Source organism: Pseudomonas sp. LBUM1679, from assembly GCF_059695565.1.
Window position 1 is genome coordinate 410,858 of sequence record NZ_CP166774.1, and the last position, 913,478, is coordinate 1,324,335.

Genomic DNA, 913,478 nt, shown 5'->3' on the forward strand with positions numbered 1-913,478 from the left:
TGCGATTTATGGTGGCTGTGCGTAGGGCGCTTTCGGGCGCGCCGGTCTCTCGGGTCCCCGGTCTACTAACCTGCGCGCAGCTACCACCTCATCTTATTAGTAGAGAAGTGGTGGTAGCTCTAATCTCGAGGACCCAAATGATGCGTAAATCTAAACCGTATTCGCCGGACACCGATCCGGACGCTCCACGCCAACCGAACGAAATGTTCTCCATCGCCCCCGATATCGACAACCAAACCTTGCTGGAATACGCCTCTGAGTCGCTGGCATCAGCGAATGTCATGGCGAGTGATTTCGCGAGATACTTGAAAGGGTCGCAGTGCAACACACTGCTGGGGATTCAGCAGTCGATCATGCTGGGAGAGCTGGCCGTGAATCGGGTGCTGGATAACCTTGATCCACGCTAATAGGCCATGACCGAACAATTCACTCGCTGGGATTCTGCCGAGTACCTCAAGACCGAAGAGGACATGGCTAATTATCTGGACGCTTGCCTGGAAGAGGCGGGAGATGATCCCGCGTTCATCGCCAAGGCTCTAGGGACCATTGCACGTGCTCGCGGCATGACTCAGGTTGCTAGGGATGCAGGTCTTTCTCGGGAAAGTCTCTACCGCGCCTTGTCAGGTGAGGGAAATCCCGAGTTCGGCACCATCCTGAAAGTCGTCAAGGCGTTAGGATTGAAATTACACGCCAGTACCTGACTTGCCGAAACAAAAATGGCAAAAGGGTAGTTGTGGAGGGGCGCCGAAAGGCGCCCCTTTTCTTTTTTACGCCGAACCCTGTTTCTGCAGACGTCGACCGACGACGTCCATCAAATCACAGCCATCGCGCAATGAAGTCACCAGTACCCGCGCCAGGTCGCTGTGAACACCTTCTTCGAACGCGAAGCTTTCCAGTAGTTGGGTCGCCGTGCGAATGCGGTACGCCGCGGTTTCGTGTAACACATCCAGTGGTGCTTCGGTGTCGATCACCAACGATGCGATGGTGCAGTCGATGCCGGTGATAGGCATATATCGATCCATGATAAAAAACCTCCATTTGGTGCAGAACGCAACTACTTCAAGGGTGATGGGGGAACGGAGCCTCAGGCAACCCCTTCGGGTGGGTCCAGATTATCCAGCGCTCGATTGACCAATAACTCGCCCATTGCGGCCAGTTGCTGGATCGCTAACGCCACATTGCGACGAGAGCCCTCCAGGTCACAGGCGAGATCGGTGCTCATGACATTCAGGGAGGCCAGGGTTTCACAGGCATGACAGAGCAGGGATTCCGTGTCGACATTCGGGATGATGGTAAAGACATGGCTGACAGGGTCGGGGCGGTTTGGATTGCGCAGGCGTGCACTGACGAGGGGCTCAGTGATCTCGGAGAGCTTGGATATATCGATAGTGTCGAAGGCCGATGTGTCGGGCGAATTCGAAGAATTGGGATTGGATTTTGTCATGCCGGAGTTCCTTGCAAGGTTGAGTAAGTGCAAGCCCCATTCCGTCAATGGGGACTTGTTGACCACTTTTACGCAAGTTGGCGGGGCGGTAAAGTTATTAGTTGAAAATTTAGTTTATTGATCATAAAAGTTAACATTCGTGCAATTAAATGATTAATTTATACTGGCTGAATGAGTTTCTCATGGAAAGCTGCGCTTGCAGAAAGTAAGCGATGTCGGTCAATCGGATTTGGTCCTGCATAGCTAATGTACTTCCTGGTGTCTGTAAGAATTTTTTCCGGATTCACAAAAAGTTTAATTTAGAAATATTAGCTAACGATTTTTTGGTGTGTCTGAGGCATTGTTTTTTGTACAGAGTCTTAATGTGGATGCTGGGCTCGTAAAAAAGGGCTGTCATCGGTACCTTGTTAAGGTGAGTGATTTTTTGCAACCATAAAAATGGTAAATGTTTATGTATAAGAAAGAAAAATCAGAAACATTGAAAAATAACATCAGGTACTTAATAAGAAGTCGTGGAGAAACCCAGCTGTCTTTATGTAATTCAAGTGGTTTGACTAGAACAACGGTGTACAATATTTTGGAAGGGCGAGTGGTAAATGTACAGCAGTCCACAATTCGCAAAATTTCTGATTTTTTCGGTGTTTCGTGTAAAGAAATAGAAAATGTGAATTTTGAGGAAAAAGAAATAATAGAAAGCAGTGTTTCCCTACACGGAAATATGAATCCAGCGGCAGTCCCTATAGTTAGAGAGAGTTTGCTAATTCAGAGTCTGGATAAAAAAATTGGTGAGCTCGCTACAATTTGTCCTTTGACATATTATTTTGGCACGGCTTGCAATTTAATAGGTGTGCTTCTGGAAAGCGAAATCAGCGGCGCCAACGAGCCAGGCGATTTGTTAATAGTGAAAAAAGGTTTGTCCAATAATGATAGAGAAAAACTGACGTATGACAAAATAACAAAAAAGCTATTTATAAGTAATGAGTGTTATTTGGACTCTGAGGACATTTGTGTCGTTGGAGAAATAATAGAGGAAAGGTTTAATGGTTAATAGTGGGGTTGAAAATAGCAAATACAAGTTATTGGGTTTTGAAAATAGCAAGGGCCTTGCTGTAATCATGATAATTTCCTCTGGGAAAGTTGTTAAGGTAAAGCTGGGCGAGCTGTTGAGGAGCGAAATATTAGATGATTTAAGTAAAGCCGAAATAAAAGATATATATAGAAAATTTTATTCGCGCGAGACTGTATTGACCGCCTACGAAATAACTGACCGTCATGAAGGGTCGTGGATGGTTTATGTAGTGTTGAATTTGTTGCTTTTTACTCTTTATATTTTTACAAATGTTGCTGCGGCAAAGCTTGTTTATTTGGAACGGCTTGATATTGTTGTTCCTCCGAGCGTCTTTCTTTATCCGCTGACATTTTTAATAGTTGATTTGTTAAACGAATTTTATGGGTTTAGGCTTGCAAGAAAAGCTATATTGTTCGCTTTTGTAAGTAATGCTTTTATAGTTCTTTTATTAAGCGCTACTAGTTACCTCCCAGGGCTGCCTGGCTGGAAATTTGATATGCCCTACGGAGAGGTCATTACTCATGTCTCGTCTGTATTAGTTGCCTCGTCCGTCGCTTTCCTTTTTTCAGAACACGTCAATTCTTATTTGCTTTGTAAAATTAAAGAACTGACAAGCTCAAGATTTTTGTTTCTGAGAGTGTTCTTCAGTACTTTTTTTGCGGTGATCATAGATAGCTTTGTTTTTTGTTTTATTGCGTTTTACGGAACCATGCAAAACAGCGCCATACTAAATATAATTTACGTTCAAATAGCCATAAAAATGTGTTTCGCTGTTTTCAATATTTTGCCTGCCTACGGAGTCAGGTCTTTGTTTAAAAGGTACATGGGGGGAACTCAAACTGCATAACAATGGGGGCGGGTAATGCCCGCACCCTCTGCAATGCTAGTCTTTTAAAGTTTTAATTTGCTTCTTAGGCTATTCATAGTCTCCATTCGGTTGCCCAAGAATTCCTCCAGGCCTTTTGCGCGAAGATTACAAGCATCACAGGTGGCGCAACCACTGCCCTTTATTCCGTTGTAACAAGATAGTGTGTGGTGACGAATCAATTCTAACTGTTTGTGATAGTCGGCCAGGGCCCAGGTTTCCGCTTTGTTTAACCACATAAGCGGAGTTTCAATGCGTAGTTTATAATCCATGCCCACTTCAATGGCCTTGTTCAGAGCCTTAACAAACTCATCCCGACAATCCGGATAACCAGAGAAATCCGTTTCACAAACACCGGTGATTACCGTTTGAGCGCCTACTTGATATGCATAAATGGAGGCTAAGGTTAGAAATAGAATGTTTCGACCGGGTACGAAAGTACTCGGCAGCGTATCGCTAGCACTATTTGCACTGGGTACGGGGATGTTATCCCGCGTCAGGCTGCTGATGGCCAACTCATTCAGCAGAGAGGTATCTAGTACTTTATGAACCACCACGCCTAGCTTTTTGGAAAGCTGTTGCGCGACTTCAATTTCCGCTCGATGTCGCTGGCCATAATCAAAGGTGATGCAATGAATTTCATCGTACATCGGCAATGCATGGATCAGGCAGGTGGTTGAGTCTTGTCCGCCGCTGAAAACGATAACTGCTTTTGTGGTCATGTTTTTTCATCCCTGGGGTGGCCCACTATGGAGTAGCGAGCATTGACCCTACCGGGAAGCCAAGGGTCTCGCTGTGGGAAATTTCCGAAATGACCTGCTCCGTTTTCCTTTTTTGAACTGCACCTAACCGAAAAGCGAAGAAGAACTGCGCAAGCCCAGCTAACCAGAGCTCGGTAATGCCCGCCACCCGTTCGGACAAATGCTGCAAAACACCGTTCGTTGCTAGGTGTGTCGCCCCTCTCGAGAATGGTCTGCATGAACAAGGAGAGAGGATCGTATGCGCTTAATAAAGCGTGGTGACAGGATGTTCCAAAAAACCGAAAACCCGGAGATTGCTGCCAGTTTGGTGAGTGAGGCCCTGCGTCACGGTGACCGCACGATATTAGGGACTGATCAGCTGAGAATCAGTTCCGGTCACGGCTCCGACAGCGAAATTATCGCGGCTGTCCGCAGAGGCGAATTGCTCTTGGTAAGAGATCAGTTCACCAGCTTCGGAGGCAGTTTCGTGGGCGATCCAGCGCCAACGCCAGAACCGGTCTACATTGCTCCCAAAGAGCAGTGGCCTCCCCCCAAGCCCCGTGACGATCAGGTGTTTGCCAAATCCTGCGTTCCGGGTAACTGGTGCCAAACAGACGCTGGGACGACCAGCGAGCCCGCTTCGAACTTCGGAAACGTGATGGTGGCGGGCGCGATGCTCTTTCCGTCGGCCAGCACCGCTGTCGCGACGGCGCTCGGTGCCGATCTGGCACTGGGGCGCATGGCTGGTGGCGGCATCATGCAACAGGGCTTCAATTGGGTGCTACGCGGCGCAGGCGGACCCGCCAGCGTTTTTATACTGGGCATGCTCCCGGCCAAGATGGGTGACGGCACGCTGTACACAGACGATCAGTTGCGCAGCCTGGGCCGCGCCCCGACACGGGTGCGCTTTCAGTTCCGCCACGATGCCGAGGGCGCATTACAGGTCTACGGCATTCACAGCAGCCCGTCAGGTGACGATACGGTACGTACGGTGCCGGTCATCTGGAACGCCGATAAAACCGCCATGGAGGCCAAGCTGAATGGCATCACCATTATCTGGACACCCAGGCGCGGGCCACTGGGGGAAATACCGCCACTGATCTACCCTGACGACAGCGGCGCGCGCCTGGGCACCATCCTCGTGCACCCGATTCCGGACAACACCGACAGCCAAATCGAAGGCCTACCCGGTGAGGACATCACCACCGACGACTGTATTCTGGTGTTCCCAGCTGGGACGGGCCTGAAGTCGCTGTATGTGGTGTTTGCTAAGCCTGCTGGCGGTGGTGATATTAAGTACCACACGCCACCGCTAACACTCCCTGCGTTCCCCGATGCTATTCGGGTTCGTCGAAAAGGAAATCGGTCGCGCTGGGAAAGTAAAAAACGAATCTATGAATGGGATTATCAGCACGGGGCTGTAGAGGTGTACGACGGGCAAGGTAACCACCTGGGCGAGTTCGACGCGAATACCGGCGAACAAACCGGCAAGGCCAAGCCAGAAAGACAAACAACGACAAAGTGACCTAAGAGAGACCCATGACATTTATCGTAATCAGTGGTTTTTATCCTGAGCCCAATCCGGACAGCTCGTTGCAGTACGAGCGGACTGTACCGCAAGACTTGGAGCGGGCAGTGCTCGCTTCGATGGGGTGGACGTCTCTGGCGGATGTCCCCATGGGGGAAATCGATCTAACGCAAGATCAAACCGTGGCGGTTATGGCGGTACTCGGCGACTCCATCAAAGAGGATTTGATGTATTGCCTGGGGCTTTACAGCTAGCCGTAGCAACCAATCTTTGGCATGGGTGGCCAGTTGACACCAGGTCGGAACAAGCCAGCGCGGAAGGTAATCACGGCGCCTGATCTGGCGGATCACCATTATCTGGACACTCAGGCGCGGGCCACTGGGGGAAATACCGCCACTGATCTACCCTGAGGACAGCGGCGCGCGCCTGGACACCATCCTCGTGCAGCACCGACAGCCACCTCGAAAGTCTCCCAAAGATGCGGACAATACCTGCGAGGTGAAACCTTGAAACACATCATTGAAGCTTTCGATAAAAAAACCGAGTTTTTGGCTTTTGAAATTGAGCTACCTGAAGGTTGCGATTCGCACATCGCAGAAATCATGAGGTGGTCCATGCCTCCACGTGGCGATGAGGGCTATAACCTGAGCGCCAGCCAAATTGCGGCGATTGAGGCTTTAACCAGCAGGCAGTTTTATGATAACGACCATATTTTCCAGCTCACCTGCAACATTGATTAACGGAGACTCGTACTTCGGGACATCACCACCGGCGACTGTATTCTGGTGAGGCGGCATTATGTTTTTATGGGTTAGTGGCTTTTTAAAAGGCAACGATGAGGATGACTCGTTGCAATACGACCTCAGCGTTAAGCCTGAACATGAAGCGGTTTTAATGCGAACTCTTGGCTGGAAAAGTCTGGACGAGAGCCCGGATGGAGAGTGGCTGCTAACCAGCGAACAAATACAGCAGATAGCCGCAGCAACCAATGAAAAGTTGCCGACGGAACTAGACCTGTTCATCTCCGTACGGATGTAGCTGAGACGAATGCCGCAAGGTTGACCAGGTGCGATGCAAGTGATTTGCCTTGGTCGAGTAGCGTTAGCCTACTCCAAGTCGGAACAAGCCAGCGCGGAAGGCAATCACAGCGCCTGATCTGGCGGATGCGGTGCGTAAGGCGCTACGTCTGTAATGGGGCCGATTGCAACACAGACAGGCGAGTTGCCACCTGTTGTCCATCACTCCAATCCGGGCAATACTATCCATGTTCCCGAAAGGGGCTGGCGAGACTCTGAGGATCCTGGGCAACCAGCCATCGCAGAGCCAGGCAGGTTAAGGGCGATGACAAGCCGACCTGTTTGTGAAGGGGCGCCGAAAGGCGCCCTTTGTCGTTCTGGTGTGACTGAAAACGTTGAACGACCCGGCTACGACCACCGCCGAAAAATCAGCGACGTATTAACCCCGCCAAATGCAAAGTTGTTGTTCATCACATACTGATTGCTCATCTGCCTAAACTCGCCGCGCAGGTAGTCGAGCTTGCCGCACTTCGGGTCGACCTCGTCGAGGTTGAAGGTGTGGACGTACAGGTCGCGGTTGAGCATTTCGATGCTGAACCAGGACTCCAGCGCACCGCAGGCGCCCAGGGTGTGGCCAAGGAAGCTTTTTTGCGAGCTGATCGGCATGTGTTCGCCGAACAGGCTGCTGGTGGCCAGTGTTTCAGCAATGTCGCCCTGTTCGGTTGCCGTGCCATGACCATTCACGTAGCCGATGTCCGAAGGCTGCAGCCCGGCGTCTTCCAGGGCCAGTTCCATGGCCCGGCGCATGGTGGACTGCTCTGGACGGGTGGCGTGCTGGCCGTCGGCATTGCTGCCGAAACCGACGAGTTCGGCATGGATATGCGCGCCGCGGGCCAGGGCGTGTTCCAGTTCCTCGAGGACCAGCATGCCAGCGCCTTCGCCGATCACCAGGCCATCGCGTCCGGTGTCATACGGGCGAGGGCTGGTTTGCGGGGCATCGTTTTTCAGGCTGGTGGCGTAGAGCGCGTCGAATACCATGGCCTCGGTGGGGCACAGCTCTTCGGCACCGCCGGCGAGCATCAGCGGCAGGCGCCCGAATTTGACCGACTCGTAGGCATAGCCGATGCCCTGGCTGCCGCTGGTGCAGGCGCTGGAGGTCGGAATCAGGCGCCCGGTCAGGCCGAAGAAGATGCTGATGTTCGCCGCGGTGGTGTGCGGCATCATGCGCACGTAGGAGTTGGCGTTCAGGCCCTCGGCCACCGAGTTGAGCAACATGTTGCCGAAGGCCTTGATCTCGTCGGTGCTACCGGTGGAGGAGCCACAGGCCACACCCATGCGCCCGTCCTTGATCAACGGGTTGCCGAGCAATCCGGCATCGGCCAACGCTTGCTCGGCAGCACCCACAGCAAGCCGCGAGACGCGGCCCATGCTGCGCAGTTGCTTGCGGGTCCAGTGCCCTGGCACCTTGAAGTCATCGATGGGCCCGGCCAGGCGCGTGTTGAGTTCGGTGAAGCGATCCCACTCGTCCATCCGACGGATGCCGCTGCGGTTGGCTGCGAAGTTGCCGGCGATGGTTGCCCAATCGCTGCCCAGTGAAGTGATGCCGGCCATGCCGGTGACGACGACGCGCTTCATCAGCACAGGCCTCCATTGACGGCCAGTACTTGCCGGGTGATGTACGAGGCTTCCGCCGACATCAGGAAATTCACCGCGCCGGCCACTTCTTCAGGCGTGCCCATGCGTTGTGCGGGGATCATTTTCATCAGTTCTTCCACCGGCACGTGTTCGTCGAGCATCGCGGTGTCGATCAGGCCGGGTGCGACACAGTTGACGGTAATCTTGCGCTTGCCAAGTTCGATCGCCAATGCCTTCGCCGCGCCGATCAATCCGGCCTTGGAGGCGCTGTAGTTGACCTGGCCACGGTTGCCGATCAAGCCGGACACCGAGGTGATACAGACAATGCGCCCGGCGGCGCGACGACGAATCATCGGCATCATCACCGGGTGCAGCACGTTGTAGAAACCGTCGAGGTTGGTGCGCATCACCACATCCCAATCATCCTCGCTCAGGGCCGGAAAAGCACCGTCGCGGGTCAGGCCGGCGTTCAACACCACGCCGTAATAGGCGCCGTAGGTGTCCACGTCGGCCTCAAGCATGGCTTTGCAATGGGCGCGGTCGGACACGTCGAATTGCAGGATGCGCGCAGTGCGCCCCAAGGCCTCGACCTCGGCTTGCACCGCGATGGCGTCCGCCAGGCCGCTGCGGCAATGCAGCACGATGTCATGCCCGGCCCGGGCCAGGCGCAACGCGATGGCGCGGCCGATGCCACGGCTGGAACCGGTGACCAGTACGGATTCAGTCATGACTGGACTCCTTGGGATTCATGAAGATAGTGGGCGGCCTGTGGCGGGCGGAATACGTTCAGACGGGCGGTAGCGTGGATGCCGGGAGCGTTGATGTGGCATTCGAACACGCCCATGCCGTTGTCGTCCTCCAGCGAGCGCAACCCATGGATGGTCAGCTCGGTGCCGGCGGGAAAGTGTTCGACGTTGCACTCGAATTTACGCGTGCCGAGCAAGAACCCCAGCGCTACCGCATCGCCGCGCTGGCGCGCATGGCAGCCGGCATAGGCGGCAACGCTCTGGGCCATCAATTCGATACCGACCCACGCCGGCAGGCTGCCGTCGGGACGGCTGAACAGGCCATCGGGCCTGACGGTGAGGCGGGTGTGAATCTGCTCGTCATCGAACGACAGGATCTGTTCGATCAGGATCATGTCGCCAGCATGCGGCAGCAGTTCGGCGAGCGGCCAGTCAATCATGGGGCGTCTCCGATAATCAGGCTGACGTTATTGCCACCGAAGGCGAAGGAGTTGCTCATCAGGTAGCGAGGTGCAATGGACGTCAGGCGATCGGTCGGGGTCACCCACTTCAGGGCCGGCAGGTCGGGGTCGGGCTGGCCGTCCCAGATATGGGGCGGCAGGGCATGCTCGTGGTTTTCCGTGCTCAGGCTCAGCCAGCAGAACGCCGCTTCCAGGGCGCCGGCAGCGCCCAGGGTATGGCCGGTCATCGGTTTGGTCGAGGAGCAGGGTACGCCATGGGGGAACAGCGCCGTCACCGCCAGGCTTTCCATGGCGTCGTTGTGTTGGGTGGCGGTGCCGTGCAGGTTCAGGTAATCGATCTGCCCGGGTTCCAGGTGTGCGCGGCTCAGGGCCTTGCGCATGGCTTGCAAGGCACCACGGCCGGTCGGTTCCGGCGCGGAGATGTGGTGCGCGTCGGAGCTGGCGCCGCTGCCCAGCAGGGCAATCGGCTGGCCGTGTCCAACACTTTTAGTCATCAGGAACAGCACCGCCGCTTCGCCGATGTTGATGCCGTTACGGTTGACCGAGAACGGGTTGCAGCGTTGCCCGGATACCGCTTCCAGCGCCGAGAACCCGTTGAGGGTCAGCTTGCACAACGTGTCGACACCGCCGCACAACACGGCATCGCAAAGGCCCAGGTCCAACAGGCGCTGGGCACTCATCAGCGCCCGGGCGCTGGAGGTGCAGGCCGTGGAAATTACATAGGCCGGGCCACTCAGTTGCAGCCAGTCGGCGAGGAAGTTCGCCGGCGCGCCGAGTTCCTGCTGTTGATAGTCGTAATCGGCCGGGAACTCATGCTCACGAATGTAATGAGCCAACCCGCGACTGGCTTCATCGATGCCCGAGGTGCTGGTGCCCAGAACCACACCGATACGATCGCGGCCACAGGTCTGGATCGCCTGGTCGATGGCTTCGCGAATTTGCAGCGCCGCTTGCATCAGCAATTGATTGTTGCGACTGCTTTGCTCGGACAGCTCAGGTGGAATCGGCGGCAACTCAGCGTGTACAGCCGCCACTGGCAGTGAGCGCTCCGCCACCCAACCCGCCTCGTGGCGCATGCCGGAGCAGTCGCCGGCAAACAGGTTGCGGGCAACTTCGTGCTTGTCACGGCCCAAGGCACAGATCACCCCGAGGGCGTTCAGATAAGCCGTCATGGCGCCTCCCCGTTGAGGGGTGTGACTTGATAATTCGGGCCTTTGGGCTGGTTCAATTCAAAGCTCATCGGTTGTGAATAACGGACGTCCCAGCGCGAGGGCAGGGATCGTTGCGAACCATGCTGCCAGGCCGTGGGGTAGTTGCCCGAGAGTTCTTCCTTGGGTGTCAGCGCAAACAGCAGCGCAGCGAACAGTTCCCGCGCTTGCGGATTGGGTGGCAGCAGACCATCGGACTGCCAATCGCCGTCGACCAGTTTCTGCCGTGCCTGCGGAATGCCCAGCAAGTCCATCATCGACCAGCGAATGCCAGGGCCTTCACGTTGGATCACCAGCACCCAGTCCTGACGTTGGCCGGCCTCGAGCCGCTGGATGTGCAATTGCAGCGGCAGCGCCAGGTTCGGGGTTTGCTCGGGCAGTGGCGCCCGGCTGGCGCAGGCGCTCAGCAACAGGGCACACGCCAGGAGCAAAAAACGCATCATCAGGGAATACCTTCAAGGAGGTTGCGCCGCAAGCAGGCGTTCAAGTCACTCATTTGACCTCCCTTGCACAGAGTTCCGACAACATCCGCAGCCGGCGCTTGGGTTCGGCGACGAACGGATTTCGCTCGTCCCAGGCATAACCGGCGAGGATCGAGCTGATCATGCGGCGGATGTCCGGTGAGCCGCCCTCATGATAAATCACATCCTGGAAGGTGCCGGCGTACCAGCCTTCGACATAGCAACGGAATGTGTCGACGCCACGCTTGAGTGGTGCAGCGAACTCGGTTTGCCAATCGACGTTTTCGCCTTGCAGTTGGCGGTGCAGAACTGCCGCGGCCATGCTTGCCGAGCGCATGGCGATGGTCACGCCGGAGGAAAACACCGGGTCGAGGAATTCCGCTGCATTGCCCAGCAGCGCAAAACCGGGTCCGTGAAGGGTTTTGACGTTGGCCGAATAGCCGCCGATGGTTCGCGCAGGCGTATCCCACACGGCGTTATTCAGCACACCAGACAGGCTTGGGGTTTGCGCGATGAACCCGCGCAGGCAGTCGTCGAGATTCTCGGTACGGCCTGCGAAATGTTCGGCGGCCGCGACCACGCCCACCGAGCAACGGCCATTGCTGAACGGAATGGTCCAGAACCAGATGTCGCGATGGGTCGGATGGGTGGTGATGAGGATTTTTTCCCGCTCGAAAGCCGGGTTGTCGATATGGTCTTCGACATGGGTGAACACCGCCTGGCGCACAGGGAAATTCGACGGCGCCTCAAGGTCGAGCAAGCGCGGCAGCACGCGACCGTAGCCGCTGGCGTCGAGCACGAAATCCGCTTCGACGCGGTACTGGCTGCCGTCTTCGCGCTGCACATCGAGTTGCGGTTTGGCCAAGGTGAAATCGGCACTGACGATCGCTTCGCCGTAGCGCACTTCCACGCCCTGGAGTGCCGCCTGATCGGCCAGCAGTTTGTCGAAGTCGGCGCGCTGGACCTGAAAGGTGGTCGGCTTGCCGTTGCCGAAGGTGTCACCGAAATCGAAGGCGCTGTAGTGCTCGCCCCAGGCGAATGCCGCACCGTTTTTCAGCTGGAACCCGGCGGCGTTCACCGCCTCGAGCATGCCGGCTTCCTCGACGAAATCCAGGCAGTGGGACAGCAGGCTTTCACCGATGGAAAACCGCGGGAAATGCTGGCGTTCGATCATCAGCACGTCGTGGCCTTTGCGCTTGAGCAGCGCGGCGGCGATGGCGCCCGAGGGCCCCGCGCCGATCACCACAACCTGGCGACGTTCCATTTCAACTGTTGGCACTGGAGCTCCTTGCCGGGACGGCGATGTTCAAGCGGGTTCGGTGCATGCCGGCAAGCGCCGGCAGCAGTGTGGCGATCAGGCCCATCACCATCAGCGCAAAATACAGCGCCGGGCTGATGAGGTGTTGTTGCAGCAGCAGGTTGAGAAAGACGATCTCACTCAAACCACGGATATTGAGCAGGATACTTTCCCGCCAGCGGCTGGCGCCTTCAAACGAGGCGCCGGCCCAACCGAGGCCCAGCCAGTTGCCCAGCAGTTTGCTGATGATCGGCAACAGCAGCAGCGCAGTCAGTTGCACCCAGCCGAGGCTGGCCATGGCCGCGTGGACGTTGATCTGCACGATGCCGAACGTGAGGATCAGCGGGATCGCGATATACGTCTGCACGTGACTCAGCCAGATCACCGGCAGCGGCAGCACCAGCGGCACCTTGAGCACGGCCATGCACAACAGATAGCCAATGCCGACAATCAGTGCATTGAGCTTGAAGTGCTCCGCCGCTACCAATAGCGCAAAGAAGCAGACGCTGTGCAACAACGGTTGGCGCAGACGCAGCAGGCGCAGCAGTAACGGCAGGCAGGCTGCAGCCAGCGGCACCAGCAGGCTGCTCAGGTGCAGGCTGCCCTGGGCGATGGCGAACAGGGTCCAGCAGGTGAGGTCGATCAGGATGGCAGTCTGTACCAGGCGCCGGGTGGCGGCAGGCGGGTAGTGGATGTGCCGCAGGTACAGATACAACACCGGAATGGCGGTGATGGCGAACAGCAGGCCGACCGCCAGGGAACTGATCCAGGGTTGCGGCGGTAACAGCCAGACCGCTGTCGCGAGCCCGCAGGTGAACGGAATGCAGAAGCTTGGCAGGGCGATTTTCAGGCTCTGGCGGTCGAGTCGCAGGTCGATCACGTCGCTGAGAATATGCCCCAGGAGCAAGGCAAAGCTCAGGCTGTAGAGATTTTTCAGCCACACCGGCGCCACCAGCGCGGCACCGCTCAGTAGCCACTGGGGTTCGATCCAGAAGTACATCAGCAACGGCAGGCCGAAGGTGGCCAGCAGCAACTGGCTGACGATCGGGATCACGCCGAAATGACGACCGACACGGGTGGCCACGGCGAACAGTGCCAGGGCCATGAACCAGAACAGGACGACCATCATGCTGCCGGCTCCGTAATCGCGCCAACATGGACGTGTCGTCCAGCCCAGGGTGCGAGGATGAAGCTGAAGGCCAGGCCGAGGCTCACCGACAGACCGAAGTTGCTCACCGCCGGCGTACTGGACACCGCCAGAAGCCCGAACGACAGCCAGGTGGTCAGCGCCGCCAGCAGGGTGCCCAGCAGGCTCACGGCGGCGCCGCCGACCTGTTCGCGCATCAGGATCGCGTAGTCGACGCTGATGGCCGTGACCAGCAGCAGGCCGAACAGACTGAACAGCGTCAACGGTTGCCCGAGCCAGCCGAGACTGGCCAGGCTGCACAGCGCCGCCAGCAGTGGCAGGGCGACGATGCGCAGCGCGCCACCCAGGCCGAACGGCAGGATCAGTACCAGCACGATCAACACACAGGAGGCGAGTTTCAGTTCCGCGGCACTGACTTGAGTATGGGCGAAGACCTCGTTCAATTCGCCGAGGCGATCCACCAGTTCCACGCCGGGCAAATCCATGGCCTGGACCCGCAACAAGGAAGGGTTGTTCAGGCCTTGCAGGCTGACCAGCGCCGCTACGCCGTCATCGATGGGGCCTAGCCACAGGCCGCGATAAGGTTCGGCCAAAGGACCGACCAACGCGGCGTCGATGTCTTCGATCGGCAGCGCCTGCAACCTTGCCAGTTCAGCTTGCAGCGCGGCGGCCGGCACGCCGAGGTCGAGCAACGGTTGCCAGAATTGCGGCAGCTGGTTCAACGCCTCACGCACCCGCCGCTGTTCGCTCGGCTGGCTGACCAGTTGATTGAGTGACAGATAACCCTGGAGCTTTTCCAGATTGACTAACTGATCCAGCCGCTCGCTCAACGCCGTCTGGCGTTCGAGCAGTTGCTGTTGATCGGCCGCGCGCACCAGGAAGAACTGGCTGGTGGGTTGATAGCCGGTGATGCGCGCGATGGTCTGGGCTTCGTCAGTCAATTGCTGCGGTGCGCCGACCCACTGGCGAATATCGTTGCGGGTGTCGAGCTGCAACAGTCCGCCCACACAAAAGGCAATCAGCAGCGCCAGCAACACCGGGGTGCGCGCAATGTTCAGCAGCGCTTCACGGCGATCCAGCAAATATTCGGCGACCCGCAGCGGCCACTGCGCCGGACGCAGCTCGACGCCTTTGAGCAGCGCCGGCAACAGGCACACCGCGCACAGGTAGGCACCGAGCAGCCCGGCGGCAGAGAACACGGCAATCTGGGTCAGTGCCGGGAATGGCGTCCAGGCCAGGGCCAGGTAGCCGATGCAGCTGGTGATCAGGCTCAGCGTCAGGCCCGGCAGGGTCAGGCGCAATGCCGGCCAGCTGTGCCAGGGTTTCAGGCTCCAGCTCTTGGACAGGTAATGCAGCGGGTAATCGACAGCGACGCCGATCAGGCTGGAGCCGAGCACCAGGGTCATCACGTGCATGTGCCCGAACATCGCCACGCAGGCCACGGCACCGAACAGCATGCCCACCAGGACCGGCACAAACGCCAGCAACACCCGCCAGCGCCGGAAGGCCAGCAACAGCAGCAACAGAATGCCCGCCGTGGCGCCGCCGCCGACCCAGGTCATTTCCCGGGTGGCTTGCCGTTGCCCGCTGGCGGCGTAGAGCAAGCCACTGGCGGCCAGCAATTGCACGTCGGCCTGTGCGGCTTGTTCCCGGCCCTGCTGGAGCAGATCGGCCACTTGCAGCGGCAGGTTCATGTCGAAGGCGTTGCCGGTGGTCCGCGCCCGCAGCAGCACCCAGCTTTTGCCGTCGGCGTCGGCGTCGGCATCGGCGACCAGCGCACCGCTGCCGAGGTCCAGTTGCACTGAACCGTGTTGCGGCTGGCTGTTCTGGATGCGTCCGGTCAGGCCCAGCCAGTCATCCTCGCTCGGCACCAGGCTGAAACCGGTGAAGGGGTCGAACAGTGCTTGGACCCGTTGCTGGATAAACGCGTCGGGGTGCTCGATCAGCTGTTGCCGATCCGTCGCCGAGAGCATCGCCAGGCGGCCTTGCAGCAATTGCGTGCGCAACGCCGGCAAATCCGCTTGCAGGTTCCACTGGACCTTTTCGAACAAGCCGCTGGCCTGCCACTGCTCACCCAGTGTCTGCGCCATGGCGATGGCTTGCGGGCGATCCTTGTGGCCGACCAGCACCAGCATTTCGCGGTTCAGCGGTTCTTGCATGCGTTGTTCGGCGCGCAGTTCCAGCGCATCCGGCGCCGTGCCCGGCACCAGTTCCATCAGATTGGCCGACAGCGGTGCGCCGTCACGCCATTGCCAACCGGCGAGCGCGAGCACCGTCAGCAGCAGGAGCAGAAACAGCCACGGCAGCCTGCGTTCACTCGGCAAAGTCATGTTGCTCCGCTTCGCTCAACGGTTGGGTGCCGGTGCTTTCCTGCATGCGCAACAGCGTGCTGTCACCCTGGGTTTCCAACAGCTGGATGCTGTGCACCAGTTCACCGCCGGTGATATTGATCTGATTGAACACCTGCTTGAGCAGCATCGAGCGCGGCACCAGGGTCAGGGTCCAGTTCTGTGCGTCGCCGCTCAGGGATAGCTCGAAGTCCCGTTGCAGTCCGCTGCTGTCGCCTTGCAGTACGGCGAGGAACAAGCGGTTCTGCTCGGCGCCGGCACTCTTGCCCGGGAGCATTTGCCAACCGTTGGCGTCGCGCCGGGCAATGCCCTTGGCACTGATGCGGTAATCCTGTTGCAGCGGGGTTTTCAGCAGCCAGAGCAGGCCGTGATTTTTCGCCAGGACAAAGGTGCCCTTGCTGGTCAGCGGCTGCGGCAGGGCGCGCAAGTGTTTTTCCTGGATGAAGTTGCCGTGGACCACCTCGGGCCTGGCCAGTTGATCGCTGAGCTGTTGCAGGTCGAAGGCGTTGGCCAACCCCGGAGTACCCAGTAACACGCAAAACACTGTAGGAGCGAGCTTGCTCGCGAAAAACCTGAGAGCGCCGCGAAGTGTCAGGTGCCCAGCGTCATCGTTAACGACCATCGCTGCGGTGCGGCGATCCGACAAGCCCGCTCCCACAGGGGGGCGGGGGTGGCAGTAAATCATGGCAGGGCCCTCTCTACGGCGTCGGTGAAGACCTTGGGCGAAGCCAACAGCATTTCACGACTGCCCATGTCGACGGCAACCTGCACGGAACTGGCACGGGTCAGGCGTTCACCGGTGTGCAGATCGCTGATCAGGTAGCTGATCTTCAGACGGTTCTCCCACTCCACCAGATTGGCCCGCACATTCAGCTTCTGACCGAACACGGCACCGCGCACATAGCGCAACTGCAAGTCGATCACCGGCCAGGCGTAACCCGACGCAACCATGGCGTCGTAGTTGTGGCCGATCTTGTCCAGCAACGCACAGCGGGCGACTTCCAGGTATTTGACGTAATGGCCGTGCCAGACGACGTTCATGGTGTCGACGTCAAAGAACGGCACCAGGATTTCCGTATCGGCATGAAGCACGCCCTTGCTACGCATGCAGCCTCCAGTGTTGTTCGGCGATACGCTTCAGGCACAGGCGCAATTCGCCCTCCAGGGCACGGTCTTCGATGACCGGCGCAAAGTCCTTGGCCAGTTCCTCGTGCATGGCGGCCAGGGCGGGTGGCAAGGGGCGCGCCTCTTCAGCCATGCCGCGCAGCCAGACGCCCTGGTTGGCCGCCAGCAGCGTGGCGGCGGCGACCTGTTCGGTCAGCTCCAGCACGCGGATCGCGTCCCGGGCGGCAATGGTGCCCATGCTGACCTTGTCCTGGTTGTGGCATTCGGTGGAGCGCGAGAAGACGCTGGCCGGCATGGTGTTTTTCAGCGCTTCGGCCGTCCAGGCGCTGGTGCCGATCTGCACCGCCTTGAAACCGTGGTTGAGCATCGCCCGGTCGGCTGTGGCGCCGGACAGGTTGCTCGGCAAGCCGTGGTTGTAACGCTCGTCCACCAGCAGGGCGAGTTGACGGTCGAGCAGGTCGGCGACGTTGGCCACCAGGTTTTTCAGGCTGTCCATGGCGAACGCGATGTGGCCGCCATAGAAGTGCCCGCCGTGCAGCACGCGTTCGGCTTCGGCGTCGATGATCGGGTTGTCGTTGGCGCTGTTGAGCTCGATCTCGATGAACGAGCGCAACCAGTTCAGGCTGTCGGCCAATACGCCGAGGACGTGGGGCGCGCAACGCAGGGAATAACGGTCTTGCAGGCGATGCAACGGCGCGGTCGGCGCGTCGATCGCCAGATCCTTGCGCAGCCAGGCGGCGACTTGCATCTGCCCCGGGTGCGGTTTGGTGGCGAACAGGCGCTCGTCGAAATGTTCCGGGTTGCCTTGCAGTGCGACCACGTTCAGCGCGGTGATGCGGGTCGCCAGTTGTAGCAGGTAATCGGCGCGGGCAAAGGCCAGGCACGCCAGGCCGGTCATGACCGCGGTGCCGTTCATCAGCGCCAGGGCCTCTTTCGGGCGCAGTACCAGCGGTTGCCAACCGAGTTCGCGGTGCACGTCGGCAGCTTGTCGGCGTTCACCGCGAAACAGCACTTCGCGCTCGCCGGACAGGGTCGCGGCCACATAGGACAGCGGCGTCAGATCACCGCTGGCGCCCACCGAGCCTTCTTCCGGGATCAGCGGCAGGATGTCGTGTTCGAGGAAGGCGTGCAGGCGTTCCAACAGTTCTACGCGAACCCCGGAGACGCCTTGGCATAGCGACTGCAGCCGCGCTGCGAGCACCGCGCGCGTAGCCTGGGCGTCAAGCAGCTTGCCCAGGCCGCAGCCGTGGAAGGTGTACAGATGACGGGGCAGGGCCTCGACGTGATGCAGCGGCACCGCAACCACGCAGGAATCGCCGTAACCGGTGGTCACGCCGTAGATCACCCCTTCCTTGTCCAGCAGGGAGTCGAGGAATCGCGCACCCTTGGCGATACGCTCGCGGTATGCGGGGTCGCTTTGCAACTGCGTCGGCACCTGACGGTTGGCCAGGGCCAGCACGTCTTCGATGCGCAGAGGGAGTTCGCCGAAGGTTACCGGCTCAAGCGTTGACGTCGTCATCGGTCTTCCAGAAAGGGTAAAAGTTGAACCATTGTTGGGGCGCTTGCAGGCAATAGTGACCCAGGCGTTCGGCGTAGCGGGTCGCCCACTGATGAATGACCTGCTCGCGGTCGCTGCGCTTCCACACCACGGCCTCGGTGAACGGCTCGAGGGTCACCCGATATTGGCCCGTCGGCTTCTTCAGGCACATCAGCAGATTGATCGGGCATTTGAGCAAACCGGCCAGCAACCATGGGCCTTGAGGAAACGCGGCTTGATGGCCGAGAAAATCCACGGTCACGCTCCGCCCGCCGTGCAGCGGCACGCGGTCGCCGGCGATCGCCAGCCACTCGCCGCGCTCCAGGCGCTCATGCAGTTGCAACATGATGACCGGGTCGAGTTCACTGACCTGGATCAGCCGCAGGTTGGTCGCGCCCGCTTCACCCAGCAGGCGATTGAATTGCTCGGCGTGCTTGGTGTGCACCAGTACGTTCATGGTGACCTTCTCACCGATCTCCGCCAATGCGCGGCAGACCTCGAGGTTACCCAGATGCGCACCCACCAGCATCTGCCCGCGTGTGCCGCGCAATTGATTGCGCAGCAGCGCCGGGTCGATGATTTCTATCTGCTCGATGCTCAGCTTGCCATTCCACACATCGAGCTTGTCGAGCATGGAGTCGGCGAACGCCATGAACTGGCCGAACACTCGCCAATGGGTCGGGCGCAATTCGGTGCGACCGCTCCAGTCGGCGAGCCGTTGCTGGTAGTGCCAGGCACTGTGGCGGGCGCTGCGACCGAACAGAAAAAAGTACAGGACGATGCCGTACAACAGCGGGCTCAACAGTCGGCGGCCAAGCACCTTGGCGCCGAATGCAGTGAGCTTCATCAGCCAGAAACTGCCGCGTTCCTGGCGGTCGGCCCAGTGTTGCCGATCTGCGCTCATGCTCGCCACCGCCGCCAGAGGATCACCGGGGCCTGCCATAGCATGCCGAAGAACAGGCGGGTGTGCATGCTCGTTATCAGCACGTTGTCGCGGAACATGCGGAAATGCGAGACGCCGTCCAGCGGGTAGTGAACCCGGGTTTGCAGCCACTGCATCGGCTGGTTGCGCCAGGCCAGGCGCACCAGGATGTCCGAGTCGAAGTCCATGCGCTTGCCAATTTTTGCGGTGTCGATCAGTGCCAGAGTCGGCGCCAACGGATAGAGACGAAAGCCGCACATGGAATCGCGGATCTGCAGCGACAAGGTGTTGATCCAGACCATGACGTGAGTCAGGTAGCGGGCGTACAAGCGACCTTTGGGCACGCTGGCATCGTACTTCGGATAACCGCAGATCACCGCCTCGGGATGCAGGCGCGATTGTTCGATGAAGGTCGCGACGTCCTGCAGGTCGTGCTGGCCGTCGGCATCGACCTGCAAGGCATGACTGAAACCCAGGCGCGAAGCTTCGCGAAAGCCGGTCATGACGGCGGCGCCCTTGCCCTGGTTGGAGGCCAGGCGGATCAGGAACACCTTGTCGCGCCGGGCCAGTCGATCGAGCACTTTTGCGCAGGATTGATCGCTGGCGTCGTCCACCAGCAGGCACGGCAAGCCGCTGGCGAGCACGGCATCGACCACTGTGGTGATGGCGGTTTCGTGGTTGTAGACCGGGATGACGGCGCAGGGGTTATGCATCCGCTGAGGCCTCCAGCAATATCCGCCCACTGGAACAGGTAGCGGTCTCATTGCGATAGGCGAAATACAACTTGCCGCGTGCCGGGTCAAAGCGCAGGTGCAGTTGGACTTCATCCCCCGGGCGCACCAATTGCTGGAATTTCAGCACTTCCATGCCGGCGAATTTTGCCGGCAGGCCCATCAATCGCTGACCCAGCATAAGCGCCCACTCCACCTGCACCACGCCGGGCAATACCGGGGCCTGGGGGAAATGGCCACTGAAGTAGGCGAGGTCCGGTGGCACCGCCAGTTGCAGGCTCCACTCGCCATCGACTTCGAGCTGTTCCAGCACCTCTGGCACCTTTGGCCGCGGCGCCAGCAGCAGGGCTTCAACGTCGGCCTGAGGCAGCTTGCCTTGGGCGTTCAGCGGCAGTTGCCGCAGCAGGCGCCAACGGCGTGGCAGGGCGAGGGCTTCGCAATGCAGGCTCAGATGCTGACGCAATGCTTGCGTGAGGGTGCGGCGGCCCTGATTGCGCAAGGCATGCAAGCCCTGTTCGCTCAGCACCGCCAGCACGCCCAATGACGCACGATTTTCCTGAACCACGCCAAGGCGCGCTTCGGCAACCCACTCGTGGTCCGTCAACGCCTTTTCCAGCATCGGCAGCGAGATGCGTTTCTCTTCCAGCTTGACGATCCGGTCCAGTCGCCCGAGCAATTCGAAGCGGCCATCGGCTGCGATTCGTGCGGCATCCGCGGTGTGTTCGATATGACTGGGCGGCAAGTAAGGCGAGGCAACAAGCAGCGCACCGTCGCTGTCCTGGCTCAACTCGATACCGGCAAAGGGCTGCCAGAGATCCTGTCCCTGCCGCCAGGCAATGCCGCCGGTTTCCGAGCTGCCAAAGATTTCCGTCGGCCATTGGTTCAGGCGGTCGTGCAAGCGTTGAGCAGCCTCGGCCGGTAACGCACCGCCGGAGGAAAACACCCGTCGAACCGCACTCAAGGCCGGCCAGTCGAGATTGTCGCCCATGCGCTTGAGCAGCGCCGGGCTGGCGACCCAGGCGAACGCCGGGTGTTCACGGCTGGCGCGCTGCAAATCTTCCGGAAACGCCAGTTGCCTGCGCACGAACGGGCGTCCGGCGCACAACGGCCACAACACCCGGAACAGCAGGCCGTAGATATGCTGGGTGGCAACGCTGCCGATGAGGCAGGCCTCACCCAGGTCGGCGCCCCACAGACGCTCCAGCGCTTCGACTTCATTGGCCAGCTGGCGCAGGCTTTTGTCGATGCGCTTGGGTTCACCGCTGGAGCCGGACGTGCACAAGCTCAGCTGGCAGCGATCCACATCCAGCGTGGCGACGCTCAGTGGCGAATGCCGATAATCACTCAGGTGCGCGTCATCGGCCTGATCGGTCAGCCATAGATCGACTTCCATCGACCAGCGCTGGCGAGTCTGGGCTTGCACGTCGGCAGGCAGCAGCACGCTGACCCCGGCACGCCAGGCGCCGAGCAGGGTAATCGCCAGCTCGGCGGCGTCTTCGAGGTGCACGGCAATGCGCTGCACGCCCTGGGCCTGCAGGCCGGCGGCCAGGCTCAATGCCTGCTCGCACAGTTGCGCGTGACTCAGCGCCGGCCCTGCCGTCACGGCACGTTCCGGCTGAGCCTTGAGCAACAGGTGCTCAAGTTTTGTCCAATTCATGGGTGGCCTCGTACCCGTTGTCGAATGAGCCATTCAATTGCAAACAGCAGGCCCATCAATCCGTAGGAAATCAGACCGGTGTACAACATCCACCAACTCAGCGGCGCCCACAGGGTCAGGGCGGCGGCCAGCACACCGTTACAGAGGAAGAACACACTCCAGGCGATCGTCACCTGACGGGTATAGACAATCGCCTTGGCCGGCAGTTGCGGTTCACGCATGCGCGCCAGCCGTTCGACCATCGGCGGGCCGTATTTCAGGCTCAACCCAAATAGCCCGAGCATGAACGCGCTGATCAGTACCGGGTACCAGCGCAGCAACAGCGGGCTGTCCGACAGCGCCAGCAGCAGGCAAAAAGCGATCGCGCCGATCGCTATCCACAGACTGCCTGGCTTGCGCGCACTGAACACGGCTCGGGCCAGCCACAGGCCGCCCAGCAGCAGACCGAACTGCCACGGGGCAAAATGCTCCATGCCGAAATACACCGCAAAGGGGTACAGCAGGCCCGCCAGCAGCAGGCCAAGGCCGATCAATCGACTCATGCGGCCGGATGAACCAGACGGTAGACCGCCTCGACCACGTCGCTGACGGTACGCACCGATTTGAATTCTTCGGCGGCGATTTTCTTGCCAGTCTGGCGTTTGATGTGATCGATCAGGTCGACGGCGTCGATGCTGTCGATTTCCAGGTCCTGATACAGGTTGGATTCGAGGCTCACACGCTCGGGGTCCAACTCGAAGAGTTCGACCATGGCATCGCGCAGGGTGTTGAAAATGTCGTCACGAGTTTGCATGGTCCGGTCTCAAGCTGCCTGTTTTGCAGTGACGAACGCCGCAAGGCTCGCCACGTTGCTGAAGTGATTGCGCGTGTCCTTGGCGTCGGCGTCGATCTTGATGCCGTATTTTTTCTGGATGGCCAGGCCGAGTTCCAGGGCGTCGACCGAATCCAGGCCCAGGCCTTCGCCAAATAGCGTCTGGTCATCGCCGATGTCGTCGGCGCTGATGTCCTCAAGGCCCAGGGCGTCGATGATCAGTTCTTTGATTTCCTGCTTGAGACTAAGAGTGTGTAGTTCGCTCATCTTCGGCGAGCTCCTTGATAAAGTAATGATGCAGATAATCGTTGAGCTTGCGTGACGCCTGAGGAGCAGGGCCCAGCGCAGCGAAGGCTTGTGGGTCTATATCGGCCCCGACACGGAAACTGAAGTGCACGCGACGTTTGGGGATCCGATACCAGGGCTCGGCCTTGGTCAATGTGGTGGGGCTGACCTTGATGATCACCGGGGTGAGGATTTTCGCACCGCGCAGCGCGATCGCCGCGGCACCCCGATGAAAGGCCGGCGCGTGGCCTGGCCGGGTGCGCGTGCCTTCGGGAAAGATGATCAGGGTCTGGCCACTTTTCAGGGCATCGGCAGCGGCATCGAGCATGTCCATACTGCCATCGTTGCTGATGTATTCAGTGCGGCGTAGCGGATCGCGGGTAAAGGGGTTCTCCCAGAGGCTTTGCTTGACCACGCAGTTGGCATGGCGCACCAGGCCGATCAGGAACACGACATCGATCAGCGACGGGTGATTGGCGATGATCATCTGTCCCGGTCGACCGAGCTTTTCAGCCCCCTGAATGTCGTAGGTCAGCACGCCGGTGCGGGCCATGAACCGGACGAAAAACCAGAAACAGCGACTGACGGTTTGCCGCGCCCGCAACCGATGCGTCTGGGCATCGCCCGGCAGGCAGCTCAGCAGCGGGAAAATCACCAGGCGCAGGCACACCCCGCCCAACCCGAACAGGGTGAAGCTTGCGGCGGTAGCCAGCAGGCGCCAGTAATAGGCGTCGCGGTTTTTATCTGTTACGGGTTGCGTTGCCAGGTCCATACACGATTTTTCCAGGCATGTTGGCAGGTAGTCTGCTGGCCGAGCAGGGTACGCAAGAGATCCAGGGCATGGGGCCAGCGAGCTTTGGACAACTCATCCGGGTTGCTGTTCAGGGACAGCTGCCAGTCATTGCCCGGGGTCATCAGCAGGCCGACCGCATAAGGGAACGGCACATCGTCGATCCAGGTGGAATAGGCTTCGGGTGGCTGCTCTTCGGTGACCACCAGCAGGACTGCCGTCGCACCTTCGGCGAGCAATGCCGCGGCCTCTAGCATGCCGTGTTCCAGGCCGTCGCCGGCGGCCGCGAGGGCCGTCATCTCACTGGTTTCGCCCCGCATGATCGACCACAGGCCGATGACCGCGTTGTGCACCGACAGGCTGAACTGGGTAGGGGACAGCGGTTGCTCGGCGGCCAGCTCGCTGAGGATTTCAAAGGTTCGCGGGGTTTCGCCGTGGCGGGAAATAAAGACCAACGGTAAGTCCGGACGCCCCTCGGCCAATGGCCAGCCAACACTGAATGCCATCCGCGCCAGGCGGCTGAGTCGCCGGCGCTGCATGGCCGGTAAAAAAGAGACGTCGGGGGCGGCATCGCTGCCCTGGAGCACGACCGGCTGTCGGCACCAGGCTTGCCAATCGTCCACGCTTTCGAGCCCGGGGGCCCACGCGCGCCATTGGGCGATGTTGAAGTTAATCACAGACATTCATCCCGCCCCTGCGGGCTTCCTTGACGCGGTGAATCGCAAAAGCAGCGATAGACGCTACGTAGCGCTTTGCGCCAGTGGCGCGCATTATCGCGGTGCGGCGAGCCCGTAGCAAATGCTGGTTACATTTTGCTCAACAGTAGCGGTGACTACGCTCGAGCCTTCGTATGACCATTATCCATAGTGCGCCTGCCATGTCTGTCGGCTCATTTTGCGATCAATGGATGACTTTGCAGCTTTTTCATCAAGAGATCGCCCCTGACTGTGTAGTCCCTTTCCGGCGAGGTAGCTAAGCAGCGCCTTGGACTACTACACTCGGTCATTCTTTGATACACGGAGGTTTTGACATGCGGCGCGTGGTGTTCAATCAGAAAGGTGGCGTAGGCAAATCGAGCATTGCCTGCAATCTGGCGGCGGTCAGCGCCAGCGAGGGTTATCGCACCTTATTGGTGGATCTCGATGCCCAGGCCAACTCCACTCAGTACCTGACAGGGCTCACCGGCAATGACATCCCGATGGGCATTGCCGATTTCTTCAAGCAGACGCTGTCTTCCGGGCCGTTCTCGAAAAAAAGCCAGGTCGATATCTACGAAACCCCGTTCGACAACCTGCATGTCATCACCGCCACGGCCGAGTTGGCTGACTTGCAGCCCAAGCTTGAGGCCAAGCACAAGATCAACAAGCTGCGTAAATTGCTCGAGGAGTTGGACGGCGAATACGACCGCATCTATCTCGATACGCCGCCGGCACTGAATTTTTATGCGGTTTCGGCATTGATCGCCGCTGACCGCGTGCTGATCCCCTTCGATTGCGACAGTTTCTCGCGTCAGGCGTTATATGGCCTGCTGGCGGAGATCGAAGAATTGAAGGATGACCACAATGAAGGCCTGGAGGTCGAAGGCATCGTCGTCAACCAGTTCCAGGCCCGTGCCAGCCTGCCCCAGCAAATTCTCGACGAACTGATCGCTGAAGGATTGCCGGTGCTGCCGGTGTACCTGGGTAGCTCGGTGCGCATGCGTGAGTCGCATCAGGCCAACACGCCGCTGATTCATCTCGATCCGCGGCACAAGCTGACCCAGCAGTTTGTCGATCTGCACAACTTGCTGGAAAGAACCTGAAGATCAAAAGATCGCAGCCTGCGGCAGCTCCTACAGGGATGTGTGTTCACCCCGGTCAATGTAGGAGCTGCCGCAGGCTGCGATCTTTTGGGGCCGCTACGATACCCCCTGGCTGCGCAACCAGCCCATCAACTGCGGCAACGGGAAGGCCCCGCTCTGGCGCGCCACTTCCCGGCCGTTCTTGAATAGAATCAGACTCGGAATCGAGCGAATCCCCAACTGCGCCGACAACTGCTGATTCGCCTCGCTGTCCAGTTTCGCCAACCGACACTTGCCTGCCAATTGACTGGCGGCTTGCTCGAACACCGGCGCAAACGACTTGCACGGTCCGCACCAATCCGCCCACACATCCACCAGAAATGGCAGGTCACCCTTGATCTGACTGGCGTAATCGCTTTGTTTCAATTCAAACGGTTTGTCGAGCAGGACTTCGGCCTTGCAACGACCACATTTGGGATGGTCATTGAGGCGTTCCGCGGGGATACGGTTGAGGCCGTTGCAGTGAGGGCAGGGGATAAGGAGTGGGTCAGACATGGTCGTCTCTTCGAAAATTGGCAGTGAATGCGATGGATCTGGAGGCGAAAGTCTCGGTTATCAAGACAGATATATGTTCGCAGGGGCCTTGTCAGCCCTCACGACGAACAACTGATCTCCAGATGCTTGCCCCACTCCGGTGGTCGCTCGGCGTAGCGCTCCATTCCAGGCTGTTCCTCGAATGGATTGCTCAGCACCGCATGCAGGCGACGAACTTCTGAATAGTCGCCACTTTCCGCCGCATCGATGGCTTTCTGCGCCAGGTAGTTGCGCAGAATGTAGATTGGATTGACCGCGTGCATCCGTTTGCGGCGTTGCTCCTGATCAATCTCCCCGTCACGGGCAACCCGAGCGACATAGAGCTCGCCCCAGGCATCAAAGCCCTTGATGTCGACGAAGTCATCGCGCAAACGGGTGAGCGCCTGCTCAGGAGACTCATCCCCCAGGCGGCGGAAGAACAGGCTGTAATCGACGCCGCTGTTTTGCATCAGTTGCAGCAGGTGCTCCAGCAATTTCTGGTCATCTTCCTCGGCGGTGGTGAAGCCGAGACGACGGCGCATCAGGTCCAGGTAGTGGGCCTGGTACAGCGGCAGGTACAGGCCGAGGGTTTCGCGCAGGGCCTCGACGCTGATGAATGGCGTCAGGGCCTGGGCCAGGGCGCTGAGGTTCCACTGGCCGATCGGCACCTGGTTGCTGAAGGAATAACGCCCCTGGTCATCGGAGTGGTTGCAGATGAAGTGGGCGTCGAAGTCGTCGAGGAAGGCGAATGGGCCATAGTCGAAGGTGATGCCCAGGATTGACATGTTGTCGGTGTTCATCACTCCGTGGCAGAAGCCATAGGCTTGCCACTTGGCGATCAGTTCGGCATTGCGCTCGACGATTTCGCGGAACATCGCCAGGTACGGTTCGGGTTGTTCCAGGCATTGCGGGAAGTGCATGGCCAGCACGTAGTCGCCGAGTTCTTTCTGCTTCTCCGGGCGTTTGGTGTAATAGAAATACTCGAAATGCCCGAAACGCACATGGCTCGGTGCCAGGCGCAGGACCATGGCCGCGCGTTCCTGCTTCTCGCGCCAGACCGGGGTGTCGGAGCCGATCACGCACAGCGCGCGGGTGGTCGCAATGTTCAGGGCATGCAGTGCTTCGGAGGCGAGAAATTCGCGGATCGATGAGCGCAGCACCGCGCGTCCGTCGCCCATGCGCGAAAAGGGTGTCTGGCCAGCACCCTTGAGGTGCAGGTCCCAATGCTCGCCGGCCTCGTTGTACACCTCACCCAGCAACAAGCCGCGACCGTCGCCCAACTGGGGGTTGTAGGAACCGAACTGATGACCGGAATAGACCATTGCCCTCGGAACCGCGTCGGCCCAGAGCTTGTGGCCGCTGAACAGCTCGGCGAACTCCGGGGTTTCGGCCTCGGCCGGGTCGAGGTCGAGCAGGGCCATGGCGGCGGGGCTGGCCACCACCAGGCGCGGATTGTTGATGGGCTCGGGCAGCACATGGGCGGAAAACGTATCGCCCAGGCGGGCGAAGCGGTTATCGAAGGTCAGTTCGTCGAGGGCTTTCAAGGGCCTTCTCCAGCAGAATGTCCGAGCATTCTGCTAGGGATAGGCCGGTTAGTCGAGCTTGGCGGCCGGCGGCGCTTGAGGCACTTGATCTTCTACCTTGGGCACAATGGTCTTGGCTTCCGGATCGACCGGCACCATCCTGTATTCCTGACCCTGGATGTTCTTGAGGTAAACCTCCATCTGCCGGAACGAAATGTTGATGTGCTGCTTCTTGAATTCGCGGTTGATGAAGCGGTTGACCTCGTCGAGCACCGGGTTGCGGTCACCGAGGTCGCGCACATGCATGCGCAGCTCGTGGTCGAGGGTGCTTTCGCCGAAGTTCAGGAAGTACACATGGGGTTCAGGTTCTTTGAGGACCCGCGGGTTTTCCCGCGCGGCCTTGAGCAGCAATTCCTTGACCAGATCCAGGTCCGAACCGTAATCGACGCCGAGCTTGAGGGTTACTCGAGTGATGGTGTCGGTCAGGGACCAGTTGATCAATTGCCCGGTGATGAACGTCTTGTTCGGGACGATGATGTCCTTGCGGTCGAAGTCGGTGATGGTCGTCGCCCGGATCCGAATCTTGCTCACCGTGCCCGACAGGTTGCCGATGGTGATGGTGTCGCCGATTCGCACCGGGCGTTCGAACAGGATCATGATCCCGGAGATGAAGTTGGCGAAGATCTCCTGCATGCCGAAACCCAGGCCCACCGAGAGTGCTGCCACCAGCCATTGCAACTTGTCCCAGCTCACGCCGAGGGTGGACAAGGTCGAGACGAAACCGACACCGGCGATCACGTACGACAACAATGTCGTTGTTGCATAGGCACTGCCCTGAGCCAGGTTCAGCTTCGACAGCACAAACACTTCCAGCAAACCCGGCAGGTTGCGTGCAAGCGCAAAGGTGATGCCGATAATGATCAGTGCGCCGAGCATGTCGCCGATGCTGATCGGCACCATGCTCATGTTGGCGCCGGTGCCGCTGGTGTATTCGTACAGGGTGATGTTGTCCAGGTACGAGAACACCGAGATCAGGTCGGACCAGACCCAGTACAGTGCCGCCATGAACCCGCCGAGCAGCGCCAGACGGATCAGGCGCAGGGACTGCTCGTTGACCTTCTCGATGTCCAGGGTCGGCTCTTCGATCACTGCTTCGCCGTCACCTGCCTCTTTGGCGGCCTGGCGTTTGGCCAGAGCGCGCTGATAAGCCAGGCGTCGGGCTGCAACGCTGAGACCGCGGACGAAGGTGGCTTCGATCACCAGCCAGAACATCAGCAGGTAAAGGGTATTGATCAATCGGTCGCTGAGTTTCAGTGCGGTGTAGTAGTAGCCGAAGCACACCGCCACGAACAATGCGATCGGCAGGGCGGTGAACAGGATGGCCACGGCCTTGCGGAACAGCGAGGCGTTTTCGTGGGTCGGGCTGCTGATCAGCAGGCGGCTGAGCAACCAGGTCATCAGGGCGTAGCAAGTCAGTACCACCGGCATGCCAAGCACGTCGTCAGCCAGCGCCGCCGGTTGCAGTTCGGCGACGGCCACCACCGCGACCAGGGCCATCACCACCAGCCCGAGTCGGCGAATCCAGCCCTGGAGGAATTCGACCTGGGGCTTTTCCCAGCGGAAATGCAATTCGGCCACGCCGCCGGGTGCGAGGATCCGGTAGGCGGTGTAGAACACCAGCCAGGCCTGGGCCATCTGCAGCAGCGCCGCGCCCATGTTGGCGTTCTGCCCGCGCGCGTCGATCTGCAAGGCCAGGCCGCACAAGGCCAGGCCCAGGGCGACCGGCATCGCCAGCAGAATATTGATCAGGATCGCTTGAGGGGTGTGCCACTGGCTGTCGCGCTTGAAGTGGCCGATGTCCTGGTGAACCTTGTTCAGACGGGCGTACAGGCTCGTACGCCGCCACAGCAACGCTCCGATCAGCAGCGCCAGCGGCAGGAACAGCAGCGGCCGCTGGGTCAGGCCGTCGGTCAGTTCGCTCAGGCTCGAGGCCCACGGCAGGGTGGTGACCTGGCGCTGCAGGCGTTCCGGCACGCCGTGCATCCACTCAAAGTCCAACGGCTTGTTGCTGGGAATCCAGAACATCTGCTCGTCCAGCGTAGCCCTGAGACTTTGCGCGGTGCTGAGCAGTTGCTTCTGATTGAGCTGCAGGGTGATGGATTCGTTGAGCACCGCGCTCAGTTCGCGGTTCAGCCGCTCCAGCAGGTCGGCGCGAGTGAGGGCCAGTTCCATCAGGCTCTTGCGCAGCTGCGGCGTCACTTGCTCGGGCGGCTGGGCCGCCAGCAGGTTATCGACGTACGTTGCCGGGTTGCTCAGCAGTTCCCGCTGCTGGCTGACTTCGAACTGATACAGGCGAATGTCGGCGATCTGGTCGGCCAGGTCGCGGTCGACCTTGAGGTGCGGCAGGCCCTGTTTCTGCTTATAGAGAATCTTGGAGAGCAGCAGGCTGCCCTTGAGCACGTTGATTTGCTCCTCCAGGGCCGAATCGCTCTGGGTCACGTTGTCCAGCTGCTGTTTGGTCTGCAGGTTCTGTTGGGTGACTTCGTTGAGGCGGTCGGTGCTTTTGAGCAGGTAGTCCGAGAGTTTCAGGTTGGCCGCACTTTCGGTGGCCAGCAGCACGCTGCCCCCGGATTTCTGCGCTTCGATGGACTGCTGGGTCACCGTCTCCTGGGACTGGGCCAGGCGTTTCTGGCTGATCAGGTTTTGCAGTTCCTGGATTTCGCGTTCCAGACGGTCGGATTTCTCCGAGAGCAAATCATGCTGGCTGTTGCCCAGATCCTGCAGCTGACTGTTGCCGGCCAGTTCCTGGCGACGCAGGGGAATCAGGGAATTGAGCGCCGCAAGTTCGGCATTGAGCTGGTCGCGCTGTTCGCCGCTCAGGGTCTTGCCGTTGTCTTTGCCGGCCTTGAGGATGTTGTTGATCTGCTGGATGCGTGTCTGGCTGGCAGAAATTTCCGCCTGGGCGCGCTCGGGGCGGGTTTGGGCGGTAATGACCAGGCTGTTGGCGTCGGCCAGGGCTTTTTGCAGATCGCTTTGCTGGGTCGAGCGCTCGGTCAGCAACTGCTCTAGCTGCTGAATCGACTCTTTGGCATAGCGCTGCGCCACCGGCACCACGCTGGTGGCCTTGAGGCGAGTCAGTTCACGCTGATTCTCGATGTTCTGCTTTGGCGCGGTGGCCAGTTGTTGCTTGAGCTCAACCAGCTTCTGTTCGTAATCACGCTTGTTGGTGAGCTGTGTCAGCGTGCTTTGCAGAATGCTCTGCAGGGCTTTTTGATCGGCCTCCGGCAGTTTGCGCTCGGCGATCTTGTCCAGGTTGGCCTGCACGGCTTCGCTGGACGGCGGCTCGGCCGCTTGCAACGTACCGACAGAAAGGCTCAAGCCCAGCAGGGCCATGACGAAAAAAGTGCGCAGGGTTGACATAGAGACCGATCGAAAACAAGGCGAAGAATGGAGTTTAGAGGAAGAGTCCGGGACCCGGGCGACTTCCTTCGGGGAATCTGACGCCCACTTTGCCGATCTTGTTCCCTTCCATGACCGCGACGGTCCAGATGGTGTTGTTCCACTCCACCTGGTCACCGACGACTGGCGCACCCCCCACTTTATGGGCAATGAAACTGGCCAGGGTCATGTCCGGATCGATGCCTTCGACTTTCAACCCGTACAGGGCCGCAACCGCAGCCAGCTGGGCGTCTCCTTCAAGTACGAAGTCGCCAAAAAAGCGCAGATCGAGGCCCCGTTGCGGCGCCTGACTGAAGAGTTTTCCGAGGGCCGGAAGATTGTGCTCATGACCGATGACACAGAGCAAATCATCGACTTCGAGCACTGTACTACCCGACGGATGGAGCAGTTGCTGCCCCCGAAACAGTGCCGCGATCCGCGTACCTTCGGGCATTTTCAGTTCGCGAAGGGGCGAGCCGATGCACCATTTTTCGGCACCGAGGCGATAAACGAACAGTTCCCACTCGCTGGTGACGTGGACTTCCAGGGCTGATCGGGAAATCGGCAAGGGCTCAGGCGGGACGGTCACTTTCAAAAGTTTCGCCACCCAGGGCAGGCTGGTGCCTTGCACCAGCAGCGACACCAGCACGATAAAGAAGGCGAGGTTGAAGTAAAGCTGGGCGTTCGGCAGGCCCGCCATCAGCGGGAACACCGCCAGAATGATCGGGACCGCGCCACGCAAACCTACCCAGGAGATGAACGCTTTTTCGCGGCCATGGAACGCCTTGAACGGCAACAGACCGACCACGACCGACAACGGCCGGGCAAACAGAATCATCCACAGCGCCAGGCCCAGGGCGGGCAAGGCGATCGGCAACAAGTCGTGGGGCGTCACCAAAAGGCCCAGCACCAGGAACATTCCGATCTGGGCCAGCCAGGCCATGCCGTCGAGCATATGCAGGATGCCATGGCGGCTGCGCACCGGGCGGTTGCCGATCACCAGGCCGCACAGGTACACCGCGAGGAAGCCGCTGCCGTGCAGGGCGTTGGTCAGGGCGAAGACCACCAGGCCGCCGGCAATCACCAGGATCGGGTAGAGACCGTTGGCCAGATTGATGCGATTGACCAGTTGCAGCATGACCCAGCCGCCGCCCAACCCGATCACGCCCCCGATACCGAACTCGCGCACCAGATGCCCGAGCAGGCTCCAGTGCAGCCCGGTCTCGCCGCTGGCGAGCATGTCGATCAGGGTCACGGTCAGGAACACGGCCATCGGGTCGTTGCTGCCGGACTCGATCTCGAGGCTGGCGGTCACCCGTTCGTTCAGGCCTTTGCCTCCCAGCAGGGAGAACACCGCTGCAGCATCGGTGGAGCCGACGATGGCGCCGATCAGCAGGCCCTGAATCAGGTTCAGATCGAACAGCCAGGCGGCGGCCATGCCGGTCAGCCCCGTGGTAATCAACACCCCGACCGTGGCCAGGGACAGCGCGGGCCATAACGCCACCCGGAAACTGGATACCCGAGTGCGCAAACCGCCATCGAGCAGGATCACAGCCAACGCGAGGTTGCCCACCAGATACGCCGTTGGATAGTTATCAAAGATGATGCCGCCGCCATCGACGCCGGCCGCCATGCCCACCGCCAGGATAATCACCAGAATCGGGATGCCGAGGCGCGATGAAAGTGAACTCACCAGAATGCTCGCACCTACCAGCAACGCGCCGATCAAGAACAGGCTGTTGATGGTGGACGCATTCAAAGGCAGTACTCCAGAAAGCTGAAAGGCGGGCACAAACTGACCATGCAGTCTGCGTGCCAGCGATTCTAACCTGTTGAAATGTGATGCTGTCAAAAAGCTTTTGCGGCAGGAGAGGCTCTAGGCGTTCCGGCGTTTTTATCGTACAACTGTCTCGGCGACGAAGTGCAGGAACCAGATTGGCCAATCAGAGTCTCTACAATTCGCAAGAAAGGTCGTCCGCCAGCAAAATCAAGGCCTTGCGCCCGGATAACCCTGGCATCCGTGGTGACTTTTCTTTATCGTACGCGCCCTTTGAAAATGCCTGGAAAATCAAAATGTTGGAATCATCCCTAAGCCAATTGGAACAGCTGGTCAGCGATCTGGTGCAACAGAACCAGACCCTGCTTGCCACCAACCAGTCCCTGAGCGCAGAACTGGCCCAGTCCAAGGACGAAAACGAAAGCCTGCAGTTGACCCTGATGGAACAGGAAGAGAAACAAGGCGCCACCACGGCCCGCATCCAGGCTTTGGTTGAGCGCGTCAGCGCCGGCCCTGTCAGCGCATGAATCACGGCGCCGCAGGGGTAAAAGTCGTCTCGATCCTGGGGGAGGACTATTCGATCAGGGCGCCGGCCGGGGAAGAGCAAACCCTGCTGGACGCCGCGCTGATGTTGAAGGCCGCTCTGGCCGACACTAAAAAGAAATACCCGACACTGATCGGTGACCGCTTGTTGGTACTGGCCGCAATGAATCTGTGCTCCCAGCAGATTGAAATGAAGAAACAGCACCAGCAGGAACTCGACCGTTACCAAGAGCAAGTCAGCGCCACGGTTGAAGTGATCTCCAAGACGATCAATCAGGCCTGATCGGTTTTGCGCACTGAGTTGAATCAGGCGGTGTCTGGACTGACGCCATCGCGGGCAAGCCCGCTCCCACAGGGTTGGCGTGAACCACAATCCTGTGTTCACCGCAAACCCTGTGGGAGCGGGCTTGCCCGCGAATGGATTTCAGCTGCACCGCAAGGCTCTGGCTAAAACCACTCATCCTGCATCGCCAGACACACATCATCCCGCGCCTCGAGAATCGCCAGCTCATGGTGGCAACCCGGCACTTCCCACGTCAGGAAATACCGCGCCGCTTGCAGCTTGCCTTTATAGAAGTTCACATCTGCCGCATTGCCTTTGGCCAGTCCTTCCTCGGCGCGAATCGCCTGTTCCAGCCAGCGCCAGCCAATCACCGTGTGCCCGAACACTTTCAGGTACAGCGCCGAGTTCGCCAGGCTGCTGTTGACCTTGCCCTGGCCGAGATCCGTCAGCAGGCCGATGGTCACGGTTTGCAGGCGTGCCACCAGTTGCTCCAATGGCTCACGCAGTGCAGTTAACGATGGGTATGCCTGGGCGCGTTCGGCCGTGTCGGCGATCAGGCGGATCAATTGCTTGAGCCCCGCACCACCGTTCTGCGCCAGTTTGCGCCCCAGCAAGTCCAGCGACTGAATGCCGTGAGTGCCCTCATGGATCGGATTCAGGCGGTTGTCGCGGTAATACTGCTCCACCGGATATTCACGGGTGTAACCGTGACCGCCAAGAATCTGGATCGCCAGTTCGTTGGCCTTCAGACAAAACTCCGACGGCCAGGATTTGACGATAGGGGTTAGCAAATCCAGCAGTTCGTGAGCCTGTTTGCGCTCGGTTTCAGTCTCAAGGGTCGTTGTGTCATCGAACAGCCGCGCCGCATACAACCCGAGATCGAACGAGCCTTCTACGTAAGCTTTCTGGGTCAGCAGCATGCGTTTGACGTCGGCGTGCTGAATGATCGCCACCGGTGAGGTGTTCGGGTCTTTGCTGTCCGGAACGCGACCTTGCGGACGCTCGCGGGCGTATTCCAGCGAGTACAGATAACCGGCATAACCCAGCATTACCGCGCCCATGCCGACGCCGATCCGCGCCTCGTTCATCATCTGGAACATGTAGCTCAGACCGTGGTGCGGCTTGCCCACCAGGTAGCCGACGCACTCGCCGTTGTCGCCGAAGTTCAGCGCGGTGGAGGTCGTGCCGCGCCAGCCCATCTTGTGGAACAGCCCGGCCAGCAGCACGTCGTTGCGTTTGCCCAGGCTGCCGTCATCGTTGACCAAAAACTTGGGTACGATAAACAGAGAGATTCCCTTCACGCCGGCCGGTGCATCCGGCAACTTGGCCAGGACCATGTGCACGATGTTTTCCGACAGCGGGTGATCGCCACCGGAGATGAAGATCTTGTTGCCCTTGAGTCGATAGGTGCCGTCGGACGCCGGCTCGGCACGTGTACGAATATCCGACAACGACGAGCCGGCATGGGGTTCGGTCAGGGCCATGGTGCCGAAGAAGCGGCCGTCGATCATCGGCTGCAAGAAGCGCTGCTTCTGCTCATCGGTGCCGAAACTTTCAATCAGGTTGGCTGCGCCCATGGTCAGGAATGGGTATGAGGTCGATGCCGCGTTCGCCGATTGAAAGTGCGCGAAACAGGCCTGGGACAACAGGGTAGGGAGCTGCATGCCGCCCGCATCGAAACTGCGCGCCGCATTGAGGAAGCCGGCTTCGAGAAAAGCATCCACCGCCGGTTTCACCTCCGGAATCAGAATCGCCTGACCGTCTTCGTAGCGCGGCTCGTTCTCGTCACCCTTGCGGTTATGCGGGGCAAAGAACTTTTCGGCGATGTGGCGGGCAGTGCCGATGGCGGCGTCGAACGTCTCGCGATTGTGCTCGGCGAAACGCACACGCTGGGTCAGGCCCTCGGCATCGAGGACTTCATACAGCTCGAAAGCCAGATTGCGGGAACTGAGCAACGTCTCGGACATGGCGGCCTACCTTTTTTTGGAATGGGCCGAGTCTAGGCGTGGGGAGGGCGGGGTGAACAGGATGATTGATGAGCGTGATGGTGGAGCAGGGCGACGACTTAGCAGACGCCACAAAACAACTGTGGGAGCGAGCTTGCTCGCGATGGCGGTGTGTCAGTCACATCTATGTTGGATGTGCTGCCGTCATCGCGAGCAAGCTCGCTCCCACAGGGGGTTTTGCGAACCGGGCTGCCATTGCGGGCGCCCGGTCTTGTTACGGTTTAGCCGATCGTCATCAAGCTCGCATTACCACCTGCCGCAGCCGTGTTAACGCTCAACGCCCGCTCAATCACCAGCCGCTCCAACGCAATGTTGGTCTCGCCTTGCGACAAACCATGAACCCCAACGATCGCACCGGCACGCTTGGCCACTTGCTGGCACACCGCACGCAACTGATCGGAATGGCCATGATGCAGAACCGCATCAAACACCACTTCGTCCTTGTTCCAGTCAGCCACCAGCTTGATCCGTGCCTGAATTTCCTTGGGCAGGCGTGCAAACAAGGCCTTGGTCAAGTCAGCTTCCGGCCATACCGCCGAACCGCCCACCGCCAACACCGCTGCCAGTTGGGTCAGCAGATCGCCTTCGACTTCCGCCAGGCACAGCACGTGTTCGCGTGGCAGGATCGCATAGCTGTTGCGCTCGCCGGTCGGGCCCGCCAGAACACGGGTGATCCCGCTTTGCGATTGCGCCGCGAACTGCACGCACAGGGTGCTCAGGTCAGCGAACTTGTTACTGTCGGCCCAAGCCTTCAGGGCCGACAGCGGTTTGCTCATGGCATCGCGCAGACGAACATCCGGCGCAGTGATGGCGTCGCCACGAGCGAAGGATTGTTCGATTGCATCGGTAGGACGCGTCGACAGCAGACGGTACAGGTACAGCGGACCACCGGCTTTCGGGCCAGTCCCCGACAAACCTTCGCCGCCGAACGGTTGCACGCCCACCACGGCACCCACAATGTTGCGGTTCACATAGACGTTACCGGCGTTGACGTTGTCGATCACCTTGGCGATGGTCTCGTCGATACGGGTGTGCACGCCCAGCGTCAGGCCATAGCCGGAAGCATTGATTTGAGCGATCAGCTGGTCGATGTCTTTGCGCTTGTAGCGAACCACGTGCAGCACCGGACCGAAGATCTCCCGTTGCAGCTCGTCGAAGCTTTCCAGTTCGATCAAGGTTGGCATCACGAAGGTGCCGCGTTTGACTTCTTCGGTATTGGCGATGGCCACCTGGTACACGCTGCGACCTTTGTCGCGCATGGCCTGGATGTGCTTGTCGATGCCTGCCTTGGCTTCGGCATCGATCACCGGGCCGATGTCCACGGACAAGCGCTCCGGGTTGCCGAGACGGCATTCAGCCATGGCGCCCTTGAGCATTTCGATCACACGGTCAGCGGAATCTTCCTGCAGGCACAGTACGCGCAGCGCCGAGCAACGTTGACCGGCGCTGTCGAAGGCCGACGACACCACGTCGATCACAACCTGTTCGGTCAGTGCTGAGGAGTCGACGATCATCGCGTTCTGGCCACCGGTTTCGGCGATCAGCGGAATCGGGCGGCCCTGAGCATCCAGACGACCGGCGACGTTGCGTTGCAGCAAGCGAGCGACTTCGGTCGAACCGGTAAACATCACGCCTTTAACGCGATCGTCACCGACCAGGCGAGCGCCAACGGTTTCGCCACGGCCCGGCAGCAGTTGCAGCACGCCTTGCGGAATCCCGGCTTCGAGCAGCAAACGCACGGCTTGGGCCGCCACCAGCGGGGTTTGTTCCGCAGGCTTGGCCAGCACCGGGTTACCGGCAGCCAATGCCGCAGCCACCTGGCCGCTGAAAATCGCCAGCGGGAAGTTCCACGGGCTGATGCAGACCACCGGACCCAACGGGCGGTGGGCGTCGTTGCTGAAATCGTTGCGTGCCTGCACCGCGTAATAACGCAGGAAGTCCACGGCTTCGCGCACTTCGGCGATGGCGTTGGCGAAGGTCTTGCCGGCTTCGCGCGCCAGCAGGCCCATCAGCGGCTGAATCTCGCCTTCCATCAAATCGGCGGCACGTTCCAGGATCGCAGCGCGTTCTGCGGGCGGGGTGGCCTGCCAGATTGGCGCAGCATTCAGGGCGCACTGGATCGCGTTGTCGACGTCGTCGACGGTGGCTTCCTGCACATGGCCGACTACGTCACGCAGATCGGACGGGTTCAGCACCGGCGCAGGGGTTTCAATGCTGGAGACGCAACCGAGCATCGGCGCGGCTTTCCAGTTGTTATGAGCGGTGGCCAGCAGGGCGCAGGACAGCGAAGCCAAACGATGTTCGTTGGCCATGTCGATGCCGCTGGAGTTGGCGCGCTCGGCACCATAAAGATCACGCGGCAGCGGGATACGCGGGTGCGGCAGGCCGAAGCCGCCTTCCAGCGTCGCCATCTGCTCGATGCTGGCCACTGGATCGGCCACCAGCTCCTGAATCGAGATGGACTGGTCGGCGATACGGTTCACGAACGAGGTGTTTGCGCCGTTTTCCAGCAGGCGACGGACCAGGTACGCCAACAGTGTTTCGTGGGTGCCGACTGGAGCGTACACGCGGCAAGGACGGTTCAGCTTGCCTTCGGAAACCTTGCCTACAACCTGTTCGTACAGCGGTTCACCCATGCCGTGCAGGCACTGGAACTCGTACTGACCGGGGTAATAGTTCTGACCGGCAATGTGGTAAATGGCCGACAGGGTGTGGGCGTTGTGCGTAGCGAACTGCGGGTAGATGACTTCCGGTACCGACAGCAATTTGCGTGCACAGGCGATGTAGGACACGTCGGTGTACACCTTGCGGGTGTAGACCGGATAGCCTTCCAGGCCTTCGACCTGGGCGCGCTTGATTTCGCTGTCCCAGTACGCGCCTTTCACCAGGCGGATCATCAGGCGATGACGGCTGCGGCGAGCCAGGTCTATCACGTAGTCGATCACGTACGGGCAACGTTTCTGGTACGCCTGGATCACGAAACCGATGCCGTTCCAGCCGGTCAGTTGCGGCTCGAAGCACAGGCGCTCCAGCAGATCCAGGGAGAGTTCGAGGCGGTCGGCTTCTTCGGCGTCGATGTTCAGGCCGATGTCGTACTGCTTGGCCAACAGCGTCAGCGACAGCAGGCGCGGATACAGCTCCTCCATCACGCGCTCGTACTGCGCACGGCTGTAACGCGGGTGCAGTGCCGACAGCTTGATGGAAATGCCCGGGCCTTCATAAATCCCACGACCGTGGGACGCTTTGCCGATCGAATGGATGGCTTGTTCGTACGAGGCCAGGTATTTCTGGGCGTCGTGCTCGGTGAGTGCGGCTTCACCCAGCATGTCGTAGGAATAGCGGAAGCCTTTGGCTTCGAACTTGCTGGCGTTGGCCAGGGCTTCGGCGATGGTTTCGCCGGTCACGAACTGCTCGCCCATCAGGCGCATGGCCATGTCGACGCCCTTGCGGATCATCGGCTCGCCGCTCTTGCCGATGATGCGGCTCAAGGACGAAGTCAGGCCGGCTTCATTGTGGGTGGCGACCAGTTTGCCGGTCAGCAGCAAGCCCCAGGTGGCGGCGTTGACGAACAGCGACGGGCTATTGCCCAGGTGCGGGTGCCAGTTGCCGGTGCTGATCTTGTCGCGAATCAGTGCGTCGCGGGTGCCTTTGTCCGGGATACGCAGCAGCGCTTCGGCCAGGCACATCAGTGCCACGCCTTCCTGGGACGACAGGGAAAACTCCTGCAACAAGCCCTGAACGATACCGGCACGGCCGCCAGCGCTCTTCTGATTGCGCAGTTTTTCGGCAATCGAGGCGGCGAGTTTGTGGGTGGCTTCGGCCATCGCAGCCGGCAGGCGAGCCTGTTCGATCAGCATCGGCACCACTTCCGGTTCCGGGCGACGGTAGGCGGCGGTGATCGAAGCGCGCAGCACCGATTGCGGCAGGATGCTTTCGGCGAACTCCAGGAAGCACTGGTGCGCGTGATCGACGTGGATCTCGCCCGCTTCGTCGACTTCCTTGCCGTTCAATCCGCTCAGCTCGGACAGGGTTGCACCACCCTCGAGTTTTTCCAGGTAATTGAAAATTGCCTGCTTGATCAGCCAGTGCGGCGTGCGATCAATCGAGGTCGCGGCGGCCTTGAGGCGCTCGCGGGTCGGGTCGTCAAGTTTGACCCCAAGGGTAGTGGTCGCCATATTTTTATCCTCATGTTTGCCACGACCGCGTGGCATCAGCTGGCGCAAGATTAGCTGCGCAACTGGCGAGGTGCAACCGGGTGCAACCCTTTTTTTCTCGGAAGGGCATGCAGCTCGTCAGGAAATAAATGCCGGTACGTTCGTATGGTTACTGTTGGACGCTTTTACATCTGGTAATGAGCATTGACTGCCCTAAAAGGGCGCAAAAATAGGGCATTTGTCGATAAATCCGACTGGGTGCAACTTATTCGGGAAAAACTGGTTGCACCTTATTTGCTTTGTTGAATAGCATTCGCGCCCAAGGTGCAACCGGGCATAAAAGTCAGGTGTGCCGGCTGATGGCTTTCCTGGGGAAACATCAGTCATAAATGCGCGGGATCCAGAATCGTCTGTCGAACGTCGTCGTTTGCGTGCGGTTCACCAGCCGCCGCTACATAAAAACAAAGCCAGGGCGTAACTTAATGAGCGTTAGCAATCCAACCCTGATCACGTTCGTGATCTACATTGCAGCAATGGTGCTGATCGGCTTCATGGCCTATCGCTCCACCAACAACCTTTCTGACTACATTCTGGGCGGTCGTAGCCTGGGCAGTGTCGTGACGGCATTGTCCGCCGGCGCCTCCGACATGAGCGGCTGGTTGTTGATGGGCCTGCCGGGCGCCATTTACATGTCCGGCCTTTCCGAAAGCTGGATCGCCATCGGGCTGATCGTCGGTGCTTACCTGAACTGGCTGTTCGTTGCCGGTCGTCTGCGAGTGCAGACCGAGCACAACGGCGACGCACTGACCCTGCCGGATTACTTCTCCAGCCGTTTTGAAGACAAAAGCGGCTTGCTGCGGATCATCTCCGCGGTCGTGATCCTGGTGTTCTTCACCATCTACTGCGCCTCCGGCATCGTGGCCGGTGCCCGTCTGTTCGAAAGCACCTTCGGCATGTCCTACGAGACGGCGTTGTGGGCCGGTGCTGCGGCGACGATCGCCTACACCTTTGTCGGTGGTTTCCTGGCTGTCAGCTGGACTGACACCGTACAAGCCACGCTGATGATCTTCGCCCTGTTGCTGACGCCGATCATCGTGCTGCTGGCCACCGGTGGCATCGACACCACGTTCCTGGCCATCGAAGCGCAAGACCCAAGCAACTTCGACATGCTGAAAAACACCACCTTCATCGGCATCATCTCGCTGATGGGCTGGGGCCTGGGCTACTTCGGCCAGCCGCACATCCTGGCGCGCTTCATGGCGGCGGATTCGGTGAAGTCGATTGCCAAAGCTCGCCGCATCTCCATGACCTGGATGATCCTGTGCCTGGGCGGCACCGTGGCGGTAGGCTTTTTTGGTATTGCTTACTTCTCGGCGAACCCTGACCTGGCCGGTCCTGTGACCGAAAACCACGAACGTGTGTTCATCGAACTGGCGAAAATCCTGTTCAACCCATGGATTGCCGGTATCTTGCTGTCGGCCATTCTGGCGGCAGTAATGAGCACCCTGAGCTGTCAATTGCTGGTGTGCTCGAGCGCCCTGACCGAAGACTTCTACAAGACCTTCCTGCGTAAAAGCGCTTCCCAGGTTGAACTGGTCTGGGTCGGTCGCGCCATGGTGCTGCTGGTTGCCCTGATCGCCATCGCGATGGCGGCAAATCCGGAAAACCGCGTACTGGGTCTGGTCAGCTACGCCTGGGCTGGTTTCGGTGCGGCGTTCGGCCCTGTCGTCCTGATCTCTGTGATCTGGAAAGACATGACCCGCAACGGCGCACTGGCCGGTATCCTGGTCGGCGCGATCACCGTGATCGTGTGGAAACACTTCGAGCTGCTGGGTCTGTACGAAATCATCCCGGGCTTCATCTTCGCCAGCCTGGCGATCTACATCGTCAGCAAACTGGGCGCGCCGACTGCCGGCATGCTGCAGCGCTTTGCTGCGGCCGAGGCAGATTTCCGCCTGAACAAGTGATCGGAATGAGCTGAGGCTCATACCGTTCAGAAACAAGAAAAACGGCCCGCTTCCTGTTGGAGGCGGGCCGTTTTTTATTGGCTCAGGGCAATGTCAGTAGTCATTTGTCCCGATTGTTGTAGGAGGGCGCCCTAAAAAAGCAGGACAAATCTGAATTTCCTGGTGGCTCCTCAACATCCGTTATCGCTCATGCAGAATCGCTCGTCTTCACTCTGCAGAGACACATCGGATGTTCGTTCCTGCTAATCAACTGCCTTTCACGTCAGCGGTCGACAGCCTCGACCTCACCGATGCTACCGAGCTCGACAGCCCTGGCAGCGACTATCGCTATGATGAAAATGGTCGATTGCTGTCGATCCGCTACCCGGACAACAGCCAGCATGTGTTCGTCTGGAAGGGGCCGGCCCAATTGGTTGAAGAAACGCTGCCGGACGGCGGTCAGCGGCGTTTTACCTACGATGCGTTGGGGCGGCAGGTAAGTCGGCAGGATGAGCATGGTGCCGTCACCCGGTACCAGTGGGACGCCGACGGCCGTCTGATTCAGACGACGCTTGCCAACGGCGCCAGTCGTGAGTTCAGCTATGACGCCGATGGCAGGATCAGCGCCGAACGCGATGAGCTCGGCCACGTCACGCGCTACGAATACGCCGACGATGGCCAGCTCATCAGTCGCCGGATCAATCCCGACGGTACGCAGCAGTGTTATCGCTACGACAACGCGCAGCGTTTGCTCACGGCAATCGAAAACGAATCGGGCGAACAGTATCGGCTGGAGTACACGCCCAGCGGTCTGATCCGCCAGGAAACCGGCTTCGACGGTCGTCGCACCACGTACCTCTACGACCCCAATGGCCACCTGTTGGAAAAAACCGAGTTCGGCGATGGGGGCTTGCAACTGATCACCCGCTATCAACGCAGCGCAGCAGGGCAGTTGCTGGTCAAGACCTTGCCCGACGGCAATACGGTCGAATATCGCTACGATCACCTCGGCCGACTGGTCCGCGTCGATGACGGTCAGGCTCATTCGCTTGAGCTGGAGTACGACCAGCAGGGCCGCCTGATCACCGAGCGCCAAGGCCGGGACACACTACGCTATGGCTACGACGCCTGCGGCCAGCTCAATCACCTGCGCCTGCCTGGCAACAGCCAAATCGATTACCAACACGCCAAGGGCGGTGCGCTGACAGCCATCGACCTCAACGGCGCACGGCTCACCACCCACGAATTCGTCTTTGGCCGTGAACAGCAACGCCAGCAAGGTCAGCTAAGCAGTCAATACCACTACGATGAGCAGGGTCGGTTGCAAGCCCACGCGATCAACCGGCCAGCCCGCCCCCTGTACATGCGTCATTACTGCTACACCGTTAACGGTAACCTCGCCTCGATCGCCGACAGCCGTCATGGGCAACGCAGCTTTTATTACGACGCGCGTAATCGTCTGACCCGGGTGCGCCACACCCGAGGCGACCCGGCGCAACGCTTCGTCCATGACCCTGCCGATAACCTTCTGATCCAGGATCGTCAAGGTCCGGCCACCGTCAAAGGCAACCGCTTGCTCATGCATGGCGATCGCCATTATGACTATGACACCTTCGGTAACCTCATCCGCGAACGTCGCGGCATCGGGCAAAAAATCGTCACCGAATACCGTTACGACTGCCAGCACCGGCTGATCGGCATCACACTCCCGGATGGCCGTAGCGCCAGCTACCGCTACGATGCCTTCGGTCGTCGCATCGGCAAAACCGTCGACGGCAACACCACCGAGTTCTTCTGGCAGGGTGACCACCTCGTCGCCGAATGTAGCCAGAATCATTACCGTAGCTACCTTTACGAACCCGGCAGCTTCCGCCCGCTGGCCTTGCTTGACGGCAAAGGTCCGTACCAGACCTGCGCGTTTTACTACCAGCTTGATCACCTCGGGACGCCGCAGGAACTGACGAGTTGCGCCGGTGAGATTATCTGGTCGGCCAGGTACGACGCCTTCGGCAAAATCACCCACCTGGCGTTGGCAGGGGTAGATCGGTTCGACCAGCCCTTGCGTTTCCAGGGGCAGTACTTCGATGCCGAGAGCGGCCTGCATTACAGTCGGCATCGTTACTACAACCCGGATACCGGACGCTACCTGACGCCCAACCCGGGCAACCTGGCGAGTGGTTTGAACCCGTACCGGTACGCCGAATCCGACGGGCTGGATTGATCCATTGGGGGTGGCTTGCCAGCCGTGGCCCGCAGAGAAGGGGCGGCGAAATGTCCGGGCGAGACCGCCGGACGTTTCCTTAAAGTCCCGCTCGGCTGCGAACCCCTGACGTCCAGCCCCGTACAAGGTAAACTTGCCGCCCTTCGCAGGAGCAGCCATGAATTATCGCCACGCCTTCCATGCCGGCAATCACGCCGATGTGTTCAAACACCTGACCTTGACCCGCCTCATCGCCTTGATGTCGCGCAAGGAGCAGCCGTTTGCCTATCTCGACACTCACGCCGGCATTGGTCTGTACGACCTTCAAGGCGATCAGGCCAGCCGTACCGGCGAGTACCTGGAAGGCATTGCGCGTTTGTGGGATCAGCCGGATCTGCCGATCCTGACGGCTGATTACATGCAGGTCCTGCACGAGATGAACCCGGATGGCCAGTTGCGCTATTACCCGGGGTCGCCGGAGTTGGCGCGGCGCCTGACCCGTCCGCAGGATCGGGTGTTGCTGAACGAGAAACACCCCGAAGATGGTGTGTTGCTCAAGGACAACATGAAGGGCGATCGTCGGGTAAAGGTGCATCTGGGCGAAGGCTGGCACGTGCCGCGGGCGATGTTGCCGGTGCCGGAGAAACGCGCGGTGATGTTGATTGATCCGCCGTTCGAGCAGCTCGATGAGATGCAGCGTTGCGCGGCGTCGTTGAAAGAGGCGATTGGTCGGATGCGCCAGACCGTGGCGGCGATCTGGTATCCGGTGAAGGACCAGCGCCTGTTGCGGCGCTTTTATCAGGATCTGGCGGGAACCGGCGCGCCGAAGTTGTTGCGGGTGGAGTTGCTGGTGCATCCGCTGGATACGCCGAACAGCCTGAATGGCTCGGGGTTGGCGATTGCCAATCCGCCGTGGGGGCTGGAAGAGGAATTGCGTGAGTTGCTGCCGTGGTTGTCCAAGAAGCTTGGGCAGACCCAGGGTGGGTGGCAGATGGATTGGTTGATTGCCGAGAGTTGATGGTTGATCAGATGGATTGAGGGCGTCTGATCGTACGCCTTCGCGGGCAAGCCCGCTCCCACAGGGTTTATGTCAATCACGAGAGAGGGGTCAGACATAGATCCTGTGGGAGCGGGCTTGCCCGCGATGCTTTTAGGGTCTGAAAAATCAGATCGGGCAGGTCACGCCTGTACCGCCAATCCCGCAGTAGCCTTCAGGGTTCTTGGCCAGGTACTGCTGGTGATACGCCTCGGCGAAGTAGACCGTCGGGGCTTCGTCGATTTCGGTGGTGATGGTGCCTTTGCCGGCCTTGGTCAGTTCGGCCTGGAACACCTGCGCGCTGCGCTTGGCGGCTGCCAGTTGGTCTGGGTGGGTGGCGTAGATCACCGAGCGATACTGCGTGCCGATGTCGTTGCCCTGGCGCATGCCCTGGGTCGGGTTGTGCAGTTCCCAGAACATCTTCAGTAGCTCGTCGTAGCTAACTTTTTCCGGCTCGTAGACCACGAGCACGACTTCGCTGTGCCCGGTCAGGCCCGAGCAGACTTCTTCATAGGTCGGGTTCGGCGTGAAACCACCGGCATACCCCACCACGGTGCTGACTACGCCTTCACGCTGCCAGAAGCGACGTTCCGCACCCCAAAAGCAACCCAGGCCGAAGATTGCAAAGTCGACATTGGTGGCGAACGGGCCCAGTAGCGGGGCGTCGTGGACGAAATGTTTTTCCGGCAGGGACATTGGCGTTTCGCGGCCGGGCAGAGCTTGTTCTTTAGTCGGGAGCACGTTTTTGTTTACCAGGATTTCCGAGCGCAGAACCATTATCAGTCCTCTCAATCAGGTTGGAATGTTGATACGCAGACCACCAGTGTGCCCAATGCCGTCCAGTTACGCACTACCCTTGTGGGAGCGAGCTTGCTCGCGATAGCGGAGTGTTAGTGACGTGGATACTGACTGACACACCGCTATCGCGAGCAAGCTCGCTCCCACAGGGATTGTGGTGTGTTGTCAGGCGATCGGACCGCGCGGGTAGCGTTTGAGTTTTTCGATCAGATCGCTGCCCGGAATCGGTCGGTCGAACAGGTAACCCTGGCCGACGTCGCAGCGGTGGCGGCGCAGGAAGGCCAACTGCTCGGCCGTCTCGATGCCTTCAGCCACGACCTTGAGTTTCAGGTTGTGGGCCATGGCGATCACCGCGGAGGTGATTTCCATGTCGTCCTGATTGTCCGGGATTTCGTGAATGAAGCTGCGATCGATCTTGATGATGTCGATCGGGAATTTTTTCAAGTAACTGAGCGACGAGTAACCGGTGCCGAAGTCGTCCATGGCCAGGGTCAGGCCCAGACGCTTGAGTTGGTCGAGCTGCAGGTGGGTGTCTTCGGTGGCCTCCAGCAGCAGGCCCTCCGTCAACTCAAGCTCCAGCAGGTTCGCCGGCAGCGCTTCTTCCTTGAGGATGCTGGCGATGGACGCCACCAGGTCCGGGTCAGAGAACTGTTTGGGCGACAGGTTGATCGCCACCTGAAGATTGCCCAGGCCAGCGGCCGTCAGGTCTTTGCTCATGCGGCAGGCCTGGCGGGCGATCCACTTGCCGATCGGAATGATCAGGCCGGTTTCTTCGGCGACGCTGATGAACTGATCCGGGCGGATCATGCCTTTTTCCGGATGGTTCCAGCGCAGCAAGGCTTCCATGCCCAGCAGGCGACCGCTGCGCAGGCAGAGCTTGGGTTGATAAAACACGTCCAGTTCGTTCTGGGTCAGGGCGCGGCGCAGGTTGTTTTCGACGAACAGCTTGTAGCTGGCCTCAGCGTTCAACGCTTCGGTGAACACCTGAACCTGATTTTTACCGTTGGCCTTGGCCTTGTGCAGCGCCAGCCCGGCGTTGCGCATCAGGGTCTGCGGGTCGCGCCCGTGCAGCGGCGCGCAGGCCAGGCCCACGGAACCGGTGACGCTGATCAATTGGTTGTCGACGAACATCGGCTTGTCGAGGGTCGCCAGTAGCTGGTTGGCGACTTGCTGGCCAGCCGAGATGTCGGTGTTGTCCAGCAGCACCGCGAATTCGTTACTGGCAAAGCGCGCCAGGCTGCCGCTCGGGCTCAGGCTGTTGCGCAGCCGCCGGGCCAGGCTGATCAGCAACTTGTCACCGGTTTGATGGCCAAGGCTGTCGTTGATCCGCTTGAAGTTGTCGATGTCCACCAGCAACAGGCTGATCGGCGTATCGCTGTCTCGGGCGAAGCGTTCATCGAGGTTGCGGATGAACGCCGGGCGGTTGCCGAGGTTGGTCAGGTTGTCGGTGTAGGCCAGGCGCTCGATGCGCTGCTGGGCAAGCTTGGTCTGGGTGATGTCTTCATAGATGCCGATGTAATGGGTCAGCTCGCGGTTGTCACCGTAGACTTTGGAAATCGACAACTGACCCCAGTAGGGTTCGAGGTTTTTGCGCCGGCTTTTGAATTCGCCCTGCCAGCTATTGCTCATGGTCAGCGCCGAGGGCGCGTCAAACAGCAGTTCGCTGAGATTTGCCAGCGCTGGCAGTTCCGACAGCCGCTGGCCGTGAACTTCATCGGTGGTGTACTGGGTGATCGCCGTGAAGCTCGGGTTGACGTACTCCACCACACCGTCGCAATTGACCAGCAGGAAGGCGTTGGCGCTTTGTTCCACCGCACGCTGGAACAGGTGCAAAGCGCTGGTGGCGGTGCGGCGCTTGTGGTTGTTGATGACTTGGGCGAACTGATCCGCCAGCTCGCCGGCGAAGGCGATTTCATCCGACTGCCAGGCACGGGTCGTACCGGTCTGTTCAAGGCAGAGCACGCCGACCACCTGGCCATCGACACGGATACTGGCGTCGAGCATGGCATTCACATCGCGCGGGCGCAGGCTTTCGGCCATTACCCGAGTGCGCGGGTCATGCATCGCGTTGTGGGCGTCGATGGCGCGGCTGCTATGCAGGGCTTCCATGTAATCGGGGAAGTCACTGACGTCGATCGACTCCGGCAGTTGATATTGCTGGGTGGCACGGTGATAGGCCGAGATGGGCGATAGCCGCGAACCTTCGAGGTTCCACAGGCTGGCGCTGTCAATTTCGTAGATGTCGCAGGCGCTGCGGGTGATCAGTTCGGCAGCTTCATGCAGGGAGTTGTTGGCGCTGTAGCGTTGACGGGTCAGCAGCAGAATCAGGTCTTGCTGGGCGCGCACCCGGTCCAGGTGCAGGAGCTGTTCCTGCTGGGCGCGTTGATTGAGTTCCAGGGCGAATTGCAGGCGCGAGTTCTGGGTTTCCAGGTCCAGCGTCGGCAGCAGTTGTGCGCCCTCGAATAATCCGTCCACGACCATCAGGTAGCCGCGCAGCAGGTGTCGATTGTGTTGTCGGTAGGCTTCGCCCAGCTCAAGCAGGCTCAGGGCGCCTTTGGCGGTGTGCAGGGTGTAGCGGATCAGGTAATTCGGGCTGCCGCTGAGTTGCTGCTGAATCGTGTCGTGCAGTTGATAGCGCGCTTCGGGCTCCATCAGGCTGGCGTAGGGTGAGTCGACCAGGGCACAAAGCTCCATGGCCGGCAGACCGAACTGTCGTTCGCAATTGGGATCGAGATACAGCAGCGCCCAGCTCGGTTCGTTCAGCCGTTCGAAACGCAGCATGCCGAGCCGCGATGGCACAGGCAACTGCGTCACTACCTCGGCCACCATACGGCTGGTGGCATCGGGTTGGCTTTTCATAGGGAGGGAAACTCGCTTCGAATATGCTGATCGCGCCGGGCTCTCGCCCTCTTTACTGTTGCCTGCGGCAAGGTTGCATCATTGCGACACCGACTGACAAGAGACGTGAAGGCCAAGTGCTATAAGGCTATGTCGGCAGGAGAGAGGATTTCTCCAGCCGAAGGTGGAAAGTCATGCGTCAAGCCGAAAAAACATCGCAGCCAGGGAAACCCGATCGGCGAGCTGCCGCAGGCTGCGATATTTTCTGGCTTAACGCAATCTGATATGTGTCGATTGCAGCAGATTGCCGTCCCGGTCGTGATAACTGACGCGGATCTGTTCTGTGTCGACGATCAGGTGGGCGAAGTTGTCCTGGCTGATGACCTCGCTGGTCAGTTCGTGGCGATAGTCTCCCGTGGCTGTTCGAGCCAGTGGTTGATCAAGGATGAAGGTGGACGCTTTGGCATAGGGCAGCATTTTGCTGTTGCACAGCGGCGAAGACACGATGGTGTGAACCTCGAAGCCCGGGTCTTCGCTGTGGGTCAGTCGACTGGTCAGGGAGCCGTGGACATCGCCGGAAATGAAGAAGACGTTCCGGATGCCGTGTTTGCGAATAGTCTCCAGCAACCGTAGCCGTTGCTCGGGAAAGGCTTGCCAGGCGTCATCGCCCTGGCGTTTGCGGTCGGGGTAGAACATCACGCTGGTCACTATGAATTTGACCCGGGCCGGGCTGTGAATCAACCAGTCGCGTAAAGCCTGTTCCTGGGCGTCGTCGAGGATGCGCCGGTCATTGTTCGAGAGATTGCGTCGGGTTCGAGTGTCGGTGACAAACCATTCGATATCACCTTCGGTAAACTGATACCAATACCTGTCCAGTTGTTTGTTTATCTGTCCGTTGCTGCACAACTCATGTGCCGGGCTATGGCTGGCCTGATATAACTCATACGCGCCTATTGCGTTGGTATATAAAATATCATCGGTCTTGCGTCTGTTGGCGGGCCAGTTGTCTTCGATCTCATGATCATCAAGGATCATATAAACAGGAAGGTTGGACATCAAGTTGGCAATGTTGGGTTGCGAAAAAGCCGTGCGGTACTTGCTCAGAATCTCCTTGAGTTCGCGGTCAGGGGCAATGAAGTTCAAGTCATCGACATAGATCTGGTCGCCTGTCATCAGCATGGCGCTGACAGGCGGGTCGGCCTGCTCCATCAGGCGTGAAATGGCAGCGAAGATCCTGTCGCCCTGATGAGGCGCGGCCGCAACGCCCGCGGTCAGGCGCAAATAACGGCAAGACCCTGTGATGTAAGCCCTCGGCAGTGTGGCCTGGCTGGAACGGGTGCGAAAGCGATGGATCTGGGGCGGCCATTGCAGTGCCAGCTCCTGGGCTGGGTGCGTGGTAGGCTCCGGACTTATCGCGCTGAACCAGGCGGCCTGATATTCGTAATGGGTTTCGGCTGCAAGGTCGTTGAGTACGATGACTTCAGACATGTCGCGCCTGCTCTCGAGTTTTGCAAAAAAACCGGTGGACCAGTGTGCTTCACCCCTGCGTCTGAAACGAACACCGGCAAATACCGAAACATCTTTCTGATATTCGCCACGCAAGAAGATGCGCACATGGTTAGTTGTAGTATGGCCAATAATAGGGCCGACTGTTGGCGTTGGCATGATCGAATCCATTCGGCATTTAATTAATCAGGGATGTTCAGTTTCAATCGGTGTATTGAAAAACACCGCCTAACTGATGCTAGTTATTTGACCCTGAAAAATATCGAGCTGAAATGGATTCGAGTTGTGGGCGATGTCATCTACAAATGTAGGAAAGAGGTTTCACCAGGCAAAAAAAGCCCCGCCAAATGGGCGGGGTTGAGGTACGAGCGTGGCGCTCGGAAACGTGGAACGCAACGGGCCCTCCCGTGAAGGAGGGCCGGTCGGTGTTACAGCAGGATGGTGCGGATGTCCGCCAGCAGGTCGCTCAGACGCTTGGTGAAGCGTGCGGCAGCGGCGCCGTTGATCACACGGTGATCGTAGGACAGCGACAGTGGCAGCATCAGTTTCGGCTGGAAGGCTTTGCCGTCCCAGACTGGCTGGATGGTTGCCTTGGAAACACCGAGGATCGCCACTTCCGGCGCGTTGACGATCGGCGTGAAGCCGGTGCCGCCAATGTGGCCGAGGCTGGAAATGGTGAAGCAGGCGCCTTGCATGTCGTCAGCGGTGAGCTTCTTGTCGCGGGCTTTGGCAGCCAGAACCGCCGCTTCAGCCGCAAGCTGCAGCAGGCTTTTCTGGTCGACGTTCTTGATGACCGGTACCAGCAGGCCATCCGGGGTGTCGACCGCGAAGCCGATGTTCACGTACTTCTTGCGGATGATCGCCTTGCCGCTTGGTGCCAGCGAACTGTTGAAGTCCGGCAGTTCCTTGAGCAGGTGTGCGCAGGACTTGAGCAGCAGCGGCAGGATGGTCAGCTTGACGCCAGCCTTTTCTGCAACGGCTTTCTGAGCGACACGGAACGCTTCCAGCTCGGTGATATCCGCCGAGTCGAACTGAGTCACGTGCGGGATGTTCAACCAGCTGCGGTGCAGGCTCGACGCGCCGATTTGCATCAGGCGAGTCATCGGCACTTCTTCGATTTCGCCGAAGCGGCTGAAGTCCACGACCGGAATCGGCGGGATGCCCGCGCCACCGGTTGCACCAGCGGCGGCGGCCGGTGCTTCCTTGGCCTTCTGCATCATGGCTTTGACGTAAACCTGCACGTCTTCTTTCAGGATGCGACCGTGTGGACCGCTCGCGCCGACTGCGTTCAGCTCGACGCCGAATTCACGGGCCAGTTGGCGTACCGCCGGGCCTGCGTGAACCTTGGCGCCCGGCTTGGCCGGTGCAGCAGGTGCCGCAGCAGCGGCCGCCGGAGCGGCTTCAGCCTTGGCAGCAGCAGGTGCAGGTGCAGGTGCTGCTGCGGCTGGAGCCGGAGCAGCAGCCGGAGCAGCGCCTTTGACTTTCAGCTTCAGGATCAGGTCGCCGGTACCGACTTCGTCATCCAGCTTGATGGAAATGCTTTCCACCACACCAGCGGCAGGCGATGGAATTTCCATGCTCGCCTTGTCGGATTCCAGGGTGATCAGCGACTGGTCGGCTTCAACGGTGTCGCCGGCCTTGACCAGGACTTCGATGATCTTGGCCTTACCTGCCGAACCGATGTCCGGGACGTGAATGTCCTGAACACTGTCGGCAACCGGTGCCGCCGGGGCCGCAGCGGCAGGCGCCGGAGCAGCGGTAGCAGGCGCAGCGGCTTGAGCTGGCGCGGCCGCAGCCGGTGCCGCGGCACCTGCCACTTCCAGATCCAGAATCAGATCGCCGGTGCCGACTTCGTCGTTGAGCTTGACGCTGATGCTCTTGACTACGCCAGCGGCGGGCGAAGGGATTTCCATGCTGGCCTTGTCGGATTCCAGGGTGATCAGCGACTGATCAGCCTCGACGGTGTCGCCGACCTTGACCTGGATCTCGATGATCTGGGCCTTGCCCGACGAACCGATGTCCGGGACGTGCACTTGCTGAACCGAAGCGGCAGCAGGCGCAGCAGCTGGCGCTGGAGCTGGAGCAGCAGCGGCTGGGGCGGCCGCCGGTTTTGCTTCAGCCTTGGCAGCTGGCGCAGCGGCCGCCGCAGGGGCAGCAGCAGCTCCACCTTCGATTTCCAGCTCGAGCAGTTCGTCGCCTTCTTTCAGGCGGTCGCCCAGCTTCACTTTCAGGCTTTTGACGACGCCGGCCTTGGGAGCAGGAATCTCCATGCTCGCCTTGTCCGACTCAAGCGTCAGGATGCTCTGGTCAGCTTCGACACGGTCGCCGACCTTCACAAATATTTCGATTACTTCACCTTCACCGCTGCCGATGTCAGGTACGCGAATGAGTTCGCTCACAGAGTGTCTCCTCAGCAGTCCAGTGGGTTGCGTTTTTCCGGGTTGATCCCGAACTTGGCGATGGCTTCAGACACCACCTTGGGTTCGATATCACCACGGTCAGCCAAGGCTTCCAGGGCTGCCAACACCACGAAATGACGGTCGACTTCGAAGAAGTGACGCAGCTTCTTGCGGCTGTCACTGCGGCCGAAACCGTCGGTGCCCAGGACTTTGAATTCCTTGGACGGGACCCACTGACGAATTTGCTCAGCGAACAGCTTCATGTAGTCGGTGGAGGCGATGACCGGACCTTTACGGCCGTTCAGGCACTCTTCGACGTAGCTCAGTTTAGGCTTCTGGCCCGGGTGCAGGCGGTTGCTGCGCTCGACGGCCAGGCCATCGCGACGCAGTTCGTTGAAGCTGGTAACGCTCCAGACGTCAGCGCCGACGTTGAACTGTTCACGCAGAATCTTCGCCGCTTCACGGACTTCACGCAGGATGGTGCCGGAGCCCATCAGCTGAACGTGGTGCGCGGCTTCGCGGGTGTCTTCCTCGAGCAGGTACATGCCCTTGATGATGCCTTCCTCTACACCGGCCGGCATGGCTGGCTGCTGGTAAGACTCGTTCATCACGGTGATGTAGTAGAAGACGTCCTGCTGCTGTTCGGTCATCTTCTTCATGCCGTCTTGGATGATCACCGCCAGCTCGTAGCCGTAGGTTGGATCAAAGGTGCGGCAGTTCGGGATGGTGGCAGCCAGGATGTGGCTGTGACCGTCTTCGTGTTGCAGGCCTTCGCCGTTCAGCGTGGTTCTGCCTGCGGTACCGCCGATCAGGAAGCCACGGGTACGGCTGTCGCCAGCGGCCCAGGCGAGGTCGCCGATACGCTGGAAACCGAACATCGAATAGAAGATGTAGAACGGCAGCATTGGCTGGTTGTGGCTGGAGTACGAAGTACCGGCGGCGATGAAGGAGCTCATGGCGCCCGCTTCGTTGATGCCTTCTTCGAGGATCTGGCCCTTCTTGTCTTCCTTGTAGAACATCACCTGGTCTTTATCGACTGGCTCGTAGAGCTGGCCGACGGAGGAGTAGATGCCCAACTGACGGAACATGCCTTCCATGCCGAAGGTACGGGCTTCGTCCGGGATGATCGGGACGATGCGCGAACCGATTTCCTTGTCCTTGACCAGCTGCGCGAGGATCCGCACGAACGCCATGGTGGTGGAGATTTCACGGTCGCCCGAGCCGTCCAGGATAGCCTTGAGGGTATCGAGTGCCGGGGTCGGAATGTTGAAGCTCTTGGCGCGACGCTGTGGCACGAAACCGCCCAGGGCAGTGCGGCGCTCGCTCAGGTAGCGGGCTTCGGCGCTGTTCGGTTCCGGCTTGAAGAACGGCAGGTTTTCCAGTTCTTCGTCCTTGACCGGAATGTCGAAGCGATCGCGGAACAACTTCAGGCTGTCGACATCGACTTTCTTGGTGTTGTGCGCGGTGTTTTTCGCTTCGCCGGCACCGGTGCCATAACCCTTGATGGTCTTGGCCAGGATGACGGTCGGTTGTTCTTTGTGGTTGACCGCTTCGTGGTACGCCGCGTAGACCTTGTACGGGTCGTGGCCGCCACGGTTAAGCTTCCAGATCTCGTCGTCGGACAGATCAGCAACCATCGCCTTGAGTTCTGGCGAGTTGAAGAAGTGTTCACGCACGAACGCGCCGTCTTTGGCTTTGTAGTTCTGGTACTCGCCGTCGATGACTTCGTCCATGCGGCGTTGCAGGATACCGTCGACGTCTTTGGCCAGCAGTGGGTCCCAGAAACGGCCCCAGATGACTTTGGTCACGTTCCACTGAGCACCGCGGAACACGCCTTCGAGTTCCTGGATGATCTTGCCGTTGCCGCGAACCGGGCCATCGAGGCGCTGCAGGTTGCAGTTGATGACGAAGATCAGGTTATCGAGCTTCTCGCGGCCAGCCAGCGAGATCGCGCCCAGGGATTCCGGCTCGTCGCACTCGCCGTCGCCCAGGAAACACCAGACTTTCTGCTTGCCTTCAGGGATGAAGCCACGGGCTTCCAGGTACTTCATGAAGCGTGCCTGGTAGATCGCCTGGATCGGGCCCAGACCCATGGATACGGTCGGGAACTGCCAGAAGTCAGGCATCAGCCAAGGGTGCGGGTAGGACGACAGGCCCTGGCCGTCGACTTCCTGGCGGAAGTTGTTCATCTGGTCTTCGGTGATGCGGCCTTCCATGAACGCACGGGCGTAGACGCCTGGCGAGGTGTGGCCCTGGAAGTAGATCAGGTCGCCGCCGTGTTCGTCGGTCGGGGCCTGGAAGAAGTAGTTGAAGCCGATGTCATACAGGGTCGCACTGGAAGCGAAGCTGGAGATGTGACCACCCAGGTCAGAATCTTTCAGGTTCGTACGCATTACCATGGCCATCGCGTTCCAGCGTACCAACGAGCGAATGCGGCGTTCCATGAACAGGTCGCCAGGCATGCGTGCTTCGTGGGTAACGGGGATGGTGTTGCGGTACGGCGTGGTGATGGCGTAAGGCAACTGCGAACCGCTGCGGGTCGCGAGTTCACCCATACGGGTCATCAGATAGTGAGCACGGTCTTCGCCTTCTTTGTCGAGAACCGATTCCAGGGCGTCCAGCCATTCCTGGGTTTCGACGGGATCGAGGTCTTGCATGGCTTGCTCCAGGGCGGAAAGGCTTCCAGAATCGGTTGCCTGAGTTTGCGACTGGCCTTGTGGGCAGACGATATAAATTCTTGGATTGCCGAGAGGTTGTTCCGGCGGCGTGTAGTTTTACTACAAATCATCGGGCATTTCAGCCTTTCGAATGTATAGACGAGTAGTAAAACTACAGATGAGCGGCTTGTGGCCTCCAGCTGCGTTGTGAGAATAATCGTTAAGGTTGGTCTTTTGCCAACCGTAAAAGGTGAAAGCTTGATGCTGTCTGCCAAAAATATAGAAATTTCAGCTATTTCTAACCTTTGTTCGACAGTCGATCAGGTAGTGTGTTTTCGCAAATCACTACATGCAGCCCTCTACACGCCGATCAAGGATAGACCATGAGCCTCCCTGCGCTTGCCGAACTGCCCGCCATCCTCCTGCCGTTTGTCAGCCGCGCCGAGCAGTCGCTCCGTACGGCCGCGGCGGAGCTGGACGACGACCGGGGGCTGTCCGACTGGACGCCTGAACGCTGGGCCCAATTCGCCCGGGTCACCGCTGCCAGCGACTTCGTGATTGAACAGAGCGCGCGCGACCCTTCCATGTTGCTGGAGCTGGTGCAGTCCGGCGAACTGGACCGCCATTTTGCGCCCGGTGAGTTGTGCGGGCAGATTGCGGCAGCGGTGAGCGCGGTGGACACCGACGATGAACTCGGTCGCGCCCTGCGCCGCCAGCGTAATCGCCACCAGGTGCGAATCATCTGGCGCGACCTGACCCGTCAGGCCGATCTGGTCCAGACCTGCCGCGACCTCTCGGACATGGCCGATGCCAGCATCGATCAGGCCTATCAGTGGTTGTACTCGCGGCATTGTCAGCAATTCGGCGTGCCGACCGGCCGACGCAGTGGCGAACCACAACAGATGGTCATCCTCGGCATGGGCAAGCTCGGCGCGGTGGAGCTCAACCTGTCGTCGGACATCGACCTGATCTTTGCCTACCCCGAGGGTGGAGAAACCGTCGGTGTGAAGCGATCGCTGGATAACCAGGAATTTTTCATTCGCCTCGGCCAGCGTCTGATCAAGGCGCTGGACCCGATGACGGTCGATGGCTTCGTGTTCCGTGTCGACATGCGCCTGCGGCCCTACGGCTCGGCGGGCGCATTGGTGCTGAGTTTCAACGCGCTGGAGCAGTATTACCAGGACCAGGGCCGCGACTGGGAGCGCTATGCCATGATCAAGGCGCGGGTGGTGGCCGGCGATCAAGTGGCCGGCGCGCAGTTGCTCGACCTGTTGCGGCCGTTCGTCTACCGGCGTTATCTGGACTTTTCGGCCATCGAAGCGCTGCGCACCATGAAGCAGCTGATCCAGCAGGAAGTCCGGCGCAAGGGCATGGCCGACAATATCAAGCTCGGCTCCGGCGGGATCCGGGAAGTCGAGTTTATCGCCCAGGCCTTTCAGCTGATTCACGGTGGTCGCGACCTGAGCCTGCAGCAACGTCCTCTGTTGAAGGTACTGAGCACGCTGCAAGACCAGGGTTACCTGCCGCCGGCGGTGATCAGCGAACTGCGCGAAGGTTACGAATTCCTGCGTTACACCGAGCACGCCATCCAGGCGATTGCCGACCGCCAGACCCAGATGCTGCCGGACGGCGCGCAAGACCAGGCGCGCATTGCGTTTATGCTGGGCTTCGCCGATTGGCCAGCTTTCCATGAGCAGCTCATGTATTGGCGCGGCCGGGTGGCATGGCACTTCGGCCAGGTGATCGCCGACCCCGACGAAGAAGAAGGCAGCGAAAGCGAAGTGGTGGTCGGCGGTGAATGGCTGCCGCTGTGGGAAGAAGCCCAGAACGAAGAAGCGGCATGCCGTCAATTGGAAGAGGGCGGTTTCACCAATGCCGCCAAGGCGCTGAAAGCCTTGGCCAGCCTGCGCGGCAGCCCGCAGTTGCGCGCCATGCAGCGCCTGGGGCGCGAGCGCCTGGATGCCTTCATCCCGCGATTGCTGGCTCAAGCCGTGGAGCACGCCAACCCCGACCTGGTGTTGGAACGGGTGCTGCCATTGGTTGAAGCCGTGGCCCGCCGTTCTGCGTACCTGGTGTTGCTGACCGAGAACCCCGGCGCGCTGCGACGCTTGCTGACCCTGTGCGCCGCGAGCCCGTGGATCGCCGAACAAATCACGCGCTTCCCGCTGCTGCTCGATGAATTACTCAATGAAGGCCGGCTGTTCAAGCCGCCCTTGGCGCCGGAACTGGCCGCCGAGTTGCGCGAGCGCCTGACGCGGATTCCCGAGGACGACCTCGAACAGCAGATGGAGGCCCTGCGGCATTTCAAACTGGCGCACCGCTTGCGGGTGGCGGCCTCGGAAATCGCCGGCAGCCTGCCATTGATGAAAGTCAGCGATTACCTGACCTGGCTCGCCGAAGCGATTCTCGAACAGGTATTGGCCCTGGCCTGGCGCCAGACCGTGGCCAAGTACGGCACGCCACTGCGCACCGACGGCACGGTGTGCGATCCCGGCTTTATCATTGTCGGTTACGGGAAAGTCGGTGGGCTGGAATTGGGGCATGGTTCGGACCTGGACCTGGTGTTTATCCACGACGGTGATCCGCAGGCGGAAACCGACGGGCCCAAGCCTATCGATGGCGCCCAGTTCTTCACTCGGCTCGGGCAGCGGATCATTCACTTGCTGACGACCCAGACCAACTCCGGTCAGCTCTACGAAGTGGATATGCGCCTGCGTCCGTCCGGTGCTTCGGGGTTGTTGGTGAGTTCCCTGGGGGCGTTTGCCCGCTATCAGGAAAACGAAGCCTGGACCTGGGAACACCAGGCATTGGTGCGGGCGCGGGTACTGGTGGGCAGTGAGGATGTCGGCCAGGCGTTCGAGAAAGTCCGTGCCGCGGTGTTGGGCAAATCACGAGACCTGGCGACCTTGCGTCAAGAGGTCAGCGAGATGCGCGCCAAGATGCGCGATAACCTCGGTAGCAAGAGCACTGCGGCAGGCACCGGGGCAAATGCCTTCGAGGCCACGGCGCCATTCGATCTCAAGCAGGACGCCGGAGGTATCGTCGATATTGAATTTATGGTGCAATACGCGGCTCTGGCATGGTCGCAAACGCACCCGTCATTGCTGCGCTGGACCGATAACATCCGCATTCTGGAGGGGTTGGAGGAGGAAGGGTTGATGCCCGCCGAAGACGCCAGCCTGTTGCGTGAGGCCTATAAAGCCTACCGCTCCGCCGCCCACCGGCAGGCCTTGCAGAAGGACCCCGGGGTGATTCCCGGCGATCAGTTCGCGGACGAACGACGGCAGGTATTGCGGATCTGGCGCGAGTTGGGACTAAGCTGATTCTCGAACGGGGAGGCGTATGCCTCCCCGGTTCGTTTATGGAAACCACATGAAAATTCTGATCGTTGGGCCCAGTTGGGTCGGTGACATGGTGATGGCGCAGACACTTTTTCAGTGTCTCAAGCAACGACACCCGCACTGCGAAATCGACGTGCTGGCCCCCGAGTGGAGCCGGCCGATTCTCGAGCGCATGCCCGAAGTGCGCCAGGCCTTGAGCTTTCCGCTCGGCCACGGTGTCCTGGAACTGGCGACCCGTCGACGCATCGGCAAATCCCTGGCCGGCCAGTATGACCAGGCGATCCTGTTGCCCAATTCCCTGAAGTCGGCGCTGGTGCCGTTCTTCGCCGGCATCCCGAAACGCACCGGCTGGCGTGGCGAGTTCCGTTATGGCCTGCTCAATGACGTGCGCACGCTGGACAAAGAACGTTACCCGCTGATGATCGAGCGCTTCATGGCCCTGGCTTACGAGCCCGGCCTTGAGCTGCCCAAGCCCTATCCACGACCGAGCCTGCAAATCGATCCGGTCAGCCGGGAAGCGGCACTGGCCAAGTTCGGCCTGACCCTCGACCGTCCGGTGTTGGCGCTGTGCCCCGGTGCCGAGTTCGGCGAATCCAAGCGCTGGCCTTCCGAGCACTACGCCAAGGTCGCCGAAGCGAAAATTCGTGAAGGCTGGCAGGTCTGGCTGTTCGGTTCGAAGAACGATCATGCCGTCGGTGAAGACATCCGGTCGCGGCTGATTCCCGGCTTGCGTGAAGAGTCGGTGAACCTCAGTGGCGACACGTCGCTGGCCGAAGCCATCGACCTGATGTCCTGCGCCGACTCGGTAGTCTCCAATGACTCCGGCCTGATGCATGTCGCTGCCGCGCTGAATCGCCCGTTGGTGGCGGTCTACGGCTCGACCTCGCCAAGCTTCACGCCGCCATTGGCCGAACACGTCGAGATCGTGCGCCTGGGCATCGAATGCAGTCCGTGCTTCGATCGCACGTGCCGCTTCGGCCATTACAACTGCCTGCGCCAGCTCATGCCGCAAGCGGTGAACGAAGCCTTGCAGCGGTTGCAGGGCACTGTGGTCGAGGTCAAATAATTTGCGGGTTCTGTTGATCAAGACGTCTTCGCTGGGCGACGTGATTCATGCGTTGCCAGCGCTGACCGACGCGGCGCGAGCGATCCCCGGCATCCAGTTCGACTGGGTGGTGGAAGAGGGTTTTGCCGAAATTCCGACCTGGCACCCGGCCGTGGGCAAGGTGATTCCAGTGGCGATTCGTCGCTGGCGCAAGAATATCTGGCAGACCATCAAGAGTGGCGAGTGGAAGCGCTTCAAGCAAAGCGTTCGCGCCACGCAATATGACTTGGTGATCGATGCCCAGGGCCTGCTGAAAAGCGCGTTGCTGACACGGTACGTCAAAGCCCCGGTGGCCGGGCTGGACAAGCATTCGGCGCGCGAGCCGATCGCCGCGCGTTTTTATTCCCGGTGTCTGTCCGTGGCCCGGGGGCAACACGCGGTGGAGCGGGTGCGTCAGTTATTCGCCGTGGCGTTGGGTTACGACTTGCCCAAAGGTCTGGGCGACTACGGCCTGAATGTCGACCGACTGGTGGAATTGCCGCGCAAGAATCCTTACGTGGTGTTCCTGCACGGCACCACCTGGGACACCAAGCACTGGCCTGAAGCCTACTGGCGTGAGCTGGCCGAGCGTGTCGGCTACCTCGGCGTGGCGGTGAAACTGCCTTGGGGCAATGCGCTGGAGAAGGCCCGTGCCGAGCGCATCGCCAAAGACATGAAACACGTCGAAGTGCTGCCCAAGCTGAACCTGGCGGGTGTCGGCAAGGTGCTGGCCGGTGCACAAGCCTGCGTCGCGGTGGACACCGGTCTCGGGCACCTCGCCGCGGCGCTGGATGTGCCGACGCTGTCGTTGTTCGGTCCGACCAATCCGGGTCTGACCGGCGCCTATGGCAAGTCGCAGATTCACCTGGCGAGCGACTTCCCTTGCGCGCCGTGTCTGCAAAAGAGATGCACCTATCAACCGACGGCGGAAGATCTGCGCCGGTTTGACCTGAAACGCGAGTGGCCCCTGTGCTTCACGCGTCTGAACCCCGAGCGTGTCGCGAGCCGATTGAGCACGTTGTTACTGGCTGAGGAGCTGCGCTGATGCAATTGGCATTTGTCTTGTACAAGTACTTTCCCTTTGGTGGCTTGCAGCGTGATTTCATGCGCATCGCCCTGGAATGCCAGCAGCGAGGCCATCAGATTCGCGTCTACACGCTGATCTGGGAAGGCGACATTCCACCGGGCTTCGAAGTGCTGGTGGCGCCGGTCAAGGCGTTGTTCAACCATCGGCGCAATGAAAAGCTCAGCGAGTGGATGCAAGCGGATCTGGCCAAGCGTCCGGTAGACCGCTTGATCGGTTTCAACAAGATGCCGGGCCTGGACGTTTACTACGCCGCTGACGGTTGCTTCGAAGACAAGGCGCAGAATCTGCGCAACTCGCTGTACCGTCGTTGGGGGCGCTACCGGCACTTCGCCGAGTACGAGCGCGCCGTGTTCGCCAAGGACGCCAAGACCGAAGTGCTGATGATCTCCGAAGTCCAGCAGCCGCTGTTCATCAAGCATTACGACACGCCGCTGGAACGTTTTCATTTACTGCCGCCGGGTATCTCTCAGGACCGACGCGCGCCGGCCAATGCCACCGAAATCCGTGCCGGTTTCCGTCGCGAATTCAACCTGAAGGACGATGAGCTGTTGCTGGTGCAGATCGGCTCCGGGTTCAAGACCAAGGGCGTGGATCGCAGCCTCAAGGCGCTGGCCGCCTTGCCCGCCGATCTGAAGAAACGCACCCGGCTGTTTGTAATTGGCCAGGACGACCCCAAATTATTCCAGATGCAGAGCGCCGCATTGGGGCTTGGCGACAACGTGACGTTCCTCAAGGGCCGCAGCGATATCCCGCGTTTCCTGCTCGGTGCCGACCTGTTGATTCACCCGGCGTATAACGAAAACACCGGGACCGTGTTGCTCGAAGCCCTGGTGGCCGGGTTGCCGGTGCTGGTGAGTGCGGTGTGTGGTTATGCCCATTACATCGCCGAGGCCGACGCCGGCCTGGTGCTGGACGAACCTTTCGATCAGGCACAGCTGACCCGCTACCTGACCGGTATGTTGAACGATGCTCAAGCACGGGCGGCCTGGAGTCGCAACGGTCTGGCCTTCGCCGAGACGGCCGACCTCTATAGCATGCCGCAGCACGCGGCCGATGTGATTCTGGCGGAGCACGCGCAATGAAGTTGATGCTGGCTGAACCGTTCAAGAGCCTATGGGCCGGACGCGACCCGTTCGCCGAAGTCGAGAAGCTCGAGGGCGAGGTGTACCGCGAGCTTGAAGCACGCCGGACCCTGCGTACCGTGGTGGATGGCAAAGGATTTTTCGTGAAGATCCACCGGGGCATCGGCTGGGGCGAGATCGTCAAGAATCTGATCACCGCCAAGCTGCCGGTACTCGGTGCCGGCCAGGAGTGGAAGGCCATTCAACGCCTGCAGGAAGTCGGCGTGCCGACCATGACCGCTGTCGCTTACGGCGAGAAGGGCAGCAACCCGGCGGATCAGCACTCGTTCATCATTACCGAAGAACTGGCACCCACCGTCAGCCTCGAAGATTTCAGCATCAATTGGGTCAAGCAGCCGCCGTTGCCCAAGCTCAAGCATGCGCTGATCGCTGAAGTCGCGCGCATGACCGGCATGATGCATCGCGCCGGCGTCAATCACCGCGACTGTTACATCTGCCACTTCCTGCTGCACACCGACAGACCGGTCACGGCTGAAGACTTGAAGCTGTCGATAATCGACCTGCACCGCGCCCACACCCGCCCGACGATTACCCAGCGCTGGCGTAACAAGGACCTGGCGGCGCTGTATTTTTCGGCGCTGGACATCGGCCTGACCCGTCGCGACAAACTGCGTTTCCTCAAGGGTTATTTCCAGCAGCCCCTGCGCCAGATCCTTGGCGAAGAGAATGGGTTGCTCAGCTGGCTCGAAGGCAAGGCCAACAAGCTCTATGAGCGTAAACAGCGATACGGGGACGCGCTCTGATGTCGGGTTGGAAACTGGAACCTGCTTACAGCGATCTGGCAGAAGATTTCGGCAGCCTCGAGGCGGTGTTTGCGCTTGAGGGTGAGCGTTTGACCCACGACCCGTTGTCCGAGGTCATTCGCGTCAAGCGCAATGGCGTCAACTATTACGTCAAGCGCTACGTCGGTGCGGGCAAAGGTCTGCGTCGTTACCTGGGCAAACCCCGGGTCAAAGCCGAGTGGCAGAACCTCAAGCGCTTCGCCAAATGGGGCATTCCCACGGCCGAGGTGGTGGCCTGGGGCCTGGAGCGGCGCGGTGCGGCTTATGATCGCGGTGCGATGATCACCCGTGAGCTGCCCAATACCGAAGATCTATCCGTCCTGGCGGAACGGCATGATCCGAAGCTGGCGGACCGCGCCTGGGTCGACACCGTCAGTCGACAGCTGGCCGCCTACACCCGGACCATGCACGATCATCGCTTCACCCATAACGATTTGAAGTGGCGCAACCTGTTGGTCGACGACCAGCCCCGGCTGTTTCTGATCGACTGCCCCAACGGCGATTTCTGGCGCGGCTTCTGGCTCAAATACCGCATCACCAAGGATCTGGCCTGCCTGGACAAGGTGGCCAAGTATCAACTGTCGGCCACCCAGCGCCTGCGCTTTTACCTGCAATACCGCCAACGGCCCCGGCTCGATGCCGCCGACAAAAAACGGATCCGCCACGTGGTGAGATTTTTCGAGGGGCGCGAATGACTGATTTTATCGCCGCTGAAGACCGGGCGCTGCTCGCGCGGCACGGCCTCGACACCTTCGATGCACTCTGGGCCAGGCAACTCGAGGCTGTGGATGAGCCCAACACCGCGCGCGGTGGCTGGAGCAGCGTGTATCGGCTGGATCTGGAAGGTCATGGCTACTACCTCAAGCGTCAGAGCAACTATCAGATGCGCACCTTGCATGCCCCGTTTGGCGAGCCGAGTTTTGCCCGTGAATTTCGCAACATCAGCCGCTATGAGCGCTTTGGGATTCCCGCATTGAAGGCGGCGTTTTTCGGTGAGCGCAAAGTCGACGGCGAGGTTCGGGCGATTCTGTTGACCCGTGCCCTCGACGGCTGGGATGACCTGGATTCGCTGTTGCAGCGTTGGTCGCAGTTGAGCGCGGCGCAGCACTCGATGATTCTGCAGGCCTGTGGGCAATTGGCCCGACGCCTGCATGGCGCGCGCCAGGTTCATGGCTGCTTCTACCCCAAGCATATTTTTCTCCAGGCCACCGGCGACGGTTATCAGGCCCAACTGATCGACCTGGAAAAGACCCGGCCGCTACTGTTCGGTTCGCGTGACCGGGCCAAAGACCTGGAGCCGTTGCTGCGCCGGGCGCCGGAGTGGAACGAAGCGCAGTTGCGCGAGTTGCTGGCTGCCTATCTGGATCAATCCCGGGACAGCACGCTGATCGACAGCTGGCTCGCGCGACTGACCGCGCGGCGCAGCCATAAGGAGACCCGCTGATGCGTTTGTCCGAGCTGAAAAAGGCTGGCCGCAGCCCTGGCCTGCCATTGAGCATTCCACTGGCCGATGCCGCCGGCCCTGCCGAGTTGCAGCTACTGAGCTTGTTGCGGGTCTTGCCCGGGCAGCGTTATGTCGGCGCCGGTGTCTGGCGCGGTCGACCGGTACTGGCCAAATTGTTGGTCGGTAGCAAGGCGGCGCGGCACTTTCAGCGTGAACTGGATGGCGTGCGTTTGCTCGCCGCCCAGGGCCTGACCACGCCGCAGCTGTTGGCCGACGGCCTGAAAGAAGGCGAGGGCGGTTGGCTGCTGTTTGATTATCTTGAAGGCGCCGAGAGCCTGGGGGAGGCCTGGAAGCAGGTCGAACAGTTACCCCTGTTGGCGGATGAGCAATCGGCGGTCCTGGCCGATGCGCTGGGCGCGATTGGTCAGCTGCACCGCAAAGGCCTGTGGCAGGAAGACCTGCATCTGGACAATCTGCTGCGCCAGAGCGGCCGGCTGTATTTGATCGATGGCGCGGGCATCCGTGTCGAGACGGCCGGCAAACCGCTGTCGCGCCAGAAAGTGTTGGAAAACCTCGGGGTGTTTTTTGCCCAGTTGCCCAAGTCGCTGGAGCCCTTCACCGAAGAATTGCTGGTGTATTACCTGCTGAGCAACGGCGAGCATGCCTTGCCCATGGAAGCCTTGCAGCAACAGATCGACAAGGTTCGACGCTGGCGCCTCAAGGATTTTCTGATCAAGGTCGGTCGCGAATGCACGCTGTTCAGTGTCCAGCGCGGGGCGTTCGGTTTGCGGGCGATTCGCCGCGAGGAAGAGGCGGCGATGCTGCCGGTGCTGGAGCAGGCCGACGCGTTGCTCGATCAGGGCCACCTGTACAAGACCGGCGGTGCGGCGAGCGTCGGCAAGGTCGAGGTGGCTGGCCGTACGCTGGTGATCAAACGCTACAACATCAAAGGGTTTGCCCACTGGCTCAAACGCTTCTGGCGTCCGAGCCGTGCCTGGCACTCCTGGCGCGAAGGTAATCGGTTGGCGTTTCTCGGTATCGCCACGCCCAAGCCCCTGGCGTTGCTGGAGAAGCGTTTTCTGTGGCTGCGCAGTCGGGCTTATCTGATCACCGAGCATCTGTCGGGGCCGGACATCATTGAGCGCTTTGCGCCGTACGTTGAAAGTGGTGACGCGCCCGAGGCTGAGTTGGTTGCGCTGGATCATTTGTTTGCGCAGTTGATTCGCGAGCGGATCAGCCATGGGGACTTCAAGGGGCATAACCTGTTCTGGCAGGAGGATCGCTGGGCGCTGATCGACCTGGATTCGATGTGTCAGCATGGCTCTGTGGGCAGCTTCGCCCCGGCGTATGCGCGGGATCGGGCAAGGTTCATGCGTAACTGGCCGGAGGGCAGTGCGCTTTATCAAGTCATTGATCAGCGTCTGCCCAGGGAAATCTCCAGCGCTGCCTGAATCGCCATCGCGGGCAAGCCCGCTCCCACAGGTATTGTGAGTGACGCAGGATTTGAGCAAGACGCGGACACTGTGGGAGCGGGCTTGTCGGATCGCCGCACCGCCGCGATGGCGCCAGATCGGTCCCCCGAGATCTAGAAGACAAGTTCTTATGAAATGTCCTACATGATCTGCAGACCCCGTGAACTATGCCCTGAATAGTCACGATGCTAGCTTGCCTGATGTTCTTGGAGGCAGGTCGTGACTATAAAAAAGATTGTTGTAATCGGTGCTTTCTCACTGATTTTATCCGGCTGCGGGACCGCCGTTACGGTACTGCAGGATGACGCCGAAACGGCAAAGGATCTGCGGCAGAGGCAGACCTACTGTCAATCCATCCCTCGTGCCTACAGCGGTCTGGCCTACGATTTCTGCATACTCAACTCGCCGCCCAGTCAGACGGCAGGTGGAGCACAAGTGGGCTTTATTCCACTGATTTTTTTCGACCTCGTCGCCTCCGGGTTGCTGGACACGGTCCTCCTGCCTTACACAATTTATCGCCAGAGCGAGGACGGGAGCCTCTGGATCAAGTGAAGGCACCGCAATGCGATGCGTTCTGTCGCGACAGACCGGTGTAAACAACCGCAGGGTCATTCCCGCCATGTTTACGCTATAATCCCGCCCTTTAGCTGTCTCTCGCCCCTTGCGAGGGGCACATCAATTTTCGAGGCGCGTTGCGCCTGCATGCAGACTAAAGAGGCTAGACCCCTGTGGCATTGACGATTCTTGGCCTGTCCGGCGCCCTTAGCCATGATCCTTCCGCCGCCCTGTACATCGACGGCAAGCTGGTCGCGGCGGCTGAAGAAGAGCGCTTTGTTCGCGATAAACATGCAAAGAACCGCATGCCTTACGAATCGGCGAAATTCTGTCTCGAGCAGGCCGGCATCAAGCCGTCCGATGTTGACGTGGTAGCGATTCCATTCGCGCCGATCAGCCTGTTCGGCAAGGCCCGCTGGCAGTACGCCAAGCGTTACTGGTACGCCCCGGACCGCGCCCTTGACGCCATCCTGATGGGCAACCGTCGCTACAAGCGCTACCGCAACAAGATTGTCTGGTGCCTCGAGCAACTGGGCTTCGATCCGAAGAAGATCAAGATCGAGCCGGTCGAACACCACCTGGCCCACGCCTCCAGTGCATACCACTGCTCCGGCTTCAAAGAGAAAACCGCGATCCTGGGGATCGACGGCAAGGGTGAGTACGCCACGACCTTCTTCGGTTACGGCGAAAACGGCAAGATCCACAAGATCAAGGAGTTCTTCGATCCGGACTCCCTCGGCGGCCTGTATGGCGCGATCACCGAGTTCCTCGGTTTCGAGATGCTCGATGGCGAGTTCAAGGTCATGGGCATGGCGCCGTACGGCGATGCCAGCAAATACGATTTTTCGCGGCTGGCCTCGTTCGAGAACGGCGAGCTGGTGATCAACACCGAGTACGCCAACGTCATCGGCCTGCGTCGTTATAAGGAAAAGGGCAAGGGCTTCTATTTCTCGCCGAAGCTGATCGAGTGGCTGGGTCCCAAACGCGAAGGCGACATCGCCGACGAGCCGTACATCCACTACGCTGCGAGCATGCAGGCGCTGTTCGAAAAGCTGGCGTTGCAGATGATCGACCATTACCTGGGCGATGTGCTCAAGGAAACCGGCAAGCTGGCCTACGCTGGCGGCTGTGCGTTGAACGTCAAGCTCAACCAGAAAATCATCGCGCGCGATGACGTCAAGGAACTGTTCGTCCAGCCTGCGTCCGGCGATGCCGGCACCGCGGTCGGCGCGGCGGCTTACGTGTCCCACGCCCGTGGGGTACCGGTCGAGAAGATGGAACACGTCTACCTCGGTCCGTCCTACAGCAACGAAGACGTGATCGCCGCCTGCGCCCGTCACCCGAGCAAGCCTGAATGGCGCAAGCTCGAGAACATGCCGGAAAACATCGCCAAAATCATGGTCGATGGCAACCCGGTGGCCTGGTTCCAGGGGCGCATGGAGTTCGGTCCGCGTGCCCTGGGCGGTCGCTCGATCATCGGCTGCCCGAGCGCCGTTGGCGTGGCTGACCGGATCAACCACCAGATCAAGTTCCGCGAGCGCTGGAGGCCTTTCTGCCCGTCGATGCTCGACACCGTCGCACCACAGATGATCAAGATCGATCACCCGGCGCCCTTCATGACCTTCACCTTTGAAGTGGCTGAAGAGTGGAAGACCCGCGTGCCCGAAGTCGTTCACGAAGACGGCACCTCCCGGGCCCAGGTGCTCAAGCGCGAATACAACCCGCGCTACTACGACATGATGAAGGCGCTGGAAGTGCTGACCGGTAACGGCGTCTCGCTGAACACCTCGCTCAACCGTCGTGGCGAACCGATGATCTGCTCGCCGACCGATGCCCTGAACATGTTCTACGGTTCCGATCTACAGTATTTGATCATGGAAGACATCCTGGTGGTCAAAGAGGGCGCGAACGCATATGACACGCTCGGCTGAACGCCATGTGCTGCAGTTCTGTCACGGCTATGACGGGCCGTTCCTGGACTGCGCCCGGCAGTACGCCAGCCTGTTCGCGGGGACCGGTTATCGGGTGACCACGGTGTTTCTGACCGGGGTTGCCGATGCCGAAGTCGCCGCGGGTTGCGCTTCCGATGAAGTGCTGTTCATGGAATACAGCTCCAAGGCCATTCGCGGCCTGAAGCTGGGCGCCATCGGCGATCTGCGCAAGATCGCCGCCTCGCGCAATTTCAGTTTCTGTATTGCGCACCGATTCAAGCCGATTTATATCGCCTTGCTCGGCACGTCGTTGCCGGTGATTGGCGTGCATCATGCGTTTGACGATTACAAGCGCGGCACACGCAAACTCTTCGCCAATTTTTTCCGCAAGCGCCTGAGCCTGCTTGGCGTTTCCGATGCGGTGCGTGACGACATGCGCAGTTGCCTGCCGAAATGGCCGGCCGCGCGGATACAAACGCTCTACAACCGGATCGATGTCCAGGCCTTGCAGGAGCGCCAGGTGTCGGTTCGCGAAGCTCGTGAAGTCCTCGGTCTGTCGATGGATGCCTGGATCGTCGGCAACGTCGGGCGACTGCACCCTGACAAGGATCAGGACACGCTGCTGCAAGGTTTTGCCACAGCGTTGCCGGGTTTGCCGGTCAACAGCCAACTGGTGATTCTCGGTGCCGGTCGACTGGAACAGGACCTCAAGGCCCTGGCGCGTGAGCTGGGCATCGGCGACCGCGTGCTGTTCCTCGGTCAGGTGCCCGAGGCCCGGCGTTATTTCCGTGCCTTCGATGCATTTGCCCTGAGCTCCGATCACGAACCGTTCGGCATGGTGTTGCTGGAGGCCATGGCCGCCGGTGTGCCGCTGCTCGCCACGGCGTGTGGCGGCGCGAAGGAAGTGGTCGAAGGCGTAGGCATTCTGTTCCCGCTGGGCGATGCCGGGCGTTTGGCCCAAGGGCTGCAACATCTGGCCGCAATGGACGAGCAGCAACGTCACCAGTGTGCCGAGCTGATGCTCGACCGCTTGCAAGAGCGCTTCTCCGACCGCGCGGTGCGTGACGCCTTCTGGCGTTTGCCGCCTGTTACCGAACTGGCACCGAGGGGCTGATGCTCAACCGATTTCAAGGCTGGCGCGAACGTGGCTGGACGGCAGTCGACGCCTCGACTTACGCCGAGGCCTGGCAACGTTATGGCGGCAGCGTCGCCACTCATCCCATGGTGGTCGAGCGGCTGGCGCAGTTGGCTGACATCCCGGTGCGTTACCTGGCCTGGGAGCAGCACGGCGAAGTCAAAGCCGCGATCCCGACCTGGGGTCGCGACCTGGCCTTATCCAAGGATGTGCTCAAGCGCCAAGGCAAAAAGGGCTTGTTCGACCTCGGCAATGCCGAATTCATTCTGCCGGCCGCTGCCGATGCCCAGGCCCCGCTGCGTCATCGCGGGCGCTATCTGTCGGCGCTGAATGAAGGCCGCTTTACCGGCATCAGGTTGCAGGCCGAACAACTGGCCATGGCCCGCACTCCCGAAGAACTGTCGAAGAAGTTCCGCTACAACCAGCGCCGCGAATTGCGTTTGCTGGAAGAGGCGGGCGGGGTGGTGCGGCCGGTTACCGAGTTTTCCAGCAGCGAACTGGCGGCCATCTATTGCGACCTGTTCCAGCGTCGTTGGGGGTTCCCGGCGACGGGCGCCGAACGCATGGCCGAGGTCATCGAGTTGCTGCGTGACCTTTTGATCGGCTCGGTGATTTTCCTCAACGATGCGCCGATAGCTATTCAACTGGTCTACCGTGTGGAGACACCCCAGTGGATCAGCGTCGAGTACATCAACGGCGGCGTCGATCCCGAAACCCGTGAGTTCAGTCCCGGCAGCGTCTTGAGTTTTCTCAACACCCAGAGCGCCTGGGAGCATGCCCGGGCGCTGGACAAACCCCTGCGCTTTTCTTTCGGGCGCGCCGACCGTGAATACAAGGATCGCTGGTGCAACCCTGTGCCGGTGTTCACCGTATGAGCCAGCCCATGAATCGCAAACAGCAACTGCTCAAGCGCCATCGGCGCAACAAACGCATCGGCCTGTTGATTGCACTGGTGCTGTTGATTGCCTGCGGCGTGCTGGTGGTCTGGTGGCTGCCGGTGGTGCTCGCGGTTCTGGGCTGGATTGCCCACGAGGCCTGGTTTGCCGACCATCTGTTTTATTCACCCACAGACGATTATCAGTACAGCTTCCCACCGTACACCCAGCAGCCCAAGGTGCACCTGGACGGGGACCGGTTGCGGCTGGACGAGGGCGTGATGCTGGTCGACAACGCCACCCTGATATTGGCACTGCGGATAAAAAGCACCTGGCTGGGACGCTTTATCGATCCCGTTGTCGAGCTCGCGGGTGGTGCTGATCCGGACCGTCAGACCTTTGAGCGTGGCGTCGATGGTTTGCGTTACCTCAATCTTACGGGGCAGGCCTCTGTGCTCTCGCAAGGTGAGTTGCGTCTGCGCGGACGTTTCTGCCGATTGCTCGGCGAGCCGGTGCTCTCGGCGTTTGAACATCCGGATTACAGCCGTCAGCGGGTAATGGTGATCGCGCCCCACGCCGACGACGCCGAGCTGGCCGCATTCGGCTTGTACAGCGGCGCCGAACAAAGCTGGATCGTGACCATCACCGCCGGTGAAATCGAGGCCGGGCACTACCGGCAGATGGGGCTTGATGGCGTCGAAGCGTCTCGACTGAAGGGCTCGCTGCGCGCCTGGGACAGTGTCAGCGTGCCGTTGTGGGGCGGCGTGCCTCAGCAGCGCTGTATTCAACTGGGCTACTTCTGCCTGCAGTTGCCTGCCATGCAGAGCGCACCGACCGAGGCCGTAGCGTCCCGTGAGGCACAGCTGGGCGATACCCGATATTTCCGCCGATTCAATCCATTTGCCTTGGGCAGTGACGTTGATGGCGTGCCGTCCTGGAATAATCTACTGGCTGATCTGCGTGAGTTGATCGAACGCATCGAGCCTCAGATCATTGTCTTGCCGCACCCGCGCTTCGATCCCCATCCGGACCACCTGTGTTCGCAGCAGGCGGTGATGCAGGCATTGAGCGGCACGGCGTGGCAGCCCGAAACATTGCTGCATTACGCCAATCACCTGCACGACAACGATCGCTGGCCAATGGGCGACGCGGGCACGGGTGTGGCACTGCCGCCACAGATCGGGGCACATGAATCGTTGCGTCCCTGGACGCTGTGTCTGTCGACCGACAGCCAGTGGCGCAAGGCTATGTCGCTGGGCATGATGCACGACCTTCAGCCCCGGCCTCCCTTCAAGCGCCTGCTGCGCCGAGCGATACAACGTTACCTGGCGGCTCGCCGCTGGCGGGCGTTCGGCGAAAACGATTTTCTGCGTAAAACGGTACGACGCCACGAGTTGTTCTGGGTCCAAGAGTTGTCTGGAAAGAGAGAGTCCAATTGAAAGTCCTGTTTCTGGTGCAGAAAGAGCAGCGGGCGATTCTCGATCGTCTGTATGACGGCATCGCCGAGCATTGCGAGTGCGACAAGCGCGAACTGTCCAGTGAAGAGCAGGACGACTTGCGTGGGTATTTCCGCAAGCATGTCGATGTGACCCGTTATGACCGTATCGTGTTTTTTCTGCGCTTCAAAAAAGAAATCAGGCAGGTAAGGTTCATCCAGACCGTGCCCAACCTGGTCATTCTTGAGCACGATGCCTACCAGAATTACATTCCGTGCAAATACACCGGCAAGTTCAGCGCCCATTACCGCAAGCTGCCCTGGGCGCGGGTGATCAGCTCCGGTTTCATGGTCAGCGAGCGCTTGCGCGCAGAGGGCTTTGACGCAGTATTCGTTCCGAAGGGCTACGACCAGACGTTGCTGCAGGACCAGGGTCGTGAACGGGATATCGAGCTGGCGTTTGTCGGCAGCACCAACAGTGTCGCCTACAGTGGCCGCAAGGCGCTGCTCGATGAGTTGGGGCGAGTCGAATCGATGGTCGTGACGCGCACCAAATCCGGTGAAGAGTACTGTGACACACTCAACCGCATTCGCTTCTTCGTCAGCGCCGATGTCGGTATGGGCGAGTTCATGATCAAGAACTTCGAGGCCATGGCGTGCGGCTGTGTGTTGCTGGCCTACGATCAGGGCTCGGCGGAAAGCAGCGCGCTGGGTTTGCAGGACATGCATAATGTGGTGCTCTATCAAGATGTCCCGCAGCTCCAGCAGAAGCTGGCCATATTGCGAGCCGACCCGGAGCGTGCGCAGCGCATCGCCGCCAATGGTCGAGAACTGGCGATCAGCCAGTTCAGTTTTGCGCGGATTGGCCAGCGTATCGTCGAAGCGCTCGAGCCTGCACTGCGCCCTGGTGCGCCGCTGGGACTGCTGGAAAAAGTGCGCCTGAAACTGGGCGTTTGACAAGGGTTGGTCAGCCATTGAGATGGTTGGCACTTTGACTTTTAATCGGGAATCAGGTGCACTTTTCTAAAGAAAGTAACATCACATTAGTGGTCACCAGCTGTGGCCGCCTGGACCTGCTCAAAATAACTCTCGAGAGTTTTGACCGGTTCAATACAGCCGCCATCCGCGAAGTCTTCATCACTGAAGATGCAGGGGATGATCAGGTGCACTCGGTTATTCCCGCCCATTGGAAAGATCACTGCACGGTGTTCGTCAATCGCCCGAAGCTCGGCCAGTTGGCGTCGATCGATCTGGCGTACGAACACGTCAGCACGCCCTACATCTTTCATTGCGAAGATGACTGGGAGTTCTATCGCCCGGGGTTTGTGGAAGACTCCATAACCATCCTCGAGTTGCGCCCGGAAATTCTCCAGGTGTGGTTGCGTAACTATATTTACGATCTGTGTGTTCACAGCCCCTACATTCACCTCGGCGCACGTGAAATTATCGGTGGGGTGCCGTGTTACCCGCTAATCTCCGATAAACCCGAATGGCAGAGTTTTTCGCTGAATCCCGGGCTGCGTCGCATGAAGGAATATCGACTCTGCGCCCCATTTGCCGAACACGGTGGGGAAAAGGCGTTGTCGCAGCGTTATGCACAGCTCGATCTGACTGCCGTGACGCTGGAAGGGGATGCCGTTCGGCATACCGGATTTGGCCTCCATGTACAGACGTCGGTTGAACGTCGGCGCAAGGTGCGCCGCAGTCGACGTGACCATGTGAAGTCCGGATTGTTTCTATTGCTGGGAGTCTGCATTGGCTGGTTCATCAACTAAGTGCACCGCTTGTCACCCGGGACCCTTGCATTGGCTTGTTGCTCTATGAATATCCTTAACGTCATGTGGTCCGGTGGTGCTCCCTACGCATCGATTCACAAGGTTCATCAGCAAATTCTCTCGCAGGCTGGCCCCACTGCATCAGTGAAGACCTGGTTGCTGCAAGGCAGCATGTCCGAGTGCGGGCAGAGCGTTGGCGACGCCCGGGAATGGAAACTGTCCTCTGCCCGCTTGAAAGGGCGGCATTTCTGGCGGCTGACGAAGCCCTGGATGCAGGCCGGTTTTCAGAAGGCGCTCATGCAGAGCGAGGCGCGCCTGCTGCTGCTCGATGGTTTGGGCGTCGCGCGCACGCTGTTGCCGCTTCTCAAAACACTGCCACATATCCGCGCGGTGGTGATTTTTCATGGTTCTACGCGTCTGCGTGCTGCGGATCGAGCGCTCTTTGAGCAGCTCACTGCGTCTTCCCGGCTGACCTTGGTTGCAGTGTCCAATACCTTGGCCACCCAGTTGAGCGGCGACCTCCAATTGCCCGTGATGACCCTGCGCAGTGCGTTCGACCCCGCCTCCTTCCGTTCGGCAGTGCTCCCGCGAGAGCAGGCCCGTGCCCGGTTGGGATTGCCCCTGGATAATACGCCGGTGCTTGGTGCGGTCGGACGATTCGAGGACAAGAAGGGTTTTGCGTGTCTGTTCGAGGCCTTTACTTCGGCCTTGCAGCAACGACCCGATCTGCGCCTGGTGATCATTGGCGAAGGATCGACCCGAGCAGCGCTGCAGGCTCGCATCGACCACCTGGGATTGAATGCCCGTGTCTCGTTGCCAGGTCACCTCAACGAGGCTGCGCAGCTTTACAGCGCCTTCGACTGGGTCGCAATCCCTTCACTCAGCGAGGGGCTGGGGTTGATCATGCAAGAGGCCGTGATGGCGGGCGTGCCGGTCATGTCCAGCGAATTGGCGGTGTTCCGCGAGCAGTTGGCTCATACGGGCTGGTACGCCCCCGTCGATGATGTCAGTGCCTGGCGCGATGCCATCGTGCGCGCGTTCAGCGTCTGCGGGAAAAACGTCGCCGCGGAGCAATACCTGGAACTGGCGCCGGACCAGGCCTGGTCGGATTTCAGTCAAGTCGCCCGCCGATTGCTCTCATGACGGCAGAACGGCTTGCTCCAGCGCTTGCATTGGAAAGCTGCCGTTCAGGTTCTCTCGTGCAATATAGCGGGCGAAGTGTTGCAGGTTGCGCTTGATCAGATGCCTGGGCAGCGGTGCCCGCATGAAACGCATGTCCGCCACATCGATCAGGCCCATTCGATTGTCCGGTGTCACCACGATGTTTCCCAGGTGCAATGAACGAAAGTAGATCCCCGACGAATGAAGACTGCGTATCAGGCCCGCCAGAGCAGGTAGGGCCTCCTGCCAGTTGAAACCGTCCTTGTCGGCAATCTGGCGCAGAGTTTCTCCGGGCAGAGGCCGGTAAAGCACAGCCGTCATGCCTGGGGCTTGCAGTCGGAAGAACTGCAGGACCTCAAAGGTGGGCACACCCAGTTTTTGCAGTTCGATGGCATTGTCGATGAAGCGCTTCGAATACGGACGAAACATGGCGGAGGAAAAAATACGCTTGCGCCGGAACAGTTTGAGGATATTCCCGTCCTGCAACAGGTAGACTTTCGGGCCGAAGCTATCGGCCTCCAGTATTCTGGCGCCTTCAATCATTCGATTTAAAGCGTCTTGCGCAAGTCGGGAGCATTGCATCGTAGGAAGCCTTGTTGGAATAGCGGGGCACAGTGGCGGGCAATGATGCCGAAAAGTTTCAGTTTTAACCATGCCGGGTTAGGCGGGGCGAACCAATCAAGGAGCACATTGATGCAGGAAACACGCTGGGCGCAAGCATGGATGACGATCGGTCTGCTGTGGTTCCTGTTGGCCATCGCCGTTGCGCCTACCAATAAACTCTATCAGCAGGGCCTGGTCGCAACGCTCTGGCTGCCGGCCATAATGTTCGCCTGGTCATCACGGGCCAGGCTCGCAGAACTGCTCGATAAACAGCGCTGGGTCTACCTGCCATTGCTCGGTCTGATGGTCTGGTCATTGATCAGCCTTTCATGGACCAACGCCGAGGACGCGGGTCGCGAAGCCAAGCGTTTGTTGTATATCAGTGTGTTTCTGCTGTTCTTCCCGGTCTTTGCCAATGCCCGACCCGAGCGGGTCATACGCGTCATGCAATGGGGCGGCTTGGGGTTGGCGTTGACTGCGTTGGCGGCGATGGTCAGGTTTTACATGATCAATGGCAACGTCTGGTATGCGCGCGTCGAGGGGTTGGGCGAGTTGGCTCATCCGATTCTGGGGGGGTATGTCATCGGGCTGGCGGCCGTGTGGCTTGTGCATTGGGTCCCACGGGATCGCTGGCTGCAAGCGGTCTGGGCGCTCGCGCTAGGGTTGCTGGGGGTATTTGTAGTGCTTAGCCAGAGCCGTGGTGCGGCGTTGGCGTTGTTTCTGACGTTGCTCGCCATGCCCATCTGGTGCCGTGATCGTCGCAGCCGGATCATTGCCGTGTCGGCATTGACAGTCGCGATGCTGGCTTTCTGGTTTCTCGAGCCTTTGGTGTTGGCCCGTGGTGTTTCCTATCGTCCGCAAATCCTGATGGCAAGCCTGCAAATGATCGCCGAACATCCGTGGCAGGGGTTGGGGCTGGGTGGCGCCTACAGAGTGTTCGCCGACGGCATCTACTTTGACCATGCCCATAACCTGTTCACCCATGTCGCTATCGAGCTGGGCCTGCCGGGCCTGTTATTGTGGTGCGCGGCATGGATTGCAATCCTGTATCAAGCCTGGAAGGCCCGGGAAACACTCTATGGCCAAGGTGTCATCGGCATCTGGCTATTTTCGTCCCTGGCCATGCAATTCGACGCGGCCAGTCTGACCGGAACGCCAAGGGCAGAGTGGTTCATCAGTTGGTTGCCCGTAGGTCTGGCCGGTGTTTTGGTATGGGCGCGGGCCGATTCCGGCGCTTGTGATAAAATTTCGCGTTCTTCCTAATCAGTGAGCTCTACGATGAGTGACGCACCGCCCAAAGCGGGACAGGATTCCAGCTTGAAAATCTATTTTCGGCTGTTGGGGTATGTAAAACCCTATACCGGCCTTTTCCTGCTGAGTATCGTGGGCTTCGTGATATTTGCCTCCACTCAGCCCATGCTGGCGGGGATCCTCAAATATTTCGTCGATGGCCTGAGCAATCCTGAAGCGGTGCTCTTCCCCAACGTCCCCTACCTGAAAGACTTGCAGTTGCTGATGGCCGTGCCGTTGCTGATCATCCTGATCGCCGCGTGGCAAGGCCTGGGGTCATTCCTGGGCAACTACTTCCTGGCAAAGGTTTCCCTGGGCCTGGTCCACGACCTGCGTGTCGAGTTGTTCAACAAGCTGCTGGTACTGCCCAATCGCTATTTCGATACCCACAACTCCGGGCATCTGATCTCGCGCATCACCTTCAACGTGACCATGGTGACCGGCGCAGCCACGGACGCCATCAAGGTGGTCATCCGTGAAGGCCTGACCGTGGTGTTCCTGTTTGCCTATCTGGTGTGGATGAACTGGAAACTGACGATCGTGATGCTGGCGATCTTGCCGGTCATCGCGTTCATGGTTGGCAATACCAGCAAGAAATTTCGCAAGCAGAGCAAGAAGATCCAGGTGGCGATGGGCGACGTGACTCACGTGGCCTCGGAGACCATCCAGGGATATCGCGTAGTGCGCAGCTTCGGTGGCGAGAACTATGAAAAGCGTCGCTTTGCCGAGGCCAGCCAGGGCAACACCGACAAACAATTGCGCATGACCAAGACCGGTGCGGTGTACACGCCCATGCTGCAGTTGGTGATCTATACCGCCATGGCGGTGCTGATGTTCCTGGTGCTGTTTCTGCGCGGCGACGCCTCCGCCGGTGATCTGGTGGCCTACATCACCGCGGCGGGTCTGTTGCCCAAGCCGATTCGACAGCTGTCGGAAGTCAGTTCGACCATCCAGAAAGGCGTCGCCGGTGCCGAAAGCATTTTCGAGCAACTGGACGTCGAACCTGAGGTCGACAACGGCACCGTCGAACGTGATCGCGTGAGCGGCCACCTGGAAGTGCGCAACCTGAGTTTCACCTACCCGGGGACCGAGCGTGAGGTGCTGAAAAACATCAACTTCACCGCGGCGCCGGGGCAAATGATCGCCCTGGTCGGTCGGTCGGGGAGCGGCAAGTCGACCCTGGCCAGCCTGATTCCGCGTTTCTATCACCACGACGTCGGCGAAATCATGCTTGATGACGTGGAAATCGAAGACTATCGCCTGCGCAACCTGCGTCGGCATGTGGCGCAAGTCACGCAGCATGTGACCCTGTTCAACGACACGATTGCCAACAACATCGCCTACGGCGACCTGGCCGATGCACCGCGTGCCGATATCGAGAAGGCCGCCACGGATGCCTACGCGATGGACTTCATCTCGGAAATGCCGCAGGGGCTGGACACTCAGGTCGGGGAAAACGGCGTATTGCTGTCCGGCGGACAGCGTCAACGTCTGGCGATTGCCCGTGCCCTGTTGAAGAATGCACCCTTGCTGATTCTCGACGAAGCGACGTCGGCGCTCGATACCGAGTCCGAGCGGCATATTCAGGCGGCCCTGGATCATGTCATGAAAGGTCGCACCACCCTGGTGATCGCGCACCGCTTGTCGACCATCGAGAAAGCCGATCTGATCCTGGTCATGGACCATGGGGAAATCGTCGAGCGTGGCACCCACGCCCAGCTGCTGGCGCAAAATGGCTACTATTCGCGCCTGCATGCGATGGGGCTGGACGAGCCGGTATCGGCCGGCATCGCCTGAACCGGCGAGAGGGTGGGCCTGGCTCACCCTCTCGCACGCCCGACGTGCAATGCGTCCGGCCAGTTCTCATGATCGGAAAACCCAGCCGAATCATCCCGTTGCAGCCGTCACACAAGCCCACGCCAAGCCTGTGTTAATATCGCGCCCCTGTTCATTTTGTATGTGGGTTGCACCATGAAGTTGTCCATGCCGCGATTCGATCAAGCCCCTGTCTTGGTGGTCGGCGATGTCATGCTCGACCGTTACTGGCATGGTGGTACCTCACGGATTTCCCCTGAGGCGCCGGTACCGGTAGTCAAGGTCGAGCAAATCGAGGACCGCCCGGGCGGTGCCGCCAACGTTGCGTTGAACATTGCCGCCCTCGGTGCCCCGGCGTCGCTGGTCGGCGTCACTGGCGACGATGAAGCCGCCGACAGCCTGGTCAATAGCCTCAAGGGCGCAGGCGTGCGGGCATTGTTCCAGCGCATCGCGCACCAGCCGACCATCGTCAAGCTGCGGGTCATGAGTCGTCACCAGCAACTGCTGCGTATCGACTTTGAAGAACCCTTCGCCACCGACGCCCTGGCGTTGGGCGAGCAGGTCGACGAACTGCTCGAAGGCATCAAGGTGCTGGTACTGTCGGACTATGGCAAAGGCGCGCTGAAAAACCATCAGGTGCTGATCCAGGCCGCCCGTGCCCGTGGCATTCCGGTGCTGGCCGACCCCAAGGGTAAGGATTTCTCCATCTACCGTGGTGCGAGCCTGATCACGCCGAACCTCAGCGAGTTCGAAGCCATCGTCGGTGGCTGCGCCGATGAGCACGAGTTGGTGAGCAAGGGCGCGCAGTTGATGCATGACCTGGACCTCGGCGCATTGCTGGTGACCCGTGGCGAACACGGCATGACCTTGCTGCGTCCGGATCATCCGGCGTTGCACCTGCCGGCCCGTGCCCGTGAAGTGTTCGACGTGACCGGTGCCGGCGACACGGTGATTTCCACCCTGGCGGCAGCGATTGCCGCCGGTGAAGAACTGCCCCACGCGGTGGCCCTGGCCAACCTGGCGGCGGGCATCGTGGTCGGCAAGCTCGGTACGGCGGCCATCAGCGCCCCGGAACTGCGGCGGGCCATCCAGCGTGAAGAAGGTTCCGAGCGCGGCGTGTTGGGTCTCGAGCAGCTGTTGCTGGCGGTCGACGATGCGCGTGCGCACAACGAGAAGATCGTCTTCACCAATGGTTGTTTCGACATTCTGCACGCCGGCCATGTGACCTACCTCGAACAGGCGCGGGCCCAGGGCGATCGTCTGATCGTGGCGGTCAACGACGATGCGTCGGTGAGCCGGCTGAAAGGGCCGGGTCGTCCGATCAACAGCGTCGACCGGCGCATGGCCGTACTGGCGGGTCTGGGCGCTGTGGACTGGGTGATCAGCTTCGCTGAAGGCACTCCGGAAAACCTGCTGCGCGAAGTCAAGCCGGACGTGCTGGTCAAGGGCGGTGATTACGGGATCGAGCAGGTGGTTGGTGCAGACATCGTGACCACGTATGGTGGCATCGTGAAAGTGCTGGGGCTGGTTGAAAACAGCTCGACCACGGCGATTGTCGAGAAGATCCGCAAGTCCGAATGATCGCCCCCTGTAGGAGCTGGCTTGTCGGATCGCCGCACCGCAGCGAAGGTCGTCAACGATAACGCGTGTTTACTGAATCAACGCGGTGTCCTCGAGTCCTTCGCTGGCAAGCCAGCTCCTACAGAGCGGTGTCCTTGAGTCCTTCGCTGCGGTGCGGCGATCCGACAAGCCAGCTCCTACAGGCTGACTTTTTTACGCGGCACGATCTTCTTCAGCAGTTGCTTGGCCTTCCCACGCAACCGCGCCAGACCGGAATCCTTCCCCGGCGGGTTCAACCCCTGCTCCCGCACCCAATCCTTCCAGCGAATCCGCTCATCACGTACCAGCCAGCCTTCCTGTCGGGCGAAGCTTTCTGCCAGGTACAACCCGCGAGTACTCGCCGGGTACAACTGATCCTTTTTCAAAGTAAAGAGCTCAGCCATCGGCTGGCCGTCTTGCAGTGGCATCAAATAAAGGTCGGGACGCTTGCGGTCGAGCCGGGCCACCAGGTGATCGCCTTCCAGTCGCTCGTCGACATGAAACAGGCTCAGGGATTTGGCTTCTTTGGGCACTTCCAGGCGCAGGTCATAGATCAGTTGCAACGACGCCGTCGGCAAGTGCACGTAAGCCCGCGGACGTTCGATCAGTTGCAGGTTGGCGCAACGCACCGGTCGCGCCGCGCCTGACAACGGGGTGAGGCGAAAAGGCATGGCTTCACGGTAATGCAGGGCTGAAGCGTAGGGCGCCGGCAACCACGTGTCGTTGAAGCGTCCGCCCAGCCAGCCTTCCGGCGTTTCCAGCAGGCACTCTTCGGCAATCTCCTGGATCGCGGTGTGCAGCGGCAGGTTCAGTTCGTGGGCCGGCACGTAGCCGGAGATCAACTTGAGCACCACATCGCCGCGATCCTGCCGCCGTTGACGCACCAACACCCAGTAATCGCGATTCTGCCAATGCAGGGTCAAGCGCACCGAGACGCCGAGATTGGCCAGCTCCAGCGCGAAACGTTCGGTGTTGGCTACGGTCACCGGGCGGCGACGTTGCAGGGTCTGGGAAAAATTGAGCGGCATCCCGACGCTCTGATAACTCAAGCCTTCGGGGGTCGCTTCGACGAATAACGGCAGGGTCTTGAAGTTGCTCGGGTTCTTTCTTATGAGCGTACGCGGCATGTCGGCTCCTGCTTAAGGCCGCGTCGGCGGCGTCAGTTTCTACGTAGGACCTGGGCAGCGGTCGCGACGTTGTGGGCGAGGTGCAGCGGATTGATGGTCCCGACAATAGCACTGGCGACACCCGGATGTTCAAACAACAATTCGAAGCTGGCGCGCACCGGGTCCACGCCTGGGCTCAGGCAGACGTGACCGCTGGCGAGGGCTTTTTTAACCAGGATGGCTTTGCCGTGGGCAGCAGCATAGTCAATGACCGGCTTCTCGTTCTGTTCATTCAGATTGTAGGTGACCATGGCGCAATCACCTTGTTCCAGAGCCTTCAAACCGCCTTCGACGGTTTTTCCGGAAAAGCCGAAACCGCGAATCTTGCCTTGGCGCTTGAGCTCGGCAAGGGTTGCATAGGCTTCGCTGTCATTGAGGATCGCCAGGTCGTTGCCATCAGAGTGCACCAGCACCAGGTCAATAAAATCCGTTTCCAGACGTTGCAGGCTGCGTTCCACCGAGAGTCGGGTATGGGCGGCACTGAAATCGTGTCGGGACTGACCGTCGGCAAACTCTTCGCCGACCTTGCTGACGATCACCCAGTCCTGACGCTGGCCACGCAATAACGGGCCAAGGCGTTCTTCGCTGCGGCCATAGGCCGGGGCCGTATCGATCAGGTTGATGCCCAGGTCGCGAGCGAGTTTGAGCAGCATGCGCGCTTCGTCATCGCCGGGGATCTGGAAACCGTTGGGGTACTTCACACCTTGGTCGCGGCCAAGTTTTACCGTGCCCAGGCCCAGGGGCGAAACCAGCAGGCCGGTGCTACCCAGAGGGCGATGCAGATCGTGCAGGGTGGGTTGGCTCATGGCAGCAGTTGTTCCCAGGCTGGAATGCCCATCGGCGGTTTTGGCAGTTCGGGCAGCGGTGCCGGATGGCCTGGCTGGATGCCGTCCCGTTGCAATGAACTGATGACGCGGTCGGCGAAGTCTGGCGCGAGTGCCAGTTTGGTGGGCCAACCGACCAGCAGCCGGCCCTCTTCGGCAAGAAACGCGTTGTCGGGGCGGGTCAATCCGGATTGTAGCGGCTCGGCGCGATCCACGCGCAAGGTCGCCCACTGCGCCGTGCTCAGGTCGATCCATGGCAACAACTGGCCGAGTTCTTTGCGGGCCGTGGCAATTTGCGCGGCGGGATCGCGCGCGACACCTTCGGCTTCGGCAATATCGCCACCCAGGTACCAGACCCATTGTCCGTCGGCAGCCGGGTGCGTGGTCACGGTAATACGCGGTTTGGTACCACCGCCCAGGCAGTGGGCATACAGCGGCTTGAGCCCCGGGCCTTTGGCGATGATCATGTGCAACGGTCGGCGTTGCATGGCGGGATGGGTCAGTCCCAGTGTCTCAAGCAAGGTCGCGGTGCCGGCGCCGGCGCTCAAGACGATGCGCTGGGCGCGGATCTCGCGCTCGTCCACCTTCAGGCCGATCAGCTTCCCACCCTCCAGCAACGGCTCGATCTTCTGCCCGGCGAGCAAGCTGTCTCCCGCCAGATCGGCCAGGCGCTGGATCAGGCTGGGTACGTCGATCACCAGTTCCGCCAGCCGATAGACCTTGCCTTTGAAGCGCTTGTCTTGCAGGGCCGGAGGCAATTGCTCACCGGTGACCTGATCGACGCGACCGCGCACGGCTTTGCTGGCGAAGAAACTGGTGAGATTGCCGGCGAGGGTGCCGGGAGACCAGAGGTAATGCGCTTCGGACAGCAGGCGCACGCCGGACAGGTCCAGCTCACCGTCCCCGGTCAGCGCTTCACGCCAGCGCCGCGGCATGTCGGCGATGGCTTCCGAGGCGCCGGTCAGGGCGCCATGCAGTGCGTACTTGGCGCCGCCGTGGATGATGCCCTGGGATTTCACAGTCTGCCCGCCACCGAGGCTGGCGCTTTCCACCAGCACGGTCGAAAACCCCTGGCGGCGCAGGCGCGCATTCAGCCAGAGCCCGGCGACTCCAGCGCCGACAATCAGAACGTCGGTGGAAATAACGGATGGCATGCAGCGACCTCAGTGTTCAAGACGAGGGCGCAGTATACAGGCTCGACGAAGAGGGGATTTGGTGGTGATCTTTGGGAGGACGCAAAACCTGTGGGAGCGAGCTTGCTCGCGATGGCGTCGGGTCAGTCAACATTGATGTTGAATGCGCTGCCGCTATCGCGAGCAAGCTCGCTCCCACAATTAGATCTCAGTGACCGGCAGTTTTGGAGAACAGTTGGATCACTACGACACCCAGTACGATAAGCGCCATCCCCAGCATCGCCGGCACATCCAGTTTCTGCCCGTAAATAAACAACGCCGCAACGCTGACCATCACGATGCCCATGCCGGCCCAGACGGCGTAGGCCACGCCCACCGGCACGCTGCGCACCACCAGGGTCAGCATCCAGAAGGCGATGCCGTAGCCGACGATCACCAGGATCAGCGGCAACGGCGTGCTGAATCCTTTGACCGCTTTCATCGAAACAGTGGCGATCACTTCGGCGCAGATGGCAATGGCCAGGTAGTAGTAAGCGGTCATAGGTGCATCCTCATGTGAAGTGTTGCTTTGCGAGTTCGGCATTCTAGAGATTCTTCAGATGCGGTAAAGTCATTACCTATCTGTTATTGCGATGGGTTTAGCCATGAACATGCAATGGAATCTGGACCAGTTGCGGTTGTTTGTCAGCGTGGCGGAGCAGCGGTCGTTCTCCGCCGTGGCGCGGGACCAGCGCAAGGCGCAGTCGGCGGTCAGCAGCTCGATTGCGCTGCTGGAAGAGGACTTGGGCGTCAGCCTGTTCGATCGCAGCAGTGGCCGCCAGCCGAAACTCACCGAGGCCGGCAATGCCTTGCTGGACGAGGCGCGGGAAGTGCTGCGTCAATGTGAACGCCTCAACGGCCGGGCGCTGGCGATGATGCGCGGCCAGGAGGCTCGTCTGCGCGTGGCTCAGGATGAAGCCATGCCCTACCAACCGATCATCGAAAGCTTCGAGGCCCTGGCGGAAAAATTTCCCAGTCTTGAAGTGCAGTTGACCAGCGCAGCCCAGGGCGATGTGGCGCGCAAACTGGTAGAGCGTCGAGCTGATCTGGGCTTGCTGTTTTATCACGATCAGATCCCCGAAGCACTCGAGCGGCGGGTGTTGGGCAGTGTTGAAATGGTCACGGTATGCGGCGTCGGGCATCCACTGGCGGAGCAGTCTCGTGTCGACTGCCAGCAACTGGCACGGCATCGGCAGTTGCTGATGTCCACCCAGTCCAGCGTCTATCCCGGCAGTGAACCCGCCAGTCCGCAAGTCTGGCGGGCTGACAGCTTCTACGTGATGGCCGAATGGCTGGTGCGCGGCCTCGGTTGGGCCTGGCTACCGCGACACGTGGTGCAATATCCGGCTTATCAAGGGCTGATGGTCGAACTGGACAGCGAATGGACCCCGCCAGCGTTGATCGTGGAACTGGTCTGGCGCCGCGACGAACCCCTCGGTCCGGCCGCCCGTTGGCTGGCGGAACGTTTTGCCGTGCACTTGCAGGCGATTGGCGAAAAACCCGATAAACTCCGCCGCCATGAATAGAACTCTCTACACCGCGCTGTTTTACCTGGGGCTGCCATTGGTAGCGATTCGGCTGTGGCTGCGGGCGCGCAAGGCGCCGGCCTATGCCAAGCGCATCGGCGAACGTTTCTCCCTCGCACTGCCGGCGATGAAACCGGGCGGTATCTGGGTGCACGCGGTATCCGTGGGCGAAAGCATTGCCGCCGCGCCGATGATTCGCGCCTTGCTGCAGCGTTATCCGACACTGCCGATTACCGTGACCTGCATGACCCCGACCGGTTCGGAGCGCATCCAGGCACTGTTCGCCAATGAACCGCGCATTCAGCACTGCTATCTTCCATACGACTTGCCCTGCGCCGCTGCGCGATTTCTTGATCGGGTCCGGCCGACACTGGCAGTGATCATGGAAACCGAGCTCTGGCCCAACCATATTCATCAGTGCGCCAAGCGCGGGATTCCCGTGGCGCTGGCCAATGCGCGCCTGTCCGAGCGTTCGGCCAAGGGGTATGGTCGTTTCAGGAAATTGACCCGGCCGATGCTCACCGAGATGAGCCTGTTCGCGGTGCAGACCGAGGCCGAGGCCCAGCGCTTCCGTGACTTGGGTGCGCGTCCGGAAACGGTCGAAGTGACCGGTTCGATCAAGTTCGACCTGACCATCGACCCGGCATTGCTCCAGCGTGCCGCCGCGTTGCGCGCGCAATGGCAGGCGCAAGAGCGTCCGGTATGGATCGCCGCCAGCACCCATGAAGGTGAAGACGAAGTGGTGCTGGCGGCTCATCGCCAATTGCTCACCCGTCATCCCGATGCGTTGCTGATTCTGGTGCCGCGCCATCCGGAGCGGTTCAATGCAGTGTTCGAGTTGTGCCGGCAGCAGGGTTTCGCGACGGTGCGCCGTTCCACGGGCGAGCCGGTGACCGCGGGTACTTCGGTGTTGCTGGGCGACACCATGGGCGAATTGCTGTTTCTTTATGCCCTGGCCGACAGTGCTTTCGTCGGCGGCAGCCTGGTGCCGAACGGCGGGCACAATCTGCTGGAACCGGCAGCGCTGGCCAAACCGGTGCTCAGCGGGCCGCACCTGTTCAACTTTCTCGAGATCGCCGCGCAGTTGCGCAGTGCCGGGGCGTTGCAGGAAGTGGAGGATGCCGAAGGCTTGGCGGTGGCGGTGCAGCGGCTGTTCGAATTACCGAGGGATGCGCAGCGGATGGCGGAGGCGGGGTTGAACGTGATGCGCAGCAACCAGGGGGCGTTGCAGCGGTTGCTGGATGGGTTGGGGCGGTTGATTGAGCGTTAGACCGCGTTGCCTGAACCAAAAAAGATCATAGGTGCTTCCCTTGTAGGAGCGAGGCTTGCCCGCGAACAGGCATGACGCGGTGCAACAGATACACCGCGGTGCTTCCTTCGCGGGCAAGCCTCGCTCCTACAGGGGGGGATTTTCAAGGTCTGGCTTTGAGCTGATCCGCCGCAGCCTTGGCCAGGTCCGGTGGCAGGAAGTCCTTGTCCGGGTTGTAGTCAGGTTTGAGATAGCGCTTGAGGTCCTGCAGATCCCCCGGGTTCAACGTGCCGGCCGCTTGTTTGAGGCGCAGGTTGTCGAGGATGTAGTCGTAGCGGGTGTTGTTGTAGTTGCGTACCGAGGTGTACAGCTGACGCTGGGCATCCAGCACGTCAACGATGTTGCGCGTACCTACCTGATAACCGATTTCGGTCGCTTCGACGGCGCTCTGGTTGGAGATGATCGACTGCTTGCGCGCCTGCACCTGCTCGACGTCGGTGTTCACCGCGCGGTGCAGGTTGCGGGTGTTTTCCACCACTTGCCGGCGCAGGGATTCGCGCTGTTGTTCGGTCTGATTCAGGCGTGAATAAGACTCGCGAACCTGTGAGGTGGTGAGGCCGCCACTGTAGATCGGGATATTCAATTGCAGGGCCAGCGTGCGTTGCTCGATAGGGCCGCCATAAGGCTGGGGGAATGCATTCGGATTACTTAAGCCGAAAGCGTCGTTGTCACCTTTTTCGTATTTCGCCACCGCATCTACCGTCGGTGCATGACCCGCCTTGCGCTGCTTGAGGGTTTCTTCAGCGGCGCTGACCGCATAATTACTGGCCAGCAGATTCAGGTTCTGTCTGGCGGCGGTGTCGACCCAGGCCTTGGCATCGTTCGGTGCCGGCGGCAGGATCGGCAAGGTGTGGACAATACCCTGGATCGAGTTGTACTGCCGGTTGGTCAGGGTGATCAACGCTTCGAACGCGTCGTCCACCTGGCGTTGCGCAACGATCCGGTTGGCCCGTGCCGTGTCGTAGCTGGCCTGGGATTGCAGCACATCGGTCTTGTCCGAGAGGCCGACGTCGAAGCGTTCGTTGGACTGATCGAGCTGGCGCTTGAAGGCGGCTTCTTCGGCCTTGGTCGAGGCCAGGTTGTCCTGGCTGCGCAATACGTTGAAGTAGCTTTCTGCCGTTTGCAGAATCAGGTTCTGCTCGGTCGCCGAGAGTTGCAGTGCCGCCTGTTCGTTGACGTCCTTCGCGGCCTGGTACTGGAACCAGCGATCGGCGCGGAACAGTGGCTGGGCCAGGGTCGCCTGATAGGAATTGGCGCTGCGGTTGGCAACGGCCGCCGGTTGATCGATATCGGTACGCACGTTGGCGATCTGGGCGCCGCCGGAGAGGTTTGGCAACAAGCCGGCGCGGGCCTGGGGCACGACTTCTTTCTGGGCGCCGTACTGGGCCCGGGCGGCGGCCAGGTCGGCGTTGTTATCCACCGCTTCCTGATAGACGCTGACCAGGTCGGTGTTGGTCGATAAGGGCGCTTCTGCTGCCCAGGCCATTCCATTGGACGCACAAGACACGGCAAGGGCCAGTGAGAGTTTGCGCAGCATGAGGCCATCCCTAAAAAATTACGCTGATAATTTGAGCGCCAAGGCTACGGCGCAGCGCACTGCAGCGTCAAGGCAGAGCGTCAAGGCGCGGTATGGCGTAGCGAGTGTAGTTGCGCACACGTTCGGCAACAATCCTGTAATTGCGCCATTCATCATGGTGTTTAAAGCGGGGTTGGCGTTCTTTGCCAGTTGTGTCTAGACTGGCCACGTTCTTGTCGGGGTGCCTTGCTATGAGGCTGAGATCGAATAATTTCGGATCCCGTTGAACCTGATCAGGTTAACGCCTGCGTAGGGAACAAGATTTCTCGTCACCCGGCGAGTCCTCTTGTGCTTCGTCCGGGATGTTGTTCGACAATCGAACAGCCCTCGTGCACTGAGCACAGCACAGCTGGTTTTTCCAGCGCCCGTGCGTCCATTCGTTTACAGGTTCGCTCCGACAAAAAATCCACTGCCTGGATGTGTTCGGAGAGCCCGTGATGACGATAAAACTAAAAGACAATACGAACCTGAGTGACTCGGCCAAGGTCGATCAACAATCGGTTCAGCCGTTTACCCGCTCGCAAAAAATCTACGTTCAAGGCTCGCGCCCGGACATTCTCGTGCCGATGCGCGAAGTCAGCCTCGATGTGACCCCGACCGAATTCGGCGGCGAGATCAATGCGCCGGTGGTGGTGTATGACACCTCGGGCCCGTACACCGACCCCAACGTCATCATCGACGTACGCAAAGGCCTGGCCGATGTACGTTCGCCGTGGATCGAAGCTCGTGGCGACACCGAGCGTCTGCCCGGCCTGAGCTCCAACTTTGGCCGCGAACGCCTCGCTGATGCGGAGCTGACCAAACTGCGTTTTGCCCACGTGAACAACCCGCGCCGCGCCAAGGCCGGGGGCAACGTCACCCAGATGCACTACGCCCGCCAAGGCATTATCACCCCCGAGATGGAATACGTCGCCATCCGCGAAAACATGAAGCTCGAAGTGGCCCGCGCTGCCGGGCTGCTGGACCAGCAACACGCCGGTTACAGCTTCGGCGCCAGCGTGCCGAAAATCATCACCCCCGAATTTGTCCGTGAAGAGATTGCCCGCGGCCGCGCAATCATCCCGGCCAACATCAACCACACCGAACTGGAACCGATGATCATCGGCCGTAACTTCCTGGTGAAGATCAACGGCAACATCGGCAACAGTGCACTGGGTTCGTCCATCGAAGAAGAAGTGGCGAAACTGACCTGGGGCATTCGCTGGGGCGCGGACAACATCATGGACTTGTCCACCGGCAAGCATATTCACGAAACCCGCGAGTGGATCATCCGTAACTCGCCGGTGCCGATCGGTACCGTGCCGATCTATCAGGCCCTGGAAAAAGTCGGCGGCGCTGCCGAGGACCTGACCTGGGAGCTGTTCCGCGACACGCTGATCGAGCAGGCCGAGCAGGGCGTCGACTACTTCACCATCCACGCCGGCGTGCTGTTGCGTTACGTACCGCTGACCGCCAAGCGCGTGACCGGCATCGTCTCCCGGGGTGGTTCGATCATGGCCAAGTGGTGCCTGGCGCACCACAAAGAGAACTTCGCCTATACGCATTTCGAAGAAATCTGCGAAATCATGAAGGCCTACGACGTCAGCTTCTCGCTGGGCGATGGCCTGCGTCCGGGTTCGATTGCCGATGCCAACGACGCGGCCCAATTCGGCGAGCTGGAAACCCTCGGCGAACTGACCAAGATCGCCTGGAAGCACGACGTACAAACCATGATCGAAGGCCCGGGCCACGTGCCGATGCAGTTGATCAAGGAAAACATGGACAAGCAGCTCGAGTGCTGCGACGAAGCGCCGTTCTACACTCTCGGCCCGCTGACCACCGACATCGCACCCGGCTACGACCACATCACCTCCGGCATCGGTGCGGCGATGATCGGCTGGTTCGGCTGCGCCATGCTTTGCTATGTGACGCCGAAGGAACACTTGGGCCTGCCGAACAAGGATGACGTGAAGACCGGGATCATCACGTACAAGATCGCCGCGCATGCCGCCGATCTCGCGAAGGGACATCCGGGCGCACAGATACGCGACAATGCCTTGAGCAAGGCGCGTTTCGAATTCCGTTGGGAGGACCAGTTCAACCTCGGCCTTGATCCGGACACCGCTCGTTCGTATCACGATGAGACCCTGCCGAAGGATTCGGCCAAGGTCGCGCACTTCTGCTCTATGTGCGGGCCGAAATTCTGTTCGATGAAGATCACCCAGGAAGTCCGTGAATACGCGGCCAACCAGCGGATCGAAACGATCGATGCCGAAGTCGCCAAGGGACTGGCGGAACAGGCTGAGCGGTTCAAGCGGGAAGGCAGTCAGCTGTACAAAAAGGTTTGATCTGAGCTGGAAAGGTGGGGCCCGAAAGGGCCCCATCGCCAGCAGGCTGGCTCCCACACTGGATTTGTGGTGTTCACCAGTCCCCTGTGGGAGCCAGCCTGCTGGCGATAGCGATCCACATAACAACAAATGTCCCTCTGAGATAACACCCTTGAGCATTCAACCCAGCACTTATTCCCCCGACATCGCGGTGCCCACCGACAAACGCGTCTTCGGCGGTCGCGATCTGTTTTCCCTGTGGTTTTCCCTCGGTATCGGCCTGATGGTGCTGCAGACCGGTGCCCTGCTCGCGCCAGGCCTGGGCCTGTCCGGCTCGCTGCTGGCGATTTTCCTCGGTACGCTGGTCGGCGTTTTGCTGCTGGCCGCCGTCGGCGTGATCGGCAGTGACACCGGCCTGTCGTCGATGGCCGCGCTCAAGCTCAGCCTCGGCAAACATGGTGCGAGCCTGCCAGCGGTGCTGAACCTGCTGCAACTGATCGGTTGGGGCTCGTTCGAAATCATCGTGATGCGCGACGCCGCCAGCCTGCTGGGTGCGCGCGCCTTCAGTGAAGGTAGCCTGCTGTCCAGTCCGCTACTGTGGACCTTGTTTTTCGGTGGACTGGCGACCTTGCTGGCCGTCAGCGGCCCGCTGACGTTCGTGCGACAGATCCTGCGCAAGTGGGGCATCTGGCTGCTGCTGGCCGCGTGCATCTGGCTGACCTGGAACCTGTTCGCCAAGGCCGATCTGGCGACGCTGTGGGCACAGGCCGGTGACGGTTCGATGCCGTTCGCCGTGGGCTTCGACATTGCCATCGCCATGCCGCTCTCGTGGCTGCCGCTGATTGCCGACTACTCGCGTTTCGGCAAGCGGGCGAAAAATGTGTTCGGCGGTACCGCGATTGGCTTCTTTATCGGTAACTTCTGGCTGATGAGCCTGGGCGTGGCCTACACCCTGGCGTTCGCGCCGAGCGGTGAAGTCAATGCCTTGCTGTTGGCGCTGGCCGGTGCCGGCCTGGGGATTCCGCTGCTGCTGATTCTGTTGGACGAGTCGGAGAACGCCTTTGCCGATATTCACTCGGCCGCAGTGTCGAGCGGGATTCTGTTGCGCCTGAAGGTCGAGCATCTGGCGCTGGCCATTGGCGTGATCTGCACCTTGATCGCCTGCCTGGCGCCATTGGCCCAGTACCAGAACTTCCTGCTGTTGATCGGCTCGGTGTTTGCGCCGCTGTTCGGCGTAGTGCTGGTGGATCACTTCATCTTGCGCAAACGTTCTGCTCAAGTGACGGCAACCGCATTGCGCTGGCCGGCGCTGCTCGCCTGGCTGGGCGGGGTGAGCACCTATCACTTGCTGGCCAATCTGTACCCGGATGTCGGCGCAACCCTGCCGGCGCTGGTCCTGGCAGGGCTGCTACAACTGGTACTGGGCCGGGCTTTCAGCTACGGCCGGGAAACAGCTCGGGCTTGAGAATGCCGTTCAGGCGAGGGTAGGGGATCTTCAATTCGACGTGGCCCAGTGCGTAAGGCGCAATGGTGCTCACTTCGTACTTGAGGATCACCCCGCCATACGTCAGTGCCACGTTCTGGGTTTTGACGAAGGGCCAGCTCTTCACGAACTCCTGTTCCTGATCGAGCTTGGTGCTGATCAGCCAGCTGTTGTGCGCAACTTGCGCGGCTTTCCAGAACGCTTCTTCCTGCCCCGGGACCAGCATGTCCGACAGAGTCAGCACCTTGTGCTGCTGGCGCGAGTAGTTGATGAAGCTACGGCCCGGCGTGCCATGGGCGCCGCCGGTGTCCAGGTAGCTGGAAAACTCGACGATCACCAAGCCGTCATGCTGCTCACGTACCTTGGCTTGCAGGTAGCTGCTGTGACGCGGGCCTGCACTGCTCAAAAATTGCTCGCGATACGCAGCCAGCGTCGGCGCCACCGGGGCGTCGGGCGAGGTGCGGGTCATTTGCAGCAAACGTTTTTCGATGATGCCATCCAGTGCCGGTTCGGCAGGGAAGCGCAGGGTGTCGATGTTCACCAACGGGCAGTCCTGATTGGTGCAGCCCGGTTTCAGCTGTTCGGAGGCATCGCGGGTGGTTTCCAGCGGTGCCCGGTAGCTGGGCTGGAACAGACTCTGGCAGGCGCCCAGGGTCAGGGCGATTGCAGCCACGGAGGCGATTTTAAAAAGCGACATGGGCGTCCTTCATAAAACAGGGAAAGGCGAAAAGTTACCCGCTTCGACTCTCGGCGCAGGAATCAGTTCGCCACTAAGCTAATTAGAGTTGGTTTCGCCCTCACCGTCTATCCCGCTAGCTGGAAAGGGGCTGCATCAAAGGTCGCGGGCGCGTTAGGATGGCGCGAAGTCGAGGCTGGAGCCTCGGTGTAGAAACGAGGATTGCCATGACTGATTTTGCCAACGCCATTCCGACCGCCGTTGAGATCGTTCGGCGCGAAAAGTGCTTCGAGGGCTTTTACAAGCTCGACCGCGTGCACTTGCGCCACGAATTGTTCGCTGGCGGCATGAGCCGCGAGATCAGCCGTGAAGTGTTTGTGCGCCACGATGCGGTGTGCGTGCTGCCTTACGATCCGCAGCGCGACGAAGTGGTGTTGATCGAGCAGTTTCGCGTCGGCGCCATGGGCAAGATCGGCAATCCATGGCTGGTCGAACTGGTCGCTGGTCTGATCGATAAGGATGAAGAACCGGAAGAAGTTGCTCACCGCGAAGCGCAGGAGGAAGCTGGGCTTGTATTCGGGGCGCTTTGGCCGATGACCCAATATTTTCCATCGCCGGGCGGCAGCAATGAATTCGTGCATTTGTACCTGGGGCGTTGCGACACTACCGGGGTCGGCGGCCTGCATGGGCTGGAGGAAGAAGCAGAAGATATCCGCGTCACGGTCTGGGCCTTCGAAGATGCCCTGCAGGCCGTACGCGACGGGCAAATTGCCAACGCGGCCAGCATCATTGCCTTGCAATGGTTAGCTTTGAACCGCGCTGAAGTGAGGGGGTTATGGTCGTAAACAAGCTGCGCGATCGCTATCGGGTGGACCTCGTGGGGCTGCAAGCGTCCTGCGAGGCCAACTACGCGCGCCTCATGCGACTGTTGCCGGACATGCGCAACGAGCCCGCGGCGCGGCGCATTGCCGTGACCCACGGGGACCAGATGCTCGGCGTACTGGCCCTGGAAGTGCTGCAGGTCTGTCCGTACACCACGACCCTGCAAGTGCGCCAGGAACACAGCCTGCCCTGGCTGCCGGTGCCACAACTGGAAGTTCAGGTCTATCACGATGCGTGCATGGCCGAAGTGGTCAGCGCCGAACATGCACGACGCTTTCGCGGCATCTATCCTTACCCGAACGCCGCCATGCACCAGCCTGACGAAAAAGCCCAGCTGAATATGTTTCTGGGTGAGTGGCTGAGCCATTGTCTGGCCTGCGGACACGAGTATGCGGTTGTGCGCTGATGTGAACTGCGTCAGGTTTACAGTTTCCCCTTTTGGTCGTCCCCCAGCATAATTGCGGCACTCATCCATCCCCGTGATCTCGCCCCGGGAGAACGCCTTGCCACGCGTATCCACATTGACCACCGCCGATCCTGCGTTGCTGGTGCAACTCTCCGACAGTCATCTGTTTGCCGAGGCGGATGGCACGTTGCTAGGCATGAACACGCGTGACAGCCTGCAACACGTCATCGAACTGGTACGGTTGCAACAGCCACGGATCGATCTGATCATTGCCAGTGGCGATATCTCCCAGGACGGGACGCTGGAGTCCTATCAGCAGTTCCGCGACCTGACCCGCCAGCTCGATGCGCCGGCACGCTGGATTCCCGGCAATCACGACGAGCCCCGGATCATGGCTGAGGCTGCCGTGCAGAGTGCATTGCTCGAGCCCGTGGTGGATATCGGTAACTGGCGAGTCACGTTGCTGGATTCGGCAGTGCCGGGCTCGGTGCCGGGGTATCTGGAAGTCGAACAGTTGCAGTTGCTGGCCCGCTCGCTGAGCGAGGCGCCGGAGCGGCATCATCTGGTGTGCTTCCACCATCATCCGGTGTCAATTGGCTGTGCGTGGATGGAGCCCATTGGATTGCGCAATCCGGAGGCTCTGTTTGCGGTGCTGGACCGGTTTCCACAGGTGCGAGCGGTGCTGTGGGGGCATGTGCATCAAGAGATCGACCGGGAGCGCAATGGCGTACGGCTGATTGCCTCGCCGTCGACTTGCATTCAGTTCGAACCGGGGAGTGAGGATTTCAAGGTGGGGGATCAGGCGCCGGGGTATCGCTGGTTGCGGCTGTTGCCGGATGGCGAGCTCGAAACTGGCGTGGAGCGCGTCACCGGATTCGATTTTCAGGTCGACTACGGCTCCGACGGCTACTGACTTTTTAGTCACTTGGTAAGACCGAGGCGCGGCCATCGCGGGCAAGCCCGCTCCCACAGGTATTTGCGAGCGCCTCAGGTCCCTGTGGGAGCGGGCTTGCCCGCGATGGCGTCCGCTAAGACGACATGAATTCTGCGGATATCCCCGATTCCCCCTAGTCCCTGTAAACTGCGCCTCTTTACCGACGCACAGGGAGCTCAAATGTCCGGTTCGATCCTTTATATCCACGGTTTCAACAGCGCGCCGGCGTCGAACAAGGCCACTCGGTTGATCCAGGTGATGGACCAACTGGGCTTGAGCGATCAGTTGCGCGTGCCGTACTTGCATCACCATCCCCGTGAAGCCATCGGTCAGCTGGAGCAGGCGATTGAGGAGCTCGGGCGGCCATTGCTGGTCGGCAGCTCACTCGGCGGCTACTATGCGACTCACCTGGCCGAGCGCCATGGCCTCAAGGCCCTGTTGATCAACCCCGCCGTCAGTCCGCATCGGATGTTCGACGGGTATCTGGGGGCGCAGAAAAACCTGTATACCGATGAGGCCTGGGAGTTGACCCACGACCACGTGACGGCCCTGGCCGAGCTGGAAGTGCCGGCGCCCCAGGATCCGCAGCGGTTTCAGGTGTGGTTGCAGACCGGCGACGAAACGCTGGACTATCGCCTCGCCCAGCAGTATTACCGCGCCTGTGCCTTGCGCATCCAGGCCGGCGGCGACCATGGTTTCCAGGGTTTTTCCGCGCAACTTCCGGCGATGCTGAGTTTTGCCGGCATCGGCGCAGATTTGTATCAGGCGATTGATTTCACTGCACTGTGACGCCTTGCCCCCTTTTTACTGAGCACTTTTTTCACTGAAGGACGACGAGACCCCATGGCCACTCCCAGCGCTAGCTCCTATAACGCAGACGCCATCGAAGTCCTCTCGGGCCTCGACCCGGTGCGCAAACGCCCCGGCATGTACACCGACACCAGTCGGCCGAACCACCTCGCCCAGGAAGTCATCGACAACAGCGTCGACGAAGCCTTGGCCGGGCACGCGACCTCGGTGCAGGTCATCCTGCATGCCGATCACTCTGTGGAAGTCAGCGACGACGGCCGTGGCATGCCGGTCGACATTCACGCTGAAGAGGGCGTGTCTGGCGTTGAGCTGATCCTCACCAAGCTCCATGCCGGCGGTAAATTTTCCAACAAGAACTACCAGTTCTCCGGCGGTTTGCACGGGGTGGGTATTTCCGTGGTCAACGCCTTGTCGACTGAAGTCCGGGTGCGTGTAAAGCGTGACGGCAACGAATACCAGATGACTTTTGCCGATGGTTACAAAAAAACCGAACTGGAAGTCATTGGCACCGTCGGCAAACGCAACACCGGCACCAGCGTGTTCTTCGCGCCGGACCCGAAGTACTTCGATTCGCCGAAATTCTCCATCAGCCGCCTCAAGCACGTGCTCAAGGCCAAGGCCGTTCTGTGCCCGGGGCTGCTGGTCAGTTTTGAAGACAAGGCCACCGGCGAGAAAGTCGAATGGCATTACGAGGACGGCCTGCGTTCCTACCTGGTGGACGCGGTCAGCGAATTCGAGCGCCTGCCCGACGAGCCGTTTTGCGGCAGCCTGGCCGGTAACAAAGAAGCGGTCGACTGGGCGTTGCTGTGGTTGCCGGAAGGCGGCGACAGCGTCCAGGAAAGCTACGTCAACCTGATCCCGACGGCGCAGGGCGGTACTCACGTCAACGGACTGCGTCAGGGCTTGCTCGACGCCATGCGCGAGTTCTGTGAATTTCGCAGCCTGCTGCCGCGGGGCGTGAAGCTGGCGCCGGAAGATGTCTGGGAGCGCATCGCCTTCGTCCTGTCGATGAAAATGCAGGAGCCACAATTTTCCGGCCAGACCAAGGAGCGCCTGTCGTCCCGTGAAGCGGCGGCGTTCGTTTCCGGCGTGGTCAAGGACGCCTTCAGCCTGTGGCTCAATGCCCACCCTGAAACCGGCATGCTCCTGGCAGAGCTGGCGATCAACAACGCCGGCCGTCGCCTGAAGGCCAGCAAGAAGGTCGAGCGCAAGCGCATTACCCAGGGGCCGGCGCTGCCGGGCAAGCTCGCCGACTGCGCCGGGCAGGACCCGATGCGTTCCGAGCTGTTTCTGGTGGAAGGTGATTCCGCCGGCGGTTCGGCCAAGCAGGCGCGGGACAAAGAGTTCCAGGCGATCCTGCCGTTGCGCGGCAAGATCCTGAACACCTGGGAAGTCGACGGCAGCGAAGTGCTGGCCAGCCAGGAAGTGCACAACATCGCCGTGGCCATCGGTGTCGATCCAGGCTCGGCGGATATCGCCCAGCTGCGTTACGGCAAAATCTGCATCCTCGCCGACGCCGACTCCGACGGCCTGCACATCGCCACCTTGTTGTGTGCGTTGTTTGTCCAGCATTTCCGCCCGTTGGTGGATGCCGGTCACGTCTACGTCGCGATGCCGCCGCTGTACCGCATCGACCTGGGCAAAGAGATCTACTACGCCCTGGACGAAGCCGAGCGCGATGGCATCCTCGATCGCCTGGTGGCCGAGAAGAAACGCGGCAAGCCCCAGGTCACCCGATTCAAGGGGCTGGGTGAAATGAACCCGCCACAGCTGCGCGAAACCACCATGGATCCGAACACCCGGCGCCTGGTGCAGCTGACGCTGGACGATTTCGAAGCGACCTCGGAAATGATGGACATGCTGCTGGCGAAGAAACGCGCCGGCGACCGTAAATCCTGGCTGGAGTCCAAAGGCAACCTGGCCGAGGTTCTGGGCTGATGCGCCGAGGCTTTGCCTTGGTGTGTGCGTTGCTGCTGACCTCGATGACGGTTGCTGCGCAGTCGGCGCCAGAATTGCGCCTGGTATCCGCACATGCCGTCGATGGCATGCGCGGCGGCAACCTGTCCGGGCTGGCCCGGTGCGGCAAGGATTTGTGGGCCGTATCCGACCGGGATGACGATCAGATTTACCGGCTCGATACCCGTGACCCTGTCTGGCAAGCCGAAGCCGTCCACATCGATGTACCTGCGGTGCCTGATAGCGGATTGCCTTGGGGGCTGCGTTCGCGGACGTGGGCGGCCTCATTTGCCCGTGGCGGGGATCTGGATTTCGAAGGCATTGCCTGCGACAGCGCCGGTCATCGCTACATTGTCAGCGAGTCTCATGCGGCGGTGCTGCAAGTGCCGCCAACGGGACCCGCATCCTGGCTCAAGATCTCGCCGATCCTGGTGCGGGAGGCACGGGCCAGCGGCATGTTGCTGAAGTTCAATGCGTTGTTCGAAGGCTTGGCGATCAGCCCCGAAGGCGACAAATTGTGGCTGGCCGCCGAGCGTGAAAGCCGCGGGCTGCTGTTGATCAAGCGCCAGCAAACCGTCTGGGACTGTGATGGCGGCTGTGTGCTGCTGAGCGAGGTCGGAATGGAAATGCAGCCACCTCAATTTCCCGGCGCCCGGGCGATGCCGCGGGACTTTGCCGATCTGTCATTGTTCAATGGCAAGCTGTTTACCCTCGAACGCAATGTCTTCGAGATCTGCCGCCGTGATGCGCAGACGGCCAAGGTCGAGCGCTGCTGGTCGTATGCCGCAGAAGCGTTACAGGAAAACCGGCGCTATCCACAGGCCTATGCCCTGGAAGAGGCGTTGATCGTGGACGCTGACGGTGCCTGGATCGGTATCGACAACAACAACGGTATCCGCGCCGACGGTGAGGTACGCCCGATCATCATGCGCTTTGCCGCACCTGAAGGTGGTTGGAGTGCCAGGTTATGAGTCAGCAACCACCAGGCAAGCGCATTGGCCGGGTGTTGATGGTGCTGGCCTGGTGCGCCGCGCTGTTTCTGGCCACGCGGTTTTTCGGGCAGTGGGAGCAGCGCCAGCAGAATCCGAACGCCGTTGTCAGCTCGGAACAGGGCGAAGGTTTTGTCGAAGTGAAGCTTGCCAGCAACAATCAGGGACATTTTGTTGCCAGCGGCCAGATCAACGGTCAACCGGTGGATTTCATGCTGGATACCGGGGCAACCGACGTGGCGATCCCCGGCGGTATGGCCGAACGGCTGAAACTGGAGCAGGGCTTCCCGGTGACTTTGAGCACGGCCAGCGGTCGTGCCGAGGGCTACCGGACCCGTATCGAGCGCCTGCAACTGGGCGACATTGTGTTGCGTGATGTGCGCGCCCTCGTCGTGCCAGGCCTGGACGGCAATCAAGTGCTGCTCGGGATGAGCGCGCTGAACAAACTTGAATTTACCCAGCGCGGTGGCACCATGCTGCTGCGCCAGACAACGAACCGATGAGGCCCGCATGAGCGACTCCCTTGATCTCAGCCTGGACGGTGTAGAACGCCGGTCACTGGCTGACTTCACCGAAAATGCCTACCTCAACTACTCCATGTACGTGATCATGGACCGTGCCTTGCCGCATATCGGCGACGGCCTGAAGCCGGTACAGCGGCGCATCATCTACGCGATGAGCGAGTTGGGGCTGGACGCCGATTCCAAGCACAAGAAATCGGCGCGTACCGTCGGTGACGTGCTCGGTAAATTCCACCCGCACGGCGACTCGGCCTGCTACGAAGCCATGGTCCTGATGGCCCAGCCGTTCAGCTACCGCTACACACTGGTCGACGGCCAGGGTAACTGGGGTGCGCCGGATGATCCCAAATCCTTCGCCGCCATGCGGTACACCGAAGCGCGGCTGTCGCGTTATTCCGAAGTGCTGCTCAGTGAGCTGGGCCAAGGCACGGCGGACTGGGGCCCGAACTTCGACGGTACCCTCGACGAGCCCCTGGTGTTGCCAGCGCGGTTGCCGAATATCCTGCTCAATGGCACCACCGGCATCGCCGTGGGCATGGCGACCGACGTCCCGCCGCACAACCTGCGCGAAGTCGCCACCGCCTGCGTGCGTTTGCTCGATGAGCCCAAGGCCACGGTCGAACAGCTCTGCGAACATATCCAGGGCCCGGATTACCCGACCGAAGCGGAAATCATCACCCCCCGCGCCGATTTGCTGAAAATGTACGAAACCGGCAAGGGCTCGGTCCGCATGCGTGCGGTGTACCACATCGAAGACGGCGACATCATCGTCACCGCGCTGCCGCATCAGGTCTCCGGTGCCAAGGTGCTGGAGCAGATCGCGGGCATGATGCAGGCCAAGCCGTCCAAGGCGCCGCAGATTGCTGACCTGCGCGACGAATCCGACCACGAAAACCCGTGCCGGATCGTGATCATCCCGGGCGCACGCAAAAACTTTGACCACGATGCCCTGATGCAACACCTGTTCGCCAGCACCGAGCTGGAGTCGAGCTACCGGGTCAACATCAACATCATCGGCCTGGACGGCAAGCCGCAGCTGAAAAACCTGCGCGCGTTGCTGGTCGAGTGGCTGCAATTCCGGGTTCAGACCGTGCGTCGCCGCCTGCAATTCCGCCTGGACAAGGTCGAGCGTCGCCTGCACCTGTTGGACGGTTTGTTGATCGCCTACCTCAACCTGGATGAAGTGATCCACATCATCCGTACCGAGGAGCACCCGAAAGCGGCACTGATCGAGCGTTTCGCCTTGAGTGAAATCCAGGCCGACTACATTCTCGATACGCGCTTGCGTCAGTTGGCGCGACTGGAAGAAATGAAGCTGCGTGCCGAGCAGGATGAACTGCTCAAGGAACAGGCCAAGCTGCAAGCCCTGCTGGGCAGCGAAGCCAAGCTGAAAAAACTGGTACGCACCGAGCTGATCAAGGACGCCGAAACCTACGGCGACGACCGTCGTTCGCCAATCGTCGAGCGCGCCGAGGCCAAGGCCTTGACCGAACACGATCTGTTGCCGAACGAGAAGGTGACCGTTGTGCTGTCGGAAAAAGGCTGGGTGCGCTCTGCCAAGGGCCACGAAATCGATGCCACCGGGCTTTCCTACAAGGCGGGGGATGGTTTCAAGGCCTTGGCACCCGGACGTTCCAACCAGTTTGCGGTGTTTATCGACTCCACTGGCCGCAGTTATTCGGTGGCCGCGCACACCTTGCCATCGGCCCGTGGCCAGGGCGAGCCGTTGACCGGCCGTCTGACGCCGCCACCAGGGGCGAGTTTTGAATGCGTGCTGATGCCGGAAGACGATTCGCTGTACGTGATCGCCTCCGACGCCGGTTACGGTTTCGTGGTCAAGGGTGAAGACCTGCAAGCCAAGAACAAGGCGGGCAAGGCATTATTGAGCCTGCCGAACAACGCCAAGGTGATCCTGCCGCGACCGGTGGCCGATCGTGAACAGAACTGGCTGGCCTCGGTGACCACCGAAGGTCGCCTGCTGATCTTCAAGATCAGCGATCTGCCACAATTAAGTAAAGGTAAAGGCAATAAGATCATCGGTATTTCCGGTGAGCGCGTTGCCAGTCGCGAAGAATATGTCACGGACATCGCCGTTCTACCGGAAGGCGCCACTTTGGTGCTGCAAGCCGGAAAACGTACCTTGTCGCTGAAAGCGGACGACCTCGAACACTACAAAGGTGAACGTGGGCGTCGTGGTAACAAATTGCCACGTGGCTTTCAGAGGGTGGATGCGCTGCTCGTCGAAAACCTCAATTAAGCGTCCTAGAGCGCTCGATCTACGATTTAACGCGTAGATCGACGCATTGGCGCTGGAGTCGGAACGCATATTCACGGATGATATGGCCTTTCAAGCGCCGGCGTGGTCGAGCGTTCTTCATATTTTTTGAGTATTTTCACTGTGGTTAGCCGTGTGGCAACCACCTGGATGGGACGATGACTGCTCTGCGCCTTCCGTTTATTTTGATGCTCGCCGGGGTCTTTGGCCTGGCGGGTTGCAGCGTTCACCAGCCGGTGTCGCTGTATCAGCTGGACAGCGGAAGTCCGGCTCAGCCTGCGCAAAGCGCGGGCATGGCGGTATTGCTGGGTCCGGTGACCGTTGCCGATTATCTGCAACGCGAAACCCTGTTGCAGCGTCAGCTGGATGGGAGCCTTCAGGCTGCCACGGATGGCCGATGGGCTGGTAGCCTTTCGTCCGATATCGATCAACTGTTGCTGCGTCAGGTAGCCGGGCATCTGGACAGCCAGCGCGTGGTGCTGGCGCCAGCGACGGTGGGTTTCACGCCGGATGTCCAGGTTCTGCTGACTATCACCCGCCTGGACTCGGGCGAGTCGCAACCGGCGATCCTCGATGCGCAATGGCGTCTGATCGACCGTCGTGGTCAGGTTCGCGATAACCGCATCATTCATCTGCAGGAACAGCATGCCGGCGGTACGGCGTCGCAGGTTCAGGCTCAGGGTGTGTTGCTGCAGCGTCTGGCGGAGCAATTGTCGGTGGCGCTCAAGCCGCTGGCCAACCAGCCGCCGATTGCCGAAGCCGCTAAAAAGCCGGCTGCCAAGCCTGTGGCGCCTGCGGCAGAGCAGGACAAGCAGCCGAAGATCCCGATGGCTTCGCCGATCCGGACGGATATGGAAGTGTTCAGGTTCTAGGCCTGGAATGATTCGATGCAAAGCCCGCCATGGATGCGGGCTTTGTTGTTTTTGCGGGTTGGGGATCTCTGGTGCTGCTGCCGGCCTCATCGCGGGCAAGCCCGCTCCCACAGGGCGCTCGGTCGTACACAAACCTTGTATTCACAGAGGTCACTGTGGGAGCGGGCTTGCCCGCGAAGAGGCCGGCACAGGCCACAAAAAAGCCCGCAGACGATCACTCATCTGCGGGCTTCTTCACATCAGGGCTAGATCTTAAGCCCGGCGCTCATGCATCCGCGCCAATTGTCGCTCGAGCATCGACGGATAAGGCTCCATCAGCCGCTCTACACAGCACGCGCCTTCCGGGCTGGCAATCGGCCGGATCCGTGCACGCTGACGTATCAGTGCGTCGTCACTGATCTTGCGCTCCACCAGCAGCAGGTTGCGGCTGTGTTGCGACAGGGCCAGGGCGTCCTGGGCCGTTTCGGTCAACAGCAGATCAATCTGGCTCAAGCCGAACAATTCGTTGCCCAGGGTCAGGCCCAACTGCAATTGCAGGGTGATGCCGCTGTCCGCGACTTCGATCTGCAACTGATGGCCCAGAGCCCGCAACAACTCACCGCAGCAAATGGCATTGGTCAGGTAATCGTCACCGCTGTCTTCGCTGTGGAACAGCATCAGCGTGCTGCCGTCGTTCAGGGTATGCAGTTCACTCTGGTAGAGCGACGCGGCCTGATCGAGGCAATCGCGATAGCGTTTGAGCAGTTCTTCCAGGCGTGCCCGGGGCAGGCGGCGCAGCTGATCCTGTGCGCCCAGTTGGACGGCGAGCACGGCACTGTGTTGCGGCACATTCGATGGCTTTGGTTTTACCAGCACTTTCGGCGCACTGTCCGCAGAGACATCACGCAGATCGGCAAACGGGTCTTCGTCGTCATCGTCATCCTCGACGGTGCTGACAATGCGCCGCGGCGCAGGCTTCAAGGCGGCTACCGGGCGACTTTCGTCAAAGCTGGGGTCGCGCAGGTTGCGCACTTCAAAGGCAGGATCGGCCTCTTCGTCGTCATCGGCATCGTCGAACTCAGGCTCCGGCTCAGGTTCCGGTTCAACCGGTTCCGGTGCGAAGTCCGCGTGCAACTGGCGAGCCAGGTCGCCGATCTCGTCCTGACGATCGGTGCCCGGCGTGTATTCGTCGATATTGCGCAACCACACGCGCAATTGCATCAGCGGTGTGGAGAGGTTGCGTCCCAGGCGCAGACTCAGGGCCAACGACAAGGCCAGCAGAATGGCACTGAGAATGCCCATGCTTTGCAGACTGATGGTCATCGGCTGCTGGAATTGATCCATGTCCAGGCTGATGCGCAGTTGCCCGGCGGTCACGTCCTGAAAGGTGATCTTGCTCTGGTACATGCCCTCGGCTTCGCCCAGCAGGCTGTGCTTGGGGCGCTGACCGGCTTCGGCGAGGATGCGGTTATCCACGCTGTAGATGGCGGCGTGGGCCACCAGCTTGTTTTTGGTCAGGTTGTTGAGCAACACGTTAAGGCTGAGGATGTCGTTGGACACCAACAGCTCCGTGGCCGACGTGGCGGTCTGGGTGGTCAGGCTTTCGCCCAGCGCATCCGCCTGCTCATGCATGGCCTGCTTGAACTGCAAACCCATCACGCAGGCGTAGATCACCAGAGCCAGAGCGACCAGGATCACGTTATGGCTGGCGATGCGCAATGCAATCGGTACACGGCGGTGGCGCAGTGCACGGAAGATCAGCAGAAAGAAGTTATCGGTTTTTATTGGCGTGGGCCGGTTCACTTGAGCTCGGCTCTTTGTCCGTGAAGTTGACGCGCAGTATAGCGACAGGCCCTAGACCGGCAAAGCGCTGACGGTGCCCGATGGTCACTGAATGTGGGTAGAATGCGGTTTTTTTCCACCTGCGGGGGTGCGCCTTGCGCGAAATCGTCCTGATAAACATCACGGGAGTCGACCGACCGGGTCTGACTGCGGCCATTACCGGCGTTCTGGCCCAGGGTGGTGTGAACATTCTCGACATCGGTCAGGCGGTGATCCACGACACCCTGTCGTTCGGCATCCTGGTTGAAATTCCTGACACCGAACAAGGCAAGTCGGTGCTCAAGGACATCCTGTTCACGGCTTACAAGCTCGATCAACAAGTGCGTTTCACGCCGGTGTCCGAAGAGGATTACCAGCAATGGGTGGGCAATCAGGGCAAGAAACGCCACATCGTGACGCTATTGACCCGCAAAGTGACTGCCGAGCAATTGCAGCGAGTCAGTTCGATCACTGCCAAGTACGGCCTGAACATCGACCACATCGACCGACTGTCCGGGCGTATGCCGCTGGATACCCCGGCCGATAAAGGTAAGGGTTGCATCGAGTTTTCCGTGCGTGGCGAGGCGGCTGACCCGCAAGCGTTGCGGGCGGAATTCTTAAGCGTTGCCCAGGAACTGAACGTCGACATCGCCTTTCAGGAAGATTCGCTGTTCCGCCGCAACCGACGCCTGGCTGTGTTCGACATGGACTCGACGCTGATAGAAGCCGAAGTCATCGACGAACTGGCCAAGGCCGCCGGTGTCGGTGACCAGGTCTCCGCCATCACCGAGCGGGCGATGGCTGGCGAGCTGGATTTCCGCGCCAGCTTCAAAGAGCGCCTGGCCTTGCTGCAGGGGCTGGACGTTAGCGTACTGGACTCGATCGGCGCCTCTTTGCGCCTGACCGAAGGCGCGGAAACACTCTTCGCCGAACTCAAGCGTCTGGGCTACAAGACGGCGATCCTGTCGGGTGGCTTCACTTATTTTGCCAAGCAGTTGCAAGCCAAGCTGGGCATCGACTATGTGTTTGCCAACGAGCTGGAAGTGGTCGATGGCAAAGTCACCGGCGTGGCAGTTGAACCGATCGTCGACGCACAGCGCAAGGCGGATCTGCTGAAGGAACTGGCGCACAAGGAAGGTTTGCGTCTGGAGCAGACCATAGCAGTCGGCGACGGCGCCAATGATTTGCCGATGCTGGCGATTGCCGGGCTGGGCGTGGCGTTCCGCGCCAAGCCGCTGGTCAAGCAGTCGGCGAAGCAGGCGATTTCCACCCTTGGGCTGGATGGTGTGCTGTATCTGCTGGGCTTCCGGGATCGCGACGGGCAGCTCTGATATCTCGGTTGCCTGATCGGGCCTCATCGCGGGCAAGCCCGCTCCCACAGGGATCTCCTTTGTGTGACAGATCGTGTGCACACCGAAGAACCTGTGGGAGCGGGCTTGCCCGCGATGGCGGCGCCGCGGTCTTACAGATTCACCCTCAAAGCGTCTTCCACAACGAATCGAATTCCTGCTCGATACGAACCTCACCGCTCCCTCCGGCGTTGACGTTTGCGGCTGTCTCCAGCAAGCGATAGGCAAACTGATTGAAGCTGTGGGTGCTCGCCAGTCGCCGATCCAGCGCGACCCGGCGTTCTTCTCCGTGGGTATTGATCACCACCTTGTGGCCTTCCTGAAAGGGCAGGCGCGGAGCGAGCAACGTCGGCGGCAGGTCTATCGCGCTGATGGCCGGCAATAACAAACCGCGCAGGTATTGGCTGTGACCGTCATGGTCACGCAGCAATTGCAGCCCGCAAGGTTCGGCGTAAGGCGCGACCTGCTCGATCCCCATTTGCGTACCACCGCCACGCACCTGCCGGATCCAGCGCACCACTGCGATGCTCCAGCCTTGTCCTGCAGAATCCTCGAGGCCCACCATTTCGCCCGCCTGTAGCTCGGCGGGCACTGCGCCTGGCCAGGCCAGGCAATAACCGCCAGGACTGTGATTGATCACCGGCAGGGCATAAGTCGCAAAGTGTTGATTGCGGTCGGATGCCTCATGGCTGTCGTCATTGCGAAGTTGCGGGTACTCGATTTCTTCGTAGGGCAACAGATCGCCCACGTTGCCCTGGTGCGCGACAGGGCTCCACAGGTCTTTTACTCGATCTGGCGATATTGCCGAGAATTGCGCCTGTCGGGAGCCCGAGTGTTTCAGGATGTCGCTGAACGAACGTTGCCCACCCAGATAGAAGTGCAGTGCGCTCATGCCGATGCACAGGGTCAAGGTGCCTTGGCCGACAGTGCGCTGGAAGCCGCGCTCGGCCGTCTGGCCCCAGGCTGCATGCAGGTGTTGCAGCGTATCGAGGCTCAGCCCTGCAGGGACCGGCAGGGGTGTCGAGCTGTCGGTTTTTTGCAAATGAGCTTCGATGGCTGCGACCAGCGGCAGCGGATCGATCGCGAGAACGCTTTCCTGCTGCTCCGGGCGAAACCGGGCGCTATAACGAGGCCCGGTGTCGCTGTCCGATGCGATGGCAAACAGTCCATCGGACCGTTTACCGGGTTGCAGTTTGATCCATTTACTCCAGGGCTCCAGCACCTCGGCGACCCGGGCAATCTGGTTCTGCCGCAGTTGGTTGCAACGGGAGGCACCCAGCAGCAACGCGACGACGTAGGTCTGTTCGATGCTCAGCGTTTGCGTCTGGCTGGCCAGCTCGTCGCGCAGGCTCAGGTGCTGCAGCTGGTGCAGACAAGCGATCCGATACAGCTGGTGCAACTCCAGCCACAGCCCTTCCGGTACCGGGCAATAAAGCTCGGTGGCGCGGATCAACGGCCCGTTCAGGCAATGGATCGCACGTTGCAACGCCTGGGTCAGCAGCGGCGCACGGTCCTTGCTGAATCGCGGAGTGATGCGCACGACAATCTGTTTATAGCCAATCGCCAGGTGATTTTGCAGCGCCTGGCAGAGGTTGGCGATCTTGCGCGAACGTTCGTCGAGGACAATCGACTGATGCAGGAAATGCCGCTCCAGGTGTTTGCAGACGTAATACACCTCGGGCCTTAGCAGCTCGAGCATTTGCAGGCGGTTATCGCTGGGCGTCAGGAGCTGATTGAGTTCACTCAAGCCTTGATAGAGCTGGCGCGCGGTTTCGCCGATGCTGGCTTTAGGCAGTTTGGCAATCCAGCGCTTGAGGTCGCGCGGGGTGGCTTCACAGAACGTCAGGCGCAACTGCCTGGGGGTGGGCGCGCGTAGCAAGAGGTGGGGAAGAGTTTCATTCATGCCGTGGACAAACTCCGACAGGGAAAATGGGCAGTGAATGGCATGACTGTAACATGCAGAAGTACCCTCGACCCCGTGTAGGAGCTGCCGAAGGCTGCGATCTTTTGATTTTCGGCGACAGTGATGACGCTAAAGATCAAAAGATCGTCCGAACGCGGCCCGAACCTTCGGCAGCTCCTACAAGGGGAGTGTCGGCAGGCAGGGGATTACCGTTTGTCTGTCAGTCTGGTGCCGTTCGGGTGTGCTACTAATCTGACAGTCGTGCGACTGGATACGCACAGTCGCACGGCCTGCTGCAGACGCAGGGCAGGTCTCTTCGTAACTTCAAGGAGATGAGGTTCATGTCTAAATACGTAGTGGCAAATCAATGGGGCGGTAGTTCGGCACCCTGGCATCCAGGTGGAGACTGGGTACTGGGCGCGCGGGACAACCAGAAGGTTGTCGCGATCGACATCAAATCGGGCGATGGCGGCAAGAGCTTCACCGGCACCATGACTTACGCCGGCGAGGGTCCCATTGGTTTCAAGGCTCAACGCACGGGCCAGAACCAGTACAACGTTGAAAATCAGTGGGGCGGTAACGATGCCCCATGGCATCCAGGTGGCAAGTGGGTCATCGGCGGCCGCGATAATCAGAACGTTGTCGCGTTGAGTGTGACCTCCAGTGATGGAGGGAAAAACCTCAGTGGCACCAATACCTACGCCAATGAAGGACCGATCGGCTTCCGTGGACAGATAGAGTAGCGGCACCACCGACGTGTCCGGCCCCGCGAAGACGTTCGCGGGGTTCGGATCAGGCATCAGGCTGTTGGCAGACCCATGCCCTGGCCCATCTGCACCGGCGAACCGGCCGCCAGTTCTTCAGCCCATTTCACCTGGTCCGGCCCGAATAGCACCACGGCTGTCGAACCCAGTTTGAAGCGACCCAGTTCCGCACCTTTTTCCAGGTGGATCGGCGCACGTGCTGCTTCGTCGTAGCGGAAGGTTTTCAGCTCGCGCTTCGGTGGTGTGACCAATCCGGCCCAGACCGTTTCGATCGATGCCACAATCATGGCACCCACCAGCACCACGGCCATTGGCCCGCGCTCAGTGTCGAAAATGCACGCCACACGCTCGTTGCGGGCGAACAGTTCCGGCACGTTTTCGGCGGTGGTCTGGTTGACAGAGAAAATCCGCCCAGGAATGTAGACCATCTCGCGCAGCGTGCCCGCCAATGGCATGTGCACGCGGTGATAGTCCTTCGGCGACAAATAAATGGTGGCGAAATCGCCGCCCATGAATGGCGCGGCATTGGCCGCGTCACCACCGAGCAACTCCAGGACGCTGAAGCTGTGGCCCTTGGCCTGGAACACGCGGCCGTGTTCGATCGGGCCGAGTTGGCTGACGGCACCGTCGGCGGGGCTGAGGATGGCCCCCGGCGTCTGGTCCAGCGGGCGCGCACCCTCTTTCAAGGCGCGCGTGAAGAACGCATTGAAGTGCTCGTACGCGGTGAGGTCTTCGACCAGCGCCTGGGACATGTCCACCTGATAGCGCTTGGCGAACCACGCCGTAAAGGCGTTCTTGAACCAGCGCACGCGGCATTCGGCAATGCAGCCGGCCAGTCGCGACAGCAAATGGTGGGGCAGCAGGTATTGGCTGAGGATAAACAAACGCTTATTCATTGATGGTCCTTAGAAACCTTATTTCTCTACCGGGGTATCGGGATGGTTGCCCCATTCGCCCCATGAGCCGGCGTAGCCTTTGACCCGCGGATAACCGAGGGATTTGGCCACCAGATAGGTGAAGCCAGAGCGATGGTGGGTCTGGCAGTGGGTGATCACTTCTTTGTCTTTGCTGATCCCGAGTTGCTCCAGGATCTGCGGCATGTCCGTGCGAATGCGCAGGTGACGTGCCGGATCCATGCCCGCGGTCCATTCGAAATTGACCGCGCCGGGGATGTGTCCTGCCTTGGCCGCCAGGACTTTCTCGCCGGAGTACTCCAGCGGTCCGCGGGCGTCCCAGATCGCCAGGTCGGCTGCGCCGAGACGGCTTTGCAGGTACTCGCGGGTGGCGATGGGTTCGTCGTGCAAGGTCAGAGGGACCGGGCCGCCGACCGCCGCCGGGATCTGGATCGACATGGGCAAACCTTCCGCCAGCCAGGCTTGCAGACCGCCGTCGACATAGTGGTAGTGGCGATGGCCGATAACGTCCAGCAGCCAGATAAAGCGTCCGGCCCAGCCGCCGCCTTCATCGTCATAGACGACGTAGACCGCATCGGGGTTATGTCCCAGTTCGCCGAACAATGCTTCAAGCGCCCCCTGGGTCGGCAGCAGGCCCGGCGCAGGCGCCTGGCCCAGTTGCGTACGCTTGGGATCGACAAAGCGTGCGCCGGGAATATGCCCTTCGGTGTAACGGGCGCTGCTGGTCAGGTCCACCAGGATAAGTTCGCGGGCTTCGAGGCGGGCGAGCAGGTCGCTCGGCTCGATCACCAGGGTCAAGCCAGAGAAGTCAGGCATGTGAGGTCTCCAGAGCACAAAGGGTTGGATTGTAGCGCAGCCTTCAGTGGCCGCGGTGGCTAAAGCTGTGCAGGGCTTTTTCGATGCACTGCGCGGTTTTGCCGAAGGCTTGCACGGTGATCTCCGAGAACGGCCCGCCGCCCTGATCCGCCACCACAAGCATGATCACCCGGCCGTTGCTGACCAGTGAGCGCAGTAACAGGTGTTCACCCGCGAATTGCGAGCGCAGGTCGGCGGGCAGAAGGGCCGAGAGTCGCGCATGGTTGGCCGGGCTCAGGCGCAACTGCGCCTGTTGCGAGAGCAGGCGTTGCAGCACGGTGCTTTGGCTGACAGGGAAACTCAGGGCGGCGGCTGCCTTTGGCAGGCCGAAGGCCTGGTGCACCCGCAAATGGGCGTGAGTGCGGTCGGCCATTAAAATCATCACCCGTTGCATGCCGCACGCGACCAGGGCGTCGCAAGCAGAGGTGGTCAAGTGCATGGCATTGGCGAAGCGACTGGGCTGCATCAGCAATTCGGCGCACTGCCTGCGCCATTCCACCAGGTCTTCGGCGGTCGGCGCCGGGGTCGGCAGCCCATCCACGTGAATGTTCTTCCTCCCCCATGGCCAGATCAGCGAAACGGCCGGGTGCCACAGGTCTGGCATGGCGTGATGACGGGCGCTGGTGACGGCCTGTCGGTGCAACTGCTGCTGCACATCGGCCATCGGCATTTGCAGGTAAAGGCAGGTCAGGTAGCGCCAGCGCTCAGCGTGCGGACTGTCCCAGGCCTGTTGCACCGACAGCGCCAGACCGTTGGCCAGCAACACGGTGTTGGCCGGTTGATTGAGCCAGCGGCGCAGGGTCGGATCGTCATCGAGGCGGTTCTGCTGGCGCAACGGGTGATTACTGTCGCGAGCGATGCGCAGGACCTTGACCAGTTCCCGTTGCTCGTTGAGCAGCAGCCGGTAACCTTGCTGCACCCAGAATGGCAGGTGCCAGAGGTCCACCAGGGCCTGACCGATTTGCAGCAGGCGTACGCCGAACAGCTGCTTCTCGACGTCGCGCGCCGATTCGCCTTTATGGATGACCCGCTGCTCCCACTCTTCAAGCAACTGCGGATGGGTCAACGCCATCGGCCACAACGGCGAGAGAAACAGCAGGCTGCCCCAATGGATGTCCTGCCACAGCCGCGCCAGGCGACTGGCGAAAAAACCGTTGGCCTGTTGGGTCGCGTGCTGGCTGATCAACTGCAGCTGGCGCAGGGCGACGGGGATCTGCGACAGCGGCTCGGCGGGCAGCCGGCCGAGGAGCTCTTCGATGCGCTTCAACCCGAGGCGATTGAGCGCTACCTCCAGGTTTTCAGCGGGCGTGGACAGGCGGCCATGGGCATGCCGGTTGGCTTCGCGAATCACGCTCAAGGCCAGGGCAGGGCTGTCCTGCATCATTTCGGCGATATCGCGCAGCGAACTTCGCTTGTCGCGGATGGCTTTGCAAACCCGATCATGACTGGCTTGCGGAACGGGCAGGCGCACGCCATCGAGCAGCTTGACCCAGCCATCGAGTGTGCTCGGCGGCGTTGGAACGTTCGTTTGGTTAGCCATGTCTGGACGCGATCATCGTCTGCATTTATCTATGCCCCAAGCGTATGCCCGGAGCGGGCCACATTGGCTTTTCAACTGAACGGGCTATAGTCTGGCGCAGTTTTGCCGATAAGGAGAAGAAGAGATTTTTCAACTTCCGAATATGACCTTGAACCCGACTCAGTAAGTGCTCCCCATCCTATGGCTAAAATAATCGGCATCATCGTCGTATTCGCGAGCGTGCTCGGCGGCTACGTGCTCTCCCACGGTAAAATTGCCGCGCTGATTCAGCCCTTCGAGGTGATGATTATCGGTGGAGCGGCCCTGGGTGCATTCCTGCAGGCCAACCCCAGTCACATGACGATGCGCGTGTTCAAGAAGTCCTTGGGCATGTTCAGCTCGCGTTTCACCCACATCTTCTACCTTGAGGTGCTGGGGCTGATCTACGAGATCCTCAACAAGAGCCGCCGCGAAGGCATGATGGCCATCGAAGGCGACATTGAAGATGCCGCCGCGAGCCCGATCTTCGCCAAGTACCCGGCGGTTCTGAAAGATGAGCGCATGACGGCGTACATCTGTGATTACCTGCGCATCATGTCGTCCGGCAACATGGCGCCCCACGAGCTTGAAGGCCTGTTCGACATGGAGCTGTACAGCCTCAAGGAAGACCTGGATCACCCCTCCCACGCCGTGAACGGCATCGCCGACGCCATGCCCGGCTTCGGTATCGTCGCGGCGGTATTGGGTATCGTGGTGACCATGGCGTCCCTGGGTGATGGCGATCAGCAATCCATTGGCTTGCACGTCGGTGCGGCGCTGGTCGGTACCTTCTTCGGTATTCTTGCAGCCTATGGTTTCTTCGGCCCGCTGGCCCACTCCCTGGCCCACGATGCCAAGGAAGAACTGAACGTCTACGAGGCCATCAAGGCCTCGCTGGTCGCTTCCGCTTCCGGCATGCCGCCATCGCTGGCGGTGGAGTTCGGCCGCAAGGTGCTGTACCCGGCGCACCGCCCCAGCTTCGCCGAGCTGGAACAAGCGGTTCGCGGTCGCTGAGTCATGGAGAATAACCAGCCGATCATCATCAAGCGCGTCAAGCGCTACGCCGCCGGGCATCATGGGGGCGCCTGGAAAATCGCCTTCGCCGACTTCGCGACGGCGATGATGGCGTTCTTCCTGGTGCTGTGGCTGCTGTCCAACGCAACGCCTGAGCAGAAGATCGCCATCGCCGGTTACTTCAAGGACCCGATCGGCTTTACCGAAAGCGGCACGCCCTACATCATCGACCTGGGTGGTACGCCGACCCTGGCACCGGATATCACGCTCAATCCCGAGGTCAAATCCCAACCGCAGCCGGACAAAGTGACCATCGGTACCGAACAGGCCGAAGGCATGGCCGAGCAGGTCGAGAAGGAGCGGCTGGAGCTGCTGTTGCAAGAACTGCAGAGCAAGGTGGATGAAAATCCTCAGTTGCACAAATTCAAGGACCAGATCCAGTTCGAGATCATTGCCAATGGTTTGCGCATCCAGATCATGGACGCGGAAAACCGGCCGATGTTTGACTCGGGCAGTGCCCGCCTGAAACCGTACTTCGAAGATATTTTGCTGGCCATGGCCGACACCATCAAAGCCGTGCCGAACAAGATCAGCATCAGCGGCCACACCGATGCCACACCCTATTCGGGTACCGGTGATTTCGGTAACTGGGAGCTGTCAGCCAACCGTGCCAACGCGGCCCGCCGTGCGCTGGTAGCCGGCAGCTACCCGGAATCGCAAGTGGCGCGAGTCGTCGGGTATGCCTCTTCGACACTGTTTGATCGGGGTAACCCGTTCAACCCGGTCAATCGCCGTATCGACATCGTGGTGCTGACCAAAAAAGCCCAGCGTGCCATTGAAGGCGCGCAAGGTGCCGAACCAGCGCCGGAGTCGATGCCAGGGCAGGGCGCCCCGGGTGAAGTGCCGGCCACGCCCGTCGACCCGAATGCGTTGCCGGCCGATAAAGAGCCATTGCCGGCGCATGAGCTTCGCGAGCGCTTGAATCTGTTCGATGACCCGGCGCCGAAGCCGGGTGAGCCATCGAAACAGTGACCCACAAAAAAGCCGACAGTGATGTCGGCTTTTTTATTTCTGCTGCCTTCTGCGGATCATTTTCGTGGCATCACGAAAATGATCCAGGCTACTTAATAGCTGCTTTCCGGCAGACTGGCGATGATCGAGCGATAGCTGTTCATCCGTTGCTGCTGCACGCGGCCTTCTTCCAGGGCCTTGAGCAGGGCGCAACCCGGTTCGCGGTCGTGCTTGCAGTCGCGGAAGCGGCAGGTGCCGATCAGGTCGTTGAACTCGATGAAGCCGGCTTCGACGTCGGCTCGGCTGACGTGACCCAGGCCGAATTCGCGGATACCCGGGGAGTCGATCAACTCACCGCCACCGGGGAAGTGGAACAAGCGCGCGGTGGTGGTGGTGTGGGTGCCCTGGCCGGACAGTTCGGAGAGCGGGCCGACGCGGGTTTCGACTTCCGGCAGCAGGCTGTTGACCAGCGACGACTTGCCGACGCCGGACTGGCCGACGAACACGCTGATGCGCCCGTCCAGTTGCTCCTGCAGTTGCTCCATGCCGTTGCCGTGGTGCGCCGACACTTCCAGCACCGGATAGCCCAGCGTGCGGTAGACCGCCAGCAAGGCATTCAACGCCGGGGCGTTGTGTTCGTCGATCAGGTCGAATTTGTTGAGCAGCAGCAGCGGACGAATCCCCGCGTGCTCTGCCGCGACCAGATAACGGTCGATCAGGTTGGCGTGGGGCTCAGGCAGTGGCGCGAAGACAATGACGATCATGTCGACGTTGGCCGCCACCGGCTTGAGCTGGCCACGGCTGTCCGGACGGCAGAGTTCGGTTTTACGCGGCAGTTGCGCCACGATCACGCCGATCCCCTGGTTGCCGGCACGCCAGACCACCTGATCGCCGGTCACCAGCGCCGGGAGGTTGGCGCGCAAGTGGCAGCGGAACACCTGGCCGGCCAACTCGCCATCGAGCGCTTCGACTTCGACCTGCACACCGAAGTGCGCGATCACCAGGCCCGTCTGTTCCGGACCCAGGTCGCCACCCTCGAGTGCCTCGACAGCCGAGGACTCGCGTTTGGCGGCGCGGGCAGCGCGTTCGCCCTGAATCTTTTCGATGCGCCAGTTTTGACGACGATTGAGTTGGCGTTTGGCCATGGGTGTTCCGTATCAAGAATGCAGCGATTAGGTAAAACGGCGGCGAGTTTAGCACGCCCGGCCACGTCCCTAGGCTAAACTGCGCAGCATTGCCTAGGAGTCGACACATGCAAAACCCGCAGAATCTGATCTGGATCGACCTGGAAATGACCGGTCTGAACCCCGATACCGACGTCATCATCGAGATGGCCACCATCGTCACCGACAGTGATCTGAACACCCTGGCCGAAGGGCCGGTGATCGCCATTCATCACAGCGATGAAATTCTTGCCGGCATGGACGAGTGGAACACCCGTCAACACGGCGGCTCGGGCCTGACCCAACGGGTTCGCGACAGCCGCATCAGCATGGCCGAAGCCGAAGCCGAGACCATCGCCTTTCTGGAAAAATGGGTGCCGAAGGGCAAGTCGCCGATCTGCGGCAACAGCATCTGCCAGGACCGTCGCTTCCTTTATACCCATATGAAGTCCCTGGAAAGCTATTTCCATTACCGCAACCTCGACGTGTCGACCCTTAAAGAGCTGGCCGCACGCTGGGCGCCGGACGTACGCGACAGCTTCCAGAAAGGCAGCACCCACCTGGCCCTGGACGACATCCGCGAATCGATCGCCGAGCTGCAGCACTACCGCAAGAACTTCATCAAGTTCTGAATCGGCGGTGTCCGCACTGGCCTCATCGCGGGCAAGCCCGCTCCCACAGGAATCTCCTTATGGCAGAGATCCCTGTGGGAGCGGGCTTGCCCGCGATGGCGTCCCCCCAGTCACCCTTTGACCGGGCAAGGGGAAAGTTCTTGAGTGCGCTCTTTTGGTGCTTCGGCGAAGTGAGTAGACTGCGCGCCTTTCTGCAAGGACCGCCGCCATGTTGCTGATGCTCTACCTGATCGCCATTACCGCCGAAGCCATGACCGGTGCCTTGTCTGCCGGTCGTCGCGGCATGGATTGGTTTGGCGTGGTACTGATCGCGTGCGTGACTGCCCTCGGGGGTGGGTCGGTGCGCGACGTGCTGCTTGGCCATTACCCGCTGACCTGGGTCAAACACCCGGAATACCTGGTGTTGACCTCGATCGCAGCGATGTTCACCGTGTTTGCCGCCCGCTGGATGCGCCACCTGCGTTCGCTGTTTCTGGTACTCGACGCCGTAGGGTTGGTGGCCTTTACCCTGATCGGCTGCATGACTGCGCTGGAAATGGGCCATGGCATGCTGGTGGCTTCGGTCAGCGGGGTGATCACCGGAGTGTTCGGCGGCATCCTGCGGGATATCTTCTGTAACGACATCCCGCTGATCTTCCGCCGCGAGCTCTACGCCAGCGTCTCGTTCGCGGCGGCGTGGTGCTACATGCTCTGCATATATCTGGAACTACCCGGGGAGCAGGCGATTCTGATTACCCTGTTCGGCGGCTTTCTGCTGCGTCTGCTGGCGATCCGTTTCCATTGGGAAATGCCGAAGTTCGTCTACAACGACGAAGCCTGAAGTAGCCCCCGTAGGACTGTAGGACTGTAGGACTGTAGGAGCTGTCGAGTGAAACGAGGCTGCGATCATTTGATTTTGTTTTTTGACAAGCAAGATCAAAAGATCGCAGCCTCGTTTCACTCGACAGCTCCTACAGTTCAGCGGTTCAGCGGTTCAGCGGTTCAGCGGTTCAGCGGTCCAACAGTCCAAGGTCCAATGTCCAATGTCCAATGTCCAATGTCCAATGTCCAATGTCCAATGTCCAATGTCCAATGTCCAATGTCCAAGGTCCAAGGTCCAGCAGTCCTACGCCAGGCCATGCTGTTTCAGGGCCCATTCCACGTGTTCGCGGACCAGTTCCGAGGGGTATTCGCGTCGCGCCTTCAAGGCTTCCAGCACCGGAATGCTCGACGGCGCATTACCCAGGCCCACCGCGAGATTGCGCAGCCAGCGCTCATAGCCGGCACGGCGCAGCGGCGAACCTTCGGTGCTACTGAGGAATTTGTCTTCGTCCCACATAAACAATTCGGCCAGTTCGGCATTGTCCAGATTGTGCCGCGGCTTGAAGTCGCTTTCGCCGGACGGGCGGGCAAAGCGGTTCCACGGGCAGACGATCTGGCAGTCATCGCAACCAAACACCCGATTGCCGATCAACGGCCGCAAATCTTCCGGAATCGCACTTTTCAACTCGATGGTCAGATAGGAAATGCAGCGTCGGGCGTCCAGTACATAAGGACCGACGAAGGCATTGGTCGGGCAGATGTCCAGGCACGCGGTGCAGCGACCGCAGTGTTCGGTCGCGTGGGGTGGGTCCACGGGCAATGGCAGGTCGACAAACAGTTCGCTGAGAAAGAAGTAACTGCCGGCCTTGCGATTCAACACCAGGGTATTTTTGCCGATCCAGCCCAGGCCGGCTTTTTCGGCGATGGCCTTTTCCAGTACCGGTGCGCTGTCGACGAACGCGCGGTAGCCGAACGGGCCGATGACCGCCTGGATTTTTTCTGCCAGTTGTTGCACGCGTTTACGGATCAATTTGTGGTAATCGCGGCCCAAGGCATAGCGCGAAACGTAGGCTTTTTCCGGTTGGGCCAGGCGTTGGGCCATTTCTGTGTCGCCGGGGAGGTAGTCCATGCGCAGGGAAACCACCCGTAACGTGCCCGGCACCAGCTCTTCCGGGTGCGAGCGTTTGCTGCCGTGGGCACCCATGTACTCCATTTCACCGTGGTAGCCGGCTTCGAGCCAGCGCTGCAGGTGCTGCTCATGCTCGGCCAGGTCCAGGCCGCTGATGCCGACTTGCTGAAAGCCCAGCTCGCGGCCCCAATCCTTGATGGATTGGGCGAGGGCGGGCAGGTCTGTGGTAATAGCAGGCATGAGACGAGAGAAACCGGAGCTGAGGTGCGTATAATTCTGCCAGACATCGGAGCCAGAAGACGCATGCCGCACACTAAAGATGATTTACCCGACGCGCTGTACAGTGCCGCGCAAGTGCGAGGGCTCGAGGCGAGCCTGATCGCGGCCGGCACATCGGGCTTCGAATTGATGCAGCGGGCGGCGCGCGCAACCTGGCGTGCGCTGGTCCGTCATTGGCCGACGGCGAACGAGCTGAGTGTGGTGGCCGGTCATGGTAACAACGCCGGCGATGGCTATTTAGTAGCTGTTTTGGCCCGGCGTGCAGGCTGGCACGTGCGCGTCCTGGCAGCCGGTGATCCTCAGCGGTTGCAAGGCGATGCAGGCTTGGCCCACGCCGAGGCCGTGGCCGAAGGCATTGCCGTCCAAGCCTGGAGCGCGCAGTCCGAGTTGCGGGGTGTCGTGGTCGACGCCTTGCTCGGCACCGGGTTGACGGGAGAAGTGCGAGAACCCTATGCCAACGTTATCGCTGCGATCAATGCCAGTGGTTTGCCGGTGGCGGCAGTGGATATCCCATCGGGTCTTAGCGCCGATACTGGACGTATGCTCGGCGCGAGCGTCCGGGCTGACCTGACCGTGACCTTCATCGGTTTGAAAGTGGGGCTGTTCACTGGCGACGCGGCGGATGTGGTCGGCGAGTTGGTATTCAATGATCTGCAAGCCTCCCCTGAGTCATTTAATGGCGTCGACATCAGTGCGCGTCGCCTGACGGCCGGTAATGTGCCGCGTCTGGCCAACCGTGCTCCCACTGCCCACAAAGGTAAGTTCGGTCACGTGCTGTTGATCGGCGGTGATCGAGGTTTTGGCGGCGCGATCCTGTTGAGTGCGCAAGCGGCGCTGCGCAGTGGCGCGGGCATGGTGTCCGTATCGACGCGCAGTGAACACGTTCCCGCCGCACTGGCGAGAATTCCCGAAGCCATGGTGTTGGGCACTTCGTCGGCTAACCAACTGATGGGATTGCTTGAAAAAGTTTCCGTACTGGTCGTCGGTCCAGGCCTGGGACAGGCGTCCTGGGGGCGCAGTCTGTTGTCGGCGGCAGCCAACGCACCAATTGCGCAAGTCTGGGACGCCGATGCCTTGAATCTGTTGGCCGAAGAACAGGCGAGCTTGCCCAGGGATTGTGTGATCACACCCCATCCGGGCGAAGCGGCGCGGTTACTGGGCCTGTCGACTGCCGAGGTCCAGGCCGATCGTCCTGGTGCTGCTCATGCATTGAGCAAAAAATATACAGCGGTTGTGGTCCTGAAAGGCGCCGGCAGCCTGATCGCCAGTCCCGATGGGCGTCTGGCGGTATGCGATCAGGGGCACCCGGCGATGGCTACCGCCGGATTGGGCGATGTGCTGGCTGGATTGTTGGGCGCCTTGTTGGCCCAGGGCATGAACGCCTTCGACGCCGCTTGCCTCGCGGTCTGGCTGCACGCCAATGCCGGTGCGCAACAAGGTAAATCGGGCCGTGGGCTGGCGGCCAGTGATCTGATTCCAGCCATTCGTCAGTTGTTGGAGGAGCAAGCACCGTGTCTGAAGTAACCCTGTACCTGGCCGATGAACAGGCCATGACCGACTTTGGCGCGCGTATCGCCCATACCACCAAGGGCCATGGCCTGATCTTTCTTGAAGGCGACCTCGGTGCGGGGAAAACCACGCTGTCCCGAGGCATCATCCGGGGCTTGGGGCATGTGGGCGCGGTAAAAAGTCCGACCTTCACCCTGGTCGAACCTTACGAGATCGGCGACATCCGGGCCTTCCATTTCGACCTGTATCGGCTGGTCGATCCGGAAGAGCTGGAGTACCTCGGCATCCGTGATTACTTCGACGACGATGCGCTGTGCCTGATCGAATGGCCCCGCAAGGGTGCAGGCTTTTTGCCAAAGCCCGACCTGACCATTACCATTAGCCCGCAAGACAGCGGGCGTTCGCTGAAAATTTTGTCCCAAGGCTCGCGTGGCGAGTCGTGGTGTGCCGCTTTGGCATTGGAATCCAATTAAATGATGGGGTCAGGTATGCGCTTTCGCGCGATGGTAGCTGCCGTAGGGTTGTTGTTTTTGGCGGTGACCGTCGACGCTGTGGCCGAGACGAAGGTCAACAGCGTTCGCCTGTGGCGGGCTCCGGACAACACACGGTTGGTGTTCGACCTGACGGGGCCTGTCCAGCACAGTGTCTTTACCCTGACCGCGCCGGACCGCCTGGTGATCGACATCAATGGTGCGAGCCTTGGGGCGCCATTGAATGTCAATAGCTCGAACACCCCGATCACCGCCATGCGCTCGGCCCAACGCACGCCGACCGACCTGCGGGTGGTCATCGACCTGAAAAAAGCCGTCACGCCGAAAAGCTTTACCCTGGCGCCAAACGCCCAGTACGGTAACCGACTGGTGGTCGATCTGTTCGATAACCCTGCCGACGCCGCGCCGATTCCGGCGCCGACCAACGTCGCGACAGTGGCCCCGGTGCCGGTCACCCCGATCGATCCACCAGTCAAATTGCCGCCAGCCCCGGCCGGCAAGCGCGACATCGTCGTGGTTATCGATGCCGGCCACGGCGGCGAAGACCCGGGCGCTTCGGGGTCTCGCGGTCAGCGCGAGAAAGACGTGGTGCTGGCCATTGCTCGCGAACTGCAGCGCCAGGTCAACGGCATGAAAGGCTTCCGTGCCGAACTGACCCGTACCGGCGACTACTTCATTCCCTTGCGCGGCCGTACCGAGATCGCCCGCAAGAAGGGCGCCGACCTGTTCGTCTCGATCCACGCCGATGCCGCACCTTCAGCCGCTGCCTTCGGTGCGTCGGTATTTGCCCTGTCCGATCGCGGCGCCACGTCCGAGACGGCGCGCTGGCTGGCCGACAGTGAAAACCGTTCCGACCTGATCGGCGGTGCCGGCAACGTCAGCCTCGACGACAAGGACCGCATGTTGGCGGGCGTACTGCTCGACCTGTCGATGACCGCCTCCCTGACGTCCAGCCTGAACGTCGGCCAGAAGGTCCTGAGCAACATCGGCCGGGTCACCCCGCTGCATAAACAACGGGTGGAGCAGGCCGGGTTTATGGTACTGAAGTCGCCGGACATCCCGTCGATTCTGGTGGAAACCGGGTTTATCTCCAACGCCAACGAAGCCTCCAAGCTTGCCGCCGCGAACCACCAGCAGGCGCTGGCGCGTTCGATCAGCAGCGGCGTGCGCCAGTTCTTCCAGCAGAATCCACCGCCAGGCACCTACGTCGCCTGGCTGCGTGATTCCGGCAAGATCGCCCAGGGCCCGCGCGACCACCGGGTGAATCCAGGCGAGACACTGGCGATGATCGCCGTTCGCTATCAGGTGTCTCCCGCCACGCTGCGCAGCGCCAACAACCTGTCGAGTGATGAGCTCAAGATCGGTCAGCACTTGACCATCCCTGGCACTGAGTTGGCGGCCAAAGAATGAACCAGGTGCTGACCAACACCGCTCGCATCGAGCTGCTCAGCCCCCGGCTGGCAAACCAGATTGCCGCCGGCGAGGTGGTCGAGCGCCCGGCTTCGGTGATCAAGGAGTTGCTGGAAAACAGCCTCGACTCCGGCGCCCGGCGCATCGATGTCGATGTCGAGCAGGGTGGTGTCAAATTGCTGCGGGTGCGCGACGATGGCAGCGGCATTTCTGCCGATGACTTGCCGCTGGCCCTGGCCCGTCACGCCACCAGCAAGATCCGCAACCTGGAAGACCTCGAGCAGGTCATGAGTCTCGGGTTTCGTGGGGAGGCCCTGGCGTCGATCAGTTCCGTGGCACGGCTGACGCTGACGTCCCGGACTAAAGAGGCCGATCAGGCCTGGCAAGTCGAAACCGAAGGCCGGGACATGGCGCCGCGGGTACAGCCGGCCGCTCATCCGGTCGGTACCTCGGTCGAAGTTCGCGACCTGTTCTTCAATACCCCGGCACGCCGCAAATTTCTCAAGACTGAAAAAACCGAGTTCGATCACCTGCAAGAAGTGATCAAGCGCCTGGCATTGGCGCGTTTCGACGTGGCATTCCATCTGCGCCATAACGGCAAGACCATCCTCAGCCTGCATGAGGCCCACGATGATGCGGCCCGTGCCCGGCGCGTAGCGGCCATCTGCGGCCCGGGCTTCCTGGAGCAGGCGCTGCCGATCGAAATCGAGCGCAATGGCCTGCATCTTTGGGGCTGGGTCGGCTTGCCGACATTCAATCGCAGCCAGGCGGACTTGCAGTATTTCTTTGTGAATGGCCGTGCCGTGCGCGACAAACTGGTGGCCCACGCGGTCCGTCAGGCTTATCGCGATGTGCTGTTCAACGGCCGTCACCCGACCTTCGTGCTGTTTTTCGAAGTCGATCCGGCGGGCGTCGACGTCAACGTGCACCCGACCAAACACGAAGTGCGCTTCCGTGACGGGCGCATGGTCCACGACTTCCTCTATGGCACCTTGCACCGCGCCCTGGGCGATGTGCGCCCGGAAGATCAACTGGCTGCGCCTGTGGCGACAGCCATCGTCCGACCGACCGGGATCGATGCCGGCGAGTTCGGTCCCCAGGGTGAAATGCGTCTGGCGGCCAATGCGTTGCTGGAGCAGCCCCAGGCTCAGCCGGCCTTCAATGCAACGGCTGGCTCGGGCGCCGGCGCCGGTTATCAATACACGCCACGGCCGCAGTCCGGCGTTCCCGCCGCTGAAGCCCAGGCGGCCTACCGCGAGTTCTTTGCGCCGTTGCCCGAGGCCAACGCGGTCGCGCTACCGGCCGGGCAGGACGATATTCCGCCGCTGGGTTACGCGTTGGCGCAGCTCAAGGGCATCTATATTCTGTCGGAGAACGCCCAGGGGCTGGTGTTGGTGGACATGCATGCCGCCCATGAGCGGATCATGTACGAACGCCTGAAAATCGCCATGGCCAGCGAAGGCCTCAGTGGCCAGCCGCTGTTGGTGCCCGAGTCCCTGGCGGTCAGTCAGCGTGAAGCCGATTGCGCCGAAGAGCATGTCGCCTGGTTTCTGCGGCTGGGCTTCGAGTTGCAGCGTCTGGGCCCGGAATCCCTGGCCATCCGGCAGATTCCGGCCTTGCTCAAGCAGGCTGAAGCCAATCGACTGGTCAGTGACGTATTGGCAGACCTGATGGAGTACGGCACCAGCGACCGGATCCAGGCGCACCTGAACGAGCTGCTCGGGACCATGGCCTGCCACGGCGCGATCCGAGCGAATCGGCGTCTGGCCCTGCCGGAAATGAACGGTCTGCTGCGCGACATGGAAAACACCGAGCGCAGCGGTCAATGCAACCATGGCCGACCGACCTGGACCCAATTGGGACTGGACGATCTGGACAAACTGTTCTTGCGCGGTCGTTGATGAGCCAGCTCCCTCCTGCAATTTTCCTGATGGGGCCGACCGCCGCCGGCAAGACCGACCTGGCCATCGAACTCAGCAAAGTCTTGCCCTGCGAGCTGATCAGCGTTGATTCGGCGCTGGTCTATCGTGGCATGGACATCGGCACCGCCAAGCCTTCCAAAGCGCTTTTGGCCGAATTTCCCCATCGTCTGATCGATATTCTCGACCCGGCAGAGAGCTATTCGGCCGCGGATTTCCGACGTGATGCCCTCGACGCCATGGCCGACATCACTGCGCGGGGAAAAATTCCGCTGCTGGTGGGCGGCACAATGCTCTATTACAAAGCGTTGGTCGAAGGTCTGGCGGACATGCCCGCCGCCGATCCCGATGTCCGCGCACAGATCGAAGAAGAAGCTGCACGCCTTGGCTGGCAAGCCCTGCACGATCAATTGGCAGTGATTGATCCGGAATCTGCTGCGCGCATTCATCCGAACGATCCCCAGCGACTCAGTCGAGCGCTGGAGGTTTATCGTGTCAGCGGTCAAAGCATGACTGAGTTGCGCTTGCGACAATCTGCGCAAAGTACTGAAGCAGCCGCTTCGGGACAGCAACAATTGCCCTATACTGTCGCGAACTTGGCGATTGCTCCGGCAAATCGCCAGGTACTGCATGAGCGAATTAAACAAAGATTTACTTTAATGTTGGAACAGGGATTCATTGACGAGGTCGTAGCCCTGCGTAAGCGAAGTGACCTGCATGCCGGGTTGCCGTCTATACGTGCAGTAGGCTACCGACAAGTCTGGGACTACCTGGATGGCAAGCTGACGCAAGCCGAGATGCAGGAGCGTGGAATCATTGCCACGCGCCAGCTGGCGAAGCGCCAGTTCACCTGGTTGCGCAGCTGGGCTGATTTACACTGGTTGGACAGCCTGGATTGCGACAATCTGCCGCGCGCCTTGAAATACCTGGGGACCATCTCCATATTGAGCTGAGTCCTTGCAAATTGCCGTCTATCCTCGGGGGTGTGACGGCCACAAGCCATCTGTTTACCTATTTTTTATATTGAATCCTTAAAGGAGTGCGGCACATGTCAAAAGGGCATTCGCTACAAGACCCTTACTTGAATACTTTACGTAAAGAGAAAGTGGGGGTCTCCATCTACCTGGTCAACGGGATCAAGCTGCAAGGCACGATCGAGTCTTTCGACCAGTTCGTTATCCTGCTGAAAAACACCGTTAGCCAGATGGTTTACAAACACGCTATCTCTACAGTGGTGCCGGTTCGTCCAATTCGTCTGCCAAGTGCCGCCGAAAGTGAACAGGGCGACGCTGAGCCTGCTCCGGGTAACGCCTGATAGGAGTCTCCTTTGTTCTTTGAGCGCCACGGTGGTGGTGAACGGGCCATTCTCGTTCACTTGGATGGTCAGGACCCTGAGGCGCGCGAAGATCCGCAGGAGTTTCAGGAATTGGCAATGTCGGCTGGCGCCGAGACCGTCGCGTTTTTCAACGTGCCGCGTCATCGGCCAACCGCCAAATACCTGATTGGCAGCGGCAAGGTCGAGGAATTGCGCGACCTGGTCAACGCCGAACAGGTAGATCTGGTGATTTTCAATCACATCCTCACGCCCAGTCAGGAACGTAACCTCGAACGTGTTTTCGAGTGTCGCGTGATCGACCGTACGGGTCTGATTCTGGATATTTTCGCCCAGCGCGCCCGCACCCATGAAGGCAAGCTCCAGGTCGAACTGGCCCAGCTTGAGCACATGAGTACGCGGCTGGTTCGTGGCTGGACTCACCTTGAGCGGCAGAAGGGTGGTATCGGTCTGCGCGGCCCGGGTGAAACCCAACTGGAAACCGACCGGCGCCTGCTGCGGGTTCGCCTGCGCCAGATCAAGGGGCGGCTGGAAAAGGTTCGCAGCCAGCGCGAGCAATCTCGACGCGGGCGCAAACGTGCTGACATTCCGACGGTTTCACTGGTGGGTTATACCAACGCCGGCAAATCGACGCTGTTCAACTCGGTGACCGATTCCGATGTCTTCGCCGCCGACCAGCTCTTCGCCACCCTCGACCCGACCCTGCGCCGACTCGAACTCGACGACCTCGGGCCGATCGTGCTGGCCGATACCGTGGGCTTCATTCGCCACCTGCCGCACAAACTGGTCGAGGCATTTCGGGCTACGCTCGAAGAGTCGAGCAACTCCGACTTGCTGCTGCATGTGATCGACGCCCATGAACCCGAGCGTATGGCCCAGATTGAACAGGTCATGGTGGTGCTCGGGGAGATCGGTGCTCAAGACTTGCCGATCCTCGAGGTATACAACAAACTCGATTTGCTCGAAGGTGTGGAGCCGCAGATCCAGCGCGATGCCGATGGCAAGCCGCAGCGGGTCTGGTTGTCGGCCAAGGACGGTACGGGTCTGGATTTGCTCAAGCAGGCTGTGGCCGAACTGCTCGGCGACGATTTGTTTGTTGGCACCTTGCGCTTGCCGCAACGTTTTGCTCGACTGCGTGCGCAGTTTTTCGAAATCGGTGCGGTACAGAAAGAAGAGCACGACGAAGAAGGCATCTGCCTGCTGGCCGTTCGTTTGCCACGAATCGAGTTGAATCGACTGGTGAGCCGCGAAGGATTGCAGCCGATGGATTTCATCGAGCAACACACTTTGCAATAAAAGCCTGAAAAAGCGGTTGTGCCGCGGTGACAGGCATTCTGTAGCATTGGTCGGCGCGCCGTGGGTGCGTCTTTGCTTTATCAGATGGAGAGCGCTATGGCTTGGAATGAGCCGGGTGGCAACTCGAATAATCAGGATCCTTGGGGTGGCAAGCGCCGCAATAACGGCGACCGCAAGGGACCACCGGATCTCGACGAGGCCTTCCGAAAGCTGCAGGAAAGCCTGAACGGGTTGTTCGGTGGTGGTAAGAAACGCGGTGATGACGGCGGCGGTTCGGGCAGGAGTGGCGGCTTCGGCGGCATTCTTGGCATCGGCCTGGTCGTGTTGGCGGCCGTGTGGCTGTACAGCGCGGTCTACGTAGTCGACGAGCAGGAGCAAGCCGTGGTGCTGCGCTTCGGCAAGTACTACGAAACCGTCGGCCCGGGCCTGAACATCTATTTCCCGCCGATCGATCAAAAGTACCTGGAAAACGTCACGCGTGAGCGTGCCTATACCAAGCAGGGTCAAATGCTGACTGAAGACGAAAACATCGTCGAAGTGCCGCTGACCGTGCAGTACAAGATCAGCAACCTGCAGGACTTCGTGCTGAGCGTCGATCAGCCGGAAATCAGCCTGCAGCACGCGACCGAAAGCGCCTTGCGCCATGTGGTGGGTTCCACCGCGATGGATCAGGTGTTGACCGAAGGTCGTGAATTGATGGCCAGCGAAATCAAGGAGCGTCTGCAACGCTTCATGGATACCTATCGCACCGGTATCACCGTCACTCAGGTCAACGTTCAGAACGCAGCGGCACCGCGTGAAGTCCAGGAAGCCTTCGATGACGTGATCCGCGCCCGTGAAGACGAGCAGCGTTCGCGCAACCAGGCGGAAACCTATGCCAACGGCGTCGTGCCGGAAGCCCGTGGTCAGGCCCAGCGCATCATCGAAGATGCCAATGGTTACCGTGACGAAACCGTCTCGCGCGCCAAGGGTGAGGCCGATCGCTTCACCAAGCTGGTCAGCGAATATCGCAAGGCACCTGAAGTCACCCGCGAGCGTCTGTACCTGGACACCATGCAGGAAGTCTTCAGCAACACCAGCAAGGTTCTTGTCACCGGCAACAAGAATGGCCAGAGCAATCTGCTCTACTTGCCGCTCGACAAGATGGTCGAAAGTGGTCGCAACACCAGCACTCCGGTGACCGGCGCCGCAGCCACCAGCAATGAAGCGAATGCACGTGCCGCAGCTGATCTGCAGCAACAGCAGACACGTACCAGGGAGAGTCGCTGATGAGCAATAAATCGCTGATCGCCCTAATTGTCGTGGTCGTCGTGGCGATCGCCGCCTGGAACTGCTTCTACATCGTGGCTCAGACCGAGCGTGCGGTGTTGCTGCAGTTCGGACGTGTGGTCCAGGCCGACGTTCAGCCAGGCTTGCACGTGAAAGTGCCCTACGTGAACAAGGTGCGTAAATTCGATGCGCGCCTGATGACGCTGGATGCACCGACACAGCGCTTCCTGACGCTGGAAAAGAAAGCCGTCATGGTCGATGCCTATGCCAAGTGGCGTGTGAAAGATGCCGAGCGCTTCTACACCGCGACTTCCGGTCTCAAGCAGATTGCCGATGAGCGTCTTTCCCGTCGTCTGGAATCGGGCCTGCGTGACCAATTCGGCAAGCGCACGCTGCACGAGGTGGTTTCTGGTGAGCGTGATGCTTTAATGTCCGATATCACCGCTTCGTTGAACTCGATGGCGGAAAAAGAACTGGGCATCGAAGTGGTCGATGTTCGGGTCAAGGCCATCGATCTGCCGAAAGAAGTGAACCGCAGCGTGTTCGAGCGCATGAGCTCCGAGCGTGAGCGTGAAGCTCGCGAGCACCGCGCCAAGGGTAACGAGCTGGCAGAAGGCATTCGTGCCGATGCCGATCGTCAACGCCGGGTGCTGCTGGCTGAAGCCTATCGTGAATCCGAAGAGGTTCGCGGTGACGGTGATGCCCAGGCGGCTGCGATCTACTCCAAGGCCTACGGCCAGGATCAGGAGTTCTACGGTTTCTACCGTAGCCTGCGCGCCTACCGTGAAAGCTTCGCGAACAAATCCGACGTCATGGTCCTGGACCCAAGCAGCGACTTCTTCCGTTACCTGGAAAAAGCCAAGCCTTGATACGGCGTTGACCTGAATCATCCCCCGCCTGGCGGCTAAAGCCTCGGGCGGGGTGATCCTTTGGGAAAACGTGTGTATGATGCGGCAGCCGGGAAATTCCCGGCTTTTTTGCGTCTGCACGTTTGATTGCTGTTTTTATGCAGGCGCCGGGTTAAAAGACTCGGCAGGTTTTTCGAGGAAAGTGGTTGGCGAAGCCGATTTCAGGCTTTTTGCCACGTTGTTTATGCGCGTGGTTTGCATATGGGCCGATCATTTTCTGCTTCACTCAAGGCTCGCCCAACGGCTTGCCGCCCGGATCATAGGGGAATGGCGTAATGGCAACGGTAGACCGCTGGCTGCTGCCAGATGGCATCGAAGAAGTACTGCCACCAGAAGCGGCGCGCATCGAAGTAGCGCGTCGCCAGGTGTTGGATCTGTTCCAGAGCTGGGGTTACGAGTTTGTCGTGACTCCCCATATCGAGTACCTGGAATCCCTGCTGACCGGTGCGGGTTCGGACCTCGATCTGCGTACCTTCAAGGTCATCGACCCGCAATCGGGCCGGCAGATGGGGTTCCGTGCCGATATCACGCCGCAAGTGGCGCGTATCGATGCGCACACCCTGCGTCGCGAAGGCCCGAGCCGTCTGTGCTATGCCGGGAGTGTGCTGCATGCTCTACCGCGCGCATTGTCGTCTTCGCGCAGCCCGATTCAGTTGGGTGCCGAGTTGTATGGCGATGGCAGCCCTAGCAGCGACGTGGAAGTCATCAGCCTGATGCTGGCCATGCTGCAATTGGCCGACGTGCCTGATGTGCACATGGATCTCGGCCATGTCGGCATCTATCGCGGCCTGGCCCGCGCCGCCGGTTTGTCCGGTGAAGTCGAGCAACAGTTGTTCGATGCGCTGCAACGCAAGGCCATCGACGAGGTCATTAGCTTGACCGAAGGCTTGCCTGCCGATCTGTCGGGCATGCTGCGAGCGCTGGTCGACCTGTGTGGCGGCCGTGAAGTATTGAGCGCTGCCCGCGAGCGTCTGGCGAATGCGCCGGCGCCAGTGCTGGCGGCGCTGGACGACTTGCTGGCGATTGCCGAGCGTCTGTCCGCGCGTTTCCCGCAATTACCGCTGTACTTCGACCTGGGCGAGTTGCGCGGCTACCACTACCACACGGGTGTGGTGTTTGCGGTGTTCGTGCCGGGTGTTGGCCAGTCCATTGCCCAGGGCGGTCGTTACGACGACATCGGCGCCGACTTCGGTCGCGCCCGTCCGGCAACCGGCTTTTCTACCGATTTGAAAACCCTGGTGACCCTGGGGCGTGCTGATATCGAGTTACCGTCTGGCGGTATCTGGATGCCGGACAGTACGGATGCGGCACTCTGGCAGCAGGTTTGCCAGTTGCGCAGTGAGGGTCAGCGTGTCGTTCAGGCATTGCCTGGACAACCTTTGGCCGCCGCCCGTGAAGCGGACTGCGACCGGCAATTGATTCAGCAGAACGGGCTTTGGCAAGTATCGCCACTGGCTTCTTGAGTTTTCCCGCCGGCTGCCGCCGGCACCAAGTTTGCGCGAATGAGGACAAGTGTTATGGGTAAGAATGTCGTAGTCCTGGGCACCCAATGGGGTGATGAGGGCAAAGGCAAGATCGTTGATCTGCTGACCGAACATGCTGCCGCCGTAGTGCGCTACCAAGGCGGCCACAACGCTGGTCACACCCTGGTGATCGACGGCGAAAAAACCGTCTTGCACCTGATCCCGTCGGGCGTGCTGCGCGAAGGCGTGCAGTGCCTGATCGGCAACGGCGTGGTGGTTGCACCTGATGCCCTGCTGCGCGAGATCACCAAGCTGGAAGAGAAAGGCGTACCGGTGCGCGAACGCCTGCGTATCAGCCCGTCCTGCCCGCTGATCCTGTCCTTCCACGTTGCGCTGGACCAGGCCCGTGAAAAGGCCCGTGGCGAGCTGAAGATCGGTACTACCGGTCGCGGTATCGGCCCGGCTTACGAAGACAAGGTTGCACGTCGTGGCCTGCGTGTTGGCGACCTGCTCAACATGCCGCGCTTTGAAGACAAGCTGCGTGAACTGGTGGAGTACCACAACTTCATGCTGGTTGGTTACTACAAAGAGCCAGCCATCGACTTCGACAAGACCCTGGCCGAGTGCAAAGAATACGCTGAACTGCTCAAGCCGCTGATGCTCGACGTGACTGCCGAGCTGCACGACCTGCGTCGCGCTGGCAAAGACATCATGTTCGAAGGTGCCCAAGGCTCGTTGCTGGACATCGACCACGGCACCTACCCGTACGTGACCAGCTCTAACACCACTGCTGGCGGCGTTGCTACCGGTTCGGGTGTTGGTCCTATGTTCCTGGACTACATTCTGGGCATTACCAAGGCTTACACAACGCGTGTAGGTTCGGGTCCATTCCCGACTGAACTGTTCGACGAAGTCGGTGCACACTTGGCTAAACAAGGTCACGAGTTCGGCGCGACGACCGGCCGTGCCCGTCGTTGTGGCTGGTTCGACGCCGTTATCCTGCGTCGCGCTATCGATGTGAACAGCATCTCCGGCATCTGCCTGACCAAGCTGGACGTACTCGACGGTCTGGAAACCATCAACATTTGCGTCGGCTACAAAGATGCCGAAGGTAACGATGTTGCCCCGACTGACGCTGACAGCTACGTGGGCCTGCAGCCTGTGTACGAAGAAGTGCCGGGCTGGACCGAGTCGACCGTGGGCGCCAAAACCCTGGAAGAGCTGCCAGCCAACGCACGTGCCTACATCAAACGCGTCGAAGCGCTGATCGGTGCGCCGATCGACATTATTTCGACGGGCCCGGACCGCAACGAAACCATCGTTCTGCGTCATCCGTTCGCTTAATAAGCCGTTGATGTAAAACACAAAGGGTCCTTCATTGGGCCCTTTGTCGTTTGTGTCTGTCGGGCGGCATGACCTTTGCTGTGATCTTCATTAAGTGCATCCTTTCCGGGGTGCCATCAATTTAATGGCGTCAAAGCAGAAGGATTTCCTGTGTCGGCCGTTCTCTCTCTGTTACAAAGCCGTTTATTGCGGCCCGTGTTCGTTACCTTGGGTATCGCTCTTCTGGTGCAAGTGCTGGTGGCTGTCGCCTTGACGCGGAGCACGGTGACTGCGCTGGAGGCCGATCTGGCCTCGCGCCTGGATGCCGACAGCCAAAAGCTCTCCAGCGAACTGGAGCAGGCAGGGCGTGAAGTCACGTCGAGCCTTGATAGCCTGTCGACCAACACGCGTCAGCGCCTTACGGCCGGCTTGTCCTCGCGATTGAAGGACGAGCAGGCGCAACTGCGTGCGACGCTGGAGAAGGATCTGAAGGACTCCGCCAATGATATGGCGCAGCTTCTGGCCTCGGTCGCACCTCGCGCCATGTGGGACAGCGACGTTCCAACCCTGTCCGAATTCGCCCGCCGGGCCCAGCGCAATCCCAACGTGCTGTTCGTGGTCTATGACGACGCCACGGGCCAGCACCTGACGCGCTACCTCAACAGGGAAAACCCGATCAACAAGGCCTTGCTGGAAAAAGGCCAGGGCGAGCGGGCGCTGGACAAGGTGCTGGATGCGGCGAAGAACGATCCGTCGGTCTACTACCTCGAAGCCTCGATCAACCCCAATGGCGTGGAAATCGGCAAAGTCCTGATGGGGGTCTCGACGGCCTCGGTAGAGGCCGATGCGGCGGCGCTGGACAAGCGTTTTCTCGCGTTGATCGCCAGCAGCGATGAACTGGTGGGCGACAGCCTGAAAGGAGCGGCGGCTGATAGCGCCACCGCAATGCGTGCGCGGCTGCAGTCGGCGCAGTCCACCGCGTCCGAGATGAAAACCAACACCACTGACACGGTGCAGGAAGCGGCGACAACGTTGCGCTGGCGCATTGGCATGGGCCTGGCTGTCGTAGGCTTCGCTGTGCTGTTGCTGCTCGCGGTGGTGCTGGGTCGTCGAGTGGTCAATCGCTTGAAAATGCTCATCGCCGCCATGGACGACCTGGCTGCGGGTGAGGGCGACCTGACCAAGCGCGTGCAGATCAACAGCAAGGACGAAATCGGCGACATGGCCTCGGCGGTCAATCGTTTTGTGGATAAGTTGCAGCCGATCGTGCGTGAGGCGGGTGATGTGGCCCAGCGCACCGGTGTGGAAATTGGCGCCATGACCTTGCGCAATGCCGGCGCCGATGCGGCGGCCGGCCTGCAGCGTGATGAAGTGGCGGAGAGCTTGCGTGCGTTGTCGCAGATGGCGGATGACGCTCAATCTGAAAGCGATGCCATGCAGGCGGCCCTGCAGCAGGTGGTGGACATTCGCTCGGCCACCGATGAAAACACCCGCACCTCGGCCAGGGTCGGCAGCCTGATCGAGGCGTTGGCCGGGCAGGTCGATACCGGCGCGAAGGTCATCGAGCGGCTGGCGCGGCAGAGTGAACAGATTGAGGTGGTGCTGACAGTGATTCACGGGATCGCCGAGCAGACCAACTTGCTGGCGCTGAACGCGGCCATCGAAGCGGCGCGAGCCGGCGAGACCGGTCGCGGATTTGCAGTGGTGGCTGACGAAGTGCGGGCGTTGGCGAGCAAGACCCAGAGCTCCACGGGCGACATCCAGGCGCATATCGTCGCGCTGCAAGAGGGCGCGCGTGAGGCGGTGGCTGCGATCGGTCAGGCCGGGCGTCAGGCCAGTGAAGGTCTGCTGGTGTTGCGTGACAGTGCGCGGTTGCAGCAGTCGGTGCAGGCGTCGGTCGAACAGGTGCATGCGGCGATAGGTCTGGCGACTCAGGCGGCGGCCCATCAGGCGCGGGGTGCGCAAGCCGTGCGTGGGCGGGTCGAGACCATCCATGTGCAGGCCGAGAAGGCGGCCCAGGCGGTGGTGGAGACCACGGCCAGCGGTAAGGTTCTGGATGGGTTGGCGGCGCAGTTGAAAGCGAGCCTGGGGCAGTTCAGGGCATAGGATTTATGTTGATTGGTCTGACGTCATCGCGAGCAAGCTCGCTCCCACATTGGAATGCGTTCCCCTGTGGGAGCGAGCTTGCTCGCGATGGCGGCCTTAGCGGCTCAGATACATCCGCGTCGTAAGCAAGTAAACCGGCAATCCCGACACCACTATCAACAACGCCGCATAAGGCGCCGCCGCCGCAAACTCCACATTCGCGGTATGCGCCCAGACCTCAGTTGCCAGCGTATTAAGCCCGGTCGGACTCAGCAACAGCGTCGCCGTCAGCTCCTTCATCGCATCCAGAAACACCAGTGCAAACGCGGCGCCCAGCGCCGGGAAGATGATCGGCAGGGTCACCCGGCAAAACGCACTGAAGGACGATGCCCCCAGCGTGCGTGCGGCCTCTTCCAGTTGCGGCGCAGCCTTGTTCAGTGCCGTACGGATCGGCGCTTGGGCCAGCGGCAGAAACAGCAGCGCATAAGCGATCAGCAACAACGCCGAAGTCTGGTACAGCACCGGCACATAGTGCAGCGCGAAGTACACCAGTGTCAGGGCAATCACCAGTCCTGGCAGTGCGTGCAGCAGATACGGCAGGCGCTCGGCCCAGATCGCCAGTCGACCTTTGTGACGCACCACCAGCAATCCCACTGGAACGGCCAGCACCAGGCACAGCGCTGCGCCACCGAGGGACAGCGCCAGAGACGAGAGCAATGCCTCGCTGATCGCGGCTACCGGGAACGCCGCTGACGAACCCACCGCCAACCAGTACGCCAGCATTCCCAGCGGGATGCCGCTGCCGATGATCGCCAGCGTCAAGCAATAGAGCTGTCCGACAGTCGCCCAGGGGCCGAGGCGAACCTGTTCTGCCCGGCGTGCCGCGCCCTGGCCGGTGCGCACGTGTCGTCCTTTGCCGCGCACTCGCAACTCCAGCCACAGCAGTACCAGACACAGTCCCAACAGCACCGCCGAAAGCATCGCCGCGTTGGCGTTGCTGAATTCCAGCTCGAACTGTTGGTAGATGGCGGTAGTGAAAGTCTGCAGGCCGATAATCGATAGCGCGCCGAACTCCACCAGCATGTGCAGCGCTATCAGTAGAGCCCCGGCCAGCAGTGATGGCCAGAGTAGGGGCAGGGTGATCTTGAAGAAGACGCCCAGGCGATTCTGCCCCAGTGTGCGGGCGGACTCTTCCAGTGACGGGTCAAGATTGCGCAGTGTCGCCGCCACCGGCAGGAATATCAGCGGATACTTGGACAGGGTCATCACCAGAATTGCCCCGCCCAGGCCTTCGAAGTGAGCGCTCAGGGAAACCCAGGTAAAACTGCTGACGAACGCCGGCACCGCGAACGGCAAGCACAGGATGACACCCCACAAGCGTCGCCCCGGCAGATTGCTGCGTTCCAGCAGCCAGGCCAGTGACAGGCCGATCACACCGCAGGCCAGGGTGACACCGATCATCAGTGCCAGGGTGTTGCGCAACAGGCCGAACACATACGGCCGCCACAGCAGGTGCAGCGCTTCGGCCCAGCCCGCTTGCCAGGTCTTGAGCCCGACATAAGCCAGCGGCAGCAGGCTGAGCACAACCAGCAACAGAACCGGCAACAGCAACCAGATCGATGGCCGTTTGCGCCGTGGCACATACCCCGCGCGCGAGGCGGGGGCGGATAACGATGCGTTCATCAGTTCAAGCCAACGTCACGTTCCAGGTCCAGGGCTTCTTCGGCATTGCCGAGGTCGGCCGGAGTGACGTTCGGCGCTTGCAGTTCGCTGAACGGTTTCAGGCCGCGATCCGATTCCATGCCTTTGTGCAGCGGGTACTCGGCGGTGGTCTGAGTAATCACCCGCTGGCCTTCTTCACTGGCCATGTAGGCGAGCAATTGCTGGGCTTCTTTTGGATGCTGGCTGGATTTCAACACGGCCGCGCTGGAAACCGTGATCAACCCGCCGACGTCGCCGCGGGTGAAATAATGCAGTTTCGAATCGAGTTGGCCTTTTTCACGCTGCAAGGCGAACCAGTAGTAGTTGTTCACCAGAACGGTCGCAACTTCGCCGTTTTCCACAGCTTTCAGCGCAACCATGTTGTTGCTGTATGTTTTGCCGAATGCACGCAGGCCGGTCAGCCATTCTTCGGCCGCGTCCATGCCGTGCACCTTGATGATCGCCACGGCCTGTTCCTGGAACGCGCCGCTGGTAGGCACGAAGCCGACCTTGCCTTGCCATTTCGGGTCGGAGAATTCCATCACCGACGTGGGCAGGTCTTTTTCGTCGATCAGTTTCGGGTTGAAAGCGACGACACGGACCCGCGCCGTGATGCCGATCCAGGTGCCATTGCCGGCGACGTAGTCCTTTGGCAGAACGGCGAGGGTGGCGGCATCGGTCGGCGCCAGCAAGCCCTGTTCGCCGAGCTTGTTCAGCGGTGGTGATTCTTCGGTGTAGATCACGTCGGCGGGAGAGCGATCGCCTTCTTCGACGACCTGGCTGGCGAGCTGGTTGCTGCTGCCTTTGCGCACGTTGACGTGAATCCCGGACTTGGCTTCAAAGGCTTTGGCGATGGCGTCGCCGACTTCCTTGTGTTGCCCGTTATAGAGCGTCAGGGAAACTGGATCGGCGGCCTGGGTGAGGGGAGTGGCGAGTGCCAGGCCGAGCAGGGTCATGGTCAGGCCGCGGCGCAGGGTATTTCGAAACATCATTCGCAGGGTTCCTCACTGTCGCATTGCAAAATCTTGCAACAATGATAAACGATATTGTTTCTCAAGTGCGCCTTGCGGGGCTGGCATGCGTTTGGTAAAGGGACACATTACCTGTGGGAGCGAGCTTGCTCGCGATGGTCGTGAACGATAACGCTGTGAGCCTGACACCCTGCGGCGCTCTCAGGTTTTTCGCGAGCAAGCTCGCTCCTACAGGGGGGGGTGTTGATTTTTTGAAAGCCGGAAACGCAAAAACCCGCTTTCGCGGGTTTCTGTGAAATTCAAGATCGTGACCTTGAATTTGAATTGGTGCCCAGAAGAAGACTCGAACTTCCACGACCTTGCGGTCACCAGCACCTGAAGCTGGCGTGTCTACCAATTTCACCATCTGGGCATAATCTTCAGCGTCGCCGCTGTTGATGTGGCGCACTATACGGAGAGCTTTTTGATCTGTAAACCCCTGATTTGATTTTGATAAATCAAAAAGCCCCAAATGCAAAAAACCCGCTTTCGCGGGTTTTTGTGCAAGCCTTGAAATTGATCTAATCTCAAGCTCGAAATTGGTGCCCAGAAGAAGACTCGAACTTCCACGACCTTGCGGTCACCAGCACCTGAAGCTGGCGTGTCTACCAATTTCACCATCTGGGCAGTATCGGCAACGCTAGTGCGTCGTCGATGGCGCGCACTATACGGAGCGTCGTTTTAACTGTAAACCCCTGGCTTCAAAAAAACCTGGAATTTTTTACCAGTGGCATTGAAATCAGCTTTGCGGTGTCGATTAAGGGCTTTAGATGGGCTGTCATAGCCTGAAATTTCCCGTTTCATTACGCCTATGCCAAACTAACCCGCATATAGACAAGGTGAAAACTCTCTAATGGCCGATTGGCAGTCCCTCGATCCCGAGGCCGCTCGTGAAGCGGAAAAATATGAAAACCCTATTCCTAGCCGCGAACTGATCCTTCAGCACCTTGCTGATCGGGGTTCGCCTGCTAACCGCGAGCAGCTGGTCGAAGAGTTTGGTCTGACCACAGAAGACCAGGTCGAAGCCCTGCGCCGCCGCCTGCGCGCCATGGAGCGCGATGCTCAACTCATCTATACGCGTCGCGGCACGTATGCGCCGGTGGACAAGCTCGACCTGATCCTGGGCCGCATCAGCGGTCACCGTGACGGCTTCGGCTTCCTGGTCCCGGACGACGGCAGTGACGACCTGTTCATGAGCCCGGCGCAAATGCGCCTGGTGTTCGACGGCGACCGTGCCCTGGCCCGTGTTTCCGGCCTGGATCGCCGTGGTCGCCGCGAAGGCATGATCGTCGAAGTGGTCTCCCGCGCTCACGAAACCATCGTTGGTCGCTACTTCGAAGAGGGCGGTATCGGTTTCGTGGTGGCGGACAATCCGAAGATCCAGCAGGAAGTGCTGGTGACGCCGGGCCGCAATGCCAGCGCCAAGATCGGTCAGTTCGTCGAAGTGAAGATCACTCACTGGCCGACGCCGCGCTTCCAGCCGCAAGGCGATGTGGTCGAGGTCGTGGGCAACTACATGGCGCCGGGCATGGAAATCGACGTCGCCCTGCGTGCGTACGATATCCCGCACGTCTGGCCTGAAGCGGTGTTGAAAGAAGCCGCCAAGCTCAAGCCTGAAGTCGAAGAGAAAGACAAAGAGAAGCGCATAGACCTGCGCCATCTGCCGTTCGTCACCATTGACGGTGAGGACGCGCGCGACTTCGATGATGCCGTTTACTGTGAAGCCAAGCCGGGCAAGCTGCGCCTGTTCTCCGGCGGCTGGAAGTTGTACGTGGCAATTGCCGACGTCTCCAGCTACGTGAAAATCGGCTCGGCCCTGGATAACGAATCCCAGGTTCGGGGCAACTCGGTGTACTTCCCCGAGCGCGTGATTCCGATGCTGCCGGAGCAGCTGTCCAACGGCCTGTGCTCGCTGAACCCGCACGTCGATCGCCTGGCCATGGTTTGCGAGATGACCATCTCCAAAACCGGCGAGATGACTGACTACTGCTTCTACGAGGCCGTGATCCACTCCCACGCCCGCCTGACCTACAACAAGGTCAGCGCGATGCTGGAAACGCCGAAACTCACCGAGGCGCGTCAGCTTCGCGGCGAGTACAACGATGTCCTGCCGCACCTCAAGCAGCTTTACGCGCTTTACAAAGTGCTGCTGGGCGCGCGTCACGTGCGTGGCGCGATCGATTTCGAAACCCAGGAAACCCGGATTATCTTCGGCACCGAGCGCAAGATTGCCGAAATCCGTCCGACCGTTCGTAACGATGCGCACAAGCTGATCGAGGAGTGCATGTTGGCCGCCAACGTGGCCACCGCAGAGTTCCTCAAGAAGCACGAAATTCCGGCTCTGTATCGAGTTCACAACGGTCCGCCACCGGAGCGTCTGGAAAAACTGCGCGCGTTCCTGGGTGAGCTCGGCCTGTCCCTGCACAAAGGCAAGGATGGCCCGTCGCCGAAGGATTACCAGGCGTTGCTGGCCAGCATCAAGGACCGTCCGGATTTCCACCTGATCCAGACCGTCATGCTGCGTTCCCTGAGTCAGGCGGTGTACAGCGCTGATAACCAGGGCCACTTCGGCCTGAATTACGAAGCCTATACCCACTTCACTTCGCCGATCCGCCGCTACCCGGACTTGCTCACGCACCGGGCGATCCGCAGCGTCATCCATTCGAAAATGGACACCCCGCACGTTCGCCGTGCCGGTGCGATGACCATTCCGAAGGCGCGCATCTATCCGTATGACGAAGCGATCCTGGAGCAGCTCGGCGAGCAGTGCTCGATGAGCGAGCGCCGTGCCGACGAAGCCACCCGTGACGTGGTGAACTGGCTCAAGTGCGAGTTCATGAAAGATCGCGTGGGCGAGTCGTTCCCGGGTGTGATTACCGCCGTGACCGGTTTCGGCCTGTTCGTCGAGCTGACCGATATCTACGTCGAAGGCCTGGTGCACGTCACCGCGCTGCCGGGCGATTACTACCACTTCGATCCTGTGCATCACCGCCTCGCCGGTGAGCGTACCGGTCGCAGCTTCCGCCTGGGCGATACCGTTGAAGTGCGCGTGATGCGCGTCGACCTCGACGAACGCAAGATCGACTTCGAGATGGCTGAAAAAACCATCAGCGCGCCGATCGGTCGCAAGAAGCGCGGGACGGAAAAAACCGAGCCAGCCGCCAAGACTGCTGCTAAAACCGCGGCAGAGCCGGCCCCGGCGAAAACCACTGGTCGTCGTCCTGCCAAGGAAAAGGCTGTCGAAGCCTATCGCCCAAGTGATGCCGCGGCGAAAAACGCCGAATTGCGCAAAAGTCGTGAACTGAAGCAGGCATTGCTGTCTGAAGCGAAGAGCGGCGGTAAAGCGGCGTCTGGGGGAAAGACCGGACGGTCGGCGCCTGACAAGGCTCCCGGCGGCAAGCCAGCCAAACCAAGCAAACACCGTAAAGGCCCGCCCAAAGCGGGTTCTGCTCCAGCTGCCAAAAGCGGCGGAGTGCGTAAACCTAAGGCCAAGTCATGAGTCAGTTGGAAAAGATCTACGGCGTGCATGCGGTAGAAGCGTTGCTGCGTCACCACCCAAAACGCGTCAAGCAGATCTGGCTGGCTGAAGGCCGCAGCGATCCGCGGGTTCAGACGCTGATCGAGCTGGCTGCGGAAAATCGCGTTGCCGTGGGCAATGCCGAGCGTCGTGAGCTGGATGCATGGGTTGAAGGCGTGCATCAGGGCGTGGTGGCGGAAGTGAGTCCGAGCCAGGTCTGGGGCGAGGCGATGCTCGATGAGCTGCTCGACCGCACCGAAGGTGCACCGCTGTTGCTGGTGCTCGACGGCGTGACCGACCCGCACAACCTGGGCGCTTGCCTGCGTTCAGCCGATGCGGCCGGTGCGCTGGCGGTGATCGTGCCCAAGGACAAGTCGGCGACCCTGACCCCGACGGTACGCAAGGTGGCTTGCGGTGCGGCGGAAGTGATTCCGTTGGTTGCCGTGACCAACCTGGCGCGCACCCTGGAAAAACTCAAGCAGCGTGGCTTGTGGGTCGTCGGTACCGCGGGCGAGGCCGAGCAGAGTCTGTATCAGCAGGACATGACCGGCCCGACCATCCTGATCATGGGTGCGGAAGGCAGTGGCATGCGTCGCCTGACCCGTGATCTTTGCGACTACCTGGTACACCTGCCGATGGCCGGCAGCGTCAGCAGTCTCAACGTGTCCGTGGCGACTGGAGTGTGCCTGTTCGAGGCAAAGCGCCAGCGCAGCGTCAAAGCCGCCGGAACCGCCAAGAAGTCCTGAGCCAGTTGTAATCCCTGTGGGAGCGAGCTTGCTCCGGGCGGCGTTCCGACGATAGCGGAGTAACATTCAGCATTAATGTCGAATGTTATGCCCTCATCGCGAGCAAGCTCGCTCCCACAGTGGTTTGTGGTGGGGCAAAAAATGGTGGGCGAACGAACTGTTCAAATAATCACCAATTGCCTTGCACCTCTCCCGTCCCTTCTCTACAATTGCGCCCCTTGCTGTGACGGCAGGCACGCATGTGTCTATCGCAAGCAAGTCCATAAGTGTCATTCACTCCTTGTCTGACCGCTTTTGAGCGGCAGGCTACAACCCGTAAGGAGCATTCATGCGTCATTACGAAATCATCTTTTTGGTCCACCCGGATCAAAGCGAGCAAGTCGGCGGCATGGTTGAGCGTTACACCAAGCTGATCGAAGAAGACGGCGGCAAAATCCACCGTCTGGAAGATTGGGGCCGTCGTCAACTGGCCTACGCAATCAACAATGTTCACAAGGCTCACTACGTGATGCTGAACGTTGAGTGCACTGGCAAGGCCCTGGCCGAGCTGGAAGACAACTTCCGCTACAACGATGCAGTGATCCGTAACCTGGTCATCCGTCGCGAAGAAGCCGTTACCGGCCAATCCGAGATGCTCAAGGCTGAAGAAAACCGCAGTGAGCGCCGTGAGCGTCGCGACCGTCCTGAGCACGAAGGCGCTGAAAGCGCTGATAGTGATGACAGCGACAACAGCGATAACGCTGACGAGTAATCCACGGACCTTTTGAGGAGCCTATTACATGGCACGTTTCTTCCGTCGTCGTAAATTCTGCCGCTTCACCGCTGAAGACGTGAAAGAGATCGATTACAAAGATCTCAACACCCTGAAAGCTTATGTTTCCGAGACCGGCAAAATCGTTCCAAGCCGTATCACCGGTACCAAAGCACGTTATCAGCGTCAGCTGGCCACCGCTATCAAGCGCGCCCGCTTCCTGGCCCTGCTGGCCTACACCGACAGCCACGGCCGCTGAGACCGGGCAGTCGACACGTAGCAAAGGATTGAAAGCATGCGTGCCTTAGCTGAGTTCATCATGCGCGGCCGTATGCAGGCCACTCTGGTAGTGGCTGGATGCGCAGCATTGCCGTTGTTGTATTGGTTGGGTGCTGCCGCTGGATGCTTCGTGCTCCTGCGGCGCGGATTGAAGGACGCCTCGAGCGTTCTTGCTCTGGGATTGCTGCCGGCATTGATCTGGTGGCTTTACGCCGATGACCCACGCTCACTTCTGGTGCTGCTGGGGTCTTGGAGCCTTGCGTTGGTTTTGCGCGCAAGCGAGTCCTGGAACCGCGTGCTGCTGGTCAGCATAGCGATGGGAGTGGTGTTTTCAGTGGTGCTGGGGACGGCTTTTGGTCCGCAGATCGAGATGCTGGCGCAGGCTTTGATAAAAGTCATGCCGTCGCTACTCGGTGATGTCTACCAGAAGTTGTCGGTAGACGAGCAAGCGCATTTTGCGTCCCTGATTGCACCGGTCCTGACCGGCCTGATTGCGGCTTTGTTGCAAATCGTCAGTGTGCTGAGCCTGATTGTCGGGCGCTACTGGCAGGCGTTGTTGTACAACCCGGGTGGTTTTGGTCGCGAGTTTCGCGCCATCCGATTCCCGCTTGGGCCGGCGATGTTGCTGCTGGCGTTCATGCTTCTGGGGCCGAACATCGGTCCGCAGATGGCCATGTTGACGCCGTTGTGCAGCGTACCGCTGGTATTCGCCGGGCTGGCCCTGATTCACGGGCTGGTGGCGCAAAAGCGACTGGCCAGGTTCTGGCTGGTGGGGTTGTACGTCACGCTGTTGCTGTTCATGCAGCTGATCTATCCGTTGCTGGTGGTCTTGGCCATCGTCGACAGCCTGATTGATTTTCGCGGTCGTTCGACGCCGAAAGACGTCGATAGCGCGAACGGTGAAGGTTAAAAGTTAAGAGGATTTTCACATGCAACTGATCCTTCTGGAAAAAGTCACCAATCTGGGCAACCTGGGTGACAAAGTGAACGTTAAGGCTGGTTACGGTCGTAACTACCTGCTGCCTTACGGCAAAGCTACCGCTGCGACCGCTGCCAACCTGGCTGCGTTCGAAGAGCGTCGCGCCGAGCTGGAAAAAGCCGCAGCAGACCGTAAAACTTCGGCTGAAAGCCGTGCCGCCCAACTGGCTGAGCTGGAAGTGACTATCACTGCCACCGCCGGTGACGAAGGCAAGCTGTTCGGTTCGATCGGCACCCACGACATCGCTGATGCACTGACCGCCTCTGGCGTTGAAGTTGCAAAAAGCGAAGTTCGTCTGCCGAACGGCACTATCCGCAACGTAGGCGAATTCGACGTGGCCGTGCACCTGCACGCCGAAGTTGAAGCCACCGTACGCGTTGTCGTGGTAGCAGCTTAAGCAGCACTTGTCGGCTGGCACCCTCGGGTGCTTGCCGGTAACATCGGGCACGATCCTGTTTACAGGTCGTGCCCTTTGTCTTTCTGCAGTTCCTGATTTTCACAAACCTATTCAAGTGGCCATGAACGATATCTCCGCTCCTGAGCAATATGACCTGCAAACCGCGTCCCTGAAGGTGCCTCCGCATTCCATCGAGGCCGAACAGGCCGTGCTCGGTGGTCTGATGCTGGACAACAACGCCTGGGAACGCGTGCTCGATCAAGTCTCGGACGGCGATTTCTATCGGCATGACCACCGTTTGATCTTCCGTGCAATCGCCAAACTGGCCGACCGGAACTCGCCGATCGACGTCGTGACCCTTGCCGAGCAATTGGACAAGGAAGGTCAGACCTCGCAAGTCGGTGGGCTTGGTTACCTTGGCGAACTGGCAAAAAACACGCCGTCCGTCGCCAACATCAAGGCCTATGCGCAGATCGTTCGCGCGCGGGCGACCCTGCGGCAACTGATCGGCATTGCTACCGAGATCGCCGACAGCGCCTTCAACCCGGAAGGCCGCACGGCGGAAGAGATTCTCGACGAAGCAGAGCGGCAGATCTTCCAGATCGCCGAGGCCCGGCCAAAAACCGGCGGCCCGGTGAGCGTGAATGACCTGCTGACCAAGGCCATCGACCGCATCGACACCTTGTTCAACACCGACAACGCCATTACCGGCCTGTCCACCGGTTATACCGATCTCGACGGGATGACCAGCGGCCTGCAGCCGTCCGACCTGATCATCGTCGCCGGCCGTCCTTCCATGGGTAAAACCACCTTTGCGATGAACCTGGTGGAAAACGCCGTGTTGCGCAGCGACAAGTGCGTACTGGTCTACTCGCTGGAGATGCCAGGCGAATCGCTGATCATGCGTATGTTGTCGTCCCTCGGCCGGATCGACCAGACCAAGGTCCGGGCCGGTCGCCTGGACGACGACGATTGGCCGCGCCTGACCTCGGCGGTCAACCTGCTCAACGATCGCAAGCTGTTCATCGACGATACGGCCGGTATCAGCCCCTCGGAAATGCGTGCGCGGACCCGACGGCTGGTGCGTGAACACGGCGATGTGGCCCTGATCATGATCGACTACCTGCAATTGATGCAGATCCCGGGCTCCGGTGGCGACAACCGGACCAACGAAATTTCCGAAATCTCCCGTTCCTTGAAAGCCCTGGCCAAGGAATTCAACTGCCCGGTGGTGGCGCTCTCGCAGCTCAACCGCTCCCTGGAGCAACGGCCGAACAAACGCCCTATCAACTCCGACTTGCGCGAGTCCGGAGCGATCGAGCAGGATGCTGACGTGATCATGTTCGTGTACCGGGACGAGGTGTACCACCCGGAAACCGAGCATAAAGGCATCGCCGAGATCATCATCGGCAAGCAGCGGAACGGTCCGATCGGCACGTCACGACTGGCGTTCATCGGCAAGTACACCCGCTTCGAAAACCTCGCGCCGGGCAGCTACAACTTCGACGACGAGTAAAAACTGGCCGAAAACATTCGGCCAGCCGCACTCTTGCCGCTTTAAATCGTCATTGCGTACGTGGCGCTCCCGAAGGGCCGGCAAGCGGCACATCAACAAGGGGGTGCTCGTTCAGTTCTTGCCTGGTCAGCGTTTCGATCAGTACGGTTTCAGCTTTCGCAAGCTCTGCTTGCACGTCTATGGCTTGCGCCTCATGCGCCTGGCCCGATAGCTGCCTTGCCTCAAGAGCCGCGTCGAGCGTCGCCATCCGATCCTGAAACGGCTGGCGGTGTTCTTCGAATCGCAATTGGTATTTGTTGGCCAGGTATTCCTGCCAGAACTCTCTTGACGCCAGTGCCTGGAATTCTTCAGGCGAATTGTCCAGCGCCACAACTTTTTTGTAAGCAGCCTCCAACATTGCGTTGGACACGTTCGCCATGCCAATGAAGGCAGCTTTCTCGGGTTGCCCCGGTAATTGCAGCCTGTCCTTGAGTTTGAAACGATAGGCGAGCCTGATCTCCACTTCCTCGGCCAATCGATTCCGGTGATGGCGTTTCTCCGCTTCCGGGATCTTCGGATCGTTGACGATCGCCTCGCTCTGAGCGATGTCGGCCGATGCGATTTCATCAACTGTGTGCAAGCGGAACAGACCTCTGGAGAACGTCGACAGTTGCAGGCCTTCAGTCTGATCTTTCACCCTGGAGCGGGCGCTGTGCATCATTGCCCTGGTTTCCAGATTAGAGAATGTGAACGCTGCGCGATCACAACAGGCGGCTTCGCCCGCCCGATTAAACAATTCCCGACGCAAGTTGTGGGAGTCCGCATTATTTTCGGTAATGGTATCGATCATCGCCCAAACCCGTCGCTGGAGATCTGCATGGGTGTTGCTGTCGTAAAGAAGTCTCGAAAGCGTGCTGAACAGACCATCTGAACCAGCTTGCTGGCGTAATTCATTCCATTGAATGCGTCTGGCTGAAACTTCACTGGCTGATAACCCCTGGATCCAGCGCGCGAATCGTTCTTCTGCTATTGGTGCTCGGGGAGCGCCGTTTTGCAGAGAGCGTGTAGAGGTAATGAATAAATTGTTCGGTCCGGTCATGGGTGTTTCGGCTTCAATCAAGCGGGCGACATAATTTATCAACTGCGTCATGGTGCGATTGGATAGGGGATTGCCGGATACATTGGTTACGTTATTGGCACGTGATGTCAGCGCAAGACGATCGTCGGGCGGTGCGATCACGGAGTCGGGAATTGTGCTGATCCGGTTATTGCTCAGATTTATCACGTCCAGCAATGGCTGTTCGGCAAGGCCGGTCGGAAAATTTTCTATGCCTGTATTGGACAGATAGAGCGAACGCATGTCTGTTATCCGACTGAAGTCCGGTGTAATGCCGAGCTCTGGATTTCCATGCAGCAATAACGCTCTGAGCGTTGTCCGCCCGGACAGGTCGCGAGCTGTTTCCGGGGTCAGGCGAATCTCGTTGTTGTTCAGAACGAGACGGGTCAGGCCGTTCATTTCACCCAACGCCGGAGGCAATTCACGCAATTGATTGTTCGACATATCCAGCCATCGCACATGCCGGTATCGGGTAAGGAAACCCTCTGGCGAAGCACTCAGGTTCATGTTGTTCAGTTTGAGTGACCCGACATGGCTGAAGTCCACGTCAAGATCCGGCAGGTTCGGCAGCCTCAGACCACTGAGATCCAGTTCCAGACCAATAGGTGTGCCGTCATTGGCCAGTTTTTGCGGTGTCTCACGCCTCCAGCAACTGAGAATTCGATCCCGGGCCGTATTTCGATCATTTCGAGTGACCGCATTGATCTGCAACTGGTTGGCGCGGATGTATCCTCTGCCGGCACCACCACCGGAAAACGCCCAATTGTCCAGCTGACTTTTGAGTGTGTTGAATTCCTGTTCGAGGGCGTTCAGTTTTGTAGCGACGGTTCCACTCTCAAGGCCCCAGAGGTATTCCCTGCACTCCTTGATGCTCTTGGCCGGGTATATCCGCCGGTATCGTTGGGCCCTGGAGTTGTCGCTGTCAAATGCCGCGGGATGTGCAGGGCTCATCAGTTCGGGGTGAGTCGCGTTCAGGCGCCGCCAATAGCCGTCGAATGTTCTCCAGTAGTCGGCAGGAAATTCGTTGCCTTCAAGCAGCGTGGCCCCGTTGATCCTGGCAATTGATGGCAACTGTTCGGGAGTAGGGTCGAGGAATGCCTGCGGCACCTCACTCAATTGGTTGTTGCGCAAATCAAGGCTCGTCAAAGCTGCCTTGTCCTGCAATCCTGTCGGCCACTGACTGATCCCGGTATTACTCAACGCCAGGGTCGTCAGCCCGGACATGGCGCTGAAGTCGGGGGTTGTCTTGAGTGGGTTATGGGCAAGATTGACCGTCGTCAGCTGGCTCATGGCGCTCAGTTTTGCAGCACTTCGCTCATCCAGTTCAATGCGGTTCGTGCTCAAACCCAGATAGCTCAGCTTGTCCATTTCACCAATCTTGGCGGGTACTTTCTCAACCCTGGAGTGGGTGATGGATAAGTGTTCCAGATTGGGGAAATTGGACAGGAATGTGTCGGCAGCGTCCGACCAGGTAATGGTGTCGAGGCTGAGTAATCTGACATGGCTGAAATCCACGGTCAGGGCCGGGAGTGACCCGTTTACAGATGGCAGCCTTAACATTTCCCCCGAGTCCTGGAGCCAGCAGCCCTTGATTATTCTGGCAACACGTTGCGCCTGTATTTTTGCAGGGGTGTTGATGGTGGATGAACCGGGTTGACTGGCGCCTATGTAGGCGTCCAGCTGCGTTTCCAGTACATCCAGATCCTGAGCGCGTCGGGCCAGTGTCGCTTCTGCGTCATCACCCAATCCGATGAAAAACTCCCTGGCCTCTTGCGCGTTCTTGTTCGGGTACACCCGCTGCACGCTGGCGACCTCGGGCATACCACCCTCTAGCCTGAACGCGCCGGCCAAGGCGTTGGTCCTCAGTTCGGGACGATCGGCAGTCACGCGTCGCCAATACACTTCAAGCGTTTTCCAATAGCCGGCTGGGAATGGATTGCCTTCAAACAGCGTGACGCTGTTGATCCGGGCGATCGCTTCGAACTGAGGGGCCGAGGGATTGAGGATTGCCGGCGGAACCTCTCGCAATCGGTTGTTGCGCAAGTCGACGAGTTTCAGTCTGGTCTGATTCTGCAAGCCTGTTGGCCATTGATCCAGTTGCGTATTACTCAGCTTCAGCACTTCCAACTCGGACATGCCGGCGAAATCGGGCGTTTTCCCCAGTGGATTTTCCGACAGGTCAATGCGCTTGAGTTTGCTGAGTGCGCTCAGTTTTCCGGCCGTTTGCTCATTGAGCTGAATACGGTTCGAACTCAGATCCAATTCCCTCAGATTGGACATTTCGGCAACGGCGGCGGGCAGTTTATCCAGCGTGGAGCGGGTCACGGTCAAATGTTCCAGGCCGGAGAATCCGGCAAGGAATGTGTTAGCGGTGTCTGACCAGGTGACGGAGTCTAGTTCCAACCTCCGGACATGGCTGAAATCCGCATTCAACGCCGGAAGAGTGCCTGTCCCGGGCTCAAGCCTCAGCGTTGTCCCGGTCTGCTGACGCCAACAGCGTTTTATCTCATCGGCGATCCCTTGCGCCCAGCCTTTGGCTGTTCCGGGAGTCGATGCAGTGGAGGGCTGTTTGACCCAGGATTTCAGTTCGGCCTTGAGCGTTTTGTACTCGGCTTCGCGGCGGGTCAAACCGCCTTCGACGTCGGCTCCAAGCGACCGGATAAATACGGTGATCTGTTCTTTGCTGTGGTCCGGAAACAATTTTCCGGCGCGGGACTCTGGACTGCGCAGTCGATTGAAGGCCGAGGAAAGCCTGTCTAGCAGTCCTTGACGAACAGGGCCATCGCCTTCACCACGCATCATCCCGCCTGCGCCGGCCACCCCGGTTCCCACCCAGCCTTGCACGGCATCGAACACAATCGGTTCCGACCTTCCTGGTCGTGTGGAGACATAAATATTGGCGTTGTCGTCGGCCACGGGATCCTCGCTGCGGACGATGCGCATCACGGCCGCTAGCGGGGTCGACGCGTCAGGATCGTACAGCACCTCATAGGCGTGGTTTTCGATCACCGCGTAGAGTTTGCCATCGAACCGATGGAGCCCATCGCTGCCGGGCTCTGCGTCGCTGAAGTCCAGCTTCGTGCGGAAAGCCCCCAGGCGAGTATCGGTCAACGGGAAGGTGATCGGCTCGAAGTCTTCCAGCGGGTGCCAGAGTCCGCTGTCGGTGTCGCGCAGCAGCACCGGCCCGGAGGCGGTCAATTCGCTAGGTAGTCTGGCCCGGTACAGACCGGTCTCCGCATCCGTTGCGACATGAACGATGCCGCCGCCGGACACGTCGACGTACTGGCGGCCTTTGAAGACTCTGAAACCCTCGGCATTGGCATCCGGGAAATGGGCCGCAGCGGTGACCCAGTAATGCTCCAGCGGGCGTTGCGCAGGCGTCGGGTTCGTTTCAGACACGGAGGATGTCTCGCTGACCGTGACGGGCGGCGCCGGTGTGATTGCATCAAGGTCAATGTCCCCCGGTACTCTGCCCGGCTCCGCGGGATTTCGCGGATGTGTTCCGATGGATGGGCCGAAGTCGACACGGGGTGGAATGTCGGGGCGTGGTGTGGACCCGTCCAATGGTGTTGTCGGACGTGTATGGACATCGACTGTGATGGTGCCTCTCGAAGGCGGTTTTGGTGACATGAGTTTTCATCCTTGAAAGGTTGCCGCATCAGCACCTGAAAACGAGAGGCTGATACGGCGCTTGGCTTCATTGCCGGTTTATGTGTCTTAGGGTTCTCAGCACTTGGTCGGGGAGGACATAGTAGAGAGCCCGCCGCCGCAGCCTTACGCCGCCAGCTCGAAAATTTTCTGCGCCGTCTTGCCATCAAGGGTTTCACGCCAGATGGCTACGTGCGGCAAACCGGCCTGCTCATCCCGGCGCTGGGATGAAACGCCCCGTCCGCTCTGTTCGAGCGTCTTGAGATGGCCGCCCTTTTCCTTGAAGTTCAGGTCGAGGCTGTCCTTTCTTTCGTATTTGAAATGGACGTGCCACAACGGCTCCCGAGTCTTGATATCGGACAGGACATAGATATCGAGAAAGTATTTGTCCTTGCTCTTGCCTCGCTCCAGTCGGGTATGGGTTTTCACGGCGCTGATTTGCCCTTGGCTGATCAGATACGCCACGCGATCAACACTCAGATAGGATTTGTCCTTGTAGAGCCGGATGCGGATGTCTTCGCATTCGTTGCGCAGGCGTTGACTATCTTGCCTCAGGCGCTGGACGAGGCTGATGTTGTCCGCGGCCGGATTCGCCGTTCGTTCGAGCTGTCGGGCAATGTCGTCGAGCGCTTCGGCCTTGCCACCGAGAAACTCGACGATATTGGTGGCGTTGCGTTTTGCCCGTTCATCCTGCCAGGCACTGCCCAGGTGCGAGTCGGACTGATCCAGCCGCTGAGTGGCTTGCGTCATCAGCTCGGGCAATGTTCTGTTTTGTGCGGGTTGCACTCGGCGCCACTCTCCCTCCCTGTGTTCATAGGTTCGCAAGACCTGTGCCGAGTTGTGGGGATCGATCACATCGATCACCTCTTCGCCCGTCGCGGTGCGACGTGATTGACCGACGCTGATCTTGTAGACACCGTGGTGTTTGGCGCGGAAGACTCGTCTGGGCATGGGCGCCTGCCCGGCCCTGTCTTGAGCAGGGATGAAGGCGAAATCAATGGGCTGATCCTGTGCCGGTATTGCCGAGGTGTGTTCCAGATCTCTGTGGTACCGCGCCACCTCGGTCTCCAGGGCGGTATCGAAGCCCTGGATGGCCTCAATGATTTCGCTCCGGGAATTGGCCCGAGGTGAGCCTGGTGGCAGGTCCAGATTTTCGTACGAGGCCCTGATTGCCGCGCTTTGGTCGAGCAGACCGGTCAGCACCGAGATGCGAGCGACTTCAGGAATACTCTCGACCCTGCGGAACGCGGAAGCGACCTCGATAAAAGAGTGCGCCAGTTGCACCGCTTCGGAGTCAGTGTTGTCTGGGTCGTCCGTCAGCAGTCTGCTTCGGGCTTCGACCCAGCCGGAGACTACTTCATGAATCTCCTTTGGGTCATAACCCAGTTCGGCCAGCTCAAGCTCTGAGGAACGCGATCTTGTCTGGATGTCATTTACAACCTGTTGGCGCTTTTCCAGAATGTTCCGTTTGTTCATCAGGTGTTCAGCGACAGCTTGATAGGCCGGTGCCGGGTCATTGATTAGTTGAATCTCCAGGGATTTGCGTGCATCGCTGGCAACAATGAGACGGTTGTAGGCTGCAACTGTAAATTCCCGAAGTTCGTGCAGTTCGTTTCTATAGACGCCGTTTGCTTTAACAAGAATCAACCAATCGCGTTCGTTCACGTACTTGGTGGCCAGATCTTGCAGATGAGCGAGTTCGCGGCGAATTTGTACTTCCAGGAGTACCAGAGCCGTTCTTTCACCTTCAGTGCCGACTACTCCCTGCCAGCTAGTCGTTAGTTGAAGTCTTCTCTGTCTGGCAGACTCAAGCATGGCGGATTCTGTACGCAATAACGCTATCCGGTCGGCGAACCGATCTTGCAAGGAGATGTTTGCTCGCAGGCGCATCCCCCCCGCACCGGCCACCCCGGTTCCCACCCAGCTGTTCTGCGCATCGAGAACAATCGGCTCTGACCTTCCCGGGCGTGTCGCGACATAAACGTTGTCGGCGTCCAGGGCGACAGGATCTTCTGTCCGGACGATGCGCATCACGGAGGCTTGCGGCGACGATGCCTCAAGATCATGCAGCACCTGATAGGCGTGGTGCTCGATGACAACGTAGAGCTTGCCATCGAATGGGTACAGCCCGTCGCTGTCCGGTTCGACGCCGGTGAGGTCCAGGTCCGTGCGGAAGGCTTCCAGGCGGGCGGCGGTCAACGGGTAGGTCGCTGGCGCAATGTCATCCAGCGGATGCCAGAACTTGCTATCGGGGTCCCGCACCAGCACCGGGCCCGAAGGTTGCAGTTCGTTCGGCAGTTTGGCCCGATACAAGCCGGTTTCGGGATCTGCAACGATGTGTACGATGCCGCCGCCAGGCACATCGGCGTATTGGCGTCCTTTGGACGTTCTGAAGCCTTGGGCGTCGGCGTCCGGTAGCCGGGCCGCAGCGGTAATCCAGTACTGCTCCAGCGGGCGTTGCTCAGGCGTAAGTGCGACGTCAGAGGCGGAAGATGTCTCGCTGACCGTGACGGACGCCGCCGGTGTGATTGCATCAAGGTCTACGTCCCCCGGTACTCTGCCCGGCTCCGCGGGATTGCGCGGATGTGTCCCGATGGTTGGGCCGAAGTCGACACGGGGTGGTATGTCGGGGTGCGGTGTGGGCCCGTCCAATGGTGTTGTCGGACGAGTATGGACATCGACTACGGTGGTGCCTCTCGGAGGCGGTTTTGGTGACATGAATTTTCATCCTTGAAAGGTTGCCGCATCAGCACCCACAAACGGGATGCTGAAGTGGCAGTTGGCTTCATTGCCGTTTTTTCGCTTCGCGGATCTGCAAAGCGCATCAGTATTCAGGTCCGGTCCGGGTTGTGTGAGGCGTCGGATCAAATAGAAACCGACCACTGTCGTCGGAATTGGTTAAATTTTGTGCTATATTCCGCGCCCGCGATTTTTCATCTCAACACCGGTCATCGACATGCAAGCAGCCAAGCCGTTATTTGACTATCCAAAATATTGGGCCGAATGTTTCGGGCCAGCGCCATTCCTGCCCATGAGCAGGGAGGAGATGGATCAGCTCGGCTGGGATTCATGCGACATCATCATCGTCACCGGTGATGCCTATGTCGATCACCCGTCGTTCGGCATGGCGATCATCGGCCGGCTGCTGGAGTCCCAGGGCTTCCGCGTCGGGATCATTGCCCAGCCAGACTGGCAGTCCAAAGACGACTTCATGAAGCTCGGCGAGCCGAACCTGTTCTTCGGTGTCGCGGCCGGCAACATGGACTCGATGATCAACCGCTACACCGCCGACAAGAAAATCCGCTCCGATGACGCCTATACCCCCGGTGGCCTGGCGGGCAAGCGTCCCGACCGCGCGAGCCTGGTCTACAGCCAGCGCTGCAAGGAAGCCTACAAGAATGTGCCGATCGTGCTGGGTGGCATCGAAGCCTCCCTGCGCCGCATCGCCCACTACGATTACTGGCAGGACCGGGTGCGTAACTCGATCCTGATCGACGCCTGCGCCGACATCCTGCTTTACGGCAACGCCGAGCGGGCAATCGTCGAAGTCGCCCAGCGTCTGTCCTACGGTCACAAGATCGAAGACATCACCGACGTGCGCGGCACCGCGTTCATCCGTCGCGACACGCCGAAAGACTGGTACGAAGTCGACTCCACGCGTATCGACCGTCCGGGCAAGGTCGACAAGATCATCAACCCGTACGTCAACACCCAAGATACCCAGGCCTGCGCCATCGAGCAGGAAAAGGGTCCGGTTGAGGACCCGAGCGAAGCCAAGGTCGTGCAGATCCTGGCCAGCCCCAAGATGACCCGCGACAAGACTGTGATTCGTCTGCCGTCTGTTGAAAAAGTCCGTGGCGATGCGGTGCTCTACGCTCACGCCAACCGCGTGCTTCACCTGGAAACCAACCCGGGCAACGCCCGCGCGCTGGTGCAGAAGCACGGCGAAGTCGACGTCTGGTTCAACCCGCCGCCGATTCCGATGACCACCGAAGAAATGGACTACGTGTTCGGCATGCCCTATGCGCGCATTCCGCACCCGGCGTACGGCAAGGAAAAAATCCCTGCCTACGACATGATCCGCTTCTCGGTGAACATCATGCGTGGCTGCTTCGGTGGCTGCACCTTCTGCTCGATCACCGAGCACGAAGGCCGGATTATCCAGAACCGTTCCGAAGAGTCGATCATTCGCGAAATCGAAGAGATCCGCGACAAGGTCCCAGGCTTCACCGGCGTCATTTCCGACCTCGGCGGCCCGACCGCGAACATGTACCGCATCGCCTGCAAGACCCCGGAAATCGAATCGGCGTGCCGCAAGCCGTCGTGCGTGTTCCCGGGCATTTGCCCGAACTTGAACACTGACCACTCGTCGCTGATCCAGCTGTATCGCAGCGCCCGTGCCTTGCCGGGTGTGAAGAAGATCCTGATCGCTTCCGGCCTGCGCTACGACCTCGCGGTCGAGTCGCCGGAATACGTCAAGGAGTTGGTGACCCACCACGTCGGTGGTTACCTGAAGATCGCCCCGGAACACACCGAGGAAGGTCCGCTCAACCAGATGATGAAACCGGGCATTGGCAGCTATGACAAGTTCAAGCGCATGTTCGAGAAGTACTCCAAGGAAGCCGGGAAAGAGCAGTACCTGATTCCGTACTTCATCGCCGCCCACCCGGGCACCACCGACGAAGACATGATGAACCTGGCCCTGTGGCTCAAGGGCAACGGCTTCCGCGCCGACCAGGTGCAGGCGTTCTACCCGTCGCCGATGGCCACCGCTACCGCGATGTACCACTCGGGCAAGAACCCGCTGCGCAAGGTCACTTACAAGAGCGACGCCGTGACCATCGTCAAGAGCGAAGAGCAGCGTCGCTTGCACAAGGCGTTCTTGCGTTATCACGACCCGAAAGGCTGGCCGATGCTGCGTGAAGCACTGACCCGAATGGGCCGCGCCGACCTGATCGGGCCGGGCAAGAACCAGTTGATCCCGCTGCATCAGCCGGCGACCGATAGCTACCAGAGCGCCCGTCGCAAGAACTCGACACCGGCCGGTAGCCATAAAGTGGCGGGGGAAAAGACCACCAAGATCCTGACCCAGCACACCGGTCTGCCACCGCGTGCCAGCGATGGTGGGAACCCGTGGGACAAGCGGGAACAGGCCAAGGCGGCGGCGTTTGCCCGTAACCAGCAGGCAGCCAAGGAGCGCAAGGATGCGGCCAAAGGTAAAGGGCCGAAGCCTGCGCGCAAGCCGGTTGTGCCGCGCTAGACTTCGCTTGAGCTGAACAATACGCCAACCTTCGGGTTGGCGTTTTGCGTTGTGCCTCAAAGTCAAAAGATCGCAGCCTTCGGCAGCTCCTACAGGTGTACGCCATACCAATTTAGGAGCTGCCGAAGGCTGCGATCTTTTGATCTTCGCCACATTTGCGTGCAATCCCCCCAAACCAATTTCCCGCATCGCCCGATTTTGGTGCTGTACTGCCTCAAGCAAACGGGGAAAGCGCCAGCGCCGCTGGATGGCATAAGTCTTGCGCCGCTTTCGATAATGTCCAGGCTCGCAGGAGGCACGCCGTGTCGATTCATGTCGCATTGCACCATGTCACGCATTACCGCTACGACCGCGCCGTCGAGCTCGGGCCGCAGATTGTTCGCCTGCGCCCGGCCGCCCACAGTCGCACGCGGATACTGTCCTACGCGCTGAAAGTCTCGCCCGAGCAGCATTTCATCAACTGGCAGCAGGACCCCCAGGGCAATTACCTGGCGCGGCTAGTGTTCCCGGAGAAAACCGATGAGTTGCGGATCGAAGTGGATCTGCTCGCCGAGATGGCAGTTTTCAATCCGTTCGACTTTTTCCTTGAGCCTTACGCGGAACGGATTCCCTTCGCCTATGCCGCCGATGAGCGCAAGGAACTGGCGCCGTACCTGGAAACCTTGCCCCTGACGCCAAAATTCAAGGCCTATCTGGACGGCATTGACCGCACTCCGTTACCGAGCGTGGATTTCCTGGTCGCGCTCAACCAGCGTCTGAGCGAAGACATTGGCTACCTGATTCGCATGGAGCCAGGCGTACAGACACCCGAACACACGCTTGAACACGCTTCGGGATCTTGCCGCGATTCCGCGTGGCTGCTCGTGCAATTGCTGCGCAACCTAGGCCTGGCCGCACGTTTTGTCTCGGGTTACCTGATTCAGCTGACGGCCGATGTGAAAAGCCTCGACGGGCCCTCGGGCACCGACGTGGATTTCACCGACCTGCATGCCTGGTGCGAAGTGTATTTGCCGGGTGCTGGCTGGATCGGCCTGGATGCGACCTCAGGACTGTTTGCCGGTGAAGGACATATTCCGTTGGCCTGTAGTCCCGATCCGGGCTCTGCGGCACCGATCAGTGGCTTGGTGGAGCCTTGCGAGTGCGAGTTCACCCACGAAATGTCGGTGGAGCGGATTTGGGAGGCACCTCGCGTCACCAAGCCCTACACCGAAGATCAATGGCTGGCGATCCAGGCGCTGGGTCGGCAAATCGATGCGGACCTGCTCGAAGGTGACGTGCGCCTGACCATGGGCGGTGAGCCGACTTTCGTTTCCATCGATGACCCGGACGGTGCCGAGTGGAACACCGCAGCGCTCGGGCCGGACAAACGTCGTCTGTCCGCTGAACTGTTCCAGCGGATGCGCAAACGCTATGCACCCAATGGCCTGGTGCATTTCGGCCAGGGCAAATGGTACCCGGGCGAACAGCTGCCGCGATGGTCACTTAACTGCTACTGGCGCCGTGACGGTGTGCCGATCTGGCGCAACAGCGCGCTGATTGCCGATGAGCAAGAGGACTACGGCGCCAATGGCGAATTGGCCGGGCGTTTTCTGGCGAGTGTCGCCGAGCGTTTGAAAATTCCGACACGCTTTGTGTTTCCAGCCTACGAAGACAATTTCTATTACCTCTGGCGCGAAGGCACGTTGCCGCAGAATGTCAGTGCTGAAGACTCACGCCTGGAAGAGCCGTTGGAGCGTGCGCGCCTGCGCAAAGTCTTCAGCCAGCGCCTGGACAAGGTGATTGGCCAGGTGCTGCCGCTTGCGCGCAATGCCAAAGGCGATCAGTGGCAAAGTGGCCGCTGGTTCCTGCGAGACGAGCATTGCCGGCTGGTGCCGGGTGATTCGCCATTGGGGTATCGCTTGCCGCTCGGCTCGCAGCCTTGGGTGAAGGCCGCCGAGTACCCGTTCATTCACCCCAACGACCCGAATCAGGACTTTGCGCCGCTGCCCGACACGGCTCAACTTCAACAACATGGCGAGCCTGCCGCGGCTGATGAGCGCGTCCCCAAGATCGACGAATCCGCTGACTGGCTGACCCGGACCGCGTTCTGCGCGGAGGCGAGGGAAGGCCGGTTATACCTGTTCATGCCGCCGCTGGAGCAGGTCGAGGATTATCTGGAACTGGTTACCGCCATCGAAGCGACCGCCGAAGAATTGCATTGCCCAGTGTTGCTGGAAGGCTATGAACCGCCGAGTGATCCACGTTTGAGCAACTTTCGTGTCACCCCCGATCCTGGTGTGATCGAAGTCAATGTTCAGCCGTCCGCGACCTGGGATGAACTGGTCGAGCGCACAGAATTTCTTTACGAGGAAGCGCGTCAAACCCGCCTCACCACCGAAAAATTCATGATAGATGGCCGGCATACCGGCACGGGGGGCGGCAACCATTTCGTCCTGGGTGGCGCGACACCGGCCGACTCGCCGTTCCTGCGACGCCCGGATTTGCTGCGCAGCCTGATCAGCTACTGGCATAACCACCCGTCGTTGTCTTACCTGTTTTCCGGACTGTTCATCGGCCCGACCTCCCAGGCGCCCCGTGTCGATGAGGCGCGCAACGATGCGCTGTACGAGCTGGAAATCGCTTTCGCGCAAATGCCCAAACCGCGCGAAGAGTGCGCGCCGTGGCTGGTGGATCGATTGCTGCGTAACCTGCTGATCGATGTGACCGGAAACACGCACCGTGCCGAGTTCTGCATCGACAAGCTGTATTCGCCGGATGGCGCGACAGGGCGTCTAGGATTGCTGGAGCTGCGAGCCTTTGAAATGCCGCCCCATGCGCGCATGAGCCTGGCTCAACAACTGCTGCTGCGGGCGTTGGTCGCGCGGTTCTGGCGCGAGCCTTATGCGCCGCCAAAACTGGCGCGCTGGGGCACCGAACTGCACGACCGGTTTTTATTGCCGCACTTTATCGAGCAGGATTTCGCAGACGTCATCGTCGACCTCAATGCTGCCGGTTATCCGGTGCGAGCCGAGTGGTTTGCGGCGCATCTGGAGTTTCGCTTCCCCAAAGTCGGTGATTACGCCGTCAGCGGCATCGAGCTGGAAGTGCGTCAGGCGCTGGAGCCGTGGCATGTGCTGGGTGAGGAGGGCGCGCCCGGTGGTACGGTGCGGTATGTGGATTCATCGCTTGAGCGCTTGCAGGTCAAACTGACCGGCCTGCCGCCGCAGCGTTATTTGCTGACGTGCAACGGTATTCCGGTGCCATTGCAGCCCACCGGGCGAGTCGGCGAATTCGTCGCTGGCGTGCGTTTCCGCGCCTGGCAACCGGCCAACTGTCTGCAACCAACCATCCCGGTGCACGCGCCCCTGGTGTTCGACTTGCTTGATACCTGGATGCAGCGGTCATTGGGCGGCTGTCAGTACCACGTCGCCCACCCGGGCGGGCGCAACTACGACAGCCTGCCGGTAAACGCCAATGAGGCTGAGAGCCGGCGGATGGCGCGGTTTTTCCGAATCGGACACACCCCCGGGAAACTTCCGGTACCGAGTGTGGAAATCAACGACGAGTTGCCGATGACGCTCGATTTGCGACGCTTCTAAACCGTATGCGACGCCCGGATTTTTCGTCTGTCCGGGCGTCATCAGCCTGCGTTAGTCTGACCGTTCCTTGCTGTCTGCCGAGCTTTCCATGCCAGATCTGCTTGACCGCTACCCGCTGACGGCGGGCACCTATCACGAACTGCTTGATGACAGTGGAGCCGTGCGCCCGCACTGGCAGCGGCTGTTCGACCAATTGCAACGCAGCACGCCAGCGCAATTGGTGCAGCGTCAGGCGCTGCTGACCCGACAGATCCAGGAAAACGGCGTGACCTACAACGTCTACGCCGATCCCAAGGGGGCTGACCGGCCGTGGGAGCTGGACCTGCTGCCCCATGTCATTGCGGCTGATGAGTGGGAGCAGTTGTCGGCGGGCATTGCACAACGGGCGCGCTTGCTCAATGCCGTGCTGGCGGACCTGTACGGTCCGCAACGCTTGATCGCCGAGGGCCTGTTGCCCGCCGAACTGGTATTCGGCCACAACAACTTCCTCTGGCCCTGTCAGGGCATTACGCCGCCCGACGGGGCCTTTCTGCATCTGTACGCCGTGGATCTGGCGCGCAGCCCCGATGGTCGCTGGTGGGTGACGGCGGATCGGACCCAGGCGCCGTCCGGAGCCGGTTATGCCCTGGAAAACCGCACCATCGTTTCTCGAGCCTTTCCGGAGTTGTACCGCGATTTGAAGGTGCAACACCTGGCCGGGTTCTTCCGCACGCTTCAGGAAACCCTGGCCCGTCAGGCGCCGAGCGATGATGAAGCGCCGCTTGTGGTGTTGCTGACGCCGGGCCGATTCAACGAAAGCTATTTCGAGCACCTGTATCTGGCGCGCCAGCTGGGTTATCCACTGGTAGAGGGCGGCGACCTCACAGTGCGCGATGCCACGGTCTATCTGAAGACCTTGAACGGTCTGCGCCGGGTCCACGCGATCATGCGGCGCCTCGACGATGATTTCTGCGATCCGCTGGAATTGCGTACCGACTCGGCCCTCGGCGTGCCGGGCTTGCTCGAAGCCGTGCGGCAAGGCCGGGTGCTGGTGGCCAACGCCCTTGGCAGTGGTGTGCTGGAGTCGCCGGGACTGCTGGGCTTTTTGCCGAAAATAAATCAGTTCCTGTTCGGCGAAGCACTGATCCTGCCCTCCATCGCCACCTGGTGGTGCGGCGAAGCGCCCGTGCTGGCCGAAGCACTGGAGAAATTGCCGGAGTTGCTGATCAAACCGGCATTTCCGTCCCAGAGCTTCGCTCCGGTGTTTGGCCGTGACTTGAGTGAAAAACAGCGCCAGGACCTGGCCGAACGGATGCAGGCCCGGCCTTATGCCTATGTGGCGCAAGAACTGGCGCAGCTTTCTCAGGCCCCGGTCTGGCAGGCTGAAGGCGGACAACTGCAGCCGCGGGCCATCGGCATGCGTGTGTATGCCGTAGCCAGCCGCAATGGTTATCGGGTACTGCCCGGTGGCCTGACCCGGGTGGCCGCCGAAGCCGACGCCGAAGTGGTATCGATGCAACGCGGCGGTGCGAGCAAGGACACTTGGGTGTTGGGGGATCGCCCACCGAGCGGCGAACAATGGAAAGCCCGTCGCAACATAGGGGTGCGCGATCTGGTGCGGCGCGATCCGTACCTGCCGTCACGGGTGGTGGAAAACCTGTACTGGTTCGGCCGTTACTGCGAGCGTTGCGATGACAGCGCACGGTTGCTGCGGATCATGCTGGCGCGCTATGTCGACGGTGACGATCCGCAGGCCTTGCAGGCGGCTGTCGATCTGGGCGAGCGCCTGAATCTGTTGCCGGATGAAGGCGAGTTGCCGGAGCGCTTGTTGGCCGCGCTGCTCGGCGATGACTGGCCGTTCAGCCTGCGCTCCAACCTGCAGCGTTTGCAGTGGGCGGCCTCCCAGGTGCGAGGCAAGCTGTCGCGGGAGAATTGGCAGGCGCTGGTAGAGTTGCAGCGCGAAGCCATGGCGCTGGAAACCGATGAAGCGGATTTTGGCGAACTGCTGGATTTTCTCAACCGTCTGGTGATGTCCCTGGCGGCGTTGTCCGGTTTCGCCTTGGACGATATGACCCGGGACGAAGGTTGGCGCTTCCTGATGATCGGCCGACGGATCGAGCGACTGCAATTTCTAAGCAGCAGTCTCGCCGCATTTCTGCGGGGTGCCGGTGCCTTCGATCAGGCCGGGCTGGAATGGCTGCTGGAACTGGGGAACAGCAGCATCACTTACCGTTCGCGGTATCTGGCGGTGGCGCAATTGATACCGGTTCTGGACCTGTTGCTGCTCGATGAACAGAACCCTCATGCGGTGCTGTTTCAGTTGAAGCTGGTGACCCGCACACTCAAGCGTTTGAACGACGACTTTGGCGCGCCGCGCGAAGCAGGCCTGCCGTTGTTGGTGGCGCAACTGGCGCGTTTCGATCTTGGCTGCCTGGAAAACCCGCTGTTCGGTGAGGCCAGTGTTCGCGCCGCGATCGAGGGGCTGGCCGATCTGCTGCAACAGATCGCCGACGCCAGCGGGCAAGTGTCGGATCGTCTGGCCTTGCGCCATTTTGCCCATGTCGATGATGTCAGCCAGCGCACGGTGTCCGTCTGATGAACGCCCATTACCAGATTCTCCACGACACCCATTACCACTACGACAGCCCGGTGTCCCTGGCCCAGCAACTGGCGCACCTGTGGCCGCGGGCCTGTGCCTGGCAGCGCTGCACCGAGCAGCAATTGCAGATCAGCCCGGACCCGACTTCACGCCGGGACGAACTGGATGTATTCGGCAATCCCCTGACCCGGCTGGCGTTCGAGCGGCCCCATGATGAATTGCTGGTCAATGCCCGGCTCACCGTTGAAGTGCTGGCCCGGCCTGCGCTCGATTTCAATCAATCTCCCCCATGGGAGCAAACGCGCAATGCGCTGACCTACAGCAGTCAGCCGCTATCCCCTGAATTGCTGGATGCCTGCCGTTTCCGTTTTGAATCGCCTTACGTGCATTTGAAACGCAACTTCGTCGAGTTTTCAGAGAGTTGCTTTCCGGCGGGCCGCCCACTGCTTTTGGGCGTCCAGGCATTGATGGAAAAAATCTTCAATGAGTTCACCTTCGATGCCGAAGCAACCCAGGTGGCGACACCTTTGGTGGAAGTGCTGGAGCGGCGGCGCGGGGTATGCCAGGACTTCGCTCACCTGATGCTCGCCTGCGTACGCTCCCGTGGTTTGGCAGCGCGGTACATCAGCGGCTATTTGCTGACCCAGCCACCACCGGGGCAGCCGCGATTGATCGGCGCCGATGCGTCCCATGCCTGGATCTCGGTGTTTTGCCCGGTGCTGGGCTGGGTCGATTTCGATCCGACCAACAACGTGCAACCGGCGCTGGAGCACATCACCCTGGCCTGGGGCCGGGATTTTTCCGATGTCTCTCCGTTGCGTGGAGTGATTCTGGGCGGCGGTAATCACGACCCGGAGGTCCGCGTCACCGTAATGCCACTGGAGTAATACAAAACCCTTGTGGGAGCGAGCTTGCTCGCGATGACGTTGGCACATCCAACATCAATATGACTGGTAGATTGCTATCGTCGGAACGCCGCCCGGAGCAAGCTCGCTCCCACAGGGAGATGTGCAAGTGGTTTGTGAACTTGGATGTTTCAGAGTGGCCTGTGAGGGTTAGCAGCAGCGCTGCCAACCCTGGACACAGATCCGGTGGGCCTGATCAGATCATCGGGCCCTGAGGGTCTCAGGCGTCGGGCGCCTGATCTTTCGGTGCTTCAGTTTCGTCTGTAGCCACTTCGCCTTCGGCATCCGGGTTCAGTGCTGCTGCTTCTTCTTCAGCGGTAGCTTTCTTGCGCTGAAGCTTTTCCTCTTTCTTCTGCTCCTTGGCCAAGTCTCTCTGACGTTTGGCGAAGGAATAATTGGGTTTAGCCATGGGCGATCCTCTGGGGTCGAAGGTGAGGTTGAGCGGCGCGTATTCTGCCTTGTATAGATGCCTAGCCGTTAGCTGGGTTTTTGCTCTGTCCACTTTGGCACCACTGTCGGCTGCCAGGTATCCAGGGCATCAAGCAGGGTTTGCGGCGATTCGCTCACTTGCAGCATGTCACGGTGCGCCTCGCGAACGAAGCCTTCGCCGACGATATGATCAAGAAAGCCGGTCAATTTGCTGTAGAAACCGTTCACTTCCAGCAGCCCCAGCGGTTTGCCATGGTAGCCGAGTTGGCCCCAGGTCCAGACTTCGAACAATTCCTCCAGCGTGCCCAGGCCGCCAGGCAGGGCGATAAAGGCGTCGCTGAGCTCGGCCATCCGCGCCTTGCGCGCATGCATGCCGTCGACCACTTCCAGGCGGGTCAGGCCGCTATGGCCGATTTCCTTGTCCTTGAGGCTTTGCGGGATGATCCCGATTACTTCACCACCGGCCGCCAGCGCAGCATCGGCGACGATTCCCATCAGTCCGACGGCACCACCGCCATAGACCAGGGTCAGCTTGCGCTCGGCCAATGCCCGCCCCAGGGCGACAGCCGCTTCACGATAAGCCGGGTTGGTGCCGGTACTGGCACCGCAAAATACACAAACAGACGCTAAAGACATGCCTTGCTCCATGGTCAGATGGCCACAGAGTAAAGGCAGGCAAGCGCCAGTCCAAGGTCTAAACGTCGCGCTTGGGTGTTTCACAGGTGCCGCTGGCGCCACAGGCGTATGCGGCGAGCAAGCTGCACAACAGGCTATTGATGGACATGACAGACGCTCCAGAATGATGACGACCTGATGATAGGGCCGTCCTTGACCGCTGGCTGGTAGATTGTCTCGATAGGTGTCATAGCTCGAAAGTTGTATACAATTTTTGATTCAGGTCATAGGAACTTGCGAAGTTTTCAGGCAGTCTTCTGTCCATTCGCACTTTGTTAACCCTGCCTTGGAGATTCACCATGTTTGCCAAACTTGTTGCGGTATCCCTGCTGACACTGGCCAGCAGCCAATTGATGGCTGCCGAGTGCAAGGTCACTGTCGACTCCACTGATCAGATGTCCTTCAACACCAAGGCCATTGAAATCGACAAGAGCTGCAAGACGTTCACCGTTGAGCTGACTCATTCCGGCAGCTTGCCGAAAAACGTCATGGGCCATAACTGGGTGCTGAGCAAAGAGGCTGACATGCAGCCGATCGCCACCGACGGTCTGACGGCTGGCATCGACAAGGATTACCTGAAAGAAGGTGATGCCCGCATCATCGCCCACACCAAACTCATCGGTGCCAAGGAAAAAGACTCGGTGACCTTCGACGTGTCCAAGCTGGCTGCTGGTGAGAAGTACGGGTTCTTCTGCTCGTTCCCGGGCCATATCTCGATGATGAAAGGGACTGTTACCCTGAAGTAAGCGATTCGGGTCATAAAAAAAGCGTCCACTCGGGACGCTTTTTTTGTGCCTGCTCGTAGGCCAACCACAATCCCTGTAGGAGCTGCCGAGTGAAACGAGGCTGCGATCTTTTGATCTTGCTTTTAAAAAACAAAGTCGAAAGATCGCAGCCTCGTTGCACTCGACAGCTCCTACCAGCTCCTACAAGGTTCCACATGGGCCGAGTCAAGGGGCGAACGGCATCACTCGCTTGTGATGGGTCTTTTTGTACGTAGCACAAATGATCTTGAACGCTTCCTCACGCACCGGCTCGCCGTGCAGGAATGCATCGATCTCGGCATAGGTCACGCCATGGGACGCTTCGTCCGGTTTGCCCGGCGACAAGTCCTCAAGGTCGGCCGTCGGGATTTTTTCCACTAACGACTCCGGCGCGCCGAAGCTGCGGGCGATGTCCCGAACCTGATTTTTCACCAGGCCACTCAAAGGCGCCAAGTCACACGCGCCGTCACCGAACTTGGTGAAAAAGCCCATCACCGCTTCCGCCGCGTGATCGGTGCCGATCACCAGCCCATGCGCTGCGCCGGCAATGGTGTATTGGGCGACCATGCGCATCCGCGCCTTGGTGTTGCCGAGCACGAAATCCACCGATACCGCCTGCTTGCCTTCGAACGCTGCCACTTCACTGGCCAGGGCTTTGACCGCCGGACCGATGTTGACCGTGTGACGCTCGTCCGGGGCAATGAAGTCCACCGAGGCCTGGGCGTCGTGTTCATCGAACTGGGTTTCGTAGGGCAAGCGCACGGCGATGAACTTGTAGTTGTTGTCACCGGTGCGTGTGCGCAGCTCGCGCATGGCGCGTTGGGCCAGCAGGCCGGCGGTCAGGGAATCGACGCCGCCACTGATGCCGAGCACCAGGCTCTTGAGCCCGGAATTGACCAGGCAATCCTGGATGAAGGTGATCCGTCGGGCGACTTCGGCCTCAAGGGCGGCCTGGTCGGCGAACGGCGGTTGAACCTTGAGCTGCTCAGCAATCTCACGCTGTACGGCTTGCATGAATTCACTCCTTGCTAGGTTGACTTGATGTACTGGAAAGGGTGGCAGGTACTTGGAAAACGTGTCGCAAATAGGCGACGAAATTCGGGTCTTTGCAATGCGTCTTGCCCGGCTCGTCGGAGATCTTTGCCACCGGCTGGCCGTTGCAGGCGGTCATTTTAAGCACGATGCTCATCGGTTCGACACCCGGAATATCGCACGTCAGGTTGGTACCGATACCGAAGCTGACATTGATCCGACCACGCAGCGCCCGGAAAATCTCAAGGGCCTTGGGCAGCGTCAGGCTGTCGGAGAACACCAGCGTCTTGCTCATCGGGTCGATGCCAAGCTGGTGATAGTGAGCGATGGCTTTTTCCGCCCAGAGCACCGGATCACCGGAATCGTGGCGCAAGCCGTCGAAGAGTTTGGCGAAATACAGGTCGAAATCACTGAGGAAAGCATCGGTGGTGATGCAGTCGGTCAGGGCGATCCCGAGCAAACCGCGATATTCGCGGACCCAGCAATCGAGGGCGGCGATCTGGCTGTCGATCAGGCGCGGGCCGAGTTGCTGATGGGCCATGATCCACTCGTGGGCCATGGTGCCCAGCGGTTTGATGTCCAGCTCACGTGCCAGGTGCACGTTACTGGTGCCGACGAAGCGCCCGGGGAAATCGTGCTTGAGCACGTTCACCACTTCTTCCTGCACGCGGAACGAGAAGCGACGGCGAGTACCGAAATCGGCGACCTGCAATTCGGATAATTCATCGCTGCCGGCATTGGCGGTCAGCCAGTCGAACTTGCGATAGAGCTGTTCTCGCGCCTGCTCCAGGACGATTTCCCGGTAGCGATAGCGGTTGCGCACTTCGCTGACAATCGCCAGCAGCGGCACTTCGAACAGAATCACATGCAGCCATGGCCCGCGCAGGCGAATGAACAGCTCGCCGTTTTCGATCCCGGTATGGACGTAGCGCAAGTTGAAGCGAAACAAGCCGAGAAAACGCAGGAAATCCGGTTTCATGAAGCTGATGCGCTCCATGAAACCCAACTGATCGGCACTCAGGCTCAACTCGGCCAGACGCTCGATCTGGAAGCGGATCTCCGCCAGGTACGGGCGCAGATCCTCACTGTTTCGGCAACGGAACTCCCATTCGACTTCCACGTTCGGGTAGTTGTGCAGCACCGCCTGCATCATCGTCAGTTTGTAGAAGTCGGTGTCGAGCAGGTTCTGCACGATACGATCGGCAAACACACTCTCGCTCATAACGGGGGTTCTCCAGGCTGGCCGCGGCCCGTGGCAGCGACGTTGCAGCTGTTTCAATGAATGGGGCTAGTGGCGCATATCGGTGGTGGGTAATGCCAGCGTTTTTTGTATCGACGAATCACCTTGTAGGAGCTGCCGAGTGAAACGAGGCTGCGATCTTTTGACTTTGCTTTTTTAAGATCAAAAGATCGCAGCCTCGTTGCACTCGACAGCTCCTACAGGGAGTTAGTCGTTAGATGCGGGGTTATCCAGTTGCTCCAGCATCCACTTCACAAAATCCCGCACTTTCGGCACTTCCGCCGAATGCTCCGGGTACGCCAGGTAGTAGGCGTCGGTGCTGGGCATCGCATGCTGCCAGGGTATGACCAGTTTGCCGTCGGCCAATTCCTCTTCCACCAGAAACTTCGGCAACAGCGCCACGCCGCAGCCGACCTGGGCGGCGCGGATGCACATGTAGAAGGTTTCGAACCGCGGGCCGTGGTAACTGTGCTCGGTGTGATAACCCTGGTTGTCGAACCAGTCATGCCACGCCTGAGGGCGAGAGGCGTTTTGCAGCAGGACCAGGTCAGCGAGTTGCGTCGGATCGGTGAACGGCGTATCCGGCAGGCTGCCCGGTGCGCAAACCGGCACCAGCTCTTCGCTGAACAGCTTCAGGCATTCGGTGCCGGGGCGCGAACCCTGGCCAAAATAGAAGGCCAGGTCGCTACGACCTTGCAGCAGATCGTCGGCTTCCTGTTCGCTGCACAGGTCCAGGTGGATCGATGGGTGGCGCAGGCGCCAGCCTTTCAGACGTGGCACCAGCCAACGAGCGCCAAAGGTCGGGGGCGTGGAGACGCGCAAGACTTCGGTTTCACCACCGTAGGAACGCAGGTAATGGGTCGACATCTCGACCTGTGTGAGAATTTTTCGCACCTCTACCAGGTACAAATCTCCGGCCGGGGTCATTTGCAGACGTCGGCGCACCCGACGGAACAGCAGGTGCTGCAATAACTCTTCGAGTTGTGCGACTTGTTTGCTCACCGCACTCTGGGTCAGGTTCAGCTCTTCGGCGGCCCGGGTGAAACTCAAATGCCGGGTCACAGCCTCGAAACACTGCAGGGCGGTGATCGACGGCAGATAGCGTTTGTTCAGCATGGGCGGTCCTTTGTTCTTGTCTCTTATTGCCAGCAATGCACAGCATGAATAAACGGAATGATATCTCTCTTAAAGGTCGTTTGTTGAGTAACCTCGGGGGCGCTAAAACTACAGGTCTGATCAGTCGTGATTTTCCGGCTGCCCACATTCTGTTTTTTGCTTGAGGAGTGACCCATGGTTGCCGCATTGCTTGATCGTCTTGGTGTGAACCCGGCCCTGTATCAGAACGGCAAAGTGCCGGTGCATTCGCCCATCGATGGCAGCCGGATCGCCGCCGTGAACTGGGAAGGCGCCGCCGAAGTCGAACAGCACATCAGTCGCGCAGATCATGCGTTCGAACTGTGGCGCAAAGTCCCGGCGCCGCGCCGTGGCGAACTGGTGCGACAGCTGGGCGATATCCTGCGCGAATACAAGGCCGACCTCGGCGAGCTGGTGTCCTGGGAAGCCGGCAAGATCACCCAGGAAGGCCTGGGTGAAGTTCAGGAAATGATCGACATCTGCGACTTCGCCGTGGGTCTTTCCCGTCAGCTGTACGGCTTGACCATCGCCTCCGAGCGCCCTGGCCACCATATGCGTGAAACCTGGCACCCACTGGGCGTTGTCGGCGTGATCAGCGCGTTCAATTTCCCGGTGGCGGTCTGGGCCTGGAATACCACGCTGGCGCTGGTCTGCGGCAACCCGGTGATCTGGAAACCGTCGGAAAAAACCCCGCTGACCGCCCTGGCCTGCCAGGCGCTGTTCGACCGTGTACTGAAAAACTTCAGCGATGCGCCACCGCACCTGAGCCAAGTCATCATCGGCGGCCGCGATGCCGGTGAAGCCCTGGTCGATGACCCGCGTGTTGCGCTGGTCAGCGCCACCGGCAGCACCCGCATGGGTCGCGAAGTGGCACCGAAAATCGCTGCACGCTTCGCCCGCAGTATTCTCGAACTGGGCGGCAATAACGCGATGATCCTCGGCCCAAGCGCCGACCTGGACATGGCCGTGCGTGCGATTTTGTTCAGCGCCGTTGGTACTGCGGGCCAGCGTTGCACCACGCTGCGTCGCCTGATTGCCCATGAATCGGTGAAGGAAGAAATCGTCACCCGCCTCAAAGCCGCATATTCCAAAGTGCGTATCGGCCATCCGCTGGAAGGCAACCTGGTCGGCCCACTGATCGACAAGCACAGTTTCGAAAACATGCAGGACGCACTGGAACAAGCGTTGAGCGAAGGTGGCCGGGTATTCGGCGGCAAGCGTCAACTGGAAGACCAATTCCCCAACGCTTACTACGTCTCGCCGGCGATCGTTGAAATGCCGGAGCAGAGCGATGTGGTGTGCAGCGAAACCTTCGCACCGATCCTGTACGTGATCGGTTACAACGATTTCGACGAAGCACTGCGCCTGAACAACGCCGTGCCACAGGGCCTGTCATCGTGCATCTTCACCACTGACGTGCGTGAAGCCGAACAGTTCATGTCGGCCGTGGGCAGCGACTGCGGCATCGCCAACGTCAATATCGGCCCGAGCGGCGCGGAAATCGGCGGCGCATTCGGAGGCGAAAAAGAAACCGGCGGTGGTCGTGAATCGGGCTCCGATGCATGGCGCGGGTACATGCGCCGTCAGACCAACACCGTGAACTATTCGCTGGAGTTGCCGTTGGCTCAGGGCATTACTTTTGATTAAACACACTTCTTGAACCCATGAAGAACCCTGTGGGAGCGAGCTTGCTCGCGATGAGGGCCTGTCAGCCGACATCGATGTCGACTGACAGATAGCAATCGCGAGCAAGCTCGCTCCCACATTTGAACTGTGTGTTGGTTAGGTTTCTGTTGGAGTCTGGCAATGCCGTTACGCGAAGAGTGTCTGTGGGAAAAACTGACGCCGCAAAGGCCGGACAATTCGGCGCTCAAGGGCGAGGTGAAAGTGGATGTCTGCGTCATCGGCGCCGGTTTCACCGGTCTGTCGGCGGCGGTGCATTTGCTGGAACAAGGTAAAAGTGTCTGCGTGCTGGAAGCCCATCGTGCCGGTCATGGCGGTTCCGGGCGCAATGTCGGGCTGGTCAACGCCGGGATGTGGATTCCACCGGACGAGATCGAAGAAGGGTTTGGCGAAGCGGTCGGCAGTCAGCTCAATCGTATGCTCGGTGCGGCGCCGTCCCTGGTGTTCAGCCTGGTCGACAAATACAACATCGATTGCCAACTGCGCCGCGAAGGCACGTTGCACATGGCGCACAACGCCAATGGCGAAGCGGATCTGCGCAGTCGAGAGCAACAATGGAAGCGTCGCGGAGCGCCGGTCGAGCTGCTGACCGGGCAGGCGTGCGAACAAGCAACGGGCACGAAAAAGATTGCCGCCGCGCTGCTTGATCGACGTGCTGGCACGATCAACCCGATGGCTTATACGACAGGATTGGCCAAAGCGGCTATCAGCCTTGGCGGTCAGCTGTTCGATCATTCCCCGGTGACCCGACTTGAACGTCAGGGCCAACGCTGGTCGGTGCAAACGGCTCAGGGTTCGGTACTGGCCGAGCAAGTGGTCATCGCCTCCAACGCTTACACCGAAGGCGATTGGACGGAGTTGCGGCGCAATTTCTTCCCCGGTTATTACTATCAGGTGGCGTCGGTCCCGCTGACCGAAGAGGCTGCGCAGCAAATCCTGCCCGGCGGCCAGGGTTCCTGGGATACCCGCCAGGTACTCAGCAGCATTCGTCGGGATAAAGACGGACGCCTGCTGCTTGGCAGTCTGGGTAACGGCAATAAGAAGCCGACCTGGTTCCTCAAGGCCTGGGCCGACCGGGTTCAGCAGCACTACTTCCCTTACTTGAAACCGGTGGAGTGGGAGTGCACCTGGACCGGTTGCATCGCGTTCACGCCTGACCATCTAATGCGTCTGTTCGAACCCGCACCCGGATTAGTGGCAGTCACCGGTTACAACGGCCGGGGCGTGACGACCGGCACCGTGGTCGGCAAAGCCTTTGCCGATTATTTGTGTAAGGGAAATCCTCAAGCTTTGCCGATTCCCTTCGCCCCCATGCAGCCATTGGTAGGGGCAGGATTGCGCAGCTGTTTATACGAAGCCGGTTTTTCGCTGTATCACGCAGGCCAGTGCCTGCGGATCGTTATTTGATTGTTGAAATATGTTGCGGAAAGCGGCGCTTTTACGCGTAACGACTAGCCTGTAGTGGTGCGGGTTTGTAGCAGTCTCGCACCAGCAGTGTGCACTTCGGTGACGCACGTTGTTACAGGCTGGTTGCACGTCGTTTGGTGCCGCGGTTGCAATGATGGCGCATACGGGTTGCGCCTTTAAAAATAAATGGTTTTACCTTCCGCGGTTTAGACGGTTGCACGCCCAATGAAAATGGGCTCGAAACAGTCGAAAGAACAATAAGGTAGCGACTTTTCTCAGAATAAAAAACCGATGGCACGGCCCTTGCTCTGAGCATTCAGAGAAGTCGCAGTGCCAACTAAAAAAACCATGGAGCACCACCTCATGTCCCAGACGTTTTACAAGAAAGGCTTTCTGGCCCTCGCAGTGGCAGCTGCGTTGGGTGTTTCTGCGTTTGCCCAGGCTGACGTAAAAATTGGTGTGGCGGGTCCAATGACAGGTGCCAACGCGGCATTTGGCGAGCAGTACATGAAGGGTGCACAAGCGGCGGCCGATGCGGTCAACGCGGCGGGCGGCGTCAACGGGGAAAAAATCGTCCTGGTCAAGGGCGATGACGCCTGCGAACCGAAACAGGCTGTGACAGTCGCCAAGGACCTGACCAACCAGAAAGTTGCGGGCGTGGTCGGTCACTTCTGCTCTTCGTCGACCATCCCGGCTTCCGAGATCTACGATGAAGCGGGCATCATTGCGATCACTCCCGGCTCCACCAACCCGGCGGTTACCGAGCGCGGCCTGAGTGCCATGTTCCGTATGTGCGGGCGTGACGACCAGCAAGGTATCGTGGCCGGCGACTACATTGTCGACGTGCTCAAGGGCAAGAAAGTCGTGGTCCTGCACGACAAGGATACCTACGGCCAAGGCCTGGCGGACGCTACCAAGGCCCAGCTGGAAAAACGCGGCGTGAAGCCGGTGTTGTATGAAGGCCTGACCCGTGGCGAGAAAGATTTCAGCACCATCGTCACCAAGATCCGCGGCGCTGGCGCCGACGTCGTCTACTTCGGTGGTCTGCACCCGGAAGCCGGTCCTCTGGTGCGTCAACTGCGTGAGCAAGGTCTCAAAGACGTCAAGTTCATGTCCGACGACGGCATCGTGACCGACGAACTGGTGACCACCGCTGGCGGTCCGCAATTCGTTGACGGCGTGCTGATGACCTTCGGTGCCGACCCACGCATGCTGCCAGAAAGCAAGACCGTAGTGGACGAGTTCCGCAAGAAAGGCACCGAGCCTGAAGGCTACACCCTGTACGCCTATGCTTCGGTCCAGACCCTGGCCGCAGCCTTCAATGGCGCCAAATCCAACAGTGGCGAGAAAGCCGCCGAGTGGCTGAAGAAAAACCCGGTCAAAACCGTGATGGGCGAGAAGACCTGGGACGCCAAGGGCGACCTGAAAGTCTCCGACTACGTGGTTTACCAGTGGGACAAGGACGGCAAATACCACCAGCTGGAAAAACAGAAGTGACATGACCTGCTGATCGGCCTGTGGCGAGGGAGCTTGCTCCCGCTGGACTGCGTAGCAGTCCTTTACAGGGACGCTTTGCGACCCAGCGGGAGCAAGCTCCCTCGCCACAGAAATAGCGTTCAACCTCAGCTGACTGGCATCAACCAGAAAGCCCGTCTGTCTTTTCTCGTAGAGCTGCACACAACCCTGTTGTACGGGTGGCTGAACCCCAGCCCGTCGCACCTGGCTTCTGTGCAGTCTCTCAAATGCGTGAGATTGCGTTATGGATGGTATTTTCCTGCAGCAACTGGTCAACGGCCTGACCCTCGGGTCGGTCTATGGCCTGATCGCCATCGGCTACACAATGGTCTATGGCATCATCGGCATGATCAACTTCGCCCACGGCGAGGTTTACATGATTTCCGCTTACCTCGCGGCAATCAGTCTGGCTCTGCTGGCATACTTCGGTATTGAATCCTTCCCCCTGCTGATGCTCGGCACACTGATCTTCACCATCATCGTCACGGCGGTGTATGGCTGGGTCATCGAGCGCGTCGCCTACAAACCGCTGCGCAACTCCACCCGACTGGCCCCGCTGATCAGCGCCATCGGTATTTCCCTGATCCTGCAGAACTATGCACAGATCGCCCAGGGTGCCCGCCAACAAGGCGTGCCGACACTGCTCACCGGTGCATGGCGAGTTGAAGTCGGGACCGGCTTCGTCCAGCTCACCTACACCAAGATCTTCATCCTGATCGCAGCGTTTGTCGGGATGGCCCTGCTGACCTACGTCATCAAGTACACCAAGCTCGGCCGCATGTGCCGCGCCACCCAGCAAGACCGCAAGATGGCCTCGATCCTGGGGATCAACACCGACCGGGTGATTTCCTACGTGTTCATCATCGGTGCCGCAATGGCGGCCCTGGCCGGTGTGCTGATCACCATGAACTACGGCACATTCGACTTCTACGCGGGCTTCATCATCGGTATCAAGGCGTTTACTGCCGCGGTGCTCGGCGGGATCGGCTCGCTGCCCGGGGCGATGCTCGGCGGGATCATCCTGGGGATCTCCGAGTCGCTGTTCTCCGGCTTGGTCAACTCGGACTACAAAGACGTCTTCAGCTTCTCGCTGCTCGTTCTCGTTCTGGTCTTTCGGCCCCAAGGCCTGCTCGGCCGTCCTCTTGTGTCGAAGGTGTAAACGATGTCTTCAACCACTAAAAAAACCATTGATCTCAAAAGAAGCCTGGTTGACGCGATTCTTGCCGGCCTTGTCGCCCTGATTGTGTTCGGCCCGATTGTCGGCGTGGTCCTCGACGGCTACGGCTTCAACCTGGAAACGACCCGGGTGGCATGGATTGTCGCCATCGTCATGGCGGGCCGCTTCGCCCTGAGCCTGTTCCTGCAAACCCCCAAGGGCCTGAGCATTCTCGAAGGCTTCGAAAGCACCGGCTCCGGGGTGCATGTACTGCCGCCTGACTACAAGTCCCGGTTGCGCTGGATCATTCCGGTGTTGATTGTCGTCGCCGTGGTGTTCCCGTTTTTCTCCAACTCCTACCTGCTGGGCGTGGTCATCCTCGGGCTGATCTACGTGCTGCTGGGCCTGGGGCTGAACATCGTGGTCGGCCTGGCCGGCCTGCTCGACCTGGGGTACGTGGCGTTCTACGCCATCGGTGCCTATGGACTGGCGCTCGGTTACCAATACCTGGGGCTGGGTTTCTGGACGGTGCTGCCACTGGCGGCGATCATTGCCGGCCTGGCCGGTTGCATCCTGGGTTTCCCGGTGCTGCGCCTGCACGGTGACTACCTGGCGATCGTGACCCTGGGCTTTGGTGAAATCATCCGCTTGATCCTCAATAACTGGCTGTCCCTGACCGGCGGCCCGAACGGCATGGCGGCGCCGTTGCCGACCTTTTTCGGCCTTGAGTTCGGTAAACGAGCGAAGGAGGGGGGTGTTCCGTTCCATGAGTTTTTCGGCATCGCCTATAACCCGGACGTGAAGTACTACTTCATTTATGCGGTGTTGTTCCTGGTTGTTTTGGCTGTGCTGTACGTCAAGCATCGCTTGACCCGCATGCCGGTCGGTCGCGCCTGGGAAGCCTTGCGCGAAGACGAAATCGCCTGCCGATCCATGGGCCTGAACCACGTATTGGTCAAGCTTTCCGCGTTCACCATCGGCGCATCGACGGCTGGCCTGGCTGGCGTGTTCTTCGCCACTTATCAAGGCTTCGTCAACCCGACCTCGTTCACCTTCTTCGAATCGGCACTGATCCTCGCCATCGTGGTACTCGGCGGCATGGGCTCGACCATCGGCGTGGTCATCGCCGCATTCGTGCTGACCGTGGCGCCGGAACTGTTGCGCGGCTTTGCCGAATACCGCGTATTGCTGTTCGGCATCCTGATGGTGTTGATGATGATCTGGCGACCGCGCGGCCTGATTCGGATCAGCCGTACCGGTGTGACCCCGCGTAAAGGTGCCATAGCGTATGAAAGAGGGCAGCGCCATGAGTGAAGTCGTGCTCCAAGTCGAGAAGCTGATGATGCACTTCGGCGGCATCAAGGCGTTGAGCGATGTCAGCCTGAAGGTGCACCGCAACTCGATCTTTGCCCTGATCGGCCCCAATGGCGCCGGCAAGACCACCGTGTTCAATTGCTTGACCGGGTTCTACAAGGCCTCCGGCGGCAAGATCGAACTCAATACCCGTGGCGAGCGCACCAACGTGATCCAGCTGTTGGGCGAATCGTTCAAAGCCGTCGATTTCGTTTCACCGAAAAACTTTATCAATCGGCTCCGCTACAAGATGTTCGGCGGTACCCACCTGGTTAACCGGGCGGGCTTGGCGCGCACGTTCCAGAACATTCGCCTGTTCAAGGAAATGTCGGTGCTGGAAAACCTGCTGGTTGCCCAGCACATGTGGGTCAATCGCAACCTGCTGGCCGGTATCCTCAACACCAAAGGCTATCGCAAGGCCGAAAGCGATGCACTGGACCACGCGTTCTACTGGCTGGAAGTGGTGGACCTGGTAGACTGCGCCAACCGTCTGGCCGGCGAACTGTCCTACGGGCAACAACGCCGCCTGGAAATCGCCCGTGCCATGTGCACCCGGCCGCAGATCATCTGCCTCGACGAACCGGCCGCCGGCCTCAACCCTCAGGAAACCGAAGCGCTGAGCGCGATGATCCGGCTGCTGCGTGACGAGCACGATCTGACCGTGGTGCTGATCGAACACGATATGGGCATGGTCATGAGCATTTCCGATCACATCGTGGTGCTGGACCACGGCATCGTCATCGCCGAGGGCGGGCCTGAAGCCATTCGCAACGATCCCAAGGTGATTGCCGCCTACCTGGGCGCCGACGAAGAGGAGGTGGTATGACTCAACCCATCCTCGAGCTCAAGGAACTGGACGTGTTTTACGGGCCGATCCAGGCCCTGAAGAAAGTCTCGCTGCAGATCAACGAAGGAGAAACCGTCAGCCTGATCGGCTCCAACGGCGCCGGCAAGTCGACCCTGCTGATGTCGATCTTCGGGCAGCCACGGGCGGCAAGCGGGGCGATCGTCTATCAAGGGGTGGACATCACCCACAAGTCGTCCCACTACATCGCCTCCCACGGCATTGCCCAGTCGCCGGAAGGTCGGCGGGTATTCCCCGACATGACAGTCGAGGAAAACCTGCTGATGGGCACCATCCCGATCGGTGACAAGTACGCCACCGAAGACATGCAGCGCATGTTCGAGCTGTTTCCACGGCTCAAGGAGCGGCGTACCCAGCGGGCTATGACGATGTCGGGTGGCGAGCAGCAAATGCTGGCCATCGCCCGGGCGCTGATGAGCCGGCCGAAATTGCTGTTGCTCGATGAACCGAGCCTGGGGTTGGCGCCGATCGTGGTGAAGCAGATTTTCGCCACCTTGCGGGAGCTGGCGAAGACCGGCATGACCATCTTCCTGGTCGAGCAGAACGCCAACCACGCCCTCAAGCTGTCGGACCGGGCCTATGTGATGGTCAACGGCGAGATCCGCATCACGGGCACCGGCAAGGAGCTGCTGGTCAACGAGGAGGTGCGTAACGCTTATCTCGGCGGGCACTAGACCGTTGAGTAAACAAACAACGCCCTGACGAACTCAGGGCGTTTTTTTATGCGTTTTGGATGGCTTGGTAAATCTGTTCACCGCTGTAACTGGTAGAACCCATAGGAGCGTAGGGAGCGTAGGAGGCGTAGGAGGCGTAGGAGCTGTCGAGTGAAACGAGGCTGCGATCTTTTGATCTACCTTTTTTAAAAGCAAAATCAAGAGATCGCAGCCTCGTTTCACTCGACAGCTCCTACAGAAAATCAAGGAAGTCACAAGCTAAAGCGAAATTGTGGAAAACAATATTCGCGACCTCTCAAAGCGCGACATAAAGCCGCTGCAAATAGTTGTTTTGTCACAGTTTTGACTTGTCCCCGTTTGCTGTGGAGCTGGCTGTGAATAACGTGGGAGTAGCTGGCTGAAAGCCTTTGAAAACGTGGCCTGTAGCGTTGTGGTTGTTTTTTGATCAGGCGTTTTTTTCGGACCGTAACCCGGTTTTGTCAACCTTTTTGTTGGCAGCAAAAACAAGTTGAAATGTGTACAGGCAGCCTGTGGATAAGTCTGTGGTTAAACTCTGGAAAGACTCCGCTGGAGGCCGTAGTTACTGGCTTGGCGCCATCGTCGATTTTACCCCGGATCGTGCAAAATGCCTTGGGGCTGCACGGCAGGACATCCAGGGTCAAGCAAAAAAATTTACAAACTGCTCGCCAAGCCTTGTACACAGCGGCTTTCAGCTTTTCCACTTGCCCCCGGAATGTGTGGATGGGGCTGTGGATAAGGTGCGCGCACATGGCTGTAAGCCACAGCGGGTAAGGCGTTCGTCGTGTTGATCGTTTTTTGCACAGAATCGCGATCGTGGAATGGTTGCCGGTAAGAGCGGGGCGGGGCATGCTGCCAGCTGATTTTGTATCCCAATGGCTGCCCGTCAGCCGAAGCAAGGAGAACACGATGTCTAACACCCTGTTTATTACCGGCGCGACCTCCGGTTTTGGTGAGGCCTGTGCCCGTCGTTTTGCCGACGCCGGCTGGAAACTGGTGCTGACAGGCCGTCGTGAAGAGCGCCTCAATGCCCTGTGCGCCGAGCTGTCGAAACAGACCGAGGTCCATGGCCTGGTGCTCGACGTGCGTGATCGCAAGGCCATGGAAGAGGCGATTGCCAATCTGCCGCCTTCGTTCGCCAAACTGCGCGGGTTGATCAACAACGCCGGCCTGGCCCTGGGGGTGGACCCGGCGCCCAAGTGCGACCTCGACGATTGGGACACCATGGTCGACACCAACATCAAAGGCTTGATGTACAGCACGCGCCTGCTGTTGCCGCGCCTGATCGCCCATGGCCGCGGTGCCAGCATCGTCAACCTCGGTTCCGTCGCCGGCAACTATCCGTACCCGGGCAGCCATGTGTATGGCGCTAGCAAGGCGTTCGTCAAACAGTTCTCCCTGAATCTGCGCTGCGACCTGCAAGGGACCGGCGTGCGCGTCAGCAACATCGAGCCGGGCATGTGCGAGAGCGAGTTTTCACTGGTGCGTTTCGCCGGTGACCAGGAGCGTTACAACGCGACCTACGCCGGTGCCGATCCGATCCAGCCACAAGACATCGCCGATACGATCTTCTGGGTACTCAACGCCCCGGCGCACATCAACATCAACAGCCTGGAGCTGATGCCGGTGAGCCAGACCTGGAGCGGGTTTGCGATTGAGCGTAATCCTGACAAGGCGTAAGACCAGGTAACGGCCCTTCGCGGGCAAGCCACGCTCCCACAGGTTTTGTGTTGAATCGCCTTTGCGCGAACGACACAAACCATGTGGGAGCGGGCTTGCCCGCGATTGCGATCTGTCAGTCAGCGCAGATAGTCGACCAGCCCGCGATAACAGGTCACCAGGTGATAAGGCGTGGTCGAAGGCATATCCTGACGACTCACTTCACCCAGCTCATCCCGACACTCATACCAGCCCTCTGCATGCAGATGGCGCTGCTGCAATGCCTGTAACTGCTGTAGCACCGCATTCTCGCTGCCCGGGCGCAGGGTCAGGGCGCGCAAGTACTCAGCCTGAGCCCAGATGCGTTGGGTGGCATCCTTGGAAAGCCCCTCCAGAGTGAGCATCGCCCGCACTGCGCCGGTCTGTTGATCGACGCCCAGTTGCTCGGTGAATGCGAAGGCGCGCTCCAGTGACGTGTGCAATGCCGAACCGCGCAGTAACGGCGAAGACTCCAGCAGGAAATACCACTCGAACTGATGCCCCGGTTCAAACCAGTTAGCCACAGCCCCCAGCGGTTTTTCCATCAACACATCGTGGTGCGGATCGATAAAACGCTCGTGCATGGCTGTACATAAATCAATGAGCGCGTGTTGCACGGCGTGGTCTTCGCGCACCGACAGCGTAGCGAGGAAGGCTTCGGCCAGGTGCATCAGAGGATTCTGCAGCGGTCCGGTGTTGAGCGATGACCAGTCACGATCAAGGCTGGCTTCGTACAGGCCGTCACCCGTGGCGAAATGCTGCGCAATCGCTTCCAGTGCCGCGTTGAGCACCGACTCCACCTGCGGTTCGCGAACTTTGTCCCAGTAATGGGCGCAGGCGAAGAGGATGAATGCGTGGGTGTAGAGGTCTTTGCGCTGATCCAGCGGCGCTCCTTGCGGGTCGATGCTATAGAACCAGCCGCCGTGCTCGGCGTCGTGAAAATGCTGTTGCAAGGAGTGGAACAACGCTGCGGCGCGCTCTTCGGCGGCCGGCACCTGACCGATCAGGCTTGAAAACAGATACAGCTGCCGTGCGCAGGCCATTGCCCGATAGCGTTGAGGAGGCAGCGGTTGATGACTGGCGTCCAGTGCTTCGTACGGCAGCGCCATACCGGGGTTCCAGCCGGGTCCTTGCCAGAGCGGCACGATCACGTCCAGAAAGTGCTGTTGCACCAGGGCGAACAGTGCGGTCAATTCAGGCTGGGAGGCGGAGCGGGGAACAGGTGGCATTGGCTGGCGTCGTCACGGCAGGTTGATTGCGCGACATGTTAGCAGGCCTGAGAGATGCGGTGTCTGTCAGACCGCTTTCGCGGGCAAGCCCGCTCCCACAGGTTATTCGTCGTCGACACAATTCCTGTGGGAGCGGGCTTGCCCCGGGCGGCGTTCCGACGATGGGGCCGGTTCAGGCGCTAGAGAATTAACCCGCCAGCAACCAGGCACCCGTCGCCGCCGAACCCGCACCCGCCAGTCGAACCAACGGTGCCGCTGCTTGAGGCAACACTCGAACCATCACATAACCCGCCGCATGCAAGGCCGCCGTCGCCACTACAAACCCCGCCGCATACGCCCAAGGACTCGACATGTCCGGCAACTCCAACCCATGCGCCACGCCATGGAACAGCGCGAACACCGCGGTCGCGCCCACCGCCAGGCTCAACGGCGGACGCACTGCCAAGGCTACCGCCAGACCCAGCGCCAACACCGATGCCGCAATCCCGCTTTCCAGCGCTGGCAGCTCCAGCCCTTCAAAGCCCAACAGTCCGCCGATCAGCATGGTGGCGACGAATGTGCAGGGCAAAACCCACCGCGCGGCGCCTTTCTGCTGCGCAGCCCACAGTCCGACTGCAACCATCGCCAGCAAATGATCGAGGCCTCCGATCGGATGGCTGATGCCAGCGATCAAACCGTTATCGCCATGACCCGGGTGGGCGAAGGCGACGGCCGGCGTCAGCAGCAGGGCCATGGCGCCCAGAATGCGTTTAAGTGTCATGGATAAGCTTCCTTGTTGATAACAGTTGAGCGAGATCAGGCCGCGGTCAGCAGGCCCTGGCGTTCGATGAAGGCGATGATTTCCTCCAGTCCCAAGCCGGTTTTCTGGTTACTGAACACAAACGGCTTGCCGTTACGCATGCGTTTGGTGTCGCTATCCATCAGTTCCAGCGACGCGCCTACCAGCGGCGCGAGATCGATTTTATTGATCACCAGCAGATCTGATTTGCAAATCCCCGGTCCGCCCTTGCGCGGTAGCTTGTCGCCAGCCGACACGTCGATCACGTAAATGGTCAGGTCGGACAGTTCCGGGCTGAACGTCGCCGAGAGGTTATCGCCCCCGGACTCAACCAGAATCAGGTCCAGCCCCGGAAAGCGACGGTTCAATTGATCCACGGCCTCCAGGTTGATCGAAGCGTCTTCGCGGATCGCCGTATGGGGGCAGCCGCCGGTTTCCACACCGATGATCCGCTCCGGCGCCAGGGCCTCATTGCGCACCAGAAAATCGGCGTCTTCGCGGGTGTAGATGTCGTTGGTCACCACCGCCAGGTTGTAGCGGTCGCGCAGGGCCAGGCACAGGGCCAGGGTCAGCGCGGTTTTGCCGGAACCGACCGGGCCGCCGATGCCGACACGCAGAGGTTGTGTGTTCATGTGATTCTCCAAATTAAAAGGCCCTAGGAACGGAACAGACGGCTGTACTGGCGCTCATGGGCCATGCACGCCAGCGACAGTCCGAAAGCGGCGCTGCCAAAGTGTTCGGGGTTGATTCGGGTGGCGTTTTGCTGGGCCTGTTGCAGCAGTGGCAGCAGTTCGCTGGTCAGGCGTTGCGCGGCTTGCTGGCCCAGGGGCAGGGTTTTCATCAACACGGCCAGTTGGTTTTCCAGCCAGCTCCAGAGCCATGCCGCCAGCGCGTCTTGCGCACTGATGTGCCAGGCGCGAGCGGCCAGCGCCCAACCGAGCGCCAAGTGCGGTTCTGGGTGTTGTTCAAGGAAGGCGCGGGCCGAGGTATCCAGTTCCGGCAAGCCATTGAGCAGTTGCTGCAGGGAATAACCCATTTGCCGGCTTTCCTGGTGCAGCTCGCGGGTTTCCCGGCTCGTGCGATGCTCCTCACAGCGCTGTAGCAGTTCGGCCCAGTTTTCCTCGGCCGCGGCCGTGCAATGGGCGAGCAGTAGCGGCGCTTCAAAGCGTGCCAGGTTCAGCAGCAGTTGATCGCTGATCCAGCGTCGCGCACTGTCGGGATCATTGACACGGCCGTTATCCACAGCCATTTCCAGGCCTTGGGAATAGCTGTAGCCACCAATCGGCAATTGCGGACTGGCCAGACGCAGCAGCGCCCAGGCCGGATTCATGGACGCACGCCGAACTGGTGCAGTTTCGGTGGGTAGTTGAACGCTTCGTCGCCATGGCGTGAGTGGTGATGGCCCCCGCCATAGGCACCGTGTTCCGGCTGAAACGGCGCTTCGCTGTTCTCGACCCTGGCCCCGAGTTGTTCGAGCATGGCCTTGAGCACATAGTCATCGAGCAGACGCAGCCAGCCATCCCCGACTTGCAGGGCCACGTGGCGGTTTCCCAGGTGATAGGCGGCGCGGGTCAGTTCGAAGGCATTGGCGCAGGTGACGTGCAGCAATTGCTCGGCTCGGGCGCGGACGCGAACGATGCGCCCGTCTTCGGCTTGCAGACATTCGCCGTCATACAACGGCGGTTGACCGCGCTCCAGAAACAATCCGACATCTTCACCCTCGGCACTGAAACAGCGCAGACGGCTTTTGCTCCGGGCTTCGAAGGTCAGGTGCAACTCGGCGGCCCAGACGGGTTGAGGGTCGATTCTGCGATGAATCACCAGCATCGGAAGGCTTCCAGCAATGAACAATAGTCAGGCTAGAGCAAGGGGCTTGCCAATGAAGCGATGTGTAGGAAATAGGCGTTGAAGCCTGTAGGACATTTGGCTGTGAAACAGAAAACTGAGTTAATTTGGTGCGAGGACGAGTGCGGTGCACCAATTTGCGCCGCACACAAAACTCGTCCACATACGGTCGGAGCTACTCGGACGTAGCTACTCGGTACTTCCGAGCCCCTGCCAATGCTTCAATCCGATAAAGATGAACCGCAGCTGCTGGGTAATCTTCGCCTGCGGTGTCAGGTGTTCGGGCAGCGCCTGCGCCGGCGGATCAATGATATCTGGCAAGGTCGCAAACACGCTCTTGACGATCAGATCGGCCATCACGCTGAGCGCAGCGATATCGAGGTGTTGCAGTTTCGGCATCAGCGACAGATCAGCGGCCAGGTCCGAGCTGATGTCTTCGCGCAAACGACCGATGGCCAGGCGCACCGGCAGCGAGCCACCGTATTGCTCGCGGGCCAGAAACAGGAATTGCGAACGATTGGCCGACACCACGTCGAGAAAGATTCGTACAGAGGCGTCGATGATGCCGCCCATGACGAACTCGTTGTGGCGCACCAGGCGGATGGTTTCGCGGAAGGTCTGACCGACTTCGCTGACCAGCACCAGGCCCAGTTCATCCATGTCGGCGAAATGCCGGTAGAAGCCGGTAGGAACGATGCCGGCGGTCCTCGCCACTTCGCGCAGGCTCAGGCTGCCGAATCCTCGGCCGCACTCCATCAAGTGGCGGGCAGCGTCCATCAGGGCGTTGCGGGTCTGTTGTTTCTGTTCGGCGCGGGGCAGCATCGCAAGGGTGTTTTTCTGGAGAGGGACAGCGGCGCACTCTAGCAAATAGGCTTTGCCGGCGTCGAACGTCTATCGGGGGATCTTGCGGGGAAGTACGGCGTGTATAAAGAGAAATGCCATAAAGTCAAAAGCCCAATCCGTGGATTGGGCTTTTTTTCAAGGCCGCCATGGGCTTAGCTCAAGGCGCTGTTGCGTTCGATGACGCGGTCACCACCACCTTCAGCCAGGGTTTGACCTTGTGGGGTGCGATCGGAGCCGTCAGCCGCCAGGGTTTGACCTTGTGGGGTGCGATCGGAGCCGTCAGCCGCCAGGGTTTGACCTTGTGGGGTGCGATCGGAGCCGTCAGCCGCCAGGGTCTGACCTTGTGGGGTGCGATCGGAACCGTCAGCCGCCAGGGTTTGACCTTGTGGGGTGCGATCGGAGCCGTCGGCAGCCAGGGTCTGACCTTGTGGAGTACGGTCCGAGCCATCCTGAGTGATCAGGCCTTTTTCTTTCAGGCGATCATTGCCACCTTCGGCAATGGTTTGACTGAACACAGAGTGGCTGGATTTGACTTGCGGAGTGGCCTGGTCAGCAGCCGGCAGGGCAAAAGCAGTGCTGGCCAGCATTGAGAGAGTAAGGCTAAGCAGTAATTGGCGTTTCATGATTGGATGCTCCGTAGGAGGGCGATAAAGTGGGTACGAGGGCAATGTTACTCTCGATAAGTCGATATAAAAGTTCATAAACGCAATGGTAATAATCAACGGAATTGATTGTTCGCTAAGAAGGCTCTAGAACGGGTGTTTCCGAAGGACCGTTTTGCACGGATGTGGGTATTTTCGACTCACATTCGCCACACAAACGTGCGTGTGCGGTAACGCTGGAGTGGAGGGTAAGCCCGCGATCGAGCGGCTATTTGTGTGCGGATCAATCTTTCTATTAAACCTGCGACCGTTTTTTCAGTCGTAGATTTCAGGGCAGGCCGCTTCTGGCCTAACGTTTCATACGTGCGTCGCAGTCAGGGCGCTCAGTCGTATCAGGAGCTCTGTGCAATGACGCGCACTCGTAAAATTCTACTCTGGACGGTCGCCAGCCTGGTTGTTCTGCTGGCCGTACTGGTTCTGGTCATCGCGTTCTTCGATTGGAACCGGATCAAACCGCCACTCAATGCCAAAGTGTCTGAAGAGCTGCACCGTCCGTTCGCCATCAATGGCAACCTGGCGGTCATCTGGCAGCGCGACCCCGACGAAGGTGGCTGGCGGGCCTGGGTACCGTGGCCGCATGTAGTGGCCGAGGACCTGAGCCTGGGCAACCCGGACTGGTCGAAGCAGCCGCAGATGGTCACCCTCAAACGCGTCGAACTGCGTATTTCACCTTTGGCCTTGCTGGCCCAACGCGTGGTGATCCCGCGCATCGACCTCACCGAACCCAATGCCGAGCTGCAGCGTCTGGCTGATGGCCGCGCCAACTGGGCATTCAAGTTCGATCCCAAGGATCGGGATGCCGAGCCTTCGAACTGGGTGGTAGACATTGGCGCGATCGGCTTTGACAAGGGCCACGTCACCCTCGACGACCAGAGCCTCAAGACACAACTTGACCTGATCATCGACCCGCTGGGCAAACCGATTCCATTTAGCGATATCGTCGGCGACAAGGCGGCGAAAACCGCGCAGGAGCAGGGCGCCACCCCCCAGGATTACGCGTTCGCCCTGAAGGTCAAAGGCCAATACCACAATCAGAGACTGGCAGGCGAAGGCAAGATTGGCGGCCTGCTGGCCTTGCAGGATGCGGCCAGGCCGTTTCCGCTCCAGGCCCAGGTCAAGATCGCCGACACCCGTGTCGAGCTGGCTGGCACCCTGACCGATCCGCTGAACCTCGGTGCGTTGGACTTACAGCTGAAACTGGCCGGTACCAGCCTCGGCAATCTCTACCCGTTGACCGGCGTGACCCTGCCGGATACGCCACCCTATGCCACCGACGGTCATTTGATCGCCAAGCTGCATGAGCCCGGTGGCGCCGTGTTCCGCTACGAAGCGTTCAACGGCAAGATCGGCGCGAGCGACATCCATGGCAGCCTGGCCTATGTCGCCAGCCAGCCACGGCCGAAACTCAGCGGCTCGCTGGTGTCCAATCAATTGCTGTTTGCCGACCTGGCGCCATTGATCGGCGCCGACTCGAACGCCAAGCAAAAAGCCCGTGGCGGCGAAAGCAAGCAACCGGCGGACAAAGTATTGCCGGTCGAAGCGTTCAAGACCGAGCGCTGGCGCGATATGGATGCCGACGTCGAATTCACCGGCAAACGCATCGTCCACAGCGAAAAACTGCCGTTCAACGACCTTTATACCCATGTGGTGCTGACCGACGGCGTGCTCAGCCTGGAACCGCTGCGCTTTGGTGTGGCCGGTGGCAAGCTGGATGCGCAGATTCGCCTGAACGGTCACACCGAGCCGTTGGAAGGCCGGGCTCAGCTCACTGCGCGCGGCTTCAAGCTCAAGCAATTGTTCCCGACGTTCGAACCGATGAAAACCAGTTTCGGTGAGCTCAATGGCGACGCCGACATCACTGGGCGTGGCAACTCGGTGGCCAAATTGCTGGGCAGCGCCAATGGCAACCTGAAGCTGCTGATCAACGACGGCGCCATCAGTCGCGAGTTGATGGAGCTGGCCGGGCTGAACGTCGGCAACTATGTGGTCGGCAAGATCTTCGGCGACAAGGAGGTGAAGATCAATTGCGCGGCGGCCGACTTTGACATCAAGACCGGTCTGGCGACCACGCGACTGTTCGTCTTCGATACCGAGAATGCCATCATCTACATCGATGGCACTGCAAACATGGCGACTGAGCAACTGGACCTGACCATTTCTCCGGAATCCAAGGGTTGGCGTTTGATCTCGTTGCGTTCGCCACTGTACGTGCGGGGCAAGTTCATCAAGCCGGATGCTGGCGTGAAAGCCGTACCGCTGTTACTGCGTGGTGCCGGGATGGTTGCGCTGGGTGTCATTGCCGCGCCAGCGGCAGGACTGCTGGCGTTAATAGCACCGAGTGGGGGCGAGCCTAACCAGTGTGCACCGTTGCTGGAGCAGATGAAGGCGGGCAAGGCGCCGAAAACGGTAAAAGGATAAAAAGGCTCAAGCAATGATCTGTAGCAGGCGTGATCGCTCGCTATAGATCGTTGCAGGAGGCATTTCCAAGGTCGCCAATCAGCAGATGTTCTGAAGTGCCTCGGGCGCAGGGTTCTATTAGTATTTTTAATATTAAACATAGAGGCGCGATGGCAGGGGTGGCTTGGTAATAACATGTCACGCATGAACGGTGGAAAGTACAGCTCGGGATGATAAGTTGTAGTGGTCGGCCATTCGGCTGATCCCGAATAATATTTACATGGAAGTTTATATGACTATTTTAGTACCCAATGCTGAAGAGAGCATGGCTTTTTTTGCCGGCGTACAACTCGCGCCGATGGTTAACAAACGAAACCAGATCAGATCCTTTGCCGCGCTGGACGGTGAGGAAGTTGCCAAATCTGATCTTCTAGTAGGTGATAATACACCGGTAGCGATTGGATTTACCGATAATCTTGACGAAGAAAAAAAGAGTGCGGCGGCGGACAGTATTCATTTTGCTGAGCGCTATGCTGATACATACTCCGATAGGAAAAAGTTACCTATTGAATGGCACACGAAATACGCTGAGGCATTGAAACATTGTGGCTGGTCGCTGACTAATTCCAAGTATCAGGAACAGGAGGTCAAGCAAACGAATATCACAATGGATTCCATCGTTCTGGGTCTGGTCAAGGCGGTTGCTGGCCGGAACGCACCGGCGATGCTGGAATTATTGGGAGGCGCTTTTGAAAAAATGAAATCCGATGACGAGCTTGTCACTTTATTCGACAGTAATAGCAAAAGCGGCAGCGACACAGACTTTAGGATCCTGCCCTGTCTGCAAACTCCCGGAGGGACAGCAATTGCTGCCTTCGTGGCTGTCGATTGTAAACTTTCAACGTCGCAGGGCGGAGCCTGGTTTTGGAAGTGGAATTTGTCAAATTTGAAAATGAAAAGAGTCGCTACTGTGATGGAACTCAATTTGCGCATGCATGAGCGCAAGAAGGATCAAATCATGGCGCTCCTTGATATCAGTTCGGACGAATTTTTCAAAGGTATCAAGCTCAAGTGATAGAAGCGCTATTGGGCTGCGGGGTGAGCAGCTCGGTTTAAAATAGGCGGTTTGGAGAGCTAGTATGATCAAGGATGATGTTGTTGTAGTGGCGGGTAATGTGTTGTCCGTTTCAAGCGATGTTGTTGATCCTTGGAGAAAAGAGGTGATCAGCTCGCTGATGTTCTCTCGGTTGCATGCAAATTCACAAGCTGACAGGTTTGCCGAAGCGCAGCAATGGTATAAAGATTACGATAATGCCTTGGGGCGCTTGAGGTGGGAGCTTCGAGCTAGTAAGAGTAATGATTTTGAGCCAATGGATGGCAGCATCATCGTGGTGAAAGATCTGATTAGAACCCAATTGGTGGATGTTCTAAGCTCAGCTCAAGCTGAGCAGTTTGAGCGACTGATGCGCAGTATTGAACTCGCCTCGAGCGCGGAGATGCTCGCCGCGCAGGTTGGGGAGCATGCAGTGGTCAAGGTGGCTGTGCATGACATTCATGAGGCTTCATGTTTGGCCCTACAGCTGAGTTTGGTGGGGCAGGGGCCCGTCATTTGCTCGGTGTTTGTTCGCTTTGACACCACTCAAGAGGTTGATTTTGATTTTTTCAATCAGAATTTCATGAGTGAACATATTGCAGGCAAGGTCAGTGTGGACGTTTCGCTGCGAGTGCTTAACAAAGTGAGTTATGAAAAAAGTCGAATGCGAGAGATTATTGCAAGCAAACTTCCTGAAGCAGAAGGGCTCGCAGATGCTTGATCTCTCTGAATAACTGTTTTTTTGGTTATTTATTGCCGAGCACTATTTGCCCTTGCTTTACCTGTCAGAGGTTGGGGCTTCGCAATAACCCAACCTCTTACGTGCCTCGACCTGAATTCAGTACGGTGATATGGAATGACAGGGTTACAATTTGTTGTCGGACTTTTAATGATTTGCTTTTGTTTCTTTGGTTTTCTGTTGTCATGAATGGGAGCGGCCTTACTGCGTTACTTGTGCGCAATAAGGCTGCTTTTTTCGTTATAGATCTTTCAGGATATCGGCCATGTCATCCGCATGCACTTCTTCCTGAGCCAGGATGTCTTCGAAGATACGGCGGGTAGTAGGGGCTTGTTTGCCAATGTACTGAATGATCTCGCGGTAGCTGTCGATGGCGATGCGCTCGACGACCAGGTCTTCGCAGTAGTTGCATTCGCGCGTCGTTGGTGTGCGGGGCATGATGGCCCATTCTGAAAAGCCCATGGTGCTGTATTACACCAAGGCCTTCTCGTGTGCCGTTTGGCTTGTTTGGGTTAGGGGGCGGGGGGAGTTCGAAAGGTGGGCCGCTGGTGGTTGGAAAACGATTATGTTGCCGCTGGCAAAAGTAAGCGTCGGTTTCATGTTTTGAGAGGGCTTGAACAAAGACTGATAAGTGCTGGCAATTGAAATCGGCTGTGGCTGGCCGATTTCAATTGATCCATTAGCTATATGCCATGAATTAGATGTCGAAGTCGGGCAGGTCTTGAATATATTTTTTGGCGGAGGAATCGTATTTCTCAACAAGGGTGCCACGAATTTTGGAGAATATTGTATTATCCAGATAAGTAAGCACCGCACCGCTTTTTACCGTCGTCGACCGTTCAGTCGACTTCCAGGACAGGACGTCGGTTATGTGTTCGCGGGATTCAATGATGACGCAGTTGACCAGCATAGTCGGTTGCCCACGGTCATCAAGCCAGACTGACCCGAGGTCGAATTTCCCCTTTTTCTTCGCTTCCCTCTTGGAGTGAAAGGCTTCGAGAGCTTCAGGTGTGTTGTTAGCGAGCATCACTGCCTGTTTGGAACAGGCCGCGATGACATCAGCCTTGTCGCCAATCAGAGCATTCGAGAGTTTCTGGCTCAAGTTATCAATGGTCAGTCCGACTTCCTGAATAACCTTGGTGTCGATGTCTTTGGTCTGCAGTACCCAGCCTAAATTCCCCAGGCCGTTAGTGTAGTATTGATACCACTCATAGAGTTGTTCGTCGGCCGGAAATTTTTTGTCGGCAGCGTGTCGCATGATCAGTTTGCAGAGGTTTACATCATCCAGGATCTGTTTTGATACACCTGGAACTCGTGCAGTTATAGTGTCAAAAAAAACACTCGCGGATGCCTTCGCGACACTGTGTGTCAATTTGGGTCTGGGCTTGGAGCTGAACATGGATCGTTGCGCAGGTAATGCAAGTGTTGGTAATGAATTAATAAAATCGATGCGTTCTTCCATATACATTGCGGTATTCCTTTACGCTGCATTTAAACAACCGATTAGTTGTTTGTTTCGAGTATAAAAGAATGCCGGGTGCTGTCTATTTTGCTTTTGTTTCTTCGGTTTTCCAGCGTGATGAAATTTGGTGCAGCCTTATCGCGTTATTTTTGCGCAATAAGGCTGCGTTTGCGCTATAGATCTTTCAGAATATCGGCCATGTCATCCGCATGCTCTTCTTCCTGGGCCAGGATGTCTTCGAAGATACGCCGGGTAGTAGGGTCTTGTTCGCCGATGTACTGGATGATCTCGCGGTAGCTGTCGATGGCGATGCGCTCGGCGACCAGGTCTTCGTAGACCATTTCCTTGAGCGAATTGCCGGCCACGTACTGGGCGTGGGAGTTTTTCGACAGCAGGTCGGGGTTGAACTCGGGTTCACCACCCAGCTGCACGATGCGTTCGGCCAGACGGTCGGCGTGTTGGGCTTCCTGGGTCGCGTGCTCGAGGAATTCGTCGGCGGCGACCTGGGCCTTGAGCCCGTTGGCCATGAAGTAGTGGCGCTTGTAGCGCAACACGCAGACCAGTTCGGTGGCAAGCGATTCGTTGAGCAAGCGCAGGACTTCTTCACGGTCGGCGCTGTAGCTTTCGGTCACTGCGCCGTTTTCGACGTTCTTGCGGGCACGTTCGCGCAGGGTGGTTACATCAGACAAATGCATGTCGCTCATCTCGATCTCCTGGAGGCTAATCCGGTTTGCGTCACGCCTCTGAGGACGTGATCGCTACTTAAGGTGTGAGTGACGGGCGCGGCGAAAAGTTTTATGCAAATGATCAATCGCAAAAAATCGAAGCGGGCGGATGTCATAGACTGGTCGTCGAGTTGTCACCTTCGATGTCGAAGCTTGGCGGATGTATTGCATCGCGCCTTGCTTCATTTCACCGATCACAAGGATGTTTGCCCATGTCGCAAGGTTCTGCCACGCGCTATCCGTTGGTCCTGGTTCCGGGAATGCTCGGGTTTATCCGCCTGCTGCTCTATCCGTACTGGTACGGGATTGTTTCGGCGCTGCGCCGGGATGGGGCGACGGTGATTGCGGTGCAGGTCTCGCCGCTCAACTCGACCGAGGTGCGCGGTGAGCAATTGCTGGCGCGGATCGAGGAGATTGTGCGGGAGACCGGGGCTGAGAAAGTCAACCTGATCGGCCATAGCCAGGGCTCGCTCACCGCCCGTTATGCCGCCGCCAAACGCCCGGATCGAGTCGCCTCGGTCACGTCGGTGGCCGGGCCCAATCACGGTTCGGAGCTGGCGGATTACCTGCACAAACATTACCCGGCAGACAGCGCCAAGGGTCGCCTGCTCGGTGTTTTGCTGCGGCTGATCGGCGCGTTGATGAGCCTGCTGGAAACCGGCTATCGCGGGCCGAAACTGCCAGTGGATGTCCCGGCCTCGCATCAATCGCTGACCACTGAAGGCGTGGCGCTGTTCAATCAGCGTTATCCACAGGGGTTGCCGCTAACCTGGGGCGGGCAGGGGCCGGAAGAGGTCAACGGCGTGCGTTATTACTCCTGGTCCGGGACCTTGCAACCGGGGAAAACCGATCGGGGGCGCAATCTGTTTGACGGGACTAACCGCAGTTGCCGGTTATTTGCCAGGACCTTCGTGCGCGAAGTCGGGCATTGCGACGGGATGGTCGGGCGGTACAGCTCGCACCTCGGGACGGTGATTGGCGATGAGTACCCGCTGGATCACTTCGACATCGTCAATCAATCGCTGGGATTGGTCGGCAAAGGGGCGGATCCGGTACGGTTGTTTGTCGAGCATGCGGCGCGGCTGAAAGCGGCCGGGGTTTAGCAGGTCGACCGAGTCATCGTTCATCGCGGGCAAGCCCGCTCCCACAGGGACCGCGCGTGACTTGTGGGAGCGGGCTTGCCCGCGATGGCGCCAGATCAGGCAATGCTGACCTTACGGCCCAACACGGTGGTCCAACGTTCCGACAGAATCACCCCACCCAAGGTCAACACCCCACCCACCAGGTGATATGTCGCCAATTGCTCGTGCAGCACCACCGCCGCAATCAACGCCGTGATCAACGGCAGCAGATTGAAAAACAGCGTAGTCCGGCTCGGTCCCAGGCGTACCACGGCCTGCATCCACGCCAGTGGCGCAATCATCGAGGCGAGCAGGCAGGCATATAACACCAGCGGAATGTTATGCAGAGTCAGGCCGATTTTCGGCGAGGCGAGGAACAGCGGAAACAGCACCACCACCGCCACCAGCACCTGCAAATACAGCAAGACCAGCGGCGGCAAGCGCAATTGCCACTTTTTCAGCAGGGTGCTGTAGATCGCATAGGCCAGGGTGGCGATCAGCATCATCGCGTCGCCCAGATTGACGCCGTGTTCCAGCAAGGCTCCGAGGCTGCCGGAGGAGATCACCACCAGCACACCGGCAAACGACAGCACCGCACCCGCCAATGCCCCGGCAGTCAGGCGCTGGCCCAGGCTGAAGATGGCCATGGCCAGTGACATCAGCGGCATCAGTGACAGGATGATCCCCATGTTTGTGGCCGAGGTCAGCGTCGCGGCGAAATACGCCAGGCTTTGATAGACCGCCATGCCCAGCACGCCGAGGATGAAGATCTTGCCCAGATTCGGGCGGATCGCCGGCCAATGGGTGATTACCGGTTTGAGCATGAACGGCGTGAACAGGATCCCGGCCAGCAGCCAGCGGTAGAAGCCGATCTCGGCGGGGAAGATCGCTCCGGCCGACATTTTGGTGATCACGGTGTTGCCGGCCCAGATGAAAATGGCCAGCAGGGGATAAGCGTATTGCATTGGGAAAAACCAGAACGTTAATGAGGGGTGATTATCGCCTGTCTGGATTCATGGCTATACTGCGATCCAGACAACCTGCCACTGATTCCGGACAGCATGAACAGTAAACACATTGATCTGCTGGATTTCAGCGTGCTACCAGCCCCGGTCTATTTCCGCTACGCCGACTTCGACTCCCACGAGTACGCCTTGGCCCACCGTCATCCGTGGGGTACCCTCGAGTATTCGGCCAACGGTGTCATGCACATGGAGATCGGCTGCACCCGCTTCATGTCACCCCCGCAGTACGCAGTGTGGGTGCCGCCGCAGATCGAGCACAGTTTCTACATCAATCAGCCGATCAACTACCGCGCGGTCTGTCTGGCACCCCTGCTGTGTCGTGATCTGCCACAACAGGCCTGCACCCTGGCGATCAGCGATATTTTGAAGGCGATTCTCAAGGACTTCGCCGCGCGGGATGTGAAGATTCCCGAGTGTGACGCCGACAAACGTCTGGCTCAGGTGCTGGTGGATCAACTGCAACTGGCACCGGTGCATGAGTGCTATTTGCCCTACGCCAGCAGCCCGGGGTTGCTCGGCATTCTGGAAGCCATGCACGCCGAACCTGGAGATCATCGCCCCCTTGCAGACTGGGCCGCGCAAATCCATGTCAGTGAACGCACGCTGGCGCGGCAGTTCGTGCGCGAGTTGGGCATGAGTTTTGGCGAGTGGCGCCAGCGGTTGCGGTTTCTGGCGGCGATTGAAGCGCTGGACAGCCATCGCAGCATTCAGGAAATCGCTTTCGATATGGGCTACAGCACTGGGTCGGCGTTTATCGCGATGTTTCAACGCCAGTCCGGATGCACGCCGGAACAGTATCGACGCAGCCACCTGGAGAGCCGATGAAGGTGTAACAGGAGTTGTCTACACTGCAGAACGAGGCCGCGCCCCTCGCTGCGGCAACAAGGAGAAAACTCCATGAAGATGTTGCATGTCCCTTTGTTGATGATCGGTGTACTGATGTGCGCCCAGGGTTTCGCCGCCACTGACCAACAGAACAAGATGACCACCTGCAACGCCGGCGCCACCGCAAAGAGCCTCAAGGGCGATGAGCGCAAGGCCTTCATGAGCACTTGCCTCAAAGCTGCGCCGGCAGCGGAGGCCGCCAAACCCATGACTCCCCAGCAAGAAAAGATGAAAACCTGCAACGCCGATGCCGCGACCCAGGCGCTCAAGGGCGATGCGCGCAAGGCGTTCATGAGTGAGTGCCTGAAGAAAAAATAAGTCATCGGCTAGGGGCGAGATATGTGCGGTGACCATGCTGGCCTCATCGCGGGCAAGCCGGATCGCCGCACCGCCGCTCCCACAGGTATCTGTGCTGCACAAAGAATGTGCAGGCATCGAGATCCCTGTGGGAGCTTGCCCGCGATGAGGCCTGAAAGAACGCTGAAAGTCCGACAATGGTCGACCTACACAATCCCTAGTGCTGTCACCGGAACGCTGGCAGACTGCCAATCCTTTTACGCCGTTCGTTTTGAGGCTGTATGCCAACGTTTTCTCAACGCCAAGTCTTGCTGATAATCAGTTGGGTCATCATCTTTGGTGGTTTGCTGCTGGTGATCCCGTTGCGACTGCTGCCCAGCCTGCTGGCCGGGCTGCTGGTGTTCGAACTGGTCAACATGCTCACCCCGCAGTTACAGCGGCTGATCGAAGGCCGGCGCGCGCGCTGGCTGGCGGTGGCGTTGCTGGGCACATTAGTGGTGAGTGTGCTGGCGTTGATCTTTGCCGGCGCCATCAGCTTTCTGCTGCACGAGGCGGAAAACCCCGGCGCTTCCCTCGACAAATTCATGGGCGTGGTCGACCGGGCGCGCGGGCAACTGCCGCCGTTCATCGATGCCTATTTGCCTGCCAGTGCCGCCGAATTCCGTGTGGCGATCGGCGAGTGGATGAGCAAGCACCTGAGTGATTTGCAACTGGTGGGCAAGGACGCGGCGCACATGTTCGTGACGCTGCTGATCGGCATGGTGCTGGGGGCGATCATTGCCTTGCAGCGGGTGCCGGACGTGACCAAGCGCAAGCCTTTGGCCGCCGCCCTGTTCGATCGTTTGCACCTGCTGGTCCAGGCGTTTCGCAACATCGTGTTCGCCCAGATCAAGATATCCCTGCTCAATACCTTCTTTACCGGGATTTTTCTGGCGGTGGTCCTGCCGATGTTCGGCATCAAGCTGCCGCTGACCAAGACCCTGATCGTGCTGACCTTTCTGCTCGGCTTGTTGCCGGTGATCGGCAACCTGATGTCGAATACCCTGATCACGATTGTCGGTTTGTCGCTGTCGATCTGGGTGGCGGTGGCGGCGCTGGGTTACCTGATCGTTATCCACAAGCTCGAATACTTCCTCAATGCGCGCATTGTTGGCGGGCAGATCAGTGCCAAGTCGTGGGAGTTGCTGCTGGCAATGCTGGTGTTCGAGGCCGCGTTCGGCCTGCCGGGGGTGGTGGCGGGGCCGATTTATTATGCGTATCTGAAGAGTGAGTTGAAGCAGGTGGGGATGGTTTGATACCAGAGAGATGTATCGCCTGATCTGACGCCATCGCGGGCAAGCCCGCTCCCACAAGGACAGCGCATGACCTGTGGGAGCGGGCTTGCCCGCGATGGGGGCGCCTCGGTTTTGGATCAGTCCATCGTGCCGTAACGCTTGGCCGCCTCAATCGCCAACCCGCTGCCGATGCTGCCAAAAATGTTCCCTTCCACATGCCGCGCATTCGGCAACATCGCCGAAACACTGTTGCGCAGCGCCGGAATCCCGCTCGAACCACCGGTGAAGAACACCGTATCCACCTGATCGACCCGCACATTGGCGTCGTTCAGCAGCTTGGTCACGCTGTTGCGCACGCGCTCGAGCAGGTTGTCGATGGCCGATTCGAACAGCGCCCGGCTCAATTCCACGCTCAGTCCCGGCTCGATCCGATCCAGCGGCACATGGCGGCTGTCGGCGCTGGTCAGCTGGATCTTGGTTTCTTCCACTTCCATGGCCAGCCAATGCCCGGCGCGCTGGTCGATCAGCTTGAACAGTCGGTCGATGCCACCCGTGTCTTCGATGTCGTAACGCATGCTGCCCAAGGCCAGGGTGGACTTCTGCGAGTACACCGAGTTGATGGTGTGCCAGGTCGCCAGGTTCATGTGGTGGCTGGTGGGCATGTAGGCGCCACTCTTCATGCGGCTGCCGTAGCCGAACAGCGGCATCAGGCCCTGCAGGCTCAGTTGCTTGTCGAAATCCGTCCCGCCGATGTGCACGCCACCCGTGGCGAGGATGTCATCGTGACGGTTGTCGTGGTTGCGGCGCTCGGGCGACAGGCGAACCAGCGAGAAGTCGGACGTACCACCGCCGATGTCGACGATCAGGACCAGCTCTTCCTTTTCGATGGTCGATTCATAGTCGAACGCGGCGGCAATCGGTTCGTACTGGAACGACACATCCTTGAAACCGATGGCGCGGGCCACATCCACCAGGGTGTTTTCCGCTTCCTGGTCGGCCATCTCATCGTCGTCGACGAAGAACACCGGACGACCCAGCACCACTTCATCGAACTCCCGACCGGCGGCCGTTTCAGCGCGCTTCTTCAATTGGCCGATGAACAGCCCGAGCAGGTCCTTGAACGGCATCGCGGTGCCGAGGACGCTGGTGTCGTGCTTGATCAGCTTGGAGCCCAGCAGGCTCTTGAGCGAGCGCATCAGGCGGCCTTCGTAGCCTTCGAGATACTCGTGCAGCGCCAGCCGGCCGTACACCGGGCGGCGTTCTTCCATGTTGAAGAACACCACTGACGGCAAGGTGATCTTGTCGTCCTCCAGCGCGATCAGCGTTTCCATGCCGGGGCGCAGCCAGCCGACGGTGGAGTTGGACGTGCCGAAGTCGATACCACAGGCACGGGCTGGAGATGCGTTTTTCATGTCTTTCAGGTTCCGGTTAAAAAACGGCCGCGCAGTGTATGTCACTGCGGCACAGATTCGAAGGCCGACTATCCGCTAAATCTCAGCTATTAGCGCCTTGAAAGACTATCCTTTGCCCCAAACTTGTCTGCATTGGGCCTGGCAGCCACAGGACGGTCGCAAGAACCGCCCCTGCTGCCGATAAACTTCTGATGCGCCGCCCGGTCACAACCTTGAGATTGGTCAAACCCTGTGCTGCAAATAAGTGCATGCTCTGGCAGGTGGCGCGATATCGATAACGGATGGTGATTCCCACGATGGACTTCAAAGATTATTACAAGATTCTCGGCGTGGAACCGACTGCGGACGATAAGACGATCAAGGCCGCTTATCGCAAGCTGGCGCGCAAATACCACCCCGATGTCAGCAAGGAAAAGGACGCCGAGGCCAAGTTCAAGGATGCGTCGGAAGCCTATGAGGCGCTGAAAAGCGCCGACAAGCGCGCCGAATACGACGACTTGCGCAAATACGGCCAGCACGGCCAACCGTTCCAGGGGCCGCCGGGTTGGCAGGGGCGAGGCGCGGGCGGTTTCGGTGGTGGTCAGGACACGGGCGATTTTTCGGACTTCTTCAGTTCGATCTTCGGCGGCCGTGGCCCTGGTTTTAATGGTGGACAGTCGCGTCGCAGCACCGGACGTCGAGGGCAAGACGTGGAAATGGAACTACCGGTTTTTCTGGAAGAAACCCTCTCGAACGAGTCGAAGAAGGTCACCTTCCAGGTACCGCAGTACAACGCTGCGGGCCAGCATGTCAGCAATACCAGCAAAAGCCTGAACGTGAAGATCCCGGCCGGCGTGGCCGACGGCGAGCGTATCCGCCTCAAGGGCCAGGGTGCACCAGGTGTCGGTGGCGGCGCCAATGGCGACCTGTATCTGATCATCCGTTTTGCGCCGCACCCGAAATACGATGTAGAAGGCGAAAACCTGATCATCACGCTGCCACTGGCTCCTTGGGAGCTGGCACTGGGCACTGAAGTCGCGGTGCCGACCCTGACCGGCAGGATCAACCTCAAGGTCCCGGCCGGCAGCCAGAACGGTCAGCGCATGCGCGCCAAAGGCCATGGCCTGATGAATAAGGCCGGCGAGCGCGGTTACCTGTTCGTGCAACTCAAGGCCGTCATGCCTAAAACCTCGGACGACGAGGTCAAGGCGCTGTGGCAGGAACTGGCGAAAAAAGCCGCTTTCAATCCGCGAGAAAACTTCTGATCCAAGAGACGGAGTAGCCCATCATGAGCAACCCCCTGATCGTTCAACTGGACATGGCAGAATTCTGTGAGGCGACCGACCTGTCGGACGTCTACGTGATCGAAATCGTCGAACACGGCATCCTCGAACCTCAGGGCACGCAGCCCAAGGATTGGCGTTTCAACGATTATGAACTGGCGCTGGCCAAGCGTGCCGCCAAGCTGCGACACGATCTTGAGCTGGAGTGGGAAGGTGTTGCCCTGGCGCTGGACCTGCTTGAAGAGGTCCAGCAGCTAAGGGCGGAAAACCGGATGCTCAAGCAGCGGTTGGGGCGGTTGGTGGTTGAATGACCCACGATCCCCTGTAGGAGCTGCCGCAGGCTGCGATCTTTTGATTTTGATCGGCCGGAGAGGGCGCCATATTTCAACGGCAAGATCAAAAGATCGCAGCCTGCGGCAGCTCCTACACAAGCTCTTGTTTCAGATGTGGCGGGGCAACACCACGGTAAACAGCGTGCCATCGGCTTCATTGGAGCTGACCTCGATCGTCCCTGCGTGGGCGTTGACCACTTCCTTGACGATAAACAGGCCCAGGCCGAGGCTGGTGGAGGGCTGGCCGAGTTCTTCGTCGGCACTGCGCACCAAAGGATCGAAGAGGGTGGCAATGGCATTCTCGGGAATCGGCGTGCCGTAGTTATGCACCGTGAGACGAACCGTATCTGGCTCGCCAGTGAGGCTTATCGTCACATCCCGCTTGTTCGAACCATGCTGTAACGCGTTGCCGATCAGGTTTTGCAGGAGTTGATCCAGGCGCCCGGCATCCCAGACGCCTCGGGTGTCTCCCGATGTGTTCAGTGTCGGATCGCACTCCGGGTTACCGGCACAGGCTTCGGCAATCGCGGCATGGGCTGCGTCGGCCAGGTCCATGGGCACGGGTTGGATCGGCAGGCTCTTGCCCAGGCGACTGCGCACCAGCTCCAGCAAATCGCCGACCATCACCGCCATGTGCCGCGCACCGCGCTTGATGTTGATCGCGCACTTCAGCGCATCGCCCTCGAGCGTCGCCTTGCGCAGCAGCAGTTCGGTGGACATGCTCACCGCTTGCAGCGGCGCACGCAGGTCATGGCCGAGGATTGCCAGAAAGATGTCCCGCGAGCGATTGACCTGTTCGGCATAAGCCGCGGTGGACTCGGCGAGGGCTTCGTCGATGGCTTCATTGAAGCGGATCATGTCCTGGAAATAGGTCATGTCCGGCGACTCCAGGCTGTCGACCCACAGACGAATCACGCAGGCACGCAAATGACGGAACTCGGCCGTCATTTGCACCAGGTCGAAACCGACGGTGTGGCGCAACTCCCCATGACAGGAAGCCGCCTCGTCCAGATCAGGCGTTTTTTCCGGGCCTTCGCCTTTGGCTTTGGCTTCCTGCTCGCGGGTGGTCTGTGCCGTACGCATATCGGCCGCCGAGGCCAGCAGGATCGACTTCGCGTGATCGCGCAATGTCGGGCGATCCAGCGACTCGCCGGCGCTGATGGCTTCGGCGAACGTTTCCCATTCGTCAACGATGCGATCTACGTGCTGCTCGATGAATTCAGATAAACGCATGGCTGGGCGTCTGCTTGGCAATGATAGCCATGGAGTGTGGCGCATCCTGGCGCCTTTGTCGTGTTCCTGCTGCAAGCGTCGATGAACAGGTGTGATGTGTGTATAGGTGTTATTCAGTTATTTTTTAATGCTGTTTATTGAATGATATTGGCGGTTTGCGCAGACGTTGGCCGGTGGATTTTCGATTTGTTGTTTTGGATCTGTAGTGAGTAAATTGAACGTTCAATTGAATGGCATAAGGATTATGCGACATGTCTGAACCTTTAAAGGAAGAAACTACAGTTGATGAGCCTGGCGATCTTGAAAAAGGCCGCCACTTCGACTTCATAAAAAGCACTATTCCCGAATGCCTGCTCCAGGCCTCGCCGCTACGGCGCAAAGTGCTCAAGGACACTAAGCCAACTCCTCCGCAATGGTATGAAAATAGTTCGCCGGATCAGCGCAGTGTACTCAAGGCATTGATTGAAGCTGACTGTCACGCGCAAAATAAATGGGACAAGACGATTGCTGCCGTGGACAGTGTCACCACCTATGCCAAGCCCCTGTTGATCAAGGCTCTGGCCGAAGCGGACATCGAGCTGGATGTCGAAAGCACCTGGGTGCGACTTTATTACCCGGTAGATTACAAGTTCTTCGGTATTCCGACGGGCGTGAACACTGGTGATGTGCGCAGCAGAACCTTTTCACTGTTGCAGGCGGCATTACACAATTTCGAAGCTTTCGAGGCTGAAGAAAGTTACTTCGACAACGACTCTTCATTTATTACGGCGCCCGATGTGCAGGGACGATTCGAGGTTCTGCAGCTCGCCCTGAAAATACCGCAGTTCGTGACAATCTGCCGAAACCTGGATATCGGTGGCCAGTATGGAAAATACATCAAGGATTTTCTTTATGAGGGTCAAGCCGCACATCAGCAGGCGTTGAGTCGGGCCTTCATTGATAGCAAAAAAACAGCAATGAAAGCTGCGGCATATGCAGCTTTCGTGAAGAAGGATATTGGACTTAAAGATTACGAAATATTGGTCGAGCTGATCAATGAACAGGATATCGTCAAGGATAAAGACAGCAGACGGCCCATCAGCTATAGCCCGCTTCAGCTGATGGGTTACGAAATCGCCGAGTGCGCAGTGTTCTTTCCAACCCACGCCAATCGTTACGACGGCAGCTATGTCATTGCCTATATTCCGGACGATCCCGAGCACGCGATAAAAAAATACGCGTCGTTCGCTGACTTCGAAGAGCAGCTGACCCATCAACTGATGTACCGACCCGCGGGCAGCAGAATCGATAGCGCCAAGGACGCGCTCACCGACTATCAACGCTTCTTCAGCCGTTTCATTAGTGAAAAGGACCGGGGCCGTTTTTTTCTTAGGTTTACCCAGAAGCTTCTGGATGCACCGTCCGGTACTTACTGGAAAGACCAGGTACGTGGTTATCTGAAGTACTTGAGCCCGGTTTCGAGACTGGTCGGTCCCAGAGATGATCGGCACTGGCGGCGAGACCCACTGGAGAATATCGATTTGCATGCCGAACTTTCGCTGAATTTTCAGTGGGTCGGCATGGCGGGCATCTGGACTGAGATGTTCCGCCAGAAGCGTCGGCATATGCGTGAGGATGCGCAGGTGCTTGCCGTTTCAACCGCCGCCGAGGATGACATTACCCGCGAACGCAGGCTCTCCAACTACCTGAATATCGGCTTGTCTGTCATCGGTATCGCCGCGTTCTTCGTGCCGCCGGTAGGCGCCGCCATGATGCTGGTCACCGCGGATCAGTTGTTGTTCGAGACAATCGAGGGTGCGCGCGAATTGAGCCAGGGCGACAAGGAAGCGGGCTGGGCACACATCACCGATGTCGTGGAGAACCTGGCGACGATGGTGGCACTGGCGCCAGTGTTTCACTACACGGTTTCACCTTTCATCGAAGGTTTGAAGTCCGTCACTCTGCCCAATGGCAAGACGCGTTTATGGAAGCCCGATCTCAAGCCCTACGAACGAAACATCAGGTTGCCAGCAAACTCCAGGCCCAACGAATTGGGGCTGCATCGACAGGGCGGTGAGGATATTTTGCCGCTGGAGGGAAAGCACTACTCATTGAAAAAGCAAGCAGACTCCGGGAAGTACCGGATGCAGCATCCTGCTCGGGAGGATGCCTACCAACCGCAGCTGAACCATAACGGCAGCGGGGCCTGGAATCACGAGGTGGACGCGCCACTGGAGTGGCCGAAAAACACCTTGTTACGGCGTCTTGGACATTCGGTGGACGCCTTCACCGAGATTGAACGCGAAAATATCCTCAAGGTCAGCGGCACTCATGAAGAAGTGTTGCGCAGAATGCATGTCGAGGGTGAGCCGGCGCCGGCCTTGCTGGCCGACACTATCACGCGGTTTCAAGCCTATGCCGATGCCGGCAAAGTGGGGGCGCAGATTCGTGCCGGGCAGCTCCAGGATGATCTTTGCGGCTATGCCGCTTCCTTGATGGTCGAGTTGCCAGGATGGCCTCGTACCAAAGCGATAGAGGCGTTCGAGGGCTCTGACTTGAGCGGCAAGGCCGTCAAGTATGGGGATGTCGCCACACCGGCTGCAGACGTCATCAACGTCAGCCGGGCCGAGCTTAAAGCGGGGCAATTGCCGGAGCGTGTCCTGCCCTTCCTCAGCGAGGAGCAAATCAAACGTCTGGTCGGCCAACATGTCGTCCCGGACAGGCGGGTTCAGACCTTGCGAGACCGACTGGCCGACCATGCGGATCAGGCCAGGGCGCGGATCTTCCAGAGCTTGTCCCAAGACCGGGCGCAAGCGGGTAATCCCCGGACTCAACTGCTCCAGCGCAACTTTTCCTCGGTGCCGACCCGGCTCGCCAGCGAGCTGCTGGAGGATGCGACGCCCAGCGAGCTGAGCCGAATGAACACCACCCTGCGCTTACCGTTGCGGCTGGCGCAAAAAGCGCGTCTGGCACAGCAAGAGGTGCGCTTGTCGCGCGCTTATGAGGGGCTTTTCCTGGAGGCGCTGGCAGCGCCGGACACTGAAAGCCTGGTCGTGCATACACTGGGAAAATTGCTCAGCGATCCTGGCGATTTGCGCATCGAAGTCCGCGATGGTTCGTTCACTGGCGCGATACGAGCCAGCGTCGGCCCAGAGGATGCCCTTGAACAAAAAGTGCTGGTTCGCACCGGTGATAGGCAGTACGAAGCGCGCGATGCCAGCGACAATCATCTGCACGGAAGGGACGACCTGTATGCCGCCCTTCAGCACGCCTTGCCGGATGCTCAACGTCGGGCGCTGGGTTTGCCCCATGTGAGTCAGGGCGCCGATCTCAAGGCACTGATCCATCAAAAGGCGCTCACGCGTGAAGAGCTGCGCCCGGTCCTGAAGATGCAGGCGCAGCGTCAACCGTTCTTCAAGCCGCCGACGGTGTTGCCTGACGGTCGGCGCGGCTACCCGTTGAGCGGGCACGGTCAGAGTGTATGGGAGCGTATTGTCGAGGAGCGGGTCAGAACGCTTTATCCCGATTTTACCCTTGAGGAGGTCGATGAATTCGTCGCGGCCCTGAATGCCCAAGATGACTCGCCAGAACGCCAGCTCAAGCGCCTCGAGCGGGAGTACAAGCAACTGGATCACCGCCTGCAAACCTGGTTGAGGGCGCCTAACAAGTGGTCAGGCATAAGAGACAGCCCGCAGTACGTCAGGGAGTGGGGCGCGAGGATCAAGATCGTCAAAGCCCTCAAACAGGCCTGGCAAAGGACCGGTCCGAAAGACTATGACGCCTATGGCAACTATCGCGGCCAGAGCATTGATTTGAGCGATATCTCGTTGCAATACCAGTTGCTCAGCTTGCCGCAGCTGGAGGCGAATTTCGATCATGTCACCCGGCTGAGATTGGGGCGTTCGGGATTCAACAATGAGGTGGATGGTTTTCTTGACCATTTTCCCAAACTTCGCGCCCTGGATCTTTCCGGCAACCAGCTGACCCGTCTTCCTGCCGCGATTGACGACATGCCGCATCTGCTTGAGTTGCACTTGAATAATAACCAGATCACGTTGACCGGGCCGGCCATCGAGAGCATCAAGAACCTGACCCGGTTAAAAATTCTCGGGATGTCAAACAATCCACTGGCCTTACCGCCCGATGTCAGCCGAATGCCTGACCTGCACATACTGAACTTGTCGAGCACCGGTATCGCCACCTGGCCTGACGGAATCTTTTCCCTGCCCCGCCCACGGCACTTCGACTTGAGGTTGGTTAATAACCCGATCACCCGGATACCCGTGGTAGCCCCGGGTTCCTTCCGGGCCGAAATAGTGGCGCGCACGCTGATCAGTCGTGATCCGCAATGGCTTTCATCGGAAAGTCTCACAACGCTTAGAACTTACATCGAGTCGGTCGGGCTCGATCCTGACCGGCGAACGCCCAATGCGGTGATGTTCGATAGCCGTTACTGGATCAATGCGTTGCCGCCGGAGGCGCGAGCGACTCCTGAATTGCGAGCGTTGAAACGTAACCTCTGGGGGGCGGTCGCGGACGAGTTCGGTTCCGAAGCATTTTTTGATGAAATCCAGAAACTCGCCGGCTCCGCGGATGCTTCTCCCGAGTATAGAAGCGACCTTGCCGACAAGGTCTGGAGAATGCTGGAAGCGGCGGCTGAAAGCACCGAACTGCGCGAGAAGCTCTTCAAAGATGCGTTCGTGCCCTCCACGTGCGTCGATTCCAGCACGCAGGTTTTTAACGCCATGGGCCTCGAAGTACTGATTTATGAGGCCTATGCCCTTGTCAACAAGGGCCTGGTGGAATCGGACCTGGTGAGCCTGGCCAGAGGCAAGTCGCGTCTGAATGAACTGGGCAAGATCGCCCGAGGGAGAGTCAAGGAACTGCTGGAGCAAGGCCGAAAATTTCCTGAATATGATCGCAACGGCGACCTGATCAGTCAGATGGATGAGGAGGGAAACTACGTCAGGTCTATTGATGAAGTGGAAATTCATCTTGCCTATGTCTGCGCCCTGGCTGAGCGCCTGGATTTGCCCTGGCAGTCGCGCAGCATGAAGTTCGAGGAGCCGGATGTCACGCTGCCAATGATAGAGGCCGCCTGCAAGCGAGTACTCGCGCTTGAAGAAGGAGATCTTCTGCGAGATTCAATTATCGAGCAGGATTTCTGGAGCCGGTATATCCAGGGTGCCAACCGCAAAGCGTTCAACAATTTGCGGCGTAAAATCGACGCTTTGTTAGACCTGCAAGTCGCACAAGAACAGTGGACGCAAACCACCGATTTATCAGCGCGTACTCTGCTGCGCGAAAAAATCACGACACTTGCCGCGCAACTCGGCAAACAGCCAGCCGATGTCTTGCCTGGTCGCGTGATGACGGATGATGAGTACACGGCGGAGCTGGTTTTGATCAATACCGAAAAGAACGAGCTGCTGAAGAAACTGACCCAGGACGCGATGGACAGGGCCAAACTTCAAAGAGTCGAAATCCCTTTCACGGTGCAGCCGGATAACCGTTGAATCGTCTTTTAATCGACGGCCTGGGTGCGGATTTTTGCACTCAGGCCTTTTTTTGCCCGGCGTTTCAGAACAGGAAATACCGCTGGGCCATCGGCAGCACATCTGCGGGTTCGCACCACAACAGCACGCCGTCGGCCTTGACCTGATAAGTCTGCGGATCGACGTCGATGTTCGGCAGATAATCATTGTGAATCAAGTCAGTTTTTTGCACGTCGCGACAGCCTTTGACCACGGCAATTTTCTTCTTCAAACCCAGTGCTTCAGGTAATCCTGCCTGCTGCGCAGCCTGGCTGATAAAGGTCAGGCTGGTAGCGTGCAGCGAGCCGCCGTAGCTGGCGAACATCGGACGATAGTGCACCGGTTGTGGCGTCGGGATCGAGGCGTTGGCATCGCCCATCAGGCTGGCCGCGATGGCGCCGCCCTTGAGGATCAGCGTCGGTTTCACGCCAAAAAAGGCCGGACGCCAGAGCACCAGATCCGCCCATTTGCCGACTTCCACCGAACCCACTTCATGGCTGATGCCGTGGGTGATCGCCGGGTTGATGGTGTACTTGGCGATGTAGCGTTTGGCGCGGAAGTTGTCGTTGCCTTCGCCATCACCGGGCAACGGCCCGCGTTGTTTTTTCATCTTGTCGGCGGTCTGCCAGGTGCGCGTGATGACTTCGCCGACCCGGCCCATGGCCTGGCTGTCGGAGCTGATCATCGAGAACGCGCCGAGGTCGTGCAGGATGTCTTCGGCGGCAATGGTTTCGCGGCGGATGCGGCTTTCGGCGAAGGCCACGTCCTCGGCGATGCTCGGGTCCAGGTGGTGGCAGACCATCAGCATGTCGAGGTGTTCGTCGATGGTGTTGCGGGTGAATGGCCGGGTCGGGTTGGTCGAGCTCGGCAGTACGTTGGGGAAACCGCAGGCCTTGATGATGTCCGGCGCATGACCGCCGCCCGCGCCTTCGGTGTGGTAGGTATGAATGGTTCGACCCTTGAAAGCGGCGAGGGTGGTCTCGACGAAGCCTGATTCGTTTAGGGTGTCGGTGTGGATCGCCACCTGCACGTCGTATTGGTCGGCGACGTTCAGGCAGTTGTCGATGCTCGCCGGCGTGGTGCCCCAGTCTTCGTGCAGCTTGAGGCCGATGGCGCCAGCCTTGACCTGTTCGATCAAGGGCTCCGGCAGGCTGGCGTTGCCCTTGCCGGTGAAACCGATGTTCATCGGGAAGGCATCGGCGGCCTGAAGCATGCGCGCCAGGTGCCACGGCCCGGAGGTGCACGTAGTGGCGTTGGTGCCGGTGGCCGGGCCGGTGCCGCCGCCGATCATGGTGGTCACGCCACTCATCAGGGCTTCTTCGATCTGCTGCGGGCAGATGAAGTGGATATGGGTATCGATACCGCCAGCGGTGAGGATCATGCCTTCACCGGCGATCACTTCGGTGCTGGCACCGACCGCGATGGTGACGCCGGGCTGGATGTCCGGGTTACCGGCCTTGCCGATTCCGGCGATGCGCCCGTCCTTGAGGCCGACGTCGGCTTTGACGATGCCCCAGTGATCGACGATCAGTGCGTTGGTGATCAGGGTGTCGACGACTTCGGCGGCCAATAATTGACTTTGGCCCTGGCCGTCGCGGATGACTTTGCCGCCGCCGAATTTCACTTCTTCGCCGTAGGTGGTGAAGTCCTTTTCCACTTCGATCCACAGCTCGGTGTCGGCCAGACGGACTTTGTCGCCGAGGGTGGGGCCGAACATGTCGGCGTAGGCTTGTCTTGAAATCTTCATGTGCTTGCCTTGGGATTCAATGGTTTTCGAGACCGCTCGCGTTACTCGCTATCGCTGGCAAGCCAGCTCCTACAGGATTGCATTCCAAGCCGATATGCCGGCGAACGCGATTGCATTCCAACGCCGATATGCCGGTGAATGCGATTTCCCTTGTAGGAGCCGGCTTGCTGGCGAAGGGGCCGGTGCAGGCACTACATAACTTAAAGGTCACCCATGATCCTGCCGGCAAACCCGAACACCCGGCGATGCCCGGCCAGGTCGACCAGCTCGACTTCGCGACTCTGCCCCGGTTCGAAGCGCACGGCGGTGCTGGCGGGGATGTTCAGGCGCATGCCGCGGCTGGCGGCGCGGTCGAAGGTCAGGGCGTCGTTGGTTTCGAAAAAATGGTAATGCGAGCCGACCTGGATTGGCCGGTCGCCGCTGTTGGCCACCTTCAGGCTGAGGGTGCGGCGGCCGACGTTGAGTTCGATGTCGCCAGGCTGGATCTGGTATTCACCGGGAATCATCAATGGGCTCCCTGGAGAATTTTGTAGTAGAGCGCAGTGGGTTTGTAGCGGCCGCTCGGGTCGCAGGCGTAATCGGGGATTTCACCGGCGCGGGTGTAACCCAGGGCCTTGTAGAAATCCTCGGCGGGGGAGCCGGCTTCGGTGTCGAGGTAGAGCATGCCGCGCTTGTGCTGGAGGGCGGCCGCTTCCAGTGCGCTCATCAACTGCTGGCCCAGACCCCGGCGACGCGCATGTTCGCGCACCAGCAATTTCTGCACTTCGGCGCGGTTCAGCCCGTTGGCTTTCTGGCACAGGGTCAGTTGCACGCAGGCCTGCACCTGCTCGTCCTTGACCACCACCCACAGCAGCACGTTGCCTTTGTTCAGGTTCTCTTGAACGTCATCGAAGTAGGCGCGTGCCTCAGTGGCGTCCAGATTGGCCATGAACCCGACGCTGGCGCCATAGCCCACGGCATCGAGCAGCAGATCAATCAAACCCTGGCGATAGTGCGCAAAGCTTTCAACATTGACGCGGCGCAGTTGGGCGGCGTTCATCGGGCGTTACTCCTTATTGGCGGCAGGTGGTTCTGCGCCAGGATTGAGGGTCAGCTGCATGAAGGTCAGGTCCAGCCAGCGGCCGAACTTGGTGCCTACCTGGGGCATCTGCCCGCTGCTCACGAAACCGGCTCGTTCGTGCAAACGAATTGATGCGGCGTTACCGCTTTCGATGGCGGCAACCATCACATGCTTGTCGCAGCCTTTGGCGCGCTCGATCAGCACGTCCATCAGTTGCGGGCCCAGACCATTGCCGCGCTGATCGCTGCGTACGTAAACCGAGTGCTCGACGGTGTGGCGGAAACCGTCGAACGGCCGCCAGTCACCGAATGACGCGTAACCCAGCACCCTGTTATCGCTGTCGACGATCACCAGAATCGGATAACCCTGGGATTGTCGGGCGCTGAACCAGGCCTGGCGGTTGTCCAGGTCGACGATCTTCTCGTTCCAGATCGCCGTGGTATTGAGTACGGCATCGTTGTAGATGTCGCGGATCGCCGGCAGATCGGCCTGCACTGCATCGCGGATGTGGTAAGTCATGGCGCGACCTCAGGCGATCGGTTGGTGAACGGTGACCAGTTTGGTGCCGTCGGGGAACGTCGCCTCGACCTGGATTTCCGGGATCATTTCCGGGATGCCTTCCATCACTTGTTCGCGGCTGAGCAGGGTAGTACCGAAGTGCATCAGGTCGGCCACGGTCTGCCCGTCACGGGCGCCTTCGAGCAGCGCCGCGGAGATGTAGGCCATGGCTTCCGGGTAGTTGAGTTTCACGCCGCGAGCCAAACGCCGCTCGGCCACGAGGCCGGCGGTGAAGATCAGCAGCTTGTCTTTTTCGCGTGGGGTCAGGTCCATCGTTTGGAATCCATAATCGGCAGTTAAAAAATTTGGAACTGTTAATACGGCCCCACTGTAGGAGCTGGCTTGCCAGCGAAGGCGGTGGGTCAGTCGACATATTTATCGCCTGAAAGGACGCCTTCGCTGGCAAGCCAGCTCCTACAGGGGGGGCGGTGTTCAGGTGGCCCATATTCGTGGTGGGACGGCTTCTCGTCCGAGCAACGCAGGCCTGAGCAAACGCCACACATCAATCAACCACCCCCGCGCCAACAATGCTTCACTGGCCAGGCACCGGGCAACCAGAATTCCCGGCAACTGCGTCAAATCCCCGCGCACGTCATGAGTCAGTGAGCGGCACTTCTCCAGCAATCCACTATCAACTTCGCCGGTCACCAGCAAGGTCGCAAACACCGGTTGCCCATCCAGGCCAATCGGCGAATCCAGCAAACCGTCACCCCCGACAATGCGCTGGCGTTCGTGCCAGAGCAACCGGCCGTCGCGACGGATGTCGAGTTGCGCCTGAAAGTGCCCGAGGTCGAAGCGCTCGCCGCTGGCCGGTCGGCCCAGCGCCACCACGTCCCAGTAAAACAACCGGGCATCGCCTTCAAGGTCGACGCAGGTGCTGAGTTCGGCCTGTGCAGCACTGAAAATGATGGTCTCCTGCGGCAACCATTCCAGTGTCGCACCGCTCGCCACTTTCAAGGCCAGCTGCTGATAAGCGGGTCCGGCTGCGCGATACCATTTGGCCGCGCCAGGGCTGGTGATTTGCGCCCAGGCATCGCGACCGACGCTGGCCGAGATGTCCAGCCGGTCACCCCCCGCAATCCCGCCCGGCGGATGAACGATGATGTGCTGGCAGACGTGCGGTCCTTCGGCATACAGATGCTTCTGCACCCGCAGCGGGCCTTTGTGCCGGCGCTGGACCGGGCGAGTGCTGTCACCGAAACGGGCGTAGCCGAGTTCCAGCTCAGCGTGCCAGCTCGGGGTAAACAGGACAGTAGAGGCAGGTAGATTCATGGTTTTCCGTTATGTCAGAACGCTGCAGACTAGATCGCAGCCTTATATGGTAACCAGGCCGCGCACACCTTCGGCTTCCATATTGTCTCCACGGCCCTGCTGCACGATTTCGCCCCGGGACATCACCAGGTACTGATCGGCCAGTTCGGCGGCGAAGTCGTAGAACTGCTCGACCAGTAGAATCGCCATGTCTCCACGGGCTGCAAGTGTCTTGATGACTGCACCGATCTCCTTGATCACCGAGGGCTGAATGCCTTCGGTGGGCTCGTCGAGAATCAACAACCGTGGACGGCTGGCCAACGCCCGGCCAATCGCCAGTTGCTGCTGTTGACCCCCGGACAAGTCACCGCCGCGCCGTTGCTTCATCTGCAGCAGTACCGGGAACAACTCGTAGATGAACGCCGGGACTTCCCTGGCCTCGGAGCCGGGAAATCGCGACAGGCCCATCAGCAGGTTTTCTTCCACGGTCAGGCGGCCGAAGATTTCCCGACCCTGGGGTACGTAGGCAATCCCTGCGTGAACCCGTTGGTGCGGCTTGAACGTGGTGATCGGCTTGCCTTCCCAATTCACCGCGCCTTCCTTGGCCGGCAACAGGCCCATCAGGCACTTGAGCAGGGTGGTCTTGCCGACCCCGTTGCGCCCCAACAGGCACGTGACTTCACCCACCTTAACCTCAAACGTCAGGCCCCGCAGGATGTGACTACCGCCGTAGTATTGGTGCAGCTTGTCGACTTGCAGCATCCTAAAATTCTCCTCAATCCCTGTGGGAGCGGGCTTGCCCGCGATAGCGGTGTGTCAGTCAACAAAGATGTTGAATGTGTCGCCGTCATCGCGGGCAAGCCCGCTCCCACAGGGTTCTTTGTTCACAGGTTCAACGGCCGAGATAAACCTCGATCACCCGCTCGTTGTCCTGCACCTGTTCCAGCGACCCTTCGGCCAGCACGCTGCCCTGATGCAACACGGTGACGTGGTCGGCAATCGACCCGACAAAGCCCATGTCATGCTCCACTACCATCAGCGAATGCTTGCCGGCCAGACGCTTGAACAGTTCGGCGGTGAATTCGGTTTCGGCATCGGTCATGCCCGCCACTGGCTCATCGAGCAGGAGCAGTTGCGGGTCTTGCATCAACAGCATGCCGATCTCCAGAAACTGCTTCTGACCATGGGACAACAAGCCCGCCGGGCGATTGACCGAGGTGGTCAGGCGAATGGTGTCCAGCACCTCGCTGATGCGATCTTTTTGTTCGCCGTTCAGGCGCGCCCGCAGGCTGGCCCAGACCGACTTGTCGGTTTTCTGTGCCAGCTCGAGGTTTTCGAACACGCTCAGCGCTTCGAACACCGTCGGCTTCTGGAACTTGCGACCGATGCCGGCCTGGGCGATCTGCACTTCGCTCATCTGCGTCAGGTCCAGGGTTTCGCCGAACCAGGCCTTGCCGTGACTGGGCCGGGTCTTGCCGGTGATGACGTCCATCAGCGTGGTCTTGCCCGCGCCGTTGGGGCCGATGATGCAGCGCAGTTCACCGACGCCGATGTACAGGTTCAGCGTGTTCAGCGCCTTGAAACCATCGAAGCTGACGCTGATGTCTTCCAGGGTCAGGATGGTGCCGTGGCGGGTGTTCAGGCCGGGCCCTGCGCGTTGCCCGAGGCCGATGGCGTCGCGGCTGCTGCCGGCGTCCTTGTTGGGCTCCACCGGGAAAAACGCCGGTTCGAGCATGAATTCAGCCGTCGCTGTCACTCTCATTGATCACCCCTTTTTTTCAGCAGACCAATCACACCTTTGGGCAGATACAAGGTCACGACGATGAACAGCGCGCCGAGGAAGAACAGCCAGTACTCGGGGAACGCCACGGTGAACCAGCTCTTCATGCCGTTGACCACACCCGCGCCGAGCAGCGGACCGATCAAGGTGCCGCGACCACCCAGTGCGACCCAGACGGCAGCCTCGATGGAGTTGGTCGGCGACATTTCACTCGGGTTGATGATGCCGACTTGCGGCACGTACAGCGCGCCGGCCAGGCCACACAGCACTGCGCTCAAGACCCAGACAAACAGCTTGAAGCCCCGCGGATCGTAACCGCAGAACATCAGGCGATTTTCCGCATCGCGCAGGGCGGTCAATACCCGGCCAAACTTGCTCTGCGCCAGACGCCAGCCGATCAACAGGCTCGCCACCAGCAACACCACCGTGGCAAAAAACAGCACGGCGCGAGTGCCGGGTTCAGTGATGCCGAAACCGAGAATGGTGCGGAAATTGGTGAAGCCATTATTGCCGCCAAACCCGGTTTCGTTGCGAAAGAACAGCAGCATTCCGGCGAAGGTCAGGGCCTGGGTCATGATCGAGAAATACACGCCCTTGATCCGCGAACGGAAGGCGAAGAAGCCGAACACCAACGCCAATAATCCCGGGGCCAAAACCACCAGGCACATCGACCAGAGGAAGCTGCCGGTGCCGGCCCAGTACCACGGCAATTCGGTCCACGACAGGAAGGTCATGAACGCTGGCAAGCCATCGCCCGAGGCCTGGCGCATCAGGTACATGCCCATCGCGTAACCGCCGAGGGCGAAGAACAGGCCATGGCCCAGAGACAGCAGGCCGGCGTAACCCCAGACCAGATCCAGCGCCAGGGCGACGATGGCATAGCACAGAATCTTGCCCACCAGCGTCAGCGTATAAGCCGAAACGTGAAACGCACTGTCGGGTGACAGCAGCGAGAGCAGCGGCAACGTCAGCAGCAAAACGAGGACCACCGCGCCGACAGCGATAGTGACCTTTGGGCCGGCCTTTTGGCTGGCGGTAAGCATCAGAGGCTGGTTCATCAGTCGATCACCCGTCCTTTCAGTGCGAAGAGGCCTTGCGGACGTTTCTGGATGAACAGAATGATCAGCGCGAGGATCAGGATCTTGCCGAGCACCGCACCGATCTGCGGTTCGAGAATCTTGTTGGCTATCCCCAGGCCGAAGGCGGCCAGGACACTACCGGCCAACTGACCGACACCGCCGAGTACCACCACCAGGAACGAGTCGATGATGTAGCTCTGGCCGAGGTCCGGGCCGACGTTACCGATCTGGCTGAGGGCCACGCCACCGAGACCGGCAATACCCGAACCGAGACCGAAGGCGAGCATGTCGACGCGCCCGGTGGGCACTCCGCAGCAGGCGGCCATGTTGCGGTTCTGGGTGACGGCGCGCACGTTCAAACCGAGGCGCGTCCTGTTCAGCAGCAGCCAGGTCAGCAGCACCACAAACAGCGCGAAGGCGATGATGACGATGCGGTTGTAGGGCAGCACCAGATTCGGCAGAACCTGAATCCCACCGGATAACCACGCCGGGTTGGCCACTTCAACGTTCTGCGCGCCGAACACCAGTCGCACCAGCTGGATCAGCATCAGGCTGATACCCCAGGTGGCGAGCAGGGTTTCCAGCGGGCGGCCGTAGAGGTGGCGAATCACCGTGCGCTCCAGCGCCATGCCTATCGCGGCGGTGACGAAAAATGCCACTGGCAAGGCAATCAATGGATAAAACTCGATGGCTTGCGGAGCGAAACGCTGAAACATCAACTGCACGACATAGGTCGAGTAGGCGCCGAGCATCAGCATCTCGCCGTGGGCCATGTTGATCACGCCGAGCAGGCCGAAGGTGATCGCCAGGCCGAGGGCCGCGAGCAGCAGGATCGAACCCAGCGACATGCCGCTGAAGGCTTGGCCAAGCATCTCGCCGATCAGCAGTTTGCGCTTGACCTGGGCCAGGCTGGTTTCGGCGGCGGTGCGTACCGTGGCATCGCCTTCGACGCCGGGTTCGAGCAAACCTTCCAGGCGGGTGCGGGCCAGCGGGTCACCGGTTTCGCCGAGCAGCCGGACGGCGGCGAGGCGTACGGTCGGGTTGGTATCGACCAGTTGCAGGTTGGCCAACGCCAGGCTTAACGCCGCGTGAACGCTTTCATCTTTTTCGCCCGCCAGTTGCTGGTCGAGGAACGTCAGCTGCGCCGGTTTGGCGCTTTTCTGTAATTGCTGCGCGGCGGCCAACCGGACTTTGGCGTCGACGGCGAGCAATTGGTGACTGGCCAGCGCGGTGTCGATCAGACTTCGCAGGCGGTTGTTCAGGCGCAGTGTTTTCGGTTGGCCATCGATGGTCAGTTCGCCTTGTTGCAGGGCGTTGATCAGTTCGACACGAGCCGGATCGGGCTGCGCGGCCCAGGTTTCGAGAAGCTTGGCTTGCTGCACGGGATTGGCCGCGACGAAGTCTTCGGCGTCGCCGGCGTGGGCAGCCATCGGCAACAGCAATGCGATGGCGAGCATGAAGCGATAAAGGGCGGTGGGCATGGAAAGTCGCCTTGCACGGACTTTGTGGGAGCTGGCTTGCCTGCGATGCAGACGACTCGATGTATCTGATGCACCGAGGTGATGCCATCGCAGGCAAGCCAGCTCCCACAGGGATTTGTGTCGGTCCTGAACGAAGTGCCCAGGCCCCGACATCCAGTGGCTTAGTTGCTCTTCACCGCATACTCCGGCTTCTTGTCGTTGCCCGGAATGAACGGGCTCCACGGCTGGGCACGGATCGGCCCTTCGGTCTGCCACACCACGTTGAACTGACCATCAGCCTGAATCTCGCCGATCATCACCGGCTTGTGCAGGTGGTGGTTGGTCTTGTCCATGGTCAGGGTGTAGCCGGACGGCGCGGCAAAGGTCTGGCCGGCGAGGGCTTCGCGGACTTTGTCGACGTCGGTGGACTTGGCTTTTTCGGCCGCTTGCGCCCACATGTGGATGCCGACGTAGGTGGCTTCCATCGGGTCGTTGGTCACCGCTTTGTCGGCGCCCGGCAGGTTGTGTTTCTTGGCGTAGGCTTTCCAGTCGGCGACGAACTTCTTGTTCGCCGGGTTCTCCACCGACTCAAAGTAGTTCCACGCCGCCAGGTTACCCACCAGCGGTTTGGTGTCGATGCCGCGCAGTTCTTCTTCACCGACCGAGAACGCCACGACCGGAACGTCGGTGGCTTTCAGGCCCTGGTTGGCCAGCTCTTTATAGAACGGCACGTTGGAGTCGCCGTTGACGGTGGAGATCACCGCCGTCTTGCCCCCGGCGGAGAATTTCTTGATGTTGGCCACGATAGTCTGGTAATCGCTATGGCCGAACGGGGTGTAGACCTCTTCGATGTCCTTGTCTGCCACCCCTTTGGCGTGCAGGAACGAGCGCAGGATCTTGTTGGTGGTGCGCGGGTAGACGTAGTCGGTGCCCAGCAGGAAGTAGCGCTTGGCACTGCCGCCTTCTTCGCTCATCAGGTATTCCACTGCCGGGATCGCTTGCTGGTTTGGTGCGGCGCCGGTGTAGAACACGTTCGGCGACATCTCTTCGCCTTCGTATTGCACCGGGTAGAACAGCAGGCCGTTGAGTTCTTCGAACACTGGCAATACCGATTTGCGTGACACCGAGGTCCAGCAACCGAACACCACGGCCACTTTGTCCTGGGTCAGCAACTGCCGGCCTTTTTCGGCGAACAGCGGCCAGTTCGATGCCGGGTCGACTACCACGGGTTCGAGCATCTTGCCGTTCACGCCGCCCTTGGCGTTGATCTCGTCGATGGTCATCAACGCCATGTCCTTGAGCGAGGTTTCGGAGATCGCCATGGTGCCGGACAACGAATGCAGGATACCGACCTTGATGGTCTCGGCGGCCTGGACAGTCCAGGCCATGCCCATCGCGGCAATGCTTGCCGATAGAGTGAAAGCCTTGATCAAGCTGCGACGCTTCATTGTGCGATCTCCATGAACGTAGATAATTTTTTTGGTTGGCAGATGCGGACTACTGAAGGGTCTTTAGCAAGGGCTGTGCCTGGTCGGCAAAAGGTAGGGAAATATCGTGCTAGAGCGGTCGCGCCATTTTATGGCGCACCATGCAGGATCGCGTCTGGCGCGTTGGTGCGAAGCGGTGCGCCAGATTGGGGCGCAGCAATCGCCATCCCTGATCCCCTGTAGGAGCTGGCTTGTCGGATCGCCGCACCGCAGCGAAGGCGGTATAACAGCCAACATAGATGTTGAATGTTATGGCCCCTTCGCTGGCAAGCCAGCTCCTACAGGGGGGGCGGGGGTTTTTCAGGAAGAAGCGGATTCGGTTTGCCGGATGAAGCGCGATAGCAACAGCCGATCCAGCAGCCACACCCCCACCAGCGAAGCACCTACCAATGGAAACGCAACCGCCAGCCCGAACATGATGACCATCGCGGTTTTCCATTTCGGCAGGTCGTGACGCAAGGGTGGAACCCCGAGCTTGCCTTGCGGGCGACGCTTCCACCAGATCACCACGCCGCTGACGGCACTGAGCAGGATCATCAGGCAGATCAGCAGCACGATGATCTGGTTGAACACACCGAACATCTTGCCTTCGTGCAGCATCACGCCCATTTCCGTGGCGCGGGCGACGTTGCCGTAATGCTCCCAGCGTACGTCGGCGAGGACGTCGCCGGTGTATTGGTCGACGTGCAGGGTGGCATCGTTGCGCGGGTCGTCGGCGAAGACGGCGATGGTGAAAACGCCGGTGGCCGTAGTCGGGAAGGTGATGCTGTAGCCCGGCTCGACCTTGCGTTGTTCGGCGATATCCTGCACGTCTTGCAGGCTGATGGTGGGTGCGGCGGGACCGGCTTGGGCAGTACCGTGGGCCATGTGTTCGGCGTGGTCGCCGGACATCGGCATCGGCGTGTTTTCCATGGCCCATGGCACGGTCTGGCGTGTGGCGCTGTTGAGGCTGCGCGCCTCGACATCGGACTTGGGCATGTCATTCCACATCGCATCCGGGAACACGTTCCACACGCCGGCGTATTGCTTGCCCCAGAATCCGGTCCAGGTCATGCCGCTGAGCAGCATCACCAGCAGAAACGCCGCGCCCCAGAACCCGGTGACCGCGTGCAAGTCACGCCAGAGCACTCGACCGCGACTGCTCAGGCGCGGCCACAGGACGCCGGCGGCCTGGCCTCGTGGCCACCACAAAAATACCCCGGAAACCACCAGCACGATACCCCAGCCGGCGGCGAGTTCGACCAGTCGATCGCCGAGGGTGCCGATCATCAATTCGCCGTGAATCGCACGCGCCACCGCTTGCAGATTCTTCTTGGCATCTTGCTCGCCGAGGATGTCGCCGTGGTAGGGGTCGAGGAACACGTTCAGTTCGTTGCCGGCATCGAGTACGACAAACTGGGCACTGCGTTCGGCGTTCACCGGTGGCAGGTACTGCTTGATCGTTGCTTGTGGATAAGCCTCTTTGACCCGCTTGAGCAGCTCGTCGGCCGGCACGCTGTGCTGACCGGCAGGGACGTTCAACAAGCTGCCGTACATCAACGGATCGAGTTGCGGTTTGAACAGGTAGATGACGCCGGTCAGGGCCAGCATCACCATGAAGGGCGCGACGAACAGACCGGCATAGAAATGCCAGCGCCAGGCCAGGTTGTAGAAATTCGGTTTGGGCTGTTTCATTGGTCGTGCTCCGCTTGGCGAATCAATTGCCTGTAAAAGATCGCAGCCTCGTTTCACTCGACAGCCCCTACCGGACGTACGCGTTCCAATGTAGGCGCTGGTGCAGCCTGCGATCTTTTGACTTTTCTTGTCAGATACTCATTTCCAATGCCGCACGACACGGCCGGCAGCCGGCGGCTGTCTTCTGAGCGGTGTGAGATCGGAGGCGGGTGTTTACGCGACGATGGGCGGAGCGCGGGTGCGGGCGCCGGGGAAGACGGTTGCCCGGGCATGGCCCATACGGGGGGAGGGGGTGGTGTAGGTTGTGGCTTTGGGTGTGTCGAATGCGACGAAGGACTGGCCGCCGGTGAGTGCCGGGCAGTTGAACAGCAGGCTGCAATAGCCGCACTTTTCCCAGAGTGCGTGATGGTCGGCCTGGGGTGGGCAGTGCTCGGCATCGGGTTGCTTGCCGTGGTCGGCGTGCGCCATTGCCGAGCTGTCCATGCCCATGCCCATGTTCATCGACAGGCTCATGGGTGCTTTCATCAGTGCAGAGGCGCGTTGATTCATCGGCATCGACTGAGAAATCAGTGGGCCGATAAAGATCATCAACGTGGCGAACAGGCTGATCCAGCTGCCGCGGGTCAGGCTCAATGGCTGACGACGGTTTGCGGGCAACGTGGCGCTAAGCGGGCGCATGGACGTGTTCAGCTCTGCCGGTTACTGGACGTGCGCGTGCGCTTGCAGGCCATCCGGGGCCTTTTTCTGCACCGTGACTTCGACGGTCACGTCACCCGCCTTTTCGAAATGCATCGTCAGCGGGAATCGTTTGCCATCGCTCAGCAGGCTGCGGTCTTTGAGCTCCAGCAGCATCACGTGATAGGCCATGGGGGCGAAAGTGACTTCGCCACCCGCGGGGATTTCGACGCTCGGCACCTGCTGCATTTTCATCAGGTCGTTCTGCTTCACGTGTTCATGCAACTGGGCAATGCCGGCAATCGGCGAGTCGACGCTGAGCAGCCGGTCAGCGGATTTGCCGCTGTTGTGGATCACGAAGTAAGCCGCGACGGTCGGCGCATTGGGCGGCAACTCCTGCGACCAGGGGTGAGCGATTTCCAACTCTGCGGCCTTGTATTCGTGGGCATTGGCAAAGCAGGCAGGCAGCAGCAACGCAGCCAGAACGATGAGCTTGTTCAACATGGCAGTTCTCCGGAACGATTCAAGACGCAGGGCAATTGCGAGAAAGAATCACACCCGAGGAGAAGCGCGGGGGTTGAGGCTCGGCCATTGCTGGCGCGGAGTGGGCGTTTCAAGTGTGGCGGCGGGCTGGCTTCGATTGGCCTCGAAACGCGTGTAATACAGCTGCGACACATGCCCGGGCAACGCCACCAGTGGTGCCGAGCCGGAGCAGCACCAGCAATGCTGCATGGTGGAATGATCGTCGCCCTGGGGGGCTGTCTGCTCGACATCGCCCAGGGAAATCGCCACCATTTTCGTGCCGCTGGACGAGCAGAAACTGCCCCACAACACCTGTTCGGCTGGCGATTTTGCCGTCTGCGCCATCGCTCCGGTCATCGGCATGGCGAGCATGTTGAACAGCACTGCGAAGCAGGCGATCCAGGCAATTGCGAGCCGTTGTCGGGACATGGGACGGATCCGGTGGGTGGGCGATCAGGCGCGGCTATTTAGCCTGATCAGGGCCGATAAGTAAAAAAGCGGCGTGCGGTGTGGTGTCGCAGCGCCGTCAGATAGCGATGGCATGCAAGCGCAAGCCCAAGGCTTTCATCACCTTCATGATAGTCGCGAATTCAGGATTGCCGGTACTGCTCAACGCTTTGTACAGACTTTCACGACCCAGGCCCGTATCTCGGGCAATCTGTGTCATGCCCTGTGCTCGGGCTATGTCGTTAAGTGCCGCGCGTATCAGAACACCGTCGCCTGCATCTTCTTCAAAGCAAGCGTCCAGATAAGCGGCCATTTCTTCTGGCGTTTTGAGAAAATCGGCGGCATCGAAACGGGTGAATTGTTCGGTCATGATTTACTCCTCATTACCGATGTTTTGCGCCATTTGAATAGCGCGTTTGATATCGCGTTTTTGAGTCGACTTGTCGCCCCCCACCAGTAGCAGGTAAACAACTTCGCCTCGGCGGGTGAAGTACATTCTGTAGCCTGGACCGTAGTGGACACGCATTTCATAAACAGCTCCGCCTACGGATTCGCAATCGCCAAAATTTCCGTGTTCGGCAGCTCGGAGTCTAGCGATGATCCGAGCTTTGCCAATGGTGTCTCTTAATGAGTCGAGCCAGTCGGCGAACGCCCGGGAACGTTCGAAATTGAACATATTTGATCGTATTCCTTGGGATACAGATTGGCAAGCAGCACTTTCCTCCGGTCGAGTTTGATCGCCCCTGGGATGCTGGGTTGGTGTACTTGATTAGTGCAGAGAACCCAAACTGTAGAAGCCAAGGCACAGAGTAGATAGTCGGCTCCGTCCGAGAGTGATGCCGGCAAAGTCGCGATGTTATGTAGGCTTCAGGAATCGTCTTATGCTGACAGGACTTTTAGCAGTTCACCTACCGAACCAAACTCCCGATCAACCCTCGGCAGCACCGGCCGCTTCAGAACAATCACCGGCACCCCGCGCTCCCGCGCCACTTCCAGCTTCGGCTCGGTGGCCGTGCTGCCGCTGTTCTTGCTGATCAGCACATCAATCTGCCGACGTTCAAACAGCTCGCGTTCATCCTCGATCAGAAACGGTCCACGTGCGCCGATCACTTCGCAGCGCTCGTTGCCCGGGTACACCTCCAGCGCGCGCAAGGTCCAGAATTGCTCCGGCGGGATTTCATCCAGGTGCTGCAAGGGTTCGCGGCCGAGGGTGAACAGCGGTCGCCGGAAGGGTTCGAGTGCTTCGATCAGCTCGGCCCAGTCGCTGACTTCGCGCCAGTCGTCTCCGGCTTGTGGTTGCCAGGAAGGACGTCTCAGGGCCCAGCAGGGAATCGCGCTCAAACTGGCAGCGGTCGCAGCGTTCTGACTGATTTGTGCGGCGTAGGGGTGAGTCGCGTCCAACAGCAGATCGATCCCTTCATCGCGGATGAACTGCGCCAGGCCGTCGGCTCCGCCATAGCCACCGACGCGAACCTGGCAGGTCAGATCGGTCGGTACGCGACCGACCCCGGCCAGGCTGTAGATGTGTTCCGGTCCAAGGGTTCGGGCGATGGCCAGGGCCTCCGTCACACCGCCCAGCAATAAAATGCGTTTCATCGAAAGGCTCCTGCGTGGCCGACAATCCCGCCCTGGCGATCGATGGCAAATACTTCGACCTGAACCTGCGCCGGCACCACGCTGCGGGCAAAGTCCAGGGCGTGCCGACATACCGCGTCGCCGAGGGCGATCCCGGCGGCGCTGGCCATGGCCAGGGCTTGCTGGCTGGTGTTGGCCTCGCGGATTGCCTGTTGCAACGCCACATCGGCACCAACCGCTGCGGCCCACTCGGCCAGTTGCGGCAGGTCGATGCTCGAATGCCGACTGTGTAAATCCATATGCCCGGCCGCCAGCTTGCTGATCTTGCCGAAGCCGCCGCACAGGCTGAGCTTGTCCACCGGCACCTTGCGCAGGTGCTTGAGCACCGCACCCACAAAGTCGCCCATTTCGATCAGGGCGATTTCCGGCAGGTCATAGACCCGGCGCATGGTGTCTTCACTGGCGTTGCCGGTACAGGCGGCGATGTGCAGGTAACCGTTGGTTTTGGCCACATCGATACCCTGATGGATCGAGGCAATGTAGGCGGCGCAGGAGAATGGCCGAACGATGCCGCTGGTGCCGAGAATCGACAGCCCACCCAGAATTCCCAGGCGCGGGTTCATGGTTTTCAACGCCAGCGCTTCGCCGCCCTCGACGTTCACCGTGACCTCGAAACCGCCGCGGTAATCGAGTTCCTCGGCGAGCTGGGTCAGGTGGTCGCTGATCATCTTGCGTGGCACCGGGTTGATCGCCGGCTCGCCGACGCCCAGCACCAGTCCTGGCCGGGTGACGGTACCGACGCCACGGCCGGCATTGAAGCGAATGCCCGGCGCGGCATCGAGGCGTACCTGCGAATACAGCAGGGCGCCGTGGGTGACGTCCGGATCGTCCCCGGCATCCTTGAGGGTTCCGGCTTCGGCGCCCTCATCCAGCAGCCGACAGAATTCCAGACGCATCTGTACCTGCTTGCCTTTGGGCAAAACGATTTGCACCGCATCCGCGCTCACGCCGCAGAGCAGCAGGCGAGCAGCCGCGAGGCTAGTGGCGGTGGCGCAGCTGCCAGTGGTCAGGCCGCTGCGCAGCGGTGCGGGTTGTTCGGCGGTTTCGTCACGCATCGAAGGACTTGACCACGTCCAGCAAGGTGATCGGCAACGCCTGGCGCCAAGTATCGAAGTCGCCCAACGGTTGCGCCTGGGCGATATGAATTCGCGTCAGCTCCCCGCCGTGCTGCTCGCGCCAGGCCATGAGGGTCATTTCGCTCTGCAGCGTGACCGCGTTGGCGATCAGTCGTCCGCCAGGTTTCAACTGGGTCCAACAGCGGTCCAGCACGCCGTCGCGGGTCACGCCGCCACCGATGAAAATCGCATCCGGGCGTTCGAGTCCGTCCAGCGCTTGCGGCGCACTGCCGCGAATCAGTTGCAGGCCGGGCACGCCGAGGGCATCGCGGTTGTGCTCGATCAATTGCTGACGCCCTCCATCGGCTTCAATCGCCAGTGCGCGGCAGCTGGGGTGCGCGCGCATCCACTCGATGCCGATCGATCCACTGCCGGCGCCGACGTCCCACAACAGTTCGCCGGGAACCGGGGCGAGACGGGCGAGGGTGATGGCGCGTACGTCGCGCTTGGTCAATTGACCGTCGTGCCTGAAGGCTGAATCCGGCAGGCCGGCCAGTCGTGACAGGCGCGGCGTGGTTGATTCGGCGATGCATTCGATGGCGATCAGGTTCAAGTCGGCGATTGCCGGATCGGTCCAGTCGTTGGCAACTCCGTCGATGCGTCGCTCGGCTGCACCGCCCAGATGTTCCAGCACGCTCAGGCGACTGGGCCCGAACCCGCGCTCGCGCAACAGCGCAGCGATTGCGCCAGGGCTTCGGCCGTCATTACTCAGTACCAGCAGGCGAACGCCGCTGAATAATTGTGCGTTGAGCGCGGCGACAGGACGGGCGACCACCGACAGCGTCACCACATCTTGTAATGGCCAGCCCATTCGCGCCGCCGCCAGGGAGCAGGAAGAGGACGTCGGCAAGATCAACATTTCATTGCTCGGCAATTGCCGGGCGAGGCTGGCGCCGACGCCGAAGAACATCGGATCGCCACTGGCCAGCACGCAAACCGGCTCGCCTCGCATGGCCAGCAACGCATCAAGGGAGAACGGACTAGGCCAGGTGTGGCGCTCCCCGCGGATGCAGGGTGGCAACAGGTCCAACTGTCGTTGGCTGCCGAAGATTTTCGACGCGGCCAGCAACGCATGCCGGGCAGACTTGCCCAAACCTGTGAAGCCGTCCTCACCTATACCTGTCACGGTCAGCCAGCGAGCCATATGTGTTCTCTATTCGTCTGTATAAAGCGGCACATGATAACGCGGCGCAAGTGAATTCGAGAGTCAGACTTATTTGAGCAGGATCGCAGCGATGAACAGCCAGATGGCAAAAGTTACCCAAGAAATTTTTGAAACGCTATTGGTTAATACTTCTGGAGTCCGGAGCATTTGCGACACGCGGACTTATGATACCGCGCGGTAAAGCAGGCATAATACGGCTCGCCTCCGTCAGGAGGTGTGTCCACTTCTGATCCGGTCATCCCTTTGAACAAACTCCCTGTCTCCCGCGCTTTACGCCCCTCGGCTTGTCCGGGGTTGCTGCGTATCGTACAGGCCAGAGATGGTGGTATCTGCCGGATAAAACTCGCAGGCGGCGCCATCAGTGCAGTGCAGGCCAATGCCGTTGCCGAGGGTGCGCAGCGTTATGCCCGTTCAGTGATCGAGGCAACCAACCGGGCTAACCTGCAGATTCGCGGCATCGCCAATGAGCAGGCAGCGTTGATCGAAAGTCTGCTCGCCGCGGGACTTGGCCCTGCGAATGCAGCGGGCGACGATGTGCGTAATCTGATGCTGAGTCCGAGCGCGGGAATTGATCGCCAGATGCTGTTCGATACACGCGACCTGGCCCGGCGGATCCTCGCCACCCTGCAAGGGCATGCACCCTTTCACGAACTCAGCGCCAAATTCGCGGTGCAACTCGATGGCGGCGAAAGTCTGGCGATGCTCGAGCATCCCCATGATCTGTGGTTGTCCGCTGTCGAGCATGAGGGCGAACGGCGGTTGGCTTTCGGCCTGGCGGGATGTCCCACGGATCGGCCGGCGGGTTCTGTTGCACTCGAAGATGGCCATGCGCTGGTGTTCACAGTGCTCGAATTGTTCCTGGAGCTGGCGGCTCCCGATCAAACGCGGATGCGGCATTTGCTGAGCAGCGTGCAGGTCGCCGAGTTCCTCGCCCGACTGGCCGAGCGTGTGCCCTTCGAACCTGTTGCAAACTGGCAGCGTTCATTGAGTTCAAGGGTTTTGCACATTGGCGCTCATCCGCAGGCGCAAGCCGGTCATGTCTATGTCGGCGCCGTGCCGCCGCTGGGCCGGCTCGATTGCGCCATGCTCCGAGGCGCCGCTCGACTGGCGCAGGAATACGGTGATGCAACGCTGCGGTTCACGCCCTGGCAAAGCCTGCTGTTGCCGAACATTCGCAGCGAAAACGCAGCCGAAGTCATCCGCCGCCTGCATCAGTTGGGCCTGTTGTGCGAAGCCGATCAAGCCTTGTCGCGGTTGATCGCCTGCACCGGTTCGACAGGGTGCGACAAGGGCCTGGCCGACACCAAGGGTGATGCCCTGCAACTGGCGGCTCTGCTGCACGGCCATGCTCAAGTCTTAAACGTTCATCTGTCCGGTTGCTCGCGCTCCTGTGCCGCTGCGCATGTGGCTCCGGTCACGCTGCTGGCTGCCGGCCCCGGTCACTACGACCTCTATTTTCGCGATGCGCGGCAGCCGGGTTTCGGCGCCCTGCACGCACGCAACCTTACTATTGAAGCGGTCGGCGCCTTGCTCGACGCCCGTTCACGGAGCCCCCTTGATGCTTGATTACATTCGCGACGGTCAGGAGATCTATCGCAATTCCTTCGCGATTATTCGCGCCGAGGCCAATCTCGACCGGATTCCGGCCGATCTGGAGAAACTCGCGGTACGGGTGATCCACGCCTGCGGCATGGTCGATGCGATAGACGGCCTGCAGTTTTCCGCAGGCGCGGGCAAGGCCGGACGTGAGGCGCTGGCCGCCGGCGCACCGATTCTGTGTGATGCGCGGATGGTGTCTGAAGGCGTGACCCGCACTCGTTTGCCAGCGAACAACCAGGTCATCTGCACCCTGCGCGATGACAGCGTCCCCGAACTGGCCCGCGAGTTGGGCAACACTCGATCCGCCGCTGCGCTCGAACTGTGGCGACCGCACCTGGAGGGCAGCGTGGTGGTGATCGGCAATGCACCGACCGCGCTGTTTTATCTGTTGGAAATGCTCGACGCCGGCGCCCCGAAACCCGCGCTGATCCTTGGCTTTCCAGTGGGCTTCGTCGGCGCCGCCGAATCCAAGGCAGCGCTGGCGGCGGACAGTCGTGGTGTGCCTTTTGTCATCATGCAAGGCCGGCTGGGCGGTAGCGCCATGGCCGCCGCCGCCGTCAATGCCCTCGCCACGGAGATCGAATGATGCAGGCACCTGGACGATTGATCGGCCTTGGCGTCGGCCCCGGTGATCCGGAGTTGATTACTGTCAAAGCCCTGCGTCTGCTGTGCGAATCGCCAGTGGTGGCGTACTTCGTTGCCAAGGGCAAGAAGGGCAACGCGTTCGGGATTATCGAAGCGCATCTGCAGGACGCTCAAACCTTGCTGCCGCTGGTGTATCCGGTGACCACCGAAGCGTTACCGGCCCCGCTGTCTTATGAGCAAGTGATCAGCGATTTCTACGATGCGGCCGGCCAGCAACTGGCCGCGCATCTCGACGCCGGCCGTGACGTCGCGGTGATCTGTGAAGGTGATCCGTTCTTTTACGGTTCCTACATGTACCTGCACGATCGTCTGGCCGAGCGTTACGAGGCTGAAGTCGTGCCGGGTGTCTGTTCGATGCTCGGCGGCGCTTCGGTACTCGGTGCGCCTTTGGTCTATCGAAATCAGAGCCTGTCGGTGCTGTCCGGCGTGTTGCCGCACGATGATCTCAAGCGACGCCTGGCTGATGCCGATGCGGCGGTGATCATGAAGCTGGGGCGCAACTTCCCGAAAGTCCGTCAGGTATTGAAAGAGCTCGGCTTGGCCGACCGTGCGCTGTACGTCGAACGCGCGACCATGGCCAATCAGAAGATCGTGCCGCTGGATCAGGTCGAGCCGATGTCGTCCCCGTACTTCTCGCTGATCATCGTCCCTGGTGAAAGGTGGCAAGGCTGATGACTCGTCCAGCTCCGGCGATTGTCATTCTCGGCAATGGCAGCCTCGCGACCGCGCGTAAAATTCAGCAGAGTTACCCCGGCGCGTTGATCCACGGTCTGGCCGAGCGGGTCGAGGGTGCGGATCGTGTGTATCACGAATTTGGCACCACCCTGCGCGAACTCTATCAGCAGGACACACCCATCATTGCCCTGTGCGCAGCCGGCATCGTGATCCGCACCCTGGCGCCGCTGCTGCTTGAAAAGGGCGCCGAGCCGCCGGTGCTGGCCGTTGCCGAAGATGGCAGCGCGGTGGTGCCGCTGCTCGGTGGTCTGGGCGGCGTGAATATCCTGGCGCGAGAAATTGCGACTGTGCTGGACGTGGCGGCGGCCATCACCACCAGTGGTGAATTGCGTTTCGGCACGTGCCTGCTCAATCCGCCAAGCGGTTATGCCCTCGGCGATCTGGAACTGGGCAAACGCTTCGTTTCCGATTTGCTGGCGGGTGAAACGGTGCGCATCGAGGGTGCTGCGCCATGGTTGGCGCAAGCACAGTTGCCTGAAAATCCGCGAGCACGGCTGGCGGTGCATGTCGGTCATGCCGAGCGCGAGCCTGCGGCCAACGAGCTGCTGATCTATCCGCGTAACGTCGTGGTTGCGGTGAGCGCCCGTGCAGTCAGTGTGCCCGGCGCCGTTCGCGACGCGTTGCATCGGGCAAAGATCGCCGTGCAATCGGTGACCTGTCTGCTGGCTACCGACACCGAAATGGCCAGTCCGACGTTGCGTGAAGCGGCGCTTGAGCTGGGTGTGCCGTTGCGCTTTGCCGACGATGTCGGTCCACTCAGCGCGCTGGCAAGCAACGCCATCGAGCAGCCTGTATCGATCCTGGGTGATGAAGCCATTGCCATCGCGGTAGCCGGGAAACCTTTGGATCCCTTGGCGATTGGCCGTCTGCGCGGCCGACTGGCGGTGATCGGTCTTGGCCCTGGCGCTGCCGAACTGATGGTCCCGGCGGTCAAGGCCGAGCTGGCTCGCGCCAATGACGTGCTGGGTTACGAAACCTATGTGCGCATGGCCGGCCCATTCCGCGCTGACCAGGTGATGCACTGCACCGACAATCGTGAAGAGATGCAGCGTGCGCGTCACGCTTTCGCGCTGGCGGCGCAAGGGCGTTCAGTGGTGGTGGTTTCGTCGGGCGACCCGGGTGTTTTTGCCATGGCTGCGGCGGTGCTGGAAGCACTGCACGAGTCCACCGATCCGGCGTGGCACAGCGTCGATCTGGAAATCTTGCCGGGCGTTTCCGCGTCCCTGGCAACAGCCGCCCAGGCCGGTGCACCCTTGGGTCATGACTTCTGTGTGCTGTCGCTGTCTGACAACCTCAAGCCGTGGGACATTATCGAGAAGCGCCTCGATCTGGCGTCACAGGCTGACCTGGCGCTGGCGTTCTACAACCCGATTTCGCGCTCCCGTCCATGGCAGCTTGGCCGGGCGCTGGAAATCGTCGCTCGACATCGTACGCCTCAGACGCCGGTCGTCCTGGGGCGCGACATCGGTCGCCCAGGACAGACGCTGCGAGTGACGACGCTTGGCCAGTTGACCCCGGAGCAGGTGGATATGCGCACCATGGTCCTGGTGGGATCGTCTACTACCTGCGTATTTGCACGTCCGGGTGGCGGCGATTGGGTGTACACCCCGCGCTGGTACGGAGAGAAACCCACCTCCTGAGCCTTGCTCGTTGTTAAAAAAGCCATGGCAGACGAGTGTTTACTCCAGTTGCTGTGGCTTTTTCTTTTTGGTCTCGTGAAAAATGCGCCAGAGTATGTAGGTTGATTCCTGTCTGGCCAGGGATATTTTACTCGCAAGTTATCTTGGTGATTTGGATTGTTTGCCTTTGCGTGCAGGTCGACTTCTCGTTTTTGTATTAAGTTGTGCTGAGGCGTGCCTGGTTGTTAGGTTGTGCTTCTTTTTTGAAGTGTTTTTTTTTGTGGGTATTTGTTAGGGGTTGTTACGAGTAAGTTAATGTTTTGGTCTTTTAATTGGGTAGTGTTGAAGTTCTCATACAGTATCTCGACGATCCTGGAGAAGTTGTTTTCAAGGCGTTCGCGCCGGTTTGAATGAAGTTCAGTTGCCAGAGGTGTCGGGCTCGGGCCTCCGGCTTTCAGGCGCGGCTGCCGCTAAGGCACCAGATACCCTTTCACCCCGGTAAAAATAATCTGCGCTGCCAACGCACACACAAACAACCCCATCAACCGACTGACAATCTGCAATCCCTGGTCACCCAGAATACGTTCGATGCGATTGGATAAATAAAGCACCACGCCGACGGTGAAACTGGCCAGGGCAATACTGACAATGGCCATGAGCTTGTCGTCCCAGTGTGGCTGGCTCACGCCCATCACCAGCAGGGCGCCGATGGTGCCGGGGCCGACCGTCAGGGGAATGGTCAGCGGAACGATGGTCACGTCCTGTTGCACGTTGTCGGTCTGCACCGCGGACTTGCCCTGCGCCATGCCCAATGCCGAGATGAACAGCACGCTGCCGGCGCCGATGCGGAAGGCGTCCACGGTGATGCCGAAGACATTGAAAATCACTCTTCCGAACAGATACAGCAGGACGCTGGACACCAGCGTGGCAGTCGCCACTTTCCAGGCCAGCCGGCGTTGTTCCTTGCGCGAATAACCGCGGGTCAGACTGATGAAGCAGGACAATACGAAGAACGGGCTGTAGAGCACCAGCATCTTCAGATAAACGCTGAACAACACGTGGAGCATGGTACGAACTCACTGGCGGAGGAAGTTTTGAGAGTCTATCAGCCTGTCAATGACCTGTCGGCACCTGATTTTAAATAGTCGAATTTTGTGTGCGTGAGTACGATTTTAATGAGTTGATTACTTTGTTACAGCTCAAGGGTTGTCAGTGGTCGGGGTGTTTGAGTAGGGTAGTTGTCGCAGTTATGGAGTGTTTTTTTAAATAAGGAAATAATGATGAGTGTAAATATGATCGAGCAAGCGACAATTGCTGCTTCTGTCCGGTGTCTGGAAAATTACGAAATCGATACCGTGGCCGTTGTGCGCCCCCGTGCCTTTGCTGATGTTATAGAAGAGCCTTCGAAAGCGGCCGTTGTGGGTGAAGGTATCTTGTCTTTTACCGGCGATCTGTCCGAGCAAAACAGGGAGGATGCACTTCATTCCTTTCTTTTTGCCAGTCTAGTTGCGAATAAAGATTTCCCTCGCGAGTCTCAAGGCAAGGAATGGTATTTAAAGTTTGTTGAAGTCATGCAGTCTAACGGTTGGCTGAGTAGTCAAAAGTTTTACAGCGACCTGAACCTGGGAAGCACGAGTTTCAAGATCGATGAGGTGGTATAGCAGATTCTTGCTTCGCTCGTGGCAGGGCTCGCTGTTCCCGGCCCTGCTGCTGCCCTGATGCTGAAGGTTGCCGGAGACGCCATGACTGTCTTGAAGAAAAAGGAAAAGGCGTTGACGCTGTTTGAAAGGAACATGCTGGGTAATGGGGTAGGCGGTATGGCTGTCGGCACCTGTACCGAAATCAAGGGCGAGGTGACGATGGCGCTTGGGACAGTACGTTTTATCAGGAAAAATACAGGGACAGAAGTACTGGGCACGGATTGGAGTAGTCGTGAAGTAAAACTGTATAAGGGGGAAACCGTTTTCAGGAAAGTTCCCTATATTGCGGATGCAACCCGAGAAATCGTTCGAGCCAAACTGGGTATCAATGCTGTCAGTAAAATAGAAAGCTACGAGATCTGATGTCCGGTTTTTGTTGGGGTGGTCGCTTGTCGGCTACCCCTTCCTGCTGATGGAGCTGTCTATGAACACGGAAAGTCATGTATTTGTTAATGCGGGCGCAATAGTCGTGATTCCGCAGGCGTTGTCGCAGGCGCGAACCAATGATCTGATGAACTCGCTCCTGCTGGCGCAATTGGTCGCTAGTAAACGCTTGCAAGCTACCCCACGCCTCAATTGGTATGACTCTTATGTGAAGGTACTAAGTGATTTCTGGATTGCAAGTGTCAAGGCTCAACGGGGCTGGCAGCCGGAAGAGCACAGCGCCGATTCGCCGCTTGAATGGATAGCGGGTGCGTTGGCCAGTGAACTCGACGATCAGGGGCGAGCGGCCCTGGCATCGTTGGACAGTGTCGCCCGGCTCGCGGATTCGCTGCCGGCCATGGGGGTGCTGCATAAGCAAGTGCAAACAAAATCAAAGAACTCCCGGCAGTCGAATGCTGTGCGCTTGCTCGTGATTCTCGCGCAAGCGCCATCCTCGATGAGCTGTATTTTCCTGCAATTCAATACAAGGCAAGCGGTTAAACCCAATCCATGGGGGCAGAAATTTCATACCAGGGATATGGACGGAGATGTTTCGGCGCACTATTTCCAGGCCTGCCTGGCCGAGACATTGTTCGCGCCTGCCCGTGCAGCGATCGCCCGTAAGGTTTCGGGCGTTTTCGGCGACAACGTCGCGGATATCACTGAGGCGATCAAGGCCTTGTCCGTCGAGGAGATTGGCACATGATGAGTTCCATTCCACAAGCAGCGGTGGTGGGCGGCAGTGTCGTTGCATTTGCCGAGGGCTTGCCCGAGTCCCACAGGGAAGATATCTACTTGAGCACGATGTACGCGCAAAGGGCCACCCGTGCGGCCTGGAACGACGGTTTGTCGGGAGACTGGTTCGACTATTATTGCAAGACGCTCAGGTTCATCGGCTGGGACGTACCGCGTCCGCAGGGGCTCTCGCCCATTAAAGGCGGGTCGATGAAGACAGCCGTGTCGCAACACATTGCTACTCGCCTTGGCGAGGTTTTTTCCGACCCGGCCGATCGTGCACTGGCCGCTCTGGAAAGGAATGGAGTGGCGCTTGATCTGTTCGAGTCGACAAGTCTTTCGCGGGATGCAGGTTTCTTCCAGATGATCCCCTGTGTAATGAAAGACGCTCACCGGGTTCAAATGGGGATCTACCACCAGCAATTTCAGCTGCGCAAAGAGATATCGCGATTCCTGTTCATCAATCGGGACACGCTGGTAAAGAGCAGTAAAGAGCAGATGGCCGTCATTACTTTCAATGCCCTCTACTACGGGGCATTCCGGGACAAGGTCAGAAAATCGGTGTTGTCCGGGACATTCAAGTATCTGAGTTCACTGGACATCTGACTGTCGATCACGGGGTCGCAATAAGCTTCAGAATGTCGATGCCGTCCGGTTCTGCTGATCGCGCTGGGCAACCCAATGTTCGATCAGTTCACGCAACTGCGACAGCTCGACCGGTTTGGCCATGTGCCCGTCCATGCCGGCCTGGCGCGCGCGCTCCTTGTGCTCGGCGAGGATGTGCGCGGTCAACGCGACCACGGGGGTGCGGGTTCGCTGGTTGCCGACTTCCCAGGCGCGCAATTGCTGGGTGGCGGAGAAGCCGTCGAGGATCGGCATTTCACAATCCATCAATACCAGGTCGTAACGTTGCGCTTTCATCGCCTGCAAGGCTTCTTCGCCATTGCTGGCGGTATCGGGTTGCAGATTGAGTTTGCCCAGCATGCCGCGGATCACCTTGGTCGAAATGCTGTTGTCTTCGGCCACCAGAATGCGGAAGTCGCTGGGCACCTTGACCGGCAGGGCAGGGCCGGGAGGCAGCTGATGCGAAGCGACGAGGCCCTTGTCACGCTGGTTCAGTTCATCCGCCAGTGTCGTCTTGAGGGTGTAGCCGGCCACGGGCTTGGCGAGGATGCGCTTGATCCCGGAATTGCGCGCGATGATCTTGCTCGGCGCATTGCTGATGCCGGTGAGCATGATCAGCAGGATGTCGTGGTTGAGGCTCGGGTCCTCCTTGATCTTGGCCGCCAGTTGCATGCCGGTCATGCCGGGCATGTTCTGGTCGAGCAGGACCACGTCGAAGTAATCGCGCAAGTGGGCCTTGGTGCGCAGCAGCGCGAGGGCCTCCTTGCCGGAGGGTACGGCGCTGACGTTCAGGCCCCAGGCGCTGCACTGCTGCACCAACACCTTGCGACAGGTGTCGTTGTCGTCCACCACCAGCACCCTTGCGCCCTGCAGCGGACCATCGAGATCGGAGGTCGGGTGTTCGAGGCGGTCAGGGTCCAGCGGCAAGGTCAGCCACAAGGTGCTGCCCTGGGTGCTGCCGCTCTTGATGCCGAACTCCCCGTGCATCAAACGGATCAGCTGACGGGCGATCACCAGGCCCAGGTTGCCCCCCAGGCGGGGGGCCGAGAGAAAGTTTTTGCTGTGCAGTTCGGCGTGCATCAGCGCGTCGCGTTCTTCGGTGTCCATGGGCTCGCCGCTGTCCTGCACGGCAATGCGCAAACGCGGTTTGGCGCTGCGCTCGTCGAGGGCGACGACGATCAGGATTTCGCCTTCATCGGTTTTCTTCAGGGCGTTTTCCAGCAGACTCAGCAGGGTCTGGCGCAGGCGCGTCGGGTCACCGCTGATCACCCGTGGTACTTGCGGCTGGATAAAGCTGATCAACTCGACGTTCTGCTGCTCGGCCTTGGCGCGGAAGATGCTCAGGCAGTCTTCGATCAGCGCGTTGAGATCGAACTGAACGTCATCCAGCTCGATCTGCCCGGATTCGAGCTTGGAGATGTCGAGGATCTCGTTGATCAGCGTCAGCAGTTCGTTGCCGGCACTGTGGATGGTTTGCACGTAGTCGCGTTGCTTGACCGAGAGGGGCGTACCCAGCAGCAGTTCGGTCATGCCCAGCACGCCATTCATCGGGGTGCGGATCTCGTGGCTGATTTTCGCCAGGAATTCAGCCTTGGCGTTGATCTCGGCATTGCTGGCGGCCAGATCGCGACTGAGGCTGAAACGGTCTTCGGTGATGCTGCGCTGGCGTTCACTCAGGGCAATGCCCATCAGCAGGCCGCTGATGCAGATGAACACCAGCAGGGCGGTGATCAGGCCTTGCGGCTCGACCAGGGTCAGCCCCAGCAGGGCGGGCAGGATAATCAGCGTGCCGACGTTGAATACCACCATCGCCACCACGAACAGGCGTGCGGGACGATAGCCTTTTTGCCAGTGATGGGCGCTGACGAACAACATGCTCAGGCCCGCCAGTGCGACCAGGGCGTAGGTGATGATGTTCAGTGGCAGCGTGTTGACGAACAACAGCAGCAGGCCGCAGGCAATGATGACCACGATGTCGCCCAGCAGCAGTTTGTTCAGCGGGTGCGGGCCGAGCGGGGCGAAAAAGCGATAGGCGAACATCAGGCCGCACGGGGCGGTCAGCAGCAGGGCCAGGTAAGCGCCAGGCGTCTGGATCGCATGCCAGTCCGGCAACCAGGGCCCTGCGAGGTTCAACAGCAACACGAGGCTGAGCATCAACAACGCTTCACAGCCAGACAGCCACAGGCAGCTGCGCGACCGGGTGTACGCGTAGCGGATCAGGTTGTGCAGGATCAGCATCCCGAGGCAGCCGAACAGCAGGCCGTAGATCAGGGTCTGGTTCTGATTGGCCGCAGTCATGATGGCCGACTGCAGGGTGATGTAAGGCCGCATCTGGTGTTCGGACACCAGGCGCAGGTAAACGTCGAGGGGTTTGTCGCTTTGGGGTAACGGCAACATGAAGTCGCTGTTGGGCAGTGGCCGCTCAGCCCGAGGCTGATCCGCGCCGCCGTCCAGCTCCTCGATCAGGCTGTCGCCTTCCAGCACATACAGATCGAGATCGGAAAGGTCGGGAGCGAATACCCGCAGCAACTGTTCGTGCTTGCCGGGCGCAAGCCTGAAACGCAGCCACATTGCACCATCGGGCTCGGCCGCGGTGAGGTGATCGAGTTCGATGGGGCTGAATTGATTGGTGTAGCGAGCGGAACGGATGTCGCTCAGTTGCAGGTCGCCCTGTTCATCGAGCAATACCGCCCAGCCACTGCCTTGCGCGGCCTGGGCCGGTAGCATGCAGAGCAGCGTCAGCAGCGTGACAGTGAAACCTATGGCAATCCTGAGCCAGCGCACGGCGAAATCCCTTCGTAGGTTGATGCCAGAATATAACTATGCGCGGCGCCGGAATAGCCCGGCAAGGGCCTGAGGCCCTTGCCCTGCCGAATGGATGGCTTATTCCTGATTTTCGCCACGCTCGCGGGCAATGGCGCGGTAGCCAATGTCCTTGCGATAGAAACAGCCTTCCCAGTTGATCTCGGCCGCCAGCTTGTAAGCCTGCTGTTGAGCAGCATCGACGCTGGCACCCATGGCGGTGGCACAGAGTACCCGACCACCGGCCGTCATCACTTGACCGTCCTTGAGTGCAGTACCGGCGTGGAAGACTTTGCCTTCCAGTGTCGCGGCGGCATCCAGACCGTTGATGGCCGCGCCTTTGGCGTAGTCACCAGGATAGCCACCAGCGGCCAGCACGATGCCGACGCTCGGACGTGGATCCCATTGTGCTTCGACCTTGTCCAGGGCTTGCGCCAGGGCAGCTTCGACCAGCAACACCAGGCTCGACTGCAGACGCAGCATGACCGGTTGGGTCTCGGGGTCGCCGAAACGGCAGTTGAATTCGATGACCTTCGGGTTACCTGCCTTATCGATCATCAGGCCGGCGTACAGGAAGCCGGTGTAAACGTTGCCTTCCTCGGCCATGCCGCGCACGGTAGGCCAGATCACCAGGTCCATGACGCGCTGGTGCACTTCGCTGGTGACGACCGGTGCAGGGGAGTAAGCACCCATGCCGCCGGTGTTCGGGCCGGTGTCGCCGTCGCCGACGCGTTTGTGGTCCTGGCTGGTGGCCATTGGCAATACATTCTTGCCGTCGACCATGACGATGAAGCTGGCTTCTTCGCCGTCCAGGAACTCTTCGATGACCACGCGCGAACCGGCGTCGCCGAAGGCGTTTCCGGCCAGCATGTCACGCACGGCGTCTTCGGCTTCGGCCAACGTCATGGCCACGATCACGCCTTTGCCGGCGGCCAGGCCATCGGCCTTGATCACGATCGGTGCGCCTTTTTCACGCAGATAAGCCAGGGCTGGTTCGATCTCGGTGAAGTTCTGGTAGTCGGCCGTCGGGATTTTGTGACGGGCCAGGAAATCCTTGGTGAAGGCTTTCGAACCTTCCAGCTGCGCAGCGCCAGCGGTCGGACCGAAGCAATCCAGGTCGCGGGAACGGAACAGATCGACGACGCCGGCGACCAGCGGCACTTCCGGGCCGACGATGGTCAGGGAAACGTTCTTCTCGGCGAAGTCGGCCAGCTGTTCGAGGGCCAGCACGTCGATAGCGACGTTTTCGCACTTGGCTTCAATGGCGGTGCCGGCGTTGCCAGGCGCCACGAACACCTTCTGCACGCGCGGATCCTGAGCCACTTTCCAGGCCAGGGCGTGTTCACGGCCACCGCTGCCAATGATCAAAACATTCATTTCAAAAACCTCGGGATGACGCTAATTCTGTGGAGCAGCCTCGGCTGCCTGGCGAACGGTACACGGCATCTGCCATACACCGAACCTGTAGGAGCGAGGATTGCCCGCGAAGGCATCACCTCGTTATTGCTGTTGCACCGCGGCGTCCCCTTCGCGGGCGAGCCTCGCTCCTACAAGAGCAACAATTAGTGACGGAAGTGGCGCATGCCGGTGAAGACCATCGCGATACCGGCCTCATCAGCCGCAGCAATCACTTCGTTGTCACGCATCGAGCCGCCTGGCTGGATCACCGCAGTGATACCCACCTTGGCCGCGTTGTCGATGCCGTCGCGGAATGGGAAGAATGCGTCCGATGCCATGACCGCGCCTTGCACCTGCAAGCCGGCGTGTTCAGCCTTGATCGCAGCAATGCGCGCGGAGTTCACGCGGCTCATCTGGCCGGCGCCGACACCAATGGTCTGGCGGTTCTTGGCGTAGACAATGGCGTTGGACTTGACGTACTTGGCCACTTTCCAGGCGAAGATCAAGTCGTGGATTTCCTGTTCGGTCGGAGCACGCTTGGTCACGACTTTCAGGTCATCGGCGCCGATCATGCCGATGTCGCGGCTCTGCACCAGCAGGCCACCGTTGACGCGTTTGTAGTCCCAGGCAGCGGCGCGGTCAGCCGACCACTCGCCGCAGGCCAGCAGGCGTACGTTGGCTTTTGCCGCCACGATGGCACGGGCTTCTGCGCTGACGCTTGGGGCGATGATCACTTCGACGAACTGACGCTCGACGATGGCCTTGGCGGTCTCGGCATCCAGCTCGCGGTTAAAGGCGATGATGCCGCCGAACGCCGATTCGGTGTCGGTGGCGTAGGCCAGTTCGTAGGCCTGACGGATGCCGCCCTCGGCGTCCGGGCTGACAGCCACGCCGCACGGGTTGGCATGCTTGACGATGACGCAAGCCGGCTTGACGAAGCTCTTCACGCATTCCAGCGCGGCGTCGGTGTCGGCCACGTTGTTGTACGACAGCTCTTTGCCTTGCAGTTGGGTCGCGGTGGCGATGCCAACTTCGGCAGGCTTGGTTTCCACGTAGAACGCCGCGCTCTGGTGCGGGTTCTCGCCGTAGCGCATTTCCTGAGCCTTGACGAACTGGCTGTTGAAGGTGCGCGGGAATTCGCTGCGACCTTCGGTGGTGAGCCTGTCAGCCGACTGGTTCACGGTGCCCAGGTAGTTGGCGATCATGCCGTCGTAGGCCGCGGTGTGCTCGAAGGCCTTGAGCATCAGGTCGAAACGCTGGGCGTAGGTCAGGCCACCGGCCTTGAGGCTTTCCAGGACATTGGCATAGTCGCTGGCGTTGACCACGATGGCCACGTCTTTGTGGTTCTTGGCGGCCGAACGGACCATGGTCGGACCGCCGATGTCGATGTTCTCGATCGCGGTCGGCAGGTCGCAGCCTGGCTTGTTGATGGTGGCTTCGAACGGGTACAGGTTGACCGCTACCAGGTCGATCGGCTTGATGCCGTGCTCGTTCATGATGGCGTCGTCGATACCGCGACGACCGAGGATCCCGCCGTGGATTTTCGGGTGCAGGGTTTTCACCCGACCGTCCATCATTTCTGCGAAACCGGTGTAATCCGCGACTTCCACCGCGGCAACACCGTTGTCACGCAGCAGCTTGAACGTCCCGCCGGTGGAGAGGATCTCGACGCCCAGGGCTTCGAGCTCCTTGGCAAATTCGAGGATCCCGGTCTTGTCGGAAACGCTGATCAAAGCGCGGCGGATCGGCAGGCGGGTAGTCTGGTCGGTCATTTCAATTTCCATCAAAAGCAAAGGAGTCAGCAAAAAAGGCGACCGTTTTTACGCGGGCGCCTTTCTGGTTTGATTGAATGCTTACAGCAAATCGTACTGCTTGAGTTTCTTGCGCAGGGTGCCTCGGTTCAGTCCGAGCAGCTCGCTGGCCTTGGTCTGGTTGCCCTTGACGTAGTTCATCACGCACTCGAGCAGAGGCGCCTCGACTTCGGACAGCACGAGGTTGTACACATCCGTGACGGCAGCGCCCTCAAGGTGGGCGAAATAATTGTGCAGCGCCTTCTCGACACTCCCGCGAAGGGTCTGGCCTTCTTCGCTCGGCGTGTTGAGGTGCTGTTTCAAATTCACGTTGTCGCTCACGGGTGTTGTTCCACTCACTAAAGTCTCGGTCATCATCGTCATGCGGCCACCTCGTCTCCGTCCCCTGTCAGGCTCTTGTAACGTTCGGCGAAGAAGCCCTGAACGTTGGCGCATTGTGCTTCCGTATCTTCCAAACGATTGAAGTGGGCGCGAAATTCCCTGGCGCCCGGCAAGGTTGCGAGATACCAGCCCACATGCTTTCGAGCGATGCGAACGCCCATGACGTCTCCGTAGAAAACGTGCAGCGCGGCCAGATGCTCAAGCAGAATGCGTTCCACCTCGATCAGGTCCAGTGCCGGGAGTTTCTCGCCGGTACGCAGAAAATGATCGATCTCACGAAAAATCCATGGCCGCCCCTGGGCAGCCCGGCCTACCAGCAGGCCATCGGCACCGGTCGCGTCGAGCACGTACCGGGCCTTCTCGGGTGAATCGATATCGCCGTTGGCGAAGACCGGGATCGACACCGCCTGCTTGATTGCGGCGATGGTGTCGTACTCGGCAAAACCGGTGTACAGATCGGCACGGGTGCGGCCATGAACCGCCAACGCCGTGATGCCCGCCTGCTCGGCGATCTTCGCCACCGTCAGGCCGTTCTTGTTGTCCCGGTCCCAGCCAGTGCGGATCTTCAGGGTGACCGGCACATCAACCGCAGCCACCACGGCCTGCAGGATCTCGGTTACCAGTGCTTCATCTTTCAACAGGGCGGAACCGGCGGCCTTGTTGCAGACCTTCTTGGCCGGACAGCCCATGTTGATATCAATAATCTGCGCGCCCAGTTCGACGTTGGCCCGGGCCGCATTCGCCAGCATCTGTGCATCACCACCGGCGATCTGTACCGAGCGTGGCTCGGGATCACCTTCGTGGATCATGCGCATGCGCGATTTGCGGGTGTTCCACAAACTCATGTCGCTGGTGACCATTTCCGAGACTACTAGCCCCGCGCCCAGCCGCTTGCACAGCTGACGAAAGGGCTGGTCCGTGACACCCGCCATCGGGGCGAGAATCAAGCCGTTGTGTAATGTGTATGGACCGATGCGTACCGCCGACATAGGGCTTCCCTGTTGTGGGGCCGGATCATGAGACTTCGAAAAAGGGTTGGCATGATACCCGCTCTCGATGACTGGATAAAGGCTGAATTGAACAAAATCTGAACAGCGATTCTGTTATTGCCAGCGGTTTGGTACGAGCGGTCAAAGTCAGAAATATGCCGTCAAAGCCGTAACACTGAACCGTTTCACTCGGGCGAGTGGAAGCTCAGGCTGTAGTTCACTGCTTTGGGGCCAGGATCGAGAATATCCAGCGCGATGTGGATCGGCGTCTGCGGAGGCATTTCCAGCAGGCCTTCGAGATCACCGTTAAGGTACTCGCCCGGCTTGAAGCGCCGGCTGGCGATCAGGTGACCGTTGAGGTCGGCAAAGCGCAACTCCAGCAGCGGGAACGGCTGGGAGAAGGGTGCGCGGTTGTAGATGATCGCGTCGACCACCAGTGCACCGCTGAAATCCGGATGGCTGCGCACCACCAGGTTGCTGCTCTTGATTTTTGCGATGTCGACTTTGGATGGCACGGTGCAGCCGATTTGCGGGCATACCTGCTGGAACCACGGCCGGTACTGGTCCTGGCGCGCCAGCTCATCGAAGTGGTAGGCAATGTATTGGCCGGCGAGGGCGGCAGCACCAAACAGGACCAGCAGCAGCCAGAAAAGCCGGCGGCCCCGGGGGGAGCGACGTTTCTGCCAATCCAGTTGCAGCGGATCGTCGGTCAGGTCCTGCAAGGCGTCGACACGTTCGGTCGACTCGCTGCGTTCGTGTCGTTTGCGCAGGGGGGCAATCGGGGGCAGGTCGTCGTCAGGTGCATCGGTTGCCGACAGACGATCATGGCGCAGGGGCATGTCGAGCGGATCATTCAGGCGCAGTTGCGGCACCTGGGGCTCGTCGTCCAGATCAACCGGTTCCAGCGAGAACGAAGGTTCGGTGCGCGAGTGCTTGCCCGGTTCTGGCTGCGTTTCCCGTTGGTCGGCTTCGACCGCTTGGGCGCGATCGGCGGCCGATTCGCTGAACAGACTGTCGGACCACTGAGCTTCGTCGTGCTCGGCAGTATCCCGGCGCGCGCTCAGGCTGTCTTCGCGGTGCCGCACAAACTCCGTGGTCGGCTGGATTTCCCGCTGTTCGAGCCGGGCGAGTTCTTCGTCCAGGTCGAGGCTGTCCAGATCGAGCTCGGCGGCGCTCCACTGCTTGCGGCTGATGACCCGCGGCGGTGGCGTCTCGATGATTGCCGGGGCCACCGGCGCGACCGCTTCTTTGCCGGCCCGTTGCTCCAGCAACTGCTTGGCGGCGTTGAACACCTGCAGGCACGAGCCGCAACGAACCACTCCGCGGGCGACACTCAATTGAGAATGGCTGACGCGGAAGCTGGTTTGGCAATGCGGGCACTGAGTGACGAAACTGTCGGTCATGCGGCGGTCCGGTTTATGCAGAGGCTCATTCTAGCGCCGACGGCCGGTAATGCGCACCCAACCATCGCGATTGGCGATCGGGTCCAGGTCGAAGTCCCGGGCGTAGGCGTTAGCCACGTCTTCACCTTGCTCGGCGAGGATGCCCGACAGCGCCAGGCGCCCACCGGGCTTGACCAGGCTGGACAGTTGCGGCGCCAGGGCAACCAGCGGGCCGGCGAGGATATTGGCCACCAGTACGTCGGCCTGCACTTGCGGCAGATCTTGCGGCAGATACAGCGGGAACAGCGCTTCGGCAATGTTGTTGCGCCCGGCGTTATCGCGGGAGGCTTCCAGCGCTTGCACGTCGATGTCGGTGCCGACGGCTTCCCTGGCGCCCAGCAGCAGGGCGGCAATGGCGAGAATCCCCGAGCCGCAACCGAAGTCCAGCACGTTGCAATCCTTGAGGTCCTGACCGTCGAGCCATTCCAGGCACAGCGCGGTGGTCGGGTGTGTGCCGGTGCCGAACGCCAGGCCCGGGTCCAGCAGCAGATTGACGGCGTCGGGTTCCGGCGCGGCGTGCCAGCTCGGGACGATCCACAGGCGCTGACCGAAACGCATCGGCTGGAAACCGTCCATCCAGCTGCGCTCCCAGTCCTGGTCTTCGATGATTTCGCTGTGATGCTCGGGCAGCGGGCTGCCGGTCAGCAATTCCAGATGAGCCAGCACGCTGGCGGCTTCGGTGCCGTCTTCGAACAGGGCCAGCAGGTGCGTGTGCGACCACAATGGCGTGGTGTTGAGTTCCGGTTCGAAGATCGGCTGGTCTTCGGCGTCCATGAAGGTCACCGACACGGCGCCCACTTCGAGGAACGCGTCTTCGTAGGTTTCGGCTTGTTCTGGGCTGATGGCGAGACGGACTTGCAGCCAAGGCATGGCGGGCACCTTTGAAAAATATTGATTGCAGCCTGGCGGGCTGCTAGAAGCGCGCAAGTTTACGCGAGCGCGCAGGTTTTGTGGGAGTCCACTGTACTTGTGGGAGCGGGCTTGCCCGCGAAGGCGTCGGCAAATCCAACCACAATATGACAGACAGTCTGCCTTCGCGGGCAAGCCCGCTCCCACAGGGACCGTGCAGGATTGCAAATTGATGAAATGTCCAGAAACAACAAAGCCGCCCGAAGGCGGCTTTGTTGTTCGGGCTAAAGCTTAATGCTTTTCGCCAGCCAGCTTGTGTTCCAGGTAGTGGATGTTGATCCCGCCTTTGCAGAAGCCTTCATCACGGACCAGGTCGCGGTGCAGCGGGATGTTGGTCTTGATCCCGTCGACAACGATTTCGTCCAGCGCATTGCGCATGCGCGCCAACGCTTCGTCACGGGTTGCGCCGTAGGTGATCAGCTTGCCGATCAGCGAATCGTAGTTCGGCGGAACCGCATAACCACTGTACAGGTGCGAATCGACGCGAACGCCGTTGCCGCCTGGCGCGTGGAAATGCTTGACCGTGCCTGGGCTCGGCATGAAGGTTTTCGGGTCTTCGGCGTTGATTCGGCATTCCAGCGCGTGACCGCGGATGACCACGTCCTCCTGGGTGTACGACAGCTTGTTGCCAGCGGCGATGCTGAGCATCTCCTTGACGATGTCGATGCCGGTGACCATTTCCGAAACCGGGTGCTCAACCTGAACGCGGGTGTTCATTTCGATGAAATAGAACGCGCCGTTCTCGTACAGGAACTCGAAAGTACCCGCGCCACGGTAGTTGATGTCGATGCAGGCCTTGACGCAGCGAGCGAGGACTTCAGCGCGTGCTTTCTCGTCGATGCCCGGTGCCGGCGCTTCTTCCAGAACCTTCTGGTGACGACGTTGCAGCGAGCAATCGCGGTCGCCCAGATGGATGGCTTGGCCCTGGCCGTCGGACAGCACCTGGACTTCCACGTGACGTGGGTTGGTCAGGAATTTTTCCAGGTAGACCATCGGGTTGCCGAACGCCGCGCCTGCTTCGGTGCGGGTCAGTTTTGCGAAGGAGATCAGGTCTTCTTCTTTATGCACGACGCGCATGCCGCGACCACCACCGCCGCCAGCGGCTTTGATGATCACCGGGTAACCGACTTCGCGACCGATGCGCAGCGCGGTTTCTTCGTCTTCAGGCAGCGGGCCGTCGGAACCCGGAACGGTTGGAACGCCCGCAGCGATCATGGCGTGCTTGGCCGATACCTTGTCGCCCATCAGGCGAATGGTGTCGGCTTTCGGGCCGATGAAGGCGAAGCCGGAGTTTTCCACCTGTTCGGCGAAGTCGGCGTTTTCCGCAAGGAAGCCGTAGCCTGGGTGAATGGCGGTAGCGCCGGTCACTTCAGCCGCGGCGATGATTGCCGGAATGTGCAGGTAAGAATGAGCGGCCGATGCCGGACCGATGCAGACGGATTCGTCTGCCAGGCCCAGGTGCATCAGTTCCTTGTCGGCCTTGGAGTAAACGGCGACAGTCTTGATGCCCATTTCTTTGCAGGCGCGCAGGATCCGCAGGGCGATCTCACCGCGGTTGGCGATCAGAACTTTTTCCAACTTCGCAGTCATCAAAGGCTCTCCGCGGTTCAAACGATGGTGAACAGCGGTTGGTCGTACTCAACCGGCTGGCCGTCTTCGACGAGGATGGATTCGATCACACCGCTGGTTTCAGCTTCGATGTGGTTCATCATCTTCATGGCTTCAACAATGCACAGGGTGTCGCCTTTCTTCACGGTCTGGCCGACTTCAACGAAGGACGGCGAGCTTGGCGAAGACTTGCGATAGAAGGTGCCGACCATAGGCGAACGGGCAACGGTGCCGTTCAGCACTGGCGCGGCCGGAGCAGCAGGTGCTGCAGCGGCAACCGGAGCAGCAGCAACAGGCGCAGGCGCCGGAGCATGCATTGGAGCGGGTGCGTAATACTGCTGAGCCGGAGTCTTGCTGTGGCGGCTGATGCGTACGGACTCTTCGCCTTCCTTGATCTCAAGCTCGTCGATGCCGGACTCTTCCAGCAATTCGATCAGTTTCTTAACTTTACGGATATCCATGAATCATCAACTCCCAAGGGTCGGTCAGGGGCGTATAACGCTTGTTGTTCAAGCCGTTGCCTGTCTTTCAAGCTGTTCCAGGGCGGCCTCCAGGGCCAGTCGATAACCGCTGGCGCCAAGGCCGCAGATCACTCCCACCGCTACATCGGAGAAGTAAGAGTGATGGCGGAAAGGTTCGCGTTTGTGCACGTTAGACAAATGCACTTCGATGAATGGGATGCTCACCGCCAGCAGCGCGTCACGTAATGCGACACTGGTGTGCGTAAAAGCTGCCGGGTTGATCAGAATGAAGTCCACACCCTCGCTGCGGGCAGCGTGGATGCGGTCGATCAATTCGTACTCGGCGTTGCTTTGCAGGTGCAGCAAATGGTGGCCGGCTTCACGGGCACGGCGTTCCAGGTCCTGGTTGATCTGCGCCAGTGTCGTAGCGCCGTAGGTGCCCGGTTCACGGGTGCCGAGCATGTTCAGGTTGGGTCCGTGCAGAACCAATAGCGTCGCCATCTGCTGTTCCTTGTGATCTGTGTGCAATTGTCAGAACCCGGCGACTATGCCGCAAAGCCTTTGTGACTGTCCAGTTCTATGCAATAGCCCGCACGATGGCCGATGTTTGCGCGAAATAAATGACCGGGCGATTAAGTACGGTCATTTGCTTTTGTAACACGTTCGGCGAAGTCCGCTGCGTTGATCTCGCCGATCACCCGCACATCGGCCTGTTCGGTGCCGTCTTTGCCGAAAAACATCAGCGCCGGCGGGCCGAACAGTTTGTAGCGGTCGAGCAGGGCACGTTGTTCGGCATTACTTTCGGTGATGTCGAAGCGAATCAATCGATAGCCCTTGAGCCGTTCCATGACCGTGGCATCGTTGAGCACTTGGTGTTCGATGACTTTGCAACTGATGCACCAGTCGGCGTACCAGTCCAGCAGCAACGGGATGCCGGAGGATCTGGCGTCGGCGAGCACGCGATCGAGCTCTGCCGGGGTGCTGATGGTTTGCCAGGCGCTGCTGTCCTGCGCTTGCTCAGTGTTCGTGACAATGTGCGGCTGGCCGATCGGATTGAGCGGATCGGTCTGGCCACTGAATGCGCCGTACCAGCAGGCCAGCGCGTAAAACAGCAGGAACATCCCGAGTAATTGGCCCAGGCGTTTTCGAGGCGGTTTGTAGACGAACTCCAGCGCGCCCATGAACAAACCGACACCGCCGGCGAGCAAACCGATCAGCAGCAAAGTGATCTGGCCCGGCAATACCCGACTGAGCAGGCCTATCGCCAACCCCAGCAACAAAACCCCGATCGCGTTTTTTACATAGATCAGCCATGGCCCGCTTTTCGGCAGCCAGGCAGCGCCTCCGGTAGCCACCAGCACTAACGGTGCGCCCATGCCGAGGCCAAGCATGAGCAGTTTCAAGCCGCCGCCGAGTGCATCGCCGCTGGCACTGATGTACAGCAGCGCACCGGCCAGTGGTGCCGATACGCAAGGCGAGACCAGCAGGCTGGAGACTACGCCAAGCACCGCCGCGCCCCACAGCGAGCCGCCTTCGGTGCGGCCGGCGATTCGGTCGAGTCGACTGCTGATGGCGTGCGGCAGCTTGAGTTCGAAGACCCCGAACATGGCCAGGGCAAACAGCGCAAAGAACGTCGCAAACGGCACCAGCACCCAGGCCGATTGCAGACGCGCCTGGAGATTGAGCTGCGCGCCAAACATGCCCATCAACGCGCCGAGCAGGGCGAAACAGATGGCCATTGGCAACACGTAGGCCAGCGACAGGCTGAAGCCGCGTAAACCGCCGACCTGGCCGCGCAACACCACGCCGGAAAGGATCGGCAGCATGGGCAGTACGCAGGGCGTGAACGTCAGGCCCACACCGGCGAGGAAGAACAGGGCGAGCTCCCGCCAGCCCCAGCTCGTGGCGCCGGCGACGCCCTCTATGTCCAGGCGCTCGGTCTCGGGCGGATAGCACAGGCCTTTATCGGCGCAGCCCTGATAGGTGACGGCCAGGGTGAAGGCGCGTTGATCGGTGCGCGGCACCTCTACCTCGAGAATGCCGTGGTAGACCTCGACATCGCCGAAATACTCATCGTGCTTCTGTTCGCCCTGGGGCAGTTGCGCTGCGCCGAGGCCGACATCGGCGGGTTCGGCGCGAAACTGGAAGCGATGCCGGTAGAGGTAGTAACCCTCGGTGGCGACAAAACGCAGTTTGATCGACTGCGGCGTGCTGTCTGCCAGGCTCAGCTGAAAGGCTTCGCGTACCGGCAGGAAGTCGGCGCTGTTGTTGATCGAGCCCAGGGTGGAACTGGGCCGACTCTCCAGCAAACCGGCGGCGGAGGCCGGCAGGGCGAGCACAAAAAACAGCAGGCAAAGCAAACGGCGCATGACAGTCTCGCGTGTGGAAAGTGAGGGCATGATAGCGGACAGTCGCGCAGATTGCCCCGTACCCGTAGGAGCGAGGCTTGCCCGCGAATCAGGCGACGCGGTCTTTCAAGCAGACCGCGTTATCGTTCTTCGCGGGCAAGCCTCGTTCCTACAGGTATGGGGCGGTTTGTCAGACGCGGAAGGCCTGAACGGCGGTATGCAGCCGCCCACCCAACACCAACAAACGCTCCCCTTGCTCACGCCCCTGGCCAATGCGCAGCAAGTTATCCCCACCCAACTGGTGAATCCGCTCACTGTGATCGCGGATTTCGCTGACGGCGCCGCTCTGCTGGGCGGTGACGTCGGCGATGCGCACGGCGGTGTCGGAAATGGTCTGGATCGCCCCGACGATTTTATCCAGCGCGCCGTCAGCTGCTTGCGCCTGATTGGCGGTGGCTTCGGCGTGTTCGACCTGGGCGCGCATACCTTCCACCGATTGCCGCGCGGCGGTTTGCAGGCCGGCGATTAGTGTTTGAATCTCTGCGGTCGCCCGGGCAGTGCGTTGCGCCAGCGAGCGAACCTCTTCGGCCACCACCGCAAACCCACGACCCATTTCTCCGGCACGGGCCGCTTCGATGGCGGCGTTAAGGGCCAGCAGGTTGGTCTGGTCGGCAATCGAGCGGATCACTGTCAGCACGCCACCGATGGTGGCCGATTCCTCGGCCAGGTGTTCGATCATCTGCGCGTTGCCCTGCACTTCACCCACCAATTCATGCAGCCCGGTGAGGCTGAGGCCGATGACTTTCTGCCCGTGCTCCACCGCCAGTCCGGCATGTCGACTGGCGTCGGCGGCCTGGCTGGCATCGCCGGCCACTTGTTGGATGGTCGCCTCCAGTTCACCGAGGGAATCGCGGATCATCGCGGTATCGCCGGCCTGATGCTCGGCGCCGCTGTGCAGGTCGTTGCTCAACTCCGCCAAGGTGCGGCTGCTGCCCGCGACCTGCTCGGCGTTGAGGCGAATGGTGCCCACCAGATCCACCAGATAAGCCCGCAGGCGATTGAGCGAGGCTTGAATGTCATGCAATTCGCGATTGGTCTTGCCCAATTCAATGTCCTGGCTGAAGTCGCCCTCGGCCCAGGTCGACAGGGCCGGCGCCAGATTGGTCAGGGTCCGGGCGAGGCGCCGTTGCAGGGTATCGATCAGCAGCGCGATCAGCAGAATCAGGCCGATCATTAGCCCCTGCATCAGTCGCACTTCGCTCTGGATCTGCCCGTGCTGGGCGCGGACCACCGGTTCCAGCCCGGCGATGGCCTGCTGCACGGCGGCGATTTTCAGGTGAGTGGCGGCGCTGAGGTCGGCGCGTTGGCGAATCTGTTCGCGGGTGCGGGCAAGTTCCGAAGGATAGCGGGTCAACAGGTTATTGAGTTCACGCTTGAGGCCGACACCCGCGTCTTCGGCGACCGCTTTCTCGGTGTTCTCCAGGCCCATCATGGCGGCGAAATCATCGGTGTTCGATTGACTGTTGTTGGTGATGCCCAGCAGTGGCAAGGCCTCCAGTTGTTCGGCTTGAATGCGCAGGTTGCCGACTTCGCGCTCGACATCGGCGGCCAGTTCGCTGCGACCGCTGCTGACCAGCTTGTCCCGGGCCAGCGACAGTTTGCCCAAGTGCCGGGACGCGGCGAGTAATGGCGTCAGGTAAGCCGCATTAACGCTGGCGTACTGGCTGAGCTGATCAAGGCTGGCCGCCAATTCGCGTTCGGCTTGCAGCAGCAGCGCCTGTGGATCGCCCGCGAGCTTACCGGCAGCCAACAGGTCGGTTTTGCTGAATTCCTCCAGATTCGACAGGCTCGGGCGCAAGGTATCGGCCAGTGCCGGCGGCAAGTCACCCAGTTCCTGTTGCAGGCGGTCGATGGCCTGGCTGGCGCTGCTCAGGCGCAGCGCATCACCGCTGGCAAGGTAATCCTCGATGTTGCGCGCGACGTCATCCTGAAATTGCCGGGACAGGCCCAGGTAGCGCTCCATCAATAGATAGGGGCGTTCCAGGGCCTTTTGCGACCACCACAGGGTGGCGCCAAGAGCCACGCACACGGCGACTAACAGGAGGGTATTGAGATTGGTCAGCAACTTCAGGCGCATCGCGGGACTACCAACGGCAGAATCGTAAGTGCCTGAAGTTATTGCGTTTGTATTACAGGGTTATGACCGGTCGGTCGATTCCGCTGAAAAGGTGGCACTTTGCTTTTATGTTCGCGCTGCCTGTACGCAGTTGCGTCCGGCATGTTTGGCGCGGTACAGCGCCTCGTCAGCCTGGCTCGCTATCATCAGGCCGTCGGAATTTTCATCCAGCTCGGCTACTCCGGCACTGAAGGTGCACCGCAGGTCCTGGGGCTGGGCCGGGTAATGAATTTCGGCAAAACGCTGACGGATTTCTTCAAGCACTTTGTAAGCCGATTCGAGGTCGGTGTCCGGCATGACGATGGCGAACTCTTCACCCCCATAGCGGCCGATGAAGTCGGTCTTGCGCAAGCGTTGCTTGAGGAACAGTGCCAGGCTTTTGATCACACGGTCGCCCATGGGGTGACCGTGGCTGTCGTTGACCCGTTTGAAGTGGTCGATGTCGAGCATTGCAAAGCTCAGGGGCTTGCTTTCACGGCGGGCGCGGAAGCTGCAGTCTTCGAGCAATTGCAGGATGTGGGTGTGGTTGTAGAGGCCGGTGAGGCTGTCGCGAACCATCCGCGCCTTGAGGTTGCGCGCCCGCGCCGCACGATTACGCACGGTGGTGATCAGGTGTCGGGGCTTGATCGGTTTGGTCAGAAAATCGTCACCGCCCTCGCTCATGGCGTCGAGTTGCTTGTCCAGATCGTCTTCGGCGGACAGGTAAATGATCGGCACGCTGACGTAACGATCATTGTGGCGGATCACCTTGGCCAGTTCGGTCCCGGTGCAGGCCGGCATATACATGTCGAGGATGATCAGGTCCGGTTGGAAGTCTGCCAGCTCGGCCATCGCCTGAATCGGCTCGATCAGCGTCCGGGTGACGATCCCGGCGCTGTTGAGCAAGCGTTCGGTATGCAGTGCCTGGGCGCGGGAGTCATCGATGATCAGCACTTTATAAGGTTCGTACTGGGCGACGCAGGTCAGGACTTCGATTTTCTCCAGCAGGCTCGACGCCTCGAGCGTACCGGTCAGGAACTCCTGGCCACCGGCGCGCACCGCGGCGAGGCGGGTAGGCGTGTCGGTTTCCTGCAGGCTGAAAAACAGCAGCGGTAACGGTTCGTCCAGCCCGATCTGGGCTTCGGCGGCCAGTTTCAGGCCGATGCCGGCACCACTGAAGTCCACGTCCATGACGATCGCCGCGGGCAAGCGCTCGACCATCGACGAGCGAAACGCCGCCACGCTGTCCAGGGATTGGGCGCTGAGCCCGAAAAACTCCAGCTGCTTGGCCAGACGCTCGGCGCGGTTGTGATCCTGCAACATCACATAGATTGGCTTGCGCAACGGCGGCAGGTAGGTTTGTTCGAGCTGATCGCCATGGCGCAGGCCGGTGCGCGACAAGTGCTGCATCAAGCGATTGAGGTCATTGATCAGATCGCTGTTCAGGCGTCCGCGGTTGGCGTCGACCGCCTGCAGCGACTGGCCGATGTGGTGCGCCAGCCGGGTGTGTTCCGGTTGTTCGAAACGCTCGGCGAAACGCAGCAGACGCAGGTTGGCCTCGCTCAGTTCCGATAAGTCGGTGTTGGACCACTCGCTGTGTTGCAGGCGCTGCCATATTTCAAGAATTTGACGTGCCTGATGAATCACCCGCTGGGCAAAGTGGTGCTTGAGGCGCTCACGGCTGGGGTCTTCTGGCTCGGTCATATCCTGACTACTAGTGAGGGTGCATGCTGAGGTCGACTGGTGGCGCTATGCTAGCACCACTTTTCATGTGCATGAGTGTCGCACGTCAATAATCAGCAAAGCGACCTCATTCAGTTGCTGACCGACTGGCCCGATAGGCTCGCGGCTGTGCTTCATTTATAGTGGCCGCTCGATCGCGCCCGTTGCGCGGCTCGTCCCTTGCACCGGATTTAATGCGCGGCAAACGAGGCACGATGGCGTAGGGTTGTGGTCGAACCGATGAACTCAAGTGATTGAAAGGATATCGCCATGCTGGACTGGAAGAACCGCGCGGGCAGCGCGCCTGAACGTGCCGCTGAACCGAAATCGGCCACCCGCAGTTATGTTGGCGGCCTGTTGTTCAGCCGGGCGCTGGCCACCCTGATCGGCCTTTACCTGCTGGTGGTGATTGCGCTGGGCTGGTACTGGAGCCAGGAACCCGCGCTGTTCCCGGTTCAACAGAACGCCCAGGTGGCTGCCGAGAAAGAAGGCAAGCAGATGGTCATCGGCTATACCACGGTGGAAACGCTCAAGACCGTCGCCGATACCTTGCTGACCAAACCGGGCGGTTATATTTCGAACGACCGTTTCCCGCCGGGCCTGTGGATGGATAACACGCCGAGCTGGGAGTATGGCGTGCTGGTCCAGGTCCGTGACCTGAGCCGTGCGCTGCGCAAGGACTTCGCCCGCTCCCAGTCGCAGTCCACCGAAGACGCTGACCTGGCCAAGGCCGAGCCGCGTTTCAACTTCGACAATAGAAGCTGGGTGCTGCCCTCCAGTGAGTCTGAATATCAGGAAGGGATCAAGTCCCTGAGCCGTTATCAGGCGCGCTTGTCCGACCCGAGTCAGAAAAGCGCATTGTTTTATGCGCGTGCCGACAACCTGAACAACTGGCTGGGCGATGTCGGCACCCGCCTGGGTTCGTTGTCGCAACGGCTGTCGGCCAGCGTTGGCCGCGTCAAGCTCAATACCGCGTTGAAAACCGAAGTCGTCGCGCCAGGTCAGGTACCGCAGGTCGACGAAGAAATCGTCGAAACCCCGTGGATGCAGATCGACAACGTGTTCTACGAAGCCCGTGGCCAGGCCTGGGCGCTGTCCCATCTGCTGCGCGCCATCGAAGTCGACTTCGCCGATGTGCTGGCCAAGAAGAACGCCACGGTCAGCGTGCGCCAGATCATTCGTGAGCTGGAAGCCTCGCAGGAACCGGTCTGGAGCCCGATGATCCTTAACGGCAGCGGCTTCGGGGTGCTGGCCAATCACTCGCTGGTCATGGCCAACTACATCTCCCGGGCCAACGCCGCAGTCATTGATTTGCGTCAGTTGCTCAATCAGGGCTGAGTCATGGTCGATAGCTCCATCGATAGCCTGCGCGAGGCCGCCCATCGAGCGGCCTCGGATGCCGAACAGATCGCCTGGGTCGACGAGCAGGACAACCTGCTCGGCGCCCTGGTCCGTTCCGACTTGCGCGAGCGCGGCCTGATCGGGCGCGGCACTTACATCATGCTGTTCAACTGCGCCGGTGAACTCTGCGTGCATCGGCGCACGTTGAGCAAAGCGATTTATCCGGGCTACTGGGACGTGGCGGCCGGTGGCATGGTACTGGCCACCGAGACTTACGCCGAATCGGCGGCCCGCGAGCTGGAAGAAGAGCTTGGGGTGAGCGGCGTGGAGCTGATTGCTCATGACCACTTTTACTTCGAGGACACTGGCAATCGGCTCTGGTGTTCAGCCTTTTCGGCGGTGTGGGATGGCCCCTTGATCCTGCAACCGGAAGAAGTGCTCGAAGCGCGCTTCATGCCCATCGATCAGGTCATGCTGGAAATCCAGCAAAAGCCTTACTGCCCGGACTCTCTGGCGGCCTTGCAGCGCTATCTTCGGGCTCGTGGGCCGGACGTCGCATAAGCGGCATAAATTGGCGCCGATTGGCTCTTAGCAAGTCGGCTTTTTGCCGTTACACTGCGCGACCTTTTCAAACTGAACCGGTATTGCTCTTCTGTAGGAGCGAAGCTTGCTCGCGAAGGACGTTAACGATAACGCGTGCATTCAGATTGTCCGCATCGTCCTTGCGTTCTTCGCGAGCAAGCTTCGCTCCTACAGGATTGTACCGTTTCAGTAGCGCTGCCCCTGCCTGAGTGGGGCTTCGCGGTCGATGGCACACCCGCCGCGACCAGTCTTTGTCCTCCCAAGAGGATTGCCGGTGGCCAAAAAAGCCGCATCCTTCGCCGCCCTTGGTGGCCTGGTATTTTCCACCGACGCAGGTCGTCATTGCCCGGATTGCAGTAAACCGGTGGATGCCTGCATCTGCAAACAGACCGTTATCCCGGCCGGCGACGGCATCGCTCGCGTGCGTCGCGAAAGCAAGGGGCGTGGCGGCAAGACGGTGACCACCATCACCGGCGTGCCGTTGGCCGAAGACGCGCTCAAGGACCTGGCGACCACGTTGAAGAAACGTTGCGGGACCGGCGGGGCATTGAAAGACGGAATCATTGAAATCCAGGGCGATCATGTCGAGCTACTCTTGGCCGAGTTGATCAAACACGGTTTCAAGGCGAAGAAGTCCGGCGGCTAGCAGCTTCTGTGAAAACCACCCTCGGCTAGATCCGGTCCTGACAGCAGGCCTGGCATCGTCTACATGGTTTTCACAGAGCCTGTTCTGACCGGTTTCTAAACTCACTGCGGTCAGCGAGGTCTATCCCCTCGTTGACGAACCGTCATTTTCATTCTTTAGACTGCGCCAGCCTGAACCCAGGCGACGCTCTATGACTTCTTTATAGGGGACTTCAATGTCCGTAAGACGCACACGCAAAGACGATGGCAGCCAATGGACAGTTGCGGACAGCCGCAGTGTTTACGGGATTCGCCATTGGGGGGCCGGGTATTTCGCGATCAATGACGCCGGTCGCGTCGAAGTTCGTCCGAACGGTCCCGCCAGTTCGCCTATCGACCTGTTCGAGCAAGTCGACCAGCTGCGCCAAAGCGGCCTGTCCTTGCCGTTGCTGGTGCGTTTCCCTGACATTCTGCAAGACCGCGTGCGTCAGCTGACCGGCGCCTTCGACGCCAATATCGAACGCCTGGAGTACCAGAGCAAATACACCGCGCTGTACCCGATCAAAGTGAACCAGCAGGAAGCGGTGATCGAGAACATCATCGCGACCCAAGACGTGTCCATCGGCCTGGAAGCCGGCTCCAAGCCGGAGCTGCTGGCCGTACTGGCCCTGGCGCCGAAGGGTGGCACCATCGTTTGCAACGGTTACAAGGATCGCGAGTTCATCCGTCTGGCGCTGATCGGTCAGAAACTTGGCCACAACGTGTTCATCGTGATCGAGAAAGAATCCGAAGTTGCCCTGGTGATCGAAGAAGCCGCCTCGCTGAAGGTCAAGCCTCAGGTCGGTCTGCGCGTGCGCCTGTCATCCCTGGCGTCGTCCAAATGGGCAGATACCGGTGGCGAGAAGTCCAAGTTCGGTCTGTCGGCGGCGCAATTGCTATCGGTGGTCGAGCGTTTCCGCGCTGCCGGCCTGGATCAGGGCATTCGCCTGCTGCACTTCCACATGGGTTCGCAGATCGCCAACCTGGCGGACTACCAGCACGGCTTCAAGGAGGCGATTCGCTACTACGGCGAACTGCGCAACCTCGGCCTGCCGGTTGACCACATCGACGTCGGCGGCGGTTTGGGCGTGGACTACGACGGTACCCACTCGCGCAACGCCAGCTCGATCAACTACGACATGGACGATTACGCCGGTGTCGTGGTCGGGATGCTCAAGGAATTCTGCGACGCGCAAAGCCTGCCACACCCGAACATCTTCTCCGAGAGCGGCCGTTCCCTGACCGCACACCACGCCATGCTGGTGGTGCAGGTGACCGACGTCGAGAAACACAACGACGACGTGCCGCAGATCGAGAACAAGGAAGCGCTGCCGGAAACCGTGCAGTGGCTGGTTGACCTGCTGGGTCCGACCGACATCGAGATGGTCACCGAAACCTACTGGCGCGCCACGCACTACATGAGCGACGTGGCCACCCAGTACGCTGACGGCAAGCTGACCCTGGCCGAGAAAGCTCTGGCCGAGCAATGCTACTTCGCCGTGTGCCGCCGCCTGCACAACTCGCTGAAGGCCCGTCAGCGTTCGCACCGCCAGGTGCTCGACGAACTCAACGACAAGCTGGCCGACAAGTACATCTGCAACTTCTCGGTCTTCCAAAGCCTGCCGGACACCTGGGCCATCGGCCAGGTGTTGCCGATCCTGCCGTTACATCGTCTCGACGAAGAGCCTCTGCGTCGGGCGGTGCTGCAGGATCTGACCTGCGACTCCGACGGCAAGATCAAGCAATACGTCGACGAGCAGAGCATCGAGACCAGCCTGCCGGTTCACGGTTTGAACGAAGGCGAAGACTACCTGCTGGGTATCTTCCTGGTGGGCGCCTATCAGGAAATTCTCGGCGACATGCACAACCTGTTCGGTGACACCGACTCGGTGAACATCTACCAGAATGCCGACGGCAGCGTGTACCACGCGGGTATCGAAACCCACGACACCATCGAAGACATGCTGCGTTACGTGCACTTGTCGCCGGAAGAGTTGATGACCCACTACCGCGACAAGTGCGCCAGCGCCCGCATCACTGCCGCCGAGCGCACTCAGTTCCTCGACGCACTGCGACTGGGTCTGACCCGTTCGTCTTACCTGTCCTCTTGAGGTAAGTCGTCGTTCTCACCAGGTTGTCTGAAAATGTTCCGCGCACAGCAGAAGTTTCGGATGACCTGGTAGGACGTTTCTCCATTTTCAAAGGAAATTTCCCCGCTTTCGGCTATTAAAGCCATTCGGTCCTCTTTTCGCGTAGGCCATTTCCTAAGTTGTATTTCGGCACTCTACTCGGCCATGTCTCTCGGCGAGAATCCCCGGCCGCCCCTCCTGTAGAGAATCGCCGATGTTCGATCCAGTCAACGAGCCTTCATTTCGTCTGGACGTAGCAGGTATGTCCGACGCCTTCGAAGTCTTGGCCTTTGCCGGTAGAGAAGCCATCAGCGAGCCTTTTGTGTTCGATGTGGACCTGCTGATAGATGACCCGACGCTCGACCTTGCCAGCCTGCTGTACCAACCGGTCTCTCTGCACTTCGGGCCGGCGGGACATGCGATTCATGGACAACTGCACGAACTCGTCCAGCATGACCAGGGTCCGACTGCCCGGCTCTGCCGCGTGCGGCTGGGGCCGAAGCTGGCCTGCCTTTCCCAGCGCTTCAGCCAGCGAATCTTCAATGCCTGCTCGGTGCCGCAGATCCTCAGTCAAGTACTCAGGGAACATGGCATTGCCGACAAGGATCGGCGCTTCGAGCTGAGCGGCGATTACCCGCCCCGTGATTTCTGTACCCAGTACCGGGAATCGGACCTGCAGTTTCTCCAGCGCCTGTGCGCTCAGGAGCGGCTTAACTACCATTTCGCGCACCAGGCAGACGGGCACTGCGTGGTCTTTGGTGATGGCCAGGCGCATTTTCGCTTGGGCGAACTGGCGGATTTTCGCGTCGACAGCGAGCAACCGGCCGTGCGGCAGTTTCAGCTTCAGGGGCAACGAACCGCGCAGAGTGCCCAAGGCCGTACGGACCTGGCGACGCTGCGCAGTGGTCAACTGATGTCGCTATCCGGCCATCCGACCGCCAACTGGAATCAACTGTGGCTGTTGACCCATATTGAACATCAGGGGAGCCAGGATCCCCTGGCCCCCTACAGCAATCAGATCCGCGCGATTCACTGGGAAGCGCCCCTGGTGTCGCCCCATTGCGCAACGAAACCTCGCATGCACAGCCTGCAACGGGCCTGGGTCGTCAATGTCGAAGAGTCTCGACCTGATCCATCCAGGCCGGTTGCCGTGCAGTTCGATTGGCTTTACCAGGGCGAGGGCGCGATCCCTACCCACTGTTGGCTGCCCTTGGCAACTGAGTTGGGCAGCGCAGCGGATACGCCGCTGAATGAGGGCGCCGAGGTGGTGGTGAGCTTTATCGAGGGCGATCCGGATCAGCCGCTGATTACCGGTTTTCTACACCAGCCAAAGACTGTCGAAGAGGCTGAGGAGCCCCGCGCGACAGACGACTGTCCGCCCGACGAAGGCGTGCTCCGAATGCTGCGCTCCGGCGAGCCCTTGATGCTGCTGTGCCTGCTGCCGGGTGGCGGCAGTTTCACTCATTGTGCTGAGGTTTTCTGCACCTGCCGGGCGGCGACGCGGTTTGGCCGGAGCGGTGCGGCATGATTGCCGCGAGCCCGCAATGGCTATTGCTGGATGTGCCGGGTGCGCCACTGGCGGGGGCGACACTGCGGCAGACGTTTGCCCATGCGCAGTGGTTCTGGTTGTTCGAAGATACCGAGCTGCATGCGTTGCGCGAACAGGGTCCGGTTCTGGTCGACCTGGGCTCATGCCCGGCGCTGGCCGAGTTGTGCTACAGCGAAGCGCAACACTGGCGTGGACTGTTGGTCTTCAGCGGGGCGCCGCCGTCGCCGTTGCTGGCGCATATGCGCCGTATGCTCACGGTCACGGTCGGCGTGCATCACCGCGCTTTGTTGAACTACTACAACCCCAACACGGCCAGTTACTTTTTTGATGCCTGCGACGCCCGGGAGCTGAGTCGCTGGCTGGGGCCGATCAGTCAGTTGCACTGGTTTGGCGGAACCTGGGCGGATCGCGCGATCGGCTGTCAGGGTTGGCAACAGCTGCACAACCCGGGGCTTGCCGTCAGCCCGTTAGCTGTCGAAGAAAGTCTCAGCCCCGGTCAACAGGAAAAGTTGCAAACCTGTCTGCTGGAACAGCACGCCTGGCACTGGAGCCATTCCACCGGGAGCGATTACCACAGCCTGTGGGCGCATATGCAGGAAGGGCTGGCGCTGGGTTTCCACGAACGTTCGGTGCTTGATGACTGGTTATGGCTGCGCTTGCAATACCCGCGCGCTGCGCTGGTGCTGCCTTTGTCGGGACTGACCCAGCAGGAGCGGCTAGACCACCTGCGCGACCGATGGCAGACCGATTGACACTGACCCCGGCGTTCGTCACGGCCGCGCCGGATCAGTGAGCCCGGCCTGTAAACCAGCCGTCGTTCTTGCGCAGAAACCAGGCAAAAGCACCAAGGGTCAAACTGCGCAGGGCCATGAACCACAGGAACGTTATCCACAGGCCATGGTTGCCCAAGCCTCGCAGTGCCCAGGCGAACGGCAATACCAGAATCATCGTCAACAGCATGCCGTTACGCATTTCGCGGGCGCGCGTGGCGCCGATGAACAGACCGTCGAGCAGGTAACTCCAGACCGCAATCAGCGGCAGGGCGGCGAGGTAAGGCAGGTAGATGAATGCGGTGTCGCGTACGCTTTGAATGTCGGTCTGCATCTCGATGAACAGATGGCCGGCGAACAGAAACAGCGCGGCAAAGCCCAGACTCGCCAGCAACGACCAACCACAGGCCACCACCAACGAGCGGCGCAGGGCGTCCCGGTCGCGAGCGCCGATGGCGTGCCCGCAAAGGGCCTCTACGGCGTGGGCCAGGCCATCGAGCGCATGGGCCGTCAGCAGCAGGCCGTTGAGCAGTAACGCGTTGGCGGCGACAGTGGCATCGCCCAGTCGCGCGCCTTGCACGGTAATGAAAAAAAACACCGATTGCAGGACCAGGCTGCGGATGAAGATGTCGCGGTTGACCGCCAACAGCGGTCGCCAGCTCTGCCACAGCGCCAGTGCAGCCCAGGCGATATGGCCAGGGTAGGCGCGCAGGGCGTTTCGGGTCATCAGCAGACCGATCAGTGCGCCGGTCCATTCGGCAATCACCGACGCGCGGGCAGCGCCGACCACGCCCCATTCCAGCCCGAGGACGAACCACAGGTTCAAGGCAATGTTGACCAGGTTGGTGCTCAGCAGAATCGCCAGTGGCGCCCGGGCGTTCTGGGTGCCGAGGAACCAGCCGACCAGGGCATAACTGGCCAGTGCCGCCGGCAGGCCGAACAGGCGCGTGTGGAAAAATTCGCGGGTCAGTTGATCCAGTTCGGCCGAGGGTTGCATGAAGTGCAGCGCGACGCCGCTCAACGGCACGCCCAGCGCTCCCAGGACAATGGCCAAGCCCATGGCCAGCAGCAAGCCCTGCAACAAAATCTGCCGCAACGCCGCGCCATCCCCGCGTCCCGCCGCCTGGGCGGCAAAGCCGGTGGAGCCCATGCGCAGAAAGCCCATGGCCCAGGCGAGAAAGGTATACAGGCTGGCCCCGACCGCGACGGCGCCCAACTGATGGGCGTGGGGCAGGTGACCGATGACCGTACTGTCGACCAGCGCCACCAGCGGTACGGAAATGTTCGACAGAATCATGGGGGCGGCGAGCGCCCAGACCCGGCGGTGAGTAGGGCGGTCGCGCCAGTCGGCGATCAGGTTGGGCATGCGGGCTCCTTGGGGGAGCGGGCATTGTAGCGATACATTCGGAGTCTGCCGCGATCCATTGTAGGAGCAGCCGGTCGACGCTCGATTGCTCGCGAAGGACGTCAACGAAAACGCGTGCTGTCTGGATAAACGCGTTGCCCTTGCGTTTTTCGCGAGCAAGCTCGCTCCTACAGGGGGAATGGTGGTGTTAGTGGATGATCCAGCTCAACAACCAAAGCCCCAGCAGCAACCAGATAATCCCCATGATGATCGACGCGCTCATGAAGGCGCGAATCGCCGCCCACAACAGCATCAACCCCACGATCAACGCGATGATGCTGACGATCGAAGCGTCCATGCCCAGCGCCCGGGACAGTCCTTCGACAAAGTTGCTGCCGGCATGGCTCAACAGATTGAACAGCCCGCTGAGGGCGTCAACGATGAACCGGATGATCGAACCGAGTACCTGGCCGAGCCATTCGAAAAAGCTTTCTACCTGCATGGGGTGAACGTCCTGTTGAAGTGGTTGAGCCTTGGGCCAATGATCACCGTGGCGAGTTCCCTGATGCCGGGATCGTTTGAGTATGACGCAAAGATACCTGTCTGTTGAGGAACCCTGTAGGAGCGAGCTTGCTCGCGAAGGACGTTAACGATAACGCGTTCATCCTGGATAAACGTGTCGCTCTCAAGCCCTTCGCGAGCAAGCTCGCTCCTACAGGGGGGCTAACGCCCCTTGCCATCCCCGGCCATCCCCCCGAAGCTATACGCCTTCAGGAGAGCCCGATGAACCTTGTTGAACTGACCGAACGCCTGCACGCCATCCGTGACCGCAATGACTGGCGGCAATTTCACAGCCCGAAAAACCTGGCCATGGCCGCGAGCGTGGAGATGTCTGAGCTGGTGGAAATCTTCCAGTGGCTGACCGAAGACCAGTCGCGTCAGCTGCCGGCGGACAAACTGGCCCACGCCGGGCAGGAAGTCGGCGATATCGTGCTGTATCTATTGCTGCTGTGCAGCGAGTTGGGGCTGGACATGAATCAGGTGGTGAGCAGCAAGCTCGCCGACAGCGAGCGGAGGTTCAGCTGATGAGCGACCGTCATTTCGATCAACTGGCGACCCGCTTCGCCGAAAAAATCTATGGCGGTGCCAAAGGCGCGATCCGTCTGGCCGTGCTTCAGGCGGACCTGACCGAGATCCTGCCGGACCGGCCATTACGGGTACTCGACATCGGTGCCGGCCTGGGGCACATGTCGTTGTGGCTGGCGCAGCGCGGTCATCAGGTCACGCTTGCCGAACCCGCCGAGCCGATGCTCGAAGGCGCCCGCCAGCGCTTCGCCGACGCCGGGCAGACCGCGACCTTCATTCAGGCACCCTGGCAGGCGCTGCCAGGTCAACTCACCGAGCCCTACGACCTGGTGCTGTGTCACGCCGTGCTGGAGTGGCTTGCCGAACCCTACACGATCCTGCCGGTGCTGCATCAGCTGACTCGACCCGAAGGTTGGTTATCCCTGGCTTTCTACAACCGCGATGCGCTGATCTACCGCAATCTGCTCAAGGGGCACTTTCGCAAGATGCGCAAGAACGACATGGCTGGCGAGAAGCAGAGCCTGACCCCGCAGCAGCCCCTTGATCCGCGTGAACTGGCGGCGCAACTTGAGGGCCTGTGGCGGGTCGAAACTCAGAGCGGGGTTCGGGTTTTTCACGACTACATGCCGGTGGAGTTCCAGGCCCGCGCTGAACTGGTGGACTTGCTGGAGATGGAGCTGGCCCACCGTCGCCACCCAAGCTTCGCCGGGCTTGGGCGCTACTTGCACTGGATCTGTCGGCCGGTCTGATCGGAGCGTGAAATGAAAAGTCGTTCAGGTTTACTGGTGATCTGTCTGGGGTTGGCGGCCTGTCAGGGCAGCAATCCTTATGTGGCGACATCCAACCCCTTGCCGCCGGCACCGCCTCAGGCGGCCAACACCTTCGACCGCAGCGCCTACCCGGCGCCACCGCGTGACTATGGGCGCTACCGCAGCTGGGCCTGGCTCGATGGGCGACTGCCGCCCGGTACCGCCTGGGCGGACTCGGCGCAAGTCGCCGAAGCCGTCAGCAATGCGCTGGACCAGCGCGGCTTGCGCCCGCTGCATGACAATCGGCCGGCGGACCTGTTTGTCAGCGCCGACCTGCGTCTGGAAACCCGCTTGCGCCAGGTCCGCGATGATTATGGGTATGGCGGCGGGTACTACGGCGGCGGGTACGGTGGGTACAACCGCTATGGCAGCGGTTATGGCATGTACAACACGGTGCCGATCGTTCGAACGTATCAGGAGCAAGTCGTGGTGGTGCGGGTGGATCTGTTCGATGCCAAAAGCGGTCAACCGGTGTGGAGTTCCAGTGCCGAAACCAGCCAACGGGGCAGCCAGGGCGCGCAGACCGACGCGATACGGGAGGCTGTGGAAAAGGCAATGTCGGCGTATCCTCCTAATTAGCTTCATCATCAGGAAGCCTTGCGCAGGTTCATGTCTTCTACCGGAGAAATATCATGTTCCGCCGTCTCGCTTTACTGACCTTGGCCGCGCTGCTTAGCGCCTGCGCGACCCAGGTCAATCATGACTTCGATGCCAGCCGCGACTTCTCCGCCTATCGCAGCTGGAGCTGGAAAGAGCCCGCCCTGCAATATCGACCCGATGACCCGCGGATCAAGAGCGACCTGACTGAACAGCGCGTGCGCCAATCGGTTGCCGATCAGCTCGATCAGCGCGGCTTGCGACCGGCCGCTGCCGGTACCCGGGGCGACTTGAGCGTGCAGACCTACCTGATCGTCGAGGAGCGTCAGCAACAGGTGACCACCAACTATGGCGGCGCTTGGGGCAACCCATGGAATGGCTACTGGGGCGGGCCGATGTACAACGAAACCCGCAACGTCAGCTACAAGGTGGCGACCATCCAGATCGACCTGCTCGATGGCAAGGACGGCAAACTGGTGTGGCGCGGCAGTGATGAACAAATGCTCAGCCGCACACCGAATCCCGCTGATCGCAGCGCGGCGATACGCGAAACGGTTGGACGGGTACTGGCCAACTATCCACCCAAATAACCATCTGTGGGAGCGAGACCGGCTTGCCGGCGAAGGCGGCCGACCAGACACCACCGACGGCGTTTCATTGTCTTGAGCGGCGTATTGCCATCCCCCCAGGCCAGTCGGCGGGAGACCCTTCGACGACGAGGCCCGCTGTGGGGAGAAGGACATTGCTGGCAGTGACGATCAGGCGACAGGCCGCCAATGCCCCACCATATGCTCAAGATCCCCCGCACCCATCAACTGAAAATCGCCACTGGATCCAGCCGCGCTGGACAGCAATGTCACCTCGCTCGGCAACCGCACCGGCTTCCTGAACTGCACCGCAAGCTCGACATTCGCCGCCGGCAGGTGCTCACTCAGCGCCGCCAGTGTCCGGGCCTTGTTCCACAGCCCATGGGCAATCGCTGTCGGGAAGCTGAACAGCCTGGCGCTGACGGCACTCAGGTGAATCGGGTTGTAGTCGCCCGACACTTTGGCGTACTGCCGGCCAATGTCCGCCGGCGCGTGCCAGCGGGTCACCTCCGTCAGCTCCAGCGTCGATGCCAGCACTTCCTCGATAGGCTCGCCGTCCAGTTTTACGCCCCGGCACAGCATCTGACTTTCAGCTTCCCACAACACGCCCAATTGATCGTCGAGGGTGGTCACCAGGTCGAACGTTGCCCCCTTGGCATGGGGTTGCAGGTTCTGCACCTGCACGCTGACCCGCGCGCGATTGACCCCGCCCATCGGCCGCAGGATGCGAATGCGGTTGCTCAGGTGGATCAACCCCAGCAGCGGAAACGGAAACGCCTTGGCCGTGAGCAATTGCATTTGCAAGGCAAACGCCAGGATGTGCGGATAGGTGGGTGGCAGCAAGCCGTTGTCGGCAAAGCCGCAGACCTTGCGATAGCCCGCCAGGCGCTGCGGATCGACATCGATCCAGCAGCGCAAGCCTGAATCGGGCAGCGTGGTGCCGCTGATTTTGCGTCGCGTCGCGGCCTTGGCATAGAGTGCCGGCAGGCTCGGTTCGCGGTTGAGTGTGTGCCAATCGATGATCATGCCTAAGCCCCCAAAACACTTTGTCCACAGACGCGCAATGCTTGCCCGGTGAACGCCCCGGTGCCGGGTTGCGCCAGCCAGGCCACCGCTTCGGCGACGTCTTGCGGCAGGCCCCCCTGGCCAAGGGAACTCATGCGGCGCCCGGCTTCACGCAGGCCGAAGGGCAGGTGCGCGGTCATCTGGGTTTCAATGAATCCTGGCGCCACCGCGTTGATGCTGATACCGCGCTCCTTCAACAGTGGCGCCCAGGCCTGAGCCAGGCCGATCAGCCCCGCCTTGCTCGCCGCGTAGTTGGTTTGCCCGCGATTGCCGGCGATGCCGCTGATGGAGGCCAACAGAATCACCCGGCCGTTGTCCTGCAAGGTGCCGCTGTCGAGCAGTGCCTTGGTCAGCACCTGCGGTGCATTGAGATTGACCGCCAGCACCGCGTCCCAGAATTCCGGGGTCATGTTGGCCAGGGTTTTGTCCCGAGTGATGCCGGCGTTGTGCACGACAATGTCGATGCCGTCGGGCAATTGCTCGATCAGCTGCGCGGCGGCGTCATCGGCGCAGATGTCCAGCGTGATGCCGCGCCCGCCGAGGCGGGCGGCCAGGGCCTCGAGGTCGGTCTTGGCCGGGGGTACGTCCAGCAGGATCACGTCGGCGCCGTCACGGGCAAGGGTTTCGGCGATGGCCGCGCCGATGCCGCGCGCCGCGCCGGTGACCAGAGCCTTGCGACCTGACAGCGGGCGAGTCCAGTCCGTCACCTGCGTATTGCAGGCGTTCAAGCCAATCACTTGTCCGGAAACGAAAGCGCTTTTGGGCGAGAGGAAAAACCGCAACGGGCCTTCCAGTTGATCCTCGGCACCTTCACCGACATGGATCAGCTGCAAGGTACCACCGCTGCGCAATTCCTTGGCCAGCGACCGGCTGAAACCTTCCAGGGCCCGCTGGGTGCTGGCGGCGAACGGGTCGCTCAAGGCCTGCGGTGCCCGCCCCAGGATCACCACATGAGCACTGTGATCAAGGTTTTTCATCAGCGGCTGGAAGAATTCGCGCAGCTGTTTGAGCTGGTCGGTCTGCACCAGATTGCTGGCATCGAACACCACGGCCTTGAGTTTCGGTCCATGACCGGGAATCCACGCCGTGGCCATTGAAGGGGCGGTGCCGTAGCTGTAAATCGCGTCGGTCAGGCGGTTGGCGAAAGCGCTGACTTTTTCCGCCAGCGGTCCGCCGCCGATCAGCAACGCCCCCTCGACCGGGCGCAGCCGCCCGGCTTGCCAGCGCTCCAATCGTACCGGCGTCGGCAGACCCAGGGCCCCGACCAGACGATGGCCGATGGACGAATTGGCGAACTCGATATAGCGGTCAGACATGGAACGCGCTCCAGCAGCTGGGGTTCAAAGTGTGGACCACGAATGGCAATCAGTCGTTCGATCCACGGGATTAGGCCTACGCTTGATCACAGCAGAATAGTTTGTCCCCGACCTTTGTGTGCACCGCTGACCGTGTGGGAGCGGGCTTGCCCGCGATGGCGGCGGCACATCCAACGATGATGTGACTGACACACCGCCATCGCGGGCAAGCCCGCTCCCACAGGGATTGGGTTAACGTTCAAATATTCGATCAGGAGCTTTTCATGACTCAACCGCGCCGCGTCGCGATTATCGGCGGTAACCGTATCCCTTTCGCCCGCTCCAACGGGCCATACGCCACTGCCAGTAACCAGGCGATGCTCACCGCCGCGCTCGAGGGCCTGATCGAACGCTACAACCTGCACGGCCTGCGCATCGGTGAAGTGGCCGCCGGGGCAGTGCTCAAGCATTCCCGGGATTTCAACCTGACTCGCGAGTGCGTACTCGGCTCGCGGCTGTCACCGACCACCCCGGCCTACGACATCCAGCAAGCCTGCGGCACCGGGCTTGAGGCGGCGCTGCTGGTGGCGAACAAGATCGCCCTTGGCCAGATCGAGTGCGGCATTGCCGGTGGCGTCGACACCACATCCGACGCACCGATCGGCGTCAACGAAGGCTTGCGCAAAATTCTGCTGCAAGCCAATCGCGCCAGGACCACCGGCGACAAACTGAAAACCTTCCTGCAACTGCGCCCCGGGCACCTGATCCCGGAACTGCCGCGCAACGGCGAACCGCGTACCGGCCTGTCCATGGGCGAACACTGCGAGCTGATGGCCCAGACCTGGGATATTCCCCGGGACGAGCAGGATCAACTGGCCCTCGAAAGCCACCAGAAAATGGCCGCGTCCTACACCGAGGGCTGGCACAACGATCTGATGACACCGTTCCTCGGCCTGACTCGCGACAACAACCTGCGCCCGGACCTGACCCTGGAAAAACTCGCCTCGCTCAAACCGGCATTCGAGAAAAGTGCCAAGGGCACCCTGACCGCGGGCAACTCCACGCCGCTCACCGATGGCGCGTCGCTGGTGCTGTTGGGCAGCGAGGAATGGGCGAAGGAACGTGGCCTGCCGATCCTCGCTTACCTGCGCGATGGCGAAGCGGCGGCGGTGGATTTCGTCAACGGTGCCGAAGGGCTGTTGATGGCGCCGGTCTATGCCGTGCCGCGCTTGCTGGCGCGCAATGGCCTGACTTTGCAGGACTTCGATTACTACGAAATCCACGAAGCCTTCGCCGCGCAGGTGCTCTGCACCTTGAAGGCCTGGGAAGATCCTCACTATTGCCAAACCCGCCTTGGCCTCGCTGCGCCGCTCGGTGCCATCGACCGCAGCCGGCTCAACGTCAAAGGCAGCTCTCTGGCGGCCGGGCATCCGTTCGCTGCCACCGGCGGGCGCATTGTCGCCAACCTGGCGAAGTTACTCGATGCCGCAGGCAAGGGACGGGGCTTGATTTCGATCTGCGCCGCGGGCGGCCAGGGCGTGACCGCGATTGTCGAGCGCTAAAGGATGCTTTGGGTGACACCCCGAACCTGTGGGAGCGGCGGTGCGACGATTCGACTTGCCCGCGATTGGGACGGCACATTCAGCATTTCTGTTGCCTGAAACACCGCTATCGCGGGCAAGCCCGCTCCCACAGGGATCACCGACATTGAATATATGAGTGACATGGCCTAACGTCGGAGTCATTGATCATCTTGCAACATTAGGTCGTTCAATGCCGACTAACGGACAACTTACCCTCGAACGGACGATTCCGACGCTGACGGCATTGCCGCGTCCGCTGTTCGCCCGGGCGGAAAGCCTCAATGCGGGTTCCTGGACACCGTCTCATCGCCACGACTGGGTGCAGTTTTCCTACGCCATCAGCGGCGTTCTTGGCGTACACACCGCCGAGGGCAGTTTCTTTGCTCCGCCGCAGTGGGGCATCTGGATTCCAGCGGATCTCGAACACCAGGTGGTGACTTCGATGCGCGCCGAAATGCGCAGCCTCTATGTGCGGCGCGAGGATTGCGCATGGGCGGACGGGCGTTGCCGGGTGCTCGAGGTGACGCCGCTGGCCCGGGAGCTGATCAAGCATTTTTGCCTGCTGCCGGTGGAATATCCACAGGGTGACAGCCAGGAAACGCGGTTGGTGAATGTGCTGCTGGACCAGTTGGCGAGTCTGCCGGAGGTGGCGTTTTCCCTGCCGTTACCGCGTCATGAGCGGTTGCTGGGGTTGTGCAACGAGCTGCTCGAAAGCCCTGAGCAGAACGTGACCTTGCAGGCGTGGGCGCAGCGGTTGGGTACGTCGGAGAAAACCCTGATGCGCCTGTTTCAGCGGGAAACCGGGTTGAGCTTTCGAGGGTGGCGTCAGCGGATGCGGCTGCTGTCGTCGTTGAGTTTGCTGGAGGAGGGGAACAGCGTGACCAACGCCGCGCTGTCTTGCGGGTATGACTCGACGTCGGCGTTTATTGCGGCGTTCAAGGGGTTGTTCGGATTTACCCCTGGCGAGCTCTTCAAGCAGTGACGGTCTGTCGAGCTTACTCAGCAGGCAACGACAATCGTTGTCCCGCCATCAACAACGACAACCGACTCAAACTCATCCACGGTGAACCCGCGGCCTGGCCCTTGATCTGCGCATCAATGCGCTGCGCTTCCAGCAACAACTGTGCCCAGCGTGGCGCCGAGTAGCGTTGCAGGGCTTTGCTCATCAGCGGTTTGCGTTTGTCCCAGATCGGCGGTCGCGCAGCGCTGAAGGCCTTGTCCAGCGGCACGCCCTGGCTGTACTGCAATGCCAGGTTGGCCAACAGGCGCAGCTCCCGGGCCAGGGCCCAGAGAATCACCGGTGGCTCGACGCCTTCACCGCGTAATCCTTCAAGCATGCGCAGGGCATGCGCCGCTTCGCCGTTGAGAATGGCATCGGTCAGCCCGAAGACATCGAAGCGCGCACTGTCGGCCACCGCCGCTTGCACGGTTTCAACGCTGATCTGCCCACCCTCGGCCATCAGCTTGAGTTTTTCGATTTCCTGGGCGGCAGCCAGCAAGTTGCCCTCGACCCGGGCAGCGATCAGTTCCACGGCGTCCTGGCTGGCGGACAGTCCGGCCTGGGACAGGCGTTGACGGATCCAGCTCGGCAACTGGTTGGCATCCACCGGCCAGATTTGCACGAACTGGGTGTGCTGGCCTTCAACCAGTGCCTTGCCCCACTTGGTTTTCTGCGCGCTGCCATCCAGCTTGGGCAGGCTGATCAACAACACCGTGTCTTCGGGCGGACGCGAGCAGTACTCGATGAACGCGCCAGCCCCTTTGTCACCGGGTTTACCTGACGGCAGACGCAATTCCAGCAGGCGTTTTTCGGCGAACAACGACATGCTCGCGCCAGCCTGCAACAACGTCCCCCAATCGAAACTGGCATCGGCGGCGAAGACCTGGCGTTCGTCGAAGCCCTGTTGACGAGCGGCGGCACGAATGGCGTCGGCGGCTTCCTGACACAGCAATGGGTCATCGCCACTGATGATGTAGACAGGCGCGAGGGTGCCTTGCAGGTGCTTGGCGAGTTGGGCGGGAGCGAGTTTCATAGGAGAGGGCGAACGGGGCGCCGAGGCGCCCCGCAACGCTTACTGGCGCGGCAGTTCGACAGGCGACTGACGCGGCGTTTGCGCTTCAGCCTTCTGCGCCGCTTCCAATGCCGCGGCTTCAGCCCTGGCGCGGGCCTCGGCGGTCTGCTGCAGCTGCTCCAGCTGAGTCGGGGTCAATTGCTGCAGGCGCAGCATCATGCGTTGCACCAGTTCACGACGCATTTCCTTGCGCGCGTCGTTGGCTTCCTGGTCGGAGCCCACCAGGTTGTTGCCGTCGTGGATAAAGACTTTCTGCACTTCGAGCTTGTCGCTCAACAGTGGCAAGTTGCCCTGGCCATTGATGTCATAGCTGAGTACGGTACTGATCTGATACTCGCCAGTGCGGCCGGCACCGGCGTAGCTGAGAATGCGCTGGCTTTCCTGTTCGCCGGTCAGCACCAGTTTGTAAGGGGCGCCGCTGTAGAGCTTGACGCCGCTGCTTTCCAGCACCTGACGCATTTGGGTCACGGTCGGGCCGTAGGCATCACGGGCGCTCAGGTCGAGTTCCTTGATCGCCAGCTCGGTGGTGCCGGTGCCACGCAGCTGGAAACCGCAGGCGCTCAGCAGAACGGCGAGGCCCATCACCAGCAGATTGCGTTTGATCATCTTGTTGTTCCCCTTGAAACCAGGTGGGCCGATCATGCGACCCGAAAGGTTTTACTCGGCGCCAGGCTGGACCTGGCGCCTGGTCCACTTAGCTGGCGACGATATTGACCAGTTTCCCGGGCACTACGATCACTTTACGAATAGTCAGGCCGTCGACAAAGCGCAACACGTTCTCGTTGGCCCGTGCGGCGGCTTCGACGTCTTCGCGGCTGGCGCTGGCCGGCATTTCGATGTGGCCGCGCAATTTGCCATTCACTTGAATGACCAACTGCAGGCTGTCCTGTACCAGGGCACTTTCGTCCAGCACCGGCCAACCGGCGTCGATCACCGGACCGGCGTGACCCAGGCGATGCCACAGCTCATGGCTGATGTGCGGAGTGATCGGTGCCAGCAGCAGGACCACGGTTTCCAGGCCTTCGTGAATCAGTGCACGATCCTGTTCGGTGCCTTGCGGGGCTTTTTCCAGCACGTTCATCAGCGTCATCACCTGGGCAATGGCGGTGTTGAATTTGTGGTTCTGGCCGACGTCGTGGCTGGCCTGCTTGATGGCCTGGTGGATCGAACGGCGAATGGCTTTCTGCCCGTCGTTCAGGCCGGCGACGTCCAGTTTGCCCGGCAGGCCTTGAGTGACGTGCGCTTGAGCCAGGCGCCAGACGCGCTTGAGGAAGCGGTGCGAACCTTCTACGCCGGAGTCGGACCATTCCGCGCTCATGTCAGGCGGCGAAGCGAACATCATGAACAGACGGCAGGTGTCTGCGCCGAACTGGTCAATCATCGACTGTGGGTCGACGCCGTTGTTCTTGGACTTGGCCATCTTCTCGGTGCCGCCGATTTCCACCGGCAGGCCGTCTGCGATCAGCTTGGCGCTGATGACCTTGGCCTTGCTGTCGCGCTCGAGTTCGACGTCCGCCGGGTTGAACCAGGTGTAGGCACCGTTGGCTTCGCGACGATAGTAGGTCTCGGCGATCACCATGCCCTGGGTCAGCAGGTTCTTGAACGGCTCGTTGGAGCTCACCAGGCCTTCGTCGCGCATCAGCTTGTGGAAGAAGCGCGCATAGAGCAGGTGCAGGATCGCGTGTTCGATACCGCCGATGTATTGATCCACCGGCAACCAATGGTCGGCCGCCGATTTCTCGACCAGGCCGCCTGCATAGTGCGGCGAGGCGTAACGGGCGTAGTACCACGAGGACTCGACGAAGGTGTCCATGGTGTCGGTTTCACGCTTGGCAGGCTGGCCGCATTTCGGGCAGCTGCACTCGTAGAACTCGGGCATGCGCGCCAGTGGCGAGCCCGCACCGTCCGGTACCACGTCTTCCGGCAGTACCACAGGCAATTGATCTTCCGGGACCGGCACATCACCGCAGGTGGTGCAGTGGATGATCGGGATCGGGCAGCCCCAGTAGCGCTGACGGCTGATGCCCCAGTCGCGCAGGCGGAACTGGGTGCGCGAGGCGCCGAGGTTTTTCTTGATCAGCGCCACTTCGATGGCATCGAAGGCACCCGCGAAATCGAGACCGTCAAACTCGCCGGAATTGATCAGCGTGCCGTGTTCGCCGTAGGCGTCCTGCCAAGGGGCCGGGTTGGTGTCACCGGAACTGGTACGCACCACGGACTTGATCGGCAGGTTGTATTTGGTGGCGAATTCGAAATCGCGCTCGTCGTGCGCCGGAACAGCCATGACCGCGCCGTCGCCGTAATGCATCAGCACGTAGTTGGCGACCCATACCGGGAGTTTCTCACCGGTCAGTGGGTGCTCGACGAACAGCGAAGTCGGCAGGCCTTTCTTCTCCTGGGTGGCGACGTCGGCTTCTGCGACGCTGCCGCCCTTGCATTCAGCGATGAACGCTTGCAGCTCAGGGTTGTTCTGCGCGGCCAGGGTGGCCAAGTGGTGCTCGGCGGCCACGGCAACGTAGGTCGCGCCCATCAAGGTGTCCGGACGGGTGGTGAAGACTTTCAGTGCGCCGGTTTCGCCAATCGAATCGACGTTGTACGGGAACTGCACTTCCATGCCGCGGGATTTGCCGATCCAGTTGCGCTGCATGGTCTTGACCTGTTCCGGCCAGCCAGTCAGTTCGTCGAGGCTCTCCAGCAGCTCATCCGCGTAGGCGGTGATTTTGAAGTAGTACATCGGGATTTCGCGCTTTTCAATCAGCGCGCCGGAACGCCAGCCGCGACCGTCGATTACCTGTTCGTTGGCCAGCACGGTCTGGTCGACCGGGTCCCAGTTCACAGTGCCGCTTTTTTTGTAGATCACGCCTTTTTCGAACAGGCGAGTGAACAGCCATTGTTCCCAGCGGTAGTAATCCGGCTTGCAAGTGGTGACTTCGCGGGACCAGTCCACCGCCAGGCCCAGGCTGCGCAGCTGGTTTTTCATGTAGGCGATGTTTTCGTAGGTCCATTTGGCGGGTGCTACGTTGTTCTTCATCGCGGCGTTTTCCGCCGGCATGCCGAAGGCGTCCCAACCCATGGGTTGCAGGACGTTCTTGCCTTGCATGCGCTGGTAGCGGGAGATCACGTCGCCGATGGTGTAGTTGCGCACGTGCCCCATGTGTAGCTTGCCGCTGGGGTAAGGGAACATCGACAGGCAGTAGAAAGTCTCCTTGCCTGGCTGTTCACTGACTTCAAAGGACTTTTGCTCGTCCCAGAACGACTGGGCGGCGGCTTCGATTTCACGGGGCTGATATTGTTCGTGCATGGCTACTTTTGAACTGAATAGGGGTGGCCTAGTCCTCTTCGATACACGCTGGACGGTGATTGCGCCAGATCGGCGCTTCGGTGTCCAGACGAGCTGGAAGTGGAGTTACAGGAAGCGTCGTAGCATACATGACCGCACTCTACCGAGGGAAACCCTGATTACTGCCCAAGGCCTGGCAAAAACCGCTGCGAGGGCCGTTGGTCGCGGCACCCAGCCGGTTTGTTCATGGAAGCTAAGCTCTAAAAGGGGAGCGAGTCTTATCTTCAATGAGGTGAGGGATGGTTGAGTCACGGCAAAAAGTTACAAAACCGGAGCTGTATGAAAGACTGATCGATCGTCTGGGGATTGCCCTGGACGCGGCAAAAACCGCTGACCGGCTGCGCGATGAGCGTCCCTTGGAGCTGGAACTGCGCGGCCTGAGCCCCGCAGAGTTTGCACTGGTCAAAGCGTATCTGGATCGCAGTGAACGTGAATCACATGGATACTTGTCAGAGGCAGTGAAGCAACTCGACGCACCACGTTCGGCCAAGATCATCTGGCTCAAGGACAAGGTACCTGGCAGGGACGCGGTAAAGGTCCGGTCTCTGCAATTCAAGTAAGGGCACTTGAAACCATGGAATATGGTTTTTTAAAGCATAGACCTTCCGCATTTGTTGTCGCATTGCGTCAACCCACTTAGGCTTCGGGCATCTCTGGAGATGCTCGATGCCTTTTCGCTATTTCGTCAAACAACTTCTACTGCCTCCCGGCGTTCTATTGCTGCTGTTGCTGCTTGCCTGGTGGTTGCGCCGCTCAAGGCCGCGACTGGCGGCCCTGTGCTTTGCCTTGGGCGTAGGCGGCTTTTGGCTGATGAGCCTGCCAATAGTGGTGGAGTGGAGCGCCAGGGCGCTTGAGCGTGAACCGCCGCTGGCTCTCAATGAGTGGGCAACACTGGGTCGGCAGGCGGATGCGATCGTGGTACTGGGTTCGGGGCGCGAGCGTGGCGATCCGGCCTGGGGCGCCGACCAGCCGACCGGTATCGGCCTGGAGCGCCAACGCTATGCGGCCCGGCTGGCCAAGGCGTCGGGCTTGCCGATCCTCACCAGTGGTGGCCTGCATTACGGTACCCCGCCGACCGAAGCCAAGTTGATGGCGGACTCGTTGCTCGATGATTTCGACGTGACCGTGCGCTGGCAGGAAGGGCGCAGCCGCACCACTTGGGAGAACGCGCAGTTCAGCGCTGAAGTGTTGCTGCCCCAAGGCATCAAACGCGTCGTGCTCGTGACGCACGCCTCGCACATGCCGCGAGCGGTCTGGAGTTTCCAGCAGGCGGGGTTCGAGGTGGTGCCGGCACCTATGGGGTTTCTAGGGGTGGACAACGCCCGGCCACTGGGTGGCTGGCTGCCGGAGTTCAAGGCGCTCTGGCAGAGTGGGCAGTTGATGAATGAGGCGGTGGGACAGATCGGGTATTCGGTGTTCTACCGCTGAAGAGCAAAAGATCGCAGCCTCGTTGCACTCGACAGCTCCTACAGGAGATTGCGTACGTACTTTGTAGGAGCTGTCGAGTGCAACGAGGCTGCGATCTTTTTACAGACGCCGCGACACACCGCGATACTTAAACGGTTTTGGCCATCCGGCTAGCCACCAGCGCCCAGCCAAACAACAACACGCAAACAATGACCAGCGGCCACGAACGCCATTGCAGGTAAGGCGTCAGGTTGTGCATCGGCACCACTTCGCCGTACAAAATGCCGCGTTCGAACTGCGGGATCTGCACCGTGATCTGCCCGAACGGGTTGATCAGGCCGGTCACGCCGTTGTTGGTGGCGCGGATCATCCAGCGTCCGGCTTCCAGTGCGCGCATCTGCGCCATCTGCAAATGTTGCAGCGGGCCGATGGAGGTGCCAAACCAGGTGTCGTTGCTGATAGTCAGCAGCAAATCGCTACGGGCTGCGAGGCTGGCGGCGAATTCCGGATAGACCACTTCGTAGCAGATGTACGGCGCGATCTGGTACCCCTTGGCTTGCAGCATCGGCTGATCGGCAGGGCCACGGGCAAAGTCCGACATCGGCAAGTCGAAAAAGGCGATCAGCCCGCGCAACACCTCCTGCAACGGCACATATTCGCCAAACGGCACCAGTTTCTGCTTGAGGTAAGTGCCATCGCCTTCGCCCACGACGGTGATGCCGTTGAAAAAGCGTTTCTGTTGATGCACTTCCTGACGGATCGGCACGCCGGTAATCAGTGCGGATTTACGCTCTGCGGCGAAGTCTCCCATCATGTTCAGGAAGCCCTCGGCGGACTCCTTGAGCACCGGGACCGCGGTTTCCGGCCAGATCAACAGGTCGACCGGTCTGGAGCTGAAGCTCATGTCGCGGTACAGCGCCAGCTGCGCGTTGAGCTGTGCCGGGTCCCACTTCATGCTCTGTTCGACATTGCCCTGGATCGCCGCGACGCTCAGCGGTGCGCCCGCCGGGCTGGTCCAGGCATGCTCCTTGAGCGCCATGCCAGCCACCCATGGGCCGATCAGCAGCAGCACGCCAGCGGCGATGAAGCCTTTACGAGCGGTTTTCGCCAAAGGCAACGCGTTGTAGATCAGCGCTGCCGTCAGGGCCAGGGTAAACGAAATCAGCCACATCCCGCCGACGGGTGCGAGCCCGGAAAGCGGGCCATCGAGTTGGCTGTAACCGGAATAGAGCCATGGGAAGCCGGTAAGAAACCAGCCACGAAAGGCTTCCTGGGCGACCCACAGCGCGGCGAACGCCAAGGCATCGGCCAGTGGCGCTTCGTTGCGGCGCAGCCAGCGCACCCAGATCCAGGCGGGCAGGGCGAAGAACCAGGCAATCGCCGCCGTGAAGATCAGCATCAGGAAGCCGGCCAGTAGCACCGAAGCGCCACCGAAGTGGTGGATGCTGTAGTAAATCCAGCTGGTACCGGCGCCAAACAGACCAAAACCGAAGCACCAGCCGCGGCCCAAGGCCTGGCGAGGGTTCAGTTGACGTAAGCCGGCATAGAACAAGCCGACCGCCAGCAATGCCAGCGGCCAGATATCGTACGGCGCCAGGGCCAGGGTGGTGATTGCACCGGCCGCCACGGCCAGCAGGTTACCGGGCCAGCCGGGGCGGGTGATCCAGAGCATTTCTATCCTTAGTGGTTACCGGGCAATAGGCGTCAGGCGCAGCAAGTGAATCCGACGGCTGTCGGCGTTCAGGATGCGAAAGCGATAAGGGCCGATTTCAGTGATTTCGTTGCGTTTTGGCAGGTGCCCGAATGCGCTCATCACCAGACCGCCCACCGTGTCGAATTCGTCATCGGAGAATTGGCTGTCGAAGAACTCGTTGAAGTTCTCGATCGGCGTGAGGGCCTTGATCAGGAAGTCACCGCTGGGCAGCGGCTTGATGTAGCTGTCTTCTTCGACGTCGTGCTCGTCTTCGATGTCGCCGACGATCTGTTCCAGCACGTCTTCGATGGTCACCAGGCCTGCCACACCGCCGTACTCGTCAATGACGATGGCCATGTGGTTATGGTTGGCGCGGAACTCGCGCAGCAGCACATTCAGGCGCTTGGACTCGGGCACAAAGGTGGCCGGACGCAACAGATCCTTGATGTTGAAGTTGTCGCCGTTCTCCTTGAGGATCAACGGCAGCAAGTCCTTGGCCAGCAGCACGCCCATCACGTCATCATGGCTTTCGCCGATGACCGGATAGCGGGAGTGGGCCGAGTCGACCACGGCAGGCAGGAACTCGCGGGGGGTCTGGGTCGCCTTGATGCTGATCATCTGCGAGCGCGGGACCATGATGTCCCGTACTTGCAGGTCTGCAACCTGGATGGCGCCTTCGACGATGGCCAGCGCTTCGCTGTCCAGCAGTTTGTTCTGGTGTGCATCGCGCAGCAGCTCCAGCAGCTCCTGGCGGTTCTTCGGCTCGTGGGCAAAAGCCTGGGTGAGCTTACCCAGCCATGACTTTTGCCCGTTGCTCGATCGATCTTCGCTCATAGCGATTACTCTGAATCCTTTGTTGTAACGATAGGGGGTTCGTCTGTTTCGTCGTCCGCATACGGGTCCGGGTGACCCAGCTCTGCAAGCAACGTTCGTTCCAGTGCTTCCATTTCTTCAGCCTCGTCGTCATCTATATGGTCGTAACCCAGCAGATGCAAGCAGCCGTGGATGACCAGATGCGCCCAGTGGGCGTCGAGCGCCTTGCCCTGTTCGGCGGCTTCGCGCTCGACCACGGCCACGCAGATCACCAGATCGCCGAGCAGCGGGATGTCGAGAAACTCGTCGGGCACATCGGCAGGAAACGACAGGACGTTGGTGGCGTAATCCTTTTGCCGCCAGGTGCTGTTCAGTTCGCGGGCCTCGTCTTCATCGACCAGACGGATGGTCATTTCGGAGTCGGCAGTACGCTGGCGCAGGGCCAGCTCGCACCATTGGCGGAATTTGGCAACGCTGGGGGCGGTTCCCCGGCTTTCAAGCTGCAGATCAAGCTCAAGCATCGTGGCGATTGTCCCTGTAAGAGAACTTCGCCGGTTCTTCGGCCACGCGATTCTCGAAGCGCTCGTAGGCTTCGACGATACGCTGCACCAGTGGATGGCGCACGACGTCCTTGGACTGGAAGTGGGTGAAACTGATGCCCGGCACGTCCTTGAGCACCTCGATCACGTGGTGCAGCCCGGACTTGGTGCCTTTCGGCAGGTCGACCTGGGTGATGTCGCCGGTGATGACCGCCGTGGAACCGAAGCCGATCCGGGTCAGGAACATTTTCATCTGCTCGACCGTGGTGTTCTGGCTTTCGTCGAGGATGATGAAGCTGTTGTTCAGCGTCCGGCCGCGCATGTAGGCCAGCGGCGCGACTTCAATGACCTGGCGCTCGATCAGCTTGGCCACGTGTTCGAAGCCGAGCATTTCATAGAGTGCGTCGTAGAGCGGGCGCAGGTACGGGTCGATCTTCTGCGACAGGTCGCCGGGCAGGAAGCCGAGCTTTTCGCCCGCCTCCACTGCCGGACGTACCAGCAGGATGCGGCGAACCTGCTCGCGTTCCAGCGCGTCTACCGCGCAGGCAACGGCCAGATAGGTCTTGCCGGTACCGGCCGGGCCGATGCCGAAATTGATGTCGTTTCCGAGGATTTCCTTCACATAGCGCAACTGATTCAAGCCGCGAGGGCGAATCATGCCTTTCTTGGTGCGCAGAGCGACGGACGGTTCGGCGGGGGAGTGGTTGTCCAGCTCTTCGACGGCCGATTCCTGCAGGAACAGGTGAACCATGTCCGGCGACAGCTCGGTACCCTTGGTTTCCCGATACAGGCGACGCAGCAGGTTTTCCGCGGAGGTGGTGTGCTTGGGTTCGCCGATCAGTTCGAACTGGTTTCCGCGGTTGCGGATCTCGATGGTCAGGCGCTGTTCGATCAAGCGCAGATGCTCGTCGAATTGCCCGCACAGATTGGCGAAGCGGCGAGCTTCAAAGGGCTCGAGGATGAAACGATGTGGTTCTATGGGTGCGTTCAAGGTCGTATTTAGCCGCCCTGGGGCAATTGAGATGAAATCAAGGATAACGCCAGTGGGCTGGGTGCGAAAGCTCTTAAATATCTCGACCCCTAACACGTCCCCTGTGGGAGCCGGGCTTGCCCGCGATGAACGATAACGCGGTTAGTCAGACGGACCGCGGTGTGGCCATCGCGGGCAAGCCCGGCTCCCACAGGGTTGCTCAGTGTCAGGAGACCAGCGACCCCCGCAGCGAGTGCGGCTGGGCGGCATCGATGTGCACGTCGGCGAACTGCCCGATCAAGGTTGGCGTGTCGCAGCGGAAGTTGACGATACGGTTATTCTCGGTACGTCCCTGCAGTTCGCCGGGGTCCTTTTTCGAATAATCGGTGACCAGGATCCGCTGAATGGAGCCCACCATTTGTCGGCTGATTTCGAAACCTTGCTGGTTCAGGCGATGTTGCAGCGCATTCAGGCGCTCTTTTTTCAGCGCTTCCGGCGTGTCGTCGGCCAGATCGGCCGCCGGAGTCCCCGGACGCTGGCTGTAGACGAACGAGTAGGAGAAGTCGAAACCGACGTCTTCGATCAACTTCATGGTCTGTTCGAAATCTTTTTCGGTCTCGCCCGGGAAGCCGACGATGAAGTCCGAGCTGATGCAAATCCCTGGCACGGCAGCCCGCAGCTTGCGCAGTTTGGATTTGTATTCCAGCGCGGTGTGGTTGCGCTTCATTGCCGACAGAATGCGGTCAGAGCCCGATTGCACCGGCAAGTGCAGGTGTTTCACCAATTCCGGCACGTCGGCGTGAGCCTGGATCAGACTGTCGGAGAACTCCAGCGGGTGCGAGGTGGTGTAGCGGATGCGGTCGATGCCATCGACGGCGGCGACCACCCGGATCAGTTCGGCCAGATCCGCCAGACGACCATCGTGAGTGGCGCCGCGATAACCGTTGACGTTCTGCCCCAGCAAGGTCACTTCACGCACGCCGTTTTCGGCCAGGTGAATGATCTCGGCAATCACGTCGTCGAACGGGCGGCTGACTTCTTCACCACGGGTGTAGGGCACCACGCAGAACGTGCAGTACTTGCTGCAACCTTCCATCACCGACACATAGGCGCTCGGGCCATCGATGCGCGGCTCGGGCAGGTGGTCGAATTTTTCGATTTCCGGGAACGAGACGTCCACTTGCGGCAACTTGGTGGCGCGGGCGGCGTCGATCATTTCCGGGAGGCGGTGCAGGGTTTGCGGGCCGAACACCACGTCGACATACGGCGCCCGGTCACGGATGGCGGCGCCTTCCTGGCTGGCCACGCAACCGCCGACGGCGATCACCATGTCCGGGTTGGCCAGTTTCAGTTCGCGCCAGCGGCCGAGCTGTGAGTACACCCGGTCCTGGGCGCGTTCGCGAATGGAACAGGTGTTGAGCAGGATCACGTCGGCGTCTTCGGCGCGGGCGGTGACTTCCAGGGCCTGGTGTTCACCCAGCAGATCGACCATGCGCGAGCTGTCGTACTCGTTCATCTGGCAACCGTGGGTTTCGATGTAAAGCTTCTTGGCCATGGATAGAGTCATCACGTGATTCAAAGAACCGCGCATTATAGGGAACATGGCCCAAGGTTCCTACCGCTGTGCGTCCGGTGGCTATGCTATAGTTCGCGCCCTAATTTTTATCCCCCGATGTGTTGCTCGCCCACCATGACCAAACGTGAAGCTCCAATCTACAAGGTGATTTTTCTCAATCAGGGCCAGGTGTACGAAATGTACGCCAAGCAGATCTATCAAAGTGATCTGTGGGGCTTCCTGGAAGTGGAAGAGTTCGTCTTTGGCGAGCGCACCCAGGTAGTCGTCGATCCTAGTGAAGAGAAGCTCAAGGCTCAGTTCGAAGGCGTTGTGCGCAGCTTTGTGCCGATGCATTCGATCGTGCGCATCGACGAAGTCGAACGCCTTGGCACACCGAAAATCAGCGAAGCCCGCGGCGCGGTCGGCAATGTCATGCCGTTTCCGATGCCGATGCCTGAGAAGTAGGTTTCAAGACCGAGTCGCACCCTTCGCGGGCAAGCCTCGCTCCTGCAGGTACAGCGTCGCTCTTAAGCACGATGCAAATCCTGTAGGAGCGAGGCTTGCCCGCGAAGGGGCCAGAAAATTCGACGCAGAAATCAGGGAAGAGGCGAAAAAGGCGTACGCCCATCGGCGCTCTGCAATTCCATCAAATATTTGCGGAAAATTTGCCCGAGCACCTGCGTCGCCACCTCAAGTTCTTCCCGAGGCATCTTCTCGGCCACTTCATCCGCCGTATCCAGCGCATCTTCAGCGCCGTTGACCGCGGCCATTTTCAGCACGATATACGCCTGAACGTTATTGGCCGGCACGCCCTCGCCGTGGAAAAACATGGTGCCGAGTTTGAATTGTGCCTGGGCATGGCCTTGCAGCGAGGCCTTTTCGAAGTAGCTCAGGGCTTTATTGAGGTCGCGCGGCGCATTTTTACCGTCGTAGTAGAACTCGCCCAGCTCGTATTGCGCTTGCGCATCCCCTTCATCCGACGCTTTCTGGCAGGCCGCGAGTGCCTGTGCCAGATCTTGCGGCTGAGTATTGAGGGTGCAGCGACCCATCGCTGGGATTAACAACGAGTTGCCGCCTGCCTGTGCGAGCGCGAGCAGGGGCTGAAGGAGCAACAGGCAGCCCAATGCAAGGGTGCGGCCGGTGCGGTTCATGGGAATCGACTTACCTCTGGAGGGCGCGCGGACCCATCGAGGGGGATCCAATAAGCGCGCATTATGAAATAAGCAGGGCCAACCTTACAAAGTCTTTACTCGTTTTTCTGCTGCGCGGGGAATATATCGCCCACTTTGCCGGGGATTATTCGCAGATCAGCAGGAAAAGGACGCAAGTGTAGGTAAAAGCTGACGCTGGCAATGGCCAACGTCAGCGCCCCCGGGTTATTTCAAGGCGGCGAATGCGCGCTCGGCAGCATCCAGCGTCAATTTCAGCTCGGTGTCGCCATGGGCGATCGACGTGAAGCCGGCTTCGAAAGCGCTCGGCGCCAGGTACACGCCACCTTCCAGCATCAGGTGGAAGAAGCGCTTGAACAGATTGGCGTCGCTGGACATCACATCATCGAAGGTCACGATGTCATCGGCGCCGCTGAAATACAGACCGAACATGCCACCGGCCTGGGTGGTCACGAACGGGATGCCTGCTGCATCGGCGCGTTGTTGCAGGCCGTCGAGCAGGCGGCTGGTGTAGTCGGTCAGTTCATCGTGGAAGCCAGGACGGCTGATCAGGCGCAGCGTCGTCAGGCCGGCAGCCATCGCCAGCGGATTACCCGACAAGGTGCCCGCCTGGTAGACCGGGCCCAGCGGCGCGATGTGCGACATGATTTCGCGTTTGCCGCCGAAGCAACCGACCGGCATGCCGCCACCGATGATCTTGCCAAAGGTGCTCAGGTCGGGCGTTACGCCGTAATGGGCCTGGGCGCCGCCGAGGGCGACACGAAAGCCGGTCATCACTTCGTCGAAAATCAGCACCACGCCGTGCTTGTCGCACAGGGTCCGCAGGCCTTCGAGGAAACCCGGTGCCGGCGGTACGCAGTTCATGTTGCCGGCCACGGGTTCGACGATGATGCAGGCCACGTCCTGGCCAACATCGGCGAGCATGGTTTCTACCGCTTCGATGTCGTTGAACGGCAGGGTCAGCGTATGTTTGGCGAAGGCCGCCGGCACACCGGCCGAACTCGGCACGCCCTGGGTCAGCGCGCCGGAGCCGGCCTTGACCAGCAGGCTGTCGGAGTGACCGTGGTAGCAACCTTCGAACTTGATGATGCTGTCGCGACCGGTGAAACCACGGGCCAGGCGAATGGCGCTCATGGTCGCTTCGGTACCGGAACTGACCATGCGCACCATTTCCATCGATGGCACGATCGAGCAGACCAGGTCGGCCATCTCGGTTTCCATCTCGGTCGGGGCGCCGTAGGACAGGCCGTGTTCAAGCTGTTTACGCACCGCGTCCAGTACGTCCGGGTGGCTGTGACCGAGAATCATCGGCCCCCAGGAACCGACGTAATCCACATAACGCTTGTCGTCTTCGTCCGTGACGTAGGCGCCTTCAGCGTGTTTGAAGAACAACGGCGTGCCGCCAACACTCTTGAATGCACGAACAGGCGAGTTCACGCCACCGGGAATGTGTTTCTGGGCGTTGGCAAACAGCGTTTCGGAACGAGACATGATCGGGCTCTCAAATCAGACTTTAAGCTACTTAAATAGACAGCAGTTGGTTAAATGCGCGGGCGCGGCGGGTCACTTCAGCCGTGCTTTCGGCGCCAAACAGGCCATGGACCACCGCCAGCAGATCGACCCCATGGGCCACCAGCGGGGCGGCGTTATCCAGGGTGATGCCGCCAATCGCGCAGATCGGCAGGTGCAATTTGCTGCGGGCCTGGTCGAGCAGGTCGAGGCTGCAGGTCGGTGCGCCGGGTTTGGTCGTGGAGTTGAAGAAGCGGCCGAAGGCGACATAACTGGCGCCTTCCCTGGCCGCTTGTTCGGCGAGTTCGAGTTGCGCGTGGCAGGTCGAACCGATGATCGCCTGGCGACCGAGCAGCGCGCGGGCCGGGGTCAGCGGCCCATCGGTCTGGCCCAGGTGCACCCCGACGTTCAGGCGTGCGGCCAGTTCGGCGTCATCATTGATGATCAGTCGGGTCTTGTAGCGCTCGCACAGATCGCGCAGGGCTTCGGCCTCGCGCAGGCGGCGGGCCTCGTCGCTGCTCTTGTCGCGGTATTGCAGCAGGGTGACGCCGCCTTCCAGCGCCGCCTCCACGTATGACAGAAATTTACCTGCCAGCAACTGGCTGTCGGTAATGGCGTAAAGGCCACGTAGTTTCATCGGACAAGCCTCTGCGCTTCACGCATCAAAAGTTACGAACAGAAATCCAGCGGCAGGCGGCGCGGTACGAACTGGCCTTTGCCCAGTTGCTCTGCGTCCCGCAGGGTACGCCAAGTGTAGTCAAGCGCGCTGCGCACGGCGCTGGCAAGGTTTTCACCCAGGGCCAGGCGACCGGCCAGGGCGCTGGCCAAGGTGCAGCCGGAGCCGTGATAACTGCCGGGCAAACGCTGGCAGGTGAAGGTTTCACGGCTGCCGTCACGGCTGTACAGGCGATTGTGTATTTCATCTTCATCGCCATGACCGCCGGTGATCAGCAGGTGCTTGACGTACGGCAAGAGTTTTTCAGCGCACTGGTCCGCGGTGCCCTCTGGCAGTTCGGCGAGAATGCGCGCTTCGGGAAGGTTAGGGGTGGCAATGATGGCCAGGGGCAGAAGACGTTCGCGCATGGCATAACCGACTTCATCCTTGCCCAGTCGTCCGCCGCCACCGGCGCGCAGCACCGGGTCGCAGACCATCGGCAAATGCGGGTGCGCCTGCAGCAGTTCGACCACGGTGTCGACCATTTCCAGGGAACCGAGCATGCCCAGTTTGACGGCCGCGACTTCGGAATCGTTGAGCACGGCATTGGCCTGGGCCAACACCCACTCACGGTCGAGGACGCGGAAGTCAGTGACGTTGACAGTGTCTTGCACGGTCAGGGCGGTGACGGCCGGGGCCGCATGACAACCCTGAGCGAGCAGGGCTTCGATATCTGCCTGCAAGCCGGCGCCACCACTTGGGTCGTGGCCGGAGAGACAGAGGACAACGGGGCGAGAGCTGTAGATATTCATGGTGCGCGAGCTTACCACCAAACATCGTTTTTCGGGTGCCGTCCGATCAACCTTGCAGGAGGAAAACCCAGGCACGTTCACGCCATTGTCACAATCTGACCGGGGAAACAGCTCTAACTCAAGGTGTACAGCCGGAACGCCCGTGCTAGAGCCTTTGTAGGATAAATTTCCATGGTGCTCAATGGCCACCTACGGCTATGCTAGTGTGGATCCAAACCAATACAGGTAATACCGGTTTTACGTCTGCTCAAAAGGAATGAGGGGCTTCCTGAGATAACCGGACAGGCCACGCTGGGGCTTAAATGCGCTATTTGCTGATGTTGCTGTTGTGTTTGCCCCTCATGGCGAGCGCCGTCGAGTTCGATGAATTCACCCAAAGCCTTGCGCTTGGCCGGACCCTGCAAGTGTTCGAAGACGCCAGTGGTCAGGCGAGCATTGCCGATGTCCGCGCGCAAGCCGCAGCAGGGCATTTCAAAACCCACGATAACGACACCCTCAACGCCGGTTATTCACGTTCGGCGTTCTGGCTGAAAATCGATCTGCATTACCGGCCCACCCACCCGTTGGCGCAACGGACATGGCTGCTGGAACTGGCCTATCCGCCCCTTGATCACCTTGATCTGTACGTGCCCGATACGGCCGGGGGCTACCGGTTGGCCCGGCAGACCGGCGATGCGCTGCCGTTCGCCAGTCGCGAGATTCGCCAGAACAATTACTTGTTCAATCTGGGTTTCATGCCTGATCAATCGCAAACCGTCTATCTACGCCTGGAAAGCGAAGGCTCGATCCAGGCGCCGGTGACGTTGTGGTCGAGCACCGCTTACCTCGAAGACCAGCCGGTGCGCCTTTATGTGCTGGGCGTGATCTATGGTGTGTTACTGGGAATGCTGGTCTACAACCTGTTCATCTACCTCAGCGTACGTGACACCAGTTACCTGTATTACATCTTCTATATCGCCTCATTTGGTTTGTACCAGCTGTCGGTGAATGGCGCGGCCGTGGAGTATTTCTGGCCGGACAATCCCTGGTGGGCCAACGCGGCGACGCCCTTCTTCATCGGTTGTGCAGGGCTGTTCGGCAGCCAGTTCGCCCGCAGCTTCCTGCAGACCGCGACCCACAGTCGCTGGCTCGATCGCTTGCTGTTGGCGCTGATTGCGTTTGGCGCTGTGGTGGTCGGGTTGTCGTTGATGACCAGTTATGCCCTGGCCCTGCGTCTGGCGACGGCCCTGGCGCTGACGTTCACCCTGGTGATTTTTGCCGCGGGGGTTTTCGCCTGGTTGCGCGGCCTGCGGGTGGCGCGGTATTTCATCATTGCCTGGTCGGCGTTTTTACTCGGGGGGATCATCAATACGCTGATGGTGCTGGGGTATCTGCCGAACGTGTTCCTGACCATGTATTCCAGCCAGATCGGCGCGGCGATTGAAGTGGCGCTGCTGTCGCTGGCCCTGGCCGACCGCATCAATGCCATGCGCGAACAGCAGGCGCAGACGTTGCTTGACGCCGGGCACAAGCTCGAAGTGCTGAACCAGCAACTGGCGCACGGCAACCAGCTCAAGGATGAATTCCTGGCGACCCTGACCCACGAACTGCGCACGCCCATGAACGGTGTGATCGGTTCGCTGGAACTGATGCAGACCGTCGAGATGGACGCCGAGCTGGAGCAATACCAGCAAACGGCGGCGGGCTCGGCGCGCGAGATGATGCGCATGGTCAATGGCATCCTGACCCTGACCGAACTGCAGGCCGGCAAGCTCAAGGCCGTTGCGGCCCTCTGCAGTTTGCGCGGCGTGGTCGACGCCTTGCGAGTGCAGTTCGAGGGCAATGCCTCGGGCAAGTCGCTGGATTTCAAGGTCGACGTGGCGTCGGGGCTGCCGGATCGTCTGCACGGTGACAGTGCCAAGTTGGCGCAATGCCTGGAATGCCTGCTGGATAACGCCATCAAATTCACCCGGATCGGCGGGGTGGCGCTGCGGGTGACGGGTGAACCCGTGGGGTCCGACCGACTGGCACTGTCCTTTGTGGTGATCGACACCGGCATCGGTTTCACCGACCTGGGAGAGGCGACCCTGTATCAGCGGTTTTTCCAGCTCGACGGTTCGATGACCCGTGAGTACGGTGGCCTGGGCATCGGCCTGGCGATCTGTCGGCAACTGATCGAATTGCTGGGCGGGCGTCTGACTCACCGCTCCGAGCCCGGGCGCGGCAGCCGCTTTCAGCTCGACGTCGAATTCGAACTGCCCGTGGTGGAACGCTTATCAGTGCCTTCGATGACTCGGGCGCACCCTCGCCTGCGACTGCCCCAAGACTGCACCGTGCTGTTGATCGATGACAACAGCCTCAATCAACTGGTGATGCGTGGCATGTTGCTCAAGTTGGGATTCCGGGTGCGCACGGCCGACAACAGCAGCGCTGCGCTCGATCATTTGCAGCGTGAAGCCTTTGACGCCGTATTGCTCGATAGTCAGTTGCCGTTGCTGGATGGCCTGTCCGTGCACTGCCGGATCCGCACAGTGCCGGGTTGCGCCGAACTGCCGGTATTCGTGGTTGCCCTGGGCGCTGATCGGGAACGTTGCCCGAACGGCGCGGCGATCGATTACCTGAGCAAACCGGTGAAATTTGAAGACCTGCAAGCCGCGCTCTATCGGCGGGTGCTGTGTCCGGGGCAAGGCGAAAGTGCCGATATTTAGGCAGATATGACACTTTGATCGGCCGTGGGGCGGTGCTTAACTGAAAATCCCTCGGCTGACCAAAGGAGCCCCGTCATGAACCTGCATCAGTTCGCCGAAACCCACGAAGTAGCCAACCAGCCACCCTCGCTGGACGGTACCAACCTGTATCGCATCGACCTGCCCCTGCAGGAGTGGTCGCGGCGTTTTGGCGCCGGTTGGGCCGAGTCGCGGATCGACGCCTACGGCGCACTGGCCGGGGGGCCGCTGATGGAAGCGGGTTTTTTGGCGAATCAGTACAAACCGGTGTTCAGCAGTCACGACCGTTACGGGCATCGCGTCGATCTGGTGGAATTTCACCCGGCGTACCACCAGCTGATGCGCACGGCGGTCGAGCACGGCTTGACCTCATTGCCCTGGGCGCATCCGCAGTCCGGCGCCCACGTCGCCCGCGCCTCGATGACGTATCTGCACAGCCAGGCCGAAGCCGGCAGTGGCTGCCCGTTGACCATGACGTTTGCCAGTGTCCCGGCGATGCGCCTGCAGCCGGATCTGGCGCAGCTGTGGCTGCCGAAAATCCTCGCCACCGAATACGACCCGCGCAACGTCGGCATGGCCCACAAGGCCGGTGTCACCATTGGTATGGCCATGACCGAGAAGCAGGGCGGCACCGATGTGCGGGCCAATACCACCAAAGCCTATCCGGTCGGCGCCAGCGGTCCGGGCCAGGCCTATGAACTGGTGGGCCACAAGTGGTTCTGTTCGGCACCGATGTGCGATGCCTTCCTGACGCTCGCCCAGACTGACAAGGGTTTGACCTGTTTCCTGCTGCCGCGCCATCGCCCGGACGACACGCGCAACCAGCTCTATATCCAGCGTCTGAAGAACAAACTGGGCAATTGCTCCAACGCCTCCAGCGAAGTGGAGTTCCGTGGCGCCCTGGCCTGGATGGTGGGCGAAGAAGGCCGAGGGGTGCCCACCATCATCGAAATGGTCGCCATGACCCGCTTCGATTGCATGGTCGGCTCCAGCGCCTTGATGCGCCAGGCATTGACCCAGGCCAGCCATCACTGTGCTCATCGCCGGGTGGGTGGCAAGCTGCTCAGCGAACAACCCTTGATGCAAAACGTATTGGCCGACCTGGCGCTGGAAAGCGAGGCGGCCCTGGCCTTGAGCCTGCGCATGGGCCTGGCGCTGGATCATCTGGATGACAGCCACGAAGCGAAGTTCGCCCGGCTGGTCACGGCGGTGGGCAAGTACTGGATCTGCAAGCGCGCGCCCGCAATGATCAACGAAGCCGCCGAATGCATGGGCGGCGCCGGCTATGTCGAAGACAGCATCCTGCCGCGGTTGTACCGTGAGGCGCCGGTCAACTCGACGTGGGAAGGTTCCGGCAACGTGCAATGCCTCGACGTCCTGCGCGCGTTGTCCAAGGAGCCGGGTGTGCTTGATGTGTTGTTCAGCGAATTGGGTGATGGTCATGGTGACAAGCGCCTGGCGGCGCACATCAGCCAATTGCAGGCGGCGTTCAAGGACACGGACGACATCCAGTACCGCGCCCGGCAGTTGACCGAAGACATCGCGTTGGGGCTTCAAGCCAAGCTGTTGCTGGAGGCGGGCAATGCTACGGTCAGCGACGCCTTCATCGCCAGCCGCCTGGGTTCGGCCGGTCGGGTGTATGGCGCATTGCCACGCGGGCTGGATGTTGAAGCGATTGTGGCTCGGTCGACCCCGCAAGGGTTCTGACCACAATTGGATGAACGCCATTAAACCCTGTGGGAGCGGCGGTGCGGCGATCCGACTTGCCCGCGATTGCGATTCAACATTCAACATTAATGTGGTCTGACACACCGCTATCGCGGGCAAGCCCGCTCCCACAGGGTTCCCGTGAAGCAATGTTGCAGGCAAGATGAAGGCCTGCAAGTCAGAACACAGGATGCTGATCGTGACCGAAGCTTTTATTGTCGTTCAAACCGCCGAGCAAGCCGTGGATCGGCTTGCGCTCTTGCACAATCGTGCAACCACCGCGCTGACCCAGGCGCTCAAGCGTTACCTCAAGGATCGAGTCGAACCGGACGCCGAACAGCGTGCAATGTTTCGTTATCCCGAACTGCGTCTGACCTACCACTGCCAGGGCGAAGTCCCGCAGACCACGCGCGCTTATGCCAAGGTTCAGCTGCCCGGAACCTACAGCGTCACCGTCACCCACCCGGCCGCTTTCCGCAAATACCTGCTGGAACAACTCGTTCCGCTGATGCACGACTTCACCGTGACCGTGGAAGTGGGCATCAGCCAGCAGAACATTCCTTATCCCTACGTGGTCGAGCAGGGCGATGAGTTGGCCGGCTCCGGCGTCACCGCCGCCGTGCTGGCGCGAGTCTTCCCCAGTACCGACCTGTCGGCCGCGACCGATGGCATTGCCGATGGTCTGTACGATTGGGAAAACACCGACCCGCTGCCGCTGGCGCTGTTCGATGCCGCGCGGGTGGATTTCTCCCTGCGGCGCCTGGTGCATTACACCGGCAGCGACTGGCGTCATGTGCAGCCGTGGATTCTGCTGACCAACTACCACCGCTACGTCGACCAGTTCATCGTCCATGGCCTGGAGCAATTGCGCAGTGATCCGCGTTTCGTACGCATGGTCTTGCCGGGCAACGTGATCATCGAAAAGAGCATGGACCACGGCGAAGCCTCGGCGATTGCCGCGGGTGTGGTCTGGCACCGTTACCAGATGCCGGCCTATCACCTGATCGCCAGCGATGGCCACGGCGTGACCCTGGTGAACATCGGCGTCGGCCCGTCCAACGCCAAGAACATCACCGACCACCTGGCCGTATTGCGCCCGCATTGCTGGCTGATGATCGGTCACTGCGGCGGCCTGCGTCAGTCCCAGACCATTGGCGACTACGTGCTGGCTCACGCTTACATGCGCCGCGACGGGATTCTCGACCGTGTGGTGCCGCCGAACATTCCGATCCCGGCCCTCGCGGAAGTGCAGATGGCCTTGCAGCAAGCCGCGGCGAACATCACGGGCGAGAAGGGCGACGAGCTGAAGAAGCGCCTGCGCACCGGCACCGTCCTGACCTATGACGACCGGAACTGGGAATTGCGCTGGGCCCAGGAGCGGCCGCTGATCAACCTGTCCCGCGCGGTGGCGGTGGACATGGAAAGCGGCACCATTGCTGCCCAGGGTTATCGCTTGCGGGTGCCGTACGGCACGTTGCTCTGCGTGTCCGACAAACCCTTGCACAGTGAAATCAAACTGCCGGGCTCGGCCAACGCCTTTTATGAGCGTGCGGTCAGCCAGCACTTGAAGATCGGCATCGAGGCGGTGGATCTGTTGCGCACCGAACTCAACTCGCTGCACTCGCGCAAACTGCGCAGCTTCGACGAGCCGCCGTTCCGCTGATAGCGCGTGGTCATGGTCATTTGGCGGTCAGGGCACTAGCATTAGCAGCCCTGACCGTTAGATGTTCCCTTGCCCATGTCTCGTCCTCCACGTCCTGTCTCTCGCCGCCCTGGCGCGAATAACCCGCCATCAGCCCCGCGCCGTGTCGCCAAAGCGCCGCCGGCCGAGCCGAAGCTGATTCTGTTCAATAAACCCTTCGATGTGCTGACGCAGTTCAGCGATGGCGAAGGGCGGGCGACGCTCAAGGATTTCATCGATATCCCCGGGATTTACCCGGCAGGACGACTGGACCGCGACAGCGAAGGCCTGTTGCTATTGACCAACGACGGACAGCTGCAGGCGCGAATCGCCGACCCGAAACACAAACTGGCCAAGACCTATTGGGTGCAGGTGGAAGGCGAGCCGGGCCCCGGGCAATTGCAGCGTTTGCGCGATGGCGTCGAGTTGAACGACGGCATGACCTTGCCCGCCGAAGCGCGACAGCTTGAAGAGCCGACATTATGGCCGCGCAATCCGCCGGTGCGCTTTCGCAAGAGCGTGCCCACCAGCTGGCTTGAGCTGGTGATTCGCGAGGGCCGCAACCGCCAGGTGCGGCGCATGACCGCGGCGGTCGGCTTGCCGACGTTGCGCCTGGTGCGGGTCAGAATCGGCGACTGGTCGATCGAAGGGCTCGATCAGGGCCAGTGGAAAGAAGTGCCGGCGCGTTTAAATTGAGCCGGACTCGATCAGGCCGATGACCACACTTTTGATCACGAACGCGGCCACGCCCAGGCCGAGCACGAAGAACAGGATGAACGAACCAAAGCGCCCGGCCTTGGATTTTTTCGCCAGGTCCCAGACAATGAAACCCATGAAAATGATCAGAATGCTGACCAGTCCGGTCATCATCCACTCTTCGAATACTGCAGGATCCATCGGACATCTCCAGTGCGGGCGGGGCTAAAAGGCGCTGGAGTATACGTCATGGGGGAGTGGTGGGGGATTGACCTGCGGCAGTGTGTCGCAGCTATTCGTCGCCTGTTCCGGCCCCATCGCGAGCAAGCTCGCTCCCACAGGTCATGTGGCGTTCTTGAGTCCTGAGGCCGACACAAATCCTGTGGGAGCGGGCTTGCCCGCGATAGCGTCCTCAGCTACGCAGATGAGTCAGCGGCAGTTCGGTGCTATTGAGCACCTGATTCAACACAAAACTCGACCGTACACTGGTCACCCCTTCAATCCGGGTCAGATGCCCCAGCAGCAGTTTCTGATAGTGATCCATATCCGGCACCACCACCTTGAGCTGATAGTCCGCATCCATCCCCGTCACCAGACTGCATTCCAGCACCTGAGGCAATGTCCGGATCGCCGCTTCGAAGTTCTCGAAACGCTCCGGCGTATGCCGGTCCATGCCGATCAGTACATAAGCCGTCAGGCTCAGACCGAGCATTTTTCGGTCCAGCAGCGCCACCTGGCGGGAGATGTAGCCGTCGTCTTCCAGTTGCTTGACCCGGCGCGAGCAAGGCGAGGGTGACAGGCCGATGCGTTCGGCCAGCTCCTGGTTGGAAATGCGCGCGTCGCGCTGCAATTCCGCCAAAATGCTCAGGTCGTATCGGTCGAGTTTGCTCATCAATCAGGCCTTTGTCATATCAATTGCGGCAGATTATCTATCCAGGGTTAAAAATTGCGCAAGTCATGTTTATTTGAGCAATCTTCGCAATCCTCTGCCAAGGCCTCCAGCCTATTCTTATCACCAGAATCACTGCTCGGACAAACAGTCCACAGCGGCTCGCCCAATCAGGCCAGCTGCGGTCGCCACTCCCCACAGGGGATGAGCCGGCCCCCGAGCTGCACACTGTCCAGAAGACGGCGTGAGGTGAGCCGACGTCAAAAGCGTCGAGCACGGACGAAGTTCTCAAAGGGAGGCCGACGGGTCTCCCTTTTCTTTTGCCCGCGATTTACCTTCCGTCCCGCCCCCCCTGTAGGAGCTGGCTTGCCAGCGAAAGCACCCTAAAGATCGATACAAATCCCCAAGCCCCCTTCGCCCGCAAGCCGGCAAATAAGTTGCGCGACTGATAACCTGTTGCAGAACCGGCCGCCGCTTTTCCAGTCTCATGTACAGGCCCTGACCCGCAGTGAGGAAAAGCATGAAGTCGCGCATCTGGCATTTGGCCGGAGTTGGTTTGCTGTGTGTCAGTGTCACCGCGCAAGCGCTGGCCGATGAACCGCAAAACCGGGGTCCCGACGGCGGACAACGGGGTTCGGATGGCCATCAGGGAAACAATCAGGGCCATGGCGGCAATAATCAGCCGCGCCCGCAGAACAACGACGTCATTCGAGGCGACAACAGTCGTCAGTTCGAGCACAACGGCCAGAATCAATCAAACCGTCAGCCGCCCGACTACAACAGCCCGGTGCGGCCGCCGCCACCACCACCGCAACTACCGGCCAATGACCTGCCGATCCAGGGCCGGCCCGACACCGTGCGCCAGACCCAGCAACCGCAGCGCGGCTACTATCAGGGTGCTCCGCGGTACAACGACAACAACCAACATTGGCAAAATAACGCTCCGCGCCCCGATGACCGTCGCTGGCCAGGCCGTCCGGACGGTCATGGCAACGGCTGGGCCCCCGGCCCGCAATATCGCCCCGGTCATGTGATCGATCGCTTCCCGGACCGCGACTACCGCGTGCCTTATGGTGGTCGGGAGTATTACTACTCCGGTGGCTACTGGTATCGCCCGCAGGGGCCGCGTTATGTCGTGGTGCAACCGCCGCGCGGCATTCGTGTCAGCTACCTGCCCGATTACGCCCGTGAAGTGTGGATCGGCGGTGCGCTGCTGTTCCTGGCGGCCGGTTCCTACTATGCCTATCAGGAAACCACCCAGGATTACGTAGTGGTCGAACCACCTGTGCAGCCGCAACCGCAACCGGTAAGCAATGGTTACGACGTGGAGGCCTATCCCGCCAACGGCCAGTCGCCGGAGCAGGTCAACCAGGACGGTTACGAGTGCTATCAATACGCAGTGCAGCAGAGTGGCTTCGATCCGCGAACGGCCACCTACCAGCCGGCCCCGTCGGTGGTGCAAATCTACCGCCAGGCCCAGGGCAACTGCCTGGGCAGCCGCGGTTATCAGGTGTCTTATTGAGCCCTGGCTGCCAGCACCACTTCCTGCGGGTCGGCGTGCACCAGCACTTCGGCTCGCGGATAAGCCGCGTGAATCGCGTCGGCGGCTTGATCACTGATGCCGTGGGCGACTGACAGCGTCAGGTCGCCGGGCAATTCCAGGTGCAATTGCACAAACCACTGGTTGCCGGAAACCCGCGTGCGCAGGTCATGCGCACCCAATACGCCCGGCACGCTGCAGGCCAGTTCGAGCATGCGCTGGCTGACATCCGGCGGCAGTTCTTCATCCATCAGCACCGTAAAACTTTCCCGGGCGATCTGGATTGCGCTCCAGAGAATGTAGGCGGCGATCCCCAGGCCGAACCAGGGGTCGACCTGATGCCAGCCAAACCCGGCCAGCACCAACGCCACCAGAATGCTGCCGTTGAGCAACATGTCCGAGCGGTAATGCAGGGAGTCGGCACGCACCGCGTTGGAACCCGTGGCCTTGACCACCCGATGTTGCAGCATCAGCAGCGCCAGGGTCAGCGCGAGGGAAAATACGATGACCCCGATGCTGATCCATGGCGCTCCCACCGGTTCCGGATGCTTCAACCGGTCGACGGCCTGCAAGGCGATCAGCACCGCGCTGCCGCCAATGAACAGGGCCTGCGCCATCCCCGCCAGCGATTCGGCCTTGCCATGCCCGTAGCGGTGATCCTCATCGGCGGGGCGCAAGGCGTAATGCACTGCCAGCAGATTGAGCAGCGAAGTGACGCCGTCGAGTGTCGAGTCGGTCAGCCCGGCGAGCATGCTCACCGAACCGCTCAACCACCAGGCGATGCCTTTGGCGACGATCAACGTACAGGCCACCGCCACCGAGGCACGGGTCGCAAGCCGCAGCAAGCGGGCGTGTTCGGAGCTGGAGATCATAGGGGCGGCGTGTCCTTTCAGGGCGCGAATTACGCGGCGGGTTGCAGGCCGAACATGGCCAATTGCTGAGCGCTGCCCTTGTGCTGGATCAGGCGCGGGTCGTCCAGCGGGAAGCTGCGGCCCAATTCGGTTTCGAGAATAGTCTGCAACTTGTGGTTATCGACCTTGCCGTCGGCACCGATGGCTTCCTGGAGTTTTTCCGGGGCCACCTGGGCCGTCTTGCCTGGCTCGAAGTAAATCGCGCCAGTGGCGAAGTCCACGGCAAAGGCGATCAGGCCGGGGATGATGTAAAACAGCAGGCCCACGGCATCCAGCGCGGCGATGGCCGGGTCGATCTTGCCGTCGATCTGGCCACGACGGTCAGGATAGAAAATCGAACCGCAGGCGGTGACCTGGGTCAGCAACGTCGCGATCAGTACACCGCCAATCAAGCGAAAGGGAGCACGCATAAGGAAATCTCCTGGGTAATTTCAAAACGAAAAGGCGCCTATATGAATTAGGACCCTGATAAACGCCGAGCAGTTCGCCGTTATACTCGCGCTGGCAGGGCGTGCCCACAGTAAATTGCGGCCGCGTCTCACCCCCACTGGAATAGCTGAGGATTGATGTTGTTTTTTCCAGATCGACAACGCGTAACGGCTGATGGATGTTATCGGGGTTCGGCCCTCCGGGCTGAAGCTGTGGACGCGCCATGCTGCGTTGCGGGACTTGGCAAGGAAACGACCCTTACCGGCGTCCCGCGCCTTGCCTGGCACGTCCACAGCTTCAACGCGACTCGCAATTTACTGTGGGCACGCCCTGGGGAGCCAGCATGATTTCTTTGCCGATCGATGAAGTTTTACCCGCCCTGCGTGAAGCCTTGGCTACACGCCACGAAGCCGTGCTCGAAGCACCGCCCGGTGCCGGTAAAACCACCCGCGTGCCCCTGGCCTTGCTCAACGAGCCCTGGCTGGCCGGGCAGACCATTCTGATGCTGGAACCGCGTCGGTTGGCCGCGCGGGCGGCGGCGGAGCGGCTGGCCAGTGAGCTCGGTGAGAAAGTCGGCGAAACCGTCGGCTATCGCATTCGTCTCGACAGCAAAGTCGGCCCCAACACCCGCATTGAAGTGGTCACCGAAGGCATTCTCACCCGCCGTTTGCAGGACGACCCGGCGCTCGAAGGCGTGGGCTTGCTGATCTTCGACGAATTCCACGAGCGCAGTCTCGATGCCGATCTGGCGCTGGCCTTGAGCCTGAATGGGCGCGAGTTGTTTCGTGACGATCAACCGCTGAAAATCCTGTTGATGTCGGCAACCCTGGAAGGCGAACGCCTGGCCGGGTTGCTCGATGACGCGCCGATCCTGCGCAGCGAAGGCCGCATGTACCCGGTGGCGATGCGCTGGGGCCGGCCGTTCCAGCCCGGTGAATTCATTGAGCCGCGGCTGGTGCAAACCATTCTTGATGCCTTGAACGACGAAACCGGCAGTGTGCTGGTGTTTCTGCCGGGGCAGGCGGAAATCCGTCGCGTGCATCAACAACTGGCCGATGCGCTGGGTGAGAGCACGCAGGTGTTGCTCTGCCCCTTGCACGGTGAACTGGACCTGGCGGCCCAACGCGCCGCAATCGATCCGGCCCCCGCAGGCCAACGCAAAGTGGTGCTGGCGACCAACATCGCCGAGACCAGCCTGACCATCGATGGCGTGCGCGTGGTGATCGATGCCGGGCTGGCGCGAGTGCCGCGTTTCGATCCCGGCAGCGGCATGACCCGGCTCGACACCCAGCGCATCTCCCGTGCCAGTGCCACGCAACGCGCGGGCCGGGCGGGGCGGTTGGAGCCGGGCGTGTGTTATCGGTTGTGGTCGCAGGATCAGCACGAGCAACTGGCGGCGTATGCCAGTGCGGAAATTCTCTCGGCGGACCTCGCCGGCCTGGCCTTGCAACTGGGGCGTTGGGGCGTGACACCGGGGCAACTGGTGTGGCTCGACAGGCCGCCAGCCGCCGCTTATGCACAGGCTCAGGACTTGCTCGATCGCTTGGGCGCCCTGGACGGTGAAGTGCTGACCCGTCACGGCCAGACCATGGCCGAACTGCCGGCGCATCCGCGCATCGCGCATTTGCTGTTGCGCGGTCAGGCACTCGGCCTGGCCGACATGGCGTGCGATGTCGCGGCCCTGCTCGGCGAGCGGGATATCTTGCGCGGCGCCGGGGCGGATCTGCACAGCCGGTTGGCGCTGTTGTCCGGCGAAGAACGCGCTGCACGCGGCGCTCAGGGCGGGGTGCAACGGGCTCGGCAACTGGCGCGGCAATATCGCGGTTATCTGCGCGGCAAAGCAGCGGAACCGGTCAGCGATCCCGATCATCCGCGCTGGCTCGGCGCGCTGCTGGCGCTGGCTTATCCGGATCGGGTCGCGCAACAGCGACGGGCCGGTGGCGCGGAGTATCGTCTGGCCAACGGTCGTGCGGCGCTGTTCGCCGAAGCCGACAGCTTGATGAAGCAGCCCTGGCTGGTAATCGCCGATCTCGGCAGTCGTCAGGGCCAGCGTGAGGAACGGATTTATCTGGCGGCGGATTTCGATCCAGGGCTGTTCGACTCGGTGTTGGCGGAGCAGGTGCGCTGTGTCGATCAACTGGATTGGGATGAGCGCGAAGGCGTGTTGCGCGCCGAGCGCCAACGCAAGGTTGGGGAACTGATCCTCAGCCGTGAACCCCTGACCGGCCTCGATGACAGCGCCCGCAGTCAGGCGCTGGTGAATCTGGTGCGACGTAAAGGCCTGGAGCTGTTGCCGTGGACGCCGGAGCTGCGGCAGTGGCAGGCGCGCGTCGCGTTGTTGCGTCAGCTGGATTTGGCCGGCAAGGGCGAAAGCGAATGGCCGGATGTCAGCGACGCCGCGTTGCTCAAAAGCCTTGAACACTGGTTGATGCCGTACCTGGGCAAAGTTTCGCGGCTCAGTCACTTCGCCAATCTCGACCTCTCGAGCATCGTCCACAACCTGCTGCCGTGGCCGCTGCCGCAACGGCTCGACGAGCTGGCACCGCATCACTTGAGCGTGCCGTCGGGCTCGTCGATTCGTCTGGACTACAGCGAGCAGCCGCCGATCCTCGCGGTGCGGTTGCAGGAATTGTTCGGCCTGGCTGAAACCCCGCGCATCGCCGGTGGCCGGCAAGTGGTCAAACTGCACCTGCTGTCCCCGGCGCGACGCCCGGTGCAAGTGACCCAGGACCTGGCGAACTTCTGGCGCAGCACCTACGCCGAAGTGAAGAAGGATTTGAAGGGGCGCTACCCGAAGCACTATTGGCCGGATGACCCGCTGGTGGCGGAGGCCACGGCGCGGATCAAACCGCGTAAGTAAACCATCGCCCCCTGTAGGAGCGAGCCTGCTCGCGAAGGTCGTGAACGAAAACGCGTAAAACCGGATGCTCAGCGGTGGCCTTGAGCCTTTCGCGAGCAGGCTCGCTCCTACAGTTTTTAACCTTTTGTGGGAGGCATGCGTCAGCCCGTTAAACAGTGGCGGAGAGCGCGTGTTTAAAGGCGTTTAAGGATACTTCCTGCAAGCTACAAGACCTTGCGCCGTTGCCTACGGGTACGCCAGAATCCGCCGGCTTGTGCGCTTTGGGGGCCATCGGTAACTTGATTCGTGTCACTGCTCATCAGTGATCGGGTTTAGTCGCTCGAGGGTATATCAACGCGCATATGCGATCAGACAGTCAGGTCATTTCATGCCTGCACTCCATGGTAGCTGTGCGCAGGGCGCCTTCGGGCGCGCCGGTTTGATACTCCCCCGGTCGACTAACCTGCGTACAGCTGCCACCCCCCTGTTTAGTCGCAGATCGGTGACGGCTCCATATATTTGGGAGTTTCAATCTATGATCAAACCTTCACCTAATCCGCCGGACACCGATCCCACCTCCCCATACGAACCCGATTCAAAAAAACTCAACGAGGCCGCCGAACGCGCCCTCAACTTCCACTTCCCCACGACAGCCGACATCAAAGCTGCGCCGCGCAAACCCGGTCATCTGTTTACCGTCGACCCGGAGGTGAAGACCGAAACCCTGATGGTGTATCTGGTCGAAACGCTGGCCTCGGTCGATGTGATGGTCCATCAATTGGTCGATCACCTCGACGGCGGATCGCGCAATGCGCTGCTGGGGATTTCCAACAGCGTGATGCTGGCGGAGATCACGGCGAATCGGGTGCTGGATCAGATTGATCCACCCGGGTAAGCCTGCGGGGCTGACCAGTTTTTTCCTTTCCCAAAGCCACAAAAAACCTGCTTTCTCCGATTCCAGTGCATGCACAGAATGCAATGGCGCGTGCATTGGAATTTTAAGGAGTGAGTCATGACGTTCTCGATTATCGGACGCTGCCCTGAAACCGGTCAGCTCGGTATTGCCATCAGTTCTTCCAGCATTGCGGTCGGCGCACGCTGCCCTTGGGCACGGGCAGGAGTGGGTGCGGTTTCCACGCAGAACATTACGCTGCCGGCGTTAGGGCCGCAGATCCTGGACCTGCTGGAGCACCAGCATCTGGAGCCTGACGCGGCACTGGACAAGGCACTCACGTCCAATGGCTGGAGCCAGTACCGACAGGTCACGGTGATCGATGCGTCAGGCCGGATTGCGCTGTTCAGCGGTAAAGAGTCGTTGGGCGTGCATAACGCAGTGAAAGGCGAGCAATGTGTCGCGGCGGGTAACCTGCTGAGCGATGTGCGGGTCATCGAGGCCATGGTCGAGGCGTTCGAGGCCGAGCCGGGTCAGTTGGCGGACCGTTTGCTGGCGGCTATGCACGCAGCCATGACGGCCGGTGGCGAAGCGGGGCCGGTGCACTCCGCCGCGCTGAAAGTGGTGGGTGACCACACCTGGCCGATCATCGACTTGCGGGTGGACTGGGCCGAGGAAGATCCCATCGGGCAGCTTGATGGTCTCTGGCAAGCCTATCGACCACAAATGCAGGACTACCTGACTCGCGCGCTCAACCCGACGACGGCGCCGAGCTACGGAGTGCCCGGGGATGAGTGATGCATCCAGTCGCGAGCTGCTGGAGCGCCTGATTGGCTTTGCCACTGTCAGCCGCGATTCCAACCTCGAGTTGATTCGTTTCATCGAGGCCTATCTGGCCGAACACGGGGTTCAGAGTGAGCTCTTCTTCAACGAAGAAGGCACCAAGGCGAATCTGTTTGCGACCATCGGCCCGCTTGCGTCGGGTGGGGTGGTGCTCTCCGGTCACACCGATGTGGTGCCGGTTGACGGACAGGCGTGGACGGTCGATCCGTTCCGGCTGACTGAAAAGGATGGGCGCCTGTACGGGCGCGGCACCGCAGACATGAAAGGCTTCATCGCCTCAGTCCTCGCGGCGGTCCCGACCTTCGTGCAGCGTCCGCTTCTGACGCCGGTGCACCTGGCCTTTTCCTATGATGAAGAAGTGGGTTGCCTGGGCGTCAGGCCGATGCTGGCCGAGCTGGAGAAACGGCCATTTAAACCCCGACTTTGCCTGATCGGCGAACCGACAGAACTCAAACCTGTGCTCGGCCACAAGGGCAAACTCGCGATGCGTTGCGAAGTGCGCGGTGCGGCGTGCCATTCGGCGTATGCGCCTTACGGGGTGAACGCGATCGAATATGCGGCACAGTTGATTGGACGGCTCGGCGTGATCGGTGAGCAGCTGGCACATCCCGACAACCACGATCAGCGTTTTGATCCGCCGTTTTCTACGGTGCAAACGGGTGTGATCAAGGGTGGCCGGGCGCTGAACATTGTTCCCGCTGAATGTGAGTTCGATTTCGAGGTCAGGGCGTTGCCGGACTTCGATGCTCAGGAAGTGGCGGACCAGTTGCAAGCGTTCGCCCACGAACATGTGTTGCCCAAGATGCGCGCAGTGCAGGCGGACACCGACATTCGCCTGCGGCCGCTGAGCGCTTATCCCGGATTGGCAACCCCGCCCGAGAGTGAAGCGGCGCGGCTGCTTGCGCTGTTGAGCAACTCTTCAGCGTTTGGAACGGTCGCGTTTGGCACCGAGGGCGGGCTGTTTGATCAGGCTGGCATTCCCACGGTGGTCTGTGGTCCCGGCAGCATGGATCAAGGGCACAAGCCTGACGAGTTCATTGCGCTGGATCAGTTGAGCGGTTGCGATGGGATGCTGCTGCGCTTGGCTGACTACCTGTGTGGCGACATTTAACTGTAGGAGCGAGCTTGCTCCGGGCGGCGTTCCGACGATGGTCGTTAACGATGACGCGTGCTGTCTGAATGAACGCGGCGCCTGCAGGTTTTTCGCGAGCAAGCTCGCTCCTACAGGGGGCTTGCGACTTTCTGGCTCAGTTGTTCGCGGCAGAAGTCCACGAACAATTGTGCAGGCTTGGTCAGTTGGCTGCGTTTCAAATGGGCAGACGCCAGGCCGGACAGGGTGACCGGCTCTTTGATGTTCACCGAGATCACCTTCTTGCCATCGTAAGTGCATTCCGAGTGCGGGCGGGTGACCAGGATCGAGAAGCCGAACCCCTGACCGACCATACCGCGCACCATCTCGATCGAGGGCGAGCTGAACACGATGTTGGGCGTCAATTCCAGCTCGTGGAACAGGCTGACAAAGTAGGTCCGGCTCGGTTGCACATCGAGAAGAATCATCGGCTCGCTGCACAGGTCCCGTAGCGACACTTCCTTCTGGTCGGCAAAGCGGTGCCCTTCTGGCAACAGGACGTAAGGCTTTTGCGGTGGCATCAGCGGCGTGGTCTGGATGGTGCCGTCCAGTCCGTGGTCGTAGAGGAATGCCACGTCGAAAGTGCCTGCGGTCAAGCCCTGCACCAGCTCTTGTTGCTCGCCATCGCGAATGCGTATGTCCACGCCCGGGTAAAGCTTGCGAAAGCCTGCAATCAGTTGCGGCAGGTACAGCGGGGCGACGGTCTCGAAGCAGCCGATGTCGATCTGTCCGGACACCGTGTCGTTATCGGCCAGCGCGTTCTGTTCAAACTCCCTGGCCATGCGCAGCAGTTCTTGCGCCTTGTGATAGAAACGCGTGCCGGTGGGCGTCAGCGAAACGCCCTGGGCGTGGTGGCGGATGAACAGCTGGACGTTGAACGACTCTTCCAGACTCTTGATCGCCGTCGACACCGAGGGCTGCGCGATATACAGCTGCCGCGAGGCCTCAGCGACGCTGCCGGCTTCAACCGTTGTGACGAAATACTTGAGTTGCCGCAATGTATAGGAAGCCACACGCACCTCGTTCTGCTCTGTTTTGCGGTGAAAGCCCGGATGGCCGTCGCACAGATTATTGACTGAACCTTACCCTATGCGGGTTCCGGACTGGGTCTGCGCTTACCTAGTTTTTTCTTATACCCCGAGCACATTTTTAATAATTTTCCTCTTCGCACGGTTGACGCACTATCTCTACAACCTCTGATAACAACCCCGACCACCCTGGCGGTCGTAAAGGGAGCGTAGCGTGTTCGACCTCGACTATTGGCAGCAACGAGCTGCCCGGCAAACCTTCTCTGACAAAGCCTTGATCGATGGCCGGCAGGTGGCTGCGTCTTCGGGCGCAACATTCGATTCGATCAACCCGGCGACGAATCAGTTGCTTGCCCGTGTCGCCGCGTGTGGCGAAGTGGAAGTGGAACTCGCCGTGCGCAGTGCGCGCCGTGCTTTCAACGAAGGCCCTTGGGCGCGGATGGCACCGGTTGAGCGCAAGCGGGTGATGCTGCGTTTGTCTGAGCTGGTGCTGGCCCATCGCGAAGAGCTGGCCTTGCTCGACTCGCTGAACATGGGCAAACCGGTGATGGATGCCTACAACATCGACGTCCCCGGCGCCGCCCATGTGTTCGCCTGGTACGGCGAGTCGCTGGACAAGCTTTACGATCAGGTCGCGCCGACGGCGTCATCGGCACTGGCGACCATCACCCGTGAAGCGCTGGGCGTGGTGGCGGCCGTGGTGCCGTGGAACTTCCCGCTCGACATGGCGGCCTGGAAACTGGCACCGGCCCTGGCGGCCGGCAATAGCGTGGTGCTCAAGCCCGCCGAGCAATCACCGTTTTCAGCCCTGCGTCTGGCCGAGTTGGCCCTGGAAGCCGGTTTGCCGCCGGGCGTGCTGAACGTGCTGCCTGGGCTGGGCGAGTCTGCCGGGAAGGCGCTGGGCCTGCATCCGGATGTCGATTGCCTGGTGTTCACCGGCTCGACTCAGGTGGGCAAATACTTCATGCAGTACGCCGCGCAATCGAACCTCAAGCAGGTCTGGCTTGAGTGCGGGGGCAAGAGCCCGAGCCTGGTGTTCGACGACTGCCGTGATCTTGATCTGGCGGCGGAGAAAGCGGCATTCGGCATCTTCTTCAATCAGGGCGAGGTGTGCTCGGCCAACTCGCGACTGTATGTGCAAAGTTCGATCAAGAATGAGTTTATCGAGCGTCTGTTGGAAAAAGCCAAAGCCTGGATGCCCGGCGATCCACTGAATCCTGCGAGCGCCGCTGGCGCCATTGTCGATTCGGCACAGGCATCGCGTGTGATGAGCTTTATCGAACGCGCCCACGAAGACGGGGCCCGACTGCTCACCGGCGGCCGTCGCTTGAGCTTCAACGGTTCCGACAACTTTATCGAGCCGACCATTTTTGCCGACGTCGCCCATGAGTCGCACCTGTCCCGCGAAGAGGTTTTCGGCCCGGTGCTGGCGATTTCCACGTTCGATACCGAAGAGCAAGCGGTGCGGCTGGCCAACGACAGCATCTATGGGCTGGCCGCCTCAGTGTGGAGCGATGACCTGAATCGCGCGCACCGGGTTGCACGGGCGCTGAAGGCCGGCACCGTTTCGGTAAACACCGTGGATGCCCTCGATGTCAGCGTGCCATTCGGTGGCGGCAAGCAATCGGGTTTCGGCCGGGACCTGTCGTTGCACTCGTTCGATAAATACACCCAATTGAAAACAACCTGGTTTCAATTGCGTTGAGCGTCTCCTGAACAATTAACCGCACGCTGATTGTGTGCGGTTTAAAGAATAAAAAGATGTCATCGCGCGGAGAGTCATCCGTGTACTTGCGGCTGCGTGGCCGTGACTGCCTCAGTAACTAACCACAATTAAAAAGTGAGGGAGCTTTCATGTTCAGATATTCGTCTTCGAGCGTTACAGCAGCGGCGGGTTTAACGGCGCTTCTGGTAGTTACGGTGCCTGTTGTTGCGCACTCCGAAAGTCTTACGGTCATTTCGTTCGGCGGTGCCACCAAGGCAGCGCAAGAGGGGGCTTATTTCAAACCCTTCGAACAAAGTGGCGCTGGCAAAGTTGTCGTTGGCGAGTACAGCGGAGAACTGTCCAAAGTCAAAGCCATGGTCGATGTGGGCCAGGTCAGTTGGGATGTGGTCGAAGTCGAAAGCCCTGAACTGCTGCGAGGCTGTGAAGAAGGGCTGTTTGAACGGCTGAATCCGGCACTGATCGGCGATTCAAAAAACTACCTGCCTGGCGCAGTCAGCGAGTGCGGCGTGGCCAGTTATGTCTGGTCGATGGTGCTCGCCTACAACTCGAACAAGGTGAGCACGGCGCCAACCTCCTGGGCGGACATGTGGAACCTGCAGCAATTCCCTGGCAAGCGCGGCCTGCGCAAGGGCGCCAAGTACACGCTGGAAGTGGCGCTGCTCGCCGACGGGGTCAAACAGGATGACCTGTACACAGTGCTGGGCACCAAGGCAGGCGTGGATCGGGCGTTTCACAAGCTCGACCAGATCAAGCCCTCGATCCAGTGGTGGGAAGCCGGAGCGCAACCCCCGCAATGGCTCGCGGCAGGCGACGTCGTGATGTCGGCGGCCTACAACGGCCGGATTGCCGTGGCGCAAAAGGAAGGCTCGAAACTGGCCATTTCATGGAACGGTCACCTCTACGATCCCGATCACTGGGCCATCGTTCGCGGCAGTCCGAACAAGGCGCTGGCCGAGCGGTTCATCGTGTTTGCCAGCCAGGCGAGTGGGCAGAAGTCCTTCTCCACGCAGATTCCCTACGGCCCGATCCGCAAGGATGTGCTGGCGCAGCTACCGGCCGACACGCTTGCCCAGTTGCCCACCGCTCAGGCCAATCTTTCTGAAGGCCAGTTGGTCGATGCCACGTTCTGGGTCGATCACGGCGAAGAACTCGAGGAACGTTTCAACGCTTGGGCGGCCCGCTAAGCCGCTGCTGTCGTCAATCGCCACTCAAGGATGAGTCGCGATGTATATCCCTGCCTTCCACATGAAGGCGATCAACAACAAGAAAACACGGGGAGTTTGTCATGAGTTCAAGTACAACCACGTCCATCCAGGGACAGTCCGGCGGATTGCGCCGGGTCCTGGGGCTGGGCTCGTTGCTGGCCGTTGCGGTGGGCGTCGTGGTCTCGCAGGGCGTCATGGTGCTGATGCTGCAAGGTGCGGGCATTGCCGGTTTCGGTTTCATCATTCCGCTGGCCATCGCGTATGTGCTGGCAATCACCTACGCCTGGTCGTTTTCCGAATTGGCCTTGATGATTCCGAAGGCAGGCAGCCTCAGCAGTTACACGGAAGTGGCGATCGGGCATTTCCCAGCGATTCTGGCGACCTTCTCGGGGTACATGGTGGTGGCGATGTTCGCGCTCTCCGCCGAGCTGCTGTTGCTGGATCTGGTGATCAGCAAGGTCTACCCGGATGTCATTCCGCACATGGTGGTGGCCTACGGGGTGTTGGGGCTGTTCACCGTTTTGAACCTGTTTGGCATTGATGTATTTGCCAAGCTGCAAAACGTGCTGGCGCTGGTGATGGTGGTGATCCTCGTCGCCATGGGCCTGGCTTCGCTGAGTAACGGTCAGGCCAGTCTGCAGTTGCCGCTCGATCAGGGTTGGAACCCGTTGGAATTCGGCGCAATCACCCTGGCGGCCATGGCGGTGTGGGGCTTTGTCGGGGCTGAATTCGTCTGCCCGCTGGTGGAAGAAACCCGCAATCCCGAGCGCAATATTCCGCGTTCGATGACCATCGGTTTGACCGTGATCTTCGGCGTGATCGCGTTGTACTGCTTTGGCGCGCTGCTGTGCATTCCACGTGAGCAACTGGCCAGTGATGCGCTGCCTCACTACCTGCTCGCCACCACCGTTTTCGGTGAGGCAGGCAAGCTGTTCCTGGTGGTCGCGGCCATTACCGCCACTTGCAGCACCGTGAATTCGTCCCTGGCTGCTTTACCCCGCATGCTGTACGGCATGGCGCAAAACGGCCAGGCCTTCCCGCAATTCAAGCGACTCACGGAGCGCGGTCGCACGCCATGGGTGGCGGTGCTGTTTGTTGCCGCGATCACTGGTCTGCCGATCCTCATTCTGGGGCACGACGCTGCCGCGATCAGCTTGCTGCTTCTGGCTGCCGCGCTTGCCTGGCTGCTGGCCTACATCATCGTGCACATCGATGTGATCGCCTTGCGCCGCCGCTATCCCCATCTGGCCCGTCCATTCCGCTCACCCTTCTATCCTTGGCCACAAGTCATTGGCATCGCCGGCATGCTGTTTGCGATCTACCACGTGTCGCCCACGCCGGAGATGACCGCCAGTATTTTTGGCTGTGCCGGTGTGGTGCTGGGCGTGATTTCGCTGATTGCCGTGGTATGGGTCAAGTTCGTGATGCGCAAACCGCTGTTTACGCCCGAGCCACTCATTCAAAACGAATCCCAGGGCAACGACGTGCCGAAGATGACGCCGATCGTTACGGTGTCCGGGAACTGAACCTTTTTTCACTTCAGGAGAATAAAAAATGACAACAGACTACAAACCTCAGCGCGAAACCAAGGACTACCAAGCGGCCGATGCCGCCCACCACATCCACGCATTCCTCGATCAGAAGGCGCTGAACGAAGAAGGCCCACGCGTGATCGTTGGTGGCGAGCGCCTGCATCTGTGGGACAACGACGGCAATCGTTACCTCGATGGCATGTCCGGTTTGTGGTGCACCAACCTCGGTTACGGACGCAAGGATCTGGCCGCGGCGGCGACCCGTCAGCTGGAGCAATTGCCGTACTACAACATGTTCTTCCACACCACTCACCCGGCAGTGGTCGAGCTGTCCGAGCTGCTGTTCAGCCTGCTGCCCAAGCACTACAGCCACGCGATCTACACCAACTCCGGTTCTGAAGCCAACGAGGTACTGATCCGTACGGTGCGCCGTTACTGGCAGGTGCTCGGCAAGCCGCAGAAGAAGGTCATGATTGGTCGCTGGAACGGTTATCACGGCTCTACCTTGGCCGCCAGCGCGATGGGCGGCATGAAGTTCATGCACGAAATGGGCGGTGTGATTCCGGATGTCGCGCACATCGATGAACCGTACTGGTTTGGCCATGAAGGTGATCTGACGCCCGCCGAGTTTGGCTTGCGCGCGGCCCGGCAACTGGAGACCAAGATTCTCGAGCTGGGCGCGGAGAACGTCGCTGCCTTCATCGCCGAGCCGTTCCAGGGCGCTGGCGGCATGATCTTCCCGCCAGAGAGCTACTGGCCGGAAATCCAGCGCATCTGCCGCAAGTACGACGTGCTGCTGTGTGCGGACGAGGTGATCGGTGGCTTCGGGCGTACCGGTGAATGGTTTGCGCACCAACACTTTGATTTCGAGCCGGACACCCTGTCGATTGCCAAGGGCCTGACCTCTGGCTACATCCCTATGGGCGGCCTGATTCTCAGCCGGCGCATCGCCGAGGTGCTGGTCGAGCGGGGCGGTGTATTTGCCCATGGCCTGACCTATTCCGGTCACCCGGTGGCGGCCGCGGTTGCTATTGCCAACCTCACGGCGCTGCGCGATGAGGGTGTCGTCACCCAAGTGAAAAACGACACCGGCCCGTACCTGCAACAGTGTCTGCGCGAGGTATTTGGCAATCACCCGCTGGTGGGTGAGATCCAGGGTGTCGGCCTGGTGGCGGCGTTGCAGTTTGCCGAGGACAAGGCGACCCGCAAGCGCTTCGCCAACGAAGGCGACATCGCCTGGCGCTGCCGCACGATCGGTTTTGAGGAAGGGGTGATCATTCGCTCGACGTTGGGCCGCATGATCATGGCGCCAGCACTGATCGCCACGCGTGCTGAAATTGATGAGCTGGTTGGCAAGACGAAGATTGCTGTTGATAGAACTGCTAAAGAAATTGGCGTGCTTTAAGTAACTATTCTTTCACGCCTTAAATTTGTAGGAGCGAGCTTGCTCGCGAAAAACCAGAGGACGCCACTGGATGTCTGGTTTACGCGTTATCGCTCGCTCCTACAGTTTTTGCATTTATTCAGTGAATACCGAAGTTGGTTGTTAGTTAGTTTTTTCATGGGCAACAACTACAAAAATCATATTTTCGCTATTGGCATTCGCTAAGCACAATAAAACTACCCCGCCAGCAAAGTGATCTACGCGGAATTTAATTGTTTAAACAGCTGATCTGTCGCGACTTGCCGCGCCATAGTCGCCTCTCTGAAGGACACAAGCATGAATGATAAAAAGATAGAAATAGATACGCTTGTCGTTGGGGCCGGCCAGGCTGGCGTCGCCATGAGCGAACACCTGAGCAAACTCGGTGTACCGCACCTGGTGCTGGAGCGTAACCGCATCGCTGAAGCGTGGCGCACCGGGCGTTGGGATTCGTTGGTGGCCAACGGTCCGGTTTGGCATGACCGCTTCCCCGGTCTGGCCTTCGAAGACCTGGAGCCCGATGCCTTTGCCTCTAAAGATCGCGTAGCGGCTTACTTCGAAGCCTACGCCGAGAAGTTCGAAGCGCCGATTCGTACCGGTGTAGAAGTCAAGAAAGTGGTGCGCAACAGCGATCGTCCAGGCTTCACCATAGAAACCTCCGATGGCGTGATTCAGGCCAATCGCGTGGTGGCGGCGACCGGTCCTTTCCAGCGTCCGGTCATCCCACCGATTGCGCCGAAAGACGGCACGATCACGCAGATTCACTCGGCCGAGTATTTCAACCCGCAGCAGCTGCCAGAGGGCGGTGTGCTGGTGGTCGGTGCGGGCTCTTCCGGTGTGCAGATCGCCGATGAATTGCAGCGTGCCGGTAAACACGTCTACCTGTCGGTCGGCCAGCATGACCGTCCGCCTCGTGCCTATCGCAACCGTGACTTCTGCTGGTGGCTGGGGGTGCTTGGGCTTTGGGATGCCGAAGTGATGGAGCCGGGTCGTGAGCACGTCACCATCGCGGTGAGCGGTGCGCGTGGCGGGCAGACCGTCGATTTCCGTGGGCTCGCCAAACAAGGCGTGACGCTGGTAGGGCTGACCCAATCGTTCAACGACGGCGTGGTGACGTTCCAGCAGGATCTGGCGCGCAACATCGCTGCGGGCGACGCGAATTACCTGTCGCTGCTGGACGCGGCGGATGCCTACATCGCACGCAACGGACTCGACCTCCCGGAAGAACCCGAAGCCAGGTTCATGCTTCCCGAACCAGCGTGCGTCAGCAACCCGATTCTCGAACTGGATCTGGCCGAGGCGGGCATCACCTCGATTATTTGGGCCACCGGCTACGCTGTCGATTACAGCTGGCTGCAGGTCGACACCTTTGACGAGAAGGGCAAGCCGCGTCATCAGCGTGGGGTCTCGAACGAGCCAGGTGTCTACTTTGTGGGGCTGCCGTGGCTGTCGCGTCGCGGATCGAGCTTTATCTGGGGCGTTTGGCATGACGCCAAACATGTCGCTGGCCACATTGCCACCCAGCGCCAGTACCTCGAATACCGCGACCCGTCGCAGCGTTAAGAATCGATCGAGGGAAGGGTCCATGGGCCCTTCCCGATCTACACCTTCATCACTCAAGTTTCAGGGGAGTCAGTTGATGCCTACTCACACACGCATTCGCATGTTCAATACCAAGGACACCTATCCCAACCAGTCGCTGGACAATGATCTTTGCCAGGCTGTACGGGCCGGCAACACGGTTTATGTGCGCGGCCAGATCGGCACCGATTTCGATGGCAACCTGGTGGGTCTTGGCGACCCGGGTGCACAAGCCGAGCAGGCGATGAAAAACGTCAAGCAGCTGCTGGAAGAGGCGGGGAGCGATCTTTCCCATATCGTCAAAACCACCACTTACATCATCGACCCGCGTTACCGCGAGCCGGTTTATCAGGTTGTGGGCAAGTGGTTGAAGGGCGTGTTCCCGATCTCGACGGGGCTGGTCATTTCCGGGCTGGGTCAACCGCAGTGGCTGATGGAAATCGATGTGATCGCCGTCATCCCGGACGACTGGCAAGCGAAGTAAACCCCGATCCCTGTGGGAGCGAGCCTGCTCGCGAAAAACGTCCAGGCAACGCGTTCATTCAGACAGGGCACGTATTCGTTGACGACCATCGTCGGAACGCCGCCCGGAGCAGGCTCGCTCCCACAGGTTATGAGGCGGACGCTAAGGCGCGGCGGGGAGGAGGAACCGCGCTATCACCGGCAAATGATCGGAAATGCGCAACGTATCATCCTGCCTCACCGTTGCCTCGACCCGTTTGAGCCGCGGGCTGTAGAACAGGTAATCGACCGTCCGGTCCGGGCCGTTCAAGCCCGGATCATTCGGATAATGGGTCAGCCAGCGCGCCCGGTCGACACCGCTGGCTTCGTTGTTGGTCGGGATCATCGGGTACTTGTCCCACAACACATGCAGCGCGCTGTCGGCGGAGTAGACCGTGCGTTGCGCGTCGGGCAGGCGTCGGTATTGCCCCAGCGGCAGCAGATCGAAGTCGCCGCCGATCAGCCACGGTGTTCCGCGGCTTTCGAGCTTGTCGAGGACTTTGGCCACGGCGCTTACCTGGGCTTGCAGCGTATCGTCGAGAGGGATGACGCGATCCAGATGGGTATTGAGCACTGCGACCTGAGCGCCGTCGCTCAACGGCAGGTAGGTGACCAACAAGGCGTTTTTCGGTTTGAACTGACGGCTGACCAGGTTGGCCGGCGCCACCGGCAATTGCAGGCGTTCGGCGTGTCCGATCCGGTAGCGGCTGAGGGTCGCCAGTTGCCGGCCGACGCTGCCGAAGATATGCGGTTCAGGCACGAAGTCGGCCTTCCAGTCGAAGGCGTGAGCGCTGCACGGATACAGATCGGTGAGCCGTTCCTGGAGCAGTTTGAGCTGGTTCTGGTAGTCGGTGGCCTTGGCGCCGTCGTCGAGTTCTTGCAACAGCACGATGTCCGGCTGTTCGTCACGGATCACCCGTGCCACTTCATCGAGACTGAAGGCCATGTCTTCGGCGGTGGGGCTTTCGTCGTTGCCGGCGGCCAGGTCATTCCAGAACACGTAGCGTTTGCCCGCCAGAAACTGAACGTTCCAGGTCATCACCTTCAACGCCTGGCCGGGGACCAGGGTTGGCGCCTGGGCGCTGCAACTGACCGGCAGCGCCTCCCTGGCTTCGGGGCGCCAGGTCAGGCTGTAGATCAGCACGCCCATCAGGCAGACGATCAGCAGGGCCAGCAGGGTGTAGCGCAGTAGACGGGTCATGGCTCGGCTTATCGCGTTACAAAAGTTGCCCCGAGCATAACCGAGAGCCGAGCCCAAGCCCATGGGGTAGAGCGGTCAGAGTGATCCGTCGGTTTTCTCTGGCACGGCGCTGATCAGCATGAACAAGCGGAACAGCACCACGCTGGTGAACAGTTGCAAAAAGCTGTGGGCACTGTCGATCAGCACGGCAACCACCGGGTTCTGCGGTTCCGGATACGCCTGCAGGGTCACGCCCTTGAGCAACCACAACGGGGCCATCACACACAGAATGCACACCAGGATGCGCAGGAAGTTGCCGCGGGTCAGGCGCAGGCTTTCCTTCATCGCCGCCAGCGGGGCCATACCGCGCAACACCAGCAGGTATTCGCCGAACGCCAGCGTCACCATCAGCCAGATGCCCGGCAGGAAATACAGCGACAGGCCGATCAATATCAGCAGGGTATTGAGCGCGGTGAGCAGGGCGAAACGCGGCCACAAGGTCGCGGACATGGCCAGCAGGTCACGGTTGCGCGGTGACTCGCCACGGCTGCGGGCATCGAGAAACAGAATCAGCGCGGCGGTGTACAGCGGGTAGACCAGCAAACCGACCATCACGCTGATGCCGGGGAAACCGTCCGGCTCGGTGGAGTGGTCGACGACTTGTTGCAGCAGCGCTTCGAAAATCACCAGCGGCAGGCACAGTTGAACGATCTGGCCCAGATTGCGCTTGAAGAAATACAGGGAGTCACGCAGTACATCTAACGGATTCATCAGTCGGTATCGCAGGTTGAAAGCAGTGCTCCACTTTAACCGATGAAGCCCTTCGGGGCGCAAACGTAAACGTTCGGTAAAGGTCATTGAAACATCCTGTATCAGCCTCCATTACGGAGGGGCACCTTTTCCGTCGTGGAAAAGGGTGACGATATTCCCGGCAATCTGCGAGGTCGCCATGAACAGCGAAGAACAAACCCTGATCGATGGACTGTTTTCCCGGCTGCAACAAGCCGAAACGGACTCAGCCCCGCGCGACGCCCAGGCCGAGGCGCGGATCAAGGAACACCTGACTCGCCAGCCAGCGGCAGGCTATTTCATGACCCAGGCGATTCTGGTGCAAGAGGCAGCGCTCAAAAGCCTCGATGAGCAGAACAAACAACTGGCCCGGCAAGTCCAGCAATTGCAGGCTGAACTGCAATCGGCCAAGACTCAGGCAGTAGCTCCGGCACCGGCCAGTGGTGGCTTTTTGTCGAGTATCTTCGGCGGCGGCCCCCGTGATCCGCAGCCGGCACCGACTCAAAGTGCACCCGTATCGAGCGGGGGCGGCTGGCGTGAACCGGCGCGGCCCTCGTTCAATTCGCAACCGCCTCAGCAAAGCTTTGGTGCCGCGCCACCTCAGCAGAACTACGCGCCGCAACAACAGGCTGGCAGCGGTTTTCTCGGCGGGGCACTGAAAACGGCGGCTGGCGTGGCCGGTGGCGTGATGCTGGCACAAGGCATCAGCAGCCTGTTCCACCACAATCAGCAGCCGGAAGTGGTTGAGGTCATCAAGGAAGAACCGGCTCAGGTCAACGATCAGGGCGACAGCGGCAATGGCTGGGGCGATGACCAGCGAGTGGCTGACAACGCCAGTGATCAGGGCGGATTCGCCGACGCGGACTACAGTGACGACAGCTCATCGTTCTTCGGCGGCGACGACGATTCCTTCGTCTGACACTCATCCGTGGCGAGGGAGCTTGCTCCCGCTGGACTGCACAGCAGGCCCCTCGAGTTCTAAAGGGGACGCCATACGCCGTAGCGCCATCCCGGCCCAGCGGGGGCAAGCTCCCTCGCCACAGGGCCGATTATTCGCGGAACACGCCTTCAGGCTGGCATACTGGGCCACTTTTCGGGCCTGGTGCCTGATCCTGTCCGCGCGCCAGCGCCCCAATGAGGATGCACGGTGAAAAAGATCGCAGTATTCGCCGATGTCCAGAACCTCTATTACACCGTGCGTCAGGCCTATGGTTGTCACTTCAACTATGCCGCGCTGTGGGCTGACATCAGCAAGCAGGGTGAGATTGTCGAGGCCTATGCCTACGCGATCGATCGCGGCGACAGCAAACAACAACAGTTCCAGCAGATCCTGCGCAATCTCGGTTTCACCGTGAAGCTCAAGCCCTACATCCAGCGCAGCGACGGCTCGGCCAAGGGCGACTGGGATGTGGGCATCACCCTCGATATCATGGACGCCGCCGATCATGTCGATGAAGTGGTGCTGGCCTCCGGCGACGGTGATTTCGACATGCTGCTGGAGCGCATCATCGCCAAGCACGGCGTGCAAGCGGTGGCCTACGGCGTGCCGGGCCTGACGGCCAACTCGCTGATCCGTGCCGCCAGCCGCTACGTGCCGATCGAAGGCGCGTTGTTGCTCAAGAATTGATTTTTACGGAGTTGAAACAGGTTTGGAACGCATAGCAGTCATCGACTTTGAAACCACCGGAATCTCCCCGAGCAGCAGCTGCCGGGCCACGGAAATCGCCGTGGTGATCCTTGAACAGGGGCGCATCGTCGAGCGATACCAAAGCCTGATGAACGCCGGCGTGCGCGTGCCGGCCTTCATCGAACAACTCACCGGCATCAGCAATGCCATGTTGCGCACCGCGCCATCGGCCGAGCAGGTGATGAACGAAGTCAACGAGTTCGTCGGCATCACCCCGCTGCTGGCTCACAACGCCGCGTTCGACCAGAAGTTCTGGGACTTCGAGCTGGGGCGGATCAAACGTACGCGCCTGCAGAACTTCGCGTGCTCGCTGCTCCTCGCCCGCCGCCTGATGCCCGCTGCGCCGAACCACAAACTCGGGACCCTCACCACCTTCGCCAAACTGCCCCACACCGGCCAGGCTCACCGGGCCATGGCCGATGCCGAAATGGCGGCCAACCTGACCGCGCACCTGGCTCAGGAACTGCGGCAGAAGCACGGGTTGCGGGAGTTGTCCCATGATCTGCTGGTCAGTTTGCAGAAAGTGCCGGCGGCGAAGATCAATGAGCATCTCAAGCGCCATCGCGGATTCTGACTGAAATACCGCAATTCCCCTGTAGGAGCCGGCTTGCTGGCGAAAGCGGTTCATCATTCAACAGTGATGTCGACTGATACACCGCTTTCGCCAGCAAGCCGGCTCCTACAAGGTCGGTGTTCAATCTCAAACCTTGTGTTTAACCACTCCTCAAAATCGACGATTGCTCCTACAAAATATTGGGAATTTGTCCCTCTTGCCCCGTACCTGCGGCATCGATAACCTCTGGGACGTCGCTGCCAATTCAGCGACCGGGACTGCAAGCCCGCCGATAGTTTGGTAGACGCCTAACGGCACACCTATAATCGCGTCGCTTTATTTGTGACCATCGATTTTATGGTAGCTGTGTGCGGGAGACCTTCGGGTCTGCCGGGGTTGTCTACTGACTCGGTCTTGCAGACCCGCACATAGCTGCCACCCATCATCTGCAAGTGATGTTGGCGGCTCCAACTTTCAGTAGGAAATTCGCCATGATCAAAGTCACCCCCAATCCCCCCGAAGACTCTGCGCAATCAGCCGCGTACGAAGCTCACTACCTCCCTAAAACATTCATCCGTCACCACATCCAGCTACGTGCGCTTTTATTGCACGCGGAACCCTGGTTCTGCGCCCGTGATATCGGCCGGTTGATGGGTGTGGATATAAACGGCAGACAAGCGCTCAAGCTCGATGCTGATCAGCGGCGGATGATGCGTTTGTCTGAAAACGATGACTTGCAAGAGACCTTGATGCTGAGTGAGTCAGGCGTTTACGCGATGCTGGTCTATCACTACTGCCCGGAAAACCGCCATTTGCGGCGTTGGCTGACCCACCATGTGGTGCCGATGTTGCGGGAGGAGGCGGGGGCCGTTTCGACTCAAGCGCCGCATATGCGGGCGATGGAGTGGGCCGGTGGGACGCTGAGGCTGCTGCATTGGCGCAAAGAACCTTGGGTTCGCCTGCGCGATTTGCCCGGTTTGTTGTCTGCCAGTTATAGCGGCGTTTGATAGATCGCTTCGCCAGCAAGCCGGCTCCTAAAGGATGGCATCGTACCTGTGGGAGCGGGCTTGCCCGCGATAGCGGAGTGTCAGTCAACAAAGATGTTGAATGTGATGGCCTCATCGCGGGCAAGCCCGCTCCCACATGGGCCGTGTTCCATCACGCCTTGCCATTCCCGTCCAGCTGTCTCAGCGGTACACGCTTCTCTATCGCGCTCGACAACACGATCGACGTCTTGCTGAACCCGAATTTGGCAATCTTGTTGATCAACTCCTCCAGTTCCGGCATCGAACCCACCGCCGCCTGCATGATCACGCACGGATCACCCGTCACCCGATGGCACTCCGTCAGTTGCGGGATTTTGATCAGGTCGTCGTAGGCCTTCTGGTTGCCGTGCTGGTTCAGGCGCAGTTCAATGACGCACTGGATCGGCAGACCGAGTTTGGCCATGTCGACTTTCGCCTGATAACCGGTAATCACCCCGCAGGCTTCAAGTTTGGCCACGCGCTCGGCCACGGCCGGGGCCGACAGGTTGACCTTGCGGGCCAGGTCGGCGTAGGACGCACGACCGTTTTCCAACAGGGCGCCGAGGAGCATGCGGTCGTATTTATCCATCGTCTTACTCCTGAAAAATACCCGACTTTCGAAAGCACGGTTTATAGCCCTGATCTCCGTGTTTTGAAAAGTGTACCGGCGCTATAAACAGGTTTTGTAACTTATTTTCTGCTGTTCGCCTTTCTAGAATAGCTGTTCACTTGTCTTGCCTGCGAGTCGCCCAATGCCTGGCCTACGTCGTTTCCCTTTACCGTTGATCGCCGCCTTTTTTGCGTTGTACGTGATTTGGGGTTCGACTTACCTGGTGATTCGCATCGGTGTGGAGTACTGGCCGCCGTTGCTGCTTGCCGGTATTCGCTTCGTGATCGCCGGATCGCTGATGTACGCCTTCCTGCGCTGGCGCGGGGCACCGGCACCGACCTGGGCACAGTGGAAAGCCGCGGGGATCATCGGGATTTTGCTGCTGACGTGCGGCAACGGTGCGGTCAGTGTGGCCGAACATACGGGCGTGGCCTCTGGCGTGGCCGCGCTGGCAGTGGCGACAGTGCCGCTGTTTACCTTGCTCTGCGGCTATTTCTGGGGCGCGCGTAATACCCGTCTCGAATGGGCGGGGATTGCGCTCGGGCTGATTGGCATCGCTATGCTCAACCTTGGCTCGAACTTGCAATCGAGCCCGCTGGGCGCGGGATTGCTGATCTTCGCGGCAGCTTCCTGGGCCTTCGGCTCGGTGTGGAGCAAACACTTGCCGTTGCCCCAGGGCGCGATGGCCAGTGCCGTGGAAATGCTGGTGGGCGGCGTAGCCCTGCTGATCGGCAGTGCGCTGAGCGGTGAGCATCTGGAGGCCATGCCGCCGATCGAAGGTTGGGCAGCCCTGGCCTACCTGACGTTCTTCGGCTCGATCATCGCCTTCAACGCTTACATGTACCTGTTGAAAAACGTGCGTCCGGCGGCGGCCACCAGTTATGCCTACGTCAACCCGGCGGTGGCGGTGTTGCTGGGGATCGTGTTTGTGGGCGAGACCATTGGTATCGAAGAAGCGTTGGCCATGTTGGTGATCATCAGTGCCGTGGTGCTGATCGGTTTGCCGCAGTGGCGCCGGGCTCCCAAACGACCTGCTGCCGTGGTACGGACAGAATCGAGCGTGAATTAGGGTAAACTGCGCGCCATTGCATCTTGTTTTGCACACTTGTTTTGAAAAACCCGCGCTGAATTTTCCTACGGTAATCCCATGACTTTCGCCTCCCTTGGCCTGATCGAACCCTTGCTGCGCTCTCTCGAGACGCTCGGCTACCAGACCCCGACGCCGGTTCAGGCGCAAGCCATTCCGGCAGTGCTGGACGGTCGCGACCTGATGGCCGCCGCCCAGACCGGCACTGGCAAGACCGCCGGTTTCGCGTTGCCGCTCCTGCAATTGCTGGCCATGGAAGGTCCGAAAGTCACCGCCAATTCGGTGCGTGCCCTGATCCTGGTGCCCACTCGCGAACTGGCTGAACAGGTTCACGAGGCGGTGCGTCAGTACGCCGAGAACCTGCCGTTGAGCACCTATGCGGTGTACGGCGGCGTCAGCATCAACCCGCAAATGATGAAACTGCGCAAAGGCGTCGACCTGTTGGTGGCGACGCCGGGGCGCTTGCTTGACCTGTTCCGGCAGAACGCGCTGAAGTTCAACCAGCTGCAAACCCTGGTGCTGGACGAAGCCGATCGCATGCTCGACCTGGGCTTTTCCGAGGAACTGGGGAACATTTACCGGGTGCTGCCGAAGAAGCGTCAGACGCTGTTGTTCTCCGCGACATTCTCCGACGCGATCCGCCTGCTGGCCGGGCAAATGCTCAACGATCCGCTGAGCATTGAAGTCAGCCCGCGCAACGTGGCTGCCAACACTGTTAAACAGTGGGTGGTAACGGTGGACAAGAAGCGCAAGCCGGAGCTGTTCGTGCACTTGATGCGCAAGGGCAAGTGGAAGCAGGTGCTGGTGTTCGCCAAGACCCGTAACGGCGTGGACGCTCTGGTGGAAAAACTCCAGGGCCTGGGCATCAATGCCGATGGCATCCATGGCGACAAACCCCAGGCAACCCGCCAGCGCGCTCTGGACCGTTTCAAACTCAGCGAAGTGCAGATCCTGGTAGCCACCGACGTCGCGGCCCGTGGCCTGGATATCGAAGACTTGCCGTTGGTGGTCAATTTCGACCTGCCGATCGTGGCCGAAGACTATATCCACCGGATCGGCCGTACTGGCCGTGCGGGTGCAACCGGCGAGGCCATTTCCCTGGTGTGCGCCGATGAAGTGAACCTGCTGTCGGCCATCGAGACCTTGACCCGTCAGACGCTGACTCGCCAGATGGAACAGGATTTCGAACCCGAGCACCGGGTGCCGGATACCGATGCCAGCGGTCAGGTGGTCAAGAAGCCGAAAAAACCGAAAAAGCCGAAGACCTCGGGCGGCGGCAAGCGCAACCTGGGTAAATGGGTCGAGAGCGGTGACGCGTCGGCGCCGGAACCTTCGATCAAGCCTGTGCGAAAAGTGCCGGTGTTCAACACTGGGCCGCGCAAGCGTAAGCCTTGATTATCTGCGGCGTCTGCTAAGCCCTCATCGTCGGAACGCCGCCCGGAGCAAGCTCGCTCCCACAGGTGACCGAATTCTCTATGGAAGAACTCGGTCACCTGTGGGAGCGAGCTTGCTCGCGATGGGCGCGGCGCGGTCTCCCACAATGACCGAATTCTCTCTGGAAGAATTCGGTCACTTGTGTGAGCGAGCCTGCTCGCGAAGGGCGCGGCGCGGTCTTCAGCCCTTGCGCTTCAACCACTCCACCATCCCCAACCCAGCCGCCCGCCCACTGGCGAAACACGCGGTCAGCAGATAGCCGCCCGTCGGCGCTTCCCAATCCAGCATCTCTCCGGCACAGAACACGCCAGGCAGTTGCTTGAGCATCAAACGTTGATCCATCGACTCGAACATTACGCCACCGGCGCTGCTGATGGCCTCGTCCAGTGGACGGGTTTTCACCAAAGTCAGTGGCAATGCCTTGATCGCTCTGGCCAGCGACGCGGGATCAGCAAAGCACTCGGCCGCGGTCACCTCTCGCAGCAACGCCGCTTTTACACCCTCGAGCCCAAGCTGACTGTGCAGGTGTTTAGCCATGGAGCGCGAACCCCGTGGCTTGCTCAGCGCCGCCTGGACTTTATCCACAGGCCTGCCCGGCAGCAGGTCGAGATGAACAGTCGCCGAGCCCTGCAGGTTGATGGCTTCGCGGATCGGTGCAGACAGGGCGTAGATCAAGCTGCCTTCAACCCCCGTCGCTGTAATCACACATTCCCCGAGCCTCGGGACGTCGTCATTAACACCGATCGCGATATTTTTCAGTGGCGCGCCGGCGAATTTACTGACCATCAACTCGCTCCAGGCCTGCACTTCGAAGCCGCAATTGCTCGGTTGCAACGGCGCCAGTTCCACGCCGCGCTGTTCCAGCGGCAGCATCCAGGCGCCGTCCGAACCGAGGCGCGACCAACTGCCGCCGCCGAGGGCCAACAAGGTTGCGTCGGCTTGAAGGGTTTTTTCGCCATCGGGGCAAGACACTTTCAGACTGCCATCGCTGTTCCAGCCGAGCCAGCGGTGGCGGGTGTGGATAACGACCCCGGCGTCTCGCAGGCGTTTGAGCCAGGCGCGCAACAGCGGCGCGGCTTTCATGTCGGTTGGAAACACTCGGCCGGAGCTGCCGACGAAGGTGTCGATGCCCAGGTCATGAATCCATTGGCACAGTGCGTCGGCGCCGAATGAGCGCACCAGCGGTGCAATCTGCGGCGCCCGTTCGGCATAGCGTGAAAGGAATGCCGGGTAGGCTTCGGAGTGGGTGATGTTCATGCCCCCGACTCCGGCCAGCAGGAATTTTCGCCCAACCGAAGGCATGCCGTCGTACAGGTCGACCTTGATCCCGGCCTGGCTCAACACTTCAGCCGCCATCAGGCCGGCGGGGCCGCCGCCGATGATGGCGACGTGAGGGGGGAGGGTAGAGGAGGATTGGGTCATGGAATGCGCTGCGGTTCGGCGGAATGAAGCCGGGCATTCTATCAGCACAGATCCCTGTGGGAGCGAGCTTGCTCGCGATGAGGCAGGCACATTCAGCATCTTTGTTGACTGACAGTCCGCTATCGCGGGCAAGCCCGCTCCCACAGGGATTATTGGTGCGCTCAAGATGTGATCAAAAAACAACCACCGCTCTGAAGGCTATACCCCGCATGGCCTGCAGCCCCTTTCACTCAGGTTATCCACAGGCGGTTCCACAGCCATTGTGGGTAAAGACCCACATCTCAATGACAACCTGATGACTGCCAGACCCTTTGGGCGCTGTGATGCAGGATCCCATGACGACGCGCCAGGGCCTTGCGGTCCTTGCTGTAGCCGCCGCCGATCACCCCCATCAGCGGAATATCCCGGCCCAGGCAATGCCGCATCACGCTTTCATCGCGAGCGGCGACGCCTTCGTCCGTCAGTTTCAGGTAGCCGAGTGCGTCATCCTTATGCACATCGACACCCGCGTCATACAGCACCAGGTCAGGCTGGTAGAGCGGCAGCAAATAGTTGAGCGCATCGTCCACGACCTTCAGGTAATCGGCATCGCCCATGCCCATCGGCAGGGGAATATCCCAGTCGCTTTCGGCCTTGCGTGCAGGAAAATTCTTTTCGCAGTGAAGGGAAACGGTTATGGCCTCCGGGGTGTTGTGCAGGATTCGTGCAGTCCCGTCACCCTGATGCACATCGCAATCGAAGATCAGCACCCGATTCACACGGCCACTTTCCAGCAGGAAGTGGCTGATCACCGCCAGGTCATTGAAAATGCAGAACCCGGCGGGATGGTCGTAGTGCGCATGGTGGGTGCCGCCCGCCAGATGGCAGGCCAGACCATGTTCCAGCGCCTGCTCGGCCGCCAGCAGGGACCCGCCAACCGCCCGCACCGTACGCCGGGCCAGGGCTTCGCTCCAGGGCAGGCCGAGACGCCGCTGGTCTTCGCGGGACAACTCGCCGCCCATGTAGCGTTCGATATACGCAGGGTCATGAGCGAGGGCGAGAATCTCTGGCGGGCAGAGCGCCGGGCGCAGCAGGTCGGTGTCTCGGGTCAGTCCGCTGTCCACCAGGTGATCGCGCAGCAGGCGAAACTTGTCCATGGGGAAGCGGTGATCCGCCGGGAACTCGGGACTGTAGTCTTCGTGGTAGATCAACGGCAGGGGCATGACTGATTTATCGAGGAAGGCATGTAGGAATGAATCAAGGATCCTACCAGCGATCTAGACTTGCGGCATGGGAAAGGGGGATACGATGGAGCCGATACAGGAACTCGAGAGCGCGCGACTGCTGTTGCGGCAGTGGCGTGATGAGGATTTGCCGGCGTTTGCGGCGATGTGCGCCGATCCGCAGGTGATGCGCTATTTTCCGGCGCCCTTGAGTCGGCTGGAAAGTGCTGCGCTGATCGGGCGGGTTCGTGGCCACTTTGCCGAGCATGGCTTCGGTCTCTGGGCGCTGGAGCGCAAGGACACCGGCGCATTCATCGGGTTTACCGGATTGGGTGAGGTCGGCTTCGATGCGCCGTTCACCCCGGCCACCGAAATCGGCTGGCGCCTGGCCCGCGAGCATTGGGGCCTGGGCTACGCCAGTGAAGCGGCGTGGACCGCTCTGCGCTGTGGCTTTGACCGGTTGGCGCTGAATGAGGTCGTGTCTTTCACCACCGCCACCAACATGCCTTCGCAGAAAGTCATGCAGGCGATCGGCATGCACCATGATTCAGCTGATGATTTTGAACACCCCAGGCTCGCGATCGGTCATCCCCTGCGTCACCATGTGCTGTACCGCATCACTCGTGAACAATGGCTGCAAACCTTGCATGGATAAGCTGGCACGGACGTTTACAATGGCTCTCATGGGCCCTGGCCGGAAATTGAATCGACCGCCGCAGCCAAGACTGCGCGGCATTGCGTTATGTGAGGAGCGTCTGAATGAGCCAAGTGTTGGATGATCTGGTCGACTTGCTGACCCTGGAGCCGATCGAAGAAAACCTGTTCCGTGGTCGTAGCCAGGACCTGGGTTTTCGTCAGCTGTTCGGTGGACAGGTGCTCGGTCAGTCCCTGTCCGCAGCCAGCCAGACCGTCGAAGAAGCGCGCCATGTGCATTCGATGCACGGTTATTTCCTGCGTCCGGGCGATGCCGGGCTGCCGGTGGTCTATCAGGTCGACCGGGTGCGGGACGGCGGCAGCTTCAGTACACGTCGGGTGACGGCGATCCAGAAGGGCAACCCGATCTTCACCTGCAGCGCGTCGTTTCAGTACGACGAAGAAGGTTTCCAGCACCAGAGCGTGATGCCGACAGTGGTCGGTCCGGAAAACCTGCCGTCAGAACTGGAACTCTTCCAGCAGCGCGCGCACCTGATCCCGGAACACATGCGCGAAAAATTGCTGTGCCCGAAACCGATCGAATTCCGACCGGTGACCGAGGACGATCCCTACAACCCGCATCCGTCCGATCCGATCAAGTACGTCTGGTTTCGCACCGACGGTGCCTTGGCCGATTCCCCGGCGCTGCATAAATACCTGTTGGCCTACGCCTCGGACTTCGGTCTGTTGACCACCTCGATGCAGCCCCATGGCAAATCGGTCTGGCACAAGGACATGCAGGTGGCCAGCCTCGACCACGCCCTTTGGTTCCATGCCGATCTGCGCGCCGATGACTGGTTGCTGTACGCGATGGACAGCCCATGGGCCGGCAATTCCCGTGGCTTCTCCCGCGGCAGCGTGTTCAATCGTGCCGGGCAACTGGTGGCTTCGGTCACTCAGGAAGGCCTGATTCGTCACCGCAAGGATTGGGCATGAGCCTGGCCGAGGTGCGGCACTGGGTGTTCGACATGGACGGCACCCTGACCGTGGCTGTGCATGACTTTGCGGCAATCCGCGTGGCGTTGGCGATCCCTGCCGAAGACGACATCCTGACCCACCTCGCCGCGCTACCGGCCGATGAAGCGGCGGCCAAGCACGCCTGGTTGCTGGAACACGAACGCGACCTGGCGCTGGGTTCGACAGCGGCGCCGGGTGCGGTGGCGCTGGTGCGTGAGCTGGCCGGACGGGGATATCGCCTGGGCATTCTCACGCGCAATGCCCGGGAGCTGGCGCACGTCACGCTGGAGGCGATCGGTCTGGCCGACTGCTTCGCGGTGGAGGATGTGTTGGGCCGTGATGAAGCGCCGCCCAAACCTCATCCGGGCGGTTTGCTGAAACTGGCCGAGGCCTGGAACGTACCGGCGAGCGAGATGGTGATGGTCGGTGATTACCGCTTCGATCTGGATTGCGGTCGCGCGGCCGGGGCGCGGACGGTGCTGGTGAATCTGCCGGACAATCCGTGGCCGGAGTTGACTGACTGGCATGCGGCGGATTGTGTGGCGTTGCGGGATATGTTGTTCACATGAGGCCCCTTCGCGGGCAAGCCTCGCTCCTACGGGATTTGAGTCGCTCCTGTAGGAGCGAGGCTTGCCCGCGAAGGCGTCAGATCAGACACCACAAAAACTCACTGACCAAACAACGCTTTCTGCCCCTCAGGCGAATTGAACATCCCGTCCCCGTCATGCCCGACCCCAGGCACTTCGATCAGTTGTTGATTCATCCCTTGAGGATACAGCCGCTTCAGGTATTCAAAATAATTGCGCCCACGCGCCAAACGATTCGCCCCTTGGGCTTTAGCCTCACAACGTTTATCCAGCGCCGGATGATTCGGGTCGGTGTCCTGCTGCCCCAGTAGGTAAACGATGTCACGCTGGGCGTAGTTTTCCTGCAACTGCGCGGGCGTTTGTCCCTCGGCATAGGCGGGTAGATCCGTCAGCCCGTACTTCCAGCGATTGAAGTCCGGACAGCCGGCGTGACTGAATGCCACGGGCCGACGTTCATCGAAATACGCATAAGAAGACGGATTGGCGACGACGTAACGCACCGGCACGCCGGCCGCCTTGAGCTCGGGCTGATCGTGACCCAGCAACGCATAGCGCTGTACCACCTGGGCGCCACCGGAGTGACCGGCGATGACGACCTGCTTCACATCGGGAAACTGTCGACGATCGCCGATTCGGGCGACGACTTCGTCGAGTGCAGCGTAAGAGCTCAGGTTAAACGGTGCCGTGGACACGCCGCCTGCCATCCAGTCATTGCCTTGCCAGCGCAATACGCTGTCAGCCACTGGATGGAGCGCGATGTCGGACTCATTGAGAAATTGCGGCGCAATCACCAGGGTGGTCGCGCTTTGTCCTGCCTGTTCAGCCGCGTGTTCTGCACTCTGGCGATAGGTTTCGGCATTGCGCAGGCGGCCGTGGATGATGATCAGCACCCGTTCGATTTTCGTCGGTGCCGGGCCGATGCCCACCGCAATCTCACCCGAGGTCAACAGCAGGCGACCGGGGCTGAGTTCCTTGACCCCATGCTCGGCAGCCTGGGTGCTTGCGCAGGTGAACAGCAGAGCCAGCAACCACGTGTTCATCACAGGTTTTTCGCCGCAAAGGTATCGCACTGGCCGACCTGGCCCTGTGCGAATCCGGTTTTGAACCAGCGCACCCTTTGCGCCGACGTACCATGGGTAAACGAGTCCGGCACCACGCGACCCTGGCCTTGCTGTTGCAGGCGGTCGTCGCCAATGGCGTTGGCGGCGTTCAAGGCTTCTTCGATGTCACCCGGTTCCAGCCAGTTCAGGCGTTGCTGGGCATTATGGGCCCAGACCCCGGCCAGGCAATCGGCCTGGAGTTCCTGGCGCACCAGCAAGCCACCTTCGCCTTCCATTTGCCGGCCTTGTTGGCGCGCGGTCTGAATTTTCGCCGATACGCCGAGCAAGGTCTGCACGTGATGCCCGACTTCGTGAGCGATCACATAGGCCTGCGCGAAATCGCCCGCAGCGGCAAAGCGTTGGGACATCTCCTGGAAGAAACTCATGTCCAGGTAGACTTTCTGGTCCGCCGGGCAATAGAACGGACCGGTGGCCGACGTCGCCAGGCCGCATGCCGAGTTGACGCGGTTGCTGAACAGCACCAGGGTCGGGTCCTTATATTGACGGTCGGCCTGTTGGAAAATCTGCCGCCAGGTGTCTTCGGTATCGCCCAGGATCGAGCGCACGAATTCGGCCCCTTCATCATTGGCCGGCGGCGCCTTGCGGGTTTGCGTCGAAGCCGGTGCCGATGGCTCGCTCATCTGCCCGGTGAGTTGCCCGAGGATCTGCAAGGGGTCCTGGCCAGTGAGCCAGCCGATCCCGACGATCAGCACGATCGCCGTCAGGCTCAGGCCCTTGCCGCCACCGAAACGCATCCCGCCACCGCCGCCGCCATCATCGCCCCGGGCATCGACCACGTTGTCGCTGCGTCGGCCTTTTTTCCATAGCATGGGGGATCCTCTTTACTGGCTTGATGAAGAAGCGTGGTGGTGAGTGTTGCTGCTGAGTGAAAGCGGCGCCAGTCCGGTCGTCAGACAGCCTGGAGCGGCGCCGGTTCTGTGCAGGCGGTGACTTTGACCTCTTCGTTGACGGATGGGTTAAAGGTCGCCGGCGGCGAAGGTGTCGCAAGCGTCGGTCCGGCCTGTGGCGAAACCGGATCTGAACCAGTTCGCGCGCTGCTGCGAAGTGCCGTGACTGAACGTCTCTGGTCGAACTGTATGGTCTCGGGAGCGTTGCAGGCTGTCGTCACCGAAGGCGGCCGCGGCCTGCAAGGCGGCCTCGATATCGCCAGGCTCCAGCCAGTCCAGGCGCTCCTGCGCATGGTGCGCCCAGACGCCGGCCAGGCAATCGGCCTGCAACTCCGCACGCACCTCCAGGCCGCCATCGCCGGTGACGGGTTGCTGGTCCAGCAAGGCCTTCTCGAAGGGTTCGGAAAGCCCCAGCTCGAGTTGCACGTGATGGCTGACTTCGTGAGCGATGATGTAAGCCCGTGCGAAGTCACCGACCACTGAAAACTGCTGCTCCAGCTTGGCGAAGAACGCCAGATCGAGGTACAGCTGCCGGTCGCCCGGGCAGTAGAACGGGCCACTGGCGGAGCTGGCGTAGCCGCATCCCGAGACCACGCCATTGTTGAACAGCGTCAGTGTGGGTTGCGGGTAGTGCCGCCCGGTTTGCGCAAAAAGTTGTTTCCAGGTGTCTTCGGTATCGCCCAGTACTGACTGTACAAACCTCAGTTGCAGGTCTTCTGTGTCTATTGAAAGGGCGGCGTCGGGTGGGTTGAGGGTGTTCGAGGAGATGAGGGGAGCCTCGTCCGGTGTCGTCCCCAGTGTCGAATAAAGTCCTGCGCTTGCCAGTGCGACGACGGCCAGTCCGGCACCCAGCGTTTTCCCTGTGAGTGAGCGGGCATCCTTGCCCTTGCGAGTGTCGTTCACGTTGTCGCTGCGTCTTGCCTTGTTCCATAACATGGTTGTGGTCTCTCATGGATGATGGGCGTGTATCGCCGAATCCATGAATAACTGCACAAGCAAAGAAGTGTGGGTGAATTGTGTAAGGATTAGTAAGTGCGGTCGATCACCTGTTCGTAAGCGGTGATACCTGCGATATGTCGTGCGGCGATGTAGCCGAACGTCAGCGCCGGGCCGAGATTAATGCCGCCGGCGGGGTAGTGCCCACCCATGATGCTGGCCATGTCGCCACCCGCGGCGTATAGCCCGGTGATGGGCCGTCCTGATGAATCGAGGACCTGGGCGTGTTCGTTGACCTTCAGGCCGGCGAAGGTGCCGAAGCAGCCGGGCTGGACCTTCACGGCATAGAACGGGCCTTGTTCGATCGGTGCGAGGCAAGGGTTGGGGTGCTGCAACGCATCCCCCTGCTTGCGGTTGTAGGGTGTCGAACCGCGACCGAACGAGGGATCCTCACCGTTGCGCGCGTGGTGGTTGTATTCCGCCACGGTGCTGCACAGGCCGTTCGAGTCGATGCCGCAGGCCCGCGCCAATTCCTCCAGGGTCTTGCCGGTTTTCAGATAGCCGCTGCGGATAAAGGGTGACAGAGGCACCGGAAAAGGCCGGGAAATTCCGAGGCCATAGCGTCGCTGAAAACCATGGCTGCAGATCAGCCAGGAGGCGACTTCCTCGCCCTGCGGTGCGGCGGCGACCATGGCCGTCACGTAGTCGTAGTAGCCGTTGGCTTCGTTGACGAAGCGCTGGCCGTTACTCAATACCCCGATGATCCCCGGTTTACCGCGCTCAATGATGTGCGGGAAGTGGCCGATGCTGCCGTCTTTGTGTGGTACTTGCGAAACCGGTGCCCAGGCTACGGGCGATGCCATGTTGGTGTTGACCCGGGCGCCGGCGCTTTCGCCCAGGCGCAGACCATCGCCACTGACGCTCAAGGGCGGCAATGCCAAATGTTCATGACCTGTGGGTGTGCGCGGGAACAATGCCTTGCGCCGCTCGATGTCATTGGCGAAACCGCCGGCGGCGAGCACCACTGCCTTGCGCGCATGGATGCGGATCTTGCTCTGCGCGGTACTGATCACCGCGCCCCGGACCTGATCGCCCTCTTGCAATAACTCGGTCACCGGCGCCGATTCCCAGAGCAATACGCCAAGGTCTTCGGCGGACTTTGCCAGCCGAGCCACCAGCGCCACGCCGTTGACCAGTTGCATCGCCCGGCCATGAATGGCGAGGTCGAGCAGGTGACGGGTAAAACGCCGGGTCACATGCCAGGCTGCCGACACCGAGCGTGTGAGGTTGAGAAACGCGCCAAGGTCCGCGCCCGCCATGATCGGCATGCCCATGAACGAAGTTTCGCGCATGGTTTTGCGCAGACGCTTGAGCAGCTTGCCGACTTTTCGTCCGTCATAAGGCGCAGCGATCACCGAGCGCCCGCCGGTGCCCGCTCCCGGGGTATCGCCATGAATGTCGGCAATGGCGTTGCCGTCGGCAAATTGCAGTGAGGTGTGCTGTTCGAAGAACGCGACCATTCGCGGGCCGGCCTCAAGGAACGCATTGATCATCGCTGGCTCGTAACGCTCGCCCAGTTCATGTTTCAGGTAAGTGCGCGGTTGGTCGACGTCTTCGACGATACCCGCGCGACGGGCCAGGGGGTTGCAGGGCACCCACGCCCATCCACCGGACCAGGCCGTGGCGCCGCCAAACACCGAATCCTTCTCGACCACAATGACGTTCAGGCCGTGCCACGCAGCAGTGACTGCAGCAGAGAGTCCGGCTGCACCGGAACCAATAATCAGCACGTCGCAGTCAATATCCGGAGCGTTGTGTGGTTCGGCAGGCATGTTTGAAACTCGTGTTTTTAGAATTTGATTCCAGAAAATATATGAGCATGCTCTGATTCGGCAACCATCGACCGTGCAAAGCGGGCGGTTATCGGACGGCGGTTTCCAGATTTCGTATTGGGCAGTTTGTCTTTTAGAATCGGACACATTTTGCGGGAGCCTCTCATGGCCGGCAGTCAGATCGAACGTGTTTTCAATGTGCTCGAAAGCCTCACCAGCGACCCGCGCGGTCTGCCGATGCAAACGCTGGCAGAGCAACTGGATATCCCCAAAAGCGCGACCCATCGCCTGCTCGCCGAACTGATTCGGCTGGGTTACGTGCGGCAGAATCCGGAGAATTTGCGTTATCACCTGTCCACCAAGCTGGTGGCCATGGGATTTCGTTATCTGTCGAGCAGCGGCGCCGATATCGTGCAGCCGGTGCTCGATCGCCTGGCTCGGGAAACCGGTGAGCTGGTGCGACTTGGGGTGATCGAAGGCGAGCGACAGACCTGGATCGCCAAATCCCAGGGCGCCCGCTCCGGTCTGCGCTACGACCCGGATATGGGCCGTGATGCGCCGCTGTTCTTTACCGCCTCGGGGCATGCGTGGCTGGCGAGCATGAGCGATGCCAAAGCCTTGTCGCTGGTGGAGCGCCAGGGCAGTGACCGCCCGAAAGACCTGGGGCCGAATGCACCGCGCTCCAACATCGAGTTGCTGGAACGGCTGCGTCTGGCGCGGGATCAGGGTTACGCCTGGGTCGAGGAGAGTTCGGCCGTGGGGACTTCGGCGATTGCGGCGGTGGTACGGCATCCGGGTAATGGCCGGGTGATCGGAGTACTCAGTATCGCCGGCCCGAGCGCGCGGATGCCGGGGGCGAGGTTGCATGAGTTGGCGCCGTTATTGTTGAAGTACACCGAGGAGTTGTCCGCGGCGAGTCAGGCTTCGGAGTTGTTCAGTTAATCCAGGCGCCATAAATCCAGTGTGGGAGCGAGCCCCCTCACCACAGGGCTCGCACACAGTGATCCCTGCTCGCCTGGAAAGATGTGCGTTGTTCGCACACTTTTGTGGTTCATCTGTGTAAGAATCTGGAACCTGGTTCTAAATTGTTGAAAGTCATTCCTTCCAACAATAAGCACAAGAGGACCCCCCTTGAACTCTCCCCTTCGTATTGCCCTGATCGGCGCTGGCAACATGGGCCAGCAGCATTACCTGCATTTGAAAGCCCTGACTGAAGCAACCTTGTGTGCAGTGGCCGACCCCGGGTCCCAGGCGGCGGCTCTTGCGGCGCAATGGGGCGTGGCGTATTTCGCCGAACACCGTCAGATGCTGGAGCAGGTGCAGCCGGACGCAGTGATTGTTGCCAACCCGAACACCCTGCACGTCAGCACCGCACTGGATTGCCTCGCGGCTGGCGTGCCGGTGCTGCTGGAAAAACCGGTGGGCGTGCAACTGGACGAAGTTCGCCAGCTGGTGAACGCTTCGAAAGCCACGGGCGTGCCGGTGTTGGTGGGGCATCATCGCCGCCACAATCCACTGATCGTCCGTGCCCACGAACTGATCCAGAGTGGCGCCTTGGGTCGATTGACCACGGTCACGGCGCTCTGGCAGTTGCGCAAACCCGACAGTTATTTCGAGACAGACTGGCGCCGCGAACCCGGTGCGGGAATGTTGCTGACCAACCTGATTCACGATCTCGATTTGCTCCGGCACCTGTGCGGCGAAGTGCGGCAAGTGCAGGCAATCACCAGCAATGCGGTGCGTGGCTTTGCCAACGAAGATTGCGCGGCGGTACTGCTGCAATTCGACAGTGGCGCACTGGGCAGCCTGACCGGTTCCGATGCGGTGGCGGCACCCTGGAGTTGGGAGCTCGATTCCGGCGAGAACCCGGTGTATCCGCGTCAGGCCGATCAGCCCTGTTATTTGCTGGCCGGGACGGGCGGGGCATTGAGCATTCCGCAACTCAAGCGCTGGCACTACGCTGATGTTGACGGAGGGTGGCATCAACCGTTGTTGCTGGAGCGGGAAAGTTTCAGTGCCGATGAGGCGTTGCGTTTGCAGTTGCAACATTTCGTGCGCGTTGTTCGTCGGGAGGCCGAGCCATTGGTGAGCGTCGCCGATGCTGCCCGTACGCTGGCACTGATTGACGCGATTCGCGAAGCCGCCGAAACCGGTCGCGCCTGCGCTCCTTCATTGATTGAGGATTGAACATGAGTGAACGGATCCTTTCCCTGGCGAGTCTGACGGTACTGGAGTTGTCACCGCCAGAAATGGTCGAGGTCGCGGCGCGAGCAGGCTACAGTCATGTCGGACTACGGCTGGTACCGGCGACACCTGAAGAACATCACTTTGCGCTGGTAGCCGATGATGATTTACGGCGCAGGACGTTGGAGCGTTTGCGCGATACCGGCATTCGTGTGCTGGATGTGGAAATCCTGCGGCTCAAGCCGGACACGGTCGTCGCTGATTTCGATAGGACTTTGGCCGTAGGCGCCGAATTCGGTGCGACTGAATTACTGGTAGCGGGTAACGATTCTGACGAGCAGCGGCTCACCGAAAACTTCGCAAGACTCTGTGATCTGGCGGCACCTTACGGCCTTCATCCGCACCTGGAATTCATGCCATGGACCGATGCACGTAATCTCGAACAAGCGGTGCGTATCGTCGAAAATGCCGGTCGAGCAAACGGCGGGGTGTTGGTGGACGCGTTCCATTTCGATCGTTCGCAGTCGCGGCTGGAAGATTTGGCCAGGGTTGCCCCGTCACGGTTACGGTATGCCCAGTTGTGCGACGTCGCGGGGCCGCGGCCGACGGACATGACGGAGATTCTGCGCCAGGCACGAAATGAGCGGCGTTTTCCGGGGGACGGTGATTGTGATCTGGCGGGGTTGTTGCAGTGTCTACCCGTCAATGTTCCGTTGAGCCTTGAGATACCCACCCTGAAGTTGATGGAGCAAGGTGTGAGCGGGTTGTGCCGGGCGCAGATGGCGTTGGATAAGACCCGTGATTTGATGGCGCGGCTGTAAGCGGTGCTGCGCACCTATCGCGGGCAAGTCGGATCGCCGCACCGCACGCTCCCACAGGGTTTGCAGCAACCCTGTGGGAGCGTGCGGTGCGGCGATCCGACTCGCCCGCGAAGCTTTTGACTTTAAGCAAGGAAACCCAATGACCATCAGCACCCCGCTTTCCGGCGTCAATCAGCCCTTCAAGGGGATCATGCTGATCGTTGTCGCGACCTTTCTGTTTTCCAGCCATGACGCGTTGTCGAAATTTCTTTCAGGGTTCTACCCGATCATCATGGTGGTCTGGGCCCGATACCTGGTTCACACCTTGTTGATGGCCGGGATTTTTCTGCCGCAATCCGGGCTGAGTGTCCTGCGGACCAGGCGGCCTTTACTGCAGTTGCTCAGGGCGTTGTGCCTGCTGGGCACCAGCTTGTTTTTCACCACCGGTCTGCAGTACATCCCGTTGGCCGAAGCCACGGCAGTCAACTTTCTTGCCCCGGTCCTGGTGACCGCACTGTCGGTGCCACTGCTGGGCGAGCGCGTCACCCGTGGCCAATGGATCGCAGTGATTTGCGGATTTATCGGCGTAGTGATCATTGTCCACCCCGGCGGCGACCTGTTCACGCCAGCCGTGTTGTTGCCGCTCTGCTCGGCATTGTTTTTCTGCTTCTATCAATTGCTCACCCGCAAACTCAGCAAGATCGACAGCCCGACCACCAGCAACTTCTTCGCCGGCCTGTGCAACACCTTGGTGATGAGCGCGCTGGTGCCGTTCTTCTGGCAAGTGCCCAGCCTTGGGCATGGTTTGATGATGGTGGCACTGGGGGCTTGCGGGATGACGGCGCACCTGTTTTTGACCCAGGCTTTCCGTCACGCCGCACCCGCTCTGCTGGCGCCGTTCGGCTATTGTCAGATTGTCTTTGCCGGTTTGCTGGGCTGGTTGCTGTTTGCCCACACGCCGACCCTGACCACAGTGGTCGGGATCGCGGTGATTTGCTGCAGCGGGTTGGCGGCGGCCTGGCAACAAAGCCGTCGGTGAAACGGTGAACGACCTGTGGGGGCCCCTGTGGCGAGGGAGCTTGCTCCCGTTGGACTGCGCAGCAGTCCCACCTTCTGTGGCCGCTTCGCAACCCAACGGGGCGATGCGGCGTTCCGACAAGCCCCCTCGCCACATGGCTCGCTCTCACAGGGGGACTGCGTCGGACTTTTAAGCAATAACGGTAGGAATCTTGCGCGGTGCCATGAAGTACATCCAGATCAGCGCGATGAAGTACATCGCCGGAATCATGGTGAACAGCACGGTGTAATTGTTGTTGGTGATGGTCAGAATGTGGCCGACCAACTGGGTCATGAACATCCCGCCGATGGCGGCGCACATGCCGCCGAAACCGAACACCGTACTCATCATGTGCTTGGGCGTGTAGTCCATCACCAGGCTCCAGATGTTCGCCGTCCAGGCCTGGTGCGCACCGATGGCCAGGGAGATGGCGGCCACGGCAACCCACAGATTGCTCGAGCCTGCTGCCATGATCACGCCGATGATGCAGCAGGCGAACAGGAACATGGACATCAGTCGCGCCTTGATCGGGTTCATTCCGCGGCCGATCAGGAACGAGGACAGGATCCCGCCGCCGACGCTGCCGAAGTCGGCCGTCAGGTAGATGATGATCAGCGGAATACCCATCTGGGTCACGTTGATCCCCAGGTTGTATTGCTGATTGAGGAACGGTGGCAGCCAGTAGAGGTAGAACCAGAACACGGGCGCGGTCATCGAGTAGGCGAGGGCGAAGGCCCAGGTGCCACGCATGCGCAGGATTGTCGAGAACGGCACGCGGGCCTGTTCCGGTTCGACTTCATTCTGGATGTAGTCCAGTTCCGATTGTTTGACGCTTGGGTGATCCTCCGGGTTGAAATATTTCAAGCCCCAGAACAGCAACCAGATCCCGCCCAGTGCCGACATGCACAGGAACGCTGCTTGCCAGCCCCACACATGGAGGATCAGCGGCAGCAGCATCGGCGTGAACATTGCACCGACGTTGGTGCCGGCATTGAAGATGCCGGTGGCCACGGCACGTTCGCCGGCCGGGAACCACAACCGCGTGGTTTTCACGCAGGCCGGGTAGTTGGCGGCTTCGGTCAGGCCCAGGATGAAGCGGCAGACCATGAAACCGACCGCCGATGTGGCCAGGCCGTGGGCACCCGTGGCCAGGCTCCAGAGCAGGACCGCGCAGAAGAACACGCGTTTCACGCCGACCCGGTCGATCAACCGGCCTTGCAGCACGAAACCGATGGCGTAGCCGACCTGGAACCAGAAGTTGATGTTGGCGTAGTCCATCGCCGTCCAGCTCATTTCCTTGGCCAGGATCGGCTGCATCACGCCCAGTGCGGCGCGGTCGATGTAATTCAGGGTGGTGGCGAAAAACACCAGCGCCAGCATGCCCCAACGGGTTTTGCCGACCGCCATGGCGCCGCGGATCTTGTCGCCGATGCCGCCAGTGGCGGTGCTCATGGCCGGAGCCATGCGTGAACTCTGAGAAGGAATCATCTGTGCCATCCGTTCAATGACTGACAAGCGAAGCTCGTCGGGACTTCAAGGGCGCGTGATCAATCGGTGGCGATAGACGCGGGGCGATTGATCGGCTGAGGTGCTTGGGTCAGCTGACGAAAGCGCGTTATTCAGCGAGCTGCACGGTTCGGCCTGAGGCGCAAGACAATCGGATGGACGCCAGGCAGGGCGTGTGAGCATTCGAGCGAGGGAGCAAGGCGTTGAATGAGTGCATGAGCGTGTACCCGTTTTTTGAAATTTTTATGTGGTGTTCAGGGTCTTTTGGTGACTGAGACCGGGTTCATGCCGGACTCAATGTGAGGTCGATGTTGCGCATTGGACAAAAAATCGTCAATTCGCTAACAGTCATTTTGTTCGATAATCGCACGGAAAACTAACTGGGTAGTACACTTTGAATTGCTGTGCGGGATTACGCAGCCAATAATTCACTCAAAGCTAAACGCGATCCCTGTAGGAGCCAGGCTTGCCGGCGATAGCGGCCGCGAGATCGCCATCGCCGGCAAGCCGGGCTCCTACAAAAAGCGTGTCATGCACTAACAATATTGCCTCCACCACCGGGAGTCGAAATATGCAGCGTTCCATTGCCACCGTGTCCTTGAGCGGTACCCTGCCGGAAAAACTCGAAGCCATTGCCGCCGCCGGTTTTGATGGTGTGGAGATTTTCGAGAACGACCTTCTCTACTACGACGGCAGCCCGCGGGAAATCAGACAGATGTGCGCCGATCTCGGGATCGCCATCACCCTGTTTCAACCCTTCCGGGACTTCGAAGGCTGCCGCCGCGACCGTCTGCCACGTAACCTGGAAAGGGCCGAGCGCAAGTTCGACCTGATGCAGGAACTGGGTACCGACCTGGTGCTGGTGTGCAGCAACGCCTCGGCCGACGCCATCGGTGATGAACAGATTCTCGTCGACGACTTGCGCCTGCTGGCTGAACACGCCGGCGCCCGTGGCCTGCGGATCGGTTACGAAGCGCTGGCCTGGGGCCGGCATGTGAACACTTGGCAACAAGTGTGGAACATCGTCCGTCAGGCGGACCACCCGAATCTGGGTGTGTTGCTGGACAGCTTTCACACGCTGTCGCTCAAAGGCGATCCGAGCGCCATCGCCGACATCCCCGGCGACAAGATTTTCTTTGTGCAAATGGCCGACGCACCGATCCTGGCCATGGACGTGCTGGAGTGGAGCCGGCATTTCCGTTGTTTCCCGGGCCAGGGCGAATTCGACTTGCCGGGCTTCCTCGCCCCGATCATCAAGAGTGGCTACACCGGGCCGCTGTCGCTGGAGATCTTCAACGATGGTTTTCGTGCGGCACCGCCCCGGGCCAACGCCGCCGACGGTCTGCGTTCGTTGCTGTACCTGGAGGAGAAAACCCGCGAGCGTCTGGCGCAGGAAGCCAAACCCCCGGCCAACCTCGATATCCTGTTCGAGACACCCACAGCCTGCGAATACAACGGCATCGAATTTCTCGAGTTCGCCGTGGACGAAAGCCTTGGCGCCAAGCTATCCCATTGGCTGGAGCGACTCGGTTTCGTCAAGGCCGGGCAACACCGCTCCAAGAGTGTGAGCCTGTTGCGCCAGGGCGATATCAACCTGATCCTCAACTCCGAGCCTTATTCGTTCGCCCACAGCTTTTTTGAATCTCATGGACCCTCGCTGTGCGCCACCGCGGTGCGCGTCAAGGACAGCGCCAGCGCGCTGGCCCGGGCCGTGGCTTACAAAGGTCAGCCGTATCGCGGACTGGTCGGCCCCAATGAACTGGAGCTGGCCGCCGTACGCGCACCGGATGGGAGTCTGATTTATCTGGTAGACCAGGATGCCGACGTTTATGGCACCGATTTCAATCTGCAGCCAACAGCCGTGGCCAGTGGCGGTCTCAAGCGCATCGACCACATGGCCATGGCATTGCCGGCCGACAGCCTCGACAGTTGGGTGCTGTTCTACAAGAGCCTGCTGGATTTCGAAGCGGATGATGAAGTGGTGCTGCCCGACCCGTATGGCTTGGTGAAGAGCCGGGCGTTGCGCAGCCGCTGCAGCTCGATCCGCTTGCCGCTGAATATTTCCGAGAACCGCAACACCGCGATTTCACACGCGCTCTCGAGTTATCGCGGCTCGGGCGTGCACCATATCGCGTTTGATTGCGACGATATCTTTGCCGAGGTCAGTCGTGCGAAGGAGGCAGGCGTACCGCTGCTGGATATCCCCCTCAATTATTACGATGACCTGGCTGCGCGCTTCGATTTCGACGACGAGTTCCTCAGCGAGCTGGCGTATTACAACGTGCTTTACGATCGCGATGCCCAGGGCGGTGAGCTGTTCCATGTGTACACCGAACCGTTTGAAGGACGGTTCTTCTTTGAGATCATCCAGCGCAAGAATGGCTACGCCGGTTACGGTGCGGCCAACGTGGCGGTTCGGCTGGCAGCCATGGCTAAATCGCGCAGTGGTGCCATCCGTCAGGCAAAGTTGTAGGAAATTCGTAAATGCGGGGTTAAACCGCTGCCGCGCGGCTTCCTTCACTGTGCGGCGCGGCCCATAATCGCCAGCCTGTGCAGTGATGGCCGTGAGCCCGCAATGACAATAACTTCAGAACTCTCAGCAGCGCCCGACGAACCAATTGCAGAGCCTCGCAAGAGTCGCAAGAACAATCCGGAAAAAACCCGCGAGAACATTCTGCAAGAAGCCATTGTAGAGTTCGTCCAGCAGGGGCTTTCCGGCGCTCGCGTCGATGCGATCGCCGAGCGTATCCACACCTCCAAGCGCATGATCTATTACTACTTCGGCAGTAAGGAACAGCTCTACGTCGAGGTGTTGGAGAAACTCTACGGCGATATTCGCAGCACCGAAAGCCGTTTGCACCTGGCTGAACTGGCGCCGGTGGAGGCGATTCGGCGGCTGGTCGAGTTCACCTTCGATCACCATGATCGCAACGTCGATTTCGTGCGTATCGTCAGCATCGAGAACATTCACAACGCCGACTATGTGAAGCGCTCCGATGCGATCAAGGCGATGAACAACACCATCCTCGATTCACTGGGCGAGATCTTGCGTCGCGGTGCCGAGGAGGGCGTGTTCCGTGCAGGGCTCGAGCCATTGGATGTGCACCTGCTGATCAGTTCGTTCTGCTTCTATCGCGTGTCGAACCGCCATACCTTCGGTGAGATTTTTCAGATCGACTTGCCGGACGAAAGCATCAAGCAGCGTCATCGGGAGATGATCTGCGAGTCGGTGTTGCGATACCTGCAGGCCTGACCTGTGGCGAGCGAGCTTGCTCGCGCTGGGCTGCGCAGCGGCCCCAAAATGCTGGGAGCGATCAGCTATTTTGTGAGTGCTGCGCACTCAAGCGTCGGATCGCCGCCCGGAGCAAGCTCGCTCGCCACAGAATAGTTTCTGTCTCAGGTCTCAACCCTTCATGCTCTGAAAGTGCGCCAGCATCCGCTGCGCATCCGGCACTACGCCGCTGAACAATTCAAACGCCTTCACCGCCTGAAACACCGCCATGTTGCCGCCATCCAGCGTCCGGCAGCCCAAGGCGCGGGCGTTGCGCAGCAGTTCGGTTTCCAACGGGAAATAAACGATTTCCGCCACCCACAGCTCACCGCGCAACAGCTCCACAGGCACCGGCGTGCCGGGCAGTTTTTTCATGCCCATGGGCGTGGTGTTCACCAGGCCGTCGGCCTGGGCCAGGGTGCCCTGCAAATCCTGCCCGGCGACCGCGCGGCCAGCACCGAAGTGTTGATTGAGGTTGTTCGCCAGCGACTGCGCGCTGCTGGTATTCACATCAAAAATGCTGAGCAGCTGTACGCCTTCGCTCAATAACGCATGGGCCACCGCTGCGCCTGCACCACCAGCGCCCATTTGCACCACGTGTTCAAGCGCCACGCCCTGCAAGCCACGGCGAAAACCTTCGGCAAAGCCCAGGCAATCGGTGTTGTGACCAATTCGTTTGCCGTCCTTGAGTACCACTGTGTTGACTGCGCCGATGCCGCGGGCTTCCGGCGACAGTTCGTCGAGCAGCGGGATGATTGCCTGTTTGCACGGAAAAGTGATGTTCAGCCCGGTGAAATTCATTCGCTCGGCTGCCAATAACAGGTCGGGCAAGGCGCTGCTGTCGAGTTGCAACGGATCGAGATCGATCAGGCGATAGAGATAGCGCAAACCTTGGGCATCGCCTTCATGCTCGTGCAGTGCCGGGGTGCGGGAAGCCTGGATGCCGGCACCGATCAGTCCGGCCAGTACGGTAGTGTTCTGGATCATGGCGTTCACCCCTTCAACCGCAGGCTGAAATGTTCCAGCGCCAGCCGATAACCGTGGCTGCCGAAGCCAGCCATTACTGCGGTGGCAATGGCTGAAACGAAGCTGTGGTGCCGGAATGGCTCGCGGGCATGGACGTTGGAGAGGTGGACTTCGATCACCGGCAGTTCGCTGGCGACCAGGGCATCGCGGATCGCAACCGAGGTGTGTGTCCAGGCAGCCGGGTTGATGACGATTCCAGCGCAACGGCCGCGGGCGGCGTGAATCCAGTCGAGCAGTTCGCCTTCATGATTGGTCTGGCGAAATTCCACTTCCAAGCCGAACTCTTCGGCGGCGCGGCCGCACAAAGCGGAAATGTCAGCCAGGGTTTCATGGCCGTAAGTCGCCGGTTCGCGAGTACCGAGCAGGTTCAGATTGGGGCCGTTGAGCACCAGGACGATAGGGGCCATCGCTTTTCTCCACTTATTATTTTTGGAACCGACCGAGCGTTTCGGCCTGTGGAGATAAAATGTACTGAATGGTTAATTTGGTCAATTGGAGAGGAGACGTCTGCAGTTTTTGTGTGCGGTGATCGAACATACGCAAAAGATCGCAGCTTGCGGCAGCTCCCTTGGAATGCGTTCTCTTGTAGGAGCTGGCTTGTCGGATCGCCGCATCGCAGCGAAGGCGTCCGTTCAGCGATAACTATGTCGACTGACCCGCCGCTTTCGCTGGCAAGCCAGCTCCTACAGGTCTTGCGCCAGACGTCAATCCCGAACACCCCCGCGATTCAGTGCGGAAGCTGCTCGACCAGGAAATCGATGAAAGCCCTCAATCGCAGCGGCACATGGCGACTCTGCGGGTAGAGCAGAGTGAACGGCCGGGAGCGCCCGCCATAAGGCTTGAGCACTTCCACCAGCGAACCATCGGCCAGTTCGTTTTCGACGATGAAGCGATAAGTCTGAAACACCCCCGCCCCATGTTTGGCCAGGGTCACGCCACCGAGCACGTCGTCGGAACAACTGAGGCTACCCTCGGCGAGAATCTCTCGTTGCACGCCATCGTCGTTGAACAACCAGGCAATACGCCGACCGCTGCTGGGCAGTTCGTACTGAATGCATTCATGCTGTTGGAGGTCGTCCAGGGTTTGCGGGATGCCGGTACGTTTCAGGTAGTCGGGACTGGCGATCATCACCAACGCTGCGTCTTCCAGGTGCCGGGCGATGAGGCCGGAATCGGGAATCGCCCGCACGCGGATGGCCATGTCATAGCCTTCGCCAACAAAATCGATGTTGCGATTGCTGATGTGCGACTCGACTTTCACCGCCGGGAAGCGTTCCCGAAACGCTGGCAGCAGCGGCAGGATGCGGTGATGGGCATAAGTGGTTGGGATACTGATGCGCAAGGTGCCGGAAGGCTCCTGCTGCTGGCCCATGACCTCGCGCTGGGCCTCGACCAGTTGCGCCAGCGCCGGGCGACACTCTTCGTAATACCGCCGGCCACTGTCGGTCAGCTTTACGCTGCGCGTGGTGCGTGCGAACAGGCGCACGCCCAGGCGTTCTTCCATGCGCGACACCGATCGGCTCACGGCTGCCGGAGTCACGCCGGCCACCAGCGCGGCAGCGGTGAAGCTACCAGCCTCGGCGGCCAGGCAAAACAGTTCGATGCTGCCCAACTGAAGATCGTCGAACTGTCGCTGCATGATTGATTACACCAGGGATCGAATGGAGTGGATGGCTCTGTGTTTATCAAATTCCGCCACACAAATACAGGGCGTCTGGACTGGCAGCCCGGTTCGGGAAAATCGGCACGTTGAGCGCCCACAAAAAAGCCGTCGTGATGACGGCTGATTCGTAGGCGGCAATTGCGATCAACGACGGGTCAACAACACCCCGGATTCCATGTGATGGGTCCACGGGAACTGATCGAACATCGCGCAGCGAGTGATGCGATGGGTGTCGTGCAGTTGGGCGATGTTGGCCGCCAGCGTTTGCGGATTGCAGGAAATATACAGAATGTTGTCGAAGCGTCGGGTGAGCTCGCAGGTGTCCGGATCCATGCCCGCACGAGGCGGGTCGACGAAGACGCTACCGAATTCGTAGCTCTTCAGGTCGATGCCGTGCAGGCGACGGAACGGGCGCACTTCGTTCAACGCCTCGGTCAGCTCCTCGGCGGACAGGCGCACCAGGGTGACGTTATCCACCGCGTTATCGCTGAGATTGCTCAGTGCCGCATTGACCGAAGACTTGCTGATTTCGGTGGCCAGCACTTTGCGTACGCGAGTCGCGAGCGGCAGGGTGAAGTTGCCGTTGCCGCAGTACAGCTCCAGCAAATCGTCAGTTCGATCACCCAGCGCGTCATACGCCCAGTTGAGCATCTTCTGGTTCACCGTGCCGTTGGGCTGGGTAAACGCACCTTCCGGCTGGCGGTAGCTGAACGTGCGGCCACCGACCTCCAGTTTCTCGATCACGTAATCATGACCGATGACTTCGCGCTTGCCCTTGGAGCGGCCGATGACGCTGACATTCAGCTCGGCTGCCAGTTTCGAGGCGGCTGCGTGCCAATGTTCGTCCAGCGGACGGTGGTAGCACAGCGTGATCATTGCATCGCCGGCCAGGGTGGTCAGGAACTCCACCTGGAACAGCTTGTGACTCAGCGCCGCACTGCCTTGCCAGGCCGCTTTGAGCTGCGGCATCAACTGATTGATGCGCAGGCTGGCGATCGGAAACTCTTCGATCAGGATCGGCGTGCGTTTGTCTTCCTGGGAAAACATCGCGTAGTGACGCTCGCCGGCTTCGCGCCACAGGCGAAATTCTGCGCGCAGGCGGAAGTTCTGCAGCGGCGAGTCGAACACGGCAGGTTCTGGCGCATCGAACGGGGCCAGGAGATCACGCAGGCGCGTGACCTTTTCTTCGAGTTGAACGGCGTAAGCCTGGGTATCAAAAGTCATGCGTTGAACCAACCCAACTTGATCACGAACAGAATCGACAGGATCACCAGCGCCGAATTCAACTCACGGCCGCGACCGGAGAGCAGCTTGATCGCGGTCCAGGAAATGAAACCGAAGGCGATGCCATTGGCGATGGAATAAGTGAATGGCATGGCCAGGGCGGTGACCACGACCGGTGCAGCAACGGTAATGTCGTCCCAGTCTATTTCGGCCAGGCCGGATGTCATCAGTACCGCGACGAACAGCAGGGCAGGTGCCGTGGCGAACGCCGGAACGCTGGCGGCCAATGGCGAGAAAAACAACGCCAGCAGGAACAGAATTGCAACCACGACAGCGGTCAGGCCGGTGCGGCCACCGGCACTCACGCCGGCGGCGGATTCGATGTAGCTGGTCGTCGTTGAAGTCCCCAGCAAGGAACCGGCCATGGCCGCGGTACTGTCGGCGATCAGGGCGCGCCCCATTTTTGGCATGTGGCCATCCTTGCTCATCAGGCCGGCGCGCTTGGCCACACCGATCAGGGTGCCGGAGTTATCGAACAGGTCGACGAACAGGAACGCGAAAATCACGCTGACCAGACCGATGTCCAGCGCGCCTTTGATGTCCAGTTGCAGGAAGGTCGGCGCCAGCGACGGTGGCATCGACATGACGCCGCCGAACGGGGTAAAGCCCATTGCGATTGAGGTGATGGTCACCGCCAGAATGCCGATCAGCACCGCGCCGCGAATCTTCAGGGCTTCGAGGGCGACGATCAGGGCAAAGCCCAGGGTGGCGAGGATCGGTGCCGGTTGCTTGAGGTCGCCAAGGCCAACCATGGTTGCCGGGTTACTGACCACAATGCCGGCGTTGTGCAGGGCGATCAGGGCCAGAAACAGGCCGATACCGGCCGCAATGGCCGAGCGCAGCGGCAACGGGATGCTGTTGATGATCCACTCCCGGATACGGAAGATCGACAACAGGAAGAACAGCACGGCCGAAATGAACACCGCGCCCAGTGCCACTTGCCAGGTGTGGCCCATGTGCAGGACGACGGTATAGGTGAAGAAGGCGTTCAAGCCCATGCCCGGCGCGAGGGCGATCGGGTAGTTGGCGATCAGGCCCATCACGGTAGAGCCGATGGCGGCTGCCAGGCAGGTCGCGACAAACACCGCGCCCTTGTCCATGCCGGTCTCGCCGAGGATGCTCGGGTTGACAAACAGAATGTAGGCCATGGCCAAAAAGGTCGTGAGACCCGCCAGAATCTCGGTCCGCACATTGGTGTCATGTGCCTTGAGTTGAAACAGCCTTTCCAGCATGTCTGCTCCCCGTGGCGCGCCAGGCGCCGTGAATGTATCGACTTCAACAGCAAAGCACAGACCACCGCAGGCGCCCGATAATTTGCTGTAGGTCGGAAAAAGCCGCGCATCATACCAGCAGCGTGGGGTTATGACTGCTTATGGCTGCGATCGTCGTCGAAGTTTTGCGCTAAAGCCAAGTGAGCCATACTGCGCGCTGGTTTGGGGGGACTTATGTATTGCATGAGAAAAGGGCTGGTTGTCGGATCCGCGCTACGGATGGCCCTGTTTGCGGGGGCGCAAATCGCCTCGGCTGCCTCGGCGCCGCCGTTGAGTCAGGTGAAAGTGCTCAAGGTCGAGTCGCCGGGCTGTGGTTTTGAAAACATTGCACAGGGACAGGAGCAGACACGCTGCGATCATAGTGGCGCGAACATCCGGGTCTACGTGCTGGAAGTCGGCTACGGTCGTGGGGCGCATGTCGGGCTGGACGGTTTTGAGGTGAACGGCACCCGGACCCCGATCTGTGCGTTTGATAATGGCAACCTGACCGAATGCACCGTAGGGAAAAAAACGGTCGGCTATTTGTATGTCTTCGATCTGGCAGGCAAACAGGAGGGTACGTTCACCTTCAGCAATACCTCGATCAACGCCCCGGGCAACACCGTGTCGACGCAGCTTTACATCAAGTAGCGCCAGGCCGAACGAGAGCCGGGAAAGCTGACTACGCTTTAAAGATCATCCAGCGGACTGCGCCCATGACCTCAAGAGCACTAATTACCCTCGCCGAGGGCATCGATGACCTGCAAACAGTGACCCTGATCGATGTGCTGCGCCGTGCCAACGTCGAAGTGGTGGTGGCCAGCATCGAGGGGCGGCGCATGCTCACCTGTGCCCGTGGCACCCGGGTGACATCCGATGCGATGCTGGTGGACTTGCTGGCCCAGCCGTTCGATCTGATCGTGCTCCCCGGTGGGGCCGTGGGTGCGCAACATCTGGCGGCGCATCAACCCTTGCAACAATTGGTCAAGGATCAGGCGGCTGCCGGGCGCCTGTTCGCCGGCATCGCCGAGGCCCCGGCGCTCGCATTGCAAGCCTTTGGCGTCCTGCGCCAACGGCGTATGACCTGCCTGCCATCGGCCAGCCATCAACTGTCGGGTTGCAACTTCGTCGACCAGCCAGTGGTGGTCGACGGCAACTGCATCACCGCCCAGGGCTCGGGTGGCGCACTGGAGTTTGCCCTGACGCTGGTGGAACAGCTCTGCGGCAAAGCCACGCGGACCATGGTCGAAGCGGAATTGGTGGTGTAGCACCGCATGTGTGGCGAGGGAGCTTGCTCCCGCTGGCCTGCGTAGCAGGCTCCAACCACTCACTCCTGTTATGTATCGTGTCCCTATGTTTGCGGCTGCTGCGCAGCCGAGCGGGAGCAAGCTCCCTCGCCACAAATCAATTCCCTTGAACACTCTCACCTTCCCGAAGTCGTACCCCTATGACGGCGGTTTGCGAAAACGCCGCGAATGTACGACCAACCGTGAGGTGTTTATGAGCGCGACCACTCCCGACGCTGCGCAGCCGTCATTCGCCCGTCTCCCGCTGGATCTGACCCTCAATGGTCAGCATCGTCAGCTCGAGGTCCTGCCCTGGACCACATTGCTGGACTTGCTGCGTGAGCAACTGGACCTGGTTGGCACAAAAAAAGGCTGCGACCACGGCCAATGTGGCGCCTGCACGGTGTTGCTCAATGGCAAGCGAGTGAACGCCTGCCTGACGCTGGCGGTGATGTGCGATGGTGCCGAGCTGGTCACGGTCGAAGGCCTGGCCGACGGCGATGACTTGCATCCGATGCAGCGTGCCTTCATCAAGCATGATGCCTTTCAATGCGGGTATTGCACGCCAGGGCAGATTTGCTCCGCAGTGGGACTGGCTAATGAAGGACGGGCGCAGACCTGCGAGCAGATTAAGGAAGGGATGAGCGGTAACCTCTGCCGCTGTGGCGCCTACAACAACATCCGCGATGCCATCGAAGAGGCGCTTCCCGCTTGCCGGCAGGATGTCGGTCAAGGAGGTGGCCTATGAACCCTTTCCACTACAGCAAGCCGGATTCGGTGCAGGATGCCGTGCATCTCGCAGGTCCCGCTTCGCGTTTCATCGCAGGCGGTACCAATCTGCTGGATCTGATGAAGGAAAACGTTACCCGCCCCGAGCACCTGATCGATATCACTGGCCTGCCCCTGCGTGAAGTCAACGAAACGGCCCAGGGCGGATTGATGATCGGCGCCCTGGTCAGCAACGCCGACCTGGCCTGGCACCCCTTGATCGAGCAGCGTTACCCGCTGTTGTCCCAGGCCATCCTGGCGGGCGCCTCGCCGCAATTGCGCAATATGGCGAGCACTGGCGGCAATCTGTTGCAGCGCACCCGTTGTTATTATTTTTACGACGCCAGCGTGCCGTGCAACAAACGTGAGCCCGGCAGCGGTTGCCCGGCTCGGGATGGTCTGAATCGAATCCACGCCATCTTTGGCGCCAGTGCGCAGTGTGTCGCCACGCATCCATCAGACATGTGCGTGGCCCTGGCTGCGCTGGAGGCGGTGGTCCATGTCCAGGGTCGTGGTGGTGCGCGCAGCATCGAGTTTGCCGACTTTCACCGTTTGCCCGGCGAGGCTCCGGAGCGTGACAACCAACTGGCCGACGATGAGTTGATCACCGCCATCGAACTGCCCGCCGCCGGTTTCGCCGAGTACAGTCATTACCTGAAGATCCGCGATCGCGCATCCTATGCCTTTGCGCTGGTATCGGTAGCCGCAGCGCTCGAGATGACCGGCCCCATCATTCGTGAAGCGCGGCTGGTCCTCGGTGGCGTGGCACACAAACCCTGGCGCGACAAGGCCGTCGAAAGCTGGCTGACGGGCAAGGCGCCCAGCCGTGAAACCTTCACCGCCGCCGCCGATACCCTGCTGCAAGACGCCGAACCGCTCGAGCACAACGCGTTTAAAGTCAAACTGGCGCGGCGGGCCATTGTCCGCGCCCTGAGCGATGCCGCGCGGGGAGGGCAGTCCGATGAATAATTTCACGCAACCCATGGGCCTGCCGCTGGATCGGGTCGACGGCCAGCTGAAAGTGACCGGTCAGGCACGTTATGCCGGCGAGTTTCCCAAGGAGGGCCTGTTTCACGGCAGCGTCGTTTCCAGCACCATCGCCAAGGGGCGGGTAGTGCGGATTGATGCATCGAAGGCATTGGCGCTGCCTGGTGTGATCGCGGTCATCGATCACACGAACCGGCCGAAAATCGCCAGTTACGACGAGCCCTACGAGGACGCCGACTCGGCCGAAGGCTCGCCGTTCCGCCCCTTGTACAACGACCGGGTGCTGTACAGCGGCCAACCGCTGGCGCTGGTGGTAGCCGATAACCTTGAACTGGCGCGCCATGCCGGTTCACTGGTGGTGATCGAATACGAAACCGAAGAGCATCAGACCGATCTGCTGAAGCTACAAGGCGAAGCTCGCGAAGCCCCCGCCGAACTGCCCAAACCCCGTGGGCATTTTCAGGAGGAGTTTGCTGGTGCGGCCATCAGCCTGGACCTGGACTACAGCACGCCGATCGAACATCACAACCCGATGGAGCCGCATGCCAGCACAGTCCTGTATCAGGCCGATGGCAGCCTGCATATCCACGACAAGACCCAGGGCACGCAAAACTGTCAGTCCTATGTACAAAAGGTCTTTGGACTGGAGAAACAGCAAGTCAGAATTTTCGCGGCTTATGTCGGCGGTGCGTTCGGCTCGGGCTTGCGCCCGCAATATCAACTCGTGCTGGCGGTCATGGCGGCGCTGTCGCTCAAGCGCTCGGTGCGTGTGACGCTGACCCGGCAGCAGATGTTCACCTTCGGCTACCGACCCCGCACGTTGCAGCGCCTGCAAATAGGGGCGGCGGCCAATGGTCGTCTGCTGGCGGTTGCCCATACCGCCATTGGCCAGACCTCGAGATTCGAAGATTTCACCGAGCATGTGGTGGAGTGGAGCGGCATGCTCTATCACTGCGACAACGTGCAGCTGACCTACAAATTACTGCCGCTGGATGTGTTCACGCCCTTGGACATGCGCGCCCCGGGAGCGGCGCTGGGGCTGATCGGCCTGGAGTGTGCCATGGATGAGTTGGCTTGCGCCCTGGCGATCGATCCCCTGCAATTGCGCCTGATCAACTACGCCGAGCGCAATCAGAACGAAGACAAGCCGTATTCCAGCAAAGAACTGCGCGAGTGTTATGCCCAGGGCGCCAAGCGTTTCGGCTGGGAACAGCGCAATGCCGAACCCCGCAGCATGCGCCAGGGCCGGCAGCTGGTTGGCTGGGGCATGGCCGGTGGCGTCTGGGAGGCCATGCAGCAGAAGGCCAGTGCCAAAGCCAGGCTCGATCACCATGGCAAACTGACGGTCAGCAGCGCAACGACAGACATCGGCACCGGTACTTATACCGTGATGACGCAAATCGCCGCGCAGGCGTCAGGCGTTTCGATGAAAGATGTCACCTTTATCCTTGGCGACTCCTCATTACCCACCGCGCCGTTGCAGGGAGGATCGTTCACAGTCTCATCAGTGGGCACTGCGGTGCAGCAAGCCTGTGAAGCATTAAAGGAAAAACTGCTCGCCGTCGCCCGGCAGACGTCTGCGGCGTTCGCTGGCGTGACCGCTGAACAGGCCGTTTTCGAAGAAGGGCAGTTGACCTTCGGCGAGGCGCGGGTGGCATTGGCCGACCTGGCCCGGAACAGCGGGGAAGAGGCGATCGAGGTTCAGGTGGACGCCGAGCCCGACAAGAAACGAGAAGCCTATGCCACCGCGACTCACTCGGCGGTGTTCGTCGAGGTACTGGTCGACGAAGACTTGGGCATCGTCAAGGTCAACCGGGTCGTCAGTGCGATCGCCGCAGGCCGGGTGGTCAATCCGAAAATGGCCCGCAGCCAGATCCTTGGCGGTGTTGTCTGGGGCATCGGCATGGCCTTGCACGAAGAGACTCAAACCGACCACGCGCTGGGCCGCCACATGAACCACAGCCTGGCCGAGTATCACATCCCGGTAAACGCCGACATCGGCGACATTGACGTACTGTTTGTCGAAGAACACGACGAGATCGTCAACGCTCTGGGTTCCAAGGGCGTCGGCGAAATCGGCATCGTCGGGGTGGCGGCAGCCGTGGCCAATGCCATTTACCACGCCACCGGTATACGGGTGCGGGATTTTCCGATCACCCTGGACAAGCTGCTTTAGGCCTTGGCTTCTTCCGCCGGCACATGCATGCGGTCGCGGTGGGCCAGGGTCGGGAACAGTTTGATCCAGACCCCGGTCACCACCAGCGTGCCGATGCCGCCCATGACCACCGCCGGCACAGTGCCGAACCAATGGGCGGTCAGGCCGGATTCAAACTCGCCCAACTGGTTCGAGGCCCCGATGAACAGACCGTTCACAGCGCTGACCCGGCCGCGCATTTCGTCCGGGGTTTCCAGTTGCACGAACGAGGCACGGATCACCATGCTGATCATGTCCGCTGCGCCCAACACCACCAAGACCGCGAGGGAAAACCAGAAGGAGGTCGACAGGCCGAACGCAATCGTCGCCACGCCAAACACGCCGACGGCGGTGAACATCACTCGCCCGACCTTGCGATCCACGGAAAACCGCGCCAGCCAGAGCGACATCAGCAACGCCCCCACCGCCGGGGCCGAACGCAACAGGCCCAGGCCCCAAGGGCCCGTCAATAGAATGTCCTTGGCGAACACGGGCAGCAACGCCGTCGCGCCGCCGAGCAGGACCGCAAACAGATCCAGGGAAATCGCCCCGAGGATATCCGGACGGCTACGAATGAAGCGGATGCCTGCCAGCAACGAATCCAGGGTGGCCTTGCCCTTGTTCAGCGGTGTCTGCCGGCCGGGCAGGTTGAGCATCAGCGCACAGGCGATGACGTAGAGGATTACGGTCGGGCCATACACCCAGACACTGCCGAAGGCGTAGAGCAAGCCGCCGAGGGCCGGGGCGACGATGGTCGCCGATTGTTGGGCTGACTGAGCGGCGGCGACGGCGCGCGGAAACAGTGCACTGGGCACGATGCTCGGCAGCAAGGCCTGGGTGGTCGGCATTTCGAAAGAGCGTGCGGCACCCAGCAGGAACGCGAGGATGAAGATCATTTCCCGGGTGACATGGTCGGTCGCACTGCCGATGGCCAGTGACAGGGCGATAAGGGCTTGCAGGGATTGGCAGATTGCCGCGACCTTGCGCCGGTCATAACGGTCCGCGACATGCCCGGTGTGCAGCATGAACAGCACCCGCGGGGCAAATTCCACCAGACCGACCAGTCCCAGGTCGAGCACATTGCCGGTCAGCTGATACAGGTTCCAGCCGATGGCCACGGTGAGCATCTGAAAGCCGCTGGCGGTAAATACCCGAGCCAGCCAGAACGCGATGAAAGGGCGGTGATGACGTAACAGCAAGGGGGCTTGGCTGGGCATCGGAGGGCAAATCTGAACAAAGGGAAGGGCGAGATTATCACCAACCTGTAACCAGAAGTTGCAGTCCTGGGGAATTTAGTTAGCTTGGTATCGATACAGCGAGGATCTCCTCGCCACAGGACGTTGCTCACCCTGCAAATGTGTTGCGGTTCATGACCAGCGCTATGAGGCAACCTGTCACGCGGCAAAAGACCACACCGTCCATCGCCGAAAACCGGACTACTCTTTCACCCATGCTTGATCCAGATCAAGACCCTTGTGGAATTGATCCGGCGGCCAGTTGGCCAGACTCCCTACGATGTGATGTTTGCAAAAAAAGAACGAATTCCAATTCGCCACACTCCATATCCCTGGGAGCAGTGGGTGCAGGCCGCAGGCCTTCAGCCGGTATCACCTGACAGAGGAAGACTTATGTTCGGTTTGGAGGCACTTGATCTCGCCCGAATTCAATTCGCGTTCACTATCTCGTTCCACATTCTGTTCCCGGCCATCACCATCGGCCTGGCGAGTTATCTGGCGGTGCTCGAAGGGCTGTGGCTGAAGACCAACAACGACACTTACCGCGATCTGTACCATTTCTGGTCGAAGATCTTTGCCGTCAACTTCGGCATGGGCGTGGTCTCGGGGCTGGTCATGGCCTATCAGTTCGGCACCAACTGGAGCCGTTTCTCGGACTTCGCCGGTTCTGTGACCGGGCCGTTGCTGACGTACGAAGTGCTGACGGCGTTCTTCCTCGAAGCCGGTTTCCTGGGGGTCATGCTGTTCGGCTGGAACAAGGTGGGGCGCAATCTGCACTTCTTCGCCACGGTGATGGTCGCCATCGGCACCCTGATCTCGACTTTCTGGATTCTTGCCTCCAACAGCTGGATGCAGACGCCGCAGGGCTATGAAATCGTCAATGGCCAGGTGATTCCGGTGGACTGGCTGGCGGTGATCTTCAACCCGTCGTTCCCGTATCGCCTGTTGCACATGTCGACAGCGGCGTTCGTCGCAACCGCCTTCTTCGTCGGTTCCTCGGCGGCCTGGCACTTGCTGCGCGGCAAGGACAACCCGGCGATTCGCACCATGCTTTCGATGGCGATGTGGATGGCCTTGATCGTGGCGCCGATTCAAGCCGTCATCGGTGACTTCCACGGTCTCAATACCCTCAAGCATCAGCCGGCGAAAATCGCCGCGATTGAAGGCCATTGGGAGAACCATGGCGATGAACCGACCCCGCTGATCCTGTTCGGCTGGCCGGACATGAAAGAAGAGCGGACCAAATTTGCGGTCGAGATTCCCTACCTGGGCAGCCTGATCCTCACGCACTCGCTGGACAAACAGGTGCCGGCGCTCAAGGATTTCCCACCTGAAGACCGGCCGAACTCGACCATCGTGTTCTGGTCGTTCCGGGTCATGGTGGGGCTGGGCATGCTGATGATCTTTACCGGTCTGTGGAGCCTGTGGCTGCGCAAAAGCGACAAGCTGTACACCTCGCGGCCGTTCCTGTACCTGGCGTTGTGGATGGGCCCGTCCGGCCTGATCGCGATCCTCGCCGGTTGGTTCACCACTGAAATCGGCCGTCAGCCGTGGGTGGTCTACGGCCTGATGCGTACGGCGGATGCATCCTCCAACCACAGTTTCATGCAGATGAGCATCACGCTGGTCCTGTTCGTCGTGGTGTATTTCGCGCTGTTCGGTGCCGGTCTGGGCTACATGATGCGCCTGGTGCGCAAAGGGCCGAAGATCGACGAAGGCAAGGAAACGCCCGAGGGTGGTCCAGGCAAGAAACGCACACCGGCTCGTCCGCTTTCCGCTGCCGACGATGACGCCGACGCTGATAGCAGCGCCAGCCTGACCAAGGAGATTTGAATCATGGGTATCGATCTTCCGCTGATCTGGGCCGTGATCATCATCTTCGGCATCATGATGTACGTGGTCATGGACGGCTTCGATCTGGGCATCGGCATTCTCTTCCCGTTCATCAAGGGCAAGACCGACCGTGACGTCATGATGAACACCGTCGCGCCAGTCTGGGACGGCAACGAAACCTGGCTGGTACTGGGCGGCGCGGCATTGTTCGGCGCGTTCCCGCTGGCCTATTCGGTGGTGCTCTCGGCGTTGTACCTGCCGCTGATATTCATGTTGATCGGGTTGATTTTCCGTGGCGTGGCTTTCGAGTTCCGCTTCAAGGCCAAGGACGACAAGCGCCACCTCTGGGACAAGGCATTCATCGGTGGCTCGATTGCCGCCACGTTCTTCCAGGGCGTGGCGCTGGGTGCTTTCATCGATGGGTTGCCGGTCGTCAACCGCCAGTTCGCCGGTGGCTCGCTGGACTGGCTGACGCCATTCACCCTGTTCTGTGGCGCGGCGCTGGTGGTGGCTTATGCGCTGCTCGGGTGCACCTGGCTGATCATGAAAACCGAAGGCAAGTTGCAAGAGCAGATGCATGACCTGGCGCGGCCATTGGCATTTGTGGTGCTGGCAGTGATCGGTATCGTCAGCATCTGGACGCCTTTGGCTCACGCCGAGATCGCCGCTCGGTGGTTCACCCTGCCAAACCTGTTCTGGTTCCTGCCGGTGCCGATTCTGGTGCTGGTGACCATGTACGGACTGATTCGCGCCGTGGCCCGCAATGCGCATTACACGCCGTTCCTGCTGACCCTGGTCCTGATTTTCCTCGGCTACAGCGGTCTGGGCATCAGCTTGTGGCCGAACATCGTGCCTCCCTCGATCTCGATCTGGGACGCCGCGGCACCGCCGCAAAGCCAGGGCTTCATGCTGGTAGGGACGTTGTTCATCATCCCGTTCATCCTGGGTTACACCTTCTGGAGCTACTACGTATTCCGCGGCAAGGTCACCCACGAAGATGGCTACCACTAGAGCACAGGATAAGGGTGCAGGCACTGATACCTGCGCCGTTTCAGAGGAGATCGCGATGATGGCTGGCAAACATTCCTTGCAGGAAATCGAAGCAGCAGAGAAAAAGCCGCTGTGGCAGCGACTGGGCTGGCTGGCGATGATCTGGACCGGCAGCGTGGTGGCGCTGTTCATCGTCGCGAGCCTGATGCGCATGTTCATGAACGCCGCGGGCTTGTCGACTCACTGATTTCGCCACATCTCATCCCGTTGCCTTGCGGCACGGATTTACAACCCTCCTGTACCGGAGGGTTTTTTTTGCCTGAGATTATTTTCGGGCTTTGAGGATCACGAACTTGGGTGTGGCGGCCACCTGTTCGACACCGCGGAACAGGCGCGCGAGCTTGCTGTGATAACCCAGGTGACGGTTGCCGACGATGTACAACGCGCCGCCCACCACCAGGGCTTCACGTGCCTGCTGAAACATCCGCCAGGCCAGGAAGTCGCCGACCACTTGTTGCTGGTGAAACGGTGGGTTGCACAGCACCACGTCCAGAGACTGGGCTTCCTGCCCGGCCAAACCATCGCCGGCACGCACGATGACTGGCCGATCACCCAGCGCCTTGTGCCAGTTTTCGGTCGCCGATTGCACGGCCATGAACGACTCGTCCACCAGCGTGTAATGGGCTTCAGGGTTTTGCAGAGCGCTGGCGATGGCCAGGACACCGTTACCGCAACCGAGGTCGGCAACCCGCGCCGCGCCGAGGTTCCTGGGCAAGTGCGGCAGAAATGCCCGTGTGCCGATATCCAGCCCTTCGCGGCAGAATACGTTGGCATGGTTGAGCAGTTCGATCGCAGGCTCGTCGAGTCGATAGCGAGTCGGGTAGGGAGAGAGCGCGGGAACTTTGGCTTCAACGTCAGCGATCAACAGCCGGGCTTTCTTCACCGCCAGCGAGGCGTGGACCGGCCCGATGTAACGCTCCAGCAGATCGCCCGCAGCGCGGGGCAGGTGCTTGATCATGGCGCCGGCAATCACTTGGGCGCCCGGTGCCAACTGACCTTGCAGACGGATCAGTTGCTCCTCCAGCAAGGCCAGGGTTTTTGGCACCCGGACCAATACCCGGTCAAACGGACCCGTCAGCGCTTCGCTGGCAGGGACGCTCTGCACCGCATCAAATGCCTGGCCGTTACGGATCAGGTTCTTCTCCAGCCCTTGAAAGGCCAGGAACGAATCGCCGCTGCTGATCACCCGGACCTTGCCCCGCAGACTGGCGGCCAATGCGCCGAAGCTGTCGTTAAGCACCAACACTCGAGAGTCCCCGCTCGGCTGCTGTTCGGCCAGATAAGTGAGCAGGTATTCATCCGCAGCATCAAACGCCTGCAGCGGTTCGTTCTGCTGTTCGGGCTGGCGAATCAGGTCAAGTCGGGCAAAGGGTGTTTCGAGCAAGGGCATGGCGCGGGGACTCTGGGAAATCAACAGGGGTAATCAACAGGTCTCCCGCGGCCTGGTAGGCTTTTGATGCGCGCGAGACCCTCCGAGCGTACTGCGGCGTGTAGCTTCACACGTCATCACTCAGGAAGGACCGCAAATGGTACGTTTTTTTCTTTTGGATTACTCGCAGGTTTTATCGATCAACGCATCGCATTGCTGTTGAGATAGCCGCCCCTGGCTGCGGTAATGACCGCCGCAATCTTGTTGTTGACGCCGAATTTCACAATCGCGCTCTGCACATGGAAATTGATGGTGCGCGGGCTGAGGTTGAGAATTCTGGCGCTCTCATACGCAGTCTTGCCATCGGCTGCCAGTTTCAATACGTTGATTTCCCTGTCGGTTAAATGCAGAGCGGGCGGTGTCTCGGCTTTTTTTGGCAAGGTCTGCGCGATCAAGGCATGCAGATGGCGCCCCATGAATACTGCAAAGCCCAGTTTTTCATACAGCTCGAACGCAGTGATCGCACAGTGGCTTCTAGCCAAACTAAGAATGCTGCAATACCCTCTTTCTTCATCATGAATGGCGTGTGACCAGCCGTGCTGCAGGCCTTGGTTTTCAAGCGCTTCCCACAGTGTTGGAGCGTGAGTGAAGAGTGCTTCATTCCATAGAATAGGCAATATAGAGTGATTGCAATGAGCCACTACCGGGTCGATAACGCTCATTTGCTTCTGTTCATATTCCCTGTTCCAGGCCGCAGGGTAATTATTCAGCTTGATAGTGTCGTATTGGTCGAACTCCGTTTGATAAGTTGTTGAAAATGCGAAAAATTTGAATCCTATATTTTTCGCGAAGCCAAGTGCGATACGGTAGGCGGTATCAATCTCCGTTGTGCACGACAGTTGGTTTAATTGTGACTCCATCCACCTTTCCATCATGGGTCTCCATTACCTTACGTTGGGTGCCAAATTGGATCCGAGATCCGGCACGCCTCGAGTGTAGGACGAATCCTACGGCGTGGTGAGAAAATTTAGCTTGGCCGGGGCATTAAAAACTAAATATCAAGTTCTAATAATAGGGTGTTGAATGTCGTGTTTAATATGATTTGCCTGTTGCTGAGGGAATGCAGGTAGTTGTAGAAGAAATGTGAAATTGTGTAATCGACTTATCCGTGAAAAAAGGCACTACAAATCGTCGGTGTTTAAGTGCCTTGCTTTGCGGGACACTGGACGCTATCAGTTGTATGGAGCGACCCATGACCGCCAGTGTAGAAAAATTCACGCGCCAGAACTTGCTCGACGTTCAGCCGTTGACCCCGAACCTGTTTACCCTGCGGACCACCCGGGATCCGGGGTTTCGCTTCCGCGCCGGGCAATTCGCCCGTTTAGGCGTGACCAAGGCTGACGGCAGCACGGTATGGCGCGCTTACTCCATGGTTTCGTCACCCTATGACGAATTCCTCGAGTTCTTCTCAATCGTGGTGCCGGGGGGTGAATTCACCAGTGAACTGAGCCGGCTGGAAGTCGGCGATACGCTGCTGGTCGACCGTCAGGCCTTTGGCTATCTGACGTTGGATCGCTTTATCGACGGGCGTGACCTCTGGTTGTTGTCTACAGGCACCGGCCTGGCACCGTTCCTGTCGATTCTGCAGGACTTCGAGGTCTGGGAAAAATTCGAGCGAATCATCCTGGTCTACAGCGTGCGCGAAGCTCGGGAACTGGCTTATCAGGAGCTGATTGCGGGCCTGGCGCAGCGTGACTATTTAGCGGAGCACGCTCACAAGTTGCAGTTCATCGCCACGGTCACGCGCGAGCAGCATCCTGGCGCCTTGAGTGGCCGGATCACCACGCTGATTGAAAAGGGTGAGCTGGAACAAGCGGCCGGGGTGGCGCTGACGCCCGAGCATTCGCGGGTCATGCTCTGCGGCAACCCGCAGATGATCGATGACACGCGAACATTGCTTAAACAGCGTCACATGCACTTGAGTCTCAGCCGGCGACCCGGACAAGTTGCGGTGGAAAATTATTGGTAAAAAAACGGCGCCCGAAGGCGCCATTGTTGAAAGCATACTCACGAAGGTCGATTGTTCTGGGCCTTCAGCAGGTCGCGGATCTCGCTCAGCAGCTCTTCTTCCTTGGTGGGAACCGGCGGCAGGGTTGGCGCAACGGCTTCTTCGCGCTTCAGGCGGTTGATGGCTTTGACGCCCATGAAGATCGCGAAGGCGACGATGATGAAGTCGATCGTGCTCTGGATGAATTTACCATACGCCAGCACCACCGCCGGGATGTCCCCGTTGGCGGCCTTGAGCGTGATGGCCAGGTCGCTGAAATCGACCCCGCCGATCAACAGGCCGATGGGTGGCATGATCACATCGCCGACGAATGACGAAACGATCTTGCCGAAGGCGGCGCCGATGATGATACCGACGGCCATGTCGACCACATTGCCTTTGACCGCGAAGGCCTTGAACTCATTGATCACGCCCATGGGGTTATTTCCTTGTTCCAGATGAGGTAAGTGCCAGCAGTGTAATTCAGCAAAATGCTTCTTGCTCGAAACACCAGCTTACTGTGCTCGCCTGCTATCGACCGGACCGTCGGTAAAAAGTTTACAAAAAGCCATCACTTATGAGCCGGCTGAACCCGTGGAGCGGATCATCCCGGGTGGTTTTCGTTATCCCTTTCGGTCATTTTTTTCCGTCGTTCAATGGCTTCTACTGGTCGCAGTGGAGCGCTTGATAGAGCCAGACGAACAACGGCATCTGATTATGTCAGGGTAAGTTCAAGTGATGTTTCACCGATGGGTTTGCGCGGATTAGATATAGGGTCCTTGGCAATATTCACGGGCCGAGGTCAAGGTTACTGTCCTGTGCCGAGTAACGTTTAATAATTCGACTTGTTGTGGCGAGATTGTACGTTCAGAAGTCCGGGTGTAAGGGTCTGTATAAGTTTGATTGGTGTTTTATGGTTGAGGCCTGCTGTTTGTATGAGCGTAGCGCACGCTGTGTATAAGTATTGCTAAGTTGTAATATGGTGCCTGTATCCTGAATACCTGCAACTTGGTGTAGCAGATCCGCTGGGCAACTGCGTCGCGCTGATCCGGTCCGACTGAGCTATCATCGCGGTTTTTGCCGGGAGTTCAGATGGCCAAGGCCAAGCGCATGTACGGCTGCACCGAGTGCGGCTCAACCTTTCCCAAGTGGGCCGGCCAGTGCGGTGAGTGCGGTGCCTGGAACACCCTGACGGAAACCATGGTCGAGAGCGGCGGCGCCGCAGCTCCCAGCGGTCGCACCGGCTGGACGGGGCAGCAGGCGCAGATCAGGACCCTGGCCGAAGTCAGTGTCGAAGAAATCCCGCGCTTCTCCACCGCCTCCGGCGAACTTGATCGCGTCCTGGGTGGGGGCCTGGTGGATGGTTCAGTGGTATTGATCGGCGGCGACCCCGGCATCGGCAAATCGACCATTCTGTTGCAGACCTTGTGCAATCTCGCCAAGAGCATGCCGGCCCTGTACGTCACAGGCGAAGAGTCCCAGCAACAAGTGGCCATGCGCGCCCGACGTCTGGGCTTGCCTCAGGATCAATTGCGGGTCATGACCGAAACCTGCATCGAAACCATCATCGCCACGGCCCGGCAGGAAAAGCCCAAGGTCATGGTGATCGATTCGATCCAGACGATCTTCACTGAACAACTGCAATCGGCGCCGGGTGGTGTCTCCCAGGTTCGCGAAAGCGCAGCGTTGCTGGTGCGTTATGCCAAGCAGAGCGGTACGGCGATTTTCCTGGTCGGCCACGTGACCAAGGAAGGCGCATTGGCCGGGCCGCGGGTGCTGGAACATATGGTCGACACTGTGTTGTATTTCGAAGGCGAATCCGATGGGCGCTTGCGTCTGCTGCGGGCAGTGAAGAACCGGTTCGGCGCGGTCAACGAGCTGGGGGTGTTCGGCATGACCGACAAGGGTTTGAAAGAAGTTTCCAACCCGTCGGCGATTTTCCTCACCCGTGCCCAGGAAGAAGTGCCCGGCAGTGTGGTCATGGCGACTTGGGAAGGGACCCGGCCGATGTTGGTGGAAGTCCAGGCCCTGGTGGATGACAGCCACCTGGCTAACCCGCGTCGGGTAACGCTGGGGCTGGATCAGAATCGCCTGGCGATGTTACTGGCGGTGCTGCACCGTCACGGCGGCATTCCGACCCACGACCAGGACGTGTTCCTCAATGTGGTCGGTGGGGTGAAGGTGCTGGAAACGGCCTCCGACCTGGCGCTGATGGCGGCAGTCATGTCCAGTTTGCGCAATCGGCCACTGCCGCATGATTTGCTGGTGTTCGGTGAAGTCGGGCTATCGGGCGAAGTGCGTCCGGTGCCGAGCGGCCAGGAGCGCTTGAAAGAAGCGGCCAAGCACGGCTTCAAGCGTGCCATCGTGCCCAAGGGCAATGCGCCGAAGGAGGCACCGCCAGGGTTGCAGATTATTGCCGTGACACGTCTGGAACAGGCCCTCGACGCTCTATTTGAATAAACACAATCCCCTGTAGGAGCTGCCGCAGGCTGCGATCTTTTGATCTTGGCGCCTTCAAGGGCGCTGAAGATCAAGATCAAAAGATCGCAGCCTGCGGCAGCTCCTACGAAAGGCGCGTTCAGATTTCGATCAATGCGCCCAATTCCCGCTCCAGCTCCTGCGGATCACCCAGATTGAGCTCGATCAACCGCCGCAGACGCTCGATGGATTCCAGGCTGATGTGAAGGCAGACGAAACCGAGCTGGCCGTGATCGTCGTGGATCAGGCGCAGGTCCATGGTGATGTCGATTTCATCGGTCAGATGAATGCCGACGAAAAAATCCTGTTGCCGATTTCCCAGCCACGGCTCGGGTTTTTCGATCAACAGCCCCTTGAGTGACAAGTCGATCAACGTCACCGGCCAGATGAATGCCCCCTGGCCCAATTCGGTTCGGGCATCGAACGCGATACGTTTGAAGCGGCGGCGATCAGGGTGCTCGCTCATGGCGCAATCCTCGAAATGTTCGCTGACTATAGACCTGTCACGGCAAAGCCTGCGAGCCAGGCAGGCGTCCAGACCACTATCGGGGTATGGCCTTTGTTGTCAGGCGAGCTAAACTCGGGATGGCTGTCTTTCTTGTCCACCCTGGCTGGAATCATAAAATGAAAAATAATAATGGCCTGCTACGCCACCTACCCTGGCTGCTGCTGGCAATCGTGGGCGCGTGTGCGCTTGGCGTCGTGGCATTGCGCCGAGGCGAGCCGATCAACGCCCTGTGGATCGTGGTCGCCGCCGTGGCCATTTATCTGGTTGCGTACCGTTACTACAGTCTGTTCATCGCTAACAATGTGATGCAACTCGATCCGCGCCGGGCCACCCCCGCCGTGCTCAACAATGACGGTCTGGACTACGTGCCGACCAACAAACACATCCTTTTCGGTCACCACTTCGCCGCCATCGCCGGTGCGGGGCCCTTGGTCGGTCCGGTTCTGGCCGCGCAGATGGGTTATCTGCCCGGTACGCTGTGGCTGATCGCCGGCGTGGTGCTGGCCGGTGCGGTCCAGGACTTCATGGTCCTGTTCATGTCCACCCGCCGCAACGGCCGCTCCCTGGGTGACATGGTCCGTGAAGAAATGGGCCGCATCCCGGGCACCATTGCGCTGTTTGGCTGCTTCCTGATCATGATCATCATCCTCGCGGTGCTGGCGCTGATCGTGGTCAAGGCCCTGGCCGAAAGCCCGTGGGGCATTTTCACGGTGATGGCGACCATCCCGATCGCGATGTTCATGGGCATCTACATGCGCTACATCCGTCCGGGTCGCATCGGTGAAATCTCCGTGGTCGGCGTGTTGCTGCTGCTCGGTTCGATCTGGCTCGGTGGGCAGATTGCCGCCGATCCGGTCTGGGCCAAGGCGTTCAGCTTCACTGGCGTGCAGATTACCTGGATGCTGGTCGGTTACGGTTTCGTGGCCGCCTCGTTACCGGTCTGGTTGATTCTGGCGCCGCGCGACTACCTGTCGACCTTCCTCAAGATCGGTACCATCGTGGCGCTGGCGATCGGCATCCTGGTCACCATGCCCGAGCTGAAAATGCCGGCATTGACCCAGTTCACCGACGGCACGGGGCCGGTGTGGAAGGGCGGTCTGTTCCCGTTCCTGTTCATCACCATCGCCTGTGGCGCGGTTTCCGGTTTCCACGCGTTGATCTCCTCCGGCACCACACCGAAATTGCTGGATAACGAGGTCAACTCCCGTTACATCGGTTACGGCGCCATGCTGATGGAATCCTTCGTCGCCATCATGGCGATGGTGGCTGCTTCGGTGATCGAGCCAGGCGTGTACTTCGCCATGAACAGCCCGGCGGCAGTCGTCGGTGGTGACGTGGTGGCTGTGGCACAAACCGTCAGCAGCTGGGGTTTTGCAATCACCCCGGAGGCGCTGCAAGCGGTGGCCAAGGACATCGGTGAAACCACCATCCTGGCCCGTGCCGGCGGTGCGCCGACCCTGGCGGTCGGTATCGCGCAGATCCTGCACAGTGTCCTGCCGGGTGAAAACACCATGGCATTCTGGTATCACTTCGCGATCCTGTTCGAAGCGCTGTTCATCCTGACCGCTGTCGACGCCGGTACCCGTGCCGGCCGCTTCATGCTGCAGGACTTGCTGGGTTCCTTCGTGCCGGCACTGAAACGCACCGAGTCCTGGACCGCCAACCTGATCGCCACCGCCGGTTGCGTGGCCATGTGGGGTTGGTTGCTGTATCAGGGCGTGATCGATCCACTGGGCGGCATCAACACCTTGTGGCCGCTGTTCGGTATCTCCAACCAGATGCTGGCCGGGATCGCATTGATGCTGGCGACCGTGGTGCTGATCAAGATGAAGCGCCAGCGCTACGTCTGGGTCACCATGCTGCCAGCGGTCTGGCTGCTGATCTGTACCACCACCGCCGGCTTCATCAAGCTGTTCGACGCCAACCCGGCGATCGGCTTCCTGTCGCTGGCGAAGAAATACAGCGATGCCCTGGCCAACGGCCAGATCCTCGCCCCGGCCAAGGACATCACCCAAATGCAGCACGTGATCTTCAATGCCTACACCAACGCCACGCTGACGGCGCTGTTCCTGTTCGTGGTATTCAGCATCCTGTTCTATGCGCTCAAGGTCGGTATTGCCGCCTGGGGCACCAAGGAACGTACGGATAAAGAAGCACCGTTCCAGGCCCTGCCGGATGCTTGATCGAGGATTGCAAACATGTTCAATGACCTGAGTCGCCTGGGTAAATACCTCGGTCAGGCCGCGCGCCTGATGGTCGGCATGCCCGACTACGACAACTACGTGGAGCATATGCAGAACAAACACCCGGACAAGCCGGTGATGAGCTACGAGATGTTCTTCCGCGAACGTCAGGAAGCGCGTTACGGTGGCAAGGGTGGGCCCAAGTGCTGCTAATGCAGCACTAGGCAACACAAACCTGTAGGAGCCGGCTTGCTGGCGATAGCGATCTCACGGACGCCATCGCCGGCAAGCCGGGCTCCTACAGTTTTTTTAGCGTATGGGAGATTTCTGTTTTGCTCACACCAATCCCGGTCACGATCCTCAGCGGCTTCCTCGGCGCGGGAAAAACCACACTGCTGCGCCACCTGCTCAAAGCCGAACACGGCCTGAAAATCGCCGTGATCGAAAACGAATTCAGCGATGCCGGCATCGACACCCAACTATTGGGCGATGAACCGGTACAAGTGATGACGCTGTCCAACGGCTGCGTCTGTTGCACCATCCACACCGACCTGACCAAAGCGCTGTACCTGTTGCTGGAACGCCTGGACAGCGGTGAAATCGCCTTCGACCGCCTGGTGATCGAATGCACTGGCCTGGCCGATCCGGCTCCGGTGGCGCAAACCTTCTTCATCGACGAAGAGCTGCGCGAGCGTTACATCCTCGATGGCATCATCACCCTGGTGGACGCGGCGCACGCCGACACGCACCTGACCCAGACCATCGCCCAGGCACAGATCGGTTTTGCCGACCGCCTGCTGGTGAGCAAGCGCGATCTGGTGGACGAGGCGACCTTCACTGCATTAAGTGAGCGCCTGACCCGGATCAACCGTCGCGCGCCGATCCGCGTGGTCGACCACGGGAAGATCGACCTGGCCGAGTTGCTCGATGTACGCGGATTCAATCTCAACGCCGACCTCGGAGGCGGCGTGAGTTTGCGGCCCGTCAGCAAGGCGCCTTCCATCGACCGCATTTCCAGCCTGGTGCTGCGTACCGACAAGCCGCTGGATATCGACAGGCTCAGCGAGTTCATGAACCAATTGCTGGAAGAGCATGGCAAGCAATTGCTTCGCTACAAAGGCGTATTGAATATCCTTGGTGAGTCGCGGCGCATGGTGTTTCAGGGGGTATTGAAGTTGTACGGCTTCGATTGGGATACTGAATGGGCGGACGATGAAGCGCGGGAAAGTGTGATCGTGTTTATTGCCGATGATTTGCCGGAAGAGAAGATTCGTGAGGGGTTTGCGCGGGTGGCGGCTGGCTAAAATGATATCTGCGCCAGGTATGACGCCATCGCGGGCAAGCCCGCTCCCACAGTGATCTTGGGTGTTCACAGATTTTGTGCCCAACAAAAAACCTGTGGGAGCGGGCTTGCCCGCGATGGCGATCTAACCGGCAACACGATTCTGGCTAAGAGCCGGTCCTGTGTTCAGCAATCTCTCTTCAAGAAAATCCAGGTGTTGGTTCAGCAATGCCTCGGCCTTCTGAGCATCCCCGCGCTCAACCGCATCCACAATTCCTTCGTGTACCTGCCACGCGCAATAACCCTCCCCCTGTGCATCAAATTGCGCAATCGCCAACGAAGTCAGCGGCACCAGACTGCCGAGAAAATGCGCTAACGGTGCATTCCCCGCCATCTCAGCCAACTTCAGATGAAACTCTCCCGACAACCGAATCGCCGGGCCACGCGCCCTGCATTGGCGCTCGCTGTCGATGAAGTCGCGAAGGCTCTTCAAAGGTTGCCGGCAAGATTGCTGGCAGGCCAGTCGCACCAGCGTAAGTTCCGTCAGCCGCCGGGCATGGAGCGTCTGCCGGGTCTGTTCGGCATCGAGCGCAGTCACGCGGGGCCGATGGTTGGGCCGAAGTACAATGATCTGCTGGTGGGACAGTTGCGTCAGCACGCCACGAATGTCACTGCGTCGAACACTGAACATCTGCGCCAGGCTTTCTTCGGTAAAGCGACTGGTCGCCTTGATGCGCTGTTCGAGAATGGCATCGAAGACCCGCGAGTAGAGATCAACCACGGGTGGTTTCCCGGTGCTTGTTCGGGGAAAGGGCAGGGCGCTGAGTGTTTGCGGTGAAGCGAAGCTGTTCATGGCCTGTCTCCAGTTCGAAGCGTGGGTCAACTGACGAGATTATCGTCCGGGATGTTCAATTCGATGCCCATCCGCTGGCCTTCACGAAGGATGTGCCGACGCATTTCGGCGCTGGCTTGAGCGCTGTTTTTGCTGCGAATGGCCCGCACCACGGCTTCGTTTTCTTCGAGCCGTTCCGCCAGATGCTCCGGAGAATTGCGCAGCACCTCGGCGCTTTGCTTGAGGGCATTACTGGTTTGCTGCACCACGCTCTGGAAGATCGGGTTCGAGGTCAGGGTGAACAGTTCTTCGTGGAACGCGATGTAGGCGTTCACCCCGGCTTCGCTGTCGTTGGCCTCCAGGGCTTCGCGCATATCCATCAGTGTCAGGCGCAGTTGCCCGATTTCCTTGCTGCTGATGGACTGTGCCACCAGGCCGACAATGAATGGCTCGAGGGTATAACGCAGTTGCAGCACGTCTTCCAGGCTCGCCCCGGCCACCGCGCTGTCGTGACTTTGGCTGTCGCTCAGATTGGCCTCCAGCACTACCACGCCTTTGCCAGGCATGGAGCGCACCAGTCCGAGGGTCTCCAGCACGATCACGGCTTCGCGCAGGCTCGGGCGGCTGATGCCCAGTTGTTCGGCCAATTCCCTTTGCCCCGGCAGCATTTCACCGGAGCGCCACTGACCACGGGCCAGAGCGGCCCGAAGTTTTTCTACGACTGAATTCACAACGGTCGACGAGGTGATCACTGTTGGCTCCATGAACATCCATAACGATTGATGGCCGTGCCTGCCCGCGGGCAGGCACGGCGATTATTCAAAATTCCTGCTGATGCGCCGGGCCCACTGGCTTTCTGGGCTGGAAGGTATAGCCCAGCTGACCGGAAAGTACTTTGTTTGCCCGTTCGATATCGATGTCTTTTTCCCAGCGCGCGATGGCCACCGTCGCGACGCAGTTGCCGATCAGGTTGGTCAGCGCCCGACCGATGCCCATGAACCAGTCCACTGCCAGCACCAGTACCAGGCCCACGACCGGAATGGCCGGGATTGCCGTCAGAGTCGCCGCGAGAATCACCAGCGCCGAGCCGGGAATGCCATGGGCGCCTTTGGAGGTGATCAGCGACACCAGCAGAATCGTCAGCAAGTCGGTCATGGCCAGTGGTGTGCCGGTGGCGTTGGCGATGAACACGATAGCCAGGGTCAGATAGATCGAGAAACCGTCCAGGTTGAACGAGTAACCCGTAGGAATCACCAGGCCGACTGTCGAGCTGCCGATGCCGAGGTGCTCAAGCTTGCGCATGATTTGTGGCAGCACGGCATCGGACGAGGCGGTGCCCATGACAATCAGCAATTCTTCGCGCAGGTACTTGAGCAATGGCCACATCCGCAGGCCGGACAGGCGCATCACCAGGCCGAGAATCAACGCCACGAACGCCGCGCAAGTCAGGTAAAACAGGCCGACCAGGCTGCCCAGATGCTGCAGCGAGTCCAGGCCGTATTTGCTGGTAGTAAAAGCGATCGCTCCGAACACACCGATCGGCGCCAGGCGCACGATCATGCCCATGATGCGGAAGATGACGTGGCTCAGCTCATTGATCAGCCGTGAAATGCCGGAAGCCGCTTCACCCACCAGGTTCAGCGCGCTGCCGAACAACACGGAAAACAGCAGGACCTGCAAAATGTTGTTGTCGGCAAAGGCGCCGATCACCGAGGTCGGGATCAGGTCCATCAGGAACTGCGTGGTGGTGTGCATGTGCTGACCGCGCTGGGCGATATCGCCCATGTCGGCGGCGGAGAGCTGATCCAGATGAATGTTCGCGCCGCTGCCAATGCCGGTGCTGAAGGCGAAGACCAGGCCGATCACCAGGGCGATGGTGGTCAGGACTTCAAAGTAGATCACTGATTTCAGGCCGATGCGTCCGACCTTCTTCAGGTCGCCGGCACCGCTGATGCCGCTGACCACCACGCAAAACACGATCAGACCGATGAGCATCTTGATCAGTTTGATGAAGCCATCGCCGAGCGGTTTGAGCTGGGCGGAGTATTCCGGAAGGGTCAGTCCGCAGACGATGCCGAGCACCAGTCCGAGAACCACTTGGAGGAAGATTGAGCGCGAGCACCATCTGAGCATGGGAGGAGTCCTGATCGGTGTCCTGGCTGCCGACGCTTACGCGCATCAGATTCAGGACTTAATTATTGTGGTCTTACCGGTATGTCCAGTGCAGGCTCAGTCTACGCCGGGTTTTTTCGGTATTACAAGCGGAAAAAGAAAAATCGGCATGACCGGTCTGACCGGTGGCGCCGGTCCCTGTAGGAGCTGCCGAAGGCTGCGATCTTTTGACCTTGATTTTGGCGCCCAGGAAGGGGATGCAGATCAAGATCAAGATCAAGATCAAAAGATCGCAGCCTGCGGCAGCTCCTACCCAGGATCGCGTCCAGCCGTCATATCGAGAGGAATTTCAGACGAAAAAAAACCGGCCATTCACTGGCCGGTTTTTTCATTGCTGCGGTCTGGCGGGCTTATTAAGCGCCGTACACCGGCAGCTTCTTGCAGATGGCCTTGACCTTCTCGCGAACGGCGTCGATCACTGCTTCGTTGTTCAGGTCCGCCAGGATGTCGCAGATCCAGCCTGCCAGCTCTTTGCACTCTGCTTCCTTGAAGCCACGAGTGGTCACGGCCGGAGTACCGAAGCGCAGGCCGGAGGTGACGAACGGCGAGCGTGGATCGTTTGGCACGGAGTTTTTGTTCACGGTGATGAACGCCTTGCCCAGCGCGGCGTCGGCGTCCTTACCGGAGATTTCCTGCTTGATCAGCGACAGCAGGAACAGGTGGTTTTCAGTACCGCCGGAGACCACGTCGAAACCGCGTTCGATGAACACGCTGGCCATGGCCTGGGCGTTTTTCACCACTTGTTGCTGGTAAGTCTTGAACTCAGGCTGCAGTGCTTCCTTGAAGCAGATCGCTTTAGCGGCGATCACGTGCTCCAGCGGGCCGCCCTGGGCGCCCGGGAATACCGCGGAGTTCAGCTTCTTCTCGATGTCGGCGTTGGCGCGAGCCAGGATCAGGCCACCACGTGGACCGCGCAGGGTCTTGTGGGTGGTGGTGGTCACGACGTCAGCGAATGGCACCGGGTTCGGGTAGACGCCCGCGGCGACCAGACCGGCTACGTGAGCCATGTCGACGAACAAGTAGGCGCCAACCTTGTCGGCGATTTCACGGAAGCGCGGGAAGTCCAGGATCTGCGAGTAGGCAGAGAAACCGGCCACGATCATTTTCGGCTTGTGCTCGACCGCCAGGCGCTCGACTTCGTCGTAGTCGATCAGGCCGTTGGCATCGATACCGTACTGCACGGCGTTGTACAGCTTGCCGGAAGACGAAACGCTGGCACCGTGGGTCAGGTGACCGCCGTGGGCCAGGCTCATGCCCAGGATGGTGTCGCCCGCTTGCAGCAGGGCCAGGTACACGGCGCTGTTGGCTTGGGAACCGGCGTGCGGCTGAACGTTGGCGTAATCGGCGCCGAACAGTTCCTTGGCGCGGTCGATCGCGAGCTGCTCGACCACGTCGACGAACTCGCAACCACCGTAGTAGCGCTTGCCCGGGTAGCCTTCGGCGTACTTGTTGGTCAGTACCGAGCCTTGAGCTTCCATCACCGCAGGGCTGGTGTAGTTTTCCGAAGCGATCAGCTCAATGTGCTCTTCCTGGCGCTGAGCTTCTTGCTCCATGGCGGCAAAGAGATCGGCGTCGTACTTGGCAATAGTCAAATCACGGCTGAACATGGCGGTCCTCAAGGATCGGGGGCGGAAAAGGGGGGCATTCTAACCTAATGGGTTTTAGATGGCATATGAAAGGACATCATGTCGCAGACAAGTGGGCTTCATGACGGGATATTCGGTGTCTGTGCCGGCCCCATCGCGGGCAAGCCCGCTCCCACAGTGATCTCCAGTGTCCACAAGTTTCGTGTACACCTGAGAAACTTGTGGGAACGGGCTTGCCCGCGATGAGGCCCGCGGCCTCACCACAAAACGTCAGTCGGACATGAACAGCGCATTATTGCTGAACTGCGCCTCAAACCGGCTCGCCGGCATCGGACGCCCGAACAGGTACCCCTGAACCTCATCGCACCCATGTTCACGCAAGAACTCGAGTTGCTCGTGGGTTTCCACACCCTCGGCGATCACCGCCAGGTTGAGGCTGTGGGCCATGGCGATGATCGCCCGGGCGATCTGCGCATCCTGCTCGCCCGACGGCAGGCCATCGACGAAGGTGCGGTCGATTTTGAGTACGTCGATCGGGAATTGCTTGAGGTAGTTGAGCGATGAGTAACCGGTGCCGAAGTCGTCGACCGCAATGCTCAGGCCGAGGTTTTTCAGCCCGGCGAGAATCTGCATCGCTTCGCTGACTTCGCGCATCAGGATGCTTTCGGTCAGTTCCAGCTCCAGGCACGCCGGTGGCAGGCCGGTTTCCTTGAGGATGGTGGCAATGCGCGTGCCGAGCTGGCCATCGGAGAACTGCCGGGCGGAAATGTTCACCGAGACCTTTGGCACCCGAACCCTGGCCTGATGCCAGGTCTTGAGCTGGCGGCAGGCCTCGCCGATCACCCAGTCGCCGACATCCACCACCAGACCCAGCTCTTCGAGCACCGGAATGAAGTCCCCCGGCGGTACCAGGCCGCGACGCGGGTGACGCCAGCGCAGCAGTGCTTCGGCGCCGGTCAGGCGCTTGCCTTCGCCGCTGAACTGCGGTTGGTAATACAAAATGAATTCGTTTTGCTCCAGGGCGTGGCGCAAGTCGCTTTCCAGTTCCAGACGCTCCAGGGCGCTGGCGTTCATGTCCGCCTGATAAAACTGGAAGTTGTTCTTGCCGCGCTCCTTGGCGTGGTACATCGCGGTGTCGGCGTTTTTCATCAGCTGACTGAGCTCGTTGCCATCCTGCGGGCTCAAGGCGATGCCGATACTGGCCGTGACGAAGAACTCGCGGCCTTCGAGGACGAAGGGTTTCACCAGGCTGGCGAGAATCTGTTCCGCCACATGAATCGCCCGGTTCAGTGCGGTTTCGCGGTTGACGCGCGGCTGCAGCAGCAAGGTGAACTCATCGCCACCCATGCGCGCCACGGTGTCGTCATCGTCGACGCAATCGAGCAAGCGCGTGGCCATGTCCTTGAGCATGCGATCGCCAGCGGCGTGGCCCAGGGAGTCGTTGATCGGCTTGAAGCGGTCGAGGTCGAGGAACATCAGCACCACCCAGGACTTCTGTCGCTCGGCCGATTGCAGCGCCGTGTGCAGGCGATCCTGGAACAGCGTGCGGTTGGGCAGATGGGTCAGGGCGTCGTAATAGGCGAGGCGGTGAATCCGCTGTTCACTGGCCTTGCGCTCGCTGATGTCGCTGAAGAAGCACACATAGCTGGCCAGATCGCCTTCGTCGTCCAGCACCGCCGTAATCCCGACCCAGGCGGGGTAGTGTTCGCCATTGCGTCGCTTGAGCCAGACTTCACCTTCCCAGGTGCTGTGCTGGTGCAATTGCTTGAGCACATAGCGCAGATGGGCTTCCTGCTGCTCGTCGACGGTCAGCATGTTCGGCAACTGATCCAGCACCTGCTCCACGGCATACCCGCTGACGCGAGTGAACGCTTCATTGGCCTGGACGATATAGCCGGCCGGATCGGTGATCAGGATCGCCGAAGTCGAGTGCTCGAATACCGTCGCAGCCATGCGCAGGTCTTTCTCGGCACGGCGTTGCTGGCTGATGTCGCGACCGACGCCCAGCACGCCTTCGAACCCACCGAGTTCATCCCAGACCAGCACCAGCCTCAGTTCGATCGGAATCTTGCGCCCGTCGGCCCGCAGGCAATCGAACAGGAACAATTGGGTCTGCACCTGGTTGCGCAACAAGGTCAGCTGCTCGGGTTGGTCCAGCGCCCTGCCGATCCGGTCCATCAGGCTGTAAATGCCGCTCAGCTGTTGCGGGTTGGCCAGGGTCGATTGCCAGCCGTTCTGGAGAATCCAGTCGACGTCGTAACCCAGCACGACCTGTACCGACGGGCTGACGTAATTGAGGGCCAGCTTGCTGTCGGTGGAGAGAATCACGTCGCTGATGCTTTCAGCGAGCATCCGGTAGCGCTGCTCGCTGTCGTGCAGGGATTCGCTGGCTTCGATCTGCTCGGTGATGTCCTTGGCGACGCCTATGATTCGGGTGACCTGACCCTGCGCATCCCGCGCCAGGGCCTGTTCGCGAATCTCGAAGCGTCGCCATTTGCCGTCCCGGTGGCGGAAGCGCAGTTGGCACTGCAGCAATTGTCTGTAACCGGCCTGACGCTGGGTTTGACGCGAGCGGTGATAGAGGTCGGCATCTTCGGCGTGCAGCAGAATCTCCCAGAAGTATTCGCCCATCTGCTGCAATTCAGTACGGTTGTAACCGAGTGTCTGCCCCAGGTGGTGGTTGCTGAAGATCATCCGCTGGCTGATCACGTCCTGGACGTACAGGTGGTCCGGCACGGTGCGCACCACGTCGGACCAGAAGCCTTCGCGCTCCAGCAGCGACAGTTCAACGAGCTTGCGGCGGGTGATGTCGGTGATGCTCAGGATCACCGCGTTGCAGTCGTCCCGGTCTTCCGGCAGGCGCAGCACCAGCCACAGGTGTTGGTCGCGACCATTGGCGTCCTGGAGCTTGATTTCCAGTTCAAGCTGCTGGTGCTGATTGAGCACTGCTTCGAGCACTTGAGTGCCAACGGCATTACCGTCCTGCGGATGGCCGTCGATCAGCAGTTTCCAGGCGTGTTCGGTGGAGTTTACGTCGAGCAGTTGCAGGGCGACCTGATTGACCTCGGTGATGCGCAGCTCCCGCAGCAGTTGCTGACGTTGCTCCGGGATCTCCAGCCAGGCCTGCAAGTGTTCGGTGCTGTGCAGCCGGGCCTTGTCGAAGCAGCGCTTGAGTCCGGACACATCCAGTACGCACAGGGCGACCCCGGTGCCTTCGAAAATATTCTGATAGCGTCGGCGGCCTTCATGCAGCTCGCGCTGGCGGCGGCGCATGTTCAGCAGCGCGATCAATGGCAGCAGAGAGAGGGCCAGGCCCAGCAGGCATTTGCCAATGAACGCCGGCAGCAGTTGTTCAATCACTCGTTGCCGGTCGAACAGCCCGCGCAGCTGCCAATCGCTGCTGCTCAGGGGCACCGTTAACACGCTGTTGGCCAGCTCGTCCCGGGTCAACGCGCCTGGCTTGGTCATGGGCAGCGTCTGATCGCGGCTGATGATCTGGTGATTGACGCGGTTTTCCACCAGCCAGAGAGGGCGGATACCGGCTTCGTTGTGTTTGGTCAGTGCTGCGAAAAACGTCGGCGCCAGGCGCAGGACCCAGTAGCCACGAGAACTGCCACTTGCTTGATGCAACAGCAGATGCACCACTGAGCCATCATTGGCATTACTGAAGTAGTGCGCCTGGGCACGGCTGCGCCGGACCAGCTCGCTCAGGTGGTCGGCGTCCTGACTGTCGGCGGCACTGTCGCTGAGGATTTTCCCGGAGGGGCTGAGCAATGCCACGCTGCGCAGGTCGGGTAAGGACAGTTGCAGTTTGCGCAGCAAGGCCTGCTGCTCGTCGGCGCTTTGCGGTTGTTCGACGATCGGTAGCAGGTTGAGGGCCATCCGGGCGTTCAGCGCCATGTTCAGGCTGACCTGCGAAGCCAGGTCAGCGGTGTAGTCGATGGTGTATTGACGCTGGTTTTCCCGGGATTCGCGAAGTTGATCCAGCAATTGCCAGAACAGCAGTGCGAGCAGCAGTAGAACCAGGGTCGCCAGTGCGCCTTTCAGGGTTCCGCGCAGGGGCGATCCGGTCGCAGGATCGAGTGCGCTCACGGACGCTGGCGGGGTGGCATTAGGCAAACTGTAATCCTGCGGTTGGGCTGGACTGACGTGACGCGCACTATAAGCCGGACGCCCGAAGGGCGGCTAGCATGCCTTGAGTTATGGCAAAGTGCCAGCCCTGCCCGGCTGGACTGCCTTCCGTCATTAAGGTAGCTTTGCCGGTTACGCGGGAGCGTTCCAGCTCCTAGAATCAGACTTTTTCAGCGCGCACGCATTGGTCCACATCAAGCGGTCAACGCGCACAGTCTGGCCGGGCATCGCCCGCGCTCCAATCATTCATCAGTCACTGACCCAAGGTTCTCCATGGCTCAATACGTCTTCACCATGCATCGGCTGGGTAAAGTTGTTCCGCCGAAGCGGGAAATCCTGAAAAACATTTCGCTGTCGTTCTTCCCGGGCGCCAAGATTGGCGTGCTCGGCCTCAACGGTTCGGGTAAATCCACGCTGTTGAAAATCATGGCCGGCGTCGACACCGAGTTCGACGGTGAAGCCCGTCCGATGCCGGACCTGAACATCGGCTACCTGCCGCAGGAACCGATCCTGGACCCGACCAAGACCGTACGTGAAGTGGTCGAGGAAGCGGTCAGCGTGATCAAGAACGCCCAGGCGCGCCTGGACGAGGTCTACGCGGCTTACGCCGATGAAGACGCCGACTTCGACAAACTGGCGGCAGAACAGGCCAAGCTCGAAGCCATCCTGCAAGCCAGCGACGGTCACAACCTGGATCGCCAACTGGAAGTCGCCGCCGATGCGCTGCGCCTGCCGGCGTGGGATGCCAAGGTCGAATTCCTGTCCGGTGGTGAAAAGCGTCGTGTGGCCCTGTGCCGCCTGCTGCTGTCCGCCCCCGACATGCTGCTGCTCGACGAACCAACCAACCACCTGGACGCCGATTCCGTCGCCTGGCTGGAGCACTTCCTGCACGACTTCCCCGGTACCGTGGTCGCGATCACGCACGACCGTTACTTCCTGGACAACGTCGCCGGCTGGATCCTCGAGCTCGACCGCGGCGCCGGTATCCCGTACGAGGGTAACTATTCGGGTTGGCTCGAAGCCAAGTCCAATCGTCTGGCTGCCGAGTCCAAGCAGCAGTCGGCCCATGAAAAAGCCATGAAGGAAGAACTGGAGTGGGTGCGCAAAGGCGCCAAGGCCCGCCAGTCCAAATCCAAGGCTCGTCTGCAACGCTTCGAAGAAATGCAATCGCAGGAATTCCAGAAGCGCAGCGAAACCAACGAGATCTACATTCCGGCCGGCCCACGCCTGGGCGACAAGGTCATCGAGTTCAAGAACGTTTCCAAGGGCTATGGCGATCGCGTACTGATCGACAACCTGTCGTTCTCCATGCCTAAAGGCGCCATCGTTGGCGTGATCGGCGGTAACGGTGCCGGTAAGTCCACGCTGTTCCGCATGCTGATGGGCAAGGAAACACCGGATTCGGGCAGCATCGAAGTCGGCGATACCGTGCAGCTTGCTTGTGTGGATCAGAGCCGCGAAGACCTGGATGGCAGCAAGACTGTGTTCCAGCAAATCTCCGACGGTTCCGATCAGATCCGCATCGGCAACTACGAAATCCCGTCGCGCACCTACGTGGGTCGCTTCAACTTCAAGGGCGGCGATCAGCAGAAGTTCGTCAAGGACCTGTCCGGTGGTGAGCGCGGTCGCTTGCACCTGGCCCTGACCCTGAAAGAAGGCGGCAACGTCCTGCTGCTCGACGAACCGTCCAACGACCTCGACGTTGAAACCCTGCGTTCCCTGGAAGAAGCCCTGCTGGACTTCCCGGGCGCCGCCATTGTGATCTCTCACGATCGGTGGTTCCTTGACCGCGTCGCGACGCACATCCTGGCGTACGAAGACGACTCGCAAGCCGTGTTCTTCGAAGGCAACTACACCGAGTACGAAGCCGATCGTCGCAAGCGCCTTGGCGAAGCGGCTACCCAGCCACATCGTGTACGGCACAAGAAACTGGCCTGATTCGGGGTTGGTTGCATGAAAAGCGGAGCCTTCGGGGCTCCGTTTTTTTTGTTCTTTTTACTGTTACACCGCGGTGCATTCATCGCAGGCAAGCCAGCTCCCACAGGATCTTCAGTGAACGCCGGATTTGCGAATACTGCAGACCCTGTGGGAGCGGGCTTGCCCGCGAAAGCGATCTCCATAGCAGTGCGAATCTCAATCTGAGAATCCCTATACAGGTGCGCAATCGCGCTGAAAACCCGATTAATTTATATCCTGTGCACCATTTAATTTCACATTAGCGACATTTGGCGCTGTCATGGTGCGCAATCAGTTTGTTAAAGTCCGGCCCAATCTCTCCCAACGACAACAAATTTGCCGAGACTTTTCCATGATCGAATCCGTCGAATCCTTCCTTGCCCGCCTGAAAAAGCGCGATCCTGACCAACCCGAATTCCATCAGGCCGTGGAAGAAGTCCTGCGCAGCCTCTGGCCGTTTCTTGAAGCCCATCCGCACTATCTGACTTCCGGCATCCTGGAGCGCATGTGCGAGCCGGAGCGAGCGATTGTGTTCAGGGTGTCCTGGGTCGATGATCAAGGCAAAGTCCGGGTCAATCGCGGTTTCCGTATCCAGATGAACAGCGCCATCGGCCCTTACAAGGGCGGTTTGCGCTTCCATCCTTCAGTGAACCTCGGCGTATTGAAGTTCCTCGCATTCGAACAGACCTTCAAAAACTCGCTGACCTCATTGCCCATGGGGGGCGGCAAGGGCGGTTCGGACTTCGACCCGAAAGGCAAAAGCGACGCTGAAGTCATGCGTTTCTGCCAGGCCTTCATGAGCGAGTTGTATCGTCACATCGGCGCTGACGTTGACGTTCCCGCCGGTGATATCGGCGTCGGTGCCCGGGAGATCGGTTTCCTGTTCGGCCAGTACAAGCGCCTGAGCAACCAGTTCACCAGCGTGCTGACCGGCAAGGGCCCGAGCTACGGTGGCAGCCTGGTTCGCCCGGAAGCCACCGGTTTTGGCTGTGTGTACTTCGCTGAAGAAATGCTCAAACGCAGCGGCGAAACCGTGGAAGGCAAGCGTGTCGCCATCTCCGGCTCCGGCAACGTTGCCCAATACGCAGCACGCAAGGTCATGGACCTGGGCGGCAAAGTGATCTCCCTGTCGGACTCCGAAGGCACCTTGTACTGCGAGGCGGGTTTGACCGAAGAGCAATGGTTGGCGTTGCTGGAGTTGAAGAACGTCCAGCGTGGGCGGATCAGCGAGCTGGCCAGCGGTTTTGGCCTGGAGTTCCGTGCCGGCCAGGGCCCGTGGGAATTGCCCTGCGATATCGCGCTGCCGTGCGCCACCCAGAACGAGCTCGACCTCGAGGCCGCTCGTGCGCTGTTGCGCAACGGTTGTGTCTGTGTGGCGGAAGGGGCGAACATGCCGACCACCCTGGAAGCGGTGGATCTGTTCATCGAGGCGGGTATTTTGTTCGCGCCGGGCAAGGCCTCCAACGCCGGTGGTGTTGCGGTGAGCGGACTGGAGATGTCACAAAACGCCATGCGCCTGCTGTGGACCGGTGGTGAAGTGGACAGCAAGCTCCACGCCATCATGCAATCGATCCACCACGCTTGCGTGCATTACGGCGAAGAAAACGGCCGGATCAACTACGTCAAAGGCGCGAATATCGCCGGCTTCGTCAAAGTCGCCGACGCCATGCTCGCCCAAGGCGTGGTTTAAGCCGGTTCGATGCGGATGATCTCGATCAGCTGATCGCCGGCCGGGCGTTGCCACAGCACCTCGTCACCGAGTTGCGCCCCGAGCAACGCCCGGCCCAGCGGCGAGCCCCAGTTGATCAGGCCTGCCGCGGCGTCGGCCTGATCCTCACCGACCAGTTGTACCCTTTGCTCGCTATCGTGTTCATTGGCGAACGTCACTCGGCTGCCAATCTGCACTTTTTGGGTCGAACTGGCGGCGGTCACCACCTGAGCGCTTTGCAGCCGCTGGTTGAAATACCTCAGATCCCGCTCAAGGTCGGCCAGGCGCTGTTTGTCTGCCCGCTCACCATTGGCCGTTTGCTCATTGTGCAGCTGTTGCAGTTCAGCGACTTTCGCCTGCAGCTGGGCAAGGCCCGTGGGGGTGACGTAATTGGGCTGATCACTGACCTGCCGTTCGACCGGCTGGTCGGCTTGCGCGGCGGCGTTATCTTCATTGACGAAGGCACGACTCATGGTTTTCTCCCGTTATAGGGTTTGGGCCATGGTCGCAGGCTTTTAGTTTCGACGGATGCCTGTCAGCGACTTATTGCGAGCGATAGGCACGGGCGGCGTCCTGATCTTTTTGCTGCTGCCAGGCTTTTTCCCGCTCATCCCAATGATGGCTGCGATAGTCCTCGCGGTCCTCGCTTTCGCGCATGGCCTGGCACTGGCGGAAGCCATCGCTCCAGCCTTCGGCGTAGTGCTTGTCCTTGAGGTAGCGCGGGACGTTCTTGCGGAACTCGCCGGTGATGGCCCCGGCGGCTTGCCGACCACTGCTGCAACCGTCATCGAAGCCATCGGCGAATGCCGGCGGGTAACCTTTGGCGATCAGATCTTCATGGGTCGTCTGGCAACCTGCGATCAACAGCAACAAACCCGCCACACCCACGCAACGCCACATCTCATACTCCCTGGCCGTTCAACGGCCTATAGGAGAAGTCTAGGAGTGGATTCGTGAGGCGTTTGTGAAAGGTCCGTGATTAATCCGTTGGGGAGCGCAAATCCCCTGTGGGAGCGAGCTTGCTCGCGATGAGGGACTCACATTCAACAACTGTATCGGCTGACAGTCAGCTATCGCGAGCAAGCTCGCTCCCACAGGGATGGTGGTCTGTCAGGTCAGTAGTGATACCACTTCAGCTCAAGCATCACTTCGTTCTCGGGTGAGGCCAGGTGGCTGAATTCGCGCTGTGCGCTCAGACGAAGCCCCAGGTTGCGCGACAACTCCCATTGTTGATTCAGACTGACGCTGCGGCGCACTTCACCATTGGTGAAGAAATCGCCCTTGGCCTCCAGGCTGAAGTTGCCCAGCGGGTTTTTCCACAACAGGCCGCTGTTGAAACCGGCCGCCGGGGCAATGAAGCCTGCAAAGTCATTGTTGTGCTCCACCCGAACGGTGCCCAAGGCGAAACCGAGCATGTCGTCGCCCAGTTGCCAGGTACCACCGCCACCGCCGTTGACGTGGCTGACCAGGGTTTCGTCGTCGTGTTTGCCCGGCACGCGCTCCAGGCCTCCGGTGACTTGCCACGAGAGCGGTTGCAACAGCTCATTGCGCGGGGTCAGGGAGCGGATGGTCGCCAGATCCAGTTGCTGCAACTGCCACTGATTGCCTTCGTACTGGCGCAGTTTCATCTGCAGGATTTCAATCTGCGCACCGAGCGGGAAACTCTCAGCGTTGTCGTTGAGGTCGTGATAGGCCATGCGCAGGCCGTATTCGCCGAAAGCCTTGTCGCCACGAGTGCCAATACCCGCCTGCCAGGTGCGGGATTCATGGCCGTCCTCGGGCAGGCCGGGTTGCGGGATGTCCAGCTCCGGTGCCGGATTCTGGTTGATCGCCCGCAGCAGTTCGAAACTGCGCTGTGCCCGTTGTGGGTCGCGTTCCTGGCCATTGGCGCGGTAGCGCTCCAGTCGGTACGCGGCATCGATGATCAGCGCCTGGCGGTCGCGGGCTTGAGCCTGGAACGCCGGGGTTTGCAATTGCTGCTGGTCGGCGCTGACTTTCAACACCCACTGCTGCTCTTCATCGGTCAAGGGTTCGGCGCGGCTGAGCAGTTCACGCTCGCGCGACGGACGATACTCTATGGATTCGACCAGTCCTGCCTCTTTCACGGCTTTGACGGTGTCGGTGGGAATCGCGGTCAGTGGGAATTGTTCGGTCAGTCGCAGGCTCGGGCGGGCCACCTGCAGCAGTTCCAGCAGGCGATAAGAGCAGTTTTCGTCGAAGAAGAAATAGTCGAACTGGATCTGTTTCAGTTCCCAGACATGCTCGACCATGCGCTCGGTTTCTTGTTGAGTCAGATTCAACCGGTATTCCCACAGGTCACGATTTTCGAGACTGCGGTACTCCGAGAGTTTCTCCTGGTAAGGCACCAGCGCAAACAGGCCCGGATAACCGCCCATCAAGCCCTTCCAGGCATACAGGATGCTGTTGTCCGAGCCTTCGATGTAGGCACCGAAGTTGATCGCGTAACTGAGCAGGGCGGTTTGATCGCGCTGCACGTCAGCCTGATCGATGCGCAGCAGGGTATGGCCGAACATCGATGAGGGGCTGTTCAGATAGGCCGCCGGGAAAATCATTACTGCGCTGTGGGGCGAGACATCCTTGAACCATTGCTTGAATTCGCTGCAGTCCAGCACCGGCAGATCGTTCAGGTCGAGCTGCGCCTTCAGCCAGCGGGTGCGGGCGGGATAGACGCATTGGGCGTGTTGTTCGCCGGCACTCGCGGGGGCGTACAGCGCCTGGACCGTCGCTGCCAGCTCACGCTCGGGGTGTTCGTTGCCGTCGGGAGCGAGAAAGAAATTTTTATCACTGACATAGCTGCGCCAGCCACCGAGCTTGGCCGTTTCGTAATGGCCCAGGGATATCCAGAAAGGGTCGTTGGCCAGTTGCTGCAAACGTTGATTGTCGATGTGTGGCGCGGCGGACAGCGGGGCACAGACACAGAGCGCCAGCCAGGCAAGGCGTTTGAGCATAGTGGGCAACTTAATCTGATAAAAACAAAGACCCGGCGCGGTTTATGCCGTTTGATTGGCATTACCCAAAGAGGGGCAGGTCCAAAAAATAAAGCCCGCTCCCCGAAAGGAGCGGGCGGGTGGAGCTTAAGCTTGAGTGGCGTACTTGACCAGACGAGGATCGTTTTTCAGCACGGCCAGGGTGTTGGTATGCACGTCTTCAGCGGTCACGTCAGCCTTGCTGAAGATCTGCTGGAAGTGCTCGTGAGTCACGGCGGCGAAGTGCGCACGGTCTTCCGGCGCCACGCCCAGTACCACGGCGTAAGTCGTCAGCGCTTCGCCCTGACCTTTAGCCATGTCTTCGGACAGCTCGTTCATCATGCCATTCATGGCCAACCAGGATTTGCCGCCATAGGTCAGCGACGCATTAGTCGAGCAACCGTTGGTACCGGAGGTCATACCGAAAGTTGCGTTGCCGGAAGTGCCGTTGGTGGTGGATGCCAGGAAGTGCGCCGGGGTGCCACGCTGACCTTCGAACAGCATGTTGCCCCAGCCGCAATCCGGGCCGCCTGGCGCCTGAGCCATGGCGTTGATGGATACAACGGTGAAGAGAGTACCGAGAAGAATCCGTTTCATAGCTATGTTCTCTTTGTGTGCATACCAATGGACAGGGTCTGGCCCGATCTGGCGCCAGTGGGCCGGTTATTGTTCCAGCCGCGCAGTTTGGAGTTTAGGCACGATCCAGGGGTTCCGTGATTTTTTGCAATACATTCGTTGAAAACATTGATTTAGACCCGGCCCGCCGGGAGATGTCACTTTGACTATGCTTTGGCTTGAGGCGCGCCTTGCAAGTGATGCATGGGCAGCGCCAGAATGCCGCTATCTGCCCCGCCTGATGTAAGGAAGCCCGATGCCTGATCCTGTTGCTGCCAGCTTGCGTCTAGCGCCCGAAGCGCTGACCCGTCCGTTTTCCGCTGAACAGTTCAGCTTCTCTACCACCAATGATCTGGAGCCCTTCCGCGGAGTGCTTGGCCAGGAACGTGCGGTCGAAGCCTTGCAGTTCGGTGTGGCCATGCCACGCCCCGGTTACAACGTATTCGTCATGGGCGAGCCCGGAACTGGCCGCTTTTCGTTCGTCAAACGCTACCTGAAGGCCGAAGGCAAACGCCTGCAGACCCCGGCGGACTGGGTCTACGTCAACAATTTCGAGGATCCTCGCGAGCCTCGCGCCCTGGAGTTGCCGTCAGGCACCGCCGGGGCCTTCATCGATGACATCAACGGTCTGATCGATAACCTGCTGGCAACGTTTCCGGCCGTGTTCGAGCACCCGTCGTACCAGCAGAAGAAAAGCGCCATCGACCGCGCCTTCAATCAACGCTATGACCGCGCGCTGGATGTGATCGAGCGCCTGGCGCTCGAGAAAGACGTCGCGCTGTATCGCGACAGCAGCAACATCGCATTCACCCCGATGTTTGAAGGCAAGGCCGTGGACGAAGCGGAATTCGCCCAGTTGCCGGAAGCCGATCGCGAGCGATTCCACGATGACATTTCGTGGCTGGAAGAGCGGCTGAACGAAGAACTCGCCAGCCTGGCGCAGTGGAAGCGCGAGTCGAGCAATCAACTGCGTCAGCTCAACGAAGAAACCATCACCCTGGCCTTGCAGCCACTGCTAGCGCCGCTGTCGGAAAAGTATGCGGAAAACGCCGGTGTTTGCGGCTACCTGCAAGCGATGCAGGTGTACCTGCTCAAGACCGTGGTCGAGCAACTGGTGGATGACAGCAAGCCTGACGCGGTCGCGCGCAAACTGCTGGAAGAGCAATACGCCCCGAGTCTGGTGGTCGGTCATCCGTTCAGCGGCGGTGCGCCAGTGGTCTTTGAGCCGCACCCGACTTACGAAAACCTGTTCGGCCGCATCGAGTACACCACCGATCAGGGCGCGCTTTACACCACGTATCGCCAGTTGCGTCCGGGTGCGCTGCACCGCGCCAACGGTGGCTTCCTGATTCTCGAAGCGGAAAAAATGCTCAGCGAGCCGTTCGTGTGGGATGCGCTCAAACGCGCTCTGCAATCGCGCAAACTGAAAATGGAATCGCCGCTGGGCGAGATGGGCCGTTTCGCCACCGTAACCCTTACGCCGCAACACATTCCGTTGCAGGTCAAAGTCATCATCATCGGCGCCCGGCAGCTGTACTACACGCTGCAAGACCTCGATCCGGACTTCCAGGAGATGTTCCGCGTCCTGGTGGATTTCGACGAAGACATTCCAATGGTCGACGAAAGCCTGGAGCAGTTCGCCCAGTTGCTGAAGACCCGCACCTCCGAAGAGGGCATGGCACCGCTGACCGCCGATGCGGTGGCGCGCCTGGCGACTTACAGCGCGCGTCTGGCTGAACACCAGGGGCGTTTGTCGGCACGGATCGGTGATCTGTTCCAACTGGTCAGCGAGGCGGATTTCATTCGCAACCTGGCGGCTGACGAGATGACCGACGCCGGGCACATCGAGCGTGCTCTCAAAGCCAAGGCCACCCGCACCGGGCGCGTTTCGGCGCGGATTCTCGATGACATGCTGGCCGGCATCATCCTCATCGACACGGACGGTGCCGCCGTTGGCAAATGCAACGGGCTGACGGTACTGGAAGTGGGTGACTCGGCCTTCGGGGTGCCGGCGCGGATTTCCGCCACGGTGTATCCGGGTGGCAGCGGCATCGTCGACATCGAGCGCGAGGTCAACCTCGGCCAGCCGATTCACTCCAAGGGCGTGATGATCCTCACCGGGTATCTGGGCAGCCGTTATGCCCAGGAATTCCCCCTGGCGATTTCCGCCAGTATCGCCCTGGAGCAATCCTACGGTTACGTCGATGGCGACAGTGCATCGCTGGGCGAGGCTTGCACCCTGATCTCGGCCCTGTCGAAAACCCCGCTCAAGCAGTGCTTTGCGATCACCGGCTCGATCAACCAGTTCGGTGAAGTGCAGGCGGTGGGCGGGGTCAACGAGAAAATCGAAGGCTTCTTCCGGCTCTGCGAAGCCCGCGGATTGACCGGTGAGCAGGGAGCGATCATTCCGCAGGCCAACGTTGCCACGTTGATGCTCGATGAGAAGGTGCTGGCCGCGGTGCGCGCGGGGCAGTTCCATGTCTACGCGGTACGCCAGGCCGACGAGGCGCTGAGCCTGTTGGTCGGTGAACCGGCGGGTGCACCGGATGAGCATGGCGAATTCCCTGAAGGCAGCGTAAACGCGCGGGTGGTGGAGCGATTGCGCGTGATCGCGGAAATGATCAGCGACGAAGATCTCAAGGAGGCCGAGAAGGAGGCTGCGCAGGAAGCATTGGTCGAAGCCAAACCGGCCTGACATAGGGCCCCTGTAGGAGCGAGGCTTGCCCGCGAAGAACGATAGCGCGGTTAAACAGGCAAACCTCGTCGCGGCCTTCGCGGGCAAGCCTCGCTCCTACAAGTGCCATCAGTCTGGCGTCAACGTTCGCACAATGACCATTCGGCGCCTTGTGGTCTTACTTGACGTGTTAGTCAGACTTTTCTTCTATGATCAGCTCAAGGATATCGACAGTAATCACTGGATCGAGACAGCCTTCCCATGGGGGCTGAATACCGGATCTACCGAGGGTCGCCGCCATGTCGCGCAACCTCTGCCTCACCCGTCAATGCCTGGGTCTTGTGACCCGTATCGAATGTGCCATCCGCCCATTGGCGGGGGATACGGGCATGTGGACCTTGCTTTTCGCCGCCGGAATGGCCGGCGAACAACCTTCAGCCATCAAAGCCCAGGGCCCGTTTCATGGTCCCTTTGTGGCTGAATCGATCCTCGACACCATTGTTGAAAGCTTGACCCTGCATGGTTACGAGCTGGCTGATGACCCGCAAATCTGGTGCCTGCACCTGCAAGCCCAGCTGCGGGAAATCAATGGTGGCCGTTCGCGCAATCTCGGCTTCGAGTTCCGGCCCGACCACTGAGATGACTATTGGGCAAGGTCAGCCTTGTCCAGTTTGACCTCGAAACCATATTGCACGGTGACGAGGTCAGTGCGCTGGTAGGTTTCCAGTTGGGTGGGCTGGCCGTAGAAGTAATGCACCTCGAATATTGCCGGGCCTTCTGCGCTCGCATCGTGACTGACCGACAGGATCTCCTTCAGATAATGGCCGCTACCGTCCCTGGCGAAAAAACGCCAGTCCTGGGCGGGGAACGATTTCGAGTCAACCACCAGTGTGTTGCCTTTGATCTTCAGCCCTTTGGGTAATTGGTGGGCGTCGATGGTTTTCTTGTCGACGGTGGCCATGAACAGGGGGAAGGAGCCGACCACGTAGGCCGGTGTTTCCGGAAACAGGTTCAGGTCATAAGTGATCGTGCCGTGCGGGGGGTCGACCTGATAGGCCTGCGGCGGCAATTCGATCGGCCCATCGCGTTTGCCGCCAGCGTCTTCGGTAAAGAAAGTGACCGGGCTATTCCTGGCGTTCAAGACGGTGCCGAGCAGTTCATCATTGAAGCTTCTGGGATGATCGAACTCAATGCGCGCGGCACTCGGGTCATCGACGGATTGACTGATGCTGACACTCTTTTTCAGTTGTTCCTCGCCCAGCGTGGCCCCCTGGAGCCAGGCAGGGGCCTGGTCGTCGTACACCACCACCGGCAACGTCAGCGGCTGGATGGATTTAGCCGTGGTGTGCCGGTCGAAGCGGCGTACCGGCAAGTTCAGGTTCTTGCGGGTCACCGTGGCAGCCGAAAAATCCAGCACGCTGACTTCCAGCGTCTCGATCGGCCCGTTGAAGTACACCTTGGCGTAATGCTGTTTCTGTTGCTGCTCAAAGGCGCGTTGCTCGTCATCGAGCTGTTTTTCGAATGTCTCGCTCCAGGCCTTCTGCTGTTGCATATTCGCCAATTGCTTTTGATAGAAGGCTATCTGCGCAGCGGTTTCATTGATCGAGCCTGCGCGCGAGAGAAATTGCCCGGTGCTGTCTCTGGCCTGGACGATCAGCGGGTTCAACGCTGTGTCGCTGAGCTCGGCGGCCAGGGGCGCGCTGTTGCTGAATTCGATTTCGGCGTAGTTGTTGTCCAGTTTCAGGAGGGTGACGCTGAGGTTGTCGTTGGTACGGGTCTGACCAACGTCCTTTTGCGTCAGGTCGAAGCTGTAGAGCCGGCGCGGCACAATGACTTCCACTTTGCCCTGCAGACTCACCGGTTGTGGCTGGTTCTTGTTTTCGACGTCCAGGCCATCAATGAACGGGTAGGTTACCGTCAGGTCATCGGGGTTGGTCAGGCTGGAGCTCGACGGACTCAGCTGAATGCCGGGATCGGTTTCCGACCATTCCGGCTGGAACGGGATGACGCGCTTGTTGCTCAAGGTCACCGACTGCCATTCCAGGCCATGGGGAAAGAGAAACGCCGCTGGAATGTTGAAGTTGAAGGGGAACACCGGCTGCAGATCGGTCAGGTAGTCGGAGCTGGAGTCTCTGTGCAGCACGAACAGACCGTTGATGTAGGTGTCGACCAGATCCTGTGGCGTAGGGTAGTGCTTGAGCACGGCGAGGACGTCTTCGTCGTATCCGGTTTCCACAGGTTTGCTCTCGAGCTTGAGCTGAGCACGCTCGAGCAACAACAGTGAACCGCCGAGTTCGGCCACGGCATTCTTGAGTTTCGGATCCTGAATCGCGTCCAGAGACTTCTCGAACTGCGCCGTCTTTTCCTCGAGGCTGACCGGGAGCTTGGCATCGCTGGGTGAGCACCCGCTCAGCAGCAGAGCCAGGCAAATACCGGCGCTCGTTAAAGGCAATCGCACATCCATTTTCCCGTTTTCCTGTCCGATGTCGCTAAGCTGTCAATAGTTTGGACACTAGCAGAAAAACCTTGTCACACACGCGCAGGTTACGGATTTTTCGGTTGTTTCTGGGTGTAACAGGTGGCTGGTATACTCGCGTCCATTTCCAGCCCAACTGTGAGATTCAATGGAACGCTTTATCGAAAATGCAATGTATGCCTCCCGCTGGCTGCTGGCGCCGATCTATTTCGGTCTGTCCCTTGGGCTGTTGGCCCTGGCGCTGAAATTCTTTCAGGAAGTGTTTCACGTCATCCCCAACGTGTTCTCGATGGTCGAATCAGAGTTGATTCTGGTGCTGCTGTCGCTGATCGATATGGCGCTCGTTGGCGGTTTGCTGGTGATGGTGATGATTTCCGGCTACGAGAACTTCGTGTCTCAACTGGATATCGACGACCACAAGGAAAAGCTCAACTGGCTGGGCACCATGGATTCGTCTTCGTTGAAGATGAAAGTGGCGGCCTCCATCGTGGCGATTTCCTCCATCCATCTGCTGCGGATCTTCATGGATGCCAAGAACGTCGATCCCGAGCACTTGAAGTGGTACGTGATCATTCACATGACCTTCGTGGTCTCCGCGTTTGCCATGGGTTACCTGGACAAGCTGACCAAGCACTGATCGGCTTTTTTGCATTCCATACCGCCCGTCTGTTGCGAAACAGACGGGCGGTATGGTTTGTGGCTTGTGCTTTGAAGCGCCGAAGCCTATCCCTGTAAGAATCCTGGCTCGCCACAGTGTGAGGTGTGTTCATGAACCTGCAAGAATTGAGTGCTTATGCCATTGCCGGCAAAGTCGATGAGCTCAACCTGATCTCGATGGAAGGGGGGATCTATCTGCTGGAAGCGCGCATGCACGGCGCGGCCTATCCCCTGAGCAATGCGCGAGGCGAGGCCTTTCATTTGCGTTCGGTCGAGCATGCCCGTGAAGTGCTTCATGCCTTTCCCACCTTGCCGTTCAACCTTGTGCACACCTCGGTTCATGATGAAATGTGCGGGCTCGTTGCCAGTTCGGAAGAAAGCCTGAAGGTACCGATCGCCTTCCGTACCGGGTGGCAGCACTGACCCCCTGATCAACGCGATGGCATCTGTGCTAGTCTGCTGGCCCTTTTTTGTGAAGGGCTTTTCTGAAAGTGCTATATGAAAATTCACCTTTCAGGATGCCCCCCAGCGGAGCAGTGTCATGTCCGAAGTAAATCTGTCCACCGACGAAACCCGCGTCAGCTACGGTATCGGCCGTCAGCTGGGTGACCAACTGCGCGACAACCCGCCACCGGGCGTCAGCCTGGATGCGATCCTGGCAGGTCTGACCGACGCTTTCGCCGGCAAGCCAAGCCGTGTGGGTCAGGAAGAAATGTCCGCCAGCTTCAAAGTCATCCGCGAAATCATGCAAGCCGACGCGGCAGCCAAGGCTGAAGCAGCGGCAGGCGAAGGCCTGGCCTTCCTGGCTGAAAACGCCAAGCGCGATGGCATCACTACCCTGGCTTCCGGCCTGCAATTTGAAGTGTTGACCGCAGGTGAAGGCGCCAAGCCATCCCGTGAAGACAGCGTGCGCACCCACTACCACGGCACGCTGATCGACGGCACTGTGTTCGACAGCTCCTACGATCGTGGCCAGCCTGCAGAATTCCCGGTTGGCGGCGTGATCGCTGGCTGGACCGAAGCCCTGCAACTGATGAACGCCGGCAGCAAATGGCGTCTGTACGTGCCGAGCGAACTGGCTTACGGCGCTCAAGGCGTTGGCAGCATTCCCCCGCACAGCGTACTGGTATTCGACGTCGAACTGCTCGACGTTCTGTAACATTCGCTTATTACCTGTAGGAGCGAGCTTGCTCGCGATGGGCGTCAACGATAACGCGGGCATTCTGAATGAACGCGGTGTCTTTGAGTTTTTCGCGAGCAAGCTCGCTCCTACAGGGTTTTGTGGTGTTACTCATATTTCGATCTTATGGTTCAGATCGCTGGTCGGGCGCAACGCCCTGGCATAGCAGAACAGAAACAGATTGCGCACCAGCTCCTTGAGCACCACCGGCTCACTGGAACTCAAGCCATTGACGTCCAGATCACCCTGATCCTGCAGCTCGTTCAAGGCTTCCTCTTCAAGCACTGCACACACTTCCCCGGTTTCCCGATGCAGAATCCTGAGGTAAGGGTGCGGGCGGTCCAGCCAGGCGTCGATCAAATAAGTCATGGTTCTCATCTCCATTGAAAGGTTTCAATGAGAATAATTCTTATTCATCAAATAGCAAGGGCCTATTGGCGGTTTGTGCTTTTTTCCGGGTGTAACCTGTAGGAGCCGGCCCGCTGGCGACAGGGTTCAGACTTGAAACCGAGTGGATGCCATTCGCCAGCAAGCCGGCTCCTGCGATCATGAGGCGAGGAGGGTGAAGCACCATCCCACGCAGGGCGCGGGACGGTAATACAGCAGGATCAGACTTTTCTGACGAACTCGGATTTGAGTTTCATCGGGCCGATGCCGTCGATCTTGCAGTCGATGTCGTGATCGCCCTCGCACAGGCGGATGTTCTTGACCTTGGTGCCGACCTTGACCACCAGCGACGTGCCCTTGACCTTGAGGTCCTTGATCACGGTGATGGTGTCGCCATCCTGCAGGACGTTACCGACCGAATCCTTTTTCACGGTGTCATCGGACGCTGCTTCCACTTCGCCACCAGCGGACCACTCGTGGGCGCACTCGGGGCAGATCAGCTGTGCGCCGTCTTCGTAGGTGTATTCGGAATTGCATTTCGGGCAGGGTGGCAACGTGCTCACTAAAGCTCCTTGGATTCAGGATCGCTAAAAAGCGCACATTGTATAGGGTTTTAGATGGGAGAGGGCGGAGCGCTGAAAAACCTGTGGGAGCGGGCTTGCCCCCGATGCAGGCGCCTCGGTGTATCAGAGGCACCGCCGTGATGCCATCGCAGGCAAGCCAGCTCCCACAGGAGCCGGTCCTGCCAATAGGATGTCAGTGCGTGCGGGCGACCGCAAACTCGCTCAACTCGACCAATGCATCCCGGTACTCGCTGGCAGGCAGCGCATCGAGGCACTTGATCGCGCGGGTCACGTAGTCGCGGGCCAGCTGCGCGGTGTACTCGAGGGAGCCGGAGGCTTCAACGGCCTCGCGGATGCTTTCCAGGTCTTCGATGCCACCTTTCTGGATCGCCTTGCGCACCAGGGCAGCCTGTTCCGGCGTACCTTCGCGCATGGTGTAGATCAGCGGCAGGGTCGGCTTGCCTTCGGCCAGGTCATCACCGACGTTTTTACCGAGGGTCTCTGCGTCCCCTTTATAGTCCAGCAGGTCATCGACCAGCTGGAAGGCGACACCCAGGTGATCGCCGAAGGTGCGCAGCGCTTCACTCTGTTCCGATGTGGCACCGGCCAGGGCCGCGGCACTGTGGGTCGAGGCTTCGAAGAGCATCGCCGTTTTGCCGCGGATGACTTCCATGTAGGTTTCTTCAGTGGTGCTGGCGTCTCGGACCTTCGACAGCTGCAACACTTCGCCTTCAGCGATGATCCGCGTGGCTTGCGAAAGGATCTTCATCACCGGCATGGAGCCCAGTTCGACCATCATTTCGAAGGAGCGCGAATACAGGAAGTCGCCGACCAACACGCTCGGAGCGTTGCCCCACATGGCGTTGGCAGTCGAGCGGCCTCGGCGCATGCCGGACATGTCGACCACGTCGTCATGCAGCAGGGTAGCGGTGTGCAGGAACTCGATAGTCGCGGCCAGCAGGCGCAGGTCATCGCCTTCGCGCCCCAGGGCCTTGCCACACAGCAACACCAATAATGGGCGCAGGCGTTTACCGCCGGCCGAGGTAATGTAGTCGCCGATTTTCGACACCAGCGGCACTCGGGAAGTCAGCTGCTTCTTGATGATGCCGTCGACGGCTTTGAAATCGTCCGCCACCGCGCGGTAGAAAGCTTGGGGTTGCATCAGAGACAGTTGCTCCAGAAGGGTTGCGCGGCATGCTAGGACCCACGTCGGCGGGTGTCAAGGCGCGATGGACGGCCTCTTGCATCGCCCTGTCAGCTTGCGTACAATCGCGCACCCTGAACTTCCTGGGCAGCACCTGCCTTACGCAATTGCAAATGGGCCTTCCAGCCTTATGCAGCCATGCCAGCCAATACCTCTTCTTATAAAGAGCTGGGTGAGCAGGATTATCGGAGAAATACCATGTCGTACGCAGTAATTGTTACTGGTGGCAAGCAATACAAGGTCGCCCCAGGTGAATACCTGAAGATCGAAAAACTGGAAATCGCTACCGGCGAATCCGTTACTTTTGATCGCGTTCTGTTGGTCGCCAATGGCGATGACGTGAACATCGGCGCTCCAGTTGTTGCTGGCGCTACCGTTGTGGCTGAAGTGATCTCCCAAGGTCGTCACGATAAAGTCCGCATCATCAAGTTCCGTCGTCGTAAGCACCACATGAAGCGTATGGGCCACCGCCAGTGGTACACCGAGATCAAAATCACCGGTATTCAGGCTTAATTTCAGCCTAATTCCTCACTAGGAGAATTGACTCATGGCACACAAAAAAGCTGGTGGTAGTACCCGTAACGGTCGCGACTCAGAAGCCAAACGCCTTGGCGTGAAGATGTATGGCGGCCAGGTTATCATTCCGGGCAACATCATCGTGCGTCAGCGCGGCACCCAATTCCACGCCGGTTACGGTGTTGGCATGGGTAAAGATCACACTCTGTTCGCTAAAATCGACGGCGTGATCAAGTTTGAAGTAAAAGGCGCTTTCAATCGCCGTTACGTAAGCATTGTCCCGAAGACTGACGTCGTCGCGGCATAATTACGTGGTTGCTGGAAAAGCCCTGTCTTGCGACGGGGCTTTTTCGTTTGTGGGGTGAGTCTCTTGCAAAGCTGTTTGTAATGGGCTCCAGCGCTGGCTTTGCGGTCGTTGATTGAGGTCGCTGCGCTCATTTTTGCAAGAGTCTTATGTCTAGATTTTTTCGGCTCGTCCGTATGGCGAGAGGCGTTTTGTTATGAAGTTTGTTGATGAAGTATCGATTCGAGTAAAGGCCGGTGACGGCGGCAACGGTTGCATGAGCTTCCGTCGCGAGAAATTCATTGAAAATGGCGGCCCAAACGGTGGCGACGGTGGTGATGGCGGCTCGGTCTACATGATCGCCGACGAAAACCTCAACACCCTGGTGGACTACCGTTACACCCGGCACTTCGATGCCGAGCGTGGTTCCAACGGCGGCAGCACCGACTGCACCGGCAAGAAAGGTGAGGAGCTGGTGCTGCGTGTACCGGTCGGCACCACTGTTATCGATGCTGGCACCCAGGAAGTGATCGGCGACCTGACCAAGGCTGGCCAGAAACTGCTGGTGGCTCATGGCGGCTGGCACGGTCTGGGCAACACCCGTTTCAAGTCCAGTACCAACCGCGCTCCGCGTCAGACCACTCCGGGTAAGCCGGGTGAGGCGCGTGACCTCAAGCTGGAAATGAAGGTGTTGGCTGACGTCGGCCTGCTGGGCTTGCCGAATGCTGGCAAAAGTACCTTCATTCGTTCGGTGTCGGCTGCCAAGCCGAAAGTCGCCGACTACCCGTTCACCACGCTGGTGCCAAACCTGGGCGTGGTCAGCGTCGATCGCTGGAAGAGCTTCGTGGTCGCGGATATTCCGGGTCTGATCGAGGGTGCTTCCGACGGCGCAGGCCTGGGGATTCGCTTCCTCAAGCACTTGTCGCGTACCCGTTTGCTGCTGCATCTCGTGGACATGGCGCCGCTCGATGACGCCAGCGCACCGGATGCCGCTGAAGTGATCGTCAGCGAGCTGACCAAGTTCAGCCCGTCCCTGGCTGAGCGTGATCGTTGGTTGGTACTGAACAAGTGCGACCAGATTCTTGAAGAAGAGCACGATGAGCGCGTCAAGGAAATCGTCGATCGCCTGGAGTGGACGGGTCCGGTCTATGTGATTTCGGCCATCTCCAAGCTGGGCACCGAGCGTCTGTGCCACGACATCATGCGTTACATGGAAGATCGTGCCGATCGCCTGGCCAACGACCCCGCCTACAAGGAAGAGCTGGCCGATCTCGATCAGCGCATCGAAGACGAAGCCCGTGCCCAGTTGCAGGCTCTGGATGACCAGCGCGCCCTGCGCCGCAGCGGCGTGAAGTCGGTCCATGACATCGGCGACGATGATTGGGACGAAGAAGATGTGGATGACGAAGACGGTCCGGAAATCATTTACGTGCGTGACTGATTCGTTGCGATAAACTTAAGCGCCGCTCACTGGAGCGGCGTTTTAGTATCTGGAAATCGATCGTTGGTCACGAATAACCACGATTAACGTCACGGGCAGTGCCAGGTCGCGCTGTCCTCAAGCTAAGGTTGAAGATGATGCGGAGCAAGGTGGCAGGTGCGCAGCGTTGGGTCGTGAAAATCGGCAGCGCGTTGCTGACGGCGGACGGCAAGGGCCTGGATCGCGCGGCAATGGGTGTCTGGGTCGAGCAGATGGTGGCGTTGCATGAGGCTGGCGTCGAACTGGTGCTGGTGTCCTCCGGGGCGGTAGCGGCAGGCATGAGCCGTCTGGGCTGGACCGTGCGACCCAGTGCGATGCACGAGTTGCAGGCGGCTGCCGCCATCGGCCAGATGGGCCTGGTGCAGGCCTGGGAGTCGAGCTTTGCCGAGCATGGCCGGCATACCGCGCAGATTCTCCTGACGCACGATGACCTGTCTGACCGCAAACGCTACCTGAATGCCCGCAGTACCTTGCGTGCGCTGGTCGAACTCAAGGTTATCCCGGTGATCAACGAGAACGACACCGTGGTCACCGATGAGATTCGTTTTGGCGACAACGATACCCTCGCGGCGCTGGTGGCCAATCTGGTCGAAGCTGACTTGCTGGTGATCCTCACCGATCGCGATGGCATGTTCGACGCCGACCCGCGTAACAATCCCGACGCCAGCCTGATTTACGAAGCCCGTGCCGATGATCCGGCGCTGGATGCGGTGGCCGGTAGTACCGGTGGTGCGTTGGGGCGCGGCGGCATGCAGACCAAATTGCGGGCTGCACGACTGGCGGCCCGCTCCGGTGCGCACACGATCATTGTGGGTGGGCGCCTTGAGCGGGTGCTGGATCGCCTCAAGGCGGGCGAGCGCATCGGCACCTTGCTTTCGCCTGAGCGGGGCATGCTGGCGGCGCGCAAGCAATGGCTGGCCGGGCACCTGCAGACCCGCGGCACGCTGGTGCTGGATGCTGGTGCGGTGACGGCGTTGTCCCAAGGCAACAAAAGTTTGCTGCCGGTGGGCGTCAAGCTGGTCCAGGGTAGCTTCCGGCGTGGCGAAATGGTGGTCTGCGTCGCGCCGGATGGTCGTGAAATCGCTCGTGGCCTGGCCAACTACAGCGCGCTGGAGGCACAAAAAATCATCGGTCAGTCGTCTGAGGCGATTGTCGGTCTGTTGGGTTACATGGCGGAACCGGAACTGGTTCATCGCGATAACCTGATCCTGGTCTGAAGGAATACCTGAATGCGCGTGGCAAAAGGATGGTTGGGTCTGCTGTTGGCGATGCCGCTGCTGGCCTCGGCCGAGGAGATCGGTCAGGTGTCGACGGTGTTCAAGTTCGTCGGCCCGAACGATCGTATCGTCGTCGAGGCATTTGACGACCCGAAGGTGGAGGGCGTGACCTGCTACCTGTCGCGCGCCAAGACGGGTGGTGTGAAGGGCGGTCTGGGGCTGGCTGAAGATCGCGCCGAGGCGTCCATCGCTTGTCGTCAGGTCGGGCCGATCAGTTTCAGGGGTGAACTGAAGGATGGTGACGAGGTGTTCAAGGAGCGTACTTCGCTGGTGTTCAAGACCATGCAGGTGGTGCGCTTCCTCGACAAGAAGCGCAATACGCTGGTGTATCTGGTGTACAGCGATCGTTTGATTGAAGGCAGTCCGCAGAATGCGGTGACAGCCATTCCTATCCTGCCATGGGCGCACGTTCAATAAGCTGACGCAAATCGAAATGTGGGAGCGGGCTTGCTCGCGAAGAGGGAGTGTCAGTTGGCATAAATGTCGCCTGACACACCGCCTTCGCGAGCAAGACCGCTCCCACATTTTTTTGCGGTGTGCCTGGTAAATCGCAGGCAATAAAAAACCGACCCTGAGGTCGGTTTTTTAACAAGCTTGTCGCTTATGCGGCAACAGCAAGGTTCAGAGCCTTGACGTGACCGTTCAGGCGGCTCTTATGGCGAGCGGCCTTGTTCTTGTGGATGATGCCTTTATCGGCCATACGGTCGATAACTGGCACGGCCAGAACGTAAGCAGCTTGGGCTTTTTCAGCGTCTTTTGCGTCAATGGCCTTAACTACATTCTTGATGTAGGTACGAACCATGGAACGCAGGCTGGCGTTGTGGCTGCGACGCTTCTCAGCCTGTTTTGCACGTTTTTTGGCGGAAGGTGTGTTGGCCACCGTCGAGCTCCTCGAAAGACTTTTTAGGAAATAGCAAACAAAATAGGCCGCGAATCATGCCGATGAGTTGATGTCTTGTCAAGGGCGGTTGAGACGTTCCGCTAAGTGGTAGGTATAAAGAGGCGGGATATTTATTTCCGGCGCTTGACCTGTAAACTCGCGAGCTTTGGCTCTGTGCTGCTGCGGCGCGGAGTATCGCATAAGTGGGCGCTTTGTTCGCCTGCTGTTTATCGACAGGCACAAACTCTTTCAATGAATCTGCTCAAATCGTTGGCCGCTGTCAGCTCTATCACCATGGTTTCCCGGGTTTTGGGGTTCGTTCGTGACACGCTTATCGCGCGTGCATTTGGCGCGGGGATGGCGACTGATGCCTTCTTCATCGCCTTCAAACTGCCCAACCTGCTGCGGCGAATCTTCGCCGAGGGGGCTTTTTCCCAAGCCTTCGTGCCGATTCTGGCCGAATACAAAAACCAGAAGGGCGAGGAGGCGACGCGAACCTTTATTGCCTATGTCTGCGGCCTGCTGACGCTGGTGCTGGCGCTGGTGACCGTGCTGGGGATGATTGCTGCGCCGTGGGTCATCTGGGCGACTGCGCCGGGTTTCACCGATACCCCGGAAAAGTTCGAGCTGACCGTGAGTCTGCTGCGGGTGACTTTTCCCTATATATTGCTGATCTCCCTGTCTTCATTGGCCGGTGCGATCCTCAATACGTATAACCGCTTCTCGGTGCCGGCCTTTGTGCCAACGCTGCTCAACGTCAGCATGATCATCTTTGCGGTGTTCCTGACGCCGTACTTCGATCCGCCGGTCATGGCCCTGGGTTGGGCGGTACTGGTCGGTGGCCTGGCGCAGTTGCTCTATCAATTGCCGCACCTGAAAAAGATCGGCATGCTGGTGCTGCCGCGCCTGAACCTGCGCGACAGCGGGGTCTGGCGGGTGTTGAAGCAGATGGCACCGGCGATTCTCGGTGTTTCGGTGAGCCAGATTTCGCTGATCATCAACACCATCTTCGCCTCCTTTCTGGTCGCCGGTTCCGTGTCCTGGATGTATTACGCCGACCGCTTGATGGAATTGCCGTCCGGTGTGCTGGGCGTGGCTTTGGGCACGATCTTGCTGCCGACCCTGGCCAAGTCCTACGCCAGCAAGGATCGCCACGAATATTCGCGAATCCTCGACTGGGGCCTGCGCCTGTGCTTCATACTGGTGTTGCCGTGCTCGCTGGCGCTGGGGATTCTGGCGGAGCCGCTGACGGTTTCACTGTTCCAGTACGGGCAGTTCAGTGCATTTGATGCGGCCATGACGCAGCGTGCACTGGTCGCCTATTCGGTCGGTCTGCTGGGGATTATTGTCATCAAGGTGTTGGCGCCGGGCTTTTATGCGCAACAGAACATCCGCACCCCGGTAAAAATCGCGATTTTCACTTTGATCGTTACTCAGCTGTTCAACCTGGTGCTGATCGGACCGCTGGCCCATGCTGGCCTGGCCTTGGCCATCAGCGCCGGTGCCTGCCTCAATGCCGGCCTGTTGTTCTATCAACTGCGCAAGCAGCAGATGTACCAGCCGCAGCCCGGCTGGGCGAAGTTCGGGGTTAAACTGGTGATCGCGGTGCTGGTGATGTCCGCGGTCTTGCTGGGTGCGATGCATTTCATGCCGGCCTGGGATCAGGGGCACATGCTCGAACGATTCCTGCGTCTGGGCGCGCTGGTGGCGGCTGGCGTGGTGGCGTATTTCGGCATGTTGCTGTTGATGGGCTTCCGTTTGCGCGACTTTAATCGCAAGGCGCTGAGCTGAGGTTGCGACCTCGATAAACATGGGCGGGCCGGCGGTTTTGTCGGTTCGATTACTTTGGGTTACGGTGTTGCCTGTCGTCGGCCGCCGTGTGTGGTTATAATCGACCACTTTATGAGCAAGAAGCGCGTTATGCAGCTGGTTCGAGGCCTCCACAACCTGCGCCCCCAGCATCGGGGCTGTGTCGCCACTATTGGCAACTTTGACGGTGTTCACCGTGGTCACCAGGCAATCCTGGCGAGGCTGCGTGAGCGAGCGCTCGAGTTGGGCGTGCCCAGCTGCGTGGTGATTTTCGAGCCGCAGCCGCGAGAATTCTTCGCCCCGGATACGGCTCCCGCCCGTCTGGCCCGCCTGCGAGACAAATTGCAGCTGCTGGCAGTCGAAGGTGTCGACCGGGTGTTGTGCCTGGCGTTCAACCAGCGTCTGAGCAAACTCAGCGCCAGCGAATTCGTCGATACCATCCTGGTGGACGGTCTCGGTGTGCAGCATCTGGAGGTCGGTGATGACTTCCGGTTCGGCTGTGACCGGGTAGGGGATTTTGTTTTCCTGCAGCAGGCCGGCGTCCTGCAAGGCTTTACCGTCGAAGCCGCGCAGACGGTCGAGCTGGACGGCATACGCGTCAGCAGCACCCAGGTCCGCAATGCCCTGGCCGCTGCCGATTTTGCCTTGGCCGAACAGTTGCTCGGTCGCCCGTTCCGGATTGCCGGACGGGTCTTGCACGGCCAGAAGCTGGCCCGCCAGTTGGGTACGCCCACGGCCAACATACAACTCAAGCGTCGTCGCGTGCCGTTGACCGGGGTTTACCTGGTCAATGTCGACATCGACGGCAAGACCTGGCCAGGCGTCGCCAATATCGGCGTGCGGCCAACGGTCCAGGGGGATGGCAAAGCCCATCTCGAAGTGCATCTTTTAGATTTTGCCGGCGATCTGTATGACCGGCGTTTGACGGTGGTTTTCCACCACAAGCTGCGTGAAGAGCAGCGTTTCGCCTCTCTGGAGGCGCTTAAGACGGCGATCAATGCGGATGTTGCCGCCGCCCGTGCCCTGTCGCACCTAGCGCCAATCGCTAATGAAGAGCCTTAAATGACCGACTATAAAGCCACGCTAAACCTTCCGGACACCGCCTTCCCTATGAAGGCCGGCCTGCCTCAGCGCGAACCGCAGATTCTGCAGCGCTGGGACAGCATTGGCCTGTACGGTAAGTTGCGCGAGATTGGCAAGGATCGTCCGAAGTTCGTCCTGCACGACGGTCCTCCGTACGCCAACGGCACGATTCACATCGGTCATGCACTGAACAAGATTCTCAAGGACATGATCATCCGCTCGAAAACCCTGTCGGGTTTCGACGCGCCTTATGTTCCGGGCTGGGACTGCCACGGTCTGCCGATCGAGCACAAAGTCGAAGTGACCCACGGTAAAAACCTGGGCGCGGACAAAACCCGCGAACTGTGCCGTGCCTACGCGACAGAGCAGATCGAAGGCCAGAAGTCCGAATTCATCCGTCTGGGCGTGTTGGGCGACTTTGCCAACCCGTACAAGACCATGGATTTCAAAAACGAGGCCGGTGAAATCCGCGCCTTGGCCGAAATCGTCAAGGGCGGTTTCGTGTTCAAGGGCCTCAAGCCTGTGAACTGGTGCTTCGACTGCGGTTCGGCCCTGGCTGAAGCGGAAGTCGAGTACGAGAACAAGAAGTCTTCGACCATCGACGTGGCCTTCCCGATTGCCGATGAAGCCAAACTGGCTGCCGCTTTCGGTCTGCCGTCGCTGGGCAAACCCGCTTCGATCGTGATCTGGACCACCACCCCGTGGACCATCCCGGCCAACCAGGCGTTGAACGTCCATCCGGAATTCAACTACGCCCTGGTCGACGTCGGCGACAAACTGCTGGTCCTGGCGGAAGAGCTGGTCGAGTCGTGCCTGGCCCGTTACAGCCTGGAAGGTTCGGTCATCGCGACCACCACCGGTAAAGAACTGGAACTGATCAACTTCCGTCACCCGTTCTACGATCGCCTGTCGCCGGTTTACCTGGCCGACTACGTTGAACTGGGCGCAGGCACTGGCGTGGTTCACTCCTCGCCGGCTTACGGCGTGGACGACTTCGTGACCTGCAAGAAGTACGGCATGGTCAACGATGACATCATCAATCCGGTACAGAGCAACGGCGTTTACGTACCGTCGCTGGAGTTCTTCGGCGGCCAGTTCATCTGGAAAGCCAACCCGGCCATCGTCGACAAGCTGACTGAAGTCGGCGCACTGCTGCACACCACCGTCATCGAACACAGCTACATGCACTGCTGGCGTCACAAGACCCCGCTGATCTACCGCGCCACCGCGCAGTGGTTCATCGGCATGGACAAAGAACCGGCCACCGGCGAAACCCTGCGCAAGCGGGCGATCAAAGCCATCGAAGACACCAAGTTCGTCCCGACCTGGGGCCAGGCGCGCCTGCACTCGATGATTGCCAATCGTCCGGACTGGTGCATCTCCCGTCAGCGCAACTGGGGCGTGCCGATCCCGTTTTTCCTGAACAAGGAAAGCGGCGAACTGCACCCACGCACCGCCGAACTGATGGAAGAAGTCGCCAAGCGCGTCGAAGTCGAAGGCATCGAAGCCTGGTTCAAGATGGACGCCGCCGAGCTGCTCGGTGAGGAAGCGCCGCAGTACGACAAGATCAGCGACACCCTGGACGTCTGGTTCGATTCGGGCACCACGCACTGGCATGTCCTGCGCGGTTCGCACCCGATGGGCCACGAGACCGGTCCACGCGCCGACCTGTACCTGGAAGGTTCCGATCAACACCGCGGCTGGTTCCACTCGTCGCTGCTGACCGGTTGCGCCATCGACAACCACGCGCCGTACCGCGAACTGTTGACCCACGGCTTCACCGTCGACGAGTCTGGCCGCAAGATGTCCAAGTCTTTGGGCAACGTGATCGCGCCGCAAAAGGTCAACGACACCCTGGGCGCCGACATCATGCGTCTGTGGGTGGCTTCCACCGATTACTCGGGTGAAATGGCGGTTTCCGAGCAGATTCTGCAACGCAGTGCGGACGCCTACCGGCGTATCCGTAACACCGCGCGCTTCCTGCTCTCGAACCTGACCGGCTTCAACCCGGCCACCGACATCCTGCCGGCCGAAGAAATGCTGGCCCTGGACCGTTGGGCCGTGGACCGCACGCTGCTGCTGCAACGCGAGTTGCAAGAGCACTACGGCGAATACCGCTTCTGGAACGTCTACTCCAAGATCCACAACTTCTGCGTGCAGGAGCTGGGCGGTTTCTATCTGGACATCATCAAGGACCGTCAGTACACCACTGGCGCCAACAGCAAGGCCCGCCGTTCGGCGCAAACCGCGCTGTATCACATCTCCGAGGCGCTGGTGCGCTGGATCGCGCCGATCCTCGCGTTCACCGCTGATGAACTGTGGCAATACCTGCCGGGCGAGCGCAACGAGTCCGTGATGCTCAACACCTGGTACGAAGGCCTGAGCGAGCTGCCGGAAGGCATCGAGCTGGACCGCGCCTACTGGGAGCGGATCATGGCGGTGAAGGTCGCGGTCAACAAGGAAATGGAAATCCAGCGTGCGGCCAAGGCCGTCGGTGGCAACCTGCAAGCCGAAGTGACGCTGTTCGCCGAAGACGCGCTGAGCGCCGACCTGGCCAAGCTGAGCAACGAGCTGCGCTTCGTGCTGATCACCTCGACGGCGACTGTTGCACCCTTCGTGCAAGCTCCAGCCGATGCCGTGGTCACCGAAGTCACCGGTTTGAAGCTGCAAGTGGTCAAGTCGAGCCACGCCAAGTGCGCCCGTTGCTGGCACTGCCGTGAAGACGTCGGCGTGAACCCGGAACATCCGGAAATCTGCGGTCGTTGCGTCGACAATATCAGCGGCGCCGGCGAGGTTCGTCACTATGCCTAATGGCGTTGGCCGTTTCGGACGGCTGAGCTGGCTCTGGTTGAGTTTGCTGGTCCTGGTCATTGACCAGGCCAGCAAGATCTACTTCGAAGGCAGGCTCGAAATGTTCCAGCAGATCGTGGTGATCCCCGATCTGTTCAGCTGGACACTGGCCTACAACACCGGTGCGGCGTTCAGCTTCCTGGCCGACAGCTCCGGCTGGCAGCGCTGGCTGTTCGCATTAATCGCGGTCGTGGTCAGTGTGGTGCTGGTCGTCTGGCTCAAGCGTCTTGGGCGCAATGAAACCTGGTTGGCTGTCGCCCTGGCTCTGGTATTGGGTGGCGCGCTGGGCAATCTGTATGACCGCATTGCCTATGGCCATGTGATCGATTTCATCCTGGTGCATTGGCAGAACCGCTGGTATTTCCCTGCGTTCAACTTTGCCGACAGTGCAATTACTGTCGGTGCCGTGATGCTGGCGCTGGATATGTTCAAAACCAAGAAAACCGGAGAAGCCGTTCATGACTGAACAGGTATTGGCTGAGCAACGCATCCGCCAGAACACGGAAGTCACCTTGCACTTTGCATTGCGCCTGGACAATGGCGACACGGTCGACAGCACCTTCGACAAAGCCCCGGCGACCTTCAAGGTCGGCGACGGTAACCTGTTGCCAGGTTTCGAAGCGGCGCTGTTCGGCTTCAAGGCGGGTGACAAGCGTACGCTGACGATTGCGCCGGAAAACGCTTTTGGCCAGCCGAATCCGCAAAACGTACAGATCATCCCGCGCTCGCAGTTCAAGGACATGGAACTGTCGTCGGGTTTGCTGGTGATCTTCAACGATGCGGCCAATACTGAGTTGCCGGGCGTGGTAAAGGAATTCGATGACGAGCAGGTGACCATCGACTTCAACCATCCGTTGGCTGGCAAGACATTGACCTTTGACGTCGAGATCATCGACGTCAAATCGCTGTAACTGACCTAACCGGCTCGATAACATACGTTCTTTCTGAATCTACGCGGTGTCCTGTAGGAGCGAGCTTGCTCGCGATGGGCGTCAACGATGACGCGAACATCCTGGAGAAACGAGTCGTCTGATCGTTTTTCGCGAGCAAGCTCGCTCCTACACAGGGCAAGACACGAGGCACAGCATGCAAATCAAACTCGCCAACCCCCGTGGCTTCTGCGCCGGTGTGGACCGCGCGATCGAAATCGTCAACCGCGCCCTGGAAGTCTTCGGGCCGCCGATCTATGTGCGTCACGAAGTGGTCCACAACAAATTCGTCGTCGAAGACCTGCGTGCTCGCGGCGCGATTTTCGTTGAAGAACTGGATCAGGTGCCGGACGACGTCATCGTGATCTTCAGTGCCCACGGTGTTTCCCAGGCTGTACGTACCGAAGCGGCCGGCCGCGGCCTGAAGGTATTCGACGCGACCTGCCCGCTGGTGACCAAGGTGCATATCGAGGTCGCGCGCTACAGCCGCGACGGCCGTGAATGCATCCTTATCGGCCACGCCGGTCACCCGGAAGTCGAAGGCACCATGGGCCAATACGATGGTAGCAATGGTGGCGCGATCTACCTGGTCGAAGACGAAAAAGACGTCGCTGCGTTGCAAGTGACCAATCCCGACAAACTGGCGTTCGTGACCCAGACCACGCTGTCCATGGATGACACCAGTCGCGTCATCGATGCCCTGCGCGCGCGCTTCCCGGCGATCGGCGGTCCGCGCAAGGACGACATCTGCTACGCCACGCAAAACCGTCAAGACGCGGTCAAGCAACTGGCCGACGAATGCGACGTGGTGTTGGTGGTCGGCAGCCCGAACAGCTCCAACTCCAATCGCCTGCGTGAGCTTGCCGAACGCATGGCGACTCCGGCTTACCTGATCGACGGCGCCGAAGATCTGCAGAAGAGCTGGTTCGAAGGTGTCGAGCGCATCGGCATCACCGCTGGCGCTTCCGCACCGGAAGTCCTGGTGCGTGGCGTGATCCAGCAGTTGCAGGCGTGGGGCGCTACCGGAGCCGATGAACTGGCGGGTCGCGAGGAGAACATCACGTTCTCCATGCCTAAAGAATTACGCGTCCGCTCTTTGCTCTGAGTCTGTTCCTCCCGCGCACAATGCCTGCCCGGTTTTTTGACTGCGCAGGCTGACACGACCGTTCGAGGCCAGCACCACCTGGTGTTGGCTAACCGGCTCGCGGACCGCGCAAACATGCAATGTGCCTGCTTGAAAGCCATTGTGCAGCGGTTCGCCCAGATTGCTGAAGCGTATGGACGTCCTGACATATTGATTGCCGAAAATCGGCACCCGGGTGCCACTCCGGCGTTCGACCAGCAACGGATTGCTGCTGTCCTCGTATCCCTTGCCATTAACATCCACAATGATCCGCCAGCCTTGGCTCCAGTCGCCGTCGATGGCGTGAATCATGACGGTCTGGCTGCGCGTGATCGCTTCGCTCCTGGCGCTGCGCAGGCCAGCGACCAGCGAGTTCGCCGCTTCCTCGCGATGGTTCGCCTCGGTGAGTGCCGCTAAAGCCGGACTGACCAATGACAGAACAATCCCCGTAATCGTCAGTCCCATGAGCAGTTCGATCAGGCTGAAACCTTGCTGACGCATGACAACTCCCTCCCTGGAGTGGTACCCCGCGCGATCCTTGCGCAAGTAATGGCAAATCAACCGAACATCTGCCGGTCGAATGTTCTAGCGTGTAGAAGCAGGTATAGCCGAAGGCTACGGAGGGCAACGATGGATCATCGTACAAAAGGTTTCACGCTGATCGAGTTGCTGGTCGCGCTCGCGGTTTTTCTGATCCTGATCACGATGGCCGTTCCGGCGTTTACCCGTTCGGTGCAAAGTACCAAGGCCGATACCGAAATGGGTGATCTGCAACGCGCTCTGAATTTCGCGAGACTGGAAGCCATCGACCGGGGCATTACCACCCGGCTTCGTCCGACAGAAACAGGCAAAGTCTGGACCGGTGAGCTGGCTGTTTACGACGCTAGTGTCAATCCGCCCATTGTATTGCGGGTTGTTCCGGCAATGAGCAGCGGCGCGAGTCTGACGCTAACCTCAGGCGTGACCGCGATCGATTTCAACAATCTGGGCGGGTTGGCGGCGCCCTCTGCGTCGGCGGTGATCAGCTACGTATTGGGGGCGCAAAGCAGGACGCTGAATGTGTGTTTGAATGGACGAATTCTATTGGGTGGAAGTTGCGGATGAGGGGATGGAGCAAGCGTGCACAGGAAGGCATGACGCTGATCGAGGTCCTGGTGGCGTTGCTGATTCTGAGCGTTGGCCTGTTGGGGGCGGCGGCGATTCAGCTCAACGCGCTGAAATACACGGACAGCGCGCGGATGACCAGCCAGGCCAGTTTTATCGCCTACGACCTGATGGACCGCATTCGCGCCAACTCCGGTGCTGATTACACCGTCACGCCACCAACCTCGGGCAACCTCGGCGTCGCCCGGGATCAGGACTTGTACGACTTCACCTCCAACATCGTCAACGCCCTCGGCACCACCGCGACAGGCAGCGTCACGCGCAATCAGCGGGTATACACCATCACCATCACCTGGGACGACTCACGAGCGGCCAATACTGCCAACTCGCGGCGCAGCTATGTGCTGAGCAGTCGAGCCACCGTCGACCCGGTGTCGACGCCATGAATAAAGCCAGCAAAGGTTTCGGCCTGATCGAATTGTTGATCGCCCTGGCGTTGAGCCTGATCGTGGTGCTGGGCGTCGCCCAGGTGTTTATCGCCGCCAAGAACACGTATCTCAGCCAGAACGCCGCGGCCAACATGCAGGAAGACGCACGATTCGTGTTGAGCAAGATGATTCAGGAAATTCGCATGGTCGGCATGTTCGGTTGCCTGGGAACGATCACCGACGCCAGTTCGGCGGGCGACTTCAACACCAGTCAGATCACTCCGATCAGTTGGGACAATGCAAACCAGAAATTGACCCTGGTGACGGCCGATGTCGTGCGCAGTGGAGGGACGCCAACCTGGACGGTGGTATCCAGGTGTGGGCCAGCCGCCGGCACCGGCATCGAGACCGGATTCGCTTACACGGGTGTACGAGCCCCTGGTGAGGGGCAGATGGCATTTCCAATCCGGCGGCTGATCTACAGCCTCAAGAATAACCAGCTGACCATGGGCGTCGGCAGTGGTACACCGACTCAGGCGGTGCTGGTCGACAACGTCAGTGCCTTCAATGTGAGCTTCGGCATCGAGGGTTCGACCGGAGGCTTGAGTTACAGCAGCAACCCGTCCGATACGAGCTTGATTCGCAGCGTACGCCTGGCGTTGACCCTCAGAGACCCGAACGCTCGGGTGCGTGATCAAACCTTCAACGTGGTTGCCGCTTTGCGCAACCGGTTGCCATGAGGGGAGGGACGATGAATTTTTCTCCCGTGACCCCTCACTCCCAGCGCGGCATGGCGCTGTTGGTCAGCCTGGTGTTTCTGCTGCTGCTGACATTGATTGGCATTTCATCGATGCAGAATGCCACTCTTCAGGAAAAGATGGCCGGCAGCGTTACCTTGCGCAATCAATCGTTCCAGGCCGCCGAAGCCGCGCTACGCGTGGGCGAAAGTGCCGTGCAGCTGGAGACGTATTCACTGCCGGTTTGCACCACTGTTCCTCAGTGCGCACCGCCGGGGGAGTCGTCGCTGATCACTGCCGCCGGGTTCTACTCCTCCTCGGGTGTGACCTGGATCGCCTCCGGTAACGGCTTTTACGGCGTGCAGTACCTCGGCACTACCCGGGGGGCGGTGAAACTGCCGACGGATGACACAGTGAAGCTGTACCGGGTGACCGCAGTGGGCATCGCCGGTAATTCGCGCAGTGTGGTGGAGAGTATCTATGCGAAATACTGAGCGGCGCGCCGGATTGTGGCAATTGATGTGTGGCGTGCTGTCGGGGCTTTACTTGTCAGCACCGGCCTATGCATTCACGCCTTCGGACTCACCGCTGTTGAGTGCCGCCGCCGTCCCACCAAACGTGATGCTGCTGATCGATGACTCGGGGAGCATGAACAACATCATTTGGGCGCCAGGGTTCGATCCAGCGGTCAACCGCGCGCAGATCGCCAATTGCAGTTCCAACACCTCATGCTCCAGCGGCCAGAATCTGGACATGAGCAACACCAACATCCTCTTGTCGAGCCTCAACCGGGGAGGGTGCTCAACCAGCGGTAATTGGTACGGTTTTTATCGCGGCTTTTTGGGACTGTCATCCATATGCCTGAAGCTGCCCGACCCGGTGGGCAACGAAAATACCCGCTACACCGCCGACTACTTGTCTTATCTGGTGGGCCTGGCCAATGGTTCTAACAGGGATTTCACCAGTGGCACCGGCGCGATCCCCAATGATTACCGGATCAGCGTGGCACAGGATGTGTCGACAAACCTGGTCAGCAGCAATCGCGCGCTGCGTATCGGCCTGGCGACGTTTAACCCGCCCACCAGCAGCAACTCCGGCCCCGGCGGTTTTATTGCCCGTCCGGTCAGTGACCTGGCTCCCGTCAGCGGCAGCGTCACCCAGGCCCAGGCCAACACCAACTACAGCGCCCTGATCGCCTCGATCAGTGGCTTGAGTGCCATTGCCAATACCCCATTGGCGGAATCCTATTACGAGATAACCCGGTACATGCGCGGCATGGCGCCGTACTACAACTCGACACCGACCACCTACACCAGCCCGATCCAGTATCGCTGCCAGAAAAACTACGGCGTGGTGATCACCGATGGCCTGCCCACCTTCGACCGGACCTTCCCCACCAATGACCCGCTCGGCGGCAGCCGTTTGCCGAACTGGGACGGCATCAGCACCAACGATGGCGACAACCTTTTCGGTGATGCAGAGGGCGATACCCTGTACCTGGACGACATCGCCAAATTCGCCTTTGACATCGACATGCGCTCCATCGGTACCGACGCCGCGGGCAAAAACTGGAACGCGGAAGACTTCCCCAAGCAGAACATGAACACCTACACCGTGGGTTTCACCGCAGCCAACCAGATGTTGTCGGACGCCGCCAGGTACGGGCAGGGCAAGTACTACCAGGCGACCGACAGTGCCGGCCTTAATACCGCATTGTCGTCGGCCTTGAGCGACATCACGTCCAAGGCCGGTTCCGGAGGCAGCGGCATCACCAGCAGCTCGATCGTCGGGGTCGGCGCCTCCTATTACCAGACCAGCTATGACCCCAAGGACTGGCGCGGCACGATCAAGTCCTATGGCTTCAGCTCCAACGGCGAAGTCAATACCGCCTCGGTACTCTGGACGACCGACACGGCCATCGTGCCCGGGGCCACGGCGCCGACCTATCAGTCGTGGAACACCCTGACCAATGCGCCCGTGACCCTGGCATATGCCAGCTTCTCGCCGGCGCAGCAGACGATCCTCAGTCAGGGTTTGCCTACCAGCATTACCGGAAGCGATCTGGTGGAGTGGAGCAAGGGCATCAACAAAACCGGGTTGAAAGTGCGCAGCGTATTACTCGGCGACATTATCAATTCACCCTTGGTCCTGGCGTCGCCTTCGGACAAGACCGCCGCCGATCTGGTGGGCGATACCAGTTACAGCACCTACCTCGCCACCAAAGCCGCGAACATGACCGCCAGTCTGGTGGTCAACGCCAATGACGGCTTTGTGAGCGTCATCAACCCGGCCAACGGCACCCGGCGTTATGCCTACATGCCGTCGAGTGTGCTGCCATCGCTGCGCACTATCGCCGACACCGCCTACCTCAACGGAGTCGGTCACGAGTTTCTGGTCGATGGTCAGCTCGGGGTGTTCGATGCCCAGCTCAACAGTGCCTGGAAAACCCTCGCACTGGGCGGTACCGGCGCAGGCGGCAAGACGTTTTACGCCGTGCAGCTGTACGACGCTTCGGCCGGCAACGTGACCAAGGCATTATGGGAAATCAGTGCACCGGCCACGGCCAATACCGCGAACGTGTTCAATGACCTGGGGTATGCCTACGCCCGTCCGGAAGTGGCACGCCTGGCCGATGGGCGTTGGGCGGCGTTCATCTCCAACGGCTATGGCAGCAGTTCAGGGGTGGCGGCGTTGTACGTGGTGGACATTCGTGATGGGTCGCTGATCAAGAAGATCGTCATCGACAGCACCGAAACCACCAATGGCCTGTCCTCGGTGAAGCTCAAGGTCAATTCGCAGAATGTGGTGCAGGCCGCCTACGGCGGTGACCTGAAAGGGCGTTTGTGGAAGTTTGACCTGAGCGGAGCTACCACAGACACCTGGGGCGTGGCGTTTGCCGGCAAGCCGTTGTTTACCACCGCTGGCGGCGCCACTCAGCCGATCACTGCGCAACCGCTGCTGGCGGACAATACCCTGGGTGGCAAGGTGGTATTTTTCGGCACCGGAAAATTCAACGAGACAGCCGACAAGACCAACAAGGATCTCCAGGCGTTCTATGCGGTGTGGGACGCGAACGGTGGCACCGGGCAAATCACCACCTCCAGTTTGCAGGCCCAAGCGGTGACGGGCGTGTTTTCCGCAAGCTCGGGGCAGTTCATAACCACCAGCCAGAACGAGGTGACTTATCCGGCCGAGAAGGGCTGGTACCTGCCACTGGTCTACAACAGCGTGTTGAACGGGGAGCGGGTGATCAACCAGGCGGCTTTGATTCTGGGACGAATCGTCTTTACCACCGCCAGCGTCGACACCACGGACCCTTGTGCCAGTTTCGGCACCGGCAAACTGATCGAACTGGATGCATTCAGCGGTAAAATGTTCAACTACGCGGTGCTCGATACCAATGGCGATAACCTGGTCGACAGCAGCGACACGATTTCCAGCGGGGTGATTTTCACCGGCGGGATGCCGGTGTTGAACGCCATCGTCAACGGCGGCACCGCCAAGATCGTGGGCGATTCCAGTGCAACGGTGACCCGGCTGACGGAAAAGGGCGGCGGCGGTGACAGTCGTCGCATCATGTGGCGGCAAATACAGTAAATGAGAGTTGAGGCATGCGCAGAACCAACCGAGGTTTTACCCTGATTGAAATCATGATCGTGATTGCGATCATCGGGATCGTCATCACCATTGGCTACCCGAGCCTCACCGAGTACGTGAAGAAAGGTCGCCGGACTGAAGTGGCGGGTTTGCTCTCCGAGCAGGCGCAGATTCTCGAACGGTTTTATTCGAAGTCGAATGTCTACACCGGTGCAACCGGCCTGAGCGCCGGCAATGATTTTTACACGATCACTCCGGCCTTGACCGATCAGGCCTTCAAGTTGACGGCTGTGCGCAAGGCGGGCAGCGCCATGGCGACGGACAAGTGTGGGGATTTCACTATCACCAACACCGGCGTCAGAAGCATGGAGAATGCTGCGGCCGGCCTGACCACCAAGGATTGCTGGGGTCGCTGAATTCCTTTTCGGGCGCCTTTTCGCCCTCTGTCTATTTAACGGTTGGATCAGAACATGACCAGGCAACAGCAAGTGGTGATTGTCGGTGGCGGCGTAATAGGTTTGCTGACGGCATTCAATCTCGCCTCCGAAGTGCAGAGCGTTGTATTGCTGGATCGCTCGAATGTCGGTCAGGAGTCTTCCTGGGCCGGTGGCGGGATCGTGTCGCCGCTCTATCCATGGCGCTACAGCCCGGCGGTCACCGCGTTGGCCCATTGGTCCCAGGATTTTTATCCGCAGCTGGGCGAGCGCTTGTTCGCGGCGACCGGGATTGATCCTGAGGTGCACACCACCGGTTTGTATTGGCTGGATCTCGATGACGAAGCCGAAGCGCTGGCCTGGGCCGAGCGTGAAAACCGGCCGTTGCGGGCTGTGGATATCTCGGCGGCCCACGATGCGGTGCCGGTGCTCGGTGCCGGTTTTTCCCGGGCGATCTACATGGCCGATGTGGCTAATGTGCGCAATCCGCGGTTGGTGAAATCCCTCAAGGCTGCGTTGCTGGCGTTGCCGAACGTGACGATTCATGAGCACTGCGAAGTCAGCGGGTTCATCCATGAAGGCACTGCTGTAGTCGGGGTGCAAACCTCGGCGGGCGCCATTCGTGGCGATCAGGTGGTGCTGACGGCTGGCGCCTGGAGTGGTGATTTGCTCAAGAGCCTGGGTCTGGACCTGCCGGTCGAACCGGTCAAAGGACAGATGATTCTTTACAAGTGCGCGGCGGACTTTCTGCCGAGCATGGTACTGGCCAAGGGGCGTTATGCGATTCCCCGGCGCGACGGGCACATTCTGATTGGCAGTACGCTGGAGCATGAAGGTTTCGACAAGACACCGACCGAGTCTGCCCTGGAAAGCCTGAAGGCGTCGGCGGTGGAGTTGATTCCGGCATTGGCGGAGGCCGAAGTGGTCGGGCATTGGGCCGGGTTGCGGCCGGGTTCACCGGAGGGCATTCCTTACATTGGCCGGGTGCCCGGGTTTGAGGGCCTGTGGCTCAACTGCGGGCATTACCGCAATGGGCTGGTGTTGGCGCCGGCGTCGTGTCAGTTGTTTGCGGATGTGATGGTAGGGCGTGAGCCGATTATCGATCCGGCGCCGTATGCGCCAGAAGGGCGAATTTAGCCACGGATTTTTCGGCGCCTGTCAGATCGCTATCGTCGGAACGCCGCCCGGAGCAAGCCCGCTCCCACAGTGTTCCAGGTTGCCTGCGGTTCTGTGTTCACAGCAGATCCCTGTGGGAGCAGGCTTGCCCGCGATAGGGCCCTCAATCCAGTCCCAATTTCTTCAGCCGGTAACGCATCGACCGAAACGAAAGATTCAACCGCTGTGCCGCCGCCGTACGGTTCCAGCGGGTTTCCTCCAGCGCCTGGAGGATCAGTTTGCGCTCAACGTTTTCCAGATAATCCTCCAGGTTGTCGATCTGCGTCAGGTCCGGCACACCGCCCTGCGCGACACAGTTGCCTTCGGCCAATCGTAGGTCGCCGGCTTCGATCTGTTGGTTTTCACACAGCGTGTGAGCCCGTTCGAGCATGTTCTCCAGTTCCCGCACATTGCCCGGAAAACGATAGCTTTTCAGCGCGTCGAGGGCGTGTGGGTGGAGTCTGGCGGCGGGCTGGCCACTGCCGGCTGCCAGGCGTTTGAGAACATGGATGGCCAGAGTCTCTATATCGTCGCGACGTTCGCGCAAGGACGGAACCCGCAACTCGATCACGTTCAGCCGGTAGTACAAATCCTGGCGGAAGCGCTCGGCGGCGACTTCTGCGTCGAGGTCTTTGTGGGTGGCGCAGAGGATGCGCACATCGACCACGGTTTCCTGCTGGCCACCGACACTGCGCACGGCTTTTTCCTGAATCGCCCGCAGCAGTTTGACCTGCATCGCCAGTGGCAAATCAGCCACTTCGTCGAGGAACAGCGTACCGCCATGGGCCGCCTGGAACAGGCCGGGCTTGTCCTCGATGGCACCGCTGAAGCTGCCTTTGCGGTGGCCGAAAAACTCGCTTTCCATCAATTCCGAGGGAATCGCCCCGCAGTTCACCGGGATAAAGGGGCGGTTGGCCCGCGGCCCCTGCTCGTGGATCAGTCGCGCGACCAGTTCCTTGCCGCTGCCAGACTCGCCGCTGATGTACACCGGGGCCTGACTGCGGGCCAGTTTGTCGATGTGTTTGCGCAGGCTGCGCATGGGCAATGAGTCACCCAGCAACTGCCGATCGACGGTGCTGCTGGCACCGCCCGGCGCGGTCAGGCGCAGGGCGCTGGTGACCAGTTCCCGCAGACGGGAAAGGTCTACCGGTTTGGTCAGGAAGTCGAAGGCCCCGGCCTTGAGTGCGTTGATCGCTGTTTCAAGGCTGCCAAAGGCCGTAATCATTGCCACCGGTACCTGTGGATGCCGTTGCTGGATGTAGTGCACCAGCTCCAGGCCGGTGCCGTCCGGCAGGCGCATGTCGGTCAGGCACAGGTCGAATGTCTCGCGCGTCAGCAGAGCCTGGGCTGCGTCAACGTTGCGGGCACTGAAGGTGTCGAGATTCATCCGTCCCAGAGTGATTTCCAGGAGTTCGCGGATGTCCGGCTCGTCGTCGACGATCAGGACTTTTTGCCGTGGGCTTGTGTTCAACTTTGTTTCCGTCCGTGAGCAAAGGTGATACGAAAGCAGCCGCCGCCTTGGCGTGGTTTGAAGTCTAGGCGGGCCTGGTTGCTTTCGCACAGCTCACGGGACAGATAAAGTCCAAGCCCCGTCCCTTGGGTGCTGGTGGTGAAGAACGGTTCGAACAGCTGTGCCTGATGGTCCGGCGCCACGCCGGTTCCATCGTCCCGGACCTCGAGAATCGGCAGCTGGCTGTCGCGGTCGATAAACAATTGGAGCCAGACCTGCGCCTGATCGTGGACCTGGATGCTATGGCGCCAGCCGTTGCGCACCAGATTGTCGAGTATCTGGATCAGCTGGTTCGGGTCCATCAGGGTTTTGAAGTCGCCCGACCCTATGTGCAGGTGAATCTGCTGACGCTCGGTCGCGCGCTCGCGGGTTTCGGCGACGAACTGTTCCAGCCACGGCTTCAGGTCGAGCCGATGCGCCACGGTTTGTTGGCGACGGGACAGTTGCAGGACGTTTTCGATTACCCGATTCATTCGCTGAGAGTGGTCTTGAATAATCTGGGTCAGACGTCGATCCGCGCCATTGAGTTCCTCTGATTCCTGTAATAGCTGCGCGGCGTGACTGATGGCGCCCAGTGGATTGCGTACTTCATGGGCAATGCCAGCTGTCAGGCGGCCGAGGGCGGCGAGTTTCAATTGTTGGGCCTGTTGGGCGATCTGGGCGAGGTCTTCGAGAAACACCAGAATCTGGTAATGGGGGCTTTGGTCCAGGGCGATAAAGCTCGGTTGCAGCTCCAGGCCACTTCCATCGACTTTAATGCTCTGGGGGCGCAGCGTCGGATTGTTGCGCCACAGTTGCAGGCGTTCGACCAGGGTGGGCGAGTAATCATCGATCAGTTGGCCTTCAAGCCCGTCCAGCCCCAGCAGTGTCAACGCGCCGTGATTGGCCAGTTGCACCCGTCGCTGGTCGTCGAGTACCAGGATGCCGGTGCGCATGCGTTGCAGGATCAGCGCATTGAGGGCTTCGAGGCCGACCACTTCGCTGGCCCGTTGCTCGGCCAGGCTTTCACTGACTTCCAGGCGCCGGGTCAGGCCTTGTACCAACAGTGCTGCGGCGAAGCACAGGGCGCCCAGCGTGCCGACTTGCAGGTAGTCGTTGGGGCTGGTCGGATGGCTGAAGCTTATCAGCAGGCTCAGCCCGACGATGCCGAGCGCGCCGACAGCGGCAATCAGCAAGCCGATACGCCGCCGCAACAAGGTGTTGCTGATTGCCACCGAGACGATCAGCAGATTGCCGATGGCGCTGGCCACGCCGCCGCCGGCGTAGAACAGGCCGCACAGCAGCAGCACGTCGGTCAGCGCCAGACTGAACAACTGCGCCGGGCGGCGGGTGTTCTCAAGAAACACCACCAGCAGAATATTGAGTACCAGGTACAGCCAGCTGCCAGTGCGCAACAAGTCGTCATTGGCGAACTTCAGCAACTGGTTGTCCATGTTGCTGGAGATCAACAACACCAGGGTGAGGCCAACGCTTAAACGGTAAAGATGATAGAGACGCAGCAGTCGCTGGGCCTGTTTGCTGCCGGGACTGGACGTCTCAGCGATCACTTGAACCCGGGCCTTGCTCAAGGTGAGCCTGGCTGCAATACCACTGTTGTTGGAGGTTCAGCGCGCGGTCGCGGGGCAGGTGGACGCCGCAATGCGCGCAGCGGACCATCGGTGCTGCTTCCAGCTCGGCGGAGGACTTGGGTGCGGAGGAAGAAGCCTTGAACTTGCGCCAGAACCATACCGCAGCGGCAATCAGGGCGATCCAGAACAATAAACGAAGCATGGCGAGCTGCTTTATTAGCTAATGATCAGGCAGTTTAGCAAGGACATGACCTGCGCACAGCCTGTAGGAGCAGCCGGTCGACGCTCGATTGCTCGCGATTGACGTCAACGATAACGCGTTTCTTCTGAATAAACGCGTCGTCTGGACGTTTTTCGCGAGCAATCGAGCGTCGACCGGCTGCTCCTACACTGACTCGCCGTATATCAGTCGAACACGCCGAAGGTCATGTAGCTGAACCACGAGCGGTCGCTGTTGTTGGCTTCGGACTCGTGTTCCTCTTCTTCGATCACGTCGCCATCTGCATCTTTAGGCTTGAGGTCGCTTGGGATCGCATCCTTGGCTTCCTGGAACTGCTTCTGCACGTCCTGGTTGGCGCGGGTTTCGCCCGGCGGCAGCGGCGGACGGGATTCGATCAGGCCCAGGGTGGCCTTGCTCAACCACGAACGGTTGTCGGCTTCGTCGACCGACGGCGTGAACTGACCGTCGACCAGGCTTGGATGGTTCGGGTAGTTGAGCTTCAGGGTTTCGAGGCTGGTGTTGGCCAGTTCGTCCAGGTGCAGACGCTGGTAGGCCTCGGTCATCACCGCCAGGCCGTCGCCGACCGATGGGGTTTCCTGAAAGTTTTCCACCACGTAGCGCCCACGGTTCGCGGCGGCGACATAGGCCTGACGGGTCAGGTAATAGTCGGCAACGTGAATCTCGTAAGCGGCCAGCAGGTTGCGCAGGTAGATCATGCGCTGCTTGGCGTCCGGCGAGTAGCGGCTGTTCGGGAAGCGGCTGGTCAGCTGGGCGAACTCGTTGTACGAGTCGCGAGCGGCACCCGGGTCACGCTTGGTCATGTCCAGCGGCAGGAAGCGCGACAGCAGGCCGACGTCCTGGTCGAAAGAAGTCAGACCCTTGAGGTAGTAGGCGTAATCGACGTTCGGGTGCTGTGGGTGCAGACGAATGAAACGCTCGGCGGCGGACTTCGCAGCCTCGGGCTCGGTGTTCTTGTAGTTGGCGTAGATGAGCTCGAGTTGAGCCTGATCAGCGTAGCGGCCGAACGGATAACGCGACTCCAGGGCCTTCAGCTTGGCTGTGGCGCTGGTGTAGTTGCTATTGTCCAGATCGTGCTGAGCCTGCTGGTACAGCTCGACTTCGCTCAGGTTTTCATCTACGACTTCCTTCGATGAGCAAGCAGCGGTCAATGCGAGGATGGCGATCAGCAGCAGGTGTTTCACTTGCATGGCGGCTTGCGTCCCTATGACGGCCGCTGTCTTGGGCGGGGCCGTCCTGTTATGATGAGCGCCCCGTTGAATAGCTTCGGGGCAAAAGACGCCGTATTTAACCACAAGCGCGCAGCCGAAACCAAAAGCTGTGCCGACGCCTAGTCTGAGCATGTCCGATAAAATTGAACTTCGCGCAGAGGTGCCGTCCGAATTGGGCGGCCAACGCCTCGATCAAGTCGCCGCACAATTATTCGCTGAGCACTCGCGCTCGCGCCTTTCCGCCTGGATCAAAGACGGCCGCCTGACTGTGGATGGGGCGGTTATCCGCCCGCGAGACATCGTTCACGGTGGCGCCATTCTTGAACTGACTGCCGAGCAGGAAGCTCAGGGCGAATGGATCGCTCAGGACATCGAGCTGGACATTGTCTATGAAGACGACGACATTCTGGTGATCAACAAGCCTGCGGGCCTGGTGGTGCATCCGGCTGCCGGTCATGCTGATGGCACCTTGCTCAACGCCTTGCTGCACCATGTGCCGGACATTATCAATGTGCCCCGCGCCGGTATCGTGCATCGTCTGGACAAGGACACCACCGGTCTGATGGTGGTGGCCAAGACCATTCAGGCGCAGACCCAGCTGGTCACGCAACTGCAAAGTCGCAGCGTCAGCCGGATCTACGAATGCATCGTGATCGGTGTGGTCACCGCCGGCGGCAAGATCAACGCGCCGATCGGTCGTCATGGCCAGCAACGCCAGCGCATGGCCGTCATGGAAGGTGGCAAGCAGGCTGTCAGCCATTACCGCGTGCTCGAGCGTTTCCGCTCCCACACTCACGTGCGGGTCAAGCTGGAAACCGGTCGTACGCACCAGATTCGGGTACACATGGCCCACATCAACTTCCCGTTGGTCGGAGATCCTGCCTACGGCGGTCGTTTCCGCATCCCGCCGGCAGCCAGTGTGACCATGATCGAATCGTTGAAGGCTTTTCCGCGTCAGGCACTGCACGCGCGGTTCCTGGAGCTGGATCATCCGACCACCGGTAAACGCATGAGTTGGGAATCGCCACTGCCGGACGACTTCGTCTGGTTGCTGACGCTGCTCAAGCAAGACCGCGAGGCGTTCATCGGATGAGTGACTGGCTGATTCCCGACTGGCCCGCGCCGGCCGGGGTGAAAGCCTGTGTGACCACCCGTGCGGGCGGCGTCAGTCTGGCGCCGTTCGACAGCCTCAACCTCGGCGATCACGTCGACGACAGCCCCGAAGCCGTTGCCGAAAACCGCCGTCGCCTCACCGATCAATTCTCTATTCAACCGGCCTGGTTGCAGCAGGTTCACGGCATTGCCGTGGCTCATGCCGACCCGGGCCTGGTGGCGACTGCCGACGCCAGCTGGACGGCAACGCCCGGTATAGCCTGTACGGCGATGACCGCCGATTGTCTGCCAGTACTTTTTTGCGACCGTGCCGGCACTCGTGTGGCGGCGGCTCATGCCGGCTGGCGCGGGTTGGCGGCGGGGGTGCTGGAAGCCACTCTCGACAGTCTGGCTGTGCCGCCAGAAGAAGTGCTGGTCTGGCTCGGCCCGGCCATTGGCCCGCAAGCCTTTGAAGTCGGCCCGGAAGTACGCGAAACCTTCGTCGAGCAACTGCCTGAAGCCGCCAAAGCCTTTGTGCCGAGCCCAAATGCTGGCAAATTCATGGCTGATATCTATCAGCTGGCACGATTGCGTCTGGCCGTCCGCGGTATCACGGCCATCTATGGCGGCGGTTTCTGCACTGTCACAGATCCGCGCTTCTTTTCTTACCGCCGCAGTCCTCGCACTGGTCGGTTTGCCTCCCTGATCTGGCTCTAGGGGGCGTTCTCAATTAGTTTCCCCACCGCGTTGTCGCCTTAAAGCGGGCCAGGCAAGGCGCAGGCCGCTGGGAATGGTTGTTCCCTTTCCAAGGCCTGCAACGCAGCCTGGCCCGCTTTAAGGCACAACCCGAAGGGCCGGGCCTGCTGTTGTGCAGGGCTGCGTTGCTCGAAGCTTATTTGGAATGACCAAACCACGCTTCTCGCGCCTTGCCCTGCACAACAGCAGACCCGGCGCGGAGGGGAAACTAATTGAGAACGCCCCCTAGTGCCCTGTCTCACGAATACTGTTCCTTTTTGACGGTGTCTGTTGCCGTCATGCTGCGTTGCCGCTCCTCGCCATAGCGGGCTATGACTCGTCGCGGCGCCTTGCCTGACGACAACAGCCACTCGCCAAAAGAGGAACGTATTCGTGAGACAGGGCACGAACGCTAGACTTGCCTGACCTGCATCAACATCAGGACGCTTGAATCTCCCAGAATCGACCACATCTAATGAGGTATCTGGCAGGTTTCTTCATTCAGGATGTTTTATCGGTCCGGCCTGCTCAAAAGGAAGGTGAACCATGCGTATAGACCGTTTAACCAGCAAGTTGCAGTTAGCCTTGTCCGACGCCCAATCCCTGGCCGTCGGTCTCGATCATCCGGGCATTGAGCCGGCGCATTTGATGCAGGCGATGCTTGAACAGCAGGGTGGTTCGATCAAGCCGCTGCTGATGCAGGTGGGCTTCGACGTCAACAGCCTGCGTAAAGCGCTGACCAAAGAGCTCGATCAGCTGCCGAAAATCCAGAACCCGACTGGCGACGTCAATATGTCGCAGGATCTGGCGCGCCTGCTCAACCAGGCCGACCGCCTGGCCCAGCAGAAGGGCGATCAGTTCATTTCCAGCGAACTGGTGCTGCTCGCCGCCATGGACGAGAACAGCAAGCTTGGCAAGTTGTTGCTCGGCCAGGGCGTGAGCAAAAAAGCCCTGGAAAACGCGATCAACAACCTGCGTGGCGGTGAGGCCGTCAATGACGCCAACCACGAGGAGTCGCGCCAGGCCCTGGATAAGTACACCGTCGACCTGACCAAGCGCGCCGAAGAAGGCAAGCTCGATCCGGTGATCGGCCGTGACGATGAAATTCGCCGGACCATCCAGGTGCTGCAGCGTCGCACCAAGAACAACCCGGTGCTGATCGGTGAGCCTGGCGTCGGTAAAACCGCGATCGCAGAAGGCCTGGCCCAGCGCATCATCAACGGTGAAGTGCCCGATGGCCTGAAAGGCAAGCGCCTGCTGTCCCTGGACATGGGGTCGCTGATTGCCGGTGCCAAATATCGCGGCGAGTTCGAGGAACGCCTCAAATCCCTGCTCAACGAGCTGTCGAAGCAGGAAGGGCAGATCATCCTGTTCATCGATGAGCTGCATACCATGGTCGGCGCCGGCAAGGGCGAAGGCTCGATGGATGCCGGCAACATGCTCAAGCCGGCACTGGCTCGCGGTGAACTGCATTGCGTCGGCGCCACCACGCTCAACGAGTACCGCCAATATATAGAGAAGGATGCCGCCCTCGAACGGCGCTTCCAGAAAGTCCTGGTGGATGAGCCGAGCGAAGAAGACACCATTGCGATCCTGCGTGGCCTGAAAGAGCGCTACGAGGTTCACCACAAGGTGGCGATCACCGACGGCGCGATCATAGCCGCCGCCAAGCTCAGCCATCGCTACATTACCGATCGTCAGTTGCCGGACAAGGCCATCGACCTGATCGACGAAGCCGCCAGCCGCATCCGCATGGAAATCGACTCCAAGCCGGAAGTGCTGGACCGTCTGGAGCGGCGCCTGATTCAGCTGAAGGTCGAATCCCAGGCGCTGAAGAAAGAAAGTGACGACGCGGCGAAGAAACGCCTGGAAAAACTCCAGGAAGAAATCGCCCGGCTCGAACGTGAGTACTCGGACCTGGAAGAAATCTGGAATGCGGAAAAGGCCGAAGTCCAGGGCTCGGCGCAGATCCAGCAGAAAATCGAACAGTCCCGTCAGGAACTGGAAACGGCGCGCCGCAAAGGCGACCTGAACCGCATGGCCGAGCTGCAATACGGGGTGATCCCGGACCTGGAGCGCAGCCTGCAGATGGTCGACCAGCACGGCAAAAGCGAAAACCAGTTGCTGCGCAGCAAGGTGACTGAAGAAGAGATCGCCGAAGTCGTGTCGAAGTGGACCGGCATTCCGGTGTCGAAAATGCTCGAAGGCGAGCGCGACAAGCTGATGAAGATGGAAAGCCTGTTACACCAGCGTGTGATCGGCCAGGACGAAGCGGTGATTGCCGTGTCCAACGCGGTGCGGCGTTCGCGGGCCGGTTTGTCCGACCCGAATCGCCCGAGCGGCTCGTTCATGTTCCTCGGCCCGACCGGGGTCGGTAAAACCGAGTTGTGCAAGGCGCTGGCCGAGTTCCTCTTTGATACCGAAGAGGCGATGGTGCGCATCGACATGTCCGAATTCATGGAGAAACATTCCGTGGCTCGACTGATCGGCGCGCCACCAGGCTACGTAGGTTATGAAGAAGGCGGTTACCTGACCGAGGCGGTGCGTCGCAAGCCTTACTCGGTGATCCTCCTGGACGAGGTCGAGAAGGCCCACCCGGACGTCTTCAACATCTTGCTGCAAGTGCTTGAAGATGGCCGCCTGACCGACAGCCATGGCCGCACGGTGGATTTCAAGAATACCGTGATTGTCATGACGTCCAACCTGGGATCGGTGCAGATCCAGGAACTGGTCGGTGATCGTGAGGCGCAACGCGCGGCGGTGATGGATGCGATTTCCACTCACTTCCGGCCGGAGTTCATCAACCGGGTCGACGAAGTGGTGATCTTCGAGCCGCTGGCGCGGGATCAGATCGCGGGCATCACCGAGATCCAGTTGGGGCGTCTGCGCGCTCGTCTGACCGAACGGGAGCTGAAGCTGGAACTCAGCCCGGAGGCGATGGACAAGCTGATCGCGGTCGGTTACGACCCGGTATACGGTGCACGACCGCTCAAGCGAGCGATCCAGCGCTGGATCGAGAACCCGTTGGCGCAGCTGATTCTGTCGGGTCGTTTCATGCCCGGCGATACCGCCAAGGGTGTTGTGAAAAACGACGAAATCGTTTTCGCCTGATCCACTTTAACAACTGTAGGAGCGAGCTTGCTCGCGATGGACGTCAACGATAACGCGCGCTGTCTGGATGAACGCGTTGTTCTGAAGTTTTTCGCGAGCAAGCTCGCTCCTACAGGAGGCCTCGCATCGCGAGGCCTTTTTTTCGCCAGGCTGTTGAACTCTAAGGAAAAGGCTTGTAAAGTGCGCCCCGCAGTAAGTCACCCGCCAGGGTTTCCGCTCCCCAAGCAGGAATCTAAAATAAGTTGCAAATCATTAACTTGAAAGCAATTTAGGGGGTTGACAGAGGTTGTGAAGATTGTAGAATAGCGCGCCTCAGACACACGAACGCAGCGATGCGAACGAGTCGAAGAGAACGCTGTAAAGCTTCAAATGTTGTAATTGAAATATGTAGTTCCGTGATAGCTCAGTCGGTAGAGCAAATGACTGTTAATCATTGGGTCCCAGGTTCGAGTCCTGGTCACGGAGCCAATTTCAAACCGGGGTATAGCGCAGTCCGGTAGCGCGCCTGCTTTGGGAGCAGGATGTCAGGAGTTCGAATCCCCTTACCCCGACCATTTTTGGGTCGTTAGCTCAGTTGGTAGAGCAGTTGGCTTTTAACCAATTGGTCGTAGGTTCGAATCCCACACGACCCACCATTTTTGAAACCAGTTAACGCTGGGATCAGATCTTAAGATCAGAGGCCAAAAGCGCTGATCGAAGAAGGCGACTTGTAAAGGTCGCCTTTTTTTTACCGGGGTATAGCGCAGTCCGGTAGCGCGCCTGCTTTGGGAGCAGGATGTCAGGAGTTCGAATCCCCTTACCCCGACCATATTAAAAATCCTCGTATCGAAAGATACGGGGATTTTTTTTGTCTGCCGAAAGCAGTGCACAAACAAAACCCCGCGTTTCCTGGAAGAAAGGCGGGGCGGGTTCGTTGCTTCAGGACTTAACTGTTGTCTTTCAGGTGCTCGAACAAGCCTTTTGGCATTTTTTTGCCATTGGCTTCGTAGTTGGCCTTCACGTTATCAAAAGCCTCTTGTTCGTCGATCTGGCCATCATGGTTGGTGTCGATCTTGTCGAAGTCAGCCTTGGGGGCCACTTTCAGGAATTCCGCGCGGGATACCTTGCCGTCACCATCGGTATCGGTCCGGGCCATCGATTCATCGCCACACTTGCCTTCGCCACATTTGCCTTCCGGGGTTTTCACCACCTGTTCAGCCGAGGCCAGCAGATAGCCCTGGGTCAGAGGCTGAGAAGCGAACACGGAACCGGACAACATCATGCCGCCGGCCAAAACGACACCAAGCAGGCCAAGGGTGTTCTTGCCGGGAGTAGGGGTACGGGACATTTAGATTCTCCTGGGTTGCACGACACAACCGTTCGATAAAGGACGCCAAGGTGCGGCGATAACCCTGTGCAGGCGGCGTGCCTTGCTCGGGTGTGGCCATTTAGCGGGGCTGGTGTATCGCTACTGTGTCGCGCAAGGGGGGAGTTTGTAAGCGAGCGGGCTGGATCGGGGGGAGAGATACAGTGAGACACAGACCTGCAGGCCAATGAGGAAAAAATGTGGGAGCGAGCTTGCTCGCGATAGCGGCGTGTCTGGCGACTTTGATGTCGACTGTACGGACGCTATCGCGAGCAAGCTCGCTCCCACAGGTCTGGTGTCGGACCCTGATTCGAAGGTCGACGAATAACCTGTGGGAGCGGGCTTGCACCGAGATGACGCCTTAGCAGACGCTGAAGATCTTAATGCAACTTGAGCCGAGGCTCAGTCCCGCGCCCGATCTTGCTGCCCAGCATCAGCATCGCCGTGCGGAACGCGCCATACAGTGCCATCTGGTGCATGCGGTACAGCGACACATAAAACATCCGGGCCAACCAACCTTCGAGCATGACGCTGCCGGTCAGGTTGCCCATCAAGTTACCCACAGCCGAAAAACGCGACAGCGAGATCAAGGAGCCGTAGTCGGTGTACTTGTACTCTGGCAGTGCCTTGCCTTCGATCCGCAATTTCAGCGATTTGGCCAGCAACGACGCCTGCTGATGCGCAGCCTGGGCCCGTGGCGGTACGTTGCGATCGGTGCCCGGCTGCGGGCAGGCCGCGCAGTCACCGAAGGCGAAGATGTTTTCGTCGCGGGTGGTTTGCAGGGTCGGCAGCACTTGCAGCTGATTGATGCGGTTGGTCTCCAGGCCATCGATGTCCTTGAGAAAACCCGGAGCGCGAATCCCGGCCGCCCAGACTTTCAGGCTGGCGTTGATCACTTTGCCATCGGCGGTGATCAGGCTGTCAGCGGTCACTTCGCTGACTGCGGCATTGGTCATGACATTGACCCCGAGTTTTTCCAGGGTTTTATGCACCGGCCCGCCAATCCGTTCCGGCAGCGCAGGCAGCACCCGCGGCCCGGCTTCGATCAGTGTGATGTGCATGTTTTCCGGCTTGATCCGGTCGAGGCCATAGGCCGCCAGCTCATGGGCGGCGTTGTGCAGCTCGGCGGCCAGTTCGACCCCGGTGGCACCGGCACCGACGATGGCGACGCTGATCTGCTCGACCGTGTCGGTCTGCCCGGCGTGGGCGCGCAGGTAATGGTTGAGCAATTGCTGATGAAAGCGCTCGGCCTGCTTGCGGGTGTCGAGGAACAGGCAATGCTGCGCCGCGCCCTGGGTGCCGAAATCGTTGGTGGTGCTGCCAACGGCAATGACCAGCGAGTCGTAGCCCACTTCACGGGCCGGGACCAGCTCCACGCCGGCTTCGTCATAGGTCGCGGCCAGCTGGATTTTCTTCCGGGCGCGATCAAGCCCGCTCATGCGCCCCAGCTGGAACTCGAAGTGGTTCCATTTTGCCTGGGCAACATAGTTGAGTTCGTCTTCGGAAGAATTCAGGGAGCCGGCCGCCACTTCGTGCAACAGCGGTTTCCAGATGTGGGTCAGGTTCGCGTCGACCAGCATCACACTGGCCGTGCCGCGCTTGCCCAGAGTCTTACCCAGACGGGTAGCCAACTCCAGACCGCCGGCGCCGCCGCCAACGATGACAATACGATGAGTCATGGGGATATCTCGCAAGGCTAAAAGAAATCGGTGCAATTACCCGAGCGAGCGCAAGGCAGCTCATAGCGTCAGGTAACTGATAAATCGGCTCAACAGGCCCAGGCCAATGGTCACTGCCAATACCACTACCAGGAGCATCCACGGCCGAAAAGGCCGGCGCTCGACTCGGTGCTGGGACAGGTGCAGGTACTCTTCGACATGCTTCTGGTCTTCGGGTTTCAGGCGGCTGGTCATTTTCGGGCCTCGTCAGGTAGACGTTGCTGAATGTCTGGAAGCTACAAGCGGGTTTTAGCCCGCGTTGAACGGAGCATAGCCGCTGTCCGGGACAGGCTCGACGCGCACCGTATCGTCCAGGCGAATGATTCCACTTTGTAACACCCGGGCGGTGATTCCGCCATGTCCGCGCACGGCCTGAAAGGTCCCGGGGCCGAGGTTGGTTTGCAGGCGGGCACAGGGCTGACACCAGCCGGTGGTTTCGAAAATCGCCTGGCCGATCCTGAAGCGTCGGCCTTTGAGGCTGAACAGATTGATGCCGCTGACGACTATATTGCGCCGCAGGTCCTGAGGTAGCACCGGGTGGTCATCCGCGCGGCCCATCAGCGAACTGATCACCGCCAGGTGTTCCCACTGAATCAGCGTCACCTGGCGCGCATTGCGTATGCCCGGGCGGGCGCGGTCGCCGGTCAAGCCAGCCTCGAGACGTGCTTCCACGGCATCGAGCTCGATCATTGGCGCATGACGCTCCGGTCGCACGCCGATCCAGCGAACGCGACCCTGTTGCGGCACTTCGGCAATCAATTCCTGCAATGGACTCACAGGCTGATCCCGACGTCGAACACAATGCTGCGACCCAGGTTGCTGCGCAGGAAATCCGGTGCATCCGGGTGCGCGAACAACACCCGTGCGAACGTCGGGCCTACCAGCGACAACGAACGCCAGCCCTGACGCAGGTACTCGGTAGGCGGTGGGAAATGACTGTTGAGATCGAGCACTTCGCGCTTGAGGCTGGCGAAGGCGATGATGTCCAGCTCCCCCAGGTCCATGCCGCGTTCTTTGTAGTTATGCGCTTTTTTGCGCAAGGTCGGTGCCAGTCTCAGCAAGAATTCATTGGCCGGAATGCGCCTGGGCTTGGCCTCGCGGCGCACCAGCTGGCTCAGAGAGAATGCGCTGCGCCGTCGTTGCAGTTCATCGCGCCACTCGTCGTTGAGGCGCCGGCCTTCGTCGAGGACGAAGAACACCTCGAAACTGGCGTCACGGAACAGCACGTCCGGCGGCTCACCGGCCGGTGCGAACTCGTCGGCGCGATAGGGGATGTTCAGGCCCTGCAACAGGCGCTGGCACACCCAACGCTCACGCTCCCATTTGCGGGCATTGGAGAGAAACGCGTTGGCTTGCTCGGCCGCAATGGTCAGCAGGCGTAAGTAATCTGAATCATCCATAGGCCCAAGCTTAGCGTTCAAATGCGATCGCAAAGAAGACAGTTTATCGGAGAGGGTCAGAAATCTGCCGGATCTACCGCGCGTCATCCTCGCAACACATGCATCCCGCGCCCGGTTCGGGCATTGCACAAAACGGATAGTGATCTGCGTAAAGCGGATATTTGCGCGTGCCTGGCAGCTTTACCCTCGGCTTTACGGGACGTTAGCCGCGTTAACGACGCTCTTAAAACAACAACAAGAGACAGATGCCATGCGCAAGATCGACGTACATGAGGTGATCGACAACGCACGATTCAACCGTTTTCACTGGATGGTGCTGTTCTGGTGTGCCCTGATCATCATCTTCGATGGTTACGATCTGGTGATCTACGGCGTCGTGCTGCCGATGCTGATGAAAGAATGGGGGCTCAGTCCCCTGCAGGCGGGCGCACTGGGCAGTTATGCACTGTTCGGAATGATGTTCGGCGCGCTGTTTTTCGGGCCGCTGTCGGACAGGATCGGCCGCAAAAAGGCCATCACGATCTGCGTGATGCTCTTCAGCGGTTTTACCGTGCTCAACGGATTTGCCCGCAACCCCACCGAGTTTGGTGTGTGCCGATTTATTGCCGGGCTTGGCATAGGCGGGGTGATGCCCAACGTCGTGGCACTGATGAACGAGTACGCGCCGAAGAAAATCCGCAGCACGCTGGTGGCGATCATGTTCAGCGGCTACTCGGTGGGCGGCATGCTTTCGGCGGGGCTCGGTATCGTGCTGATCCCCAGTTTTGGCTGGCAGTCAGTGTTCTACGTGGCGGTGCTGCCGTTGCTGTTGTTGCCGTTGATCATGTACTTCCTGCCCGAGTCGGTGGGTTTCATGCTGCGCCAAGGGCGCAATGAAGAGGCGCGCACCATCCTGCAACGGATTGATCCGGCTTACGTCGCGCAAGCCGGCGATCAACTGCACATGAGCGACGTGAAAGGGACTGGCACTCCGGTACTGCAACTGTTCCGCGAGGGTCGGGCGCTGCGTACGCTGATGCTGTGGCTGGCGTTTTTCTGCTGCCTGCTGATGGTCTACGCCTTGAGTTCCTGGCTGCCGAAACTGATGGCCAACGCCGGTTACAGCCTGGGCTCGAGTCTGTCGTTCCTGCTGGTACTCAACTTCGGTGCCATTTTCGGCGCGGTTGGCGGTGGTGTGTTGGGTGACAAGCTCAACTTGCCGCGGGTGTTGGCGGTGTTCTTCGCCGGTGCAGCCGTTTCGATCACCTTGCTGGGATTCAACAGCCCGATGCCGGTGCTGTACCTGCTGATCGCCGTTGCCGGCGCCACGACCATCGGCTCGCAGATCCTGTTGTACGCCTGCGCCGCGCAGTTCTATTCCATGACCATTCGCTCCACCGGTCTGGGCTGGGCGTCGGGCATCGGGCGCAACGGCGCCATCGTCGGACCGCTGCTGGGCGGTGCCTTGCTCGGGATCAACCTGCCGCTGCAGCTGAACTTCATGGCCTTTGCCTTGCCCGGTGCAGTGGCCGCGATCGCCATGACCGTGTTCGCCATCAGCAGTCGGCGCAGTGCCCGGCAACCGCTACCGGGCGCGCAGCAAGGATCGCCTGACGGGGCTGTCGGCGAGGTTTCATGAAAGCGTTATTCCAGGACTTTTCCCTGTCGGCGGCAGTCGCCGGATTTATCGCCACGGTGATTTCCTACGCCGGCCCGTTGGTGATCATCTTCCAGGCGGCCGAGACCGCGCACCTCTCGCGAGAAGTGTTGTCGTCCTGGGTCTGGGCGATTTCCATCGGCAGCGCCGTACTCGGCATAGGTCTGAGCCTGCGTTACCGGGTACCGGTGATCATCGCGTGGTCGGCACCGGGTTCGGCGCTGCTGGTGGCGCTGTTGCCCGGGATCTCCATGCCGGAGGCGGTGGGGGCTTACCTGGTCAGCAGCCTGATCATCTTTCTGGTCGGGGTGTCCGGGGCGTTTGACCGGATCATCGGCAAACTGCCCGCGGCCATTGCGGCAGCGATGCTGGCGGGGATTCTGTTCAGCTTCGGCACCGGGTTGTTCGTCTCTTTGCAGGGCAAGCCGTTGCTGGTGCTGGCGATGTTTGCCACCTACCTGATCTGCAAGCGGGTGATGCCGCGTTATTCGGTGTTGATGGTGCTGCTGGTGGGGTGTTCGCTCGCCTTTGTTGGCGGGGATCTGCACCGCGAAGCGCTGGTGATCGGTTTTGCCACGCCGGTGTGGATCACCCCGACGTTCAGCCTGAGCGCGACCCTGAACATTGCCTTGCCGCTGGTGATGGTGGCGCTGACCGGCCAGTTTGTTCCCGGCATGGCAGTGCTGCGCGCCAGCGGTTACTCGACGCCGGCCGGCCCGATCATCGCCAGCAGTGCGTTGGGCACGGCGCTGTTGGCACCGTTCGGTTGTCACGGGCTGAATCTGGCGGCGATCACCGCGGCCATTTGCACCGGCCGCGAGGCCCATGAAAATCCCGGCAAGCGCTATGTGGCCGGCGTCGTGGGCGGCCTGTGTTACCTGGTGCTGGGGATCTTCGGCGCCACCCTGGTTTCACTGTTTTCGGCGTTCCCCAAAGAACTGATCGCAGCCCTGGCCGGGCTGGCGCTGTTCGCCGCGATTGCCGGGGCGTTGGCCGGCGCCATGGCCGTGCCGAGGGATCGCGAAGCGGCGCTGGTGACCTTTCTCACCACTGCCTCGGGCATGTCGTTGTTGGGGTTGTCCGCTGCATTTTGGGGGCTGATTTTCGGCATGGTCACCCACGTGCTGTTAAAAGCCCGTCGTCCTGTTCCACGTAGCGAAACCGCTGCGGCTGAAGCACTTCAACCTGTCGATCAATAAAAACAAGAGAACAACGATGAAACAGATTCTTCCAGCAACCGGTTCCGTGTTGTCCATGGCTGTCGTCTCGAGTTTCTCCGCCGGTGCGATGGCCACCGAGGGCGGCTTCATCGAAGACACCACGGCGACCTTGCAAGCGCGCAATTACTACTTCAGCCGGGACTTTTCCGACATCGTCGGCGCCAACCGGCAATCGAAGGCCGAGGAGTGGGCGCAGGGCTTCATCCTCAACGTCAAGTCCGGTTACACCCAGGGCCCGGTCGGTTTTGGTGTGGATGTGATCGGCCTGCTCGGCCTCAAACTCGACAGCAGCCCGGATCGGGTCAATACCGGTTTGCTGCCGGTGCAGGATGACGGCCGTGCGGCGAATGATTACAGCCGACTGGAAGGCGCATTGAAGGTGCGTTACTCCAAGACCGAACTGAAGGTGGGTGAATTGCAACCCAACGTGCCGGTGCTGGCCTTCAGCGATATCCGTCTGCTGCCGCCCAGCTATCAGGGCGCAAGCATCAGCTCGAACGAGATCAATGGCCTGACCCTGCAAGGCGGCCACTTGAAATCAACCAGCCTGCGCAACGAGGCCGGCGACGAAAAGATGCAAGCCATGCTCGGTCATGTACCGCAGCGCCAGGTCAGCAGTGATGGCTTCAACTTCGCCGGCGCCGATTACGCCTTCAATGATAAACGCAGCTCGGTCAGCGCCTGGTTCGGGCAACTGGAAGACATCTACAACCAGCGCTTTCTCGGCCTCAAGCACAGCCAGCCGCTGGGCAACTGGACCCTGGGCGCCAACCTCGGTTATTACGATTCGCGCGAAGACGGCAAACAGCTGCTGGGCAATATCGACAACCAGGCGTTCTTCTCCCTGCTATCGGCCAAGCGCGGCGGCCATACGGTTTATCTGGGTTATCAGGGCATGTTCGGCGACAGCGCCTTCCCGCGGGTTTTTGCCAATATCAGTCCGCTGGGCAACGAGGTGCCGACCTACGAGTTCGCCTCCACCGATGAGCGCTCCTGGCAGGCACGTTACGACTATGATTTCGCGGCCCTCGGCGTTCCGGGGCTGACCAGCACTGTGCGCTACATCACCGGCAACAATGTCGACACCGGCCTGGGTTTTGAAGGCAAGGATCGCGAACGTGATCTCGATCTCGGCTATGTGCTGCAGAGCGGCAGCCTCAAGGGGCTCGGCATCCGCGTGCGCAATGTGATGGCGCGTTCCAACTACCGCAGTGACATCGATGAGAACCGTTTGATCCTCAGCTATACGTGGACGTTGCTATGAAGCGGCGATCACAGATTGCTCATGCAGTTGCCCATCACCTGATACGTCACGCGATGGGTCTGGCCCTGATGGTCGATGTAGACCATAGTCGCTGGCACAACGTCGCAGGCGGTTGCGGTGTCGGACACTGAAACCACTTCGGCGATGTCCAGTGGCTGCGCCGGGTTGTACGGGGTGGCGGGCGGCTCGTTGCCCGCGGCCATGGCCGAGGTGGCGACAAGGGTCAGAAACAGGCTGATCAGGGTTTTCATTTTTCCGTGCTCCGTGTTGATTCCGATACCTGAATTCTAGTCTTTGTCCCGGCCTGATAAAGAGGCCTGCGTCTGATGCAGCCTTACAGGAAACGTAACAATCTTCGCACTTGGAGGGCCCATGGACCTGCTCAATAACTTGCGGGTGTTCGTCCGCGTGGTGGACTGCGCAAGTTTTACCGCTGCCGCCGATGCGCTGGACCTGTCGACCGCGCAAGTGTCGCGACTGGTGGCGGATCTGGAGCAGCATGTGCAGGCGCGCTTGCTGCAACGCACCACGCGACGGTTGAGCCTGACCGAGGCCGGTGAGCGCTTCCTGTTGCGCAGTCGGCAAATTCTTGAAGAAATGGAAGAGGCAACGGCAGAGGCGCGCGGCGCCCATCTCAAGCCGAGTGGACGGCTGCGGGTGCACAGCATGAATGGCCTGGGCGTATTGATTACGCCATTGATCGCCCGTTACAGCGAGCTTTACCCTGATGTGGTGTTCGAACTGACCCTGTCGCAGCGCAATCCCGATCCACTGGAGGAAGGGCACGACGTGGTGATTTCGATCGCCCATGAACTGGCCGATTCGCAATTGGTCGCCCAGACCATCGGGCAGATCTACAGCGTGCCCTGCGCCTCCCCGGCGTACCTGCAACGGCGTGGCGTGCCCCATACACCGCTGGCACTGAACGAGCATCAGTGCCTGCGCATGCTCGACCCGTTGTACGGCGATGAATGGGTCTTCCAGGACGAGCATGGCGAACAGGCGGTCAGCCCGGCGAAGACCTTTCAGTGCAACGTCGCCGAATCGATGGTCAAGGCGTCGGAGGCCGGCATGGGCGTCAGCCTGATTCCGTTCTATATCGCATCGCGCCCCTTGAGCGATGGCACCTTGTTGCGTTTGCTGCCGGCCTGGCGCCCCCGGCAACGCAAGGTGTATGCGCTGTATCCGTCACGGCGTTTTCTCGATGCCAAGGTCCGGACCTGGGTGGACTTTCTCAAGGCCGAATTACCCAAATTGTTCGCCGAGCACGAGGCGGTGATGGACGATCCACGGCATTGGGCCTGAAGTCGAAGGGTGCGGAAGGGCGGTGTAGACTGAGGGCCTGTTCTCTTTCGGCAAGACAAGGGAGTGCGCTCAGCCATGATCGGCGCCGAGTTACTGTCACCCGAAACCCTCACGGTGGGGTGGTTGATCTATGTACCGGCGCTGATCTGGGCAGTTGCGCGGGCGCCGTGGGTCGAGTTGTTCAGCGATAGCCGGCGCCAGCATCTGTTGTTCGGTACGGTATTCGCGCTGTTCATGCTGTGGCTGGTGCGACGGGACTTCGATACCGGCGTGTCCTACCACTTCATTGGCATGACCGCCGTGACCCTGTTGCTTGACTGGCCGTTGGCGATTGTCGGCGGGTTGGTCGCGCAAGCGGGATTGGTGCTGCTCGGCCGCCAGGATCTGGCGGCGATGGGGGTCAATGGCGCGCTGCTGATTCTGCTACCAGTGCTGATCACCGAGTGCTGCGCGATCCTGGTGGAGCGAGCGCAGCCGCGAAATCCCTTTGTGTATATCTTCGTGTCCGGTTTTTTTGCGGCGGCGCTCTCGGCGTTGCTGTGTCTGCTGCTGGCGCTGTGGTTGCTGTGGTTCGACGAACGTTTTGCCATGCCCTATTGGCTGGAAGACTTTGTCGGGTACCTGTGGCTGATCATTTTTCCTGAGGCCTTTATCAACGGCATGGTGGTCAGCGCGCTGGTGGTGTTCTGTCCCGAGTGGCTGGAGACCTTCAACCGCACGCGCTACCTTTCGGCGCCGTGGAAAGACGACGATCCCAAGTCCTGAGCCCGCTCAAGCCTGGACTCGTCGAGCTCTGAACAGGTCAGTGACGCGGCTCGAAATCTTCGCTGAACAGGTCGTCTTCGGCATCCGGGCTCACCGGAATCTTGTGTTCTTCCGATGCCCAAGCGCCCAGGTCGATTAGTTTGCAACGATCCGAACAGAACGGCCGGTACTTGCTTTCGGGGCTCCACTCGACAGGGGCGCCGCAGGTTGGGCAATCGACGGTTGGGGTTTGGCTCATGACTGGCCTCCACGCAAAGTAAGGTAAAAGTGATGCAGGCGTTCGACCTCGCTGTGCAGCCAGGCGAGGTCGCGGTCGTTGACCACCACATCGTCGGCATGGCTCAGGCGATCCTGGCGGCTGGACTGGGCCTTGAGGATCGCCTGGACCTGTTGTTCGCTGGTCTGGTCACGCTGCAGGGTGCGTTCGATCTGTAGCTGTTCGGGTGCATCGATCACCAGCACCCGTTGGGTCATGGCGTACTGACCCGACTCGATCAGCAGCGGCGAAACCAGAATCGCGTAAGGCGATTGTGCCTTGGCCAGATGATGGACGATTTCTTCGGCGATCAGCGGATGCAACAGTGCTTCGAGCCAGCGGCGTTCATCCGCCACCTCGAAGATCAGTTTGCGCAACGCCGCGCGATCCAGCTGCCCGTCGGGTTGCAGTACGCCGGGGCCGAAGTGTTCGGCGATCTTCGCCAGGGCCGGGCGCCCCGGTTCCACCACCCAACGCGCCGCGTGGTCGGCGTCCACCAGGTGCACGCCCAGGCCGATGAAGTGCTGGGCCGCCGCGCTTTTGCCGCTGCCGATGCCGCCGGTCAGGCCGAGAATCCAGGGTTTTTCCACAAGGGTATTCATTTCAAACCGACAAACTGCCAATAGAAGTCGGTTATTTGACCACCCCAGAGCAAGGCAATCCAGCCGGCAATCGCCAGATAGGGGCCGAAAGGGATCGGCGTTGAGGTTTTCGCGTTGCGCATGCGCAGCAAGATCACGCCGATAACGGCGCCCACCAGGGATGACAACAGGATGGTCAGAGGCAGGATCTGCCAGCCGCCCCAGGCCCCGAGCATCGCCAACAACTTGAAATCTCCGTGGCCGATGCCGTCCTTGCCGGTGATCAGTTTGAACAGCCAGAACACCGACCACAGCGCCGTGTAGCCGGCTATTGCGCCCCACAACGCCTCCTGCAACGGCACGAACAGGCCGAAACTGTTGACGATCAATCCGAGCCACATCAGCGGTAGCACCAGCACATCCGGTAATAGCTGGTGCTCGGCGTCGATCAGGCTCATGGCCAACAGGCCCCAGGTCAGGACCAGTGTCATGCACGCAGGCCAACCGAACCCGAAGTGCCAGGCGATGAACGCCGACAGCAGACCGCAGGCCAGTTCGGTCAACGGGTAGCGTGTGCTGATCGGCGTCTTGCAGCTTGAACAGCGCCCTCGCAGCAACGCAAAGCTGAGTACCGGAATGTTTTCCCAGGCCCGGATCCGGTGGCTACAGTGCGGGCACTGAGAGGGGGGCAGCAGCAGGTTGTAAACCGGCTGGGGCGTTTCCTCGGGCAACCCCAGAATGTCATGAGCCTGCCCTCGCCACTCACGCTCGAGCATTTTGGGCAGGCGCCAGATGACTACATTGAGAAAGCTGCCGACCAGCAGGCCGACCACTGCGGCAATGACGACGAAGGCCAGCGGATAGACAATCAGAATTTCGCTCAAGGGCATGTCAGATCGCAGCGCCGAGTTGGAAGATGGGCAGGTACATCGCAACCACCAGGCCACCGACGACGACCCCCAGTACCACCATGATGAACGGTTCCATCAGGCTGGTGAGGTTATCGACCATGTTGTCCACTTCGTCCTCGTAGAAGCTCGCGACCTTGTCGAGCATGTCGTCCAGTGCCCCGGACTCTTCGCCAATCGCTGTCATCTGGATCGCCATGTTCGGAAAAATGCCGGAGGAGCGCATGGAGAAATTCAGCTGCATCCCGGTCGAAACGTCCTGCCTGATGCGCAGCACCGCACGCTTGAACACGATATTGCCGGTCGCGCCAGCCACTGACTCCAAGGCTTCGACCAACGGCACGCCGGCGGCGAAGGTGGTCGACAGGGTACGGGCATAACGGGCCACCGCGGACTTGTACATCAACGTGCCAACCAACGGCAGTTTCAGCAGCCAGGTATCCGTCCGGTCCCGAAAGCCTTGCGACGTCTTGAACGCGTGTCGCAGGCCGAAGACCGCCGCGATCAGCATGCCGAGCATCACCCACCACCAGTCCTGCATGAATTCCGACAGGCCGATGACCATCACGGTGAAGGCCGGCAGTTCGGCACCAAATCCCTTGAACACCGACTCGAACTGCGGCACCACCTTGACCAGCAGAATCCCGGTCACGATGATCGCGACGAACACCACGGCGAGCGGATAGGTCATGGCTTTCTTGATCTTGGCCTTGAGGCTTTCGCTCTTTTCCTTGTAGGTCGCGACCCGTTCCAACAGGGTGTCCAGGGCACCGGCCTGCTCGCCGGCATCGACCAGGTTGCAGTAAAGCTCATCGAAATACTGCGGCTTTTTGCGCAACGCCGCGGCGAAGCTGTTCCCCGCCGCGACTTCCTGTTTCACCTCGTCCACCAGTTTGCGCATGGCCGGGTTATCGAAGCCTTCGCCGATGATGTCGAACGATTGCAACAGCGGCACGCCGGCTTTCATCATGGTTGCCATCTGCCGGGTGAACAGGGCAATGTCCTGGGCCTTGATGCGCTTGCCAAGATTGAAAATCGAGGCGGATTTCTTGCGCACCTTGCCGGGATTGATCCCTTGTTTGCGCAACTGCGCCTTGATCAGCGCCGGGTTCTGACCGCTGAGTTCGCCGGTCATTTTCGAGCCTTTCCTGTCCGTGCCTTCCCAGGCATACACGCTGATTTTTGCTGCTTTGACCGCCATGTTCAATCCTTGGTGACCCGGTTGATTTCTTCAAGGCTGGTGATGCCCTGCATGGCCTTGATCAACCCGGACGTGCGCAGGTCGTTGAACCCGTCTTTACGCATCTGGGTATCGATTTCCAGCGAATTGCCCTCGGCCATGATCAGCCGTTGCAACGCGGGTGTGTTCCTGACCACTTCATAAATCCCTACGCGCCCTTTATAACCGCCGTTGCAGTGATCGCAACCGACCGGTTCATAGATCGTGAACGAGCCGATGCGTTCCGCGGGGAAACCCTCCTTGAGTAGTGCCTCCCGGGGAATCTCGATCGGTCTCTTGCAATGGCTGCACAATTTGCGCGCCAGGCGCTGGGCAATGATCAGGCTCACCGAGGTGGCGATATTGAAGCCCTGGATGCCCATGTTGTGCAGACGGGTCAGGGTTTCCGCGGCGCTGTTGGTGTGCAGGGTCGATAGCACCAGGTGCCCGGTCTGGGCGGCCTTGATGGCGATTTCCGCCGTTTCCAGGTCGCGGATTTCGCCGACCATGATCACGTCCGGATCCTGACGCAGAAACGAGCGCAGCGCCTGGGCAAATCCCAGGCCCTGCTTGGGATTGACGTTGACCTGATTGATGCCTTCCATGTTGATCTCCACCGGGTCTTCGGCGGTGGAGATGTTGATGTCCACGGTGTTGAGGATATTCAGGCCGGTGTAGAGCGACACGGTCTTGCCTGAACCGGTGGGTCCGGTGACCAGAATCATCCCCTGTGGCTGCTTGAGCGCGGCCATGTACAAGTCTTTCTGGTCGGGTTCGTAGCCGAGGGCATCGATGCCCATTTGCGCGCTGGACGGATCGAGGATCCGGATCACCACTTTCTCGCCCCACAGGGTCGGCAGGGTGTTGACCCGAAAGTCGATGGACTTGCTCTTGGACAGGCGCATCTTGATCCGCCCGTCCTGGGGCCGGCGTCGTTCGGAGATGTCGAGGCTGGCCATGACTTTCAGCCGCGAAGCGATACGGTTGGCCAGTTGAATTGGCGGTTTGGCGACTTCACGCAGCATGCCGTCGGTGCGCATCCGCACGCGGTAGGTTTTTTCGTAGGGCTCGAAATGCAGGTCGGAAGAACCGCTCTTGATCGCATCGAGCAACATCTTGTGAACGAAGCGCACCACGGGCGCATCATCGGCATCCTGGCCGGCGATGGCGTCCTGATTGTTGTCGTCGACCGACTCGATGTCCACGCCATCGAGGTCAATGTCGGCCATGTCTTCGAGGCCGGTACTGTGGCTGTCGAAGAATTTCTCGATGGCGTCCGTGAGTTTTTCGTCTTCGACCAGAATGGCTTCGGTGCTGAGCCCGGTGCTGAACTGGATATCGTTGATGGCCTGATGATTGGTTGGATCGGAAACCCCCACGAACAGCTTGTTGCCACGTCGCCAGAGGGGCAGGGCGTGGTGCTGGCGGATCAATTTCTCGCTGACCAGGCCCCTGGGTTGGGTTTCCTTGTCCAGGCAATTGAGGTCCAGCAGAGCCATGCCAAAGTGCTCCGAGGCAATTTCGGCAACCTGACGGCTTTTCACCAGTTTGTTTTGCACCAGGTAGCTGACCAGAGTAATCCGGTTGCGCTGGGCTTGCTGATACGCCTGTTGCGCGCTTTTGTCAGTGAGCAGTTCGGCCAGGACCAATTGCTTGGCCAGGCCGCTAAGGGCGATGTCATTCATGGGGATACCGACGCAAACAATGCATGACTTATAGCCTAGTCAAGCGGCGGAGCCAAACCCGTGGGACTGAGGTGACAATAATTGTCAGATAGTGCGGATCCTGGGGGTAGGAAAAGGCGTTGCGTTGCTCTCATTCCCCCGACAACAGGAGATGACGTGATTGGCATAGGCTGTACTGTGGCTAATTCAATCATGAAATTTCGACTCATGCATGGAGCTTGTCTATGAATTCACAGAAAGGTTTTACGCTTATCGAATTGCTGATCGTGGTGGCGATCATCGGGATTTTGGCGACGTTTGCGATTCCGGCTTACTCGAAGTATCAGGCTCGGGCGAAAGTGACGGCGGGGTTGGCGGAGATTTCGGCGCTTAAAGTGAATTATGAGGATCAGGTTAATTCGGGTGTTGGATCTCCTGCAGTCACTGCAATAACTGGGAACGCCAGCACAACACACTGCACAATTACCGTCGGTGCAAGCACTACTAACAGCATTATTTGCACACTCAAAGATGCGCCAGCTCCAGTGACTAGCGCAACTGTTACCCTCACACGCGACGCCACTTCTGGCTGGTCTTGCAAAACCAGTGTCGCCGCCGACTACGCGCCAAAGGGTTGCCCTACCGGTACTTGATTGTTGCTGATCAACCATGCCCCGCCTCTTACGACGCGGGGTTTTTTTGTCTGATTTTTCGAATATTGGACTAGCCAGTTGCCAATTTGGAAAACCCTCTGTAATTCATGGCCTTAGGCCCACGCCAAAACCCGCAACTTGCATGTAGATAATTTCGAAGTCATGCATTTTGCATGATTCCGAAAATTGAGTGAATTTTTAAGTTATTGATTTATAACGATTTATTAGCTGTCTCAAAGTTGGCACAGCGTTCGCAATATACCCAGTAACCCTGCTGACAAGACACGCAGCAGACTTTATGAAAAAACAGGAGTTACTCGTATGAAGAAGTTCGCTATCGCTGCCGCTACTGCTACCGCGCTGACCCTGGCCAACGCTGCATTTGCCCAGACTCAAGCCACTCAAGCGCCAATGGTGCTGGCTGCCGGTGAAGTCACCGAAGCCAAAGAAGCTACTTCCGATACCTGGATCACCACCAAAGTCAAAGCAGACCTGGTCACCGAAAAAGGCATTCCTGGTACTGACATCAAGGTTGAAACCAACAAAGGTGTTGTTTCCCTGTCGTCTACCGTTGCCGTGACTGATTCTCAGAAAGACGTCGCCGTGGCTATCGCCAAGAAAATCAAAGGCGTCAAAGCGGTCTCCGCTGACGGCCTGAAAGCCGAGTAAGGCAAGACTTCTCGCCTGGACCGGGAGAAGGCGCGGCAGACGAGCCGAGTCATACGTCTGCCGCAACTTGAGAGTTCATGCGAAAGGCCACAAGGACGTGGCCGTTACAGGCCTCGGACATTCGTGTTCGGGGCCTGTTCTATTGTGAGCGACACGCAACAACTGTAGGAGCAAGCTTGCTCGCGATAGCGGTGTAACAGTCAATGCAAATGTTGAATGTTATTGCCTCATCGCGAGCAAGCTTGCTCCTACAACGATTTATGTCGTGCCTAATTACCGCGTTTGCTGGTGATCTGCTTCAAGCGATTACCTTCAAACCGCAAGTACTGGTACATCCCGCCGTTGGGCCCGTAGGTCCATTCCTCGACCTGGAACTCCTCCCGTCGATCGGCGCTGCGTTTGTAGCCCAACACATCGCGGCTGACCGGTTCACCGCATTTGTGCAGCACCTCGCCGGACCTGTCCCCGACGCTGATCAATTGACTGCCGCAGCGCAGGGTCTCCGCGGCGCAGGCGTGACTCGCGGCCAGCGCCAGGGCCAGGCCTGTCAGCAATCGTCTGAGCATCATTCGGCGTCCAGGTGCAGTGGCGTAATCACCCGACCGTCACTTTCCGCCTGACCCAGGCTGGCGTCGACGAAGTACACGCGCTCGTCGGCCAGTTGAGCCTTGTCGACCAGATAATCCTTGATGCTGCTGGCGCGATCCTGACCCAGTTGCCGCAACAACACGTCGCTGGAACTCCAGAATTTGATCACGCCCTCACGCATTTTCGCGGTGCGTTCTTCCTTGCCCAGATCCTTCCATTCGGCGGGGGGCTGAGTCTTCAGGCGTGTACGGTAAATACCTTCCAGCAACGGACCTTTCTCGCTGTCCGGTACTTCCACCAGCGCGGCGTTAGCTGGCACCTTGTCACCACGGCGCTGCAGCATTTTGTAGTAGTTGTACTTGTATTCCCGTTCCAGGCGTTGCTCGGCAATCAGCGGGCCATCGCTGCTTTGCGCAGCAGTCCCTTCGATCTCCAGGCGCAGGGCCGGACGTTCCTTGAGCGCCTGGGAGAGTTTGATCAACGAGCCCTCGGCCTCCTTGCTCAGGTCGCTGGAACCCGGTGCAAACGAGACAGTGCCCAAATCTTGCGAACCACCGCCACTGACCAGACCACCAATCATTTTGAAGGGTGCGGCGGCCGCCTTGACGATCAGGTTGCGCAGGGTCTGCCAGATGATAGGCATGACGCTGAACTGTGGATTGTTCAGGTCACCGGTCACCGGCAGCTCGATGGAAATCTTGCCGTCGACGTCCTTGAGCAACGCGATGGCGAGTTTCAAGGGCAGGCTTACCGCATCCGGACTGTCGACCTTTTCACCCAGTTGCAGCTGCTCGACCACCACCTTGTTGTCGGCCTTGAGCTGGCCTTTGGTGATCAGGTAATGCAAGTCGAGATTGAGCCGGCCCTTGCGGATGCGGTAGCCGGCGAATTTACCGGAGTAGGGTGTCAGGGTCGTCAGTTCCACCCGTTTGAAACTGGTGGCGATGTCGAGGCTGGCCATCGGGTCGAACGGATTGACCGAACCCTTGATGGTCACAGGTGCATAGCGGTCGACCTTGCCTTTGATGTCGACACTGGCCGGTTTCGCCTGGCGACTGTCGATGGTGCCGATCTGGCCATTGAGCTGTTGAATGGCGGTGGCGAAGTTCGGCGTCAGGCTGAAGTCGGCGAAGTTGGCCGAGCCGTCGTTGATGGCAATGCCGCCAATGTGGATGCCCAGTGGTTTGTCCTTGGCGACGGGTTTGGCGGCGGCGGTTTTGGCACTGGCGTCAGGCGGTTGCGGGATCAGCAGGTCATCGACGTTAGTGGTGCGGTCGTCGTTGATCATGAAGCGCGCATAGGGCTGGAACAGGTTGACCTTGTCGATCGACAGGCTGTCGCCGTGCTGATAGTTCAGGCCTTCGAGCACCAGTTGCTGCCACTTGAGGAAGTCGCGGGTTTTCAGGGTGTCGAGGGTATGCAACTGATCGACCTGAGCGCGGCCAGTGACGCTGAACGCCAGCGGCTCGGTGCTTTTCAAGTCGACTGCCAGATCGCTGCCGAGCATGCCGCTGCGCAGTTCGAGGCGAATGAACGGGTTGATGTAGGACTGCGCGACGCGCAGGTCGATGTCCTTGGTTTGCACCTTCAGTCTGGCGCTGACCGGAGCCAGGTTGACCACGCCGTCCGCCATGATCTTGCCTTGCTTGCCCACGCCCGTATCGAGCTTGAGGTTGAAGGGCGAGCCATTGAGGCTGTCGAAGTTCTGCAGGTCCAGGTTCAGCGGGCCGACGTCCAGGGCCACGGGCGGTTGTGCCTTGCGGTCGGTCAGATGCACCTGGTAATCGCGCAGTTGCACGTCTTTGAGCAGCACCTGCCACGGCTTGCTCGGCGGAGCAGGTTCAGGTTTGGGGGAATCGGCGGCGGCTGGCGTACTCGCCGGTTCGGCTTTGGCTTTGACCGCCGCTTTGGACGGTTGGCTGGCAAACAGCTTCTGCCAATCGAGTTGCCCGTCCGCTTCCAGGGCCGCCCAGGTCTCCAGTTTATTGCTGCGGATCTTGCCGACCACTACTTGCTGCCTGGCCAGGTCCACCGTGGTGTCGCTGACGTCCAGGCGCGCCAGTTTCGCCAGCGGCCGACCGTCCGGTGCCTTGATGGCAAATGGCGCGATACTGACCGCGACATTGCTCAGCAGCAGTTGGGTTTCCTTGGACAAGTTGAGTTTATAGTCGGTGCTGAGGTTGACGGCGCCGTCTTCGAGCACCAGTGGCACCGCGTCACGCACATAGGGCCAAAAGGCTTTCATCTTGCCGTCGGTGATCTTCAGCTTACCTTCGGAGGCAATCGGGATCAGGCTGAAGTTGCCGGTCCAGTCGATTTGCCCGCCTGACGGCCCGACAGCGACCAGGGTCATGTCGGCGTTATCCTCCGGCAGCGTGCTTAGGTTCTTCAGCTCGAAGTCGAGTTTGTCGTAGAGGAATTCGATGGGCTCGCTCGGCCGTGCGTCCTGGAAGTGCACGTAACCGTCAGCCAGTCTGATGCGCTCGACCCGCAAGGGGAAGGGTTTGGCATCCGGGTCAGTCGGCGTCGGCTCGCTGGCGGGCAGCTTGAACAATCCCAGCAGGTTGAGCTTGCCGTCCTTGCCGAAGAGGATTTCGGTCTTGGGTTTGTCCAGTTCGATATCGGACAGGTGCAGCGCCTTGGTCCAGAGGCTGTCGATCTGCAGATTGGCGTACAGCCGCTCGAAGCCGACCTGTTCCTTGCCCGGCTCACCAATGATCAGGCCCCAGAGGGTGACTTCAAGGCTGAACGGGTTGAGCTCGATCCGCGTAAGCGTGGCGGGCGTCGTGGCGTAGTTGGCCAACTGCTGGTTGGCCACTCGCAACGCGATGCCCGGCAAAATCAGAAACCCCAGCAGGCTGTAGAGGGCCAGCGCGGTCAACAGAGCGCCAATGGCGCGAATCAATCCTTTGGACATGTGCGGCTTCATTTGTCTGAATCGGAGTGCCTTGGAGTATGGCACGCGATTCTGGTTCCGAAGGCACTGCGCTTTGGGGATTTGTTTTACGCTGTTGCTGAATGTCAGAGCTGCAGGATCAGCGTTTTCAGCGGCGGCTGTTGATCCATGGACGGAAAATCGCCGCCCGGTTTCATCACTGTCCACTCACGCACCGGACGCCCGGCTTTCTCGGCACACCGCAAAACCTGTTCGCGCCAGTCGTCCATGCTGACTTTTGCCAGGTTGTTGCAGCAGATCAGCACGCCATCGTCGGCGGTGGTCAATAATGCCGGTTTCAGCAGGCTCTGGTAGTCGCGCAACAGGTCGACCGTGCCGAATGCGCTCTTGGCCCAGGCCGGCGGATCCAGCAACACCAGATCGTACTGGCGCGGTTCCAGACGCGGATAACTCGGCAATTTCTGCCCGCGACGCTGGCTGATGGGCAGGCCGGCCAACTGCCGGATCGCCGGGAAGTAGTCGGACTGGATGAACTGCATGCCTGGCAGCTGCGGATTGAGCAGGCCGTTCTCGCGACCGACCGCCAGGTTGCCTTCGGCAAAGTCCAGGTTGCACACCTCGCTGGCGCCACCGGCTGCGGCGCTCAAACCGACGCCGCAGGTGTAGGCGAACAGGTTCAGCACTGTTTTGTCCTGGCTGTGCGCCTTGACCCAGCCCCGGGTGTTGCGCAGGTCCAGGAACAGCAGTGGGTCCTGGCCTGCATGGCGACCGCGAACCCTATAGTTCAGGCCCCATTCATGGCCGATCAGGTCTTGCAGGGCGGCTTCATCGGCACGATAGACCGTGTCTTCGCGGTCGATGCGCGAGTTGCCCCCGGAGCGGTCGTTGTACACCAGCAGGGTGTCGAGGCCGAGGTGCTGATTGACAGTGTCGTGCAGTTGCAGCAGGGCATCCCGCTCCAGGGACTGGTGAAAGCTTTGCACCAACAGTTGCGGGCCGTAGCGGTCGATTGTCAGGCCGCCAGCACCTTCCTGGCTGCCATGGAACAGCCGATAGCAATCGGTGCCTTGCTGGTGCAGCTCGGCGAGCAGGTCCTGGCGATGATCGAGGGCGGCGCGCAGCGCCTGATTCAAGGAAGACATGCTGGGCGCCTTGCAGGAGGGAATTTGGCGCGGGAGTTTAACACTGTGGCGAGGGGGATTGCCTGTGGCGAGGGAGCTTGCTCCCGCTCGAGTGCGAAGCGCTCGCAAAATTTTCGCCATGGGCTGAGCTTGTGGGGCCGCTTCGCAGCCCAGCGGGAGCAAGCTCCCTCGCCACAGAAGCCGGCATTCAGTGTTTTTGTGTTTGGTCTGAGCTCAGTTCAGCAACCCCATCCGTCGCCTGGCCCGCTGCACTGACCCATTACGCACCGCCCAGCGCAACATCGGCGCACTGCGATTGACGCTGGCGCGGATCAGCTGGCGTTGCAGCGGGCCCTGGTTCACGCCCAGCATGTCGCTGGCCCAGTCCGGCAGCAGGTCGATCCCGGCCTGCATCATCAAGCCGCCGAAGGGCTTGGCCAGGCGGCTGGGGGCGGGGGCGTTCAACAGCAGTCGCAACACTTCTCGACTGCGCTCGTCGCACAGTAGTTGTGGGCGCATTCGCTCAAGGTAATCGGCAATGGCCTGTCGTGACCGGGGTACATCACGTGCGCCCAGACGCTCTGCAACCATGGCGATTTCGGCGTAATAGCGATCCTGATCGGCCAGCGACAGCTTCGGGTTGCGGTAGCGCAGGTGCGCGGCGAGGAAGTGACTGACTTCGGCCACGTGCACCCAGGTCAGCAGCTCGGGGTCGCTGGCAGCATAAGGCCGGCCATCAGGGGCCGTGCCGGTCACTTGCAGGTGGATGGTGCGGACTTTCTCGATCAGCCAGTCGGCGTCCTTTCGTGAACCGAACGTGGTGCCGGAAATGAATTGCCCGGTGCGGCGCAAGCGGCCGAGCATGTCCTGGCGAAAATTCGAATGGTCCCAGACCCCGGCCAGGGCCAGTGGATGCAGGGCTTGCAGCATCAGGGCGCTGATGCCGCCGATCAGCATGCTGCTGAAGTCGCCATGCACTTGCCAGCTCACCGATTCGGGTCCGAACAGGCCGGGATCGCCCTTGGGGTTTTCCAGGTCGAGCTTGCCCAGGGACAGACCTGTCAGGCTCATGATCTGGGTTTCGATGCGGCTGCGGATGAATTCCATGGCGACTCAGTGGTGAAAAAAAATGCGCGTGACCCTGGCCCAATGCCCCCTGTAGGAGCTGGCTTGCCAGCGAAGGCGGTGGGTCAGTTAATACATGTGTCGACTGACACACCGCTTTCGCTGGCAAGCCAGGCTCCTACAGGGGGGCCGCGCACACCTTACTGGTTCAGGCGTTTATCGACCAGCTCCTGAACCACGCTGGGATCAGCCAGGGTCGAAGTGTCGCCCAGCGTGTCCAGCTCGTTGCAGGCGATTTTGCGCAGAATCCGCCGCATGATCTTGCCTGAACGGGTTTTCGGCAACGCCGGGGCCCACTGGATCAAGTCCGGTTTGGCGAAACTGCCGATTTCCTTGCTGACATGCGCCAGCAATTCTTTCTTCAGTTCGTCATTGGGTTCGGTGCCGTTCATGGGGGTGACGAAGGCATAGATGCCCTGACCCTTGACGTCGTGGGGATAGCCGACCACCGCCGCTTCGGCGATGCTGTCATGCAGCACCAGGGCGCTTTCCACTTCGGCGGTGCCGATGCGGTGCCCGGAAACATTGATCACGTCGTCGATACGGCCGGTGATCCAGTAGTCGCCGTCTTCGTCGCGCCGCGCGCCGTCGCCGGTGAAATAATAGCCGGGGTACGGCTTGAAGTAAGTGTCGACCATCCGTTGCGCGTCCCCGTAGACACTGCGAATCTGCGCCGGCCAGCTGGATTTGATCGCCAGCACGCCGCTGCCGGCACCCTTGATCTCTTTGCCCACTTCATCCAGCAGCACCGGCTGCACGCCGAACATCGGTTGCGTGGCGCAGCCGGGTTTGATTCGTTGGGCGCTGACCAGAGGGCTGAGCATGATGCCGCCGGTTTCGGTCTGCCACCAGGTGTCGACGATCGGGCAACGCTGCTCGCCGACGGCATTGAAGTACCATTCCCAGGCTTCCGGGTTGATCGGCTCGCCGACACTGCCGAGTAATCTGAGGCTCGCGCGGGACGTTTCTTTTAGGGGGTCGAGGCCTTCGCGCATCAGCGAGCGCAGGGCAGTCGGTGCGGTGTAGAAGATGTTCACGTGGTGCTTGTCGATGACCTGCCAGAAGCGCGAGCTGCTCGGGTAGCTGGGTACGCCTTCGAAAATCAGGGTGGTGGCGCCGTTGGCCAGCGGACCGTAGACGATGTAGCTGTGGCCGGTGACCCAGCCGACATCGGCGGTGCACCAGAACACCTCGTCGTCGCGGTAGTCGAGCACGTACTTGAAGGTCATTGCCACCTGCAGCAGATAGCCACCTGTGGTGTGCAGCACGCCTTTGGGTTTACCTGTGCTGCCGGAGGTGTAGAGGATGAACAGCGGGTCTTCAGCGTCCATCGGTTCAGGCGGGCAATCGTCACTGACCTCGCGCAGCGCCTGGTGATACCAGAGATCGCGACCTTCGACCCAGTCAACCTCGCCCTGGGTGCGCTCGACCACGATGACCGTGCTGACGTTCGGGCAACTTTGCAGCGCCTTGTCGACCTTCTGCTTGAGCGGCACGACTTTACCGCCGCGCACGCCTTCATCGGCGGTGATCACGGTACGGCAGTCGGCGTCGAGAATACGGTCGCGTACAGAGTCCGGGGAGAAACCACCAAACACCACCGAATGCACCGCACCGATCCGGGTGCAGGCGAGCATGGCATAAGCCGCTTCGGGGATCATCGGCATGTAAATGCAGACCCGATCGCCTTTTTTCACGCCACGGCTTTTGAGCACGTTGGCCAGGCGACAGACGTTGTGATGCAGTTTTTTATAGGTGATCTGTGTGGATTCAGCGGGGTCGTCGCCTTCCCAGATGATTGCGATCTGATCGCCGCGCTTTTCCAGATGGCGGTCGATGCAGTTGTAACTGACATTCAACTTCGCGCCGGCGAACCAGCTGGCCTCACCGGTTTTCAGGTTGTAACGCTGGACGGTGTCCCAGGGCGTACTCCAGTCAAGAAAACGAGTGGCCTGTTCGGCCCAGAAGGTGCTGGGATGTTCGATGGATTGGCGGTACAGGCGCTTATAGTCGTCTTGACTTAATTGAGCAGCCCGGCGGACGGCATCGGCTTTGGGGAACGTGCTGATATCGAACATGACGGTTCCTTATTCTTGTTTTGAGACAAGAGGGGAGCTACACGACCCTCGTAGGAGCTGGCTTGCCAGCGAAGGCGGCGTATCAGTCGACACACAGGTTGAATGACACACCGCATTCGCTGGCAAGCCAGCTCCTACAAGGTTAGCTTGCCAGCGAAGGCGGTGTGTCATTCAACAAATGTGTCGACTGATACGCCGCTTTCGCTGGCAAGCCAGCTCCTACAGGGAGTGGCGTCAGATCACCCGCGGTGACGACCGCGGAAGTAGTTGATCAGGCCTTGGGTGGAAGCATCGTCAGCCGGGGTTTCTTCTTTGCCGACCAGGCGGTTGTAGACGCCTTTGCCCAGCTCCTTGCCCAGCTCCACACCCCACTGGTCGAAGGCGTTGATGCCCCAGACCACGCTTTGCACGAAGACTTTGTGTTCGTACATCGCCACCAGCGCGCCGAGACGACGCGGGCTGATGCGTTCGACCACCAGGGTGTTGCTCGGACGGTTGCCCGGAATCACCTTGTGCGGTGCGATTTTCTGCACGTCTTCTTCGCTCACGCCCTTGTCCCGCAATTCGGCTTCTGCCTCGGTGCGGTTCTTGCCGAGCATCAGCGCCTGGCTTTGCGACAGGCAGTTGGCGTACAGCCACTGATGGTGGTCGGACACCGGGTTGAAGCTGACGATCGGCACGATGAAGTCGGCCGGGATCAGTTGGGTGCCCTGGTGCAATAACTGGTGATAGGCGTGCTGGCCGTTGCAACCCACGCCACCCCAGATCACCGGACCGGTGTCGGTGGACACGGGAGTGCCGTCCTGACGCACGCTCTTGCCGTTGGACTCCATGTCCAGCTGTTGCAGGTGTTTGGTGATGTTACGCAGATAGTGGTCGTACGGCAGGATCGCATGACTCTGCGCGCCCCAGAAGTTGCCGTACCAGACGCCGAGCAAAGCCAGCAGCACCGGCATGTTCTGATCGAATGGCGCACTCTGGAAGTGCTGGTCCATGGTGTAGGCACCGGACAGCAGTTCCTTGAAGTTCGACATGCCGATGGCCAGGGCAATCGGCAGGCCGATGGCCGACCACAGCGAGTAACGCCCGCCGACCCAATCCCACATCGGGAAGATGTTTTCTTCGCGGATACCGAACGCCACGGCCGCAGCGTTGTTGCTGGAGACGGCGATGAAGTGACGATACAGCTCGGCCTCCGAGCCACCTTGAGCCAGGTACCAGGCACGCGCGGCCTGAGCATTCTTCAGGGTTTCGAGGGTGTTGAAGGATTTCGACGAGACAATGAACAGCGTGGTCTCGGCGCGCAGCTTCATGGTCAGCTCGTGGAACTCGCTGCCATCGATGTTTGCCAGGTAATGGCAGCGCACACCTTTCTGCGCGTAGGACAGCAGCGCTTCGGAGACCAGCTCCGGGCCGAGGAAGGAGCCACCGATGCCGATGTTCACGACGTCAGTGATCGGTTTCTCGGTGTAACCGCGCCACAGACCATCGTGAATACGGCCCACGAGGTCGGTGATCTGGTTCAGTACCTTGTGCACTTCCGGCATCACGTTGACGCCGTTGACCGACAGCTTGTCGCCCACCGGGCGGCGCAGGGCGGTGTGCAAGGCCGGACGACCTTCCGAGGAGTTGACGATTTCGCCGTCGAACAGCGCTTTGATCGCGCCCTGGAGGTCGACTTCGTTGGCCAGGCCCACCAGCAGATTGCGGGTCTCGGCGTTGATCAGGTTCTTCGAATAGTCGAGGAACAGACCACAGCTGCTGAGGGTGAATTGAGTAAAGCGCTGCGGATCGGCATTAAAGGCTTCGCGCATGCTGAAATCCTGCATGGCTTGGCGGTGGTCATTCAACGCTTGCCAGGCGGGCAGAGCGGTCACATCGTGAGGAGTGCGGTAGTACGCCATCGCTGCGGGTTTCCTTTTTACTTGAACGGCCTTTTGAACACTAAAAATCGCGGAACGCTGTGGGTGGGCGGTCCGGTCAACTGCGTCGACACGATTTCATGGCGCAGGGCGAATACAGTAACTCCCGCGCGGTGATCTGTCTTGACTTTGTCGGACCTGTTTCCGGTACTTTTTTAACATCTGACCGAGGAACAGTCCGACAGACGGAGGGGAGGAAGCACTACGTTATGGATATAGCCGCAGATCTAATGTGGGAGCGGGCTTGCTCGCGAATGCGGTGTATCAGTCAACATTTATGCTGAATGACACACCGCATTCGCGAGCAAGCCCGCTCCCACAGGGGGATGGTGGTGGTTCAGGCGGAGGCGTCGAGGTTCAGATGCAGGTTGTCGATCAACCGCGTGGTGCCGAGGAAAGCCGCCACCAGAATCACCAGGTCCCGATCCTGTGCAGTCGCCGGGCGCAACGTCTGGGCGTGGCGAATCTCCAGGTAATCAGGACGCAGGCCAGCCGCTTCGAGCTGCTTGAGCTGAACATCGATCAACACCGGGAAATCCCGGTCGCCTTGTTTGATGGCTTCGGCAATCGACGACAGCGTGCGATACACAACAGGCGCAACGGCCCGCTGCTCTTCACTGAGAAAGCCATTACGCGACGACAGCGCGAGGCCGTCGGCCGCACGCACGGTCGGTTCACCAATGATCTGGATCGGCATGTTCAGGTCATGGACCAGGGATTTGATCACCGCCAGTTGCTGGAAGTCTTTCTGGCCGAAAATCGCCAGGTCCGGCTGGACCATGTTGAACAACTTGCTGACGACCGTCGCCACCCCTTCGAAATGCCCGGGACGGCTGGCACCGCACAAACCTTCAGAGAGTTGCGGAACACTGACTCGGGTCTGGCCGGCGATACCATCGGGGTACATTTCTTCGACGGATGGCGTGAACAGCAAATGGCACCCGGCCTGGAGCAATTTTTCCTGGTCGGCGGCGAGGGTCCGGGGGTATTTGTCGAGGTCTTCGCCCGCGCCGAATTGCAACGGATTGACGAAAATGCTTGCGACCACGAAATCCACCCGTTGGGTGGCTTTGGTAATCAGCGCGACATGACCGCTGTGCAGGTTGCCCATGGTCGGCACGAAGCCGATGCGCTTGCCCTCGCTGCGGGCACGGGCCACGGCGGCCCGCAGTTCGCGTACGGTTTTGACGGTGTTCATGCAGAAAATCCGTGTTCGATACCTGGGAAAGAGGCCGCTTTGACTTCAGCGACGTAAGCGCTCAAGGCCGCGTGAATGCTGGTTTGGCCAGTCATGAAGTTCTTCACGAACTTTGGCACGCGGCCGGTGATGGACAGCCCCAGCATGTCGTGCAGAACCAATACCTGGCCATCGGTGCCGCTGCCGGCGCCAATGCCGATCACCGGGATCTTCACCGCCTGGGTAATTTCTTCGGCCAGTTCACTCGGCACGCATTCGAGCAGCAGCATTGCTGCGCCAGCCTGTTCGAGGGAGATCGCGTCGGCACGCATCTGCCGCGCCTGATTTTCGTTGCGGCCCTGGACTTTGTAACCGCCAAGGATGTTCACCGACTGCGGCGTCAGCCCCATGTGTGCGCATACCGGAATGCCGCGCTCGGCCAGCAGGCGGATCGAGTCTGCCAGCCATAAGGCACCTTCGACCTTGACCATGTGCGCACCGGCCTGCATCAATAGCGCGCTGTTGGTCATGGCTTGTTCGGTGGTGGCGTAGGCCATGAAGGGCAGGTCGGCAAGAATCAACGCATCGGCGTTGCCGCGTTTGACGGCTGCCACGTGATAAGCCATTTCAGCGGTGGTGACCGGCAGGGTGCTGTCGTGACCCTGCAAAACCATGCCGAGGGAGTCGCCCACCAACAGCACTTCGACACCCGCTTCATTGCAAGCGTGGGCGAAAGTGGCGTCATAGCAGGTCAGCATGGTGATCTTTTCACCTTTTTGCTTGAGACCTTGCAGCGTGGTCAGGGTGATGGCTGGCATGAAAAGTTCCTCATTCAGGCGCTGTGGAAACTACTGCGAGTAACGCGCGTGATTCTTCGTTAAATACAGGCGCACGGTCTGTTGTCGTGCTTTGAAGGCCTGGATTGCGCCCTTTAACGTCGTATTGGCGGCAGCGGGACGCCTATAGTCGTGAGGAGAACTCGGGAAGTCAATTGGGTGTGTTACCGCGTTGTTACGTGTCGGGTGTTACCGGGGTAACTGATGCGTTTCAGCAACTACCGATCTCATGTTCGACACAAAACCAATGTGGGAGCGAGCTTGCTCGCGATAGCGGTGGATCAGCCAGCATCAATGTTGAATAACAGGCCGCTATCGCGAGCAAGCTCGCTCCCACAGGGGGGGTGTCAGTTTTGGGAGAGGCGTTCCAGGCCGACGAACGGGCAGTTGGCGAGCAATTCCGAAAGTGCGCGGCCATCGGCCAGGCGCAAATCCGCCGGCGCCAACTCGGCCAGTGGATACAGCACGAAGGCCCGTTCTTGCAGGTGGTAGTGAGGCACCTTGAGGCGAGGCTCGTCGATCAGCCGATCACCGAACAGAACAATGTCGAGGTCCAGTGTACGGGGCCCCCAACGCTCCAGGCGCTCGCGGCCCTGTTCGTTTTCGATCGCTTGCAACGCATCCAGCAGCTCCAGTGGAGGAAGCGTGCTGTCGAGGGCGGCAACCGCGTTGGTGTATCGCGGTTGCCCGGGCAGCAGCGAATCACTTTGATAAAACGCGGAAACCCCGACCAGTTCGGTCTGCGGCAACTGCGCCAACCCATCGATCGCGCTGCGCAACTGTTCGGCGGGGTCAGCCAGATTGCTGCCCATGCCGATGTAGATGCGTTCCATGGCTTACTCGCCCGTGGCACTCGGTGCGCCAGCGGCGCGTTTGCGCTTGGCGCCGCCGCTGCGGCGACGTTTGCGCGGGGCGCCGGTGCCGTCATCCTTGCCGCTGAGGTCGCGGATCATGTCCCGACGCTCGCTGTCGTTGGCGTCCTGATAATCGGTCCACCATTCGCCCAGGCCATCGGTCTGCTCGCCGGCGCTTTCGCGCAGCAGCAGGAAGTCGTAACCGGCGCGGAAGCGTGGATTGTCCAGCAACAGGTCGGCACGTTTGCCGCTGCGGCGGGGCAGGCGCTCCTGCATGTCCCAGATCTCGCGGATCGGCATAGTGAAGCGTTTCGGGATCGCGATCCGCTGGCACTGTTCGGCAATCAGCTCATGGGCCGCTTCCTGCATGGCCGGAATGGGCGGCATGCCACGTTCCTGCAAACGCAGGACGCGCGCCGGCAGGGCCGGCCAGAGCAAGGCTGCGAAGAGGAACGCCGGGGTCACCGGTTTGTTCTGCTTGATCCTCAGGTCCGTGTTGGTCAAGGCGTCACTGATCAGCGTATGGGTGTACGTCGGGTTGTATTCCAGCGCTTCGGCACTGGCCGGGAACAGCGGATCGAACAACTGCAGGTCGACCAGCATCTCGAAGGTGTCCGCGGCATGACCGGAGAGGAACAACTTGAGTACTTCTTCGAACAGACGGGCCGACGGAATCTCGCGCAGCATCGGCGCCAGTTCACGAATGGGCGCGGCGCTGTGTTTTTCGATGCCGAAATTCAGCTTGGCGGCAAATCGCACGGCCCGCAACATCCGCACCGGGTCTTCCTGGTAGCGTTGCTTCGGATCGCCGATCAGGCGGATCAAATGATTGCGAATGTCGTGTACGCCATTGGCGTAATCGAGAATGCGCTCGCTGACAGGGTCGTAGTACAGGGCGTTGATGGTGAAGTCGCGACGTTGCGCGTCCTCTTCCAGCGTGCCGTAGACGTTGTCGCGCAGGATGCGTCCGCTCTCGTTGCGAGAAGACTGGTTGCTGTCTTCTTCTTCGTCGTTTTGCGGATGATTGGCGCGGAAGGTCGCGACTTCGATGATTTCGCGGCCAAAGTGGATGTGCACCAATTTGAACCGGCGCCCGATGATCCGCGCGTTACGGAATTCGGCCCGGACCTGTTCCGGTGTGGCACTGGTGGCGACGTCGAAGTCTTTTGGCGTGATGCCCAGCAGCATGTCGCGCACACAACCACCGACCAGGTAAGCCTGGTAACCAGCGTTCTGCAGGCGTTCGACGATATTCACCGCGTAACGGCTGAACTGCGCCTTTTGCAGCGAATGTTGGCCGCTGTTGAGCACTTCAGGCGTGCTGCGGATGTGTTGCGTATGACGCTTGGGAGAACGGAATGACTGGAACAGCTTCTTCAGCATGGGATGCACTGTTTGAAGGAATGTTCGGCCATAACGAAGAATGACCGCATGATGGGCGGGGATTCTAGCATTTAGTCGGGGGATGGTGTAGGAGACAGCAGATGTAGGAGCGAGCTTGCTCGCGAAAAACGTGAACGATAACGCGTTAAATCAGATACCCAGTGGTGCCCTTGGGGTTTTCGCGAGCAATCGAGCGTCGACCGGCTGCTCCTACAGTTAGCAGGTTTGAGCGCGAATCGCGGAAACTACAAGGGGAGCCGAAGCTCCCCAAGAAAGTAGTTGCATGCTCTATTTTTATTTTTGATTCGGGCTTCTTGTTTTTGTTGAGTGCCCTCGCCATGAAGATTTTCCTTCATGACCCTCCCAATCGGGAGCCAAGAGCAAACGGATTGCTTTGGTCGCTGTGTTGCAGTGATCTTGCGATCCAACCAGTTCAGGTACTGTCTGAGGACAGTTTTTATTGTTCTCGGCCTGGTCGTGGGGCACGCCCCAAATACAACGCCTCTCCAAAAGAATCAGTTAGCTGCGCCTCTCGCCGTCTTGTTTTTATTGTGCGTGAGTCGATTCGTCTTATTTTTATTGTCTTGTGCATTGCTTGTTATTGTTCTTGTACCAAACATATAGCAGGGTGCGTGCCAACTTTTGTGAAGCCCAGCAAAACAGGGGGTTACGTGCCCCGGGCGGGTTTTTCGAGGCCCAAAAAACCGGGGCTACGTTACCGTAAGCCCCGGCTTCTGTTACGTGAGAAAGCTGAGGTAACAGTTTCTTCACGTTTGTCAGGTGTTACCCGCGCATCGGACAGCTGCGGTTCAGCTCTCGCTGGCCACACCGGTCTTGCGCCGCGGAATGCCCAGGCGCTGGCGGCGTTCCCACAGGCATTTGCGACTGACCCCGAGTTTGCGGGCCAGCTCGGTTTCGGTCATGTGGTCCTGATGTTCGAGAACGAAGTGCTGGAAGTAGTCCTCCAGTGACAGGTCTTCGGTCGGCTCGTGGCTGCTGTTCCCGGCGCTGTTACCCTGTTGCGGCGCCAGGCCGATGAAGTCGTCTTCTTCCAGATCGCTTAGCTCGATGTCGATACCCAGCAGTTCGGCGGATATCTCCGGGCTCTCGCACAGGATGACCGCGCGCTCGACGGCATTTTCCAGCTCGCGAACGTTACCCGGCCAGGAGTAGTGACGAATCGCCTGCTCGGCGTCCGCGGCAAACCTCAGATCGGTGCGGTTGACTCGCGCGCTCTGCCGCGCCAGGAAGGCATTGGCAATTTCATTGACGTCCGCACCGCGCTCGCGCAAGGCCGGCAGTTTCAAGGCGATCACGTGCAGGCGGTAATAAAGGTCTTCACGGAACTGGCCGATCTTCGCCAGGCTCTTGAGGTCCCGGTGAGTCGCGGCGATCAGGCGTACATCGACCTTCTGCGACTGCACCGAGCCGACCCGGCGAATTTCGCCTTCCTGCAGCACGCGCAGCAGGCGGGCCTGGGCTTCCAGTGGCAGTTCGCCGATTTCGTCAAGGAACAGGGTGCCGCCATCGGCCGCTTCTACCAGGCCGGCACGCCCGGCGCTGGCGCCGGTGAACGCGCCTTTTTCGTGGCCGAACAGTTCGGACTCGATCAGGCTTTCCGGAATGGCTGCGCAGTTCACCGAAATCATCGGCGCCTTGGCGCGTCTGGACAGGTTGTGCAGGGCACGCGCCACCAGTTCTTTACCGGTACCGGACTCGCCCTGGATCAGGACATTGGAGTCGGTCGGCGCGACTTTGCGGATCTTGCTGTACAGATCCTGCATGGGCGGACACGAGCCAATGATGCCGATTTCACCGTTGCTGTTGTCGACACCCGGTTTTGCCGCGCCATTGGTGGCTTTGCCGGCGACCGGTTCGCCGCTGACTTGCGCAGATTGCCGGTCACGCAGGATGCGCGCGACGGCCTGGAGCATTTCGTCATGATCGAAAGGCTTGGCGATGTAATCCACCGCGCCCATCTTCATCGAGTCGACCGCCGAACGCAGGCTGGCGTAGCTGGTCATGATCAGCACCGGCGTGCCCTGGCCAAGCTTGATCAGCTCGGTACCCGGGGCGCCAGGCAGGCGCAGGTCACTGACGATCAGGTCGAACGTGGGAATAGTGAAGCGTTCTTGTGCTTCCTGCACTGAACCGGCTTCGCTGACCTGGTACTGGTTACGTTCCAGCAGGCGGCGCAAGGCGGAGCGGATAATTGTTTCGTCTTCGACGATCAAAATGTGCGGCATTGATTCGATACTCTCGACGGTCTCAGTTCACAGCGGACGTCGCTTCGACATGACGCGGCAATGTCACCCGGATTCGGGTGCCGCGTTGGCTTTGTACATCAGCCGGGCTGTCGATGGTGATTTGTCCATAATGCTCTTCAACGATGGAATAGACCAGTGCAAGGCCCAGACCGGTGCCTTCGCCAGGATCCTTGGTGGTGAAGAAAGGTTCGAACAGTCGGTCCATGATGCTCGAGGGAATGCCGCTGCCTTCGTCTTCGACGATCAAATCGACCGTGTGTTCGCCGGCTTCGCTCTTGACCCGCACCGCGCTGCCGGGAGGCGAGGCGTCACGGGCGTTCGAGAGCAGGTTGATCAGCACTTGCGCCAGGCGCTGAGGGTCGCCTTCGACCCAGTGGTCGGGGTCGCACAGGTTGTAGAACTGCACTTCGAAATTGCGTCGGTTCAGGGCCAGCAGGCCGATGGCATCCTGAGCCACTTCGGCCAGACAGACGGGCTCGTCACTGTGCTGGTGACTGCCAGCGTGGGCAAAGCTCATCAGCGACTGAACGATGCGTGACACGCGTTTGGTCTGTTCGAGGATCTGCCCGCTGATTTCCTTCAGTTCGCTGTCTTCTTCGCGCTCTTCGCGCAGGTTCTGCGCCAGACAGGCGATGCCGGTGATCGGGTTGCCGATTTCATGGGCCACGCCGGCGGCCAGGCGGCCGATGCTGGCCAGTCGCTCGGAGTGCACCAGCTTGTCTTCGAGCATCTGGGTTTCGGTCAGGTCTTCCACCAGCAGCACCAGGCCACTGTTACCCGGCGCCAGGGGTTCGTCGATCGCCGCTTTGTGCAGGTTCAGCCAGCGGGTCTGGCCATCGAGGGCCAGGTGCTGTTTGTGCAAGTGCTCGTCGGGCAGATTGATGAAGCCTTGCAGCAGCGCTTTCCACGGATCGGCGATGGTACTCAGGCGCGAACCGACCACACGTTGTGCGGCAATCCCGGTCAATTCCTCCATGGCTTTGTTCCACATGAGGATTTCCTGATCCTTGGCCAGCGAGCAGACGCCCATCGGCAATTCCTGCAAGGTCTGGCGGTGATAGCGGCGCAGGGCATCGAGTTCGGCGGCAAGGCCGGTGAGGCGCGAATGGTAATCCTCGAGCCGGCTTTCGATGAAGTGGATGTCTTCAGTCACGTAGTTTTCGCCGCCGGCCTTATAGGGCAGGAAGGTTTCGACCATGTCCTGGGCCACGCTCGGCCCCATCAGGCCGGACAGGTTGGCTTCGATGCGGTCACGCAAACGGCGCAGGGCGTAAGGCCGGCGCTCGTCAAATGGCAGATAAAGGTCGCGCAGGGCTTGTTCGACTTCTTTCTGTGCAGCCTTGGCGCCCAAGGGTTTTGCCAGCTGCGTGGCGAACTCCTGGGGCGAGGCGGCGTGCAGTTCCCGGCGTTGCGGGCGGCGCACGTTGTCCACGGCGCAGGCTTCGGCGGCGCTGGCCTCTTCGGCGCTGGCGTTGGTGAACAGCGAAATCAGGGTGAACATCAGCACGTTGGCTGCCAGCGAGGCGATGGCGGCCATATGCCAACTGGTGTCGTCCAGCACGTAGATCATGTTCAGCAGCGGAATGTAGAAACCCTGCAGATTGCCCACCAGCGGCAGCAGCATGGTGACCAGCCACACCAGGATCCCGGCGAGCAGACCAGCGATGAAACCGCGGCGGTTGGCGGTCGGCCAGTACAGGACCGACAGCACACCTGGCAGGAATTGCAGGGTGGCGACAAAGGCGACGATGCCGAGGTTGGCCAAGTCTTGCTCGGCACCCAGCAACAGGTAGAAGCCGTAACCGGCCATGATGATCGCGACGATCAGCGCCCGCCGCGTCCACTTCAGCCAGCGGTAGATATTGCCTTCGGCCGGCGGCTGGTAGAGCGGCAACACCAGGTGGTTCAGCGCCATCCCGGACAGCGCCAGCGTGGTGACGATGATCAGCCCGCTGGCCGCCGACAAGCCACCGATGTAGGCCAGGAGCGCCAGGGCTTTGCTGTTGGCGGCGATACCGATGCCGAGGGTGAAGTATTCCGGGTTGGTGGTGGCGCCGAGTTTCAAGCCCGCCCAGAGAATCAACGGCACGGCCAGGCTCATCAGCAGCAGGAACAGCGGCAGGCCCCAGCTGGCGCTCACCAGGGAGCGCGGGTTGAGGTTTTCGGTAAAGGTCATGTGATACATGTGCGGCATCACGATCGCCGAAGCGAAGAACACCAGCAGCAGCGTGCGCCATGGCCCTTCCTGGAGCGGCGTATGCAGGGCGGCGAGGGCGGTCTGGTTTTGCAGCAGCCACAATTCCAGCTGTTGCGGGCCGTCGAACACGCCATACAGCGCGTACAGGCCGACGCCGCCAATGGCGATCAACTTGATCACCGATTCGAAGGCAATCGCGAACACCAGGCCTTCATGCTTCTCGCGGGTGGCGATATGGCGCGAACCGAAGAAGATCGTGAATAAGGTGATCAGCGCACAGAAGCTCAAGGCCACGCGATGCTGCACCGGTTCCCGGGTGAGAATGCCGATGGAGTCGGCCACCGCCTGAATCTGCAAGGCCAGCAACGGCAGTACGCCGATCAGCATGAAGATGGTCGTCAGCGCCCCGGCCCAGGTGCTGCGGAAGCGGAACGCGAACAAATCGGCCAGGGAAGACAGCTGATAGGTGCGGGTAATCTTCAGGATCGGATACAGCAACACCGGCGCCAGCAAAAACGCCCCGGAGACCCCGAGGTAACTGGACAGAAAACCATAGCCGTACTGGTAGGCCAGGCCCACCGTGCCGTAAAACGCCCAGGCACTGGCGTAGACGCCCAGCGACAGGGTGTAGGTCAGCGGGTGGCGAATGATCGCCCGGGGAATCATGCCCCGTTCGCTGACCCAGGCGACGCCGAACAGCACCGCCAGGTAGGCGGCGCTGATCAGGATCATCTGGGTCAGGCTAAAGCTCATCGGCATCTTTTTGGCTCTGCAGGATGAAGGTCACGACGATCAGGATCAGCCAGAGCAGATAGGGGCGATACCAGGCGCCAGTAGCGTCGATCCACCAATCCATGATGGCCGGGGAGAACAGATAAATCCCCACTACCAGGAGCAGGACCAAGCGATAGATGTACATCCCGGCCTCTCTTCTTTATGCGCGTGCCCGAAAACGTGCGGCGATGGTAACGGATGGGCGCGCCACTGCAAGTGTGATCACTGTAGTTGCGCTTCGGGCAGGTTGAGTGTGCGCGGGATCTTCAGTGCATCCCAGTGGGCAATGCCCCAGTCCAGCACTTCCCGTGGTGTGGCGTAAGCCAGTTCCGCGCCGGGGTTTTGTCCGAGTGCGCGCAACGCACGCAGCAACAAGGGCGTGGCCTGATCTTCGCTCAACGGCGGCGAACGGTACGACTTGCCGAGCTTGTGACCGTCGGGCTGGGTAATCAGCGGGATATGCAGGTAACGCGGTTGCGGCAGACCAAGCAGTTCTTGCAGGTAGAGCTGGCGCGGGGTGGAGTCCAGCAGGTCGGCGCCACGGACAATATCGGTGATGCCTTGCCAGGCATCGTCCAGCACCACCGCCAGTTGATAGGCGTAGAACCCGTCGCGGCGGCGGATCACGAAATCGCCGACTTCCCGCCCCAGGTGCTGGCGGAATTCACCCTGGACCCGGTCGATGAAGTGGTATTCCAGCTCGGGAACTCGCAGGCGAATCGCGGCATCTTCGATGCCGTGACCGGCATTGCGGCACAGGCCCGGATAAATCCCATGATACCGCTCGAGCTGTTTTCGCGAACAGGTGCAGGCATAAGCCAGGCCAAGCTTGAACAGGCGATCGATGACTTCGGCGTAGGCAGCGTGCCGGTCGCTCTGTCGGACCATCTCGCCATCCCACTCGAAACCGTAGCTTTCCAGTGCCTTGAGAATGGCCGCCTGGGCGCCGGGTTCTTCCCGCGGCGGATCGAGGTCTTCCATACGCATCAGCCAGCGGCCACCCACCGCGCGCGCGTCGAGGTACGAAGCCAGCGCGGCGACCAGCGAACCGAAATGCAGGTGTCCACTGGGCGTGGGGGCGAAGCGTCCGATGTAGGTAGGGGAGACGATGGCAGTCATGGCAGGATTATTACTTTTTTTGGCGCTAGTTAAGCGCACGGCGTGATGCCGCCATCGCGAGCAAGCTCGCTCCCACACTGGATTTGTGAACGCCGCAGATCCAATGTGGGAGCGAGCTTGCTCGCGATGGCGATTTTAAAGACACAACTGCTACCGGCAAATATCAGAAACAAAAACGGAGCGTTCGCACGCTCCGTTCTTCATTCAACCCGACATTACTTGCCGACTTGTTTTTCCTTGATTTCCGCCAAGGTCTTGCAGTCGACACACATGTCGGCGGTAGGACGGGCTTCCAGTCGTTTGACGCCGATTTCGACGCCGCAGGACTCGCACCAGCCATACTCTTCGTCTTCGATCAATTGCAGGGTCTTGTCGATTTTCTTGATCAACTTGCGCTCGCGATCACGGGCGCGCAATTCGAGGCTGAATTCTTCTTCCTGGCTGGCACGGTCTGCCGGGTCCGGGAAGTTGGCCGCTTCGTCTTTCATGTGATCAACCGTGCGGTCGACTTCCTGCATCAAGTCCTGTTTCCACTTATTCAGGATCTTGGTGAAATGAGCGCGCATGGGCTTGCCCATGTATTCCTCGCCCTTCACTTCTTTGTAGGGTTCGAAGCCGCTGATCGACTGATTGTGTTGCTTTGCTTGGGTGGGCATGAAATGGACCGCCTCTACTCTTGTAATCCATTGCGCAGGATTGCTCCATCACCGACACCTGCCGGCCCTGCGGCTGCAAGCGGGCGAACTTACCAGATCAAATCGGACCGCGCTACTCCCGGATGTCGAGGTAGTGGCCTTCGGTGCTTGCAAATGCTTGCAAAGCCTTGTCTGGTGGTGCTGGAGACCTGATCAAATATTGATTTTAGTCAAACCTGGGGCACACGCTTGAGTCGTTTGAGACCAGAGTTATACGGCTCTGACCGCTTTAGGTTCTCGCTCGTTCCTGCGCTTGGGTAGAATCGATTTTTTTCCCTGTTGAAGGAAGGCCAATGGCTCAGCCCTACAGTGCCCGCAGTCGCGCGATCGAACCTTTCCACGTCATGGCGCTGCTGGCGCGGGCCAACGAACTGCAAGCCGCCGGCCACGACGTGATCCACCTGGAAATCGGCGAGCCGGACTTCACCACCGCCGAGCCGATCATCCAGGCCGGCCAGGCGGCACTGACGGCGGGCAAGACCCGCTACACCGCTGCGCGCGGCATCCCTGAGTTGCGCGAGGCCATTTCAGGCTTCTATCAGCAGCGTTACGGGTTGAATATCGATCCACAGCGCATTCTCATCACTCCCGGCGGCTCCGGTGCGCTGTTGTTGGCCAGCGCCCTGCTGGTGGACCCGGGCAAGCACTGGCTGCTGGCGGACCCGGGGTACCCATGCAACCGGCATTTCCTGCGGCTGGTGGAAGGCGCGGCGCAGCTTGTTCCAGTAGGTCCGGACGTGCGTTATCAGCTGACGCCGGACCTGGTGGCCCGTCATTGGGATCACGACAGCGTCGGTGCACTGGTGGCGTCGCCGGCTAATCCAACCGGGACCATCCTGACTCGCGACGAGTTGGCGGGCCTGTCCGCCGCGATCAAAGAGCGCCACGGTCATCTGGTGGTGGACGAGATCTACCACGGCCTGACCTACGGCACCGACGCGGCCAGCGTGCTGGAAGTCGATGACAGTGCCTTTGTCCTGAATAGTTTTTCAAAATATTTCGGCATGACCGGCTGGCGACTCGGCTGGCTGGTGGCACCCGAAGCCGCGGTCGGTGAGCTGGAAAAGCTCGCCCAGAACCTCTACATCAGCGCCCCAAGCATGGCCCAACACGCCGCACTGGCCTGCTTTGAGCCAGCAACCATCAGCATCCTGGAAGAGCGTCGCGCCGAATTTGGCCGGCGTCGGGACTTCTTGCTACCGGCCTTGCGGGAATTGGGCTTCGGTATCGCCGTGGAGCCGGAAGGGGCTTTTTACTTGTACGCCGATATCAGCAAGTTTGGCGGCGATGCCTTCGCGTTCTGCCGACATTTCCTCGAAACCGAGCATGTGGCGATCACCCCTGGACTGGATTTCGGCCGTTATCAGGCCGGGCATCATGTGCGGTTTGCCTACACCCAAAGCCTGCCGCGCTTGCAGGAAGCGGTCGAGCGGATTGCGCGCGGTTTGCGGAGCTGGCAAGGCTGATGCGCTTTCATCCTCCACTTGAAGAAGGTCGCCTGATCCGTCGCTACAAGCGCTTTCTCGCGGATATCGAGACCGTTGACGGCGAGTTGCTGACCATTCACTGTCCGAACACCGGGTCCATGCTCAATTGCCAGGTTGAGGGCGGGCAGGTCTGGTTCAGTCGTTCCAATGATCCGAAACGCAAATTGCCCGGCACTTGGGAAGTAGGCGAAACCCCCCAGGGGCGGCTGTTTTGCGTGAACACCGGGCGGGCCAACGGTTTGATCGAGGAGGCGTTGCGGGCCGGCGTCATCAGCGAGCTGAACGGCTTTACCGGACTGAAGCGTGAAGTGGCCTATGGTCAGGAAAGCAGCCGCATCGATTTCCGCCTCGATTACCCGAGCGGCCCGGCCTATGTGGAAGTCAAAAGTGTCACCCTGGGTTACGACGGCTCATTGGTGGCGGCCTTTCCCGATGCGGTGACGCAGCGAGGGGCCAAGCATTTGCGGGAGCTGGCCCATCTGGCCCGGGACGGGATTCGCGCGGTGCAGTTGTATTGCGTGAACCTCAGCGGAATCGATGCGGTACGTCCTGCCGAAGAAATCGATTCAGCCTACGCCGCTGCACTGCGTGAGGCGGTGGCCTGTGGGGTCGAGGTATTGGCCTACGGCGTTCGGTTGAGCCACGAAGAGATGGTGGTCGATCGACGACTGGACGTGTTGCTCAACAGTTAAAGACTGACCCAGATCCCTTGGTCGTCCTCGCGGCAGGCAACGCTGGCCAAGGATTGCCCGGCGCACGGGCCGGCAACGCATTCGCCGTCTTCGATCAGAAACAGTGCGCCATGGGTGGCGCACTGGATCAGGCTGTTGCTGGGGTCGAGAAACTGGTTGGGGGTCCATTCCAGCCCCACGCCACGGTGCGGACAGCGATTGATATAGACGTAGGCCTGACCGCCCCGGCGCACGGCAAAGAGTTTCTGGCCGTCGAGGTCGAAACCGCGGCTGCTGTTATCCGCCAGCTCGACGCCAGTACAAAGAAACTTCATGTCTATCCTCAAGTGCCGCGTCTGGTGACCGGATATGTCCGAGCTTGACGTTCAAATGCAAACAATTATCAAATGACCGCTTCGCCCATCGGCTGGGCAGGTAACGGAAGCCGAGGATACTTGGCCTGTCATCTCGATGCCTGGGAAAAACTTTCAAGGAAGCTGTTTATGCGCCTGAGTACCCGCGTTGCTGCGCTCTGTGTCGGACTTCTCGTCAGTTGTCACGGCGCAGCGACCGAGTTGCCACAACGTTGGGTCAGTGCCGGTGGCGCGCTGTCGGAGTGGGTCAGCGCCCTGGGTGGGGAATCGAAACTGGTGGGTGTCGATACCACGAGCCAACACCCGCAATCCCTGAAGGCCCTACCCAGTATCGGTTATCAACGGCAATTGTCGGCGGAGGGTATTTTGAGTTTGCGCCCGCAGATTCTGATAGGCACCGAAGAAATGGGGCCGCCGCCGGTGCTTTCGCAGGTTCGCAGTGCCGGCGTGCAAGTCGAACTGTTTTCCGCCCAGCCGGATCTGCCGACCTTGCAGGCTAATCTGCAGCACTTGGGCAAATTGCTTGGCGCGCAAGACCGGGCGGCGCAATTGCTGCAGGCGTATCAGCAGCAACTCGAGCAGCAAAAGGTCCGGGTCACCCGGGCGCAGTTGAAGGAAAAGTCGCCGGGCGTGCTGTTGCTGCTCGGTCACGCCGGTGGCAAACCGCTGATCGCCGGCAAGGACACCGCCGCCGACTGGTTGCTGCAAAAGGCCGGTGGGCACAACCTGGCAACACATTCCGGCTACAAACCTTTTTCTGTCGAATCGTTGGTCAGTCTGGATCCTGACGTGCTGGTGTTCGCCGATCGTGCGCTCACCGGCGCCGCCGCGCGCGCAGCACTGTTCAAGGAAAATCCGATCCTGTCCTCGACCCGCGCGGCCAAGGACGGGCGAGTGATGGAGCTCGATCCAACCTTGCTGGTGGGTGGTCTCGGGCCGCGGTTGCCCGACGCGTTGAAATCACTGGCTGACGGCTTCTTCCCCGGTTCTGCCGGCCAATGACCATCCTGGTTAACCCTCGTGCTTTGTTTATTGGCCTGAGCCTGCTGTGTTTGCTGGCGGTCTGGCTATCGTTGGCGCTGGGCCCCGTCAGCTTGCCGCTGTTCGATACCTTGCGCGCGGCGTTGCGGCTGATCGGCTTGCCCATAGCGCCCGACGGTCTCGAGCAGGCCGAACTGATCCTCGGCCAGATTCGCCTGCCGCGCACGCTGTTGGGTTTGGCGGTGGGGGGCGTTTTGGCATTGTCCGGCGTGGCAATGCAGGGGCTGTTTCGTAACCCGCTGGCAGATCCGGGGTTGGTCGGGGTTTCCAGCGGCGCGGCGCTGGGCGCGGCGATCGCCATTGTCGGCGGTTCGCTATTCGGCGGCCTGCCGGAAGCCTTCGGGCCTTACCTGTTGTCGCTGTGCGCTTTTTTAGGCGGGCTCGGCGTCACGGCGCTGGTGTATCGACTGGGCCGGCGCAACGGGCAGACCCATGTCGCAACCATGCTGTTGGCGGGTATCGCATTGACGGCGCTGGCCGGTTCCGCCGTGGGGCTGTTTACCTACCTGGCCGACGACGCGACCCTGCGTACGCTGACATTCTGGAACCTGGGCAGCCTGAACGGCGCCAGCTATGCGCGACTCTGGCCGTTGTTGCTGATCACGGTGGGCGTGGCGCTGTGGCTGCCGCGCCGGGCCAAGGCGCTGAATGCGTTACTGCTGGGAGAGTCGGAGGCCGGTCACCTGGGCATCGATGTCGAAAGGCTCAAGCGCGAGCTGGTGTTCTGCACCGCGCTGGGGGTCGGCGCGGCAGTCGCGGCGGCAGGGATGATCGGCTTTGTCGGTCTGGTGGTGCCGCACTTGGTGCGACTGCTGGCGGGTCCTGATCATCGCGTGCTGTTGCCGGCCTCGGTGCTGGCCGGTGGCAGTCTCTTGTTGTTTGCCGATCTGGTCGCACGACTGGCGCTGGCGCCTGCCGAGTTGCCCATCGGGATCGTCACGGCCTTCATCGGTGCGCCGTTCTTTCTGTATTTACTGCTCCGAGGGCGTGCCTGATGTTGCGAACGCAAAATCTGCAGATCCGTCGGGGACGAAAAATCGTACTGACCGACATCACGCTCGAGCTTAAACCGGGCGAAGTCCTGGGTGTGCTGGGGCCGAACGGTGCCGGGAAAAGCACCTTGCTCGGCGCCTTGTGCGGCGAGTTGCAGGCTGATCAGGGCAATGTCTGGCTCGATGAGCGCGAGTTGAGCCACTGGACCGGGGCACTGCGCGCCCAGCGCCTGGCCGTGCTGCCGCAGGTATCGACCCTGGACTTCGCCTTTCGCGTCGAAGAAGTGGTTGGCATGGGCCGCTTGCCCCATCAGAGCGGCCGGGTCCGCGATGATGAAATCGTCACCGCCGCGTTGCAGGCTGCCGATGCCGGGCATTTGATCGGCCGCAGCTACCTGGCCTTGTCTGGCGGCGAACGTCAGCGGGTGCATCTGGCGCGGGTACTGGCACAACTCTGGCCGGGCGAGGCGGGGCAAACCCTGTTGCTCGATGAGCCGACCTCGATGCTCGACCCGCTGCATCAGCACACCACCCTGCAAGCGGTGCGCGAGTTTGCCGATCGCGGCGCGGCGGTATTGGTGATCCTGCATGATCTGAACCTGGCGGCGCGCTATTGTGATCGCCTGCTACTGCTCGAAGGCGGGCACCCGGTGGCACTCGATACCCCGGAGCAGGTGTTGCGTCCGGAACCGCTCAAGGCGGTCTTCGGCCTGGAAGTGCTGGTGCAACAGCATCCGGAGCGTGGGCATCCGCTGATCATCGCCCGCTGAGTGTCTGAAAGGGATGAGCCCATGCGTGTAATGTTGATTCTGGCAGTCCTGTTGCTGAGTGCTTGTCAGCATGTTTCGACACCGCCCCCGATCGCCGGTGAGATCCGCGACTTGCGCAGCGGCCGGAGCCTGACGCCGCAGGAACTGGTTGCGCAATTGGCCAAGCCTTCGCGGCTGATCATCGGCGAGCAGCATGACAATCGCGATCACCATGCACTGCAACTGTGGCTGTTGCAGTCGCTGGGTGAGCGCCGACCGCAAGGCAGCCTGCTGCTGGAGATGCTCACGCCGGACCAGCAGCCACGCGTCGATGAAGTTCGCCACGCTTCGGCACCCCCGGCGGACTTGCCCGCTGCCTTGGCCTGGCAGGAGGGGTGGAATTGGGATTTGTATGGGCCGATCGTTCGTTTCGCCCTGAGCCAACCGTATCCGCTGCTGTCCGCGAACCTGACCATGCCGGAAGTCCGGGCCATCTATACCAACCCTCCCACTTTGAGCGGCTCGCGCTCCAACGCGTCTTCGGTCAAGGACGAACTGCTGCAGCAAGTCAGCGATTCCCATTGCGGCCTGCTGCCCCCTTCGCAAATGCCGGCGATGCTGGCGGTTCAGCAGCAGCGTGACCGGCGCATGGCCGAGCGTCTGCTCGCCGCACCTGATCCTTCAGTGCTTTTTTCCGGGGCTTACCATGCGCGCAAGGACGTCGGCGTGCCGATTCACCTGCTGGATCTGGGAGCACCCGAGGCGCCGACGGTACTGATGCTGGCTCAACAGGGCAGTGAGGTCGCACCGGCGATGGCCGATTACGTCTGGTACACGCCGGCTATGCCAACGCCGGATTACTGTGAGCAGATGCGTAAGCAGTTCGGCAAGCAACGAGGCCCCGTAGGAGCTGTCGAGTGAAACGAGGCTGCGATCTTTTGATCCTGCGGTGGCCGATTGGCTGAAATTGTAGGATTGCTCTGACGATGACTTCCTGAAAGCTACAGCACCTTGCGTCGTTGCCTACAGGTACGCCAGAATCCGCCGGCTTGTGCGCCTCGAGCCTGCTCGGTAACTTGATTCGCGTCACTGATCGTCAGTGATCGGGTTTAGTAGCCCGTGGTATTTGAAGAGTGCACAAGCGACTACCAGACAGGTATTTCCATACCTGAATTTGATGGTGGTTGTGCGCAGGGCGTCTTCGGGCGCGCCGGCTTTCTTCATTTCCCCGGTCTACTAACCTGCGTACAGCCGCCACCCCTTGTATTAGTAGCGAGGCGTGGCTGCACAATCAGGAAATGAAAATATGTCCAAGGTAACGCCTGATCCGCCGGACGCTGATTCGGCCTTCAACATCATGTCTACCCCGCGAACCCCCTGCGGCTTCTTCACCGTCAACCCTGAGCTCGATACCGAAACACTGCTGGCCTATGCGAGTGAGTCGCTGGCGTCGGCGAATGTCATGGCCACAGACCTGGTAGATCATCTGCAGGGGACGTCGCGCAACGCTTTGCTGGGCATTGCGCAGGTCATCATGCTGGGTGAGCTAGCGGTAAATCGGGCGTTGGATCGGATCGAGTCGCCTGGATAGCGACTGTCCTGTAACAATAAAGAGATCAAAAGATCGCAGCCTTCGGCAGCTCCTACCGGAGAATGCGTTCAGTTGAAGACAGGTTGGCCGGTACAAATCTTTCGGCCAAAAAAAGACCCGGCAAGAGCCGGGTCAAATAACCGTGATTAGCCTGATGAGGAGATATCTGACAGTCCGAACCAAGGGCTTTTCAAATATCGACCAGTCTCGCGACCAGCTGTGATAATCATAGCGATTCTCATTACCATGTCAACAGCTGATTTTTCATTTACTTGAAATCGGCCACCAGCTCATTGGAAAGCCCCGTCATCATGGGGCCGGGCGGCTTTCAGTTTTTGTGTCGCGAAGAAATGGCGTCCAGCTGTTTGTTCAGGGCTTCCTTGCGCTCGGCAGGAATGTCGTTCCAGTGCACGTCCATCAAGGCGCCTTCGATCGCATACAACAACACCTTGGACGCCCGGAACCCGCGCGTGCGCACGGCCCGGTAAGCGTCCACCGCCCCCAGGCGACGCAAGTCCGAGGCGCTGTGGATGCCCACGGCATGCAGCCACTGCGCCGATGTCTTGCCAAGATTCTTCAGGTGCTGCAGTTCATCATTCATCAAGCCTCCTTGCGACGGCCGAACGGTGCGTGGACGAGCCTCTCAGCAGTGTAGCCATCAGTAGGAAAAGCGTGATTGTTTGCTTGGTTTCAATGCAAATGCTTCTAAGAGGCGGGACGCTTGGCGCTGAAGGGATGTCTGCGAAAGCAGTAGAGGAGGGCTACGCAAAACCCTGTGGGAGCGAGCTTGCTCCGGGCGGCGTTCCGACGAAAGCGGTGTGTCAGGCAACATCATCATTGACTGACACGCCCTCTTCGTCGGAACGCCGCCCGGAGCAAGCTCGCTCCCACAGTGAATTGCGTCGTGTCAGGGAAGTGAAGTGGTGTCAGCGGGTGCGATAGCGCAGGCGTGTCCCGAAATTCATCGACATCAGGATTTCATCCGCACTCAGCTCTGGCGGAAAGTAGGCCCCGGAGATTTGCGCATGGGCCAGGCTTGCGCCTTCCAGGATCGAATGGCTGAAGTCGATGCCTCGCAAGTCGGCGGAGCGGAAATAGCCGTTGGTGAAGTCGATGCCATCGGCATTCAGCTCACGCAGGTCGAGCCCTCGGAAATCGCCACCGACCATGTCGATGATCCCTTCCTGGGGACGTTCGTTGTTGAAACCTGCGATGTCGTCTTTGTGCAGCAAGGCATAAAGCGGCGTGTCGAGAAGTCTGGGCTGGCTCATGTCACATCACCTCTTGGTGTTATGACGCCAGTGTAGTGCCACTAATTGACGACCGTGAAGCCGGTGAGGGCTTCACGGTCGAAACGCAATCTTACAATCCGGGCAGGCGTTGGCGGATTTGCGCGACAACGGTGTCGAGGGTTCCGCTTTCGTTGGTCTGCACGCGTTTGCTGCAAAGAATCTCTGCGGGCGTCAACGGTTCGCGATTGGCTTGCTGCGCTTCGATAATGGCCAGGTTGGCGTCGGACGGGTCATTCTTGTCAGCCTGACGCAGCGCCAGCCAACTCTCGATCACCGCTTGCGGTGCATTGCAATCCAGGATCAGGAATGGCGCACCGGTGCCTTCGGCGATTTTCGCTGCGCTGTCGCGCTGTTCGCGTTTGAGGTAGGTGGCATCGACCACTACCGGAAAGCCGGCATGCAGGATCACCGCGGCAATTTCATGCAGGCGGCGGTAGGTCGCGACGCTGGCGTCGGCACTATAGATGCCGGCCTGCGGGTCATTGACCACGATTTGTTCGCCGAACAGGCGTTTACGCTCTACGTCCGAGCGCAAGCGAATGGCGCCCAGTGCTTCCACCAGGCGCATGGCCACTCGGCTCTTGCCGACCGCGGACACGCCGTGGGTAATCGCCATGAAGCGCGAAGGAATGGTGCTGTAGCTTTCCGCCAGGTTCGCGTAGTTGCGGTACTGGCGCAGGGTGGTGGCGCGATGCACCGGGTCGGCCTCGGCCGGCATGCTGAACAGGCTGACCTTGGCGCGTACCAGTGCGCGATAGGCTTTGTAGAAGTTCAGCAGCTCAAGGCCCTGGTAATCACCGGTCAGCTCCAGGTATTGGCTGATGAAACGACGCGCCAGGCTCTTCAGGCCGCGGTCTTCGAGGTCCATCGCCAGGAAACCGATGTCGGCATAGACGTCGGTGAAACGGAACGGTTCGTTGAACTCGATGCAGTCGAAGATCACGACCTTGCCGTCGATTTCCGTGGCGTTGCCCAGGTGGATGTCACCGTGGCATTCGCGGGTGAAACCGTCTGCCTTGCGCTGGGCGAACAGCGGTTTGAGGCGTTCGAAGCTGCTTTCGGCCCAGGCCTGCAGGGCATCGAGTTGCAGCAGGTCGGCCTTGTCGCTGAGGAACGGACGGATCTGTTCGAAGTTCTGGCGCACCGGCGCCATGACGCTGTCCGGGGTGCCGGCGTCGTGTTCGGCGGGCACTTTCGGCGCGTTGAGGTGGAATTGCGCGATCTGTGCGGCCATCTCGTCGATGTGCGTGGTGGTCAGTTCGCCGTTGGCCTGCAGGGTGCTGAGCAAACCGGATTGCGGGAACTGGCGCATTTTCAGCGCATATTCAATGACCGGGCCGTCGCCGCCCAGTTGTGGCGCTTCCGGGCTGCCGGTAATCGGTAACACTTCGAGATACAAATCATTGGTCAGGCGCTGGTTGAGACGCAGCTCCTCGCCGCAGAAATGCTCACGAGCGTCGAGACTGGTGAAGTCGAGAAAGCCGAAGTTCATCGGTTTCTTCACTTTATAAGCAAAGGGGCCTGTGAGAATGACCCAGGAGATGTGGGTCTCGATGACCTGGAACCCATCCACGGGATGCGGGTAGAGGGCGGGGTTTTGCAGGGCAGCGATCAGGGACTGGCTCACAGGCATTCCTTCAAAGTCTGGGGAAAATTCACGGCCGTCATTATGGCCGCAAGTCCGCCGGACGCAAACCTCCGAGGGCTTCTGTCGAGTATCGATAAAGTGCGTATAATCCGCCGCCATGACTCGTACTCGATCCCCCCGCACCCCCAAAAAACCACCTTCCAGAGGCCTGAGCCCCTGGCTGGGCTGGGCCCTTAAACTCAGTCTGGTCGGCCTCGTGGTGCTCGCCGGATTCGCGGTTTACCTCGACGCCGTGGTCCAGGAGAAGTTTTCCGGCAAGCGCTGGACCATCCCGGCCAAGGTGTACGCGCGCCCGCTCGAACTGTTCGTCGGACAAAAGCTCAGCAAGGCTGACTTTCTGACCGAGCTCGATGCCCTGGGCTATCGTCGCGAAGCCGTGAGCAACGGCCCCGGCGCTGCAGCGGTTAACGGCAATACCGTCGACTTGAATACCCGTGGCTTCCAGTTCTATGAAGGACTGGAAAGCGCCCAGCCCGTGCGTGTGCGATTCTCCGGCGACTATGTGGCTGAACTCTCGGGGGCCAAGGGTTCGAAGGTTTCCGTGGTGCGGCTGGAGCCGCTCCTGATCGGCGGGATTTACCCGAAGAATCTCGAAGACCGCATTCTGATCAAAATCGATCAGGTGCCGCCGTATCTGCTGGAAACCCTGGTGGCCGTGGAAGACCGGGACTTCTATAGCCATTGGGGCGTGTCGCCCAAGTCGATTGCCCGGGCCGTCTGGGTCAATACCTCTGGCGGCAAGATGACCCAGGGCGGCAGTACCCTGACGCAACAGCTGGTCAAGAATTTCTACCTGACCAGTGAGCGCAGCCTGTCCCGCAAGCTCACCGAAGCCATGATGGCGCTGTTGCTTGAGTTGCATTACGACAAACGGGAAATTCTTGAGGCTTACCTCAATGAAGTGTTCGTCGGCCAGGATGGCCAGCGCGCGGTGCACGGTTTCGGTCTGGCCAGCCAGTTCTTCTTCGGGCAGCCGTTGTCTGAATTGAAACTGCATCAAGTCGCCATGCTGGTGGCCATGGTCAAGGGGCCGTCCTATTACAATCCGCGCCGCAACCCCGAGCGGGCGCTCGAGCGCCGCAATCTGGTGCTCGATGTCCTTGAGCAACAGGGTGTCGCCACCGCCGAGCAAGTCGCGGCGGCGAAGAAAATGCCACTGGGCGTGACGACTCGCGGCAAGTTGGCCGACAGTTCGTTTCCCGGTTTCCTCGACCTGGTCAAGCGTCAGCTGCGCCAAGACTATCGCGACGAAGACTTGACCGAAGAAGGCCTGCGGATTTTCACCAGCTTCGATCCGATCCTGCAGATGAAAGCCGAGGCCTCGGTCAATGACACCTTCAAGCGCCTGTCCGGACGCAAGGGCTCGGATGAAGTCGAAGCGGCCATGGTCGTGACCAACCCGGAAACCGGCGAAGTCCAGGCCATGATCGGCAGTCGTCAGGCGGGTTTTGCCGGTTTCAACCGGGCGCTGGATGCGGTGCGACCGATCGGTTCGTTGATCAAGCCGGCGGTTTATCTGACGGCCCTCGAGAAACCGAGCCAGTACACCTTGACCAGTTGGTTGTCGGACGATTCGTTCTCGGTCAAAGGTGCGGACGGGCAGGTCTGGAAACCGCAGAACTATGATCGTCGTTCCCATGGCACGGTGTTCCTTTATCAAGGCCTGGCGCATTCCTACAACCTGTCGACCGCACGTCTCGGTTTGGCGGTGGGCGTACCCAATGTTCTCAAGACGCTGGCACGCCTGGGGGTGAGTCGCGAGTTCCCGGCCTTCCCGTCGATGTTGCTGGGTGCCGGTGGCCTGACGCCGATCGAAGTGGCGACCATGTACCAGACCTTGGCCAACGGCGGCTTCAATACGCCGATGCGCGGGATTCGCAGCGTGCTGACGGCCGAAGGCGACCCGCTCAAGCGTTACCCGTTCCAGATCCAGCAAAGCTTCGATCCGGCGTCCATTTACCTGGTCCAGAACGCAATGCAGCGGGTCATGCGTGAAGGCACCGGCAGCTCGGTCTATAACGTGTTGCCCAAGACCCTGACGCTGGCCGGCAAGACCGGTACCAGTAACGATTCGCGAGACAGCTGGTTCGCCGGTTTCAGCCAGGACTTGCTGGCCGTGGTCTGGCTGGGGCGTGATGACAACGGCAAGACGCCCTTCACCGGTGCCACCGGTGCGTTGCAGGTCTGGACCAGTTTCATGCGCAAGGCCGATCCGCTGCCGCTGGACATGCCGCAGCCGGACAACATCGTACAAGCGTGGGTCGATTCGCGTACGGGACAAGGCTCCGATGTGAACTGCCCAGGCGCGGTGCAGATGCCGTATATTCGCGGCAGTGAGCCACCTCCCGGTCCCGCCTGCGGTGGCGACAGCCCCGTATCCGGCGAAACGGTGATGGATTGGGTCAAGGGCTGGATGAATTAAGCAAAGAGGGTTTCAAGTGAACAAGTGGTTGATTCCAGCGGTTACCGCCGTGGCTTTGCTCAGCGGTTGCTCCACCGTACAGCGCGGTTCGATTCCGGTGGTGGATTCCGGCAGCGCCGTGTCCAATAGCGAACGGATTCAGGCGAATGGCGGTTACCGTCAAACGACGGTCCAGCGTCCCGCACCAAACCAGACCCAGGCGATTCCGCAGGGCGACACCGGTGTGGTCGTGATGGTGCCGGGTGGCGGTGCAGTGGCATCGGCACCGATCAGCACGACGCCGATCACTCCGGGGCCGATCACGCCCGGTCCGGTTTACTCGGCACCGGTCCAGGCCGCGCCGATCAACCAGGGCAGCTACAGCATGCCGTCGACGCCAAGCGGGATCCCGTCGACAAGCTCAGGTGGCTTGTCCGCCGACGAGCAGCTGGACGGTCCGGTATTGGCGCTGCTGACCACCGCTCAACAGCAACAGGCCAGCGGTGACCTCAATGGTGCCTCTTCCAGCCTCGAGCGCGCCCAGCGTGTCGCACCGCGTGAGCCGCAAGTGCTTTATCGCCTGGCTCAGGTGCGCATGGCCCAGGGCGATGCATCGCAAGCCGAGCAATTCGCGCGTCGCGGTCTGACCTTTGCCAATGGTCGCCCGGCACTTCAAGCCAGCTTGTGGGAGTTGATCGCCCAGGCGCGGGAGAAGCAGGGCGATTCCGCCGGTGCGGCATTGGCCCGTCAAAAGGCCAAGGTATCGTCGTGATGGATGCACGCTTTCCGAAGATCGCCGAACAGTTGCTGCTGATCGAGCGTGAACTGCGAGTTCAGGGGTGGTGGGACGATGTCCCGCCCTCCGTTGAAGCGCTGTCCAGTGTCGAGCCGTTCTCGGTCGATACGCTGGATTTCGAGCAGTGGCTGCAATGGATCTTCCTGCCGCGAATGAAGACCATCCTCGAACAGGACCTGCCATTGCCCAATGCATCGGGGATTCAGGAGATGGCCGAAATGGTCTTCGCCGCCCGCAATGTCCAGGGCAGGGACCGGCAATTGCAGGTCTTGCTCAAAGAGTTCGACCTGCTGATCACCGCCTCCCGCTAACGCCTACCCTGTAGGAGCTGGCTTGCCAGCGAAGAGGCCATCAGATTCAACGATGATGTTGACTGATAGACCGCTTTCGCTGGCAAGCCAGCTCCTACAGGGTGGTGGTACAGGTGTTATTGGCAGTTCTGCTCAATCTGTTTCTGTGCCTCGGTAATGCGCTCCTGACGTGTCTCATCGGTCAGGCGGCGCATCTCGCCGTCGATCTCTTCCCGTAGTCGTGGATTGTTCTGCAATTGAGCGAGGTTGGTCCGCGCCTGCTCGCAGAACGCTTTGAGCTGCGCCTGCTGCTCGGCGACCTGCTTTTTCACTGTCTTGTCGATGGCCTGCTGATCGCCGATCGCGTCGCTGCTCGGCAATGTGGACGGCTTGCCGGCCGGTACGCTGGGGGTGACCACGCGGGTGGCTTCCTGGCCCTGGGGTGGTTGCGCACCGAAATGAGTAACGCCCTGGGCGTCGACCCATTTGTAGATCTGTCCGGCCATGCACAAAGGGCTCACGCCGAGCAGCAGGCCGATGGCCAGGAAAAACGTTCGCATGCCATTTCCTTGTCTTGGGTTGCGCAATTGAAGCTAACACAGTGGCTGTTTAGCGGTTTTTTCTTGCTTTCTCATGTACTTGGTTCAATAAAGCACATAGACGACTTGACTTGCAGGGGACGAAACAGAAGAATCCAAAGTCCGCTGTAGAGGGACTGCCAGAAGCAGACCCACTCGGCAGATCATGAGGCGCACATCCGCGCCGACCTGTTACACCCGCAACGCGTTACCTCGCGCTGGGTGGGAAAGCCCCGCAACACTTGGGACGATCCCAATACTTGCTCAGTCAGTGCTGACGTAGTCGGCGACCACCGTCGCTCATGCTCTGCCGAGAAGTAAACCTATTAAGACCCGTCCTCTTTCATGTGGGCGGTATTCTGGCGTTTTAGAGGTGAACAACGTGGAGCTTTTATCTGGCGGTGAGATGCTCGTCCGCTTTTTGCGTGACGAAGGCGTCAAGTACATCTACGGGTACCCGGGTGGTGCTCTTCTTCATGTCTACGATGCCCTGTTCAAAGAACCGGAAGTGACCCACATCCTGGTTCGTCATGAGCAGGCTGCGACCCATATGGCTGACGGCTATGCCCGTGCCACCGGTAAAGCCGGCGTGGTACTTGTGACCTCGGGCCCGGGCGCAACCAACGCCATCACCGGTATTGCCACGGCCTACATGGACTCCATTCCGATGGTGATCATTTCCGGCCAGGTGCCTAGCACCATGGTAGGCACCGATGCGTTCCAGGAAACCGACATGATCGGTATCTCCCGGCCGATCGTGAAGCACAGCTTCATGATCAAGCACGCTTCGGAAATCCCGGAAGTCATGAAGAAAGCGTTCTACCTGGCGCAATCCGGTCGTCCTGGTCCGGTCGTTGTCGATATTCCGAAAGACATGACCAACCCGGCCGAGAAGTTCGAATACATCTTCCCGAAGAAAGCCAAGCTGCGCTCCTACAGCCCGGCCGTTCGCGGACACTCCGGGCAAATCCGCAAGGCAGCCGAAATGCTCCTGGCGGCCAAGCGTCCTGTGATGTACGCAGGCGGCGGCGTGATCCTCGGTGGTGGCTCCGCGCCACTGACCGAATTGGCGAAGTTGCTCAACCTGCCCGTGACCAATACCCTGATGGGCCTGGGTGCCTACCCGGGCACCGACCGTCAGTTCATTGGCATGCTCGGCATGCATGGCAGCTACACCGCTAACCTGGCGATGCATCACGCCGATGTGATCCTGGCAGTCGGTGCACGTTTCGATGACCGTGTGATCAACGGCCCGGCGAAGTTCTGCCCGAACGCCAAGATCATCCATATCGACATCGACCCGGCTTCGATCTCCAAGACCATCAAGGCCGACGTGCCTATCGTTGGTCCGGTCGAAAGCGTCCTGACCGAAATGGTCGCGATCCTCAAGGAAATCGGCGAGACCCCGAACAAGGAGTCCGTTGCCAGTTGGTGGAAGCAGGTTGATGAATGGCGCGGTGATCGCGGCCTGTTCCCTTACGACAAGGGAGACGGCAGCGTCATCAAGCCCCAGACCGTGGTCGAAACCCTGTGCGAAGTGACCAAGGGCGATGCCTTTGTTGCCTCGGACGTGGGCCAGCACCAGATGTTCGCTGCGCAGTACTACAAGTTCAACAAGCCAAACCGCTGGATCAACTCCGGTGGCCTGGGCACCATGGGCTTCGGTTTTCCGGCGGCCATGGGCATCAAGTTGAGCTTCCCGGATGCCGACGTAGTCTGCGTAACAGGCGAGGGCAGCATCCAGATGAACATCCAGGAGCTCTCCACCTGCCTGCAATACGGTTTGCCGGTGAAGATCGTCATCCTGAACAACGGTGTGCTGGGCATGGTTCGCCAGTGGCAGGACATGAGTTATGGCAGCCGCCACTCGCACTCATACATGGAATCGTTGCCTGACTTCGTCAAACTCGCAGAAGCTTACGGTCACGTCGGCGTGCGCATCACCGAGTCGAAAGATCTGAAGTCGAAGATGGAAGAAGCGTTCGCCATGAAAGATCGTCTGGTGATCATCGATGTTTCGGTTGATACCAGCGAGCACGTCTACCCGATGCAGATCAAAGACGGCTCCATGCGCGATATGTGGCTGAGCAAGACGGAGCGTACTTAATCATGCGGCACATTATTTCCTTGCTTCTGGAAAACGAACCGGGCGCTCTGTCTCGTGTAGTCGGCCTGTTCTCGCAGCGCAACTACAACATCGAAAGCCTGACCGTGGCGCCCACCGAAGACCCGACCCTGTCGCGTCTGACGCTGACCACGGTAGGTCACGATGAAGTCATCGAGCAGATCACCAAGAACCTGAACAAGCTGATCGAAGTGGTCAAACTGGTCGATCTGTCGGAAAGTGCTCACATCGAGCGCGAACTGATGCTGGTCAAAGTCAAGGCCACCGGCGCCCAGCGCGCCGAGATCAAGCGCACCACCGATATTTATCGTGGACAGATCGTCGATGTCAGTGCCAGCGTGTATACCGTTCAATTGACCGGTACCAGCGACAAGCTCGACAGCTTCATTCAGTCCATTGGCACCGCCTCGATCCTGGAAACCGTCCGTAGCGGCGTAACCGGTATTGCCCGCGGCGACAAAGTACTCAGCATCTAAACCAAATTAGCGAATGGCCTGAACGGCCTGGATATATAGGGGAATTTCATGAAAGTTTATTACGAAAAAGACTGCGACCTGTCGATCATCCAGGGCAAGAAAGTTGCCATCATTGGTTACGGCTCCCAGGGCCACGCTCAAGCGTGCAACCTGAAAGACTCCGGCGTTGACGTGACTGTTGGCTTGCGTAAAGGTTCGGCCACTGTTGCCAAAGCCGAAGCTCATGGCCTGAAAGTGACCGACGTTGCTTCCGCCGTAGCCGCTGCCGACCTGGTCATGATCCTGACCCCGGACGAGTTCCAGTCCGCGCTGTACAAGAACGAAATCGAGCCGAACATCAAGCAAGGCGCCACCCTGGCCTTCTCCCACGGCTTCGCGATCCACTACAACCAGGTTGTTCCGCGCGCCGACCTCGACGTGATCATGATCGCGCCGAAAGCACCGGGCCACACCGTGCGTTCCGAGTTCGTCAAAGGCGGCGGTATCCCTGACCTGATCGCTATCTACCAGGATGCTTCGGGCAACGCCAAGAACGTTGCACTGTCCTACGCCGCCGGCGTTGGTGGCGGTCGTACCGGTATCATCGAAACCACCTTCAAGGACGAGACCGAAACCGACCTGTTCGGCGAACAAGCCGTTCTGTGTGGCGGTACCGTTGAACTGGTAAAAGCCGGTTTCGAAACCCTGGTTGAAGCTGGCTACGCGCCGGAAATGGCCTACTTCGAATGCCTGCACGAACTGAAGCTGATCGTTGACCTCATGTACGAAGGCGGTATCGCCAACATGAACTACTCGATCTCCAACAACGCCGAGTACGGCGAGTACGTGACCGGTCCGGAAGTGATCAACGCCGAATCCCGTCAGGCCATGCGCAACGCCCTGAAACGTATTCAGGACGGCGAATACGCCAAGATGTTCATCAGCGAAGGCGCTACCGGCTATCCTTCGATGACCGCCAAGCGTCGTAACAACGCCGCTCACGGTATCGAAATCATCGGCGAGCAACTGCGCTCCATGATGCCGTGGATCGGTGCCAACAAGATCGTCGACAAAGCCAAAAACTAAGTCGCGCACTTGTACGGAAAACGCGGCCTAGGCCGCGTTTTTTCGTTTGGGGGTCCGGTTCTGGTATAAAGCTGCATCGTTTGCGGCCGAACCCTCGTCCCGGACGCCTGTCAAAACTCTCCACCCTGTTGCAAGGTAATGTCCATGAGCGAACGTCCCGAAGAGCCACACCAGGCTTCTGACGCCGAAAGCCTGCTGCCCATCGATGAACATATCGAGGAAGGGCATGACGCTGAAGGCCGTAAAGTCCGGCATCGTGGTATCTATCTTCTGCCGAATCTGTTCACCACTGCGAACCTGTTCGCAGGGTTTTATTCCATCATCAACTCGATGAGCGCCCAGAGCGCCTTGAGTGCCGGTGACACCCTCGGCGCGAGCAAGTATTTTGGCTTTGCCGCGATCGCGATTTTCGTCGCCATGGTGCTCGACGGCCTCGACGGTCGCGTTGCCCGGATGACCAATACCCAGAGCGCTTTCGGTGCCGAGTACGATTCGCTGTCGGACATGGTTGCCTTTGGTGTCGCGCCGGCGTTGCTGGCATTCGGCTGGGCCTTGGGCGACATGGGGAAGGTCGGCTGGATGGTTGCGTTCATCTATGTCGCAGGCGCAGCCTTGCGCCTGGCGCGTTTCAACACCCAGGTCGGCACCGCGGACAAACGCTACTTCATCGGCCTGGCCAGTCCGGCTGCCGCGGGTGTGGTCGCGGGTATCGTCTGGGCGTTCAGCGACTACGGCATCCAGGGTTCCAAGATGTCCTTCCTGGTGGCGTTGATGGTCGCGGCCGCGGGCATGCTGATGGTCAGCAACATCAAGTACAACAGCTTCAAGGAGCTGGACTTGAAGGGGCGTGTGCCGTTCGTGGCGATTCTCGCCGTGGTCCTGGTGTTTGCCGTCGTGTTCAGTGATCCGCCGCGCATTCTGCTGCTGGTTTTCCTCGCCTATGCAGCCTCTGGTCCGGTGCAATATCTGTTACGACTTCGTCGGCACAAGACTCTGTAATTTCCCCCATACTCTGCAGTCTATTGGTGCATAGGTTCTCCAATGCTGCGGAGTTGTCATGCTGATCAAAGTCCCCAAGGCGTCTGACTGTCATGAGTCGGACGTCACGCCCGAACCCTTCTATCTCTCTCGACGCAATGTGCTGACTGCTGCCGTCGCCGGTCTGGCTGTGAGCAGCCTGCCACGGTGGGCGAGCGCCGCCGATGCCGCGCGTTATCCAGGCGTAGAGCCTGGCAAGGCGCCATCCTGGTTTGCCGAAAAGCTTCCCGCTACCCAGTGGGGGGCGGTGAACGTCAAGGATGAGGCCGTCACGCCGTTCAAGGATGCAACCCACTACAATAATTTCTACGAGTTCGGCACCGATAAAGGTGATCCGGCGGCGAACGCCGGTGCGTTGAAGACCGAGCCGTGGAGTGTGGTGGTGGACGGCGAGGTGGGTAAGCCGGGACGGTATGCGCTGGAGGACTTCATGAAGCCCTATCAGCTGGAAGAGCGCATTTACCGTCTTCGCTGTGTGGAAGCCTGGTCGATGGTCATCCCGTGGATCGGCTTTCCCATCTCGGCGTTGCTCAAGGAAGTCGAGCCGACCTCCAGCGCCAGGTTTATTCGTTTCGAAACCCTGCAGGACCCCAAGACCATGCCGGGGCAGCGTTCTGGTTTTGCTTTGATCGACTGGCCTTATGTAGAAGGGTTGCGACTGGATGAGGCAATGAATCCTTTGGCCATTCTTGCAGTGGGCATGTATGGGCGTGAATTGCCTAACCAGAACGGCGCGCCACTGCGTCTGGTGGTGCCGTGGAAGTACGGCTTCAAGAGCATCAAATCCATCGTGCGGATCAGTCTGGTGAGCGAGCAGCCAAAAACCACCTGGCAGAGCATTGCCTCGGATGAATATGGCTTCTATGCGAACGTGAATCCCACGGTCGATCACCCGCGCTGGACCCAGGCCCGTGAAAGGCGGTTGCCGAGTGGTCTGTTCAAGCCCAATGTGCGTGACACGCAGATGTTCAACGGCTACTCGGATGAAGTCGCTTCTTTATATACAGGGCTCGATCTACGGAAAAACTACTGATGCGATATCCGTTCTGGCGAATCGGGGTCTTCATCGCCGCCGCGGTGTGGCCACTGCTTTGGTTGTATCAGGCGTGGGAGGATGTGCTGGGGCCTGATCCAGGCAAGGTGCTGGTTGACCGGCTAGGTTTGGGGACGCTGGTGTTGCTGCTGATAACCTTGAGCATGACGCCGCTGCAGAAACTCACGGGTTGGGCGGGGTGGATTGCTGTTCGGCGACAGCTGGGGTTGTGGTGTTTCGCCTACGTAGTGCTGCATCTGAGTGGTTATACGGCGTTCATCCTCGGCTTCGATTGGTCGCAGCTGGGTGTCGAGTTGCGCAAGCGGCCGTACATTATTGTCGGGGCGCTGGGCTTTCTCTGCTTGCTGGCGTTGGCGGTGACCTCCAATCGTTACAGTCAGCGGCGCTTGGGGGCGCGCTGGAAGAAACTGCATCGGCTGGTCTATGTGATTCTCGGGCTTGGTTTGCTGCATATGTTATGGATCGTGCGCGCCGACCTGAAGGAGTGGGCGATCTATGCCTCTATAGGTGTACTGCTATTAGTGCTGCGGTTGCCGCCCGTAGCCCGTCGAATTCCACGATTAATCGCTAAAAAGACACCTTCTGCGCGAAAGGCGTAATTAAAGGTTGACGGCAGATTCTGGAAGTCTATAATTCGCCCCACTTCCGGCGCAGTCGAAACGGGAAACTCCTTGGTAAACAAAGAGTTACGCAGTTTTCGGCAGCGAGTTGCTTCAGTTCATCGAAGCCCAGAAGGAGTTGAAAGAGCGGTGATGTTTGGCTCTTTTAGCGGTTCGATCTTCTCGGTCGAAAGCGGAGAAAAAGAGGTGTTGACAGCAGCGAGTAACGCTGTAGAATTCGCCTCCCGCTGACGAGAGATCGGAAGCGCAAGTGGTTGAAGTTGTTGAGGATTTCCAAGCGAAACTTTGAAAACTTCTGAAAATAACCGCTTGACAGCAGCAGAGGAAAGCGTAGAATGCGCGCCTCGGTTGAGACGAAAGTTCTTAACCAACCGCTCTTTAACAACTGAATCAAGCAATTCGTGTGGGTGCTTGTGGAGTCAGACTGATAGTCAACAAGATTATCAGCATCACAAGTTACTCCGCGAGAAATCAAAGATGTAACCAACGATTGCTGAGCCAAGTTTAGGGTTTCTTAAAAACCCAAAGATGTTTGAACTGAAGAGTTTGATCATGGCTCAGATTGAACGCTGGCGGCAGGCCTAACACATGCAAGTCGAGCGGTAGAGAGAAGCTTGCTTCTCTTGAGAGCGGCGGACGGGTGAGTAATGCCTAGGAATCTGCCTGGTAGTGGGGGATAACGCTCGGAAACGGACGCTAATACCGCATACGTCCTACGGGAGAAAGCAGGGGACCTTCGGGCCTTGCGCTATCAGATGAGCCTAGGTCGGATTAGCTAGTTGGTGAGGTAATGGCTCACCAAGGCGACGATCCGTAACTGGTCTGAGAGGATGATCAGTCACACTGGAACTGAGACACGGTCCAGACTCCTACGGGAGGCAGCAGTGGGGAATATTGGACAATGGGCGAAAGCCTGATCCAGCCATGCCGCGTGTGTGAAGAAGGTCTTCGGATTGTAAAGCACTTTAAGTTGGGAGGAAGGGCAGTTACCTAATACGTTGCTGTCTTGACGTTACCGACAGAATAAGCACCGGCTAACTCTGTGCCAGCAGCCGCGGTAATACAGAGGGTGCAAGCGTTAATCGGAATTACTGGGCGTAAAGCGCGCGTAGGTGGTTTGTTAAGTTGGATGTGAAATCCCCGGGCTCAACCTGGGAACTGCATTCAAAACTGACAAGCTAGAGTATGGTAGAGGGTGGTGGAATTTCCTGTGTAGCGGTGAAATGCGTAGATATAGGAAGGAACACCAGTGGCGAAGGCGACCACCTGGACTGATACTGACACTGAGGTGCGAAAGCGTGGGGAGCAAACAGGATTAGATACCCTGGTAGTCCACGCCGTAAACGATGTCAACTAGCCGTTGGGAGCCTTGAGCTCTTAGTGGCGCAGCTAACGCATTAAGTTGACCGCCTGGGGAGTACGGCCGCAAGGTTAAAACTCAAATGAATTGACGGGGGCCCGCACAAGCGGTGGAGCATGTGGTTTAATTCGAAGCAACGCGAAGAACCTTACCAGGCCTTGACATCCAATGAACTTTCCAGAGATGGATTGGTGCCTTCGGGAACATTGAGACAGGTGCTGCATGGCTGTCGTCAGCTCGTGTCGTGAGATGTTGGGTTAAGTCCCGTAACGAGCGCAACCCTTGTCCTTAGTTACCAGCACGTCATGGTGGGCACTCTAAGGAGACTGCCGGTGACAAACCGGAGGAAGGTGGGGATGACGTCAAGTCATCATGGCCCTTACGGCCTGGGCTACACACGTGCTACAATGGTCGGTACAGAGGGTTGCCAAGCCGCGAGGTGGAGCTAATCCCAGAAAACCGATCGTAGTCCGGATCGCAGTCTGCAACTCGACTGCGTGAAGTCGGAATCGCTAGTAATCGCGAATCAGAATGTCGCGGTGAATACGTTCCCGGGCCTTGTACACACCGCCCGTCACACCATGGGAGTGGGTTGCACCAGAAGTAGCTAGTCTAACCTTCGGGAGGACGGTTACCACGGTGTGATTCATGACTGGGGTGAAGTCGTAACAAGGTAGCCGTAGGGGAACCTGCGGCTGGATCACCTCCTTAATCGACGACATCAGCTGCTCCATAAGTTCCCACACGAATTGCTTGATTCATTGAAGAAGACGATTTAGAAGCAGCCCGTAATCAGGTTGTAGCTTAGTTGGTTAGAGCGCACCCCATGCTTTGTGGTAAAGAGCAGGGTGAGGTCGGCCTGAGTAGCTCGAAATTGGGTCTGTAGCTCAGTTGGTTAGAGCGCACCCCTGATAAGGGTGAGGTCGGCAGTTCGAATCTGCCCAGACCCACCAATTTTGCTTGTGTGGGAAACGCCTGTAGAAATACGGGGCCATAGCTCAGCTGGGAGAGCGCCTGCCTTGCACGCAGGAGGTCAACGGTTCGATCCCGTTTGGCTCCACCACTACTGCTTCTGTTTGTTGAAAGCTTAGAAATGAGCATTTCCTTCGTATGAAGGCTAAATGTTGATTTCTAGTCTTTGATTAGATCGTTCTTTAAAAATTTGGGTATGTGATAGAAAGATAGACTGAACAACACTTTCACTGGTGTTGGATCAGGCTAAGGTAAAATTTGTGAGTTGCTCTTAATTGAGTATTATCGAATTTTCGGCGAATGTCGTCTTCACAGTATAACCAGATTGCTTGGGGTTATATGGTCAAGTGAAGAAGCGCATACGGTGGATGCCTTGGCAGTCAGAGGCGATGAAAGACGTGGTAGCCTGCGAAAAGCTTCGGGGAGTCGGCAAACAGACTTTGATCCGGAGATGTCTGAATGGGGGAACCCACCTAACATAAGTTAGGTATCTTAAGCTGAATACATAGGCTTAAGAAGCGAACCAGGGGAACTGAAACATCTAAGTACCCTGAGGAAAAGAAATCAACCGAGATTCCCTTAGTAGTGGCGAGCGAACGGGGACTAGCCCTTAAGTGGCTTTGAGATTAGCGGAACGTTCTGGAAAGTACGGCCATAGTGGGTGATAGCCCTGTACGCGAAAATCTCTTAGTCATGAAATCGAGTAGGACGGAGCACGAGAAACTTTGTCTGAATATGGGGGGACCATCCTCCAAGGCTAAATACTACTGACTGACCGATAGTGAACTAGTACCGTGAGGGAAAGGCGAAAAGAACCCCGGAGAGGGGAGTGAAATAGATCCTGAAACCGTATGCGTACAAGCAGTGGGAGCCCACTTTGTTGGGTGACTGCGTACCTTTTGTATAATGGGTCAGCGACTTATTTTCAGTGGCGAGCTTAACCGAATAGGGGAGGCGTAGCGAAAGCGAGTCTTAATAGGGCGTCTAGTCGCTGGGAATAGACCCGAAACCGGGCGATCTATCCATGGGCAGGTTGAAGGTTGGGTAACACTAACTGGAGGACCGAACCGACTACCGTTGAAAAGTTAGCGGATGACCTGTGGATCGGAGTGAAAGGCTAATCAAGCTCGGAGATAGCTGGTTCTCCTCGAAAGCTATTTAGGTAGCGCCTCATGTATCACTGTAGGGGGTAGAGCACTGTTTCGGCTAGGGGGTCATCCCGACTTACCAAACCGATGCAAACTCCGAATACCTACAAGTGCCGAGCATGGGAGACACACGGCGGGTGCTAACGTCCGTCGTGAAAAGGGAAACAACCCAGACCGTCAGCTAAGGTCCCAAAGTTATGGTTAAGTGGGAAACGATGTGGGAAGGCTTAGACAGCTAGGAGGTTGGCTTAGAAGCAGCCACCCTTTAAAGAAAGCGTAATAGCTCACTAGTCGAGTCGGCCTGCGCGGAAGATGTAACGGGGCTCAAACCATACACCGAAGCTACGGGTATCACTTAGGTGATGCGGTAGAGGAGCGTTCTGTAAGCCTGTGAAGGTGAGTTGAGAAGCTTGCTGGAGGTATCAGAAGTGCGAATGCTGACATGAGTAACGACAATGGGTGTGAAAAACACCCACGCCGAAAGACCAAGGTTTCCTGCGCAACGTTAATCGACGCAGGGTTAGTCGGTCCCTAAGGCGAGGCTGAAAAGCGTAGTCGATGGAAAACAGGTTAATATTCCTGTACTTCTGGTTATTGCGATGGAGGGACGGAGAAGGCTAGGCCAGCTTGGCGTTGGTTGTCCAAGTTTAAGGTGGTAGGCTGGAATCTTAGGTAAATCCGGGATTCTAAGGCCGAGAGCTGATGACGAGTGTTCTTTTAGAACACGAAGTGGTTGATGCCATGCTTCCAAGAAAAGCTTCTAAGCTTCAGGTAACCAGGAACCGTACCCCAAACCGACACAGGTGGTTGGGTAGAGAATACCAAGGCGCTTGAGAGAACTCGGGTGAAGGAACTAGGCAAAATGGCACCGTAACTTCGGGAGAAGGTGCGCCGGTGAGGGTGAAGCATTTACTGCGTAAGCCCATGCCGGTCGAAGATACCAGGCCGCTGCGACTGTTTATTAAAAACACAGCACTCTGCAAACACGAAAGTGGACGTATAGGGTGTGACGCCTGCCCGGTGCCGGAAGGTTAATTGATGGGGTTAGCTAACGCGAAGCTCTTGATCGAAGCCCCGGTAAACGGCGGCCGTAACTATAACGGTCCTAAGGTAGCGAAATTCCTTGTCGGGTAAGTTCCGACCTGCACGAATGGCGTAACGATGGCGGCGCTGTCTCCACCCGAGACTCAGTGAAATTGAAATCGCTGTGAAGATGCAGTGTATCCGCGGCTAGACGGAAAGACCCCGTGAACCTTTACTATAGCTTTGCACTGGACTTTGAATTTGCTTGTGTAGGATAGGTGGGAGGCTTTGAAGCGTGGACGCCAGTTCGCGTGGAGCCAACCTTGAAATACCACCCTGGCAACTTTGAGGTTCTAACTCAGGTCCGTTATCCGGATCGAGGACAGTGTATGGTGGGTAGTTTGACTGGGGCGGTCTCCTCCTAAAGAGTAACGGAGGAGTACGAAGGTGCGCTCAGACCGGTCGGAAATCGGTCGTAGAGTATAAAGGCAAAAGCGCGCTTGACTGCGAGACAGACACGTCGAGCAGGTACGAAAGTAGGTCTTAGTGATCCGGTGGTTCTGTATGGAAGGGCCATCGCTCAACGGATAAAAGGTACTCCGGGGATAACAGGCTGATACCGCCCAAGAGTTCATATCGACGGCGGTGTTTGGCACCTCGATGTCGGCTCATCACATCCTGGGGCTGAAGCCGGTCCCAAGGGTATGGCTGTTCGCCATTTAAAGTGGTACGCGAGCTGGGTTTAGAACGTCGTGAGACAGTTCGGTCCCTATCTGCCGTGGACGTTTGAGATTTGAGAGGGGCTGCTCCTAGTACGAGAGGACCGGAGTGGACGAACCTCTGGTGTTCCGGTTGTCACGCCAGTGGCATTGCCGGGTAGCTATGTTCGGAATAGATAACCGCTGAAAGCATCTAAGCGGGAAACTAGCCTCAAGATGAGATCTCACTGGGACCTTGAGTCCCCTGAAGGGCCGTCGAAGACTACGACGTTGATAGGTTGGGTGTGTAAGCGCTGTGAGGCGTTGAGCTAACCAATACTAATTGCCCGTGAGGCTTGACCATATAACACCCAAGCAATTTGTGAGCCTGAAAAGGCACCAGATTGCGGTGTGTGAAGACGAAACGAACCGAAAGTTCGATCTCACAAAACACCGAAAACTATCACATACCCACTTTGCTGAAGCGAGGCCATCAGGCCGCGACTCGGTACCCGAATTTCTTGACGACCATAGAGCATTGGAACCACCTGATCCCATCCCGAACTCAGCAGTGAAACGATGCATCGCCGATGGTAGTGTGGGGTTTCCCCATGTGAGAGTAGGTCATCGTCAAGATTAAATTCCGAAACCCCTATCTGCGCATGCAGGTAGGGGTTTTGTTTTTGCCTGGAATAAAGCGAAATCCGCCAGTACAAATTTGCGCAGTTATTTTCGTTTCAGAACACTAGAATAGGTCCAACTTTTTCGGAGCCAGAGCCTTTATGCCAGATTCGGTTGACGCCCCCGGGCTGTCAGAATTACCGCTGGACGACTTGGTGGCCTGTCACGAGTGCGACTTGCTGATGCGCAAGCCCGAACTCGACCATGGCGAGAAAGCCCTGTGCCCTCGCTGTGGTTACGAGCTCTACGCCCATCGGCACAACGTTGTACAGCGCAGTCTGGCTTTGGTCATCGCCGCGCTGTTGTTGTTTGTCCCGGCGAACTTTTTACCCATCATGCAGCTCAATCTACTCGGACAATCGTCGAACGATACGGTCTGGAGTGGCGTTGTCGGTCTTTTTGATTCCGGCATGCAGAGTGTTTCGGTGATTGTGTTCCTGAGCAGCATGGGGATCCCCTTGCTCAAGCTGCTCTGCCAACTGGCCGTATTGCTCAGTATTCGTTTTGATGTCGGACGCAGCTACGGCTTGTTGATCTACCGCATTTATCACCATCTACGCGATTGGGGAATGCTTGAGGTCTACCTCATGGGCGTGCTGGTGGCGATCGTCAAGCTGGCAGATATGGCAGCCGTTACCGTCGGCCTTGGCCTGGCGTGCTTTATCGGTATGTTGTTGATCCAGGTCTGGTTGGAGGTGGTGATGTCGCCCCATCAGATCTGGCAGGCTTTATCAGGAGAGGATGCCCATGCGGGCGATTGATGCGGGCATTCTGATTTGCGCCGAATGCCATGAATTGAACAAGCAGGAAGCTGACACCGACGAGCAGGCCTGCACCCGTTGTGGTGCGCTGGTTCACGCCCGCCGCCCGAACAGTGTGGTGCGCACCTGGGCGCTGCTGATTACCGCGGCGGTGCTCTACATCCCGGCCAACGTACTCCCGATCATGACCGTCAGCTCCCTGGGCAAGGGCGACCCCAGTACCATCATGTCCGGTGTGATCCAACTGGTTCAGCACGGGATGATTCCAATTGCGGCGGTGGTGTTTATCGCCAGCATTCTGGTACCGACGTTCAAGTTGGTGGGCATCGCGCTGCTGTTGTTTTCGGTGCAGCGCCGCCAGCCGCTATCGGCCCGTCAACGGATCTGGATGTACCGCTTTATCGAGTTCATCGGCCGCTGGTCGATGCTGGACATCTTTGTGATCGCCATCCTGGTGGCGGTTGTGAATTTCGGACGGCTTGCCAGCATCGAAGCCAATCTTGGCGCCATCGCGTTCGCCAGTGTGGTGATTCTGACGATGCTTGCCGCCGTTACTTTCGATCCCCGACTGATTTGGGATAACACGGAGTCGGATGACGACCATGACTGATTTGCCTACAGCGAAAACCCGACCGGCCTCGAACTGGTCCGCTATCTGGGTGTTGCCCCTGATCGCCTTGATCATCGGCGGCTGGCTTGGCTGGCGTGCCTACAACGAGACCGGCATCGAGATTCAGGTGCGTTTCGAAAGTGGTGAAGGCATCCAGGCCAACAAGACCGAGGTCGTCTACAAAGGCATGTCCGTCGGTAAGGTAAAAACCCTCAAACTCGACGACGAAGGCGCCTCCAAGGGCGTCATCGCCACCGTCGAGATGAACAAGGACGTCGAGCAATACCTCAGGACCAGCACGCGCTTCTGGCTGGTCAAGCCAAGCGTGACCCTGGCCGGCATCACCGGCCTGGAAACCCTGGTGTCGGGTAACTACGTCGCGATCAGCCCGGGTGAAGGCGAACCGGCTCGCAAGTTCAAGGCGCTGGCCGAAGAACCGCCGCTGTCCGACGCGCAGCCCGGTCTGCACCTGACCATCAAGGCTGATCGTCTCGGCTCGCTGAACCGCGGCAGCCCGGTGTTCTACAAGCAGATCAGGGTCGGGCAGATCAAAAGCTACCTGCTGTCCGAGGATCAGGGCACCGTTGAACTCAAAGTCTTTATCGAACCCACCTACGCCAAGCTGGTACGCAAACACACGCGCTTCTGGAATGCCAGCGGCATCAGCATCGACGCCAACCTGTCGGGCGTGAAGGTGCGCAGCGAGTCCCTTGCCAGCATCGTCGCCGGCGGTATCGCGTTCGCCACGCCGGAGAATCGCAAGGACAGCCCGGCCACCGATCCAAGCTTGCCGTTCCGTCTCTACGAAGACTTCGATGCCGCGGCCGCCGGAATTCGGGTCAAGGTCAAACTCAGTGACTTCGAGGGCCTGCAGGCCGGTCGCACGCCCGTGATGTACAAAGGCATTCAGGTCGGCACGCTGAAAGCGCTGAAGATCGATCCGGATCTGTCCGCCGCCAGTGCCGAGTTGACCCTCGATCCCCTGGCCGAGGACTACCTGGTAGACGGCACTCAGTTCTGGGTGGTCAAGCCGTCGATCTCCCTCGCCGGTATTACCGGCCTGGAAGCCTTGGTCAAAGGCAACTACATCGCCGTACGCCCCGGCGACAAGGGCGCCGCACCGCAACGCGAGTTCGTGGCACGGCCCAAGGCGCCGCCGCTGGACCTGCGTTCGCCGGGGCTGCACCTGGTGCTGTTCACCGATAACCTGGGTTCGCTGGATGTCGGTAGCCCGATTCTCTACAAACAGGTCAAGGTCGGTTCGGTCCAGAGCTATCAGTTCTCGCGGACCAAAAAACAGTTGGTGATCGGCGTACACATCGAGAAGGAATATGAAGGCCTGGTCAACGCGTCGACCCGGTTCTGGAATGCCAGCGGCATTACGCTCACGGGTGGGCTGACCGGCGGAATCCAGGTCAAGAGTGAATCGCTGCAGAGCCTGATGGCTGGCGGCATCGCCTTCGAGACGCCGCTGGCAACAGCGCCATTGCAGAAGCGGATTCCGCGGTTCCGTCTGCACGCCAATCGTGAAGATGCCAATGAAAAAGGCACTGTGGTCACGATCAAGGTGGAGCGCGCCGATGGCTTGCGCAGCGGCACGCCGATTCGTTTCAAAGGCCTGGATGTCGGCAAGATTGAAGACGTCGACCTCAGCGATGACCTGCAATCGGTGCTGCTGACGGCGCGCATTACTGAAGTGCCGGAGCGTATTGCCCGGGCAGGCAGTCAGTTCTGGGTGGTCAAGCCTGAACTGGGCCTGATCAAGACGTCCAATCTCGAAACCCTGGTCACCGGGCAGTACATCGAAGTGCAGCCGGCGGCGAAAAACCTGGGGCCGCAAAAGAACTTCGTGGCCCTGGCCAATCCGCCGGAAACCGCCCGACAGGAAGCCGGTTTGAGCCTGGTCTTGAGCGCTGCCCGCCGTGGTTCGCTGAAAACCGGGGTGCCGGTGACGTACCGTGAAATCACCGTGGGCAAGGTGACAGGGTATGAGCTGGGCCAGACCGCTGATCGGGTGTTGGTGCGCATTTTGATCGAACCGAAATATGCACCCTTGGTGCGCAGCGGTACGCGTTTCTGGAACTCCAGTGGCTTTGGATTCGACTACGGCTTGTTCAAAGGCGCGACGATGCGCACCGAATCGCTGGAGACGCTGATTCAGGGCGGTATCGCCTTTGCCACGCCGGATGGGGAACGCATGGGCAGTCCGGCGCGACCTGAGCAGACGTTCCCGTTGTTCGACAAGTTTGAAGAGGAATGGCTGACCTGGGCGCCGAAGATCGCGATCGGCAAGTAATCCAGGTTCATTGGGCCTCTGGGAGGACGCCTTCGCGGGCAAGCCCGCTCCCACAGGTTATGTATTGAGCACAGATTTTGTGTACGACATCGATCACTGTAGGAGCGGGCTTGCCCGCGAAGAGGCCCTCAAACGCACTGAAAACCTCGAGAATGTACCCAAATAAAAAGGCCGCGATCCATTGGATCGCGGCCTTTTTAATGCCATCAGCTAACGCAGATCAGACCGCATCCAGCTCCGGTTCATCGGCTTCGACATTGACCGCTGGTTTCACCTCATCATGCCGACGAATGTACTTCCAGTCCGCCTCGTCGATATAGATCCCGTTCGGCCCGCTGCCACCTTCCAGGTCAATGGCAACACTGGCGCAGACTTGCGGCTTCACACTGGCCAGAATCGGCACGAAGCCCAGTTGCAGGCTGGTTTCCAGCAGCGCTGCCTGGTTCTTCTCATCGATGTCCGCCGCCTCGTCGAGGTAGTACGGCAGGCGCACGCGACCGGCCTGGTCGCGGTCCATCAAGTGCAGCAACAAGTACATGTTGGTCAGCGCCTTGATCGTCATCGTGGTGCCGTTGGACGCCGCACCATCGATGTCGGTGTGAATCACTGGCGATCCGTTGACCTTGGTGATCTCGAATGCCAGTTCAAACAGGTCCTTGAGGCCAAGCTGGTTGTGATTCGCCGCCACCAGCCGCGCCAGGTATTCCTTGGCTTCTTCGTTCTTGTTGTCCTGATCGGCACTCTGGTTCAGGTCGAACACCGAAAGGGTTTCGCCCTCTTCATACTGGCCGGCGCTGTGGATGATCTGGTCAATGTGCTTGAGCGCTTCCTTGTTCGGCGCGAGCACGATGCGGAAGCTCTGCAGGTTGGACACCTGACGCTTGTTGATCTCGCGGTTGAACAGCGCCAGTTGGTGTTCGAGGCTGTCGTAATCGCTGCGGATATTGCGCAGGGTCCGGGCGATGTCAGTAACGGCCGCACGGCGGGCCTTGCCGAGGGTCAGGGCTTCGTCGGTGCGGTGCGCGTAGGCATTGATCAGTAATCGCAGGCGACGTTCCATGTCGTCTTCGCTGTCGAACTTGGCCACGCCCTTGAGGCGAACCTGGGCGTAGAGCGCCTCAATCTGACCGTCGCTGCGCAGCAGGCCCTGCCAGCTGTCCTGATAGTCGTTGAGCAGCGGCAGCAGGTTGTCCATGGAATCGTCGACCGGGTCCATGAAAGGCGTGCCGAACGGCAGGTCGGCCGGTAACAGCTGACGGCGGCGCAGGGCGTCGTCGAGGGTGCGTTGCTTGGCTTCCATGTCGCCGATCTGCCGGCCAACCAATTGCAACTTGGCCGAGAGTTGCTGGACGCGCTCGGTGAAGGCATCGCTGGAACGCTTCAACTCGTCCTGCGCCGCTTCCATCTGCGCGAGTTGTTCCAGCTTGTCGCCTTCTTCGGCGCTCAAGGTTTGCGCGCGACGGAAATCTTCCAGGGCTTTCTGTGCATCCAGCACTTGCCGGTACAGGGCTTCGGTCTGGGTCTTGCTCGCGGCACGGTCGGTGGCCACCGCGGCCTGGGTTTTAAGCTGCTTGAGTTCTTTTTCCAGACGCTCTTTCTGATCGCGCAACGCGGCGCGGTCAGCCAGGGCCTGCAGGGCGGGAGGTTCGATAGACGACAGATCAATGGACAGGCCCGGTACTTCGAAGTGCTCGCCCTTGAAGCCGTCGAGGATCAGCTCCATGGATTTGACCCAGGCACCGTCCTCATCCAGCGTGATGCCATGCTCGCCCAGCGGCAGGCTGAACAAGGCGCTGTTGAACAGGCGCATCAGACGTTCGACGTCCTGTTGCGAGAACTCTTCGCGCAGACGGGCGTAGCTGTTGTTGTCGGCGTGATCGAGTTGCTGCCTGACCGACTTCAGGCGTTTTTCCAGATCCCGCAGACGCTCGTCGAGGTCTTCGGCACTGAACTGTCGCGACTGCGCCAGTGCGCCGGCGAGTTCATCGTGCGCGTCCTTGGCCGCGAGCAGTTGCTGCTCAAGGACTTTGACGTCATCGACCAGGGCGAAGCGATGCTTGAGCACCGACAATTCGCCGAGCCAGCGCTGGATGCCGGCGATTTCCCGCTCCAGGCGCATCAGTTCCTGAGTGCCGCCGCGCTGATTGTTTTGCAGGGCATCCTGCTCGTTGCGGTAGTGCTCGGCCTGGACCGTCAGCTCTTCCTTGCGCGCACCGGCGTAGTCCGACCAGGTGCCGAGCAGGGAATCGAGCAATGGCGAGATCCGGTGCAGTTTGCCGCGCAGGATGTCCCGTTGTTTCACTCCGTTGGCCAAGGCCTCGACCAAAGGGCCGGCCGCGACCAGCGAGTTGTAGTCCTGCTCCATGCGGCGTACATCGCGGAAGGCTTCTTCGCAGGCGGCAATGTAATCGACGCTGCCGGAACGCAAGCTGTGTTCGAAGGCATCGAGGAACAGCTGCTTGAGCTTGGCCGCGGTGATTTCGCGCATGTGCAACAGGTTGATGAACAGGGCGCGGAAGGTCTTCAGGCTTTGCTCGCTGGTGGAGCGCAGCGGGATCAACGTCAGGTCCAGGGGGATCGAGGTGTGACCGCCGACCAGCAAGCGACGCAGTTCATCGGGTTTGAGTTCGTAAGCTTTCAGCCCTTCGCGCTCAAGGTTGGTGAACAACTCTTTCTGGCGCAGACAGGTGTCGTTTTTCTGGTAATGGGCCAGGTCCAGCTTGCCGGCGTAGGCAAAGAACTGGTGACCGAAACCGCCCCCGGGGCCGCGACCGACGACACCGATCACATGCGGGCCATGGGGCAACGAGACTTCGACCAGAATGTAGCTGGTGTCCGAGGCAAAGTAGAAGCGCCGCGATTGTTCCAGGCTGTACTTGCCGAAACTCATGTCCGACATGCGCGCCAGAATCGGGAACTGCAACGCGTTGATCGAGGCGGATTTACCGAGGTTGTTCGCGCCGTAAACCGACAGCGGCTCTTCCAGAGGGAACAGGCCGAGGCTGTAACCGGCGGTATTCAAAAGCGCAAAGCGGCGAATGCCGTAGCGTTCCTTGCTCATGCGTCGGTCTCCTGTTCTTCGGCAATGGCGCGTGCCAGGGCGTCTTCTTCGTGTTCTTCCTCGAAGTCAGTGAGGTCCAGCGGGTCATCGGTTTCCAGCAGCTGTTCATCGCTGTCGTCGTCGATCAGCACCGGTGCCGGCAATGGCAGCACGCTGTGCAGGGCGGCCGCCAGATCACGGTCCTGCTGCACCGACAGGCAAACGTCGAGGAAGCGATGCATCGGCGGCAGGAACCGGTAGACGCCGTTTTCTTCGCCGGCGAAACCGAGTTGGGTCATGCGGCGCATGATTTTTTCTTCGAGCTCTTCGACAGTCTGCACTTCGGCCTGGATGAACAGGTCGCGGTATTTTTCCAGCAGCGACGGCAGTTCATCGCGACCAAGGCTGCCACCGTCGAGCACGGCGACCGGGTCGCGGCCCTGGTCCGCCAGGTGTTCGACCAGGATGAAGGTGAACAGCGCCAGGCGTTGCGCGGTCTTGTTCACCGCCGCCGCGGCGAGGTCCGGGACGAAATAATAGAAGCCACGGGTGTCGCAGACCAGTTCAAAACCCAAGGCCTTGAACAGCGTGCGGTACTGATCCTGGAAGTTCGACAGCTGCGCGTACAGCTCAGGATCGCGGCGGCTGACGTGGTAGCCCTTGAACAACTCGCGAAAGATCGGTGCCAGCTGAGACAGTTCGGATAGATCAAGGTGCATGGGAAGTACTTGCATAGAGGGTGCTCGCAGAATCCTCGGCGGCGTCGCGGGCCGAGAGCAGGGCGAAGGAGCGCAGGCTGACCTGATGCTCGTGAGTGTGGTAATCGCGACGTTCCAGGCGCTCGCGTTTGAAGCGTTTCTCCCGCGACAGGCGCGAGAACCAGTAGAGCAATTCGTCGGTGGCGCCGTCCGGTTCCTGCTCCAGCAGCCAGGTCATCAGGTCCGGCAGCGGCAGGGCGTCTTCGCAGCGTTCGAGCATCTCCCGAACCGTGCGAGGCGCGCGCGGCACTTCGCCTTTCTGCGTGTTGTGGGCCTTGGGGAAGCGCGCCGGCTTCGGCTCGAAACGGGCCAGGGCGTACACGTAGGCTTCGACCTGACTGGCGCTGCCGAGGAAGGTGCTTTGCGGGCGGGTGAACATCGGCATCGCCGCTTGTGGCACCGCGTCGATGCCTTTGCGCCGGATGGCCGCCAGGGCCAGCGCCGCGCCACGGGTCACGGCATTGTGCCGGCGGGCTTCTTCACGCAGCGGCAGCAGGAGTTCGCGGGCATGGCGCAGGGTCAGCTGGGCGCTGGTCTGCATTTCGAGGATGCGCGCGTGGGTGCGCAACAGCATGTCGTCATCGACCAGGTGTCCGAGACGCTGCTGATCGGTGAGCATCTTCAGCAGCACGTTTTCGACCTTGCGCACGCCTTGTTCGAAGGCGCCGTCGGCGTTCACCAACTGGATCATCGGCTCGACATATTCATCCCAGGTCGCCAGCACTTCAGCGTAACGCTGGCGCAGCGGAATCTGCCGGTCGCTGGTCTTGGCACGTTCGGCGACGGCCACCAGCGCCTGTTCGTCGTTGGCGAGCTTCTTCAATACGTCCCGCACGCGCATGTCGAGCAGGCGCAGCTGGCGTGCGAGGTCGTTGCCGTCGCGGATGTCGAAGGCGTCCTGGATGTAGCCGGCCAGACGCTCGAGATGGCGCAGATAGGCTTCGATTTCCAGGCACAGGCCCAAGCGGTGTTCACGGCGCAGGTAAGCGAGGAAATCGTGAATCTGCGCGTTGAGCTCGAAACGGTTCGGGCTTTTCGCCACCGGAACCAGAATGTCGAGGCGAATCCACACGTCCAGCAGGCTGGTGATGTCCTGCGGTGTACTGTCCAGTTGCTGGGCGGCCAACTGTGAACGCAATTCGTTGAGGCTCAGGGTGCCTTGGTCGAAGTGCTCGCACAGTGGCTCCAGAAGGGCCCAGTGTTCAGCGAGGGCGCGCAAGACGCGCTTGGGTTCGATCATCGGGATGGCCCGCTGTCTGACGATTGAAAGCCGCGATTGTACTGCATCGGGGCCAATGCAAATCACTCTCGGGATGGGCTGTCGCCTTTTTTCATAGGTGGAAAGACTATCGGTGAAGTCTATCGATCAACAGCGCGGGCGATCTTGAGCGAAGGGCGGTAGAATCCCTGCACTTTAGTTATCCACAAGTGGCCGACCTTTGCTTATCGAGTCCCGTCGCCGCGCTTATTTGGCCGCCATGCAGGTCGTCAACTGGCTGCCGCGCACCGAATTGCCCTTTGCTGCGCCTTCGCGGCCCGAGCTCCTGGAAACGCCCGAGCCCTTGGTTGTCGCCCCGGTTGCGCCGGCTCCTGTGGCTGAGCCGCCCGTGGAACTGCGGGTCAAACCTGCCGAACGGGTAAAGATCGAGGTGCCTCGGCCATCGTTGGCCAGCACGCGCACGAACGCCAAGGTCGAAGAAGCGGCCGCCCCGGTCGCGATCAGGGTGCCGGTCGTGCCGCCGCCACGTTTCGCCCTGCAATTGCTGCGGGCCGGTCGCTGCCTGTTGCTGGTGGAGTTACCCACAGGCGAAACATTCCAGGCACGCGATCCTGCCTATCTGCTGCTCAAGGACATGCTGCGCGCCGCCGGTCTGCCGGACAGCCCGCAAATCATCGGCGAGCCGGTGCGCTGGCCGTTGCTGGCCCGGGGCACTATGGACCAGGGCCCGGAAGCCGCCCGTGATTTCGTGCAAGGATTTCTTTCGGCCCGCCTGGAAGACGCCCCGTGCGTCTGCCTGTGGCTGATCGGCCTGCCAGCGATACGTTTTGCCGGTGAAGCGAATGCCGAGGCATTCAACCGTGAACTCCAGGTCGACGGCCTGGGCCCGGTCTGGGCCCTGCCGGGTCTGGAATTATTAATGGAAGAGCCACAGCGTAAGGCTGATGTCTGGCAAGCCATGCGTCGGCTGATGGCGCGCTGGAAAGAACCCAATGAGTGACGCTGTATCGTTCCGCCCGATGACCGAGGCGGACCTGGACGCCGTACTGAAAATCGAATACGCGGCCTATAGCCATCCCTGGACCCGCGGGATTTTTCTCGATGGCCTGGGCAAGTACCAGATCTGGCTGATGTTCGAAGGGCAGCAGCAGGTCGGTCATGGTGTGGTGCAGATCATTCTCGATGAAGCGCATCTGCTGAACATCACCGTCAAACCGGAGAATCAGGGCCGTGGCCTGGGTCTGACGCTGCTGGAGCACTTGATGTCGATCGCCTACAGGGCCGAGGCGCGGGAATGTTTTCTGGAAGTGCGCGACAGCAACCGGTCGGCGTTTCGGTTGTATGAGCGGTATGGGTTTAATGAAATCGGCCGTCGGCGGGATTATTACCCGGCGGTGGGTGGGCGCGAAGATGCGGTGGTCATGGCCTGCACCCTGGTCGACTGAGTTACATACTTATGAATTGAACGCCGATTCCAGTGTAGGAGCTGCCGAAGGCTGCGATCTTTTGATCTTTTGTTGCGCGACATAGAAAGATCAAAAGATCGCAGCCTTCGGCAGCTCCCACATTCAGATCCAGTCAGACAGATGAATCAACGATTACCGTCCATCGGATCCCGCCGCGCCAATTCCTCTTCATCCAACCCGTTGCCCCCACCAATGTCGTCTTCATCGACAATGCTCAAATCCCAATCCGCCTGGTCACCTTCACCGGCTTCATGAGCATCCCGCGCACCGTCTTCGCGGATCAATGTTTCCGGGCTCATGTCGTCGTCGGTGGATTCATGGTCATCGGTCGAGGCCCCGGTCATGCCGGCTTCCTGCACGCGTTCACGGGGCATCAGTCGCGCGCGCTCCGCTTCCGGCAGCTCGTCGCCGATTTTGGCGCTCGGCTCTTCCTCATCGAAATCCAGCTCATGCATCGAACCCATGCGGTCTTCGTTGTCGTCAATGGGCTCGGGTTGCGCCGCATCGAACGGACGTCGTGTATCAGTCATGGTAATTCCTCATACTGTGGGCCTTACTACGGTGGACCCACTGGGCTGCTCAGAATTCCGCCAGCGTGGAACACCCGGTAATATGCATCATCTGCAATCTGCATCTCGCGCGTGACCCCGACGGGCGGTTGTCTGTCAAATCAGCGCACCATTCACGAGGCTTCATTGCATGAACGAATTACAAGATCTGATTGATAACAACGAACGCTGGGCCGAAGCGATCAAGCAGGAAGATCCGGACTTCTTCTCCAAGCTGGCTCGCCAACAGACGCCGGAATACCTGTGGATCGGCTGCTCCGATGCACGGGTGCCGGCCAACGAAATCGTGGGCATGCTGCCAGGCGATCTGTTCGTCCACCGCAACGTGGCCAATGTGGTGTTGCACACTGACCTCAACTGCCTGTCGGTGATCCAGTACGCGGTCGACGTGCTCAAGGTCAAACACATCCTCGTCACCGGCCACTACGGCTGTGGCGGTGTGCGCGCCTCGATGCAGGATCGCCAGTTGGGCCTGATCGACGGCTGGCTGCGCTCCATTCGCGATCTGTACTATGAAAAACGCGAAGAGCTGGCCGAGTTGCCCACCGAAGAAGAGCGGGTCGACCGCCTTTGCGAACTCAACGTGATCCAGCAAGTGGCGAACGTCGGGCACACCAGCATTGTGCAAAATGCCTGGCACCGCGGGCAGAAACTGTCGATCCACGGCTGCATCTATGGCATCAAGGACGGTCGCTGGAAAAGCCTGAACACGACCATCAGCGGTTTCGAGCAGTTGCCGCCGCAGTACCGTCTGCGTCCGGTCGAGGCGTTGTAAAGGCCTTCAGCCGCGACCGGGTCGGTGCACGTGTTGAAGAAACTGCTGGCCATTGTCATTGGGCGACTCGTTGTCGCCGATGATCCAGCCTCGGCAGCCGGGACAGCCGCAGCGGCAGGCAAACTGCCGCTGCCGCTTGTCGACTGACAGAGGAAAAGCGCGCTTCTGCGCGTCAGTCATGGCTTACGCGGCAGAGCCGCTCATCGTTACAGATTCGGCGCAGAATTCGCCCCCACCGGCGCAGGGACCTTGAGCTGTTTGAGCTGGGACTTGATCGGGGGCGTCGCGCATTTGGCCACGGCTTGTTCAGGCGTCAGGTTGCGGATCGAGGTGTAGAACAGCTCGCAGGTTTTTTCTTTGCGGGTCACTTGCCAGGTCTGGGTGCAGCTTTTGAGCTGAACGTTCGGGTCGCTGCCCGGTTTGCTGCCCATCCCGGCCTGCCAGCAGGCGGCGCTCAAATCCTGGCCCATGATTTTCAGCCCCGCGGTGTCGGCCTGGGCCTGGGCGTTGTCGCCGGCGTAGCTGTCCGGATTGGCGGCGTACCAGATATAACTCGGGTGGTTGGAACCCAGCACCGGCACCTTGATCCCTTCGCTGGGGCTGATGGTTGCCAGCCCCAGAACGTTCACGGTCGGGCCATATTGCTGCTTGATCCAGTTACGCACCGGCGCACCAAAGGCGACCATGGGCAATGTCGCGCCGCTGGCGTTCTGGCTGACGTCCTTGACCATGGTGGTCTGGTAGTCCTTGAAGTAGTCGTAGACGCCTTCCAGATCCTTGCCGGCGCTGGACGGCGCGGCAATCGGAGCAATGTCGATGATGGTCTGGTATCCCGGCGTCTGTTCGGCGGGGATGCCGTTGTCGGTGAGCAGCGTGGCCCAGCGATCGGTGGTGGCGGACCGGAGGTAATCCTGAGCCTGGGTCAGCGAATAGTCTGGCGGGAAGTGCAGCAATTCGACGCTCTTGCGATTTTCCAGGGCCATGCCCAACGGCAGGAACAGATTCCAGCTGAAGGCCCACTTGCCATCGGCATTCAACTTGCTGGCACCGGTGTAGGCCAGGTCGCCGGCGTCGAGCAGCGCGGCCAACGGCTTCTCATAGCCGTCGGGAACGCCGCTGATTTCGGCGTAGAGCTGATCATTATCGGTTTTTACCCGCACTTTCGCCGCGCTGTAGCCATCGCGCTGAACGCTTTGGCTCAGGTAGTGCTCGACGGTTTGCTCCAGCGTCCAGTTGCGAAAGCAGATGACGTTGCAGTTGTTAGGGTAAGCAAAAAGCCTTGTGACGCGTTCGGTACTGCCCAGCTTCAGGTCGACATCGGCATGGGCGGCGGCGCTCAGGGTGAGGGTAGCGAGGGTGAGTCCTGCGAGTTTGAACATGCTCAGATCCTTTTCAGCGTGGTCCCGTTGATGGGGACGCACAGCATAGTGGATCAGCGGCGTTACGCAGAAAAGTGGGCGTGGGCAGATTGTTGCGTCAGGTTTGTATTGTGCATTTACAAAAAATCATGGGTATGGAGTTCGACCCGCGACTGGCTGTCTGCGGGTCGGGGGAAAGGTGAGACGTTACAACAGTTTCAAGGCCAGATGAGTGCCGGCGCGCAAATACTCCACTTGAGCAACGACGGCATCCTTGACGATCGCCTCACCGGTATCGGTCAGCTTGGCTTTTTTGGCATCGATGACGGATGTCTGAACCAACTGCATCACTACATCCATGGCTTTTTGAAGTGCTGTCAGATTGTTGTGCAGACCGAACTCGCAGACGACAGCGTCCATGCGGCGGTCAGCGTCATCACGCAGCTTCTTATATTCAACGACCGAAACCCTACCATCCTGGTAAATTTCGTGAATCATCTCTTCCAGCGTTTTTGAGATTAAAGACATGTGCTTGGTCATCCTTGATCAGTGCTGTTTTGACTTTGAAAAGTGCTTGAGCCCTCGCAGTTTACTCAGCGATTTGCAAGTTGGAGATAGGAACCGGCCGGGTGTGATGTCAGGCGCAATCGAAGCTGCACGTAGGATTAATCTTTATGCTTGTCTTGTCTCGACGGGTCGCGTTCCTGGAGCAGGCTCGTCCCGTATGACCGAGAACCGTGTCGGCGATTATCTTGACCCTATGCGTCAGGCCGCTGGTGATGCGCCCGTCGATAAAACCTGATTGCACCTGCGTCGCCGCAGGCGCAATCCCCCTCGTTTACGGCATCACTGGCGGTGTGTACGTCAGCGTCGTCCCCAACGCCCACAGCAGCACCAGCACCAACGGTGTGTGCACCAGCAGCTGCACGAACGAGAATCCGATCAAGTCTCTTGCCTTCAACCCCAGCACGCCCAGCAGTGGCAGCATGTAGAACGGGTTGATCAGGTTGGGCAGGGCCTCGGCGGCGTTGTAGATCTGCACGGCCCAGCCCAGGTGGTAGTTCAGGTCATTGGCCACTTGCATCACGTAGGGCGCTTCGATGATCCACTTGCCGCCGCCGGACGGGATGAAGAAACCGAGGATCGCCGAGTACACACCCATCAATAGCGCGTAGGTGTCGTGGGACGCGATGCTGACGAAAAAGCTCGAGATGTGGTGGGCCAGGGTCTGGGCGTCCGTCCCTTTGACGGTGGTCATCAGCGCGGCGATCGAGCCGTACAAGGGGAACTGGATCAGCACGCCGGTGGTGGTCGGCACTGCGCGGGCCACGGCATCGAGGAAGCTGCGCGGGCGCCAGTGCAGCAGGGCGCCGAGCATGATGAACAGGAAGTTATAGGTGTTCAGCCCGGAAATCGCGCTGATCGCCGGTTTGGTCGAGAACTCGTGGAACAGCCATCCGGCCGCCAGCAGCACCAGCAAAATCGTCAGCAGCGGGCTGTGCTCCAGCCATTCGCCGGGGCGGGTGCGCGGTTGCAGCGGCGGCAGGTTGAAACTCGGGTCGATACCGCAGGCTTGGGCATCACGGGCGGATTTCGGGCCAGGTGCGGTGGCATAGGCAATGATCAGCGAGATCACGATCAACGCCAGCAACATCACGCCGGACTGCCAGAGAAAGATAGTCTGGGTGAACGGAATCACCCCGGTGATCGACAGAATCGACGGCGGCAGACTGCCCGGGTTGGCCTGCAATTGCGCCGCGGAGGACGACAGGCCCAGGGCCCACACCGCGCCCAGACCCAGGTAGGCGGCGGCACCGGCGGCGCGGTAATCCATTTTCAGATCGGTACGGCGGGCGAGGGCACGCACCAGCAAGCCGCCGAACACCAGCGACAGGCCCCAGTTCAGCAACGACGCGACCATGGAGATCAGCGCGACCCAGGCCACGGCGGAACGGCCGTTTTTCGGGATGCGTGCCAGGCGGTCGATCAATTTCACCGCCGGTGGCGAGCTGGCGACCACATAACCGCCGATCACCACGAAGGCCATCTGCATGGTGAACGGGATCAGGCTCCAGAAACCGTCACCGAAGGCCATGGCGGCATCGGTGGGTTTGGCGCCCATGGCCATGGTGGCCACGGCGACGATGATCACCGCCAGCGCGGCAAACACCCAGGAATCGGGGAACCAGCGCTCGGCAAAGCTTGAGCAGCGCAGGGCAAAACGGGCAGAGCGGCTATCTTCGATATCAGCGGCCATGGGAGTACCTCGGTTTTTATGTTTTTTGAGGTCTTCAGGGCCGCACAGGCCCGTCTGGACAGCTGCCAACAGTAATTCAATCGACCTTTTTTTGTGACGAAGTTTTACCAGTATTGGACTTTGGTCTAACGGGTTGTCCGCTGGCGCATTTGCGTAGACCATGGGCGCCTTGGTTTTTGACCTGTGCCAGAGTTCTGTTCATGACTGCCAACACCGATTCGCGCCCGGCGCCGTTCACCCGCTCCGACTACAAGACCCTGGGCCTTGCAGCCTTGGGTGGCGCGCTGGAAATCTACGACTTCATCATTTTCGTGTTTTTCGCGCTGACCCTCAGCCAGCTGTTCTTTCCGCCGGAAATGCCCGAATGGCTGCGCTTGCTGCAAAGCTTCGGGATTTTCGCCACCGGTTATCTGGCGCGGCCCTTGGGCGGGATATTGATGGCGCATTTCGCCGACCGGCTGGGACGCAAGAAAGTCTTCAGCCTGAGCATCCTGATGATGGCACTGCCGTGCCTGCTGATCGGCATCATGCCGACCTATGCGCAAATCGGCTATTTCGCCCCACTGCTGCTGTTGGCCCTGCGAATCCTGCAGGGGGCCGCAGTCGGCGGGGAAGTGCCGAGCGCCTGGGTGTTCGTCGCCGAGCACGCACCCGTGGGCCATCGCGGTTATGCCCTGGGCTTCCTGCAGGCCGGCCTGACCTTTGGCTACCTGATCGGCGCCCTGACGGCGACCTTTCTCGCCCAGGCGTTCACCCCGGCGGAAATCCTTGATTACGCCTGGCGTTATCCGTTCCTGCTGGGCGGCGTGTTTGGTGTGATTGGCGTCTGGCTGCGTCGCTGGCTCAGCGAGACGCCCGTGTTCATGGCCATGCAGGCCCAGCGCGATGCCGCGGTCGAGCTGCCGCTGCGCACGGTCTTGCGTGAACATCGCCTGGCCATGCTGCCGGCGATGCTCCTCACGTGCGTGCTGACCTCGGCGGTGGTGGTGTTCGTGGTCATCACCCCGACCATGATGCAGAAATCCTTTGGCATGACGGCCGGCCATACCTTCGCCCTGAGTGCGCTGGGTATCGTTTTCCTTAACATCGGCTGTGTCCTCGCCGGGCTGCTCGTCGACCGCATCGGTGCCTGGCGCACCGTGATGCTCTATAGCCTGCTGCTGCCGTTGGGCATCGGCGTGCTCTATACCTGCCTGATCGTCGGGGGCAGCTGGATCGGTCTGGCGTACGCGGTGGCCGGTCTCTGTTGCGGGGTGGTGGGTGCGGTGCCGTCGGTGATGGTCAGCCTGTTTCCGGCGCGGATTCGCGTCTCGGGCATCTCCTTCACTTACAACATTGCCTACGCCGCGTGGGCGAGTGTCACCCCGCTGCTGTTGATCGGTCTGATGCCATGGAGTCCGTGGGTCTGTGTGATTTTCAGCGCGGTGATGGGCGCCGTCGGCGTGAGCAGTGCGGCGTATTTCGGCGCGCGGATGCCGCGTACCGGAAGTTGCCCAGCCGCGAGCGTTATGTAATCGGATGGCCAATCGCTGAGGAGTCTTGAATGAGCAAGCTGCGGGTGGGGATTATTTTCGGAGGCCGTTCGGCCGAGCACGAAGTGTCGCTGCAGTCGGCGAAAAATATTGTCGATGCGCTGGATCGTTCGCGTTTCGAACCGGTGCTGATCGGTATCGACAAGCAAGGCCACTGGCACCTCAACGATCCGTCGAACTTCCTGCTCAACCAGGAAAGCCCTGCGCTGATCGCCCTCAACCAGTCCAACCGCGAACTGGCCGTCGTGCCGGGCAAGGCCAGCCAGCAATTGGTCGAAACCTCCAGTCAGGAGCTGCTGGGCCATGTCGACGTGATCTTCCCGATCGTCCACGGCACCCTGGGTGAAGACGGTTGCCTGCAAGGTTTGCTGCGCATGGCCGACCTGCCGTTCGTCGGTTCCGATGTGCTTGGTTCGGCGGTCTGCATGGACAAGGACATCAGCAAGCGCCTGCTGCGTGACGCTGGCCTGGCGGTCACGCCGTTCGTGACCCTGACCCGTGCCACGGCGGCGCGCACCGGGTTCGCCGAGGTTCAGGGCAAGCTCGGCCTGCCACTGTTCGTCAAGCCGGCGAACCAGGGCTCTTCCGTGGGCGTGAGCAAGGTGAGCGATGAAGCCGAGTACGTGGCGGCGATCGAACTGGCATTGGATTTCGATGAAAAAGTCCTGGTCGAGTCCGCCGTCAGCGGCCGCGAAATCGAGTGCGCGGTACTGGGCAACGAGGACGCCATCGCCAGCGGTTGCGGTGAGATCGTGGTGCGCAGCGGGTTCTATTCCTACGACAGCAAATACATCGACGATCAGGCGGCTGAAGTGGTGGTCCCGGCCAACATCAGCACTGAGGCCAGCGAACGCATTCGTGCCTTGGCCGTCGAGGCGTTTCAGGTGTTGGGCTGCTCCGGACTGGCGCGGGTCGATGTGTTCCTGACGGACAGCGGTGAAGTGCTGATCAACGAAATCAACTCGCTCCCCGGCTTCACCCGCATCAGCATGTACCCCAAGCTGTGGCAGGCCACCGGGATGACCTACAGCGAGCTGGTCAGCCGCCTGATCGAGCTGGCGCTGGAGAGGCACAAGGCGCGACAGACGCTGAAGATCTCGCGTTAGGATGAGTGCAGGGCCTACCTCCCGGTAAGCCCTTTCGCGTTCCAGTGTACGACTCAATCCCCCAACGCTACCCCCTCACGTCGCGGATCCGCCCCACCTGCCAACGCGGCTTTTCCCTGTGCATCCTTGACCCGCACAATCGCCTGGGTCCCGCTGGTCATGTCGATCTCGGTCACGCTGTGCCCTTTGTCCTTCAATGCCTGGATCAGTCCCGCGCTGAACTGTCCGCGTTCCAGTTCCGTCGGGCCATTGCGGCTGCCGAAGTTGGGCAGGTTGATGGCGGTTTGCGGGTCGAGGTTCCAGTCGAGCAGGCCGATGGTGGATTTGGCGACGTATTCGATGATTTGCGAACCGCCGGGGGAGCCGATGGTGGCGAGGAATTCGCCACTCTGGCGGTCGAAGATCAAGGTCGGTGCCATGGATGAGCGGGGGCGCTTGCCGGGCTCGACGCGGTTGGCGACCTTCTGGCCGTTCTCTTCGGGGATGAACGAGAAGTCGGTCATCTGGTTGTTGAGCAGGAAGCCCTGAACCATCAGGTGCGAGCCGAAGGCGGATTCGACGGTGGTGGTCATCGACACCGCACCGCCCTGGTCATCGACCGCCACCACTTGCGAGGTGGAGATGCGCAGCGGCGAACGGTCGGGCGCATAGGCGACCTGGATGCCCGGCGGTGTGCCGGGTTTGGCCATGCCCATGCTGCGGTCACCGATCAGGGCGGCGCGGCTGGCCAGGTAGGTCGGGTCTACCAGGCCTTTGACGGGGACGGGCACGAAGTCCGTGTCGGCTACATACTGCGCGCGGTCGGCGTAGGCCAGGCGCTCGGCTTCGGCAATCAGGTGCACGGCGTCAGGGGCCGGCTCGAGGCCCGCAGGCTTGTCCGTCTTGAGCGGTTTCAAGGGCGCCAGGGCCAAGCGTGGATCGCGGGTTTCCAGGGCCTGCAAGGTGCCGAGGATCTGTGCCACGGCGATCCCGCCCGACGACGGCGGCGGCATGCCGCAGACTTGCCAGCGTTTGTAGTCGGTGCACAGCGGTGCGCGTTCCTTGGCGCTATAGCCTTGAAGATCGTTCAGCGACAGGCTGCCGGGGTTGGCGTGCCCCTGAACCCTGGCGACAATCTCCTGTGCAACAGCGCCTTTGTACAGCGCATCGGGACCCTCCTGGGCGATGCGTTCGTACAAGGCGGCCAGCGCCGGGTTTTTCAGTTGCGTGCCTGCAGCTTTCGGGCTGCCGTCGGCGTTCAAAAAATACGCAGCCATCTGCGGCGAGCGTCGGATGGACGAGTCCGAGGCGATCAATCGATGCAGGCGCGGGGAGATGGCGAAGCCTTGCCCGGCGAGTTCGATCGCCGGCTCGAACAGCTGTGCCCATGGCAGGCGGCCGTGTTTGTGATGAGCCAGTTCCAGTGCGCGCAACACCCCCGGGGTGCCCACGGATCGCCCACCAATCTGTGCCTGGGTGAACGGCATCGGTTGGCCGTCGGCCTGCAGGAAAAGTCTCTCGGTGGCGCCGGCCGGCGCGGTTTCGCGACCGTCGTAAGTGCGCACGGTCTTGCCGTCCCAGAGCACGATCAACGCCCCCCCGCCGATGCCCGAGGACTGCGGCTCGACCAGGGTCAGCACCGCTTGCATCGCAATGGCGGCATCGATGGCTGAACCGCCCCGGCGCAGCATCTCCCGCCCGGCTTCGGCCGCCAGGGGATTGGCCGCTGCCGCCATGTATTTCGAGGCGTGCCGGGTGTGCAGGTCGGTGCGGTAGCCCGAGGCGGCTTCCGGTGCGATCGGCAACGTCGAAGCGGGCGGAGCATTGCACGCCGCAAGGACCAAGGCAGTGGCAATCAGCGACAGCGCTGACAGGCGATAGCGGCTCAAGTCAAAGGCTGAGAACACGCGGGGCACTCCGTCCGTGGGAAAAGATCCGAGGACTTTATCGGCCGACAGCCAGTGACGCAAACCATGGCCCACGGCAAAGACGCATTTTTCCTTCATCAGTCAGTGCATTATCTGTAGGGTCGAGGGCAACAGACAGGCCAGAAGATCAACAAGAGGCAAGCATGCACACAGACTTCCCCACCCAGCCAAGCTACCGCACCCAGCGCGAACAATTCCTCGCCGCGGCGACGGCGGCCGGCGCGACGCTGACCCACTACCCGCATCCACTCCAAGGGCCGTTTGGCGAGTCGTTGAGTACCGATGTGGCGGTGATCGGCAACCCGGCCGCCAAACGCTTGCTGATCGCGCTGAGCGGTACCCACGGGGTCGAAGGTTTCTATGGTTCGGGATGTCAGATCAAGTGGCTGCAGGAGTTGGGCAAGCGTTCTCTGCCGGCCGATGTGGCGGTGGTGTTTGTGCATCTGATCAATCCCTGGGGTACGGCCTGGTTGCGGCGGGTCAATGAAGACAATATCGATCTGAACCGCAATCACCTGAACTTCGAGCGCGCGCTGCCGGACAATCAGGCCTATGCAGCGCTGCATGAAATTTATGCGTGCAGCGAGCTGCAAGGCCCCGAACGCGATCGCGCCGATGCGCTGCTCGACCAGCAGATTCGCGAACAGGGTTGGCCGGCAGTAATGTCGATTGTCGAAGGCGGCCAGCACAGTCATGCCGATGGCCTGTTTTATGGCGGGCTGGCGCCGAGCTGGTCGAATCGCACGCTGCACCAGGTCATTGAGCAACACGTCGCCCACGCCGACGTCGCCCTGTGTTTTGACTTGCATACCGGGGCCGGGGAGTACGGTCATCCGATGTTGCTGACCATCACCGAGTCGGCCTATCCGGCACTGCAAGACGCGCAGGCGATCTACGGTCCGTGGCTCTACACGCTGCTGACCGGTGCCGACACGCTGAGCGAAACCGGGGTTGCCGCGACAGCCACCGGCTATACCTCACAGGCGCTGATCGATGCGTTGCCGCAGGTGCGGTTGATGCCCTTTGTGATCGAGTGCGGGACTTACCCGGGGGCAGAGGTTCATCGTCATTTGCGCGATGACCACTGGTTGCATCTGCATGGCAATCCGCATGATGCGGTGGGGCGCGGGATCAAGCTGAATCTGCTCGAGCAGTTCTATCCCGCCGACAAAGACTGGCAGGCGATGGTCTGGCTGCGCACCTGGCAGATCTGGGAGCGGGGGTTGTCCGCATTGGCGGCGATGCGAGTGTGACAGGTGTCTTGGTCCGACTCAGGTTCTGTGGAGCCTGTTCGGGACCCTTCGCCAGCAGGCCGGTTTTTACGGGGCATAAAAAAACGGCTTACCTTTCGGTAAGCCGTTTTTAGTACTTGGTGGCTACACAGGGACTTGAACCCCGGACCCCAGCATTATGAATGCTATGCTCTAACCAACTGAGCTATGTAGCCAAGTGGCGCGCATTATTCACCGCAAACGACAATGCGTCAAGCCTAAATATAAAATATTTCTCTGCGCTTTCAACCGCTTATCCCTCTGGGCCGAAAAGTCGGGTCGGGGGAGGGCATCAATTGAGCTGAAATCTCCCATATTCGCGCTCACGGCCTTGTTGTCCTGGCTCAGGGTGCCCGCTGCCTGATTCACGGCCCGGGCGCCTTCGAGCAAGCTTACCGATGTCGTTAGCAGGCTAAGGGGATGGCGCTGCCGCACTGAAAAATGGCACATTGACGCACCTGCCTGTGTGCACCCATCCGCTGTACGGAAATTCTCATGGCTATCAGCAACGTCCAGACCGGCGCTCAGCCGGCATCCGCGACTTCCCAAAGCAGCCCTTTGGTCATGCGCATCATCGGCGCCGTGGCCCTGGCGCACTTGATCAACGACCTGATCCAGTCGGTGCTGCCGTCGATTTACCCGATGCTCAAGGCCAACTATGGCCTGACGTTCACCCAGGTCGGCCTGATCACCCTGACCTTTCAGTTGACGGCCTCGCTGCTGCAGCCGTGGGTCGGTTATCACACCGATCGCCATCCCAAGCCCTGGCTGCTGCCGGCCGGGACGGTGTGCACGCTGATCGGCATTCTCATGATGTCGGTGGTCGGCACCTTCCCGTTGATTCTGCTGGCAGCGGGGCTGATCGGCATCGGCTCATCGACTTTCCACCCGGAAGCGTCTCGCGTGGCGCGACTGGCTTCGGGTGGGCGTTTCGGCCTGGCGCAATCGACCTTTCAGGTCGGTGGCAATGCGGGGTCGGCCTTTGGTCCGTTGCTCGCTGCAGCGATCATCATTCCTTTCGGTCAGGGCCATGTGGCCTGGTTCGGTTTGTTCGCGGTATTTGCGCTGTTCGTGCTCTATCGGATCAGTCGCTGGTACGCCAACCACTTGAGTCTGTTCAAGCTCAAGCAGGGTCAGGCGGCGACGCACGGCTTGTCGAAAAACCGGGTGATCAGTGCCTTGGTGGTGCTGGGGTTGCTGGTGTTCTCCAAGTATTTCTACATGTCCAGTCTGACCAGCTACTTCACCTTTTACCTGATCGAGAAATTCGACCTGTCGGTGGCCAGTTCACAGCTGCATCTGTTCCTGTTTCTCGGAGCGGTAGCGGCGGGGACCTTCTTCGGCGGGCCGATCGGCGACAAGATCGGGCGTAAGGCAGTGATCTGGTTCTCGATTCTTGGCGTGGCACCCTTCACCTTGATCCTGCCTCACGTCGACCTGTTCTGGACCAGCATTCTCAGCGTGGTGATCGGCTTCATCCTGGCTTCGGCATTCTCGGCCATCGTGGTGTACGCCCAGGAGCTGGTACCGGGCAATGTCGGGATGATTGCCGGGGTGTTCTTCGGGTTGATGTTCGGCTTCGGCGGGATTGGCGCTGCATTGCTGGGGTATTTGGCGGATGTTCACGGCATTGAGTACGTGTACTTCCTGTGTTCGTTCCTGCCGTTGTTTGGCGTGCTGGCGATCTTTCTGCCAAGAACCAAAAAAACCTGACCCTGCGGGACCTGTAGGAGCGAGGCTTGCCCGCGAAGGCGTCATCACTGACGCTAAAAGCTTCGCGGGCAAGCCTCGCTCCTACAGGTCGGTGGTGTTGCCCGGATTTCAGGCACAAAAAAGCCGCGTATCAAACGCGGCTTTTTGTTGTGTAGCTGTTTTTACACGTTGAAACGGAAGTGCATCACGTCGCCGTCTTTAACGATGTAATCCTTGCCTTCCAGGCGCCATTTGCCGGCTTCCTTGGTGCCGGCTTCGCCCTTGTACTGGATGAAGTCGTCATAGGCGATGACTTCGGCGCGGATGAAGCCTTTTTCGAAGTCGGTGTGGATCACGCCAGCGGCTTGTGGTGCGGTGGCACCGACTCGGACGGTCCAGGCGCGGACTTCTTCGACACCGGCGGTGAAGTAAGTCTGCAGGTGCAGCATCTCGTAGCCGGCGCGGATCACGCGGTTCAAGCCAGGCTCTTCCAGGCCCAGGGCTTCGAGGAACATGTCTTTCTCTTCGCCGTCATCCAGCTCGGCGATTTCGGCTTCGATCTTGTTGCAGACCGGAACCACCATGGCGCCTTCTTCTTCGGCGATGGCCTTGACGATGTCCAGCAGCGGGTTGTTCTCGAACCCGTCTTCCGCGACGTTGGCGATGTACATGACCGGCTTGGTGGTCAGCAGGTGGAAACCACGAACCACCGCTTTGTCGTCGGCGCCCATGGTCTTCATCAGCGTGCGCGCAGGCTTGCCGAGGGTGAAGTGAGCGATCAATTGCTCCAGCAGGCCTTTCTGGACCACGGCGTCCTTGTCGCCACCCTTGGCGTTGCGGGCGACTTTCTGCAGTTGCTTCTCGCAGCTGTCGAGGTCGGCAAAGATCAGTTCCAGGTCGATGATCTCGATGTCGCGTTTCGGGTCGACGCTGTTGGAGACGTGAATCACGTTCTCGTCTTCGAAGCAGCGGACCACGTGGGCGATGGCATCGGTTTCACGGATGTTGGCCAGGAACTTGTTGCCCAGGCCCTCACCCTTCGAGGCGCCAGCCACCAGGCCTGCGATGTCGACGAATTCCATGGTGGTCGGCAGGATGCGCTTGGGATTGACGATGGCCGCCAGGGCTTCCAGACGCGGATCCGGCATCGGCACGATACCGGTGTTCGGTTCGATGGTGCAGAAGGGGAAGTTCTCGGCCGCGATCCCGGATTTGGTCAGGGCGTTGAACAGGGTGGACTTGCCGACGTTAGGCAGGCCGACGATGCCGCAATTGAATCCCATGGTGTTTTCCCCGAGGAGTAGAGTCAGGCCTTCTGGCTGTGCAGGTTTTTCATCGCACGGTTCAATTCACCGGCGAGGATATCCGGCAGCACGCCGAGGGCAAAATCGATGCTGGCATCGAGTTTTTCCTGTTCGGCGCGTGGCGCACGACCCAGGACGAAATTTGAAACCATACTGGCAACGCCCGGGTGGCCAATGCCAAGCCGCAAGCGGTGAAAGGTATTCTGATTGCCCAGTTGCGCGATGATGTCGCGCAACCCGTTGTGACCGCCATGGCCGCCGCCCTGTTTGAGCTTGGCAACGCCCGGAGGCAGGTCGAGTTCGTCGTGCGCCACGAGGATTTCTTCGGGCTTGATGCGAAAGAAGCCAGCGAGTGCCGCTACGGCCTGGCCGCTGCGGTTCATGTACGTGGTGGGAATCAGCAGACGAACATCCTGACCCTGATGCGAATAGCGCCCGGTCAGGCCGAAATATTTGCGATCCGCCACAAGGTTTACGCCCTGTGCGTTCGCGATGCGCTCAACAAAAAGGGCCCCTGCGTTATGCCGGGTCTGTTCGTATTCAGCGCCTGGATTTCCCAAGCCAACGATCAGTTTGATGGCAGTCACGATAGGGGCCCTTCCTTGGAGTGGTGGATAACATCGCCGCGACCAGTGTGTGCGGCGAAAGTGGACGACAAGTGCTCATTTACCATTATGTAAACTCCGCGTTCTCGCCCGCTTTCTCGCTACGTTCCAGTCCGCGATGTTACTTGATCACTCCGGCATCGCAGAGTGAATTACTCTGCTGCGCCTTCTTCGGTAGCTTCTGGAGCAACACGTGGAGCGTGAACGTTGGCAACAGCCTTGTCGTCACCGTGTGCCAGAGCAACAAACTCAACGCCTTTAGGGGCTTTGAGGTCGGACAGGTGAATGATCGAGCCGATTTCGGCGTCAGCCAGGTCGACTTCGATGAATTCAGGCAAGTCTTTCGGCAGGCAGGTCACTTCGATTTCCGAAACAACGTGCGAAATTTCGCCGCCTTTCTTGATCGGAGCTTCTTCGCCGACAAAGTGTACAGGCACGATAGCGGTCAGTTTCTGACCAGCTACTACGCGTACGAAGTCAGCGTGCAACACGTGGCCTTTAGCCGGGTGACGCTGCAGAGCTTTGATGATTACGTTTTGCTTGGTGCCGCCAACGTTCAGCTCGATGATGTGGCTGTAAGCCGCGTCGTTTTCGAGCAGTTTGGCAACTTCTTTAGCCAGCATGCTGATGGATTCAGGGGCTTTTTCGCCACCGTAAACTACAGCTGGAACCAGGCTTGCGAGACGACGCAGGCGGCGGCTCGCACCTTTCCCCAGGTCGGAACGCACTTCAGCATTCAGAGTAAAATCGTTCATGTTGTATCTCCAAAATAACCACATTCGCCCCAGCGTTTGCGACCAGCGCTAAAGGCGATATGGGCAAAAAAGCCCCGCCCCGACAGGAATGCCGGGGCGGGGCGCTTTTCGTCAACGAGACATTCGAGAAGGGCAGGGCCCTTAGCGGAACATCGCGCTGATCGATTCTTCATTGCTGATGCGGCGGACCGCCTCGGCAACGACCGGCGCGATATCCAGTTGACGGATACGCGAGCAGGCTTGAGCAGCAGCGGACAACGGGATGGTGTTAGTCACCACCAGTTCGTCCAGCATGGAATTTTCAATGTTTTCGATCGCCCGACCGGACAGCACAGGGTGTGTGCAGTAGGCGAAAACCTTGGCAGCGCCATGCTCTTTCAGGGCCTTGGCCGCGTGGCACAGGGTGCCGGCGGTATCGACCATGTCATCGACCAGAATACAGGTACGCCCTTCGACATCACCGATGATATGCATCACTTCAGAGTGATTGGCTTTCTCACGGCGTTTGTCGATGATCCCGAGGTCCACGCCCAGGGATTTGGCAACGGCACGTGCACGCACGACGCCACCAATGTCCGGGGACACGATCATCAGGTTTTCGAAGCGCTGATCTTCAATGTCATCCACCAGAACCGGGGAGCCGTAGATGTTATCTACCGGAATATCGAAGAAGCCCTGGATTTGGTCAGCATGCAGATCAACCGTGAGAACACGATCGATGCCGACTACGGTAAGCATGTCAGCCACGACTTTCGCGCTGATAGCCACACGTGCGGAACGCGGACGGCGATCCTGACGGGCATAACCAAAGTAAGGAATAACAGCAGTGATACGAGTAGCCGAGGAGCGGCGGAAGGCATCAGCCATCACTACCAGTTCCATCAGGTTATCGTTGGTCGGAGCGCAAGTCGGCTGAATAATGAAGACATCTTTACCGCGGACGTTTTCATTGATCTCGGCAGTAATTTCGCCGTCGGAAAACTTGCCGACAGAGATGTCACCGAGAGGGATATGCAGCTGACGTACAACACGCCGAGCCAGATCGGGGTTAGCGTTCCCCGTAAAGACCATCATCTTGGACACGCGCAGTACCTAGAGGCTGAGGGTAACCTGGATGAGTATGGAAAATGGCAGGGGCGGCTGGATTCGAACCAACGCATGGCAGGATCAAAACCTGCTGCCTTACCGCTTGGCGACGCCCCTGTATCTGTTGCAACGATTACCCAGTAATCGGTTCCTTTAGAGCAGACTTTGCAGCTTGCGATGCAACATCGAAACGTTGCTTCCTTTTGCTACAAACCCTGTAAGGGTCTCTGTAAGAAGGGCCGAGACTTTATCAGCTTCAGCTTTGCTTGGGAAGCCCCCAAACACACAACTTCCAGTTCCGGTGAGTTTTGCTTCGGTAAATTTACCTAACAAATTCAAAGCGTTACGTACATCTGGATAACGCCTTGCTACCACCGGTAAGCAGTCATTTCGACTGTTTCCCTTGGGAACGGGGCGCACTTTAATGGGAGAAGAGTTACGTGTCAACAACGGATCTGAAAAAATTTCTGCTGTACTTACAGATACTTGCGGCACAAGCACGAGATACCAAGGTTCTTCGGGGTCTACAGGGGTCAGTTTCTCCCCCACGCCTTCGGCAAAAGCCGCGTGGCCACGCACGAAAACCGGGACGTCGGCGCCCAGCGTCAGGCCCAAAGTAGCCAGCCGATCCTCATCCCAACCCAGTTGCCAGAGATGATTCAGGCCAAGCAAAGTCGTCGCGGCATTTGAACTGCCGCCACCAATTCCACCGCCCATGGGCAGGATTTTTTCGATCCAGATGTCGATACCGAGCGAACAGCCGGATTGCTCTTGAAGTTTTTTTGCCGCCCGAACGATCAGATTACTGTCGTGCGGTACACCTTCGAATTCGGTGTGCAAACGAATCACGCCATCGTCGCGCACGGCAAAGGTGATTTCATCGCCGTAATCGAGAAACTGAAAAATGGTCTGCAGCTCGTGATAACCGTCTTCACGGCGACCGAGGATGTGCAGCATCAGATTGAGTTTGGCCGGGGAGGGCAGCGTCAAGCGAGGGGCGGTCATGGTCACTGCCCCAGTTTGCGAGGTTGCCATTCCTTGATCACCAGTGTGACGTCAAGGTCGGTGCCATGCAGTTTGATCCGCTCGGGCAGCCAATAGCCGTTTTGTTCGGCGTAGCTGAGGTACTCCACCTGCCAGCCATCCTGTTCGAGATTGGCCAGACGGCTGTCGGTGTCCAGGGTCAGGCGACTTTTGCTGTCCGGGGCCGGAAGCCCGCGCACCCACCAGGCCAGATTGGACACCGGCAACTTCCAGCCGAGCTGTTCTTCGAGCAGCGCTTCCGGAGACGTCGCTTCATAACGGCCCTGGTTGGCGACTTCCAGTGAGACTTTGCCGGGGCGACCGGTCAAGCGAGCCGCGCCGCGACCCAGGGGACCGGATAGGCGGATGTCGTAGTAATCCTGGCGCTGCAACCAGAACAAGGTGCCGCTGCCGGAGTCTTTGGGGGCGCGGATGCCGATCTTGCCGTTGATCTGCCAGCCATCAAGCCCCGTAAGCTGCTGTTTGTACTCGCGCCATTGGGCCGGGTTGCCTTGGCCCTGGACCGATTCGCGGGCACCGAAGCCCGCGCAACCGGCGAGCAGGGCGATGAAGCTGAAAACGATGATGTGGCGCATGAACATAAATTTAAAGAGTCTCTGATCCGGTCAGGCGCTTGATGGTACTGCGCAGGGTAGGGCTGTCGGGCTGCTCCTTGAGGAACTTGCCCCAGATTTGCTTGGCTTCGCGTTGCTTGCCGTTGGCCCACAGGACCTCGCCCAGGTGAGCGGCGACTTCCTGGTCGGGGAAGCGCTCCAGGGCCTGGCGCAAGTAACGTTCGGCCTCATCGAGATTGCCCAGGCGGTAATGCACCCAGCCGAGGCTGTCGAGTACCGCCGGGTCTTCCGGATTGATCTGGTGCGCCTGTTCGATCAGGGCCTTGGCTTCGGCGTAACGCGTCGTGCGGTCGGACAGGGTATAACCGAGGGCATTCAGTGCCATCGCGTTGTCCGGATCGCGCTTGATGATCAGCCGCAGGTCTTTTTCCATCTGCGCCAGGTCATTGCGTTTTTCCGCCTGCATGGCGCGGGTGTACAGCAGATTCAAGTCGTCCGGGTATTGCTGCAACGCTTGTTGCAAGACGTTCCAGGCCTTGTCCCCCTGTTTGTTGGCAGCCAGGGTTTCGGCTTCGATCAAATACAACTGAATCACGTAATCGGGCTGTTCATCGCGCTCTGCCGCCAAACGGCGTTGGGCTTCGGCGGTCTTGCCGTTATTGATCAGGATATCGGCCTGGCGCAATTGTGCCGGCAGGTAATCGTTACCCGGCTTGACCTGGGCGTACTCGATCAGTGCGCCTTGGGGGTCATTACGCTCTTCCGCGATACGGCCGAGGTTCAAGTGAGCCGAATCGACATGGCTGTCCCGGGCGATCAGGTCTTCCAGATAACCCTTGGCCTCGTCCCAGGCCTTGGCTTCCAGACACACCAGTGCCAGCGAATAACGCAGTTCGTCGTCTTCCGGGTACTGCTGAACCAGGCTCGAGAACTCGACCTTGGCATCGGCCATGCGGTCCTGTTCAACCAGCATGCGCGCGTAGGTCAGGCGCAGGCGTTTGTCGTCCGGGTACTTCTTGATGCTTTTTTTCAGCAGCGGCAAGGCTTCATCGCCACGCTCGAGCGATTGCAGCAGGCGTGCGCGCAGCAGGATCGGGGCAATTTCGCCCTCGTCCGGCGGATTGTCTTCCAGCAGGCCCAGCGCGCCCTTGGCGTCACCGTCCTGTTGCAACAGCAAGGCCTTGCCGAAAATCAGCTGGCTGTTGTTCGGGTGGCGCTGCAACAGACGGTCGAAGCTTTTCATCAAGCCGTTGCGTGTGTCCTGATCGGTATCGGCCGCAGACAGGGCGAGGAAGTCAAAATGCGTGTCGCCCTTGCCTTGCAGGACTTTCTCCATATAGAGCATCGAATCGTCATAACGTCCGGCGCGAGCCAGCTGCACCGCAGCGGCCCGTTGCGCCTCGAGGTCGTCCGGGGCGTTTTTCGCCCAGATCAGCGCGGTGTCCAGCGCGGCCTGATCAGCGCCCAGGTACTCGGCGATACGGAATGCCCGCTCGGAAATGCCCGGATCCTGGGTGTTGATCGCCTGGGTCACGTAGTTGTCCAGGGCAATGTCGAAGCGATTGCGCTGGCCAGCCAGTTCGGCGCTCAACAGGCTGAAGACGGTATCTTCGCTGAATGAGCTGTAAACCTTGGGCTTTTCAGGGGCCGGAGTGCTGTCTTCGACCGGCGGCGTACCGTCCGACGAAACGGGTGCCAAAGCCTGGCAGCCGCTGAGGAAGACAAAAGCGAGGAGCAACGCGGAGGATCTATTCATATAGGAGGAGGACGACTAACCTGCGGTCGGATCATCATGACACAAGCCTTCGGCCAAACATAACCGCCTACCCATTTTCCCCTGTTCACCGGTCCCCCCTGTAGGAGCTGGCTTGCCAGCGAAGGGGCCCTTGAGTCGTGCGCTGTCCTTGAGGACGCCTTCGCTGGCAAGCCAGCTCCTACAGGGGGCGGGCGGTGGGTCAGCCGACCCCTGTAAACGAGAAGCGCTCGCACGCCTGGCTTTCGCCTACCGGACCAATAGAGATCGAGTAGTTGTTCTCGTTGTGTCGAAGTAGGACAATTGCCGGCTTCACGTCACCATCAGCGACCTTGAATGGCCTTCCTTGCACTCGGTATCAACCACAAGACTGCTTCAGTAGACGTCCGCGAGCGCGTGGCCTTTACCCCTGAGCAGCTGGTGGAGGCCTTGCAGCAGCTCTGCCGACTCACCGACAGCCGCGAAGCTGCGATCCTCTCCACCTGCAATCGCAGCGAGCTCTATATAGAACAGGATCACCTTTCGGCTGACATCGTGTTGCGCTGGCTGGCCGATTATCACCATTTGAGCCTCGAAGAGCTGCGCGCGAGCGCTTATGTGCACGAAGATGATGCGGCAGTTCGTCACATGATGCGGGTGGCCTCCGGGCTCGATTCACTGGTATTGGGCGAACCGCAGATTCTCGGTCAGATGAAATCGGCCTACGCCGTGGCCCGCGAAGCCGGCACCATCGGTCCGTTGCTCGGGCGGCTGTTCCAGGCCACTTTCAATGCGGCCAAGCAAGTGCGCACCGACACCGCCATTGGTGAGAACCCGGTGTCCGTGGCGTTTGCCGCGGTCAGCCTGGCCAAACAGATTTTCAGCGACTTGCAACGCAGCCAGGCCTTGCTGATTGGTGCCGGCGAGACCATTACCCTGGTCGCCCGCCATCTGCATGAGTTGGGTGTAAAGCGCATCGTGGTCGCCAACCGGACGCTGGAGCGCGCGAGCATCCTGGCCGAGCAGTTCGGCGCCCATGCCGTGTTGCTCTCGGATATTCCGGCCGAACTGGTGCGCAGCGACATCGTCATCAGTTCCACGGCCAGCCAGTTGCCGATCCTGGGCAAGGGTGCGGTAGAAAGTGCCTTGAAGTTGCGCAAGCACAAGCCGATCTTCATGGTGGATATCGCCGTGCCGCGGGATATCGAGCCGGAAGTCGGCGAACTGGACGACGTTTACCTGTACAGCGTCGACGATCTCCACGAAGTGGTCGCCGAAAACCTCAAGAGCCGTCAGGGTGCAGCCCAGGCGGCGGAGGAGATGGTGTCGGTCGGTGCCGAAGACTTCATGGTCCGCCTGCGCGAACTGGCGGCGGTGGATGTGCTCAAGGCCTATCGTCAACAAAGCGAACGCCTGCGCGACGAAGAATTACTCAAGGCCCAGCGGATGCTGGCTAACGGCAGCAACGCCGAAGACGTGCTGGTGCAACTGGCACGCGGCCTGACCAATAAACTCTTGCACGCCCCGAGCGTGCAATTGAAAAAGCTCTCTGCCGAAGGTCGCCTCGATGCGCTGGCCATGGCCCAGGAACTCTTTGCCCTCGGTGAGGGCTCATCGGATAGCTTTTCGGATAAGAAACCGCAATGAAAGCGTCACTGCTCAATAAGCTGGACATCCTCCAGGACCGTTTCGAGGAATTGACTGCCTTGCTTGGCGATGGCGAGGTCATTTCCGATCAGGCCAAATTCCGCACCTATTCCAAGGAATATGCGGAAATCGAGCCGATTGTCGAAGCCTATAAACAGTTGCTCAAAGTGCAAGGCGACCTCGAAGGCGCCCAGGCTCTGCTCAAGGACAGCGACCCGGACATGCGCGAAATGGCCGTGGAAGAAGTCCGCGAAACCAAAGAGCAACTGATCGAAATCGAAGCCAGCCTGCAACGCATGCTGCTGCCCAAGGATCCGAATGACGGCCGTAACGTGTTTCTCGAAATCCGCGCCGGCACCGGCGGTGACGAGGCGGCGATTTTCTCCGGCGACCTGTTCCGCATGTATTCGCGTTACGCCGAGCGGCGTGGCTGGCGGGTAGAGATTCTCTCGGAGAACATCGGCGAACACGGCGGCTTCAAAGAAGTCATCGCCCGGGTCGAAGGCGACAACGTCTACGGCAAGCTGAAGTTCGAATCCGGTGCACACCGCGTGCAGCGGGTTCCGGCCACTGAATCCCAGGGGCGTATCCACACCTCGGCGTGCACCGTGGCGGTATTGCCCGAACCGGACGAGCAGGAAGCGATCGAGATCAACCCGTCCGATTTGCGGATCGATACCTACAAGTCCTCCGGTGCCGGCGGTCAGCACGTCAACAAGACCGATTCGGCGATCCGCATCACCCACTTGCCGTCCGGCATCGTCGTCGAGTGCCAGGAAGAACGTTCCCAGCACAAGAACCGCGCACGGGCGATGTCCTGGTTGTCGGCCAAGCTCAACGACCAGCAGACCAGCGCCGCCGCCAATGCCATCGCCAGCGAGCGCAAATTGCTGGTGGGTTCGGGAGATCGCTCCGAGCGGATCCGCACCTACAACTTTGCCCAGGGCCGGGTCACCGACCACCGGGTCAACCTGACGCTGTATTCCCTCGACGAAATCCTCGCGGGTGGTGTCGATGCGGTGATCGAGCCATTGCTCGCCGAGTACCAGGCCGATCAACTGGCGGCCATAGGTGAGTAAATGACGATCATTGCCAGTTTGTTGCGCGCCGCCGATTTGCCCGACTCGCCCACGGCGCGTCTGGATGCCGAATTGCTGCTGGCCGCGGCCTTGGGCAAATCCCGCAGCTTCCTGCACACCTGGCCGGAACGCATCGTCCCGAGCGACGCCGCATTGACCTTTGCCGGGTTTTTGCAACGTCGTCGTGGCGGAGAACCGGTGGCGTATATTCTTGGCCAGCAAGGTTTCTGGAAGCTCGATCTGGAAGTGGCGCCGCACACGCTGATCCCGCGCCCGGACACCGAGCTGCTGGTGGAAGCCGCGCTGGAATTGCTGCCGGCGACCCCAGCCAGTGTTCTCGATCTGGGCACCGGCAGCGGCGCCATTGCCCTGGCCCTGGCCAGCGAGCGCCCGGCGTGGAAGGTCACGGCCGTGGATCGGGTGCTCGAAGCCGTGGCCCTGGCCGAGCGCAATCGTCAGCGCCTGCACCTGAACAACGCCACGGTACTGAGCAGTCATTGGTTCAGCGCGCTGCAAGGCCAGCGCTTTCAACTGATCATCAGCAACCCGCCCTACATCGCGTCCGCCGATCCGCATCTGATCGAGGGCGACGTTCGCTTCGAACCGGCCAGTGCCCTGGTGGCCGGTGTCGACGGGCTCGACGATCTGCGTCTGATCGTCGCCCAGGCGCCGGATTATCTTGAAGCGGGTGGCTGGCTGATGCTCGAACATGGTTATGATCAAGCCGGTGCGGTGCGCGATTTGCTGTTGGCCCGCGGCTTTGAACAGGTTCACAGCCGCACCGATCTGGGCGGTCACGAACGCATCAGTCTGGGGTGCCTGCCGTGCTGAATGATCAGGAATTGTTGCGCTACAGCCGGCAGATTCTGTTGCAACATGTCGACATCGACGGTCAGTTGCGACTCAAGGAAAGCCGCGTATTGATCATCGGTCTTGGCGGTCTTGGCTCACCGGTGGCGCTGTACCTAGCCGCCGCCGGGGTCGGTGAACTGCATCTGGCAGACTTCGACAGCGTCGACCTGACCAACCTGCAACGCCAGATCATCCATGACACGGATAGCGTCGGGGTCAGCAAGGTCGATTCGGCCATCCGCCGTCTAGGCGCGATCAATCCCGAGATTCGGTTGATTGCCCACCGCGCGGCGCTGGACGAAGATTCCCTGGCCGCCGCCGTGGGCGCAGTGGATCTGGTGTTGGACTGCTCGGATAATTTTTCCACCCGTGAAGCGGTCAACGCTGCCTGCGTGGCTGCGCGCAAGCCGTTGGTCAGCGGCGCGGCGATTCGCCTCGAAGGGCAATTGTCGGTGTTCGACCCACGCCGCGCGGAAAGTCCGTGTTACCACTGTTTGTACGGGCACGGCAGCGAAGCCGAATTGACGTGCAGCGAAGCCGGCGTGCTCGGGCCTCTGGTCGGGCTGGTGGGCAGCCTCCAGGCGCTGGAAGCCATGAAACTGTTGGCGGGTTTCGGCGAGCCGCTGGTGGGGCGTCTGTTGTTGATCGATGCCTTGGGCACGCGCTTCCGTGAACTGCGGGTCAAACGTGATCCGGGTTGCAGTGTTTGTGGTACTGCCCATGCGTGAAGCGCCAATCGGCGTGTTCGATTCCGGCGTCGGAGGGCTGTCGGTGCTGGCCGAGATCCAGCGTTTACTGCCCAATGAGTCACTGCTGTACGTGGCCGATTGCGGGAATGTTCCCTACGGCGAAAAAACGCCGGAGTTCATCCGGCACCGTTGCAGTGTCATGGCCGAATTTTTTCAGCAGCAGGGTGCCAAGGCCCTGGTGCTGGCGTGCAACACAGCCACGGTCGCCGGTGTTGCGGATTTGCGGCGCGATTATCCCCAGTGGCCGATTGTCGGCATGGAGCCGGCGGTCAAACCCGCCGCAGCAGCTACCCGCAGTGGCGTGATCGGTGTCCTGGCCACCACCGGCACGTTGCAGAGTGCCAAATTTGCCGCGTTACTCGATCGCTTCGCCACGGATATCCGGGTGATCACTCAGCCTTGTCCCGGGCTGGTGGAGCTGATTGAAAACGGTGATCTGCACAGCCCTGCCCTGCGTGAGTTGCTGGCCAGGTATGTCGGGCCGCTGCTTGCCGCGGGTTGCGACACGATAATTCTCGGCTGCACGCATTACCCCTTTCTAAAGCCGTTGCTAAAGCAGATGATCCCTGAGGACATCAGCTTGATCGACACCGGCGCCGCGGTGGCACGACAACTCCAGCGTCTGTTGACCGAGCGCGAATTGCTGGCCGATGGGGCTGCTCGCGCAGCGCAGTTCTGGACGAGTGCCGATCCGGAACATTTCCGAAATATCTTGCCGATCCTGTGGAATACCTCTGGTGTTGTGCGAAGCTTCAATCAGTAGATAAATCTTGGGGGAAACGAGTAATTAGGTGAACTTCTGATTAAACGTCGACTTCTATAGGTTTAGTTCTATCGAGAGATACAAAAAAAAACCACACAATACTCGTTCGGAAAAGGATGTTTCTAATGAAGCGACTATTCTGTTTGGCCGCGATTGCGGCCGCACTGATGGGGCACAGTTTTACCGCTCAGGCGGCGGGCGTGGAGTTCGCGATCGGCCAGACCAGCGAGTCGACCATGACCTATCGGCTGGGCATGCAATTCGATTGGGACCAGAGCTGGCTGCAAAGTGACGTCGGTCGTTTGACCGGTTACTGGAGTGGCGCCTACACCTATTGGGAAGGCGACAAGAGTTCCAGCAACCACAGCCTGTCGTTTTCGCCGGTGTTGGTTTATGAGTTTGCCGGACAGAACGTCAAGCCGTACGTGGAGGTGGGCGTTGGTGTAGCGGCGTTCGCCAATACCGAAGTCGAAAACAACCAGCTCGGCAGTGCGTTCCAGTTTGAAGACCGGTTCGGCTTTGGCCTGCGCTTTGCGGGCGGACATGAAGTCGGGATTCGTGCGACGCACTATTCCAATGCCGGGATCAGCAGTCCGAACAACGGTGTGGAAAGTTACGCGCTGCACTACACGATGCCGTTGTAACCCTCGGCGCTTTACATGTAGGAGCTGGCTTGCCAGCGAAGAGGCCGTAACATTCAACATCGATGTTGGCTGTGACACCGCTTTCGCTGGCAAGCCAGCTCCTACAGGTCAGCGATACGCCGTGGTTATCCCCTGGCGCTCATCGATGCATTCCGGCGCCCCCATCTCGAACTCCCGGCAGATCAACGGGCGTTTTTCGTAGATGGTGCACATCATGGTGTTGCGATCCAGCGCGGCGCACCAGCCGTCATCCAGCCGCAGCATCACTTCACCCCCCCAATCATCGGTATCGATAAACCGCTCGGGCACGCCAGTGTCGGTGATCAGCATGACTTCGAGCTGGCAGCAGCACGCTGCGCAGGTCGAGCAAGTGACCGCCGGTTCGGCGATTTGCGTGTGGGGGATCGTCTTCATGGGGCGCAGTGTAAGGCAGCGCGGCGATGCTGTGTGAAAGGCCTGACGGACGCTTGGCTGCATGGGCGTGCAGCAGGCTGATTCACTAACGGTATTCGCGAGGCTTGGAGCTACCTCAGCAGGGCGATTCAGCTGCAGAAGCGGGCGCTGTCACCAGGCTTCCCCGAACGAGCGGGCAACGCGCAAAGCGCTGATCACGCCGTCTTCATGGGTACCACTGTTCCAATAGGCGCCGCAAAAGTAAGTGTGGTGCGCGCCGTTCAATTCTTCCCAGCGTTCTTGGGCGGCGACGGCCGTCAGGCTGAATTGCGGGTGGGCATAAGTGTATTGGGCGAGCACCTTGAACGGGCTGATGCCGGCACTTTGATTGAGGCTGACACAGAACGTCGTGTCGCTCTGGATGCCCTGGAGAATATTCATATCGTAGGTGACAGCCGCCCGTGTATGGCCAGGGCCGCCGAGGCGATAGTTACAAGCGGCCCAGGCCAGTTTTTGCTCCGGCAGCACACGCGTGTCGGTGTGCAGCACGACTTCATTGTCAGCGTAGGGCAGGGCACCGAGGATCGACTGTTCGGCGTCGCTCGGCCTGGCCAACAGTTTCAGTGCCTGATCGCTGTGACAAGCGAACACCACTTTATCGAATCGCTCGCTGCCGCCGGCACTGTGGATAATCACGCCAGCCCCATCGCGTTCGACTTGATTGACCGGGTCATTGAGCCTGATTTTCTGTTTAAAGCTCGCCGTCAACGGCGCGATATAGGCGTTCGAACCCCCTTCGATCACGCACCATGGCCGGCGATTGCCAATGGACAGCAGGCCATGATTGTTGAAGAACCTGACGAAGATCCGCATGGGGAAACCCAGGATGTCCGCCATGGACATCGACCAGATCGCGGCCCCCATCGGCACGATGTAATGCAGGATGAACCGCTCGCCGTAGCCACCGGCTTTCAAATAAGCATCCAGCGTGGTGTCTGCCGCGATTCGCCCTTCAGCCAGGTCGCGCTGTGCCATTTTATTGAAGCGCACGATGTCCCGCAGCATGCCCCAGAACCCCGGCGACAACAGATTGCGACGCTGGGCAAACAGGCTGTTGAGGGTGTTGCCGTTGTACCCGAGGCCAGTGTCCGGGTCGGTGACCGAGAAACTCATTGGCGTCGGCTTGAAAGCCACGCCAAGTTGACCCAGCAGGCGAATGAAATTCGGATAGGCCCAGTCGTTGAACGCCATGAAACCGGTGTCCACCCGGTAGCTTTGGCCATCGACAGTCACGTCTACGGTATGGGTATGCCCGCCGACCCGGTCGCTGGCCTCGAACAGGCTGATCTCGTGACTGCGATTGAGCAGGTAAGCGCTGGTCAGCCCCGAAATGCCGCTGCCGATGATGGCGATATTCACGGCTGATCCTTGATCGGCGGCTGGCCACGTATCATGCGTTTTCCGATCGCCAGTTTCCCGCTGTCGGGCATTTTCGACAGCGGCCAGAGGGCGGCCATGAACAGCGCGGGCAGGGCGATCTCCGGGGGGCGGCGCTTGAGTTCGGCGAAGAGATGCCGAGCGGCTTTATCCACAGGCCAGGAGTAGGTGGTCGGCACGTCGTTGTTCGCTGCCGGCGGTGTATCGACGAAGCCTGGGCTGACCATGGTGACTGCGATGCCGTCCGCGGCCAGATCGATGCGCAACGACTCGAACAAGTAGCGCAGGCCGGCTTTCGACGTGCCACAGGCTTCGGCCCGGGGCAGCGACAAGTAGGTTGCAGGACTGGCCATACCCACCAGATGCGGCCCGGTGCCGGCCCGCAGCAAAGGCACGGCAGCTTCGATGCAGTAACTGCTGGCGAGCAGGTTGGTGCGTACGACATGCTCAATGATTGAAGCATCCAGCTGCCTGGCGCAGACATATTCGCAAGTGCCGGCATTAATGATCACCGAATCCAGCGAACCCCAGTCCTCGGCAATCCGCTCGCCGATTTCACGCACGGTCTGACTGTTGGTCAGGTCACCGGCCACCACCATCACCTGCCCTGGATAGCGCCTGGACAAGACTTTAAGGGAGGCCGTCGAGCGTGAACTGACCGCCAGGTGGGCGCCGGTTTTCAGTATTTCTTCGGCCAACGCCGCGCCAATACCGTTGCCGGCGCCGGTCAGCCAATAGCGTCGTGGAGTTGTAAAACTCATCCCATGCTCCTTTTCAGCCAGCCACATGGCCGGCCCAAAACGGCTAGATATTCATGAAACAGTGCCCCGGCATTGAAGGAATCCCGGTGGTAATAAATCTTGTCGCGCAGAAGATCACTCATCCCTACCCCCCTTCGTTCTGTCGTGCCGGTAGATGCTTGAACGCGGCCAGTGCGCGCGCGCGGGACGTGCTCAGATCGACGATCGGGGACGGGTAGTCCACGACACCAAACAGCCCGCCGAGGTTTGCCGGGTTATGCACGTCTTTTGGGTTCAAATCGGCCAGTTCCGGCAGCCAGTGCTTGATGAATACGCCCTCTGCGTCAAATTTCACCGACTGGCTCAACGGGTTGAAAATCCGGAAATAGGGGGCCGAATCAGTGCCGGTGGACGAACTCCACTGCCAGCCGCCGTTGTTAGCCGCCAAGTCGCCATCGATGAGGTGGCGCATGAAAAAGCGTTCGCCTTCGCGCCAGTCGATCAGCAGGTTCTTGGTCAGAAACATTGCCACTACCATCCGCAGACGGTTGTGCATCCAGCCGGTTTCAAGCAATTGACGCATGGCCGCATCAATGATTGGCAGGCCCGTGCGGGCTTGCTGCCAGGCCAGGAGTTCTTCCGGCGCATCGCGCCAGGCCAGGGCCTCGGTTTCCGGGCGGAAGGCGCGGTGACGGGAAACCCGTGGGTAGCCCACCAGAATGTGTTTGTAGAACTCGCGCCACAACAACTCGTTGATCCAGGTGACGGCGCCCACGTTGCCGCTGTCGAACTCGCCCTGATTGCTGTGCAGGGCCGCATGCAGGCATTGGCGAGGGGATATCACGCCGGCAGCGAGATAGGCCGAAAGCTGACTGGTGCCCGGTTTGGCCGGGAAGTCCCGCTCGTTTTGGTAATGGTCGATCTGTGCGTCGGTGAAGGTGTCGAGACGACGCCGGGCTTCGCGTTCACCGGCAGGCCAGAGGGCGCGCAAGCTGTCGCCGGGCGTTTCGAAACCCGCGATGTGTGCGGGGATCTTGTCCGGTTCGAGGCTTAAAGAAGCTTGCACCCTTGGGGCGTTCACCAGACTCGGAAGCGCATGATGCAGGCGTTCATGGCAAACCTTGCGGAATTGACTGAACACCTGGAAATAAGTGCCGGTCCTGGTCAGGACGCTGCCGGGCTTGAACAGCAGCTGGTCGAGATAGCGGTGAAACTCGATACCCTTGGCCTTCAGCGCGTCGGCCACCGCCAGATCCCGCCGGGTTTCATGAATGCCGTATTCCTCGTTGACGTGTACTGCATCAATCGCCAACTGCCGACAAAGATCGAGCAAAACATTCGGGGCGTCATCCCAGCGTGGTGCTTTGCGGATCAGCAAGGGAATGTTCAGTTCGTTCAGCGCGCGGCTCAATTCGCTCAGGTTGCGTAGCCAGAAATCCACTTTGCACGGCGCATCGTCGTGCTCCAGCCATTGTTCCGGGCTCAGCAGAAACACCGCCACGCTCGGACCCCGGGCGGCAGCGGCCGAGAGGGCGGTGTTGTCATGTAGGCGCAAGTCGCTGCGCAGCCAGATCAATTGCATGGTGGTGTCCATGGATAATAATTAAATGAGCCCGCGCCGGACCAGATCCTGGTGAGCCGATAACGGATCTTCGGCCAGGAACACGTCGGTAAATTCGGTGGTTCTTGCGGACAACTCGGTGTGGTGGATGCACACCGTGGGTCCTGCAATCATTTTTGGGCAACTGACGCTATTCAAAAGTTTCGTCAGCTGTGAAAGGTTCATGGCTTTGCTGGAATACAGCAGCACGCCCCGTGCTTTCAGGTGATCGACCGCCAGCGCGAGTTCGCCGGCGGGCAGTGGCCAGTCGAACACCTCCACCGGGCAATCGGCGCTGCTGATCAACCAGGCGGTGAGCCACAGGTGGGGCTCCAGCGGCAGGTCCGAGTGATTGATCAACAGCAGCGGCGCGCTACGCAACTGACGGTTGTTATGGTAAATGCGTGCGCCGAATTTGCTGCGTAGCCAGGAAAAGAAAAATACCCGTTCCATCTGTGCGCCGAACTGGCCTTGCCAGCGTTGTTCCAGCTCCGCCAGCAACGGCATCAGCAGTTGTTCGCACACAATTCGCGGCGGATACAGCGCCATGGCCTGGTTGACGGTGTCGTCGAGGGTACGTTCGTTCAGTTGAGTCATTGCGTGCAGCAGGGTGTGGCGCAGCACATTCCACTCGTTTTCGACCGATTCGATCAAGGCCTGTGGGGTGTCGAGCAGTTGCTTGACCTGGCTGACGGCAACGCCGCGATCGAGCCAGGTCAGGATCGTCAGAATGCGCTGAACATGTTCGGCGCGGAACAGCCGATGACCCTTGGGCGTACGCTGCGGCACGATCAGGCCATAACGCCGTTCCCAGGCGCGCAAGGTCACGGCGTTGACGCCGGTCTGGCGGGCCACTTCACGAATGGGCAGCCAGCCTTCATCGAGGGCCTTTGCGAAGTCGGCGCCCACGTCTGCGCTGGCGCTGGCGCTGGTGTCGAGTGGGGTTTTCATCAGATCGCGTTTCGCAGGCTGAGATTTTCCGGGTGCGGTTGCAGGTAAACCTGCTGCGCGATGTACGGATCCGGATGCTGGCGAAAATAATGTTTGAGCAGGGTCAGCGGCACCACCAGCGGCACGATGCCTTGGCGGTACTGGCCGATGACGTGTTGCACTTCCTGCTTGTCTTCGGCGCTGATCGCCTGTTTCAGGTAACCACTGATGTGCTGCAGGACATTGGTGTGGGTGCGGCGCGTGGCGCATTTTTTCAAGGCGGCCATCAGTTCGCTGAAATAGCGTGGGCCCAGTTCGCGGGGATCGGTCTGGCCCATGTTGCCCAGCAGATTGCCCAAGGTTTTGTATTGCACCGGGTTGTGGGCCATCAACAGGTATTTGTAGCGCGAGTGAAAGTCTGTGAGGCCGCGGCGGGTCAGGCCTGCTTGCCGCAATTGCTGCCAGGCGCTGTAGGCGAATACGCGGGCCAGGAAGTTTTCCCGCAACACCGGATCGTTGAGCCGACCCTCTTCTTCCACCGGCAAATCCGGATGCAGGGCGCAAAAGGCCTGGGCGTAGATGCCGCGACCACCGCCGTCCGCCGGCACTCCGTTGGCGTGGTAGACCTTGACCCGTTCCAGTCCGCATGACGGGGATTTCTGCATAAAGATGTAGCCGCAGATATCGCTGAGCTCGGCCGCCATTTTCTGGCCATATTCAGCCAGTGGCCGAGTGACGTTGATAGCGGGATCGACTGTGCCGATGGCATCGGGTTGTTCGGGGCTACCCACCAGGTGGATGGGTTGGCGCGGGATGCCAAGGCCGATGGCAACTTCCGGACACACCGGGACGAAATCGAAGTAGTCGGTGAGGGTGTGGCTGCACAGCCGCGACTGCTTGTGCCCGCCGTTGAAGCGCACCTCGGCACCCATCAGGCAGGCGCTGATGGCGATTTTCGGTTTCACGGAGGGGTGGAGCATCGGGGCACCTCGAATCCAGACCTGTACAGAACTCCTGTTCTGTACAACATTACTTGATCATAGATACAAAGGTGTACAAGTCAAATTATTTGTACAGCTTTTCCGCGCTATACGCCAATCCCCCTACGGCCACGTTCCCCCTGTAGGAGCTGCCGCAGGCTGCGATCTTTTGATCTTGTTTGGGGGCCGCTGAAGAGATCAAGATCAAAAGATCGCAGCCTGCGGCAGCTCCTACTGCAGATGTGCATGTAAGCGCCTGGCGGCCTCCTGACCGCTGAGCCAGGCACCTTCGACACGCCCGGACAGGCACCAGTCGCCGCACACATAGAGGCCCAGATCGGCATCGGCCAGCACACCCCATTCATGGCTGCTGGCGGGGCGGGCGTAGAGCCAGCGATGGGCAAGGCTGAAGGTTGGAGCGGGCATGGCGTCGTGCAACAGTTCAGCGAACGCGCCATGCAACTGCTCGATCACCGCTTCCTTGGACAGGTCGATATGCTGCCGGCTCCAGGCACTGGTGGCATGCAGTACCCAGGTGTCCAGGGTGTTGTCGCGCCCGGGTTTGCTGCGATTGCGGGCCAGCCAGTCGAGTGGGCTATCCTGCACGAAACAGCCTTCCATGGGCGTATCCAGCGGCGTTTCGAAGGCCAGTGCGACAGCCCAGGTCGGGTCCATCTTCACCCCGGCGGCCGCCCCGGCGAGCTTCGGCGCGGAGGCCAGTAGCGCGGTGGCCTGCGGCGCCGGCGTGGCGATCACCACATGGCCGAACGGGCCATGGGTGAAGCCTTCGGCATCCTGCAGATGCCAGTGCTCTTCGCCACGATAGACCTCGGTGATCCGACAGGCGAACTGCACTTCCAGATCGCCAAGCAGGCCGCGGGTGATGGCGCTCATGCGTGGCGTACCGACCCAGCGGGTCTGTTCGTCCGGCGACAGGTTGAGCTGGCCGCCGTGGTAGGTGTAGAGCTGCGGCGTCCACTCGGCGACCCAGCCGTTGGCTTGCCAACGCTGGACTTCCGTGACGAAGCGGCGATCGCGCGCGGTGAAATACTGCGCGCCCATGTCCAGGGCACCCGCATCGCTGCGCTTGCTCGACATGCGTCCGCCACTGCCGCGGCTTTTATCGAAAAGTTGAACGACATGCCCGGCCTCCGTAAGGGCCTGGGCGGCTGACAATCCGGCGATGCCGGTGCCGATGATTGCGATAGGTACAGTCATAGGGGCCTCGTTTACCTTTCTGTACAGACTACGCCGGGGTTTAAACCTGTACAATATTGTTTTTTGGTATAACTTTTAGCGTTCTCGTTCTGGCAGCTTGGCCTATTGTTAAACACAGAGCCTGCCCGATACCAAAGATCCCTGCTTATAAAAATAGACTAGTGATCAGGGTAAAACGCCACGCGAGGAAGAAGTCATGCACATATTGCTGACCGGCGGTACTGGTTTGATAGGACGTCAACTCTGCCGACACTGGTTGAGTCAGGGGCATCGTTTGACTGTGTTGAGTCGCACGCCGGAAAAAGTCGCAAAAATTTGCGGGCCACAGGTGCGCGGCGTCGCACTGTTCGAAGACCTCGGACAAGAAACCGTCGATGCCGTTATCAATCTGGCGGGTGCACCGATCGCCGACCGACCATGGACCTCCAAACGCAAAGCGCTGCTCTGGAGCAGCCGGATCACGCTGACCGAAACCTTGCTGGCCTGGCTCGAAAGCCGCGAACATAAACCCCAGGTATTGATTTCGGGCTCCGCCATTGGCTGGTATGGCGACGGTGGCGAACGGGAACTGACCGAGGAATCACCCCCGGTCATCGATGATTTCGCCAGTCAGTTGTGCATAGCCTGGGAGGAGACCGCGCAGCGTGCCGAAGCCATGGGCATTCGCGTGATCCTTATTCGTACCGGGCTGGTGTTGTCGGCCGAGGGCGGCTTTTTGTCGCGGCTGCTGCTGCCGTTCAAACTGGGGCTGGGCGGGCCGATCGGCAACGGTCGCCAGTGGATGCCGTGGATCCATATCAACGATCAAATCGCCCTGATTGATTTTCTTCTGCATCGCGAAGACGCCAGCGGTCCTTATAATGCCTGCGCGCCCCAGCCGGTGCGCAATCGCGAGTTTGCCAAGGCACTGGGCAACGTGTTGCATCGCCCGACGTTCATGCCGATGCCGGCCCTGGCTTTAAAAGTGTGTCTGGGCGAGTTGTCATTGCTGTTGCTGGGTGGCCAGAAGGCCGTACCGGCTCGCTTGCTGCAAGCGGGATTCACCTTCCGGTTCACTGATTTGCGCGCGGCTCTGGACGACCTGTCCAGCCGCCTCTGAAATAGGACGTTGCATGACCGATCACGCATTGCTTATGGTCAACCTGGGCTCGCCAGCCTCCACCTCGGTGGCCGATGTGCGCAGTTACCTCAATCAATTTCTGATGGACCCTTATGTGATCGATTTGCCATGGCCGGTGCGACGGGTGCTGGTATCGCTGATCCTGTTCAAGCGCCCGGAGCAATCGGCCCACGCCTATGCCTCGATCTGGTGGGAGGAAGGCTCGCCGCTGGTAGTGCTCAGCCGTCGCCTGCAACAGGCGATGACCGCGCAATGGACCCACGGTCCGGTGGAACTGGCGATGCGCTACGGCGAGCCGTCGATCGAGTCGACGCTGGTGCGCATGGCAGGGCAGGGGGTCAAACGCATTACCTTGGCGCCTCTGTACCCGCAATTCGCCGACAGCACGGTGACCACGGTGGTCGAAGAAGCCAGACGGGTCGTGCGTGAGCACAACCTCGATGTGCAGTTCTCGATTCTTCAACCGTTCTACGACCAGCCGGAATACCTTGACGCGCTGGTAGCCAGTGCCAAGCCGCATTTGCAGCAGGATTTCGATCACTTGTTGTTGAGCTTCCATGGCTTGCCCGAGCGGCACCTGAAAAAACTCAACCCCGGCCACTGTTTCGAGGGCGGCGGCGATTGTTGCGCCGGTGCGCCACCGGAAGTGGTCGCGACCTGCTATCGCGCTCAGTGCCTGCGCACGGCGGCCGAGTTTGCCAAAAGCATGGGGCTGCCGGACGGCAAGTGGTCGGTGTCGTTCCAGTCGCGTCTGGGCCGGGCCAAGTGGATCGAACCCTACACCGAAGCGCGCCTTGATGAGTTGGCTGGCATGGGCGTGAAAAAAGTGTTGGTGATGTGCCCGGCGTTTGTCGCCGATTGCATCGAGACGCTGGAAGAAATCGGCGATCGCGGCAAGGAGCAATTCCGCGAGGCGGGGGGAGAGGAGTTGGTGCTGGTGCCGTGTCTGAACGATGATCCGCAGTGGGCGCGGGCGTTGAGCACCTTGTGCGAGCGAGCGCCGTTGGCGCTTTAAAAGCTTCGCCGGCAAGCCGGCTCCTACACAGGTCGTGTGATCGACACAAAACCTGTAGGAGCCGGCTTGCCGGCGAAGGCGTCTCAAGCAGCAACAAAAACCCCAGGCTTACAACAACGACTCATCCGCCTTCTTGCGCTTCCAGCTGTCATTGCCCGGCAGCAACAAATTCAGTGCAATCGCCGTCACCGCGCACAGCGCAATGCCTTTGAGGCCGAAGTCGTCCGGGCCAGTGCCGGTGCCGACCAGCACGCCGCCAATCCCGAACACCAGGGTTACCGAGACAATCACCAGGTTGCGCGCCTCGCCCAGGTCGATTTTATGGCGAATCAGCGTGTTCATCCCCACCGCAGCGATCGAGCCGAACAACAGGCATAGAATCCCGCCCATCACGGGCACCGGGATGCTTTGCAGCAGCGCACCGAATTTGCCGACGAACGCCAGGCTGATGGCGAAGATCGCTGCCCAGGTCATGATTTTCGGGTTGTAGTTCTTGGTCAGCATCACCGCGCCCGTCACTTCGGCGTACGTGGTGTTGGGCGGACCACCGAACAGGCCGGCTGCGGTGGTCGCGATCCCGTCACCGAGCAGGGTACGGTGCAGGCCGGGTTTCTTCAGGTAATCGCGACCGGTGACGCTACCCACGGCAATCACGCCGCCGATATGCTCGATGGCCGGGGCCAAAGCGACCGGAACGATGAACAGAATCGCTTGCCAGTTGAATTCCGGCGCGGTGAAGTGCGGAATCGCAAACCAGGGGGCTGCGGCGATCTTCGCGGTATCGACCACACCGAAATAGAAGGCCATTGCGAAGCCCACCAGCACGCCGGAGATAATCGGCACCAGGCGAAAAATGCCTTTGCCGAACACCGCGACGATCAGGGTGGTCAGCAACGCCGGCATCGAGATCAACATCGCCGTCTGGTAATGAATCAGCTCGGTGCCGTCGTCCGCCTTGCCCATCGCCATGTTCGCGGCAATCGGCGCCATGGCCAGGCCGATGGAGATGATGACCGGGCCAATGACCACCGGTGGCAGCAAGCGGTCGATGAAACCTGTGCCTTTGATTTTCACGGCCAGGCCGAGGAAGGTGTAGACGAAACCTGCCGCCATCACACCGCCCATGGTCGCCGCGAGGCCGAATTGGCCCTTGGCGAGAATGATCGGGGTGATAAAGGCAAAGCTCGACGCCAGGAACACGGGCACCTGACGGCCGGTGACGATCTGAAACAGAATCGTCCCCAGGCCTGCAGTGAACAGTGCCACGTTCGGATCGAGGCCGGTAATCAGCGGCATCAACACCAGCGCACCGAACGCCACGAACAGCATCTGCGCACCAGACAGCACCGTGCGCCAGAGCGGATCGTTGAACTCATCCTGCATGGTCAAGCGTCCTTCTGCTTGGTACCGAAGATCTTGTCACCGGCATCGCCCAGGCCTGGAATGATGTAACCGTGTTCGTTCAATTTTTGATCAATGGAGGCGGTGTAGATGGTCACGTCCGGGTGAGCCTTCTCCACGGCGGCGATGCCTTCTGGCGCCGCGACCAGCACCATGGCGCGAATGTCGCGGCAACCGGCCTTTTTCAGCAGGTCGATGGTGGCGACCATGGAACTGCCGGTGGCGAGCATCGGGTCGATGATCATCGCCAGGCGTTCGTTGATTTCCGGCACCAGCTTTTCCAGGTAGGTATGAGCCTGCAGGGTTTGTTCGTTGCGGGCCACGCCCACGGCGCTGACTTTGGCGCCCGGGATCAGGCTGAGCACGCCTTCGAGCATGCCGATACCGGCGCGCAGGATCGGCACCACGGTAATTTTCTTGCCGGCGATTTTCTCGACCGACACAGTGCCGGCCCAACCTTCGATATCGTAGGTTTCCAGCTGCAGGTCTTTGGTGGCTTCGTAAGTCAGCAGGGCACCGACTTCCTGAGCGAGCTCACGGAAATTCTTGGTGCTGATGTCGGCGCGGCGCATCAGGCCGAGTTTATGACGGATCAGCGGATGGCGGATCTCGAGGATGGGCATGGGAAAGGCTCCGGCGGCGGGCAAAAAAACCGGCCTAGATTAATCTATCCGAGGGTGTTGTCCTATAGACATAGAGTACGTTAGTCCACAAAGGCTTGATCTGGCCTCGCTTGATGCGTACCTTTGCCCGCTTTTCCGAACCCGTCCCTCCCCTCAACCTCCCCCTGGAGAGCGCCATGTCCGCTGATCTCGAGCATATCCGTCAAATCATGCGAGAGGCTGACTGCCTGTACACCGAAGCTGAAGTCGAGGCGGCCATCGCCCGCGTCGGTGCACGCATCAACGACCAGCTGGCCGAGAGCAATCCGGTGGTGTTCTGTGTGATGAACGGCGGACTGATCTTCGCCGGCAAGCTGCTCACCCATTTGCAATTCCCGTTGGAAGCGTCCTATCTGCACGCCACCCGTTATCGCAACGAAACCAGTGGCGGCGACCTGTTCTGGAAAGCCAAGCCGGAAGTCTCGTTCATCGATCGTGACGTGCTGATCATCGACGACATCCTCGACGAAGGTCACACCCTGGGCGCGATCATCGACTTCTGCAAACACGCCGGCGCGCGCAAAGTGCATACCGCCGTGCTGATCGACAAGGACCACGACCGCAAGGCTCGCCCGGACCTGAAAGCCGATTTCGTCGGCCTGCCGTGCATCGACCGTTACATCTTCGGTTACGGCATGGACTACAAAGGCTACTGGCGTAACGCCAACGGGATTTTTGCTGTCAAAGGAATGTAAGCACATGACCACGCCGAGCTTTCTTGATCAAACCCTGTTCACTGGATTGGCCGAGAAAGCGGCGGCTAATCCTCGCGGGCGTCAGCATCACAACTTCCATCAGATGGAAGAGGCCTGTCACCGCATGGCCGTAGGGCTGCAGCCGAACACCTACGTCCCGCCTCACCGCCATCTGGGCGATAACAAGGCCGAAACCTTGCTGGTCCTCAAGGGGCGGCTTGGCCTGTTGATTTTCGATGAGTCTGGCACTGTGCTGAAAAAGCAGATTCTGCAGGCCGGTGGCGACTGTGTCGGCGTGGACCTGCCAGTGGGCGTGTTCCATGGCCTGGTGGTGCTGGAAGCTGACAGCCTGATGTTCGAGTGCAAGGCCGGCCCTTATCGCCCGGTAGGTGAAGGTGAGCTTGCTCAGTGGGCGCCGCGCGAAGGTGAGCCGGGGGTTGCCGAGTATCAGGCGTGGATGCGCGCGCAGTTCGATTGAGCTTCACCCCCTGTAGGAGCGAGCTTGCTCGCGAAAAACGCAAGGGCACCGCGTTTATTCGGATTGCACGCGTTATCGTTCACGTCCTTCGCGAGCAAGCTCGCTCCTACACCCGCCCTCCGGAGCCCGTCATGAGCCTTTTGATCCGCAGCTGCGCCGGCCTGTTGCTGGCCCTCAGTATGCCCCTGGCCGCAGCGCCTGCGCCCATGCACGCGCAGTTCCTGCCTCCAGACGACCTGGCCCTGCGTGACGTCGACCCCGAGCAGCAACAACTGCTGCAGATCACCGAGTATTCGGTCGTCGTCGGCAGCCAGCGCCAGTCCAACCAACAGCCGATCCCGGTCACTTCCCCGTTGCTGATCCGCCTCAAGGGCAAACCCTTGAACAAGGGTGCGACCATCACCCAAGTGCTGGTCAACTTCGATGGCGAAAGCAAAAGCCTGAAAAAGCCGGTCTACGACGACAAGAGCAAAACCCTGACACTGTTTTACCCGATGGCCCAGTACCGCGTGGTGATCGACCTGTTGCGCAATGACACGGTGTATTGCCAGTTCCTCAGCTACGCCAACGGCCATGTCTGGGCCGATCTGCACACCGGTAGCGTTCGTCCGCGTTGAGCCCGGCGGCAAGTGGGGGGTAAACTGCCCGCCCGTGAAAATGTCTGCGAGCTGGAGTCGGCAATGCGTAAAGATAAGAAGCAAGTGATTGGTGACGAGATCGGCGATGCGCAGATCAAACTGTTCCTCGATTTTGAGCCGGTCGACGCCACTTCGCCGTCGCTGCACAAGCTGATCAAGGCTTACCGCGGCCTGCGTATCGATGATTTCGAGCGCTTTCTGACGTTCTTCGTCGAAGCCGGTCTGGATCTGGACGGCAAGGATGAACACGGTAATGACTTCGTTGCCCTGATCAAGGATCAGCGCCATGCGGCCGAGTACATCGAGTTGATCGCCAAGGCTCGCGCATAAGATCAAAAGATCGCAGCCTCGCTTCGCTCGACAGCTCCTACATGGGATCGCATACACCTGTAGGAGCTGTGTAGGAGCTGTGTAGGAGCTGTCGAGTGCAACGAGGCTGCGATCTTTAAAGCAACACAAAAAAAACGCCCCATCCTTGTAGGATCCGGCTTGCTGGCGAAAGACGCGCTGCGGTGTATCTGCAGTGACGCTTTCGCCAGGCCAGTTCCCACAAGGACGGGGCGTTTTTTGTGCAACCGAATCAAGCGTAGCTTTCGGTCTCGCTGCTGGCTTCAACCAGTTCCAGTGCGATGTTGTTCTGCACATTGATCTTGCGATACAGCGCAGCATCGGTTTCCAGAACTTTTTCCCGGGCCGGGAAGATTTCCGCCAGTTTGGCAGCCCATTCGCCGGAGGTTTTGTTCGGGAAACATTTTTCGATCAGCTCAAGCATGATCGAAACCGTCACCGACGCACCAGGCGAAGCGCCGAGCAGTGCCGCCAGGGAACCGTCCTTGGCCGCGACCAGTTCGGTACCAAACTGCAGGACGCCGCCCTTTTTCGGATCTTTCTTGATGATCTGCACCCGTTGGCCAGCCACTTCCAGGCGCCAGTCTTCGGCTTTCGCCTGAGGGTAGAAACGACGCAGGGATTCCAGGCGCTGTTCCATCGACTGCATGACTTCGCTGACCAGGTACTTGGTCAGGTCCATGTTGTTTTTCGCCACGGCCAGCATCGGGCCGATGTTGCCGGCACGAACCGACATCGGCAGGTCCATGAAGGAACCGTGCTTGAGGAACTTGGTGGTGAAACCGGCGTAAGGCCCGAACAGCAGGGACTTCTTGCCGTCGACCACACGGGTGTCCAGGTGCGGGACCGACATCGGCGGCGAACCGACTGCAGCCTGGCTGTAGACCTTGGCTTGGTGGTGCTTGACCACTTCCGGGTTGTCGCAACGCAGCCACTGGCCGCTGATCGGGAAGCCGCCGAAGCCTTTGCTTTCTTCGATGCCCGAAGCCTGCAACAGCGGCAGGGCCGCGCCACCGGCGCCGAGGAAGACGAATTTGGCATCGACTTCGCGAGTGTTGCCGCTGTTAACGTCCTTGATGCTGACGGTCCAGCCACCATTGTTACGCTTCAGGCCGGTGACGCGCTTGCAGTACTTGACCTGGGCATCGGGTGCGCTGGTCAGGTGCTTGAGCAATTGATTGGTCAGGGCGCCGAAATTGACGTCGGTGCCATTGATGACGCGGGTGGCGGCGACGACTTCGTCGGCCGGCCGGCCGGGCATCATCAGCGGCATCCACTCGGCCATGGTGGCTTTGTCTTCGGTGTATTCCATGTCCGCGAAGGCGTGATGCTTGCTCATCACCTCGAAGCGTTCCTTGAGGAAGGAAACGCCAGCGTCACCCTGGACGAAGCTCAGGTGCGGCACCGGGCTGATGAAGGTCTTGGACGAACCGAAGGTGCCCTTTTTGGTCAGGTAGGTCCAGAACTGCTTCGACACCTCGAACTGGGTATTGATGTGCACGGCTTTCTTGATGTCGACGGTGCCGTCGGCGGCCTGTGGCGTGTAGTTGAGCTCGCACAGCCCGGCGTGGCCGGTCCCGGCGTTGTTCCACGGGTTTGAACTCTCCGCGGCACCGGAATCCATCAGCTCGACGACTTCCAGCTTGATCGCGGGGTCGAGCTCTTTGAGCAGTACAGCCAGGGTGGCACTCATGATGCCGGCCCCAACCAGTACTACGTCGACTGCTTCGTTATGCGCCATTTAACGCGTCTCCAAAATCTGCAGCACCAAATTGTCGGCATGGCTGCCAGGCGTTGCGGGGCGTGTCAGTGATGCCCCAAATACCCATGGCAGGATCGCCATGTCCGAATCTTCGCAATTTTTCGCAACTTCGACGGACGCTACCGGCCGGGTCCAAAAAGAGTTACATGAACTCACTTCGACACGCGGTTGGCAATTCGACCTATGGTCGATACATCCGTTTGTGCAACCAAATCCGTAGCGGACAGGCTTCAGGCTCCGGTGTTCGAGGAATACTCGGTCCTGTGTCGTTGGGCTGTTTCAGACGCTAATGGTGCATGTTCAGACGCAAAACTATTCATTTGCTCGCCACACTCTTGTGAAGTTGTGAAAACCCGTTTTTTTCACGCTCTTTTGAAGACGTGAACCTCAAAAAGGGCTGCCCCAGCCTGGCACCGTGCCCGGATGGATGGCCGCCATGCAATACATGACAGTCAAAACGGGCAAACAGCTCAGTGACCGAGCGTAATGACAGCTCTGCAGATTCGCGAAAAGTGGGGTTTTGCTTAAGGGAACAGCAAGCACGCCAGCTTCACTCGATCTGTGTGGGCGGCTCTCTGTGGGCGGTGCGGGGTGCCAATACCTGCGTATTGACGATGCTGCGAGGCCCGATCAGGAGACGTCCTTATAATCGGGGGGAGATTGTAGCGAAGAAACGCAGGGAAATGGTCGTGTTTGATGACTTTTATTAGGCGTCTGGTCAGGTGGTCAACAGATGTTGCACCCGCGCGCGTGGTTGACGCTGGTTGATGCGGGCGCTGGCGGGCAGGGGATGGTGCAGCCAGTTGAGGCGGATTTCTTCGATTTCGATCCAACCATCGCCCATGGGCTGTAGGCTGCACTGCTTGAATGCCTGGCAGTGGCCATTGCGGTCGAGCAGGGCGAAGCAGCGATGCAGCGGGCGTGGTGCGAACAGCGAGATGAGATAACGCATGGCGAAGTACCTTGTGGGTGACTACCGACAAGTTGGCAGCAAGTCGTGACGTGCACGTGAAAGGTAGGTGAAAAATGTGTGACAGGAACCGCGCTCTGAAGGGTTTGTCAGAGATTTCAGTAATCGCCGCATGAAGCTAGTTAGCCGCAGTGGCGCACCGCTATACTGCCGGCCTGTTAGTGCCTGATTCTGGAGAGAAGAGCATGTTGCAACGCTTGTTGTTCGGTTTGATCACTGTGACCAGTTTGACCCTGGTCGGCTGCGCCCACAGCCCGCAACAACTGAACCCGGAACCCAAGCTGACGACGCAGCTGGCGCCGGTCGGCCGTGGCCAGCCGGTGGTGGTGCGCGTGGTGGACGGTCGTCCGTCGCCAACCCTGGGCACCCGTGGTGGCTTGTATCCCGAGACCAGCGCGATCACCGTGCAGGGCGCGCAGATTCTGCCGAAGTTGCAGGCCCAGGCCGAAGCGGCCGTGCGTTTGTTGGGCTTTACCCCGACATCCAACGCGCTGAATGCGCCGCAGCTGACCGTGACCCTGGCGGAGCTTAAATACCAATCGCCCAAGGAAGGCATGTACGTGACCGAGGCGACCATTGGCGCGACCTTCCGCTCCGATGTGCAGAACGCCAACCGCCGTTACAGCGGCCGCTACGGTGCATCCCTGGACCAGCGTTTCGGTATGGCACCCAATCAGGAAACCAATACCAAGCTGGTCAGTGATGTGTTGAGCGATGCGTTGACGCGTCTGTTCAAGGATCCGACGATTGGCCAGATTCTCAACGAATGATGCAATCCCCCTGTAGGAGCTGGCTTGCCAGCGATGGTCGTTAACGATGACGCGGGCTATCTGAATGCACGCGTCGCCCATACGTTTTTCGCGAGCAAGCTCGCTCCTACAGGGGGGGCGTTGGACTCGTCGTGTAGCAGGCGACAGACTGGCGAATCCAGATGACGCAGGACAGTAATCTGCCTAATGGTGGGTTATTTGTCGCAAGGACGGGGCAGCAGCGCAGCGCATTCGGTAGAATCCGCGCCGCGGTCGTCGGTTCGGCGTCTGCCACAGCTGTTTTTTCCGAGGTTTGTGATGTCGCTGCATTTGATGACGCTGTTTACCGCCCATCCCGCCAAATTGATCAACCTGCTGGCCTTGCTGTTTGCCTTCCCTGGCAGCTGGTTGCTGCATGCGACCCGTCGTCGTGAGCAACGTGCGCTGGCAAGCATCGAGACGCAGCGCCAGCGTCGTCCTGGCGAAGAGCCCAATCTGGATTGGGCGACCTTGCGCATGAACCGGTTTTTCTACCGCTTCGGTTTCGCCTGCCTGGGGTTGGCGCTGTTGGTGTCGTGGATCAGCACACAGGTCTAGGGGGCGTTCTCAATTAGTTTCCCCGCCGCGTTGTCGCCTTAAAGCGGGCCAGGCAAGGCGCAGGCCGCCGGGAATGGTTGTTCCCTTTCCAAGGCCTGCAACGCAGCCTGGCCCGCTTTAAGGCACAACCCGAAGGGCCGGGCCTGCTGTTGTGCAGGGCTGCGTTGCTCGAAGCTTATTTGGAATGACCAAACCACGCTTCTCGCGCCTTGCCCTGCACAGCAGCAGGCCCGGCGCGGTGTGGAAACTAATTGAGAACGCCCCCTAGATCGTTAAAGCAAAAGATCGCAGCCTGCGGCAGCTCCTACAGGTACCGCGTCATTACGCATTTTTTGCGTTGAGCGCGACCCCCGTAGGAGCTGCCGCAGGCGGCGATCTTTTGATCTTTTGATCTTTAAAGCGGCAATCCCGCCTTGACCCGATACTGATTACGCACCGGCATCGCATATTGCAGCACCAGGAACGGGCGATGTTCCTCCGGGCATGCCTCCAGGCGTCGCTGCCATTCCTCCTGCGCCTTGGCCAGTTCGTCGGCCGTGAACACTTCGGTGGCTTTCGGCACCTGCAATTGCGGGTCGGCGTCTTTCCACTGCGTATAGGCCAGGTAATGCACCGGGAATAACCGGTAGCCGCCGAGAATCTGCTTGTCCATCTCGATCGCCAATTGCTTGGTGTCTTCGAACAGCTGTGTGATCGGCGCGGCGAAGTTCACATGGACGCGCCCCTTGTAGCCGGTGATGCCCTTGGCGATGCTCACGTCGTCCTCGCCCGGCACTTTGGTGTAGCTGCCAGTGGTGGCGCGGATGAACAGCTCGCGAGCCTTGGCCTGGTCGCACGGGTCGTACTCGTAGCTGATCGACACCGGAGTGACGTTCAGCGAACGGATGACTTCACCGAAGGGCTCGTCCTTGCGGCTCATGTGGAACATCTTGAGGATCGCCGATTCGGTGCGATCGTCGCCGTCCTTGGCGCGACCTTCGGCCTGGGCGATCCAGATCGACGCGCAATCGTTACGGATCGAGTGGTTGATGTAGGCCGACAGCAGTTGATAGGCCGCCATCTTTTCGCGCCGACCGCTGATCGAACGGTGCACGATAAAACTCTTGTTCAGGCGCATCAGGTCGCTGACGAAGGGCTTTTGCAGCAGGTTGTCGCCAATCGCGATGCGGGGAGTCGGCAGGCCTGCGTGGTACACCGCGTAGTTGACGAAGGCCGGGTCCATCACGATGTCGCGGTGATTGGCGATGAACAGATAGGCGCTGCCTGACTTGAACTGCTCGACGCCGGTGTACGTCACGCCGTCGGTGGCTCGCTCGATGGTGTGGTCGACGTAGAACTCGACTTTGTCCTGCAGCGTGGCCACCGAATTGACGCCGGCGAACTCACGGCGCAGCCGATGAGCTATAAGAGGTTTGAGCATCCAGCCGAAGGCCCCGGCATAACGCGGGAAGCGGAAGTGGATGAGGATATCTAGAAACGCCTTGTCACCAAGCAGCCGATTCAGCACTGCTGGGACTTCGCTATCGTCGTAAGGTCGGATGGCATCGAATTCGCCCATCATGCTCTCTTGTTGGAAACGGCTAGGGTAAGTAAAGGTTTTGATCGAAAACCAACGGGGCACGGTCTGAAAAAGTAGCCAGACAAAAATAGCCCTGCAAACAGACCGGCGATTATACGCACAAGTCACCTGGGAGACCGCGATGCTGGAAACCGAGCGCTACGAATGTCCGTATTGTGGGGAAGAGGCTGAAGCTGTTCTGGACTTGTCCGGCGGCGATCAGACGTATATCGAAGATTGCCCGGTGTGTTGTCGCCCCATTACGTTTGTCCTGCAGACCGACGGTCAAGAATGGTTGCTCGAAGTTCACAGCGAAAACGAATGAAAAGGGGCACGCCATGCAGCGAATCTACGAGCCGGAAAACCTGATGGAAGGGGAGTTGCTGCAAGGCATGCTGGCCAGCGAGGGCATCGAGGCGCATCTGGTGGGTCGTGATTTGCTCGGGGGCACCGGCGAATTGCCGATCTTCGGTCTGCTGGGACTGTCGGTCGATAACGATCAGGCTGACTACGCCAGGGAACTGATCACCGCGTACAATGCAGCGCTGCCGTTGTCCGGCGATGAACCGGAGAGTTTTCCCGGCACGCTGGTCTGTTAGGCTGGTGTTCGTTTTATCTAGAGTTATGTTGCCCCATGTGTGGACGTTATGCCCTGTTTCGCTGGAACCCCGCCTTCGCGGCCCTGCCTGGCTTCCCCGCCGACCAACAGGCCCAGTGGAATATTTCTCCCAACGATTCGGTGTTGATGCTGCGCGCCGGCAGTGATGGCCAGCGTGAGTTGGCCCGTGCCCGTTGGGGGCTGACCCCGCCGTGGTTGACCGACCTGTCCCGCACCCCGGCCCATGCCCGCGCCGAAACCGTGGCCGAACAGCCGATGTTCCGCGCGGCCCTGCGTTCGCGCCGCTGCCTGCTGCCGGCCAACGGTTTCTACGAATGGCGCGGCACCACCCGCAAGCGCCCGTACTGGCTGACCCCGGCAGAGGGCTCGACGCTGTATTTTGCAGCGATCTGGGAGGCCTATCCGGTGCAGGAACAGGTATGGCTGAGTACGGCGGTGATCACCCAACCGGCGGCGAGTCAGCGTCGGCCGCTGATTCTCGACGCAGCGGGGCAGGAGGCGTGGCTCAATCCCGAGACACCGTTGCATGGGTTGCAGGCGTTGCTTGCCAGTGAGCCCTCGGCGTTGCGCGAGCGGGTGCTGGCGAACATGGTGAATGATCCGAAGCTGAATGGGCCGGAGTGTCTGACGCCGGGTTAAGGGTTGTTTGTGCTGACGCCATCGCGGGCAAGTCGAATCGTCGCACCGCCGCTCCCACAGGTTTTGTGAACGCCGCAAATCCCTGTGGGAGCGGGCTTGCCCGCGATGAGGCCCTCGGATCAGACCTTGAGCTGATTGATCTATGCCCCCCTCCTGCGGCAGTCGACTTATCCGCTGAAGCTTTTTTTTTGCTACAGCGATGAGAGCTTTATCCGAAATATCAGTCTGCATGTCTGTTGTGTCTGGCGCCGATACAAATCCACGCCTAGGATACCCGACATGTTTTCAGGGAGTTTTTTGATGAGCAAGACATTGGTTTTGTGTGCGCTGAGCGCAGGTTTGCTGCTCGCCGGTTGTCAGTCGGTCAATACCACCAGCGGTGGCGCGGTGGGCGTTGAGCGCAAGCAGTACATGTTCAGCATGTTGTCGACGGATGAGGTCAACCAGATGTACGCCCAGTCTTATCAAAAGACAGTGGGCGAGGCGACCAGCAAAGGTGTGCTGGACAAGACCAGTAACGACGCCAAGCGGGTCCAGGCGATTGCCGACCGGCTGATTGCCCAGGCGCCGAAATTTCGTCCGGACTCGGCGCAGTGGAAGTGGGAAGTCAATCTGATCAAGAGCGATGAACTCAATGCCAACTGCGGGCCTGGCGGCAAGATCATTTTCTACACCGGGCTGATTGACAGCCTGAGCCTGACCGACGATGAAATTGCCGCGATCATGGGCCATGAAATCGCCCACGCCCTGCGCGAGCACGGTCGGGAAGCGATGTCCAAGGCCTACGGTATCGAGATGGCCAAGCAGGGTGCAGGTGCCTTGTTCGGCCTGGGCCAGGACAGCCTGGCGCTGGCGGACACCGTGGCCAACTACGGCATGACCTTGCCCAACAGCCGTTCCAATGAAAACGAGGCGGACTTGATCGGGCTGGAGCTGGCCGCTCGCGCCGGTTATAACCCGAATGCCGCGATCACCCTGTGGAACAAGATGAGCAAGGCCTCGGAAGGTGCGCCACCGGAGTTCATGAGCACTCACCCGGCTTCGTCGAGTCGTATCGCTTCGTTGCAGGCGGCGATTCCGAAGGTCATGCCGCTTTACGAGCAGGCCAAGAAATCCTGATAGTCATATAGCGCAGCTGCTGATGCCTTCGCTGTAGGAGCGAGGCTTGCCCGCGAAGGGATCGATGCGGTCCGCCTGATATATCGCGTTATCGTTCTTCGCGGGCAAGCCTCGCTCCTACAGCGAAGAACGATAACGCGGTCTACCGACCTACCACGTCAAACCCACCCACTGCTCTGCATCGCCTTGTACACCGCGACAATGGCCAGGATGAGAAACGCCGACGCCGCCAGGCGACGGATCAAGGTCAGTGGCAGTTTGTCCGCGGCAAAGTTGCCCGCCAGTACCACCGGCACGTTGGCAATCAGCATGCCGAGGGTGGTGCCGATGATCACCAGCCACAGCTCCGGGTATTGCGCGGCGAGCATCACGGTGGCGACCTGGGTCTTGTCCCCCATCTCGGCCAGGAAAAACGCGATCAGCGTCGTCAGGAACGGTCCGAACTTGCGGGCGGTGCTGGCTTCATCGTCGTCCATTTTGTCCGGCACCAGGGTCCACAGCGCAGTGGCGGCGAAGCTGGCAGCAAGGATCCAGTGCAGCGTCGCATCCGAGAAGAAACTGCCGAACCAGGCGCCTACCGCACCGGCTGCCGCATGGTTGGCCAGGGTCGCGGCGACGATGCCGGCGATGATTGGCCAGGGTTTGCGAAAACGGGCAGCGAGAATGAGCGCGAGCAGTTGCGTCTTGTCGCCGATTTCGGCCAAGGCAACGATTGCGGTGGGAACGAGTAGAGAATCCAGCATCAGGGTTTTCCTAAGGGGCGGGTCGACACGGCTATGACACGTACAGCCTTCCCGCCCCGGGTAAGGTGTTCGTGTCATAGGTCTTGTCAAACCCTGCGTTCCGTCTGATGCGGACGCTGGGGTCGCATACGCCATGGTCTGTTGACCAAGTATGTTGACGTATGCCGGACGAGCATGGCGCTCGTGGGAGACTACTCCCCTAGGACGGAGCGGATTCTGCCTAGGCAAATCCGATTGGGCAAGCCTCTTTTTGTAAAAGAAGTGTCAGCCGCGCTTGGCCCGGTAGATCCTGAAACCTTGCCCTTCGGCCTTGATTGCACAGACACCCAGGTGCTCTTCGATCAGCGGTTGATACTTCAGGAAGCTGTTGGCAACCAACCGCAGTTCGCCACCATTTTTCAGATGTTTGGCCGCTTTTCGCAGCAAATTCTCCGTGGCGTGATAATCGGTATGGACCCCGACATGGAAGGGCGGGTTGCTCAGAATGGCACTTAAACCCATGGGGGCGGCATCGATTCCGTCCCCGGTAATAACGTCCGCCTCAAGACCATTGGCAGCCAAGGTCAGACGACTGCTGGCAGCGGCAAACGCATCCACATCAAGCAAAGTGACCAGGTTGTGCGGATAACGACGTTTCACCGCAGCCCCCAACACACCGGCGCCGCAACCGAAGTCCAGCAGGTGGCCGCTCGGCAATTTGTCCAGATGGTCCAGCAGCAAGGCGCTGCCGCGATCCAGTCGGCCGTGGCTGAATACACCTGGCAGGCTGATGACTTTCAATGGGCCTTCGGCCAGCGGCAGCTCATATTCCTGGGCCAGGCTTTCCAGTGATTTGGCTTGAGGCGCAGTGGCCACGGTGACCTGCCATAGTTGGCAATGCCGCGCGCTGTCGAGTTTGCGCGGTTTGCCGAAGGGATTCAGCTGCTTGGCCGCGCCCTCGATGCCGCTGCGCTTTTCGCCGACCAGGTACACTTCGCGCCCGGCCAGGCGCGAGGCGACGGCATTGAGGATGTAATCGGTCAGGTCCTTGGACTTGGGCAGAAACACCACGGCGGCGTCGAACCCACGCTCCGGCACCGTTACGCCAAAATGGCTGCGCTCGGCAAACCGCGCATCCAGCGCCGCTTGATCGCCGGCATGCCAGCACCAGCCATGGGCATCGGGCAGGCGGCCCAGCAGATCGTCGGCGGGCAAGCCGGCCAACAGGACCGAACCCTGGAATAACTCGGCCTGACGAAGCAGTACTTCACTGCGCGGATCCATACTCTGCTCCTTGAAAAAAAGTGCCGCAGTTTATCAACTGACGACCCGCAGCGCTTTACCGCTGAAATATCCCTGAGCGTTCTCGGTCAATTGGCCAACGATCCGCTGCCGCGCTTCGCGACTGCCCCAGGCATTGTGCGGGGTGACGATCAGCCTGGGGATGTCATGGGCCAGCAGCGGGTTGCCGGCGGTCGGTGGCTCGACGCTCAGCACGTCGGTGGCCGCGCCGCCCAGATGACCGTTGCGCAAGGCGTCGGCCAAGGCCTGTTCGTCGATCAGGCCACCGCGAGCGGTGTTGATCACGAAGGCGCCGGGTTTCATCGATGCCAGTTCACGGGCACCGATGAAGTGGCGGGTGTGTTCGTTGAGCGGGCAGTGCAGGGTCAGCGCGTCGATTTGCGGCAGCAGTTCATCCAGTGGCAAGCGATCCGGACGGGCCGGACGTCCCGGAATCTGCCCCAGCAACACTCGCATGCCGAACGCTTCGGCCAGCCGTGCGACCGCGCCGCCCAATTCACCGTGACCGAGCAAACCGAGGGATTTGCCTTCCAGTTCGACAATCGGATAGTCCAGCAGGCAGAACTGTTTCGCCTGCTGCCAGCGACCTTCGCCGACGGCTTTCTGGTAGTCGGCCAGGCGTGTCGCCAGATTGAGCAGCAACATGATCGTATGCTGGGCCACCGACGGCGTGCCATAACCCTGGCAGTTGCATACGGTGATGCCATGGGCACGAGCTGCCGCGAGGTCGACATTGTTGGTGCCGGTAGCGGTGATCAGGATCAGCTTCAGCTCGGGACTGGCGGCGATGGTATCGGCATCGATCAGGATTTTGTTGCTGATGGCGACGGTGGCGCCCTTCAGGCGGTCGATGACCTGGTCAGGCGTGGTTTGCGCGAACAACTGCAGTTCGCTGAAACAGGCGCGCAACGGGCTGAGGTCGAGATCGCCCAGGTCCAGGGAGGGATGGTCGAGGAAAACGGCGCGGCGAGAGTTCGTCATCAACTGTACCTTTTGTGCATTGAACTGAAGGCGTAATCTGCCGAGCCTACCAGATGAAACAAACAGTTACGCTTGCCCAAAAGGAGTCCTCATGTACTGGACAGAGTTCTTGACCGTTGCCCTGATTCATTTGCTGGCCGTCGCCAGCCCCGGCCCCGACTTTGCCGTGGTGGTACGTGAAAGCGTGACCCACGGTCGTCGGGCCGGTACCTGGACGGCGCTGGGCGTCGGCACGGCCATTTTTCTGCACGTCGGTTACTCGTTGCTCGGCATCGGCCTGATCGTGTCGCAATCGATCGTGTTGTTCAACGCCTTGAAATGGGCCGCCGCCGCTTATCTGCTGTACATCGGCTTCAAGGCTTTGCGCGCTCGGCCGGCCAGCGCGGTGACGGACGAGCTGCGCAAGGAAGCAGGCGAGCGTACGGCTCGCGGCGCCTTCACTTCCGGTTTCGTGACCAATGGCCTGAACCCGAAAGCAACGCTGTTCTTCCTCTCGTTGTTCACCGTGGTGATCAATCCACACACTCCGCTGACGGTGCAGGCTGGTTACGGCATTTATCTGGCAGTGGCCACCGCTGTATGGTTTTGCCTGGTGGCGATGCTGTTCAGCCAGCAGCGCGTGCGCGCCGGGTTCGCGCGCATGGGCCACTGGTTCGACCGGACCATGGGCGCGGTGCTGATCGCCATCGGCGTGAAACTCGCGTTTACCGAGATGCATTAGACGTTGCAAGGCGGCCGCGGCATGATCAGCCGCGGTTGAAACGCTGTTTACGTAGCGTCGATGCGGCGTTGGCGGACGTAGTCCAGAAAACCGTCCATGTTGCTGCTGCTCAGAATCCGCGACACCGCTTTGACTTCCTCCATCGGCCAGTCCCACCAGGCCGACGCCAGCAAGTCCTGGCGCACGTCCTCATCAAAACGCCAGCGAATGTGGCGGCATGGATTGCCGCCGACGATCGCATAGGGTTCGACGTCGCGGGTCACGACGGCGCCGGCTGCGACCACCGCGCCGTGGCCGATGGTCACGCCGGACAGAATCATGACGTCGGCGCAAATCCAGCAATCGCTGCCGATCACTACATCGCCTTTGGTCGGGCTACAACCGGGAATGTCCCGGGCTTCGTCAATCATCAACGGAAAGGGATAGGTGCTGATCCAGTCGGTTCGATGGCCGCCACCCAGCAAAATCTTCACACCTTCGGCCATTGAGGTGTAGGAACCGACCTTCAGAATCGTGTTGTCGCCAAACTCCATGACCTCCGGGATGCCATAGGTGCCCACGCCGACTTCGTACCTGGGGTAGCGCAGGCGTATTTTTTCTGGCGCTCTTTCGAGTTTTTCCAGGCGCTTCAGGTGCTTTCTGGTTTTACGTTGTTTGAGTTTTTCGAGAAATTTCATGCATGAGGCCTGACAGCGAAGGGAGGGCTAGCGATGCAACATCAGTCGTTTCAGGCGCTTGAAGCTGGTTCGATTCAAGTGACGCCAGGGAATCGAGCGCAACAGTCGCCAAGCTTCTTTCTTGTCTTCGACCACAGCGTATTTGAGGGCCTTGTTCACCAGTTGGGTGCGGGCGCTCTGATAGGCAGGATGGTCTGCGTACGGTGCGATGGCCTCAAGGTCGGCCTGCAGCAACACCCGGTATTTTCTCGACAGGTTGTTGGCATGGCGGCGATAGCGAGTCGTGCATACGGGTAGTTCATGGATCTCGTATCCCAACCGGGCAATCCGCAAGGTCATCTGAAAGTCTTGAACCCGCAACTGCGAGGCATAGAAGCCGGCACGTCGCATCGCGCTCATGCGATAAAGCGCGACCGGCGCACCGATCACGACGGCACCGCCGAGGACTTGATCGAAGGTGTAGCTGCGGATCTGGTCGCGTTTTTGCTGCTTGATGGTATTGCCATCGCTGTCCATGTAGGTGATCAGAGCGCCCACACAACCGACGTTCGGGTTCTTGTCCAGATAGTCGGCGCGAATGCGCAGCGATTCCGGGAGCATGATGTCGTCCAGGTCCGGCGTCGACACGTAAGCGCCTTTGGCGTAACGCAAACCGTGGTTGAGCGCCGCACTCACACCCTGGTTCGGTTGCGTAAATAGCTGGAAATCATAGGTTTGCTGCAGTTGCTTGAGCATCACGATGCTGTTGTCGCTGGACCCGTCGTCAACGATGATGACTTCGTAATTCGGGTACTCCTGGGCGAAGATGCTCTTGATGGCCTCTTCCAGGTATTTTTCCGCGTTGTAGCAGGGCGCCACGATGGAAACCAGAGGGGCTTGCGTCAAGTTGCAGGTCTCGGAGGCGGTCGCTTCAGTGCTCATTGTGTACCGGTAACGTTTTGGACGACGTGGGTGTGATGCAGAACCCGCCTTGCGAAGTCAGGCCGGGTAAGCTTCGCAGTTATTGGCTTACTTATCGATCCGTACGTTGTATCAATAATGTGACGCAAGGCTCGTTTTCACGTATCTCCTGACAAGCCTTGCGCAAATGAAATTGCAACGATAACAACTTCAATCTGTAATTCTGGCGCAGACGCAAAAATAGTGGCGTAAAGCTAGCAAATCCCCGTTGAAGCTAAATCATTCCTTTGGCTGATTTGGCACGCGCCCAAGGGCACTAGAGTGCTTACTTTCAGTCACGACCGTGCAGTCAGAAAAGGGATTCTTATGTTGCAGACTCGCGTTATCCCCCCAGCCGAAGGCGCTTATCAGTATCCGCTGTTGATCAAACGGCTGTTGATGTCCGGCGCGCGTTACGAGAAAACCCGCGAGATCATTTATCGCGACCAGTTGCGCTACAGCTATCCGACCCTGATCGAGCGGGTCGCACGGTTGGCCAACGTGCTCACGGCAGCCGGCGTCAAGGCCGGCGATACCGTGGCGGTCATGGACTGGGACAGCCATCGATACCTGGAATGCATGTTTGCCATCCCGATGATCGGCGCGGTGATCCACACCATCAACGTGCGCCTGTCGCCGGAACAGATCCTCTACACCATGAACCACGCCGAGGACCGCTTCGTGCTGGTCAACAGCGAGTTCGTCGGGCTGTACACCGCGATTGCCGGGCACCTGGCCACGGTAGAGAAAACCCTGCTGCTGACCGACCTGCCGGAAAAAACCGCCGATTTGCCGAACCTCATCGGCGAGTACGAGCAATTGCTGGCGGCCGCGAGCACCCGGTACGACTTCCAGGACTTCGACGAAAACTCGGTCGCGACCACCTTCTACACCACCGGCACCACCGGCAATCCCAAAGGCGTGTATTTCACCCACCGGCAACTGGTGCTGCACACTATGGGTGTGTCGACGATCATGGGTGCCATCGACAGCGTCAGGCTGCTGGGTACCAACGACGTGTACATGCCCATCACCCCGATGTTCCATGTGCACGCCTGGGGCCTGCCGTATGTGGCGACCATGCTTGGCCTCAAACAGGTCTATCCCGGTCGCTATGACCCGGAATACCTGGTGGAGCTGTGGCGCAAGGAGAAGGTCACCTTTTCCCACTGCGTGCCGACCATTCTGCAGATGGTCCTCAATGCCAAGGCGGCACAAGGCACGGATTTCGGTGGCTGGAAGATCGTCATCGGCGGCAGTGCGCTGAACCGTGCGCTGTACGAAGCGGCCAAGGCCAAGGGCATTCAGCTGACCGCCGCCTACGGCATGTCGGAAACCGGGCCGCTGGTGTCGTGCGCGCACCTCAACGATGAGCTGATGGCCGGTACCGAAGACGAACGCACCACGTATCGGATCAAGGCCGGTGTGCCGGGGCCCCTGGTGGAGGCGGCAATCGTCGACACCGACGGCAACTTCCTGCCCGCCGATGGCGAGACCCAGGGCGAACTGGTGCTGCGTGCACCGTGGCTCACCGAAGGTTATTTCAACGAACCGCAGAAGGGCGCCGAACTCTGGGCCGGGGGCTGGCTGCACACCGGTGACGTGGCGACCCTGGACAGCATGGGGGTGATCGACATTCGCGACCGGATCAAGGACGTGATCAAGACCGGCGGTGAGTGGATTTCTTCACTGGACCTCGAAGACCTGATCAGCCGCCACCCGGCGGTACGCGAAGTAGCAGTGGTGGGCATTGCCGATCCGCAGTGGGGCGAGCGGCCGTTTGCGTTGCTGGTGATCCGCGAAGGCCAGGTAATCGGGGCCAAGGAACTCAAGGAACACCTCAAGCCGTTTGTGGAGCAGGGGCACCTGAGCAAGTGGGCCATCCCGAGCCAGATTGCCCTTGTTACTGAAATTCCCAAGACCAGTGTCGGCAAACTCGACAAGAAGCGGATTCGCGTCGACATCACCGAATGGCAAGCCAATAACAGCACCTTCCTCTCGACGCTTTAAGCGTCCCCTGGCGTGCCCGAAAAGGCACGCCAGGCCCACCAAGCAAGCGCTTGGCTTGTGAAATCCGAATTTTCAGCCATCCTTGCCGTGCCGACAGGTGTCGGATTGGCGAAAGGACTGTTCCAGAGTGGTTGGCCGCTGCAAATCACACTTTAGAGGGATCAAGCAGTACTGCCTGCTGGCTATAGTCCGCCCAAGGATTTTTAAGAACGGAGCACACGCACACACCGGGGCGATGCAACTTTGGAATGACTTAGGGCCACCTTGGCGCCCAGTCATCCATAGCGTTTTTAAGAGTGCTAATTGCCATAACAATAATGCACATGGAGTAGCGTCGATGACATCAGTAAACCAGTTCTGGCGCAGGGCGAAACTGCCCCTGGCGGTCAGTCTTGCCTCTACGCTCGCCGGGCCAGCATTCGGCGTCAGTTTCAACGTTGGTGAAATCGAAGGTCAGTTCGACTCATCCCTGTCGATCGGCGCCAGTTGGTCTACCGAGAGTGCCAACAAGAACCTCATCGGCGTCAACAACGGTGGTCGCGGCCTGTCCCAGACCTCCGATGATGGTCACTTGAACTTCAAGAGCGGGGAAACTTTCTCGAAGATCTTCAAGGGTATCCATGACCTTGAGTTGAAATATGGCGACACCGGCGTTTTCGTCCGTGGCAAATACTGGTATGACTTCGAACTCAAGGACGAAAGTCGTCCGTTCAAGGACATCAGCGACAGCAACCGCAAGGAAGGCGCCAAGTCCGCCGGCGGGCAGATCCTCGATGCTTTCGTCTACCACAACTACTCCGTTGCCGATCAGCCGGGCTCCGTGCGTCTGGGCAAGCAGGTTGTGAGCTGGGGTGAAAGTACCTTCATCGGCGGCGGCATCAACTCGATCAACCCGATCGACGTTTCCGCTTTCCGTCGTCCAGGTGCCGAGATCAAGGAAGGCCTGATCCCGGTCAACATGTTCTACGTGTCCCAGAGCCTCACCGAGAACCTCTCGGCCGAAGCCTTCTATCAATTGGAATGGGACCAGACCGTTACCGATAACTGCGGCACTTTCTTCTCGCAACCGGACGTGATTTCCGATGGCTGCGACAACAACCTCGCGGTATTGCGCACCCGCAACGGCCTCAACGGTGCACTGACGGCTGCAGGGTTGCCGGCGGGACTGCGTAACGCCAGCATCAACACCCTCGCCGCACGTGGCGTGACTTGGGGTGACCCGGATGAAGGCGTCATCGTTCGTCGCGGTCCGGATCGCGATGCACGGGACAGCGGCCAGTTCGGCGTGTCCTTCAAGTACATGTTCGATCCGCTGGATACCGAGTTCGGCGCCTATTTCATGAACTACCACAGCCGTGCCCCGATTTTCAGTGGCCATGGCGCACCGGCGAGCGCCTACAGTGGAGCAGGTCTGGTGGGGGGGCTGGTGGGCGCCGGTGTACCGCTGGGTGTCGCCGCTGGCCTGGCTCCAACTTTGCTGCCGTTGGTGGTGGCGGGCAACTCCAGCTACTACGTCGAGTACCCTGAAGACATCCGCCTGTACGGTCTGAGTTTCTCCACCACATTGCCGACAGGTACTGCGTGGAGTGGTGAAGTCAGCTACCGGCCGAATGCTCCGGTTCAGCTCAATACCACCGACATTCTCTTTTCCGGTCTGACGCCGCTGAACCCTAACGTCTCCGTGCTTCAAGGTCAGCCAGGACAGGATCAACAAGGCTATCGTCGCAAGGAAGTGACCCAGCTGCAGACCACCCTGACCCACTTCTTCGACCAGGTGATGGGCGCCGAGCGACTGACCCTGGTGGGCGAGGTCGGCTTTACTCACGTCGGCGGCCTGGAAAGCACCTCCAAGGCGCGTTACGGCCGAGACCCGAGCTATGGCCCTGGTCCGTTGAATGCTGGCCAGTGCGTGGCACTGAACACTTCTACCCTGGCAGGTGGCGCGCAAAACAACGTCAGTCGCTATTGCGAAAACGATGGTTTTACCACCGCAAACTCCTGGGGTTATCGCGGTCGTGCCATCTGGGAATACAACAGCGTATTTGCCGGGGTGAACCTCAAGCCGAACGTGGCCTGGTCCCATGACGTGGAAGGTTACTCGCCTGGCCCTGGCGGCAACTTCGAGGAAGGTCGCAAAGCGGTCAGCCTGGGCGTCGATGCCGAGTACCAGAACACCTACACCGCGAGCCTGGCATACACCAACTTCTTCGACGGCAAGTACACCACCACGGATGACCGCGACTTTGTTGCGCTCAGCTTCGGCGTGAACTTCTAAGCACTGTATTTTCAGGACGAACACACATATGAAAATAACAAAGAGTCTGTTCCACATCGGTGTTCTGGGGCTTTCGCTGCTGGCGACCGGCGTGATGGCGGCGGTCCCTGCGGCCGAAGCGGACAAGCTGGGCAAGAGCCTGACCCCGATGGGCGCCGAGATGGCGGGCAACGCCGACGGTTCGATCCCGGCCTGGAAACCCATGGCGAAAAACGCCGGTAACGTTGACGGCAAAGGCTTCCTGTCCGACCCGTTCGCCAGTGAAAAACCGCTGTTCACCATCACTGCGCAGAACGTCGACCAGTACAAGAACAAGCTTGCCCCGGGCCAGTACGCGATGTTCAAGCGCTACCCGGAAACCTTCAAGATGCCGGTCTACCCGTCCCATCGCGGCGCCACCGTGCCGGATGCCGTGTTTGCCTCCATCAGGAAAAACGCCACCAGCACCAGCCTGGTGTCCGGTGGCAACGGCCTGGAAAACTTCGAAACCGCAGTACCGTTCCCGATTCCGAAAACCGGCGTCGAAGTCATCTGGAACCACATCACCCGCTATCGCGGTGGCAGCGTGACCCGTCTGGTGACCCAGGCCACGCCGCAGCCGAACGGCTCGTACAGCCTGGTGTACTTCCAGGACCAGTTCGTGTTCCGCGACAAGATGAAGGATTACGATCCGGCAAACCCGGGCAACATCCTGTTCTACTTCAAGCAGAAAGTGACCGCGCCGGCACGTCTGGCCGGTGGTGTGCTGCTGGTGCACGAAACCCTCGACCAGGTTAAAGAGCCACGTTCGGCGTGGGTCTACAACGCCGGTCAGCGTCGCGTGCGGCGTGCGCCGCAAGTGTCCTATGACGGGCCGGGTACCGCTGCCGATGGCCTGCGTACCTCCGACAACCTGGACATGTACAACGGAGCGCCGGATCGTTACGACTGGAAGCTCGAAGGCAAGAAAGAGATGTACATCGCCTCCGACAGCTACAAGCTCGATTCGCCGCAACTGAAGTACGCCGACATCATCAAGGCCGGTCACATCAACCAGGACCTGGCTCGCTACGAGCTGCGCCGGGTCTGGCATGTGGTGGCGACCCTGAAGGAAGGTCAGCGTCACATCTACGCCAAGCGTGACTTCTACATCGACGAAGACACCTGGCAAGCCGCGGTGATCGATCACTACGACGGTCGCAATCAACTCTGGCGTGTGGCGGAAGCCCACTCCCAGAACTACTACAACGTCCAGGTGCCGTGGTACACCCTGGAAACCCTGTATGACCTGCAATCGGGTCGTTACCTGGCGCTGGGCATGAAGAACGAAGAAAAGTCGGCGTATGACTTCGGCTTCACCGCGACCACCAGCGACTTTACTCCGGCGGCATTGCGTCAGGAGGGTGTTCGCTAACGTTTACTGAAACAGAGGCCGCATCCTCGAAAAACGCCCCGACTGGTTCGGGGCGTTTTTTTTCAAGGAGCAAGCTTGCTCGCGATGGCGTCACCTGTTTGCGGACACATCGCATCACCCTGGTCGCAGGGGTGTAGTCTTTTTGTAGCCATTTGTAGCAATAACCTTCATTCCCTCTTCGTTTACCGCTAGTCTGCGGACATCTGCAACGCCGCCAACAGCATTTCAAACAAGAGCCGGCCATGACTGATCTGTCCCCACTCCAAGGCCCTGCAAGCGCTACCGTCGCAGCACTGGACGGGCGCTTTTTTCGACCGCCCTTGCCTGATGGCCACGTGCTGCGGCCGCGTTTGTGCGAGCGCCTGAGTGCCGGTCTCGGTGGCAGGCTGTTGCTGGTCAGTGCCCCGGCCGGGTTCGGCAAGAGTTCACTGGCCGTGGAGTTCTGTCAGGGGTTGCCGGCCCATTGGCAAAGCCTCTGGCTGGGGTTGAGTCCGCGCGACAGCGACCCCGGGCGTTTTCTTGAACGGTTACTTGAAGGCCTCCAGGATTACTTTGCGCAATTGGGCAGGAAGTCCCTGGGGCTGCTGAAAATGCGCCAGCGGCATCAACCCTTCGCCTTCGAAGAATGGCTGGACGGTTTGCTCGACGAGTTGGCCGTGCATGTGTCGCCGACGGCGCCGCTGCTACTGGTACTCGATGATTACCATCTGGCCCAGGGTCCGGTGCTCGATCGTTGCCTGCAATTCTTCCTCAATCATCTTCCCGATGGCCTGCTGGTGATGGTGACCAGCCGCCAGCGTCCGGACTGGCACCTGGCTCGCCTGCGGCTGTCGCGGCAACTGCTCGAGCTGCATGAGCAGGACCTGCGCCTGACCCACGACGAAGCCTTGACCCTGCTCGATCGACACAGCACCTCCTTGCGCGGTGAAGCGCTGGAGAACCTGATCCAGCGTAGCGAAGGCTGGGTCGCCGGGCTGCGCTTCTGGCTGCTGGCGGCCTCCGAAGCGGGCACCGCTGGCGAGTTACCCCAGTCCTTGCACGGCGGGGAAGGGCTGATCCGCGATTACCTGCTCGAAGAAGTCATCGATTGCCTGCCCGCCGAAGTGCAGGCATTCCTCTACGACACCGCGCCTCAGGAACGCTTTTGCAGCGAGCTGTGCGACGCCGTTCGCGAAGCCCACGACAGTGCCGAGATCCTGCGTTTTCTCTCGGCCCATCAGGTGTTCCTGGTACCGCTGGACGAACAGGGGCACTGGTTTCGCTATCACCATCTGTTTTCCGACCTGCTGCGCACGCGGCCTGCCACACCGGCGATGGTGCCGGTGGCGAGCCTGCACCTGCGCGCCTGTCGCTGGTTCAATGCCCAGGGATTGCTCGACGAGGCGGTGGAGCAGGCATTGCGGGCCGGGCATCTGGATGTCGCGGCGAACCTGGTGCAAAACCTTTCGGAAGAGCAACTGCTGGCCGAGCAGAACGTCGGCATGTTGCTGCGCTGGAAAATGGACTTGCCCGACAGCTTGCTGATAAGCACGCCACGGCTGATCGTACTGTACAGCTGGGCGTTGGGACTGGCCTGTCAGCTGGACGCCGCCGAGGAGCTGGCCAGTCATTTGAGCCGCTACCTGCCGGCCCCGTCGGCCACGGCGCAGAAATCCATGCTGGCACAATGGCTGGCCTTGAGCGGAATCATCGCCCGGGGCCGTGGCAATCGTGAGCTGACGATGCTCTATTGCGCCGAAGCACTGGAGAGTCTTCCCTCCAGGCGTTACGGCCAACGCCTGATGTGCCTCTCGACCTTGTCCAACCTGGCCATTGCCGACGGTGACCTGTGGCGTGCACGAGGCTTGAACCGTGATTCCCTGGAGTTGGCACAACGGGTCGGCAATCCGTTGTTCGAAGCGCTGGCCCACTACGACCGCGCCCGAGTGCTGCAGGCGCGGGGAGAGATCCTGCGTGCACTGGAAGAGGTCCGTCAGGGGCTGCAACGCCTGCAAGGGTTATCCCCGCAACGGCTGTTTGCCGTACGCGCCCGCCTGACATTGTATGAGGGTTTCCTGCTGGCCCTGCGCTTGCAACCACAGACTGCGCGGCTGCGATTGCAAGCGGGTTTGACCGAGGCACGCGCCTGTCGCGATATCAGCGTATTGATCGGCCATTGCGTGATCGCCAAGCTCGAAGGCAGCAGCGGCGAATTCGCGAAAGCGTTCGCCGAACTCGCCGAAGCCGAACGCCTGATGCACATCTGGGACGTGCCGCCGATCTACTACCTGGCGATGATTACCCTGGTCAAATGCGAACTGTGGCTGGCCCAGGGCCGTACCGACCTGGCCGAAGCCTGGCTGACGCGATTGGGCCAGACCTACAACGGCGAACATCCTGCCGCGCCTCCGGAATTCCATCCACAGCTGCCGCTGCACATCGAATTGCAGCAGGCCTTGCTGGAGGTGATCCAGGGGGAACCGATGCGGGCCGAAGGGCGCTTGAATGCGTTGCTCGAGAATGGCCAGCAGACCGGCCGGCAGTTGCTCAGCGTGCTGGTGTTGACTCAGAAAGTGACGTTATTGCTAGGAGGCGGGCGCGAACCCGAAGCCCGCAAGGCCTTGAGTCAGGCACTGGAAGCGGCGGCCGGAGGAGTGCTGCAACCATTTGACGGGTTATTGACTGAACAGCCGGACTGGCTGCGTGGGCAACTTCAACTCTGTGCGCCGACCCCCGTTTCATTGAGCCTTTCAGAAAAACTTCCGGCAGTGGCAGCCCGTCCCGCAGCGGAGTCATCCGCCGCCGCGGAACAACTCAGTACGCGGGAAATGGCCGTCCTGCGATTGATCGCCCAGGGTTGTTCGAATCAGGAAATCAGCGATCAGCTGTTTATCTCGCTGCACACGGTGAAAACCCATGCCAGCCATATCAACAGCAAGCTTGGGGTTGAACGACGCACACAGGCGGTAGCCAGGGCAAAAGAGTTGGGTGTATTGCAGTAATCGCCGATCGAAGACCTCCGAAACAAGGTGGGCCTTGCGATTAAAGGATTTCGGTCATTTCTCCTCTGAAACAGTCACTCCGGATGTCTGCCCCACGTCGATGGGGTGCTTCAGGAGCGACAGTAAGCCTATGGAGCAGTCATCTCCGGTTTTACTGGCAATGGATTGTTGCAGGTTGTCGCCCAACACATCCCTCATTTTTTTTCGGGGCAACGTTGCATTCCACTCCAGCAACTTTTGGATCGCAGGGGCGGGGACGCCGCTGGATTTGTGATAGACGCTTTCTGCTGTGCCGTCGCTCATGATTGCGAAGCCCGCCTTGGCTTCGATTTGCCCACGGTACAACCTGAGCCGCGACGCCGCTTTATGGTCAGTCAGAAACAGGGTGGTATTGGCGAACTCGCCATTTTCTGGATGAGAAAGGACCTGAAGTTGTCCGTCTGCATCAACGCTTGCGATGACGCCATCGCCCAAGTGGCCTGCCAGGTAGCGGCCTCGTGAGTAAGCGACGAACGACAAGGTACAGGCAAAGTCGTTGATATCGCCGCCCAGCTTTGCAGATTTGCGTTTGAACGCATCCAAGCAGCGATTAACCAGTCGCTGGGCTGCCTTCGCGTTGTGTTTGTCCATGTTTTGCCAGAGGCTTTCAAAGTTTTTGCAGACAAAGGCCAAGGTAGCCGTGACCGCTACGTGGGCGCCGATTTCGGATCTGGCTCTGGAGCCAGCCCCATCGGCCAATGAAATGCAGGTCACCTCGTTGGACTCTCTGGCCGCAACATAGTCCTGGCAAGGCGTTTGAGTCTTGAGGTGTGAGCGTCCTGCCACAAACGCGCAGGCCGTTTTGCAGCTGAGGTCTACCGGGATCTCAGGCATGGTTCAGACCTGTGCCCAGGCTTCGATACCTTTAATGTCCAGCGCCACCGCGTCACCAGGTGTCGATTGAGACGCTCGCGAAACACTTCGGCTCAGCCAGTCAAAGAACTCATTGAAGTGCAAACCTTTGAGGCGCAGGGGCGGGCGCGTAGGGGAAAACTGGGCTAGCGACTGTAAGTTCGCTGCCGCACCGATCGCGATCGGGAAAACGGTCAATTTGCGTTTGCTGATCATGCTGGCCACGCGATCGGTCGCCTCGCCAATATCATCTGTCGGTTCGCCATCGGTCATCAGGACCATCCATGGCTGGAAATAATCAACGCCGGCACGTTGATAATCTTCCTTGCGTGCTTCCAGCAAGTCCAAAGCGATGCTCACGGCGTGCCCCATCGGTGTCATGCCCGATGCCACCAACGGAGGGACGTCCTGACGACTGATGGATCCGAAATCCAGCACTTTTTGCGCCGTCCCGCCGAAGGTCACGATGCAGATTTCAGCGGCATATTGCGCCACCTCATCGTCACGAATCGCCTCGAAAAACATCTGAACGCCGGAATGCAGTTCCGCGATGGGCTCGCCTTCCATTGATCCGCTGACGTCCAGCACGAGGCACACGGGCACGCGTGTGGTCGGGTTTTCGGCGAGATCTTCCTGACGGAGGAGATAGTCTTCTTGCATGGGATTATCCTTTTGAGCTGAGCGTTACAAAAAACGCTTCAAGAGTCGTTTGAGCCAGCGCACAACGATGCTCTCTTGGTTGAGCGGGCGCGCTGGCACGGATCGGTACGGTTGCGGTTGGGCGGAAGTCGGTTGCTGCTGCGGTTTTGTCGGCGTCTGGCGCACGGGGGCAGGCGCTGGCGCAGAAGCAGGCACGGTGCGTTTAGGTACAGGTGCAGGTGCTGTCATGTTGCGTACCAGCGGCGGATTGGGGCGAGGCATGGCGGCCGCTGGAGGTGGCGCCACACGCTGCACTGCCTGCTCGGTTTTCTTTTGGCTTTCACTGGCCAGGTGCTTCAGTTTGGACGCCTTTTGACAGTCCGCGCATCGAGTCGATTTACCCGAGGCCTGCCTTTTCTTAAGCCATACCTTGGATTCGGTGTAGGTTTTTTTGCAGCTACCGCAGACAGCCTCAACCGGGTCGGTGATACGAAAAGCGGCGGGGAACAGCTCATCGCAATGCTTGCCCTTGCGCAACTCTTCGCCGTACTGAGCCAGTAGCGTCAACCAGTCACTGATCGGTCGACGCTGATTATCTTCGAATGTGTTGCTGAACGCCTGTTTGAGCAAGTACGGCAAATGACTCCAGATATTCTGCCAGGTGCCCACCGGGGTGACGCTTACCTTGCCTTTGCCGCTGTCCTTTTTGAATCGATAGGGGAAGTTCATGTTCCTGATGTTGTCGGACGCCGTTCCGCCACCTTGTTGGGAATAGGGTGGTTTGCCTGGCAGCAGGATCATGAACAGCATGCTGGCGACGGCGAATAGCTCGTGATCTTTTGTACGCAGGTATTTGCCATATTCTTTCCCCTGAATCTCAGGCGCGGTGAAAGGCACGGTGCCAACCTCGCAGGGAAAATGATCGATCTGAAAGCTGTCTGTATCGACCATCCAGACCTTGTTGCTATCCGGAGTGACGAGCAGGTTCATGGGGTTGATGTCGCCCACAATGATGTTCAGCGAGTGCAGGTATTGCACCTGTTTCAGAAACGCAATCGCGACATTCACCAGATCTCGTCGCGTCCAGTGCGGGAACGTTTTCGCCAATAACGGTTTGACGAATACCGAGGTCTGAAGGGTTTTCCCTTCCGCCCGAGGCATCACATAGCCAACAAACTCTTGATCAGCATTGAAAACCAGTTCGGTCGGCCAACAAATGCCAGGCTCAACGATACGGCGTGTCACCATGAGCTCGATCTTCTCGCGGCGCCGGATACTGAGCTTTCCGGTGTGATAGATCTTGCACACTTCAGCGTTGCCTGCCACGGCGTAAATCGTCCCTTCGCCACCGGAGCTGATGGACTTGCCAAGCGTCAATCGGCGGCGGCTTGACGTTGTTACCACCGAACCTTCTGTGATAATTGTGCCTTTATTCTGGATAAGACGATCAGCGGTGGCGAGGGGCGTCTTGGGCTGGTCGAAAGGCACGAGCGGCGCGTGGCCGACCCAGCGTATGGCTCGGGCATCAGCGGCTTTGCACTGAATGAGTTGCGCCTCATCGCAAGTCAGTAACAGCAGGTCGTAGTGACGGCACAAGTCGACGGCGTCATCCGACTTGGTCTGGTCTTGTAGTGCCGTCGTTCGCTTGAGCGCGAAGATCGGTTGGCCATCGAAAGCGCATTCGGCCAGTAAATCGCCGGGACGCAGTGCTGTACCTTTGGGGAGCGCGCGGTGCGGTCGCGAAGGCTGGCCGGCGAAAAGCTGGAAAAATTGTCGAGCGTTTTTGTGGACCTGCTCGTGTCCCTTTGTCAGGGATTGAAGCTCCAGAAGATCGGAGTGGGCGATAAAGGGCAGACCATTTTTGCCGCGAATGCGGTTGATAATGTCCGGGTCCAGAAAGAGGACGCTTTTATCGACGAGCACGTGTTCCATTGAAGGGGGCATTGGCTTCCTGCCGTCTTGTTTCAAAATAGGCGCTGCGCGAGGATAACCTATCAATTTTGCGGATCACAACCGCAGTACCCAGTCTTGGCATCAGGATTAAACCCATGCAAACCCCGAATGCAGCCCTCATCCGCGAAACCTTCCCCGTCGGCCCGTTGCAGTGCAACTGCACGATCATCGGCGATCCGATCACGAAAAAAGCCATCGTGGTCGATCCGGGCGGCAATCATGAATTGATCCTGGCACGCCTCGACGCCCTGGGCCTGAAGGTGGTCAGCATCATCCACACCCACGCGCACCTGGATCACTTCCTGGCTTCCGGGCAGTTGAAGGAGAAAACCGGCGCGACCCTACATCTGCACAAGGAGGATCAATTCCTCTGGGACAACCTGGAGATGCAATGCCAGATGTTCGGGGTGCCCTACACGCCGGTGCCGTCGCCGGATCGCTGGTTGGCAGACGATGAAGAACTGGCCTGCGGCTGCGGCGTGGCGCTGCACACGCCGGGGCATACCCCGGGTTCCATGAGCTTCTGGTTTGCCGAGGCCAAATTGCTGATTGCCGGTGACACCTTGTTTCGGCGCGGGGTCGGGCGCACGGATTTGTGGGGTGGCGATCAAGCGACCATCGTGCGTTCGATCAAGCAGCGGCTGTATACCCTCGATGAAGAAGCGACGGTGGTGGCCGGGCATGGTCCCGACACTCGCCTGGGCGAGGAAATGCGCGAGAACCCGTTTGTGCGTGCTTGATGTGATTTGTGCACAGTCCGGGTGGAATCTTTTCCCTTAAATATGATCAAACGCCCGCAAAGGCCGATGCCTTGGTCCGTTGCACCACAGAATGAAAAAAGTAGGAGCTCTGAATGTTCACCAAGCAGCGTTTGATTATTGTCGCTACGGCTGTGGCCTTGCTGTCTGGCTGCGCCTCGCCTAACCCTTACGACAATCAGGGTCAAGCTCAGGGCCAAGCCGACAGTGGTTCCACGGGCATGAGCAAAACCGCCAAATACGGCGGGCTCGGCGCTCTGGCCGGTGCGTTGGCCGGTGCGGCGATCGACCACAATAACCGTGGCAAGGGCGCGTTGATCGGCGCGGCCGTGGTGGGTGCTTCCGCTGCCGGTTATGGTTACTACGCCGACCAGCAAGAGAAAAAACTGCGGGCCAGCATGGCCAACACCGGGGTTGAAGTGCAGCGTCAGGGCGATCAGATCAAGCTGATCATGCCGGGCAACATCACGTTCGCCACTGATTCGGCGAACATCGCCTCGAGCTTCTATCAGCCGCTGAACAACCTGGCGGGTTCGCTCAAGGAGTTCAGCCAGAACCAGATCGAGATCGTCGGCTATACCGACAGCACCGGCAGCCGCCAGCACAACATGGACCTGTCCCAGCGTCGCGCCCAAAGCGTGGCGACTTACCTGACGTCGCAGGGTGTCAGCGGTACCAACTTGAGCGCCCGTGGCGCCGGTCCGGATAACCCCGTTGCCAGCAACGCCGACGTCAATGGCCGGGCGCAGAACCGTCGGGTCGAGGTCAACCTGAAGGCGATTCCGGGTCAGCAGTATGGTGCACAGCAGCAAGGCACCGTCCAGCAATACCCATAACACCTGCGTAGACCACTGTGGGAGCGAGCTTGCTCGCGAATGCGGTGTGTCAGTCGACATCAATATCGACTGACACGGCCCCATCGCGGGCAAGCCCGCTCCCACAGGATCTGTGTCTGACCACTGTCTTGTGACCGACACAGATCCTGTGGGAGCGGGCTTGCCCGCGATGAGGCCCTGACAGCCACCAGGAAAACTGGCTCAGAAACAAAAAAGCCCCCGGACAGTCACTCATCCGAGGGCTTTTTGCGTCGCGCGAAACCTGATTACTTCTTCAGGCCATAATGCTCATCCAGCATACCCGGCGCGTTCGGGGCTTTGGGCGCGTAGTCGCGAGGCGGCTCCTGATTGCGCGGTGGCGTCAGGCGTTCCCGTGGAGCCTGCGACGCGTCGGCGTGCAGGGCGGCCAGCAAGCGTTGGCGGGTCTGCTCGTCCAGGGCCAGGCGATTGGCACCCTCGGCGAGATGATCCTGCACTTCCTGATAGCTCGCAGTCAGTTTCTTGACCAGTGTTGCAGTGCTGTTGAAGTGGGTGACCACCTCGTTCTGATAACTGTCGAAACGTTCCTGAACGTCATCCAGCTGACGTTGCGTGCGGTTAGGCGCGGCAGTCGGCACCAGGCGAGCGATCAGGAATCCAATGGCGACACCCACAACCAGGGCAAGAGTCGGCAACAACCAAACTAAGAGCGAGTGTTCCACGAGTCCTTCCTCTATAAACGGCTTTGCTTTACGTTAACGGCTCGAACCTGCGCTGTATACCGCGATTCACTCGCAATAGATTGGCACAGACAATTTGCTAGACGAGTCGACCCGATTCGAGGTCACGGAGTTCCTTCCTTGCTTATGCGCGAAACCCCTGTAGTGATTGATGGCCCGGTCGGCCAACTGGAAGCACTTTACCTGGACAACGACCAGCCCCGCGGCCTGGCGCTGATCTGCCACCCAAACCCGGTGCAGGGCGGCACCATGCTCAACAAAGTGGTCTCGACCCTGCAGCGCACCGCGCGCGACGCCGGTTTGATTACCCTGCGTTTCAATTACCGTGGAGTCGGTGCCAGTGAAGGCACCCACGATATGGGCACGGGCGAAGTCGATGACGCCCAAGCCGTTGCCGAATGGCTACGAGCCAAGCACCCCGAGTTGCCGCTGACGCTGTTCGGATTCTCCTTCGGCGGTTTTGTTGCAGCAAGTCTCGGCGGACGCCTGGAAGCGAAGGGCGAACTGCTGAAACATTTGTTCATGGTCGCGCCCGCTGTCATGCGTCTGGGCGATCAGGATCAACTGCCGCAACACGGCGAGCTGACCCTGATTCAGCCAGAAACCGACGAAGTCATTGATCCGCAGCTCGTTTACGAATGGTCCGACAAGCTCGAACGCCCCCATGAGCTACTGAAAGTGGCAGAATGCGGACACTTTTTTCATGGCAAGCTGACCGATCTCAAGGATCTGATCCTGCCGCGTCTTTCGAATTGATTGCAGTCTGACAAGCGATTACCCATGACGACTCGTACCCGTATCCTCACCGGCATCACCACCACCGGCACGCCGCACCTGGGCAACTACGCCGGCGCCATCCGCCCGGCGATCCTGGCCAGCCGCGACAGCAATGCCGATTCGTTCTACTTTTTGGCCGACTACCACGCCCTGATCAAATGCGATGACCCGCTGCGCATCCAGCGCTCGCGCCTGGAAATTGCCGCGACCTGGCTGGCCGGTGGCCTGGATGTGGAGCGCGTGACCTTTTATCGCCAGTCCGACATCCCGGAAATTCCCGAACTGACCTGGCTGCTGACCTGCGTCGCGGCCAAGGGCCTGCTCAACCGCGCCCACGCCTACAAGGCCTCGGTGGACAAGAACGTCGAGACCGGCGAAGACCCGGATGCCGGCATCACCATGGGCCTGTACAGCTACCCGGTGCTGATGGCGGCGGACATCCTGATGTTCAACGCACACAAGGTGCCGGTCGGTCGCGACCAGATCCAGCACGTGGAAATGGCCCGGGACATCGGCCAGCGCTTCAACCACCTGTTTGGCCAGGGCAAAGAGTTCTTCACCATGCCCGAGGCGCTGATCGAAGAAAGCGTCGCCACGCTGCCAGGCCTCGACGGTCGAAAAATGTCGAAGAGCTACGACAACACCATTCCGTTGTTCAGCAGCGCCAAAGAGATGAAAGACGCAATCTCGCGGATCGTCACCGACTCCCGTGCCCCGGGCGAAGCCAAGGATCCGGACAATTCGCACCTGTTCACCCTGTTCCAGGCGTTCGCCACCCCGGCGCAGTCCGCCGAATTCCGCAGCGAACTGTTGCAGGGCCTGGGTTGGGGCGAGGCTAAGAATCGCCTGTTCCAGCTGCTGGACAGCGAACTGGGCGAGTCCCGTGAGCGCTATCACCAGCTGATCGAGCGCCCGGCAGACCTGGAAGACATCCTGCAAAGCGGTGCGAAAAAAGCCCGTTCGGTCGCCACTCCCTTCCTCCACGAACTGCGTGAAGCGGTTGGCCTGCGCTCTTTCGTCGCCCAGACCCAAGTCGCAGCGACTACCAAGAAGAAAGCCGCGAAAGCCGCGCGTTTCGTCAGTTTCCGCGAAGAAGACAGCAGTTTCCGTTTCCGTCTGCTGGCGGCCGATGGCGAGCAGCTGCTGCTGTCGCGCAACTTCGCCGACGGCAAGACCGCAGGCCAGGTGACCAAGCAGTTGCAAGCGGGTCAGCCGCTGGATGTGCGCAGTGAAGACCGTAGCTTCAGCGTCTGGCTGGAAGGCGAGTGCGTGGCCGACAGCCCGACCTTTGCTGACAACGCCGCTCGCGACGTCGCCATCGACGCCTTGCGCGTTGCCCTGACACCCGTTCAGGAATAATCAACGGCTCTGCCCGACCAAGGGCTGATTGCCATTCCCCCGGGCCGTCGCTACAGTGACGGCCCGTTTTTGTTGCCTTGCTAACGAATTATGACGCCCCTAGAACGATATCAAGCTGATCTGAAACGCCCGGAATTCTTCCATGACGCCGCGCAGGAAACTGCGGTGCGCCATTTGCAGCGCCTGTACGACGATCTGGTCGCTGCGTCGAACAACAAGCCGAGCCTGCTCGGCAAACTGTTTGGCAAGAAAGAACAGGCGCCGGTCAAGGGCCTGTACTTTTGGGGCGGCGTCGGTCGCGGCAAGACTTACCTGGTCGACACCTTCTTCGAAGCGTTGCCGTTCAAGGAAAAGGTCCGCACCCACTTCCACCGCTTCATGAAGCGCGTGCACGAAGAGATGAAGACCCTGGGCGGCGAAAAGAACCCGCTGACCATCATCGCCAGGCGTTTTTCCGACGAAGCGCGGGTGATCTGCTTCGATGAGTTCTTTGTGTCCGACATCACCGACGCGATGATCCTCGGCACGCTGATGGAAGAGTTGTTCAAAAACGGCGTAACGCTCGTCGCGACCTCGAACATTGTGCCGGACGGCCTGTACAAGGACGGCCTGCAGCGTGCGCGCTTCCTGCCTGCGATTGCGCTGATCAAGCAGAACACCGAGATCGTCAACGTCGACAGCGGCGTCGATTACCGTCTGCGTCACCTCGAGCAAGCGGAACTGTTCCACTTTCCGCTGGATGAAGCTGCCCAGGAAAGCCTGCGCAAGAGCTTCCGGGCCTTGACGCCGGAATGCACAGCAGCAGTCGAGAACGACGTACTGATGATCGAGAACCGTGAAATCCGTGCTGTGCGCACCTGCGACGACGTGGCCTGGTTCGACTTCCGCGAACTGTGCGACGGCCCGCGCAGCCAGAACGATTACATCGAACTGGGCAAGATCTTCCACGCCGTATTGCTCAGCGATGTCGAGCAGATGAGCGTCACCACCGACGACATCGCCCGCCGCTTCATCAACATGGTCGACGAGTTCTACGACCGCAACGTGAAACTGATCATTTCTGCCGAAGTCGAGCTGAAGGACCTGTACACCGGCGGTCGCCTGAACTTCGAGTTCCAGCGCACCCTCAGCCGTTTGCTGGAAATGCAGTCCCACGAATTCCTGTCCCGGGCGCATAAGCCATAAGCCATAAGCGTTTCAAAAGAGTAGAACGATTCGGAAAATAAAAAAGGGCCTGCGAATGCAGGCCCTTTTTTTTGCGCCGCGCAATCCCGTGGGGGCGCTGGCAGCCCAAAACTATCTGTCACACCCCATACCCTGTGGGAGCGAGCTTGCTCGCGAAAGCGGACTGACATTCAACATTGAAGTTGACTGAACCACCGCTTTCGCGAGCAGGCTCGCTCCCAAAGGTCGGTGTGTCAGTCTTGAGCGAGAAAAAATGCAAGTTCATCCTGCCGCTGACAGCCCACCAGCAACCACAGCAGGATTCTGGCTTTACGCGGACAGAGAAATCCAGTCATCAATGCGCCTCTGCGGATCAAATCCATCTCGCTGCCGACAAAACCATATGAGGATTGAGCGGTGGGGCCTGATCCGGTACGTGTCGCAATGAGGACGGGGATTTTCCTTGCGATTTTTTCGATAGCATCCGCCCATTGTTCTGATACATGGCCTGCTCCGAAACCAGCAATCACCAAGCCGTCGTAACCCAGTTCGAGGATGTTGTTCAGTAACAGGGTATCGGCCGACAGCGTGCTTTCCAGCAGGGCGATCGCCTGGGTTGTTTGCTGCGGCAGGGGCAAAAGCTTCCGTGGGGACGGCTCGCGCAAATAGCGGACGCTACCTTCCAGAAGCATGCCCGTGGGGCCAACCACCGGTGATGAAAACGCCTGTAACGCCAATGAATCGGTTTTGCGCACGGCATTCGCGTGGTGAATCTGTCCGCCCATGACCACTTGAACGCCGCGGCACCAACTGTTTTGCGCCAGCGCAACCCGGCAAGCATCCAGCAGATTCGCTGGACCGTCCGCTCCCACTTGGCCTGCCGAGCGCATGGCGCCGGTCAGGACCAGCGGCGCGTGGTGGCTCCACACGTAATCAAAAAATGCGGCGGTCTCTTCGAGGGTATCCGTGCCTTGAGTAATGACCACACCCGCCGCACCGTTCTCGACCTGAGCTTTCGCCCAGTGGAGAACACTCAACAAAAACTCGAAACTCAAAGAAGCACTCGGGTGCAGTCCCAGTGTTTCGACGGTGATCCTCGCCAGATTCTTCAGTTCCGGAACCGTGGACAGGAGGGTTTCGCCGCTGACTGTCGGGATAACGCCTGCACCGACATGGCTGGCTTGCATGCTCACGGTGCCGCCTAGCGCTGCGATGGCCAGTTTGGGCAGATCCATGTTTTACCTCGCTTGTAGATGACGAGAGCAGGCTGTTCCCGTAAGTCCAGCCTGATGGCAGTGCTTCAGTCGGCTATCAGGAGTCCGATAAACGGAATGATCAGCAGGGTACTGATGGCCATGGAGAGGACATTGCCGATGTAAGGGTGCATGTCGCCCGGCACCCGCTTGGCAAGGGCGCAGGCCAGTGGTGGGGCGATAAGTGCGCCTAACAGTGCGCTTGACGCTATGACCTGCCAACTGCCGCCATAGGTCAAAATGGCCGCAGGTACAACCGACACCAGTGGAACGTAGGTGGGATACCAGCCGAGTCGCATCCATTGGCGACGCCATATCACCACGCCCAAGGCAGACGTCAGCGCCTGCGCACCGATGAGTTGCGGCAGCAAGCCTGAGCCGTAAGCGGGGCTCATGGGATTCAAGGTGTAGGCCAGCAGTGCACCCAGCAACAGACCGATGCTGGCCAGCTCATTACCGAAGAACGGTGCTTCCGAAAAATCCGCCAATACTCGGCGCAGGCTCCAGATGATTCCGTGGTTGGTGGTTTTAGTCTTGGCCGGTTCAGCGTCGGGGGCGGATGATTCCTCGGGCTGGGTAGTGGGGCCTGACTGCACCAGGCACGGCACGTAACGGCACAGTAGAAATGCCAGGACGCTGGCAACCGCCATGCCAGCGACATTGCCGATCACTACGGGTAAGCCCAGTGGATTGCAGATGTAGTTGACGATCAGCAAACACATCGGAGTGACGAGCACGGCGCCCATGATTGCGCCATTGATCGTCACCTTCCAGCCGCCGCCAAACATCAGCACCATCGCCGCCGGCAATGAAACAAACGCGGCAAACGTGGGTTGCCAACTGTTGGCGGTGACCGTCCAGCCCCACAACAGATTGCTCAGGAGCAGTCCAAGCAGCGAACTGGTGACCAGCCACGGCCATAATCCGCTGCCGTAGGAAATGGCAAAGCCTTGCCATACTTTACCCGTTCGATTGGCCCAATAGGCCAGATAAGCTCCAGCCAGCAGCCCGATCGACGCGAACTCGTGTTTGTAGAATGCAACCTCGCTGATGTCTCCCAGGACCCAGCGCAACCAGGCACTCGGATCGGGGAGGTTCGACACCATGTGGCTGTAGTCGGGCCAATGGGCGGACCATGCTGAGCGGTGGGTGAATGAAAGCCAGGCGATCAGCAGTCCGGTGCCGATCACCAGCAAGATGATCGAGGTATCAAGCTTCCTGCTGGCAAGCGAATGCAGCCGATGGTTATCGGTAGTGGGTTCCATGGTTGGGCCTCCCGATCAGCGTGGGAGCGCAGGGTGTTGGATGTAACCGAGCATCTGATCATAGAGATCGGTGCGACGGTCACGATGCAGATCGTTCAGGTTGTTCCAGATGGGGGCACTGCGGGAGCTGGTCAGGTCAATATCGGCAAACAGGATTTCTTGTTTGTCCGCTGAAGCCACTTCGCCAATCGGCCAGCCATTGGTGCCGGCAATCAACGAGCAGCCCAGGTAACGAGCTCCTCGCTCTTCGCCGATCCGGCTGGCGGCTGCAATAAACACATTGTTGACGTGAGCGGCCGTCATTGTCAGATACGAAGCCATGCATTTGCCGGCGTCATCGAACAGCGGCGGAGGCGTCCACACCCAGTTGTTCAGGCTACAAATGATGTCCGCGCCTTGTTGACTCAGGATTCGCGGCACCTCCGGGAACCAGATGTCCCAGCAGATCAACAACCCGATGCGGCCTATCGGCGTATCAAACACCGGGAAGCCCAGGTCCCCCGGCGTGAACCACAGCTTTTCCAGGTTCCATAAATGGGCTTTGCGGTATTTCCCGATAAAACCGTCCGGACCTAGCAGGACAGCGGTATTGAAGAGCCGCATACCGTCTCGTTCAGTCAGCCCCGCAACCAGGTAAACCTTGTGTTTACTGGCGAACTCCATCCAGCTTTGGACGCACGGCCCGCCGGGAACCGCTTCGGAATGTTCGAAAGCGTCCTGTCGGCTGGTGAAGAAATAGCCTGTACTGGAAAGCTCGGGCAGCACGATGAGATTTGCACCACCGTTTACTGCCTCCAGCGCCAATTCCAGGCAGCGGCACAGATTTCCTTCACGGTTTTCCATGCCGACTTGTGGATCGAATTGCACGACTGCTACGCGAACAGGACTTGTTGACTCGCTCATACGGATGACCTCGTTTTTATTGTTCTTCAACCTGTTTAATTGCGGCTGTATTAAGCGTCGAAGAATCAAGTGCGAGGAAGTCAGCCGTTTCCTTTTCGGGTGTAGTCCTTTTCCCAAGATTGGCGAAGGCGAGCCAATGCATGGTCTGCATTGGCTCTTGAACGGAGAATCAAGATCAGGTTCTGAGCTTGTATTCGGGATAATCTGCCATGGAGAAGCCGCCATTGAAGGTGGCCTCGGTTTTGTCACAGATATGAATGACTGCATCGACCGCGCCGCGGAAGCAAGGCTCAGTCCAGCCGGCATCGACTGAAAAAGACTCTCCAGAAAGATAGAGGCCAGAGATGGCAGCGTAATCCCTGTTGTACTTCATTAAGCTCACGGCGTCGTAGTAGGTGCCAGGCCTATATAACTTTGCACATCCCAAAGCGTTTTTGTCCGTCATCCAGCGATGCACGACAGCTTGTTCGATACCGATATAAGGTGAGATTTTTTCCTGGATGTTTGCAGAGTTCATGAGTATTCGATCAAGCTCTATTACGCATTTCTTGACCAGTTCCTTGTCCGTGAACAAGGCGAGTTTGATCGCGTCGTCTTCCCATGTGTAGCTCAGGAGGATGCAGTCATAGCTATAATTTTCATTGTAGCGATAGGTATAGACGTCATGAATGAAACTGTCAGTGACAATGGCTTGCGGAATAGTGGTGTTTTTTAATAAAAATGACTTCTTAAGAGGCGCAAAGACTTTGCAGCTGGTTTCCCAGTGAGCGGTTTTATAGGCATTTATCGTTTCGAAAGGAAGCATTTCATGGTCGAAGTTTTGCAGTGTTATTCGAGTTTCGAGCAGCCAGGAGGGCAGGGTCATCATAACGGAGTCAAAATCGTCGTATAGTTCCTGAGCTTGCTCCGGGTCGCTGACGTTCCAATTGTAATAGACACGAATTTTTTTATTATCCAGTTTTTCCAGTTTGGTGACGGAGGAGTCGGTGAGAAAGGCGTCGCTTCTCTCAAGGCTGTGGTCGTAAAAGGATTTTCCGGTCACATCCGTTTTTATAAACAACAGACATTCATCCAGTGCGGCGAGGCCAATATATCGGGGTCTATCGAATCCCAGCCCCTTTGAGTCAAAAACGGCCTCGGTGTGCAGGTGAGGGGATGCAATGGGATTGCCAGTCGAGTCCACTCGACCATGAACCAGTTGCAACTGACTGCTGAATCCAAAAATGGCTGTACGCAAAGGATATAGCGAGCACACATCGTAAAAGGCGCCCCAGCTACCGTCACCAATTCCTATTGCATAAAAAATGGCAGATTCATCCGGCGTCATGCCCATCCCGCCGAAGTCACCGGGCGAGCTTTCATCCCAAGCGGTGATGACGGGCATGCTGACCAGGTCGCGAAACGAAACATTCTCGTATTTTTCGACGATGGCAGCCCAGATGGATTCCCATTTCTCGCTTGCGTAGACCTCAGAGATGTGAAGACTCATTCGGTCGGCAAAAGCTTTCCATTTGGCGTACACCTTTTGAAGTTCGTCTCCCGGAGGGGGAGTCAGGCCATCTTCATTTTTCCAGATGAGCATGCGTGGAAGCGTTTCGCCTCCCACGCTTCCTTCTCGAAGATAAATACCGGTTGACGTTACCCACTGACTGCCAGGGTTTGCGAAGTCTGAAATAGCCAACTCGAATTCACTGGCATAGTAGGCCATCAGGGAGCGGCCTTCTTTCGGTGGCTCGTCTGCTCTATTGAAAAAAGGCATTCGCATAGCACCCATCTCAAAAGGTGTATGGCCTTCTGGCGAGTTACGGCTGCCCGGTACCGTCAGGTGTCTACCGCCTATCCGTTTAGATTGTTCGATCAGTGTTACATGATTAAAACCACAGCGATAAAGCTCTCTTGCTGCGGTGAGCCCGGTTACGCCTGCGCCAACAATACATATCTTATGGTTTGGATCGGTTGCTCGGGCGATGCCACTTTCTTGTTCTACCAATGTTCGGTAGTCGAAGCATAAGTCCGGCGGGTTTGGGAAGCGAGCACGCCATTTATTTTCAGCAGTGCGCTTTGTCCGAGCGATACTCCTGGCAATTTGTGATGGGTAGTTGTAGCTGGATCCAATGGTCATTTTTTATCTTCCCTGATTGATGGTCGATCTCTAGCAGGGAAGTATGTTTGATTTTTGAATGGTTGCATGCAAGAGCAAAACGAAACTCTCTGATGCAGAGTATTCCTATTTTGTTGTGGGAAAATGATCTCGGCAGTTACTAGTGCCTGTAGGAGCAACGCTTGCCCGCAATTGTAACGACGCGGTGGATCAGGCAAATCGAGTCATCGCTCATCGCCAGCAAGCTGTGCTCCTACAGGACGGGCGCGTTCCTATGCCGCCTGCTGAAACTGCTGCCGATACTGATTCGGTGACAACTCCGTATGCTGGCGGAACAGCCGCGCGAAGAAGCTCGCGTCGTCGTAGCCCACCTCATAACTGATGGTCTTGATGCTCTTGCGGCTACCGGACAGCAAGCCCTTGGCGGTTTCGATTCGCAGGCGTTGCAGGTAATGCAGCGGTTTGTCGCCGGTGGCGGTCTGGAAGCGGCGCATGAAGTTGCGAATGCTCATGCCGTGCTCGCGGGCGACGTCTTCGAAGCGGAATTTGTCGGCGAAGTGATCTTCGAGCCAGTGCTGGATCTGCAGGATGATCACGTCCTGGTGCAGTTTCTGCCCGCCGAATCCGATGCGTCCCGGCGAGTAGCTGCGCTGCACTTCATAGAGAATGTCGCGGGCCACGGCCTGGGCCACATTGGCGCCACAGAAGCGCTCGATCAGGTAGATGTAGAGGTCGCAGGCCGAGGTGGTGCCGCCGGCGCAATACAGGTTGTCGGCGTCGGTCAGGTGTTTGTCCTGATTGAGCTGCACTTTCGGGAAGCGCTCGGCAAAGGCGTTGAAGAAGCGCCAGTAGGTGGTTGCTTCCTTGCCATCGAGCAAGCCGGCTTCGGCGAGCCAGAAGACGCCGGTGGCCTCGCCACACAGCACCGCGCCACGCGCATGTTGCTGGCGCAGCCACGGCAAGACCTGTGGATAGCGTTGGCAGAGGGTTTCGAAATCGTCCCAGAACGCAGGGAGGATGATGACGTCGGCATTTTCCAGGCCGCCGTCCACCGGCATGATCACGTCGCTGAAGCTGTTCACCGGTTTGCCGTCGGGACTGACCAGTCGCGTTTCGAACGCCGGGGTCAGGCCGTGGCCCAGTTGTTTGCCGTAACGCAGGCTGGCCAGGTGGAAGAAATCCTTGGCTTGCATGAGGGTGGAAGCGAAAACCCGGTCGATAGCCAGGATGCTGACGCGCCGCAAGGGCGTGGAGGCTCGGTTAGACATAATTCAACTTTATTCTTATAGGGGAAAGTGGTCACCAGACGGCTGGATCGTCTTATTTTTTGTCTGATGTGTCCAGTGTCCTGTATCGCAAGCGAGGCTTAGTCTCTGAAGGACAACTCCTTCCAGCAATAACGACAGGTGCCGCATGATTCCCAGAACCTTGTTCAGTCCCGAGCACGAACTGTTTCGCGACAGTGTGCGGACCTTCCTCGAAAAAGAGGCCGTGCCGTTCCATGGGCAATGGGAAAAACAAGGCTACATCGACCGCAAACTATGGAACAAGGCGGGGGAGGCGGGGATGCTCTGTTCGCATCTGCCGGAAGAATATGGCGGGCTGGGGGCGGACTTTCTGTATAGCGCGGTGGTGATCGAAGAGGTGGGACGCCTCGGCCTGACCGGGATCGGCTTTTCTCTTCATTCGGACATTGTTGCGCCTTACATCCTGCATTACGGCAGTGAAGCGCTGAAGCATAAATACTTGCCGAAACTGGTGTCCGGCGAAATGGTCACCGCCATTGCCATGACCGAACCAGGCGCCGGTTCCGACCTGCAAGGGGTAAAGACCACGGCGGTGCTGGACGGCGATGACTATGTGATCAACGGTTCGAAAACCTTCATCACCAACGGTTTTCTGGCTGATCTGGTGATTGTCGTGGCCAAGACCGATCCGAAGGCCGGCGCGAAGGGCACCAGCCTGTTTCTGGTCGAGGCGAATACACCGGGCTTCGCCAAGGGCAAGCGCCTGGAAAAAGTCGGCATGAAGGCTCAGGACACCTCGGAGCTGTTCTTCCAGGACGTCCGGGTGCCCAAGGAAAATCTCCTGGGGCAAGCGGGGATGGGTTTTGCCTACCTGATGCAGGAGTTGCCCCAGGAGCGGCTTACCGTTGCCATCGGTGGTTTGGCCTCGGCTGAGGCGGCGCTGCAGTGGACACTGGATTACACCCGTGAGCGCAAGGCGTTTGGCAAGGCGATTGCCGATTTCCAGAACACACGTTTCAAGTTGGCGGAGATGGCGACCGAGATTCAGATCGGCCGGGTGTTTGTCGATCGCTGTCTGGAACTGCACCTGCAAGGCAAGCTCGACGTGCCGACGGCGGCGATGGCCAAGTATTGGGGCACCGACCTGCAATGCAAGGTGCTCGACGAGTGCGTGCAGTTGCATGGCGGTTACGGGTTTATGTGGGAGTACCCGATTGCGCGGGCCTGGGCGGATGCGCGGGTGCAGCGGATTTATGCCGGGACCAATGAGATCATGAAGGAGATTATTGCGCGGTCGCTGTAATGCCGCGGTGACTGTTAGATCGCCTTCGCGAGCAGGCTCGCTCCCACAGGGGGCCGGGATTGATCACCATTTTGTGATCGACACGGAACCCTTGTGGGAGCGAGACCGGCTTGCCGGCGAAGGTCGTCAACGATAACGCTGGAAGCCTGACACCCCGCAGCGCCCTCAGGTTTATCGCGAGCAAGCTCGCTCCTACAGGTGGGGGTCAGGGAGCCGGATTCGGGTGATCCTTGTGAATCGCCTCGATCCCCGCCAGCACTTCATCGGAAAGTTGCAGCTCGAAGCTCGCTATATTGCTATCAAGCTGCTCCAGCGTCGTCGCACCAATGATGTTGCTGGTGACAAACGGTTGCTGCGTCACAAATGCCAGCGCCATTTGCGCCGGGTCCAGGCCGTGTTCGCGCGCCAGTGCCACATAGCGGCTGCACGCCGCTTCCGACTGCGGATTGAAATAACGGCTGAAGCGGCTGTACAGGCTCAGGCGGCCTTTGGGCGGGCGGGCGCCACCTTCGTACTTGCCCGACAGGAATCCGAACGCCAGCGGCGAATAGGCGAGCAATCCGCACTGTTCGCGGATGGCAATTTCCGCCAGGCCGATCTCGAAGCTGCGGTTGAGCAGGTTGTAGGGGTTCTGGATCGACACCGCACGCGGCCAGCCACGGGCTTCGGCCAGGGCGAGGAAGCGCATGGTGCCCCAAGGGGTTTCGTTGGACAGGCCGATGTGACGGATCTTGCCGGCCCTGACCTGTTCGTCCAGGGCTTCGAGGGTGTCTTCCAGCGGCGTGAGGTTGGCTTCGGTCTGGTGTTTATAACCCAGCTGGCCGAAGAAGTTGGTGCTGCGCTCCGGCCAGTGCAGTTGATAGAGATCGATGTAGTCGGTCTGCAGGCGCTTGAGGCTGGCATCGACGGCTTCGGTGATGTGCTGGCGGTTGTGCCGCAGGTTTTTGTCGCGGATGTAGTCGATGGTATTGCCGGGGCCGGCGATCTTGCTGGCCAGGATCCAGTCGGCACGATCGCCGCGGCTCTTGAAATAATTGCCGATGTAGCGTTCGGTGGTGGCGTAGGTGTCGGCCTTGGGCGGCACCGGGTACATCTCGGCGGTGTCGATGAAATTGATCCCGGCGCCTTTGGCCCGTTCAATCTGGGCGAAGGCTTCAGCCTCGCTGTTTTGCTCGCCCCAGGTCATGGTTCCGAGGCAGATTGCACTCACGTTCAGATTGGTTCGGCCTAGCTGGCGATAGTCCATCGGGTGCTCCTTTGGCAAAACAATCATAAAAGCAGGTTGAATTATTTTTCGCAATCTGCATAATTGCGCACCTCTTTCTGCAGTGGAAGTGATGCGCCGCCGCCGAAGAATCTTGCCGTTGAACGGACGCGCCGACCCGAGCCCCCGAAAGCGTCTGTATCCGGCTGCCTTTGACTTGTCAAAGTACGCACTATTCAGTAAGATCCGCCGTCTAATTTACAGGGCGGCCCCTGAGGCTATAAAGAATGAAAACTTTTACTGCTAAACCGGAAACAGTACAGCGCGACTGGTTTGTCGTCGACGCTGCAGGTCAGACCCTGGGTCGTCTGGCCACCGAAATCGCGAGCCGTCTGCGTGGCAAGCATAAAGCTGAGTACACTCCTCACGTTGACACCGGCGACTACATCGTCGTTATCAATGCCGAGCAGATTCGTGTAACCGGTGCTAAAACCACCGACAAGATCTACTACTCCCACTCCGGTTTCCCGGGCGGCATCAAGTCGATCAACTTCGAAAAGCTGATCGCTAAAGCCCCTGAGCGCGTGATCGAGACTGCGGTCAAAGGCATGCTGCCTAAGAACCCGCTGGGTCGCGACATGTATCGTAAGCTGAAAGTCTATGCGGGCGCTGTACACCCTCATACTGCTCAGCAGCCCCAAGAACTGAAGTTTTAACGGAATAGTTCATTATGTCGGCGACTCAAAATTACGGCACTGGCCGTCGCAAGACCGCAACCGCACGCGTTTTCCTGCGTCCGGGTACTGGTAACATCTCGATCAACAACCGCACCCTGGAAAATTTCTTCGGCCGCGAAACTGCCCGCATGGTAGTTCGTCAGCCGCTGGAACTGACCGAGACAGTTGAAAAGTTCGACATCTACGTCACCGTGATCGGTGGCGGTGTAAGTGGTCAAGCTGGCGCAATCCGCCACGGTATCACTCGCGCACTGATGCAGTACGACGAAACCCTGCGTGGCGCTCTGCGCAAAGCTGGCTTCGTTACTCGCGATGCTCGTGAAGTTGAACGTAAGAAAGTTGGTCTGCGTAAAGCGCGTAAGCGTCCGCAGTACTCGAAGCGTTAATTCGCTTCCACGTTCAAAAAGAACGCCCAGTTTCCTCACGGAGCTGGGCGTTTTTTTGTGGGCGCGAATTCTCGAATAATTGCGCTGTGACAACTTGCCACACGCGCAGAACCCCTATACTGCAAGGCTTGGCAGTGGAGCCCTTGGGTAATTACCTTGTCAGAATTGGGGCTTTTCATTACCATTCGGCAAAATTTTTATAAGTACATAGATTTACTTAGTAGATGCCTGATTTAACAGGCCACAAAGCTGATGGGAGAGGACTGAATGAGCAATGACGGCGTGAATGCAGGCCGGCGTCGCTTCTTGGTAGCAGCCACATCCGTGGTGGGTGCTGCAGGAGCGGTGGGGGCTGCGGTCCCGTTCGTGGGGTCATGGTTTCCCAGTGCCAAGGCGAAAGCCGCAGGTGCACCGGTGAAAGTGAATGTCAGCAAAATCGAACCAGGTCAGCAGATGATTGCTGAGTGGCGCGGTCAGCCAGTATTCATTGTCCGCCGAACCGCGGAAATCCTGGGGAATCTGAAGAAGATCGAGGGCCAGTTGTCTGACCCTGCCTCCAAGAACTCGACACAACCGACCTACGTCGATCCGGAAACGCGTTCGATCAAGCCAGAGGTCCTGCTGCTGATCGGTATCTGTACGCACCTGGGTTGCTCGCCGACTTTCCGTCCGGAAGTGGCACCTGCTGATCTGGGCAAAGACTGGGTAGGTGGTTATTTCTGCCCTTGCCACGGTTCCCACTACGATCTGGCTGGCCGCGTCTACAAGTCGCAACCTGCGCCTTTGAACCTGCCAGTTCCCCCGCATTCCTATGAGACCGATGACATCATTGTCATCGGCGTCGATACGGAGAAAGCGTGATGAGCAAGTTCATGGATTGGGTTGATGCGCGCTTTCCCGCGACCAAAATGTGGGAAGACCATCTCAGCAAGTACTACGCCCCGAAGAACTTCAACTTCTTCTATTTCTTTGGCTCCCTGGCGCTGCTCGTCCTGGTCAACCAGATCGTTACCGGTGTCTGGCTGACCATGAGCTACACCCCGTCGGCGGAAGAAGCCTTTGCCTCCGTCGAATACATCATGCGCGACGTCGAGTACGGCTCGATCCTGCGTCTGCTGCACGCGGTCGGCGCTTCGATGTTCTTCATCGTGGTTTATCTGCACATGTTCCGTGGCTTGCTTTACGGTTCGTATCAGAAGCCGCGCGAGCTGGTGTGGGTCTTCGGCATGCTGATCTACCTGGCGCTGATGGCTGAGGCCTTCATGGGTTACCTGCTGCCGTGGGGCCAGATGTCCTACTGGGGCGCGCAGGTGATCATCTCGCTGTTCGGTGCGATCCCGGTCATCGGTAACGACCTGACCCAGTGGATCCGTGGTGACTACCTGATTTCCGGTATTACCCTGAACCGCTTCTTCGCCTTGCACGTCGTGGCCCTGCCGATCGTGATCCTCGGTCTGGTGGTGCTACACGTTCTGGCGCTGCACGAAGTCGGATCGAACAACCCGGACGGTGTGGACATCAAGAAACACAAAGACGAAAACGGCGTACCGCTGGACGGCATTGCCTTCCATCCGTACTACACCGTGAAAGATATCGTCGGCGTGGTGGTGTTCCTGTTCATCTTCTGCTCGATCGTATTCTTCTTCCCGGAAATGGGCGGCTACTTCCTCGAGAAGCCGAACTTTGAAGTGGCGAACGCCTTCAAGACCCCGGAGCACATTGCTCCGGTCTGGTACTTCACGCCGTTCTACGCGATTTTGCGGGCGGTTCCGGACAAGCTCCTGGGCGTGATCGCCATGGGTGCGGCCATTGCGGTGCTGTTCGTCCTGCCGTGGCTGGACCGCAGTCCGGTCAAGTCGATGCGCTACAAAGGCTGGCTGAGCAAAATCTGGCTGGTGGTGTTCTGCATATCGTTCGTGATCCTTGGCATCCTGGGTGTTCTGGCTCCGACTCCAGGGCGTACGTTGCTGTCGCAGGTGTGTACCTTCCTGTACTTCGCCTACTTCATTCTGATGCCGTTCTACACCAGGCTCGAGAAGACCAAACCGGTTCCGGAAAGGGTGACTGGCTGATGAAAAAGCTATTGGCTGTACTGATTCTTGCTGCTATGCCTGTACTGTCCTTTGCCGCTGAACACGGTGGCCCAGAGCTGGAAAAGGTCGACATCGACGTTTCCGACAAGGCCGCCTTGCAGGATGGCGCACGCACGTTCGCCAACTACTGCATGGGCTGCCACAGCGCCAAGTTCCAGCGTTACGAGCGTGTTGCCGATGACCTGGGCATCCCGCACGACCTGATGCTCTCGAACCTGGTGTTCACGGGCGCCAAGATCGGCGACCACATGAGCATCGGCATGCAACCGGCTGACGCCAAGACCTGGTTCGGTGCTGCGCCACCGGACCTGACCCTGGTGGCTCGTGTCCGGGGTGCCGATTGGCTCTACGGTTACCTGAGATCGTTCTATGAAGACCCGTCGCGTCCTTGGGGCGTGAACAACAAGGTGTTCCCGAACGTCGGGATGCCTAACGTTCTGGTCGGTCTGCAAGGTCGTCAGGTAGTCGGTTGCAAACAGGTCCAGGTCGTCGAAGACGGCAAGAAGCAATATGATCCGCTGACCGGTACGCCGCTGACTCATGAAGCGTGCGATCAGCTGACCATTGTGCCGAAAAGCGGTGCTCTGACCGAAGAGCAGTTCGATGAGAAGGTCAAGAATCTGGTAACCTTCCTCGCTTACTCGGCTAACCCGGTTAAGCTGCAACATCAGCGCATTGGTACATACGTGTTGCTGTACCTGGCGTTCTTCTTCGTATTCGCCTATTTGCTCAAGCGTGAGTACTGGAAAGACGTGCACTGATCAAGCTTCAAGCAATTGCTGTTAATCGCGCGCGCCCAAGGGCGTCTCTGAAGGTGTAACGAGCCTGGTGATCCAGGCGTTACGGGAGGCGCCCTCTGGGCGCGCTCGTTTTTCCGCTTCCGATAATTTCAACAAGCGAGGAGGACCGCCATGGGCGTGACCAATCGGTTGGCCTGTTACTCCGACCCCGCCGACCACTATTCCCACCGAGTGCGTATCGTACTTGCAGAGAAGGGTGTCAGCGCCGAGATCATTTACGTGGAAGCTGGTCGCCAGCCGCCTAAACTGATTGAAGTGAACCCTTACGGCAGCCTGCCCACCCTGGTCGATCGTGACCTGGCGTTGTGGGAGTCGACCGTGGTGATGGAATATCTGGATGAGCGTTACCCGCACCCGCCTTTATTGCCGGTGTATCCAGTGGCGCGTGCCAACAGCCGTCTGCTGATTCATCGCATTCAGCGTGACTGGTGTGGTCTGGTGGATCTGATTCTGGATTCGCGGACCAAGGAAGCAGCCCGTGTCGTGGCTCGTAAAGAGCTGCGCGAAAGCCTGACCGGCGTGTCGCCGTTGTTCGCCGACAAGCCGTTTTTCCTCAGCGAGGAACAAAGTCTGGTGGACTGCTGCCTATTGCCAATACTTTGGCGATTGCCGATTCTGGGCATTGAACTGCCGCGGCCTGCCAAGCCGCTGCTTGATTACATGGAGCGCTCGTTTGCGCGTGAGGCATTCCAGGCGAGTCTGTCTGGTGTCGAACGCGATATGCGCTAAGGCTTAAGGAGCCGCTATGAACTCCAGTCGACCTTATCTGGTCCGCGCGCTCTACGAGTGGATTGTGGACAACGATTGCACCCCGCACATGCTGGTCAATTCCGAGTATCCGTCGGTGCAGGTGCCTCAGGGTTTTGCCAGTGACGGACAAATTGTCCTGAATGTATCGCCGGCGGCCGTGCGCCATCTGCACATGGACAACGAGGCTGTCAGCTTCGAAGGGCGCTTCGGTGGCGTGCCACACACGCTGTACGTGCCTATCGCATCGATCCTGGGCATTTACGCCCGGGAGAACGGTCAAGGCATGGTGTTCGATCTGGAATCGCCTATGGATGGCGAGGAGGAGATCGAGGAGGATGATGATATCCCGCCACCCGACAGTGAACCGCCGCGTCCCAGCGGTCGACCGAGTTTGAAGGTGGTGAAGTAATAAAAAAGGCGATCCGAAAGGATCGCCTTTTTTATTACTGTAGGAGCCGGCTTGCTGGCGAAGGCGCCATTGAAATCGCCATCGCTCCTACAGGTCTGTGGCGGTCTCGAGGACGCCTTCGCCGGCAAGCCGGCTCCTACAGGGGGCTTGTCAGTCGATGTATTCGAACAATTTCACAATCTTCTGCACCCCGGAAACGCCCTGCACCAGATTGGTCGCTTGAGCGGCCTCCTGTTTGGTCAGCAAGCCCAGCAGGTAGACGATGCCGTTTTCGGTCACGACCTTGATGCGCGAGCCGGGAATGGAAGGGTCGGTGAGCATCTGGGTCTTGATCTTGGAGGTCAGCCAGGTGTCGTTCTGGCGGGCAAGGAAGCCGGAAGGTGGCAGGACTTGCAGTTCGTTGTGGACTGTCTTCACGCGCTGAACAGCCGCAGCGGCCTGTTCGGCCTTGGCCTTGAGGTCTGCACGCGGGGTTTGCCCGGCGAGCAGCACCACACCGTTGAAGCTGGTGACGACGATGTGCGAGTCGTTGTCGAGGGCTGGGTCGGCTTTGGCAATGTTCACGCCGACCTTGGTGTCGATCAGGGAGTCGTCGATCTTGCTGCCGAAGGTGCGGGTGCCGCGGTCATCATCGATCGGTGCTTCACGGCTGGCGTTAACCACCGAGGTGCAGCCGCTGATGCCGAGGCACAGGGTCAAGGCCAGTAGGCCTAGGCGATAAGGGGTCATTCTTCACTCCCGAACAGTTGGCTGTCGATCAAGTCGCAAAGGCAATGGATCGCCAGCAGGTGGACTTCCTGAATACGTGCGGTGACGTTGGCCGGTACGCGAATTTCGACGTCCTCGGGCAAAAGCAGTGACGCCATGCCGCCACCGTCACGACCCGTCAATGCTACGACAATCATTTCGCGATCATGTGCGGCCTGGATCGCTTGAATTATGTTCGCCGAGTTGCCGCTGGTGGAAATTGCCAGCAATACATCGCCCGGTTGGCCGAGGGCGCGGATCTGTTTGGAGAAAATTTCGTTGTAGCTGTAGTCATTGGCGATCGAGGTGATCGTCGAGCTGTCGGTGGTCAGCGCGATGGCTGGCAGGCTCGGGCGCTCACGTTCGAAGCGGTTGAGCAGCTCCGACGAGAAGTGCTGGGCATCGCCGGCGGAACCGCCGTTGCCGCAGGAGAGCATCTTGCCCTCGTTGAGCAGGGCGTTGACCATGACCTGGCTGGCTTGCTCGATGTGCGGTGCAAGTACTTCCATCGCCTGTTGCTTGGTGTCGATACTGGCCTGAAAAAGCTGGCGAATTCGCGATTGCATGTCCATCTGTGTGACCTTAATTAGCGCGGCTACTGGGCACATGAATGTGCAGCCCGCAAAGCAAAGAGCAAAAGTGTTGGGTAAAAGTGTCCGGTTCGCGGCACAAGCGATCAGCTGTCGAAGGCATTCTGCAACCAATTCAACTGAGCGAGGTTGCTGTCGATGGCAACCACGTCGAAGCGGCAGGGGGAATTGGCCCAACGCGACTCGCGCTGAAGAAAATACTGCGCGGCGAAAATCAGTTTCTGCCGTTTGCGCCCATCGATGCTATCGAGTGCGCCACCCCATTGGGTGTTTTTTCTGTAGCGGACTTCAACGAATACTACTGTATCGCCATCAAGCATGACCAGATCAAGCTCGCCGCGTTTACACAACCAGTTCTGCGCCAGCAGGCGCAGACCCTGTTGCTGAAGGTGCTCGAGCGCGTGGCGCTCGGCATCTTTTCCGCTTTGCTGGCGTGACCTGTCAGGCATCAGCGTGGGGTGTCCGGCAGGCGTTGAACCTGGCCATTGACGAACTGGGCCCATGGCAACTGGCGCACCACGCGTTGGTTTTGCGTCATGCCCAGGCTGCCCGACTGACCTTCGATACGGCTGTCCGGCAAGGCCTTGAGTTGCCCCAGGCGTGGCGCCAGGCGATAAGCGTCGACGCCCATCGCATACAGGCGACCCAGGCTGCCACCGGCTTGTGGCCATTGAGCGGTCACCTGGCGGCGCAGTGGATCGTTGGCGTCCAGCAACCAGGGGGTTTCGCAGAAGCGCACGCCATTCATGTCGTTGTACTGGTTCTGGTCGCCGCTGGCACTGAACACGTGGGAGGTGGCGTAGACCGGTACGTCACCCGCGTATTGGAAGTTCAGGGTCGGCTTGATCTGCTGGGCTTGCTGAGGCGTTGCCGCGAGGAAGATGAACTCGATGTCCTGGCGACGCGAAGGCTGGGCAGCGACCTGTCCGCCTACGGTGCTCTGCAGGGTCTTGGCGCGACCTTCGCTCTGGCGCAGCTGGAACATGTCGGCAATCTGTTGGGCCAGTTGCACCGGCTGATCGACGCGCTCGGTCGCGACGATGCTGCCGCCGTTGGCCTGCCAGTCCTGACTGAAAGCCCGCATGACACGGTCACCCCATTCGCCTTTCGGCACCATGATGGCGGCGCGATGCAGGCCATCGGCGCGAGCGCGACGGGATACTTCGCGGGCTTCGTCTTCGGCGGCCAGGCCGAACTGGAACAGCTGTCCCGGACCTTGTTCGCCTTCGCTGTAGTTCAGCGCCAGGGTGGTGATCGGCAATTGCGGACGGGCGCTGAGCTGCTTGACCAGCGGCTTCTCCAGCGGCCCGACGACCAGTTGCACGCCATCGGCCTGGGCCTGGCGATAGAACTCGTCCAGGGACGTCAGGCGCGAGCTGTCATAGAACTCGATGGCGGGTGGTTGCTGGCCGGCCTGTTGCGCCTGGTAGTGAGCAGCCATGAACCCTTCGCGCAATGCTTTGCCCACCGCCGCCAGCGGTCCTTCCTGCGGCAGCAACAGGGCGATCTTGCCCAGGGGCTGGCTGGCCAGTTCCTTGAGTTTGGTCAGCGGCGACGGCAGTTGAAGGGCGGCAGGGTGCTTGGGGTTCTGCGCGAGCCAGTTGTCGATCGCGGCTTGCTGCTGTTCGAGGGTGCCGGCGGTTTTCACGGCCTGGGCCAGGCGCATCCAGCCGCCGAGGTCTTCGGTGGCGGCCGGCTGCAATTGATCGATTGGCAGCGATGAGATCAGGGTCCAGATCGCTTCGTGGTTGTTGCTGGCAGCTTCACCTTCAAGCATCGGGGCGATAAAGATGCGTTGCCGTGCCGCGGCCACGGTCTGGCCATCGGCTTCAAGGGCGCGGGCATGAACGGCACTGGTACGGATTTGTTGCTCGACCGGCAGTTCGCCCAGGCGTTGCAGGCTCGGATGGCTCAGTGCCGTCAACGCCGCTTTCGGCTGATTGCGAACCATGGCCAGTTCAGCCGCCAGGGTGCTGGCGAAAACCTGCGGGCCAGGCTTGAGTTGCTCGACGGGCACTTGTTGCAGGATTTGCGCGGACTGGCCGGCATTGCCCTGGCGATAGGCCAGGTCTGCCGCATTCAAGCGCAGCAATGCAGCTTTTTCCGCGTCTTTGCTTTGAGCGGCCTGTTGGAGCAGTTGCTCGATACTGGCATCAGGGGTCCGTGGAAGTTCGCCAAGGCTGGAGGAGGGCGAGCTGGCGCAAGCCGCCAGCAAGGCAGCGAGGCAGAGGGCAGTGAACAGCCGCAGGCAAGCGATCATGTAGTGTTCCTGATACTCGATCAAATTAGCGTGGAATTGTACCCAAGCACTGGCCGGGGCGCGATGTTACTGGCGTGAATCGATCAATTTAGCTCATGCAAATGTTGCAGTATGGCAAAAAAGGCAGCAAAACCGAGGACGGCTTGCGCCTGTCGCGAACGTCGCTACGCGCTACAATGGCGGCTTTTACCGATCATGAGGTGTGCGCTTTGACTGCTCCAGGTGCTTTGAATTCCGCTGCTGGCTCGCTTTATGTGGTGGCGACGCCCATCGGCAACCTGGACGACATCAGTGCGCGGGCACTGAAGATCCTGCGCGAGGTGGCCTTGATTGCCGCCGAAGACACCCGCCACTCGCAGCGGCTGATGCAGCACTTCGGCATTCCCACGCCGCTGGCGGCCTGCCATGAACACAACGAACGGGATGAAGGTAGCCGCTTTATTACCCGCCTGCTGGCCGGTGACGATGTGGCGCTGATCTCCGATGCCGGGACGCCGCTGATTTCCGATCCGGGTTATCACCTGGTGCGTCAGGCCCGTGCCGCGGGGATCAATGTGGTGCCGGTGCCGGGCGCCTGCGCATTGATTGCGGCGTTGTCGGCCGCGGGCCTGCCGTCGGATCGTTTCATTTTCGAAGGCTTCCTCCCGGCCAAGGCCGTGGGTCGCCGTGCGCGTCTGGAGCAGGTAAAGGAAGAGCCGCGCACGCTGATTTTCTATGAGGCCCCGCACCGCATCCTTGAATGCCTGCAAGACATGGAGCTGGTCTTCGGGCCGGAGCGTCCGGCGTTGCTGGCGCGCGAACTGACCAAAACGTTTGAAACGCTCAAGGGCTTGCCATTGGCCGGGCTTCGCGAGTTCGTCGAGTCGGACAGCAATCAGCAGCGCGGCGAATGCGTGGTGTTGGTGGCGGGCTGGTCGGCGCCCGAAACCGAGGATGCCGTCAGCAGTGAAGCGATGCGTATCCTCAATCTGTTGCTCGAGGAAATGCCGCTCAAGCGGGCCGCCGCGTTGGCGGCGCAGATTACCGGCGAGCGCAAGAATGTGCTCTACCAGGTCGCGCTGGATAAACAGAAGGGCGAGTAAAACCCGACGCGAAGGCATGGCCAAAGGCGTTTAGCGCTTGTTCTTCGGCCGCTCTACCGTTAACCTTCGCGGCGGAGAGTCGATCGGACAGTCGCTGCCCTCTATGAAAATTAGGGGGGGGAGGAAAGTCCGGGCTCCATAGGGCGAAGTGCCAGGTAATGCCTGGGAGGCGTGAGCCTACGGAAAGTGCCACAGAAAATAACCGCCTAAGCGCTTCGGCGCCGGTAAGGGTGAAAAGGTGCGGTAAGAGCGCACCGCACGACTGGCAACAGTTCGTGGCTAGGTAAACCCCACTTGGAGCAAGACCAAATAGGGTCCCAAGGCGTGGCCCGCGCTGGGACCGGGTAGGTTGCTAAAGATGTCCAGTGATGGCCATCGTAGACGAATGACTGTTCAAGACAGAACCCGGCTTACAGATCGACTCTCCACCTTTTTTTCAGCCTCTGCTTAACTCTGAGCAGGGGTCTCGTGATGGCAATTTCCCTCCTTTCAGAATCGTCAGCAGAAGCCCTTTCGTAATATCGAAAAAATCTTACTCTTAACAAACTACTTTAACTTCTGGGCCCAACCTTCTGTGTTAGCTCAAGTTATTGGCCAGCTTCATCTGCCTGATCCTCGTGACCCCTTCCTTTATGTTCCTAAATCCAAGTTCTGTAAGGGTTTTCCTTTGATGTGCGCCTTGACGGTGCGGTAGCCGCATTCCTATAGTGTGCACAAGTGGCGGAAAGTGGCATGAAGTGGGTTTTTTGAGCTATAAGCGCTACAATTTGGAGAAACGCTCGTGTTTCGCGGAGCTAATGCAATCAGTCTCGATGCAAAGGGCCGTCTCGCCATGCCGAGTCGGTACCGTGACGAGCTGGTTTCGCGCAGTTCCGGTCAGTTGATCGTCACCATCGATGCCGTTGATCCATGTCTGTGTGTTTATCCCCTCGATGAGTGGGAAATTATCGAAACCAAACTGCGCGCACTGCCTTCGCTTCGCGAAGAGAACCGCCGCCTGCAACGTTTACTGATTGGTAATGCCGTCGACCTCGAGCTCGATGGCAGTGGTCGTTTTCTGGTCCCGCCGCGTCTTCGTGAATATGCCAAGTTGGATAAGCGCGCGATGCTGGTAGGCCAACTGAACAAGTTCCAATTGTGGGACGAGGATGCCTGGGATGCGGTTTCTGCCGCTGACCTGGCTGCCATTCAACAACCGGGCGCCATGCCTGATGAACTGCGTGATTTGATCCTGTGACTATTGATAGCGGCTTTAACCACATCACCGTACTGCTTGACGAAGCCGTCGAGGCTCTCGCCGTACGACCTGATGGCTGCTATCTGGACGGTACGTTCGGGCGCGGCGGACACAGCCGGTTGATCCTCAGCCAGCTCGGTCCCGATGGTCGGGTGCTCGGGTTCGATAAAGATCCTCAAGCGATTGCCACCGGGCAAACGCTAGCGGCCGAAGACGGCCGCTTTGTCGTTGTACAGCGTAGCTTTGCCGAGCTCGGTTCGGAAGTCGCCGAACGCGGCCTGGCGGGCAAGGTCAGCGGCGTCCTGCTCGATCTGGGCGTGTCTTCGCCGCAGCTCGACGACCCTGAGCGCGGCTTCAGTTTCCTCAACGATGGCCCGTTGGACATGCGCATGGACCCGTCTCGCGGGATCAGCGCTGCCGAATTCGTCAACACCGCGCCGGTGGAAGAAATTGCCCGGGTGTTCAAGGAGTACGGCGAAGAACGTTTCTCCGGTCGCATGGCTCGTGCCGTGGCCGAGCGTCGTGACATCAAGCCGTTCGAGCGCACTGCCGATCTGGCTGAAGTCCTGAAAGTCGCCAACCCTGCGTGGGAAAAGGGCAAGAACCCGGCGACCCGTGCGTTCCAGGGCCTGCGCATCCACGTCAACAACGAACTGGGCGACTTGGAGGCCGGCCTCGAAGCCGCCCTGGAATGCCTGGAAGTCGGCGGTCGTCTGGTGGTGATCAGCTTCCATTCGCTGGAAGACCGCATCGTCAAACTGTTCATGCGCAAACTGGTGAAAGGCGAAGCCGACAACCTGCCGCGCAACCTGCCGGTCCGTCACGTCGCCTTCGAACCGAAAATCAAAGTCCATGGCAAAGCGCAGTCCGCCTCCGAGGCCGAACTCAAAGCCAACCCACGTTCCCGTAGCGCCATCATGCGTGTCGCGGAGAAGTTGCGGTGAGCAGGCTTTTCGCCAAGCCACTTCCTGGCGGAAGCTTTTTCATGCTGCTGCTGTTTATTGGCGTGCTCGTGTCTGCCGTCGGCGTCTCCTACAGCGCCCACTGGAACCGTCAGCTGCTGAACACGCTGTACAACGAGTTGAGCGTGCGCGACAAGGCGCAGGCGGAATGGGGCCGGCTGATTCTCGAACAGAGCACCTGGACGGCCCACAGCCGTATCGAAGTCCTGGCCACCGAGCAACTGAAAATGCGCATTCCCGGTGCCGCTGAAGTGCAGATGGTGGCGCCATGATGAAACTCGAAGGCGCGCTCTTCCCCTGGCGTTTCCGCCTGGTGCTGGGCTTGCTCGGCATCATGGTCGCGGCCATTGCCTGGCGCATCATTGACCTGCAAGTGGTCGACCGTGCCTTTCTTAAAGGCCAGGGCGATGCGCGCAGTGTTCGACATATCCCGATTCCGGCTCACCGTGGACTGATCACCGACCGTAATGGCGAGCCTTTGGCCGTGAGTACGCCGGTCACCACCCTGTGGGCCAACGCCAAGGAAATGCAGCTGGCCAAAGAGAAGTGGCCAGCACTGGCCGCGGCGTTGGGTCAGGATCCCAAAGCCCTGGCCGAACGTCTCGAAGCCCAGGCCAATAAAGAATTCATTTACCTGGTGCGCGGGCTCACCCCCGAGCAAGGCCAGTCCGTGCTCGATCTGAAAGTGCCGGGCGTTTATGGCATTGAAGAATTCCGGCGTTTCTACCCGGCCGGTGAAGTCACCGCGCACATGGTCGGATTTACCGACATCGACGACCACGGTCGAGAAGGGGTCGAGCTGGCCTACGACGAATGGCTGGCCGGGGTGCCGGGCAAGCGACAGGTCATCAAGGACCGGCGCGGTCGACTTATCAAGGATGTCCAGGTCACCAAAAACGCCAAGGCCGGAAAGCCCTTGGCGTTGTCCATTGACCTGCGCCTGCAATATCTGGCCAACCGTGAACTGCGCAACGCGATCATCGAGAACGGCGCCAAGGCTGGCAGCCTGGTGATCATGGACGTGAAGACCGGCGAGATCCTCGCCATGGTCAACCAGCCGACCTACAACCCGAACAACCGGCGCAACCTGCAACCGGCGATGATGCGTAACCGCGCGATGATCGATGTGTTCGAGCCGGGTTCGACCATGAAAGCGATCTCCATGAGCGCCGCCATCGAAACGGGTCGCTGGAAACCCAGCGATACCGTCGAGGTTTACCCGGGCACCCTGCAGCTGGGCAAGTACACCATTCGGGACGTTTCCAAATCCGAAGGTCCGGTCCTCGACCTGACCGGGATTCTGATCAATTCCAGTAACGTGGGCATGAGTAAGGTCGCGTTCGACATCGGCGGCGAAACCATTTTCCGTCTGGCACAGAAAGTCGGTCTCGGCCAGGACACCGGTCTGGGTTTCCCGGGCGAGCGCGTCGGCAACCTGCCGAACTACCGCGAATGGCGCAAGGCTGAAACCGCCACGTTGTCCTACGGATACGGCATTTCCGTGACCGCGATCCAGCTGGTCCACGCCTTCTCGGCTCTGGCCAACAACGGTCGTCTCGCGCCGCTGACGCTGATCAAGACCGACAAGCCGCCGCAATCGAGCCAGGTGCTGCCGGAAGCGGTCGCGAAAACCATGCAGACCATGCTGCAGCAAGTGATCGAAGCCCCACGGGGTGTGTTCCGGGCGCAGGTCCCGGCGTATCACGTTGGAGGCAAGTCGGGTACCGCGCGTAAAACGTCGGTCGGGACCAAAGGCTATGCCGTGAACTCCTACCGCTCGTTGTTTGCCGGCTTCGGTCCGATGAACGATCCGCGCTACGCGATCGTCGTGGTGATCGATGAACCGACCAAGGCCGGTTACTACGGTGGCCTGGTATCGGCGCCAGTGTTCAGCAAAGTGATGTCCGGGACCCTGCGGCTGATGAACATCACCCCGGACAATCTGCCACCTGTTCAACAAGCGAACGCAACACCGGTCGTTCCGCTGAAAGCCAATGGAGGGCGCGGCTGATGTCTCTGAGCCTGAATAAGATTTTCGCCCACGCCGGTCGCGATCTGCTGATCCGCGAACTGACCCTGGACAGCCGCAATGTGCGGGCGGGCGATCTGTTCCTCGCCGTTCCTGGCGGCAAGTTCGACGGTCGCGCACACATTGCCGATGCCTTGCAGCGCGGTGCCGCGGCCGTGGCTTACGAGGTCGAAGGCGCAACAGTGCTGCCGATCACCGACGTGCCGCTGATTCCGGTCAAGGGCCTGGCGGCGCAGTTGTCGGACATCGCGGGGCGTTTTTACGGTGATCCGAGCCGCCATCTGAATCTGATCGGCGTTACCGGCACCAACGGTAAAACCAGCGTCACGCAGTTGGTCGCGCAAGCGCTGGATCTGCTCGGTCAGCATTGTGGCATCGTCGGCACTCTTGGCACCGGTTTCCACGGCGCGCTGCAAAGCGGCCTGCACACCACGCCGAACCCGATCGCCGTGCAAGCCACCCTTGCCGACCTGAAAAAGGCCGGTGCCAAAGCCGTGGCGATGGAAGTTTCTTCCCACGGTCTGGATCAGGGCCGCGTGACTGCGTTGGCGTTCGATGTGGCGGTGATGACCAACCTGTCCCGCGATCATCTGGATTACCACGGCACCATGCAGGCCTATGGCGAAGCCAAGGCCAAGCTGTTTGCCTGGAACGATCTGAAATGCCGCGTGATCAACCTGGACGACGATTTCGGCCGGCGACTGGCCAGCGAAAAACGCGAGTCGCGCCTGATCACCTACAGCCTGCAAGATTCCAGCGCCTATCTTTATTGCCGTGAAGCGCAGTTCGACGACGAAGGCGTGCGCGCCACATTGGTTACCCCGCAGGGTCAACACCATCTGCGCAGCACCTTGCTCGGTCGCTTCAACCTGAGCAACGTGCTCGCCGCCATTGGCGCCTTGCTCGGTCTGGACTACGCCCTGGACGAAATTCTCAAGGTGCTGCCGAAACTCGAAGGCCCGGCCGGTCGCATGCAGCGGCTTGGCGGGGGTTCCCAGCCGTTGGTGGTGGTCGATTACGCCCACACGCCGGACGCGCTGGAAAAAGTCTTGATGGCCCTGCGTCCACACGCCAAAGGTCGATTGCTGTGCCTGTTCGGTTGCGGCGGTGATCGCGATCGCGGCAAGCGTCCGCTGATGGCCGAAGTGGTCGAGCGCCTGGCTGACAGGGTGCTGGTGACCGACGACAACCCGCGTACCGAAGACCCGGCAGTGATTTTCGATGACATCCGCGCCGGCTTCACGGCTGTGGATAAAATCACGTTCGTCGCTGGCCGTGGCCAGGCGATCGCCCAGCTGATTGCCGGCGCTTCGGCCGATGACGTGATTGTCCTGGCCGGCAAAGGTCATGAGGACTATCAGGAAATCAACGGCCAGCGTCACCCATTCTCCGATCTGGTCGAGGCCGATCATGCCTTGACCGCGTGGGAGGTGGCCCATGCTTAAAGCGTTGAAACTGAGCGAATTGACCGGCGCGCTGAACGGCCAACTGCTCGTGGCCGATGCCACGTTCGATGGCGTCAGTATCGACAGCCGCGCCATCCAGCCCGGCCAACTGTTTATTGCCCTGACCGGTCCGCGCTTCGATGGCCATGACTATTTGAACGAGGTGGCTAGCCTGGGTGCCGCCGGTGCATTGGTCGAGCGTGAAGTCGCCGACAGCGCACTGCCGCAATTGCTGGTCAAGGATACCCGCCAGGCGCTGGGGCAACTGGGCGCGATGAATCGTGCCGCGTTCACCCATCCCGTGGCCGCCATCACCGGTTCCAGCGGCAAGACCACGGTCAAGGAAATGCTCGCCGGCATCCTGCGCACGCGCGGATCGGTACTGGCGACCCGTGGCAATCTGAACAATGACCTCGGCGTGCCGCTGACCCTGCTCGAACTCGCGCCGGAACACACCGCTGCAGTGATCGAGCTAGGCGCTTCGCGGCTCGGTGAAATTGCCTACACCGTCGCCATGACCAAGCCACATGTGGCCGTGCTCAACAACGCAGGCACGGCCCACGTCGGTGAGTTTGGCGGGCCGGAAAAAATCGTCGAGGCCAAGGGGGAGATCATTGAAGGGCTGGAAGCCGATGGCATCGCCGTGCTCAATCTCGACGACAAGGCGTTCGCCATCTGGAAGGCCCGCGCTGCCGGTCGCCAGGTGCTGACGTTCGCCCTGAGCAATGTCAGCGCCGACTTCCATGCCAGCGATCTGGACCGCGACGCTCGCGGGTGCCCGGCCTTCATTCTGCACAGTCCCGAAGGCGAGGCGCGGGTTCAACTGAACCTGCTCGGCACCCATAACGTCGCCAATGCCCTGGCCGCCGCCGCAGCAGCCCATGCGCTGGGTGTATCGCTGTCCGGCATCGTCACCGGCCTCGGCGCGGTGCAACCGGTCAAGGGCCGCACTGTTGCGCAACTGGCCAGCAATGGCATGCGCGTGATCGATGACACGTACAACGCGAACCCCACCTCCATGTGTGCCGCCGTTGATATACTGGCCGGCTTTTCCGGCCGCACCGTCCTGGTGCTCGGGGATATCGGCGAGTTGGGCAAATGGGCGGAGCAGGGGCACCGCGATGTGGGCGAATACGCCCGCGGCAAGGTATCCGCGCTCTATGCCGTAGGGCCAATGATGGCTCACGCCGTGAACGCTTTCGGTGAACAGGCCTGGCACTTCAGCACACAGGCTGAACTGATCAAGGCTCTCGACGCCGAGCAAGACACAAACACCACCATTTTGATCAAAGGCTCGCGCAGCGCTGCGATGGAAAACATCGTCGCCGCTTTGTGCGGGACCCGTCTGGAGAAACATTAATGCTGCTGCTGCTAGCGGAGTATCTGCAACAGTTCTACAAAGGCTTCGCGGTCTTCCAGTACCTGACCCTGCGCGGGATCCTCGGTGTGCTGACCGCGCTGGTTTTGTCGCTGTGCTATGGCCCGTGGATGATCCGTACTTTGCAGAACCGTCAGATCGGCCAGTCCGTTCGCAACGACGGTCCACAATCGCACCTGTCCAAGTCGGGCACCCCGACCATGGGCGGCGCGCTGATTCTTTCGTCCATCGGCGTCAGCACCTTGCTCTGGGCTGACCTGAGCAACCGTTATGTCTGGACCGTGCTGGTGGTGACCTTGCTGTTCGGCGCCATCGGCTGGGTCGACGACTACCGCAAGGTGATCGAGAAGAACTCCCGTGGTCTGCCGAGTCGCTGGAAGTATTTCTGGCAATCGGTGTTCGGCCTGGGGGCGGCGATCTTCCTGTTCATGACCGCCACAACGCCGGTGGAAACCACCCTGATCCTGCCGATGCTCAAGGACCACAGCATTGCGCTGGGCGCAGGCTTCATCGTGCTGACCTATTTCGTGATCGTCGGATCGAGCAACGCGGTCAACCTGACCGACGGCCTCGACGGCCTGGCGATCATGCCGACCGTGATGGTTGGCGGCGGTCTGGGGATCTTCTGCTACCTCTCGGGTAACGTGAAGTTCGCTGAATACCTGCTGATTCCTTATGTACCGGGCGCCGGTGAGTTGATTGTATTCTGCGGCGCGCTGATCGGCGCGGGCCTGGGCTTCCTCTGGTTCAACACCTATCCGGCACAGGTGTTCATGGGCGACGTTGGCGCACTGGCGCTGGGCGCGGCCCTGGGCACTATCGCGGTGATCGTCCGTCAGGAAATCGTCCTGTTCATCATGGGCGGCGTGTTCGTGATGGAGACCCTGTCGGTCGTCATCCAGGTTGCATCCTTCAAGCTGACCGGTCGCCGTGTGTTTCGCATGGCACCGATTCACCACCACTTTGAACTCAAGGGCTGGCCCGAGCCGCGTGTGATCGTCCGATTCTGGATCATCACGGTGATTCTGGTACTGGTCGGCCTTGCCACCCTGAAGCTGAGGTAGAACGAGTGTCTCTGATCGCTTCTGACCACTTCCGCATCGTTGTCGGCCTCGGCAAGAGCGGCATGTCCCTGGTTCGCTTCCTGGCGAACCGGGGCGTGTCGTTTGCCGTGGCCGATACGCGGGACACTCCACCGGAACTGGCCACGCTCAAGCGTGACTATCCGCACGTGGAAGTGCGTTGTGGCGAGCTGGACGTCGAGTTCCTGTGCCGTGCCGACGAGCTCTACGTGAGCCCCGGCCTGGCGCTGGCGACCCCGGCCCTGCAGGCTGCCGCCGCCCGTGGCGTGAAATTGTCCGGCGACATCGAGCTGTTCGCGCGTAACGCGAAAGCGCCGATTGTCGCCATCAGCGGTTCCAACGCGAAAAGCACTGTCACCACCCTGGTCGGCGAGATGGCGGCTGCGGCGGGCAAGCGTGTCGCTGTCGGGGGCAACCTTGGCACGCCAGCGCTGGACCTGCTCAGCGACGATGTCGAGCTGTACGTGATGGAACTGTCGAGTTTCCAGCTTGAGACCACCGATAATCTCGGCGCTGAAGTGGCGACTGTGCTCAATGTCAGCGAAGACCACATGGACCGCTACAGCGGTCTGCCGGCCTATCACCTGGCCAAGCACCGGATTTTCCGTGGCGCCAGGCAGTTCGTGGTCAACCGTCAGGATGCCCTGAGCCGTCCGTTGATGGGCGAGGGCCAGCCGTGCTGGACCTTCGGCTTGAGCAAGCCCGATTTCAAGGCGTTTGGCATTCGCGAAGAAGATGGCGAGAAGTACCTGGCCTTCGAATTCCAGAACCTGATGCCGGTGCGCGAGTTGAAAATTCGCGGTGCGCATAACCAGTCCAACGCCCTGGCCGCATTGGCGCTGGGCCATGCCGTGGGCCTGCCGTTCGACGCCATGCTGGCAAGCCTGCGCACCTTCGCCGGTCTCGAACATCGCTGCCAATGGGTCCGCGACCTGGATGGCGTGAGCTACTACAACGATTCCAAGGCCACCAACGTCGGGGCCGCACTGGCCGCCATCGAAGGCCTGGGCGCGGACATCGACGGCAAACTCGTGCTGATCGCCGGTGGCGACGGCAAGGGTGCCGAGTTCAAGGACCTGCGCGATCCGGTCGCGGCCAACTGCCGTGCCGTGATTTTGCTGGGCCGTGACGCCGACAGGATCGGTGAGGCCGTTGGCGATGCCGTGCCGCTGATTCGCGTCAGTTCGCTGGACGAAGCCGTCGCGCAATGCCGCGCTATCGCGGAAAAGGGCGACGCGGTGCTGCTGTCGCCGGCCTGCGCCAGTTTCGACATGTTCAAGAACTACGAAGACCGTGGTCACCAGTTCGTCCGCGCCGTGGAGGAACTGGCATGAGCCTGAGAAACATCATCAAGCCGTATCCATCGCCGATCATCACCGGGCGCGGTATCGACCTCGACTTCCCGATGCTCGCCGGTTGCCTGGCGCTGCTCGGCCTGGGGCTGGTCATGATCACTTCCGCGTCGTCGGAAGTGGCCGCCGTGCAATCGGGCAATACCCTGTATCACATGATCCGCCACCTGATTTACCTGGTCCTCGGCCTGGGGGCGTGCGTCGTCACCATGATGATTCCGATTGCCACCTGGCAACGCCTCGGCTGGCTGATGCTGCTCGGTGCCTTCGGTTTGCTGGTGATGGTCATCATCCCGGGGATCGGCCGTGAGGTGAACGGGTCGATGCGCTGGATCGGTTTCAGTTTCTTCAACGTACAGCCATCGGAAATCGCCAAGGTATTTGTCGTCATTTACCTCGCCGGCTACCTCGTGCGTCGCCAGAAAGAAGTGCGCGAAAGCTGGATGGGGTTCTTCAAGCCCTTCATCGTGCTGCTGCCGATGGCCGGTCTGCTGCTGATGGAGCCGGACTTCGGTGCCACGGTGGTCATGATGGGCGCGGCGGCCGCGATGCTGTTCCTCGGCGGGGTCGGGCTGTTCCGCTTCACCTTGATGGTGGCGCTGGCAGTCGGGGCGGTGACCGTCCTGGTGCAGGCGCAACCCTACCGGATGGCTCGTCTGATTACCTTCACCGACCCCTGGGCCGACCAGTTCGGTTCGGGCTACCAGCTGACCCAGGCGCTGATCGCCTTCGGTCGTGGCGAGTGGCTGGGCGTTGGCCTGGGCAATAGCGTGCAGAAGCAGTTCTACCTGCCGGAAGCTCACACTGACTTCGTGTTCTCGGTCCTGGCCGAAGAGCTCGGCATGGTGGGTTCCCTGTGCACCGTCGGCCTGTTCGTGTTCGTGTGTGTGCGCGGCATGTACATCGGCTTGTGGGCTGAGAAAGCCAAGCAGTATTTCGCGGCGTATGTGGCCTACGGCCTGTCGTTCCTGTGGATCGGTCAGTTCCTGATCAACATCGGGGTGAACGTCGGCCTGTTGCCGACCAAGGGCCTGACCCTGCCGTTCCTCAGTTATGGCGGCAGTTCGCTGGTGATCTGCTGTGCCTGTCTCGGCTTGTTGCTGCGCATCGAGTGGGAGAGTCGAACCCACCTGGGCAGTGAAGAGATGGAGTTCCAGGAGAGCGACTTCGCCGAGGAGCCGACCCATGGGCGCTAATGTCCTGATCATGGCGGGCGGCACCGGTGGCCACGTGTTCCCGGCGCTGGCCTGTGCACGCGAGTTCCAGGCCCGGGGTTATACCGTGCATTGGCTCGGGACCCCGCGCGGCATCGAGAATGAACTGGTGCCGATGGCCGGTATCGAGCTGCACCGGATCAACGCCAGTGGCCTGCGCGGCAAGGGCAAGTTGTCTCTGCTCAAGGCCCCGTTCATGGTGCTCAAGTCCATTTGGCAGGCACGGGCGATCATTCGCCAGCTGCAGCCGGTGTGTGTGGTCGGCTTTGGTGGTTTTGTGACCGGTCCTGGCGGCGTCGCGGCCAAACTGGCGGGCGTGCCGGTGATCGTTCACGAGCAGAACGCAGTGGCCGGTACCGCCAATCGGTTGCTGGTGCCGTTGGCCGCCCGGGTCTGTGAAGCGTTCCCCGACACCTTTACCCTGTCGGGCAGCCGTCGGACCACCGGTAACCCTGTGCGCACCGAGCTGTTCCTCGATACACCGCGACCCGCCCTGGCGGGGCGCAAGGCGCGTTTGCTGATCCTGGGCGGAAGCCTGGGGGCGGAACCGTTGAACAAGTTGCTGCCTGAAGCCCTGTCGCAAGTCGCCCCCGACCTGCGTCCGGACGTGTTTCATCAGGCCGGCAAAAACCACGATGAAGTGACCACAGAGCGCTATCGCGCGGCTGGCGTCGAGGCGCAAGTGCAGCCTTTCATCAAAGACATGGCCCAAGCCTATGGCTGGGCCGACCTGGTGGTGTGCCGCGCAGGCGCGCTGACCATCAGTGAACTGGCCGCCGCCGGTCTGCCCTCGATGCTGGTGCCATTGCCCCATGCGATCGACGATCACCAGACCCGCAACGCCGATTATTTGGCCCGTGAAGGCGCTGCCTTCCTGATGCCACAAAGAACGACTGGCGCAGCGGATCTTGCCGCACGCCTGACAGAGGTCCTGATGCAACCACAACGACTCGCCGACATGGCCACCGCCGCCCGCCGCCTGGCCAAACCCGATGCCACCCGTAACGTGGTCGATACCTGCCTGGAGGTGGCCCATGGTTGAGAATCAGAAAGCCATGCCACATCCTGAAATGCGCCGCATCCGTCGCATCCACTTCGTCGGTATTGGCGGCGTGGGCATGTGCGGCATCGCCGAAGTGCTGCTGAACCTGGGCTATCAAGTGTCCGGTTCCGACCTGAAGGCTTCGCCGGTGACCGAGCGTCTCGAGTCCTTCGGCGCGCAGATCTTCATCGGCCACCGTGCCGAGAACGCCGCGAACGCCGATGTACTGGTCACCTCCAGTGCCGTGAACACGTCCAACCCGGAAGTCGCCACGGCCCTGGAACGCCGGATTCCGGTGGTGCCGCGGGCAGAAATGCTCGCCGAGCTGATGCGTTATCGCCACGGCATCGCCGTCGCCGGTACCCACGGCAAAACCACCACCACCAGCCTGATCGCTTCGGTGTTCGCCGCCGGTGGCCTGGACCCGACATTCGTGATCGGTGGCCGTCTGAATGCAGCGGGCACCAATGCCCAGCTCGGCTCCAGTCGCTACCTGATTGCCGAAGCCGATGAAAGCGACGCCAGTTTCCTGCACTTGCAGCCGTTGGTGGCCGTGGTCACCAACATCGACGCCGATCACATGGCGACCTACGACGGTGACTTCAACAAGCTGAAGAAAACCTTCGTCGAGTTCCTGCACAACCTGCCGTTCTACGGTCTGGCGGTGGTGTGCCTGGACGATCCGGTGGTGCGCGAAATCCTGCCATTGGTCAAGCGTCCGACCGTCACCTACGGCTTCGACGATGACGCCGACGTGCGCGCGATCAATGTGCGCCAGCAAGGCATGCAGACCTTCTTCACTGTGCTGCGTCCTGACCGTGAACCGCTGGATGTCTCGGTAAACATGCCGGGCAACCACAACGTGCTCAACTCGCTGGCCACCATCTGCATCGCCACTGACGAGGGCGTCAGCGATGAAGCCATCGTCCAGGGCCTGTCCGGGTTTCAGGGAGTCGGTCGACGCTTCCAGGTCTACGGCGAACTGCCGGTAGAAGGCGGCAGCGTGATGCTGGTCGACGACTACGGTCACCACCCGACCGAAGTGGCCGCGGTCATCAAAGCCGTGCGCGGTGGCTGGCCGGAGCGCCGCCTGGTGATGGTTTACCAGCCGCACCGCTACAGCCGCACCCGCGACCTGTACGACGATTTCGTCAATGTATTGGCCGATGCCAACGTGCTGCTGCTGATGGAAGTCTATCCCGCCGGCGAAGAGCCGATCCCCGGGGCCGACAGCCGCAAGCTGTGCAACAGCATCCGCCAGCGCGGTCAGCTCGACCCGATCTACATCGAACGTGGCGTCGATCTCGCGCCGTTGGTCAAGCCGCTGCTGCGTGCCGGCGACATCCTGCTGTGCCAGGGCGCCGGTGACATCGGTGGTCTCGCACCGAAGCTGTTGAAGAGTCCGTTGTTCGCTGGCGCCGTTGCTGCGCCGAGCGTGGGGAAGTTGAAATGACTGCTGCTTACGCCAACCTCGTCTCCACTATTGCGCCGAAAGACTTCGGCCGCGTCGCCGTGCTCTTCGGCGGCAAGAGTGCCGAGCGTGAGGTCTCCCTGAAGTCGGGCAACGCGGTGCTCGACGCGCTGCTAAGCGCCGGTGTGGATGCGTTTGGTCTCGACGTGGGCGATGACCTTTTGCAGCGTCTGCAGAACGAAAAAATCGATCGCGCCTTCATCATCCTCCACGGTCGTGGCGGTGAAGACGGCAGCATGCAGGGCCTGCTGGAATGCCTGGGTATTCCGTACACCGGCAGCGGCATCCTGGCCTCGGCACTGGCGATGGACAAACTGCGCACCAAACAGGTCTGGCACAGCCTCGGCATTCCGACGCCCCGCCATGCCGTGCTGAGCTGTGAGGCCGATTGTATTTCGGCGGCGACGGAACTGGGCTTCCCTTTGATCGTCAAACCGGCCCATGAAGGTTCAAGTATCGGGATGGCCAAAGTGACCTCCGCGTCTGAATTGATCGACGCGTGGAAAGCGGCCAGTACCTACGATTCGCAAGTGTTGGTCGAGCAATGGATTCAAGGTCCGGAGTTCACCATCGCCACCCTGCGTGACCAGGTGTTGCCACCGATTGCCCTGGGCACGACGCACAGTTTCTACGACTACGACGCCAAGTACGTGGCATCCGATACCCAGTACCGGATCCCCTGCGGCCTGGACAGCAGTAAAGAACAAGAACTCATGGACCTCACGGCCAAAGCCTGTGAGGCGCTGGGTATCGCCGGTTGGGGCAGGGCGGACGTGATGCAGGACGCCGACGGGCAGTTCTGGTTCCTGGAAGTCAACACCGCGCCGGGCATGACCGATCACAGTCTGGTGCCGATGGCGGCCCGTGCCGCCGGCCTGGATTTCCAGCAACTGGTATTGGCGATCCTGGCAGCCAGTGTTGCCGGTAACGCTGCCAGCCACGCTGACAGTAACGAAGAGCCGCGAGGTTAAGACCATGCAAGGCGCACAGCTGAGACATCAGCCCCCCGCACCGACCGGCCGCAAGCCGGTGCCGCGGGGTGCCAGCCGAATGGTGGCCAAAGAGCCGATGTCTGCGCGCCTGCCGAAAGCCAATTTTGCTTTTATCAAAAGCCTGTTCTGGCCAGTGCTGCTGGTCGTGCTGGGTTTTGGCACCTACGAAGGCACGCAGCGTTTGCTGCCGTATGCCGATCGGCCGATCAGCAAAATCGCCGTGCAGGGCGACTTGAGTTACATCAGCCAGCAAGCGGTGCAGCAGCGGATAGCGCCATTCGTGGCGGCGAGCTTCTTCACCATCGACCTGGCGGGCATGCGCACCGAGCTGGAACAGATGCCATGGATTGCCCACGCGGAAGTGCGCAGGGTGTGGCCGGATCAAGTGGTGATCCGCCTGGAAGAGCAACTGCCGGTGGCCCGTTGGGGCGATGAATCGCTGTTGAACAACCAGGGACAGGCGTTCACCCCGCGTGAACTGGCGAACTACGAACACTTGCCACAGCTGTTCGGCCCACAACGGGCTCAACAGAAAGTGATGCAGCAATACCAGGTGCTGAGCCAGATGCTCAGGCCATTGGGCTTCTCGATTGCACGGCTGGAGTTGCGTGATCGAGGCAGCTGGTTCCTGACCACCGGCGCCGGCAGCGCGGGTCCGGGGATTGAACTGCTGCTGGGACGCGGCAACCAGGTGGAAAAGATGCGCCGCTTCATTGCCATCTATGACAAGACGCTCAAAGAACAGATTACGAACATTGCGCGCATCGATCTGCGCTACGCCAACGGCCTCGCTGTTGGCTGGCGGGAACCTGTAGCGCCCACGACGGCCCAACCCGCTGTCGCGAAGAATTAAGAAGAGGCAGGACCCATGGCAAACGTGCAAAGCGGCAAAATGATCGTCGGTCTCGATATCGGCACCTCCAAGGTGGTGGCGCTGGTCGGCGAGGTCTCGGACGACGGCACGCTGGAAATCGTCGGGATCGGTACCCATCCGTCCCGTGGCCTGAAGAAAGGCGTGGTGGTGAACATCGAGTCCACCGTGCAGTCGATCCAGCGCGCGATCGAAGAGGCGCAGCTGATGGCTGGTTGCCGCATTCACTCGGCGTTCGTCGGCGTGGCGGGCAATCACATCCGCAGCCTGAACTCCCACGGCATCGTGGCTATTCGCGATCGCGAAGTCAGCGCCGCCGACCTTGAGCGCGTGCTCGACGCCGCGCAGGCTGTGGCGATCCCGGCTGACCAGCGCGTGCTGCATACCCTGCCGCAGGATTACGTGATCGATAACCAGGAAGGCGTGCGTGAGCCGCTGGGCATGTCCGGCGTACGCCTGGAAGCCAAGGTCCACGTAGTCACCTGTGCCGTCAACGCCGCACAGAACATTGAAAAATGCGTGCGTCGCTGCGGCCTGGAAATCGACGACATCATTCTCGAACAGCTGGCTTCCGCCTATTCGGTCCTGACCGACGACGAGAAAGAGCTGGGCGTGTGCCTGGTGGACATCGGCGGCGGCACCACCGACATCGCAATCTTCACCGAAGGCGCGATCCGTCACACCGCGGTGATCCCGATTGCGGGCGACCAGGTGACCAACGACATTGCCATGGCGTTGCGCACCCCGACCCAGTACGCCGAAGAAATCAAGATTCGCTACGCCTGCGCCCTGGCCAAGCTGGCCGGTGCCGGTGAAACCATCAAGGTGCCAAGTGTCGGCGACCGTCCGCCGCGCGAGCTGTCCCGCCAGGCCCTGGCCGAAGTGGTCGAGCCGCGTTACGACGAGCTGTTCACGCTGATCCAGGCCGAACTGCGTCGCAGCGGCTACGAAGACCTGATCCCGGCCGGCATCGTGCTGACCGGCGGTACCTCGAAAATGGAAGGCGCGGTCGAACTGGCCGAAGAGATCTTCCACATGCCGGTCCGCCTGGGCGTGCCCCATGGCGTCAAGGGCCTGGACGACGTGGTCCGCAACCCGATCTACTCCACCGGCGTCGGCCTGTTGATGTACGGCCTGCAGAAGCAGTCCGACGGGATTTCGTTCTCGGGCATCAGCAGCCGCGACAGTTACAGCAATGAAGAACCGAAAGTCGCCTTGCTCGATCGCTTCAAGAGCTGGGTCCAAGGCAACTTCTAAAGATTTACCGCAGCACCGTTGTAGATACAGGCAGTAGGCGCAAAAACTAGAGAAATGAAAGGAGAGGGAAAATGTTCGAACTCGTAGACAACATCCCCGCAAGCCCGGTTATTAAAGTTATCGGTGTTGGCGGAGGCGGCGGCAACGCCGTCAACCATATGGTCAAGAGCAACATTGAAGGCGTCGAATTCATCTGCGCCAACACTGATGCCCAGGCGCTGAAAAGCATCGGCGCGCGGACCATCCTGCAACTGGGCACCGGCGTGACCAAAGGTCTCGGCGCTGGCGCCAACCCTGAAGTAGGTCGTCAGGCCGCTCTCGAAGACCGTGAGCGCATTGCCGAAGTCCTGCAGGGCACCAACATGGTGTTCATCACCACTGGCATGGGCGGCGGTACCGGTACCGGTGCTGCGCCGATCATTGCTGAAGTGGCCAAGGAAATGGGGATCCTCACCGTTGCGGTGGTGACCCGTCCGTTCCCGTTCGAAGGCCGCAAGCGCATGCAGATCGCCGACGAAGGTATCCGTCTGCTGTCTGAAAGCGTCGACTCGTTGATCACCATTCCCAACGAGAAGCTGCTGACCATCCTCGGCAAGGACGCAAGCCTCCTGTCGGCTTTCGCCAAGGCCGACGATGTACTGGCCGGTGCCGTTCGCGGTATCTCCGACATCATCAAGCGTCCGGGCATGATCAACGTCGACTTCGCCGACGTCCGTACCGTGATGAGCGAAATGGGCATGGCAATGATGGGCACTGGCTGCGCGAGCGGTCCGAACCGTGCACGCGAGGCCACCGAAGCGGCCATTCGCAACCCGTTGCTCGAAGACGTGAACCTGCAAGGTGCACGCGGCATCCTGGTGAACATCACCGCCGGTCCTGACCTGTCCCTGGGTGAGTACTCCGACGTGGGTAGCATCATCGAAGCCTTCGCTTCCGAGCACGCGATGGTCAAGGTCGGTACCGTTATCGATCCGGACATGCGCGACGAGCTGCATGTGACTGTGGTTGCCACAGGTCTGGGCGCGAAAATCGAGAAGGCTGTGAAGCTCATTGATAATACCGTTCATACCTCCATGGCTTCCCAGCCACAACAACAAGCCCCTGCACGCCATGAAGCGCCTGCGGTAAACTACCGTGACCTGGACCGTCCGACCGTCATGCGCAACCAGGCTCAGGCCGGTGCTGCGGCTGCCGCGAAGATGAATCCGCAAGACGACCTGGACTACCTGGACATTCCGGCTTTCCTGCGTCGTCAGGCCGATTGATGGAATGTATCAGGGCTATGAAGGTGATTGGTGTTCAGCAAAGGCGTGGTCTGCTATTATCGCCAGCCTTTGTTGATACCAGTTCGCAATTTGCGCTGAAGCGGCCCAAGCCATGATTAAACAACGCACACTGAAAAATATTATCCGTGCCACAGGTGTAGGCCTGCACTCCGGGGAGAAGGTATACCTGACCCTCAAGCCAGCGCCTGTCGATACCGGCATTGTGTTTTGTCGTGCCGACCTCGACCCTGTGGTGCAGATTCCTGCACGCGCGGAAAACGTTGGTGAAACCACGATGTCGACCACGTTGGTCAGTGGTGACACCAAGGTGGATACGGTAGAGCACTTGCTCTCGGCCATGGCTGGCCTGGGCATCGATAACGCCTACGTCGAGCTCTCCGCGTCCGAAGTTCCGATCATGGATGGTAGCGCTGGACCTTTCGTATTCCTGATTCAGTCGGCGGGCCTGGAAGAACAGGACGCCGCCAAGAAATTCATCCGCATCCTGCGCGAAGTGACAGTGGAAGACGGCGACAAGCGCGCCACTTTCGTCCCTTTCGAAGGCTTCAAGGTGAGTTTCGAGATCGATTTCGATCACCCGGTTTTCCGTGACCGCACCCAAAGTGCAAGCGTGGATTTTTCCAGTACTTCGTTCGTAAAAGAAGTCAGCCGCGCCCGTACCTTTGGTTTCATGAGTGACATCGAGTATCTGCGCAAGCACAACCTCGCACTCGGCGGCAGCGTTGAAAACGCTATTGTGGTCGACGCGGATGGTGTACTGAACGAAGACGGCCTTCGTTATGAAGACGAATTCGTCAAGCACAAGATCCTCGATGCAATTGGTGACCTCTACCTGTTGGGCAATAGCCTGATTGGTGAGTTCAGGGGCTTCAAGTCCGGACATGCTTTGAACAACCAGCTGCTGCGCAAGTTGATTGAGCAGACCGATGCCTGGGAAGTCGTGACTTTCGAAGACGCCAGCACTGCACCGATCTCTTACATGCGCCCAGTTGCGGCCGTGTAAGCAAAAAACCTCTCTAGTTTTTCAAGGCTGCCTTCGGGCGGCCTTTTTTTATACCCAGCGAATGAAAAGATCAAAAGATCGCAGCGACAACCCGATTACGCCCACTTTCCTTCGCCTGATACAACGCCTTGTCCGCGGCAAACAGCAATTGCTCCAGGCTGATGTCGCTCTTTGTGGTCCAGGTGCTGATCCCGATACTGACAGTCATCGGCGACTCTGCATCCGTCGTCAACGGCAACTGCTCGACCGCTGAACGGATATGTTCGGCAATCCGCTGCGCACCCTGGCTGTCGGTTTCGGCAAGAATCACCGAAAACTCCTCGCCGCCATAACGGGCAACCAGATCCGCCGGCCGTCGGACATGGGCGCTGATCACCCGGGCCACCGTGCGCAGCGCATCATCGCCAGCCTGATGCCCATGGCGATCGTTGAACGCCTTGAAGTGGTCGGCATCGATCATCAGCAGCGATAGCGGCATGCCCGAGCGTTGGGCACGAAACCATTCATGGCGCAGGACCTGATCCAGGGTTCGGCGGTTGGCCAGACCGGTCAACGAATCCGTGGCGGCCAGTTGCGCCAGTTCCTGCTCGGCGTTATGCCGCAGGCGCAATTCCCGGCTGAACAACCAGGTCAACCAGAGCAGGCTCGCGCACAGGGCCAGGGTCGCCAGGCTGACCACCAGCGCCGTGCGCTTCCACGACGCATAGACTTCGTCGCTGGACAGGGCAACGATGACGATCAACGGCAAGTCGCCCACCTTGGAGAACGTGTACAGGCGTTCATCCTGGTAGAGGCTTGAAGTGCCGGTGAAGCTGCCGTTGCCTTCTTTGACGATGCGCTGGAAGTTCGGACGGTTGCTGAAGTCCTTGCCGATCAGCTCCTCGGTCGGACGCGGTTGCAGGGCCAGGAGGATCCCGTCCTTGCTGATCAGGGTGATGGTGCTGTCCCGACCTATGTTCAAACTGTTGAACAACTGATCAAAGTAGTTCAAACGCATGGCGGCTTCGGCCACCCCCAGGAATTCGCCTTGGGCGCCGTTGATCCGGCGGCTGAAACTGATACGCCAGTCTTGTCCTGCCTCTGCGGACCTGAACGGGCGGCTGATGAACATGCCCGGGGTCCGATCATTCACATGGGACTGGAAATATTCACGGTCGGCAAAGTTGCCCTTTCTGGGTTGCACCGAGGCCGAGTCGGCCATCACGTCGCCCTGGTTGTCGAGCAACAAAATGTCGCCTTTATAGGGCGCAGCCGTGGCGCGGTCGAACAAGGCCAGGTGACGGATAAGCGGGGAGACGGATTTGAGGTCTTCACGCTGCGAGGCGGCGATCAAACCGAGCAATGACAGATCATAGAGTTGTATGTTGCGCAGGACGTCGGCGTCGATCAACTGCACGATATTGGACGCAGCGCGAGTGGCGGACAACTCGGCGTTGGCGCGTTCACGGATCAGCAGGAAGGCGACAATGCTCAGTATTGCAATCACCAGCAGTAAACTGCCGAGAGTCAGAATCCGTTCCGGTCGCGTCGAACGGATCGAGTGGTGAGGTATCGCATGGCGCACACTCATGGTTCTGACTTCTACTGATAAGGCGATAAGAGACTTCTGGTGCAAGCGCCGGGGCAGAGCGCCGGACACCGATTGCGTTTACAGCGCCTGTATAAATCCCAAGCAAAAAAAAGGCCAGCAAAACATGCTGGCCTTTTTTGTAGCGGGTGTCAGAAAAAGGTAAACGGGTCGTCGATGATCGCTCGGTTATCGTTACGGCAATTGCAACGAACCGGCGAAAAAAAGCCGCTGATAGCAGCGGCTTGAAGACAACTTTCAACGGAAAGAGCCGATGAAAGTGTCGAGGGAAACAGAGTGATGTCTAACAGTCAGCTGTCTTTCTCGAGTCCTGTCTGGGCCCGGCTGGTCGACGCCTGAGGGGTTTGCGCGGCATCCTGAGCCTTGGCCGTCATTTCGCTCTGATACTCTTCGAACGCAGCAGCTCGTGCGGTGTTGTGCGCGGCGAAAGTCTGCGACTCTTCAGCCATGGCGACCGGAGACAGGAACAACGAGGACAAAACGAAAGCGCTGGCAATACCCATGGTGTTGGACATCTTTAAAACCTTCTTGCTTGGCAAGTGCTGTTTGGTACGGCAAAGATAAGGGGCATTGAGGCGGGGAAAAAGAGCGGATTCATGAAAGGACTGTTGCGCTTAAGGCAACAGTGCTGAATTGAAGTGACCGCATTCTGTGGCGAGGGGGCTTGCCCCCGTTGGAGTGCGAAGCGCTCCCTTGCGATGTATCTGACCGGACCCATTGGGGCTGCTTCGCAGCCCAACGGGGGCAAGCCCCCTCGCCACAAGGGAGCGGTCAGACCGGCAGGTGGATACCGAAGGTATTCATGCCGTGATCACTGCGCACAAACACATCCCCGCCATGCATCAGTGCAATCGCCTTGACGATCGCCAGGCCCAGGCCGTGGTTGTTGCCACTGTTGCTGCGCGACGCATCGACCCGATAGAAGCGCTCGAACAGTCGCGGCAGATGCTCGCGGGCAATCGGCGATCCCGGGTTCGCGACACCGATGCTGACCTGATGCTCCTCGACCTCGATCCGCACCTGAATCACTTGCCCGGGTCCGGTGTGTTGCACGGCATTGCTCAGCAAGTTGATCAACGCCCGACGCAGATGAGCGATTTCGATCCGCACCTGGGCATCGCCACTGACCTGCACCTGGACCTGGGCGTCTTCGAGGATGAAATCCAGGTATTCCAGGGTCGTTGCCACTTCATCCGCGAGGGAGGTGGACGTCAGTTTGGTGGCCTTGCTGCCCTGGTCGGCACTGGCGAGAAACAGCATGTCATTGATGATCGAACGCAGCCGTTCCAGCTCTTCGAGGTTCGATTGCAGCACTTCGAAGTAGTGTTCGGCTGAACGGCCACGGGTCAGTGCCACCTGAGTCTGGCCGATCAGATTGGTCAGTGGCGAGCGCAGTTCATGGGCAACGTCGGCGTTGAATGATTCGAGGCGCGAGTAGGCCTGTTCGACGCGTTCCAGCGTGGAGTTGAACGAGTTGACGAACTGATTGAGTTCCGGCGGCAGTGAGGCCAGTCGCAACCGCCCGGAACGCAATGGCGGGGCCAGGCGCTGGGCTTCCTGAGACAGCTTGATCAATGGCTTGAGGCCGATCCTTGCCACCCAATAGCCGAGTGCCGAGGCCAGTAATACCCCGATGATCGCCAGGCTGATCAAGGCGATCAACAAATGGTGCTGAGTCTGGAAAAACGTTTCGGTGTCGATGCCGATCATGAAACGCAGCGGCGGTCGCTGGTCCTTGGCGGGAAACTGGCTGAGCAGCACCTTCAATGGATAAGGCTGATCCGGCAGTTTCAGGTCTCGCATGCCCAGCGGCCCCTGGGCAAAGGCGCGAATCTGCGGCGTCAGGTTGCCGTATTCGTAATGCGGGTCGCCGCTGATGATCCAGAAACTGATGCGCTTGTCTTCTTCACCCAGCAGCTTGAGCTTGTTGTTGATCTTCACCCAATGCTCCGGCGTGCCGTAACGGCCGACGGTGGATTCGAGCACGCTGTAGCGCGCATCCAGCTCGGCTTCGGGCAACAAACCCAGGCCTTTGTCGACTTGCTGATAGAGCGCCCAGCCGATCAACAGGAACACCAGCAGCGCGACCAGGGTGAACATCCCGCTCAAGCGCAGAGCAATCGAGTTACTGGACACCACGGCTCTCCAGCACATAACCCATGCCGCGGATGGTGTGCAGCAATTTCTCTTCGAACGGCCCGTCGAGCTTGGCCCGCAGGCGTTTGATCGCGACTTCGACGACGTTGGCGTCGCTGTCGAAATTGATGTCCCAGACCATTTCGGCAATGGCGGTTTTCGATAGGATTTCACCTTGTCGACGGGCCAGCACGCTCAGCAGCGAGAATTCCTTGGCGGTCAGGTCCAGGCGAGTACCGGCGCGGGTGGCTTTGCGGCTGATCAAATCGATCCACAGGTCGGCGATGCTCACCTGCACCGGTTCATGGCCGCCACTGCGGCGCGTCAACGCCTGTAGCCGTGCCACCAATTCGAGGAAGGAAAACGGTTTGCCAAGGTAATCATCGGCACCATCGCGCAGGCCTCTGATGCGATCTTCCACACGCTCACGGGCAGTGAGCATGATCACCGGGGTTTGCTTGCGCGCACGCAACGCGCGCAGTACGCCGAAGCCGTCCAGGCCCGGCAGCATGACGTCGAGGACGATCACCGCGTAGTCGCTTTCCAGTGCCAGGTGCAAGCCGCCGACTCCGTCGCGCGCCAGGTCCACGGTGTAACCCTGCTCCGTCAGGCCGCGATGCAAATAGTCCGCGGTTTTTTCCTCGTCTTCGATAATCAGAACGCGCATGACCCCGCCTCAGTCTGTGGTCGCCAGCACCGATAGTGGTGTGGGTTCAGGTCGATGAAATAGCCGCTCGAGCCACAAGTATATGACCGGAGTGGTGAACAGCGTCAGCGCCTGGCTCACCAGCAAGCCGCCGACGACCGCGATCCCCAAGGGCTGGCGCAGTTCGGCGCCGGTGCCATAACCGAGCATCAGCGGCAGCGCGCCGAGCAGGGCGGCGAGGGTGGTCATGATGATCGGCCGGAACCGGGTGAGACAGGCCTGGTAAATCGCCTCTTCCGGTGGCAAGCCGCCTTTGCGCTGGGCTTCGAGGGCGAAGTCGATCATCAGGATGCCGTTTTTCTTCACGATCCCGATCAACAGCACCAACCCGATCAGGGCCATGATCGAAAAGTCCTGGCCCCAGATCCACAGCATGATCACCGCGCCAAGCCCCGCCGACGGCAGGGTCGAGATGATCGTCAGCGGGTGCACGAAGCTCTCGTAGAGCACGCCGAGAATGATGTACACCGCCACCAGCGCCGCCAGAATCAGCCAGGGCTGGCTGGCCAGCGAGCTCTGGAATGCCTGGGCCGCACCCTGGAAGTTGCCGCTCATGGCGGCCGGCATGCCGATATCGGCCTTGGCCTGATTGAGCATGATCACCGCATCGCCCAAGGCCACACCGGGCGCCAGGTTGAACGACAGGTTGGCAGCCGGGAACATCCCGTCATGGGCGATGGACAACGGACCCACGGTCGGCGCATCGAATTTCGCCAGCGCCGACAGCGGCACCATCTCTCCACTCAGCGGCGAGCGCAGGTAGAAATAATTGAGGCTTTCGGCCTTGCCGCGTTGCTTGGTGTCCAGCTCCAGGATCACGTTGTACTGGTTGATCTGGGTCTGGAATTCGTTGATTTGCCGCTGACCGAAAGCGTCATACAGCGCTTCGTCGACATCGCTGGCGGTCAGGCCGAAACGTGCCGCCGCGCTACGGTCGATACTGATGTGGGTAATGCTGCCGCCCAGTTGCAGGTCGTTGGAAATGTCGCGGAAGGCCGGGTTGCTGCGCAGTTTTTCCGTCAGGCGCTGGGTCCAGGTACTGAGGGTCGCTCCGTCGTTACTCTTGAGCACGTATTGGTACTGGGCGCGGCTCGGGCCGGAACTGAGGTTGATGTCCTGGCCGGCGCGCAGGTACAGGACAATGCCCGGGACTTTCATCAGTTGCGGGCGAATCCGGTCGATGAACTGGCTGGCCGAAACGTCGCGGTCAGCGCGTTTTTTCAGGGAGATCCAGAAGCGCCCGTTGGCGATGGTCTGATTGCTGCCCGAGACGCCGACCGAGTGGGAAAACGCCTGAACCGCGGGGTCGGCGGCAACGATTTCGGCCATCGCCAGGTGTTTTTTCACCATGTCGCCGTAGGAAATATCAGCGGCCGCCTCGGTGGTGCCGAGCACGAAGCCGGTGTCCTGCACCGGGAAGAAGCCTTTCGGAATAAAAATGTAACCGGTGATGGCCAACACGAGTGACAGGCCGAATACGCCGATCATCAACTTCTGATGGGCGAGGGCGCGACGCAGGCCTTTCTCGTACCACGCCAGCAAACGCTCGCCGAAGCCGGGTTTATCGTGGGCGTGATGCACCGGCGCACGCATGAACAACGCAGCCAGGGTCGGCGCCAGCGTCAGGGACACCACCACCGAAATCATGATGGTCGAGGTCGCGGTGAGGGCGAACTCCTTGAACAGCCGCCCGACCACACCACCCATGAACAGCAGCGGAATGAACGCCGCCACCAGTGAGAAACTGATGGAGACCACGGTAAAGCCAATCTCGCCGGCGCCTTTGATCGCCGCTTCGCGCATGCCGTCGCCCGCCTCCAGATGACGGTGAATGTTCTCCACCACCACGATCGCATCGTCGACCACAAACCCCACGGCGACCACGATCGCCACCAGTGTCAGGTTGTTCAGGCTGAAGCCCATGATGTACATCAGGGCGAAGCTGGCGACCAACGACACACCAAGCACCGCCGATACGATCAAGGTCGCCGACCATTGGCGCAGGAACAGCGCCATGACCGCGACCACCAGCATGATTGCGATCAGCAGGGTGACTTCCACTTCATGCAGCGAGGCGCGGATGGTCTGGGTCCGGTCCACCAATACCTTGACCTGTACCGAGGCGGGCAGCATGGCTTCCAGGCCGGGCAGCGCCGCCTGAATGCGGTCCACGGTCTCTACGATGTTGGCCCCCGGTTGTCGGGAGATCACCAGGTTCACCCCTGGCCGATCACCGGCCCAGGCCTGCACGTAGGCATCTTCCGAACCGCTGACGACTTTGGCCACATCCTTCAGGTGAACCGGTGCGCCGTCCTTGTAGGAAACGATGAGTTGGCTGTATTCGTCCGGATGGAATAACTGGTCGTTGGTCGACAGCGTCGAGATACTCGACTCACCGTACAACGCGCCTTTGGCCAGGTTGAGGCTGGTCTGCTGGATAGCCAGGCGAATGTCCGCCAGGGTCAGGCCAATGGCTGCCAATTTGTCGGCCGAGGCCTGGACGCGGATGGCCGGACGTTGCTGACCGGTGATGTTGATCTGGCCTACACCATCGATCTGGCTGATCTGACGGGAGAGCAGGGTCTCGACCAGGTCGCTGAGTTCCGTGCCGGGCATCTGGGTCGAGTTGACGCTGAGGATCAGCACCGGGCTGTCGGCCGGGTTGACCTTGCGCCAGGTGGGCAGGGTCGGCATGTCCTTGGGCAGTTTGCCGGCGGCGGTGTTGATCGCGGCCTGGACTTCCTGGGCAGCGGTGTCGATGCTTTTGTCGAGGGTGAACTGCAGGGTCAGGTTGGTCGAGCCCAGGGCGCTGCTCGACGTCATCTGGGTCACGCCGGGAATGGCACTGAATTGCACTTCAAGCGGTGTGGCGACCGACGATGCCATGGTTTCCGGACTGGCGCCGGGCAGTTGCGCGGCCACCTGGATGGTCGGGAATTCAGCTTCCGGCAGCGGCGCGATCGGCAGTCGCGGGAAGGCGATGACACCGAGCAATACCAGGGCGAAGGTCAGCAGGATCGTCGCCACCGGGTGATCGATGCACCACGCCGAAACCGAGCCGTGCCCCTTCATGGTTGCGACTCCGATTGGACCACTTGCGGCGGCTCAGTCAGGACCTGGACGGTGGAGCCTTGCTTGAGGCGCGACTGGCCATCGCTGACGAGCACGTCGCCCGGCTTGACGCCTTTGATGATGTCCTGGCCGCTGCCTTGGTAGACCATTTGCACCTGGACGGTTTCGACCTTGTCACCGTTGACCCGGTAGACGAAATGTTGATCGAGACCGCGTTGTACGACAGTGGGTGGCACTACCAGCGCATCTTTATCCAGCGCTGTCTGAATCTTTACCGTCACCAACAGGCCCGGCCAGAGTTTTTGCCCGGTGTTGTTGAATTCGGCCTTGGCGCGGATGGTCCCGGTGTTGGCGTTGATCTGGTTGTCGATCAGGGTCAGATGGCCTTCGCCCAGCAGGTTGCCGGTTTCGCCGTCGGTGTCGGCGCCGATGTAGGCCTTGACCCGGGCGCGCTGTGGGTCGTTGATCAGGCCTTGCAGGGTCGGCAGCATTCGCTGCGGCAGGGAAAACTCAACGGCGATGGGGTCGATCTGGGTCACGGTGAACAAGCCTTGGGTGTCGCTCATGCGCAGGAAGTTGCCTTCGTCCACTGTACGAATCCCGACGCGACCGCTGACCGGGGAGCGAATCTGTGTGTAGGAAAGCTGCACCTGGGCGGCGTCGATCGAGGCCTGATTGCCCTGCGCGGTGGCCTTGAGTTGATTGACCAGGGCTTGTTGCTGGTCGTAGGTCTGCTTGGACACGCCGTCGTCGACGCTCAGCAGTTTGTAGCGCTTGAGGTTGACCAGCGCTACCTGCAACTGCGCCTGGCTTTCGCCCAGTTGCGCCCGGGCCAGGTCGAGGCTGGCGCGGATCGAGCGGTCGTCGATGGTCGCCAGCAGGTCGCCTCTGTTCACCAGTTGGCCTTCCTTGACCAGGATTTTGGTGAGAATGCCGTCGATCTGCGGGCGCACCACGACGCTGTGCAGGGACAACACCGAGCCGATGCCGCTGACGTAGCGGGGGACGTCTTTTTCGACGACGGCGACCACCCGCACCGGGATGGCGGTTGGGGCAGCCAGTTTTGCCGTGGCCGGCTTGGTCAGGTACCAGGTGCCCAGCGCTGCCAGGGCAATCAGCAGACCGGCGATCAAGGCGGGTTTTTTCTGAATTCGCATGCGAGTGGGGCGCCGGGCTGGGTGGTCGGAGTGTTGTCAGGTTTATACCTTCCTTTATAAACCTGTTCGCCCGTCAGGAAGGTGACGGCTAACTGACGGCGCTGTCAGTTTGGGTGGTGTGGTGCCTGTTCTGGCCTCTTCGCTGGCAAGCCAGCTCCCACAGGGGTTCGTGGTGTACGCCAACCCCCTGTAGGAGCTGGCTTGCCAGCGAAGGCGTCAGACCCGTCACCACAAGATCGCGCTCCTGTAGGCGCTGGCTTGCCAGCGAAGGCATCACACCCGTCACCACAAAACCCGACAGACTTCCCCGCGGCGTGAAGCTTGCCGCTCCCGAGACAGGTATACTGCCGCCTTTCGCGGCTCGCTGACCGGGCCCGACTCTTTTGCATCACCCGGAGCTTTCATGACTTCCCCGACACAACCGCCGGTTGCCGACGCCTTGAGCGACGACCAGGCAGACCTGCCAGACAGCGTCGACTCCAGCGCAGACAGCGAAACCAAAGCCGCGATTCCGGCATTCAAGTTCCCGTTCAAACCGGGTGATCTGGCTGCAGCCAAGAATGCCAGTCAACCCTGGTACAAGAATGGCGCGAAGAATGGTCACACCAAAACCCCGGGCGCAGCGCCTCCGGGCACGCGTCGTTCGATGGGCAAACGCTGACGGTTCAGTTTTTTGGGGTAACCGTTCTTTCTGAAGCCGAGACCGTTCCCACAAGGATGAGCGATTCGTCCTCTAGGAAAGTCGGTGGCCACTCGTGAAGTATTCAAGTCCCTGAATGCTTCACGAAGGTCACCGAAATGCCTCTGGTAAAAATCATCTCTGCGATGTCGCTGGTAGTCCTGACCGCCGGCTGTGCATCGACTACGGTCGAACCACAGATCCGTTTCGGCGTCGAAGCGCTGGTTCCACCCTTCGAAAGCCGTAACGACAAAGGTGAGCTGGTCGGTTTGAATATCGAGCTGGGCAACGCGTTGTGTGCCGAACTCAAGGCGCGCTGTGTCTGGGTGGATCAGGATTACGCCACCAACATCGACGCCCTCGAAGCCGGGAAATTCGATGTCATCATCCCGATGACCGCGACACCCGCGCGCCTCGAACGGCTTGAGTTTACCGACGATCTTTATCCCTTGAGCAATCACCTGGTAGCTCGCGCGGGCTCGAAGTTGCTCCCGGTTACGCAATCGCTCAAGGGCAAACGTATCGGCGTCCTGGCGGGCACCAGTCGCGAAGCCTTCGCACAAGCACGCTGGGCTCCGTCGGGAGTGACCGTGCGCAGTTTCAGCGTCAACAGCCAATTGATCGACAGCCTGCTGGCGGGTGAAATCGATGCCACGCTGCAAGACTCGATTGAAATCAACGAGGCATTGTTGAGTCAGCCCCGGGGGCAGGCGTTTGCCTTTGTCGGTCCCGCCGTCAGGGACCCGATGCTCGGTAGCGGCGTGGCCCTGGCCGTGCGCAAAACCGATACTGCGCTGCGCGACGACCTGAATGCGGCCTTTGATCGAATCATACGCAATCGCCAGTACTACACGATCATCCAGCGCTATGCGTCGCAACTGACACCGGATTCACCGCGCTACATCCCTGCTGAAGCAGGGCTGTCATTCTCCGAAGCGGTGCAAGTCGACCAGACCCTGTATTTGTCGGGCGTGCTCGGGGCCGGTGATGATGGAAAGCTGGTCAAGGGCGGCATAGTCCCGCAAATGACCCAGACCATGGAGAACCTGCGTAGCGCACTGGAACGCAGCGGTTCTTCTCTGGAACACGTGGCCAAATGCACGGTGATCCTTGCCGATATCAAGGATTTTGCCGAAATGAACGGGGTGTACCGTAGCTATTTCCCACAGAACCGGTTGCCCGCCCGCACGACTTTCGCCGCCAATAAATTGGTGCTGGACGCTCGGGTGGAAGTCGAATGCGTTGCCTACACTGCCACCTGACCCTTTCACGCGTTGCCATCGTCAAGCCGCGCGCAACGAAATGAACGCATAGTTGACTGGCGTCTCGGTGGCCACTTGCGCGCCGGCCGCCAGCACTTGCCCGGCGATATCGTCGCTCGACACGTGGAATTGCCAGTCACTGCCTGCGGCGGTCTGCGGTTGTTGAATGATCTGATCGATGACCGCGGCAAACGCGGTCATGTCCGGCAGGTACGCTGTGAATCCGTCGCCTTTCAGGGCTGTAGTCCGAATCCCCAACAATGCGCAAATTGCGTTTTTGCTCCGGATGTCATCGCGATCCGCCTGACGTGAACGCTGGATAAGTCCTGTAAGCTCCTGATCCACCAGTTCGCCACCGACGATCAGGTCCGGTCCTTTTTCCCACGACTCGGGCGGACATTCCTTCACCGCGATGTTCAAGGGAATGTGTGGATTGATTTCCATCGGGTAGATGCGGCACACCAGCGGCCGGCGTTCGTAGATGCGGCAGCGGTTGTCTTCGTCAAGATTCCGGCAGAGGCCGACGTTGTAGGCGGCAAAGGTGATCGCCACGTACGCCTCGGATTCGCCGCTTCGAACCACCACCGAACGGCGTTCGGCATGTTCGCGTTGCTGCACGGGCAAGCCCAGGCCATTGCCCAGGAAGCCTTCCACCAGCACGATGACTTGACCGCCGTCGGCCGCCCACATCCGGGTCTCGGCCAGGGTCAGGGGGACGTGGTGGTCGTTGCAGCATTTGCCACACCCTACGCAGGAAAACGTCGTATTCATTGAGCAGTCGGTCGCATGTGAGGGTATGAAATGGCGACAGAAAGCCACCGTTGAGGCGGGTGTCAAAGCAAGGAATGCGCCAGTCACTGCGCCTTGGCGGTCGGGCGGATGGAGTCCCACTCGGTCACATAAGCGGTTTTGCTTTTTTTGTTGAAGAGGCACAGCTCGGTGCCTTGCTGGCCTTTCATGTGTTTTTGCGGGTATTGGCCTTGCAGCAGCATTGCGGTGTAGCCGACCCGGTCATCGAACTGTGCGGCGTTACCGACGGGCTTGGCATTCTTCAGGCCGCTGGCCTTGGTGCAGCCGGCGAGCACGGCTTTGTCGTAGGCGGCCCAGGCGTCGGGGCTGGAGGCCTGGGCCTGGGAGGCGAGGGCGGTGAGGCAGAGGAAGGTCAGGGTTGCAGCTTTCATGGTTGAGGCATCCTTGGGCATTTGATTGGCCGAATGCCTGAAGTATGCCTGATGGTTTTGTGTTGAATGTGTCGGCCTCTTCGCGGGCAAGCCCGCTCCCACAGGGGGCACTGCTTCTGTGGGAGCGGGCTTGCCCGCGATGGCGGTGTGTCAGACCGGAACCGGCTCCCGGCGAACCACATACATCCCGGCACTTTCATACAACCGCTGTGCCCGAAGATTGCCCTCCAATACCTTCAAATCCACAAACCCTTCACGCCGCTGCTGAAACACGCTGAAAGCATGCAGCAGCAAAGCCCGCCCCAATCCCCGGCCCTGAGCCCGCGGATGCACCACCAGATTCTTGATAAAGGCGCTGGTCCAGCATTGGCACACGCCCACGATACCCTCGGCATCCAGGGCGATGAAGCACAAGGTCGGATCGTATTCGGGGTCGGTTTCAAAACGCTGTTGCCAGGCATCCAGCGCCGGCACGCGACCGCCACCCTCCTGATAGCCCCGTTGCATCAAGTGATGCACGGCGTGCGCCAGTTCGGGGCGATAGTCGCTCAGGACAATCCCTTGAGGCCAGATGATGCCGGGTAGCGCCTCGGCAAGGTTACGCCGCAGCAGAAAGCAATAATCCTCGGCCAAAACTCAATGACCTTGTTCGGCGACGGCCTTGGCCGCTTCGATCAGGCATTTGGTCAGTTCTGGCGAAGAGAACTTGGTCAGTACCGCATTGGCCCCGGCCAGTCGGGCTTTTTCGCTGTTCATGGCACTGTTCAGCGAGGTGTGCAGCAGCACATAAAGGTGCGAGAAGTCCGGTGTTTCGCGCAGGGTGCGGGTGAAGGCATAGCCGTCCATCTCCGACATTTCGATGTCCGAGACGATCAAGTTGATCTGCTGGGCGGTGCCTTGCAGGTCCAGCAGGCAGTCGATGGCTTCCCTGGCACTGCGCGCGGTGTGGCATTGCAGCCCGAGGTTGCGCAGGGTGTGCACCGATTGCTGCAGGGCGACCTGGCTGTCATCGACCACCAGGATCCGCGCATTGCCCAGGATTTCGGCGTCTTCCATGCTCAGTTCAGTCGGGGCCGTTTCGATCTGCGCCGGGGCGATGCCGTGGATAACCTTTTCGATGTCCAGCACCTGCACCAGGGTGCCGTCGACCGAGGTCACGCCGGTGATGTACGAGCGCACGCCGCCGGAGCCGAAGGGCGGCGGACGGATGTCGGTGGACAGGCAGTGGACGATCTTGCTCACCGCCTGAACGTGCAGGCCCTGCTTGGAGCGGCTGACATCGGTGACGATCAGGCAGCCACCGTTCGGGTCTTCCAGAGGGCGCTCGCCGATGGCGCGGCTGAGGTCGATCACCGACAACGCAGTTCCGCGCAGGGTGGCGATGCCTTTGACGTGGGGGTGCGATTCCGGCAACCGGGTCAGTGGCGGGCAGGGGATGATTTCGCTGACTTTCAGCAGGTTGATCGCCATCAGCTTGCCGCTGCGCAAGGTAAACAGCAAAAGCGAAAGTGAGTCTGCGCGGGCGTTGTTGGAAGACATAAAAACCTTCTGTGGAAAAGGTGGTGGGCGATCACGGGATCGCCAACAGCTATCGATGCCGGGTTATCGACTTGTCGGGGGCAGGCTTTAGCTTCAATCAATGCCGGGCAGATCAAAAGATCGTCCGAACGCGGCCCGAGCCTTCGGCAGCTCCTACAGGGGAAATGCGATCGACGTAGGAGCTGCCGAAGGCTGCGATCTTTGCTCATTTCATACCCAATCGCTTGGCCATGCGCCCTAGGTTCGCCCGGTCCAGGCCCAGCTCACGCGCCGCACTTGCCCAGTTGTCATGATGGCGTTCCAGGCATGCGCTGATCAATTGGCGCTGATAATTTTCGGTGGCCTCGCGTAAATCCCCCGACACCAATGCCACGGGAACGGCAGTCGGTTGCTCGGAGGCGACTTCAACGCTGCCATTGGGCAAATCCAGGTCCGCCGCACTCAAGCTGAGGATCTTCGGCCGTTCCTTGCAGCTACCCAACGCCTTCAGCGCACTGCGGCCGATCAAGTGCTCCAGCTCCCGCACGTTCCCTGGCCACGTATACGCCAGCAGTGCAGCCTGGGCGTCGTTGCTCAGACGCAGGCTGTTGAGCCCCATGCGCGAGCGGTTCTGTTCCAGAAAAAAGCCGCTGAGCAGCAGCACATCGCGCCCGCGATCGCGCAATGCCGGCACCAGCAAGGGGTAGACACTCAGCCGATGGTAAAAGTCGGCGCGGTAGCGACCGCTGCGCACTTCCTCGGCCAGGTCGCGGTTGGTCGCGGCAATCAATCGCACGTCGACCTGATGCTCCTTGTCCGACCCCAGGCGCTGCAACTGACCGCTTTGCAACACACGCAGCAGTTTGGCTTGCACCGTCAGGGACAGCTCGCCGACTTCATCGAGAAACAGCGTACCGCCATTGGCCAGTTCGAACTTGCCGCGCCGTTCGTTCATCGCCCCGGTAAAAGCCCCGCGGACGTGACCAAACAGTTCACTCTCCACCAACGTCTCCGGCAGTGCTGCGCAGTTGAGGCTGATGATCGGCTTGTCCGCCCGAGGCGAGGCAGCGTGGATGGCTTGGGCTACCAGCTCCTTACCGACCCCGGTTTCGCCGGTGATCAGCACGGTCAGGTCGCTGCCGCCCACCAGATTGATCTCTTCCACCAACCGTTTGTGGGCCTTGCTTTGGCCGATCATCTCGCGGTTCTGCTGACCGCTGGCCTGGCGATAGACCTCGGCACGCTGATGTTCGTCTTCGACACGATTGGCCAGGCGCTCGATGCGCTCGGCGGCGTTGACCGTGGCGGCGGCGAGGCTGGCGAAGGCTTGCAGGGCATCGAGTTCGATGGGTTCGAAGCGCTCGGGGTCGAGGGCGTCGAGGGTCAGCAACCCCCAGGGACGCTCGTCGATAAACAGCGGGCAGCCGATGCAATCGTGGACTTCCAGATGTTCTTCGAGGCCATCGACCAGCCCGTCGTAGGGATCGGGCAAGTTGCTGTCGGCGGCAAACCGGGTCGGCCCCGGGCTGCTGAGCAAGGCTTCGAATCGCGGGTGCTCGCTGATCTTGAAACGTCGACCGAGGGTGTCGGTGCTCAACCCGTCGACGGCCAGCGGCACCAGCCATTCGCCATCGATGCGCAGCAGGGCGGCGGCATCGCACGGCAGCAGGGCACGCATGGCTTCGAGCAGGCGCCGATAGCGCTCGCCTTCGGGCAATTCGCGGGACAGATCGGAAACCAGTGGCAGCAGGGCGGTCAGCAGGGATTTTGCAGTCATAGTGACTCCGTGTAGTCGATATGACTATAACCCTGGCTATGTCGTTATGACTATTTTATTTTCAAACTATTGATTTATAACGATTTAATTGTTGGCATGAAAACTGATAAGTCTAGGGCATCCAATTAGATACCCGTCGCTCAGGAGTCACTTAATGCTTAGCGTTCAAGACCGTGCAATCGTCAAGTCTACCGTGCCGTTGCTGGAAAGCGGTGGCGAAGCCTTGATCACTCACTTCTACCGCATGATGCTCTCCGAATACCCGGAGGTGCGCCCGTTGTTCAACCAGGCCCACCAGGCCAGCGGCGATCAGCCCCGTGCCCTGGCGAACGGCGTCCTGATGTACGCGCGGCACATCGACCAGCTCGACCAACTGGGCGACCTGGTGGCCAAGATCATCAACAAGCACGTGGCCCTGCAGATTCTGCCGGAACACTACCCGATCGTCGGCAGCTGCCTGCTGCGAGCCATCTCCGAAGTGCTGGGTGACGAGATCGCCACGCCGCAAGTGATGGCGGCCTGGGGCGCTGCTTACGGTCAATTGGCCGACATTCTGATCGGTGCCGAAACCAGCATCTACGATCAGAAAGAACAGGCCCCGGGCGGCTGGCGCGGGGCGCGGGAATTCATCGTGGTGGCCAAGGTTGAAGAGAGCGCGGAAATTACCTCGTTCTATTTCGAACCGGCTGACAAAGGCGCGATTCTGGCGGCAGAGCCTGGCCAGTACATCGGCATGAAGCTGATCCTCGATGGCGAAGAGATTCGCCGTAATTATTCACTGTCGGCCCTGGCCAATAAAGGCCAATACCGCATCAGCGTCAAGCGCGAAGAGGGCGGTCGCGCTTCCAACCACCTGCACGATCAACTGCACGTCGGCTCCAGCATCCAGCTGTTCCCGCCATCGGGCGAGTTCACCCTGACGGCCAGTGACAAGCCACTGGTATTGATCAGCGGCGGCGTCGGCATCACCCCGACCCTGCCGATGCTCGAAGCCGCGCTGGCCACCGAGCGCCCGGTGCACTTTATCCACTGTGCCCGCAACGGTAGCGTCCACGCCTTCCGCGACTGGATCGACGGCTTGGCCGAGCGTCATCCGCAGCTCAAGCGCTTCTATTGCTACGACGAAGATGACGGGGTCAGTCCGGCGGCGCACAAGGTCGGGCTGTTGAGCCAGGAGCAACTGGGCGAGTGGTTGCCGCAGCAGCGCGACCTGGATGCTTACTTCCTCGGGCCCAAAGGTTTCATGACGGCGGTCAAGCGCCACCTCAAAGCGCTGGGTGTGCCGGAGAAGCAAAGCCGTTACGAGTTCTTCGGGCCGGCCTCGGCATTGGAATAACCGCTGATTCTGTGGGCGGTCGGCTTGGCGGCGATGGCGATCTTGAGGCCGCCTTCGCCAGCAAGCCGGCTCCTACAGATCCGGAATCGCGTCAAATCCCGTGACATGCATGGAACCCTGTAGGAGCTGGCTTGCCAGCGAAGGCGGCCAAAAAATCACCGCAAGTCTTCAGGGCCTATTCGCCAGCAAGCCGGCTCCTACGGATTCGGGTCGCATCGAATCGCATGACCTGCGTGGAACCTGCCTATTCGTATCAGCCCTTCAATTCCTTCAAATGCTTGTACACCGTCGCCCTCCCCATGTTCAGCACGTTCGCCACATAGTTGGAGGCGCTTTTGCCTTTGAAGGCGCCCTCGGCGTGCAGGGCCAGCACCAGTTCGCGTTTGTGGTCGCGGGTCAGCAGGTTCAGGCTCAGCTGACGCTCGCGCAGCCAGGCGTGGAGGAAGGTATTGATCCGCTCCTGCCAGTCATCGCGAAACAGTGAGTCCGGCTGCGGAATCAACTTGCTTGGTGACAGGAACAGATCCAGTGCCGCCTTGGCATTCTCGAACAGCGAAATATTCAGATTGATGCACAGCACGGCCAGCGGATGACCTTCGCTGTCGCGCAGCACACTGCTGAGGCTGCGAATTTTCTGGCCATCCCAATTGAGCTTTTCGTACGGCCCGATGTTGCGTTCGCTGATGTCGTCGCTGAGCATGTCCTCCAGTGCCGAATCGTCACCGATTTCCCGTTTCGACAGGTTGTTGGCGATGTAGTCGACCTTTTGCGTGCGCAGATCGTGCAACACCACTTCGGCATGAGGGAAGAACAGCGTGGCGATGGCATCGGCAATCGCGCGGAAGTTGTCCAGCGGCGAACTTGCCGGCGCAGAGGCATCCAGGGCCGGATCTTGTTCGTGGGCGTTCATAGTGGAGCTCCAGGCAGCATCGGCACCCTGTGAAACAGGGTGCTGGAAGTTTGCCGCAATCGTGGCGAGACGTCACCCGAGGACGCAAATCAGCCCAGGCGAGCGGGGGAGAGCATGGCGGCGTTCAGGCCGAAGCGTGTGAGTGGCTCGGGCAAGGCTTCACCGCGAACCAGCGCCGCGCTCGCCTGACCCATGGCGGGCGAGGTCTGGATGCCGTAACCGCCCTGTGCCGCGACCCAGAACAGCCCGGGCACGTGCGGATCGAAACCGGACAGCAGATCACCGTCAGGTACGAAACTGCGCAGGCCGGCCCAGGTTCGGGTCGGACGGCGGATGGTCAGGGTGGTGGCCTCTTCGATCTGGTAGATGCCCATCGCGATGTCCAGCTCTTCAGGCTGCACGTCGTGGGGTTCTACCGGGTCGGCGTTGGCCGGCGAGCCGAGGAACATGCCGGCGTCGGGTTTCATGTAGAACGATTCGTCGAGACTGACCAGCATTGGCCAGTGGTGGATGTCCACGCCTTCGGGGCCAGCGAAAATGAAGGCCGCGCGTCGCTTCGGTTGCAGGCCCAGTGGCCTGGCACCTGCCAGTTCACCGATTTTGTCGGCCCAGGCGCCTGCGGCGTTGATGATGATCGGGGCGCTGAACGTCTGGCCGTTGGTTTGCACCTGCCACACGCCTTCGGCATCACGGGTCAGACTCAGGACTTCGCTGTCGGTATGCACTTCACCCTGATTGCGGCGGATACCGCGCAGGTAACCCTGGTGCAAGGCATCGGTGTCGATATCGCTGGCGGTCGGGTCGTAGATCGCGCCGTGGACTTTTTCCCGGCGCAGGATCGGCAGGCGCGCACAGGCTTCGTCGGCGCTGAGCAGTTGCATCTCGGGCACTGTGGCTTTGGCGCTCAGGTATTGATTGTTCAACTCGGCCGGATCGCCGGTGAAATCCACGGTCATCTCGCCGCGCGGGGTCAGCAGCGGGTGCTCGCAGAAACCGGCGGGTGGGGCGTCGAAGAAATCACGGCTGGCCTGGGTCAACGCCCGGACTTGAGGTGTGCCATAGGCTGCGGTGAACAAGGCAGCCGAACGTCCGGTGGAGTGGTAAGCCGGATGGGATTCGCGTTCGAGCACGATCACCCGGGCGTTCCGGGACAGCCAGAAGCCGGTGGAAGCGCCGGCAATCCCGCCGCCGATGATGATGAAGTCTGCCTGGCTCATGAACGTCTCCTGTCAAGCGCAAATGCCGAAATTGTGGAGATCCCTTGTAGGAGCTGACGAGTGCAACGAGGCTGCGATCTTTTGACTGTGCTTTTGAAGGCTGGATCAAAAGATCGCAGCCTCGTTGCACTCGTCAGCTCCTACAGGGGTTTGTGGTGTCGGGGGTTCGTGGTGTTAGTGCTGCAGGTGGTAGATGGCATTGGCCAGCGCGATGTCTTCCAGGCCCAGGCCGATCGAGCGGAAGAACACGTGACGGTCGTAGTCCGGACGCTGGACTTTTTCGCTGAGCAGATCGGGCAGATCGCCGATGATCGAGCCCTTGTCCCAGCCATGCTGTTCACCGGCAATCAGCATCTCGCCGGCCGAACCCGGAGTGGTCAGGCGATAGTCGCAGAACACCTGCATAGCATTGAGGCTTTGCGGCGGCACTTCGTGGGCACGCGGGGCGTTGGTGCTGATGGAGGTGATCAGTGCCGGTTTGCTCAAGTTTGAAGGGTCGATCACCGGGCCTGCAGACGAGGTGCAGAGCATGATGACATCGGCGTCTTGAACGGCCGCCTCGCGACTGTCGACGATGGTCAGGCGTGGGTCGAGGGCTCGCAGCGATGCCAGTGCTTGGGCATTCTTGCCGCTCAGGCCCGGCGAGTAGAGGCTGATGCTCTGCCAGTCGCGCAGACCCTTGACGTAGTGCAGATGCGCCTGGGCCACCTTGCCACTGCCGATAATCGCCAGGCGCTGCGCCTTCAGCGGCGCGAGGGCATCGACCGCTACCGCCGTCGTCGCCGCAGTGCGGGCGGTGGTCAGTTCGCCGGCATCGCACAGCAGCAGCGGCTGACCGGTCTGCATCGACATCAACAGCGTCCAGGCCGTCACCAGTGGACCTTGTTCGCGCACGATGTAAGGTGAGGTCTTGACGCCGTAAACACCCTCTGCGGCCAACACGCCCAAATAGTTGATGAAATCGCCAGCGCCCTGGGGAAACTCCACCAGTTGTTGCGCCGGTTGCACCGCTTGCCCGGCGGCCAGGTCGCAGAACAGTTTGCGCAGAATCTGTGGCACATCGACCTGTGCCAGCAGCTCGCGGGCCTGGTGTTGGGTGATCACGTAAGGCGTACTGGACATGGTCGGCTCCGAAAGCGGGTAAACTAATTTGTCCATTATGGACTTTTAGTTTCATCGGGCAATATGCAAGCGAAAAAAAAGCGCAGTCCGTTTCCGGCTGCGCCTTTTTTCAATACGCCTGGGTTACGGGCGCTTGCGCTCTACCGCCCGCAGCAAATGCGTCGGAGGCGTTTCACAGCTGATCTTGCGGCCCAGCAGCGCCTCGATGGACGGTAGCTGGTAGGAGTCGTCTTCGCCGGCAAAACTGATGGATACACCCTCGGCGCCGGCCCGACCGGTACGGCCGATGCGGTGCACGTAGTCGTCCGGGACTTCCGGCAGGGTGAAGTTGATCACATGGCTGATGCCGTCGATGTGAATGCCGCGACCGGCCACGTCGGTGGCGACCAGCACGCGAATCTTGCCTTCGCGGAAACCTTCCAGGGTCTTGATGCGTTTGTGCTGCGGCACATCGCCGGACAGCTGCGCGGCATTGACACCATCACGTACCAGACGCTCTTCGATGCGTCGCACTTCATCCTTGCGGTTGGCGAACACCATCACCCGCTCCCAACCGTTGTCGTTGACCAGGTTGTAGAGCAGTTTGTACTTGTCGGCACCGGCCACGGCGTAGATGTGCTGCTCGACGTTTTCGCTGGCCACGTTCTGCGACTCGATCTCGACGATCGACGGATCGGTGGTCCATTGCTTGGCCAGGTTCATCACGTCTTCGGTGAAGGTCGCGGAGAACAGCAGCGTCTGACGTTCGTTCTTCGGCGGCGTCTGGCGAATGATCTGACGCACTTGTGGGATGAAACCCATGTCGAGCATCCGGTCGGCTTCATCCAGGACCATGACTTCGACCATGTCCAGGTGCACGTCGCCGCGCTGGTTGAAGTCCAGCAGACGGCCCGGAGTGGCGACGAGGATGTCGCAATGACGGGCTTCGAGGTTTTTGAGTTGCTTGTCGAAGTCCATGCCGCCAACGAACGTCATGACGTTGAGGCCGGTGTACTTGGTCAGGTCGGCCGCGTCCTTGGCGATCTGCACCACCAATTCCCGGGTCGGCGCGATGATCAGCGCCCGCGGTTCGCCCATGTAGCGTTCTTTAGGCGGCGGGGTTTCCAGCAATTGGGTGATGATCGAGATCAGGAATGCAGCGGTTTTGCCGGTGCCGGTCTGGGCGCGACCGATGGCGTCTTTGCCCGCGAGGGTGAAGCCAAGCACCTGCGCCTGGATCGGCGTGCAATACGGGAAGCCCAGGTCCTGGATGGCATGCATCAGTTCGGGGGCGAGTTTGAAATCGTGGAAACGGGTTTTGCCTTCCTGGGGTTCGACGGCGAAGTCTTCGAGTTTCCAGGGAATGACCGGCGCTTTTGGCTTGGGTTCTCGACGCGGTTTTGCGGGTTTCGGCGCTTCGCTGCGCGGCTGCTCGGCGGCGATGGCCGGGGCAGAGGGGGTGGCCGATGGGGTCAGCGGCGCGTGCTTCGGTGCCGCTATGGGTGCGGTCCGGCCAGGCTGATTACCGTCGGTGCGGTGGCTGGGGATGTGAGACGGAGCGCTGGAGACTGGCGCGAGTTGCTCAGTCTCGCTTTTACCGAACATTTTCTTGAGTGCTTTGAGCACGGTCATCTCATCAATTGATTAAGGAATATACGCCGGCCAGTGTAATGCAAGAATCAGGCGCGGCGTAGTGGGATGGATCAATGGGCTGCTTTTCACCTGAACCGTTAACGCAAACGCTCGGCGAGCCAGACGCCGATGTCGCGAATCTCCTCGGGTAACACTTCGTGACCCATTGGGTATTCCTGCCATGTCACGGTGACACCACGCTGCTTCAGATGCTCGTAGGCGGTCCGGCCCATGGAATTTTGCACCACGTCGTCGTACTGGCCGTGCAGGGACAGCACGGGAGTGCGCTGCTGGCTGGCGGAAAGCTCCAGTTCGTCGCTGAAGGTCGGTGCATAAGTCGAGAGGGCAAGTACGCCACCCAACGGCCCCTGCCACTTCACAAACGCGGTGTGCAATACCACGGCACCGCCCTGGGAAAAACCTGCCAGGAATATCCGCGAGGCTTCTATACCGACGGCGCGCTGCACGTCGATCAAATTGATAACCCTCTGGGCAGACTCTTCCAGCTGCTCGCGGTTGATCGCGCGCGCGGGGCTCATGGCCAATATGTCGTACCAGCTCGGCATCTCGTAACCACCGTTGATGGTCACGGCGCAGGTCGGTGCCTGAGGGAAAACGAAGCGGGTGGTCAGCAGTGTTTCCTGTAGCGCTTCGGCCACCGGCAGGAAGTCGTAGCGGTCTGCGCCCAGGCCGTGCAGCCAGATAACGCAGGCGTCTGCGGGCTTGACGGGTTCTAGAATCAAGGGCTCGGTCATGGGTGCTCCATATATGTGCGTGCGCTCTCATTAAGTGCGAGATCTGGGGGCGCGTCTGGTTGATCAGTTAAGAAGATGTCGCAAGGCTACAAGTTTTGCTATTGACCTGTCGCTTAAGCGCTTTCCTAAGCGCTCTGGTACGGGCTTTGCTATGGGAAATCGGTACAACCGATCCCGCGCCTGGCGGTAACACTATCAGTGTACCGCTGGCTGTGGGATAGCAAAAAATCCGGTGATGGATGTTCGCCAGTGGCCGCTACGGGCTTCGCGAACGTGAAAGGGCTACCGCCCGTTCGGCCGATTGGTGAGAAGTGAGTTATCCATGCTGTGGATTTTCTCCTACTAGACTCATGGCGCAGGTCCGACGTCGGTTGACCCAAAAAAAAGCCAACATGGGTCTACAACGCCTCACAAGGGTGCGACAGGACTTACGCTCCGACACAACAAGAGCAAAACTGGAGGTTTGAATGAAGATGTTGAAATCCACCCTGGCCGTCGTGACTGCAGCCGCAGTGCTCGGCGTCAGTGGGTTCGCTCAGGCGGGTGCGACCCTGGATGCAGTGCAGAAAAAAGGTTTCGTACAGTGCGGCGTCAGTGACGGTCTGCCGGGCTTCTCGGTGCCGGATTCCACTGGCAAGATCATCGGCATCGACGCCGACGTCTGCCGTGCTGTGGCCGCTGCCGTGTTCGGCGACGCGACCAAGGTCAAATTCAGTCAACTGAACGCCAAGGAGCGCTTCACCGCGCTGCAGTCCGGCGAAATCGACGTGCTGTCGCGCAACACCACCTGGACCAGCTCCCGCGATTCGGGCATGGGCCTGGTGTTTGCCGGCGTGACTTACTACGACGGCATCGGCTTCCTGGTGAACAACAAGCTGGGCGTGAAGAGCGCCAAAGAGCTCGACGGCGCCACCATCTGCATTCAAGCCGGCACCACCACCGAGCTCAACGTTTCCGACTACTTCCGCGGCAATGGTCTGAAATACACCCCGATCACTTTCGACACCTCCGATGAAAGCGCCAAATCGCTGGAATCCGGTCGTTGCGACGTGCTGACCTCCGACAAATCCCAGCTCTACGCACAACGCAGCAAGCTGGGCACCCCGACCGACTACGTCGTTCTGCCGGAAACCATCTCCAAGGAGCCCCTGGGCCCGGTCGTGCGTAAAGGCGACGAAGAGTGGTTCAGCATCGTCAAGTGGACCCTGTTCGCCATGCTCAACGCTGAAGAAATGGGCATCACCCAGAAAAACGTCGAAGCTGAAGCCAAAGCCACCAAGAACCCGGACGTTGCTCGTCTGCTGGGCGCTGACGGTGAATACGGCAAAGACCTGAAAGTGAAGAAAGACTGGGTCGTGCAGATCGTCAAGCAAGTGGGTAACTACGGTGAAGTGTTCGAGAAAAACCTCGGCAAGAGCACGCCACTGGCCATCGACCGCGGGCTGAACGCTCTGTGGAACAACGGCGGCATTCAATACGCACCACCAGTGCGCTGATGGTTCTATCACCCGGTGGGCCAACCGCCGGGTGATGTTCTGTTCCATTCTTTGCGGGGCACTTCATGCAAAATTCAATCGGCGCACCAAAGCAGAGGCTCAGCCTCAGCGATCCAAAAGTGCGTGCGTGGCTATTCCAGATCATCACCATTGTCGCGGTGGTCTCGATGGGCTGGTACCTGTTCGACAACACGCAGACCAACCTTCAGCACCGGGGCATTACTTCCGGTTTCGACTTTCTGGAGCGCAGTGCCGGGTTCGGCATCGCTCAACACCTGATCGACTACACCGAATCGGACAGCTATGCCCGGGTGTTTGTCATCGGCCTGCTCAACACACTGCTGGTGACTTTTATCGGCGTGATCCTGGCGACGATCCTCGGGTTCATCGTCGGCGTGTCACGGCTGTCGAAGAACTGGATCATTGCCAAGCTGGCGACGGTGTATGTAGAGGTTTTCCGTAACATTCCGCCGCTGCTGCAGATCCTGTTCTGGTACTTCGCGGTGTTCCTGACCATGCCGGGACCGCGCAACAGCCATAACTTCGGTGACACCTTCTTCGTCAGCAGCCGCGGTTTGAACATGCCGGCCGCGTTGGCGGCGGACGGTTTCTGGCCGTTTGTGGCCAGCATTGTCGTGGCCATTGTCGCCATCGTGCTGGTGAACCGTTGGGCCACCAAACGCTTCGAAGCGACCGGCGTGCCGTTCCACAAGGTCTGGGCCAGCCTGGCGCTGTTTGTGCTGATCCCGGCGCTGTGCGCACTGATCTTCGGTGCGCCAGTGCACTGGGAAATGCCGCAGCTCAAGGGCTTCAACTTCGTCGGTGGCTGGGTGCTGATCCCGGAACTGCTGGCGCTGACCCTGGCCCTGACCGTGTACACCGCGGCGTTCATCGCCGAGATCGTGCGCTCGGGCATCAAGTCGGTCAGCCACGGCCAGACCGAAGCGGCGCACTCGTTGGGTTTGCGCAACGGTCCGACCCTGCGCAAGGTGATCATCCCGCAAGCCCTGCGCGTGATCATTCCGCCGCTGACCAGCCAATACCTGAACCTGGCGAAGAACTCCTCGCTGGCGGCCGGTATCGGTTATCCGGAGATGGTTTCGTTGTTTGCCGGTACGGTGCTGAACCAGACCGGGCAGGCGATCGAGGTGATTGCCATCACCATGAGCGTGTACCTGGCGATCAGTATCAGCATTTCCCTGCTGATGAACTGGTACAACAAGCGCATTGCGCTGATCGAGCGGTAAGGAAAAGCGCATGAGTACTCATACTTTCAAACCTGACATGCCACCGCCGAACCGCAGTATCGGCGTGGTGGCGTGGATGCGCGCCAACATGTTCTCCAGTTGGCTCAACACCCTGTTGACCCTGTTCGCGTTCTATCTGATCTACCTGGTGGTCCCGCCGATCCTGAGCTGGGCGATCCTCGACGCCAACTGGGTGGGCACCAGCCAGGCCGACTGCACCAAAGAAGGCGCCTGCTGGGTGTTCATCCAGCAGCGCTTCGGCCAGTTCATGTACGGCTACTACCCGGTGGACCTGCGCTGGCGCGTGGACCTGACCGTGTGGCTGGCGGTGATCGGCGTGGCCCCGTTGTTCATCTCGCGCTTCCCGCGTAAAGCGGTGTACGGGCTGAGCTTTTTGGTGCTGTACCCGATCATCGCCTGGTGCCTGCTGCACGGCGGCGTGTTCGGCCTGAGCGCCGTGGCGACCAGCCAATGGGGCGGCCTGATGCTGACCCTGGTGATCGCCACCGTCGGCATTGCCGGTGCATTGCCACTGGGAATTGTGCTGGCGCTGGGGCGGCGTTCGAACATGCCGGCGATTCGGGTGGTCTGCGTGACCTTCATCGAATTCTGGCGCGGCGTGCCGTTGATCACGGTGTTGTTCATGTCCTCGGTGATGCTGCCGTTGTTCCTGCCCGAAGGCATGAACTTCGACAAACTGCTGCGGGCGCTGATCGGCGTGATCCTGTTCCAGTCGGCCTACGTGGCCGAAGTGGTGCGCGGTGGTCTGCAAGCGATTCCCAAAGGTCAGTACGAAGCGGCCGCGGCGATGGGCCTGGGCTACTGGCGCAGCATGGGCCTGGTGATCCTGCCGCAAGCCCTGAAGCTGGTGATCCCCGGCATCGTCAACACCTTCATTGCGCTGTTCAAGGACACCAGCCTGGTGATCATCATCGGCCTGTTCGACCTGCTCAACAGCGTCAAGCAAGCCGCTGCCGATCCGAAATGGCTGGGCATGGCCACTGAAGGCTATGTGTTCGCGGCCCTGGTGTTCTGGATTTTCTGTTTTGGTATGTCCCGCTACTCCATGCATTTGGAACGTAAGCTGGACACTGGCCACAAGCGTTAGGAGCGTAGTTTATGAGTGAAGCGATCAAACAGCCTGTGAGCCCTGAAGGCATTATTCAGATGCAGGGCGTGAACAAGTGGTATGGCCAGTTCCATGTGTTGAAGGACATCAACCTGAACGTCAAGCAGGGCGAGCGAATCGTCCTGTGCGGCCCGTCGGGTTCCGGCAAATCCACCACCATCCGCTGCCTCAACCGTCTGGAAGAGCACCAGCAGGGCCGTATCGTGGTCGATGGCGTGGAGCTGACCAACGATCTCAAGCAGATCGAATCGGTCCGCCGTGAAGTCGGCATGGTATTCCAGCACTTCAACCTGTTCCCGCACCTGACCATCCTGCAGAACTGCACCCTGGCGCCTATGTGGGTGCGCAAGATGCCCAAGCGCAAGGCCGAGGAAATCGCCATGCACTATCTGGAGCGTGTGCGCATTCCGGAGCAGGCGCATAAATACCCGGGTCAACTGTCCGGCGGTCAGCAGCAGCGAGTGGCGATTGCCCGTGCGCTGTGCATGAAACCGAAAATCATGCTGTTCGACGAACCGACCTCGGCGCTCGACCCGGAGATGGTGAAAGAAGTACTGGACACCATGATCGGCCTGGCCGAAGACGGCATGACCATGCTCTGCGTGACCCACGAAATGGGCTTCGCCCGCACCGTGGCCAACCGCGTGATCTTCATGGACAAAGGGGAAATCGTCGAACAGGCGGCGCCGAACGACTTCTTCGATAACCCGCAGAATGACCGGACCAAGTTGTTCTTGAGCCAGATCTTGCATTGATCGACGCCTGGCAATGAAATAAACCCGGACCTGGTTCCGGGTTTATTTTTGCCTGAAGAAACACGCATTCCTCCTGTAGGAGCTGGCTTGCCAGCGAAAGCGGTGTGTCAGTCACCGTTAATGTGGGATGGAGTATCGCCTTCGCTGGCAAGCCAGCTCCTACAGGGGGGCCGTGAAATGCCGGGTTGCCCTCGCGGACAAAGCTGACTAATATGTCAGGAAATTCATCCTATGATTGGATGAAAGGGCGGATCCTGTGTCAGAAATTTCTCCATTAATTAAACGTTCCCTGGTCGATCAGGCCCTGGACCAGTTGCGCCAGCGCATCAATGAAGGCGTCTGGAGCATTGGCCAACGCTTGCCCACCGAGCCTGAGTTGTCTGCCGAGCTGGGCATCAGCCGCAATACCGTGCGCGAAGCCATGCGCGTGCTGGCCTTTTCCGGTTTGATCGACATCCGCCAGGGCGACGGCAGCTACCTGCGGGCAGTGTTTGACCCCCTGGACACGATGAAAGCCTTGTCCCGCTGCTCCCATGAGCAGGCGCGGGAGACCCGGCATATCCTGGAAGTCGAAGCCATCGGCCTGGCGGCGTTGCGCCGCACCGATGAAGACCTGGTGGCATTGCGCGAAGCGTTGGGCATCAGTGGCAGTCACTACCACGGTGATCTCGACACCTACATCGCCTGCGATCTGGTGTTCCACCGGCGTCTGGTGGATGCCGCGCACAACCCGACCCTCAGCGAGTTGTATCGCTATTTTTCCAGCATCGTCGGCGCGCATTTGCGCCAGACCTTGAACATCAGCCCCCGACGCCAGGCAGTGTTCGACCTGCATATCGAACTGCTCGATGCCGTCGAACAACGCGACCCGGAGCGGGCCAAAGCCTTGTCGAGGCAGCTGATCAATGAACCTTGCAACCGAGAATGCCATGTCCAGCAATAGCCACATCACCCAAGCCAGGCGCACGGCGGAACTCGAACAATTGCTGATCGACGCCGAGGCCGATGACGAAACGGTCCAGCAAAGTCACCCGATCCTGCGCCGTCCGTGGCTGTTATTGCTGGGCCTGATCCTGGTGGCGCTGAACTTGCGTCCGGCACTGTCGAGCATGGCACCCATGCTCAGCGAGGTCTCGAAGACGCTCGGGTTGTCCGCGGCCCAGGCCGGGTTATTGACGACGTTGCCGGTGCTTTGCCTTGGCTTGTTTGCCCCCCTGGCGCCCGTGCTGGCACGACGTTTTGGTGCCGAACGGGTGGTGTTGGGGATTTTGCTGATGCTCGCCGGCGGGATCATTCTGCGCAGCTCGTTGGGCGAGATCGGTCTGTTTGCCGGTAGCGTGCTGGCAGGCGCGAGCATTGGTGTGATCGGCGTATTGCTGCCGGGCATCGTCAAGCGCGACTTCCCGAAACAGGCCGGTACCATGACCGGCGTCTACACCATGGCCCTGTGCCTGGGCGCGGCCATGGCGGCTGGCGCGACCGTGCCCTTGAGCGAACATTTCGACAAAAGCTGGGCCTTGGGCCTCGGCTTCTGGGTAGTTCCAGCGTTGGTCGCGGCGATTTTCTGGTTGCCGCAAGTGGGTCAGAAACAGGGCGCGCACAACGTCGCGTATCGGGTTCGCGGTCTGTTGCGTGATCCACTGGCCTGGCAAGTGACCCTCTACATGGGCTTGCAATCTTCTCTGGCCTACATCGTGTTCGGCTGGTTGCCGTCGATTCTGATCGGTCGCGGCCTGACGCCGACCCAGGCGGGTCTGGTGCTATCAGGCTCGGTCATCGTTCAGTTGGCGAGTTCATTGGCGGCGCCATGGCTGGCGACTCGTGGCAAGGATCAGCGTCTGGCGATCGTCATCGTCATGCTGCTGACCCTTGGCGGCTTGTTCGGTTGCCTCTATGCACCGATCGAAGGCCTGTGGGGTTGGGCGATCCTGCTGGGTCTGGGGCAGGGCGGTACGTTCAGCCTGGCCTTGACCCTGATCGTGCTGCGCTCGCGGGACGCCCATGTCGCCGCCAACCTGTCGAGCATGGCCCAAGGCTTCGGTTACACCCTGGCGTCCATGGGGCCGTTCGCGGTCGGCATCGTGCATGACTGGACCGGCGGCTGGACGGCCCTGGGCTGGATTTTCGGCGTCATCGGCCTCGGCGCGATTGTCGCGGGCCTCGGTGCCGGGCGCTCGTTGTACGTTCAGGTGGTCAGCGAAAAGATCTGAAGTGCGCCATGTCGGGGGCTACGAGGTGACAACCTCCGGTCAAGGGGTTGCTCAGTAGAGTGGCGGCAATGGCCTTCAATGCGTATTTCACCAGGAACTCCTTTTGGGGTGAATGAGTATCGGTGCTGAACCGCTCAGTTTTATGAGTGAGGCGAGCGGTTCAGCGTCTGGCTTAGATGTACTTCACTTCCAGCGTCATGGAGCCGTCTATGGCGACTTCATCGTCCAGGGTCAGGCTATCGGCGCGGGCGATAAAAGTTTTCACCGCAATGTCCATTACCATTTCCTTGGCTGCAATAGGGGTAGAAGTACCGCTGATTTGAGTACCGGCCGAGTAGAGAAAGCCGACGTCCATGTAGCCATTGACAAGTGCTGTCCAATTTTTGCCGCCATCAGCCGACACCAGACGGTTCACTACCTTCCCGTCCGCCCGCGCATTTTGCATCTGTACATGGTATCCCCCGAGCTTCTGATCGCCGTTGATCAGGCCCAGACCGTACATGTCACTTCTCATCGCAGTGCCAGGCTGGTTATCGATCGGATTGAGCGCGAACTGGACTGGAGCTTCGCAATTCACGGTCAATTGCAATGTCGCGCCTTGCAGAGGGGTATCCGAACCTTGATGCAGGTCCTTCACCGAGATCTTGCCATGGTCGACCTTGCCCTCACTGGACAAACTGGGTGTGCAAGCTGACGGCGTTATTTTGCCCGTAACGCTCAGGTTAGTGCTCGAGGCCGCTAGGGCATAAGGCGCAACGCTGATCAGGGCGGTGGCGGAGAGTGCTGCAAAGTACTTTTTCATTTTTTTTTACTCACTATTACGATTGTTTTCCTAGCTGGTAACGAGGTGCTCCAGTGCACCCCGGTTTCAGCAGGATTGGGGTGGGTGTTACAGGTAAATAATCTCGATCGTCCCCGAGCCATCGAGCTCGATGGCGGTGCTCAAGTCGAGGCTGTTCAGGGGAGCGATGACGGCCTCGACCACCACGGTCGTCGTGAGGTTCTGAATCGCCACCGGTCCCGAGGTGCTGCCGGCGCTGTCGGTGAAGCCCAGGTAGCTATTTTGGCCAATCGGTATCGGGCTTGAGTTGGCTGTACTCCAGGCATTGCCGCCGGTGGTGGAGTCGGTTCGATAGAGGCGGGCGAAGTGGTCGGCGCTGACGTCGGCCGGGTCGGTGTTCAGTGAGTACAGGCCAATCTTGTTGTTGCGGTTATCGACATTCAGGCCGTAGTAAATCTCGCTGTTGACCGTTGCCGAGCCTGAGCGGTTGTCCTTCATGATCAGGGCGAATTTAGTGGGCGCATCGCAACTGACCCTAAATGTCAGGGACTTGGGCGGCAGGCGCGTGCCTTTATCGGTGTTCAGGTCATCTTTGGACAGGGTGCCGAAGTCGACCAAGCCGCCATTGGTCAGCGCCGGTTCGCAAGCTGCCGGAGCGAAACGGGCGCGCAGGGTGACTTCTCTGGTGCGCCCGACACCTACGGCATCGAATACACCTGAAGCGTCCCAAGTGACTGCGTCACGCACCTGCATCCCCTGCTCCTGAACCCAGGCGGTCAGCTCCAGCTGTGCCGAGAAACTACGACCTTGCAACGGCACACCGGCCTGCACGGGAACAACCCCGTGCTCCGGCCGCCAGATCAGGCTCGATGCCGTTTGCACAGGCGGCTGGCCGACGCGGGTAATCATCCCTATCTCCACCGAGCGGCCATCCAGTACCGCATCGCGAATACGTACCTGGTAGCTGCCGCGGTTGGCAAAGTGAAAACGTTCGGCGGTGGCGGCCATCGCCCTGTAAAACAGGCTCATGTCGACAGGTTTTGAACAGCTCAGGCTAAGGCTCAAGCGACGCTCGCCCAAGGTGCGCTCGGGTGCCGAATCGGCACGTATCGCACGGTTCATCAGCCCGTAATCGAGCACCGGCTGGCTCAGATTGAACTGACAATCATCCAAGAGCGCCCAGGTGTACGGGGTGAACCCACTCAGCATGAGGGAGACGATGGTCAGCAATAAAGATCGGGACAGGTTCATGAAGTCATCCTCAGGGAGTCAGGCACTTGGCGGGGGCAGTCTCGAAGTACGCCTCGGTGTCGGCGTCGGCCGGCAATTCGAAGCGCAGTTCGCAGCGGTCCAGTCCCGGCGCGCTGATCCACAACGCACGGGGATCGAGGACGTTAGGCAGAAACACCAGGCCGCCGTCCTGCACCAAGGTGACGAACTCGCCATCTTCGGTATTCACGGCAGCGCCGCGAGGCAGAGGTTCACCACCACTGGCTGTGGTGACCTTGAGCAAGGCACGTCGGGTCATCGTGATGCCGAACTCGATGCTGTCGACGGCACCGCGGCCGGCCGAAATGACTGCAAGGCCGTTGTGGATATCGGCGTTGCGCGGCAGGGTCTTGGTGTCGACTTCGACGGGGCTGCGACCGTAGGCGCTGACTTGAGGGACTACGGCCTGACCTTGCCAGTCAGTCCAGACCGGGCCGCTGGGCGTTGTTACTTTGATCGCGCCCATGTCACCCACCGAGAGCAGGGCAAAGGTGTCGCTCACAGGGTAAGGCGACAGCGTCAAGCCACCGCCGTGCAACACGGCGCCGCCGCGGGCGCTGGCCTGATAGCTGGTACGTTCGGCGTCGGCACGGGTGTAGTTCAGGTCCAACTGGCTGTATCGCGGTAGCAGCGAAACGCCGACGGAGGACTGCACCTGCTTGTGGCGTGTGTCGTGTTCAACGCCGACCCGGTAAGCCAGTTGATCATTGATCTGTTCACTCAAGCCGACACCACTGCGGTATTCGCCAGCAGAACTGCGCACCCAGCTGCGCACCCGGCGGTTTTCACCCAAGGGAATGCTGAGGTTCAGGTAAACGCTGTCATCGCTGCGGTTCGCGCCGCTGACCTGCCATTCGGCTGTCGCCGAGACCGACACGCCGCCGATGTTGGTGCCCCACGAAGCCAGGGCACGGCTACTGCTTTGGCCATCGAACGAGCTTGATCGGCTGAACCCGCTGCTGAAGGCGCCGAACCACGGGTGAGACCAGGACAGGCCCGCGCTTTGCTGATCGCGGTAGCGGGATTTTCTGCTATCTGAAGTGCCGTCGAACACGGCGTCTTCCAGCTCCCGATAACCCAAGGTCCGGTAAGAACTGCCTGCATTGAACGCCCATTGTTCGCTCAAGCGATGCGATGCACTGAGGTCGGCTTGGAGCCCCTGACTGGCGTCTTTGCCACTGGCGTCAGCGCCGGTCAGTGTGGCTTGAACCTGGGTGACGGGTGAGGGTAACAGGCCCACGCTTGCACCCGCCGCGCGATAGTCGGCGGCACCGGTCAGGCCTGCGCTGAGCAGGATCCGCGGGTGCAGTGCACCGCTCCAGCCGCCACTGATCACCCAGGGATCGCCGTCCTGTTCGACAGCGGTACTGCGCACCTGACCGGCCGCCAGCGAGTAACCCGGGGCTGGCAAGCCGATGCCGAGCATCGCCGCAGGGACGGTAAAGCTGCGCGCGCTGCCATCGGCCTCCTTGACCGTGACTTCAACGTCGGAGCGGGTATTGAGGCGACGCACGTTGTTGAGCGCAAACGGGCCGGCAGGCACCACAGTCGAATGAATCAATGAACCGTTCTGCCGAACTTCGATCTGCGCCTGACTGTGTGCGATCCCTTCAATGATCGCGCTTTGTCCTTCTTTCTGCAGGGCTTGCTCGGTCAGGACCTGTACGCCGGTGATCTGCGCGCCGGCCAGCACCGGGTTATAGAGGTTGATCTGACCCGCTTGCAGCACCGCTTCCAGGCTGGCGAAGGTGCGTTGGGCGTATGCCGCGATATGAGTCGTGCGTGAAACGTCGTCCTGCCAGGTTTGCACCTGACGACTGCGTACGACCCAGTCACCGGCGTTGAAACCGAGTTCGGTGTTGGCCGAGGCGTAACGACTCGATTGGTCGCCAGAGCGACTGTGCAAACCGGTAACGTCGTAATTGAGCAGACCGGCAACGCCCCCGGTTTGATAGCCAGAGAAATCCCGGCTGGTGGGGCGTATCGCATCGGTGGGTACGAACAAGGACAGGCCCAGGCTCGCCGGGTCCTGCTCAATGACGGTTTGCGGCGAGGTGTTGAGGAAGTCGTGGCAGCGGCCATCGTTCAGCGTTCGAGTGGGTACACTCAGGTTGCCCGCATCAAGCAAGGCGCGATCGAAGCACAACGCACCGTCGTGATTGAACGTGACGTCGACCCGGCCATGGCGCTGGCCATTGACCGTAAGCGTAACCGGGTGCCTTCCGGCCGTGAATTGCGGCGCTTGCATCAGCAAAATCGCCAGCGCCGGATCGATACCGCGCTGCAGCAACGTGTTTTGGTCGAACGACGTCGGAATCGAAACGTCACCGTGGGCGTCGAGCACCCTCAAAGCGTAGGTCAGCAACAACGCCACCGTGGCTCGCCGTAGCAACAGGTGAGGACGGGCATCGGGTCCAATCGCGGGCACGGCTTCGCCATCACGGTAATTCCATACTGTGTTCATGGGGAGTTCACTGGGGTTATGCCTGCGTGTTGGCCTGTTTTACTGCGGCTTCAGGCGCGCTCGTGGCAGCGCCCAAAGGGCCATCACTTGAAAAATCGGCGCTCGCGGTTCCTTTGGGGCGCAGTGGATAGTTGCGGTTTCAGAATTTGATGGGCGCCTCATAGTGCGGCACCGCGAAACCGTAGACGGTGGCCGGCTGAAAGCGCACTTGCGTGGCATTGCCTCCAGCCACCGCAATGCTGATGTGTTCGCCGGGCAACACGTAGGTTTTTGGCAGCGTCGCGTTGCCAGCTGAAGGCAGCAATTGCACTTCCTGGCCCAGGCGGACCACGTAAGGTGTTTCGTTGCGCACGGTCAGTTGACCGTCCTGCAGCGACCATTGCAGATCAGTCCAGGGCGTGCGATTAGGTGCGAGGCCCTTGGGGTGGAGGATTACCGGCAAGTTCTGGCGCGCCGTTACACCGACACGGGCATGTCCGGCTTCGGCGGCGGGCTTTCCTTGCGGTATGCCTTCAAAAATCACCCGTTTCAAGCGCTGGGTGAGCAGGGGTTTTTCCGATTGGAGAATGAACCTTACCAACTGGGTTTTCGACGCTTCGACGCGTGCCAGCGGGGGCGTTACGAACACCAGGGGTTCAGGGTCTTCAGGAATGTTTTCGATAGTGACGTGCATCAACGCCAGGGTGGCGTCGGTGTTGGTGACTGATACGGATGCTTCGCCGTCGGCCTCGTTGATAATAACCACCGAGGTGTCCGGTACCATGCCGTCAGCCTGGGCCTGCACCGTCAGCAGGAGAACGAGTGCGCCAATGCCGCAATGGAGCAAGCGGCGCGTGCCAGTTAAAAGCATCGTCATGATGTGTCTCTTGGGGTATTCGAATATGACCGAGCGAGCAACGCAAGTGACCCGGCGCTGCCCGTTAAAGACAATGGATCAGATATATTTGACTTCGAGCGTTGCATGGCCGTCGATAGGCACCTAGCACTTCTTTTGGACCGTTTTCCGTGATTGCACTGTCATACGTAAGCTCAAATCCCCCGAGCTTTTCGTTGGTGTTGATCAGGCCTAAGCCATACGTGTAGAGAGGATGAATCGCTGAATTTGGACGATTGTCTGCGAGGTGGAGCGCAAATGAAGTTGCGGCATCGCAAGCAACATTCAGTTGCAAGGCGGTGCGGCGCAGAAACGTCGGTGTGGTCTTGTTAAGATCCTTGGCCGAAATTTTCCCATAATCAATTTCACCATTGCTTGACAGACTGGGCGTGCAGGCTGCCGGAGTGATAATGCCTTTAACGGCCAGGTTCGTGCTGGAAGCGGCAAAAACGGACGTAGTACCGGCCAACAGCAACGTAGCGGTCAATAGGGGTAAATGTTTTTTCATATGTTGTATGTTCATATGCTGATTCTTCCTTGAATGATTATTGGGCGTTGACCAGTTCGGGCAGGGAGCACTCTATCGGTCTGAGTAGAGAGGTGGAATGCAACTAATACGAAAACGAACCGCCCGGCGTATGAATGTGTTGAAAAGTACTGATCGTCAGCTTCCGGCGTGATTTATGTAGTCTGTCGATGTGGGAGATATAGCTTTCAAATGTAGGGGGATTCTCTTTGTTTTGTAGGATAAAGAGCAGTGCCTTGAATACGTTGGACGAAGCAGTTTCATGATCTGAATTGGTCGTTGTGGTTGGCACAGGGCGGCGCTATTTTTCGCGCTTTCCAGTGACCAAACAGGATAAATCCGACAATGCGTGTAATTATTGCTGACGACCATCCTGTCGTTCGCATCGGGTTGCGGATGCTCATCGATCTAAGCCGGGCGTGTGTAGTTGTGGGCGAGGCCGATGGCCCGGACAGCTTGTGGAAGCTGCTGTCATCCATGCCTTGTGATCTGCTGATCACGGACTTTTCCATGCCGGGAAACCAGCAGTCCGATGGACTGAAGATGCTGAGCATGGTGCGACGTCGCTACCCTTCAACACCGATCATTCTGGTCACGATGTTTGCCAATGTGGTGACACTGAGGGCTGCGCTCGCTCAAGGCGTGATGGCAATCGTCGCTAAAGACGCGTCGGCGACGGAATTGCCCAGGGCGATCAAATCGGTGGGCGAAGGTCGACGCTTTATCAGCAAGTCCTTGCACACGGCACTGGTTGAGGCAGACACCGAGACGCAGTCACGGTCTTCGTCACTGTCAGCGAAAGAACATGAAGTGGTGAGAATGCTCGCCGGTGGAATGACGGTCAGTGAAATCGCCGAGCACATCCAACGGAGCGTTTCGACCATCAGTAAACAAAAAAAAATGGCCATGCGCAGGCTCGGCATTTCAACGGATGTGGAGCTCTTTGCTTACGCCCGTGAGATCGGCATGGTGCGCTAGTGATGTGGCGCGCCTGGTCAGTCACGGTATTCCCGCCACGAATGCCGATAGTGTTCCAGGCCTTGGCAGACTATCGTGCAGGCAATCTTTCGTCGTCAGCTTGCAAACCCCGGGAGCCTGCCCATGAGTGATGCCCATAGCGCATTGATCACCCAGTTCTACCAAGCGTTCCAGCGGCTCGATGCCGAGGCCATGAGCGCCTGCTACACCGATGACGTGGTGTTCAGTGATCCGGCGTTCGGTGAGCTGCGCGGCCGCGATGCCGGTGACATGTGGCGCATGCTCACCACGCGGGCCAGGGATTTCTCCCTGACATTCGATAACGTGCGCAGTGATGAACGCACCGGCGGTGCGCACTGGGTGGCGACTTACCTGTTCAGCCAGACCGGCAACACCGTGGTCAATGATATTCAGGCGCGTTTCGTTTTTCGCGACGGCAAGATTTGCGAGCATCACGACAGTTTCGATCTGTGGGCCTGGTCCCGACAGGCGCTGGGTTTCAAGGGGCTGCTGCTGGGCTGGACACCCGCGGTGCGCAACGCCGTTCGCGCTCAGGCCTTGAAGGGGCTGAAGGCATTCCAGGCCAGTCGCTGATAAGATCAGCGCTTGTTTACTTTCCAGCCTTGATCGTTACATGACCAGCCTCAGCGAAAATCCTGTCGACGCCGATACTCCGGAGAGCAAATCCTGGTTCGTTTACCTCGTGCGCGCGGCCAACGGTTCGCTTTACTGCGGGGTCAGCGACGACCCGGTCCGCCGCTTTGCCGCTCACCAGCGTGGCAAAGGCGCGCGGTTTTTCCTGTCCAGCCCGGCCGTGGCGTTGGTCTACACAGAAGTCTGCCGCGACAGAAGCGAAGCGTTGCGTCAGGAGCGGCTGATCAAAAAACTCAGGAAAAGCGCCAAGGAATGCCTGGTGGCGAGTGCCGCACGCGTACCCCTGTAGGAGCTGGCTTGCCAGCGAAAGCGGTGGGTCAGTCGACACATGTATCGCCTGGACGGACGCCTTCGCTGCGGTGCGGCGATCCGACAAGCCAGCTCCTACAGGTCATCAATCTGACTGATAAGTTCCCATCAGGCAGATCGGTGGGCTGCGGGTGGATTGCGCGCTAAGCTGCGAACTCCTTTCCCGTGCGGCGGAGCCGAGCATGTCCGAGTTGATTCTTCATCATTACCCGACGTCCCTTTTTGCCGAAAAGGCCCGCTTGCTGTTGGGCTTCAAGGGGCTGTCCTGGCGCTCGGTGATGATTTCGCCGGTGATGCCTAAACCCGACCTGACGGCGTTGACCGGCGGCTACCGCAAGACGCCGGTGTTGCAGATCGGCGCTGATATTTATTGCGATACCGCATTGATCGCCCGTCGTCTGGAGCAGGAAAAAGCCTTGCCGGCGTTCTTTCCGGAAGGTCAGGAAATGATCGCCGCGACGTTCGCCGCCTGGGCTGACTCGGTGGTGTTTCAACACGCGGTGAGCCTGGTGTTCCAGCCGGAATCGCTCGCCGTACGTTTCGGCAATATGCCGCCGGAAGCGATCAAGGCGTTCATTGCCGATCGCGCCGGATTGTTCAGCGGTGGCAGCGCCACGCGCTTGTCCGCCGAGCAGGCCCGGCATCAATGGCCGACACTCATGCTGCGCCTGGAGCAGCAGCTGCAGCGCGAGCAGGGCGACTTCCTGTTGGGTGAGCCATCGATAGCCGATTTTGCCTTGGCGCATCCGTTGTGGTTCCTCAAGGCGACGCCGGTGACTTCACCGTTGGTCGACACTTATCCGGCGGTTTCGGCGTGGTTGGGGCGCGTAATGGGCTTCGGTCATGGCGCGTTCAGCGAGATGACGTCTGGGGAGGCGTTGGAGATTGCGCGCAATGCCACGCCGGCGGCATTGCCGGATGAGCAATTCGATGAGCCGAACGGGTTCGAGGCTGGCCAGCAGGTAGTGATTGCCGCAACCGATTATGGGGTTGACCCGGTGGCCGGTGAGTTGATGTTTGCGGGCTGCGAAGAGTTGATTGTGCGTCGCGAAGACGAACGTGGCGGCGTAGTGCATGTGCACTTTCCGCGGCTTGGATTCCGTATCGAAGCGCAATGAGCGCCAACGTGGATCTCCGGCCCTGCACCGACCCCCTGTAGGAGCTGGCTTGCCAGCGAAAGCGGTAGGTCAGCCGACACATGTATCGCCTGGACGGACGCCTTCGCTGGCAAGCCAGCTCCTACAGAGGGTTATTTCAAGGCAGCGAGGATGGCGTCCGGGTCATACCCGCGAATCAGCGTCCCGTTCACATCGAGGATCGGAATCCCGCCGCCACCCAACGCCTCATAGGCCTTGCGCGCCTCGGCGTCCTTCTCGATATCGAATTCCTGGTAGACAACGCCTTTCTGGTCGAGAAAGCGTCGGCTCAGTTTGCAGTAGCCACACCAGTCGGTGGTATAGAGCACGACCCTGGCCTTGGCCCGGGTCTGCTCGGATACCACCTGGGTCGGATTGAATAGCCGCTCGATCTTGCCCCAGTGCTGATAGACCACCACCACCAGCAGGATCAGCAGGCACTTCTTCAGGACCCCGCTCAGCATCAGTTGCGTCGCTTGAGCTGGTCGGTGAGTTGGGTCGGCAGGCCTTTGATGATCAGCGTGCCGGCTTCTTCGTCATATTCGATCTTCGAGCCCAGCAGGTGCGCTTCGAAGCTGATCGACAGGCCCTCGGCCCGGCCCGTGAAGCGGCGGAACTGGTTCAGGGTGCGTTTATCCGCGGGTATCTCCGGTGACAGGCCGTAGTCCTTGTTGCGGATGTGATCGTAGAAGGCTTTCGGCCGTTCTTCGTCGATCAGCTCCGAGAGCTCTTCCAGGCCCATGGGTTCGCCCATTTTTGCCTGGCTGCTGGCGTAGTCGACCAGGGTTTTGGTCTTCTCGCGGGCGGACTCTTCCGGCAGGTCTTCGCTTTCGACGAAGTCGCTGAATGCCTTGAGCAAGGTGCGGGTTTCGCCCGGACCGTCGACGCCTTCCTGGCAGCCGATGAAATCGCGGAAATACTCCGAAACCTTTTTCCCGTTCTTGCCTTTGATGAACGAAATGTACTGCCTGGACTGCTTGTTGTTCTGCCACTCGGAGACGTTGATCCGCGCCGCCAGGTGCAACTGACCCAGATCCAGGTGCCGCGACGGTGTCACGTCCAGCTGTTCGGTCACTGCGACGCCTTCACTGTGGTGCAGCAAGGCGATCGCCAGGTAATCGGTCATGCCTTGCTGGTAATGCGCAAACAGCACGTGGCCGCCCACAGAGAGGTTGGACTCTTCCATCAGCTTCTGCAGATGTTCCACCGCCACCCGGCTGAACGCCGTGAAATCCTTGCCGCCATCGAGGTATTCCTTCAGCCAGCCGCTGAACGGATGTGCCCCGGACTCGGCATGGAACAGACCCCAGGCCTTGCCTTGTTTGGCGTTGTAGCTCTCGTTGAGGTCGGCAAGCATGTTCTCGATGGCGCTCGACTCGGGCAATGCTTCATTGCGGGCATGGAGAACTGCAGGTGTGCCGTCGGGTTTTTTGTCGATCAGGTGGACGATGCAATGACGGATCGGCATGGGCTTCTCGGCTGATTGAAGAGGGGAGGGCGTGCTCCCCGAAAAAGCGCTCAGTGTACCGCAATCTCTGGTTTTGGCGCTGATACCATGCCATGGCGCATCCCCCTGTAGGAGCAGCCTTCGGCAGCTCCTACAGGGGGATGGTGGGGCAATTTCGGGTCATGGGGCGCTGCTTATGCAGTTTTTTGCAGTTTTAGTGCAATAAAGCTGACCAAATGGGTAGCAAGAGGCGGATATTTCCCCGTCTCTGTGCTAGTTTTGCCCGGTCTTGCGCGAAGTCACTGCGTTAAGCGTGCATTCAGCATTTGTCAGGTCGAACCAAACCCTGATTTCGGTATCTATAACCCCGATCCCGTGGTTATTGGCCGAGGGTGCCAGATCCAGAAGATCGGGCTCGATGGCTGACACTGCACTCTGCAATCCATATGAATTTGATAGGGAAGGAACACTACATGGCTCTTACTAAAGACCAACTGATCGCCGACATCGCTGAAGCTATCGACGCGCCAAAAACCACCGCGCGTAACGCTCTGGACCAGCTGGGCCAAATCGTTGCCGATCAGCTGGAAAACGGCGGCGAAATCACCCTGCCAGGTATCGGCAAGCTGAAAGTGACCGAGCGTCCTGCCCGTACTGGCCGTAACCCTTCGACTGGCGCAGCCATCGAAATCGCTGCCAAGAAAGTGATCAAGCTGGTTGTGGCCAAAGGCCTGACTGACGCTGTCAACAAGTAAGATTTGTTAAAAAACCGTGCAACGGAGCAATCCGGGCACGGTTTTTTTGTGTCTGCGATTTACTACCAACACCGCTATGCCCATGTGGGAGCGAGCTTGCTCGCGATGAGGCCACAACATTCAACAGAAATGTTGCCTGACAGGCCGCCATCGTCGGAACGCCGCCCGGAGCAAGCTCGCTCCCACAGTTGATCAGCTCTTGCGCGCCCAGCGTTCGCGCCAGACTTGTTGCTCGGACTTGGTCTGGAAGGTCCAGGCGACGAAGCGGCTTTGCTTCTGCCCCTGAGACATCTCCACCACCTGGCTTTCCAGTACACCGGCCTTTTTCAGGGCTGTCTGTATGACTGGCAGGTTGGAGGCCTTCGACACCAGGGTGCTGAACCACAGCACCTTGTGTTGAAAATGCGCGCTTTCGGCGATCAGTTGCGTCACGAAGCGTGCTTCGCCACCTTCACACCACAATTCAGCCGACTGACCGCCAAAGTTCAGCACCGGCAGTTTGCGTTTTGGATCGGCCCGGCCCAGCGCGCGCCATTTACGCTCGCTGCCCTTGGTGGCCTCATCCATCGACGCGTGGAACGGCGGGTTGCACATGGTCAGGTCAAAGCGTTCGCCGGGTTCGAGCAGGCCCAGCAGGATGTGCTTGGGATTACTCTGCTGGCGCAACTGAATGGCTTTGTTCAGCCCGTTGGACTGCACGATGGCTTTGGCAGCGGCCACGGCCGTCGGGTCGATTTCCGAACCGAGGAAGTGCCAGCGGTAATCGCTGTAGCCGATTAACGGATAGACGCAATTGGCGCCCATGCCGATATCGAGCACCTTGACCGGCGCGCCACGAGGGATCTCGCCATCATTGACGCTGGCCAGCAGGTCGGCCAGGAAGTGCACGTAATCGGCACGGCCCGGGACCGGCGGGCAGAGGTAGTCGGCCGGGATGTCCCAATGGGCAATGCCGTAGAACGACTTGAGCAGCGCCCGGTTGAACACCCGCACCGCGTCGGGGCTGGCGAAGTCGATACTTTCCTTGCCATACGGGTTGATGATCACGAACTGCGCCAGTTCCGGCGTGGTTTTGATCAGCGCCGGGAAGTCGTAGCGACCCTGGTGGCGGTTGCGCGGGTGCAGGCTGGCCTTTTCGCGTGGTTCCACGGCTTTGGCCGGGGTCGCGGATTCGGGCTTCTTGCGCGCAGGGCGGGGTGTGCGGGGGGCGTTCATGGGCGTTGTCGATTCGGGCATGGCTAAAAGTGGCGGGTATTGTCCCACATTCACTCCATCATGATGCATATCCCCTGCAGGAGCTGCCGAAGGCTGCGATCTTTTGACTTTGCTTTTTAAAAACAAGATCCAAAGATCGCAGCCTGCGGCAGCTCCTACAGGGGGTTGTGGTGTTTGGGGGAAAGGGGCGGGCATGAAAAAGGGAGGCCATCCGGCCTCCCTTTTTCATTGCGATTTGCCGTTACAGGCTGGCAATCCGTGCATGCTGCTCCGCCAATTTGCCCAAAGCCTGTTCGGCTTCAGCCAGTTTGGCGCGTTCCTTGTCGATGACTTCGGCCGGGGCCTTGTCGACGAAACCGGCGTTGGACAGCTTGCCGCCCACGCGCTGGACTTCGCCTTGCAGACGCAGGATTTCCTTGTCCAGACGTGCCAGCTCGGCGTCCTTGTCGATCAAGCCGGCCATTGGCACCAGCACTTCCATCTCGCCCACCAGCGCGGTGGCGGACAGTGGTGCTTCTTCGCCGGCCGCCAATACGGTGATCGACTCCAGACGGGCCAGCTTTTTCAGCAAGGCTTCGTTCTCGGTGAGGCGACGCTGATCTTCGGCACTGACGTTTTTCAGGAACAGGTTCAGCGGTTTGCCTGGACCGATGTTCATTTCGCCACGAATGTTACGCGTGCCGAGCATCAGGCCCTTGAGCCATTCGATGTCGTTTTCGGCAGCCGGATCGATGCGCTCTTCATTGGCCACTGGCCACGGTTGCAGCATGATCGTCTTGCCTTCGATACCGGCCAGCGGCGCGAGGCGCTGCCAGATTTCTTCGGTGATGAACGGCATGAACGGGTGTGCCAGGCGCAGCGCGACTTCCAGCACCCGAACCAGCGTGCGACGCGTGCCGCGCTGACGTTCGACCGGCGCGTTTTCGTCCCACAGTACAGGCTTGGACAGTTCCAGGTACCAGTCGCAATACTGGTTCCAGATGAACTCGTACAAGGCTTGTGCCGCCAGGTCGAAGCGGAACTGGTCGAGCTGACGGGTCACTTCGGCTTCGGTGCGTTGCAGCTGCGAGATGATCCAGCGATCGGCCAGCGACAGCTCAAAGGCTTCGCCGTTCTGGCCGCAGTCTTCGCCCTTGTCCAGCACGTAGCGCGCAGCGTTCCAGATCTTGTTGCAGAAATTGCGATAGCCTTCGACGCGGCCCATGTCGAACTTGATGTCGCGGCCGGTGGACGCCAGCGAGCAGAAGGTGAAACGCAGGGCGTCGGTGCCGTAGCTGGCGATGCCGTCGGCGAACTCGTCGCGGGTCTGCTTTTCGATCTTCTTCGCCAGCTTCGGCTGCATCATGCCGGAGGTGCGTTTCTGCACCAGGTCTTCCAGTTCGATGCCGTCGATGATGTCCAGCGGGTCCAGGACGTTGCCCTTGGATTTGGACATCTTCTGGCCCTGGCCATCACGGACGAGACCGTGCACATAAACGGTCTTGAACGGAACCTGCGGCGTGCCGTCTTCGTTTTTCACCAAGTGCATGGTGAGCATGATCATCCGGGCAACCCAGAAGAAAATGATGTCGAAACCGGTGACCAGCACGTCGGTGGAGTGGAATTTCTTCAGGAATTCGGTCTGCTCGGGCCAGCCGAGGGTGGAGAAGGTCCACAGCCCCGAACTGAACCAGGTGTCGAGAACGTCATTGTCCTGTTGCAGCGCAACGTCCGGACCGAGGTTGTGCTTGGCACGTACTTCGGCTTCGTCGCGACCGACGTAGACTTTGCCCGACTCGTCGTACCAGGCCGGAATCCGGTGGCCCCACCACAGCTGACGGCTGATGCACCAATCCTGGATGTCGCGCATCCACGAGAAGTACATGTTTTCGTACTGCTTGGGCACGAACTGGATACGGCCGTCTTCAACGGCAGCAATCGCAGGCTCGGCCAATGGCTTGGTCGACACGTACCACTGGTCGGTCAGCCACGGCTCGATGATGGTGCCGGAGCGGTCGCCTTTCGGTACTTTCAGGCCGTGATCGTCGACGCTGACCAGCAGGCCGGCGGCTTCGAATGCAGCAACGATCTGCTTGCGCGCTTCGAAGCGGTCCAGGCCTGCGTATTCGGCCGGGATCTTGCCGTCGATGCTTTCGTTCAGCGTGCCATCGAGGTTGAACACCTGGCAGGCGGGCAACACAGCGGCGTTCTTGTCGAAGATGTTCAGCAGCGGCAGGTTGTGGCGCTTGCCGACTTCGTAGTCGTTGAAATCGTGGGCCGGGGTGATTTTCACGCAGCCGGTGCCGAATTCGGGATCGCAGTAATCGTCGGCAATGATCGGGATGCGGCGGCCGACCAGCGGCAGCTCGACAAATTGGCCGATCAGGGCTTTGTAGCGTTCATCGTTCGGGTTAACAGCCACGGCGGCGTCGCCGAGCATGGTTTCCGGGCGAGTGGTCGCGACGATCAGGTAGTCGTTGCCTTCAGCGGTCTTGGCGCCGTCGGCCAGCGGGTACTTCAGGTTCCACAGGAAGCCTTTCTCGTCGTGGTTTTCCACTTCGAGGTCGGAAATCGCCGTGTGCAACTTGGTGTCCCAGTTGACCAGGCGCTTGCCGCGATAGATCAGGCCGTCTTCGTGCAGGCGCACGAACGCTTCTTTAACCGCTTCCGAGAGGCCGTCGTCCATGGTGAAGCGCTCGCGGCTCCAGTCCACGGACGAGCCGAGGCGGCGGATCTGACGGCTGATGTTGCCGCCGGACTGATCCTTCCACTCCCAGACCTTTTCGAGAAATTTCTCACGGCCCAGGTCATGACGACTCTGGCCCTGGGCTTCGAGTTGACGTTCCACCAGCATTTGCGTGGCGATACCGGCATGGTCGGTGCCCGGCTGCCACAGGGTGTTGCGACCCTGCATGCGGCGGAAACGGATCAGGGCGTCCATGATCGCGTTATTGAAGCCGTGACCCATGTGCAGGCTGCCGGTGACGTTCGGCGGCGGGATCATGATGGTGTAGGACTCGCCCGCGCCTTGCGGGGCGAAGTAATTCTCTGACTCCCAGGTGTTGTACCAGGAAGTTTCAATGGCGTGCGGCTGGTAGGTCTTATCCATGCGCGGCGGGACCCTATTGGCATTTATTCAGGAAAAGCCGGCAAGTATAGCGGGGCATGGGGCAGAGGGCGAGCAGGTGCGGACAGGGCGCAGATCAATAACAGCGCGAATCAAATGTGGGGGCAATTTGTAGTGAGGGGGCTAACCCTGTAGGAGCTGCCGCAGGCTGCGATCTTTTGGCGTCTTCAAGAACACTGAAGATCAAAGTCAAAAGATCGCAGCCTGCGGCAGCTCCTACATTGGAATGGCGCGGGCTATTCGTACTGGCTGAGCAACCGCTCCATCCGCGCAGCGAGCCGGCGTTTGATTTCGGTTTCGATGTGCGGGGCGAAGTCGTCGATCACGTCTTGCATGATCAGCATGGCGGCGGCGCGCAGTTCGCCATCCAGGTGCAACAAGGCATCGGGACCTTTGCTCGTGGTGTCCGGAGCCGGTTCGGCGGCAGGGGTGGGCGGTGTCGGTTCGACGGTAGGCTGGGAAGCGCTGACCGTATCGAACAACATCGGAATCTGTTCCTGGTCATCGTCCTCGACCGTGTCGGTCAGCAGGGGCGGTTGCAGGTTGTCGTCTCCGAGCAGTTGCCGGATCGACTCGAGGTCGTCCAGCAGGTGCGCGGACTGTTGCTGTTTTGGAGTGTCCATCGGAATGCTCAGAGTCGCTGTAGACGGTGATCTTGCAGAGGATAGCCCTGTTCGCGGTAGAAGCGGAAACTCTCCCGCGCGGCCTGACGAATCGTCGAATCTTCCACCACCACTTCCGCTACGCGGGCGAATTGCCCGGCAAAGCTCGGGACTTTCAAGTCAAGGTTGACCAGCAGATCCTGGTGCCGACCGCAGTCATCGCCAAGGCCCAGCACGATCACCCCCTCGGGCTCGCTTTCGGCGGGACCGTGAGGCACGAAGCTTTCGCCCTTGAAGGCCCACAGGCGCGCATCGAGATCGTCACGCTGGGCGGCATCACTGCAATGCAGGTAGATGCGGTGGCCCATGCGCCAGGCTTTCTCGGTGAGCTTGCAGGCGAAATCCAGCCGCGCCGATGGATCGGCGCTGGGCAGGATGTAGAAGTCGACTTTGGTCATTGCGGTTCCTGGAATCAACTTCCGCGGAATCTGTAGGAGCGAGCTTGCTCGCGAAGGTCGTCAACGATTACGCGGGAAACCATGTTAATCGCGGTGATCTTGAGTTTTTCGCGAGCAAGCTCGCTCCTACAGTGGTCAGTGAGCGATATTTAGACTTTGGCGCGGTCCAGCAGGTATTGGGTCAGCAGTGGAACCGGACGGCCGGTGGCGCCCTTGTCCTTGCCGCCGCTGGTCCACGCCGTGCCGGCGATGTCCAGGTGCGCCCAGTTCAGGTTCTTGGTGAAGCGCGACAGGAAGCAGGCCGCGGTGATGGTGCCGGCTTTCGGGCCGCCAATGTTGGCGATGTCGGCGAACGGGCTGTCCAGCTGTTCCTGGTACTCATCGAACAACGGCAGTTGCCAGGCGCGGTCGTCGGCGGACTGGCCGGCGCTCAACAGTTGGCCGATCAGTTCGTCGTTGTTGCCCAGCAGGCCCGAGGTGTGGGAGCCCAGTGCGACGACGCAGGCGCCGGTCAGGGTGGCGATGTCGATGACCGCTTGCGGCTTGAAGCGCTCGGAGTAGGTCAGGGCATCGCACAGCACCAGACGGCCTTCGGCGTCGGTGTTGAGGATTTCCACGGTCTGGCCGCTCATGGTGGTGACGATATCGCCAGGGCGCGCAGCGTTGCCGCTCGGCATGTTCTCGGCGCAGGCCAGGATGCACACCAGGTTGATCGGCAGTTTCAGTTCGAGCACGGCTCGCAGGGTACCGAAGACGCTGGCGGCACCGCCCATGTCGTACTTCATTTCATCCATGCCGGCGCCTGGTTTCAGGCTGATGCCACCGGTGTCGAAGGTGATGCCTTTGCCGACCATTGCGTACGGCTTCTCGGATTTCTTGCCGCCGTTGTACTGCATGACGATCAGGCGCGGTGGCTGGGCACTGCCCTGGCCAACGGCATAGAACGAGCCCATGCCCAGGTCCTTGATCTTCTTCTCGTCGAGGACTTCGACTTTCAGGCTCTTGAATTCCTTGCCCAGGCTCTTCGCCTGTTCGCCGAGGAAAGTCGGGTGGCAGATGTTCGGCGGCAGGTTGCCCAGGTTGCGGGTAAACGCCATGCCATTGGCGATGGCGGTGGCATGGGCCACGGCGCGCTCGACTTCAGCCTGGGCTGCCTTGATGGTCACCAGGGTGACTTTCTTCAGGGTGCGAGGCTCGGCTTTCTGGCTCTTGAACTGATCGAAGGTGTATTCGCCGTCCACCAGGGTTTCGGCCAGCAGGCGGGTCTTGCCGTAGCTGTCACGGCCTTTGACCGCGACTTCGTCCAGGGCCAGCACGGCATCGCTGCCGCCCAGGCCTTTGAGGGTATTGAGGATGCCGGCGATGATCTTGCGGAACGGGCGGTCGCCCAGCTCTTCGTCCTTGCCCACGCCCACCAGCAGCACGCGTTCGGCCTTGAGGTTCGGCAGGCTGTGCAGCAACAGGCTCTGGCCGACCTTGCCGGCCAGGTCGCCGCGCTTGAGCACCGCGCTGATGGCGCCGCCGCTCAGTTCGTCGAGCAGGCGGGCAGTTGCGCCGAGCTTGCGGCCTTCGCCGACGGCGACTACCAGCGTGGCGGTCTTCAACGTTTCTGGGTTAACGCTTTTTACAACCAGTTCCATGTCCGGGTCCCTGAATGAATGGTCAACACGCAATGGCTCGACGAAATGCGTTCGAGCTTGCTTATAAATGGAGGACGCAAGTCAAGGCCTGCGACAAAGGCCGCAGTTTGAACCTCGCTACCGGCGCCTGACAACCCTCGGTTGTACGATCTTCAATGATTTGCCGGCCATTGGAGCTGGCTTGCCAGCGATGAACTTGAGCGCGCTGCAGGGTGTCAGACTGACAGCTTTATCGTTGACGACCATCGCGAGCAAGCTCGCTCCTACAGCCCTCATGCCAACGCATTGCGCAGTGACAGGCGCACCCAATCACAGGATAATGCGCCAACTTTTTCGGCGGCTCTGCCCTGCGGGCCGTCTGATACGTTTGCTTGTTTGGCCGCCTTAGCCTGACAACCCTGGAGTGTCTGGTTTGATTGTCTTTCGTTATCTGTCCCGAGAAGTCCTGTTGACCTTGAGCGCCGTCAGTGCGGTGCTGCTGGTCATCATCATGAGTGGACGCTTTATCAAGTACCTCGCCCAGGCGGCTGCCGGTCTGCTGGATCCGGGCTCGCTGTTTCTGATCATGGGTTTTCGCCTGCCGGGTTTTTTGCAGTTGATTCTGCCGTTGGGCCTGTTTCTCGGGATTCTGCTGGCCTACGGTCGTTTGTACCTTGAAAGCGAAATGACCGTACTGTCGGCCACCGGCATGAGCCAGCAGCGGCTGTTGGCAATGACGTTGTTCCCCGCCACCCTGGTTGCATTGGTGGTGGCGTGGCTCAGCCTGAGCCTGGCGCCGCAAGGAGCCAATCAGTTCCAGTTGCTGTTGAACAAGCAGGATGCCCTGACCGAGTTCGATACCCTTGAGCCTGGCCGTTTCCAGGCGCTGCGTGACGGAACGCGGGTGACCTATACCGAAACGTTGTCGGATAACCGCGTCAACCTCGGCGGCGTGTTCATTTCGCAGAAGAACGTCTCCTCGGACAACAAGAAGGACCGCGGGATTTCCGTGCTGGTGGCCGAGAACGGGCGCCAGGAAATCCGCGCCGACGGCAACCGCTACCTGATTCTCGAAAACGGCTATCGCTATGACGGTAATCCGGGTCAGGCCGACTACCGGGCGATCAAATATGACGAATATGGCGTATTGCTACCAAAACCGGACGTCAGCGATGAAGTCACCGACCGTGACGCGATGACCACCAGTTCGCTGCTGGGCAGTGACGACATCCGTTCCCGCACCGAATTGCAGTGGCGCCTGTCCTTGCCGTTGCTGGTGTTCATCGTGACCCTGATGGCGGTGCCGCTGTCGCGGGTCAATCCGCGCCAGGGCCGTTTCCTCAAGCTGTTGCCGGCGATTCTTCTTTATATGGCTTACCTGACGATCCTGATTGCCGCCCGCGGCGCCCTCGAGAAGGGCAAGATCCCGCCGGCGCTGGGGTTGTGGTGGGTGCACGCGATCTTCCTGGTCATCGGCCTGGGCCTGCTCTATTGGGAACCCCTGCGCTTGAAAATGGCGAGTCGCCGCAGCGCGCTGGAGGTGGCCCGTGGTTAAGCTCGATCGTTACATCGGCAGCAGTGTGTTCATGGCGATCCTGGCCGTACTGGGGATCATTCTCGGTCTGGCGACGCTGTTTGCCTTTATCGACGAGATGAGCGACGTCAGCGATACCTACACCCTGGTCGATGTGTTGAGCTACGTCCTGCTGACCGCGCCACGCCGTCTCTATGACATGTTGCCGATGGCGGCGCTGATCGGTTGCCTGATCGGCCTCGGCAGCCTGGCCAGTCACAGCGAGCTGACCATCATGCGCGCAGCAGGTGTATCGGTTGGACGGATCGTCTGGGCGGTCATGAAGCCGATGCTGGTGCTGATGGTCGTGGGACTGTTGATTGGCGAGTACGTCGCCCCGGCGACGGAAGTCACTGCCCAGGCCAATCGCTCCCTGGCTCAGGGCAGTGGCGATGCGCAAAGCGCCAAGCACGGTCTGTGGCACCGTCAGGGTGACGAGTTTATCCATGTCAACTCGGTGCAGCCCAACGGCCTGCTGTATGGCGTGACCCGTTATCGCTTCGATGATCAACGCCATATGCTGTCTTCGAGCTTCGCCAAGCGCGCGGAATTCGACAAGGATCACTGGCAGTTGAGCGAGGTCACGACCACAGTATTCCATGAAAAAAGCACGGAAGTGGTGACGGCCCCGGTCGAGCGCTGGAACGTGGCGCTGAGCCCGCAATTGCTCAGTACGGTGGTGATGTCCCCCGATTCGCTGTCGATCACCGGCCTGTGGGGTTACATCCACTACCTGGCTGACCAGGGCCTGAGCAATGGTCGTTATTGGCTGGCATTTTGGGTCAAGGTGTTGCAGCCGCTGGTCACCGCTGCCCTGGTGCTGATGGCGATTTCCTTCATCTTCGGTCCGTTGCGTTCGGTGACCCTCGGCCAGCGGGTGTTCACGGGTGTGCTGGTGGGGTTTACCTTCCGCATCGTCCAGGATCTGCTGGGGCCTTCGAGCCTGGTGTTCGGTTTTCCGCCACTCCTGGCGGTGCTGTTGCCGGCCAGTATCTGCGCCCTGGCCGGGCTCTGGATGCTGCGTCGGGCCGGTTGATCCCGGGTATTTGCGGTTCCAGTCGATGACAAAAAACGCCCCTGTCGCAAGACCGGGGCGTTTTTGTACGTGCCGTCTGACCTGTGAACGTGACGCTTGCGCCGTGGATCAGGTACAATTCCCGGCTATTTTTCGGCGGGCTATGCCTGCAGCCTTTTTGAGTGTTGATCCGTGAGTGATTTGAGTCATATCCGCAATTTCTCCATCATCGCCCACATTGACCATGGCAAGTCGACGCTGGCCGATCGCTTCATCCAGATGTGCGGCGGCCTTGCCGAGCGCGAAATGGAAGCCCAGGTCCTGGACTCCATGGACCTGGAACGTGAACGCGGGATCACCATCAAGGCCCACAGCGTCACCCTGTATTACACCGCTCGCGATGGCATCAAATATCAGCTGAACTTCATTGATACCCCGGGCCACGTCGACTTCACCTATGAAGTCAGCCGGTCGCTGGCGGCCTGTGAAGGTGCGTTGCTGGTGGTCGATGCCGGCCAGGGCGTTGAAGCGCAGTCGGTTGCCAACTGCTACACGGCGATCGAGCAGGGCCTGGAAGTCATGCCGGTCCTGAACAAGATCGACCTGCCGCAGGCCGATCCGGACCGCGTCAAGGACGAAATCGAGAAGATCATCGGCATCGACGCCACCGATGCGGTCGAGTGCTCTGCCAAGACCGGCCTGGGCGTCGACGAAGTGCTCGAGCGCCTGGTGCACACCATTCCTGCGCCGACCGGCAACTACGAAGATCCGCTGCAAGCGTTGATCATCGATTCCTGGTTCGACAACTACCTGGGCGTTGTGTCCCTGGTACGCGTGCGCCACGGCCGTGTGAAGAAGGGCGACAAGATCCTCGTCAAGTCCACCGGCAAGATCCACCTGGTGGACAGCGTCGGTGTGTTCAACCCGAAACACACCGCCACCGTTGACCTGAAGGCCGGCGAAGTGGGCTTCATCATCGCCGGCATCAAGGATATTCACGGTGCACCGGTCGGTGACACCCTGACCTTGAGCTCCACCCCCGACGTTGACGTGCTGCCCGGCTTCAAACGCATCCAGCCGCAGGTTTACGCCGGTCTGTTCCCGGTCAGCTCCGACGACTTCGAAGATTTCCGTGAAGCCCTGCAAAAGCTCACGCTCAACGACTCGTCCCTGCAGTACACCCCGGAAAGTTCCGACGCCCTGGGCTTCGGCTTCCGTTGCGGGTTCCTCGGCATGCTGCACATGGAAATCATCCAGGAGCGCCTGGAGCGCGAGTACGACCTGGACCTGATCACCACGGCGCCGACGGTTATTTTCGAGCTGTTGCTGAAAACCGGTGAAACGATTTACGTCGACAACCCGTCGAAGCTGCCGGACCTGTCCTCGATCGAAGACATGCGTGAGCCGATCGTGCGGGCCAACATTCTTGTGCCGCAAGAGCACCTGGGCAACGTCATTACCCTGTGCATTGAAAAGCGTGGCGTACAACACGACATGCTGTTCCTCGGTACCCAGGTCCAGGTGACCTACGATTTGCCGATGAACGAAGTGGTCCTCGACTTCTTCGATCGTCTGAAATCCACCAGCCGCGGCTATGCTTCGCTGGACTACCATTTCGATCGTTATCAATCGGCTAATCTGGTGAAACTGGATGTGCTGATCAACGGTGACAAGGTCGACGCCCTGGCGTTGATCGTGCACAAGGATAACGCGCACTACAAAGGTCGCCAGTTGACCGAGAAGATGAAAGAACTGATTCCGCGCCAGATGTTCGACGTCGCGATCCAGGCCGCCATTGGCGGGCAGATCATCGCGCGGACTTCGGTCAAGGCACTCAGAAAGAACGTATTGGCCAAATGCTACGGCGGTGACGTTAGCCGTAAGAAAAAACTGCTGGAGAAGCAGAAGGCCGGTAAAAAACGCATGAAGCAAGTCGGCAACGTGGAAATTCCACAAGAAGCCTTCCTTGCAGTGCTCAGGTTGGATAGTTAGGTCCTATGTCACTAAATTTCCCGCTGTTGCTGGTCATCGCCGTGTTCGTCTGCGGCCTGTTGGCGTTGCTCGATCTGGTTTTCCTGGCGCCGCGTCGGCGTGCGGCCATTGCCTCCTATCAGGGTAGCGTCAGCCAGCCTGACGGGATGGTGGTCGAGAAACTGAACAAAGAGCCGCTGCTGGTCGAATACGGCAAGTCGTTCTTCCCGGTGTTGTTCATCGTGCTGGTCCTGCGTTCGTTCCTGGTGGAACCGTTCCAGATTCCTTCCGGCTCGATGAAACCGACCCTGGAAGTTGGCGACTTCATTCTGGTGAACAAGTTTTCCTACGGGATCCGCCTGCCGGTGATCGACAGGAAAGTCATCGCAGTGGGTGATCCGCAACGCGGCGATGTGATGGTTTTCCGTTACCCGAGCGACCCGAACGTCAACTACATCAAGCGTGTCGTGGGCCTGCCGGGTGACCAGATTCGCTATACCGCCGACAAGCGCCTGTTCGTCAACGGTGAGTCGATTGCCGAACAACTGGTCGGCTCCGAGCCGGGCACGCTGGGCAGCGCCGAACTCTACAAGGAAAAACTCGGCATTGCCGAGCACCTGATCCGCAAGGAGATGAGCCGCTACCGCGCCGCTGCGGACCATACGTGGACCGTGCCCGCCGGGCACTACTTCATGATGGGCGACAACCGGGACAATTCGAACGACAGTCGCTTCTGGGATGATCCGAGCATTCCCAAGGATCTGCTGGGCATGGTTCCCGACAAGAATATCGTCGGCAAGGCCTTCGCAGTCTGGATGAGCTGGCCAGAACCCAAACTCAGTCACTTGCCGAATTTCTCGCGGGTTGGCCTGATCAAGTAATCACTCACGGCGCTGTTGAACACAGCGCCGAATGCATTTCTGGAGTCGGCACAATCGGCGCCAGAAGCATGAAAACAATGATATTCAGGACGTAATTTTTGAACACAGCGTTAATTGTCCCAAGCCTGCGCCGCACCACGGCGATGGCGGTGGAATCCAGCCACGAACTCAGCGTGGGTAAACCGTGAGCGTCTCCTTAAGCCGTCTAGAGCGTCAGCTCGGCTACACCTTCAAGGATCAGGAACTGATGGTCCTGGCCCTGACTCACCGCAGTTTTGCCGGGCGCAACAACGAACGCCTGGAATTCCTCGGTGATGCCATCCTTAACTTCGTCGCTGGCGAGGCGCTGTTCGATCGCTTCCCGCTGGCCCGCGAAGGCCAGTTGTCGCGTTTGCGTGCCCGCCTGGTGAAAGGTGAGACCCTGGCCGTGCTGGCCCGCGGTTTCGATCTGGGCGAGTACCTGCGCCTGGGTTCCGGTGAGTTGAAAAGCGGCGGTTTCCGTCGCGAGTCGATTTTGGCCGATGCCCTCGAAGCGCTGATCGGTGCGATCTACCTGGATGCCGGCATGGACATGGCGCGCGAGCGCGTGCTGGCCTGGCTGGCCGGAGAGTTCGAAGGCCTGACGCTGGTCGACACCAACAAAGATCCGAAAACCCGTCTGCAGGAATTCCTGCAGTCGCGGGGTTGTGAGCTGCCGCGTTACGAAGTGGTGGATATCCAGGGTGAGCCGCATTGCCGGACGTTCTTCGTCGAATGTGAAATCACCTTACTGAACGAAAAAAGCCGAGGTCAGGGTGTGAGTCGTCGTATTGCCGAACAGGTAGCGGCCGCCGCAGCACTGATTGCCCTGGGTGTGGAGAATGGCAATGACTGATTCAACCGCAACACGCTGTGGCTATGTTGCCATCGTCGGCCGTCCCAACGTGGGCAAGTCCACGCTGCTCAACCACATCCTCGGCCAGAAACTCGCGATCACCTCGCGCAAGCCGCAGACCACCCGCCACAACATGCTGGGCATCAAGACCGAAGGCGCCGTTCAGGCGATCTACGTCGACACCCCGGGCATGCACAAAGGGGGCGAGAAGGCGCTGAACCGCTACATGAACAAGACCGCTTCGGCGGCGTTGAAAGACGTCGACGTGGTGATCTTCGTGGTTGACCGCACCAAGTGGACCGACGAAGACCAGATGGTCCTCGAGCGCGTCCAGTACGTCACCGGCCCGCTGATCGTCGCACTGAACAAGACCGATCGCATCGAAGACAAATCCGAGCTGATGCCGCACCTGACCTGGTTGCAGGAACAGCTGCCGAACGCGCAGATCATGCCGATCTCGGCCCAGCACGGGCACAACCTCGAAGCGCTGGAGCGGGTGATTGCCGGTTACCTGCCGGAAAACGATCACTTCTTCCCCGAAGACCAGATCACCGACCGCAGCAGCCGCTTCCTCGCCGCTGAGCTGGTGCGCGAGAAGATCATGCGCCAATTGGGTGCCGAGCTGCCGTACCAGATCACCGTGGAAATCGAAGAGTTCAAGCAGCAGGGGAAAACCCTGCACATCCATGCGTTGATCCTCGTCGAACGTGACGGCCAGAAGAAAATCATCATTGGCGACAAGGGCGAGCGCATCAAGCGCATCGGCACCGAAGCGCGCAAGGACATGGAGCTGTTGTTCGACTCCAAGATCATGCTCAATCTCTGGGTCAAAGTGAAAGGCGGCTGGTCCGACGACGAACGCGCCCTGCGTTCGCTGGGTTACGGCGACTTGTAACACTGACCTGCGCTTCACCGCAGAACCCTGTGGGAGCGGGCTTGCCCGCGATGAGGATGTAACATTCAGCAGAGATGTTGAATGTAAGTCCGCCATCGCGGGCAAGCCCGCTCCCACATTGGTTTTTGTTGTTTGTAAAACTGCGCTCTTTCATTGAGAACCCTGACTTCCATGTCTTCAACCCCACCCACCGGTCAACCCGCCTTCGTCCTCCACTCCCGCGCCTACCGCGAAAACAGCGCATTGGTGGATTTCCTCACGCCGCAAGGGCGGCTGCGGGCGGTGTTGCGCAGTGCGCGGGGCAAGGCGGGGACGCTGGCGCGGCCGTTCGTGCCACTGGAAGTCGAGTTCAGGGGGAGGGGTGAGCTGAAGAACGTCGGGCGCATGGAAAGTGCCGGCGTTTCCACCTGGCTCAATGGTGAGGCGCTGTTCAGTGGCCTCTACCTCAACGAGCTGTTGATCCGTCTGCTGCCCGCCGAAGACCCGCATCCCGCTGTCTTCGATCACTATGCCGCCACTTTGCTCGCCCTGGCTGAAGGCCGTCCGCTGGAGCCGCTGCTGCGATCCTTCGAATGGCGGCTGCTGGATGACTTGGGCTACGGCTTTGCCTTGACCACCGATATCCACGGCGAACCCATCGCGCCGGACGGTCTGTACCGCTTGCAGGTCGATGCCGGCCTGGAGCGGGTCTACCTGCTGCAACCCGGTCTGTTCAACGGTACCGAACTGCTGGCCATGGCCGACGCCGACTGGTCCGCGCCCGGCGCGTTGTCCGCTGCCAAGCGCTTGATGCGTCAGGCGCTGGCCGTACACCTGGGCGGTCGTCCGCTGGTCAGTCGCGAGTTGTTTCGCAAGCCGTAGGGCCTGTTGACGCTTGATGGTGGCCGCGACGGTGCCCGTCACGTCCACTACCAAACGTCAACAGACCCTGGCTCCCCGTGTATGCTGTGCACCGAACTTTCCCTTCTTCAGGAGCGCTTCCGTGACCACCAGCAATCGCATTCTTCTTGGCGTTAACATCGACCACGTTGCCACCCTGCGCCAGGCCCGGGGCACCCGTTACCCGGATCCGGTCAAGGCAGCACTCGACGCCGAAGAGGCGGGCGCGGATGGCATCACCGTGCACCTGCGTGAAGATCGCCGGCACATCCAGGAACGCGACGTGCTGCTGCTCAAGGACGTGCTGCAAACCCGCATGAACTTCGAAATGGGCGTCACCGAGGAAATGATGGCCTTCGCCGAGCGCATCCGCCCGGCGCACATTTGCCTGGTCCCGGAAACCCGCCAGGAACTGACCACCGAAGGTGGCCTCGACGTAGCGGGGCAGGAAGCGCGGATCAAGGCGGCGGTGGATCGCCTGGCGCAGATCGGCTGTGAAGTGTCGCTGTTCATTGATGCGGACGAGCGGCAGATCGAAGCGTCCCGTCGTGTTGGCGCGCCAGCCATCGAACTGCACACCGGTCGTTATGCGGATGCCGAGACGCCGACGCATGTGGCTGAAGAATTGAAGCGCGTCGCCGATGGCGTGGCGTTTGGCCTGGCGCAGGGTTTGATCGTCAACGCCGGCCACGGTCTGCACTATCACAACGTCGAAGCCGTGGCCGCGATCAAGGGCATCAACGAGCTGAACATCGGCCATGCGCTGGTGGCCCATGCGTTGTTTGTCGGGTTCAAGTCGGCTGTATCGGAAATGAAAGCGCTGATCCTGGCAGCAGCGTTGAAAGACTAGATCGGCGGCGCTGCCATCGCGGGCAAGCCACGCTCCCACAGGTTCGCGTGAACGACAATTGTGTGTTCGACTCGGACCTGTGGGAGCGTGGCTTGCCCGCGATGGCGTCTTTGAAAGCCGCGAAGATTTAGAGCTGTGGGGTTTCCTGATTCGGTTTGGTCTTGTCGACCCCTGGCACGTGCAGGTTGCCCTCCGCCACCTGATCGCCTTCAAGCTGCGGCTGCGTGACCCAGGTCAGGATGTCGTAGTAGCGACGGATGTTCGCCACGAAATGCACCGGCTCACCGCCCCGGGCGTAGCCGTAGCGGGTTTTGCTGTACCACTGTTTCTGCGACAGCCGCGGCAGGATCTTCTTCACGTCCAGCCACTTGTCCGGGTTGAGCCCTTCCTTGGCCGCCAGTTTGCGCGCGTCATCCAGGTGGCCGCTGCCGACGTTGTAGGCCGCCAGGGCAAACCATGTGCGATCCGGCTCCTGGATCGAATCGTCCAGCTGATCCTTCATGTAGGCCAGGTACTTGGCGCCGCCCATGATGCTCTGTTTCGGGTCGAGGCGATTGGACACGCCCATGGCCTGGGCGGTGTTCTGGGTCAGCATCATCAGCCCGCGCACACCGGTCTTGGAGGTGACGGCCGCTTGCCACAGGGATTCCTGATAACCGACCGCGGCCAGCAGGCGCCAATCGACTTTCTCTTCCTTGGCGTACGCCTTGAAGTGCTTCTCATACTTGGGCAACCGTTGCTGCAAGTGCTGGGCGAAGGTGTAAGCACCCACGTAGCCGAGCACGTCGACGTGCCCGTAATAGCGGTCCTTGAGACGTTGCAGGGTGCCGTTCTTCTTCACCTCGTCGAGGTAGCTGTTGATCTCGTTCAGCAGGCTGTTGTCGTCGCCAGGCGCTACGGCCCAGCTCTGGTTGCTGGCATTGCCGAGATCGAAGGCCACTCGCACGTTGGGGAAGTAGACCTGGTTCATTGCGACTTCGTTGGAGTCGACCAGGGTCAGGTCGATCTGATCTTCATCCACCATGCGCAGCAGGTCGACGACTTCAACGGCGTCGGACTCTTCGTATTCAATGCCGGGATATTTCTTTTTCAGTTCCGCCAGCTGCTCGGCGTGGGTGCTGCCCTTGAGCACCATGATCTTCTTGCCCACCAGATCTTTCGCATCGGTTGGCCGCGATTGGCCATTGCGATAGATGATCTGAGGGGTGACTTCCAGATAGGAGTGGGAAAACCGTACCTGCTTCTTGCGCTGCTCGCTGGCGACCAGGCCGGCGGCAGCCAGCACCGGGCCGTTGGGCTTGCCCACCTGGTTGAACAGGTCGTCGAGGTTGTCGGCGGTTTCGATCTTGAGCTCGACCCCCAGATCGTCGGCGAAGCGCTTCACCAGCTCGTATTCGAAGCCGGTTTCACCGTTGCGATCCTGAAAGTAGGTGGCAGGGCTGTTTCGGGTAACCACCCGCAGCACGCCATCCTCCTTTACGCGCTCCAGTGTGTTGGGTTTATCAACACAGCCACTGAGCATCAGGAAGAGTCCGGTTGCGATCAGCCATTTGGCGTACCGCGGACGCAAAGCCGTTGGGGAAAACATCTGCGCAGTATACGCAAAGGACCACGAGCGCCATATCTCGACAGCGAACGGCTTGTCTGTTAGAGGACGAAAAACTCGCCCGGCGCCCGCAGGAATGGGCTTGCACGGCACTTCATGACACAAAAAATAACCCCTGGCGCGCCTCCCGGAGCGCCTGGGTCACGGCACCGCGCAGGCGCTCCGACGTTCGGGTACAGCCGCGAGTACCGTTTCGAGTGATGTCGCGGCCTGTTTAGGCTAGAATGCACGGCCTCAAAGCACACCCCTTCCCGAGGCTGTCCCGAAGATGTTGATCCTGCGCGGCGCTCCTGCCCTTTCTGCCTTTCGCCACAGCAAACTCCTTGAGCAACTTCGCCGATGCGTCCCGGCTGTCAGCGGCTTGTATGCTGAATTCGCTCACTTCGCCGAAGTTACCGGCGTCCTGACCGGCGACGAACAGCAGGTGCTCGCGCGCCTTCTGAAGTACGGCCCAAGTGTTCCGGTACAAGAGCCGACCGGTCGTCTGTTCCTGGTGTTGCCGCGTTTCGGCACCATTTCGCCATGGTCCAGTAAAGCCAGCGACATCGCTCGCAACTGCGGCCTGAGCAAGATCCAGCGCCTGGAGCGCGGCATTGCGTTCTACGTCGCCGGCCAGTTCAGCGACGCCGAAGCACAGCTGATTGCTGACGTGCTGCACGACCGTATGACCCAGATCGTCCTCGGCAACCTTGAACAGGCCGCCGGCCTGTTCAGCCACGCCGAACCCAAGCCCCTGACCGCGATCGACGTGCTGGGTGGCGGCCGCGCCGCGCTGGAAAAAGCCAACACCGAGCTGGGCCTGGCCCTGGCCGAAGACGAGATCGACTACCTGGTCAACGCCTTCGTCGGCTTGAAGCGCAACCCGCACGACATCGAACTGATGATGTTCGCCCAGGCGAACTCCGAGCACTGCCGTCACAAGATCTTCAACGCCAGTTGGGACATCGACGGCCAGAGTCAGGAAAAAAGCCTGTTCGGCATGATCAAGAACACCTACGTGATGCACAGCGAAGGCGTTCTGTCGGCTTATAAGGACAACGCCTCGGTGATCGTCGGCAACGTTGCCGGCCGTTTCTTCCCGGACCCTGAAACCCGCCAGTACGGCGCGGTGCAGGAACCGGTGCACATCCTGATGAAAGTCGAGACGCACAACCACCCGACCGCGATTGCTCCGTTCCCGGGTGCAGCCACCGGTAGTGGCGGCGAGATTCGCGACGAAGGCGCCACCGGCCGTGGTGCCAAGCCAAAGGCTGGCCTGACCGGTTTCACCGTATCCAACCTGCAGATCCCGGGCTTCGAACAGCCGTGGGAAGTGCCGTACGGCAAGCCTGAGCGCATCGTTACCGCGCTGGACATCATGATCGAAGGCCCGCTCGGTGGCGCCGCGTTCAACAACGAATTCGGCCGTCCAGCCCTGACTGGTTACTTCCGTACCTTCGAACAGTCGATCACCACCCCGCGTGGCGAAGAAGTTCGCGGTTACCACAAGCCGATCATGCTGGCCGGCGGCATGGGTAACATCCGTGCCGAACACGTGCAGAAAGCCGAGATCACCGTCGGCTCCAAGCTGATCGTGCTCGGCGGCCCGGCGATGCTGATCGGCCTGGGCGGCGGCGCCGCTTCCTCCATGGCCACCGGCACCAGTTCGGCGGACCTGGACTTCGCTTCCGTACAGCGTGAAAACCCGGAGATGGAACGTCGCTGCCAGGAAGTCATCGACCGTTGCTGGCAACTGGGTGACAAGAACCCGATCAGCTTCATCCACGACGTCGGCGCGGGCGGTCTGTCCAACGCCTTCCCGGAACTGGTCAACGACGGCGACCGTGGTGGCCGCTTCGAACTGCGCAACATTCCAAACGACGAGCCGGGCATGGCCCCGCACGAAATCTGGAGTAACGAATCCCAGGAACGCTACGTTCTGGCAGTCGGCCCGGCCGACTTCGAACGCTTCCAGGCAATCTGCGAACGTGAGCGTTGCCCGTTTGCCGTGGTCGGCGAAGCCACTGCCGAGCCGCAGCTGACGGTCACGGATAGCCACTTCGGCAACAGCCCGGTGGACATGCCACTCGAAGTGCTGCTGGGCAAAGCCCCGCGCATGCACCGTTCGGCCGTTCGCGAAAACGAGCTGGGCGACGATTTCGATCCGTCGACCCTGGAGATCGCAGACTGCGTCGAGCGCGTCCTGCATCACCCGGCCGTGGCCAGCAAAAGCTTCCTGATCACCATCGGCGACCGCACCATCACCGGCCTCGTGGCCCGTGACCAAATGGTCGGCCCGTGGCAAGTTCCGGTGGCCGACGTTGCCGTCACCGCCACCAGCTTCGACGTTTACACCGGTGAAGCCATGGCCATGGGCGAGCGCACTCCGCTGGCCCTGCTGGACGCCCCGGCGTCGGGCCGCATGGCCATCGGCGAAACCCTGACCAACATTGCCGCGTCGCGCATCAACAAGATCTCCGACATCAAATTGTCGGCGAACTGGATGTCCGCGGCCGGTCACCCGGGTGAAGACGCGCGTCTGTATGACACCGTGAAAGCGGTCGGCATGGAATTGTGCCCGGACCTGGGCATCACCATTCCGGTGGGCAAGGACTCCATGTCCATGGCCACGCGCTGGAACGACGACGGCGTCGACAAGACGGTGACCTCGCCGATGTCGCTGATCGTGACCGGTTTTGCGCCTGTGGCTGACGTCCGTCAGACCCTGACGCCGGAACTGCGCATGGACAAGGGCACCACCGACCTGATCCTGATCGATCTGGGCCGTGGCCAGAACCGCATGGGCGCCTCGATCCTGGCTCAGGTTCACGGCAAGCTCGGCTCGCAAGCGCCGGACGTCGACGATGCCGAAGACCTCAAAGCCTTCTTCGCCGTGATCCAGGGCCTCAACGCCGACGGTCACCTGCTGGCGTACCACGACCGTTCCGACGGCGGTCTGCTGACCAGCGTGGTGGAAATGGCGTTCGCCGGCCACTGCGGTCTGAGCCTGAACCTCGACGGTCTGGCAGAAACGTCCGCCGACATTGCCGCGATCCTGTTCAACGAAGAGCTGGGTGCGGTGATCCAGGTTCGCCAGGATGCCACTCCGGACATCCTCGCGCAGTTCAGCGCGGCCGGTTTGGGTGACTGCGTCTCGGTGGTCGGTCAGCCGATGAACAACGGCCAGATCAACATCACCTTCAACGGCGAAACCGTGTTCGAAGGCCAGCGTCGTCTGCTGCAGCGTACATGGGCTGAAACCAGCTACCAGATCCAGCGTCTGCGTGACAACGTCGACTGCGCCGAGCAAGAGTTCGACGTGCTGCTGGAAGAAGACAACCCGGGCCTGAGTGTCAAGCTGAGCTACGACGTCAACCAGGACGTCGCCGCGCCTTACATCAAGAAAGGCATCCGCCCACAGGTTGCCGTGCTGCGTGAGCAGGGCGTCAACGGCCAGGTGGAAATGGCGGCAGCGTTCGACCGCGCCGGTTTCAACGCGATCGACGTGCACATGAGCGACATTCTGGCCGGCCGTGTCGACCTGAATGAGTTCAAGGGTCTGGTCGCTTGCGGCGGTTTCTCCTACGGCGACGTACTGGGTGCCGGCGAAGGCTGGGCCAAGTCCGCGCTGTTCAACAGCCGCGCTCGCGATGCGTTCCAGGGCTTCTTCGAACGTAACGACAGCTTCACCCTCGGCGTGTGCAACGGTTGCCAGATGATGTCCAACCTGCACGAGCTGATCCCGGGCAGCGAGTTCTGGCCGCACTTCGTGCGTAACCGCTCCGAGCAGTTCGAAGCCCGCGTGGCGATGGTTCAGGTCCAGGAGTCGAACTCGATCTTCCTGCAAGGCATGGCCGGTTCGCGCATGCCAATCGCCATCGCTCACGGTGAAGGACATGCCGAGTTCTCAAGCGAAGAAGCGTTGCTGGAAGCCGATCTGTCGGGTTGTGTGGCGATGCGTTTCGTCGACAACCACGGCAAGGTCACCGAAAGCTACCCGGCCAACCCGAACGGCTCGCCACGCGGGATCACCGGGCTGACCAGCCGCGACGGTCGCGTCACGATCATGATGCCGCACCCGGAGCGGGTGTTCCGCGCCGTGCAGAACTCGTGGCGTTCGGAAGACTGGAACGAAGATGCACCGTGGATGCGCATGTTCCGTAATGCCCGCGTGTGGGTGAACTAAGCGTCGTGTACAAGCTCAGCTTTTTTGTTCCCGACAGTCATGTCGAAGGGGTCAAGAGCGCCGTATTCGCCGCCGGTGGCGGACGGATCGGTGCTTATGACCATTGCGCCTGGCAAGTGCTGGGCCTTGGCCAGTTTCGACCATTGGATGGCAGTCAGCCGTTTATTGGGGAAACGGGACAGGTCGAGCAGGTTGAGGAATGGAAGGTTGAGCTGGTGGTGGCGGATGAGTTGATCGTGGCTGTGGTGGCTGCGTTGAAACTCAGCCACCCCTATGAAACGCCGGCTTATGAGGTGTGGCGGTTGGAGGATTTCTGATTCTGCGGCTGCTGAAAAAAAACCCGCTGAAGTGATATCAGCGGGTTTTTTATTGCCTTGAATTTGATCGCGGCCCCTGTAGGAGCTGTCGAGTGAAACGAGGCTGCGATCTTTTGATCTTGCTCTTTAAAAAACAACGTCAAAAGATCGCAGCCTCGTTTCACTCGACAGCTCCTACGCTCCACGAAGCGGTGAGATAGAATTAAGGGGCCGCTTCGCCCCTTTGCCGACACACAAGCTCCTTTGGCAGAGAGAGGGCGTCGTTACGGACGAATCTCGATCATCGTGCCATCCGGCACCAGTCCCCAGACTTCGCGCATGTCCATGTTGCGCATGGCGATGCAGCCGTCGGTCCAGTCCAGGGTGTGAAACAGGTCTTCGGGGTTGTCTTCGGTATCCGGGGTGCCGTGGATCATGATCATGCCGCCGGGCTCGACGCCTTCGCGCCGGGCGCGGGCGGCGTCGCTGATGTTCGGGTAGGAAATATGCATCGACAGGTTGAAACGGTCGCTGGTCTTGCGCCAGTCCACCCAATAAAATCCTTCAGGCGTGCGTTTGTCGCCTTCCATGAGTTTCGGGCCGACCGGTCTTTTACCCAAGGAAATGCGATAGGTCCTGAGCGGCTTGCCATCGTTGATCAGTTGCAGTTGATGGGCCGACTTGAGCACCAGGACTTTTTCGACGACTTTGCCATCCAGGGTTTCCGCCGTGGAGGCCTGGGAAATAGCGACGAACGACATGCAAAACACGGCAAGCAACCAGCGCATTGAAACGATATCCCTGAAAGGTGTCGCGACTATTTTATTTATAGATGGTTTTTTAACGGATAGCAGGTTGAGCGAGCGGCGGGATCGATTCGGACCGCACGGGGTAGGTCTCGGTCCGCCGGTCTGCGAAGTAGCATTCTAGGGTACGGCCTACCGTACGGAAAGCCAGCTCGGACCAAGGGATATCGGCCTCTTCGAACAGTGCCACCTCCAGGCTTTCGGGGCCGGCGGCAAAATCCAGGTCCACCAGCTCCGCACGAAAGAACACGTGCACCTGACTGATGTGCGGCACGTCGATCAAGGTATAGATGCACAGGTCACGCACCCGGGCGCAGGCTTCCTCGGCGGTCTCGCGAATCGCCGCCTGCTCGATGGTTTCACCGTTCTCCATGAAGCCTGCGGGCAGGGTCCAGTAACCGAGCCTTGGCTCGATGGCGCGTCGGCACAGCAATACCTTCGAGCCCCAGACCGGCACGCAACCGGCGACGATATTGGGGTTCTGGTAATGAATCGCGTGACAGCTATCGCAGACATAACGCAGGCGCGAATCGCCTTCTGGGATGCGCTGGGTGACCGGGTTGCCGCACTGACTGCAAAATTTCATGCTTGGGTTCCTGAATGCTGTGCCTATCTTGGCGTGCGGCGGTGTCAGTCGGCAAGTTGTCGTTTAGCGACATGCTGCGGTTATGGGGTTGGGCGGTCGGTTCGATTGGTGCATGATGCAAGGTAGAGAATAAGTCGAGAAGTCTCATGCTGGACGAGCTACTGCATCGAGTAAGCAACCACACCCCACGCACACTGGAAACCGATAAGCGTTTTCCTGAGGCCGCGGTCCTGGTGCCCATCACTCGCAGTGATGAACCGGAACTGGTTCTGACCCTGCGCGCCAGCGGGCTCTCGACCCATGGCGGCGAAGTCGCTTTCCCCGGTGGTCGCCGCGACCCCGAAGACCCGGACCTTGTGTTCACTGCCCTGCGCGAAGCTGAAGAAGAAATCGGCCTGCCGCCGGGGCTGGTCGAAGTGATCGGCCCGCTGAGTCCGCTGATCTCCCTGCATGGCATCAAGGTCACGCCCTATGTCGGGGTGATTCCGGACTTCGTCGACTATCAGGCCAACGATGCCGAGATTGCCGCGGTGTTCAGCGTACCCCTGGAGTTCTTCCGCAAGGATCCTCGGGAACATACCCATCGCATCGATTACCAGGGCCGCAGTTGGTACGTGCCGAGTTATCGTTATGGCGAATACAAGATCTGGGGCCTGACCGCGATCATGATCGTGGAGTTGATCAACCTGCTGTATGACGCCAAAATCAGTCTGCACCAACCGCCCAAGAGTTTTACCGACACCTGAAGCCATCGTTCGAAATGGCCGAACCTTTTTTGCAAGTGAGCCTGCCTGAGCCTCGAGGGAACAAAGATGAAATATCGCCTGGGCGACGCCCGCGTCGAAACCCATCCACAGAGCTGGGTCGCACCCAACGCCGTGCTGGTCGGCAAGGTCAAGCTGGAAGAGGGCGCCAACGTCTGGTTCAACGCCGTGCTGCGTGGCGACAATGAATTGATTCTGATCGGCAAGAACAGCAACGTGCAGGATGGCACGGTGATGCACACCGACATGGGCTACCCGCTGACCATTGGCACCGGTGTGACCATTGGCCACAACGCCATGCTCCACGGTTGCACGGTTGGTGACTACAGCCTGATCGGGATTAACGCGGTGATTCTCAACGGCGCGAAAATCGGCAAGTACTGCATCATCGGCGCCAACTCGCTGATTGGCGAAGGCAAGGAAATTCCGGACGGCTCGTTGGTCATGGGGTCGCCCGGCAAGGTGGTGCGCGAGTTGACCGAAGCGCAGAAGCAGATGCTGGAGGCCAGTGCCGCTCACTACGTGCATAACGCTCAGCGTTACGCCCGCGATCTGGCTGAGCAGGAACAATGAACACCCCCGAACGCCCGGTCCGATCGCCCTGTGTGAATATCTGCGCACTGGACGACGATGACATCTGCACCGGGTGCCAGCGCACGGTGGAAGAGATCACGCGCTGGAGCCGGATGGACAACGAGGAGCGCCGCAAGGTGTTGGGCTTGTGTCATGAGCGGGCCAAGTCGAGTGGGTTGCTCTGGATGATCGGCAAAACCCCGGGTCCATAACATCAAAAGATCGCAGCCTGCGGCAGCTCCTGCAAGGTGTACGCAATCCTATGTAGGAGCTGCCGCAGGTTCGGGCCGCGTTCGGACGATCTTTTGATCTTGGGTTTGGCTGATCGTCAGCTGAAGCCAAACCCTGCGGTTCATGTAAAATGCCGCGCTTTCTCCCCATGGGAAGCGCGCTTTCGCTGCAACCCTCGATGATCCGCTCCATAGAGGACCTGAGATGACCCGTATCGGAACTCCATTGTCGCCAACCGCGACCCGCGTCTTGCTGTGTGGCTGTGGTGAGTTGGGCAAGGAAGTGGTGATCGAGCTGCAACGCCTGGGCGTTGAAGTGATTGCCGTGGATCGCTATGCCAACGCGCCGGCCATGCAGGTTGCGCATCGCAGTCACGTGATCAACATGCTCGACGGCGCTGCCCTGCGTGCCGTGATCGAGGCCGAGAAGCCGCACTTCATCGTGCCGGAAATCGAAGCCATCGCCACCGCGACCCTGGTCGAGCTGGAAGCCGAAGGCTTCACCGTGATCCCGACTGCGCGCGCCACGCAGCTGACCATGAACCGCGAAGGCATCCGTCGCCTGGCCGCCGAAGAGCTGGATCTGCCGACCTCGCCGTACCATTTCGCCGACACCTTCGAAGATTACAGCAAGGCTATCGAAGACTTGGGTTTCCCCTGTGTGGTCAAACCGGTCATGAGTTCCTCGGGCAAGGGCCAGAGCCTGCTGCGCAGCGCCGATGACGTGAAAACCGCGTGGGATTACGCTCAAGAAGGCGGCCGTGCCGGTAAAGGTCGGGTGATCATCGAAGGCTTCATCGACTTCGACTACGAAATTACCCTGTTGACCGTGCGTCACGTTGGCGGCACGACGTTCTGCGCGCCCGTCGGCCATCGCCAGGAGAAGGGCGACTACCAGGAATCCTGGCAACCACAGGCCATGAGCCCGGTGGCCCTGGCGGAATCCGAGCGCGTGGCCAAAGCGGTTACTGAAGCCTTGGGTGGCCGTGGTCTGTTTGGTGTCGAGCTGTTCATCAAGGGCGATCAGGTGTGGTTCAGCGAAGTGTCGCCGCGCCCGCATGACACCGGTCTGGTGACCCTGATTTCCCAGGACCTGTCGCAGTTCGCCCTGCATGCACGGGCGATCCTGGGCCTGCCGATTCCGTTGATCCGTCAGTTCGGGCCTTCGGCTTCGGCGGTGATTCTGGTGGAAGGGCAATCGACCCAGACCGCTTTCGCCAACCTGGGCGCTGCGTTGAGCGAGCCGGACACGGCGTTGCGCCTGTTCGGCAAGCCTGAGGTCAATGGTCAGCGTCGGATGGGGGTGGCGTTGGCGCGGGATGAGTCGATTGAAGCGGCTCGTGCCAAGGCTACCCGCGCTTCTCAGGCTGTTGTTGTAGAGCTGTAAACCGAGGCGCGGCCATCGCGGGCAAGCCCGCTCCCACAGGGTTTTCGGGTGTGCACAAAATTTGTGACCCACCGAAGATCTTGTGGGAGCGGGCTTGCCCGCGATGGCGGCCTGTCAGGCCACCCGATTCAGATCGTTGTGACGCGTCTCCTTCAGGCACAACACCGCTATCAAGCTCAACACCGCCGCCCCCGACACATACCCGCCGACATAACTCAGCCCCCCCATCGCCACCAGTTTCTGCGCAAAGAACGGCGCCGCCGAGGCCCCGACGATCCCGCCGAGGTTGTAGGCTGCCGATGCCCCGGTATAACGCACATGAGTCGGAAACAGCTCCGGCAGCAGCGCCCCCATCGGCGCGAAGGTCACGCCCATCAGAAACAACTCGATGCACAGGAACAGCGCCACACTCCACGTTGACCCTTGGGTCAGCAGCGGTTCCATCAGGAATCCGGACAGAATCGCCAGCACGCCACCGATGATCAGCACCGGTTTGCGCCCGTAACGGTCGCTGGCCCAGGCCGACAATGGCGTAGCCGCGGCCATGAACAGGACCGCGAAGCACAACAGCGCAAGGAAGGTTTCGCGGGTGTAGCCGAGTGTCGACACGCCATAGCTCAACGAAAACACGGTCGAGATGTAGAACAGCGCGTAACACACCACCATCGACCCGGCACCCAACAGCATGGGCGCCCAGTATTGGCTTAACAGCTCCACCAGCGGAATCTTCACCCGTTCCTGGCGAGCCATGGCATTGGCGAACACCGGCGTTTCGTGGAGCTTGAGGCGCACGTACAGCCCGACCATCACCAGCGCGGCACTGAGCAGGAACGGAATCCGCCAGCCCCACGAACGAAACTGTTCGTCGTCCAGGGTCATGGCGAGGGTCAGGAACAGTCCGTTGGCCGCGAGAAAGCCGATCGAAGGGCCGAGCTGCGGGAACATGCCGAACCAGGCGCGCTTGCCTTTGGGCGCGTTCTCCGTCGCCAGTAGCGCTGCGCCGCCCCATTCACCCCCCAATCCCAGGCCCTGGCCGAAGCGCAGCAAGCAGAGCAGGATCGGCGCCCAGGCCCCGATGCTGTCGTAACCCGGCAGTACGCCGATCAGCGTGGTGCATACGCCCATCAGCAGCAGGGAGGCCACCAGGGTCGATTTGCGCCCGATGCGGTCACCGAAGTGGCCGAACAGCGCCGAACCCAGCGGTCGGGCCAGGAAGGCGATACCGAAGGTCAGGAACGCCGACAGCATCTGCGCGGTGCCGGAGGTCTGCGGAAAGAACACCGGGCCGATCACCAGCGCTGCCGCGGTGGCATAGACGTAGAAGTCGTAGAATTCGATGGCGGTACCGATGAAGCTCGCGGTGGCCACCCGGGTGGCGGAGTTCGTCGGTTGCGCAGGCGTGGTGCCGTTGTAAGTCGTGCTGGTCGTCATGCGGTTATCCCTGACAGTCATGTGCCCCAGTGGAGCGAATTATTATGGTCGAACACCCAGGGATGTGGGTTTTAACGCAGCGTGCGGATAGCACAGGGGGTGGGGCGGGGCTTGGGTAAGCGGATCGATTATAGGAAGGTGGCTAACGATTCAACAAGGGTGGGAACCCCGAAAAGATCGCAGCCTGCGGCAGCTCCTACAGGGGAACGCATTCCAGATGTAGGAGCTGCCGCAGGCTGCGATCTTTTTACAATCTAACGAATGGGCACAGTGGCTGGGAGGGTACTGGTATGCCAGATCAACACGCGCGTAACGCGGTTGTCCTCGGTTTCGAGGATTTCCAGCCGATACCGCCCGATCTTCAGGCACACCGCGCGCTCGGGAATCGTCTCCAGCGCCTCGGTGACCAAGCCGTTGAGGGTTTTCGGGCCATCACTGGGCAGGTGCCAGCCGAGGCTCTTGTTCAGATCGCGAATCGACGCCGCGCCATCGATCACCAGGCGTCCATCTGCCTGGGGATGGATATGCGGGTTATCCAGGCTGTGCTGGCTTTCGAACTCGCCGACGATTTCTTCGAGAATGTCTTCCAGGGTCACGATGCCGAGCACTTCGCCGTACTCGTCGACCACCATGCCCAGGCGTCGCTGCTGTTTGTGGAAATTAAGCAATTGCAGTTGCAGCGGTGTGCTTTCAGGCACGAAGTACGGCTCGTGACTGGCCGCCAGCAGCGATTCCAGGGTCAGGCTGCCGTCGGGCAGCAAGTGGCGGATCTGCCGGGTGTTGAGCACCGCTTCGACCTGGTTGATATCGCTATGGAACACCGGCAGGCGCGTGCGTTTGTTGTAGCGCAGTTGTTCGATGATGTCCGGGAGGGAGTCGTCGAGGTTGATCCCGTCGACGTCACTGCGCGGAACCAGAATGTCGTTGACCGTGATGTTGTCCAGCGCGTGGATACCCGAGAGCGGGTGCGGGCGGCAAACGGCGTGTTCGTGATCGTCGTGTCTATCGTTCGGCGCTTCGTCTTCGCTCTGTTGCACCACGTTGGCTTTGCGGGCGAACGGTCGCATCAGCAACTGGCTGATGCCATTGAGCAGCCAGGCGGCCGGGTAGATGATTTTCAGTGGTGCGCCAAGCAAGGTGTTGCCCAGCGCCAGGACCGCGTCCGGGTAGCGAACGGCGAGGGTGCGTGGCAGGTAGTCGGCGAACACCAGCAGGATGGCGCCGGCCCCGACGCAAGCGACCCATGGACCGTTCTCGGCCCAGGTAAAAATCGCCAGCAACGTGCTGATGACCACCACCAGCGCGCGGCACAGGGTGTTGCAGAGGATCAGGCTGTTCAGCGGGAAGTTTAGTTTCGCCACGGGTTTGTCGCTGGAGCGCGAGGCGGTGCGCTGGGCCAGCAAATATTGTTGCGCCGCTTCGATGGCGGTAAACAGCCCCGACCATAAAATCAGCAGGGCCATGACTGCAAGCATCGGCCCTATGGGCAATTCGTCCATTAATGCCGCCCGTCAGATGTGCAGGATGTATTCACGGACCAGCTTGCTGCCGAAGTACGCCAGCATCAGCAGGCAGAAACCGGCGAGGGTCCAGCGAATGGCCTTGTGTCCGCGCCAGCCCAGGCGGTTGCGGCCCCAGAGCAGCACGCTGAAGACAATCCAGGCCAGGCACGCCAGCAAGGTCTTGTGCACCAGGTGCTGGGCGAACAGGTTGTCGACGAACAGCCAGCCGGAGATCAGCGACAACGACAACAGGGTCCAGCCCGCCCAGAGGAAGCCGAACAGCAGGCTTTCCATGGTTTGCAGCGGCGGAAAGTTCTTGATCAGCCCGGACGGGTGTTTGTGCTTGAGTTGATGGTCCTGAACCAGCAACAGCAACGCCTGGAACACCGCAATGGTGAACATGCCGTAGGCGAGGATCGACAGCAGGATGTGGGCGAGGATGCCTGGCTCCTCGTCGATGATCTGCACCGTGCCGGCGGGGGCGAACTGCGCGAGCAACACGGTCGCCAGGCCCAGCGGGAACAGCAATATCAGCAGGTTCTCCACCGGAATCCGCGAGCAGGCCAGCAGGGTCAGGGCAATGACCGCCGCGGCGATCAGGCTGGCGGCGCTGAAAAAATCCAGGCCCAGGCCGATCGGCGTCAACAGATGGGTGAACAGGCTGGCGCCATGGGCCAGCACGGCCAGCACGCCGAGCGTGACCAGCAGGCGCTTGTTCGCCTTGGCGCCGGTGGCCAGACGAGTGCCCTGATAGAGGGTCGCAGCGGCATACAAGCAGGCGGCGGCGAGAGTGGTAAGCAAACTGGGTGACAAGGGGAGCATAAATCCTGTTAGGCAAGCCCGAAAGGCGCTGAGTTTGGCATAGAACCCACGCGTCACGAAAGTGCGAGGTGTCCGCCAGACGCAGTCTTCGCTATAATCCGCGACCTGCCCACGCCGCAGGCTCGCCGAGCACATGTTGATTCCGGTCTGGGCCGCCATTATCCCGGTCTACACAGGGCCTGAAAGGATCGCGCAATGTTTGAAAACTTAACCGACCGTCTCTCGCAGACGCTGCGCCATGTCACCGGCAAGGCCAAGCTGACCGAGGACAACATCAAAGACACCCTGCGTGAAGTGCGCATGGCGTTGCTCGAAGCCGACGTCGCCTTGCCGGTGGTCAAAGACTTCGTCAACTCGGTCAAGGAACGCGCCGTCGGCACCGAGGTGTCGCGCAGCCTGACGCCGGGCCAGGCCTTCGTGAAGATTGTCCAGGCCGAACTCGAAAGCCTGATGGGCGCGGCCAACGAAGATTTGAACCTGAGTGCCGTGCCGCCTGCCGTCGTGCTGATGGCCGGTTTGCAGGGGGCGGGTAAAACCACCACCGCCGGCAAACTCGCGCGCTTCCTTAAAGAGCGCAAGAAAAAGTCGGTCATGGTCGTCTCCGCGGACGTTTACCGTCCGGCGGCGATCAAACAGCTGGAAATGCTTGCCGGTGAAGTCGGTGTTACCTTCTTCCCGTCCGACCTGAGCCAGAAGCCGGTCGAGATCGCGCAAGCGGCTATTAAAGAAGCGAAACTGAAATTCATCGACGTGGTCATCGTCGATACCGCCGGTCGCCTGCACATCGATGAAGAGATGATGGGCGAGATCAAGGCGCTGCATGCCGCGATCAACCCGGTGGAAACCCTGTTCGTGGTCGACGCCATGACCGGACAGGATGCCGCCAACACGGCCAAGGCCTTTGGCGACGCGCTGCCGCTGACCGGTGTGATCCTGACCAAGGTCGACGGCGACGCCCGTGGCGGTGCCGCCCTGTCGGTCCGTGCCATCACCGGCAAGCCGATCAAGTTCATCGGTATGGGCGAGAAGAGCGAAGCCCTCGAACCGTTCCACCCTGAGCGTATCGCGTCGCGCATCCTCGGCATGGGCGACGTGCTCAGCCTGATCGAGCAGGCCGAGCAGACCCTCGACAAGGACAAGGCCGACAAGCTGGCCAAGAAGCTGAAGAAGGGCAAGGGCTTCGACCTCGAAGACTTCCGCGATCAGCTGCAACAGATGAAAAACATGGGCGGCCTCGGTGGCCTCATGGACAAACTGCCGAACATCGGCGGTGTGAACCTGGCGCAAATGGGCAATGCCCAGGGCGCGGCAGAGAAGCAATTCAAGCAGATGGAAGCCATCATCAATTCCATGACCCCGGCCGAGCGCCGCGACCCTGAGCTGATCAGCGGTTCGCGCAAACGTCGGATCGCCATGGGTTCCGGCACCCAGGTGCAGGACATCGGTCGCTTGATCAAGCAACACAAGCAGATGCAGAAGATGATGAAGAAATTCTCCGCAAAAGGCGGAATGGCCAAAATGATGCGCGGCATGGGCGGTATGTTGCCCGGCGGCGGCATGCCGAAAATGTAAAGAATCTGCGCAAGGGCTTGCTCTTGCGCTGCCCACAGCAATGTGGGAACTCCAGCAAACCCGCACTTGGCGGGAGCTGACTGGCCGTTTTCAACGACGGCTCTATAGCAAATCTGGATGACGACCGAAAGGCCGTCGGAAAAAGACATTTGCAAAAGTCCGGATATTCCTTAGAATATGCGGCCTTTCGGGCACCTATGCCCGCTGTGCCTTTAGATTTGCAGCACCGACTACAGGAACGATGTTCACATGCTAACAATCCGTCTTGCCCTTGGCGGCTCCAAAAAGCGCCCGTTTTACCACTTGACCGTAACCGACAGCCGCAACCCGCGCGACGGTTCGCACAAGGAACAGGTTGGTTTCTTCAACCCTGTTGCTCGTGGTCAAGAAGTTCGTCTGTCCGTGAACCAAGAGCGCGTAGCCTACTGGCTGAGCGTTGGTGCACAACCTTCTGAGCGCGTAGCTCAGTTGTTGAAGGATGCATCTAAGGCTGCGGCCTGAGCAATATGAACGCGACGCCAGCCATTGCTGATGATTTGATCGTTATCGGCAAGATTTATTCTGTTCATGGCGTTCGCGGCGAAGTGAAGGTTTATTCCTTTACTGATCCGACTGAAAACCTGTTGCAGTACAAAACCTGGACGCTCAAGCGCGAAGGCGATGTGAAACAGGTCGAGCTGGTCAGCGGACGCGGGAATGACAAATTCCTGGTCGCAAAGCTCAAGGGTCTTGATGATCGTGAAGAAGCTCGTCTTCTGGCCGGTTATGAGATCTGCGTGCCGCGCAACCTGTTCCCTGAATTGACCGACGGCGAGTACTACTGGTACCAGCTGGAAGGTCTGAAGGTTATTGATCAACTCGGGCAATTGCTCGGGAAAATCGATCATCTTCTGGAAACCGGCGCCAATGATGTAATGGTGGTCAAGCCTTGCGCTGGCAGCCTGGATGATCGCGAACGCCTGTTGCCCTATACGGAGCAATGCGTGTTGGCCGTCGACCTTGCCGCAGGCGAGATGAAGGTGGAATGGGATGCGGACTTCTAAACGTGGCTAACCTGCGCGTAGAAGTGATCAGTTTGTTTCCCGAGATGTTCTCCGCCATCAGCGAGTACGGCATCACCAGTCGGGCGGTGAAACAGGGGCTGTTGCAGCTCACCTGTTGGAATCCGCGAGACTACACGACGGATCGACATCACACTGTGGACGATCGCCCGTTTGGCGGTGGCCCGGGCATGGTGATGAAGATCAAGCCCCTGGAAGATGCTCTGGTTCAGGCCAAGGCAGCAGCCGGGGAGGCGGCGAAGGTGATTTACCTGTCCCCCCAAGGCCGTCAACTGACTCAGTCGGCGGTACGCGAGTTGGCGAATCTGGATGCATTGATCCTGATTGCCGGCCGCTATGAAGGCATTGACGAGCGTTTTATTGAAGCTCATGTCGATGAAGAGTGGTCGATTGGCGACTATGTACTGTCTGGCGGCGAGCTGCCGGCGATGGTCCTGATCGATGCGGTTACACGACTGCTGCCTGGAGCTTTAGGGCATGCGGACTCCGCCGAGGAAGATTCCTTTACGGATGGTTTGCTGGATTGCCCGCACTACACCCGACCGGAGGTGTATGCGGATCAGCGTGTTCCCGACGTATTGCTAAGTGGCAATCACGCGCATATCCGGCGTTGGCGTTTACAGCAGTCCCTTGGTCGGACCTTTGAACGACGCGCCGATCTTCTGGAAAGCCGCTCGCTTTCTGGAGAAGAGAAGAAGCTGCTCGAGGAATACATCCGCGAGCGGGACGATAGTTAACAACGTATCGATGGTAGATCCGACGATTTACCTTAGGAGCACAGCATGACTAACAAAATCATCCTTGCACTCGAAGCAGAGCAGATGACCAAAGAGATCCCTACCTTTGCCCCGGGCGACACCATTGTCGTTCAGGTGAAAGTGAAGGAAGGCGACCGTTCGCGTCTGCAAGCGTTCGAAGGTGTTGTTATCGCCAAGCGTAACCGCGGCGTAAACAGTGCTTTCACCGTGCGTAAAATCTCCAACGGTGTTGGCGTAGAGCGTACTTTCCAGACCTACAGCCCGCAAATCGACAGCATGGCCGTTAAACGTCGCGGTGACGTACGTAAAGCCAAGCTGTACTACCTGCGTGACCTGTCCGGTAAAGCAGCTCGCATCAAGGAAAAACTGGCTTAAGTCCAGCTTCCGATGCAGAAAAAAGCAGCCTGCGGGCTGCTTTTTTGTTGCCTGCGATTTACTTGTGGGAGCGTGGCTTGCCCGCGAATCGATCTACCAGGCAACGCGTTGACATCAGGTTCTGTAAAGCCCCAGCAGTCTATGAAAGACTTACCGACAGTTTTCCAGTCACCTGAGCCTTTATGCCCGCCATCGATCATCCCTTGATAGACCAGTTCCTCGACGCGTTATGGCTGGAAAAAGGCCTGTCCGACAACACCCGCGACGCCTATCGCAGCGACCTGGCCCTGTTCAACGGCTGGTTGCAGGAGAAAGGCCTGGAGCTGATCAATGCCGGGCGCGAGTTGATCCTCGATCACCTGGCCTGGCGTCTGGAGCAAAACTACAAACCCCGCTCCACCGCGCGATTTCTCTCTGGCGTGCGTGGCTTCTATCGCTATTTGCTGCGGGAAAAGCTGATCGCTGTCGATCCGACCTTGCGCGTCGATATGCCTCAGCTCGGCAGGCCATTGCCCAAATCCCTGTCGGAAGCCGATGTGGAGGCGCTGCTCAAGGCACCGGACTTGAGCGAAGCCATCGGCCAGCGCGACCGCGCCATGCTCGAAGTGCTGTATGCCTGCGGTTTGCGGGTGACGGAGCTGATCAGCCTGACCCTGGAGCAGGTCAATCTGCGCCAGGGCGTGCTGCGGGTGATGGGCAAGGGTAGTAAGGAGCGACTGGTGCCGATGGGCGAGGAGGCGATCGTCTGGGTCGAACGCTACCTGCGCGATGGCCGTAACGAGCTGCTGGGCGGGCGTCCGAGTGATGTCATGTTCCCCAGTCAGCGCGGCGAGCAGATGACCCGCCAGACCTTCTGGCACCGGATCAAGCACCAGGCCAAGGTCGCCGGGATCGGCAAGTCGCTGTCGCCACACACGCTGCGTCACGCCTTCGCCACGCACCTGCTCAACCACGGCGCCGACCTGCGGGTGGTGCAGATGCTGCTGGGCCACAGCGATTTGTCCACCACCCAGATCTACACCCACGTCGCCCGCGCCCGATTGCAGGACCTGCACGCCAAACACCACCCGCGCGGCTGACCTGTCTGCAATCTGCTTTTGGTGGGAGCGAGCTTGCTCGCGATTGCGGTGTGTCCGTAAAAGATGTGCCGACTGACACACCGCAATCGCGAGCAAGCTCGCTCCCACAGTGAATTGCGCTGTCCCAATGTCTTGCGTCAGGCGCATTCGGCCACAGGGGCCTTATGTGGTAGGCTTTGCCGGTTTGCACGATGGGCGATTATGACCCGGTGTTTCGGCACGGGCGTTCTGATCGTCCCATTTGTCCGCCTTCAGGAGTTCTCATGCGTCTGACCCAGATTTTCGCCGCCGCAGCCATTGCGTTGGTCAGCACCTTTGCCGTCGCCGATGACGCGGCCGACAAAGCCATTCGTAAAAGCCTGGAAAACCTCCAGCTCGAAGTCCCGGTAGAAAGCATCTCCGCCAGTCCCCTGCCAGGTCTGTACGAAGTCAGGCTTCAAGGCAGCCGCGTGCTCTACGCCAGCGCCGATGGCCAATACGTGGTTCAGGGCTACATGTTCCAGCTCAAGGACGGCAAGCCGGTCAACCTGACCGAGAAGACCGAACGCCTGGGCGTGTCCAAGCTGGTCAACGCGATTCCGGTAGCGGAAACCGTGGTTTACCCGGCGATCGGCGAAACCAAATCGCACATCACCGTGTTCACCGATACCACTTGCCCGTATTGCCACAAACTGCACGCCGAAGTGCCTGAGCTGAACAAGCGCGGCATCGAAGTGCGCTACGTGGCGTTCCCGCGCCAGGGCCTGGGGTCGCCGGGTGACGAACAGCTGCAAGCGGTCTGGTGCTCGAAAGACAAGAAGGCCGCCATGGACAAAATGGTCGATGGCAAGGAGATCAAGGCCGCCAAGTGCGATAACCCGGTTTCCAAACAGTTCGCCCTCGGTCAGTCGATCGGCGTGAACGGCACACCGGCCATCGTTTTGGCTGATGGCCAGGTCATTCCGGGCTACCAGCCAGCGCCACAAGTCGCCAAACTGGCACTGGGTGCGAAATAAAGTTCGTATCGTCACGGTCAGCCTTTGACGATCATGGTCGGGCGGTCATCCGCCTGACCATTAATAGAGAACCGCGACTATGCGGTTGTTTTCACGGCCGGCCTCGAGTCGGCCGTTTTATGGGGAGTTCACAGTGAAACCGGTCAAAGTAGGCATCTGTGGGTTAGGGACCGTCGGTGGCGGTACCTTCAACGTACTTCAGCGCAACGCCGAGGAAATTGCTCGTCGTGCCGGGCGTGGAATCGAAGTGGCACAAATTGCCATGCGCACGCCAAAGCCTCAGTTCCAAACGACCGGTATTGCGATTACCAACGATGTGTTCGAAGTGGCCACGAACCCTGAGATCGACATCGTCATAGAGCTGGTGGGCGGCTACACCGTTGCCCGTGAGCTGGTACTCAAGGCCATCGAGAATGGCAAGCATGTGGTCACCGCGAACAAGGCACTGATCGCCGTTCACGGTAATGAGATTTTCGCCAAGGCTCGCGAGAAGGGTGTGATCGTCGCGTTCGAAGCGGCCGTGGCCGGTGGCATTCCGGTGATCAAGGCGATCCGCGAAGGCCTGTCCGCCAACCGTATCAACTGGGTGGCCGGCATCATCAACGGCACCGGTAACTTCATCCTTACCGAAATGCGCGAAAAGGGCCGGACCTTCGAAGACGTACTGGCCGAGGCGCAAGCCCTGGGTTACGCTGAAGCCGATCCGACTTTCGACGTCGAAGGCATCGACGCAGCCCACAAGCTGACGATCCTCGCGTCCATCGCGTTCGGTATCCCGCTGCAATTCGACAAGGCTTACACCGAAGGCATCACCAAGTTGACCACCGCTGACGTGAACTACGCCGAAGCGCTGGGTTATCGCATCAAGCACCTCGGCGTGGCACGCAGCACTTCTGCCGGCATTGAACTGCGCGTGCACCCGACGCTGATCCCGGCTGATCGCCTGCTTGCCAACGTCAACGGCGTGATGAACGCGGTGATGGTCAACGGTGACGCTGCCGGTTCGACCCTGTTCTACGGCGCGGGCGCTGGCATGGAGCCGACAGCTTCGTCGGTGATCGCCGACCTGGTGGACGTGGTTCGCGCCATGACCTCCGACCCGGAAAACCGCGTGCCGCACCTGGCCTTCCAGCCGGATTCGCTGTCGGCTCACCCGATCCTGCCGATCGAAGCCTGCGAAAGCTCCTACTACCTGCGCATTCAGGCCAAGGACCATCCGGGCGTGTTGGCCCAGGTGGCGAGCATCTTGTCGGAGCGTGGCATCAACATCGAATCGATCATGCAGAAGGAAGTCGAAGAACACGACGGCCTGGTGCCGATGATTCTGTTGACTCACCGTGTGCTTGAACAGCGCATGAACGACGCGATCGCCGCCCTGGAAGCCTTGGCTGGCGTGGTCGGTCCGGTCGTACGGATCCGTGTCGAACACTTGAATTGAAACAGCGGCAAGCGGCAAGCTTCAAGCGGCAAGTTAAAGGCAGTTTGGCCGTTAACTTGTAGCTTGTAGCTTGCAACTTGTAGCTCAAACCGAAGGTTTGCCCCTATGCGCTATATCAGTACCCGCGGCCAGGCACCGGCCCTGAATTTCGAAGACGTCCTGCTGGCAGGTTTGGCCACTGACGGCGGCCTGTACGTGCCGGAAAGCCTGCCTCGTTTCACCCAGGAAGAAATCGCTTCCTGGGCTGGCCTGCCGTATCACGAACTGGCCTTTCGGGTGATGCGCCCGTTCGTGACTGGCAGCATCCCCGACGCCGATTTCAAAAAGATTCTCGAAGAGACTTACGGCGTGTTCTCGCACAACGCCGTGGCACCATTGCGTCAGCTGAACGGCAACGAATGGGTATTGGAGCTGTTCCACGGCCCGACCCTGGCGTTCAAGGACTTCGCCCTGCAACTGCTCGGTCGCCTGCTCGACTACGTGCTGGAAAAGCGCGGCGAGCGCGTGGTGATCGTCGGCGCCACCTCCGGTGATACCGGTTCGGCTGCCATCGAAGGCTGCAAGCACTGCGAAAACGTCGACATCTTCATCCTGCACCCGCACAACCGCGTGTCCGAAGTGCAGCGTCGCCAGATGACCACCATTTTCGGCGAGAACATCCACAACATCGCCATCGAAGGCAACTTCGATGACTGCCAGGAAATGGTCAAGGCCAGCTTCGCCGACCAGAGCTTCCTCAAGGGCACGCGCCTGGTAGCGGTGAACTCGATCAACTGGGCGCGGATCATGGCCCAGATCGTTTACTACTTCCACGCGGCCCTGCAGTTGGGCGGCCCAGCCCGCTCGGTATCGTTCTCGGTGCCGACCGGCAACTTCGGTGACATCTTCGCCGGCTACCTGGCACGCAACATGGGCCTGCCGATCAACCAGTTGATCGTCGCCACCAACCGCAACGACATCCTGCACCGCTTCATGAGCGGTAATCAGTACGTCAAGGAAACCCTGCACGCCACGCTGTCGCCGTCCATGGACATCATGGTCTCGTCGAACTTCGAACGTCTGTTGTTCGACCTGCACGGTCGCAACGGCGCGGCAATTGCCGGCCTGATGGACAACTTCAAGCAGGGTGGTGGTTTCAGCGTCGAACAGGAACGCTGGACCGAAGCCCGCAAGCTGTTCGACTCCCTGGCCGTGGATGACGCTCAAACCTGCGAAACCATCGCCGAAGTCTACGAGCAGACCGGTGAGCTGCTGGATCCGCACACAGCCATTGGCGTCAAGGCCGCGCGCGAATGCCGGCGCAGCCTGGATATTCCGATGGTGATCCTGGGCACGGCCCACCCGGTCAAATTCCCGGACGCCGTGGAAAAAGCCGGTGTAGGAAAAGCGCTTGAACTGCCTGTACATCTTGCTGATTTGTTTGAGCGAGATGAGCGCTGCACCGTTTTGCCGAATGACCTGAAAGCCGTGCAAGCCTTTGTCAGTCAGCATGGCAACCGCGGCAAGCCCCTGTAACCGGCATAAGCTGTCACATATAAAGCCCGTCTCCCGACGGGCTTTCGCGTTTCCGGGTGTCACACTTGCCGTGTTTCTACATGAAGAATCGCCCATCAAGGACAGGTGATTCGGTGACCAAGGAAGGGACAATGCTATTTTTCAGAGGATTGAAACCAGTCACGTGCTGGATGTTTTTGCTCAGCGCCATCGGCGTTGCGCATTGGGTGATGGCGACGCATCTGGCGACACCTGATCCCAAGGGCGCAGGCACGACGATCGGACTGAATGCTCAGGAGCGACAATGGATCGCCGAGCACCCGCGAGTCATCGTCGCGTCGAAGCACTTCCCGCTGTATCTGTTCAAGGACGAGTACGGTCAGTGGAGCGGGTTGTACAACGATGTGCTCAATCGCATCAGCGCCATGACCGGGCTGCAATTTGTGTATGAAGAGATGTTTTCCACCGAGCAAATGCTGGAGCAACTGGAAAGTGGCGCGGCGAATATGAGTACGACGCTGTCGATGAATGACGAGCGCAAGGCGTTTCTGGATTTCAGCCATGCGTTCGGTGGCGCAGGTTGGGTATTGGTCGGGCGGGTAGGGGAGCCACCGGTAGAATCTCTGCGGCAACTGTCACAGCAAGTGTTGGTGCTGCCGGCCAGGCATGCGCTTGAATCCATGATTCGCCGTGACTATCCAGCCATCGAATTGCGTTCGGTCAAGACCTACGCCGAGGCCCGGGCGCTGGTCGTAAGCGGCGAGGCCTATGCCACGATTGAAAATGAAATCGCGGCGCAGTTTTACCCGTCGGGACAGCTCGAGGTCGGGCAAGTGGTGGAAGGGCACTGGACCGCCGATTATCTGTCGGTAGGCAAAGGCCAGCCGCAGTTGTTAAGCATCCTCAACAAGGCGCTTGCAGCGTTTGCGCCTGCGGAGTTACGCGCCATTCGCCTGAAATGGTCCACTGGAAGTGCTCCGGTACAAGCGCCCACTGCCTGGCAGCGGCTCACGCAGTGGGGCTGGTGGGGCATGTTGGCGGTCGGCATATTCGCACTTTCGATATTCTGGAGTCGCCGGCGCAGGACCCTGATCCAGCAGCATCTGGAGGCCGAGACAGACCTTCGTGATCAGTTGGCCTTTCAGCATGCATTGATGGACGCCATGCCCGATCCGATGTTCGTTCGTGATCTGGAAGGACGGTTGATCATGTGCAACAAAAGTTATGAAGAAAGCTTGTCGACTCGTTTCGACCAGGTCAAGGGACGGCAATTGATCGAACTCGATACCTTGCCCAGGGAGACTGCCGAACGGCTGCATGCCGAGTTGATGGCGCAACTGGGTACTCGCAAGACGAGCTTCAGCCTGTGCCAGTTGTTATTCAAGAGTGGGCCCAGGGATATTTACCAGTGGACGGTGCCGCTTTACAGTGCAGACGGCAAGTTGCGCGGTCTGTTGGGTGGATGGAGCGATATCGGCAAGTGTAAAAAGCAGACGTGAGGCGGCTATCTTTGCACGTGCGCGCTTCTGCCCCGGCGTCCATGCGGCGACCACACCCCCCTGTAGGAGCTGTCGAGCGAAGCGAGGCTGCGATCTTTTGATCTTTTGATCTTTTGATCCTGCCGTTGCTTTGCTTCAACCATGGATCTGCGCCCTCTGTTTTGTCTTTGTCATCTTCGCCATGCATGCTCCATCAACCAGTGACGCCGATGCGTCTGCAATCGGCATCCAGAACTTTCCCCCGGGCCTAGTGGTCATTTACAGTGGACACGCCCCAGGCACTTTGTTTTCGGACTATTGAGTGGTGATCGAGATGGAAAGTATCAGTCTATTGCTCGGTGAGGCTCTGAGCCCGTATCAGGTGACGTTGACCCCATCGGGACCCCAGGGCAAATGCCTGGTGACCCTGAAAAATTCGACTGGCGCCATTGTGGTCGAACGGGAATTCAACCAGGCACAGTTGACCGATAAGCGTCAGCTGACGGATGTGGTCGACGGATTGCATCGCGATGTGCTGATTGCCGAAGGACGTCTGGAGCCCTGCGTTATCGCAGCGTTACGCAATGCTGCTCAGGGCAAGTCCCTGGCCAGCCGAAAATGAAATTGTCTTTTGTGGGAACCTTCCTGCTCCAAGGTCGGTCTGAGTATGTAACAGCAGGATCAAGCATTGTGCTCCGGTGCTTGTAGCTTGCTGTTACTGGTCTTTATGTAGGCCACGTTTAACCCCGAGTCGTCTCCCCACTTCTCGGGGTTTCTTTTTGTCCGCGATTTGTCATTGCCCGGCCTGCTGGCTGAAAAATGCCTTGCTGGCTTCCAGGTAGTCGCTGCGACTGTCCGGGTCCAGCCAGGCGGCATAGGCCTCGCTCAAGCGCTCGTGGGGCAGGTCGCGCAGCAGTTGGTTGATCTCGACGATGGCCTGGCGGCCCTGAGGGGTGTCAGTACAGCCGATGTAACCGGACAGGTATCGGCCCGTGCCGCGGATGGGGTAGAACTGCAATTCGTCTTCCGCCAGCCCCTGCTGCCGGGCCTGGTAGCGAATCTCCGAGCGGTACCCCAACAGCAGTCGCAAGCGTCCCAGGCGTTGCATCTGTAACAGGCTGCCCAACGCGTCGTTGCCGTAGTGGAGCGTCAGCGCATGGGCGGGTGCTTGTTTGAGCAGTGCATCGAGGTACTCGCCGTAGTTGCGCTCGGCAATGACTCCCAGCTTTTCGTCGCCGCTGGCCAGCAGGGCTGCCAGGTCCACTTCGCCGTCCTTGATAAAGGGCGTCAGTAGCTCCCGATCAACGCGCCGCACTGCCAGGCCATTACTGATGGCCCGAAAGACCGGGATGGAAAACGCCATCCAGCTGGCGCGTTCCTGGCTCCAGTTCAGCGCCGCATCGCACGTGAGGGCCGGCTCGCGGAGCATTTGCAAGCCGCGAGCGCGATTGACCCGCATCAGGGTGTGTTCGTATTGCGGCATGCGAGCGATCAGCAACGGCAGCAGTTGATCGATGACGCCCTGGCCTTTTTCCGGGCCTTCGAAAATCATCAGCGGTGGCAGGTCGCGCAACAGCCAGACCAGGGTTTCCTTGGGCTGCGCCCACGTCGACTGAGCCTGGCTGGCCAGCAAGAGGAAAACCGCGAATGCGCGCAGCGTTCGTCCGCCGCTCGACAGGCAGTGTTTGATGAGCCGCGCAGACAGGCGCTGTAGCTTAGATGGCGCCGTCTTCACGCAGCTTTGCGATCTGTTCCCTGTCGTAACCAAGGTCGTTCAGTACCTGCGCATTGTGTTCGCCCAGCTGCGGTCCGACCCATTCCGATGTGCCGGGTGTTTCTGAAAGTTTCGGCACGATCCCCGGCATCTTGAACTCCTTGCCGTCCGGCAGCTTGGCCTTGAGAAACATTTCCCTGGCCAGGTACTGCGGATCGCTGAACATGTCTTCGGCACTGAAGATCCTGCTGGCCGGTACATCAGCCTGATTCAACTGTTCGATGATGGCATCCAGTGGCAGCGAGTTGACCCAGCGATCAATCACCCCATAAATCTCGTCGCGACGGCTATCGCGCCCATCGTTGCTGGCCAATAGCGGGTCGTTGGCCAGGTCTTCCCGGCCAATGAGCAGCATGAAGCGTTTGAAAATGGCATCGCCATTGGCACCGATCTGCACATGTTTGCCGTCGGCGCTGGTGTGGATCGAAGAGGGGGTGATGCCGGGCATGATGTTACCGGTGCGTTCGCGGATGAAACCGAATACGTCGAACTCCGGGACCATGCTTTCCATCATGGCGAAGATCGCTTCATACAGCGCCACATCGACCACCTGGCCCAGGCCACCGTTGACTTCGCGATGACGCAGGGCCATCAGCGCGCCAATCACGCCCCAGAGTGCGGCAATCGAATCGCCGATGGAGATGCCGGTGCGCACCGGTGGTCGGTCTTCGAAACCGGTGATGTAGCGCAGGCCGCCCATGGACTCGCCGACGGCGCCAAACCCTGGTTGATCCTTCATCGGTCCGGTCTGACCGAATCCCGATAGACGCACCATCACCAGTTTCGGGTTCAGTGCGTGCAGGACTTCCCAGCCCAGGCCGAGTTTTTCCAGGACGCCGGGGCGAAAATTCTCGATCAGAATGTCCGCTTCGCCGAGCAGCTTTTTCAAAATCGCCAGACCGTCCGGATGCTTGAGGTTCAGCGTCAGGGACTTTTTGTTGCGAGCCTGGACGAACCACCACAGCGAGGTGCCTTCGTACAACTTGCGCCACTTGCGCAGGGGGTCACCACCGTCCGGGGATTCAATCTTGATCACTTCGGCACCGAATTCACCGCAGATTCGCGAGGCAAACGGCCCGGCGATCAAGGTGCCCAATTCAATGACTTTCAGACCTGAGAGCGGTTTGGCGGTGAACGGCATACTGGATCCTGTAGGACAAAGGCTTAACGGTAGAGCGTTTTAGCATAGCCCGGCGTCAGCCGCCCAAGGTTGATTCGCCTTCAATTCGTTGATTGCCTGTTGCATCGGTTAGACTTGCCGCCTTTCCACGTATCAAGAAGCCCGTTCATGGCCCAGCCGTCCACGACCTACAAGTTTGAACTGAACCTCACCGACCTCGACCGCAGCGTCTACGAGAGCGTTAAGCAGACCATCGCCCGTCACCCTTCGGAAACCGAAGAACGCATGACCGTGCGGCTGCTGGCCTACGCCTTCTGGTACAACGAGCAGCTGTCGTTTGGTCGCGGTCTGTCAGACGTCGATGAACCAGCCCTGTGGGAAAAGAGCCTGGATGACCGTGTCCTGCACTGGATCGAAGTCGGCCAGCCGGACGCCGATCGCCTGACCTGGTGCTCGCGCCGCACCGAGCGCACCAGCCTGCTGGCCTACGGCAGCCTGCGCGTCTGGGAAAGCAAAGTGATCCCGGCGATCAAGAACCTGAAAAACGTGCACATCGCCGCGGTACCCCAGGACGTCCTGGAGACCCTGGCCAAAGACATGCCACGCGTGATCAAGTGGGATGTGATGATCAGCGAAGGGACGATTTTCGTCACTGACGACCGTGGTCAGCACGAAGTGCAGTTGCAATGGCTGAGCGGCGAACGCGGCTGATCAATCTGCGCTGTACCGCATCAACCGGTTTTGTCCCACCTATCCAAGAGAAGCACCTTTCACCCCATGCGCATCGAACCTCGCCTGTTGCCCGACACCCTGCCATTCCTCGGTGATCTGCCGCCGCTGCTGACCCGTCTGTACGCAGCGCGGGGCGTACAGTCCGAAGCCGAGCTGGACAAGAGCCTGGCGCGGCTGATTCCGTTCCAGCGGCTGAAGGGCATCGAGGGCGCGGTGGATTTGCTGGTGGCGGCGCTGGAGCAGCGTCAGCGGATTCTGATCGTCGGTGACTTCGACGCCGATGGTGCCACGGCCAGTACCGTGGGCATGTTGGGGTTGCAGCTGTTGGGCGCGGCACACGTCGACTACCTGGTGCCGAACCGCTTCGAATACGGTTACGGCCTGACCCCGGAAATCGTCGAAGTCGCACTGACCCGCGAGCCTCAACTGCTGATTACCGTGGATAACGGCATCTCCAGCGTCGAAGGCGTGGCGGCGGCAAAAAAGGCCGGGCTCAAGGTGCTGGTCACTGATCACCACTTGCCTGGCGACGAGCTGCCGCTGGCCGATGCCATCGTCAATCCCAACCAGCCGGGTTGTGAGTTCCCGAGCAAGGCGCTGGCCGGTGTCGGGGTGATTTTCTATGTGTTGATGGCCTTGCGCGCGCGTTTACGCAGCCTCGGCTGGTACGCGAGCACGCCGCAGCCGAATATCGGCGAGTTACTGGATCTGGTGGCCCTCGGCAGCGTCGCCGACGTGGTGCCGCTGGATGCCAACAACCGGATTCTGGTACATCAGGGCCTGGAACGCATTCGCGCCGGACGTGCCCGACCGGGGATCAAGGCGATCCTCGAAGTGGCCAAGCGTGACCCTGCGCGCATTACCTCCACCGATCTGGGGTTCATTGTCGGGCCACGCCTGAACGCCGCCGGTCGGCTGGATGACATGAGCCTGGGCATCGAATGCCTGCTCACCGAAGACGTCGGACTTGCGCGTGAAATGGCCGCACAGCTCGACGGCATGAACCAGGATCGCAAATCCATCGAGCAGGGCATGCAGCGTGAGGCGCTGGCCCAGCTCAAGGACTTGCCGGTGGAATCGATGCCGTTCGGTTTGTGCCTGTTCGATCCCGAGTGGCACCAGGGTGTCATCGGCATCCTGGCCTCGCGAATGAAAGAACGCTATTTCCGTCCGACCATCGCCTTTGCCGATGCCGGCGATGGCCTGCTCAAGGGCTCGGGGCGTTCGGTCCAGGGGTTTCATATTCGCGACGCCTTGAGTGTGGTGGCGGCGCAGCATCCGAATCTGATCAGCAAATACGGCGGCCATGCCATGGCGGCAGGCTTGACGCTGCCGGAAGCGAATTTTCCGTTGTTCGCCGAAGCCTTCGATGCCGAAGTCCGTCGGCAATTGCGCGAAGAGGATCTGACCGGTCGGCTGCTGTCGGACGGCACCCTGGCAGTCGAGGAGTTTCACCTGGAACTGGCCCGTGCCCTGCGTCATGCCGGTCCCTGGGGGCAGCACTTTCCGGAGCCGCTGTTTCATGGGGTGTTCCAGTTGGTCGAGCAGCGCGTCGTCGGCGAGCGGCACCTCAAGGTGGTGCTGAAAAGCGAATGTGGCTCGGTGAAACTCGATGGCATTGCCTTTGGCATCGACCGCGACATCTGGCCGAATCCGACCATCAAATGGGTGGAATTGGCGTACAAGCTCGACCTGAACGAGTTTCGCGGGAATGAGACGGTGCAGCTGATGATTGCCCACATCGAACCGCGTTGACCCCATCGCGGGCAAGCCCGCTCCCACAGGGATTGCACAAGTCCTGTGGGAGCGGGCTTGCCCGCGATAGCGATCTCCCTGACACCGAATTCATCTGAACCCTCCACCATCCCCCGATGTCGACTAGGCTCTAAGCACTGCTTGATAATCCTTGTGACGTCTTGTCGAATTTTTTGCCCGCGGGGGCGGGTGCTGCAGCTTTTTTTCCTGTCACTCGTCGACTTTCAAACAGAACCCTGGAGCCTGCCCACTGATTCGAGAGGTGCCCCATGAGTCTGCTGCTTGAACCCTATACCCTTCGCCAATTGACCTTGCTCAACCGCATTGCGGTCTCGCCAATGTGCCAGTACTCAAGCGTGGATGGCCTGGCCAATGACTGGCACCTGGTCCACCTTGGCAGCCGCGCTGTCGGCGGCGCCGGCCTGGTGTTTACCGAAGCCACGGCGGTCATGGCCGACGGACGGATCACCGCCGATGACCTCGGCCTGTGGAACGACGAACAGATCGAACCCCTGCAACGCATCACCCGCTTCATCACCGCTCAGGGCGCCGTCGCCGGCATTCAGTTGGCCCATGCCGGACGCAAGGCCAGCACTTACCGACCATGGCTGGGCAAGCATGGCAGCGTCAAACCCGATGAAGGTGGCTGGGTTCCGGTCGGCCCTTCGCCAATCGCTTTCGATCCCCAGCACACCCAACCCAGACAGCTTGATGAAGGCCAGATCGCCGAGGTCATCCAGGCCTTTGTCGACTCGGCCAAAAGAGCGCTGACCGCCGGTTTCAAAGTGGTGGAAATACACGCCGCTCACGGTTATCTGTTGCACCAGTTCCTGTCGCCCCTGAGTAATCAGCGACGCGATCAATATGGCGGTTCATTCGAGAATAGAATTCGGCTGGTGCTGCAAGTCACCGAGGCGGTGCGTGCGGTATGGCCCGAGGAGCTGCCGCTGTTTGTGCGGGTATCGGCCACCGATTGGGTGGAAGACGGCTGGAACCCCGATGAAACCGTCGAACTGGCGCGGCGCCTTCAGGCGTTGGGCGTGGACCTGATCGACGTGTCGTCGGGTGGTACGGCGGTCAACGCCGAGATTCCCACAGGGCCTGGATATCAGACCCGCTTCGCCGAACGTGTGCGCAAGGAGTCGGGCATTGCCACCGGCACGGTAGGCATGATTACCGAACCCGCTCAGGCCGAGCACATATTGCGCACCTGCCAGGCCGACATCATCTTCCTGGCTCGGGAACTGTTGCGCGATCCGTATTGGCCACTGCATGCCGATGACGACCTGGGCGGGCGCAAGGCCATCTGGCCGGCTCAGTATCAGCGGGCAACCCATCGGGAGCAGCCGACTCATGAGTCGGATTTGCGTGATTGAGTGAGGCTGTAAAACCAAAAAGCCCCGGTCGAGTTGACTGGGGCTTTTGTTTTTCTGTGCCGGGATAATTGTTGCCTGTTCAGCCGTCTTCGCGGGCAAGCCCGCTCCCACAGTTGACCTCATTCATCCTGATGGAATGCGATCAAATGTGGGAGTGGGCTTGCCCGCGAAGGGGCCCGCTCAGACAACCTCCTACTGTCAGGTGTACTTACGCTTCTCCGGCGCCGGCGGGAAATACTGGTACAACCAGGTCTCGCTCAAGGTCCGGTCATTGGTGCGAATGAACAACCGCAGCTCCACCGGCGCCACGCTGTCATTGGTCGGGTACCAGTCAAACGTGATCCGATAGCCCTTGATGGCATCCAGGACCAGCACATTGAAGTCTTTCACCTCGCCGTTCGAGCAAGTGATCACAGGCTCGATCCCCGCACCTTCCGGCAAGCGATCAAGACCGCCGCCCGTGAAGTCCACGGCAAACCGTCGTGCCCAGACTTCCGGGTAATGTTCGCCAGGCGCCCAGCCTTCGATGAAGCCGCCCATGCCCGAACGGGTCGCATTGACCCGTGCCAGCGGCGTACTCACCGGTGGCAGCGCGCTCCAGTAGAGCTTGTAGCCGTAGTTCAGCGAGTCGCCGGCCGCCACCGGTTTTTTCGGGGTCCAGAAGGCGACGATGTTATCGAGGGTTTCGCCGGTCGTAGGAATTTCCAACAGATCGATCGAGCCTTCGCCCCATGCAGTCGTAGGTTCTACCCACAGGCTTGGACGTTTGCTGTACCAGTCGACGGTATCCTGATAATTGGCAAACTCGTGATCGGTCTGTACCAGGCCGAAACCTTTTGGATCGGTGTCGGCAAAGGCGTTGAATTGCAGGGTGGCCGGGTTGTTCAAGGGGCGGCAGATCCACTCGCCATTACCACGCCACATCGCCAGGCGATCGGAGTCGTGGATTTGCGGATGAATGGTGTCGCACATACGGCGCTCATGGGTGCCGCAGCTGAACATGCTGGTCATCGGCGCGATGCCCAGTTGTTCGATGGCGGTGCGGGCATTGATGTGAGCATCGATGCCCATCACCACGCGTTCGGCCTGGCAATCGATGTCGAAGCGGTAGGCACCGGTGGCGCTTGGCGAGTCCAGCAGCGCGTAGACCACGAAGCGGGTGCCGTCCTTGTCCGGCGTCTCGAACCAGAACTTGGTGAAATCCGGGAATTCCTCACGCTTTTTGGCATAGGTATCGATCGCCAGGCCGCGGGCCGACAGACCGTACTGGCCAGAGGCGTCTACCGCGCGGAAATAACTGGCGCCAAGGAAGGACAACACGTCATGCCTGTCCAGCTCCGGGGCCTTGAACAGCTTGAACCCGGAAAAGCCCAGGTCGCCGGTGAGTTGCTTGGTGTCGACCGTGGTTTTTTCATAGTTGAACAGGGACGGGCGGAAATGCACCTCGCGCGCCTGACGCGTCTTGGGGTCGACGCTGTACATGCGCACCGGCTGTTTGAAACCCATGCCGACGTGGAAGAACTGCACATCCAGTTGACCGTTCAGGTCTTTCCACAGGGAGTGGTTGCCGTCGTAGCGGATTGCGTTGAAGTTCTGCGGGGTCATGGTCGCCAGGGTCGGCGGCAACACCTGCTTGGTGTCCTGATAGCGGTTACCGGCGAGTTGCTTGGCCTGGATCTTCAGGGCTTCGAAGTCGAACGCCTGAGCCTCACCATCCGCCGCGCCGTTACCGGCCCAGGCTCGAGCGGCCAGCAGGCCGGAGGCCGAGAGACCGGTGTAAGCCGCGATGGCCATGGACGCTTTGAGCAAATTCCTGCGGTGCATAAGTACAACCTGTCGTGAACAATCCCGCACCGTTCCTGGCACATTGGATCAAAAATGGAGGTTCGGACATGCCTTCGGCCAAACGCAACGGACTTTAAACAGATGCCAAATAGCTTAAACCGTTCGGTCGCAGAGAAAAAATGATTGATGGCATGACGATTGCGCGGCAATGAAACAAGACATTTCAGAACAATTTCCCACAGAGCTTTCTGATTTACAGGGCATTTCTGCTTTTTTCGACTAATTACTCTAAAAATTGCTTTTCAGCCCGAATAACTTCCTATTCTATGGACATGACCGGTTTCTGCCCTCAGGCCGGTGGGATTCAGTTGGCACCAGGTGACCGCTGAAAAAAGGGTAGGGCGATGCGGCTTTTCAAGTTTTCTCTGACGTATAGAAGGACATCGTCCATGTCGAAAGTACAAGGCATCACCGAAATGTTGGGAATCTTTCCGTGCCTGATGACCGGGCGGAGGAGGCGTAGGCTCAATTCCGAGGAGATGAAACTGGTGGAGCGCTATCGCGAGTTGTCGGAGAGCGACCGGATTGCCATGCGCTATCTGGTGGACGCGATGAGGAGTGTTTCGCGGTTTTGAGCAGGTAATGGATATGGCCGTGGCACGGGTGCCACGGTCGGATCCTCTCATCGACCGGTTCAGGTAACTATCATGTCGACAATCAAGAGCAATAAAGGCCAAGTCACGATTCCCCAGCCAATTCAGGACGAGGAAGACAAGGTGCGCGAGACCGACGTACCTGATCGGTTCGACGCCGCTCGGGGTAAAGCAGATATCAAAGGACAAACCGACGATTGGATGACGTTGCTGCGAGGTGAAGACTGATGATGTTGGTCGACGCCGCTGTACGGTGTCTTCCTTGAACCAGCGTTGAGGCTATCGCGAGCAAGCTTGCTCCTACGGGTTGGTGGCGTTCAGATGATTGGATACACCATAAAACCTGGAGCGCGACTTGCCCGCGACGCTTTTAATGCTTGAACATCACATGCCGCACCACCGTGTAGTCCTCCAGCCCATACAAGGACATGTCCTTGCCATACCCGGACAGTTTCTGTCCGCCATGGGGCATTTCGCTGACCAGCATGAAGTGCGTGTTCACCCAGGTGCAGCCGTACTGTAAGCGGGCCGAAAGGCGATGCGCACGACCGACATCCGAGGTCCAGACCGACGATGCCAGACCGTAGTCCGAATCGTTGGCCCAGCCCAGCACCTGTGCTTCATCGCTGAATCGGGTCACCGACACCACCGGCCCGAATACTTCGCGGCGGACGATTTCGTCGTCCTGTTGCGCGTCGGCCAGTACCGTCGGCTCGAAGAAGTAGCCATCGCCTTCCACCGCCTTGCCGCCGGTGATCAAGCGGATATGCGGCTGCGCCACGGCACGCTCGACGAACCCGGCCACACGGTCGCGATGCTGCGCGGTGATCAGCGGGCCCAGTTCGGTCGATGGGTCATCCTGCACGCCGTACTTGATGCTGCTGACCGCCGCGCCGAGCTTCTCGACGAACCTGTCGTAAATGCCATCCTGCGCATAAATGCGGCACGCGGCGGTGCAGTCCTGGCCGGCGTTGTAAAAGCCGAAGGTGCGTATGCCTTCCACGGCGGCGTCGATGTCGGCGTCGTCGAAGATGATCACCGGGGCCTTGCCGCCCAGTTCCATGTGCAGGCGTTTGACGCTGTCGGCGGTGCTGGAAATGATGTTCGAGCCCGTCGCGATTGAACCGGTCAGCGACACCATGCGCACTTTCGGATGGGTGACCAGCGGGCTGCCGACCGTAGGACCACGGCCGAACACCAGGTTAAGCACACCGGCGGGGAAAATATCCGACGCCAGTTCAGCCAGGCGCAACGCGGTCAGCGGGGTCTGTTCCGACGGCTTGAGCACCACGGTATTACCGGCGGCCAGGGCCGGGGCGATTTTCCAGGCGACCATCATCAGTGGGTAGTTCCACGGTGCAATGGAGGCGATCACGCCCACGGGGTCGCGACGGATCATCGAGGTGTGCCCGGGCAGGTATTCACCGCCAGCCGAACCGCTCATGCAACGGCTGGCGCCAGCGAAGAAACGGAACACGTCGGCGATCGCGGGGATCTCGTCGTTCAGCGCGGCGCTGTAAGGTTTGCCGCAGTTGTCCGATTCCAGTTTGGCCAGCTCTTCGCCGTGAGCCTCGATGGCATCGGCGAGTTTGAGCAGCAGCAGCGAGCGTTCTTTGGGCGTGGTTTGCGACCAGCTTTGGAAGGCGTTGTCGGCGGCACGCACGGCGGCATCGACCTGGGCTTCGCTGGCTTCGTTGATCTCCACCAGCACACGACCCAGGGCCGGGTTGAACACCGGTTGGGCAGGGCCTTCGCCGTCGATCAGTTGGCCGTTGATCAAGAGTTGGGTTTGCATGGCATTGTCCTCTTCGAATCCATTATTTTTCTGCGTGGAAACCGATCCCCTGTAGGAGCTGGCTTGCCAGCGAAGGGGCCATCACTTTCGACAATGATGTCGGCTGATCCACCGCCTTCGCTGGCAAGCCAGCTCCTACATTCAGCGTGACTGCCGGTTCCGGGTCTATTTCCCGCCACTCCCCGCCACACTCTCCCCACCACGGGTCAAGTAATAGGCGCCGAGAATCGGCAGCATGGTCACCATCATCACCAGCATCGCCACGACGTTGGTCACCGGCACGTCCCGCGGGCGGCTGAGCTGGTTGAGCAGCCACAACGGCAGGGTGCGTTCATGGCCGGCGGTAAAGGTGGTGACGATGATCTCGTCGAACGACAGCGCAAAGGCGAGCATGCCGCCGGCCAGCAATGCCGAGCCGAGGTTGGGCAGGATGATGTAGCGGAAGGTCTGCCAACCGTCGGCGCCGAGGTCCATCGAGGCTTCGATCAAACTGTGCGAAGTGCGGCGTAACCGGGCGATGACGTTGTTGTAGACGATCACCACGCAGAAGGTCGCGTGACCGACGATGATGGTGAACATCCCCGGCTCGATGCCCAGCGTCTTGAACGTCGCCAACAGCGCGATACCGGTAATGATTCCCGGCAAGGCGATCGGCAGGATCAACATCAGCGAGATGCCCTGCTTGCCGAAGAAATCGCGGCGGTACAACGCCGCCGACGCCAGCGTGCCAAGGACCAGCGCAATCAGTGTAGCAACGGCCGCAATCTGCAAGGACAGCTTGATCGCTTCCAGCACGTCGGGCCGCGAGAACGCTACGCCGATCCATTTGAGGGTGAAGCCCTTGGGCGGGAAACTGAACGCCGCGTCTTCGGTGTTGAAGGCATACAGGAAGATGATCAGGATCGGGAAGTGCAAGAACACCAACCCGCCCCAGGCTGCGATGCGCAGTGCCAATGAAGCTTTTTCAGAGTGCATCGAAAGCTCCCAATCGTTTGACGATTGACAGGTAGATGGCGATCAGCACGATCGGCACCAGCGTGAAGGCCGCGGCCATCGGCATGTTGCCGATCGCGCCTTGCTGGGCATACACCATGCTCCCAACGAAGTAACCCGGCGGGCCCACCAGTTGCGGCACGATGAAATCGCCCAGGGTCAGGGAAAACGTGAAGATGGAACCAGCGGCAATGCCTGGAATCGACAGCGGCAACGTCACTTGCATGAAGGTCTGGCGTGGCGTCGCCCCGAGGTCGGCCGAGGCTTGCAACAGCGACGGCGGCAGACGTTCAAGGGAGGCCTGGATCGGCAGGATCATGAACGGCAGCCAGATGTAGACGAAGACCATGAAGCGCCCCAGGTGCGAGGTCGACAAGGTGCTGCCGCCCACCCCCGGGATGGCCAGCACCCACTGCAACACCGGCTCCAGCCCCAGGTGTTGAACGAACCACTGCGCGACGCCGCCCTTGGCCAGCAGCAAGGTCCAGGCATACGCCTTGACGATGTAGCTGGCCCACATGGGCAACATCACCGCGATGTAGAAAAACGCCTTGGTCTTGCCGCTGGTGTAGCGCGCCATGTAGTAGGCAATCGGGAAGGCCACGACGGCGCTGGCGATCGACACGACGACGGCCATGCTCAGGGTGCGCAGGATGATGTCGAAGTTCGACGGCTGGAACAGCGCGGCGAAGTTGGCCAGGGTCAGGTCGGGCGTGACCGCCATGGTGAAGTCGTCGAAGGTGTAGAAACCTTGCCACAGCAGCACCAGCAGCGAACCGAGGTAGATCGCGCCGAACCACAGCAGTGGCGGTATCAGCAGCATCGACAGATACAGGTTGGGCCGGCGATACAGCAGGTTGGAAAACCTGCGCAACGGCGAACCGCTGGCCGGGGGTTGCGGGATAGTCACGGTGCTCATTTCACACCCCGCCGACAATGTTGTCATGCAGCGCCACCATCGCCTCCCGCGCCCAGCGCGCGCTGATGCGTTGCCCGGTCTGATGCCGCGCGCCGACGTCCAGCCATTGGTTGTTGGCCTGGCTGATGTTCAGGGTCTGGCCGTTTTCCAGCTTCAGTTCATAGCGCGTGGCGCTGCCCTGGTACTGGATATCGTGCAGCAAACCGCTGACTTCGATCTCGTGGCTGGCCAGTGGACCCTCGGCGAAACGCACGTGTTCCGGACGGATCGAAAACGGCTGTGGATTGCCGCTCAACTGGCGCGCCAGGTCACCGCGAATCACATTGGAGGTGCCAACGAACTCAGCGACAAAAGTGGTCGCCGGTTTCATGTACAGGTTGCGTGGCGTGTCGACCTGCTCGATGCGCCCCTTGTTGAACACGGCCACGCGGTCTGACATCGACAGTGCTTCGGTCTGATCATGGGTGACGAAGATGAAGGTAATGCCGAGCTGGCGTTGCAGCTTCTTCAACTCGCCCTGCATTTGCTCGCGCAGCTTGAGGTCGAGCGCACCCAGGGGTTCGTCGAGCAGCAACACCCGAGGGCGATTGACCAGCGCGCGGGCCAGGGCCACACGCTGGCGTTGGCCGCCGGACAGTTGCACCGGTTTGCGCTCGCCGTAGCCGCCGAGGGCGACCATGTCGAGGGCTTCTTCGGCACGTTTGCGCCGTTCGGCCTTGCCCACCCCTTTGACTTTCAAGCCATAAGCGACGTTGTCGAGGACGTTCATGTGCGGGAACAGCGCGTAATCCTGGAATACGGTGTTGACGTCACGCTGATAGGGCGGCAGCCCGGCGGCCTCGACACCATGAATCCGAATGGAGCCTGCGCTCGGCTGTTCGAAACCGGCGATCAGGCGCAGACAGGTGGTTTTGCCCGAGCCGGAAGGGCCCAGCATGGAGAAGAACTCGCCGTCCTGGATATCGATGGAAACCCGGTCAACGGCCCTGACCTCGCCGAACTGCCGGGAAACGTTGGTGAACTGGACTGCAGGCGTCATGGTGCGGTGCTCCGAAAAGGCGCGCTTTCCAAAACTGAATCGGCTGTGCGGGCGAAAAGATCGCAGCCTGCGGCAGCGCCCACAGGCGCGTAGGAGCTGCCGAAGGCTGCGATCTTTTGATCTTGTTCCTGATCTTTCTTTTCACCTCAAGAAAGCTTAACGACCGCCCATGATCGCAATGTAATCCTGGGTCCAGCGGCTGTACGGCACGAACTTGCCACCTTCAGCCTGCGGGGTTTTCCAGAAGGCTATCTTCTCGAACTGGTCAAACCCATTGGTCTTGCAACCTTCGGCACCGAGCAATTCACTCTCATTGCACGCTGTGGGAACCGCCGGCAACGAACCGAACCATGCCGCCAGGTCGCCCTGGACTTTGGGTTGCAGCGACCAGTCCATCCACTTGTAGGCACAATTGGGATGTTTGGCCTCGGCGTGCAGCATGGTGGTGTCGGCCCAGCCCGTTGCACCTTCCTTGGGGATAACCGAGGCAACCGGCTGCTTGTCCGCCACCAGTCCATTGACCATGTAGCCCCAGGTGCTGGACGCCACGACGCCTTCGTTCTTGACGTCGCTCATCTGCACGGTCGCGTCATGCCAGTAGCGGTGGATCAGGGGCTGTTGCTTGCGCAGCAGGTCCAGTGCCGCCTTGTACTGCGCTTCGTTGAGCTGGTACGGGTCCTTGATCCCCAGTTCCGGCCGTTTCGCCTTGAGATAGAGCGCCGCGTCGGCGATATAGATCGGACCATCGTAAGCCTGAACCCGGCCCTTGTTGGACTTGCCGTCAGGCAGCGTCTGTTCCTCGAACACCACACTCCAGCTGTCAGGGGCTGTCTTGAACACGTTGGTGTTGTACATCAACACGTTCGGACCCCATTGGTACGGGGTGCCATAGGTCTTTTTATCGACGACATACCACGGTCCATCCTTGAGACGAGGGTCAATGTTCTTCCAGTTCGCAATCAACGCCGTGTTGATCGGCTGCACACGTTTTCCGGCGATCAGTCGCAGGGAAGCATCACCCGACGCGGTGACCAGGTCGTAACCGCCCTTGGTCATCAAGCTGACCATCTCGTCGGACGTGGCGGCCGTCTTGACGTTGACCTTGCACCCGGTTTCCTTCTCGAAACCGGTCACCCAGTCGTAGGCCTTGTCGCTCTCGCCACGTTCGATGTAGCCAGGCCAGGCGACGATATCCAGCTGGCCTTCGCCGGCACCGACGGCCTTCAGCGGTTCGGCCGCCTGGATGCTGGCACTGGTCAGCAGCGCGGTGGTGATTGCACTGAGCAGTGCGGTCTTGTGCACGAACATGGTGTATCCCTCTTCTTTAATTATGGTCGGGGCAGTTTCTGAACGTGGTGAAGCCAATGCCGGTACGGCTAATTGTTAGCGTAGTGCGCTTTTATAAATGCTGTCCGTGGCGAGCCGGATTGCCGCGCAGCACGTTGGCCCTGCGGCGACTCACCGGGCATGTCGTTGCGAGTCGCCCGTGCGCTTGAGGCCGCCATGGATCAAGCAACATCTGGAAGCACTCTCGCGGACGGATCTCGGGCACTTTCGATCTAGTCTGGTGGCCTTATTGATCCGGATAAGCCCTTTTTGGAGGCGGAACATGAACACCCGTGGATTGCTCGATCAGCTACTCAAGTCCGGTCAGGACCTGTTGCAGAACAAGAACGGCGGGTCGCAGAACAAATCGTCTGCCGGTGGGCTGGGCGGTCTGCTCGGCGGTGCCGGTGGCTCGGGCGGCCTGGGCGGGTTGCTCTCCGGCGCTGGCGGTGGTGCCCTGGCAGCCGGGGCCATGGGCCTGCTGCTGGGTAACAAGAAGGTGCGCAAAGTCGGCGGCAAGGTCGCGATCTACGGCGGCCTGGCGGCGCTGGGCGTGATTGCGTACAAGGCGTATGGCAACTGGCAGGCCCAGCAGGGCACCGCACCGACAACCGAACCCCAGACCATCGACCGCTTGCCGGCCGCCCAGGTCGAGCAGCACAGCCAGGCGATTCTCAAGTCACTGGTGGCGGCGGCCAAGGCTGACGGCCACGTCGATGCACGGGAGCGCGAATTGATCGAGGGCGAGTTCAGCAAGCTCGACAATGATCAGGAACTGCAACACTGGCTGCACGCCGAACTCAACAAGCCCCTGGACCCCGCCGACGTCGCACGTGCCGCCAGCACCCCGGAAATGGCCGCCGAGATGTACATCGCCAGTGTGATGCTGGTGGACGAGGAGAACTTCATGGAAAAGTCCTACCTGGATGAACTGGCGCGTCAGCTGAAGCTCGATCCGGGATTGAAGGCCGAGCTGGAGAAGCAGGTGCGCCAGGCTTCGGTTTCGGTGTAAGCCTTCAAAAAAAGGTCATCAAGACAATTGCTCCCACATTGGATCTCCATGAGACACAGGTGTTGTGTACGACAAAGATCAACTGTGGGAGCGAGCTTGCTCGCGAAGGCGTCTTCAGCCACGCCACATCCTCCAATAGCCCATTCCTTTTTAATCATCACAGGCCCCATTCTTACGGCGAAAAGCCCCATTCCAGACTCAGTCCCGGTGTTTCCTCAGCAGATGACGAGTGCGACGCATCTGTTTTAAAAATGAAACACCACCCTCGGCTATACTCCGCAGCATTTGGAAACACCCTCGAGGACTGACTGTGAAGAATTGGACGTTGCGCCAACGGATCTTGGCGAGCTTTGCGGTAATTATTGCCATCATGTTGCTGATGGTCGTCGTCTCGTATTCACGGCTGTTGAAGATCGAGGCCAGCGAAGCCAGCGTTCGAGAAGACGCACTTCCCGGGGTGTATTACAGCTCGATGATTCGTGGCGCCTGGTCCGACAGCTATCTGCGGATCCAGGAAATGCTCGGTTTGAAAGAGGGACAGGGCATCAGCGCCGAGGATGCCGTCGCCTTCAAATCGTTCGAGTCTCGTCTGCAAGAACAGATAGGTAACTATCACGGTACTGTCACTACGGATGAAGACAGGGTTGAGTTCGCCGCCTTCGAAAAACACAACGAGCATTACCACAAGGTCCTGGCGGCGGTGCTCGACTTGCATCAGCGCAATGAGGAAGCGCAAGCCATCAAGCTGTTCAACGAGCAGCTAACCCCTATCTGGACCGAGGGGCGCATGAAACTCAATGACATTCTGCGCGAAAACAAGGCCGTGGCGGACCAGGACATCATAGCCATTGACGACGCGGTGCTCACCGCAAAAGTCATCATGGGCATCTCCCTGCTGGTCGCGGTATTGGCCGCCGGCCTCTGCGGTCTGCTGTTGATGCGCGCCATCATGGCACCGATGAACCGGATCGTTGAAATACTCGAAATCATGCGCACCGGCGACCTCAGCCGTCGCCTGGACCTGGCCCGCAAGGACGAATTCGGCGCGGTGGAAACCGGCTTCAATGACATGATGGCCGAGCTGACGTCCCTGGTGTCCCAGGCCCAGCGCTCGTCGGTGCAGGTCACCACCTCGGTGACCGAGATCGCCGCCACCTCCAAGCAACAGCAAGCCACCGCCACCGAAACCGCCGCTACCACCACGGAGATCGGTGCAACGTCCCGCGAGATCGCCGCCACGTCCCGCGACCTGGTACGCACCATGACCGAAGTCTCCACCGCCGCCGATCAGGCCTCGGTGCTGGCCGGTTCCGGGCAACAAGGCCTGGCGCGGATGGAAGAGACCATGCACTCGGTCATGGGCGCAGCGGATCTGGTCAACGCCAAGCTGGCGATCCTCAATGAGAAGGCCGGCAACATCAATCAGGTGGTGGTGACCATCGTCAAAGTGGCCGACCAGACCAACCTGTTGTCGCTGAACGCCGCCATCGAAGCGGAAAAGGCCGGTGAATATGGCCGCGGGTTTGCCGTGGTGGCGACCGAAGTGCGCCGTCTGGCGGACCAGACCGCCGTCGCCACATACGACATCGAACAGATGGTGCGCGAGATCCAGTCGGCCGTGTCGGCCGGGGTCATGGGCATGGACAAGTTTTCCGAAGAAGTACGCCGCGGCATGTCCGAGGTGCAGCAGGTCGGCGAACAGCTGTCGCAGATCATCCATCAAGTCCAGGCGCTGGCGCCACGGGTGTTGATGGTCAACGAAGGCATGCAGGCGCAGGCCACCGGCGCCGAGCAGATCAACCATGCGCTGGTGCAACTGGGCGATGCCAGCAGCCAGACCGTCGAGTCCCTGCGCCAGGCCAGTTTCGCCATCGACGAATTGAGCCAGGTCGCTGTAGGGCTGCGTAGCGGCGTATCGCGATTCAAAGTCTGATGAGCGAACTCACGGTCAAGCGCACCGCCGTGAAACCGGCGGTGCAAGCGTTGTTTCTGGTATTCCGCATCGGTAACGAGCGCTATGCCTTGCAGGCCATCGAGGTGGTGGAAGTGCTGCCGCGCCTGCCGTTGAAATCGATTGCCAAGGCGCCGGCCTGGGTGGCCGGGGTGTTCGCCTATCGCGGCTCGGTCGTGCCGGTGATCGACCTCAGTGCGCTGACGTTCGGTACACCTGCCCAGGCTCGCACCAGCACCCGATTGGTATTGGTCAATTACCGTCCGGATGAGGCAGCCCAGGTGCAAGTGCTCGGGCTGGTTCTGGAACAGGCCACCGACACGTTGCGCTGCAACCCGGCAGATTTTCAGCCCTATGGCCTGGATAATCGCCAGGCCCCCTACCTCGGGCCTGTGCGTGAAGACGCACAAGGGCTGCTGCAATGGGTCCGGGTCGCCGACCTGTTGAGCGAACCGGTTCGCGCGCTGCTGTTTCCGTCACCGCCGCTGGATCCGGCGCTGCTTGAGGAGCGCCCATGAGCAGTGATCAACGGTTCTTCGATTTCCTCAAGGAACGCATCGGCCTCGACGTGACCTCGGTGGGCCCGGCGATCATCGAGCGTGCGGTGCGCCAGCGCAGCGCAGCCTCCCGAGCGCAGACGGCCGATGAGTACTGGCACACCCTGCAAGGCTCGCGGGATGAACAGCAGGCGCTGATCGAAGCGGTGATCGTTCCCGAAACCTGGTTTTTCCGGTATCCGGAGTCTTTCGTCACGCTGGCGAAACTGGCCGCCAAGCGCCTGGCCGACCTCAACCACATGCGTGCCCTGCGGATCCTCAGCCTGCCGTGTTCCACCGGTGAAGAACCCTATTCCATCGCCATGGCGTTGCTCGATGCCGGGTTGCAGCCGCATCAGTTCAAGGTCGATGGCATGGATGTCAGCCCGCTGTCGGTGGAAAAAGCCAAGCGTGCGCTGTATGGCAAAAATTCATTTCGAGGTCAGGACATCGTGTTTCGCGACCGGCATTTCACTGCCGAAAACGACGGCTATCGCCTCGGCGAGCGAGTGCTTGAACAAGTGCGGCTGCAGGTCGGCAACGTGCTCGATCCAGCCCTGGCCAATGAGCGACCCTATGACTTCGTGTTCTGCCGCAACCTGTTGATCTATTTTGACCAGTCGACCCAACAGCAAGTTTTTGAAGTGCTCAAGCAGCTCACCCATGTTGACGGCGTGCTGTTCATCGGCCCTGCGGAGGGCAGTCTGCTGGGGCGTTTCGGCATGCGCTCGATCGGCATCCCGCAGTCCTTTGCGTTCAGTCGCCAGCACGCTCCGCCGCCGGTGACAGCGACGTTCGTCCCACCCCCGCTACCCGTGCGCCAACCGGTGCGCGGTGTGACGCCACCGCCCATTCGCAGCCGCCCGTTCGCAACGGTGGCGCCGCTACCGGTCATGGCCAGAACGGCCAGCCCGGATGCTGCCGTACTGCTGGCGAACATCGCCGCACTGGCCAACGAAGGCAAAAGTGCCGAGGCCCGTGCGGCCTGTGACAGCTATTTGCGCAGTCACGAGCCGGTAGCCCAGGTGTTTTATTGGCTGGGGCTGCTCGCCGACGTCGTCGGCAGTGCCCTCGAAGCCCAAGGGTATTACCGTAAGGCGCTGTACCTCGAGCCGCAACACCCCGACGCGCTGATGCACCTGGCCGCCTTGCTGCAATCCCAGGGCGACACGGCCGGTGCCAGGCGATTGCAGGCCCGCGCCGCCCGCAGCGAGCGCGCCGCTGACAGTGAGCGTAAACGATGACCGCTAGCCTCACCCATGAAGATGCCCAGGCCATCGACGACTGCTGGAACCGCATCGGTGTCCACGGCGACAAGTCCTGCCCGCTGCTGAGCGAACACATTCACTGCCGCAACTGTGTGGTGTATTCGGCGGCCGCGACGCGCCTGCTCGACCGCTATGCATTGCAGCAGGATGATCGCGGGCAAGTGTCGACCGCGGTCGAGAGCGACGTGCAAACCCGTTCGCTGTTGATGTTCCGTCTTGGTGAAGAATGGTTGGGCCTGGCCACCCGCACTCTGGTGGAAGTGGCGCCGCTGCAAGCGATCCACTCCTTGCCGCACCAGCGTTCCCGGGCTTTGCTCGGCGTGGCCAACGTGCGCGGTGCCCTGGTGGCATGCCTGTCCCTGGTCGAACTGCTTGGCCTCGATGGGGCGGGTAGCGTGGCGTCCGGTGCGCGGGTCATGCCGCGGATGCTGATCATCGCGGCCCACGGCGGGCCGGTGGTGGTGCCGGTGGACGAGGTGGACGGGATCCATGCCATCGACGAGCGCATCCTCGAGGCGGCATCCCGCTCCGGCACCCAGGCCAGCGCCAAATACACCCGTGGTGTGTTGCAGTTCAAAGGCCGCAGTCTGCGTTGGCTGGATGAAGAACAGCTGCTGTCCGCCGTGACCCGGAGCCTCACATGACCCCAGAGCAATTGCGCGACTCCTCTTTGCTGGAGCTGTTCAGCATGGAGGCCGAAGCCCAGACCCAAGTGCTGAGTGCAGGTCTGCTGGCGCTGGAGCGCGATCCGACCCAGGCCGATCATCTCGAGTCGTGCATGCGCGCGGCGCACTCGCTCAAGGGCGCCGCGCGGATCGTCGGAGTCGATGCCGGCGTCAGCGTGGCTCATGTGATGGAAGATTGCCTGGTCAGTGCTCAGGAAGGGCGCCTGTACCTGCGACCCGAGCACATCGATGCGTTACTGCAAGGCACCGATCTGCTGATGCGCATCGCAACGCCCGACAACAATCCGGGCCCTGCGGATATCGAGGCCTATGTCGCCTTGATGGCTCGATTGCTGGATCCGCTGGCACTTGCCGCGCCGATCAGTACCCCCATCGCGCCGTTCATGGCCGAGGATCTGCTGCAAGCCACCGGGGTTGAGCTGACGATGCCGGTGCTGGAAGTCGAACCGCCATCCGGCGCACCCGTCGAGCCAGCGCCCAGGGCTAGACGTTCCACCGATAGCGGTGAGCGAGTCCTGCGGGTCACTGCCGAGCGTTTGAACAGCCTGCTCGACCTGTCGAGCAAATCCCTGGTGGAAACCCTGCGGCTCAAGCCCCACTTGGCCACCATGCAGCGGCTCAAGCGCCTGCAGAACAATGGCCTGCGGGCCCTGGAAAACCTCAACGTCCATCTCAAGGAGCATGCCTTGAGCCTGGAGGCCCGGGAAGCCCTCGACGATGCCCGTCGGCTGCTGGCCGAATCCCAGCAAATGCTGGTGGAAAAGAACGCCGAGCTGGATGAGTTCGCCTGGCAGGCCAGTCAACGGGCGCAAGTGCTGTACGACACGGCACTGGCCTGTCGCATGCGCCCGTTTGCCGATGTGTTGGGCGGGCAAGTGCGGATGGTCCGCGACCTTGGCCGTAGCCTGGGCAAGCAGGTGCGACTGGAGATCGAGGGCGAGAAAACCCAGGTCGATCGCGACGTCCTGGAAAAACTCGAAGCGCCGCTGACGCACTTGCTGCGCAATGCCGTGGACCATGGCATCGAAGCCCCGGAGCAACGGCTGCTGGCCGGTAAGCCGGCTGAAGGCTTGATCCGTCTGCGCGTCTCGCATCAGGCGGGACTGCTGGTGCTGCAGTTGAGCGATGACGGCAATGGCGTCGATCTGGAACAGGTCCGCCGCAGCATCATCGAGCGGCAATTGTCCCCGGCTGAAACGGCTGCGCAGTTGAGCGAAGAGGAACTGCTGACGTTCTTGTTCCTGCCGGGTTTCAGCTTGCGGGACACGGTCACCGAAGTGTCCGGACGCGGTGTCGGGCTGGACGCCGTGCAACACATGGTCCGGCAGTTGCGCGGCGCGGTGGTGCTGGAGCAGGCGGCGGGCGAGGGCAGCCATTTCCACCTCGAAGTGCCGCTGACCCTGTCGGTGGTGCGCAGCCTGGTGGTGGAAGTCGGTGACGAGGCGTATGCGTTTCCCCTGGCTCACATCGAGCGCATGTGCGACCTGGAACCGGCGGACATCGTCCAGGTCGAGGGCCGTCAGCACTTCTGGCACGAAGGCCGGCATGTCGGGCTGGTAGCCGCCAGCCAGCTGTTGCAGCGCCCGGCGAGCCAGCACAGTCAGCAGACCCTCAAGGTGGTGGTGATCCGTGAGCGCGAGGCGATCTACGGCGTGGCCGTCGAGCGTTTTATCGGCGAGCGGACGCTGGTGGTGTTGCCGCTGGATGAACGCCTGGGCAAGGTGCAGGACATTTCTGCCGGGGCCTTGCTTGACGACGGTTCGGTGGTGCTGATCGTCGACGTCGAAGACATGCTGCGTTCGGTCGACAAGCTGCTCAACACCGGGCGTCTGGAGCGTATCTCGCGTCAGGGTAGTCAGGTCGTCGAGGCCGCTCGCAAACGGATCCTGGTGGTCGACGATTCGCTGACCGTGCGCGAGCTGCAACGCAAGTTGTTGCTCAATCGCGGCTATGACGTCGCCGTGGCGGTGGACGGCATGGACGGCTGGAACGCCCTGCGTTCGGAGGACTTCGATCTGCTGATCACCGACATCGATATGCCGCGCATGGACGGCATCGAACTGGTGTCTTTATTGCGCCGGGACAATCGCCTGCAATCCCTGCCGGTCATGGTGGTGTCCTATAAGGATCGCGAAGAAGACCGTCGTCGTGGACTGGACGCCGGAGCCGACTATTATCTAGCCAAAGCCAGTTTTCATGACGATGCCCTGCTTGATGCGGTGGTGGAGCTCATAGGAGGAGCGCGGGCATGAAGATAGCCATCGTCAACGACATGCCCATGGCGGTGGAGGCCCTGCGCCGCGCCCTGGCGTTCGAGCCGGCACACGAGGTGGTCTGGGTCGCCGGCAATGGCGCCGAGGCGGTGCAGCGCTGTGCCGAATTCACCCCGGATCTGATTCTGATGGACCTGATCATGCCGGTGATGGACGGCGTGGAAGCCACGCGGCGAATCATGGCCGAGACCCCTTGTGCGATCGTCATCGTCACGGTCGACCGCCAGCAGAATGTGCATCGAGTGTTCGAGGCCATGGGCTACGGCGCGCTGGATGTCGTCGACACGCCGGCACTGGGTGCGGGTAACCCGCAGGATGCAGCCGCACCGCTGCTGCGCAAGATCATCAACATTGGCTGGCTGATCGGTGACCGCGGTAATCGAGAGCGAGCGGCCCCGAGCCTCTTGCGCAGTTCGGCTTCGCGGCAGCGCCTGATCGCCATTGGTTCGTCCGCGGGCGGGCCGGCGGCGCTGGAAGTCTTGCTCAAGGGCCTGCCGCGCCATTTTTCGGCGGCGATCGTGCTGGTGCAACACGTCGACCAGGTATTCGCCGCCGGCATGGCCGAATGGCTGAGCAGCGCCAGCGGCCTGAACGTGCGCCTGGCCCAGGAAGGCGAGCCGCCGCAGCCCGGCACCGTATTACTGGCCGGCACCAACCACCATATCCGCTTGTTGAAAAACGGCACGCTGGCCTACACCGCCGAACCGGTCAACGAGATCTATCGGCCCTCGATCGATGTGTTTTTCGAGAGCGTGGCCCATTACTGGAGCGGCGATGCCGTGGGTGTTTTGTTAACCGGAATGGGACGCGATGGCGCTCAGGGGCTTAAACTCATGCGCCAGCAGGGCTACCTGACCATCGCTCAGGACCAACTCAGCAGTGCGGTGTACGGCATGCCGAAGGCAGCTGCCGCCATCGACGCTGCCGTAGAAATTCGTCCACTGGACAAGATCGCGCCACGATTGCTGGAAATTTTCAGCAAATGACTCTCCTTAACAGCAATCCCGGCCCAGGCAGTACTCAGGTGACCGCACATGAATGACTTACAGCTCGACGGCTTCAAAACCGACGAAAACGCCGCCATGGTGTTGTTGGTGGACGATCAGGCGATGATCGGCGAAGCCGTGCGCCGCGGCTTGTCGAATGAAGAAAACATCGACTTTCACTTTTGCGCCGACCCGCACCAGGCCATCGCCCAGGCGATTCGCATCAAGCCGACGGTGATCCTGCAGGACCTGGTCATGCCCGGGCTCGATGGCCTGAGCCTGGTGCGCGAATACCGCAATCATCCGGCAACCAAGGATATTCCGATCATTGTCCTGTCGACCAAGGAAGACCCGCTGATCAAAAGCGCGGCGTTCGCGGCCGGGGCCAACGATTACCTGGTCAAGCTGCCGGACAACATCGAACTGGTGGCGCGCATCCGCTATCACTCGCGTTCCTACATGACCCTGCTGCAGCGTGACGCGGCGTACCGGGCGCTGCGGGTCAGCCAGCAGCAGTTGCTCGACACCAACCTGGTGCTGCAGCGCTTGATGAACTCCGACGGCCTGACCGGGCTGTCGAACCGCCGGCACTTCGATGAATACCTGGAACTGGAGTGGCGCCGCTCGCTGCGTGACCAGAGTCAGCTGTCGTTGCTGATGATCGATGTCGACTATTTCAAGTCTTTCAACGACAGCTTCGGCCACCTGGACGGCGATGAAGCCCTGCGCAAGGTGGCCACGGCAATCCGTGACGCCAGCGCCCGGCCCTCGGACCTGCCAGCCCGTTACGGCGGCGAAGAATTCGCCCTGGTCCTGCCCAACACGTCCCCGGGCGGCGCGCGGCTGGTGGCGGAAAAACTCCGCCAGTCGGTGGCCGCACTGAATATTGCGCACAATTTCCCGGTCGAAGGTTCGCACCTGACCATCAGCATCGGCCTGTCGACCATGACCCCGCAGCCGGGCGGCGACTGCCGTCAATTGATCCTGGCGGCGGACAAGGGTTTGTACCTGGCGAAGAACAATGGGCGTAATCAGGTGGGGATTGAATGAACCATAGGGTTCATTCGCCGCTAAAGCCGCCAGGCGGGCTGCCGTGACAGCCTGATTACGGTATACTCGCCGGCTTTCAAAAGTTCGCCAACGAGTGCTGCCCGCCATGGAAATCAACCCGATCCTTAACAGCATCAAGGACCTGTCCGAGCGCTCCGAAACTATTCGGGGGTATCTTTGACTACGATCAAAAGCATGAGCGTCTGACTGAAGTCAATCGCGAGCTTGAAGATCCGTCTGTCTGGAACAACCCGTCGTACGCTCAGGAACTGGGCCGCGAGCGGTCCCTGCTGGCTCAGATCGTCGAAACCCTTGACGAAATGCACAGTGGCCTGGCCGATGCCAAGGACCTGCTGCTGATGTCCGCCGAAGAAGAAGACCAGGCCGCCGTCGATGACGTCGCTGCCGAAGTCGAGCGTCTGCGCGAGTCCCTGGAAAAACTCGAATTCCGCCGTATGTTCAGCGGTGAGATGGACGCCAACAATGCCTACCTGGACATCCAGGCCGGCTCCGGCGGTACCGAGGCCCAGGACTGGGCCAACATCCTGCTGCGCATGTACCTGCGCTGGGCCGACAAGCGCGGTTTCGACGCGACCATCATGGAACTGTCCGCCGGTGAAGTCGCCGGGATCAAGGGCGCGACCGTGCACATCAAGGGCGAATACGCCTTTGGCTGGCTGCGGACCGAAATCGGCGTGCACCGTCTGGTGCGCAAGAGCCCGTTCGACTCCGGCAACCGTCGTCACACCTCGTTCTCGGCCGTGTTCGTGTCGCCGGAAATCGATGACAACATCGAAATCGACATCAACCCGTCGGACCTGCGCATCGATACCTACCGCTCCTCCGGTGCCGGTGGTCAGCACGTAAACACCACCGACTCGGCCGTACGTATCACCCACGTACCGTCCAACACCGTGGTCAGCTGCCAGAACGAACGCTCCCAGCACGCCAACAAAGACACCGCGATGAAAATGTTGCGGGCGCGCTTGTACGAGCAGGAAGTGCAGAAACGCAACGCGGCCTCGCAAGCCCTGGAAGACACCAAGTCGGATATCGGCTGGGGCCACCAGATTCGCTCCTACGTGCTCGACGCGTCGCGGATCAAGGATTTGCGCACCAACATCGAACGCAGCGACTGCGACAAGGTGCTCGACGGCGACATCGACGACTACCTGATAGCGAGCCTGAAACAAGGGCTCTAAGGCACGCGCTACAGGATCGGCGGACTCCGCGATCCTGTAGGAGCGAGGCTTGCCCGCGAACCCTGCCGCCAGGCAGGGGCAACGAACCCGTGATGGAATATTTAAAGACATGAGCGACCTAGAACTCGACCCGCAAGCCCTGCAACAGGAAGAAAACTCCCTGATCGCCCTGCGCAAGGAAAAGCTGGCTGCCGAGCGCGCCAAGGGCAATGCCTTCCCGAACGACTTCCGCCGTGAAAACTACTGCGAAGACTTGCAGAAGCAATACGCGGACAAGACCAAGGAAGAGCTGGCAGAGGCTGCAATCCCGGTCAAGGTTGCCGGTCGCATCATGCTCAACCGTGGCTCGTTCATGGTGATCCAGGACATGACCGGTCGCATCCAGGTTTACGTCAACCGTAAAACCCTGTCCGAAGAAACCCTGGCTTCGGTGAAAACCTGGGACATGGGCGACATCATCGCCGCCGAAGGTACCCTGGCCCGTTCCGGCAAAGGCGACCTGTACGTCGAAATGACCCACGTGCGCCTGCTGACCAAATCCCTGCGTCCGCTGCCGGACAAGCACCACGGCCTGACCGACACCGAGCAGCGCTATCGCCAGCGTTACGTTGACCTGATCGTCAACGAAGACGTGCGCCAGACCTTCCGCGTGCGTTCGCAAGTGATTGCGCACATCCGCAGCTTCCTGATGCAGCGTGACTTCCTCGAAGTCGAAACGCCGATGTTGCAAACCATCCCGGGTGGCGCGGCGGCCAAGCCGTTCGAAACTCACCACAATGCGCTGGACATGGAAATGTTCCTGCGTATCGCACCGGAGCTGTACCTCAAGCGCCTCGTTGTCGGCGGCTTCGAGAAAGTGTTCGAGATCAACCGCAACTTCCGTAACGAAGGCGTTTCGACTCGGCACAACCCTGAGTTCACCATGTTGGAGTTCTACCAGGCTTACGCCGACTACGAAGACAACATGGACCTGACCGAAGAGCTGTTCCGCGAACTGGCGCAGCTGGTCCTGGGCAGCACCGACGTGCCTTACGGCGACAAAGTGTTCCACTTCGGCGAACCCTTCGTGCGTCTGTCGGTGTTCGACTCGATCCTCAAGTACAACCCTGAGTTGACCGCTGACGACCTGAACGACATCGACAAGGCTCGCGCGATCGCCAAGAAGGCCGGGGCCAAGGTGCTGGGCTTCGAAGGCCTGGGCAAGCTGCAGGTGATGATTTTCGAAGAGCTGGTCGAGCACAAGCTGGAGCAGCCGCATTTCATTACCCAGTACCCGTTCGAAGTGTCGCCGCTGGCTCGCCGCAACGACGAGAACCCGAACGTCACCGACCGTTTCGAGCTGTTCATCGGCGGCCGTGAAATCGCCAACGCCTATTCCGAGTTGAACGACGCGGAAGACCAGGCCGAGCGCTTCATGGCGCAGGTGGCCGACAAGGACGCCGGCGACGACGAAGCCATGCACTACGACGCCGACTTCGTTCGCGCGCTGGAGTACGGCATGCCGCCAACGGCCGGCGAAGGGATCGGCATCGACCGCCTGGTGATGCTGCTGACCAACTCCCCGTCGATCCGCGACGTGATCCTGTTCCCGCACATGCGGCCGCAAGCGTAAGTGTTTCAATTAAAAAGCCGCCCAAAATGGGCGGCTTTTTATTGCCTGTCTGGTACAAACGTATCAATTGGTTACTTTTGAGTTGAGAGAGGAATACCTGTCGTGAACCGTGCAATGGCTCAAGAGGGTGCAGCGGGTATCGCCACTGCGGTCGCTGAAAGTGTTCAGTACCAGGGCCGCAAGGCCAGCCGGCAGGGCAGCGAGCAGCGTCGACAGGACATTCTCGATGCGGCGATGCGCATTGTCGTGCGCGATGGCGTGCGGGCCGTACGGCACCGCGCAGTGGCCGCCGAGGCCGAAGTACCGCTGTCGGCCACCACTTACTACTTCAAGGATATCGATGACCTGCTCACCGATACCTTCGCCCAATACGTGGAGCGCAGCGCGGCCTTCATGGCCAAGTTGTGGGCCAGCAATGAAGGCCTGCTGCGTGAGATGGTCGCCTATGGCGATGGCAGTCCCGAGTCGCGCTCACAACTGGCAGACGACATTGCGCGGCTGACGTCCGACTATGTTCATCGTCAATTGCAGAACCGTCGCGAACACTTGATGGCCGAGCAGGCATTCCGCCAGGAGGCGCTGTTGAACCCGCGCCTGGCGAAGTTGGTGCGCTCGCACCAGCAGATTCTGCTGCAGGGAACCTGCCACTTTTTCGAGGTATTGGGTTCCCGCGAGCCACAACAGGATGCCAAAGTGTTGACGGCGATTATCGGACGGATGGAATATCAGGGCCTGCTCAACGACGCCGAGCCTGCCGCCGAGGCCGAAATGCTCGGTATCCTCACGCGGTATATGCATTTGGTACTGGCGTCGGTGTGATCCCCTTTGGGAATCCACACCCCCTGTGGGAGCGAGCTTGCTCGCGATAGCGGAGTGTCAGGCGACATCAATGTCGAATGTTAACCCGTAATCGCGAGCAAGCTCGCTCCCACAGGGATAAGTGGCCACTTGAGGTCCGCGTGTGTTCATAGGGAGTGTTGAATGAAAGCCTGGCGTGTCGTTGTGATCGCCTTGTCGTTCCTGCTGCTCAGTGGCTGTCTGGTGACTTTCAAGGAGCCGCTGCCTGCCAGCGACCCCGCGCCCAAAGGGTTGCTCGGCAAATGGACCAGCACCAACGCCTGGGGCGAGCCGATGAACCTGGAATTGACACGCATCAGTGGCAATCGCTATCAGGCGGTCAGCTATTTCAAGGCCAAACCCCGGGAGCGCGAAGCCTATCCGTTCACGGTAACGCGCCATGGCAGCCGCTGGTATCTGTCAGCGAAGGTGCCGGCGCAGTTCGGCGGACATTTCATCATCGCCGGGTTCGAACTCACCGATAAGCAGGAACTGGTGGTCTACAGCCTCGACCTCGAGCAGATCAACCAGGCCCTGGGGCAGAAAGTCCTCAGCGGCGAAGGCTTCCAGACCGACGATGGCGATGGCGTGCTGATCAACACCGGCATGGACCAGGTGTTCGCCTACCTCGATGATCCGGCCAATTCCGATGTGTTCGTCGAGGCGGTGCGCTATCAGCGCCTGGCCAAAGCCAAAGCTACAGTCAAATAAATCCAGCACGTAACGGTTTTTCTACAGGAGTTTCGGGTGGACGATTACCAGCAGTCGATACGCATTTTATCCGATCGCATTGTGCTGGCGCAGACGCCGATTCGCGTCCTCGATGCGGTCAAGTGGGACGACACCATCCGCAAGGGTTTCCTCAAGGCCAAGGGCAAGGAAATGCCGGCAGTGGACCGCGATTATTACTTGAACCGGCCGCTGTCCTTCGACTCCAGCAAAGTGAAGCTGGAATTCCAGAACATCGAACGCGACATCACCCGTCAGCTCGGCCAGTTCAACCCGGTTGGCCAGATCATGCGCCGCATGTGCAAGGAATACCGCATGGTGGTGCGCATGCTCGAGGCACGTGGCACCGAGGATTTCGGCCTGATTTCCCAGGAACTGTACGGCGCCGCGTCCGACGCATTCCATGCTGGCGACCCGACCCTGTCCGACCTGGGCCTGATGCTCTCCGATTACCTGAACAACATCGACGGTCGCGGCGACCTGAAGGACGAACCGAAAACGCTCACCGCCAAGGATGCCGTGGATTTATTGCAAGCCCGGCTGAGCAAGGTATTTGGCGAGGCCGAGGACACCATTCGGGTGTTCGAGTCCGACGGTATCGTTGCCGATGCGGCGGCCGGCGCCGACTACATCAAGATTCGCACCGACGCGATGTTCAACGAGCGTGACGTGCGCGCCCTGGAAGTCCACGAAGGGCTGGTGCATGTGGGCACCACGCTCAATGGCCTGAACCAGCCCATCTGCACCTTCCTGTCCAAGGGGCCGCCTTCGTCGACGGTGACCCAGGAAGGCCTGGCGATCCTGATGGAAATCATCACCTTCGCCTCTTACCCGAGTCGCCTGCGCAAGCTCACCAACCGCACCCGTGCCATTCATATGGTGGAGGAAGGCGCCGACTTCCTGCAGATCTTCGAATTCTTCCGGGAGCAGGGCTTCGAAATGGCCGAAAGTTATGGCAACGCCAGCCGGGTGTTCCGCGGTTCGGTGCCGACAGGCCTGCCGTTTACCAAAGACTTGTCCTACCTCAAGGGCTTTATCATGGTCTACAACTACATTCAGTTGGCCGTGCGTAAAGGCAAGCTGGAGCAGATACCGCTGTTGTTTTGCGGCAAGACCACGCTGGAAGACATGCGCACCTTGCGCCAGCTGGTGGATGAAGGATTGGTCGTGCCGCCCAAATACTTGCCGGAGCAGTTCCGCGACATGAACGCGCTGTCGGCGTGGATGTGCTTCTCCAACTTCCTCAATCACCTGAGCCTGGACCGGATCGAGGCGGATTACTCCAACATCCTGTAAGGCTGGAGAAAATCCTTGTGGGAGCGGGCTTGCCCGCGATAGCGATGTAACATTCAACATTAATGTTGAATGTTAAGGCGTCATCGCGGGCAAGCCCGCTCCCACAGGTTAATCGTTTGCCACAGGATTTTGTTCCACCCCCATTTCTGCGAGGTTTCATCGGATGAGAATCCTCGGCATCCTCTGCCTTCTCCTGACCTTGAGCGGGTGCAGCTCATTGCTGTTCTACCCCGAGCCAGGCCAACTGTTCACCCCGGAAAAAGCCAGGCTCGAATTCCGCGACGTCACCCTCACCACCGCCGACGGCCTCAAGCTGCATGGCTGGTGGCTACCGGCGAAAAAAGGCGTCGAGGTCAAGGGCACGGTGCTGCACCTGCATGGCAACGGCGGCAATCTGCCCATGCATCTTGGGGGCAGTTGGTGGCTGCCGAAGCAGGGCTATCAAGTGCTGCTGGTGGACTATCGCGGTTATGGCCTGTCCGAAGGCGAGCCGTCGCTGCCGGCGATCTATCAGGACATCGATGCCGCGTTCAAATGGCTCGATCAGGCCCCCGAGGTCCGGGGCAAGCCGTTGATCCTGCTGGGCCAGAGCCTCGGCGGTTCGATGGCGGTGCATTACCTGGTCCAGCACCCCGAACGCCAGAAGCAACTCAAGGCCGTGGTCCTCGACGGCGTGCCCGCCAGTTACCGCAGCGTGGGCCGGTTTGCCCTGAGCAACTCATGGCTATTCTGGCCATTCCAAGTGCCGCTGTCGTGGCTGGTGCCGGACGGCGACAGCGCCATTCACTCGATGGCTCAGCTCAATGGCGTGCCGAAACTGATCTACCACAGCATCGACGATCCGATCGTGCCTCTTTCCAACGGCATCCGTCTGTATCAAGCTGCGCCGCCGCCGCGGGTGCTGCAACTGACCCGTGGTGGTCATGTGCAGACGTTCGCCGACCCGGTCTGGCGCCAGGTCATGCTGCGCTATCTCGACGATCCGCAGCATTTCAACGGGTTGCGCCGCCTGGGTGAAATCCCCAATTACCCGGCAACCCCGAATTCAGAAGATGAACCACCAGAGAGCCCGCAATGAGTGAAGAACGTAACGCCATCCCGCTGATCATCACCGGTATCTGCAGCATCCTCGGCACCGTCGGCGCCCTGTGGTGGTATGGCTACCTGCACTTTGCCAAACCGGAAGACGCGCTGCTGCTCAGCGACTTCACCCTGCTCAAGACCGTGCCCGGCGAAGACTACAAGGTCTCCCTGGAACCGGCCGCGCAAGTGGCCCAATGCATCGATGGCGTGCTGGTGATGTTTGACACCGAACAGAAAGGCCTGAGCGGTGTGCTGGTCAACAACAAGAAAAAGGCCGTGCGGTGCATCGGACAGGAAACGCCGCAGAAACTCGAGCAATAACCCCGGTCTGGAGTCACAGAAGATCCAGTGTGGGAGCGAGCTTGCTCGCGATGGCGGTGTAACAGCCAGCACTGATGTTGAATGTTATGCCCTCATCGTCGGAACGCCGCCCGGAGCAAGCTCGCTCCCACAGGGGGATGAGTGATAGCCAAATAAAAGCCCCGCCTGATCAGATCAAGCGGGGCTTTTTTGCTACAGCAAGTCCAGCTTAGTTCGAACTGACCGCCGAACGCGGAATCACCGGCTGGTTGTCGTTGGAAATGGTCACTTCCACCCGACGATTCATTGCACGACCCGAGGTGCTGCTGTTTTCAGCAACCGGGTATTCCTTGCCATAACCCTGGGCAACGATGCGCGCTGGATCAACGCCCATTTTCGCCAGGGCCGTGCGCACGGAACCGGCGCGGCGCTCGGACAGCGACTGGTTGTGCGAAGCCGTACCGGTGCTGTCGGTATAACCTTCGACAATCACCTTGCGGTCCGGGTTTTCCTGAAGGAACTGCGCCAGTTTGTTGATGTTGACCAGACCGCTGGATTTCAGGTCAGCCCGGTCGGTGGCGAACAGCACATCACCGAAGGTCACCAGGGTGCCGCGATCGGTCTGCTTGGCGTTCAGGCTGTCCTGCAGCTGTTTGATCTGCTGGTCGCGGGCATCCAGGCGGGCCTGGGCACGTTGTGCAGAAGCGTCCTTCAGATTGGCTTCAGCGGTACGCAGGGCGATGGTCTGCTTCGCCACTTCAACCCGCTGGTTGGCCAAATAGGCAAGCTGGTCGACCTTGGCCTGGTCTTCCTTGTCCATGTAGGCCTTGTCGGCCTTGTCCAGGTAATCGCTGGCGTCCTTGGTTTCCAGTGCCGCAATTTTGCTGGCTTGCGGGTTGGCTTGCAGGCCGCTGTAGTTGGTGCGGGCCTGTTCCAGGTTCGCGTTGGGCGGTGTGGAGCAGGCAGCCAGTGCAACACTTGCAGCCAGCAGGGCAGGGATCATCAATTGTTTGCGCATAATGGTTTCGTCCTTTTAGTCGAGTAAGAAGTACGTCGTGCCGCGCCGCTTATTGCACGGTGCGCTGGCTTTCCTGACGCAGTTCCTGAACCCCTTTCTGAGAGTCCTTCACAGCCTGTTCGGCTTTCATCGCCTGGGCTTTGCGCTCTGCTACGCGAGCGTCCCACTCGGCCTGTTCGGCCAGAATCTTGGCCTCGGCATACTTCTTGTCGTGCATGGCGATTTCGGCTTGCTTGAGCTTGTCCTGGGCGGACTTCATTTCCACTGCAGCGAATTCGGTACCGCCGGCGCTGACGGCGCCATTCACGGCGGATTGGGTCACGGCGAATTGTTCGGACGGCGGGTTACCCGCGCAACCGGCCAGGACCAGGCTGCTGCCGATGGCCAGTGCCGCCAGTTTCAGGCCGCGCAGGTGGGTCGACGGGGATTGGGCAGTTCGGGTCTTCATGGTCTTCAACTCCATTGGAATAACTCCTGAAAAACTTAAAAATCCATCCTGGGTATGGAGCCGCAACCGTCAATTTCAGGGGTGTTTTGAAACGGCCGTCCCAGGCGTGGTTACTGGGTGTGACCCGTGGCGTTTTTCAAAAGTTCAGAGAAGATGGCTCATCGCCCGAAAAAATATTGACCGGGTGGACAAGGCTCTGGAGCGGGAACTTTGGTGATCTGTGGCGGTATTCCCCGACCTGTTGCGGGTCAGGAACACGCATTTGTAGGAGCGAGCTTGCTCGCGATGGTCCTGAGGACGACGCGTTTATTCAGCATAATCGCGTTATCGTTAACGTCCATCGCGAGCAAGCTCGCTCCTACAGGGATTCAGGTGCTGATCAGTGCTTTTGTTCGTCGTTACCGCTCGACAGATCATGCAAATGACGACGGGACAAGGCGAGAAAACGCGGCGTCGGCCCGACGTCTTCGTACAGCGGATCGCCTTCTTCGTCGGTGGCCACGACGGTCGAGCCCTTCACGTAGGGGAAGCTTTTCTCGAGCTCTTCCAGGGCGGCGCCGATCAGCTCGCCGAGCAGTTCTTCGGGATGCCGTTTGGGGTACATCTCGACGATCGCAGCCAGCCGCGCGGCAGCCTCCAAATCCAGATGAATCTTGTAGCCGGTGTCGGTCAGGCGACCCTTGGCGTTTTCTTCCCAGTGCAGGGCTAGCTCGCGGATTTTCATAGTGACCTCAGTGCGCACCTGCTCGTGGCAGGCAGGGAGAGCGCCGGCGTTGGCCGGCGGCGGCCGTTGTACGGCTTACTCTTCAGACTAGCTATAACGCCCAAGGTTTAAAGTCCCTTCGTCGTCTTGCTTGTAAGAACCTGTCTGGAGCGGCACTCTTAAAGCTCTTAGCCGCCCGGATTTCTTGCTGGAGAACTGCTGATGACCGATATCGATGCACGCTTGCGCGAGGACGTTCACCTGTTGGGTGAGCTGTTGGGCAACACCATTCGTGAACAGTACGGGGACGGCTTTCTCGACAAGATCGAGCAGATCCGCAAGGGCGCCAAGGCCGACCGTCGCGGGTCGATGGATGCCGAGCTGAGCGCCAGCCTCAACCAACTGAGCGAAGACGAGTTGCTGCCGGTTGCGCGGGCGTTCAACCAGTTTCTCAACCTGGCCAATATCGCCGAGCAATATCAGCTGATTCACCGCCGCGAAGAATCACAGCCCGCGCCGTTCGAAGCGCGGGTGCTGCCGGAGCTGCTGGCGCGCCTGCGCGCCGAAGGTCATGGCGCCGAATCCCTGGCCCGGCAACTGGGCCGGCTGGAGATCGAGCTTGTACTGACGGCGCACCCGACCGAAGTGGCGCGGCGCACGCTGATCCAGAAATACGACGCCATCGCCGCGCAACTGGCCGCCCAGGACCATCGCGACCTGACCAGTGCCGAGCGCGAGCAGATCCACGCGAAGCTGCAGCGCCTGATCGCCGAAGCCTGGCACACCGAAGAGATTCGCCGCACCCGACCGACGCCGGTGGATGAGGCTAAGTGGGGCTTCGCGGTGATCGAGCATTCGCTATGGCAGGCGATCCCCAATTATTTGCGCAAGGCCGATAAAGCCCTGCATGACGCCACTGGCCTGCACCTGCCACTGGAGGCCGCGCCGATTCGCTTTGCCTCGTGGATGGGCGGCGACCGGGACGGCAACCCCAACGTGACCGCTGCCGTGACCCGTGAAGTCCTGCTGCTGGCACGCTGGATGGCCGCTGATTTGTACGTGCGTGATATCGATCATCTGGCGGCCGAATTGTCGATGCAGCAAGCCAGCGAAGCCCTGCGAGCCAAGTCCGGGGACAGCGCCGAACCTTATCGCGCCGTGCTCAAACAGCTGCGTGAACGCCTGCGCGCCACCCGTAACTGGGCGCACGCGTCCTTGACCGCGACCACGCCGGCGCCAGCGAATGTGTTGCAAAACAACCGCGACCTGCTCGATCCGCTGGAGCTGTGTTACCAGTCGCTGCACGAGTGCGGCATGGGTGTGATCGCCGACGGGCCGTTGCTCGATTGCCTGCGCCGGGCCGTGACCTTCGGCCTGTTCCTGGTGCGCCTGGACGTGCGCCAGGACTCGTCCCGGCACTCGGCGGCGATGACCGAAATCACCGATTACCTGGGTCTCGGTCGCTACGAAGACTGGAGCGAAGAAGAGCGCATCGCCTTCCTGATGCGTGAACTGAACAACCGTCGGCCATTGCTGCCCGCGTATTTCAAGCCGTCCGCCGACACTGCCGAAGTACTGGCGACCTGCCGGGAAATCGCCCTGGCACCGGCGGCTTCACTCGGCTCCTATGTGATTTCCATGGCCGGAGCCGCTTCCGACGTGCTGGCTGTGCAACTGCTGCTCAAGGAGTCCGGCGTGTTGCGGCCCATGCGTGTGGTGCCGCTGTTCGAAACCCTGGCCGACCTCGATAACGCCGGCCCGGTGATTGAGAAACTGTTGCTGCTGCCGGGCTATCGCGCGCGCTTGCAAGGGCCGCAGGAAGTGATGATCGGTTATTCCGACTCGGCCAAGGACGCCGGCACCACCGCGGCGGCCTGGGCGCAGTATCGGGCGCAGGAGCGTCTGGTCGACATCTGCCGCGAACAACAAGTGGAGCTGCTGTTGTTCCACGGTCGCGGCGGCACCGTGGGCCGCGGGGGCGGTCCGGCCCACGCGGCCATTCTGTCGCAGCCGCCGGGTTCGGTGGCGGGGCGTTTCCGCACCACTGAGCAGGGGGAAATGATTCGTTTCAAGTTCGGCCTGCCGGACATCGCCGAGCAGAATCTCAATCTGTACCTGGCCGCCGTGCTGGAAGCGACCTTGTTGCCGCCGCCACCCCCCACACCCGAGTGGCGGCACTTGATGGACGAATTGGCCGCCGATGGCGTCAGTGCCTACCGCGCCGTGGTACGGGAAAATCCGCAGTTCGTCGAGTATTTCCGCCAGTCCACGCCGGAACAGGAACTGGGACGCTTGCCGTTGGGCAGTCGTCCGGCCAAGCGCCGCGCGGGCGGGATCGAAAGCCTGCGGGCGATCCCGTGGATCTTCGGCTGGACCCAGACGCGCCTGATGCTGCCGGCCTGGCTCGGTTGGGAAGCCGCCCTGAGCAAGGCGCTGGAACGCGGCGAAGGCGAGCTGCTGGGGCAGATGCGCGAGCAGTGGCCGTTCTTCCGGACCCGCATCGATATGCTGGAGATGGTCCTGGCCAAGGCCGACAGCGATATCGCCCGGTCCTACGATGAACGCCTGGTCGAACCGAATCTGCTGCCTTTGGGTGCGCATTTACGCGACCTATTGTCGCAGGCCTGCTCGGTGGTCCTGGGGCTGACCGGTCAGTCTCAGCTACTGGCACATAGCCCAGCCACCCTTGAATTCATCCGCTTGCGCAACACTTACCTCGACCCGCTTCATCTATTGCAGGCCGAGTTATTGGCGCGCTCCAGGCAACAGGAAGTGGAGCAGGGCAGCCCGGTGGAACAGGCGCTGCTGGTGTCTGTGGCGGGGATTGCCGCCGGATTGCGCAATACCGGCTAAGGTTTTTGCCGTGGGTCCAGGCACCCGATGCGGGCATCGGGTGCCTGCTGGCGCAGGCATGAAAAGTGCTGCCAGGCGACAGTTAATGATGGGGTTGCGACTTGGGGTACCCCGTCGCACAGGTCACGTCAGGCGCGGGTTTCTCCGACTTTTGGCGGCTTGTGTGGTCAGGGCCTGCTGTGTATCTTGATCAGCCTCTGGCCGTTTGGGCGGTCACGATCCTTTTTTTGAGGTTGGCCCCACGAGGCGAATCTGACGTTATTTATATAAAAAATTGAGGAGCACATCGATGCGCGTCATTCTGCTGGGAGCTCCCGGGGCCGGTAAAGGTACTCAGGCTAAGTTCATCACCGAGAAATTCGGCATTCCGCAAATCTCCACGGGCGACATGTTGCGTGCCGCGGTCAAGGCCGGCACCGAGCTGGGCCTGATCGCCAAGAGCGTCATGGACAGCGGTGGTCTGGTTTCCGATGACCTGATCATCAATCTGGTCAAGGAACGTATCAGCCAGGCCGATTGCGCCAACGGTTTCCTGTTCGACGGTTTCCCGCGCACCATTCCTCAGGCTGAAGCCCTGGTGAAAGCTGGCGTGGAGCTGGATCACGTGGTCGAAATCGCCGTCGACGACGAAGAGATCGTGCAGCGTATCGCCGGGCGTCGCGTCCACGAGGCCAGCGGTCGCGTGTACCACACCGTCTACAACCCGCCGAAAGTCGCAGGTCAGGACGACCTCACCGGTGAAGCACTGGTGCAGCGCAAGGACGATACCGAAGAAACCGTGCGTCATCGCCTGTCGGTCTACCATTCCCAGACCAAGCCGCTGGTAGCCTTCTACCAGAACCTGGCGAATGCCCAGGGCAAGCCGAAATACAGCCACATTACTGGCGTCGGTTCGGTTGAAGCGATCACCGGCAAGGTGCTCGAAGCGCTGAGCTGAACACCGCTTCATCTTCTACGGCCCGCTTGCGGGCCGTAGTTGTTTATACTGGCGCACTTTTTCTGACCACTCTTACGGAAACATCGATGAGCACCTTGCTGGCCCTGGACACCGCGACTGAAGCCTGCTCCGTTGCCTTGCTGCATGACGGCAAGGTCACGAGCCATTACGAGGTGATCCCGCGCCTGCATGCGCAGAAGCTGTTGCCGATGATTCAGCAATTGCTGGCCGAGGCCGGGACGACCTTGCAAGCGGTCGATGCCATCGCCTTCGGTCGCGGGCCGGGCGCTTTTACCGGCGTGCGGATCGCCATCGGCGTGGTACAGGGGCTGGCGTTTGCACTGGAGCGCCCGGTATTGCCGGTGTCGAACCTGGCGGTGCTGGCACAGCGAGCGTATCGCGAACACGGCGTCAGCCAGGTGGCGGCCGCCATCGATGCGCGGATGGATGAGGTGTATTGGGGGTGCTACCGCGAGACGGCAGGGGAGATGCGCCTGGTCGGCAATGAGGCGGTGTTGCCTCCCGAAGCGGCAGCGTTGCCGGGCGATGCCAGCGGTGACTGGTTCGGTGCGGGCACGGGTTGGGGTTATGCCGAGCGCATCGCGGTCAGTTTGGCCGGGCAGGATGCGGGCATGCTGCCTCATGCTGAAGACTTGCTGACCCTGGCGCGTTTTGCCTGGGCGCGGGGTGAGGCGATTGTGGCGGATGAGGCGCAGCCGGTGTATTTGCGCGATAAAGTGGCGACACCCAAGGCGCGGTAAGATCCGGGACCGAGTGGGTCCAATCGCGGGCAAGCCCGCCCTGTAGGAGCGAGGCTTGCCCGCGAAGCAGGCGGTACGGTTTTGCAGGTACACCGCGTTATCGTTCTTCGCGGGCAAGCCTCGCTCCTACAGGGCGAGACTGCGCAACACAGCCAACTGTCGTTTTCTGCCCAGGTTGTTAAACCTTTCATCGTTTCTGTGTTCTAGTTAGTACTCGGCTGTTTGCGAAGTGGGTTGTGCGCCACTAAACTGCCATTATCGATACCGAGCCCGCCAACATGCGTATAGACGGCCTTTCCTCTCAGTCCTACCCCATCAAGCGCCAGCCTCGCAAAGGCCGTGTGGTCGAGGACGAATCCGTCGATATCGACGGTGAGCTGGCGTTTCCGTCCGAAGAGCAGCTGGCCGCCCGCGCCGCCAAAGCCAGCGCACAACGCCTGAGCAATCTTCCCGCCCGTCAGCAAGACATGATCTACCACCGCGCCATGAGCAAAAGTGTGGCCACGGCACTCGCCAGCTACCTGAGCACCGCCGGTTTTGTCGATTGGGATGCGGATGTGCTGGGTCTCGACCTGTACATCTGATGGTGCTGCCTTACTACCTCGGTTGCCCGTCCTGGAGTGAAAACGCCTGGCGCAACTACTTCTATCCGCAAGACGCCAAGCCCGCCGAATTTCTGAATCTGTATTCCCAGGTGTTCAACGCCGTGGAAGGCAATACGACCTTCTACGCCAGCCCCTCTGCCGCCACCGTGCAGCGCTGGGCCGACAGCATGCCGGAGCACTTTCGCTTTACCGCCAAGTTTCCTGGCGACATCAGTCACAACGGCGACCTGCGGGAACAACTGACGGCTGCCGAAACCTTCCTGCAATTGCTCAGCCCCTTGGGCGAGCGGGTTTCGCCGCTGTGGCTGCAATTGTCGAAAAGCTTCACGCCGCAACGGCTGTCGGAGCTGGCCGGTTTTATCGATGCTGTGGGCCGGCCCCTGGCAGTCGAAGTGCGGCATGATGCGTTCTTCGCCAAGGGCGATGATGAGCGCAGGCTCAATCGCCTGCTGCTGGATCGCGGTGTCGAGCGCATTTGCCTCGATCCGCGTGCGCTGTTCAGCTGCACCTCGACTGATCCGTCAGTGCTCCACGCTCAATCGAAAAAGCCCCGGGTTCCGCCCCGTCCGGCGGCATTTACCCAATTTCCGCAGGTGCGCTTTATCGGCCATCCGCAACTGGAAGCGAACGATCCGTTCCTGGTGCCCTGGGTCGAGAAAATCGCCCTGTGGATCGAAGAAGGCCGCACGCCGTATATTTTCCTGCACACCGCCGACAATCTGCTGGCCGCCAGGCTTGCTCAACGGTTCCACGCACAACTGATGCTGCGTTTGCCTGGCCTGCCGTCGCTGCCTGAGCTATACAGAGAGCCCGCCGCGGAGCAACTTGGCCTGCTCTGAAGCGGATTTTTTCCTCTTCCCGGGAGCCTGCCAATGGATGCGCAAACCCTTCGAGCCCAAGCGTTCAAAGCCCTGCATGAACGCGATGGCGCTTTTGTGATTCCCAACCCATGGGATGCCGGCTCGGCGATCATGCTCGCCAGCCTTGGTTTCGAGGCACTGGCGACCACCAGTGCCGGTTATGCCTTTTCCCAGGGTCGTCCCGATGGTGGATTGACGCTGGACGAGACCTTGGCGAACGTCCAGGCGATAGTCGCGGCCACCGATCTGCCGGTCGCGGTCGATCTGGAACATGGATTCGCCGACGATCCTGCCGAATGCGCCCAGAGTATCTTGCGGGCTGCAGCAGCAGGCGCGGTCGGCGGTTCGATCGAAGATGCCACAGGACGCGAAGACGGCCCGATCTACTGCTTCGACCATGCAGTCGCCCGCATCGAAGCCGCTGTCGCCGCCGCCCGCAGTCTGCCTTTCCCGTTCACGCTGACGGCCCGGGCGGAAAACTTTCTGCATGGCATCCCCGATCTGGACGACACGATTCGCCGCTTGCAGGCGTTTGCCGAAGCCGGCGCCGACGTGGTGTATGCGCCGGGCCTGCGCAGCGCTGAGGAGGTGTTGGCGGTGGTGCGGGCGGTAGCGCCCACACCGGTCAACGTCTTGATGTCTGGCGGGCTCAAGCTGACCGTCGAGCAATTGAGGGCGATGGGCGTCAAACGGATCAGCGTGGGTTCGGCGCTGGCCCTGGCGGCGTATGGCGAGTTCTTTCGTGCCGCGCAAGAGATCCGGCAGTCGGGCACCTTCGGATTCACTGCGCGCTCCATGCCGTTCCAGCAGGCCAATCAATTGTTCAAAGGCTGACGATGCGGGCGCTGTGGGTGATGTTCGTGCTGACGTTGATCATCGGCACGGCGGCAGTGAGCGTCTGGCGTGGCTGGGTCTCGCTGCCGCCGCAATGGAACCCCTGGGCGCCGCTGGACGTGAAGGCCCAACCCAATTTTCTGACGCGCTACAAGCTGATGCGACTGCGTGATGATCCGCAGCTATGCGATCAGGTCCTGGGCAGCTCCGGATTACGTGTGTCGCGCCAGGCCGACAGCCCTGGCGCGACCTGCCCGTTGCTCAACACCTGGCGTGTGCAAGGCGGCGCAGTGGCCCTGAGCAGCAGTTTCCTCGCCAGTTGTCGCCTGGCGGTGTCCTTCGCCCTGTTCGAGCATCACGCGCTGCAACCCGCGGCACAGGCGGTCTATGGCCAGACTGTGACCCGTGTCGATCATCTCGGCAGCTTTGCCTGTCGCAACGTCTACGGTCGCGAGAACGGCAGGCGCAGCCAGCACGCCAGCGCCAATGCGCTCGATATCGCCGGTTTTCGCCTGGCCGACGGCCGCGCCGTCAATGTGCTCAAGGATTGGCCGAAGGATAATCAGGACGCACGGTTTCTGCGCCAGGTCCGCGATGGCGCCTGCGACCTGTTCAGTGGGGTATTGAGCCCGGACTACAACGCCGCCCATCGCGATCACTTTCACCTGGATGTCGGGCCGTGGCAGGTCTGTCGCTGAGACTCAGGCGGCGATACGCAGGTTCTGCAGCACGATCGGGCGCGCCCAGCCGGTATCGAAATCGAAGAGTTGCTGTTGTTCCATCAGCGCTTCGGCCGAGAACGGCGGGAAGGGCTTGTCCAGCAGATGGAGTTCGAACTCGGCGATCGGCAAGTGCAGCGCACGCGGTTGTGGCGCCGGACCGGTTTGCGGCACAGGCTGGCCTGCGGCCAGCACGATCGGGCGAACCCAGGCGCTTTCGAAGTCCTGCTGTTGCTGCTGAGCGATGATTGCCTCGTCCGGGAACGGCGGGAAGGGTTTGTCCGCCAGGTCCGTTTCGAACTCCGCAATCGGCAGGAACAACGGCTCGGGCGGGCGTACTTCGTTGTCCTTCACCTCACAGTCGCGCTGGGCAACGATGTGCGCCAGCAGATCGCTGCCAACCGTGGGTTCGACCGGGCTGTCGAGATCGACCGGTGGAAAGTTGAGCGATTGCGGCAGCACCTCACCCGACTGATCGGCCAGCGCCCGGGCAAAAAAATCCTGCCACAGGTGACTGACACCGCTCAGTGCCTGGGTATTGCGCAGGCTGAAATCGCCGTAGGGCGAGATAAAGCCGGTGATGGTGGGTTGAAAGTCTGACATTTCTCTCGGTCGACGCTCAGCTCTGGCAAAATGCTCGATAGTGTTGTTATCGGCCGTTTTTGCCGATCATTAATTTTTTGAGCGTGTTCCCATGATTGAGCAACCTGCGGTCTGCCGCATTCACGTCGAAGCTTCGACCCCGGCCTTTCAGCCACAGGCCGAACAATGGGCCGAGCGCCTGGGCTTGCCGATGCAGGTGGCGGACGCTGAGTTTGCCTTGCAGGTGGGCGAGCAGGGTTTGCAGCTGCAACAACTGGGTGCCGATGCGCCGGGCCCGGTGCGGGTGGACTTTGTCGAGGGCGGCGCGGCCCACCGTCGGTTATTCGGTGGCGGCACGGGGCAGATGATCGCCAAGGCGGTGGGCATTGGCCAAGGCGTGCGTCCACGGGTGCTGGATGCCACGGCAGGGCTGGGCAAGGACGCGTTCGTGCTGGCGAGCCTGGGCTGCGAGATGAGCCTGATCGAGCGTCAGCCGTTGATCGGCGCCTTGCTTGAAGATGGCCTGGCCCGTGGCGCGGAGGATTTCGCCGTGGCGCCGATCGTGGCGCGGATGAGGTTGCTCAAGGGCAATTCGATCGAAGTGATGCGCAACTGGGAAGGTGAGCCGCCGCAAGTGATCTACCTCGACCCGATGTTTCCCCATCGGGAGAAAACCGCGTTGGTGAAGAAGGAGATGCGTCTGTTCCGGCCGTTGGTGGGGGATGATCCGGATGCGCCGGCATTGCTCGAAGCGGCGTTGGCGCTGGCCAGCCACCGGGTGGTGGTCAAGCGCCCGCGCAAGGCGCCGTGCATTGCGGGGCCCAAGCCCAGTCATGCGCTGGATGGGAAGTCCAGTCGGTATGACATTTACCCGAAGAAAGCGTTGAAGCCCTGAGACCTGCATCGCCCCCATCGCGAGCAAGCTCGCTCCCACAGGGGATCTGTGGTGTGACATGGATCGCTCCCACAGGGGATCTGTGGTGTGACATAGATCGCTCCCACAGGGGATCTGTGGTGTGACATGGATCCCTGTGGGAGCGAGCTTGCTCGCGATAGCGTCGGCCCAGACACTACAAATCGATCAGGCTGACTCCGGTCGATAAGCCCGCATAAACAACCCCACCACTTCCCGCACATGGCTCTCGGCCGCATCCCCGGTCAACGGCTCGCCACACCCATACAACAAGCGAAAATTCCCCGCACCCTTGAGCAAGCAGAAAAAATGCTCCGCTGCATGGCGCGGCTTGTCGATGCTCAGCGCGCCGCTCTGATCCACCTTGCTCAGCAACCGTTCCATCCCGTGCAGCATGCGCTCCGGCCCGGCCTCGAAGAAAATCTGCGAGAGCTTCGGGTCCTGGCTGCCCAGGGTCATCATCAGCCGGTGCAGGTTCACCGATTCGTCGCTATTGATCAGCTGATGAAAGCCACGCGCGATGTTCAACAGCACCGTTTCCACCGCGATGCCGTCCGGCAATTCGAAAAACAGCGTTGGCAGTTGTTCTTCGCACTTGGCCATGACGGCGGCGGAGAACAGCGTCTCCTTGTCGTTGAAATGGCTGTAGACCGTCAGTTTCGACACCCCGGCCTCGGCCGCCACGGCGTCCATGCTGGTGTTGGCGTAACCATTGCTCAGAAACAGGATTTTCGCCGCTTCGAGGATCGCCTGGCGCTTGGCCAGATCCTTGGGGCGGCCCGGACCGTTGGGGGCTGAAAGATTGTTTGGCATTCTTCGCTTTAATACTGGACTGGTGAGTTTGCTATTAATAACATACTGGCCAGTATAATTATTCCAAGCACCATTAGCGAAAGGTCCTTCACCATGTTCCGCTATGCCTTGCCCCTCGCATTGCCGGTCAGTCTGGCGTTTTTATTGTCTGCGTGCGGTCATGAAGAGGCGCCTCAAGTCACCGTTCGACCGGCCATGGTGGTGCAGCCAGAGCCGTCGGCCCGAGCCCTGGAAAGCTTTCCCGGTGAAGTCCGGGCGCGCTTTGAGCCGGAGCTGGCGTTTCGCATTGGCGGCAAAGTCAGCCGACGACTGGTCGAGGAAGGGCAGCGGGTCAAGGCGGACCAACCGCTGGCGGAGCTCGATCCGCAGGACGTGCGCCTGCAACTGGAAGCCACCCGCGCCCAGGTCGCCGCTGCCGAAGCCAATCTGAACCTGGTGCGCGCCGAGCGCGATCGCTACAAGACCCTGATGGACAGGCAGATGGTCAGTCGTTCGCAGTACGACAATGCAGAAAACCTGTTCCGCTCCGGTGAAGCCCGCCTGAAGCAGATCAAGGCCGAGTTCAACGTCTCGACCAACCAGGCCAGCTACGCGGTGCTGCGCGCGCCCCAGGACGGTGTGGTGGCCAAGCGAGCGGTGGAAGTCGGGCAAGTCGTGGCGGCGGGACAAACCGTGTTTACCCTGGCCACCGATGGCGAGCGCGAGGTGTCGATCAGCCTGCCGGAACAGAGTTTCGGCCGGTTCAAGGTCGGCCAGCCGGTGTCGGTGGAACTCTGGACCCAACCCGATCAACGTTTCGCCGGGCGCATCCGTGAGTTATCCCCGGCGGCCGATCCGAAATCGCGCACCTTCGCCGCGCGCATCTCATTCACCGGTGGCAAGGTTCCCGCCGAACTCGGCCAGAGTGCCCGGGTGTTCGTCCAGGCCGCCGACGTGGTGACGCTGTCCGTACCGCTTTCCGCGCTGACCGCGGAAAACGGCGCGACCTACGTCTGGGTCGTCAGTGCCAACAACACCTTGAAGAAAACCCCGGTGCGGGTCGGTGCGTTCGGCGAGAAGACCGTGCCGGTGCTCGAAGGCCTAAACGCCAATGACTGGGTGGTGGCGGCCGGTGTCCATGTGCTTCTCGAAGGGCAGCAGGTGCGCCCCGTGGATCGCTCCAACCGTGTGGTCAATCTGGCGGACAAGGAGTAATCCCGATGGGTTTCAATCTGTCCGAATGGGCGCTGCGTAATCGCCAGATCGTCCTGTTCCTGATGCTGTTGCTGGCGGTCGTGGGAGCACTTTCCTACACCAAGCTCGGCCAAAGCGAAGACCCGCCGTTCACCTTCAAGGCCATGGTGATCCGTACTCTCTGGCCAGGGGCGACGGCGCAGGAAGTATCGCGCCAGGTCACCGAGCGCATCGAAAAGAAGCTGATGGAAACCGGTGAGTACGAGCGCATCGTGTCGTTCTCGCGCCCCGGTGAATCCCAGGTGACGTTCATTGCCCGGGACTCCATGCATTCGGTGGACATTCCCGAGCTCTGGTACCAGGTCCGCAAGAAGACCAGCGATATTCGCCACACCCTGCCACCAGGGGTTCAGGGGCCGTTTTTCAACGATGAGTTCGGCACGACATTCGGCAATATCTACGCCCTGACCGGTGAGGGCTTCGACTACGCGGTGCTCAAGGATTACGCCGACCGCATCCAGATCCAGCTGCAACGGGTCAAGGACGTGGGCAAGGTCGATCTGCTCGGGCTGCAGGACGAGAAGATCTGGATCGAACTGTCCAATGTCAAACTCGCCACCCTCGGGTTGCCCCTGGCGGTGGTGCAGCAAGCGCTCGAGGAGCAGAACGCGGTGTCCACCGCCGGCTTCTTCGAAACGTCCAGCGAGCGCTTGCAGCTACGGGTTTCGGGGAATTTTCAGACCGTCGACGAGATCAAGAACTTCCCGATCCGCGTAGGCGATCGCACCTTTCGCATTGCCGATGTAGCGAACGTGCGCCGTGGTTTCAACGATCCTCCCGCGCCGCGCATGCGCTTCATGGCCGAAGATGCCATCGGTCTGGCCGTGGCCATGAAGCAGGGTGGCGACATTCTGGTGCTGGGCAAGGCGCTGGAAGTCGAGTTCGCCAGGATCCAGAAAAACCTTCCGGCCGGCATGCAGCTGCGCAAGGTGTCCGACCAGCCGGCCGCGGTGAAAACCGGGGTTGGCGAGTTCGTTCAAGTGCTGGTGGAAGCCCTGGCCATCGTGCTGTTGGTGAGCTTCTTCTCCCTTGGTGTGCGCACCGGCATGGTGGTCGCCCTGGCGATTCCGCTGGTGTTGGCGATGACCTTTGCCTGCATGTATTACCTCGGCATCGGCCTGCACAAGATCTCTCTGGGCGCGCTGGTGCTGGCCCTGGGGTTGCTGGTGGACGACGCGATCATCGCCGTGGAAATGATGGCGATCAAAATGGAGCAGGGCTTCGACCGGATCAAGGCCGCCAGCTATGCCTGGACCAGTACCGCGTTCCCGATGCTCACCGGCACGCTGATCACCGCTGCCGGCTTCCTGCCGATTGCCACTGCGCAATCGGGCACCGGCGAATACACCCGCTCGATTTTCCAGGTGGTGACCATTGCGTTGCTGGCCTCGTGGATTGCCGCCGTGGTGTTCGTGCCCTATCTGGGGGAAAAACTCCTGCCGGACCTGGCGAAAATTCATGCGGCCAAACACGGGACCGGCGACGGCCGGACCGACCCCTACGGTACGCCGTTCTATCAACGGGTCAGGCGCCTGGTGGAGTGGTGTGTGCGCTGGCGCAAGACTGTGATCCTGCTGACCGTCGTGTTGTTCATCGGCTCCATCGTGCTGTTCCGCTTTGTTCCACAGCAGTTTTTCCCGGCGTCCGGGCGTCTTGAGTTGATGGTCGACCTGAAACTGGCCGAAGGCGCTTCCCTGAGCAACACCGCCGACGAGGTCAAGCGCCTTGAGGCCCTGCTGAAGGATCACGTCGGTATCGACAATTACGTGGCCTACGTCGGCACCGGTTCACCGCGCTTCTACCTGCCGCTGGATCAGCAACTGCCGGCGGCGAGCTTCGCCCAGTTTGTCGTCCTGGCCAAGACCATCGAGGACCGCGAACCCCTGCGTACCTGGCTGATCGACACCCTCAACGAACAGTTCCCGGCCCTGCGCTCGCGGGTCACGCGGCTGGAGAACGGCCCGCCGGTCGGCTATCCGGTGCAGTTCCGGGTCACTGGCGAGCACATCGAGGAAGTCCGTGCGCTGGCGCGCAAAGTCGCGGCCAAGGTTCGCGAGAACCCTCACGTGGTCAACGTCCACCTGGACTGGGAAGAGCCGAGCAAAGTCGTGTACCTGAACGTCGATCAGGACCGCGCCCGGGCGCTTGGCGTGAGCACGGCGAACCTGTCGAGGTTCCTGCAAAGCTCCCTGACCGGTTCCAGCGTCAGCCAGTACCGTGAAGACAACGAGTTGATCGAGATCCTGCTGCGCGGCACCGTGCACGAACGCACCGAACTGTCGTTGCTGCCCAGCCTGGCGGTGCCGACCGACAACGGCCGCAGCGTGGCGCTGTCGCAGATCGCGACCCTGGAATACGGCTTTGAAGAAGGCATCATCTGGCACCGCAACCGTTTGCCCAACGTGACGGTCCGCGCCGACATCTATGGCAAGGAGCAGCCGGCGACCCTGGTGCAACAGATCATGCCGACCCTCGATCCGATTCGCGCCGAATTGCCGGACGGCTATTTGCTGGATGTCGGCGGCACCGTGGAAGATTCGGCCCGGGGGCAGAATTCGGTGAAGGCGGGCGTGCCCTTGTTCATCGTGGTGGTGCTGACCTTGCTGATGCTGCAACTGCGCAGTTTCTCACGCACGGTGATGGTGTTTCTCACTGCGCCATTGGGGTTGATCGGGGTGACCTTGTTCCTGATGGTGTTCCGTCAGCCGTTCGGTTTCGTTGCCATGCTCGGGACTATCGCCTTGTCCGGGATGATCATGCGTAACTCGGTGATCCTGGTGGACCAGATCGAGCAGGATATCGCGGCCGGGCTCAAGCCGTGGCAGGCGATTATCGAGGCGACGGTGCGGCGTTTCCGGCCGATTGTGTTGACGGCGCTCGCGGCGGTGCTGGCGATGATTCCGCTGTCGCGCAGTGTGTTTTTCGGGCCGATGGCGGTGGCGATCATGGGGGGGTTGATTGTGGCCACTGCGTTGACGTTGCTGTTCCTTCCTGCGCTCTACGCGGCCTGGTTTCGTATCAAGAAAGACCCAGTTTGATCTTTTGATCTTGGCGGCCTTCGGGCCGACCAGGTTGTTGGTGATGGTGTACATATCCATTGTTGCGGTAACGGCCGCTTATGGTTTCGCCCTTACGGCGACTCACTTTTTTTTCAAACGCCAAAAAAAAGTAAGCAAAAAAAGGCTCGCCCCGGCGTCCGGCCCCTCGCTAAGGCTCGGCGTTCCTTCGCTCCGGTATTCATCCGGGGACACTGCCCTCCGGTCTGCTTCGCGACGACCTACATGCAGCGTGTTCGACTGCGTCGAACGGCGCTGCGCGCCACTCCCCGGATAAACACCTCCACTCAGCCTCCCGAAGGGGCGGGTGGATCAAGATCAAGCGCTGCAGGCGAGCTAACGCTCGGCCTGATGAGTGGTGAAGAGCGCAGGGTGTACGCCGATCCTTTGTAGGAGCTGGCTTGCCAGCGAAGACGGCCTGCCAGTCCACCTGATTCTGCGGATCAACCCAAACCCCTTGTAGGAGCTGGCTTGCCAGCGAAAGCGGCCTGCCAGCCAGCCAATCCCTCACAGATACACCCGATCCAATTATGGGAGCGAGACCGGCTTACCGGCGAAGGCGGCCTCAAAATCGACGATGTTTATCAATCAGTCAAAACAGCAGAACTTTCCCACAAGATTTTCAGGTTGTCCGTGGGAAGTGCGACCTCTAGCCTTTGATCGTCGCTGCAAAAAGCAGCGACCGGGTTTCGCAGCCCGGTTAAACTTCAGACGCACAGCGTCCACCATCTCGAAAGCGGGCGCTTTTTTATGACTGTGTTATGGCGGTTGTGCGCGGGATACCTTTGGGTATGCCGGGTTCCTGAAGTCCCGGTCTGCGAACCTGCGTACAGCTGCAACCTTAGCACCACCAAAAAGCCCGCTGAACCTGTGAAGGCCAGCGGGCTTTTTGTGAATGTGCGTCGTCCGATCAGGCTGACCAAGTCGTGGTCACCGCAAGCACACTTTGCTCCTACACCTATCTCAGACTTGTCTGATATTGAGATGTGGAGAGCAAAATGCTGTACTCAAGACTCAGTTTCATGAGTTTTTGAGACAGCGCCAGTGAAAAAGCCACCCATTCTGAAAGGCCGATCCGACCCGATTTTCGACCTGTTGGCGCGATCGCCGCACAAGGAGCGTCTCTCGGACTACCTCGCCCTGCTTATGCCGATGGACGATCAGGGGCGTTACCTTCCATTCGATGAGTTGCGCTACCGCTGGGCGCCGGGGCTGGATTCGAATCTGTGCTGGGCCCTGGTCAAGAAAGCCCGGACTGCCCAGTACTCAACCCTTCTGCCCTTGGGCGAGCCGATCCAGTGGGGCAAGTGTGTCCTGACGCCACTGGCGCAAAAGGCGATGTCCATCGTCGACCGACAAGCGACGACTGCCGCGTTGGAATACATGACCAGCCAGATCGGTGAGCGCGCGCACTTCAGTTATCTGCTCAACGATCTGATCGAAGACGAAGCCATCAGCAGCAGCCAGCTCGAAGGCGCGGCAACCACCACCCGGGTGGCCAAGGACATGCTCAAGCGCAAGCGCCTGCCGCGCACGCCGGATGAGCGCATGGTGATCGGCAATTACAAGATGATGAACTTCGCCTGGGAGCAGCGTTATGAACCCTTGAGTCTCGAGCTCATTACGGCGATGCATCGGGTCGGTGTGGAGGGCATTGATGACGCGCAATATTCGCCGGGGGATTTCAGGGATAACGATGACGTGGTGGTGCAGGATGGCGAAGGCAACACCGTCCATGCGCCACCCCCGGCAGCGGGGCTCGCCTCTCGATTGCAGATGTTGGCGAAGTGGATCAATCAGTCCCACAACGACCCCGATCATACGGATTACCTTCATCCGTTGATCAAAGGCATCGCGCTGCATTTTGCCCTGGGCTACGAGCACCCTTTCCGCGATGGCAACGGCCGGGTCGCGCGCGCGTTGTTTTACTGGTTCATGTTCAAGAATGACTTCTCGGCCTTTCGCTATATCGCGATCAGCATTTTGCTGCGTAACGCGCCGGTGAAGTACGGGCGCTCGTATTTGAATACCGAGGCCGATGATTTGGACCTGACCTATTTCATCGATTTCCAGTGCTCGGTCATCCTGCGGGCTGTCAGCGGTTTTACCGAGGCTTATCGGAAAGGTCTGGCCTATGCCGAAAGCTTCGATCGATGGCTGCTGGAGTCGGGCTTTTTCGACCGGCTCACCGAGAAACAGCGCGCGGTATTCCAAGTGGCCAAGAGTGGTATGGCCAAGGAGTTCACGGCGGTCAATGTGAAGGAGAATCTGGGTTGTTCCTACAACACCGCATCGGCGACTTTGAACGGATTGGTAGCGCTGAAGGTGTTCGAGAAGAGGAAGATGGGACGCGAGTGGGTGTTCTTTCTGCGGGCGGCATCAACGCCCTGAATCACTGTGGGAGCGAGCGGTCTCGCTCCCACAGGTGTTTTGAACTGCAGCCTAGAGCGTGCCGAACACTTTTTTCGCCAGGCTGGTCGCCGCAGCTGCCGGGTTCTGGCGAATGGTTTCTTCCTGTTTGCCGATCATCTCGAACAAACCGTTCAATGCCTGCTCGGTCACGTAGCTTTCGATGTTGGCATTCTTCGCATCCACTACGCCCAGCGTTGCAGCCTGGCCCACGAACGAGTTGTACTGCTTGGCCAGGCCCACCTGGTCGGTGGCTTGCTTGACGATCGGCAGGAACTTGGCGCGGATCTGTTCGCGGCTGGTTTTGCTCAGGTACTGCGTGGCCGAGTCATTGCCGCCGCTGAGAATCCCTTTGGCATCCTCCACGCTCATCTTCTTCACCGCGTCCACCAGGATCGGCTGGGCCTGGGTGACGGCGGTTTCCGCCGCCTTGTTCATGCTGGTTTCCAGTTGATCGACCTGGGCGCCCATGCCGAACTGTTTCATTTTACTGGCGACCTTGCCCAGGTTGCCCGGCAGTTCGATTTTCACCTCCGGGTTGTTGCTGAAGCCGCCAGGCGTGCCCAGCTGCTTCACGGCCAGTTGCGCGCCCTGGGTCAGGGCATCTTTCAGGCCGCCGGTGGCGTCCTTTTGCGACAGGTCGCTGAGCGACAGCGCCAGGGCGCTGGCGCAGAACATCACGCCTGCGCACAGGCCGGCGAGACGAAGGGTAGGGCGGAGCATGGTGGCTTCCTTGTTCGAAAGAATTAGCGGACGGCGTGGACGCGGACTTTCAGCGATTGTGGGTCGCTGCCATCAAGCTGTACGGCGTGTTGTTGGGTGGTGGTATACATCAGTTTGCCATCCACCTCGATCCGCGCGCTGACCGAATAACGATGGCCGGGTTGGACTTGTGCCGGATCGTAGCTCAATTGGAACGGCAGCGGCACCTGGCCTTTGACCGGGCCTTTCTGTTCGTCGAGGACCACGGCGGGGGCGTCGGCCAGGGACACGTCCTGCAGGCTGACGCTCAAGGTGGCGTTCGGCGGCAGGGCGATGCGTTGCAGGTAGAACACTTCGCCTTCGAGGCTGGGTTTAGCGGCAGGTTGTATCAACTGACAGGCACCCAGCAGGGTGGCGATGGCCAATAGAGAAAGTTTTTTCATCGTAAATCTCCGTATTTAAGGCGCCAGAAGAAGATGACGCCTGTGGGAATTTAGTCGGTCTTTGCCGGGACCGCGACCTGATCCGCCGCATCTTCACTGCGATGCAGCGCTACCTGCCGGATCGACAAGCGAATTTCCGCCGGCAACACCCTTTTTGCTGCGCCTTCGGCCAGCTCACCGAGCAGTTCGTGATAGCCCAGCTTGCCGGCTTCATCGCGCTTGAGCACGTCGAGGTCGAGCAGGGTCTGGATGAAGTGACGGAACAGGCTCTTGTCGAAGAATTCCGGGGCGTTCAGGCCATGCAGGATCGACAGGCGCTGGGCCATGACCGTGCACAGGTCTTCCAGTTCTTCGGCAGTGATGCTGTTCTGGCCGCTGTTGAGCAGCAGGGACACGGTCATGTAGAAGCGTTGCAGGGTCTGGGCGATGCTTTTCGACAGCAGCGTCAGCAGCACAAAATGCCGCGAGCTCGGTGCCGGACGCAGGTAAGCGTCATTCTCGAAACGCAGCAGGCCTTGTTCGACGAAGGCTTCGAGCCACTGATCGATCACCGCGTCCAGTTCGTCCAGCGTCCAGCGAATGAACAGCTCCGCTTGCAGGTACGGATACAACGCGTGGCTATAGCGCAGGATCTGCTCGCGGCTCATGCGCGACGCGCTCTGGAAGAAGCTCGCCAGCAATGCCGGCAGGGCGAAGATGTGCAGCACGTTGTTGCGGTAGTAGGTCATCAGGACGGCGTTCTGCTCGTCCAGATACAGAATCTTGCCCAGGGCATCGCTCTGCTCGGACAACAGGTTCATGTCCTTCACGTGTTCGATCAGCGCCCGGCCGTCCCCTTCCGGCAGGGTGGTGTGCGGCGAGTACGGGACTTTGCGCAGCAGTGCCAGGTACAGGTCGAGTACCCGCGCCATGGCGCGATCGTCCAGGGCCAGGCGGCTGGTGGACAGCAGTGCCAGGGCCACCAGGTTGACCGGGTTGATCGCCGCGGCTTCGTTCAGATGCTGCGCGACTTTCTGACCGAGACGGTGGGTGGTTGCGTTGAGCCAGGCCGGCTTGAACTGCGGGCCTAGTTCCTGCTGGCGCCAATCCGGCTGCTCGCTGTCGAGGAATTGCGCGAGTTTGATCGGCTCGCCGAAGTTCACCGCCACCTGGCCGAAACGCTGCTTGAGCGCACCGATGACGTTGAAAATGTCGAAGATCGATTCTTTCTTCTTGCTCGCGCCACGCAGTTCGCCGAGGTAGGTCCGGCCTTCCAGCACGCGCTCGTAACCGATGTACACCGGGATGAACACGATCGGCATCCGCGACGAACGCAGGAAGCTGCGCAGGGTGATCGCGAGCATCCCGGTTTTCGGCTGCAGCATGCGTCCGGTGCGCGAGCGACCGCCCTCGACGAAATACTCGACCGGGAAGCCTTTGGTGAACAGGGTGTGCAGGTATTCGTTGAACACCGCGGTGTACAGCGGGTTGCCCTTGAAGGTGCGGCGCATGAAGAACGCGCCGCCACGGCGCAGCAGGCTGCCGATCAGCGGCATGTTGAGGTTGATCCCGGCGGCAACGTGCGGTGGGGTCAGGCCGTTGCGAAACAGCAGATAGGACAGCAGCAGGTAGTCGATGTGGCTGCGATGGCACGGCACGTAGATCACTTCGTGACCCTGGGCGACGTTCTGCACACCTTCGATGTGGTTGACCTTGATCCCGTCGTAGATCTTGTTCCAGAACCAGCTCAGCACCACTTCCAGGAAGCGGATCGCGGTGTAGGTGTAGTCCGAGGCGATCTCGTTGCCGTAGCGCAGGGCCTGGGCCTTGGCTTTCTCCGGGGAGACGTTCTCGCGCTCGGCTTCGTCGAGGATCGCTTGCTTGACCAGTGGCTGATTGAGCAGGCCCTTGACCAGGTTGCGCCGGTGGGAGATGTCCGGGCCGATGACCGCAGCTTTGAGGTTGCGGAAATGCACCCGCAGAATCCGCTGGGCCATGCGCACGGTGCGCTCGTGGCCCTTGTTGTGATTGATCAGCTCGCGCAGATTGATCGGCGCCGAAAACTGCACGCGGGTCTTGCGCCCGAGCACGATGATGCTGAGTAACCGGCGCAGGCGCCCGGTGACCGCCCAGCTGTCGGCGAACAGCAGTTTCCACGGGCTCGATTCGCTGTCCGGCGACTGACCCCAGAACACACTGACCGGAATGATTTGCGCGTCTTCGGCGGCGTTCTGGCTCAGGGCGCTGACCAGGCGGGTCAGGGTCGGTGGCGCCCCTCGTTTGTCCTGACGTCCAAGCCAGTCGGGCGCGGGTGTCAGGTAGAAAAACGCGGCGGGTTCCGCAAGGTTGCCCACCGAGACCGGCAGCACCGGGCGGGGCAAGCCGGCCTTGCGGCACTCGGTGTCGACCACGGCGAGGTCGGTCAGCGAAGGATTTTGCAGGACGTAGAACACCGGCCGGCTGCGGTCGAGGTTGAGGGTGAGCGACGACTGGTTGATCGTCTCCGAGCGAACCCAGAGGTACAACAGTCGGCGCAGGGTGCCAAACACAAGACGGCGGAGCGGGGAACGGGTCATACGGCTTCTGCGTGAGTGGTTGAAACCGAGCAAATGCTCGGGCGGGCGTAGGGGGCTTTCTCAATGAGTTTCCACGGCGCGGAAACTCATTGAGAAAGCCCCCTAGTGTGCCGTATTCGTCGAAAATCGGCAAAAAAGCGGCTAAGTAAAGTTGAGTTGAGAGATTTCGCGACTGTCATATACTCGGCCGCTCAACAATAAAAAGAAGGGGGTACCGATTCATGGCTACGCGCGAAACCGGCAATGTGAAGTGGTTCAATGACGCCAAGGGGTATGGCTTCATCCAGCGCGAGGACGGGGTGGACGTGTTCGTGCACTACCGCGCGATCCGCGGGGAGGGACACCGCTCGCTGGCTGAGGGTCAGCAGGTTGAATATGCAGTGGTGACGGGCGAGAAGGGCTTGCAGGCTGAGGATGTGGTGGGGCTGTAAACCGTATCTTGCGGATCACCCAAAACAACTGTGGGAGCGAGCTTGCTCGCGATGAGGCCCTTTCAGTCAACATCAATGTTGAATGTCAGTTCGCTATCGCGAGCAAGCTCGCTCCCACATGTGATCCGCGTTGTTCTTAAGTGGTTTTCCAGGTGATTTCTTCTTCACCGTCGGCGCTGATGCGCATCCAGCGGTCCGCCGTTTCTTCACCTTCTTCTTCGACCCACGTCCCCGGTGCGCAACGCACTTCGACGTTCAGCGCGGCAAACGCGGCGCGGGCGCAGGCGATGTCGTCTTCCCATGGGGTCTGGTCGCTGTCCAGGAACAGGCTGTTCCACTTGCCCACGGCTTTCGGCAGCCAGGTCACCGGTACATTGCCGGCCTTGCACTTGTAGGTCTGGCCTTTCTTGACCCATTCACTGCACTGGCCCAACGCTTCGCTAAGCCAGTCTGCGACGGCTTTGTAATCTACGTCGGCGTCTTTCAGGTAAATCTCGATATCGGGTTGGCGCATGGATGTCCTCACTGCGGTCTTGAAAAATCCATTCGCGGATTTAGCCGGCCTCAAGCTGTTGCTCAAGACCCAAAATTATTTAAGTACGAAGTAATCGTAACGCATCGACACGGTGACCTCGAACGGCTCGACCTGCTCAATGACCGCCGCCCGCCGTTCGGCACTGGCGCGCCAGCCGTGGGGCGTCATCGCCAACAGGTTGGCACGATCCTGACCGTTTGCCAGCGTCAGTTTGAATTCCAGGGTTTCGCTGTGTTGCAGCGCCATGCCTTCCGGCACCAGGGCCAGGTGCTTGTCGTCGGTGTATTCGCGCACTTCGTCGTAGAGGCTTTCGCGCAATTCCATCAGATGGCCGCGGGTCGGCCCGACCTTCATCAAGCCGCCGCCAGGGCTGAGCAGGCGTTTGGCTTCTTCCCAGTCCAGCGGGCTGAAAACGCTCGCGAGGAACTGGCAACTGCCGGACGCCAACGGCACCCGCGCCATGCTGGCGATCAACCAGGTCAGCTGCGGATTGCGTTTGCAGGCGCGCTTGACCGCTTCCCGGGAAATATCCAGTGCGTAACCATCGGCATGGGGCAAGGCTTCGGCAATTTGCGCGGTGTAGTACCCCTCGCCACAGCCGATGTCCAGCCAGCGCTGCGGCGCATACCCGGCAGCCAGCTCCGCCAGACGCTTGGCGACCGGCGCGTAATGGCCGGCGTTCAGGAAGTCGCGGCGGGCTTCGACCATCGCCAGGTTATCCCCGGGGTCGCGGCTGTTCTTGTGCTGCACCGGCAACAGGTTCAGGTAACCCTGGCGCGCGCGGTCGAATCGATGCCCGGCGGGGCAGGCCACGCCGTTGTCCACCGCGTTCAGCGGTTCGCTGCAGATCGGGCAGGCCAGCATCAGGCGAGCAACTTGATCAGGGTCTGGTAGTAGATATCGGTCAGCACGTCGAGGTCGGCGGCCAGCACGCGCTCGTTGACCTGATGGATCGTCGCGTTGACCGGGCCCAGTTCAACCACTTGAGTGCCCATGGTCGCAATGAAACGTCCGTCGGACGTGCCACCACTGGTAGAGGCTTTGGTGTCGCGACCGGTGACGTCCTTGATGCTCGACGCGACGGCATCCAGCAACGCACCCGGCTCGGTCAGGAACGGCAGGCCGGACAGCGCCCAGTCGATGTGCCAGTCCAGGCCATGCTTGTCGAGGAGGTCGGCAACACGCTTTTGCAGGCCTTCGACGGTCGACTCGGTGGAGAAGCGGAAGTTGAACACGGCCATCAGGTCACCGGGGATCACGTTGGTCGCGCCGGTGCCGGAATTGACGTTGGAGATCTGGAAGCTGGTCGGCGGGAAGAAATCGTTGCCGTGGTCCCAGTGCTCGGCGGCCAGTTCGGCCAGCGCCGGCGCGGCGAGGTGGATCGGGTTCTTCGCCAGGTGCGGATACGCCACGTGACCCTGCACACCGCGAACGGTCAATTTGGCACCGAGGGAGCCGCGACGACCGTTTTTGACTACGTCTCCGACCAGCGTGGTGCTCGACGGTTCGCCGACGATGCACCAGTCCAGGCGTTCCTTGCGGGCGGCGAGGCGTTCGACCACCGCCTTGGTGCCGTGATGTGCCGGGCCTTCTTCGTCGCTGGTGATCAGGAACGCGACCTTGCCCTTGTGATCCGGGTAGTCGGCGACGAAACGCTCGGCTGCCACCGTCATGGCGGCGAGGCTGCCTTTCATGTCCGCCGCGCCACGGCCGCAGAGCATGCCGTGTTCGTCGATCAACGCGTTGAACGGGTCGATCTGCCAGGCGGTGACCGGGCCGGTCGGCACGACATCGGTGTGGCCGGCGAAGCACAGCACCGGACCGTCGTGTTTGCCGTGGGTCGCCCAGAAGTTATCCACATCTTCGATGCGCATCGGTTCCAGCGCAAAACCGGCATCGCCCAGGCGCTGCATCATCTGCTTCTGGCAATCGGCGTCGACCGGCGTCACGGATGGACGGCGGATCAGGTCGATGGCGAGTTGAAGGGTCGGCGAAAGGTCGGCGTGGGCCGTCATGGAAAACTCCGGAAGCTCTATTTGTAGGAGCGAGGCTTGCCCGCGAAGAACGATGATGAGGTGTATCTGTTACACCGAGTCGCTTCATTCGCGGGCAAGCCTCGCTCCTACAGGGGATGAGGCAGGCGCGCAAAATGGCGGTTATCTTAAAGCAAAACGGCGACCATTGGCCGCCGTTTAGTGCATCTGTAGAGATTTAGACTGCCGGTGCCGTTTCAGCTTCGACCGAAGGTTTCGGCAGCGAAGACAGGAACGCCATGATCAGCGCCGCCAGGTAGGGCAGCGACTGCACCAGCAGCATGGTCACCCAGAAGCGCATGTCGTTGCTCGGCATACCGTTCACCAGGAAGATCCCCAGCGCCGCACCCCACAACAGCAGCATGATGAACACCTCTTCCCGCGCCTCGGAGATGGCCACCCAGAAGCCGTGGTTATCGGCGTTTTTCGGGGTGCGGAAGAACGGAATGCTGCTGGTGAAGAAACCGTACAACACCGCCTTGGCGATGGTATGCGACAACGCCAGCCCGGCCAGTGCCGCGCAGAAGGCATCCTTGAGGTTGACCCCCACCGCACGACGGTAGAGGAAGATGATCTTGCCGACCTTGAACACAAACAGTGCCAATGGCGGGATCGCGAAAATCAGCAACGGCGGATCGACCCGTTGCGGCACGATGATCATTGCCGCCGACCACAACAGCGCACCGACGGTAAAGAAGATGTTCATGCCGTCCGCCACCCATGGCAACCAGCCCGCGAGGAAGTGGTAACGCTGGCCACGGGTCAGTTCGGTGCCCTTGCCGCGCAACAGGCTGGCGGTGTGGCGCTTGATGATCTGAATCGCGCCATAGGCCCAGCGGAACCGCTGTTTCTTGAAATCGATAAAGGTATCGGGCATCAGGCCTTTGCCGTAGCTGGTGTGGTAATACGCCGCCGACAGGCCTTTTTCGAACACGCGCAGGCCCAGCTCGGCGTCTTCACAGATGCACCAGTCGGCCCAGCCGAGCTCCTCGAGCACCGAACGCCGGGTCATGGTCATGGTGCCGTGCTGGATGATCGCGTCACGGTCGTTGCGAGTGACCATGCCGATGTGGAAAAAGCCTTTGTATTCCGCGTAGCAGAGCTTCTTGAAGGTGCTTTCGTTCTGGTCGCGGTAATCCTGTGGCGACTGCACCACGGCAATTTTCGGATCGGCGAAGTGCGGCACCATGTGCTTGAGCCAGTTCGGATCGACGCAGTAGTCCGAGTCGATCACCGCAATGACTTCGGCATCCTTGGCGGTGTGCGGAATCAGGTAATTCAGCGCGCCACCCTTGAAACCGGCCAGCGGTGCGACATGGAAGAACTTGAAGCGCGGGCCGAGGGTTTCGCAGTAGTCGCGCACCGGTTCCCAGACCGCCGGGTCCTTGGTGTTGTTGTCGATGATCAGGACTTCGAAGTCCGGGTAATCGAGGTTGGCCAGGGCGTTGAGGGTCTGTTTGACCATCTCCGGCGGCTCGTTGTAGCAAGGGACGTGAATCGACACTTTCGGCCGGTAGTCCGAATCGCCCACGACCGGCAGGAATTCGCGCCGGCGTTTGTGGGTCCAGACCGCTTCGGCCAGTTCGTGGGCCTCGGTCAGCAGCACGATAAACACCCCGAGCGCGCCGAGGGCGAGCAGGAACCCCACCGTCAGGCTGAACCAGGTGCTGTATTGCAGGCTGTAGTCGTAACCGATCCACACCAGTACCGAACCGCAGAGGAATGCGATGAAGGTCAGGAAGGTACGACCGCGTTGGCGCAGGGCCGAGCCGTCGATCATCAACAGGGTCAGGGACAGCAGGGCCAATACCACCGAACCGACAGCCAGCACCCGCCATTGCGGAATCGCGACGACCGGGCCGTCGAAGTTGAATTTCTGCTGACGTGCCGCGTTGAACACACCCCAATAAGCGCCCACCGAGCCTTCATCGCTGGCCTTCCAGGGTTGGTCAAACGCTTCGATCACGAAGTAGTTGAAACCCTGGCGGTTGAGCTTGTTGACCAGTGTACGCAGGTAAATCGCCTGGTCTGCCGGTGACGCATCGGCGCCGCCGCGCATACGGCCGTTGCTCGGCCAGCCGACTTCCGACAGCAGCAGCGGTTTTTTCGGGAACATTTTCTTCAGGTCGCGGGCGCGGTCGAGTACGAACTGCCCGGACTGTTCCATCGGCACATGTTCCCAATACGGCAGGACGTGCGCGGCGATCAGGTCGACGTGCTTGGCCAGGCTGGGGTTTTCTTCCCAGACGTGCCATTGCTCGGAGGTGGTCACCGGCACTTTCACCGCCGCGCGGACGCGATCCAGAATAATGCTGAGCTCCGGGGCGGTAATTTCCTTACGGAATATCGCCTCGTTACCGACCACCACGCGTACCACGCTGCGCGAGCTGTTGGCGATCTCGATGGCGCGCGTAATCTCGCGCTCGTTACGCTCCTCATCCGGACTGATCCAGATGCCGAGGGTGACCCGCAAGCCGAATTCTTCCGCCAGTTTGGGGATGTTTTCCAGGGTGCCATCGACCGAGTAAGTACGGATGTTGTCCGTCAGCTTGCTCAGGATCTCCAGATCGCGACGCATTTCATCGTCGGTCGGGTACTGCTCTTTCTGCGGGTACTGGCCTTGCTGGAACGGCGAGTATGAAAAGCCGGAGATCTGTTCGGGCCAGTCGGGGGCGGTGACCGGGCGATTGATCAGCGCCCAGAAGCCGGTAAACAAGGCGGCGATGGCGAGCACCACTACCAGGTTGAGTCCAAATTTACGCGATGACATAGCTATTTCGGGTTCCAAAGGCTGTGGAACGAAGGACCGGTCGGCGAGCGCCAAGGGGGGCGCATCCTACACCGGGCATTCCCTGAGCGTACAGCTGACAGGGAAATGCCCTACGTTTGGCAATCCAACTCGGTTTAAGTTCTTTCGTTTGCCTTCGTAGGTTAATTCCTGGTTCTGTGTAGCCTGAATGAAGAAATCAAGACGCCGTTCATAGCCCAAAGATGCTCTTGGCCGTCTTCGGCCCTATAATGCGCGCCGGTTTTTGGGGTAATGGTCATGAGTACAGAAGATCCGCGGTTTGCTGGCATCGCCCGGTTGTATGGCATCGAAGGCCTGGAGCGCTTGCGCGCGGCCCATGTGGCGATCGTCGGTGTCGGCGGCGTCGGCTCCTGGGCGGCGGAAGCCGTTGCCCGGTGTGGCGTGGGCGAAATTTCGCTGTTCGACCTGGACGACGTCTGTGTCAGCAACGCCAATCGTCAGCTGCACGCGCTGGACAGCACCGTCGGCAAGCCCAAGGTCGAGGTGATGGCCGAGCGCCTGCGCGGGATCAACCCGGACTGCACGGTGCACGCGGTGGCGGATTTCGTCACTCGCGAGACCATGGCCGAGTACATCACGCCGAACATCGACTGCGTGATCGACTGCATCGACAGTGTGAATGCCAAGGCTGCGCTGATCGCCTGGTGCAAACGACGCAAGATCCAGATCATCACCACCGGCGGCGCGGGCGGGCAGATCGACCCGACGCTGATCCAGGTGTGCGACCTGAACCGCACCTTCAATGACCCGCTGGCATCGAAAGTACGCTCGACCCTGCGCCGCGATTACAACTTCTCGCGCACCGTGACCCGCCATTACAGCGTGCCCTGCGTGTTTTCCACCGAACAGCTGCGCTACCCGAAACCGGACGGCAGCATTTGCCTGCAGAAGAGTTTTGTCGGGGATGGCGTGAAGCTGGACTGCGCCGGCGGGTTTGGCGCGGTGATGATGGTGACGGCGACGTTCGGCATGGTCGCGGCGACCAAGGCTGTGGATAAGATTGTGGCTGGGGTGCGGCGGCCGGCGGATCGCGTTAAACCTCAGGTTTAAGGTTGCTGCTGATTGCCTCATCGCGGGCAAGCCCGCTCCCACAGGATTTCGGGTCGTACACAAATCCCATGTACATCCCGACCTCTGTGGGAGCGGGCTTGCCCGCGAAGGCGGTTAGCCTGCCAACTCATTCATTCGCTGTAACACGGCATTGAGGCCGTTGCTGCGTGACGGCGACAGTTGCCGTGACAGCCCCAGCTGATTGAACCACTCCGGCAAATCCACCTGTTGCAACTCGGCAGCAGACAATCCATTGACCCGCGCCAGCAACAACGCCACCAACCCGCGAATCAACCGCGCATCGCTGCTGGCGCTGAACTGCCAGTGACCCTCCTGCAATGCTCCGACCAACCACACCTGGCTTTCACAGCCATGCACCCGGTTGGCATCAACCTTATCCACATCGCTCAACGCTGGCAGACGGTCGCCCCACTGCATCAGCAGCCGCGCCCGCTGTTCCCAGCTTGCAGCCTGCTGAAAGGTATCCAGCGCTAAAACAGCATCGGCAGGCAAGTTCACCGCAACAACTCCAGCGCCTGATCCAGCGCGTCAAAGAACCGCTCCAGGTCTTCGGAGTCGTTGTACAGCGCCAACGACACCCGAATCGCCCCGGCCAGTTCAAAGCTTTTCAACAGCGGCATTGCACAGTGATGGCCCGCACGCACGGCAATCCCTTGTTCCGTCAGCAGATGTGCCAGATCGGAGTTATGCACACCCTCGACAACAAAACTGACCAGCGCCAACTGCGGCTTGCCCAGCAGGCGGACGCCGGTGCGCGCTTCAAGACCTTTGAGCAAATAGTCATGCAACGCCGCTTCGTGGGCGGACACGGCTTCCTGATCGAGCCCGGCCAGGTAGTCGAGGGTCGCCCCCAAGCCGATCACGCTGGCAATCGGCGGCGTACCGGCTTCAAAGCCCAGTGGCGCCGGACGAAAGCGGGCGTCGTGATAATTGGCCTCCATCACCATTTCACCGCCAAACTGCCAGTGGCGCAGATGCTCCAGCGCTTGATCGCGCCCGAACAGCACGCCGAGGCCCTCGGGGCCATAGAGCTTATGGCTGGAAAACACATAGAAGTCGCAACCCAGCGCCTGAACGTCATGTCGACCATGGACGACGCCCTGGGCGCCATCGACCACGGTCAATGCGTCGTGTGCCTGGGCTATCGCCAACAACGCGGGCAACGGCTGCCAGGCGCCGAGCACGTTGGACAGCTGACTGACTGCCACCAGGCGGGTTCGTGGATTGATCAGCCGCGCAGCGGCATCAAGATCAATCAAACCACTGGCATCCAGCGGCAGCACCACCAGCTTCAGGTCGCGACGGTGGGCCAGTTGCTGCCACGGCAGCAGATTGGCGTGATGCTCCAGGGCGCTGATGACGATTTCATCGCCCGGATTGAACAAGTGTTCCAGGCCATAAGCCAGGAGATTCAGCGCGGAAGTTGCGCCGTGGGTAAAGATGATCTGCCCGCAATCGCCGGTATTGAGCCATTGGGCGACCTTGCGGCGGCTGTCCTCGAACGCCTGGGTGGCGTGGGCGCCGGGCAAGTGTTGCGCCCGATGCACGTTGGCCGCGCCGTTGGCGTAGTAATGCGCCAGGGCATCCAGCAGGGCTTGGGGTTTTTGCGTGGTGGCGGCGTTGTCCAGATAGGTCTGGTCTTGCCGTTGCAATGCGGCGATGGCCGGAAAATCGGCGCGCCAGGGAGAGGGAATCATCATGGTGTTCGGCCCTGATAAACATGGGCGGGGGTACGCCTGACCTTTGTAGGAGCGAGCTTGCTCGCGAAGAGCGTATGGACGACACGTGCTGTCTGCTGCCACGCGTTATCGTTATCGTTAACGTCCATCGTCGGAACGCCGCCCGGAGCAAGCTCGCTCCTACAAGGTGATTGTGTGGCTTAGTTGTGAGCGTGCAGCGCTTCGTTCAGTTCGATGGCCGATTTGTGGGTTTTGCATTCCACGGCACCGGTCTGCGAATTGCGGCGGAACAGCAGATCCGATTGGCCGGCCAGTTCACGGGCTTTCACCACTTTCACCAGCGCGTTGTGCTCGTCCAGCAAGGCCACCTTGGTCCCGGCGGTGATGTACAGGCCCGATTCGACGGTGTTGCGGTCGCCCAACGGGATACCGATACCGGCGTTGGCGCCGATCAGGCAGCCTTCGCCCACCTTGATCACGATGTTACCGCCGCCCGACAGGGTGCCCATGGTCGAGCAACCGCCGCCCAGGTCCGAGCCCTTGCCGACGAATACGCCCGCGGAAACACGGCCTTCGATCATGCCCGGGCCTTCGGTGCCGGCGTTGAAGTTGACGAAACCTTCGTGCATCACGGTAGTGCCTTCGCCGACATAGGCGCCCAGGCGCAGACGTGCCGCATCAGCGATCCGCACACCGGCCGGAACCACGTAGTCGGTCATTTTCGGGAACTTGTCCACCGAGAACACTTCCAGCAGGTCGCCACGCAGGCGGGCTTCCAGTTGACGCTCGGCCAGTTCGGCCAGGTCGATGGCGCCCTGACTGGTCCACGCCACGTTTGGCAGCAACGGGAAAATCCCGGTGAGGTTCAAACCGTGCGGCTTGACCAGACGATGGGACAGCAAGTGCAGTTTGAGATAAGCCTCAGGCGTGGAAGACAGTGGCGCATCTTCGGCCAGAAGGGTTGCGACCAGCGGCTTGTGGCTTTCGGCCAGGCGGGTGAGCAGGGCGGCCTGGACAGCGTCGACGCCTTTGAGCGCGTCGGCCAGTTGCGAAGCCTGAGCGAGGGTGAAGGCGATGGCCTGGTTGCCTTCGGTGTAGCCCAGAATTGGCGCGACGGCGGAGACCAGTTCGGCCGACGGGTTGAGCAGTGGTTGCGCGTAAAACACTTCCAGCCATGCGCCTTGACGGTTTTGAGTGCCGACACCAAAGGCCAGGCTGAACAGGGTAGTGGACATGTAAATACCTCTAACAAAATTGAACGGGCTGCCTTACTTGAGCGCTGCCGCGTAGATATCTGGCTTGAAGCCAATCAGGGTTCGGTCACCGAGATCGAGCACCGGGCGCTTGATCATCGAAGGTTGTGCAAGCATCAGTTCGATGGCTTTGCGCTGGTCGAGATCGGCTTTGCGTTCGTCGTCGAGCTTGCGAAAGGTCGTGCCTGCACGGTTCAACACCACTTGCCAGCCGTGCTCGTCGCACCATTGGGTCAGGTGTTCACGGTCGATTCCGGCCGTTTTGTAATCATGGAAGTCATAGCTGACAGCGTGTTCATCGAGCCAGGTGCGCGCCTTTTTCATGGTGTCGCAGGCTTTGATGCCGAAAAGGTGCAACGTTTTACTTGAAACGGTCAAGGAATTGCCCCCTTTGCAGGTGCTGGAATTTGATGGTGACGGATTATGCCATGACGGGACGGTTTCGCGTCGGCCGTGGATGTTTTGTTGATCTGTAGGAGCGAGCTTGCTCGCGAAGGTCGTTAACGATAACGCTACAAGCCTGTCACCCCGCGGCGTTCTCAGGTTCATCGTCGGAACGCCGCCCGGAGCAAGCTCGCTCCTACAGGAGGGCGGTGTTCAGGTGTGCGACATTGGTGTAAAGGTCAGGGATCAGCCCAAGCGGCTAATATGCCACTTCAATGCTGTCGATTGTCCGGGAACCACGCTTTATGCAAACCGCCTACACCGTCCTGATCCTGTTGATGCTGGTCAGTGTTTCACGCCTTGTCGGACGAGTGATTCCGTTACCGTTGCCACTGGTGCAAATCGCCGCGGGTGCCTTGCTGGCCTGGCCGACCCTCGGGCTGCATGTGGCGCTGGATCCCGAATTGTTTCTTTTTCTGTTCCTGCCGCCGCTGCTGTTTTCCGACGGTTGGCGCATGCCCAAGCGAGAGTTGTGGCGTTTGCGCGGACCGATTCTGACCCTGGCCGTCGGCTTGGTGCTGTTCACCGTGGTCGGTGCTGGCTATTTCATTCATTGGTTATTGCCCAGTGTTCCGCTGCCGGTGGCGTTTGCCCTGGCGGCGGTGTTGTCGCCGACGGATGCCGTGGCGGTCTCGGCGATTGCCCAGAACCGCTTGCCGACGCCCCTGATGCACATGCTGCAGGGCGAAGCGCTGATGAACGATGCCTCGGGCCTGGTGACCTTCAAGTTTGCCTTGGCGGCGGCGGTGACGGGCGTGTTCTCGCTGGCCAACGCCAGTGTGACCTTTGTCCTGGTCGCGGTCGGCGGCCTGGCTGTCGGTGTGGCGCTGAGCTGGCTGGTGGGGCGCTTGCGGTCCTGGATGATCGCCCGTGGCTGGGATGACCCGGCGACGCACGTGGTGTTCATGTTGCTGCTGCCGTTTGCGGCTTATGTGCTGGCCGAGCGACTGGGGGCATCGGGCATTCTGTCGGCGGTGGCGGCGGGGATGATGCAGAGCTGGCTCGATCTGCTGCCGCGCCAGACCAGCACCCGTCTGCTCAATCGCAGCGTCTGGTCGTTGCTGGAGTTTGCCTTCAATGGCCTGATATTCCTGCTGCTGGGCCTGCAATTGCCGGACATCATCAAGGCCGTGGCCAGCCATGAAACCTCATTGTGGCCGACATTGCTCTACCGCTGCCTGGACGTGGTGGCGATTTTCCTGGTGCTGCTGGTGTTGCGGTTTATCTGGGTGCAGAGCATCTGGCGCTTGTCGATTGTGCTACGACGCTGGCGCGGCAAGGGTGCAATGACCCAGGTCCCGACGGCGCGTTCGTGCTGGTTGCTGACGGTTGGCGGCGTGCGCGGTGCGGTGACGCTGGCGGGTGTGATGTCTGTGCCGCTGGCGGGTGTGATGTCTGTGCCGCTGCTGATGGGGGCAGAGGCCTTTCCTGAGCGGGATCTGCTGATCTTTATTGCCGCCGGAGTGATTCTGTTATCGCTGATCGCCGCGTGTATCGCCTTGCCGCTGTTGCTGCGCGGCATCGAAAAAAGCCCCGACGACAAGCGTCGCAATGAAGTGCGCGACGCCTGGCGCAAAACTGCCGAGGCCGCCATCCATGCGCTCGAAGCCGAAGAAGCCAATCCCCAGGATGCGGCGCAGGCCGCGCTGGCGGTTGAACTCAAGGCGCGGATCATGTCCGAGTATCGGCATCAGCTGGAGGTGTTCAACGATTCGGCGGAAGCCCAGGCACTGGCGTTTCAGATGGACTTGCTGGAACGGCGTCTGCGACTGAAGGCGCTGCGGGCGCAACGGCTGGAGTTGTATCAGCTCAGCCGCCAGCACCAGATTGGCGATGACGTATTGCGGGAGGTGTTGGCTGACCTGGACCTGAGCGAAGCCAACCTTGGCCAGGTAAAATGACGCCTGACCCCGGTAGGAGCTGCCGCAGGCTGCGATCTTTTGATGTTAGCGTCCTTGACGACGCTAAAAGATCGCAGCCTGCGGCAGCGCCTACCGACGGTGTCGTTATCGGCGGCGCTGGATAAAGGCGCGGATCCGCTCTGCTGCTTCAACACATTCGGCCAACGGCGCAACCAGCGCCATGCGCACACGCCCGGCACCCGGATTGGTCCCCTCGACGTCGCGGGACAGATAAGAGCCCGGCACCACGGTTACGTGTTCTTCAACGAACAGATCACGGCAGAATGCCTCGTCATCGCCTGCAACGTTCGGCCACAGATAAAAGCCGCCGTCCGGGCGCTGCACATCCATCACCGGGCTGAGGATTTCCAGCACGGCGTCATATTTCTCGCGATACAGCGCACGGTTGGCGCGCACATGCACCTCATCATTCCAGGCGGCGACGCTGGCCAGTTGGGTCTGAACCGGCATCGCGCAGCCGTGGTAGGTGCGATACAGCAGGAAGCCTTTGAGAATGTCGGCATCACCGGCGACGAAGCCCGAGCGCAGGCCCGGCAGATTGGAGCGCTTGGACAGGCTGTGGAACACCACGCAGCGCTTGAAATCCTTGCGGCCCAGTTCCACACAGGCGCTGAGCAGGCCCGCCGGCGGGGTCTGTTCGTCGAAGTACAGTTCGCTGTAGCACTCGTCCGCGGCGATCACGAAGTCATGTTCGTCGGCCAGGGCGATCAGTTTTTTCAGGGTTTCGACCGGAATCAGCGCACCGGTGGGGTTGCCCGGCGAGCACAGGAACAGGATCTGGCAACGTTTCCAGATGTCCGGGGAGACGGCATCGAAATCCGGGTTGAAGCCGTTTTCATCCAGGCACGGCAGATAGTGCGGCTTGGCCCCGGCGAGGAATGCTGCGCCTTCGTAGATCTGATAGAAAGGGTTCGGGCTGACGACCAAGGCGTCGTCGCCACGGTTGACCACGGTTTGGGTGAAGGCAAACAGCGCTTCACGGGTACCGTTGACCGGCAGCACGTTGCGCGCCGGGTCGAGCCAGCCGTTCGGGACGCCGAAGCGACGCTCGCACCAGGCCGCGATAGCCTCACGCAGGGCGGGGATGCCCAGGGTGGTCGGGTAGACCGCCATTTGATCCAGGTTGCTGGCCAGGGCTTCGGCGACAAAGCTCGGCGAACGGTGCTTCGGCTCGCCGATGGACAGCGCGACAGGGCGCTTGTCAGGGTTTGGCGTGACGCTGCCGAGCAGGGCGCGGAGCTTCTCGAACGGGTAGGGCTGCAACTGGTTCAGAGCGTTGTTCATCGATGGATCTCGTTCGGTTTGGGCAAACCCCTTGTAGGAGCTGGCTTGCCAGCGAAGCGGTGGGTCAGTCGACACATTTTGTGCCTGGACCGACGTCTTCGCTGGCAAGCCAGCTCCTACACAGTGGGCAGGCAATTTGTTAATTCAGATACTGATTCGCGACAGTTTGATTTCGGATTCCTGGTTGACGGTCAGCTGTTCGACGATCGCATCCTGCAAGCGGCTGCACAGCAAGGGGTCGGACAGTGGATGGTTGTTCGCATCGGTGATGAAGAACACGTCCTCCACGCGCTCGCCCAGTGTGGCGATCTTGGCGTTCTGCAGCGACAGGTCGAATTCCAGGAAGATCGTGCCGATCCGTGCGAGCAAGCCCGGGCGATCCGGGGCGCTGAGCTCCAGCACGGTGACCGGACGCTGGGCGTCGGTGTGGATCGTTACCTGGGGCGCAAACGCGAAGTGCTTGAGCTGGCGTGGCACCCGACGCTGAATGATGGTCGGGTAGTCGTCCGGGTTGCGCAGGGCTTCGGTCAGTCCGTCACGGATCTGTTTGACCCGCGCCGGATTATCGCCGATCGAGTCGCCGTCGGTATCGAGCACGATATAGGTGTCGAGGGTGAACTGGCTGCTGGAGGTGATGACCCGGGCGTCGTGGATGTTCAGGTTGAGCTGGTCCATCGCGGCCACGGTCACGGCAAAGAAGTCGTGCTGGTCCGGGGCGTAGATGAATATCTGCGTGCCGCCCTCGAACTCGCGCTGGGTGGTTTCCTTGATCAGCACCAGTGGCCCGCCGTCGGCCGGCTGCTGGAGGATCGCATCACTGTGCCAGGCCACGTCGCCGGCGGTGTGACGCAGGAAGTAGTCGTCGCCCAGTTGCGACCAGAGTTGCTCGACGTCGTCCGGATCGGTGCCGCCGCGCACCAGGATGTCCAGGGCGGCGCTCTGGGTCTGGCGGATCTGTTCTTCGCGGTCCACCGGGTTTTCCAGGCCACGGCGCAGGGCCCGCTTGGTCTCGGTGTAGAGCTGGCGCAACAGGCTGGCGCGCCAGGAGTTCCATAGCGTCGGGTTGGTCGCGTTGATGTCGGCGACGGTCAGCACGTACAGATAATCGAGGTGGGTTTCGTCGCCGACGGTCTGCGCGAAATCGTGGATCACCTGCGGGTCGGACAAGTCCTTGCGCTGGGCAGTGGTCGACATCAGCAAATGGTTCTGCACCAGCCAGACGATCAGGCGGCTGTCCCACACCGGCAGCTGATGGCGCTGGCAAAAGGCTTCGGCATCCACCGCACCGATTTCCGAATGGTCGCCATGCCGGCCCTTGCCGATGTCGTGGTACAGGCCGGCCAGGTAGATCAGCTCCGGCTTGGGCAGCTTGCCCATGAGCTTGCTGGCCAGCGGGAATTTTTCCGACACCTGGGTGTACTGCAACTTACGCAGGTGTTTGATCAGGTTCAGGGTGTGGGCGTCGACCGTATAGATGTGAAACAGGTCGTGCTGCATCTGCCCGACAATGAAACCGAACTCCGGCAGATAACGGCCGAGGATGCCATAACGGTTCATCCGGCGCAGGTTGCGATGGATGCCGATCTTGCACTTGAACAGTTCGATGAACAGGCTGGTGTTGCGAATGTCGTTGCGAAAGTCGTCGTCGATCAGGTGCCGGTGTTCGCGCAGCAGACGAATGGTGTCGGCGCGTACGCCCTTGATTTCCGGTTGCTGCGCCATCAGCACGAAGATTTCGAGCATGGCGAAGGGCGTACGACGGAATACGTTGTCGTTGCGCGCCTCGATATAACCGTCGTGTAGCTGGAATCGCGAGTTGATCGGTTGCGGCGGCGCCTGGTCTTGCGGCGCGAGAATGACTTCTTCGAAGTGCTGGATGATCAGGTCGCTGAGCTGGGCAATGCTCATGACCACCCGATAATACTGCTGCATGAAGTTTTCGATGGCTTGCTTGGCGTCATCGCCCTGGAAGCCCAGCAGCCCGGCAATGGTGCGCTGGTGATCGAACAGCAAGCGGTCTTCGGAGCGGCCGGCGAGCATGTGCAGCGCGTAACGAACCTTCCACAGGAATTCCTGGGAGGAGGCCAGCAGGGCATTTTCGCTCTCGACCAGGAAACCTTCCCCGGCCAGCGCCCGCAGGTTCAGGGTGCCGTACTCGCGACGGGCCACCCACAGAATGGTCTGGATATCCCGCAGGCCGCCGGGCGAACCTTTGACGTTGGGTTCCAGGTTGTATTCGGTGTCGTTGTACTTGTGATGCCGGGCCTTCTGCTCGGCGCGCTTGGCCAGGAAGAAGTCCTTGCTCGGCCACATGTGCGCGGTGCTGGTGACGTCCAGCATGCGCTGGCGCAGGCGCTCGGGGCCGCAAATGGTCCGGCTTTCCATCAGGTTGGTGACGACCGTCAGGTCGGCGCGGGCCTCAACGGCACACTCGTCGACCGAGCGCACGCTCTGGCCGACCTCCAGGCCGATGTCCCACAGCAGCGTCAGAAAACGCTCGATGGAATCACGGAAAATCTCATGATCGGCGCTGTCCAGCAGGATCAGCAGGTCGATGTCGGAAAAGGGGTGCAGCTCCCCACGACCGTAGCCGCCGACCGCGACCAGCGCGATGTCGGCGTCTTCGCTCCAGTCGAACTGTTCCCAGGCCTTTTGCAGGATGTTATCGACGAACCAGGCGCGATCCTCGATCAGCCGGCGAATCTCCCGGCCGCCGCGAAAGCGCCCGTCGAGCACCTCGCGGGCTTGGCGGATCGCCTTCTTGAAGGCCGCGATCGGGCTTGCCTTCAGGGCCAGTTCCGCCTGGAACTGGCCTCGGTCGAAGAGTTCTGGATCCACCTGCGGCATCGATTGGCTTTCCTGTCTATAAAAAGGCTGGGAACTGCGCGCTCTGGATCAGGCCGAAACGCGCGGGATGGTGTCGTCGGCGCGCAAGGTGAAGATCTCGTAACCGGTTTCGGTCACCAGCAAGGTGTGTTCCCACTGCGCCGAAAGCTTGCGGTCCTTGGTGATCGCGGTCCAGCCGTCGCCCAGCACCTTGGTGTCGGCCTTGCCCTGGTTGATCATCGGCTCGATGGTGAAGGTCATGCCGGCCTTGAGTTCCATGCCGGTGCCGGCACGGCCGTAGTGCAGGATCTGCGGTTCTTCATGGAAGACCTTGCCGATGCCGTGGCCGCAGAACTCGCGAACCACCGAGAAACCGTTCTTTTCCGCGTGTTTCTGGATGATTTCACCGATGTCGCCCAGGCGGCAGCCGGGTTTGACGATTTCGATGGCTTTGTACATGCATTCCTGGGTCACTTGCGACAGGCGCTCGGCCCAGACCGGCACGGTGCCGACGTGGAACATGCGGCTGGTGTCGCCGTGAAAGCCGTCCTTGATCACGGTAACGTCGATGTTCAGGGTATCGCCATCCTTCAACGGTTTCTCGTTCGGGATGCCGTGGCAGACCACGTGGTTGATCGAGGTGCAGATCGACTTCGGGTAGCCCTTGTAATTGAGCGGGGCAGGGATGGCCTTCTGCTCGTTGACGATGTAGTCGTGGCAGATGCGGTCCAGCTCTTCGGTGGTGATGCCCGGTTTGACATGTTCGGCAATCATTTCCAGCACATCGGCGGCCAGTTTGCCGGCGACACGCATTTTGGCGATGTCCTCCGGGGTTTTGAGGGTGACGGTCATACAGGCTCTCTCTGCGCTCGATGGCGCTTGCTTAAACAAAATGGGCGTTGCGCGATCGATCCCGCGGCCCTGAAAAACCCGATTCTATCAGACGAACAGGGCAAATCTGAGCCTCTGTGCGTCGCTTCTCTCTATAGCAGGGTGCATTCCTGGCGAATTTTCGGGCGCGCAAGAAAAGCCTCGATCAGGAATTCAGAATCCGGGTTCCGTTTTTTTGCGCCTTGTGGTATAAAATGCGCCGCTTTCCGGGGATCCCCTGAAAAGCCTAAATCCACACACGTGTCGACACGATGACCTGGGTGCCTGAAGCGTAATGCTGCTGGTTGGTCATTGGGATACGTGGAGGCCAAACCCGACTTATTAAGGAACTATCATGTCCCAAGTCAACATGCGCGATATGCTGAAGGCCGGTGTGCACTTCGGTCACCAGACCCGTTACTGGAACCCGAAAATGGGTAAATACATTTTCGGCGCGCGTAACAAGATCCACATCATCAACCTTGAAAAAACCCTGCCAATGTTCAACGAAGCTCTGACTTTCGTAGAGCGCCTGGCCCAGGGCAAAAACAAGATTCTGTTCGTCGGCACCAAGCGTTCCGCTGGCAAGATCGTTGCTGAAGAAGCAGCACGTTGCGGTTCGCCGTACGTCGATCACCGCTGGTTGGGCGGCATGCTGACCAACTTCAAAACCATCCGTGCTTCCATCAAGCGTCTGCGTGACCTTGAAGTGCAAGCCGAAGACGGTACTTTCGCCAAGCTGACCAAGAAAGAAGCGCTGATGCGCACTCGCGATCTTGAGAAGCTCGATCGTTCCCTGGGTGGTATCAAGGACATGGGCGGTCTGCCAGACGCTCTGTTCGTTATCGACGTTGATCACGAGCGCATCGCGATCACCGAAGCCAACAAGCTGGGCATCCCGGTTATCGGCGTAGTCGATACCAACAGCAGCCCGGAAGGCGTTGACTACATCATCCCAGGCAACGATGACGCAATCCGCGCTATCCAGCTGTACATGGGTTCGATGGCTGACGCAGTCATCCGTGGTCGCAACCACGTTGCTGGCGGTACCGAGCAGTTCGTTGAAGAAGCTCCGGCAGCTGCAGCTGAGTAATTGACGCCTTGGCGTTGACTCAGTAAGCAAAAAGGGGGCTTGGCCCCCTTTTTGCCACCTCGAAAACCGTTTGTCGGCGCCCACTTGTGGCAGCGCAACATAGCGACTGTAACGTGCCGCGGCCTACAACGGAGATTCGGGAAGAATTGAACGCCCGTTTGATCGGGTGGAATGGTTGAAAACCTATCCAAGAGGATTTTGAAATGGCAGAGATTACTGCAGCGTTGGTCAAAGAACTGCGTGAGCGTACCGGCGAAGGCATGATGGATTGCAAAAAGGCCTTGACCAAGGCCGGCGGCGACATCGAAAAAGCCATTGATGACATGCGTGCTTCCGGCGCCATCAAGGCTGCCAAGAAAGCAGGCAACGTGGCTGCCGAAGGCGCTATCGCTCTCAAGGAAGACGGTAAATCCGCCGTTCTGCTGGAAGTGAACTCGCAGACCGACTTCCTGGCTCTGCAGGACGACTTCAAGGCATTTGTTGCTGCAAGCGTTGAAAAAGCGTTTGCTGACAAGCTGACTGACGTCGCTCCGCTGATCGAAGCTCAAGAAGCCGATCGTCTGATTCTGGTCGGCAAGGTTGGCGAAAACGTCAACATCCGTCGCCTGGCGCGCGTTGAAGGTGATGTTGTCGGTGGTTACCTGCACGGCAACAAGATCGGTGTTGCGGTTGTTCTGAAGGGCGGCAGCGTTGAGCTGGCCAAGGACATCGCTATGCACGTAGCGGCCACCAACCCTGAATTCCTGCTGCCATCGGAAGTTTCCGCTGAAGCGGTCGAGCGTGAGAAGGGCGTGTTCCTGACCCTCAACGCCGACAAGATCGCTGGCAAGCCAGAAAACATCGTTGAAAACATGGTCAAAGGCCGTATCAGCAAGTTCCTGGCTGAAGCGAGCCTGGTTGAGCAGGCGTTCGTCAAGAACCCTGAAATCAAGGTCGGCGAACTGGCCAAGAAAGCCGGTGCCGAAATCGTTTCTTTCACCTACTTCAAAGTAGGCGAAGGCATCGAGAAGCCGGTCGACAACTTCGCTGAAGAAGTTGCTGCCCAGCTGGCCGCCGCCAAGCAATAAGACAGTTTTCAACTGTCGCCCTGAAGAGGCTGCCCGCTCACGCGCGCAGCCTCTTTTCAGATGGGGTACCCAATTTTTAATTGGTTTCCCCTTGGAACTGGCTTACAAAGCCATGTTCCGATGGCGCTGAAGCAGCGCCACGCTAGAGTGAACCGCCAGCTGTAAACAGCTCGCAAAGAATTTTTTAAAATACGCCGCAGGAGAGATTCGCAATGGCTCAGCAGGGCAGTGGTTATCAGGCTCGCTATAAACGCATTCTACTCAAGCTTAGCGGCGAGGCCCTGATGGGCTCGGAAGAGTTCGGGATCGATCCGAAAGTTCTGGATCGCATGGCGCTGGAAGTCGGCCAGTTGGTCGGCATCGGTGTTCAGGTCGGTCTGGTGATCGGTGGTGGTAACCTGTTCCGCGGTGCGGCGCTGAGCGCGGCCGGCATGGATCGGGTCACTGGCGACCACATGGGCATGCTGGCCACTGTGATGAATGCCCTGGCCATGCGTGATGCGCTGGAGCGTGCCAATATCTCGGCCATCGTGATGTCGGCCATTTCCATGGTCGGTGTGACCGATCACTACGATCGCCGCAAAGCCATGCGCCACCTGAACGCCAAGGAGGTTGTGATTTTCGCGGCGGGTACGGGTAACCCGTTCTTCACCACGGATTCGGCAGCCTGCCTGCGTGCAATCGAAATCGATGCCGATGTGGTGCTCAAGGCAACCAAGGTCGATGGCGTCTACACTGCGGACCCATTCAAGGACCCGCATGCCGAGAAGTTCGATCATCTGACGTACGATGAAGTGCTGGATCGCAAGCTGGGCGTGATGGACCTGACGGCCATTTGCCTGTGCCGCGACCACAAGATGCCGTTGCGCGTATTTAACATGAACAAGCCCGGCGCCCTGCTGAATATCGTGCATGGCGGCGCTGAAGGGACCCTGATCGAGGAAGGCCAACAATGATCAACGAAATCAAGAAAGACGCTCAAGAGCGCATGAAAAAATCCGTGGAATCGCTGGCGCACAACTTCGGCCGTATTCGTACCGGCCAGGCGCACCCGAGCATTCTTGAAGGCGTGATGGTGCCGTATTACGGTTCCGACACCCCGATCAAGCAGGTGGCGAACATCACCGTCAAGGACGCCCGTACCCTGCAAGTCGTTGCCTTTGAGCGCAACATGCTGGGTGCTGTCGACAAAGCCATCGGTAGCGCAGGTCTGAACCTCAACCCGACCAACCTGGGTGAGCTGCTGCTGATCTCCATGCCGGCCCTGACCGAAGAAACCCGCAAGGGCTTCACCAAGCAGGCGCGCGATGTCGCTGAAGACGCTCGTGTTGCGGTGCGCAACATCCGTCGTGATGCGAACAGCCAGCTGAAGGACCTGGTCAAGGAAAAAGAAATCAGCGAAGACGAAGAGCGTCGCGCCACTGGCGAGATCGATGATCTGACCAAAAAGTACGTGGCTGAAATCGACGCGAATCTGGCGCAGAAAGAAAAAGACCTGATGGCCGTATAAGGGTCGCGTTGTCATGGATAAGATCAAGCAGAGTGCGCCGACCGCGGTGCCGCGCCATGTCGCGATCATCATGGATGGTAATAATCGCTGGGCGAAAAAACGCTTTATGCCGGGTGTCGCCGGTCATAAAGCGGGTGTGGATGCCGTTCGGGCAGTGATCGAGGTATGTGCCGAGGCCAAGGTCGAGGTGCTGACGCTGTTCGCCTTCTCCAGTGAGAACTGGCAGCGTCCGGCCGCCGAGGTCAGTGCCTTGATGGATCTGTTCTTCCGGGCGCTGCGACGTGAAGCCAAGCGCCTGAACGAGAACAACATCAGTTTGCGCATCATTGGCGACCGTTCTCGCTTTCATCCAGAGCTGCAGACTGCCATGCGTGAGGCCGAGGCCATGACGGTGGGCGCCAATCGCTTCATCCTGCAGATCGCCGCCAACTACGGCGGTCAGTGGGATATCGCGCAAGCCGCGCAACGTCTGGCGCGGGAAGTTCAGGCCGGGCATCTGCGGCCGGAAGACATCACGCCAGAACTGTTGCAAACCTGCCTGGTCACCGGCGACCTGCCGTTGCCGGACTTGTGCATCCGTACCGGTGGCGAGCATCGCATCAGTAACTTCCTGCTGTGGCAACTGGCTTACGCCGAGTTGTACTTTTCCGACCTGTTCTGGCCGGACTTCAAACACGATGCCATGCGTAACGCGCTGGCCGATTACGCTTCTCGCCAGCGCCGCTTCGGTAAAACGAGCGAGCAGGTCGAGGCTGGAGCCCGGGTTTAATGCTTAAACAACGAATCATCACCGCACTGATCCTGCTACCGATTGCGTTGTGCGGGTTTTTCCTGCTTGAAGGCACCGGTTTTGCCCTGTTCATCGGACTGGTCGTGACCCTCGGAGCCTGGGAATGGGCACGCCTGGCGGGCTTCACCGAGCAGCCGATCCGCGTCGCCTATGCGGCGGTGGTCGCATTGATGCTGTTTGTCATGCACATCCTGCCGGGGCTGGCGCCGTGGGTGTTGGGTGCGTCGGTGCTCTGGTGGGGGGTTGCGACCTGGCTGGTCCTGACTTACCCGCGCTCCAGCGAACATTGGGCCAGCGCCGCCTGCAAGCTGGTGATCGGTCTGCTGGTTTTGTTGCCGGCCTGGCAAGGGCTGGTCCAGATCAAGCAGGAGCCCTTGGGTAACTGGCTGATCATGGCGGTGATGGTGCTGGTCTGGGGTGCCGATATCGGTGCTTACTTTTCCGGTCGGGCGTTCGGCAAGCGCAAGCTGGCCCCCCAGGTCAGTCCCGGCAAAAGCTGGGAAGGCGTGTATGGCGGGTTGGCGGCGAGCCTCGTGATCACGGCAATCGTCGGGATCGTTCGCGACTGGAGTATCGCCCAGATGCTGATCGGTCTGATCTGTGCCGCCGTGATCGTGTTTATCTCGGTGGTGGGTGACCTCACCGAAAGCATGTTCAAGCGTCAATCCGGGATCAAGGACAGCAGCAACCTGCTGCCGGGTCACGGCGGTGTGCTCGACCGCATCGACAGTCTTACGGCGGCGATTCCAGTGTTTGCCGTATTGCTGTGGATGGCCGCACCGTGAGCCGCCCACAGCAGATTACCGTGCTGGGGGCGACCGGTTCGATCGGTTTGAGCACGCTCGACGTCATTGCGCGTCATCCGGAGCGTTATCAGGTGTTCGCCTTGAGCGGCTTCACCCGCCTGAGTGAGTTGCTGGCGCTGTGCGTGCGTCATGCGCCGCGGTTTGCCGTGGTGCCTGAGGCGAGCGCTGCCCGAGGCTTGCAGGACGACTTGCACGCGGCTGGCCTGTCGACCCGTGTGCTGGTGGGGGAGGAGGGGTTGTGCCAGGTGGCGGCCGATCCTGAAGTGGATGCCGTGATGGCGGCTATCGTCGGTGCGGCGGGCTTGCGTCCGACCCTGGCAGCCGTCGAAGCCGGCAAGAAAATCCTCCTGGCCAACAAAGAAGCATTGGTGATGTCCGGTGCGCTGTTCATGCAGGCTGTGCGTAAAAGCGGTTCGGTGCTGTTGCCGATCGACAGTGAGCACAACGCGATTTTCCAGTGCATGCCAGGGGATTTTGCCCGTGGCCTGGGGGCCGTCGGCGTGCGTCGGATTTTACTGACAGCCTCGGGTGGTCCGTTCCGACAGACACCTATGGCTGAGCTGGTGCATGTGACCCCCGATCAGGCGTGTGCCCATCCGAACTGGTCCATGGGGCGCAAGATCTCGGTGGACTCGGCCAGCATGATGAACAAGGGGCTCGAGTTGATCGAGGCCTGCTGGCTGTTCGATGCCAGGCCGTCCCAGGTCGAGGTGGTGATTCATCCGCAGAGCGTGATTCATTCGTTGGTCGATTACATCGACGGTTCGGTATTGGCCCAACTGGGCAATCCGGACATGCGAACGCCCATCGCCAATGCACTGGCCTGGCCAGAGCGGATCGACTCGGGCGTGCCGCCGCTGGACCTGTTTGCCATCGCGCGTCTGGATTTCCAGGCGCCCGATGAACATCGCTTCCCTTGCCTGCGCCTTGCGCGTCAGGCGGCCGAAGCGGGTAACAGTGCGCCGGCCATGCTCAATGCGGCGAATGAAGTGGCGGTCGCGGCCTTTCTCGACGGACGGGTTCGTTACCCGGAAATCGCGAGTATCATCGAGGAAGTGTTGAATCTCGAGCCGGTGGTTGCGGTGGATGATCTCGACGCGGTGTTTACGGCGGACACCAAGGCCCGTGTGCTGGCCGGGCAATGGTTGAGTCGTCACGGGCGGTAGATGCTGCAATACGTTGGCCCATGCAGCAACGAACAGGATTGCGGAGAAAGTAGATGAGCGCGCTCTATATGATTGTCGGCACCCTGGTAGCGCTGGGCGTGCTGGTCACCTTCCACGAATTCGGCCATTTCTGGGTCGCACGTCGCTGTGGGGTCAAAGTGCTGCGTTTTTCCGTGGGCTTCGGCATGCCCCTGCTGCGCTGGCACGACAAGCAAGGCACTGAATTCGTGGTCGCCGCCATCCCGCTGGGCGGCTATGTGAAGATGCTCGACGAGCGCGAAGGCGAAGTGCCTGCCGAGCAGATCGAGCAATCCTTCAATCGCAAATCGGTCCGTCAACGCATCGCCATCGTCGCGGCCGGCCCGATTGCCAACTTTCTGCTGGCGATGGTTTTTTTCTGGGTGCTCGCGATGCTCGGCAGCGAGCAGGTGCGCCCTGTCATCGGTGCCATCGAGTCCGGCAGTATCGCCGCCAAGGCCGGTCTGAGCGCCGGTCAGGAAATCATTGCCATCGATGGCGAGCCCACTTCCGGTTGGGCGGCGGTCAATCTGCAGCTGGTGCGTCGTCTGGGCGAAAGCGGTTCCCTGCAGTTGCTGGTTCGCGAGCAGGGCTCCACGGCCGAATCGCCTCGTGAGCTGGTGCTGGACAAATGGCTCAAGGGTGCCGATGAGCCGGACCCGATTCGCTCGCTGGGCATTCGTCCATGGCGTCCGGCCCTGCCACCGGTGCTGGCCGAACTTGATCCAAAAGGCCCGGCCCAGGCTGCCGGCCTGAAGACCGGCGATCGATTGCTTGCCCTGGATGGCAAGGCACTGGATGACTGGCAGCAAGTGGTCGATACCGTCCGCCTGCGCCCTGACAGCAAAATCATCCTGCGCATCGAGCGCGACGCTGCTCAACTCGACGTCCCGGTGACGCTGGCGGCGCGCGGCGAGAAGAAGTCGCCCAGTGGTTATCTGGGGGCAGGGGTGAAGGCAGTCGACTGGCCGCCGGAGATGATTCGCGAGGTCAGTTACGGTCCCGTGGCAGCGATCGGGGAGGGTGCTCGACGCACCTGGACCATGAGTGTGCTGACCCTCGATTCGCTGAAGAAAATGTTGTTCGGCGAGCTCTCGGTAAAAAACTTGAGTGGACCGATAACCATTGCTAAAGTGGCGGGCGCTTCTGCCCAGTCGGGTGTCGCTGATTTCCTGAATTTCCTTGCTTATCTGAGTATTAGCCTGGGTGTTCTGAATTTGTTGCCCATTCCTGTACTGGATGGGGGGCATCTGTTGTTTTATCTGATCGAGTGGGTGCGTGGTCGCCCCTTGTCGGATCGGGTGCAGGGTTGGGGGATACAGATCGGTATCAGTTTGGTGGTCGGGGTGATGTTGCTTGCTCTGGTCAATGATCTGGGTCGACTGTAACGCTTCGCTGAATTGCGAATCTGCCGCATTTTGCGGCAGTTTGTTTATTGCCAGTTGGAATAAGAAAGGACTTCATGAAACGTCTGCTGCTAACTGCGGTTCTCACCGTATTGATGATCGCCGAAGTTCACGCCGAGTCCTTCACCATCTCTGATATTCGCGTCAATGGCCTCCAGCGGGTCTCCGCGGGGAGTGTCTTTGGTGCCTTGCCGTTGAACGTCGGTGAAAAGGCGGACGATCGTCGCCTGGTGGAATCCACTCGTGCGCTGTTCAAAACCGGTTTCTTTCAAGATATCCAGTTGGGTCGCGACGGCAACGTCCTGGTCATCACGGTTGTCGAGCGTCCCTCGGTCGCCAGTATCGAGATCGAGGGCAACAAGGCGATCTCCACTGAAGACCTGATGAAGGGCCTCAAACAATCCGGTCTGGCCGAAGGCGAGATCTTCCAGCGTGCCACCCTCGAAGGTGTGCGTAACGAGCTGCAGCGCCAGTACGTCGCTCAGGGTCGCTACTCGGCCACCGTCGACACCGAAGTGGTGCCGCAGCCGCGTAACCGCGTTGCGCTGAAGGTCAACATCAACGAAGGCACCGTCGCGGCTATCCAGCACATCAACGTGGTGGGTAACACGGTCTTCGCCGACGAAGACCTGATCGACCTGTTCGAACTCAAGACCAGCAACTGGTTGTCGTTCTTCAAGAACGACGACAAGTACGCCCGTGAAAAACTGTCCGGTGACCTGGAGCGCCTGCGTTCCTACTACCTGGACCGTGGCTATATCAACATGGATATCGCTTCGACCCAGGTGTCCATCACCCCGGACAAGAAACACGTCTATATCACCGTCAACGTCAACGAAGGCGAGAAGTACACCGTTCGTGACGTCAAGCTGAGCGGCGACCTGAAAGTCCCTGAAGACCAGGTCAAGTCCCTGTTGCTGGTGCAGAAAGGCCAGGTGTTCTCGCGCAAGCTGATGACCACCACGTCGGAGCTGATCACCCGCCGCCTGGGTAACGAGGGTTACACCTTCGCCAACGTCAACGGCGTGCCTCAGCCTCACGATGACGACCACACCGTCGACATCACGTTCGCCGTCGATCCGGGCAAGCGTGCCTACGTCAACCGTATCAACTTCCGTGGCAACACCAAGTCCGAAGACGAAGTGCTGCGCCGTGAAATGCGTCAGATGGAAGGCGGCTGGGCTTCGACCTACCTGATCGACCAATCCAAGACCCGTCTTGAGCGCCTGGGGTTCTTCAAGGAAGTCAACGTCGAAACACCGGCCGTGCCGGGCGTCGACGACCAGGTCGATGTGAACTACAGCGTTGAAGAACAGGCTTCCGGTTCGATTACCGCCAGTGTCGGTTTCGCCCAGAGCGCCGGTCTGATCCTCGGTGGCTCGATCACCCAGAACAACTTCCTGGGGACCGGTAACAAGGTCAGCGTCGGTTTGACCCGCAGTGAATACCAGAGCCGTTATAACTTCGGTTATGTCGACCCGTACTGGACTGCCGATGGCGTGAGCCTGGGTTACAACGCGTTCTATCGCACCACTGACTACGACGATCTCGACGTCGACGTTGCCAGCTATGCCGTGGACAGCCTGGGTGCTGGCGTGAGCGTCGGCTACCCGATCAGCGAAACGTCGCGCCTGACCTTCGGCCTGACGGCGCAACAAGACAAGATCAAGACGGGCGTCTACACCGTTGACGAGATCTTCGACTTCGTTAACAAGGAAGGCGACAACTACCTGAACTTCAAGGCCTCGGCCGGCTGGTCCGAATCCACCCTGAACAAGGGCGTACTCGCTACCCGTGGCCGTTCCCAAAGCCTGGTGCTGGAAACCACCACCCCTGGCAGCGACCTGTCGTTCTTCAAGCTCGATTACCGTGGCCAGCTGTTCCAGCCATTGAGCGAAAACTACACCATGCGCCTGCACACCGAATTGGGTTATGGCGACGGTTACGGTTCGACCGATGGCTTGCCATTCTATGAAAACTACTATGCTGGTGGTTTCAACTCGGTTCGTGGCTTCAAGGACAGTACTTTGGGTCCGCGCAGTACGCCTAGCCGTGGTACAAACCCGGGTACATTGGCCGATCCGGACCAGGATCCGCTGCCGTTTGGTGGCAACGTCCTGATCCAGGGCGGTGTGGAGCTTCTGTTCCCGCTGCCGTTCGTCAAGGATCAACGTTCCCTGCGTACGTCGGTATTCTGGGATGTGGGTAACGTTTTCGACTCGAAGTGTGAAGACACCACCAACGCAAACGGTTCGTCGTCTAATACCAAGTGCAACGATATCAGTCTGAGCAACATGGCCAGTTCCGTCGGTGTCGGCGTGACCTGGGTCACCGCACTGGGTCCTCTGAGCTTCGCGTTGGCCATGCCGGTCAAGAAACCGGATGACGCTGAGACTCAAGTGTTCCAATTCTCCCTCGGCCAGACGTTCTAAGCGTCTGACCCAAGATAACGACAATGGATTTTGTAGGAGTACATCGTGCGTAAGTTGACTCAATTGGTTCTCCTGGCGACCGTACTGGTAGCAGGTCCGGCTTTTGCCGACATGAAAATCGCCGTTCTGAATTATCAGATGGCGCTGCTGGAATCCGACGCGGCCAAGAAATACGCCGTGGATGCGGAGAAAAAATTCGGCCCTCAACTGTCCAAGCTCAAGACCCTGGAAAGCAGTGCCAAGGGCATCCAGGATCGTCTGATGGCGGGCGGCGACAAGATGCAGCAAGGCGAGCGTGAACGCCTGGAACTCGAGTTCAAGCAAAAGGCCCGTGACTTCCAGTTCCAGTCCAAGGAACTGAACGAAGCCAAGGCCGTTGCCGACCGTGAAATGCTGAAGCAGCTCAAGCCGAAACTGGACAGCGCTGTGGAAGAAGTCATCAAGAAAGGTGCTTTTGACCTGGTCTTCGAGCGTGGCGCAGTGATTGATGTCAAGCCTCAGTACGACATCACTCGCCAGGTTATCGAGCGCATGAATCAGCTGAAGTAATCCATGACAGCGACCATAAAACTCGGCCAGCTGGCCGAGTTCCTCGACGCCACCCTGCGTGGCGACGCGGAGAAGGAAATTACTGGGCTAGCCACTTTGCAAGAGGCTGGCCCAGCTCAGTTGAGCTTTCTGGCAAATCCTCAATACCGTAAATACCTGGCTGACAGCCGGGCCGCAGCCGTGTTGCTGAAGGCCGCTGACGCTGAAGGTTTCGTCGGTGATGCACTGGTGGTGGCCGATCCGTACCTGGCCTACGCCCGGGTTTCCCACCTGTTCGATCCCAAGCCCAAAGCCGTAGCCGGGATTCACCCGACAGCGGTCGTGGCGGCGGATGCGGTGGTCGATCCGGCGGCGAGTATCGGGGCCTTTGCCGTGATCGAAAGCGCAGCCCGCATTGCAGCTGGCGTGACCGTCGGCGCCCATTGCTTTGTCGGTGCCCGCAGCGAGATTGGCGAAGGGGGTTGGCTGGCCCCGCGCGTCACGCTGTATCACGACGTGCGCATCGGCAAGCGGGTGGTGATTCAATCCGGTGCCGTGCTCGGGGGTGAAGGTTTCGGTTTTGCCAACGAGAAAGGTGTCTGGCAGAAAATCGCTCAGGTTGGTGGAGTGCTGGTCGGCGATGATGTAGAGATCGGCGTGAATACCGCTGTCGATCGCGGTGCATTGGCCGATACTGTCATCGGCAATGGCGTCAAGCTCGACAATCAGATTCAGATCGCCCACAACGTCCAGATTGGTGATCACACCGCCATGGCGGCGTGCGTGGGGATCTCCGGCAGCAGCAAAATCGGCAAGCACTGCATGCTCGCCGGTGGCGTCGGGCTGGTGGGGCATATCGAAATCTGCGACAACGTTTTCATCACCGGGATGACCATGGTGACCCATTCGATTACCGAGCCGGGTTCCTATTCTTCCGGTACGGCCATGCAGCCGGCTGCCGAATGGCGCAAAAGCGCGGCACGCCTGCGTCAGCTCGATGACATCGCGCGACGGCTGCGACAGCTGGAAAAGCGAGTAGGGGAAGTGACCCCTGACGATAATGCTTCATCAGATGGCTGATACCATTTCCATATCAAGTGTGCACAGCCGCTAGACGGCCTCCTTGATTTGCTAGAGGAATGCGCGTCAGTCGCGCGTTCCCAATCTTTACATAGGCTTCCCCCCGAAATGATGGACATCAACGAGATTCGCGAATACCTGCCTCACCGTTACCCGTTCCTGCTGGTGGACCGGGTCGTGGAACTGGATGTGGAAGGCAAGCGCATTCGCGCCTACAAGAATGTCAGCATCAACGAACCCTTTTTCAATGGCCACTTCCCCGCGCATCCAATCATGCCGGGTGTGTTGATCATCGAAGCGATGGCTCAGGCTGCCGGCATCCTTGGCTTCAAAATGCTCGACGTGAAGCCTGCCGACGGCACGCTCTACTACTTCGTCGGCTCCGACAAGCTGCGTTTTCGCCAGCCCGTCACCCCAGGCGATCAGTTGATCCTCGAAGCCCGCTTCATCAGCTGCAAGCGCCAGATCTGGAAGTTCGAGTGCCAGGCTTCGGTCGACGGCAAGCCAGTGTGCTCCGCTGAAATCATCTGCGCGGAACGCAAACTATGAGTTTGATTGACCCTCGCGCAATCATCGATCCGGCGGCCATTCTGGCCGACGACGTCGAGGTCGGCCCTTGGTCGATCATCGGCGCAGGTGTGGAAATCGGCGAGGGGACAGTGATCGGGCCGCATGTGATTCTCAAAGGCCCGACCCGGATCGGTAAGCACAACCGCATCTACCAGTTTTCTTCGGTAGGCGAGGACACACCCGATCTGAAATACAAGGGCGAAGAGACGCGCCTGGTCATCGGTGACCACAACGTCATCCGTGAAGGCGTGACGATTCACCGCGGCACCGTCCAGGACCGTTCGGAAACGACCCTGGGTGATCACAACCTGATCATGGCCTATGCCCACATCGGCCACGACAGCGTCATCGGCAATAATTGCATTCTGGTCAACAACACTGCGCTGGCAGGCCATGTGCATGTCGAGGACTGGGCGATCCTGTCCGGTTTTACCCTGGTTCACCAGTATTGCCACATCGGCGCCCACAGCTTTTCCGGCATGGGTACCGCCATCGGCAAGGACGTTCCTGCCTACGTCACGGTGTTCGGCAACCCGGCCGAAGCCCGCAGCATGAACTTCGAAGGCATGCGCCGTCGTGGTTTCAGCGAAGACGCGATCCATGCGTTGCGTCGTGCCTACAAGGTGGTTTACCGCCAGGGCCTGACGGTTGAGCAGGCGCTCGCCGAGCTGGCCGACCCCTCGGCCCAGTTTCCGGAAGTCGCGGTATTCCGTGATTCCATCCAGTCTTCGACCCGCGGCATCACTCGCTAATCATGGCTAATCTGCGTATAGCGCTGGTGGCCGGTGAGGCTTCCGGTGACATTCTCGGTGCCGGTCTGATGCGCGCGCTCAAGGCTCGGCATCCGGCGGTGGAGTTCATCGGGGTCGGTGGCCCGTTGATGCAGGCCGAAGGCCTGACCTCGTATTTCCCCATGGAACGTCTTTCCGTGATGGGCCTGGTGGAAGTGCTGGGCCGCTTGCGTGAGTTGCTCAAGCGCCGCAAGAAGCTGATCGCGGACCTGATTGCCGAGAAGCCGGACGTGTTCATCGGCATCGATGCCCCGGACTTCAACCTCAATATCGAACTCAAGCTGCGTCAGGCCGGGATCAAGACCGTGCATTACGTCAGCCCGTCAGTCTGGGCCTGGCGGCAGAAACGGGTGTTGAAGATTCGCGAAGGCTGCGACTTGATGCTGACGCTGTTGCCGTTCGAAGCAAAATTCTATGAAGAGAAGGGCGTGCCAGTGCGGTTTGTCGGGCATACACTGGCCGACACCATCCCGCTGCAGGCCGATCGTGCCGCCGCGCGGGCCGAACTAGGCTTGCCGGACGGACCATTGGTCGCATTGATGCCCGGCAGTCGCGGTGGTGAAGTGGGGCGGCTCGGCGCGTTGTTCCTCGATACTGCCCAGCGTCTGCGGGCCCTGCGCCCTGGCGTGCGCTTCGTCCTGCCTTGCGCCAGCCCCGAGCGGCGCAAGCAGCTGGAAGAGTTACTGGCGAGTCGCGATCTACCACTGACCTTGCTCGACGGCCAATCCCATCTGGCCCTGGCGGCCTGCGATGCGGTGCTGATCGCCTCGGGTACGGCGACGCTTGAAGCCTTGTTATACAAGCGGCCGATGGTGGTTGCTTATCGCCTGGCGCCACTGACGTACTGGATTCTCAAGCGGATGGTGAAAAGCCCATACATCTCCTTGCCGAATCTGCTGGCCCAGCGCCTGCTGGTGCCCGAGCTGCTGCAGGACGAGGCGACCGTCGAAGCGCTGGCCCAGACCCTGTCGCCGCTGATCGAGGGTGGTGAAGAGCAGACCCGCGGTTTTGACCAGATTCACCGGACCCTTCGTCTGGATGCCTCCAACCAGGCTGCGGATGCAGTGCTGAACCTGATCGGTCAAGTACAATGAAAAAAACAAGCATGCAAATGGGCCTGGATTTCAACTTGGTCGCTGAAGTCGAAGAATTGGTTGCCGGTGTCGACGAAGTCGGTCGTGGCCCGCTCTGTGGCGCCGTGGTGACCGCTGCGGTGATCCTCGATCCGAGCCGGCCGATTCTCGGTCTGAACGACTCGAAGAAACTGACCGAGGCCCGTCGTGAAAAGCTGTATGACGAAATCTGCGAAAAAGCCCTGAGCTGGTGCATCGCTCGCGCCGAAGTCGAAGAAATCGACCAGTTGAACATCCTCCACGCCACCATGCTGGCCATGCAGCGCGCCGTCGAGGGCCTGCACATCACGCCAAGACTGGCGATGATCGACGGCAACCGCTGCCCGAAACTGTCGATGCGCGCCGAAGCGGTGATACAGGGGGACGGCCTGGTGCCGGCCATCGCCGCGGCATCGATTCTGGCCAAGGTCAGTCGCGACCGTGAAATGGCTGCTTTCGAATTGGTTTACCCGGGGTACGGCATCGGCGGCCACAAAGGCTACCCGACCCCCGTTCATCTGGAAGCCCTGGCCCGCCTGGGTCCGACGCCGATTCACCGGCGCTCGTTCGCCCCGGTCCGCCTGGCTTACGAGGCGCGGGCACACCTGATCGTGGGTTAGTCGCAGGCTGATGTTTTCGCCAAGGCCCGGTACAATCCGGGCCTTGTTGTTTTCATGTTTACAGACAGGATCACTATGCCGGCTTCATTCGTTCACCTGCGCCTGCACACTGAATATTCCCTGGTCGACGGTCTGGTGCGGATCAAACCGCTGGTCAAGACCCTGGTCGGCATGAACATGCCTGCCGTAGCGGTCACCGACCAGAACAACATGTGTTCCCTGGTCAAATTCTATAAAGCCGCCATGGGCGCGGGGATCAAGCCGATCTGCGGCGCCGACCTGTGGCTGTCGAACAAGGATCCGGATAACGCCCTGAGCCGGATCAGCCTGCTGGCGATGAACGCCGTCGGCTATCGCAACCTGACCGAACTGATCTCCCGCGGCTTCATCGACGGCCAGCGCAATGGCTCGATCATCATCGAGCGCGAGTGGGTGGCCGAAGCCAGCGAAGGCTTGATCATGCTGTCGGCGGCGAAAGAGGGCGAGATCGGCCTGGCCATGCTCAGTGGTAACCCGGCTGAAGCGGAAAACCTGGCGCGCGAATGGATGGCGGTATTCCCGGATCGCTTCTACCTGGAGATCCAGCGCACCCATCGTCCCAACGATGAAGAACAATTGCACGGCGCCGTGGCCCTGGCCGAGAAGATCGGAGCGCCACTGGTGGCGACCAACGACGTGCGCTTCATCAAGCAGGAAGACTTCGCCGCTCACGAAACCCGTGTCTGCATCGGTGAAGGCCGCGCCCTGGACGATCCGCGACGTTCCAAGAATTACAGTGACCAGCAATACCTCAAAAGCGCCGAGGAAATGGCTGAGCTGTTCAGCGACATTCCCGAGGCACTGGCAAACACCGTCGAGATCGCCAAGCGCTGCAACATCGAAGTGAAACTGGGCAAGCACTTCCTGCCCAACTTCCCGATTCCCGATGGCATGACCATCGACGAGTATTTCCGCAAGGTTTCCTTCGATGGTCTGGAAGATCGCCTCAGCGTTCTGCTGCCCAGGGACACCACCGAAGACTACGAAGCCAAGCGTCAGGTCTATGTCGACCGGTTGAATTTCGAGCTGGATATCATCATCCAGATGGGCTTCCCCGGTTACTTCCTGATCGTGATGGACTTTATCCAGTGGGCCAAGAGCAACGGCGTGCCAGTAGGCCCGGGCCGTGGGTCGGGTGCCGGATCGCTGGTGGCCTATGTGCAGAAGATCACCGACCTCGATCCGCTGGAATATGACCTGCTGTTCGAACGTTTCCTTAACCCGGAACGGGTCTCCATGCCCGACTTCGACGTCGACTTCTGCATGGACGGTCGTGACCGCGTGATCGATTACGTGGCCGAGAAATATGGCCGCAACGCGGTAAGCCAGATCATCACCTTCGGTTCCATGGCAGCCAAGGCTGTGGTCCGCGACGTGGCGCGGGTGCAGGGCAAGTCCTACGGCCTGGCGGATCGTCTGTCGAAGATGATTCCGTTCGAAGTCGGCATGACCCTGGAAAAGGCCTACGAACAGGAAGAGATCCTGCGTGACTTCATCAAGGTCGATGAAGAAGCCGCGGAAATCTGGGAGATGGCGCGCAAGCTCGAAGGCGTTGTGCGTAACGTCGGCAAGCACGCCGGTGGTGTGGTGATCGCGCCGACCAAACTGACTGACTTCTCGCCGATTTATTGCGATGAGGCCGGTGACGGCCTGGTCACCCAGTTCGACAAGGATGACGTTGAAGCCGCCGGCCTGGTGAAGTTCGACTTCCTCGGTCTGCGAACCCTGACGGTCATCGACTGGGCGCTGAAAACCATCAATCGCGACCGCGCCAAGGTCGATGAGCCGCCGCTGGACATCGCCTTCATCCCGCTGGATGACAAGCCGACTTACCAGCTGCTGCAAAAAGCTGAAACCACCGCGGTGTTCCAGCTCGAGTCCCGCGGCATGAAGGAGCTGATCAAAAAGCTCAAGCCCGACTGCCTGGAAGACTTGATCGCACTGGTGGCCCTGTTCCGTCCAGGCCCATTGCAATCGGGCATGGTTGACGACTTCATCAACCGTAAGCACGGTCGCGCCGAACTGGCGTACCCGCACTCGGACTACCAGTACGAAGGCCTCAAGCCGGTGCTGGCACCGACTTACGGCATCATCCTGTATCAGGAACAGGTGATGCAGATTGCCCAGGTCATGGCCGGTTACACCCTCGGCGGTGCGGACATGCTGCGTCGGGCCATGGGCAAGAAAAAGCCCGAAGAAATGGCCAAGCAGCGCGGCGGCTTCATTGAAGGTTGCACCGCTAACAACATCGATCCGGACCTGGCCGGTAACATTTTCGACCTGGTAGAGAAGTTCGCCGGTTATGGCTTCAACAAATCTCACTCGGCTGCTTACGGTCTGGTGTCGTACCAAACGGCGTGGCTGAAAACGCATTACCCGGCGCCGTTCATGGCGGCGGTGCTGTCGGCGGACATGCACAACACCGACAAGGTCGTGACCTTGATCGAAGAAATTCGCACCATGAAGCTGCGTCTCGACGCGCCGGATGTGAATACGTCGGAGTTCAAGTTCACGGTGAACGACGAAGGCCGGATTATTTACGGCCTCGGCGCGATCAAGGGGGTGGGCGAAGGTCCGGTGGAGGCGATCACCGAGGCGCGCCAGGCCGGTCCGTTCAAGGATCTGTTCGACTTCTGCGCCCGGGTCGATCTCAAGCGGATCAACAAGCGTACCTTGGACGGGTTGATCCGCAGCGGCGCGCTGGATCGTCTGGGCCCTTACTTCTATGACGAGCAGAAAGCCTATCAGGCCAATATCGACCGCAACCGCGCGGTCTTGCTGAACGCCATGGAAGGGGCGATCAAGGCGGCCGAACAAACCGCGCGCACCAAGGACAGTGGTCACGTTGATCTGTTTGGCGGCTTGTTCGTCGAAGAAGACGCCGATGTCTACGTCAATCACCGCAAGGCCAAGGAACTGACCCTCAAGGAACGCCTGAAAGGCGAGAAAGATACCCTGGGCCTGTACCTGACCGGTCACCCGATCGACGAATACGAAGGCGAGATCCGCCGTTTCGCCCGTCAGCGCATCATCGACCTGAAACCGGCCCGGGATACCCAGACGGTCGCGGGCATGATCATCGCCCTGCGCGTGATGAAGAACAAAAAGGGCGACAAGATGGGGTTCATCACCCTTGATGATCGCTCTGGCCGGATCGAAGCCTCGTTGTTTGCCGACGCGTTCCATTCCGCGCAGTCGCTGTTGCAGACCGACGCGATGGTGGTGGTCGAAGGCGAAGTGAGCAACGACGACTTTTCCGGGGGCCTGCGCCTGCGGGTCAAGCGGGTGATGAGCATGGAAGATGCGCGCACCAACCTGGCCGAAAGCCTGCGCCTGAAGCTGCAGACCAAGGACCTCAAGGGCGATCAGCTGCGCTGGCTGGGGGAGCTGTTCAAGCGCCACCGCGGTGCGTGCCCGATCACCCTGGAATACACCAGCCCCGATGCGAAGGCCTTGCTGCAGTTCGGCGAGACCTGGCGAATCGACCCGGCGGATGCCTTGATTCAAGCCCTGCGTGACCAGTTCGGGCGAGACAACGTCTTCCTCCAATACCGTTGACGGTCAGGCCTCAAGAGCGTGGCCTGATCTCGACCGCATTTTTTAATCTCGACCTGAACGCGCCTGTCCCTTAAGGTAGGGCGCGAATAGACAACCGGCCGGCCCAAGTTCTCTTGGAGGTCGACCCAAGACGGACGCCTATGAACCCGAATTTTCTAGATTTCGAACAGCCGATCGCCGACCTGCAAGCCAAGATCGAAGAGTTGCGCTTGGTCGGTAATGACAATTCGCTGAATATCGGCGATGAGATCTCCCGCCTGCAGGACAAGAGCAGCACGCTGACCGAAGACATCTTCGCCAAGCTGACCAGCTGGCAGATCGCACGCCTGGCGCGTCACCCGAAACGTCCGTATACCCTGGACTACATCGAACACATCTTCACCGAGTTCGACGAACTGCACGGCGACCGTCACTTCTCCGACGACGCGGCGATCGTGGGTGGCATTGCCCGTCTGGACGACCAGCCGGTGATGATCATCGGCCACCAGAAAGGCCGGGAAGTTCGCGAGAAAGTCCGCCGCAACTTCGGCATGCCGCGCCCCGAAGGCTATCGCAAGGCGTGCCGCCTGATGGAAATGGCCGAACGCTTCAAAATGCCGATCCTGACCTTCATCGATACCCCGGGCGCCTACCCGGGCATCGACGCCGAAGAGCGCAACCAGAGCGAAGCGATCGCCTGGAACCTGCGCGTCATGGCGCGCCTGAAAACCCCAATCATCGCCACCGTGATCGGTGAGGGTGGTTCCGGTGGCGCGCTGGCGATCGGCGTGTGCGATCAGTTGAACATGCTGCAGTACTCGACCTACGCGGTGATTTCGCCGGAAGGTTGCGCCTCGATTCTGTGGAAAACCGCGGAAAAAGCCCCGGATGCCGCTGAAGCCATGGGCATCACCGCTGAGCGCCTCAAAGGCCTGGGCATCGTGGACAAAGTGATCGGCGAGCCGTTGGGTGGCGCACACCGTGATCCAGCCAAGGCGGCAGCCTCGATCCGTGCCGAGCTGAGCTCGCAACTGTCGATGCTGAAGAAGTTCGATAACGAAGCGCTGCTGGCCCGCCGTTACGAGCGTCTGATGAGCTACGGTCTCTGATCTGACCTTGCTTGACCCATGTGGGAGCGAGCTCGCTCCCACATTTGTTTTGTGTAAAGTGATCGATATGAGTCAGCCCATGATTGATCTGCCCGCCAGGCTTCTGCTGAATCTGAAGCCATGGCGCAACGCCACCACCTGGCGCATCGCCTTCTCCGGCGGCCTCGACTCCACCGTCCTGCTGCACCTGCTTGCCTACCTCGCAAAAACCGAATCCCTGCCCGCGCTAAGCGCTATCCACGTCCATCACGGCCTTCAGGCTGCGGCTGATGCGTGGCCGGCGCATTGTCAGGCGGTCTGTGATGCGCTGGGAGTGCCGCTGGCGGTGATTCATGTCCAGGTTCAGCCTGGCGCCAGCCTTGAGCGTGCCGCCCGGGATGCGCGATACGGTGCGTTCATCGAGGCCACTCAGGTCAATGAAGTGCTGCTGACAGGTCAACACCGTGACGATCAGGCGGAAACCCTGTTGTTTCGGTTGCTGCGTGGGGCAGGGGTGAGAGGGCTGTCGGGAATGCCGCGCCAACGACTGCTGGGCAAAGGGCATCTGTTGCGGCCCTTGCTCGATGTCACGCGGGCGGAATTGGAAGCCTATGCGACCGTGCACGGGCTCGGCTGGATTGAAGACCCCTCAAACCAGGACCGGCAATTCTCGCGCAATTACCTGCGTCATCAGGTATTCCCGGTATTGACCGAGCGCTGGCCGCAAGCGGTGGCAACCATGGCCCGCAGCGCCGCGCATCTGAGTGAAGCGCAGACATTGCTCGATGAGCTGGCGCAAATCGATCTTGCCCGCGCGAGCACAGTCAGTGAATTCGATTGGCTGGGATTGCCGTCCCTGGAACTGGCGCCACTGGCAACACTCTCCGCTGCTCGCCAGCGAAATGCACTGAGTCACTGGCTCGCGGGGCTGACGCGTCTGCCGGACAGCGACCATTGGTCGGGTTGGGAGGATTTGCGCGATGCTACCGGCGATGCTCGTCCGAGCTGGCGATTGGCGGACGGCGAACTCCATCGGGCGGGTGGGCGGATCTGGTGGTTGTCCGGCCACTGGTTGCGCACTTCATCCACCGCCGAAGAATGGCCTGATGCCTCGCGATCACTGGCGTTGCCGGGCAATGGCGTACTGACACTCACCGGTCAAATCCCCGCTGGCCCGCTGCATATCCGCTATCGTGAAGGCGGTGAGGTGATGAATCTGCCGGGTCGCGGACACCGTGATCTGAAGCGTTTGCTCAATGAACGCGGGGTCCCGAACTTCGCCCGTGGCAGATGGCCGCTGCTGTACCAAGGCGAGCAATTGCTGGCGGTGGCGAACCTGCGGGGCTTGAACGGCAGCGCACAGGATGGCTGGAATTTACATTGGCAGCCGCCACCTGCGATCAAGGTTTGAGCTGAAAGGGGCTTTCCGGTAGACTACGCTCCCTTCTTGATACAACTTCTGTGGATTCGCCTGAATTGCAGGAGTTGCCGATTACCAAGCAGTCTTTGCTGGGCGATTCCAAAAAATGTGTAGCGAGCAACGTACCGGTGTTTCACCTTCCGGTCTGTCCCAACGCGGCGGTTTTTTTGAAAGATGCACTGTGATCGATGCAGGTGATCGGGGGCTTCGGCCTTCCTTCGCTTTCCCCGGCGGCTCGGACCGCTTTAACGCAGACTTCTAGGGTTTTTCATGACGCGCTACATATTCGTCACGGGCGGTGTTGTTTCTTCATTGGGGAAAGGCATCGCATCGGCTTCATTGGCGGCCATCCTGGAGGCGCGGGGACTTAAGGTCACCATGCTGAAGCTGGACCCGTACATCAACGTTGACCCGGGCACCATGAGCCCGTTCCAGCACGGTGAAGTGTTCGTCACCCACGACGGCGCCGAGACCGACCTGGACCTGGGCCACTACGAGCGGTTCATCCGCACGACCATGACCCAGAACAACAACTTCACCACCGGCCGTGTCTACGAACACGTCCTGCGCAAAGAGCGCCGTGGTGATTACCTGGGCGCCACCATCCAGGTGATCCCGCACATCACCGACGAAATCAAGCGCCGGATCATCAAGGGCGCCGGCGATGCCGACGTGGCCATGGTCGAGATCGGTGGCACCGTGGGTGACATCGAATCGCAACCGTTCCTCGAAGCGATCCGTCAATTGCGTTTCGAAGTCGGCGCCAAGCGCGCGATGCTGATGCACCTGACGCTGGTGCCGTACATCGCCACCGCCGGCGAGACCAAAACCAAGCCAACCCAGCACTCGGTCAAGGAACTGCGTTCCATCGGCCTGCAGCCAGACGTGCTGGTGTGCCGTTCCGATCACCCGATCGACCTGTCCTCGCGCCGCAAGATCGCGCAGTTCACCAACGTTGAAGAGCGTGCGGTGATCGCGCTGGAAGACGCCGACACCATCTACAAGATCCCGGGCATCCTGCACGCCCAGGGCCTGGATGATTTTGTCGTCGAGCGTTTCGGCCTGCAATGTGGCGGCGCCGATCTGTCCGAGTGGGAAGCCGTGGTCGACGCCAAGCTCAACCCCGAGCACGAAGTCACCATTGCCATGGTCGGCAAGTACATGGAGCTGCTGGACGCCTACAAGTCGCTGATCGAAGCGATGAGTCACGCCGGCATCAGCAACCGCACCAAGGTCAACCTGCGCTATATCGACTCCGAAGACATCGAAAACCAGGGCACTGCGCTGCTGGAAGGTGTGGACGCGATCCTCGTACCGGGTGGTTTCGGTCTGCGTGGCGTGGAAGGCAAGATCACTGCCGTTCAATTCGCTCGCGAAAACAAGGTTCCGTACCTGGGCATCTGCCTGGGCATGCAAGTGGCCGTCATCGAGTTCGCTCGTAACGTGCTGGGCTGGAAAGACGCCAACTCCACCGAGTTCGATCGTGCCAGCGGCCATCCGGTCGTGGGGTTGATCACCGAGTGGGAAGATGCCACCGGCGCTGTTGAAGTCCGCACCGAAGCGTCCGACCTGGGCGGCACCATGCGTCTCGGCGCCCAGGATTGCCTGCTCGAAGCCGGCTCCCTGGTGCACGACTGCTACGCCAAGGACGTGATCGTCGAGCGTCACCGTCATCGCTACGAAGTGAACAACAACCTGCTGCCGCAACTGATCGAAGCCGGTCTGAAAATCTCCGGTCGTTCCGGTGATGGCGCGTTGGTTGAAGTGGTCGAAGCCCCGGATCATCCATGGTTCGTCGCTTGCCAGTTCCACCCGGAGTTCACTTCGACGCCACGCGACGGACACCCGTTGTTCAGTGGTTTCGTTAAAGCAGCTTTGGTTCAACACCAGAAGAAGGCGTAAATCCAATGGCGCAGAAGATCATCCGTGTAGGCGATATCGAGATTGCCAACGACAAGCCAATGGTGCTTTTCGGTGGCATGAACGTGCTGGAAAGCCGTGACATGGCGATGCAGGTCTGCGAAGAATACGTAAAGGTTACCCAGAAACTCGGTATCCCTTACGTGTTCAAGGCCAGCTTCGACAAGGCCAACCGTTCCTCCGTGACCTCTTACCGTGGCCCCGGCCTGGAAGAGGGCATGCGGATTTTCCAGGACATCAAGCAAGCCTTCGGCGTGCCGATCATCACCGACGTCCACGAGCCCGAGCAGGCCGCGGTCGTCGCTGAAGTCTGCGACATCATCCAGCTGCCGGCCTTTTTGTCGCGCCAGACCGACCTGGTGGTCGCGATGGCGAAGACCGGTGCGGTGATCAACATCAAGAAAGCCCAGTTCCTCGCGCCTCAGGAGATGAAACACATCCTGAACAAGTGCGTGGAAGCGGGTAACGATCAGTTGATCCTCTGCGAGCGCGGTTCGAGCTTCGGTTACAACAACCTGGTCGTCGACATGCTCGGCTTCGGCATCATGAAGCAGTTCGAATACCCGGTGTTCTTCGACGTGACCCACGCGCTGCAAATGCCCGGTGGTCGCTCCGATTCTGCCGGTGGTCGCCGCGCCCAGGTCCTCGATCTGGCGAAAGCCGGGATCAGCCAGTCACTGGCGGGTCTGTTCCTCGAAGCCCACCCGGACCCGGACAACGCCAAATGCGACGGCCCATGCGCCTTGCGTCTGGACAAACTGGAGCCATTCCTGGCCCAGCTCAAAGCGTTGGACGAACTGGTGAAGAGTTTTCCTGTCGTAGAAACCGCGTAATATCGGCAAACCCGATCATGTAGGAGCTGGCTTGCCAGCGAAGGCGCCCTCAAGTCTTGCAGAGACTTCAAGGCCACCTTCGCAATCAAGCCGGCCCCCTGCAAAGCAATATGCCCCACACGTTATAAACCGAGCGGTACAGAGCGTTTTCGTCAACTTTGGAGTGTTTACAACAATGGCAAAAATCGTCGACATCAAAGGTCGTGAAGTTCTCGACTCCCGTGGCAACCCCACCGTGGAAGCGGATGTGCTTCTCGATAACGGCATCATCGGCAGTGCTTGCGCGCCGTCCGGTGCTTCCACTGGCTCGCGTGAAGCGCTCGAGCTGCGTGATGGCGACAAGAGCCGTTACCTGGGCAAGGGCGTGCTCAAAGCCGTCGCCAACATCAACGGTCCGATCCGCGACCTGTTGAAAGGCACCGACCCAAGCGACCAGAAAGCGCTGGATCACGCGATGATCAAGCTCGACGGTACTGAAAACAAAGGTTCCCTGGGCGCCAACGCGATCCTCGCCGTTTCCCTGGCTGCGGCCAAGGCAGCAGCACAGGACCAGGACCTGCCGCTGTACGCTCACATCGCCAACCTGAACGGCACCCCGGGTGTCTACTCGATGCCGGTTCCGATGATGAACATCATCAACGGTGGCGAGCACGCCGACAACAACGTCGACATCCAGGAATTCATGGTTCAGCCGGTTGGCGCCAAGTCTTTCTCGGAAGGCCTGCGCATGGGCACCGAGATTTTCCATCACCTCAAAGCCGTGCTGAAGGCCCGTGGCCTGAGCACCGCAGTGGGCGACGAAGGTGGTTTCGCACCGAACCTGGCTTCCAACGAAGACGCTTTGAAAGTGATCTCCGAAGCCGTGGCCAACGCCGGTTACAAACTGGGCACCGACGTGACCCTGGCGCTGGACTGCGCGGCCAGTGAATTCTACGAAGACGGTAAATACAACCTGTCCGGCGAAGGCCAGGTGTTCACCGCTGAAGGTTTCGCCGACTACCTGAAAGGCTTGACCGAGCGTTATCCGATCATCTCGATCGAAGACGGTCTGGACGAGTCCGACTGGGCTGGCTGGAAAATCCTCACCGATAAGATCGGCGAGAAAGTCCAACTGGTAGGCGACGACCTGTTCGTAACCAACACCAAGATCCTGAAAGAAGGCATCGATAAAAAGATCGCCAACTCGATCCTGATCAAGTTCAACCAGATCGGCACCCTGACCGAAACCCTGGAAGCCATCCAGATGGCCAAGGCCGCTGGTTACACCGCCGTGATCTCGCACCGCTCCGGCGAAACCGAAGATTCGACCATTGCCGACCTGGCTGTGGGCACCGCGGCTGGCCAGATCAAGACCGGCTCCCTGTGCCGTTCCGACCGTGTTTCCAAGTACAACCAACTGCTGCGTATCGAAGAGCAGTTGAATGGCAAAGCCAAGTACAACGGTCGCAGCGAATTCCGCGGTTAATCGTTAACGGATAAAAAGACACCGGATTGTGTCGGAAAAATCGCTACAGCGACGTTTTTGCCACTAATCTGATGCCTTAAGAGCACAAGCCTGGTCCTTCCAGGCTTCGTGCTATCAGCAGCTTCAAAGTGTTGGCATGGCTGTCTTTTTTCACTGGATACCTGATATTCGATGCGCAGTCCCAATTGGTTGTTCCTCGTCTTGCTCCTGCTGCTGGCTGGCCTGCAATACCGCCTGTGGGTGGGTAATGGCAGTCTGGCGCAAGTGGCCGAACTGACTCAGCAGATCGCAGATCAACACGCTGAGAACGAGGGCCTGCTTGAGCGCAATCGAGTGATGGACGCTGAAGTCAGTGAGTTGAAAAAGGGCATGGAGACCGTTGAAGAGCGGGCTCGTCATGAACTGGGCATGGTCAAGGATGGTGAAACCCTTTACCAGCTGGCTCAATGAACCCTTCGTTACCGGCCTTCTGGGCCGTGATTCCTGCCGCGGGCGTCGGTGCCCGAATGGCCGCGGACCGTCCCAAGCAATATTTGCAATTGGGCGGGCGCACTATTCTCGAACACAGCCTTGGCTGTTTCCTTGATCATCCTTCCCTGAAGGGGTTGGTAGTCAGTCTTGCTGTTGATGATCCTTATTGGCCGAACCTGGCGTGTGCTTGCGATCCACGAATTCAGCGGGTTGAAGGTGGTTCCGAGCGTTCCGGGTCGGTGCTCAATGCGTTGCTGCATTTGCATGCGCAAGGCGCTGACGATGAGGATTGGGTGTTGGTTCACGATGCCGCGCGGCCGAATCTGAGTCGTGATGATCTGGACAAGTTGCTGACAGAACTGGCTGACGACCCTGTTGGTGGTCTGCTGGCAGTGCCGGCACGCGATACTCTGAAGCGGGTCGACAAGCACGGTCGCGTGGTCGAAACCGTGGATCGTAGCGTGATCTGGCAGGCGTATACGCCGCAGATGTTTCGTCTTGGGGCGTTGCATCGGGCGTTGGCGGACAGTCTGGTGGCGGATGCTTTGGTGACTGATGAAGCATCGGCCATGGAGTGGGCGGGTTTGGCTCCTCGTTTGATCGAAGGTCGATCCGACAACCTCAAAGTCACACGCCCTGAAGACCTTGAATGGCTGCGACAGCGTTGGGCTAACCGCCGCTGATCCACCTTAGGATCTGTGGTGCCCCGATCGCGAGCAAGCTCGCTCCCACAGGGCTCTATGGCGTTTACAAGATTTGTGTTCGACCCCGGTCACTGTGGGAGCGAGCTTGCTCGCGATAGCGGCCGAGCAGGCAATGCATAAGTTAACTTCGGTACTCCGGCCTTTCGGCCAACCCCTCCTTCAAATAATCCACCAACTTGCGCACCTTCGGCGACAAATGCCGTTGCTGTGGATAAAGCGCCCACACGGCAGTGTTCGGCGGTTGGTGGGCTTCCAGCAGCGAAATCAATTCGCCGTTTTTCAGATGCTCCAGCACGTAGTAGTCCGGCAGCTGACACAAACCCACTCCCTGTAACGCCGCATCCAACACCGCTTGCCCACTGTTGCAGCGCCAGTTTCCCTGCACTCGCTGGGAAAATTCCCGCCCGTTCTGTTCCAGTTGCCAGATGTCCGAGCTGCCGATGAGGCAGTTGTGGCGGCTGAGTTCCGACAAGCTATGCGGGCGGCCGTAGCGTTCCAGATAGGACGGCGATGCGCACAGGTACATGCGTCGTGGCGCCAGACGTGTCGCTACCAGCCGCGAGTCCTGCAGGCGACCGAGACGGATCGCCAGGTCCAGCCCTTCGTGCACGAGGTCGAGTTGACGATTGCTCAGTTCAATGTCGATGCGCAGTTGCGGATACAACCCCATGAATCGCGTCACCAGCGGCACGATGAATCGTTCGCCGTACGCCACGGCGCAGGTCATGCGCAGCATGCCTTTGGGTTCACTGGTCAGGTCGCCGACCGCTCGCAGTGCTTCTTCGCGACCATCCTGCAGGCGCTGGCAATGTTGCAGAAAGGTTTGCCCTGCCTCGGTCAGCGTGACCCGGCGGGTGCTGCGATAAAGCAGTCGCGTCTGAAGTCGCTCTTCGAGGCGTACTATTTGTCGACTGATGTGGGAAGACGAAACCCCGAGGCGTTCCGCGGCAGCCGTGAACTGACTGCATTCGGCCACGGCGACGAACTCGTCGATACCTTCCCAGCGGTTTTCGGACATCAAGGATTATCCCTGTATGGCAATAATGTTTTGCTTTTGTCCGGATTATTCACCGTAAGGCGCTGTATTACACTCCCTGTCTCGTTTTTATTCACTGGAGAATCCACATGATCAAGTCGCGCGCTGCCGTTGCCTTCGAGGCCAAGAAACCCCTCGAGATCGTTGAAGTCGATGTCGCCATGCCCAAGGCCGGTGAAGTCCTGCTGCGTGTGGTTGCCTCCGGTGTCTGCCATACCGATGCCTACACGCTGTCGGGTGCGGACCCGGAAGGTATCTTCCCGTCGATCCTCGGTCACGAAGGTGGCGCGGTGGTCGAGGCGATCGGTGAAGGCGTAACCTCCGTCGCGGTCGGCGATCATGTGATCCCGCTGTACACCCCGGAATGCCGCCAGTGCAAATTCTGTCTGTCCGGCAAAACCAACCTGTGCCAGGCAATTCGCGCGACTCAGGGTAAAGGCCTGATGCCGGATGGCACTTCGCGCTTTTCCTACAAAGGCCAACCAATTTTCCACTACATGGGGACGTCGACGTTCTCCGAGTACACCGTGCTGCCGGAAATCTCCGTCGCCAAAATTCCAAAAGAAGCGCCACTGGAAAAAGTCTGCCTGCTGGGCTGCGGTGTCACCACCGGCATCGGTGCAGTTCTTAATACCGCCAAGGTAAAACCAGGTGATACCGTCGCCATTTTCGGCCTCGGCGGCATCGGTCTGTCGGCGGTCATCGGCGCCGTCAAAGCCAAGGCTGCGCGCATCATTGCGATCGACATCAACCCGGCCAAATTCGAGATCGCCAAGCAGTTGGGTGCAACCGATTGTGTGAACCCGAAAGATTTCGATCGTCCGATCCAGGAAGTCATCGTCGACATGACTGACGGCGGCGTCGACTTTTCCTTCGAATGTATCGGTAATGTGCAATTGATGCGCGCCGCACTTGAGTGCTGCCACAAGGGGTGGGGCGAGTCGGTCATCATCGGCGTCGCCGGTGCTGGCCAGGAAATCGCCACGCGTCCATTCCAGCTGGTGACCGGTCGCGTCTGGCGCGGTTCGGCGTTCGGCGGCGTGCGTGGCCGTACCGAGTTGCCAAGCTATGTCGAGATGGCTGAAACCGGTGAAATCCCGCTGGATACTTTCATCACCCACACCATGGGCCTGGAAGATATCAACAAGGCGTTCGACCTGATGCATGAAGGCAAGAGCATCCGTTCCGTCATCCATTTCTGAGGTCGGTCATGAGCCTGGAAAATATCTCCTGCCAGAAAAGCTTCGGCGGCTGGCACAAACGTTACCGGCACCGCTCCGATGTGCTCGGCTGCGACATGGTGTTTGCCGTGTACCTGCCGCCGCAAGCGGAGCAGGGCGGCAAGTTGCCGGTGCTGTACTGGTTGTCCGGCCTGACCTGCACCGACGAAAACTTCATGCAAAAGGCCGGCGCCATGCGTATGGCCGCCGAGCTGGGGCTGATCATCGTTGCCCCGGACACCAGCCCTCGTGGTCCTGATGTGCCGGGTGATCCGGATGGCGCCTGGGACTTCGGTCTCGGTGCCGGGTTTTATCTGAATGCCACGCAAGAACCCTGGTCCCGGCACTATCGGATGCATGACTATGTCGTGCAGGAATTGCCCGCATTGGTTGAAGCCCATTTCCCGGCGTCGGACAAGCGCGGCATCAGCGGTCACTCCATGGGTGGCCACGGCGCGCTGGTCTGCGCGTTGCGTAATCCGGGACGCTATCAGTCGGTGTCGGCATTCTCGCCGATCAACAATCCGATGGACTGTCCTTGGGGGCAGAAAGCCTTTTCCCGCTACCTGGGAGAAGACCGATCGAAATGGCGGGAGTGGGATGCTTGCGTCCTGATTGCCGAAGCGAACGAGAAGTTGCCGTTATTGGTCGACCAAGGTGATCGCGACGATTTCCTGGCCACCCAGCTCAAACCTGAAGCCTTGCAGCAGGCCGCCAAACTGGCCGGTCATCCGCTGACGTTGCGCTTGCAACCCGGCTACGACCACAGCTATTTCTTCATCGCCAGTTTCATCGACGACCACTTGCAGCATCACGGGCGCGCTCTAGGCGCCTAATGCAGGTAGAATCACGCCCTGACAAAAATCGGGGCGTTTTTTTATGCGTATTGGCCACGGCTATGATGTGCACCGTTTCGCTGAAGGCGATTTCATTACTCTGGGCGGCGTGCGGATTGCACACGGCTTCGGGCTGCTCGCTCATTCCGACGGTGACGTCCTGCTGCACGCCTTGAGCGACGCCTTGCTCGGCGCCGCTGCGTTGGGTGATATCGGCAAGCACTTCCCGGATACCGACCCGACATTCAAGGGCGCCGACAGCCGCGTGCTGTTGCGCCATGTCGTCGCACTGATCCACGCCAAGGGCTGGAAAGTCGGCAACGTCGATAACACCATCGTCGCCCAGGCGCCAAAAATGGCCCCCCATATCGAATCGATGCGCGCGCTGATTGCCGCGGATCTTCAAGTTGAGTTGGATCAAGTGAACGTAAAAGCCACCACCACCGAAAAGCTCGGCTTCGTCGGTCGCGAAGAAGGCATCGCCGTGCATGCCGTTGCTTTGTTGCTGCGCGCATGAACGACCTGCAATTGCTCGGTCCGCGGGCCTACGGTGAAGCCCTCGGCAGCGCCGTACTGAAAGCGACGGCGGAAGATTTTCAGGTCGATGAAGTCCTCGATATCCCCCTCAGTGGCGATGGCGAGCACCTGTGGATCTGGGTGGAGAAGCGCGGGCTGAATACCGAAGAAGCGGCACGGCGGATCGCCAAGGCAGCGGGTGTGCCCTTGCGCACCGTCAGCTACGCAGGCCTCAAGGATCGTCAGGCACTGACGCGTCAGTGGTTCAGCGTACAGCTGCCGGGCAAGGCCGATCCGGATTTGTCGCCGGCAGAAAACGACACGTTGAAAATCCTCAAGACCGGCCGGCACAAACGCAAGCTGCAGCGCGGTGCCCATTCGGCCAACGGCTTCACCTTGCGCCTGACACAGTTCGCGGGCGACAAGGCGGCCATTGAAGAGCGTCTGCAGCTGATTGCCAAGCAAGGTATTCCCAATTATTTCGGTGCCCAGCGCTTCGGGTTTGACGGCGGCAACGTGGTCGATGCCCGTGCCTGGGCCGCGCGCAAGGCGTTGCCGGAGCAGCGCAACGTGCGTTCGCGCCTGCTCTCAACGGCCCGTAGTTTTCTGTTTAACCAAGTGTTGGCGGCGCGTGTCGCCGATGGCACCTGGCAGCGCGCCCAGGTCGGGGATCTGCTGGCGTTTACGGACAGCCGCAGTTTCTTTCCCGCCGGCGAGGCCGAGTGCAGCGACCCGCGTCTGGCGATTCTCGACCTGCACCCGACCGGTCCGCAGTGGGGCGAAGGTGACTCGCCGGCCTCGGGCGCTGTCCATGAACTGGAGCAGGCAATCGCCGCACGCGAGGCGGATCTTCGCGATTGGTTGATTAACGCCGGAATGAGCCACGAACGTCGCATCCTGCGGCTGCCCATTGGTGGGTTGACGTGGCATTATCCCGAGCCTGACATTCTGCAACTGGAATTCGTCCTCCCGGCCGGATGCTTCGCCACCGTATTGGTGCGCGAACTCGTGGATCTGGTGCCGGTGGGGCAGACGGACAGCCCATGCGTATTCTGATTTCTAACGACGATGGGGTAACCGCACCCGGTCTAGCCGCGCTTTATGCTGCGCTGGCGGATTACACCGAGTGCGTGGTTATCGCCCCGGACCAGGACAAGAGCGGCGCCAGCAGTTCGCTGACGCTCGACCGTCCGTTGCACCCGCAAACCCTGGCCAATGGCTTTATCAGCCTTAACGGCACGCCCACCGATTGCGTACACCTGGGGCTCAACGGTTTACTGGAGCAAGCACCGGACATGGTGGTTTCCGGGATCAACCTGGGTGCCAACCTGGGGGACGACGTGCTGTATTCCGGCACCGTGGCTGCAGCCCTGGAAGGACGCTTCCTGGAACGTCCTTCGTTCGCCTTTTCGTTTGTCTCACGGCAAGTGGAGAACCTTTCCACCGCCGCTTATTTTGCGCGCAAACTGGTAGAGGCTCACGCGGACCTCGAACTGCCACCGCGCACGGTGCTGAACGTGAACATTCCCAATTTGCCGCTGGACCACATCCGCGGAATACAATTGACTCGCCTCGGCCATCGCGCCCGCGCTGCGGCACCGTTGAAAGTGGTCGATCCGCGCGGCAAATCCGGTTACTGGATCGCCGCGGCGGGGGACGCCGAAGATGGCGGTCCGGGCACCGACTTCCATGCGGTCATGCAAGGCTATGTTTCAATCACCCCACTGCAACTGGATCGCACCTTCAATGATGCCTTCAGAAGTCTTGATGGCTGGCTGGAGGGGCTGCGCTGATGGCTCGTGAACAAGACCCTATGCATCGCGGCATCGGGATGACCTCACAACGGACCCGTGAGCGCCTGATTCAGCGTTTGTATGAGGAGGGCATCTCCAACGCCAAGGTGCTGGAGGTGATTCGCCGTACGCCGCGTCACCTGTTCGTCGACGAGGCGCTGGCCCACCGTGCCTATGAAGACACGGCGTTGCCGATCGGGAACAACCAGACCATCTCCCAGCCTTACATGGTCGCTCGCATGAGCGAGCTGCTGCTGGAGGCAGGTCCTCTGGACAAGGTCATGGAAATAGGCACGGGGTCGGGTTATCAGACCGCGATCCTGTCGCAACTGGTCGAGCGGGTGTTTTCGGTCGAGCGCATCAAGGTGCTGCAGGACCGGGCCAAGGAACGCCTGGTCGAGCTCAACTTGCGCAACGTGGTGTGTCGCTGGGGCGATGGCTGGGAGGGCTGGCCGGCGCTGGCGCCGTACAACGGCATTATTGTCACCGCAGTGGCGACCGAAGTGCCCCAGGCGTTGCTCGATCAGTTGGCGCCGGGGGGGCGATTGGTGATCCCGGTCGGGTCCGGTGAGGTTCAACAATTGATGTTGATCATTCGCGAAGAACAGGGTTTCTCCAGACGCGTTCTCGGGTCTGTGCGCTTCGTTCCATTGCTCAATGGGCCTCTGGCCTGAGCATTTGTTTCGGCGCGCTGAATTCTCTTCGATTGCCCCTGTCTTACAGCGGCAACGATCCATTAACGGGATTTATCGTCAGGTAGCAAACGTGTGCCTGCGTCATTAAAGGTAAAGCCTGCACGGCCCGTTATACTTGCGACATTTCGTGCCGTAACACGGCAATCCACATTTTCAGCCACCACAAAGGGAGCGGCGGGTGAGTCTCACAGTCATTGCGCACCGAATGGGTATAACGAGCTTTCAGCGCCTGGTGACTGGCCTCGTCTTGAGCACCTTGCTGGTTGGTTGTTCCAGCAACAAGTCGAGCGATGTGCGCGTCATCGATCGCAACAATTCCGTCGCGCAGCGTCCGGCCGTGACGACGGGTCAATACGTCGTCCGCCCCAAGGACACTCTGTTCTCCATCGCCTTTCGCTATGGTTGGGACTACAAGGCGCTGGCTGCACGCAACAACATTCCTGCGCCCTACACGATCCATCCGGGTCAGACGATTCGCTTCGATGGTCGCACCGGTTCAACGCCGACCACCCTGGTCAGTTCGTCCAGTTCAACGCCTTCGTCATCGAGTAAAACCACGGTCTTCCGTCGTCCCGCTACCGGTGCGACCACCAGTACGGCGGTGGTTGTACCGTCCGTCGCGAACAAACCTGCAGCCGTTCCGATGCCCGCGGCGGGTCCCGCCCCGACAGGCTGGGGGTGGCCATCTAATGGCATTCTCATTGGTAAATTCTCTTCAAACGGGAGTTTGAATAAAGGAATTGATATCGCCGGGGATTTGGGACAGCCTGTTTTAGCTGCGTCTGATGGGACGGTGGTATACGCCGGGAGTGGCTTAAGGGGCTACGGCGAATTAGTCATCATCAAACACAGCGATACCTACGTCAGTGCCTACGGACATAACCGCAGGCTGTTGGTTCAGGAGGGGCAGCAGGTCAAGGTCGGACAGACAATTGCCGAAATGGGGTCAACGGGCACGGACCGGGTGAAACTGCACTTTGAGATTCGCCGACAAGGTAAGCCTGTAGATCCGCTGCAATTCCTGCCACGGCGTTGATCGCTATCCAGCCTGTTCCGTCACGTAGAGGGGACAGGCTCCAGCGTTGCCAAGGATAAAGGCGCCGCTTGAGCTTGGGGTCGAACTCACCAAAGGACTATAACAATGGCTCTCAGTAAAGAAGTGCCGGAGTTTGACATCGACGATGAGGTTCTCCTTATGGAGACCGGCATCGACACGGATTCGATGTCGAATGATGAAGGGGCTGCTCCACCTTCCGTTCGTGCCAAATCCAAACACTCCGCCTCGTTAAAGCAACACAAGTACATTGATTACACGCGTGCGCTCGATGCCACGCAGCTGTATCTCAATGAGATTGGTTTTTCCCCTCTGTTATCTCCCGAAGAAGAAGTTCATTTTGCGCGCCTGTCGCAAAGTGGAGATCCTGCCGGGCGCAAACGCATGATTGAAAGTAACCTGAGGCTGGTGGTGAAAATCGCCCGGCGTTACGTCAATCGTGGCCTGTCGCTGCTGGACTTGATCGAAGAGGGCAACCTCGGGCTGATCCGGGCGGTAGAGAAGTTCGACCCTGAACGTGGCTTCCGCTTTTCGACCTACGCGACCTGGTGGATTCGTCAGACCATCGAGCGCGCAATCATGAATCAGACCCGGACCATCCGGTTGCCGATCCATGTGGTCAAGGAGCTTAACGTCTACCTGCGGGCTGCACGGGAACTGACGCAAAAGCTCGATCATGAACCCTCACCCGAAGAAATCGCCAACCTGCTGGAAAAACCAGTGGCAGAGGTCAAGCGCATGCTCGGCCTTAACGAGCGGGTATCTTCGGTCGACGTCTCGCTGGGCCCGGATTCGGACAAAACCCTGCTGGACACCCTTACCGATGATCGCCCAACCGATCCATGCGAACTGTTGCAGGATGACGACCTGTCCCAGAGCATCGATCAATGGCTCTCGGAACTGACCGACAAGCAACGCGAGGTGGTCATCCGCCGCTTCGGCCTGCGCGGGCACGAGAGCAGTACCCTTGAAGATGTAGGCCTGGAAATTGGCCTGACCCGGGAACGGGTCAGACAGATTCAGGTTGAAGGCCTGAAGCGTCTTCGGGAGATTCTCGAGAAGAATGGCCTATCGAGCGAGTCGCTGTTTCAATAATAAGTAGTTGCCAGGCATGCAACAAAAGCCCCGACTGGTTCGGGGCTTTTTGTTATCTTCCAAACGGGTTTTGCCTGGTCTGCGACTTCACCTCAGCTTTGTAGTCTCGTGCTGTAAGTCTTTGCTTACCCTGTTGTAAGTGTTCGTTATTTTTACAGGGTGGCAGTCTTCCATTCTCCAGTCGCGGTCTTCTTAACCGGTTGATCCATAGACTTATTTTATTAAGTTACGAGCATATGACAGGGGATTCTGGCGTTGGCGGCTGCTTGCTCCCGGCCGGGAACGCTCTAGTATTCAGGTTGTGTCGACGGACAGACACGCCCTTCAAGGATGAGGGGAAAGGACATCGCAGGACGCGATTCATCAGGACGATGAAAAGGAACACAGGGACTAGGGAAAAAAATGTGGGCGGGTCAAACCGCCCCTTTTTTTTGCCTGCAATAATCAATGTCAAAAGATCTTCAAAAAGCAAAAAGGCCCGCAGGGGGCCTTTTCGGGAACGCGGGAGCAATCAGCGTTCGAGGTCTTTGATCTTGCCTTTGACGCCATCCCACTCTTCGGCATCGGGCAGCGATTCTTTCTTCTCGGTGATGTTGGGCCAGATTTCGGCCAGCTCAACGTTCAGCTGAATGAATTCCTGCATATCTTCCGGGACTTCATCTTCGGAGAAGATGGCCACGGCAGGGCATTCGGGTTCGCACAGTGCGCAGTCGATGCACTCATCCGGGTGAATCACCAGGAAGTTCGGGCCTTCGTAAAAGCAGTCCACCGGACAGACTTCTACGCAGTCGGTGTACTTGCACTTGATGCAGTTGTCGGTGACGACGAAGGTCATTTCTAGATTTCTCCTCAGGCGGCGGCAGCGGAGCCCCTTCACGTTGGGGTCGCCAGGTTCGGGAGCGATAGTCTGCTGGCCAGGCTATTAGCCAGCAGCATCCCAAACCGCGCGAGATTCTAACAGCTTGCAGGCAAGTGCGTTAGACCCGTGTCTTTAGTGCATAGAGCATTTCGAGCGCACGACGCGGGGTCATGTCATCCAGATCGAGCCTGGCCAGTTCGTCCAGTACCGGATGCGGCAGGCTGGCGAACATGTCGCTCTGCTGCGGCGCGGCCGGTTTGCCCTTGGTGGGCTTCGGCTTTTCATGAGGCAGGGCAGTGGCCTCCAGTCGGCCCAGATGCTCGCGAGCCCGCACGATCACTTCGCTCGGCACACCGGCCAATTGCGCAACTGCCAGGCCGTAGCTTTGGCTGGCAGGCCCCGGCAGCACGTGATGCAGGAACACGATGCGTTCGTTGTGCTCGGTGGCATTGAGGTGCACGTTGGCCACCAGCGGCTGGGCTTCCGGCAACACCGTCAACTCGAAATAGTGGGTGGCGAACAGCGTGTAGGCGCGCAGGTGCGCCAGGCGTTCGGCGGCGGCCCAGGCCAGGGACAGGCCGTCGAAGGTGCTGGTGCCGCGACCGACTTCGTCCATGAGCACCAGACTGCGCTCGGTGGCATTGTGCAGAATGTTGGCGGTTTCGCTCATTTCGACCATGAAGGTCGAACGGCCGCCCGCCAGGTCATCGCTGGAACCGATCCGGGTAAAGATCCGGTCCACCAGCGACAATTCGCAGCTGGCTGCCGGCACGAAGCTGCCAATGTGTGCCAGCAGCACAATCAAGGCGGTCTGACGCATGTAGGTGGATTTACCGCCCATGTTCGGACCCGTGATCACCAGCATGCGGGTGTTGTCGTCGAGGCTCAGGTCGTTGGCCACGAATGGCGTGGTCAACACTTGCTCGACCACCGGGTGACGTCCCTGGCTGATGCGCATGCAGGGCTCGTCGACGAAACGCGGGCAGTTCAGGTCCAGGTTCAGTGCACGCTCGGCCAGGTTGCTCAGCACGTCCAGCTCGGCCAGGGCGGCGGCGGTGTCTTGCAGAGGCGGCAGTTGGGCGATCAGGTCTTCGAGCAGTGCTTCGTAGAGCATCTTCTCGCGGGCCAGGGCGCGGCTCTTGGCCGACAGCGCCTTGTCTTCGAACGCCTTCAGTTCCGGCGTGATGAAGCGCTCGGCACCTTTGAGCGTCTGACGGCGGATGTAATCCGCGGGCGCCGATTCGGCCTGTTTGCTCGGCAATTCGATGAAGTAACCGTGAATACGGTTGTAGCCGACCTTCAGGTGCGACAGACCGGTGCGGGCCTTCTCGCGCGCTTCGAGATCGATCAGGAACTGCCCGGCGTTTTCGCTGAGCGATTGCAGTTCGTCGAGCTCGCTGTCGTAGCCGGTTTTCAACACGCCACCGTCTCGAATCACCGCGGGCGGGTTGTCGACGATGGCTTTTTCCAGCAGGGCCGCCAGTTCCGGATAGGTGCTGGTGGTCCTGGCCAGTTGAATGATGTGTGGCGCTTCAAGTTCGCTCATCGCCACTTGCAGCGCTGGCAGTGCACCGAGTGCGTCGCGCAGGCGAGCCAGGTCGCGAGGACGGGCATTGCGCAGACCGATCCGCGCCAGGATCCGCTCGATGTCACCGATTTCCTTGAGCTGCGGTTGCAGTTTCTCGAAGCGGTAACCGTCGAGCAGGCAAGTGATCGACGTCTGACGCGCCAGCAGTACGCTAAGATCGCGCAGGGGGCGGTTCAACCAGCGGGTCAGCAATCGGCTGCCCATGGCGGTCTGGCAGCGATCGACCACCGATTGCAAGGTGTTATCGCGACCGCCGGCCAGGTTGGTGTCCAGTTCCAGGTTGCGACGGCTCGCGCCGTCCAGCACGACGGTGTCGTCCAGGCGTTCATGACGCAGGCTGCGCAAGTGGGGCAGGGCGGTGCGCTGGGTTTCCTTGGCATAGCTGAGCAGGCAGCCGGCAGCGCCGATGGCCAGGGTCAGGTTCTCGCAGCCAAACCCTTTCAGGTCCTGGGTCGAGAATTGTTGGCAGAGACTTTTCAGCGCCGTGTCACGCTCGAAATCCCACGGCGCACGGCGACGAACCCCACGACGTTTCTCCGCAGGCAAATCTTTCGGCCAGTCATCCGGGATCATCAGCTCCACCGGATTGACCCGCTCCAGTTCGGCGAGCAGGTTTTCCCAACCCTTGATTTCCAGCACCGTGAAGTTGCCGCTGGTGATATCCAGCACGGCCAGACCGAACAGGCGCTCGTCACCCAGCACCGCAGCGATCAGGTTGTCCCGACGCTCATCCAGCAGCGCCTCGTCACTCACCGTGCCCGGGGTGATGATCCGCACCACCTGGCGATCCACCGGTCCTTTACTGGTAGCCGGGTCGCCGACCTGCTCACAAATCACCACCGACTCGCCGAGCTTCACCAGTTTCGCCAGGTAACCTTCGGCGGCGTGGTAAGGAATCCCACACATCGGAATCGCCTGGCCGGCCGACTGCCCACGGGCGGTCAGGGTAATGTCCAGCAATTTGGCGGCCTTCTTTGCGTCTTCATAGAAGATCTCGTAGAAGTCGCCCATGCGGTAGAACATCAGCTGGTCGGGGTGCTGGTTTTTCAGGCGCCAGTACTGCTGCATCATTGGCGTGTGGGAGGATAGATCGGAGAGCGCTTTATTCATCGGATAATCAGGCAAATTCGTTGAAAGGTGTAGGGCAAAGGAGGGGCGTCGCCCGGCTTTTGCGCGATGGGCGCAAGGTTAACATGGGCGGTCCACCCGACGCAGGCATGAAAGTCCTGTGATGGCTGGCGAGAGGTGGCGGGCGGAGTCCGGCTCACGGCAGGCGAGAACAGGCCTGGCCACTCACATTTTGATCATTTGCGAGCCTTGCAAGCGCGATCCGCTCGTGTACGGTAGTCCCATTCAGCCCCTTCAGGAGAGGACCGTGAAAGAAATCACCCAACTGGCCGCTGAACTTGGCAGGCGCCTGCAGGTTCTCAATACCCACGTCACGGCAGCCGAGTCCTGTACCGGTGGCGGGATTTGCGAGGCCATTACCCGCATTCCCGGCAGCTCGGCGTGGTTCGAGGCAGGTTATGTCACGTACTCCAACCGCCAGAAAATCGAGCAATTGAATGTCCCCGCGCAGTTGTTTGCGACGGTGGGAGCGGTCAGTCGCGAGGTGGTCGAGGCGATGGTGCGGGGCGCGCAGGAAAAAAGCCACGCGCATTTTGCCATGGCGGTCAGTGGCGTAGCTGGGCCCGATGGTGGGTCGCCCAGCAAGCCGGTGGGTACCGTATGGCTGGCCTGGGGCGTTGGCGAGCGGGTATTCAGCGAGGTGGCGCACTTCCCCGGCAACCGCGACGAGGTTCGCCGACAAACGGTGAAGGCCGCGCTAGAGGGGCTACTGCGCCATGCCGCTGGAGAAATCTCAAATCAGGGGTAGGCGATCCTCAAGCGCTGTGGAATAATACTGGCTACTTATACAGGTGTTGGCCGTCAGGCCTTATTGATTACGTGAGGACTTTAATGGACGACAACAAGAAGAAAGCCTTGGCTGCGGCCCTGGGTCAGATCGAACGTCAATTCGGCAAGGGTGCCGTAATGCGTATGGGCGATCAGGACCGTCAGGCGATCCCGGCTATCTCCACTGGCTCTCTGGGGCTGGACATCGCGCTCGGCATTGGCGGTCTGCCAAAAGGCCGTATCGTTGAAATCTACGGTCCTGAATCCTCGGGTAAAACCACGCTGACACTGTCGGTGATCGCCCAGGCTCAAAAAGCCGGCGCGACCTGCGCATTCGTCGACGCCGAACACGCCCTCGACCCTGAATATGCCGGCAAGCTGGGCGTCAACGTCGACGACCTGCTGGTTTCCCAGCCGGACACCGGCGAGCAGGCCCTGGAAATCACCGACATGCTGGTGCGTTCCAACGCGGTTGACGTGATCATCGTCGACTCCGTGGCGGCGTTGGTGCCAAAGGCTGAAATCGAAGGCGAAATGGGTGACATGCACGTGGGCCTGCAAGCCCGTCTGATGTCCCAGGCACTGCGTAAAATCACCGGTAACATCAAGAACGCCAACTGCCTGGTTATCTTCATCAACCAGATCCGCATGAAAATCGGTGTGATGTTCGGCAGCCCGGAAACCACCACCGGTGGTAACGCGCTGAAGTTCTACGCCTCGGTTCGTCTGGACATCCGTCGCACTGGCGCGGTGAAAGAAGGTGATGAAGTCGTTGGTAGCGAGACCCGCGTCAAGGTCGTGAAGAACAAGGTGGCTTCGCCGTTCCGTCAGGCCGAGTTCCAGATTCTCTATGGCAAGGGCATCTACCTCAACGGTGAGATGATCGACCTGGGTGTCCTGCACGGTTTCGTCGAGAAGTCCGGTGCCTGGTATGCGTACAACGGCACCAAGATCGGGCAGGGTAAAGCCAACTCGGCCAAGTACCTGGCAGAAAACCCGGACATCGCCGCGACCCTCGAGAAGCAATTGCGCGACAAATTGCTGTCTCCAGCACCGGACGTCAAAGCTTCGCCGGTCAAAGAGAAAGCGGATGATCTGGTAGAAGTGGACGTCTGATTGATCCGATGACTGCTGTACTCGATACACTCGTCGCAGTGCGGCGAACCGCAATGGACCTGCTCGCGCGACGCGAGCATGGTCGAGTCGAGCTGACGCGTAAACTGCGTCAGCGCGGCGCTCTTCCTGAAATGATCGACACCGCACTCGACCGCTTGACGGAAGAGGGCCTGTTGTCCGAATCCCGTTACCTCGAAAGTTTCGTTTCCTACCGTTCCCGTTCCGGTTATGGCCCTTTGCGTATTCGCGAAGAGTTGAGCCAGCGCGGACTGCAACGTACTGACATCGAACTTGCGTTACGCGAGAGCGGTATCAACTGGCAGGAACAACTGGAAGATACCTGGCGGCGCAAGTTCTCCGGACATTTACCGATAGACGCCAGGGAGCGCGCCAAACAAGGCCGATTCCTGAGTTATCGGGGATATTCCATGGAGATGATCAGCCGCTTGTTCAGCGGCCGAGGGATGGACGATTGAATGAAACGGCTCGCTATTTCGATAGCGGGCCGTTTTTTTGCCTCACGTAACCTTTGACGGTTCCCGCGTGCGTTGTTGCGCCTGGGGTTTTGACTGCGCCCAGTTTTCCGGCAGGTTGATGTAGTCCACCAGTTCCCGCAGGCGTCCATGATCACGGGCATTGAACGTGAAGGCCAGTCGCGCCAGGTGGCTGAACTGCGGTTCGTCGTGTTCCTCGCCGCTGTAGGCATGCTGGTGGAAGTGATCGCTCAGGCATAGGTCGGCGAATGCGCCTTGCATGTGTTCGAGCGCGTCGTCGCTGAGCTTGTGGTTCATGCGGATCACGAACTGATGCTTGAGCCAGCGGCTGGAGTGGAAGTTGCTGTAGAACTGATTGATCTGCTGCACCGCCTCTTCGGCGCTATAGACCAGGCTCAACAGCTTCATGTCGGTGGGCAGGATGTAACGATTCTCCTCCAGCTGCTGGTGAATGAAGTCCAGTGCGCCTTGCCAGAACTTGCCGCCCGGCGCATCCAGCAGCACCACCGGTACCAGCGGGCTCTTGCCGGTCTGAATCAGGGTCAGTACTTCCAACGCTTCATCCAGGGTGCCGAAACCACCGGGGCACAGGACCAGCGCATCGGCTTCCTTGACGAAGAACAGTTTGCGGGTGAAGAAGAAGTGGAAGGGCAGCAGGTTGGTCGTGCCATTGACGGTGGGATTGGCATGCTGCTCGAAGGGCAGGGTGATGTTGAATCCCAGACTATGTTCCAGGCCGGCACCTTCGTGGGCCGCCGCCATGATGCCGCCACCGGCACCGGTGATGACCATCAGGTCCGAGCGCGCCAGCGCCGCGCCGAGCTCTCGGGCCAAGCCATACAGCGGATGTTCTATCGGCGTTCGGGCAGAGCCGAAAACGGTGACTTTGCGTCGTCCCTTGAACTGTTCCAGCACCCGGAAGGCATGTTCCAGTTCGCGCAGGGCTTGCAGGGTGATCTTGGCATTCCAGCGGTTGTGATCTTCCTGGGCCATGCGTAGCACGGTCAGGATCATGTCGCGGTAGATGGGGATGTTCGGGCTGTTGGGTGAAACCAGGTTGAGTTGTTCTTCGACCTTGCTGGTGAGGTCGTGGCCGCTTTCTTCAAAATGACGGCTCAGGAGGTCATTCGGTTGGTAAGGCATTCAGCTTCTCCTTCTGCACAGAACCCTTGGCCCCGACAAGGTAGTCGTCGGCGCCGCGACACCTCGTGTGTCGCTGTCTGCCCAGGCCCGTGCCTGGGCGATCCACCGGACTCGAGTTGCCATCGAGTCATCCATACAGGCTCTGTTTTTTCCCTTGGATGAAAGAAACGTTCGCACAACAGGACGCATGACAGGCAGCCCCTTTTCTGCCCGGAAAATTTCAACGAGAACACTATGAATCTAGACGCTCGCGAGGATTTGCGCTTATTTGATCATTGCGCCGCAATGTCTTTCCTGGCAACCGCTTATTGACGATTTGCAAGGTGATTTCACCGCTCGTCTGAACGCAAAGCTGATTCGCCATCACTCTGATTTACTAACACACAGGTGTGACATGACAACTTTGCGTCAATGGCAGGACGCACGACACAAGCGGTTGAAGGATTTTATCGCTCACGCAGGGCGAGGCGCATGGAGCCGAAGCAATGACGAGAGTCATTCTGGAAATCGAAATCGATACGCAACTGTATCGATTGCTGAAGTCATCGGCCGAGAACCATCATTTGAGTCTCGAGGAGGAGTGTTGCCGGCGTCTTGAGGCTGCCGAGCGACGCTCTTGCTACTTGCAGGCGCTGTTGGCAGAACTGCGCGCCGAGGATGAGCAGCGGCGCGCCAATTCCCAATGATTACTTTTTCTTCGCGGGTGCGGCTTTCGGGCAATCCGATTCCTGGAAGCGCTCGCTCGCGACCGGACGGTTGGTCTTAACCTCGGTGAACTCGTAACGCATGATCGCGCCCTTGGCCATCAGCTTGCGAAAGCCCGGGTTGTTGCAGACGGTGGAGCCGAGCTGGAAATAAACCGCTTTCGGATCGGCGCGCATTTTGTCGGCGTGGCTGCTCTGGACGCTGAGGTGGTTGATCAACTCTTTACCTTCAACGGTATAGCCCTGATCGAGAATGTCTTCGTTGATCGCTCGTGGAGTGCCGACGCTGCTTTGAGCGGCAACGTTTTGCAGCATTTTGCTCAGTTCCATGTCTTTCAAGGAAGCTGCCTGGGCGTTGAAGGACGACGCCAGCAAAATGGCGGCGGTAGGAACGATAAGGCGCAGCATGAAACTCTCCTGGTTCAGTGACTGGTGGTTCGACCAGCCACATGACTGTGCGTTCAGTGGCGGCGAATTATAGGGGAGGTGGCCTGGACGGTACAGGCTTGCGCCGACCGGTCTGATAAACTGCGGGCACTTCCTGTCTTGCAGAGTGTTTTTGTGTCGATTTTCTACCCCTTCCGGTGTTGCCTGCGATGAGCCAGGCAATCAAGCCTTTTGCGTTGAATGCTGTCGCGCGCCTGCGCGACCAGCGCGAAGAGGAGGGCATCAAGCCGATTCAGGCCCGTGGTTGGCGAGCCCCGCGTTGCCGTGCCTGCCGTGTGATCGAGAGCCACTGCCTGTGTGCCTGGCGCCCGCAAGTCGAGACCCGCTCCGGGGTGTGCCTGATCATGACCAATAAGGAAGTGTTCAAGCCCAGTAATACCGGGTGGCTGATCGCCGATGTGGTGCGTGACAACCATGCGTTCATCTGGTCGCGGACCGAAGTCGACCAGCAACTGTTGCAGCTGCTGTCCGATCCGCAATGGCAACCCTATCTGGTCTTCCCGGGCGAGTACGTCGAGCCCGGGCGAGTGACCCATGGTGTCGAGGCCGATAGCAGCCGGCGGCCGTTGTTCATTCTGCTGGATGCAACCTGGACCGAAGCCCGGAAGATTTTCCGCAAAAGCCCCTATTTCGATGCGCTTCCGATCCTGAGCCTGCTGCCGGAAAAACTCTCCCGGTACCGGCTGCGCCGGTCGACCCGCAGCGAGCACCTGTGCACGGCGGAAGTGGCGGCGCTGTGTCTCGATCTGGCGGGCGATATCGAGGCCGCGTCAGCACTGGACGCTTATTTCGATGTGTTCAGTCAGCATTACCTCGATGCGAAACATCAGCTGGAGATGAACGTTGCGACACCGGCACACGCCGAGCTGATGCCCTTCGTGCAGAACGCAGCTGCGGTGAGGTGCTGAGCGTCGTCCATACTGCAAGCGACTGGAGGGGCTCCGTCGCTTGACCACCCCGGCTTCGCTGGGCATGCTTGGCGCCGATCAGGGCGCGGCCAGGTTTGATACGCCGTTTTTCTTTGCACGAATAGCTGCGTGAACAGCTACGTGATTGGCGTTGAACGCGCCCTGTCGATGCAGCTCCGTGGCTGCACCTCGTTTGAAAAACAGGATCATTTGAAAAATGGCCACATACGAAATCCTGATTGCCGATGACCATCCTCTTTTCCGTAGCGCCCTGCATCAAGCGTTGACCCTCGGCCTCGGTCCGGAGGTCCGTCTGGTGGAAGTGGCGAGCATTGCCGAACTTGAAACCCGCCTGGACGAAAAGGCCGATTGGGATCTGGTGCTGCTGGACCTGAATATGCCGGGGGCCTACGGATTTTCCGGGCTGGTGCTGTTGCGTGGTCAGTACCCGCAGATTCCGGTGGTCATGGTCTCCGCCCAGGAAGAGGCATCGATCATGGTGAAGTCCCGTGAATTCGGGGCCAGCGGTTTCATTCCCAAGTCGAGCGACCTGAGCGTCATTCAAAAAGCGGTGCGAGCGGTACTCGATGGCGACGTCTTCTGGCCACCCCAGGCGTTCGAAGCGGTAAGCGTTTCCGCTGAAGCCAAGGCCGCCAGCGCCGGGCTTGCCAGTTTGACACCGCAGCAGTTTCGGGTGTTGACCATGGTCTGCGAAGGTTTGTTGAACAAGCAGATCGCTTACGAGCTGAGCGTCTCGGAAGCGACGATCAAGGCCCACGTCACGGCGATTTTCCGTAAGCTGAATGTGCGGACCCGAACCCAGGCGGCATTGCTTCTGCAACAACTTGAGTCAATTTCGAGCCACTAAAGCGTCACCATTCACGCTTTTTTGACCCGGCTTGGTCTAGCTTTCCCACTTCTTTTCAGTCAGTTGCCTACTCTATGTCACCTTTCAAAGGCCAGACCGGCCTCAAACGTATCCTCAACGCCTCCGGTTATTCGCTGGATGGCCTGCGCGCCGCCTTCACCGGCGAAGCGGCTTTTCGGCAGCTGGTGTTGCTCAACGTCATCCTGATCCCGATTTCGTTCTTTCTGAACGTCAGCCGTGTCGAGCAGGCGCTGCTCATTGCCGTCTGTCTGTTGGCATTGATTGTCGAGTTGCTCAATTCGGCGGTCGAGGCGGCCATTGACCGCATTTCCCTTGAGCTGCACCCGCTGTCGAAGAATGCAAAAGACATGGGCAGCGCCGCGCAGTTGGTGGCGTTGACCATGATCGCACTGGTGTGGGCGGTGATCCTGCTTTAAGCGATGGTGGGCAGCACGATCTCGTCGCTGCGCTGAACCCCTGCGGTGAACGCGCGGCACAGATCGAGGAATTCGCGCATCGCCGAGGTCTGGTATTTCTGTTTGTGCCAGATGAAATAGAACTGCCGCGCCAGGTCCAGATCCGGGGTCTCCACCGGCACCAGGCTGCCGCGGCGGAAGGCATCGCGCAGTGCCAGCCGCGAAATGCAGCCAATTCCCAATCCTGATTCCACCGCGCGCTTGATCGCTTCGGTGTGTTCCAGTTCCAGGCGAATGTTCAGTCCGCTACGGTGGTGACGCATGGCCTGGTCAAACGTCAGTCGTGTGCCCGAGCCTTGTTCCCGCAGGATCCAGGCCTCGTGGCTCAGCTCATCCATGGTCGCCGTGCCACGTTGGGCCAGTGGATGCTGGGGCGCGCAGAACACCACCAGCTCATCCTCGACCCAGCTCTGCACTTCGATGTCCGGATGGCTGCAGTCGCCTTCGATCAGGCCCAGATCAATTTCATAGTGGGCGACCTGCTGCACAATGTTGGCCGTGTTCTGCACATGCAGCTTCACCTGGCTTTCCGGATGACGCTGCATGAAGCTGCCGATCAGCAGGGTGGCCAGGTAATTGCCGATGGTGAGGGTCGCGCCGACCGCCAGGGAACCAAAACCGGACTTGCCGTTGAGCAGGTCTTCGATTTCCTTGGCCTGATCGAGCAGTGCCACTGCTTGCGGCAATAGCTGTTTGCCGAGGGCGTTGAGGGCCAGCCGTTTGCCTGCGCGGTCGAAAAGCTGGCAGCTGCACTGGCGCTCGAGCTCGGTGATCGAGGTGCTCGCTGCCGATTGCGACAGGTTGAGCAGACCCGCCGCGCGGGATACGCTTTCCTGCTGGGCGACGGCGACGAATACTTGAAGTTGACGGAGAGTAAATCGCATATCTATATAACCGATAACCCTTATCTTAATAATCCAGTTAACAGATATTGTGGCTGCCATTAGAATGCGATGCAATTGCGCACAGCAGCTCATTTTTTTTCAGAGCAGGCGCAGAGCGCGCGCAGACCAATCTCCAGGAGTCCCACGTACATGAGCAACATGAACCACGAGCGTGTCCTCAGTGTTCACCACTGGAACGACACTCTGTTCAGCTTCAAGTGCACCCGCGATCCGGGCCTGCGCTTCGAGAACGGTCAGTTCGTGATGATCGGCCTGCAACAGCCCAACGGCCGCCCGCTTATGCGTGCTTACTCGATTGCCAGCCCGAACTGGGAAGAGCATCTGGAGTTCTTCAGCATCAAGGTGCCTGATGGCCCGCTGACTTCCCAGCTGCAGCACCTGAAGGAAGGCGACGAGATCATCATCAGCAAGAAGCCGACCGGCACGCTGGTGCTGGACGATTTGAAGCCTGGCAAACATCTGTACCTGCTCAGCACCGGTACCGGTCTGGCGCCGTTCATGAGCGTCATCCAGGACCCGGAAACCTACGAGCGTTTCGAAAAAGTGATCCTGTGCCACGGCGTGCGTTACGTCAACGAAGTCGCCTACCGCGAATTCATCACCGAGCACCTGCCGCAGAACGAGTTCTTCGGTGACGCCCTGCGTGACAAGTTGATCTACTACCCGACCGTGACCCGCGAGCCGTTCGAGAACGAAGGTCGCCTGACCGACCTGATGCGCAGCGGCAAGCTGTTCAGCGACATCGGTCTGCCACCGATCAACCCGCAGGACGACCGCGCCATGTTGTGTGGAAGCCCGAGCATGCTCGACGAGACCAGTGAGGTGTTGAACAGCTTCGGCCTGAAAGTCTCGCCGCGGATGCGCGAGCCGGGTGACTACCTGATCGAGCGTGCGTTCGTCGAGAAATGACCGCAGGTCATTTGTAGGAGCGAGCTTGCTCGCGATGGACTTGGATGCACCGCGTTTACCCTGTACACACGCGTTATCGTTAACGACTATCGCGAGCAAGCTCGCTCCTACAAAAGCAAAAGCCCGCATGACCTGAGAAGGTCATGCGGGCTTTTTTATGCCCGATGCAATCCCCGTAGGAGCTGCCGCAGGCTGCGATCTTTTGATCTTGATCTTCAATTGCGACCCAAGAGCAAGATCAAAAGATCGCAGCCTGCGGCAGCTCCTACAGGGATACGGGGATAACTTCGAGTACGCGGATCAGGCCTGGCTCGGGGTAATGCCACCGCACATCTACATCCCAGAACTGCGCACCGTATTCCCTTTCCGGGGCAGGTGTCTGATAGGCGGGACGCGGATCCTGCGCCAGGCATTGCTCGATCAGCTCTACCAAGGGCTCACCAAGGCGCTGAGCGTGCCCGTGCGCCTGTTGCAATGCCGAAGCCGTCCACTGCACGGGAATCATCTGCGGCGCAGCGCTGGCGATGCTGTTGGACGCTGTATCGATGATGTCGGCGTAAGGCACGTAAGGTTTGATGTCGAGGATCGGCGTGCCGTCGAGCAGGTCGATGCCGGATATCCACAGGCGACTGGCTTCGACCTTGTCCAGCTTCACCACGGATTGACCGATGCCATTGGGCCGATGGGTCGCACGCGTGGCAAACACCCCCATGGACTTGTTGCCGCCGAGGCGAGGCGGGCGGACTTTCAGCCGTGGCTTTTCTTCCAGTGCCTGATGGAACAGGAACAGCAGCCAGACGTGGCTGACCTGCTCCAGGCCCTGCACCGCGTCACCCTGATCGAACGGTGCCACCAGTTCCAGCACGCCGCGAGCGGCGGGGGCCAGTTGCGGCTGGCGCGGAATGGCGAACTTCTCCTTGAAACAGGAGCGCACGAAGCCGATGGGGGAAACGCTGTAGGTCATGGTTTGGGGTCGAAGGGGAATGAGGGTGGGCATGATAACCCGAGCCACCGCTGGGTCGGTGGCGATGGCGTATTGAAGATCGCCATCGCCAGCAAGCCGGCTCCTACAGGCGCACGCGCAGGGTCAGGCCCTTGAGGAAGTTGCGCAGCAACTGGTCGCCGCACGCACGGTAGTTGGTGTGGCCGAACTTGCGGAACAGCGCGCTCAACTCCGGCTTGGACACCGGGAATTCGGAGGCCTTGAGAATCGCGTGCATGTCGTCTTCCTTCAGTTCGAAGGCCACCCGCAGTTTCTTCAGGATGATGTTGTTGGTCACCGGCGTTTCGATCGGCTGCGGTGGACGGCTTTCGTCCTTGCCGCGCTTGAAGATCACCAGGCCATCGAGGAAATGCGCCATGACGTCGTCCGGGCAGCGTACGAAGCCTTCCTCGTCTTCCTCTTTCTTGTCGAGGTAAGTCAGCAGGTCTTCGAGGCTGACGTCCATGCCGCCGAGCTTGATGATCTCGATGACTTTCTTGTCGCTGATGTCGAGCATGTAGCGCACGCTGCGCAGTACGTCGTTATGAATCATGTGTGCAATCCTGATATTCAGCAGTGGGCGCCGCATAAGCAGCGGCGCCGAAATGTGTGGCGGCGTGAAAAGTCTTAGAACTTCTCTTTGCCGGACAGGTAGCGCCATTGCCCCAACGGCACTTTGCCGATGGACACGCCGCCAATGCGGATGCGGCGGATAGCAACGACCTTCAGGCCAACGGCCTGGCAGAACAGGGCGATCACCCCTGGTTGTGGGTTCTTCATCGCAAAACGCAGGCGGTTTTCGTTCTGCCAGCTGGCTTTGACCGGCGGCAGTTCCTTGCCCTTGTACGTCAGGCCGTGGTTCAGGCGATTGAGGCCGTGAGCCACCATGTCGCCTTCAACCTCGACCACATACTCTTGCTCGATCTTGGCGGAGTCGGCGGTGAGCTTGCGCAGGATCTTCCAGTCCTGGGTGAACACCAGCAAACCGCTGGCGTTGGCTTGCAGGTCGGTACTGGCGGTCAGGCGCAGGAAGTGGCCCTTGAGCGGACGTTTGCTGAAGCGGTGTTCTTCGCTCAGGGTCTCGGCGCTGATGGTCGCCAGGGCCGTGTCCGCATCCATGCCCGCGGGAACGTTGAACAGGATGGTCACCGGCTCGGGCGCAGTGGCTTTAGCTTCCGGATCGAGCTCGACTTTCTGGGTGTCGACCTTGAACTGCGGTTCGTCGATGACTTCACCGTCCACGGTGACCCAGCCGCCCTCGATGAACAGCTCAGCCTCCCGACGGGAACAGCCGACGAGTTCGATGAGGCGTTTGGAGAGTCGAATCGGGTCAGTCATGACAGGGCCGTAACAAAAAAGGGGTGGGCATTGTACCTGCTGGGCGCCGGTTAATCCCGGCTCCATTTGCGCTGTGTGGCTTTTCGTAGGAGCTGGCTTGCCAGCGAAGGCGGCCGATTGATCTGCGCAAGGCTTTCGGGCCCCTTCGCTGGCAAGCCAGCTCCTACAGTTTGTTCTGTATTGTGTCAGCCATTGCGCCTGCGTTGCTGTGCCTGACGCAAGCGCATATGCAAAAGCGGATAGGGCTGGCCCATGCCATCGACTTCCGAGCGGCCGATCACCTCGAACCCCTGCTTGAAGTAGAACCCCAGGGCTTGCGGGTTCTGTTCGTTGACATCCAGTTCGTTGGCATTCAGGTGCTCCAGGGCATACCGCAACAACTGCTTGCCCAGCCCCTGGCCGCGGTGCGCCGGGTCGATGAAGAGCATTTCGATCTTGCCCGCCGCGACCCCGGCAAACCCGGTGATGCGCTGTCGCGAGTCTTTGGTGCAGATCAGCATGACCGCATCCAGGTAGCGGGTCAGCACCAGGTTCTTCAGCAGTTCGATGTAACTGTCGGGCAGAAAGTCATGGGTGGCGCGCACCGAGGCTTCCCACACCTGCGTCAGTTCTTCGTAGTCGCTCTGTTTCGGCGTTTGGACGACCGAATGTTGGCGCATGGCCGAATGCCCCTTTTGGCAGTTGATCGTGCGAGTCCTTTCTCCCACAAAACGATAGACGTAAAAAAGCCCCGCATCTCGTCAAGAGCGCAGGGCTTTTCGTATTTTTTGCGTTTAGATCTGTTCAGCCCACAGATCGTATTCGTCGGCGTCGGTCACTTTGCACCAGACCTTGTCGCCCGGCTTCAGGTTGCTGCCGTTGTCGATGAATACGTTACCGTCGATTTCCGGGGCGTCGAAGAAGCAGCGACCGACCGCGCCTTGCTCGTCGACTTCATCGACCAGCACTTCGATTTCACGGCCGACGCGCATTTGCAGACGCGCCGAGCTGATGGCCTGCTGGTGTGCCATGAAGCGGTCCCAACGGTCTTGCTTGACGTCGTCCGGCACGATGGCCGCGTCCAGCAGGTTGGCCGGTGCGCCTTCGACTGGCGAGTACTGGAAGCAGCCGACACGATCGAGCTGGGCTTCGGTCAGCCAGTTCAGCAGGTACTGGAAGTCTTCTTCGGTTTCGCCAGGGAAGCCGACGATGAAGGTCGACCGGATGATCAGGTCCGGGCAGATTTCGCGCCAGTTCTTGATGCGGGCCAGGGTCTTGTCTTCGAAGGCCGGGCGTTTCATGGCCTTGAGGACTTTCGGGCTGGCGTGCTGGAACGGGATGTCCAGGTACGGCAGGATCTTCCCGGCGGCCATCAGCGGGATCAGCTCGTCGACGTGCGGGTACGGGTAAACGTAGTGCAGACGCACCCAGACGCCGAGGGTGCTCAGGGCTTCGCAGAGTTCGGTCATGCGGGTTTTCACCGGCGCGCCGTTCCAGAACCCGGTGCGGTACTTCACGTCGACGCCGTAGGCGCTGGTGTCTTGCGAGATCACCAACAGCTCCTTGACCCCGGCCTTGACCAGGCGCTGGGCTTCGTCGAGCACGTCACCGACCGGGCGGCTGACCAGTTTGCCGCGCATCGACGGGATGATGCAGAAGCTGCAGCTGTGGTTGCAGCCTTCGGAAATCTTCAGGTAGGCATAGTGGCGCGGAGTCAGCTTGATGCCTTGCGGCGGCACCAGGTCGATCAGCGGGTTGTGATCCTGGCGCGGCGGCACGGCGTCGTGCACGGCGTTGACCACTTGCTCGTACTGCTGCGGACCGGTCACGGCCAGCACGCTCGGGTGCACCTTGCGGATATTGCCTTCTTCGACGCCCATGCAGCCGGTCACGATGACCTTGCCGTTTTCCTTGATGGCTTCGCCGATCACTTCCAAAGACTCAGCCTTGGCCGAATCAATGAAGCCGCAGGTGTTGACCACCACGACGTCAGCGTCTTGATAAGTGGACACGACGTCATAGCCTTCCATGCGCAGCTGGGTAAGGATGCGCTCGGAGTCGACCAGTGCTTTGGGGCAACCCAGGGATACGAAGCCAACCTTTGGATTGGCCGGCGCAGGAGTGGTGGACATGTCTAACCTCGGTATTTGTGACGCCTCCAGCCGAAGACGGCAAGGCGACAGACGGGCGCTAGGCGTCCTGCCTCGTGAATACGCTGTTTTTTGACGAGTGACTGTTGTTGCCAGGCAAGGCGCCGCGCCGAGTCATAGCTTGCTATGGCGAGAAGCGGCAACGCAGCATGGCGACAACAGGCGCCGTCAAAAATCAGCAGTGATTCGCGAGGCAGGACGCTTAGCCTCTGGTCAAAAAGTGCGCAATTCTAGCGATGAGAGGCGCACTTGACCAGCTTTATACGGGGAAATACGACGAGTGCTGCGCTATGCTTCGCGCCGTTACGCTTTACCGATTTTTTACAGTCAACAAAACGTCTGTAACAACAAGTAAAACAGCGCATGCTGCACGGCAAAGCATAGTGCTTCTTTCAATGAAGTCCGGGTCTGGGTGTAGGGGTGGTGGATGGGTCAGGCAAGTAGTCAGGCGGCGGGCGCCGAGCATTCGGCGGCGAAGCCGATCGGCATGCTGGTCGCGGCAGTCGGGGTGGTTTATGGCGATATTGGTACTAGCCCGCTGTACACCCTCAAAGAAGTGTTTTCCGGTGGCTATGGCGTGCCCGTCAATCATGACGGGGTGCTGGGGATTCTGGCGCTTATCTTCTGGTCGCTGATCTGGGTTGTGTCGATCAAGTACATGATGTTCGTACTGCGCGCCGACAACCAGGGCGAAGGCGGGATCATGGCCTTGACCGCCCTCGCTCGGCGGGCTGCGGCCGGGCATCCGAAGTTGCGTGGTTTGCTGGTGGTTTGCGGGCTGATCGGCGCGGCGCTGTTCTATGGCGACAGCATGATCACCCCGGCGATTTCCGTGCTCTCGGCGATTGAAGGCCTGGGACTGGCTTTCGAGGGTATCGACCATTGGGTGGTGCCGCTGTCGTTGATAGTGCTGGTGGCGCTGTTCCTGATTCAGAGTCACGGTACCGCGCGGATCGGCATCCTGTTCGGGCCCATCATGGTCACTTGGTTTGTGGTGCTGGGGGCGCTGGGTGTCTACGGCATCCTGCAGCATCCGGAAGTGTTGAAAGCGATGAATCCGGTCTGGGGCGTGCGCTTCTTCATCGTGCACCCGGGCATGGGCGTGGCGATTCTCGGCGCGGTAGTGCTGGCATTGACCGGTGCCGAAGCGCTGTACGCCGACATGGGCCACTTCGGTCGCAAGCCGATTGCCCGTGCGTGGTTCATTCTGGTGCTACCGGCGCTGGTGCTGAACTACTTCGGTCAGGGTGCGTTGCTGCTCGGTGATCCGGAAGCCGCTCGCAACCCGTTCTATCTGTTGGCACCGAGCTGGGCGCTGATTCCATTGGTAGGCTTGTCGACCATGGCCACGGTGATTGCCTCCCAAGCGGTCATTTCCGGTGCGTTCTCCCTGACCCGTCAGGCGATCCAGCTCGGTTACATTCCGCGCATGCACATTCGGCACACCTCCAGCGCCGAACAAGGCCAGATCTACATCGGCGCGGTGAACTGGGCGCTGATGGTCGGTGTGATCCTGCTGGTGCTGGGTTTCGAATCCTCGGGCGCTCTGGCCTCGGCCTACGGTGTGGCGGTGACGGGCACGATGCTGATGACCACCATCCTGGTGTCGGCGGTGATATTGCTGCTGTGGAAATGGCCTCCGGTCCTCGCTGTTCCGCTGTTGCTCGGTTTCCTGTTGGTGGACGGTCTGTACTTCGCTGCCAACGTGCCGAAAATCGTTCAGGGCGGGGCGTTCCCGGTGATCGCCGGTATTGTGCTGTTCGTGCTGATGACCACCTGGAAGCGCGGCAAGCAACTGCTGGTCGACCGTATCGACGAGGGCGGATTGCCGCTGCCGATCTTCATCAGCAGCATCTCCGTCCAACCACCGCATCGCGTCCAGGGCACCGCGGTGTTCCTCACCGCGCGTCCGGATGCCGTGCCCCACGCGCTGCTGCACAACCTGTTGCATAACCAGGTATTGCACGAGCAAGTGGTGCTGCTGACGGTGGTCTACGAAGACATTCCGCGGGTGCCGCCGACGCGGCGTTTCGAGGTCGAATCCCACGGCGAAGGCTTCTTCCGGGTGATCCTGCACTTTGGTTTCGTCGATGAGCCTGACGTGCCGCTAGCGCTGAAACTGTGCCATCTCGATGACCTGGACTTCAGCCCGATGCGCACCACCTACTTCCTCAGCCGCGAGACGGTCATCGCCTCCAAGCTCGAAGGCATGGCCCGCTGGCGCGAGGCGCTGTTCGCTTTCATGTTGCAGAATGCCAACGGTAATTTGCGGTTCTTCAATCTGCCGTTGAACCGGGTGATTGAGTTGGGTACTCAGGTGGAGATGTAAGCCCCATCAAAAAGCCCCCGTTGCCATGAAGGCAGCGGGGGCTTTTTTGTGGGCGAACGCAATCCTTAAAGGTAGATGACATCCCCTGTGGGAGCGAGCTTGCTCGCGATAGCGGTCTGTCAGTCGACATCAATGTTGGATGCTAGTCCGCCATCACGAGCAAGCTCGCTCCCACAGGTGACAACGGTGTCAGGTTGATCGAGTACCTATGAAAAAGCCCCTGCGACCGTATGGCTGCGGGGGCTTTTAGTGGACGTTACTCAGCTCACTCTTGAGCTGCCGTCTCTTTGGCCTGACGCTTCTCGATCACATCCACCAGCCGCTGGGCCAAGGCCGGGTAGTTCTCGTCAAAGTGATGCCCGCCAGGCAGCTTCATCGCTTCGCCAACGGCCGTCTTGTCGGTACAGCCGCTCTCATCGACTTCTTCTTCACCATAGATGCACACCACTTTCTCCGGCGGCAGCCTGGCCATTTCCGGGCCGGTGGCGGCTTCTTTGCCGGCGTTGCCGAGCCAGCCTTCGACTTCGATTTCGAAGCTGCCGGTGCGGGCGAAGGCCAGCAGGATAATGGCGTCGACCCGTTGTTGCTCCGCGGGCTCCAGGCGGTTGTAGATTGCCGGGAGGACGTCGGCGCCGAACGAGTAACCGGTGAGGATGAAGCGTTTGGTGCCCCATTTCTGCCGGTAATGCTGCATCAGTTCGGCCAGGTCCAGCGCACTTTGCTCAGGGCTCTTGTGCTGCCAGTAGTAGCGCAGGGTATCGATGCCGACCACCGGATAGCCGATCTTGGCCATCTCGCCCGCCACGTCGCGGTCCAGGTCGCGCCAGCCGCCATCACCGGAAAGGAACAGGGTGACCGTGTCCCGGGCCTGGCCGGCCGGCACTTCGACCACCGGGATCTGCAGGCCGCCAGCGGCTTTGTCGCCACCGACCAGGAGCTTGCGCAGTTCGTTGTTCAGCACTTGCGGCAGGTTGATGTCGTAGTCGCTGATGCTGGTTTCGGCGTTCGGTTGGTCGCGCACGAAGCCGGCGCTGGTGTCGTCCGGGTTGTCGTTCCAGGCCACCAGCCAGTGACCGTGGGCAGCGCTTTTGGGCAGCAGGTGGGTGCAGCCGGGTTTTTCCAGGGCCAGGTCCACCGAAACGGCCTGGGCCTTGTCGTTCTTCTGTTCTGACAGCCAGCGCCAGGCCAGCACGGCGCCCGGGCCGATGCCGCTGACCAGGGTCGCCGGGCCTTTGAGTTCTCTCAGGCCGGATTGCAGGGCACGACTTTGCAGCAGGCAATCTTTGGGCAGGATCACCTGAACGATCTGGGCCGAGCCGCTGCGGCTGAGGGTCAGCAGTTGTTTGTCGCTGAGCTTCTGCTCTGCGTTGACCGCCACCAGCACCTGGGCGCGCGGTGTGTTGCCGGGGATGACTCGAGTCATCGCTGCGCCATCGGCGGGCGTCAGCCGTTCGAGGGTCGGTTCGGGTGCCGGACGTTTGAGGTACCAGTAACCGCCACCGAGGATCAGGGCCAGCAAGACCAGTGTGCTCAGTACGTACCGCAGGGAGCGTTGAATCATCAGCGTTTCACCAATCCAGTCAAGCCGCCCGCGATCAGGGCGGCAGTGTCGGCCAGGGCTACCAGCGGATCGAGTCCGGCGGGCACGGCCATATAACGGGGTTCCCAGTCAGGCTGGAACTTGTCTTTGAAGCGGCGCAAGCCTTGGAAGTTGTAGAGCTGCTCGCCACGGCGGAACACCATCGAGCCCAGGCGCTGGGTCAGCGGAGCGCCACGCCGGGGTTGCAACCCCGACAGCGGGACCATGCCCAGGCTGAAGCGCGCGTAGCCATGATTTTTATAATGTTGGATCAGGCCGACCATCATGAACTCCATGGTCAGCTTGGGGGCCTCCGGGTGCGCGCGCATCAGGTCGAGGCTGGCCAGGTCATGGCCGAAGGTCTCGAGCAGGTTGGCGAACGCCACCGGGCGACCTTCGAAGCGAATCACTGCGATGCGGAAATGCTTGAGGTAGTCATCGCTGAAGCGCCCGAGGGAGAAGCCTTTCTCGCGCACGTTCTTGCCGGTCAGCCAGGCATCGGAGATCACCTTGAGCTCATCCATCGGCGCGTGCCCCGGCTCATGGATCTCCAGCGACAGGCCGTCGCGGGTGCCACGGTTCCAGGTGTAGCGCAGGTCCTTCATCTCTTTGCCCTTGGCCTCGAGGTCGAAGCGCTGCAGATCGACCCGGGCTTCTTCGCCGAGCTTGATCGCCGTCAGGCCGATGTCCATGTAGTACGGCAGGTTCTCGGCGCGCACCTGATAGAACACCGGGCGGGCGTGGTGAAGGTCGCACAGGTCACGGAACTGCCAGATCATCTCGGCCCGTTGCTGGGCCGGGCCGATCGGGTCATACAAGGCCACCAGGCTGCGACCACGGCGTGCGTACATCAGGAACGCCTGCTCGTCAGGGTGGAACAGCAGCGCCTTGTCACCGGTCAGGGCCAGGCCGCCATCCGGTTGGGCGGAAGCCATGAGGATCTTTGTCGCGCGGTCCAGCTCATCGGACGTGGGCAGATGGATCACCGGGCGCGCGGTGCGCAGCAGCCAGGTCAGGGACACCACCAGCAACAGGACGGCGGCACCCAGCAGCGAGCGCAAGCCACGGGGGGCATCGGCGTCGAGGGTGAACTGCCACCAGAGTTGATGGCTGTAGGGAACGTCCTGATAGGCGAACAGCAGCAGCCAGATCGATGCGCCAAGGACGCACAGGCTGGACACCAGATACAGCGGCGAAAAGGGCAGTTCGGTCAGGCGGCTGGGGCGATAGAACGAGCGCCGGAAAACCCCCAGCAGGCTCGCGGTCAGGGTCATCAGGCAGGCTTCTTCCCAGTCGAAACCCTTGAGCAGCGAGAGCAGGGCGCCCACCAGCAACAGAATGGTGGTCAGCATCCACGCGGCCGACAGGCGCCGGCGCAGACCTTGGGCCAGCAGCAGGCACAGCACGCCGACCAGGCTGGCGCCGAAGTGCGAGGCGTCGACCAGTCGATGCGGGATCAGAAAACCGATGTGTTCCAGGCGCGTATCGATTTCCGGGGTCACGCCGGAGAACAGCAGCACCACGCCGGATAGAAACACCAGCACCGCCAGAATCGGTGCGGCCAGGCCGGACGCGGCACGCAGTGTCTGGCGGGTCTGAAACAGACGCTGGCCTTCGTTGATCAGCAGCAGCAGACAGGCCACCAGCAATGGCAGCACCACATAGATCAGGCGATAGAGCAGCAGCGCGGCAGCCAGTGGCGCGGCACCGAGCTTGTCGGCGAAGGCGGCCAGCAGGATGGCCTCGAACACCCCGACACCGCCGGGCACGTGGCTGAGCACCCCGGCCGCCAGGGCCAGCAGGTACACCAGCAAGAAGACGCCAAAGGGCGGTGCTTCGGGCAGCAACAGATACAGCACGGTCGCGGCGGCGGCCACGTCCAGGGCAGTGATGACCAATTGCAGGACAGTCAGGCGACGCCCTGGAAGACGCAAGGTGCGGCGACCGACCTTGACCAGCAGATTATCCGGGTAAGGCTGTTCCGGCAGTCGACGGCGGTAGATGCCGATCGCCAGCACTGTAAAAAGCAGCAGTACGGCGACGGCGATCGCCCCCAGCAATGTCTCGGACAGACCCAGGGCGACGGAAGCGGCAGGCAGGTCGCTGAGTGTGGCGAGCGCCGCGAGCGGAGGCAGGGCACAACCGAGCGAGAGGCTGGCAAATAGCGTCATGCGGGCGACTTCCGAAGCCCCCAGGCCATGACGCGCATATAGACGGTAGCGAACCGAGCCTCCCGAGAGCATCGAAAGGCCGATGGCATTGCCAATGGCGAAGGCGGTGAACCCGCCCAGGGCGAGGATGCGCGGCGCCAGTGTCACGCCGGCATACCGGCTGGCCGACCATTCGTAGCCGAGCAAAATGATGAAGCCGACCACGGTCGCAGCCAGTGCGCCGAGCAGCGCCGGTTGCGGTACTTCGAGAATCGAGTCGTGCAGCGCGTACAGATCGAGTTCGCTCAGCAGGTGGCGACAGGCAATCAGCGCGATAGCGAACAACAGCAGAGTGACGGCCAGGCCCAGGGGTTGGCGGTATTTGCTGACCAGCTCCAGCAAGCGCAGACGCTCGGCCTTGATCGGTTGTGTCGCTGTGACGGTGTCTTGTGGATCAGACGGGTTGGCGCGCATCAATCACCTCTTGGATTGTGCGCGACAGGATGGGGGTATCCAGCCAAGTTACCAATCCCTGTAGAAAAAAATAATTACAAATATTAATGCCTCTCACCGGGATCCGGCGACGGCACATCGTCAGTCATAGAGGGTTTTTGAAAATTGTAGGAGCGAGCTTGCTCCGGGCGGCGTTCCGACGATGGACTCAAGAGCGCCGAGTTTAACCAGTAAACACGCGTTATCGTTTACGACCATCGTCGGAACGCCGCCCGGAGCAAGCTCGCTCCTACAGAGGGACGCATTCGCTTAACTGAAGGATGACAGGTCATTGTTGCGAAAGGGCTTTTTCAGCAGATACAAAAAAGGCCACTCTTTCGAGTAGCCTTTTTTGATGTTTGGTTGCGGGAGCCGGATTTGAACCGACGACCTTCGGGTTATGAGCCCGACGAGCTACCAGACTGCTCCATCCCGCGTCTGTGTGGCGGCATTCTACAGGCGAACGGCGGAGTGTCAACCGTTAATCCTGAACCTGGTCAAATAAGTGCAAATGAATGGCACATCGCGGCAGGGGAGACCTAAGTTCAGGAATCAGAACGATTTCTCTTTCCGCGCTACCGATGGGTAAGCGCTGCACTCGTACAAAACAGGCGCGCACAAAAAAGGCCACTCTTTCGAGTAGCCTTTTTGATGTTTGGTTGCGGGAGCCGGATTTGAACCGACGACCTTCGGGTTATGAGCCCGACGAGCTACCAGACTGCTCCATCCCGCGTCTGTGTGGCGGCACTCTACAGGCGCACGGCGCAGAGTCAACCTTTAATCCTGAAACGGGTCGAATAAGTACAAATGAACGGCAAATCGCTGCAGGGGAGACCTAAGTTCAGGAATCAGAACGATTTCTCTTTCTGGGCTAGCGATGGGTAAGCGCTGCACCCGTACAAAACAGACACGCACAAAAAAGGCCACTCTTTCGAGTAGCCTTTCTTGATGTTTGGTTGCGGGAGCCGGATTTGAACCGACGACCTTCGGGTTATGAGCCCGACGAGCTACCAGACTGCTCCATCCCGCGTCTGTGTGTCGGATTCTACAGAGGATGGCGCGGGTGTCAAGCCTAATCCTGAAAAAACCTGTTCCCGTTCAATCGCTTAGCTCTCCAAGGCGGTGGGGCTGCGGGGCTGTGAGGCAGGTATGGCAAGGCCTCCGGCTCTATTGGGTGGAGTTGTTCAATTGAGTAATTAAATTCATCCGGTACTTTTCCTACGTATGAAAAAGAACATTCTGAGTACTGGTGCTATATACAGGTGTCAGTGAGATACTGCCTATCCGACACGGCCTGACTGCATTTCCAGCCATGAATACCGCTTTTATATGACCCAGCGAAAAATCATTCACGTCGATTGTGACTGTTTCTACGCCGCCATCGAGATGCGTGACGACCCGCGCCTGGCCGGTAAACCGCTGGCGGTAGGTGGGTCGGCGGATCGGCGGGGAGTGATCGCCACCTGTAATTATGAAGCGCGGGCGTATGGCGTGCGTTCGGCCATGTCGTCGGGGCATGCCTTGAAGCTGTGCCCGGACCTGACCATCGTCAAGCCGCGCATGGACGCCTATAGAGAAGCGTCTAAGGAAATTCACACGATCTTTCGCGATTACACCGACTTGATCGAGCCGCTTTCCCTCGATGAGGCGTACCTGGATGTGTCGGAGAGTGCGCATTTCGGTGGCAGCGCCACACGCATTGCCCAGGACATCCGGCGACGGGTGTCCAATCAGTTGCACATCACCGTTTCGGCTGGCGTGGCGCCGAACAAGTTTCTCGCCAAGATCGCCAGCGACTGGAAGAAGCCTAACGGCTTGTTCGTCATCACACCGGATCAGGTGGAAGACTTTGTCAGCGGTCTACCGGTCAGCAAGTTGCACGGGGTGGGCAAGGTCACTGCCGACAAGCTGGGCCGGCTCGGTATTGTCGACTGCTCGCATTTGCGCGAATGGGACAAGTTGGCACTGGTGCGCGAATTCGGCAGCTTTGGTGAGCGGCTCTGGAGCCTGGCCCGTGGGATCGATGACCGCCTGGTGCACAACGACAGTCGTCGCCAGTCGATCAGTGTGGAAAACACCTACGACGTGGATTTGCCGGATCTGGTGAGCTGCCTGGATAAATTGCCCGAGCTGCTGGAAACCCTGGCCGGACGCATGGCGCGAATCGACAGCAGTTATCGGCCGGGCAAGCCGTTCGTCAAAGTGAAATTCCATGACTTTACCCAGACCACGCTGGAGCAGGCCGGGGCAGGGCGGGATCTGGGGAGTTATCAGCTGTTGCTGACCCAGGCGTTCAATCGCGGCGGGAAGCCGGTGCGGTTGTTGGGGATTGGGGTGAGGCTGGAGGATTTGCGCGGTGGATTTGAGCAGATGGAGTTGTTTGAGCGGTAGTCGTCTGGTTCGAATTCAGCAGTGATTATCAGACAGCCATCGCGGGCAAGCCCGCTCCCACAAGGACGATGCAGTACCTGTGGGAGCGGGCTTGCCCGCGATGCTTTTCAGGCCTTAATTCGGTCCTGGATCCGCCACCAATCGCCCGGCATCCCGGGTCAATGACTTGAGGAATTCGGTCTGCAGCTCGGGATCGTTGCGGGTCAGTTCGATCAGGCTTTGCTCCAGCTCCGTGGCTTCTTCTTCCAGACCCAGTTCCGACAGGCGCTTGACCCGGTGTACCCACTGGCTCACTTCGTCGTCTTCGAGGTCATCGTAAATCAGCCCGTGCGCTTCGAGCAGTTTGCCGCGCAATCCACTGCTGACCGCCAGGGACGAGTCGGAGTGCACGTCGTCCTGGGCGTCTGCGACAGTGATCAGCAGTCGGCTCAGATGATTGATGTCATGTTCGGCGAACGGGCTGTCGAGCAGGTTCACACGCAAAATGCCGTTTTTGTCGGTATTGAGCTGGAAGGTTTCCTTGCCAGCCTTGACCTCGACCGGACGCTCGCTCCACGGCAGGCTCGAGTACTCGGTGCGCTTGTCCAGCTGAACTTCGTCGATGCCGGCCAGGTTCTGCTGCGCACGACCATTGGACTGCGCGTTCATGAACGGGTTGAGCCCGGCGAAACCGTAGCTGAACCAGTCCCGGGTCACACTGTCCGGAAGGTTGCCGAGGGCGAACACGTTGAGCACATTGGCACCGACACCGCCCACCACCGCCACCGCGCCCAGCGGAATCTCATAGATCTCCCGCCAGGGTTGGTACGGCGTGTAGCGATCATAGTGGCGCGTGACTTCGAATTCGGTGACTTCGAAAGTCTTCTGCTCGTGGATTTTCACCCGCCGTTGCGGTAGCTCAAGCACCTTGGGCTCGCCGACATCGATCTGCAGGCTGTGGTCGAGCAATTTGCGCTCGACACGTTCCTCGTGCTCGCTGCGTTGCGACATGTGATTGGCACAGCCGCTGACCAGCAGGGTGCCGCACAAGGCGGCACCACCGAGGCCTAAGGTGTTTCGCTTGAACATGACTTCTCTATCTGGTGTCAGCGGCGGATACGGGCCTGGAGGAAAGACAGCACGTCAGCGACCGGTAGCGCTTGCGCCTCGGGCTCGGTGCGGCTCTTGTATTCCAGATTGCCATCAGCGAGGCCGCGGTCACTGACCACGATCCGGTGCGGAATGCCGATCAGCTCCATGTCCGCGAACTTGATGCCCGGGCTGGTTTTCTTGTCGCGATCGTCCAGCAGCACTTCGAAGCCGGCTGCAGTCAGGTCTGCATACAGCTTGTCGGTTGCCTCGCGAACCTGTTCGGTTTCGTAGCGCAGCGGTACCAGGGCAACCTGGAAGGGGGCCAGGGTGTCGCTCCAGATAATGCCGTTTGCGTCGTTGTTCTGTTCGATGGCCGCAGCCACCACGCGGGACACGCCAATGCCATAGCAGCCCATTTCCAGGGTCACCGGCTTGCCGTTCTCGCCCAGCACTTCGCACTTCATCGCTTTGCTGTATTTGTTGCCCAGCTGGAAAATGTGCCCGACTTCGATGCCACGCTTGATTTCCAGGGTGCCCTTGCCATCCGCGCTTGGGTCGCCGGCCACGACGTTACGCAGGTCGGCCACGGACGGTACCGGCAGATCACGCTCCCAGTTCACGCCGAAGTAGTGCTTGTCGTCGATGTTGGCGCCGATGCCGAAGTCGCTCATCAGCTCGACGGAACGGTCGATGATGATCGGCAGCGGCAGGTTCAGCGGGCCGAGGGAGCCGGCACCGGCGCCAATGGCGTCGCGCAGTTCGGCTTCGGATGCCATCACCAGCGGGCTGGCAACGCCTGGCTGGTTGGCGGCCTTGATTTCGTTCAGCTCGTGGTCGCCACGGATGATCAGGGCAATCAGCTTGCCTGGCTCTTCTGCGTGAACCACCAGGGTCTTGATGGTCTTCTCGATCGGCAGGTTGAAGCCTTCGACCAGTTGCGCGATGGTCTTGGCGTTCGGCGTGTCGACCAGGCGCAGCTCTTGCGTCGGTGCTGCACGGGACGTTTCCCGCGGCACGGCTTCGGCTTTCTCGATGTTGGCCGCGTAGTCGGAACCGTTGCTGAAGACGATATCGTCTTCGCCGGATTCGGCCAGCACGTGGAACTCGTGGGAGCCGGCGCCGCCGATGGAGCCGTTGTCGGCTTCAACCGCACGGAACTTCAGGCCCAGGCGGGTGAACACATTGCAGTACGCCTGATACATGCGGTCGTAAGTGACCTGCAGCGAAGGCTGGTCGGCATGGAAGGAGTAGGCGTCCTTCATGATGAATTCGCGGCCGCGCATCAAGCCGAAGCGTGGGCGGATTTCGTCACGGAATTTGGTCTGGATCTGATACAGGTTGATCGGCAGCTGTTTGTAGCTGCTCAACTCGTTGCGCATCAGGTCGGTGATCACTTCTTCGTGGGTCGGGCCGGCGCAGAAGTCGCGGCCGTGGCGATCCTTGAAGCGCAGCAATTCCGGGCCATATTCTTCCCAGCGACCGGATTCCTGCCACAGCTCGGCCGGTTGCGTGCTCGGCATCAACACTTCAAGAGAACCCGCGGCGTTCATTTCTTCACGAACGATGGCTTCGACCTTGCGCATCACTCGCAAGCCCATCGGCAGCCAGGTGTACAGGCCCGAGGCGAGTTTGCGGATCATGCCGGCGCGCAGCATCAGCTGATGGCTGATTACGACCGCATCGGAAGGCGTTTCTTTCTGTGTGGCGAGCAAAAATTGACTGGTGCGCATGGTTGGCCGTTGTCGGTTGCTGATGACGAGAAATGACGGAGCATTGTACGGGCGAGATCTTCTGGCGTACAGGCGTGCGGTCGGCGGGGTGGCAAAGGGCGGGAATCGACGCGCCCTTTGCGAAAATTCCTACGTAAAGCGCCTAGGATTCTTCCGCGACCTGGGTCGGCACCGGCTCCGGTGTCGGGGTCGGACCGGCGCGGCGGTTCTCCTGGTACCAGTGCACGGCGATCAACACCAGCGTCGGAACACCCAGGAGCGCGGTAATCAGGAAGAAGTCGTGGTAGCCGAATTTCTCCACCATCACCCCTGAGTAGCCGCCGATCAGGCGTGGCAGCAACAGCATGATCGAGCTGAGCAGCGCGTACTGGGTGGCGGAGAACTTGAGGTTGGTGAGGCTCGACAGGTAGGCGACGAACGCCGAGGTCGCCAGGCCCGAACTGAAGTTGTCCAGGGAGATAGTGCCGATCAGCATGTTCAGGTTGGCGCCCATGTCGGCGAGCATCAGGAACAGCAGGTTGGTGCCGGCCGACGTGATCCCGCCGATGAACAGGATCGGCAGGATGCCGAAGCGCACGATCAGCAGGCCGCCCATGCCGGCGCCGACCAGGGTCATGATCAGGCCGAAGATTTTGCTGACGCTGGCAATCTGATCCTTGGTGAAGCCCTGGTCGATGTAGAACACGTTGGCCATCACGCCCATGACCGTGTCGGACATCCGGTAGGTGGCGATCAGCCCGAGCAGCAGCAGCGCCTGCCAGCGGTAGCGCAGAATGAAGTCGTTGACCGGTGTCAGCACCGGCGCCAGGCCGCGGCGGCCCACGGACGACAGGCACAGCACGGTCAAGGTGGTGTAGAGGATGGCCCGCAGGAATGCGCGGTCTTCGAGCAGCAGGTCGAGCAGGCTTTCGTCCTGGAACAGCACGCTGGCGAAGTCGGTGTTGTAGAGCTGGGTGAACAAGGCCGGGACGGAGACCAGTAGCACGATCAGCACGAATACCGACGCCAGTTGATGCACAAAGCTGTAGCGTCCGGCCTGCAGTTGCGTGCGCAGGGGGACTGGCGGTTCGCGCATGAAAAAGGACGTCAGCAGCGCCGGGATCATCAGTGCGCCGAACAGGATGTAGGTGCCGGCCCAGGCCGAATGCTGGTAATTGAAGCCGGTGGAGCCGAAGCCTTCGGCGAAGAACAGCGCACCGGCGGTGGCCAGCAACGCGGCGATCCGGTAACCGGACATGTAACTGGCGGCCAACGCGGCCTGGCGGCTGTCTTCGGCGATTTCCAGGCGATAGGCGTCGACCGCGATGTCTTGTGTCGCCGAGGCGAAGGCGACGACCACGGCGATAGCGATCAGCCAGGACAAATGCTTTTGCGGGTCGCAGAAACCCATCCCGATCAGGCCGAGGATCACCAGTGCCTGTGAGAGCACCAGCCAGGAGCGACGGCGACCGAGCTTGCCGAGCAGTGGCAGGCGCCATTGATCGAGCAACGGTGACCAGACCCATTTAAAGGCGTAGGCCAGACCGATCAGGCTTGCATAGCCGATGGTTTCGCGAGCCACGCCCGCTTCACGCAGCCAGACCGAAAGTGTCGAAAACACCAGCATGTAAGGCAGGCCGGCGGCGAAACCAAGCAACAACAGCACAAGCGTTGAGGGGCTGGCATAGGCGGCGAGCGCGGCGCGCCAGGTTTTACGGGGCATGGGCTGGAGTCTGCCTCAAGAATTACGGAAACAAAGCGCGCACTCTAACCGCTGTGCTCTACCGGGCGCCAGCCATGGCGCTGAATATCAACACGATTATTCTGGACACTGATGCCCTCCATGCGCAAACGCGCCCGCTGTTCATCCCCTGAAACACTGCCCTCCGGCAGGCTGATGCGCCCGCCGGCACCGAGTACGCGGTGCCAGGGCAACTTGCTGTCAGGGGGCAGTTGGCTCAGTGTCCGTCCGACCCAGCGGGCGGCGCGACCCAGCCCGGCCAGCTCGGCGAGTTGACCGTAACTCACGACTTTGCCCGCGGGCACTTGCGCAAGGGTCAGATAGAGCGCCGTGCGTCGGATTTGCGCCGGGCTTTCGTGTTCAGCGCTTGAGTCATTCACGTTCGCAGTTCTCGGGAAGTTCGCATGACCGTCTGTAGGGTAATTCCTGGATCACCCATTGAGAAATGAACTCAATAGAAATAGTCGTGTCAGTCCTTGCTAGGGTTTTATTCCTACGGATACAGAGTCTTTTTCCTACGGATAATGCCGACTTTTTTCGCAATCTTGAGCCTGTTTTTGCTTATGGTGTCCAGAACCCTGCTGTGCCTCGCTGTCTTCACTGCTTCCACGCCCTTACTCGCTGATACCGTCTGGTTGAAAAATGGTGACAAGCTGAGCGGCAAGATCACCCTGTTCGACGGTGGTAAATTGCTGATCCAGACCGAATACGCCGGTGCGGTCCCGATCGACTGGAAGCAAGTCAAAACCCTGGAAAGCGATCAGCAATTGCTGGTCAAGCAGGATGCCTACACCGGCGAAAAGGCCAAGGCGCTGCATGCGGCGGAAGACGGTAAGGTGACCCTTGCCAACGGCGACGGCCCCAAGACCGTGGAGCTGGCCAGTATCCAGCAGATGCTCAAACCCAAGCCAGTGGTCGAAGATCTGGTGTGGAAGGGCAATATCGATGTGGCGCTGGATTATCAGCGCGCAGAAAACGATACCGATGACTACGACGTCGACTTCAAGACCAGTGCCCGTCATGGCAGATGGCGCCATACCGCCGAAGGCGAGTACAACCGCGAATTCCAGGATGACGTGGTCACCACGGACAACTGGCGCGGCGAGTACTCCCTCGACCGCTTCCTGACCGACAAATGGTTCTGGCAGGGCCGCCTGGTGTACAAGCGTGACAAGGTCGAAGACCTTGCCCGTCAGCGCACTGTCGGTACCGGTCCCGGTTATCAGTTCTGGGATGACGAGCTGGGTGCATTCTCCCTGGGCTCGCTGCTCAACCGCACCGATTACGAATACAGCGACGGCGGCAAGGATAACTTCTACTCGGTCGCCATGAAGTGGGACTACAACCGCTACCTGGTCGGCAAGAAAGTGGAGTTCTTCACCAATGGCGAGGTGGGCAAGCCGCTGGGCGGCGTGGCGGAGTATGCGCTGGATGCCGAGGCTGGGTTGCGCTACAAGGTGACGGATTGGGCGTCGCTGAACCTGAAGGCCGAGAGAGACATCATCAAGGGTAGCGATGAGGCTGACCTGAGCAAGACGCGTTATACGGCTGGGTTTGGCGTTACCTGGTAACCGCCGAAGATCAAAAGATCGCAGCCTGCGGCAGCTCCTACATTGGATTGATGGATATCCGGTAGGAGCTGCCGCAGGCTGCGATCTTTTTTGGTCCCGGCAAAAACCTACGGGCACAAAAAAGCCCCGCTTTTGAGGGCGGGGCCTTTTACTAAAGCAAGTACAAGTTAGATAACTTGAACTTCTTCAGCTTGCATGCCTTTCTGACCGCGGGTAGCGATGAAAGAAACCTGTTGGCCTTCTTTCAGGCTTTTGAAGCCGTCGGATTGGATAGCTTTGAAGTGAACGAACAGGTCGTCACCGGATTGTGGGGTGATGAAGCCGAAGCCTTTTTCATCGTTGAACCACTTAACGGTACCGGTTTGGCGATTAGACATGGTGTAACTCCTTGAACAAAGATAACTGCGACGCAGGAAGAACCCTGGCCGAGACTGAGTGCAAAGAGCAGGAAAAATTCTTGTAGATGGTTGGATCGAAATTCAACATATCGTGTAGAGATTCTCAGTGACACAAGCAGCACAGTGGCGCCACCTTAACCCTTTTTGCGGAACGTGCCAATGTTTCTTGCGAAGGTTTCTCTGTTTTCGTGACTGACGGTGCATTGTTCTGTAGCGAAGGTCCGCAAATTAAGGGGTTGGCGCCGAGAATCGTACCTCGGACTTTGAACCCGGCGGCGCGCCCGGTAAGATGCCGGACAGAATTTTTCCACCTCGCTATTCAGGACACCCGCCATGAGCATCAAATCGGACAAGTGGATTCGCCGCATGGCGCAAGAGCACGGCATGATCGAACCTTTCGTCGAACGCCAGGTGCGTGGCGAAGGCGCCGAGCGAGTGATTTCGTATGGTGTGTCGAGCTACGGCTACGACGTGCGTTGCGCCGATGAATTCAAGGTGTTCACCAACATCAATTCGGCGACCGTCGATCCGAAGAACTTCGACGAGAAGAGCTTCGTCGACGTCAAGAGCGACGTGTGCATCATCCCGCCGAACTCCTTCGCCCTGGCGCGCACCGTGGAATTCTTCCGCATCCCGCGCAACGTGCTGACCATCTGCCTGGGTAAAAGCACCTACGCCCGTTGCGGCATTATCGTCAACGTGACGCCGCTCGAGCCTGAGTGGGAAGGCCATGTGACCCTGGAATTCTCCAACACCACCACGCTGCCGGCGAAAATCTACGCCAATGAAGGCGTAGCGCAGATGCTGTTTTTCGAATCCGACGAAGAGTGCGAAGTCTCCTACAAGGACCGTGGCGGCAAGTATCAGGGGCAGCGCGGCGTCACTTTGCCACGCACCTGATCCATTTCATCGGGCAGCCGGTGGGAATTCTTGGGCGGGTAGACACTCTATTGGGTGTACTGCCCGGTTCGCGTACAGCGGACGAGGCCATTGCTCAGGAGTGTCCCATGAAGATCGATCCGCGAATAAGTGCCGAACTGGCAAGGCTTGAGCCCAATCAGGTTGGCGTCTTGGCCTGGTCCTTGTTGGCGCACCCGCCAGTCATGGCGGGGGGCATCCCCGGTCAGCCCGATCCCGATACCCCCAACGAACAACCCACGGAACCGGGAGAGCCCACCCTGCCGGATGAGCCGCCGCCCGCGCCTGTTGCCTGATCCCCTGCTCCTACAGGGCGACGGGCCATATTTCGTTATCGCCAATGACGAATAGCCTGCAACTGTCATCCAGCGCTACCTGGTAACCCCCGGTAAACGCGCCGAAGGCAGGTAGCAGGCTGATCTCGTCACCGAGCCTGAAACAGGCCAGGCGCAAGCTTTGTCGACCTCGACCGTTCAATCGGTAGACGGGGTGTACATGCCCGGCCAGCACGTGCCGACTCACATGAGGGGTCGGTTCGTGCTGCAAGGCGAACGGTCCCAGCAGCAAAGGCTCGGGCACCACACGAATATTCAGCGAAACGGGCGGGTCGCCGGCGTGCTTGTCATGATTGCCGCGGATCAGCGTCATGGGCAGGTCGCGGTGCTGCGCTCGCCACTCGGCTAAAGCGCTTAGAGTGGCTTTTGCGTGGGAACCGGGACCGTGCAGAAAGTCCCCGAGAAAAATCAGCTGCCGACAGGGCAGGGCTGCCAGTAACCCGTTCAACACGGCGATATTGCTGGCGGTGGTTCCCTCAGGCACCGGTTGGCCGAGGCTGCGATAAGCGGCGGCCTTGCCGAAATGCACATCGGCGATCAACAAGGCCTGTTGCGCTGGCCAATAGATAGCCTTTTCTGGCAGCAACCAGAGGTCTTCACCGGCCAGGCGGACCGGATAGGGTGTACTCATCAGGCTTTCCCGGTTTCGGCGGTTTTCTCGAGATCGCTGACCATGCGTCTGATGCGGTCGGCGAGTTTTTCCGAGCTCATGCTTTCGCGCATGCGCTCCACCAGCAGCGGAAACCCGAGGGGGGTAGGGCGTTTAACAGGATGCAGGTCCAATTGCAGGCGATTGAGCCGCTCCAGGGTCTGTTCCAGGCGACGAATATCCAGTTCCTCCCGCAGGACTTCTTCCCCGGCCTGAGCCAGCAGCAGATTCCCGGCGTCGTATTGTTTAAACACTTCAAAGAACAGGCCGCTCGAAGCCTGAACCTGACGCGTGCTTTTCGGCGCGCCGGGGTAGCCGGCGAACACCAGCCCGGCGATGCGCGCGATTTCCCGAAAGCGGCGCAACGCCAGTTCACCGGCATTCAGGCTGGCGAGGACGTCCTTCAACAAATAGTCAGGGCTCAACAATTGAGGATCCAGATGCGTGGACCAATCGACCCAGGTGGCGCTGAGCAGTTCCAGGCCATAGTCGTTGACCGCAATCGAAAAGGTGACGGCCAGCCGTTGACTGACCCGCCATGCCAGCAGGCTCGCCAGGCCCAAATGCACCTGGCGTCCGGCAAAGGGGTAGAGGAAAAGGTGCCAGCCTTCGCGGGATTTGAGCACCTCGGCCAGCAGGCTGGTCTCGGTGGGTAGCCCGGACCAGCGTTTCTGTACCGCTAATAACGGGCGCAGGGCCTGCATTTCCGGGCCGATGAAGGTGCCCTGGTCGGCTGCACTGAAACGCGCTACCACGGCGTGCGCCAACTCGCTGGACAACGGCATGCGCCCACCATTCCAGCGCGGCACTGCGGCTTTTTTCGTGGCACTGCGTTTGACGTAAGCCGTCATGTTTTCCACCCGGACCAGCTCCAGCAAGCGTCCGGCAAACAGGAAACCATCACCCGGCTTGAGCCTGGCGATAAAGCCTTCTTCTACACTGCCCAGCTGTTTGCCACCGCCGCCTTTGCTCCAGAACTTCAACTGGATGCTCGCGTCGCTGACGATGGTGCCGATGCTCATGCGATGCCGTCGGGCCAATCGCGCATCCGGCACGCGCCAGACACCATCTTCATCCGGTTCAACCCGGCGATAATCCGGATAGGCTGTCAGAGAAAGCCCGCCGTGGCGTACGAACGCCAGGGCCCAGGTCCAATCCTGCGGTGTGAGATCACGATAAGCCCAGGCGCCGCGCACTTCTTCGTACAACTCATCGGGCAGGAACCCGCCGCCCAATGCCATGCTCACCAGGTGCTGAACCAGCACATCCAGTGGCTTGTGCGGCGACTCGCGGGGTTCGATCCGTCGTTGCGCCACCGCGTCCTGTGCCGCGGCGGCTTCGATCAATTCCAGACTGTGCGTTGGCACCAGCGTCACCCGCGAAACCCGGCCCGGCGCGTGGCCGGAACGCCCGGCACGCTGCATCAACCGCGCCACGCCTTTGGCCGAGCCGATCTGCAGGACCCGCTCGACCGGCAGGAAGTCCACGCCCAGGTCCAGGCTCGAGGTGCAGACCACGGCTTTGAGCTGACCTTCCTTGAGTGCTCGTTCGACCCAGTCGCGGGTATCCCGGGACAGCGAGCTGTGATGCAAGGCGATCAGGCCGGCCCAGTCCGGGCGAGCCTCGAGCAGCGCCAGGAACCAGATTTCCGATTGCGCACGTGTGTTGGTGAAGACCAGGCTGCTGGGGCTGGATTCGAGCTCGGCCACGACCGCCGGCAACATCTTCAAGCCGATGTGGCCGGCCCATGGAAAGCGCTCGAGGGCGGGCGGAAGCAACGTGTCGACCCGCAGTGCCTTGGACGTTTGCCCCTGAACGCTGATACCACCGCCCTGTGGGATTAATACCTGCTCGGCGTGGGCCTGATTACCCAGCGTTGCGGAAACACCCCAGACAATCAACGCCGGGTGCCAGCGGCGCAGGCGGGCGAGGGCCAGTTGCAGTTGCACGCCGCGCTTGTTACCGAGCAATTCGTGCCATTCGTCGACCACCACCATGCGCAAGGTCGACAGTGCTGTGAACGCATCGGCGCGGGCCAGCATCAGGGTCAGGCTTTCGGGGGTGGTGATCAGTGCAGAGGGCAGGCGCCGACTCTGCCGTGCACGTTCGCTGCTGCTGGTGTCGCCGGTGCGCAGGCCAACGCTCCAGGGGATCTGCAAGTCGTGCAACGGCGCTTCCAGCGCGCGGGCAGTATCGGCGGCCAGGGCGCGCATGGGGGTTATCCACAGCACCGTCAAAGGCTCGGCGACCGGTTTGCGTTTGCGAGGTTTTTCGGCAGGAGGGGTGGCGCGGGCGAAGCGATCGAGCGCACCCAACCACACGGCATAGGTTTTACCGGCGCCGGTGCTGGCGTGCAGCAACCCGGACTGTCCGTTTTTTATCGCGGCCCATACCTGTTTCTGAAAGACGAACGGCTTCCAGCCGCGAGCGGTGAACCAGTGTCTTGCGAAGTCGGGAGAGGTTCCCATGCCGGCCGTGTGCGCTCTGATCGTCTTCTTTCAGTGACCACGGCGGCATGCGAAAGGTTTAATGACACAACACGGTCCTGTAGGAGCCCGGCTTGCCGGCGAAGGCGTTCCTGAGATCGCCATCGCCGGCAAGCCTGGCTCCTACAGGGATCGTGCGCTACTTCAGGTTACCGCTGAGGAATTGCTTCAGTCGTTCACTTTTCGGATTGCCCAGCACGTCGTCCGGCGCGCCTTCCTCCTCGACCAGCCCCTGGTGCAGAAACAGCACCTGGCTCGATACCTTGCGGGCGAAGCTCATTTCGTGGGTGACCATGATCATGGTCCGACCTTCTTCGGCCAGGCCCTGGATCACCTTGAGCACTTCACCGACCAGTTCCGGATCGAGCGCCGAGGTCGGTTCGTCGAACAGCATGACTTCCGGCTCCATGGCCAGTGCGCGGGCGATGGCGACCCGCTGCTGCTGCCCGCCGGACAGGAACGCCGGGTACTGATCGGCCACCCGCGCCGCCAGGCCGACCTTGTCCAGGTAGCGTCGGGCGCGGTCCTCGGCTTCTTTCTTGTCACAACCCAGCACCCGGCGAGGCGCCATGGTGATGTTTTCCAGCACCGTCATGTGGCTCCACAGGTTGAAATGCTGGAACACCATGGCCAGGCGGGTGCGGATCCGCTGCAGTTCATCGGCATCGGCGACATGGATACCGTGGCGGTCCTTGATCATGCGGATGTTCTGGCCATCGAGGCTCATGGTGCCGTCGTTGGGTTGTTCGAGAAAGTTGATGCAGCGCAGGAAGGTGCTTTTACCCGAGCCACTGGCGCCGATCAGGCTGATGACATCGCCGGTACTGGCCTTGAGCGAGACGCCTTTGAGGACTTCATGATCGCCATAGCTTTTATGCAGGCCTTCGATGGTCAGTTTGTACATGGGGCATGCATCCTCAAGGCGAAAGTAGGTAGCCGCTGCGATAGGCTTCGATGCCCGCGACATGCGCGATCACCATCCCGGCAGTGGCCATGCGTCGCAGCGAGCGGGCGTACATCAGCCCGGCGGCGGTGCAATGAACGGGGGTGACGCGATCATTGATCGGGTCGATGATTTCGGCGATCAGTTGCCCGGCTTCCAGGTATTGCCCCGGCAACGCCGTGAACACCAGCAATCCGCCGACGGGGGTCGCCACCGGTTCCACACCCGCCAGTGGCGTGGCCGGGTAGGGCAGCGAGGGCAGCGGCGCCGGTTCGCCGGCAATGGCGCCGTAGTGAGTCAGGTAGTCGATCAGTGCCTGGCAGTCGAGGCTGGCCAGCGGGTGATTGACGTCGCCCTGGCCGCGCAGTTCGACGGTGACCGAAAAGCTCCCCGGCGGTATGTCGAAGTGTTCGCCAAAGCGTTCCTGGAGCTGCCACCAGAGCAGGGTGAAGCATTCATCGAACGACTGGCCGCCTGAGTCGGTGGCCAGCAGACTGGCTTGGGCACCGATGTAACGGGCCAGCGGCTCGACCTGCGGCCAGGCTTCGGGCGTGGTGTAGAGATGGGCGACCGCTTCGAAATCGCAATGCAGGTCCAGCACCATGTCGGCATCGCAGGCCAGTCGTTGCAGGACCAGGCGCTGGGATTGCAGTTGGGTGGCAGCGCTCTGGCGCGCCAGCGCGTCACGCAGGCTGCCGCGGATCAGTTCGAGGTTGCGCTGCGGTTCGTCGCCGAGTTGGCCTTCGATTGCATTGCCGACCTCCTCGCTCAAATCGACGAACCAGCGGTTGAAATTCTGCCCGCTCTCCAGTTCGTAGCGGCCCAGCGGTACATCCATCAGGACCTGTTCCAGTCCGACCGGATTGGCCACCGGCACCAGCACGATTTCACTGTGCAGGCGGCCGTCGGCCTCAAGTTCTGCCAGACGCTGCTTGAGGTGCCAGGTCACCAGCATGCCGGGCATTTCGTCGGCGTGCAGGGATGACTGGATGTAGATCTTGCCCTTGGCCGACGGCGGGCCGAAGTGGAAGCTGTGAATCTGTCGTGCAGTCCCCGGCAGCGGGGCCAGCAGGTCATGAATCTGGTGGCGCATTCTGTGTTTCCTGAAGCAGAAAAGACCTAGTGGGATGGGCCGAGGAAGGCCAGCCAGCGGCGTTCGGCGAGGCGGAACAGGCCGACCAGCGCAAAGGTGACGGTCAGGTAGATCAGCGCGGCGATGCCGAACGACTGGAAGGTCAGGAAGGTCGCCGAGTTGGCGTCCCGCGCGACTTTCAGGACATCCGGGATGGTTGCGGTGAACGCCACGGTGGTCGAGTGCAGCATCAGAATCACTTCGTTGCTGTAATAAGGCAACGAGCGACGCAGGGCCGACGGCATGATCACGTAGGCATACAGCTTCCAGCCTGTCAGCCCGTAAGCCTTGGCCGCTTCGACCTCACCATGGGCCATGCTGCGGATCGCCCCGGCAAAAATCTCCGTGGTGTAGGCGCAGGTGTTCAGGGCAAATGCCAGGATCGTGCAGTTCATGGCATCGCGAAAGAACGCATCGAGTACAGGTTGGGCCCGCACGGCCGCCAGGCTGTAGATACCGGTGTAGCAGATCAGCAGCTGGATATACAGCGGCGTGCCGCGGAACAGGTAGGTGTAGAACTGCACCGGCAAACGAATGTAGGCGAGGCGTGAAACCCGGGCGATGGACAACGGGATCGACACCAGGAAACCGATGAAGATCGAGGCGCTGAGCAGCCACAGGGTCATGGCCAGGCCGGTGATGTTGTAGCCGTCGGTATAAAGAAAGGGTCTCCAGTATTCCTGCAAGAGCTCGATCATCGTACGGCCTCCCGTGAACCGGCGGCGTAACGGCGTTCGAGCCAGCGCAGGACGAAGTTGGAGGCGCTGGTGATCAGCAGGTAAATCAGCGCGGCAAGCACCAGGAAATAAAACAGTTGATAAGTGCTTTTGCCGGCGTCCTGGGCCGCCTTGACCAGGTCGGCCAGGCCGATGATCGAGACCAGGGCGGTAGCCTTGAGCATCACCATCCAGTTGTTACCGATACCGGGCAAGGCGAAGCGCATCATTTGCGGGAACACCACGATTCGGAAACGCTGGCCGCGTTTGAGGCCATAGGCGGTGGCGGCTTCAACCTGGCCTCGTGGGACCGCGAGGATCGCGCCACGGAAGGTTTCAGTGAAATACGCACCATAAATGAAGCCCAGAGTGATAACCCCGGCGCTGAACGGGTTGATCTCGATGTATTCCCATTCCATGAAGTCGGTAAAAGTCGTCAACCAGGTTTGCAGGCTGTAGAAGATCAACAGCATCAGCACCAGGTCCGGTACGCCGCGGATCAGCGTGGTGTAGAGCTGGGCCGGGATCCGCACCAGTTTGACTTTTGACAGCTTGGCACTGGCACCGAGCAAGCCGAGCAATACGGCCAGCAACAGTGACAACACCGATAATTTGATGGTCATCCAGGTGCCTTCCATCAGCAACGGACCGAAGCCCTGGAGGCTGAAGGCTGAGAGCCCCAGGTTTTGCAGGAGGTTTTCGAACATAAATCAGCAACCTGATCGGATGAAAAAAGCGCCCATCGCGAAATGGGCGCCGGGCATTATTTGCCGCTGTGCAGATTCAGATCGCCGAAGTGTTTCTTTTGAATGGTGGCGTAGGTGCCATCGTCGTGTAACGCTTTGATACCTTTATCCAAAAGTGCCTGGAGGTCTTTGTTACCTTTAGAGATACCGATAGCGGTTTTGGATGGCAGCAATTCGTTGTCGACCGGCTTGCTGACTTCGTAGCCCTCGCCTTTTGGCGACTTCAAGAAGCCCAGTTCGGCTTGCAGCATGTCCTGGATCGCCGCGTCGAGGCGACCGGACATCAGGTCGGAATACACCTGATCCTGATTCTGATAGGCCTGGGTTTTCACCCCGGCCTTGTCCAGCACGGCCTTGGCGTAGGCTTCCTGAATGGTGCCTTGCTCGTAGCCTATGGTCTTGCCCTTCAACGAAGCGACATCTTCGCTCAGGCCCGCCCCTTTCTTGAACACGTAAGCGGTTGGGCCGGAAAACAGCTCATCGGAGAAGTCGATGACTTTTTCGCGAGCCGGGGTGACGGTCATCGAAGAGATCACACCGTCGAATTTGTTGGCCTTCAGGCCCGGAATCATTCCGTCGAAATCGCTTTCGACCCATTTGCACTTGACCTTCAACTCGGCGCAGATCGCGTTCCCCAGATCAATGTCGAAGCCCACCAGGCTACCGTTGGCCGCTTTTGATTCGAACGGCGCATAAGAAGGGTCAACGCCAAAACGCAATTCTTTGTATTCCTTGGCCAGCGCGGAGCCGGCTGCCATGCACAACGCCAGTGCAGAAAGGGTCAGCAATGCTTTTTTCATTCTTCAATCCCTAAAAACCAATATGAGCGCTTGTGGCGCAGAATTATTGTTACTGGAAAGCGTAAGACCCTATGAAAGTAGCAATTTCCGAACCAGAGTCCCGAACAAGCGTTTAAAAGGTAGTTCAGGAAATGTCGTGGAGGGATTTATGCACGAAAACGGGCGTTGGAAAAAGGCTGCACCAACAGTGTTCATGGCCTCTGCTTTTCGTAGGAGCTGGCTTGCCAGCGAAGCACTTGGAGGTACCGCGTTAATCCAGCATAAACGTGTCATCGTTAACTTTCTTCGCTGGCAAGCCAGCTCCTACAGGGGACGTGTCAGCCCGACAGGGACTGGGTCAGCTGAGCAGATCCTGGAGTGTCCCCAGGTTGTCCGCTTCTTCGACGGTTTTGTCCTGCCGCCACCGCAACATCCGCGGAAACCGCACCGCAATCCCACTTTTATGACGCTTGGACAAGGCGATCCCCTCAAACCCCAGCTCAAACACCAGGCTCGGTTTCACGCTGCTCACCGGCCCGAACTTCTCCACAGTGGTCTTGCGCACGATGCTGTCGACCTGGCGCATTTCTTCGTCCGTCAATCCCGAATAAGCCTTGGCGAACGGCACCAGCGTGCGCTCGCTGGCATCGGCTGGAGCATCCCAGACGGCGAAGGTGTAGTCACTGTAGAGACTGGCCCGGCGGCCATGGCCTCGCTGGGCGTATATCAGCACGGCATCGACGCTGAACGGGTCGACTTTCCATTTCCACCAGACGCCCATGTCCTTGGTCCGACCGACACCATACAGCGCATCCCTGGCCTTGAGCATCATGCCCTCGACACCCAGGCTGCGGGAGGCTTCCCGTTGCCGGGCGAGATCGAACCAGTCTTCTCCCGTGAGCACGGGCGAAGGCAGCAGGACGGGGTTGGCGCAGGAACTGATCACCTGTTCCAGTTGAGTGCGGCGTTTGACCTGAGGCTGATTGCGCCAATCTTCGCCTCGCCATTCCAGCAAGTCGTAGGCAAGAACGACCACCGGCACCTCGTCGAGGATTTTCTTGCCGAGGGTTTTACGACCGATCCGCTGTTGCAGCAGGGCGAAAGGTTGCACCGCGGGTGCGGCTGGCGTTTGCGGATCGAAGGCATCCTCGGTGTCCGGTCGTGCGGTTTTCCAGGCAACGATTTCACCGTCGATCACGGTGCCGTCAGGCAGGCAATGAACCAGGCTATCGAGTTCGGGAAAGCGCTCGGTAACCAGCTCTTCACCGCGCGACCAGATCCATAGGCAACCGTCGCGCTTGACCACCTGGGCGCGGATGCCATCCCATTTCCATTCCACTTGCCAGTGGCTGGCGGGGCCGAGCAGGGCTTCGAACTCTTCGACCGGCTGTGACAGCGCATGGGCCAGAAAAAACGGATAGGGCTGGCCTCCCCGTTGGGCATGCTCGTCGGACGATTCGGCGGCGATCAGCTTCAAATAGCTGGCGGCGCTCGGACGGTGGGACAGGTCGGTATACCCCACCAGCCGTTGCGCCACGCGCTTGCTGTCCAGGTGCGCCATGGATGCCAGGGCGCGGGTCACCAGCAATTTGGAGACGCCGACCCGGAAACTGCCGGTGATCAATTTGATGCAGAGCATCAGGCTGGGGCGGTCCAGTTGCGACCAAAGCCCGGGAAGCCGTTCGGCGAGAACGTCCGGGGGCGCGCCACGCAGTGGCAGCAGCTTGTCTTCGATCCACACCGCCAAGCCGTCGATGGAGCTGTGGGGCGCTTCGGGCAGCACCAGCGAGATGGTTTCCGCCAGGTCGCCGACGGCCTGATAACTCTCCTCGAACAGCCACGGCGACAGGCCGGAAAATTTCACCGCCAGTTCGCGCAGGATGCGCACCGGCACCAATTGCCTGGGGCGTCCACCGGACAAAAAGTAAACCGCCCAGGCGGCATCTTCCGCCGCGGCCTCAGCGAAGTAATGTTGCATCGCCGCCAGTTTGGCATTGCTCGATGTCGTGGCGTCGAGCTCGGCGTACAACTGGGCGAAGGCCTTCATGTCAGTACCTCGGCGATGTCCGGCTCGATGATCGGGCTCTCTTCCTCGTCATCGCCGTACTCGGTGTTGAAGCTCTGCGCATCGAGCCCTTGCTCGCGCAGGTGGCGCACCAAGACCCCGACCGAGCCGTGGGTGACCATGACCCGTTCAGCACCGGTTTGCTCGATGGCCCACAGCAGACCCGGCCAGTCGGCGTGGTCGGACAACACGAAGCCACGGTCCACGCCGCGCCGCCGACGTGTGCCGCGCAGGCGCATCCAGCCGCTGGCAAAGCCGTCGCTGTAGTCCCCGAAGCGTCGCATCCAGGTGCTGCCGCCAGCCGAAGGCGGGGCCAGCACCAACGCCTTGCGTATCATGGGGTCGCTCTTTTTCAACTCGCCGGCGTAGATCGTCGGCGGTAGATAAACACCGCTCTCGCGATACACCCGGTTCAACGGTTCCACTGCACCATGCACCAGAATGGGGCCGAGGCTGGCGTCGATGCCGTGGAGAATGCGCTGGGCCTTGCCGAAGGCGTAGCAGAACAGCACGCTGGCCTTGTCGGCGGCGGCGTTGGCTTGCCACCACTGATTGATCTCGGCAAAGACCTGCGCCTGAGGCTGCCAGCGATAAATCGGCAGGCCGAAGGTCGATTCGGTGATGAAGGTGTCGCAGCGCACGGGTTCGAACGGTGCGCAGGTGCCGTCGGGTTCAATCTTGTAATCCCCCGAAGCGACCCAGACTTCGCCACCGTATTCCAGGCGTACCTGGGCCGAACCGAGCACATGCCCGGCGGGATGAAAGCTCAGGGTCACGCCTTGGTGAGTCAGGGGTACGCCGTAAGGCTGGGTTTGCAGGTTGATCTCCGTCCCCAGGCGCGCGCGCAGGATGCCTTCGCCGGGAGCCGCCGCCAGATAGTGTTGGTTGCCGCCTTTGGCATGATCGCCGTGGGCGTGGGTGATGACCGCCCGTTCGACCGGGCGCCAGGGGTCGATGTAGAAATCCCCGGCGGGGCAGTACAAGCCTTCGGGGCGGGCGATAACAAGGTCCATGTTTGTTACCAAAAATGGGGGATTTGTTAGCTATGGAGGTTGGCGCGAGGCGAGAAGTTCTATCGGGATTCATGGGGCAAGTGACATTCCATGTGGGAGCGAGCTTGCTCGCGATGAGGCCCTGACAAACACCAATGATGGTGACTGACAGACCGCTATCGCGAGCAAGCTCGCTCCCACATGGGAAGGGGTTATTTGCCTGGTGTCAGGGTCAACCGCTTGCTCCCATACACCTTGTCAAAGTTCTGCGGCTGCATCGGCAAGCTCATGTACTGGCCCTTGAGCCACGGATCGATGCTGTCCAGGTAATTGGGACTCGCCGGGTTGCCGGACTGGCCTGTGCTGTTCTGCCCCATCAGCGGTTCAGCCAGGCCGAAGTCGACGATCAAGCGCATGGTCGGTGCCAGGGTGGTGTTGAAATCCTGGCCCCAGGTGAACGCCGCCGTGTTGAGGGTGGTGTGATCGCCACCCGCCGGCAGCGGACCGCGCACGGTCTGGCCGCTGGCATTCTTCCATTCGTAGCGGTGCAGTTTGCCCCACTGCCAGGCGGTGTGATCGCCACCCAACTGACTGTCGCCTGCGCTGATAGCCGCCGCGAGACTGCGAGCGAGAATCGCCGGTTTGTCTTCTTTGTGCGGCGTGCGAACGTCATCCCAGAACGGGCTGTCCTCGCGCCCCAGCAGGTGATCGGCCTGGGCGGCATAGGACAACTTGCCGTTGGTGATAAAGGCTTTCCACGCCGGACTGTGTTCCGGGCCCAGTTCGTCGAGGAAGATCTGCCGGGTGCTTTGCTGGAGGAACAGTTCGTAGATCGCTGCGTCGGCGGAGGTCGGGCTGAGTTTGCCGTCGAACGCCATCAAGCGGGTGTACGCCTCGCGCGCCTTGCCACGATCGGCGTCCGGCAGCGCTTCAATGGCTTGCTTGAGCGGTTGGGCCATGCCGGGTGCCTGGAAGGTTTTTTTCAGCTTGGCGGCGAAGGTCGTCGTCTGATCGTATTGCATGGCGATCACGCTGCGGGTGTCGTGTTTGCCCGCGCCGGCCAGTTCGGCCATGCGTTCGCCACGTTCCGGTGCCGACCAGGAATTGGACAGTTGCATGCCGTAGCCATGGGGAATGACCCGCTGGTTGGCGGTGCCGAGCCAGCCTTGGGCCGGGTCCTGGTCATAAGGATGCAACATCGGATCGGCGTAACCGTCCCAATCGTAGCGGCCTTCCCAGCCCGGGGATGGCAGCAGGCCTTCGCCTTCGCGACGGTTCGGGTAGCGACCGGTGACTTGCCAGCCAATGTTGCGGGCGTCGGCAAAGACCAGGTTCAGGGTAATGGCGCGGATTTCGCGGCTGGCATCCGAGGCTTTTTCGACGTTCTGCGCCCGGGACAGGTCGAAAAACGCATCCAGGGTCTTGTCGTCGGTGAAATTCGGCGTCTGCAAGGCCAGGCCGAAGCCGTTGGCCAGCGTGGTGCCTTGGGCACTGTTGAGCAGCGGGCCATGGCGGGTCTCGTACACCGCTTCGCGAATCGGCCGCTGGCCTTTGACGAAATAGCTTTCGTTACGCACGATCACCGGCTGCCATTTGCCGCCGACCTCGTAGGAAAGACCGTTGCCCTGGCGTTTGATTTTTTCCAGGAACAGGTCCTGGTTATCGCCCATGACCGAGGTCATGCTCCAGGCCACCTTGCCGTTGTAACCGCTCAGCACCATGGGCAAACCGGCGATGGTGACGCCGGACGCCTGGTACTTCGGCGCGCGAATCTGCACGTAACTGAACAGGGACGGCACGCCCGGCGATCCATGGCTGTCGCTGGCCAGCAGGCTTTTACCGCTGCGGCTGCGTTGCGGGGCGATCGCCCAATTGTTCGATGAAGTGGCCCCCAACAGGTTCAGATCGGACAGTTGGGCGGTGGCTTTGCTGATTTCAGCCAGGCCCGGAACCTGCCCGTTGAGCTTGATACCTTGAAGTTTTTCGGCTTCGGCCACCGGCAGTTTTTCATCGGGAGCGGAAGGTGTCAGCCACGGCAGTTTGTCGGTGGTGACGGTTTGCGCCAGCATCAGCGAGGCAATTTCTTCCGGCAGGTTGGCCGATTGGCTGAAATTCAACAGGCAGAAAATCAGCGCCGAGTCTTCCGGTTTCCAGTATTCAGGTTTGTAGCCGGTGGCGGCGAGATCCGCCGGCAGCTTGTCGCGGTAGCGGAACAGGTAGGCGTTGACGCCACGCGCGTAGACTTCGAAAAAGCGCTTGAGGCGCGGCGAAGACGCTTTGTACAGCTCGTCGGCGCTTTTCTTCAGGTTGACCGCGCGCATGTAGCGGTCGGCGTCCAGCAGGTCCGGACCGGACATCTCCGACAGGCGGCCCTGGGCCAGCAGGCGCAGGGTCACCATTTGGGTGACGCGGTCTGTAGCGTGCACATAGCCAAGGGAAAACAGCGCGTCATGGAAACTGTTGCTTTCGATCAACGGCACGCCCATGGCATTGCGCCGCACCGAAACGTTCTGCGCCAGTCCTTTGAGCGGTTGCACTCCGGCGGTCGGTGGGAGGGTGTCCTGGGTGTTCCTGGTCTGACAACCGGTCAGGCTCAAGACACCGGCCACTGCTGCGGCAACGCCGAACCGGGGAAGAAAATGTATGAGGGCTGGCGAGGCCATGGCAAAGCTCCTGCGGGGGTAGCGTCATTAAAGGCGCTACGTTAGTGAGCAGGAGGAGGGTGTGCAAGCGGGGGGCAAGGTTATTTCGCTCGGTCGCAGGCCCCTGTGGGAGCGAGCTTGCTCGCGATAGCGATTCAACAGGCGAAGATAATCCCCGCCCGAAACCTCAAGCCCCGTGGCATTTCTTGAATTTCTTGCCGTTGCCGCACGGGCAAGGGTCGTTGCGGCCGACGTCTTTCAGGGCGTTGCGCACCGGTTCCTGGTGGGCGTGGCCGCAGTTCGGGCCGTGGACATGGCCATGGTCGTGATCATGGTGCTCGTGATGGTCATGATCGTGGTTGCAGTCAGGGCCATGGACATGGGGTTGCTGGGTCATCGAAGTTGCTCCGGAATTAAATCGGCGGGGATTATCACGCCATTGCGCGCCAGGTGCACGTAGTGCGCGATGAATAAACCGGTTTCCATTTCACCCTCCAGTCGATAGGGGATGGGCTGATCGGGTTTCTTCAGCAGTTTCACCACGTCCCGGACCTTGGGCCACAGGTTGGTGCGGATCGGCACCTTGAAGTACGCGCTGCGCTTGGGACCGACCGTAAACCAGTGTTCGTGCTCGCCTTCGGTCAGCAGCAGGTCGCCCAGGTGAATCCGGTATTCGAGGCCGCGCACCGTCAGGTCACTGTCATTGGGGTTGTCGACGCGAAAGTACAGGAGGAATCGTTGCTGCATCAGTTTGGCCTGGACGACTTCGACCTTGACCAGGTGTACCTGTGGTTCCGGCAGATCGTCGCCGAACCAGGACGCGCAACCGCCAAGCCCCGGAAACAGGAGCAGGGCGAGCAGATTCAATGCGAGCCGTCGGGTGATCATGGTCGTGTTCTCCCTTGAACCCCAGTCTAGCCCCAAAAGATCGCAGCCTGCGGCAGCTCCTACATTGGATTGGCGTAAACCTGTAGGGACTGCCGAAGGCTCGGGCCGCGTTCGGACGATCTTTTGGCGTTACCTCAAGTGGCGAAATACCCCGCACAACACTTCTTGAACTTCTGCCCGCTGGCGCACGGACAGGCATCGTTGCGTCCGGCCTTGAGTGGCACGGTGGGATCGATGAAGTACCAGCGGCCGGTGTTCTGCACGAACGACGAGCGTTCGCGGTGGCTGTGTTCGCCACCGCCGTCGTGCCAGCGCGCCGTGAAGGTGACGAACGCGTGTTCCGGCTGGCCGCCGAGGACCTCGGAGCTTTCCACGTCCAGGCCCAGCCAGGTGCTTTGGGCACTCCAGTCGCTGATGGACTGCCGGTCCAGGCCCGTTTGTTGCGCGGGCAGGGTGGTCGCCACCAGATAATCGATCAGGCCCAGCACATAGGCGCTGTAGCGCGAACGCATCAAGGCTTCGGCACAAGGCGCCGGATGCCCGGCATGGTAATGACCGCAGCAGGCGTCAAGCAGGGTACCGCTGCCGCAAGGACAAATAGATGTACTCATTGCGTTACCACCAATATTTCCCGAAATTTTCCGGATTGGCCCAGAACCGCGAATTGAGCCAGTCGGGTACTTGTTTGTAGTCAAGCAGATCATAGGTAAACAGGGTCAGCACCTGTTCGTCGCGCTGGAAGCGTTCGCTGGCTTGCAGGGCCAGGGAGAAGAAGTCGGTCTCTTGCCAGCCACTGGCCGGCAAGTCCGCCAGCACCGCGATGCGGCTGGCATTGAGGTTGCGTATCCCACCCAACAGATTCAGGCCATCGCGTTTGGGCAAATGTTCCAGGCAATCGACCACCAGCGCCAGGTCAAACCGGCGTGCCGCCAGTTCGTCCGGCAACGGTCCAGGTGCCGCATGGGCCACGCAGGTGTCCGGATGGGCGAGCTTGAAAGCTTCAAGCGCGGGGAATTCGCTGGCGCCAATCAGCAACAGACGCGCCGGGGCGTAACGATCGAGCAATGCGGCCAGCGCCTGCTGGGGCGTGCGCGGAGAAATACCTGCAATCATCGAATATCCTCAATCAGAGCGCCAAGACTAGCCTGCCCACAGGTCCAGATATAGAGCTGGATACAGTCAAAAGTGTCGATCAGCCGCGAACACGGGACCCAACAGCACTGGCCTATGGCTGGCGGAGATTAATGCTGGGGTCTTTACTCCCTAGAATCGGTTTCAAGCCGATCCCTCAGGAGAAAACTCGATGAGCATAGTTCGCACAGCATTACCCTTGGTTCTGCTAACCAGTGTGTTGACTGGTTGCGCAGGTTTGCAGAAGACCGACTGGCCGACCTGTGCGGCGGTCGGTGGTGTCGTTGGTGCGGGTCTTGGCGCGACCGAGAGTTCGGCATGGGCAGGCTATGGCGCGCTGCTGATCGGCGGCACGGCTGCGGCCTATTGCTGGGTTCACGGTGATGGCGACGAAGACGGCGATGGTGTGCCGGACAGCCGCGACAAGTGCCCGGGTACGCCTAGAGGCGTACGGGTCGACGCCGACGGTTGCCCTCCACCGGTGCCTGCGCCAGTGGTCGAAGAGGTCGTTGTGGTCAAGGAAGAAGTCATCGTCATTCGCGATGTTCATTTCCAGTTCGACAAAGCCACGCTGACCCCTTCTGATAAAGAGGTACTCAACACAATCGCCACTCGCCTGAAACAGGAGTCCAGCACTGCCCAGTTGACCGTCACCGGTCACACGGACAGTGTAGGCAGTGATGCCTACAACCAGAAACTGTCGGACCGTCGGGCGCATTCGGTGGTCGAATACCTGATCTCCCAAGGTGTACCCCGCAGCGAGTTCGTATCTGTTGCCGGTGCCGGTGAAAGCCAGCCGGTGGCCGATAACAAAACCGCTGACGGCCGTGCACTGAACCGTCGCACCGAGATCAAAATCAACCGCTAGGGTGCAGTCGCGGATGGGGGTCTTTACTCCTGTGTAACCGGCATCGGCCGGTAACACAGGAGCTTTCACCATGAGTGTTCTTAAAAGTCCAGCCTGACGCCTTCTGCGCAAGGCGAACTGGATTCGCTGATGAGCAAACCGCAAAACGCCGATGTGGTGAGCATCAAGGTGATCGGTCATACCGACAGCACATCAATCGCTTAAGCCCGTAATAGAGCCGTCGGACAGTCATCATGGTCGATCCGGCGGCCATTCGGCACCTTCCTGAAGAATTTGCCATTGCCCTCTGGCTTATCCCGTGTGGAAGCCGTTACTGTGCGTGCAAAGAATAATTCTCAACGGGTGAGCGTATGAAGGTGTTCTGGTGGCTGGGGAAGCTGTTGACCCTGCTGTTCTGGTTGGTAGTGCTGGTTAACCTGCTCATGCCGTTTGTCTATCCGCTGCACCTGTTGGTCAATATGGCCGGCAGCCTGCTGGCAGGCCTTCATCTGTTGGAGGCGGTGTTCTGCTTTCGCACCCTCAGAGGGCGCGCCCACCCTTGGCGTGATCGCCTGAAGGTCCTCTTTTTCGGTGTTTACCACCTGCAAACCATTCCGGCTCCTACCGTATCGAAGGCTTCCCATGCGTAAACTCTGTCTGCTCGCCGCACTTGTCAGCCCATTGGCCTGCGCTCAGGTGGTAAGCGTCGAACCCAACTCGCTGATGCGCTTGCCCAACACCGCCAGCACCTTGCACCTGGAACGCCTGGAAGTGGCCGATTATGGCACTTTGCTCATCCCCTCGAACGTGACCGAAGTGAGCGTCGACCAACTGCACCTGGGGCGCGAAGCGCGGATCGCGATCGTCCCCAGCGAACAGGCACTGGCGCTGAAAGTCAGTCGTGCCCAATTGGCCGAAGGCAGCCAGATCACCGCTCGCGGTGCGCCGGGCACCTTCCTCAAGGCTGCCCGTTCCGGGCGCAACCTGACGTTGCAGATCAAGACGCTTGATGCGCCGCAATTGTCGGTAGACGCTCGCGGTGGCGCCGGCGCACCGGGGTTTGTCGGTCTGGATGGGGCCAACGGGCAGGCACCGGGTTGCACCTGGGGCCAGGCCGGTCGCGGAGCCGATGGCACCAATGGCAGCGACGGCCAGCCGGGGGCATCGGGTGCGCTGGTCCGGCTGGAATTGCCGCGCGATTACCCGGCGCAACAGATCAAGGTCCAGGTCGCCGGCGGTGCCGGTGGCATGGCCGGACTTGGCGGCAAGCCGGGTGCGGGTGGCAAGGCCAAGGGCTGCTTCGTGTACAAGGCCGATGGCGGCAAGAGCGGGCGTCCTGGAGCTGATGGCCAGCCAGGGCCTGCGGGTGCGGAAGGTTCGGTGACTGTCCAGCGCTTGTAACAACGACCCAGAACCCCTGTGGCGAGGGAGCTTGCTCCCGCTGGGGCGCGAAGCGGCCCCAACACCGGCGACCGTGTTTTTTCAGAAGATACGCGGTAACCGGTTTACGACTGCTGCGCCCGAACGCGGACCGGCCGACGGGAGCAAGCTCCCTCGCCACTGGCCGTGTATTGCTCAAAACATCGGCCGCGCCGCAGCAATCGCCACCAGCACCAGCCCGACGATCAGATTGATCCCCACCAACCGGCGAATCCTCCCCAGCACCGCTGCCCCCGTCGGCCAATCCTGCGCCGTCACTGCAACGCGCAACTCAGGCAACATCAACGCCTGGATCCGGATAAACAGCGCAGTCATCACCACATACAAGCCCATCATCACCTGCACATAACGTGGCGCGGCTTCAAACCCGGCGTACTGCAGATGAATCATGCCCACGCCGCTGATCGGCAAAAGCACCACCGCCACCCAGACCCAGCGGAAAAATCCTTGAAACACTTCGACCCACAGTTTCAACCGGGCAGGCCCCTCCAGCGCCTTCATTGCGGCGGGGCGCAAGACCATCCAGGCGAAAAACATGCCGCCGACCCAGACCAGGGCGGACAGGACATGCAGGGTATAAACGATGCCAAAAGGTGTCATTGAGGTACTCCGTTCTGCGCGGGATTAATTAGCGGGGTATGATAGCGACCGAACCGAACCACTGAAAATTTATCCAGCGTTTTTTGCGCCCGACAATCCATGATCAGCACCGAACTCAAAACCACGATCCAGGGCGCCTATTCGCGTTTTCTCGAAGCCAAGAGCCTCAAGCCGCGCTACGGACAACGCCTGATGATCGCCGAAATTGCCAAGGTCCTCGGTGCCATCGACACCGACGACGAAGGCCGGCGCAGTGGCGACCCCGCGATTGTCGCGGTGGAAGCCGGCACCGGTACCGGTAAAACCGTGGCCTACAGCCTCGCGGCCATCCCCACGGCCAAGGCTGCCGGCAAACGCCTGGTGATCGCCACGGCCACCGTGGCCCTGCAAGAGCAGATCGTCTACAAGGACCTGCCCGACCTGATGCGCAACAGCGGGCTGAATTTCAGCTTCGCCCTGGCCAAGGGGCGCGGGCGCTACATGTGCCTGTCCAAACTCGACATGTTGCTCCAGGAAGGCCATGCGCAAACGGCCACGGCGCAATTGTTCGAAGAAGAAGGCTTCAAGATCGAGGTCGACGAGGCCAGCCAGAAGCTGTTCACCAGCATGATCGAGAAGCTTGCGGGCAATAAGTGGGACGGCGACCGCGACAGTTGGTCCACCGCCCTGGAAGACGCCGACTGGGCGCGCCTGACCACCGATCACAGCCAGTGCACCAACCGCCATTGCCCCAATTTCGGCCAGTGCGCCTTCTACAAGGCCCGCGAAGGCATGGGCAAGGTCGACGTCATCGTCACCAACCACGACATGGTCCTGGCTGACCTGGCCCTGGGTGGCGGCGCGGTACTGCCCGATCCACGCGACACCATCTACGTTTTCGACGAAGGCCATCACCTGCCGGACAAGGCCATCGGCCACTTCGCCCACTACACGCGCCTGCGTTCCACCGCCGACTGGCTGGAAGCCACCGCCAAGAACCTGACCAAACTCCTGGCCCAGCACCCGCTGCCGGGGGATCTGGGCAAGTTGCTCGAACAGGTGCCGGAGCTGGCGCGAGAGATCAAGACCCAGCAGCAGTTCATGTTCACCGCCTGCGAGCAGGTCGCCGATTTCAAGCCCGGTGAAGACGTCGAAGGCCGCGAGCGCCCGCGCCACCGTTTCGTCGGCGGGGTCATTCCCGAGCACATGCGCGAAATGGGCGTCGAGCTGAAGAAGGCTTTTGCCCGTCTGACCGACCTGTTCACCCGGCTGACCGAACTGCTCAAGGAAGGCATGGACGGCGAGGTCAACATCGGCATCGCCAGCAACCAGGCGGAAGAGTGGTATCCGCTGTTTGGCAGCCTGTTGTCCCGTTCTTCGGGCAATTGGGAGCTGTGGACCGCCTTCACCGCCGAGGACCCGGAAGAAAACCCGCCCATGGCCCGCTGGCTGACCCTGGCTGAAAGCGGTTCGCTGTTCGACATCGAGGTCAATGCCAGCCCGATCCTCGCGGCGGAAATGCTCCGCCGCAATCTGTGGAACGTGGCTTACGGCGCGCTGGTGACCTCGGCGACCCTGACCGCGCTCGGTACATTCGACCGTTTTCGCATGCGCGCCGGCCTGCCGAAAAAAGCCGTGACCGCAGTGGTGCCGAGCCCGTTCCATCACGCCGACGCTGGCGTGCTGCGGGTGCCGGACCTGAAAGCCGACCCGCGTGATGCGCCGGCCCACACCGCGGCGATCATCCGTGACTTGCCGGCGCTGGTGGAAGGCTCGCGCGGCACCCTGGTGCTGTTCTCCTCGCGCAAACAGATGCAGGACGTGTTCGACGGCCTGGATCGCGACTGGCGCAAGCAAGTGTTCATTCAAGGCAACCTGTCGAAACAGGAAACCCTGAACAAGCACAAGGCACGGGTCGATGGCGGCGACTCCAGCGTGCTGTTCGGCCTGGCGAGTTTCGCCGAAGGGGTCGACTTGCCCGGTGCCTATTGCGAGCACGTGGTGATCGCGAAGATTCCGTTCTCGGTGCCCGATGACCCGGTCGAAGCGGCCCTGGCCGAATGGATCGAGGCCCGGGGCGGCAATCCGTTCATGGAAATCTCGGTGCCGGATGCCTCGCTGAAGCTGGTCCAGGCCTGTGGTCGCTTGCTGCGTACCGAAGAAGACCGCGGCACCATCACCTTGCTCGATCGGCGCCTGGTGACCCAGCGCTACGGCAAGGCGATCCTCAATGCGTTGCCGCCATTCCGTCGTGAAATTTCCTGAAACACCGGTGGGCAATTTTGCCCACCGCGTTGTCTATCTCTCTACTATCGCTTTTCCACTGGCCCATTGAAGGTCGTTAGGGAGAATTTCGTTCTCATGATTCGCCGTTCGCTGCGCCGTTCGTTACCTGCCGTTTTCGCCCTGATGTTTGCAGCCCCTGTGTTGGCGGCGCCTGCCGGCCAACAGACGCTGTTCAACTTTGTGCGCCCCGCCGACGTGGTCCAGGTGGCGACTCAGGACGCCAGCCTGCCGCAAGCCAACGCCGAACAAACGGCCGAAGGCGAAGTGTTGCGGCGGGTGACGTTCAACCCGGTGGCGCAGCCCACCTTGCGCCTGAGCCCGCAAACCGGTGCCTGGGACTGGTCGCAGTCGGGCTTCATGAGCCTGCGGATTCAAAGCGCGATGAATTGGGCCGTGACCCTGTACGTCAAAATCCAGAGCAACGACGGCAAGACCCTGGTCAGTCGAGTCGATCTGCCGGCCGGCCCTGCGCAAACCTTGCTCGTGCCGCTGCAGCCGTTTACGCCCTTGAGCCTGGGCATGAAAGCCGGGCCGCCGATGCCGATGACCTTTGACGGTCAGCGCGTATTGCTGGCCAGCAGCGCGGGTGAACTGGAGCGCAGCCAGGTGGTGTCGGTGACCTTGTCGATGGATCAGCCGAAAGTCGCCCAGAGCATCCTGCTTGAGCGGTTCGGTGTGCAGGAAGGCGAAGCGGTGACCAAAGCGGCTTATGGCGGCCTGGTGGACGCTTACGGGCAGTCCACCCGCGCCAAATGGCCAGAGAAGATCGGCAACGACGAACAACTCAAAAGCGCTGCGGCCAAAGAACAGCAACAGCTGAAAACCTGGCTGGCCGAGCGTCGGAAATCGTCGTTGGACACGTTCGGAGGCTGGGACAAAGGCCCGGTCTTCAAGGCCAGTGGCTTTTTCCGCACCGAGAAACGTGACGGTCGCTGGTACCTGGTGACGCCCGAAGGGCATCCGTTCTACTCGCTAGGGGTCAACACCGTGACCCCGGACGTCAATCGGACCTACATCGCCGGACGCGAATGGATGTTCGAATCCTTGCCCAAACCCGACGAACTGCTGGCCAGCCACTATGGTGAAGGCGATAACCGCGGCGGCAATGGTGCCGATCAGGGCCGTGGCTATAACACCGGTCGCTGGTACGACTTCTATGGGGCCAACCTGCAGCGCCTGTATGGCGAACCTTGTGCCCTGGGCAGCGACACCAAGGCCGGGGTTGCCGAAGCGGCCAAGGCCGACGCGGACCCGGCGACTGTCGAGAAGGGCGCCGAGCAACTTGCCGCAGCCGTGGCTACCGAGCCCAAGGCCGGAGTTGCCGAAGCCGCCAAGTCCGACGCCGTCGAAGCCACTGTTGAAGCCACTATTGAGAAATCAGCCGTCGCCCAACCCTGCAAAGCGCTGGTCGATGAAAAGCAATGGGCCAGCCATGCGCTTGATCGTCTGCAAGCCTGGGGTTTCAACACCGTCGGTAACTGGAGTGCTCCGATACTGGCCAACGCCGACCGCATGCCATACACCTTGCCGCTGTCGATCGTCGGCGATTACGCCAGTATCAGCACCGGCAACGACTGGTGGGGTGGCATGCCCGACCCGTTCGACCCGCGGTTCGCCATGGCCACCGAACGTGCCGTGGCCATCGCTGCCCGCGACCATCGCGACGATCCGTGGCTGATCGGCTACTTCGCCGATAACGAACTGGCCTGGGCCGGTCCCGGCGACGACCCGAAAGCCCGTTACGCACTGGCCTATGGCACCTTGAAAATGACCACCGACGTGCCGGCCAAACGCGCGTTCCTCAAGCAACTGCGCGACAAGTACCGCAACCAGGCAGGCCTGTCCAAAGCCTGGGGCATTGATCTGCCGGCCTGGGAGTTGATGGAAGACCCGGGCTTCGTGCCGCCACTGCCGAGCGCTGAACACCCGGAAATCGAAGCCGACTTCAAGTACTTCCAGAAGGTCTTCGCCGACACCTACTTCAAGACCATTTCCGACTCGTTGAAGTGGCATGCGCCGAATCAGCTGTTGCTGGGCGGTCGCTTCGCCATCAGCACGCCGGAAGCCGTGGCGTCCTGCGCCCAGTATTGCGACGTGCTGAGTTTCAACATGTATACCCTGCAACCGCAGGACGGCTATGACTTCGCCGCGCTGCGCAGCCTGGACAAACCGGTGCTGATCACCGAGTTCAACTTCGGCTCCGCGGATCGGGGCCCGTTCTGGGGAGGCGTGACGCAATTGGCCAAAGAAGAAGACCGCGGGCCGGCCTACGCGAACTTCCTCAAACAGGCGATGAGCGAACCGTCGATTGTCGGGGTGCATTGGTTCCAGTACCTCGATCAACCGGTGACCGGGCGTCTGCAGGATGGCGAGAACGGTCACTTTGGTCTGGTGGGCATTACCGACCTGCCGTTCCAGGGGTTCGTCGACAGTGTGCGCAAGAGCAACCTGGCGATGGTCGATCAATGGGGTAAAGAGGTCGAGAAGGGCAAAGCCGAGGCGGAGAAAGCCAGCCAGGATGCCGCAGGCGGCAGGCAGGGCGACGCCGGCAAGGGTCCGGGGCAGGGCGCTGGCCAGGCGGGTGGGCATTCGGCCGATGGCCATTAATATTTGAAATCATCAAGATCGCAGCCTTCGGCAGCTCCTGCAGGGTGACATCGGTCCAATGTAGGCGCTGCCGAAGGCTGCGATCCTTTGATTTTAATCTGGTTCTTGATTTGACCGCCCAGCCCGCCCCTGTTCCCAAAAGTCTCAATGGCTGGAACAATGCGGGCCACGTTGTAGTGCGTTTGTCCAAGGGAGTTGCGGGTGCTGATTCAGGGTTATTACGATCTAAAGTTCGAAGCGGTGCGTGAGGCGTTCGCGGCGTTGTTCGACGATCCCCAGGAACGTGGCGGCGCGTTGTGCATCCAGGTCGGCGGTGAAACCGTGGTCGATCTTTGGGCGGGCAGCGCCGACAAGGATGGCACCGAAGCCTGGCACAGCGACACCCTCGCCAACCTGTTCTCCTGCACCAAGACCTTTACCGCCGTGACCGCCCTGCAACTGGTGGCCGAAGGCAAGCTGCAACTGGATGCTCCGGTTGCCCGCTACTGGCCCGAGTTCGCCGCCGCCGGCAAAGCGTCCGTGACCCTGCGCCAGTTACTCTGCCACCAGGCCGGTCTGCCGGCGCTGCGCGAACCCTTGGCGCCCGAAGCGCTTTATGACTGGCAAACCATGGTCGATGCCCTGGCCGCCGAAACGCCCTGGTGGACGCCAGGGGAAGGTCACGGTTACGCCGCAATCACGTATGGCTGGCTGGTCGGCGAGCTATTGCGGCGTGCCGACGGTCGAGGACCGGGCGAGTCCATCGTGGCACGCGTTGCCAAGCCGCTGGGGCTGGATTTCCATGTCGGCCTGGCGGACGAAGAATTTCACCGCGTGGCGCACATCGCCCGTGGCAAGGGCAACGTCGGCGATGCCGCGGCCCAGCGTCTGCTGCAAGTGACGATGCGCGAACCGACGGCGATGAGCACGCGAGCGTTCACCAACCCGCCTTCGATCATGACCAGTACCAACAAACCGGAATGGCGCCGGATGCAGCAGCCGGCCGCCAATGGCCACGGCAATGCCCGCAGCCTGGCCGGGTTCTACGCCGGCCTGCTGGATGGCAGCCTGCTGGAAAGCGACATGCTCGACGAGCTGACCCGCGAACACAGCCTCGGCGAAGACAAGACTTTACTGACCCGGACCCGTTTCGGCCTGGGTTGCATGCTTGATCAACCGGACGTCGCCAACGCGACCTACGGCCTTGGCCCTCGCGCCTTCGGCCATCCGGGTGCGGGCGGTTCCATCGGTTTTGCCGATCCGGAATACGACGTGGCCTTCGGTTTTGTGACAAACACCCTGGGGCCGTACGTCTTGATGGATCCCAGGGCGCAAAAGCTGGTGCGGGTACTGGCCACTTGTCTGTAAAACCTGCTCAAGGGTTCCAGGGCCGGAACCCAAAGGCCTTTATGTTTTCAAAGCGTCTGTTTGTCCGGGTTGATCCGGACTGATTTTTTCATTACTTCATTTTGTGGAAATCCAATGTCATCCAATAAAACCTTCGCCTTGGCCCTGTGCTTCGCCATCACCGGTTGCGCACAAACCCCACAAAATGACTCGGATGGCAGCAGCTGGTGGCCGTTCGGCTCATCCGACAAAGTCGCCGCCAAAGATCCAGCTCCGGCTCCAGCCCCGGCCCCGGCCGCTCTGAAACCTGCCGCAACCGCGCCGGTGGCCAAGGCTGAAAGTTCCAACCCTTGGTACTGGCCGTTTGGCTCCGAAGAGGTGCTGGACAAAAAACCGGAGGTAAAACCTGAAGCCAAACCTGTCGAAGTGGCCAAGGCGCAAGCCGATGCAGGGGGCAAGTGGTGGTGGCCGTTCGGTGGCAAGGACCAAAGCACCGCCAAAGTCGTGCCGATGCCTGACCCGAAAGTCACCCAGGCCTGGCTCGACGACTATGAACCACGCCTGCGCACGGCGATCAAGGACAGCAACCTGCAACTCGAGCGTCGTGAAAACGTGCTGGTGGTCATCGCGCCGGTAGAAGGTTCGTTCAACCCTGACCGTCCGGCCATGCTGCTGCCTGTGACCCTCGGCCCCTTCACTCGCGTTGCAAAAATACTCGAAGTCGATCCAAAGACTGCCGTGCTGGTGCTCGGTCACAGCGATACGTCGGGCGCGGCACCGGCCAACGTGAAACTGAGCCAGGAGCGTGCCCAATCCGTGGCCGCGATTTTCCGTCTCAGCGGCTTGCAGCGTGATCGCCTGATGCTGCGCGGCATGGGCGGCGAAGCCCCGCGTGCTGCCAACGACAGCAATGAAGGTCGTGCCCTGAACCGTCGCGTGGAACTGCTGGTGACCCCGCAGAACACCATGGTGGCGCTGTTGAGCAAGTACAACATGCCAGCGCCGGCGCCAATGCGCCTGGTCGCCGCCCAGGACGTCAAGCCAGTAGCTGCGCCGGTCACGCCTGCGCCAGCCGCGAAGAAAGCCGATGTCCCGGCAGCGAAAAAGGCGCCTGCCAAGAAAGCTGCCAAGGCGCCAGCCAAGAAAGCACCGGCCAAAACTCCGGTGAAAAAGACCACGCCGGCCAAAGCCGCAGCCGCCGACAAGAAAGTCGCCGCTGCCGATGCTGCAAAAAAGTGATTCGTTAACCAAAAGGAATGCGCCATGACCCAGGGCCTGGCTGATATGCGTCGCGACTATACCCGTGACGGCCTGACCGAGGCGCAAGCCCCGGCCGAGCCGTTCGCGCTGTTCCATCAGTGGTTTGCCGATGCGGTGAAAACCGAACAGGCGCCGGTGGAAGCCAACGCCATGACCCTGGCCACCGTCGATCAGGACGGTCGACCGCATTGCCGCATTCTGCTGCTCAAGGGACTGGACGAGCAGGGCTTCACCTTCTTCACCAACTACGACAGCGCCAAGGGCCAGCACCTGGCGGCGAATCCGTTTGCCGCCATGACCTTTTTCTGGCCGGCCCTGGAGCGCCAGGTGCGCATCGAAGGGCGGGTGGTGAAGGTCACGCCCGAGGAGTCCGATGCCTACTATCAAGTCCGGCCACTGGGCAGCCGACTCGGTGCCTGGGCTTCACCGCAAAGTCGCGTGATTGCCGGTCGTGACGAACTGCAAGCCTTGCTCAAGAACACCGAGCAACGCTTCAGCGACACTCAGCCGCACTGCCCCGAGCATTGGGGCGGTTATCGTCTGCTGCCTGAGCGCATCGAATTCTGGCAGGGCCGTCCGAGCCGTCTGCACGATCGCCTCAACTACCGTCTCGGCGCCAACTGGATTCTTGAACGTCTGGCACCCTAAGCAGTCTACCGACCGGGATAGCCTGCCGCAGCGGCTTCCAGCCACTGGGGCAGGTCCCGACGCTTGATCTTCTGCGCCTGAGCATTTGCCAATTGCTGCAGCATGAAGGCTTTTTTATGCTCATCGCTGCCCGCCAGGGCCAACGCCAGGTCGCGGTCCATCCAGCGCTTGATCCGCACGTACAGCCACCCATGGAAGTACAGGCCGGCGACAGTGGTGACGACAATGATGAAATAATCCATGACAATCCTTGAGTCAGCGGGGCAGATCCCGGAATTTGCCGCTTTTGTGTGGTGAGTCCGCGAGGGCGTCTGTACCGGAACTGAATGAAACCAATTTTATCCGGGCGATGCCGTGACAGGCGTCAAGCTGCGGAGTTTAATGAATACCTGTCTTTTTGGAGTTGATGCTATGCGTAAGTCTGTTCTGTTGGTTGCTTCCTTTTCCACCATGGCGATGTTGCTCACTGGCTGCCAATCGAACCTGACCGGTGACTCCTACTCCCGTGACGAAGCGCGTCGTGTACAGACGATTCGCATGGGCACCATTGAAGCATTGCGTCCGGTAAAAATCGAAGGCACCAAGACCCCGATCGGCGGTGCCGCGGGCGCAGTCGTGGGCGGAGTCGGCGGTAGCGCCATCGGCGGCGGTCGCGGCAGCATCGTCGCAGCCGTCATCGGTGCCGTTGCTGGCGGTCTGCTCGGTTCCGCGACCGAAGAAGGCCTGACCCGCACCCAGGGCGTGGAAATCACCGTCCGTGAAGACGACGGCAGCATGCGCGCCTACGTGCAACAGGTTCAGGAAAACGAAGTGTTCCGTGTTGGCGAACGTGTGCGGATTGCCACGGTGGATGGCACGAGCCGCGTTTCGCACTAAGCCGGATGAGGCAAAAGAAAACCCCGATCAGGTGAACTGGTCGGGGTTTTTTGTTTTGGACATTTTTTGTATGCGCTAAGCCGTTTGAAGCGCGTGCTTGCGACTCGCCACTGCCGTCACCGCATACCCGATCACCGCCGCCAGTATCGAACCGGTCAAAATCCCCATCCGATCCATCCCGGCGTATTCGCTGGCGCCCGGCACAAACGCCAGGGAGCCGACAAACAAACTCATGGTGAAACCGATGCCGCAGAGGATTGCCACGCCCAGTACCTGACCCCAGTTGGCGCCTTGGGGTAGGGTGGCGATGCCGATTTTCACCGCCAGCCAGGTCAGGCCGAACACACCGAGCATCTTGCCCAGCAGCAGGCCGACGGCGATGCCCATCGGCACGTCGTGGGTGAAGCTTTCGACGGTCACGCCGCTCAGGGACAGGCCGGCGTTGGCGAAGGCGAATAACGGCAGGATGCCGTAGGCCACCCAGGGATGCAGGGCGTGTTCCAGGGTCAGCAGCGGCGAAGGTTCGGCATTTTTGGTGCGAAGCGGAATGCAGAAGGCCAACGTCACGCCGGCCAGCGTGGCGTGGACGCCACTCTTGAGTACGCAGACCCACAGGATCAGACCGATGATCATGTACGGCCCAAGCTTGACCACGCCGAGCCGGTTCATCGCGATCAGCGCCACGATGCAGGCGGCCGCCAGCGCCAGCGACAGCGTCGACAGCGCACCCGAATAGAAGATCGCGATGACGATGATGGCGCCAAGGTCGTCAATGATCGCCAGGGTCATCAGGAACAGTTTCAGCGACACCGGCACCCGCTTGCCCAGCAGGGCGAGCACGCCGAGGGCGAAGGCGATGTCGGTGGCCATCGGAATGGCCCAGCCGCTGAGGGCTGGCGGATTATCCCGGTTGAGAAACCAGTAGATCAGCGCCGGCACCACCATGCCGCCAATGGCGGCCGCGCCGGGCAGGACGATCTGCGAAGGTTTCGACAACTGGCCGTCAAGCACTTCACGCTTCACTTCCAGGCCGATCAGCAGGAAGAACAAGGCCATCAGCCCGTCGTTGATCCATAGCAGCAAGGGCTTGGCGATTTGCAGCGCGCCGATCTGGGCGACCACGGGGGTATCCAGCAGGCCGTTGTAGAGCCACGACAGCGCAGAGTTGTTGATGATCAGAGCCAGGGCTGCAGCGGCGATCAATAACAGACCGCTGGCAGCTTCCAACTGAAAGAAACGCGTGAAAGTGCTACGCAGAGGCAAGGTCACTCTCCATCGATGAGGTCAAAAGGTGGAACACCCTAACCCGTACCGTTAGTTGTTAAAACAAAAGTTATATTCTTTTTTGTTATATAGCGTTACAAGGCTAGTGGTCGACACGGAGCTGAGCCTAGCAGTTGCCGGGCGTATTGAACCTCAGCTGTATCTGTGCGTGATGTAGGATCTTTCCTAAGCTTGTCTGCTGAGCCTTAAAGAAAGGCCGACTCAACGAGAAAACCACCATGAGCGACAACCGACAGTGGGCACGCGAAGCCATCCGGATCATCGAAGCCGATTTCCAGCGCAGTGCCGACACCCACCTGATCCCTTTGCCGCTGCCGGGTTTTGCGGGCATCGAGTTGTATTTCAAGGACGAGTCCAGCCATCCCACCGGTAGCCTGAAACACCGGTTGGCGCGCTCGTTGTTCCTCTATGCGCTGTGTAATGGCTGGCTCAAGCCCGGTGCGCCGGTGATCGAGGCGTCCAGCGGTTCGACGGCGATTTCCGAAGCGTATTTCGCCCGTTTGCTGGGATTGCCATTCATCGCAGTGATGCCCGCGACCACCTCCAGGGAAAAGATCGAGCAGATCGGGTTCTACGGCGGCAAGAGTCATCTGGTCGATGATCCGACGCAGATCTATGCCGAATCCGAACGCCTGGCGCGCGAGCACGACGGGCATTTCATCGATCAGTTCACCTACGCCGAGCGCGCCACTGACTGGCGGGCAAACAACAACATCGCCGAATCGATCTTCCAGCAGATGCGTTTCGAACAGCACCCCGAACCGAGCTGGCTGATTTCCAGCCCCGGTACTGGCGGCACCACGGCGACCCTCGGCCGTTACGTACGTTACCGGCAGCATTGCACCCGCGTGCTCTGCGCCGATGCCGAGCGTTCGGTGTTTTTCGATTACTACCTGACGGGCGATGCCAGCCTGCGCCTGGATCACGGTTCGCGAATCGAGGGCATTGGTCGGCCCCGGGTGGAAGCGTCGTTTTTACCCAAGGTGATCGATGCAATGGTCAAAGTGCCGGACGCCCTGTCACTGGCAGCGATGCATTACCTGGCGCAGCATTTGGGACGGCGAGTGGGCGGGTCCAGCGGGACCAATCTGATCGGCGCCTTGATGGCGGCCCGACAGATGGTGGAGGCGGGGGAGTCGGGATCGATCGTGGCGATTTTGTGCGATGGCGGCGAACGTTACGCGACCACCTATTACGATCAGGATTGGCTCAAGGCCCAGGGGTATGAGTTGAGTGGTTTGATGGACGCGGTGGCGGCGAGTGTCGAGCGCGGCGAGCCGCTGCCGGACACGGTGTTGCGCGCCAACATCTAAGATCTTTCAGACGCTGAAGCCCCTTGTGGGAGCCGGCGGTGCGACGATTCGACTTGCCCGCGATAGCGGTGGATCAGTCAACATCTCTGTTGCATTTGAATCCGCCATCGCGGGCAAGCCCGGCTCCCACAGGTTTTACGTTGTGTCCAAGAATGCGTGTCAGGCCTCGAGGCCGAGGATATCGCGGGCCACCGCTTCGGCAATCCGAATCCCATCGACACCCGCGGACAAAATCCCACCCGCATAACCCGCGCCTTCACCCGCCGGAAACAGGCCTTTCACGTTCAGGCTCTGCATCGACTCGTTCCGGGTAATCCGCAGCGGCGACGAGGTGCGCGTTTCGATCCCGGTCAACACCGCGTCGTGCAGCGAGTAACCACGGATCTGCTTCTCGAACGCCGGCAACGCTTCGCGGATGGCTTCGATGGCAAACGCCGGCAATGCCAGCGCCAGATCACCCAAGGCAACCCCCGGCTTGTAGGACGGTTCGACACTGCCCAACTCGGTGGACGGCTTGCCGGCAATGAAGTCGCCGACCAGTTGCGCCGGCGCTTCGTAGTTGCTGCCGCCCAGCACAAAGGCATGGGATTCCAGACGTTCCTGCAGCTCGATCCCGGCCAGCGGGCCACCCGGATAATCGACTTCCGGGGTGATGCCGACGACGATCCCGGAGTTGGCGTTGCGCTCGTTGCGCGAGTACTGGCTCATGCCGTTGGTGACCACGCGACCCGGCTCGGAGGTCGCCGCCACCACGGTGCCGCCCGGGCACATGCAGAAGCTGTAGACCGAACGTCCATTGCTGGCGTGGTGCACCAGTTTGTAGTCCGCAGCCCCGAGTTTCGGGTGGCCGGCGTACTTGCCCAGGCGCGCGCGGTCGATCAGCGACTGTGGGTGTTCGATGCGGAAACCCACCGAGAACGGCTTGGCTTCCATGAACACACCACGGGCGTGAAGCATGCGAAAAGTGTCCCGGGCGCTGTGGCCGAGCGCCAGAATCACATGTTTCGAATGGATCTGCTCGCCGCCGTTGAGTTCGACGCCGACCAGTTGGCCATCCTCGATCAAGACGTCAGTGACACGTTGCTGGAAGCGCACTTCGCCGCCGAGGGCGCGAATTTGCTCACGCATGTTTTCCACGACACCGGTCAGACGGAACGTACCGATATGCGGCTTGCTGACGTAGAGGATTTCGTCCGGCGCACCGGCCTTGACGAACTCGTGCAGGACTTTGCGCCCGATGAACTTCGGATCCTTGATCTGGCTGTAGAGCTTGCCATCGGAGAACGTCCCCGCGCCGCCCTCGCCGAACTGCACGTTGGACTCGGGGTTGAGCACGCTCTTGCGCCACAGGCCCCAGGTGTCCTTGGTGCGCTGGCGCACTTCGGTGCCGCGCTCGAGGATGATCGGCTTGAAGCCCATTTGCGCCAGCAACAGCCCGGCAAAAATCCCGCACGGACCGAAGCCTACGACAATCGGGCGTTGCTGCAGATCAGCCGGCGCCTGGCCCACCGGTTTGTAGCTGACATCCGGCGCCACGTTGACGTTACGGTCATCGGCGAACGTGTGCAGCACCGCCGGTTCATCGCGAACATTAAGGTCGATGGTGTAGATGAAGCACAGTTCGGCGGACTTTTTGCGCGCATCGTAGCTGCGCTTGAACAAGGTGAAATCGAGCAGGTCATCACTGGCGATCCCCAGGCGCTGCACGATGGCAGGGCGCAGGTCTTCATCGGGATGGTCGATCGGCAGCTTGAGTTCGGTGATTCGTAACATGACGGGATCCGGTTCGCGGGGCGCACAACTGCGCCAAGGCGTATGAAACCGGCGATTATAAGCCCCAAAGGCGCATTCCCGTGAGGCTTAAACGATCAGTCGTCCCGGGATCCGCCGAAATACCCGCAGCCGCGCTGAACCTTGCCATTGATGCGCAGCTCCGCGCTCATGTGCTGGACACTGCCGGTCGTGCTGTCGACGCAACGTTGCGGCGCGACCCACAGCTCGATGTGCTGCTTATTGGCTTCGGTGCTGAGGTTGAAGCGGCCATCGCCCAGTTGCTCTTCAACGTACGGCACCGCCAATGGCGGCTGACCGGCGCGGTCGATGATCATGCCTTTGGCGCTGACTTTCACGTTCCATTCGGGACCGTGGCCGGCAGCACGCAGGATCAACTTTTTGAAGTCGGGATCGTTACAGGCGGTGCCCGAGCGCTCGACGCGGTACAGCTGCTGCAGATCGAATTGGCTATCGGCGCCATTGGCAACGATCCGGCCACGCACGTCGGCGAACAACTTGCCCCGGGCATCGGCCAATGTGGCGGCCTCTTGCAGGATGCTGGTGCCGCCGGTGTCGGTGACCACGTAACTGCGCTGCTCATTGCACGGCTGGAACAACAGCTTGCCGTCGGCCGCCGTCAACTGGCCCTGTAAGCGGGTTTGCCCCGCGTGGGAGGCGCTTTCACGGGGGCCATCCAGCAATTGGCACGCGGCGAACAGCGGGAGCAGGGCAACAAGGACTAAGGAACGGGCAACACGCATCTTTGGTTCTCCAGACAAGTGCCGCCACGTTACTCAGCCTGACCGTTCATCACAACCCCGCCGGCTTTCATTTGGGTGCATCGATCAACCTGTAGGAGCCGGCTTGCTGGCGATGGCGATCTCGAGGGCGCCATCGCCAGCAAGCCGGCTCCTACAGATTGTGGTTTAGCCAACGTGAAACGTCTGACCCGTCTGCAAGCCTTCCACGCTTTTGGCGTAGGCCAACGCCACCTCTGCCGCCGGCACCGGTTTGTAGCCGCGGAAGTACGGCGCGTACTTGTCCATGGCTTCGACCAATACGTTAGGGCTCACCGAGTTGACGCGCAGACCGCGAGGCAGTTCGATCGCGGCGGCACGGACGAAGCTGTCGATAGCGCCATTGACCAGGGCGGCCGAGGCGCCGCTGCGAATCGGGTCGTGGCTGAGCACGCCGGTGGTGAAGGTGAACGACGCGCCGTCGTTGGCGAATTCACGGCCGATCAGCAGCAGGTTGACCTGGCCCATCAGCTTGTCTTTCAGGCCCAGGGCAAAACTGTCTTCAGTCATTTCATCCAGCGCCGCGAAGGTCACGTTGCCAGCGGCGCAGACCAGCGCATCGAACTTGCCGGTCTGTTGGAACAGTTGGCGAATCGAGGTGCTGTCGCTGATATCGACATGAAGATCACCGCTGCTGCGACCGATGCGGATGACCTCGTGACGCTCGGACAGCTCCTTGTCGATCGCCGAACCGATGGTGCCGCCTGCGCCTATCAAAAGAATTTTCATGGTGCTGATCCTGGGGAGAATTGAAAGAGGCCTCAGTCTAGGAGTGGTTTTTTCTGTTGATAAGCGCGCTAATAGGCAACCTTTGGTTTTCAAATGGAAACAGTCCATGAGCGAGATGGATGATCTGGCGGCGTTTGCGGTGTTGATTGAAGCGGGGAGCTTCACCCTGGCGGCGCAGCAGTTGGGTTGCAGCAAAGGTCAGTTGTCCAAGCGCATCAGCCTGCTGGAGGCGAGGTTTTCCGTGGTCTTGCTGCAACGCACCACGCGCCGCTTGAGTTTGACCGCCGCGGGCGCGGCGCTGTTGCCCCAAGCCCAGGCGCTGGTTGTACAAGTCGAACGGGCGCGTCAGGCGTTGGCACGATTGAAGGACGATATGGCCGGCCCGGTGCGTATGACGGTTCCGGTATCGCTGGGGGAAACCTTCTTCGACGGCTTGTTGCTGGAATTTTCTCACACCTATCCCGAGGTGCAGATCGAGCTCGACCTGAGCAATGACTATCGTGATCTGTCCCGCGACGGTTTCGATCTTGCGGTTCGCTCCGAGGTGGGCAATGACGAGCGTCTGGTCGCCCGACCCCTGCTGGCCTGGCACGAGATGACCTGCGCGAGCCCGGCGTATCTCGAACAGTATGGCGAACCGTTGACGCCTCAAGCGCTCGCTGAACATCGCTGTTTGCTCAACAGTCATTACAGCGGCCGCGAAGAGTGGCTTTATCATCAGCAACATGAGTTATTGCGGGTGCGGGTCTCGGGACCCTTTGCCAGCAACCATTACAGCCTGCTGAAGAAAGCGGCACTGGCCGGTGCCGGCATTGCGCGTTTGCCTTCCTATTTGCTGCAATCGGAATTGGCTGATGGCCGATTGCGCTGGCTCCTGCGCGATTATCAAACCCGCAGAATGCCGATGTATCTGGTACATCCCTATCAGGGGGGGTTGCCCAAGCGCACCCAGGTGCTGGCGGATTACTTGATCGACGGGTTCAGGCGCAGCGGGAAAGCGTTGGACCGGCTTTAACTGACTACACAACCCCCTGTAGGAGCTGGCTTGCCAGCGAAGGCGGCTTCACATCCAACGAAGATGTTGACTGATCCACCGCTTTCGCTGGCAAGCCAGCTCCTACAGGGGAATTGTGGTGTTGTCGGGAATGGGGCGGGCATAAAAAAAACGGCCCGAAGGCCGTTTTTTTTGGTTACCGCAAAGGCTCAACCACCCAGGTACGCTTCGCGCACTTTAGGATCGGTCAGCAGCGCTTCACCGGTGCCTTGCATCACCACCCGACCGTTCTCCAGAACGTATGCGCGGTCGGCGATTTTCAGAGCCTGGTTGGCGTTCTGCTCCACCAGGAACACCGTCACGCCATCCTTGCGCAGCTGTTCGATGATGTCGAAGATCTGCTGGATGATGATCGGCGCCAGACCCAGCGAAGGCTCGTCGAGCAGCAGCAGTTTGGGCTTGCTCATCAGCGCCCGGCCGATGGCGAGCATTTGCTGTTCGCCGCCGGACATGGTGCCGCCGCGTTGGGCGAAGCGCTCTTTCAGGCGTGGGAAAAGTCCGAGGACCTTGTCCATCTGTTCCTGATAATCGCCCTTGTCGGTGAAGAACCCGCCCATGGCGAGGTTTTCTTCCACGGTCAGACGGGCAAACACCCGACGACCTTCCGGAACCACGGCGATGCTCTTGCGCATGATCTGCGCCGAGGTCTGCCCCACGAGCTCTTCGCCCATGTAACGGATGCTGCCGCTGTGGGCCTGGGGCGAACCGCAGAGCGTCATCAGCAGGGTGGATTTGCCCGCGCCGTTGGCGCCGATCAGCGTCACGATTTCGCCCTGACGGATTTCCACGTTGACGCTGTGCAAGGCCTGGATCTTGCCGTAGAAGGTGGAAACGTTTTCGAATTGCAGCATTTACGCTTCCCCCAGGTAGGCTTTGATCACTTCAGGATTGTCGCGGATCTGTTCCGGCGTGCCGTCGGCCAGGGGAGTGCCCTGGTTGATCACGACGATGTGGTCGGAAATGCTCATGACCAGTTTCATGTCGTGTTCGATCAGCAGCACGGTGACGTTGTGCTCTTCACGCAGCATGCTGATCAGCGCCTTCAGGTCTTCGGTTTCCTTCGGGTTCAGGCCGGCGGCCGGTTCGTCGAGCATGAGGATCCGCGGGCGGGTCATCATGCAGCGAGCGATTTCCAGACGACGTTGCTGACCGTAGGCCAGGGTGCCGGCCGGACGGTTGGCGAACGCCTTGAGGTTGACCTTTTCCAGCCAGTACTCGGCGAACTCCATGGCTTCGCGTTCGCTCTTGCGAAACCCTGGCGTCTTGAACAGGCCCGCCAGGAAGTTGGTGTTCAGGTGACGGTGCTGGGCGATCAAGAGGTTCTCGACCGCGGTCATGTCCTTGAACAGCCGCACGTTCTGGAAGGTGCGCACCACGCCTTTGAGGGCGATCTTGTGGCCGGGCAGGCCTTCGATGGGCTCGCCGTCCAGCAGGATGCTGCCGCCGCTCGGTTTATAGAAACCGGTCAGGCAGTTAAACACGGTGGTCTTGCCGGCGCCGTTGGGGCCGATCAGTGCCACCACCTGTTTTTCCTTCACGGTCAGGGCCACGCCATTGACCGCCAGCAAGCCGCCGAAGCGCATGCTCAGATTTTCGACTTTCAGGATCTCGCGGCTCATTTGTGCAGCTCCATGTGTGGACGTTGCATGGGCAGCAGGCCTTGAGGACGCCAGATCATCATCAGCACCATCAAGGCGCCGAACATCAACATGCGGTACTCACTGAACTCACGCATCATTTCAGGCAACAGGATCATCACCACGGCGGCCAGGATCACGCCCAGCTGCGAGCCCATGCCACCCAATACCACGATGGCGAGAATGATCGCCGACTCGATGAAGGTGAAGGACTCCGGCGTTACCAGGCCCTGGCGCGCAGCGAAGAAGCTGCCGGCGAAACCGGCGAAGCTGGCACCGAGGGTGAAGGCCGACAACTTGATGACCGTAGGATTGAGACCCAGCGCACGGCAGGCGATTTCATCTTCACGCAACGCTTCCCAGGCGCGACCCAGCGGCATGCGCAGCAGGCGGTTGATGACGAACAGCGCCGCCAGCGCGAGGAACAACGCAACCAGGTACAGGAAAATCACCTTGTTGATCGAGTTGTAGGCCAGGCCGAAGTACTCGTGGAAGGTCTGCATCCCTTCAGCCGCTTTACGCTCGAAGGTCAGGCCGAAGAACGTTGGCTTTTCGATGTTGCTGATGCCGTTCGGACCTCCGGTGAGGCCGGTCAGGTTACGCAGGAACAGACGGATGATTTCACCGAAGCCAAGGGTCACGATCGCCAGGTAGTCACCGCGCAGGCGCAATACAGGGAAACCGAGCAGGAAGCCGAAGGTGGCCGCCATCAGGCCGGCGATCGGCAGGCAGATCCAGAAGCTCAGGCCGTAGTAGTGCGACAGCAACGCATAACTGTAGGCGCCGACCGCGTAGAAGCCCACGTAACCCAGGTCGAGCAGACCGGCCAGGCCGACCACGATGTTCAGGCCGAGGCCGAGCATCACGTAGATCAGCACCAGGGTGGCGATATCCACCGCTCCGCGAGAGCCGAAGAACGGCCAGACCAGGGCGCCGGCGATCAACGCGATGATGAACCAGCGCTGGGTGGTCGGCAGGGTCAGGAAGTTACTGGCCTTGGCCGGAATCATCGGCATGCTTGGCGAGGAGCGCCAGGCCGAGCTGATCTGCTGGTCGAACAACACCCGCAGGAACATCAATACCGAGCACACGGCGATGGTGATCAATGTGGCGTCACTGGTGCCATGGACTTCGAGGTTGATGCCGACGATGGTCAGTTTCAGACCGAGTACCGGGTAGGCGACAGCCCACACCAGCAAGGCGCTGAACAACGCCTGTTTAAGATTCCTAGTCATACTTTCTCAACCTCCGGACGGCCCAGCAGGCCGGTTGGCCGGAACAACAACACCAGAACCAGCAGGCCGAACGCGACGACGTCCTTGTACTGGTCGCCGAAGATATCGGCACCGAAAGCTTCCGCCACCCCCAGCACGATCCCGCCGAGCATGGCGCCGGGGATGCTGCCGATCCCGCCCAGTACCGCGGCGGTGAAGGCCTTGAGGCCGACCAGGAAACCGGCGTTCGGGTTGATCACGCCGTATTGCATGCTCAACAGCACGGCCGCGATGGCCGCCAGCGCGGCACCGATGACGAAGGTCAGGGCGATGATGTTGTTGGTGTTGATGCCCAGGAGGTTGGCCATCTTGATGTCTTCGGCACAGGCGCGGCAGGCGCGACCCAGGCGAGAGCGGGAGATGAACAGCGTCAGGCCGAGCATGGCGACAAAAGTCACCACGAACACCACGATTTGCATGTAGGAAATCAGCACTTCTTGTGCGCCACCTGGCCCGATGGAGAAGTTGCCGGGGATCAGGTTGGGGATGGATTTGTCCTTGGAGTCTTGCGCCAGCAGAACCGTGTTCTGCAGGAAGATCGACATGCCGATGGCGGAAATCAGCGGGATCAGACGGTTGCTGCCGCGCAGAGGGCGGTAGGCGATCCGTTCGATGCTGTAGCCATAGGCACTGGTCACGACGATGGTCGCGATGAAAGCGGCGGTCATCAACAGCGGAACACTGTCGAGTCCCATCATGGCCAGCCCGGCGATGGCGATGAACGCCACGTACGAACCGATCATGTACACCTCGCCGTGGGCGAAGTTGATCATTCCAATGATGCCGTAAACCATCGTATAGCCGATGGCGATCAGGGCATACGTGCTGCCAATGGTCAGACCATTAACCAGCTGTTGGAAAAAGTGATAGATGTCAGGCATTACAGCGCTCCTAAAAACCTGATACGCATTTCACTGGTGGAGTCATTTTCCCCCTCGAGCCCCATGGATCTGCACCCACTTCGAATTCGAGATTGGCCAGCGAACCGCTGATGACGGTTTTGAGATTTTCAGGTGGGGAGACTGGCGGATCACGCCAGCGCGGCCCAATACATTCGTAAAACAAAGCCCACGGCACGCCGTGGGCTTTGTTGGCAGTCAGTCAGGCAACGCCTTACTGAGGCTTGGCTTCAGTTTTTGGTTTGCCGAAGTGCCACTCGTAAACCACGAATTTGAAGTCTTTCAGGTCGCCCTTGTCGTCGAAGCTCAGGTCGCCGGTCGGCGTCTTGAAGGTGCCTTTGTGGATGGCTTCAGCCACTTTGGCAGTGTCTTCGGACTTGGCAGTCTTGATGGCTTCGGCAATCACGGTCACAGCGGAGTAGGACGGGAACACGAACGGACCGCTCGGGTCTTCCTTCTTGGCTTTGAACGCATCAGCCAGGGCGATGTTGGCCGGATCCTGGTCGAAGGATTTCGGCAGGGTCACCAGCAGGCCTTCGGAAGCGTCCTTGGCAATCTGCGAAATCGAGTCGTTACCCACGCCTTCCGGACCCATGAACTTGGCTTTCAGGCCTTTTTCACTGGATTGACGCAGGATCAGGCCCAGCTCCGGGTGGTAGCCGCCGTAGTAGACGAAGTCGACGTTGGCTTGCTTGAGCTTGGAGATCATCGACGAGAAGTCTTTGTCGCCAGCGTTGATGCCTTCGAACACGGCAACCTTGACGTTTTTGCCTTCCAGGGTTTTTTTCACGGCGGTGGCGATGCCTTCACCGTATTGCTGTTTGTCATGCAGAACAGCAACGATTTTCGGTTTTACGAAGTCGGCAATGTAGTTACCGGCGGCAGGGCCTTGGGCGCTGTCCAGACCGATGGTGCGGAACACCATTTTGTAACCACGGGAAGTGATGTCCGGGCTGGTGGCAGCCGGGGTGATCATGATCACGCCTTCGTCTTCGTAAATGTCCGAAGCCGGTTGAGTGGAGCTGGAGCACAGGTGACCCACCACGAACTTGACGCCGTCGTTGACGACTTTGTTCGCGACCGCTACCGCTTGTTTTGGATCACAGGCGTCATCGTATTCAACGGCTACGAGTTTCTTGCCGTCTACGCCGCCTTTGGCGTTGATCTGTTCGATGGCCATTTTGGCGCCACTGAACTGCATGTCGCCGTATTGGGCTACAGGGCCGGTTTTAGGGCCGGCGATGCCGATCTTGATGGTGTCGGCTGCGAACGAATGGCTGGCCACCCCGGCCAGAACCATAGCGGCAAACAGTTTGGAAATCTGCTTAGTAGCCTTAGTCATAGTGCTCCACTCTTACTGTTGTAGTTTTTATAGTCCTGGCGCCGTAGCAGCAGAACCGGGTCAGATATCTTCGATATCCTCCGGAAATGCCCCCGGCAACTGTACCGGTACAGTGTAGAGCGCCGATTGTCAGCCTGGGAAGCTGGCGCCAGGGGGCAAAACCTGAGGGTGTCGCTTAATTGAAAGAAAAAGACAGAATCGCGGCGGGGTTATAGCTGAAGTATCAGCAATCCTTGGCTTTCCTGCTGTTTTCGATCGGTCACTCAATTGCATCCGGGTTTTTCTGCCAGACCACCGACGTTATGATGACGACGACGATTTCTTTTCCGGACAGACCCATGACTCAAGAACCTAGCACCCTCTATGCCAAGCTGCTTGGTGAAACCGCATCTATTACCTGGAAGGAGCTGGAGCCGTTCTTCGCCAAGGGTGCCCTGTTATGGGTCGATCCTGGCCTGGATCTGATCGCTGCTGCCGAGGCCGTGGCCACGGATGAAGGTGAGAAAGTGGCTGCCTGGCTGGCCGCCGACCAGCTCGGCAAGCTGTCTGAAACGCGGGCGCTGGATCTTTTCGAACGCGATCCCGAGCTGTGGGCAGTGGTCGTTTCGCCGTGGATTCTGATCCAGGAAAGGGCGACGAGCTGATGGTGTGCACATTGTTGGTGCACTGCTTCGCCGGATAAAAGTGTGTAGGTGAGTAGCGTGATGGCATGTTGCCGTGAAGAAAGGCCACAGAAGGGTCTTGGCCAGGGTGACGTGCGCGTAACGGGAACAGTTTATTGCGCTGCCTTGTGGTTGTTTAATTGTTTCTGATTGTGAGCAATGCAGTGGGTTTTGTGGCCAGTATTCGACGACTTTAATCAACAGAGAGAGGCTAAAGGATGGCAGCGCTACCGCCGCTTGGATTTGCCGGGATTGGCCTGATGGGCTTGCCCCTGTGTCGGCGCCTGTTGGCGGCGGGTTATCCGCTGACCGTGTGGAATCGCAATCCAGCCAAGTGCGCGCCCCTGGTCGAGGCCGGCGCGCGACAAGTCGCCACCCCTGCCGAGTTGTGCCAGCACGCGGACGTAGTGATGTTATGCCTGGCGGATACTTCAGTGGTACGCGAGGTGGTTTTTGGCGCGGCGGGAGTGGCGCAAGGTGCGAAAAGCGGCCAACTGCTGGTGGATTTTTCCAGCCTGGAACCTGCCGCGACGCGCGAAATGGCGGCAACGCTGATCAGCCAGACCGGCATGAGCTGGCTGGATGCCCCGGTGTCCGGTGGCGTGGTCGGCGCGGAGGCCGGCAGCCTGGCGATCATGGTCGGCGGCGAAGCGACGGATCTGGAGCGAGTCCGGCCGTTACTGCTGTGCCTCGGTCAGCGCGTGACCCACATGGGCGCCGTCGGGGCAGGGCAGGTGACCAAGGCCTGCAATCAGATGATCGTCGCCTGCAATGCGCTGGTGATCGCCGAAGTGGTGGCGTTGGCCGAGCGTTCCGGCGTCGATACCCGCCTGATCGCCGAGGCCCTGGCCGGCGGTTTCGCCGACTCCAGGCCGTTGCAGATACTCGCGCCGCAAATGGCCGAGAGTCGTTTCGAACCGGTCAAATGGCACGTTCGCACGCTACTCAAGGACCTCGACGCCGCCGTGCAGTTTTCCCGTGAACAGGGCTCGGCCACGCCCATCAGCGGCTTGGCCGCACAACTGATGCGCCTGCATGGGGGCCAGGGCTTTCTGGAAAAGGACCCGTCAACGCTGGTGCAGCTGTACCGCGAGCCAGACTCGGAGGCCTGACCGCTGCTGCGATTTCGGAATGAGCGTCAGTGCCTTCAGTAATAACTCGTTGCATGGGCCGCGCCTGCTGCCATGGGCAGGTATCAGCTTTACGAATAATTACAGACAGCTCCAGCGGGCCTGACTAGATTGCAGGCTCCGGGACAGTGATGTCCCAATAACAATAAAAGAGACGGACCCATGCAGAACTCGACCCAAGCGGCGAATGCCTGGCGCATTCTGTTCCTGCTGTTCCTGGCCAACCTGTTCAACTTTTTCGACCGCACCATCCCGGCCATCATCATCGAGCCGATCCGCATGGAGTGGCACCTCAGCGACTTTCAGCTGGGGATCATCGGCACTGCATTCACCATCGTCTACGCCATCGCCGGCCTGCCGTTGGGGCGGATGGCCGATACCGGTTCGCGCAGCAAACTGATGGGCTGGGGCCTGGCGGCGTGGAGCGGGCTGACAGCCGTCAACGGGCTGGTGGGCAGCTTCTGGAGTTTCCTGATCGTGCGCATGGGCATCGGCATCGGCGAAGCCAGTTATGCGCCAGCGGCCAACTCGCTGATCGGCGACCTGTTCCCGGCCCACCGCCGTGCGCGAGCGATGGGCATTTTCATGCTCGGCCTGCCGTTGGGCTTATTGCTCGCGTTCTTCACCATTGGCTGGATGGTCAAGGCGTTCGACAGCTGGCGTGCGCCGTTCTTCATCGCGGCGGTGCCAGGGCTGATCCTGGCGGTCTTCATGTTCTTCATCAAGGAGCCCAAACGCGGCGCAGCGGAAAGCGTGCAGGTTTCGCAGGAGCGTGTGGACCGGCCAATCCGTCGCATACTGGCGGTACCGACCTTCCTGTGGCTGGTGATGGCGGGGCTGTGCTTCAACTTCGCGACCTACGCCTGTAACTCGTTCCTGGTGCCGATGTTGCAGCGCTATTTCCTGATGCCGCTGCAGGAAGCAGCGGTGGCGGCCGGAGTGATCGTCGGCGTCACCGGCTTGTTCGGCCTGACGCTGGGCGGCTGGGTCGCCGACAAGATCCACCAGCGCATCGCCAATGGTCGCCTGCTGTTTGCGGCCTTCAGCCTGATCATCTCGACGGTGTGCACGGCCTGGGCCCTGCATTCGGGGCGGATCGAGATCGGGGTGTTTGTGGCGGTGTTCAGTCTGGGCTGGTTGTTTGCCTATAACTTCTACACCTGCGTATACACGGCCATTCAGGACGTGGTCGAACCGCGCCTGCGGGCGACGGCCATGGCCCTGTTCTTTGCCGGGTTGTATTTACTCGGTGGTGGGTTGGGGCCGGTGGTGGTGGGGGCTCTGTCCGATCACTTTGCCCATACCGCCATGCTGTCGGCCGGTGCCGAACAGATGACCGAGGCGTTCAAGGCGGTGGGCTTGCATGACGCGATGTACCTGATTCCGGTGGCGCTGTTCTTCACCATGGTGTTTCTGGTTTTGGCTTCGCGGTGTTTTGTGCGTGATGCCAAGCGGATGAAGGATGGATTGGTGGGGGTGGTTGAGCCTGGGGTTGCTGCGGCGACCGCCTGATCGCCATCGTCGGATCGCCGCCCGGGGCAAGCCCGCTCCCACAGGTTCAGTGGCGTTCATGGATTCTGTGCTCGACACGGACACTGTGGGAGCGGGCTTGCCCGCGAAGAGGTCATCAGCAACTCCGTAACAATCAAGCAGGCAAAAAAAGGCCCGCATCGCTGCGGGCCTTCTTTTTTAGCGGTGGAGCAGGGGGCTTAACCCGCCACCAACACCCGAATCGCTTCCAGTCGCAGCGCCGCCTTGTCCAGCATGGCCAACCCTTGCTCGCGCTGTTTGCGCAGGGCAATCAGTTCGCTGTCGCGCACGGTCGGGTTGACCGCTTGCAGCGCGGTCAGGCGCGCCAGTTCTTCGTCGGTATCGGCGGCCAGGCGTCGCTGTGCTTCGGCAACGCGCTCGGCGTGACGCGGGAAGATCTTCTCTTCGCCGGCGTTGATCCGTGGCGTCAGCTGATCGCGCTGGGCCTGGATGAACTTGTTGGCGCTGGCGCGAGGCACGCTTTCCAGCTGGTCGTTCAGGGTCTCGAACGAGACCCGGGCCGACAGGTCGTTGCCATTGGCATCGAGCAGGCAGCGCAGGGCGGCTGGCGGCAGGTAACGGCCCAGTTGCAACGAGCGCGGGGCAACCACTTCGCTGACATAAAGCAGTTCCAGCAACACGGTGCCAGGCTTGAGCGCCTTGTTCTTGATCAATGCCACAGCGGTGTTGCCCATGGAGCCGGACAGCACCAGGTCCATGCCGCCCTGAACCATCGGGTGTTCCCAGGTGATGAACTGCATGTCTTCGCGAGACAGCGCCTGGTTGCGGTCGTAGGTGATGGTGACGCCTTCGTCGTCGCCCAGGGGGAAGCTGGCGTCGAGCATTTTTTCGCTCGGCTTGAGGATCAGGGCGTTTTCCGAGTGGTCTTCGCTGTCGATACCGAAGGCGTCGAACAGGGTTTCCATATAGATCGGCAGGGTGAACTGATCATCTTGCTCGAGGATGTCCTCGACCAGCGCATCACCTTCGCCGGCGCCGCCGGAGTTGAGCTCCAGCAAGCGGTCACGGCCGGTGTGCAGCTCGGCTTCCAGGCGCTCACGCTCGGCGCGGGCTTCGTCGATCAGTGCTTGCCACTCGCCATCGTCGGCATTTTCCAGCAGCGGCAGCAGGCGTGGGCCGAACTGGTGCTGCAAGGCGTTGCCGGTCGGGCAGGTGTTCAGGAAGGCGTTCAGTGCTTCGTGATACCACTGGAACAGCCGCTCTTGCGGGCTGGTTTCCAGGTACGGCACGTGCACTTCGATGATGTGCTTCTGGCCGATCCGGTCCAGACGACCGATACGCTGTTCCAGCAAGTCCGGGTGGGACGGCAGGTCGAACAGTACCAAATGGTGCGAGAACTGGAAGTTGCGACCTTCACTGCCGATTTCCGAGCAGATCAGCACTTGCGCGCCAAATTCTTCGTCGGCGAAGTAGGCGGCGGCGCGGTCACGTTCGAGGATGTTCATGCCTTCATGGAACACTGTGGCCGGGATGCCGGAACGCACGCGCAGGGCGTCTTCCAGGTCCATGGCGGTTTCGGCGTGGGCGCAGATCACCAGCACTTTGGTGCGTTTGAGCATCTTCAGGGTGTCGATCAGCCATTCGACGCGCGGGTCGAATTTCCACCAGCGTTCTTCTTCGTTGGCGTCCGGCAGGGCCTGGAAGCTGACTTCCGGATACAGCTCGGCGTGATCGCCCAGCGGCAGTTCGAGGTATTCGTCCGGGCAGGGCAGCGGATACGGGTGCAGCTTGCGTTCCGGGAAACCCTGCACGGCGGCGCGGGTGTTGCGGAACAGCACGCGGCCGGTACCGTGGCGGTCCAGCAGTTCGCGGACCAGGCGGGCGGCGGCTTCGGTGTCGCCATCGTTGACCGCGGTCAGCAGGGCCTCGCCCTCATTGCCGAGGAAGCCGTGGATGGTCTTGTGCGCTTCAGGCGACAGGCGCCCTTTGTCCAGCAGTTCCTGAACGGCCTCGGCCACCGGGCGATAGTTTTCGCTCTCGGCGCGGAAGGCCTGCAGGTCATGGAAACGGTTCGGGTCGAGCAGGCGCAGACGGGCAAAGTGGCTGTCCTGGCCCAGTTGTTCCGGGGTTGCGGTCAGCAGCAATACGCCCGGGATCGTTTCAGCAAGCTGCTCGACCAGGGTGTACTCGGGGCTGGCCTTGTCTTCGTGCCACACCAGGTGGTGGGCTTCGTCGACCACCATCAGGTCCCAGCCGGCGGCGAACAGCGCGTCCTGGGCCTTCTCGTCTTCCACCAGCCACTCGAGTGCAACCAGCGCGAGCTGGGTGTCTTCGAACGGGTTGGAGGCATCGCTTTCGATGAAGCGTTCTTCGTCGAACAGCGCGACTTGCAGGTTGAAGCGGCGGCGCATCTCCACCAGCCACTGGTGCTGCAGGTTTTCCGGCACCAGGATCAGCACGCGGTTGGCGCGACCCGAGAGCAATTGGCGATGGATCACCAGGCCGGCTTCGATGGTCTTGCCCAGGCCCACTTCATCCGCCAGCAGTACCCGCGGCGCAATGCGGTCGGCGACTTCACGGGCGATGTGCAACTGGTGCGCGATCGGTTGCGCACGCACGCCGCCCAGGCCCCACAGCGCAGACTGCAATTGGCGGCTGGTGTGTTCCAGGGTGTGATAACGCAGGGAGAACCAGGGCAGCGGGTCGATTTGCCCGGCAAACAGGCGGTCACTGGCCAGGCGGAACTGGATGAAGTTCGACAGTTGGGTTTCCGGCAGGGTGACGACTTCGTTCTGTGCATTGAGGCCGTGGTAGACCAGCAGGCCATCGACGTCGTCGACTTCCTGTACGGTCAGTTTCCAGCCTTCGAAGTGAGTGATCGAATCGCCCGGCGAAAACCGCACGCGAGTGAGCGGCGCATTCCGTAGCGCGTACTGGCGAGTGTCGCCAGTGGCCGGATAGAGCACGGTCAACAAGCGGCCGTCCTGTGCCAGAACGGTGCCCAAACCCAGCTCGGCTTCGCTGTCACTGATCCAGCGTTGCCCCGGTTGATACTGCTGCGCCATGCTGCCTGACTCCCACCTTGAAAAAGCGGGCTATCTTAACGGAATGAGGGCTTCAGGGCCAAAGGACTCTCATAAAACTCACGGTATTTACCTTAGACTACCCAGACGAGGGGGGCAGGCCGGGGCACCTATTCGTGCCAACCGGGTCACAGTTTGCGACCGATGGCTCAAGTCGCCATCTGCGCAGCCGACAGCCTGCTGACAGGAGACTCATCATTATGCTGCCACCGATGCTCCCCTTGAGTGCGGTTCCGATCACCTCACAGCTCGACCCGGTCCGCCCGCGTCCGGATATCCCGCCTGTGGTGGCGGTGCAGGAAAGCTCCAGCGAAAGCACGATCGACCTGCAGCAACACGATCCGCAAGAGGCGGCCTTTCAATTGCGCGAGGAACAACGTCGCAAGCAGGAGCGGGAAAAGCGTCGTCGTGAAGCTGATGAAAGCGTCGAAGTCCACCTGGCGATTCCCGGCACCGAGCTCAACGCCGACAACACCGTGCCGGTCGTGCCGCTGATTGAAGGCGAGCCGCGTCAGGGTTTGTGGGTTGATATCAAGATTTGAGGTGATGGTTGTTCAGGGTTGCCTTCACACCGCATTATGATGACAAACCTGCCAAGCGATGTACTGAGCCCCATGAGCCAAGACGACAAGCTGATCGACCTCGACACTGAACGCGCCAAGCGGGTTCATGACCTCAACGAAAAACGCCTGAACGAAGTGCGTCAGGCATTTGAACAGGCCATGCCGTTGGGTAAAGCGAAGAAAAAGCCGAAAAACAAACCGAAAAAGCGTTGATGTCCCCTGCATCGGTTGATGCAGGTCAATTTCCCCCCGCCTTTACGCCCAGTCTCGGGCGACATTGATCCCGGTCAATTTTCTCTTCTGCCTGATTGGTTACCTTAGCCCCATCGCAACAGGGCAACTGCAGGAGAGCCGTCATGTTTCTCGACAACGTGGTGATTGCCGGAGTGCTGACCGTCGGCCTCATGGTTCTGTTTTTCGCAGGGTTTGGATTTTTTATCTGGAAGGACTCGCATAAGCGCAAGCCGTAGGTCTTTGTGGATGTAATGAGCACGCAAGGCATTTTGGGCGACTTCGGTCGCCTTTTTTTTTGCCCGCAAATATCCGACTGACAATAAAGCCCCATCTGTGTAGGAGCGGTGGGAACCGGTTCGGCATGAATACATCGGCAATAAAAAAGGCGCGAACCTCACGGGACGCGCCTTTTTTGTGCCGCTGGTGTATCAGCTGCCGAGTACCTTGGAAGCCAGCCAGAACAAGCCGGCCGACAGCGCCACCGTTGCCGGCAGGGTCAGGACCCAAGCCAGCAGGATGGTTCTGACGGTGCCGCCTTGCAGGCCGCTTTTATTGGCGACCATGGTGCCCGCCACGCCCGAGGACAGGACGTGGGTGGTGGACACCGGCAGGCTGAAGATGTTGGCCATGCCGATCAGGCTCGCGGTAGTGATCTGTGCCGACATGCCTTGGGAGTAGGTCATGCCCTGCTTGCCGATCTTCTCGCCGATGGTCAATACCACGCGTTTCCAGCCAACCATAGTGCCCAGGCCGAGGGCCAGGGCAACCGCCAGAATCACCCAGAACGGCGCGTATTCGGTGGTGGTGGTCAGGTCTTTGCGCAACTTGTCCAGGTCAGCCTTTTCGCGGGCAGCGAGGCCAGGCAACTTGCCGACTTTCTTCGCGGTGTCGTCAAGGCACAGCAGGTAGCGACGCACTTCGATACGGCTTTCCGCCGGCAGCGAGTGGTAGTCGGCTACACCCTTGAGGGTGCCGAGCAGGGCGGTGATGGTCGGTTCGGTCTGTTGCGGATTGCAACGGAATTTCTCCGGCAGATCGCCTTCCACGCTTTTGCCCAGGGCCAGGTATTCACCCAGCGTATCGGCATTGCGCTTGTAGAACTGGCTCAGGTGCAAGGTCGCGTCGCGAGTCCGTTCAATCTGGTAAGTCGTGCTGCCCAGGTCGAGTACGAACTGCGCCGGGACGATACCGATCAGTACCAGCATGATCAGACCGATACCTTTCTGGCCATCGTTGGAACCGTGCACGAAGCTCACGGCCATGGCCGAGATCACCAGTACCAGGCGGTTCCAGAACGGCGGGTGTTTCTTGTCGTCGATCTTGCGGCGCTGTTCCGGGGTCTTGTGCATCTTCGACAGCGGACGCCACCATTTAAGGCCGATCAATATCAGGGCGGCGACCAGGAAGCCGGCCATCGGCGAGAACACCAGGGAGGCGCCGATGTCGATCGCTTTCTGCCAGTTCACGCCATCGGCCAACGGAATGTCGTTGATCAAGGCATTGGCCAGGCCGACACCGAGAATCGAACCGATCAGCGTGTGGGAACTGGAAGCCGGGATGCCGAAATACCAGGTGCCGAGGTTCCAGGTAATGGCGGCGGCAAGCAACGAGAACACCATGGCCAGCCCGTGACCGGTGTTCACATTGATCAACAGCTCTACCGGCAACAGGTGGACGATGGCGTAGGCCACGCCGACCCCGCCCAGCAGTACGCCGAGAAAGTTGAACACACCGGAAAAGAACACCGCCAGATGAGGCGGCATGGCTTTGGTGTAGATAACAGTGGCCACCGCGTTAGCGGTGTCATGAAAGCCGTTGATGAACTCGAAGGCGAGGACAAAGGCCAGGGCGAGCAAGAGGCTCACAAGCACCCAAGCATCCAGTCCGCTGAATAAATCGATCATGAAGGTTTTCTGACCCGGTCGTAAGGGGGCGCGATTATGCCAGAAAAGACCGGAAATCGATGCACTTGCTGCTCATCGGTAACATTCTTCAACGAATTAAATTGTAAAAATACCTTAGGCCCCCGTGTTTTGCCGGGTTTTACAAGTCATTGAATTGCTTTGGAAAGCCCACAGGCACAAGGCTTTCTCTCGTAGGACCGAGAGACTTCAACGCTTGTGTGAAATTTCTGTAAAGAGGGCCAGACATAAGCCATTTACCTCATCCGGTGGGTGAGGCAGCCGCTGCCCGCGGATAACGGGCGCGAAAAGGCAACATCTATACACCGCGCTTGTAACGGGTGCAGACACCAGGCCCTTGAAAGGAATCCGGCCGAGACTGTCACGGCTCTTCGGCTTTGAGTTCCTTTTCCATTTTCTGCAGTTCTTGAGTGAATGCCTGATCCTGAACGGTGGCGCGTTTACGCCAAGGCTTGCGTTCCGGTTCTGGCTGAGCGGCGTAGGTGGTGACTTCCCCGCCGTATACTTCCTTGTAGCGTTGTTCCTGGCGCTCAAGTTCCGCGCGCAGTTCGTCTTTTGTCACGGTAGTACCTGATTGAGATGAGATTAATTCTGGTGAAACGCGCTGCATTGAACCTATTGGTCGCGCTCGCCGAAAAGACCAAACCCGCGAAGGCTTCGTTGCTGGGCATTTGCGATCAATACTTCCATGTTGCAGGCGGCCACGGCACCAGAGACAAATAGCTGACGTAGCATCAGATTCCTGTTCCAGCGAGCGCCAGGTCGTAGCCTATGAATGAGCGTCTGGCGCTTGCTGCGGGCAGCAGCGATGGGACATCGCGCTACCGGGTGGTGAACTCGGTAAGTAAAACCCCGTGCACCACTGAATTGTATTATAGCGGTCGATTCGAAGAACACTATCGCCAACGCGTTAAAAGTGGTTCTCCATATGTGATTGTTTTGTTGTTCGCAACTTCAGGGCCAACTAGAACGCCCACCTACAGCGGTGTCTTTCTGGCGCCATTAAGTCGGTCAAGTAAGGACAATTACATTTACCCTCTTATGCCTATTCCGCGCAAGGGTGAATCGTCGAGGGAAGATGCAAATCCGCTGAGCTATCATCGGGGGCAGGGGCCATCGATTGCGATTATCGGCTGTGCGTTCGATAATCGCCCAGTGTTGGCCGCCATGGCTTGTGCAGGACGCCGGGAGCCGATTGTAATAATCGCTGATCCGTGTGGGAAAAGGACCTGATATGAACGATCAAATGCGCAATGCCTTCGCCTCCGTGGCGCCGCCAATCGTTGCGTCGCCGGCCAAGCGGATCCAGGCCATGACCGGTGACCCTGATTTCATGACGTCCCTGGCCCGTGGCCTGGCCGTGGTGCAAGCGTTTCAGGAGCGCAAACGGCACCTGACCATCGCTCAGATCAGCCATCGCACGGAAATTCCCCGCGCCGCTGTGCGACGTTGCCTGCACACCCTGATCAAGCTCGGCTACGCCACCACTGACGGTCGCACCTATTCGCTGCTGCCCAAAGTGCTGACCCTCGGTCATGCCTATGTGTCCTCGACACCGTTGGCAGTGTCCGCCCAGCCCTATCTGGACCGCATGAGCGAGCAACTTCACGAGGCCTGCAACATGGCCACGCTGGAAGGCGATGACATCCTGTATATCGCCCGCTCCGCCACCACTCAACGGCTGATTTCCGTTGATTTGTCGGTGGGCGGACGCCTGCCGGCCTATTGCACGTCCATGGGCAGGATTCTGCTTGCCGCGCTGGATGACACTTCGTTGCGCGAGTACCTCGATCATGCGGAGTTGCAGGCCAAGACCAGTCGTACCTTGCATACCCCCGAAGCGTTGCTCGAATGCCTGCAAGCAGTGCGGCAGCAAGGTTGGTGCATCGTCGATCAAGAACTCGAGCAGGGCCTGCGCTCGATTGCCGTTCCGGTATACGACGCGTCCGGGCAAGTCGTGGCGGCCTTGAATGTCAGTACTCACGCCGGCCGGGTCAGCCGCAATGAGCTGGAACAACGTTTCCTGCCGGGGCTGCTGAGCGCCAGCCGTGATCTTAGTGCGCAGCTTTTCGCCTAAGCTGTTCGATAATCGCACAGAGTCGCGTTTGTCGAATTGACGCTCTTTCACCAGGATCACTAATGTCGCGGCAGCGCCAGCCTTGGCTGGTTCCCTGTCCGACTGCGTTCTTGCGTGGAATAAGAATAATGAATCAACCCCAGTCTGCTGTAGGCAACTGCCTCGACGTGCAGTCCTTCATCAATGCCCAACCCATTTCGCGCTACCAGTGGCGAGTGGTGATCCTGTGTTTCCTGATTGTCTTCCTCGATGGCCTCGATACGGCGGCCATGGGTTTCATCGCGCCGGCCCTGTCCCAGGATTGGGGGATCGACCGCGCCAGCCTCGGCCCGGTGATGAGTGCCGCGTTGATCGGCATGGTCTTCGGTGCGCTGGGCTCCGGTCCATTGGCTGACCGCTTCGGGCGAAAAGTCGTACTGGTGGGCGCGGTGCTGGTGTTCGGCGCCTTCAGTCTGGCATCGGCTTACAGCACCAACGTCGATCAATTGTTGGTGCTGCGTTTCCTCACCGGCCTGGGGCTTGGCGCCGGGATGCCGAATGCCACGACCCTGCTGTCGGAATACACGCCGGAGCGCAAGAAGTCCCTGCTGGTGACCAGCATGTTCTGTGGCTTCAACCTCGGCATGGCCGGTGGTGGATTCATCTCGGCGAAACTGATTCCGACGTTCGGCTGGCACAGCCTGCTGCTGATCGGCGGGATTCTGCCGCTGATCCTGGCGGTGGTTTTGCTGTTCTGGTTGCCGGAATCGGCGCGTTACCTGGTCGTGCGCAATCGCGGTACGGAAAAAGTGCGCCAGACCCTGGCGCCGATCGACCCGACGGTCGTTGCCCAGGCTTCAAGCTTCAGCGTGCCGGAACAGAAATCCGTGAAGGCCCGCAACGTATTCGCGGTGATCTTCTCCGGCACCTACAGCGCCGGCACCTTGTTGCTGTGGCTGACCTATTTCATGGGCCTGGTGATCGTTTACCTGTTGACCAGTTGGCTACCGACGCTGATGCGTGACAGCGGTGCGAGCATGGAGCAGGCGGCCTTTATCGGGGCGCTGTTCCAGTTCGGTGGCGTGCTGAGCGCGGTGGGGGTGGGCTGGGCCATGGATCGGTTCAATCCGCACAAGGTCATCGGCATTTTCTACCTGCTGGCCGGGGTATTTGCCTACGCGGTAGGGCAGAGCCTGGGCAACATCACGTTACTGGCGACCCTGGTGCTGGTAGCCGGGATGTGCGTGAACGGCGCGCAATCGGCGATGCCATCGCTGGCGGCACGGTTTTATCCCACTCAGGGTCGCGCAACCGGCGTGTCGTGGATGCTCGGGATTGGCCGCTTCGGCGCGATTCTCGGTGCGTGGATGGGCGCAACGTTGCTGGGCCTGGGCTGGAATTTCGAGCAGGTGCTGACGGCGCTGGTGATTCCGGCGGCAGTGGCGACGACGGCGGTGGTGATCAAGGGCATGGTCAGTCATGCGGATGCGACCTGATCAGGCTTTGAAATAGCGCTGTCCCAAAAAAATCGTCCGAACGCGGCCCGAGCCTTCGGCAGCTCCTACATTGGAATGCGTACACCTGTAGGAGCTGCCGAAGGCTGCGATCTTTTGCAGGCAACACAGAACGGTAGGCAGACAACAATCTGTGCGATAAACGAACACTCAGTCGATTATCGGATTGTTTGACAAATTTCAGGGGCTTACTCTTCAGTCATTCCGGCGCTGCGCATCGCGCCTTTTTCTACCACTGTCGGTTCATAACAAAACGGGAGCCTGCCCCATGGCTGAAATCCTTTCGCTGCACGACGCGGTGAAGCAATTCGTCAACGACGGCGATACCGTCGCACTCGAAGGCTTCACCCACCTGATCCCTACCGCGGCGGGTCATGAAATCATTCGCCAGGGCAAGAAAGACCTGACCCTGGTGCGGATGACCCCTGACTTGATCTACGATCAGTTGATCGGTGCCGGGTGTGCTCGCAAGCTGATCTTCTCCTGGGGCGGTAACCCGGGTGTCGGTTCTCTGCACCGTCTGCGCGATGCAGTCGAGAAGCAGTGGCCGCACGCGCTGGAAATCGAAGAACACAGTCACGCCGACCTGGCCAATGCCTACGTCGCTGGCGCTTCCGGGCTGCCGTTCGCTGTGCTGCGCGCCTACGCCGGCTCCGACCTGCCGAAGGTCAACCCGCTGATCAAGACCGTCACCTGCCCATTCACGGGCGAAGTGCTGGCAGCCGTACCGTCGGTACGTCCGGACATCACCGTGATTCATGCGCAGAAGGCCGACCGCAAAGGCAACGTGCTGCTGTGGGGCATCCTCGGCGTGCAAAAAGAAGCCGCGCTGGCGGCCAAGCGTTGCATCGTGACCGTCGAAGAAATCGTTGACGACCTCAATGCACCGATGAACGCTTGCGTACTGCCGACCTGGGCCTTGAGCGCGGTCTGCCACGTCCCTGGCGGCGCACATCCGTCCTACGCTCACGGTTACAACGAGCGCGACAACCGTTTCTACCAGGCTTGGGACCCGATTGCCCGCGACCGTGAAACCTTCACCGCGTGGATCAACGAGTATATCCATGGCTGCGCTGACTTCAGCGAATTCCAGGCCAAGCTGGCCGCTGCTTCGGAGGCGAAGTAATGACTTACACCACCAATGAAATGATGACCGTCGCCGCCGCCCGCCGTTTGAAGAACGGTTCGGTGTGTTTCGTCGGCATCGGCTTGCCGTCGAAAGCTGCCAACCTGGCACGTCTGACGTCCTCTCCGGATGTAGTCCTTATCTACGAATCGGGTCCGATCGGTGCCAAGCCGAGCGTACTGCCGCTGTCGATCGGTGACGGTGAGCTGGCGGAAACCGCCGACACCGTGGTCCCGACGGGTGAGATTTTTCGCTACTGGCTGCAGGGCGGGCGCATTGACGTCGGTTTCCTCGGCGCTGCGCAAGTCGACCGCTTCGGAAACATCAACACCACCGTGGTCGGCGACTACCACGCGCCGAAAGTCCGTCTGCCGGGTGCCGGTGGCGCGCCGGAGATCGCCGGTTCCGCCAAGAGCGTGTTGATCATCCTCAAGCAGTCGGCGCGTTCCTTTGTCGACAAGCTCGACTTCATCACCTCGGTCGGTCATGGCGAGGGCGGTGATTCACGCAAGCGTCTCGGTCTGCCGGGCGCCGGTCCGGTCGGCATCATTACCGACCTGTGCATCATGGAGCCGGAAGCCGGCACCCATGAATTCGTGGTCACCGCGCTGCACCCAGGCGTGACCCGCGAGCGAGTGACCGCTGCCACGGGTTGGCCGATTCGTTTTGCCGAACACGTTGAAAACACCGCCGAGCCGACCGACGTCGAGCTCAAGGCACTGCGCGATCTGGAAGCCCGCACTGCCGCGGCCCATGGCCAAGCACCTGGAGAAGCGTGATGCGTGACGTTTATATCTGCGACGCAATTCGTACCCCCATCGGCCGTTTCGGCGGTGGCCTGTCGGCGGTTCGCGCCGACGATCTCGCTGCCGTGCCGATCAAGGCGCTGATGGAACGCAACCCATCGGTGGACTGGAACGCGGTGGACGAGGTGTTCCTCGGTTGCGCCAACCAGGCCGGTGAAGACAACCGCAACGTGGCACGCATGGCGTTGCTGCTGGCGGGCCTGCCGGAAACCATTCCGGGCGTGACCCTCAACCGCCTCTGCGCCTCGGGCATGGATGCCATCGGCACCGCATTCCGGGCCATTGCCAGCGGCGAGATGGAGCTGGCGATTGCCGGTGGCGTCGAATCGATGTCCCGCGCACCGTTCGTGATGGGCAAGGCCGATGCGGCGTTCTCGCGCAACATGAAGCTAGAAGACACCACCATCGGCTGGCGTTTCATCAACCCGTTGATGAAAGCCCAGTACGGCGTGGATGCGATGCCGCAGACCGCCGACAACGTCGCCGATGACTACGAAATTTCCCGCGAGGATCAGGACGCTTTCGCCCTGCGCAGCCAACAACGGACCGCCGCCGCGCAGGCCGCAGGATTTTTCGCCGAAGAAATCGTCGAAGTACGCATTACCCACAAGAAGGGTGAAACGGTCGTCAGCCAGGACGAGCATCCTCGCGCCGACACCTCCCTGGAAACCCTGGCCAGGCTGAAACCGGTCAACGGTCCCGACAAAACCGTTACCGCAGGCAATGCCTCGGGTGTGAACGACGGTGCGGCCGCGTTGATCCTGGCGTCCGGCGACGCGGTGAAGAAACACGGCCTGACGGCCCGCGCCAAAGTATTGGGCATGTCCAGCGCCGGTGTCGCCCCTCGGGTCATGGGCATCGGCCCGGTCCCGGCGGTGCGCAAACTGACCGAACGCCTGGGCCTGGCTGTCAGCGATTTCGACGTGATCGAACTCAACGAGGCCTTCGCCAGCCAGGGTCTGGCGGTGTTGCGCGAACTGGGGCTGGCGGACGACGCGGCTCAGGTCAACCCGAACGGGGGCGCCATTGCCCTGGGCCATCCGTTGGGCATGAGCGGTGCGCGCCTGGTGCTGACCGCACTGCATCAGCTGGAAAAAACCGGCGGCAAGAAAGGCCTGGCAACCATGTGCGTCGGCGTCGGCCAGGGTCTGGCGTTGGCTATCGAACGCGTCTGACACCTCGCCTGGACTAATAAGAACTGAGGAATGCTCCATGACTGACAAGCCTGGTTACCGTCGCCCGCAGGCGGGCACTCAGCCGGACTACTTGCACCCGGCCTACCAATCCACCAATCGTCGCTCGCCGTCCAAGCCGCTGGTGTTTTTGCCTCACTCGCTGTCGGAAATTACCGGTCCGACCATCGGTGCCGAGCGCATCAACGAGAAGGACAACGACCTGACCGCTCAACACCAGGGCGAACCGCAGGGCGAGCGGATCATCATTCACGGCCGTGTGCTGGATGAAGACGGCTTGCCGGTGCCGGGGATTCTGGTGGAGATCTGGCAGGCCAACGCCGCCGGTCGCTACAACCATGATCGCGACCTGCACGATGCACCGCTGGACCCGAACTTCACCGGTACCGGCCGCACCGTGACCGACGCCGATGGCTGGTACCAGTTCCAGACCATCAAGCCCGGCGCCTATCCGTGGGGCAACCACCACAATGCGTGGCGTCCGGCGCACATCCATTTCTCGCTGTTCGGGCCGAGCATCCTGACGCGGCTGGTCACCCAGATGTATTTCCCGGGCGACCCGTTGCTGGCCTACGACCCGATCTACAACTGCGTACCGGATACGAGTGCCAAAGAGCGTCTGATCGCCAGTTTCGACCTGGAAAAGACCATTCCTTCCTACGCCCTCGGTTATCGCTGGGACATCGTCCTGCGCGGCCGCGAAGCCACGCCGATGGAGAAATAAGATGACGCTGAACGCGACCACGTCCCACACCGTCGGGCCGTACTATCACATTGGCCTGACCTGGCTGAACCGCGAAAACCTGACCGTCGAGCAAACCCTGGGTGAGCGCGTGGCGATCACCGGGCAGGTCATCGATGGCAACGGCGATGTCGTCAACGACGCCATGCTGGAAGTCTGGCAGGCCAACGCCGCCGGCAAGTACGACCATCCCGAAGACGATCAGGACAAACCCCTGGACCCGAACTTCGAAGGCTTTGGCCGCGTGCCGGTGGATGCCGAGGGGCGTTTCCGCTTCACCACGATCAAGCCGGGCACGGTGCAAGGCCTCAAAGGCACGACTCAGGCACCGCACCTGGTGGTGCTGGTGTTTGCCCGTGGGTTGGTGAAGCACTTGCTGACGCGGATCTACTTTGATGGCGAGCCGGCCAATGTGGCTGATTCGCTGCTTGAATGCGTGCCTGCCGAACGCCGCGATACCTTGCTGGCGAAGCAGGATGCTGCGGGTGTTTACCAGTGGAATGTGATTTTGCAGGGGACTGATGCGGAGACGGTGTTCTTCGATTATTGAGAGAACACCCCTTCACCTGTGGGAGCGGGCTTGCCCGCGATGACTGAGTCACATCCAGCATCAAGGGTGACTGACACACCGCCATCGCGGGCAAGCCCGCTCCCACAGGGGTTATGTGTTGCCAATGTTTCTGTGGAACGGGACTGTTGCAAAGTGTGTCTAGACTGTCACTGTCCCCAAAGAGTGAAAAACCAATGACAACCCCCACCGCTACTACAGCGCACTACACCGGTGAAGAGCGCAGCAAGCGAATCTTTGCGATTGTCGGCGCCTCCTCGGGCAATCTGGTCGAATGGTTCGACTTCTACGTCTACGCCTTTTGTGCGATCTATTTCGCGCCAGCGTTCTTTCCGTCCGACAACCCCACGGTGCAGCTTGTGAATACAGCGGGTGTATTCGCTGCCGGGTTCCTGATGCGGCCTATTGGCGGCTGGATCTTCGGCCGGGTCGCGGACAAGCACGGGCGCAAGAATTCGATGTTGATCTCGATTCTGATGATGTGCTTCGGTTCGTTGCTCATCGCTTGCCTGCCGACCTACAAGGACATCGGCGTCTGGGCGCCGATCATGCTGCTGTTCGCCCGCTTGCTGCAGGGCTTGTCGGTGGGCGGCGAGTACGGCACCACGGCGACCTACATGAGCGAAGTCGCCCTCAAGGGCCAGCGCGGTTTCTTCGCCTCGTTCCAGTACGTGACGCTGATCGGCGGGCAGTTGCTGGCGGTGTCGCTGGTGGTGATCCTGCAACAATTCCTCACCGAAGACGATCTGCGTGCCTACGGCTGGCGGATCCCGTTTGTGGTGGGTGCGGTGGCGGCGCTGATTTCGCTGTTCCTGCGTCGTTCGCTGAAGGAAACCACCAGCAAGGAAATGCGCGAAAACAAGGACGCCGGCAGCATCCGTGCCCTGTTCCGCGACCACAAGGCCGCGTTCATTACCGTGTTGGGTTACACCGCCGGTGGCTCGCTGATTTTCTACACCTTCACCACGTATATGCAGAAGTACCTGGTGAACACCGCCGGCATGCACGCCAAGACGGCCAGCTACATCATGACCGGCGCATTGTTCCTGTATATGTGCATGCAGCCGTTGTTCGGCATGCTCGCGGACAAGATCGGTCGTCGTAACTCGATGCTCTGGTTCGGCGCCCTCGGTACCTTGTGCACCGTGCCGATCCTGCTGAGCCTGAAAAGCGTCAGCAGTCCGTTCATGGCCTTTGTGCTGATTACCCTGGCGCTGGCGATCGTCAGTTTCTACACCTCCATCAGCGGCCTGGTGAAAGCCGAAATGTTCCCGCCGGAAGTGCGCGCGTTGGGCGTCGGCCTGGCGTATGCGGTGGCGAACGCGATCTTCGGCGGTTCGGCGGAGTATGTGGCCTTGAGCCTCAAAGCCGTGGGCATGGAGAACTCCTTCTACTGGTATGTGACGGTGATGATGGCGGTGGCATTCCTGTTCAGCCTGCGTTTGCCGAAGCAGGCGAAATATCTGCACCACGATCTTTGATCTTTACCCGTGGGCCTGACCGGCCCACGCCTTCAGGGACTGTTTATGAACCAGCGACCGGGCAATCAATTGTTCGAGGCTTATTTCACTGCCCGCGATATGCGTGAAGTGTTCTGCGATCAGGGCCGGGTTCAGGCCATGCTCGATTTCGAAGCGGCCCTGGCCCGGGCCGAGGCGCGGGTCGGGTTGATTCCGCCGACCGCCGTCGCGCCGATCGAAGCGGCTTGTCGGGCTGAGCATTACGATTTCATCGCCCTCGGTGAGGCGATTGCCACAGCGGGCAATTCGGCGATTCCGCTGGTCAAGGCACTGGGCAAGCAGATCGCCAGGAACGATGCCGAAGCCGAGCGCTATGTGCATCTGGGCGCGACCAGTCAGGACGTGATGGACAGCGGCCTGGTGCTGCAACTGCGCCGCGCGCTGGTGTTGATTGAAAGCGATCTGGCGCAACTGGGGGAAACCCTCGCGACCCAGGCCTTGCGTTACAGCGCCACGCCACTGGCCGGGCGCACCTGGTTGCAACATGCGACACCGGTCACCCTCGGCATGAAGATCGCCGGTTGGCTCGGCGCCGTGACCCGCAGCCGCCAGCGTCTGCAAGCACTCAAGCCACGACTGCTGGTGCTGCAATTCGGGGGTGCCTCCGGGACACTGGCGGCCCTCGGCGAACACGCGATGCCGATTGCCGAAGCACTGGCAGCCGAACTGCAACTGAGCTTGCCCGAACAACCCTGGCACACCCAGCGCGATCGCCTGGTGGAATTCGCTTCGGTGCTGGGTTTGATCGCTGGCAGCCTCGGCAAATTCGGTCGCGACATCAGCCTGTTGATGCAGACCGAAGCCGCCGAAGTCTTCGAACCGTCGGCGCCGGGCAAGGGCGGTTCCTCGACCATGCCGCACAAACGCAACCCGGTGGGTGCAGCGGTGCTGATCGGTGCCGCGACCCGGGTGCCGGGTCTGCTGTCGACACTGTTCAGCGCCATGCCTCAGGAACACGAGCGCAGCCTGGGCCTGTGGCATGCCGAGTGGGAAACCCTGCCGGAGATTTGCTGCCTGGTATCCGGTGCGTTGCAGCAGGCGCTGTTGCTGGCCGATGGGCTGCAAGTGGATGCCGATCGCATGGCCCGCAACCTTGACCTGACGCAGGGCCTGGTGCTGGCCGAAGCGGTGAGCATCGTCCTCGCCCAACGGGTCGGCCGCGACACCGCCCATCATCTGCTTGAACAATGTTGCAAGCGCGCCGTGGCGGAACACCGTCACCTGCGCGCGGTACTCGGCGACGAACCGCAAGTGACCGCCGAGCTGTCTGCTGTTGAACTCGATCGTCTGCTGGACCCCGCCCATTACCTCGGTCAGGCCCATACCTGGGTCGAGCGAGCGGTGGCTGAACATTCTGCGTTGACTGCCTGAAGGAGACTGCTGTGGCTTTTGTACAACTCGCCGAGGGCGAACTGAACTACCAACTCGATGGACCGGCCGATGCGCCGGTACTGGTGCTGTCCAACTCGCTGGGTACCGACCTGCACATGTGGGACGCGCAGATTGCGGCGTTCACCGAACAGTTCCGGGTGCTGCGTTTCGATACCCGTGGGCATGGCAAGTCCCTGGTGACGCCGGGGCCCTACAGCATCGAGCAACTGGGCCACGACGTGCTGGCACTGCTGGATGCCTTGCACATCGAGCGCGCGCATTTTTGCGGCCTGTCCATGGGCGGCTTGATCGGCCAGTGGTTGGGGATCAACGCCGGCCAGCGTCTGCACAAACTGGTGGTGTGCAATACCGCGGCGAAAATCGGCGATCCATCGGTGTGGAACCCGCGGATCGACACCGTGCTGCGTGACGGTGCGGCGGCGATGGTCGCGCTGCGCGATGCGTCGATTGCGCGCTGGTTTACCCCTGACTTCGCTGAAGCGAACCCTGCTGTCGCGAAGAAGATTACTGACATGCTCGCGGCCACTTCGCCTGAAGGTTACGCGGCGAACTGCGCTGCTGTGCGCGATGCCGATTTCCGTGATCAGCTGTCCTCGATCAAGGTGCCGCTGCTGGTGATCGCCGGCACCGAAGACGCGGTCACACCGCCGGCCGGCGGGCACTTCATTCAGGAACATGTGCGCGGGGCCGAGTACGCCGAGTTCCATGCGGCGCATTTGTCCAACGTCCAGGCCGGCGCTGAGTTCAGCGATCGGGTGCTGGCGTTCTTGTCAGCTGATTAAGGGGATGGTCGTGGACGAGAAACAACGTTATGACGAGGGCATGCAAGTCCGTCGCGCGGTACTCGGTGACGCCCACGTCGATCGCAGCCTGACCACCCTGACCGAGTTCAACTCGGAGTTCCAGGAGATGATCACCCGCCATGCCTGGGGCGACATCTGGACCCGCCCGGGCCTGCCGCGCCACACCCGCAGCCTGATCACCATCGCCATGCTGATCGGCATGAACCGCGAGGGTGAACTCAAACTGCACCTGCGCGCCGCCGCCAACAACGGCGTAACCCGCGGTGAGATCAAGGAAGTGATCATGCAGAGCGCGATCTACTGCGGCATTCCGGCGGCGAATGCGACGTTCCACCTGGCGGAGTCGGTGTGGGATGAGTTGGGGGTCGAGTCGCAGGAGTGATTCTGGCGATTTGCGGTGCCTGGGCTGGCCCCTTCGCGAGCAAGCCCGCTCTCACAGTGGTCCGGGTGAATACAGGTTTTATGTTCACTGATGATACCTGTGGGAGCGGGCTTGCCCGCGATGGCGGCCTGACAGTCAATCTGGATGTTGGATGAAATGGCCCCATCGCGGGCAAGCCCGCTCCCACAGTGGTCCGGGTGAATACAGGTTTTATGTTCACTGATGATACCTGTGGGAGCGGGCTTGCCCGCGATGGCGGCCTGACAGTCAACCTGGATGTTGGATGAAATGGCCCCATCGCGGGCAAGCCCGCTCCCACATTGGTCCGGGTGAATACAGGTTTTATGTTCACTGATGATACCTGTGGGAGCGGGCTTGCCCGCGATGGCGGCCTGACAGTCAACCTGGATGTTGGATGTAATGGCCTCATCGTCGGATCGCCGCCCGGGGCAAGCCCGCTCCCACAAGTTCGTGTGTTTACAGCAGGCTGATCGGGTAGCTGACGATCAACCGGTTCTCATCGAACTCGTTATTGCTGAAGTCCCGGCGAATGGTCGAGTTGCGCCATTTGACGTTCAGGTCCTTGAGCGCTCCGCTTTGTACGGTATAGGCCAATTCTGTTTCTCGACCCCATTCCTTGCCATCGGTAATGGTGCCGGTGTGCACGTTATCACCGCTGATGTAGCGGTTCATCAGGGTCAGGCCCGGTATGCCGACGGCAACGAAGTTGTAGTCGTGGCGCAGCTGCCATGATTTCTCCCTGGCGTTGTCATAGCTGGCGTTATAACTGTCGTTGGCCAGGGTGCCGCCGCTGGTGCCGTTGACCCGCATCCAGGCATTGTCGCCGGTCAGCTTTTGCAGGCCGACGTAGAAGGTGTGGCCGCCGTATTTGGCCGAGAACAGACCGGACCAGGTCTTGTTGTCCAGCTCGCCGGCCCGGGCGCTGCCGTCATCCTTGCCATAGAAGAAGCCGAGGTTGGCGCCCAGGGTCCAGTCGCCGATGGGCTGGCTGTGGGTTAAATTCAGGTATTGCTGGCTGTAGATGTCCTTGAGTTCGGCGTTCCACAGGCCGATCTGGGTGCGCTTGTCGTTGAACAGGTATTCGCCGCCCTGGAAATTGAACCGGTCGGAGGTGAACGCAGCCTGGCCAGTCATCGACATGTCGCTCATGCTGCTGTCGTCCCGCGGGCTGTTGGCGCGGAACTGGCCGCCGTAGAGGGTCAGGCCGGCGATTTCCTTCGAGGTGATCTGGCCGCCACGGAAGGTTTGCGGCAGGGAGCGCCCATCGTCGGAGCGCAGGATCGGCAGCACCGGCATCCATTCGCCGACCTTCACTTCGGTCTGCGACAGTTTGGCCTTGAACGCCACGTTGGTGCGCCCGAAATTGTCCGCCGGGCGCCCGTCGTGGTCCAGCGGCAGTAACTGGGTGCCGCCGGTGCCTTTACCGCCGTCGAGTTTCACCGAATACAACCCCAGCACATCCATGCCGAACCCGACGGTGCCCTGGGTAAACCCGGATTTGGCGTCGAGGATGAAGCTTTGCGTCCATTCTTCAGCCTTGCCCTGGGCCCGGGTCGGGTTGGTGAAGTTGCGGTTGATGTAGAAGTTGCGCAGGTTCAGGTTGACCTTGGCGCCTTCGACAAAACCCGATTCCTCGGCCCCGGCGGGCAGCGCCGCACCGGTCAGCGCGATGGCGATCAGGCTGGGAAAAAAATACTGCGCGGTGGAAGGCGTCATGGGCTCGGGTCTCTCTGATTCTTGGGGATGAAGCGTGGCGATGCCGCAACCTGGGGTTGCAGTCACAAGATTCGAATTCGAAAACGGTGCGGGATCAGCCGGAGAGGGCAGGGCGCTGGGACATGGTGTCGAACCTGTTGTTATTGGTTTTGTGTGGCGAATGGTGCGGTGAATGGACTAGATAGTTCAATCAGGCCAAACGGGTTTTGGGCGATTATCGAACTGAAAAATGACTGAATGTTATGTGTTGCTTGCACTGGCCTCTTCGCGGGCAAGCCCGCTCCCACAGTGTCCGTGTAGTACACAAGTTTTGTGAACCCTGCTGGAACTGTGGGAGCGGGCTTGCCCGCGATGGGGCCAGATTGACCAACACAACTTTTCCTGCAGGCAACAAAAAGCCCACCAAAAGGTGGGCTTCCAGTTTTCACAGCGGAATCAGAACAACTTCATCTTCGGCGCTTCTTCTTTCTGCGGCTCGACCTTCGCGGTCTGTTCGTTCCAGCCACCCCCCAGTGCCTTGTACAGATTCACGGCACTGGCCAACTGCGCCAGGCGGTCGGTGATCAGCGCCTGTTGGGCACTGAACAGCTGACGCTGGGCATCAAGGAAGGTCAGGTTGCTGTCGACACCAATGCGATAACGACGCTCGGCCAGACGGTAGTAGTCCTGGTTGGCGGTGACGAAATCACGTTGGGCCTGCAACTGCTCGGTGTAGGTCTGGCGCGCGGCCAGGCCATCGGCGACTTCCTGGAAGGCCGTTTGAATGGACTTCTCGTAGTTCGCCACGCCGATGTCTTTCTGGATTTTCGAGTAATCCAGGCTGGCGCGCAGGCTGCCGGCGTTGAAGATCGGCAGGTTGATCTGCGGCTGGAACAGCCAGGTGCCCGAACCGCCCTTGAACAGGCCGGACAGGTCCGGGCTCAGGGAGCCGGCATTGGCCGTCAGGCTGATGCTCGGGAAGAATGCAGCCCGGGCCGCGCCGATGTTGGCATTGGCGGCCTTGAGGTTGTATTCGGCCTGGAGAATGTCCGGACGACGTTGCAGCAAGTCAGACGGCAGGCCAGGCGGAACCTCGCTCAGCACGTCGTCAGACAGCGGCTTGGCGGTTTGCAGGTTGGCCGGGATACCGGTGCCGAGCAGCAGCACCAGGCCGTTTTCATCCTGCGCGACCTGGCGGGTGTACCGGGCCAGTTGCGCGCGGGCGTTTTCCACCGAGGTGCGCGACTGGGCCAGGTCCAGGGCCGAGGCCACACCGACTTCGTTGCTGCGCGCGGTGAGCTTCAGGCTCTCCTCGAATGCACCGAGGGTGTCCTGGGTCAGTTTGCGCAGCTCTTTGTCGGCCTGCCAGGTCAGGTAGGCATTGGCCACGTTGGCCACCAGACTGATCTGCGTGCTGCGGCGGCCTTCTTCAGTGGCGAAGTACTGCTGCAGGGCTTCTTCGCTCAGGCTGCGAACCCGACCGAACAGGTCCAGTTCATAAGCACTGATGCCGACCGTGGCCGAGTAGGAGCTGGTGATGCCCGCTTCGCCGGTCTGCGAGGCTCGTGCCGGGACCCGTTGACGGCTGCCGGTGCCATTGGCCGACACCGCCGGGAACAGATCCGCACGCTGGATACGGTACTGCGCCGCGAAGGCATCGATGTTCAACGCCGCGACCCGCAGGTCGCGGTTGTTTTCCAGGGCGACCTGGATCAGCTGTTGCAGGGCCGGGTCATGGAAAAACTGCTTCCAGCCCTGTTCGGCGGCAGCCTGGGCCGGCGCCTGAGCCGGCGAGTACGCCGGGCCCTGCGGATACTGGCCTGCCACCGGCGCTTCAGGCCGCTGATAGTCCGGTATCAGTGAGCAACCGCTCAGCACGAGGGCGGCGATTGCGATGGAGAGTAGCGACTTGCTCATTGGCCAGCCTCTTTAGAAGGTTCAATCGCGGCATCCTGGTCAGCGGTTTTGCGCTGCCCCATGCCCGACACGGTGACGAAAAACAGTGGGACCCAGAAGATCGCGAGGACCGTGGCCGTGATCATACCGCCAATTACCCCGGTACCGATCGCATGTTGGCTACCAGAACCTGCGCCCGTGGAAATGGCCAGCGGTACCACGCCGAGGACGAAAGCGAGCGAAGTCATGATGATCGGTCGCAAACGCATCCGGCAGGCTTCGATCGCTGCATCGCGCAGGCTACGCCCTTGTTCATGCAGTTCCTTGGCGAATTCGACGATCAGGATGGCGTTTTTCGCCGCCAGACCGATGGTCGTCAACAAGCCCACCTGGAAGTACACGTCGTTGGACAGGCCGCGCAGACTGGTCGCCATCAGCGCCCCGATGATGCCCAACGGCACCACCAGCATCACCGCGATCGGGATCGACCAGCTCTCATACAACGCCGCCAGACACAGGAACACCATCAGCAGCGACAGCGCATACAGGGCTGGCGCTTGCGAGCCGGACAGGCGTTCCTCGTACGACAGACCGGTCCAGGAAAGACCGACACCAGCTGGCAGTTTCTTGGCCAGGGCTTCGACTTCGGCCATGGCTTCACCGGTGGAATATCCGGGGGCCGGGGAACCGAGGATTTCCACCGCCGCTACGCCGTTGTAGCGGGAGAGTTTCGGTGCACCGTAAATCCATTCACCTTTGGCGAAGGCGGAGAAAGGCACCATGGTTCCGCTGGCGTTGCGCACGTACCACTTCTTGATGTCTTCCGGACTCATGCGCGAGCCGGGTTGACCCTGTATGTACACTTTCTTCACCCGACCACGGTCGATGAAGTCGTTCACGTAGCTACTGCCCAGGGCAATCGACAGGGTGTTGTTGATGTCGCTGAGGGTCACACCCAGGGCGCTGGCCTTCTCATCGTCGATTTCCAGCTGATACTGTGGTTCGTCGTTCAGGCCGTTCGGACGGACCTGCGAGAGGATTTTGCTTTGCGCCGCCATGCCGAGGAACTGGTTACGCGCTTCCATCAGCTTGTCGTGACCGATACCGGCGCGGTCTTGCAGGAACACGTCGAAACCTGTGGCGTTACCCAGCTCCAGTACCGCCGGTGGCGCGAAGGCGAACACCATGGCGTCACGGAAGGTGAGGAAGTGCTGCTGGGCACGAGCCGCGAGCTTGAATACGCTGTTATCGGCGTTACGTTCGCCCCATGGTTTGAGCATGATGAACGCCATACCCGAACTCTGGCCACGGCCGGCGAAGTTGAAGCCATTCACGGTAAACACCGAGGCCACCGCGTCGCCTTCACCGCCGTCCTCGCTCGGACGCAGCAGGAATTCACGCATCTCATCCACCACCACCTGCGTGCGCTGGGCACTGGAGCCGGCGGGGGTTTGCACCTGGGCAAACAGCACGCCCTGGTCCTCTTCCGGCAGGAACGCCGTTGGAATGCGGGTGAACAGCCAGATCATGCCGACCAGGATGACCAGGTAGGCCAGCAGATAGGGCGCCTTGTTCGAGAGCATATTGCCCACGCCACGCTCATAGCTTCTGACACCACGGTCGAAATTGCGGTTGAACCAGCCGAAGAAGCCGCGTTTCGGCGTGCTGTGCTCGCCTTTCGGTATCGGCTTGAGCATGGTGGCACACAGTGCCGGGGTGAAGATCAACGCGACCAGTACCGACAGGGCCATGGCCGAGACGATGGTGATCGAGAACTGCTTGTAGATCACCCCGGTGGAGCCGCTGAAGAACGCCATCGGCAGCAGCACCGCCGACAGCACCAGGGCAATGCCGACCAGTGCACCCTGGATCTGCCCCATGGATTTCTTGGTGGCCTCCTTGGGCGACAGGCCTTCTTCGCTCATGACCCGTTCGACGTTTTCCACCACGACGATGGCGTCGTCCACCAGCAAGCCGATGGCCAGCACCATGCCGAACATGGTCAGGGTGTTGATGCTGAAACCGAACGCCGCGAGGATCCCGAAGGTACCCAGCAATACCACCGGCACCGTCATCGTGGTGATCACGGTGGCGCGGAAGTTCTGCAGGAACAGGAACATCACCAGGAACACCAGCACGACCGCTTCGACCAGGGTTTCAACCACACCCTTGATCGACTCCTTCACCACGGGGGTAGTGTCGTACGGGAACACCACTTCCATGCCTTGCGGGAAGAACGGCTTGAGGGTCTCGATGGTATCGCGCAGGGCTTTTGCCGTGTCGAGGGCGTTGGCACCGTTGGCCAGCTTCACCGCCAGACCGGAGGCCGGGCTGCCGTTGAACTGGGCGCTGATCGCATAGTTCTCACCACCCAGGCCGACATCCGCCACGTCGCCGACGCGCACTTGCGAGCCGTCCTTGTTGACCTTCAGCAGGATCGCCTTGAACTGCTCGGCCGTCTGCAGACGGGTCTTGCCGATGATCGTCGCGTTCAGCTGTTGGCCAGGCAACGCAGGCAAGCCGCCGAGTTGACCGGACGACACCTGGACGTTCTGCGCCGCGATGGCGGTTTTCACGTCCACCGGGGTCAGGTTGAAGTTGTTCAACTTGGCCGGATCGAGCCAGATCCGCATCGCGTACTGGGCGCCGAAGACCTGGAAGTCACCGACACCGGCGGTCCGCGAGATCGGATCCTGCATGTTCGACACGATGTAGTTGGAGAGGTCGTCCTTGGTCATGCTGCCGTCACGCGACACCACGCCTATCACCATCAGGAAGTTTTTCACTGCCTTGGTCACGCGGATCCCCTGTTGCTGCACTTCTTGCGGCAGCAGCGGGGTGGCCAGGTTCAGTTTGTTCTGCACCTGAACCTGCGCGGTATCGGAGTTGGTGCCCTGCTCGAAGGTCGCGGTAATGGTCATGCTGCCGTCGGAGTTACTTTCCGAGGAGACATAACGCAGGTTATCGATACCGTTGAGCTGTTGTTCGATCACCTGCACCACGGTGTCCTGCACGGTTTGTGCGGACGCGCCCGGGTAGGTCACCTGGATCGCAATGGCCGGAGGCGCAATGCTCGGGTATTGGTTGATCGGAAGTTTGAGGATCGAGAGTGCCCCGACCAGCATGATCACCAGGGCGATTACCCAGGCGAAAATCGGACGGTCGATAAAAAATTTCGACATGGTTTACTCCCCTTTGCCGCTGGCAGCCTTGTCAGCTACCTGTGCGGGGGCCGGGTTCTTTGCGCCAACGTTAGTCGCTTCACTGGCTTTGACTTCAATGCCAGGTTTGACGAATTGCAGTCCTTCGGTGATCAATCGATCGCCGGCCTTCAGACCGTCTTCGATCAGCCATTGGCTGCCCACGGTGCGGCTGGCCTTGAGCTGACGCAGTTCGACCTTGTTGTCCGGGCCGACGACCAGCGCGGTCGGGCTGCCTTTGAGGTCGCGGGTCACGCCTTGTTGCGGCGCGAGGATCGCCGCGCTGTTCACGCCGGCCTGCAGCTGGGCGTGAACGAACATGCCCGGCAGCAGGGTGTGATCAGGGTTCGGGAACACCGCACGCAAGGTCACGGAACCGGTGGTCTGGTCAACCGAGACTTCGGAGAACTCGAGCTTGCCCGGTTGTTTGTACTCGCTGCCGTCTTCGAGGGTCAGCTTGACCGCCGCGGCGGTGTCGCCAGCCTTTTGCAGGCGACCGCTTTCCAGTTCACGGCGCAGCTCGAGCAGCTCCACCGACGACTGGGTCACGTCGACGTAGATCGGGTCGAGCTGCTGGATCACAGCCATGGGGTCGGCCTGGCCGTTGGTCACCAGCGCGCCTTCGGTCACCGAAGAACGCCCGATACGGCCAGAGATCGGCGCGTAAACCTTGGTGTAGCGCACATTGATCTGGGCGCTTTGCAGAGTCGCTTCCGATTGCAGCCGGTTGGCCAGGGCCGTGTCGTATTCCTGGCGGCTGACAGCCTGCTCTTTGACCAGTTGCTGGTAGCGATCCGAGATCGACTTGGTCTGTTGCAGGCTGGCTTGAGCGCTTTTCAGGGTGGCTTCATAAACGGCGGGATCGATCTGATACAGCTGCTGGCCGGCCTTGACGTCGCCGCCTTCCTTGAACAGGCGCTTGAGAATGATGCCGTTGACCTGAGGGCGAACTTCGGCGATGCGGAACGCGCTGGTGCGGCCCGGGAGCTCGGACGTCAGGGTGAAGGCTTGTGCTTGCAGGGTTACGACGCCGACCTGAGGGGGCGATGCGGCAGGCGCGGCCTCTTCCTTTTTGCATCCGCTAAGCAGTGTTGCCAAGGCGACGGCGGTGACCAGAGCGGTAACAGCTGGCTTGAATTGCATGAAAATCCTCGGGTCAGGCGCGCAAATTGCGCACAAGAAAGGTGGAAGGGTAAAAATTGTGCGCTGAGTGGATAAGTAGCTTGCTAAGTAATATACTTACGTTCATGGTTGTTTGTAAATAGCGTGACCCTGTACCCATAACGTTACAAAAAATGTTCAAAGGTTCGAATTGTAGGCCGGGGACGACGCCTGAGAGCGCTCGCCCCACTTTTATTCAGCTGATATTCAGACATCGCTGAAGCATCCTGATTGAGGTTGTACTGCCATGGTCCGTCGTACCAAAGAGGAAGCTCAAGAAACCCGTAGCCAGATACTCGAAGCGGCCGAAAAAGCCTTTTTCGAGCGGGGCGTGGCGCGCACGACACTGGCGGAAATCGCGACCCTGGCCGGCGTCACGCGCGGGGCCATCTATTGGCATTTCAGCAACAAGGCGGCCGTGGTGCAGGCCATGCTCGACAGCTTGCATGAGCCGCTGGATGAGATGGCCAAGGCCAGCGAAAGCGCGGATGAACTCGACCCGCTGGGCTGCATGCGCAAGCTGTTGATTCATTTGTTTCATCAGGTTGCGCTGGACCCGAAAACCCGACGCCTCAATGAGATTCTGTTTCATAAGTGCGAATTCACCGATGAAATGTGCGACCTGCGCCAGCAGCGCCGCGCGGCCAGCCTCGATTGCAATGGGCGAATCGCCGTGGCCCTGAGTAATGCAGTGAATCGGGGACAGTTGCCGGAAAACCTCGACACCGACCGCGCCGCCATCAGCCTGCATGCGTACATCGATGGCATCCTGTATCAGTGGCTGCTGGCGCCCGACAGTTTTGAACTGCACGCCGAAGCGGAGCGTTGGGCCGATACAGGGTTGGATATGCTGCGCTTGAGCCCGAGTCTGTGCAAATAAAACTAAATGAATAAATGAGTCCGGTTCTGACAATGCGTGGCAGGGGGAAGCGTCGTTCCTTGCCTGCGTTGTCGCAACGGGCTGCTTTTATATACGCAGGCTCGCCCGGTTGAAAGGTAGCGGGCCAGGTATTTTGTAGGGATTTTGTGTTGAGTGGGTGAAAGAGCGTGACGTCGGCGTGCTCGGCGTTGCGCTCTTTTGCAGCTGTGGTTTTGTTGTTGCCTGGATCCAGCGCCAGCGCCGACCATCAGAAGATCAGACCCATTCGCCGCTCGTAACCGATCCGGCCCTTGTAGGCCTCGCCGCTGTCGACCCAACCGAATTTTGCGTAAAGCGCGATGGCCGACACGTTGTCGGCATCCACTGACAATTCCAGCCCCTTTATTTCCGGCCAGGCCTGGTGCGCCACCTCGGGCAGCGCTTGCAGGCAAGCCTTGCCATAACCTTTGCCCTGAGCGCGGTGATCCACTTGCAATGCATGCAGGGTCGCGCTGTGTTCGTCGGCCCACGCTGGCAGCACTGGCGGGCGTTTGAGCAGCAGAAAGGCGACGGGAATATCCTCGGCCAGCAGGGCAAATCCCTTGACCCCGGGGCCGGGCCTGGACAGCAGGGTGTGCAATGCACCGTGGATGTCGCCGGAGAACTTGATTTGTTCTTTGTGAACTTCAATGGCCTCGATCTGCCGGCGCTGGAGCGCGTTCAGGCTTTCGTAAGGCACGAGTCTGGCTGTCACTGGAGTATCCTTTTTCCATTACCAAGATGTTTCGAATTCTAACGAGTTTGTGCCGATGGATTATTTTTATTTCGGTTGTCGATTTGGCGTTGTGCCAGACGACAAAGGGTGTCTTCCAACAAAAACCACGGAGAACCACCATGAACGCCACACACGAGATCCAGACCCTGATCGACACCTATCGTCAGGCGGTCATCGCCAAGGATGTCGAGAAAATCATGGCCCTGTATGCCGAGGACATCGTCTCCTACGACGCCGTCAAGGCTCTGCAATTCCGGGGCAAGGCCGCCTACCGCGCGCATTGGCTGGAGTGCATGGAAATGTGCCAGGGCGCGCACACGTTTGACTTCGACCACACGAACATCGTGGCGGACGAGCATATCGCCTTCGCCCATTGGCTGGCCCATTGCGGTGGCACCAATGACAAGGGTGAAACCCAGGCCTGCTGGATGCGCGTGACCGCCTGTTATCGGCGCGAGGTCGGACAATGGCGCATCGTCCACGAACACTGGTCAGCCCCGTTCGACATGATGAGCGGCACTGCGCTGTTCAATCTGGAACCCTGATCGTCGGGCGGTTGTTGATCGGCAAACAGCGCGAAAACGCCAATCTGCAGCCATAGTTGATCAGTTCGATCAGGGCAGAGCCTCAAGAAACGGAGAGCGTCCATGAAATACCTATGCCTGGTCTACAGCAACGAACGCGAGTTGCATTCGCTGCCCGACAGCCCGAAAGACGCCGAATGCATGGCCTACGCCGAGTCGATCCAGGGCAGTGGCCGGATGCTCGCGGCCGAAGCGCTGGAGTCGGTGCAGACCGCGACCACCGTGCGCATGCGCAACGGGAAAATGTCGATCACCGACGGCCCGTTCGCTGAAACCAAGGAGCAGTTGGCCGGCTTCTACCTGATCGATGCCAAGGACCTCAATGAAGCCCTCCAGGTCGCCGGCAACATCCCGGCGGCCCGGGTGGGCTGTGTCGAGGTGCGCCCCGTTCGCCAGTTGAATCCCTGAACAACCCTCACAGACAGGAGATCTGCATGAGCCCGCAACCTTGTAAAAAGCAGCCTGCCGGATTCGCGTCAGTGACGTGGGTGCCGCAGGCCTGCCGGACTGATGCCTGACGTCGCGGTAACGGCTCGGGTCGAGCAGGTCTACCGTGAAGACTCGCGGCGGATTCTGGCGACCCTGATCCGCTTGCTCGGCGATTTCGATCTTGCCGAAGAGGCCCTGCACGAGGCGTTTTTCGTCGCGGTCGAGCGCTGGCAGCGTGACGGTGTGCCGGACAATCCGCGGGCCTGGCTGGTGTCTACCGGGCGCTTCAAGGCCATTGATGTGTTGCGCCGGCGCGCGCGCTTCAACGCGTCCCGGCCGCTGTTGATCGCGCAACTGGAGGCGCTGGAGCAGGCCGACTGGAGTGACGAAGACGTGGAAGACGACCGCCTGCGCCTGATCTTTACCTGCTGTCACCCGGCACTGGCGGCTGATGCCCAGGTGCCGTTGACCCTGCGGGAAGTCTGCGACCTGACCACCGAAGAAATCGCCCGGGCCTTCCTCTCGGCACCGGCCACCATTGCCCAGCGCATCGTGCGGGCCAAAGCGAAAATCCGTGACGCGAAAATCCCCTATCAAGTGCCGACCCTGGCCGAATTGCCCGACCGTCTGGACAGCGTGCTGCGGGTGATTTACCTGGTATTCAACGAAGGTTACTCGGCGTCCATCGGCGCCGAATTGACCCGAGAAGAGTTGACCCGAGAAGCGATAAGGCTGGGCCGGTTGCTGGTCGAGTTGCTGCCGGAACCGGAGGTGATGGGCCTGCTGGCGTTGATGCTGTTGCATGAGTCGCGGCGCCTGGCCAGGAGCTCGGCCAGTGGCGAGTTGATAGTGCTGGATGAGCAGGATCGTTCGTTGTGGGATGCCCAGATGATCGCCGAAGGTTGCGCGCTGGTGGAACGGGCACTGACGACCCGGCGTTTCGGGCCTTATTGCCTGCAGGCGGCGATCGCGGCGGTGCATGCCGAAGCGCCGAGGGCGGGGGAGACGGACTGGCCGCAGATTGTCGGTCTGTACGACGTGCTGTTGCAGGCCATGCCTTCACCGGTGATCGAGCTGAACCGGGCCGCGGCATTGGCCAAGCGGGATGGCCCGTTGGCGGGTTTGACCCTGATCGAAGGGATTCTGCAGCGCGGTGAGCTGCTGGATTACCACTTGGCGCATTCGGCGCGGGCGGAATTTTGTCGGCAGTTGGGGCGGGTGGATGAAGCGCGGGCGGCGTATGAGCGGGCGCTTGAGTTGACGCAGCAGGTGCCGGAGCGGCGGTTTATCGAGGGGCGGCTCAAGGGGTTGGGAGTGATGTGATCTGGCGGGCCCCATCGCGGGCAAGCCCGCTCCCACAGGTACCGAGTCGATCATATAATTACGATACGACTCGAACCTGTGGGAGCGGGCTTGCCCGCGATGGCGGCGCCGCTATTCCAGCATCTTGTCCAGCAACCAACTCCCCGCCGGCCCTGGCGGATGCAACCGTGACCATAACGCATCCACCGATACGGTCTTCGGCCAGCCGCGCACCTGAATCTCCTGCAACGACCCCGCGCCAAAGCGTTCCACCAACCACCGGGGCAACGGTGCCCAGCCGAATCCGCCCTGGGCCATTTCCAGCAGCATCAGGTAGCTCGGCGCCGACCAGACGCGCCCCTTCGCCCGGCTTTCATAGGGATTGACGATGGTCGCCAGACGCAGTTCGCGATGCTGTTGCAGCAGATCCTGATCCACCTTTGCCAACGCCGCCAACGGATGTCCGGGGGCTACGAACAGCGCGATTTCCGTGCGTTCGTCCACCGTCGAACTGGCCAGGTCCGGTGGATAGCTGTCTTGCCGCTCGGCGAAGGCGACATGGGCGCGGCCGCTTTGCACCAGCGCCACCAGGTCATCGCATTCGGCAATCAGGCATTCGAGTTCCAGGTCCGGATAACGCTGTTCGAAGGTACTCAGTGCCGCTTCGAACCGGTCGGACTGGTAGGTGTCGGACAGGGCCACCGTCAGTTTCGCCTCGACCCCTTGGGACAATTGGCTGGCAGTCATTTCCAGGCGGCTGGTGGCCGCCAGAATCGCCTCGGCGCGCTGTAATACCACGTGCCCGGCCGGCGTCAGGCCGGGCTTGCGGCTGCTGCGATCAAACAACGTCAGGTTCAGATCGATCTCCAGGCTGGCGACGGCCGCGCTGATGGTCGACTGACTGCGGCCAAGCTTGCGCGCTGCAGCGGAAAACGAGCCTTGGGTCGCCGCCTGGACGAATGCCAGCAACACTTCGTGAGAGGCCATGAACTATCGCCCTGATCGATGGTTATTGGTTATGAAGTATCGGTGGGATGGCGGACCATGGCAACACAATCACTCAGGAGTCTGGTCATGAACGCCAACAAATCCATCACTGAACGTATTTTCCAGGCCATTGGTTTTGAACTGCTGGCGGTACTGATCTGCACCCCGTTGCTCGCCTGGGTCATGGACAAACCGATGCTGGACATGGGGGTGGCGACCCTGGCTATCGCTGCATTGGCCCTCGCCTGGAACGTGGTCTTCAATAGCTTGTTCGATCGCGCGCTCAAACGTCTCACCCTTGCGCGTAACGCCTGGGTGCGCGTCGTGCACGCATTGCTGTTTGAAGGCGGGCTGGTCGCCGTCGGCGTGCCGCTGATTGCCTGGTGGCTGAATATCAGCCTGTGGCAAGCGTTCCTGCTGGACATCGGTGTGCTGCTGTTTTTCCTGCCGTATACCTATGTTTATCACTGGGCGTATGACGTGGTGCGTGAGCGATGGGTAATGCGCACCTCTTACGATGGATAAAAGCAAAAGATCGCAGCCTCGTTTCACTCGACAGCTCCTACAGTGAAACGAGGCTGCGATCTTTTGATCTTAATAATCCTGGCGCTTGCGAAACGCCCAGCGCCCGGCGATCAGGGTAAAGGTCGCAACCAACGCCACCAGAATCCAGAACCCCTCAGGGTCACCGGAAAGCGGTACTCCACCGACGTTCATGCCAAAGAACCCGGCAATGATGTTAATCGGCAGCGCCAGCACCGTGACCACGGTCAGGGTAAACAAGGTGCGGTTGCTCTGTTCGTTGAGATTGGCGGCGATTTCTTCCTGCAACAGCTTGATCCGCTCCCCCAGTGCCGTGAGGTCGTTGATGATCAGCGCAAACTCCTCGGTGGATTTGCGCAACTCCTTAACGTCCTCTTTCTGCAACCACTGGGGCGGGCGATTGAGCAACCGCAGCAACGAGCCGGGTTCCAGCGCCAGCAGACGTTGCAGGCGCACCAGCACCCGGCGATTGGCGCCCAGCTCGGCCCGGTTGGTCGACAGACGAGACGATAGCAACTCATCCTCGATCTGGTCGACACTGAGACTGGTCTTGCGCACGATCTGCGTCAGCACTTCGCCCTGGTCGCGCAGCAAATGCACCAGCAGTTCCAGCGGCGAGCGGAAGCACTCGCCGGCCTTCACCGACGAGCGCAATTTATCCACCGAATGCAGCGGTTGCAGGCGCGCGCTGATGATCAGCCGGCTGCGGGCGCAGACCCACAGTGTCGACACATCGGACGACACCATGCTGCTGAGGTTGAATACCACATCGTTGACCACCGCCAGCAACGCTGAATCGACGTGCTCGATGCGCGTCGAACGCGAGCCTTCATGCAGTGCCTCAAAAAACTCTTCGGGCAATTGCAGATGATTTTTCATCCAGCGCTCGCACGCGGCATGGGCGAGGTTGAGGTGCAGCCAGAGAAACTCATCGCTGTCGTCCGGCTGTTGCAGGCACTGCAAAGCCCTGGCCGAATCGATTTCCCGACCCCGTTCGCCGGGGCGAAAACGGAAACCGTACAGCAGACCGAACAGGTCCGGGTCGCGATGGCTTTGGTCGATGCTGTGGTTCATGGAGGCTCGCTGTGAGGAGGCGCCTGTCGCGGGTTTCACAGGTTCACTTGAGCCGCATCATCGCAAGGCTGTTTGACGGTTTTGTGACGGGCCTTAAGGGTGAATGGGCAGGCTGAAGGTAAAGATCGTGCCCTGTTCTGCGTTGGAGACCACGTCCAGCGTTCCTCCATGGGACTTGGCGATTTCGCTGGCGATGTACAAGCCCAACCCGAGGCCGGCCTGCGGTGTATCGCGGGTCGGTCGCGAGTACGGTTTGAACAGCTGCGGCAACACCTGCTCGGCAATCTGTCCCTGATTTTTTACGCTCAGCACAAAGGTGCCTTGATCGATCCGCGCGCTGACCACCACCGAACCTGCGAGATCGCCATGGGTGACCGCGTTGGCCACCAGATTGGAGGCCAGTTGCGCGACTCGCTCGCGATCGCAATGCACATCGCGCAAGTCGCCGATGGACGACAGGATGCTGCGGTCGGGGTGCACGCTCTGGATTTCAGCAATCACATGCCGTAATGCCCCTTCCAGATCCGGGCACGGCTCGATGATCACCGGGATGCCCTCGCCCATGGAACCGCGGGTGAAGTCCAGTACATCGTTGACCAGTCTGGTCGCGCGCCGGGCGCTGGTGAGAATATGTCGCACCAGCCTGTCGCTGGCGGGCTCTGGAAACTTGCGCAGGAGCATTTCCGCGCCGGCGCTGATGGCAAACAAGGGGTTGCGCAAGTCATGCCCGAGCACGGCGACGAACTGTTCGCGCAGTTCTCCGTGCGCCTGCTCCTGAATCAGTGCCGCTTCGGTCTTCTGCTGGTTTTCTTCGGATTCGATCTGCAGCGCCAGCATCCGCGCGAACGACTCCATGGTGCTCTGGATCGTGCTGGATGTGAGCGGCGCCGGGTTGGGGTCAAGGGCGCAGAGGGTGCCGAAGAAGCGCCCGTCGGTGCGAAAAACCGGTACCGCGATGTAGCTTTCGAACTGATACAGGCGCGGCGTGTGGTGGTCGCGGTAAAGCGGGTCGTCACTGGCCTTGTCGATCACCACGGCGCGGTGGGCCTGACGGATTTCGTGACACAGGGTGGTCGTCACCTCCAGTTCACCACCGACCTGCAGGCCAAAACCCAGTTGATCGAGCACCGCACAGGCGGTCCAGGCATCTTCTGTCACGCGGGCCACTGCAGCAAAACGCAGGCCGGTCATTTCGCGGATCACCTGAAGTATGGCGGGCACCGCGCTGATTCGACCAATGGTGGCGATATCTGCTGCCGCTGTCTGACCCATGTACGTTGTTCTCGCTGCAAGATGCCGAGGAGTGTCGAAGAATTCTAGCGGGCTCGCGCGAGGTTGGCGTCACTTGATTGAGGGCGTTGGGAATCAGTTCACGCAAGATGCAAAAAAGCCGCACGACCCGACAGTCGTGCGGCTGCTTGATGTATGTATCAGTCGTCTTGTTTGTTTTTCAGGACTTCGCCGGTGGCGGCGTTCAAATCCACGTCCCATTCAACGTTTTTGGCATCGCGCAGTTCGACTTCGTATTCGTAGTTGTTGAAGTGGTTGTCCAGGTCGCTGTCGGTAATCGTGGCGCCCGGGTGCAGCTTCAGGACGATCTGGTTCAGTTCTTCCAGCGGCTTGATCTTTTTATCTTTGACCAACTGCGGGATCTGATCGACAGGAACATCATCAGCCTGGGCCAGGCCAGCGGTGAGGGTCAGGGCAGCAGCGGTGAACAAGGCAGTCAGGGTCTTCATGGGATTCTTTCCTTGGATGATCTGTTTAAGTGGGATCAGATTAACTGTGGCAACTTAATTCAGCCTTAATTCCTCAAACCGTGTCGTCAGTAAAAGCTTCGCTGGCAAGCCAGCTCCTACAGGGCCTGCGCAAAACCTGTGGGAGCGTGGCTTGCCCGCGATGGCGGCGCCTCGGTGTCAGGCCAGGCGCACATCAATACCCATTGTTCTTCAACAACTGCGCCACACTCGCCGCCGCCGGCCGTTTATAGAACTTGAGCAGTTCGCTGGCGCGATTGGTGAAGATGCCATCGACGCCGGCGTCCATGACCTTCTGATAGTCCACTGCATCGTCAACGGTGTAGGCATGCACCAGCAAGCCCTGGTCGTGGGTGTACTGGTTCATCCACGGTTGCACCAGGTCCGAATAGCTCTGGTCTCCCCGCTGGGTCAGCCTGACAGACGGGCCGGTGCCGATCGCGCCCTGGGCCTTGGCGTACTCGACCCAGCGCTGGAATTCGGCTTTGTCCTTCGGTTGCTGCCTGGCGTAGAACGTCGCTTTGTCCTTGTCGCCGGATTCGGCAAAGGTCACCTTGGACTTGGGCTCGATGCTGCCTGCGCCGACCCACAGCAGCAGGATCTTCGGTACTTGCGGCATTTCCTTTTCCAGCAGTTCGAGGCTGCCCTTCTCGAACGTTTGCAACACCACCTTGCCTTTGCCCTGGCCGACCGCCAGTTCGCTTTTCGCCAGCTTCGAACCGGTCGGACTCAACCAGCCACGATCCTGGAGCTTCTCCTTGAGGTCGCGTTCGAGACCGGGAAACTGCTTCGGTTCCTTGGTTTCGATGTACAGGCCCGGCTTGTGCAGCGGATTGCCCTGGGCAATGTCGATGATCTCGTCCAGGGTCAGGATTTTCAGACCCGCATAGGACGGACGGGCGCGATCCGGGTAAGCGCTGTTGAACCAGCTGCCGGCATCGAGGGTTTTCAGTTCGGCAAGGGTGAAGGCGTTGGCCGGGCTGTCCTTGCGCTCCGGGAACCTGGTGGCGACGTCGGTGGTGCGTTGCAGGTTGTCGTCGTGCAGGGCAAACAGCACGCCATCCTTGCTGCGCTGCAAGTCCAGCTCCAGGTAATCGGCGCCCAGATCGCGGGCCAGTTTGTAAGCCGGGGCGGTGGATTCCGGCGCATCGAAGGACGCGCCACGGTGGGCGATCACGGCCGGATGCGGGATACCCAGGCGGGTCGCCAGTGCGGTGGGGCTTGGTTCGCTGGCGGCCTGTGCCTGGCCGAGGCCGAGCAGCACACTCAGCAGCAGGGCGCTTTGGGTGAAGGTGACAGGCATGGGTCGAGGTCCTTTCGCAGTTTTTCAAAGAGTTCCCTTTTAACAACTGAGGGCTGCCAGCGCTATCGCGAGACCGACATAAACCGATTCAAAGCAGATAATTCCCGCGCTTTTATGCGGTTCCTTGCAGTACTCTTGGCCCCGGCAGCGTCCCCGGCAGAGGGAACGCCATTGACTTGTCTTGCGTGTAAACCATCGATCACCGGTCCATCGCGACCCTTTGTGAGGTTTACCATGCGCATCACTTCCCAGCTCATCTGCCAGGCTGCCGACCAACTCAAGGGCTTCGTCGGGCTCAATCGCAAAACCGGCCAGTACATCGTTCGCTTCAGTGAAGATGCGTTCGGCATGGACGTGGCGGATGACGGCATTATTCCGGCGAGCGAGTTCGTCTGGGCAGCCGGTCCGGAGCAGGCCATGACGCTTAGACGCGAGTTGATTCAGTTGTTGCTGGATCAGCACATCGATGACCGGATCAACATTACCGAGCCGTTGCGGGTGTATATGAACCGGCGGGAAGTGCCGGAGATTTCGGCGGTGCGCAGTTTGGTGGGCGGCTGATGTTTTTGGGCTGACTGTTCCGGCCTCATCGCGGGCAAGCCCGCTCCCACAGGGACATGTGTCGTACACAGATCAAGTACCCGACACAAAACCCTGTGGGAGCGGGCTTGCCCGCGATGACGAACTGAAGAACCCCGCATCTTCTGCTGTTCGATCGCATACGCCCGTTCAACCCTGCACATCCGCGTTCGACAGCGCGCGGTCACGCTGCTCCAGGTCCCCGCCGACAGGTCGTTGGCTCGCTGATCAGCGGCTTGGCTGATCCTTACGCACAAAGTGCTGATGCATTTCCGACGTCAGGCTTTCGATGCGTTCGGTCAGGGTCTTGGTCATTTCGGTCAGCCGGGTGTTTTGCTCCAGCAATTCCAACAGTTGTGCGGAGTTCTGCGCTGCCTGGGCTTGACGTTCGGCGTTGGCCACGGCCAGGGCTTCGCGGTGTTGCGCATCGGCGTCGGACTGGGCTTTGTCGCGGGCGGCCTGGCGGGTCTGGGCCAGCAGAATCAGCGGTGCGGCGTAAGCCGATTGCAGACTGAACGCCAGGTTGAGCAGAATGAACGGGTACAGGTCAAAGTGAGCCACGCCAAACAGATTGAGACACACCCACACCACCACGATCAGCGTTTGCGCACCGAGAAAGGTCGGCGTGCCGAAGAACCGCGCAAAGGCCTCGGCGCGCAAGGCAAACTTGTCGTTGCCGAAGGTGGGCGCCAGGTGAGCGTGAGGCCGGTGGAAACGCAGGTGATCGACGGGTGCGGTGTGTTTGGTGTCGGTGGTCATGGGCTCTCTGCCTGGCGCTGGGACTGAAGCTCACTATAGCGCCGGGGCGCAGCCAGAGCTTGATCTAGACCTGATGGCAGGCCAGAAACATGTCCAGCGCCGACTCCACGACTGTGCTCTGCCGCTCGGCTGACAGGGTTGGCAAGCCCATGGAAATCTGTGGCCAGAAGGCAAAGGACTTGAGCATCCCCTGAATCTGCTGCGCGGCAAATTCCGGCTCGACCGGTTTTAACCGGCCGTCGGCCTGGGCGGCACGGATCCACAGGGTCAGGCTTTCTTCGCGTTCGCCCATTCGCGCCACCATATTCTGCGCACGCTCCGGGGAATGGATGGTGGCGGCGATAGTGACCCGCGCCAGGTCGAGAAAACTGTCTTCGCTCATCATCTGCAATTTTGCCATCAGCATCCGGCGCATCTGATCACGCAGGGGCAGGTCAGGGCGGTAGGACGTTTCCGGTTCTGCGGTCAGCCGCGCCCACAACTGATTGAGGATTTCGGCGAACAACTCTTCCTTGCTGGGGAAATGGTTGTACACCGTGCGCTTCGACACCCCTGCGGTGGCGGCGATCTTGTCCATGCTGGTGACGTCGAAGCCGTTGGCACGGAATTCGGCAATCGCCGCCTGAATGATGGCTGCGCGTTTTCGATCGGTGAGGCGCTGTGGGGCAGTCATAGGGACGCTTCGTCAGGAATAGGTAAAGATTACACTGATCAGTTTACTTGTGATCGGCATTGATGCAACCTAGAAACTACACTGTGCAGTGTAATGCTCTGTTAATCCTGTGCAGTCACCATAAAGTTTTCGGCTAATGCGTGCGTGCTTGGCCATTTAACGTTTCAAAGCAGAGGGCCGCCAATCATGCGGTTTTCCTGGAGTCTTCAGCCATGGCCACCTCAATTTCCCCGGCGGACAACGCCGCCACACCTCAAGCGTCGCGACAGACTCAAGGGCAGTACCGCAACCATGCCCCGGTGCAACGCGAAGGTTTTCGTAAAACCTTGCGCATCCTGTGGAACGTGATCTTCCACAAACCGAACAACACCCGCCCGACGGCACCCGTACCGGTACAAAACCTGACGCGAGCGGCATTGCTTGCCGCGCCCAATCACAGCGTCTACCGCCTCGGTCATTCCACCGTACTGCTGAAAATGCGCGACAAATTCTGGATCACCGACCCGGTCTTCGCCGAACGCGCCTCGCCGGTGCAATGGGCCGGCCCCAAGCGTTTCCATCAGCCGCCGATCAGCCTGGACGAACTGCCGCCGATTGAAGCGGTGATCCTGTCCCACGATCACTACGACCACCTCGATTATCAGGCGATCCGCAAACTGGCGGACAAGACCCACTACTTCCTGACGCCCCTGGGCGTAGGCGACACCCTGATCAAATGGGGCGTCGACGCCAGCAAGGTGCGTCAGCTGGACTGGTGGCAGGGCACCGAGGTCGATGGCCTGCAGTTCATCGCCACCCCTTCGCAGCATTTTTCCGGCCGCGGCCTGTTCGATGGCAACAGCACGCTGTGGGCGTCGTGGGTGATGATCGACGGCGACACGCGGATCTTCTTCAGCGGCGACAGCGGCTATTTCGATGGCTTCAAACGCATCGGCGAACAGTACGGACCGTTCGACCTGACACTGATGGAAACCGGCGCCTACAACGTTGAATGGCCCCATGTGCATATGCAGCCGGAGCAGACCTTGCAAGCGCATCTCGACCTCAAAGGGCGATGGTTACTGCCCATCCACAACGGCACTTTCGATCTGTCGATGCATGCCTGGTATGAACCGTTTGACCGGATCCTGGCGCTGGCCTGGGAGCGCAATGTGTCGATCACCACGCCGCAGATGGGCGAAGCCTTTAATGTGATGCATCCGCAGCGAGGCAGTGCCTGGTGGGATGAGGTCGAGCAGCAGGTGTACCAGCAGAGTGTCGGCTGACGCGGCTACAGATGGACTCGGAGGACATATCGCCGAGCTTTGCGCTTCAGGTAAAAACCACCTCGATCCGGCCCTCTTTTCTTGAGCGGGGGGCCGATTTGACGACGATTTGCACGTCACGCCCAAGCAGGGAAAGGCATTCCATCATCTTGGCTTCACTGATGCCGCGAAACTTGCCGCGCAACATCTCGGAGAGCTTGGGTTGTGACAGACCGAGGATTTCCGATGCTTGAACCTGGGTCAAACGGCGAGCCTTGATGATCTCGCCAATTTTTGCGGCCAGTTGGGATTTGACTCGCATTTCATTGGCGTCGGGTATCCCGAGGTCGGCATAGACGTTCCCGCTGCTTTCTTCGATTTCAATCATTTCCTGATCCTTTTGCGTGATCCTGCGCCGCCTGTAGGAGCTGGCTTGCCGGCGAAGGTGTCCTTCAGATCGCCTTCACCTGCAAGTCGGATCGCCGCAACGGTAGCTCCTTGGAAAAACAGCACATCCTCTGGATAGGCCTCTGCAGAATGCCTCTCTTGTATCGATGCGAAATATACCTATATGGGAATAATCGTCAACCGATGACTCCTCACTCAACCATCGCATAATCCGCCCGCCCCACCGGATTCGGCGTCGACCCCCTCACATTCATCCCTCTCCCCGGCGCAAACCCCGGGAAGAACACCAACCCCTGCGCTTCAAACCGATAAGCCAACGCCAGCCGGGTTACATCCAGCACTTCGCGCTCGGCTTCGAAACGTTGAATGGCGTCAACCGAGACACCGGATTCTTCAGACAGCTCTTCAACACTCCAACCCAGCATCGCCCGGGCCTGGGCGCAGTGGGTTGGCGTGAATTGGAAAAGGGCGATACGTTCCAGGGTGATCTTCATCGCATAAGAGGCCATGGTGTTCTCCGGGCTCGAGAGTGTCGGTTCAAAATATACTGTGTTTTTGTACAGTTGTTTTGCCCCCAGATCAAACTCATTTTTTGATGCATCCTATTTCACACCCTTCGGCCAGACCGACGGTGGCTCTCCCGGCACCCGGCGAAACATCGTCGAAAACAGGACCACGAATGTTGATCTTCAACTGCACCGAAGCCGCCAGTAACTTCTTCAGTCGCATCCACAAAGGCAAGAAAATCACCCCGGTGGAGAAACCGCCATCGTCCGTTATCGAGGACGATGAGCCAGTCAAATCCGCGGAGCAATGGCTGGTCCACGCCAAAAATGAACGGCTTCATCAAGGGCAACAAAAGCGTCAAAGGTTATTTAGTGCCGGATGAGGAGATGATGGCCCACTGGATGCGTCAGTATTGTGGTCTTGATGAGTCCATTATCCAGGACGCCCGCAACCGGCGGGATGAAGTACAACAAGAGATACGGGAGCTGGAAGCAGTCCACAGAACGCAGGATCAGCCGCTGCAATAACGCTGTGAAGCGAGTCACTTGTCCGCCAACCCCGGCGCCTCACGAATTATGAAGTGGTCCAGGTTCTCGATATTGGCACTGAACACCCCGAACGTCTGCTCGGGGTTCTTCTTGCTCGGTACCTGCTGCAACTCCGGCGTCACCCCATAAAAGAAGCAATACAACTCGGCATCGCTATCGATGGCATGCTTGATCTCCTCCAGAAACGCCTTGCGCTTGCGGTAGGTGTCGATCAGCTTCTTGCTCAGGTAAACGTTGACCGAATAAGGCTTCTTCTTCGCCTCATCCGCTTGCTTGAACCAGACCTTCTGCTCGAAATCGATGCGAAAGCTCTGGGTGTAATCCTTGATCTCCTTGATCTTGCCCCAGTAGATCAGCCCCTTGTTGTCCTGCAGATACTCGATCTTCTTGAAGAATGATGCATAAGGTGCCGTGTGCTCGCCGATCTTCAGCGGCATGCGCCTGAGCAACTCCTTGTCCTCGAAGTTCGAGACGAAGCATTCCACCGGATGCGCGAAGACACTGGTCTTGTCCGGCGCCGACTCGCGAGTCGAATGCTCGACGTCACTGGCCGGTGAGGGTGGTTTTGGATCATCACGCATGACATTCGCCACCACCGCCGGATTGGACGGCTTGCGCACATACACACGCCGAGTCAGCAACAACTCCGATGGGAAATGGTCCTCGCGACTGTCGTCCGTTTCCGCACTGTCCGCCTCGACGCCCAACGCCGCCGTCCTCAAGCTGACATAAGGACAACCCCCGACATGCCGGGTGCTGGGTATGTTCTTGAAGTGCGGCGTGCGTACGTAATTGACATTCTTGGCGTTGAACGTCCCCAACACATTACCCGCATCGAACGCCAAGCGGCAGGCATCGTCGGGGCACTGGAAGTGTTCCTTGGCCGAATCGAACGCCATCGTCTCGTCGAAATTCAAATCGCGCACGTCATAGATCGACAGCTTGTCGTCGAGGCTGAGGCAGTAGGCGAGGTCGAATTTCATGGTGGGCTCGGGTCCTTGCAGGCGCGAGCTTGCTCGCGATGGTTGCCAACGATAACGCATAAAACCTGACACCTCTCGGCGCTCTCAGGTTTTCGTCGCAACGCCGCCCGGAGCCAGCTCGCACCTACACCCATCAGCGCAATCCAATCTTGCCCACGGGTGCTCAACCTTGGCGGATATCCACCAACCGGGGCTTGGCAATCGACAGGTAATCCTGCGTATCGAGCACCATTGATGCATCCAGCCGCCCGGCGTTGAAGGCGATTTCGCCGTAGCCCGTGGTCAGGGACGGGTCGACGATCAATTGAATCCGCTCGTCGAAGGTAAACGGAGGGATGGCGCCGATCCTGCACCCGGTCAGTTGCATGGCCGTTTGCGCGTTCACCAGCTCGGCTTTTTTTCCTCCCAGGGCCGCTCCGACTTTCTTCATGTCGAGCCTCTGGTCCCCTGGCAGTATCACCAGGGCATAGGGTTCGGCCTGACCCTTTAGCGCGCAGAGCATGGCTTTTGCGCCTTGGCCGGGTTCCGTGCCTCGGAGTTCGGCGACCCGCGCCGACTGGCCCTCGGCATCGTGCATCAACACCCGGTAGGAGGCGGCGTGGGCATCAAGTAGTGTCACCAGGCGATCAAACATGGATTGCATGGGCTTTCCTCAGGTTTTCAGCAACAGGTCATAGGACAGTTTGCTGATCAGGATCACCAGCAACACCAGAAACAGCGCCCGGACAAAGGGCACGCCTTTACGCACCGCCAGCCAGGTGCCGGTCAGCGCGCCCAGGATGTTGAAGACCGCCATGGGGAGGGCGATCAGGTACAGCACGTTACCTGTCGGGATGAAGAATATCAGCGCCGCCACGTTGGTCGCGATGTTCACCAGCTTGGCCGACGCCGAGGCGTGCAGGAAGTCGAAGGCGAAGCAGCGGATAAACAGGAAGATCAGGAAGGTGCCGGTGCCAGGACCGAACAGCCCGTCGTAGAAACCGATGGCACCGCCGATGACGACCGCCAGCCACTTCTGCCGGATACCGATGTACGTGGGGGCGTGCAGGGCGCCGAAGTCCTTTTTCCAGAAGGTGTATATCGCCATCAGCACGATCAATACCAGCACCGCCGGGCGCATCACTGACTGGGGCACGAACGATACCGTGGCCGCGCCGAAGAAGGCCATGACAAAGGCGGCGCAGGCGGCTGGAATCACCAGGCCCCAGTCGATCACCACCTTGCGCACGAAGGACCTGGCCGCGAACGCGGTGCCGAATGCGGCCGCGACCTTGTTGGTCCCCAGCAGCGCTGCCGGTGGTGCGGCGGGCAGCACGTTGAACAACGCGGGTATCTGGATCAGGCCGCCGCCGCCCACCGCCGCATCGATCAGGCCGGCGGCGAAGGCGAACACACAAAGAATGACAATATCGACCATTTATATCAGGCTCTAGCGATGAAGGGTCGTTGGGAGTTCAGCGCCAGTACGCGGGCCGGGTCGTTGACCCCGAAAACGCGCAGCAGCCAGCGGTCGCGCCCGTCGTAGCGCGGGGTAAAACCTTCCCTGGCATGCAGGGTTCGCTGGTTCTTGAAGATCAGCATGTCCCCCGGTTGCAGCAGGACGGGGCGTACGACATCGGGGTGATTGGCGGCGGCTTCAAACAGCTGCAGGGCCAACTTCGCGATGGCGCAGGTGGCTGTGACACTGGCCTTGTTGTAACGGCAAAACAGCTCGCCGGTTGCGCTTTTGTACAGCAGGGGTACGTGTTCCAGCACGTTGCCTGGCTTGCCGAAGGACACCGGTCGGCGAATGGCGAACTGCGGTTGTGACAAGGCTGTTTCAACCCAGTCGGGCAACATGGCCAGCACCTCGCTAATGGCAACGATGCGGGTCGGCACATCCAGCTCGCAGCGCAAACCGGTCAGGCACAGGTACTCCGGACAGGCCGACAACGCTGAGACAGGTTCGCAGGTCAAGGGCAGGTGCGGGTTGTCGACGTGCATACACAGGTCCATGCGGGACCCGTAGGAGCTCTTTTCGGCTTCACGCTGGCGCTTGGGCGACACGTGGCGAAACACCGTGTCGTCGTTTTCACCCTCGTAGGCCACCGGATGGGTTTGCAGGGTCTGCAGCACCGCCAGGATCGCGCCGGCCACTACCGGCAGTTGCTCGATACCTGGCGCCATGTCGTAGGGGGTGGCGGGCAGGTGCGAGTCCAGGGGCAGCCCCCTGACGATCATTGCCTCCTCTGGGGCCGTGGGGAAGTTGCGCAAGCGATCGATTTTTTCACCGCACAGGACGCTCTCAAGCAGCTGCCCCAAGGCCGGCATGCGACGGATACCCGAGGCGCTGTCGGTCACGGCCAGGGAGACCAGGCCGGCGTGAAGTGCGTGCTGTTCTTCAAACGAAACATGAATCTGCGGTATTGCTTGTCGGGTTGAACTCGCTGAGTGACTGCGCTGCCAGTCTTGAATGTGTTCACCCTCAGTGGCCGTTGATGTCCCGACTATTTCTTCCATCTTTGCCATGTCCATTTGCTCCTGTTTGCCTACATCCCTGTAAGTTGAGCGCGAAGGTTAACGGAAGGGCCTTTTTTGTGTTGCAATGCCACGTTGCGATAAATGCAATGAGGTGATCAATGGCTCTGGATAAGTTATGGGCGCTTGAAGTCTTCGCGACCGTAGCGCGCAAGCGCAGCTTCGTCGCGGCGGCACGCGCGCTGGGGCGCTCTCCCAGTGCGTTGACCCGCGCCGTTCAAGGCCTGGAGGAAAGTGCCGGGGTCAAGTTGTTTAATCGCTCCTCGAGCGCCGTAGGCTTGACCGAGGCGGGTGAACGCTTGCTGCCCCATGCCTGCAAAATGCTGGAATTGCAACGTGAGGCGGATGAAGACCTGGCCGGTCTCAGCGGCATGGCGAGCGGCTGGGTGCGTTTTTCCGCCCCCGAGTTCCTCGGCCACGGCGTTTTGCCGCAATTGATCGCGCAGTACGCCGAGGATTATCCGGACGTGAACGTCGACGTGATCTTCACCGATGAGACCCTCGACCCGGTCAAGAGCAAGCTGGACTTCTCGATTCGCGGCGCGTTTGCGCAATCCAGTGACCTGATCGGCTATCCACTCTGGAGTTACTCGCGTCATCTGTACGCCAGCCCCGGCTACCTGCAGCGGCGCGGGACGCCTGAGGCGATTGAAGCGCTGGAGGCCCACTCGCTGATCCTGCACACGGCGCCGCGCATCCTCAAGGAATGGAATTTCCGCAGTGAGCAGCAGGCCATCAGCGTTCGGGTCCATCCACGGTTTCGTTTCAGCTCGGGCGTGGCGGTGTTCCAGGCCGCCCTGGCGGGCATCGGCATCGCTCGCCTGGCGGACTGGCTGGCGGAGCCCGAAGTGCAAGCGGGGCGCCTGCGCCGGGTCTGCCCCGAGTACCGGCTCACCGCCAGCAACGGTGACAGCCCGCAGATGCACGCGGTGTACCCGGCCGGGAGCCTGCCGCTGCGGGTAAAGGCACTGCTGGAGGTGATTCGCGGGTTTGGTGACAGTCTTGAGCTCAAGCATGGACCTTAAACAAGCAAGAGCAAATCAAAAGCTCATATAGAAAAAAACCGCCGTTAGGCGGTTCTCTGTAAATCGTTTTCTTTTGCAGTATATGCCCTAAGGCCGTCGCGAGGTTCCGGTACTGCTCCAGCATTCCTCGCCAGTGATTAAAACGCTAACGCTAGATTGATACTATGTCAATCCGATTGACATCAATGGCTAGCTGACGGAGTGGCGACCGACCGAGCAAGCTCCCTCGCCACAGTGTTCGCCTACTCGGGAATTAACCGTGTGACCCTCTTATAAAGCGAAGCGGTGAACCTCTCACTGTCGCTCGAATGATGACAACGACGATGGCAGTTCGGGCACACCGCTACTGCGTTGGTGATTTGATCCGAGCCCTTTTCGGCAAGCGGTTTAACGTGGTGAACTTCCAGATAAGGCAAATCTAGCTTTTGAAAGGGAGCCGGCTCGCCACAAGCTTCGCAATGGCCTTCAGCTTCATTTCGAACCCAGGCTCTGACTTCGGGATCACGCACATATACCGTGCGAGAACTTGCGGCTTGCTTTGGTTTCTTAATGCCCTTTGGCGGTTCTTTTATCTTTTGCTTTTGAATCGCGGCAGCGCGACGTTCTAGCGTTTCCTCATCGGCCGTGGGAAGGGCGGGGTTGCCAGGTTGAACGCCTCGTTCGGTAAGCGCTGCCCAAATTAGCTGCTCAACATTCGAACCAACGTTTTTCGCAGGCTTGTAGCCCCTAATAGGATTCCGATCCATCGTCGCCAGAACCCTAGAAATATTCTGCATTCGGAATTCGACAGAGCCCTTGGTGCGGGTCGACAAGGCTGATGCACGCAGTACGCGATTCTCATGTGCCTTGTTGAATTTTTGACCGATTAGCTCTAGCTCAAGCATTTTCAGATAGGCGTCGACCGCTGCCTTAATCTCAGGAACGCTCCAGTCGTTATCTTTTTTCTTGTCGCTCATACAACCGCCGAGGGTTAAAAACCCTCGGACGATACTGAGTGGCCATCACCGCTGTCTACGAAAATTCCTACAAGATATAGCGAAGAATCTCACGAGTGATCCTACAAGCACGTCACCCAACGATCGAATGCTTCGACGACTGAAATATTTGAACAACTCTCCGCCACCAAGGCTTAGCGACCGTCGCCCGCCGCTGCGTCTGATCATTTAACAGGTAAGGCATGTCCCGTAGCCGTATCCAACCTTCATCCTGCCAATGCAGCAGACTCAACGACATCTCCGGCCAATCCAACAAACTCAGCATTGGTCGATCCGGATTTGCCGAAGGTTCTGCATCGCGTAAGGCTGCCACCACCTGATGGGTCAACCACTCACGCAGTAAGCGATTCCCTGGAACGTAGTGATAAACCAACAGCGCATATACCCCTGACTCGCTGAGCATCAGCTGTTTTTCTGGTTGCCGGAAATACTCTATCCACAAAACCCGACGCTGATCTTTATCCAGTTTACTGACCATACGATCACTCAGATGGACGCCCATCAAACGGCCAATATCGCGGGCGCAGAACCATGGTTGATTTTCAAGAAGAAGGGCGTGGAGGTGGAGGTTGTGGCGGGTGAAGATCGTCGGCCAAAAGAGATTGCGCATGACCGATCGGTGTGGAGTTTCTGCAGGCATATCCATTACCTCTACGTATGAGTGGAAGAGGGCCGGAACCCGACGTAGAGGATCTAAGAAATCCCAACAGGCAGTTTCTCCCACTCACAGGATTGCGCGTGTATCGCTGATATCAGCGCGCGTTCCGTGGAAAGGAAGTTAGCTTCTACGTTGGGCGTTTCTTAGGCACCTGCTATAGAGTTTAGAGGTGCTCTGAAACGACATCAATGCGGACGATGCTGGAATTGTTGTAGGAGTTTTAGTGGCGAAGGTTGAGATTAGTGAGATTTTTCTTACCCAATAAAAAGGCCCCGATCAAATCGGGGCCTTTTGCAGTTCGATTTTTCGATTTACATCGTCAAATCAGGGTGAAACTCGGAAATCAATCCCAGCTCAACGCCCCACCAGTCTGATACTCAATAACCCGAGTCTCAAAGAAATTCTTCTCTTTCTTCAAGTCCATGATCTCGCTCATCCAAGGGAACGGGTTAGTCGTCCCTGGGTACTCTTCTTTAAGGCCGATCTGCGACAGACGACGGTTAGCGATGAACTTGAGGTAGTCCTCCATCATCGCCGCATTCATCCCCAGCACGCCACGAGGCATGGTGTCCCGCGCGTATTCGATCTCCAGCTGAGTGCCCTGCAGAATCATCTGCGAAGCCTCTTCCTTCATCTCGGCATCCCACAAATGCGGATTTTCGATTTTGATCTGGTTGATCACGTCGATGCCGAAGTTCAGGTGCATGGATTCGTCGCGCAGGATGTACTGGAACTGCTCGGCGACGCCGGTCATTTTGTTGCGGCGGCCCATGGAGAGGATCTGGGTGAAGCCGCAGTAGAAGAAGATGCCTTCCAGGACGCAGTAGTAGGCGATCAGGTTGCGCAGCAGCTCTTTGTCGGTTTCGACGGTGCCGGTTTCGAACTTCGGATCGGAGATCGAGCGGGTGTATTTGAGGCCCCAGGTGGCTTTTTTCGCGACCGACGGGATCTCGTGGTACATGTTGAAGATTTCGCCTTCATCCATGGCCAGCGATTCGATGCAGTACTGGTAGGCGTGGGTGTGGATCGCTTCTTCGAAAGCCTGGCGCAGGATGTACTGGCGGCATTCCGGGTTGGTGATCAGGCGGTACACGGCCAGGACCAGGTTGTTGGCAACCAGGGAGTCGGCGGTGGAGAAGAAGCCGAGGTTGCGCATGACGATGCGGCGCTCGTCGTCGGTCAGGCCTTCCGGGTCTTTCCAGAGGGCGATGTCGGCGGTCATGTTGACTTCTTGCGGCATCCAGTGGTTTGCGCAGCCGTCCAGGTACTTCTGCCAGGCCCAGTCGTACTTGAAGGGTACGAGTTGGTTGAGGTCGGCGCGGCAGTTGATCATGCGCTTTTCGTCGACCGCTACGCGAGCGGAGGCGCCTTCGAGTTCGGCAAGGCCTTCGGCAACGTCGAGGTTGTCCAGGGCGGCTTTGGCGCGGGCGATTGCGGCGGAGTCGGACGCGGTCACAGCGCGGGCTTCCTGGGCGGCAACACCACCGGCAGCATCAAGGCGGTCCATGTTGGCTTCGGTAGCGTGGCCGGCGTTGGCGCCTTTGACCACGGTTTCGGCGCTGTCTTCTTTGTCGAATTCGTCCCAGCTCAGCATGACGTGTCGTCTCCTGCGTGAGGGCCAGTTGCCCGTGTGAAAACTGATAGGTTGGTTTTTCACACGACCGACTGGCCGCGTTGGATCTAAAGGAAATCGTTTTTTGCAGCAGTACAACGCAGGCAATAAACAGAATTTTGTACGGGTGTTCCGAAGCCGCTGACGGGCGCAGAAAACATGAACGGCATCTGCGTGGGCTTCAGACTGGCTATTGACCCCTGTAAGGGAATATTGCAGGCCCGTTTAAGCCCGCATTATAAGGAAAAATTCAGCGCCGTGGTGCGGCGAATCGGCGCTGCGAACGGTCGGCAGGGCACGTTTTCCGGTCGGAGCGAGGGTTTACAGGGCTTTGGCCGATGAAGTTTTTTTTTCGCCTGAAATGGCTTGTTTTTGACGCTGCAATCGGGTTGGCGGCGGGGCAATGGCCGGCTGAAACGCTGCGAGCCATAGGGGGCGGGGGTTACAGCGCAGGAAGAGGATTGTTGCGGGCGCGATTGGGTGCGTTTTTACTCGGAAAATGGACCTTGAACGATTTGATCAAAAAATAGCCAAAAACCGCGTTTTTCACTACATGTTGTGTTTTAGGTTGGTTTTCCATGGCTTGAGACACAACTAAGCCCGACCGAAGTCGGGCTGTAAGTTACGCTCGAGGATCAGCTCAGGCGACCAGCACCCACGTGATCGGAACCGTCGGCAGCGACCTTGGCGGCACCGGTGTGATCGAAGCCGTCAGCAGCGACTTTGGCGGCGCCTGTGTGATCAAAACCGTCTGAAGCGAGTTTGCCCGCACCGACGTGATCGGCACCGTCGGCGGCGAAGGATGCCGAGCCGGTATGGTCGTAACCGTCAGAAGCGACAGCTGCCGAGGTGGTGTAGGCGGCCGAGCCAGTGCGGTCGTAGCCGTCGGCGGCGAAGGTGTTGGCAGCCAGGACGGAGAGGGCCAGGGCGAGGATCAGTTGGGTTTTCATGTCAGTGCTCCAGGTTCGTTGGCGTTGTGCGCCTTGGGTGTGGAATCGATATTACGCCGACTATTTTGATTGAAAAGCGCAAATAAACGCTTAAAACAATCGAATAACACGATATATAAGGTTCGGCGCTTCATCTGCCTTGAACCGCGGGCGGGTGGGTCGAACCTTGGGAAGGGGAGGGTGGGTGAGATCAGCCGTTGGAGCAGCCGTTGCCCATGACGCTGTAACGCAGAATGTGGCGCTGACCTTTGGAGTCGTCGTACTCCATTTTGGCCGGAACAACTTCGCAGACGTTGGGGATTTCGCTCATCGAGATGACTTTGGCGATGTCAAGGTCGGTGGAGTAAGTGTATTCCTCGATGGCGGTTTGCTGCTGTGCGACATCAGTCGGAACCCCATCGGCCATGGCGGTTGCGCACAGGCTGCTGAGGGCCAGAACTAATAAAGCTTTCATTTCAGGGTTACCTTTCAGAGGTCGAGTGGGGTCACGCAACCTTTTTGGGGTTGCGTGTGGAGCTTCATTACCGGGATCTGGATTAACTGCCTTCGTGGGGGCTGCAACTGGGTTAATCGCGTTGCCTTGTTGGCGAGGTGGATTTTAGGCGTGGGGGGGGTATTCATATAGGTGGGGTTTTGATAAACACCTTTGACAGATTTCGTAACAATCAATGAATAACGTGGCTGGAGCGAGCTTGTCGAGGATTTGGACGAGGTGGTTTTGCAGCTGGACCGCGTTATCGTTCTTCGCGGGCAAGCCACGCTCCCACAAGGGTTTGCGTGATGTTCGGGATGTGCGTTCCAGACTTGTTCCGGGGTAATCAGGACATTTTGTAGGGACTTGTTACTACCATCGTCGAATGGTTCTATAGGCCCGGTCCGGCTACAACTGGGTCATACAAAAACAACTATTCCACCGAGGTAAGAAAGATGAGTGCGGCTTCCCTGTATCCCGTTCGTCCCGAGGTTGCGGCCAACACGCTGACTGATGAGGCGACCTACAAGGCCATGTACCAGCAGTCCGTCGTCAACCCGGACGGATTCTGGCGCGAGCAAGCCAAGCGCCTCGACTGGATCAAGCCTTTCACCACGGTGAAGCAGACTTCCTTCGACGATCACCATGTCGATATCAAGTGGTTTGCCGACGGCACCCTCAACGTGTCCTACAACTGCCTCGACCGTCATCTGGCCGAGCGCGGCGATCAGGTCGCGATCATTTGGGAAGGGGATGACCCTGCCGAAAGCCGCAACATCACCTACCGCGAGCTGCACGAGCAAGTCTGCAAGTTCGCCAACGCCTTGCGTGGCCAGGATGTGCATCGCGGCGACGTGGTGACTATCTATATGCCGATGATCCCCGAAGCCGTGGTCGCCATGCTGGCCTGCACCCGGATCGGCGCGATTCACTCGGTGGTGTTCGGTGGTTTCTCGCCGGAAGCCCTGGCGGGACGCATCATCGACTGCAAATCCAAAGTGGTGATCACTGCTGACGAAGGCATCCGTGCCGGCAAGAAGATCCCGCTCAAGACCAACGTCGACGACGCGCTGACCAACCCGGAAACCAGCAGCATTCAGAAAGTCATCGTGTGCAAGCGCACCGGTGGCAACATCAAGTGGAACCAGCATCGCGACATCTGGTACGAAGACCTGATGAAAGTGGCGGGCAGTGTTTGCGCGCCGAAAGAGATGGGCGCCGAAGAAGCGCTGTTCATCCTTTACACCTCCGGCTCGACTGGCAAGCCGAAGGGCGTGCAGCACACCACCGGCGGTTACTTGCTGTATGCGGCGATGACCCACGAGCGCGTGTTCGACTACCGCCCAGGCGAAATCTACTGGTGCACCGCCGATGTTGGCTGGATCACCGGCCACACCTACATCGTCTACGGCCCGCTGGCCAATGGCGGGACCACGCTGCTGTTCGAAGGCGTGCCGAACTATCCGGACATCACCCGGGTGGCGAAGATCGTCGACAAGCACAAGGTCAACATCCTCTACACCGCGCCAACCGCGATTCGCGCGATGATGGCTTCCGGCACCGCCGCTGTTGAAGGCGCTGACGGCAGCAGCCTGCGACTGTTGGGTTCGGTCGGTGAGCCGATTAACCCGGAAGCGTGGGACTGGTACTACAAGAACGTCGGTCAATCCCGTTGCCCGATCGTCGATACCTGGTGGCAGACCGAAACCGGTGCCACCCTGATGAGCCCGTTGCCGGGCGCTCACGGTCTAAAGCCTGGCTCCGCTGCCCGTCCGTTCTTCGGTGTGGTGCCGGCGTTGGTGGACAACCTGGGCAACATCCTCGAAGGCGTTGCCGAGGGCAACCTGGTGATTCTCGATTCGTGGCCAGGCCAGGCGCGCACGCTGTTTGGCGACCATGACCGTTTCGTCGACACCTACTTCAAGACCTTCCGTGGCATGTACTTCACCGGTGACGGTGCGCGTCGTGACGCAGACGGTTACTTCTGGATCACCGGGCGTGTGGATGACGTGCTCAACGTCTCCGGTCACCGCATGGGCACCGCCGAGATCGAAAGCGCGATGGTTGCTCACCCGAAAGTCGCCGAAGCGGCGGTGGTCGGTGTGCCGCACGACATCAAGGGGCAGGGCATTTATGTCTATGTCACGCTGATCGGTGGTGAAGTGCCGACCGAGCAATTGCGCCTGGAACTGAAGAACTGGGTGCGCAAAGAGATTGGCCCGATTGCTTCGCCGGATGTCATCCAGTGGGCGCCGGGGCTGCCGAAAACCCGTTCGGGCAAGATCATGCGCCGGATTCTGCGCAAGATTGCGACCGCTGAGTACGATGGGTTGGGGGATATCTCCACCCTGGCGGATCCGGGTGTGGTGCAGCATTTGATTGATGAGCATAGGACGATGAACGTCGCTTAACGGCGAGTCTTGAGTCATCGAAGCCCCGCCTGGCATTGCGCCTGGTGGGGCTTTTTTTTGTCTGGGATTTTTGTGTTGTCTGTTCTGGCCTCTTCGCGGGCAAGTCGAATCGTCGCACCGCCGCTCCCACAGGGTTTTCGGGATGGGTTGCGATTGCATGCACGCCACAAATCCTGTGGGAGCGGGCTTGCCCGCGAAGGCGATCTGTCAGACGCCGCATAAACAACGACCAATAATTATCGGCTTCGTCCGTCATCCGTTTCTTACTGTTACCCGCCACCCTTCAAGTAACTAAATGTGTAACCGCTGGCGCCAATTCGGGGCATTGAGAAACGCAATATCCCGTTCCTGGGGCACTTCAGTGCGCATAAAAAATAAGAGGCAACGCTACACTTGCCGGATTAGAAGGCTTTGCCAATAATAGGCCCGCAATTTGCAACTTTGATCGGTTCACTGTCTTTTGCTCTTGCATGAAATTGCAAGGCTGTCAACGCGCCCGAACGGCTTTCTCGGTGCTTCTGTAATTTGTTGTCGCATTGAAGAAATATCGGCTTCGGGCCTGTCGTTAGAATGCCGATCACTCGCTCGTCGTTGCTCGCGTTGAATTCAACGCGGGTTTCCCAGGACGCAGCACTGCTTTGCGGTTCTACTCATTCGCATATTGGGCTGTCGCTCACTCTGCCGTTTTAGCCCTTTACCGATGGAGTCCCAAGATGAAGAAACTCGTGCTGCTTGGCGCCCTGGCACTGTCCGTGCTTTCCCTGCCGACGTTCGCTGATGAAAAGCCGCTGAAAATCGGTATCGAAGCGGCTTACCCTCCGTTCGCTTCCAAAGCGCCGGACGGCAGCATCGTGGGTTTCGACTACGACATCGGCAACGCCCTGTGCGAAGAGATGAAGGTCAAGTGCACCTGGGTCGAACAAGAGTTCGACGGCCTGATCCCGGCCCTCAAGGTGCGCAAGATCGACGCGATCCTGTCGTCCATGTCGATCACCGAAGACCGCAAGAAGTCCGTGGACTTCACCAACAAGTACTACAACACCCCGGCGCGCCTGGTGATGAAGGCCGGCACCCCGGTCAGCGACAGCCTGGCTGAGCTCAAGGGCAAGAACATTGGCGTGCAGCGTGGTTCGATCCACGAGCGTTTCGCCCGCGAAGTCCTGGCCCCGCTGGGTGCCGAGATCAAGCCTTACGGCTCGCAGAACGAAATCTACCTCGACGTCGCAGCCGGTCGCCTCGACGGCACCGTGGCAGACGCGACCTTGCTGGATGACGGTTTCCTGAAAACCGACGCCGGCAAAGGTTTCGCCTTCGTGGGCCCGGCCTTCACCGACGAGAAGTACTTCGGCGACGGCATCGGCATCGCAGTACGCAAAGGCGACGCCTTGAAAGACAAGATCAACTCCGCGATCACTGCCATTCGTGCAAGCGGCAAGTACAAGCAAATCCAGGACAAGTACTTCGCCTTCGATATCTACGGCAAGTAATCCGTCCCGGCGACAAGTCCGAAATGGCGCAAGCAGCAGGATCTCTGAGGTTTGCGCCATTTTTTCATCCCCCTTTTCGAGGACCTGAATCATGTTGAAAGGCTACGGGGCTGTCATCCTCGATGGCGCATGGCTGACGCTTCAGCTCGCCTTGTCGTCCATGGTCCTGGCGATTGTTCTGGGTCTGATCGGCGTTGCGCTGCGTCTGTCCCCGATTCGCTGGCTGGCCTGGCTGGGCGACCTGTACTCCACGGTGATCCGCGGGATTCCCGACCTAGTGCTGATCCTGCTGATTTTCTACGGGGGTCAGGACCTGCTCAACCGCGTCGCACCGCTGCTCGGCTTTGACGACTACATCGACCTCAACCCGTTGGCCGCCGGTATCGGCACCCTGGGCTTCATCTTCGGTGCGTACCTGTCGGAAACCTTCCGCGGCGCCTTCATGGCGATTCCGAAAGGGCAGGCCGAAGCCGGCATGGCGTACGGCATGAGCAGTTTTCAGGTGTTCTTCCGGGTGCTGGTGCCGCAGATGATTCGCCTGGCGATTCCGGGGTTCACCAACAACTGGCTGGTCCTGACCAAGGCCACCGCACTGATTTCGGTGGTGGGTCTGCAAGACATGATGTTCAAGGCCAAGCAGGCGGCAGATGCCACCCGCGAGCCTTTCACCTTCTTCCTCGCAGTGGCGGCGATGTACCTGGTGATCACCAGTGTCTCGTTGCTGGCATTGCGTCACCTTGAGAAGCGCTACTCGGTAGGCGTAAGGGCGGCTGATCTATGATCTTCGACTACAACGTCATTTGGGAGGCCTTGCCGCTGTACTTCGGCGGCCTGGTGACCACCCTCAAACTGCTCGCACTCTCACTGTTCTTCGGTCTGCTGTGTGCCTTGCCGCTGGGCCTGATGCGCGTCTCGAAGAACTCGGTCGTCAACTTGAGCGCCTGGCTCTTCACCTATGTGATCCGCGGCACGCCGATGCTGGTGCAACTGTTCCTGATCTACTACGGTCTGGCACAGTTCGAAGCGGTACGGGAAAGCTTCCTCTGGCCGTGGCTGTCCAGCGCCACGTTCTGTGCCTGCCTGGCTTTCGCCATCAACACCAGCGCCTACACCGCTGAAATCATCGCCGGCAGCCTGCGCGCCACGCCCAATGGCGAGATCGAAGCGGCCAGGGCCATGGGCATGTCGCGCTACAAGATGTACAAGCGCATCCTGCTGCCATCGGCCCTGCGCCGGGCACTGCCGCAGTACAGCAACGAAGTGATCATGATGCTGCAGACCACCAGTCTGGCCTCCATCGTGACCCTGATCGACATCACCGGTGCCGCGCGCACGGTCAACGCGCAGTTCTACTTGCCGTTCGAAGCCTACATCACGGCGGGCGTGTTCTACCTGTGCCTGACCTTCATTCTGGTGAAGTTGTTCAAACTGGCCGAGCGCCGCTGGCTGGGCTATCTGGCCCCGCGGAAGCACTGATATGGAACGCATCGACCATGCATTGCCGTGGAGCCACCTGGGCAGCGAACGCCGGATTTCGGTGTTCTGTTTCGGCAACAGGGAGCGAAGTGGCGGGCGCAAGGCTTACATCCAGGCCAGCCTGCACGCCGATGAATTGCCGGGAATGCGCACGGCCTGGGAGCTGAAAAAGCGCCTGACCGAACTCGAGGCCCAGGGCTTGCTCAACGGCGTGATCGAACTGGTGCCGGTGGCCAACCCTCTGGGCCTTGGTCAGCTGCTGCAGGGCAATCATCAAGGGCGTTTCGACGCGGGCAGCGGCAAGAATTTCAATCGCGATTTCGTAGAGCTGAGCGCGCCAGTGGCCGCCGCCGTGGAAGGGCGCCTGGGTGATGATCCTCATGCCAATATTCAGCTGATCCGTCAGGCCATGAGTGATGCGCTGGCCGCGTTGCCACCGGCCGCGAGCCAGTTGCAAGGCATGCAGCGCATCTTGCTCAGCCACGCTTGCACCGCTGATGTCGTGCTGGATTTGCATTGCGATGCCGAAGCGGCGCTGCACATGTATGCCTTGCCGCAGCACTGGCCGCAGTGGTGTTCGCTCGCCGCGCATCTGGACGTCAAGGTTGGCCTGTTGGCGGAAGATTCCGGCGGCAGTTCCTTCGATGAAGCCTGCTCACTGCCGTGGTTGCGTTTGTCGCGTCTGTTCCCGGATGCGCAGATTCCGCTGGCCTGCCTGGCGACTACCATTGAACTGGGTGGTCAGGCCGATACCGGTCGCGCTGAGTCAGAAGCGTACGCCGAAGGCATTTTGGCGTTCCTCGCCGAGCAAGGCTTGATCAGCGGCGAATGGCCCAAACCTGCGCAAGAAGCGTGTGAAGGCATGCCGTTCGAGGGCACCGAATTGTTGTTCGCGCCGCACCCTGGCGTGATCAGCTTTTTGCGCAAGCCCGGCGAATGGGTCGAAGCCGGCGACGAGATTTTCGAAGTGATCGATCCGTTATCGGATCGGGTCAGCACGGTGTGTGCTGGTACGTCCGGGGTGCTGTTTGCCATTGAACGGCTGCGTTATGCCCAACCCGGTTTCTGGCTGGCCAAGGTGGCGGGGCGCGAAGCGCTGCGTCACGGGCGCTTGCTCAACGACTGACTGACTGTTTTTGTGAGAACCGACCGCATGTACAAACTTGAAGTCCAAGACCTGCATAAACGCTATGGCAGTCACGAAGTGCTCAAGGGCGTGTCCCTGAAAGCGGCGGCTGGCGATGTGATCAGCATCATCGGCTCCAGTGGCTCCGGCAAAAGTACTTTCCTGCGTTGCATCAACCTGCTCGAGCAGCCGCACGCCGGCAAAATTCTGCTCAACAACGAAGAGCTGAAACTGGTGGCGAACAAGGACGGCGCGCTGAAGGCGGCCGACCCGAAGCAGCTGCAACGCATGCGTTCGCGCCTGTCGATGGTGTTCCAGCATTTCAATCTGTGGTCGCACATGACCGCGCTGGAAAACATCATGGAAGCGCCGGTGCACGTGCTCGGCCTGTCCAAGGCCGAAGCCCGCGAGAAGGCCGAGCACTACCTGAACAAGGTCGGCGTGGCGCATCGCAAGGACGCCTACCCGGGCCACATGTCCGGCGGCGAACAGCAGCGCGTGGCGATTGCCCGGGCGCTGGCGATGGAGCCCGAGGTGATGCTGTTCGACGAACCGACTTCGGCGCTCGACCCGGAACTGGTCGGCGATGTGCTGAAAGTCATGCAGGCCCTGGCCCTCGAAGGCCGGACCATGGTGGTGGTGACGCACGAAATGGGCTTTGCCCGGGAAGTGTCGAACCAGCTGGTGTTCCTGCACAAAGGTATCGTCGAAGAAAGCGGCAACCCGCGTGAGGTGCTGGTCAATCCACAGTCCGAACGCTTGCAACAGTTCCTCTCGGGCAGCCTGAAGTAATCGCTCCCGTTACGCACCCTGTAGGAGCTGGCTTGCCGGCGATGGCGGTATGTCTGTACCAGAGGTGCAAACTGACACACCGCCATCGCCGGCAAGCCAGCTCCTACAATTGATCTCTGTTGATTTTGAGATTTGCGTTCATTTACGGGCTAGCATTGGCCCGTGCCTTCATCACTGTTTTCGTTTCGGATTGCCCGCCATGACTGCCCATCGAATTGGTTTCCTGATTTGGCCCAGCACTAAAGCATTGACGCTGGCGCTGGCTGAGGAGGCCTTGCGTGTTGCCCAGCGTGTGCATCCGGACGTGGTCTACGAGCTGTCGTTCCTGCAGGCCGAACTGCCGGCCGAAGGTGCCTGGCAATTGCCGGGTGAGCCCTGGGCCGGCAAGCTCGAAAACTTCCAGAAACTGTTCCTGCTCGCCGATGAGCCGCCGACCACGCTGGCACCGGCACTCAGCAGTGCGCTGAAACAACTGGTGCGGGCCGGTTGTGTGATCGGCGGGCTGTCGGCCGGTGTTTACCCGTTGGCGCAACTCGGTTTGCTCGACGGTTATCGCGCCGCCGTGCACTGGCGCTGGCAGGACGATTTCGCCGAACGCTTCCCGAAAGTCATCGCCACCAGTCATCTGTTCGACTGGGATCGCGATCGTCTGACGGCGTGCGGCGGCTTGTCGGTGCTGGATCTGTTGCTGGCGGTGCTGGCCCGTGACCACGGCGCCGAACTGGCGGGCGCCGTCTCGGAAGAATTAGTGGTGGAGCGCATCCGCGAAGGTGGCGAGCGCCAGCGCATTCCCCTGCAGAACCGCCTCGGTTCCAGCCATCCGAAGCTCACCCAGGCGGTGTTGCTGATGGAAGCCAACATCGAAGAGCCTCTGACCACCGACGAAATCGCCCAGCATGTGTGCGTGTCCCGTCGGCAGCTGGAGCGCATCTTCAAGCAGTACCTCAACCGTGTGCCGAGCCAGTACTACCTGGAACTGCGCCTGAACAAGGCCCGGCAGATGTTGATGCAAACCAGCAAGTCGATCATCCAGATCGGCTTGTCGTGTGGCTTTTCCTCGGGGCCGCATTTCTCCAGCGCCTACCGCAACTTCTTCGGCGCCACGCCGCGCGAAGATCGCAACCAGCGGCGTAGCAGCAGTCCGTTCGAATTGTCTTCGGTGCCGTCGGAGCGCGGCTGATGCGTGACGCAAAGGCCATGGGCATGACGCCATGGCCCTGCGTGACGGGAACGATCAATCTGCCTCATGCTGCCGGTCGCTGATCAAGGTCACGCGTTCGGTTTGCCTGTGTGCCCGTTCGACGCGTCTCTGTGCCCCCCTTTAGTCAGGGCGAGTTGTGCAAATCAAATCCTGGCAACGCTGCCGCTAATCCCGTCGGCCAGTTAAACTGCGCCTTTGCGACGCTATTTGTCGCATTGCCGTAAACCCGGCTGAAACCGGGGTTTGCGCTATAAGAAGTTGTCGCTTGGCGGCAAGGCCGGGCTGAAAACTGTCCTTACAATCCCCCTCATCGCTCGCCAGTTTCAGGCGGGTGTTCCTCTTCAGGAGACTCCGATGTCCGTTGAGCACGCTGCGGTACAACGCGCCGATTTCGACCAGGTAATGGTTCCCAACTACGCGCCTGCCGCATTCATTCCCGTGCGTGGCGCCGGTTCCCGCGTCTGGGACCAGTCTGGCCGCGAGCTGATCGACTTCGCCGGCGGGATCGCCGTTAACGTCCTGGGCCATGCGCACCCGGCGCTGGTCGGTGCATTGACCGAGCAGGCAAACAAGCTGTGGCACGTGTCGAACGTATTCACCAATGAGCCGGCCCTGCGCCTGGCCCATAAGCTGATCAACGCGACCTTTGCCGAGCGCGCATTCTTCTGCAACTCCGGCGCCGAAGCCAACGAGGCCGCCTTCAAGCTGGCCCGTCGCGTCGGTTTCGATCGGTTCGGCAGCGAGAAGTACGAAATCATCGCCGCGCTCAACAGCTTCCACGGTCGCACCCTGTTCACCGTGAACGTCGGTGGCCAGTCGAAGTACTCCGACGGCTTCGGTCCGAAGATCACCGGTATCACCCACGTGCCGTACAACGATCTGGCAGCGCTGAAAGCGGCCATTTCCGACAAGACCTGCGCGGTGGTGCTGGAACCGATCCAGGGCGAGAGCGGCGTGATCCCGGCCGAACTCGAGTACCTGCAAGGCGCCCGTGACCTGTGCACCGCGCACAACGCGCTGCTGATTTTCGATGAAGTGCAGACCGGCATGGGCCGCAGCGGCAAGCTGTTCGCCTACCAGCATTACGGTGTGGTCCCGGACATCCTGACCAGCGCCAAGAGCCTGGGCGGCGGTTTCCCGATCGCGGCGATGCTGACCACCGAAGACCTGGCCAAACACCTGGTCGTCGGCACCCACGGCACCACCTACGGCGGCAACCCGCTGGGGTGTGCGGTCGCGGAAGCGGTGATCGACGTGGTCAACACCCCTGAAGTGCTGGCCGGCGTCAACGCCAAGCACGACAAATTCAAGGCTCGCCTGGAACAGATCGGCGAGAAGTACGGCCTGTTCACCCAGGTCCGCGGTCTGGGCCTGTTGATCGGTTGTGTGCTGAACGATGCCTGGAAAGGCAAGGCCAAGGACATCTTCAACGCCGCTGAGAAAGAAGGCCTGATGATTCTGCAAGCCGGCCCGGACGTGGTGCGTTTCGCCCCGAGCCTGGTGGTGGAAGATGCGGACATCGAAGAAGGTCTGGACCGTTTCGAACGTGCTGCGGCAAAACTGACGCAAGCCTGATAGACCCTTCGACGCCTGAGTTTCAGGCGTCGAACCCAATTTTTATATGCCGGGCACAATACCTGTGGGAGCGGGCTTGCCCGCGATGAGGGCCTGACAGCCGACTTCATTGTTATCTGACAGGACGCCATCGCGGGCAAGCCCGCTCCCACATGATCCGGGTATTTTTCTTATAAATATTTTTCGAGAAAGGAGTGACACCATGCTGGTGATGCGCCCCGCGCAAATGGCTGATCTGGGCGAGGTACAGCGTCTGGCTGCGGACAGCCCGATTGGTGTCACTTCCTTGCCGGATGACGTTGAACGCCTGAGCGACAAGATCGCCGCAAGCGAAGCTTCGTTCGCCGCCGAAGTCAGTTTCAACGGCGAAGAGAGCTATTTCTTCGTCCTTGAAGACACTGCCACCGGCAAACTGGCCGGGTGCTCGGCGATCGTGGCCTCGGCCGGTTATTCCGAGCCGTTCTACAGCTTTCGCAATGAAACCTTCGTGCATGCCTCCCGCGAGCTGAAGATTCATAACAAGATCCACGTGCTCTCCCAGTGCCACGACCTCACCGGCAACAGCTTGTTGACCAGTTTCTACGTGCTGCCGGAACTGGTGGGTTCGGCCTGGTCGGAACTCAACTCCCGTGGGCGCTTGCTGTTCGTGGCCAGCCATCCGGAGCGCTTTGCCGATTCCGTGGTGACCGAGATCGTCGGTTACAGCGACGAACATGGCGATTCGCCGTTCTGGGACGCCATCGGTCGCAACTTCTTCGACCTCAATTACGCCGAAGCGGAGCGTTTGTGCGGGCTGAAGAGCCGGACCTTCCTGGCCGAACTGATGCCGCATTATCCGATCTATGTGCCGCTGCTGCCGGACTCCGCCCAAGAAGCGATGGGCCAGGTGCACCCGCGGGCGCAGATCACGTTCGACATCCTGATGCGCGAAGGCTTCGAGACCGATCACTACATCGACATTTTCGACGGCGGCCCGACCTTGCATGCCCGCGTCTCGGGGATCCGCTCGATCGCCCAGAGCCGCGTAGTCCCGGTGAAAATCGGCGAGCCGGTCAAAGGTGCCGGTCGTCAGTACCTGGTGGCCAACGCCCAGTTGCAGGATTACCGCGCGGTGTTGCTCGAGCTCGATTATGCGCCGGGCAAACCCGTGACCCTGGATCTGGAAGCAGCCGAAGCCCTGGGTGTCGGTGAAGGTGCCAGCGTGCGCCTGGTGGCGGTCTGACGACTGCTGCCACGGCTGGAAAACAATGCTTGGAAAAGCAGCGAAGTTTCGCGGGTGGCGCAAGCGGCCCGTTTGAGGAGATAGCATGATCGTTCGTCCCGTACGCAGCAGCGATTTACCCGCTCTGATCGACCTGGCCCGCAGCACCGGCACCGGCCTGACCACCTTGCCGGCCAACGAAGAGCGGCTGGCCCATCGGGTCGGCTGGGCCGAGAAGACCTTTCGCGGCGAAGCCGGGCGGGGCGATGCGGACTACCTGTTCGTGCTCGAAGACGACGACGGCCGCGTGGTGGGCATTTCTGCCATCGCCGGTGCCGTTGGCCTGCGTGAACCCTGGTACAACTTCCGGGTCGGCCTGACCGTCAGTGCTTCCCAGGAACTGAATATCTATCGCGAAATCCCGACGCTGTTCCTGGCCAACGACCTGACCGGCAACTCCGAG

Annotated in this window: 807 protein-coding genes, 13 tRNA genes, 3 rRNA genes, 1 other RNA gene, 8 pseudogenes and 2 riboswitches (1 of these 834 cut by a window edge); of the genes and pseudogenes, 453 read left to right on the top strand and 379 right to left on the bottom strand. The window is 60.0% G+C overall.

Annotated elements, in window-relative coordinates:
- Positions 1-140: 140 nt before the first annotated feature.
- Both ACA062_RS01895 and ACA062_RS01900 read left to right on the top strand, forming a co-directional pair.
- Positions 141-407 (top strand): DUF6124 family protein, encoded by a 267-nt coding sequence (locus ACA062_RS01895; RefSeq protein WP_497457350.1) that lies wholly within the window; start codon positions 141-143, stop codon positions 405-407.
- A 6-nt stretch (positions 408-413) separates the two neighbouring features.
- On the top strand, positions 414-701 hold the full coding sequence (locus ACA062_RS01900) for an addiction module antidote protein (RefSeq protein WP_497454978.1): 288 nt from the start codon (positions 414-416) through the stop codon (positions 699-701).
- Positions 702-767: 66 nt separating this feature from the next.
- On the opposite strand, the gene ACA062_RS01905 is transcribed toward ACA062_RS01900, so the two are convergent.
- Positions 768-1,022, bottom strand: a complete 255-nt coding sequence (locus ACA062_RS01905; protein WP_497454979.1) for a hypothetical protein — start codon at positions 1,020-1,022, stop codon at positions 768-770.
- A gap of 62 nt (positions 1,023-1,084) precedes the next feature.
- Positions 1,085-1,444 (bottom strand): DUF6124 family protein, encoded by a 360-nt coding sequence (locus ACA062_RS01910; RefSeq protein WP_497454980.1) that lies wholly within the window; start codon positions 1,442-1,444, stop codon positions 1,085-1,087.
- A 451-nt stretch (positions 1,445-1,895) separates the two neighbouring features.
- On the opposite strand from ACA062_RS01910, the gene ACA062_RS01915 reads away from it, so the two are divergent.
- Complete coding sequence (locus ACA062_RS01915; RefSeq protein ID WP_497454981.1) at positions 1,896-2,492, top strand: helix-turn-helix transcriptional regulator; 597 nt, start codon at positions 1,896-1,898, stop codon at positions 2,490-2,492.
- Complete coding sequence (locus ACA062_RS01920) at positions 2,485-3,360, top strand: queuosine precursor transporter (RefSeq protein WP_497454982.1); 876 nt, start codon at positions 2,485-2,487, stop codon at positions 3,358-3,360. The genes ACA062_RS01915 and ACA062_RS01920 overlap by 8 nt, the downstream gene beginning before the upstream one ends.
- A gap of 44 nt (positions 3,361-3,404) precedes the next feature.
- Here the strand turns inward: ACA062_RS01920 and queC are convergent, their stop codons facing one another.
- Positions 3,405-4,100 carry a 7-cyano-7-deazaguanine synthase QueC gene (queC, locus tag ACA062_RS01925; RefSeq protein ID WP_497454983.1) on the bottom strand — a complete coding sequence of 232 codons (696 nt, stop codon included), beginning with the start codon at positions 4,098-4,100 and terminating at the stop codon, positions 3,405-3,407.
- Positions 4,101-4,377: 277 nt separating this feature from the next.
- On the opposite strand from queC, the gene ACA062_RS01930 reads away from it, so the two are divergent.
- The 4 genes from ACA062_RS01930 (at position 4,378) to ACA062_RS01945 (ending at position 6,684) form a co-directional block, all read left to right on the top strand.
- Positions 4,378-5,643 carry an S-type pyocin domain-containing protein gene (locus tag ACA062_RS01930; RefSeq protein ID WP_497454984.1) on the top strand — a complete coding sequence of 422 codons (1,266 nt, stop codon included), beginning with the start codon at positions 4,378-4,380 and terminating at the stop codon, positions 5,641-5,643.
- 14 nt (positions 5,644-5,657) lie between these two features.
- Positions 5,658-5,900 carry a pyocin S6 family toxin immunity protein gene (locus ACA062_RS01935; RefSeq protein WP_497454985.1) on the top strand — a complete coding sequence of 81 codons (243 nt, stop codon included), beginning with the start codon at positions 5,658-5,660 and terminating at the stop codon, positions 5,898-5,900.
- A gap of 252 nt (positions 5,901-6,152) precedes the next feature.
- A complete protein-coding gene (locus ACA062_RS01940; protein ID WP_497454986.1) occupies positions 6,153-6,386 on the top strand; it encodes a DUF7683 domain-containing protein in 234 nt (77 codons plus the stop codon).
- Between the two features lie 58 nt (positions 6,387-6,444).
- Positions 6,445-6,684 (top strand): pyocin S6 family toxin immunity protein, encoded by a 240-nt coding sequence (locus ACA062_RS01945; RefSeq protein ID WP_497454987.1) that lies wholly within the window; start codon positions 6,445-6,447, stop codon positions 6,682-6,684.
- Positions 6,685-7,070: 386 nt separating this feature from the next.
- Here the strand turns inward: ACA062_RS01945 and ACA062_RS01950 are convergent, their stop codons facing one another.
- The 19 genes from ACA062_RS01950 to ACA062_RS02040 are packed head-to-tail and all read right to left on the bottom strand — an operon-like array spanning position 7,071 to position 24,506.
- Positions 7,071-8,297 carry a beta-ketoacyl-ACP synthase gene (locus ACA062_RS01950; RefSeq protein ID WP_497454988.1) on the bottom strand — a complete coding sequence of 409 codons (1,227 nt, stop codon included), beginning with the start codon at positions 8,295-8,297 and terminating at the stop codon, positions 7,071-7,073.
- A complete protein-coding gene (gene fabG, locus ACA062_RS01955) occupies positions 8,297-9,025 on the bottom strand; it encodes a 3-oxoacyl-ACP reductase FabG (RefSeq protein WP_497454989.1) in 729 nt (242 codons plus the stop codon). Before fabG ends, ACA062_RS01950 begins: the two co-directional genes overlap by 1 nt.
- Entirely contained in the window at positions 9,022-9,483 is a 462-nt protein-coding gene (locus ACA062_RS01960; protein WP_497454990.1) for a hotdog family protein, read from the bottom strand. Before ACA062_RS01960 ends, fabG begins: the two co-directional genes overlap by 4 nt.
- The gene (locus tag ACA062_RS01965) at positions 9,480-10,676 is read right to left on the bottom strand and encodes a beta-ketoacyl-[acyl-carrier-protein] synthase family protein (protein ID WP_497454991.1); all 1,197 of its coding nucleotides are present in this window, start codon (positions 10,674-10,676) and stop codon (positions 9,480-9,482) included. Before ACA062_RS01965 ends, ACA062_RS01960 begins: the two co-directional genes overlap by 4 nt.
- On the bottom strand, positions 10,673-11,155 hold the full coding sequence (locus ACA062_RS01970; protein WP_497454992.1) for a hypothetical protein: 483 nt from the start codon (positions 11,153-11,155) through the stop codon (positions 10,673-10,675). Before ACA062_RS01970 ends, ACA062_RS01965 begins: the two co-directional genes overlap by 4 nt.
- Before the next feature lie 49 nt (positions 11,156-11,204).
- Positions 11,205-12,452, bottom strand: coding sequence for an NAD(P)/FAD-dependent oxidoreductase (locus tag ACA062_RS01975; protein WP_497454993.1), 1,248 nt, complete (start codon positions 12,450-12,452; stop codon positions 11,205-11,207).
- Positions 12,439-13,599, bottom strand: a complete 1,161-nt coding sequence (locus ACA062_RS01980; protein WP_497454994.1) for a cation:proton antiporter — start codon at positions 13,597-13,599, stop codon at positions 12,439-12,441. The genes ACA062_RS01975 and ACA062_RS01980 overlap by 14 nt, the downstream gene beginning before the upstream one ends.
- Positions 13,596-15,947, bottom strand: a complete 2,352-nt coding sequence (locus tag ACA062_RS01985) for an MMPL family transporter (protein WP_497454995.1) — start codon at positions 15,945-15,947, stop codon at positions 13,596-13,598. The genes ACA062_RS01980 and ACA062_RS01985 overlap by 4 nt, the downstream gene beginning before the upstream one ends.
- Positions 15,931-16,650, bottom strand: a complete 720-nt coding sequence (locus ACA062_RS01990) for an outer membrane lipoprotein carrier protein LolA (RefSeq protein WP_497454996.1) — start codon at positions 16,648-16,650, stop codon at positions 15,931-15,933. The genes ACA062_RS01985 and ACA062_RS01990 overlap by 17 nt, the downstream gene beginning before the upstream one ends.
- On the bottom strand, positions 16,647-17,072 hold the full coding sequence (locus ACA062_RS01995; protein ID WP_497454997.1) for an acyl-CoA thioesterase: 426 nt from the start codon (positions 17,070-17,072) through the stop codon (positions 16,647-16,649). Before ACA062_RS01995 ends, ACA062_RS01990 begins: the two co-directional genes overlap by 4 nt.
- Positions 17,065-18,609 (bottom strand): HAL/PAL/TAL family ammonia-lyase, encoded by a 1,545-nt coding sequence (locus ACA062_RS02000; RefSeq protein WP_497454998.1) that lies wholly within the window; start codon positions 18,607-18,609, stop codon positions 17,065-17,067. The genes ACA062_RS01995 and ACA062_RS02000 overlap by 8 nt, the downstream gene beginning before the upstream one ends.
- Positions 18,590-19,531 (bottom strand): lysophospholipid acyltransferase family protein, encoded by a 942-nt coding sequence (locus ACA062_RS02005; protein ID WP_497454999.1) that lies wholly within the window; start codon positions 19,529-19,531, stop codon positions 18,590-18,592. The genes ACA062_RS02000 and ACA062_RS02005 overlap by 20 nt, the downstream gene beginning before the upstream one ends.
- Positions 19,528-20,262: a glycosyltransferase family 2 protein gene (locus ACA062_RS02010; protein ID WP_497455000.1), complete on the bottom strand. Its 735-nt coding sequence runs from the start codon at positions 20,260-20,262 to the stop codon at positions 19,528-19,530. Before ACA062_RS02010 ends, ACA062_RS02005 begins: the two co-directional genes overlap by 4 nt.
- Entirely contained in the window at positions 20,255-21,937 is a 1,683-nt protein-coding gene (locus ACA062_RS02015; protein WP_497455001.1) for an ApeI family dehydratase, read from the bottom strand. The genes ACA062_RS02010 and ACA062_RS02015 overlap by 8 nt, the downstream gene beginning before the upstream one ends.
- Positions 21,934-22,479 carry a COG4648 family protein gene (locus tag ACA062_RS02020; RefSeq protein WP_497455002.1) on the bottom strand — a complete coding sequence of 182 codons (546 nt, stop codon included), beginning with the start codon at positions 22,477-22,479 and terminating at the stop codon, positions 21,934-21,936. The genes ACA062_RS02015 and ACA062_RS02020 overlap by 4 nt, the downstream gene beginning before the upstream one ends.
- On the bottom strand, positions 22,476-22,730 hold the full coding sequence (locus ACA062_RS02025) for an acyl carrier protein (protein ID WP_128872907.1): 255 nt from the start codon (positions 22,728-22,730) through the stop codon (positions 22,476-22,478). Before ACA062_RS02025 ends, ACA062_RS02020 begins: the two co-directional genes overlap by 4 nt.
- Before the next feature lie 9 nt (positions 22,731-22,739).
- On the bottom strand, positions 22,740-23,015 hold the full coding sequence (locus ACA062_RS02030) for a phosphopantetheine-binding protein (protein WP_497455003.1): 276 nt from the start codon (positions 23,013-23,015) through the stop codon (positions 22,740-22,742).
- A complete protein-coding gene (locus tag ACA062_RS02035; protein ID WP_497455004.1) occupies positions 22,993-23,805 on the bottom strand; it encodes a lysophospholipid acyltransferase family protein in 813 nt (270 codons plus the stop codon). The genes ACA062_RS02030 and ACA062_RS02035 overlap by 23 nt, the downstream gene beginning before the upstream one ends.
- Positions 23,781-24,506, bottom strand: a complete 726-nt coding sequence (locus tag ACA062_RS02040; protein WP_497455005.1) for a beta-ketoacyl synthase chain length factor — start codon at positions 24,504-24,506, stop codon at positions 23,781-23,783. Before ACA062_RS02040 ends, ACA062_RS02035 begins: the two co-directional genes overlap by 25 nt.
- Positions 24,507-24,853: 347 nt before the next feature.
- On the opposite strand from ACA062_RS02040, the gene ACA062_RS02045 reads away from it, so the two are divergent.
- The gene (locus ACA062_RS02045; RefSeq protein WP_497455006.1) at positions 24,854-25,624 is read left to right on the top strand and encodes a ParA family protein; all 771 of its coding nucleotides are present in this window, start codon (positions 24,854-24,856) and stop codon (positions 25,622-25,624) included.
- Between the two features lie 96 nt (positions 25,625-25,720).
- Here the strand turns inward: ACA062_RS02045 and trxC are convergent, their stop codons facing one another.
- The 4 genes from trxC to ACA062_RS02065 all read right to left on the bottom strand — a co-directional run bounded on the left by trxC (position 25,721) and on the right by ACA062_RS02065 (position 32,896).
- Entirely contained in the window at positions 25,721-26,158 is a 438-nt protein-coding gene (gene trxC, locus ACA062_RS02050; protein ID WP_497455007.1) for a thioredoxin TrxC, read from the bottom strand.
- A 98-nt stretch (positions 26,159-26,256) separates the two neighbouring features.
- Entirely contained in the window at positions 26,257-27,720 is a 1,464-nt protein-coding gene (gene selO, locus ACA062_RS02055; protein ID WP_497455008.1) for a protein adenylyltransferase SelO, read from the bottom strand.
- Between the two features lie 48 nt (positions 27,721-27,768).
- Positions 27,769-31,119, bottom strand: coding sequence for a mechanosensitive channel MscK (gene mscK, locus ACA062_RS02060; protein WP_497455009.1), 3,351 nt, complete (start codon positions 31,117-31,119; stop codon positions 27,769-27,771).
- 34 nt (positions 31,120-31,153) lie between these two features.
- Positions 31,154-32,896: a potassium/proton antiporter gene (locus tag ACA062_RS02065; protein ID WP_497455010.1), complete on the bottom strand. Its 1,743-nt coding sequence runs from the start codon at positions 32,894-32,896 to the stop codon at positions 31,154-31,156.
- Between the two features lie 314 nt (positions 32,897-33,210).
- Between ACA062_RS02065 and ACA062_RS02070 the strand changes: the two genes are divergently transcribed.
- Together ACA062_RS02070 and ACA062_RS02075 are read left to right on the top strand one after the other, a co-directional pair.
- The gene (locus ACA062_RS02070; RefSeq protein WP_497455011.1) at positions 33,211-33,441 is read left to right on the top strand and encodes a hypothetical protein; all 231 of its coding nucleotides are present in this window, start codon (positions 33,211-33,213) and stop codon (positions 33,439-33,441) included.
- On the top strand, positions 33,438-33,740 hold the full coding sequence (locus ACA062_RS02075) for a cell division protein ZapA (RefSeq protein WP_128872897.1): 303 nt from the start codon (positions 33,438-33,440) through the stop codon (positions 33,738-33,740). Before ACA062_RS02070 ends, ACA062_RS02075 begins: the two co-directional genes overlap by 4 nt.
- A gap of 164 nt (positions 33,741-33,904) precedes the next feature.
- Here ACA062_RS02075 and ACA062_RS02080 read toward each other — a convergent pair whose 3' ends face one another.
- Positions 33,905-35,707 (bottom strand): acyl-CoA dehydrogenase, encoded by a 1,803-nt coding sequence (locus ACA062_RS02080; RefSeq protein ID WP_497455012.1) that lies wholly within the window; start codon positions 35,705-35,707, stop codon positions 33,905-33,907.
- A 260-nt stretch (positions 35,708-35,967) separates the two neighbouring features.
- Entirely contained in the window at positions 35,968-39,921 is a 3,954-nt protein-coding gene (putA, locus tag ACA062_RS02085) for a trifunctional transcriptional regulator/proline dehydrogenase/L-glutamate gamma-semialdehyde dehydrogenase (RefSeq protein ID WP_497455013.1), read from the bottom strand.
- A gap of 461 nt (positions 39,922-40,382) precedes the next feature.
- Here putA and putP point away from each other — a divergent pair, with 461 nt between their 5' ends.
- The 3 genes and pseudogenes from putP (at position 40,383) to ACA062_RS02100 (ending at position 45,064) form a co-directional block, all read left to right on the top strand.
- Positions 40,383-41,867: a sodium/proline symporter PutP gene (putP, locus tag ACA062_RS02090; protein WP_497455014.1), complete on the top strand. Its 1,485-nt coding sequence runs from the start codon at positions 40,383-40,385 to the stop codon at positions 41,865-41,867.
- 280 nt (positions 41,868-42,147) lie between these two features.
- Positions 42,148-44,092, top strand: a pseudogene (locus ACA062_RS02095) (RHS repeat-associated core domain-containing protein); the annotation flags it as partial.
- Between the two features lie 132 nt (positions 44,093-44,224).
- Positions 44,225-45,064 (top strand): 23S rRNA (adenine(2030)-N(6))-methyltransferase RlmJ, encoded by an 840-nt coding sequence (locus ACA062_RS02100; RefSeq protein ID WP_150796978.1) that lies wholly within the window; start codon positions 44,225-44,227, stop codon positions 45,062-45,064.
- Positions 45,065-45,211: 147 nt separating this feature from the next.
- Here ACA062_RS02100 and msrA read toward each other — a convergent pair whose 3' ends face one another.
- The 5 genes from msrA to aceE form a co-directional block, all read right to left on the bottom strand.
- Positions 45,212-45,859 (bottom strand): peptide-methionine (S)-S-oxide reductase MsrA, encoded by a 648-nt coding sequence (gene msrA, locus ACA062_RS02105; protein ID WP_497455015.1) that lies wholly within the window; start codon positions 45,857-45,859, stop codon positions 45,212-45,214.
- A gap of 186 nt (positions 45,860-46,045) precedes the next feature.
- Positions 46,046-48,739: a sensor domain-containing phosphodiesterase gene (locus tag ACA062_RS02110; RefSeq protein WP_497455016.1), complete on the bottom strand. Its 2,694-nt coding sequence runs from the start codon at positions 48,737-48,739 to the stop codon at positions 46,046-46,048.
- Positions 48,740-48,988: 249 nt separating this feature from the next.
- Positions 48,989-50,383 (bottom strand): alkaline phosphatase D family protein, encoded by a 1,395-nt coding sequence (locus tag ACA062_RS02115; RefSeq protein ID WP_497457351.1) that lies wholly within the window; start codon positions 50,381-50,383, stop codon positions 48,989-48,991.
- A gap of 269 nt (positions 50,384-50,652) precedes the next feature.
- Positions 50,653-52,623, bottom strand: coding sequence for a dihydrolipoyllysine-residue acetyltransferase (gene aceF / locus ACA062_RS02120; protein ID WP_497455017.1), 1,971 nt, complete (start codon positions 52,621-52,623; stop codon positions 50,653-50,655).
- A gap of 11 nt (positions 52,624-52,634) precedes the next feature.
- A complete protein-coding gene (gene aceE / locus ACA062_RS02125) occupies positions 52,635-55,280 on the bottom strand; it encodes a pyruvate dehydrogenase (acetyl-transferring), homodimeric type (protein WP_497455018.1) in 2,646 nt (881 codons plus the stop codon).
- A 383-nt stretch (positions 55,281-55,663) separates the two neighbouring features.
- On the opposite strand from aceE, the gene glnE reads away from it, so the two are divergent.
- The 16 genes from glnE to ACA062_RS02205 all read left to right on the top strand — a co-directional run bounded on the left by glnE (position 55,664) and on the right by ACA062_RS02205 (position 74,481).
- Complete coding sequence (glnE, locus tag ACA062_RS02130; protein WP_497455019.1) at positions 55,664-58,603, top strand: bifunctional [glutamate--ammonia ligase]-adenylyl-L-tyrosine phosphorylase/[glutamate--ammonia-ligase] adenylyltransferase; 2,940 nt, start codon at positions 55,664-55,666, stop codon at positions 58,601-58,603.
- 49 nt (positions 58,604-58,652) lie between these two features.
- Positions 58,653-59,687 (top strand): lipopolysaccharide heptosyltransferase II, encoded by a 1,035-nt coding sequence (gene waaF / locus ACA062_RS02135; RefSeq protein ID WP_497455020.1) that lies wholly within the window; start codon positions 58,653-58,655, stop codon positions 59,685-59,687.
- Position 59,688: 1 nt separating this feature from the next.
- Entirely contained in the window at positions 59,689-60,750 is a 1,062-nt protein-coding gene (waaC, locus tag ACA062_RS02140) for a lipopolysaccharide heptosyltransferase I (RefSeq protein WP_497455021.1), read from the top strand.
- Complete coding sequence (locus ACA062_RS02145; RefSeq protein ID WP_497455022.1) at positions 60,750-61,874, top strand: glycosyltransferase family 4 protein; 1,125 nt, start codon at positions 60,750-60,752, stop codon at positions 61,872-61,874. Before waaC ends, ACA062_RS02145 begins: the two co-directional genes overlap by 1 nt.
- A complete protein-coding gene (gene rfaP, locus ACA062_RS02150) occupies positions 61,871-62,677 on the top strand; it encodes a lipopolysaccharide core heptose(I) kinase RfaP (RefSeq protein ID WP_497455023.1) in 807 nt (268 codons plus the stop codon). The genes ACA062_RS02145 and rfaP overlap by 4 nt, the downstream gene beginning before the upstream one ends.
- Positions 62,677-63,411, top strand: coding sequence for a lipopolysaccharide kinase InaA family protein (locus ACA062_RS02155; protein WP_497455024.1), 735 nt, complete (start codon positions 62,677-62,679; stop codon positions 63,409-63,411). Before rfaP ends, ACA062_RS02155 begins: the two co-directional genes overlap by 1 nt.
- Positions 63,408-64,160: a lipopolysaccharide kinase InaA family protein gene (locus ACA062_RS02160; protein ID WP_497455025.1), complete on the top strand. Its 753-nt coding sequence runs from the start codon at positions 63,408-63,410 to the stop codon at positions 64,158-64,160. The genes ACA062_RS02155 and ACA062_RS02160 overlap by 4 nt, the downstream gene beginning before the upstream one ends.
- On the top strand, positions 64,160-65,611 hold the full coding sequence (locus tag ACA062_RS02165; RefSeq protein ID WP_497455026.1) for a lipopolysaccharide kinase InaA family protein: 1,452 nt from the start codon (positions 64,160-64,162) through the stop codon (positions 65,609-65,611). Before ACA062_RS02160 ends, ACA062_RS02165 begins: the two co-directional genes overlap by 1 nt.
- A gap of 240 nt (positions 65,612-65,851) precedes the next feature.
- Entirely contained in the window at positions 65,852-66,184 is a 333-nt protein-coding gene (locus tag ACA062_RS02170) for a YceK/YidQ family lipoprotein (RefSeq protein WP_497455027.1), read from the top strand.
- A 176-nt stretch (positions 66,185-66,360) separates the two neighbouring features.
- Complete coding sequence (locus tag ACA062_RS02175) at positions 66,361-68,118, top strand: carbamoyltransferase family protein (protein ID WP_150763473.1); 1,758 nt, start codon at positions 66,361-66,363, stop codon at positions 68,116-68,118.
- Positions 68,102-69,232 (top strand): glycosyltransferase, encoded by a 1,131-nt coding sequence (locus ACA062_RS02180; protein ID WP_497455028.1) that lies wholly within the window; start codon positions 68,102-68,104, stop codon positions 69,230-69,232. Before ACA062_RS02175 ends, ACA062_RS02180 begins: the two co-directional genes overlap by 17 nt.
- Entirely contained in the window at positions 69,232-70,128 is an 897-nt protein-coding gene (locus ACA062_RS02185; protein ID WP_497455029.1) for an antimicrobial resistance protein Mig-14, read from the top strand. The genes ACA062_RS02180 and ACA062_RS02185 overlap by 1 nt, the downstream gene beginning before the upstream one ends.
- A gap of 8 nt (positions 70,129-70,136) precedes the next feature.
- Positions 70,137-71,567 (top strand): PIG-L deacetylase family protein, encoded by a 1,431-nt coding sequence (locus tag ACA062_RS02190; RefSeq protein ID WP_497455030.1) that lies wholly within the window; start codon positions 70,137-70,139, stop codon positions 71,565-71,567.
- Positions 71,564-72,520, top strand: a complete 957-nt coding sequence (locus tag ACA062_RS02195; RefSeq protein WP_497455031.1) for a glycosyltransferase family protein — start codon at positions 71,564-71,566, stop codon at positions 72,518-72,520. The genes ACA062_RS02190 and ACA062_RS02195 overlap by 4 nt, the downstream gene beginning before the upstream one ends.
- A gap of 56 nt (positions 72,521-72,576) precedes the next feature.
- Complete coding sequence (locus ACA062_RS02200; protein ID WP_497455032.1) at positions 72,577-73,338, top strand: glycosyltransferase family 2 protein; 762 nt, start codon at positions 72,577-72,579, stop codon at positions 73,336-73,338.
- Between the two features lie 45 nt (positions 73,339-73,383).
- Positions 73,384-74,481, top strand: coding sequence for a glycosyltransferase (locus tag ACA062_RS02205; protein ID WP_497455033.1), 1,098 nt, complete (start codon positions 73,384-73,386; stop codon positions 74,479-74,481).
- Here ACA062_RS02205 and ACA062_RS02210 read toward each other — a convergent pair.
- Positions 74,476-75,042 (bottom strand): BUD32 family EKC/KEOPS complex subunit, encoded by a 567-nt coding sequence (locus tag ACA062_RS02210; protein WP_497455034.1) that lies wholly within the window; start codon positions 75,040-75,042, stop codon positions 74,476-74,478. The two genes, ACA062_RS02205 and ACA062_RS02210, sit on opposite strands and share 6 nt — an antisense overlap.
- Positions 75,043-75,192: 150 nt before the next feature.
- Here ACA062_RS02210 and ACA062_RS02215 point away from each other — a divergent pair, with 150 nt between their 5' ends.
- The 3 genes from ACA062_RS02215 to hldE all read left to right on the top strand — a co-directional run bounded on the left by ACA062_RS02215 (position 75,193) and on the right by hldE (position 79,788).
- The gene (locus ACA062_RS02215; protein ID WP_497455035.1) at positions 75,193-76,365 is read left to right on the top strand and encodes an O-antigen ligase family protein; all 1,173 of its coding nucleotides are present in this window, start codon (positions 75,193-75,195) and stop codon (positions 76,363-76,365) included.
- A gap of 15 nt (positions 76,366-76,380) precedes the next feature.
- The gene (gene msbA / locus ACA062_RS02220; protein WP_497455036.1) at positions 76,381-78,189 is read left to right on the top strand and encodes a lipid A export permease/ATP-binding protein MsbA; all 1,809 of its coding nucleotides are present in this window, start codon (positions 76,381-76,383) and stop codon (positions 78,187-78,189) included.
- 174 nt (positions 78,190-78,363) lie between these two features.
- Complete coding sequence (gene hldE, locus ACA062_RS02225; RefSeq protein WP_497455037.1) at positions 78,364-79,788, top strand: bifunctional D-glycero-beta-D-manno-heptose-7-phosphate kinase/D-glycero-beta-D-manno-heptose 1-phosphate adenylyltransferase HldE; 1,425 nt, start codon at positions 78,364-78,366, stop codon at positions 79,786-79,788.
- 176 nt (positions 79,789-79,964) lie between these two features.
- Here the strand turns inward: hldE and ACA062_RS02230 are convergent, their stop codons facing one another.
- From ACA062_RS02230 to ACA062_RS02245, 4 genes are all read right to left on the bottom strand, one after another.
- A complete protein-coding gene (locus ACA062_RS02230; RefSeq protein WP_497455038.1) occupies positions 79,965-80,933 on the bottom strand; it encodes a metal ABC transporter ATPase in 969 nt (322 codons plus the stop codon).
- Between the two features lie 32 nt (positions 80,934-80,965).
- Positions 80,966-81,778, bottom strand: a complete 813-nt coding sequence (locus ACA062_RS02235) for an aldo/keto reductase (protein WP_497455039.1) — start codon at positions 81,776-81,778, stop codon at positions 80,966-80,968.
- Positions 81,775-82,950, bottom strand: coding sequence for an NAD(P)/FAD-dependent oxidoreductase (locus ACA062_RS02240; protein ID WP_497455040.1), 1,176 nt, complete (start codon positions 82,948-82,950; stop codon positions 81,775-81,777). The genes ACA062_RS02235 and ACA062_RS02240 overlap by 4 nt, the downstream gene beginning before the upstream one ends.
- A 187-nt stretch (positions 82,951-83,137) precedes the next feature.
- On the bottom strand, positions 83,138-83,470 hold the full coding sequence (locus ACA062_RS02245) for a DMT family transporter (protein WP_008027887.1): 333 nt from the start codon (positions 83,468-83,470) through the stop codon (positions 83,138-83,140).
- A 103-nt stretch (positions 83,471-83,573) separates the two neighbouring features.
- Here ACA062_RS02245 and ACA062_RS02250 point away from each other — a divergent pair, with 103 nt between their 5' ends.
- Both ACA062_RS02250 and waaA read left to right on the top strand, forming a co-directional pair.
- The gene (locus ACA062_RS02250) at positions 83,574-84,494 is read left to right on the top strand and encodes a LysR family transcriptional regulator (protein WP_497455041.1); all 921 of its coding nucleotides are present in this window, start codon (positions 83,574-83,576) and stop codon (positions 84,492-84,494) included.
- The gene (gene waaA / locus ACA062_RS02255; protein ID WP_497455042.1) at positions 84,487-85,764 is read left to right on the top strand and encodes a lipid IV(A) 3-deoxy-D-manno-octulosonic acid transferase; all 1,278 of its coding nucleotides are present in this window, start codon (positions 84,487-84,489) and stop codon (positions 85,762-85,764) included. The genes ACA062_RS02250 and waaA overlap by 8 nt, the downstream gene beginning before the upstream one ends.
- Before the next feature lie 142 nt (positions 85,765-85,906).
- Here waaA and ACA062_RS02260 read toward each other — a convergent pair whose 3' ends face one another.
- A complete protein-coding gene (locus ACA062_RS02260; protein ID WP_497455043.1) occupies positions 85,907-87,340 on the bottom strand; it encodes a TolC family outer membrane protein in 1,434 nt (477 codons plus the stop codon).
- 206 nt (positions 87,341-87,546) lie between these two features.
- A riboswitch (TPP riboswitch) is annotated at positions 87,547-87,652 on the top strand.
- A gap of 164 nt (positions 87,653-87,816) precedes the next feature.
- Between ACA062_RS02260 and thiC the strand changes: the two genes are divergently transcribed.
- Complete coding sequence (thiC, locus tag ACA062_RS02265) at positions 87,817-89,706, top strand: phosphomethylpyrimidine synthase ThiC (protein ID WP_150763490.1); 1,890 nt, start codon at positions 87,817-87,819, stop codon at positions 89,704-89,706.
- 151 nt (positions 89,707-89,857) lie between these two features.
- Positions 89,858-91,150, top strand: a complete 1,293-nt coding sequence (gene cytX / locus ACA062_RS02270; protein ID WP_497455044.1) for a putative hydroxymethylpyrimidine transporter CytX — start codon at positions 89,858-89,860, stop codon at positions 91,148-91,150.
- On the opposite strand, the gene ACA062_RS02275 is transcribed toward cytX, so the two are convergent.
- Positions 91,119-91,865 (bottom strand): RsiV family protein, encoded by a 747-nt coding sequence (locus tag ACA062_RS02275; RefSeq protein WP_497455045.1) that lies wholly within the window; start codon positions 91,863-91,865, stop codon positions 91,119-91,121. The genes cytX and ACA062_RS02275 overlap by 32 nt on opposite strands.
- 206 nt (positions 91,866-92,071) lie before the next feature.
- On the opposite strand from ACA062_RS02275, the gene ACA062_RS02280 reads away from it, so the two are divergent.
- The 9 genes from ACA062_RS02280 (at position 92,072) to ACA062_RS02320 (ending at position 101,489) form a co-directional block, all read left to right on the top strand.
- Positions 92,072-92,689, top strand: a complete 618-nt coding sequence (locus tag ACA062_RS02280; protein ID WP_497455046.1) for an NUDIX domain-containing protein — start codon at positions 92,072-92,074, stop codon at positions 92,687-92,689.
- Positions 92,680-93,132 carry a DUF1249 domain-containing protein gene (locus ACA062_RS02285; protein WP_064675587.1) on the top strand — a complete coding sequence of 151 codons (453 nt, stop codon included), beginning with the start codon at positions 92,680-92,682 and terminating at the stop codon, positions 93,130-93,132. Before ACA062_RS02280 ends, ACA062_RS02285 begins: the two co-directional genes overlap by 10 nt.
- Positions 93,133-93,229: 97 nt before the next feature.
- Entirely contained in the window at positions 93,230-94,045 is an 816-nt protein-coding gene (gene cpdA, locus ACA062_RS02290) for a 3',5'-cyclic-AMP phosphodiesterase (protein ID WP_497455047.1), read from the top strand.
- Between the two features lie 201 nt (positions 94,046-94,246).
- Positions 94,247-94,855, top strand: coding sequence for a YqiA/YcfP family alpha/beta fold hydrolase (locus ACA062_RS02295; RefSeq protein ID WP_497455048.1), 609 nt, complete (start codon positions 94,247-94,249; stop codon positions 94,853-94,855).
- 54 nt (positions 94,856-94,909) lie between these two features.
- Positions 94,910-96,814 (top strand): DNA topoisomerase IV subunit B, encoded by a 1,905-nt coding sequence (gene parE / locus ACA062_RS02300; RefSeq protein ID WP_497455049.1) that lies wholly within the window; start codon positions 94,910-94,912, stop codon positions 96,812-96,814.
- Positions 96,814-97,803: an esterase-like activity of phytase family protein gene (locus ACA062_RS02305; protein WP_497455050.1), complete on the top strand. Its 990-nt coding sequence runs from the start codon at positions 96,814-96,816 to the stop codon at positions 97,801-97,803. The genes parE and ACA062_RS02305 overlap by 1 nt, the downstream gene beginning before the upstream one ends.
- A complete protein-coding gene (locus tag ACA062_RS02310; RefSeq protein ID WP_497455051.1) occupies positions 97,800-98,324 on the top strand; it encodes a retropepsin-like aspartic protease family protein in 525 nt (174 codons plus the stop codon). Before ACA062_RS02305 ends, ACA062_RS02310 begins: the two co-directional genes overlap by 4 nt.
- 7 nt (positions 98,325-98,331) lie before the next feature.
- Entirely contained in the window at positions 98,332-100,599 is a 2,268-nt protein-coding gene (gene parC, locus ACA062_RS02315) for a DNA topoisomerase IV subunit A (protein ID WP_128872853.1), read from the top strand.
- Between the two features lie 176 nt (positions 100,600-100,775).
- Positions 100,776-101,489, top strand: a complete 714-nt coding sequence (locus tag ACA062_RS02320) for a PqiC family protein (RefSeq protein WP_497455052.1) — start codon at positions 100,776-100,778, stop codon at positions 101,487-101,489.
- 252 nt (positions 101,490-101,741) lie between these two features.
- Here ACA062_RS02320 and ACA062_RS02325 read toward each other — a convergent pair whose 3' ends face one another.
- Positions 101,742-103,271 (bottom strand): AhpA/YtjB family protein, encoded by a 1,530-nt coding sequence (locus ACA062_RS02325; protein ID WP_497455053.1) that lies wholly within the window; start codon positions 103,269-103,271, stop codon positions 101,742-101,744.
- A gap of 134 nt (positions 103,272-103,405) precedes the next feature.
- On the opposite strand from ACA062_RS02325, the gene serB reads away from it, so the two are divergent.
- The gene (gene serB / locus ACA062_RS02330; RefSeq protein ID WP_064675596.1) at positions 103,406-104,620 is read left to right on the top strand and encodes a phosphoserine phosphatase SerB; all 1,215 of its coding nucleotides are present in this window, start codon (positions 103,406-103,408) and stop codon (positions 104,618-104,620) included.
- 145 nt (positions 104,621-104,765) lie between these two features.
- Here serB and ACA062_RS02335 read toward each other — a convergent pair whose 3' ends face one another.
- Positions 104,766-106,541, bottom strand: coding sequence for a cyclic-di-GMP receptor FimW-related protein (locus ACA062_RS02335; protein WP_497455054.1), 1,776 nt, complete (start codon positions 106,539-106,541; stop codon positions 104,766-104,768).
- Between the two features lie 341 nt (positions 106,542-106,882).
- On the opposite strand from ACA062_RS02335, the gene ACA062_RS02340 reads away from it, so the two are divergent.
- Positions 106,883-107,284 carry a lectin OAA family protein gene (locus ACA062_RS02340; protein ID WP_497455055.1) on the top strand — a complete coding sequence of 134 codons (402 nt, stop codon included), beginning with the start codon at positions 106,883-106,885 and terminating at the stop codon, positions 107,282-107,284.
- A 56-nt stretch (positions 107,285-107,340) separates the two neighbouring features.
- Here the strand turns inward: ACA062_RS02340 and asd are convergent, their stop codons facing one another.
- From asd to ACA062_RS02355, 3 genes are read right to left on the bottom strand one after another with little or no spacing between them, the layout of a single operon-like run.
- Complete coding sequence (gene asd / locus ACA062_RS02345) at positions 107,341-108,201, bottom strand: archaetidylserine decarboxylase (protein WP_064675599.1); 861 nt, start codon at positions 108,199-108,201, stop codon at positions 107,341-107,343.
- Between the two features lie 18 nt (positions 108,202-108,219).
- The gene (gene rhdA / locus ACA062_RS02350) at positions 108,220-109,035 is read right to left on the bottom strand and encodes a thiosulfate sulfurtransferase (protein WP_497455056.1); all 816 of its coding nucleotides are present in this window, start codon (positions 109,033-109,035) and stop codon (positions 108,220-108,222) included.
- 43 nt (positions 109,036-109,078) lie between these two features.
- Positions 109,079-110,614, bottom strand: a complete 1,536-nt coding sequence (locus ACA062_RS02355) for an HDOD domain-containing protein (RefSeq protein ID WP_497455057.1) — start codon at positions 110,612-110,614, stop codon at positions 109,079-109,081.
- A gap of 180 nt (positions 110,615-110,794) precedes the next feature.
- Between ACA062_RS02355 and motA the strand changes: the two genes are divergently transcribed.
- Together motA and motB are read left to right on the top strand one after the other, a co-directional pair.
- Positions 110,795-111,646: a flagellar motor stator protein MotA gene (gene motA, locus ACA062_RS02360; protein ID WP_497455058.1), complete on the top strand. Its 852-nt coding sequence runs from the start codon at positions 110,795-110,797 to the stop codon at positions 111,644-111,646.
- A 3-nt stretch (positions 111,647-111,649) separates the two neighbouring features.
- Positions 111,650-112,678, top strand: a complete 1,029-nt coding sequence (motB, locus tag ACA062_RS02365) for a flagellar motor protein MotB (protein ID WP_497455059.1) — start codon at positions 111,650-111,652, stop codon at positions 112,676-112,678.
- Between the two features lie 92 nt (positions 112,679-112,770).
- On the opposite strand, the gene rsgA is transcribed toward motB, so the two are convergent.
- The gene (gene rsgA, locus ACA062_RS02370) at positions 112,771-113,802 is read right to left on the bottom strand and encodes a small ribosomal subunit biogenesis GTPase RsgA (protein ID WP_497455060.1); all 1,032 of its coding nucleotides are present in this window, start codon (positions 113,800-113,802) and stop codon (positions 112,771-112,773) included.
- A gap of 107 nt (positions 113,803-113,909) precedes the next feature.
- Here rsgA and orn point away from each other — a divergent pair, with 107 nt between their 5' ends.
- Positions 113,910-114,452: an oligoribonuclease gene (gene orn / locus ACA062_RS02375; protein WP_128872842.1), complete on the top strand. Its 543-nt coding sequence runs from the start codon at positions 113,910-113,912 to the stop codon at positions 114,450-114,452.
- Between the two features lie 208 nt (positions 114,453-114,660).
- Entirely contained in the window at positions 114,661-115,272 is a 612-nt protein-coding gene (locus ACA062_RS02380; protein ID WP_497455061.1) for a trimeric intracellular cation channel family protein, read from the top strand.
- A 285-nt stretch (positions 115,273-115,557) separates the two neighbouring features.
- On the opposite strand, the gene queG is transcribed toward ACA062_RS02380, so the two are convergent.
- Entirely contained in the window at positions 115,558-116,622 is a 1,065-nt protein-coding gene (queG, locus tag ACA062_RS02385) for a tRNA epoxyqueuosine(34) reductase QueG (protein ID WP_497455062.1), read from the bottom strand.
- A gap of 63 nt (positions 116,623-116,685) precedes the next feature.
- Here queG and ACA062_RS02390 point away from each other — a divergent pair, with 63 nt between their 5' ends.
- The 12 genes from ACA062_RS02390 to ACA062_RS02445 all read left to right on the top strand — a co-directional run bounded on the left by ACA062_RS02390 (position 116,686) and on the right by ACA062_RS02445 (position 131,688).
- The gene (locus tag ACA062_RS02390) at positions 116,686-118,185 is read left to right on the top strand and encodes an NAD(P)H-hydrate dehydratase (protein WP_497455063.1); all 1,500 of its coding nucleotides are present in this window, start codon (positions 116,686-116,688) and stop codon (positions 118,183-118,185) included.
- The gene (tsaE, locus tag ACA062_RS02395) at positions 118,173-118,643 is read left to right on the top strand and encodes a tRNA (adenosine(37)-N6)-threonylcarbamoyltransferase complex ATPase subunit type 1 TsaE (protein ID WP_497455064.1); all 471 of its coding nucleotides are present in this window, start codon (positions 118,173-118,175) and stop codon (positions 118,641-118,643) included. The genes ACA062_RS02390 and tsaE overlap by 13 nt, the downstream gene beginning before the upstream one ends.
- Complete coding sequence (locus ACA062_RS02400) at positions 118,644-120,071, top strand: N-acetylmuramoyl-L-alanine amidase (protein ID WP_497455065.1); 1,428 nt, start codon at positions 118,644-118,646, stop codon at positions 120,069-120,071.
- On the top strand, positions 120,068-121,972 hold the full coding sequence (mutL, locus tag ACA062_RS02405) for a DNA mismatch repair endonuclease MutL (protein WP_497455066.1): 1,905 nt from the start codon (positions 120,068-120,070) through the stop codon (positions 121,970-121,972). Before ACA062_RS02400 ends, mutL begins: the two co-directional genes overlap by 4 nt.
- Positions 121,972-122,943: a tRNA (adenosine(37)-N6)-dimethylallyltransferase MiaA gene (miaA, locus tag ACA062_RS02410; RefSeq protein WP_497455067.1), complete on the top strand. Its 972-nt coding sequence runs from the start codon at positions 121,972-121,974 to the stop codon at positions 122,941-122,943. The genes mutL and miaA overlap by 1 nt, the downstream gene beginning before the upstream one ends.
- Positions 122,944-123,038: 95 nt before the next feature.
- Positions 123,039-123,305, top strand: a complete 267-nt coding sequence (gene hfq / locus ACA062_RS02415; RefSeq protein WP_064675613.1) for an RNA chaperone Hfq — start codon at positions 123,039-123,041, stop codon at positions 123,303-123,305.
- A gap of 12 nt (positions 123,306-123,317) precedes the next feature.
- A complete protein-coding gene (gene hflX, locus ACA062_RS02420; protein WP_497455068.1) occupies positions 123,318-124,619 on the top strand; it encodes a ribosome rescue GTPase HflX in 1,302 nt (433 codons plus the stop codon).
- 96 nt (positions 124,620-124,715) lie between these two features.
- Complete coding sequence (hflK, locus tag ACA062_RS02425) at positions 124,716-125,888, top strand: FtsH protease activity modulator HflK (protein ID WP_497455069.1); 1,173 nt, start codon at positions 124,716-124,718, stop codon at positions 125,886-125,888.
- Positions 125,888-126,757 (top strand): protease modulator HflC, encoded by an 870-nt coding sequence (gene hflC / locus ACA062_RS02430; protein WP_497455070.1) that lies wholly within the window; start codon positions 125,888-125,890, stop codon positions 126,755-126,757. Before hflK ends, hflC begins: the two co-directional genes overlap by 1 nt.
- 314 nt (positions 126,758-127,071) lie before the next feature.
- The gene (locus ACA062_RS02435; RefSeq protein WP_497455071.1) at positions 127,072-128,259 is read left to right on the top strand and encodes an ATP phosphoribosyltransferase regulatory subunit; all 1,188 of its coding nucleotides are present in this window, start codon (positions 127,072-127,074) and stop codon (positions 128,257-128,259) included.
- 54 nt (positions 128,260-128,313) lie between these two features.
- Positions 128,314-129,603 carry an adenylosuccinate synthase gene (locus ACA062_RS02440; RefSeq protein ID WP_497455072.1) on the top strand — a complete coding sequence of 430 codons (1,290 nt, stop codon included), beginning with the start codon at positions 128,314-128,316 and terminating at the stop codon, positions 129,601-129,603.
- 150 nt (positions 129,604-129,753) lie between these two features.
- On the top strand, positions 129,754-131,688 hold the full coding sequence (locus tag ACA062_RS02445; RefSeq protein WP_497455073.1) for a methyl-accepting chemotaxis protein: 1,935 nt from the start codon (positions 129,754-129,756) through the stop codon (positions 131,686-131,688).
- A gap of 96 nt (positions 131,689-131,784) precedes the next feature.
- On the opposite strand, the gene ACA062_RS02450 is transcribed toward ACA062_RS02445, so the two are convergent.
- Positions 131,785-133,350 (bottom strand): ABC transporter permease, encoded by a 1,566-nt coding sequence (locus tag ACA062_RS02450; protein ID WP_497455074.1) that lies wholly within the window; start codon positions 133,348-133,350, stop codon positions 131,785-131,787.
- Positions 133,350-134,360: an extracellular solute-binding protein gene (locus ACA062_RS02455; RefSeq protein ID WP_497455075.1), complete on the bottom strand. Its 1,011-nt coding sequence runs from the start codon at positions 134,358-134,360 to the stop codon at positions 133,350-133,352. Before ACA062_RS02455 ends, ACA062_RS02450 begins: the two co-directional genes overlap by 1 nt.
- A gap of 134 nt (positions 134,361-134,494) precedes the next feature.
- On the opposite strand from ACA062_RS02455, the pseudogene ACA062_RS02460 reads away from it, so the two are divergent.
- Positions 134,495-134,572 (top strand): annotated as a pseudogene (locus tag ACA062_RS02460) (outer membrane lipoprotein carrier protein LolA); the annotation flags it as partial.
- 92 nt (positions 134,573-134,664) lie between these two features.
- On the opposite strand, the gene ACA062_RS02465 reads toward ACA062_RS02460, so the two are convergent.
- Positions 134,665-134,751: transfer RNA gene (locus tag ACA062_RS02465), tRNA-Leu, on the bottom strand.
- Between the two features lie 167 nt (positions 134,752-134,918).
- Positions 134,919-135,005 (bottom strand) — tRNA-Leu (locus ACA062_RS02470).
- 226 nt (positions 135,006-135,231) lie between these two features.
- Between ACA062_RS02470 and rnr the strand changes: the two genes are divergently transcribed.
- The 7 genes from rnr to dnaB all read left to right on the top strand — a co-directional run bounded on the left by rnr (position 135,232) and on the right by dnaB (position 142,563).
- Positions 135,232-137,877: a ribonuclease R gene (gene rnr, locus ACA062_RS02475; protein ID WP_497455076.1), complete on the top strand. Its 2,646-nt coding sequence runs from the start codon at positions 135,232-135,234 to the stop codon at positions 137,875-137,877.
- The gene (gene rlmB / locus ACA062_RS02480) at positions 137,874-138,641 is read left to right on the top strand and encodes a 23S rRNA (guanosine(2251)-2'-O)-methyltransferase RlmB (protein ID WP_128874303.1); all 768 of its coding nucleotides are present in this window, start codon (positions 137,874-137,876) and stop codon (positions 138,639-138,641) included. Before rnr ends, rlmB begins: the two co-directional genes overlap by 4 nt.
- A 328-nt stretch (positions 138,642-138,969) precedes the next feature.
- The gene (rpsF, locus tag ACA062_RS02485; protein ID WP_003217491.1) at positions 138,970-139,392 is read left to right on the top strand and encodes a 30S ribosomal protein S6; all 423 of its coding nucleotides are present in this window, start codon (positions 138,970-138,972) and stop codon (positions 139,390-139,392) included.
- Between the two features lie 28 nt (positions 139,393-139,420).
- On the top strand, positions 139,421-139,651 hold the full coding sequence (gene rpsR, locus ACA062_RS02490; protein WP_002551829.1) for a 30S ribosomal protein S18: 231 nt from the start codon (positions 139,421-139,423) through the stop codon (positions 139,649-139,651).
- A gap of 36 nt (positions 139,652-139,687) precedes the next feature.
- Positions 139,688-140,581 (top strand): hypothetical protein, encoded by an 894-nt coding sequence (locus ACA062_RS02495; protein WP_497455077.1) that lies wholly within the window; start codon positions 139,688-139,690, stop codon positions 140,579-140,581.
- Between the two features lie 19 nt (positions 140,582-140,600).
- Positions 140,601-141,047 (top strand): 50S ribosomal protein L9, encoded by a 447-nt coding sequence (gene rplI, locus ACA062_RS02500; RefSeq protein WP_003197251.1) that lies wholly within the window; start codon positions 140,601-140,603, stop codon positions 141,045-141,047.
- Positions 141,048-141,168: 121 nt separating this feature from the next.
- Positions 141,169-142,563, top strand: coding sequence for a replicative DNA helicase (gene dnaB, locus ACA062_RS02505; protein WP_128874305.1), 1,395 nt, complete (start codon positions 141,169-141,171; stop codon positions 142,561-142,563).
- 49 nt (positions 142,564-142,612) lie between these two features.
- Here dnaB and ACA062_RS02510 read toward each other — a convergent pair whose 3' ends face one another.
- Both ACA062_RS02510 and ACA062_RS02515 read right to left on the bottom strand, forming a co-directional pair.
- Positions 142,613-147,058: an NEL-type E3 ubiquitin ligase domain-containing protein gene (locus ACA062_RS02510; protein WP_497455078.1), complete on the bottom strand. Its 4,446-nt coding sequence runs from the start codon at positions 147,056-147,058 to the stop codon at positions 142,613-142,615.
- A gap of 375 nt (positions 147,059-147,433) precedes the next feature.
- On the bottom strand, positions 147,434-150,025 hold the full coding sequence (locus ACA062_RS02515) for a hypothetical protein (RefSeq protein WP_497455079.1): 2,592 nt from the start codon (positions 150,023-150,025) through the stop codon (positions 147,434-147,436).
- Positions 150,026-150,263: 238 nt separating this feature from the next.
- Between ACA062_RS02515 and ACA062_RS02520 the strand changes: the two genes are divergently transcribed.
- The 4 genes from ACA062_RS02520 (at position 150,264) to ACA062_RS02535 (ending at position 159,610) form a co-directional block, all read left to right on the top strand.
- Entirely contained in the window at positions 150,264-152,567 is a 2,304-nt protein-coding gene (locus ACA062_RS02520) for a YgiQ family radical SAM protein (protein WP_154992743.1), read from the top strand.
- Between the two features lie 302 nt (positions 152,568-152,869).
- Entirely contained in the window at positions 152,870-156,145 is a 3,276-nt protein-coding gene (locus ACA062_RS02525; RefSeq protein WP_497455080.1) for a transglutaminase family protein, read from the top strand.
- A gap of 88 nt (positions 156,146-156,233) precedes the next feature.
- A complete protein-coding gene (locus ACA062_RS02530; RefSeq protein ID WP_497455081.1) occupies positions 156,234-158,720 on the top strand; it encodes a circularly permuted type 2 ATP-grasp protein in 2,487 nt (828 codons plus the stop codon).
- Positions 158,720-159,610, top strand: coding sequence for a transglutaminase family protein (locus ACA062_RS02535; protein WP_497455082.1), 891 nt, complete (start codon positions 158,720-158,722; stop codon positions 159,608-159,610). The genes ACA062_RS02530 and ACA062_RS02535 overlap by 1 nt, the downstream gene beginning before the upstream one ends.
- A 238-nt stretch (positions 159,611-159,848) precedes the next feature.
- Here ACA062_RS02535 and ACA062_RS02540 read toward each other — a convergent pair whose 3' ends face one another.
- Positions 159,849-160,037, bottom strand: coding sequence for a hypothetical protein (locus tag ACA062_RS02540; protein ID WP_007947526.1), 189 nt, complete (start codon positions 160,035-160,037; stop codon positions 159,849-159,851).
- A 68-nt stretch (positions 160,038-160,105) separates the two neighbouring features.
- A complete protein-coding gene (locus ACA062_RS02545) occupies positions 160,106-160,693 on the bottom strand; it encodes a cytokinin riboside 5'-monophosphate phosphoribohydrolase (protein WP_497455083.1) in 588 nt (195 codons plus the stop codon).
- A gap of 338 nt (positions 160,694-161,031) precedes the next feature.
- On the opposite strand from ACA062_RS02545, the gene azu reads away from it, so the two are divergent.
- Positions 161,032-161,478, top strand: coding sequence for an azurin (gene azu / locus ACA062_RS02550; RefSeq protein WP_497455084.1), 447 nt, complete (start codon positions 161,032-161,034; stop codon positions 161,476-161,478).
- Between the two features lie 204 nt (positions 161,479-161,682).
- Here the strand turns inward: azu and nadE are convergent, their stop codons facing one another.
- The 3 genes from nadE to ACA062_RS02565 all read right to left on the bottom strand — a co-directional run bounded on the left by nadE (position 161,683) and on the right by ACA062_RS02565 (position 164,884).
- Positions 161,683-162,510 (bottom strand): NAD(+) synthase, encoded by an 828-nt coding sequence (nadE, locus tag ACA062_RS02555; protein WP_497455085.1) that lies wholly within the window; start codon positions 162,508-162,510, stop codon positions 161,683-161,685.
- Between the two features lie 4 nt (positions 162,511-162,514).
- A complete protein-coding gene (pncB, locus tag ACA062_RS02560) occupies positions 162,515-163,750 on the bottom strand; it encodes a nicotinate phosphoribosyltransferase (protein ID WP_497455086.1) in 1,236 nt (411 codons plus the stop codon).
- A gap of 225 nt (positions 163,751-163,975) precedes the next feature.
- On the bottom strand, positions 163,976-164,884 hold the full coding sequence (locus ACA062_RS02565; protein ID WP_497455087.1) for a LysR family transcriptional regulator: 909 nt from the start codon (positions 164,882-164,884) through the stop codon (positions 163,976-163,978).
- Between the two features lie 174 nt (positions 164,885-165,058).
- Between ACA062_RS02565 and amaB the strand changes: the two genes are divergently transcribed.
- The 8 genes from amaB (at position 165,059) to ACA062_RS02605 (ending at position 175,253) form a co-directional block, all read left to right on the top strand.
- A complete protein-coding gene (gene amaB / locus ACA062_RS02570; protein ID WP_497455088.1) occupies positions 165,059-166,549 on the top strand; it encodes an L-piperidine-6-carboxylate dehydrogenase in 1,491 nt (496 codons plus the stop codon).
- Positions 166,550-166,708: 159 nt separating this feature from the next.
- Entirely contained in the window at positions 166,709-167,992 is a 1,284-nt protein-coding gene (amaA, locus tag ACA062_RS02575; RefSeq protein WP_497455089.1) for an L-pipecolate oxidase, read from the top strand.
- Between the two features lie 363 nt (positions 167,993-168,355).
- Entirely contained in the window at positions 168,356-169,489 is a 1,134-nt protein-coding gene (locus tag ACA062_RS02580) for a branched-chain amino acid ABC transporter substrate-binding protein (RefSeq protein ID WP_497455090.1), read from the top strand.
- Positions 169,490-169,751: 262 nt separating this feature from the next.
- The gene (locus ACA062_RS02585) at positions 169,752-170,666 is read left to right on the top strand and encodes an ABC transporter permease subunit (RefSeq protein ID WP_497455091.1); all 915 of its coding nucleotides are present in this window, start codon (positions 169,752-169,754) and stop codon (positions 170,664-170,666) included.
- A 3-nt stretch (positions 170,667-170,669) separates the two neighbouring features.
- On the top strand, positions 170,670-171,977 hold the full coding sequence (gene livM / locus ACA062_RS02590) for a high-affinity branched-chain amino acid ABC transporter permease LivM (protein WP_497455092.1): 1,308 nt from the start codon (positions 170,670-170,672) through the stop codon (positions 171,975-171,977).
- Positions 171,970-172,842, top strand: coding sequence for an ABC transporter ATP-binding protein (locus ACA062_RS02595; protein WP_497455093.1), 873 nt, complete (start codon positions 171,970-171,972; stop codon positions 172,840-172,842). Before livM ends, ACA062_RS02595 begins: the two co-directional genes overlap by 8 nt.
- The gene (locus ACA062_RS02600; RefSeq protein WP_497455094.1) at positions 172,839-173,555 is read left to right on the top strand and encodes an ABC transporter ATP-binding protein; all 717 of its coding nucleotides are present in this window, start codon (positions 172,839-172,841) and stop codon (positions 173,553-173,555) included. Before ACA062_RS02595 ends, ACA062_RS02600 begins: the two co-directional genes overlap by 4 nt.
- A gap of 927 nt (positions 173,556-174,482) precedes the next feature.
- On the top strand, positions 174,483-175,253 hold the full coding sequence (locus tag ACA062_RS02605) for an SDR family oxidoreductase (RefSeq protein ID WP_497455095.1): 771 nt from the start codon (positions 174,483-174,485) through the stop codon (positions 175,251-175,253).
- Between the two features lie 119 nt (positions 175,254-175,372).
- On the opposite strand, the gene ACA062_RS02610 is transcribed toward ACA062_RS02605, so the two are convergent.
- The 7 genes from ACA062_RS02610 to ACA062_RS02640 all read right to left on the bottom strand — a co-directional run bounded on the left by ACA062_RS02610 (position 175,373) and on the right by ACA062_RS02640 (position 180,589).
- The gene (locus ACA062_RS02610; protein ID WP_497455096.1) at positions 175,373-176,500 is read right to left on the bottom strand and encodes an AGE family epimerase/isomerase; all 1,128 of its coding nucleotides are present in this window, start codon (positions 176,498-176,500) and stop codon (positions 175,373-175,375) included.
- A gap of 187 nt (positions 176,501-176,687) precedes the next feature.
- Entirely contained in the window at positions 176,688-177,260 is a 573-nt protein-coding gene (locus ACA062_RS02615; RefSeq protein ID WP_497455097.1) for a HupE/UreJ family protein, read from the bottom strand.
- A 35-nt stretch (positions 177,261-177,295) separates the two neighbouring features.
- Positions 177,296-177,910, bottom strand: coding sequence for an urease accessory protein UreG (gene ureG, locus ACA062_RS02620; RefSeq protein ID WP_008157381.1), 615 nt, complete (start codon positions 177,908-177,910; stop codon positions 177,296-177,298).
- A gap of 23 nt (positions 177,911-177,933) precedes the next feature.
- Positions 177,934-178,608, bottom strand: a complete 675-nt coding sequence (locus tag ACA062_RS02625) for an urease accessory protein UreF (protein ID WP_497455098.1) — start codon at positions 178,606-178,608, stop codon at positions 177,934-177,936.
- Positions 178,605-179,105 (bottom strand): urease accessory protein UreE, encoded by a 501-nt coding sequence (gene ureE / locus ACA062_RS02630; RefSeq protein WP_497455099.1) that lies wholly within the window; start codon positions 179,103-179,105, stop codon positions 178,605-178,607. The genes ACA062_RS02625 and ureE overlap by 4 nt, the downstream gene beginning before the upstream one ends.
- 207 nt (positions 179,106-179,312) lie before the next feature.
- Complete coding sequence (locus tag ACA062_RS02635; RefSeq protein ID WP_497441996.1) at positions 179,313-179,945, bottom strand: TetR family transcriptional regulator; 633 nt, start codon at positions 179,943-179,945, stop codon at positions 179,313-179,315.
- A gap of 173 nt (positions 179,946-180,118) precedes the next feature.
- Entirely contained in the window at positions 180,119-180,589 is a 471-nt protein-coding gene (locus ACA062_RS02640; RefSeq protein WP_497455100.1) for a hypothetical protein, read from the bottom strand.
- Positions 180,590-180,976: 387 nt separating this feature from the next.
- Between ACA062_RS02640 and ACA062_RS02645 the strand changes: the two genes are divergently transcribed.
- The 3 genes from ACA062_RS02645 to ACA062_RS02655 all read left to right on the top strand — a co-directional run bounded on the left by ACA062_RS02645 (position 180,977) and on the right by ACA062_RS02655 (position 184,839).
- Entirely contained in the window at positions 180,977-183,046 is a 2,070-nt protein-coding gene (locus ACA062_RS02645; protein WP_497455101.1) for an AsmA family protein, read from the top strand.
- 271 nt (positions 183,047-183,317) lie between these two features.
- Positions 183,318-184,100, top strand: a complete 783-nt coding sequence (locus tag ACA062_RS02650) for a hypothetical protein (protein ID WP_497455102.1) — start codon at positions 183,318-183,320, stop codon at positions 184,098-184,100.
- A 64-nt stretch (positions 184,101-184,164) separates the two neighbouring features.
- Positions 184,165-184,839, top strand: a complete 675-nt coding sequence (locus ACA062_RS02655; RefSeq protein ID WP_497455103.1) for a hypothetical protein — start codon at positions 184,165-184,167, stop codon at positions 184,837-184,839.
- Between the two features lie 258 nt (positions 184,840-185,097).
- Here the strand turns inward: ACA062_RS02655 and ACA062_RS02660 are convergent.
- The 3 genes and pseudogenes from ACA062_RS02660 to ACA062_RS02670 form a co-directional block, all read right to left on the bottom strand.
- Positions 185,098-185,256 (bottom strand): annotated as a pseudogene (locus ACA062_RS02660) (ferritin-like domain-containing protein); the annotation flags it as partial.
- Positions 185,257-185,554: 298 nt separating this feature from the next.
- A complete protein-coding gene (locus ACA062_RS02665) occupies positions 185,555-186,325 on the bottom strand; it encodes a hypothetical protein (RefSeq protein WP_497455104.1) in 771 nt (256 codons plus the stop codon).
- Between the two features lie 167 nt (positions 186,326-186,492).
- On the bottom strand, positions 186,493-187,023 hold the full coding sequence (locus ACA062_RS02670) for a ferritin-like domain-containing protein (protein ID WP_150763626.1): 531 nt from the start codon (positions 187,021-187,023) through the stop codon (positions 186,493-186,495).
- A 233-nt stretch (positions 187,024-187,256) separates the two neighbouring features.
- On the opposite strand from ACA062_RS02670, the gene ACA062_RS02675 reads away from it, so the two are divergent.
- Positions 187,257-188,147, top strand: a complete 891-nt coding sequence (locus ACA062_RS02675; protein WP_497455105.1) for an esterase/lipase family protein — start codon at positions 187,257-187,259, stop codon at positions 188,145-188,147.
- 95 nt (positions 188,148-188,242) lie between these two features.
- On the opposite strand, the gene ACA062_RS02680 is transcribed toward ACA062_RS02675, so the two are convergent.
- Positions 188,243-189,130, bottom strand: coding sequence for a DMT family transporter (locus tag ACA062_RS02680; RefSeq protein WP_497455106.1), 888 nt, complete (start codon positions 189,128-189,130; stop codon positions 188,243-188,245).
- A gap of 96 nt (positions 189,131-189,226) precedes the next feature.
- Here ACA062_RS02680 and ACA062_RS02685 point away from each other — a divergent pair, with 96 nt between their 5' ends.
- The 3 genes from ACA062_RS02685 (at position 189,227) to ACA062_RS02695 (ending at position 191,667) form a co-directional block, all read left to right on the top strand.
- The gene (locus ACA062_RS02685; RefSeq protein ID WP_497455107.1) at positions 189,227-190,015 is read left to right on the top strand and encodes an AraC family transcriptional regulator; all 789 of its coding nucleotides are present in this window, start codon (positions 189,227-189,229) and stop codon (positions 190,013-190,015) included.
- 72 nt (positions 190,016-190,087) lie between these two features.
- Positions 190,088-190,393 (top strand): PsiF family protein, encoded by a 306-nt coding sequence (locus ACA062_RS02690; RefSeq protein WP_497455108.1) that lies wholly within the window; start codon positions 190,088-190,090, stop codon positions 190,391-190,393.
- 260 nt (positions 190,394-190,653) lie between these two features.
- Positions 190,654-191,667, top strand: a complete 1,014-nt coding sequence (locus ACA062_RS02695) for an AI-2E family transporter (RefSeq protein ID WP_128874339.1) — start codon at positions 190,654-190,656, stop codon at positions 191,665-191,667.
- 116 nt (positions 191,668-191,783) lie between these two features.
- On the opposite strand, the gene ACA062_RS02700 is transcribed toward ACA062_RS02695, so the two are convergent.
- On the bottom strand, positions 191,784-193,058 hold the full coding sequence (locus tag ACA062_RS02700; protein WP_497455109.1) for an Hsp70 family protein: 1,275 nt from the start codon (positions 193,056-193,058) through the stop codon (positions 191,784-191,786).
- 296 nt (positions 193,059-193,354) lie between these two features.
- Here ACA062_RS02700 and ACA062_RS02705 point away from each other — a divergent pair, with 296 nt between their 5' ends.
- Both ACA062_RS02705 and ACA062_RS02710 read left to right on the top strand, forming a co-directional pair.
- Positions 193,355-194,302: a DnaJ C-terminal domain-containing protein gene (locus ACA062_RS02705; protein ID WP_150767966.1), complete on the top strand. Its 948-nt coding sequence runs from the start codon at positions 193,355-193,357 to the stop codon at positions 194,300-194,302.
- Between the two features lie 23 nt (positions 194,303-194,325).
- Entirely contained in the window at positions 194,326-194,631 is a 306-nt protein-coding gene (locus ACA062_RS02710; protein WP_150797072.1) for a chaperone modulator CbpM, read from the top strand.
- A 129-nt stretch (positions 194,632-194,760) separates the two neighbouring features.
- On the opposite strand, the gene ACA062_RS02715 is transcribed toward ACA062_RS02710, so the two are convergent.
- Complete coding sequence (locus ACA062_RS02715) at positions 194,761-195,885, bottom strand: sensor histidine kinase (protein WP_497455110.1); 1,125 nt, start codon at positions 195,883-195,885, stop codon at positions 194,761-194,763.
- Positions 195,886-196,136: 251 nt separating this feature from the next.
- Between ACA062_RS02715 and ACA062_RS02720 the strand changes: the two genes are divergently transcribed.
- On the top strand, positions 196,137-201,380 hold the full coding sequence (locus ACA062_RS02720; RefSeq protein ID WP_497455111.1) for an NEL-type E3 ubiquitin ligase domain-containing protein: 5,244 nt from the start codon (positions 196,137-196,139) through the stop codon (positions 201,378-201,380).
- A 64-nt stretch (positions 201,381-201,444) separates the two neighbouring features.
- Here ACA062_RS02720 and ureC read toward each other — a convergent pair whose 3' ends face one another.
- The 20 genes from ureC to cbiE all read right to left on the bottom strand — a co-directional run bounded on the left by ureC (position 201,445) and on the right by cbiE (position 219,032).
- A complete protein-coding gene (ureC, locus tag ACA062_RS02725) occupies positions 201,445-203,145 on the bottom strand; it encodes an urease subunit alpha (protein ID WP_497455112.1) in 1,701 nt (566 codons plus the stop codon).
- Positions 203,146-203,345: 200 nt separating this feature from the next.
- Positions 203,346-203,651, bottom strand: coding sequence for an urease subunit beta (locus ACA062_RS02730; RefSeq protein ID WP_497455113.1), 306 nt, complete (start codon positions 203,649-203,651; stop codon positions 203,346-203,348).
- Positions 203,651-204,184, bottom strand: a complete 534-nt coding sequence (locus ACA062_RS02735) for a GNAT family N-acetyltransferase (RefSeq protein WP_497455114.1) — start codon at positions 204,182-204,184, stop codon at positions 203,651-203,653. Before ACA062_RS02735 ends, ACA062_RS02730 begins: the two co-directional genes overlap by 1 nt.
- Positions 204,185-204,190: 6 nt before the next feature.
- A complete protein-coding gene (locus ACA062_RS02740) occupies positions 204,191-204,724 on the bottom strand; it encodes a GNAT family N-acetyltransferase (protein ID WP_497455115.1) in 534 nt (177 codons plus the stop codon).
- A gap of 9 nt (positions 204,725-204,733) precedes the next feature.
- On the bottom strand, positions 204,734-205,036 hold the full coding sequence (locus tag ACA062_RS02745) for an urease subunit gamma (protein WP_128874348.1): 303 nt from the start codon (positions 205,034-205,036) through the stop codon (positions 204,734-204,736).
- Positions 205,037-205,195: 159 nt separating this feature from the next.
- Positions 205,196-206,035 (bottom strand): urease accessory protein UreD, encoded by an 840-nt coding sequence (locus ACA062_RS02750; RefSeq protein ID WP_497455116.1) that lies wholly within the window; start codon positions 206,033-206,035, stop codon positions 205,196-205,198.
- A 42-nt stretch (positions 206,036-206,077) separates the two neighbouring features.
- Positions 206,078-206,776 (bottom strand): urea ABC transporter ATP-binding subunit UrtE, encoded by a 699-nt coding sequence (urtE, locus tag ACA062_RS02755; protein WP_497455117.1) that lies wholly within the window; start codon positions 206,774-206,776, stop codon positions 206,078-206,080.
- 130 nt (positions 206,777-206,906) lie between these two features.
- Positions 206,907-207,776 (bottom strand): urea ABC transporter ATP-binding protein UrtD, encoded by an 870-nt coding sequence (gene urtD, locus ACA062_RS02760; protein ID WP_497455118.1) that lies wholly within the window; start codon positions 207,774-207,776, stop codon positions 206,907-206,909.
- Complete coding sequence (gene urtC / locus ACA062_RS02765) at positions 207,773-208,852, bottom strand: urea ABC transporter permease subunit UrtC (RefSeq protein WP_497455119.1); 1,080 nt, start codon at positions 208,850-208,852, stop codon at positions 207,773-207,775. The genes urtD and urtC overlap by 4 nt, the downstream gene beginning before the upstream one ends.
- Entirely contained in the window at positions 208,852-210,354 is a 1,503-nt protein-coding gene (gene urtB / locus ACA062_RS02770) for an urea ABC transporter permease subunit UrtB (RefSeq protein WP_497455120.1), read from the bottom strand. The genes urtC and urtB overlap by 1 nt, the downstream gene beginning before the upstream one ends.
- 161 nt (positions 210,355-210,515) lie before the next feature.
- Positions 210,516-211,781, bottom strand: coding sequence for an urea ABC transporter substrate-binding protein (urtA, locus tag ACA062_RS02775; RefSeq protein WP_150797082.1), 1,266 nt, complete (start codon positions 211,779-211,781; stop codon positions 210,516-210,518).
- 339 nt (positions 211,782-212,120) lie between these two features.
- Positions 212,121-213,494 carry a PepSY-associated TM helix domain-containing protein gene (locus ACA062_RS02780; RefSeq protein WP_497455121.1) on the bottom strand — a complete coding sequence of 458 codons (1,374 nt, stop codon included), beginning with the start codon at positions 213,492-213,494 and terminating at the stop codon, positions 212,121-212,123.
- A gap of 213 nt (positions 213,495-213,707) precedes the next feature.
- Complete coding sequence (locus ACA062_RS02785; RefSeq protein ID WP_497455122.1) at positions 213,708-214,172, bottom strand: DUF2946 domain-containing protein; 465 nt, start codon at positions 214,170-214,172, stop codon at positions 213,708-213,710.
- A gap of 21 nt (positions 214,173-214,193) precedes the next feature.
- Positions 214,194-214,673 (bottom strand): copper chaperone PCu(A)C, encoded by a 480-nt coding sequence (locus ACA062_RS02790; RefSeq protein WP_497455123.1) that lies wholly within the window; start codon positions 214,671-214,673, stop codon positions 214,194-214,196.
- A gap of 48 nt (positions 214,674-214,721) precedes the next feature.
- Positions 214,722-215,120 carry a DUF2946 domain-containing protein gene (locus ACA062_RS02795; protein WP_497455124.1) on the bottom strand — a complete coding sequence of 133 codons (399 nt, stop codon included), beginning with the start codon at positions 215,118-215,120 and terminating at the stop codon, positions 214,722-214,724.
- 97 nt (positions 215,121-215,217) lie between these two features.
- Positions 215,218-215,508, bottom strand: coding sequence for an addiction module antidote protein (locus tag ACA062_RS02800; protein WP_497455125.1), 291 nt, complete (start codon positions 215,506-215,508; stop codon positions 215,218-215,220).
- 3 nt (positions 215,509-215,511) lie between these two features.
- Complete coding sequence (locus ACA062_RS02805) at positions 215,512-215,814, bottom strand: type II toxin-antitoxin system RelE/ParE family toxin (protein ID WP_497455126.1); 303 nt, start codon at positions 215,812-215,814, stop codon at positions 215,512-215,514.
- A 203-nt stretch (positions 215,815-216,017) separates the two neighbouring features.
- Entirely contained in the window at positions 216,018-216,734 is a 717-nt protein-coding gene (locus ACA062_RS02810; protein WP_497455127.1) for a cobalt-precorrin-6A reductase, read from the bottom strand.
- Positions 216,731-217,828, bottom strand: a complete 1,098-nt coding sequence (locus ACA062_RS02815; protein ID WP_497455128.1) for a cobalt-precorrin-5B (C(1))-methyltransferase — start codon at positions 217,826-217,828, stop codon at positions 216,731-216,733. Before ACA062_RS02815 ends, ACA062_RS02810 begins: the two co-directional genes overlap by 4 nt.
- Positions 217,821-219,032: a precorrin-6y C5,15-methyltransferase (decarboxylating) subunit CbiE gene (gene cbiE / locus ACA062_RS02820; RefSeq protein ID WP_497455129.1), complete on the bottom strand. Its 1,212-nt coding sequence runs from the start codon at positions 219,030-219,032 to the stop codon at positions 217,821-217,823. The genes ACA062_RS02815 and cbiE overlap by 8 nt, the downstream gene beginning before the upstream one ends.
- Positions 219,033-219,296: 264 nt before the next feature.
- Between cbiE and cobG the strand changes: the two genes are divergently transcribed.
- From cobG to cobJ, 4 genes are read left to right on the top strand one after another with little or no spacing between them, the layout of a single operon-like run.
- Positions 219,297-220,619: a precorrin-3B synthase gene (cobG, locus tag ACA062_RS02825; RefSeq protein WP_497455130.1), complete on the top strand. Its 1,323-nt coding sequence runs from the start codon at positions 219,297-219,299 to the stop codon at positions 220,617-220,619.
- Positions 220,612-221,238, top strand: coding sequence for a precorrin-8X methylmutase (locus ACA062_RS02830; protein ID WP_128874366.1), 627 nt, complete (start codon positions 220,612-220,614; stop codon positions 221,236-221,238). The genes cobG and ACA062_RS02830 overlap by 8 nt, the downstream gene beginning before the upstream one ends.
- Positions 221,235-221,969, top strand: coding sequence for a precorrin-2 C(20)-methyltransferase (locus ACA062_RS02835; RefSeq protein WP_497455131.1), 735 nt, complete (start codon positions 221,235-221,237; stop codon positions 221,967-221,969). The genes ACA062_RS02830 and ACA062_RS02835 overlap by 4 nt, the downstream gene beginning before the upstream one ends.
- A complete protein-coding gene (gene cobJ, locus ACA062_RS02840) occupies positions 221,969-223,672 on the top strand; it encodes a precorrin-3B C(17)-methyltransferase (protein WP_497455132.1) in 1,704 nt (567 codons plus the stop codon). Before ACA062_RS02835 ends, cobJ begins: the two co-directional genes overlap by 1 nt.
- 449 nt (positions 223,673-224,121) lie before the next feature.
- On the opposite strand, the gene ACA062_RS02845 is transcribed toward cobJ, so the two are convergent.
- The gene (locus ACA062_RS02845; RefSeq protein WP_064675696.1) at positions 224,122-224,718 is read right to left on the bottom strand and encodes a MarC family protein; all 597 of its coding nucleotides are present in this window, start codon (positions 224,716-224,718) and stop codon (positions 224,122-224,124) included.
- A gap of 225 nt (positions 224,719-224,943) precedes the next feature.
- On the opposite strand from ACA062_RS02845, the gene ACA062_RS02850 reads away from it, so the two are divergent.
- The 4 genes from ACA062_RS02850 to ACA062_RS02865 all read left to right on the top strand — a co-directional run bounded on the left by ACA062_RS02850 (position 224,944) and on the right by ACA062_RS02865 (position 227,115).
- Positions 224,944-225,312, top strand: a complete 369-nt coding sequence (locus tag ACA062_RS02850; protein WP_497455133.1) for a hypothetical protein — start codon at positions 224,944-224,946, stop codon at positions 225,310-225,312.
- Positions 225,313-225,393: 81 nt separating this feature from the next.
- Complete coding sequence (locus ACA062_RS02855) at positions 225,394-225,714, top strand: hypothetical protein (RefSeq protein ID WP_497455134.1); 321 nt, start codon at positions 225,394-225,396, stop codon at positions 225,712-225,714.
- Positions 225,715-225,775: 61 nt separating this feature from the next.
- Positions 225,776-226,480 carry a hypothetical protein gene (locus ACA062_RS02860; RefSeq protein WP_497455135.1) on the top strand — a complete coding sequence of 235 codons (705 nt, stop codon included), beginning with the start codon at positions 225,776-225,778 and terminating at the stop codon, positions 226,478-226,480.
- On the top strand, positions 226,477-227,115 hold the full coding sequence (locus ACA062_RS02865; RefSeq protein ID WP_497455136.1) for a hypothetical protein: 639 nt from the start codon (positions 226,477-226,479) through the stop codon (positions 227,113-227,115). Before ACA062_RS02860 ends, ACA062_RS02865 begins: the two co-directional genes overlap by 4 nt.
- A gap of 27 nt (positions 227,116-227,142) precedes the next feature.
- Here the strand turns inward: ACA062_RS02865 and ACA062_RS02870 are convergent, their stop codons facing one another.
- Together ACA062_RS02870 and purD are read right to left on the bottom strand one after the other, a co-directional pair.
- Complete coding sequence (locus ACA062_RS02870) at positions 227,143-229,917, bottom strand: hybrid sensor histidine kinase/response regulator (protein ID WP_497455137.1); 2,775 nt, start codon at positions 229,915-229,917, stop codon at positions 227,143-227,145.
- A 99-nt stretch (positions 229,918-230,016) separates the two neighbouring features.
- A complete protein-coding gene (gene purD / locus ACA062_RS02875; protein ID WP_497455138.1) occupies positions 230,017-231,312 on the bottom strand; it encodes a phosphoribosylamine--glycine ligase in 1,296 nt (431 codons plus the stop codon).
- A gap of 15 nt (positions 231,313-231,327) precedes the next feature.
- Here purD and ACA062_RS02880 point away from each other — a divergent pair, with 15 nt between their 5' ends.
- Positions 231,328-231,501, top strand: a complete 174-nt coding sequence (locus ACA062_RS02880) for a hypothetical protein (protein ID WP_497455139.1) — start codon at positions 231,328-231,330, stop codon at positions 231,499-231,501.
- Here ACA062_RS02880 and purH read toward each other — a convergent pair.
- The 11 genes and pseudogenes from purH to ACA062_RS02935 all read right to left on the bottom strand — a co-directional run bounded on the left by purH (position 231,498) and on the right by ACA062_RS02935 (position 245,141).
- Positions 231,498-233,105 (bottom strand): bifunctional phosphoribosylaminoimidazolecarboxamide formyltransferase/IMP cyclohydrolase, encoded by a 1,608-nt coding sequence (gene purH, locus ACA062_RS02885; protein ID WP_497455140.1) that lies wholly within the window; start codon positions 233,103-233,105, stop codon positions 231,498-231,500. The two genes, ACA062_RS02880 and purH, sit on opposite strands and share 4 nt — an antisense overlap.
- Positions 233,106-233,186: 81 nt before the next feature.
- On the bottom strand, positions 233,187-233,507 hold the full coding sequence (fis, locus tag ACA062_RS02890) for a DNA-binding transcriptional regulator Fis (protein ID WP_007907419.1): 321 nt from the start codon (positions 233,505-233,507) through the stop codon (positions 233,187-233,189).
- Positions 233,504-234,514, bottom strand: a complete 1,011-nt coding sequence (dusB, locus tag ACA062_RS02895) for a tRNA dihydrouridine synthase DusB (protein WP_128874370.1) — start codon at positions 234,512-234,514, stop codon at positions 233,504-233,506. Before dusB ends, fis begins: the two co-directional genes overlap by 4 nt.
- A gap of 185 nt (positions 234,515-234,699) precedes the next feature.
- Entirely contained in the window at positions 234,700-235,917 is a 1,218-nt protein-coding gene (locus tag ACA062_RS02900; RefSeq protein WP_497455141.1) for a DUF3426 domain-containing protein, read from the bottom strand.
- A 30-nt stretch (positions 235,918-235,947) separates the two neighbouring features.
- Positions 235,948-236,826, bottom strand: coding sequence for a 50S ribosomal protein L11 methyltransferase (prmA, locus tag ACA062_RS02905; protein WP_128874372.1), 879 nt, complete (start codon positions 236,824-236,826; stop codon positions 235,948-235,950).
- 270 nt (positions 236,827-237,096) lie between these two features.
- Entirely contained in the window at positions 237,097-238,455 is a 1,359-nt protein-coding gene (gene accC, locus ACA062_RS02910) for an acetyl-CoA carboxylase biotin carboxylase subunit (RefSeq protein ID WP_497455142.1), read from the bottom strand.
- Between the two features lie 17 nt (positions 238,456-238,472).
- Complete coding sequence (gene accB / locus ACA062_RS02915) at positions 238,473-238,934, bottom strand: acetyl-CoA carboxylase biotin carboxyl carrier protein (protein ID WP_054044024.1); 462 nt, start codon at positions 238,932-238,934, stop codon at positions 238,473-238,475.
- Between the two features lie 48 nt (positions 238,935-238,982).
- A complete protein-coding gene (aroQ, locus tag ACA062_RS02920; protein ID WP_017336343.1) occupies positions 238,983-239,435 on the bottom strand; it encodes a type II 3-dehydroquinate dehydratase in 453 nt (150 codons plus the stop codon).
- 131 nt (positions 239,436-239,566) lie between these two features.
- Positions 239,567-241,303 carry a protein-disulfide reductase DsbD gene (locus ACA062_RS02925; protein WP_497455143.1) on the bottom strand — a complete coding sequence of 579 codons (1,737 nt, stop codon included), beginning with the start codon at positions 241,301-241,303 and terminating at the stop codon, positions 239,567-239,569.
- Between the two features lie 169 nt (positions 241,304-241,472).
- Positions 241,473-241,979: pseudogene (locus tag ACA062_RS02930) on the bottom strand (methyl-accepting chemotaxis protein); the annotation flags it as partial.
- A 1,545-nt stretch (positions 241,980-243,524) separates the two neighbouring features.
- Positions 243,525-245,141 (bottom strand): GGDEF domain-containing response regulator, encoded by a 1,617-nt coding sequence (locus tag ACA062_RS02935; protein ID WP_497455144.1) that lies wholly within the window; start codon positions 245,139-245,141, stop codon positions 243,525-243,527.
- 288 nt (positions 245,142-245,429) lie between these two features.
- Here ACA062_RS02935 and ACA062_RS02940 point away from each other — a divergent pair, with 288 nt between their 5' ends.
- The 6 genes from ACA062_RS02940 (at position 245,430) to ACA062_RS02965 (ending at position 252,175) form a co-directional block, all read left to right on the top strand.
- Positions 245,430-246,497: a DUF2333 family protein gene (locus ACA062_RS02940; RefSeq protein WP_497455145.1), complete on the top strand. Its 1,068-nt coding sequence runs from the start codon at positions 245,430-245,432 to the stop codon at positions 246,495-246,497.
- 3 nt (positions 246,498-246,500) lie between these two features.
- Entirely contained in the window at positions 246,501-247,061 is a 561-nt protein-coding gene (locus tag ACA062_RS02945; RefSeq protein WP_497455146.1) for an NUDIX hydrolase, read from the top strand.
- A gap of 295 nt (positions 247,062-247,356) precedes the next feature.
- On the top strand, positions 247,357-247,728 hold the full coding sequence (locus ACA062_RS02950; protein WP_033059567.1) for a translation initiation factor Sui1: 372 nt from the start codon (positions 247,357-247,359) through the stop codon (positions 247,726-247,728).
- Between the two features lie 214 nt (positions 247,729-247,942).
- A complete protein-coding gene (speA, locus tag ACA062_RS02955; protein WP_497455147.1) occupies positions 247,943-249,856 on the top strand; it encodes an arginine decarboxylase in 1,914 nt (637 codons plus the stop codon).
- 232 nt (positions 249,857-250,088) lie between these two features.
- Positions 250,089-251,402 (top strand): contractile injection system protein, VgrG/Pvc8 family, encoded by a 1,314-nt coding sequence (locus ACA062_RS02960; protein ID WP_497455148.1) that lies wholly within the window; start codon positions 250,089-250,091, stop codon positions 251,400-251,402.
- A complete protein-coding gene (locus ACA062_RS02965; protein WP_497455149.1) occupies positions 251,399-252,175 on the top strand; it encodes a DUF4123 domain-containing protein in 777 nt (258 codons plus the stop codon). The genes ACA062_RS02960 and ACA062_RS02965 overlap by 4 nt, the downstream gene beginning before the upstream one ends.
- A gap of 34 nt (positions 252,176-252,209) precedes the next feature.
- Here ACA062_RS02965 and ACA062_RS02970 read toward each other — a convergent pair whose 3' ends face one another.
- Positions 252,210-253,559, bottom strand: coding sequence for an MATE family efflux transporter (locus tag ACA062_RS02970; RefSeq protein WP_497455150.1), 1,350 nt, complete (start codon positions 253,557-253,559; stop codon positions 252,210-252,212).
- 187 nt (positions 253,560-253,746) lie between these two features.
- Positions 253,747-254,040 (bottom strand): hypothetical protein, encoded by a 294-nt coding sequence (locus ACA062_RS02975; RefSeq protein WP_497455151.1) that lies wholly within the window; start codon positions 254,038-254,040, stop codon positions 253,747-253,749.
- Between the two features lie 281 nt (positions 254,041-254,321).
- Here ACA062_RS02975 and ACA062_RS02980 point away from each other — a divergent pair, with 281 nt between their 5' ends.
- From ACA062_RS02980 to ACA062_RS02995, 4 genes are read left to right on the top strand one after another with little or no spacing between them, the layout of a single operon-like run.
- Entirely contained in the window at positions 254,322-254,624 is a 303-nt protein-coding gene (locus ACA062_RS02980) for a MazG-like family protein (RefSeq protein WP_128874386.1), read from the top strand.
- On the top strand, positions 254,624-255,373 hold the full coding sequence (locus ACA062_RS02985; protein WP_497455152.1) for a methyltransferase domain-containing protein: 750 nt from the start codon (positions 254,624-254,626) through the stop codon (positions 255,371-255,373). Before ACA062_RS02980 ends, ACA062_RS02985 begins: the two co-directional genes overlap by 1 nt.
- Positions 255,374-255,385: 12 nt before the next feature.
- Positions 255,386-256,012 carry a DUF4136 domain-containing protein gene (locus ACA062_RS02990; protein ID WP_497455153.1) on the top strand — a complete coding sequence of 209 codons (627 nt, stop codon included), beginning with the start codon at positions 255,386-255,388 and terminating at the stop codon, positions 256,010-256,012.
- A gap of 53 nt (positions 256,013-256,065) precedes the next feature.
- Positions 256,066-256,620, top strand: coding sequence for a DUF4136 domain-containing protein (locus tag ACA062_RS02995; protein WP_497455154.1), 555 nt, complete (start codon positions 256,066-256,068; stop codon positions 256,618-256,620).
- A 168-nt stretch (positions 256,621-256,788) separates the two neighbouring features.
- Here the strand turns inward: ACA062_RS02995 and ACA062_RS03000 are convergent, their stop codons facing one another.
- The gene (locus ACA062_RS03000; RefSeq protein ID WP_497455155.1) at positions 256,789-257,643 is read right to left on the bottom strand and encodes a MaoC family dehydratase; all 855 of its coding nucleotides are present in this window, start codon (positions 257,641-257,643) and stop codon (positions 256,789-256,791) included.
- A 2-nt stretch (positions 257,644-257,645) separates the two neighbouring features.
- Positions 257,646-258,998 (bottom strand): 3-oxoacyl-ACP reductase, encoded by a 1,353-nt coding sequence (locus tag ACA062_RS03005; RefSeq protein ID WP_497455156.1) that lies wholly within the window; start codon positions 258,996-258,998, stop codon positions 257,646-257,648.
- 263 nt (positions 258,999-259,261) lie between these two features.
- On the opposite strand from ACA062_RS03005, the gene ACA062_RS03010 reads away from it, so the two are divergent.
- Both ACA062_RS03010 and ACA062_RS03015 read left to right on the top strand, forming a co-directional pair.
- Positions 259,262-260,539: an acetyl-CoA C-acetyltransferase gene (locus tag ACA062_RS03010; protein ID WP_497455157.1), complete on the top strand. Its 1,278-nt coding sequence runs from the start codon at positions 259,262-259,264 to the stop codon at positions 260,537-260,539.
- 211 nt (positions 260,540-260,750) lie between these two features.
- The gene (locus ACA062_RS03015; RefSeq protein ID WP_497455158.1) at positions 260,751-261,542 is read left to right on the top strand and encodes an AraC family transcriptional regulator; all 792 of its coding nucleotides are present in this window, start codon (positions 260,751-260,753) and stop codon (positions 261,540-261,542) included.
- A 13-nt stretch (positions 261,543-261,555) separates the two neighbouring features.
- On the opposite strand, the gene holA is transcribed toward ACA062_RS03015, so the two are convergent.
- The 3 genes from holA to leuS all read right to left on the bottom strand — a co-directional run bounded on the left by holA (position 261,556) and on the right by leuS (position 265,933).
- Positions 261,556-262,593: a DNA polymerase III subunit delta gene (gene holA, locus ACA062_RS03020; protein WP_497455159.1), complete on the bottom strand. Its 1,038-nt coding sequence runs from the start codon at positions 262,591-262,593 to the stop codon at positions 261,556-261,558.
- A gap of 39 nt (positions 262,594-262,632) precedes the next feature.
- A complete protein-coding gene (locus ACA062_RS03025; RefSeq protein WP_497455160.1) occupies positions 262,633-263,238 on the bottom strand; it encodes an LPS-assembly lipoprotein LptE in 606 nt (201 codons plus the stop codon).
- 88 nt (positions 263,239-263,326) lie between these two features.
- The gene (gene leuS / locus ACA062_RS03030; protein WP_497455161.1) at positions 263,327-265,933 is read right to left on the bottom strand and encodes a leucine--tRNA ligase; all 2,607 of its coding nucleotides are present in this window, start codon (positions 265,931-265,933) and stop codon (positions 263,327-263,329) included.
- A 278-nt stretch (positions 265,934-266,211) separates the two neighbouring features.
- On the opposite strand from leuS, the gene ACA062_RS03035 reads away from it, so the two are divergent.
- Together ACA062_RS03035 and ACA062_RS03040 are read left to right on the top strand one after the other, a co-directional pair.
- Positions 266,212-266,532 carry a hypothetical protein gene (locus ACA062_RS03035; RefSeq protein ID WP_150764994.1) on the top strand — a complete coding sequence of 107 codons (321 nt, stop codon included), beginning with the start codon at positions 266,212-266,214 and terminating at the stop codon, positions 266,530-266,532.
- 106 nt (positions 266,533-266,638) lie between these two features.
- Complete coding sequence (locus tag ACA062_RS03040) at positions 266,639-267,400, top strand: YdcF family protein (protein ID WP_497455162.1); 762 nt, start codon at positions 266,639-266,641, stop codon at positions 267,398-267,400.
- A 127-nt stretch (positions 267,401-267,527) separates the two neighbouring features.
- Here the strand turns inward: ACA062_RS03040 and lnt are convergent, their stop codons facing one another.
- From lnt to miaB, 5 genes are all read right to left on the bottom strand, one after another.
- Complete coding sequence (gene lnt, locus ACA062_RS03045) at positions 267,528-269,051, bottom strand: apolipoprotein N-acyltransferase (protein WP_497455163.1); 1,524 nt, start codon at positions 269,049-269,051, stop codon at positions 267,528-267,530.
- Positions 269,052-269,066: 15 nt separating this feature from the next.
- Positions 269,067-269,906 carry a CorC family transporter gene (locus tag ACA062_RS03050; RefSeq protein WP_064675727.1) on the bottom strand — a complete coding sequence of 280 codons (840 nt, stop codon included), beginning with the start codon at positions 269,904-269,906 and terminating at the stop codon, positions 269,067-269,069.
- A gap of 5 nt (positions 269,907-269,911) precedes the next feature.
- Entirely contained in the window at positions 269,912-270,406 is a 495-nt protein-coding gene (gene ybeY, locus ACA062_RS03055; protein WP_497455164.1) for an rRNA maturation RNase YbeY, read from the bottom strand.
- Positions 270,399-271,415 carry a PhoH family protein gene (locus ACA062_RS03060; protein ID WP_497455165.1) on the bottom strand — a complete coding sequence of 339 codons (1,017 nt, stop codon included), beginning with the start codon at positions 271,413-271,415 and terminating at the stop codon, positions 270,399-270,401. The genes ybeY and ACA062_RS03060 overlap by 8 nt, the downstream gene beginning before the upstream one ends.
- Before the next feature lie 205 nt (positions 271,416-271,620).
- The gene (gene miaB, locus ACA062_RS03065) at positions 271,621-272,949 is read right to left on the bottom strand and encodes a tRNA (N6-isopentenyl adenosine(37)-C2)-methylthiotransferase MiaB (protein WP_497455166.1); all 1,329 of its coding nucleotides are present in this window, start codon (positions 272,947-272,949) and stop codon (positions 271,621-271,623) included.
- A gap of 135 nt (positions 272,950-273,084) precedes the next feature.
- Here miaB and ACA062_RS03070 point away from each other — a divergent pair, with 135 nt between their 5' ends.
- On the top strand, positions 273,085-273,414 hold the full coding sequence (locus ACA062_RS03070) for a DUF1820 family protein (RefSeq protein ID WP_007894425.1): 330 nt from the start codon (positions 273,085-273,087) through the stop codon (positions 273,412-273,414).
- 131 nt (positions 273,415-273,545) lie between these two features.
- Here ACA062_RS03070 and ACA062_RS03075 read toward each other — a convergent pair whose 3' ends face one another.
- The 4 genes from ACA062_RS03075 to ACA062_RS03090 form a co-directional block, all read right to left on the bottom strand.
- Positions 273,546-274,100 (bottom strand): tetratricopeptide repeat protein, encoded by a 555-nt coding sequence (locus ACA062_RS03075; RefSeq protein WP_497455167.1) that lies wholly within the window; start codon positions 274,098-274,100, stop codon positions 273,546-273,548.
- A 225-nt stretch (positions 274,101-274,325) separates the two neighbouring features.
- Positions 274,326-275,609: a glutamate-1-semialdehyde 2,1-aminomutase gene (gene hemL, locus ACA062_RS03080; RefSeq protein WP_497455168.1), complete on the bottom strand. Its 1,284-nt coding sequence runs from the start codon at positions 275,607-275,609 to the stop codon at positions 274,326-274,328.
- A gap of 31 nt (positions 275,610-275,640) precedes the next feature.
- Positions 275,641-276,264: a thiamine phosphate synthase gene (thiE, locus tag ACA062_RS03085; RefSeq protein ID WP_497455169.1), complete on the bottom strand. Its 624-nt coding sequence runs from the start codon at positions 276,262-276,264 to the stop codon at positions 275,641-275,643.
- Positions 276,265-276,296: 32 nt separating this feature from the next.
- Positions 276,297-277,094, bottom strand: a complete 798-nt coding sequence (locus tag ACA062_RS03090) for a hydroxymethylpyrimidine/phosphomethylpyrimidine kinase (protein WP_128874405.1) — start codon at positions 277,092-277,094, stop codon at positions 276,297-276,299.
- Positions 277,095-277,396: 302 nt separating this feature from the next.
- Here ACA062_RS03090 and ACA062_RS03095 point away from each other — a divergent pair, with 302 nt between their 5' ends.
- From ACA062_RS03095 to ACA062_RS03110, 4 genes are all read left to right on the top strand, one after another.
- Complete coding sequence (locus ACA062_RS03095; RefSeq protein WP_497455170.1) at positions 277,397-279,781, top strand: 7TM diverse intracellular signaling domain-containing protein; 2,385 nt, start codon at positions 277,397-277,399, stop codon at positions 279,779-279,781.
- Between the two features lie 75 nt (positions 279,782-279,856).
- Positions 279,857-281,506, top strand: a complete 1,650-nt coding sequence (locus ACA062_RS03100; RefSeq protein WP_497455171.1) for an acyl-CoA dehydrogenase family protein — start codon at positions 279,857-279,859, stop codon at positions 281,504-281,506.
- A 163-nt stretch (positions 281,507-281,669) separates the two neighbouring features.
- A complete protein-coding gene (gene amn / locus ACA062_RS03105; RefSeq protein WP_497455172.1) occupies positions 281,670-283,169 on the top strand; it encodes an AMP nucleosidase in 1,500 nt (499 codons plus the stop codon).
- 75 nt (positions 283,170-283,244) lie between these two features.
- Positions 283,245-283,883, top strand: a complete 639-nt coding sequence (locus ACA062_RS03110; RefSeq protein WP_497455173.1) for a pseudouridine synthase — start codon at positions 283,245-283,247, stop codon at positions 283,881-283,883.
- On the opposite strand, the gene ACA062_RS03115 is transcribed toward ACA062_RS03110, so the two are convergent.
- Both ACA062_RS03115 and ACA062_RS03120 read right to left on the bottom strand, forming a co-directional pair.
- Positions 283,875-284,084 (bottom strand): DUF2788 domain-containing protein, encoded by a 210-nt coding sequence (locus ACA062_RS03115; RefSeq protein WP_064675738.1) that lies wholly within the window; start codon positions 284,082-284,084, stop codon positions 283,875-283,877. The two genes, ACA062_RS03110 and ACA062_RS03115, sit on opposite strands and share 9 nt — an antisense overlap.
- A 211-nt stretch (positions 284,085-284,295) precedes the next feature.
- Positions 284,296-284,775 (bottom strand): Lrp/AsnC family transcriptional regulator, encoded by a 480-nt coding sequence (locus ACA062_RS03120; RefSeq protein ID WP_007937367.1) that lies wholly within the window; start codon positions 284,773-284,775, stop codon positions 284,296-284,298.
- 517 nt (positions 284,776-285,292) lie between these two features.
- Between ACA062_RS03120 and ACA062_RS03125 the strand changes: the two genes are divergently transcribed.
- On the top strand, positions 285,293-286,294 hold the full coding sequence (locus ACA062_RS03125; protein WP_497455174.1) for a DUF6515 family protein: 1,002 nt from the start codon (positions 285,293-285,295) through the stop codon (positions 286,292-286,294).
- Here the strand turns inward: ACA062_RS03125 and ACA062_RS03130 are convergent.
- Both ACA062_RS03130 and pmcY read right to left on the bottom strand, forming a co-directional pair.
- On the bottom strand, positions 286,288-287,184 hold the full coding sequence (locus ACA062_RS03130) for a cation diffusion facilitator family transporter (RefSeq protein ID WP_497455175.1): 897 nt from the start codon (positions 287,182-287,184) through the stop codon (positions 286,288-286,290). The genes ACA062_RS03125 and ACA062_RS03130 overlap by 7 nt on opposite strands.
- A gap of 29 nt (positions 287,185-287,213) precedes the next feature.
- Positions 287,214-287,633, bottom strand: coding sequence for a periplasmic Zn2+ metallochaperone PmcY (pmcY, locus tag ACA062_RS03135; RefSeq protein WP_064675741.1), 420 nt, complete (start codon positions 287,631-287,633; stop codon positions 287,214-287,216).
- A gap of 362 nt (positions 287,634-287,995) precedes the next feature.
- Here pmcY and hrpB point away from each other — a divergent pair, with 362 nt between their 5' ends.
- The 4 genes from hrpB (at position 287,996) to argE (ending at position 293,337) form a co-directional block, all read left to right on the top strand.
- The gene (gene hrpB, locus ACA062_RS03140; protein WP_497455176.1) at positions 287,996-290,512 is read left to right on the top strand and encodes an ATP-dependent helicase HrpB; all 2,517 of its coding nucleotides are present in this window, start codon (positions 287,996-287,998) and stop codon (positions 290,510-290,512) included.
- A 514-nt stretch (positions 290,513-291,026) separates the two neighbouring features.
- Positions 291,027-291,386, top strand: a complete 360-nt coding sequence (locus tag ACA062_RS03145) for a DUF6124 family protein (protein WP_497455177.1) — start codon at positions 291,027-291,029, stop codon at positions 291,384-291,386.
- A gap of 117 nt (positions 291,387-291,503) precedes the next feature.
- Positions 291,504-292,181, top strand: a complete 678-nt coding sequence (locus ACA062_RS03150) for a DUF1028 domain-containing protein (RefSeq protein ID WP_138964116.1) — start codon at positions 291,504-291,506, stop codon at positions 292,179-292,181.
- The gene (gene argE / locus ACA062_RS03155) at positions 292,174-293,337 is read left to right on the top strand and encodes an acetylornithine deacetylase (RefSeq protein WP_497455178.1); all 1,164 of its coding nucleotides are present in this window, start codon (positions 292,174-292,176) and stop codon (positions 293,335-293,337) included. Before ACA062_RS03150 ends, argE begins: the two co-directional genes overlap by 8 nt.
- Before the next feature lie 110 nt (positions 293,338-293,447).
- Here the strand turns inward: argE and ACA062_RS03160 are convergent, their stop codons facing one another.
- Entirely contained in the window at positions 293,448-294,368 is a 921-nt protein-coding gene (locus tag ACA062_RS03160) for a LysR family transcriptional regulator (RefSeq protein WP_497455179.1), read from the bottom strand.
- Positions 294,369-294,597: 229 nt separating this feature from the next.
- On the opposite strand from ACA062_RS03160, the gene ACA062_RS03165 reads away from it, so the two are divergent.
- The 6 genes from ACA062_RS03165 (at position 294,598) to ACA062_RS03190 (ending at position 302,334) form a co-directional block, all read left to right on the top strand.
- Complete coding sequence (locus tag ACA062_RS03165) at positions 294,598-296,088, top strand: aldehyde dehydrogenase (RefSeq protein ID WP_497455180.1); 1,491 nt, start codon at positions 294,598-294,600, stop codon at positions 296,086-296,088.
- 149 nt (positions 296,089-296,237) lie between these two features.
- On the top strand, positions 296,238-297,293 hold the full coding sequence (locus ACA062_RS03170; protein ID WP_497455181.1) for a gamma-aminobutyric acid-binding protein: 1,056 nt from the start codon (positions 296,238-296,240) through the stop codon (positions 297,291-297,293).
- Positions 297,294-297,394: 101 nt separating this feature from the next.
- A complete protein-coding gene (locus tag ACA062_RS03175) occupies positions 297,395-298,840 on the top strand; it encodes an amino acid permease (protein ID WP_497455182.1) in 1,446 nt (481 codons plus the stop codon).
- 28 nt (positions 298,841-298,868) lie between these two features.
- Positions 298,869-300,251: an aspartate aminotransferase family protein gene (locus ACA062_RS03180; protein WP_497455183.1), complete on the top strand. Its 1,383-nt coding sequence runs from the start codon at positions 298,869-298,871 to the stop codon at positions 300,249-300,251.
- Between the two features lie 315 nt (positions 300,252-300,566).
- Positions 300,567-301,832 carry a flavin-containing monooxygenase gene (locus ACA062_RS03185; protein ID WP_497455184.1) on the top strand — a complete coding sequence of 422 codons (1,266 nt, stop codon included), beginning with the start codon at positions 300,567-300,569 and terminating at the stop codon, positions 301,830-301,832.
- 76 nt (positions 301,833-301,908) lie between these two features.
- Complete coding sequence (locus ACA062_RS03190; RefSeq protein ID WP_128874422.1) at positions 301,909-302,334, top strand: RidA family protein; 426 nt, start codon at positions 301,909-301,911, stop codon at positions 302,332-302,334.
- A gap of 141 nt (positions 302,335-302,475) precedes the next feature.
- Here the strand turns inward: ACA062_RS03190 and ACA062_RS03195 are convergent, their stop codons facing one another.
- Together ACA062_RS03195 and ACA062_RS03200 are read right to left on the bottom strand one after the other, a co-directional pair.
- Positions 302,476-303,552 carry an endonuclease/exonuclease/phosphatase family protein gene (locus ACA062_RS03195; protein WP_497455185.1) on the bottom strand — a complete coding sequence of 359 codons (1,077 nt, stop codon included), beginning with the start codon at positions 303,550-303,552 and terminating at the stop codon, positions 302,476-302,478.
- A gap of 75 nt (positions 303,553-303,627) precedes the next feature.
- Positions 303,628-304,302, bottom strand: coding sequence for a YciC family protein (locus ACA062_RS03200; protein ID WP_497455186.1), 675 nt, complete (start codon positions 304,300-304,302; stop codon positions 303,628-303,630).
- 178 nt (positions 304,303-304,480) lie between these two features.
- Here ACA062_RS03200 and ACA062_RS03205 point away from each other — a divergent pair, with 178 nt between their 5' ends.
- The 4 genes from ACA062_RS03205 to ACA062_RS03220 all read left to right on the top strand — a co-directional run bounded on the left by ACA062_RS03205 (position 304,481) and on the right by ACA062_RS03220 (position 307,567).
- On the top strand, positions 304,481-305,239 hold the full coding sequence (locus ACA062_RS03205; RefSeq protein WP_497455187.1) for a DUF2076 domain-containing protein: 759 nt from the start codon (positions 304,481-304,483) through the stop codon (positions 305,237-305,239).
- Positions 305,240-305,467: 228 nt separating this feature from the next.
- Positions 305,468-305,947 (top strand): LabA-like NYN domain-containing protein, encoded by a 480-nt coding sequence (locus tag ACA062_RS03210; protein WP_064675757.1) that lies wholly within the window; start codon positions 305,468-305,470, stop codon positions 305,945-305,947.
- A 22-nt stretch (positions 305,948-305,969) separates the two neighbouring features.
- The gene (locus tag ACA062_RS03215; protein ID WP_283189176.1) at positions 305,970-306,581 is read left to right on the top strand and encodes a 3'-5' exonuclease; all 612 of its coding nucleotides are present in this window, start codon (positions 305,970-305,972) and stop codon (positions 306,579-306,581) included.
- Between the two features lie 470 nt (positions 306,582-307,051).
- Positions 307,052-307,567 carry a BRO-N domain-containing protein gene (locus ACA062_RS03220; protein WP_497455188.1) on the top strand — a complete coding sequence of 172 codons (516 nt, stop codon included), beginning with the start codon at positions 307,052-307,054 and terminating at the stop codon, positions 307,565-307,567.
- Between the two features lie 151 nt (positions 307,568-307,718).
- Here the strand turns inward: ACA062_RS03220 and ACA062_RS03225 are convergent, their stop codons facing one another.
- Entirely contained in the window at positions 307,719-308,174 is a 456-nt protein-coding gene (locus ACA062_RS03225; protein ID WP_497455189.1) for an Lrp/AsnC family transcriptional regulator, read from the bottom strand.
- 163 nt (positions 308,175-308,337) lie between these two features.
- On the opposite strand from ACA062_RS03225, the gene yedA reads away from it, so the two are divergent.
- Both yedA and rhlE1 read left to right on the top strand, forming a co-directional pair.
- Positions 308,338-309,264: a drug/metabolite exporter YedA gene (yedA, locus tag ACA062_RS03230; protein WP_497455190.1), complete on the top strand. Its 927-nt coding sequence runs from the start codon at positions 308,338-308,340 to the stop codon at positions 309,262-309,264.
- Between the two features lie 78 nt (positions 309,265-309,342).
- On the top strand, positions 309,343-310,677 hold the full coding sequence (gene rhlE1 / locus ACA062_RS03235) for an RNA helicase RhlE1 (protein WP_497455191.1): 1,335 nt from the start codon (positions 309,343-309,345) through the stop codon (positions 310,675-310,677).
- A 219-nt stretch (positions 310,678-310,896) separates the two neighbouring features.
- On the opposite strand, the gene ACA062_RS03240 is transcribed toward rhlE1, so the two are convergent.
- Both ACA062_RS03240 and ACA062_RS03245 read right to left on the bottom strand, forming a co-directional pair.
- Complete coding sequence (locus ACA062_RS03240) at positions 310,897-312,138, bottom strand: TIGR03862 family flavoprotein (protein WP_497455192.1); 1,242 nt, start codon at positions 312,136-312,138, stop codon at positions 310,897-310,899.
- Positions 312,139-312,419: 281 nt separating this feature from the next.
- The gene (locus ACA062_RS03245; protein ID WP_497455193.1) at positions 312,420-313,340 is read right to left on the bottom strand and encodes a histone deacetylase family protein; all 921 of its coding nucleotides are present in this window, start codon (positions 313,338-313,340) and stop codon (positions 312,420-312,422) included.
- Between the two features lie 85 nt (positions 313,341-313,425).
- Here ACA062_RS03245 and ACA062_RS03250 point away from each other — a divergent pair, with 85 nt between their 5' ends.
- The 3 genes from ACA062_RS03250 to ACA062_RS03260 all read left to right on the top strand — a co-directional run bounded on the left by ACA062_RS03250 (position 313,426) and on the right by ACA062_RS03260 (position 315,559).
- Positions 313,426-313,995, top strand: coding sequence for a GNAT family N-acetyltransferase (locus ACA062_RS03250; protein ID WP_497455194.1), 570 nt, complete (start codon positions 313,426-313,428; stop codon positions 313,993-313,995).
- Positions 313,996-314,099: 104 nt separating this feature from the next.
- Positions 314,100-314,969, top strand: coding sequence for an acyl-CoA thioesterase II (gene tesB, locus ACA062_RS03255; RefSeq protein ID WP_497455195.1), 870 nt, complete (start codon positions 314,100-314,102; stop codon positions 314,967-314,969).
- Complete coding sequence (locus ACA062_RS03260) at positions 314,966-315,559, top strand: HAD family hydrolase (protein ID WP_497455196.1); 594 nt, start codon at positions 314,966-314,968, stop codon at positions 315,557-315,559. The genes tesB and ACA062_RS03260 overlap by 4 nt, the downstream gene beginning before the upstream one ends.
- A gap of 98 nt (positions 315,560-315,657) precedes the next feature.
- Here ACA062_RS03260 and ACA062_RS03265 read toward each other — a convergent pair whose 3' ends face one another.
- The 4 genes from ACA062_RS03265 to ACA062_RS03280 all read right to left on the bottom strand — a co-directional run bounded on the left by ACA062_RS03265 (position 315,658) and on the right by ACA062_RS03280 (position 320,353).
- Positions 315,658-316,617: an alpha/beta hydrolase gene (locus tag ACA062_RS03265; protein ID WP_497455197.1), complete on the bottom strand. Its 960-nt coding sequence runs from the start codon at positions 316,615-316,617 to the stop codon at positions 315,658-315,660.
- On the bottom strand, positions 316,617-317,507 hold the full coding sequence (ypfJ, locus tag ACA062_RS03270; RefSeq protein WP_497455198.1) for a KPN_02809 family neutral zinc metallopeptidase: 891 nt from the start codon (positions 317,505-317,507) through the stop codon (positions 316,617-316,619). Before ypfJ (ACA062_RS03270) ends, ACA062_RS03265 begins: the two co-directional genes overlap by 1 nt.
- 147 nt (positions 317,508-317,654) lie before the next feature.
- On the bottom strand, positions 317,655-318,521 hold the full coding sequence (gene ypfJ / locus ACA062_RS03275; protein WP_497455199.1) for a KPN_02809 family neutral zinc metallopeptidase: 867 nt from the start codon (positions 318,519-318,521) through the stop codon (positions 317,655-317,657).
- A gap of 89 nt (positions 318,522-318,610) precedes the next feature.
- A complete protein-coding gene (locus tag ACA062_RS03280; protein WP_497455200.1) occupies positions 318,611-320,353 on the bottom strand; it encodes an FAD-dependent oxidoreductase in 1,743 nt (580 codons plus the stop codon).
- Between the two features lie 165 nt (positions 320,354-320,518).
- Between ACA062_RS03280 and ACA062_RS03285 the strand changes: the two genes are divergently transcribed.
- The 4 genes from ACA062_RS03285 to ACA062_RS03300 all read left to right on the top strand — a co-directional run bounded on the left by ACA062_RS03285 (position 320,519) and on the right by ACA062_RS03300 (position 324,376).
- Complete coding sequence (locus ACA062_RS03285) at positions 320,519-321,295, top strand: IclR family transcriptional regulator (protein ID WP_497455201.1); 777 nt, start codon at positions 320,519-320,521, stop codon at positions 321,293-321,295.
- 189 nt (positions 321,296-321,484) lie between these two features.
- The gene (locus ACA062_RS03290) at positions 321,485-322,540 is read left to right on the top strand and encodes a Gfo/Idh/MocA family protein (protein ID WP_497455202.1); all 1,056 of its coding nucleotides are present in this window, start codon (positions 321,485-321,487) and stop codon (positions 322,538-322,540) included.
- 2 nt (positions 322,541-322,542) lie between these two features.
- The gene (locus ACA062_RS03295; RefSeq protein WP_497455203.1) at positions 322,543-323,358 is read left to right on the top strand and encodes a sugar phosphate isomerase/epimerase family protein; all 816 of its coding nucleotides are present in this window, start codon (positions 322,543-322,545) and stop codon (positions 323,356-323,358) included.
- 139 nt (positions 323,359-323,497) lie between these two features.
- Positions 323,498-324,376 (top strand): DMT family transporter, encoded by an 879-nt coding sequence (locus ACA062_RS03300; protein WP_497455204.1) that lies wholly within the window; start codon positions 323,498-323,500, stop codon positions 324,374-324,376.
- Between the two features lie 168 nt (positions 324,377-324,544).
- Here the strand turns inward: ACA062_RS03300 and ACA062_RS03305 are convergent, their stop codons facing one another.
- A complete protein-coding gene (locus tag ACA062_RS03305; protein ID WP_497455205.1) occupies positions 324,545-325,882 on the bottom strand; it encodes an MFS transporter in 1,338 nt (445 codons plus the stop codon).
- A gap of 589 nt (positions 325,883-326,471) precedes the next feature.
- Between ACA062_RS03305 and quiC the strand changes: the two genes are divergently transcribed.
- Positions 326,472-328,373 (top strand): 3-dehydroshikimate dehydratase QuiC, encoded by a 1,902-nt coding sequence (gene quiC / locus ACA062_RS03310; protein ID WP_497455206.1) that lies wholly within the window; start codon positions 326,472-326,474, stop codon positions 328,371-328,373.
- A gap of 102 nt (positions 328,374-328,475) precedes the next feature.
- Positions 328,476-329,153 carry a TetR/AcrR family transcriptional regulator gene (locus tag ACA062_RS03315; protein ID WP_497455207.1) on the top strand — a complete coding sequence of 226 codons (678 nt, stop codon included), beginning with the start codon at positions 328,476-328,478 and terminating at the stop codon, positions 329,151-329,153.
- Positions 329,154-329,303: 150 nt separating this feature from the next.
- Here the strand turns inward: ACA062_RS03315 and ACA062_RS03320 are convergent, their stop codons facing one another.
- The 5 genes from ACA062_RS03320 to ACA062_RS03340 all read right to left on the bottom strand — a co-directional run bounded on the left by ACA062_RS03320 (position 329,304) and on the right by ACA062_RS03340 (position 334,376).
- Positions 329,304-330,158 carry a shikimate dehydrogenase gene (locus ACA062_RS03320; RefSeq protein WP_497455208.1) on the bottom strand — a complete coding sequence of 285 codons (855 nt, stop codon included), beginning with the start codon at positions 330,156-330,158 and terminating at the stop codon, positions 329,304-329,306.
- A gap of 5 nt (positions 330,159-330,163) precedes the next feature.
- Positions 330,164-330,604, bottom strand: a complete 441-nt coding sequence (aroQ, locus tag ACA062_RS03325) for a type II 3-dehydroquinate dehydratase (protein WP_497455209.1) — start codon at positions 330,602-330,604, stop codon at positions 330,164-330,166.
- A 320-nt stretch (positions 330,605-330,924) separates the two neighbouring features.
- Entirely contained in the window at positions 330,925-331,836 is a 912-nt protein-coding gene (locus ACA062_RS03330) for a LysR family transcriptional regulator (RefSeq protein ID WP_497455210.1), read from the bottom strand.
- Positions 331,837-332,004: 168 nt separating this feature from the next.
- The gene (gene trmA, locus ACA062_RS03335; protein WP_497455211.1) at positions 332,005-333,084 is read right to left on the bottom strand and encodes a tRNA (uridine(54)-C5)-methyltransferase TrmA; all 1,080 of its coding nucleotides are present in this window, start codon (positions 333,082-333,084) and stop codon (positions 332,005-332,007) included.
- The gene (locus ACA062_RS03340; protein WP_497455212.1) at positions 333,081-334,376 is read right to left on the bottom strand and encodes an NCS2 family permease; all 1,296 of its coding nucleotides are present in this window, start codon (positions 334,374-334,376) and stop codon (positions 333,081-333,083) included. The genes trmA and ACA062_RS03340 overlap by 4 nt, the downstream gene beginning before the upstream one ends.
- 222 nt (positions 334,377-334,598) lie before the next feature.
- Here ACA062_RS03340 and ACA062_RS03345 point away from each other — a divergent pair, with 222 nt between their 5' ends.
- The 5 genes from ACA062_RS03345 to ACA062_RS03365 all read left to right on the top strand — a co-directional run bounded on the left by ACA062_RS03345 (position 334,599) and on the right by ACA062_RS03365 (position 339,611).
- Positions 334,599-335,045, top strand: coding sequence for a DUF4879 domain-containing protein (locus ACA062_RS03345; RefSeq protein WP_497455213.1), 447 nt, complete (start codon positions 334,599-334,601; stop codon positions 335,043-335,045).
- A 65-nt stretch (positions 335,046-335,110) separates the two neighbouring features.
- Complete coding sequence (locus tag ACA062_RS03350) at positions 335,111-335,662, top strand: DJ-1 family glyoxalase III (protein ID WP_497455214.1); 552 nt, start codon at positions 335,111-335,113, stop codon at positions 335,660-335,662.
- 232 nt (positions 335,663-335,894) lie between these two features.
- Positions 335,895-336,428, top strand: a complete 534-nt coding sequence (locus ACA062_RS03355) for a (2Fe-2S)-binding protein (protein WP_497455215.1) — start codon at positions 335,895-335,897, stop codon at positions 336,426-336,428.
- Positions 336,425-337,417, top strand: a complete 993-nt coding sequence (locus ACA062_RS03360) for an FAD binding domain-containing protein (RefSeq protein WP_497455216.1) — start codon at positions 336,425-336,427, stop codon at positions 337,415-337,417. The genes ACA062_RS03355 and ACA062_RS03360 overlap by 4 nt, the downstream gene beginning before the upstream one ends.
- Complete coding sequence (locus ACA062_RS03365; protein ID WP_497455217.1) at positions 337,410-339,611, top strand: xanthine dehydrogenase family protein molybdopterin-binding subunit; 2,202 nt, start codon at positions 337,410-337,412, stop codon at positions 339,609-339,611. The genes ACA062_RS03360 and ACA062_RS03365 overlap by 8 nt, the downstream gene beginning before the upstream one ends.
- Here the strand turns inward: ACA062_RS03365 and ACA062_RS03370 are convergent.
- Complete coding sequence (locus ACA062_RS03370; protein WP_497455218.1) at positions 339,608-340,846, bottom strand: MFS transporter; 1,239 nt, start codon at positions 340,844-340,846, stop codon at positions 339,608-339,610. The genes ACA062_RS03365 and ACA062_RS03370 overlap by 4 nt on opposite strands.
- Positions 340,847-341,257: 411 nt before the next feature.
- Here ACA062_RS03370 and ACA062_RS03375 point away from each other — a divergent pair, with 411 nt between their 5' ends.
- From ACA062_RS03375 to ACA062_RS03385, 3 genes are read left to right on the top strand one after another with little or no spacing between them, the layout of a single operon-like run.
- Complete coding sequence (locus tag ACA062_RS03375; RefSeq protein WP_497455219.1) at positions 341,258-342,697, top strand: cytochrome ubiquinol oxidase subunit I; 1,440 nt, start codon at positions 341,258-341,260, stop codon at positions 342,695-342,697.
- Between the two features lie 3 nt (positions 342,698-342,700).
- Entirely contained in the window at positions 342,701-343,708 is a 1,008-nt protein-coding gene (gene cydB / locus ACA062_RS03380; protein ID WP_128874458.1) for a cytochrome d ubiquinol oxidase subunit II, read from the top strand.
- 58 nt (positions 343,709-343,766) lie between these two features.
- The gene (locus tag ACA062_RS03385; RefSeq protein ID WP_064680606.1) at positions 343,767-343,934 is read left to right on the top strand and encodes a DUF2474 domain-containing protein; all 168 of its coding nucleotides are present in this window, start codon (positions 343,767-343,769) and stop codon (positions 343,932-343,934) included.
- A 78-nt stretch (positions 343,935-344,012) separates the two neighbouring features.
- Here the strand turns inward: ACA062_RS03385 and ACA062_RS03390 are convergent, their stop codons facing one another.
- On the bottom strand, positions 344,013-345,137 hold the full coding sequence (locus ACA062_RS03390; protein WP_497455220.1) for a methyltransferase: 1,125 nt from the start codon (positions 345,135-345,137) through the stop codon (positions 344,013-344,015).
- A gap of 179 nt (positions 345,138-345,316) precedes the next feature.
- Positions 345,317-346,048 carry an autoinducer binding domain-containing protein gene (locus ACA062_RS03395; protein WP_497457352.1) on the bottom strand — a complete coding sequence of 244 codons (732 nt, stop codon included), beginning with the start codon at positions 346,046-346,048 and terminating at the stop codon, positions 345,317-345,319.
- A gap of 320 nt (positions 346,049-346,368) precedes the next feature.
- Here ACA062_RS03395 and ACA062_RS03400 point away from each other — a divergent pair, with 320 nt between their 5' ends.
- On the top strand, positions 346,369-347,145 hold the full coding sequence (locus ACA062_RS03400; protein ID WP_497455221.1) for a ferredoxin--NADP reductase: 777 nt from the start codon (positions 346,369-346,371) through the stop codon (positions 347,143-347,145).
- Between the two features lie 38 nt (positions 347,146-347,183).
- Here ACA062_RS03400 and mscL read toward each other — a convergent pair whose 3' ends face one another.
- On the bottom strand, positions 347,184-347,600 hold the full coding sequence (mscL, locus tag ACA062_RS03405) for a large-conductance mechanosensitive channel protein MscL (protein ID WP_497455222.1): 417 nt from the start codon (positions 347,598-347,600) through the stop codon (positions 347,184-347,186).
- Positions 347,601-348,255: 655 nt separating this feature from the next.
- Between mscL and radA the strand changes: the two genes are divergently transcribed.
- On the top strand, positions 348,256-349,623 hold the full coding sequence (gene radA / locus ACA062_RS03410) for a DNA repair protein RadA (protein ID WP_064675792.1): 1,368 nt from the start codon (positions 348,256-348,258) through the stop codon (positions 349,621-349,623).
- Positions 349,624-349,741: 118 nt separating this feature from the next.
- Here the strand turns inward: radA and ACA062_RS03415 are convergent, their stop codons facing one another.
- Complete coding sequence (locus ACA062_RS03415; RefSeq protein WP_497455223.1) at positions 349,742-350,107, bottom strand: PilZ domain-containing protein; 366 nt, start codon at positions 350,105-350,107, stop codon at positions 349,742-349,744.
- Positions 350,108-350,265: 158 nt separating this feature from the next.
- Here ACA062_RS03415 and ACA062_RS03420 point away from each other — a divergent pair, with 158 nt between their 5' ends.
- From ACA062_RS03420 to yjiA, 3 genes are all read left to right on the top strand, one after another.
- Entirely contained in the window at positions 350,266-352,332 is a 2,067-nt protein-coding gene (locus ACA062_RS03420; protein WP_497455224.1) for a carbon starvation CstA family protein, read from the top strand.
- Between the two features lie 15 nt (positions 352,333-352,347).
- Positions 352,348-352,545 carry a YbdD/YjiX family protein gene (locus ACA062_RS03425; RefSeq protein WP_054616680.1) on the top strand — a complete coding sequence of 66 codons (198 nt, stop codon included), beginning with the start codon at positions 352,348-352,350 and terminating at the stop codon, positions 352,543-352,545.
- Between the two features lie 119 nt (positions 352,546-352,664).
- Positions 352,665-353,636: a GTPase gene (gene yjiA / locus ACA062_RS03430; RefSeq protein ID WP_497455225.1), complete on the top strand. Its 972-nt coding sequence runs from the start codon at positions 352,665-352,667 to the stop codon at positions 353,634-353,636.
- A 123-nt stretch (positions 353,637-353,759) separates the two neighbouring features.
- Here yjiA and ACA062_RS03435 read toward each other — a convergent pair whose 3' ends face one another.
- The 5 genes from ACA062_RS03435 to ACA062_RS03455 form a co-directional block, all read right to left on the bottom strand.
- Complete coding sequence (locus tag ACA062_RS03435) at positions 353,760-354,467, bottom strand: GntR family transcriptional regulator (protein ID WP_497455226.1); 708 nt, start codon at positions 354,465-354,467, stop codon at positions 353,760-353,762.
- Between the two features lie 26 nt (positions 354,468-354,493).
- Positions 354,494-355,198 carry a FadR/GntR family transcriptional regulator gene (locus ACA062_RS03440; protein WP_128874466.1) on the bottom strand — a complete coding sequence of 235 codons (705 nt, stop codon included), beginning with the start codon at positions 355,196-355,198 and terminating at the stop codon, positions 354,494-354,496.
- A gap of 67 nt (positions 355,199-355,265) precedes the next feature.
- Positions 355,266-356,594 carry a C4-dicarboxylate transporter DctA gene (locus tag ACA062_RS03445; protein WP_497457353.1) on the bottom strand — a complete coding sequence of 443 codons (1,329 nt, stop codon included), beginning with the start codon at positions 356,592-356,594 and terminating at the stop codon, positions 355,266-355,268.
- 377 nt (positions 356,595-356,971) lie between these two features.
- Positions 356,972-358,225, bottom strand: coding sequence for a serine hydroxymethyltransferase (glyA, locus tag ACA062_RS03450; protein WP_109634995.1), 1,254 nt, complete (start codon positions 358,223-358,225; stop codon positions 356,972-356,974).
- A gap of 249 nt (positions 358,226-358,474) precedes the next feature.
- Entirely contained in the window at positions 358,475-362,323 is a 3,849-nt protein-coding gene (locus tag ACA062_RS03455; protein WP_497455227.1) for a sensor domain-containing protein, read from the bottom strand.
- 285 nt (positions 362,324-362,608) lie between these two features.
- On the opposite strand from ACA062_RS03455, the gene ettA reads away from it, so the two are divergent.
- Together ettA and gdhA are read left to right on the top strand one after the other, a co-directional pair.
- Positions 362,609-364,273, top strand: coding sequence for an energy-dependent translational throttle protein EttA (gene ettA / locus ACA062_RS03460; protein WP_497455228.1), 1,665 nt, complete (start codon positions 362,609-362,611; stop codon positions 364,271-364,273).
- 370 nt (positions 364,274-364,643) lie between these two features.
- Positions 364,644-365,981 carry an NADP-specific glutamate dehydrogenase gene (gene gdhA, locus ACA062_RS03465; protein WP_497455229.1) on the top strand — a complete coding sequence of 446 codons (1,338 nt, stop codon included), beginning with the start codon at positions 364,644-364,646 and terminating at the stop codon, positions 365,979-365,981.
- Here the strand turns inward: gdhA and ACA062_RS03470 are convergent.
- The 4 genes from ACA062_RS03470 to ACA062_RS03485 all read right to left on the bottom strand — a co-directional run bounded on the left by ACA062_RS03470 (position 365,978) and on the right by ACA062_RS03485 (position 369,583).
- Positions 365,978-366,472, bottom strand: a complete 495-nt coding sequence (locus ACA062_RS03470) for a GreA/GreB family elongation factor (protein ID WP_497455230.1) — start codon at positions 366,470-366,472, stop codon at positions 365,978-365,980. The genes gdhA and ACA062_RS03470 overlap by 4 nt on opposite strands.
- A 70-nt stretch (positions 366,473-366,542) precedes the next feature.
- Entirely contained in the window at positions 366,543-366,899 is a 357-nt protein-coding gene (locus tag ACA062_RS03475) for a hypothetical protein (RefSeq protein ID WP_497455231.1), read from the bottom strand.
- A gap of 215 nt (positions 366,900-367,114) precedes the next feature.
- Positions 367,115-368,968 carry an Lnb N-terminal periplasmic domain-containing protein gene (locus ACA062_RS03480; RefSeq protein ID WP_497455232.1) on the bottom strand — a complete coding sequence of 618 codons (1,854 nt, stop codon included), beginning with the start codon at positions 368,966-368,968 and terminating at the stop codon, positions 367,115-367,117.
- A gap of 126 nt (positions 368,969-369,094) precedes the next feature.
- Entirely contained in the window at positions 369,095-369,583 is a 489-nt protein-coding gene (locus ACA062_RS03485; protein WP_138964178.1) for a DUF3015 domain-containing protein, read from the bottom strand.
- 274 nt (positions 369,584-369,857) lie between these two features.
- Between ACA062_RS03485 and ACA062_RS03490 the strand changes: the two genes are divergently transcribed.
- A complete protein-coding gene (locus ACA062_RS03490; RefSeq protein ID WP_497455233.1) occupies positions 369,858-372,296 on the top strand; it encodes a Lon protease family protein in 2,439 nt (812 codons plus the stop codon).
- 278 nt (positions 372,297-372,574) lie between these two features.
- Positions 372,575-372,913 carry a PA4575 family protein gene (locus tag ACA062_RS03495; RefSeq protein WP_150764916.1) on the top strand — a complete coding sequence of 113 codons (339 nt, stop codon included), beginning with the start codon at positions 372,575-372,577 and terminating at the stop codon, positions 372,911-372,913.
- A 5-nt stretch (positions 372,914-372,918) separates the two neighbouring features.
- Here ACA062_RS03495 and ACA062_RS03500 read toward each other — a convergent pair whose 3' ends face one another.
- On the bottom strand, positions 372,919-374,739 hold the full coding sequence (locus ACA062_RS03500) for a hypothetical protein (RefSeq protein WP_497455234.1): 1,821 nt from the start codon (positions 374,737-374,739) through the stop codon (positions 372,919-372,921).
- Positions 374,740-374,899: 160 nt separating this feature from the next.
- Between ACA062_RS03500 and ACA062_RS03505 the strand changes: the two genes are divergently transcribed.
- From ACA062_RS03505 to bamJ, 3 genes are all read left to right on the top strand, one after another.
- A complete protein-coding gene (locus tag ACA062_RS03505) occupies positions 374,900-375,388 on the top strand; it encodes a TIGR00645 family protein (protein WP_497455235.1) in 489 nt (162 codons plus the stop codon).
- A 131-nt stretch (positions 375,389-375,519) separates the two neighbouring features.
- The gene (locus tag ACA062_RS03510) at positions 375,520-375,831 is read left to right on the top strand and encodes a DUF6482 family protein (protein ID WP_497455236.1); all 312 of its coding nucleotides are present in this window, start codon (positions 375,520-375,522) and stop codon (positions 375,829-375,831) included.
- 118 nt (positions 375,832-375,949) lie between these two features.
- The gene (gene bamJ / locus ACA062_RS03515) at positions 375,950-376,567 is read left to right on the top strand and encodes a BamJ family beta-barrel-assembly machinery protein (protein ID WP_497455237.1); all 618 of its coding nucleotides are present in this window, start codon (positions 375,950-375,952) and stop codon (positions 376,565-376,567) included.
- A gap of 132 nt (positions 376,568-376,699) precedes the next feature.
- Here the strand turns inward: bamJ and ACA062_RS03520 are convergent, their stop codons facing one another.
- From ACA062_RS03520 to ACA062_RS03530, 3 genes are all read right to left on the bottom strand, one after another.
- The gene (locus tag ACA062_RS03520; RefSeq protein ID WP_128874481.1) at positions 376,700-376,957 is read right to left on the bottom strand and encodes a PA4570 family protein; all 258 of its coding nucleotides are present in this window, start codon (positions 376,955-376,957) and stop codon (positions 376,700-376,702) included.
- A 239-nt stretch (positions 376,958-377,196) separates the two neighbouring features.
- Positions 377,197-377,538 carry a zinc ribbon domain-containing protein YjdM gene (locus tag ACA062_RS03525; RefSeq protein WP_497455238.1) on the bottom strand — a complete coding sequence of 114 codons (342 nt, stop codon included), beginning with the start codon at positions 377,536-377,538 and terminating at the stop codon, positions 377,197-377,199.
- Between the two features lie 193 nt (positions 377,539-377,731).
- Positions 377,732-378,700 carry a polyprenyl synthetase family protein gene (locus ACA062_RS03530; protein WP_497455239.1) on the bottom strand — a complete coding sequence of 323 codons (969 nt, stop codon included), beginning with the start codon at positions 378,698-378,700 and terminating at the stop codon, positions 377,732-377,734.
- Positions 378,701-378,940: 240 nt separating this feature from the next.
- Between ACA062_RS03530 and rplU the strand changes: the two genes are divergently transcribed.
- From rplU to ACA062_RS03555, 5 genes are all read left to right on the top strand, one after another.
- A complete protein-coding gene (gene rplU / locus ACA062_RS03535) occupies positions 378,941-379,255 on the top strand; it encodes a 50S ribosomal protein L21 (RefSeq protein ID WP_003176051.1) in 315 nt (104 codons plus the stop codon).
- Positions 379,256-379,289: 34 nt separating this feature from the next.
- Complete coding sequence (gene rpmA, locus ACA062_RS03540; protein ID WP_007943982.1) at positions 379,290-379,565, top strand: 50S ribosomal protein L27; 276 nt, start codon at positions 379,290-379,292, stop codon at positions 379,563-379,565.
- Positions 379,566-379,758: 193 nt separating this feature from the next.
- Positions 379,759-380,982, top strand: coding sequence for an Obg family GTPase CgtA (cgtA, locus tag ACA062_RS03545; protein ID WP_497455240.1), 1,224 nt, complete (start codon positions 379,759-379,761; stop codon positions 380,980-380,982).
- A gap of 137 nt (positions 380,983-381,119) precedes the next feature.
- The gene (proB, locus tag ACA062_RS03550; protein ID WP_497457354.1) at positions 381,120-382,238 is read left to right on the top strand and encodes a glutamate 5-kinase; all 1,119 of its coding nucleotides are present in this window, start codon (positions 381,120-381,122) and stop codon (positions 382,236-382,238) included.
- A 12-nt stretch (positions 382,239-382,250) separates the two neighbouring features.
- Positions 382,251-382,715, top strand: a complete 465-nt coding sequence (locus tag ACA062_RS03555) for a CreA family protein (protein ID WP_150764908.1) — start codon at positions 382,251-382,253, stop codon at positions 382,713-382,715.
- A 184-nt stretch (positions 382,716-382,899) separates the two neighbouring features.
- Here the strand turns inward: ACA062_RS03555 and rpsT are convergent, their stop codons facing one another.
- Entirely contained in the window at positions 382,900-383,178 is a 279-nt protein-coding gene (rpsT, locus tag ACA062_RS03560; RefSeq protein ID WP_008154937.1) for a 30S ribosomal protein S20, read from the bottom strand.
- A 252-nt stretch (positions 383,179-383,430) separates the two neighbouring features.
- Here rpsT and murJ point away from each other — a divergent pair, with 252 nt between their 5' ends.
- The 6 genes from murJ (at position 383,431) to ispH (ending at position 390,954) form a co-directional block, all read left to right on the top strand.
- The gene (murJ, locus tag ACA062_RS03565; protein WP_497455241.1) at positions 383,431-384,969 is read left to right on the top strand and encodes a murein biosynthesis integral membrane protein MurJ; all 1,539 of its coding nucleotides are present in this window, start codon (positions 383,431-383,433) and stop codon (positions 384,967-384,969) included.
- Positions 384,970-385,098: 129 nt separating this feature from the next.
- Complete coding sequence (gene ribF, locus ACA062_RS03570) at positions 385,099-386,049, top strand: bifunctional riboflavin kinase/FAD synthetase (protein ID WP_497455242.1); 951 nt, start codon at positions 385,099-385,101, stop codon at positions 386,047-386,049.
- Complete coding sequence (gene ileS, locus ACA062_RS03575; RefSeq protein ID WP_497455243.1) at positions 386,050-388,881, top strand: isoleucine--tRNA ligase; 2,832 nt, start codon at positions 386,050-386,052, stop codon at positions 388,879-388,881.
- Positions 388,874-389,386: a signal peptidase II gene (gene lspA / locus ACA062_RS03580; protein WP_497455244.1), complete on the top strand. Its 513-nt coding sequence runs from the start codon at positions 388,874-388,876 to the stop codon at positions 389,384-389,386. The genes ileS and lspA overlap by 8 nt, the downstream gene beginning before the upstream one ends.
- 7 nt (positions 389,387-389,393) lie before the next feature.
- Entirely contained in the window at positions 389,394-389,831 is a 438-nt protein-coding gene (gene fkpB / locus ACA062_RS03585) for an FKBP-type peptidyl-prolyl cis-trans isomerase (RefSeq protein WP_178084739.1), read from the top strand.
- Positions 389,832-390,006: 175 nt separating this feature from the next.
- Complete coding sequence (gene ispH / locus ACA062_RS03590) at positions 390,007-390,954, top strand: 4-hydroxy-3-methylbut-2-enyl diphosphate reductase (protein WP_497455245.1); 948 nt, start codon at positions 390,007-390,009, stop codon at positions 390,952-390,954.
- Here the strand turns inward: ispH and ACA062_RS03595 are convergent.
- A complete protein-coding gene (locus tag ACA062_RS03595; protein ID WP_497455246.1) occupies positions 390,931-391,473 on the bottom strand; it encodes a GspH/FimT family pseudopilin in 543 nt (180 codons plus the stop codon). The two genes, ispH and ACA062_RS03595, sit on opposite strands and share 24 nt — an antisense overlap.
- A 129-nt stretch (positions 391,474-391,602) precedes the next feature.
- On the opposite strand from ACA062_RS03595, the gene ACA062_RS03600 reads away from it, so the two are divergent.
- Genes ACA062_RS03600 through thiO form a run of 7 tightly spaced genes read left to right on the top strand, consistent with a single transcriptional unit; the run spans position 391,603 to position 398,409 of the window.
- Positions 391,603-392,076 carry a GspH/FimT family pseudopilin gene (locus ACA062_RS03600; protein ID WP_497455247.1) on the top strand — a complete coding sequence of 158 codons (474 nt, stop codon included), beginning with the start codon at positions 391,603-391,605 and terminating at the stop codon, positions 392,074-392,076.
- Positions 392,073-392,522, top strand: a complete 450-nt coding sequence (pilV, locus tag ACA062_RS03605; RefSeq protein WP_497455248.1) for a type IV pilus modification protein PilV — start codon at positions 392,073-392,075, stop codon at positions 392,520-392,522. Before ACA062_RS03600 ends, pilV begins: the two co-directional genes overlap by 4 nt.
- A complete protein-coding gene (locus ACA062_RS03610) occupies positions 392,519-393,244 on the top strand; it encodes a PilW family protein (RefSeq protein ID WP_497455249.1) in 726 nt (241 codons plus the stop codon). Before pilV ends, ACA062_RS03610 begins: the two co-directional genes overlap by 4 nt.
- An 11-nt stretch (positions 393,245-393,255) precedes the next feature.
- Positions 393,256-393,735 carry a pilus assembly PilX family protein gene (locus ACA062_RS03615; RefSeq protein ID WP_497455250.1) on the top strand — a complete coding sequence of 160 codons (480 nt, stop codon included), beginning with the start codon at positions 393,256-393,258 and terminating at the stop codon, positions 393,733-393,735.
- Positions 393,722-396,838 carry a pilus assembly protein gene (locus ACA062_RS03620; RefSeq protein ID WP_497455251.1) on the top strand — a complete coding sequence of 1,039 codons (3,117 nt, stop codon included), beginning with the start codon at positions 393,722-393,724 and terminating at the stop codon, positions 396,836-396,838. The genes ACA062_RS03615 and ACA062_RS03620 overlap by 14 nt, the downstream gene beginning before the upstream one ends.
- A gap of 14 nt (positions 396,839-396,852) precedes the next feature.
- Entirely contained in the window at positions 396,853-397,254 is a 402-nt protein-coding gene (locus ACA062_RS03625) for a type IV pilin protein (RefSeq protein ID WP_497455252.1), read from the top strand.
- 54 nt (positions 397,255-397,308) lie between these two features.
- Entirely contained in the window at positions 397,309-398,409 is a 1,101-nt protein-coding gene (gene thiO, locus ACA062_RS03630) for a glycine oxidase ThiO (protein WP_497455253.1), read from the top strand.
- Positions 398,410-398,551: 142 nt separating this feature from the next.
- Here thiO and ACA062_RS03635 read toward each other — a convergent pair whose 3' ends face one another.
- The 4 genes from ACA062_RS03635 to ACA062_RS03650 all read right to left on the bottom strand — a co-directional run bounded on the left by ACA062_RS03635 (position 398,552) and on the right by ACA062_RS03650 (position 402,933).
- Complete coding sequence (locus tag ACA062_RS03635; RefSeq protein WP_497455254.1) at positions 398,552-399,898, bottom strand: sigma-54-dependent transcriptional regulator; 1,347 nt, start codon at positions 399,896-399,898, stop codon at positions 398,552-398,554.
- Complete coding sequence (locus tag ACA062_RS03640) at positions 399,895-401,484, bottom strand: sensor histidine kinase (protein WP_497455255.1); 1,590 nt, start codon at positions 401,482-401,484, stop codon at positions 399,895-399,897. Before ACA062_RS03640 ends, ACA062_RS03635 begins: the two co-directional genes overlap by 4 nt.
- A complete protein-coding gene (locus ACA062_RS03645) occupies positions 401,474-401,707 on the bottom strand; it encodes a PP0621 family protein (RefSeq protein WP_128870787.1) in 234 nt (77 codons plus the stop codon). The genes ACA062_RS03640 and ACA062_RS03645 overlap by 11 nt, the downstream gene beginning before the upstream one ends.
- A 203-nt stretch (positions 401,708-401,910) precedes the next feature.
- Entirely contained in the window at positions 401,911-402,933 is a 1,023-nt protein-coding gene (locus ACA062_RS03650; protein WP_497455256.1) for an outer membrane protein assembly factor BamD, read from the bottom strand.
- 151 nt (positions 402,934-403,084) lie between these two features.
- Between ACA062_RS03650 and rluD the strand changes: the two genes are divergently transcribed.
- The 7 genes from rluD to ACA062_RS03685 all read left to right on the top strand — a co-directional run bounded on the left by rluD (position 403,085) and on the right by ACA062_RS03685 (position 408,700).
- A complete protein-coding gene (rluD, locus tag ACA062_RS03655; protein ID WP_046048807.1) occupies positions 403,085-404,047 on the top strand; it encodes a 23S rRNA pseudouridine(1911/1915/1917) synthase RluD in 963 nt (320 codons plus the stop codon).
- Positions 404,044-404,763 carry a peptidoglycan editing factor PgeF gene (pgeF, locus tag ACA062_RS03660; RefSeq protein ID WP_497455257.1) on the top strand — a complete coding sequence of 240 codons (720 nt, stop codon included), beginning with the start codon at positions 404,044-404,046 and terminating at the stop codon, positions 404,761-404,763. The genes rluD and pgeF overlap by 4 nt, the downstream gene beginning before the upstream one ends.
- 564 nt (positions 404,764-405,327) lie before the next feature.
- On the top strand, positions 405,328-407,892 hold the full coding sequence (clpB, locus tag ACA062_RS03665) for an ATP-dependent chaperone ClpB (protein ID WP_497455258.1): 2,565 nt from the start codon (positions 405,328-405,330) through the stop codon (positions 407,890-407,892).
- Positions 407,893-408,284: 392 nt separating this feature from the next.
- Positions 408,285-408,360 (top strand) — tRNA-Asn (locus ACA062_RS03670).
- A 9-nt stretch (positions 408,361-408,369) separates the two neighbouring features.
- Positions 408,370-408,446, top strand: a tRNA-Pro gene (locus tag ACA062_RS03675).
- A gap of 5 nt (positions 408,447-408,451) precedes the next feature.
- Positions 408,452-408,527 (top strand) — tRNA-Lys (locus ACA062_RS03680).
- Between the two features lie 96 nt (positions 408,528-408,623).
- Positions 408,624-408,700 (top strand) — tRNA-Pro (locus tag ACA062_RS03685).
- A 117-nt stretch (positions 408,701-408,817) separates the two neighbouring features.
- Here ACA062_RS03685 and ACA062_RS03690 read toward each other — a convergent pair.
- The 5 genes from ACA062_RS03690 to ACA062_RS03710 form a co-directional block, all read right to left on the bottom strand.
- A complete protein-coding gene (locus ACA062_RS03690) occupies positions 408,818-409,219 on the bottom strand; it encodes an HvfA family oxazolone/thioamide-modified RiPP metallophore (protein WP_497455259.1) in 402 nt (133 codons plus the stop codon).
- 398 nt (positions 409,220-409,617) lie between these two features.
- Complete coding sequence (locus ACA062_RS03695; protein ID WP_497455260.1) at positions 409,618-410,916, bottom strand: NAD(P)/FAD-dependent oxidoreductase; 1,299 nt, start codon at positions 410,914-410,916, stop codon at positions 409,618-409,620.
- A gap of 60 nt (positions 410,917-410,976) precedes the next feature.
- Positions 410,977-411,150, bottom strand: coding sequence for a DUF3094 domain-containing protein (locus ACA062_RS03700; RefSeq protein ID WP_128870793.1), 174 nt, complete (start codon positions 411,148-411,150; stop codon positions 410,977-410,979).
- A 54-nt stretch (positions 411,151-411,204) separates the two neighbouring features.
- Entirely contained in the window at positions 411,205-411,732 is a 528-nt protein-coding gene (locus ACA062_RS03705; RefSeq protein WP_497455261.1) for an MOSC domain-containing protein, read from the bottom strand.
- Positions 411,729-412,355: a DUF1780 domain-containing protein gene (locus ACA062_RS03710; protein ID WP_007970534.1), complete on the bottom strand. Its 627-nt coding sequence runs from the start codon at positions 412,353-412,355 to the stop codon at positions 411,729-411,731. The genes ACA062_RS03705 and ACA062_RS03710 overlap by 4 nt, the downstream gene beginning before the upstream one ends.
- 250 nt (positions 412,356-412,605) lie before the next feature.
- Here ACA062_RS03710 and ACA062_RS03715 point away from each other — a divergent pair, with 250 nt between their 5' ends.
- From ACA062_RS03715 to ACA062_RS03725, 3 genes are read left to right on the top strand one after another with little or no spacing between them, the layout of a single operon-like run.
- A complete protein-coding gene (locus ACA062_RS03715) occupies positions 412,606-413,973 on the top strand; it encodes an aromatic acid/H+ symport family MFS transporter (protein ID WP_497455262.1) in 1,368 nt (455 codons plus the stop codon).
- Positions 413,970-415,190, top strand: a complete 1,221-nt coding sequence (locus tag ACA062_RS03720) for a benzoate/H(+) symporter BenE family transporter (protein ID WP_497455263.1) — start codon at positions 413,970-413,972, stop codon at positions 415,188-415,190. Before ACA062_RS03715 ends, ACA062_RS03720 begins: the two co-directional genes overlap by 4 nt.
- Positions 415,191-415,206: 16 nt before the next feature.
- Positions 415,207-416,475: an OprD family porin gene (locus tag ACA062_RS03725; RefSeq protein ID WP_497455264.1), complete on the top strand. Its 1,269-nt coding sequence runs from the start codon at positions 415,207-415,209 to the stop codon at positions 416,473-416,475.
- Positions 416,476-416,483: 8 nt separating this feature from the next.
- On the opposite strand, the gene ACA062_RS03730 is transcribed toward ACA062_RS03725, so the two are convergent.
- Positions 416,484-416,726: a DUF2790 domain-containing protein gene (locus tag ACA062_RS03730; protein ID WP_497455265.1), complete on the bottom strand. Its 243-nt coding sequence runs from the start codon at positions 416,724-416,726 to the stop codon at positions 416,484-416,486.
- Between the two features lie 121 nt (positions 416,727-416,847).
- On the opposite strand from ACA062_RS03730, the gene ACA062_RS03735 reads away from it, so the two are divergent.
- Both ACA062_RS03735 and ACA062_RS03740 read left to right on the top strand, forming a co-directional pair.
- Entirely contained in the window at positions 416,848-417,780 is a 933-nt protein-coding gene (locus tag ACA062_RS03735; RefSeq protein ID WP_497455266.1) for a LysR family transcriptional regulator, read from the top strand.
- Positions 417,781-417,855: 75 nt separating this feature from the next.
- Entirely contained in the window at positions 417,856-418,545 is a 690-nt protein-coding gene (locus tag ACA062_RS03740) for an energy-coupling factor ABC transporter permease (protein WP_497455267.1), read from the top strand.
- Positions 418,546-418,582: 37 nt separating this feature from the next.
- Here the strand turns inward: ACA062_RS03740 and yacG are convergent, their stop codons facing one another.
- Genes yacG through pilB form a run of 5 tightly spaced genes read right to left on the bottom strand, consistent with a single transcriptional unit; the run spans position 418,583 to position 423,194 of the window.
- On the bottom strand, positions 418,583-418,783 hold the full coding sequence (gene yacG, locus ACA062_RS03745; protein ID WP_497455268.1) for a DNA gyrase inhibitor YacG: 201 nt from the start codon (positions 418,781-418,783) through the stop codon (positions 418,583-418,585).
- Complete coding sequence (gene coaE, locus ACA062_RS03750; RefSeq protein WP_497455269.1) at positions 418,780-419,403, bottom strand: dephospho-CoA kinase; 624 nt, start codon at positions 419,401-419,403, stop codon at positions 418,780-418,782. The genes yacG and coaE overlap by 4 nt, the downstream gene beginning before the upstream one ends.
- Positions 419,400-420,272 carry a prepilin peptidase gene (locus tag ACA062_RS03755; protein WP_497455270.1) on the bottom strand — a complete coding sequence of 291 codons (873 nt, stop codon included), beginning with the start codon at positions 420,270-420,272 and terminating at the stop codon, positions 419,400-419,402. Before ACA062_RS03755 ends, coaE begins: the two co-directional genes overlap by 4 nt.
- Before the next feature lies 1 nt (position 420,273).
- A complete protein-coding gene (locus ACA062_RS03760) occupies positions 420,274-421,491 on the bottom strand; it encodes a type II secretion system F family protein (RefSeq protein WP_497455271.1) in 1,218 nt (405 codons plus the stop codon).
- A gap of 2 nt (positions 421,492-421,493) precedes the next feature.
- Positions 421,494-423,194, bottom strand: coding sequence for a type IV-A pilus assembly ATPase PilB (pilB, locus tag ACA062_RS03765; protein ID WP_497455272.1), 1,701 nt, complete (start codon positions 423,192-423,194; stop codon positions 421,494-421,496).
- Positions 423,195-423,418: 224 nt separating this feature from the next.
- Here pilB and ACA062_RS03770 point away from each other — a divergent pair, with 224 nt between their 5' ends.
- Entirely contained in the window at positions 423,419-423,826 is a 408-nt protein-coding gene (locus tag ACA062_RS03770) for a pilin (protein WP_497455273.1), read from the top strand.
- A 321-nt stretch (positions 423,827-424,147) separates the two neighbouring features.
- Positions 424,148-424,495: a BON domain-containing protein gene (locus ACA062_RS03775; RefSeq protein ID WP_497455274.1), complete on the top strand. Its 348-nt coding sequence runs from the start codon at positions 424,148-424,150 to the stop codon at positions 424,493-424,495.
- Between the two features lie 269 nt (positions 424,496-424,764).
- Here ACA062_RS03775 and ACA062_RS03780 read toward each other — a convergent pair whose 3' ends face one another.
- The 15 genes from ACA062_RS03780 to dksA all read right to left on the bottom strand — a co-directional run bounded on the left by ACA062_RS03780 (position 424,765) and on the right by dksA (position 445,488).
- On the bottom strand, positions 424,765-425,061 hold the full coding sequence (locus ACA062_RS03780) for a DUF2845 domain-containing protein (RefSeq protein WP_497457355.1): 297 nt from the start codon (positions 425,059-425,061) through the stop codon (positions 424,765-424,767).
- A complete protein-coding gene (locus ACA062_RS03785; protein ID WP_497455275.1) occupies positions 425,061-428,000 on the bottom strand; it encodes a DUF748 domain-containing protein in 2,940 nt (979 codons plus the stop codon). The genes ACA062_RS03780 and ACA062_RS03785 overlap by 1 nt, the downstream gene beginning before the upstream one ends.
- A 104-nt stretch (positions 428,001-428,104) precedes the next feature.
- Positions 428,105-429,121 carry a class I SAM-dependent rRNA methyltransferase gene (locus tag ACA062_RS03790; protein ID WP_497455276.1) on the bottom strand — a complete coding sequence of 339 codons (1,017 nt, stop codon included), beginning with the start codon at positions 429,119-429,121 and terminating at the stop codon, positions 428,105-428,107.
- A gap of 213 nt (positions 429,122-429,334) precedes the next feature.
- On the bottom strand, positions 429,335-430,207 hold the full coding sequence (locus ACA062_RS03795; protein WP_497455277.1) for an oxygenase MpaB family protein: 873 nt from the start codon (positions 430,205-430,207) through the stop codon (positions 429,335-429,337).
- Positions 430,208-430,365: 158 nt separating this feature from the next.
- Positions 430,366-432,303 carry an acetate--CoA ligase gene (acs, locus tag ACA062_RS03800; protein WP_497455278.1) on the bottom strand — a complete coding sequence of 646 codons (1,938 nt, stop codon included), beginning with the start codon at positions 432,301-432,303 and terminating at the stop codon, positions 430,366-430,368.
- Between the two features lie 239 nt (positions 432,304-432,542).
- Positions 432,543-434,207, bottom strand: coding sequence for a glucose-6-phosphate isomerase (pgi, locus tag ACA062_RS03805; RefSeq protein WP_128870649.1), 1,665 nt, complete (start codon positions 434,205-434,207; stop codon positions 432,543-432,545).
- A 355-nt stretch (positions 434,208-434,562) separates the two neighbouring features.
- Entirely contained in the window at positions 434,563-435,423 is an 861-nt protein-coding gene (gene panC / locus ACA062_RS03810; protein WP_497455279.1) for a pantoate--beta-alanine ligase, read from the bottom strand.
- A complete protein-coding gene (gene panB / locus ACA062_RS03815; protein WP_497455280.1) occupies positions 435,420-436,220 on the bottom strand; it encodes a 3-methyl-2-oxobutanoate hydroxymethyltransferase in 801 nt (266 codons plus the stop codon). The genes panC and panB overlap by 4 nt, the downstream gene beginning before the upstream one ends.
- 365 nt (positions 436,221-436,585) lie before the next feature.
- Positions 436,586-437,071, bottom strand: coding sequence for a 2-amino-4-hydroxy-6-hydroxymethyldihydropteridine diphosphokinase (gene folK / locus ACA062_RS03820; RefSeq protein WP_497455281.1), 486 nt, complete (start codon positions 437,069-437,071; stop codon positions 436,586-436,588).
- A 3-nt stretch (positions 437,072-437,074) separates the two neighbouring features.
- Positions 437,075-438,475, bottom strand: coding sequence for a polynucleotide adenylyltransferase PcnB (locus ACA062_RS03825; RefSeq protein WP_497455282.1), 1,401 nt, complete (start codon positions 438,473-438,475; stop codon positions 437,075-437,077).
- Between the two features lie 809 nt (positions 438,476-439,284).
- Positions 439,285-440,721 carry a sigma-54-dependent transcriptional regulator gene (locus ACA062_RS03830; RefSeq protein ID WP_497455283.1) on the bottom strand — a complete coding sequence of 479 codons (1,437 nt, stop codon included), beginning with the start codon at positions 440,719-440,721 and terminating at the stop codon, positions 439,285-439,287.
- 22 nt (positions 440,722-440,743) lie between these two features.
- Positions 440,744-443,698 carry a sensor histidine kinase gene (locus ACA062_RS03835; protein ID WP_497438693.1) on the bottom strand — a complete coding sequence of 985 codons (2,955 nt, stop codon included), beginning with the start codon at positions 443,696-443,698 and terminating at the stop codon, positions 440,744-440,746.
- Positions 443,682-443,858 (bottom strand): hypothetical protein, encoded by a 177-nt coding sequence (locus ACA062_RS03840; RefSeq protein ID WP_003176118.1) that lies wholly within the window; start codon positions 443,856-443,858, stop codon positions 443,682-443,684. Before ACA062_RS03840 ends, ACA062_RS03835 begins: the two co-directional genes overlap by 17 nt.
- Positions 443,859-443,935: 77 nt before the next feature.
- Entirely contained in the window at positions 443,936-444,832 is an 897-nt protein-coding gene (gene gluQRS, locus ACA062_RS03845) for a tRNA glutamyl-Q(34) synthetase GluQRS (RefSeq protein WP_497455284.1), read from the bottom strand.
- Positions 444,833-445,047: 215 nt separating this feature from the next.
- Complete coding sequence (gene dksA / locus ACA062_RS03850) at positions 445,048-445,488, bottom strand: RNA polymerase-binding protein DksA (protein WP_497455285.1); 441 nt, start codon at positions 445,486-445,488, stop codon at positions 445,048-445,050.
- 332 nt (positions 445,489-445,820) lie between these two features.
- Between dksA and ACA062_RS03855 the strand changes: the two genes are divergently transcribed.
- A complete protein-coding gene (locus tag ACA062_RS03855; protein ID WP_497455286.1) occupies positions 445,821-446,993 on the top strand; it encodes a pyridoxal phosphate-dependent aminotransferase in 1,173 nt (390 codons plus the stop codon).
- Positions 446,993-447,706: a DNA/RNA nuclease SfsA gene (gene sfsA / locus ACA062_RS03860; protein ID WP_497455287.1), complete on the top strand. Its 714-nt coding sequence runs from the start codon at positions 446,993-446,995 to the stop codon at positions 447,704-447,706. The genes ACA062_RS03855 and sfsA overlap by 1 nt, the downstream gene beginning before the upstream one ends.
- On the opposite strand, the gene ACA062_RS03865 is transcribed toward sfsA, so the two are convergent.
- On the bottom strand, positions 447,703-448,020 hold the full coding sequence (locus tag ACA062_RS03865; protein ID WP_497455288.1) for a Rieske (2Fe-2S) protein: 318 nt from the start codon (positions 448,018-448,020) through the stop codon (positions 447,703-447,705). The genes sfsA and ACA062_RS03865 overlap by 4 nt on opposite strands.
- A gap of 168 nt (positions 448,021-448,188) precedes the next feature.
- Between ACA062_RS03865 and ACA062_RS03870 the strand changes: the two genes are divergently transcribed.
- The 5 genes from ACA062_RS03870 to ACA062_RS03890 all read left to right on the top strand — a co-directional run bounded on the left by ACA062_RS03870 (position 448,189) and on the right by ACA062_RS03890 (position 452,432).
- Positions 448,189-449,061 carry a heme/hemin ABC transporter substrate-binding protein gene (locus ACA062_RS03870; protein WP_497455289.1) on the top strand — a complete coding sequence of 291 codons (873 nt, stop codon included), beginning with the start codon at positions 448,189-448,191 and terminating at the stop codon, positions 449,059-449,061.
- 50 nt (positions 449,062-449,111) lie between these two features.
- Positions 449,112-450,095: a FecCD family ABC transporter permease gene (locus ACA062_RS03875; RefSeq protein ID WP_497457356.1), complete on the top strand. Its 984-nt coding sequence runs from the start codon at positions 449,112-449,114 to the stop codon at positions 450,093-450,095.
- Complete coding sequence (locus ACA062_RS03880; RefSeq protein WP_497455290.1) at positions 450,095-450,862, top strand: heme ABC transporter ATP-binding protein; 768 nt, start codon at positions 450,095-450,097, stop codon at positions 450,860-450,862. The genes ACA062_RS03875 and ACA062_RS03880 overlap by 1 nt, the downstream gene beginning before the upstream one ends.
- A 21-nt stretch (positions 450,863-450,883) precedes the next feature.
- Positions 450,884-451,762 carry a ChaN family lipoprotein gene (locus ACA062_RS03885; RefSeq protein WP_497455291.1) on the top strand — a complete coding sequence of 293 codons (879 nt, stop codon included), beginning with the start codon at positions 450,884-450,886 and terminating at the stop codon, positions 451,760-451,762.
- Positions 451,763-452,147: 385 nt separating this feature from the next.
- Positions 452,148-452,432: a DUF6124 family protein gene (locus tag ACA062_RS03890; protein WP_497455292.1), complete on the top strand. Its 285-nt coding sequence runs from the start codon at positions 452,148-452,150 to the stop codon at positions 452,430-452,432.
- A gap of 328 nt (positions 452,433-452,760) precedes the next feature.
- Here the strand turns inward: ACA062_RS03890 and ACA062_RS03895 are convergent, their stop codons facing one another.
- The 3 genes from ACA062_RS03895 to ACA062_RS03905 all read right to left on the bottom strand — a co-directional run bounded on the left by ACA062_RS03895 (position 452,761) and on the right by ACA062_RS03905 (position 455,351).
- A complete protein-coding gene (locus ACA062_RS03895; RefSeq protein ID WP_009050884.1) occupies positions 452,761-453,033 on the bottom strand; it encodes a TfoX/Sxy family protein in 273 nt (90 codons plus the stop codon).
- Positions 453,034-453,358: 325 nt separating this feature from the next.
- On the bottom strand, positions 453,359-453,703 hold the full coding sequence (locus ACA062_RS03900) for a pentapeptide repeat-containing protein (protein WP_497455293.1): 345 nt from the start codon (positions 453,701-453,703) through the stop codon (positions 453,359-453,361).
- Between the two features lie 91 nt (positions 453,704-453,794).
- On the bottom strand, positions 453,795-455,351 hold the full coding sequence (locus ACA062_RS03905) for a bifunctional aminoglycoside phosphotransferase/ATP-binding protein (RefSeq protein ID WP_497455294.1): 1,557 nt from the start codon (positions 455,349-455,351) through the stop codon (positions 453,795-453,797).
- A 118-nt stretch (positions 455,352-455,469) separates the two neighbouring features.
- Here ACA062_RS03905 and mrcB point away from each other — a divergent pair, with 118 nt between their 5' ends.
- Genes mrcB through ACA062_RS03920 form a run of 3 tightly spaced genes read left to right on the top strand, consistent with a single transcriptional unit; the run spans position 455,470 to position 458,880 of the window.
- On the top strand, positions 455,470-457,794 hold the full coding sequence (gene mrcB, locus ACA062_RS03910; RefSeq protein ID WP_497455295.1) for a penicillin-binding protein 1B: 2,325 nt from the start codon (positions 455,470-455,472) through the stop codon (positions 457,792-457,794).
- Positions 457,795-457,810: 16 nt separating this feature from the next.
- Positions 457,811-458,545 carry a tetratricopeptide repeat protein gene (locus tag ACA062_RS03915; RefSeq protein ID WP_497455296.1) on the top strand — a complete coding sequence of 245 codons (735 nt, stop codon included), beginning with the start codon at positions 457,811-457,813 and terminating at the stop codon, positions 458,543-458,545.
- A complete protein-coding gene (locus ACA062_RS03920; protein ID WP_150768142.1) occupies positions 458,545-458,880 on the top strand; it encodes a YqcC family protein in 336 nt (111 codons plus the stop codon). The genes ACA062_RS03915 and ACA062_RS03920 overlap by 1 nt, the downstream gene beginning before the upstream one ends.
- A 116-nt stretch (positions 458,881-458,996) precedes the next feature.
- Here ACA062_RS03920 and ACA062_RS03925 read toward each other — a convergent pair whose 3' ends face one another.
- Positions 458,997-459,419, bottom strand: coding sequence for a DUF4124 domain-containing protein (locus ACA062_RS03925; RefSeq protein ID WP_497455297.1), 423 nt, complete (start codon positions 459,417-459,419; stop codon positions 458,997-458,999).
- A 400-nt stretch (positions 459,420-459,819) separates the two neighbouring features.
- On the opposite strand from ACA062_RS03925, the gene ACA062_RS03930 reads away from it, so the two are divergent.
- The 6 genes from ACA062_RS03930 to msrQ all read left to right on the top strand — a co-directional run bounded on the left by ACA062_RS03930 (position 459,820) and on the right by msrQ (position 465,794).
- Positions 459,820-461,544 carry an acetolactate synthase 3 large subunit gene (locus ACA062_RS03930; protein WP_497455298.1) on the top strand — a complete coding sequence of 575 codons (1,725 nt, stop codon included), beginning with the start codon at positions 459,820-459,822 and terminating at the stop codon, positions 461,542-461,544.
- Positions 461,545-461,546: 2 nt separating this feature from the next.
- Positions 461,547-462,038 carry an acetolactate synthase small subunit gene (gene ilvN / locus ACA062_RS03935; RefSeq protein WP_003176102.1) on the top strand — a complete coding sequence of 164 codons (492 nt, stop codon included), beginning with the start codon at positions 461,547-461,549 and terminating at the stop codon, positions 462,036-462,038.
- A 48-nt stretch (positions 462,039-462,086) separates the two neighbouring features.
- Positions 462,087-463,103 (top strand): ketol-acid reductoisomerase, encoded by a 1,017-nt coding sequence (ilvC, locus tag ACA062_RS03940; RefSeq protein WP_122540428.1) that lies wholly within the window; start codon positions 462,087-462,089, stop codon positions 463,101-463,103.
- A gap of 144 nt (positions 463,104-463,247) precedes the next feature.
- Positions 463,248-464,102, top strand: a complete 855-nt coding sequence (gene pssA / locus ACA062_RS03945) for a CDP-diacylglycerol--serine O-phosphatidyltransferase (protein ID WP_497455299.1) — start codon at positions 463,248-463,250, stop codon at positions 464,100-464,102.
- A gap of 58 nt (positions 464,103-464,160) precedes the next feature.
- A complete protein-coding gene (msrP, locus tag ACA062_RS03950) occupies positions 464,161-465,174 on the top strand; it encodes a protein-methionine-sulfoxide reductase catalytic subunit MsrP (protein ID WP_497455300.1) in 1,014 nt (337 codons plus the stop codon).
- Positions 465,174-465,794: a protein-methionine-sulfoxide reductase heme-binding subunit MsrQ gene (gene msrQ / locus ACA062_RS03955; RefSeq protein ID WP_497455301.1), complete on the top strand. Its 621-nt coding sequence runs from the start codon at positions 465,174-465,176 to the stop codon at positions 465,792-465,794. The genes msrP and msrQ overlap by 1 nt, the downstream gene beginning before the upstream one ends.
- Before the next feature lie 119 nt (positions 465,795-465,913).
- Here msrQ and ACA062_RS03960 read toward each other — a convergent pair whose 3' ends face one another.
- Entirely contained in the window at positions 465,914-466,213 is a 300-nt protein-coding gene (locus ACA062_RS03960) for a hypothetical protein (protein ID WP_497455302.1), read from the bottom strand.
- Positions 466,214-466,349: 136 nt separating this feature from the next.
- Between ACA062_RS03960 and ACA062_RS03965 the strand changes: the two genes are divergently transcribed.
- The 8 genes from ACA062_RS03965 (at position 466,350) to ACA062_RS04000 (ending at position 475,364) form a co-directional block, all read left to right on the top strand.
- Positions 466,350-467,886: ribosomal RNA gene (locus tag ACA062_RS03965) — 16S ribosomal RNA — on the top strand.
- Positions 467,887-468,051: 165 nt separating this feature from the next.
- Positions 468,052-468,128: transfer RNA gene (locus ACA062_RS03970), tRNA-Ile, on the top strand.
- A 34-nt stretch (positions 468,129-468,162) separates the two neighbouring features.
- Positions 468,163-468,238, top strand: a tRNA-Ala gene (locus ACA062_RS03975).
- 250 nt (positions 468,239-468,488) lie between these two features.
- Positions 468,489-471,380: ribosomal RNA gene (locus ACA062_RS03980) — 23S ribosomal RNA — on the top strand.
- Positions 471,381-471,536: 156 nt separating this feature from the next.
- Positions 471,537-471,652: ribosomal RNA gene (rrf, locus tag ACA062_RS03985) — 5S ribosomal RNA — on the top strand.
- The 16S, 23S and 5S rRNA genes sit together here with 2 tRNA genes alongside, the layout of an rRNA operon.
- Positions 471,653-471,798: 146 nt before the next feature.
- A complete protein-coding gene (locus tag ACA062_RS03990) occupies positions 471,799-472,458 on the top strand; it encodes a paraquat-inducible protein A (protein ID WP_497455303.1) in 660 nt (219 codons plus the stop codon).
- The gene (locus ACA062_RS03995; RefSeq protein WP_150747850.1) at positions 472,445-473,068 is read left to right on the top strand and encodes a paraquat-inducible protein A; all 624 of its coding nucleotides are present in this window, start codon (positions 472,445-472,447) and stop codon (positions 473,066-473,068) included. The genes ACA062_RS03990 and ACA062_RS03995 overlap by 14 nt, the downstream gene beginning before the upstream one ends.
- Complete coding sequence (locus ACA062_RS04000; protein WP_497455304.1) at positions 473,061-475,364, top strand: PqiB family protein; 2,304 nt, start codon at positions 473,061-473,063, stop codon at positions 475,362-475,364. The genes ACA062_RS03995 and ACA062_RS04000 overlap by 8 nt, the downstream gene beginning before the upstream one ends.
- A gap of 220 nt (positions 475,365-475,584) precedes the next feature.
- Here ACA062_RS04000 and mksF read toward each other — a convergent pair whose 3' ends face one another.
- Genes mksF through mksB form a run of 3 tightly spaced genes read right to left on the bottom strand, consistent with a single transcriptional unit; the run spans position 475,585 to position 480,402 of the window.
- Positions 475,585-478,425 (bottom strand): Mks condensin complex protein MksF, encoded by a 2,841-nt coding sequence (mksF, locus tag ACA062_RS04005; RefSeq protein ID WP_497455305.1) that lies wholly within the window; start codon positions 478,423-478,425, stop codon positions 475,585-475,587.
- Positions 478,422-479,123, bottom strand: a complete 702-nt coding sequence (mksE, locus tag ACA062_RS04010; protein ID WP_497455306.1) for an Mks condensin complex protein MksE — start codon at positions 479,121-479,123, stop codon at positions 478,422-478,424. The genes mksF and mksE overlap by 4 nt, the downstream gene beginning before the upstream one ends.
- Complete coding sequence (gene mksB / locus ACA062_RS04015; protein WP_497455307.1) at positions 479,113-480,402, bottom strand: Mks condensin complex protein MksB; 1,290 nt, start codon at positions 480,400-480,402, stop codon at positions 479,113-479,115. Before mksB ends, mksE begins: the two co-directional genes overlap by 11 nt.
- A 238-nt stretch (positions 480,403-480,640) precedes the next feature.
- On the opposite strand from mksB, the gene ACA062_RS04020 reads away from it, so the two are divergent.
- Both ACA062_RS04020 and rimI read left to right on the top strand, forming a co-directional pair.
- Positions 480,641-481,381 (top strand): energy transducer TonB, encoded by a 741-nt coding sequence (locus tag ACA062_RS04020; protein WP_497457357.1) that lies wholly within the window; start codon positions 480,641-480,643, stop codon positions 481,379-481,381.
- Positions 481,374-481,826, top strand: a complete 453-nt coding sequence (rimI, locus tag ACA062_RS04025) for a ribosomal protein S18-alanine N-acetyltransferase (protein ID WP_497455308.1) — start codon at positions 481,374-481,376, stop codon at positions 481,824-481,826. The genes ACA062_RS04020 and rimI overlap by 8 nt, the downstream gene beginning before the upstream one ends.
- 146 nt (positions 481,827-481,972) lie before the next feature.
- Here the strand turns inward: rimI and ACA062_RS04030 are convergent, their stop codons facing one another.
- Positions 481,973-482,377 (bottom strand): serine kinase/phosphatase, encoded by a 405-nt coding sequence (locus ACA062_RS04030; RefSeq protein WP_497455309.1) that lies wholly within the window; start codon positions 482,375-482,377, stop codon positions 481,973-481,975.
- A 169-nt stretch (positions 482,378-482,546) separates the two neighbouring features.
- Between ACA062_RS04030 and can the strand changes: the two genes are divergently transcribed.
- On the top strand, positions 482,547-483,191 hold the full coding sequence (gene can / locus ACA062_RS04035; protein WP_064675898.1) for a carbonate dehydratase: 645 nt from the start codon (positions 482,547-482,549) through the stop codon (positions 483,189-483,191).
- A 206-nt stretch (positions 483,192-483,397) separates the two neighbouring features.
- Here can and ACA062_RS04040 read toward each other — a convergent pair whose 3' ends face one another.
- From ACA062_RS04040 to ACA062_RS04050, 3 genes are all read right to left on the bottom strand, one after another.
- Positions 483,398-484,570, bottom strand: a complete 1,173-nt coding sequence (locus tag ACA062_RS04040) for a hypothetical protein (RefSeq protein ID WP_497455310.1) — start codon at positions 484,568-484,570, stop codon at positions 483,398-483,400.
- 186 nt (positions 484,571-484,756) lie between these two features.
- Positions 484,757-485,077: a hypothetical protein gene (locus tag ACA062_RS04045; RefSeq protein WP_497455311.1), complete on the bottom strand. Its 321-nt coding sequence runs from the start codon at positions 485,075-485,077 to the stop codon at positions 484,757-484,759.
- Positions 485,078-485,387: 310 nt separating this feature from the next.
- The gene (locus tag ACA062_RS04050) at positions 485,388-486,806 is read right to left on the bottom strand and encodes a short-chain fatty acid transporter (RefSeq protein ID WP_497455312.1); all 1,419 of its coding nucleotides are present in this window, start codon (positions 486,804-486,806) and stop codon (positions 485,388-485,390) included.
- A 200-nt stretch (positions 486,807-487,006) separates the two neighbouring features.
- Between ACA062_RS04050 and ACA062_RS04055 the strand changes: the two genes are divergently transcribed.
- Both ACA062_RS04055 and ddlA read left to right on the top strand, forming a co-directional pair.
- Positions 487,007-488,320 (top strand): MFS transporter, encoded by a 1,314-nt coding sequence (locus tag ACA062_RS04055; RefSeq protein ID WP_497455313.1) that lies wholly within the window; start codon positions 487,007-487,009, stop codon positions 488,318-488,320.
- A 29-nt stretch (positions 488,321-488,349) separates the two neighbouring features.
- On the top strand, positions 488,350-489,444 hold the full coding sequence (gene ddlA, locus ACA062_RS04060) for a D-alanine--D-alanine ligase (RefSeq protein ID WP_497455314.1): 1,095 nt from the start codon (positions 488,350-488,352) through the stop codon (positions 489,442-489,444).
- A 53-nt stretch (positions 489,445-489,497) separates the two neighbouring features.
- Here the strand turns inward: ddlA and ggt are convergent, their stop codons facing one another.
- Complete coding sequence (gene ggt / locus ACA062_RS04065; RefSeq protein WP_497455315.1) at positions 489,498-491,330, bottom strand: gamma-glutamyltransferase; 1,833 nt, start codon at positions 491,328-491,330, stop codon at positions 489,498-489,500.
- A 164-nt stretch (positions 491,331-491,494) separates the two neighbouring features.
- On the opposite strand from ggt, the gene ACA062_RS04070 reads away from it, so the two are divergent.
- The gene (locus ACA062_RS04070) at positions 491,495-492,604 is read left to right on the top strand and encodes a DUF2817 domain-containing protein (RefSeq protein ID WP_497455316.1); all 1,110 of its coding nucleotides are present in this window, start codon (positions 491,495-491,497) and stop codon (positions 492,602-492,604) included.
- A 117-nt stretch (positions 492,605-492,721) separates the two neighbouring features.
- On the opposite strand, the gene ACA062_RS04075 is transcribed toward ACA062_RS04070, so the two are convergent.
- Positions 492,722-492,798, bottom strand: a tRNA-Met gene (locus ACA062_RS04075).
- 319 nt (positions 492,799-493,117) lie between these two features.
- Here ACA062_RS04075 and ACA062_RS04080 point away from each other — a divergent pair.
- Positions 493,118-494,335, top strand: coding sequence for an MFS transporter (locus tag ACA062_RS04080; protein ID WP_497455317.1), 1,218 nt, complete (start codon positions 493,118-493,120; stop codon positions 494,333-494,335).
- Between the two features lie 161 nt (positions 494,336-494,496).
- On the opposite strand, the gene ychF is transcribed toward ACA062_RS04080, so the two are convergent.
- From ychF to ACA062_RS04120, 8 genes are all read right to left on the bottom strand, one after another.
- Entirely contained in the window at positions 494,497-495,597 is a 1,101-nt protein-coding gene (ychF, locus tag ACA062_RS04085; RefSeq protein ID WP_497455318.1) for a redox-regulated ATPase YchF, read from the bottom strand.
- Between the two features lie 23 nt (positions 495,598-495,620).
- Positions 495,621-496,205, bottom strand: coding sequence for an aminoacyl-tRNA hydrolase (gene pth / locus ACA062_RS04090; protein WP_497455319.1), 585 nt, complete (start codon positions 496,203-496,205; stop codon positions 495,621-495,623).
- Between the two features lie 170 nt (positions 496,206-496,375).
- A complete protein-coding gene (locus ACA062_RS04095) occupies positions 496,376-496,978 on the bottom strand; it encodes a 50S ribosomal protein L25/general stress protein Ctc (RefSeq protein WP_497457358.1) in 603 nt (200 codons plus the stop codon).
- Positions 496,979-497,119: 141 nt separating this feature from the next.
- Positions 497,120-498,061: a ribose-phosphate pyrophosphokinase gene (locus tag ACA062_RS04100; RefSeq protein WP_003208392.1), complete on the bottom strand. Its 942-nt coding sequence runs from the start codon at positions 498,059-498,061 to the stop codon at positions 497,120-497,122.
- 45 nt (positions 498,062-498,106) lie between these two features.
- A tRNA-Gln gene (locus ACA062_RS04105) sits at positions 498,107-498,181 on the bottom strand.
- Between the two features lie 36 nt (positions 498,182-498,217).
- Complete coding sequence (ispE, locus tag ACA062_RS04110) at positions 498,218-499,069, bottom strand: 4-(cytidine 5'-diphospho)-2-C-methyl-D-erythritol kinase (RefSeq protein ID WP_497455320.1); 852 nt, start codon at positions 499,067-499,069, stop codon at positions 498,218-498,220.
- A gap of 2 nt (positions 499,070-499,071) precedes the next feature.
- Positions 499,072-499,689, bottom strand: coding sequence for a lipoprotein insertase outer membrane protein LolB (lolB, locus tag ACA062_RS04115; RefSeq protein WP_497455321.1), 618 nt, complete (start codon positions 499,687-499,689; stop codon positions 499,072-499,074).
- 4 nt (positions 499,690-499,693) lie between these two features.
- The gene (locus ACA062_RS04120; RefSeq protein WP_497455322.1) at positions 499,694-501,418 is read right to left on the bottom strand and encodes a tetratricopeptide repeat protein; all 1,725 of its coding nucleotides are present in this window, start codon (positions 501,416-501,418) and stop codon (positions 499,694-499,696) included.
- 333 nt (positions 501,419-501,751) lie between these two features.
- On the opposite strand from ACA062_RS04120, the gene hemA reads away from it, so the two are divergent.
- The 6 genes from hemA (at position 501,752) to ACA062_RS04150 (ending at position 507,128) form a co-directional block, all read left to right on the top strand.
- Positions 501,752-503,041: a glutamyl-tRNA reductase gene (gene hemA, locus ACA062_RS04125; protein ID WP_497455323.1), complete on the top strand. Its 1,290-nt coding sequence runs from the start codon at positions 501,752-501,754 to the stop codon at positions 503,039-503,041.
- Entirely contained in the window at positions 503,038-504,120 is a 1,083-nt protein-coding gene (gene prfA, locus ACA062_RS04130) for a peptide chain release factor 1 (protein WP_128873681.1), read from the top strand. Before hemA ends, prfA begins: the two co-directional genes overlap by 4 nt.
- Positions 504,121-504,951, top strand: a complete 831-nt coding sequence (prmC, locus tag ACA062_RS04135; RefSeq protein ID WP_497455324.1) for a peptide chain release factor N(5)-glutamine methyltransferase — start codon at positions 504,121-504,123, stop codon at positions 504,949-504,951.
- Entirely contained in the window at positions 504,945-505,700 is a 756-nt protein-coding gene (locus tag ACA062_RS04140; protein WP_497455325.1) for a molybdopterin-synthase adenylyltransferase MoeB, read from the top strand. Before prmC ends, ACA062_RS04140 begins: the two co-directional genes overlap by 7 nt.
- Positions 505,693-506,484, top strand: a complete 792-nt coding sequence (gene murI, locus ACA062_RS04145; protein WP_497455326.1) for a glutamate racemase — start codon at positions 505,693-505,695, stop codon at positions 506,482-506,484. The genes ACA062_RS04140 and murI overlap by 8 nt, the downstream gene beginning before the upstream one ends.
- Before the next feature lie 125 nt (positions 506,485-506,609).
- Positions 506,610-507,128, top strand: coding sequence for an acyloxyacyl hydrolase (locus tag ACA062_RS04150; RefSeq protein ID WP_497455327.1), 519 nt, complete (start codon positions 506,610-506,612; stop codon positions 507,126-507,128).
- 108 nt (positions 507,129-507,236) lie between these two features.
- On the opposite strand, the gene ACA062_RS04155 is transcribed toward ACA062_RS04150, so the two are convergent.
- From ACA062_RS04155 to ACA062_RS04185, 7 genes are all read right to left on the bottom strand, one after another.
- On the bottom strand, positions 507,237-507,542 hold the full coding sequence (locus tag ACA062_RS04155; protein ID WP_008153413.1) for a YkgJ family cysteine cluster protein: 306 nt from the start codon (positions 507,540-507,542) through the stop codon (positions 507,237-507,239).
- A 150-nt stretch (positions 507,543-507,692) separates the two neighbouring features.
- The gene (locus ACA062_RS04160) at positions 507,693-508,940 is read right to left on the bottom strand and encodes an NAD(P)/FAD-dependent oxidoreductase (protein ID WP_497455328.1); all 1,248 of its coding nucleotides are present in this window, start codon (positions 508,938-508,940) and stop codon (positions 507,693-507,695) included.
- Entirely contained in the window at positions 508,937-509,719 is a 783-nt protein-coding gene (locus ACA062_RS04165) for an SDR family NAD(P)-dependent oxidoreductase (RefSeq protein WP_497455329.1), read from the bottom strand. The genes ACA062_RS04160 and ACA062_RS04165 overlap by 4 nt, the downstream gene beginning before the upstream one ends.
- 124 nt (positions 509,720-509,843) lie before the next feature.
- Positions 509,844-511,280 carry a deoxyribodipyrimidine photo-lyase gene (gene phrB, locus ACA062_RS04170; RefSeq protein ID WP_497455330.1) on the bottom strand — a complete coding sequence of 479 codons (1,437 nt, stop codon included), beginning with the start codon at positions 511,278-511,280 and terminating at the stop codon, positions 509,844-509,846.
- 21 nt (positions 511,281-511,301) lie between these two features.
- Positions 511,302-512,249, bottom strand: a complete 948-nt coding sequence (locus tag ACA062_RS04175) for a MerR family transcriptional regulator (RefSeq protein ID WP_497455331.1) — start codon at positions 512,247-512,249, stop codon at positions 511,302-511,304.
- Positions 512,249-513,208, bottom strand: coding sequence for a YbgA family protein (locus tag ACA062_RS04180; RefSeq protein WP_497455332.1), 960 nt, complete (start codon positions 513,206-513,208; stop codon positions 512,249-512,251). Before ACA062_RS04180 ends, ACA062_RS04175 begins: the two co-directional genes overlap by 1 nt.
- A 231-nt stretch (positions 513,209-513,439) precedes the next feature.
- Complete coding sequence (locus ACA062_RS04185; protein WP_497455333.1) at positions 513,440-514,426, bottom strand: NAD(P)/FAD-dependent oxidoreductase; 987 nt, start codon at positions 514,424-514,426, stop codon at positions 513,440-513,442.
- A gap of 196 nt (positions 514,427-514,622) precedes the next feature.
- Here ACA062_RS04185 and ACA062_RS04190 point away from each other — a divergent pair, with 196 nt between their 5' ends.
- Together ACA062_RS04190 and hemH are read left to right on the top strand one after the other, a co-directional pair.
- The gene (locus ACA062_RS04190) at positions 514,623-515,525 is read left to right on the top strand and encodes a TIGR01777 family oxidoreductase (RefSeq protein WP_497455334.1); all 903 of its coding nucleotides are present in this window, start codon (positions 514,623-514,625) and stop codon (positions 515,523-515,525) included.
- Positions 515,526-515,538: 13 nt separating this feature from the next.
- Complete coding sequence (hemH, locus tag ACA062_RS04195) at positions 515,539-516,561, top strand: ferrochelatase (protein ID WP_497455335.1); 1,023 nt, start codon at positions 515,539-515,541, stop codon at positions 516,559-516,561.
- Positions 516,562-516,669: 108 nt separating this feature from the next.
- Here hemH and ACA062_RS04200 read toward each other — a convergent pair whose 3' ends face one another.
- A complete protein-coding gene (locus ACA062_RS04200; protein ID WP_497455336.1) occupies positions 516,670-517,944 on the bottom strand; it encodes a uracil-xanthine permease family protein in 1,275 nt (424 codons plus the stop codon).
- Positions 517,945-517,946: 2 nt separating this feature from the next.
- Positions 517,947-518,585 carry a uracil phosphoribosyltransferase gene (gene upp / locus ACA062_RS04205; protein ID WP_497455337.1) on the bottom strand — a complete coding sequence of 213 codons (639 nt, stop codon included), beginning with the start codon at positions 518,583-518,585 and terminating at the stop codon, positions 517,947-517,949.
- Between the two features lie 176 nt (positions 518,586-518,761).
- On the opposite strand from upp, the gene ACA062_RS04210 reads away from it, so the two are divergent.
- The 4 genes from ACA062_RS04210 to ACA062_RS04225 all read left to right on the top strand — a co-directional run bounded on the left by ACA062_RS04210 (position 518,762) and on the right by ACA062_RS04225 (position 520,765).
- The gene (locus tag ACA062_RS04210) at positions 518,762-519,319 is read left to right on the top strand and encodes a hypoxanthine-guanine phosphoribosyltransferase (protein ID WP_497455338.1); all 558 of its coding nucleotides are present in this window, start codon (positions 518,762-518,764) and stop codon (positions 519,317-519,319) included.
- Between the two features lie 4 nt (positions 519,320-519,323).
- A complete protein-coding gene (locus tag ACA062_RS04215) occupies positions 519,324-519,797 on the top strand; it encodes a WbuC family cupin fold metalloprotein (RefSeq protein ID WP_497455339.1) in 474 nt (157 codons plus the stop codon).
- A 131-nt stretch (positions 519,798-519,928) separates the two neighbouring features.
- Positions 519,929-520,414 (top strand): hypothetical protein, encoded by a 486-nt coding sequence (locus ACA062_RS04220; RefSeq protein WP_497455340.1) that lies wholly within the window; start codon positions 519,929-519,931, stop codon positions 520,412-520,414.
- Between the two features lie 63 nt (positions 520,415-520,477).
- On the top strand, positions 520,478-520,765 hold the full coding sequence (locus tag ACA062_RS04225) for a PA4642 family protein (RefSeq protein ID WP_497455341.1): 288 nt from the start codon (positions 520,478-520,480) through the stop codon (positions 520,763-520,765).
- 250 nt (positions 520,766-521,015) lie between these two features.
- On the opposite strand, the gene mqo is transcribed toward ACA062_RS04225, so the two are convergent.
- Both mqo and ACA062_RS04235 read right to left on the bottom strand, forming a co-directional pair.
- Entirely contained in the window at positions 521,016-522,524 is a 1,509-nt protein-coding gene (mqo, locus tag ACA062_RS04230; protein ID WP_497455342.1) for a malate dehydrogenase (quinone), read from the bottom strand.
- 739 nt (positions 522,525-523,263) lie between these two features.
- The gene (locus tag ACA062_RS04235; RefSeq protein WP_497455343.1) at positions 523,264-523,497 is read right to left on the bottom strand and encodes a hypothetical protein; all 234 of its coding nucleotides are present in this window, start codon (positions 523,495-523,497) and stop codon (positions 523,264-523,266) included.
- A 203-nt stretch (positions 523,498-523,700) separates the two neighbouring features.
- On the opposite strand from ACA062_RS04235, the gene ACA062_RS04240 reads away from it, so the two are divergent.
- From ACA062_RS04240 to ACA062_RS04250, 3 genes and pseudogenes are all read left to right on the top strand, one after another.
- On the top strand, positions 523,701-524,285 hold the full coding sequence (locus ACA062_RS04240) for a YajG family lipoprotein (RefSeq protein ID WP_150746217.1): 585 nt from the start codon (positions 523,701-523,703) through the stop codon (positions 524,283-524,285).
- 33 nt (positions 524,286-524,318) lie between these two features.
- Positions 524,319-524,396, top strand: a pseudogene (locus ACA062_RS04245) (outer membrane lipoprotein carrier protein LolA); the annotation flags it as partial.
- A 186-nt stretch (positions 524,397-524,582) separates the two neighbouring features.
- A complete protein-coding gene (locus ACA062_RS04250) occupies positions 524,583-524,861 on the top strand; it encodes a hypothetical protein (protein ID WP_497455344.1) in 279 nt (92 codons plus the stop codon).
- Positions 524,862-525,255: 394 nt separating this feature from the next.
- Here ACA062_RS04250 and ACA062_RS04255 read toward each other — a convergent pair whose 3' ends face one another.
- Complete coding sequence (locus ACA062_RS04255; RefSeq protein WP_497455345.1) at positions 525,256-526,422, bottom strand: 1-acyl-sn-glycerol-3-phosphate acyltransferase; 1,167 nt, start codon at positions 526,420-526,422, stop codon at positions 525,256-525,258.
- Positions 526,423-526,561: 139 nt separating this feature from the next.
- Between ACA062_RS04255 and ACA062_RS04260 the strand changes: the two genes are divergently transcribed.
- From ACA062_RS04260 to ACA062_RS04275, 4 genes are all read left to right on the top strand, one after another.
- Positions 526,562-526,744, top strand: coding sequence for a CPXCG motif-containing cysteine-rich protein (locus ACA062_RS04260; RefSeq protein ID WP_008153387.1), 183 nt, complete (start codon positions 526,562-526,564; stop codon positions 526,742-526,744).
- Positions 526,745-526,757: 13 nt separating this feature from the next.
- Complete coding sequence (locus ACA062_RS04265) at positions 526,758-527,018, top strand: putative signal transducing protein (RefSeq protein ID WP_150797324.1); 261 nt, start codon at positions 526,758-526,760, stop codon at positions 527,016-527,018.
- 35 nt (positions 527,019-527,053) lie between these two features.
- The gene (locus ACA062_RS04270) at positions 527,054-527,677 is read left to right on the top strand and encodes an SOS response-associated peptidase (RefSeq protein ID WP_497455346.1); all 624 of its coding nucleotides are present in this window, start codon (positions 527,054-527,056) and stop codon (positions 527,675-527,677) included.
- A 300-nt stretch (positions 527,678-527,977) separates the two neighbouring features.
- A complete protein-coding gene (locus tag ACA062_RS04275; protein ID WP_497455347.1) occupies positions 527,978-528,796 on the top strand; it encodes a M48 family metallopeptidase in 819 nt (272 codons plus the stop codon).
- 158 nt (positions 528,797-528,954) lie between these two features.
- Here the strand turns inward: ACA062_RS04275 and ACA062_RS04280 are convergent, their stop codons facing one another.
- From ACA062_RS04280 to ACA062_RS04290, 3 genes are all read right to left on the bottom strand, one after another.
- On the bottom strand, positions 528,955-529,539 hold the full coding sequence (locus ACA062_RS04280) for a TMEM165/GDT1 family protein (RefSeq protein ID WP_128873707.1): 585 nt from the start codon (positions 529,537-529,539) through the stop codon (positions 528,955-528,957).
- 88 nt (positions 529,540-529,627) lie between these two features.
- A riboswitch (yybP-ykoY riboswitch) is annotated at positions 529,628-529,752 on the bottom strand.
- Between the two features lie 51 nt (positions 529,753-529,803).
- On the bottom strand, positions 529,804-530,802 hold the full coding sequence (locus ACA062_RS04285) for a methyltransferase (protein WP_497455348.1): 999 nt from the start codon (positions 530,800-530,802) through the stop codon (positions 529,804-529,806).
- Between the two features lie 33 nt (positions 530,803-530,835).
- Positions 530,836-531,801, bottom strand: coding sequence for a 2-hydroxyacid dehydrogenase (locus ACA062_RS04290; protein ID WP_497455349.1), 966 nt, complete (start codon positions 531,799-531,801; stop codon positions 530,836-530,838).
- Between the two features lie 91 nt (positions 531,802-531,892).
- Here ACA062_RS04290 and ACA062_RS04295 point away from each other — a divergent pair, with 91 nt between their 5' ends.
- Complete coding sequence (locus tag ACA062_RS04295; RefSeq protein WP_497455350.1) at positions 531,893-532,522, top strand: LysE family translocator; 630 nt, start codon at positions 531,893-531,895, stop codon at positions 532,520-532,522.
- Between the two features lie 47 nt (positions 532,523-532,569).
- On the opposite strand, the gene ACA062_RS04300 is transcribed toward ACA062_RS04295, so the two are convergent.
- Together ACA062_RS04300 and ACA062_RS04305 are read right to left on the bottom strand one after the other, a co-directional pair.
- A complete protein-coding gene (locus tag ACA062_RS04300) occupies positions 532,570-533,199 on the bottom strand; it encodes a CatB-related O-acetyltransferase (RefSeq protein ID WP_497455351.1) in 630 nt (209 codons plus the stop codon).
- A 27-nt stretch (positions 533,200-533,226) separates the two neighbouring features.
- On the bottom strand, positions 533,227-534,120 hold the full coding sequence (locus tag ACA062_RS04305; protein WP_497455352.1) for a glycosyltransferase family 2 protein: 894 nt from the start codon (positions 534,118-534,120) through the stop codon (positions 533,227-533,229).
- A gap of 345 nt (positions 534,121-534,465) precedes the next feature.
- Here ACA062_RS04305 and ACA062_RS04310 point away from each other — a divergent pair, with 345 nt between their 5' ends.
- From ACA062_RS04310 to ACA062_RS04325, 4 genes are all read left to right on the top strand, one after another.
- The gene (locus ACA062_RS04310) at positions 534,466-536,148 is read left to right on the top strand and encodes a fatty acid--CoA ligase (RefSeq protein WP_497455353.1); all 1,683 of its coding nucleotides are present in this window, start codon (positions 534,466-534,468) and stop codon (positions 536,146-536,148) included.
- 337 nt (positions 536,149-536,485) lie between these two features.
- Entirely contained in the window at positions 536,486-538,423 is a 1,938-nt protein-coding gene (locus ACA062_RS04315; protein ID WP_497455354.1) for a DUF1302 domain-containing protein, read from the top strand.
- Positions 538,424-538,451: 28 nt separating this feature from the next.
- On the top strand, positions 538,452-539,816 hold the full coding sequence (locus ACA062_RS04320; protein WP_497455355.1) for a DUF1329 domain-containing protein: 1,365 nt from the start codon (positions 538,452-538,454) through the stop codon (positions 539,814-539,816).
- A gap of 242 nt (positions 539,817-540,058) precedes the next feature.
- The gene (locus tag ACA062_RS04325) at positions 540,059-542,797 is read left to right on the top strand and encodes a winged helix-turn-helix domain-containing protein (protein ID WP_497455356.1); all 2,739 of its coding nucleotides are present in this window, start codon (positions 540,059-540,061) and stop codon (positions 542,795-542,797) included.
- Between the two features lie 54 nt (positions 542,798-542,851).
- On the opposite strand, the gene ACA062_RS04330 is transcribed toward ACA062_RS04325, so the two are convergent.
- The 3 genes from ACA062_RS04330 to ACA062_RS04340 are packed head-to-tail and all read right to left on the bottom strand — an operon-like array spanning position 542,852 to position 546,271.
- The gene (locus ACA062_RS04330; RefSeq protein WP_497455357.1) at positions 542,852-543,670 is read right to left on the bottom strand and encodes a PP2C family serine/threonine-protein phosphatase; all 819 of its coding nucleotides are present in this window, start codon (positions 543,668-543,670) and stop codon (positions 542,852-542,854) included.
- Between the two features lie 3 nt (positions 543,671-543,673).
- Positions 543,674-544,348, bottom strand: coding sequence for a vWA domain-containing protein (locus tag ACA062_RS04335; protein ID WP_497455358.1), 675 nt, complete (start codon positions 544,346-544,348; stop codon positions 543,674-543,676).
- A gap of 24 nt (positions 544,349-544,372) precedes the next feature.
- Positions 544,373-546,271: a protein kinase domain-containing protein gene (locus ACA062_RS04340; RefSeq protein ID WP_497455359.1), complete on the bottom strand. Its 1,899-nt coding sequence runs from the start codon at positions 546,269-546,271 to the stop codon at positions 544,373-544,375.
- Positions 546,272-546,375: 104 nt separating this feature from the next.
- On the opposite strand from ACA062_RS04340, the gene ACA062_RS04345 reads away from it, so the two are divergent.
- Together ACA062_RS04345 and ACA062_RS04350 are read left to right on the top strand one after the other, a co-directional pair.
- The gene (locus ACA062_RS04345; RefSeq protein WP_497455360.1) at positions 546,376-547,020 is read left to right on the top strand and encodes an MBL fold metallo-hydrolase; all 645 of its coding nucleotides are present in this window, start codon (positions 546,376-546,378) and stop codon (positions 547,018-547,020) included.
- Between the two features lie 113 nt (positions 547,021-547,133).
- The gene (locus ACA062_RS04350) at positions 547,134-547,874 is read left to right on the top strand and encodes a YiaD family glycine zipper/OmpA-like lipoprotein (protein ID WP_497455361.1); all 741 of its coding nucleotides are present in this window, start codon (positions 547,134-547,136) and stop codon (positions 547,872-547,874) included.
- 266 nt (positions 547,875-548,140) lie between these two features.
- On the opposite strand, the gene ACA062_RS04355 is transcribed toward ACA062_RS04350, so the two are convergent.
- Entirely contained in the window at positions 548,141-548,575 is a 435-nt protein-coding gene (locus ACA062_RS04355; RefSeq protein WP_497455362.1) for a Z-ring associated ZapG family protein, read from the bottom strand.
- Positions 548,576-548,719: 144 nt separating this feature from the next.
- Here ACA062_RS04355 and ACA062_RS04360 point away from each other — a divergent pair, with 144 nt between their 5' ends.
- From ACA062_RS04360 to zapE, 3 genes are all read left to right on the top strand, one after another.
- Positions 548,720-549,349, top strand: a complete 630-nt coding sequence (locus tag ACA062_RS04360) for an alpha/beta hydrolase (protein ID WP_497455363.1) — start codon at positions 548,720-548,722, stop codon at positions 549,347-549,349.
- 24 nt (positions 549,350-549,373) lie between these two features.
- On the top strand, positions 549,374-550,729 hold the full coding sequence (locus ACA062_RS04365) for a tryptophan--tRNA ligase (RefSeq protein WP_497455364.1): 1,356 nt from the start codon (positions 549,374-549,376) through the stop codon (positions 550,727-550,729).
- 90 nt (positions 550,730-550,819) lie between these two features.
- Complete coding sequence (zapE, locus tag ACA062_RS04370) at positions 550,820-551,914, top strand: cell division protein ZapE (RefSeq protein ID WP_497455365.1); 1,095 nt, start codon at positions 550,820-550,822, stop codon at positions 551,912-551,914.
- Between the two features lie 233 nt (positions 551,915-552,147).
- Here the strand turns inward: zapE and ACA062_RS04375 are convergent, their stop codons facing one another.
- The 5 genes from ACA062_RS04375 to ACA062_RS04395 form a co-directional block, all read right to left on the bottom strand.
- Positions 552,148-553,128, bottom strand: coding sequence for an asparaginase (locus tag ACA062_RS04375; protein ID WP_497455366.1), 981 nt, complete (start codon positions 553,126-553,128; stop codon positions 552,148-552,150).
- Positions 553,129-553,193: 65 nt separating this feature from the next.
- Positions 553,194-554,411, bottom strand: a complete 1,218-nt coding sequence (locus ACA062_RS04380; protein WP_497455367.1) for a hypothetical protein — start codon at positions 554,409-554,411, stop codon at positions 553,194-553,196.
- 15 nt (positions 554,412-554,426) lie between these two features.
- Positions 554,427-555,314 carry a nitrilase family protein gene (locus ACA062_RS04385; protein WP_497457359.1) on the bottom strand — a complete coding sequence of 296 codons (888 nt, stop codon included), beginning with the start codon at positions 555,312-555,314 and terminating at the stop codon, positions 554,427-554,429.
- Between the two features lie 175 nt (positions 555,315-555,489).
- Complete coding sequence (locus tag ACA062_RS04390) at positions 555,490-557,436, bottom strand: flavin monoamine oxidase family protein (RefSeq protein WP_497455368.1); 1,947 nt, start codon at positions 557,434-557,436, stop codon at positions 555,490-555,492.
- A 251-nt stretch (positions 557,437-557,687) separates the two neighbouring features.
- Complete coding sequence (locus ACA062_RS04395; protein ID WP_497457360.1) at positions 557,688-558,584, bottom strand: GlxA family transcriptional regulator; 897 nt, start codon at positions 558,582-558,584, stop codon at positions 557,688-557,690.
- 244 nt (positions 558,585-558,828) lie between these two features.
- Here ACA062_RS04395 and ACA062_RS04400 point away from each other — a divergent pair, with 244 nt between their 5' ends.
- Complete coding sequence (locus ACA062_RS04400) at positions 558,829-559,965, top strand: acyl-CoA dehydrogenase family protein (RefSeq protein ID WP_497455369.1); 1,137 nt, start codon at positions 558,829-558,831, stop codon at positions 559,963-559,965.
- A 110-nt stretch (positions 559,966-560,075) separates the two neighbouring features.
- Positions 560,076-560,162: pseudogene (locus ACA062_RS04405) on the top strand (outer membrane lipoprotein carrier protein LolA); the annotation flags it as partial.
- A gap of 8 nt (positions 560,163-560,170) precedes the next feature.
- Here the strand turns inward: ACA062_RS04405 and ACA062_RS04410 are convergent.
- Positions 560,171-561,211, bottom strand: a complete 1,041-nt coding sequence (locus ACA062_RS04410; RefSeq protein WP_497455370.1) for an NADP(H)-dependent aldo-keto reductase — start codon at positions 561,209-561,211, stop codon at positions 560,171-560,173.
- Between the two features lie 245 nt (positions 561,212-561,456).
- On the opposite strand from ACA062_RS04410, the gene rplM reads away from it, so the two are divergent.
- The 7 genes from rplM (at position 561,457) to ACA062_RS04445 (ending at position 566,344) form a co-directional block, all read left to right on the top strand.
- On the top strand, positions 561,457-561,885 hold the full coding sequence (rplM, locus tag ACA062_RS04415; RefSeq protein ID WP_007905295.1) for a 50S ribosomal protein L13: 429 nt from the start codon (positions 561,457-561,459) through the stop codon (positions 561,883-561,885).
- 14 nt (positions 561,886-561,899) lie between these two features.
- Entirely contained in the window at positions 561,900-562,292 is a 393-nt protein-coding gene (gene rpsI / locus ACA062_RS04420) for a 30S ribosomal protein S9 (RefSeq protein WP_003216038.1), read from the top strand.
- A gap of 267 nt (positions 562,293-562,559) precedes the next feature.
- Positions 562,560-563,153 (top strand): ubiquinol-cytochrome c reductase iron-sulfur subunit, encoded by a 594-nt coding sequence (gene petA, locus ACA062_RS04425; RefSeq protein WP_497455371.1) that lies wholly within the window; start codon positions 562,560-562,562, stop codon positions 563,151-563,153.
- Positions 563,153-564,364, top strand: a complete 1,212-nt coding sequence (locus ACA062_RS04430; RefSeq protein ID WP_150746195.1) for a cytochrome b — start codon at positions 563,153-563,155, stop codon at positions 564,362-564,364. The genes petA and ACA062_RS04430 overlap by 1 nt, the downstream gene beginning before the upstream one ends.
- Positions 564,364-565,146 (top strand): cytochrome c1, encoded by a 783-nt coding sequence (locus ACA062_RS04435; protein WP_497455372.1) that lies wholly within the window; start codon positions 564,364-564,366, stop codon positions 565,144-565,146. Before ACA062_RS04430 ends, ACA062_RS04435 begins: the two co-directional genes overlap by 1 nt.
- A gap of 150 nt (positions 565,147-565,296) precedes the next feature.
- Positions 565,297-565,914 carry a glutathione S-transferase N-terminal domain-containing protein gene (locus ACA062_RS04440; protein WP_007905304.1) on the top strand — a complete coding sequence of 206 codons (618 nt, stop codon included), beginning with the start codon at positions 565,297-565,299 and terminating at the stop codon, positions 565,912-565,914.
- A gap of 16 nt (positions 565,915-565,930) precedes the next feature.
- Positions 565,931-566,344, top strand: a complete 414-nt coding sequence (locus tag ACA062_RS04445; RefSeq protein WP_497455373.1) for a ClpXP protease specificity-enhancing factor — start codon at positions 565,931-565,933, stop codon at positions 566,342-566,344.
- Between the two features lie 150 nt (positions 566,345-566,494).
- On the opposite strand, the gene ACA062_RS04450 is transcribed toward ACA062_RS04445, so the two are convergent.
- The 4 genes from ACA062_RS04450 to ACA062_RS04465 form a co-directional block, all read right to left on the bottom strand.
- Positions 566,495-567,073 (bottom strand): BON domain-containing protein, encoded by a 579-nt coding sequence (locus ACA062_RS04450; protein WP_497455374.1) that lies wholly within the window; start codon positions 567,071-567,073, stop codon positions 566,495-566,497.
- The gene (locus ACA062_RS04455) at positions 567,070-567,663 is read right to left on the bottom strand and encodes a phosphoheptose isomerase (protein WP_007972584.1); all 594 of its coding nucleotides are present in this window, start codon (positions 567,661-567,663) and stop codon (positions 567,070-567,072) included. Before ACA062_RS04455 ends, ACA062_RS04450 begins: the two co-directional genes overlap by 4 nt.
- A 104-nt stretch (positions 567,664-567,767) precedes the next feature.
- A complete protein-coding gene (locus ACA062_RS04460) occupies positions 567,768-568,130 on the bottom strand; it encodes a YraN family protein (RefSeq protein WP_128873743.1) in 363 nt (120 codons plus the stop codon).
- Entirely contained in the window at positions 568,130-569,941 is a 1,812-nt protein-coding gene (locus ACA062_RS04465; protein WP_497455375.1) for a penicillin-binding protein activator, read from the bottom strand. The genes ACA062_RS04460 and ACA062_RS04465 overlap by 1 nt, the downstream gene beginning before the upstream one ends.
- A gap of 176 nt (positions 569,942-570,117) precedes the next feature.
- Here ACA062_RS04465 and rsmI point away from each other — a divergent pair, with 176 nt between their 5' ends.
- From rsmI to lpxC, 18 genes are all read left to right on the top strand, one after another.
- Positions 570,118-571,023 (top strand): 16S rRNA (cytidine(1402)-2'-O)-methyltransferase, encoded by a 906-nt coding sequence (gene rsmI, locus ACA062_RS04470; RefSeq protein WP_497457361.1) that lies wholly within the window; start codon positions 570,118-570,120, stop codon positions 571,021-571,023.
- Positions 571,024-571,098: 75 nt separating this feature from the next.
- An RNA gene (gene rnpB / locus ACA062_RS04475) (RNase P RNA component class A) lies at positions 571,099-571,452 on the top strand.
- Between the two features lie 352 nt (positions 571,453-571,804).
- Positions 571,805-572,260, top strand: a complete 456-nt coding sequence (gene mraZ / locus ACA062_RS04480; RefSeq protein WP_008147486.1) for a division/cell wall cluster transcriptional repressor MraZ — start codon at positions 571,805-571,807, stop codon at positions 572,258-572,260.
- Positions 572,257-573,204: a 16S rRNA (cytosine(1402)-N(4))-methyltransferase RsmH gene (gene rsmH, locus ACA062_RS04485; RefSeq protein ID WP_497455376.1), complete on the top strand. Its 948-nt coding sequence runs from the start codon at positions 572,257-572,259 to the stop codon at positions 573,202-573,204. The genes mraZ and rsmH overlap by 4 nt, the downstream gene beginning before the upstream one ends.
- Positions 573,201-573,494: a cell division protein FtsL gene (gene ftsL / locus ACA062_RS04490; RefSeq protein WP_128873747.1), complete on the top strand. Its 294-nt coding sequence runs from the start codon at positions 573,201-573,203 to the stop codon at positions 573,492-573,494. The genes rsmH and ftsL overlap by 4 nt, the downstream gene beginning before the upstream one ends.
- Positions 573,494-575,233, top strand: a complete 1,740-nt coding sequence (locus tag ACA062_RS04495; protein ID WP_178110514.1) for a peptidoglycan D,D-transpeptidase FtsI family protein — start codon at positions 573,494-573,496, stop codon at positions 575,231-575,233. Before ftsL ends, ACA062_RS04495 begins: the two co-directional genes overlap by 1 nt.
- Entirely contained in the window at positions 575,233-576,696 is a 1,464-nt protein-coding gene (locus ACA062_RS04500) for a UDP-N-acetylmuramoyl-L-alanyl-D-glutamate--2,6-diaminopimelate ligase (protein ID WP_497455377.1), read from the top strand. The genes ACA062_RS04495 and ACA062_RS04500 overlap by 1 nt, the downstream gene beginning before the upstream one ends.
- Positions 576,689-578,056, top strand: a complete 1,368-nt coding sequence (locus tag ACA062_RS04505) for a UDP-N-acetylmuramoyl-tripeptide--D-alanyl-D-alanine ligase (protein WP_497455378.1) — start codon at positions 576,689-576,691, stop codon at positions 578,054-578,056. The genes ACA062_RS04500 and ACA062_RS04505 overlap by 8 nt, the downstream gene beginning before the upstream one ends.
- The gene (gene mraY, locus ACA062_RS04510) at positions 578,056-579,138 is read left to right on the top strand and encodes a phospho-N-acetylmuramoyl-pentapeptide-transferase (RefSeq protein ID WP_497455379.1); all 1,083 of its coding nucleotides are present in this window, start codon (positions 578,056-578,058) and stop codon (positions 579,136-579,138) included. Before ACA062_RS04505 ends, mraY begins: the two co-directional genes overlap by 1 nt.
- A gap of 5 nt (positions 579,139-579,143) precedes the next feature.
- Complete coding sequence (gene murD / locus ACA062_RS04515) at positions 579,144-580,490, top strand: UDP-N-acetylmuramoyl-L-alanine--D-glutamate ligase (protein WP_497455380.1); 1,347 nt, start codon at positions 579,144-579,146, stop codon at positions 580,488-580,490.
- Positions 580,487-581,704: a putative lipid II flippase FtsW gene (gene ftsW / locus ACA062_RS04520; protein ID WP_150797360.1), complete on the top strand. Its 1,218-nt coding sequence runs from the start codon at positions 580,487-580,489 to the stop codon at positions 581,702-581,704. The genes murD and ftsW overlap by 4 nt, the downstream gene beginning before the upstream one ends.
- Positions 581,694-582,764, top strand: coding sequence for an undecaprenyldiphospho-muramoylpentapeptide beta-N-acetylglucosaminyltransferase (gene murG, locus ACA062_RS04525; protein WP_497455381.1), 1,071 nt, complete (start codon positions 581,694-581,696; stop codon positions 582,762-582,764). Before ftsW ends, murG begins: the two co-directional genes overlap by 11 nt.
- The gene (murC, locus tag ACA062_RS04530) at positions 582,757-584,217 is read left to right on the top strand and encodes a UDP-N-acetylmuramate--L-alanine ligase (RefSeq protein WP_497455382.1); all 1,461 of its coding nucleotides are present in this window, start codon (positions 582,757-582,759) and stop codon (positions 584,215-584,217) included. The genes murG and murC overlap by 8 nt, the downstream gene beginning before the upstream one ends.
- Complete coding sequence (locus tag ACA062_RS04535; protein WP_497455383.1) at positions 584,214-585,206, top strand: D-alanine--D-alanine ligase; 993 nt, start codon at positions 584,214-584,216, stop codon at positions 585,204-585,206. Before murC ends, ACA062_RS04535 begins: the two co-directional genes overlap by 4 nt.
- A gap of 4 nt (positions 585,207-585,210) precedes the next feature.
- Complete coding sequence (locus ACA062_RS04540; protein WP_497455384.1) at positions 585,211-586,080, top strand: cell division protein FtsQ/DivIB; 870 nt, start codon at positions 585,211-585,213, stop codon at positions 586,078-586,080.
- Positions 586,081-586,095: 15 nt separating this feature from the next.
- Positions 586,096-587,355 carry a cell division protein FtsA gene (gene ftsA, locus ACA062_RS04545; protein WP_128873758.1) on the top strand — a complete coding sequence of 420 codons (1,260 nt, stop codon included), beginning with the start codon at positions 586,096-586,098 and terminating at the stop codon, positions 587,353-587,355.
- Positions 587,356-587,426: 71 nt separating this feature from the next.
- On the top strand, positions 587,427-588,620 hold the full coding sequence (ftsZ, locus tag ACA062_RS04550; protein ID WP_497455385.1) for a cell division protein FtsZ: 1,194 nt from the start codon (positions 587,427-587,429) through the stop codon (positions 588,618-588,620).
- A gap of 112 nt (positions 588,621-588,732) precedes the next feature.
- Positions 588,733-589,644, top strand: a complete 912-nt coding sequence (gene lpxC / locus ACA062_RS04555; protein WP_497455386.1) for a UDP-3-O-acyl-N-acetylglucosamine deacetylase — start codon at positions 588,733-588,735, stop codon at positions 589,642-589,644.
- 70 nt (positions 589,645-589,714) lie between these two features.
- On the opposite strand, the gene ACA062_RS04560 is transcribed toward lpxC, so the two are convergent.
- The 6 genes from ACA062_RS04560 to ACA062_RS04585 all read right to left on the bottom strand — a co-directional run bounded on the left by ACA062_RS04560 (position 589,715) and on the right by ACA062_RS04585 (position 598,303).
- Positions 589,715-591,214 carry a sensor domain-containing diguanylate cyclase gene (locus ACA062_RS04560; protein WP_497455387.1) on the bottom strand — a complete coding sequence of 500 codons (1,500 nt, stop codon included), beginning with the start codon at positions 591,212-591,214 and terminating at the stop codon, positions 589,715-589,717.
- A gap of 308 nt (positions 591,215-591,522) precedes the next feature.
- Positions 591,523-591,747, bottom strand: a complete 225-nt coding sequence (locus tag ACA062_RS04565) for a hypothetical protein (RefSeq protein ID WP_497455388.1) — start codon at positions 591,745-591,747, stop codon at positions 591,523-591,525.
- A gap of 256 nt (positions 591,748-592,003) precedes the next feature.
- Positions 592,004-593,368 (bottom strand): heavy metal sensor histidine kinase, encoded by a 1,365-nt coding sequence (locus tag ACA062_RS04570; RefSeq protein ID WP_497455389.1) that lies wholly within the window; start codon positions 593,366-593,368, stop codon positions 592,004-592,006.
- Entirely contained in the window at positions 593,358-594,035 is a 678-nt protein-coding gene (locus ACA062_RS04575; protein ID WP_497455390.1) for a heavy metal response regulator transcription factor, read from the bottom strand. Before ACA062_RS04575 ends, ACA062_RS04570 begins: the two co-directional genes overlap by 11 nt.
- 9 nt (positions 594,036-594,044) lie before the next feature.
- The gene (locus ACA062_RS04580; RefSeq protein ID WP_497455391.1) at positions 594,045-597,146 is read right to left on the bottom strand and encodes a multidrug efflux RND transporter permease subunit; all 3,102 of its coding nucleotides are present in this window, start codon (positions 597,144-597,146) and stop codon (positions 594,045-594,047) included.
- Positions 597,143-598,303: an efflux RND transporter periplasmic adaptor subunit gene (locus ACA062_RS04585; protein ID WP_497455392.1), complete on the bottom strand. Its 1,161-nt coding sequence runs from the start codon at positions 598,301-598,303 to the stop codon at positions 597,143-597,145. The genes ACA062_RS04580 and ACA062_RS04585 overlap by 4 nt, the downstream gene beginning before the upstream one ends.
- Before the next feature lie 403 nt (positions 598,304-598,706).
- On the opposite strand from ACA062_RS04585, the gene ACA062_RS04590 reads away from it, so the two are divergent.
- Complete coding sequence (locus tag ACA062_RS04590) at positions 598,707-598,964, top strand: hypothetical protein (RefSeq protein ID WP_007943495.1); 258 nt, start codon at positions 598,707-598,709, stop codon at positions 598,962-598,964.
- Between the two features lie 137 nt (positions 598,965-599,101).
- Positions 599,102-600,244 carry a Rid family hydrolase gene (locus tag ACA062_RS04595; RefSeq protein ID WP_497455393.1) on the top strand — a complete coding sequence of 381 codons (1,143 nt, stop codon included), beginning with the start codon at positions 599,102-599,104 and terminating at the stop codon, positions 600,242-600,244.
- Between the two features lie 21 nt (positions 600,245-600,265).
- Here the strand turns inward: ACA062_RS04595 and ACA062_RS04600 are convergent, their stop codons facing one another.
- The 5 genes from ACA062_RS04600 to norR form a co-directional block, all read right to left on the bottom strand.
- Entirely contained in the window at positions 600,266-601,015 is a 750-nt protein-coding gene (locus ACA062_RS04600) for a YkgJ family cysteine cluster protein (RefSeq protein ID WP_497455394.1), read from the bottom strand.
- Positions 601,016-601,098: 83 nt separating this feature from the next.
- Positions 601,099-601,425, bottom strand: coding sequence for a hypothetical protein (locus ACA062_RS04605; protein WP_497455395.1), 327 nt, complete (start codon positions 601,423-601,425; stop codon positions 601,099-601,101).
- A 150-nt stretch (positions 601,426-601,575) separates the two neighbouring features.
- Positions 601,576-602,034 (bottom strand): GNAT family N-acetyltransferase, encoded by a 459-nt coding sequence (locus ACA062_RS04610; protein WP_497457362.1) that lies wholly within the window; start codon positions 602,032-602,034, stop codon positions 601,576-601,578.
- 27 nt (positions 602,035-602,061) lie between these two features.
- A complete protein-coding gene (locus tag ACA062_RS04615; RefSeq protein ID WP_307338880.1) occupies positions 602,062-602,964 on the bottom strand; it encodes a chemotaxis protein CheV in 903 nt (300 codons plus the stop codon).
- Positions 602,965-603,169: 205 nt separating this feature from the next.
- Positions 603,170-604,720, bottom strand: coding sequence for a nitric oxide reductase transcriptional regulator NorR (norR, locus tag ACA062_RS04620; RefSeq protein WP_497455396.1), 1,551 nt, complete (start codon positions 604,718-604,720; stop codon positions 603,170-603,172).
- 154 nt (positions 604,721-604,874) lie between these two features.
- Here norR and hmpA point away from each other — a divergent pair, with 154 nt between their 5' ends.
- Complete coding sequence (gene hmpA, locus ACA062_RS04625) at positions 604,875-606,056, top strand: NO-inducible flavohemoprotein (RefSeq protein ID WP_497455397.1); 1,182 nt, start codon at positions 604,875-604,877, stop codon at positions 606,054-606,056.
- A 253-nt stretch (positions 606,057-606,309) separates the two neighbouring features.
- On the opposite strand, the gene ACA062_RS04630 is transcribed toward hmpA, so the two are convergent.
- The 5 genes from ACA062_RS04630 to ACA062_RS04650 form a co-directional block, all read right to left on the bottom strand.
- Positions 606,310-606,966: a helix-turn-helix transcriptional regulator gene (locus ACA062_RS04630; protein WP_497455398.1), complete on the bottom strand. Its 657-nt coding sequence runs from the start codon at positions 606,964-606,966 to the stop codon at positions 606,310-606,312.
- 89 nt (positions 606,967-607,055) lie between these two features.
- Positions 607,056-608,183 carry an NAD(P)/FAD-dependent oxidoreductase gene (locus ACA062_RS04635; protein ID WP_497455399.1) on the bottom strand — a complete coding sequence of 376 codons (1,128 nt, stop codon included), beginning with the start codon at positions 608,181-608,183 and terminating at the stop codon, positions 607,056-607,058.
- Positions 608,184-608,357: 174 nt separating this feature from the next.
- Positions 608,358-609,305, bottom strand: a complete 948-nt coding sequence (locus ACA062_RS04640) for an ornithine cyclodeaminase family protein (RefSeq protein WP_497455400.1) — start codon at positions 609,303-609,305, stop codon at positions 608,358-608,360.
- 123 nt (positions 609,306-609,428) lie between these two features.
- Positions 609,429-610,916 carry an ATP-dependent RNA helicase RhlB gene (rhlB, locus tag ACA062_RS04645; RefSeq protein ID WP_497455401.1) on the bottom strand — a complete coding sequence of 496 codons (1,488 nt, stop codon included), beginning with the start codon at positions 610,914-610,916 and terminating at the stop codon, positions 609,429-609,431.
- A 98-nt stretch (positions 610,917-611,014) separates the two neighbouring features.
- Positions 611,015-611,671: an alpha/beta hydrolase gene (locus ACA062_RS04650; protein WP_497455402.1), complete on the bottom strand. Its 657-nt coding sequence runs from the start codon at positions 611,669-611,671 to the stop codon at positions 611,015-611,017.
- Positions 611,672-612,138: 467 nt separating this feature from the next.
- Here ACA062_RS04650 and ACA062_RS04655 point away from each other — a divergent pair, with 467 nt between their 5' ends.
- The 6 genes from ACA062_RS04655 to ACA062_RS04680 all read left to right on the top strand — a co-directional run bounded on the left by ACA062_RS04655 (position 612,139) and on the right by ACA062_RS04680 (position 618,508).
- Positions 612,139-613,167 (top strand): amino acid ABC transporter substrate-binding protein, encoded by a 1,029-nt coding sequence (locus ACA062_RS04655; RefSeq protein ID WP_307338855.1) that lies wholly within the window; start codon positions 612,139-612,141, stop codon positions 613,165-613,167.
- A 65-nt stretch (positions 613,168-613,232) separates the two neighbouring features.
- Positions 613,233-614,414, top strand: coding sequence for an amino acid ABC transporter permease (locus ACA062_RS04660; RefSeq protein WP_497455403.1), 1,182 nt, complete (start codon positions 613,233-613,235; stop codon positions 614,412-614,414).
- Between the two features lie 10 nt (positions 614,415-614,424).
- Positions 614,425-615,522 (top strand): amino acid ABC transporter permease, encoded by a 1,098-nt coding sequence (locus ACA062_RS04665; protein ID WP_497455404.1) that lies wholly within the window; start codon positions 614,425-614,427, stop codon positions 615,520-615,522.
- Positions 615,523-615,533: 11 nt separating this feature from the next.
- Complete coding sequence (locus tag ACA062_RS04670; protein WP_064676004.1) at positions 615,534-616,298, top strand: amino acid ABC transporter ATP-binding protein; 765 nt, start codon at positions 615,534-615,536, stop codon at positions 616,296-616,298.
- A 256-nt stretch (positions 616,299-616,554) separates the two neighbouring features.
- A complete protein-coding gene (locus ACA062_RS04675) occupies positions 616,555-617,241 on the top strand; it encodes a FadR/GntR family transcriptional regulator (protein ID WP_497455405.1) in 687 nt (228 codons plus the stop codon).
- Positions 617,204-618,508, top strand: coding sequence for a CynX/NimT family MFS transporter (locus tag ACA062_RS04680; RefSeq protein ID WP_497455406.1), 1,305 nt, complete (start codon positions 617,204-617,206; stop codon positions 618,506-618,508). Before ACA062_RS04675 ends, ACA062_RS04680 begins: the two co-directional genes overlap by 38 nt.
- Positions 618,509-618,680: 172 nt before the next feature.
- On the opposite strand, the gene ACA062_RS04685 is transcribed toward ACA062_RS04680, so the two are convergent.
- From ACA062_RS04685 to ACA062_RS04705, 5 genes are all read right to left on the bottom strand, one after another.
- Positions 618,681-619,310 (bottom strand): DUF1120 domain-containing protein, encoded by a 630-nt coding sequence (locus tag ACA062_RS04685; protein ID WP_497455407.1) that lies wholly within the window; start codon positions 619,308-619,310, stop codon positions 618,681-618,683.
- A gap of 87 nt (positions 619,311-619,397) precedes the next feature.
- Positions 619,398-620,540, bottom strand: a complete 1,143-nt coding sequence (locus ACA062_RS04690; RefSeq protein WP_497455408.1) for a DUF1120 domain-containing protein — start codon at positions 620,538-620,540, stop codon at positions 619,398-619,400.
- A gap of 10 nt (positions 620,541-620,550) precedes the next feature.
- Positions 620,551-623,022 carry a fimbria/pilus outer membrane usher protein gene (locus ACA062_RS04695; RefSeq protein ID WP_497455409.1) on the bottom strand — a complete coding sequence of 824 codons (2,472 nt, stop codon included), beginning with the start codon at positions 623,020-623,022 and terminating at the stop codon, positions 620,551-620,553.
- Positions 623,023-623,161: 139 nt separating this feature from the next.
- A complete protein-coding gene (locus ACA062_RS04700) occupies positions 623,162-623,878 on the bottom strand; it encodes a fimbria/pilus chaperone family protein (RefSeq protein ID WP_497455410.1) in 717 nt (238 codons plus the stop codon).
- Between the two features lie 64 nt (positions 623,879-623,942).
- A complete protein-coding gene (locus ACA062_RS04705; RefSeq protein WP_497455411.1) occupies positions 623,943-624,419 on the bottom strand; it encodes a DUF1120 domain-containing protein in 477 nt (158 codons plus the stop codon).
- Positions 624,420-624,767: 348 nt separating this feature from the next.
- Here ACA062_RS04705 and ACA062_RS04710 point away from each other — a divergent pair, with 348 nt between their 5' ends.
- From ACA062_RS04710 to ACA062_RS04725, 4 genes are all read left to right on the top strand, one after another.
- Positions 624,768-625,400, top strand: coding sequence for a response regulator (locus tag ACA062_RS04710; RefSeq protein ID WP_497455412.1), 633 nt, complete (start codon positions 624,768-624,770; stop codon positions 625,398-625,400).
- A gap of 123 nt (positions 625,401-625,523) precedes the next feature.
- Positions 625,524-625,994 (top strand): nuclear transport factor 2 family protein, encoded by a 471-nt coding sequence (locus ACA062_RS04715; protein ID WP_497455413.1) that lies wholly within the window; start codon positions 625,524-625,526, stop codon positions 625,992-625,994.
- Between the two features lie 40 nt (positions 625,995-626,034).
- Entirely contained in the window at positions 626,035-626,343 is a 309-nt protein-coding gene (locus ACA062_RS04720; protein ID WP_497455414.1) for a GIY-YIG nuclease family protein, read from the top strand.
- Between the two features lie 202 nt (positions 626,344-626,545).
- Entirely contained in the window at positions 626,546-627,481 is a 936-nt protein-coding gene (locus tag ACA062_RS04725) for a glutathione S-transferase family protein (RefSeq protein ID WP_497455415.1), read from the top strand.
- A gap of 131 nt (positions 627,482-627,612) precedes the next feature.
- Here the strand turns inward: ACA062_RS04725 and ACA062_RS04730 are convergent, their stop codons facing one another.
- Positions 627,613-627,963: a glutaredoxin family protein gene (locus ACA062_RS04730; RefSeq protein ID WP_497455416.1), complete on the bottom strand. Its 351-nt coding sequence runs from the start codon at positions 627,961-627,963 to the stop codon at positions 627,613-627,615.
- Complete coding sequence (gene yejK, locus ACA062_RS04735) at positions 627,963-628,967, bottom strand: nucleoid-associated protein YejK (protein ID WP_497455417.1); 1,005 nt, start codon at positions 628,965-628,967, stop codon at positions 627,963-627,965. Before yejK ends, ACA062_RS04730 begins: the two co-directional genes overlap by 1 nt.
- Positions 628,968-629,419: 452 nt before the next feature.
- On the opposite strand from yejK, the gene ACA062_RS04740 reads away from it, so the two are divergent.
- The gene (locus ACA062_RS04740; protein ID WP_007905514.1) at positions 629,420-629,701 is read left to right on the top strand and encodes an HU family DNA-binding protein; all 282 of its coding nucleotides are present in this window, start codon (positions 629,420-629,422) and stop codon (positions 629,699-629,701) included.
- A gap of 192 nt (positions 629,702-629,893) precedes the next feature.
- Here the strand turns inward: ACA062_RS04740 and rlmF are convergent, their stop codons facing one another.
- The 5 genes from rlmF to ACA062_RS04765 form a co-directional block, all read right to left on the bottom strand.
- Positions 629,894-630,916 (bottom strand): 23S rRNA (adenine(1618)-N(6))-methyltransferase RlmF, encoded by a 1,023-nt coding sequence (gene rlmF / locus ACA062_RS04745; RefSeq protein ID WP_497455418.1) that lies wholly within the window; start codon positions 630,914-630,916, stop codon positions 629,894-629,896.
- A gap of 241 nt (positions 630,917-631,157) precedes the next feature.
- Positions 631,158-634,004, bottom strand: a complete 2,847-nt coding sequence (locus ACA062_RS04750; RefSeq protein WP_497455419.1) for a valine--tRNA ligase — start codon at positions 634,002-634,004, stop codon at positions 631,158-631,160.
- 254 nt (positions 634,005-634,258) lie between these two features.
- Positions 634,259-634,645, bottom strand: a complete 387-nt coding sequence (locus ACA062_RS04755) for a DNA polymerase III subunit chi (RefSeq protein ID WP_497455420.1) — start codon at positions 634,643-634,645, stop codon at positions 634,259-634,261.
- A gap of 8 nt (positions 634,646-634,653) precedes the next feature.
- Positions 634,654-635,082 (bottom strand): DNA polymerase III subunit chi, encoded by a 429-nt coding sequence (locus ACA062_RS04760; protein ID WP_497455421.1) that lies wholly within the window; start codon positions 635,080-635,082, stop codon positions 634,654-634,656.
- Positions 635,083-635,231: 149 nt separating this feature from the next.
- Positions 635,232-636,722: a leucyl aminopeptidase gene (locus tag ACA062_RS04765; RefSeq protein WP_497455422.1), complete on the bottom strand. Its 1,491-nt coding sequence runs from the start codon at positions 636,720-636,722 to the stop codon at positions 635,232-635,234.
- A 412-nt stretch (positions 636,723-637,134) separates the two neighbouring features.
- Between ACA062_RS04765 and lptF (ACA062_RS04770) the strand changes: the two genes are divergently transcribed.
- From lptF (ACA062_RS04770) to pdxJ, 8 genes are all read left to right on the top strand, one after another.
- Entirely contained in the window at positions 637,135-638,256 is a 1,122-nt protein-coding gene (gene lptF / locus ACA062_RS04770; protein ID WP_497455423.1) for an LPS export ABC transporter permease LptF, read from the top strand.
- Positions 638,249-639,310 (top strand): LPS export ABC transporter permease LptG, encoded by a 1,062-nt coding sequence (gene lptG, locus ACA062_RS04775; RefSeq protein ID WP_497455424.1) that lies wholly within the window; start codon positions 638,249-638,251, stop codon positions 639,308-639,310. The genes lptF (ACA062_RS04770) and lptG overlap by 8 nt, the downstream gene beginning before the upstream one ends.
- 171 nt (positions 639,311-639,481) lie before the next feature.
- Positions 639,482-641,281 (top strand): translation elongation factor 4, encoded by a 1,800-nt coding sequence (gene lepA, locus ACA062_RS04780; RefSeq protein ID WP_150765935.1) that lies wholly within the window; start codon positions 639,482-639,484, stop codon positions 641,279-641,281.
- 5 nt (positions 641,282-641,286) lie between these two features.
- On the top strand, positions 641,287-642,141 hold the full coding sequence (lepB, locus tag ACA062_RS04785; protein ID WP_497455425.1) for a signal peptidase I: 855 nt from the start codon (positions 641,287-641,289) through the stop codon (positions 642,139-642,141).
- A 184-nt stretch (positions 642,142-642,325) separates the two neighbouring features.
- Positions 642,326-643,015: a ribonuclease III gene (gene rnc, locus ACA062_RS04790; RefSeq protein WP_010463056.1), complete on the top strand. Its 690-nt coding sequence runs from the start codon at positions 642,326-642,328 to the stop codon at positions 643,013-643,015.
- Positions 643,008-643,910: a GTPase Era gene (era, locus tag ACA062_RS04795; protein ID WP_128870815.1), complete on the top strand. Its 903-nt coding sequence runs from the start codon at positions 643,008-643,010 to the stop codon at positions 643,908-643,910. The genes rnc and era overlap by 8 nt, the downstream gene beginning before the upstream one ends.
- Before the next feature lie 171 nt (positions 643,911-644,081).
- Positions 644,082-644,771 carry a DNA repair protein RecO gene (recO, locus tag ACA062_RS04800; RefSeq protein WP_497455426.1) on the top strand — a complete coding sequence of 230 codons (690 nt, stop codon included), beginning with the start codon at positions 644,082-644,084 and terminating at the stop codon, positions 644,769-644,771.
- Between the two features lie 121 nt (positions 644,772-644,892).
- Complete coding sequence (gene pdxJ / locus ACA062_RS04805; RefSeq protein WP_497455427.1) at positions 644,893-645,639, top strand: pyridoxine 5'-phosphate synthase; 747 nt, start codon at positions 644,893-644,895, stop codon at positions 645,637-645,639.
- 127 nt (positions 645,640-645,766) lie between these two features.
- Here pdxJ and mltF read toward each other — a convergent pair whose 3' ends face one another.
- Positions 645,767-647,227: a membrane-bound lytic murein transglycosylase MltF gene (mltF, locus tag ACA062_RS04810; RefSeq protein ID WP_497455428.1), complete on the bottom strand. Its 1,461-nt coding sequence runs from the start codon at positions 647,225-647,227 to the stop codon at positions 645,767-645,769.
- Between the two features lie 286 nt (positions 647,228-647,513).
- Here mltF and purL point away from each other — a divergent pair, with 286 nt between their 5' ends.
- Together purL and ACA062_RS04820 are read left to right on the top strand one after the other, a co-directional pair.
- A complete protein-coding gene (gene purL / locus ACA062_RS04815; protein WP_497455429.1) occupies positions 647,514-651,410 on the top strand; it encodes a phosphoribosylformylglycinamidine synthase in 3,897 nt (1,298 codons plus the stop codon).
- 5 nt (positions 651,411-651,415) lie between these two features.
- Complete coding sequence (locus ACA062_RS04820; protein ID WP_497455430.1) at positions 651,416-651,727, top strand: NGG1p interacting factor NIF3; 312 nt, start codon at positions 651,416-651,418, stop codon at positions 651,725-651,727.
- Between the two features lie 263 nt (positions 651,728-651,990).
- On the opposite strand, the gene ACA062_RS04825 is transcribed toward ACA062_RS04820, so the two are convergent.
- Positions 651,991-652,494, bottom strand: a complete 504-nt coding sequence (locus tag ACA062_RS04825) for a L,D-transpeptidase family protein (RefSeq protein WP_497455431.1) — start codon at positions 652,492-652,494, stop codon at positions 651,991-651,993.
- 52 nt (positions 652,495-652,546) lie between these two features.
- The gene (locus ACA062_RS04830) at positions 652,547-653,098 is read right to left on the bottom strand and encodes an NUDIX hydrolase (protein ID WP_497455432.1); all 552 of its coding nucleotides are present in this window, start codon (positions 653,096-653,098) and stop codon (positions 652,547-652,549) included.
- 146 nt (positions 653,099-653,244) lie between these two features.
- Here ACA062_RS04830 and ACA062_RS04835 point away from each other — a divergent pair, with 146 nt between their 5' ends.
- The 4 genes from ACA062_RS04835 to purT all read left to right on the top strand — a co-directional run bounded on the left by ACA062_RS04835 (position 653,245) and on the right by purT (position 656,052).
- Positions 653,245-653,844, top strand: coding sequence for a CoA pyrophosphatase (locus ACA062_RS04835; protein ID WP_497455433.1), 600 nt, complete (start codon positions 653,245-653,247; stop codon positions 653,842-653,844).
- A 66-nt stretch (positions 653,845-653,910) separates the two neighbouring features.
- Positions 653,911-654,435: a gamma carbonic anhydrase family protein gene (locus tag ACA062_RS04840; RefSeq protein WP_497455434.1), complete on the top strand. Its 525-nt coding sequence runs from the start codon at positions 653,911-653,913 to the stop codon at positions 654,433-654,435.
- On the top strand, positions 654,432-654,647 hold the full coding sequence (locus ACA062_RS04845) for a DUF1289 domain-containing protein (protein ID WP_497455435.1): 216 nt from the start codon (positions 654,432-654,434) through the stop codon (positions 654,645-654,647). The genes ACA062_RS04840 and ACA062_RS04845 overlap by 4 nt, the downstream gene beginning before the upstream one ends.
- Before the next feature lie 223 nt (positions 654,648-654,870).
- A complete protein-coding gene (gene purT / locus ACA062_RS04850) occupies positions 654,871-656,052 on the top strand; it encodes a formate-dependent phosphoribosylglycinamide formyltransferase (RefSeq protein ID WP_497455436.1) in 1,182 nt (393 codons plus the stop codon).
- 114 nt (positions 656,053-656,166) lie between these two features.
- Here the strand turns inward: purT and ACA062_RS04855 are convergent, their stop codons facing one another.
- The 3 genes from ACA062_RS04855 to ACA062_RS04865 all read right to left on the bottom strand — a co-directional run bounded on the left by ACA062_RS04855 (position 656,167) and on the right by ACA062_RS04865 (position 659,807).
- Positions 656,167-657,483 (bottom strand): MFS transporter, encoded by a 1,317-nt coding sequence (locus ACA062_RS04855; RefSeq protein ID WP_497455437.1) that lies wholly within the window; start codon positions 657,481-657,483, stop codon positions 656,167-656,169.
- Positions 657,484-657,737: 254 nt separating this feature from the next.
- Positions 657,738-658,982: a transporter associated domain-containing protein gene (locus ACA062_RS04860; protein WP_497455438.1), complete on the bottom strand. Its 1,245-nt coding sequence runs from the start codon at positions 658,980-658,982 to the stop codon at positions 657,738-657,740.
- A gap of 12 nt (positions 658,983-658,994) precedes the next feature.
- Complete coding sequence (locus tag ACA062_RS04865; protein ID WP_497455439.1) at positions 658,995-659,807, bottom strand: cytochrome C assembly family protein; 813 nt, start codon at positions 659,805-659,807, stop codon at positions 658,995-658,997.
- Between the two features lie 195 nt (positions 659,808-660,002).
- On the opposite strand from ACA062_RS04865, the gene ffh reads away from it, so the two are divergent.
- From ffh to ACA062_RS04920, 11 genes are all read left to right on the top strand, one after another.
- Positions 660,003-661,379, top strand: coding sequence for a signal recognition particle protein (gene ffh, locus ACA062_RS04870; RefSeq protein ID WP_007897558.1), 1,377 nt, complete (start codon positions 660,003-660,005; stop codon positions 661,377-661,379).
- Between the two features lie 249 nt (positions 661,380-661,628).
- Entirely contained in the window at positions 661,629-661,880 is a 252-nt protein-coding gene (rpsP, locus tag ACA062_RS04875; RefSeq protein WP_010463010.1) for a 30S ribosomal protein S16, read from the top strand.
- A gap of 5 nt (positions 661,881-661,885) precedes the next feature.
- Positions 661,886-662,422, top strand: coding sequence for a ribosome maturation factor RimM (gene rimM / locus ACA062_RS04880; protein ID WP_497455440.1), 537 nt, complete (start codon positions 661,886-661,888; stop codon positions 662,420-662,422).
- A complete protein-coding gene (gene trmD / locus ACA062_RS04885) occupies positions 662,404-663,177 on the top strand; it encodes a tRNA (guanosine(37)-N1)-methyltransferase TrmD (RefSeq protein WP_191626332.1) in 774 nt (257 codons plus the stop codon). Before rimM ends, trmD begins: the two co-directional genes overlap by 19 nt.
- A 45-nt stretch (positions 663,178-663,222) precedes the next feature.
- Positions 663,223-663,573, top strand: coding sequence for a 50S ribosomal protein L19 (rplS, locus tag ACA062_RS04890; protein WP_003175895.1), 351 nt, complete (start codon positions 663,223-663,225; stop codon positions 663,571-663,573).
- A 182-nt stretch (positions 663,574-663,755) separates the two neighbouring features.
- Entirely contained in the window at positions 663,756-664,652 is an 897-nt protein-coding gene (gene xerD / locus ACA062_RS04895; RefSeq protein ID WP_150746864.1) for a site-specific tyrosine recombinase XerD, read from the top strand.
- A gap of 263 nt (positions 664,653-664,915) precedes the next feature.
- The gene (dsbC, locus tag ACA062_RS04900; RefSeq protein WP_392891086.1) at positions 664,916-665,647 is read left to right on the top strand and encodes a bifunctional protein-disulfide isomerase/oxidoreductase DsbC; all 732 of its coding nucleotides are present in this window, start codon (positions 664,916-664,918) and stop codon (positions 665,645-665,647) included.
- 133 nt (positions 665,648-665,780) lie between these two features.
- Positions 665,781-667,085 (top strand): homoserine dehydrogenase, encoded by a 1,305-nt coding sequence (locus tag ACA062_RS04905; RefSeq protein WP_401363821.1) that lies wholly within the window; start codon positions 665,781-665,783, stop codon positions 667,083-667,085.
- Between the two features lie 105 nt (positions 667,086-667,190).
- Positions 667,191-668,600: a threonine synthase gene (gene thrC / locus ACA062_RS04910; protein WP_497455441.1), complete on the top strand. Its 1,410-nt coding sequence runs from the start codon at positions 667,191-667,193 to the stop codon at positions 668,598-668,600.
- Between the two features lie 131 nt (positions 668,601-668,731).
- Positions 668,732-670,078 (top strand): transporter substrate-binding domain-containing protein, encoded by a 1,347-nt coding sequence (locus ACA062_RS04915; RefSeq protein ID WP_497455442.1) that lies wholly within the window; start codon positions 668,732-668,734, stop codon positions 670,076-670,078.
- A gap of 313 nt (positions 670,079-670,391) precedes the next feature.
- Positions 670,392-670,679 (top strand): DUF3509 domain-containing protein, encoded by a 288-nt coding sequence (locus tag ACA062_RS04920; protein ID WP_497455443.1) that lies wholly within the window; start codon positions 670,392-670,394, stop codon positions 670,677-670,679.
- A gap of 171 nt (positions 670,680-670,850) precedes the next feature.
- Here ACA062_RS04920 and ACA062_RS04925 read toward each other — a convergent pair whose 3' ends face one another.
- Positions 670,851-671,792, bottom strand: a complete 942-nt coding sequence (locus ACA062_RS04925; RefSeq protein WP_497455444.1) for a TIGR02285 family protein — start codon at positions 671,790-671,792, stop codon at positions 670,851-670,853.
- The gene (locus tag ACA062_RS04930; protein ID WP_497455445.1) at positions 671,773-672,972 is read right to left on the bottom strand and encodes a CaiB/BaiF CoA transferase family protein; all 1,200 of its coding nucleotides are present in this window, start codon (positions 672,970-672,972) and stop codon (positions 671,773-671,775) included. Before ACA062_RS04930 ends, ACA062_RS04925 begins: the two co-directional genes overlap by 20 nt.
- Before the next feature lie 147 nt (positions 672,973-673,119).
- On the opposite strand from ACA062_RS04930, the gene ACA062_RS04935 reads away from it, so the two are divergent.
- The 3 genes from ACA062_RS04935 (at position 673,120) to ACA062_RS04945 (ending at position 676,814) form a co-directional block, all read left to right on the top strand.
- Complete coding sequence (locus ACA062_RS04935; protein ID WP_497455446.1) at positions 673,120-673,662, top strand: YaeQ family protein; 543 nt, start codon at positions 673,120-673,122, stop codon at positions 673,660-673,662.
- 66 nt (positions 673,663-673,728) lie between these two features.
- Positions 673,729-675,438 (top strand): single-stranded-DNA-specific exonuclease RecJ, encoded by a 1,710-nt coding sequence (recJ, locus tag ACA062_RS04940; protein WP_497455447.1) that lies wholly within the window; start codon positions 673,729-673,731, stop codon positions 675,436-675,438.
- A 269-nt stretch (positions 675,439-675,707) separates the two neighbouring features.
- Entirely contained in the window at positions 675,708-676,814 is a 1,107-nt protein-coding gene (locus ACA062_RS04945) for an NADH:flavin oxidoreductase/NADH oxidase (protein WP_497455448.1), read from the top strand.
- 198 nt (positions 676,815-677,012) lie between these two features.
- On the opposite strand, the gene ACA062_RS04950 is transcribed toward ACA062_RS04945, so the two are convergent.
- Entirely contained in the window at positions 677,013-678,638 is a 1,626-nt protein-coding gene (locus ACA062_RS04950) for a glucan biosynthesis protein D (RefSeq protein ID WP_497455449.1), read from the bottom strand.
- Between the two features lie 410 nt (positions 678,639-679,048).
- Between ACA062_RS04950 and ACA062_RS04955 the strand changes: the two genes are divergently transcribed.
- Both ACA062_RS04955 and ACA062_RS04960 read left to right on the top strand, forming a co-directional pair.
- Complete coding sequence (locus tag ACA062_RS04955) at positions 679,049-679,234, top strand: hypothetical protein (RefSeq protein ID WP_497455450.1); 186 nt, start codon at positions 679,049-679,051, stop codon at positions 679,232-679,234.
- A 72-nt stretch (positions 679,235-679,306) separates the two neighbouring features.
- Positions 679,307-679,480, top strand: coding sequence for a hypothetical protein (locus tag ACA062_RS04960; RefSeq protein ID WP_497455451.1), 174 nt, complete (start codon positions 679,307-679,309; stop codon positions 679,478-679,480).
- 142 nt (positions 679,481-679,622) lie between these two features.
- On the opposite strand, the gene ACA062_RS04965 is transcribed toward ACA062_RS04960, so the two are convergent.
- The 5 genes from ACA062_RS04965 to ydcS all read right to left on the bottom strand — a co-directional run bounded on the left by ACA062_RS04965 (position 679,623) and on the right by ydcS (position 685,306).
- Complete coding sequence (locus ACA062_RS04965; protein ID WP_497455452.1) at positions 679,623-681,047, bottom strand: gamma-aminobutyraldehyde dehydrogenase; 1,425 nt, start codon at positions 681,045-681,047, stop codon at positions 679,623-679,625.
- Positions 681,048-681,212: 165 nt separating this feature from the next.
- The gene (locus tag ACA062_RS04970; protein ID WP_497455453.1) at positions 681,213-682,022 is read right to left on the bottom strand and encodes an ABC transporter permease; all 810 of its coding nucleotides are present in this window, start codon (positions 682,020-682,022) and stop codon (positions 681,213-681,215) included.
- Positions 682,012-682,959 (bottom strand): ABC transporter permease, encoded by a 948-nt coding sequence (locus ACA062_RS04975; protein WP_497455454.1) that lies wholly within the window; start codon positions 682,957-682,959, stop codon positions 682,012-682,014. Before ACA062_RS04975 ends, ACA062_RS04970 begins: the two co-directional genes overlap by 11 nt.
- A 1-nt stretch (position 682,960) precedes the next feature.
- Complete coding sequence (locus tag ACA062_RS04980) at positions 682,961-683,998, bottom strand: ABC transporter ATP-binding protein (RefSeq protein ID WP_497455455.1); 1,038 nt, start codon at positions 683,996-683,998, stop codon at positions 682,961-682,963.
- A 156-nt stretch (positions 683,999-684,154) separates the two neighbouring features.
- Positions 684,155-685,306 (bottom strand): putative ABC transporter substrate-binding protein YdcS, encoded by a 1,152-nt coding sequence (ydcS, locus tag ACA062_RS04985; protein WP_497455456.1) that lies wholly within the window; start codon positions 685,304-685,306, stop codon positions 684,155-684,157.
- Positions 685,307-685,607: 301 nt separating this feature from the next.
- Between ydcS and ACA062_RS04990 the strand changes: the two genes are divergently transcribed.
- The 15 genes from ACA062_RS04990 to ACA062_RS05060 all read left to right on the top strand — a co-directional run bounded on the left by ACA062_RS04990 (position 685,608) and on the right by ACA062_RS05060 (position 702,166).
- Entirely contained in the window at positions 685,608-686,336 is a 729-nt protein-coding gene (locus ACA062_RS04990) for a tellurite resistance TerB family protein (protein WP_497455457.1), read from the top strand.
- Positions 686,337-686,646: 310 nt separating this feature from the next.
- Positions 686,647-688,269 (top strand): methyl-accepting chemotaxis protein, encoded by a 1,623-nt coding sequence (locus tag ACA062_RS04995; protein ID WP_497455458.1) that lies wholly within the window; start codon positions 686,647-686,649, stop codon positions 688,267-688,269.
- Positions 688,269-688,805, top strand: coding sequence for a chemotaxis protein CheW (locus ACA062_RS05000; protein ID WP_497455459.1), 537 nt, complete (start codon positions 688,269-688,271; stop codon positions 688,803-688,805). Before ACA062_RS04995 ends, ACA062_RS05000 begins: the two co-directional genes overlap by 1 nt.
- Complete coding sequence (locus ACA062_RS05005; protein ID WP_497455460.1) at positions 688,802-690,067, top strand: CheR family methyltransferase; 1,266 nt, start codon at positions 688,802-688,804, stop codon at positions 690,065-690,067. The genes ACA062_RS05000 and ACA062_RS05005 overlap by 4 nt, the downstream gene beginning before the upstream one ends.
- Positions 690,064-690,735 (top strand): chemotaxis protein CheW, encoded by a 672-nt coding sequence (locus tag ACA062_RS05010; protein ID WP_497455461.1) that lies wholly within the window; start codon positions 690,064-690,066, stop codon positions 690,733-690,735. Before ACA062_RS05005 ends, ACA062_RS05010 begins: the two co-directional genes overlap by 4 nt.
- A complete protein-coding gene (locus ACA062_RS05015; RefSeq protein ID WP_497455462.1) occupies positions 690,732-693,029 on the top strand; it encodes a hybrid sensor histidine kinase/response regulator in 2,298 nt (765 codons plus the stop codon). The genes ACA062_RS05010 and ACA062_RS05015 overlap by 4 nt, the downstream gene beginning before the upstream one ends.
- Positions 693,026-694,036 (top strand): chemotaxis response regulator protein-glutamate methylesterase, encoded by a 1,011-nt coding sequence (locus ACA062_RS05020; RefSeq protein ID WP_497455463.1) that lies wholly within the window; start codon positions 693,026-693,028, stop codon positions 694,034-694,036. The genes ACA062_RS05015 and ACA062_RS05020 overlap by 4 nt, the downstream gene beginning before the upstream one ends.
- Positions 694,037-694,084: 48 nt before the next feature.
- Positions 694,085-695,086: a diguanylate cyclase domain-containing protein gene (locus tag ACA062_RS05025; RefSeq protein ID WP_497455464.1), complete on the top strand. Its 1,002-nt coding sequence runs from the start codon at positions 694,085-694,087 to the stop codon at positions 695,084-695,086.
- A 106-nt stretch (positions 695,087-695,192) separates the two neighbouring features.
- Positions 695,193-696,288, top strand: a protein-coding gene (gene prfB / locus ACA062_RS05030; protein ID WP_102136387.1) for a peptide chain release factor 2 whose coding sequence is annotated in 2 segments (ribosomal slippage) — positions 695,193-695,264 and positions 695,266-696,288 — 1,095 coding nt in all. Because the reading frame shifts where the segments join, the coding sequence is not laid out codon by codon here.
- A 109-nt stretch (positions 696,289-696,397) separates the two neighbouring features.
- On the top strand, positions 696,398-697,900 hold the full coding sequence (gene lysS / locus ACA062_RS05035; protein WP_497455465.1) for a lysine--tRNA ligase: 1,503 nt from the start codon (positions 696,398-696,400) through the stop codon (positions 697,898-697,900).
- A gap of 102 nt (positions 697,901-698,002) precedes the next feature.
- Positions 698,003-698,719, top strand: a complete 717-nt coding sequence (locus ACA062_RS05040; protein WP_497455466.1) for a TetR/AcrR family transcriptional regulator — start codon at positions 698,003-698,005, stop codon at positions 698,717-698,719.
- 162 nt (positions 698,720-698,881) lie between these two features.
- Entirely contained in the window at positions 698,882-699,448 is a 567-nt protein-coding gene (locus ACA062_RS05045) for a hypothetical protein (protein WP_497455467.1), read from the top strand.
- Between the two features lie 36 nt (positions 699,449-699,484).
- Complete coding sequence (locus ACA062_RS05050) at positions 699,485-700,762, top strand: flavohemoglobin expression-modulating QEGLA motif protein (protein ID WP_497455468.1); 1,278 nt, start codon at positions 699,485-699,487, stop codon at positions 700,760-700,762.
- Between the two features lie 163 nt (positions 700,763-700,925).
- Positions 700,926-701,840 (top strand): alpha/beta hydrolase, encoded by a 915-nt coding sequence (locus ACA062_RS05055; RefSeq protein WP_497455469.1) that lies wholly within the window; start codon positions 700,926-700,928, stop codon positions 701,838-701,840.
- Positions 701,837-702,166 (top strand): PA3694 family proteiin, encoded by a 330-nt coding sequence (locus tag ACA062_RS05060; RefSeq protein WP_497455470.1) that lies wholly within the window; start codon positions 701,837-701,839, stop codon positions 702,164-702,166. Before ACA062_RS05055 ends, ACA062_RS05060 begins: the two co-directional genes overlap by 4 nt.
- A gap of 208 nt (positions 702,167-702,374) precedes the next feature.
- Here the strand turns inward: ACA062_RS05060 and lptF (ACA062_RS05065) are convergent, their stop codons facing one another.
- From lptF (ACA062_RS05065) to ACA062_RS05075, 3 genes are all read right to left on the bottom strand, one after another.
- Positions 702,375-703,163: a lipotoxin F family OmpA-related lipoprotein LptF gene (lptF, locus tag ACA062_RS05065; protein WP_497455471.1), complete on the bottom strand. Its 789-nt coding sequence runs from the start codon at positions 703,161-703,163 to the stop codon at positions 702,375-702,377.
- A gap of 49 nt (positions 703,164-703,212) precedes the next feature.
- The gene (locus ACA062_RS05070; RefSeq protein WP_497455472.1) at positions 703,213-703,626 is read right to left on the bottom strand and encodes a DUF4398 domain-containing protein; all 414 of its coding nucleotides are present in this window, start codon (positions 703,624-703,626) and stop codon (positions 703,213-703,215) included.
- A gap of 364 nt (positions 703,627-703,990) precedes the next feature.
- A complete protein-coding gene (locus tag ACA062_RS05075) occupies positions 703,991-704,335 on the bottom strand; it encodes a pilin assembly protein (protein WP_497455473.1) in 345 nt (114 codons plus the stop codon).
- 201 nt (positions 704,336-704,536) lie between these two features.
- On the opposite strand from ACA062_RS05075, the gene ppc reads away from it, so the two are divergent.
- The 7 genes from ppc to ACA062_RS05110 all read left to right on the top strand — a co-directional run bounded on the left by ppc (position 704,537) and on the right by ACA062_RS05110 (position 711,862).
- Positions 704,537-707,167, top strand: coding sequence for a phosphoenolpyruvate carboxylase (gene ppc, locus ACA062_RS05080; RefSeq protein ID WP_497455474.1), 2,631 nt, complete (start codon positions 704,537-704,539; stop codon positions 707,165-707,167).
- A gap of 289 nt (positions 707,168-707,456) precedes the next feature.
- Positions 707,457-708,104 (top strand): adenylate kinase, encoded by a 648-nt coding sequence (adk, locus tag ACA062_RS05085; RefSeq protein WP_497455475.1) that lies wholly within the window; start codon positions 707,457-707,459, stop codon positions 708,102-708,104.
- 86 nt (positions 708,105-708,190) lie between these two features.
- On the top strand, positions 708,191-708,865 hold the full coding sequence (tsaB, locus tag ACA062_RS05090; protein ID WP_497455476.1) for a tRNA (adenosine(37)-N6)-threonylcarbamoyltransferase complex dimerization subunit type 1 TsaB: 675 nt from the start codon (positions 708,191-708,193) through the stop codon (positions 708,863-708,865).
- A 278-nt stretch (positions 708,866-709,143) separates the two neighbouring features.
- Positions 709,144-709,449: a hypothetical protein gene (locus tag ACA062_RS05095; protein WP_497455477.1), complete on the top strand. Its 306-nt coding sequence runs from the start codon at positions 709,144-709,146 to the stop codon at positions 709,447-709,449.
- Entirely contained in the window at positions 709,449-710,309 is an 861-nt protein-coding gene (locus ACA062_RS05100; RefSeq protein WP_497455478.1) for a DUF72 domain-containing protein, read from the top strand. Before ACA062_RS05095 ends, ACA062_RS05100 begins: the two co-directional genes overlap by 1 nt.
- A gap of 33 nt (positions 710,310-710,342) precedes the next feature.
- Complete coding sequence (locus ACA062_RS05105; RefSeq protein ID WP_497455479.1) at positions 710,343-711,164, top strand: isocitrate lyase/PEP mutase family protein; 822 nt, start codon at positions 710,343-710,345, stop codon at positions 711,162-711,164.
- A gap of 2 nt (positions 711,165-711,166) precedes the next feature.
- Entirely contained in the window at positions 711,167-711,862 is a 696-nt protein-coding gene (locus ACA062_RS05110; protein ID WP_497455480.1) for an extensin-like domain-containing protein, read from the top strand.
- 3 nt (positions 711,863-711,865) lie between these two features.
- Here ACA062_RS05110 and ACA062_RS05115 read toward each other — a convergent pair whose 3' ends face one another.
- A complete protein-coding gene (locus tag ACA062_RS05115; protein WP_497455481.1) occupies positions 711,866-712,486 on the bottom strand; it encodes an energy transducer TonB in 621 nt (206 codons plus the stop codon).
- Between the two features lie 91 nt (positions 712,487-712,577).
- On the opposite strand from ACA062_RS05115, the gene ACA062_RS05120 reads away from it, so the two are divergent.
- Complete coding sequence (locus ACA062_RS05120) at positions 712,578-713,360, top strand: class I SAM-dependent methyltransferase (RefSeq protein ID WP_497455482.1); 783 nt, start codon at positions 712,578-712,580, stop codon at positions 713,358-713,360.
- Positions 713,361-713,546: 186 nt separating this feature from the next.
- On the opposite strand, the gene ACA062_RS05125 is transcribed toward ACA062_RS05120, so the two are convergent.
- The gene (locus tag ACA062_RS05125) at positions 713,547-714,191 is read right to left on the bottom strand and encodes a TetR/AcrR family transcriptional regulator (protein ID WP_497455483.1); all 645 of its coding nucleotides are present in this window, start codon (positions 714,189-714,191) and stop codon (positions 713,547-713,549) included.
- A 93-nt stretch (positions 714,192-714,284) separates the two neighbouring features.
- On the opposite strand from ACA062_RS05125, the gene ACA062_RS05130 reads away from it, so the two are divergent.
- The 3 genes from ACA062_RS05130 (at position 714,285) to ACA062_RS05140 (ending at position 720,871) form a co-directional block, all read left to right on the top strand.
- Positions 714,285-715,385, top strand: a complete 1,101-nt coding sequence (locus ACA062_RS05130; RefSeq protein ID WP_497455484.1) for an efflux RND transporter periplasmic adaptor subunit — start codon at positions 714,285-714,287, stop codon at positions 715,383-715,385.
- Between the two features lie 5 nt (positions 715,386-715,390).
- Entirely contained in the window at positions 715,391-718,462 is a 3,072-nt protein-coding gene (locus ACA062_RS05135) for an efflux RND transporter permease subunit (RefSeq protein WP_497455485.1), read from the top strand.
- 1,062 nt (positions 718,463-719,524) lie between these two features.
- Positions 719,525-720,871, top strand: a complete 1,347-nt coding sequence (locus ACA062_RS05140) for a Fic family protein (protein ID WP_497455486.1) — start codon at positions 719,525-719,527, stop codon at positions 720,869-720,871.
- Positions 720,872-720,922: 51 nt separating this feature from the next.
- Here ACA062_RS05140 and ACA062_RS05145 read toward each other — a convergent pair whose 3' ends face one another.
- From ACA062_RS05145 to plsB, 3 genes are read right to left on the bottom strand one after another with little or no spacing between them, the layout of a single operon-like run.
- On the bottom strand, positions 720,923-721,612 hold the full coding sequence (locus tag ACA062_RS05145) for a DUF4197 domain-containing protein (RefSeq protein ID WP_497455487.1): 690 nt from the start codon (positions 721,610-721,612) through the stop codon (positions 720,923-720,925).
- 23 nt (positions 721,613-721,635) lie between these two features.
- Positions 721,636-722,034, bottom strand: coding sequence for a YbaY family lipoprotein (locus tag ACA062_RS05150; RefSeq protein ID WP_497455488.1), 399 nt, complete (start codon positions 722,032-722,034; stop codon positions 721,636-721,638).
- 50 nt (positions 722,035-722,084) lie between these two features.
- Positions 722,085-724,589: a glycerol-3-phosphate 1-O-acyltransferase PlsB gene (gene plsB, locus ACA062_RS05155; RefSeq protein ID WP_497455489.1), complete on the bottom strand. Its 2,505-nt coding sequence runs from the start codon at positions 724,587-724,589 to the stop codon at positions 722,085-722,087.
- 221 nt (positions 724,590-724,810) lie between these two features.
- Between plsB and ACA062_RS05160 the strand changes: the two genes are divergently transcribed.
- The gene (locus ACA062_RS05160) at positions 724,811-725,020 is read left to right on the top strand and encodes a cold-shock protein (protein ID WP_010462862.1); all 210 of its coding nucleotides are present in this window, start codon (positions 724,811-724,813) and stop codon (positions 725,018-725,020) included.
- A gap of 136 nt (positions 725,021-725,156) precedes the next feature.
- On the opposite strand, the gene ACA062_RS05165 is transcribed toward ACA062_RS05160, so the two are convergent.
- The 4 genes from ACA062_RS05165 to ACA062_RS05180 all read right to left on the bottom strand — a co-directional run bounded on the left by ACA062_RS05165 (position 725,157) and on the right by ACA062_RS05180 (position 730,358).
- Positions 725,157-725,534, bottom strand: coding sequence for a hypothetical protein (locus tag ACA062_RS05165; protein WP_497455490.1), 378 nt, complete (start codon positions 725,532-725,534; stop codon positions 725,157-725,159).
- Positions 725,535-725,609: 75 nt separating this feature from the next.
- Entirely contained in the window at positions 725,610-726,419 is an 810-nt protein-coding gene (locus tag ACA062_RS05170) for a putative RNA methyltransferase (protein WP_497455491.1), read from the bottom strand.
- On the bottom strand, positions 726,419-727,570 hold the full coding sequence (gene dapE / locus ACA062_RS05175) for a succinyl-diaminopimelate desuccinylase (protein WP_497455492.1): 1,152 nt from the start codon (positions 727,568-727,570) through the stop codon (positions 726,419-726,421). Before dapE ends, ACA062_RS05170 begins: the two co-directional genes overlap by 1 nt.
- A gap of 196 nt (positions 727,571-727,766) precedes the next feature.
- Complete coding sequence (locus tag ACA062_RS05180; protein WP_497455493.1) at positions 727,767-730,358, bottom strand: glycosyltransferase; 2,592 nt, start codon at positions 730,356-730,358, stop codon at positions 727,767-727,769.
- Between the two features lie 276 nt (positions 730,359-730,634).
- On the opposite strand from ACA062_RS05180, the gene tcdA reads away from it, so the two are divergent.
- On the top strand, positions 730,635-731,447 hold the full coding sequence (tcdA, locus tag ACA062_RS05185) for a tRNA cyclic N6-threonylcarbamoyladenosine(37) synthase TcdA (RefSeq protein WP_497455494.1): 813 nt from the start codon (positions 730,635-730,637) through the stop codon (positions 731,445-731,447).
- 114 nt (positions 731,448-731,561) lie between these two features.
- Here tcdA and ACA062_RS05190 read toward each other — a convergent pair whose 3' ends face one another.
- The 4 genes from ACA062_RS05190 to ACA062_RS05205 all read right to left on the bottom strand — a co-directional run bounded on the left by ACA062_RS05190 (position 731,562) and on the right by ACA062_RS05205 (position 734,778).
- Positions 731,562-731,966, bottom strand: a complete 405-nt coding sequence (locus ACA062_RS05190) for a SufE family protein (protein ID WP_497455495.1) — start codon at positions 731,964-731,966, stop codon at positions 731,562-731,564.
- On the bottom strand, positions 731,963-733,168 hold the full coding sequence (locus ACA062_RS05195) for an aminotransferase class V-fold PLP-dependent enzyme (protein ID WP_497455496.1): 1,206 nt from the start codon (positions 733,166-733,168) through the stop codon (positions 731,963-731,965). Before ACA062_RS05195 ends, ACA062_RS05190 begins: the two co-directional genes overlap by 4 nt.
- A gap of 179 nt (positions 733,169-733,347) precedes the next feature.
- Entirely contained in the window at positions 733,348-734,382 is a 1,035-nt protein-coding gene (dapD, locus tag ACA062_RS05200) for a 2,3,4,5-tetrahydropyridine-2,6-dicarboxylate N-succinyltransferase (protein ID WP_497455497.1), read from the bottom strand.
- A gap of 33 nt (positions 734,383-734,415) precedes the next feature.
- Positions 734,416-734,778 (bottom strand): ArsC family reductase, encoded by a 363-nt coding sequence (locus ACA062_RS05205; protein ID WP_064676097.1) that lies wholly within the window; start codon positions 734,776-734,778, stop codon positions 734,416-734,418.
- A 311-nt stretch (positions 734,779-735,089) separates the two neighbouring features.
- On the opposite strand from ACA062_RS05205, the gene ACA062_RS05210 reads away from it, so the two are divergent.
- Positions 735,090-736,745, top strand: a complete 1,656-nt coding sequence (locus ACA062_RS05210; RefSeq protein WP_497455498.1) for a Na+/H+ antiporter — start codon at positions 735,090-735,092, stop codon at positions 736,743-736,745.
- 105 nt (positions 736,746-736,850) lie between these two features.
- On the opposite strand, the gene dapC is transcribed toward ACA062_RS05210, so the two are convergent.
- From dapC to map, 3 genes are all read right to left on the bottom strand, one after another.
- Positions 736,851-738,050 (bottom strand): succinyldiaminopimelate transaminase, encoded by a 1,200-nt coding sequence (gene dapC / locus ACA062_RS05215; RefSeq protein ID WP_497455499.1) that lies wholly within the window; start codon positions 738,048-738,050, stop codon positions 736,851-736,853.
- A gap of 144 nt (positions 738,051-738,194) precedes the next feature.
- The gene (locus ACA062_RS05220) at positions 738,195-740,897 is read right to left on the bottom strand and encodes a [protein-PII] uridylyltransferase (RefSeq protein WP_497455500.1); all 2,703 of its coding nucleotides are present in this window, start codon (positions 740,895-740,897) and stop codon (positions 738,195-738,197) included.
- Positions 740,898-740,945: 48 nt separating this feature from the next.
- On the bottom strand, positions 740,946-741,728 hold the full coding sequence (gene map, locus ACA062_RS05225) for a type I methionyl aminopeptidase (RefSeq protein ID WP_128872777.1): 783 nt from the start codon (positions 741,726-741,728) through the stop codon (positions 740,946-740,948).
- A 373-nt stretch (positions 741,729-742,101) separates the two neighbouring features.
- On the opposite strand from map, the gene rpsB reads away from it, so the two are divergent.
- From rpsB to ispD, 23 genes and pseudogenes are all read left to right on the top strand, one after another.
- Complete coding sequence (gene rpsB / locus ACA062_RS05230) at positions 742,102-742,839, top strand: 30S ribosomal protein S2 (RefSeq protein WP_007907989.1); 738 nt, start codon at positions 742,102-742,104, stop codon at positions 742,837-742,839.
- Positions 742,840-743,042: 203 nt separating this feature from the next.
- Entirely contained in the window at positions 743,043-743,906 is an 864-nt protein-coding gene (tsf, locus tag ACA062_RS05235; RefSeq protein ID WP_497455501.1) for a translation elongation factor Ts, read from the top strand.
- A 212-nt stretch (positions 743,907-744,118) separates the two neighbouring features.
- The gene (gene pyrH / locus ACA062_RS05240; protein ID WP_003172271.1) at positions 744,119-744,862 is read left to right on the top strand and encodes a UMP kinase; all 744 of its coding nucleotides are present in this window, start codon (positions 744,119-744,121) and stop codon (positions 744,860-744,862) included.
- The gene (gene frr, locus ACA062_RS05245; RefSeq protein ID WP_007907979.1) at positions 744,859-745,416 is read left to right on the top strand and encodes a ribosome recycling factor; all 558 of its coding nucleotides are present in this window, start codon (positions 744,859-744,861) and stop codon (positions 745,414-745,416) included. Before pyrH ends, frr begins: the two co-directional genes overlap by 4 nt.
- Positions 745,417-745,429: 13 nt before the next feature.
- Positions 745,430-746,185 (top strand): polyprenyl diphosphate synthase, encoded by a 756-nt coding sequence (gene uppS, locus ACA062_RS05250; protein ID WP_497455502.1) that lies wholly within the window; start codon positions 745,430-745,432, stop codon positions 746,183-746,185.
- On the top strand, positions 746,185-746,991 hold the full coding sequence (locus ACA062_RS05255) for a phosphatidate cytidylyltransferase (RefSeq protein ID WP_497455503.1): 807 nt from the start codon (positions 746,185-746,187) through the stop codon (positions 746,989-746,991). Before uppS ends, ACA062_RS05255 begins: the two co-directional genes overlap by 1 nt.
- The gene (ispC, locus tag ACA062_RS05260; RefSeq protein WP_497455504.1) at positions 746,988-748,178 is read left to right on the top strand and encodes a 1-deoxy-D-xylulose-5-phosphate reductoisomerase; all 1,191 of its coding nucleotides are present in this window, start codon (positions 746,988-746,990) and stop codon (positions 748,176-748,178) included. The genes ACA062_RS05255 and ispC overlap by 4 nt, the downstream gene beginning before the upstream one ends.
- A 53-nt stretch (positions 748,179-748,231) precedes the next feature.
- The gene (rseP, locus tag ACA062_RS05265; protein ID WP_497455505.1) at positions 748,232-749,584 is read left to right on the top strand and encodes a sigma E protease regulator RseP; all 1,353 of its coding nucleotides are present in this window, start codon (positions 748,232-748,234) and stop codon (positions 749,582-749,584) included.
- Between the two features lie 74 nt (positions 749,585-749,658).
- Positions 749,659-752,034 (top strand): outer membrane protein assembly factor BamA, encoded by a 2,376-nt coding sequence (gene bamA / locus ACA062_RS05270; RefSeq protein WP_497455506.1) that lies wholly within the window; start codon positions 749,659-749,661, stop codon positions 752,032-752,034.
- Between the two features lie 45 nt (positions 752,035-752,079).
- Positions 752,080-752,583, top strand: a complete 504-nt coding sequence (locus tag ACA062_RS05275) for an OmpH/Skp family outer membrane protein (protein WP_010462812.1) — start codon at positions 752,080-752,082, stop codon at positions 752,581-752,583.
- Positions 752,584-752,586: 3 nt separating this feature from the next.
- Positions 752,587-753,642: a UDP-3-O-(3-hydroxymyristoyl)glucosamine N-acyltransferase gene (gene lpxD, locus ACA062_RS05280; RefSeq protein ID WP_497455507.1), complete on the top strand. Its 1,056-nt coding sequence runs from the start codon at positions 752,587-752,589 to the stop codon at positions 753,640-753,642.
- Positions 753,643-753,750: 108 nt separating this feature from the next.
- The gene (gene fabZ, locus ACA062_RS05285; RefSeq protein WP_017336708.1) at positions 753,751-754,191 is read left to right on the top strand and encodes a 3-hydroxyacyl-ACP dehydratase FabZ; all 441 of its coding nucleotides are present in this window, start codon (positions 753,751-753,753) and stop codon (positions 754,189-754,191) included.
- Entirely contained in the window at positions 754,188-754,964 is a 777-nt protein-coding gene (gene lpxA, locus ACA062_RS05290) for an acyl-ACP--UDP-N-acetylglucosamine O-acyltransferase (RefSeq protein WP_497455508.1), read from the top strand. Before fabZ ends, lpxA begins: the two co-directional genes overlap by 4 nt.
- A 2-nt stretch (positions 754,965-754,966) precedes the next feature.
- Positions 754,967-756,097: a lipid-A-disaccharide synthase gene (gene lpxB / locus ACA062_RS05295; protein ID WP_497455509.1), complete on the top strand. Its 1,131-nt coding sequence runs from the start codon at positions 754,967-754,969 to the stop codon at positions 756,095-756,097.
- Positions 756,098-756,108: 11 nt separating this feature from the next.
- On the top strand, positions 756,109-756,735 hold the full coding sequence (rnhB, locus tag ACA062_RS05300; RefSeq protein ID WP_497457363.1) for a ribonuclease HII: 627 nt from the start codon (positions 756,109-756,111) through the stop codon (positions 756,733-756,735).
- A 75-nt stretch (positions 756,736-756,810) separates the two neighbouring features.
- A complete protein-coding gene (gene dnaE / locus ACA062_RS05305) occupies positions 756,811-760,332 on the top strand; it encodes a DNA polymerase III subunit alpha (protein WP_497455510.1) in 3,522 nt (1,173 codons plus the stop codon).
- A gap of 140 nt (positions 760,333-760,472) precedes the next feature.
- On the top strand, positions 760,473-761,420 hold the full coding sequence (locus ACA062_RS05310; protein WP_150766038.1) for an acetyl-CoA carboxylase carboxyltransferase subunit alpha: 948 nt from the start codon (positions 760,473-760,475) through the stop codon (positions 761,418-761,420).
- 67 nt (positions 761,421-761,487) lie between these two features.
- A pseudogene (tilS, locus tag ACA062_RS05315) lies at positions 761,488-762,815 on the top strand (tRNA lysidine(34) synthetase TilS).
- 274 nt (positions 762,816-763,089) lie between these two features.
- Entirely contained in the window at positions 763,090-764,721 is a 1,632-nt protein-coding gene (pyrG, locus tag ACA062_RS05320) for a CTP synthase (protein WP_497455511.1), read from the top strand.
- 5 nt (positions 764,722-764,726) lie between these two features.
- The gene (kdsA, locus tag ACA062_RS05325) at positions 764,727-765,572 is read left to right on the top strand and encodes a 3-deoxy-8-phosphooctulonate synthase (protein ID WP_497455512.1); all 846 of its coding nucleotides are present in this window, start codon (positions 764,727-764,729) and stop codon (positions 765,570-765,572) included.
- Between the two features lie 175 nt (positions 765,573-765,747).
- Entirely contained in the window at positions 765,748-767,037 is a 1,290-nt protein-coding gene (eno, locus tag ACA062_RS05330) for a phosphopyruvate hydratase (protein WP_497455513.1), read from the top strand.
- A 171-nt stretch (positions 767,038-767,208) separates the two neighbouring features.
- Positions 767,209-767,487: a cell division protein FtsB gene (gene ftsB, locus ACA062_RS05335; RefSeq protein WP_008028992.1), complete on the top strand. Its 279-nt coding sequence runs from the start codon at positions 767,209-767,211 to the stop codon at positions 767,485-767,487.
- Positions 767,484-768,191 (top strand): 2-C-methyl-D-erythritol 4-phosphate cytidylyltransferase, encoded by a 708-nt coding sequence (gene ispD, locus ACA062_RS05340; protein WP_497455514.1) that lies wholly within the window; start codon positions 767,484-767,486, stop codon positions 768,189-768,191. The genes ftsB and ispD overlap by 4 nt, the downstream gene beginning before the upstream one ends.
- A 142-nt stretch (positions 768,192-768,333) precedes the next feature.
- Here ispD and ACA062_RS05345 read toward each other — a convergent pair whose 3' ends face one another.
- On the bottom strand, positions 768,334-769,230 hold the full coding sequence (locus tag ACA062_RS05345; RefSeq protein WP_111450999.1) for a LysR family transcriptional regulator: 897 nt from the start codon (positions 769,228-769,230) through the stop codon (positions 768,334-768,336).
- Between the two features lie 107 nt (positions 769,231-769,337).
- On the opposite strand from ACA062_RS05345, the gene ACA062_RS05350 reads away from it, so the two are divergent.
- The 8 genes from ACA062_RS05350 to rpoS all read left to right on the top strand — a co-directional run bounded on the left by ACA062_RS05350 (position 769,338) and on the right by rpoS (position 776,457).
- Positions 769,338-770,450: an S-(hydroxymethyl)glutathione dehydrogenase/class III alcohol dehydrogenase gene (locus ACA062_RS05350; RefSeq protein ID WP_129441645.1), complete on the top strand. Its 1,113-nt coding sequence runs from the start codon at positions 769,338-769,340 to the stop codon at positions 770,448-770,450.
- 8 nt (positions 770,451-770,458) lie between these two features.
- Positions 770,459-771,304 carry an S-formylglutathione hydrolase gene (gene fghA / locus ACA062_RS05355; protein ID WP_497455515.1) on the top strand — a complete coding sequence of 282 codons (846 nt, stop codon included), beginning with the start codon at positions 770,459-770,461 and terminating at the stop codon, positions 771,302-771,304.
- A 43-nt stretch (positions 771,305-771,347) separates the two neighbouring features.
- Complete coding sequence (gene ispF / locus ACA062_RS05360; RefSeq protein ID WP_309676889.1) at positions 771,348-771,821, top strand: 2-C-methyl-D-erythritol 2,4-cyclodiphosphate synthase; 474 nt, start codon at positions 771,348-771,350, stop codon at positions 771,819-771,821.
- Entirely contained in the window at positions 771,818-772,876 is a 1,059-nt protein-coding gene (truD, locus tag ACA062_RS05365) for a tRNA pseudouridine(13) synthase TruD (protein WP_497455516.1), read from the top strand. Before ispF ends, truD begins: the two co-directional genes overlap by 4 nt.
- Positions 772,864-773,613 carry a 5'/3'-nucleotidase SurE gene (gene surE, locus ACA062_RS05370; RefSeq protein ID WP_497455517.1) on the top strand — a complete coding sequence of 250 codons (750 nt, stop codon included), beginning with the start codon at positions 772,864-772,866 and terminating at the stop codon, positions 773,611-773,613. The genes truD and surE overlap by 13 nt, the downstream gene beginning before the upstream one ends.
- A 38-nt stretch (positions 773,614-773,651) precedes the next feature.
- Entirely contained in the window at positions 773,652-774,287 is a 636-nt protein-coding gene (locus tag ACA062_RS05375; protein WP_497457364.1) for a protein-L-isoaspartate(D-aspartate) O-methyltransferase, read from the top strand.
- A gap of 199 nt (positions 774,288-774,486) precedes the next feature.
- Positions 774,487-775,344: a peptidoglycan DD-metalloendopeptidase family protein gene (locus ACA062_RS05380; protein ID WP_497455518.1), complete on the top strand. Its 858-nt coding sequence runs from the start codon at positions 774,487-774,489 to the stop codon at positions 775,342-775,344.
- 105 nt (positions 775,345-775,449) lie between these two features.
- Positions 775,450-776,457 (top strand): RNA polymerase sigma factor RpoS, encoded by a 1,008-nt coding sequence (gene rpoS / locus ACA062_RS05385; RefSeq protein ID WP_138964496.1) that lies wholly within the window; start codon positions 775,450-775,452, stop codon positions 776,455-776,457.
- A gap of 511 nt (positions 776,458-776,968) precedes the next feature.
- Here rpoS and fdxA read toward each other — a convergent pair.
- Together fdxA and mutS are read right to left on the bottom strand one after the other, a co-directional pair.
- Entirely contained in the window at positions 776,969-777,292 is a 324-nt protein-coding gene (fdxA, locus tag ACA062_RS05390; RefSeq protein ID WP_003222178.1) for a ferredoxin FdxA, read from the bottom strand.
- A 142-nt stretch (positions 777,293-777,434) separates the two neighbouring features.
- Complete coding sequence (mutS, locus tag ACA062_RS05395) at positions 777,435-780,014, bottom strand: DNA mismatch repair protein MutS (RefSeq protein ID WP_497455519.1); 2,580 nt, start codon at positions 780,012-780,014, stop codon at positions 777,435-777,437.
- A gap of 265 nt (positions 780,015-780,279) precedes the next feature.
- Here mutS and ACA062_RS05400 point away from each other — a divergent pair, with 265 nt between their 5' ends.
- From ACA062_RS05400 to recX, 3 genes are all read left to right on the top strand, one after another.
- A complete protein-coding gene (locus ACA062_RS05400) occupies positions 780,280-780,780 on the top strand; it encodes a CinA family protein (RefSeq protein ID WP_497455520.1) in 501 nt (166 codons plus the stop codon).
- A gap of 83 nt (positions 780,781-780,863) precedes the next feature.
- Entirely contained in the window at positions 780,864-781,916 is a 1,053-nt protein-coding gene (gene recA, locus ACA062_RS05405) for a recombinase RecA (protein ID WP_338921963.1), read from the top strand.
- Positions 781,917-781,924: 8 nt separating this feature from the next.
- Positions 781,925-782,392, top strand: a complete 468-nt coding sequence (gene recX / locus ACA062_RS05410) for a recombination regulator RecX (protein WP_046046277.1) — start codon at positions 781,925-781,927, stop codon at positions 782,390-782,392.
- Positions 782,393-782,434: 42 nt separating this feature from the next.
- Here recX and ACA062_RS05415 read toward each other — a convergent pair whose 3' ends face one another.
- Positions 782,435-783,553, bottom strand: coding sequence for an LOG family protein (locus ACA062_RS05415; protein ID WP_497455521.1), 1,119 nt, complete (start codon positions 783,551-783,553; stop codon positions 782,435-782,437).
- Between the two features lie 485 nt (positions 783,554-784,038).
- Here ACA062_RS05415 and ACA062_RS05420 point away from each other — a divergent pair, with 485 nt between their 5' ends.
- Positions 784,039-784,239, top strand: coding sequence for a hypothetical protein (locus ACA062_RS05420; RefSeq protein ID WP_064676132.1), 201 nt, complete (start codon positions 784,039-784,041; stop codon positions 784,237-784,239).
- Here the strand turns inward: ACA062_RS05420 and ACA062_RS05425 are convergent, their stop codons facing one another.
- A complete protein-coding gene (locus tag ACA062_RS05425) occupies positions 784,240-784,665 on the bottom strand; it encodes a quorum-sensing-regulated virulence factor family protein (protein ID WP_128872805.1) in 426 nt (141 codons plus the stop codon). It lies immediately after the preceding gene.
- A gap of 188 nt (positions 784,666-784,853) precedes the next feature.
- Here ACA062_RS05425 and ACA062_RS05430 point away from each other — a divergent pair, with 188 nt between their 5' ends.
- Entirely contained in the window at positions 784,854-785,612 is a 759-nt protein-coding gene (locus ACA062_RS05430; RefSeq protein WP_497455522.1) for a tRNA-uridine aminocarboxypropyltransferase, read from the top strand.
- Between the two features lie 78 nt (positions 785,613-785,690).
- Here the strand turns inward: ACA062_RS05430 and ACA062_RS05435 are convergent, their stop codons facing one another.
- Positions 785,691-785,837: a hypothetical protein gene (locus ACA062_RS05435; protein WP_497455523.1), complete on the bottom strand. Its 147-nt coding sequence runs from the start codon at positions 785,835-785,837 to the stop codon at positions 785,691-785,693.
- Here ACA062_RS05435 and erdR point away from each other — a divergent pair.
- Positions 785,830-786,480 carry a response regulator transcription factor ErdR gene (erdR, locus tag ACA062_RS05440; RefSeq protein WP_150767044.1) on the top strand — a complete coding sequence of 217 codons (651 nt, stop codon included), beginning with the start codon at positions 785,830-785,832 and terminating at the stop codon, positions 786,478-786,480. The two genes, ACA062_RS05435 and erdR, sit on opposite strands and share 8 nt — an antisense overlap.
- 74 nt (positions 786,481-786,554) lie before the next feature.
- On the top strand, positions 786,555-786,917 hold the full coding sequence (locus tag ACA062_RS05445; protein WP_008030027.1) for a diacylglycerol kinase: 363 nt from the start codon (positions 786,555-786,557) through the stop codon (positions 786,915-786,917).
- On the opposite strand, the gene ACA062_RS05450 is transcribed toward ACA062_RS05445, so the two are convergent.
- Positions 786,914-787,840 carry a LysR family transcriptional regulator gene (locus tag ACA062_RS05450; protein WP_497455524.1) on the bottom strand — a complete coding sequence of 309 codons (927 nt, stop codon included), beginning with the start codon at positions 787,838-787,840 and terminating at the stop codon, positions 786,914-786,916. The two genes, ACA062_RS05445 and ACA062_RS05450, sit on opposite strands and share 4 nt — an antisense overlap.
- Positions 787,841-787,990: 150 nt before the next feature.
- On the opposite strand from ACA062_RS05450, the gene fpr reads away from it, so the two are divergent.
- Complete coding sequence (gene fpr, locus ACA062_RS05455) at positions 787,991-788,770, top strand: ferredoxin-NADP reductase (protein ID WP_008054100.1); 780 nt, start codon at positions 787,991-787,993, stop codon at positions 788,768-788,770.
- A 265-nt stretch (positions 788,771-789,035) separates the two neighbouring features.
- Here fpr and tsaA read toward each other — a convergent pair whose 3' ends face one another.
- From tsaA to rimO, 5 genes are all read right to left on the bottom strand, one after another.
- A complete protein-coding gene (gene tsaA / locus ACA062_RS05460) occupies positions 789,036-789,734 on the bottom strand; it encodes a tRNA (N6-threonylcarbamoyladenosine(37)-N6)-methyltransferase TrmO (protein WP_497455525.1) in 699 nt (232 codons plus the stop codon).
- Between the two features lie 103 nt (positions 789,735-789,837).
- Positions 789,838-790,305, bottom strand: coding sequence for a YehS family protein (locus tag ACA062_RS05465; RefSeq protein ID WP_497455526.1), 468 nt, complete (start codon positions 790,303-790,305; stop codon positions 789,838-789,840).
- A 74-nt stretch (positions 790,306-790,379) separates the two neighbouring features.
- Positions 790,380-791,090 carry an rRNA pseudouridine synthase gene (locus tag ACA062_RS05470; protein WP_138964508.1) on the bottom strand — a complete coding sequence of 237 codons (711 nt, stop codon included), beginning with the start codon at positions 791,088-791,090 and terminating at the stop codon, positions 790,380-790,382.
- Between the two features lie 185 nt (positions 791,091-791,275).
- A complete protein-coding gene (locus tag ACA062_RS05475) occupies positions 791,276-791,749 on the bottom strand; it encodes an acetyltransferase (protein WP_497455527.1) in 474 nt (157 codons plus the stop codon).
- 114 nt (positions 791,750-791,863) lie between these two features.
- Positions 791,864-793,201, bottom strand: coding sequence for a 30S ribosomal protein S12 methylthiotransferase RimO (gene rimO, locus ACA062_RS05480; RefSeq protein ID WP_064676142.1), 1,338 nt, complete (start codon positions 793,199-793,201; stop codon positions 791,864-791,866).
- 445 nt (positions 793,202-793,646) lie between these two features.
- Between rimO and ACA062_RS05485 the strand changes: the two genes are divergently transcribed.
- Complete coding sequence (locus ACA062_RS05485) at positions 793,647-795,548, top strand: potassium transporter Kup (protein ID WP_497455528.1); 1,902 nt, start codon at positions 793,647-793,649, stop codon at positions 795,546-795,548.
- 265 nt (positions 795,549-795,813) lie between these two features.
- On the opposite strand, the gene ACA062_RS05490 is transcribed toward ACA062_RS05485, so the two are convergent.
- The 5 genes from ACA062_RS05490 to ACA062_RS05510 form a co-directional block, all read right to left on the bottom strand.
- Positions 795,814-797,109, bottom strand: a complete 1,296-nt coding sequence (locus ACA062_RS05490) for a virulence factor family protein (protein ID WP_497455529.1) — start codon at positions 797,107-797,109, stop codon at positions 795,814-795,816.
- Positions 797,109-799,751, bottom strand: coding sequence for a bifunctional lysylphosphatidylglycerol flippase/synthetase MprF (gene mprF, locus ACA062_RS05495; protein ID WP_497455530.1), 2,643 nt, complete (start codon positions 799,749-799,751; stop codon positions 797,109-797,111). Before mprF ends, ACA062_RS05490 begins: the two co-directional genes overlap by 1 nt.
- 378 nt (positions 799,752-800,129) lie before the next feature.
- Positions 800,130-800,206, bottom strand: a tRNA-Met gene (locus ACA062_RS05500).
- A 219-nt stretch (positions 800,207-800,425) separates the two neighbouring features.
- Positions 800,426-800,502, bottom strand: a tRNA-Met gene (locus ACA062_RS05505).
- Between the two features lie 220 nt (positions 800,503-800,722).
- Positions 800,723-800,799 (bottom strand) — tRNA-Met (locus tag ACA062_RS05510).
- Between the two features lie 299 nt (positions 800,800-801,098).
- Between ACA062_RS05510 and dinB the strand changes: the two genes are divergently transcribed.
- Positions 801,099-802,160 (top strand): DNA polymerase IV, encoded by a 1,062-nt coding sequence (gene dinB / locus ACA062_RS05515; RefSeq protein WP_497455531.1) that lies wholly within the window; start codon positions 801,099-801,101, stop codon positions 802,158-802,160.
- A gap of 114 nt (positions 802,161-802,274) precedes the next feature.
- Here the strand turns inward: dinB and ACA062_RS05520 are convergent, their stop codons facing one another.
- The 4 genes from ACA062_RS05520 to ACA062_RS05535 form a co-directional block, all read right to left on the bottom strand.
- Positions 802,275-803,228: a hypothetical protein gene (locus tag ACA062_RS05520; RefSeq protein ID WP_138964518.1), complete on the bottom strand. Its 954-nt coding sequence runs from the start codon at positions 803,226-803,228 to the stop codon at positions 802,275-802,277.
- A 17-nt stretch (positions 803,229-803,245) separates the two neighbouring features.
- Positions 803,246-804,961: a proline--tRNA ligase gene (locus ACA062_RS05525; protein WP_497455532.1), complete on the bottom strand. Its 1,716-nt coding sequence runs from the start codon at positions 804,959-804,961 to the stop codon at positions 803,246-803,248.
- Between the two features lie 142 nt (positions 804,962-805,103).
- The gene (locus ACA062_RS05530; RefSeq protein WP_497455533.1) at positions 805,104-806,663 is read right to left on the bottom strand and encodes an AmpG family muropeptide MFS transporter; all 1,560 of its coding nucleotides are present in this window, start codon (positions 806,661-806,663) and stop codon (positions 805,104-805,106) included.
- A gap of 44 nt (positions 806,664-806,707) precedes the next feature.
- A complete protein-coding gene (locus ACA062_RS05535; protein ID WP_497455534.1) occupies positions 806,708-807,061 on the bottom strand; it encodes an MGMT family protein in 354 nt (117 codons plus the stop codon).
- A 183-nt stretch (positions 807,062-807,244) separates the two neighbouring features.
- Between ACA062_RS05535 and ACA062_RS05540 the strand changes: the two genes are divergently transcribed.
- On the top strand, positions 807,245-808,252 hold the full coding sequence (locus ACA062_RS05540; RefSeq protein ID WP_497455535.1) for a DUF481 domain-containing protein: 1,008 nt from the start codon (positions 807,245-807,247) through the stop codon (positions 808,250-808,252).
- Between the two features lie 167 nt (positions 808,253-808,419).
- Here the strand turns inward: ACA062_RS05540 and ACA062_RS05545 are convergent, their stop codons facing one another.
- Positions 808,420-808,629, bottom strand: a complete 210-nt coding sequence (locus tag ACA062_RS05545; protein ID WP_002554837.1) for a cold-shock protein — start codon at positions 808,627-808,629, stop codon at positions 808,420-808,422.
- A gap of 354 nt (positions 808,630-808,983) precedes the next feature.
- On the opposite strand from ACA062_RS05545, the gene dcd reads away from it, so the two are divergent.
- Positions 808,984-809,550, top strand: coding sequence for a dCTP deaminase (gene dcd / locus ACA062_RS05550; RefSeq protein WP_028622498.1), 567 nt, complete (start codon positions 808,984-808,986; stop codon positions 809,548-809,550).
- A gap of 107 nt (positions 809,551-809,657) precedes the next feature.
- Positions 809,658-809,864 (top strand): hypothetical protein, encoded by a 207-nt coding sequence (locus ACA062_RS05555; protein ID WP_150797509.1) that lies wholly within the window; start codon positions 809,658-809,660, stop codon positions 809,862-809,864.
- Between the two features lie 10 nt (positions 809,865-809,874).
- Here ACA062_RS05555 and pdeM read toward each other — a convergent pair whose 3' ends face one another.
- The 14 genes from pdeM to ACA062_RS05625 form a co-directional block, all read right to left on the bottom strand.
- Positions 809,875-810,534, bottom strand: coding sequence for a ligase-associated DNA damage response endonuclease PdeM (gene pdeM, locus ACA062_RS05560; RefSeq protein ID WP_497455536.1), 660 nt, complete (start codon positions 810,532-810,534; stop codon positions 809,875-809,877).
- Positions 810,534-813,020, bottom strand: coding sequence for a ligase-associated DNA damage response DEXH box helicase (locus tag ACA062_RS05565; RefSeq protein ID WP_497455537.1), 2,487 nt, complete (start codon positions 813,018-813,020; stop codon positions 810,534-810,536). The genes pdeM and ACA062_RS05565 overlap by 1 nt, the downstream gene beginning before the upstream one ends.
- A gap of 157 nt (positions 813,021-813,177) precedes the next feature.
- Positions 813,178-813,942 carry an ABC transporter ATP-binding protein gene (locus ACA062_RS05570; RefSeq protein WP_497455538.1) on the bottom strand — a complete coding sequence of 255 codons (765 nt, stop codon included), beginning with the start codon at positions 813,940-813,942 and terminating at the stop codon, positions 813,178-813,180.
- Between the two features lie 13 nt (positions 813,943-813,955).
- Positions 813,956-815,074, bottom strand: a complete 1,119-nt coding sequence (locus tag ACA062_RS05575; RefSeq protein WP_497455539.1) for a succinylglutamate desuccinylase/aspartoacylase family protein — start codon at positions 815,072-815,074, stop codon at positions 813,956-813,958.
- Between the two features lie 26 nt (positions 815,075-815,100).
- The gene (locus tag ACA062_RS05580) at positions 815,101-815,811 is read right to left on the bottom strand and encodes an ABC transporter permease (RefSeq protein ID WP_497455540.1); all 711 of its coding nucleotides are present in this window, start codon (positions 815,809-815,811) and stop codon (positions 815,101-815,103) included.
- A complete protein-coding gene (locus tag ACA062_RS05585) occupies positions 815,808-816,536 on the bottom strand; it encodes an ABC transporter permease (protein WP_497455541.1) in 729 nt (242 codons plus the stop codon). Before ACA062_RS05585 ends, ACA062_RS05580 begins: the two co-directional genes overlap by 4 nt.
- Before the next feature lie 56 nt (positions 816,537-816,592).
- Complete coding sequence (locus ACA062_RS05590) at positions 816,593-817,375, bottom strand: transporter substrate-binding domain-containing protein (RefSeq protein WP_497455542.1); 783 nt, start codon at positions 817,373-817,375, stop codon at positions 816,593-816,595.
- A 337-nt stretch (positions 817,376-817,712) separates the two neighbouring features.
- On the bottom strand, positions 817,713-819,401 hold the full coding sequence (locus ACA062_RS05595) for an ATP-dependent DNA ligase (RefSeq protein WP_497455543.1): 1,689 nt from the start codon (positions 819,399-819,401) through the stop codon (positions 817,713-817,715).
- A complete protein-coding gene (locus ACA062_RS05600) occupies positions 819,398-820,432 on the bottom strand; it encodes a ligase-associated DNA damage response exonuclease (protein WP_497455544.1) in 1,035 nt (344 codons plus the stop codon). Before ACA062_RS05600 ends, ACA062_RS05595 begins: the two co-directional genes overlap by 4 nt.
- A 191-nt stretch (positions 820,433-820,623) precedes the next feature.
- Positions 820,624-823,074 (bottom strand): penicillin acylase family protein, encoded by a 2,451-nt coding sequence (locus tag ACA062_RS05605; RefSeq protein ID WP_497455545.1) that lies wholly within the window; start codon positions 823,072-823,074, stop codon positions 820,624-820,626.
- A gap of 166 nt (positions 823,075-823,240) precedes the next feature.
- Entirely contained in the window at positions 823,241-823,450 is a 210-nt protein-coding gene (locus tag ACA062_RS05610; protein WP_064676164.1) for an SEC-C metal-binding domain-containing protein, read from the bottom strand.
- Positions 823,447-823,941, bottom strand: coding sequence for an LEA/WHy family protein (locus ACA062_RS05615; protein ID WP_497455546.1), 495 nt, complete (start codon positions 823,939-823,941; stop codon positions 823,447-823,449). The genes ACA062_RS05610 and ACA062_RS05615 overlap by 4 nt, the downstream gene beginning before the upstream one ends.
- 134 nt (positions 823,942-824,075) lie before the next feature.
- Entirely contained in the window at positions 824,076-824,552 is a 477-nt protein-coding gene (locus ACA062_RS05620; protein ID WP_497455547.1) for a YchJ family protein, read from the bottom strand.
- Positions 824,553-824,556: 4 nt separating this feature from the next.
- The gene (locus tag ACA062_RS05625; RefSeq protein ID WP_307340751.1) at positions 824,557-825,054 is read right to left on the bottom strand and encodes a DUF6231 family protein; all 498 of its coding nucleotides are present in this window, start codon (positions 825,052-825,054) and stop codon (positions 824,557-824,559) included.
- 190 nt (positions 825,055-825,244) lie between these two features.
- Here ACA062_RS05625 and ACA062_RS05630 point away from each other — a divergent pair, with 190 nt between their 5' ends.
- From ACA062_RS05630 to ACA062_RS05645, 4 genes and pseudogenes are all read left to right on the top strand, one after another.
- On the top strand, positions 825,245-825,940 hold the full coding sequence (locus ACA062_RS05630) for a PA1041 family peptidoglycan-binding anchor lipoprotein (RefSeq protein ID WP_128872839.1): 696 nt from the start codon (positions 825,245-825,247) through the stop codon (positions 825,938-825,940).
- 84 nt (positions 825,941-826,024) lie between these two features.
- A pseudogene (locus ACA062_RS05635) lies at positions 826,025-826,129 on the top strand (OmpA family protein); the annotation flags it as partial.
- Positions 826,130-826,290: 161 nt separating this feature from the next.
- The gene (locus ACA062_RS05640) at positions 826,291-826,569 is read left to right on the top strand and encodes a DUF1145 domain-containing protein (protein ID WP_497455548.1); all 279 of its coding nucleotides are present in this window, start codon (positions 826,291-826,293) and stop codon (positions 826,567-826,569) included.
- The gene (locus ACA062_RS05645) at positions 826,562-827,320 is read left to right on the top strand and encodes a collagen-like protein (protein ID WP_497455549.1); all 759 of its coding nucleotides are present in this window, start codon (positions 826,562-826,564) and stop codon (positions 827,318-827,320) included. The genes ACA062_RS05640 and ACA062_RS05645 overlap by 8 nt, the downstream gene beginning before the upstream one ends.
- Before the next feature lie 174 nt (positions 827,321-827,494).
- Here ACA062_RS05645 and ACA062_RS05650 read toward each other — a convergent pair whose 3' ends face one another.
- Positions 827,495-827,959: a CopD family protein gene (locus tag ACA062_RS05650; protein ID WP_497455550.1), complete on the bottom strand. Its 465-nt coding sequence runs from the start codon at positions 827,957-827,959 to the stop codon at positions 827,495-827,497.
- Positions 827,960-828,058: 99 nt separating this feature from the next.
- Here ACA062_RS05650 and dinG point away from each other — a divergent pair, with 99 nt between their 5' ends.
- The 5 genes from dinG (at position 828,059) to pdxH (ending at position 836,065) form a co-directional block, all read left to right on the top strand.
- Positions 828,059-830,203, top strand: a complete 2,145-nt coding sequence (gene dinG, locus ACA062_RS05655) for an ATP-dependent DNA helicase DinG (protein ID WP_497455551.1) — start codon at positions 828,059-828,061, stop codon at positions 830,201-830,203.
- Positions 830,204-830,299: 96 nt separating this feature from the next.
- A complete protein-coding gene (locus tag ACA062_RS05660; RefSeq protein WP_497455552.1) occupies positions 830,300-832,831 on the top strand; it encodes a beta-galactosidase in 2,532 nt (843 codons plus the stop codon).
- A 201-nt stretch (positions 832,832-833,032) separates the two neighbouring features.
- Positions 833,033-834,178: a serine hydrolase domain-containing protein gene (locus ACA062_RS05665; protein ID WP_497455553.1), complete on the top strand. Its 1,146-nt coding sequence runs from the start codon at positions 833,033-833,035 to the stop codon at positions 834,176-834,178.
- Positions 834,179-834,292: 114 nt separating this feature from the next.
- Positions 834,293-835,396, top strand: a complete 1,104-nt coding sequence (locus ACA062_RS05670) for an OmpA family protein (protein WP_497455554.1) — start codon at positions 834,293-834,295, stop codon at positions 835,394-835,396.
- Between the two features lie 24 nt (positions 835,397-835,420).
- Positions 835,421-836,065 (top strand): pyridoxamine 5'-phosphate oxidase, encoded by a 645-nt coding sequence (pdxH, locus tag ACA062_RS05675; RefSeq protein WP_497455555.1) that lies wholly within the window; start codon positions 835,421-835,423, stop codon positions 836,063-836,065.
- A 5-nt stretch (positions 836,066-836,070) separates the two neighbouring features.
- Here pdxH and ACA062_RS05680 read toward each other — a convergent pair whose 3' ends face one another.
- The gene (locus tag ACA062_RS05680) at positions 836,071-836,307 is read right to left on the bottom strand and encodes a hypothetical protein (RefSeq protein WP_497455556.1); all 237 of its coding nucleotides are present in this window, start codon (positions 836,305-836,307) and stop codon (positions 836,071-836,073) included.
- Between the two features lie 169 nt (positions 836,308-836,476).
- Here ACA062_RS05680 and ACA062_RS05685 point away from each other — a divergent pair, with 169 nt between their 5' ends.
- Positions 836,477-836,941, top strand: coding sequence for an outer membrane lipoprotein (locus tag ACA062_RS05685; RefSeq protein WP_064676178.1), 465 nt, complete (start codon positions 836,477-836,479; stop codon positions 836,939-836,941).
- Between the two features lie 75 nt (positions 836,942-837,016).
- Here ACA062_RS05685 and nhaA read toward each other — a convergent pair whose 3' ends face one another.
- Entirely contained in the window at positions 837,017-838,204 is a 1,188-nt protein-coding gene (gene nhaA / locus ACA062_RS05690; protein ID WP_497455557.1) for a Na+/H+ antiporter NhaA, read from the bottom strand.
- 239 nt (positions 838,205-838,443) lie between these two features.
- On the opposite strand from nhaA, the gene ACA062_RS05695 reads away from it, so the two are divergent.
- Entirely contained in the window at positions 838,444-839,538 is a 1,095-nt protein-coding gene (locus tag ACA062_RS05695; RefSeq protein ID WP_497455558.1) for a PLP-dependent cysteine synthase family protein, read from the top strand.
- A gap of 159 nt (positions 839,539-839,697) precedes the next feature.
- Here the strand turns inward: ACA062_RS05695 and ACA062_RS05700 are convergent, their stop codons facing one another.
- The 3 genes from ACA062_RS05700 to ACA062_RS05710 form a co-directional block, all read right to left on the bottom strand.
- Positions 839,698-841,311: an NAD(P)/FAD-dependent oxidoreductase gene (locus tag ACA062_RS05700; protein WP_497455559.1), complete on the bottom strand. Its 1,614-nt coding sequence runs from the start codon at positions 841,309-841,311 to the stop codon at positions 839,698-839,700.
- A 95-nt stretch (positions 841,312-841,406) separates the two neighbouring features.
- Positions 841,407-842,072 (bottom strand): COG3650 family protein, encoded by a 666-nt coding sequence (locus tag ACA062_RS05705; RefSeq protein WP_497455560.1) that lies wholly within the window; start codon positions 842,070-842,072, stop codon positions 841,407-841,409.
- Positions 842,073-842,237: 165 nt separating this feature from the next.
- The gene (locus tag ACA062_RS05710; protein ID WP_497455561.1) at positions 842,238-842,837 is read right to left on the bottom strand and encodes a short chain dehydrogenase; all 600 of its coding nucleotides are present in this window, start codon (positions 842,835-842,837) and stop codon (positions 842,238-842,240) included.
- 106 nt (positions 842,838-842,943) lie between these two features.
- Between ACA062_RS05710 and ACA062_RS05715 the strand changes: the two genes are divergently transcribed.
- Positions 842,944-843,852: a LysR family transcriptional regulator gene (locus tag ACA062_RS05715; RefSeq protein ID WP_497457365.1), complete on the top strand. Its 909-nt coding sequence runs from the start codon at positions 842,944-842,946 to the stop codon at positions 843,850-843,852.
- A gap of 188 nt (positions 843,853-844,040) precedes the next feature.
- Here the strand turns inward: ACA062_RS05715 and ACA062_RS05720 are convergent, their stop codons facing one another.
- The 5 genes from ACA062_RS05720 to ACA062_RS05740 form a co-directional block, all read right to left on the bottom strand.
- Entirely contained in the window at positions 844,041-844,742 is a 702-nt protein-coding gene (locus ACA062_RS05720) for an ABC transporter ATP-binding protein (RefSeq protein WP_064676186.1), read from the bottom strand.
- Positions 844,743-845,510 carry a high-affinity branched-chain amino acid ABC transporter ATP-binding protein LivG gene (gene livG / locus ACA062_RS05725; protein ID WP_497455562.1) on the bottom strand — a complete coding sequence of 256 codons (768 nt, stop codon included), beginning with the start codon at positions 845,508-845,510 and terminating at the stop codon, positions 844,743-844,745.
- Positions 845,507-846,763: a high-affinity branched-chain amino acid ABC transporter permease LivM gene (locus ACA062_RS05730; protein ID WP_497455563.1), complete on the bottom strand. Its 1,257-nt coding sequence runs from the start codon at positions 846,761-846,763 to the stop codon at positions 845,507-845,509. The genes livG and ACA062_RS05730 overlap by 4 nt, the downstream gene beginning before the upstream one ends.
- A complete protein-coding gene (gene livH, locus ACA062_RS05735) occupies positions 846,760-847,683 on the bottom strand; it encodes a high-affinity branched-chain amino acid ABC transporter permease LivH (RefSeq protein ID WP_497455564.1) in 924 nt (307 codons plus the stop codon). Before livH ends, ACA062_RS05730 begins: the two co-directional genes overlap by 4 nt.
- Positions 847,684-847,915: 232 nt before the next feature.
- Positions 847,916-849,043 carry a branched-chain amino acid ABC transporter substrate-binding protein gene (locus ACA062_RS05740; protein ID WP_497455565.1) on the bottom strand — a complete coding sequence of 376 codons (1,128 nt, stop codon included), beginning with the start codon at positions 849,041-849,043 and terminating at the stop codon, positions 847,916-847,918.
- 338 nt (positions 849,044-849,381) lie between these two features.
- On the opposite strand from ACA062_RS05740, the gene ACA062_RS05745 reads away from it, so the two are divergent.
- The 3 genes from ACA062_RS05745 to ACA062_RS05755 all read left to right on the top strand — a co-directional run bounded on the left by ACA062_RS05745 (position 849,382) and on the right by ACA062_RS05755 (position 852,347).
- On the top strand, positions 849,382-849,687 hold the full coding sequence (locus tag ACA062_RS05745) for a DUF2288 domain-containing protein (protein WP_497455566.1): 306 nt from the start codon (positions 849,382-849,384) through the stop codon (positions 849,685-849,687).
- A gap of 236 nt (positions 849,688-849,923) precedes the next feature.
- The gene (locus tag ACA062_RS05750) at positions 849,924-850,817 is read left to right on the top strand and encodes an NAD(P)-dependent oxidoreductase (protein ID WP_497455567.1); all 894 of its coding nucleotides are present in this window, start codon (positions 849,924-849,926) and stop codon (positions 850,815-850,817) included.
- Between the two features lie 180 nt (positions 850,818-850,997).
- Positions 850,998-852,347, top strand: a complete 1,350-nt coding sequence (locus ACA062_RS05755) for a spinster family MFS transporter (protein ID WP_497455568.1) — start codon at positions 850,998-851,000, stop codon at positions 852,345-852,347.
- A gap of 197 nt (positions 852,348-852,544) precedes the next feature.
- On the opposite strand, the gene rapA is transcribed toward ACA062_RS05755, so the two are convergent.
- On the bottom strand, positions 852,545-855,391 hold the full coding sequence (rapA, locus tag ACA062_RS05760; protein ID WP_128871713.1) for an RNA polymerase-associated protein RapA: 2,847 nt from the start codon (positions 855,389-855,391) through the stop codon (positions 852,545-852,547).
- A gap of 218 nt (positions 855,392-855,609) precedes the next feature.
- Between rapA and ACA062_RS05765 the strand changes: the two genes are divergently transcribed.
- The 3 genes from ACA062_RS05765 to ccoM all read left to right on the top strand — a co-directional run bounded on the left by ACA062_RS05765 (position 855,610) and on the right by ccoM (position 856,442).
- On the top strand, positions 855,610-855,951 hold the full coding sequence (locus ACA062_RS05765; protein ID WP_497455569.1) for an aspartate-semialdehyde dehydrogenase: 342 nt from the start codon (positions 855,610-855,612) through the stop codon (positions 855,949-855,951).
- A 72-nt stretch (positions 855,952-856,023) separates the two neighbouring features.
- The gene (locus ACA062_RS05770; RefSeq protein ID WP_497455570.1) at positions 856,024-856,185 is read left to right on the top strand and encodes a hypothetical protein; all 162 of its coding nucleotides are present in this window, start codon (positions 856,024-856,026) and stop codon (positions 856,183-856,185) included.
- Positions 856,186-856,328: 143 nt separating this feature from the next.
- Complete coding sequence (gene ccoM / locus ACA062_RS05775; RefSeq protein ID WP_318183103.1) at positions 856,329-856,442, top strand: cytochrome c oxidase subunit CcoM; 114 nt, start codon at positions 856,329-856,331, stop codon at positions 856,440-856,442.
- A 192-nt stretch (positions 856,443-856,634) separates the two neighbouring features.
- Here ccoM and ACA062_RS05780 read toward each other — a convergent pair whose 3' ends face one another.
- Both ACA062_RS05780 and ACA062_RS05785 read right to left on the bottom strand, forming a co-directional pair.
- A complete protein-coding gene (locus tag ACA062_RS05780; protein WP_497455571.1) occupies positions 856,635-858,110 on the bottom strand; it encodes an inorganic phosphate transporter in 1,476 nt (491 codons plus the stop codon).
- A gap of 379 nt (positions 858,111-858,489) precedes the next feature.
- Positions 858,490-858,690 carry a hypothetical protein gene (locus ACA062_RS05785; RefSeq protein WP_007935837.1) on the bottom strand — a complete coding sequence of 67 codons (201 nt, stop codon included), beginning with the start codon at positions 858,688-858,690 and terminating at the stop codon, positions 858,490-858,492.
- Between the two features lie 672 nt (positions 858,691-859,362).
- On the opposite strand from ACA062_RS05785, the gene pcaR reads away from it, so the two are divergent.
- The 11 genes from pcaR to pcaC all read left to right on the top strand — a co-directional run bounded on the left by pcaR (position 859,363) and on the right by pcaC (position 870,230).
- On the top strand, positions 859,363-860,205 hold the full coding sequence (gene pcaR / locus ACA062_RS05790) for a pca regulon transcriptional regulator PcaR (protein WP_497455572.1): 843 nt from the start codon (positions 859,363-859,365) through the stop codon (positions 860,203-860,205).
- Positions 860,206-860,333: 128 nt separating this feature from the next.
- Positions 860,334-861,680: a 4-hydroxybenzoate transporter PcaK gene (pcaK, locus tag ACA062_RS05795; protein WP_497455573.1), complete on the top strand. Its 1,347-nt coding sequence runs from the start codon at positions 860,334-860,336 to the stop codon at positions 861,678-861,680.
- A gap of 286 nt (positions 861,681-861,966) precedes the next feature.
- A complete protein-coding gene (locus ACA062_RS05800) occupies positions 861,967-862,824 on the top strand; it encodes a CoA transferase subunit A (RefSeq protein WP_074874180.1) in 858 nt (285 codons plus the stop codon).
- Positions 862,824-863,603, top strand: coding sequence for a CoA-transferase subunit beta (locus ACA062_RS05805; RefSeq protein ID WP_497455574.1), 780 nt, complete (start codon positions 862,824-862,826; stop codon positions 863,601-863,603). The genes ACA062_RS05800 and ACA062_RS05805 overlap by 1 nt, the downstream gene beginning before the upstream one ends.
- Positions 863,600-864,805, top strand: coding sequence for a 3-oxoadipyl-CoA thiolase (gene pcaF / locus ACA062_RS05810; protein ID WP_497455575.1), 1,206 nt, complete (start codon positions 863,600-863,602; stop codon positions 864,803-864,805). Before ACA062_RS05805 ends, pcaF begins: the two co-directional genes overlap by 4 nt.
- Before the next feature lie 37 nt (positions 864,806-864,842).
- Positions 864,843-865,547: a protocatechuate 3,4-dioxygenase subunit beta gene (gene pcaH, locus ACA062_RS05815; RefSeq protein ID WP_497455576.1), complete on the top strand. Its 705-nt coding sequence runs from the start codon at positions 864,843-864,845 to the stop codon at positions 865,545-865,547.
- Position 865,548: 1 nt separating this feature from the next.
- Positions 865,549-866,115, top strand: coding sequence for a protocatechuate 3,4-dioxygenase subunit alpha (gene pcaG / locus ACA062_RS05820; RefSeq protein WP_497455577.1), 567 nt, complete (start codon positions 865,549-865,551; stop codon positions 866,113-866,115).
- A gap of 194 nt (positions 866,116-866,309) precedes the next feature.
- Entirely contained in the window at positions 866,310-867,614 is a 1,305-nt protein-coding gene (locus ACA062_RS05825) for an MFS family transporter (RefSeq protein ID WP_497455578.1), read from the top strand.
- Between the two features lie 45 nt (positions 867,615-867,659).
- Positions 867,660-869,024 carry a 3-carboxy-cis,cis-muconate cycloisomerase gene (locus ACA062_RS05830; RefSeq protein ID WP_497455579.1) on the top strand — a complete coding sequence of 455 codons (1,365 nt, stop codon included), beginning with the start codon at positions 867,660-867,662 and terminating at the stop codon, positions 869,022-869,024.
- An 11-nt stretch (positions 869,025-869,035) separates the two neighbouring features.
- Positions 869,036-869,827 (top strand): 3-oxoadipate enol-lactonase, encoded by a 792-nt coding sequence (gene pcaD, locus ACA062_RS05835; protein WP_497455580.1) that lies wholly within the window; start codon positions 869,036-869,038, stop codon positions 869,825-869,827.
- 10 nt (positions 869,828-869,837) lie between these two features.
- Positions 869,838-870,230 (top strand): 4-carboxymuconolactone decarboxylase, encoded by a 393-nt coding sequence (gene pcaC / locus ACA062_RS05840; protein WP_497455581.1) that lies wholly within the window; start codon positions 869,838-869,840, stop codon positions 870,228-870,230.
- Positions 870,231-870,707: 477 nt separating this feature from the next.
- On the opposite strand, the gene ACA062_RS05845 is transcribed toward pcaC, so the two are convergent.
- The 4 genes from ACA062_RS05845 to emhA all read right to left on the bottom strand — a co-directional run bounded on the left by ACA062_RS05845 (position 870,708) and on the right by emhA (position 878,185).
- Positions 870,708-871,967, bottom strand: a complete 1,260-nt coding sequence (locus ACA062_RS05845; RefSeq protein ID WP_497455582.1) for an OprD family porin — start codon at positions 871,965-871,967, stop codon at positions 870,708-870,710.
- Positions 871,968-872,402: 435 nt separating this feature from the next.
- Complete coding sequence (emhC, locus tag ACA062_RS05850; RefSeq protein WP_497455583.1) at positions 872,403-873,863, bottom strand: efflux RND transporter outer membrane subunit EmhC; 1,461 nt, start codon at positions 873,861-873,863, stop codon at positions 872,403-872,405.
- Positions 873,860-877,024, bottom strand: coding sequence for an efflux RND transporter permease subunit EmhB (gene emhB / locus ACA062_RS05855; protein ID WP_497455584.1), 3,165 nt, complete (start codon positions 877,022-877,024; stop codon positions 873,860-873,862). Before emhB ends, emhC begins: the two co-directional genes overlap by 4 nt.
- A 3-nt stretch (positions 877,025-877,027) precedes the next feature.
- Entirely contained in the window at positions 877,028-878,185 is a 1,158-nt protein-coding gene (gene emhA / locus ACA062_RS05860; protein WP_497455585.1) for an efflux RND transporter periplasmic adaptor subunit EmhA, read from the bottom strand.
- Between the two features lie 265 nt (positions 878,186-878,450).
- Here emhA and emhR point away from each other — a divergent pair, with 265 nt between their 5' ends.
- On the top strand, positions 878,451-879,083 hold the full coding sequence (emhR, locus tag ACA062_RS05865; RefSeq protein ID WP_497455586.1) for an efflux system transcriptional repressor EmhR: 633 nt from the start codon (positions 878,451-878,453) through the stop codon (positions 879,081-879,083).
- A gap of 247 nt (positions 879,084-879,330) precedes the next feature.
- Here the strand turns inward: emhR and ACA062_RS05870 are convergent, their stop codons facing one another.
- On the bottom strand, positions 879,331-879,816 hold the full coding sequence (locus tag ACA062_RS05870) for a GNAT family N-acetyltransferase (protein ID WP_497455587.1): 486 nt from the start codon (positions 879,814-879,816) through the stop codon (positions 879,331-879,333).
- 140 nt (positions 879,817-879,956) lie between these two features.
- On the opposite strand from ACA062_RS05870, the gene ACA062_RS05875 reads away from it, so the two are divergent.
- The 3 genes from ACA062_RS05875 (at position 879,957) to ACA062_RS05885 (ending at position 882,173) form a co-directional block, all read left to right on the top strand.
- Complete coding sequence (locus tag ACA062_RS05875; protein WP_497455588.1) at positions 879,957-880,382, top strand: YybH family protein; 426 nt, start codon at positions 879,957-879,959, stop codon at positions 880,380-880,382.
- 102 nt (positions 880,383-880,484) lie between these two features.
- Positions 880,485-880,829: a YciI family protein gene (locus ACA062_RS05880; protein ID WP_138964595.1), complete on the top strand. Its 345-nt coding sequence runs from the start codon at positions 880,485-880,487 to the stop codon at positions 880,827-880,829.
- A 102-nt stretch (positions 880,830-880,931) separates the two neighbouring features.
- On the top strand, positions 880,932-882,173 hold the full coding sequence (locus ACA062_RS05885) for an RNA polymerase sigma factor (RefSeq protein WP_497455589.1): 1,242 nt from the start codon (positions 880,932-880,934) through the stop codon (positions 882,171-882,173).
- Between the two features lie 111 nt (positions 882,174-882,284).
- Here ACA062_RS05885 and ACA062_RS05890 read toward each other — a convergent pair whose 3' ends face one another.
- On the bottom strand, positions 882,285-883,139 hold the full coding sequence (locus ACA062_RS05890; protein WP_497455590.1) for a LysR family transcriptional regulator: 855 nt from the start codon (positions 883,137-883,139) through the stop codon (positions 882,285-882,287).
- 87 nt (positions 883,140-883,226) lie between these two features.
- Here ACA062_RS05890 and ACA062_RS05895 point away from each other — a divergent pair, with 87 nt between their 5' ends.
- Positions 883,227-883,664: a multidrug/biocide efflux PACE transporter gene (locus ACA062_RS05895; protein ID WP_497455591.1), complete on the top strand. Its 438-nt coding sequence runs from the start codon at positions 883,227-883,229 to the stop codon at positions 883,662-883,664.
- A 69-nt stretch (positions 883,665-883,733) separates the two neighbouring features.
- Here the strand turns inward: ACA062_RS05895 and ACA062_RS05900 are convergent, their stop codons facing one another.
- From ACA062_RS05900 to ACA062_RS05915, 4 genes are all read right to left on the bottom strand, one after another.
- Positions 883,734-884,756 carry a transporter gene (locus ACA062_RS05900; RefSeq protein ID WP_497455592.1) on the bottom strand — a complete coding sequence of 341 codons (1,023 nt, stop codon included), beginning with the start codon at positions 884,754-884,756 and terminating at the stop codon, positions 883,734-883,736.
- 93 nt (positions 884,757-884,849) lie between these two features.
- Entirely contained in the window at positions 884,850-886,028 is a 1,179-nt protein-coding gene (locus ACA062_RS05905) for a GAF domain-containing sensor histidine kinase (RefSeq protein ID WP_497455593.1), read from the bottom strand.
- 158 nt (positions 886,029-886,186) lie between these two features.
- Entirely contained in the window at positions 886,187-886,495 is a 309-nt protein-coding gene (locus ACA062_RS05910) for a PepSY domain-containing protein (protein ID WP_497455594.1), read from the bottom strand.
- A gap of 193 nt (positions 886,496-886,688) precedes the next feature.
- Entirely contained in the window at positions 886,689-887,816 is a 1,128-nt protein-coding gene (locus ACA062_RS05915; RefSeq protein ID WP_497455595.1) for a glycerophosphodiester phosphodiesterase, read from the bottom strand.
- A gap of 234 nt (positions 887,817-888,050) precedes the next feature.
- Between ACA062_RS05915 and ACA062_RS05920 the strand changes: the two genes are divergently transcribed.
- The gene (locus tag ACA062_RS05920) at positions 888,051-888,377 is read left to right on the top strand and encodes a DUF2025 family protein (RefSeq protein ID WP_497455596.1); all 327 of its coding nucleotides are present in this window, start codon (positions 888,051-888,053) and stop codon (positions 888,375-888,377) included.
- Positions 888,378-888,623: 246 nt separating this feature from the next.
- Here the strand turns inward: ACA062_RS05920 and ACA062_RS05925 are convergent, their stop codons facing one another.
- On the bottom strand, positions 888,624-889,154 hold the full coding sequence (locus ACA062_RS05925) for a DUF1003 domain-containing protein (protein WP_497455597.1): 531 nt from the start codon (positions 889,152-889,154) through the stop codon (positions 888,624-888,626).
- Between the two features lie 64 nt (positions 889,155-889,218).
- Positions 889,219-889,827: a TetR/AcrR family transcriptional regulator gene (locus ACA062_RS05930; RefSeq protein WP_497455598.1), complete on the bottom strand. Its 609-nt coding sequence runs from the start codon at positions 889,825-889,827 to the stop codon at positions 889,219-889,221.
- A gap of 212 nt (positions 889,828-890,039) precedes the next feature.
- Here ACA062_RS05930 and ACA062_RS05935 point away from each other — a divergent pair, with 212 nt between their 5' ends.
- Positions 890,040-891,092, top strand: coding sequence for an MBL fold metallo-hydrolase (locus ACA062_RS05935; protein ID WP_497455599.1), 1,053 nt, complete (start codon positions 890,040-890,042; stop codon positions 891,090-891,092).
- A 46-nt stretch (positions 891,093-891,138) separates the two neighbouring features.
- Here the strand turns inward: ACA062_RS05935 and ACA062_RS05940 are convergent, their stop codons facing one another.
- Complete coding sequence (locus ACA062_RS05940; protein WP_497455600.1) at positions 891,139-891,459, bottom strand: helix-turn-helix domain-containing protein; 321 nt, start codon at positions 891,457-891,459, stop codon at positions 891,139-891,141.
- A gap of 211 nt (positions 891,460-891,670) precedes the next feature.
- Complete coding sequence (locus tag ACA062_RS05945) at positions 891,671-891,988, bottom strand: helix-turn-helix domain-containing protein (RefSeq protein WP_497455601.1); 318 nt, start codon at positions 891,986-891,988, stop codon at positions 891,671-891,673.
- Positions 891,989-892,267: 279 nt separating this feature from the next.
- Between ACA062_RS05945 and ACA062_RS05950 the strand changes: the two genes are divergently transcribed.
- Positions 892,268-892,513: a hypothetical protein gene (locus tag ACA062_RS05950; RefSeq protein ID WP_497455602.1), complete on the top strand. Its 246-nt coding sequence runs from the start codon at positions 892,268-892,270 to the stop codon at positions 892,511-892,513.
- Between the two features lie 14 nt (positions 892,514-892,527).
- Here the strand turns inward: ACA062_RS05950 and ACA062_RS05955 are convergent, their stop codons facing one another.
- The 4 genes from ACA062_RS05955 to ACA062_RS05970 all read right to left on the bottom strand — a co-directional run bounded on the left by ACA062_RS05955 (position 892,528) and on the right by ACA062_RS05970 (position 896,025).
- Complete coding sequence (locus ACA062_RS05955; RefSeq protein WP_497455603.1) at positions 892,528-893,517, bottom strand: hypothetical protein; 990 nt, start codon at positions 893,515-893,517, stop codon at positions 892,528-892,530.
- A gap of 163 nt (positions 893,518-893,680) precedes the next feature.
- Positions 893,681-894,160 (bottom strand): YbaK/prolyl-tRNA synthetase associated domain-containing protein, encoded by a 480-nt coding sequence (locus ACA062_RS05960; RefSeq protein WP_497455604.1) that lies wholly within the window; start codon positions 894,158-894,160, stop codon positions 893,681-893,683.
- A gap of 9 nt (positions 894,161-894,169) precedes the next feature.
- Positions 894,170-894,934 (bottom strand): sulfite exporter TauE/SafE family protein, encoded by a 765-nt coding sequence (locus tag ACA062_RS05965; protein WP_497455605.1) that lies wholly within the window; start codon positions 894,932-894,934, stop codon positions 894,170-894,172.
- A 5-nt stretch (positions 894,935-894,939) separates the two neighbouring features.
- Positions 894,940-896,025: a TauD/TfdA family dioxygenase gene (locus tag ACA062_RS05970; protein ID WP_497455606.1), complete on the bottom strand. Its 1,086-nt coding sequence runs from the start codon at positions 896,023-896,025 to the stop codon at positions 894,940-894,942.
- 110 nt (positions 896,026-896,135) lie between these two features.
- Between ACA062_RS05970 and ACA062_RS05975 the strand changes: the two genes are divergently transcribed.
- Positions 896,136-897,059 (top strand): LysR family transcriptional regulator, encoded by a 924-nt coding sequence (locus ACA062_RS05975; RefSeq protein ID WP_497455607.1) that lies wholly within the window; start codon positions 896,136-896,138, stop codon positions 897,057-897,059.
- A 242-nt stretch (positions 897,060-897,301) separates the two neighbouring features.
- Here the strand turns inward: ACA062_RS05975 and ACA062_RS05980 are convergent, their stop codons facing one another.
- From ACA062_RS05980 to ACA062_RS06000, 5 genes are all read right to left on the bottom strand, one after another.
- Positions 897,302-898,015: an HNH endonuclease gene (locus tag ACA062_RS05980; protein ID WP_497455608.1), complete on the bottom strand. Its 714-nt coding sequence runs from the start codon at positions 898,013-898,015 to the stop codon at positions 897,302-897,304.
- A gap of 112 nt (positions 898,016-898,127) precedes the next feature.
- The gene (locus ACA062_RS05985) at positions 898,128-898,664 is read right to left on the bottom strand and encodes a BRO-N domain-containing protein (protein ID WP_497455609.1); all 537 of its coding nucleotides are present in this window, start codon (positions 898,662-898,664) and stop codon (positions 898,128-898,130) included.
- A 391-nt stretch (positions 898,665-899,055) separates the two neighbouring features.
- Positions 899,056-900,306: a ribonucleotide-diphosphate reductase subunit beta gene (locus tag ACA062_RS05990; protein WP_150797587.1), complete on the bottom strand. Its 1,251-nt coding sequence runs from the start codon at positions 900,304-900,306 to the stop codon at positions 899,056-899,058.
- 653 nt (positions 900,307-900,959) lie between these two features.
- A complete protein-coding gene (locus ACA062_RS05995) occupies positions 900,960-901,274 on the bottom strand; it encodes a hypothetical protein (RefSeq protein WP_497455610.1) in 315 nt (104 codons plus the stop codon).
- Positions 901,275-901,464: 190 nt separating this feature from the next.
- Entirely contained in the window at positions 901,465-901,728 is a 264-nt protein-coding gene (locus tag ACA062_RS06000; protein ID WP_497455611.1) for a DUF2790 domain-containing protein, read from the bottom strand.
- Between the two features lie 473 nt (positions 901,729-902,201).
- Between ACA062_RS06000 and acs (ACA062_RS06005) the strand changes: the two genes are divergently transcribed.
- The 10 genes from acs (ACA062_RS06005) to astA all read left to right on the top strand — a co-directional run.
- Positions 902,202-904,157: an acetate--CoA ligase gene (acs, locus tag ACA062_RS06005; protein WP_497455612.1), complete on the top strand. Its 1,956-nt coding sequence runs from the start codon at positions 902,202-902,204 to the stop codon at positions 904,155-904,157.
- A gap of 713 nt (positions 904,158-904,870) precedes the next feature.
- Entirely contained in the window at positions 904,871-905,644 is a 774-nt protein-coding gene (locus ACA062_RS06010) for an ABC transporter substrate-binding protein (protein ID WP_497455613.1), read from the top strand.
- A 91-nt stretch (positions 905,645-905,735) separates the two neighbouring features.
- Positions 905,736-906,425, top strand: a complete 690-nt coding sequence (locus ACA062_RS06015) for an ABC transporter permease (RefSeq protein ID WP_007943881.1) — start codon at positions 905,736-905,738, stop codon at positions 906,423-906,425.
- Positions 906,422-907,120: an ABC transporter permease gene (locus ACA062_RS06020; RefSeq protein ID WP_150768080.1), complete on the top strand. Its 699-nt coding sequence runs from the start codon at positions 906,422-906,424 to the stop codon at positions 907,118-907,120. Before ACA062_RS06015 ends, ACA062_RS06020 begins: the two co-directional genes overlap by 4 nt.
- 1 nt (position 907,121) lies before the next feature.
- The gene (locus ACA062_RS06025) at positions 907,122-908,246 is read left to right on the top strand and encodes a M14 family metallopeptidase (protein WP_497455614.1); all 1,125 of its coding nucleotides are present in this window, start codon (positions 907,122-907,124) and stop codon (positions 908,244-908,246) included.
- 27 nt (positions 908,247-908,273) lie between these two features.
- Positions 908,274-909,038 (top strand): ABC transporter ATP-binding protein, encoded by a 765-nt coding sequence (locus ACA062_RS06030; RefSeq protein WP_497455615.1) that lies wholly within the window; start codon positions 908,274-908,276, stop codon positions 909,036-909,038.
- A 199-nt stretch (positions 909,039-909,237) separates the two neighbouring features.
- On the top strand, positions 909,238-910,218 hold the full coding sequence (gene argR, locus ACA062_RS06035; protein WP_497455616.1) for a transcriptional regulator ArgR: 981 nt from the start codon (positions 909,238-909,240) through the stop codon (positions 910,216-910,218).
- A 375-nt stretch (positions 910,219-910,593) separates the two neighbouring features.
- Complete coding sequence (locus tag ACA062_RS06040) at positions 910,594-911,814, top strand: aspartate aminotransferase family protein (RefSeq protein ID WP_497455617.1); 1,221 nt, start codon at positions 910,594-910,596, stop codon at positions 911,812-911,814.
- 202 nt (positions 911,815-912,016) lie between these two features.
- On the top strand, positions 912,017-913,036 hold the full coding sequence (gene aruF / locus ACA062_RS06045; protein WP_150748477.1) for an arginine/ornithine succinyltransferase subunit alpha: 1,020 nt from the start codon (positions 912,017-912,019) through the stop codon (positions 913,034-913,036).
- An 85-nt stretch (positions 913,037-913,121) separates the two neighbouring features.
- Positions 913,122-913,478: the beginning of an arginine N-succinyltransferase gene (astA, locus tag ACA062_RS06050; RefSeq protein ID WP_497455618.1), read on the top strand. The gene runs 669 nt beyond the window's last position; the window shows 357 of its 1,026 coding nt (coding positions 1-357); the start codon lies at positions 913,122-913,124; its stop codon lies beyond the right edge, outside the window.

What these genes read in the sequence shown, in the direction of transcription:
- ACA062_RS01895 (WP_497457350.1), top strand. Translation starts at nt 141, where the DNA reads ATGCGTAAATCTAAACCGTATTCGCCGGACACCGATCCGGACGCTCCA.
- ACA062_RS01900 (WP_497454978.1), top strand. Translation starts at nt 414, where the DNA reads ATGACCGAACAATTCACTCGCTGGGATTCTGCCGAGTACCTCAAGACC.
- ACA062_RS01905 (WP_497454979.1), bottom strand. Translation starts at nt 1,022, where the DNA reads ATGGATCGATATATGCCTATCACCGGCATCGACTGCACCATCGCATCG.
- ACA062_RS01910 (WP_497454980.1), bottom strand. Translation starts at nt 1,444, where the DNA reads ATGACAAAATCCAATCCCAATTCTTCGAATTCGCCCGACACATCGGCC.
- ACA062_RS01915 (WP_497454981.1), top strand. Translation starts at nt 1,896, where the DNA reads ATGTATAAGAAAGAAAAATCAGAAACATTGAAAAATAACATCAGGTAC.
- ACA062_RS01920 (WP_497454982.1), top strand. Translation starts at nt 2,485, where the DNA reads ATGGTTAATAGTGGGGTTGAAAATAGCAAATACAAGTTATTGGGTTTT.
- queC (WP_497454983.1), bottom strand. Translation starts at nt 4,100, where the DNA reads ATGACCACAAAAGCAGTTATCGTTTTCAGCGGCGGACAAGACTCAACC.
- ACA062_RS01930 (WP_497454984.1), top strand. Translation starts at nt 4,378, where the DNA reads ATGCGCTTAATAAAGCGTGGTGACAGGATGTTCCAAAAAACCGAAAAC.
- ACA062_RS01935 (WP_497454985.1), top strand. Translation starts at nt 5,658, where the DNA reads ATGACATTTATCGTAATCAGTGGTTTTTATCCTGAGCCCAATCCGGAC.
- ACA062_RS01945 (WP_497454987.1), top strand. Translation starts at nt 6,445, where the DNA reads ATGTTTTTATGGGTTAGTGGCTTTTTAAAAGGCAACGATGAGGATGAC.
- ACA062_RS01950 (WP_497454988.1), bottom strand. Translation starts at nt 8,297, where the DNA reads ATGAAGCGCGTCGTCGTCACCGGCATGGCCGGCATCACTTCACTGGGC.
- fabG (WP_497454989.1), bottom strand. Translation starts at nt 9,025, where the DNA reads ATGACTGAATCCGTACTGGTCACCGGTTCCAGCCGTGGCATCGGCCGC.
- ACA062_RS01960 (WP_497454990.1), bottom strand. Translation starts at nt 9,483, where the DNA reads ATGATTGACTGGCCGCTCGCCGAACTGCTGCCGCATGCTGGCGACATG.
- ACA062_RS01965 (WP_497454991.1), bottom strand. Translation starts at nt 10,676, where the DNA reads ATGACGGCTTATCTGAACGCCCTCGGGGTGATCTGTGCCTTGGGCCGT.
- ACA062_RS01970 (WP_497454992.1), bottom strand. Translation starts at nt 11,155, where the DNA reads ATGATGCGTTTTTTGCTCCTGGCGTGTGCCCTGTTGCTGAGCGCCTGC.
- ACA062_RS01980 (WP_497454994.1), bottom strand. Translation starts at nt 13,599, where the DNA reads ATGATGGTCGTCCTGTTCTGGTTCATGGCCCTGGCACTGTTCGCCGTG.
- ACA062_RS01985 (WP_497454995.1), bottom strand. Translation starts at nt 15,947, where the DNA reads ATGACTTTGCCGAGTGAACGCAGGCTGCCGTGGCTGTTTCTGCTCCTG.
- ACA062_RS01990 (WP_497454996.1), bottom strand. Translation starts at nt 16,650, where the DNA reads ATGATTTACTGCCACCCCCGCCCCCCTGTGGGAGCGGGCTTGTCGGAT.
- ACA062_RS01995 (WP_497454997.1), bottom strand. Translation starts at nt 17,072, where the DNA reads ATGCGTAGCAAGGGCGTGCTTCATGCCGATACGGAAATCCTGGTGCCG.
- ACA062_RS02000 (WP_497454998.1), bottom strand. Translation starts at nt 18,609, where the DNA reads ATGACGACGTCAACGCTTGAGCCGGTAACCTTCGGCGAACTCCCTCTG.
- ACA062_RS02005 (WP_497454999.1), bottom strand. Translation starts at nt 19,531, where the DNA reads ATGAGCGCAGATCGGCAACACTGGGCCGACCGCCAGGAACGCGGCAGT.
- ACA062_RS02010 (WP_497455000.1), bottom strand. Translation starts at nt 20,262, where the DNA reads ATGCATAACCCCTGCGCCGTCATCCCGGTCTACAACCACGAAACCGCC.
- ACA062_RS02015 (WP_497455001.1), bottom strand. Translation starts at nt 21,937, where the DNA reads ATGAATTGGACAAAACTTGAGCACCTGTTGCTCAAGGCTCAGCCGGAA.
- ACA062_RS02020 (WP_497455002.1), bottom strand. Translation starts at nt 22,479, where the DNA reads ATGAGTCGATTGATCGGCCTTGGCCTGCTGCTGGCGGGCCTGCTGTAC.
- ACA062_RS02025 (WP_128872907.1), bottom strand. Translation starts at nt 22,730, where the DNA reads ATGCAAACTCGTGACGACATTTTCAACACCCTGCGCGATGCCATGGTC.
- ACA062_RS02030 (WP_497455003.1), bottom strand. Translation starts at nt 23,015, where the DNA reads ATGAGCGAACTACACACTCTTAGTCTCAAGCAGGAAATCAAAGAACTG.
- ACA062_RS02035 (WP_497455004.1), bottom strand. Translation starts at nt 23,805, where the DNA reads ATGGACCTGGCAACGCAACCCGTAACAGATAAAAACCGCGACGCCTAT.
- ACA062_RS02040 (WP_497455005.1), bottom strand. Translation starts at nt 24,506, where the DNA reads ATGTCTGTGATTAACTTCAACATCGCCCAATGGCGCGCGTGGGCCCCC.
- ACA062_RS02045 (WP_497455006.1), top strand. Translation starts at nt 24,854, where the DNA reads ATGCGGCGCGTGGTGTTCAATCAGAAAGGTGGCGTAGGCAAATCGAGC.
- trxC (WP_497455007.1), bottom strand. Translation starts at nt 26,158, where the DNA reads ATGTCTGACCCACTCCTTATCCCCTGCCCTCACTGCAACGGCCTCAAC.
- mscK (WP_497455009.1), bottom strand. Translation starts at nt 31,119, where the DNA reads ATGTCAACCCTGCGCACTTTTTTCGTCATGGCCCTGCTGGGCTTGAGC.
- ACA062_RS02070 (WP_497455011.1), top strand. Translation starts at nt 33,211, where the DNA reads ATGTTGGAATCATCCCTAAGCCAATTGGAACAGCTGGTCAGCGATCTG.
- ACA062_RS02075 (WP_128872897.1), top strand. Translation starts at nt 33,438, where the DNA reads ATGAATCACGGCGCCGCAGGGGTAAAAGTCGTCTCGATCCTGGGGGAG.
- ACA062_RS02080 (WP_497455012.1), bottom strand. Translation starts at nt 35,707, where the DNA reads ATGTCCGAGACGTTGCTCAGTTCCCGCAATCTGGCTTTCGAGCTGTAT.
- putA (WP_497455013.1), bottom strand. Translation starts at nt 39,921, where the DNA reads ATGGCGACCACTACCCTTGGGGTCAAACTTGACGACCCGACCCGCGAG.
- putP (WP_497455014.1), top strand. Translation starts at nt 40,383, where the DNA reads ATGAGCGTTAGCAATCCAACCCTGATCACGTTCGTGATCTACATTGCA.
- ACA062_RS02100 (WP_150796978.1), top strand. Translation starts at nt 44,225, where the DNA reads ATGAATTATCGCCACGCCTTCCATGCCGGCAATCACGCCGATGTGTTC.
- msrA (WP_497455015.1), bottom strand. Translation starts at nt 45,859, where the DNA reads ATGGTTCTGCGCTCGGAAATCCTGGTAAACAAAAACGTGCTCCCGACT.
- ACA062_RS02110 (WP_497455016.1), bottom strand. Translation starts at nt 48,739, where the DNA reads ATGAAAAGCCAACCCGATGCCACCAGCCGTATGGTGGCCGAGGTAGTG.
- ACA062_RS02115 (WP_497457351.1), bottom strand. Translation starts at nt 50,383, where the DNA reads ATGCCAACGCCAACAGTCGGCCCTATTATTGGCCATACTACAACTAAC.
- aceE (WP_497455018.1), bottom strand. Translation starts at nt 55,280, where the DNA reads ATGCAAGACCTCGATCCCGTCGAAACCCAGGAATGGCTGGACGCCCTG.
- glnE (WP_497455019.1), top strand. Translation starts at nt 55,664, where the DNA reads ATGAGCCTCCCTGCGCTTGCCGAACTGCCCGCCATCCTCCTGCCGTTT.
- waaF (WP_497455020.1), top strand. Translation starts at nt 58,653, where the DNA reads ATGAAAATTCTGATCGTTGGGCCCAGTTGGGTCGGTGACATGGTGATG.
- ACA062_RS02145 (WP_497455022.1), top strand. Translation starts at nt 60,750, where the DNA reads ATGCAATTGGCATTTGTCTTGTACAAGTACTTTCCCTTTGGTGGCTTG.
- rfaP (WP_497455023.1), top strand. Translation starts at nt 61,871, where the DNA reads ATGAAGTTGATGCTGGCTGAACCGTTCAAGAGCCTATGGGCCGGACGC.
- ACA062_RS02155 (WP_497455024.1), top strand. Translation starts at nt 62,677, where the DNA reads ATGTCGGGTTGGAAACTGGAACCTGCTTACAGCGATCTGGCAGAAGAT.
- ACA062_RS02160 (WP_497455025.1), top strand. Translation starts at nt 63,408, where the DNA reads ATGACTGATTTTATCGCCGCTGAAGACCGGGCGCTGCTCGCGCGGCAC.
- ACA062_RS02165 (WP_497455026.1), top strand. Translation starts at nt 64,160, where the DNA reads ATGCGTTTGTCCGAGCTGAAAAAGGCTGGCCGCAGCCCTGGCCTGCCA.
- ACA062_RS02180 (WP_497455028.1), top strand. Translation starts at nt 68,102, where the DNA reads ATGACACGCTCGGCTGAACGCCATGTGCTGCAGTTCTGTCACGGCTAT.
- ACA062_RS02185 (WP_497455029.1), top strand. Translation starts at nt 69,232, where the DNA reads ATGCTCAACCGATTTCAAGGCTGGCGCGAACGTGGCTGGACGGCAGTC.
- ACA062_RS02190 (WP_497455030.1), top strand. Translation starts at nt 70,137, where the DNA reads ATGAATCGCAAACAGCAACTGCTCAAGCGCCATCGGCGCAACAAACGC.
- ACA062_RS02205 (WP_497455033.1), top strand. Translation starts at nt 73,384, where the DNA reads ATGAATATCCTTAACGTCATGTGGTCCGGTGGTGCTCCCTACGCATCG.
- ACA062_RS02210 (WP_497455034.1), bottom strand. Translation starts at nt 75,042, where the DNA reads ATGATTGAAGGCGCCAGAATACTGGAGGCCGATAGCTTCGGCCCGAAA.
- ACA062_RS02215 (WP_497455035.1), top strand. Translation starts at nt 75,193, where the DNA reads ATGCAGGAAACACGCTGGGCGCAAGCATGGATGACGATCGGTCTGCTG.
- msbA (WP_497455036.1), top strand. Translation starts at nt 76,381, where the DNA reads ATGAGTGACGCACCGCCCAAAGCGGGACAGGATTCCAGCTTGAAAATC.
- hldE (WP_497455037.1), top strand. Translation starts at nt 78,364, where the DNA reads ATGAAGTTGTCCATGCCGCGATTCGATCAAGCCCCTGTCTTGGTGGTC.
- ACA062_RS02230 (WP_497455038.1), bottom strand. Translation starts at nt 80,933, where the DNA reads ATGCCGCGTACGCTCATAAGAAAGAACCCGAGCAACTTCAAGACCCTG.
- ACA062_RS02235 (WP_497455039.1), bottom strand. Translation starts at nt 81,778, where the DNA reads ATGAGCCAACCCACCCTGCACGATCTGCATCGCCCTCTGGGTAGCACC.
- ACA062_RS02240 (WP_497455040.1), bottom strand. Translation starts at nt 82,950, where the DNA reads ATGCCATCCGTTATTTCCACCGACGTTCTGATTGTCGGCGCTGGAGTC.
- ACA062_RS02245 (WP_008027887.1), bottom strand. Translation starts at nt 83,470, where the DNA reads ATGACCGCTTACTACTACCTGGCCATTGCCATCTGCGCCGAAGTGATC.
- ACA062_RS02250 (WP_497455041.1), top strand. Translation starts at nt 83,574, where the DNA reads ATGAACATGCAATGGAATCTGGACCAGTTGCGGTTGTTTGTCAGCGTG.
- waaA (WP_497455042.1), top strand. Translation starts at nt 84,487, where the DNA reads ATGAATAGAACTCTCTACACCGCGCTGTTTTACCTGGGGCTGCCATTG.
- ACA062_RS02260 (WP_497455043.1), bottom strand. Translation starts at nt 87,340, where the DNA reads ATGCTGCGCAAACTCTCACTGGCCCTTGCCGTGTCTTGTGCGTCCAAT.
- thiC (WP_150763490.1), top strand. Translation starts at nt 87,817, where the DNA reads ATGACGATAAAACTAAAAGACAATACGAACCTGAGTGACTCGGCCAAG.
- ACA062_RS02275 (WP_497455045.1), bottom strand. Translation starts at nt 91,865, where the DNA reads ATGTCGCTTTTTAAAATCGCCTCCGTGGCTGCAATCGCCCTGACCCTG.
- ACA062_RS02280 (WP_497455046.1), top strand. Translation starts at nt 92,072, where the DNA reads ATGACTGATTTTGCCAACGCCATTCCGACCGCCGTTGAGATCGTTCGG.
- ACA062_RS02285 (WP_064675587.1), top strand. Translation starts at nt 92,680, where the DNA reads ATGGTCGTAAACAAGCTGCGCGATCGCTATCGGGTGGACCTCGTGGGG.
- ACA062_RS02295 (WP_497455048.1), top strand. Translation starts at nt 94,247, where the DNA reads ATGTCCGGTTCGATCCTTTATATCCACGGTTTCAACAGCGCGCCGGCG.
- parE (WP_497455049.1), top strand. Translation starts at nt 94,910, where the DNA reads ATGGCCACTCCCAGCGCTAGCTCCTATAACGCAGACGCCATCGAAGTC.
- ACA062_RS02305 (WP_497455050.1), top strand. Translation starts at nt 96,814, where the DNA reads ATGCGCCGAGGCTTTGCCTTGGTGTGTGCGTTGCTGCTGACCTCGATG.
- ACA062_RS02310 (WP_497455051.1), top strand. Translation starts at nt 97,800, where the DNA reads ATGAGTCAGCAACCACCAGGCAAGCGCATTGGCCGGGTGTTGATGGTG.
- parC (WP_128872853.1), top strand. Translation starts at nt 98,332, where the DNA reads ATGAGCGACTCCCTTGATCTCAGCCTGGACGGTGTAGAACGCCGGTCA.
- ACA062_RS02320 (WP_497455052.1), top strand. Translation starts at nt 100,776, where the DNA reads ATGACTGCTCTGCGCCTTCCGTTTATTTTGATGCTCGCCGGGGTCTTT.
- ACA062_RS02335 (WP_497455054.1), bottom strand. Translation starts at nt 106,541, where the DNA reads ATGAATGAAACTCTTCCCCACCTCTTGCTACGCGCGCCCACCCCCAGG.
- ACA062_RS02340 (WP_497455055.1), top strand. Translation starts at nt 106,883, where the DNA reads ATGTCTAAATACGTAGTGGCAAATCAATGGGGCGGTAGTTCGGCACCC.
- asd (WP_064675599.1), bottom strand. Translation starts at nt 108,201, where the DNA reads ATGAATAAGCGTTTGTTTATCCTCAGCCAATACCTGCTGCCCCACCAT.
- rhdA (WP_497455056.1), bottom strand. Translation starts at nt 109,035, where the DNA reads ATGCCTGACTTCTCTGGCTTGACCCTGGTGATCGAGCCGAGCGACCTG.
- ACA062_RS02355 (WP_497455057.1), bottom strand. Translation starts at nt 110,614, where the DNA reads ATGGCTAACCAAACGAACGTTCCAACGCCGCCGAGCACACTCGATGGC.
- motA (WP_497455058.1), top strand. Translation starts at nt 110,795, where the DNA reads ATGGCTAAAATAATCGGCATCATCGTCGTATTCGCGAGCGTGCTCGGC.
- motB (WP_497455059.1), top strand. Translation starts at nt 111,650, where the DNA reads ATGGAGAATAACCAGCCGATCATCATCAAGCGCGTCAAGCGCTACGCC.
- rsgA (WP_497455060.1), bottom strand. Translation starts at nt 113,802, where the DNA reads ATGGCCAAACGCCAACTCAATCGTCGTCAAAACTGGCGCATCGAAAAG.
- orn (WP_128872842.1), top strand. Translation starts at nt 113,910, where the DNA reads ATGCAAAACCCGCAGAATCTGATCTGGATCGACCTGGAAATGACCGGT.
- ACA062_RS02380 (WP_497455061.1), top strand. Translation starts at nt 114,661, where the DNA reads ATGTTGCTGATGCTCTACCTGATCGCCATTACCGCCGAAGCCATGACC.
- queG (WP_497455062.1), bottom strand. Translation starts at nt 116,622, where the DNA reads ATGCCTGCTATTACCACAGACCTGCCCGCCCTCGCCCAATCCATCAAG.
- ACA062_RS02390 (WP_497455063.1), top strand. Translation starts at nt 116,686, where the DNA reads ATGCCGCACACTAAAGATGATTTACCCGACGCGCTGTACAGTGCCGCG.
- ACA062_RS02400 (WP_497455065.1), top strand. Translation starts at nt 118,644, where the DNA reads ATGATGGGGTCAGGTATGCGCTTTCGCGCGATGGTAGCTGCCGTAGGG.
- mutL (WP_497455066.1), top strand. Translation starts at nt 120,068, where the DNA reads ATGAACCAGGTGCTGACCAACACCGCTCGCATCGAGCTGCTCAGCCCC.
- miaA (WP_497455067.1), top strand. Translation starts at nt 121,972, where the DNA reads ATGAGCCAGCTCCCTCCTGCAATTTTCCTGATGGGGCCGACCGCCGCC.
- hfq (WP_064675613.1), top strand. Translation starts at nt 123,039, where the DNA reads ATGTCAAAAGGGCATTCGCTACAAGACCCTTACTTGAATACTTTACGT.
- hflK (WP_497455069.1), top strand. Translation starts at nt 124,716, where the DNA reads ATGGCTTGGAATGAGCCGGGTGGCAACTCGAATAATCAGGATCCTTGG.
- hflC (WP_497455070.1), top strand. Translation starts at nt 125,888, where the DNA reads ATGAGCAATAAATCGCTGATCGCCCTAATTGTCGTGGTCGTCGTGGCG.
- ACA062_RS02435 (WP_497455071.1), top strand. Translation starts at nt 127,072, where the DNA reads ATGGCAACGGTAGACCGCTGGCTGCTGCCAGATGGCATCGAAGAAGTA.
- ACA062_RS02440 (WP_497455072.1), top strand. Translation starts at nt 128,314, where the DNA reads ATGGGTAAGAATGTCGTAGTCCTGGGCACCCAATGGGGTGATGAGGGC.
- ACA062_RS02450 (WP_497455074.1), bottom strand. Translation starts at nt 133,350, where the DNA reads ATGAACGCATCGTTATCCGCCCCCGCCTCGCGCGCGGGGTATGTGCCA.
- ACA062_RS02455 (WP_497455075.1), bottom strand. Translation starts at nt 134,360, where the DNA reads ATGATGTTTCGAAATACCCTGCGCCGCGGCCTGACCATGACCCTGCTC.
- rnr (WP_497455076.1), top strand. Translation starts at nt 135,232, where the DNA reads ATGGCCGATTGGCAGTCCCTCGATCCCGAGGCCGCTCGTGAAGCGGAA.
- rlmB (WP_128874303.1), top strand. Translation starts at nt 137,874, where the DNA reads ATGAGTCAGTTGGAAAAGATCTACGGCGTGCATGCGGTAGAAGCGTTG.
- rpsF (WP_003217491.1), top strand. Translation starts at nt 138,970, where the DNA reads ATGCGTCATTACGAAATCATCTTTTTGGTCCACCCGGATCAAAGCGAG.
- rpsR (WP_002551829.1), top strand. Translation starts at nt 139,421, where the DNA reads ATGGCACGTTTCTTCCGTCGTCGTAAATTCTGCCGCTTCACCGCTGAA.
- ACA062_RS02495 (WP_497455077.1), top strand. Translation starts at nt 139,688, where the DNA reads ATGCGTGCCTTAGCTGAGTTCATCATGCGCGGCCGTATGCAGGCCACT.
- rplI (WP_003197251.1), top strand. Translation starts at nt 140,601, where the DNA reads ATGCAACTGATCCTTCTGGAAAAAGTCACCAATCTGGGCAACCTGGGT.
- dnaB (WP_128874305.1), top strand. Translation starts at nt 141,169, where the DNA reads ATGAACGATATCTCCGCTCCTGAGCAATATGACCTGCAAACCGCGTCC.
- ACA062_RS02515 (WP_497455079.1), bottom strand. Translation starts at nt 150,025, where the DNA reads ATGTCACCAAAACCGCCTCCGAGAGGCACCACCGTAGTCGATGTCCAT.
- ACA062_RS02520 (WP_154992743.1), top strand. Translation starts at nt 150,264, where the DNA reads ATGCAAGCAGCCAAGCCGTTATTTGACTATCCAAAATATTGGGCCGAA.
- ACA062_RS02530 (WP_497455081.1), top strand. Translation starts at nt 156,234, where the DNA reads ATGCCAGATCTGCTTGACCGCTACCCGCTGACGGCGGGCACCTATCAC.
- ACA062_RS02535 (WP_497455082.1), top strand. Translation starts at nt 158,720, where the DNA reads ATGAACGCCCATTACCAGATTCTCCACGACACCCATTACCACTACGAC.
- ACA062_RS02540 (WP_007947526.1), bottom strand. Translation starts at nt 160,037, where the DNA reads ATGGCTAAACCCAATTATTCCTTCGCCAAACGTCAGAGAGACTTGGCC.
- ACA062_RS02545 (WP_497455083.1), bottom strand. Translation starts at nt 160,693, where the DNA reads ATGTCTTTAGCGTCTGTTTGTGTATTTTGCGGTGCCAGTACCGGCACC.
- azu (WP_497455084.1), top strand. Translation starts at nt 161,032, where the DNA reads ATGTTTGCCAAACTTGTTGCGGTATCCCTGCTGACACTGGCCAGCAGC.
- nadE (WP_497455085.1), bottom strand. Translation starts at nt 162,510, where the DNA reads ATGCAAGCCGTACAGCGTGAGATTGCTGAGCAGCTCAAGGTTCAACCG.
- pncB (WP_497455086.1), bottom strand. Translation starts at nt 163,750, where the DNA reads ATGAGCGAGAGTGTGTTTGCCGATCGTATCGTGCAGAACCTGCTCGAC.
- ACA062_RS02565 (WP_497455087.1), bottom strand. Translation starts at nt 164,884, where the DNA reads ATGCTGAACAAACGCTATCTGCCGTCGATCACCGCCCTGCAGTGTTTC.
- amaB (WP_497455088.1), top strand. Translation starts at nt 165,059, where the DNA reads ATGGTTGCCGCATTGCTTGATCGTCTTGGTGTGAACCCGGCCCTGTAT.
- amaA (WP_497455089.1), top strand. Translation starts at nt 166,709, where the DNA reads ATGCCGTTACGCGAAGAGTGTCTGTGGGAAAAACTGACGCCGCAAAGG.
- ACA062_RS02580 (WP_497455090.1), top strand. Translation starts at nt 168,356, where the DNA reads ATGTCCCAGACGTTTTACAAGAAAGGCTTTCTGGCCCTCGCAGTGGCA.
- ACA062_RS02585 (WP_497455091.1), top strand. Translation starts at nt 169,752, where the DNA reads ATGGATGGTATTTTCCTGCAGCAACTGGTCAACGGCCTGACCCTCGGG.
- livM (WP_497455092.1), top strand. Translation starts at nt 170,670, where the DNA reads ATGTCTTCAACCACTAAAAAAACCATTGATCTCAAAAGAAGCCTGGTT.
- ACA062_RS02595 (WP_497455093.1), top strand. Translation starts at nt 171,970, where the DNA reads ATGAGTGAAGTCGTGCTCCAAGTCGAGAAGCTGATGATGCACTTCGGC.
- ACA062_RS02600 (WP_497455094.1), top strand. Translation starts at nt 172,839, where the DNA reads ATGACTCAACCCATCCTCGAGCTCAAGGAACTGGACGTGTTTTACGGG.
- ACA062_RS02605 (WP_497455095.1), top strand. Translation starts at nt 174,483, where the DNA reads ATGTCTAACACCCTGTTTATTACCGGCGCGACCTCCGGTTTTGGTGAG.
- ACA062_RS02610 (WP_497455096.1), bottom strand. Translation starts at nt 176,500, where the DNA reads ATGCCACCTGTTCCCCGCTCCGCCTCCCAGCCTGAATTGACCGCACTG.
- ACA062_RS02615 (WP_497455097.1), bottom strand. Translation starts at nt 177,260, where the DNA reads ATGACACTTAAACGCATTCTGGGCGCCATGGCCCTGCTGCTGACGCCG.
- ureG (WP_008157381.1), bottom strand. Translation starts at nt 177,910, where the DNA reads ATGAACACACAACCTCTGCGTGTCGGCATCGGCGGCCCGGTCGGTTCC.
- ACA062_RS02625 (WP_497455098.1), bottom strand. Translation starts at nt 178,608, where the DNA reads ATGAATCCGGCCTGGGCGCTGCTGCGTCTGGCCAGTCCGCAATTGCCG.
- ureE (WP_497455099.1), bottom strand. Translation starts at nt 179,105, where the DNA reads ATGCTGGTGATTCATCGCAGAATCGACCCTCAACCCGTCTGGGCCGCC.
- ACA062_RS02635 (WP_497441996.1), bottom strand. Translation starts at nt 179,945, where the DNA reads ATGCTGCCCCGCGCCGAACAGAAACAACAGACCCGCAACGCCCTGATG.
- ACA062_RS02640 (WP_497455100.1), bottom strand. Translation starts at nt 180,589, where the DNA reads ATGAAACGCCAATTACTGCTTAGCCTTACTCTCTCAATGCTGGCCAGC.
- ACA062_RS02645 (WP_497455101.1), top strand. Translation starts at nt 180,977, where the DNA reads ATGACGCGCACTCGTAAAATTCTACTCTGGACGGTCGCCAGCCTGGTT.
- ACA062_RS02650 (WP_497455102.1), top strand. Translation starts at nt 183,318, where the DNA reads ATGACTATTTTAGTACCCAATGCTGAAGAGAGCATGGCTTTTTTTGCC.
- ACA062_RS02655 (WP_497455103.1), top strand. Translation starts at nt 184,165, where the DNA reads ATGATCAAGGATGATGTTGTTGTAGTGGCGGGTAATGTGTTGTCCGTT.
- ACA062_RS02665 (WP_497455104.1), bottom strand. Translation starts at nt 186,325, where the DNA reads ATGTATATGGAAGAACGCATCGATTTTATTAATTCATTACCAACACTT.
- ACA062_RS02670 (WP_150763626.1), bottom strand. Translation starts at nt 187,023, where the DNA reads ATGAGCGACATGCATTTGTCTGATGTAACCACCCTGCGCGAACGTGCC.
- ACA062_RS02675 (WP_497455105.1), top strand. Translation starts at nt 187,257, where the DNA reads ATGTCGCAAGGTTCTGCCACGCGCTATCCGTTGGTCCTGGTTCCGGGA.
- ACA062_RS02680 (WP_497455106.1), bottom strand. Translation starts at nt 189,130, where the DNA reads ATGCAATACGCTTATCCCCTGCTGGCCATTTTCATCTGGGCCGGCAAC.
- ACA062_RS02685 (WP_497455107.1), top strand. Translation starts at nt 189,227, where the DNA reads ATGAACAGTAAACACATTGATCTGCTGGATTTCAGCGTGCTACCAGCC.
- ACA062_RS02690 (WP_497455108.1), top strand. Translation starts at nt 190,088, where the DNA reads ATGAAGATGTTGCATGTCCCTTTGTTGATGATCGGTGTACTGATGTGC.
- ACA062_RS02695 (WP_128874339.1), top strand. Translation starts at nt 190,654, where the DNA reads ATGCCAACGTTTTCTCAACGCCAAGTCTTGCTGATAATCAGTTGGGTC.
- ACA062_RS02700 (WP_497455109.1), bottom strand. Translation starts at nt 193,058, where the DNA reads ATGAAAAACGCATCTCCAGCCCGTGCCTGTGGTATCGACTTCGGCACG.
- ACA062_RS02705 (WP_150767966.1), top strand. Translation starts at nt 193,355, where the DNA reads ATGGACTTCAAAGATTATTACAAGATTCTCGGCGTGGAACCGACTGCG.
- ACA062_RS02710 (WP_150797072.1), top strand. Translation starts at nt 194,326, where the DNA reads ATGAGCAACCCCCTGATCGTTCAACTGGACATGGCAGAATTCTGTGAG.
- ACA062_RS02715 (WP_497455110.1), bottom strand. Translation starts at nt 195,885, where the DNA reads ATGCGTTTATCTGAATTCATCGAGCAGCACGTAGATCGCATCGTTGAC.
- ACA062_RS02720 (WP_497455111.1), top strand. Translation starts at nt 196,137, where the DNA reads ATGTCTGAACCTTTAAAGGAAGAAACTACAGTTGATGAGCCTGGCGAT.
- ureC (WP_497455112.1), bottom strand. Translation starts at nt 203,145, where the DNA reads ATGAAGATTTCAAGACAAGCCTACGCCGACATGTTCGGCCCCACCCTC.
- ACA062_RS02730 (WP_497455113.1), bottom strand. Translation starts at nt 203,651, where the DNA reads ATGATTCCCGGTGAATACCAGATCCAGCCTGGCGACATCGAACTCAAC.
- ACA062_RS02735 (WP_497455114.1), bottom strand. Translation starts at nt 204,184, where the DNA reads ATGAACGCCGCCCAACTGCGCCGCGTCAATGTTGAAAGCTTTGCGCAC.
- ACA062_RS02740 (WP_497455115.1), bottom strand. Translation starts at nt 204,724, where the DNA reads ATGACTTACCACATCCGCGATGCAGTGCAGGCCGATCTGCCGGCGATC.
- ACA062_RS02745 (WP_128874348.1), bottom strand. Translation starts at nt 205,036, where the DNA reads ATGGACCTGACCCCACGCGAAAAAGACAAGCTGCTGATCTTCACCGCC.
- ACA062_RS02750 (WP_497455116.1), bottom strand. Translation starts at nt 206,035, where the DNA reads ATGAATCTACCTGCCTCTACTGTCCTGTTTACCCCGAGCTGGCACGCT.
- urtE (WP_497455117.1), bottom strand. Translation starts at nt 206,776, where the DNA reads ATGCTGCAAGTCGACAAGCTGCACCAATACTACGGCGGTAGTCACATC.
- urtD (WP_497455118.1), bottom strand. Translation starts at nt 207,776, where the DNA reads ATGAGAGTGACAGCGACGGCTGAATTCATGCTCGAACCGGCGTTTTTC.
- urtC (WP_497455119.1), bottom strand. Translation starts at nt 208,852, where the DNA reads ATGAACCAGCCTCTGATGCTTACCGCCAGCCAAAAGGCCGGCCCAAAG.
- urtB (WP_497455120.1), bottom strand. Translation starts at nt 210,354, where the DNA reads ATGCCCACCGCCCTTTATCGCTTCATGCTCGCCATCGCATTGCTGTTG.
- urtA (WP_150797082.1), bottom strand. Translation starts at nt 211,781, where the DNA reads ATGAAGCGTCGCAGCTTGATCAAGGCTTTCACTCTATCGGCAAGCATT.
- ACA062_RS02780 (WP_497455121.1), bottom strand. Translation starts at nt 213,494, where the DNA reads ATGAAACAGCCCAAACCGAATTTCTACAACCTGGCCTGGCGCTGGCAT.
- ACA062_RS02785 (WP_497455122.1), bottom strand. Translation starts at nt 214,172, where the DNA reads ATGCGCCCGCTTAGCGCCACGTTGCCCGCAAACCGTCGTCAGCCATTG.
- ACA062_RS02790 (WP_497455123.1), bottom strand. Translation starts at nt 214,673, where the DNA reads ATGTTGAACAAGCTCATCGTTCTGGCTGCGTTGCTGCTGCCTGCCTGC.
- ACA062_RS02795 (WP_497455124.1), bottom strand. Translation starts at nt 215,120, where the DNA reads ATGTCCCGACAACGGCTCGCAATTGCCTGGATCGCCTGCTTCGCAGTG.
- ACA062_RS02800 (WP_497455125.1), bottom strand. Translation starts at nt 215,508, where the DNA reads ATGACCGAACAATTCACCCGTTTCGATGCCGCCGATTTTCTCAAAACG.
- ACA062_RS02805 (WP_497455126.1), bottom strand. Translation starts at nt 215,814, where the DNA reads ATGTTCAATTTCGAACGTTCCCGGGCGTTCGCCGACTGGCTCGACTCA.
- ACA062_RS02810 (WP_497455127.1), bottom strand. Translation starts at nt 216,734, where the DNA reads ATGAAACGCATTTTATTGCTGGGCGGTGTGACGGAGGCCCTGGCCATC.
- ACA062_RS02815 (WP_497455128.1), bottom strand. Translation starts at nt 217,828, where the DNA reads ATGCGTGACGAAACCGCCGAACAACCCGCACCGCTGCGCAGCGGCCTG.
- cbiE (WP_497455129.1), bottom strand. Translation starts at nt 219,032, where the DNA reads ATGGCTCGCTGGCTGACCGTGACAGGTATAGGTGAGGACGGCTTCACA.
- ACA062_RS02830 (WP_128874366.1), top strand. Translation starts at nt 220,612, where the DNA reads ATGCTTGATTACATTCGCGACGGTCAGGAGATCTATCGCAATTCCTTC.
- ACA062_RS02835 (WP_497455131.1), top strand. Translation starts at nt 221,235, where the DNA reads ATGATGCAGGCACCTGGACGATTGATCGGCCTTGGCGTCGGCCCCGGT.
- cobJ (WP_497455132.1), top strand. Translation starts at nt 221,969, where the DNA reads ATGACTCGTCCAGCTCCGGCGATTGTCATTCTCGGCAATGGCAGCCTC.
- ACA062_RS02845 (WP_064675696.1), bottom strand. Translation starts at nt 224,718, where the DNA reads ATGCTCCACGTGTTGTTCAGCGTTTATCTGAAGATGCTGGTGCTCTAC.
- ACA062_RS02850 (WP_497455133.1), top strand. Translation starts at nt 224,944, where the DNA reads ATGATCGAGCAAGCGACAATTGCTGCTTCTGTCCGGTGTCTGGAAAAT.
- ACA062_RS02855 (WP_497455134.1), top strand. Translation starts at nt 225,394, where the DNA reads ATGACTGTCTTGAAGAAAAAGGAAAAGGCGTTGACGCTGTTTGAAAGG.
- ACA062_RS02860 (WP_497455135.1), top strand. Translation starts at nt 225,776, where the DNA reads ATGAACACGGAAAGTCATGTATTTGTTAATGCGGGCGCAATAGTCGTG.
- ACA062_RS02865 (WP_497455136.1), top strand. Translation starts at nt 226,477, where the DNA reads ATGATGAGTTCCATTCCACAAGCAGCGGTGGTGGGCGGCAGTGTCGTT.
- purD (WP_497455138.1), bottom strand. Translation starts at nt 231,312, where the DNA reads ATGAATGTTTTGATCATTGGCAGCGGTGGCCGTGAACACGCCCTGGCC.
- ACA062_RS02880 (WP_497455139.1), top strand. Translation starts at nt 231,328, where the DNA reads ATGACGCTAATTCTGTGGAGCAGCCTCGGCTGCCTGGCGAACGGTACA.
- purH (WP_497455140.1), bottom strand. Translation starts at nt 233,105, where the DNA reads ATGACCGACCAGACTACCCGCCTGCCGATCCGCCGCGCTTTGATCAGC.
- fis (WP_007907419.1), bottom strand. Translation starts at nt 233,507, where the DNA reads ATGACGATGATGACCGAGACTTTAGTGAGTGGAACAACACCCGTGAGC.
- dusB (WP_128874370.1), bottom strand. Translation starts at nt 234,514, where the DNA reads ATGTCGGCGGTACGCATCGGTCCATACACATTACACAACGGCTTGATT.
- ACA062_RS02900 (WP_497455141.1), bottom strand. Translation starts at nt 235,917, where the DNA reads ATGACCGACAGTTTCGTCACTCAGTGCCCGCATTGCCAAACCAGCTTC.
- prmA (WP_128874372.1), bottom strand. Translation starts at nt 236,826, where the DNA reads ATGCCTTGGCTGCAAGTCCGTCTCGCCATCAGCCCAGAACAAGCCGAA.
- accC (WP_497455142.1), bottom strand. Translation starts at nt 238,455, where the DNA reads ATGACTGCGAAGTTGGAAAAAGTTCTGATCGCCAACCGCGGTGAGATC.
- accB (WP_054044024.1), bottom strand. Translation starts at nt 238,934, where the DNA reads ATGGATATCCGTAAAGTTAAGAAACTGATCGAATTGCTGGAAGAGTCC.
- aroQ (WP_017336343.1), bottom strand. Translation starts at nt 239,435, where the DNA reads ATGGCGACGCTATTGGTTCTGCACGGACCCAACCTGAACATGCTCGGC.
- ACA062_RS02925 (WP_497455143.1), bottom strand. Translation starts at nt 241,303, where the DNA reads ATGCGCCGTTTGCTTTGCCTGCTGTTTTTTGTGCTCGCCCTGCCGGCC.
- ACA062_RS02935 (WP_497455144.1), bottom strand. Translation starts at nt 245,141, where the DNA reads ATGACCGAGCCAGAAGACCCCAGCCGTGAGCGCCTCAAGCACCACTTT.
- ACA062_RS02940 (WP_497455145.1), top strand. Translation starts at nt 245,430, where the DNA reads ATGCTGGACTGGAAGAACCGCGCGGGCAGCGCGCCTGAACGTGCCGCT.
- ACA062_RS02945 (WP_497455146.1), top strand. Translation starts at nt 246,501, where the DNA reads ATGGTCGATAGCTCCATCGATAGCCTGCGCGAGGCCGCCCATCGAGCG.
- speA (WP_497455147.1), top strand. Translation starts at nt 247,943, where the DNA reads ATGTCCGTAAGACGCACACGCAAAGACGATGGCAGCCAATGGACAGTT.
- ACA062_RS02960 (WP_497455148.1), top strand. Translation starts at nt 250,089, where the DNA reads ATGTTCGATCCAGTCAACGAGCCTTCATTTCGTCTGGACGTAGCAGGT.
- ACA062_RS02965 (WP_497455149.1), top strand. Translation starts at nt 251,399, where the DNA reads ATGATTGCCGCGAGCCCGCAATGGCTATTGCTGGATGTGCCGGGTGCG.
- ACA062_RS02970 (WP_497455150.1), bottom strand. Translation starts at nt 253,559, where the DNA reads ATGCCCAACCTGATCGCCGACTGGCGCGACCGCCCTACTCACCGCCGG.
- ACA062_RS02975 (WP_497455151.1), bottom strand. Translation starts at nt 254,040, where the DNA reads ATGCAGGTAGAAAGCTTTTTCGAATGGCTCGGCCAGGTACTCGGTTCG.
- ACA062_RS02980 (WP_128874386.1), top strand. Translation starts at nt 254,322, where the DNA reads ATGAACCTTGTTGAACTGACCGAACGCCTGCACGCCATCCGTGACCGC.
- ACA062_RS02985 (WP_497455152.1), top strand. Translation starts at nt 254,624, where the DNA reads ATGAGCGACCGTCATTTCGATCAACTGGCGACCCGCTTCGCCGAAAAA.
- ACA062_RS02990 (WP_497455153.1), top strand. Translation starts at nt 255,386, where the DNA reads ATGAAAAGTCGTTCAGGTTTACTGGTGATCTGTCTGGGGTTGGCGGCC.
- ACA062_RS02995 (WP_497455154.1), top strand. Translation starts at nt 256,066, where the DNA reads ATGTTCCGCCGTCTCGCTTTACTGACCTTGGCCGCGCTGCTTAGCGCC.
- ACA062_RS03000 (WP_497455155.1), bottom strand. Translation starts at nt 257,643, where the DNA reads ATGATCATCGATTGGCACACACTCAACCGCGAACCGAGCCTGCCGGCA.
- ACA062_RS03005 (WP_497455156.1), bottom strand. Translation starts at nt 258,998, where the DNA reads ATGTCTGACCGCTATATCGAGTTCGCCAATTCGTCCATCGGCCATCGT.
- ACA062_RS03010 (WP_497455157.1), top strand. Translation starts at nt 259,262, where the DNA reads ATGACTCAACCGCGCCGCGTCGCGATTATCGGCGGTAACCGTATCCCT.
- ACA062_RS03015 (WP_497455158.1), top strand. Translation starts at nt 260,751, where the DNA reads ATGCCGACTAACGGACAACTTACCCTCGAACGGACGATTCCGACGCTG.
- holA (WP_497455159.1), bottom strand. Translation starts at nt 262,593, where the DNA reads ATGAAACTCGCTCCCGCCCAACTCGCCAAGCACCTGCAAGGCACCCTC.
- ACA062_RS03025 (WP_497455160.1), bottom strand. Translation starts at nt 263,238, where the DNA reads ATGATCAAACGCAATCTGCTGGTGATGGGCCTCGCCGTTCTGCTGAGC.
- leuS (WP_497455161.1), bottom strand. Translation starts at nt 265,933, where the DNA reads ATGCACGAACAATATCAGCCCCGTGAAATCGAAGCCGCCGCCCAGTCG.
- ACA062_RS03035 (WP_150764994.1), top strand. Translation starts at nt 266,212, where the DNA reads ATGGTTGAGTCACGGCAAAAAGTTACAAAACCGGAGCTGTATGAAAGA.
- ACA062_RS03040 (WP_497455162.1), top strand. Translation starts at nt 266,639, where the DNA reads ATGCCTTTTCGCTATTTCGTCAAACAACTTCTACTGCCTCCCGGCGTT.
- lnt (WP_497455163.1), bottom strand. Translation starts at nt 269,051, where the DNA reads ATGCTCTGGATCACCCGCCCCGGCTGGCCCGGTAACCTGCTGGCCGTG.
- ACA062_RS03050 (WP_064675727.1), bottom strand. Translation starts at nt 269,906, where the DNA reads ATGAGCGAAGATCGATCGAGCAACGGGCAAAAGTCATGGCTGGGTAAG.
- ybeY (WP_497455164.1), bottom strand. Translation starts at nt 270,406, where the DNA reads ATGCTTGAGCTTGATCTGCAGCTTGAAAGCCGGGGAACCGCCCCCAGC.
- miaB (WP_497455166.1), bottom strand. Translation starts at nt 272,949, where the DNA reads ATGGCCAAGAAGCTTTACATCGAAACCCACGGTTGCCAGATGAACGAG.
- ACA062_RS03070 (WP_007894425.1), top strand. Translation starts at nt 273,085, where the DNA reads ATGACCAAACGTGAAGCTCCAATCTACAAGGTGATTTTTCTCAATCAG.
- ACA062_RS03075 (WP_497455167.1), bottom strand. Translation starts at nt 274,100, where the DNA reads ATGAACCGCACCGGCCGCACCCTTGCATTGGGCTGCCTGTTGCTCCTT.
- hemL (WP_497455168.1), bottom strand. Translation starts at nt 275,609, where the DNA reads ATGTCTCGTTCCGAAACGCTGTTTGCCAACGCCCAGAAACACATTCCC.
- thiE (WP_497455169.1), bottom strand. Translation starts at nt 276,264, where the DNA reads ATGAAACTACGTGGCCTTTACGCCATTACCGACAGCCAGTTGCTGGCA.
- ACA062_RS03090 (WP_128874405.1), bottom strand. Translation starts at nt 277,094, where the DNA reads ATGAATATCTACAGCTCTCGCCCCGTTGTCCTCTGTCTCTCCGGCCAC.
- ACA062_RS03095 (WP_497455170.1), top strand. Translation starts at nt 277,397, where the DNA reads ATGCGCTATTTGCTGATGTTGCTGTTGTGTTTGCCCCTCATGGCGAGC.
- ACA062_RS03100 (WP_497455171.1), top strand. Translation starts at nt 279,857, where the DNA reads ATGAACCTGCATCAGTTCGCCGAAACCCACGAAGTAGCCAACCAGCCA.
- amn (WP_497455172.1), top strand. Translation starts at nt 281,670, where the DNA reads ATGAAGGCCTGCAAGTCAGAACACAGGATGCTGATCGTGACCGAAGCT.
- ACA062_RS03110 (WP_497455173.1), top strand. Translation starts at nt 283,245, where the DNA reads ATGTCTCGTCCTCCACGTCCTGTCTCTCGCCGCCCTGGCGCGAATAAC.
- ACA062_RS03115 (WP_064675738.1), bottom strand. Translation starts at nt 284,084, where the DNA reads ATGGATCCTGCAGTATTCGAAGAGTGGATGATGACCGGACTGGTCAGC.
- ACA062_RS03120 (WP_007937367.1), bottom strand. Translation starts at nt 284,775, where the DNA reads ATGAGCAAACTCGACCGATACGACCTGAGCATTTTGGCGGAATTGCAG.
- ACA062_RS03125 (WP_497455174.1), top strand. Translation starts at nt 285,293, where the DNA reads ATGAAGTCGCGCATCTGGCATTTGGCCGGAGTTGGTTTGCTGTGTGTC.
- ACA062_RS03130 (WP_497455175.1), bottom strand. Translation starts at nt 287,184, where the DNA reads ATGATCTCCAGCTCCGAACACGCCCGCTTGCTGCGGCTTGCGACCCGT.
- pmcY (WP_064675741.1), bottom strand. Translation starts at nt 287,633, where the DNA reads ATGCGTGCTCCCTTTCGCTTGATTGGCGGTGTACTGATCGCGACGTTG.
- hrpB (WP_497455176.1), top strand. Translation starts at nt 287,996, where the DNA reads ATGATTTCTTTGCCGATCGATGAAGTTTTACCCGCCCTGCGTGAAGCC.
- ACA062_RS03145 (WP_497455177.1), top strand. Translation starts at nt 291,027, where the DNA reads ATGATCAAACCTTCACCTAATCCGCCGGACACCGATCCCACCTCCCCA.
- ACA062_RS03150 (WP_138964116.1), top strand. Translation starts at nt 291,504, where the DNA reads ATGACGTTCTCGATTATCGGACGCTGCCCTGAAACCGGTCAGCTCGGT.
- argE (WP_497455178.1), top strand. Translation starts at nt 292,174, where the DNA reads ATGAGTGATGCATCCAGTCGCGAGCTGCTGGAGCGCCTGATTGGCTTT.
- ACA062_RS03170 (WP_497455181.1), top strand. Translation starts at nt 296,238, where the DNA reads ATGTTCAGATATTCGTCTTCGAGCGTTACAGCAGCGGCGGGTTTAACG.
- ACA062_RS03175 (WP_497455182.1), top strand. Translation starts at nt 297,395, where the DNA reads ATGAGTTCAAGTACAACCACGTCCATCCAGGGACAGTCCGGCGGATTG.
- ACA062_RS03180 (WP_497455183.1), top strand. Translation starts at nt 298,869, where the DNA reads ATGACAACAGACTACAAACCTCAGCGCGAAACCAAGGACTACCAAGCG.
- ACA062_RS03185 (WP_497455184.1), top strand. Translation starts at nt 300,567, where the DNA reads ATGAATGATAAAAAGATAGAAATAGATACGCTTGTCGTTGGGGCCGGC.
- ACA062_RS03190 (WP_128874422.1), top strand. Translation starts at nt 301,909, where the DNA reads ATGCCTACTCACACACGCATTCGCATGTTCAATACCAAGGACACCTAT.
- ACA062_RS03195 (WP_497455185.1), bottom strand. Translation starts at nt 303,552, where the DNA reads ATGACCCGTCTACTGCGCTACACCCTGCTGGCCCTGCTGATCGTCTGC.
- ACA062_RS03200 (WP_497455186.1), bottom strand. Translation starts at nt 304,302, where the DNA reads ATGAATCCGTTAGATGTACTGCGTGACTCCCTGTATTTCTTCAAGCGC.
- ACA062_RS03205 (WP_497455187.1), top strand. Translation starts at nt 304,481, where the DNA reads ATGAACAGCGAAGAACAAACCCTGATCGATGGACTGTTTTCCCGGCTG.
- ACA062_RS03220 (WP_497455188.1), top strand. Translation starts at nt 307,052, where the DNA reads ATGATCAAAGTCACCCCCAATCCCCCCGAAGACTCTGCGCAATCAGCC.
- ACA062_RS03225 (WP_497455189.1), bottom strand. Translation starts at nt 308,174, where the DNA reads ATGGATAAATACGACCGCATGCTCCTCGGCGCCCTGTTGGAAAACGGT.
- yedA (WP_497455190.1), top strand. Translation starts at nt 308,338, where the DNA reads ATGCCTGGCCTACGTCGTTTCCCTTTACCGTTGATCGCCGCCTTTTTT.
- rhlE1 (WP_497455191.1), top strand. Translation starts at nt 309,343, where the DNA reads ATGACTTTCGCCTCCCTTGGCCTGATCGAACCCTTGCTGCGCTCTCTC.
- ACA062_RS03240 (WP_497455192.1), bottom strand. Translation starts at nt 312,138, where the DNA reads ATGACCCAATCCTCCTCTACCCTCCCCCCTCACGTCGCCATCATCGGC.
- ACA062_RS03245 (WP_497455193.1), bottom strand. Translation starts at nt 313,340, where the DNA reads ATGCCCCTGCCGTTGATCTACCACGAAGACTACAGTCCCGAGTTCCCG.
- ACA062_RS03250 (WP_497455194.1), top strand. Translation starts at nt 313,426, where the DNA reads ATGGAGCCGATACAGGAACTCGAGAGCGCGCGACTGCTGTTGCGGCAG.
- tesB (WP_497455195.1), top strand. Translation starts at nt 314,100, where the DNA reads ATGAGCCAAGTGTTGGATGATCTGGTCGACTTGCTGACCCTGGAGCCG.
- ACA062_RS03260 (WP_497455196.1), top strand. Translation starts at nt 314,966, where the DNA reads ATGAGCCTGGCCGAGGTGCGGCACTGGGTGTTCGACATGGACGGCACC.
- ACA062_RS03265 (WP_497455197.1), bottom strand. Translation starts at nt 316,617, where the DNA reads ATGAACACGTGGTTGCTGGCTCTGCTGTTCACCTGCGCAAGCACCCAG.
- ypfJ (WP_497455198.1), bottom strand. Translation starts at nt 317,507, where the DNA reads ATGCTATGGAAAAAAGGCCGACGCAGCGACAACGTGGTCGATGCCCGG.
- ypfJ (WP_497455199.1), bottom strand. Translation starts at nt 318,521, where the DNA reads ATGTTATGGAACAAGGCAAGACGCAGCGACAACGTGAACGACACTCGC.
- ACA062_RS03280 (WP_497455200.1), bottom strand. Translation starts at nt 320,353, where the DNA reads ATGCCTGCCGAACCACACAACGCTCCGGATATTGACTGCGACGTGCTG.
- ACA062_RS03285 (WP_497455201.1), top strand. Translation starts at nt 320,519, where the DNA reads ATGGCCGGCAGTCAGATCGAACGTGTTTTCAATGTGCTCGAAAGCCTC.
- ACA062_RS03295 (WP_497455203.1), top strand. Translation starts at nt 322,543, where the DNA reads ATGAGTGAACGGATCCTTTCCCTGGCGAGTCTGACGGTACTGGAGTTG.
- ACA062_RS03300 (WP_497455204.1), top strand. Translation starts at nt 323,498, where the DNA reads ATGACCATCAGCACCCCGCTTTCCGGCGTCAATCAGCCCTTCAAGGGG.
- ACA062_RS03305 (WP_497455205.1), bottom strand. Translation starts at nt 325,882, where the DNA reads ATGATTCCTTCTCAGAGTTCACGCATGGCTCCGGCCATGAGCACCGCC.
- quiC (WP_497455206.1), top strand. Translation starts at nt 326,472, where the DNA reads ATGCAGCGTTCCATTGCCACCGTGTCCTTGAGCGGTACCCTGCCGGAA.
- ACA062_RS03315 (WP_497455207.1), top strand. Translation starts at nt 328,476, where the DNA reads ATGACAATAACTTCAGAACTCTCAGCAGCGCCCGACGAACCAATTGCA.
- ACA062_RS03320 (WP_497455208.1), bottom strand. Translation starts at nt 330,158, where the DNA reads ATGATCCAGAACACTACCGTACTGGCCGGACTGATCGGTGCCGGCATC.
- aroQ (WP_497455209.1), bottom strand. Translation starts at nt 330,604, where the DNA reads ATGGCCCCTATCGTCCTGGTGCTCAACGGCCCCAATCTGAACCTGCTC.
- ACA062_RS03330 (WP_497455210.1), bottom strand. Translation starts at nt 331,836, where the DNA reads ATGCAGCGACAGTTCGACGATCTTCAGTTGGGCAGCATCGAACTGTTT.
- trmA (WP_497455211.1), bottom strand. Translation starts at nt 333,084, where the DNA reads ATGACTTTTGATACCCAGGCTTACGCCGTTCAACTCGAAGAAAAGGTC.
- ACA062_RS03340 (WP_497455212.1), bottom strand. Translation starts at nt 334,376, where the DNA reads ATGCTGGAAAGGCTGTTTCAACTCAAGGCACATGACACCAATGTGCGG.
- ACA062_RS03345 (WP_497455213.1), top strand. Translation starts at nt 334,599, where the DNA reads ATGAGAAAAGGGCTGGTTGTCGGATCCGCGCTACGGATGGCCCTGTTT.
- ACA062_RS03350 (WP_497455214.1), top strand. Translation starts at nt 335,111, where the DNA reads ATGACCTCAAGAGCACTAATTACCCTCGCCGAGGGCATCGATGACCTG.
- ACA062_RS03355 (WP_497455215.1), top strand. Translation starts at nt 335,895, where the DNA reads ATGAGCGCGACCACTCCCGACGCTGCGCAGCCGTCATTCGCCCGTCTC.
- ACA062_RS03360 (WP_497455216.1), top strand. Translation starts at nt 336,425, where the DNA reads ATGAACCCTTTCCACTACAGCAAGCCGGATTCGGTGCAGGATGCCGTG.
- ACA062_RS03365 (WP_497455217.1), top strand. Translation starts at nt 337,410, where the DNA reads ATGAATAATTTCACGCAACCCATGGGCCTGCCGCTGGATCGGGTCGAC.
- ACA062_RS03370 (WP_497455218.1), bottom strand. Translation starts at nt 340,846, where the DNA reads ATGCCCAGCCAAGCCCCCTTGCTGTTACGTCATCACCGCCCTTTCATC.
- ACA062_RS03375 (WP_497455219.1), top strand. Translation starts at nt 341,258, where the DNA reads ATGTTCGGTTTGGAGGCACTTGATCTCGCCCGAATTCAATTCGCGTTC.
- cydB (WP_128874458.1), top strand. Translation starts at nt 342,701, where the DNA reads ATGGGTATCGATCTTCCGCTGATCTGGGCCGTGATCATCATCTTCGGC.
- ACA062_RS03385 (WP_064680606.1), top strand. Translation starts at nt 343,767, where the DNA reads ATGGCTGGCAAACATTCCTTGCAGGAAATCGAAGCAGCAGAGAAAAAG.
- ACA062_RS03390 (WP_497455220.1), bottom strand. Translation starts at nt 345,137, where the DNA reads ATGCCCTTGCTCGAAACACCCTTTGCCCGACTTGACCTGATTCGCCAG.
- ACA062_RS03395 (WP_497457352.1), bottom strand. Translation starts at nt 346,048, where the DNA reads ATGGAAAGGTGGATGGAGTCACAATTAAACCAACTGTCGTGCACAACG.
- ACA062_RS03400 (WP_497455221.1), top strand. Translation starts at nt 346,369, where the DNA reads ATGACCGCCAGTGTAGAAAAATTCACGCGCCAGAACTTGCTCGACGTT.
- mscL (WP_497455222.1), bottom strand. Translation starts at nt 347,600, where the DNA reads ATGGGCGTGATCAATGAGTTCAAGGCCTTCGCGGTCAAAGGCAATGTG.
- radA (WP_064675792.1), top strand. Translation starts at nt 348,256, where the DNA reads ATGGCCAAGGCCAAGCGCATGTACGGCTGCACCGAGTGCGGCTCAACC.
- ACA062_RS03415 (WP_497455223.1), bottom strand. Translation starts at nt 350,107, where the DNA reads ATGAGCGAGCACCCTGATCGCCGCCGCTTCAAACGTATCGCGTTCGAT.
- ACA062_RS03420 (WP_497455224.1), top strand. Translation starts at nt 350,266, where the DNA reads ATGAAAAATAATAATGGCCTGCTACGCCACCTACCCTGGCTGCTGCTG.
- ACA062_RS03425 (WP_054616680.1), top strand. Translation starts at nt 352,348, where the DNA reads ATGTTCAATGACCTGAGTCGCCTGGGTAAATACCTCGGTCAGGCCGCG.
- ACA062_RS03435 (WP_497455226.1), bottom strand. Translation starts at nt 354,467, where the DNA reads ATGAACAGCTTCGCTTCACCGCAAACACTCAGCGCCCTGCCCTTTCCC.
- glyA (WP_109634995.1), bottom strand. Translation starts at nt 358,225, where the DNA reads ATGTTCAGCCGTGATTTGACTATTGCCAAGTACGACGCCGATCTCTTT.
- ettA (WP_497455228.1), top strand. Translation starts at nt 362,609, where the DNA reads ATGGCTCAATACGTCTTCACCATGCATCGGCTGGGTAAAGTTGTTCCG.
- gdhA (WP_497455229.1), top strand. Translation starts at nt 364,644, where the DNA reads ATGATCGAATCCGTCGAATCCTTCCTTGCCCGCCTGAAAAAGCGCGAT.
- ACA062_RS03470 (WP_497455230.1), bottom strand. Translation starts at nt 366,472, where the DNA reads ATGAGTCGTGCCTTCGTCAATGAAGATAACGCCGCCGCGCAAGCCGAC.
- ACA062_RS03475 (WP_497455231.1), bottom strand. Translation starts at nt 366,899, where the DNA reads ATGTGGCGTTGCGTGGGTGTGGCGGGTTTGTTGCTGTTGATCGCAGGT.
- ACA062_RS03480 (WP_497455232.1), bottom strand. Translation starts at nt 368,968, where the DNA reads ATGCTCAAACGCCTTGCCTGGCTGGCGCTCTGTGTCTGTGCCCCGCTG.
- ACA062_RS03485 (WP_138964178.1), bottom strand. Translation starts at nt 369,583, where the DNA reads ATGAAACGGATTCTTCTCGGTACTCTCTTCACCGTTGTATCCATCAAC.
- ACA062_RS03490 (WP_497455233.1), top strand. Translation starts at nt 369,858, where the DNA reads ATGCCTGATCCTGTTGCTGCCAGCTTGCGTCTAGCGCCCGAAGCGCTG.
- ACA062_RS03495 (WP_150764916.1), top strand. Translation starts at nt 372,575, where the DNA reads ATGTCGCGCAACCTCTGCCTCACCCGTCAATGCCTGGGTCTTGTGACC.
- ACA062_RS03500 (WP_497455234.1), bottom strand. Translation starts at nt 374,739, where the DNA reads ATGGATGTGCGATTGCCTTTAACGAGCGCCGGTATTTGCCTGGCTCTG.
- ACA062_RS03505 (WP_497455235.1), top strand. Translation starts at nt 374,900, where the DNA reads ATGGAACGCTTTATCGAAAATGCAATGTATGCCTCCCGCTGGCTGCTG.
- ACA062_RS03510 (WP_497455236.1), top strand. Translation starts at nt 375,520, where the DNA reads ATGAACCTGCAAGAATTGAGTGCTTATGCCATTGCCGGCAAAGTCGAT.
- bamJ (WP_497455237.1), top strand. Translation starts at nt 375,950, where the DNA reads ATGTCCGAAGTAAATCTGTCCACCGACGAAACCCGCGTCAGCTACGGT.
- ACA062_RS03520 (WP_128874481.1), bottom strand. Translation starts at nt 376,957, where the DNA reads ATGACTTATTTGATCGACGCCTGGCTGGACCGCCCGCACCCTTACCTC.
- ACA062_RS03530 (WP_497455239.1), bottom strand. Translation starts at nt 378,700, where the DNA reads ATGCAACCCCAAGCTTTCTACCGCGCGGTGGCGGACGATTTCAAAGCC.
- rplU (WP_003176051.1), top strand. Translation starts at nt 378,941, where the DNA reads ATGTCGTACGCAGTAATTGTTACTGGTGGCAAGCAATACAAGGTCGCC.
- rpmA (WP_007943982.1), top strand. Translation starts at nt 379,290, where the DNA reads ATGGCACACAAAAAAGCTGGTGGTAGTACCCGTAACGGTCGCGACTCA.
- cgtA (WP_497455240.1), top strand. Translation starts at nt 379,759, where the DNA reads ATGAAGTTTGTTGATGAAGTATCGATTCGAGTAAAGGCCGGTGACGGC.
- proB (WP_497457354.1), top strand. Translation starts at nt 381,120, where the DNA reads ATGCGGAGCAAGGTGGCAGGTGCGCAGCGTTGGGTCGTGAAAATCGGC.
- ACA062_RS03555 (WP_150764908.1), top strand. Translation starts at nt 382,251, where the DNA reads ATGCGCGTGGCAAAAGGATGGTTGGGTCTGCTGTTGGCGATGCCGCTG.
- murJ (WP_497455241.1), top strand. Translation starts at nt 383,431, where the DNA reads ATGAATCTGCTCAAATCGTTGGCCGCTGTCAGCTCTATCACCATGGTT.
- ribF (WP_497455242.1), top strand. Translation starts at nt 385,099, where the DNA reads ATGCAGCTGGTTCGAGGCCTCCACAACCTGCGCCCCCAGCATCGGGGC.
- ileS (WP_497455243.1), top strand. Translation starts at nt 386,050, where the DNA reads ATGACCGACTATAAAGCCACGCTAAACCTTCCGGACACCGCCTTCCCT.
- lspA (WP_497455244.1), top strand. Translation starts at nt 388,874, where the DNA reads ATGCCTAATGGCGTTGGCCGTTTCGGACGGCTGAGCTGGCTCTGGTTG.
- ispH (WP_497455245.1), top strand. Translation starts at nt 390,007, where the DNA reads ATGCAAATCAAACTCGCCAACCCCCGTGGCTTCTGCGCCGGTGTGGAC.
- ACA062_RS03595 (WP_497455246.1), bottom strand. Translation starts at nt 391,473, where the DNA reads ATGCGTCAGCAAGGTTTCAGCCTGATCGAACTGCTCATGGGACTGACG.
- ACA062_RS03600 (WP_497455247.1), top strand. Translation starts at nt 391,603, where the DNA reads ATGGATCATCGTACAAAAGGTTTCACGCTGATCGAGTTGCTGGTCGCG.
- pilV (WP_497455248.1), top strand. Translation starts at nt 392,073, where the DNA reads ATGAGGGGATGGAGCAAGCGTGCACAGGAAGGCATGACGCTGATCGAG.
- ACA062_RS03610 (WP_497455249.1), top strand. Translation starts at nt 392,519, where the DNA reads ATGAATAAAGCCAGCAAAGGTTTCGGCCTGATCGAATTGTTGATCGCC.
- ACA062_RS03615 (WP_497455250.1), top strand. Translation starts at nt 393,256, where the DNA reads ATGAATTTTTCTCCCGTGACCCCTCACTCCCAGCGCGGCATGGCGCTG.
- ACA062_RS03620 (WP_497455251.1), top strand. Translation starts at nt 393,722, where the DNA reads ATGCGAAATACTGAGCGGCGCGCCGGATTGTGGCAATTGATGTGTGGC.
- ACA062_RS03625 (WP_497455252.1), top strand. Translation starts at nt 396,853, where the DNA reads ATGCGCAGAACCAACCGAGGTTTTACCCTGATTGAAATCATGATCGTG.
- thiO (WP_497455253.1), top strand. Translation starts at nt 397,309, where the DNA reads ATGACCAGGCAACAGCAAGTGGTGATTGTCGGTGGCGGCGTAATAGGT.
- ACA062_RS03645 (WP_128870787.1), bottom strand. Translation starts at nt 401,707, where the DNA reads ATGCTTCGTTTATTGTTCTGGATCGCCCTGATTGCCGCTGCGGTATGG.
- ACA062_RS03650 (WP_497455256.1), bottom strand. Translation starts at nt 402,933, where the DNA reads ATGCAAGTGAAACACCTGCTGCTGATCGCCATCCTCGCATTGACCGCT.
- rluD (WP_046048807.1), top strand. Translation starts at nt 403,085, where the DNA reads ATGTCCGATAAAATTGAACTTCGCGCAGAGGTGCCGTCCGAATTGGGC.
- pgeF (WP_497455257.1), top strand. Translation starts at nt 404,044, where the DNA reads ATGAGTGACTGGCTGATTCCCGACTGGCCCGCGCCGGCCGGGGTGAAA.
- clpB (WP_497455258.1), top strand. Translation starts at nt 405,328, where the DNA reads ATGCGTATAGACCGTTTAACCAGCAAGTTGCAGTTAGCCTTGTCCGAC.
- ACA062_RS03690 (WP_497455259.1), bottom strand. Translation starts at nt 409,219, where the DNA reads ATGTCCCGTACCCCTACTCCCGGCAAGAACACCCTTGGCCTGCTTGGT.
- ACA062_RS03695 (WP_497455260.1), bottom strand. Translation starts at nt 410,916, where the DNA reads ATGACTCATCGTATTGTCATCGTTGGCGGCGGCGCCGGCGGTCTGGAG.
- ACA062_RS03700 (WP_128870793.1), bottom strand. Translation starts at nt 411,150, where the DNA reads ATGACCAGCCGCCTGAAACCCGAAGACCAGAAGCATGTCGAAGAGTAC.
- ACA062_RS03710 (WP_007970534.1), bottom strand. Translation starts at nt 412,355, where the DNA reads ATGGATGATTCAGATTACTTACGCCTGCTGACCATTGCGGCCGAGCAA.
- ACA062_RS03715 (WP_497455262.1), top strand. Translation starts at nt 412,606, where the DNA reads ATGCGCAAGATCGACGTACATGAGGTGATCGACAACGCACGATTCAAC.
- ACA062_RS03720 (WP_497455263.1), top strand. Translation starts at nt 413,970, where the DNA reads ATGAAAGCGTTATTCCAGGACTTTTCCCTGTCGGCGGCAGTCGCCGGA.
- ACA062_RS03725 (WP_497455264.1), top strand. Translation starts at nt 415,207, where the DNA reads ATGAAACAGATTCTTCCAGCAACCGGTTCCGTGTTGTCCATGGCTGTC.
- ACA062_RS03730 (WP_497455265.1), bottom strand. Translation starts at nt 416,726, where the DNA reads ATGAAAACCCTGATCAGCCTGTTTCTGACCCTTGTCGCCACCTCGGCC.
- ACA062_RS03735 (WP_497455266.1), top strand. Translation starts at nt 416,848, where the DNA reads ATGGACCTGCTCAATAACTTGCGGGTGTTCGTCCGCGTGGTGGACTGC.
- ACA062_RS03740 (WP_497455267.1), top strand. Translation starts at nt 417,856, where the DNA reads ATGATCGGCGCCGAGTTACTGTCACCCGAAACCCTCACGGTGGGGTGG.
- yacG (WP_497455268.1), bottom strand. Translation starts at nt 418,783, where the DNA reads ATGAGCCAAACCCCAACCGTCGATTGCCCAACCTGCGGCGCCCCTGTC.
- coaE (WP_497455269.1), bottom strand. Translation starts at nt 419,403, where the DNA reads ATGAATACCCTTGTGGAAAAACCCTGGATTCTCGGCCTGACCGGCGGC.
- ACA062_RS03755 (WP_497455270.1), bottom strand. Translation starts at nt 420,272, where the DNA reads ATGCCCTTGAGCGAAATTCTGATTGTCTATCCGCTGGCCTTCGTCGTC.
- ACA062_RS03760 (WP_497455271.1), bottom strand. Translation starts at nt 421,491, where the DNA reads ATGGCGGTCAAAGCAGCAAAAATCAGCGTGTATGCCTGGGAAGGCACG.
- pilB (WP_497455272.1), bottom strand. Translation starts at nt 423,194, where the DNA reads ATGAATGACATCGCCCTTAGCGGCCTGGCCAAGCAATTGGTCCTGGCC.
- ACA062_RS03770 (WP_497455273.1), top strand. Translation starts at nt 423,419, where the DNA reads ATGAATTCACAGAAAGGTTTTACGCTTATCGAATTGCTGATCGTGGTG.
- ACA062_RS03775 (WP_497455274.1), top strand. Translation starts at nt 424,148, where the DNA reads ATGAAGAAGTTCGCTATCGCTGCCGCTACTGCTACCGCGCTGACCCTG.
- ACA062_RS03780 (WP_497457355.1), bottom strand. Translation starts at nt 425,061, where the DNA reads ATGCTCAGACGATTGCTGACAGGCCTGGCCCTGGCGCTGGCCGCGAGT.
- ACA062_RS03785 (WP_497455275.1), bottom strand. Translation starts at nt 428,000, where the DNA reads ATGTCCAAAGGATTGATTCGCGCCATTGGCGCTCTGTTGACCGCGCTG.
- ACA062_RS03790 (WP_497455276.1), bottom strand. Translation starts at nt 429,121, where the DNA reads ATGTCTTCCTTGAATCAGGCGCTGCGCGCCGCCCTCGATCATCGCCAG.
- ACA062_RS03795 (WP_497455277.1), bottom strand. Translation starts at nt 430,207, where the DNA reads ATGGAATTCATCCGCAGCCGCATCGAAACCCAGATCATGAGCCTGACA.
- acs (WP_497455278.1), bottom strand. Translation starts at nt 432,303, where the DNA reads ATGTTCGATATCAGCACGTTCCCCAAAGCCGATGCCGTCCGCCGGGCT.
- pgi (WP_128870649.1), bottom strand. Translation starts at nt 434,207, where the DNA reads ATGGCGTACTACCGCACTCCTCACGATGTGACCGCTCTGCCCGCCTGG.
- panC (WP_497455279.1), bottom strand. Translation starts at nt 435,423, where the DNA reads ATGAACACCGTCAAAACCGTACGCGAACTGCGGGCCGCCGTGGCCCGT.
- panB (WP_497455280.1), bottom strand. Translation starts at nt 436,220, where the DNA reads ATGCCAGCCATCACCCTGACCACGCTGCAAGGTCTCAAGCAAAAAGGT.
- folK (WP_497455281.1), bottom strand. Translation starts at nt 437,071, where the DNA reads ATGGAACGCATCTACATCGGCATGGGCAGCAATCTGGCTGACCCCGCC.
- ACA062_RS03825 (WP_497455282.1), bottom strand. Translation starts at nt 438,475, where the DNA reads ATGCTGAAGAAGCTGTTCCAGTCATTCCGTTCTCCCAAGCGTCATACG.
- ACA062_RS03830 (WP_497455283.1), bottom strand. Translation starts at nt 440,721, where the DNA reads ATGCCGCACATTTTGATCGTCGAAGACGAAACAATTATCCGCTCCGCC.
- ACA062_RS03835 (WP_497438693.1), bottom strand. Translation starts at nt 443,698, where the DNA reads ATGCCGATGAGCTTTAGCCTGACCCAGATGATCCTGATCAGCGCCGCC.
- ACA062_RS03840 (WP_003176118.1), bottom strand. Translation starts at nt 443,858, where the DNA reads ATGTACATCTATCGCTTGGTCCTGCTCCTGGTAGTGGGGATTTATCTG.
- gluQRS (WP_497455284.1), bottom strand. Translation starts at nt 444,832, where the DNA reads ATGACTGCCATCGTCTCCCCTACCTACATCGGACGCTTCGCCCCCACG.
- dksA (WP_497455285.1), bottom strand. Translation starts at nt 445,488, where the DNA reads ATGCCCACCCAAGCAAAGCAACACAATCAGTCGATCAGCGGCTTCGAA.
- ACA062_RS03855 (WP_497455286.1), top strand. Translation starts at nt 445,821, where the DNA reads ATGGCTCAGCCCTACAGTGCCCGCAGTCGCGCGATCGAACCTTTCCAC.
- sfsA (WP_497455287.1), top strand. Translation starts at nt 446,993, where the DNA reads ATGCGCTTTCATCCTCCACTTGAAGAAGGTCGCCTGATCCGTCGCTAC.
- ACA062_RS03865 (WP_497455288.1), bottom strand. Translation starts at nt 448,020, where the DNA reads ATGAAGTTTCTTTGTACTGGCGTCGAGCTGGCGGATAACAGCAGCCGC.
- ACA062_RS03870 (WP_497455289.1), top strand. Translation starts at nt 448,189, where the DNA reads ATGCGCCTGAGTACCCGCGTTGCTGCGCTCTGTGTCGGACTTCTCGTC.
- ACA062_RS03880 (WP_497455290.1), top strand. Translation starts at nt 450,095, where the DNA reads ATGTTGCGAACGCAAAATCTGCAGATCCGTCGGGGACGAAAAATCGTA.
- ACA062_RS03885 (WP_497455291.1), top strand. Translation starts at nt 450,884, where the DNA reads ATGCGTGTAATGTTGATTCTGGCAGTCCTGTTGCTGAGTGCTTGTCAG.
- ACA062_RS03890 (WP_497455292.1), top strand. Translation starts at nt 452,148, where the DNA reads ATGTCCAAGGTAACGCCTGATCCGCCGGACGCTGATTCGGCCTTCAAC.
- ACA062_RS03895 (WP_009050884.1), bottom strand. Translation starts at nt 453,033, where the DNA reads ATGAATGATGAACTGCAGCACCTGAAGAATCTTGGCAAGACATCGGCG.
- ACA062_RS03900 (WP_497455293.1), bottom strand. Translation starts at nt 453,703, where the DNA reads ATGAGCCAGCCCAGACTTCTCGACACGCCGCTTTATGCCTTGCTGCAC.
- mrcB (WP_497455295.1), top strand. Translation starts at nt 455,470, where the DNA reads ATGACTCGTACTCGATCCCCCCGCACCCCCAAAAAACCACCTTCCAGA.
- ACA062_RS03920 (WP_150768142.1), top strand. Translation starts at nt 458,545, where the DNA reads ATGGATGCACGCTTTCCGAAGATCGCCGAACAGTTGCTGCTGATCGAG.
- ACA062_RS03925 (WP_497455297.1), bottom strand. Translation starts at nt 459,419, where the DNA reads ATGCGAACGTTTTTCCTGGCCATCGGCCTGCTGCTCGGCGTGAGCCCT.
- ilvN (WP_003176102.1), top strand. Translation starts at nt 461,547, where the DNA reads ATGCGGCACATTATTTCCTTGCTTCTGGAAAACGAACCGGGCGCTCTG.
- ilvC (WP_122540428.1), top strand. Translation starts at nt 462,087, where the DNA reads ATGAAAGTTTATTACGAAAAAGACTGCGACCTGTCGATCATCCAGGGC.
- pssA (WP_497455299.1), top strand. Translation starts at nt 463,248, where the DNA reads ATGAGCGAACGTCCCGAAGAGCCACACCAGGCTTCTGACGCCGAAAGC.
- msrP (WP_497455300.1), top strand. Translation starts at nt 464,161, where the DNA reads ATGCTGATCAAAGTCCCCAAGGCGTCTGACTGTCATGAGTCGGACGTC.
- msrQ (WP_497455301.1), top strand. Translation starts at nt 465,174, where the DNA reads ATGCGATATCCGTTCTGGCGAATCGGGGTCTTCATCGCCGCCGCGGTG.
- ACA062_RS03990 (WP_497455303.1), top strand. Translation starts at nt 471,799, where the DNA reads ATGCCAGATTCGGTTGACGCCCCCGGGCTGTCAGAATTACCGCTGGAC.
- ACA062_RS03995 (WP_150747850.1), top strand. Translation starts at nt 472,445, where the DNA reads ATGCGGGCGATTGATGCGGGCATTCTGATTTGCGCCGAATGCCATGAA.
- ACA062_RS04000 (WP_497455304.1), top strand. Translation starts at nt 473,061, where the DNA reads ATGACTGATTTGCCTACAGCGAAAACCCGACCGGCCTCGAACTGGTCC.
- mksF (WP_497455305.1), bottom strand. Translation starts at nt 478,425, where the DNA reads ATGAGCAAGGAACGCTACGGCATTCGCCGCTTTGCGCTTTTGAATACC.
- mksE (WP_497455306.1), bottom strand. Translation starts at nt 479,123, where the DNA reads ATGCACCTTGATCTATCCGAACTGTCTCAGCTGGCACCGATCTTTCGC.
- mksB (WP_497455307.1), bottom strand. Translation starts at nt 480,402, where the DNA reads ATGATCGAACCCAAGCGCGTCTTGCGCGCCCTCGCTGAACACTGGGCC.
- ACA062_RS04020 (WP_497457357.1), top strand. Translation starts at nt 480,641, where the DNA reads ATGCAGGTCGTCAACTGGCTGCCGCGCACCGAATTGCCCTTTGCTGCG.
- rimI (WP_497455308.1), top strand. Translation starts at nt 481,374, where the DNA reads ATGAGTGACGCTGTATCGTTCCGCCCGATGACCGAGGCGGACCTGGAC.
- ACA062_RS04030 (WP_497455309.1), bottom strand. Translation starts at nt 482,377, where the DNA reads ATGACTGATACACGACGTCCGTTCGATGCGGCGCAACCCGAGCCCATT.
- can (WP_064675898.1), top strand. Translation starts at nt 482,547, where the DNA reads ATGAACGAATTACAAGATCTGATTGATAACAACGAACGCTGGGCCGAA.
- ACA062_RS04040 (WP_497455310.1), bottom strand. Translation starts at nt 484,570, where the DNA reads ATGTTCAAACTCGCAGGACTCACCCTCGCTACCCTCACCCTGAGCGCC.
- ACA062_RS04045 (WP_497455311.1), bottom strand. Translation starts at nt 485,077, where the DNA reads ATGTCTTTAATCTCAAAAACGCTGGAAGAGATGATTCACGAAATTTAC.
- ACA062_RS04050 (WP_497455312.1), bottom strand. Translation starts at nt 486,806, where the DNA reads ATGGCCGCTGATATCGAAGATAGCCGCTCTGCCCGTTTTGCCCTGCGC.
- ACA062_RS04055 (WP_497455313.1), top strand. Translation starts at nt 487,007, where the DNA reads ATGACTGCCAACACCGATTCGCGCCCGGCGCCGTTCACCCGCTCCGAC.
- ddlA (WP_497455314.1), top strand. Translation starts at nt 488,350, where the DNA reads ATGAGCAAGCTGCGGGTGGGGATTATTTTCGGAGGCCGTTCGGCCGAG.
- ACA062_RS04070 (WP_497455316.1), top strand. Translation starts at nt 491,495, where the DNA reads ATGCACACAGACTTCCCCACCCAGCCAAGCTACCGCACCCAGCGCGAA.
- ACA062_RS04080 (WP_497455317.1), top strand. Translation starts at nt 493,118, where the DNA reads ATGGCTATCAGCAACGTCCAGACCGGCGCTCAGCCGGCATCCGCGACT.
- ychF (WP_497455318.1), bottom strand. Translation starts at nt 495,597, where the DNA reads ATGGGATTCAATTGCGGCATCGTCGGCCTGCCTAACGTCGGCAAGTCC.
- ACA062_RS04095 (WP_497457358.1), bottom strand. Translation starts at nt 496,978, where the DNA reads ATGAACGATTTTACTCTGAATGCTGAAGTGCGTTCCGACCTGGGGAAA.
- ispE (WP_497455320.1), bottom strand. Translation starts at nt 499,069, where the DNA reads ATGACCGCCCCTCGCTTGACGCTGCCCTCCCCGGCCAAACTCAATCTG.
- lolB (WP_497455321.1), bottom strand. Translation starts at nt 499,689, where the DNA reads ATGTTCATGCGCCACATCATCGTTTTCAGCTTCATCGCCCTGCTCGCC.
- ACA062_RS04120 (WP_497455322.1), bottom strand. Translation starts at nt 501,418, where the DNA reads ATGAATAGATCCTCCGCGTTGCTCCTCGCTTTTGTCTTCCTCAGCGGC.
- hemA (WP_497455323.1), top strand. Translation starts at nt 501,752, where the DNA reads ATGGCCTTCCTTGCACTCGGTATCAACCACAAGACTGCTTCAGTAGAC.
- prfA (WP_128873681.1), top strand. Translation starts at nt 503,038, where the DNA reads ATGAAAGCGTCACTGCTCAATAAGCTGGACATCCTCCAGGACCGTTTC.
- prmC (WP_497455324.1), top strand. Translation starts at nt 504,121, where the DNA reads ATGACGATCATTGCCAGTTTGTTGCGCGCCGCCGATTTGCCCGACTCG.
- murI (WP_497455326.1), top strand. Translation starts at nt 505,693, where the DNA reads ATGCGTGAAGCGCCAATCGGCGTGTTCGATTCCGGCGTCGGAGGGCTG.
- ACA062_RS04150 (WP_497455327.1), top strand. Translation starts at nt 506,610, where the DNA reads ATGAAGCGACTATTCTGTTTGGCCGCGATTGCGGCCGCACTGATGGGG.
- ACA062_RS04155 (WP_008153413.1), bottom strand. Translation starts at nt 507,542, where the DNA reads ATGAAGACGATCCCCCACACGCAAATCGCCGAACCGGCGGTCACTTGC.
- ACA062_RS04165 (WP_497455329.1), bottom strand. Translation starts at nt 509,719, where the DNA reads ATGAGTTTTACAACTCCACGACGCTATTGGCTGACCGGCGCCGGCAAC.
- phrB (WP_497455330.1), bottom strand. Translation starts at nt 511,280, where the DNA reads ATGCAATTGATCTGGCTGCGCAGCGACTTGCGCCTACATGACAACACC.
- ACA062_RS04175 (WP_497455331.1), bottom strand. Translation starts at nt 512,249, where the DNA reads ATGAAAACCCCACTCGACACCAGCGCCAGCGCCAGCGCAGACGTGGGC.
- ACA062_RS04180 (WP_497455332.1), bottom strand. Translation starts at nt 513,208, where the DNA reads ATGCTCCACCCCTCCGTGAAACCGAAAATCGCCATCAGCGCCTGCCTG.
- ACA062_RS04185 (WP_497455333.1), bottom strand. Translation starts at nt 514,426, where the DNA reads ATGACTGTACCTATCGCAATCATCGGCACCGGCATCGCCGGATTGTCA.
- ACA062_RS04190 (WP_497455334.1), top strand. Translation starts at nt 514,623, where the DNA reads ATGCACATATTGCTGACCGGCGGTACTGGTTTGATAGGACGTCAACTC.
- hemH (WP_497455335.1), top strand. Translation starts at nt 515,539, where the DNA reads ATGACCGATCACGCATTGCTTATGGTCAACCTGGGCTCGCCAGCCTCC.
- ACA062_RS04200 (WP_497455336.1), bottom strand. Translation starts at nt 517,944, where the DNA reads ATGCAGGATGAGTTCAACGATCCGCTCTGGCGCACGGTGCTGTCTGGT.
- upp (WP_497455337.1), bottom strand. Translation starts at nt 518,585, where the DNA reads ATGCCCATCCTCGAGATCCGCCATCCGCTGATCCGTCATAAACTCGGC.
- ACA062_RS04210 (WP_497455338.1), top strand. Translation starts at nt 518,762, where the DNA reads ATGTCCGCTGATCTCGAGCATATCCGTCAAATCATGCGAGAGGCTGAC.
- ACA062_RS04215 (WP_497455339.1), top strand. Translation starts at nt 519,324, where the DNA reads ATGACCACGCCGAGCTTTCTTGATCAAACCCTGTTCACTGGATTGGCC.
- ACA062_RS04220 (WP_497455340.1), top strand. Translation starts at nt 519,929, where the DNA reads ATGAGCCTTTTGATCCGCAGCTGCGCCGGCCTGTTGCTGGCCCTCAGT.
- ACA062_RS04225 (WP_497455341.1), top strand. Translation starts at nt 520,478, where the DNA reads ATGCGTAAAGATAAGAAGCAAGTGATTGGTGACGAGATCGGCGATGCG.
- mqo (WP_497455342.1), bottom strand. Translation starts at nt 522,524, where the DNA reads ATGGCGCATAACGAAGCAGTCGACGTAGTACTGGTTGGGGCCGGCATC.
- ACA062_RS04235 (WP_497455343.1), bottom strand. Translation starts at nt 523,497, where the DNA reads ATGCGTTATCTCATCTCGCTGTTCGCACCACGCCCGCTGCATCGCTGC.
- ACA062_RS04240 (WP_150746217.1), top strand. Translation starts at nt 523,701, where the DNA reads ATGTTGCAACGCTTGTTGTTCGGTTTGATCACTGTGACCAGTTTGACC.
- ACA062_RS04250 (WP_497455344.1), top strand. Translation starts at nt 524,583, where the DNA reads ATGTCGCTGCATTTGATGACGCTGTTTACCGCCCATCCCGCCAAATTG.
- ACA062_RS04255 (WP_497455345.1), bottom strand. Translation starts at nt 526,422, where the DNA reads ATGATGGGCGAATTCGATGCCATCCGACCTTACGACGATAGCGAAGTC.
- ACA062_RS04260 (WP_008153387.1), top strand. Translation starts at nt 526,562, where the DNA reads ATGCTGGAAACCGAGCGCTACGAATGTCCGTATTGTGGGGAAGAGGCT.
- ACA062_RS04265 (WP_150797324.1), top strand. Translation starts at nt 526,758, where the DNA reads ATGCAGCGAATCTACGAGCCGGAAAACCTGATGGAAGGGGAGTTGCTG.
- ACA062_RS04270 (WP_497455346.1), top strand. Translation starts at nt 527,054, where the DNA reads ATGTGTGGACGTTATGCCCTGTTTCGCTGGAACCCCGCCTTCGCGGCC.
- ACA062_RS04275 (WP_497455347.1), top strand. Translation starts at nt 527,978, where the DNA reads ATGAGCAAGACATTGGTTTTGTGTGCGCTGAGCGCAGGTTTGCTGCTC.
- ACA062_RS04280 (WP_128873707.1), bottom strand. Translation starts at nt 529,539, where the DNA reads ATGCTGGATTCTCTACTCGTTCCCACCGCAATCGTTGCCTTGGCCGAA.
- ACA062_RS04285 (WP_497455348.1), bottom strand. Translation starts at nt 530,802, where the DNA reads ATGGATCCGCGCAGTGAAGTACTGCTTCGTCAGGCCGAGTTATTCCAG.
- ACA062_RS04290 (WP_497455349.1), bottom strand. Translation starts at nt 531,801, where the DNA reads ATGACGAACTCTCGCCGCGCCGTTTTCCTCGACCATCCCTCCCTGGAC.
- ACA062_RS04295 (WP_497455350.1), top strand. Translation starts at nt 531,893, where the DNA reads ATGTACTGGACAGAGTTCTTGACCGTTGCCCTGATTCATTTGCTGGCC.
- ACA062_RS04300 (WP_497455351.1), bottom strand. Translation starts at nt 533,199, where the DNA reads ATGAAATTTCTCGAAAAACTCAAACAACGTAAAACCAGAAAGCACCTG.
- ACA062_RS04305 (WP_497455352.1), bottom strand. Translation starts at nt 534,120, where the DNA reads ATGAGCACTGAAGCGACCGCCTCCGAGACCTGCAACTTGACGCAAGCC.
- ACA062_RS04310 (WP_497455353.1), top strand. Translation starts at nt 534,466, where the DNA reads ATGTTGCAGACTCGCGTTATCCCCCCAGCCGAAGGCGCTTATCAGTAT.
- ACA062_RS04315 (WP_497455354.1), top strand. Translation starts at nt 536,486, where the DNA reads ATGACATCAGTAAACCAGTTCTGGCGCAGGGCGAAACTGCCCCTGGCG.
- ACA062_RS04320 (WP_497455355.1), top strand. Translation starts at nt 538,452, where the DNA reads ATGAAAATAACAAAGAGTCTGTTCCACATCGGTGTTCTGGGGCTTTCG.
- ACA062_RS04325 (WP_497455356.1), top strand. Translation starts at nt 540,059, where the DNA reads ATGACTGATCTGTCCCCACTCCAAGGCCCTGCAAGCGCTACCGTCGCA.
- ACA062_RS04330 (WP_497455357.1), bottom strand. Translation starts at nt 543,670, where the DNA reads ATGCCTGAGATCCCGGTAGACCTCAGCTGCAAAACGGCCTGCGCGTTT.
- ACA062_RS04335 (WP_497455358.1), bottom strand. Translation starts at nt 544,348, where the DNA reads ATGCAAGAAGACTATCTCCTCCGTCAGGAAGATCTCGCCGAAAACCCG.
- ACA062_RS04340 (WP_497455359.1), bottom strand. Translation starts at nt 546,271, where the DNA reads ATGCCCCCTTCAATGGAACACGTGCTCGTCGATAAAAGCGTCCTCTTT.
- ACA062_RS04345 (WP_497455360.1), top strand. Translation starts at nt 546,376, where the DNA reads ATGCAAACCCCGAATGCAGCCCTCATCCGCGAAACCTTCCCCGTCGGC.
- ACA062_RS04350 (WP_497455361.1), top strand. Translation starts at nt 547,134, where the DNA reads ATGTTCACCAAGCAGCGTTTGATTATTGTCGCTACGGCTGTGGCCTTG.
- ACA062_RS04360 (WP_497455363.1), top strand. Translation starts at nt 548,720, where the DNA reads ATGCGCGAAACCCCTGTAGTGATTGATGGCCCGGTCGGCCAACTGGAA.
- ACA062_RS04365 (WP_497455364.1), top strand. Translation starts at nt 549,374, where the DNA reads ATGACGACTCGTACCCGTATCCTCACCGGCATCACCACCACCGGCACG.
- zapE (WP_497455365.1), top strand. Translation starts at nt 550,820, where the DNA reads ATGACGCCCCTAGAACGATATCAAGCTGATCTGAAACGCCCGGAATTC.
- ACA062_RS04375 (WP_497455366.1), bottom strand. Translation starts at nt 553,128, where the DNA reads ATGGATCTGCCCAAACTGGCCATCGCAGCGCTAGGCGGCACCGTGAGC.
- ACA062_RS04380 (WP_497455367.1), bottom strand. Translation starts at nt 554,411, where the DNA reads ATGGAACCCACTACCGATAACCATCGGCTGCATTCGCTTGCCAGCAGG.
- ACA062_RS04385 (WP_497457359.1), bottom strand. Translation starts at nt 555,314, where the DNA reads ATGAGCGAGTCAACAAGTCCTGTTCGCGTAGCAGTCGTGCAATTCGAT.
- ACA062_RS04390 (WP_497455368.1), bottom strand. Translation starts at nt 557,436, where the DNA reads ATGACCATTGGATCCAGCTACAACTACCCATCACAAATTGCCAGGAGT.
- ACA062_RS04400 (WP_497455369.1), top strand. Translation starts at nt 558,829, where the DNA reads ATGATTCCCAGAACCTTGTTCAGTCCCGAGCACGAACTGTTTCGCGAC.
- ACA062_RS04410 (WP_497455370.1), bottom strand. Translation starts at nt 561,211, where the DNA reads ATGGACTATCGCCAGCTAGGCCGAACCAATCTGAACGTGAGTGCAATC.
- rplM (WP_007905295.1), top strand. Translation starts at nt 561,457, where the DNA reads ATGAAAACTTTTACTGCTAAACCGGAAACAGTACAGCGCGACTGGTTT.
- rpsI (WP_003216038.1), top strand. Translation starts at nt 561,900, where the DNA reads ATGTCGGCGACTCAAAATTACGGCACTGGCCGTCGCAAGACCGCAACC.
- petA (WP_497455371.1), top strand. Translation starts at nt 562,560, where the DNA reads ATGAGCAATGACGGCGTGAATGCAGGCCGGCGTCGCTTCTTGGTAGCA.
- ACA062_RS04430 (WP_150746195.1), top strand. Translation starts at nt 563,153, where the DNA reads ATGAGCAAGTTCATGGATTGGGTTGATGCGCGCTTTCCCGCGACCAAA.
- ACA062_RS04435 (WP_497455372.1), top strand. Translation starts at nt 564,364, where the DNA reads ATGAAAAAGCTATTGGCTGTACTGATTCTTGCTGCTATGCCTGTACTG.
- ACA062_RS04440 (WP_007905304.1), top strand. Translation starts at nt 565,297, where the DNA reads ATGGGCGTGACCAATCGGTTGGCCTGTTACTCCGACCCCGCCGACCAC.
- ACA062_RS04445 (WP_497455373.1), top strand. Translation starts at nt 565,931, where the DNA reads ATGAACTCCAGTCGACCTTATCTGGTCCGCGCGCTCTACGAGTGGATT.
- ACA062_RS04450 (WP_497455374.1), bottom strand. Translation starts at nt 567,073, where the DNA reads ATGACCCCTTATCGCCTAGGCCTACTGGCCTTGACCCTGTGCCTCGGC.
- ACA062_RS04455 (WP_007972584.1), bottom strand. Translation starts at nt 567,663, where the DNA reads ATGGACATGCAATCGCGAATTCGCCAGCTTTTTCAGGCCAGTATCGAC.
- ACA062_RS04460 (WP_128873743.1), bottom strand. Translation starts at nt 568,130, where the DNA reads ATGCCTGACAGGTCACGCCAGCAAAGCGGAAAAGATGCCGAGCGCCAC.
- ACA062_RS04465 (WP_497455375.1), bottom strand. Translation starts at nt 569,941, where the DNA reads ATGATCGCTTGCCTGCGGCTGTTCACTGCCCTCTGCCTCGCTGCCTTG.
- rsmI (WP_497457361.1), top strand. Translation starts at nt 570,118, where the DNA reads ATGGCGGCTTTTACCGATCATGAGGTGTGCGCTTTGACTGCTCCAGGT.
- ACA062_RS04495 (WP_178110514.1), top strand. Translation starts at nt 573,494, where the DNA reads ATGAAACTCGAAGGCGCGCTCTTCCCCTGGCGTTTCCGCCTGGTGCTG.
- ACA062_RS04500 (WP_497455377.1), top strand. Translation starts at nt 575,233, where the DNA reads ATGTCTCTGAGCCTGAATAAGATTTTCGCCCACGCCGGTCGCGATCTG.
- ACA062_RS04505 (WP_497455378.1), top strand. Translation starts at nt 576,689, where the DNA reads ATGCTTAAAGCGTTGAAACTGAGCGAATTGACCGGCGCGCTGAACGGC.
- mraY (WP_497455379.1), top strand. Translation starts at nt 578,056, where the DNA reads ATGCTGCTGCTGCTAGCGGAGTATCTGCAACAGTTCTACAAAGGCTTC.
- ftsW (WP_150797360.1), top strand. Translation starts at nt 580,487, where the DNA reads ATGAGCCTGAGAAACATCATCAAGCCGTATCCATCGCCGATCATCACC.
- murG (WP_497455381.1), top strand. Translation starts at nt 581,694, where the DNA reads ATGGGCGCTAATGTCCTGATCATGGCGGGCGGCACCGGTGGCCACGTG.
- murC (WP_497455382.1), top strand. Translation starts at nt 582,757, where the DNA reads ATGGTTGAGAATCAGAAAGCCATGCCACATCCTGAAATGCGCCGCATC.
- ACA062_RS04535 (WP_497455383.1), top strand. Translation starts at nt 584,214, where the DNA reads ATGACTGCTGCTTACGCCAACCTCGTCTCCACTATTGCGCCGAAAGAC.
- ACA062_RS04540 (WP_497455384.1), top strand. Translation starts at nt 585,211, where the DNA reads ATGCAAGGCGCACAGCTGAGACATCAGCCCCCCGCACCGACCGGCCGC.
- ftsA (WP_128873758.1), top strand. Translation starts at nt 586,096, where the DNA reads ATGGCAAACGTGCAAAGCGGCAAAATGATCGTCGGTCTCGATATCGGC.
- ftsZ (WP_497455385.1), top strand. Translation starts at nt 587,427, where the DNA reads ATGTTCGAACTCGTAGACAACATCCCCGCAAGCCCGGTTATTAAAGTT.
- lpxC (WP_497455386.1), top strand. Translation starts at nt 588,733, where the DNA reads ATGATTAAACAACGCACACTGAAAAATATTATCCGTGCCACAGGTGTA.
- ACA062_RS04560 (WP_497455387.1), bottom strand. Translation starts at nt 591,214, where the DNA reads ATGAGTGTGCGCCATGCGATACCTCACCACTCGATCCGTTCGACGCGA.
- ACA062_RS04565 (WP_497455388.1), bottom strand. Translation starts at nt 591,747, where the DNA reads ATGTCCAACACCATGGGTATTGCCAGCGCTTTCGTTTTGTCCTCGTTG.
- ACA062_RS04575 (WP_497455390.1), bottom strand. Translation starts at nt 594,035, where the DNA reads ATGCGCGTTCTGATTATCGAAGACGAGGAAAAAACCGCGGACTATTTG.
- ACA062_RS04580 (WP_497455391.1), bottom strand. Translation starts at nt 597,146, where the DNA reads ATGAAGGGGCACGGCTCGGTTTCGGCGTGGTGCATCGATCACCCGGTG.
- ACA062_RS04585 (WP_497455392.1), bottom strand. Translation starts at nt 598,303, where the DNA reads ATGCGAATTCAGAAAAAACCCGCCTTGATCGCCGGTCTGCTGATTGCC.
- ACA062_RS04590 (WP_007943495.1), top strand. Translation starts at nt 598,707, where the DNA reads ATGACTTCCCCGACACAACCGCCGGTTGCCGACGCCTTGAGCGACGAC.
- ACA062_RS04595 (WP_497455393.1), top strand. Translation starts at nt 599,102, where the DNA reads ATGCCTCTGGTAAAAATCATCTCTGCGATGTCGCTGGTAGTCCTGACC.
- ACA062_RS04600 (WP_497455394.1), bottom strand. Translation starts at nt 601,015, where the DNA reads ATGAATACGACGTTTTCCTGCGTAGGGTGTGGCAAATGCTGCAACGAC.
- ACA062_RS04605 (WP_497455395.1), bottom strand. Translation starts at nt 601,425, where the DNA reads ATGAAAGCTGCAACCCTGACCTTCCTCTGCCTCACCGCCCTCGCCTCC.
- ACA062_RS04615 (WP_307338880.1), bottom strand. Translation starts at nt 602,964, where the DNA reads ATGTCTTCCAACAACGCCCGCGCAGACTCACTTTCGCTTTTGCTGTTT.
- norR (WP_497455396.1), bottom strand. Translation starts at nt 604,720, where the DNA reads ATGACTGCAAAATCCCTGCTGACCGCCCTGCTGCCACTGGTTTCCGAT.
- hmpA (WP_497455397.1), top strand. Translation starts at nt 604,875, where the DNA reads ATGCTTAGCGTTCAAGACCGTGCAATCGTCAAGTCTACCGTGCCGTTG.
- ACA062_RS04630 (WP_497455398.1), bottom strand. Translation starts at nt 606,966, where the DNA reads ATGAACGCCCACGAACAAGATCCGGCCCTGGATGCCTCTGCGCCGGCA.
- ACA062_RS04635 (WP_497455399.1), bottom strand. Translation starts at nt 608,183, where the DNA reads ATGAGCCAGGCAGACTTCATCATCATCGGCGGCGGGATTGCCGGCGCT.
- ACA062_RS04640 (WP_497455400.1), bottom strand. Translation starts at nt 609,305, where the DNA reads ATGTCCAGTACGCCTTACGTGATCACCCAACACCAGGCCCGCGAGCTG.
- rhlB (WP_497455401.1), bottom strand. Translation starts at nt 610,916, where the DNA reads ATGACCGTGCTCAAAGCACTCAAGAAAATGTTCGGTAAAAGCGAGACT.
- ACA062_RS04650 (WP_497455402.1), bottom strand. Translation starts at nt 611,671, where the DNA reads ATGACCGAGCCCTTGATTCTAGAACCCGTCAAGCCCGCAGACGCCTGC.
- ACA062_RS04655 (WP_307338855.1), top strand. Translation starts at nt 612,139, where the DNA reads ATGAAGATGTTGAAATCCACCCTGGCCGTCGTGACTGCAGCCGCAGTG.
- ACA062_RS04660 (WP_497455403.1), top strand. Translation starts at nt 613,233, where the DNA reads ATGCAAAATTCAATCGGCGCACCAAAGCAGAGGCTCAGCCTCAGCGAT.
- ACA062_RS04665 (WP_497455404.1), top strand. Translation starts at nt 614,425, where the DNA reads ATGAGTACTCATACTTTCAAACCTGACATGCCACCGCCGAACCGCAGT.
- ACA062_RS04670 (WP_064676004.1), top strand. Translation starts at nt 615,534, where the DNA reads ATGAGTGAAGCGATCAAACAGCCTGTGAGCCCTGAAGGCATTATTCAG.
- ACA062_RS04680 (WP_497455406.1), top strand. Translation starts at nt 617,204, where the DNA reads ATGAACCTTGCAACCGAGAATGCCATGTCCAGCAATAGCCACATCACC.
- ACA062_RS04685 (WP_497455407.1), bottom strand. Translation starts at nt 619,310, where the DNA reads ATGAAAAAGTACTTTGCAGCACTCTCCGCCACCGCCCTGATCAGCGTT.
- ACA062_RS04690 (WP_497455408.1), bottom strand. Translation starts at nt 620,540, where the DNA reads ATGAACCTGTCCCGATCTTTATTGCTGACCATCGTCTCCCTCATGCTG.
- ACA062_RS04695 (WP_497455409.1), bottom strand. Translation starts at nt 623,022, where the DNA reads ATGAACACAGTATGGAATTACCGTGATGGCGAAGCCGTGCCCGCGATT.
- ACA062_RS04700 (WP_497455410.1), bottom strand. Translation starts at nt 623,878, where the DNA reads ATGACGATGCTTTTAACTGGCACGCGCCGCTTGCTCCATTGCGGCATT.
- ACA062_RS04705 (WP_497455411.1), bottom strand. Translation starts at nt 624,419, where the DNA reads ATGAACATACAACATATGAAAAAACATTTACCCCTATTGACCGCTACG.
- ACA062_RS04710 (WP_497455412.1), top strand. Translation starts at nt 624,768, where the DNA reads ATGCGTGTAATTATTGCTGACGACCATCCTGTCGTTCGCATCGGGTTG.
- ACA062_RS04715 (WP_497455413.1), top strand. Translation starts at nt 625,524, where the DNA reads ATGAGTGATGCCCATAGCGCATTGATCACCCAGTTCTACCAAGCGTTC.
- ACA062_RS04720 (WP_497455414.1), top strand. Translation starts at nt 626,035, where the DNA reads ATGACCAGCCTCAGCGAAAATCCTGTCGACGCCGATACTCCGGAGAGC.
- ACA062_RS04725 (WP_497455415.1), top strand. Translation starts at nt 626,546, where the DNA reads ATGTCCGAGTTGATTCTTCATCATTACCCGACGTCCCTTTTTGCCGAA.
- ACA062_RS04730 (WP_497455416.1), bottom strand. Translation starts at nt 627,963, where the DNA reads ATGCTGAGCGGGGTCCTGAAGAAGTGCCTGCTGATCCTGCTGGTGGTG.
- yejK (WP_497455417.1), bottom strand. Translation starts at nt 628,967, where the DNA reads ATGCCGATCCGTCATTGCATCGTCCACCTGATCGACAAAAAACCCGAC.
- ACA062_RS04740 (WP_007905514.1), top strand. Translation starts at nt 629,420, where the DNA reads ATGGCTCTTACTAAAGACCAACTGATCGCCGACATCGCTGAAGCTATC.
- rlmF (WP_497455418.1), bottom strand. Translation starts at nt 630,916, where the DNA reads ATGAACGCCCCCCGCACACCCCGCCCTGCGCGCAAGAAGCCCGAATCC.
- ACA062_RS04750 (WP_497455419.1), bottom strand. Translation starts at nt 634,004, where the DNA reads ATGGATAAGACCTACCAGCCGCACGCCATTGAAACTTCCTGGTACAAC.
- ACA062_RS04755 (WP_497455420.1), bottom strand. Translation starts at nt 634,645, where the DNA reads ATGGACACTCCAAAACAGCAACAGTCCGCGCACCTGCTGGACGACCTC.
- ACA062_RS04760 (WP_497455421.1), bottom strand. Translation starts at nt 635,082, where the DNA reads ATGACCAAAGTCGACTTCTACATCCTGCCCAGCGCCGATCCATCGGCG.
- ACA062_RS04765 (WP_497455422.1), bottom strand. Translation starts at nt 636,722, where the DNA reads ATGGAACTGGTTGTAAAAAGCGTTAACCCAGAAACGTTGAAGACCGCC.
- lepB (WP_497455425.1), top strand. Translation starts at nt 641,287, where the DNA reads ATGTCACTAAATTTCCCGCTGTTGCTGGTCATCGCCGTGTTCGTCTGC.
- era (WP_128870815.1), top strand. Translation starts at nt 643,008, where the DNA reads ATGACTGATTCAACCGCAACACGCTGTGGCTATGTTGCCATCGTCGGC.
- recO (WP_497455426.1), top strand. Translation starts at nt 644,082, where the DNA reads ATGTCTTCAACCCCACCCACCGGTCAACCCGCCTTCGTCCTCCACTCC.
- mltF (WP_497455428.1), bottom strand. Translation starts at nt 647,227, where the DNA reads ATGTTTTCCCCAACGGCTTTGCGTCCGCGGTACGCCAAATGGCTGATC.
- purL (WP_497455429.1), top strand. Translation starts at nt 647,514, where the DNA reads ATGTTGATCCTGCGCGGCGCTCCTGCCCTTTCTGCCTTTCGCCACAGC.
- ACA062_RS04825 (WP_497455431.1), bottom strand. Translation starts at nt 652,494, where the DNA reads ATGCGCTGGTTGCTTGCCGTGTTTTGCATGTCGTTCGTCGCTATTTCC.
- ACA062_RS04830 (WP_497455432.1), bottom strand. Translation starts at nt 653,098, where the DNA reads ATGAAATTTTGCAGTCAGTGCGGCAACCCGGTCACCCAGCGCATCCCA.
- ACA062_RS04835 (WP_497455433.1), top strand. Translation starts at nt 653,245, where the DNA reads ATGCTGGACGAGCTACTGCATCGAGTAAGCAACCACACCCCACGCACA.
- ACA062_RS04840 (WP_497455434.1), top strand. Translation starts at nt 653,911, where the DNA reads ATGAAATATCGCCTGGGCGACGCCCGCGTCGAAACCCATCCACAGAGC.
- ACA062_RS04845 (WP_497455435.1), top strand. Translation starts at nt 654,432, where the DNA reads ATGAACACCCCCGAACGCCCGGTCCGATCGCCCTGTGTGAATATCTGC.
- purT (WP_497455436.1), top strand. Translation starts at nt 654,871, where the DNA reads ATGACCCGTATCGGAACTCCATTGTCGCCAACCGCGACCCGCGTCTTG.
- ACA062_RS04855 (WP_497455437.1), bottom strand. Translation starts at nt 657,483, where the DNA reads ATGACGACCAGCACGACTTACAACGGCACCACGCCTGCGCAACCGACG.
- ACA062_RS04860 (WP_497455438.1), bottom strand. Translation starts at nt 658,982, where the DNA reads ATGGACGAATTGCCCATAGGGCCGATGCTTGCAGTCATGGCCCTGCTG.
- ACA062_RS04865 (WP_497455439.1), bottom strand. Translation starts at nt 659,807, where the DNA reads ATGCTCCCCTTGTCACCCAGTTTGCTTACCACTCTCGCCGCCGCCTGC.
- ffh (WP_007897558.1), top strand. Translation starts at nt 660,003, where the DNA reads ATGTTTGAAAACTTAACCGACCGTCTCTCGCAGACGCTGCGCCATGTC.
- rpsP (WP_010463010.1), top strand. Translation starts at nt 661,629, where the DNA reads ATGCTAACAATCCGTCTTGCCCTTGGCGGCTCCAAAAAGCGCCCGTTT.
- rimM (WP_497455440.1), top strand. Translation starts at nt 661,886, where the DNA reads ATGAACGCGACGCCAGCCATTGCTGATGATTTGATCGTTATCGGCAAG.
- trmD (WP_191626332.1), top strand. Translation starts at nt 662,404, where the DNA reads ATGGGATGCGGACTTCTAAACGTGGCTAACCTGCGCGTAGAAGTGATC.
- rplS (WP_003175895.1), top strand. Translation starts at nt 663,223, where the DNA reads ATGACTAACAAAATCATCCTTGCACTCGAAGCAGAGCAGATGACCAAA.
- xerD (WP_150746864.1), top strand. Translation starts at nt 663,756, where the DNA reads ATGCCCGCCATCGATCATCCCTTGATAGACCAGTTCCTCGACGCGTTA.
- dsbC (WP_392891086.1), top strand. Translation starts at nt 664,916, where the DNA reads ATGCGTCTGACCCAGATTTTCGCCGCCGCAGCCATTGCGTTGGTCAGC.
- thrC (WP_497455441.1), top strand. Translation starts at nt 667,191, where the DNA reads ATGCGCTATATCAGTACCCGCGGCCAGGCACCGGCCCTGAATTTCGAA.
- ACA062_RS04915 (WP_497455442.1), top strand. Translation starts at nt 668,732, where the DNA reads ATGCTATTTTTCAGAGGATTGAAACCAGTCACGTGCTGGATGTTTTTG.
- ACA062_RS04920 (WP_497455443.1), top strand. Translation starts at nt 670,392, where the DNA reads ATGGAAAGTATCAGTCTATTGCTCGGTGAGGCTCTGAGCCCGTATCAG.
- ACA062_RS04930 (WP_497455445.1), bottom strand. Translation starts at nt 672,972, where the DNA reads ATGCCGTTCACCGCCAAACCGCTCTCAGGTCTGAAAGTCATTGAATTG.
- ACA062_RS04935 (WP_497455446.1), top strand. Translation starts at nt 673,120, where the DNA reads ATGGCCCAGCCGTCCACGACCTACAAGTTTGAACTGAACCTCACCGAC.
- recJ (WP_497455447.1), top strand. Translation starts at nt 673,729, where the DNA reads ATGCGCATCGAACCTCGCCTGTTGCCCGACACCCTGCCATTCCTCGGT.
- ACA062_RS04945 (WP_497455448.1), top strand. Translation starts at nt 675,708, where the DNA reads ATGAGTCTGCTGCTTGAACCCTATACCCTTCGCCAATTGACCTTGCTC.
- ACA062_RS04950 (WP_497455449.1), bottom strand. Translation starts at nt 678,638, where the DNA reads ATGCACCGCAGGAATTTGCTCAAAGCGTCCATGGCCATCGCGGCTTAC.
- ACA062_RS04955 (WP_497455450.1), top strand. Translation starts at nt 679,049, where the DNA reads ATGTCGAAAGTACAAGGCATCACCGAAATGTTGGGAATCTTTCCGTGC.
- ACA062_RS04960 (WP_497455451.1), top strand. Translation starts at nt 679,307, where the DNA reads ATGTCGACAATCAAGAGCAATAAAGGCCAAGTCACGATTCCCCAGCCA.
- ACA062_RS04965 (WP_497455452.1), bottom strand. Translation starts at nt 681,047, where the DNA reads ATGCAAACCCAACTCTTGATCAACGGCCAACTGATCGACGGCGAAGGC.
- ACA062_RS04970 (WP_497455453.1), bottom strand. Translation starts at nt 682,022, where the DNA reads ATGCACTCTGAAAAAGCTTCATTGGCACTGCGCATCGCAGCCTGGGGC.
- ACA062_RS04975 (WP_497455454.1), bottom strand. Translation starts at nt 682,959, where the DNA reads ATGAGCACCGTGACTATCCCGCAACCCCCGGCCAGCGGTTCGCCGTTG.
- ACA062_RS04980 (WP_497455455.1), bottom strand. Translation starts at nt 683,998, where the DNA reads ATGACGCCTGCAGTCCAGTTCACCAACGTTTCCCGGCAGTTCGGCGAG.
- ydcS (WP_497455456.1), bottom strand. Translation starts at nt 685,306, where the DNA reads ATGTTCGTGCACAAGACCGCACTGCTCAGTGCAATCACCACCGCGCTG.
- ACA062_RS04990 (WP_497455457.1), top strand. Translation starts at nt 685,608, where the DNA reads ATGAACACCCGTGGATTGCTCGATCAGCTACTCAAGTCCGGTCAGGAC.
- ACA062_RS05000 (WP_497455459.1), top strand. Translation starts at nt 688,269, where the DNA reads ATGAGCGAACTCACGGTCAAGCGCACCGCCGTGAAACCGGCGGTGCAA.
- ACA062_RS05005 (WP_497455460.1), top strand. Translation starts at nt 688,802, where the DNA reads ATGAGCAGTGATCAACGGTTCTTCGATTTCCTCAAGGAACGCATCGGC.
- ACA062_RS05010 (WP_497455461.1), top strand. Translation starts at nt 690,064, where the DNA reads ATGACCGCTAGCCTCACCCATGAAGATGCCCAGGCCATCGACGACTGC.
- ACA062_RS05015 (WP_497455462.1), top strand. Translation starts at nt 690,732, where the DNA reads ATGACCCCAGAGCAATTGCGCGACTCCTCTTTGCTGGAGCTGTTCAGC.
- ACA062_RS05020 (WP_497455463.1), top strand. Translation starts at nt 693,026, where the DNA reads ATGAAGATAGCCATCGTCAACGACATGCCCATGGCGGTGGAGGCCCTG.
- ACA062_RS05025 (WP_497455464.1), top strand. Translation starts at nt 694,085, where the DNA reads ATGAATGACTTACAGCTCGACGGCTTCAAAACCGACGAAAACGCCGCC.
- lysS (WP_497455465.1), top strand. Translation starts at nt 696,398, where the DNA reads ATGAGCGACCTAGAACTCGACCCGCAAGCCCTGCAACAGGAAGAAAAC.
- ACA062_RS05045 (WP_497455467.1), top strand. Translation starts at nt 698,882, where the DNA reads ATGAAAGCCTGGCGTGTCGTTGTGATCGCCTTGTCGTTCCTGCTGCTC.
- ACA062_RS05055 (WP_497455469.1), top strand. Translation starts at nt 700,926, where the DNA reads ATGAGAATCCTCGGCATCCTCTGCCTTCTCCTGACCTTGAGCGGGTGC.
- ACA062_RS05060 (WP_497455470.1), top strand. Translation starts at nt 701,837, where the DNA reads ATGAGTGAAGAACGTAACGCCATCCCGCTGATCATCACCGGTATCTGC.
- lptF (WP_497455471.1), bottom strand. Translation starts at nt 703,163, where the DNA reads ATGCGCAAACAATTGATGATCCCTGCCCTGCTGGCTGCAAGTGTTGCA.
- ACA062_RS05070 (WP_497455472.1), bottom strand. Translation starts at nt 703,626, where the DNA reads ATGGAGTTGAAGACCATGAAGACCCGAACTGCCCAATCCCCGTCGACC.
- ACA062_RS05075 (WP_497455473.1), bottom strand. Translation starts at nt 704,335, where the DNA reads ATGAAAATCCGCGAGCTAGCCCTGCACTGGGAAGAAAACGCCAAGGGT.
- ppc (WP_497455474.1), top strand. Translation starts at nt 704,537, where the DNA reads ATGACCGATATCGATGCACGCTTGCGCGAGGACGTTCACCTGTTGGGT.
- adk (WP_497455475.1), top strand. Translation starts at nt 707,457, where the DNA reads ATGCGCGTCATTCTGCTGGGAGCTCCCGGGGCCGGTAAAGGTACTCAG.
- tsaB (WP_497455476.1), top strand. Translation starts at nt 708,191, where the DNA reads ATGAGCACCTTGCTGGCCCTGGACACCGCGACTGAAGCCTGCTCCGTT.
- ACA062_RS05095 (WP_497455477.1), top strand. Translation starts at nt 709,144, where the DNA reads ATGCGTATAGACGGCCTTTCCTCTCAGTCCTACCCCATCAAGCGCCAG.
- ACA062_RS05100 (WP_497455478.1), top strand. Translation starts at nt 709,449, where the DNA reads ATGGTGCTGCCTTACTACCTCGGTTGCCCGTCCTGGAGTGAAAACGCC.
- ACA062_RS05105 (WP_497455479.1), top strand. Translation starts at nt 710,343, where the DNA reads ATGGATGCGCAAACCCTTCGAGCCCAAGCGTTCAAAGCCCTGCATGAA.
- ACA062_RS05110 (WP_497455480.1), top strand. Translation starts at nt 711,167, where the DNA reads ATGCGGGCGCTGTGGGTGATGTTCGTGCTGACGTTGATCATCGGCACG.
- ACA062_RS05115 (WP_497455481.1), bottom strand. Translation starts at nt 712,486, where the DNA reads ATGTCAGACTTTCAACCCACCATCACCGGCTTTATCTCGCCCTACGGC.
- ACA062_RS05120 (WP_497455482.1), top strand. Translation starts at nt 712,578, where the DNA reads ATGATTGAGCAACCTGCGGTCTGCCGCATTCACGTCGAAGCTTCGACC.
- ACA062_RS05125 (WP_497455483.1), bottom strand. Translation starts at nt 714,191, where the DNA reads ATGCCAAACAATCTTTCAGCCCCCAACGGTCCGGGCCGCCCCAAGGAT.
- ACA062_RS05130 (WP_497455484.1), top strand. Translation starts at nt 714,285, where the DNA reads ATGTTCCGCTATGCCTTGCCCCTCGCATTGCCGGTCAGTCTGGCGTTT.
- ACA062_RS05135 (WP_497455485.1), top strand. Translation starts at nt 715,391, where the DNA reads ATGGGTTTCAATCTGTCCGAATGGGCGCTGCGTAATCGCCAGATCGTC.
- ACA062_RS05145 (WP_497455487.1), bottom strand. Translation starts at nt 721,612, where the DNA reads ATGCTCCGCCCTACCCTTCGTCTCGCCGGCCTGTGCGCAGGCGTGATG.
- ACA062_RS05150 (WP_497455488.1), bottom strand. Translation starts at nt 722,034, where the DNA reads ATGAAAAAACTTTCTCTATTGGCCATCGCCACCCTGCTGGGTGCCTGT.
- plsB (WP_497455489.1), bottom strand. Translation starts at nt 724,589, where the DNA reads ATGACCCGTTCCCCGCTCCGCCGTCTTGTGTTTGGCACCCTGCGCCGA.
- ACA062_RS05160 (WP_010462862.1), top strand. Translation starts at nt 724,811, where the DNA reads ATGGCTACGCGCGAAACCGGCAATGTGAAGTGGTTCAATGACGCCAAG.
- ACA062_RS05165 (WP_497455490.1), bottom strand. Translation starts at nt 725,534, where the DNA reads ATGCGCCAACCCGATATCGAGATTTACCTGAAAGACGCCGACGTAGAT.
- ACA062_RS05170 (WP_497455491.1), bottom strand. Translation starts at nt 726,419, where the DNA reads ATGCTGGCCTGCCCGATCTGCAGCGAACCGCTGAACGCGGTGGACAAC.
- dapE (WP_497455492.1), bottom strand. Translation starts at nt 727,570, where the DNA reads ATGACGGCCCACGCCGACCTTTCGCCGACCCTTCAACTCGCCATCGAC.
- ACA062_RS05180 (WP_497455493.1), bottom strand. Translation starts at nt 730,358, where the DNA reads ATGTCATCGCGTAAATTTGGACTCAACCTGGTAGTGGTGCTCGCCATC.
- tcdA (WP_497455494.1), top strand. Translation starts at nt 730,635, where the DNA reads ATGAGTACAGAAGATCCGCGGTTTGCTGGCATCGCCCGGTTGTATGGC.
- ACA062_RS05195 (WP_497455496.1), bottom strand. Translation starts at nt 733,168, where the DNA reads ATGATGATTCCCTCTCCCTGGCGCGCCGATTTTCCGGCCATCGCCGCA.
- dapD (WP_497455497.1), bottom strand. Translation starts at nt 734,382, where the DNA reads ATGTCCACTACCCTGTTCAGCCTGGCCTTTGGTGTCGGCACTCAAAAC.
- ACA062_RS05210 (WP_497455498.1), top strand. Translation starts at nt 735,090, where the DNA reads ATGCAAACCGCCTACACCGTCCTGATCCTGTTGATGCTGGTCAGTGTT.
- dapC (WP_497455499.1), bottom strand. Translation starts at nt 738,050, where the DNA reads ATGAACAACGCTCTGAACCAGTTGCAGCCCTACCCGTTCGAGAAGCTC.
- ACA062_RS05220 (WP_497455500.1), bottom strand. Translation starts at nt 740,897, where the DNA reads ATGCCGCAGGTGGATCCAGAACTCTTCGACCGAGGCCAGTTCCAGGCG.
- map (WP_128872777.1), bottom strand. Translation starts at nt 741,728, where the DNA reads ATGACCGTCACCCTCAAAACCCCGGAGGACATCGCCAAAATGCGTGTC.
- rpsB (WP_007907989.1), top strand. Translation starts at nt 742,102, where the DNA reads ATGTCCCAAGTCAACATGCGCGATATGCTGAAGGCCGGTGTGCACTTC.
- tsf (WP_497455501.1), top strand. Translation starts at nt 743,043, where the DNA reads ATGGCAGAGATTACTGCAGCGTTGGTCAAAGAACTGCGTGAGCGTACC.
- pyrH (WP_003172271.1), top strand. Translation starts at nt 744,119, where the DNA reads ATGGCTCAGCAGGGCAGTGGTTATCAGGCTCGCTATAAACGCATTCTA.
- frr (WP_007907979.1), top strand. Translation starts at nt 744,859, where the DNA reads ATGATCAACGAAATCAAGAAAGACGCTCAAGAGCGCATGAAAAAATCC.
- uppS (WP_497455502.1), top strand. Translation starts at nt 745,430, where the DNA reads ATGGATAAGATCAAGCAGAGTGCGCCGACCGCGGTGCCGCGCCATGTC.
- ACA062_RS05255 (WP_497455503.1), top strand. Translation starts at nt 746,185, where the DNA reads ATGCTTAAACAACGAATCATCACCGCACTGATCCTGCTACCGATTGCG.
- rseP (WP_497455505.1), top strand. Translation starts at nt 748,232, where the DNA reads ATGAGCGCGCTCTATATGATTGTCGGCACCCTGGTAGCGCTGGGCGTG.
- bamA (WP_497455506.1), top strand. Translation starts at nt 749,659, where the DNA reads ATGAAACGTCTGCTGCTAACTGCGGTTCTCACCGTATTGATGATCGCC.
- lpxD (WP_497455507.1), top strand. Translation starts at nt 752,587, where the DNA reads ATGACAGCGACCATAAAACTCGGCCAGCTGGCCGAGTTCCTCGACGCC.
- fabZ (WP_017336708.1), top strand. Translation starts at nt 753,751, where the DNA reads ATGATGGACATCAACGAGATTCGCGAATACCTGCCTCACCGTTACCCG.
- lpxA (WP_497455508.1), top strand. Translation starts at nt 754,188, where the DNA reads ATGAGTTTGATTGACCCTCGCGCAATCATCGATCCGGCGGCCATTCTG.
- lpxB (WP_497455509.1), top strand. Translation starts at nt 754,967, where the DNA reads ATGGCTAATCTGCGTATAGCGCTGGTGGCCGGTGAGGCTTCCGGTGAC.
- rnhB (WP_497457363.1), top strand. Translation starts at nt 756,109, where the DNA reads ATGCAAATGGGCCTGGATTTCAACTTGGTCGCTGAAGTCGAAGAATTG.
- dnaE (WP_497455510.1), top strand. Translation starts at nt 756,811, where the DNA reads ATGCCGGCTTCATTCGTTCACCTGCGCCTGCACACTGAATATTCCCTG.
- ACA062_RS05310 (WP_150766038.1), top strand. Translation starts at nt 760,473, where the DNA reads ATGAACCCGAATTTTCTAGATTTCGAACAGCCGATCGCCGACCTGCAA.
- pyrG (WP_497455511.1), top strand. Translation starts at nt 763,090, where the DNA reads ATGACGCGCTACATATTCGTCACGGGCGGTGTTGTTTCTTCATTGGGG.
- kdsA (WP_497455512.1), top strand. Translation starts at nt 764,727, where the DNA reads ATGGCGCAGAAGATCATCCGTGTAGGCGATATCGAGATTGCCAACGAC.
- eno (WP_497455513.1), top strand. Translation starts at nt 765,748, where the DNA reads ATGGCAAAAATCGTCGACATCAAAGGTCGTGAAGTTCTCGACTCCCGT.
- ftsB (WP_008028992.1), top strand. Translation starts at nt 767,209, where the DNA reads ATGCGCAGTCCCAATTGGTTGTTCCTCGTCTTGCTCCTGCTGCTGGCT.
- ispD (WP_497455514.1), top strand. Translation starts at nt 767,484, where the DNA reads ATGAACCCTTCGTTACCGGCCTTCTGGGCCGTGATTCCTGCCGCGGGC.
- ACA062_RS05345 (WP_111450999.1), bottom strand. Translation starts at nt 769,230, where the DNA reads ATGTCCGAAAACCGCTGGGAAGGTATCGACGAGTTCGTCGCCGTGGCC.
- ACA062_RS05350 (WP_129441645.1), top strand. Translation starts at nt 769,338, where the DNA reads ATGATCAAGTCGCGCGCTGCCGTTGCCTTCGAGGCCAAGAAACCCCTC.
- fghA (WP_497455515.1), top strand. Translation starts at nt 770,459, where the DNA reads ATGAGCCTGGAAAATATCTCCTGCCAGAAAAGCTTCGGCGGCTGGCAC.
- ispF (WP_309676889.1), top strand. Translation starts at nt 771,348, where the DNA reads ATGCGTATTGGCCACGGCTATGATGTGCACCGTTTCGCTGAAGGCGAT.
- truD (WP_497455516.1), top strand. Translation starts at nt 771,818, where the DNA reads ATGAACGACCTGCAATTGCTCGGTCCGCGGGCCTACGGTGAAGCCCTC.
- surE (WP_497455517.1), top strand. Translation starts at nt 772,864, where the DNA reads ATGCGTATTCTGATTTCTAACGACGATGGGGTAACCGCACCCGGTCTA.
- ACA062_RS05375 (WP_497457364.1), top strand. Translation starts at nt 773,652, where the DNA reads ATGACCTCACAACGGACCCGTGAGCGCCTGATTCAGCGTTTGTATGAG.
- rpoS (WP_138964496.1), top strand. Translation starts at nt 775,450, where the DNA reads ATGGCTCTCAGTAAAGAAGTGCCGGAGTTTGACATCGACGATGAGGTT.
- fdxA (WP_003222178.1), bottom strand. Translation starts at nt 777,292, where the DNA reads ATGACCTTCGTCGTCACCGACAACTGCATCAAGTGCAAGTACACCGAC.
- mutS (WP_497455519.1), bottom strand. Translation starts at nt 780,014, where the DNA reads ATGAATAAAGCGCTCTCCGATCTATCCTCCCACACGCCAATGATGCAG.
- recA (WP_338921963.1), top strand. Translation starts at nt 780,864, where the DNA reads ATGGACGACAACAAGAAGAAAGCCTTGGCTGCGGCCCTGGGTCAGATC.
- recX (WP_046046277.1), top strand. Translation starts at nt 781,925, where the DNA reads ATGACTGCTGTACTCGATACACTCGTCGCAGTGCGGCGAACCGCAATG.
- ACA062_RS05415 (WP_497455521.1), bottom strand. Translation starts at nt 783,553, where the DNA reads ATGCCTTACCAACCGAATGACCTCCTGAGCCGTCATTTTGAAGAAAGC.
- ACA062_RS05420 (WP_064676132.1), top strand. Translation starts at nt 784,039, where the DNA reads ATGACGAGAGTCATTCTGGAAATCGAAATCGATACGCAACTGTATCGA.
- ACA062_RS05425 (WP_128872805.1), bottom strand. Translation starts at nt 784,665, where the DNA reads ATGCTGCGCCTTATCGTTCCTACCGCCGCCATTTTGCTGGCGTCGTCC.
- ACA062_RS05430 (WP_497455522.1), top strand. Translation starts at nt 784,854, where the DNA reads ATGAGCCAGGCAATCAAGCCTTTTGCGTTGAATGCTGTCGCGCGCCTG.
- erdR (WP_150767044.1), top strand. Translation starts at nt 785,830, where the DNA reads ATGGCCACATACGAAATCCTGATTGCCGATGACCATCCTCTTTTCCGT.
- ACA062_RS05445 (WP_008030027.1), top strand. Translation starts at nt 786,555, where the DNA reads ATGTCACCTTTCAAAGGCCAGACCGGCCTCAAACGTATCCTCAACGCC.
- ACA062_RS05450 (WP_497455524.1), bottom strand. Translation starts at nt 787,840, where the DNA reads ATGCGATTTACTCTCCGTCAACTTCAAGTATTCGTCGCCGTCGCCCAG.
- fpr (WP_008054100.1), top strand. Translation starts at nt 787,991, where the DNA reads ATGAGCAACATGAACCACGAGCGTGTCCTCAGTGTTCACCACTGGAAC.
- tsaA (WP_497455525.1), bottom strand. Translation starts at nt 789,734, where the DNA reads ATGACCTACAGCGTTTCCCCCATCGGCTTCGTGCGCTCCTGTTTCAAG.
- ACA062_RS05465 (WP_497455526.1), bottom strand. Translation starts at nt 790,305, where the DNA reads ATGATTCATAACGACGTACTGCGCAGCGTGCGCTACATGCTCGACATC.
- ACA062_RS05470 (WP_138964508.1), bottom strand. Translation starts at nt 791,090, where the DNA reads ATGACTGACCCGATTCGACTCTCCAAACGCCTCATCGAACTCGTCGGC.
- ACA062_RS05475 (WP_497455527.1), bottom strand. Translation starts at nt 791,749, where the DNA reads ATGCGCCAACATTCGGTCGTCCAAACGCCGAAACAGAGCGACTACGAA.
- rimO (WP_064676142.1), bottom strand. Translation starts at nt 793,201, where the DNA reads ATGTCCACCACTCCTGCGCCGGCCAATCCAAAGGTTGGCTTCGTATCC.
- ACA062_RS05485 (WP_497455528.1), top strand. Translation starts at nt 793,647, where the DNA reads ATGGGTCAGGCAAGTAGTCAGGCGGCGGGCGCCGAGCATTCGGCGGCG.
- ACA062_RS05490 (WP_497455529.1), bottom strand. Translation starts at nt 797,109, where the DNA reads ATGATTCAACGCTCCCTGCGGTACGTACTGAGCACACTGGTCTTGCTG.
- mprF (WP_497455530.1), bottom strand. Translation starts at nt 799,751, where the DNA reads ATGCGCGCCAACCCGTCTGATCCACAAGACACCGTCACAGCGACACAA.
- dinB (WP_497455531.1), top strand. Translation starts at nt 801,099, where the DNA reads ATGACCCAGCGAAAAATCATTCACGTCGATTGTGACTGTTTCTACGCC.
- ACA062_RS05520 (WP_138964518.1), bottom strand. Translation starts at nt 803,228, where the DNA reads ATGTTCAAGCGAAACACCTTAGGCCTCGGTGGTGCCGCCTTGTGCGGC.
- ACA062_RS05525 (WP_497455532.1), bottom strand. Translation starts at nt 804,961, where the DNA reads ATGCGCACCAGTCAATTTTTGCTCGCCACACAGAAAGAAACGCCTTCC.
- ACA062_RS05530 (WP_497455533.1), bottom strand. Translation starts at nt 806,663, where the DNA reads ATGCCCCGTAAAACCTGGCGCGCCGCGCTCGCCGCCTATGCCAGCCCC.
- ACA062_RS05540 (WP_497455535.1), top strand. Translation starts at nt 807,245, where the DNA reads ATGGTGTCCAGAACCCTGCTGTGCCTCGCTGTCTTCACTGCTTCCACG.
- ACA062_RS05545 (WP_002554837.1), bottom strand. Translation starts at nt 808,629, where the DNA reads ATGTCTAATCGCCAAACCGGTACCGTTAAGTGGTTCAACGATGAAAAA.
- dcd (WP_028622498.1), top strand. Translation starts at nt 808,984, where the DNA reads ATGAGCATCAAATCGGACAAGTGGATTCGCCGCATGGCGCAAGAGCAC.
- ACA062_RS05555 (WP_150797509.1), top strand. Translation starts at nt 809,658, where the DNA reads ATGAAGATCGATCCGCGAATAAGTGCCGAACTGGCAAGGCTTGAGCCC.
- pdeM (WP_497455536.1), bottom strand. Translation starts at nt 810,534, where the DNA reads ATGAGTACACCCTATCCGGTCCGCCTGGCCGGTGAAGACCTCTGGTTG.
- ACA062_RS05565 (WP_497455537.1), bottom strand. Translation starts at nt 813,020, where the DNA reads ATGGGAACCTCTCCCGACTTCGCAAGACACTGGTTCACCGCTCGCGGC.
- ACA062_RS05570 (WP_497455538.1), bottom strand. Translation starts at nt 813,942, where the DNA reads ATGTACAAACTGACCATCGAAGGCCTGCATAAAAGCTATGGCGATCAT.
- ACA062_RS05575 (WP_497455539.1), bottom strand. Translation starts at nt 815,074, where the DNA reads ATGCGCCACCAGATTCATGACCTGCTGGCCCCGCTGCCGGGGACTGCA.
- ACA062_RS05580 (WP_497455540.1), bottom strand. Translation starts at nt 815,811, where the DNA reads ATGATCGAGCTCTTGCAGGAATACTGGAGACCCTTTCTTTATACCGAC.
- ACA062_RS05585 (WP_497455541.1), bottom strand. Translation starts at nt 816,536, where the DNA reads ATGTTCGAAAACCTCCTGCAAAACCTGGGGCTCTCAGCCTTCAGCCTC.
- ACA062_RS05590 (WP_497455542.1), bottom strand. Translation starts at nt 817,375, where the DNA reads ATGAAAAAAGCATTGCTGACCCTTTCTGCACTGGCGTTGTGCATGGCA.
- ACA062_RS05595 (WP_497455543.1), bottom strand. Translation starts at nt 819,401, where the DNA reads ATGAAGGCCTTCGCCCAGTTGTACGCCGAGCTCGACGCCACGACATCG.
- ACA062_RS05600 (WP_497455544.1), bottom strand. Translation starts at nt 820,432, where the DNA reads ATGGACCTTGTTATCGCCCGCCCCGAAGGCTTGTACTGCCCCGCCGGG.
- ACA062_RS05605 (WP_497455545.1), bottom strand. Translation starts at nt 823,074, where the DNA reads ATGGCCTCGCCAGCCCTCATACATTTTCTTCCCCGGTTCGGCGTTGCC.
- ACA062_RS05610 (WP_064676164.1), bottom strand. Translation starts at nt 823,450, where the DNA reads ATGACCCAGCAACCCCATGTCCATGGCCCTGACTGCAACCACGATCAT.
- ACA062_RS05615 (WP_497455546.1), bottom strand. Translation starts at nt 823,941, where the DNA reads ATGATCACCCGACGGCTCGCATTGAATCTGCTCGCCCTGCTCCTGTTT.
- ACA062_RS05620 (WP_497455547.1), bottom strand. Translation starts at nt 824,552, where the DNA reads ATGAGTACATCTATTTGTCCTTGCGGCAGCGGTACCCTGCTTGACGCC.
- ACA062_RS05625 (WP_307340751.1), bottom strand. Translation starts at nt 825,054, where the DNA reads ATGATTGCAGGTATTTCTCCGCGCACGCCCCAGCAGGCGCTGGCCGCA.
- ACA062_RS05630 (WP_128872839.1), top strand. Translation starts at nt 825,245, where the DNA reads ATGAGCATAGTTCGCACAGCATTACCCTTGGTTCTGCTAACCAGTGTG.
- ACA062_RS05640 (WP_497455548.1), top strand. Translation starts at nt 826,291, where the DNA reads ATGAAGGTGTTCTGGTGGCTGGGGAAGCTGTTGACCCTGCTGTTCTGG.
- ACA062_RS05645 (WP_497455549.1), top strand. Translation starts at nt 826,562, where the DNA reads ATGCGTAAACTCTGTCTGCTCGCCGCACTTGTCAGCCCATTGGCCTGC.
- ACA062_RS05650 (WP_497455550.1), bottom strand. Translation starts at nt 827,959, where the DNA reads ATGACACCTTTTGGCATCGTTTATACCCTGCATGTCCTGTCCGCCCTG.
- dinG (WP_497455551.1), top strand. Translation starts at nt 828,059, where the DNA reads ATGATCAGCACCGAACTCAAAACCACGATCCAGGGCGCCTATTCGCGT.
- ACA062_RS05660 (WP_497455552.1), top strand. Translation starts at nt 830,300, where the DNA reads ATGATTCGCCGTTCGCTGCGCCGTTCGTTACCTGCCGTTTTCGCCCTG.
- ACA062_RS05670 (WP_497455554.1), top strand. Translation starts at nt 834,293, where the DNA reads ATGTCATCCAATAAAACCTTCGCCTTGGCCCTGTGCTTCGCCATCACC.
- pdxH (WP_497455555.1), top strand. Translation starts at nt 835,421, where the DNA reads ATGACCCAGGGCCTGGCTGATATGCGTCGCGACTATACCCGTGACGGC.
- ACA062_RS05680 (WP_497455556.1), bottom strand. Translation starts at nt 836,307, where the DNA reads ATGGATTATTTCATCATTGTCGTCACCACTGTCGCCGGCCTGTACTTC.
- ACA062_RS05685 (WP_064676178.1), top strand. Translation starts at nt 836,477, where the DNA reads ATGCGTAAGTCTGTTCTGTTGGTTGCTTCCTTTTCCACCATGGCGATG.
- ACA062_RS05695 (WP_497455558.1), top strand. Translation starts at nt 838,444, where the DNA reads ATGAGCGACAACCGACAGTGGGCACGCGAAGCCATCCGGATCATCGAA.
- ACA062_RS05700 (WP_497455559.1), bottom strand. Translation starts at nt 841,311, where the DNA reads ATGTTACGAATCACCGAACTCAAGCTGCCGATCGACCATCCCGATGAA.
- ACA062_RS05705 (WP_497455560.1), bottom strand. Translation starts at nt 842,072, where the DNA reads ATGCGTGTTGCCCGTTCCTTAGTCCTTGTTGCCCTGCTCCCGCTGTTC.
- ACA062_RS05710 (WP_497455561.1), bottom strand. Translation starts at nt 842,837, where the DNA reads ATGAAAATTCTTTTGATAGGCGCAGGCGGCACCATCGGTTCGGCGATC.
- ACA062_RS05715 (WP_497457365.1), top strand. Translation starts at nt 842,944, where the DNA reads ATGAGCGAGATGGATGATCTGGCGGCGTTTGCGGTGTTGATTGAAGCG.
- ACA062_RS05720 (WP_064676186.1), bottom strand. Translation starts at nt 844,742, where the DNA reads ATGCTGCAATTCGAAAACGTTTCCACCTTCTACGGCAAGATCCAGGCC.
- livG (WP_497455562.1), bottom strand. Translation starts at nt 845,510, where the DNA reads ATGAGCCGCGAGATCCTGAAAGTCGAAAATCTGAGCATGCGCTTCGGC.
- ACA062_RS05730 (WP_497455563.1), bottom strand. Translation starts at nt 846,763, where the DNA reads ATGACTAGGAATCTTAAACAGGCGTTGTTCAGCGCCTTGCTGGTGTGG.
- livH (WP_497455564.1), bottom strand. Translation starts at nt 847,683, where the DNA reads ATGCCTGACATCTATCACTTTTTCCAACAGCTGGTTAATGGTCTGACC.
- ACA062_RS05740 (WP_497455565.1), bottom strand. Translation starts at nt 849,043, where the DNA reads ATGACTAAGGCTACTAAGCAGATTTCCAAACTGTTTGCCGCTATGGTT.
- ACA062_RS05745 (WP_497455566.1), top strand. Translation starts at nt 849,382, where the DNA reads ATGACTCAAGAACCTAGCACCCTCTATGCCAAGCTGCTTGGTGAAACC.
- ACA062_RS05750 (WP_497455567.1), top strand. Translation starts at nt 849,924, where the DNA reads ATGGCAGCGCTACCGCCGCTTGGATTTGCCGGGATTGGCCTGATGGGC.
- ACA062_RS05755 (WP_497455568.1), top strand. Translation starts at nt 850,998, where the DNA reads ATGCAGAACTCGACCCAAGCGGCGAATGCCTGGCGCATTCTGTTCCTG.
- rapA (WP_128871713.1), bottom strand. Translation starts at nt 855,391, where the DNA reads ATGGCGCAGCAGTATCAACCGGGGCAACGCTGGATCAGTGACAGCGAA.
- ACA062_RS05765 (WP_497455569.1), top strand. Translation starts at nt 855,610, where the DNA reads ATGCTGCCACCGATGCTCCCCTTGAGTGCGGTTCCGATCACCTCACAG.
- ACA062_RS05770 (WP_497455570.1), top strand. Translation starts at nt 856,024, where the DNA reads ATGAGCCAAGACGACAAGCTGATCGACCTCGACACTGAACGCGCCAAG.
- ccoM (WP_318183103.1), top strand. Translation starts at nt 856,329, where the DNA reads ATGTTTCTCGACAACGTGGTGATTGCCGGAGTGCTGACCGTCGGCCTC.
- ACA062_RS05780 (WP_497455571.1), bottom strand. Translation starts at nt 858,110, where the DNA reads ATGATCGATTTATTCAGCGGACTGGATGCTTGGGTGCTTGTGAGCCTC.
- pcaR (WP_497455572.1), top strand. Translation starts at nt 859,363, where the DNA reads ATGAACGATCAAATGCGCAATGCCTTCGCCTCCGTGGCGCCGCCAATC.
- pcaK (WP_497455573.1), top strand. Translation starts at nt 860,334, where the DNA reads ATGAATCAACCCCAGTCTGCTGTAGGCAACTGCCTCGACGTGCAGTCC.
- ACA062_RS05800 (WP_074874180.1), top strand. Translation starts at nt 861,967, where the DNA reads ATGGCTGAAATCCTTTCGCTGCACGACGCGGTGAAGCAATTCGTCAAC.
- ACA062_RS05805 (WP_497455574.1), top strand. Translation starts at nt 862,824, where the DNA reads ATGACTTACACCACCAATGAAATGATGACCGTCGCCGCCGCCCGCCGT.
- pcaH (WP_497455576.1), top strand. Translation starts at nt 864,843, where the DNA reads ATGACTGACAAGCCTGGTTACCGTCGCCCGCAGGCGGGCACTCAGCCG.
- pcaG (WP_497455577.1), top strand. Translation starts at nt 865,549, where the DNA reads ATGACGCTGAACGCGACCACGTCCCACACCGTCGGGCCGTACTATCAC.
- ACA062_RS05825 (WP_497455578.1), top strand. Translation starts at nt 866,310, where the DNA reads ATGACAACCCCCACCGCTACTACAGCGCACTACACCGGTGAAGAGCGC.
- ACA062_RS05830 (WP_497455579.1), top strand. Translation starts at nt 867,660, where the DNA reads ATGAACCAGCGACCGGGCAATCAATTGTTCGAGGCTTATTTCACTGCC.
- ACA062_RS05845 (WP_497455582.1), bottom strand. Translation starts at nt 871,967, where the DNA reads ATGACGCCTTCCACCGCGCAGTATTTTTTTCCCAGCCTGATCGCCATC.
- emhC (WP_497455583.1), bottom strand. Translation starts at nt 873,863, where the DNA reads ATGAGCAAGTCGCTACTCTCCATCGCAATCGCCGCCCTCGTGCTGAGC.
- emhB (WP_497455584.1), bottom strand. Translation starts at nt 877,024, where the DNA reads ATGTCGAAATTTTTTATCGACCGTCCGATTTTCGCCTGGGTAATCGCC.
- emhA (WP_497455585.1), bottom strand. Translation starts at nt 878,185, where the DNA reads ATGCAATTCAAGCCAGCTGTTACCGCTCTGGTCACCGCCGTCGCCTTG.
- emhR (WP_497455586.1), top strand. Translation starts at nt 878,451, where the DNA reads ATGGTCCGTCGTACCAAAGAGGAAGCTCAAGAAACCCGTAGCCAGATA.
- ACA062_RS05875 (WP_497455588.1), top strand. Translation starts at nt 879,957, where the DNA reads ATGAACGCCACACACGAGATCCAGACCCTGATCGACACCTATCGTCAG.
- ACA062_RS05880 (WP_138964595.1), top strand. Translation starts at nt 880,485, where the DNA reads ATGAAATACCTATGCCTGGTCTACAGCAACGAACGCGAGTTGCATTCG.
- ACA062_RS05885 (WP_497455589.1), top strand. Translation starts at nt 880,932, where the DNA reads ATGCCTGACGTCGCGGTAACGGCTCGGGTCGAGCAGGTCTACCGTGAA.
- ACA062_RS05890 (WP_497455590.1), bottom strand. Translation starts at nt 883,139, where the DNA reads ATGGCCTCTCACGAAGTGTTGCTGGCATTCGTCCAGGCGGCGACCCAA.
- ACA062_RS05895 (WP_497455591.1), top strand. Translation starts at nt 883,227, where the DNA reads ATGAACGCCAACAAATCCATCACTGAACGTATTTTCCAGGCCATTGGT.
- ACA062_RS05900 (WP_497455592.1), bottom strand. Translation starts at nt 884,756, where the DNA reads ATGAACCACAGCATCGACCAAAGCCATCGCGACCCGGACCTGTTCGGT.
- ACA062_RS05905 (WP_497455593.1), bottom strand. Translation starts at nt 886,028, where the DNA reads ATGGGTCAGACAGCGGCAGCAGATATCGCCACCATTGGTCGAATCAGC.
- ACA062_RS05910 (WP_497455594.1), bottom strand. Translation starts at nt 886,495, where the DNA reads ATGAAGACCCTGACTGCCTTGTTCACCGCTGCTGCCCTGACCCTCACC.
- ACA062_RS05915 (WP_497455595.1), bottom strand. Translation starts at nt 887,816, where the DNA reads ATGCCTGTCACCTTCACCCAAAGCGCCCTGCTGCTGAGTGTGCTGCTC.
- ACA062_RS05920 (WP_497455596.1), top strand. Translation starts at nt 888,051, where the DNA reads ATGCGCATCACTTCCCAGCTCATCTGCCAGGCTGCCGACCAACTCAAG.
- ACA062_RS05925 (WP_497455597.1), bottom strand. Translation starts at nt 889,154, where the DNA reads ATGACCACCGACACCAAACACACCGCACCCGTCGATCACCTGCGTTTC.
- ACA062_RS05930 (WP_497455598.1), bottom strand. Translation starts at nt 889,827, where the DNA reads ATGACTGCCCCACAGCGCCTCACCGATCGAAAACGCGCAGCCATCATT.
- ACA062_RS05935 (WP_497455599.1), top strand. Translation starts at nt 890,040, where the DNA reads ATGGCCACCTCAATTTCCCCGGCGGACAACGCCGCCACACCTCAAGCG.
- ACA062_RS05940 (WP_497455600.1), bottom strand. Translation starts at nt 891,459, where the DNA reads ATGATTGAAATCGAAGAAAGCAGCGGGAACGTCTATGCCGACCTCGGG.
- ACA062_RS05945 (WP_497455601.1), bottom strand. Translation starts at nt 891,988, where the DNA reads ATGGCCTCTTATGCGATGAAGATCACCCTGGAACGTATCGCCCTTTTC.
- ACA062_RS05950 (WP_497455602.1), top strand. Translation starts at nt 892,268, where the DNA reads ATGAGCCAGTCAAATCCGCGGAGCAATGGCTGGTCCACGCCAAAAATG.
- ACA062_RS05955 (WP_497455603.1), bottom strand. Translation starts at nt 893,517, where the DNA reads ATGAAATTCGACCTCGCCTACTGCCTCAGCCTCGACGACAAGCTGTCG.
- ACA062_RS05960 (WP_497455604.1), bottom strand. Translation starts at nt 894,160, where the DNA reads ATGCAATCCATGTTTGATCGCCTGGTGACACTACTTGATGCCCACGCC.
- ACA062_RS05965 (WP_497455605.1), bottom strand. Translation starts at nt 894,934, where the DNA reads ATGGTCGATATTGTCATTCTTTGTGTGTTCGCCTTCGCCGCCGGCCTG.
- ACA062_RS05970 (WP_497455606.1), bottom strand. Translation starts at nt 896,025, where the DNA reads ATGGCAAAGATGGAAGAAATAGTCGGGACATCAACGGCCACTGAGGGT.
- ACA062_RS05975 (WP_497455607.1), top strand. Translation starts at nt 896,136, where the DNA reads ATGGCTCTGGATAAGTTATGGGCGCTTGAAGTCTTCGCGACCGTAGCG.
- ACA062_RS05980 (WP_497455608.1), bottom strand. Translation starts at nt 898,015, where the DNA reads ATGAGCGACAAGAAAAAAGATAACGACTGGAGCGTTCCTGAGATTAAG.
- ACA062_RS05985 (WP_497455609.1), bottom strand. Translation starts at nt 898,664, where the DNA reads ATGCGCAATCTCTTTTGGCCGACGATCTTCACCCGCCACAACCTCCAC.
- ACA062_RS05990 (WP_150797587.1), bottom strand. Translation starts at nt 900,306, where the DNA reads ATGCTGAGCTGGGACGAATTCGACAAAGAAGACAGCGCCGAAACCGTG.
- ACA062_RS05995 (WP_497455610.1), bottom strand. Translation starts at nt 901,274, where the DNA reads ATGAAAACCCAACTGATCCTCGCCCTGGCCCTCTCCGTCCTGGCTGCC.
- ACA062_RS06000 (WP_497455611.1), bottom strand. Translation starts at nt 901,728, where the DNA reads ATGAAAGCTTTATTAGTTCTGGCCCTCAGCAGCCTGTGCGCAACCGCC.
- acs (WP_497455612.1), top strand. Translation starts at nt 902,202, where the DNA reads ATGAGTGCGGCTTCCCTGTATCCCGTTCGTCCCGAGGTTGCGGCCAAC.
- ACA062_RS06010 (WP_497455613.1), top strand. Translation starts at nt 904,871, where the DNA reads ATGAAGAAACTCGTGCTGCTTGGCGCCCTGGCACTGTCCGTGCTTTCC.
- ACA062_RS06015 (WP_007943881.1), top strand. Translation starts at nt 905,736, where the DNA reads ATGTTGAAAGGCTACGGGGCTGTCATCCTCGATGGCGCATGGCTGACG.
- ACA062_RS06020 (WP_150768080.1), top strand. Translation starts at nt 906,422, where the DNA reads ATGATCTTCGACTACAACGTCATTTGGGAGGCCTTGCCGCTGTACTTC.
- ACA062_RS06025 (WP_497455614.1), top strand. Translation starts at nt 907,122, where the DNA reads ATGGAACGCATCGACCATGCATTGCCGTGGAGCCACCTGGGCAGCGAA.
- ACA062_RS06030 (WP_497455615.1), top strand. Translation starts at nt 908,274, where the DNA reads ATGTACAAACTTGAAGTCCAAGACCTGCATAAACGCTATGGCAGTCAC.
- argR (WP_497455616.1), top strand. Translation starts at nt 909,238, where the DNA reads ATGACTGCCCATCGAATTGGTTTCCTGATTTGGCCCAGCACTAAAGCA.
- ACA062_RS06040 (WP_497455617.1), top strand. Translation starts at nt 910,594, where the DNA reads ATGTCCGTTGAGCACGCTGCGGTACAACGCGCCGATTTCGACCAGGTA.
- aruF (WP_150748477.1), top strand. Translation starts at nt 912,017, where the DNA reads ATGCTGGTGATGCGCCCCGCGCAAATGGCTGATCTGGGCGAGGTACAG.